Source organism: Amaricoccus macauensis, from assembly GCF_014201905.1.
In the GTDB taxonomy this organism is placed as follows: domain Bacteria; phylum Pseudomonadota; class Alphaproteobacteria; order Rhodobacterales; family Rhodobacteraceae; genus Amaricoccus; species Amaricoccus macauensis.
Map to the genome: position 1 here is coordinate 224,599 of NZ_JACHFM010000001.1, position 899,710 is coordinate 1,124,308.

Consider the following 899,710-nt stretch of genomic DNA (forward strand, 5'->3'; position numbering starts at 1 on the left):
CAGCCGACGAGCACATCGGCCGCAAGCAGGAAGAACAGCATCATCGACTGAAAGACCCCGGTCGCCGCCGAGGGCAGGCCGAGCGAGGACTGCGACGCCTCGCCGCCCACGTAGGTCACGGCGAGGATGATCCCCGCCGCGAGGATCCCGAGCGGATGCAGCCGCCCGAGAAACGCTACGATGATCGCGGTGAAGCCGTAGCCGGTCGGAAACGCCGGCACCATCTGCCCGAACGGCCCCGCCGCCTCGAAGAGCCCGGCGAGCCCCGCCAGACCGCCGCCTGCGAGCAGCGCCAGCCAGATCGTCCGGCGCTGGCTGAACCCGCCATAGCGCGCCGCCATCGGCGCTGCCCCCACCACACGGATCTGGAAGCCGAGCATGGTCCTCGCCATCAGGAACCAGACGACGAGCGAGATCACCAGCGCCAGCGGCACATTCAGATAGCCGATCCCCGAGAGGTACGGCAGCATCTGCGCGTCGGTGAAGATCCGCGTCTGGGGAAAGTTGAACCCGTCGGGATCCTTCCACGGCCCGTTCACCATGTAGTAGAGCAGCTGCACCGCCACATAGGTGAGCATCAGGCTGGACAGGATCTCGTTCACGTTGAAGCGGGTGCGCAGCAGCGCCGGGATCCCCGCCCACGCCATGCCGGCGAGCGCGCCGGCGATGCACATGAGCGGCAGGATCCACCAGCCGGTCATCTCCCATGTGGCGAGCGCGACGCCCGTGCCGGCGAGACCGCCCACCACGTACTGCCCTTCGGCGCCGATGTTCCAGACGTTCGCCCGGAAGCCGATCGCGAGGCCGGTGGCGATCATCACCAGCGGCGCCGCCTTCAGCCCGAGGTCCTGCCACTTGCGCAGGGTGATCAGCGGATCGATGAAGATCGCGCGCACCGCCGCGAAGCCGTCGTAGCCGAGCGCCGAGAAGACCAGCCCTCCCACCACCATCGTCGCCAGCACCGCGAGGACCGGCGCCAGCCAGATCATCGTCCGGCTCGGCACCTTGCGTCGTTCGAGCTCAAGCACGCTCCGCCTCCCGCTCCGCCGCGTTCTCTCCGCCCGCGTGCTCGCCATGCACCCCGCCCATCAGCAGGCCGATCTCGTCGCGGGAAATCTCGCCCACCGACCGCTTCGGCGAAAGGCGCCCTTCGTTGATCACCGCGAGCGAGTCCGAGATCGCCAGCAGTTCGTCCAGATCCTGACTGACCACCACGATCGCCGAGCCGCGCGCCGCGAGGTCGACCAGCGCCTGATGGATCGCCGCCGCGGCGCCCGCATCGACGCCCCAGGTCGGTTGCGACACCACCAGCACCTCCGGCACCTGCAACACCTCGCGCCCCATGATGAACTTCTGGAGATTGCCGCCCGAGAGCGCGCCCGCCATCGCCTGCGGCCCGGTCGCCCGCACCCCGAACCTGGCGATCACCTCTTCCGCATAGCCGCGCGCCACCGCTCCGAGGATCACCCCGTGGCGCACCATGCCCTTGCGATACCGCGCGGTCAGGACGGCATTCTCGGCCAACGTGAAGCCCGGCACCGCCGCATGGCCGTTCCTCTCCTCCGGCACCGCCGCGAGCCCGCGCCGCCGCCGCCGCGCGATCGGCAGCGTGCCGACCGGCGCCCCGTCGAGGCGCACCGCGCCCGCGTTCGCCACCGGCGTCTCGCCGGAGAGCGCCAGCATCAGCTCGTTCTGGCCATTGCCCGCGACTCCGGCGATGCCGAGGATCTCGCCCGCCCGTACCGAGAAGGAGACGTCGCGGAGCGCCACGTCGAAGTCGCCGCCGCCCGCCAGGGTCAGGCGATCGACCACCAGCTTCTCCGGCCCGAAGCCCTTCGCCGCGGCCTTGCGCACGTCCTTGAGGCTGCCGCCGATCATCATCTCCGCCATGGAGCGCGGCGTCTCCTGCGCCGGCACGCAGGTGCCGACGACCTTGCCGCCCCGCATGATCGTCGCCGCGTCGCAGAGCACGCGGATCTCGTGAAGCTTGTGGCTGATGTAGAGAACCGAGCAGCCGCCGGCCGCAAGTGCCCGCAGCGTCTCGAAAAGCTGCGCCACCTCCTGCGGCGTCAGCACGCTCGTCGGCTCGTCCATGATGAGCAGCCGCGGCTCAAGCAACAGCGCCCGGACGATCTCGATGCGCTGCCGCTCGCCCACCGAGAGGGTCGAGACCGTGCGATGCGGATCGAGGCTCAGTCCGTAGCGCGCCAGCACCGCCCGGATCCGCCCCTCGAGCGCCGACGCGCTCAGCCGCTCGTCGAGGCCGAGCGCGATGTTCTCGAGCACGGTCATCGGCTCGAACAGCGAGAAGTGCTGAAACACCATGCCGATGCCCATGGCGCGCGCCGCCCGGGGACTGGCGATCCGGACCGGCGTCCCGTCAACGACGATCTCGCCGTCGTCCGGGTGCTGCACGCCGTAGATCATCTTGACGAGCGTCGACTTGCCCGCGCCGTTCTCCCCGAGCAGCGCGTGCAGTTCGCCCGGCCGCACCCGGAAGCTCACGCGGTCGTTCGCGAGCACCCCGGGAAAGGCCTTGGTCACGTTCCGAAGCTCGAGACGATCGGCGCTGGCGTCTGTCATCGTCGGGCTCCGTCGGTCAGGTTGCAGACTACTCCGGGAAGAACGCGAAGCGGATCAGGAATAGCGCAGCCACGAGCCAGGTTGCCATATGAACTTCACGCGCCCGGCCCGTCGCCGCCTTGATGATGGCGTAGCTGATGAAACCGAACGCAAGCCCGTTGGCGATCGAGTAGGTAAACGGCATCATCAGCGCGGTGAGCGCCGCGGGCGCCGCGTCGGTGATGTCGTCCCAGTTCACGTCCACCAGCTCGCGCATCATGAGACAGGCGACGTAGAGCAGCGCCGGCGCCGTGGCGAAGGCCGGCACCGAGCCCGCGAGGGGCGCGAAGAAGAGCGCGAGCAGGAAGAGCACCGCCACCGTCACCGCCGTCAGGCCGGTCCGGCCGCCCGCGAGCACGCCCGAGGCGCTCTCCACATAGGCGGTGGTCGACGAAGTGCCGAGCATCGAGCCCGCGACGATCGCCGTCGAGTCCGAGAGCAGCGCCTTGCCGAGCTGCGGGTTGGTGTGTCCCGGCCCGTCATTCAGCAGACCCGCGCGCTTGGCGACGCCGATCAGCGTGCCGGTCGCGTCGAACACCTCGACGAGCACGAAGGTCAGGACCACGTGCAGGATGCCCGCGGAGAACGCGCCGACGATGTCGAGTTGCAGGAAGGTCGGGGCGATCGACGGCGGCGGCGACATGATCCCGCCGAACGGGCTGATGCCCGACACCATGGCGACAACGGTGATGACGAGGATGCCGATGAGGATCGCGCCCTTCACCTTCAGCGCGTCGAGCGCCGCGATCAGGAAGAAGCCGATCATCGCGAGCATCGCCGGCGGCGAGCGCATGTCACCGAGCGCGACGAACGTCGCCTCGCTTGCCACGACCACGCCCGCGCTCTTCAGCGCGATGATGCCGAGGAACATGCCGATACCCGCCGCAACGGCGCTCCGCATCGAGTGCGGGATGCCCTCGACCAGCCAGCGCCGCACGCCGGTCACGGTGAGGAGGAGGAAGATGCAGCCCGAGATGAAGACCGCGCCCAGCGCCTGTTGCCAGGTGAAGCCCATGGCTCCGACCACGCCGAAGGCGAAGAAGGCGTTCAGCCCCATGCCCGGCGCCATGGCGATCGGCCAGTTCGCATAGAACCCCATGATCAGCGATCCGAGAGCCGCCGCGAGACAGGTCGCGACAAACACCGCGCTTTGGTCCATGCCGGTCGTCGACAGGATCTGCGGGTTCACGAAGATGATGTAGGCCATCGTCAGGAAGGTGGTGATCCCCGCCACCAGTTCCGTGCGCACGTTCGTGCCGTGCGCCTTCAGTCCGAATAGACTGTCGAGCATGCTGTCCTCACTGTCTGTTACCGCGCTATTCCCTTGCCGGAATGGTCGCGCCCTCACGGAAATCTCTCTCGCGTCTGTCACCGCGCCCACGCCTTCAATCGGAGCGGACGCGCCATCACATCAAATCTTCAACGTCTGTTACCGCGTTCGTTCCGCGAGCCGGAGCGCACGCGCCATCGCTTCAAACCCTCAGCGGCGCCCGCATCACGAGTGCCGCCAGTATTTCTGTCGCGACGAATGCCGCGATCACCTCGGGCCGCTTGTCAGGCCGTCCGGCCGCGCCGATCGGTGAGACCAGTGACTCGGGCGATGGCGGATCCTCGGTGCGGGCGAGCCAGCGCTCGAACGTCACCCGCTTGGTCTTGGAGCCGATCATGCCGACATAGGCCGCGTCCCCCCGCGCCAGCGCCTCGCGCGCGATCAGGAAATCGAGCGCGTGGTCGTGGGTCAGGATGACGAAGGCGCTGCCCGGCGGAGCCGTCGCCACCTCGGCCTCGGGGATCGCGGTCATCACCGCCTCGACCCGTGGCGGCGCAAGCGCGATTTCCTCCGGCCGCTGGTCGATCAGAACCGGCCGCACCGGCAGAAGCGCCAGCGCCGCTGCCAGCGCCCGCCCAACGTGGCCGGCTCCGAAGATCAGCACCGCCGGCAGGGCGCGATACTCCCGCTCGGCCATGGCCGCGAGCGCCTCCCATCCCGCGTCGTCGAGCCGCGTGCAGGTGAGCACCGTCCGGCCGCCGCAGCACTGGCCGATCTCCGGCCCGAGCGGGATGTCGAGAGTTTCGCTGTCGTCCCCGCGCGCCAGCATTGCCCGGGCAGCGTCGATCGCCATGTATTCGAGCTGACCGCCGCCGATCGTCCCGAGGATCGTGCCTTTCGTCACCACCATCCACGCGCCGCTCTCCCGCGGCGTCGAGCCCCGGGCCTCAGCGACCTCGACCAGTGCCGCGACGGTCCGGGCCCGAAGCCCTGCGATCTCGTCGGGGCGGACGGTCATGCCTCCCTCCCTCCGAGCCGGTCGATCGCCTTCAGCACCCGTTCGGGCGTGGCCGGCGCGTCGAGCCGCGGGCACTCGCGATAGTCCGCGACGCTCGCCACCGCCATGGACAGGGCCTCCAGCACCGAAATCGGCAGCATGAACGGTGGCTCGCCCACGGCCTTCGACCGCCGGATCGTCGGCTCCTTGTTCACCGACCACTCGGCGAGCTTCACGTTGAAGATCGCCGGCCGGTCGCCGGCCAGCGGAATCTTGTAGGTGGACGGCGCGTGTGTCCGAAGCCGCCCCTTGTCGTCCCACCAGAGCTCTTCGGTGGTGAGCCAGCCCATGCCCTGCACGAAGGCTCCCTCGACCTGCCCCTTGTCCACCGCCGGGTTCAGCGACCGGCCGACGTCATGCAGCACGTCGGCGCGATCCACCACGTACTCGCCCGTCAGGGTATCGACCGACACCTCCGAGCACGCCGCGCCATAGGCGAAGTAGTAGAACGGCCGCCCCTTGCCCGCCGCGCGGTCCCAGTGGATGTCCGGCGTCTTGTAGAAGCCCGCGGCCGAGAGATGCACCCGCGCGATGTAGGCCTCCTTGATGAAGTCGTCGAAGGAGACCCGCCGGTTGCCGATCAGCACCGCGTTCGGCTGGAACACCACCTGCTCGCGGTCCACGGAATATTTCTCCGCCGCAAAGTCGATCAGCCGGTCCTTGATCTGCTGCGCCGCGTTCTCCGCCGCCATGCCGTTCAGATCCGAGCCCGACGACGCCGCCGTGGCCGAGGTGTTCGGCACCTTTGCCGTTGTGGTCGCGGTGATCTTCACCCGGTCGAGGTCGATCTGGAACACGTCCGCCACCACCTGCGCCACCTTGGTGAAGAGGCCCTGCCCCATCTCCGTGCCGCCGTGGTTCAGGTGTACCGACCCGTCGCTGTAGACGTGCACCAGCGCGCCGGCCTGATTGTACCAGGTGGCGGTGAAGCTGATGCCGAACTTGACCGTGCTGATCGCGATACCCTTGCGGATCACGCCGCCCTTCGCGTTCCAGTCAAGCACCGCCTGGCGCCGCGCCTGGTAGTCGGCGCTTTCGACCAGTTCATCCACCACCCGCTCGATGATGCAGTCAGTGACGGTCTGGTGATAGGGCGTCACGTTCCGCTCGCCGTCGCCGTAGAAGTTCACCCGCCGGACTTCGAGGGGGTCCTTGCCCAGTGCGTAAGCGATCTCCTCCATGATCCGCTCGGCAATGATGAGCCCCTGCGGCCCGCCGAACCCGCGGAATGCCGTATTGGAAACCGTGTTGGTTTTCATCGGCCTGGAGACGAGCCTTACGGCCGGATAGTAGTACGAGTTGTCCGCGTGGAAGAGCGCGCGGTCGGTCACGGCGCCCGAGAGGTCCGCGGAGAAGCCACAGCGCGCCGCGAACACGCCGTCCACCGCGAGGACGCGTCCGTCCTCGTCGAAGCCGACCTCGTACTCGTTCAGGAAATCGTGGCGCTTGCCGGTCGCGACCATGTCGTCGTCCCGGTCGGGCCGGAGCTTCACCGCGCGATGGTATTTCTTCGCCGCCAGTGCGGTGATCGAGGCGAAGATGTTCGGCTGCGTCTCCTTGCCGCCGAAACCGCCGCCCATGCGCCGCACGATGATCGTTACCGCGTTCGACGGCACGCCGAGCACGTGCGCCACCATGTGCTGCACCTCGGACGGGTGCTGGGTCGAGGAATAGACCGTCACCTCATCGTCCTCGCCCGGGAAGGCGAAGGCGATGTGACCTTCCAGATAGAAGTGATCCTGTCCGCCCACGCGCATGGCGCCCTTCAGCCGCCGCGGCGCCGCCGCCATCGCCGGCTCGACCTCGCCACGCTCCAGCTTCAGCGGATCGGTCACGTAAGGGTAGTCCGCGCTCACCGCCTCCGCCACGTCGGTCACGAACGGCAGGTCGCGATACTCGACCTTCGCAAGCTTCGCCGCGCGGCGCGCCTGATCGCGGGTTTCCGCGATCACCGCGAACATCTGCTGGCCGTGGAACTCGACCTTGCCCTCGGCGAACAGCGGATCGTCGTGCTTGCCGACCGGGCTGATGTCGTTCGACCCCGGAACGTCCGCCGCCGTCAGCACCCCGACGACACCGGGCGCCGCGCGCACCGCGTCGAAGTCGATCGAGACGATCTCCGCATGCGCCCGGTCCGACAGCCCGAGATAGGCATGCAGCGTGCCCGCCGGCTCGGGGATGTCGTCGGTATATTCCGCGAGCCCCGTCACATGCTTGTGCGCCGAGTCGTGCCGCTGCGACAGGTGCACGCCGCCCCTGATGCCCGCGTCCGCCGCCACGTTGTCCATCTGCTTGTTCATCATGCCGTCTCCCGCACGAGCCGCACAGTCTCGCCCGCCGTCTCGAGATAGAACCGCCGGAGCAGATTCGCCGCCACGCGGGCGCGATATCCGGCACTCGCCCGCCAGTCGGAAAGCGGCTGGAAGTCCTGCACGATCGCCGCTTCCGCCGCCGCCACCGTGTCGAGCGCCCAGGGCCGTCCGATCAGCGCCGCTTCCGCCGCCGCCGCCCGCTTCGGCGTCGCGGCCATGCCGCCATAGGCGAGCCGCGCCACCTTCACCCGGTTGCCGTCGAGCTCCACATGGAAGCCGCAGGCCACCGCCGAGATGTCCTCCTCGCGCCGCTTCGACACCTTGTAGGCCGCGTCAAGCGACCCCGCCGCCGGCTTCGGCACGTGGAGCGCCTCCACGAACTCACCCGGCTCCCGGTCCTGCTTGCCATAGGCGATGAAGTACGCCTCCAGCGGCAGCGTCCGCCGCTCCGCGCCCTTCCTGAGCGTCACCGTCGCCCCGAGCGCGATGAGCGCGGGCGGTGTGTCGCCGATCGGCGAGCCGTTCGCCACGTTGCCGCCGACCGTGCCCATCGCCCGCACCTGCCAGCCGCCGATCCGGCGCCAGTACTCCGAAAGATGCGGAAACTCTGCGTCGAGCACCGACTGGAACTCGTCATAGCTGACCCCGGCGCCGATCGTGACACCCTCGGGCGTCACCTCGACCCCCTTCAGCCCGCTGAGATGCGCGATGAAGACCGCCGGACTGATGTTGCGCATCAGCTTGGTGATCCAGAGCCCGACGTCCGTCGAGCCTGCGACCACCGTCGCCTTCGGCCGCGAGGCGAGCACCTCGGCCAGATCGTCGACGCTCGCCGGCACGATCACCTCGTCCTCGCCGGTGCGGATCTCGACCCGAGCGCCATCGTCCATCGCCGCGAGCCGCGCCAGAACGTCGGCCCGCTCGGCAGCAAGCTTGTCCTCGGCCGGCGAGCCCTCGATCGAGCGCGCCGCCTCGATGATCGGCTGATATCCCGTGCAGCGGCAGAGGTTGCCCTGCAACGCTTCCTCGATCTCCGCGACGCTCGGCCGCGAATTGCGCATCCAGAGCCCGTAGAGCGACATGACGAAGCCCGGCGTGCAGAAGCCGCACTGGCTGCCATGATGATCGACCAGCGCCTGCTGCACCGGATGCAGCTCACCGTTCGCCCCGGCGAGATGCTCCACCGTCACCACATGGGTGAGGTCGAGCGAGCCCATGAGGCGGATGCAGGCATTGACCGGCTCATAGACCAGCCCCTCGCCCACGCGCCGGCCGACGAGCACGGTGCAGGCACCACAATCGCCCTCGGCACAGCCCTCCTTGGTGCCGCGCAATCGGCGGGAGAGGCGCAGATGATCGAGCAGATTGTCAGATGACCGGATGGCGCTCAGCCGCTCCTCACGGTCGTTGAGCAGAAATCGGATCTCGTTGCGTACCGCAGTCAAGCTAGAGCCTCCTTGCAACCAGCGGGCACCATCCGGCGTGAGCGCGGGAACCGGTGCGAATCAATCAACTGCCGAAATCCGGAGGCCCGCAACACGGAACCCGACGCGACGCTGGAATGAGCGTCACTGTAACGAGCCTGCGCGCACGCCGAACCGGCGCCAAAGGCGCTTTTCCAGATATCTGCCATATGTCCAAAACTCCCCGAGCGATCTTGCCGTCGCCGTCAAACCAAGCAATCTTGGCAGAAGACCGCCGGAACAGAACCCCGCCAATGCGGAGGACTGCTTCAAAGATATTTTGAAAATGGGGCGAGAAAAATGCAACCGCGGCCGCCCTTTCGGGGGGCCGCGGTTTGGTTCTTCGCTCTTCGGTAGCGTCAGTAGCGCCCGACGACCCTTGCGCCGGGCGCGGCCGGTTCAGTGGACGCTGACCGGCGAGAATTCGTTCTGCCGCGCGACCACGAAGGCCTGCGCCCGGTCGGGCACCAGCGCCAGCACCTCGCCGGTCGAGGCGTGGATCGCGTAGAGGTGGTCAACCCCGGCGGTCTGCGCCCGGATCGACTCCGGCAGATCGGCAGTCTTCACTTCGCGGACGTAAACGATGCCCTTGTTCGCGTCGTTCGTATCGTCGGGAAGGCTCGGAAAATCGGTCATGGTAGCCTCCTTCAGGGATTCTTGCCGTTGATCGCAATGGTGCGGACGACCGTCTCGGGCGCGGACCTCGCAAGGTCGATGTGCAGCAGCCCGTTCTCCAGCCGTGCCGCCCCGACCTCGACGCCGTCCGCGAGCACGAAGCTGCGCTGGAACTGGCGCGCGGCGATGCCGCGGTGCAGGAACGTCCGGCCGTCTGCGTCGTCGCGTTGCCGCCCCCGGATCACCAGCTGGTTGTTTTCGAGGGTGATCTGGAGATCCTCCTCGCAAAATCCGGCCAGCGCCAGGGTGATGCGGTAAGACGCATCGCCACGCTGCTCGATGTTGTACGGCGGGTAGCCATCGCTCCCGGACTTCGCCGTCCTTTCCACCAGCCGGTCGAGGTTCTCGAACCCGAGCAGGTAGGGATGCGAAGCGAAGGTCACCTTTGTCATTCTCGATCGAGCCCTTGTTCTCAAGCGACTTGGTCAATGGAGCCCCGGATCGGCGGCTCCGTTGGATGAAACATGGGAAATACCAGCCGGCGAAACAAGAGCCTGCGCGGTTACGTGACGTACTAGCCGCCGCCCCGCGCGGTAGGGTATAAAAGCCATATTCACCGCAGGGATCCCGAGCCGATGAACAGCCCGCAGACCATGCAGCGCGACGAGGTCCTCCGGGTCAAGCTCGAGCTTCTGCAACGGGAACACCGCGACCTCGACGATGCCATCGTGGCGCTGCACACCGAGGGGAAGGCTGATCAGCTGACCCTGCGCCGGCTGAAGAAGCGCAAGCTGATGCTGAAGGACGAGATCCAGCGGCTGAGCGACGAGATCACGCCCGACATCATCGCGTGAAGATCTCCGTATGACATGTTGAATAGTCCGGATACCTACGCGCCGCCGGGATAGAATGCCGGGTGATAGGCGACGGAGCCTGCATCCGCGCCACCGAAACGCAGCGCCTGAAAGTACTCCGCCGGCACGCCGTCGAGAGTGAGAGCGGGGTCAGGGCGAAAACCAAAGCGGGAATAGTATGCCGGATCGCCGAGCACGACGCAGCCGGCTGCGCCATCGCGGGTGAGACGGGCAAGCCCGGCGCGGACCAGAGCCTCGCCCGTGCCGCGCCGCCGACCGGAGACACACACCGCGAGCGGTCCAAGCCCATACCAGTCGCAGCCTGCGCCGGAGAGCGTGACCGGTGAGAAGGCAACATGGCCGAGGACCGCCGTGCCCTCCACCGCCACGAGGCTGATCGTCAGCGCACCCGCCGCCCGCAACCCGTCGACGATTGCAGCCTCCGTGCCATCGGAATGCGGCGCATCGCGGAACGCCCCGGTGACGAGCCGGGAAATTGCCGGCGCGTCCTCGGGGCGTTCGTCGCGGATCTCCACCGGGCGTCAGCGCCCGGCCGCGTCGGCGATCTGCGGCGCGTCACCGACCCCGCGCGCCGGGTCGAGCAGTCGTGGCCAGTCCCGCCCCGGCGCGGCGGCCGCGAGCGCCTCGGCGAGCGTTCCCTCGCGTCCCGCAGCCTTGACCGCTGCGGTCACCAGTGCCTGCGCCTCGGGCCGCGGCATCTCCTCGGCCAGCGCGAAGACCGCGGCTTCCGCCATCATCATGCCGCGATCGCCGGCGAAGGTGCGGGCGATCCGGTCGGGGTGCGCCTTCAGCGTCCCGGCGAGAGCGATCCCGTGGCGGAGCGCCGAGCCTGCCGCGACCGCCATCGACGGCAGGGTGAACCACTCCACCCCGAGCGCCGTGCCATCGCGTTCCTCCGCGTGGATCATCGCCTGCGCCAGCGTCCCGAGATTGCCGGCGGTGACGCGGGAGAGCGCGACCAGCGCCTCGGGCACCACCGGATTGGCCTTGTGCGGCATGGTCGACGAGCCGCCACCCGTGCCAGCCGTCACCTCGCCGATCTCGCTCTGGCCGAGCAGGATCAGATCGGCGCCGATCTTGCCGAGCGAGCCGGTGACGAGCGCGAACCAGCTTCCAAGCTCCAGCATCGTGTCGCGCGCCGCATGCCACGGCACCGGCGTCGCCCCGAGCCCGAGCGCGGCGGCGAGCCCCTCGACCACCTCGCCACCCCGGCCCTGCAGCGCCGCGTTGGTGCCCGATGCCCCGGCGAACGACACCTGCATCAGGCGCCGGCGCAGCTCCGCGAGGCGCGCGCGATGGCGCACCAGCGGCGCGGTCCAGACCGCGATCTTCGCGCCGAGCGTCGTGGGCGTCGCCATCTGGAAGCGGGTGCGCGCGGCGATCACCGTGTCGCGATGCGTCGCCGCCGCCAACCCGAGGGCGGCGATGAGTTCGGCGAGGCGCGCGTCGAGCAGGTCGAGCACCCCGCCCAGCCGCAGGACGAGGCCGGTGTCGACCACGTCCTGGCTCGTCGCGCCCCAGTGCAGCCACTGACCGACGTCCGGTGCGAGCTGGCTGCGAAATTCCTTCACCAACGCCGAAACCGGGACGCCAGCCGAGGCAAATCCCGCGGCGAGGCTCGCCGCGGGGATCGTGACGCTGCCGGCCGCCGCCTTGATGGCGCGGCCGGCAGTCTCTGGTATGATGCCGAGGTCCGCCTCGACGGCAGCAATCGCCCCCTCGACGTGCAGCATCGCGCGGACCTCGGCTTCGCCGGAGAAGAACGCCGCGACCTCGGCGTCGCCGTAGAGGCCAGCGGTGATCTCACCGTCGAACGGGGAAATCATCAGGCGGCTACCTTCGCCTTGAGCCCGAGAATGTCGCGGGCCTGCTGCCAGGTCGCCACCGGGCGCTCGTACTTCTCGCAGAGCTCGACGGTCTTCTTCACCAGCGCGGCGTTCGAGGGCGCAAGCTCGGTCTTGGAGAGACGGAGGTTGTCCTCGAGGCCGGTGCGGCAATGGCCGCCCGCCGCGATGCACCACTCGTTCAGCACGATCTGGCTCGGGCCGATGCCGGCGGCGCACCACTTCGCGTCCGGCGCGATGCGGTTCACCGTCTCGACGTAGAAATCGAACGTCGGCTTGTCGACCGGCATGGCGTTCTTCACGCCCATGACGAACTGCACGTAGAGCGGCCCCTTGATCCGGCCATCCTTCGCCATCGCCGCCGCCTGATGGATATGGCTGAGATCGAACGCCTCGATCTCCGGCTTCACGTCATACTTGAGCATCTCCGACGCCAGCCAGTCCACCAGATCCGGCGAATTATCATAGACCCGCGTCGGGAAGTTGTTCGACCCGACCGCGAGGCTCGCCATGTCCGGGCTGAGCGACAGCATGCCGCCCCGCTCGCGCTCGGCACCCGAGCGGCCGCCGGTCGAGAGCTGGACGATGAGGCCGGGGCAGTGCTTGCGCAGCCCCTCGAGCAGCTGGCCGAACTTCTCCGGCGAGGCGGTCGGCGTCTCGTCGTCGTTGCGCACGTGGCAGTGCGCGATCGAGGCCCCCGCCTCGAACGCTGCCTGGGTGCTCTCGATCTGTTCGGACACGGTGATCGGCACGGCCGGGTTCATCGACTTGCGCGGCAGGCTGCCGGTGATCGCGACACAGATGATGCAGGGATCCGCCATGGGCTTGCCTCCTCAGATATCCAGGAACACGGTTTCGCCTTCACCCTGAAGGCGAATGTCGAAACGGTAGACCGGCTTGCCATCGCGCATCTCGCGCGTGGCGATCAACGTGCCCCGACGGTTCGCCTGCTCGATCAGGTTCAACACCGGATCCTTGGCGTTGGCCTCGGCCTCGTCATCGAAATACATCCGGGTGTTGAGCCCGATGTTGATGCCGCGCGCGACGATCCAGAGGTTCAGGTGCGGCGCCATCCGCCGGGAATTGCGGCCGGCGATGCCGCCGGGCTTCACCGTGTCGAAGCTGAAGAGGCCGGTGTCGAAGTCGGAGATGATCCGACCCCAGCCCCGAAAGCCCTCCTCGACCTGATCCGCGCGCAGGTCGGCCGGGCTCGGATAGATGCCCGCGGCGTTCGCCTGCCAGACCTCGATCAGCACGTCCTTCACCGGCGCGCCGGCCCCGTCAAACACCGTGCCCTCGACACGGATGCGCTCGCCCTCGGCATTCGGCCCGGCGATGTCGGTCCCGAGCTCCTGCTCGAAGATCTTGAAGCCGGCGGCGCCCGGCGCCAGTCCGATGTGGACGTAAGGGCCCGCAGTCTGCGACGCGGTCTCCTTGAGGTAGTTGAGCGGCTGCGGCATGGCTCAGTTCCCTTCCAGGCGGTTCTCGAAGAGCGTCGAGCGACGCCCGCGGAGCACGATGTCGAACTTGTAGGCGAGGCTGTCGAGCGGCACCGCCGCGTTGAGATCGAGCGGCGCGATCAGGCCCTCGAGCGCCTCCGCGTCCGGGATCGAGGCGAGGATCGGGCAGTGCGGGATCAGCGGATCGCCTTCGAAGTACATCTGGGTGATGAGCCGCTGCACGAACCCCGGGCCGAAGACCGAGAAGTGGATGTGCGCGGGGCGCCAGTTGTTGACCCAGTTGCGCCACGGATAGGCGCCGGGCTTGACCGTGCGGAAGTAGTAGTAGCCGTTCTCGTCGGTCAGCGTGCGCCCGCAGCCGCCGAAGTTCGGATCGATCGGCGCGAGGTACATGTCCTTCTTGTGGCGGTACCGGCCGCCGGCGTTGGCCTGCCAGAACTCGACGAGCGTGCCCGGCACGCCGCGCCCCGTCTCGTCGAGCACCCGGCCATGGACGATGATCCGCTCGCCGACCGGCTCGCCATCCTGCGCGTAGTTCAGGATCAGGTCGTTGTCGAGCGGCCCGAGATCGCTGTGACCAAAGGTCGGCCCGGTCACCTCGGAGAGCGAATTCTGCAGCGACAGCAGTGCGTAGCGCGGCGAGCGGCCGACGCTGGTCTTGTAGTTGGGCGTATAGGCCGGCGGATGGATCCGGCGGTCCCGCTGGAAGAACTCACCCGACGCCTCGCGGGCGTTCGGACGGTGAATTTCGCCTTGCTTCATGGTTCCACTCCCATGTCCCGGTACGTTTCCTTGATCAGCTTCAGCGCGTGGTTCGCGGCCGGGACGCCTGCATAGATTGCCACATGCATCATCGCCTCGCGCACCTCGGCCGGCGTGGCGCCGGTGTTCTTCGTGGCGCGAACGTGCATTGCCACCTCGTCCCACTGGCCGAGTGCGGCGAGCAGCGCGAGGGTGATGAGCGAGCGGTCGCGCTTCGAGATGTCCGGGCGCGACCAGACCGACCCCCATGCCGACTCAGTGATGAGGGTCTGGAACGGCTCGTCGAAGGGGGTCTTGGCCTTCTCGGCCCGGTCCACGTGGGCATCCCCGAGAACGCTGCGACGCGTCGTCATGCCGGTCTCGAATCGCTCGGAGCGGGCGGCGGTGTCAGCCAAGGCCGTTCTCCTTCAGGAAGGTGGTGAGAAGCGCCGCGACCGCCTCGGGCCGTTCGACGCATGGGATATGCCCGGCGCCCCGGATCAGCTCGAAGCGCGCGCCCGGAATCGATTCCGCGGTCTCGCGCACCAGATCGGGCGGAGTCGAGCCGTCGGCGTCGCCGCCGATCGCCAGCACCGGCTGGCGGATCGTCCGGGTCGAATCGCGCAGGTCAGTATGGGCGATGGCGGCGCAGCAACCAACGTAGCCCGCGACCGGCGTTCGGGTCAGCATGTGGCGCCAGCCGACCAGCTCGTCCGCACGCTCGTCATGGAAAGCCTTGGAAAACCACAGCTTCATCACGTTGTCGCCGATGGCGTCGATCCCCTGCGCCCGGACCAGCGCGATGCGCTCGCCCCACGTCTGCTCGGTGCCGAGCTTCGCGGCGGTGTTCGACAGGACGACAGCCCGGACCAGATCGGGCCGCTCGACCGCGAGCCCCTGCGCCACGATGCCGCCGATCGAGAGGCCGACGAAGACCGCGTCCCTGAAGCCGAGCGCGTCCATGAGTCCCGCGACGTCGGCAACGAGATCGGCCATCGGATAGTCACCCTCGGGTGCATCCGACAGACCATGACCCCGCATGTCGTAGCGCAGGATCTTGAGGCCCGCAGGAAGTCCCGCGATCACCTTGTCCCAGATACGGAAATCAGTGCCGAGCGAGTTGGCGAAGACGAGCGGCAGCCCATCGGGATCACCGGTTACGACGTGGTGCAGGCGCACCCCGTTGATCTCGCGCATGTGCATTCGTTGATCCTCCCCTACGTGATTGATGGCGCATTGCCGAAGTTATGTAAAATGATATGTCTCGCAAAATGCATAACCCGCAGGATATGGAATGATACCCGTATCGTATCGCCACGTTCGTTGCTTTCTCGAAGTCGCACGCCTCCAGAGCGTTCAACAGGCGGCCAATGAACTGGCCATCTCCCAGCCGGCAGTGTCGAAGACATTGCGCGAGCTGGAGGAGCGTGTCGGCACGGCGCTTTTCGAGCGGGCCGGGCGCCGCCTGCGCCTGACTGCCGCGGGTCGGATCTTCCAGAAGCACGCCGGCCTGTCGCTGACCGAGCTCGACCGCGGCGTCCGGGCGATCCGTGGTCCGGTGGCTGGCGGGATCGTCTCCGCGGGCGTGCTGCCCACCGTCGCGACCCGGGTGCTGCCGCGCGCCGCCATCGCCTTCGCGCAGGCGATGCCCGAGATCTGCCTGCGCGCCTCCACCGGGCCGAACCACTATCTGCTGTCCCAGCTCCGCGAGGGGCGTCTCGATCTCGTGGTGGGCCGTCTCGCTCCGCCGGCGGAAATGGCGGGTCTCGTCTTCGAACAGCTTTACGCCGAAGAGGTGGTGGCCGCCGTCCGCGCCGGCCACCCGGCGCTTGCCTCGCCGGGCGCCGATCCGGCCGACTGGCCGCTGATCCTGCCGCCCCCCCGCGCGATCATCCGGCCGGTGGTGGAGCAGTATTTCCTCGCGCGCGGCCGCGAGTTGCCCCGGCCACAGGTGGAGACCATCTCCCTCGCCGTCGGCCGCGGCCTCATTCTTGCCTCCGACGCGGTGTGGTTCATCTCGCGCGGCGTCCTCGCCGAGGAGATCGCAAGCGGCGCCATCGTCGCTCTCGACCTTGGCGGTCTGCCCCTCGCCGGCCCCGTCGGCCTCACCCTGCGCTCCGGCCAGACAGTGCCCGACGCCCTCGAAGTCCTGATGCAGACGATCCGCGACGCGGCGCAGGTGGAGAGGGGCTGAGCGGGGCGGCTGTGTCGTCGAAGACGCATCGCCACTCCCGCGCGCACCACGGCTTCGCCGACGTCAGCGAAGGGCGGGCTCATCCGGCCCAGTGGCCATATCAACTTTGGGTCGGCTTCTTCGCGCCACTGCGCGAAATCAGCTCCAGGATGCCAACGTACTCCCCACCTCATGTCCGATTGAGACTCCATTCCTCTCCAAAAACTCCTTAAGATCATTGTATTTTTTAAGATATTTTTCGGCCCTTATCACTTGGGGACTGAAGGTGAATCCCAACTTAGGCACCACGCCCTGACCGTCTGGCCGCCAGAAGAGAGGCCCTAACAGTTGGAGGAGCTCTGCGGCCGTCCCGAGGTACTCAGTCTGCCGTCGTGTGTGAGCATTTACGGCAAAACGGAGGGAACCCAACACAACGTCAACAAGGCTGGGGAAATGGGACTGCCCAACGCATGAATAGTGAAAGCCCACAATGTTTGCCAAGCGCATCTCTGACGTATAGGGCATCCCAGTCACGCCAACGGTGAATTTGTCTCTCAAGTGCGCGTCGATCGCATTGCCCGCGTCGTTGAACCGATCTATGAGGACTAGTCCTGACCCGCCGAACCGTTTCAAGATGAAGTCGAAGTTGTAGCACACTGCATTGATACCAAAGCGCCGAGCCTCGTCTGGATCAACCGCTATGTCGTGCAAAGTAAGATACACAATCAGTCGCGCTCCAAATTGATGAGCTATTTGAAATATATCCCGCTTTAGCGCTACAAACTCAAGGTGTGAGAAACCGCTTGGGCCCGGGTTAAATTTTAGCCGATAGTCTCTTGGTACGCGATGGCGTAGACGAAGATTATCAATCTCTACCGAGAAATCCTTCGCGGTCGCGCCCTCAACGACCATCCCTCCATAGATTAGAAAGTCACCCAAGCGCTTATCTAGATTTGTCTCGTCACAATACAGAAGGTGCACAGCATCGCCTCCGCCTGAGCTCATAGAAAGACGAAGGTAGACGATTAGCTGTCGTCAGGCGACAATCCGCTGAGCTGACACTTCGGGAAGGAAGCGCCCACGAGGTCGCATTGCGCTGTCACGGCCCAAGGAACGAACACGCGCGACGAGACCGCGAGAGGTGTCGTCATGGCCCTCCTTCTTGGGACAATCACGAGCCCCAACGCGACGGCGATAGTAAGTACTCCCGCTGGGAGGCGCTGGAGTCCCGTTCCACCGCGTGCCGCCTCTGCTCCGGGCCGGAGACCGGCGCCGGGGGAAGCGGTTGCTACCGCGGCGGCTACCGCAGCATCCGGGTCTCGCGCGCCCCGCGATTGTCGTGCCGCGCGTGTCAACCGAGATCGCCATCCGGTCGACGAAAAGGATCAACCTGCTGATCCGGCAAGGTTTCCCCACCTTGCGCAACTTGCGCGCCCGCCGCCCGTCCGGCTTGCTCCTCGCGGCGGGAGCGCCTACGTCTCGCATTCAGGCCGAAGGAAGGAGCGCAGCGCGTGGATCTGGACCGATGGACCGGCGGCCTCGCCTCACGGCTCGGGGACATGGTCGAGGATGTCACCGGCGTCTTCCGCGAGCCCGTCGTCCGCCTCGGCGTGACCGGCCTCAGCCGCGCGGGCAAGACCGTCTTCATCACCTCGCTGGTCGCGAACCTGCTGGAGCGCGGACGGATGCCCCAGCTCCGCGCCGCCGCCGAGGGCCGCATCCTCGCGGCCTTCCTCCAGCCGCAGCCTGATCCGACGATCCCCCGCTTCGCCTTCGAGGACCACCTCGACTCGCTCTCCGGCCCCAACCCGACCTGGCCCCAGAGCACCCGCTCGATCTCGACCCTGCGCCTCTCGCTTCGGATCGCGCCGAGCGGGCTCTTCTCCGGCCTCGCCGGCACCGGGGCGGTCCACATCGACATCGTCGACTACCCGGGCGAATGGCTGCTCGACCTGCCGCTCATGAGCCAGAGCTTCGCCGAGTGGTCCGCGACCGCGCTCGCCGCCGCCCGCTCGCCCGCCCGCGAGAGCCACGCCGCCGCCTGGCTCGCCGAGGCCGACGCGACCGACTCCGGCCGGGCGCTGACCGAGACCACGGCGCGAAAGCTCGCCGCCACCTTCACCGCCTATCTCTCGACCGCGCGCCTCGCCGGGCTCTCCAGCGTCGCGCCGGGGCGCTTCCTGATGCCGGGCGATCTCGAAGGCTCGCCCGCCCTCACCTTCTCGCCGCTGCTGCCGCCCGACCGCGCCGGCTCGGACTCGCTCTGGCGGGCCTTCGAGGCGCGTTTCGAGGCCTACAAGCGCGTGGTGGTCGAGCCGTTCTTCCGCAACCACTTCGCCCGACTCGACCGGCAGGTGGTGCTCGTCGACGCCCTCGGCGCCATCGCCGACGGTCCGCGCGCGGTTGACGACCTTCGGACCGCCATGGCCGAAATCCTCTCCTGCTACCGCCCCGGCGCCCGCTCGTGGCTCGCGCCGATCCTCGGCCGCAAGATCGACAAGATCCTGTTCTGCGCCACCAAGGCCGACCACCTGCACCACAGCCAGCACCCCCAGCTCGCGGCCTTCACCGAAGCGCTGGTCCGCGAGGCCCGCGACCGGGCGCAGTTCTCCGGCGCCACCACCGGCGCGCTCTCCATCGCCAGCGTCCGGGCGACGGTCGAGCAGACCGTTGAGCGCGACGGCCGGACCTTCGATCTGGTGCGCGGCCGCTCGCTCGACACCGGCGAGGAGATCGCGCTCTTCCCCGGCAAGCTGCCCGCCGATCCCGCCGAGCTTCTCGCCGCCGCCCGGCAGGGCGCGGGGACATGGCTCGATGCCGGCTACGCCAACACCCGCTTCGCCCCGCCGCGCCTCAAGGGTGGCGAGGGGCTGCCCCACATCCGCCTCGACCGCGCGGCCGAGTTCCTGATCGGAGACCGCCTCAGATGAGCCCCCGTCCCCCGTCGGACCGCCCCGACCAGCGCTCCCCGGACAAGCCCTTCGCAGACAAGCCCTTCGTGCTCACCGCCGACGACCTCGCCCCCACCACGATGACCCCGAGCGAGGCGCCGCCCCCGCCCGACGACGACCTGCCGCCGCAGGGCGACGCAATGCTGACCGTCACCCGCCTCGCCGCGCGCAAGCGCCGGGGCGGGCTGCTCTGGACCGTGGCCGCGAGCCTCGTCACCCTCGTGGTCTCGGTCACGGCCTACGACTACCTGATGAACCTCCTCGTCCGCTATCCGACCGTCGGCATGGTGGCGCTGGCACTGACCGGGCTCTTCGCGGTCCTCGTCGTCCTGCAGCTCTTCCGCGAGATCTGGGCGTTCCGGCGGCTGGCGCGGATCGACAGCTTCCGCACCGACGCGGCCGCCGCCCTCGGCGATCAGGACCGCGAGGCCGCGCTCGCGCTCTCGCGGCGGCTCGGAGGGTTCTACGGCGGCCGGACCGAACTGCGCTGGGCCCTCGCCCGGCTCGAGGAAACGCGGGAAGAGGTACTCGACGCGGACGCGATCCTCGATCTCACCGAGCGCATGCTCTTCGCGCCCCTCGACGCCGCCGCCCGGCGCGAGATCGAGGCGGCCGCCCGCACCGTTGCCGCCGCGACCGCGGTGATCCCGCTCGCCCTCGTCGATGTGCTGGCCGCCACCAGCCAGAACCTGCGGATGATCCGCCGGGTGGCCGAGGTCTACGGGGCCCACGCCGGGTTCTTCGGCTCGTGGCGGCTGCTGCGGACGGTGGCGACGCACCTGCTCGCGACCGGCCTCGTCTCGGCGGGCGACGATCTCATCGGCTCCGTCGCCGGTGGCCACGTCCTCGCGCGGCTGTCACGGCGCTTCGGCGAGGGCATGGTGAACGGCGCGCTGACCGCGCGGGTCGGCATCGCGGCCATGGACGTCTGCCGCCCCCTGCCCTTCTCGGCGCTGCCGCGACCGAAGGTCACGAACGTGATCAGTCGGGCGCTGACCGGGCTCTTCGAGCGCAAGTAGCGGACCCGCGCGGCCGGCCGGCGCCTTCGGGTCCGCAGCGATATTCCAGACAGACCGCAACGCTTTGTCGGCGCGCCGCCTGCTGCTAGGGTTCCCGAGTCGGAACTCGGGTACGACGCAGCAATCGGAGGGTCAGCCGGTGTCGGAAGAAAACTTTCCGTCGGATCGCTACGGTCCGGCGGAGCGGCGGATGGCGGAGGCACTGGTCGATCTGGAACGCCGGACCCTCCGGGCCGGCGAGGACGCGGAAGCCTGCGAGTGCAGGGAAGGCATGTTCCCGAGCCTGTCGCGGCGCGGGCTGCTCGCCGGCGGTGTGGCGCTCGGGGCGGCGTTCGCGGGCAACGCGGTCCGGGCCGACGCACCTCCGGGCTCCGTAGACTACCCGGTGCAGCCCGATCCCACGCGGGAACAGGGGCGCATGATCCTCGATGACGGCGGCTATGGCTCGCGCTCGCAGTTCGAGAACGAAGTGCGCTGGCGCTATCCGACGGACTCGCTCGACTCGAGCTGGTCGATGACGCCGCTCGCCTCCGGTCAGGGCATCATCACGCCCTCGGGGCTGCACTTCGAGCGCCACCACGGCGGCATTCCGACCATCGACCCGGAGCGGCACAGCCTGATCGTCCATGGCATGGTGGACCGGCCGTTGTCGCTCACCGTCGCGGACCTGAAGCGGATGCCCTCGGTCAGCCGGCTGCACTTCATCGAGTGCTCGGGGAACGGCCTGACGGAATGGGTGAAGCCCACCCTCAGGACCGTGCAGGGCACCCACGGCCTCACCTCGACGTCCGAGTGGACCGGCGTGGCGCTCTCGACCGTGCTGCGCGAGGCCGGGGTTCAGGACGGCGCGGCCTGGATCCTCGCCGAGGGCTCGGACGCGGCGGTCATGACCCGCTCCTGCCCGATCGACAAGGCGATGGACGACGCGATCCTCGCCTATGCCCAGAACGGCGAGGCGCTGCGGCCGGAACAGGGCTATCCGCTGCGGCTGCTGCTGCCTGGCTTCGAGGGAAACACCCACATCAAGTGGCTGCGCCGCCTCGACGTCAGCGACAAGCCGTTCATGACGCGCGAGGAGACGTCGAAGTACACGGACCTGATGCCCGACGGCAAGGCGCGGATCTTCACCCTCGACATGGATGCGAAGTCGGTCATCACCTTCCCCTCCGGCGCCATGAAGCTGCCGAAGCCCGGGTTCTACGAGGTCAGCGGTCTCGCCTGGTCCGGGCGCGGCAAGGTGGCGAAGGTCGAGGTCTCCGTCGATGGCGGCAAGACCTGGACGGAGGCGCCCCTGCAGGAGCCGGTCATCTCGAAGTGCCACACCCGTTTCCGGCTGCCGTGGGTCTGGGACGGGACGGAGGCGGTGCTGCAGAGCCGCTGCACCGACGAAACCGGCTATCTCCAGCCGGCGCTGAAGGATCTGGTCGCCGTTCGGGGCACGAACTCCGTCTACCATCTGAACGCGATCCAGAGCTGGCACGTGGCTCCGACGGGTGAGGTGACCAATGTCCATGCGTGAGCTTGCGATTGCCGGCGCCATCGCGCTGGCCGGATTGCCGGCGCTGGCCGAGGACACGCCCGCCACGGACGCGCCGCGCGCCTTTGCCGCCGCAGTGGTGCCCCTGCCCGACACCGGCGAGCCGACTCCGCCCTCCCCGGTGATCGCGGGCGGAGGTGAGGTGGGCGCCACGCCGGGGCTTGAGCGCGACTTCGGCATCGGCCGGCCGGCGACCGAGGACGAGATCGCGGCGATCGACATCGACGTGATGCCGGACGGCACCGGCCTCATGGAGGGCAGCGGCACCTATGCCGCCGGAGAGGCGCTCTTCGCCGAGAGGTGCGCCGCCTGCCACGGCGAGGCGCTCGAGGGCGTGAAAGCGACCGGCGGGCCGCGCCTCATCGGCGGGCGCGACACGCTCGCGACCGAGAAGCCGGTCAAGACGGTGGAGAGCTACTGGCCCTATGCGAGCACGCTCATCGACTACGTGCACCGGGCGATGCCGATGGACGCGCCGGGCTCGCTCACTGCCGACGAGGTCTACGCGGTCAGCGCGTTCATCCTCGGGCAGGCCGGCATCCTCGGAAAGGACGTGACCCTCGATGCGGAGTCCTTCGGCAAGATCGTGATGCCGAACGCCGAAGGCTTCGTTTCCGACCCGCGTCCCGGGGCGTACTGAGCCGACGTGCCCGCCGCCGGACGGTCCGGCAGCGGGCACGGGGGAAGGGCTCGGGAAACAAGAAGGCGTTGAAGGCAACGGGCGCGCGGCGTATATGCCCCGCGATGGCACGGGCTCTCGGCATCCACCGAATTACCGTCCCGGCGCTCTGAGGCTCAGGGCCGCCGGGGTTCGCGCGGCCGCGCCCATTTTCCCACGTTGCCCATTGACGGATGTCGAGATGACCACCGAGTCCACGGATACGAGTATCGACTACAAGGACACCCTGTTCCTTCCGAAGACCGACTTTCCCATGCGCGCCGGCCTGCCGCAGCGCGAGCCCGAGTGGCTGAAGCGCTGGGAGGATCTGCGGGTCTACGACCGGCTGCGCGAGACCGCGCACGGCCGGGTGCCGTTCGTGCTGCACGACGGCCCGCCCTACGCCAACGGCCACCTGCACATCGGGCACGCCCTCAACAAGGTGCTGAAGGACTTCATCGTCCGCTCGCAGCAGATGCTGGGCCGGGACTCGCGCTACGTACCCGGCTGGGACTGCCACGGCCTGCCGATCGAGTGGAAGATCGAGGAGCAGTACCGCGCGAAGGGCAAGTCGAAGGACGAGGTGCCGGTGAACGAGCTGCGCGCCGAGTGCCGCCGCTTCGCCGAGCACTGGGTGGGCATCCAGCGCGAGGAGTTCAAGCGGCTCGGCGTCACCGGCGACTGGGACGACCCCTATCTCACCATGGACTTCCACGCCGAGGCGGTGATCGCCGACGAGTTCATGAAGTTCGTGATGAACGGCTCGCTCTATCTCGGCTCGAAGCCCGTCATGTGGTCGCCGGTCGAGAAGACCGCCCTCGCCGAGGCGGAGGTGGAGTATCACGACCACCAGAGTCATACGATCTGGGTGAAGTTCCCGGTGGTCGAGGGACCGGAGGCCCTGAAGGGCGCGAGCGTCGTGATCTGGACGACCACCCCCTGGACGATCCCGTCGAACCGTGGCGTGGCGTTCGCCTCGCGCATCTCCTACGGGCTCTACAAGGTGACGGCCGCTGCGGACGACAACTGGGCGAAGGCCGGTGACGTCCTCCTTCTCGCCGATCCGCTGGCGGCGGACGTGATGGGCGCGGCGCGGGTCGAGAGCTACGAGCGGGTGGGCGATGCCGGACCGCTCGAGGGCATCATGCTGGGCCACCCGCTGGCGGAGCTTGATCCCTTCTGGGCCTACGAGGTGCCGATGCTCGAGGGTGATTTCGTCACCGACGACGCGGGCACCGGATTCGTGCACACCGCGCCCTCGCACGGCCTCGACGACTACGAGCTCTTCGTGAAGAACGGCATGGTCGACCGGATGACCCACAACGTCACCGAGGACTCCTCCTTCGCCGAGCACGTGCCGTTCTTCGCCGGGCTCGCGGTGTTCGATCACAAGGGCAAGGAAGGCAAGGCCAACAAGGCGGTCATCGACAAGCTGGTCGAGGCCGGCGCCCTGCTGGCGCGGGGCCGGATGAAGCACAGCTATCCGCACTCCTGGCGCTCGAAGGCCCCGGTCATCTATCGCAACACTCCGCAGTGGTTCGTGGCGATCGACCGCCCGCTCGACGACGGGATGGGCACCTACGGCGCGACGATCCGCGAGCGGGCGCTCACCTCCATCGACCGGCTGGTGAGCTGGACGCCGCAGACCGGGCGCAACCGGCTCTATTCGATGATCGAGGCCCGACCCGACTGGGTGCTGTCGCGCCAGCGCGCCTGGGGCGTGCCGCTCACCTGCTTCGTGAAGCGCGCGCCGGACGGCACGGTCGAGATCCTGCGCGACCCGGCGGTCAACGCCCGGATCAAGGCGGCGTTCGAGACCGAAGGGGCGGATGCCTGGTTCGAGGCCGGCGCAAAGGAGCGGTTCCTCGGCAACGACCACCCGCACGCCGACTGGGATCGGGTGACCGACATCCTCGACGTCTGGTTCGACTCCGGCTCCACCCACGCCTTCGCGCTCCGCGACCGGCCGGACGGCATCTGGCCGGCGTCGGTCTATCTGGAGGGCACCGACCAGCATCGCGGCTGGTTCCACTCCTCGATGCTGCAGGCCTGCGGCACGCGGGGGCGCGCGCCCTATGACGCGGTGGTGACGCACGGCTTCACCCTCGACGAGAACGGCATGAAGATGTCGAAGTCGCTCGGCAACACCGTCTCGCCCGCCGACGTGGTGAAGCAGTACGGCGCCGACATCCTCCGGCTCTGGGTGGCGCAGACCGACTTCACCGTCGACCAGCGCATCGGCCCGGAGATCCTGAAGGGCACCGCCGACAGCTATCGGCGGCTCCGCAACACGCTGCGCTACATGCTGGGCGCGCTCGAAGGCTTCTCGGACGCCGAGCGGGTGGAGCCGCAGGCGATGCCGGAGCTGGAGCGCTTCGTGCTGCACAGGCTGTCGGAGCTTGACGGGGTGGTGCGCAAGGGCTTCGACGCCTTCGACTTCCAGGGGGTGTTCCAGGCGCTCTTCCAGTTCGCCACCGTCGATCTCTCGGCGTTCTGGTTCGATATCCGCAAGGATGCCCTCTACTGCGACGCGCCGGGCGACCTGCGGCGCCGGGCGGTTCGCACGGTTATGGATGCGGTCTTCGCGCGCCTCGTCACCTGGCTGGCGCCGATTCTGCCGTTCACCATGGAAGAGGTCTGGCTCTCGCGCTTCCCCGGTGCGGAGTCCTCGGTGCATCTCGTCGACATCCCCGAGACCCCGGCCGACTGGCTGAATGCCGGCCTCGCCGCGAAGTGGGAAGCGGTGCGCAAGGCGCGGCGCGTGGTGACGGGCGCGCTCGAGCTCGAGCGGCGCGAGAAGCGCATCGGCGCGAGCCTCGAGGCCGCACCCGTCGTGCACGTCGCCGATCCGGGCCTGCGCGAGACGCTCTCGGGCGTCGAGTTTCAGGACGTCTGCATCACCTCCGCCCTCACCCTTTCGGCCGCGGAGGCACCCTCCGGCGCCTTCACGCTCGACGACATCCCCGGCATCGCGGTGGTGCCCACCCTGGCGGAAGGCGAGAAATGCGCGCGCTGCTGGAAGATCCTGCCCGACGTCGGACGGCATGCCCATCCGGGCGTCTGCGAGCGCTGCAACGCGGCGATCACGGGGTGAAACAAATGTGACCGCGTTGAAAATCGCGGTCTCCGGCCCCTTGATCTCGGGCCTGGGACCGCGTATTCAGCCCGGGCACTGGGGAATAGGTTAACGGTAGACCAGCGGACTCTGACTCCGTTAGTCCTGGTTCGAATCCAGGTTCCCCAGCCAGCCTAACACCCTGAAATCACAAGAGAAGTTGCGGAGGCGCTTCGTTCGCTCCGGCATTTTCTGCCCTTTTTCTGCCCATTTTCTGCCCTCGCGGTTCACGTCCCGTTCTGGTTGAGTTCGTCACGAAGAGTTTGACCCAAGAGTCTCTGTAGCGCGCGATCCGCCGCGACCTCAGCTCGATCATGGCGATCTGGAAGAGCGCCTTCGCCGTTTCGGCGAGCTCATATCATGCGGGAGCCGCGCTGGTATTCCGCCAACGACACCGTTCGAAGGGATGCGACCCCGCGACCCTCTGTACCGAGTCTCGTCGCTTGCGAAGGGATGCCCTGGATTGGGCTGAGAAAGGGGGGCTCGCAACGACGCCGACCCAATGGGAGTCGCGACGACTTCCGTTACAGCCAACCCGTCGGGACCCCGGCCCTCGCCATGTCTCCCATCTTTCCGCGAGCCTCTTGCGCGAATCACTCCTTAAACATATACGACACCGATAGCATGACATCGTTGTCATGGACCGTAGGGGACCGGTGGGATGGCAACGATCTACGACGTTGCAAAGGCCGCGGGGGTCTCGCCGAAGACTGTATCCCGGGTCATGAACGGCGACGCGCCGGTCAATGTCCGCACACGTGAGCTCGTCGAGGCGACAATGGACTCTCTCGGCTATGTCCCCTCGAGCGCCGCGCGCGCGATGCGTTCGCAACGCACCAGACTGGTCGGCCTAGTGACCGGCGCGATCAGCGGGTCGCAGGCGGCCGGGGGCGCGACCGGACTGCCGGACCTGCAGATCGTGCAGGGCATCCAGCGAACGCTGGCCGAAAGTGGCATGACGCTCCTCGTCTCGGACACGAGCGAGCCGGGCGGGGTTCCGCAGCTCGTGCGCACGCTGCGCGAGCATCGTGTCGAGGGGCTGTTTTACGTCGCCAGCCACCACCAGCGGATCGAGCTACCCGACGGGGCGCGGGCCGCCCGAATGGTGCTGGTGAACGGGTTCGATGATGCGGGCACCCCATGCGTGCTGCCCGACGACACGGAGGGCCAGTGGGCGCTGACCGCGGCGTTGATCGCACGGGGGCACCGCCGCATCGGCTTCCTGACGCTCCCGGCTGCGCTTGTGGCGCAGGGGCTGCGGCTCGAGGGCTATGCCCGGGCGCTGGCGGAGGCCGGGATCGCGTACGATCCGGCGCTCGTCGTGGAGACCAGTCACTCCGGCGCGGCACAGGAGCGAGAGGTGCTGCAGGCGGCGATCGAGGGGATGCTGGCGCTCGAGGAGCCGCCGACGGTGCTCTGCTGCGGCAACGACAGGCTGGCGGTGGCGGTCTACGGCATCCTGCGGGCGCGGGAGGTGAAGGTGCCGGAGGGAATGTCGGTCGCCGGGTACGACGACTACCGGGTGATCTCGGAGACGCTCTATCCGCAGCTGACCACGATGGAACTGCCCTATGGCCGCATGGGCGAGGCTGCGGCGCGGCTGATGCTCGGCGAGCTTCGCGGCAAGAAGCCGGCGGCTATCGGCGCGCGAGTCCTCGTCGAGGGCGAGCTGCGCTGGCGAGACTCCGTGACGCCGGGGCCGGCCGCAGTGGCGTAACGAACCGTTCTGCAACGAGAAAGGTGTTGGCGTCGGTATTCGGCATCGCCGAGCTCCAGAGCCAACACCGATAACAGGAGGAAGACCATGCCCATATTGACGCGGATGAGCGCGACCCTACTCGCCTCTGCCTGCCCTTCGAGCGGGACTCGGTAGCTCCCGGCCGGGTCCCGGTTGGGGCCCAGCCTGACGCAACCGCTCCGAGCAGCGAAACGAGCTGACGCCGGCGCGTCATGTCGCAGGCGTCTGGGAGCCGGCATCTCATCGAGATGCCGGAAGGCAAATTATTCTCAGAAAGGAGGGAGGGTAATGGTCGCAAACGTGATGGTTATCGTCGAACGACAGTTCGACTATCCGCGACCCGTGGTATTCCGGGCCTGGACGGTTCCCGAGGAGATGGCCGAATGGCGCGGGAGCCCGGGCTGGCACGTGGAGAAGGAAACGAACAAGGCCGACCTGCGGCTCGGGGGCAGGCACTACCACGTGAAGGTGCGCGACAACGACCCCGACACCCGCGTCGCCGCGGACGGGGTCTTCACCGAGTTCTTCGACCCCGACGTCTTCGTCTCGCGCGAGCGGATCACCGGCGATCCGGGCATCGACCCCGATGTACCGCTCGAGCTCCGGGTCGAGTTCATCAAGATGGGGCGCGACGGCACGCTCGTGCGGATCGTGCAGGGTCCCTACGACTCCGGCGTCGCCGGCTACCACAGCGAGGGTTGGGAGAAGGAGCTCGTGCGCCTTCAGGACTTTCTCGACCGGAAATCAGGAGGTGCACGATGACCACCGCGACCGCAACGGCTGATGGCGACGTCCACACCACCGGCCACGAGCTGACGCACACCACCATCGTTCGGCAGAAGCCGCTGATGGACATGCGGCAGATCCTGCTGATGAACCTCGGGTTCTTCGGCATCCAGTACAGCTTCGGGATGCAGCAGACCGCGATCAACCCGATCTTCCAGTTCATCGGCGCCGACGCCCACAGCCTGCCGATCCTGAACCTCGCCGGCCCGATGACCGGCCTCCTGATCCAGCCGATGATCGGCGCGCTCAGCGACCGCACCTGGAGCCCGCGCTGGGGCCGCAGAAAGCCGTTCTTCCTGATCGGTGCGGTCGGCTGCTCGGTCTGCCTCTTCCTCTTCCCGTTCGTCTCGGCGATCTGGATGGCGGTGCTGCTGCTCTGGCTGCTCGACGCCTCCAACAACACCGCGATGGAGCCATACCGCGCCTTCATCGCCGACAAGCTGCCGCCTTCGCAGCTCGGCAAGGGCTTCCTCGCCCAGAGCTTCTTCACCGGGTTCGGCATCACGCTCGCCAACATCTCGCTCTTCGTCTTCCAGACCATGATCACGGGCGCGACCGAGGCCGGCATCCCCTACTGGGTCGTCGGCTCGTTCATGCTCGGCGCGGTCTGCTCGATCGGCTCGGTGCTGGTTTCGGTGCTGACGACGCCGGAGATTCCGCCGACCGAGGCCGAGCTCAAGGCGCTGCGCGAGCACAAGGGCAGCGCGCTCGGCTTCGTGCGCGAGATCTGGGACGCGATCGTCGAGATGCCGGTCGAACTCCGCAAGCTCGGCCTCGTCTACCTGTTCCAGTGGTACGCGATGATGTGCTACTGGCAGTTCGTGACGCTCTCGATGGCGAAGTCGGTCTGGGGCACCACCGACGCCCATTCCGACGGTTTCCGCGAAGCGGTCGCCTGGACCGGTCTGATCAACGGCTGGTACAACATCGTCACCTTCTCGGTCGCGTTCTCGCTGGTCGCCATCGCGCGGCGCCGGGGGGCGAAGTTCGTGCACATGGCCTGTCTCCTCTGCGCGGCGGCCGGGCTGCTGATCTTCCCGCACCTGACCAACAAGTACGCGCTCTTCGTCCCGATCATCGGCCTCGGCATCGCCTGGGCGTCGATCATGGGCGTGCCCTACATCATGGCGGTGCGGATGATCCCCTCGACCCGTTACGGCGTCTACATGGGCATCATCAACATGATGATCGTGGTCCCGATGCTGATCCACTCGTTCACCTTCGGCTGGGTCTACTCGAACATCCTCGGGGACAACCCGAACAATGCGATCAGCTTCGCCGGCATCGGCCTCGGCGTGGCCGCGCTCGCGATGCTCTGGATCAAGGAGCCGCCGATCGTGCGCGACGTGGACGACGTCGCGGCGATGCCGGTCGGCGGTCACTGAAAGGGACATCTCGATGCCAAGAATGACGGACTACCGCATCATCGTCGTCGGCACCGACGGCTCGGGCCTGGCCGAGCCGACGGTGACCCGGGCGGCCTGGCTCGCCAAACGCGAGGACGCCGACCTGGTGATCGTCTGCGCCTACAGCGGGCTGTCGCGCCGCGACGAGGCAAAGAACGTCGCCACGGCCGGCGGCGACGTGCGGGTCGACGAGGTGCTCGGGCGCGCGGCGGCCAGCGAGGCGATGAACCGCGCCGTGGCGGTCGCGGCGGAGGAGGGCGCCACGGTCGCGGCGGCCCTGCTGCTCGAGGGGGAGCCCGCCGCCGCGCTGATCAAGACCGCGCGGGACCGGAAGGCGGAACTCCTCGTCGTCGGCGCGCGCCACGACCGCTCGCTCACCGAGCGCCTGCTCGGCACCGTCGCCACGGAGGTCACCAAGCGGGCGACGTGCGACGTGCTGATCGTCCGGCCACCCAAGGCGTGAGACTTCCAGCCTGACCGAAGTTCGGGAGCGCGTGCGTTCGAAGGCTCGCGCGCTCCCGAGAAGCCAGCGGGGCCTACCGCCGGGCAACCGAAACCTGCCTCTGAACAGGACGACCCGATGAGCCAGTACATCCATCCGAAAAGTCCGCAGACCTTCACGAACGGCATCCGGCATCCCGATCTCCACTTGTGGGACGCATGGTCCTTCGTCGGCGATGGCGATGTCCTGCACCTCTATTCCCTGGCAGTCCCCAAGGCGAGGCAGGACGGCACGCCGATTACGGGCCCCGAGCGCAACGACACCCCCTTTCACGTGCGCCACTTCTCATCCCATGACCTCGGGGCCTCGTGGACTGACGAAGGCAGCCTCATCGCGCCGCGCATCGGGCAAGGTCTGCCGGACTCGAGGACGATCTGGAGCGGCAGCATCGAGCCGCTGCCGGACGGCAAGAAGCTGCTCGCCTACACCGGACTGTACGCGCTGGATGCCGAGCACTGCTTCGCACAGAACATCATGCTGGCCCTGTCGGACGGATACGAGGTCGAGAGCCGGGAAGACGAGGCTCTGATCTGCCCGATACGGGATTGGAAAGCCATCACCGATGCGGGCTACTACCTGGCTCCACCCGACGACATCGGCCATCGCGGAGGCGAGGGCGGGGGGCCGATATTGGCCTGGCGCGACCCCTTCGTGTTCATCGACGCGGATGACCAGATCCATCTCTTCTGGAGCGCCAAGGCGGGGCCGAGAGTGGGCGCCATGGGGCACGGGCTCGTCCGGCGCGAGGGGCGACGGTTCCGGCTGGAGAAGCTCTACCCGCCGGTGACCATTCCGGACGGCAATGACGTGACGCAGCTCGAGCTTCCCAAGATCTACCACGACGCCAGGCGGGGGACCTACTATCTCATCAGCGCGACCTGCAACCGGATCGACGAGCGGCAGCCGGACGAGGAGCTGAGCAAGACGATCCGACTGCATCTTTCCTCGTCGCTGGACGGACCCTGGCGGCCCTGGAACCCGGAGGGCAGCGCCTTGCCGGGTCTGGAGGGTCTCTTCGGAATGACCGTGCTCGAGGCGGACTTCGACCGAGGGAGCCTGCTCTGCATCGCCCCCTACACCGGTGCCGGGGGGGACGAGCGGGGGCTGACGTTCTCTCCCTGTTACCGCATCGACCTCGATCCGGTGCGGGTCTCGATCCCGTCATACTCGGGAGCCGAATCTGGATAGGCGTTGACGCCAGTGAACGGGGATCGCCGGGATCCCGAGCCAACGACGAACACAGGAGGAAGACCATGACCATGCTGACCCGGGTGAGCGCGATCCTGCTCGCCTCCACCTGCCTCGCTGGCGCAGCCGCGGCGCAGGCCGAGCTCACCTTCTGGCAGCACGGGGCCGGCAACCCGTGGGAGCCGCGGCTCTTCGGCCAGATAGTGGAAGATTTCAACGCCTCCCAGTCGGACTGGAAGGTGACGCTCCAGCAGTTTCCGCAGGCCGCCTACAACGACTCGGTGACTGCGGCGGCGCTCTCGGGAGAACTGCCCGACATTATCGACGTCGACGGGCCGCTGATGCCGAACTGGGCCTGGGCGGGGTACTTGGCGCCGCTCGAGATCACCGAGGAGGAGCTCGAAGGCTTCCTGCCCGGCACGATCGGCCGATGGCAGGATCAGATCTACTCGGTCGGCCTTTGGGACGCGGCCGTGGCGATGATCACCCGCAAGTCGACGCTCGAGAAGTACGGCATCCGCGTCCCGACGCTCGGGGAGCCGTGGACGGGCGAGGAGTTCAACGCGGCGCTCGAGACGATGAAGGAGAGCGGCGACTTCGAGTATCCGCTCGACCTCGGCATGTGGGACAAGGTCGAGTGGTATCCGTACGCCTTCTCGCCCTTCCTGCAGAGCTTCGGCGGCGACATCGTCGACCGCTCGACCTACCAGACCGCCGAGGGCGTGCTGAACGGCGACGCGGCGATCGCGTTCGGCGAGTGGTGGCAGGGCCTCTTCACGGACGGGCTGGTGCCTGGCACCTCGCAGGATCCCGCCGACGGGAACCAGGCGTTCGGATTCCGCGACGGCAAGTACGCGATCGTCTGGTCCGGCAACTGGAACGGGGCCGGCGTGCTGGAGGCCTTCGGGGATGACGCGCTGTTCCTGCCGGCCCCGGACTTCGGGAATGGACCGAAGATCGGCGCGGCTTCTTGGCAGTTCGCCGTTTCGGCCCAGAGCGAGAACCAGCAGGGCGCCAACGCCTTCATCCGCTTCGCGCTCCAGGACAAGTACCAGGCGATGTTCTCGGACGCCTCGGGCCTCGCGCCCGCCACGGCGACCGCAGCGCAGATGACAGAGAATTATAAGGAGGGCGCGCCGATGGCGGTCTTCTACGATCTCAGCGCCGCGCAGGCGTTGGTGCGGCCCGTCACCCCCGGCTACGTGGTGCAGAGCGCCGTGTTCCGGAAGGCAGTCTCCGACATCGCCGACGGAGCCGACGTGGCGACCGCCCTCGACGCGGCGGTCGACGAGATCGACGCCGACATCGAGAACAACCAGGGCTACGGCCACTGAGCCGAGCGTCGCACGCGTGCGACTCCGCCTAAGTTGCTGAAATTACACGAATAGCTTCAGGGCGTTAACCTGGCTTCAACCGATGTTAACGCGCTGATCCGGCCCCCCTTCCTCCCAGGGGGGCCGGACTCGATCCACCCACTCCGGGGAAGAGGCCATGGCCGCAACACCAACCCGACTACTATCTTCGAACCGCGCCGGCTGGGCGATGGCCGCCCCGGCAGTCGGTCTGATCCTGCTCTTCATCATCGTGCCGTTCGCGCTCGCCTTCGGGTTCAGCTTCACCAATCAGCGATTGTTCTCGCCCAATCCGACGCAATGGGTCGGAACCGCGAACTTCCAGCAGCTGCTCGGCGTCAGCACGCTGACCCTCGAGCCCGAGCGCGACGCGAGCGGCGCGGTCGTGCTCGACGACGACGGCCAGCCGAAGTATCCGCGGCTGCGCAGCTACACCCGCAACAACCCGGACTATCCGCACCTGCAGGGCAAGCAGGAGTGGTTCAGCTTCGGCTGGGGCGACAGCCGGGTCTTCGTGCTCGCGAGCGACGTCGTCTTCATGAAGGCGCTCCGGAACACGTTCCTCTTCGTGCTGGTGGTCGCGCCGCTCCAGGGCGGGCTCGCGCTCCTGCTCGCGGTGATGACCAATCAGAAGCTAAAGGGCATCAACTTCTTCCGCACCGTCTACTTCATGCCGGTCGTGGTCTCGATCGTCGTCGTCTCGCTGCTCTGGCGCTTCATCTACGACGGCGACAACGGCCTCCTGAACAACGTGCTCGGCTGGCTGACATTCGGGGCGTTCGAGCCGGTCGACTGGCTCGGCAACCCGTCGACGGCGCTGCCCGCGATCATCGCCATGTCGATCTGGCAGGCGGTGGGCTTCCACATGGTGATCTGGCTCGCCGGCCTCCAGTCGATCTCGCCGACGCTCTACGAGGCCGCGAACATCGAGGGCGCCTCGCGCTGGCAGGCGTTCCGCTACGTGACCTGGCCCGGCCTGCGCAACACCGCCGTGCTGGTCTTGATCGTCATCACCATGCAGGCCTTCGCGCTCTTCGCCCAGATCGACGTGATGACCAAGGGCGGGCCCGTCGACTCGACGCAGACCATGGTGTTCCAGGCCGTCGAGCGCGGCTACCGCAAGCAGGACATCGCCGCCGGCTCGGTGATCTCGGTGGTCCTGTTCCTCATCGTGCTGACGATCTCGCTCGTGCAAGGCTACCTGACCCGGGAGAAGAAGTGATGGCGACGGTCGAAGAAGCGCAAGGGACAGCCACCCTCGAAGCAAGGAGTGTCTCCTGGGACCGGGTCTGGCGCTATGCGCTCCTGATCCTCGGGGCGGTGATCTTCATCTTCCCGCTGCTCTTCATGGTGATGTCCTCGCTCAAGCCGGACGCGCAGCTCCTCGCCGACACCGCGAACCTGCGCGCCTTCCTGCCGGTCGGGGACATCTCGCTCGACAACTACTTCGGAGCGTTCCGCCGGGCGCCGGTCGCGACCTTCATCTTCAACTCGGTGCTCGTCACCGCCGTGACGGTGGTGCTGTCGCTCTTCGTCTGCTCGCTCGCCGCCTTCGCCTTCGTGTTCCTGAAGTGGCGGGGCCGGGACATCGTGCTCGCGGTCATCATCGCGACGCTGATCGTCCCCTTCGAAACGATCGCGATCCCGATGCTGATCGTCGTCAACAACCTGCCGTGGATCTCGAGCGACGGCCTGACCCTCGGATGGCTCAACAGCTACCGCGTGCAGATCGTGCCGTTCATCGCCGACGGCCTGACGATCTTCCTGTTCGCGCAGTTCTTCAAGGACATGCCGCGCGAGCTGATCGAGGCCTGCCGCGTGGAGGGCGCGACCTGGTTCCAGATCTACCGCAAGGTGGTGATGCCGCTCTCGGGACCGGTGCTCGCCACGGGCGCGATCCTGAAGTTCCTGGCCATGTACAACCAGTACCTGTGGCCCCTGATGGTAACGCAGGACGAAGGATACCGCCCGGTGATGGTCGGATTGCAGTACTTCTTCCAGCTCAACCCAGTCTGGGGCGAGATAATGGCGTACCTTTCGGTCATCACCGTGCCGGTGCTCGCCTTCTACCTCTTCCTGCAACGCGCTTTCATCGCCTCGATCGCCTCGACCGGCGTCAAGGGCTAAGGAGACGACTTTGACGATCGCCCTTCCTACCAAGTGGATCTGGGACAGCTGGTACGCGCGCGACGGCGAGCTCTGGCACGCCTTCTTCCTGCAGGCCGACAAGTCGATCGGCGATCCGGAGCTCAGGCACTACAACGTGACGCAGGGCCACGCCACCAGCCGCGACCTGAAGGCCTGGGAGCATCGGGGCGTCACCTTCGCGCCGGCCCCAGGGCCGGCGTGGGACGACTACACCACCTGGACCGGCTCGGTGGTGAAGGGCGACGACCAGCTCTGGCACCTGTTCTACACCGGCGCGAGCCGGGCCGAGGACGGCCTGAAGCAGCGGATCGGGCACGCGACGAGCCCCGACCTGCACGACTGGCAGCGGGTAGGCGACGGGCTCGTGCTCGACATCGACGAGCGTTACGAGGAGCTCGACCCGGGCCACTGGCACGACCGGGCGATGCGCGACCCTTGGGTGATGCGCGACCCGACGGGCGGCTGGATGATGTTCTTCACTGCCCGGGTGCCGGGCGTCGAAGAGCCGAACGCCGGCGGCGCCATCGGCTTCGCCACTTCGCCGGATCTCTACGACTGGACGTTGCAGGCGCCGGTCTATGCCGGCGGGACCTTCGGGCAGATGGAGGTGCCGCAGGTGTTCGAAGCCGGCGGGCGCTGGTACTGCCTGTTCTGCACCGCGGCCAAGCACTACTCGCGCGCCTATGCGGCCGCCTATCCGGGCAGGCCGGTGCAGGGGACCCACTACATGACCGCGCCAGACCCGCGCGGGCCTTGGGAGGTGGCGCCGGGGCCGTTCCTCGACGGCGACCCGGCCGTCGATCGCTACGCGGCGCGGATCGTCGACACCGACGCCGGCCCGGTGCTGCTCGGCTTCCTGCATAACCCCGCCGGCGGGGAGTTCGTCGGCGAGATTGCCGATCCAGTACCTGTGACCATAGACGACGGCCGACTCCGGCTCGGCTGAAGCGCAACGAACACGGAGGAAACGGAAATGGCAGACGTGAAGCTCGTCAACCTGAAGAAGAGCTACGGCAGCGTCGACATCATCAAGGGCGTGAACCTCGACATCAAGCGCGGCGAGTTCGTGGTGTTCGTCGGCCCCTCGGGCTGCGGCAAGTCGACGCTGCTCAGAATGATCTCGGGGCTCGAGGAGATCACCGGGGGCGAGCTCTACATCGACGGCCAGCGCGTCAACGACCAGCAGCCGCGCGAGCGCGGCATCGCGATGGTGTTCCAGAGCTACGCGATCTTCCCGCACATGACGGTGCGCGAGAACATCGGCTTCGGCCTGACCCTCGCCGGCACGCCGAAGGCCGAGAAGGAGAAGGCGGTCGCCGAGGCCGCGCGCATCCTGCAGATGGAGCACCTGCTCGACCGCAAGCCGAGCCAGCTCTCGGGCGGGCAGCGGCAGCGGGTGGCGATCGGGCGGTCGATCGTGCGCAAGCCGAAGGTCTTTCTGTTCGACGAGCCGCTGTCGAACCTCGACGCGGCGCTCAGGGTCGACATGCGCATGGAGATTGGCAAGCTGCACCACGACCTCGACGCCACCATGATCTACGTGACCCACGACCAGGTCGAGGCGATGACGCTCGCCGACAAGATCGTGGTGCTGCGTGCCGGCGAGGTGATGCAGGTCGGCTCGCCGCTTGAGCTCTACCACAACCCGGCCAATCAGTTCGTCGCCGGCTTCCTCGGGTCGCCGAAGATGAACTTCCTCGACGTCGAGGTGAAGGAAGCCGGCAGCGGCCGCGTCACCGTCGCCTCGCCGGCGCTGGAGCCGGTGTCGATCCCGCACGCGGTGGGCCGCTTCGCCACGGGCGGACGGGCGGTGCTCGGGGTGCGCCCACAGTTCCTGCATCCCGGCCAAATCGCCGACGGCGGACACCTGCACGGCAAGGTCGACCTGATCGAGCGGCTCGGCACCGAGACCGTGCTCGCGGTCGACCTCACCGCCGGCGGCAAGATCGTCATCGCCCTCGACGGCGACCGGCCGTTCGATCTCGGCACGGAGGTGCTGCTCGGCTTCGAGCCGGAGCGGGCGCATCTGTTCGAGGCAGCCTGAGCAAACGCGCGGCGCCGCAAGGCAGGTTCACGCGGAGCGACGCTGACGCGCCGCGTCACCCGAAGCGTACTTCGGTTCGCGCGAATGGGCTCAGCGTGCTGTGCTGTCCCGTCTCCCCATCCCGGGCAGCGCCACCACCGATGCCCGCCCCGGGTTCAGCGCGGCGTATACGCCGAGCATCTTCGCGGCGGTCTCGATCTTCCAGCCGATGCGAATGGCAAGATCGGGCACGCTGATTCCCGACCACACCATCTCGGTCACCTTCGTACCGCGCAGGTCGTTGAACCGGAGCTCGGGGCGGATCTCGTACTTGGTCGCGTACTCGCGGACCTCGCGGGAGAGCCGTGCGGGGTCCCATGCGTCCGCGCGCTTCGGCTTCAGGATCAGTCGGCGCGAGATCGGCGCCTTGTCGATGATCGCCTCCGCCGCAGGGGACAGCGGCATGTTGACGATGCGCCGCCGCCGCTTGTTCGGGCGCAGGATGATCGCACGGCTGCCATCCGGCGCTCGCTTGATCTCGCTGCGCTCAAGCTCGACGAGGTCGCCGATGCGCAGGCCTGTCTCCCGCGCCAGCCGCACCGCGTCCGCATGCTGCTCGGGGGCCCGGCTGCAGAACAGGTCGATCTCGGCGTCCTCCCAGATGATCTCTGCCCGATCTGCGCCCTCGTAGAAGCGCGGGATGCCGTGCAGGTAGTTGACCGGCACCCGCTCGGGGTGCCGCCCCGTCGCCCAGCTCAGCGAGAACTTGAACGGGTCGAGCCGCTTGTCGGCGGCCTTGCCCGCCCAGCGCATCTCGATCCAGTCGAGCACGTTGCCCTTGAGGGCGACGCTGTTGATGATCCCGAGCGGCGCGGCGCCGTACCTCGCCCGCACGTCGACCAGCCCTCTCAGGTAATCGCTCCGGGTGCGAGGGGCGAGGCGGCAGAACTCGCGGGAGCGCTCGTAGGCGTCGAGCAGGTCGTTCACCGTGCCCCAGCCGTGGCCCGTCGCCGGCGGATCGATCACGGCCCGGACGCCGATCGCCGCGTCGTAGGCGGCCTGGTAACCCGGCGTCCCGGGCGGGTTCGGCTCGCCGGTACGCCAGATGCTCGGACCCCTACGGCCGACCGTATGGTACTCGACCTCCTCGCCCCTCGCGTTCTTCTTTCGGACGACGATGATGGTGTCGTAGCGTGCCGGCATGAGGTCCTATCCCCCCGTTCCCCAACGGACACGGACGCTCTGTTCTCGCGGACTAGCAAGAGAATAAGTGACGGGATTCATTTGGCTTTCCGTTGCCTGACCTCTTGCGGACCGCCGGCTGCGTTGTCGCGGAACCAGCTTGCGACGGGGTCAGTCTCCGCCGCCGGCTTCTCCGCTGGCCCGTCGTCGCGCGGGCGCGTGAGGACGATCACGTCGCGGCCTCGGACCTCGAAGCCGTAGACCGGCAGTTCGAGCCGCTGCGCCAGCCGCACGAAGCGCTCGACGCGAGCCTCGGTCGTGTTCCAGCGGACCCGCGGCGGTTTCATTGCTTTGATCCTATGGGGAGGATCACTTCGGCCAGACGCTCCTTCGAGCTCATGTGGCGGGGGTGCAGCGGGTTCATCGGCGCACTCCGCCGCGGCCGCCAGCGGCGGCGCCCGCCTCGAAGGCGAGGACATCGGCGATCGGGTAGAGGACGCGGCCACCAAGCCGCAGGTACCGTGGCACCTTGCCGGCCTGCCGCCAGCGCTGCAGCGTCCGCTCCGACATGCGCCAGCGCAGCGCCAGCTCGGATTCCCGGAGGTAGAGGGCCAGCCCGATCGGCAGCTCGGAACCGGCAGGGTCGTCATTCTGCATATTTTCCTTCCGCCCGCACCCCGCGACGCTGGTGGCGCCTCGGGCCTTGGGTCCATCAAAGGGACTGTCCGGTCTCACGACGGTCAGTGCGCTTCTTCGCGGCGTCCGCAGACTCCGCGCCTTACAGTTCCTCCTCCTTTCCTGCTTCGATCAGCCGCCGGTGCGCGGCCTCGTTGCTCTCGCGCCAGCCGGGATCACGCAGCCCGGCCACGACCTGCCCGAGCGGCAGCAACTCGACCGCCGAGATCTCCCGGGTGCTGCGGATGCCACCGCGGTACCTGCGTGACGCCGCGAGATACTGTTCGGTGAGCGCCACGCCCTCCTCGGGATGCTTCGCTTGATTTGCCCGGAGCAGCGCGGAGTGGTGATAGGTGTACGTGGTAGCACCGAAGCAGATTGCGCCCGACATGCTGCTATCGCTGAGCATGGCCAGCATGCCCGGCCAAATGCCCCTCGGACCGACCAGGGCCTCCATCCGCGCCACGAGCCGGTCCTCGCCCCAGACGGCGATCAGGCCGGCAAGCCCCTCCTCGAAGACGTGCTCCGGTGCCACGCCGGCCATCTCGAGGCTGAGGCTACCGTAGACATGCTCCGGCTCGACCGAGCGGCGCGAGAGCTGCAGCTGACCGAAGTCGCGGACCACCGTCGAGGCATCCTTGGACTTGCCGCCGACCATCAGCGCGATGCAGAGCCGCGCCGCATCGAGCGGCGTGGCGTGCGCGGCACCGCGGCCCCTGCCCTTCTGCGACAGCAGCCCATCCTCGCGCAGCCGTCGCGCCACCCCCACGATCGAGGTCTCGGCAAGCCCGCTCATCACGTTCAGCTCGGTGACCAGGTCGGAGATCAGGGCCATCGTCGTTCATTTGCTCCTTTCACAATAGTATAGCTTCCCCGCGCGGATTTTGGAATAATCACAGGCAATAACAGGAATGAACGCAAGCTCTGGTGCTGAATGGGTGGGGCTCGAGCATGCGTCGACGGCGGACTCACCTCGGAGAAACCAGATTGCCTGAAATAGTGTGGAAGGGCGTCGGTATGATGCGGCGCAGGGTCATCGAAATAAACTTCGAGGACGACCCCGAAGCCTTCTTGAGTGCCTTGACGCAGCGACGCCAGACCGCCGATGAGTGGCGCCAGGCGCACGCTGAGGGTGTGCGTAAGCAACTCGACCGAGCGGCCGCCAAGCGGGGGACGCACATCAAGGCGTTCGTGTTTGGTCTCCCCGAAGACGATGGCTTTTCTATCCTCTGGGAGTGGCTCTGTACCTATAAAAGGCTGATGCGGGAGCGTTCGAAAGCCACGCCCGACATTGCCCTCATTGTAGAGCATGCAGAAGAACTCGGGAGAATCGATCAAAAGTTCCAATGGCGAGCGGGCCGCGATCCCGAGACAGGCGAACGTCGCGAGGCGCTTGCCCTTCAAAGCCGCAAGAGCAGACTGGCGCTGGCTGGTGATCGCGACGGCGGTCGGGCAAGCGCCAACAAGCGCCGCCATGACGAGGCCGAGGCATGGCGCACCGTCGCCCGCGAAGTGGCTGCTACGTCCCCGGTCGGCGGCGCCAGACTGGAGAAGCGCATCCTGGAGGAGCTGCGGCGCCGCGGCTTCGGGCCGCGGTCAGGCCCCGCGATCCGCAAGGCCATCAAGGGCGTGCGCGGACGACCAGTGGGGTAATCTCCGAAGAAACATGTTCGGGCACGCTCGGCCCGAACAAAAGCAAGCTGGCATCTTCCTCGTAGGCCCAAGTTGCCACGAGGAGTCCAATGGCACAAAACTCAAACTTCCTTCCCGCCCGCCGCGTCTGGGAGCGCTACGGCGTCACGTCGATGACGTTGTGGCGCTGGCTCCGCGACGAGAGCATCAACTTCCCGCAGCCTGTCTATGTCGGCAGATTCCGCTATTTTCGGATCGCCGAGCTCGAGGCGTGGGAGGCGGACCGCATTGCGGCCCGCAAGGGCGGGGTGCCTGATCCATGCGCCTCGCGCTGAAGCTCGCCGCCGTTCCCTCGGGCACCGCGGCTCGGGATCGCAATCCCTGTGCAGCCCCTGCCCCGCATAGGCGCCGCCAGGACCACGCCTCGAAGCGGAGGGTCGAGCCTTGAGCGACCCCGATCCCTTCACGCCCAGATGGCAGGTGGTCCGGATCTCCACTGGCGGCGTTCACGCGCTGGAAACGGCAGACACCGCCGAGGAAGCGCGAAGGCTCGCGGACACGCATCACGCCGCCGTCGTCGTGTTCCGGTCCACCCGTCCGGTGCCGCGCCCGCCTTGGGAGGTCTAGGCGGTGACGGTACACGATTCCAGCACGCGCGCGGGCCTGCGGACTTTCCCTTCCGGCTACGGTCAGGCCGACACGCGGATCCGGCGGGGCACGCCCTACGAAGCGATCGACACGGCGGCAATCATCGCGATGCTGTCGGACCCGCCCTCCGCTCCGAAGGAGCAGGCGCGTTGGTTCTTGCCGAGCACCTACAACGCGCACGACGCCCGCACGCATGCGGTTCAGCGCGAGCGCGGGTCGTTCTGCTTCCTCGTACTCGACGTGGATGACAACAACCTTGCCTTGGCCGAGGTCAACGAGGCGCTCGAGGCAGTCGTCCCGGGTGCCTCGCGTCTCGTTTACTCGACCCGCTCGGCGACCCCCGTCGACCGGCGCTGGCGCGCCCTTGTGCCGCTCGTGGTGCCGATCCCGGGCGTCGACTACACCGACACGGCCAACGCCTTCTACGACCTTCTGGAGGAATCCACGGGCGGACACCTGATCCCCTGCCGCTGCCACGCCGACGTGGGGCAGCTCGCGTATCTTCCGAACCGCGGCTCACTCTACGAGCATTACGTCCACCATGCCAGGCGCCTGGACCTCAGCGGACATCCGATCATCGCCCGCCGGGACGAATGCCGCCGGCAGAGAGCGGAAGCCGAGGCTGCGGCCAGAGCTAAGCGAGAGCAGCGCGCGCGGGACCGTGCGGCAAAGGGTGAGACCGGCGAAAGCCCGGTGGAGCACTTCAACCGCACCCACTCCATCGCAGAACTCCTGGAGCACTACGGGTATTCGCAAGCCGGGAGCACCGACGATTGGCGCTCCCCCTACCAGTCCAGCGGGTCCTATGCGACGCGGGATTGCGGCGAGCACTGGGTGAGCTTGTCTCAGTCGGACGCTGCCAACGGGATCGGGGCCGAAAGCAAGAGCGGCCGCCGCTTCGGTGACGCCTTCGACCTCTACGTGCACTTCGAGCATCTCGGCGACTTTGCCAAGGCGGTACGCGCGTACGCCAGGGAGGCAGGATTGAACGCCAGACCTTCGGACGACAGCTTCGCCGGGGGCGCAGACTTCGGCTGGGAAGCGAAGCAGAACCGCGGCGATACCCGGGAAGAGAAGGCGTCCCTCTTCCGCTCATGGAGACCGATCGACCCTCTGACGTTCCCGCCGCGATGCTTCCTCTACGGCAAGCACTACATCAGGAAGTTCGCCTCCGTTACGGTGGCACCGCCCGGGATCGGCAAATCCACCCTCGACCTGATCGATGCGCTGGCCATGGCAACGGGCCGCCAGCTCATCGGAGTGCAGCCGGTACAACGGCTGCGCGTCGTCTACTTCAACGCGGAAGACCCGCGCGAGGAGATTGAGCGCCGGGTCCTGGCAGCCTGCCAGCACTTCGACATCGATCAGGCCGAGCTCGAGGGCCGGCTATTCACCGCCTCCGGCCGGGAGGTCGACCTGATCCTCGCCCGGGGCGAAGCAGGCGATATCGTCGAGGATGCCTTCGCGCTGGTCACGGCCTTCTACGCCGAGTTCAAGCCCGATGTCCTCATCTTCGACCCGCTCGCCAACATGACCGAGAGCCCGGAGACGAACGATGTCTTCCGACGATTGGGCAAGCGGCTCTCCCATCTCGCCGATGAGTGCGACTGCGCCATCGAGGTGGTGCATCACACCCGCAAGCTCGGAGGCCGCGAGGCAGACATCGAGGACAGCCGCGGCGGCAGCGCCCTCGTGGGGGCCGTGCGATCCGGGCGGGTGCTCAATCCGATGACCGCCGATGAGGCCGTGAGGGCGGGGCTTTCGACACACATCGATCACTTCCGGATCGACCGCGGCGGCAAGAGCAACGTCGCCCGCCCGTCGGACCGCGCCGTCTGGTTCCGGAAGTTCGGTGTTGAACTGCCCAACGGCGATGATGTCGCCGTCGTCGAGCCCTGGGAATGGCCCGATGCCTTCGAGGGCGTTTCCCTTGAGATGACGCGCAAGGTGCGGACCAGGCTCGCCGAGCAGGACCCGCCTGCGCGCGCGAACTCCCAGGCGAAGGAATGGGCCGGCTACATCATCGCCGAGGTTGTGGGGATCGATGCGTCCGACAAAGCCAGTCGTGCTCGCATCAGCCAGATGATCAGGACCTGGCTCCGCACCGGCGTCCTGCAACAGGAAGAGCGCCGCAGCCCGCGAGATGGCCGGGACATTCCGGTGATCCTCCCAGGGCCGAACGATCCTTCGAACCCGGAGATGCCGTGATCCGCTTCCGCACCTGCCGCACCGGATCCGCACCAGATCCGCACCTGTCAAAACCCCGCTCTCAGCCGCACCGCCGCACCCATCCTTATGGGGTGCGGGGGTGCGGTGCGGAGCGGAATGGCCGCACGGCGGCTGACTTCCGAACCGCACCGCTTACCGCACCGCTGCGAACTCTCGGCTGAACTGCTGGCCGATGGAGAGCGAGGCGGCACCGGCGTGATGCCGGTTCACCGATCCGGGCCGAACCTGTAGGCGGCGCGCGTCTGGCATGCGAGAGTACGGAGCTGGGTACGGGGGAACAACGGATGAGACGGCACCTGTCCGCAGGCGCTCTCGCGCTGGCGATGCTGACGCTTCCGGCTGCCTCCCATGCCGTGCAGACGTCTGAGGATGCCGCTGGCGCCGACATCGGACGCCGGCTGATGGAGATCGCTCAGGGGCACTCGTGCAGCCCGAAGCTCACGTGCGGACGCATTTCTTCGTGCGAGGAGGCTCATTGGCTTCTCGCCAACTGCTCCTGGGGCGGCAAGCTGGACAGGAATGGCGACGGGGTGCCTTGTGAGAGTCTCTGCTAAGTCCGCCTTGGGGCTCCTGATCGCGATCCTTGCCCTCGCCGCGCCGGCCCGCGCCGACGAGGTCCGGATCTCCGGCCGTGCCGACGTCATCGACGGCGACACCATCAGCATCGGTCCGCTGAAGGTCCGGCTCTACGGCATCGACGCGGCGGAGGTCGGCCAGACCTGCAAGCGGGCGGGCGGCGGCACCTGGGACTGCGCGACCTCGGCGGCCAACCGACTGCAGCAGCTGATCGGCGACGAGCCCGTCGATTGCGTCGCGCTCGAGCAGGACGTCTACGGTAGGATCGTCGCGACCTGCCGCGCGACGGGCGCCGACCTCGGCCGGCAGCTCGTTGCCGAGGGACTGGCATGGGCGTTCGTCCGCTACAGCGATGCCTACGCGACAGAGGAAGCAACGGCGCGCACGGCAGCGGCAGGCATCTGGCAGAGCACGTCGGAGCCGCCGTGGGAGTATCGCGAAGCGCGGTGGGATCGGGCCGCCGAACGGTCGCCGCGCCCGGGCTGCCCGATCAAGGGCAACGTCAGCGTCTCCAACGGCGAACGCATTTATCACACGCCGTGGTCCGCCAACTACGAGCGGACGGTGATCGACGAGAGCAAGGGGGAGCGCTGGTTCTGTGACGAGGCGGAGGCCATCGCGGCCGGATGGCGCGCCGCCCGGTCGCGATAGTCCATTGGCGAGGTCGGCCGCATGCCAATCGACGCCGGTGTCGGCGAGCGCGTACGCATACCCTCTCTTCCGGACCGCTAGCCGGCGAACTGCAGCGCGACTGCGAAGACGCGGCGCGGCGGGTCCGAGCAGTCGGCGGGGCTCACAGCCCCGCCTCCGCGTCGAGCCTGTAGACCCGTCCGCGCCCCTCGACCTTCTCCGAGGTGACCTCGAGACCGAGCTTCTTCTTCAACGCCCCGGCAAAGGCGCCACGGACCGTGTGCGGCAGCCAATCGGTGGCGGCGACGATCTCGGCGATGGTGGCGCCCTCGGGCGCGCGCAGCATGGCGATGAGCTGGGCCTGCTTGGTGCCCTCGCGCGGCGTCCGCGCCTTGGGCGCGGCTTTGGTTTCGGTGGGAGCGTCCTCCGGAGCCTCCGCGCTCGGCGCCTCGTCGGCGCCCACAGGCGCGCTGTCGCCCTCCGGCTCGATGCCGATGACGGCGAGGCCCGCGTCGGTGATGCGCAGGAGGATGGCCCGGCCGTCCTCGTCGTTGCGCCAGATCCGGTTCAGCGCGGTGTCGGCCTTCGTCTCGCTGTTGGTCGTCATCTCGGCGATCAGCCCACGGGAGAGCAGCGCCCCCACCACCTTGGCAGCGGCGCCGCCGCGAAGCGAGCCGGGGAGCGGCAGGACGTTGCGGTCCTCACGCTGCGCCGCGGCGCTGAGGATCACGGCTTGAGTGTCGGAAAGCTTGGGCATCTCGGGGTCTCCGGGTGCGGGGTCGCGACCGTCGCGACCCTCCCACGACCCCGAGCCGCGCGAGGCGCGGCAGGAGTTTCCGGCGGCGCCGGAGATCAGCGGGCGTGTTCGCCTTCGCTGAAGGCGCTGTCGGTGATCTCGCGCAGCCTGGCGCGGTAGTGATTCAGGGTGCCGACATCGCCCCAGTTCACCTTGTCGGGGTGGGTACCGAAATGGTCCGCGCTGAGGGCGGCGAGCCGCGCCAGCATCGCGTCGATCTCGACCTTGGCGGCGAGGAAGGCATCGAGGGCCGGGGTGTCGTCGGTCACGCGGCGGGTCATCGTGGCGGCTCCGGATCGAGTTGCATCGCGTCGTCGGACGGAGGTTCGCTCCGGTGCCGAGGCTTATCAACTCGATAAGCGCTTGAACCGGAATGGCTCTCGGAGCCGACGGCTCATCCGGCATGAGGATGCAGCCTCGAGGCCGCAGCATCGTGCCGGAGTTGACCGATCCGTCGAAGACGCGAGTTGTCTCGGTGGGTCGCCCCTGCTTCGAAAGGAGCGGTTCACGAGGCCGCGCGGCACCCGCGATTTCGGCAGCACCCCGAAATTGTCGCCTCCTGCGCAGGAATGTCAGGGAATGTCAGGGTGACAAGCCGCTGGAATCTTTGATATACTTCCTTGTAGCGCCCCTCCTGCGCCAGCGTGCAGGCGGGGGGGGGGCGGGTCAGAACTCGGAGGCTTTCGACCGTGCGGACCGGCCGATCGGTCTTCTTCAACGCCCGCGAAATTGGCAGGGGGGTATCCCCCGGTCTTCACCGCCCGAAGGCAGCAGCTTTGTCAATGAATACCGCCACTTACCTCGACACCACCTGCCGCGCACCCGCCGGAATCACTCGACCAACTGCGGAGTCGCGAGCCCCTGCCCTCCTGAGGTCGCCCGACCATGAACGCCCCCGTCCGATCTGACCTCGACCGCCTCGCCGGCCTGGGGCTGCGCCTCGAGCACCGCCCGGTCGATGCGCTCATCCCATACGCCCGCAACGCCCGCACCCACAGCGAGGCGCAGGTGGCGCTGATCGCCGGCTCGATCCGCGAGTTCGGCTTCACCAACCCGGTGCTGGTCGATGGCGAGAGCGGCATCATCGCCGGCCACGGCCGGCTGCTGGCGGCGCGCCAGCTCGGGCTCCGCCAGGTGCCGGTGATCGAGCTTGCCCATCTCACCCCGGCGCAGAAGCGGGCCCTGGTGCTCGCCGACAACAAGCTCGCCGAACGCGCCGGCTGGGACGAGCAGCTGCTGGCGCTGGAAGCCGGCGAGCTGGCCGAGCTTGGCGTCGATCTCTCCACCCTCGGCTTCGAGGCAGGCGAGATCGACGACCTGCTGCATGGCGATGCCGCCGATCCGCGCGAGGAGGAGACGCCGGAGGTGCCGGCCGACCCAGTATCGCGCCCCGGCGATCTCTGGCTCTGCGGCACGCACCGGGTGCTCTGCGGCGACGCCACAGTCATCACCGATCTCGAGCGGCTCATGGCGGGACGAAAGGCTGACCTCTGCTTCGCCGACAGCCCCTACAACGTCGACTATGCCGGAGGCGTCGGGGCAGAGAAAGCCGGCAAGGGCCGACGCATCCTGAACGACGCGCTGGGCGATGGATTCGAGCGCTTCCTCTACGATGCGTGCGTGTCGATCATCGCACACACGGCCGGCGCAATCTACATGTGCATGTCTTCAAGCGAGCTGCACACCCTGCAGAAGGCGTTCGTCGCCGCAGGTGGGCACTGGTCGACCTTCATCATCTGGGCGAAAGACCGCTTCACGCTCGGGCGATCCGACTACCAGCGGCAGTTCGAGCCGATCCTCTACGGCTGGCCGAAAGGCGGCAAGCACCACTGGTGCGGCGCGCGCGATCAGGGCGACGTCTGGTTCATCGACCGGCCGAGCCGCAATGACCTGCATCCGACCATGAAGCCGGTCGACCTTGTTGAGCGGGCGATCCAGAACTCGAGCCCGCCCGGCGGGGTGGTGCTCGACCCGTTCGGCGGCAGTGGCACGACGCTGATTGCGGCGGAGCGTACCGGGCGCGCTGCCCGGCTGATGGAGCTCGACCCGGCCTACGTCGATGTCATCATCGAGCGCTGGCAGGGGTTCACCGGCAAGGCGGCCACGCTGGAGGGCGACGGGCGCAGCTTCGCCGAGGTGGCCGCCGAGCGGAGGCCATCATGAAGCAGACGCGGCGGCACTCGGCCTTGGAGGCGATCGTCAACACCGTCGTCGGCTACGTCCTAGCCGTGCTGACACAGATGGCGGTGTTCCCGCACTACGGAGTTGCGCTGCCGCTGGAGCAGAACCTCGCGATCGGCGGCATCTTCACCGTCCTGTCGCTGGTCCGCGGCTACGGGCTGCGCCGGGTCTTCGAGGCCTGGCGCATGCGGCAGGGGTAGCTATGCGCGGCCGCAAGCCCACACCCACCTCGCTGAAGCTGCTGCACGGCAACCCCGGGCATCGGCCGATCCGCGGCGACGAGCCGAAGCCGCCGGCCAGCCAGCCGAGCTGCCCGGCGCATCTCTCGCCTACCGCCAAGGCGGAGTGGAAGCGGCTGGCACAGAGCCTGAATGCCATCGGGCTGCTGACCCAGGCCGACCGGGCCGCCTTCGCCGCCTATTGCCAGGCTTACGGCCGCTGGGTGGAAGCCGAGCGCAAGCTCGCCGAGACCCCGGTGATCCTGAAGACCCCTGCAGGTTACGTCCAAGCCTCACCGTGGCTCGCCATCGCCAACAAGCAGCTCGAGCTGATGGCGAAGTTCATGGCGGAGATCGGGCTCACCCCCTCGGCGCGCAGCCGGCTCTCGGTGCAGATGCCGAGGGGGCCGAAGCCATGGGACTACCCCCACGACCCCGAGGGGCTGATCGCCACGCCATGGGAGTTCGACTGAGAGCGCTTAGGGCCGGCCGTCGCCACCCCACGGTGACGCCGACGCCGCGATGGTCGTCGAGGAATCTTAGTGGGCGACGCCACCAGCTTCGGGGCAATTGCGCCGGAGGTTGAACGACCCGGGATGGTGAACCGGCGCGGAGGCCGCTGGTATCTCTCCGCGGTGGAGATCCTACCGGAACGGCAAAGAACCCGCCTGAGCCATTTCCCGTGGACGCAGATCGGCCCGCGCAGACCTTGCTCCCGGTTCGTTGACACATCCGTACCGCAGGTCAGATCAGCCGGGCGCATCAATGCGGGTCGGCTGGGCGCTGCCGACCGCCATCGCGCTTCAGCCCTGACAATGCCTGTTCTCACGACAAGGTCCCAACAAGGTCCCACGGAGTGCTTGACTGCGAATTGGATAGGTAATATCCTGTTCTATCTAGTGATTGCTCCAACAGTCTCTTTGATAGCCTTAGCGGCAATCGAGGTGCGCATGACTTTCCGTGTGCGAGACTTAGTGATCAACATCCTCCCGGCGGGAACCAACGAGCGCGACCGGCTGGTCTGCGGCGGATGCTCCTTTGGCTTCAGTCACTGTGGAGGCAGTTGTGATTTCGCAACGATCTGCACCTATAGTGGCTGCCGCGAGTGCTCTGGAGCGTTTACCTGCCTTGGCGCCTCGGCTTGCGGGGGGTGCACGCTGAACGTGACCTGCTTTCCCAACACGTGCGGGGCGTTGACGTGCGGCTGCACCGAGAGCGCATCGGTGCTCTTCGGCGGCGGGGGCGGTCGCGCTTTCACTCCCGAGGCATTGGCTGCACTCAAGCTTCAGCTCCGCGAGGCTTTGCGCGAGGTGGATCGTGCCGAGCAGGTGGTGGCCGAGCAGATGAAGCCCCATTCGGTCGAGGAAGTCGAGGAGCTCGAGAAGAAGCTCCGGGACGCTCTGGAGGAACTCAGTGCTCGCAAGGAGCAGTTGCGCGGCCGGGAAGGTGGATCAGAGAGCTGACTTCCTGGCGCCGACCGGGACTTGGGCGTCGATTCAGGTCGTCACATGAGAGTTGAAGTCGCCGGGGCCGAGTACCGTGCGGGTTCGGCGTACCGTTTCGTGCCGGTGGACCGTCTCACCGCAGAGGAACGGTCCGCTGTCGGCAATCTCGCGGACGACCCGGAAATTTACGCCTTGCTGATCCCGCTGCGCGACGGTGCCCAGACCGTCAAGGCAATCGATAGCCAGACCGCGCTTGTGTACCTTACGCTTCGGGAGCCAGGTCCTCTGCCTTCGTTGATGCGCGCGGCGTTGAGAGACGACCTCTCCGCCGCAGTCGCGCGGTTAGTGCTCGACGGCGTGCTGGAGATCCGCACTGGTGCCGACTTCGTCTCGGGGGCGGACGCGGTCGCACTCCTGAACCTGGACAGCAATCCAAGCGACCCTCGAGGCCGGCTGGCGCGGTTGTCGATCCAGGCGCTCCGGTACGGACAGCACTTGGACATTCAGAACGTTCAGACGCTCGCGGGCCGTCTCTACGCCTTCAATCGTCTGGTCCTCACCCCCTCGTGGGGCCAACGACTGCCGACACGGGAGTCGACGGCGGTCTATCTTGGTATTGGCGACGACCGCGGCTCGGTGCGACCGCCCAGCCCCGGCTGGGTCGCCCAGGGAGGGGCGATGACATCATCGAGCTGGCTCGCGTGGCACTCGGGCGCGCCGATCAGTCGCGCGGGTCACGGTCCCGTGTACAAGCTGTACGTCAGTCCGCAACCTTCGGCGGTAGCGGAGTGCCTTCGAATATGCGCCGAGATCGTTCGCAAGCGAGGGGCACATGCATTGAAGGTGGGAGCCGACGTCCACGGGCTTCTGCGTCCGGACAAGCTCGTGGCCTATTTCGGCACCTTCGAGTCTCTCGGGGAGGCAGCGGCCTCGCTCGCACCGCGGCTTGCCGGCATGCCTGCGCACGGCGTCCCCTTCACTGCGGAGATCACACCTGACGGCATGCTGTCCTGGGGCGTCGATCCTCCTCGGCAGGAACATGAGTTGGCTTGGACGGGGGAAAGCTGGCGCGTGTGGGTGGCCGGGCGGCTTGCCTCCGCGCTTGTCGCGGCCAGGACGGCCTCGAATTCGGGCGAGCCCTGGCGCTACGCGTTGGAGCGGATCGCGCTTGAAGGCATCGATCCATCCATTTGGGTGCCGAGCCAGGGAGTGTTCGCGGCGGGGACCGGAGCATGAGTGAGGACATCACTACGCGGTTCGTGCTGCAGCCGGACGTCGTGTTCACGCCGGTTCAGGACCTGCCAATGGCCGCGCGCGAACAGCTCGGCGCAGACGAAGGCGACTATGCCTTGAGTCGGACGATGTCACGCGCTCCCGTGCGGGTACTCGATCGGGACTCTGCCGAGCTCCTGCAGCGCTTTCGATCGCCGACCCGTATCGTGGACGCCATCGTGAGCTACAGTCGCGATCACCGCGCCGATGCCGAGGCCACATTGGAGGAGGCGTTCCCGATGCTCCAGCGCCTGATCGACAATCAGGTTCTGGTGGTAGCGACCTCAGATGCGAGCACGTCAGCTCAGTCCGGGCTGAAGGTTGGTGATCTATTCGAGGGCTCCCTGGTGCTGGCGACCGTTCAAGTGCTCGAGGACACCGAGGTGCATCTCGTCCGGACGGAGGACGGTGTTCATGCAGCGCTGAAGCTGTTCAATGCCCCGGAGGGTGCCTGCTCTCTGCAGCAAATGAGAGGAGAGGAGGCTATCCTCCGCCACCTCGACGGCAGTGTCGCACCGCGTGTGCTCGTCGCCGGGGATCGAGCTGGCGTGGCGTACCTCCTTCTCGAGTGGCGTCCCGGAGTCTCTGCAGAGGTCGCGGCAGCGGAGGCACGGCGTGCCGGCCGAGAGTCTCGGCAGGCCCTCTTGAACATCTGCTGTTCGATCGCGAATGCGTACGCTCGCCTGCACGCGGTCGGTGTGGTGCATGGCGACGTCCATCCCCGCAACATCCTCGTCGACGGCGATGGGGCGGTGACTATCATCGATTTCGGTTACGCGGTAATGCCCGCTAGCGTTGAGCCACGGACGGCCAGGGCGTCGCGGGGAGGAATTGCGTTCTTTCTCGAGCCCGAGTACGCGCAGGCGCTGCGGGCCGGCGAACCGAGTCCGCCCGCCACGGCGCTCGGCGAGCAATACGCGGTCGCGGCCCTTCTGTACTTGCTTGTGACGGGCAGCCACTACGTTGATTTCTCGCTCGAGCCGGACCAACTGCTTGGACAGATAGCCGAGGAGCAGCCGCTGCCCTTCGCGAAGCGGAACACGCGGCCGTGGCCGCAGCTCGAGCATCTCCTTCTGAAGTGTCTCTCGAAGCGTCCTGAGGACCGCCTTCCGGATTTGTCCGTGGTGGCCGAGCGGCTCGGAGCTATAAGGGATGCTGTTCCCGTGCCTGCGGTAGGACCGCGCGGCGACATGGCACCGGCCCCGCAACTGCTCGACGGGGTGCTCAGGCGGGTCGGGTTCGAGGGTCCCCTGGTGTCGCAAGGACTTCCACAGCCGCCGACTAGCTCGCTCAACTACGGTGCTGCCGGTATCGCCTATGCGCTGTACCGGCTTGCCGGCGTGCGTGACGATCCTGTTCTCCTCGCCCTGGCGGACGTGTGGGTGAGCCGTGCGCAAGCGCACATGGACGACGACGACGGCTGCTTCAGTGACGAGCTGGACATCACACCCGACACCGTCGGCCGGAGCTCACTTTTTCACTCCGGCGCGGGAGTGGAGGCAGTGTCGGCGGTCGTTGCGCACGCCCGCGGGGACGTTGCGGCGTGCAAGGTCGCCGTCAGCGCCTTTCTCCAACGCTCACACTCGCCGTCTCGGGGACTTGATCTCACCTTGGGCCGCTGCAGTTCACTCCTCGGCTGTTGCATTCTCCTCGAGACGCTCGTGACCGCAGACGCCGCCGAGCACGAGGAGATCCGGCGTTTTGGGATCGCACGGCCCAAGAGATCCGAGCTGAGATAGTTGCTTTCCCCCCAATCGGCGATCCTGGCGAGATCGCATACATGGGCGTCGCTCACGGGTGGGCGGGCATCCTCTACGGTTTGCTCCTGTGGGACGAGGTGACCGGACGCGGCCCTGCCTCCGAATTGGCCGTGCGTCTGGACCAACTCGCCCTCTCAGCCCAGCCATGGGGCCGCGGCGTCCGATGGCCCATTCGCAGCGGGGGGCTCACCAGCTATATGGGGGGATGGTGCAACGGCAGCGCCGGGTTCGTGCATCTCTTCACACTGGCTTGGCGTACGACCAGAGACGACCGGTGGATCCGGCTAGCCGAGCAGGCCGCGTGGACGACTTGGGAAGCGGACGAGCCGGTGAGTTCCCTGTGCTGCGGCCGCAGCGGCCGGGCGTACGCCCTGCTCAACCTCTACCGACACACAGACGAGGCGGCGTGGCACGAACGCGCGTGCGATCTTGCTCTGATCGCTTCCGCCCATGCGGTCGACGGCGTTGAGCAGGGTCGCGTCGATAGCCTTTACAAAGGTCTTCTCGGCGTCTCGCTCCTCGCAGCGGAGATCGAAGTGCCGACCCTAGCGAGGATGCCGTTCTTCGAACCGGAAGGATGGCCGAAGCCCGAGACCCCTGCACCGACAGCGAGTATCCTGAGGTAAGCGTCCGGGGCCCCTGCCCTGCCACGGTCAGGGAGCTTCGGATAGTGTCCGCCTCGGATAGCGTACACTAGGGGCCCGCCAATGGTGCGTCGGACGAAGGGGTGGAGCGCGGAGGAGAAGCGGTCGGTCTGTCGCCAGACGACGGCGCCCGGTGCTTCCCTGGCGCAGGTGGCGGGGCGCTACTCGCTGAACCCCTCGCGCATGCAGGCCCTTCGCGCCGCCATGCAAGACTCGGGCGCGCCGCCAGCCGCCGAAGCTCCGGCCCGTGCGACCCGCCGGCGCAGGCCCGCTCTTCGGGGCAATCCCGGCCGCTTGCCACGACGCTTGCTGGCGTGCAGTCGTCAGCTAAATACCCATGCCATCTCGTCTCCAGCGGCGCGCGCCGAAGGCCGGCATATCGACAAGCAGCTCGAACTCAGGCATCATCGGCCCGGCTCCCATCCTCTCGCGGCGCCCGCGAAGGCTCGGGGGATGAGCAAGCCTATCGCACGGAAATGCTCGCCCTGAGCACGTGCCACACGAACTGCTCCCCGACCGCTCCGCACGGGCACTTCATCTCCCGCGTGATGTCCAGCAATCGCTCATAGGCCGGATAACGGTCGTGCAGCCGGTGCGTCGCAATGCGCCACGTCCGGTCGCAGGCGAGACATCGGGCGAAAACGCAATCCGTCGCGGCCATGTCCTCCAGGCGGACCTGATAGCGCGGGCCGAGGATGACCTTGGTGTACGGCATGGTGGAAAACATTACGCGAACACGGTGAGTCTGGAAGGGAGCGCTAACCGGTATCGACCCGCCGTGCTTGCCCTGTGGCGGCTCCCGTCGATCCTGCTGACGGGGACTTCCAGTTCGGAATTGGGGCATTCATGGAAACCATAGCCACAGCTCTGACCGTCATCATCGGGCTCGTGATACTCACCTTCACGGTCTGTGGCGCGTATGGCCTGGGCGGCTGGCTGGCGGTTGCGGCAATGGGCGGCGTGGGGTCGTTTGCCGGGATGCTGTTCATGTGTGGTGGCGCCCGGCGCGATCGCGAGGAGGAGGGCGGCTTTAGCGGCGGGCGTTTCCACCCGATCTTCACCCGCCAGGAGCGACAGGGGTAATGCCCCTGTCGCTTTCTAGTCTCGTCAACAGTCACAGTGGTTAGTAGCCTCCGGGGTCGCGCCCCAGGAGTTCGAGCCGATGTGCAACCTCTACTCGATGACGCGCTCCCAGGAGGCGATCCGCCGGCTCTTCGCCGGCATCCACGACCGGGTGGGCAACATGCCGCCGCTGCCCGGCGTCTATCCGGACTACCCGGCGCCAATCGTCCGCAACGGGGATGGGGATGATCGCGAGCTCGTCATGGCGCGCTGGGGCATGCCGACGCCGCCGCAGTACCTCGTCGGTAAGAAGGTTGACCGCGGCGTGACCAACATCCGGCAGACGACATCGTCGCACTGGCGGCCGTGGCTCGGGCCCGAGCATCGCTGCCTGGTGCCCTTCACCAGCTTTGCCGAGAACGAGACCCTGCCCGACGGCTCACGCCCCCCGGTCTGGTTCGCCTTCGATGAGAGCCGGCCGCTCGCTTTCTTCGCCGGCCTGTGGGCGCGCTGGACCAGCGTCAGGAAGCTGAAGGAGGGCGAGGTGACTGCCGAGCTCTACGGCTTCCTGACGACCCGACCGAACGCCGAGGTCGGCGCCGTGCACCCGAAGGCGATGCCGGTGATCCTGACGGAGCCAGCCGAATGGGACGCCTGGCTAACGGAGCCGTGGAGCGAGGCAAAGGCACTGCAGCGGCCGCTGCCGGATGGCTCGCTGCGCATTGTGCTCCGCGGCGAGAAGGAGGATTTCGGAGAGAGTTTGTCCGATACGCCGGTGACTGGATGAACGCTTCGACCCCGCTGCCGCTCGATGTCCCGCCGATGGAGGCCGAAGCTGTCGACGAACTCCCAGCCGGACCAGGATGGCAGTACGAGCCGAAGTACGATGGTTTTCGCTGCCTTGCACATCGGCGCGGGGACCGCGTCCACCTGCAGTCGAAGAACCAGAAGCCGCTCGAGCGCTACTTCCCGGAGGTCGCCCACGGCATGGAGGAGATCGCCGAGGACGGCTTTGTGCTCGACGGCGAGCTCGTTATCGCCGCTGGCTCCTTCGAGAGCCTGCAGCTGCGCCTGCACCCCGCCGAGAGCCGCATTCGCAAGCTGGCGAGCGAAACCCCGGCGGAGCTGATCTCCTTTGATCTGCTGGCGCGCTCGGGCATCTCGCTGCTCGAGCGGCCCCTCGCCGAGCGGCGGCGCGAGCTCGAGGACTTCATGGCACGGGCGGCCTCCTCGGTGCTCAGGCTTGGGGAGGCGACGGATCAGGAACTCGTCGCACGGGACTGGCTCGGACGCGAAGGCCTCGACGGCATCGTGGCCAAGCGGCTCGATCTTCCGTATCAGCCCGCCGAACGGGCGATGCGCAAGTTCAAGCTTTGGAAGACCGTCGACTGCGTCGTGGCGGGACTCTACCGGAAGCGCGGCACGCAGGACGTGGAGCATCTGCTGCTTGGCCTCTATGACGAGGAGGGCAAGCTGAACTACGTCGGCCGCGCCCGAATCTACGAGGAAGCAGCCGAGATTGGGCGCCTGCTCGAGCCGCTCGTCGGCGGCCAAGGGTTCACCGGCCGTGCTCCGGGCGGCAAGAGCCGCTGGTCGAGCAAGGAGCGGGTGCCGGTTCCACTCGAGCCGGTGATGGTCGTCGAGGTCAGCGCCGACCACATCACCGGCGAGCACATGCGCCACGGAGCGCGACTCCTGCGCTGGCGGACGGACAAAGCGCCCGAGAGCTGCACCATGGATCAGATCAGGTGAGCCAATTCAGAAAACCCTGATCGGTCGCACTCGGCCACATAGAGCCTAACGAAGCCGCCCTGGATAACCCAGCCGATCATTGCTCCGGCGTGTTGTAGCGAACTCGAGGGCGCCACCAGAAGAACTATGGAGATTCCTCCTGTTCAGTCAGTGGATCCGGTAGTTTGCTCACCTGCGGCATAACCGCCGCCTGGCGTTCAGGACACCCTTTGACGTCCCTCCTCCCAGCGGACGCTGACAGCATCGTCGGTCAGGGTGACGAGCCGGCTGTTGGCGATGGTCACGCGGCGGGTGTAGCGGCCGAGATAGGCGAGCACCTGCTCGGGGTCGCCGAAGGGCGGTTTGGCATAGACCACCCAGTCGATCCGGCGCCGCGACGTGCAGTGGACGGCGAAGGCGCGGGGCTCGGCGAGCGGAGCGAGGTCGCCGAAGAAGCGCAGCCCGCCCTCGGCGAAGGCGGCGGCGAGACGTTCGAGCAAGAGCCGCCGGAATAGCCGCCCGAGCACCTTGACCGACATGAAGAACCCAGGCGGGCAGGCGATCCAGCGCGTGCGGTCGGGCGAGAGGCCGCCGCCCGGCCCGATGCAGTGGACATGCGGATGGTGCTGCATCGCCTGGCCTCAGCTATGCAGCACGGCGACGCCGCCGATCTCGGCACCGAGATGGGGCGGGTCGGCCGCAATCAGGCGCAGCGTCTCGGCGGCGGCGCGGAACAGGATGGCGTAGACCGCCGCTTGTTCTGGAACGCGATCGCCGCGACCGGCGCCGGCACGGTGAAGACCACGTGGAAATAGGGAACAGGCAGCAGTTCTGCCCGCCGTGCGGCGACCCAGGCTTCCCGCGCCCGGCCTGGCCCTTGGGAGAGTGACGGTTGCGGCAGGAATTGTAGGCGATCGCGGTGTTGCCGCAGTCGGGACAGCGGCGGCATGCCCGCTTGTCTTCGCCGTGGTGTCGATCGGGCGGAGCTTCCGTCGGAGGCGTCTGTTCGGGGAGCGTGGCATTCCTGCGAAAGCTCGGCGCTGTTGCAGCGCAATTTCAGACAACATTCTCTCAACCGAACCGATGAAGAACTTGTTTGTCTTTCAGAGGCCCGGCGCGCCATCCTTCCCGACGGGTCGGCCGAGGTCACGCGGGCCAAGGGAGATAAGCTGCGAGATTGAGAGGAAATGCGAGTGGTTGAGCGTCGACGAAAGTTTTATGCGTGGGGCTTCGAGGATCAGGCTGCGACGGCCGAGGAGATGGCTCCGGTCCTCGATACTTGGCACCGGATATTCGGGACCGACCGCTTCGAGGTGATGCCGGCGCCGACGCTCGAGACGATCGACATGCGGCCGCCGCGGATCACCGCGATTCCAGCGGCGTTCCGCGAGATCTGCCGGCAGGACCGCTACGAGCGGGCACTGCACGCCTACGGTCGGTCATTCCTCGACAGCGCAAGGATGTTCCGGGGCGACTTTACCCGGGCGCCGGACGTGGTCGCGTATCCGCGCACCGAGGCGGAGGTGCAGGCGCTCATCGACTGGGCGTCCGACATCGACGCCGCAGTCATTCCCTTCGGCGGCGGATCGAGTGTCGTCGGCGGCGTGAACCCAGAGATCGACGGGAACTACTCCGGCGTCATCACCATCGACATGTGGTACATGAACCGGGTGCTCGAGGTCGACCAGGTGTCGCGCTCGGCGCGGGTGCAGGCCGGCATATATGGACCGGACCTCGAGAAGCAGCTGAAGGAGCACAGCCTCACGCTGCGGCACTTCCCGCAGAGCTTCGAGCTCTCGACACTCGGCGGATGGATCGCCACGCGCGCGGCCGGGCACTTCGCCTCGAACGCGACCTACATCGACGACTACGTCGAAGGCATCCGCATGGTGACGCCGGAAGGCGTGACCGAGAGCCGGCGGCTCCCGGCCTCCGGCGCCGGGCCTTCGCCCGACCGCTACGTGATGGGGACCGAGGGCTCGGCAGGCATCATCACCGAGGCGTGGATCCGGGTCCTGAATCGGCCGCGCCACAAGGTCGGTGCGACCCTCGTCTTCGACGACTACTACCGCGCCGCCGAAGCGGTGCGGGCGATCTCGCAGGCCGGGCTCCAACCCGACAACTGCCGACTGATCGACGCGCTCGAGGCGAGGCTCACCAAATCCTACGACGGTGACAAGCCGATCCTCGTGCTCGGCTATGAGAGTGCTCACTATCCCGTCGACCACCTCCTGAAACTCACGGTCGAGCTCTGCGCCGAGTACGGCGGGGCGCCGGTCGAGAGGAGCGAACGGCCGGAGGAGCGGAGCGCGGTCGCTGGCCAGTGGCGGAACGCCTTCATTCGCGGCCCCTACTACCGCGAGCACATGACGGCACGCGGCATCTGCCGCGAGACCTTCGAGACCGCGGTGCCGTGGAGCGGCTTCGCGGAACTGCACGACTCGGTCATCCGAACCGTGGACGAGGCGATCCGGCGGGTGACCGGGCGCCCCGGCACGGTCACCTGTCGCTTTACCCACATCTATCCGAACGGGCCGGCGCCCTACTTTACCTTCCACTGCCTGCCGGAGCGCGCGCGGATGGACGCGCAGTGCATGGAGATCAAGTCCGCCGCCTACGACGCGGTGATGAAGGCCGGCGGCACGATCACCCACCACCACGCGGTCGGGCGCCTCCACATGCCCTGGTACGTCGAGCAACGGCCGAAGCTGATCGGCAACGCCTTCGCCGCGGCGAAGCGGGCGCTCGATCCGGCCGGCATCATGAACCCGGGCGTCATCGTCACTGAGGAGGCGATCGCGGCCTGGCGCCGTGCGCCGGCGAACCACGAGGCGGTCGCCGCATCATGAGCCTGCCGCTTTCCGGTCTCCGCGTCCTCGACCTGTCACGGATCCTCGCGGGTCCGAGCGCGACGCAGATCCTCGGCGACCTCGGCGCCGACGTCATCAAGGTCGAGCGTCCCGGCGCCGGGGACGACACCCGCGGGTGGGGACCCCCTTTCCTGCCCGCGGGTGCCGACGGCGCCCCGCACGGCGACAGCGCCTACTTCCTGTCAACGAACCGCAACAAGCGCTCGCTGACCGTCGACATCTCCCAGCCCGCGGGGCTCGCGATCGTGCGTGAGCTCGCGAAAGAATCGGACGTCCTCATCGAGAACTTCAAGGTCGGCGACCTCGAGCGGCGCGGGCTCGGCTGGGAAGCCGTGCACGCGTTCGCGCCGCGTCTCGTCTACTGCTCGGTGACGGGCTTTGGCCAGACCGGCCCCTACGCGACCCAGGCAGGATACGACTTCATCATCCAGGGCATGGGCGGGCTGATGAGCCTCACCGGAGAGACCGACGGCGCGCCGATGAAGGTCGGCGTGCCAATCTCCGACATCATGGCGGGCATGTATGCGACGGTCGCGATCCTCGCCGCGCTCCGCGAGCGCGACGCGACGGGGCTCGGGCGGCGGATCGACATCTCGCTTCTCGATTGCCAGGTGGCCTGGCTCTACAATCAGGTGTCGAACTATCTCGTCAGCGGCCGCGTTCCCGCGCGCCACGGCAACGCCCACCCGAACATCGTGCCCTATGAGACGTTCCAGACCGCCGACGGGCACGTCAACCTCGGGGTGGGCAACGACAGCCAGTTCCGCCGCCTCTGCGCGCTCATTGGCATGCCGGAGCTCGGGACCGACGCGCGCTTCGAGCGCAACGCCGGGCGGCTCGAGCATCGCGACGCGCTGCTCGCGCAGATCCGGCCGGCCTTCCTCGCGCGTACGAGCGCAGAATGGATCGCGGGCTGCAACGGGGCCGGACTCCCCTGCGGCCCGATCTACTCGGTGCCGGAGATGCTGGCGGATCCGCACGTGCAGGCCCGCGGCGTGGTACAGGAAACCGCCCACCCGGGCCAGCCTGGGGAGCCGATCCGGCTGATGCGCTCGCCCCTTAGGATCGAGGGGCACGACCTCGGCATCCGCCGGCCGCCGCCGACGCTCGGCGAGCATACCGGCGAGGTGCTCGCCGAGGTCCTCGGCTACGACGCCGCCCGGATCGCCGGGCTCCGCGCGAGCGGGGTCGTGTGATGGGCGAGAGCTCCGTGCGGCTGCCGGCCCGCGACGTCCCCGTTCTCCGCGAGGTCGACGTCCTCGTCGCCGGCGGCGGATCGGCGGGGGTCGCGGCGGCGGTGAGCGCCGCCCGTACTGGCGCTTCCGTCCTCCTCGTCGAGCGGAACGGCTTTCTCGGCGGCACGATGACCGCGACGAGCCTAGGGGGCATCTGCGGGCTCTACAGCCTGGTCGACGGCGCGCCGGTTCAGATGGTTTTCGGATTCGCCGAAGAGGTTCGCGCCCGGCTCGCCGCCGCCGGCGGAACCCGCGGGCCGCTGCCGTGGCTGAACACCGCCTCGTTGCCCTACGACCTCTTCACCCTGAAGTCCGTGCTGGACGACCTCGTGGAGGTTCCTGGCCTCGGTGTGCTCTATCAGGCCCGGCTGACCGACGTGCTGCGGGACGGCGGCAGGGTCACCCATGCGATCGTCCGCGGGCGCGAGGCGCCCTTCGCCGTCGCCGCGCGGGTCTTCGTCGACGCGTCCGGCGATGGCGAGCTCGCGGCACTCGCCGGCGCCGAGGCGGAGATCGAGCGCGGGCACCTGCAGTTCCCCTCGACGATGTTCCGCATGGGGAGCGTCGATACGGCGCGGGCGATGGGCGTCACGCGCGAGGAGATGCACGCGCTGCTCGAGCGGGCGGTCGCGGACGGCCACGACCTGCCGCGGACCGCCGGCGGCATCTACTCGGCGCGGGATGGCATCGTCCATCTCAACATCACCAAGGTGAAGGTCGACGGCCGCTCGCCCGACCCGTTCGACCCCGAGAGCCTCAGCCGGGCCGAGCGCGAGGGGCGCGCCCAGGCGCGCCGCTATCTCGAGGTCTTCCGCCGCTACGTTCCAGGCTATGCGGACGCCTTCATCCTAGACACCGGCACCGAGCTCGGCGTGCGCGAGACGCGGCGGATCGTCGGCGACCGGACAGTGACGGCCGAGGACGTGCTCGGCGAGCGCAAGGTCGAGGACGCCATCGCGGCGAGCTGCTGGCCAATCGAGGAACACGGCGCGGGACGAGCGACCCGCTGGGTATGGATGTCGCCGGGGGGCTACTGCCAGATACCCTACGGCGCGCTGGTGCCGCGCGGCCTCGACAACGTGCTCGTCGCCGGCCGCTGCCTGTCGGCCACGCACGAGGCCCAGGCGGCGCTGCGCGTCACGGCCAACTGCTTCTCGATGGGCCAGGCCGCGGGACTCGCCGCCGTCCTCGCCGGCGGGCGGACGGTTCGGGATGTCTCGATGCCCGCGCTCCAGCAGGCGCTCGCGGCGGCAGGCGCGGTCCTCGCCCCGCGCCCGGAGGCGACGATCGATGCATGACACGCCCCAGCTTCGCAGCAACTTCCGCCCCGGGACCACTGCCTGGGCGGTGCGACGGGCCCAGTGGCGCGCCCTCGGTCTCACCGACGAGGAGATGGCGCGGCCGAAGATCGCGGTGGTGAATACCTCCTCCGAGCTCTCGATCTGCTTCAGCCATCTCGACACCGTTGCGGCGACGGTGAAGGCGGCGGTCCGGGCTGCCGGCGGCCTGCCCTTCGAGGTGCGCACCACGGCGCCGAGCGACTTCATCCACGGCGCCGCCAAAGGCGCGCGCTACATCCTTCCCAGCCGCGACCTGATCGCGAGCGACATCGAAGTCGGCGTCGAGGGGCCGCTGCTCGACGGCATGGTCTGCCTCGCCTCGTGCGACAAGACGACCCCCGGCCAGCTCATGGCGGCGGCGCGGCTGGATCTCCCCACCGTTTTCGTGCTCTGCGGCTACCAGGGACATGGGACGAGCGAGAGCGAGGAAGTTGATATCGAAGAGGTCTTCGAGCGGGTCGGGGCGCTCGTCACCGGCGCGATCACGCTCGACCGACTCCACGATATGACCGAGCACGCGATCAAGGGCCCCGGTGTCTGCGCCGGCATGGGCACGGCGAACTCGATGCACCTCGTCTGCGAGGCGCTGGGCCTCGCGCTTCCCGGTAGCGCGCCCGTCCGGGCGATGACCGCGGCGATGTTCGCCCAAGCCGAGGCGGCCGGACGGCGGATCGTCGGGATGGTCGAGGAAGGCCTGACCGCCCGCCGGATACTGACCGAGGCCGCTTTCCGCAACGCCATCGCGGTCACGCTTGCGGCGAGCGGCTCGGGCAACTGCGTGCGTCATCTGCAGGCCGTAGCGGTGGAGGCGGGGCTCTCGCTCAGCATCTACGATCTCGTCGACGCGCTCGGACCGAAGGTGCCGCTCCTCTGTGCCGTGCGGCCCAATGGGCCTGACCGGATCGAGGACCTCGACCGGGCAGGCGGCGCGCGGGCGATCCTCAAGCGGCTCGGCACCCGCATCGACGGCGACGCCATGACCGCGACCGGCCGGACGTGGGGCGAGGAGCTCGCCGACTACCGGCCGCCAGACGACGCGGCGCTCCGCCATGCGGACGACCCGCACTCGACGACGCCGGCCCTCGTTACGCTTCGAGGCTCGCTCGCGCCCGACGGCGCGCTCCTGAAGCTCGGGCTCGGCGGCGCGGAGAAGATGCACTTCGCCGGGCCGGCGCGGACCTTCGAGGATCAGGACGACGCGATCGCCGGCCTCGCCGACGGCCGCATCGGCGCGGGCGACGTTGTGGTGCTGCGCGGCCTCGGCCCGCGCGGCGGCCCGGGCATCGCCTCGGCCTCGTGGTTCGTCGCGGCCTTGAACGGCGCGGGATTGGCGGGCAAGGTCGCCGTCGTGACCGACGGCCAGCTCTCCGGCCTCAACCACGGGATCACCATCAACCAGGTCGCGCCCGAGGCCTTCGAGGCCGGCCCGATCGCCCTCGTCGAGGACGGAGACGCCATCGTCATCGACGTTGCCAGCCGCTCGCTCGGGCTTGGCGTGCCCGAGGCGGAACTCGCCCGCCGACGGGCCACCCTCGCGGCGGCGCCGCCGACCGCGGAGCGCGGATGGCTCTCAGTCTTCCAGCGGCTCGCGAGCCCAATCCACCGGGGGGCGACCCTGGCACCCGACTGAACCGCAGGATCCCGAGCCGGACGGGACGAACAACAACCCGGTAGGACCGCCGCTCGACGGTAAAAAAACAGGAGGAAAACACGATGTCTCTGCGCTGGAGATTGTTGATGGCGGCTGCTGCCGCCCTGCCGGCGGCGGCGCCGGCGTGGGCGCAAGACACGCCCACCGATGTCGTCATCGTGCTCGAGACCCAGCCCGATCAGCTCGACCCGTGCCAAGCGTCGAAGTCGCAGGTCGGCAAAGTCATCAAGCAGAACGTGATCGAGACCCTCACCGAGATCGACCCGGAGAGCGGGCAGGTGAATCCGCGGCTCGCCACGGAGTGGAGCCAAGTCGACGATCTCACCTGGCGCTTCAAGCTCCGGGACGACGTGACCTTCCACGACGGAACGCCCTTCAACGCCGAGGCCGTCAAGTACTCGATCGAGCGGACGATGGACGAGAGCATCGACTGCGAGATCCGCGTCAAGTACTTCGGCGGCCTGACGCTCGAGGTCACGCCTGCCGGCGAGCACGAGATCGAGGTCAAGACCAGCGAGCCGACCCCGATCCTGCCGACGCTGATGGGCACGGTCGTCGCCATGTCGACCGCCACGCCGATGGGCGAGATCACCCGCGAGCCAATCGGCACCGGTCCCTACCGGCTCGAAGAGTGGACCCCTGGCCAGCAGATCGTGCTGACCCGCGTCGACGACTACTGGGGCGACCAGCCCGAGGTGACCAAGGCCACCTACATCTGGCGCTCGGAGTCGACGGTGCGCGCGGCGATGGTCGCCGCCGGCGAGGCCGACATCGCTCCGAACATCGCCGTCCAGGACGCCACAAATCCGGAGATGGACTTCAGCTTCCTGAACTCGGAGACTTCGCGGCTTCGGATCGACGCCGAGATTCCGCCGCTCGACGACCGCCGGGTGCGGCTTGCGCTCAACTACGCGACCGACCGCGACGGGATGAAGGGCACGATCTTCAGCGACAAGGTCATCCCCTCGACCCAGCACGTCGTTCCGGGGATCAACGGCCACAACCCGGACCTGACCCCCTACGCGTACGATCCCGAGAAGGCGATGGAGCTCCTCGCCGAGGCGAAGGCCGACGGGGTGCCGGTCGACGCGGAGATCATTCTCGTTGGACGCCACAACCTCTATCCGAACTCGCAGGAGTCGCTGCAGGCCCTCGAGGCGATGTACGAGGCCGTCGGCTTCAACATCACCCTCAAGATGACCGAGGCGGCGGAGTGGTACGACCTGCTCTTCAAGCCCTATGCCGAGGATCGTGCCCCGAATCTGTTCCAGGAGCAGCACGACAACAACAACGGCGACGCGGTGTTCACGATCTTCGTGAAGTACCATTCGGAGGGCGGCCAGTCGACCTTCGCGGACGCCGAGGTCGACGACCTCATCGACCGCGGCGGGCAGGCCAGCGGTGAGGAGCGCACGAAGCTCTACCAAGAGGCCTTCAAGCGTATCCACGAGGAGATCGTGCCGGACGTGTCGCTCTTCCACATGGTCGGCTTCACAAGAGTGAATCCGCGTCTGGAGTTCACCCCTTCCATTGCGACGAATAGCGAGCTCCAGCTGTCCGAGATCGGGTTCAACAACAGCTGACTCCCGCGACCGGCGACCATGACAACGCAGCGCGGCCCGGAGAGGGCCGCGCCACGCAAAGGAAGGTCCGACTTGAACCGCTTCGTCCTCAAACACGGCACGCAGTCGCTCTTCGCTCTGCTCTGCCTGCTCGTCCTCGTGTTCTTCCTCGCCCGGCTCACCGGCGACCCGACGGACCTCTACCTGCCGATGGACGCCTCGATCGAGCAGCGCGCCGAGTTCGCCGCGAGCCACGGCTTCGACGATCCCGTCGTGGTGCAGTTCGGCCGCTACCTCGCCGGCGTCATGCGCTTCGACTTCGGCGACTCGCTCTTCCAGGGCCGACCGGCGATCGACGCCGTGCTCGCGGCGTTCCCCGTGACGCTGAAGCTCGCGGGCGTTACCATGGCGCTGTCGCTGGTGCTCGCCATCGTCATCGGCTCGCTCGCCGCCTGGCGCCCGCGCAGCATCTTCGACCGTGTCGCCAGCATGCTGACGATCGCGAGCGCGAGCGCGCCGGACTTTTGGGTCGCCATCGTCGCCATCCTCGTCTTCGCCGTGTCGCTCGGCTGGCTGCCGACCTCCGGCATGGGGTCGCCCGCGCACTGGATCATGCCGGTCGGCGTCCTGATGTTCCGGCCGCTCGGGCTCCTCACCCAGGTGGTGCGTGCCGCGATGATCGGCGCCCTCGCCGCCCCCTACGTCAAGACTGCCCGCGCCAAGGGCGCCGGCAAGAGCCGGATCATCTTCGTCCACGGTCTCCGCAACGCCATGCTGACGGTGATCACCGTCGCCGGCGACCAGGCCGCGACCCTCATCAACGGCGCCGTCGTCGTCGAGACCGTCTTCGGCTGGCCAGGCATCGGCAACCTGATGATCCAGGCGATCCAGCAGCGCGACTTCGCGGTGCTCCAAGCCTGTATCCTCATGACCGCCTTCGCGATCTTCTTCATGAACGTCCTGATCGACATCGCCTACTCGCGGCTCGATCCGCGCGTCCGGACATCGTGAGGAGGGCGACCATGCGCAACTCGAGCCTCCTCGCCCTCCTCCGCAGCGACCGCGTCGCCTTCGTCGCGGCGATCTGGCTGATGCTCGTCGTCGGCATCGCCCTCGTCGGGCCCGAGGTGGTCGGCAAGGCCGCGACCGGCCTCGACCTCCGGGCGCGCAACGCCCCGCCGTTCGACTTCTCGCGCGGCTGGGTCCACTGGCTCGGGTCGGACGCGCTCGGCCGCGGCATCCTTGCGCGCATATTCCTCGCCGCGCGCACGACGCTTGGCATCGCCGTCGCCTCGGTGCTGCTCTCGATGGTCATCGGGGGCACGCTCGGCATCATCGCCGGCCTCAGCCGCGGCAGCCTCGGCAAGGTGATCATGCGCGGCACGGACGTGATCATGAGCTTCCCTTCGCTGCTCATGGCGTTGATCGTGCTCTACGTCCTCGGCGGCGCGCCGGCGAACCTCGTCGTCGTCCTGGCCATCACCCGCCTGCCTGTCTACGTGCGCACCGCGCGCGCCGAGGTGCTCGAGATCCGCGAGCGCGCCTTCATCAACGCTGCGCGGGTGATGGGCGCGGGCCAAGTCCACCTCGCGCTCCGCCACATCGCGCCCCTGGTCCTGCCGACGCTCTTCATCATCGGATCGCTCGACTTCGCCTACGTGATGCTGGCGGAGTCCGCACTGTCCTTCCTCGGCATGGGCGTGCAGCCCCCGTCGATCACCTGGGGGCTGATGGTGGCCGAGGGCCGGAGCTACCTGAACAGCGCGTGGTGGCTTTCGTTCTGGCCAGGCCTCTTCATCATGCTGACCGCGCTCTCGGCCAACCTCCTCGCGAGCTGGTTCCGCATCGCGGGCGATCCGACGCTCCGCGCCGCGCAGGGGAACACCGGCCATGCATGAACCGAAGCCGCTCCTCGAGATCGACCGGCTTTCGGTCGACTTCCCGGCGCCCGACGGCCTTTTCTCCGCCGTGCGCGACGTGAGCATCACCATCGCCCCGAGCGAGGCGCTCGCCATCATCGGCGAGAGCGGGTCGGGCAAGAGCGTTACCGCGAACGCGGTGATGGGCCTGCTCGATGCGCCGCCCGCCCGCGTACACGGCGACGTCCGCTTCGAGGGGCGGAGCCTTTTCTCGATGCCGGATCGGCAGCGGCGCGACCTCTGGGGGCGCCGCATCGCCATGGTGTTCCAGGACCCGCTCACCCACCTCAACCCGGTCTACCCGGTCGGCTGGCAGGTGACCGAGGTCTGCCGCATCCACGGCATGGCGCGGACCGAGGCCGACCGCCGGGCGATGGAGCTCCTCGACCGCGTCGGCATCCCCGACGTGCGGCGGCGCATGGGCGACTTCCCCCACGAGTTCTCCGGCGGCCAGCGGCAGCGGGTCATGATCGCCATGGCAATGGCGCTCTCGCCCGACCTCCTCATCGCCGACGAGCCGACGACCGCGCTCGACGTCACCGTGCAGGCGCAGATCCTCGACCTGCTGCGAGACCTGCGCACCGAGTCGGGCATGGCGCTGATGATGATCACCCACGATCTCGGGGTCGCCGCCGACATCGCCGAGAGGGTGGTCGTCATGCGCCGCGGCGAGATCGTCGAGGAAGGCGCGCTCGACCGGGTCTTCGCCGCGCCGGTGCATCCCTACACTCGCCAACTCCTCACCGACCGGTCGGAGGAGTATCGCTCCGCTCGGCCGGGCGTCGCTCCGGCGGTACTCGAGCTCGACCGCGTCGGCGTCCACTACGGCACCTTCGAGGCGGTGCGTGACGTCACCGTCACGCTCCGCAAGGGAGAGATCCTCGGGATCGTCGGCGAGAGCGGCTCGGGCAAGTCCTCGCTCGCGAGTGCGATCCTGAAGCTTCGCCGGCCGAGCAGCGGCAACATCCGCTTTCACGGCCGGGACATCTACGCGCTGGGCCGCGAAGAGGAGACCGGCTTCCATCGCGGCGTGCAGGCGATCTTCCAGGATCCGTTCAGCTCGCTCAATCCGCGGATGACTGTACTGAAGGTGATCTCCGAGCCTTGGCTGCTCCACCGGGACGTGCTGCCACGGGACCGTTGGCGCGGCCGCGCCGCCGAACTCCTTGACATGGTCGGCCTTACGGAGTCCGACCTCGACAAGTATCCGGCCGAGTTCTCCGGCGGGCAGCGCCAGCGCATTGCCATCGCCCGGGCACTCGCGCTCGAGCCAGAAGTGATCGTGTGCGACGAGGCCGTCTCGGCCTTGGACATGACCGTGCAGGCCCAGGTCATCACGCTGCTCGCCGACCTCCGGACGCGACTCGGCCTCTCCTACGTCTTCATCGCCCACGACCTCACCCTGATCCGCAAGTTCGCAGACCACGTGCTGGTGATGAAAGCAGGCGACGTCGTCGAGCAGGGCGTCGCCGAGGAGGTCTTCTCCCGGCCGTCGGCGCTCTACACCCGCCAGCTCATCGCCTCGAGCCCAGTGCCAGACCCGAGGCGGCAGGCCGAGCGCCGGACCGCCCGCCGGCGCACCCTCGTGCACGCGTCGACGGCTCCCTGAGCTGCCGAGCCGCTGGCCTTGCGCCGGGCTCAGGAGCGGGCAGAGAAGCGCGATATCCGCTCCTGATAGCCGGGGTCGGCGTGGCAGGCGTCGGAGACGAGGCCGTGCAGCGCCGCCGCGCGAGCGTCCCCCGGCATCGCGAGGGCAAGCCGCAGATAGCGCACCGCTTCGCGCGGCAGGCGGGCGAGCGCCTCGGCCCGGGCGAGCGCCTCCTCGACCGCGGCGCCGGGCGCCGTCACCTGCGTGACGAGGCCCGCCCGCCGGGCGGCCTCGGCATTGAGCGGCGTGCCGTCGAGCAGGAGCTCGAGGGCGCGGGCGCGGCCGACGAGCGCCGGCAGCCGCTGCACCGCGCCGAAGGAAGGCACGCTGCCGAGCGCGAGCTCGGGCAGCCCGAGGCGCGCCCCCGGGTCGGCGAAGCGGAGGTCGCAGGCGAGGGCTAGCTCGAGCCCGCCGCCGAGCACATGGCCGTGCAGCGCCGCGACCGAGGGCACCGGCGCTGCCGCCACCCGGTCGAGCGCTCGCCAGGCCCCCTCGATGAAGCGCCGCTTGGCCGCCCCGGCGAGGCCCGACACCGTCGCGAGGTCGGCTCCGGCGCAGAAGCCCCGCGGACCCCGGCCGGCGACGACCATGGCGCCGACCGCCTCGTCGGCTTCCACCGCGTCGATGGCCTCGACAAGACCGCGGCAGAGGCCCGGGTCGAGGGCGTTGATCTTCGCCGGGCGATCGAGCCAGACGAGGGCGACCGTCCCCCGCCGCTCGACCGTCACCCTGCTTGCGCCGTCCTCCGCCATCGCCGCCTCCGCTGTTCCAACGCGCCGAACGTAGTGGCGGACGCCGTGGCGGACGCACAACAAAAACTCAAGCGACGGCACGATTTTGTCGTTTGTGCCCGGCGCACTACCGGACAAGCCTGCGGGAAACCCGGGAGGAGAAGACCATGGCCGAGGCCGCAAAGCCGCTTGCCGGCATCAGAGTGCTCGATCTGACGCGGTTCTTCGCCGGGCCCTTCTGCTCGATGCACCTCGGGGACCACGGCGCCGATGTCCTCAAGGTGGAGGTGCCGGGCGGCGAGCCGACACGGCGGCAGGGGCCGCCGTTCCACGCCGGCAACGGCATGACCTTCATGGCCGCGAACCGCAACAAGCGCTCGATCGAGATCGACGCAAAGACGGAGGCCGGACGCGACCTCCTCTTCCGCCTCGCCTGCGCCGCGGATGTCGTCGTCGAGAACTTCCGCCCGCCGGTCCTGAAGCGCATGGGCATCGACTACGAGCGGGTGGCGGCGGCGAACCCCGGCGTCGTCTACGCCTCGCTCTCCGCCCTCGGCGCCGACGGACCGCAGGCCGAGCGCGGCGGCTTCGACCTCACCGTGCAGGCCGAGTTCGGCTTCATGAGCATCAGCGGCGAAAGGGGCGGCAAGTCGATCAAGCAGGGCACCTCGACCTTCGACCTCGTCTCCGGACTTTACGGCTTCTCCGGCGTCCTCGCGGCGCTCCTACAGCGCGAGCGCACCGGGCGAGGCCAGGTGGTGCAGACGAGCCTGATGGAGGCGGAGGTGACCTTCCTCGTCGATGCGGGCATGGAATATCTGATCGCCGGACAGGTCCGCCAGAAGTGGGGCTCCGAGCACAGCCAGATCGTCCCCTACAAAGCCTTCACTACCGCAGATGGCGAGATGGTGATCGGCGCGGGCTACCAGTCGGTCTACGAGCCGTTCTGCCGGGCGATCGGCCGCGAGGACCTGCTCGCGGACCCGCGCTTTGCGACGCTCGAGGACCGGGTCGTCAACCGCGACGAGATGTACGCGATCCTCGACGCCGAGATGCTCACGCACGGCAACGAGGGACTCGGGACGCTCCTGGCTGCAGCCGGCGTGCCGCACGCGCCGGTCAACGACATGGCCCGCACCTTCGCGCATCCCCAGCTCCTGCACCGGCGCATGAAGCTCGACCTTGACCATCCCGAGTACGGAACGACGCCGACGATTGGGCCGGCGATCAAGTATTCGGGCTTCGAGATCACCGAGGGCTGGCGCGCGCCGCCGCTGCTCGGCGAGGGAGCGGAGGAGGCGCTCGCCGAGTGGCTCGGCGCGCCGGCCGAGGGAAAGACAAAGGAGCGCCTCGCCGATGGAGTTTGAGCTTTCCACCGAAGACCGCATGGCGATCGACAGCCTTCGCCGCCACGTGGAGGCCGAGGTGCTGCCGAAGATCCGCCCGGTCTGGGACAAGGCGTTCCCGCCCGAACTCGCGCACGAGCTCATGGCCGGGCTCGTCGACTACGGCATAGGCGCCGGCTGGCTGCCGGAGGCAGACGGGGGTCTCGGGCTCTCCTATCTGACGAGCGGGCTCCTCTACGGCGAGCTGGCCCGCCTCGCACCGGACGTCGCCGGCCTCGCCTACGTGAGCGAGGGCGCCTCGATGAAGCTCAGCCGCCACGGCACCCCCGAGCAGAAGGCCCGCTATCTCCCCGGCATGTCCGAGGGGCGGGTCATCGGCTGCGGCGCCGTCACCGAGCCCGGCGCCGGCTCGAACGTCCGCCAGCTCCGGACCCGGGCGGTGCGCGACGGCACCGGCTGGCGGCTCTCGGGCGAGAAGACCTTCATCTCGAACGCAACGGTCTTCGACATCGCGACAGTTCTCGCCCGGACCGGCGAGAAGGAGTTCACGATCTTCATCCTCGACCGGGCCGAACACCGCTTCGAGACGCGCGAGATCGCGAAACTCGGGCTGAACGGCTGGTCCTTCGGCTCGATCAGCTTCGACGACCTTGGCATCGATGACGCCTTCCGCCTCGGCGATCCGGGAGACGGGCTCCGCGAGGCGCTGTCGGGCTTCGAGCGCGCCCGCGCCTGGGTGGCAGTGATCGCCTCCGGCATCGCCCGCGCCGCGCTCGACGACGCGGTCGGCTACTCGGTCGAGCGCGACCAGTTCGGCGTTCCGATCGCGAGCCACCAGCTCGTGCAGGGAATTCTCGCCGACATGGCCTGCGAGACCGAGGCCGCAATGCTCCTGACCCTGAAGGCGCTCGCGAGCCTCGACCGCGGCGGTCGTGCCGACCTGCCGACCTCGATGGCCAAGATTTACGCCTCGGAGGCGGCGGTGCGGGTGGCTTCGAAGGCGATCCAGGTCCATGGCGCCTGCGGCGTGACCCGCGAGTTCCCGGTGGAGCGCCACCTGCGCAACGCCAGGATGCTGACGATCCCCGACGGCACCACCCAGATCAACCAGCTCATCGTCGGGCGCGAACTCACCGGCATCGCCGCCTTTCTCGGCGCCAGCCGGCCTGCGGCACCGACACGGACTGCCGCGGAATGAGCGGTCCCCTCGCGGGCCTCAAGGTGGTCGAGATGGCGGGCATCGGGCCGGCGCCGATGTGCGGCATGTTGCTCGCCGACCTTGGCGCCGAAATCGTCCGGATCGACCGCCCCGGCGAATCCGACGTCGGCATCAAGCGGCCGCCGGAGGCGAACTTCCTCCTCCGCGGCCGCCCGACCATCCGCATCGACCTCAAGGGCCCGGTGGGCCGGGACCGGGTGCTGGCGTTGATCGAAAAGACGGACTGTCTGATCGAGGGCTTCCGTCCCGGCGTCATGGAACGGCTCGGCCTCGGCCCCGAGCCTTGTCTCGAACGCAACCCTCGCCTCGTCTACGGCCGCGTCACCGGATGGGGCCAGAGCGGCCCGATGGCGCCGTGGGCCGGGCACGACCTCAACTACATCGGCCTGACCGGCGCGCTCGAGGCGCTCGGCCGTGCCGACGCGCCGCCGCCGGCGCCGCTCAATCTCATCGGCGACTTCGGCGGCGGCGCGCTCTTTCTGGCGCTCGGCCTCCTCGCCGGCGTTCTCGACGCCCGCCGCTCCGGCCGGGGGCAGGTGGTCGACGCCGCGATCGTCGACGGGGTCGCGGCGATGATGACCTCGCTCAATGGCCTCCGCGCCAGCGGCGTCTTCCCAACCGAGCGGCAGGCGAGCATTCTCGACTCGGGCGCCTACTTCTACGACGTCTATGCTTGCGCCGACGGACGTCATCTCGCCGTCGGGGCCATCGAGCCCCGCTTTTTCCGGACCTTCCTCGCCCGCCTCGGCCTTGGCTGGGACGACTTGCCTCCGCAGCAGGACAGGAGCCGCTGGGCGGAAGGACGTGCCCGCCTCCGCGCCATCTTCGCGACCGAGCCGCGCGATCACTGGGTCGCCCTCTTCGAGGGCTCTGACGCCTGCGTGACCCCGGTCCTCTCGCTCGAGGAATCCTTCGAGAACCCGCACATGCGCGGCCGCGGCACCTACGTCGAGGCCGGCGGCTTCCTGCAGGCCGCGCCGGCGCCGCGCTTCAGCCGAACGCTCCCGCCACCCCCGGGCAAGCCCGATGTTAACATGCCTCTGCCCCGCTGGGCCGCGATACCGGCGGACCCTGGCGCCTGAAGGTCATGCCGGTGCCCGCTCCATGCATCCGGAACCCCCGTGTCATTCTGTGCCGACCTCCCTTCGGATCCATTGCCGGAAGGCCGCGAAGTCGGGATGCCCATCGGTGCTCGCCGGCCAGATCATGTAGAACGGGCAGGGCGCCGGCACCATCTCGGGGAAAGGTTCGATCAGACTGCCGGTCGCGAACTCCCGGACTAGGATCTCGCGAATGCCGATGCCGATCCCCATGCCCGCGATCGCCGCTTGGTACAGGAGTGGCGAGCTCTCGAAGCGTCGTCCGCTGAAGGGATCGAAACGCCACTGTCCCCCATTTGCCTGCTGCCATCGGGCCCAGTCGTTCGGGCGGGTCTCGGAGATAAGAAGGCCGTCCGTCCACTCCTCGACGTCAGCCGCCATCGTCCCCGGCGCGAGATAGTTGGAGCTGCATACCGGCACCAGCGAGGCCGTGAACAGCTTCTCGCAGCGGTTGTTGTGGTAGACTTCCCGATCCGTCAGGATAGCAACGTCGATCTCCCCCGAGAAATCCACGTCGTGAGTGTGGGTGGTGACGAAGCGGATGTCGAAGCTGTTCTCGCGGAGCTGCTGGCTCGACCATCGCGGAATCAGCCAGTCGATGATGAAGCTGGGAAAAGCGCAGACTGCCAGCGGCCGTTTCATTCGCCGCGCCGCAAGATTCTGGGTCGCGAGCGCGATCCGCTCGAAGGCGTCGCCGAGCTCACGGAGATAGAACTGGCCATCTTCGGTCAGCTTGATCTGGCGGTGCCCTCGATCGAAGAGCATGCAGCCTAGGTGGTCTTCGAGCGCCCGCACACTGCGGCTCACGGCGGCCGGCGTCACGCAGAGTTCGTCGGCGGCCTTCAGAAAGCTGCCGGCGCGGGCGGCCGTGACGAAGGTTCGAACGCTTGTAAGGGGCGGGAGGCGGGTGACCATGGAACTCTTCCTCACCGCACCATAGAGCCACCCAGAGCGGAGGCAACCAAGCACGTACAAGGACCAGACTACGACGGGCCGGTTCGGCGTCCGGCGGACCAACCGCCACGGCGCCTTGGAAACGATCGCGGCATTGCGGTCCGTTCGGTCAGCAATCCTTCAAGCTTCTTTCGCTTGCCGAAGGACGGATCTTCCGCTGCCGGTTGGTTTCGCTCCACTTCCCGCTGGCCAGAGAGTGTTCGACCCCAGATCCTGTTCCTCCGCCAACCTTCCGACACAACGCGTTCTCCGCTCGTTCGCGGGGCCAAAATTTCCCGTTGTTTTCGAGGGTTGTAGCCGGTGGGCTGTTCACCTCGGGGCCGGTGCCGGACCCGAAATCCACTCTCCGGGGCCCGAATTCTCTGAACCTGTTCTCTTCGGGCTCCAAGGTGAACAGCTTTAAGTTACTGTTGTCACACGGTTTCCCGGAGAGGGCCTCATCCCGACGTTCGCTTGTTACCTTGGGTCTGAGGTCCGGGACAGAACCTGAAATCCAACTACCCGCCGGTGATGCGACCAACCACGGAGCCACGAGGACCTGGGATGGCTGACCTTTCCCCCGGTATCCGGGGGAAAGGTCACGGCGACGGCATGACCCACGAGAGAATGGGGCTGCTGGAGCTCGTGGAGAGTCCGCGGATGCGGACCTCGTGCGCGAGATGCTGCCGTTTGCGGCCGCGCGAAGGACGGCTCGAGGTCGCCAATCGAGCCTGTCGACGGCGTGCGCGCTGCCTGCCAGCTGACGGCGCACGACCTGTTCGCCATGCGCCGCGCCGCCGGCTAACCCAGCCGGAGGGGCGGCAGTGCTTCCACAATCCGGACCGTCTCCACGCTCACGGCGATGACCCGGCGGAGCAGCAGGAGCGGATAAGCGGGGTCGCCCATCGTCTCGATCGCGAAGCGGTTGGCGTCATTGATGATGCCGCTGCCCGACTTCCTGTCGGGGTCGTACTTGTCGACCGACACACCCTGGCGTTCTATGACGTGCTCGATGGCAGACTTGCCGTTGACCACATATCGGTAGGCATCCAGCGGCACCCCAGTCAGGGTGAGGTTGGCGTTGTAGATGATGCGGCTACGGTCCTCTGCCCCTCGCTTGCCGGCGAAGCGCATCTTCTCGACCCGGAAGAACCGCTCCGGATCATCTACGGTGGCGAGCCGAAGGTCGCCCTGCTCATAGGTGACCCCGAATGGGTCCACCTCCTCGAAGCCGACATGGAGGTCTGCGAGTGCCCGGCCAGCCGTCGCAAAGGCCGTGAAGTCCTCGAAGCTCGCGACGGCAGGGATCCGCGGCAGCTCCTTCTTGAGGTTGTCGTCGTAGCTCGAGCGGTAGTCCGGGGAGTGAAGCAGGCCGTAGACGTAGTAGAAGACGTCCTTCTTGGTGATTGCCTGTCCGGGGTAGGCAGCTTGGAAGTGGGCCAGTCCGGCATCGGTAATGCCGTCGTGTTCCTGCCATTCCGGTTCACGATCGGCCTCGATCAGATCACCGTAGTGGTCGTCATCCCCGGCCTCGGTCTTCCCGAAGTAGCGAAGGGGGAAGCACTGCGAGCCGGCCATGTCTCCCGTGTGCAGGCTTGGCACGCGATCGACCATGATCGCAGAGAACTGGCCTTTGTGACCCACAGCGGAAAGACAGATCGTGCGGGTTCGATGCTCGGCAGTCGGGAAGAATGATGGAATGCGGTAGACCCTCTCGTTGAGGCGCCGGTCAAAATACAGCCACTGGGATGTGAAGGGTCGGTAAGTCGACACGATGCACCGAGATTCATCGAAATCCAGGGCCTTCTGACGCTCGGCGTCCTGGCGCAGCGCGCTGGTCCACGCAATCTGTCGGCTGTCGTTGTTCCAGGCGATCTGCGCTCGTCCATCGGCCTCCGTAGCCAGCTTGACCTGCTCGACCACGGCCTCATAGGCACCGACCAGACGCGCCACATTCCGCTCGAGCTCACGTCGGGAGGAGTTCACCACCCACGCGTCGCGCTGGGTCTTCACCCCGTTCGAGTGAGTGGCGAACAGAGCCGGGGCCGTGCCCTTGTCCCCGATCTTGATGAAGGCGTCGAAGCTCAGGTCGCGCTGGTTGATCCAGTCGCCGTGCTCGTCCGGGACAATCTGTGTCCAACCTCCCTCCCGCTCTATTCCATCCGCACTACCGAAAGCCCGGATGGTGGCGAGCTTCTGTTGGCGAGAGAGATAGTCGCCGATATCGTGATAGTGGATCGCACCCGCCGCGGGCTTGGTCGGGTTCTTGGTCAGGATCGAGATAGCGATCGGCGCACGGCTGCCGGCGTCGAAGATCTTGCCACCCTCGCGGCGTGACCGCTCCCCACTGGTACGCTGATTTCCGCGAAGGTCGAAGATGCGAAGGTCGCTGAACTCCTCGACCAGGGACCGCCGCACTCCTGCCGAAGCGTTGCCGTCGAGGAACCCTCCGTTGGTCACGAACGCAACGACACCGCCATCTGCCCCGAGTCGGTCACTGGCCCATCGGATCGCTCGAATGTAGCTGTTGTAGAGGCCGTTCTTATTCTGCGCGCCCGTGCGAGCGGCATAGGTATCGCGAATGCGCCCATCGAGCGACGGATAGGAGACCCTGGCGTCGTCGCTGTTGGCATCGTCCTCCCCCACAACATACGGCGGATTGCCGACGATGACCTTGATGTCGAGCTTCCGCTGCCGCGCACGCCGCTCCGAGTTGTCCGGCATGATCCGGTCGACCAGGTCGCCAGCCTCATACATCTGGAAGGTGTCGGTCAGGCAGATGCCCTCGAAGGGCCGGTAGGCGTCGGCATCCACAAGCCCTTGAAAGGCCGTCTCAATGTTGATTGCGGCGATGTAATAAGCGAGCAGGATGATCTCGTTGGCGTGGATCTCCCGCTGGTACTTCCGCTCGAGCTCCGCCGACGTGATGAAGCCAGACTGGAGGAGGCGCGTGATGAAGGTGCCGGTTCCGGTGAACGGGTCGATTATGTGAACCCCCTCAGAGCCGAGGGTCTGCCCAAACTCTCGCTGTAGCGTCTCGTCCACCGAGCAAAGGATGAAGTCGATGATCTCGACCGGGGTATAGACCACCCCCATGCGTTTCGTCGTGCGGGGGAATGCCCGGTAGAAGAAGCGGTCGTACAGCTGGACGATGAGCTGCTGCTTCGCGGCCGGATCGGTGATGCCCTTCGCGCGTCGGCGAACACTGGCGTAGAATTGCTCGAGCTCGCCCGATTCCTTGTCGATGCGCGCTTCGTCGATCCGGTCGAGGATGGACTGCATGGCGCGGGAGACCGGGTTCTGGGACACGAAGCTGTGCCCCTCGAACAGGGTTTCGAAGACCGGCCGGGTGATCGAGTGCTGAGCGAGCATCTCGATGGCGTCCTCGGCGGTGATGGTGTCGTTGAGGTTGCCGCGGAGGTCCCGCAGAAACTCGTCGAAGGCGGCCCGCATCTCGGCGTCGCCACTCTCGATCATGGCCTTGATGCGGGTGATGTGCTTCTGGGCAATCTCGGCCACGTTGGCAGCCCAGTCCTCCCAGTAGTCGCGGGTGCCGCACTTCTTGACGATGCGCGCCCGCACCGCCGCGGCGAAATCATCGACGAAGAGCTGACCCTGCCCGTCACCGTGACCCGAACTGCTGCTGGTCGATCCCTCATCCTGATCGTCGCCGGCGGCGGAGCCGGACCCGATGCCGATCCCTGGCGTCGCTTTCTCCTCCCGCCCTGGGAGCGAACTGGCGACGGCTACCACCTCGATGCGCGAGCTGACGTCCTGTCCCAGGCTCATCTGGTTGATCGTGCCGTCGAGCCGCTCATCGTGCGCCCGCAGCGCGTTGAGGATCTGCCACACCACCTTGTATCGCTCATTGCTGGCGAGCGCCTGCTCCGGCGTCTGTTCGGCAGGGATACCGATCGGAAGGATGACGTAGCCCATGCGCTTGCCCTCGGCGCGGCGCATCACCCGACCTACCGATTGGACAACGTCGATCTGCGATTTCCGCGGATGGAGGAACAGGATCGCGTCGAGCGCCGGCACATCCACGCCCTCGGACAGACAGCGAGCGTTGGTCAGGATGCGACAGACCCCCTCGGTGCTGCTGTGCTTCAGCCAGTCGAGGCGGCGCGTGCGTGTCTCGGCATTGAAGGTGCCATCCACATGCCGAACCTCGCAGTGGAGCGCGGGGACGTCGTCTTCACCTGGGTCCTGTTCGAGGAAGTTCTCGACCACCCTGACGAACTCCCCCTCGATGAGCTTCGACGAGCGGATGTCCTTGCAGAAGGCGATCGCACGGCGCATCGGCGCGGGATCGTCTCGCAGGTCGAGAGTAAGGCCCGTCTTGCACAGGGCCTTGTAACAGCCGACGATCTTGGTCGCGTCGTCGAGCTTGAGCTCGTTGTCCTCCGAGAGCCGGCGCTGGACGCTGCGGGCCACTTGGTCCTCGTCCATCGCCAGGACGATGACCCTGTAGTCCGTCAGCAGCCCGGCCTCGACCGCCCACGAGAAACCGCGCTCGAACAGGACCTCGCCGTAGATCGCGGGATCGTCCATCGCGCAGAGCGTGATCGACCGCTCTTCAGCCTGCTTCTTGACCGCCTCGCCATAGATGCGCGGGGTGGCGGTCATGTAGAGCCGCTTGAGGCCCTTCACGTTGGCATCGTCGTGGATGCGCACGAAGTTGGAGTCGTCCTCGTCGCCGAGCTTCGCACCGGTGGTGCGGTGAGCTTCATCGCAGAGGATGAGATCGAAGGCACCGACGCCCGCGGCCTGCGCCTCAGTTAGGACGTTGATCGACTGGTAGGTGGCGAAGACGACCGTCACTTCCTCTGCCGACGCGTGCCCGAGCTGCGCCGCCAGCTTCAGCCCGTCGGTCGTGGCCGGATAGGCCAGGTCGTGGATGGTGATGTCGGCCGTGTCCTCGCGGCCCTGCCTTTTGCCGACCTTCACGTCCGAGCAGACAGCGAAGGAGCGCAAGGGCACCGTAGCGTCATTGGTCCAATCACGCACGGCCTGCGACATGAGCGCGAGCGACGGCACCATGAAGAGAACCGTGCCGCCGGCGCCGACCATTTCCTCGGCGATGCGGAGCGCGGTGAAGGTCTTCCCCGTACCGCAGGCCATAATGAGCTTGCCGCGGTCAGCTTCTGCGAGACCTTCCTGGACGGCGCGAAGGGCGTCCTGCTGGTCAGGCCGAAGCACCCGTTTGGCGCTCGTCCGCAGTTCACCCGTCCGAGTGAAGGCAGACCACTCGATGTCACTGGCCGCGAGATCGGAGAGGCCGATGCGCTGGGTCGGAATGCTCTGGTTGGAGAGCGCGTCTTCGGCGTTGGCGCTCCAGTTTCCATCGCTGGTGTCGATGATCAAGCGCCGAACGAACCCTGCCTTGCCCGAGGCCGTGAAGAAGCTGTCGATGTCCTTCTTCTCGACCCGATGGTGCGGAGCGTAGAACTTGCACTGCACCGCGCAGAACCCGCTTCCGTCCGCGAGCGTGGCCACGAGGTCAATCCCGGTGTCGCGCGCATCCCTGCCTTGCGCCCGCGCCCAATCGGAAAAGCCTTGGACCTCGGAGTAGTGCTGCTTCTGGACGGCGTCGTGCTTGAGGTACGCCGCCACGATCTTTTCGAAGTAGTCGCCCTTCTCGCGCTCGCTTCGAGCACTGATGCGGAAGTTCGAAAGGATCGTCAGGAGATCGTCGCTCATGATGCGTGTGCAACCTTGGGGGTAGTCGGAACCTGCCGGCAGAACAGACCCCAGGACGCGGCGCCTCGCAAGCTATTGCGCCACCGCGCTGTGTCTTTCTTTCTGATCAGGAGAACCAGCGGCCGATCCGGCCGCCCCTTCCCTTTAAAACCGCGCTACGTGTCGACGGAAACCTGCGAAAGCTTCAGGATAGTATTGTCCTGTGGCTTCCTCTTGCCAGGCTCCAGATCGAACGTCAGCACGCCACGCCTCTTCATGTCGACAACGATGTCTCTGGCGTCGGTCATGCGGATTGGCACCTCGCTCATGGCGTGGAGAGCAGCCGCCCTGAAGACAGCAGATGGGCGGGATTGGAGAAACTCAGTGACCCGCTCCTCGGCAAGGGTCCTGTACTTGGTGCATCCCACCCCCTTGATGCCTTGAACCATTGCGGCGAGGTCATCGTCCGAAAAGAGACGCACCTGCATTGGGTCGGTGCGTCGAAGCTCATCCCGGAGCTTGATCTCTTCTAGCTCCACGATCCGCTCAACCTCGCGAAAGACCTCAAGGCCCCTTTCGTTCTTCGTGCCGAGTACGAGCCTCATCTTCAGGCGATCCTCGCGCGGTAGCATGATCGAGAAGTCAGGAAGATAGGTCGCAAGGCCCTCTTCACGGATACGCTCCTTCAAAAGATGAAGTATACGGTACTCGTTGCCGATATTGCAGGGCAGCGATGCCCAACGGGCCTTCCACCTCGGATCAGCAAGAAAGCGACCAAACGAGCCCTCGACCGGAGGGTGCTCGCTGTGGCGATTGATGTGATCTGCCATGAAGTTCAGGAGGAACTCGCCCTTTTGCCGGCGCAGAAATTGGAAGATGTCCTCGGTTCGGATGTCCCATCCAGTTGGGTCGATGAAGGTGAACGTGAAGCCGTCAGGGATTTTCGACGCGACAGCGTCCAGGTTGTCCTCGAACCGCCCTTGAAAGACATGGATCTCGTAGTTGCCTTTGCTTTGGGCATATGTGCGCAGCCGATTTGTCGCTTCTGGGTCGAGCTCGCAGAAGCAGAAGCGCAGCTTTAAGCGCCGGCCACCCTTCGCCAGCTCGGCGCGAACCGCCTCAAGGGTGTCGATCGCCTGATCAAAGGAAGCGTCGGAATACTTCGCCTCGTCTCGGACCTTCCAAGGCCCTGCAAACGCATCGACAAAATTGAACGTGGAGTACGCCTGAAGGACCTTGAACGCCGCAGTCTGCAAGTATCGGGTTAGAAACTGGTGCTTGATGTAGCTCTGTTCCCGCCCGGAATACAGTGCGATGTCCGCCGGCATGCGTACCTCGTTAGGTGCGTAGCTCCTGAACGATCGATATTGGCACGATCCGCCAGGGAAAGCCATTCCACTCCTCACCTTCGAGAAGCCTGCCGCCGGACTTCGGGCGAGCTCCGCCCCATTGCTTGAAGAAGAACGCGACATCGAAGTGCTGACACGCCAGCCGGAGCTCGGTCGCCCAGTCGGGGCGCATGGCCCGGGCCCGGGGTCCGCTCTCCCCGCCGACGATTGCCCATGCGATGCCGGTGAGCTCCACATTGCCGATCGGCCCAAGCAGGGGCTCGAACGAGATGAAGCGCGCCTCCGAGTTGATCTGGCGCAGGTGGTCAATCCGGCCCTTGTGCGCCGCGTCCTCAACGGACACGCCGAGCCAGATGTGGGTTGGCACCTTCCCTCCAGCATACCTCGCCCTGACGTAATTTCGCATCAGGGAGCTCCGCTTGGTCAGCACCTGGTAGACGTGCCAGTCAGCTACCTCCATCGTTTCGAACACTCGGTCGATGTGCCTGCGGTCGACGTCCTTATGGAAGAGATCGCTCATGGAGTTCACGAAGATCATGCGCGGCTTCTTCCAGAGCAGCGGTTGCCGGAGGCGAGCGGGCCAGAGGCGGAGGTCAAAGCCCTGCTCATACGGGTGACCGGGGATGCCACGCCACCGCTCGGCAAACCTCTCCGCGTAGCAGTTGTCGCAGCCAGGGCCGACCTTCGTGCACCCCGTCACGGGGTTCCAGGTGGCATCGGTCCATTCGATCTCGGATTTCTGCGCCATGCCTCAACTCACAGTTTTTACCGGCCACTATAGCCGTTTCTTGGAATGAACGGAAAGCATTGAGTGAGGCAGCCGCGGCTCTGTCGGCGGGCGAACTCGGCGATCGACTGTGGGCCACCACGCCCTTTGTGTCTCCGGTCAACGCTCGGGCTTGGAAAGGCTCGGTCCAAAGCGCCGCTGCCCCTCCCACTCAAGCGGAAACCCCGCCAACAGATCGTCCAGTTGGATCTCGGCCAGCTGCCGCCCGTCGAGGATGGCTTCTACGATCTTCGGTGCCAGCAGGGTCAGCCGCAGGATGGAGCTGACGTAGGACTGCGGGAGGCGCTTGGCCGCGGCGAGATCTTCGATCGTCTCGTGTACACCTTCGTCCAGCATCTTCCGCCACCGGAACGCCCGCGCCAGCGCCTTGACCATGGCGTTGTCGCTCTGAGGCCGCGGTGCCCACGGCGCCCCATCCGGCATGACCACCAAGTCTGGTTGAAGCATTGGATAAGCGTGCCGGTGGAGAGCCGGTCTCTAAATAGCTAAGAAAAACGCGCGCCTTCCGCGCGCTGCTGCGGCAGGCGAGGTCGCGGGTGACTGCCGCAGACCGGCGGCGGATTTTCTGCCCTTTTATCCAAGGAAATTAAAGAGTGCTATGGGACTCTGACTCCGTTAGTCCTGGTTCGAATCCAGGTTCCCCAGCCAATCCTCCACAAGTCATTGATCCAACCGCGCTTCACCGGGAAACCGGTGCGATTCCGGGCGCGTGTGCCAGCGCGCTATGCCACGGGCGCTGTGAAGCCCGCGGCGCATGGGCCCGCGTGCCGCGACCGCCCGCTCCTGTCTCAGTCCGCAGGTGGGACGCGTCCGCGGCTCGTGACGAGGCCCGTGGTCGGACGCGCCAGGAGCCGGGCTTCCCAGGTCTCGAGCAGTTCGTCACGGGTCCGGAGCGGGCAGCCGCCGCAGTATCCCTTGTCCGGCACACGGTAGATCAGGCAGCAGGTGCCGCGGCGAAAGATGACCCCCTCGCGCTCGCCGGCCTGCTGGAGCTGCATGTCGCCGGATACGCCCTGACCGGCAATCTCCGCCGTCGTGCGCTCAAGGAACTCCAGCGCGATGCGGCTGACCGTCTGCCATGGCGCAGCACTCTGGGCGTCGATGAAGCTCAGCGCTGCACCGATCTGCGATGCCACCGAGCCCTTCGCCACGGGCAGGCCGAGCTTGCCGAAGGGTCGCAGGCGCGTCATCAGCGGCAAGAGGTGACGGGTGAGGAGCACCTCGATTGCGGCCCCGGCGAGATCCGCGACGGGGACGACCTCGGCGTCAGTCATGCTGTCGCCCGGCAGGGCATAGACCCGGGGCACCCTCATCGTGACGTCCTGCGGACGGCCAATGGCGTTGAAGCGCAAAGACAGATTGGCTGCCGACACGTCCGGGATACGCCCGTGCAGAACCCATGCCGCCAGCATCGGTGCGGCCACGCGATAGGCGTAGCTGTGCAGGTAGAGGACGGTCGCGACCCGGTCCTCGTCAGTTCCGACGTCGCGCCCGCGGTCGGCGATGCCGCGCGACAGGTCGGCGTCGGTCAATCCGTCAGCGGGCAGCCCGTCGGCGGTCAGTCCGTCGGCGGGCAGTCCGTTGGCGGGCATCGAGCCGCGCGCCGCGTCTGCGACGGAGAGGATGAACCGCTCCCCGATCTCAGCCACGACCGCGAGGGTAGCGGCGAGGGTGTCCGGCCGATCCGGCCAGGTGAGCGGCGCGTCGAGCGGCCAGGGGCCGACCGGGATCCGCTCGGCGGGGATCGTGCGGAAGCCGGAGTCAGTCATCGTCATCCGTCATTCCTGCTGACAGCAAGCCGCGGGCTTGCCTGTGGTGGCGTGAAGGGAAAGGGCAGAACGTTCCCGAGGAGCGACCGCGTGACGTCGCTGGTGGAGTGGTCGAGCACGTCGTCCACCGCTCCGGTCTCGACCACCCGTCCCGCGTCGATCACGACGACACGGTGGCAGATGTCGCGGACGACGGCGAAGTCGTGGGTTATGACAAGAAAGCTCAGTCGCCTCTGCCGGTGCAGGTCGTGGAGCATCCTCAGGATGCGCGCCTGTACCGAAACGTCGAGCGCGGACAACGGCTCGTCGAGGACCAGGAGCTTCGGCCCCGGGGCGAGGGCGCGGGCAATGCAGATGCGCTGGCACTGCCCGGTGCTGAGTTCATGCGGGTAGCGCGCGAGCAGGTCGGGCGCGAGCGACACCTGATGCAGGAGGGCCTCGAGCTCTGCCGTCCGCGCCGGCCGACCGGTTCGGCCCGACCAGTTGTCAAGCGGCTCGGACAGGATCGCGCGCACGGTCCAGCGCGGGTTGAGGCTCGACCGGGGGTCCTGGAACACGGTCTGGATCTCGCGCCGTGCGAGCCGGCGGACCGTCCGGTCGGCGAGCGAGCGGCCCTCCCAGCGGATCGTGCCGCTGTCGGGCCGTTCGAGACCGAGGATGCAGCGGGCGATGGTGCTCTTGCCCGATCCCGACTCGCCGACCAGCCCGACGATCTCGGACGCACCCACATCGAAGGACACGTCCGCGACCGCCGGCCGGCCGGCGCCGAAGTTTCTGGTGATACCTTCCAGTGACAGCATGGATCAGGTTCCCGTTGCCTGCATGAGCTCTCGCCGCCGCCCCGGAATCGCGGCCATCAGCTCGCGCGTGTAGGGCTGGCGGGACGTGGTGAAGACCGTTTCGGTCGGCCCCTCCTCTACCACCCGCCCCTCCTTCAGGATCACCACCCGGTCGGCGACCCGCGACACGACGCGCAGGTCGTGCGACACGAAGAGCAGACCGAGGCCATAGCGGCCCTGCAGGTCGCGCAGCAGGTCGAGGATGCGGAGCTGCGTCGAGACGTCGAGCGCCGTGGTCGGCTCGTCGGCGATCAGGAGCGAAGGGCGGTTGACGAGACCCATCGCGATGACGACCCGCTGCCGCATCCCGCCCGACAGTTCATGCGGATAGCGCTCCGTCACGCTCTCCGGCAGGTGGACCTCCCGCACGATCTCGCGAACCCGGGCTTCGATGGCTTCAGGGGAGGCCGCGGAATGCACCGCCATGACCTCGCCGATCTGCTCGCCGATCCGCAGCACCGGGTTCAGGGCGGAAAGCGGGTCCTGACTGACAAGTGAGACCGCCCGGCCGCGAACGTCGCGCCAGTCATCCCATGTCCAGTCGCCGGTCCCCGCGCCGAAGAGCCTGACCGAGCCGGCCGTCAGCGCCAGCGGCCGCCGGGTCAGGCCGAGGGTGAGCGCGGCGAGCGTGCTCTTGCCCGACCCGCTCTCGCCGATCAGGCCGACGCATTCACCCTGCCTCACGCTCACGCTGACGCCGTCGAGGATCCGGCGCCCGAAATAGGGCGAGCGGGGATCAGTGACATCGACGGTGACCCGATCCAGGGCCACCAGCGGTTGCTCCGCCGCGGATGGCTCCCTCACGGAAGTCCTGGGCAGGCGGCGCGCTCCGGGCCTGCCGGGGCGAAGCCAGTCGGACGGGCCGTGGACCGGACGGCCCTCGGCGCTGTCGCGCACGATGTCGCCGAAGTAGTTGGCCGCGAGCACCACGAGAAAGATCGCGCCGCCGGGCGCCAGCACCAGCCAGGGCGCGAGTTCCATCATCGCCCGGCCCTCGTTCAGCATTGCGCCCCATTCGGGCCGTGGCGGCGCCACGCCGAGGCCGAGGAAGGAGAGCGCCGAGATGGCGAGGATCAGGTTGCCGAGATCGAGCATCGCCAGCACGAGGATCGGCCCGAGCAGGTTGAGGCCCACGTGGTGAACCAGCACCTTCCAGGTGGGCGTGCCGATTGTCCGGGCGGCCAGGACGTAGCCCTCCCGCCTGATCTGCAGTGTGAAGGCCCGGATGATCCGCGCGTAGGCAGGCCATGCGACGGCCGAGACGGCGATGATCAGCGGGACCATGCCGCCGCCCATCAGCGCCGCCACCGCGATGGCGAGAACGAGGCGTGGAAAGGCGAGGAGCACGTCGACGATCTTGGTCAGGACGATGTCGACCGCGCCGCCGAAGTAGCCGGCCGCGATCCCGACCGTCACGCCGAGCGCCATCACCACGACAACGGCGACCGCTGCAATCGAGAGCGAGGCCCGGCCGCCATGCAGCAGGCGCGCAAGGACGTCGCGCCCGAAATCGTCGGTGCCGAGCGGATGCGCCAGACCCGGCGGCAGAAGCATGTTGGCGAAGTCCGTGGCGGTGGGGTCGGCGTCGGTGATCCATGGCGCCATGAGGCAGAGGGCGACGAGGATGCCGACCATGGCGAGCAGCACCAGTCCGGGCGGATCGTGCCGCAGCGTGCCGAGGAGGTTGCGAGTCAGGCGCTCAGACACGGGCCGCATCCTCCACACGGACCCGCGGGTCGAGGAAACGGTAGAGGATGTCCACGACGTAGTTCAGCCCGACGAACAGGGCCGCCATGAACAGCGTGAAGCCCTGAATGACCGGATAGTCGCGGCCGCCGATTGCCTCGATCATGTAACGGCCGACACCGGGCCAGGCGAAGACGGTCTCGACCACGACCGCGCCGCCCAGCAGCCCGCCGGCGACCAGCGAGGACGAGGTCAGCACCGGCACCATCGCCGGGCGCAGGGCGTGCCGGAACAGGAGCCGGCCGCGCGGCAGGCCCTTTGCCTCGGCCATCAGTATGTAGGGCTGCGACAGCGTGTCGAGCAGGCTCGCGCGCAGGAGCCGCGACGTGGTGGCGGCAATGCCGGAGCCGAGGGTCAGCGCCGGCAGGAGGATGCTCTCCGGGCCCTGCCGTCCGATCGCGGGCAACCAGTCGAGCCTGATCGCGAACAGGTAGATCAAGAGGACACCAAGGAAGAAGCTGGGCAGCGACTCGCCGAGCAGACTGAGGATGCGTGTGACGTGGTCGGCCGGGCGCCCGGCATGGAGCGCGCCGATGATGCCGCTCGGCAGCGCGATCGCGAACATGACGACGAGCGCGGCGCCCGCCAGCATCAGCGTGCCGGGGATGCGCTGAGCCAGTTCGTCGAGGATCGGCTGGCGGCTGCGGAGCGACGTCCCGAGATTGCCCTGGAGTATCTCCGTGAGCCACGAGACGTACTGCACGTGCAGAGGATCCGACAGGCCGAGCTTGTCCCTCAGTTCCTCGATGTCGGCTGTGGTGATCCCGGCGCTGCTCGCGCCGGGATCGAACATGGTCAAGAGGACGGCGGTCGCCGGATCGCCGGGGATCAGCCTGAGCAGCAGGAATACCACCACCGAGATCCCGAACAGCACCGCGACGGCCGCGACCGCCCGCCAGAGCGCATAGCGCAGCATGTGATGACTACTCAGCCGCGATGTACATGCCCGGCACGATATCGTTGGGGCGCTCCGGATCGACCCCGCGCACGTCGCCGGCATGGGCGATGGAGAGCATCGCCGCGTTGGAGACGTAGAGCAGTGCGGTATCGTTCATGACGATGTCCTGAATCTGCCGGGCAAGGTCGAAGCGTCGCTCCTGCTCCGTCTCGGCGCGGAGTTTCCCGAGCAGGGCGTCAACTTCCGGGCTCGAATAGGACTGCCAGTTCCGGACTGAGTCCGTGTGATACCACTGGTGCAGCGTGCCGTAGAGATCGCCGGTGGCCGTCGGGCAGGAGCAATAGGTCGCGATGTCGAAGGCGCCGTCGAGCATGATCTGGTTCGACGCCGCCGGCTCGACCACCTGCAGGTTCACCCGCACCCCGATCTGGCGCCACTGGGACTCGAGGGCCACGGCCACCGTGTTCCACCACCCGTAGGTCAGCAGCCCGAATTCCAGCGGCTTGCCGTCTTTCACGCGGATCCCGTCGGGACCGGGCGTCCAGCCCATTTCGTCGAGGATGGCATTCGCGCGGCTCGCGTCCGACGCCTGCGGGCGGTCGATGGCATAGGGCAGGCCGGCGGGGAAATGCCCGGTCGGCGACACCGCGAAGGGCGCCATGATGGAGGTCACGATCTCGTCGCGATCGACCCCGAGGCTGAGGGCCTCGCGCATGCGAGGGTCGGCAAGAAGCGGATGATCGTAGTTCATCCAGACGTTCCAGGTGTTGCGCGCCCGTTCGACGATGTTGATCCCGTCGTTGCGCAGATAGAGGCGCAGTTGTTCGAACTGCACGTTGGCGTCCATGTCCGCCTCACCGGAGAGCATGGCGAGATAGCGGGTCTGCGGATCGACGACAAAGCGCGCCTCGATGCGCTCCAGCCGCGGGCGCTCGCCGTGGTATCCGTCGAAGGGCACGCCGGTGATCAGCTCGCCCGAGACGAACTCGACCGGCCGGAAGTAGCCGGACATGTCGCCCGTGGTGGCGTAAGCATCGCCGAGCGTCTCGATGGCCGCCACGTTCTCGATGGGAAGGGTCGTCAGATTGTAGAGGAAGGCCGGATCCTCGCTCGGTGTTCTGATCTCGAGCGTCGTCGGCCCGACCGCCGCGAAGGAAACCCCGCCGAGCACGGACGTTGCCCGCGAGTTGTCGCTCTGGTGACGGCTGAGCGAGGCCGCCACGGCCTCAGCCGTCACCGGAGTTCCGCTCCAGAAAAACCCATCCGGCTGGAGTTCGACACGCCAGAGCGTCGGCTCCACCAATTCCCAGCTCGTGGCGAGGGCCGGAATGAGCTGGGTGCCGTCGGCGGACTGATGGACGAGCGGTTCGGCGAAGCCGTTGTTGATCAGGCGCTGCGCGTCGATATTGGTCGGATCGAGCGACCGGGGCATGTTGGCGGTGACGAGACGCAGCACCTGCTCGTCCGCCGGCGCCATGTCATCCTGAGCGTAGGCAGCGCCGGAAAACCCGAGGACCGCGGCAATCGCAGCGGCCCGGAGGGCGCGCAGGGAAATCCGGCGCTCCATGCCGCCACCGGGCCGGATGGCCGCGAGGCAACCGGAGCGGATCGCCATGAGGTGCACCGGAAGGCCCGTCCCATGCACCGACGGCACGTTCTCGTGAGCGCCGCGTGGCCATGCCGCGGCCGGAACCGCCGGTTCAGGTTGGGTGGGGTCCGCCCCGGTGTGAGGGCGAAGTGAATGCTTGTCCATGCTGCCTCCCGCAGTCGCGCGGGGGCACGGTCAAGGCTGTCGAAATGTCGGCGCAAGCCGTAGACCACATCTCAGCTCCCCTGCCGGGGCACCCCGCCCGGGTTGAGTTTCAGTGAGATGGCAGGTCTCCTGACTCACGGCTTGCCGCGGCGCTGCGCCTTCCCGGATCACGAGGATCCAGTGACATATGCAGGCCACCTGCCGTTCACAGTTGCGGGGGCAGTCACGGGTTCGGCGCCGACCGGCATCCTCACCGTGTTCCCTTTTCATCCCCTTGGCGCGAACCGCAGGGAACCATCGCGCGCAACATCGTTCGACCTCATGGCCGTGTCAACGGGTCGTTTCCATTATTCAGTCCTGAAGAACAACAGAATGGAACGAACGCCCCGGACTCCGCTCGGACGGTGGCAATGCCAGCTCCGCGGGACTGGCACTTTCGGGCAACGATGACAGCGGTGACCATGGACAATAGGGACGTCGCGCTCCGTGACCAGCAACACTGATCACCGCCGGGATGCGCTCCGTGCGGAGAGCATCCCGCAGGAACGGCTCCGCTTGTCGCCGCGCGAGGGACCTTCATTCGCGGCATCGAACATCTTCCGGCGATACCCGAATTCGACACGCGCCCTTGCCCTCGATCGGGCAAACCTCGTCTTTGGGGGCCTGTCATCAAGCTGAGCGACCTCCCCCCGGTCGTGTCGCGTTGCGCGGCCGAAGCTTCGGGACGGACGTCTCAGAATGGCAGGCCGGTGCCCGTGGCCAGGCCGGCCGGGACGTCGTCCGTCCGGCTCCAGGAGTCGATTCGACTGTCAATGGGGCCGAGGCTGCAGGTGATCTCGAAGGCATCGATCAGGGCGGCGGGGCCTTCGAGCAGGACGACCACGGCGTCGTCCTCGTCCCGGATGAAGCCCGTCAGACTGAGGCGAAGTCCGCGAGCGCGCGCGAAGCGGATGAAGGGCGAGCCGAGGCGCCCGGTGAACCGCAGCTCGGCTATCCTGATCTCGTCTCCGCCCGGCTCGCCAATCGGGCCGCTGAAATAGTCCATCCCCACTCCTCCGCCGAGGCGCGCCCGGGGTCGGCCGGGCGGCCCCTCCTTGCTGCTCGTGTCAGTTCGGCAGCGAGCCGCTCAGGCCCTCGACCAGCCAGTTCATCGAGAAGATCTCCGGATCGGGGAGAGCCTCGCCCGCCGCCACCCGCTCCTTGCCCGACTGGTCACGCAGCGGGCCAGTGAAGACATGAGCCGCGCCGCTCTTCAGGTCGGCCTCGACCCTGGCGATCTCGGCGCGCTGCTCCTCGGTGAGATCGCCACCCCAGGCCGTGACCGAGACGGTGCCGTCCGCGAGCCCGCCGCGGAAGTCGGCTCCCTTGAAGGCCCCGTCGAGCGCGGCGCCGACGCTCCGGACGAAGTAGTCCCCCCAGTCGTAGGTCACCGAGGCGAGCACCGCGTCGGGGCCGTGGGAAGACATGTCCGAGGCGGTGTTGACCACTCGCACGCCTTCCGCCTGCGCGACGTTGACCACCGACGGGGTGTCCTGATGCAGCGAGAAGAGCACGTCCGCCCCCTGCGAGATCAGCGCACGCGCCGCATCCTGCTCCTTCGGCGGATCAAACCAGGTGTTGAGCCAGACAATGCGGATATCGACGTCGGGGTTCACCTTGCGGGCGGCAAGGGTGACGGCATTCACCTCGGCAATGACCTCGGGAACCGCAAAGGCTGCAACGATACCAATGCTGTCGCTCTTGGTCACCATGCCCGCGGCAAGGCCGGTCAGGTAGAAACCTTCGTAGCTCCGCGCGGTGAACGTGCCGAAGTTTGCTGCCTGCTTGAAGCCGCTCGCGTGGAGGAACGAGACCTCGGGGTGCTGCCGCGCCAGCCGCAGGCCGTCGTTCATGTAGCCGAAGGATCCGAGCACCACGAGCTTCGCGCCGTCGGTGACGAGCTGGTTCATCACCCGGGCCGCATCCGGGCCCTCGGTGATGTTCTCGACCACCGCCGTGCGGACCTTGTCACCGAAGGCCTCGACGACGGCCTCCCGGCCGAGATCGAGCTGCTTCGCCCACCCGACATCGGACAAGGGCGAGGGATAGATGAAGCCGATCAATGCCGGCTCGGCCGTCGCGGTCCCGCCCACCGCGGTCATCGCGGCCGCGACGGCAAGGACGCCGCTCAGTAGGGTCTTGCGCAAGGGTGTTCCTCCCAATTTCTGGTTATTGCGAGCCGGCATAGACCCGGCCGAGAGAGACCGGCGCGTTCAGCCGGATGCGCCGTCCGTCCATCGACAGGAGCGTGATGGCGATGATCGTGGCGATATAGGGAATGCTGGTCAGGAGCTGCGACGGCGCGGAGATGCCCATGCTCTGCACCAGAAGCTCGGCGATCGCCGCCATGCCGAAGAGACAGGCGCCGAGTACCACGCGCTCCACCCGCCACATGGCGAAGACGACGAGCGCGATGACGATCCAGCCGCGCCCGGCGATCATGCCGTCCGACCACAGGGTCGAGGAGACGACCGAGATGAAGGCGCCGGCAATCCCGGCCATGAAGCCGCCGACGAGCACCGCGAGGAAGCGCACCCGGACCACGTCATAACCGACCGCATGAGCCGATTCCGGCGACTCCCCCACCGCGCGGATCACGAGCCCGAGCTTCGTGCTGCGGAACATCCACCAGAGGAGCGCCGCGGCGAGGGGCGCGAGGTAGATGATGAGCGGATGGTTGAAGAGGCCGGGGCCGATGACCGGAATGTCGGAGAGGAAGGGCAAGGGCGTCCTCGCCATCGGCGCGACGGTCATGCCCTCGTAGGGCGACCCGATGAGCCCGGAGAGCCCGAGCCCGAGGATCCCGACCGCGATGCCCGCCGCGACCTGATTGCCGAGGGCGATCAGCACGACGGTGGCGAAGACCACGGAGAGCAGCATCGCGGCGACAGCGCCGGCGAGCAGCGCCAGCCAGTGATTGCCCGTCAGCGTGACGACGATGAAGCCGGTGGCCGCGGCGAGGGCCATCATTCCCTCGATGCTGAGATTGAGCACGCCCGACTTCTCGACGAGAAGCTCGCCAAGGGCAGCGATCAGGAGCGGCGTCGCCGCGAGGACCGTGCCGGAGAGGAGAAAGGTCAGTGAATCCATTGGTTCCCTGCCAGCATCAACGGGTGGAAAGCTTCGGGGCGGACCGCCACCGAACGCGATAGTCGACGAAGAGACGCGCGGCGATGTAGGAGACGAGCAACACGCCCTGGAGGATCGAGATCACCGCGTAGGGAACTCCGGCGGAGGCCTGAGCGATGTCGCCCCCGACGTAGATCACCGCCATGAACAGCGCGGCGAAAAGGATGCCGACCGGGTTCAGGCCGCCGAGAAAGGCGACGATGATGGCGGCAAAGCCGTAGCCGGGCGAGACCACCCGCTGCAGCTGGCCGAGCGGCCCCGCCACCTCGAAGACACCCGCGAGACCGGCGGCCGCACCGCCGATCAGGAGGCTGAGCCAGACCGCGCGCTTCTCGCTGAAGCCCGCGTAGCGCGCGGCCTCGGGAGCTACCCCGCCGACCTGCAGACGATAGCCGGTCATGCTGCGCTCGACGAAGGCCCAGGCCATGACCGATGCCGCGACGGCCACGAAGAGCCCGATGTTGACCCGGGCGCCGGGGAACAGCGTCGGGAGCAGCGCCACGTCGGGAAAGAGCGCCGACTGCGGGAAGTTGAACCCGAAGGGATCGCGCAGCGGTCCCGCGACCAGATAGTAGAGCAACTGCAGCGCGATGCTGTTCAGCATCAGCGTCACGAGGATCTCGTTGGCGTTGAAGCGGCTGCGCAGCACCGCGGCGATCGCGGCCCAGGCCATGCCGAAGCAGGTGCCCATCACCACCATCGCCGGCAGCAGGAGCGGGCTCGTGCTGTCGTTGAACCAGATCGGCAGCAGGCTGCCGCCGATGGCGCCGAGGATCAGCTGGCCCTCGGCGCCGATGTTCCAGATCTTGGCGCGGAAGCCGATCGCGAGGCCCTGCGCGATGAGAAGCAGGGGCGTCGCCTTCAGCAGCACCTCTCCGGCATTGAACGGCGTCGACAGCGGCGCGATCAGGAGCTGGTAGAAGGCGCTTCCCGCCGGCACCCCGAGAAGGGTGAAGAGGACAAGGCCCGCGAATACCGTGGCCGACACCGCGGCGAGGGGTGCGATGGGGCCGGTGATCGGAGTACGCTCCGTCCGCGGCTCGACGGTCCAGGGCGCGCGCATCAGGCGGCCGTCGCGATGCTGGGCGCGCTCAGGAAGCCGCCGGTCATGTAGTCGCCGATCCGTGCCGTATCGGCCTCGGCGCGGTCGAGCGAGGGGGACAACCGTCCGCGGAACAGCACCTGGAGGCGGTCGGCAACCTCGAAAAGCTCTTCGAGCTCCTCGCTGATGATCAGAATCCCGACGCCTTTGTCACGAAGGGTGATCAGCTCCTGCCGGATGGCCGCCGCAGCGCCGACATCGACGCCCCAGGTCGGTTGCGAGGCGACGAGCACCTTGGGGGCGAGACGGATCTCGCGACCGATGATGAACTTCTGCAGGTTGCCACCCGAGAGGCTGCGCGCCTCGGACTGCGGGCCGGCGCAGCGCACGTTCATCGCGGAGATGCAGCTCTCGGCGAAATGGCGGGCATGGCGCTGCGCCACGAAGCCGCGACGCACCAGCCCTGCGCCGTGGCCGGTCAGGAGAGCGTTCAGGGTCAGGCTCATTTCCGGCACCGCGCCACGGCCGTTGCGCTCCTCGGGCACGAATGCGAACCCCATCCGCCGTCGTTGCCCGGCATCCGCGTCGCCACAGCCGACACCGGCGATGCGGATGCGGTCACGCTCCGCCCGCGGCAGCAGGGCTTCGCCCGAGAGGAGCGCCGCCATTTCCCTCTGGCCGTTCCCCGATACTCCGGCGATGCCGAGGATCTCGCCCGGTCGCACCTCAAGGCCGATCTTCTCCAGCCGGGTGCCAAAGGGATCGTTCGGCGTGTGGTCGAGATCGCGCAACTCCAGAACCGCATCCTTGCCGGGACGCGCCGTCCGCCGTGTCGGGTGCGGGACGTTGCGGCCGATCATCAGGCGCGCGAGCGACTCGCTTGTTTCGGCGGTGGGATCGACCGAGCCGACGATCTTGCCGGCGCGCATGATGGTCGCGCGGTGGCAGAGGCTGCGGATTTCCTCGAGCTTGTGGCTGATGAAGAGCACCGCGCAGCCGCCGGCGGCCAGCTCGCGGATGGTCTCGAAGAGCGGCGCCACGCCGCTGGGCGGCAGGACGGACGTCGGCTCGTCCATGATGATGAGCCGGGGCGCCTGAAGCAGACAGCGGATGATCTCGGCCCGCTGGCGCTGCCCGACCGAGAGCGAATGCACGAGCGCCGCCGGATCGAGCGGCAGGCCGAAGCGTTCGCCGATCGCAGCGATGCGGGGCGCCAGCGTCGCGGGCTTCTCGTCGATGGAAAGCGAGATGTTCTCGGCGACCGTCAGGGTCTCGAAGAGCGAAAAGTGCTGAAAAACCATGCCAATGCCGAGGCGCCGCGCATGAGCGGGATCCCGGATCGTCACATCTTCGCCGTTCCATCGGATGCGGCCGGCGTCCGGCGCGAGAACCCCGTAGATCATCTTCATCAGGGTGCTCTTGCCGGCGCCGTTCTCGCCGAGGATCGCGTGGATCTCGCCCGGCATGATGCTGAGGGCGATGTTGTCGTTCGCCGTCATCGCACCGAAGGTCTTGGTTACACCCACCAGTTCGAGCAGCGGCACCGCCGGTGGCGCGGCTGAAGTGTTCGTGGTGGTCTCGTGCAGTGTCGTCATGGCATCCCCCCGATGCGTCCTCTCCGGGACGGTCATATTCAGATGTCGAGCACCAGCAGCTTCGAGCGCGAGCGGGAAACGCAGAGCGTCATGAGACCAGAGTCACGCTCCTCATCGCTGAGGAACAGGTCGTGGTGCTCCGGCTCCCCTTCGAGGACCGGCGTCACGCAGGTTCCACAGACCCCCTGCTCGCAGCTCGTCTGCACTTCGATCCCGGCCTCGCGCAACACGTCAATGATCGCCTTGTCGGAAGGCACGACGAATTCGACACCCCGCTTGGCAAGGCGAACCACGAATTCGTCCGCGCCCGGAACCAGCTTCGGTGGCGCCGCCGAGAAGTGCTCGGCCACGATCCCTCCCGGCGCCCAGCCAAGGCCTTCGGCACTGCTGCGAACCAGGTCCATGAATGGCCCGGGACCGCACATGTAGATAGCATCGTCGTCGCCGGGTTTCCCGAGGATTTCCTCGATGACCTCGGTGAGGAGCGGCGGCACGAGACCGAAATGATACGACACCCGGTCGGACCATGCACTTTCGTTGATCATCCCGCGAAACGCGAGCTCGCTGTTCGAGCGGGCGAAGTAGTGAAGCTCGAAGTCGGCACCACGCGCCGCGAGCGCCTGGGACATCGAGAGCAGCGGCGTGACACCGATACCACCCGCAAGCAGGAGGTTGCGGCCAGTGTTCGGGCGCAGCGCGAAGTGGTTCTTCGGCCGGCTGATGCGGAGGGTACAGCCCTCCTGAAGCGTCCCGTGCATCGCGCTCGATCCGCCGCGTCCGTTCTGCTCACGCTTGACGCCGAGAACATAGCGGCTGCGGTCGGAAGGATCGTTCAGTAATGAGTACTGTCGGACAATCCCCTGGATCGGAAAGACGTCGATGTGCGCTCCCGCCTCGAAAGGCGGCAGGGTGTCCCCGGACTTTGGCACGAGCACGAAACTGCGGATCTCCGACGTCTCCGGGCGCACGCAGCGCACGATGACCTCGAGATCTCCGTCAGACGACGGCAACTGCATCAGATGAACTCCGGAATGCCGGACATGGCCCGGAACCGCGGCAGGCGACGGAAGTCGCGCATCCAGTTGCGCAGTGCCGGATACTCCTCATGGCCGAGGCCGCCGTCGCCGGCGAGAGCGACGTAAGGGAAGCAGGCGACGTCGGCGATCGTCGGGGTATCGCCAACGATCCAGCGCGCACCCGCGATCTCGCGGGCGGTCAGGTGGTCGTCGAGCACCCGGAAGGCCGCGCGCGCCTTCCGGCGCGCCTCCTCGATGTCGAGCTCGTAGCCGAGCGCATCGTGAAGGCGGGCGGCCGAGGCGGCCATCAGCTCGCCACCGGCGAACATCAGCCACATCATCACCGGTCCGAAGCGCTCGGCGTCGCGAGGCAGCCACTCGCCGGAGGCGTCGTGGCTGTTCGCGAGGTGGCAGAGGATCGCCTGCGCATCGCGCAAGCGAAGCCCGTCTTCCTCCAGCACCGGGATCTGCCCCAGGGGGTTGATCTCCCTGAATTCCGGCGAGCGATGCTGACGCCCGGGGTAGAAATTCATCTGCACGCGCTCGTACTCGAGCCCGAGAAAGCCGAGCATCAGCCGCACCTTGTAGCAGCTGCCCGAGAGCGAATAGTCGTAGAGCCGGATCGCCATCTTCAGGCCGCCTGTTTCTCGAGAATGCCGAACCGGATATCCATCGCCTTCAGCCAGCGCCGATAGGCGATCGAACTCGCATCCGCCCGGGTCGGCAGCTCGGATGTCGGATCAAGCGGCAGGAGCGCCGGGCGCTGGTTCTCGAGGATCACCCGGTCCTGCAGGAAGATCGACTGCTGGAAGTCGATGAGATCGCCAACCGTGCTCACTTCGTCGACGATCGCCATCGGCATGTAGGCGAGACACTCTGTCTCACGCTTCGGCTGGATGAAGACGCAGATCGCGTCGTTGCGCGAGGGATCGGTGACGACGTTCTTGTAGAGCATGACGCTGAAAGGCGACATCACGCGGTAGACATACCTGGTGAGCTGACCGCCGGTCGCGGCCTTCGAGGCCGCCGGCTGGTAAAAGGTGCAGTCGATCGCCCAGATCTCGTCCACTTCCTTGCGGTGCTCGGTGCGGTAGGCCAGCACCTCGGTCTGATCGAGGGCGCCGAGGACATCGGTGTGGATGAAGGCAAAATGCGCCATGTCGAGGAAGTTCTCGACGAGGCGGTACGGGCTGGTGTTGACGCCGACGTTGCCACAGCCAGTGATGCGCCGGTCAGCTTCGTCGAATTCGGCGATCTCGGGCAGCGGCCGCGGCGTGTCGCCAAGCGTCGTGAAGACGCAGGTGTATCGAACCTGTACCGGCAGCTCACGCTCCGTGGTGCCGTCCACCGCCGCCACACGGTAGCTGTCTTCGCCCGTCCGCTGGACGTGGATCGGCTGCCCGAAGATCATCGTATCGAGGCTGCCGCCCACGGGGATCTGCCCGTCCCATGCGCAGGGAACCCACTGGTTCAGGGCAACGGGGTCAGTCGTAACAGTCATCTCGCTCTCCTCATGCCCGCTCGATATCGTCGCGCAACCGCTCCAGCCGTCGCGCCAGTCCCGCCCGCTCGCTGGCGGCGCGCGGGCCTCTGGCGACCGCGTGGAGCGCGGTCCGCTCGTCGTCCATTGCATGAACGGCGACGAGGACGCGAAGCTCTGGCCCGATCTCCACTTCCGCGGCGTTCTCAGCCACCATGTGCACCGGTCCCTGCTGGCCGAGATCACAGTTCAGCAGCGCCTCCAGCACCGGGCTGGCCGCGGCGTGAACGAAGAGGCTGCGCACCGGTTCCCATCCCTCGTCGGGGCCGAGATCGGGCAGCGCTGCGCCGTTGGAACCGCCATCGAGCTTCGTCCAGACGATCCCGTAGCGGGTCTCGGACGGATAGGTGCTGGCGCAAATGGTCTTCGGCGGCGCCAGCGTCGGGTGCGCGGGGATCGCGAGGCACTGACCGTCCGTCGCGTAGGTCCAACCGTGATAGATGCAGCGCAGCGTTTCGCCGCGAACGAAGCCGAAGCTGAGGCGCATGCCGCGATGCGGGCAGCGATCCTCCCAGACCCTGACGGGTCCCTCCTCGCCGCGCCAGACCGCGAGGGCCTGACCGTCGAGGATCACCGGGTTGCTCGAGGCCGCCTGGATCTGGTCGTCCAGTGCCACCCCTGTCCAAAGTTCTCTTGCAACCGACACCTGGCCCTCCTGCTGGATGCGATTCGCACGCTAGCCTTGCTTGTGCCGCACTCACAGACGATTATGTTGAAACAGGTGTTCGAGATTATCGAACGGGAGTGATCAGGGTGCAGCTCGACGACGTCTCGATCTTCCTGCAGATCGCCGCGAGCGGCTCACTCTCCTCGGCGGCGCGCGATCTTGCCCGGCCGAAAGCGACGATCAGCCATCAGCTGCGACGGCTGGAGGAGGAGATCGGCGCCTCGCTCTTCACCCGCTCGGCGAACCGCATGGTTCTGAGCGAGGCCGGGCAGGAGTTCCACGATCACGCCCGCAACATCCGCCGCGCCTGCGAGCGTGGCCTCGACGCGGCACGGCGGCGGCAGGACGTGGCAGCGGGCAAGGTCCGTATCGGCTCAGGCGGCGAGTTCACCTCGAACCTGATCGCGCCGCTGGTCCTGTACTTCGCGCGCCACCATCCGCTGTTGCGCATCGAGGTGATGGTCCTGCGCGGCGAGGCGCTGCTTGGAGCGCGCGACAGCCTCGACTGCATCCTCTATCTCGGTGAGCCGCCCCTGCCCCAGGTCTCCGAACTGACGGCCCGGCTGCTCTCGCGGTTTCCCTTCGGGCTCTACGCAAGCCCGGGCTACCTTGCCACGCACGGCAGGCCGGCTTCGCCGCGCGATCTGCGCGCACACGACCTGATCGGCTTCCACAACGGCGACAGCCTCGCCCTTTGGGAACTCGAGAACGATTCGGAAGAATTCAGCGTTCACCCGAACGCCCGATTTGTGTCCAACGACTACTGGGTCGCCAAGCTCGCGGCGATTCATGATCATGGGATCTGCTTCATCCCGCACTTCTTCGCCGGTCCCGAGGTATCCGTCGGGCTGCTTGAGCCCGTCCTCTCCGAATGGCGCTCTCGCGATGTCCCGATGTACGCGCTGTTTGCAAGCCATCGCCAGAACAACCCGAACACGCGTCGGCTTATAGACGTGCTTTCAAAGAACTTTTCGGACGTGTTCTCGTATCTGTACACAGCGACCCGCAAGGACACCCTGTCCCGCAACCACAGATGAGGATGCGTGCCCCCCGGGCCCCACGACGATCCGCGACGGCCGCAGGCGGGACACGGGAACAGCTCCAGCCGGGGCGACCAGAGAAACCGGGCCTTCAGCCATGGCCTTTGTCATCTCTCCGCAGGTCTTTCTGCCGATGTCGCGGAGCTTGCCAGGGACAATATCCCAGCCTGTCGCTGGTCGCGGGCGTCAAGGGAGGGAGCCGATGAAACGAGGTCTGCATCAACCGGGTCGGCAGCCGCGAACGGCGGGTGCCCGCCCACGACACACAGCCTCGTGGCATCGGGTGAATTTGCCATGAGCGGCGAGCGTCACCGGATCGAGGTTGACGATGCCTACGTCATGGCGATCGGTCGAGCCGTCTTCGTGTTCTCCGTTCTCGAATGGAATGCCGCCTTCTGTTGCGATCGGCTGGAGCCGGGCTACCTCAGGACGGTGGAGCAGAAGAAGCGGACCGCCGGCGGCATCGCCGGTGATCTGCTCGCCCAGATCCAGGGGCTGCCCGCGAAAGACCCGCGTCACGCGTGCCGGGATGCTGCCGTCCGGTTTGACGAACTTGTCGAAGTCAGAAACGCGCTGATGCACGGACGGCCGGGCACCGCGGAAGGCGGCAAGCAGCGCCTCTTCAGGGACGGGGACGACTGGACCATCGCCGAGATCGAAGAAGCGGCCGATCAGTTCGCTGCGTGCAGCATCGAACTCGGCGACCTGCTGCACGGGGTGCTGGCGCCGTGAGCCGGCACCCGGATGCCGATGAGCGCGCTGCCTGAGCGCGGCGCCGTCGTGATCGCGCAGGAAGGGTCGCCCGAGGATCTCTACAGCCGGCCGCGGACGCTCTTTGCTGCCGACTTCATCGGCAACAACGGCCGCCTTGAGGGCAAGGTGATCGAGACGCGCGACGGCTTCACCTCCCTCGACTGCGACGGGCTTCGCGTAGCGGGTCGGATCGGCGTGGCGCAGCGCTCTCCGGGCGACTCCGCGACGGCAGGCGCCCGGCTCGACCGGCTCGGCCTCGGTGCGCCGGGGAGCCTGACTGCGCCGAGATGCGCCGCGTCACCTCGATGTTCCTCGGCGAGCAGTGGGAGAACGTTCACCGTGTCGGCGACCACAGCCTCCCGGTACTGACCGAGGGGCCGGTCGCGACCGAGACGTCGCTGATCCGCATCCCGCGGCAGGGCGTCTGACCCCAAGGGCACCGTCCATGAAGCGGGAAGCGCCGGGACTCCCGCCCCGGCGCTGTATTCGTCCAGACCAGGAGATCGCCCAAGGCCTGCGACGACAGACGACGCATCACGTTCAGGATGCCGCCAGGCGATCATGGAAGAACTGCCGGAAGCTCCACCCGTCGCCCGTGCGGTCGAAGACGTAGACAAGGTCATAGCGGTCTTCAGGCCAGCTTTGCGGCACCGTTGTATCATTGCCGACGATCAGGTTGCCGATCTCGGCGATGTCCTGATGCTGCCAGCAGATCAGGACGGTGCCCGAACGGCCGAGGGCGTCATCGACAAGGGCCTGCTCCTCGCCCTTGGTGTGGGTCGTCACCGGCGCCAGTTTGAGCGCTTCCGCGAGCGGGGTCACTGTCTGGATCGGGCGCCTGCTGTGGCTGCCAACCTCCACGTGCTTGCCGTCGATCCATACCTTTTTCTTGTCTGCGCCAGCGGCGAAGATGACATCGGGACGGGCCACGAACCCCCTGGCCCCGCCCGGGTCGGGTCCGGCGAAGATCGCCGCCAGCGCCCCTGCATGCTGCCAGCCGCGGACCGTCAGGGACTCCGGGTCAGCGGTCCCGTCCTGTCGGATGCCGATCTGTTTTGGCTTGTGCGTCGGCTTTCGGGCGTGACGGATGACAATGATACGATCGGGCGGCATTGCACACCTCTCGGACAGGGCCTTCCCAAGGAAGGCTCCGCGCGGGCGCCTCGCGTGTCAACCTCGGTGCTGCGGTCAGAGGCGCCGTCGTATCCGTACCGGAGATGATGGGCGAACGTCTCCACGTATCCGCATCTGGCGGCCTGGACGGCCGATCGCCGTTCGGCCCTGCCATCTCGGCGCAAGGCATGCGGCATGACTTGCAAGCTTCCTCACGGCAACACCCGGGCAATTTGTCGAAGACCTCGATTTCCCCGGGGCGACAACTTTGCCGCAGTGTGCAACCTTGGATTGCCCGATGACGGGTTGGACAACAGAGTTCTGGCAAGAAGGGGACATTTTTAAGGCTGAAGTGCACCGATCTCACGCAGTCGAGACAACCTCAATACAAGATTCATGAGGCACTCACGGTAAAATAGGGGGTATCCTGCCATGCCAAACAGTAATGACACCGGCACCCAGTGGTGGATCAATGATCAGACGCCAGATAATCTGTACGGAAAGAGCGTAGATTACGAAGCGTTCCTTGACTACCTCGGAGACTTGTACCGGGATCTGACGCCGGAAATCGCCGCCGGCACGCTGAGGATCAACGTTCAGGAACTCAACGACCACCCCGAATACAAGGCCGCCGCGATCGGCGCGCTGGACATGTGGTCGTCTGTCACCGCCCTGCAGTTCGAGATCGTCGACGACGCGCCCTTCGACGCGGAAACCGACTGGATCGAGGTGGTCAGCCCCGAGGTGGGTGAGGAGGACGACGGCAGCGCCTACTCGGCCAATCGCTACGTCAGCATCGGCCAGCGCTTCCACGACACCGAGCCCGACAAGACCTCGCTGGGCGGCTATGTCTTCGACTCGTATGTCCATGAATTCGGCCACGAGTTCGGCCTGAACCATCCGGGCCTCTACAATTACAGCGGCCCCGGCGGTGTGCAGATCAACTACCTGAACAACGCAACCTGGATCTACGATCGCCAGCAGTACAGCGTCATGTCCTATTTCGACGGGATCGACGTGGGCGAGACCACCCGCTGGTCGGCGGTGACGCCCCTCATGGCCGATATCGAGGCGGTGACCCGGCGCTTCTTCTCGACCGTCGATGATGAAGGCAACCGAACCTACCAGCACATCGACCTCAACACGGGCGACAATGTCTACGGCTTCGGCAGCACGCAATATGGCTACAAGCTGACCTCTTCGGGCATGCAGCATGACATCGGCTTCGTGATCCACGACACCGGCGGCAGCGACACGATCGACTTCTCCGGCTCGACGGCTGGCACCATCCTCGACCTGCGCGCCGGACAGTTCTCGAGCGTCAATGGCCACAGCAACAACGTCTCGATCTTTGCCGGGCACAACGCCAACAGGGGCGACTACGTCATAGAGACCGGCATCGGCAGCGAGTTTGCCGACATCCTGATCGGCAACGGCGGCGCCAATATCCTCGACGGCCGCGGCGGTGCCGACAGCATGGCCGGCAACGGCGGCAACGACGTCTACTTCGTCGACTCCATGGACGACGTCGTGAGGGAAACGAGGGGCGGCGGCGAGGACACCGTCATCCTGCTCTCCCCCGACCTCGACATCAGCAAGATCGCCAACGTCGAGCATATCGTCCACGCCGACCCGTCAACGATCCCGCCACGTGGCGGCGATGGACCCTCGCCGGACGTCGGCGCCGTGGCGGCGGCCAGCGTCATTCAGGGGACCGACGCGAACGAGACGCTCGATGGCGGCGCCGGCGGCGACGTGATCCTCGGCAACGGCGGCGACGACCTGATCATCGGCGGCCGTGACTCGCTCGCAAGCCGCGACATCAACAACACGATCGACATCGCCGATCTCGAGGATCAGACCGAGAGCGACGATGGCAACGACACGCTCTTCGGCGGCGCCGGAGACGACGTGATCCTCGGCGGACAGGGCGACGACATCCTGAACGGCGGGACCGGCAACGACACGCTGAGCGGTCAGGCCGGAGTCGACGTCTTCCGGGGTGGTGCGGGCATCGACACGGTCGACTACAGCAAGGAGAGCCCGTTCCAGCTGCTGGTGAACCTCGAAACCAACACCGCCAGCGGCGGCACCGGCTCGGGCGACACGTTCTTCAGCATCGAGAACCTGATCGGATCGGACGATCGCATCGACCGGTTCATCGGCACCTCGGCAGCAAACCACTTCTGGGGCCAGGGCGGCGGTGACTACTTCAACGGCCGCGGCGGCAACGATGTCCTCGACGGCGGTGCCGACGGCGACATCCTCTATGGCGAGGGCGGCAACGACACCATCATCGGCGGCTCCGGGCAGGACTATCTGAACGGCGGGGCCGGCATCGACACCGTCGTCTACGCCGGCAGCTCCGATGGCGTGACCGTCGATCTTGCCGCCGGCGAGGCCAGGGGCGGCGACGCTGACGGGCCGGTCCAGATCGTTGGCCGGGGCGCCGCGATCCGTCACGACATGCTCGCAGGCTTCGAGAACGCCACCGGCTCGTCCTTCGACGACCACCTGATCGGCACCTCTCAGGCGAACGTGCTCCGGGGCGGTGCGGGCGATGATACGCTGACCGGTGGCGGCGGCGCCGACCGGCTGAACGGCGGCGCGGGCAGCGACACGGCCGACTACGCCACGTCGGCCAGGGGCCTCGTGCTCACGCTTCAGGGTGCCGGGTCCGGCGGTGATGCCTATACCTCCATCGAGAACCTCGCAGGTACGGGGCACAACGACCGGCTGACCGGCGATGGCGCAGCCAACGTGCTGACCGGACAGGGCGGCCGCGACGTGCTCGACGGCGGCCGTGGTGACGACAGCCTGTTCGGCGACTACGCCTATCAGGGCGAGGCACCGCCCCGCCCGGGCCTGGGCAGCGGCTACGCCACCCTCGGAGCGGACGCCACCAACAACTCGATCGCCGACGCCTTCGACATCTCTCAGAACTTCTCCCTCGCCAGCGACCCGGACATCTTCGACTCGACCACCATGCTGCACTCGACGGTCAACGCGACGGGGAACGGCAAGGGCGGGTTCTACAAGGTCGATCTCGCCGCCGGCACGGTGCTCACCGTCGACATCGACGGGATCGCCGACCCGGATGTCCATGACAGCTGGCTCCGGCTGCTGGATGCGGACGGCAACATCATCGCGGAGAACGACGACGGCGGCGGCGATCCCGGCTCGGTGACGTCGCGGGACTCGAGCCTCGTGCACGTCGTGCAGGAGACCGGGACCTACTACATCCTGGAGGGGTCCTGGTCGCCGGACGCTCCGGGCGACGGCTGGGCGGAAGCCGTGCCGGAAGGCTCGACCTACAAGGTGAACGTGTCGGTGGAGTTTCCGCCGGAGCCGGTCGAACCCGGTGTCGCCGGGGCGGACGTGCTCACCGGCGGCCGCGGCAGCGATCTCCTCGATGGCGGGCTGGCGGCCGATACGCTGACCGGCGGCGCCGGGGAGGACTCGTTCCGCTTCACGACTGCCCTCGGGAACGGCAACGTCGACCGGATCACCGACTTCAACGTCGCTGATGACATGATCCTGCTCGACAACCTCATCTTCGAGGCGGTCGGCGGCGACGGCGCCCTTGCCCTCCGCGCTTTCCACAGGAGCGCGTCGGGCCTCGCTCATGATGCCAACGACCGGATCATCTACGATACCGACAGCGGCTTCCTGACCTACGATGCCGATGGCACGGGCGATGACGCCGCGATCCGGTTCGCGCGGCTCGATACGAACCTGAACCTCTCGGCCAGTGACTTCGCCGTCATCTGACCCGACGACACCGGAAGGGCGCCACAGGGGCGCCCTTCACACCGGGAGCGAACATGCCCAAGGAACCGACTGACCGCCGCACGGTGCTGAAGACCGCCGGAGCGGCGGCTCTTGCCGCGGCTGCCGGGCCAGCCGCCGCGCAAACGGCCGAGCTTCGCGGCACCGTGACGTTCGAGGGCGGCGCGGCGGTGCCGGAAGGCCATCTCGACGTCTATCTCGAAGACCCCGCCCTTCCCGACGCCGCCGCACGTCGCCTCGCCGGAACACGGCTCGACAGTGACGGCACGGCCAAGGCAATCGCCTTCACCCTGCCCGCCCCGGGCGCGGCCGCGTCGCCGACGCTGCGGATCGTTGCCCGTCTGGAGCGGGCCGACGGCTGGCTGATTGCACGGGGCAGCGCCCCGACGGCAACCGGCGCGCCCGTCGCCGTCAGGCTCAACGTCGTCACGTACTGACGGGCTCCGGGGTCGCGTGACCCGTCGCACGGCGCGCCGCCGCCTTGCGCGCGACACGCTCGCGGATGCTGTCGACGTTGATCCGCGGCGTCGCGGCGAAGAGCGTGCGCGTGTAGGGATGTTCCGGCGCGGCGAAGATCGCGTCGCGGCTGCGGTACTCGACCGCCTCGCCGAAATTCATCACCATCACGTCGTCTGCCACGTGGCGCACGACCGAAAGGTCGTGGGAGATGAAGACGTAGGTAAGCCCGAACTCGTCCTGCAGGTCCTGCAGCAGGTTCAGGATCTGCGCCTGCACCGACAGATCGAGTGCGGAGACCGGCTCGTCGAGGACCAGAAGCGCCGGCTGGACCATGATCGCGCGGGCAATGGCGATGCGCTGGCGCTGGCCACCGGAGAACATGTGCGGATAGCGGTTGAAGTGCTCGCGCTTCAGCCCGACCTTCAGCAGCATCTTCATTGCCCGGTCGCGCCGCTCGCTGTCAGGAAGATTGGTGTTGAGCTTCAGCGGCTCGGCGAGCACGTCGCCGATCTTCTGGCGCGGGTTCAGCGAGCCGTAGGGGTTCTGGAACACGATCTGCACCTTGCGGCGCAGCTCCGGCGAGATGCCGCGCTTCGCGATCTCGACCTTCTGGCCCTCGATCAGCAGCTCGCCCCCGGTCGGCGAGTCGATCATGGCGATGATCCGGGCGAGCGTCGACTTGCCGCAACCGGACTCGCCGACAACCGCGAGGGTCTTGCCGCGCTCGACCTTCAGGTCGATCCCCTTCAGCGCCCGGACGGTGCGCGTGCCGCCGAACATGCCGCCACTCACATAGTCGCGGGTGATGCCACGGGTCTCGAGGACGGGCGTCGTCTGATCGGCGGTCATTTCATCGCCTCGGCAGGGGGCGCGAAGTCGGAAACGGTCGGCAGCCGCCCGCTCCCGGCGTTCTCCGGCAGGGCGGAGAGCAGGGCGCGGGTGTAGGGGCTCTCTGGCGCCGAGAACAGCGAGACGACGTCCGTGTCCTCCATCTTGCGGCCGGCATACTGCACGATCACCCGGTCGGCGGTCTCGGCGACAACGCCCATGTCGTGGGTGATGAGCACGAGCGCCATGCCGTTCTCCGCCTGCAGCCGCAGCAGAAGGTCGAGCACCTGTTTCTGGACCGTCACATCGAGCGCCGTCGTCGGCTCGTCGGCGATCAGGAGCCTGGGCGTGCAGGCGGTGGCGATCGCGATCATCACCCGCTGGCACTGGCCGCCGGACATCTGATGCGGGAAGGAGCCAAGGCGCCGTTCGGGCTCGGGAATGCCCACCGCCTGGAGGAGCTCGATCGCCCTCTGGTGACGTGCCGCCGCGTCGAGATCGGTGTGCTTGCGCAACGTCTCCTCGATCTGGAAGCCGACCGTGAAGCACGGGTTGAGGCTCGCCACCGGCTCCTGAAAGATCATCGCCATCTCGCGGCCCGAAAGATCGCGGCGCTGGCGCGGGCTGAGGGTCAGGAGATCGCGTCCGTCGAAGCGCATCACGTCGGCTTTCACGATCGCCACCGGCGGCAGGAGGCCCATCACCGCAAGCATCGCCACCGACTTGCAGGATCCCGACTCGCCGACGATCGCCAGCACTTCGCCGACGTCGACGGAGATATCGATCCCGCGGACGGCGTAGAACAGATCGCCGGAGGCCGTTTCAAAGGAAACCGACAGGTTGCGGACCTCAAGGAGCGCCATCGCTTCAGCTCCGTCTCAGCTTCGGGTCGAAGGTATCGCGCAACCCGTCGCCGATCAGGTTGACCGCAAGCACCGTGATCAGGATGGCGATGCCCGGCATCGTCACCACCCACCAGGCGCTGGTGATGAACTCGCGCGCCTCCGCGAGCATGGTGCCCCACTCGGGCGTCGGCGGCTGCGCGCCCATCCCGAGGAACCCGAGGGCCGCGGCGTCGAGGATCGCGTTCGAGAACGAGAGCGTCGCCTGAACGATCAGCGGCCCGAGGCAGTTCGGCAGGATCGTCCGCACCATCAGCCGCAGATTGCTCGCGCCCGCCACCCGTGCCGCGGTCACGTACTCCCGGTTCTTTTCGGCGATCACCGCGCCGCGCGTCAGCCGGGCGAAATGTGGCTGCAACACCACCGCGATCGCCAGCATGGCGTTGAAGAGCCCCGGCCCGATGATCGCGACCAGCACGAGGGCAAGCAGCAGCGATGGGAAGGCGAGGATGATGTCCATCACCCGCATGATCGCGGAGTCGATCCAGCCGCCGAAGTAGCCGGCGATGAGCCCGACGAAGATGCCGCTGACAAGCGCAAGCGCCACGACCACGAGACCGATCACCAGCGAGAACCGTGCGCCAAAGATCAGCCGCGAGAGGATGTCGCGCCCGAGGGCGTCGGTCCCGAGCAGGAACTCCGGCCGACCCCTCTCCAGCCACGCGGGCGGCACCAGCAACGCGTCGCGGTACTGCATCGTCGGATCGTGCGGGGCGAGAAGCGGCGCGAAGATCGCCGTCAGGACCAGCAGCGCGAGGACGACGAGCCCGATGACCGCGCCGCGGTTGGCGAGGAAATAGTGCCAGCTCTCGCGCCACGGCGCGATCGGCGGCGGGCCTAGCGGCTCCTGCTCGGCGGTGCCGAGGTGGGGGTCATCTGTAGCGGACACGGGGATTTATCAATCCATAGAGGAGGTCGACGGTCAGGTTGACGAACATCACCACGGCGGCGATCAGAAGCAGCCCGCCCTGCACCACCTGGTAGTCGCGCCGGGAGATGGAATCGATCATCCACTTGCCGATGCCGGGCCAGGAGAAGATCGTCTCGGTCAGGATCGCCCCGCCGATCAGCACGCTGACCTGCAGGCCGATGGTGGTGACAACGGGGATCAGGGCGTTCCGCAGCGCGTGCAGCCAGATCACCCGTCGCGGCGTGAGGCCCTTCGACTTCGCGGTCATGATGTAGACCTCGCCCAGCACCTCGAGCATCGCCGAGCGCGTCTGCCGGGCGATCACCGCGAGCGGGATGGTGGCGAGCACGATCGTCGGCAGGATCAGGTGCTGCACCGCCGACCAGAACGCCGCGGGCTTCCCCGCGAGCAGGCTGTCGATCAGCATGAAGCCCGTGACCGACGGGAAGAACTGGGTGAGTGCGATCCGCCCGGAGACCGGCGTCCAGCCGAGCTTGGTGGAGAAGAGGATGATGAGAAGCAGCGCCCACCAGAAGATCGGCATCGAGTAGCCGACGAGCGCCGTCCCCATGGTCACCTGGTCGATCCAGCTGCCGCGCCGGATCGCCGCGAGGATGCCGGCCGCGATGCCGAGCACGCTCGCGAGCACGATCGCGCAGAGCCCGAGTTCCAGCGTCGCCGGGAAGCGGGCCATGAACTCGCTGAGCACCGGCTTCTTGGTGGAGTAGGAGTAGCCGAAATTGCCGTGCAGCAGGCCGCTCACGTAGTCGACGTACTGCTTCCAGAGCGGCTGGTCGAAACCGAACTGCGCCATCAGCTCGGCGTGACGCTCGGCCGAGACCCCGCGCTCGCCCGCCATCAGGATCACCGGATCGCCGGGCAGCAGGCGGATGAAGATGAACGCGACCAGCGTGATGCCGATGAATGTCGGCACGATCAGCAGAAGTCGGTTCAGGATGAAGCGGACCATTTACTCCCCCCGACAGACGGGCGCCGCCATCTGGCGCCCGCTCGGTTTAGCCGCTGCCGCAAGCAGCGGGCCCGCGTTACTCGGTCTTGCTGACGCCGACGAAGCGGTGAATGCCGACCGGGTCCTGCACGAAGCCGGTAACGTTCGCGCGCATCGGCATGGTCTCGATCGAGTGGGCGATCGTCGCCCAGGGCGCCTGCTCCTTGAAGACTTCCTGCGCCTTGAAGTAGAGCGGCTTGCGCTCTTCCTGGGCGACCGTGAGCTTGGCCTCCTGGATCAGGTCCTCATAGGGCTGGTAGCACCACTGGGCGCGGTTGTTGGCCCCGACCGCGTCGCAGCCGAGCAGGACGCCGAGGAAGTTGTCCGGGTCGGCGTTGTCGCCGGTCCAGCCGAGCAGCACCGCCCCGTCGCGGTCCTTGGCCGAGGACCGCGCCAGATACTCGCCCCACTCCATCGACACGATCTCGGCCTTGACGCCCACCGCGTTGAAGTCGGACTGGATGAGTTCGGCCATGCGACGGGCGTTCGGGTTGTACGGCCGCTGCACCGGCATCGCCCAGAGCTTCATCGAGAGCCCGGTGACGCCCGCCGCCTCGAGCTCGGCCTTCGCCGCCGCGGGATCGTAGACGTCGTCGACAAGGTCCGGGTCGTGTGCCCACGACGTCGGCGGCAGCGGCGACACGGCGGCGGTGCCGGCGCTCTGGAAGACCGCGTCGATGATCGCCTTCTTGTTGATCGCCTTGTTGAGCGCCCTGCGGACCTCGGGCTTGTCGAACGGCGCGACCAGCGTGTTGTAGGCGAGATAGCCGATGTTGAAGCCTTCCTGCTGCATCACCTGCAGATCGGGATTGGCCTTCAGCCCCTCGATGTCGGCGGGGTTGGGATAGGGGATGATGTCGCACTCGCCGGCGACGAGCTTCTGCTGGCGCACGCCCGCATCGACGGTGATCGCGAAGATCAGGTCATCGATCGGCTGCTTGCCGTTCCACCAGTCCGGGTTGGCCTGATAGCGGATCACCGCGTCCTGCTGGTAGTCGACGAAGGTGAACGGCCCCGTCCCGACCGGCTTCACGTTGAACTGCTCCTTGGTGCCCGCCGCCTCGAGCTGGTCGGCGTACTCCTTCGAGACGATCGAGGCGAAGTCCATCGGGAAGGTCGCGAGGATGGTGGCGTCCGGCCGGCTCAGCACGAACTTGACCGTCATGTCGTCGACCTTGACGATCTCCTTCAGCGAGCCCGCCATCGTCGAGCTGAAGTACTCCCAGGCGATGCCCGGCGCGTACTCGTACCACGGGCTCGCCTTGTCGGACTGGCGCATGAAGCTGAAGACCACGTCGTCGGCGTTCATCTCGCGCGTCGGCGTGAAGTAATCGGTGGTCTGGAACTTCACCCCCGGCCGCAGGTGGAAGGTGATCTCGGTGCCGTCTTCCGACACGTCCCAGCTCTCGGCGAGACCCGGCTCGGTCTCGGTCGAGCCCTTCTTGAACTCGATCAGCCGGTCATAGACCGTCCGCGAACTGGCGTCGAAGGTGGTCCCGGCGGTCCAGGGAGCCGGGTCGAAGCCCTCTGGCGAGCCCTCGCTGCAATAGACCAGTGTCGACGCATGGCCGGCGCCTGCCAGGACAAGGCTCGTCGCGGTCGCCGCGAGCAGCATCTGAATCAGTTTCACGCAACCCCCCTCCGAATTGCTGCGACGCTCTCAGGCTCGGGATTCGTGTGCAAATCTGCGCCCTAAAGCGTTCTGTTCCGTTATGTACAGCGCGACGTTAGGTTATAAGCCGGCCCCGGCGCAATAGGAACGAGAGGAGAATGAGAATGGGCGGATCGACTCGTCTGGACCGGTTGCGAACCGCGATGGAAGATCAGGATCTTGACGCCACCGCGATGGTGCCGGGCCCGAACTTCTATTTCCTGACCGGCGCGCACTTCCACCTGATAAAGCGGCCGACCGTCCTCTTCGTACCCCGCGAGGGACCAATCCATGCCGTCATCCCGCTTCTTGAGCAAACGAAGTGGGAGAGCGTCGCGCCCGACGCCGTGACGATCTACTGGCAGGACGCGGACGGCTATGACGACGCCTTCGCCGCGCTCGCCGCGCGCTTCTCGCCCGCCCGCATCGGCCTCGAGGGCCAGCGGATGCGCGTCTTCGAGGCCGATGCGATCCGCCGCGCCTTCCCTGACGCGAACGTCCGCGATGCCCACGCCACGATTGCCCGCATGCGTCTTCACAAGGATGCGGACGAAATCGCGGCGCTGCGGCGCGCGATCGGGATCAGCGAGGCGGCGCTTGCCGCCGCCCTCCCCCATGCGGTCGCCGGCATGACCGAGACGGCGTTCCGCCAGCGTCTGGTGATCGAGATGCTGGAGCGCGGCGCCGACGGGCTCGCGTTCGATCCCATCGTGCTCTCGGGGCCCGCAGCCTCCGACCCGCACGGCACGCCAAGCGCCGGGCGCAAGCTCGAACACGGCCAGCCGCTGCTGCTCGACTTCGGCGCCGCATGGGGCGGCTACAATGCCGACATCACCCGCACGGTCTTCATAGGCTCCGCCACGCCGGAAGCCCGGGACGTCTACGCCGCCGTCCTCGCCGCCAACGAGCTCGGTCGCCGCATCGCCGCGCCGCCAATGACCCTCGACGAGCTCGACCGCCAGGTGACCGCGAGCCTGCGCGACTCAGGGTATGGCGACCTCGTCCTCACCAAGACCGGGCATGGCCTCGGCCTCGACGTCCACGAGGCGCCGCAGGTGATGATCGGCAACATGACGGCGATGGAGCCGGGAATGGTCTTCACGATCGAGCCGAGTCTCATGCACGCCGGCGTCCTCGGCATCCGCATCGAGGACGACGTGCTGGTGACGCCGGACGGGGTCGACTCCCTCACGAGCTTTGACCGGGAGCTCACCATCGTCGGGTAGATGACGGGCAGAGCCGACCGAATGGTCATGTGCCCTCGGGCCACCACCCGAGGGCACGAACAGGCCGGTTTCAGAGAATGAAGTCCCCCGCGCCAAGCCCGTGGCCGTCGGCGATCCCCACGTGGAAGTCAGCGACCTTGTCGCCGTTCCGGTCTCCCGAGACCATGCCGTTCTTGTACCGGAGTTCGCCGGCCGTGCCGCTGAAGCCCTTCTCTCCGATGAATACGAAGGCCTGATTGCCCTTGGCCCTCACGTCGGCGTCGATGCCGCTGAGGTCGATCCGGTCGCCCTGGCCACGCCGGAAGTCGGTGATCACGTCTCCCGCCGCCTCGGCCGCGCTTGCGAACACGAAGCGATCGGCGCCCGGGCCTCCGGTAAGGGTGTCTGATCCCGTGCCGCCGGTGAGGACATCGTTGCCTTCGCCGCCCCCCAGGACATCTGCTCCGGAGCCGCCCCTCAGGACGTCGTTTCCGGCCTCACCCGTCAGCCTGTCGTTGCCGGCCCCGCCGAGGAGCGAGTCATTGCCGGCCCCGCCGGCAAGGGTGTCGTTGCCACCGTTGCCGATCAATGTGTCGTTGCCACCATTGCCGGCAAGACTGTCAGCACCATCGCTGCCCCTCAGGAGATCATGGCCGGGGCCTCCTGCACGCGTGCCCGTTCCGGTGTCAGGATCGGTGGCCTTTCCGCCGATGTCGAATGCTCCGAGATCGACGATGCCAGCCCTGAGCTTGCCAAGGAAGTCACTCGCCGCAGCGGCCTGCCCGGACGCGCCGCCATCGACCGCAGGCGAGTTTCCGAACACCCGGAAGTCGTGCCGGGCGGCGTCGATGAACATCGGATCGATCCCGAGAAGATTGCCATGGCCCGCAGACGCGCCAGCATTGCCTTTCGTGACGAAGACCGATGCCTCGCCGACCTTGCCGTTGAAGGTAAGGTTGTTGAGGTACTCGATGAACTGGTTCGTCATCCCCTTGAAGGAGACGTTGGCAATCGCGGAGGCCCCCTTCACCTTCGGGTCGGCAACCGCGATGTTGTTGGTCCAGGTGGTGTTGTTCGAGTTCATGTTGCTGAGCTCGGCCTTCCACGACCCGTCTGCCGCCGGGCTCTGCGAGTTGTGCCAGGACGTGTTGTTCCGAACCGTGACGTTGTCGCTCCACGCGGCCTGAATGCCGGCGCCGCCGTTGCCGAAGACGACGTTGTTCTCGACGAGGATCGGGTGCCTGTAGGCAGGGTAAGTGCCCTTGGGGCTGGTGGCGCTGTCGATGATGACACCGTTGCCATCGGTCCTGGCACCGGTCTCGGTGACGTTGTCGTAGGAGAGGTTCCCTCGGATGATGATGCGGAAGCCCTGCGTTGTCGTGTCACCCGTCACATCGACGGGATGGAAGACGGAGATCCCCGATCGGGCGTCCTCCTTGGCGTTGTCGTAGGTGGTGTTGCCCTCGACGAGGACGAAGTCGGACCTGTTGATCGAGATGCCGTTGCCGACGCTGTCGTGGATGACGTTTCGGGTGACGGCGATATGGTGGACCGAGGCGGTGGTGATGCCGGCACCGGCGCCGACGATCTCGAAGCCATCCACCTGAACGTAGTTGCCGCCGATGATGAAGCCGGCATCCCTGCCCCCACCCTCGATCCTGACCGTGCCCGGCTCCTCGGCGCGGATGACGATGTACTTGTCGGCCGCCCCGCTCTTGCCGATCCAGACCTGTTCCTTGTAGGTGCCCGACCTGACGACGAGCTCGTCACCGGCCTTCAGCCTCTGGACCGCCTTGTTGATCGACGCAAAAGGCTCGTCCGAGCTGCCGGTTTTCGTTTTGTCGTTGCCAGTGGTCGACACGTAGTAGGTCGTCATCCGCGATGCTCTCCCGTGAGGTCAATCCCAGCCCTCGCTGAGATGCGGCAACGCAACATCGAACCCCTGAGGAATCACCAAATCGATGACGTCATGTGCTTCTATTTTTATTATAAATATATAGAGTATTTATAGTTTATATAAAGTAAATGTATATTCCGATTTTTGGGACATCGGGAGTTATCTTCAGACAGGTACTTGATGAAATCGCGGCAAGTGCCCTCACCTGAACCAGAACCCTGGTCCACGCCTGAAGAAAGCTCATGCGAACCGTGGAACGAACTGGCAGGAATAGGGGCACGGCCCGGACCGGCGGACCCCGGGAGCTCGGCAGACGCGCGTCAGCGAGCGGCGATGGTCCGCCGATCGGCAGGCCCGGGAGAGGTTGCCGCAAGTGCGCGGCTATCGCTGAACCGCGACCTCGACATTGGTGGAGATGATCGCCTTGCCACCGCGGGAAAGCGTGTAGGTCCCGGTGTGTACCCCAGGCACCCACCCGGCCGACGGGCGCCGCACCCCGCCGAAGGCAAACCAGCTCACGTTGTTCGCATCGAGTACGCTCTCGTTCTTCAGCAATACCGATCCGTCCGGGTCGGTAATGCTGAAGGACTGAACATCGCCGGACTCCGCCCCGAACAGGTCCACCCAGAGGACCAGAACATCAGGATCGCGCACCGTTTCACCCAGACGCTCGTCTCCTCGACGGACCGCATCGGCGTCGGGCCGCATTGATGAGAAGCCCGCGATCAGCAACCCCGTCGGCACATAGGCAAGAGCTTGTGCCGCCGCCTCGGTCCACAACGGCGATCGGGGAGAACCGCACGTCCAGCCCCCGGCCGCTCCGGTGTAGGGATCGACCTCCGCCCCGTCCTTGCGCACGGTGAAGTGCAGATGCGGGAACTCGGTCTGCCCGGAGAGTCCGATCAGCCCCAGAGGGCTTCCCGCCTCGACCCGATCGCCCGGCTTTACCAGGACGCTTCCCGAGCGGAGATGCGAATACTGTGTCTGCCATCCTCCGCCGTGATCGATCAGAACACCGTTTCCAGCCTCCCGGCCGGCCACGGCCTCGGGACCGGTATCGCGGATGCTGACATCGGCCATGCCGTCGCGGGTCGCCTTCACGACGCCCTCTGCCGCGGCAACGACCCTGACGCCCGCCCGCATCGCGACAAGATCGCGAACCCGGATGTCCGTGCCGTCGTGCCCGTCGTAGGTGAGCCGCCCGCACCACGGATCGAGACGCCCCGGCCCGGGATCGAGGTCGACGTAGTTCTGCACGTGGCAGAGCGATCCGAAGGCACAATCGACCGGAACCCCGACCCGGAATGCCTCATCTGCCCGCCCCGTACCGGCGGCGCAGAGCATCGCCAACGCAAGCGCAATCCGCTTCATTCAAGATCCTCCTTCCCGACACCCTACCAGAAACGCCCGCGGCCCGCTCACAAGTGCCGACCCGCGAGGATCCCGCAGGCGCGCCGACCGGACGATCGGCGTACTGGTCTCGGCAAGTCGGACCGCCGCAAGGGGGGCACGCTGATTGCGGCGGACCCGGTGGACGTGTGCCGCCGGTCTCGCGGGCACCGCATTGCCGCACGCACCTGCGCCGACCGGATCGCAGCCATTCCGTGCCGTAGTCTCTTGCCTATCTCCCGGCTACCTACCTACCAGAACGGACGCGTGAGGAGCGCGCCGCGGAGGCAGCCCGCTTGTCCCGCAGCAGGGCCGGAAATTCCAGCCCGGTTGCCGCTTCTGCCCTCAGGACCACGATGGCCGCCGCGCGGGCGTCTTCTTCCGCGTGATGGTGCTCGAAATCGATGGAAAGATGGCGCTTGAGGTTGCCGAGGCCATGTCCGCCGTTGCCGGCAAGTTCCGGCCACGCGCGCCGCGCGATCTGCAAACTGTCGTACCATCGCCAGTCTGGCGCCGTGATGCCATGTCTCTCGCACGCGGCATTCACCGAGGACCGATCAAACCCGCTGTGCTGGATGACCGGCTGCCTGGCGATCGAACGCGAAAAGGTCCGAAACACTTCCGGCCAGAGGGGGGCGTCGATGACATCACGAGGCGAGATGCCGTGGATCGACGTATTGGTGAAAACCTGTCGCGGATTGACCAGTGTGGAGGTCGTATCGATTGTTCCGGCTGCTGTTACGAACGCCAGACCCAGCTGACAGATGCTGTCCCGACCACCGCTGGCCGTCTCGACGTCGAGGGCGACGAAGCGGTATTGCGTGGCGGGCCGCGCCGGGACTTTCGGCAGCGGCGCGGTCGCGGGCCTCGGCAGCGGCGGCGATCCCTGCCCGGCGGAAGCGTCGAAGGGGCGCGCCTCCGGGGTCTCCGCCGATGGCCGGGTGACACGATCTTCCCTGGCAATCCGGGCCTCCAGCGCCCGTCGTCGCCGACGCCCTCCAATGTACTTCACGATGAGGAACAGCAGGAGGAACGGGGCCGAAACCAGCGCGAGCCCGACAGCCAATGCAATGTACTGCGCGTTCATCTGCGCCCTCCCGGCCGCCCGCCGTCGGCGGCACGGAGGCGCCGCGACGCATCGGCAACGGATTTCGGCTTCATACCCTCGGTGCCGACCGTCATCGGACGTCCCGGGGAAGCTCGAACGTGCCGGCCCACAACCCGGCCGCGTTTCGTTGAGCCGCCTCCTCTGCCGGAACGTACTCACTCGAGTCTCGTCGGGCGGCAATGGCGAGCCCTTCGCCGACCATCCACCCCCCGATGTCCTTACCGCCAACGGTACAGGTGGCGAAGGTGGGCCCGGATGCACCGAGACCTTTCGGATCGCAAGTCACGGTCTGGTTCCGGATCAGGTCGGCCAGGGCCAGCGCTGCCTTCTGCCCGCAGAAATAGGTTTCTCCCGCGGCAGTCTTGCACTTCTGGCCGCCCTCGGGCGCGTCGATGCCGAAGAGACTGATGCGGGTTCCGCGAATATCGATCGTGTCCCCGTCGATGACCGACGCAATGCCGGCAAGCCCGGGGGCTTTGCCCCCGGTGCCGGCATCTGTCGCGGCCGCGGTCGGCCGGTCGGGGTCGGGCGCCGGAAGCGGCTCCCCCGCCGCCGCTGCCGCGCCGGTCACCACGGGCGCCGCTGGCGCTGCCACCGGGGGCGCGGCTTCTGCCGCCTCGGGCGCTGGCGCCATTGTCTCTGTCGCGGGCGCACCAGGCGCTGGCGGCCGACCGGATGGAGTCGCCGGGCTTTCGGCGGCATCGACGTCGGTCTGGATGTCGCGGAGCACACCCTCCTGACTATAGTCGACCCGGAACACGACGCGGCGCGACTTCTGCTTGTCTTCCTGCCCGCTCACGACGACCGGGTGCGACGAGGAGTAACCCACCGCCGTAGCGACGCTGCGCGCCCACTCCCCCTCCGGGCCGGGCACGAGCTCAAGGCAGGTCGAGAGCACCGCGTGGGCGCGCGCCTGCGAGAGCGCCAGATTGGCGAGGTACGCCTGTTCCGGTGAAAGCCCCGTCCATTCCGTTGAAGCGTGCCCTTCGATCCGAAGATCGGAAATCTCGGCGCCGCTTCGCTCAAGCGTCTGGAACCACGGCAGGCAGATCGACCCGAGGAAGGCGCGGAGCTGCGGCGTGACATCGGATCTTCCCGCGGCGAAGAGCACCGTCTCCGGGAAGACCAGCGCGCCGTCGGCGTAGATCTCGCCGCCCGCCGCGGCCACCGCCGGCCCAAGCTGACGCCGGAGGGCTTCGGTCACACGCTGACGGCTTTCGGCCGCGGCCTGCAATCGACCGGCCACGCGCTCGGCGACGGTCCGGTCCTCGCCACCGTCTCGCCAGGCCTCGCTCCCGATCAGCTCGTTCAGCCTCTCACGCTCCCCGGCGTTCGCCGCGGCGAGCTCGGCCAGTACCTCGTCGGCGCTTTCATCGCGCCACATGTCGCTTCGCACCAGGGCTTCCAGCTTGCGCCGGTCAGTCTCGTTCGCCGCGTTCAGATGCGCGAGCACTTCCCCCGTACTCCCGTGGCGCCACGCATCGCTGCGCACGAGGGCCTCGAGCTTGCGCCGCTCTGCGTCGTCGGCAGCGGCGAGCCGGGACAGGAGTTCATCAGCGCCGCTCTCGCCGATCGCTGCGAGATCTCCGAGTTTCTCCGCCAGTTGCGGGTCCTCGGGGGAGATGCCGGCCTGGCGGAAAACCTCGAGCGCGTTTCGCATGCCCGCCTTCTCCGCCTGCGACATCGCCGTGAACTCCTGCACGGCCTCAAGCCGCCTCGCGTCTTCGTTGCGCCAGAGCATCATCAGCATGAGGAGGACGAAGGCGAGCAGCATGAACGCCTCCGCGACGGTCAGCCCCATCACGGCGCCTCGCCGGTATTGCCGCGTGGACTCGGCGGGATCGGGCATGCGGGTCGACACGCTCTCCCCCTACCGGCGCCGGAAGGGGAACCAGATCGCGCCGCCCCCGTCGCCATGGACCGGCTCGGCCTTCTCCCGGAGGTCACGACCCGGAACCCCGGTTACGGGAGCCGGCGGCACGCCGGTGGCGCCGGCAACCGCAACCCTCTGCGCATCGGCCAGTGCCGAGCCGGCGCGCTCCATCGTCTCCACGGTGCTCTCGAGCCCCGCCCGGATCCCGCCGAGCGCATCGGTTACGCGCGCCGACAACGCTTCGATTTCAACCGTCAGGCCGCGCGTCCGTCTGAGCGCGGCATCCGCGAGGGCTTCGGCGCGCGCATCATCCTCCTCGCGCACCCGGAAAGCCGCGGCGTTGGCGTCGGCGTAAGCCGCAATCGAGCGGCTGAGCGAGGTGAGCGAGGCACGGATCGAGTCTTCCGCCGCGGAACCGGCGCGGGTGACGTGCGTCGAGATCGCGGCGACGGTTCGCGCGGACGTCTGCTCGAGAGTCGTTCGCAGCATCGCCTCATGCGCCTCGGCATCCGCGGTCATCCGCTCCCGGAGCGTATCGACCGTGAGCGCCGTCGCCTCCGAGATCTTCACCCCCTGTTCGGAAGCGAGCTGGATCGCCTCCGTCGAGAATGTCTTCATCGTCGCGATGCTCAGCGCCAGCTCGACCCGGAGCTCGCGGGCGGCCTGCTGCAGTTCGATCCGGGTTTCGCGATCCCGCGCCACGATGTCCGGCCGCAGCTGAATGAAGATGACCCGCAGGAGAATGCCGAGGATCGTCGAGACGAGTGCGATGCCGAAGCCGGCCACGACGGATCGCATGAGCTCGGTCTGCTCCGCGCTCTGCGTGAGCTGGTAGAGCGTTGCCGAGAGCGAGGAGAGCGTGAGCAGGAAACCGAGGTAGTAGCAGTTGTCCCCGATCGCTTCCGGCTCGATCTGCAGCCGGCCGAGCGCCGTCACGGCGGCGACGTAGGCCAGCATCGCACCGACCGCGCAGCCCATGGCCCAGAACGGCCCGAAACCCAGGAACTTCAGCGTCCACGATCCGGCCGATCCAAGGAGGAACGCGAGCACGAGCGCCACCTTGTCCAGGTGATCGCGCGCCGAGAGGTCGCGGTGGAAAGCCGTTCGCAAGGCCATTTCAGAGGTCCCCGAGCGTCTGCGGATCGACCGCGCCCACGCCCTGCGTTTCGAGGTAGCGAACCCAGAAGTCGTCGACGGCGGCCGCGTCTACCTTGCTGTCGGTTCTCGGCACGCGCAGAAGCGTGACGTCGGTCCCGTCGAGGTTGCGGGCGAGGCGGCCGAACGCGGACGATGCGTGGAAACTCTGCCAGTCCTCCCCGCGATAGAAGCTCATCGCGTCGCTGTTCTGCATCAGATCCGACACGATCACGACGCGATGCGGGGCCCCGTCCTGTACGGGAAGGCTCGCCATGCCGGCGAGGAGCGCCTGCAGCCCTTCCATGATGGGCGACTGCTTCGCCTCGCCGGACTCCAGCATCGAGCCGACCTCGGCGCGATACGGCTTCACGAAGCCGTCCTGGAAGCGGGCCTCCACCTGTCTCGAATTCCGGGTAAGATCGCCGCCTTCAGCGCCGGTGAGCGGGCGGCAGAGCGCGAAGGCCGCGCCCGTCTGGCCCGGGTCATCGCTCACCCGGCCCAACGCCACGAGTGTCCCTCGCGGGCTTGCCAGCACCATCTTGTCGAGTGCGGCGCGCAGCGCGAGCGATTGCGTGGCGCTGATCGGATCCGTCATGTCGAGGAGGATCGCAAGCGTGCCGACGGCTCCATCCGTCGGGCAGAGGGTCGCCGCGTCCATCCGGTCCGCCTGAACCTGACGAAAGGCGAACCAGCTCACCCCGCCGACGGCAGCGAGCAAGGCCACGATGCCAAGCGTGACCAGCCAGACGGGGCGACCCTGCCCCGGCCGGCGGCGTGATGAATGGCGGCCTGCGGGCCGCGCGGACCTGCCCCGTGCCATCAGGAATTGCTCCCCGCGAGCCCGGGCGTCCCGCTTTCGGTCCGTTTCGGGGCACGGGAGAAGGGGTCGCCCCCGGCCGCAAGGCTCGCCTCAAGCTCCTGAATCGTCGGATAGACGGCGATCGCCTCGGAATAGGCCCGCTCTATGTCGGCGATCGCCGCCGACACGAGATCGCTCACCCGAGCCTGTTCGGACAGGGCCTGCTCGCGAAGCGCATCCGCGGGACGCGCGAGGTTCATCTCAGGGAAGGCGTAGGGCTGGTCAAAGTGCCGGGGCACGGGCACCCCGGGCCCCCCGGGTCTGGCCGCGCGGTTGGCATCGCGGTAGGTGGCGAGCAGCGCGCTGGCCTTGGTATCACACTGCTCGATGAAGCGATCGAGCTCCGAGCGAAGCGAACTCTGCCCGTAGAGCGCGTCAACCGCTTCCCGAATCCAGGTCTTCATCTGCAGGTTGGCATCACGAAGCTCGTCGATCGCATTGTTGCGGTCGTGCTCGAGGGTCGCGATCGCGTCGTTGAGATCGAAGGCGTATTCGGCGCGAGCCCTCGTCACTTCCCCGTAGACCGCGGGGTAGCCGGGGTACGGGTCGATCGTGTGGTAGGTCTTCAGGCCGACGATGATCGCCGCGGCGATGCCGAGGAGCATCAGGAGCGCGGACAGGAAGCTGTCGAGCGCAAGCGGCGTGGTCCAGAGCGCATGCCAGGAGCGCGAGAGCGCCGGCTCGAGTTCGAGACCAGCCTCGAGGGCGTCGCGGAAGTGCGCGACCCCGAGGTTGAAGCCGATGCAGACAACGGCGCCGACGACGAAGGACACCAGCCCGATCAGCTTCCAGAACGGGCTCCGGTGATTGAGGTTGCGCGCGAAGTACGTCGTCAGGCTGGCAATCATGGCATTCGCCGCGGCGATCATCCCGGCGAGTCCCGCGCCACCCATGAAGCCCTGCGACATCACCTTGGCGAACAGCAGGGAGTTCGCGAGCGCCTCGATGATCGCCACGAAAAGGACGATCAGGAACCAGTTGGGGAAGCTCGCCTGTCGGGCAATGTGGAGGACGCGATGCTTCTCGCGAAAGTGCCGGAGGTCCGCGACCGCATCGCGGATCTTGGACATGGGTGTCGCCATGCGCGCCTTCCACACCGCGACCTGCGATTGAAAGTCGCCGCGAGCCGTCGATGCCGCGATCTCGACTTCATCGCGGGCATCGCCGGCGCGGGCGAGGCGGGAGTCGTAGACCCGGACGTTCTCGAAATAGGTGTCGATGCCCTTCCTGCGAAGGTCGCCGACCCGCGCGATGATCCTTGTTTCGATCGAGTCGAGCCCGGTTTCGTCGGGACCGGGCGCATTGCGCTTTCCGCGGGCCTTGCCCTCCGACGCCAGCGACAGATCAGATTCGAGCCGCGCCGTGTCGATCGCCGGGAACACTGCGCTGGCGGGCGTGAACGCGTCCGACCGAAAGAAATCTCGTAGGCCCGGCATCGAGTCCTCCCCTGCCCCCGTGACGATCCGTCCCCGAAGGACCGAGCAGTCGCAATTGTCTGAAGATTCGCCGGCCAAAATAGCGAGGGAACCGGGACTGTGCGAGAGTGCGCATTAGTAGTTCGTTAACGCATGAGCCGCCGCGACGCTACGTCACACGACCACCGCGCAAGTTCGGAGAGAGGGCCACCTCCCCCGTTGGCGGCGCGCGGCCGGTCGACCTCATTGCCGGTCGATCGGTCCTGACAGCGCGGCAGGGGGAAGGCCCGGGTCGGGACTGCCCGCGCTCGCGCGGCCGTCGGGCGTCAGCCGGCACGTTGCCGGTGCGGATGGCAGCCCGCCGCCAAACGTGTCGTCGGGACCAGTGGGGCCGAGATCACGGCTGTCCTGCGCCAGTCGGGCACGGATCGCGCCAGCCCGGTCATGGCTGCCGGGATCGGTGCCGGTGGCGGCGATCGCAGTCACGAAGGCGGTGGCAATCGAGGTCCCGGAGAGATAGCGCCCGCCGTTGCCGAGCGGGACGTAGACGTCGACCCCCGGCGCGGCGAAGTCGATCCAGCGGCCACGCGGTGCGCCGCGATAGGGCTCAAGATCAGCGTCGATCGCGGTCACGGCGATCGCGTCCGGAAACGCCGCCGGCCAGCGCGGCGGAGCGTCGCTGCCGTCGTTGCCGGCGGCCGCGACGATGGTCATCCCATGCTCGGACGCCGCGGCGAGGCCCCGCTCCAGGATCTTGTTGTAGGGACCCGCGAGGCTGACGTTGACCAGCCCGACGGTCTCGGAGGCCAGCCAGTCGAGGGCGCGAACGAGGTCGTCGACGCCGGCGGCCGCGGCCCGGCCGGGCACGGAGCCGACCACCGCCGCGTGATAGAGCCTGACGCCGGTCAGACGTCCCGGCCCGGCGAGGATCTCGGCGATTGCGGTCCCGTGAGCGTCCGACGGCGCGCCGCCGGTGAAGTCACGGGTGGTCAGGCTCCCCGCCGGGAGCACAATGGCCGCGGGGTCGACGGCAGTGTCGATCATGCCGACAGGAACCGCGGCGGGACAGCCCGCGGCCGGCCAGCCGAGCAGCGCCGCCGCGTAAGCGCGGGGACTGCCGGCAGGCCGCGGCGGCTCCGGCTCGGGACGATAGGCGTGATTGCGCCCCACGACGCTGCCCGGCGCCGCGCGTTCCAGCGCGCGGATCGCGGCGGGAGCATCGGTCCCGGATGGAACCCGCAGGACCAGCAGGTCGCGATCAAGGCCCGCGAGGCTGTCGCGTCGGTCGATCGAATAGCCGCGCTGCTGCGCCTCGGCCACCAGCAGGTCGGCGGTCAGCGGCCCCGGTGCGAGGGCAACCAGTTCGTCCGGGTCGACAACGTTCAGGGACTCCCGGGTCACGGGTCCGGCAGGAGCGGGCTCGGTACAGGCTGCCGGGAGCCCGGCCAGCGCGATGAATGCAAGGAAACCAAATGAACGTCGCAAAATTTCGTCCCTCCCGCGACGGCTCAGGGGCGCAGTGTCACTCTGCCGCAAATTCATGCAAAAATGAACCGCCTCGCTCCGTCGCACGACTAACCGAGGCAGCGGGCACCATATCGAGGTGCAGTGGCGGAGAGCCGGGAGGACGCCCATGGCCGAAGACTCCGATGACCCGACCGATGAAGCGTTGGTGGGCTACGTCCGCGGCCGGCTGCCCGAAGCGGAGGCCGGCCACATATCCGCACTGGCGGCGGAGCGGCCGGAGCTTGCCGCGAGGATAGCGCTGGCGGCGGCAATCGCGGCGGACGTGGATGCGGAGGCGGCGGGGCCGGGTCCGGGTGAGCTCGGGTGGCGACGCATTGCCCGGGCGCTCGACGCGGAGGCCGCCCCGCGGCCGGCCCGAAACCGGCTCTGGGGCTTCGCCGCCGCGGCAGCGGCCGTCGTGCTCCTCTGGCAGGTCTCGGCCCTGATGCAGGGCGGACCGGAACCGGGCTATGCCCCCGTCAGCGACCAGCCCGGCGACCATCCCGGCATCTCGGTCGCCTTCACGCCGGATCTCACCGAGACGGAGATGCGCGACCTGCTCCGCTCTGTCGGCGCCGAGGTGGTGGGCGGTCCGAGCGCGGTCGGCCTGTGGCGCCTTGGCTTCGCTGACGCGGCGGCACGGGACGCGGCGCTCGCGCGCCTGACGCGAGACCCGAGGGTCCAGAGCGCGCAGGCCGACTGACACCACGGCATCAGGCCATGCGAACCGCGGTGAGGCAGTGCATCAGCAGCCGTTTCGCGTGCAGGATCCGGGTCTTGATGGTTCCGACCGGCACGCCCTCGATCGTCGCGATCTCGCCGTAGGGCAGGTCCTCGTAGAACGCGAGGTGGATGGCGGAACGATGGCTGTTGCTGAGCCGCGCGATGCAGTCGCGCAGGCGTGCCGCATCGCTCGCGGCCACGACGATTGCCTCCGGGTCGGGGGCGTCGTCGGCGACCTCGGGGTCGGGGTCGGGCAACGGCACCTCACGGAGGCCCCGGCGCATCCGGTCGACGGCGCGGTTGCGGGCGATGCCGAAGATCCAGGTGCGGACCGAGGAGCGGCCCTCGAACCGGGCGGCGACCCGCCAGACCTCAAGAAAGACATCCTGCATGACGTCCGCCGCCTCGAAGGGATCACCGAGACGATAGCGGAGGAAATTGTAGAGGGGCGTGGAGTGCCGCTCGTAGAGCGCCTTCAGCGCGGTACGCTCACCCCTGCCAATCCGTCTGAGCAGGTCGGTGTCATCCATCGGACACTCCATCCGGCCGGACACAATCGTCCTGCCGTGCATGAAGCCGGGCGGAGGCGCTTCCGTCTGCGCCGCCGCCCGGGTGAAAGTGTAGGGGTTCACCCGACACCGATCAAATCAGAAGGTGAAATCGCTTGCGTCGAAGATACCGGGATTGACGTTCTCGATGGTGAGCTCATGCGTCCCGAGGTCGATCACCACGTCAGCGCCGGTATCGTGGACGCGGCCCACGAGGTCGCCGATGTCGTTCAGCCAGCCGAACCCGGCGAACTGGATCTTGTCCTGGCCGTTCTGGAAGTCGGTGATCGTGTCCTCGCCGCGCCCGAAGACAAAGGTGTCGCTGCCTGACCCGCCCGTCAGGACGTCGTCGCTGTCACCGCCCCGCAGGACGTCCCAGCCGGCGCCGCCGTTCAGCTCGAGCTCGATCTTCCCGTCGAGCCCGTTGCCGCCGACGATCGTGTCGTGGCCCTGGCCACCGTTCACCCGGAGCACCTCGGTCGAGCCGATGTCGAGGCTGAACGGGATGAGGTTCACCCGGTCGAAGTCAACCCGCGCGCCGCTGCCCGCGATGGTGAAGCTGTCGCCGTCGGTGTCCGAGCCATTCACCACGACGGTGTCGTAGCCCTGCCCGCCGTCCATGCGGTCGGACCCGTCGCCGTTGTTCCAGATCATCCGGTCGTTCCCGGACCCGCCGTCCATCGTGTCGCTGCCACGGAAACCGGTCAGCGTGTCGTGCCCCCAGTTGCCGGTGATCTCGTCAGCGCCATCGCCGCCGGTGATCCGGTCGTGGCCGGTGCCGCCGCTCAGCACCATCCTGATGAGCCCGTCGAGCCCGGCCCCGCCGGTCATGGTATCATTGCCGCCGCCACCGTTGACGCGGAGCTCTTCGCTCGAGCCGATGTCGAGGCTGAACGGGATGAGGTTGACCCGGTCGAAGTCGACCCGTGCGCCGTTGGCGGCGATGGTGAAGTCGTCGCCGTCGGTGACCGAGCCGTTCACCGTGACAGTGTCGTAGCCCTGCCCGCCGTCCATGCGGTCGGACCCGTCGCCGTTGTTCCAGATCATCTGGTCGGCGCCGGCGCCGCCGCTCATGGTGTCGCTGCCGCGGAAGCCGACGATCGTGTCCCGCCCCCAGTCGCCGTTCAGCACGTCGGCGCCATCGCCGCCGGTGATCTGGTCGTGGCCGATGCCGCCGCTCAACACCATCCTGATCAGCCCGTCGAGCCCGCCTCCGCCGGTCATGCTGTCATTGCCGCCGCCGCCGTTGACGCGGAGTTCCTCGGTCGAGCCGATGTCGAGGCTGAACGGGATGAGGTTCACCCGGTCGAAGTCGACCCGCGCACCGTTGGCCGCGATGGTGAAGTCGTCCCCGTCCGTGACCGAACCGTTCACGACGACGGTGTCGTGGCCCTGCCCGCCGTCCATGCGGTCGGAGCCGTCACCGTTGTTCCAGACCATCTGATCGGCGCCGGCGCCGCCGCTCACCGTGTCACTGCCGGTGTTGCCGACGAGAACATCATTGCCGTTGCCGCCGAGCAGCGTGTCATCGCCCGCCCCGCCGAAGACCGTGTCATGGCCGCCGAGCGCGTCGATGAAATCGGCGAATGCCGTGCCAGCCAGCGTCTCGCCCCAAGGGTTTCCAATGATTTGTGCCATAGCTTGCTCCTAATGTTCGGCGATTGCCCGTCCAATCCGGGGTCGCAGAAGTTGGTCGCGCCGTGGCGTCGATCGGTTCAATCACCGGCCGGGATCAGCAGAGGGAAGATTGGCGCGACGCACAGGGAGCAACGCCTTGCGTGGCGTTCGGGCGGCCACGCGGCTCAGGGCTTTGCCCGCGCCTCCGCGTCACCCGCCCGGGTGGGGCATGGCGCGGTCCGTGTCGCGCCGGCCGGCGGTACGGGGTCAGGCGAAGCCGAGCGCCGCGGCGGCGCCCGCCAGCGAGGCGAGCACCGGCACATCGGGCGGGAAGGCGGAGCCGCCCTCCTCGTCGCGAATGCCGAGGAAAGGGATGCCGAGGCTGCGGGCCGCGTCGAACTCGGTTGTCGAGTCGCCGACGGCAAGCGCCCTCTCCGGCGCCACTCCCTCCGCCGCGAGGATGCGGGCGAAGGCGTCGCGCTTCAGCGTCGGAGCCCCGACGACGGAATGGAAAAATCGCTCGAGGCCGCGGGCCGCGACGATGTGCCGGAGTTCCTCCTCGGGTGTGCCCGAGATGACGTGCAGGCGGCTCGCGTCGCAGGTCGCCTCGAGGAAGTCCTCGGCCCCGTCCACGAAAGGTGCGGCCAGCACTGCCGAGAGCACGATGTCGGTGAACCGGGCGGACAGCGCGGCGACCCGTGCTTGGTCCGCCGGGCGGTGGAACAACGTCGCCTCGAAGTGGCGGAACTTCTCGTCGCGCGAGACCCCGCCATGGGCGCGGTGGTAGGCGACGATCCCGGCGACGTGCGCGGGGTCCTCGTCACGGTAGATCTCCGCGAAGGCCCGGGTCTTGATCTCGGCCGAGACCAGCACGACCCCATCGAAGTCGAGCAGCATCGCAGCCGGACGCCGTGGCAGGGAGAGGAGCGCGGTGTCGGTCATCGGGGACCGGGCCGTCCCGCCGCGAACCGGGCCGAGCGCGCGGCGATCGCGGCGGCAGGGCGCACATCCTCCGGCGATTTCAATCGTCTGCGCATGTCGCCGGTGACTTCTTCCGCTGCATTTCAGTCGCGCCTGCAAGGATAGCGGCGCCAGCCGCGGCGGCAAGCCGCATTCATCCGTGCTGTGCGAGATCGCCATGAGGCTCGTCAATCCGGAGGCCGGACCCGCTTTGCGAGGGCAGCCCGTCACCGTCGCCATGCGGATCGCCTTGCCGGATCATACGTTATACAGTAACAGTCATTAATGTTATATTATAACGATTCTGCGCCGTGCCTGCGAACCCGGAGCGATCGCTTCGCATGGCCTGCCCGGCATGATCGAGGAGAGACGAACACGATGAGCCTCAGGGCAACCACCGCCGCCGTTCTGGCGGTCACCGCAGGAGCCGCCTTCGCGGGCGAGGTGACGGCCGAGCGGCTCTTTGTCTCGGATCGTGATCAGCCAAAGGTGACGGCGGTCGATCCCGCGAGCGGCCGCATCCTCGACACGTTCGGGATCAGGGGCCCGGCGGCGCTCTACCGCAGCGCCAGCGGGCAGACGGTCTTTGCCGTTCAGGGCGACGCCGGCGCGGTCACCGCGATCTCGACGGGCATCGCCATCGAGGACCATGGCGACCACGGCGACATTCACGTCAAGGCTCCGTCGCTGACCGGAACCGAGATCGCCGGCAAGGCGCCATCGCATCTCGTCGAGCATGACGGGATGTTCGCGGCGTTCTTCGACGGAGAAGGCACGGCGCGCCTCTTCCCGGAAACGGTGGCCCTCGCGGGGGCGCCTGCGACGAGGGAAGTCAGGGCGCCGGCCCCGCACCACGGCGTGGCGGTCCCTTACGGCGCTCATGTGCTGCTGTCGGAGCCGAACGCGGACGACCCCAAGGCGCTGCCGGTCGGCATCCGGATCGTCGATGCCGCGGGCGCCCCGGTGGGGGACATCGCGGCATGTCCCGACCTGCACGGCGAGGCGTCCTCGGGAAGCCTTGTCGCCTTCGCCTGCGCGACCGGGTTGCTGATCGTCACCGGTGGCGGGGACGCGCCCGAGGTGCGGCATGTCGCCTACCCGGCGGACCTGCCGGAGGGCAAGTCCACGACGCTGCTCGGCGGTCGCGGCCTGCAGTATTTCCTCGGCAACTACGGTCCCGACAAGGTCGTCCTGATTGACCCGACCGCCGAGGCCGACGCCTTCCGGCTGGTGGGGCTGCCGACCCGGCGCGTGACCTTCGCCGTCGATCCCGTCCGGGCGCGGTACGCCTACGTGCTCACCGAGGACGGCGTGCTGCATCGCCTCGACGTGCTCGCCGGGAGGATCGACACCACCCTCCGGGTGACCGATCCCTACTCGATGAACGGCCACTGGAACGACCCGCGCCCGCGCATCGCGGTGACGGGCGAGCAGATCGTCATCACCGATCCGCTGCAGGGCAAGCTCCACCTCATCGACGCTGCGAGCTTCACCAGCGCCGGCGAGATCGCCGTCACGGGCAAGCCCTACAACATCGTCGCGGTCGGCGGGTCGGGACAGACCCACGGCGACGGGCACGCCGCCGGCCACGACCACGACCATGCGGACGACCGGATTTACCGGGGCCATTTCGAAGATGCCGAGATCGCGGACCGCACGCTGAGCGACTGGGCCGGGGACTGGCAGTCGGTCTATCCCCTGCTCCAGGCCGGAGCGCTCGACCCGGTCATGGCCCACAAGGCCGAGCATGGCGACATGAGCGCCGAGGAGCAGAAGGCCTACTTCGAAACCGGCTATCGGACCGACGTCGAGCGGATCACGATCGATGGCGATGTGGTGACGTTCTTCCGGGACGGCCAGCCGGTCACGGCGCGCTATGCCGACGACGGCCACGAAATCCTGACCTACGCCAAGGGCAATCGCGGCGTGCGCTACATCTTCAGGAAAGTCGATGGCGACGCCGCAGCTCCGCTGTTCATCCAGTTCAGCGACCACAGGATCGCGCCGGGGGCGGCCGACCACTATCACCTCTACTGGGGCGACGATCGGGCCACCGTGCTCAGGGAACTGACGAACTGGCCGACCTACTATCCCGCCTCGATGGGTACCGATGACGTTGTGCGCGAGATGATGGCGCACTGACCGCGGGCACGCCTCCGCCCTCTCCCCGCCCGGCCACGCCGGGCGCTTCCCTTCGCACGTCAAGCATCAGGGGCTCGCCATGCTCGCGACAGCCAAACCCGCCGACCTTCTGCCCGTCACCGTGCTTTCCGGCTTCCTCGGCGCCGGAAAGACCACGCTGCTGAACCGGATCCTCGCGAACCGCGAGGGCCGGCGCGTGGCGGTGATCGTCAACGACATGTCGGAGGTGAACATCGACGCCGATCTGGTGCGCGCCGGCGGCGCCGATCTCAGCCACTCCGAGGAGAAGCTCGTGGAGATGACGAACGGCTGCATCTGCTGCACGCTGCGCGACGATCTCCTCGTCGAGGTCCGCCGGCTCGCCGCCGAGAACCGCTTCGACCATCTCGTCATCGAGTCGACCGGCATCGCCGAGCCGCTGCCGGTCGCCGCCACCTTCGCCTTCCGCGACGAGAACGGCGACAGCCTGTCCGACGTGGCGCGGCTCGACACGATGGTGACAGTGGTCGATGCGGTGAACCTGCTCGCCCGGTATTCGAGCCAGGACTTCCTGCGCGACACGGCCGAGTCCCTCGGGGAGAATGACGAGCGCACGATCGTCAACCTTCTCGTCGAGCAGATCGAATTTGCCGACGTCATCATCCTCAACAAGGTCTCCGACGCCGGGCCCGTCCTCGTCGAGACCGCGCGCAAGATCATCCGCAGCCTGAACGCCGGCGCGGAGCTGATCGAGGCCGACTTCGCCGGGGTGCCGCTGTCCGACGTGCTCGACACCGGCCGCTTCGACTTCGACCGCGCGCATGAGCATCCGCTCTGGGCCCGCGAGCTCTACGGCTTTGCATCCCACGTTCCCGAGACCGAGGAGTACGGCATCGCCTCCTTCGTCTACCGCGCGCGGCGGCCGTTCCATCCCGAACGCCTGCAGGCCCTGCTGACCGGGCCGCTGCCCGGGGTGATCCGCGCCAAGGGCCACTTCTGGATCGCGACGCGGCCCGACTGGGTGGGCGAGTTCAGCCTCGCCGGCGCCGTCGCCCAGACGTCCGGTCTCGGCCGCTGGTGGAGCACTGTGCCGAAGGACCGCTGGCCGGAGAGCCCCGACTGGCGCGAGATGGTGCAGTCGAAGTGGGACGGAACCTGGGGCGACCGGCGGCAGGAGCTCGTCTTCATCGGCGTGGACCTCGACGAGACGGCGATCACCGCCGCCCTGGACGCCTGCCTTTTGCCCGCGGAAGCCTTCGCCCCGGACGACTGGGCGCACCTGCCCGATCCGTTCCCGCGCTGGGCGGCGGCGGAGATCGCGGCGTGACCGCGCTCCCGCGGCTCGCCACCGCGATGAACAGCAGCGACAATCCGGACGTGCTCCGCACCGTCGGCATGTCCGGTGTGGCGCTCGCGGTCTGGACACCGACCCAGCCCGACGGCTTCCAGGACTGGATCGAGAGCCTGCCGTCGGAACGACTGCCCCGACTGCGGGCGACGTTGCCCGCGCAGCACGCAAGAGACGCCGTCGCCGCGGCTTGCGACAGGGCGGCGACCCCTGCCGGCGCGTACCGGGACCATCTGGTCGATCGCGCGGCGTACATCGCGACCCTCGCATCTGACATCCTGGCCTCTCTGCTCGTCGAGCTGCGCCTCGACGTGACGAGCGGTCAGGCATGCCCGAAGTGGCATCTCGACTCGGTTCACGCACGGCTGCTTTGCACGATGCGCGGCTCGGGAACCGAGTTCGGGCCGGCGCGGTCGGACGGCACACCGTCTGCCGTCCACCGTCTTCCCACTGGCGCCGTGGCCCTCTTCCGCGGCCTGCTCTGGCCCGGCAAGGAGCTTCCGGGCGTCATCCACCGCTCGCCACCGGCGCGCTCTGGCGCGACCCGACTGTTGCTTGTCGTCGACCCCGTCGAGGCCCATCCCTGCTGACGCCCGCGCCGGGATCATCTGATCCGCACGGCGTGCCTGCCCGGGCGGGGTTTTCATGCTGCCGGCGGCGGAGCGGTTGACGGGACACGGGAGACCCCGAAGGCCAGCTCTCGCACGGCGGCGGCGTCGGCGCATTTCAGGGTCTCGCGCGGCTGTCGAACGATCGCCCGAACGATCGCCGAGGGACGGAAACCCGACGTCTTGCCGGACCTCCATTTCTTCCGAAAAAGCCCATTGACTTCGTTTTGCTGCACTGCAATATAAATGGTGCAGCGCAGCAATCAGCGCGTAACCAACGCTACCGAGGAACCGCTCCCATGTTCGACGTCAAGACCTTCGACTTCAAGCCGTTCGATTTCAAGAACTTCGACCCCAAGGCCTTCGGCTTCTCGCCCGAGGCGTACACCGAGGCGCTCAAGGCGTTCAGCCCGGAAGGCATCCGCGCCGCGTTCGCGAAGCTGCCGGGCCTCGACCCCAAGTCCGAGCCGTTCGCGGCAGGCATCGCCGCCCACAACAAGGCCACCGAGACGCTCGTGCGCGACTCCCGCGCTGCCCTCGAAGCCTGGTCGACCCTCGTCGCCAACCAGGTCGCCATCTTCGAGGACACCGTGAAGACCGCGTTCGCCGGTGTCGCCCCGGCGCCGAAGGCTGCTCGCGCCGTCCGCACCGCGAAGGCCCGCGCCTGACCCTTTCGCAGCGCCGCGAGACGGCGCTGCATCCGCATCACGGCACGGCCCGGCCTTCTCCTCCCCGAAGGCCGGGCCGTGCTTGTCATCGGTGGTCACAGCAGACCAGTCAGAGTTCGCTGTAGTCGTGCGCCTCGAGCGTCATCGGGGCGATCTGCGGACGCGTCCCCCAGAAGAACCGCGCGACATAGGCAACGAGCAGCACCGCAAGGCTGACGGCACCGAGGGCGAGCGGGGTGCGCTGGTCCGGGATGAACGCCATCGCCACGACGATCCCGACCATGCCGAAGATCGCCAGGTAGGTGAGGTACGGGTAGGCCCACATCCGCACGATGAGCCGCTCGGGAGCTTCGCGCTCCAGCCTCGCGCGAAGGCGCAGCTGGGAGATCGCGATCAGGACGTAGACGAAAATCGCGACGGTGCCGTAGGAGTTGACGAGGAAGGCGAACACCGTGTCCGGCGAGATGTAGGACATGACGACCGAGGCGTAGCCGAAGAGCGTCCCGAAGAGGATGGCACGCACCGGCACCCCGCTCCGGCTGAGCTTGGCAAGGCTCTTGGGCGCATCGCCCCGCTTCGTCAGAGCGAAGAGCATCCGTGACGAGGCGTAGACCCCCGAGTTCAGGGCGGACAGCACCGCGGTCAGCACGACGGCGTTCATGATCTGCGCCACCGCCGGAACTCCCATCGCTCCGAGCGCGCTGACGTAAGGCGTGGCGATGCCCGTCGAGCTCCACGGCACGATCGCGACGACGAGAAGCACCGAGCCGACGTAGAAGACGAGAACCCGCGTGATGACCGAGTTCGTGGCGCGCGCCACGGCCTTCTTCGGCTCCGCGCATTCGGCCGCCGCGATGGTCACGATCTCCGCCCCGAAATAGAAGCCCGTCGCGGCGACCGCACCGGTCAGGATCGGCGCGATGCCGTTCGGCGCGAAACCGCCATGCGCCCACAGATTGGTGAGGCCCGGGGACTCGGTCGGCCACATTCCGAGCAGGAAGAGCGTGCCGAGGAACAGGAAGACGACGATCGCCGCCACCTTGATCGAGGCGAACCAGAACTCGAACTCACCGAAAGACTTCACCGAGAACAGGTTCGTCGCGGTCAGCACCACGATCAGCACGAGGCTGATGATCCATGCCGGCACGTCGGGCAGCCAGAACTGGATGAGCGTAGCTCCTGCCACCGCTTCGAGCGCGACGACGATCACCCAGAAGTACCAGTACATCCATCCGGTCAGGAACCCGGCCAGATCTCCGACGAAGACGTTCTTCCCCCAGGCGAGCCGCGCGTACTCGTAGAAGGATCCGACCGCCGGCAGGGCGACGGCCATCTCTCCGAGCATCCGCATCACCAGAACCACCAGGACGCCGGTGATCAGGAAGGAGATGACCGCTGCGGGACCGGCGGACTGGATGATCACACCACTGCCCACGAAAAGGCCGGCCCCGATCACCCCGCCAAGGGCGATCATCGTCATGTGTCTCTGCTTCAGGCTGTGTTGCAGACCTCCGGATTCGGTCGGGCCGTCGACCCCGTTCTTGGCTGTTGAAAGTGTTACGGTCATGAGGCGTATTCTCCCATCAATTCCAGTTCATGCTGGCTCCGTCCGGCATGAGGCCGGCGGTCGGGCGAGTGGTGCTGTCGCGCCTCTCTCTCGCGTGTGCAGCCGCCGTCGGTGGCTCCGAATGCCCGTTCAGGCAGCCGGTGCAGCCTGCTGCACGGCAGTGACCGCGATCAGGGCGCGGACATCGTCGGCGGTGCAGCCGCGGGAAAGGTCGTTGGCAGGGTGGGCAAGGCCCTGGAGGACCGGGCCGATGGCGAGCGCGCCGCCGATCCTCTGGGCGATCTTGTAGCCGATGTTGCCGGCTTCGAGATTTGGGAAGATGAGCACGTTCGCTTCGCCACGCGTGGCCGAACCCGGGGCCTTGCTGGCGTTGACGAGCGGCACGAAGGCGGCGTCGAACTGCAGCTCGCCGTCGATGGCGAGCTCCGGGCGCCGGTTGCGGACGATCTCGGTCGCGGTGCGGACCGTATTGACGCGGGCGTGGGTGGCGCTGCCCATGGTGGAGAAGGACAGCATGGCGACGCGGGGTTCGGTGCCGAGCAGCGCCGCGCAGGAGTCCGAGGCCGCGAGGGCGATCTCGGCCAGTTCCTCCGCGTTCGGATCGACGACGAGGCCGCAGTCGGAGAAGACGAAGCCCCCCTTGCGGACCTGATCGGGACTGCAGAGCAGCATCAGGAAGAAGCTCGAAACGAGGCGGGTGCCGGGCGCGGGCCCGATGATGCGGAGCGCGGTGCGCACGGTGTGGGCGGTCGTGGCGACGGCGCCGCCGATCATGCCGTGGGCGCCCCCCTCGCGGACCAGCATGGCGGCGAATGCCAGCGGGTCGAGCAGGATCGCCTCGGCGTCGGCGGCATCGGCGCGGCCGGCGCGCAGGGTCCGGTAGGCCTCGATGAAGGCGGCTCGGCTGGACGCGGTCGCCGGGTCGATGATCTCGAAGCGGGCCGGGTCGCCGCCGGCGGCCGTGAGGCCGGCGGCGACGGTGTCGGTGCGGCCGAGCAGGGTGAGCTCGGCGAGCCCCTCCGCCTCGGCGCGAACCGCCGCCGCCAGGATGCGGGGGTCCTCGCCCTCGGCAAGGACGATGCGGCGGCGGGCAGCCCGGGCGGCAGCGAACAGGCGGTCGAGGGGTTGCATCTCAATTGCCTCCGTGGCCGAGGAGTTCGAGGCCGCCGAGGATGAAGACGGCGAGGAACAGGGTTTCAGCGATGACGAGCGCAATCGCCGTGACGCCGACTTCGCGGATCGAGCGCATCGAGGTCTTCATGCCGACGGCGGCGATGCCGAGGACGAGGGCCCAGCGCGAGGCGTCGATCATGACGGTGGCAGCCGGTGCGGGAACGATGCCGACCGAGTTCGCCACGGCGAGGACGATGAAGCCGATCACGAACCCCGGGAGGAGCGGCGGGCGGGCACCGCCTTCGCCCCCGCTCTCGTTGGGAACGAATCGGCGGATCGACAGCGAATAGACGAGGACGACAGGCGCGAGCAGGGTGACGCGGAAGAGCTTCACCAGCGTCGCGGCCTCGCCGGCGGTATCGGAGACCGAGAAGCCGGCGCCGACGACCTGGGCAACGTCGTGGATGGTGGCGCCGAGGAAGATGCCGGTCGCCTTGTCGTCGAAGCCGAGAACCGAGCAGATGATCGGGTAGGCGACCATGGCCGTCGTCGAGAGCAGCATCACCGAGATCACGGTGAAGATGAGATTGCGCTCGGAGTGCTCGTTGCGCGGCAGGACGGCGGCGATCGCCATGGCGGCGGAAGCGCCGCAGATCGCGACGGCACCACCGGTGAGAAGCGCGATCCGCCAGCCGCGACCAAGGACGCGGGCGGCAAGGAGCGCAAAACCGATCGTCGCCGCGACCGCGAGGACGCAGAGGGCGATGGTGTCGAGGCCGATGCCGAGCAGGAGATCGAAACTCATGCGGGCGCCGAGCAGGGCGACGCCGAGCCGGAGAACCGTCCGGCTGGTAAAGGCGATGCCGGGTGCGGCCGCCCCCTCCTCGGAGAGGAACTGGAAGGCGATGCCGAGCAGGAGCGCCAGCAGCAGCGTCGGCGCGCCGTAGTGGTCGGAGAGGAACTGCGCCGCCAGCGAGATCACCAGGCAGGCGAGGACGCCGGGGGCGAGGCGGCGCACCGGGTCGGCGAGGCGGCGGAGGCGGCTGTCCGGAAGCGGAGTCGTGTGGGTCATCGGGCGCGTCCTCAGGAGTGAAAGGGCGGTCCCACGCGCGGAGCCATGGCCGTGCCATCGGTCTTGCGCGTGAACATTCGGGCACGGCGACCAGCCCTCAACCGAGGTTTCCGGTCGGTCGATACGCGGGGGGCGACAGGCAGGGATGGGGTGGCCGGCTCGGAGGCGCGGGATGGCCGGTCCCCGGGGGCGCTTGGGGACCGGCCTTGGTGGGCGCCAGCTCTGCGCCCACCAAGCTCGCGGCTCAGGCGACCTGCTGGGGCCGCATGTCTTCCTTGCGGATGCCGGCAACGGAGACCGGCTTCTTCATGGCGTCGCGACGGAACGGCTCGCCGAGCTCCTGGTTGAGCACGACCTCGATGAACGTGGTCACGCCGTCGTTCATCTGCTCCTTGACCGCGGTGCGCAGCGCCTCGGTCAGCTCGTCCATCGTCGTTGCCTGGACGCCCTTCAGCCCGCAGCCTTCGGCGACCTTGGCGTAGTTGACGCCGACGTTGAGCTCGGTGCCGACGAAGTTGTCATCGAACCACAGCGTCGTGTTCCGCTTTTCCGCGCCCCACTGGTAGTTGCGGAAGATCACCATGGTGATCGGCGGCCAGTCGTTGCGGCCGCAGGCGGTCATCTCGTTCATCGAGATGCCGAAGGCACCGTCGCCGGCAAAGCCGATCACCGGCATGTCCGGGCAGCCGATCTTCGCCCCGAGGATCGCCGGCAGGCCGTAGCCGCACGGTCCGAAGAGGCCGGGCGAGAGGTACTTGCGGCCCTGCTCGAAGCTCGGATACGCGTTGCCGATGGCGCAGTTGTTGCCGATGTCGGTCGAGATGATCGCCCCTTCCGGCATCGCCGCCATGACCGCGCGCCAGACCTGACGCGGGCTCATGCGCTCGGGATCGCGCTTGCGGGCGCGGGCGTTCCACGTCACGCCCTCGTCGGTGTCCTCCTCGTGGGTGAGCGAGCTCAGTTCCTGCGCCCAGCGCGACTTGGTCTGTGCGACGAGATCGCGGCGGGCACGGCCGGCCTCGCTGCCGCCCTCGGGAAGTGCCGCGAGCAGCTGCTCGGCGACCTTCTTCGCATCACCCTGGATCGCCACGTCGACCTTCTTGGTCAGGCCAATGCGGTCGGGGTTGATCTCGACCTGGATGATCTTCGCACCCTTCGGCCAGTAGTCGATGCCGTAGCCGGGCAGCGTCGAGAACGGGTTCAGCCGGGTGCCGAGCGCGAGCACGACGTCGGCCTGGGCGATCAGCTCCATCGCCGCCTTCGAGCCGTTGTAGCCGAGCGGCCCGACCGCGAGCGGGTGGCTGCCCGGGAAGGCGTCGTTGTGCTGGTAGTTGCAGGCGACCGGAGCATCGAGCGCCTCGGCAAGCCGTGCGCTCGCCTCGATCGCCCCGGACAGCACCACGCCGGCACCGTTCAGGATGACCGGGAACTTCGCCGAGCGCAGCAGCTTCGCCGCCTGGGCGACAGCTTCCTCGCCGCCGGCCGGCCGCTCGAGCCGGATGATCTGCGGCAGCTCGATGTCGATGACCTGGGTCCAGAAGTCGCGGGGGATGTTGATCTGCGCGGGAGCCGAACGGCGCCACGCATTCTCGATCACCCGGTTCAGCACTTCGGCCATGCGCGACGGGTCGCGGACCTCCTCCTGATAGGCGACGCAGTCCTTGAACAGCGCCATCTGCTCCATTTCCTGGAAGCCGCCCTGCCCGATCGACTTGTTGGCGGCCTGCGGCGTCACCAGCAGCATCGGCGTGTGGTTCCAGTAGGCGGTCTTGATCGGCGTGACGAAGTTGGTGATGCCCGGGCCGTTCTGGGCGATCGCCATCGACATCTTGCCGGTCGAGCGGGTGTAGCCGTCAGCGATCATGCCGGCGGTGCACTCGTGCGCGCAGTCCCAGAAGGTGATGCCCGCGGCGGGGAAGAGATCGGAGATCGGCATCATGGCCGAGCCGATGATCCCGAAGGCGTGCTCGATCCCGTGCATCTGCAGGACTTTGATGAAGGCTTCCTCGGTCGTCATTTTCATGGCGGCTTCCTTTCCTTTTAGAAGTCAGAGGGTCTCGTCGCGGAGTTGGTACCAGCGGTACATCGCGCGCTGGCCGAGCCGGCGGAACGGCGTCAGGATCCCGTGGTGGGGCAGTTCACCGGTGAAGATCGGCAAGTCGGGGACCGGCTTGCCGGCGATCAGTTGGGCCATGCGGCGGCCGGCCTGGGCGGAGTACATGACGCCGTTGCCGCCGTAGCCCATGGCGTAGTGGATCGTCTGTCCCCGGACCGGCCGGGAGATCCGCGGCATCATGTCGTGGCTGACATCGACCCAGCCCCACCACGAGTAGTCGAGCGGCACGCCCTTGAGCGCCGGGAACTTGCGGTGCATGCCCGCGAGCAGCAGCTCGAGGTGCTTCGGGTTCTCGGCATCGGCGCCGGTGACCGCGCTGCGGCTGCCGATCTGCAACCGGTTGTCCGGCAGCAGTCGGTAGTAGTGGCGCAGGGTCCGGGTGTCCGTCAGGATCATCCGGGTCCGGAAGCCGCAGGCCTGGCGCTCGGCCTCCGTGAGCGGCCGGGTGGCGACCGAGTTCGACAGGATCGGCATCAGGCGATGGCTCGTGAGCTTCGCCATCCCGGGCGCGGTGTAGCCGGCGGTGGCGATCCCGACCGAACGGGCCCGAACCGTGCCGCCGGGGGTCTTCAGATGGTGCACGCCGTCACGGGTCTCCCAGCCGGAGACCGGGCTTGCGGTGTGCACCTTGGCGCCGAGACTGCGGGCCAGGTCGAGATAGCCGAAGGCGAGCTTGCCGGCGTGGATGCCGATGCCATCGGGCTCGTACATCGCGCCCCCGGCCTCTTCATCCTTCAGGTAGTCGGCGTGCAGTTCGGAGCGGCCGATGATCCGCGTCGGGTAGCCGAAGGCTTCGTTGAGCAGCTGCGACTGCTTCTCGAGCTTCGGCATCATCTTTGCCCGATGCGCGATGTAGAGGTGGCCGTCGGCCTGCGGCTCGCAGTCGATGTCGGCGATCAGCGACCGGAAGAGGTCGAACGCCTCGATCATCTCGCCGTGCATCTTCCGGGCGACGTCGATGCCCCAGCGCTTGATCCACTGGCCGCGCGTCAGGCGACCCGCAGAGATCTGGGCCTGACCGCCGTTGCGGGTCGAGCAGCCCCAGGCGACGCCGTTGGCTTCGAGCACGGTCGCCTTGATGCCGTGGTCGCGGGCGAGGTGGATCGCGGTCGAGAGGCCGGTGTAACCCGAGCCGATGATCGCGACGTCCACGTCCATGTCGGCCGTCACCGGACCATCATCTGCCGGTGGAGTCCCGGCGGTGCCGATCCAGTAGGTCGGGCAGTAGTCGCGCCCTCTGCCCGGGCCGCCGTCCGTAACCGGATCGTAACGCGGGTCGTAGGGGCTCTGGGGGACGAAGGAGTTCTGAGGGACAAGGTGCTTTTGCATGACAGCGGATCCCGGATGGGCGTTGCTCAGGCGAGGGGCGGACGCTGCTTGCGGAGCGCTTGCTTGTGGACGATCTGCCCGTCCTTGAGGCGGAAGAGATCAGCTCCCTGGGCCTCGATGCGGCTGCCGTCGGCCGCGGTGCCGGAGAAGGTCCACTCGGAAACCGCGCGGTCGCCCTGCACGAGGTGGTCGCGGTGGTCCCAGCGGGCATCAGGCATCGCGGTCCAGACACCTTCGAAGGCCTTCGCGATCGCGTCGCTACCCTCGATGCGGGTGCCGTGGACCTCGGGACCGGCCACGGTGTCGAAGACGCAGTTCTCGTCGAAGAAGGCCATGATCGCGGCGACGTCGTGGCGGTTGAAGGCGTCGAAGAGGTCCGCGAGGTCGTTGGGGGTGGTGATACGGGGCATTGGACAAGGTCCTTTCAGGCAAGCCGGCTCCGGTGCCGGACCCTGTGGGGTCCAGCCGGGCAGGCGTGGGGGAAGAAGGTCGGATCAGGCGGTCGGATCAGGCGATGCGATCAGGCGATCACACGCGGCCCTTCCAGGGGATCAGGCGGCGCTCGGCGTAGCGGATGAGCAGATCGAAGGCGAAGGCGAAGGCGCCGATGACCATGATCCCCATGATGACGGTGGCGCTGTCGAGGAACTGGGCGGCGTTCAGCACCATGAAGCCGAGGCCCTTGGTCGCGGCCACCATTTCGGCGGCGACGAGGGTGGTCCAGCCGACGCCGATGCCGATCCGCATTCCGGTGAAGATCTCGGGCAGCGCCGCCTTGGTCACCACGTGGGTGAGGACCTGGGTCCGGGAGGCGCCCATGGCGTAGGCGGCATGCATCTGCTCGGTGGCGACCGAACGGACACCGGCACGGGCGGCGATCGCCATCGGCGCGAAGATCGCGAGGAAGATCAGGAAGACCTTCGAGACTTCACCGATGCCGAGCCAGATGATGACGAGCGGCAGGTAGGCAAGCGGCGGCAGCGGCCGGTAGAACTCGATCACCGGATCGAAGATGCCGCGGGCCCAGCGGCTCATGCCCATCATGATGCCGATGGGGATCGCCGTCACCGTCGCGAGAAAGAAGGCGGAGAGCACGCGGAACAGGCTGGCGCCGGTGTGCTCGGCGAGGGTGGAGCCCGCGACGCCCTTGGTGAGCGCGATGAGGAACTTGTTCCAGACCGCGATCGGCGAGGGCAGGAACAGCGGCTTGACGAGACCGGCCTGGGTCACGAGGAACCAGAGGCCGATCAGCACTGCCCCGGTAACCAGGCTGATGGTGGCGGAGGGGCCGCCGGGGAGGCCGTAGAGCGCACCCGGCTGGGCGGGTTTCTGGGCGAAGAGGCCCGATCGCCGCGGGCGCGCGGGCGGTCGCAGGGCGACAGTCTGGTCAGACATGGACGAATTCCTCCTTCTGGCCGGCGCGCTCGTCGCCGTAGATGATGCCGAGGATCGTCTCGCGCATCTTGATGAAGTCCGGGCTCGACTTGATGGCGCGGGAGTCGCCCGACTCGAGGAAGCGGCGGTTGAAATCGAGGTCGTAGGTGTGGGTGATCCGTCCCGGCCGCGGCGACATGACGATCAGCCGCGAGCCGAGGAACAGCGCCTCCTCCACCGAGTGGGTGATGAAGAAGAACATCTTGTCGGAGACCGACCAGATCTTCAGCAGCAGCTCCTGAATCGTCTCGCGGGTCAGCGCGTCGAGCGCGGCCATCGGCTCGTCCATGAGCAGCATCTCGGGGTCGCAGGTGAGTGCCCGGGCGATGCCGACACGCTGCTGCATGCCGCCGGAAAGCTGGTAGATCATGTGGTTGTGAAAATCCTGCAGCCCGACGAGCGCGAGGTTCTTCGCAGCCTTCTCCCGACGCTCCGACCTGGACACGCCCCGCAGCTTGAGACCGAACTCGGTGTTCTCCATCACCGAGAGCCAGGGCAGCAGCGCGTGCTTCTGGAAGACGACGCCACGATCGGCGCCCGGCCCGTCGATGCGGTGGCCGCCGAGATTGAGCTCGCCCTCGGATGGGGACATGAAGCCCGCCATGAGGCTGAGCAGCGTGGTCTTGCCGCAGCCAGAGGCGCCGAGGGCGACGACGAAGTCGCCCTGCTTGATCGTCAGATTCACCCCCTTCAGTGCCACGACGGGGCCGTGGCTGTTGATCGCGGGGTAGGTCAGGCCAACGTTGCGGACTTCCAGCATTGCCTGGGCCCTCCTCAGTTGCCGAGCTGCGTGACCGGGGCGGCGTTCACCACCGGCGCGTAGTCGTCGAGAAGCGTATCGAGCTGGCCCTGGCCCTCGAGGAAGGCCGCGCTCGTGGCGATCGCCTTCGCCGCGCCGCCGTTCGCACCGCCGCCGAGCCACTTTTCCGACGCCTGCTCCGACGCGACCGGATAGCCGAGGAGCTTCAGCGCACCGAGCGCGTCCTCGGGCGTGCCGCCGATCATCTTCACGATGCCGGTCACCTGCGGGCTCTCCGCGGTCCAGCTCGCGCCGGTGTCTGCATAGTCCTTGTAGGCCTCGGCCAGCACCTTGGTGAAGGCGGCCATGAACGCAGGGTTGTCCTCGGCGAAGCTCTTTTCGACGACGAGACCATCGAAGGTCGGCACGCTGGCCGCGCCGATCTCGGCGGAGTCGGAGATCGCCTTGCCGGACTTCAGGATCTCGGAAAGTGCCGGCGGCCAGACATAGGCCGCGTCGATGTCGCCGCGCTGCCAGGCGGCAACGATCTGCGGCGGCTGCATGTTGAGGATGTTCACCTCGGACGGGTCGATCCCCCAGACCTTTTCGAGGCCGACGAGCAGGTGGAAGTGCGAGGTCGAGACGAACGGCACGCCCACCGTCTTGCCGACGAGGTCGGCCGGCTTCTCGACGCCCGAACCCTCACGGGCGACGAGCTGCTCGGAGTGGCCGATGTCGTCGAGGATCCAGAAGAGCTGGAGGTCGACGCCGCGCGTGGTGGCGGCGGCGATGCCAGTAGAGCCGATCACGCCGACCGGCACGTCACCCGAGGCGAGTGCCGTCGAGATGTCGCCGCCGGAAGTGAACTGGCGCCATTCGAGCTCGTAGCCCGCGTCCTTCAGCGCGGAGTCGAAGCGGCCGTCGGCGATGGCCGACAGGAACGGGCCGACAATCTGCTGGTAACCGACGACAACCTCCTCGGCCTGCGCAACGGCAGGCAGGATGGCGACGGTCGAAAGGGCAAGGGCATAGGCCCCGAGAATACGCTTCACGGTTTCGGTCTCCCATTAAGTTCTCAGAAGCTGTCGCTCCGGCCGGCTGCGTGGCGCCGATCTTGTTGTTGCAGCGGTAGGTCGCTTGCTGGTCGCTTGTCTTGCAGCTTGATACGCGCTTGGAGCGCGCATCATTATATCCAGTTAGAGAATCGTATATGGCCAGAGGCGAGGGGATGCGATGCAGGGGGTATCGGAGGGAATCTTCCACATCGACCGCAGCCGGGACCGCGGGCTCCAGGCACAGGTGCGCGAGTCCGTCGTCGCGGGCGTGCTCGGCGGGCGCATCCTCGCGGGTGCCCGGCTGCCCTCGACCCGCCAGCTCGCGGACTACCTCGGGATATCGCGGCTGACCGTCTCGCTCGCCTATCAGGAGCTGGTGTCGCAGGGCTATCTCGAGGCAACCGAGCGCCGCGGCTACCGGATCTCCGAGAGGGCGCCGGTGGCCCGGCTGCGCGCGGCGGCGCGCGGGGATACGAGCGGCATCGGATGGGAAGGCCGCCTGCGCAGCTTCTCGATCGCCAAGCGCATCCGCAAGCCCCTCGACTGGCGGGGCTACCCCTACCCGTTCCTCTACGGCCAGACCGACACGTCGCTCTTCGATCTCACGGCATGGCGCGACTGCACCCGGCGGGCGCTGTCACGCGCGGACTTCAGCGTCACCGCCGGCGACTACGCGGCCGCGGACGACCCCGAGCTCGTGCAGTACGTCCTCGCGCGGTCGCTCCCCCGGCGCGGCATCGAGGCGCGCTCGGACGAGATCCTCGTCACGCTCGGGGCGCAGAACGCGATCTGGATCGCCGCCCAGCTGCTGCTCGGCCCCGGCCGGCACGCGGTCTGCGAGGAGCCCGGGCATCCTGACATCTATGCGTCCGCCGTGCTCTCCGGCGCCCATGTGACGACGGTCGAGGTCGATGAGGACGGGCTCCCGCCCGAGCGGCTGCCGGAGAACCTCGACGCGGTCTTCGTGACGCCGAGCCATCATTCGCCCACCGCGGTGCGGATGCCGGTGGAACGCCGGCGCCGGTTGCTCGAGCTCGCGGCCGAGCGCGACTTCGTGATTGTCGAGGACGACTACGAGTTCGAGATGAGTTATCTCGAGCCACCGGCGCCGGCGCTGCGCTCGCTCGACGGGTCGGGGCGGGTGCTCTATGTCGGCAGCTTCTCGAAGTCGCTCTTCCCCGGCCTCAGGCTCGGCTATCTCGTGGGGCCGCCCGAGTTCATCCGCGAGGCGCGGGCGCTGAGGGCGCTCCTTCTGCGCCATCCGCCGGGGCAGTTGCAGCGGACGGCGGCGACCTTCCTCGCGCTCGGCCACTACGATGCGCTGATCCGGCGGATGCGGGAGGAGTATGCCGAACGCTATGAGGTGATGGCGTCGGCACTCGCCGCCGGGGGATTCCAGATCGCCGGGCAGGCGAACTTCGGCGGGACCTGCTTCTGGATCGACGGCGGCGAAGGGCTCGACGCCGACCACCTCGCCGACCAGCTGCGTGATGACGGTGTGCTGATCGAGTCAGGCGCACCGTTCTTCGCGGCGAGCGGTGGCCCCTGCCGCTTCTTCCGCATGGCCTTTTCGTCGATCCCGCGCGATCGCATCGCCGACGGCATCTCCCGTGTGGCCGAGCGGCTCACCGCCGGAAGCTGAGACCCGTGCGGGGACGCGGGCCCCCTACCCGATCGTCCGTGCCTCGTGCAAGGCGTCAGCTCGGGCGCCCCGTGTCGCCTTGCCGCTGCAGTCGCTTCCCGAGAAGAAATCCGAGGCAGGACACGCCGCCCATGGCCGGGATCAGCGTTCCCATTGACCAGACGGCATTGCCGAGCCAGGCGCCGAGGAGGCCCACCAGCAGGCCTGAGCCCATCTGCAGGAAGCCGAGCATGGCCGAGGCGGCTCCCGCGCTGGACGGAAACGGTGCCAGCGCCGCCGTGGTCATCGCCGGCAGCACGAAGGAGATACCGACGGCGAAGATCGCGACCGGTATCATCACCCGCAGGAAAGTCGGCTCCCAGACGTGCAGAAGAGCACTGCCAAGACTTCCCAGGGCCACAAGCACGAGGCCCGGCCCCACCGCGGCCTCGGCGCCCCGGCGCCGCATGATCCGCGCCACCATGAGCGACCCGCCGATGAAGGCCCCGGACTGGAACAGCATGCCCGCCCCGAACTCGGCCGGGGTCAGTCCGACCTGACCCATGAGGATGAAGGGCAGGAAAGTCGACTGGGCGTAGATCGCCCCGAGCGCCCCGGCAACGACCGTCGCCGCCGCCCGGAAGCGCGCGTCGCCGAGCACCATGCCGTAGGTTCTCACCAGCGCCCCCGGCTGCAGGCGGCGCATTTCGGGGACCACAGTCTCGCGCATGAAGGCCCCGGCCAGACTGATGACCGCGATCCCGAGCAGCGCCATGGCCACGAAGACCGACCGCCACCCCGCCAGAACCAGCAGCAATCCCCCGATCGTCGGCGCCATAGCCGGCCCGAGCGCGAGGATGATGTTGATGATGTTCATCACCCGCGCCGACTTCTCGCCGGTGAAGAGATCGCGCACCAGCGCCCGGGCGATCGTGATCCCCGCCGCCGCGCCGATCCCCTGCGCGAAGCGGGCGGCCATCAGGATTTCGACGTTCGGGGCGAACAGGGCAACGAGGCTCGCGATGGCGTAGATGCCCATGAAGCCGAACGTCACGGGCCGGCGGCCGATGGCATCCGACAATGGCCCGGCCACCAGCTGCGCGCAGGCGAACCCGCCGAAATAGAGCGCGAGCGTCAGCTTGACCCGCGCTTCGGTGGTGGCGAAGGCCTGCACGATCTCGGTCATTGCCGGTGTGTAGAGCGCCATGGAGACCGGCCCGATGCTGGCGAGAAGCCCGCCGAGCAGCGCCACGCGCCGGTCACTCATCACGGGAAGAACCGCAGAAGCCATTGAACCCTCTCGCTCTCCTCGCAGCATTGCCGCCCTGAGCGTCAGGGCCGTGTACGGTGGCCTTGCGGGAGTGGCAATTGCGCTCGTCGTCCCGCCCGGCCGCCCACCGGGGCCGGACGCATCGGTTGCCTCGATTTGCGGCAGTCTCGCCGGAGCCACCACCGGCGACCGTGTTCCTGCTCGAATCAGCGAGGCTCGCGCGTGGCCCGGCGCGCCAGGGAATGCGGGAGCGTGCTCGTTCTTGCGCGGGCCTGTCGTTCGGCGCGTCGCAGGACTGTCAGATTTATCGCTCTGGTTGAGAAGTCTCCCACACACATTCGCCACCTGAGGAAGAATTTATCGTATGATGGATTCGCCTTCTCGTACGTTTTCCACAATGTTAATCGTAATACGATTACCCTTCGGGAGCGCGAACAGTGGCAAATTATGTTCTCACCACCGGCAACGACAATTTTGCCGGAACGCCGGGCACGGATTCTTTCGATGGCATCTCGAGCGATGGAACGCCCGGCGAGTCCGGCGGGATCGACGTGCTGTCGGGTGGTGCTGGCAATGATGATTTCTTTCTCGCCTCGCGCTATGGCGATGGCGGGACGATCGACGGTGGCGCCGATTTCGACCGCGTGTACCTGAGCGGCGATTCCTTCGGCAACATCGCCTTCTCGAACGTCGAGCAGCTTTTCGTGGAGAGCTCGGAGGTGGCGCTGCAACTTGGCCAGCTCACCGCCTTCTCCTCGCTGACCCTGGTGCCGGGCGGGAACATCTACCTGACCGGTGCGGGTGGCACGATCAATTTCGCGGGCATGGTCACCGGGACGACGGGCATCAGGATCAGCGCCTCGACGCTGACCTCCGGCCATACCGTGACCGGCACGGACCAGGCGGACTCCTTCACCAACACCCGCTACAACGACGTGGTTTATGGCAACGGCGGCGACGACCGCTTCGTCGGGGTCTATCAGGACACGCTGAGCGGTGGCACGGATCAGCTTTACGGCGGCGGCGGCGCGGATACGTTCGAGGTGCGCCGCCAGAACGGCACGATCGACGGCGGCGCCGGCACGGACACCGTCATCGCGCAGGCTTTCCAGCTCTATCCGTGGTCGCCCTATCGCGGCCCCGGCGATCTCGGCGACCTCAGCTTTACCAACGTCGAGAAGCTGGTCATCAACTCCTGGAGCGTGACTTTCGCCACGGTGGGGCAGCTCAACTCCTTCGCGCAGATCACCGGCGGGGACGACACTGGCCAGATCATGTTCCGCCTGCAGGGCTCGGGCGGGACGATCGACTTCTCGAGCAAGCTCGCGCTCGCGAACGAACGGGTCTGGGTCTACGCCGCCAACGCGACATCCGCCGTCAACGTCTCCGGCACCGCCAACGCGGACACGCTGGCCGGATCGGAACACGCCGACACGCTGAAGGGCGGCCTCGGCGACGACGAACTCGGCGGCGGCGACGGCACGAATGACGGCACCGACCTGATGAACGGCGGGGTGGGAAATGACGAGTATACGGCCGACCTGACCGACAAGCTGATCGACAGCGGCGGCATCGATACCATCTTCTCCGCCGGGACTTTCGATCTCAGGCGCTCGGCACGGCTACAGGGCGATTTCGAGAACCTCACCCTATACAACGGCATCGCCGGCGGCTGGGACAGCAATGGTTACGGCAACGCCCTCGCCAATGTCCTGACCGGCACCAACGGCAGCAACGTCCTGGACGGCCGCGGGGGCGCCGATCAGATGATCGGGCGCGAGGGGGACGATACCTACGTCGTCGACACGATCGGCGACAAGGTGGTGGAGCCGGAAACCGGCAATGGCGGTCATGACACCGTGCAGTCCCGCATCAGTTTCGACTTCACGAACCCCGATCAGGCCATCGGCGGGATCGAGGATCTGGTCCTGACCGGCACGGGCGCCATCCGCGGAGCGGGCAACGCCCTCGACAATGCCATCACCGGCAACACGGGCGCGAACCTTCTGGACGGCCGGGGCGGGGCCGACACGATGACAGGCGGCGCGGGCAACGACCGCTACGTCGTCGACAACGTCGGGGATCAGGTGGTGGAAAGCGCCGGGCAGGGCATCGACAGGGTGTCCTCCACCATCACTTTCTCGCTGGAGTCCGCTCAGGTGGAGCATCTGACCCTGCAGGGAAGCGCGGACATCAACGGCACCGGCAATGACTTCGCGAATGCGCTGAACGGCAACTCCGGCGCGAATGTCCTCGTCGGCAATGGCGGCGACGACTCGCTGAGCGGCGGCCTCGGCAACGACACGCTGGACGGCGGCGATGGCGCCGATGTGCTGAACGGCGGCGCCGGCAACGACTTCCTCAACGGCGGCCTCGGGGCGGACATCCTGATCGGTGGCGCCGGTCAGGACATCTTCCGCTTCAATACGGCGCTCGGCACCACCGATACGCTCACCGGCTTCAAGGCGGCCGATGACACGATCGAGATCGACAACGCGATCATGACAGCGCTGACCACGACCGGAGCCCTCGCATCCGGCAACTTCGCCGCCAACGCCTCCGGCACCGCGCAGGACGCCGACGACTTCATCGTCTACAACAAGACCACCGGCGTGGTGTCCTACGATGCGGATGGCAATGGTGCGGGCGGAGCGGTGGCGTTTGCCGCACTGACCGGCGCGCTGACGCTCACCAGCGCGGATTTCCTGGTGATCTGAGAGCGCCCGCCGATGCGTCCGACCCGGACTCCAGATGCCCGGGTCGGACGAAACGATTTGCCCCGAGCCGCGACCCTAGAGGGGCTGAACCCGTTCGCAGCCGGCGGGAAGCTTGTTCGGGGCCTCGGCGTAGAGCACGCGCGGCGCGTAGCCCGGGCAGCCATGCCCCGCGAGCCGGTGGCCCGGCAACCTAGTGGTCTGTGTCGGGAGTGGGGGAAGCGCACCGGCGACGGCGGCCACGTCGGCCGATCCGACCAATGGCGCGGCGGCGGGAATGCTTGCTGCCACCGGAGTCTTGCTCGTCGCACGCGCCTCCGCCCCCGGGACCGGCACCACGAGCTGACATCCGGCCGGGAGCTTTTGCTGCGACTCCGAGTAGAGGGTCTGCGGCGCGAAACCCGGGCAGCCATATCCCGCGACCCGGTGTCCCGGGAGTTGCGACGTCTGGGTCGGCACCGCCTCCGCCGCGACCGGGGCAGCCGGTGGCGCGGCGCTCACGGCTGTGGGAAGCGCGGCAACCGACGTGGCTGCTGCAGGCGCTGCCGCAGCCGGCACGGGCGTCGGAGCAACTGCGGCCGCCGCTAGCTGCGTAGCGCCCTCCCCCTTCCACTCCGGTCTGAGCGTCTGGCCCGACGCCTTCTTGGCGCGCGCATCGGCCACGGCGTACCGCACCGTCGCCACGCGCTCCGGCGACCGGGGATGGGTGGACCAGAGCGACATGGCACCGTTCGCACCGCCGGTATTGCCACCCTCGCGGCGCGCGAAAAGAAGCGACCCCTTCTCGGCATCATATCCGGCGGCCTCGGCGATGTAGGCGCCGAGCATGTCGGCTTCCAGCTCGTAGGTCTGGCTGTATGCCATCCCGCCGAATGCGGCGCCGATGTTCATGGCGTTCTCGATGTTTTGCCGCGCCTGGTACTGGGTCTGGTAAGTGCCTGCACCGGCGTAGGCGGCGGCGGCCCCAAGGATGAGTGCGCCGGCGAGCTGTTGCTGCTCATGTTTCTCAAGGTGTCGCGCGATGTGATGCCCGGCCTCGTGCCCCATGACGAACGCGACCTCGTCGTCATTCTTCGTGCCCTGAAGCAGAGCACCGGTGACGATGATGAGCGGGCCGTCAGAGTTCACTGTCTGGAAAGCATTGGCGGGAGAGCGCGGATCGAGATCAACACGGATCGCCAGATCGCAGTCCCGCTCAGGCGTCTCCCGGCGGCACGCCGCCTCCGCATAGGGCTCGATGCGCTGCGCCACCCGGTCGAAACGATCAACGGCTTCAAAAATCCCGACTGGCTGCACGGGCGCGGCGCTTTCGCGCGCGATGACGCTGTTGGCTCTTACCAGCTCGGCCTCTGCCAAAGCAGGCATCTGGTAGGCGGTGCCACAGGCAGAAAGAAACCCAAGAGCAGAAATCACGACGTACTTAATAGATGTTCGCATCGCCGCACCCCGATTCTTTCAGACGAGCATTACGAGTTCCTTTGATTCCATCAAGAAGTCTGACAACTGCCTTATTCCATGGCGGCGCGCGGCATCCGAAGCCCGCTTCTTGTCGCCCTGCACCGCACGCGGCGTCAGACCGCTGCCAGATGACCGTTGCCAACCTGTCGCAGCGGCAGGGTGAGATCGAGCGGGCCGGCGTCGGGGATCGGCGGCCTTGGCGCGTCCGGGTCCGGCACCGGGGCGGCGGCGAGCAGGCGGCGGGTATAGGGATGGCTCGGGTTGCCGAAGACGTCCCCGCGCATGCCGATCTCGACGATCCGGCCCCCGACCATCACCGCGACGCGGCGGCTGATCTGCTCGACCACCGCGAGGTCGTGCGAGATGAAGAGGTACGCGAGGCCGAGCGTCTCCTGAAGCTCGGCCAGCAAGGCAAGGATATGCGCCTTCACCGAGACATCGAGCGCCGAGACGCTTTCGTCCGCCACGATCAGCCGGGGCTCCAGCGCCAGCGCCCTCGCGATGCAGATCCGCTGCCGCTGCCCGCCGGAGAATTCGTGCGGGTGGCGCCGCATGTGCTCCGGGGCAAGGCCGACCCGGGTGAAGAGCGCGGCAACCCGGTCGTGCCGCTCCGAGCCGTCGGCGATCCGGTGGATCGCCAGCGGCTCGCCGACGAGTTCCCCCACGGTCATGCGCGGATCGAGCGAAGCGTAAGGGTCCTGAAACACCATCTGGACCTCGCGCAGCACCGGACGCATCGCGGCGCCGCTCAGCCCCCGCGTCGGCCGGCCCATCACCCGCACCTCGCCCTCCCACGGCACGAGGTTCAGCAGCGCCCGCCCGGTCGTCGACTTGCCACAGCCGGATTCGCCGACGAGCGCCAGCGTCTCGCCCGCCCCGACGCTGAAGCTGAGGCCGTTGACCGCGCTCACCCGCTCCCGCCGGAAGAGCCCGCCGCGCACGGTGTAGGCGACGGTCAGGTCCTTCACCTCGCAGACGGGATCACCCTGCCCCGGCTGCTGCCCGACCTCATCCCCGGCCGTCCCGAGGCGCGGCACTGCGGCGAGGAGCTCGCGGGTGTAGTCGGCCGCAGGCGCTGCGAAGAGCTGCCGCACCGGGGCCTCCTCGACCTTTCGTCCGTGGCGGAGCACCAGCACCCGCGTCGCCATCTCGGCGACGACACCCATGTCGTGGGTGATGAGGATGATCGCGACGCCGGTCCGCGCCTGCAGGTCGCGCAGCAGCGCAAGGATCTGCGCCTGCACCGTCACGTCGAGCGCCGTGGTCGGCTCGTCGGCGATGAGGAGCTTCGGCCGCCCGGCGAGCGCCATGGCGATCATCACCCGTTGCCGCTGCCCGCCGGAAAGTTCGTGCGGGTACTGCCGGAGGCGTCGCGCGGGCTCGGGGATCCGCACCTCGCCCAGCAGTTCGAGCGCCCGCTGGCCGGGATGGGCGTCGGGGTCGTGGGCGCGGATCGCCTCCTCGAGCTGGCTTCCGATGCGCATCACCGGGTTCAGCGAGGTCATCGGCTCCTGAAAGATCATCGCGATCTCGCCGCCGCGCAGGCGCCGCATCGCGTGCTCGGGCAGCGTCATGAGATCGGTCCCGCGCCAGAGCGCCCGCCCGGCCGCCACCCGCACGTTGGCTCCGGGCAGGAGACCCATGAGCGTCAGCGCGGTCAGCGACTTCCCCGACCCGCTTTCGCCGGCAATCGTCAGCGTCTCGCCCGGCGCGACGCTGAAGGAGAGATCCTCCACCACGCGCCGCACACCCTCCTCGCCGCGGATCTCCACGGCGAGGCCTTCCACCGACAACAGCGCCTCGCTCACGCGAAGATGGCCCGGGGCATGTAGAACGACACCACCCAGTTCGGGACGTCGACGATGCACGAGATGCGCAGGTCGCCCGCCACCGAGCAGAGCATGTAAGCATCGACCGGGCTCATCCCCTCGCGCGCCGACAGCAGGTCGATCATGCCCGACAGCGCATCCCGCGCGCCGGACATGAGATCCGGCCCGATCCCGGTCGTGACGTCGTAACCGGCGGAATCATTGTGGCGCGTCACCGGGCCCGGCGTCTGGAAGCGCGGGAACTTCAGGTTCGCCGCCTTCTCGAGCTCGAAGGTCAGCGTCACCGCCATCGCGCTCTCGATCGCCGTGCCGCAGACCTCTCCGTCGCCTTGCGCCGCGTGGGTGTCGCCGACCGAGAAGAGCCCGCCCGCCACCTCGACCGGCAGCCAGAGGACGCTGCCCTTCGCCAGGTCGCGCACGTCGAGGTTGCCCCCGACGCGGCGAGGCGGCACCACGGAGTGCAGGCCGGGCTCCGCCGGCGCGAGGCCGATCGTGCCGGTAAAGGGCTTCAGCGGCACCCTCGCTCCCGGCCCGTAGAGCGCAGGGGTCGCGGCGTCATAGGTCCACATGTGCAGGGCCGGCTCGCTGAACTGGTCGGCCAGCAGCCCGAAGCCCGGGATGTTCGCGGTCCAGCCCACGCCCGAGGGCTCGAAGTCACCGATGGTGATCTTCAGCGCGTCGCCGGGCTCGGCTCCGTCCACGAAGATCGGGCCGGTGACCGGATTCACCGTACTGAAGTCGAGCGTCGCCACGTCGGCGGCGATGCTTCCCGGAGAGAAGTGGCCGTTCGCCGCGTCGTTGCACTCGAAGCGCAGCGTCGTGCCGGGCGCGATCGTCTCGACCGGCGCAATGGAGTTGTCCCAGCCGTAGTGCTTGTGCCGGGCGTGAATGGTGTGGTGGTTGTTATTGCACATCGGTGGCCCACACATGGTCATAAGCGATGGGAATATGCACCGGATCGACGAAAAGCGCATCCTCGCCGCCGATCCGGGGCGAGTGCATCGTGAACCGCTGCTCGTTGAAGATCGGCGCCCAGGGCGCGTCCTTCATGATGTCGACGAAGATGCTGCTCCACGCCGCCTCGCGCTCCGCCTGCTTCGCGGGATCGACCATCGCGTCGGCCGCGACGGCGCGCTTCTCGATGTCCTCGTTGCAGTACCAGGACCAGTTCCAGCCGCCCGCCACCGCGCCGCCACAGCCGAGGATCGGCCCGTAGAAGTTCGACGGATCGGGGAAGTCCGCGATCCAGCCCATGCCGCCCGACCAGATCATCGGCGCGCCCTGCTTCTCGCCGCCGGCCGCGATCACGTTCGCCTGCGCCAGCGACTGGATGTTCGCCTTGATGCCGATCTCCGAGAGGTCCTGCTGGATCGCCTGCGCAATCCGCGGGTTCGGGTCGGTGTTGTAGACGAAGAGCTCGGTCTCGAAGCCATCGGCGTGACCGGCCTCGGCCAGCAGCTTCTTCGCCCCCTCGGGATCGAAGGGATAGCCCTCGTAGTCCTTCGCATAGCCCGGCATCGACGGCGGCAGCGGCTGGTTCGCCGGCACCGCCCGGCCGTTGATGATCTGGACGATGCGGTCCTTGTTGATCGCCATGTTGACCGCCTGCCGCACGCGGACATCATCGAACGGCGGCATGGTAACGTTCATGGTCACGTAACCGGTCTGGAGTTGGCCACCCTCGACGATCCGCGCGTCACCCGGGTTGGCCTTCACCTGGAGGAACTGCGCCGGCGGGATGCCGTCGCCGAGAACATCGACCTCGCCGCGCTGGAGCCGCAGCAGGGCGACGTTCGGCTCCTGACCGATCTCGAAGCTGATCGTGTCGAGCTTTGGCACGCCCGCCTTCCAGTGGTCGGGGTTGCGCTCGAAGACCACGCGCTGGCCGAGCGTCCATTCGGCGAGCCGGAACGCGCCGGTGCCGACCGGGTGGCGGCCGAAATCGGGGCCGAATTCCTCGACCGCTTCCTTCGGCACCACATGGCTGAAGTTCAGCGCCATCTTGTGCAGGAAGGTGGCGTCGGGCTGCGACAGGGTGAACTCCACGGTGAGCGGGTCGATGACCCGGATCCCGGAGAGCTCCGCCGCCGCGCCGGACTGAAGCTCATCGAAGCCCTTGATCGTCGAGAAGAAGCCCGCCCCCGGCGACTGGGTCTCGGGTCTCACCACCCGCTCGATCGAGTACTTCACATCCTCGGCCACCAGTTCGCGGCCGTTGTGAAACTTCACGCCCGGCCGGAGCTTGAAGGTAAAGACCGTGCCGTCGGGCGAGATCCCGAAGCTCTCGGCGAGGTCGGGCGTGAGCGTGGTCGTGCCGGGCTCATAGTCCATCAGGCCGTCGAACAGGCTCTTGATCATCGACCAGTTCTGCCAGTCGTAGCCGATCGCCGGATCAAGGGTCGAGACGTCGTCCTTGTAGGTGACGATCATCTCGCCGCCTTGCTTCACATCCGTCTGGGCCGCCGCCGCCGAGGCGAGCGCCAGAAGCCCCACACCGGCGGCGAGGGCAGCGAGCGTTTTTCGCATTGTTGTTCTCCCTGTTGTTGTCAGCGCAACTTTATCCGCGGGTCGATGAGCGGCGCCACCAGATCGGCGAGCAGGTTGCCGAGCACGATGAAGCCGGCGGAGACCAGCGTCACGCCCATGATGATCGGGATGTCGACCCGCTGGATCGCCTGCCACGTCAACTGCCCGACCCCGGGCCAGCCGAAGACGCTCTCCACCACGACGATGCCGCTCATGAAGATGCCGATGTCGATGCCGACCATGGCGATGATCGGCAGGATCGCGTTCGGCAGGGCATGGCGAAACAGCACCCGGCTCCGCGCCAGACCCTTGGCGCGCGCCGTGCGCACGAAATCCTGCGCCAGCACGTCGATGAGCGACGACCGCATGATCCGCCCGTACCAGCCCGCGCCGATCAGCCCGAGCGTGAGCGCCGGCAGCACCGCATGCCAGATCGTGCCGTAGCCGCCGATCGGGAACCAGCCGAGCTGGACCGCGAAGACGTAGAGCAGCAGGATCCCGACGACGAACTGCGGCGCCGAGACGAAGACGAACGCGGTCACCATCAGCGCCTGATCGGTCGGCCGCCCGCGCCGGACGGCGGCGGCAATCCCCATGCCGAGCCCGATGACGAGCTCCGCCACGATGCCCGCCGCCATCAGGATGAGGCTTGCGGGCAAGCGCGAGGCGATGAGTTCGGAGACCTCGGCGCGCTGGAGGTACGAGCGCCCGAGATCGCCCCGCAGCAGTCCGGAGGCATAGCGGCCGTACTGGACGAGCAGCGGCTGGTCGAGCCCGAGCTGCGCGCGGATGTTCTCGACCGTCTGCGCCGAGGCGCTGCGCCCGGCGATCTGCCGCGCCGGGTCGGCTGGCAGCAGGTAGAGCAGAAGGAACGTCACGACACTGATGCCGAAGAGGATCAGCACCGCCGCCCCGAGGCGCCGCGCGACGTAGACCATCACCCGCGCCCCTTCTGCATCGGGTCGAGCAGGTCGCGCAGCCCGTCGCCCACCAGATTGAAGGAGAGCGCCAGCAGCACGATGCAGATGCCGGGAAAGAACACGAGCCACGGCGCCGACTGGAAGTAGGTCTGGTTCTCGAAGATGATGTTGCCCCACGAGGCTGTCGGCGGCTGTACCCCGATGCCGAGGAAGGACAGCGTCGCCTCGAGCAGCACCGTTGTCGAGATGCCGAGGGTCGCCCAGACGATGATCGTGGGGACGACATGCGGCAGGATGTGGTGCCAGAGGATGCGCCCGTCCGAGGCGCCAAGCGCACGCACGGAGACGACGAATTCACGCTCCGACAGGGCCGAGGTCTGGGTGTAGAGCACCCGCGCCACCTGCACCCAGTTCACCATCGCGATGACCAGCGCCACGATCCAGAGGCTCGGATGGAATATCGCCGCGAGCACGATCGCCAGCAGCAGCGCGGGGAAGGCCATCATGAGGTCGGTGAAGCCCATGAGCGCGGTTCCGATCCAGCCGCGGAAATAGCCGGCGGTGATCCCGACGACCGCCCCGATCAGGACCGCGATGCCGTTCGCGACGATGCCGATGATGAGCGACGTCCGCGCGCCGTAGAGCAGGCGCGAGAGCAGATCCCTGCCGAGAAGGTCGGTCCCGAGCAGGTAGGCACCGCCCGGCGGCAGCGGCGCGCCCTCAAGGGTCAGCCCGTCGAACATCTGCGCATTGGGATCATACGGCGCGAGCACCGGCGCGAGGACGGCGGCGAGAACCGCCGCGAGGATCACGAGAAGGCCGAGCAGCACGGCGGGGCGGCCCCGCACCATGCGCGCGAGAGAGCTTCGGGAACGAGCACCCGCCAACACCTGTCACCTGCCTCCCCGATGCGTTCACTGGACACTGTGATGGCGCAAGGGGATGAACCCGCCCGCGTCGCCAGCGCGCAGTGTAGACACCGCGGACCCCAAGGCCAGCCCAAGCGCTGCCCGCGACCGAGCCTCGCTCGTAAAATTGGCAGATTTGGCACAATCCCGCCGACCGAGCCGGTGCGATGACCCCGGTCTTGCCTGCCCGGGCGCAAGGCGCTGCCCCCGCTCCCGGAACGCAAACTGCCGCCGGCGCATCGCGCCGGCGGCAGGCTTTCTCTCGACGCCTCGGAGCGCCTCCGAGGTTCAGCTCCGGTGGTGCACTTCCTGCAGCCCGTAGACCGGCGTCGGCAGGCCCTCCATCCGGGCCTTCACCTGCAGCGACAGGTACTGCGAGTAGTGCCGCGACTGGTGCAGGTTGCCGCCATGGAACCACAGCGCCTCGACCTGCGTCGGCTTCCACATGTTGCGCTGCTCGCCTTCCCACGGGCCGGGATCCTTGGGGGTGTCGGAGCCGAGGCCCCAGACCTTGCCAACCCGGTCCGCGACCTCCTGACTGATGAGATCCGCCGCCCAGCCGTTCATCGAGCCGTAGCCCGTGGCATAGACGACCAGATCCGCCGGCAGTTCGGTCCCGTCGTCGAGCACCACGCCGGTCTCGCTCAGCCGCTCGACCCCCTTGCCGGAGACGAGCTTGATCGAGCCGTCGATGACGAGGTCACAGGCGCCCACGTCGATGTAGTAGCCCGAGCCGCGCCGAAGGTACTTCATGAAGAGCCCGGAGCCGTCCGCGCCCCAGTCGAGCATGAAGCCGCGCTCTTCCAGCTTGCGGTAGAACTCCGCGTCACGCTCCTTCATCTGCTCGTAGAGCGGGATCTGGAACTCGTGCATGATGTGGTAGGGCAGCGAGGCGAAGATCAGGTCGGCCTTGCGCGTGGTGACGCCGTTCGCCACCGCCTGCTCGGAGTAGAGCCCGCCAAGGCCGATATCCATAAGCGTGTCGGAGCGGACGATGTGCGTCGAGGAACGCTGCAACATCGTCACGTCCGCGCCCCCCTCCCAGAGCGCCGCGCAGATGTCGTGCGCGGAGTTGTTGGAGCCGATCACGACGACCTTCTTGTCGCGGTAGGCGTCGGGCCCGGGGTGCTGCGAGGAGTGCTGCTGCTCGCCCTTGAAGACGTCCTGACCCGGGAAGACCGGCACGTTCGCCTTGCCGGACATGCCGGTGGCAAGGATGAGCTGCTTCGGGCGCAGCACGACCTCCTCGCCGTCGCGGTCGACCGTGACGACCCACTCCTTCGCCGCCTCGTCCCACTCGGCGGACTTCGCGGTGGTGGAGCTCCAGTAGTTGAGTTCCATCACCTTGGTGTACATCTCCAGCCAGTCGCCGATCTTGTCCTTCGGCGCGAAGACCGGCCAGGTGTCCGGGAACGGCAGGTAGGGCATGTGGTCATACCAGACCGGATCATGCAGGCAGAGCGACTTGTAGCGGTTGCGCCACTGGTCGCCCGGCCGCGGATGCCGGTCGACGATGATCGTCGGCACACCGAGCTGGCGCAGGCGCGCGCCGAGCCCGATGCCGCCCTGCCCGCCGCCGATGATGAGCGCGTAGGGCTGGGTCGTGTAGCCGAGCTCGGCCGCCTCCTGCTCGCGGCCCTCCTTCCACGTCTTGCGGTCGGGATCGTGGCCGTGCTCCGCCCCCATCGGACGGCGCAGGCCCTTCGGCTCCTCGAAGCCCTTCAGTTCGGCAAGAGTGGTGAGAAGCGTCCAGATCCGCCCGTCCTTCAAGCGGATCTGGCCATAGCCGCGACCCGTCGCCGTCTCGAACTCGATCCAGCCCTCCGTCACGTCGCCGTTCGCCGTCACCGTCTCGGCCGGGTCGATACGCAGGCCCGTCGGCTTGACCGAGGCGAGCTGGCTCTCCAGCATCGCCCGGATCGCCTCGGGCCCTTCCATCGTCCGGATGTTCCAGGTGAAGGCAACGAGGTCGCGCCAGTAGCTGTCGGTCTGGAACAGCTCCGCCGCAGCCGCGGCGTCGCCACGTTCCAGCGCATCGCCGAGGCGGTCGAGGACCTCCTCCAGCCTTGCACCAGGGGTTTCATCGAGCATGAGACTTCCTCCGGGTCACTTGTTGAGTATCGGCTAGGGGTGGCGCGATCAGCCGAGGTCGATCAGGATCTTCAGCTGGGTGCCGGCGGGGTCGAGCAACACATCAAAGCCGTCGGACACCGCATTCTCAAGCCTGATCCGCTTGGTCACTACCTTGGCCGCGGGCATCTGGCCCGTCGCGATCATGCGGATGACGCGCGGCCAGTAGTGCGTCGGGTAGGCCCAGGAGCCGCGGATATCGACGTCCTTGAAGGTGACGCTGAACCAGTCCAGCGGATTGTCGTGCGGATGCAGGCCGGTCTGCACCACCACGCCCTGCTTGCGCACCGCGTCGAGGCAGGCCTTGAGCGCGTGCTCGTTGCCGACGCACTCGATCGCCACGTCGCAGCCGACGTTGCCCTCCGTCGCCGCCCGGATCGCCGCGCCGACGTCGTCGCGGGTCGGGTTCAGCGTGACGATGCCGGGCAGCATCTCGCGCATCATGGCGAGCCGGGTGTCATTGATGTCCGACACGAAGAGCTGCGCCGCCCCCGCCGCCCGCGCGGCGAGCAGTGTCAGCGCGCCGATCGGACCGGCACCCGTCACAAGCACGCTCGAACCCGCGCTCACCCCGCCCCGGTCGCAGGCGTAGACCGCGACCGCCGCCGGCTCGACCAGTGCCGCCTCCTCGTCGGAAAGGCCGGCCGGGATCACCGCGACGTTGTAGTCGTTGACGAGCGACCACTCGGCCATGCCGCCGGAGTGCCACGACAGCCCGACGAGGGCGAGTTCCGGCGACAGGTGGAAGAGCCCGCGGTCGGCGAAGTAGTCGCCCGACCGCGGCATCAGCAGCGGCTGGACCGAGACACGGTCGCCCGGCTTCACCCCGGTGACGCCCTCGCCCACCGCCTCGACGACGCCGCCGAACTCGTGGCCGAGCACCTGTGCCCCGTGGGCGCCGGTGAAGGGATGCGGCTCCTTCGGGATGAAGATCGGCCCGTAGGCGTATTCGTGCAGGTCGGTGCCGCAGATCCCGACGAAGCGGTTGCGGATCAGCACCTGCCCCGGCCCGGGCTTGCCCGGCTTCGCGATGTCCTCGACCCGCAGGTCCTTGGCCGCGTGGAAGCGCAGCGCCTTCATCGTTTCGGTCTCCGACGCGTCGCGCGTCATGGTTGCGCTCTCAGTCGACATCTTCCCAGCTCCCTGAAGTCTTCTGACCGGCCCAGAGGTACGGGCGATCAAGGCCAAATCCGAAAAGCAGCGCGATCACGAAGGACCAGTGCGTGCCCATGTAGGCGTAGGTGAGGGCCTCGTTCATGTCGGTGAAGACCGAGCCGACGAGGCTTGCGAGAAAGGCGGTGACGAGCGTTGTCACGGCCGCGCAGAACAGACAGGCGAGAATGCCGCCCCACGGCATGGGGATGCGCGTGAAGGGCCAGTTCCGCAGCTGGATCAGCAGCGCATAGGAGACCGAGCAGGCCACCATGAACCAGAGGAGCCAGCGCGGGTCGGAAAAGTAGCCGAGCGTCCAGAACGTCCCCACCCCCGGCAGTGCGGCATCCCAGAAGCCGAATTGCGAGCTCAGGGTGAGAAAGCCGAGCACGATCAGGAACAGGATGCCGATCTGCGCCAGCGCCTTGCCGGGCTGCGTCATGCGCCGCGTCAGATAGGCAAGCAGTCCTGAAGCCGATCCCATCTCGATAAACGGAAACCACCACGCCGGGATCCATCGGATGGTGGAATGAGTGACCGCGTAGGTGAGAAACGCGATCATCACGAGGAGGATGAAGAACTGCCGCTGCGGCGGCATCCCCGCGACGAGCCAGTTCTCCCCGGCGAAGGAAAAGAAGGCAATGAAGAAGAAGATGCACCCGATGATCGGGAACACCCAGTCCGCGTCCAGCCCGGCCCAGTAGATGCCCTTGGACGACAGCCAGCCCACGACCCATGCGGCCGCCAGCGTGACGAGGCCGCGCGTCGTCGGGTCCTCGATCCGGTGGAACGGAAAGCCGCCGCTCACCACGCTCAGCAGGACCCACCAGAGGGCCATGAGCTGCCACGTGACGTTGTCGAGCCAGTACATTTCGCCAATCGTCTCGCCGGTCCACGGACCGATGGGAGCCGCCCTGACGATCAGGTTCACGAGAAAGCAGGAGGCGATGGCGAGCCCGTAGATCAGGCCGAGCCCGCCGAGCGAGCTTGGCAGCCGTGCAGGCGCCACCTCGACCGCTGTTGATTGCATTTCCTCACCCTGTTGTTGTCTGCCGGTCCGGTGCGGACCGGCGCTTTTTGAAGCGGAAAGGGAGTCAGACGAAGACCATGCCGCCGTCGACCACCAGGCTCTGGCCGGTCATGTAGTCGGAGGCAGGGGACGCGAGGAAAACCGCGACCCCGGCGAGGTCGTCGGCGGCCGAGGGGCGCCCGAGCAGGATGCCGGCGGAGAACGTCTCGAAGGCCTCGCCGTCGCGGCCCGTCAGGCCCTCGTCCTTGAAGCCCTTGTCGATGACCTTCCACATCTCGGTGGCGACGACGCCCGGACAGATGCAGTTGGCGCTGATGCCGTCCTTGCCGAAGGCCCGCGCCGCCGCCTGGGTGAGGGCCACCACGCCGAACTTCGAGGCGCAGTAGTGGGCGAGCGGCTCGTAGCCCTGCTTGCCGGCGATCGAGGCGGTGTTGACGATCCGGCCGCCGAAGCCGGTCGCGTCCTTGCCCTGCGACTGGAACTGCTTCACCGCCTCCTGCATGCCGATGAGCACGCCGAGACCGTTGACGTCCATCACCCGGCGCCAATCCTCCTCGGTGATCGCGAGGAACGGCCGGGTCTGGGCGATCCCGGCATTGTTGAAGATGACGTCGAGACGCCCGTGGGCCGCGACCGCCGCGGCGATCATCGCCTGCACGGCCGCCCGGCTCGTGACGTCGGCCTCCACGGCGATCGCCTTGCCGCCGTCGGCGCGGATTTCCGCCGCGACCGCCTCGGCGGTCGAGCCGTCGATGTCGGCAATGGTGAGCCGGCCTCCGGCCGCGGCCATGGCCTTCGCCATCGCCGCGCCGATGCCGCGCCCGGCACCCGTCACGATCACCGATCGCCCGTTCAACGCTTCCGTCATTGTCTTCCTCCCTGTCGGCGTTGCTTGCCTCTGCCTTCTGCGTTGCAAGCCGCGTGCCATGATATATCATATTGAAAACACGGCCCGCGGCGTGCGACGGCGTGGTGCGTCGCGTGGTGTGGCGCCACAGGTGTGGCGCCACACCACGGGCGCTTTGCCCGCCCTCGGGCCCTCGTGCTAGTGTGGCGGCAAAACACAAAAGATGTCGGGAGGAACGTACAGGATGGCGGCTGCCATGGAGCACATCCGCGAGGTCGAGAACGTCGCCCTCGGGCGGGCCTCGAAGCGCGATCCCTGGGTCGTGCAGTCGTGGCTGCGCTGCATCAACGAGCACCGGCTCGACCCGACACGGGCCTGCGAGGCGTTCATCCTGTCGGAAACCGAACTCCGGTTTCACCGGCAGCAGTCGGAGGAACTGATCTCCATCGCGCGTTCGGGGCTCGAAGGGCTCTACACCCAGATGGCCGGGCAGAACTACGTCCTGCTGCTCGGTGACAGCGCCGGCGTGGCGGTCGAATTCCTCGGCGACCCGAACTTTGACCACCGCCTGCGCAAGGCGGGGCTCTACCTCGGCGCGGAATGGTCGGAGCCAAGGGCGGGCACCTGCGCGATCGGCGCCTGCATCGCCACGGGCGAGGCGCTGACCATCCACCAGACCGACCATTTCGACGTGACCCACACGCCGCTCTCCTGCACCGCGGCGCCGATCTACGACACGCGCGGCGAGTTCGCGGCGGTGCTCGACATCTCGCTGCTCTCCTCGCCGATCGCCAAGGCCAGCCAGAACCTCGCGCTGCACATGGTCGCGGCGACAGTGCGGCGGATCGAGCTCGCGAACCTGATGGCCCAGACCCGGCACGAGTGGGTGCTGCGCTTTTCGCGCTCGCCCGACTTTCTCGACGTGGACCCGGAGGCCGGCGTCTCGCTCGACGGCTCGGGGCGCGTCATCGGCATGACCCACCGCGGCGCGCAGATCCTCGCCCGCGCCGCCGGGGTCAGCTGGCGGCGGCCGGAACTGCTGATCGGCCAGCCGCTCGGCCGGTTCTTCGAGCTTGGCGTCGACGACCTCGGCGAACTGACGCGGCAGCGTCCGACCCATGACCGCACCGTGGTCGCCCGCGACGGGAACCGGCTTTTCGCCCACGCCATCGAGCCGCAGCTTCGCCGGACCCGCCGGGCGCCCGCGCCGGCTCCGGTTGCCAGAGGCGCCCTCGCCCGGCTCGGCGCCGGCGACCGACAGATTGCCGCCCTGCAGGCGAAGGCCGCGAAACTGGCACCCACGGCGCTGCCGATCCTGATCCAGGGCGAGACCGGCACCGGCAAGGAATTTCTCGCCCGCGCGCTGCACGAGGCAAGCGGACGGCGCGGGCCGTTCGTGGCGATCAACTGTGCGGCGATCCCCGAGGCGCTGATCGAGGCCGAACTGTTCGGGCACGCCCCCGGCGCCTTCACCGGTGCCGCCCCCGGCGGGCGCAAGGGTCTGGTGGAGGAAGCTGCCGGCGGCACCCTCTTCCTCGACGAGATCGGTGACATGCCACTCGCCCTTCAGGCGCGGCTGCTGCGGGTGCTGGCCGAGGGCGAGGTAACGCCGATCGGGGCGCTCCGGCCGCGGCGCGTCGATCTGCGCGTGATCTCCGCCACGCACCGCGACCTGCCCGCCCAGGTCCGCGCCGGCACGTTGCGCGAAGATCTCTACTACCGGCTGTCGGCGGCAACCTTCGTCCTGCCGCCGCTTCGCGAACGCGAGGACTTCGACTGGCTGACCCAGCGCCTGCTCGACGGCCGTGCCCGCCTCTCGCCCAGCGCCAGCGCCAGCCTGCGCGCCCGGGACTGGCTCGGAAATCTCCGCGAACTCGGCAATGCCCTCGCGGTGGCGGTGGCGCTCTGCGAAGGCGGCGTCATCGAGCGCGCGGATCTGCCGCCGGAACCCGGCCAGACGCCCGCATTCGACGGCGAGGCCGAGGCTCTCCGCGCGGTTCTCGCCCGCTGCGGCGGCAACGTCTCGGAGGCCGCGCGCCAGATGCATGTGGACCGGACCACCGTCCACCGGCGAATGCGCCGTCTGGGCGTCGCTGCCCACTGAGGCCCGCGCGGAGACCCGCGCGCGCCGCGCCGTGCGGGCGAGTCCAGGCGGGTCTGAGTCGCGCCCGGCTGCTGTCCTGATCACCCGAGCGAGGCCGCATCGCGGAGATCACCATCTTAGATTGTAGTGAGTCCCGAAGAACAATCTAGGATTGTAACTCGATTTTATGTTATAACTACAAGATGTTAGCAGCTCCCCTCCCCGGGAAATGCGCATTCTGCATACATGTATCCTTTCACGGGAGCGCAGGGAGCTCCACGCTCGCTCCACGATTCAAAAGTGACTATTTGTTTATTCAGTTTGCAGTCGTCATGATGGTTCATAACCGGACGAGTCTCGGGAGAGGGCGCGGCCATGATGACGACGGATCACAGTCAGGCAGTGACGAAGGGCGAGGAGGCGCGAGCGTTCTTCCTGCTTGCGGTCGTGCTTTTCCCGGTGCTCAGCGTCGCCGTGGTGGGGGGCTATGGGTTCATCATCTGGATGTCCCAGCTCGTCTTCGGCCCGCCAGCCGGCTGAGGGGGGACGCAAGGTGCAATCCGACATCAGCACTCCCGTCTCGCGCCGCTCGCTCCTCGGACTGCCCGACGAGGCGCCCGGCCACATATCGAGCCTGATCGTGCGCTGCCGCCCCGAGAGCCTCGACACGGTCGCGGCGTGCATCGCGCGCCTCCGCATCGCCGAGGTCGCGATGGCCGCGACCTCAGGAAAGATCATCGTGACGCTCGAGACCCGCGACGAAGACGAGATCGTCGGAGCCATGGGGGCAATGGAACGGATGCGCGGCGTCGTCAGCGTCGCGCTGGTCTTTCACCAGACGGACGCCTGAAGCCTTTGCGAAGGAGCCGAGCCATGAGCGGGATCACGCGACGGGACGTCATCAAGGCACAGGCTGTCGCCGCGGCGGCGGTGGCGGCGGGCCTGCCGGTGCCCGCCCTTGCCCAGAACCTGACCACGGACGCGGCTCTGACCGGCCTGCAATGGGCGAAGGCGCCCTGCCGGTTCTGCGGCACCGGCTGCTCGGTCATGGTCGCGACCAAGAACGGCCGGGTCGTCGCCACCCACGGCGACGCCGAGGCGGAGGTCAATCGCGGCCTGAACTGCGTGAAGGGCTACTTCCTGTCGAAGATCATGTACGGCAGCGACCGCCTGACGCAGCCGCTCCTGAGAAAGCGCGACGGCGTCTTCCACAAGGATGGCGAGTTCACCCCCGTCTCATGGGACGAGGCCTTCGACATCATGGAGGAGAAGTGGAAGGCCACCCTCAAGGCCAAGGGGCCCCAGGCGATCGGCCTCTTCGGCTCCGGCCAGTGGACAATCTGGGAGGGCTACGCCGCGCTCAAGCTGATGAAGGCGGGTTTCCGGTCGAACAACATCGACCCGAACGCCCGGCACTGCATGGCGAGCGCGGTGGCGGGCTTCATGCGGACGTTCGGCATCGACGAGCCCATGGGCTGCTACGATGACATCGAGTACGCCGACGCCTTCGTCCTCTGGGGCTCCAACATGGCGGAGATGCATCCGATCCTCTGGACCCGCATCACCGACCGGCGCTTCAGCTTCCCGCACGTCAAGGTGGCGGTGATGTCGCCCTACCGCACCCGCAGCTTCGATCTCGCCGACATCCCGGTGATCTTCAAGCCGCACAGCGATCTCTACATCCTGAACTACCTCGCCAACGAGATCATCCGCCGCGGCAAGGTGAACGAGGCGTTCGTCACCGATTTCGTGAACTTCAAGCGCGGCAACGCGAACATCGGCTATGGCCTCAGGCCCGAGGACCCGCGCGAGCAGGCCGCCGAGCACGCCCACGACGCCAACGACGCGCACCCGATCACCCTCGAGGAGTACGCCGAGTTCGTCGCGCCCTACACCCTCGAGAAGACGGTGGAGGTGAGCGGGGTGCCGGCGTCGACGCTCGAACAGCTTGTCGAGATCTATGCCGATCCCGACGTGAAGGTCCTGTCGTCCTGGACGATGGGGGTGAACCAGCACACCCGTGGCACCTGGGTGAACAATCTCATCTACAACCTGCATCTGCTGACGGGAAAGATCGCGACGCCCGGCAACTCGCCGTTCTCGCTGACCGGCCAGCCCTCGGCCTGCGGTACCGCTCGCGAGGTCGGGACGTTCTCCCATCGCCTGCCGGCGGACCTCCAGGTCGCGAACCCCGAGCACCGGGCCCACTCCGAAGAACTCTGGAAGATCCCCCCCGGCACCATTCCCGACTGGGTCGGCCGGCACGCGGTCGAGCACAACCGCGACCTGAAGGACGGCAAGATCAACGTCTACTGGACGCAGGTGACGAACAACATTCAGGCGGGGGCGAACCTGCTTGAGGAGGGGCTGCCAGGCTTCCGCAACCCGGAGAACTTCATCGTCGTCTCCGACGTCTACCCGACCGCGACCTGCGAGGCAGCCGATCTGATCCTGCCGACCGCCATGTGGGTCGAGAAGGAAGGTGCCTATGGCAACACCGAGCGCCGGACCCAGTTCTGGCGGCAGATGGTGAGCGCGCCGGGCGAGGCGAAATCGGACCTGTGGCAACTCGTCGAGTTTTCCAAGCGCTTCAAGGTGGAAGAGGTCTGGCCGCCGGAACTCATCACGCCGGAATATGCCGGCAAGACGCTCTTCGACGTGCTCTACGCCAACGGCCAGGTCGATGCCTTCGAGCGCAGCGACGAGGATCTGGTCTACGCCAATCAGGAGTCCGAGGCCTTCGGTTTCTACATCCAGAAGGGTCTCTTCGAGGAGTATGCGGGGTTCGGACGCGGGCACGGCCATGACCTCGCGCCGTTCGACCTCTACCACACGGTTCGCGGCCTGCGCTGGCCGGTGATCGACGGCAAGGAGACGCGATGGCGGTTCAACCGCGACCATGACCGCTATGCCGCAGGCGAGAAGGGCTTCAAGTTCTACGGCCACGCCGACGGCCGGGCGGTGATCTTCGCCCTGCCCTACGAGCCACCCGCGGAATCACCGGACGAGGAATATCCGTTCTGGCTCTCGACCGGCCGGGTGCTCGAGCACTGGCACTCGGGCTCGATGACCCAGCGCGTGCCGGAACTCTTTCGCGCGGTGCCGGACGCGGTCTGCTTCATGCATCCCGACGATGCCGCGGCGCTCAATGTCCGCCGCGGCTCGGCGGTCCGCATCGTCTCTCGACGCGGCACGATGGAGACACGGGTGGAAACCCGCGGGCGCACGACGCCGCCCAAGGGCCTTGTCTACGTGCCATGGTTCGACGCCCGCCAGCTCATCAACAAGGTGACCCTCGACGCCACCTGCCCCATCTCGAAGCAGACGGACTACAAGAAATGCGCCGTCCGCATCGAACCGGTTTGAGGTGAGCCATGTACAGGGCAGCCATCGCCACCCTCGTCCTCCTCACCGCCAGCGCAGCCTTCGCGGACGGCGGGCTCGTCACGCTCAGGGGGGAGACACCCCTCGACGTCTCGACGACTCCGCCGCCGATGCCGTCGGTCGTCAACACCGATATCCGCGAGGTGCGGGGCTGGCCGGAACAGCCGCCGGTCATCCCGCATCATATCGACAACTATCAGATCGACCTCAACGTCAACCGCTGCCTCACCTGTCACGGACGCACGGCGGTCGGGGCGAGTCAGGCGCCGATGATCTCCATCACCCACTTCATGGGCCGCGATGGCCAGGTCCTCGCCGCAGTGACGCCGCGACGCTTCTTCTGCACCCAGTGCCACGTCACCCAATCCGATGTGCGGCCGATCGTCGGCAATGACTTCAAGGACGTGGACGATGTCATCAAGGCGATGGGGAAGCCGTGATGTGGCGGCTGGTGCGACGTACATGGGCAGTCATGCGCCGACCGAGTGTCCATTTCAGCCTCGGGTTCCTGACGCTGGGCGGCTTCCTGATGGGCGTGGTTTTCTGGGGCGGCTTCAACACCGCGCTCGAAGCCACGAACACCGAGGCCTTCTGCATCAGCTGCCACGAGATGCGCGACAACGTCTTTCAGGAGCTGCGGCAGACCATCCACTACACCAACCGCTCGGGCGTCCGGGCGAGTTGCCCGGACTGTCATGTGCCGCACCGCTGGACCAACAAGATCGCCCGCAAGATGCAGGCATCGAAGGAGGTGTGGGGCAAGATCTTCGGGACGATCAGCACGCGCGAGAAGTTCCTCGCCCACCGGCTGACGCTTGCCCGGAACGAATGGGCGCGCCTCGAGGCGAACGACTCCCTCGAGTGCCGCAACTGCCACTCGGCGGAGTCGATGGACATCACCCGGCAAAGCTCGCGCGCTGTGCAGGCCCACGAGCGGTTCCTCTTCTCCGGCGAGCAGACCTGCATCGATTGCCACAAGGGCATCGCCCACCGCCTGCCCGACATGCGGGCGGCGGCGCTGCGCCCTGACCCGGCGGCAATGGGCGACGCCCGGCGCTTCCTCGCGGCCATGGAGGAGTGAGCAGGAGAGAATCCGACACCGTGAATGTGTCGAAAGGAATGGTGCAGGTGGTCTAGGGGTCGATCACCTGCACCGGCGGCCGGCGCGACCCGCCCCCCGGGTCGTGCCGGTCGTTTAGTTTCGGGAGCCATCTTCGCGCGGGATGAGAGCGCGCAGGACATGCCGACGCCGCTCCGTTCGGAATGGAGATGGCCGCGGGCGTGGCGACCTGTGCTCTCGCACTGAGTGGCGAGCTCCTGCAACATGCGCCCGAGCAGCTCAATGGCCTTCTGGCAAGGGAAACCGGGAAGAGCTGCCTCGCACACCTGCAACTCGCCGCCCAGCTTGCCGCCGTCACGGGCAAACCGGGGTGCCGCGCCGCCTCCTGACCGAGAGCGGGAAGTGAAGGCCCACGGCCGGGCCTCCCCTACTCACCCGGCACCGGCCGGACGTCATAGACCTAAAGCTGCACCCCCCGGGTGAGCGCGCCGTCGATCACGAGGTTCGTGCCGGTGGTGAACGACGAGGCGGGGCTCGAGAGGAACACCACGCCGCGGGCGATCTCCTCGGGCTTAGCCATGCGTCCCGTCGGGTTCAGCGCCAGCGACTGGGCGAAGAGCTCGGGGTTGCCGGTCTCGATCTGATGCCAGATGCCACCCTCGAAGTAGGTGTTCCCCGGCGAGACCGCGTTCGCCCGGATCCCCTTGCCGGCGAGGTTCACCGCGAGGGTGTGCATGTAGTGCACGAGAGCGGCCTTGTAGGCGCCGTAGGCGTAGCCGGTGAAATCGCTCTCCCGGCCCGAGACGCTCGATATCGCGAGGATCGACGGCGCCGCCGAGGCTTCGAGGAAGGGCATCGACGCCTCTACGAGCCGGACCGTGTGGATGAGATCGACGTCGAAACCCGCGCGCCATGCGGCCTCGTCAGTGCCGACCGCGAGCGCCGAGACGTTCGCAACCACCATGTCGATGCCGCCGAGCGCCGCCCCCGCGCCCGCGACCCAGCCCTCGAGCGCCGCCTTGTCCGCGACGTCGAGTGCGGTGCCGAAGGCGCGCACCCCCTTTGCCTCGACGGCCGCCACGGTCTCCGCGACCTCGGCGGCGCTGCGGGCGCAGAAGCCGACGTGGGCGCCCTCCTCCGCGAAAATTTCCACCACGCGCCGGCCGATGCCCTTGGTGCCACCGGTCACCAGCGCCACTTTCCCCTTCAGGCCAAGATCCATGTCCGACTCCCTCAGCCGAGGTACTTCTTGGCGATCGAGGCGCCGAGCGTGTACTTCGGGTCCACCATGTTGCCAACACGCACCTTGCCGCACATGGTCAGCAGCAGATAGGCCTCGTCCTCGCCGACCCCGAGTTCCGTTGCCACCCAGCGGACGAGCTCGCGATAGGCGATGCGGGCCGCGTCCTCCATCGGCCGGGCGCTGCCGATCGTCATGACGAAGTCGGCGGTCTCGAGCCGGGGCCAGCCGATCGTGTGGCCCTTGATGAGATCGATCTGGATTTCGACCGTCGCCGGCATCTCGAGGGCGACGCCGCAAAGCTCGCCATCGCCCTGCACCGCATGGCAGTCGCCGAGGTAGAGCAGCGCGCCCCTGGTGTTGACCGGCAGGTAGATGATCGACCCCGGCCCGACGTCGGGAAGGTCCATGTTGCCGCCGTAGTAGTCCGGCTGAAGCGAGCTGATCGCCTCGATCTCGGGGCTCGTGCCGATCGTGCCGATGAAGGGCTCGTAAGGCAGCGTGATCCTGTCGGACCAGTAGACGCCGTTCTCGTCGACTTTCAGCTTCTTCACCTTCTCCGGCAGCGGCGCGTTCAGGAGCGCGGTCTGGCCGGTGCCGACGAGGCCGCCGAACTCGGGCAGCAGGCAGGTGGTGCCGACCGGCTGGGGGCCGCGCGGCTTGATCGAGCGGATGTAGACGGCGAGGCAATCGCCCTTCTCGGCGCCCTCGACGGCGATGGGGCCGGTCTGGGGATTGAGGAAGGGGAAGGTCAGGATCTCCGTCGGCTTGTCGGTCTCCGACGTGATCTTGCCCTCGAAGGCGTCGTGGGTCTCGACGGTGACGACCGCGCCCGGAGCGACGGTGATCACCGGATCGACGTAAGGCCCGTAGACGTAGTGGAACTGTCCCTGATCCTCGATGGTGATGCTGTGCCGGGCGCCCTCCTTGCCCCCGGCAACGCCCTGCCGTGCCATCAGCGATTGCTCGATCCAGCCCATGTCGTTCTCCATTCCTTCAGAGCGCGAGGAAGCGCTTCACCACGTCGCGGGAGCGGATCTCCGATCCGTCGAGGCGTGCGACGACGCGCCCTTCGTTCACCACCACGATCCGCGCGCGAGACGATCCGGGCGAGGTTCTGCGCGACGAGAAGCATCGTCAGCCCGAGATCGGCATCGCGGCGCCGGAGCATCCGAGCCACTCCGCGAGAACAGGAGTCCGACAGGCTCTCGCATGCCCCACACGAACCCGTGCCGGGGCGCCATTGCCAAAGTCGAAGATGATCGTCGGTGCCGCGAACTCTCTCAGCGTCGGGATCGGGCGTTCGTGTGCCCCAAGGTGGGCAATGCGACCGGACCTGTCAAGCGTGGTCATTGTGCAGGATCCGGCTGTTTGCCAGCCGCCTGACGGCGTTGCCGCGAGCCGGTCGGCGCTCAGCCGGACGGGCGCTTCCGTCCCCGGAGCGGCGCGAGGAGCGTCACGGGAAGGATGCCGATCGCGACGATGATAAGCGCGGCGATTGCCGCGTCCTCATAGGTGCCGCGCGCCGCCTCGCCATAGAGGTGCGTCGCCAGCGTCTCGAAGTTCAGCGGCCGGAGCAGCAGCGTCGCGGGCAGTTCCTTGGCGCAGTCGATGAAGACGATGAGGCCGGCGGCGGTGATCGCCGGCCGGGTGATCGGCAGGTGGACATCGCGCAGGGTGCCGGCCTCGCTGCGGCCGAGGGTGCGCGCCGCGTGATCGAGCGACGGCGACACCGGCGCGAGGCCAGCCTCGATGCCGCCGGTGCCGATCGCGAGGAACCGCGCGGCATAGGCGTAGACGAGTGCCGCGCCCGAGCCGAGCATGAGGAGCCCGACGCTGGCACCGAAGAAGGTCTGGGCCGCTGCCGCGATCTGCCTGTCGGCCAGCGTGACGACCGGCAGGATCCCGATCGCCAGCACCGTGCCGGGGATGGCGTATCCGAGCGAGGCGACCCGGCTGGCGGATGCGGTCAGCCGCGACGGCCGGAGCCGCGCGGCGCCGGTGACCGCGACCGCGAGCACCACGACGACAAGTGTCGCCATGCCGGCGAAGAGCGCGGTGTTGATCGCCTCGCCGATCAGCCGCGGCGAAACCCCGGCGAAGCGGATGCGCTCCGCCGCCTCGTAGACGAGGTAGCTCGCGGGCGCGAGAAATCCCAGCGCGACCGGCACGCTGCAGGCGGCGACGGCGCCCGCCGCCGCCCAACCCCGAAGGCGCACCGGCACGAGCGGATGCCGCCGACCGCCCACCGCGAAGCGCTGGCGCCGACGCGCGGTGCGCTCGACGGCGACGAGCGCCACCACGACGGCCAGCATGGCAAGCGCGATCTGTGCGGCGCCGGGCAGGTCGGAGCGGCTGATCCATGTGGTGTAGACCGAGACCGTCAACGTCCGCACGCCGAGGAACTCGGCCGCGCCGATGTCGTTCATCGCCTCCATCAGCGCGAGCGCCGTCCCCGCCGCGATCGCCGGCCGCGCGAGCGGCAACGCCACGGCGACGAACGACGCCAGCGGCCCGCGTCCGAGCGTGCGCGCCGCAGCCAGCGGATCGCCCGACTGCATCAGGAAGACCGCGCGCACCGGCAGGTAGACATAGGGATAGAGCACGAGCCCGAGCAGCAGGATGCATCCGCCCATCGAGCGGATGTCGGGCAGCCGCAGGTCCCGTGGACTGGCGATGCCGAGCCACGCCCTGAGCGTGGTCTGCACCGGCCCGATCGGGTGCAGCAGGTCGAGATAGGCATAGGCGATGATGTAGGTCGGCACCGCGAGCGGCAGGAGCAACGCCCACTCGAAGATGCGCCGCCCGGGAAAGTCGCAGGCCGAGACCAGCCAGGCGGTGGTGACGCCGATGGCCGCGACCATGAGTCCGACGCCGGTCAGCAGGATCGCCGTATCGCGCACCGCCACCGGCAGCACGTTGCGGGCGAGATGCCCCCAGAGACCCTCGCTGCCCTGTGCGGCAACGAGGGCGAGCGACACGACAGGCAGAAGCACCAGACCGGCGATCGCGAGCGCGGCCAGTTCCCAGCGTCCCATGCGCGGGCCCCGACCCCGCGCGGTGGTGCCGGCCGCGTCAGAGCGGCCGGCGATCAGCCCCTGGTCAGTTATCGAACCCGACCTCTTCTGCGAGCTCGCTCGCCGCCTTCCGCTGGCGGGCGATCTCGGTGAGGTTCACTTCATCCGTCGAGAGTGTGCCAAGCTCGGCGATGATCGGATCGACACCGGCCGACGCCCGCACCGGGTACTCGAAGTTCGCCTCTGCGTACTCCTTCTGCGCCGCGTCGGAGACGAGGTATTCGAGAAGCTGCACCGCCTGCTCGCGGTTCGGCGCGTTCTTCGCGACCGCGGCACCGGAGACGTTCACCTGCGTGCCGCCGTCCTCGAAGGTGGGCAGGATGACCTTGATCGCCTTGGCCCACTCCTCCTGCTCCGGCCCGCCGGCACCGCTGCGCATCAGGCCGACGTAGTAGGAGTTGGCGATGCCGATGTCGCAGATGCCGCCCATGATGTCACGCGCCACGTCCCGGTCGCCGCCACCGGCCTTGCGGGCGAGGTTGTCCTTCACGCCGGTCAGCCAGGTCCGCGCGGCGTCTTCGCCGTGGTGGACGATGTAGGCCGCGGTCAGCGCCACGTTGTAGGGATGCTGGCCCGAACGGATGCAGACCTTGCCCTTCCAGGCCGGATCGGCGAGGTCCTCGTAATGGAACTCGGACAGGTCCAGATCCTTCTCGGCGTAGAGCACCCGGGCGCGCTGCGACAGCGCGAACCAGTTGCCGGCCTCGTCCCGCAGGTTCGCCGGGATCGCCTCGCTCAGGACGGCGGACTCGACGGGCTGGGTCAGGCCACGGTCGGTGAGATCGACGAGATTGCCGATGTCGACGGTCATCAGCACGTCGGCGAGCGAAGCCGTACCCTCCTGCTGGACCCGCTCGGCCAGACCTTCCTTGAGGAAGATCGTGTTCACCTTCACGCCGCTCGAGGCGGTGAACGAGTCGAGCAGCGGCTGGATCAGCCCGGGCTCGCGCGTGGTGTAGAGGTTGAGTTCCTGCGCCGCCACAGGCATCACCGCCCCTGCCCCGGCCAGCGTCCCGACGAGAATGGCGAGTTTCGAAGCGTGCATCGTGATTCCTCAGTTTGTTCCGCACCGCACCATCTGATACATGACGAAATAAGTAAACATTCGAATCAGCAGTCGACGACGGTGATCGCAGGGGAACGAGGCAGGCCGGACGGCCCGGTGCTCGAGGCAGAGGGTCTGGTGCGGCGCATTGGTGGCCGGCGCGTTGTCGACGAGGTGAGCCTCGCCGTCAGCCGGAGCGAAGTCCTGTGCCTGCTCGGACCTTCCGGCTGCGGCAAGTCCACGACCCTGCGGATGATCGCCGGTGTCGAGCGACCGGACGGCGGCCGGATCCGCCTCGACGGCGAGGAGGTGAGCGGACCGGACGGGTTCGTGCCGCCGGAGCGGCGCTCGGTCGGACTGATGTTTCAGGACTTCGCGCTGTTTCCCCACCTCGACATCGCCCGGAACGTCGCCTTCGGCCTCCGCGACCTGCCGCGTGCGGACCGGGAGCGCCGGGCGCTCGATCTTCTCGGGCGGGTCGGCCTGGCGGACCATGTCGGTCGCTACCCGCACGAGCTCTCGGGCGGTGAACAGCAGCGGGTGGCCCTCGCCCGCGCGCTGGCGCCGGGGCCGCGACTGATGCTGATGGATGAGCCGTTCTCGGGCCTCGACGACCGGCTGAGAGACGGCGTGCGCGACGCAACGATCAGTCTGCTTGCGGAAAGCGGTACCTCAGCCCTGCTGGTGACCCACGATCCCGGCGAGGCGATGCGCGTGGCGGACCGGATCGCGCTGCTGCGGGCGGGGCGCATCGTGCAGCTCGGCAGCCCGCGCGAACTCTACGAGCGGCCGTCCGATCGTCGGGTCGCCGAATTCTTTTCCGACGTCAACGTGTTCACCGGCACGGTTGCCGGATCGGAAGTCGAGACCGCCCTCGGGCGCTTCACCGCCCCCGGCCTCGCGGACGGCACCGCAGCCGAGGTCGTCGTTCGCCCGCACCACCTGCGCGTCACTGCCGGCGGCGACCCGAACCCTGGGGCCGGGGGCGCGGCGGTTCAGCTCGAGCGTATCCGGTTCATTGGCCGGGAAAGCCTGCTCGACCTCAGAACCGGCGGCGGGCTCCCCGTGCGCGCGGTGCTGCCCGGCGCCCTCTCGTTCGAGCCGGGCGCCCGGCTCTGGATCAGCGTGTCCCGCGACCACGCCTTTGTCTTCGACGCGGTGCCGCGGGACTGAGTGCAGGCAGGGAACAGCTTGCGGCAGACACGCAGCCGCCGATTGCTACAGGACTTTCGCCCATGGACCCAGCCACCGCCCTCTCCGCGCTGCACGCGCTGTCCGATCCGGTGAAAGCCGCCGGGATGGCCGACTATCACAAGGCGCCCCGACGCTACCTCGGGATCGCCCTGTCCGACATGGAGCCACTCGTCGCCGACTGGCGGTCCAGTGCCAGCGTCGCCGAGCGCGTGGCGCTTGCAGCAGGCCTCTGGGACAGCGACATCCACGAGGCCCGCATCGCCGCAGCCAAGCTGCTGACCCAGGCGCGGATCCGCGAGGATGAGGCGATGGTCTGGTCCGAGCTTCAGCGGTGGGTGAGCGAATTCGACGCCTGGGCGATCGCCGATCATACGTGCAAAGCGATCGAGCGTCGGCTTGTCGCCGAGCCTGCCCGGCTTGACGTGGTGGAGACCTGGACCGGTGATCCGGTGATGTGGGTCCGGCGGGCCGCCCTCGTCGCGACGCTGCCCTGGGCGAAGCTCACCCATCCCTCGGCGGAGGATCTTCTGGCCCGCGAGCGTATGCTCGGGTGGGCGGCGTCGATGGTTGCAGATCGGAACTGGTTTATCCAGAAGGCGATCGGCTGGTGGCTCCGCACCCTGTCGGTCCATGATGCCGGGCGGGTCCACGCATTCGTTGACGGTCCGGGTGTCAGCCTGAAGCCCTTCGCCCGACGTGAAGCACTGCGGCGGCTCCGGGACGGAACGCCTACGGTTCAGAGAACCTCATGAAGCGCCAGCCGGTGCAGGTCATCCTCGATCGAGAGGATGAGCCGGTTGCCGGGCGTATCGAAGTCCTCGTCCGCGCCGAGCGACAAGGCCTTCCATATGGCGAACTTGCTGCGCACGGCGCGCAGCGTGTAGGCGCTGGTGCATGTCGCCCGCTCTGCCACGGTCGTCTCGAGGACCTGCAGCGTCTCGATCTCCGCCGCCGCCGCGCAGGCCGCCTCCCAGGTCGGTTCAAGCTCGCTGGCCTTTTCCTCGAGGAGGTGGCCGATCAGCGACATGTAGGTACACAGTCTGTCGAGGTCGTCGGGGAGTGCCTCAGCGCCTTGCCTGAGGGCCAGGATCAGCTGCATATCCAGTTTGGGGTTGATGCACACTTCGCGCTCCCGGACAACGTTTCCGGCGGAATACCGCCGATCCGGGGCCACGGCAATTAACCAATCCCCCGTAACGCGATCGCGTGACACCTACTGGCTCAGTATGTCCGCCGGAATGAGACCGAATCCCAACCCCCGCAGCGCCGCGGACATGCGGTCATAAACCCCCAGTTTCAGGTAGATGCGCCTCAGATGGGCATCAACGGTATGGGCTGAAATCCCGAGGATTTCCGCAATCGTGGCGTTGCTCTTGCCGCGCGCGACCCAGCCGAGAATCTCCGCCTCACGTGATGACAGGCTCGGCATCTTGCCAAGCGCGGGAATCAGCAGCTCGCAATACCGCAGGTGCATGGCCTGACAGACCCAGCGCAGCGCTTCGAGAACCTCCGGACTGAGACGCACTGTCCGCGCGATGTCGATGGCGAGGACGCCGTTGCGTCCGTTCGGTCCGAACACCTGGAGGCCGAGACCGTTCTTGATGCCCTGGATGCGGTACCTTCCCAGATGGAGCGCCTCGCGCGGCGACAGCGCGTCGAGCGACGCCATCTCATCGAGATAGATCGGCCGCACCGTATTCTGCAGCAACGCGGCGAGCGCCGCGATGCCGCGTGCCCGCGCGCTCAGGTACTGCTCCATCAGCGCCTCGCCGAACCCGGCGTTCTCCACCCTCAGGAGACCCGCGTCCGGCGCCCCAGGCGGCGGCAGGTGGTGATAGCCGATACGGAAAATTCCGATCTGCTTCACCGCAGCAACCAACAACCGCCAGACGTCTTCGATCCGGGTAGCGACCTCGATTTTGAGCGCGAACGCGATGGGGTCCATGCAACCGGCCTCTCGCAACCATTAGGCGAGCATTCCCTTTCGCCTACCCCCCGCAGAATGCCGGGTCAAGCCTCAGAACCGAGGTATATCCATTAGAATAGCCCCCACTTGAAACCGGGTGGACGGCCTCCTAAGATCTGGCGCAGGAGAAGACGATTGTCCGCCACGCCAAGACTGATCGATCCGTTTCAGCGAGCCGTCACGTACCTGCGTGTTTCGGTGACGGATCGCTGCGACTTCCGTTGTGTCTACTGCATGTCCGAGCACATGGAATTCCTGCCGAAGGCGGAGTTACTGACGCTTGAGGAACTCGACCGGCTGTGCTCGGCCTTCATCGATCTCGGGGTCGAGAAGCTGCGGGTGACCGGCGGCGAGCCTCTGGTCCGCAAGGGCATCATGACCTTCTTCCGGGCCATGTCACGGCACCTCGGAAGCGGCCGGCTGAAGGAACTGACGCTGACGACAAATGGTAGTCAGCTCAGGCGGTTCGCGACCGAACTTGTCGATTGCGGGGTGCGCCGGGTCAACGTCTCGCTCGACACGCTCGACGCCGACAAGTTCGCCCGGATCACCCGCTGGGGACGCTTCCAGCAGGTGATGGACGGCATTGACGCGGCGGTCGCGGCCGGCCTTTCCGTCAAGATCAACACCGTCGCTCTCAAGGGCGTGAACGACGACGAAGTTCACGACCTTGTCGCCTGGTGCGGCGAGCGGGGGTTCGATCTCACATTCATCGAGGTCATGCCCATGGGTGATCTCGGCAACGAGGATCGTCTTGAGCAGTATTTCTCACTTCGTGATCTCAGGTCGGAACTGGCGACTCGCTGGGTCCTGACCGACACGCAGGAGCGAACCGGCGGCCCGGCGCGCTACGTGCGCGTCACCGAAACGGGTGGTCGGATCGGCTTCATCACTCCACTGTCACACAACTTCTGCGAGAGTTGCAACCGCGTGCGGCTGACCTGCACCGGGCAGCTCTACATGTGTCTTGGCCAGACCGACGATGCCGATCTGCGGGCAGTGCTCCGCAAGCATCCGTCGAACGATGCCCCCCTCGCGGAAGCGATCAATCGGGCGATCGCGCGCAAGCCCAAGGGGCATGATTTCGACTACTCCCGTCAGGCGGTGAGCGGCCAGGTACCCCGCCACATGAGCCACACCGGCGGGTGAGATGGGGAACAACGCCGGTCTCCACCCGTTGACCCGTTCGACAACGGGAACGGAGGCGCGGGAAGCATGATCCATCCAGACAGACTGATCCGGTGGGGGGCCCTTGGCGCTGTGGCGCTCCTCGTCCGGGCGATCACGCGCGAGGCACGGGAGCAGCGGTCCGTGATCCTGCTCCCGCCACCCGGCGCGACGCCACGCCGCAGGGCGCGGCGGCGGCCCATGGTCCACTGGGATCATGCGGAGGAGCCCGCCGGCCCGCCCTCAGCCCGATAGTCTTTGAAACCCGAAGGGGAGAGTGAGCATGAAGAGAACCGGATCCGCCGTCTGGCAGGGCGGACTGAAGGACGGCAAGGGAACCGTCTCGACCGAGAGCGGCGTGCTCGCATCGGTACCCTACAGCTTTTCGAAGCGCTTCGGCGACGAGAAGGGCACGAACCCCGAGGAACTGATCGGCGCGGCCCACGCGAGTTGCTTCTCGATGGCGCTTTCGCTGGTGCTTGGCGAGGCCGGCATGACCGCCGACGAGATCGCGACGTCCGCCGCCGTGACGGTCGAGCCGTCGGACGGTGGCTTCTCGATCACCGCCGTACACCTGACGGTGAAGGCGAAGATCCCCGGCGCGAGCGATGAGGCCTTCCAGAAGGCCGCCGAAGGCGCCAAGGCCGGCTGCCCGGTCTCCAAGGTGCTGAACGCCAACATCACGATGGACGCCACGCTGGAAAGCTGAGCCACGTCGCCAGACGACCAGACTTGTCGTCGGACGACCGGACTTTCTGCCGGACTTTCTGCGAGACACCCCCGCCGACCCACCGGTCGGCGGGCTTTTTTCACGACTCCGCGTCGCCCACGAGCCGATGGTACTGGTGCGTGAAGACCGCGACGCCGAGGATCGGCACCACGAGGTTCAGCACCGGAACGCTGAGCGGGATCGCCATCGCCGTTCCCGTGGCCCAGATGCGCCAGAAATGCCGCCGGCCGAGCTCGGCTGCCGCGGGGCGCCCGATCCGGCGCGCGGCGACGAGCTGAAAGTACTCCCGCCCGAGCAGGAAGCCGTTCACCAGCCAGAAGATCACCGGCGCGAGCGGCGCGACCGTCAGGTAGATGATCAGCCCGACGATGTTCGCCGCGCAGACGATCAGGAAGAAGCGCAGGCCGTCGCTCACCTGCTCGGCCCAGCCCATCCCGCGGGCGGGGGGCAGTTGCGGGTAGTGCTTCGCCTCCACCGCCTCGGCGACGCCCTCGAGAAAGAACCCGACGACACCCGCGGCCACCGGCACCATGAGCACGACCGACAGCACCAGCATGAGGGCGATCGCCGCCCAGTCGACGAGATCGTCGACGAAGGTGACCGTGCCGACCCAGGGCAGCGTCACGGTTTCGGGCAGCACCCAGCCAAGGCCGAGCATCACCGCCCAGAAGACCGCCACGAGCCCGGCGATGGTGACGAGAACCGCCCAGCCCAGCACCCGCAGGAACCGCGGATCGCGAAACTGCCCCAGCGCCCTGCCGAGATCGACGAGAACGCCCATCGCGCTCAGCCGTCGAGCCAGGTGACGAGCGCCGGCACGTCCGGGCGCGGCCGCTCCGGCGGCGTCGCCTCGCAGGTGCCGATGTAGACGAAGCCCGCGAGCCATTCATCGGCCCCGAGGCCGAGTTCCGCCGCGAGGAGGTCGTGGTCGTAGGCCGGCCAGCCGGTCAGCCAGCTCGCGCCCCAGCCGGCGGCGAGCGCCGCGTTGACGAGCGAGAGCGTCGCGGCACCGGCGGAGAGGGTCTGCTCGATCGCCGGCGCCTTCTCGCTCTGCCTCGGCACGCCGATGACGGCGACCGCGAGCGGCGCCTGTTCGAAGGCGAGCGCGCCCTTGTCCGGATCCTGTCCGGTCTCGGCGCCGCGCGCCCGGATCGCCTTCGCGAAGCGCTCGCGGCCCGCCCCCTCGATCACCACGAAGCGCCAGGGTTCGAGCTTGCCGTGGTCAGGCACGCGCGCGGCGGCGGTCAGGAGCTTCAGGAGCTCCTCCCGCCCGGGCGCCGGCGCCTTCAGGAGCTTGGCCGGGCGCGAGCGGCGGGTGAGCAGGAACTCGAGTGCGTCCATGATGATGCGGTCTCCCAGTTGCCGCGCCCGAGATGTGCCGCCGCGGCCCCCGCGTCAACCCCGGCGAACCGGCACCGCCTCACCGAAGCCGATCCGCCGCTCCCACCCGGCAGGCCCGGCACCTGTCGCGACGAGCGCCGCGCGGATCGCGCCGGCATGGGTGACGACGAGGCTTCCCGGCGCCGTGCGGGCGAGCGTGCGGCGGATGCGCGCGAGCAGCATCGCGACGCTCTCGCCGCCATGTGGACGGGCACGCAGCAGATCGGCGGCCCAGGCGTCGAGCTCGTCGCGCGGGACGAGATCCCAGGGCTTGCCCTCCCACGCGCCGAAATCGATCTCCGTCCAGCCGCGATCCACCATCACCGGCACGCGGAACTGCCCGCCGAGCCGCACCGCGAGGCTGCGGCAGCGGCGAAGCGGGCTCGTGACGATGCACGTCGGCCGGGGCAGGCCGGCGGCAAGCCGCGCGGCCCGGGCGCCGAGACCGGCTCCGGGGTCGAGGTCGGTGCGGCCGTAGCAGCGGCCCTCGCCCCCGACCGGCGCAAGATGGCGCAGGAGGATCAGATCCACGCGAGGAGACCGAGGTAGAGCCCGACCTCGCTCAGCTGCTGCGTCGCCCCGAGGCAGTCACCGGTGTAGCCGCCAAGCTGTCGCTCGAAGAGACTCCGCGCCAGCAGGTGGCCTGCCATGAGACCGGCGAGACCCGCCGCCGCCGCCCCTGCCCCGGCAGCGGCGAAGAGGATCAGGAGCGCGGCGAGCCCGACCGCCCCGACGAGAACCACGCCCCGGCGCCCGAGCCCTCGGGCAGTGAACTTGCCGGTGCCGTCATCGCGCACGTAGCCGCTCGTCATGACGACGAGCATTGCCGACGCCCGGCTCGCCCCGTGCCCGGCCACCAGTGTCGCCGCGACGAGGCAGGGCGAGCCGACCGGGCCGAGACCGGCGAGGCTCGATGCCTTGAGCGCCAGCACGAGGCCGAGGCCGACCGCGCCATAGGTGCCGATCCGGCTGTCCTTCATGATCGTGAGCCGCCGGGTGATGTCCGGCCCGCCGCCGACACCGTCGAAGGTGTCCGCCAGCCCGTCCTCGTGGAAGGCCCCGGTGAGGGCAACGGTGGCGGCGATCGAGAGGAGGACCGCCGGCACCGCCGGCAGGACCACCGCCGCCGCCACCAGAACCGCCGCGCCGATCACGCCGATCCCGAGGCCGACCGCCGGTAGCCAGGCCTGCGACGCCGCCATCCGCTCCGGGGTGTACGTCACCGCGACCGGCAGCGGCACCCGGGTCAGAAACTGCCAGGCAAGGGCCAGCGCCGCCGCCTCTTCGCGGAGCCGGCTCATGCGGGACCGCTGACGCCCGCGGTCTCGAAGCTCGACATCTCGCTCAGCATCGCCGCCGACGCCTTGACGATCGGCCAGGCGAGAAGCGCGCCGGTGCCTTCACCGAGCCGGAGGCCGAGGTCGAGAATCGGCTCGGCCGCGAGGCTCGCGAGCACCGCGCCATGGCCACGCTCGGCGGAGCGATGCGCGAAGATCATCGGGCCACGGGCGGCAGGGTCGATCGCCACGGCCGCGAGCGCCGCCACCGCGGCGATGAAGCCATCGACGAGCACCACCCGCCCGGCCGCCGCCCCGCCGAGCATCGCGCCCGCCATCATCGCCACCTCGAAGCCACCGTACTCCGCCAGCGCCGCGCGCGGGTCGAGCACCGGCGCAGTCCGCGCCGCCGCGCCCTCGAGCGTCACGCGCTTGCGCTCCAGCCCCGCGTCGGCGAGGCCGGTGCCCCGGCCGACGAGATCCGCGAGCGGCGTGCCCGTCAGCTTGTGGGCGACGAGCGCGGCGGCGGAGGTGTTGCCGATCCCCATCTCGCCGAACGCGACCGCATCCGCCACGCCGTCCGCGCCGAGCGCCCGGCCGGCATCGAGCGCCGCGTCGAGTTCGGCCACGGTCATCGCCGGACCGTCGAGAAAGCTGCGGGTGCCCGGCCCGATCCGCCGCGAGATCAGCGCGGGATGGTCGATCGGCTCTCCGGCGATGCCCGCGTCCACCACCCGAAACCCGACGCCGAGCGCGCGCGACATCACGTTGGCCGCCGCCCCGCCGGCGAGGAAGTTCAATACCATCTGCCGCGTCACCGCCTGCGGATACGCCGAGACCCCCTCGCGCGCGATGCCGTGATCGGCGGCGAAGATCGTGAGGTCGCAGGCCTCGAGCCGCGGCGTCAGGCTGCGCCGGGTGCGCGCGACCGCCGCCGCGATGGTCTCGACCGCGCCGAGCGAGCCCACGGGCTTCGTCTTGCCGTCGATGCGGCGCAGGAGCTCAGCCTCCATCGCCGCGTCCCATGCCGGCGCCGTGCCGGTGACACTCACGACCATCGCCCTTCCCCCCAAGCCTTCAAAAACCCGGCGGCGAGATGACAGGGCGGCACGGGGGAATGCAAGCCGCGCCGGGCCTTCGCGAAGGCTTGAACCCGCGCCGCCGCTCTCCGAAGCTCGGCCGAGCACGGCCAAGGCGCCGAATCCGGGAGCAGACATGCACGACGACGACCCCCAGCTCTTCCGCCTGCCGGCGGTGTCGCGGCGAGGCTTTCTCGCGCTGGCCGCGACGGCGACCCTGCCGCCCGCTCGGGCTGCGGCAAACGCCGAGCGGATCGCCGATCTGGTGGCGCGCATGACGCCGGAGGAAAAGGCCGGGCAGCTGACGGTGATGGCCGACCCGTTCCGCTGGCGGCCGGGCGGGGTCAACCCCGACGACATGAACGTCGACGAGGCGCGGATCGCGGCGGATATCCGCGCCGGGCGGCTTGGCGCGCTCTTCAACGGCGTGGGCGCGGCGGGCGCGCGCTCGGTGCAGCGACTGGCGGTCGAGGAATCGCGCCTGCGGATCCCGCTTCTTTTCGCCGCCGACATCGTCCACGGGCTGCGCACCGCCTTCCCGGTGCCTCTCGCCGAGGCCGCGAGCTGGGATCCCGACCTCGCCCGGCGCACGGCGCGCGGAGCGGCGATGGAGGGCGGGGCCTCGGGCATCCATCAGACCTACGCGCCCATGGTCGACGTCGCCCGCGACCAGCGCTGGGGGCGTGTCGTCGAGGGCGCGGGCGAGGATGTGTTTCTCGGCGAGGTCTTCGCCCATGCCCGCACCCTCGGCTTTCAGGGCAGCGCCCTCACCGACCCCTTGTCGCTCCTCGCGACGCCGAAACACTTCGCCGCCTACGGCGCGGCGGCGGCCGGGCTCGACTACGCCGGTGCCGATGTCTCCGAGCGGATGCTGCGCGAAGTCTACCTGCCGCCGTTCCGGGCGGCGCTCGACGCTGGTGCCCTCTCGGTCATGTCGGCGTTCAACACCGTGGACGGGGTGCCCGCGACCGGCAACCGGCGGCTCCTGACCGGTATCCTGCGCGAGGAATGGGGCTTCACCGGCTATGTGGTGGCCGACTACACCGCCGACCGCGAGCTTGTGGCGCACGGGATGGCGGCCGACGACCGCGACGCCGCGCGCATCGCCATGCTGGCGGGCATCGACATGGTGATGATGAGCGATTTCTATGTCCGCTACCTGCCGGGCCTCGTTACCTCCGGCGAAGTGCCGATGGCGCGCCTCGACGAAGCGGTCAGCCGCGTCCTTGGCGCGAAGGCCGCCCTCGGGCTCTTCGACGATCCCTATCGCGGCAGTGACCCCGACGTGGAGCGCGCGACGGTGGGCTCTGCCCCCATCCGTGCGCTGGCGCGCGAGGCCGGGCAGCGGTCGGCGGTGCTGCTGAGAAACGAGGGCGACCTGCTGCCGCTCGGGCGGGACACCCGTATCGCGCTGATCGGACCGCTCGCGGAAGAGCCGGTGAACGCGGCCGGCCCGTGGTCGATCTTCACCGACCACAAGGCCGTGGTGACCATCGCCGACGGGCTTCGCGCCGCGATCTCCGATCCCGCCCGCCTGACGGTGGTCAAGGGCTGCGAGGCCGAGGCCGAAATCCCCGGCGGCATCGCGGCGGCGGTGGCAGCGGCGGAAGCGGCGGACGTGGTCGTGCTGGTCGCCGGCGAGCATGCCCTCATGTCTGGCGAGGCGCAATCCCGGACGACGATCGACATCCCCGCGCCGCAGCAGGCGCTGGCGGCGGCGATCGCCTCGACCGGCAAGCCCGTCGTGGTGCTCCTGAAGACCGGCCGCGGCCTCGAACTGCCGGATGTGCTCACGGATTTCCCGGCGCTTCTCGTCGTCTGGTTTCTCGGCTCGGAGGAGGGCAACGCTGTCGCCGACCTGATCTTCGGCGACGCGGCACCGACCGGACGGCTGCCCGTGAGCTTTCCGTTCCGCTCCGGACAGGAGCCCTATCACTACGACCACCTCGCGACCGGCCGGCCCGAGACGCCGGAGTCGCGGTTCTACAAGGCACGTTACCGCGAGACGCCGAACCGGGCACGCTTTCCTTTCGGCCACGGGCTCACCTATGGCGTGGTGGACTACGGCGAGGTCCGGCTCTCGTCGCCAACCCTGCCGTGGGACGGCGAGATCACCGCCTCGGTCCGGCTGCGGAATCCCGGGCCCCGCGCGGTCGAGGAAGTGGTGCAGCTCTACATCCGCGACCGGGCGGCGAGCGTCGCGCAACCGATCCGAAGGCTCCGCGCGTTTCGCCGGATCGAGGTGCCGCCCGGCGGCGAGACCGAGGCGAGCTTTCCACTGCGCCGCGAGGACCTGACATTCGTCGGCAGCGATCTTTTGCCCCGCGCCGAGCCCGGGAGCTTCGAGCTCTGGCTCGCGCCCGACGCTGAGGCGGGGAGCCCGGTGCGCTTCGATCTGCTCGCCTGAGCGGCAGCACCTCGCCAAGCCGGCGCGGCGTGCTATCCTCGGATGTCAGGGACTGGAGAGGACGCGACCATGAAGCACTTCGCCGCCGCTGCGCTCGCCTTGACAATTTTCACGCTGCCTGCCGCCGCCGACACGATCCGCGTCGGCATGTCGGGCGGGTATTTCCCCTTTACCTTCGTCAAGCAGGACGTCCTGCAGGGCTTCGAAGTCGACTTCATGTACGCGATCGGCAAGGAGACCGGCGACACGATCGAGTTCAGCACCATGGGCTTCTCCGGCCTGATCGGCGCCCTCGAGGCCGGCCGCATCGACACGGTGGCGAACCAGATCACCATCACGCCGGAGCGCGAGGCGAAGTTCGCGTTCACCCAGCCTTACGTCTACGACGGCGCGCAGGTGGTGGTGCGCGAGGGCAACGACGCGATCAAGGGCGTCGACGACCTGCGGGGCAAGACCGTGGCGGTGAACCTCGGCTCGAACTTCGAGCATCTCCTGCGTGAGCTGCCGTTCGCGAACGAGATCACCATCAAGACCTACGAGAGCAACATCGAGCAGGACACGGCGCTTGGCCGGGTCGATGCCTTCGTCATGGACCGGGTGTCCTCGGCGCAGGTGATCGCCGAGTCGCCGCTGCCGCTCCAGCTCGCCGGGGCACCGTTCTCCGAGATCCGCAACGCCCTGCCGTTCCGCAAGGACGAGACCGGAGAGGCGATGCGCGACCGGGTGGACGCCGCGATCACCAAACTGAAGGCCGACGGGACGCTGAAGGCGATCTCGGAAAAGTGGCTCGGCGCCGACGTCACCGCGCCCGCCTCCTGAGCAATGGTGGTCGATCTCGAGTACATGGCGAGCCTCGTGCCCGTCATCCTGCGCTACGTGCCGCTGACCCTCGGGATGGCGATCATTTCCATGGCGATCGCCCTCGTGCTCGCCGCGGCGCTTGCCATCGTGCGGGTGCTGCGGGTGCCGGTGGCCGACCGGATCGTCGCGGTCTACATCAGCTTCTTTCGCGGCACGCCGCTCCTCGTGCAGCTCTTCCTCTTCTACTACGGCCTGCCGCAGCTCCTGCCGGCGGCGCGCAGCATCGACGGGGTGACGGCGGCGGTGATCGGGCTGACGCTGCACTTCTCCGCCTACATGGCCGAGAGCATCCGCGGCGCGATCCTCGGCATCGACCGCAGCCAGTGGGAGGCGGGCGCCTCCGTCGGCATGACCGAGCTGCAGCTCATGCGGCGGATCATCCTGCCGCAGGCGGCGCGGGTGGCGGCGCCGACGCTGCTCAACTACTTCATCGACCTGATCAAGAGCACCTCGCTCGCCTTCACCCTCGGCGTGACCGAGATGATGGGCGCGGCACAGAAGGAGGCGGCGGGGAGTTTCCGCTACCTCGAGGCGTTCCTTGTCGTCGCGCTCATCTACTGGGCGATCGTCGAGGCGCTGTCCTTCGTGCAGCGGCGGATGGAGGTGCGTCTCGCCCGGGCGTTCGTGCGATGAGCTGCGACACGGGGATCCGCATCGAGGGGCTCCTGAAGCGGTTCGGCGAGCGCACGATCCTCGACCGCATCAACCTCGATATCGCGCCCGGCGAGCGGATCGTCATCATCGGGCCGTCTGGCACCGGCAAGTCGACGCTGCTGCGCTGCCTCGCCTTTCTCGACCGGCCGGACGCGGGGCTGATCGGCGTCGGCGATCTGGAGGTGGAGGCGTCGAAGGCGTCGCGGCGCGAGATCCTCGCCCTGCGCCGGCGGACGGCGTTCGTGTTCCAGAACTATGCACTCTTCGCCAACAAGACCGCGCGGCAGAACATCACCGAGGCGCTGACGGTGGTGAAGCGGATGTCTCAGGCGGATGCGGATGCGCGGGCCGATGCGATCCTTGCCGAGATCGGCCTTGCCGATCGGGGGGACGCCTATCCCGCGGCGCTTTCCGGCGGCCAGCAGCAGCGGGTGGGGATCGGCCGCGCGATGGCGCTGGAGGCGGAGCTGATGCTGGTTGACGAGCCGACCTCTGCGCTCGATCCCGAGTGGGTGGGCGAGGTTCTCGACCTGCTCCGCCGGGTCGCGGCGCATCAGACGATGCTGATCGTCACCCACGAGATGCAGTTCGCCCGCGAGATCGCCGACCGGATCCTCTTCATGGATGGCGGGCGCATCGTCGAGGAGGGTCCGCCCGCGGCGATTTTCGAGCGGCCGCAGGACGCGCGGTTGCAGACGTTCCTGCGCCGGGTGGGCTGAGCCCGCGCAAGTTGCGCGGTCTGGTTTCCCGGCGACCCAGCGGGACCGCAAAGAGATACGCCGGGTCGGGTACATCTCGAAACGCCGAAGCACTCGACCCAGTTCGTCATCCGGCATGCTCACCCCAGACGGCTCGGCGGGTCCGTCCGCCACTGCGGCATATCGTGCCGGAGGCACGCCGTTGGCATGACGCGTCGAAGGCGCGCGTCCCGCGTGACGGCCGAAACCGGCGGCGCGTTAACCCCGGCGCGACGACGAGGCTTTCCCTCCACCGCCGCCCGAAGCTACTCTTCTCCTCAGGGGCGCTGTCGCGTTAACCACGATTGCCGCGCCCGACCGTTCACCGCGTCCCCTTCATCGCGTCGAGAAGCGCCGCCCCGAAGCTGCCCGTCGTCGCAGCCGGCTCGCTCTTCGGCTCCGGGCCGCGCTTGCCCTGCGCGGGCTTGCCACCACCAGACTTGCCACCCGAAGACTTGCCACCCGCAGACTTCGCAGACGCCGCCTGCTCGCCCCGACCCTGCTGCGGTCGGGCGCCGCCGGAGGCCTCCTTGCGCATGGTGAGGCCGATGCGCTTGCGGGCCGCGTCGACCTCCACCACGCGCACCTTCACCACGTCGCCCGCCTTCACCACCTCATGCGGGTCCTTCACGAAGCGGTCGGCGAGCTGGCTCACGTGGACGAGGCCGTCCTGGTGGACGCCGATGTCCACGAAGGCGCCGAAGGCCGCGACGTTCGTCACGGTGCCCTCCAGCATCATGCCGGGCTTCAGGTCGGAGATCTCCTCGACGCCTTCCTGAAACGTCGCGGTGACGAAGGCCGGGCGCGGGTCACGGCCGGGCTTCGCCAGTTCGGCGAGGATGTCGCGGACCGTCGGCAGGCCGAAGCGGCCGTCAACGAAGTCCTCCGGATCCACCGAGCGCAGCCGGGCCTCGTCGCCCATCAGGCTCCTGAGGTCGCGGCCGCAGGCGGAGACGATGCGGCGCGCCACGTCGTAGGCCTCCGGGTGCACCGACGAGGCGTCGAGCGGCTCCGCCCCGTCGCGGATGCGCAGGAAGCCCGCGCACTGCTCGAAGGCGCGCGGCCCGAGGCGCGACACGGCGAGAAGCTCCTTGCGGCTCACGAACGCGCCCTTCTCGTTGCGGTGCGCGACGATCGCGTCGGCGAGCGACGGCCCGAGGCCCGAGACATGGGCGAGCAGCGGCGCCGAGGCGGTGTTGAGATCGACGCCGACCGCGTTCACCGCGTCCTCGACCACCGCCTCCAGCGAACGGCCGAGGCGGTGCTGGTCCACGTCGTGCTGGTACTGGCCGACGCCGATCGCCTTCGGCTCGATCTTCACCAGTTCCGCCAGCGGATCCTGCAGGCGGCGGGCGATCGAGACCGCGCCGCGCAGCGACACGTCGAGCCCGGGGAACTCCTTCGCCGCCAGCTCGGAGGCGGAATAGACCGAGGCCCCCGCCTCGGAGACGATGACCTTCGTCGGCTTCGTGCCCGGCATCTGCCCGAGGAGATCGGCGACCAGCCGCTCGGTCTCGCGGCTGGCGGTGCCGTTGCCGATGGCGATGAGCTCGACCTTGTGCCGGACGATGAGCGCCGCGAGGGCCGCCTGTGCGCCGCGCACGTCGTTCTTCGGCTGGAAGGGATAGACCGTTTCGGTCGCCAGCACCTTGCCGGTCGCGTCCACCACCGCGACCTTCACGCCGGTCCGGATGCCCGGATCGAGGCCGATCGTTGTCCGTGCGCCGGCGGGTGCGGCCAACAGCAGGTCCTTGAGGTTGCGGGCGAAGACCCGGATCGCCTCTTCCTGCGCCCGCTCGCGCAGGTCGCCCATGAGGTCGAGCATCATCGAGAGGCCGAGCTTCACCCGCCAGGCCCAGCGCGCCACATCCCGGAGCCAGCGGTCGCCCGGGCCGTCGCCGGCGGCGTCGAGCACTGCCGTCACCGCCGCCTCGACCTGCGGCAGCGCCGTCTCGTCCGGGCCGATGTCGAGGGTGAGCACGCCCTCGTTGGCGCCGCGCATCATCGCGAGCGCCCGGTGGCTCGGCACCCCCGCCCACTTCTCGCCGTGCTCGAAGTAGTCGGAGAACTTCGCGCCCTTCTCCTCCTGCCCCTTGACCACCCGCGCGGTCAGCATCGCCTCGCGGTGCAGGAACTCTCGGAGTCGGCCGAGAAGGGCCGCGTCCTCCGAAAGCTGCTCGGTCAGGATGTCGCGGGCACCGGCGAGCGCCTCCTTCACGTCGGGCACCTCGTCCCCGAGGTAGCCGGCGGCGTGCGTCTCGGGCGGCGTGGCGCGATCGGCGAGGATCGCCTCCGCGAGGGGGCCGAGGCCGCGCTCGCGGGCGATCATCGCCTTGGTGCGGCGCTTGGGCTTGTAGGGGAGGTAGAGGTCTTCGAGCGTGGCCTTGGTGTCGGCGGCGGCGATGGCGCTCTCGAGCTCGGGGGTCAGCTTGCCCTGCTCGCCGATCGAGCCGAGGATCGTCGCCCGGCGCGCCTCGAGCTCACGCAGGTAGACGAGCCGGTCGGCGAGCGTGCGAAGCTGGGTGTCATCGAGCCCGCCCGTCGCCTCCTTGCGATAGCGCGCGACGAAGGGGACGGTGGCGCCCTCGTCGAGCAGGCCCGCGGCGGCGGTGACCTGCTCGGGGCGCGCGCCGATCTCGGCGGCGATGGCGCGGGCGATGCGGGCTTCGGTTTGCGGGGCCATGATGACTCGGAGAATGGTGACCGGGGACGCGCACAATACCCGGCCGTCGCCGCTCGGCAAGTCACGGAGGGCGGCGGATACAGCCGTCTCAGGCCAGCATGCCCCGCACCGCCTCGACGACGGCCCCCGAGGTGTAGGGCTTGGCCAAGAACCGGCTGCCCTCGGGCAGCGCCGCCGGATCGGGGACCGCCTTGCCGGAGGTGACGATGATCCGCACCAGCGGCCAGCGGTCGCGCACCATGTGGGCGAGCCCCAGCCCGTCCATGGAGCCCGGCATGTCGATGTCGGTAAAGAGCAATCCCACGGGATCGTCGCTCGCGAGCAGGCGCAGCGCCTCGTCGGCATCCTGCGCTTCATGCACATGGTAGCCGGCATGACGGAGTTCGTCCGATATGGTGAAGAGGATCAGCGCCTCGTCCTCCACGACCAGGACCGTCTCACGCTCTCTCAATCGGTCAGTCCTCCCACTGCGTGGGAGGCCACGGCGCGGTCAATATGCATTCAACTCCGCCCGGGGCGAACGCGATCCTCACCGAACCGCCGAAATCCGCCGCCAGCACCCGTTCCAGCAGGAAACGCCCGAAACCCCGGCGCTCAGGCGCCGAGACCGCGGGGCCGCCGGCCTCCGCCCAGCGCCAGACGAGGCGCGGCCCGTCGGCGGTGTCCTCGCGCCACCACGCGACGCTGACATGGCCGCCGTTGTCGCCGAGGGCACCGTACTTCAGCGCGTTGGTGCCGAGTTCGTTGACGGCGAGGGCGAGTGTCAGCGCCCGGCGCGGACCGATCGCGAGATCCGGTCCGTTGATCGTGATCCGCTCGCCCGGGAACGGGCCGAGCCCGGCCTCGACGACGCCCCCGAGCGAGGCCGTGGTCCAGCGCGACGCGTTCAGGATGTCGTGCCCGCGGGCAAGCGCTTGCAACCGCGTGTCGAAAGCCGCGCGCGCCGTGGCGAGATCGGTGTCGCGCAGGGTCTGCGAGGCGATTGCCGAGACCGTGGCGAGGATGTTCTTTATCCGGTGTGCCAGCTCGTGGGTCAGGGTCTGCTGGCGGATCTCTGACTGCTTCGCGTCGGTCACGTCGCGCATCACGCCGAACATCTTCACCGGCCGGCCCGCGGCGTCGCGCAGGTATTCCACATGCCGGGCGATCCAGCGCTCCTCGCCAGTATCGCCGCGGCGGATGCGGTACTCGACGTTCTTTGCCGCCGTGCCGTCCCGCGGGCCTGTCTCCGACCAAGGCGCAAGCCGGTCCTCGGGCAGGACCAGGCGCTCGAACACCGCGAGCGGCACGCGCGTCGCCTGCGGCAAGCCCCAGAGCGCCCAGAGCCGTTCGGACCCCATGACGTCGCCGGTGGCAACATCCACCTCGAACGAGGCAATGCCTGCGGCCTCCTGCGACAACCGCAGGCGCAGCTCGCTGTCCCGCAAGGCCTGCTCCACCAGCTTCTGGTCGTCGATGTCGGTGCTCGTGCCGATCCAGCAGCGGGGCAGGCCGTCGCAATCGTGGATGAGGACGGCCCGTGAGAGATGCCAGCGCCAGGCGCCGTCGTGGCGGCGCCGGCGATCCTCGCGTTCATAGGGCGCACCCGTCGCCACAGACTCCTTCCAGCGGACGTCGGTCTCGGCCAGATCATCCGGGTGGATGGTCCCGCGCCAGCCGAAGCCGCAGAGCGCCCCGGGCGTCATCCCCGCATAATCGTGCATCCGGTCGTTCACCCAGGTCTGCCCGCCGTCGAGACCCGCCACCCAGACGTGGTTCGGCATGGTCTGGGCAAAGGTGCGGAACTGATGTTCGCTCGCGGCGCGTGCGTGCTCGGCCGCGATCCGATCAGAGATGTCGACCCCCTGGACAAAGATGCCCGTGACCCCGCCGCCGCCGTCCCGGACCGGCTGGTAGACGAAATCGAGCGTCCGCGCCTCGGCCGGGGAGTCCGGCGTGGCCTGCAGCAGCACCTTTACCCCACGGCCGACGTAGGGCTCACCGGACGCATAGACTCGGTCGAGCAACTCGAAGAACCCCTGCCCGGCGAGCTCGGGCAATCCTTCGCGCACACGGAGCCCGAGCACGTCACGGTGTCCGATCAACTGGCGGTACGCCGTGTTCGTCAGCTCGAATACGTGCTCCGGCCCGCTCAGGAGCGCCATGAAGCTCGGCGCCTGCTCGAACATCTGCCGAAGGCGGGCACGATCCTCGACGATCGCGCGCTCGAAGCGCGCCCGCTCGCTGATCTCGGTCACGAGCACCAGGACGCCGACGATCTCGCCCCGGGCGTCGGGAAGCGGCGAATAGTCGAGGTTGAACCAAACCTTCTCTTCGGCGCCATCTCGCATCAGGCCGAGTTCGTGGTTGCGGAAACTGAGCGTGCCGCCGGCGAGCACGACCCGAAGAACCTCGGCGTTGAACGCCGCCACCTCGGGCCACGCGGTCAACACCGACGCGCCGAGGCATGCCGGATGCCTGCCCCTGCCCAAGGCGATCCCGGCGTAGCCGTCGTTGTAGATCATGACGCCGTCCGGCCCGAGCAGCAGCGCGACCGGCACCGGCGCGCGCAGCACCATCGCGATCGCGGTCCGCCGCGCCTCGGGCCAGCTGTCGATCGGGCCGAGGGCGGTCCCGCCCCACTCGTAGGACGCGATCAGCCGGCCGACGTCACCGCCGCCTGCCAGAAAGGAAAGATTGTTGGACATGGCCCCCGCACTCGTCGGTGCGAGGTAAGTCGATCCATTCGCACTGCGCAAGCCCCACTGCGGAGCAGACGCGCCCGGACGATCAGGCGCGCACGCGCGGTCGTTGCCTCCGGGAGGGATATCCGCCTCGGTCGGCGAGCCGCGTGGTCGTGCCGGCATGAAGGTCACCCACCAGTTCGACCGCTCGACTCGGGCCGGTCCGGGTCACCAGCGGCCGGGGACGCGCGATGGAAGGCGCGCCCCCGGTCACCCCGGAGAGCACCTTTCGCATCGAGGAATCCGCGTGAGACGCTGAAGTGGAAGCCCCGAGAATCCGGTCGTTCACCCCGCCCGTGAGGCCGGCTCCTCACTCTGCGAACTGCGAAGCGATGGTTCGAACCGCAACCATCCGACGCGGGCGGCGTTCCCCTCATGCAAGTCACCCGCATCGTTCGTCGGGTGGAAGCGAAAGGATGACCAAATGAGCAACAGCACCGTGGACAAGATCAAGGGCACCGCCAACGAGGTGGCCGGCAAGGCTCGTCAGGCCGTTGGCGACGCCATCGACAGCCCCGAGATGGAAGCGAAGGGCGCTGCCCAGGAGACCAAGGGCAAGCTGCAGAAGGCCGAAGGCGAGGCCAAGGAGGCCGTGAAGCGCGTCATCGACGACGTCTGAGCCTTCGGAGGCCGGAAGCGACCGTGGCCGCCCCGAGAGGGGTGGCCTTCTTCTGTCGATCTACGCTTGCAGCCTACGCTTGCAGCGGAAAGCGCCGCACGAGGTGGAACCGGCCATCCGGCGCCTCGGAAAACCGACAGACCTCGCGCACCGGCATGGGCGCGGCGATGAGCGGCGCCGTCGCGTTCGTGAGCGCCCGCAGCGCCGTCTCCGGGGCATCGAGCGATCCGGTCAGCGTCATGTGGAAGCGGAAGCGGTCGAGGACGTGGGGATAGCCCCATCTCGCCAAATGCGCGCGCGCCCCCGCGTCGAGTTTGTCCGGTCGCCTCCGGGCAATCTCGGCCTCGGTGAGCGGCGCGCGAAACTCGTCGAGCCCGCGCACCAGCGCGGCCTCGAGTGCAATGAGTTCCCCCGGTACCTCGACCGGGACGAGAGCGATGAAGCCACCAAGGGCAGCCGTCCGAAGCCGAAGCTCGCACCCCGCGAGCGCTCGCGCGAGGCGCGCCGTCGCCGCGTCGAGGTCGTCGGTCGTCGCTGACCCGGTGAGGCGGAACGGCGCCTTCAGCGTCGCGTGAAAGCCGTAGCGCGCGGGTTCGGCGACCATCGCATCCGGCAGGAGCGCATTCGGCGAACGCGCAACGACCGCTCCCGCCGCCGGGTCCCAGCCGAGCCACGCCGCTCCGAACCGCGCCAGCTCACTGCCTTGCGGCGGCGCGAAATAGATTGCATGCCGGCGCCAGTCGCCCATCCTGCTGCCCGAGACCCCGGTAAAGTTGAACGAAGCCATGCCATACGACAGCCGCAACGCGCAACCGGGCGAGATCGTGCTCGCCAACGCCCGCCTGATCCTCGCCGGGGAGACGGTGACGGGCAGCGTCGTGGTGCGTGGCGGGCTGATCGCCGGGCTCGACACCGGCGCGGGCGTGCCGCCCGGCGCGCTCGACTGCGAGGGCGACCTGCTCGCACCCGGGCTGATCGAACTGCACACCGACAATCTGGAGCGCCACATCGAGCCGCGCCGCGACGTCGCGTGGCCGCACGCCGCCGCGATCGTCGCCCACGACGCCGAGCTTGCCGGCTGCGGCATCACCACCGTCTTCGACGCGCTCCGCGCCGGCTCGCTCACTGACCCGCAACGCGGGTACCGCCCCTACGCCCGGGCGCTTGCGACCGAGATCGCGGAGCTCCGGCGCGCGGGCGCGCTCCGGATCTCGCACCGGCTGCACCTCCGGGCCGAGACCTGTTCCGAGACGCTGACCGAAGAGCTTGCGGCCTTCGGCCCGGAGGACGAGGTGGGCATCCTCAGCCTGATGGACCACACTCCCGGCCAGCGGCAGTTCCGCGACCTCGCCCTGCTGCGCGCCTACACCATGGGCCGCCGCTCGGTCACTGACGCGGAGTTCGACGCGCTCATCGCCGATCGCCTCGCGCTTTCCGCGCGCTTTCGGGCCGGACACGAAGCGGCCGCGGTCGCCGCCGCCAGGCGGCTCGGCGCGACGCTCGCGAGCCACGACGACACGACGCCGGAACAGGTGGCGATCTCGGCCGCGCACGGCAGCCGCATCGCCGAGTTCCCGACCACACACGAGGCCGCCCGCGCCTGCCGCGAGGCGGGCATCGCCGTGATGATGGGGGCGCCGAACCTCATACGCGGCGCCTCGCACTCGGGCAATGCCGCGGCGATGGCGCTGGCGGAGGCCGGGCTTCTCGACATCCTGTCGTCGGACTACGTGCCGGCGAGCCTGCTTCTCGCCGCTGTCCGGCTCGGAGAGGCGCGGGGCGAGCTTGCGGCCGGCTTTGCCACCGTCACCGCCGCGCCCGCCGCGGCCGCCGGCCTCACTGACCGTGGCCGCCTCGCACCGGGGCTTCGGGCCGATCTGCTGCGGGTGCGCATGGTCGGCGGCTTGCCGCTGCCGCGCGGCGTCTGGGTCGCGGGCAGCCGGGTCGCCTGAGATGCTCTCCTATCAGCACGCCTACCACGCCGGCGGCCCGGCGGACCTTCACAAGCACATCGTCCTCGCCGAGCTCATCGCCCGGCTGACCGTGAAGCCACGGGCGATTTCCTATCTCGAGACCCACGCCGGGCGCGGGCTCTACGACCTCACCGCCGCGGAGACGCTGAAGACCGGTGAGGCGGCGCAGGGGATCGAGCGGCTCGCCCCCTCACCCGCGGCGACGCCCTTCGGTCGGGCGATCGCGGCGGTGCGCGCGGCCGCCGGCCCGACCGCCTATCCGGGCTCGCCCGCCATCGCCCGGGCGCTGCTCCGGCCACAGGACAGCCTCACGCTCATGGAGCTGCACCCGGCCGAACACGCGGCGCTGCGCAAGGCGCTGGCCGGGCCGGGCGTCGCGATCCACCGGCGGGACGGGCTGGAGGGCGGGCTCGCGCTGGCGCCGATGACGCCGCGGCGCGGGCTGGTGCTGGTCGATCCGAGCTATGAGGTGAAGTCCGAGTACACTGAGGTCGCCGGCTTCGTCCGCAGGCTTGTGGCGAAATGGCCGGAGGTCGCGGTCCTCGTCTGGTACCCGCTCCTGCCGGCCGGGCGGCACCGCGAACTGATCACGGGTCTGCACCCGCTCGCGGTGCGCGTCGATGAGGTGCGCTTCGACCCGGAGCCCGTGCGCGGGATGACCGGCTCCGGGCTCGCGCTCCTGAACGCGCCGCACGGGGCGGAGGCCGCGTTCCGCGCGGCCCGGGAGCAGGCCGCGCCCATCCTCGTGCCGGTCTAGCGCGCCGGCAGCATCAGCTTGCTCTGGAACGCCCAGTGATCGGCGCACATGGCGTCGAGATCAAGCGTCGCGCGCCAGCCGAGCAGTGCCTCGGCCCGGCGGGGATCGGCGACGCATTCGGCCACGTCGCCCGGCCGACGGCCGACGATCTCGCACGGGATCTCGCGCCCCGACGCGCGGGCGAACGCCGCCACCGCCTCGAGCACGCTGTACCCCCGGCCGCAGCCGAGGTTGAGGGCGAGGTTCTGCCCCTGCCCCTCGCCCCGCATCAGGAAGTCGAGCGCCGCCAGATGGCCCCGCGCCAGATCGACCACATGGATGTAGTCGCGCACCCCGGTGCCGTCCGGCGTCGGATAGTCGTCGCCGAAAACCCGCAGCCGCGGGCGCACGCCCGCCGCGGTCTGGGCGATGTAGGGGAAGAGATTGTTCGGTGTGCCGCGCGGGTTCTCTCCGATCGCTGCCGAAGCATGCGCCCCGACCGGATTGAAGTAGCGCAGCGACATGGAGGCGAAGGCTGGCCACGCGATCGCGAGATCGTCGAGCAGCGCCTCGGTGAAGAGCTTGGTCCGCCCGTAAGGGCTCGTCGCCCGGAGCGGTGCGGTCTCGTCGATCGGATTGCGTTCGGGCGTGCCGTAGACCGTGGCCGACGAGGAGAAGACCAGCCGCGTCACGTCATGGCGCTGCATCGCCCGCAGGAGCGTCGTCGCGCCGTTGAAATTCACGTCGTAGTAGTCGACCGGCTGCTCGACCGACTCGCCCACCGCCTTCAGCCCCGCGAGATGCACCACCGCGTCCGGCCTGTGGCTCTCGAACAGCTGATCCAGAAGCGCCGGGTCGCGGATGTCGCCCCGGACGAGCTCCGGCGTGCCGAGGCCGAGCGAGGAGATTCGCGACAGGACGCCCGCATCGGCGTTCGAGAAGTCGTCGAGGATGACCACGCGCCAGCCCGCGCCGAGCAGTTCGGTCACCACGTGCGACCCGATGTAGCCGGCGCCGCCGGTAGCAAGAACAGTCGGCATGGTACCTCGTATACTCAAGAAACAATGAAGGGGTGCGCGCTTCTCGCGCGCACCCCATGAGTTAGCCGATCTGCCCGGCGCGGGAAAGCCACGTGCATGGGTGACTTACCGTGTCTCTTGCGGTCGCCCTGGCCCGTCGGGTCAAGGTCAGGGCTTCGGCGCCTCCGGGGTGGCCGGAGCTGCCGGTTCGGGCGTCGCCGGAGCAGGCGCCATGGTGGCCGGCGGGGTCGCCGGAGCCGGCTCGGTCGCGGCGGGCGCAGGAGCAGGAGCAGGAGCAGGCTCAGCCGGCGCAGGAGCCGGAGCAGGCTCGGCCGGGGCCGGAGCAGGCGCCGTTTCGGTCGCTGGCGGTGGGGGCGCTGGTGCCGGTTCCGGCTTCGAGCCCATGAAGAAATAGATCGCCAGGACGACGACGATTATGCCGACGATCCAGTACCATGTTTTCATGCGGTTTCCTCCACCGAGAGTTAAGGGATGACTTATCCCCGTGCACCCGGGCAACGACTGACCCGGATGCCGGGTTGCAGAGTGTGGAGTCATTCCCCGGTGAGCAAGCCGGAAACGACCGGTCGCCCTCCGACTTTGCGGCCATCGGCCCAGGTTGTGGATCTTCACTTGTGCTTCGATGTGCACTATTGTCTCGTTGGAGGACCGGGGTAGCAGCCCCGGTCCCTTTATCCTTTGCAACGATCAGAAGGACGGCAGACCATAGCCCGCAGACCGCACAACGCGCCCCCGACGCGCGACACTGGCCCTCGCGTGAACGAGCGCATCCGCGCGCCGGAAATCCGGCTCATCGGCGCGGAAGGTGAGAACATCGGCGTCATCACTCCCGACCGCGCCATGTCGCTGGCCGTCGAGGCCGGCTTGGATCTCGTGGAGATCTCGCCGAACGCGACCCCCCCGGTTGCCAAGATCATGGATTTCGGAAAGTACAAGTACGAAACCCAGAAGAAGGAATCCGAGGCGCGGAAGAAGCAGAAGATCATCGAGATCAAGGAGATCAAGTTCCGCCCGAACACCGACACGCATGACTACGAGGTCAAGATGCGCTCGGTGATGAAGTTCCTTGAGGGCGGCGACAAGGTCAAGATCACACTGCGTTTCCGAGGCCGCGAGATGGCGCACGCCGAGCTTGGCCGCAAGCTGCTCGAGAAGGTGGCCGAGGACGTGGTCGAGCTCGGCAAGGTCGAGGCGATTCCGCGTCTCGAGGGTCGGCAGATGGTCATGATGATCAACCCGGTGAAGCACTGATCCGGCAGCCACGCGCATAACGGGCCCCACGCCGGGACGGGCGGGGGGCAGAATGCCCGACGCGCGGCTCGGGGGGGACCTGCGGCAGCATGACGATTCTCACGCCCTCTGCCGCGGCCGTCGGCCCCCGACTGCTGCACTTCTGGCTCGCGCTTTTCCGCCTGTCGTGGCCGGTGGTGCTCAATCGCGCCGGCCTCGTGCTCATGGGCGTGGTGAGCATGGTCCTCGTCGGCCGGTACGACACGGCGGCGCTGGCCGGGTTCGCCCTCGGTAACGCCGTGGTGATGCCGGTGCTGGTCGCCGGCATCGGTTGTCTCGTTGGCATCATCGCCGTCACTGCCCGGGAGCATGGCGCGACCGACGGCGGAACTGCGGCGATCGCGCTCCGCGGCCTGCACTGGTCCGTGGCGATCGGCCTCGCCGGCAGCGTGCTGGCGCTGTTCTCCGGCCCGATGCTCGGCCTCATCGGCCAGGAGCCGGCGCTGGTGGCGTCGGGCTCGCGTGTCGCGATCTATCTCGCGCCGGGCGTGCTTCTGCATCTCGTCTTCGTCGCAGCGACCTTCTGGCTGGAAGGCGTCGGACGGACCCGGCCCGGCCTCGTGGCCATGGCCGGCGCGAACGTCGTCAACCTCGGCCTGAGCTGGCTCCTGATCGGCGGCCGGCTCGGCGCGCCGGAGATGGGCGCCGAGGGGGCCGCGCTCGCCACTTCCCTCTCCCGGCTGGTGATGATCGTGGTCTTCATCGGCTGGCTCCTGCGCCTGCCGGAGTTCGCGCCCTTTCGCGGCAAGTTCCGCCTCTGGGGCCCGGGCGGCTGGGCCGCGGGCGCCGAGATGCGCCGCATCGGCCTCGCGGGCGGTGCCGCGTTCTTCCTCGAGACCATGGCCTTCGCCACGATGGCACAGGCCGCGGGCCTTCTCGGCCCGACACCGCTCGCCGCGTATTCGATCCTGCACAACATCGAGACCACGGTCTTCATGGTGGCGCTCGGTCTCTCCGTCGGCACCGCCGTGCACATCGGACAGGCGGCAGGCTCCGGCGACCGGGCACAGGCCGGCTTCGCCGGCTATGCCGGAGCGGCCGCGGCGGTCATCCTCGCGGCCCTCATCGGCCTCGCCCTCCTCGCGGCGGCACCGTCGGTGGTCGGCTTCTACAGCGCCGATCCCGCGCTCATCGCCCGTGCCGCGCCAATCATGGCGCTCCTCGCCCTCTCGATGACCTTCGACGCGGGCCAGGTGGTGTTCGGGCAGGCGACCCGCGCCCTCGGCGACGGCTGGGGCACGACGCTCTGCTACATGGGCGCGTTCTGGGGGGTCATGGTGCCGCTCGGGCTCGTCCTCGCGTTCGCGACCCCGCTGGCCGAGGGAGGTCTCTTCATCGGCACCGCCGCCGGCTGCATCGCCGCGGCGGCCCTTCTCGGCCTCCGCTTTCGCTACCTTCTGAAGCGAGTCTGATCATGGCGACCACACGCCGCCCCGCCGTCGATTTCCTGACGTGGTTTCCACAGGCCGCGGTTCTCGGGATCCTGCGTGCCCTGCCCTACCGCGCCCGCCTCGCCACCGGTTCGGCGCTGCTGCGGACCGCCGTCGCCTGCTCCGCCGGTCTGCGACGGCGCATCGACCGCAACCTCGCGATGATCTTCCCCGAAAAGCCCGAAGCCGAGCGGATCGCGATCCGCCGGCAGACCGCCGATACCTTCGGGCGCACCTTCACCGAGACCTTCACCGCCCGCGCCTTTCAGGCCCGCGCCCCATGGAGCGAGCCCGCCGGCCCCGGCTGGGACGCGCTGCAGGCGACGCTTGCCGAGGGCAGGGGCGCGCTCCTCGTCGGCGGCCACTTCGGCCAGTGGGAAGCGGTGCGCGGCGCGCTCAAGGCACGCGGCATCGAGGTCGGCGCCCTCTACCGCCCGCTCAACAATCCGTGGGCGGAGGAGACATATATCGACAACATGAGCTTCCACGGCTCGCCGATGCTGCCGCGCGGCCGCGAAGGAATGAAGGAACTCATCCGCCACCTGAAGAGCGGCGGCGTCGTGGCGGTCCTGCTCGACCAGTACGTGCTCGACGGCACGCCCATCGACTTCGTCGGCCAGCCCGCCCCCACCGGCACCGCCGTCGCCGCCCTCGCGGCACGCTTCAAGGTGCCGATGATCCCGGCCTATGGCACGCGCCAGCCGGACGGCGAGCACATCGCCATCGACTTCGAGGCTCCGCTCGTCCCCGGCACTCCGGAGGAGATGACGCAGGCCGCCGCTGACAGCCTCTCGGCCCGCATCCGCCAGCACCCCGGCCAGTACTACTGGTTTCACCGGCGCTGGAAGAAGCGGATGTAGGACAGTATACTGGACCTGCAAAAATCGCCACCTCGGAGATCTTGGCAGTCCGCTCTTTCCCTCAGGTTGATCCGGCCCTCGCCGGATCGACTTCCAGTCATACCCGTCTCTCGCCTGCTGCCGTTTTGTGCTTCCTTCATAAGCAGTTCAACCATATTTGATGGCTGCAGATATTGGCCTGACCTCACCAAAAATCCAGAAATTGGCAGCGCATCCGCGCCGGTTGCAGGAGGCTTCCCATGACACGCCTGGCGCTCGCCATCTACGTGCTCGCCGGACTGGTATTCAATACCGCGCTTCTCGCGCTGCTCTGGAGTCTCGTCGGCTGGATAAGCCTGGCGGTCGTCGCCGGGGCCGCAGCGCTGTGCCTCGTTTCACTGCTGTTCCTGACGCGCGCGACGGCCAGCCCGGCGGCGTCTTCAACAGATGCAGTCCACCCTCCCGCGGCAGCATCATCGCAGGCAGGCCAAGAGCCCGCGGACCGGCCGCCGCGCCGTGCCCCCGGCATCGAACCTCCCGGCCGCAGCACCGTCCTGGTCTGCCGGAGTCGGGAGGCGGAGGTCAGCGCCGCCAAGCGACCGTCACCACCGCAAGGATGAGCCCGCACGCCTCGGGCGCCGCGGCCGTGAGGCTCGGGTGACGGTCCGCGAGCCGAAGCTCAAGCCCGCGGGGTCACCGCCCGGTCGCTAGAGCCGCGAGTTCCGCTCGGCGAACGCGGCAAAGCCCGCGACGAAATCGGCCAGCCGGCGGCGGGCCGCCTCGTCGACCATCGCGCCGTCGCTGAACACATCCCCCGCGCGCGAGACGAGGAGCCGGCCACCCGCCCAGGCGTTGGTGCCGAGCGTGCGCAGGATCGGCAGCCAGGCGGCCTGCGACAGGATGGTCCCGAAACCGCCGGGCGACGCGCCGATCACCGCCACCGGCAGCGCCCCGAACACCCGGCCGATGTCGTTCGACGGCCGGCTCAACCAGTCGATCGCGTTCTTGAAGACGCCGGGAATGCCGTTGTTGTACTCCGGCGTGACGAGCAGCAGTCCGTCCGCCGCGACGATCGCCTCCTTGAGGCGGGTGACGGCCGCGGGGAGCCCCTGAGCGCTCTCCTCGTCGGCATTGTAGAGCGGAATCCCGTGCAGCGTCTCCGTCGTCAGCGTCGTACCGGCCGGCGCGACCTCGGCCGCGGCCCTTAGCAGTGCCGTGTTGAAGGAGCCTTGCCGCAGGCTGCCCGAAATCCCGATGATCGTTGCCATTATCCCCCCTCATTGGCCAGTTTCCGGGTTGTCACCCACCCCGGGGCGACCCATCCTGAAGCAGAAATCCCTCTGAGGACAAGAACCCGCACCATGAAGGTCACGATCGACATCGACTGCACACCCGAAGAGGCGCGCACCTTCCTCGGGCTTCCGGACGTCAAGCCGATGCAGGAACACATGATGCAGGAGCTGCAGGACCGGATGTCCGCGAGCGTCCGCGCCATGTCGCCCGAGGAGATGATGAAGACCTGGCTACCCGCCAGCATGGCCGGTCTTGAGCAGATGCAGCAGTTCTTTACCCGGATGGCTTCCGGCAAGGGGTGAAGCGGTTTGCCGGACGATCGCATCGGTCAAGCGCCGCGCGGCGTGGCTTGCCTGCCCCCCTCAAGCAAAAAGCGAGGAAGCGTCGGAACCATCCTCGCTCTCGGGCGTTAATTGGATCTCACTGTCCCTCGTACTTGCGGCCGGCGCCCTTCGCGTCGGCCGCTTTTTCTTGCTCAGGGGAGAGCCAGCTTCCAGGTCGAGACGCCTTCGCTGCCGTCGCGGCTGAGGCTCACGTCCTGTGTCCAGCTCGCGACATAGGTCCAGTACGAGTCCTCGATCCAGTCCAGCGTATCGAAACTCGTGGCCACCTGCCGGATTTGACGCACATAGAGATCGACGCTGTCCTTGATCCACATGTCCTCGCCCTGGATCCGAAGCTCTATCTTCAGATGCGACGGCATTCCCGAGGAGAACTCGATGCCGTACCCCGGGTAGGGCATCGGATCCCGACCGATCCCCGGCGGCAGCGGCGGCGTCCCGTCGTTTCTCCGCTGGAGCTTCGTCGGGCCGGTGTAGTCGTAGTTCCGGCTCGCACCGCGCTCGTGATCGTCCTCCGACGGATAGTCGAGGTTCAGCGCGACGATCTCGCGATCATCCCGCAGGATGACCGCCTGAAGCAGGCCGTCCGTGCCCGCGTCCGGTTGATCCTTCGTGCGAACGTTGAGGCGTATGCCACCAATCCACATGGCTATTTTCCTATGACAATGGCTTTGTTCAATAAAATGCAAGTGCTGGAAATATACGCGAATCAGCCCGTCGCGACAATCGGACTGATCATCGCGACGGGCGTACCGGCGGGCAGGCTACCGGGCAGGCTGGCGCGCCGGCCTGCTCAGGCTGACAGGCGTTCCGCGAGATAGCGCGAGAAGTCGTAGAGCGGCCGCTCCAGATGGCTCATCGGTCCGGCGGCGGCGAGCGGTGAGGAGACGCCGCGGAACACCCGTTCGGTGCAGCCCTTGTCTTCCTCGTTCACCTCGTCGAGCAGCTTCTTCGTCGCGGCCATATGCGCCTCGTGCTCGGGGTCGGCGAGGAAGTCCGGCGAGAGGCCGCCGCCGAACGTGATGTGCACCTTCCCCGGCCCCTTCGGATGCAGCGAGAGATACCAGAAGTAGCCGGGCGTCAGGGTGATCATGAGCGAGGGATAGATCGCGAAGACCGCGGTCTTGAGCCGCCATTCCCCGGTCAGCGTCGTGTTGTTCTTGTGCGCCACCGACAGGGTGAAGGACGGATCCTTGGTGATGAAGTGGATGTTGTAGGCCGGCGCGCCCTCGGGCATGTCCGCGTCGGCGATCGAGGAGACGCCACCGATGGTCGCCGCGTGACACGCCGGCAGGTGGTAGCTCTCCATGAAGTTCTCGGCGAGCACCTTCCAGTTGGTGTCCCAGACGTGTTCCTCGCGGAAAAGCTCGGTGTAGGTCTCCATCTGGAACGGCGCGATCTCGGCCGCGAGCCCGGCGAGCGTGTCGCCGACGGGCGGGGCATCCGGGTTCAGCGTGATGAAGATCCAGCCGAGCCAGACCTCGGAGCGGATCTGCGGCAGGCGCATCCCCTCCGCGTGGAAGCACTCGTTCTTGTCCATGTAGGAGGCGTTCTTCAGCCGCCCGTCGAGATCGTACATCCACGCGTGATAGGGGCAGGTGATGACCTTGCGCCGGCCGGTGCCCTGCAGCAGCGTCGACATCCGATGCAGGCAGACGTTCGACATAGCGCGGATCTCGCCGGAGTTGTCGCGCAGGACGATCACCGGCTGGCCGGCGAGCTCGTAGGTCAGGTAGTCACCGTTCTTCTTCAGCGACTCCGCCCGCCCGACACAGATCCAGTCGCGCGAAAACACCCGGTCGAGCTCGGCCTCGGTGACCGCCTCGGACGTATAGACCGACGGCGGCATTGCCTTTGCCTGGCCGAAAGGCCGCGCGGCCGTCGCCTTCAGCGCGGTGATGGGATCGATCTGGTCCATCCGGGTCATGGTGGCTCTCCGCTGCCTCGACGCCCCGGGGATGGCGGGGCTGGAAAAACGATCGGCCCTTGCAGGACCCGAGTCGAGAGGCTGCACCGGGTCCAGAGCCTTGTGTGGCACCATGACGCTTTGGCGACATCGGACCAAGCACGACTTGGCGAAGGCTTGCTTCGGTTTTTCCGAGGCTGCCCGGGTCGATTGCAAAGCCGTCCCTCTCCCGGCACTTAGGACACATGGACGAGCACCTGCCCTTCTCCGCGCCGAAACGCCTGCGCGCCCTCGTCCGGTCACGGGAGTCGAGCATCATCGTGCTCGCCGCGGTGGTCGGCGCCGCTGGCGGCCTCGTGGTCGCCGGCATGGGGGCGCTCGCCGAGCTGATGCATTCCGTGCTCTTCGGCATCCCGTTCCGCCAGCGTCTGTCGGCCCTGCCGGAAATCCTGCCGTGGCAGGCGCTGATCCCGGCGGTCGGCGGGGTCGTCCTCGGGCTCTCGTTCCTGCTCCTCGCGAAGTGGCGGCCGGAGCCGCCGGTCGATCCGATCGAGGCGAACGCGCTGCGCGGCGGCCGCATGTCGATCCGCGACAGCGCCGTCGTCGCGGCGCAGACCGTCTGGTCGAGCGGCGTCGGCGCCTCCGTCGGGCTCGAAGCCGGCTACACCCAGCTTTCGAGCGGCCTCGCCTCATGGCTCGGCCGGGTCTTTCACGTACGGCGCAACGACCTGCGCCTGCTCGTCGGCTGCGGCACGGCCGGCGCGATCGCCGGCGCCTTCGGCGCCCCCCTCGGCGGCGCGTTCTATGCCTTCGAACTCGTCATTGGCGCTTACGCCCCGATCGGGCTGGCGCCGGTCGGGATCGCCGCCCTGAACGGCTGGTTCGTCGCGCGGGCGCTCGGGCCGCACACGCTCGAGCTTTTCGCCCTCAGCGCCCACACCATCACCGGGCGCGATCTCGTCACCGCCAGCCTGCTCGGGGTGGCGGCGGCATTCTTCGGCATCACTCTCATGCGCGGGGTCGAGCTGTGGGAGCGGCTGATGCGCCGCCTGCACCTGCCGATGCCGGTGCGTCTCGGGATCGGCGGCTCGATCGTCGGTGGCCTCGCGCTGGTGACGCCGCAGGTCCTGGCGTCGGGCCACGGCGCGCTGCACGTGAACTCGGTGCTGACCCTGCCGATCGGCCTCGTGGCGATAATCCTCGTCTGCAAGTCGGTGGCATCGATCGTCTCGCTCGGCTCGGGATTTCGCGGCGGGCTGTTCTTCGCCTCACTGCTGCTCGGGGCGCTGGGGGGGCGGCTTTTCGCGGAAGCCGGCAATGCGCTCTGGCCCGGCGCCGGCCTCGAGTCCGACGTCTATGCCGTGCTCGGCCTCGGCGCGCTCTCTGCCTCGGTGATCGGCGGGCCGCTCACCATGACCTTCATCGTGCTGGAGACCACCGGCGACTTCTGGCTCGCCGCCGCGGTGCTCATCGCGGTCATCGTCGCCACCGTCATCACCCGCGAGCTTTTCGGCTACAGCTTCGCCACCTGGCGCTTCCACCTGCGCGGCGAGACGATCCGCAGCGCGGCCGACGTCGGCTGGATCCGCGATCTCACCGTCGGGCGGATGATGCGCCCCGACCTCAAGACCGTGCCGCGCGACACCAGCCTCGAGCGGTTCCGCGAACTCTACCCGCTCGGTTCGGCGACCCGCGTCGTGGTGCTCGATCGCGACGAGACCTATGCCGGCATGGTGATCGTCACCGACGCGCACGGCGTGACCGACCCCGAGATCCGCGGCATCGGCCCGATCCTGCGGCTCCCCAAGACCGTGCTGAAGCCCAGCATGAACATCCGCGAGGCGGCGCTGCAATTCGACCGGGCCGAGGCCGAGGCGCTCGCCGTCACCGACGCGCAGAACCACCCCGTGGGGCTCCTGACCGAAGCCTACGTGCTCCGGCGCTACGCCGACGAGTCCGAGCGGCGCCGGCGCGAGATGCTGGGCGAGGGGTAGCCGGTCGGGTCGGCGCCCGACAGGGCCACGGCATCAGGCCGCGTCGAGCGGCACCACGCGCACGGTGTTGCCAGCCGCCGCGAGGGCGATCTCGCCCCGCTTCAGCCGGAGCGCGTCGGCGCCGAACACCTCGAGGCGCCAGCCGTGCAGCGCCGGGATCTGCTCCTCCGGCGTGCCGTTCGCCAGCGCGTCGAGATCGGCGCTCGAGGCGATGAGCCGCTGGGCAACGCCGGCCTGCTCGGAGCGCGCCTTCAGGAGCACGCGCAGCAGGTCCGCCAGCGCCTCGGAGCCCGGCTTGCGCGCCAGTGACTCGGGCGGATGCGGCACCTCGTCGGCGGGCAGCGTCTCGGCCGAGGCGATGGCGGCGAGCAGCCCGTCGGCGATCTCGCCCCGCCGCGCCTCCCGCAGCAGCAGCCGCGACTTGCCAAGCTCCTCCGCGCTCTTCGGCCGGTTCGCCGCCAGCTCCAGCAGCGCGTCGTCCTTGAGGATGCGCGCGCGCGGCACGTTCTTCGACTGCGCCATCGTCTCGCGGAAGCGGGCGAGCTCGCGCAGCGCCGCGAGGAAGCGCGGCGCCGTCGAGCGCGTCTTGATCCGCGCCCAGGCCTCGGTCGGGTCGGTGCGGTAGGTCGCGGGATCGGTGAGGACCGCCAGCTCTTCCTCGACCCACGGCCCGCGCCCGGTCTCCTGAAGCTGCTTCGAGAGGACCTCGTAGATCCGCCGCAGATGCGTCACGTCGGCCAGCGCATAGGCCATCTGCGCCTGACTGAGCGGCCGCCGGCTCCAGTCGGTGAAGCGCGACGACTTGTCGATCGTGGCGCGCGCCACCTGGCGCACCAGCGTCTCGTAGCCCACCTGATCGCCGTAGCCGCAGACCATGGCCGCGACCTGCGTGTCAAAGAAAGGCGCAGGCAGCGTGCCGGCCTCGGTCTCGAAGATCTCGAGATCCTGCCGCGCGGCGTGGAAAACCTTTACGACGTTGCGGTTGCGAAACAGCTCGTAAAGCGGCTCGAGCGAGAGGTTCTCGGCCAGCGTATCCACCAGCACGGCCCCTTCGTCGCCCTTGCCCGGACGGGCGAGCTGCACCAGACAAAGCTGGGCGTAGTAGGTGCGCTCCCGCAGGAATTCGGTATCGACGGTAATGTAGGGAAAGCCCGCCGCCTCGGCACAGAACCGCGCAAGCGTGTCGGTGTCGGTGATGGGCGGGGTCACGCGGAGACTCCCGTCAGGCGGTGCCCGAATGCCCACACGGATTCGTATGATGTGAAATCAAGCACTTGCAAAGCAGGCTCCAAAACGGGTGCCGACGGGTTTGTCATACCAGCGTCAGCATGGCAAGCACTGCTCCCCGGCCGCGCCGGCGGCCGTCGGCGGCTTGTCGCGCGGCCCGATCGTCGGCACGGTCCCTCCGGGCCATCGCGCCCGACCGAATCGCCCAGCCGCCCGAAGAGGAATCCCCCCGGTGCCCCGCTTCGCTCTGCTCGCCCTCTGCCTCGCGTTGCCGGCCGTTGCCGGTGCCCCCGCCGCCGGGGCCGCGGCGACGCGCGACCAGGTGCGCGTGGTCGGCTCGTCGACGGCGTTCCCCTACACGCAGGCCGTGGCTGAGGAATTCGCCGACGAGACCGGCCAGCTCTCGCCGGTGGTGGAGGCGACCGGAACCGGCGGCGGGATGCGGCTCTTCTGCTCGGGCGTCGGCCCGCGCACACCGGACGTCATCGCCGCCTCACGCCGGATTCTGCCCTCCGAGCTCGCCGCCTGCCAGCGGAACGGCGTCACCGACCTGATCGGGGCCCGCTTCGCCGACGACGCGGTCATCCTCGCCCAGTCGCGTCAGGCGCCGTGGACCGACTTCACCCGCGCCCAGATCTTTCAGGCGGTCGCGGCCTCGGTGGAGATCGCGGGCGAGATCGTCCCGAACCCCTACCGGAACTGGCACCAGATCGACCCGAACCTGCCGGATGCGGCGATCGAGATCATCGGGCCGCCCCTCACCTCCGGCACCCGCGACGCCTTCGTGAAGCTGGTCCTCAATCAGGGCTGCCTCGCCTTCCCGGCCATCGAGGCGCTGCCGGAGCCGCAGCGCGCCGATGTCTGCAGCCGGATCCGGCGGGACGGCGTCTTCGTCGTGGCGACCGAGAGCGACAACGTCATCGTCCGCCAGCTCGCCGCCGATCCCGGCGCCATCGGCATCTTCGGCTACACCATGCTGCACCAGAACGCAGACTGGTTGCGCGGCGCGGCGCTCGACGGCGTCGCACCGACCCGCGAGGCGATCATGTCGGGCGCCTATGGCGCCGTCCGATCGCTCTACCTCTACGTCAAGAACGCCCACCGCGGGGTGATCCGCGGGCTCGACGGCTTCCTCGCGGAATACACCTCCGAGGCGGCGATCGGCCCCGATGGCTACCTCGTCCAGCTCGGGCTGATCCCGCTTGCCACTGCCGACCGCGAGAGCCTCCGGGCGGCGGTCGTCGGTGGCATGCCGCCCAGGCGCGACTGAGCGCGGCCCGCCATGCCCGGATCGCTCATCCTCTCCACCCTGCTTTTCGCCGCGGCGGCGTTCTTCCTCGGCCGCGCCGCCGCCCGACCGTTCGGCACCGGCGCGCGGTCGCGCCCGGTCTACCACGGCGCGCTCCTCGCGCTCTGGGTGGCGCTGCCCGGGCTCGCCGTCACCGTCGCCTGGGCGCTCGCCCAGCCGGCGCTCCTCGACCGGCTGCTCCTCGCCGGACTGCCGGCGGGCTCCGTCGACGCCATCGGAACCGGCGGCCGCGCCCTCGTCCTCGCGCAGATCCACGCCCTCGCCGAAGGCCGTGCCCTGCCCCATCTCGACGCGGTCATCGTCGAGGCCGGCGCCCGGCTCAGCCGCTGGCGCGAGATCGGCCGGCTCGCCCTCTTCGCCACGGTCGCCGCCACCCTGCTCGTCAGCTTTCTTGTCGCCCGCACCCGGATCACCCCGCGCCTGCACGCCCGCGCCGCGGTGGAGCGCGCGCTGACGGTCGGGCTCGTCGTCTGCGCCTCGGTCGCGCTCCTCACCACCGTCGCGCTGCTGGTCGCCCTGCTGCGCGAGACGGTGGAGTTCTTCCGCCTCGTGCCGCCGGCGGAGTTCCTGTTCGGCACCAACTGGGATCCGCAGGTGGCGTTTCGGTCGGACCAGATCGCCGGGACAGGTGCCTTCGGCGCGGCGTCGGTCTTTGCCGGCACACTCCTCGTCGCGGCCATCGCCATGGCGGTCGCGGTGCCGCTCGGCCTGCTGATCGCGATCCACCTCGTCGAATACGCCCGGCCCGGCACCCGTGCCTGGGCAAAGCCCGCCCTCGAAATCCTCGCGGGCGTGCCGACCGTGGCCTACTTCTTCGCGGCCCTGCTCGCGGTGGCCCCCGCGATCCAGCACGCCGGCCGCGCCCTCGGACTCGTGGTCTCGCCGAATTCGGCTCTCGCGGTCGGCCTCGTCACCGGGATCATGATCCTGCCACTGGTCTCGTCACTGGCGGACGACGCGCTCAGGGCCGTGCCGCAGGACCTGCGCCAGGCCTCGCTCGCGGTCGGCGCCACCCGCGCCGAGACCGTGCTGCACGTGCTCCTGCCCGCGGCCATGCCGGGCATCCTCGGCGGCGTGCTTCTCGCACTGTCGCGGGCGGTCGGTGAGACGATGATCGTGCTGATGGCGGCCGGGCTGGTGGCGACGATCTCCCTCGACCCGCTCGGCACCACCACCACGGTCACGGTGCAGATCGCGACGCTTCTAGCCGTGGATGCCCCGTTCGACGACCCGCGCACCCTCGCCGCCTACGCGCTCGGCCTGACCCTCTTCGTGGTGACCTTCGGCCTCAATCTTCTCGCGCTGAGGCTGGTGCGGCGCGCCAGCCGGACGGACGCGTCATGACGTCCCTGCCGCCCCCCGACGTCCGGCGCGATGCCCGCCGGCGCCGCCGCCGCGCCGTCGATGTCTGGCTGCGCCGACTCGGCGCCGGCGCCGTGGTGTTCGCCCTCGGGCTCGCCGGGCTGATGCTCACGGCAATCATCGTGGCGAGCCTGCCCGCGCTCACCCAGACCACGGTACGCGTCGACTTCGAGATCGACCCGACCCTCGTCTCCGCAACCGACCCCGCCGCCGGCGACTTCCGCGCCATCGTGGCGCGCGGCGCGGCGGCGCTCTTCCCCGATGCCCCGCCGGCCGAGGCATCCGCGGCCCAGCGCATCCTCACGCCCGCCGCGACGCGCATCCTGCGACAGGAGGTGCTCCGGAACCCCGACCTGATCGGCCGGCGACTCGCGCTCGCGGTCCCCGCCGCCGGCCCCTACGACCAGCTCGCCCGGGATCACGTGGACCGGCAGGCACCCGAGACGCGGCGCCAGCTCGACGACGCCGACATCGCGCGCTTCGACCGCCTCACGGCCGACGGCCGCGTGGCGCGGTCGCTGAATTTCGGGCTTCTCTTCAATGGCGACAGCCGCTTTCCCGAAGTGGCCGGACTCGCGGGCGCCATCACCGGCTCGGCGATGGCGCTCGCGATCTGCCTCGCGATATGCCTGCCGATCGGGATCGCGACGGCGATCCTGATGGTGGAGTTCGCGCCGCGAAACCGCCTGACCGTGGTGATCGAGGCGAACGTCAACAACCTCGCCGCCGTGCCGCCGATCCTCTACGGGCTGCTCGGCCTGGCCGTCTTCATCACATGCTTCGGGCTGCCGCGCTCCTCGCCGCTGGTCGCGGGGATGGTGCTGGCGCTCATGACGTTGCCGACCGTCGTCATCGCCACGAGCCTCGCGCTGCGCCGGGTGCCGATGGCGATCCGCGAGGCAGGCTTCGCGGTCGGGGCCTCGCGGTATCAGGTCGTGCTCCACCACGTGCTGCCGCTGGCGCTGCCGGGGATCCTGACCGGAGCCATCGCCGCGATCTCGCAGGCGCTCGGCGAGGCGGCGCCGTTGCTTCTCATCGGCATGAACGCATTCGTGACCAGCGTGCCGCACGGCGTGACCGAGGCCGCCACGACCCTGCCCACCCAGATCCTGCTCTGGTCCGAGAGCCCGCAGCCCGGCTTCGTCGCCCGCGCCGCCGCGGCGATCCTCGTGCTGCTCGCCTCGCTCGTCGCGCTCAACGGCATCGCCGTGTTGCTGCGCCACCGCGCCGAGCGTCGGCGATAACCGCCCCCGGTGGACATCGGCGCCGTCACATTGCACATCATGCCGGATGGCGCGACCAAGCCTCCTTCTCGCCGCTTCCACGGCCGAACCCAGCCCGCCGACCAAGATATCGGCTCAGGGAATTTCTGCATGGTACGGGCCGATCCGGGCCCTTGAGAACGTGTGCCTCGAGATCCCCTCGAACCGGGTGACGGCCCTGATCGGCCCCTCGGGTTGTGGCAAGACCACGTTCCTGCGCTGCCTGAACCGGCTGAACGACACCATCCCCGGCGCCCGCGTCACCGGCACGATCCGCCTCGACGGTGTCGACATCATGGGCCAGTACATCGATGTGGCGGAGCTCAGGACCCGCGTCGGCATGGTCTTCCAGAAGCCGAACCCGTTTCCGAAATCCGTCTTCGAGAACGTCGCCTACGGCCCGCGCATCCACGGCCTCGCCCACAGCCGGGCCGAACTCAGCGTCATCGTCGAGAGCGCGCTGCGCCACGCCGGGCTCTGGGACGAGGTGAAGGACCGCCTCGCCTCGCCGGGCACCGCGCTTTCCGGCGGCCAGCAGCAGCGGCTCTGCATCGCGCGCGCCATCGCCACCCAGCCCGAGGTCCTGCTCATGGACGAGCCGGCGGCGGCTCTCGACCCGATCGCCACCTCGCTCATCGAGGCGCTGATCGACGATCTGCGCGAAAGCTACACCATCGTCGTCGTCACCCACTCCATGCAGCAGGCGGCGCGCATCAGCCAGCACACCGCCTTCCTCGACCATGGTCGTCTGGTCGAAGTGGGCGAGACCACTGAGATCTTCTCGACACCGCGCGAAAAACAGACCGAAGATTACATCACCGGCAAGATCGGCTAGCGAGGACTTACATGCCAGACACCAGCGACCGCGGGCTCGACCATCACACCCTCGCCGCACTGGCCCGTGAGGTGGAAGACGCCGATCCGATCGCCTGGGGCGGGCTCGCGCTGGACCGGGAAACGGTGTACGATCTCATCGCCTCGCAGATCGCCGAGCTCTTCCAGGGCTACGAGCAGAGCGGCGTGCCCCGCGACCGGCAGATGCTGATCGCGCTCTCGACGGTGGTGAAGCTCACGGTCGAGAACTTCGTCCTGCACCAGCGGGTGATGCGCGCGGCCGACGCCGAGAGCCGTGACGAGTAGACCCGCCGCCGGGGCGACGTCTCCGCGGCGCGAGCCTCGGCGTTTGACCCCGGCACCCGCCCCGCGATAGTCGGACCGGGCGCAATCCGCCCCAGTCCGACATCCCTCCCAATGAGAGACCCATGCCCAACCTCGTCTACGTCCTGAACGGCCCGAACCTGAACCTGCTCGGCAAGCGCCAGCCGCACATCTACGGCCACGAGACGCTGGCCGACGTCGAGCGCGACTGCACTGCCCTGGCCACCGAACTCGGCCTCGAGGTGCGCTTCCTGCAATCGAACTGGGAGGGCCAGATCATCGACTGGATCCACGAGGCCCGCGAGACCGCCGTCGGCATCGTGATCAACCCCGGTGCCTTCACCCACACCTCGGTGGCGATCATGGACGCGCTCAACACCTTCGAGGGCACGGTGATCGAGGTGCACATCTCGAACGTCCACAAGCGCGAGAGCTTCCGCCACCACTCCTACATGTCGCTGCGCGCCGACGGGATCATCGTCGGCTGCGGCACGCAGGGCTACCAGCTCGGCCTGCGCCGCATCGGCGCGCTCGTCGCCGCCGCCTGAGCCCGACCCGCGCGCCCCGCCTTCACGGCGCGGGTGCGTAGCGGCTCACCATGGCATAGTCCTTCCGCGGCCCGCTCACCCGCCACTCGGCGAGCCACCGGGGCCAGCCGCGGAAGTCGTAGCGCACGCGGTAGAGATCCGGGTCGCAGGCGTGCACCGCGCCGGGCGTCGGCTCCTCCGCGTCGATGCGGTGAAAGAACCCCCCGTCCTCGAAGAAGACATCGATCGTCCCCGCGCCGCCGTCCTTCCAGAGATAGCGCCGGCTCGCGGCCATCGGCGCCGCGCCTTCGAGCATCAGCGTCCCGGTCTCGACGTAGAGGAGCCCGTCCGCCCCCGCATCAGGCGCCCCCTCGAACACCGCCTCTCCGGTGAAGCGGCCGGCCCGGCCCGCGCGCACGTCCTCGATCTCCCGCTCGATCCGCCAGCGCCCCACGAAGGACCTGAGCTCCATTCCCACCTCGCTTGTGCCGCCCCGCCGCCTTCAGTATCAGACCGCAACCCCCAACCGAAGCCGACCGGAACCCGAAAGGCCACCCCGATGATCCCGCGCTATTCCCGCCCCGAGATGGTCAAGATCTGGGAGCCGGCCACCCGCTTCCGCATCTGGTTCGAGATCGAGGCGCACGCCGCGGACGCCCAGGCCGAGCTCGGCGTCATCCCGAAGGAAGCCGCCGCCGCGATCTGGAAGGCCCGGGACGTGGAATTCGACGTGGCCCGCATCGACGAGATCGAGGCGGTGACGAAGCATGACGTCATCGCGTTCCTCACCCACCTTGCCGAGCACGTGGGCGATGACGCGCGCTTCGTCCACCAGGGCATGACCTCTTCGGACGTGCTCGACACCTGCCTCAACGTCCAGCTCGTCCGCGCCTCGGACATCCTGCTCGCCGACCTCGACGCGCTTCTCGCCGCCCTGAAGCGCCGCGCCTACGAGCACAAGGACAGCGTCACCATCGGGCGCAGCCACGGCATTCACGCCGAGCCCACGACCTTCGGCGTGAAGCTCGCTCAGGCCTACGCCGAGTTCACCCGCGCGAAACACCGCCTCGAAGCCGCCCGCGCCGAAGTCGCGACCTGCGCCATCTCCGGCGCCGTCGGCAGCTTCGCGAACATCGACCCGGCCGTCGAGGAGCACGTGGCGAAGGCCATGGGCCTGACGCCCGAGCCGGTCTCGACGCAGGTGATCCCGCGCGACCGCCACGCGATGTTCTTCGCCACGCTCGGCGTGGTCGCCTCGTCGATCGAGCGCCTCGCCATCGAGATCCGCCACCTGCAGCGCACCGAGGTGCTGGAGGCGGAGGAGTACTTCGCCCCCGGACAGAAGGGCTCGTCGGCGATGCCGCACAAGCGCAACCCGGTCCTGACCGAGAACCTGACGGGCCTCGCCCGCCTCGTGCGCATGGCGGTGGTGCCCGCGATGGAGAACGTCGCCCTCTGGCACGAGCGCGACATCTCGCATTCCTCCGTCGAGCGGATGATCGGCCCGGATGCGACGATCACGCTGGACTTCGCCCTCGCGCGGCTGACCGGCGTCATCGACAAGCTCGTCGTCTACCCGGAGACCATGCTGCGGAACATGAACAAGTTCCGCGGCCTCATCCACTCGCAGCGCGTGCTGCTGGCGCTCACCCAGAAGGGCGTCAGCCGCGAAGACAGCTACCGGCTGGTCCAGCGCAACGCCATGAAGGTCTGGGAAGAGGGCAAGGACTTCCAGGAAGAGCTTCTCGCCGATCAGGACGTGCGCGCCGCGCTCTCGGAGGACGAAATCGGCGCGCTCTTCGATCTCGCCCACCACACGAAGCACGTGGACACGATCTTCGCCCGGGTGTTCGGCGACGCCTGAGCGCGAGGCCGGAAAATGCAGATGCCCGGGCCGTTGCCGGCCCCCGCCATCGAAACCGTCAGGGGACAAGGCAGGCGGCGATGCGCCCGGCCGGGGAGACCCCTACTCCTTGAACTCGCTCACCAGCTGTTCCTTGGCAACGGCGAGAAGCTCGACCATCTTCGAGCGGATCGTCGTCTCATCCGCCTTGTCGCCAAGGTCGCCCGCGACCTTGCGGTAGACGTCGTGGTCGCCGCTCTCCTCGAAGTCCGACTTCACGACTTCGCGCGCATATTCGTCCGCCGCCTCGCCGGTCTTGCCGAGCAGGCCCGCCGCCCAGAGGCCGAGCAGCCGGTTGCGCCGGGCAACGGCCTTGAACTGCATCTCCTCGTCGTAGGCGAACTTGTTCTCGAAGCCCCGTTCCCGGTCGTCGAACGTCGTCATCGCGCGCTCCTCACATAAAAAGCATCTCGGTGACCGCTATCACGGCGGCCGTGCGGCTCGCGAAGGAGATAATCAATCGACCTCGCTCCCACAAGCGGCAGGAGGTCCCCGCCAGCAAGGGAGCTTGCTCCTGCCGGCCCCGAGGTATAGTTACCCTTCTAACCGGGAGGGACGGGCATTCCGCTCAGTCCTCCCTTGCGCGTTTCTGGAGACAGGTATGGCCCGACGCAGGCTGGTTTACGAGGGCAAGGCCAAGATTCTTTACGAAGGTCCAGAGCCGGATACCCTGATCCAGTATTTCAAGGACGAGGCAACCGCCTTCAACGCTCAGAAGAAGGCGACCATCGAAGGCAAGGGCGTCCTCAACAACCGGCTTTCCGAGCATTTCATGACGGGGCTGAACGCGGTCGGCGTGCCGACGCACTTCATCCGCCGTCTCAACATGCGCGAGCAACTGATCCGTCTGGTGGAGATGATCCCGCTCGAGGTCGTGGTTCGCAACTACGCCGCCGGGTCGCTCTCGAAGCGCCTCGGCATTCCCGAGGGTCAGCAGCTGCCGCGCCCGATCATCGAGTTCTACTACAAGGACGACGCGCTCGGCGACCCGCTGGTCTCCGAGGAGCACGTCATCGCCTTCAACTGGGCGAGCCAGCAGGACATCGACGACATGATCGCGCTCGCGCTCCGCGTGAACGACTTCCTGAGCGGCATGTTCCTCGGTGTCGGCATCCGGCTCGTCGACTTCAAGATCGAGATCGGCCGGGTTTATGACGGCGACTTCCAGCGCCTGATCGTCGCCGACGAGATCTCGCCCGACAGCTGCCGCCTCTGGGACGTCGAGACGGGCCGCAAGCTCGACAAGGACGTGTTCCGCCAGGATCTCGGCAATCTTTCGGATGCCTACACCGAGGTCGCGAAGCGCCTCGGCGTCCTGCCCAAGACCAACGGTCGCGCCCACTCGGGCCCGAAGCTCGTCAACTGAAGAAGAAGGCCCCCCGCATGAAGGCGCGCGTCCACGTCACCCTGAAGCCCGGCGTTCTCGACCCCCAGGGCGAGGCGGTCCGGCACGCCCTCGGCTCGCTCGGCTTCGACGGGGTGGGCGAGGTGCGCATCGGCAAGGTGATCGAGGTGGAGCTTGACGGTGCCGATCCGGCCGCCGCCGAGGGCCGCGTCCGCGAGATGTGCGAGAAGCTGCTCGCCAATACCGTGATCGAGAATTACGCGGTGGAGATCTCATGAGCCTCAGGGCCGGCGTCATCGTCTTTCCCGGATCGAATTGCGACCGCGACCTCGCCGTCGCCCTGCGGGGCGCCGGCGCCGACGTGACGATGATCTGGCACAAGGACAGCTCCCTGCCCTCCGGCCTCGATCTCGTGGCGGTGCCCGGCGGCTTTTCCTTTGGCGACTATCTGCGCTGCGGCGCGATCGCCGCGCGCTCGCCCGTCATGCGCGCCGTCAGCGACTTCGCCCACGCCGGGGGCCACGTGCTCGGCGTCTGCAACGGCTTTCAGGTGCTGATCGAGGCGGGCCTGCTGCCCGGCGCGCTCATGCGCAACGCGGGCCTGCGCTTCGTCTGCGCCCCGGCCGCCCTCGAAGTCGCGACCACCGACAGCCCGTTCACCCGCGACTTCCGCAAGGGCGAGACCGTCACCTTCCCGATCGCCCACCATGACGGCAACTACATCGCCGATCCCACGACGCTGGCCCGCCTCGAAGGCGACGACCGCGTCGCCTTCCGCTACGCGGTGAACCCCAACGGCTCGGCCGACTCGATCGCCGGCATCCTCTCCGCGAACCGCCGCGTCCTCGGCCTCATGCCGCACCCCGAACGGGCCGCAGACCCGGCCCACGGGGGCACTGACGGCATTCGGTTCTTCGCCGGCCTCGCGGCTCTGACCGCTCCGGCCGGGGCCTGAGGGCGCCGGCCGTGGCCGCGGATATCATCCCCGCCCGTCACCCGAGCCGCCTCTGGATGCGCCTCGGGCTGCTCGCCTCGGCGATCGTCATGGCGCTCGTCATCTGGGCGAGCCACGCCTACCTCACCCGCGCCTTCAGCGAGGACCAGGACGCCGACGCGACGGTCCGCGCCACGCTCTACGCCGGCTCGATCCAGTCGACCATGCAGCGCCACTCCGTCGTGCCGCTGCTCCTCGCCCGCGACCCGATCCTCATGACGGCGCTGCACACCAACGAGTATCAGGCCGCCGAAGAGCGCCTGAGGCGGTTCAAGGAAGAGATCGGCGCCGGCTCGATCTTCATCCTCGACGCCGACGGCCGCATCGTCGCCGCCTCCGACGCCCGGCCACGCGAACAGTACGACGGCGACAAGGCCTACTTCACCGCCGCCAAGGCCGACACCGGCACCGTCTTCTCTATCATCGAGAACGACGATGGCGCCTACTCCTTCCACTACGCCCGGCGCATCGTCGAGAACGACAGACTGATCGGCGTCGTGGTCGTCACCGTCGATCTCGGCGCCCACGAAGAAGGCTGGCGCCGCGCCGGCGTCAAGGTCGTCGTCACCGACAGCGACGATCAGGTCCTGCTCGCCTCCGAACCGTACTGGAACCAGAAGACCCTCTCGAACCTGCTCGCGCCCGGCCCCGACCCCTCCCGCGTGCTCCGCGCCCTGCAGGAGGCGCGCAAGAGCTTCGGCTCACCCTCCTACGTCTACATCAACGGCACGCCGCATCTCGTCGCCGAGGTGCCCGTGGGCTTTCGCAACTGGCGCCTCACCTACTTCGCGACCCTCGAGGACGTGCGCGCCCGGGTGAACGCGGTCCTGTCGCTCATCATCATGGTGCTGGCGCTGCTCCTCGCGCTCGGCTTCTACCTGCTCTCGCGGCGCACCCGCGCCGAGAGCCGCCGCATCCAGCGCGAGTCCGAGGAGCTGCGCGTCCTGAACCGCCGCCTCTCCGCCGAGATCGGTGCGAGAAAACGCGTGGAAAAAGACCTCAAGGACGCCGAACAGAGCCTCGAACAGGCCTCGAAACTCGCAGCCCTCGGCCAGATGTCCGCCGCCGTCAGCCACGAGCTGAACCAGCCCCTCGCCGCCATGAAGACCTACCTGGCCGGCGCGCGGCTGCTCCTGACCCGCCGCCGCCCCGAGGAGGCGCTCACCAGCTTCCAGCGCATCGACGACCTGATCGACCGCATGGGCAGCATCACCAAGCAACTCAAGTCCTACGCGCGGAAAGGCGACCTCGACGTCGAGGCCGTCGATCTGCGCGACAGCGTGCGCACCGCGCTCGCCATGATGGCACCGCAGCTCGGCAAGATGGCGGTGTCGATCCAGACCACCCTGCCGTCCGAGCCGGCGGTGGTGATGGCCGACCCGCTCCGCATCGAGCAGATCATCGTGAACCTGCTGCGCAACGCCCTCGACGCGGTGCGAAGCCGCGACACGAAGGAAATCAAGATCCTGCTGATCGCGACCGGCGAGACCATCCTGCTCTCGATCGAGGACAACGGGACGGGCCTTCGCGATCCCGGAAAGCTCTTCGAACCCTTCTACACCACAAAGAAACCCGGGGAGGGCCTCGGGCTCGGCCTCGCCATCTCCGCGGGCTTCGCCGCGGAGCTCGGCGGCCGGCTCGTCGCCCGAAACGCACCGGACGCAGGCGCAGTCTTCGAACTGGTCCTGCCCCGCGCCCGCGCCGCCCAGGCTGCCGAGTGATGGAACATGAGTGAAAAATCAAAAGTCGCGATCATCGACGATGAAGCCGACATGCGGGAAAGCGTCTCGCAGTGGCTCGAACTCTCGGGTTTCGAGCCCGTCACCTTCGAGGCGGCCGAGCCCGCGCTGAAGGTGATCGGCCCGGACTTCCCCGGCGTCGTCATCACCGACATCCGCATGCCGGGCATGGACGGCATGGCGCTCCTGCGCCGGCTCCAGTCGGTCGACCCCGGCCTTCCGGTCATCCTGATGACTGGCCACGGCGACGTGCCCATGGCGGTCGAGGCCATGCGGATCGGCGCCTACGACTTCATGGAGAAGCCGTTCGACCCCGACCGGCTGGCCGAGCTCTGCCACAAGGGCGGCGAAGCCCGCGCCCGCACCCTCGAGACCCGGGCGCTGCGCCGCGAGCTCTCCGACGGCAACGTCGTCATGCGCCGGCTCATGGGGTCGAGCCCGCTCATCGAGCGGCTGCGCGAGACAATCCTCGACGTCGCCCAGGCCGACGGCCACGTCCTCGTCCTCGGCGAGACCGGCACCGGCAAGAGCCTCATCGCCAAGGCACTGCACGCCTCCGGGCCGCGCGGTGCGAAGCCCTTCATCACGCTCAACTGCTCCTCGATCGCGCCCGACCTCATCGAGCCAATCCTCTTCGGCGCGCCCGACTGGCCCGAGAAGCCGTTCATCGATCAGGCCGAAGGCGGCACGCTCTGCCTCGAGAACATCGAGGCGCTGCCCATCGCCGCGCAGGCCCGGCTGCTCGATGCGATCAACGCCAACGACACGGTGACCGGCGGCGCCCGCCACAACGTGCGCATCATCGCCGTGTCGAGCCGCCTCGCCAACGGCACGCCGCCGGCCGAGGTGCTGCGCGACGATCTCTACTTCCGCCTCGCCGGCCTCGTGATCGAGGCCCCGCCACTGCGCGCCCGCGGCGAGGACATCCTGATGCTCTTCTCGCACTTCACCGTGCAGTTCGCCGAGGAATACGGCTGCGAGCCGCCGACACTCGGCGCGGGCGACGCCGCCAACCTCGTGCAGGCGCCGTGGCCCGGCAACATCCGCCAGCTCATCAACCTCGCCGAGCGCGCCGTGCTTCAGGCCCGCCGCGGCGAGAGCAATATCTCGGCGCTCTTGATCGACGACGGCTTCCAGGCTCCGGCGATCCCGCTCGACGCGGAAAAGCCGCTGAAGGAGCACGTGGACGCCTTCGAGAAGATGCTCATCGACCACGCGCTGCGCCGCAACCAGGGCAACGTCTCCGCCGTCATGGCCGAACTCGCCCTGCCCCGCCGCACGCTGAACGAGAAGATGGCGAAGTACGGCCTCAGCCGGCAGGACTACCTCTGACCTCGGGAAACGGCGGCGACGTCAGCGCCGCCGGTGAGCCTCGATCATCGCCGCAATGGCGTCAAAGCCATTCGCCCGTGCGTGATCGAGGGCCGTCTGGCCGTTGCCGTCCGGGATATCCGCATCTGCACCGGCATCGAGCAGCGCCCTGACGATTTGCTGTGGCGTCGGACCGCCATCGGTCAGGATCACAGCCTCGAGCAGTGCGGTCCAGCCGAGATCGTTGACGTGGTTCACGTCGACACCCGCCGCGATGAGCAACTGCACTGCCTCCGGGTGCCCCTTCTCGGCCGCCGGAATGAGTGCCGTGCCACCATAGCGATTGGTGCTCGCCAGATCGGCGCCGTGCGCGAGGATCAGCTTCAATATCTCGACCCGGCCATGGGCGCCCGCCACGAGAAACGGGCTGTCCATGATCGCGTCCCTGGCATTTACGTCGGCACCGGCATCGATCAGTTGGCCAGCTGCGTCGGCATTGTCGTTCCACACCGCCACCAGCAGCGCGGTGCGGCCGCGGTCGTCGCGCTCATCGACCGGCTCGCCCGCGGCCAGCGCCCGCTCCAATGCGGCGCTGTCATTCGCGACAACCGCGTCCAGAACCGATGCTGCTGCACTCGCTGCCGTCATGACCAGCGCCCCCAGTACGTTCAGAAGCCGAGTGGACCATCGACGCCCGCGGTTTGCCATCAATACGTCGCCCGGCCCCCGGACAGGTCGAACACCGCGCCCGTGGTGAACGAGTTCTCCTCCGACGCGAGCCAGGCGATCATCGCCGCCGCCTCGTTCACTTCGAGGAAGCGCGCGCGCGGGATCTTCGAGAGCATGTAGTCGATGTGCTCCTGCTTCATCTGGTCGAAGATCGCGGTGCGCGCCGCCGCCGGTGTCACGCAATTGACCGCGATGTTCTTGCCCGCCGTCTCCTTGCCGAGCGACTTCGTCAGCGCGATGACCCCGGCCTTCGACGCGGAATAGGCGGCCGCGTTCGGATTGCCTTCCTTGCCGGCGATCGAGGCGACGTTGACGATACGCCCGTAGCCCGCCGCCAGCATGTGCGGCACCACCGCGCGGCAGCAGTGGAAGACGCCGTTCAGGTTGATGTCGATGACCCGCCGCCACTCGGCGAGGTCGTAGTCCCAGAGCGTCGCATTCGCGCCCGCAATTCCGGCGTTCGCCACCAGCACGTCGATCCGGCCGTCCGCCGCCATCACGTCGGCCGCTGCCGCGACCACCGCCTCCGCATCGGTCTGGTCAACCACCCGCGCCTTCGCGCCGATCTCCGCCGCCGTCGCCTCCACGAGGGCCGCGTCACGGTCCCAAAGCCAGACCGTGGCGCCGCTCACGAGGAAGCGCTCCGCCACCGCCCTGCCGATGCCCTGCGCGCCGCCAGTGACGATCGCCACCCGTCCGTCGAGATCGATCCGGTTCATCTCTTTCTCCTCCCCTGCGGCGATGTGGTCCCCGCCGTCATTCAAAATCGTCAGTCAAAGCCGGCTTTCAAAGCCGGAATGCAAAAAGGTCCGGCCGCGTTTGCACGCCGCCGGACCCTACGTTAACACTCGTTGCGATCTGGTTGACACCCGATAGAAGATCTATCGCCGTCAACCACTTGGCTTACGTGCGCAACTTGCGCAAGCTCAGACCAGCGTCGCCTCGGTCGCCTTCCTGACCTCATCCTCGGTCACGCCGTCGGCGATCTCGACGATCTTCAGGCCACCCTCGACCACGTCGAAGACGCCGAGGTTGGTGATGATCCGGTCAACGACGGCCAGCCCGGTCAGGGGCAGCGTGCATTCCTTCAGGAGCTTCGATTCGCCGTGCTTCGAGGCATGGTCCATCACGACCACGACCCGCTTCACCCCGGCGACGAGATCCATGGCGCCACCCATGCCCTTCACGAGCTTCTTGGGGATCATCCAGTTCGCGAGGTCGCCCTTCTCGGACACCTCCATCGCGCCGAGGATCGCCATGTCGATCTTGCCGCCGCGGATCATCGCGAAGCTGTCGGCCGACGAGAAGTAGGAGGTGCGGTCAAGCTCGGTGATCGTCTGCTTGCCGGCATTGATGAGATCGGCGTCGATCTCGTCCTCGGTCGGGAACGGGCCCATGCCGAGCATGCCGTTCTCCGACTGAAGCGTCACGTCGACGCCATCGGGAATATAGTTGGAGACGAGCGTCGGGATGCCGATCCCGAGGTTCACGTACATCCCGTCCTTGAGTTCACGAGCCGCCAGCGCGGCCATCTGATTACGATCCCACGGCATATTCTCGTTCCCCCTCAGGCCGTACGCACGGTGCGCTGTTCGATCCGCTTCTCGTGCGGACCCTGGATGATCCGGTGCACGAAGATGCCGGGCGTGTGGATGCAATCCGGGTCGAGGCTGCCGACCGGCACGATCTCTTCCACCTCGGCCACGCAGATCCGCCCGCAGGTCGCCGCGTTCGGATTGAAGTTCCGCGCCGTCTTCCGATAGATCAGGTTGCCCTGCGCGTCGCCCTTCCACGCCTTGACGATGGCGAGGTCCGCCACGATCCCACGCTCGAGGATGTAGGTCTGGCCGTCGAAGTCCTTGTGCTCCTTGCCCTCGGCGATCACCGTGCCGACACCGGTCTTGGTGAAGAAGCCCGGGATCCCGGCGCCGCCGGCGCGCATCCGCTCCGCCAGCGTGCCCTGCGGGTTGAACTCGAGCTCCAGCTCGCCCGAAAGGTACTGCCGCATGAACTCGGCATTCTCACCCACATAGGAGGAGATCATCTTCTTCACCTGCCGCGTCTGCAGCAGCACTCCGAGGCCAAAATCGTCGACGCCCGCGTTGTTCGAGGCGACGGTCAGCTCCTTCACCCCCGCATCGCGAATCGCCGCGATGAGCAACTCGGGAATGCCGCAAAGCCCAAACCCGCCGGCAGCGATGGTCATCCCGTCTGTCAACAGCCCGTCAAGCGCCGCAGCCGCCGAGTCGTAGACTTTCGTCTTCATCTAGCGTCCCCCAATTGTGTTTCGTTGGAACTACCTTTCGGAACTACCGAAGGGTGTCAAGGGTATGAAGAAATACCGCCACATTACAAACCCGACCGGTTTGAAACGGGGTTCGGAACAGGAACTCATTCCACTGATCTGCCCGCTCATCCTGCCGAATTCCGGCGGAAGCAAGCGGCCGAGTGGTCGTCCACGATGCCGATTGCCTGCATCCACGCGTAGACGATCGTCGGGCCGACAAAACGAAAGCCGCGCCGCTTCAAGTCCTTCGAGACCGCCTCGGAGAGCGGTGTCGAGGTCGGGAACGTCACCCCGTCGCCGCGCAACGGCACGCCATCCGTGAACGACCAGCAGTAGGCCGAGAAGTCCTCTCCGCGCTCGGCCATCGCGAGATAGATGCGCGCCCCGTCGATCGCCGCGGCAATCTTCGCGCGGGAGCGGATGATTCCCGGATCTGCGAGGAGCCGCGCCACGTCCGCGTCACCGAACGCCGCCACCTTCTCCGGGTCGAAGCCGGCAAACGCCGTCCGCATGGTCTCGCGCTTGCGCAGGATGGTGATCCACGCGAGCCCGGCCTGAAAGCCATCGAGAACGAGCTTCTCCCAGAGCGCCCGGCTGTCCCGTTCCGGGACTCCCCATTCGGTGTCGTGATACGCCTGCATGAGCGGGTCGGTGCCCGCCCAGCGGCAGCGATGCTTCTCGGTCATCGGAAAATCCTCTCCCCGGATGCCGGCTCGGAGGCGCGCGCCGGTAGCGGCACGGGCTACTGCTGCGCGACCACTACGCTCACGTCGAGGGCTTCGCCGCCGCCGCCACGCGAGACGCCGCGGATTGGCGCGGCCTCGCGGGCGTCCCTGCCCGACCCCAGACGGATGTAGCGCTCGTCCGGGCAGCAGCGGTTGGCCGGGTCGAAGCCGATCCAGCCGAGACGGCCCACGTGGATCTCCGCCCAGGCATGAGACGCCTCGGCGGTCTCGCCGCCGCCCTCGGTCCAGAGGTAGCCGGTGACGTAGCGCGCCGGCAGCTCGGCCGCGATCGCGAGCGCGATGAGGGTGTGGGCGTGATCCTGGCAAACGCCCTGCCCGAGTTCGAGCGCCTCGGCCGCGGTGGTCTGCGGCGTGGTCGCCCCGGGCGTGTAGGCGATGGCGTCGGCCACCGCCCCGGCGAGCCGGTGCGCCCGGTCAAGCGGCCCGTCGGCGCCGCCCACCGCGAGATCCCGCAGATCGAGCATCGCGCGATTCGGCTGGGTGGCGTGCGTCGCCTCGAGGTAGACGAGCGGCGAGACGATCTCGCGGTGGCCTCGGAGGATCCCGTCGCCGCTGGAGGTCTCGACCGTACCCTCGACGACGACGGTGATCCGCTCGACCGGGCCTTGAAGCGTCATGGTCGAGATCAGATCTCCGGCGCCATCGACGAAACTGGCGCCAAACTCGGCGCCCTCCGCCGAGACCTGCCAGTCGATGACCTTCTGGCAACCGTTCGATGCCGGCGTCAGGCGGTGGCTCTGGGTGACGAAGCGCATCGGCGCGTCGAACTGGTAGAGCGTGCTGTGGCGAACCGAGAGGCGCATCACTGGACCCCGAAGAGATAGCTGTGCGCCACGTCCTGGCCGAGCGCAGCGTTCTGGTGGATGAAGCGCGACAGGAACTCGTGCAACCCTTCCTCGATCACGTCCTCGACGCGCGCCTCGGAAAGCTCGCCCAGCATCACCTGCATCCGGTCGTGCGCCACGGTGCGGGTGCCATAGGCCGCCGCGAGCCGCCCGAGGTGGGCTGCGATCTGCTGCTGGCAGTGCAGGAGAGATCGCGGGAACGACGCATTCAGGATCAGGAAGTGCGCGACCTTCCGGGGCGTATAGTCGCCGCGATACGACCAGTGGAATGCCCGGTAAGCCGAGAGCGCGCGCAGCAGCGTCGACCACTGGTAGGTATCGACGGCGCCGCCGACCATCGAGGTGGTGGGCAGCAGCACGTAGTACTTCACGTCGAGGAGGCGGGCGGTGTTGTCGCCCCGCTCGAGGTAGTAGCCGAGGTTCAGGAAGTCGAAGCCATCGTTCTGCAGGTGCGTCCCCTCGGTGGTGCCCCGGAGCAGGGACCCCTGACGCTTGGTCCAGTCGCAGAGCTGGGGCAGCAGCGCCTCGGACCGCGGACGCCGCTCGATGTCGCGGAGGTCGAGATAGGCGCCGTTCAGCGCGTCCCACATCTCCGAGGTGAGCGCGGTCCGGACGGCGCGGCCGTTCTGCCGCGCGGTCTCGATGCAGGAGACGACGGACGAGGGATTCTCCCGGTCGAAGAAGAGCCAGGTCTCCACGTCGCGCTGGCGGAAGTCTTCGCCGAACTTCGCCTCGAAGCCGGCCGACGAACCGGCGGCGGCGACGAGCGAGGCCCATTCATTGCGGTAGCCCTCCCCCGCCGAGGGCATGAGCGCCATGCGGTAACCCACCTCGAGCAGGCGGGCCATGGTGTCGGCCCGCTCCATGTAGCGGGTGAGCCAGTAGAGATTTTCTGCGGTACGGCTGAGCATGTCCTGATCCCTCAGTCCGCCAGAACCCAGGTGTCCTTGACCCCGCCGCCCTGGCTGGAATTCACCACGAGCGACCCCTCCTTGAGGGCGACCCGGGTCAATCCGCCTGCGCAGAGGTGCACCTCCTGCCCGACGAGGCAGAAGGGTCTCAGGTCCACGTGTCTCGGCGCGAGGCCCTCGCTGTCCTCGAAGGTCGGGCAGGTCGAGAGCGCGAGCGTCGGCTGCGCGATGAAGTCGCCCGGATCGGCCTTGATGCGCTCGGCATAGGCGTCGATCTGCTCCTTGGTCGACTTGGGGCCGACGAGCATCCCGTAGCCGCCCGAGCCGTGCACCTCCTTCACCACCAGATCCTTCAGGTTCTCCAGCACGTACTTGCGATCGGAGGGATCGCCGCATTTCCAGGTCTGGACGTTCTTCAGGATCGGCGTCTCGCCGAGATAGAAGCGGATCATGTCGGGAACATAGATGTAGATCGCCTTGTCGTCAGCGACGCCCGCACCCGGAGCCGAGCAGATCGTGACGCCGCCGGAGCGGTAGACGTTCATGAGGCCAGGCACGCCGAGCATCGAGTCAGGACGGAAGCACAGCGGATCAAGGAAGCTGTCGTCGATCCGGCGATAGATCACATCGACCCGCCGCGGTCCCTCGGTGGTGCGCATGTAGACGAATTCGCCCTGCACGAAGAGGTCCTGGCCCTCGACGATCTCGATGCCCATCTGGTCGGCGAGGAACGAGTGCTCGTAGTAGGCGCTGTTGAACGAGCCGGGCGAGAGGATGACCGAGACCGGCTCGCCGTCGCATTTCCGCGGCGCTACGCTTGCGAGCGTGCGGCGCAATCGCTGCGGATAGTCGTCCACCGGCAGGATGCGGCTCGACCGGAAGAGTTCCGGGAACATGCGCATCATGATTTCGCGGTTCTCCAGCATGTAGGAGACGCCGGAGGGCGTGCGGCAGTTGTCCTCGAGGACGAAGAAATCTTCCGGCCCGGTGCGGACGATGTCGATGCCGACGATGTGGCTGTAGACCCGGCCGGGAGGCTCGATGCCGACCACCGCAGGCTCGTAGGCCTCGTTGCGAAACACGAGATCGGCGGGCACGACCCCGGCGCGAACGATTTCGGCGCGGTGATAGACGTCATAGAGAAAGGCGTTGAGCGCGCGCGCCCGCTGCTTCACCCCCCGTTCGAGCTTGCGCCACTCGGCCTCGGTGAAAACCCGCGGCATCATGTCGAACGGGATGAGCCGTTCCGTGTCGCCGCCCTCGCCATAGACCGCGAAGGTGATCCCGATCCGGCGAAAAAGCGCCTCGGCCTCCTGCTTCTTCTGCGCGAGGGATTCGGGAGACGTGCTTTCGACCCAATCCACGAGCTGGCGATACGCAGGCCGCACCTGCTTGCCGTCGTACATCTCATTGAAAATGACTATCGCACCCTCCCCCAGCCAAACAGCTGGCACTGACTAGATTCGAGCCCACTCAGAAACGCAAGCCGCCGACGCCACTGTCAAGAATCCCCTGCCAGACACACCGCCAATCGCCAGCCGGCCACGATTTATGCAATCTGGCACAATACGACATCAAATGTCCGTGACGTCGGTTTGCGACTTCGATTCGTCGCAACGGAGGGTAGGATTTGCGTGGGTTCCGACGATATGCTTTGATCCTTGAGCGCGGGGCCGACCACCGCGGGACCAACAGGGGAGTGCGAATGGCGAACGAGCGCGGGGACGCGGCCTTCGTGGCATTCGAGCACGTACAGAAAAGCTACGACGGCGAAACGCTCGTCGTCAAAGACCTCAACCTCAACATCGGCAAGGGCGAGTTCCTCACGATGCTGGGGCCGTCCGGATCGGGCAAGACGACCTGCCTGATGATGCTCGCCGGCTTCGAGACCGCGACGCACGGCGAAATCCGCCTCGCCGGGCGGCCGATCAACTCGGTGCCGCCCCACAAGCGCGGCATCGGCATGGTTTTCCAGAACTATGCGCTCTTTCCGCACATGACGGTCGGCGAGAACCTCGCCTTCCCGCTCGAAGTGCGGAAGATGTCGAAATCCGAGATCGAGTCGAAGGTGAAGCGCGCCCTCGACATGGTCCAGATGGGTGCCTTCGCGGGCCGCCGCCCGGCGCAGATGTCCGGCGGTCAGCAACAGCGCATCGCGCTCGCGCGCGCGCTGGTGTTCGAGCCGGAACTCGTCCTCATGGACGAACCGCTCGGCGCCCTCGACAAGCAGCTCCGCGAGCATATGCAGTTCGAGATCAAGCACCTGCACGAGCGTCTTGGCGTGACGGTCGTCTACGTCACGCACGACCAGTCCGAAGCGCTCACCATGTCGGACCGGGTCGCCGTCTTCAACGACGGCCGGATCCAGCAGCTTGCGCCGCCGGAAGACCTCTACGAGCGGCCGACGAACAGCTTCGTCGCTCAGTTCATCGGTGAAAACAACACGTTGCCAGGCTCGGTCGAGGCGATCTCAGGAGACCGCTGCACCGTGAAGCTCACCGATGGCTCGGTGATCGACGCGCTGCCTGTCAACGTGTCGAAGCCCGGTGACCGGACGCTCGTCTCGATCCGGCCCGAACGGGTCGAGTTCCGAGACGATCGGATGCCGGCGGATACCCACAAGCTCGAGGCCGAAGTTCTTGAGTTCATCTACATGGGGGATTCGTTCCGTACCCGCCTGCGCGTGGCGGGAAACGACAATTTCATCATGAAGTGCCGCAACGCCGTCGACCAGCGCCGGCTCAACGCCGGTGAAAAAGTGGTGATCGGCTGGAACGTGGCAGACTGCCGGGCGCTCGACGCCGCCTGATGGAAACAGGGGCCGGTGGATGCTGCCCGGCGACCGGCCGGACTAGACGAATCGGGCAGATGCTCAGGGAGCGCTTCTATGAGTCTACGCTACATTCTCGGCGCCGCCGTGCTGGTCGGCCTGCCCTTCGGAGCAGCGATGGCCGCCGACGACATTGAGCCGTGTGACGGCTGCGCCAACTCCATGACGGTCGTCTCCTGGGGCGGCGCCTACCAGACGTCACAGCAGAACGCCTATTCCAAACCCTACGCCGAGCTGACCGGCACCACGTTCACATGGGACGAGAGCTCGAACGAGGCCGTAGCGAAGCTCCGCGCCCAGTTCGAAGCCGGCAACGTCACATGGGATCTCGTCGACGTCGAGGGCCCCGACAGCCAGCGGCTCTGCGACGAGGGCCTCGCGATGCCCATCGACTTCGACGCGGTTCTGGCGCCGGGTGACGACGGCTCGACGCCAACCGCGGACTTCGGCGATGGCCTCATCAATGAGTGCTTCATCCCGCAGATCTGGTTCTCCACGACCTTCGGCTATCGCACCGACGTCGCCGAGTGGAACGGCGCCGTGCCGACCTCGTTGTGCGACGTCTTCGACATGGAGAAGTTCCCGGGCAAGCGCGCGCTCGAGAAGCGGCCCAAGAAGAACCTCGAATGGGCCCTCCTCTGCGACGGCGTGACGAAGGAAGAGCTCTATGACGTGCTCTCGACCCCCGAGGGCGTCGACCGGGCGCTGAAGAAGCTCGATACGATCAAGGACCAGACTGTCTGGTGGTCGGCCGGCGCGGAAGCGCCGCAACTCCTCGCCGACAAGGAAGTGGTGTTCGGCTCCACCTACAACGGCCGCCTGTTCGCGGTCATCGAGGAGCAGCACCAGCCGGTCGCCATGCTCTGGGACTACGAGGTCTTCGACTTCGACGGCTGGATCGTCCCGGCCGACCTGCCCGAGGACCGCAAGGCGCGCGTGATGAACTTCCTGCGCTTCGCGACCGACACCCAGCGCCTCGCCGACCAGGCGAAGTGGATCTCCTACGGCCCGGCACGCGCGTCGTCCCAGCCGCTCGTGGGCAAGCACGCCGATCTCGGCATCGAGATGGCGCCGCACATGCCGACGAACCCGGACAACATGAAGAACTACCTCGTCAACAACATCGAATGGTGGGCCGACCATCAGGATGAGGTCGAGGCCAAGTTCCAGGCCTGGCTCACGCAGTAAGCTGCGGGGACGAACCCGGGCGGGGCTCTTTCGGCCCCGCCCACGCCCACAGGCACGAACCGGAGGGGGGGACTGAATGACCGACGCCACCGCAGGCAAGCCACCCAGGGGCGGTCAGATGCTCGCGGCCGACGGGACGCCGCTCAAGGTAAGCCTGCGGCGTGCGATGCGCGCCCAGAAGCTCCGCGCGCTGCTCCTGATCTCGCCGCTGCTTCTCTTCGTACTTCTGACCTTCATCCTGCCGATCGGCGACATGCTGCTCCGCTCGGTGGAAAACGACATCGTTCCAAGCACCTTGCCGAAGACCGTCGTGGCCCTGCAGGACTGGGATCCCAAGACGTCAGAGCTGCCGGGCGAGCCGGTGTTCGCGGGACTGCATGACGACCTGGTGATCGCCGTCGAGAAGAAGGCGAACACCCGCCTCGGACAGCGGCTGAACTATGAATATTCCGGCTTCTCCTCGCTCATGCGCGGCGTGGTCCGCGACCTGAAGTCGATGGACACGAGCCGGCCCTTCATGGAGCAGTTCATCGAAGCCGACAAGAAATGGGGCGATCCGGCAGTCTGGCGGACCCTGAAGACCTTCTCCGGCGAATACACGTCGGGCTACCTGCTGAACGCCCTCGACATGCAGCGCACCGAGAACGGCATCCAGATGAAGCCGGAGCAGGAACGCATCTACCTGAAGCTCTTCCTGCGCACCATGGCGATGAGCCTCGGGATCACCTTCATCTGCCTGCTGCTCGGCTATCCGATCGCCTTCCTGCTGGCGAGCCTGCCGCTGCGCACATCGAACCTCATCCTGATCCTCGTGCTCCTGCCGTTCTGGACATCGCTTCTGGTGCGAACCGCGGCGTGGAAGGTGCTTCTCCAACAGCAGGGCGTCATCAACGATATCCTCGTCTGGCTCGGCCTCGTCGCCGACAACGCCCGGCTCGTGATGATCAACAATGCCACCGGCACGACGATCGCCATGACGCACATCCTGCTGCCGTTCATGATCCTGCCGCTCTTCTCGGTGATGAAGGGCATCCCGCCCTCCTACATGCGCGCGGCGAAGTCGCTCGGAGCGAACGACTGGACGGCGTTCTGGCGGGTCTACTTCCCGCAGTCGATCCCCGGGGTCGGCGCCGGCGCCATTCTCTGCTTCATCCTCGCGATCGGCTACTACATCACGCCCGAACTCGTCGGCGGCACCTCCGGCGTCTTCATCTCGAACCGGATCGCCTACCACATCTCCACCTCGCTCAACTGGGGCCTGGCCGCGGCGCTCGCGACACTGCTCCTCGTGGTGGTGCTGGCGCTCTACTGGACCTACGACCGCATCGTCGGCATCGACAACGTGAAGCTGGGGTAATCGACCATGGCGCTTCCCCCCTATGCCACCACCGGCCAGCGGGTCTGGTTCTGGACCTTCCGGGCCATCTGCGTGGCGATCATCTTCTTCCTGATCATGCCGATCCTCGTGGTGATCCCGCTCAGCTTCAACGCCCAGAACTTCTTCACGTTCACGCCGGAGATGCTGCGCTTCGAGCCCGGGGCGTACTCGCTCCGGCACTACCAGGATTTCTTCACGAATCCTGACTGGCAGGCGGCGCTCTGGAACTCGGTGCGGATCGCGCCGGTGGCCACCCTCGTCGCGGTCGTCCTCGGCACCCTCGCCGCGGTCGGCCTCAGCCAGAGCCACGTGCCGTTCCGCGGCACGATCATGGCGATCCTGATCTCGCCGATGATCGTGCCGCTCATCATCTCGGCGGCGGGCATGTACTTCTTCTATTCCCGCCTCGGGCTTCAGGGCAGCTACTGGGGGGTCGTTCTCGCCCACGCCGTCCTTGGCATCCCGTTCGTCATCATCACCGTGACCGCGACGCTCGTCGGCTTCGACAAGAGCCTCGTGCGGGCGGCTGCGAACATGGGCGCAGGGCCGGTGCGCACCTTCTTCAAGGTGCAGATGCCGCTCATCCTGCCCGGGGTGATCTCCGGGGCGCTCTTTGCGTTCATCACCTCGTTCGACGAAGTGGTGGTCGTGCTCTTCGTCGGCTCCGCCTCGCAGAAGACCCTGCCCTGGCAGATGTTCATCGGCCTGCGCGAGCAGATCTCGCCGACGATCCTCGCGGTCGCGACAATCCTCGTGGCGATCTCCGTGGCGCTGCTGACCACGCTCGAACTCCTGCGGCGGCGGTCCGAAAAGCTCCGCGGCATGAGCCCGGGCTGATCGGGTCCGCCGGACGTGACCTGTCGATGCATCAGGGCCGGAAGGGCCAGTCCCGCGTGCAACGCGACGTGACTGGCCCGATGCCGGGCGAGTCCTATCTCGCCTGCCCGACCTGCGATGTGCTCTACCTCGAAGTCCCGGTGCCGGAGGGTGGTCGCCTGCGCTGCGACCGGTGCCGGACCGTCCTGATGACGAACCGGGCGGGCGCCATGGACCGCACGCTCGCGGCGGCCTTCGCGAGCCTGATCCTGCTCGTCATTGCGTTGTTCTTCCCGTTTCTTGAGCTCTCGATCGCCGGCGTCGTCCGCAAGGCCTCGCTTCTCGATGCGGCACTGGCCTTCGCCGACACGCTGGTCGCGCCGCTCTCGATCGCGACCACGCTGCTCATCATCGTGCTGCCGATGATCCGCGCACTGGCGCTCACCTATACGCTCCTGCCGCTGCGCCTCGGCCATCCGCCCGCCGAGGGCGCCGGCCGTGCTTTCCGCCTTGCGGCGCACCTGCGGCCCTGGGCAATGGCGGAGGTCTTCATCATCGGCGTCATCGTCGCGCTGGTGAAGATTGCGGGGCTTGCGAGCGTCACGCTCGGGCCGGCATTCTGGGCGATGACGGCGCTGGTTCTTCTCGTGGTGATCGAGGCGGTGAGCCTCGACGAATGGTCCATATGGCAGACACTCGACCGCTGGCGCCACCGCTGACCGCCCGCGCCGCCGGCTACGTCGGCTGCCGGACCTGCGGCAAGGCCACGCCCATGCCGGCGGAGATTTGTCCGCGCTGCGGCTCGACGCTGCATTCGCGCTTTCCGCGCAGCCTCCAGCGGGTGATGGCCTGGCTCCTCGTCGGGCTCATGGCCTACATCCCCGCCAATCTGCTGCCGATGCTCGTCACCACCACGCTCGGCCGCGCGACGCCCAACACCATCGTCGGCGGTGTCATCGAGCTCGTGCACTACGGCGAGTGGGAGATCGCGTTGATCGTGTTCGCCGCAAGCGTGCTGATCCCGGTCTCGAAGTTCTGCGTGATCCTCTATCTCGTCTGGTCGATCCACCGCCGTTCACGGCTCGACGTGCATCGGCGGATCGTGCTCTACGAGATCGTGGAGTTCATCGGACGGTGGTCGATGGTCGACGTCTTCGTGGTGGCGATCCTGACCGCGCTTGTACACATCGGCTTCATCGCGGCGATCAATCCCGGCCCCGCCGCGCTGTTCTTCGCGCTGTCCGTTGCGTTTACCATGCTTTCGGCGCAGGCTCTCGATCCCCGGTTGATCTGGGACACCTTCGAGCAAGACCGAGCCCCGAATGGCTGACCAGGATACCAATCGACCGGCAATAGAAGCGCCGATCGCCGAGCCACAGTCGCGCCGCGTCTCCGCGGTGTGGCTGGTGCCGCTCATCGCGCTCATCATCGCGATCGGTCTGGCGTGGCGCACGTGGGACGACCGCGGACCATTGATCGAGATCACCTTCAGGGATGCCTCCGGGCTCGTGGCCGGTCAGACCCCGGTGCGGTTCCGTGACGTGACGGTCGGGGTGGTCGAAAAGATCGAACTCAGCCCCGACCTGACGCAGGTCATCGTCCGCGCCCGGATCGACAAGGGCGTGGCCCACTTCCTCGACGACAAGGCGGAATTCTGGATCGTGCGCGCCTCGATCTCGCCGCAGGGGGTCTCCGGGCTCGATACGGTGGTGTCCGGTGCCTATATCGGCGCCTCGTGGGACAATACCACCGGCGATGCCCAGTACAGTTTCGTGGGCCTCACGCGCCCGCCCCTCACACCCGCCGGGACGCCCGGGCTGCGGGTCCAGCTGCGCGCGCCGGACGGCGGGTCGATGACGATCGGCGCCCCGGTGCTCTTCAAGCGCCTGCAGGTGGGCAAGATCGAGGACATCGAACTCACGAAGGCCGGTGACGTCATGCTCGACATCTTCGTCGACGCGCCGAACGACACCCGGCTGACCGCGGCAACCCGCTTCTGGAACGCCAGCGGCTTCTCGCTGCAGCTTGGCTCCGGCGGGGCGGCGCTGAACGTCGACAGCCTGATTTCGCTGGTACAGGGCGGCGTCGCCTTCGACACCATCGGCAGTGACATGACGCGGGTCACCGAGGATCACGTCTTCCAGCTCTACGCATCGGAAGGCGCGGCGCGGCAGAACCTGATCGAGGATGTGCCGGGCAACAACCTCGTGCTCAACGTCGACTTCGATCAGTCGGTTCGTGGCCTCGCGCCCGGCGCGCAGGTGCAGTTTCAGGGTATCCCGGTCGGCGAGGTCACCGGGGTGCAGGGTGTTTCGGAGGTGAAGAACGACCGCCTGGTCCTGCGGCAGCGCGCGACGATCACCATCGTGCCGGAGCGGTTCGGGCAAGAGCCGGCGCCCGAAGGCAGCGAGGCCCGCACCGCCGCGCTCGACTATATCGAGGCGCGGGTGAAGGATGGACTGCGCGCGCAACTCGCCTCGCAGGGTCTGCTCACCCAGACGCTTTACGTGAACCTCGTGGAGCTGCCGGGGGCGGCGCCCGCCACGTTCGAGCGTGACGCGCAGCCCTATCCGATGCTGCCGAGCGCGCCCTCAAGCACCGGCGCCGTCACGGACTCCGCCGCGGGGTTCATGGACCGCGTCGCGTCCCTGCCGATCGAGGAAGTGGTGCAGAACGTCGTGGCGCTGCTCTCGAACGTCAACGCCATCATCACCGACCCCAAGGTCAAGTCCGCCCCGGAGAACCTCGGCGCGCTCATCGCCGACCTGCGCACGACCCTCGGCGAGAGCGGTATCCAGCAGGCCCCGGCGCAGATCGCCGAGATCCTCGCCGCCGCGAAGGGGCTGATGGATCAGGCAAACCAGGCCCAGCTCGTGCAGAACCTCAGCGACGTGCTCGTCACCACCAAGACGGCCGTCGCGAGTGTCGGCACCGCCGCCGACGGCGTGCCGGAACTCCTGAACCAGGTGGACGCGCTCTCCGCCCGGGTGCAGAGCCTGCCGCTCGACGAGCTTGTTGCCTCCTCCACCCGGCTCGTCGATGGCCTCGACGCCTTCGTGCGCAGCGACGAGATGGCGAGCCTGCCCGCCTCGGTCTCCGCCTCGCTCACCGACCTGCGCGGCGTCGTGGACGATCTCCGCGCCGGCGGCGCGGTGACGAACCTCAACGCCTCGCTCGCCTCGCTGCGTGAGATGAGCGACCAGTTGGCCGCCGCGAAGCTCGCCGAGTCGCTGCAGCGGGTGCTGAGCGAAGCCGACAAGACGGTGAACACGGTCGGCACCGCCGCGAACCGCCTGCCGGAGCTGATCGACTCCCTCGCCGGGCTGAGCGAGAATGCCCGCGCCCTGCCGCTTGACGAACTGGTGTCGCGCGCCGACCAGCTCATGACCACCGCCGATGACCTGCTGAAGGCCGAAGGCGTGCAGAGCCTCCCGGGCGAGCTCGGCGCCTCGCTGGCGGATCTGCGCGGGCTTCTCGAGCAACTGAAGACCGGCGGCGCGGTGGACAACCTGAACGCCACCCTCGCCTCGGCGCGAAAGGTCTCCGACCAGATCGCCGCAGCCCGGATTGCCGAGAGCCTGCAGGCGATCATCGATCAGGCGAAGGCCGCATCGGCGGACGTCTCGGCCGCGACCGTGGGACTGCCGGCGCTCGTCGCCTCGCTGCAGGCCACCGCCGATCAGGCGAAGGCGCTGCCGCTCGAACAGGTGGTAAGCTCCCTCGACAGCACCCTTGCCTCCGCCGATGCCCTGCTGCGCAGCGAAGGCGTCACCAGCCTGCCGCCAAAGCTCGGCGCCGCGGTCGAAGACCTGCGCGCCATCCTCGACGAGGTGCGCACCGGCGACACGGTCGGCAAGGTGAACTCCACGCTCGTCTCCGCCGACCGCGCGGCCGCCGAGCTCGCCGACAGCCTGCCGGCCCTCGTCACGCGCTTTACCGAGGTCGCGGACCGCGCGGATGCGGCGCTCGCCACGGTCACGCCGGGGTCGGAGATCAATCGCCAGACCGTCCAGGTGCTGCAGGAGTTGCGCGACGCCGCCCGCTCGGCCAATCAACTCGCGACGACGCTGCAGCGCCGTCCCAATTCCATCATCTTCGGGAGATGACCATGGCCGCGCGCCCCCGGTTTCCTCGGGTCCGTCCACCGCTGGCGGCCCATTTCGCCGTCGTGGCTCTGCTCGCGCTCGGCGGCTGCGCCAATGAAACCGCATACCTGCTGCCTCCGGCGCCCACCGCCCAGCGGCTGCCATCGCCGGTACGCGGCATTGGTCTCGCGGACGTGAACCTGCCCGCCTACGCGAGCGACGTGGAAATCGCCGCACTCGTCGGCCCGGAGACGGTGAAGCTGCACAAGTCCTCGCTCTGGGCCGATGATCCGACACGGGCGGTGACGCGGCATCTCGCAGCGGCGCTGGAGGCACGGCTTGCGACCCATGTGGTGACCGACCCATGGCCCGGCTACGAGTCGCCCGGCCTCAGGATCGAGGTGGCGGTCGACCGGATGATCGGCGCGCCCTCGGGCGGGGTGGAGTTCGCGGGGCAATACGTGATGATCGATCCCGAGAGCGGACGCATCACGGCATCCGACCGCTTCTCGATCACCATTCCGCCGCAGGGCGACGGCTTCCCGGGGCTGATGGCCGGCGAGGCGCGGGCCATCGAAGCCCTCGCCGACCGGATCGCGGCGCGGATCACCGGCCGGAGTCCCGGCCGGCGTCTGTCCTGAGGGGCTACTCGACCGCCAGTGTTGCGGGCGCCTGATGCGGCGCGGGGCGCGTCAGGCGCCCCTTGAGGTACATCGCCGCGGCGGCAAGGAAGGCCGGGACGGCGGCCGCTGCGAAGACGGTGGCGAGATCCCAGCCGAACGAGAGCAGCACCCCGCCGACCATCGAGCCGAGCACCGACCCGGTGCGTCCGACCGCGTTCGCCCACGAGACCCCGGTGGCGCGGCTGGCGGTCGGGTAGAACCCGGCGGCGAGCGCGTTTATCCCGACCTGCGCGCCCGCGACACCGAAGCCCGCACCGAAGATCGCGAGAACGAGGAGCCACGGCTGCGAGACGGCGTTGCCGAGCAGGATCACGAAGGCGCCGGCAACGAGATAGCCCACGGCGAGCACCCGATGCGGCTCGAAGCGGTCCATCAGCCGGCCGATGATGATCGCACCGACCGTGCCGCCGGTGGCAAGCGTCGCGCCCATCAGCGAAGCGTCCGACATGGAGAAGCCCGCCGTGGTGATGAGCAGCGGCAGCCAGCTCGACAGCAGGTAGAAGACCAAGAGGCTCATGAAGAACGCCGCCCAGATCAGCACCGTGCCAAGGCCGAGCCCGTCCTTGAACAGCAGGCCGACCGGCGAGCCCGGCGCCTTGACCGGGCGGACGAAGGTCGCACCGGCGAAGTCGACCGACGGCGCCATCCGCGACAGGATCGCCGCGATCCGGCCGGGCTCGGCACCTCGGGTCGCGAGGTAGCGCGGCGACTCGGGAAGCCCGAAGAACAGGAAGCCGGCGAGAGCGAGCGGCATCACACCACCGATCACCAGCAATCCGGGCCAGCCGAAGGTCGCGACCACCGTGGACGCGGCGAGCCCGGCGGAGGCCGACCCGATGGTGAAGCCGCAGAACATCAGCGTGACGAGCGATGAGCGGCGCTGTTCGGGGCAGAGCTCGGCGGTCAGCGTGATCGCCGCGGGCATCGCGCCGCCAAGGCCAAGACCGGTGACGAAGCGCAGCGCCGTGAGCGTCGCCATGTCCGGCGCGAAGGCCGAGGCGAGCGTGGCGAGGCCAAAGAAGACTGTCGTCAACGCCAGCACCGGCTTGCGGCCGAAGCGATCGGCCAGCGGGCCGAAGACGAAGGCGCCGGCCATCAGGCCGAAAAGGCCGGCGGCGAAGAGCGGCGCGAGTTCGGACGGTGTCGCCCCCCACTGCGCCTTGAGCGCGGGAGCGATGAAGCCGACCGCGGCGGTGTCGAAGCCGTCGATGGCCACCACGAGGAAGCAGAGCAGGATGACCCGCTTCTGCAGGGCCGACAGCGGATTGGCGTTGATCACTTCCTGGACATCGAGCAGGCGGGGGGGCATCGGTTGTCTCCTCCGGGTGCCGGGCGTGCGAAAACGGTGCGCTGAAAGCGCACGTAGGCATCACGCTGGATTTCTTGCTGGGGAATGCGGACGCGGGTGGGTTTCCGCCATGCGGCGGGAACCCGGGGACGCAGGTCAGGCGTCGACGAGGGCCTTTTCGCGCTTCAGCGCGAAGTCGAACTGGACATGGAGGTCTTCCTCCGCGTCCGGCGTCGGCACGAAGTCCGCGATCAGGTCGTCCTTCACCGCAAAGACCGAGTCATTGTCGAGATAGGTCGACGAGCGGTCGAAGATCTGGCTGACGAGCGTGCGGTAGCCCGGCTTCTGGATCAGGAAGTGCATGTGGCCCGGGCGGTACGGGTGATGGCCCATGAAGCGCAGGAGCTCGCCTGCGGTCTCGTCCTCCGGGATCGGGTACGGCACCGGGCGCAGGGCCCGGAACGAGTAGCGTCCCTCCGCATCGGTCTGAAAGCGCCCGCGAAGGTTGTAGTCGGGCTGGTCGTGGTCGTGGTTCTCGTAGAGCCCGTTCGGCGCATCCTCCCACACGTCCATCAGGACGCCCTCGAGCGGATTGCCCTCGTCGTCAGTGACGACGCCCTCGAAGAGTACGGTTTCCTCGCCATCGAAATGCTTCTGCACGACCGAGGCGCCGGCGGGGAGAACCGGCGGATTGTCGCGATAGAAGGGGCCGAGAACGGTCGATGCGCTCTCTCCACCGCTGACCGGGTTCGTCAGCATGTCGACGAGCACTTCGACACCGACGATGTCGCCGAGCAGGATGAACTCCTGACGCTTGTCATCGGTGATCTGGCCGGCGCGAGCGAGGAAGTCGCACGCCGCAAGGAACTCATGGTGCTGCAGGTTCACGTCCTTGCAGAAGCCGTGGAGGTGGCGAAGCGCCGCCGTCATGATCTCGCGCTGGCGGTCGGTGATCGGGCCGTTCTGGCCAAGCGAGCCGATGACGACATCCGTTATGTTGTCGAGTGTGACGGTGGTTCCCATGGATGTTCTCCCCCTGAAGTTGCTTGCAGTGTCGGAACCCGGGCTGGCCGGGGGGGCGACATGCAAATCCTTCTCAGACCGGCGAACGCAAACCAATGCCCGGGTCGGTATTGCTCGATACCCGCCCCCTCCCCCCGGGGCGCGGACGAAGGGCGCCTGCCGGAGGGTATCGGAGGATACCGTCGGCTGCATTGCCCGGCGGCGCCGGCCCGGCGCAGTCTCCAAGGGAACACGCGATCTGATCCTTGGGGGAAACCATGCTCGAACTCCTGCAGCGCATGCAGGCGCGGCTCGATGCCTCGCCGCACATGCTGCGTCTCGGCCGGCTCATCTCTGAGACCGTGCTGCTGCGCGTGGACGGCGACGAATACTATCTGGTGTTCGACAAGGGGCACCTTGCAGAGGTGGTGCCGGGGCCGAGCCGCAAGACACCGTGGCGCTTCGCGATCACCACCGACTCCGAGGCGTTGCGCGAGTTCTGGAAGGCGCACCCGAAACCGGGCTTTCACGACATCTTCGGGCTCGTGACGATCGGCCGGGCGAAGATCGAGGGCGACATCCTCGCCATGGTGAAGAACCTGAGGTTCTTCAAGGAGTTCCTGGCCCTGCCGCGCGAGGAGGCCCTGGCATGACGTTCGAACCGATCACCGGACGGTACCTGACCGTCGAGGTCGCGGGCGCGCCGCGGCGGATCTACGTCGAGGAAGCCGGACAGGGCCGCCCGGTCCTCTGCCTGCACACCGCCGGCGCGGACACGATGCAGTGGCGGCACCTGATGAACGACGCCGAGGTGACGAAGCATCACCGGCTCATTGCCTTCGATATGCCGTGGCACGGCAAGAGCCTGCCGCCGAAGGGTTTCGAGACCGAGGAATACCGGCTGACGACCGAGCTCTACATCGAGACGGTGCTCGCAGTGGCGGACGGCCTCGGGCTCGAGCGGCCGATCCTCGCAGGCTGCTCGATGGGCGGTCGCATCGCGCTGCAACTCGCGGCGCTGCACGGCGATCGCTTCTCCGGGTTCATCGCCATCGAAGCCTCGGACTTCCAGCAGTCGTGGTACGATATCGACTGGTTCCACCGTCCCGACGCGCATGGCGGCGAGATGGGCGCGGCGCTGGTCTCGGCCAACATCTCGCCCTATGCCCCGGCCGAAGAGCGCTGGAACACTCTCTGGATGTTCATGTCCTCCGGTCCGGGCGTCTTCCGCGGCGATCTGTGGTTCTACACTCGCGACGAGAGTCTGATCGACCGATTGGGCCAGATCGACACCGCGCGCACGCCGGTCCACATCCTCGTCGGCGCCTACGATCTCACCTGCACGCCGGAGGACGCGAAGCGGACGGCCGCGGCAATCCCTGGCGCCACGGTTTCGGTGATGGACGAGCTCGGGCACTTCCCCATGAGCGAACATCCGGCCGGGTTCCGCCCGTTCTTCGTCGATGCTCTCGCGCGGATGCAGGCGCCGGTGGTGGCGGACTGATGCCGCAGCGCACTCTCGCGGACGGCCCCGACGCGGGCTGGCCGACGATCCTCAGCGCCGGCTTTCTGGTGGTGCTCGTCTCCTACGCCGGGCCAATGCTCATCTACCTGCAGGCGGCCCACGCGATGGGAGCCTCGGATGCGGACTTCTCGTCCTGGGTCTTCGCGACTTCGCTGGCGGCCGGCGTGACGAGCATCGTGCTCAGCACCTGGTCGCGCGCGCCCGTGGTCACCGCCTGGTCGGCGCCCGGCTGCGTGCTCCTCATCTCGCTCGGGGCGGGTCTGCCGTTTGCCGAGGTCGTCGGCGCCTACATCGTCGCGGCGCTGGCGATACTCGGTCTCGGCGTCACGGGTCTCTTCGACCGTCTGGTGGCGGCGATCCCGCAGGCGGTCGCCGACGGAATGATGGCGGGCATTCTCTTCGGCTTCACCGTGCACGCATTCGGCGGCATCGGCGAAGCGCCGGGGATCGTCGCGATCCTCGTCGGCGCCTACTTCGCCTTCGGCGCCGTGGTGCCGCGCTACACCATGCTGCTCCTGCTCGTCGTCGGCCTGGGACTGAGCTGGTCGGTCTACGGCGTGAACCCGGACTCGATCGGCATCGCGTTCGCCGAGCCGAGGATCACCTGGCCCGCGTTCAGCCTCTCGGCGACCCTGGGGCTGGCGCTGCCGCTCGTCATCACCACGGTGACCGGGCAGTTCCTGCCCGGCTTCACCATCCTGAAGGCGAACGGCTACGATGTGCCGGCGCGGCCGATCCTTGTCGTCTCGAGCCTCGCCTCGCTCGTCAGCGCGCTCTTCGGCGGGATGACCAACGCGCTCGCCGCAATCACGCTGGCGCTCTGCGCCGGGCCGGACGGCCATCCGGACCCGCGGCGGCGCTGGCTCGCCGGCGTCGCGGCCGGGGTGTTCTTCTGCCTCGGCGGGATCTTCGCCGGCTCGATCGGCCGGCTGATGGCGTTGCTGCCCGCCCAGATCATCGGGCTTCTCGCCGGGCTCGCGCTGCTTGGCGCGATCCTGAAGAGCCTCGGGGACATGCTCGCGGCAAACGAGGGCACGCAGGCGGGGCTCGTCACCTTCGCCATCACCACCACGGGGGTGTCGATCTGGGGGATCGGCTCCGCCTTCTGGGGGGTCGTCGCGGGCGTGGCCGCCGTCGCGATCACCCGCACCGCCGGGCGGCTCCCCGCCGCCCTTGACCAGCAACCGAAAGCGAGGAAGCCAGAATGATAGTCTTTCGCGACCTGTTCCTGCATTTCCTGCAAGACATGTACTACGCCGAGCAGCAAATCCTGAAGACGCTGCCCTCGGTCGTCGAAGCCACCGACAACCCCAAGCTCAAGGCCTCGCTCGAGGACCATATCCCGGAGACCCGCGACCAGATCGCCCGGCTCGAGCGCACGTTCGAGGCGATCGGCGAGCCGGTGAAGGGCGTCACCTGCGAGGCGATCCTCGGGCTTTTGCAGGAGACCGAGGACATCCTCAAGGAGACCGGCGGCAAGGGTCCGGTGCAGGATGCCGGGATCATCTCCTGCGCGCAGGCGATCGAGCACTACGAGATCGCCCGCTTCATGACGCTGACGGCCTGGGCAAACGCCTGGGGAATGGAGGAGGCCGCGGCCAACCTGCAGAAGGCGCTGAACGTCGAGCGGGCGAAGAACGCCAAGCTGAACGAACTCGCCGCCGCCGAGGTCTACGGGCTCGCCGTCGTGGTCTGAGCGGAAAGGGCGGGACGATGCGTCAGCACCTGATCGACCCGGAGATCTGCATCCGGTGCGGTACCTGCGAGAGCCGCTGCCCGACGGGGGCGATCTCGCACGGCGACAACTACGTGGTCGATCCGGCCGTCTGCACCTTCTGCATGCGCTGCGTGAAGCCCTGCCCCACCGGGGCGATCGACAACTGGTTCAACGTCGAACGCCCCTACAGCCTCGCCGAGCAGCATGGCTGGACCTTGCTGCCGGCACGCCCCGCCGAGGTGGCCGGCGCGGTGCCGGACGCCTTCGACGACGAGGCCACGCGCATCCTCGCGATCGCGCACGAGGGTCTGCGCGGGCCGGCAAAGCCGCCGGCCTCCGCCTCGAAGCCCCGGATCAACGCCTTTACCCGCGCGAGCCCGGCCCGGGCGACGGTGGTCGGCAACAGCCGGATCACCACCGAAGGCGCGGAGTCGGACGTTCACCACATCATCCTCGACTTCGGCACCGAGCATTTCCCCTATCTCGAAGGCCAGAGCGTCGGCCTGAGGCCCCCCGGGCTCGACGCCGCCGGCCGGCCGCACGAGATGCGGCTCTACTCGGCCGCCAGCGCGCGCGACGGCGAGCGGCCGAACACCAACAACCTCGCCCTGACGGTAAAGCGGGTGGTGAACGACGGCGTGCCCGGGATCGCCTCCAACTGGCTGTGCGACCGGCCGCTCGGCGAGGAGCTCGACGTGGTGGGGCCGTTCGGCGCGACGTTCCTGATGCCCGACGATCCGCAGGCCGACCTGCTGATGATCTGCACGGGCACCGGGGTCTCACCGTTCCGCGGCTTCACCCACCGCCGGCGGCGCACGGCGCCGCACGGACCCGGCGGGCTCTACCTCTTCTTCGGGGCGCGCCGCCCGGAGGAACTGCCCTACTTCGGCCCGTTGCAGCGCTACGTCCAGAGCGAGCTTCACCGGGAACTCGTCTACAGCCGGGTGGTCCGCGATGAGCACGAGTATGTGCAGGACCGGCTCCTGAAGCGGGCGGACATCATCGCCGATCTGCTGCGCCGCCCGACCACGCACCTCTACGTCTGCGGCCTCAAGGGGCTGGAAGCCGGCGTCGACACCGCACTCGGCTCGGTCTGCGCCGGCGCGGGCCTCGGCTGGGAAACCATCCGGACCGCGCTCCGTGACGAGGGCCGGCTCCACGTGGAGACGTATTGAACTCACCGGCCGAAGGGGATCTTCTCGTCGCGGTACATCCGCTTGATGAGCTTCAGGATCAGCGCGATCTCCGGCGAGGTGTCGTCGTGACGGGTGCTCATGATGATCGGCGAGAGTGCGTCCGGCTCGTCGAGGGGCAGATAGAGCACGTTGTCCCGGCGCAGGCGCGCGACCGATGCAGGGACGACGGCGACGGCGGCGTCAGCGGCGACGAGTCCGAGAGCGGTCTGGAGTTCCTTCACCTCATAGACGAAGGGCGGGCGCAGATCACGGGCGCGGAAGAGCGCCAGCACCTGATCGGCGTAGCTCGGGCGCGGCGCCTTGGGGTAGACGACGAGCGGCCGGTCCGCGAGGTCGCGCAGGACGAGCGGCCCCTGCCGGTCAGCGAGAGGGTCGGACACCGACACCGCGGCGAGAAGTGGCTCCTTGCGCATGAGCACGCGCGTCACCTGCGGGTCGCCGTGCGGAATGCGCCCGAAGCCCACGTCGATACGCCGGTCCTTCAGGGCGATGATCTGCTCCAGCGAGGTCATCTCGTGCAGCGTGACCTCGACCGCCGGGCGGGCCGCCTTGTAGCGACGGATCACCTCCGGCAGATAGCCGTAGAGCGTCGAGGCGACGAAGCCGATGCCGACGCGTGCCCGGCCGGTGGCGGCGAGGCGGCGGGCCATCTCGGACATCTGCTCGATGCGTTCGAGGATCTGCACCGCCTGGTCGTAGAGCAGCCGCCCGGCTTCGGTCAGCCGGAGCGGCCGCGAGCCCGGCTCGATCAGCGGCACGCCGACCTCATGCTCCAGCTGGCGGACCTGACGGCTGAGCGGCGGCTGGGCGATGTTCAGCGTCTCCGCGGCACGCGTGAAGTTGCGCTCGCGGGCGACGGCCACGAAGTAGCGCAGTTGGCGGAGCTCCATGCTTCGATACCTTTAGGGTATGGAGCGCACCCAGTCGGTATTGGGAAGCGCGGGGTTCGAGAGAGTATCCTCCAAGGAAGAACTAAAGAAAGCGTCGGTGGACGCCCCGGAGGAGAATTTAAGCAATGTCGACGTCCCGCGCAGAAATTGCCGGCCAGACTCCGGCGACCGACGACCAGCCCGAAGATGCGCCCCGCCGCGTGGGAGTTCCGATCGTCTCGCCCTGTGGCCGGGACTGCAGCAGTTGTCCGCAAAGACGCGGCTGCCCGGCGCTCGTGCGCGACCTGGGCCTCGCGATTGGTTGAAACCGGCAAGGGGGGGCCAGGCATGACTCAGATGAACCTCAAGCGGCTTTCGTACTTCATCGCCGTGGCGGAGGAGATGCACTTCGGCCGGGCCGCCGAACGGCTCGGAATGGCGCAACCGCCCCTCAGCCGGCAGATCCAGCAGCTCGAGCAGGAGACCGGCGCCGCGCTCTTCAATCGGGGACGCAGCGCGATCACGCTCACGCAGGCCGGGACGCGGCTCTATGAGCGCGGGCGCGACGTGCTGGAGCAGATCGAGGACATCCAGCTCGAGGTGCGCCGCATCGGCCAGGGCGCCGAGGGGCGGCTTCGCATCGGCTTCGTCGGATCGTCGAGCTACGGGATCCTGCCGAACATCATCAAGTCGTTCCGGGCAAACTTCCCGGCGGTGAACCTGAACCTCTCGCCGATGAACAATGCGCAGCTGTTCCGGGCGCTGATCCGGCGCGAGGTGGACGTGGCCTTCGCGCGCCCCGCCCTCGAAGACCCGGAGTTCGTCACCCGGAAGCTGTCGGAGGAATCCCTCGTGGTCGCCATGCCGGACACGATCGACATTCCGGCGCGCAAGACCGTCAATCTCGCGGACTTTCAGGATCACACCTTCGTTCTCTACCCGGAGTTTCCCCGGCCAAGCTATGCCGACTTCATTCTGGAACTGTGCGAAGCGCAGGGGCTCGACATCGAGAGCCGGATCTACGCCATGGATCTCCAGACGGCGCTCAGTCTCGTGGCAATCGGCGAGGGGCTCTGCATCGTGCCCGAGTCCGTCTCGTCGGCACCGCGCAACGGCATCCGCTATCACCGGATCGAGCCGCCCATCGGCGCGACCGCCTTGTCGGTGAACTACCGCATCGACGAGCAGGGCGTGCATGTCCACAAGTTCGTCAAGATGGCGCAGGACGTCGCGCGAAAGCTCGTCTGACCTGATCGCACGGGGTCCCCGTTGTGGTCAAAGGGTCGCCCTCGCGCCCGTCACCCGAGATCTCCGCCGCCGACCGGAATGACCATGCCGGTGATGTAGCTCGCCTCGTCGGAGGCAAGAAAGAGGATCGGGGCGGCCTGCTCGTCCAGCGTGCCGTACCGGTGCATCAGGCTAGACGCGAGGGTCTGGTTGACCACCGTCGAAGTCACGCTGTCATCGGTGCCCGTCGAGGCCTCGCGGGCGATGTTGCGCGGGGCCTTGCGCGCCGGCGCCTCGGTGCCCCCCGGCGCGGTCGCGACCACCCGGATGCCGCGCTCGGCGACCTCCCAGGCGAGCGACGCGGTCAGCGCGTTCACCCCGCCCTTCGCCGCGGCGTATGGAACGCGGTAGAGACTGCGCGTCGCGATCGAGGAGACGTTGACGATGGTCCCCTTGCCCGCCGGCAACATGTAGTCGAGCGCCGCCCGGCAGCAGAAGAGCGTCGGGAAGAGCGATCGTCGGATCTCTGCCTCGATCTGCGCGGGCTCGTAGGTCTCGTAAGGTTTGGCCCAGATCGTCCCGCCGACGTTGTTCACCAGCACGTCGATGCGGCCGTAGAGGTCGACCGCACGCGCCATGGCGGCGGCGCAGCCTTCCCAGGTCTCAAGGTCGGCGTCGAAGGCGTGGGCGGCGCCCCCGGCGGCACCGATCGCCTCGACCACCTCGTCGCGATAGGGCGAGCGATCGACGATCAGCACCTCGGCGCCCTCGGCAGCGGCACGCTCGGCGACGCGCCGGCCGATGCCCTGCGCGGCACCGGTCACGACCATCGCCTTGCCGGCAAAGCGACCGGGTACCGCCACCGCCGGGGCGGCGAGCGGGGCGGTCATGCCGCCACCGCCGGGGTCTCGTTCGGATTGAACTTCTCGAAGTGGAAGCTCGTGGGCGTCACGCCGAGGGCGGCCATGTGGTGGCGAACCGCCTCGACCATCGGCGGCGGACCGCAGAGATAGACGTCCGTCTCACCGCCGTTGAAGTCCTCGAGGCTCAGGTGATCGGTGACGAAGCCCTTGCGCTCATGGTCTTCGTCCTGAGAGGCAAGGATCGTCACCACCTCGACATTGCCGATCTCGGCGCCGAGCGCCCGGACCCGGTCGAGTTCCACCAGATCGACGCCACGGGTGACGGCGTAGTAGAGGCGGATCGGCTGGTCGGTGCCATCGGCCGCGACCTTCTCCAGCATGGCGAGGAACGGCGCGAGGCCGGTGCCGCCGGCGAGCCAGAGCTGGGGCCGCTGGATCGGGCGGAGATAGAAGGCGCCCATCGGACCCGTCAGCTCGACGGTATCGCCCGGCTGCGCCTTTTCGCCGAGCCAGGTGGACATGGTGCCGCCCGGCAGATTGCGGATGAGGAAGCTGCCTTCGGGGCCACCCGGGAGCGACGAGAACGAGTATGACCGCTGCCGGTCGGTGCCGGGAACACCGATGTTGACGTACTGGCCAGGCAGGAACTCGATGGGCTTCGCGAGCTTCACCCGCAGGGTGAAGGAACTGGAGGACAGGGCATCGACGGTGATCACCTCGCCCTTCACCGTCTCGGCGCCGGTCTTGCAGGCGATCGAGGAGGCCGGAACGCTGAGCACGCAATCGGACTTCGGCGTCATCTGGCAGGTGAGCGCGTAGCCATCTTCTGCCTCGTCCTCGGTCATCGCTTCCTCAAGGTAGAAGCCGAGTTCGAACTCGCCCTTCTCGACCTTGCACTTGCAGGTGCCGCAGACGCCGTCGCGGCAATCCATCGGAATGTTGATCTTGGCGCGGAAGGCGGCGTCCATGACGAGCTCGTCCTCGTCGCACTCGACGACGCGCGTCACGCCGTCCTCGAAGTTCAGGGCAATTTTGTGGGCCATGGCATGATCCTTCCAGATCCCGCCCGCGAGAGGTGCGGACGGGGGGCTGGTTGTGAGCTCTGGGGATGCGTCAGATGTGGTACACGTCGATCACATGGTGGATGTGGTCGTTCTTGAGCACGACTTTCTTCGATGCGATGAGCGGGCGCTCGCCGCGGGCGTCGATCGTGTAGTACGACGTGCCCCAGTGCTGGTCGGTGACGTTGTAGCGATAGGACAGCGTCAGCCAGTTGAACCGCACCTTCAGGATGCCGCCTTCCTGGCTCAGCACCTCGATGTTGTTGATGTGATGCTGCGTCCGCGGCTCCGGCAGGCTGGTCGCCGAGGAGCGGTCGGTCTTGATGCGGAAGATGCGGTCGATGATCCCCTGCTTGTCGGGGTAGTAGATCAGCGAGATCTCCGACTGCGGATCCTCCGTGAGACGATCGTAGTCATCCCACGCCGGCATCCAGTAGTCGCAGTCCTCATCGTAGAACGTCAGCCAGTGGTCGAAGTCCCGGTCATCGAGGGCCCGGGCCTCGGCGAAGAGGAACGCCTGGACGTCCTCGAAGGACAGGGTGCGGGCGGGGGTGTCGAGTTCAGCGACGCTCATGAGGCTTACTCCGCGGCTTGGGCAACGGGGGCGGACGCCGCGCGCTCTTCGGCAACCGCCTCGCGCATGCGCTCTCGCCACTGGCTGTGCTGGATGACGAAGAGCCCTTCGTCCTCGGTGCGGGCGCCGGACATGATCGGCTCGATGCCTATCGCCTTCGCGTCATCATCGGCACCGGTGATCCACTGGGTCGCGCCGCGGGTCAGGTCGTTCCACTTGGCGAAGCGCGCGCCGGCATAGCCGCGCTGGGTGGCACGGAATTCCTCGGTGTCGTCCGGCGTCGCCATGCCGGAGGCGTTGAAGAAGTCCTCGTACTGGCGGATGCGCCGGGTGCGTGCCTCGGCACTCTCGCCCTTCGGCGCGATGCAGTAGATCGTCACCTCGGTCTTGTCGACGGCCACCGGACGGAAGACCCGGAGCTGCGACGAGAACTGATCCATCAGGAACAGGTTCGGGTAGAGGCAGAGGTTCCTGAGGTAGCCGATCATCCAGTCCGCCTTGGCCTCGCCGTAGCGCTCCACGAGCGCATCGCGCTCCGGATAGAGCGGGCGGTTCGACGGGTCGGCCCAGACGGTCCAGAGCAGCAGGTGGCCGTTCACGAAGGAATAGAACCCGCCCTTCTGCTTCGCCCATTTCGAGGCGTCGTTCGCCTTGATCTTGTCTTCCTTGCCCTCCTGACCGCGACGGGAGGTGGTGGCGACGTAGTTCCAGTGCACGGCGGAGACGTGATAGCCGTCCGCGCCATTCTCGGCCTGGAGCTTCCAGTTGCCGTCATAGGTGTAGGTCGAGCTGCCACGCAGGACCTCGAGGCCCTCGTCCGACTGGTCCGCGACCATGTCGATCATCTTGCGCGCCTCGCCGAGGTAGTCCTCCAGCGAGGAGACGTCCGGGTTCAGGCTGCCGAAGAGAAAGCCGCGGTAGTTCTCGAAGCGCGCGACCGGGGTGAGGTCATGGCTGCCCTCGGAGTCGAACTGCTCGGGGTAGCCGGCGCCGGCCGGGTCCTTGACCTTGAGCAGCTTGCCGGTGTTCGAGAAGGTCCAGCCGTGGAACGGGCAGGTGAAGGTCGCCTTGTTCGCGCGCTTGAAGCGGCAGATCATGGCGCCACGGTGCGAGCAGGCGTTCACCAGCGCACGCAGTTCGCCCTTCTTGTCGCGGGTGATGACGACCGGAACCCGGCCCATCTGGGTGGTGAAGTAGTCGTTCGGGTTCGGGATCTGGCTCTCGTGGGCAAGGTAGATCCAGTTGCCCTCGAAGATGTGCTTCATCTCGAGTTCAAAGAGGTCCTCGTCAGTGAACATGTCGCGGCGGGCGCGAAAGATGCCGCGCTCCGGATCGTCCTCGACGATGCCGTCGAGCCGGGCGTCGATCTCGTCCAGGGCTTCGGGGGTGAACATCAGGCAAGCCTCCTCCGTGGGTCGCCGGTCGATCGCCGGGACCTTCGTTGCAGTCGGGATGGCGCTGCCGTCTAGGCGACGGTGTGCAGCGTGCGGGCGCGGTCGCGCCGGTAGAAATCCACCTTGGCCTCGTCGAGGGTGACGCCGATGCCGGGGCCCTCGGGCAGGTGGACCGAGAAGTCGTGGTAGTCGATCGGCTCCGCCAGGATCTCGTCCTTGAGCAGCAGCGGGCCGAAGAGTTCGGTCCCCCAGTCGAGGTGATCGACGGTGGAAAAGAGCTGGATGGCCGCCGCGGTCGAGACGCCGGCCTCGAGCATCGTGCCGCCGTAGAGGCCGATCCCGGCGGCCTCGCCGATCGCCACGACCTCGGCGGCACGCTTCAGGCCGCCGGACTGGCCGATCTTCACCGCGAAGACGTCGGCCGCCTGCATCGCCGCGACCGCGAGCGCGTCCTGCGGGCCGTTCAGTTGCTCGTCGGCCATGACGGCGATTTCCGTGCGCTCTGTCAGTGACTTCAGGGCCGCAATGGAGCCGATGCGGATCGGCTGTTCGGCCAGTTCGACGCCGATCGCCTGAAGCCCTGCGAGGCCGCGGCGGGCGTCCGTGAGGCTCCACGCCTGGTTGACGTCGACGCGGATCGACGAGCGGTCGCCGACCGCGCGGGTGATCGCCTCGACGTGGGCGAGATCGTCGCGAACGCTGCGCTTGCCGATCTTCAGCTTGAAGATGTTGTGCCGGCCGCTCGCGATCATCTCCTCGGCCTCGTCGATGTCGGTCTCGGACTTGCCCGAGGCCAGCGTCCACGCCACCGGCATCGCCGTGCGCACCGGCCCGCCGAACAGGCGCGCCACCGAGACGCCGAGACGCCGGGCGAGTCCGTCCCAGAGGGCGATCTCCACGGCGCAGCGGGCGATCGGGTTGCCGCGCACCATCTTCTCCGTCAGCGCGATGGCGCCGTTCACGTCGTCGGCGTCACGGCCTTCGAGGGTCGGCGCAATGTAGGTGTCGATCGCAACCTTGATGCTCTCGGGGCTCTCCGGGCCGTAGCTCATGCCGCCGATCGAGGTCCCTTCGCCGAGGCCGGTCGAGCCGTCCGAGAAGTGGATACGGACGAGAACGATCGACTGCATCATCATCGTCGTCATCGACAGCACGTGGCCGCGGATCGTCGGGATATCGAGAATGGTGGTCTCGATCCGCTCGATCTTGGTCATTCCGGTGGTCCCCAAGCCAATTCCTCGCCCCGGAGAATGGGCGGTGGCGCGCCCTCAAGTCCAATACTGGGATGGTCTCGGGTGATACCCCGCAGCGACGGCTTCGCCCGCTGCTCGCCTGACCGCGATCAGGGCGCGCGCGCGCCCCGGCCCTTCCCTTCCGGCCCCGGCTCGCCTAAGTGGGCCGCCATGACCAAAGCGCATCCTGACCCCATCCACGTCGTCGGCGGCGGCCTCGCCGGCGCCGAGGCCGCGTGGCAGATCGCCGGCATGGGCGTGCCGGTCATCCTGCACGAAATGCGGCCCGAGGTTGCGACCTTCGCGCACAAGACCGAGGCGCTGGCCGAGCTCGTCTGCTCGAACTCGTTCCGCTCGGACGACGACGAACAGAACGCCGTCGGGCTTCTCCACTGGGAGATGCGGGCGGCCGGCGGACTCATCATGTCAACCGCCGACCGGCACAGCCTGCCCGCGGGCAGCGCGCTCGCGATCGACCGCGAGCCGTTCTCGGCAGAGGTCACCGCGACGCTCGCGGCCCATCCGCTGGTGACGATCGAGCGTGGCGAGATCGCCGGGTTGCCGCCGGCCGAGTGGTCGAGCGTGATCATCGCGACCGGGCCGCTCACCTCGCCGGCGCTGGCCGACGCCATCCGCCAGCTCACCGACGAGAGCGCGTTGGCGTTCTTCGACGCCATCGCGCCGATCATTCACTTCGAGTCGATCAACCTGTCGAAAGCATGGTTTCAGTCGCGCTACGACAAGGGCGAGACCGAAGCCGATCGCACCGCCTATCTCAATTGCCCGATGGACCGGGCGGAGTACGAAGCGTTCATCGACGCCCTGCTCGCGGCCGAGACCACCGAGTTCAAGGACTGGGAGCGCGATACGCCGTACTTCGAGGGCTGCCTGCCGATCGAGGTGATGGCGGAACGCGGCCGTGAGACGCTGCGGCACGGGCCGATGAAGCCGGTCGGGCTCACCAACCCGCACGCCCCGGAGCGCAAGCCTTACGCTGTGGTCCAGCTTCGCCGGGACAACGCGCTTGGCACGCTCTACAATATCGTCGGCTTCCAGACGAAGATGAAGTACGGCGCGCAAACCGATGTTTTCAGGCTTATTCCCGGCCTTGAGACAGCGGCCTTTGCCCGGCTCGGCGGCATCCACCGCAACACGTTCCTCAACTCCCCACGGCTTCTCGATGGCCAGATGCGGCTCCGGGCCGACCCGCGGCTGCGCTTCGCCGGTCAGGTGACCGGTGTCGAGGGCTACGTCGAGAGCGCCGCCATGGGGCTTCTCGCCGGCCGGCTGGCTGCGGCGGAACGGCTCGGGCGCGAAGTGGCGCCTCCGCCCGAGACGACGGCGACGGGTGCGTTGCTCCGCCACATCACCGGCGGTGCCGACGCGAAGACCTTCCAGCCGATGAACGTGAACTTCGGACTCTTCCCGCCGCTGGACGACGTGCGAGGCGGGCGCCGTGGCCGGCGCGACCGCTACAAGGGCTACACTGACCGGGCAAAGGCCGATTTCGGCGCCTGGCTCGCGCCCGCGCCGGTGGCGGCGGAGTAATCCCCGCCGCGGCTGGCCTTCCCGCGCAGAACCGATGCGCGGGAAGACCGACCTGAGGTCAGGCAGCCGGCGCTCGGAGCGGCTTCAGCGCCTCGGCCCAGCGGGCAATCTCGTGCAGCATCTGGCCGGCGGCCGTGACATGGGTTTCGTTGGGGGTGAAGACCCCGTCCTTCACGTGGTTCGCCACGAACGGCACCACCACCGCTTCGGTGATCGGGACCACCTTCAGCGGCGTGATCAAGAGCTTCGCGAGCGTCGCCGCCCGCAGGCCGCCCGAAACGCCGCCGTAGCTGACGAAACCCGCCGGCTTGTAGGCCCACTCGTGGAACAGATAGTCGACGGCATTCGCAAGCGATGGCGCGACGCTGTTGTTATACTCTGGCATCACCATCACGAAGGCATCCGCCGAGTCCACGATCGCGCTCCAGGCCTTCGTGTGCTCATGAACATACTTCCTGAGCCGAGGGTGGTGCGGCTCGTCAAGCAGCGGCAGGCCGATCTCCGCGAGATCGACAAGTTCCGCGTCGTAGGCCGGATGCTCATCGGCAACGCCATGGATCCACTGACCGACGGGAAGCCCGACCCGCCCGGGCCGGGTGCTTGCGACGATTACCTTCAGTTTCAGCGTCATGCGAATTGTTCCCCGTTCATGACTTTGGACGCAGCACATAGCCCCAGACTGACCCGCCGCCAATACTGCGGCGGACTACCGCTGGTTGCCTCGCTTGTATTCGCCGGGGAACCGTCCCATCTTCAACCATCATGACCGATACCCCGCACCCCGACGCCACGTCTACCCCGCACCCCGACGCCAGGTTTCTCGATGGCCGGCTGCTCATTGCCATGCCCGGAATGGGGGACATGCGGTTCCAGCGGTCGGTGATCTTTCTCTGCGCACACTCTTCCGAGGGTGCCATGGGCCTCATCGTCAACAAGCCCGCCAATGATCTCAGCTTCACCGACTTGCTGAGCCAGCTCAAGATCGAGCCGCAGGTGGATGTGAAGCGCATCCGGGTGCATTTCGGCGGTCCGGTCGAGCACGGCCGCGGCTTCGTGCTGCATTCCTCCGACTACCAGGTGGAGGACTCGAGCCTCTCGGTCAGTCCGGGATTTGCCATGACGGCGACCGTCGACATCCTTCAGGACATCGCCAGCGGCACCGGCCCCGAGCGGGCGCTGCTCGCGCTCGGCTACGCCGGCTGGGGTCCGGGCCAGCTCGAGTCGGAGATCCAGGCGAACGGCTGGCTGATCGCACCGGCCGACAAGGACCTCGTCTTCGGCCACCCCGACCCGGAGAAATGGAGCGCAGCCCTGCGTTCGATCTCGATCGACCCGCGCCTCCTCTCGCTCGAGGGCGGCAGGGCCTGATCAGGCTCCTCGGGGGGACATTCGTCCCGACCGTCCCACAAGGAGTTGCCTTTGCAGGCATGGAGTTTATCCTGAATCGCGCAGGACGCGCGGGTGCGCGCTCCGACCCATTTGGAGACCGCCAGCTGTGTATCAGACGCTGACCCGCGCCGCCGCGGCGCTGTCGCTCGCACTTCTCGCGTTGCCGGCGTCGGCCGCGCCGTTCCGGCTGATCACCACGGACCTCGAGCCGCAGCTCGTGCCAAACTCGGTCATGGATCTGGCTGAAACGCTTGGTTATTTCGAGCGTGAGGGCGTCGAGGTCGAGCTCGTCCGGGTGCAGCAGACCCCCTCGGCGGTCGCGGCCCTGCAGGCGGGCGAAGGCGAGATGGCGAACATCTCGGTCGACGCCGCCCTTCAGCTCGTCGCCCGCGACCAGATGCAGATCAAGGCCGTGGTCTCGCCGAACCGGTCGCTGCCGTTCCTCATCGCCGGCAAGGAATCCATCGCCAGCGTCACCGACCTCCCCGGCAAGAGCTTCGGGGTCGGCCGCGTGGGGAGCCTCGACCACTCGCTGAGCAGCAAGGTTCTCGCGAGCGCCGGCGTCGACCTCGACAAGCTCGATTTCGTCGCCATCGGCCAGCCGAACGTCCGCGCCCAGGCCCTCGCGGCCGGGCAGATCGATGCCACCACCATGTCGATCGGCGTGTGGCTCGCGCTGCCGAAGAAGGACGGGCTGCATGTTCTCATCGAGCCGGATGCGTATTTCGCCGCGGCGCCGGTCCTGAACAAGGTCAACGTGGTGCCCGACGCCGTGCTGCAGGAGCGGCGCGACGATGTGGTGAAGGTGGTGCGCGCCATCGTGAAGGCATCGCGCGCCTTCGCCCGAGATCCCGGCATCTGGGTCGACGCCATGGCCAAGGCCCGGCCCGACGTCGATCGCGCGACGCTCGAGACATTGGGGAAATCCTTCGTCAACGCCTGGAGCGTCAATGGCGGTCTCAACCGCGCGCAGATCGACGCCACCGTTGACTGGACCTACGCAACGCCGGACTTCGCCGACTTGCGCAAGGTCGGGTTCGACGACTGGGTCGATCTGTCGGCGATCACCGACGTGCTGAAGACCGAGGGCATCGCGCCCGGCGACGATCAGCCCGGCTTCTGACGCCACCGCATGCGCGACACGTCCGCCCCGCCAGCCGCCATCGAGCTTCGGGGTGTATCGAAGACGTTCCGCCGCAAGGGAACGGCATCGCCGGTCGCGGCGCTCTCCGGTGTGGACCTCGACATCGCGCCCGACCAGTTCGTGAGCCTCGTCGGCCCTTCGGGCTGCGGCAAGACGACGCTCCTGCGCCTGATGAACGGCCTCGTGCTTCCCGACGCAGGCACCGTCCGGGTGAACGGCGGGGTGCCGCGCCCCGGCCCGGACACCGGCTTCGTCTTCCAGTCGTTTCGCCTCATCCCGTGGGCGACCGTCGCGGCGAACGTCGCGTTCCCGCTCGATGTCTGCGGCGCTGCACCCGCGCTCCGGGACGAACGGGTCGCGCGCTATCTCGAACTCGTCGGCCTCACGCGCTTCGCCGACGCCTACCCGGCGGAGCTTTCCGGCGGCATGAAGCAGCGGGTTGCCCTCGCCCGGGCGCTGGCGTCCGAGCCGCGCATCCTGCTGATGGACGAGCCCTTCGCCAGCATCGACGCCCAGACCCGTGAGCTGATGCAGGACGAACTGCTGCGGATCTGGGAGCGCCGACGCGGGGTCGTCGTCTTCGTCACCCACAGCGTCGACGAAGCCGTCATGCTCGCCGACCGCGTGGTGCTCATGGGCCCGCGGCCGGGCCGCATCCTCGCCACCTACGATGTTCCGCTGCCGAGGCCGCGGCGCGACTACGACGTCCGCGCCCGGCCGGAGTTCACCGAGCTGCGCACGGAACTCTGGGCACGTATCCGTGAGATGGTGGTCTCGGACCCGGGCTCGGACTTCTTCCGTCGCTCCATGTAAGCCGTCGCTGAATGTGATATTTTTCCTCTTTTAAATCGCCCGCCGACCGGCAAGAACGGTTCGAAATTGCGGGACGATCCACATGACGAAAGCCACCCCGATCAGCGCGGCGCTGCTTCTGGCCGCGGTCTCGCTTTCACCGGCCGTGGCCGGCTCGCCGGCGCCCGAGACCGAGGACAACGCCTTCGTCTTCACCGGGCGGCTGCTCGACGAGGACATGGGCGACAGCCTCAAGATCATTTCCGGCGACTACGAGGACAATTTCATCACCGGGATCGGCGCGCAGGATTTCGCGATCCACACCGGCATCGTCAGCCTCGGCTACGAGCTTGGCGCCGCCGCCCGCTACGGTCAGGATTCGACGTTCGAGGCGTGGGGCGGCCTCGTCGGCCGGATCGATGACATCCGCCTGCTCGACTGGCTCTATGTCTCCCCGGCGCTGGTGTTCGGCCTGAGCTACGTCAGCGACTCGCACGAGGGCCGGGAGAAGCGTCTGGAAGCACAGGCGGAGGGCGACGCGCGCATGCTGTTCTATCTCAGCCCCGAGCTCGATTTCCGCCGCTCGCCCGATGCGCGCTACAGCGTCTTCTACCGGCTGCACCACCGCTCGGGCGCGTGGAACACCCTCGGGATGCACGGCGGCTCGAACGCCAACATCTTCGGCGTTCGCATGCGGTTCTGACCGCCCTCAGCCGAAGAAGTTCGGGCCCGCCCGTCCGCGCAGCACAGCGGCCGCCTCCGCGCCCAGCGCATCGCCGTCGCCCGTCGCGCCCTCGCTGGCATGAGCCAGCCGCTCCGACCCGTCGGGCCGCAGGATCTCGCCGCGCAGCCGCAGCCGCCCGCCCTCGATCTCCGCAAGCCCGGCGATCGGCGTCTGGCAGGACCCGTCGAGCCCGGCGAGGAACGCCCGCTCGGCCGCGAGCCGCAGGCCGGTCTCCGCGTCATGGATCGCCGACAGGAGTTCGGAGACCATGTCGTCGTCCGCCCGGCTCTCGACCCCGATCGCACCCTGTCCGACCGCCGGCAGCATCTCGTCGACCGGGATCGGCACCGCCGGCACGTCGCTGCGCCCGAGGCGGTTCAGCCCAGCCATGGCGAGGAACGTCGCCGCCGCGACCCCGTCCGCCAGCTTGCCGAGACGGGTCTGCACGTTGCCCCGGAACTCGACCACCTGCAGGTCCGGGCGGGCGTTGCGAAGCTGCGCCGCGCGCCGCAGGCTCGATGTGCCGACGATCTCCCCCGCCGGCAGCTCGGCCAGCCCGGCGAAGCGGGGTGAGACGAACGCGTCGCGCACGTCCTCGCGCGGCAGCAGGCAGCCGATGACGAGCCCCGCGGGTTGCAGCGTCGGCATGTCCTTCATGGAATGGACCGCCGCGTCGATCTCGCGCCGTGCCAGCGCCTCCTCGATCTCGCGGGTGAAGAGCCCCTTGCCGCCGAGCGCGGCCAGCGGGCGGTCCTGCACCCGGTCTCCGGTGGTGCGGATCACCACGATCTCGAATGCCGCCTCCGGCAGTCCGTGCGCCGCCATCAGCCGCGCACGCACCTCCTTGGCCTGCGCGAGGGCGAGCGGGCTGCCACGGGTTCCGAGGCGCAGTGGTCGATCGGGCGAGGGCAAATCCGCAGGCATGTCGCTTCCCCTTGTCGCCGCCGATCTGTAAGCAAGGCTCCCGAGGATCACAAGGCGCGGACCCATGGCAGACAACCGACTCCTGATGCGCGCCCTCCGTGGCGAGACAACGCCGGTTCCGCCGGTCTGGCTCATGCGCCAGGCCGGGCGCTACCTGCCCGAGTACCGGGCGACCCGGGCGAAGGCGGGGAGCTTTCTCGATCTCTGCTACAATCCCGAGCTCGCCACCGAAGTGACGCTGCAGCCGATCCGCCGGTTCGGCTTCGACGCGGCGATCCTCTTTGCCGACATCCTGCTGGTGCCACAGGCCCTTGGCCTCGAGCTTCGCTTCGCCGAGGGCGAGGGTCCCCGGCTTTCGACGGTCACGTCCGCGGCCGACTTCGCCCGGCTGAAGCCGGCCTCGGCGATCCACGAGACGCTTGGCCCGGTCTACGAGACGGTGCGGCTTTTGCGCGCAGAGCTGCCGGCAGAGGTGCCGCTCATCGGCTTCGCCGGGGCGCCATGGACGGTCGCGACCTACATGATCGCCGGGCATGGCACGCCGGATCAGGCGCCGGCGCGAACGCTGCTTTACCGCGACCCGGAAACCTTCGACGCGCTCATCGACCGGATCACCGACGCGACGATCGCCTACCTGCTGGCGCAGGTCGCCGCCGGCGCCGAGGTGATCAAGCTCTTCGACTCATGGGCCGGCGCCCTGCCCGGGCCGCATTTCCACCGCTATGCCATCGAGCCCGCCATGCGCATCGCGAGCGCACTCCGGGCCGAGCATCCGGATCTGCCGATCATCGGCTTCCCGCGCGGTGCCGGCGCCGGCTATGCCGCCTTCGCGGCCCACGCCGGTGTGCAGGCCATTGCCATCGACACCAGCGTCGACCCCGCGTGGGCCGCCGCGACGTTGCAGCCACGGCTCTGCGTGCAGGGCAACCTCGACCCGCTGCTCATGGTGCTCGGAGGCTATCCGCTGACCGAGGGCGCGCGGCGGATCGTCGAAGCGTTCGCGGGCGGGCCGCACATCTTCAACCTCGGCCACGGCATCACGCCGGACGCGAGCCCGGCAAACGTCGAGACGCTGCTCCGCGCCATCCGCGGCTGACGAAGGAGCCAGGTTCGGCGCGGCTGATGGCGTCCGCTGAGGGGCGCGCCGCGCCGGAGATCAGTGCCCGGTGACCGAGCCGGAGAACACGTTCACCACCACGACGCCGCCGACGATCATCCCGAGGCCGATCACCGCCGGCGCGTCGAGCCTCTGCCCGAAGACGGTCCAGCCCACCACCGAGATGAGCACGATCCCGAGGCCCGACCAGATGGCATAGGCGATCCCCATGGGGATCACCTTGAAGGTAAACGCGAGCCCGACAATGGCGAGAGTGTAGCATACCGCGACCACGAGGCTCGGGCCGAGCCTTGTGAACTGTGCGCTGGCGTGCAGGGCCGATGTGCCGATGATCTCGCAGATGATGGCGCCAGACAGGATCAGGTAGGCGGTGCTCAACGACATGATGGTTCTCCCGGGGATTGCCCCTGCCATGTCGCGTGATACGTGCGCCGTCAAGCGACCCGTCATCCGCATGGCGAGCAAGCCCCGATGTCGTTGAGTGCTTTCCAGAGAGATGCGGCGCGCCGGTGGCAATGGCGTGACTTCAGATCATCCAGATCCTTCTGGCGGGAGAGGCTCGCCTCCATGAGATCATCCCGAAGATCTTCACGAGCACCGTACTCTGCCAGCCTGGCATGAAGGACCTTCACCGGGTGCTGAGGTGCCGCGCCCAACCGCGTGACCTCCCGCTGGTAAAATCCCTCCAGAGCCTGATCCTCCACATCACTGCCGAGGCTCAGCCGATCGTACTGCATCAGACCTTCGAGCCGACCGATCCTGGCGACATCATCGCTGAGGCCCCAGTATTCGCGCAGGACGAGGAACAGCTTGCGACAATCGACGACCCGCTCGCACGGGGATTGGTGGTTCGGTGAATTCATGGACGTTCTCGCCCCCGTGATGGCCGCCAACAAGCTGGCCTTGCGTGACATCGCGCCGCCGCAATGGTCCGGCGGCAAGCCGTTGCTCAGTGCCGAACGTCGCCGCCCGTCAGCGCGCAGATCCGCGATACCCGGATCGCCACCGCCTCGCGATGTATCCGGTCTGCCTCGGCCAGATCCGGCGCCCGCGCCGCGAGCCACGCGACCGTCTCCGCAAGCACCCCCCGCGATGCGACCATGCGTTCCGCTTCCGATCTGATCTTGCGCCCCGCCGCAATGCGTCGGGCGAGTTCCGCCCCCATGTTGCCCCCACTTCGCCCGCGTCCCCGAGCCGCGTCCCCAAGCCTCCGCAGCCTGCGCCCCGGACGCGGGATTTGCCACGACGGCGCCGCGTCATGGTTAATCGCGGCGCCCCTTGCCAGCTTCCGGGCCGCTCACTAGCGTCACAGCCAAAACAGGGAGCCGGGGGATGTCGGGAATGCTGTCGCTGAAGCAGCTGTCGGACGCCGTCGCGGAGGGCACCATCGATACGGTGGTCGTCGCGCAGGTGGACATGCAGGGCCGCCTGATGGGCAAGCGCTTTCAGGCCGAGTTCTTCCTCGAGAGCGCCCACGAGGAGACCCATTCCTGCAACTACCTCCTCGCCACCGACTTCGAGATGGAGACGGTACCGGGGTTCCGCTCGACGAGCTGGGCGGCGGGCTATGGTGACTACGTCATGAAGCCCGATCTCGCGACGCTGCGCCGCACGCCGTGGCTGCCGGGCACCGCGCTCGTGCTCTGCGACGTCCTCGACCATCATCACCACGAGGAGGTGCCGCACTCGCCCCGCGCCGTCCTGAAGCGCCAGATCGCGCGGCTGCGCGAGATGGGCCTCGTGCCGATGATGGCCTCCGAGCTCGAGTTCTTCCTCTTCGAGCAGACGTATCGCGACCTGCACGCCGCCGGCTATCGCGGTCTCGCCCCGGTCAGCCCCTACAACGAGGACTATCACGTCTTCCAGACCACCAAGGAAGAGGACGTGATGCGGGCGATCCGCACCGGGCTGCAGGGCGCTGGCGTCAAGGTCGAGAACTCCAAGGGCGAGGCGAGCGCCGGGCAGGAGGAGATCAACGTCGCCTATCGCGACGCGCTCGGGGCGGCCGACGACCACGTGATCGTCAAGAACGCGGTGAAGGAAATCGCTTTCCTCAAGGGACGCGCCGCCACCTTCATGGCGAAGTGGTCGAACACCGCCGCCGGTTCCTCGGCCCACATCCACCAGTCGCTCCGCGATGCGGATGGCCGGTCGGTCTTTCTCGACTCCGGCGAGCCGCACGGCATGTCGCGGACCATGCGCTCCTGGGTCGCGGGGCTGCTCACCCATGCGGCAGAGGGCACGGCGTTCCTCGCGCCGAACATCAACAGCTACAAGCGCTTCGTTGCCGGCACCTTCGCCCCCACCAAGGCGGTCTGGTCCCCGGACAACCGCACCGCCGGCTATCGCCTCGTGGGCGAGGGCTCGCGCTCGATCCGCATCGAGTGCCGGGTCGGCGGATCCGATCTCAATCCCTATCTCGCCTTCGCCTCGCAGATCGCAGCCGGGATCGCCGGGATCGAGGCGGGGCTCGAGCTCGAGCCCGAGTATCACGGCGACGCCTATACCGACGCGAGCCTGCGGCAGATCCCGTTGACCCTGCGCGACGCCACGGCGGCCCTCGACGGGTCGGAGATGCTGCGCGCGGCGTTCGGCGACGCGGTCATCGACCACTACGTCCACGCCGCCCGCTGGGAGCAGAGCGAACACGACCGCGTCGTGACCGACTGGGAACTCCGTCGCGGGTTCGAACGATGCTGACGCCGGGCCGCCCGGGGCGGCAATCCAACGACTGCCTTGCCGGATATTTCTCTCAGGAGGTCCGAGCCGCGATGAACCAGATCACCTGCGTCAGCCCGATTGACGGAACCGTCTACGCCACCCGGCCGATGGCGACGCGCGACGAGGTGGCCAACCGCCTCGACGTCGCCCGCACGGCGCAGAAGGACTGGGCGGCCCGGCCGCTCGCCGAGCGCATCGCCCTCGTCGAAGAGGGCGTCGCCCGGCTCGATCAGGTGAACGCCGATCTGGTGCAGGAGCTTGCCTGGCAGATGGGCCGGCCGACCCGCTACGGCGGCGAGATGGGCGGCGTGCGCGAGCGCACCGGCTACATGGCCGCCATCGCCCGCCGCGCCCTCGCCCCGGAGGTGATGGAGGACGACGCGAAGTTTCGCCGACTCATCGCCCGCGAGCCGGTCGGCCTCGTTCTCGTCATCGCCCCCTGGAACTATCCCTTCCTCACCGCGATCAACACCATCGTCCCCGCGCTCATCGCCGGCAACGCCGTGGTGCTGAAGCACGCGAGCCAGACGCCGCTCGCCGGTGAGCGGCTGGCGCAGGCCTTCGCCCACCTGCCGGACGGGGTCTTCACCAACCTCTTCCTTGGCCATGCGCTCACCGCCGAGCTCATCGCCGCGCGCAGCTTCGGCTTCGTCAACTTCACCGGCTCCGTCTCCGGCGGCCAGGCCATCGAGCGTGCCGCCGCCGGCAGCTTCACCGCCCTCGGGCTCGAGCTCGGCGGCAAGGATCCCGGGTACGTCCGCCCCGACGCCAACCTCGACGCCGCTGTCGACACGCTGATGGACGGCGCCTTCTACAACTCCGGCCAGTGCTGCTGCGGGATCGAACGCATCTACGTGGCCGAGCCGCTGTTTGATGCCTTCGTGGAGAAGTCGGTCGAGTGGGTCTCGAAGCTCACGCTCGGCAACCCGCTCGACGCGGCCACGACCCTCGGCCCGATGGCGGCAAGACGGTTCGCCGATACCATTCGCGCCCAGACAGCGGAGGCGATCGCCGCGGGCGCTCGTCCACTCATCGACCCGAAGCTCTTCGCCGCCGACACCGGCGAGACCGCGTACCTCGCCCCGCAGATCCTCGTGGGCGTCGATCACTCCATGCGGGTGATGACCGAGGAAAGCTTCGGCCCGGTCGTCGGCATCATGCCGGTCCGCGACGACGAGGAAGCCATCGCGCTGATGAACGACAGCCGCTATGGCCTCACCGCCAGCATCTGGACCGAGGATCCGGACGTCGGGCAGGAGATCGGCGCCCGGATCGAGACCGGCACGGTCTTCATGAACCGCGCCGACTACCTCGACCCGGCGCTCACCTGGACCGGGGTCAAGGATACCGGGCGGGGTGCCGCGCTCTCGCATCTCGGCTACCTGAGCGTGACCCGGCCCAAATCCTACCATCTGCGTCGGCTGGACTCCGCCTGAGGCGAATAAGCCCACGCTTATCGCCTGCCGGGTAAGCGTGTGACCGATGGCGGCGGCCGGAAAATCCCGGCCACTCCTCGCGTCGTGCCGGCCCGCTGATGCCGGCGACGTTGATGGAGTTGCCCAGATGAAGACGTTCGCACTGACCTTCCTTGCCCTTGGCATGGCCGCTGTCCCCGCCCTCGCCGACCCGAGCTGCAAGGGCGTGGAAGCGACGATGCCGATGTGGCAGGTCGCGAAAGGTTTCGAGGAAGCCGGCGGCAAGATCCGCGAGATGAAGGTCAGCGATGGCTGCTACGAGATCTACGGGACCAACGGCGAGACCAAGCTCGAGATCTACTACAACCCCGCCACGGGTGCGGAGCTTCAGCGCGAGGAAAGCTGATGGTGGCGAAACATCCGGGGGCGGCCGTCGCCCCCACCATCCCGGTGTGGGATCCGCTGGTCCGCGTCCTGCACTGGACGCTGGCCGCGGGCTTTCTCGGGGCGTTCCTGTTCAGCAGCCCGCGCGATCTTCATGAGGCGCTCGGCTGGATCGCGGTCGGCGCCGTGGCCGTCCGCGTGGTCTGGGGCTTCATCGGCACGCGGCACGCGCGCTTCGCGGACTTCGTCACGACGCCGGGAGGCTTTCTCGCCTATGCCCGCGCAACGCTTGGCGGGCGGGAGCCGCGATTCGTCGGACACAATCCGGCCGGCGGGGCGATGGTCGTCGCCCTTCTCACGGTGGTGGCGGCACTCGGGCTGACCGGCTGGATGATGGGGCTCGACGCCTTCTGGGGCGCCGGCTGGCTCGAGTCGCTACACGAGACCGTGGCGAACATCGGCATCGGCCTTGTCCTGTTCCACTGGCTCGGCGTAGCGTGGGAGAGCCTGCGGCACCGAGAGAACCTTGCAAAGGCAATGGTCACCGGACGCAAGCGCCCCTGAGGCGGCTCGCGAGGTTGACGATCGATGCGCAGTTGGTGGACGCGCACGCGCCTGCTCGCGCTGGCCGCCGCTGTGCAGGTCGGCTGCGGGTTCCTCATGATCATCGACCTGATCTCGGAGGCGTCCGATTACCGCGACAACCTCGGTCATGCGGCCCTCGACCTCGCCATCCTCGCGGCGCTGATTCTCGGCTCGGCGCTGATCCTTGGCGAGCTTCGGCGGCTGCGGGCGGCGAATGCGCAGATGGCCGGCCGTCTGCGCGCCGCCAGTGGCGCCTTCGTCGAGCTGCTCGAGGAGACGTTCACCGCCTGGGGTCTGACGCCGGCCGAGCGCGAGGTCGCATATCTCTCGGTCAAGGGCTTCTCGATCGAGGAGATCGCAGCGCTTCGCGACGCGCGGTCCGGCACCGTTCGCGCCCAGTGCGCAGCCGTCTATCGCAAGGCCGGTGTGTCCGGGCGGGCGCAGCTTCTCAGCCACTTCATGGATGATCTGCTCGCCGGCGCGGAGCTCACTCCGCGCCGGGGCTGAACGTTCTGCGCAGCATTGCGCCCGCGTGACGTTTCCCCGACACTGGACGAAGCCCTTTCCCGCGAGAAAAAAATGCTGCCCTCAGCAAACTGGAACTACCCGACCGCGATCCGCTTCGGCACCGGTCGCATCGACGAACTCGGTGACGCCTGCGCCGCCGCCGGAATCCGTCGCCCGCTGTTCGTGACCGACCCCGGGCTCGCCGGACTGCCGATCGCGCGGCACGCCCTCGAGGTGCTGGCCGCCGCCGGGATCGAGGCGGCGGTGTTCTCGCAGGTGAACTCCAACCCGACGGAGGAGAACGTCGAGGCCGGGATTGCCGCGATGCGCGCCGGGGACCACGACGGCGTGGTCGCCTTCGGGGGCGGCTCGGCGCTCGACTGCGGCAAGGTCGTGGCGTTCATGAAGGGCCAGACCCGGCCGATGTGGGACTTCGAGGACATCGGCGACTGGTGGACCCGCGCCGATCCCTCGGGCATCGCCCCGATCATCGCGGTCCCGACCACCGCCGGGACCGGCTCCGAGGTCGGGCGGGCCGGAGTTATCACCAACATCGCGACCCACACGAAGAAGGTGATCTTCCATCCGAAGATGCTGCCGGCGCAGGTGATCCTCGATCCCGCGCTTACCGTCGGCCTGCCGCCGGCCCTGACCGCCGGGACCGGCATGGACGCCTTCGCCCACTGCCTCGAAGCCTACGCCGCGCCCTCCTATCACCCGCTGGCCGAGGGCATCGCCGTCGAGGGGATGCGGCTCGTGCAGGAGAACCTCGTCCGCGCGTACCGCGACGGCTCGGACCTCGAGGCGCGCGGCAACATGCTCGTCGCGGCGTCCGCCGGCGCGACCGCCTTCCAGAAGGGTCTCGGCGCGATCCACGCGCTCTCCCACCCGGTCGGCGCGCTCTACAACACCCACCATGGACTGACGAACGCCGTCTTCATGCCCTACGTGCTCGACTTCAACCGCGAAGCGCTCTGGGACAAGGTCGACAGGTTGTCGGCCTGGCTCGGGCTGGAAGATGGCTTCTCGGGCTTTCTCGACTTCGTGCTGCGGATGCGGCGGGACCTCGGCATTCCGCACACCCTCGACAAGATCGGCGTCGATGACAGCCGCTTCGAGGAGATGGCGCGGATGGCCATTGTCGACCCCACTGCCGGCGGCAACCCCCGGAGCCTGACGGAGGCCGACGCCCTCGATCTCTACCAGCGCGCCATGGACGGCCGACTGGGGTAAGCTCGGCAACAATCCGTTTCGCAATGCCCGGATTTACTCCCCGGCGGGCACGGCTAAAGTGACGCGGAAGAAAGACACACCCCATCCCCAGGACACACGAAGGAAACCGACATGGCGAAGATCCTTGCCCTCTACTACTCCAGCTTTGGCCACATGGAGGCGCTGACCAATGCCGCCGCCGAGGGAGCGCGCGAGGCCGGCGCCGAGGTAACGGTGAAGCGGGTTCCCGAACTCGTCCCGGAAGAGGTCGCGAAGGCTTCCCACTACAAGCTGGACCAGCCGGCGCCGATCGCGCAGCCCGGCGAGCTCGTGGACTATGACGGGTTCATCATCGGGGTGCCGACCCGCTATGGCAACATGGCCTCCCAGATGAAGAACTTCTGGGACCAGACCGGCGGCCTCTGGGCCAAGGGCGCGCTGATCGACAAGGTTGCGACCGTCATGTCGTCGACCGCGACCCAGCACGGCGGCCAGGAGTCGACGATCCTCACCACCCAGGTCGTGCTGCAGCACCATGGCATGCTGATCGTGCCGCTCGGCTACGGCTACGCCGGGCAGATGGGCACCGACAAGTACCGTGGCGGCTCGCCCTACGGCATGACGCTCCTGACCGGCGGCGACGGCTCGCGCTGGCCCGACGAGGACGATCTGGCCGGCGCCCGCTTCCAGGGCAAGCGCGTGGCCGAGATCACCAAGAAGATGCACGGCTGACCGCTCGCCGCGGCCGCTCAGTCCTCGACTTCGGCGTCCGGGCGATCATTGCCTTGCGCCACTTCCGAGTGCCAGCGGCCGCGGTCGTCTTCCCACGAGATGCCTTCGGTGGCGCCGGGCGTCCGCTGCTCGGCCGCTGCCCGCTCCGCCGCCGAATGCGCCTCCTCCTGGGAGGCGAACGGCTCGGAGTAGGTGCCATTCACCCGGTAGGCCCAGCCGCCATCATGCGGCACGATCTCGTATGTCACCTTGGTCATCGGTTGATCCCCCCTTTCGCAAGTCTGGAAGACTGACGCCCGCAAGCCCCGAAGGTCAACGCCCGTGGGGCCGCATTCGCCGTCAGTATACCTTGAAGGATCACCGGGAGCGGGGCATCTACCCTAGCATGGATCGCCCCCTCCTCAATCCGTCCGAGATCGAGCGCGCGCTCGGCACGCCGGCTCTGGCCTCTTCGGACTATGATCTGAACCCCACCGTCCGGCGCCCGGACCGCCCCCTGCGGTCCGCGTCGGTCCTCATTCCGCTGGTCGAGCGGGGACCGGGACTGAACCTGGTGCTCACCCGGCGCGCCGCGCGTCTGACCCATCACCCGGGCCAGATCGCCTTTCCCGGCGGCAAGCAGGACCCGACCGACGCCTCGCCGCTCGCAACCGCATTGCGCGAAGCCAACGAGGAGATCGGTCTCGATCCCTCCGGGGTCGAAGTGCTCGGTGCCCTCGACTTCCACGAGACGGTCACCTTCTTCAACATCTCGCCATTCGTCGGACTGGTGCCGTCGGACTTCCGCCCGGTGAGTGACCCGGGCGAAGTCGCGGAAGTGTTCGAGGTGCCGCTCGAGTTCGTGCTCGACCCGGCGAACCTGCAGATCCACCGCCGGCAATGGCAGGGCCAGTGGCGGGCGTATTACGCCATCCCCTACGGACCTCACTATATCTGGGGAGCCACCGCCCGGATGCTGAAAGCGCTCGCCGACCGGTTGCAGGCCCCCTGATGCGCATCGCCGGGGACTGGCTGGCGGCTCCGGCGACGCAGGCCGTCTGCGCCGCCCTGACCGCACGCGGAAACCGCGCGCTCTTCGTCGGCGGTTGCGTGCGCAACGCCCTGCTCGGGCGCCCGGTCGCCGACATCGACATCGCGACCGACGCGGTGCCCGAGACGACCATTGCCCTCGCCCGCGCGGCCGGCCTGCATCCGGTTCCGACCGGCATCGCGCACGGCACCATCACCATCGTGGCGGGCAGGCGGCCCTATGAGGTCACGACGTTCCGCCGTGACATCGAGACCACGGGCCGCCACGCGACTGTCGCCTTCACCTCCGACGTGGTGGATGACGCGCGTCGCCGTGATTTCACCATGAACGCGCTCTATGCCGACCGGTCGGGCGAAGTTGTGGACCCGCTCGGCGGCCTGCCCGACCTGCTCGCCCGGCGGGTGCGCTTTGTCGGCGACCCGGCCGAGCGGATTGCCGAGGACTACCTCCGCATCCTGCGGTTCTTTCGCATTCACGCCTGGTACGGCGATCCGGCGGGCGGTCTCGACCCGGACGGCCTCGCCGCCTGCGCCGAGCTTCAGGACGGGCTGGAGCGGCTGTCGCGCGAGCGGGTCGGCGCCGAGATCTGCAAGCTGCTCGGCGCCGACGATCCCGCGCCGTCCGTGGCGGCGATGGCCGCCACGGGGATTCTCACGCGCATCCTGCCCGGCGCCGACCCGGCCGGGCTCGCGCCGCTCGTGCATGTGGAGAAGGCCGCAGGGTTCGGCCCGGACTGGCGGCGACGGCTGGCGGTGCTCGGCGGCGATCCGGCGTGGCCCGACGCGCTGCGCCTCTCCCGCGCCGATGCGCGCGCCGTCGCGGCGATCCGGGCGGCGCTTTGCGATGGCCTGCGACCGGCGGCGAGCGCCTGGCGTCATGGGGCAGACGCCGGCCGGGACGCCGCGCTCATCACCGCATCTGCCACCGGGGGAGCCGTGCCCGGCGACCTCGCAACCGAGCTCGCCCGGGGGGCGTCGTCGCGCCTGCCGCTCGCGGCGCGCGACCTCGGGCTCGAGGGTCCGGCCCTCGGGGCAGCGCTGCGCCGGGCTGAAGCGGCATGGATCGCGGCGGACCTGCGGCTCGACGATGCCGCCCTGCGCGCGGCAGCGGCCGGACGAACTCCCGCTTAAGGCGAATAGTGGCGGAAAATCTGCCACAACTGTGCCTGATACGTAACAGTCCTACTCCTTAAGTGCCTATCCGGCGTTGTCACAAGCAACAGGCTGGCTCTATGCTCGGGGCAACAAGAAGAGCAGTCAAAGACGCTGGGGCAGGCATGAAACGCACATGGGCATATCTTGCCGGGGGAGGCGCGTTGCTTCTCGCCGGAATAACCGTAACCCAACTCGCCGACCATCGGGGCACGACCGGCGGACCGACGCTCGCCGCGCCGACCTCGACCCTGCCGGCGAGGGTCGCCGAGGCGCCCGCCACGCAAGTTGCGGCGATCGGCGCCGAGGGCGCTGCGCGCCTCGCGGCCGCGGAAGCCGAGATCGACCGGCTCACGGAAGCCCTCGCCGCCGCCACGGCGGAGAACACGGAACTCCACCGCACCCTCGCGCTGCGCGATACGGTGCTCGATACCCTGAAGGCGAGCGTGGCCGAGCGCGACGCCGCCCTTGCCGACCTGCGGGACCGTCTCGCCTCGAACGAGGCCGAGCTTGCGAGTCTCAACGGCCGGCTCGACGGCCTGAAGGCGCCGGCTGACTTCGATCACGCGCTCGCCTCGCTGAAGCTCGACGCCGGCGGCCCGAGTGTCGCCCGGATCGAGCCGGCGGCCGTCAGCAGTGGGGATGCGGGCTTCGCACCCGGCGCGCCGGTGCGCGAGAGCGGCAGCGCGGTGGTCGAGGTACAGTTCGACTTCGCGTCCTCGGCGCTCACCCCCGGTGGTCAGGAGCGCGCCGCGGTCGCGGCCGCGACGCTCTCGGGCATGGCGCTCGCGGAAGTCCGCGTGGTCGGCCATACCGACCGGGTCGGCCGCCCCGAGGCGAACCGCCGGCTCGCCGCCCGCCGGGCGGACGCAGTCGCGCGCTTCCTCGTCGAGGCAGGTCTGCCGGCCGACATCATCGTCATCGATGGTGCCGGCGAGGCAGGCGCGCCGATCACCACCGACGATGGCGTCGCCGAGCCGCTGAACCGGTCGGTGCTGATCTTCGCGCAGGCAAGGCCCACCAGCTGACGAAACGGGGGGAGCTGTCGCTCCCCCACCCGCTCAGGCGCTCGCCGCCTCCGGCGCGGTCTTCAGGCGGCGAACCAGCAGCTTGTTGATGGCGTTCACGTAAGCCCGCGCCGAAGCGACCACCGTATCGGTGTCCGCCGACTGGCCGGTGACGATCTTGCCCCCCTCCTCGAGCCGGACGCTCACCGTCGCCTGCGCGTCGGTGCCCTCGGTCACCGCATGGACCTGATAGAGGTTGAGCTTCGCGGTGTTCGGCACCAGGCTCTGCACCGCCTTGAAGACCGCGTCCACCGGACCGTCGCCGACCGTCTCGACCTCATGCTCCACGCCGTCGATCACCAGCGTCATCTCGGCGGTCTGCGGCCCGTCGGTGCCGCAGACGACGCGCAGCCGCTTCACCTGGATCCGGTCGTTCGCCGCATGGGTGTCGGTGTCCTGCATCAGCGCGATCAGGTCGTCGTCGTAGACTTCCTTCTTGCGGTCGGCGAGTTCCTTGAACCGCACGAAGACGTCGCGGAGCTGGTTGTCGCCCACCGCATAGCCCAGTTCGGCGAGCTTCGAGCGCAGCGCCGCGCGGCCGGAGTGCTTGCCCATGACGAGGCTGGTGGCGTTGAGGCCCACGTCCTCGGGCCGCATGATCTCGAAGGTCTCGGCGTTCTTCAGCATCCCGTCCTGGTGGATGCCGCTCTCGTGGGCGAAGGCGTTCTTGCCGACGATCGCCTTGTTGAACTGCACCGGGAAGCCCGAGACCGTGGCGACGAGCCGGCTCGCCTGCATGATCTTCGACGTGTCGATGCCGGTCCGGTAGGGCATGATGTCGTTGCGGACCTTCATCGCCATCACGACTTCCTCGAGCGCGGTGTTGCCCGCCCGCTCGCCGAGGCCGTTGATGGTGCATTCGATCTGCCGGGCACCGGCCTCGACGGCGGCGAGCGCGTTCGCCGTCGCCATGCCGAGGTCGTTGTGGCAGTGGGTCGCGAACACCACCTCGTCCGCGCCGGGCACCTTCTCGATCAGCATTCGGATGAGATCGGCGCTTTCGCGCGGCGCGGTGTAGCCGACCGTGTCGGGGATGTTGATCGTCGTGGCACCGGCCTTGATGGCGATCTCGACCACGCGGCAGAGATAATCATGCTCGGTCCGGGTCGCGTCCATCGGCGACCACTGCACGTTGTCGCAGAGATTGCGCGCGTGGCTCACCGTCGCGTGGATGCGCTCGGCCATCTGGTCCATGTCGAGGTTCGGGATCGCCCGGTGCAGGGGCGAGGTGCCGATGAAGGTATGGATGCGCGGCCGCTTCGCGTGTTTCACCGCCTCCCAGCAGCGGTCGATGTCCCGGAAATCGGCACGGGCGAGGCCGCAGATCACCGCTGACTGCGCCATCTGCGCAATGCGGCTCACCGCCTCGAAGTCACCCTCGGAGGCGATCGGGAAACCCGCCTCGATGATATCGACACCCATCTCGTCGAGGAGACCGGCGATCTGGAGCTTCTCCTCCAGCGACATCGTGGCGCCGGGCGACTGCTCGCCGTCGCGCAGCGTGGTATCGAAGATTACAACCCGGTCCTGGGCCTTTGCATCGGTCATGGGGGTTCACCCTTGGTCTGGAGCTTCTTCGGCGCGTCGGGCTCCCTCTGAGCGCGCGCGCCGTGACCGGGCACGCTCAGAGGCGGCTAAGCAGAAGAAGCCCGGCAAGCCGGCCAACGGCCGTCGCCTCAAGTCCCGCGCTGATCCGGTGCATGCTCATGGGGCGGAGTATAGCCGCGACTCGGGGGAGTTAAAGCCGGAATCGCGCGGGCGGACCGGGGGAAATCGTTCGGATCCGCCGTGCCCGACGTGTAGCTTCGGAGAAGGCCCGGCGCCTGCGCGCCGGGCAGGGCAGGCGGCGGAGGCGGTATGCGCGCACGATTCGACTACACCGGGTGCAAGGTTTTCGTCGCGGGCGGCACCAGCGGCATCAACCTCGGGATCGCGAAGGCCTTCGCCGCGGCGGGCGCGCGGCTCGCCGTCGCGAGCCGCAACCCCGGAAAGGTCGAGGCCGCCGCCGCATCGCTCGGAGAGGGCGCGCTCGGCTACGCCGTCGACGTGCGCGACGCCGCGGCCACCGAGGCAGCCTTTGCGGCCTTTGCCAGCGAGGCCGGCCCGATCGACGTCGTCGTCTCGGGTGCGGCCGGCAACTTTCCGAGCCTTGCGAAGGATCTGACCCCCAACGGCTTCAAGGCGGTGATCGACATCGACCTGATCGGCACCTTCCACGTGATGCGCGCGGCCTATCCGCACATGCGCCGCCCCGGCGGCAGCCTCATCAACATCTCCGCGCCGCAAGCGACGATCGCGATGCCGATGCAGCTCCACGTCTGCGCCGCGAAGGCCGGCGTCGACATGGTGACGCGTTGTCTTGCGGTCGAGTGGGGGCCGGAGGGGCTCCGGGTCAACGGCGTCGTCCCCGGGCCGATCGATGGCACCGAGGGCATGGCCCGCCTCGCGCCCACGGAAGGGATGCGCGCGGCGATCGCGGCCTCCGTGCCGCTCGGGCGCCTCGGCACGCCGGAGGACGTGGCGGGGGCCTGCCTCTGGCTCGGGTCGGACGCCGCCTCTTACGTCAACGGCACGATCGTCTTCGCCGACGGCGGCTGGGCCGAGCGCGGCGCGCCGGTCGCCCTGCCCTCCCGCGGATCACCGCGATGACCGGGACGCCGGCCGCAGCGGTGCTCGGGACGCACGAGGTCACGAACCAGCCCCCGCCCTTCGGCCCGCGCAATCTCTATCTGACCGACACCGCACTCCGCGAGGCGGTGCGGCGCGAGGCCGGCGACTGGCTCGATGCGCGCATGATCGCCCTCGGCGCCGAGGTCGGCTCGGAGCGGGTGCTGGGCCTCGGCGACACGGCGAACCGCTATCCGCCGGAGTTCGCGCCCTTCGACCGCTACGGCCAGCGCCTCGACGAGGTACGCTTCCATCCCGCCTATCACGAGCTCATGGGGCTCGCGATGGCGCACGGGATCCATGACCTGCCGTGGCGGGAGACCGGCGCGCGCGGCCGCCACCTCGGCCATCTGGCGATGCTTGCGCTTTTCACCGAGGCCGAGGCGGGGACCATGTGCCCGATCGACATGACCTATGCCTCCGTCGCCGCGCTGCGCCGCCAGCCCGACATCGGGGACCCGTGGATCGGCAAGCTCGTCGGCGGCCGCTACGATCCCGTGCTGGCACCGATCGGCGAGAAGACGGGCATCACCGTCGGGATGGCGATGACCGAGAAGCAGGGCGGCAGCGATGTGCGGGCGAACGCCACGCGGGCGTTTCCGGTGGAGCCCGCGCACCGGCTCCACCGCATCGTCGGCCACAAGTGGTTCTGCTCGGCGCCGATGAGCGACGGCTTCCTGACCCTCGCCCAGACGGCAAAGGGCCTCTCGTGCTTTCTCGTGCCGCGCGTCCTGCCGGACGGGACGCGGAACGGCATCCGGCTGATGCGGCTGAAGGACAAGCTCGGCAACCGCTCGAACGCCTCCGCCGAAATCGAGTACGCCGACGCGCTCGCCTGGCTTCTCGGCGAGGAGGGCCACGGGGTGAGCGTCATCATCGAGATGGTGCATCACACCCGGCTCGGCACCATCGGCTCGACGCTCGGCATCATGCGCCGGGCGCTCGCCGAGGCGGTGAACCACGTGGCGGGCCGCGCCGCGTTCCGGCGCCGGCTGATCGACCAGCCGCTGATGGCCCGGGTGATCGCCGATCTCGCCATCGAGTATGAGGCGGCGGTCGCCCTCGCCGTCCGGGTCGGAGCTGCCTTCGGAAACGAGGACGAGGCGCCGTTCGCACGCCTCGCGGTCGCGCTGGCGAAATACTGGCTGACGAAACGCAACCCCGGCTTTGTCTACGAGTGCATGGAGTGCCACGGCGGCGTCGGTTACTGCGAGGACACGCCCCTGCCCCGGCTGTTCCGCGAGAGCCCGGTCAACGGCATCTGGGAGGGCTCGGGCAACGTGATCGCCCTCGACGTCCTGCGCACGCTCGGCCGCGAGCCACGCGCCGGCGAGGCGCTTCTTGCGGAGATCGCTCCGGCGCGGGGCGCGGACCAGACCTTCGACGCCGCCGCCCGCCGCCTCGAGGGCGAGCTTCGGAGCCCGGAAGAAGCGGACGCGCGGCAGATCGCCGAGCGCATGGCGCTGCTGTTGCAGGGGGCGCTCCTCCTCCGCCACGGGCCGCCGGCGGTCGCGGACGCGTTCTGCGCCACCCGGCTCGGCGACGGCGGCGGCCGGCTGCATGGCGTGCTCCCGAAAGCCACGGACGTCACCGCGATCCTTGCGCGGCAGACCGGCGAGGTTGCCTGACCGCGGGGCGCGTGGCATCAGCCGGAGAGGACAACGAGGAGATGCGGCGTGGCGAAGAAGCCGGCCTGGGCGATCGAGAAGGAACGCGCGCGGCGCGAGGAGTCAGGCACGCTCTGGCTCTTTGGACTGCACGCGGTCAGGGACGCGCTTCTCAACCCGGCGCGGGTCCGTCACCGGCTCGTCGTGACGAAGAACGCCGTCGACCGGCTCGGCGATGCCATCGCCACAGCGGGGATCGAGGCCGAGGTGGTCGAGCCGCGGCAGTTCAACGTGCCGATCGACGCGCAGTCCGTGCATCAGGGGGCCGCGCTCGAGGTCGATCCCCTCGACTGGGGCTCGGTCTCCGAGGTCTGCGCACCACACGGCGTGCCGGAGCTGGTGCTGCTGCTCGACCGGGTGACCGACCCGCACAACGTGGGCGCGATCCTGCGATCGGCCGAGGTCTTCGGCGCCCGCGCTGTGGTGGCGCCCCGCCGCCACGCCGCGCCGGAAACCGGGGCGCTCGCCAAGTCGGCCTCGGGGGCGCTGGAGCGGCAGCCTTATCTGCGGGTGCCGAACCTCGCCACGGCGATGGGAACCCTGCGGGACATGGGCTACGCCCTCGTCGGCCTCGACGGAACGGCCGAGGGAACCGTCGGGGATGCCGCGCGCGCCTACACGGGCCGGCCGCTCGGGCTGGTGCTCGGGGCCGAGGGACCGGGGATGCGCGAGCTGACCGGCAAGCTCTGTGACCGGCTGGCGCGAATCCCCGCCGCTGGTGACTTCGGCTCGCTCAATGTATCGAACGCGGCAGCGGTCGCACTTTATGCAGCGGCAGAGGCAAGACGCAGATGAACGGCATCACTTTTTGTGGACACGCCTTTTCAGACGGCCCCGAAAGTACCATATGTGAAGTGAAGCAGTCAGCGTGGAACCGCCCTGCTTCATCTCACTGTCCCTCGTTCCAACTCGGCGCCCGAACACGGTTCGGGCGTCTTTTTCTTGTTGGGGCCCGGTTATGAGGACCTATCCCGATTCGTTGCTTCGTGACGTTCTGGCGAGGACCAAGGTCATCGCCTGCGTCGGTGTCTCGAAGAACGAGGTTCGGCCATCCTTCTACGTGGCACGCTACCTGAGGCTCAAGGGCTTCCGCGTCATTCCGGTTAATCCGGCCTACGTCGGCGAAAAGCTGCTCGGCGAGACGGTCTGCCCCGACCTTGCCAGCATCCCGGCCGAGGTGGGACCGGTCGACATGGTCGACATCTTCCGCAAGTCGGATGCGGCCGGCGCCGTGGTGGACGAGGCGCTGGAGCACCTGCTTGGCCGGGGCCTCAGCACGATCTGGATGCAGATCGGTGTCGTCGACGAGGCGGCGGCCGCGAGAGCGGAAGCCAGAGGGGTGACGGTCATCATGGACCTCTGCCCGAAGCTCGAATACCAGCGCCTCCACGGCGAGCTTCGCATGGGCGGGTTCAACACCGGGACGATCTCGTCGCGTCTCTGACGGCCCCAGCGCTCGGCGACGGAAGCGCAAGAAACGGATCGCCGCGCCTGATCGCGGCGTGGCACCGTCGCGCGACATGCCCGGACCGGAGGACCAGAGTGTCATGCCGCCCCCCGTAGCCAACCGCCCCATGAGCCCGCTCGAATGGGCCATGCTGCTCGCCCTCGCGCTCGTCTGGGGCGCGTCCTTCTTCTTCAACAGCATCGCCGTGGCGCAGGTGCCGGTCCTGACGGTCGTCCTCGTCCGGGTGGGTCTCGCGGCGATCATCCTGCTGCTGATCCTGCGGATGCTCGGCGAGCGGATGCCGCGCGACCGGCGTGCATGGGCCGCGTTCTTCGCCATGGGGCTCATGAACAACGCGATCCCGTTCTCGCTGATCGTCTGGGGACAGCAGCACATCGCCTCGAGCCTTGCCTCGATCCTGAACGCCTCGACACCGCTCTTCACGGTGCTCCTGGCGCACGTCCTGACCCGCGACGAGCGCATGACGGGTGGCAAGCTCGCCGGCGTGCTGATCGGCTTCGTCGGTGTCGCGGTGCTGATCGGAACCGCCGTGCTGCATGACCTCGGCGTGAACGTCGCGGCGCAGATTGCCTGTCTCGCCGCCGCGCTCCTCTACGCGTTCGCAGGCATCTTCGGGCGGAGGTTCCGCGAGATGGGCATCAGCCCGATGGCGACCGCGACCGGACAGGTCATCGCGTCGAGCCTGATCCTCCTGCCAATGGTGCTGATGATCGACCAGCCGTGGACCCTGCCCTTCCCCGGTCCGGCGGCGATCGTCGCGCTGCTCGCTGCCGCCGCGATCTCGACCGCGCTCGCCTACGTGCTCTACTTCCGCATTCTCGCCACGGCCGGTGCGACGAACCTGCTGCTGGTCACGTTCCTGATCCCGGTCACCGCGATCCTTCTCGGTGCGCTCTTTCTCGGAGAGGTGCTGCTGCCACGTCACTTCGCGGGCATGGCGCTGATCGGCCTCGGGCTGGCGGCGATCGACGGGCGGCCGGTACGGACCGCCCGGGACGTGCTGTTCCGCAACCGGGGCCGGGCGTGACGGGTCCGGCCCTCAGACAGGCACGCCGAGGCTTTCCTCCATCCGGCGCACCACCTCCGCCGGCGCATCATTCTCCGCCATGATGCGGAAGAGCGCGGCGCGCAGGCGCGCCTCCACCCCCTCGTCACGGATCGGCGTCTCCTGACCCGGGTCGGTCAGCAGATCATAGAGCGCCGTCGTCGTGTCCTCCATCGCCTCGGGGAAGTGATAGCTGTGGGTGCGCTGGCCGGACTTGGAGGCGTGCGCGATCCGAAGCAGCGGCACCCCCTTGGTCCAGTCGAACGGCGGCACGAGGCTCGCGGACTGCATCTCCTCGACGGTGAAGAGCTTGGTCATGTGCGAGGGCATGACGGTGTACTGGTAGAGCTCCTGGTTCTTCATGTGGCGCGGGTAGCAGAACCACGTGTAGCGCCCGTCAGTGATGTTGATGCCGCCGCCCCAGTAGCCGAAGATGACCGCATCGTGCTGTTCCTCGTCCTTCGCGAGCAGCGGCAGGATCGAGCGGCCACGCACCTCCGGCGGCACCGTCGCGCCGAAAAGCTCGCAGAGCGTCGGCATCAGGTCGATCGTCTGGGTCAGCGCCTGCCGGCGGGTGCCGGCCTGCGAGACATAGTCCGGATGATGGACGAAGAGCGGGATGTGGCTGATCTCCTCGTAGAGCGGCATTCGGTTCTTGGCCCACCAGTCGTGCTCGCCGAGAAGGAACCCGTGATCCGTGGTCAGGATCAGCGCGGTATCCTTCCAGAGGTCATGCGCGTCGAAGTAGTCGAGCATCTTGCCGAGCAGCTCGTCGCAGTGACTGAGCGACGCAAAGTAGTTCGCCCGCATCTCGTCGATCTCGGCCTGTGGCTCGGTGACGCGCTCGTAGCGCGGCCAGTCGAGGATCGGGCCTTCATAGTCGGTCGGGAACTTCTCGCGCTGTCGCTCGGGCGCGAAGAACGGCTCGTGCGGGTCGAAGGTCTCGACCTGAAGCAGCCAGTTGTCGGCACCCCGGTTCGCATCGAGGAAGCGGAACGCCCGGTCGAAGCACTGGACGGACGGGAAATCCTCCTCCTCGCGGATGAACTCCCGATTGATCATGTAGTGATACGGGTTCTGCTTCGTGTTCGGGTCGTTCTGGCTCGGGTGATACTTTGCCCGAATCTCCTCCAGCGGCGCGTCGAGCAGTACCTGCCACGGGTCGGATTCCTGCCCCCGGATGAACTCGTAGGAGTTGTAACGGGTGTGATAGGTCGCGCCCCCATCCTCCCAGTAGTGATAGTGGTCGGTGATGAGGTGCGAGTAGGCACCGGCGGTCTTCAGAAGCTCGGGGAACGCGTTGTCGAACGGCTCCATCGGCCCCCAGCTGCGATGCAGGAACGACAGATGCCCGGTCTGCATGTCGCGCCGCGCCGGCATGCACGGCATCGAGCCGATGTAGTGGGTGTCGAAGGTGACGGATCGCTGCGCGAGACGGCGGAAGTTCGGCGTGTCGAGAAGGTCGCCGCCATAGGGCTCCAGCATCAGCCGGTTGACGGAATCGAACAGCAGGAAAACGGCTTTCATGGGCGTGACTCCATCTCGGGCCAGTCAAGCCGGCGCCGGGTCTCGGGATCGAAGAGCAGGATGTCGGAGCCGTCGAAGGCGAGCCGGACGGCAGTGCCCTCGGCTATCGGGCTCACATCGGGCAGGCGGAGCTTCACCAGCGTGCCGTCCACGTCGACGTTGAGCAGCATCGCCTCGCCGAGGTTCTCCGAGAGCAGGAGCTTGCCGGGCAGGCCGTCATCGGCGAGGCGGATACGGCCGGGGCGGACGCCCACGACGACGTCGCCCGCCGGCGCACCCGGCAGCGCCAGCCGCCAGCCGGGGAAATGCGCCTCGCCCCCCTCGATGCGTGCCGGAATCAGGTTCATCGGCGGGCTGCCGATGAAGGCCGCCACGTCGAGCGTGTCGGGCCGCCCGAACACCTCCGCCGGCGCGCCGATCTGCATGATCTCGCCGTCGCGGAACACCGCCATGCGATCGGCGATGGTCATCGCCTCTTCCTGGTCGTGGGTGACGTAGATCGTCGTCACGCCGAGGCTCGCGTGGAGGCGCTTCAGCTCGATGCGGGTCTCGAGCCGGAGCTGGGCGTCGAGATTCGAGAGCGGCTCGTCGAGCAGGAAGAGCCGTGGCTCGCGGACGATGGCGCGGGCGAGCGCGGTTCGCTGCTGCTGGCCGCCGGAAAGCTGACCGGGGCGGCGGGCGAGGAGATGGTCGATGCGGACCTTGCGTGCCGCGTCCTGCACACGGGCCGCGATCTCGGCCTTCGGCACCCCGTCCATCTTCAGCGGGAAGCCGATGTTCTGCTCCAGCGTCATGTGCGGGTAAAGCGCGTAGTTCTGGAACACCATGGCGACGTTGCGCTCGCCCGGCGGCGCGAAGGTCATCTCCGTGCCATCGACGAGCATCCGCCCGGCGTCCGGCACCTCAAGGCCGGCGATGACGCGCAGCGTGGTCGACTTGCCCGAGCCCGAGGGACCGAGGAGGGCGAAGAACTCGCCCGGCGCGATGCGCAGATCGATCCCCTTCAGCGCCCGGAAAGTGCCGTAGTTCTTGACGATCCCCTCCAGGATCACTTCGCCCTGGGTGATGGCTCGCGTGGTCATCGCCGCCCTCCCCCCTTCACGGCGCCGACGGTCAGCCCCTTCACGATCTGCCGCTGAGCCAGGATGCCGATGACGATCACCGGCAGCATGGCGACGAGGGCGGCGGCGGCGAGCTTCGCCCAGAGGGTCTGCTCGATAGAGACGAAATTGTGCATGGCGACGGTCACGGGCCTGATGCGGTTGCCGCCGAGCTGAACGGCGAAGAGGAATTCGTTCCAGGCATTGAGGAACACGAAGACGGTGGTGACGCCGATGCCGCCGCGGATCTGCGGCAGGATGACATGCCAGAGCGCCTGCAAGCGGCTCGCCTTGTCGAGATACGCCGCCTCTTCCATCTCGCGGGGGATGTCCTCGAGATAGGAGACCATGAGCCAGATGGCGAAGGGCAGCGAGAAGGTCAGGTAGACGGTGATCATGCCCGTGTAGGTGTCGAGCAGGCCGACCCGGTTCAGGATCAGGTAGTACGGGATCACGAGCCCCACCGGCGGGATCATCTGCGTGACGAGCGTGTAGAAGCCGAGACCCTGCCGCGCCGGCAGGCGCAGCCGGGCGAAGGCATAGGCGGCGGGCACCGCGAGGATGATCGTCAGCACCGTCGTCGCCGTGGCAAGGATGATGCTCGTCATGAGACTGGAGGCGATCGACAGGTTGCCGGTCAGAGCATCGCGGAAGTTGCGCAGTGTCGGCTCGAAGATGACGCTCGGCGGGTAGGCGAGCACCTCGGATTCCGACTTCAGCGAAACGACGACCGCCCAGAGCACCGGAAACGCCCAGATGAAGAGGATGAGAGCGGCAGCCACGGTCAGAATCACCCGGCGCAAGGTGGCCGGGCGACGGCGGGTCGAGCTCATGGGCCGCTCCCGGCAGTGCGGATGCGGAACAGGAAGCCCGAGACCGCAAGGGTGAGCACGAGGAGCGCCACCGCGAGCGCGGAGCCGTAACCGAAATCGAGCTGCGTGAAGGATATGCGGTAGGCGTAGAGGTTCAGGATCTCGGTCGCCGTCCCCGGGCCGCCACCGGTCGCGGCATAGATCGCCGCGAAGGCCGAGAGCGCGGTCATCGCCCGCATGATGATTACGATGACGATGGCCGGGCGCAGCAACGGCAGCGTGATGTGGATGAATCGCCGCCACGCGCTCGCCCGGTCGAGCCTTGCCGCCTCGTAGAGGTCTTCCGGCAGTGAGGCGAGGCTCGCGAGCAGTACGAGAAAGGCGAAGGGCGTCCACTGCCAGGTGTGGATCACGATAACGGAGACGAGCGCGGGCGTGGGCGAGCCGAGCCAGTTCACCGTGCCGAGGCCGAGCGCGCGGGTGGCGAAGTCGATCATCCCGAAGTTCGGCGCGAACATCAGCGTCCGCCAGAAGAGGCCGACGACCACCGGCGCGAGCACGATCGGCAGGATCGCGAAGATACGGAACAGCCACTGTCCGCGCGGGATTTGCAGGACCAGCAGCGCGAGTCCAAGGCCGATCACGAGCTGCATGACGACCGTAGAACCGGTGTAGATGGCCGTGAGTTGCAGCGAGTGCCAGAACGCCGGATCGCCCGACATCTGCCGGTAGTTCGCGAGCCCCGCGAAGCCGTCGAGAAACGGCATCGCGAGGTTGATCGTCTGGAACGAGTTCCAGATCAGGAAGGCGATTGGAACCGTGGTGGTCGCGAGCAATACGAGCAGGGCCGGCGCCACGAGCAGGATCGCAAAGCGCCGCTCGCCGGCGGCGAGGGCGCGCCGGTCCGCGTGTGCACGGCCCGAACTCACTGCTTCATGATCCCGTCGACCTGACCCTGTGCCGCGTCGAGTGCTGCCGCCGGCGTCGCCTGACCGACGAGCGCGGACTGCACCGCGGTCGCCACCACCTCACCGAGGGCCGCCCACTGCGGAACACGGGGGCGCCAGTCGACGTCAGTGTCCTCCTTGATCGAATCCATCGTCGTCTGGGTGAGACCGGCGCCGATGCCGTCGAGCAGTCCCTTGTACTCCGCCGACTCCCAAAGCGACGTGCGGTTGACGCCGAGGCGCTTGTAGCCACCTTCGAAGCCGTAAGAGGTCGCCGCCTGCACCTCCTTGGAGCCCGCCCACTGGATGAAGAGCCAGGCGGCGGCCTTTTCCTTGTCGGAGACCGAGGCGTTGATCGGGAAGCTCCAGTTCCAGATCGACGTGACACGCCGGCCCGCCGGACCCTTTGGCCAGCGTGCGAAGCCGACCTTGCCGACAACCTTGCTCTTGCTCGGATCGGCGAGAAGCGCGGCGGAGTTGTGCGTGTCGATGTAGGAGCCGAGGGTGCCCTGGCTGAAGGCGTCGGCGATATCGGGCCAGTTCCAGTTCTCGACGCCCTCGGGCGACGTGGACTTCAGGAGCGAGACGTACCAGTCGAGGGCGGCCGCGGCCTCGGGGCCGTTCACCACCACCTTGTCGCCATCGAACCACTTGCCGCCGAAGGCGAGAAAGATCGAAGGATAGATATACATGTTCTGCCCGGCGCCCTTGAAGCCGCGCAATGCCGCGCCCCAGAGGCGGTTGGCCGGGTCGTTCACCTTCGCCGCGTTTGCCGCGTAATCGTCGAGTGTCTCGGCCGGCGAGAGGCCGAGCTTCTCGTAGACATCCGAGCGATAGATCTGGATCGTCGCCTCGCCTTCGTACGGGATGCCGTAGGGCACGCCGTCGATCGAGGCCGCGCCGCGCCAGTTCTCCAGCAGGTCGTCGTAGTCGAACCACGCCTTGTCGGTCAGCTCCGGCTTGTCGAGGAAGTCGGTCAGCGGGTCGATCCAGCCGTTCGCCACGTAGAGCGGATAGTACATCGGGTCGGTGGCCGAGGTCGCCCACTTGCCGGTCTTGCTGGAGAGATCGAGGATCGCCTTCTGGCGGATCTGCCCCGGCGGCGTTGCTTCGAGGGTGACATCGACGCCGGAAATCTCGCGGAACTGCGGCAGCACCGCCTCGAGGTTCTGGAAGTACCCGGCCGGGATGACGCCCACGGTGATCCTGGTGCCGGAAGCCTGCTTCCAGTCGATATCACCGCCGATCGTCGCTTCGGCCCGCGCGCGGCGCGTCAGGACCGCCGGCGCCGCGAGAAGTGCGGCCGCCGAGGCCGCGCCCTTCAGCACCGTGCGTCTGCCGATGGGGTTCACGTGGACCTTGCTCATGGTTTCATCCTCCCCTTTTGCGGAGTCCCCGTTCCGGGACGAATGACGACTCGTTTAATCGTGTTTATCCTGAGTCACCAGTCCGATTCCGCTTATCAGTCGAACGTTCTAATGATATGACGAATTTCGCAAGCCTCTCGTAGGAGCCGAATGCTCACCCGCACCCCGATGCCTCGGTACGCGCAGGTCGCCGACACACTGCGGAACCGGATCCGCCGCGGGACGTGGCAGCGCGGCGAAGTCATTCCGACCATCGACCGGCTGATGGACGAATTCGGCGTCGGGCGGGCAACCGTGCGGCAGGCCGTCCACCTCCTCGCGCGCGAGGGATTGCTCTCTCCCGAACAGGGCCGGGGGACATTTGTCACCGGCGATCGCGGCAGCCAGCGGCGCCTCCCCGCACAGACATCGCTCGCGGATCTGGCGGAGATGTACCGGGGGGACGCCCCCGATCTCGAGCATATCATCGAAAGCGACGACGCCCCGCGCCTTCGCGAGTCCGATGGCCAGCCGGCGGCGGCCTATGTGCACATGCGCCGCGTGCATTCACGGCAGGACCGGCGCTACTGCCTCGTCTCGCTCTACATCGCGAGACCGGTCTTCGACATCGCCCCCGACCGCTTCCGCAACGAGCTTGCGATCCCCCTGCTCCTCGACCTGCCGGGCATCTCGATCGAGCGGGCGCACCAGACCCTCGACATCGCGTCCGCGGACGTCGACGTGGCGAGCGCCCTCGATCTCGCGATCGGCGCGCCGATTGCCGAGGTGCGCCGGACCTTCGTCGATCCCGCCGGGACTGTGATCTACGTCGCCGAAGCAAACTACCGTGGCGACTACATCCACCTTGAAATGGACCTCCTGAAGAGCCCGTGATGACGCCACCACCCGAAGCGCCCGTATCCGAAGCCGCGATTTCCGAAGCCCCTGTCACCGTTCACGATGCCGCGCCGCACTGGCCTGCGGCGGCGCGCCCGCGCGAGGGCGCGCCGAATGTGGTCTTCGTGGTCCTTGATGACTGCGGCTTCTCGCAACTCGGCTGCTATGGCGCATCGATCCGCACGCCCGCGATCGACCGTCTGGCGGCGAACGGCCTGCGCTATACCAACTTCCACGTCGCGGCGATGTGTTCGCCGACCCGCAGCTCGCTCCTGACCGGGCGCAATCACCATTCGGTCGGCATGGGCTATCTCGCAGACTTCGACACCGGCTTCGACAACGCCCGTGGCGCGATCAGTCCGAAGGCCGCAACGCTTGCGGAAATGCTGCGTGACGCCGGCTATGGCACCTGTGCGCTCGGCAAGTGGCACCTCGCGCCGCCTGCCGAGTGCAGCCCGGTCGGTCCGTTTCGCAACTGGCCGACCCAGCGCGGCTTCGACCGCTGGTACGGCTTTCTCGGCGGCGAGGATGACCAGTACGCCCCCGAGCTCTGGGAGGACCAGCACTACGCCACCCTGCCAGACCGCGACGACTATCACCTGAGCGAAGATCTGGTGGACCGTGCCGAGGCGTTTCTCGCGGACCATGTGACGACGACGCCGGAGCGGCCGTTCTTTCTCTATCTCGCCTTCGGGGCCTGCCACGCGCCGCATCAGGCGCCTGCCGACTTCATCGAGCCCTATCGAGGCGCCTTCGATGCCGGATGGGACGCGGAGCGCGAACGGGTGCTTGCGCGGCAGAAGGCAATGGGGCTCGTGCCGCGCGAAACCGCCCTGCCCGACCGCAACGCCGACGTGGCGCCGTGGGACGAGGTGCAGGAGGACGCCCGCGCGGTCCTGCGCCGGATGCAGGAGGTGTTCGCCGGGTTCACCACCCACACCGACGCCCAGATCGGCCGCCTCGTCGACTATCTCGACGCGCAGGGACTGAGTGAGAACACCCTTCTCGTCGTCATGTCCGACAACGGCGCCAGCGGCGAGGGCGGCGCGTTCGGCTCCGAGAACGAATACCGCTACTTCCTCGGGCTGCCGGACACGCTGGAGGAGAACAAGGCGGCAATCGACCGGCTCGGCGGCCCATGGACCCACAACCACTATCCCGCTGGCTGGGCGCAGGCCGGCAACACGCCGCTGAAGATGTACAAGAAGTTCACCTTCGGCGGCGGTATCAGGGCACCGCTGGTGCTGCACTGGCCTGCGGGGATCGCCGAGCGCGGCGGGTTCCGGTCGCAATTCCACCATGTGATCGACCTGGTGCCGACGGTGCTGGAACTCGCGGGCGTCGAGGCGCCCGGGATCTATCGCGGCATCGAGCAGCTGCCGGTCCACGGCACATCGCTCGCCTACAGCTTTGCGGATGCCGGGGCGCCCACCCGGCGGGGAACACAGTACTTCGAGATGGGTGGCCAGCGCGGTATCTGGCATGACGGCTGGAAGGCGGTGACCCGCCACACGAGCGGCACAGCCTACGATGATGACGTGTGGGAACTCTACCACATCGCCGCGGACTACTCCGAGACGCGCGACCTCGCCGCGGCCGAGCCCGAGCGCGTGGCGGCGCTCACGACGCTCTGGTGGCAGGAAGCACGGCGCCACGGCGTTCTGCCCCTCGACGACCGGGCACAGGCGCGGGCCTTCGCGCGGGATCCAGCGACCACCAGCCGGAGAGAGTTCGTGATGCTCCCCGGTACCCGGCTTCTGACGCCGGTCTCGGGACCGAACTTCGCGCTGCGGCCGTTCCGCATCGAGGCCGAGGTGGCGCCCCTTGCGGGCGGCGAGGCGGGCGTGCTTTTCGCCTACGGCCGGCGTGCCGCCGGCTTCGCGCTCTACGTGCGCGAGGGGCGCCTCTCCTTCGACTACAACCTCGCCGGACGCCACGTAACGCTACGCGCGCCGGGCACGTTGACGGGGGCGACCCACCTCGGCGGCGAGTTGCTGATCCACGGCGAGCAGCCCCGCTTCGTGCTCTCGGTGGACGGAATGGTGGTTGCGCAGGCCGAGTTGCCCATGGCGTTTCCCGCAGGGTTCGGGCTGCTCTCGTCCCAGTGCGGGATGAACTACCCTTCGCCGGTATCGCCGGACTACGCCGCGCCGTTCCGCTTCACGGGGGGCCTCGCCCGCGTGACGATCACTCTCGGCGAGGCCGATCCCGCCGCCGGTGACGGCCTCTGGCAGGCAGCGCTCCGGCGACAGTAGCTTCACGCGCCACCCCGGGCGGCCTCTCCCAAGATCGGCCGGGCACAGCTCTCCGGGACGCGGACGTGGGCAGGAACGGCCGGGGCGCATATCTGGCCCAAGCCCGGCGGGACCGAAGGCAAGCCTCCGCGTTAACCGAACGGAAAGAACCAGTATCCCGAGTGGCGACGCGCCCCCTACAATCGCAATCAGGGGCGCGTCGTCGTTAACCACGTTTGGTGGCGTCAGACCTCAGGACAGCCGCTCGAAGGCGAGGGCGATGCCCTGGCCGCCGCCGATGCACATGGTGACGAGCGCCCGCTTGCCGTCGATCCGCTCCAGCTCATAGAGCGCCTTCACGGTCAGGATCGCGCCGGTCGCGCCGAGCGGGTGTCCGAGCGCGATGGCGCCGCCGTTCGGGTTCACCTTCGCGGTGTCAAGGCCGAGGCCACGGTTCACCGAGATCGCCTGCGCGGCGAAGGCCTCGTTCGACTCGATGACGTCGAAGTCATCGACCGTCAGCCCGGTCTTCTCGAGCAGCTTGCCCACCGCGGCGATCGGCCCGACGCCCATGATCCGCGCCGGAACGCCGGCAACAGCGTAGCCGAGGATGCGCGCCTTCGGCTTCAGCCCGGCGACGTTCGCCGCGTCGGCCGTCGCGAGCACCACCGCCGCCGCGCCGTCGTTCAGGCCCGAGGCGTTGCCGGCGGTCACCGTGCCGTCCTTCTTGAAGGCGGGCTTCAGCTTGGCGAGCGTCTCGGCGGTCGTGGCCTTCGGGTGCTCGTCGGTGGCGAAGGCCACCACGTCGCGCTTCACCTTCACCTCGACCGGCACGATCTGGCTCGCGAAGCGGCCTTCCTTGATCGCGACGCCGGCCCGGTTCTGGCTCTCGGCGGCGAAGGCGTCCTGGTCCTCGCGGGTGATCTGGGTCTCGTCCGCGACGTTCTCGGCGGTCACGCCCATATGCCCGGTGCCCATCGGGCAGGTGAGCGCGCCGACCATCATGTCGATGGCCTTGGTGTCGCCCATCTTCTGGCCCCAGCGGGCGGTGGTGAGCGCGTAGGGCGAGCGCGACATGCTCTCGGCGCCACCGGCCAGCGCGAAGTCCGTCTCGCCCATCGCCAGCGCCTGCACGCACGAGACGATCGCCTGCGCGCCCGAGCCGCAGAGGCGGTTGACGTTCATTGCCGCTGCCGTGTCGGGGACGCCCGCTTCCAGCGCCGCCGCCCGCGAGAGGTACATGTCACGCGGCTCGGTGTTGATGACGTGGCCGAAGACGACCTGGCCGATCTGGCCGCCGTCCACCTGCGAGCGCGCCAGCGCTTCCTTCGCGGCCGTGGCCGCCAGCGCGATCGGCGGGATCGCCGAGAGGCTGCCGCCAAAGGTGCCTATGGCGGTGCGCGCTCCGTCGAGAATCACGATGTCCTGCATTGGGCCTCCCCCTTCTGGTCTGGCGCCACCGTCGCTCCCTCCGCGTCAAGGTGCAAGTCGCTTCCGGCACATCAAATCAGGCGCCCGGGATCAGGCGGCGGCCCGCGTGCCGCCCCTGCGCGTTTCGGTCCAGTCGATCACCGGGCCGATCGGAATGATCCGGGTCGGATTTATCTCCGGATGACTACGGTAGTAGTGATTGACAATATGTTCGAAGTCGACGGTCTCGGCGATGCCGGGCGTCTGGTAGAGCTCACGCGTGTAGTCCCAGAGTCGCGGATAGTCGATGATCCGCCGGCGGTTGCACTTGAAGTGCGTGTTGTAGACCAGATCGAACCGGAAGAGCGTCGTGGCGGCGCGCCAATCCGCCTCGGTCAGCCGGTCGCCCGCGAGGTAGCGGGAGCGGCCGAGGCGATCCTCCATCCAGTCGAGCGTCTCGAACACCTCCCTGGCGGGGATGTCGTAAGCCGCCTGCGTGCGGGCGAACCCGGCACGGTATACGCCATTGTTCAGACCGGGATAGACCCGCTCGTTCACCCGGTCGATTTCGTCGCGGAGCGCCTCGGGATGGAAGTCGAGGGTGTTGCCGGTGACGCCGTCGAAGGCGGAATTCAGCATCCGGACGATTTCGGAGGACTCGTTCGAGACGATCCGGCTCGTCGCCTTGTCCCAGAGCACCGGCACTGTCACCTTGGTCGTCGCCTCGGGCTCGTCGGCGAGATAGACCTCGCGCAGGAACGCCGTGCCGAGCACGGTGTCGCCCGTCGTTCGGGGAAAATCGGTGGCAAAGGTCCAGCCATCTTCGCCCATCAACGGATCCACGACATCAACGCTGATATGCGGCGTGAGCTCCTTCAGTGCCCGGAAGATCAGCGTTCGGTGAGCCCACGGACAGGCGAGCGAAACATAAAGGTGATAGCGCCCGCTCTCGGCCGCGAAGCCGCCACGCCCCGTGGGGCCGGGCGCGCCATCGGGTGTAATCCAGTTCCGCCAAGCGCTGTCAGCGCGCTGAAAGCTGCCGTCCGTCGACTTTGGCGCCACCGGACCCGTCTCCCAGACCCCATTGACCAGCCGTCCCATCGCAGTCCTCCGCCCGTATTCCTGCGTCCCTCGTCCGCCGGACCATGGAGCGAAAGGGGGAGCACGGGCAACCACGCAGGCTGGAAACGCAACGTTTCCGGGCTTGCCAGCGGCTGACCGGGCCATATCCTCAGCCAGCACCAGCGGAGGCGACGATGATCGAAGGACCCTACCTGCTGTTCCTCGGCGATGCCGCCGACCCCCTTGCCGCAAAGGTGGCGCAGGGCATACGCGACTGGCGCCCGGACGCCGCGCTCGGCCAGTACCGGATGCAGGGCTGCAATGCCGACATGGGCCTGCCGGACATGACGCCGGCCGAGGCGGCGGCGAAGGGCGCGCGGACAATGGTCGTCGGGGTCGCGAACCGCGGCGGGGTGATCTCGCCGGCGTGGGTCGAGGTGCTCTCTCAGGCACTCGAGGCCGGGATGGACCTCGCCTCGGGGCTTCACAACCTGCTCCGGGACGAGCCCGAGCTCGTAGCCGTCGCCATGAAGACCGGGCGCGCGCTGCACGACGTACGGGTACCGCCGCACCGCTATCCGATCGCGACCGGCAGGCGCCGGCCCGGCAAGCGCTGCCTCGCGGTCGGGACGGATTGCTCTGTCGGCAAGATGTACACCGCCCTCGCCATGGAGCGGGAGATGCGGGCGCGCGGCATGAAGGCGACGTTCCGCGCCACCGGGCAGACCGGCATTCTCATCACCGGCGGCGGCGTCCCGCTCGACGCGGTGGTGGCCGACTTCATGGCCGGCTCCATCGAGGCGCTTTCGCCCGCGAACGACGCGGACCACTGGGATCTGATCGAGGGTCAGGGGAGCCTCTTCCATGCGTCCTACTCCGGTGTGACGCTGGCACTCATCCACGGCGGCCAGCCGGACGCGCTCGTGCTCTGTCACGAGCCGACCCGCACGCACATGCGGGGTCTTCCGGAGTACACGCTGCCGTCGCTCGAGGCGCTGCGCGATCTCGCCCTCGACATGGCGCGGATCGTCAACCCCGAGGTGCGGGTGAGCGGCGTGTCGATCAACACCGCCGGGCTCGACGCGGGCGCCGCGGAGCGGCTTCTCCGCGAGACCGAGGCGCGCCTCGGACTGCCGACCACCGATCCGTTCCGGCACGGAGCGGGGCGGCTCGTGGACGCGCTCGCGTGAGCGCCCCCGGCCCCGCGACAGAGGACGTCCGTCAGTGAAGCTCCTGATCGAGACCGAAGTGTTTCCGCTGGCGAAGACCTTCACCATCAGTCGCGGCTCCAAGACCGAAGCCCGGGTTCTGACGGTGACGGTCGAGGCGGATGGCGTGCGCGGGCGGGGCGAATGCGTCCCCTATGCCCGCTATGGCGAGACGATCGAGAGCGTGCGGGCGCAGGTGCGATCCCTGCCCGCCCGCTTCGATCGCGCGGCATTGCAGTCGCTGCTGCCAGCCGGCGCCGCGCGCAATGCCGTCGACTGCGCGCTCTGGGACTGCGAGGCGAAGCGCGCCGGCCGCCGGGTGTGGGACCTCGCGGGACTGCCTGCACCCGGGCCCGAGATCACCGCCTACACGCTGTCGCTCGACACGCCGGACGCCATGCGGGCGGAAGCGGCCCGGCAGGCGTCGCGGCCCCTCCTGAAGATCAAGCTCGGCGGTGACGGCGACATGGCGCGGCTCGAGGCGGTGCGCGACGGCGCGCCCGCGGCGCGGATCATCGTCGACGCAAACGAAGGCTGGACGCCGGAAAGCTACGCGGCCCTCGCCCCCGCGCTCCTGAAGCTCGGGGTCGAGATGGTCGAGCAACCGCTGCCTGCCGGTGACGACGCAGCACTTGCCGGGATGGCGCGCCCGCTGCCGGTCTGCGCGGACGAGAGTTGCCACGACCGGGCAAGCCTCGCGGGCCTTGCGGGCAAGTACGATGTGGTGAACATCAAGCTCGACAAGACCGGCGGTCTGACCGAGGCGCTGGCACTCCGGGCCGAGGCAGAGGCGCTCGGCTTCGGCATCATGGTGGGCTGCATGGTCGGAAGCTCGCTCGCCATGGCGCCGGCCGTGGTGGTGGCGCAGGGCGCGGCCTTCGTCGATCTCGACGGCCCGCTCCTGCTGGCGGCGGACCGGCCGCACGGGCTTCACTACGACGCGGGCGGGGTGTATCCGCCGGAACCGGAACTCTGGGGGTAAGATCGTGAACCGCATTGTCTATGTGAACGGCGACTACCTGCCTGAGGCCGACGCGAAGATCAGCGTCTTCGACCGTGGCTTCCTCTTCGCCGACGCGGTCTACGAGGTGACGAGCGTTCTCGACGGCCGGCTCGTGGATTTCCCCGGGCATCTCGCCCGGCTCCACCGCTCGCTCGGCGCGCTCGAACTCACGACGCCGCTCGACGACGCCGGGCTGGAGGAGATGCACCGCGAGCTCCTGAAGCGGAACCGGCTCACCGAAGGCGCGGTCTACATGCAGGTGACACGCGGCGCGGCCGACCGCGACTTCGCCTATCCTGCATCCTCCGAGCCGGGGCTCGTCGCCTTCACCCAGGCGAAGGCGCTGATCGAATCGCCGACGGCGGCGAAGGGCATCCGGGTTATCTCGGTGCAGGACATCCGCTGGGCGCGCCGCGACATCAAGACGACGCAGCTTCTCGGCCCATCCATGTGCAAGATGATCGCGAAGAAGGCCGGCGCCGATGATGCATGGTTCGTCGAGGAGGGGTTCGTCACCGAGGGCACCTCGAACAACGCCTGGATCATCACCGCCGACGGCGCCATCGTCACCCGCAACCTCTCGGCGGCGATCCTGCACGGCATCACCCGCGCCGCGGTCATGACTTACGCCGAGGCCGCCGGGATGCGCGTCGAGGAACGGCCCTTCACCATCGCCGAGGCTCAGGGCGCGGCGGAAGCGTTCATCACCTCGGCCTCGGCCTTCGTGACGCCGGTGGTGGAAATCGACGGCGTACCACTCGGCGACGGCGCGCCGGGGCCAGTCACGAAACGGCTCCGCGAGCTCTACATCGCCGAGAGCCGGGCACGCGCGAGCTGAGCGCCGATGGCCGCGCCGGACCTCGGGCGGATCGTCGCGGACATCTATGCCGAGCTTGCGCCGCGGATCGGCGAAGGCGAGGTCGCCGACTATATTCCCGAACTCGCCCAGGTGAATCCGCGGCAGTTCGGCATCGCCGTCATCACTCCCGAGGGCGAGGTCGTCACTGCCGGCGACGCCGACCGGCCGTTCTCGATTCAGTCGATCTCCAAGGTCTTCCTGCTCACGCTGGCACTCGGACGGATCGGCGAAAGCCTCTGGACGCGGGTCGGGCGCGAGCCGTCGGGCTCGGCGTTCAACTCCATCGTCCAGCTGGAGCAGGAGGCCGGGCGGCCGCGCAACCCGTTCATCAACGCCGGGGCGATCGTCGTCACCGACGTCGCCATGGCCGGACACTCGCCGCGCGAGGCGATCGGCGAAATCCTGACCTTCATGCGCTATCTGGCCGACGACGAGGACATCCTCATCGATCAAGCCGTTGCGGCGTCGGAACTCGCCACCGGCGCCCGCAATCAGGCGCTCGGCTGGTTCATGCGCTCGTTCGACCGTCTGGACCACGACGTCGACAAGGTGCTTGGCGTCTATTTCCACCACTGCGCCATTGCCATGAGCTGCCGCCAGCTGGCGCGGGCCGGCTTGTTCCTCGCGGCGGGGGGTCGGGATCCCGTGCGGGGTCACGCGGTGGTGCGGCCGGCACGGGCGCGGCGGATCAATGCGCTGATGCTGACCTGCGGGCTCTACGACGCCTCGGGCGACTTCGCCTATCGCGTGGGCTTGCCGGGCAAGAGCGGCGTCGGCGGCGGTATTCTCGCGGTGGCGCCAGGGCGCGCGGCGATCTGCGTCTGGTCACCGGGCCTGGACGGCTTCGGCAACTCGCGGCTCGGCGGGCAGGCACTCGAGGCACTCGCCCGCCGGACCGGATGGTCGGTTTTCGGCTGAAGCCTCAGCTTCGCTTGCGCAGCGCGCCGACGATGACGAGCAACACCACCGACCCGATGATCGCCACGACGATGGCGCCGATCAGGCCAGTCGACGCGAGTCCGAGCAGTCGAAACAGGAAGGCGCCGAGGTAGGCGCCGACGACACCGACGACGAGATTCTCGAGCAGTCCATGCTCACGCTTCATGATCTTTCCGGCGATCCAACCGGCGATCAACCCGACGATGAGGAAACTGATCCAGCCCATGTGCAGTCCCTTCCAGTGCCCATGCCACAGGCGGCAACCTGAGGGCGTTGGCATCGCGAGTAAAGGGGGAAGAAGCGCACTGAGTGCCGCGGAAGATACTGGAGCGGGTAGCGGGAATCGAACCCGCACTATCAGCTTGGGAAGCTGAGGCGCTACCACTACACCATACCCGCACCGCCAGCCTACATAGCGCCCGGCTTCACACCACGCAACCCGCCCGCGCACAAATCGCGTCAAAGCCACAGGCCTCCACCAAAGGATTATTGCACTGCAATACAGACAGCGAATCACCCGCATGCGTCGCAACTTTTGTCTGTTTTGCTGATTTCAACCTTGTAAGAGCGGCGGTTCGCGGCCGAAAGAAGAGCCTTTCTCACCGGTTTCATTCTGCCGGGCCGCCCGGAGCCTTGCGCTGGGGTCGATTCAGCATTGCATTCCATGCATGAAACTGTTTATGTCTTGCTTGGCCGATAAGGGAATGCCCGGGCTACGGAAGAGCCAAAAGGTCTCCGAGTTAAGACCCGACAAGGCGAACACCCAGTGGTGCTGGCCCAAGTCTGGGGAGGAATCAAAAGCGGCCTGCTTCGCAGGCCGCTTTTCTGCTGTCGCAGCTTCTTTTCAGGGCGCCATCAACACTTCGCTGGCGCATCCGAGCCGCGTGGCGAGCGTCTGCAGGCGGCGAACGACTGCCTCGCCAGCGAAGCCGCGGGCCTCGCCGGTGAGGGTCAGGACCAGCCGTGCGTCCTCAAGCGTCAGCGTGGCATTCTCGAGCACCCCGGTCGCCGAGCCCGACAGCATGGCGCCAAGCCGCATTGCCCGGCCGAGCACCGCCGCCTCGGCGACCCGCTCCGGCGGCAACAGCTCGCCGTAGCGCCGCACTTCATCGATCGGCGCCGAGGCCTTGTATCTGTTGAGCAACGCGAGGCCGAGGAACAGCCGGTCAGGATGATCGAGGCCCGCGAAGTTGGCACGGATCACCGCCTCGAAGCAGAGTTCCGCGCGATAATCCGGGTGTGCCCGCCAGTTCGAATCGTGCAGCAGGCAGGCGGCGAGCACCAGCCGCAAGTCAGTCCCCGGGAGCGCCGCGTAAAGCGGTTGCAGCCAGGCGAAGAGCGCATCGCCGAAGCCGGGGCAGCGCGCGGAGACCGATTCCACATGTCGACAGGCCTCGATCAGCGGATCGAGTCCGCGCATCGCCTCCGGCATCTGCCGGAACAGCAGCCCCTCACGCAGGCCGTAGGACGAGACGATCACCCGCTCCGGCTCGATCCGGCGCAGCACCTCGACCAGAACCTCGCTGGCAAGCGGCAGGAGAGGCACGCGCTGCAGCGCTGTCCCCATCATCGCGGCCATGGCCGTCTGGTCACGCGACTGGATCCAGCGGCAGGTCTCGACGAGCTGTCCCACCGGCGGCTCGTATCCGTGCAGCACTTTCAGGGGGTAGTTGACCCGCTCCATGTCGAGACGCGCGAGGGCGCGCCATGAGCCGCCCACGAGAAAGAGATGCGACGCCGCACCATCGACCGATTTCCGCAGCGCCTTCACCCGCCGGCGGATCGTCTTCTCCCGCTTCTCGCGATCCTCGATGTCAGCCAGTTGCAACGGCCCGAGCGCGGCGGTGGCGCAGGCGCCAATCTCTCCGTCGCGGAGCTCCGCCAGTTCCATCGACGCACCGCCCATGTCGCAGGCGAGCCCGTCCGCACCCGGCCAGCCGAGGAGCACCCCGTTCGCCGACAGGCGCGCCTCTTCCGAGCCGGTCGCGACCTGCAACTGCAGCCCGGTCTCGCGCTCCACTTCGTCGCAGAACGCAGGCCCATCCGTCGCATCGCGCACGGCCGCCGTGGCGACCGCGATCATGCCGGAGAGCCGCATCCGGCCGGCGAGTGCCGCGAAGCGCCGGAGCGCCGCCATTGCCCGCTCCCGCCCGTCCGGGTTCAGCCGACCGGTCTCGGCAAGGCCACGGCCGAGCCCGCAGAGCACCTTCTCGTTGTAGAAATACGCCGGGCTCCGCGCCACGCCGTCAAAGACCACGAGGCGAACGGAGTTCGATCCCACATCGACCACGCCGAGACGGCTCAGTCGTGAGGAATGCATTACATCCGGATGGAGGAGGGGAAGACTGGCCTCCCCGCGTCGGGTGACTGACACCAACTCCCGTCCCTGCTGGAGACCCCCTGAGGCGTGGGGGGCTTGTGGCATCGCACCGGTGCCACGTCAATCGCAGCAGCCGGTATTGGCGCCAAAGATGCTGCATCCGGCGCAGGATTCGGCCCGGGTTTCGCGGGGGGCCGGGTCACCGGCCGATGGCCGATCCCCCGGGACCGGCTCGGAAATTTCCCTCCGGCGGGGCAACGGCGGCCGAAGGCGTCACCCGTGCGGGAGCGGTCAGGCCTTCGGGTCGGCCGCTTCCCGCTCGTCGAGAATCTGCACGATCTCGCGACGGATCATCTTGCGCAGGTTGCGACCGATCCGGTCGCCAAGCTCGCCCTGAAGCTCCTCACGCACGATCTGGTTGATGAGACTCCGAAGCGACTCCTCGTCGAGAATCGGAGCGGCCGCCTGCACCGCATCAGTATCGTCATCATCGGAATCGTCGTCCAGACCCTCGGCGAGACCACCCGCGTCTCGCCGCATGTCCTGCGTCAGCATCAGGACCGTCTCACCGTCGCCCGTCACCCGCGCGTCGGTCTCGGCCGAGACGACCGCCCGGATCGAGGCGAGCATGTCGGCGATCGACTCCCCCTCACCCGGGCCCTTGCTCATCGCCATCGCGCTACTGCTGCTGCCAGCGCGCGCGGATCCGGTCGACGGCCGACGTATCGTAGCCACCCGGCTTGCCATCCCGCACGGCGACGAAGTTCGTGTCCGGGTTGTAGGTCTCGATGCCGAGCTTCAGATGCTCGACCGTGAGCAGCCCCATTGCGCGCAGCAGGGCGTAGCCCGCCACGTACTCGTCGCGCACCGCCTGAACGATCTCCGCGTCAGCCTGCAGGCGCTCCTGATCCGCGTCGAGCACGTCGAGCGTCGAGCGCGCGCCGAGCCGGGCTTCCTCGGCCACGCCTTCGGCGGCGATACGGGCGGCTTCCGACTGCTCCCGGCGGGCGCAAATCGTCACCTTCGAGGTCGCGAGGTTCGACCAAGCTTCCGCCACCTGCTGGGCGACGGTGCGCGCGGTGTCCTGAAGCTCGAAACGCCGCTGGTCGAGCAGATCCTGCGCCTGCCGGATCACGCTGTCGTTCTGGCCACCGGTATAGAGCGGCAGATTGCCCTCGATGCCGACCTGTCCGTAACCGACGCCATCCCAGAAGCCATTGGTATTCCCGCGCTCCGCGCCCACAGAGCCGTTGACCGACACCGTCGGCCCCTTCAGCGCCACGGCCCGGTCGAAGTCGTAGACCGCGGCGCGTTCGGTGAACTGCGCCGCCACGATCTGCGGGTGACGCTGGAGCGCGATCCGCTCGGCCTCCGCCTGCGTCTTCGGCACCGCCGGCAGCGGCGGCAACGGGTCGAGCTTGCCCGGCAGCGTCCCCACCGCCTCGCGGTAGGTCTGACGCGCGACCTCGAGCGCGCCCTGCGAGTCGGCGAGCGTCGAGCGCGAGGCGGCGAGCCGCGACTGGCTCTGGCTCACGTCGGTACGCGTCACTTCGCCCACGTCATAGCGATTCTGCGTGGCGTCGAGAGTTTCGGTCAGCCGCTCGACATCGCTCCGGCCGAGGCGAACGAACTCCAGCGACCGGCGCACGTCGACGAACGCGACAACGGCATTGTAGAGCACCTGCTGCTCGACATTGATCAGGTCGGCGCGGCCGGCGGCAATGCGGTTGGTCGCAGCGGCGACCGCCGCGGCGGTCTGGCCGTGGTCATAGACGAGCAGGGACGCCGACAGCGCCGCCTGCGCGTTGCTGAGATGATCGCCATCGACATCCTCGACGCTCGACTGCGTGGTCGCCCCGACGCTGACCCCGACCTGCGGCCGCTTCTTGGAACCCGCCTGCGGCACGCCTTCGTCGAGGCTCTTCAACGCGGCGCGGTTCGCCTCGAGCAACGGGCTGGTCTGGTAGGCCTTCACCAGCGCATCCGCCAGCGACTCCGCCCCTGCCGTCCCGGCGCCCAGCGCCAGCAGGGCTGCAACGGCACATGTTCTCAAGAGCGTACGCATGAACTGCCTGTCCTTCGTGATCCCTGTGCGCCTGCATGCGCCAGCGGCCCGTTGACCGGGCTCCACTTGCAGTTATCGGCTCACGTTCTTCAGAATTCAAATGCTTTCGTCGCAACGAACCCCGGCAGAACTGGAGCCGTTGCATCGAAGATACGCCTCCAGGTGATCTCGTCACCGGTACGAAGCCCGAGTCTGGCCTGCCCGTTGCCGCCGCCGACGAAGATGGCGGCAATCCGCCCCCCCGGCTTCAGCTGCGCTTCGAGCGCCGCAGGCAACACCTCCATGGCCCCCTCGACGAGGATCACGTCGAAGGGTCCATGCTCGGGCGCGCCGGCCGCGAGCGGCCCGGTCTTGACGATCGCCGTATCGACGGAATGCAGCCCGAGGCGGCGCTCTGCCTCCGCCGCAAGCTCGCCCTCCTCGACGGCGACGACCGCCTCGGCCATCTCGGCGAGCACCGCGGTCGAGTACCCGAGCCCGCAGCCCACATCGAGCACCAGGTCCTCCCGGCCGACGTTCAGTGCGTCGAGCAATTTCGCGAAGACGCGCGGGTCCAGCACCACGCGGCCGCCACCGAGCGGCACGTGTTCGCCGAAATAGGCGACCTCGGTCAGCGCGTCGGGCACGTAGTCCTCGCGCGGCACCGCGAGCATGGCGGCGATGATGGGATAGAGCGTGACATCCGCAGTCCGGACCTGACGGTCCACCATGGCTTCGCGGGCGGCGGCGAAATCGGTCATCGGCAGGTTCCAGCAGTTCGGCTCGGCCCGAGGATTGGCACATTTCCCACGCTGCGGCAACGACTGCCGCCCTGCCCCGGCACGCCACCCCGCAGGTCAGGCCAATAGCCCGCGACCACGCGCCGATACTGCTTGACCCCAGAAGCCGGAGAACCTAATCCCCGGGACCGCGAGGCGACGTGGCGGAGTGGTTACGCAGCGGATTGCAAATCCCCGGATTTGTGTTTCGAAATCAACCATATCCCATCGAAATGTTATCAGGACATTCCGGCAACGGAAGGTGAACCTGAGAACCCGCTTCCGGCACCAAAATCTCGGCAAAAGCACTGGCTCGGGCGGGGGTGCCAGCTGTGAGCATCAAGCTCATGACGGCCGTCTGGGAGCGCGAGGATCTCGACCCATACGAGCGCTTGGTGCTCCTCGCTCTGGCCGACCACGCCAATGTTGAGGGCCACTGCTACCCGTCCGTGGCTCGGCTTTGCCAGCGCACCGGCATGAAGGAGCGTGGTGTCCAGAACGTGATCCGCAGGCTCGCCGATCCCGAGCGCGGGTTGATCTCTGTTAAAGAGGGCGGCGGCAGGCGGATCAATAACCGGTACACCATCACCGCAAACCTCTTGGAGCCGGCTAAACCCCGCACGGGAAACCCTGTTTCGGATGCAGAAACCCCGCATCCCACGACAGAAACCCCGCATCTGACGACAGGAAACCCCGCATCAGATGCACCCGAACCTTTAAGAGAACCGTCAAGAAACCGTCAGGAGAAGAGAGAGAGTGCGCGCGCCCAAGCGAGCCCGATCCCTCCAGACTGGACCCCTTCCATCCGCAACTTCGCCGACGCCTCCGAGCTCGGCTTCTCGCCCGAGGAGGCGAATCGTGAAGCACGATCATACCTCGATTACTATCTCGCCCATGGCACTCGCCGAGCAGACTGGGATGCCTCCTGGCGCTCATGGCTTCGCAAGAGCCGACAGTTTGCGGGCAGCGAGATGGCTGGCAGAGCGCCAGCCCCGGGAGGTGGACGCGGCCGCGGCATCGCGGCTGTCCTCGCTGATCAGCGTCGAGGTCAGGCCCCTCTACCATGAAATCTCCTCGGACGGGCAAGCCTACGGTTCGTTTCGCGCTGCCATCCGGGACGTGTGTGATGATGAACGCAAGCGCGCCTTGCGGCAGGTTCAGGCCTTCATGACCTCAGCGCCGGAGGAGGCGCTGGAAGACTGGCTAGCCGAGCTATCCGTGATCGTCGCCAGACGGCCCGAGGAAGACGTCACCGAGGCACTACGTCTGAGGGCCTACGTCACGCGACTGCAGAGCTACCCGGCGGATGTGGCCAAGTACGTGCTGCTCGACAAGGTGTGGCGCTTCTGGCCGACATGGGCCGAGCTGAAGGATGCTTGCGACGAGCTCGTGGCGACCCGCCTCATGTTCGCTCGAGTTCTCGGCGAGCTCGCTCCGCCGTCCCTCCCTCCTGCGCCTCCCCCTCTGACCAACGAGGAACGGGCGGAACAGGCGCGTTTGCGCGCTGAGAACAGAGAGATCATCAAGACTCTGATCCGCCAGTGGGAGAGGGCGGAGTGATGGCGCATGTGCGGGCGACTGGTGTGGAGCCTGAGGAGCAGGCCGAGGCGCTTCTCTCTGCGGCGGGCCTCGCCGTCCGTGACGTGATGTTGAGCATCCTCCGCCAGTCTTGCGAGCAGGGCGTCGAGCTCAACGTCGCCTCGGCCGTGGTGCTGGGCGTGGGGGCGAAGGGCCTGCGGCTGGCGCTCGGGCCAGTCGAGGCGGCGCGGATCGTGCGGCAGATGGCCGACGAGGTCGAGACCGACGTGCAGCCGGCGGGACGGCATTGAAAATGGTCCCAATGCCCGGCCTCGGCGGTAGGGGACCACGCGCGGGTCTTATCTTCCTTTCGCGCTGCGCGGGAGGGGTCCGTGTCTGACGCCTCGAAAGCCCTCCGGTTCCTGCGGTCCCTGAGCATCCCAGAGGGGCCGCTCGCCGGGCAGCCGATGAAGATCGCCCCGTTCCAGCGGAGCTTCGTCAAGGGCGCGCTGGCGCCGGAGACCCAAGTGGCAGTGCTGAGCATCGGGCGCGGCAACGCGAAGTCCGCGCTCTCGGCCGGCATCTCACTCGGCTCGCTCCTGGGCGAGTGGGACAGGCAGCCGCGGCGCGAGATCGTGCTGGCGGCGCGCACCCGCGACCAGGCGCGCATCGCTTGGGACTTCGCGGCAGGCTTCGCGGCGACACTGCCCGAGGAGACGCAGAAGCGGTTGACCTTCCGGCGATCGCCCCGGCTGGAAATCGAGTACGAGGACGAGCGCGGCTCGCACTTCCTTCGGGCGATCGCGGCCGATGGCAAGTCGGCACTCGGCTCGGCTCCGACGCTGGTGCTGATGGATGAGCGCGGGCACTGGCCGGTGGGGCGCGGCGACGACCTCGAGCAGGCGCTCCTTTCCGGCTTGGGCAAGCGCGGCGGACGGGCCTTCATCATCTCGACCTCGGCCGCCGACGACGCGCACCCGTTCTCGCGCTGGATCGACGAGGAGCTTCCCGGCAAGTTCGTGCAGGAGCATCGTCCAGCGCCGGGGCTGCCGGCCGATGACCTCGCCTCGCTCCTCGCGGCGAACCCGGGCGCGAAGCTCGGCATCGGCTCGTCGGTGGAGTGGCTCCTCGCCACGGCGCGGCGGGCGATCGCGCAGGGCGGCACGGCGTTGACGAGCTTCCGGCTTTACAACCGCAACGAGCGTGTCTCGGGCGAGGCGCGCGACCTCCTGCTGACCCTCGACGAGTGGCTGGCATGCGAGGTGGCGGAGCTGCCGGCGCGCTCCGGCCCGGTGGTGATCGGGATCGACCTCGGCGGCTCGTCGTCCATGACGGCGGCGACCTTCTACTGGTACGAGACCGGTCGCCTCGAGGCGCTGGGGTGGTTCCCGACGAAGCCGTCCCTCCTCGACCGCGGGCAGCGCGACGGCGTGTCGGGGCGCTACGGCGAGATGGCCGACCGGGGCGAGCTCCGCACCCTCGGCGCCATGACGGTTCCGGTTGCGTCGTGGCTCCGCGAGGTGCTGCAGCACGTCCAGGGCGAGACGATCGCGGCCGTCACCGCGGACCGCTTCAAGCAGGCCGAGCTCGGTGAAGCGATGGACAAGGCGGGCCTGAAGGCGCCCGTGGTCTGGCGCGGCATGGGCTTCCGCGACGGCTCCGAGGACGTCGACCGCTTCCGGCGCGCGTGCTTCGACGGGCAGGTGAGGGCGCGGCCGTCGCTGCTGCTGCGCTCGGCGTTCTCGGACGCGATCTGCCTCCGCGACCCGGCCGGCAACCTGAAGCTCACCAAGGGCCGCAGCCTCGGGCGGATCGACGCCGCATCGGCGTCCGTCCTGGCCGTCGCCGAGGGCGCCCGGATCGCGGCGCGCGGCGCCCGTGTCGTGAGGCCGCCGCAATGGGCGTGAGACGCTGGCATCGTCCCTCAGAAGTCGTCTGCCGCTCGCCGCGGTGGAAGGCGCTTCGCCTCGAGGCACTCCGCCGCGACGGCTGGCGGTGCTGTCAGTGCGGCGCCCGCGGGCGCCTCGAGGTGCATCACGTGAAGCCGGTGCGGACGCATCCCGAGCTTGGCTTCGACCTCGGCAACCTGCGGAGCCTCTGCGGCTCCTGTCACAACATCGCCACCCGGGCCGAGCTCGGGCAGGCGCCGACCTCACCAGAACGGGCAGCCTGGCGCGCGGCCGTGCGCGAGCTCGCCCGAACCCCCATCACGGCCGAAGAGGAGAGCATCCGTGCTCGATAGCGTGAAGATCCAGCGGCGGCAGTCGGAGATCCGCCAGAACCTCGCCGAGCTCGTCGGCAAGGAGACCCCGACCGAAGACGAGACCCGGAGCATGGAAGGCCTCGACCGGGAGTATCGGAGCAACGAGGTGCGCTTCCGCGCGGCGCTCGTCGCCGAGGACACCGAGCGGCGCGAGGCGAAAGGCGAACTCGAGGAGCGCGGTGGCAAGGCTTGGGCCGAGCTCCTCGCCGGCTTCGAGCTCCGGCAGGTGGCGCTCGCGCTCGACGAGGGCCGCCCACTCGATGGGCGCACGGCCGAGGTGGTGCAGGAGCTGCGCTCGGCCGGGGGCTACCGCGGCATCCCGGTGCCGTGGGCCGCGCTTGAAACCCGCGCCGGCGAGACGGTGGCGGCGGGCACGCCCGACCCGATCCAGACGCGCCCGATCATCGACCGGCTGTTTCCCGACAGCGTGGCGGCGAAGATGGGCGCGCAGATGGTCAACATCGACTCGGGCGAAATCGAATGGCCGGTGGTGACCTCGAACGTCACCGCGGGCTGGGCGGACGGCGAGCTCGCGAACGTCGCGGGGCCGACCACCTTCGTCACGGCCGACCGGGCGCTGGCGCCGAACAACACCCTCGGCGTGCAGATGAAGATCTCGCGCAAGGCGCTGAAGCAGAGCGGCGCGGCGCTCGAGGACGCGGTGCGTCGCGACATGAATGGCGCGATGGCCGTGGCGACCGACAAGGCGGTCTTCCTCGGCACCGGGGCGAACGGGCAGCCGCTCGGCGTCGTCACCGGCGCAGCCACCTACGGCATCACCTCAACCGCGATCGCGGCCTCAGCGACCTGGGCGGCGTTTCGGGCTGGCGTCGTGCGGTTCATGACCGCGAACGCTGCAACCGGCCCGGCGGCGGTGAAGGCGCTGCTGCGGCCCGAGCTCTGGGGCTTCCTCGACGGCGCGCTCGTGTCGGGCACGGCGGTCTCGGAGTGGGACCGGCTTCTCGGCAGCATCCCGGCGGGCAACCTGGTGCTCACCACGAACGCGCTACCGGCGCCGAGTGGCTCGCCTCTGGCTGTGACCGGGCTGCTCACGACCTCGGCCGGTGGCGTCCCGCCGATCTTTGTGGGCACCTGGGGCGCCGTTGACCTGGTCCGCGATCCGTTCTCGGATGCGGCCTCTGGCGGCCTGCGCATCACCGCGCTGGCGACGATCGACGTGACGGTGGCGCGGCCGGCGCAGCTCGAGATCCTGACGGGGCTCCGGCTGGCATGATGGGCGAGGAGCTTCAGCTCGGCGCGGCGCTCGGCGGGCTCGAGCTCCGCGCGGCCGGTGCCGCGGGCGGCCGCCAGATCAGAGGACGCTTTCCGTACGGGAAGCGCGCCGTCCTGAGCGATGGCGGCAGGACCGGCCGGCCCCGCAAGGAAGTGATCGCGCCGAAGGCCTTCGCCTATCGGGTGGAGCGGCGCGAGACGATTCATCTCCTGGTCGGGCATTCCTACGATCGGCCGCTCGCCTCGACGAACAACGGCTCGCTCCTGCTGCGCGACACCCCCGAGGCACTGAGCTTCGAGGCGCGCGTCGCGCCGGAGTTGGAAGCGGCGCCATTCTTCGCAGACTTCTGGGCGGCGTTGCGCGCCGGCCTGATCGGCGGCGTCTCGCCCGGCTTCCGCATTCCGCCCCCGGCCGCGGTCCCGCCTGAGGAGGCGGAGAAGACCGAGGAGGAGGATCCGGCCGAGGGCCGCGCACTGATCCGTACGATCCTGCAGGCGCTCCTCTTCGAGCTCTCTCTCGTCGTCTCGCCGGCTTACCAAGAGACGGAAGTCGAGGCGCGCTCAGGCCTGATCCTGCCGCGCCCGGTGTCGCATCTCCGGAGGTGGCGCCCATGACGACGCTCAGGACCGACGAGGGCCGCCCGACGCTCTGGCCTGTCATTCCCGGGCTCTCTGCCCGGGCCGCGGCGATCGAGCCGGAAGTGATCTGGCGCCGAATCGAATCATGGATCGCCTGGCGCTGGGGCGTGCGCTCCTGCTCCTTTATCATTGAGGGTGGCTGCGGCGCCTGGCGGGCTCCGCTGCACCCCTTCACCGTTTCCACGGTAGAGGCCTGGGGCGGGGAGGCCTGGGGAGCCGCCACGCTCGCAGCCGATCCGCTCGGCGGCCGCTCCCTCGGCGACAGGTCGCACTATCGCATCACCGGCACGCTCGGCTTCACAGAAGACCCGCCCGCGGACGTGCTCCAAGCCTGTCGACGCCTGGCCGAGTACAGCTCCGAGAAGCATGGGATCGACGGCGCGAGTTCGCGCACGGTGGAGCTTGGCGGCCAGCTCCGCGAAAGCTACGAGCGGGCGCCTGTCTGGCTCGCCCGAGCGCTCACCTATTCCGGTGCTGCGGACCTGCTGCGCCCCTATCGGAGGGCACCGTGATGGGCATCCTCAACATCTTCCGCCGCCCGAAGCTGGAACGGCGCTCGGGCATGGCCGCCGGCTACACCGCGGAGATCCTCGCCGCGCGGCAGAGCTACATCGCCGGCCGCTCCGGACTCGGCGAGCTGACGAGCTCGGTGCAAAGCTGCGTCTCGCTCTGGGAGGCTGGTTTTGCCATGGCCAAGGTCGACGGGACCGACCTCCTCGGCCGGCGCACCATGGCGCTCCTAGCGCGCTCACTGGCACTGCGCGGCGAGGCAGTGTTCCTGATCCGGGACGACATGCTCGTGCCGTGCGCCGATTGGGACCTCTCGACCCGCAACGGCCGCCCGAGGGCCTATCGGCTCAGCGTCTCGGAGGCTGGCGGCGGGCGCTCGGAAACTGCTCTTGCGGCCGAGGTGCTGCACCTGCGGATAGGCAGTGACCCGGTGGCGCCGTGGTCGGGCAGCGCGCCGCTGCGGCGGGCAAGCCTCACGGCGGAGCTGCTGCACTCGCTTGAGGCGGCGCTCGGCGAAGTCTACGCGCTGGCGCCCCTTGGCAGCCAAGTGGTTCCCATGCCCGAGAACCCCGAAATGGACAACGAGACGCTCGGCCGAGACTTCCGCGGGCGTCGGGGGCGAGTCCTCCTGCGGGAGAGTGTCACCGTCACCGCAGCCGGCGGGCCGGCTCCTGCGGCCGACTGGCGTCCCGCCGACCTCACGCCCAACCTGCGCGACAGCCTGGCGGTCGAAAGCCTCGAGACGGCGCGGAGCGGGATCATGAGCGCCTTCGGTGTTCTGCCCGGCCTCCTGTCGCCGGCAACGACCGGGCCGCTCGTGCGCGAGGCGCAGCGGCACCTGGCGCAATGGACCTTGCAGCCGATCGCCGAGCTCCTCGCCGAGGAGGCCTCCGGGAAGCTCGGGATGCCGGTGGCAATCGACGTCATGGGACCGACGCAAGCCTTCGATGCTGGCGGCAGCTCAAGAGCGGTGCAGGGCCTCATTGGCGCGCTGGCGGAGGCGAAAGGCGCCGGGCTCTCGCCGGCGGAGATCGCGGCCGCGTTCGGCGCAGTCGACTGGGCCGAGGCGCTGAAGCGGTAGACGAGATGGGCAGGCCGCGCCCGGGACGCGATGGCCCCCGAAGCGGCCCCGTTAGTCGGGTTGTGGGCAAACTCCGACAAGCTTCGGGCGGTTGACCTTAGCCGCCGCGGGAGAGGGCGCAGCGGACTTGCACCGCGTGGCACCGAGGGGCCGGGGGCGATGCTCCCGGCCTTCGCTCTTGAGCAGGAGAAGGTCTGTTCACTCTACTCTTTGTGTCGGATTGTCCTGTGCAGCACGGAACTGCTCCAACTGCCGAAACTGTACGACGACGGCGTCTGCAATCCTATCGATCTGCGCCTTTAGTTCCCGCATGTACAACAATTGTTCGTCAATTGGAATATCTTTAATACTACTTACTCTGTATATTAGATCTTTTGCAAGGCTCTCCGCTATTTCCAAGAGCTCCTGGATTTGATAACCGCGGTCGGCTCTGGCGGCACTGCCATACCGATCAGCATCAATATATGCTTGAACCCATTGCTCCCTAACATTGTAAATATCTATGATAGATCTATCATTAACAATCTTCGCATCCTGAGCAATCTTTTCGATCTCCAATTTAACAGATCTGTCATTCTGCTCCTCGGCTTTTCTCATCGCTTCCCGGCTGACATCAAGCGCCTCGCGGTTTGACAGGTATGACAGCCCGGAGACGGCGAGAGACAGAATGGAAATCAAGATCGGAAGAGATGGCTTCATGAAGCTTTGAGCCTCACCCCCGCTCCACCCCCGTTCTCCGCGATGAACTCGACGCCAGCCGCTTCGAGGGCGGCGCGGATTGCCGCAGCGTTCGCGACCGTGATGCTGACCACACCCGTCTCGGCCTCAGCTCGTCGCACCGTAGCAACACCTACCCGAGCCGCCTCCGCTAGTTGCTGGGCCGTGATCCTAAGCATGGCGCGTGCCGCCCGAATTTGCTCTGCTGTGATCTCATTCATATCACTTGATCGCCGTTCTATCATGATGTATCACTTGATACGCAGAATATCACATGATCGACCGAGCAACCAAGGGAGAAACCCAATGACCACACCCGCCAGAACGGCGGCCGGAGAGGCCGTGCCCGGCGTCGACGTCAGCGCCGCGGAAAGACTGCTCCTGGAGGAAACCCATGGCTAATATCTCGCGCCGCTCCCTACTCAGCAAGGCCCCCGCCGTCGCGATCACCGTAGCGGTGCCGGCATCGGCGCTGGAGGTCGTCGAGACGAACCAAGAGCGCCTTCGGCGCCTCGCACGTGAGCTGATGGAGGGTTTCGACTCGGAATACGATCTTGGCGATGATCACTATCGGCGCATCGGCCGAGCCATGCTCTACTTCAGCCGCCTCGCGGAATTGTGAGAATGATCTGGCGCGTGGGAACTGCCTGTCACACCGAGCCTAGCGTCCCAGCACCGAATCCGCGGCTTGACCGTCGTAAGCTGCGACGGTACAAGCCGTCCCAACTTATCATGGAGGCTCTGGTGTTTGATCCCGAGAAGCACGTTCTCTCGCCGATGGAGGTGTCGCAAATCTCGGACGTTCACGCCGACATGCTTCGAGATTGGCGCTACCGCGGCCTTATCGAGGTCTACGGGCGGGTGCAGCCGAACGGCCGGTGGAGCTACTCGCTCCGGGAGGCCGTGGCCTTCCACTTCGCGTGGCAGCTCATCACCGATGCAAGGGTCGACCGGGCAAGCGCGCTTCGTCTCGGATACAATGTCGCGCCGAACCTCATCACTGCGCTTCGCGGCGACGGCCCGTGGAAGAAGTTCTATGCGATGGTCTACGCCCGAGAGGCGAATGGCCTCCACGGGTGGTCGGTATGGGAGTCCGACGATCTGCGTGAGCTCGAGGGCTATGCGGTCATGGTCGACAACCTCGTGAACGTCGGAGCTTTCGCCGCCGCCGCGCCGCGGGAGTTGCGCGAGGCTGTGGAGGCCTGACTATGGGTGCCCATCCCGCCCCCCTCTTCGCGACCGAGCGCACCGCGGCGCAGCTTCTCGACATGAAGCCCACCGAGTTCGCGGCTCTTGTCGAGGGCGGGCACTTGCCGCGCCCGAAGCTGCTCGGGGGGCTGAAGCGCTGGGACGTGCAGGAGCTTCAGAAGATCATCTCGGGACAGTCCATCGAGGGCGAGATCACATGGTGAAGCGCTTCCTCTGGCGTGATCGTCACGGCCGGACCCGGGTCCGGAAGAACGGCAAGACCTATCCCCTCCGCGACGACAAAGGCGTTTGGCACGAGCCGGACACCACGGAGGGCGATCGGCTCTATTGGGAGATCGTCACCGGCAAGCGCGCCGAAGCGAGCCGCTCCTGGAAGGCCGCTATCGACCTTCTCCGCGCCGATGACCGATGGCACGAGCTTTCCCCCCGGTATCGCGCCGACCTTGAGCCGATCCTGGATTACCTCGTGGAGAAGATCGGCAAGCGCGACGTGGCCCGCCTGACGGCACCCGACATCTACGCTGCGATGGACAAGAACAAGCACCGGGTCCGCTTCGCGAACTACATCCCGGTGGCGATCAGCCTTATCTTCAAGGTGATCGTTCGCAAGCGCTGGCTGACCGAGAACCCCGCCCGGGGGATGGAGCTTCTCAAGGTGCCGAAGGACCGGCGCAAGCCGCACGAACCGTGGACCGATGCGGCAGTGGCGAAGTGGCGCGAGAACGCCTCACCCCTCCCGCGCCTGATCTTCGAGATCGCTGTGGGCAGCGCGCAGCGGCCGGGCGACTGGGTGGATTTCACCTGGGGAGACTATGACGGAGACAGCCTCCGCTTGCGCCAGAACAAGAGCGACAAGCCCTTGCTCCTGCCCTGTACGGTGAGTCTGAAGACCGCCCTCGACACGGCCAAGGCAGCCCTGCCCTACGCGCCCATGCCGAGCCTCTTCATCATCACCGAGGCTGACGGCTTGCCCATGACCTACCGGCGCATGGCGCAGATATTGCTGGCCGAACGCAAGCGCCTCGGCGTCGAGGCGCACGACCAACACGCTCTTCGCTACCGGGCGGTCAAGGAACTCGCCTGGGCTGGCTGCGACGACGACGAGATCATGGCCTACTCGGGCCACTCCACGAAGGCGATGGTCAGGAAGTATGCGGGTGAGGCCCGTCAGGAGATGGCTGCGCTCCGGGCGCGGGAGAAACGCCGGTGAACAGAACAAGCACGGAACAGCAACCTGATAACCGGAGTGATAACCGCTTGACCACCTCCCCGGAAAAACCTAATGCCTCCAACGGCGAGGCGACGTGGCGGAGTGGTTACGCAGCGGATTGCAAATCCGTGCACACCGGTTCGATTCCGGTCGTCGCCTCCAATCTCCCGATCTTCTGCTTCCGCTAGACAAGGTCTGGCAGCGGGCCGGTGTAGTCGGCGAGCGTCACCTGCAGGCGATCGATGTAGTCGTCATCGTATTCCGTGAGAGGCGCCAGTCGCAGGGTGATGATGGTGTCGTTCCCGACGACCTCATAGCCGATTTCGCTGTACTCGAGGATCGTCGTCCGCCCGACAAAGGTCAGCGGCCCGTGCGCGGGATCGACGTCGAGCTCGATCTTCTCCCCGCGCTCGAAATCCATGATCGTGACACTCGGATGCAGATAGGTGAAATCGTAGACGCCGAACACCTGCGTGAAAACGCGGTCGGCAATCACGTAGGTGTCGCTGCCTTCGCCGCCGGAGACGTCGGCCATGCCCCAGCCGGTGTGGATCGTGTCATTCCCCTCGCCCCCACTCAGGGCATCAGTGCTGACCGCCGTATAACCGCCGTAGTCTTCGGGAGCGATGTAGATCGAGCCGTTGCCGTGGATCTCGTCGTCGCCAGCCCCGCCATTCAGCGTTTCCTCGCCCGCCTCGCCCCCGATGATCGTGTCATTGCCAGCCCCGGCAAAGACCACATTGTCGCCATCGTGCACCGAGATCAGGTTGTCGGCGGTGCTGCCGTTCACCGCGTCATCGCCGTCCCCGGTTTCGACATTCTCGATGCTGACGACCCTCTCCCGCTCGGCGTCCGCCACGACGAGCGTGCCGAGCGCCATGTTCAGCTTGACGCCGGGCGTGACCCACACCCGGTTCCAGTGTTCGAGATAAGTCGGAACGGTGACGACGAGCGTGTCGCTGCCCGCCCCACCATCGATGAAGTCGACGCCGTCGGAGATGAGGATGGCGTCATCTCCGTCCACTTCCTCCACCATCACCGTGGAGAAGAAGATGTCATCGTGGAGATCGCCGCGCATCGTGTCGTTGCCGAAGCCGCCCGCCAGGCTGTCCGGGCCGTTGCCACCGTCGAGGCTGTCGTTGCCGGCACCGCCGATCAGCGTGTCGGACCCGTAGTTGCCCGAGAGCGCGTCATTGCCGTTGTTGCCCCGGAATGTGTTCGCGGCACCGTCGCCGATGAACGTGTCGCCAGCGGACCCGCCTTCGATCCCCTCGATACTGACGATCGTTTCCGAGCGCCACCTCTGGCCGGGGAAGCTGACAACTCCGGTCCTCAGGTCCGCGCGGACCGGTGAGGTGTTGCTGGAATAGACTATGAGATCAAGGCCGCCGCCGCCGTCGAGCAGGTCTGTTCCGTCGCCGCCGTCGAGCGTGTCGGCGCCATTGCCGCCGAAAAGCCGGTCATTGCCACCCACGCCGACGAGGCTGTCGTCCCCCCAGAAGCCGTGGATCGCGTCCGAGGTCGCGGTCCCGCGCAGTTCATCAACGCCGTTCGTGCCGAATATCGTGGCCACGCCTCACCCCCCGATGTTCTGGAATTACGCAAGATCGATCGATGGCTGGTGCTGGGTCGGCGGACAATGATTCTGATCAATTCTGATCGGGCCGGCCGGGGGGCCGCGCCCCGGCCGCCTCGCGCCGTCAGGCGCCGCCCTTCACGAATGCCTCGAACGCCGCGGCGTAGTCCGCATCCCAGCGCGAAAGCGCGGGGCGGTTCTCGACGACGTCGCCCGCGGCCCAGAGGATGCGTCGTTCGTCGAGGGCGCGGGACACGTCGTTGTCCGGGCAGAGGATGTAGAAATCGCCCGCCGCGAGCCGCTCCAGCAGGAAGTCCACCGTCTGCTCAGGCGTCCATGCAGCGGTCGGCTTCTCGCTGCGACCGTTCCGGGTCAGCTCGGTGAAGACGAAGCCCGGGATCAGCAGATGCGCGGTCAGCTTCGCGCCGGGGGCATTTCGGAGCTGGTGTGCGAGGGCTTCGGTGAAGACCTTCACGCCCGCCTTCGAGACATTGTAGGCCGGGTTGCCGGGCGGCGTGGTGATGCCCTGCTTCGAGCCCGTGTTGATGACGACGCCGGCCCGGCCCCGCTCCAGCATCGCCGGGACGAACGCCCGCACGCCGTGGATCACCCCCCAGAGGTTCACGCCGAGAAGCTTCGCCCAGGTCTCCGCCGGACCGAAGACGTCGGTATCGGGCTGGATGCCGGCGTTGTTCATCAGGAGATCGACCCCGCCGAACGCGGCCGTCACTGCCGCCGCAAACGCTTCGACCTCGGCCTCGCGGCTGACGTCCGTCGCGACCGCGAGCACGTCCCCTGCCCCGCCCGGTGCGACCTCGGCGAGCCGCGCGGCGGCCTTGGCGAGCCGGTCGCCAGCGAGGTCGGCGATCGCGACCTTCATGCCCGCGGCGGCAAAACGTTCGGCGGCGGCGAGGCCGATGCCGGCGCCCCCGCCGGTGATGACCGCGACGTTGCCGGCTGCGATGGCGGGATGGGACATCTCACTGTCTCCTCGTGAATGGCTGCGTGAATGCCTGTCCGCCGCAGAATGGCGCTCCGCCGCAGATAGTCCACCGCCGCGATGAGAATCCCTAGCGTCGCCGCCACGCGCGCCGGCCCCCCGCCGTCGGCGCGTGAAAGTCCGGCGGTCGCGTTGCCACCCACTCGATGAACCGGGCAAGTCGCGGATGCGCCCGCAGGGCCGCGACATCGGTCCATGCCCGCGCCAGCTCGGCCTCGCTCAGCGCCGCATGGATCGCGTTGTGGCAGATCTGATGCAAGAGCACGGTCTCGCCCCGCGCCCCGCCCTTCAGGCGCGGCACAAGATGGTGCCGGCTCTGGGGAGCCCCGGGCGGGATCGGCCGGCCGCAGAGCGGACAGAGGGGCGGATCGGTCATGGGGCCAGACTGCCGCGACCGGCGCCGCGCGCCAAGGCTTGCGGGCGGACGCGGCTCGGGCGATCACCTTCCCGATGGACGAGACGATCGACGCACTCATCGTGGGCGCCGGGCCCGCGGGCCTGATGGCGGCGGAAACGCTCGCCAGCGCCGGCCTGCGCGTCATCGTCGCCGAGGCGAAGCCCAGCGCGGCCAGGAAGCTCCTGATGGCGGGCAAGTCCGGCCTGAACCTCACCTTCGACGCGGAGCCAGAGGCATTCCTCGGCGCCTATGGCGAGGGGCGCGACCGGCTCGCCCCGATCCTTGCGGGCTTTGGCCCCGCGGAGGTCCGCGCATGGGCGGAAGGGCTCGGCATCCCGCTTTTCACCGGTAGTTCCGGCCGGGTGTTTCCGGTGGCGATGAAGGCCTCGCCGCTCTTGCGCGCGTGGCTCCGGCGGCTCGACGGGCTCGGCGTCCGGCTTCGCACCGGTTGGCGATGGACCGGCTGGGACGGCGCATCGGCGGTCTTCGACACGTCCGCCGGCCAACGTCGGGTTCAGGCGCGGGTGAGCGTGCTGGCACTCGGTGGCGCCTCCTGGAGCCGGCTCGGAGCGGACGGCGCATGGGGCCGGGTCCTCACCGAAGACGGCACGCCGGTCACCGCGTTCCGGCCCTCGAACGTCGGCTTCCGCGTCGACTGGTCCGCCGCCATGGCGCGGCACTTCGGCGCCCCGGTGAAGCCGGTGCGGCTCACCGCGGGGGGGCGCAGCGTAACGGCGGAATTCGTCGTCTCGGCCCGGGGCGTCGAGGGCGGCGGCATCTACGCCCTCGGCCCGGAGCTCAGGGACGGCGCGCCGCTCGTCGTGGACCTCGCCCCCGGGTCGGGCGCGGAAGCCCTTGCCGCGCGTCTGGCACAGGCACGCAAGGGCGACAGCCTCGCGAGCCGCCTGCGCAAGGCCGGGCTTTCGCCGGTCAAGATCGCTCTCCTGCGCGAATTCGCCTCCGACGCGCTGGCCGACCCGGCCGCGACCGCACGCACCACCAAGGGGCTGACGCTGCCGCTTCTCGGTCCGCGCCCGATCGACGAGGCGATCTCGGTGGCGGGGGGCGTCGCCTGGGACGGGCTCGGCGCCGGCCTGATGCTTGCCGCCCGGCCGGGAGTCTTTGCCGCCGGCGAAATGCTCGACTGGGACGCCCCGACCGGCGGTTATCTCCTCACCGCCTGCCTGGCCACCGGCCGGCATGCCGGGCTTGCGGCGGCGAGCTGGATCGGCACGTCCAACGGAATGGCCCCGGCTCCCTAGACCGGCGGCGCGCGGAGGCGAGCACGGCGCCGCGATCCGATCCCAAGACCGCGTGATCGCCGGATGCCAGCACCCCACGCTCGCCCCAGATCATCCGCTACCGGTGAGCACACCGGCCGTCCGGCTCCCGCCGGACAGGGCTTCATGACAAGGATCAGACAGATGCTCATGACCCGCCTCCTGCCCGCCCTCGCCGTGATCGCGGCCGTCGGCGGTGGCTCCGTCCTCGTTGCGAACGCGACGACCGTCACGCCGATGCCGGCGCCGGTTGTCGTTCAGATCGCTCCCGCTCCCACACTGACCAACGCCGAACGTGCCCAGCTGGCACAGGAAGCCGGCATCTCGCCGAAGCACGCCGAGGGACTGACGCTCGGACAGCTCGCCTGGCTGAAGGCGCGGCGCGACAGTGACGACGGCTCCTGGTTCGCCGCACCGACGCACATCAACCCGGCCGAGGTTCACTCGTGACCCGCCCGGGGCTCCGGCGCGACCGGAGCCCCGATGCCATGGTTCACTCCCGGTCGAACCGGACCCGCACGTAGGAGCCCGGCGCGTCCTCAACGACTCCGAGAACCGCGCCCGGCTCCCGTGCCGGGATCCTGCGGCCCGACCGGGCCTTGAGCCAGGCATCCCAGTCCACCCACCAGCTCCCCGGCGTCTCGGTCGCGCCCTTCATCCAGTCTTCGAGCGTGGGGTTCGACATGTCGTCGTTGGTCCAGAACTGATATTTCTGCAGCGCGGGCGGGTTCACCACGCCGGCGATGTGCCCCGAGCCCGAGAGCACGAAGCGGACCTTCGCCTTCTTCATCTCCTTCGCGCCGCGATAGACCGAGGCCGCCGGCGCGATGTGATCCTCGCGCGTCGCCACATGATAGACCGGCCCGCGGATGTCAGCGAGCGTGACCGGCTCGCCGCGTACGGTCAGCTCGCCCTTGGCAAAGGCATTCCGGATGTAGAACTCGTTGAGATAGAAGCGATGCACCCGCGCCGGCATCGCGGTGGAGTCGGCGTTCCAGTACAGCAGATCGAACGGGAACGGATCCTTCCCGAGCATGTAGTTCGAGACCATGTAGCCCCAGATCAGGTCGTTCGCCCGCAGCATGTTGAAGGCATCCGCCATCTTGCCGGCCGGCATGAAGCCCTTCTCCATCTCCTCGCCGACCACTTCGAGGATGTGCTCGTCCACGAAGATCTGCAGCTCGCCCGCGTCCTCGAAATCATGCTGCGCGGTGAAGAAGGTCGAGCTTGCCACCCGCTTGTCGCCGGTCTTGCCCATCCACGCGAGAAGCGTCCCCGCGAGGGTGCCGCCGATGCAGTAGGAGACGAGGTTCAGGCTCTTCTGACCGGTCTCCTCCAGCACCTTGTCGATCGCGGTGCCTGCGCCCTCGAAGATGTAGTCCTCCCACGTCAGCTGGCCGTGGCGCTCGTCGGGGTTCACCCACGACACCATGAAGACGGTGTAGCCCTGTTCGGTCAGCCATTTCACCATGCTCTTCTTCGGATTGAGATCGAGCACGTAGTACTTGTTAATCCACGGCGGCAGGATCAGCAGCGGCTTCGTGTAGACCGTCTCGGTCACCGGCGCGTACTGGATGAGCTGGAAGATGTTGTTCTGCCAGATTACCTTGCCGGGGGAGACCGCCGTGTTGCGGCCAACCTCGAAGGCGTCCATGTCGGTCTGGCGGATCAGGAGCTTGCCCTTGCCGCGATCGAGGTCGGCCAGCATCATCTTGAGGCCGCGCACGAGGTTCTCGCCCTTCTCGTTCGCCGTCGCCTCGAGCACCTCGGGGTTCAGCGCGAAGAAGTTGGCCGGGTTCATCGCCTCGACGAACTGCCGGGTGTAGAACGCCGCCTTGCGCCGCTCCTTCGGGTCCATCTCGCCGACGCTGCCGACCGTGTCCTGAATCCAGCCCGAGGTCAGCAGGTACGACTGCTTCAGGTAGTCGAAGAGGGCGTTCTCGGACCATTCCTTGTGGGCGAAGCGCCGGTCGGGTTTCAGCATGTGCGGCAGGTCGGGGGTGTCGACGGCGTCCTTGGAGCCCATCCACTTCAGCATGGCGTTCTGCCAGAGCGTCTGCTGTGCCGCCCAGTACTCGATCGTCTTGTCGGCGACCTGCTGCGGGTTGTCCCACATGGTGCGGTAGAGCTCGGCGAAGGTCGGCCAGGTGTTGAGCGGATCGGCGCGCTTGGGCGCGCCCTCCTGCATCTGGCCGGCGAGGAAGCGCTGCCAGATCTGGCCCGAGATGTCGAACACCTCGGCCATGTTGTGCGCGATCTCCTTGCCCTGCTCGGAGAGTGTGCCCTGTCCCTTGTCGTCGCTCATGTGGCCTCCCCAGGTCATCAGTGCCGACGCGCGCGGCTTGTCGGGCGGCGGCGCGGCCGATAGTACAGGGTTCTCCGGCCATTTGAACGTTTGCACAGCCATGCGCCTCACCTTTCTTGCTGCCGGTCTGGCCATCCTCGCGCTCGGCGGCTGCGAGGTGCCGCGCGGCGCGGTCTCGCCGATCTCGCAGCGGGCCGCGCAGGCACCGGCGCCGGCGCTGATCGAGACGGCGCGATTCGATGCGGCCCTGGCCAGCGCGGAGCCTGACACCCGGCGCCTTGAGGCGGACCGGGATGCGCTCGCGGCGCGCGCGGCGGCGCTGCAGGCGCGGGCTGCCGAGCTCGCGGTGCCGGTGATGCCGACGGACGAGCGGGCGCGCCTCGAAGCGGGCGTGACGTCGCCACCCGTCGTTTCCGATCCCGATCCCGCGGGCGGGGCGTCCGGGCCGGCGCCCGGCGGGACACCCGCCAGCTCGCCGGGCGGGACGCGGTAACCCGGGAACGGAACCAACTCTCTTCGCGATGCATTTCCCTGTCAGATCGGGCGTCAGGCCACCGAGCTTGCCCCGATACGACAACCATCGTGGAAGGGAGCGCGATCGTGAACGCCATCATCTACCTTGTCGGTCTCATCGTCATCGTCATGGCGGTCCTGTCGCTCATCGGCCTGCGCTGAGGAGCGGATCCATGGCATCTGAAGAGCTTTATCGCGCCTCGGTGACCACGCGGACCGTCGAAGGCGGCGCGGCCGGGGTGAGCTATGTCGACTGGGGGGCGATCCTCGCCGGAACGGTCCTGACGGTGACGTTGTCGCTGGTGCTCATCACCTTCGGGTCGGCGGTGGGTCTGTCGGCGAGTTCGTTCCAGCCGGGAGAGGGTGTGTCGCTCTTCTGGTTCGCGGTCGCGTCGGGGATCTGGTTCGTCTGGGTGGCGGTCACCAGCTTCGGGGCCGGCGGCTATTTGGCCGGGCGGCTGCGGCGGCGGGTTGGCGGGGCCAGCGTGGACGAGATCGAGGTTCGCGACGGCGCGCACGGGCTCATGGTCTGGGCGACCGCGGCGCTGGTTGCGGCGGTTCTGGGCGCGAGCGGCATCACCGGTGTGATCAGCTCGGCCGGGAAGGCCGCGGGCACGGTGGCGCAGACGGCGGCCGACGCGGTGGGCGGTGATGTGAGCTACATCGGCAGCCGGCTGATGCAGGGCGATGGCGATCAGGCGACGGCGGTCCTGAAGCGGACGCTGGCCGACGGGCAACTCGGGCCGGAGGATCGCGAGTACCTGGTGAACATGGTCGCGCAGAAGACCGGCCAGTCGCCCGAGCAGGTGCAAGCGCAGGTCGACCGGGCGGTCGCCGAGGCGCAGGAGCTCTATCAGAAGGCCGTGACGGCCGCGGAGACGGCACGCAAGGCGGCGGCGATCGCGGCGTTCGTGGCGGCGGCGACGCTGATGGTGAGTGCTGCGGCAGCCTATCTCGCGGCGATGGCCGGGGGCGACCACCGTGACCGCAACCTGCCATTCGGCACGTTCAAATAGGAGGGAAGCATCATGCCCGCCCTGATCGCCTGGCTGCTCGGAGCGCCGCTTCTGGTCGTGATCATCATCGCGTTCCTGACCTGACCTGACCTGACTGGCGCGCACGTTGTGCGGACGGATCAAGACGTTGATTGTCAATGACAATCATGATCTCGTCAGGAGGTTGTCAACCTTCGTCAGAACCGCCCGGGGCAATGTCCCCGGGCGGTTCTTCAAGTCTCTGGAGCCGCTCGGGCGGGACGCCCTCGATGGTGCGGACCACCGCCTCGGCCAGCGCGTTGCCGGCGGCGCGGAAGTTCTCGTGGATCACGATCGTCTCGCGCCGGAACTTCTGCATGATCCGAAACGAGTCCTTGACCGCGAGGTCGAAGTCGCGGCCGACTTCGAAACCCTCGGCCTCCGCCGCGCCGATCACCGCAATCGCCGAGTTCGCCGATCCACAGACAAAGCCGTCCGGCCGGCGGCGGGACGACCGCATCATCCTCGCCACCTCGGCCTCGATCGCCTCGTGACTGCTGTCGGTGGTGACGTCTCGCATGGGAATGTCGATGAGATCGAGCCGGTCGATGGCGCGCTCGAAGCCCATGCTCATGTGATGGGCGAAGGTGAGCGCGCCCGGCGGGCGGAGCAGCGCGAGCCGCCGGCGGCCACGGGCAGCGAGACGCTCCACCGCCATCTCGGCATAGCGCTCGTTGTCGAAATCGAAGAAAGGATGCGCGACACCCATGTCGGTGCGTCCGTGCGTGGCGAAGGGAAAGCCGCGCTCGTGCAGGTAGCGCACCCGTGCGTCCTGCGGTTCGGTGCGCGAGAAGATCACCCCGTCGGCCGAGGCGGTCTCGACAATGTAGCGCACCGGGTCGAGCGGATCGTTCTGCAGGCTGTAGGGCGTCACGATCAGGTGGTAGGGCGAGCCCGCCAGATATTCCGAAATGCCGTGGACGAGATGCGAGGTGAGGCCCAGCACCTCGGTCTCGACGGACAGGATCAGGCTGATGACATTGGTCTTGCCGGTCCTGAGCCGGACGCCGGCGCGGTTCGGACGATAGCCGATCTGGTTCGCCACGAGGCGGACCCGCTCCTTGGTGGCCTGGCCGATGTCGGGCGCGTCGTGCAGCGCGCGCGACACCGTCGTCACCCCGAGACCGGTCATGTAGGCGATGGTCTTGAGGGTCGGCCTGCCCGCCGCGTCCCGCGGCGCCCCCGCTCCATCCCTTCCGTCGACAGCGGACATACACCTTCTCCCAGCCCCGAATCGGACGATAGATCGGAACTTCGGCAAGCGCAAATCTGAAACGATGCAGTATGGACGCGCGCCCTCCGGGACCAAGCGAACCGCAAACGCGAACATCATACGGGTCGGCGACCACCTTCGGAAAAAAGCTTCAACTTCTCTGCCTTTATGCGAATCCTTTCCCTGCTGGCCACCTACCCGACAGGTCATCTTGCGGTGATGAACTCGACCATTGCCTAACGCGGATCGGCCCCGTAGGATTGCTACTGCAACGATGCAGAAAACATCATCGGGAGGCTCTTCATGATCAGACGCTCGCTGGCCGCGCTGCTCGCGGCATCGGTGGTGTTGCCCGTCGCGGCGCGCGCGGCCGATCTCGAGGTCACGCACTGGTGGACATCGGGCGGCGAGGCAGCCGCGGTCGCGGAGCTTGCCAAGGCGTTCGACGCGACGGGCAACAAGTGGGTGGACGGCGCGATCGCGGGATCGGGCGACACCGCACGGCCGATCATGGTGAGCCGGATCACCGGCGGCGACCCGATGGCCGCGACCCAGTTCAACCACGGCCGGCAGGCCGAGGAGCTGGTGGCCTCGGGGCTGATGCGCAACCTCGACGAAGTGGCGGCTGCCGAGAACTGGAAGGACGTGATCAACCCGCCGTCGCTGCTCGAGGGCTGCACGCTCGACGGCCACCTCTACTGCGTGCCGGTAAACATCCACTCGTGGGAGTGGCTGTGGCTGTCCAACCAGGCATTCGCCGACGCGGGCGTCGCGGTGCCCACCAACTGGGACGAGTTCGTTGCCGCCGGCCCGGCGCTCGAGAAGGCCGGCAAGGTGCCGCTCGCCCTCGGGCAGCAGGGCTGGCAGATGAGCGGGCTCTTCAAGGACCTGGTCCTCGGCCTCGGCGGCAAGGATCTCTATCTCAAGGTCTACGGGGACAAGGACTCCGATCTGGCCGGCGGCGCCGACATGGCGAAGGTCTTCAAGGCGCTCGGGGACGCGCGAACCCTCGCCAAGGGCTCGAACGTGCAGAACTGGAACGAGGCGACCGCCATGGTGATCTCCGGCAAGGCCGGCGGCCAGGCCATGGGCGACTGGGCGCAGGGCGAGTTTCAGGTGGCGGGTCAGGTCGCGGGCAAGGATTACACCTGCCTCGCGGGGCTCGGCGGCGCGCAGTACATCACCACGGGCGGCGACGCGTTCTACTTCCCCGCCCTCGAGGACGAGGAGAAGTCCAAGGCGCAGGAGGTGCTGGCCGAGGTCATGCTGTCGCCCGAGACGCAGGTCGCGTTCAACCTCAAGAAGGGCTCGCTGCCGGTGCGCGGCGACGTCAATCTCGAGGCGGCAAACGACTGCATGAAGAAGGGGCTCGCCATCCTGAAGGAGGGCAACGTGCTGAAGAGCGCGGATGAACTGCTCAGCCCCGACACGACGACCCAGCTCAACGACCTGATGAGCGAGTTCTTCTCGACCGAATTGACGCCCGAGGACGCCCAGGCGCGCTTCGCGGAGCTGATCGCCAGCGCCGACTGACGCTTGAGCCGCCGGCCCGCGACAAGGGGGCCGGCGCCATCCCGGGACAAACGAGGGGGGCAGTCCCATGGCGTCCGATACCCGGCCGAGGCGGCCTTTCAGGAACCTGAGCGCGAAGATCGCGTCGATTCCGATGATCGTGACCGCGGTCTGCGTGTTTCTCGGCGGCACGCTCTGGACGGTAGTCTATTCCTTCACCAACTCGAAGCTCCTGCCGCGGCTGAACTTCGTCGGGCTCGATCAGTACGACCGGCTGTGGTCGACGCCGCGCTGGCTCGTCTCGATCGAGAATCTGGCGATCTACGGGGTGCTGAGTCTGATCTTCAGCTTCGTGATCGGCTTCCTGCTGGCAGCGCTGCTCGACCAGAAGATCCGCTTCGAGAACACGTTCCGCACGATCTTCCTCTATCCGTTCGCGCTCTCCTTCATCGTCACCGGGCTGGTCTGGCAATGGATCCTGAACCCGGATTTCGGCGTGCAGAACATCGTGCGCTCGCTCGGGTGGGAGAGCTTCACCTTCAACCCGCTCTATGACGCGAACCTCGTGATGTACGGCATCGTCCTCGCCGGGCTCTGGCAGGGCACGGGCCTCATCATGTGCCTGATGCTCGCGGGCCTGCGCGGCATCGACGAAGACATCTGGAAGGCGGCGCGAGTCGACGGGATCCCCACGTGGAAGACCTATCTCTACGTGGTCATCCCGATGCTCAGACCGGTCTTTGTCACCACGCTCGTCATCGTCATGGCCGGCATCGTGAAGCTCTACGACCTCGTCGTCGCCATGACGAGCGGTGGTCCGGGCAACGCCTCGGAGGTGCCGGCGAAATACGTCTACGAGTTCATGTTCCGGGCGCAGAACCTCGGACAGGGGTTCGCGGCATCGACCATGATGCTGTTGACGGTGGCGATCATCATCATTCCGTGGGCATATCTCGAATTCGGAGGCAGGCGCCGTGGCTGATCCTGTGGCGGCCGGCCGCGCCGAGCCGCGGGGCACGCGCCCCCGCCGGGCGCTCTCGCGGCGCAACGTCATGCTCTACGGCGTGCTGATCGTCGTGGCGCTCTACTACCTGCTGCCGCTCTACGTGATGGTGGTGACCTCGCTGAAGGGGATGCCCGAGATCCGGCTCGGCAACATCTTCTCGCCGCCGATGGAAATCACCTTCGAGCCCTGGGTGAAGGCGTGGTCGGAGGCCTGCACCGGGCTCAACTGCGACGGGCTCTCGCGCGGGTTCTGGAATTCGGTCAGGATCACCGTGCCCTCGGTGGTGCTGTCGATCGCGATTGCCTCCGTCAACGGCTATGCGCTGGCGAACTGGCGGTTCAGGGGGTCGGAGGTATTCTTCGCCATCCTGATCTTCGGCGCGTTCATTCCCTATCAGGTGATGCTCTATCCGATCGTGATCATGCTGCGCGAGATCGGGCTCTACGGCACGCTGAGCGGGCTCGTGCTGGTGCACACGATCTTCGGGATGCCGATCCTGACCCTGCTCTTCCGCAATTACTTCGCGTCGGTGCCGGAGGAGCTCTTCAAGGCGGCGCGGGTGGATGGCGCGGGGTTCTGGGGGATCTACTTCAAGATCATGCTGCCCATGAGCCTGCCGATCTTCGTGGTGGCGATCATCCTGCAGGTCACGGGCATCTGGAACGACTTCCTGTTCGGCGTGGTCTACACCAAGCCCGACACGTATCCGATGACGGTTCAGCTCAACAACATCGTCAATTCGGTGCAGGGCGTGAAGGAATACAACGTCAACATGGCGGCTACGATCATCACCGGGCTGGTGCCGCTCGTCATCTACTTCATTTCCGGCAAGCTTTTCGTGCGCGGCATCGCCGCCGGCGCGGTCAAGGGATAGGGCCATGAACCAGATGACGAACCCGGCCGCGACCAGCGTGGCGGTGAAGGATCTGCGGCTCGCCTATGGCAGCCTGACGATCCTCGACGACCTGAGCCTCGACATCGGCGAGGGTGAGTTCATCGTGCTGCTCGGGCCGTCGGGGTGCGGGAAGTCGACGCTCTTGAACTGCATCGCGGGGCTGCTCGACATCACCGACGGGCAGATCTGGATCAAGGGCAGGAACGTCACCTGGGAGGAGCCGAAGGACCGGGGCATCGGCATGGTGTTCCAGTCCTACGCGCTCTATCCGCAGATGACGGTGCGCGGCAACCTTGCCTTCGGGCTGAAGAACGCCGGGCTGCCGCGGGGCGAGATCGACAAGCGCATCGCGCGGGCGGCGGAAATCCTGCAGATCCAGCCGCTGCTCGACCGCAAGCCCGCCGCGCTCTCGGGCGGGCAGCGGCAGCGTGTGGCGATCGGGCGGGCGCTGGTGCGCGACGTGGACGTGTTCCTGTTCGACGAGCCCTTGTCGAACCTCGATGCCAAGCTGCGCTCGGAGCTTCGCGTGGAGATCAAGCGGCTGCACCAGCAGCTTCGGAACACGATGATCTATGTGACCCACGACCAGATCGAGGCGTTGACGCTCGCTGACCGGATCGCGGTGATGCGGGGCGGGATCATCCAGCAGCTCGCGGATCCGAAGACGATCTACAACAAGCCCGCGAACCTGTTCGTGGCGGGCTTCATCGGCTCGCCGGCGATGACGTTCCTGAAGGGGCAGATCGGCGAGCGCGACGGGGTGCGGACGTTCGAGGCGGGCGGCTCCACGATCGCGCTCGACCAGTATCGCGGCGAGGTGCCCGCGCGCGGCACGGCGGTGATCCTCGGCGTGCGGCCGGAGCATGTGGCGGCTGGGCATGTGGCGGCCGGGCATGGAGCGGCTGGGCATGGAGCGGCTGGGCATGGAGCGGCTGGGCATGGAGCGACGGGAGCTGGCGGCGCGGCGGCGAAGGTCGAGATCGACGAGCCCATGGGATCGGACAGCCTGCTCTGGCTGCGCTTCGCCGGACAGGCGCTGTCGGCGCGCGCGCCGGCCGAGCACGGGTTCAAGGCCGGCGACGCGGTCAGCCTCGGCTTCGACATTTCCAAGGCATCGCTCTTCGACACCGAGACCGAACAGCGGCTCTGAGACCGCGAGGGGGACCATGCTCGACCTGAGCGGAGACTGGGCGCTGCAAGACGGCGAGGGGCGCATCCACCTCACGATGCGGCTGCCCGGGGACGTGCATTCGGCGCTGTTTGATGCCGGGCTGATCCCCGACCCCTATGCCGGGCGCAACGAGTATGACGTGCGCTGGGTGGCCGATCGCGACTGGATCCTCAGCCGCAGCTTCGAGCATTCCGGCGAAGGCCCGGCGACCCTCGTCATCGACGAGTTCGACACGGTGGGCGAGATCCGCCTGAACGGCCGCGAGGTCCGTTCGCCATCCTCGGCGTTCCAGCCGGTCTTCGCCGACCTTGGTGAGGCGCTGGTGCCGGGGACGAACCTCATCGAGATCACGCTGCGCTCGCCGACCGCGGCCGCGAACGAGCGGGCGGCCCGACAGCCCTATCCGGTGCCCTATCACGCCGGCAACTGCCCGATCCCGAACGGCAACATGCTGCGCAAGCCGCAATGCGACTTCGGCTGGGACTGGGGCATCGCGCTCTGCCCGATGGGCCTTTACGGCCGGATCGCCATCGCCGGCCCGGAAGGCTGCATCAGGAGCGTCCGGGTGGAGCAGCAACACAAGCCCGGCGAGGTGATGGCGACGATCGCCGTCCATGCATCCGGACTCGGCCCGGCAAGCGAGGTGCCGTGGCGCGCAACCCTTTGTGGCGTCGAGCGAACGGGCGTGGAACGCGTGTCCGGGGGCCTCGTCTGGCTGGGCGACGTCGGGCTCCTGATCCGCGACCCCGATCTCTGGTATCCGGCGGGCTATGGTCCCCAGCCGATCCACGATCTCGTGGTCGAGCTCGGCCAGCTTCGCACCGTCCTGAAGCTCGCGCTCCGCGACATCCGGCTCGTGTCGGAGCCGGACGCGGTCGGGCGGAGCTTCGCGTTCCGTGTGAACGGCCGGCCGGTCTTCTGCCGGGGCGCGAACTGGATCCCGGCAGACGCGCTGCCCGGCCGGATCACCGGGGAGAAGACCACCGCGCTCCTCCGCTCGGCGGCGGCGGCCAACATGAACATGGTCCGGGTCTGGGGTGGCGGCCGCTACGAGCCGCTCTCGTTCTACGAGGCATGCGACGCGCTCGGCCTGCTCGTCTGGCAGGATTTGATGTTCGCCTGCCATCTCTATCCGTCGGACGAGTGCTTTCTCGACGATGTGGAATGTGAGGTCGGGACTCAGGTCGACCGGATCGGGCATCACGTGGCGCTCTGGTGCGGCGACAACGAGCTTCTCGGGGCGCTCAACTGGTTCGAGGAGAGCCGGAGGAACCGCGACCGCTATCTCGTGGCCTACGACCGGCTGAACCGCCGGATCGAAGCGGCGGTGCGCCGTGCGTCGGACACCGCGAACTGGTGGCCGTCGAGCCCCTCCCCCGGGCCGATGAGCTTCGGCGACGCCTGGCACGACGACACGAGCGGCGACATGCACTTCTGGTCGGTCTGGCACGAGGGGCGCGACTTCGAGCACTACCGCGACGTCCGCCCGCGCTTCTGCTCCGAGTTCGGCTTCCAGTCCTTCCCCTCGCTGCCGGTGATCGAGAGCTTCGCCGCCGGGACCGATCTCAACATCTCCTCGCCGGTGATGGAGAGCCACCAGAAGAACGCGGGCGGCAACGCGCGCATCACCGAGACGATGCTGCGCTACTTCCGCTTCCCGAAGGATTTCGCGAACTTCGTCTGGCTGTCACAGGTTCAGCAGGGCGTGGCGATCAGGACCGCCGTCGACTCCTGGCGGAGCCTCAAGCCGCACTGCATGGGCACGCTCTACTGGCAGCTGAACGACACCTGGCCGGTGGCGAGCTGGTCGAGCCTCGACTACGGCGGCGGCTGGAAGATCCTGCACCACATGGCCCGGCGCTTCTTCGCGCCGATCCACGTGGCGGCGATCCCCGAGGGCGAGGCCGTGCGGCTGATGGCGATGAACGACACCGCCGGGCCGGTGGAGATCAGCCTCGAGGTGCTGGCCGCGACGCTCCACGGCGAGACCCGGCCGCTCGCGACGGCGGAGGCGCGTGTCGGGACGGAAGCCGCCGAGTGCCTTGCCGAGGTGCCCACGGGTGCGCTGGGCGAAGGTGAGTTCCTCGCCTTCCGCTGGCGCGCGTCGGACGGCGGTGCCGGCGGCGACGTGCTGCCGCTGGTGCGCTGGAAGTCCCTTGACCTCCCCGACCCGAAGGTCACGTTGAACGTGACGCCGGACGGACGCACGCTGCGCGCCCGGCTCTCGGCGCAGGCGGTGGCGCTCTTCGCCACCGTCGAGGCGTCGAAGCCCGGACGCTTCTCCACCAACGCTGTGACGATCTTTCCCGGGCATGACGCCGAGATCGTCTTTACCCCCGACGACGGTGAGATCGCCGGCGTCACGCTCGCAACCCGCGACCTCTATTCGAGCTTCGCCTGACTGCCACGGAGGCCCCCGATGACCGAATTCTCCTATCAGCTCTATTCGTCGCGGAACTTCCCGCCATTGGCCGACACGCTGAAGATGCTGGCCGAAGTCGGCTATCGCAATGTCGAGGGCTATGGCGCGCTCTATGCCGACGACGCCAAGGTCGCCGAACTCAGCAACCATCTCGGCGACAACAATCTGAGGATGCCCACCGCCCATATCGGCCTCGACATGCTGGAGGGCGAGCCCGGGAAGGTGCTGGCGATCGCGAAGGCCCTCGGGATCGAGACGATATACTGCCCCTATCTCGCGCCCGGCGACCGGCCCACCGACGGCGCCGGCTGGCGGGCGTTCGGCGAGCGGCTGCAGCTTGCCGGGATGCAGTTCCGCGAGGCGGGCCTCGGGTTCGGCTGGCACAACCACGACTTCGAGTTTCAGCGCACCGCCGATGGCGTGCTGCCGATCATGGCGCTCTTCGAGGGCGGGCCGGACCTCGAGTGGGAGGCCGATCTCGCCTGGGTGGTGCGCGGCGGCGCCGATCCGCTGGAGTGGATCCGGAACTACGGCAAGCGCATCACGGCGGTGCACATGAAGGACATCGCGCCCCCGGGCGAGAAGGCCGACGAAGACGGCTGGGCCGACGTCGGCACCGGCACGGTGGACTGGAAGACCATCATGGCGGCGCTTCGGACCACGCGGACGAGGTACATCATCATGGAGCACGACAACCCGAAGGACGACCGGCGTTTCGCCGAGACGTCACTTGCGAATGCGGAGGCGCTCTGAATGTCCGGGAAGCTCGGAATCGGCATTATCGGCTGTGGCAACATCTCCGCGGCGTACTTCCGGCTGGCGCCGCTGTTTCGCGGGCTGGAGGTGCGGGCGTGTGCCGACATCGCCCCCGCAGTCGCCGAGGCGCGGGCGGCGGAGTTCGGGGTCAGGGCCGAGAGCGTCGAGGCGCTGCTCGCCGATCCCGACATCGACGTCGTCATCAACCTCACCATCCCGGCGGCGCATTTCGGGGTGACGAAGGCGGCGCTCGAGGCCGGCAAGCACGTCTACTCCGAGAAGCCGTTCGTGCTCGGCGTCGAGGAGGGGCTGGAGCTGAAGACGCTGGCCGACGCGAAGGGCCTGAGGGTGGGCTCGGCGCCGGACACCTTCCTCGGCGGCGCGCAACAGCTCGCGCGGCGGCTGATCGACGACGGGGCGCTGGGCACGATCACCGCCGGCACCGCCTTCGTGCTCAGCCACGGCATGGAGATGTGGCATCCGAACCCGGGGTTCTTCTTCCTGCCGGGCGGCGGGCCGATGCTCGATCTCGGGCCGTATCAGGTGGCGGCGCTCATCAACCTCATCGGGCCGGTGCGCCGGGTGGCCGCAATGACCGGGGCGGCGACGCCCACCCGGCTGGTGACTGCGGACGGGCCGGTGAAGGATCAGGAGATCCCGGTGGAGACGCCGACCACGGTGCAGGCACTCATGGAGTTCGAGAGCGGCGCGCTCGTGATGATCAACGCGAGCTGGGACGTCTGGGGCCACCGGCACCGGCAGCCGATCGAGCTTTACGGCACCGAGGGCACGCTGTTCGTCCCGGACCCGAACTGGTTCGGTGGCACGGTGGAGGTGGCCGGGCGTGACGGCACGGTGCGCGAGGAAGTGTGGGAGCATCCGCTGGGCGTACCGAACGACACGCGGCCGGGCGGCACGCTCGCCAACTACCGCACCGCCGGGCTCGCCGACATGGCGGCGGCGATCCTCGAGGGCCGCGAGGCGCGTTGCGGACTGGAGCGGGCGCTGCACGGCATCGACGTGATGACCTCGATCCTGCGATCCGGCGAGACCGGGCGGTTCATCGAGCTCCAGACCACCTGTACCCGCCCCGAGGCGCTCGACCCGGACGCCGCGCGCGCGCTGCTCGCCTGAAGGAGATCCCCCCATGCCTTACGTTCCCGCCGAAGACCGCTACAGCCGCATGGTCTATCGCCGCTGCGGCGCAAGCGGCCTCAACCTGCCAGCGATCTCGCTCGGTCTCTGGCACAACTTCGGCGAGGACACGCCGCACGCGACGAAGCGGGCGATCGTGCAGGCCGCGTTTGACAACGGCATCACCCACTTCGATCTGGCGAACAACTACGGACCGCCGCCGGGATCGGCGGAGACGGCGTTCGGGGAGATCCTCGCGACCGACCTGAAGGGGTATCGCGACGAGCTCATCATCTCGTCGAAGGCGGGCTATCTCATGTGGCCCGGGCCCTACGGCGAGTGGGGGAGCCGGAAGTACATCGTGGCCTCCTGCGACCAGAGCCTCAAGCGCATGGGGCTCGACTACGTGGACATCTTCTATTCCCACCGCTTCGACCCGGACACGCCGCTCGAGGAGACCATGGGGGCGCTCGACCATCTGGTACGCTCGGGGCGCGCGCTCTATGCCGGCATCTCGTCCTACAGCGCGGCGAAGACCCGGGAGGCGGCGGCGATCCTGAAGGATCTGGGCACGCCCTGCCTGATCCACCAGCCGAGCTACAACATGATCAACCGCTGGGTGGAGCGGGATGGGCTGAAGGAGACGCTGAAGGAGCTCGGCATCGGCTCGATCGCCTTCACGCCGCTGGCGCAGGGGATGCTGACGGCGAAGTACCTGAACGGCCTGCCGGAGGGCAGTCGCGCGACGCAGGGCAAGTCGCTCCGGCGCGAGTTCCTGAGCGAGAAGGCCATCGAGAACATCCGGGCACTCAACGCCATCGCCGAGCGGCGCGGCCAGACGCTGGCACAGATGGCGATCGCCTGGGTGCTCCGCGACGGCGGCATCACCTCGGCGCTGATCGGCGCGTCCCGCGCCAGTCAGGTGGAGGACTGCGTCGGTGCCGTCGCGAACCTTGAGTTCTCGCCCGAGGAGCTGGCAGAGATCGACACCTACGCCAACGAGGAAGACATCAACCTCTGGGCAAGGTCGTCGGATGCCGGGTGACGGCCCGGAGACGCGCGGCCGACACGGCAGGCGCGGGCGGGGCGCGGCGCGCGAGCCGGTCGGGCGGAGCCCCGGCGTTCGCCGCCCCGGCGGGGATTGCGTGGCATCGCTGCAAGCGATCGTGCGCAGGCCCCCCGGAGTGGGACACGCGGCATGATCGCCTACGTCACCGTCGGCGCCGATGACATCGCGCGCGCGAAACGCTTCTACTCCGCGTTCCTGCCAGCCCTCGGCTACGGCCTGACCGAGGGGCGCGAGGGCCTGAGTTTCGCGCTGCCAGCAAGACCGGGGCAGTCTCCCGCCGCGCCGGAATTCTACGTCAAGCCGACGTTCGACGGGCGTCCGGCCTCGGCCGGGAACGGCGCCATGACCGCATTCGAGGCGCGCGGCCAGAAGCAGGTGCGCGACCTCCACGCCGCCGCGCTTGCGGCGGGCGGCTCCGACGAGGGCCAGCCGGGCTTCCGTGCGGCATACGGGCCTCACTTCTACGTTTGCTACCTACGCGACCCTCAGGGGAACAAGATCGCGCTGTTTTCCAACGATCCGAACGAGCCCGGGCGCGACGGGTAGCCGCGGGTTCACAGTGGGGGAGGGAGATGCTGAGCCATACGCCGCATTTCGGAGGATCGGTCTGCGCTGGCCGGTCCCCGTGCAGCCAGCGCCGACGGCGGCCGCGAGGCATCGGACGGGCGCGGAGCCTCCCCGCATTGACCTCTCGCCCCTGCGGAGAAATCGTGCATACGCTCCGTGAATGGGCCGTGGGCACGGGCCGTGCGTTCCCCGTGCATTGAGGAAATCGTCGTTAACCCTTGAAATCGCAGCCCGACCCGAAGCCATGACCAGACACGGAGCGAGGCGCCCATGATCCGCAATCCGATCTTGAAGGGCTTCAACCCCGACCCCTCCATCGTCCGGGTCGGCAGGGACTACTTCATCGCCACCTCGACGTTCGAGTGGTATCCGGGTGTCCAGATCCATCACAGCCGGGATCTGGCGAACTGGCGGCTCGTCACGCGGCCGCTCGACCGGGCGAGCCAGCTCGATCTCAGGGGTGAGCCCGACAGTTGCGGGGTGTGGGCGCCGTGCCTGTCGTTCGCGGACGGCCTCTTCTGGCTGATCTATACGGACGTGAAGCGCTACGACGGCAACTTCAAGGACGCGCACAACTACCTCGTCACGGCACCGGCGATCACCGGGCCGTGGTCGGATCCGGTCTACCTGAATTCCTCCGGGTTCGATCCGTCGCTGTTTCACGACGATGACGGGCGGAAGTGGTTCCTGAACCAGCAGTGGCGGCATCTGAGCGACAGTGTCGGCGGCAAGCCGAAGCATCCGGCGTTCGATGGCATCCTGTTGCAGGAGTACGACCCCGCCGCCCGCCGGCTCACCGGGCCGATCCGCAACATCTTTCCGGGATCGCCGCACGGGCTGGTGGAGGGGCCACATCTCTGGAAACGCGCGGGCTGGTACTATCTCACCACTGCCGAGGGCGGCACCGGCTATGACCATGCGGTCACCATGGCGCGCTCGCGGAACCTGGGTGGCCCCTACGAGCTGCACCCGGAGACCTTCCTGCTGACCTCGAAGGACGCGCCCGACGCGGCGCTTCAGCGCGCGGGGCATGGCCAGATCGTCGAGACGCCGGAGGGTGAGGTCTACCACACGCATCTCTGCACCCGACCGCTGCCGGGTACCCGGCGGAGCCCGCTCGGCCGCGAGACCGGTTTGCAGAAATGCGTGTGGCGCGACGACGGCTGGCTCTATCTCGCCCACGGCGGTCTGGTGCCGGCGCTCGACGTCGAGGCGCCGCGCGGTGTGGAGGCGTCCGCCCCGGAACCTGACCAGCCGGTGGAGTACCGCTTCGACGGCGCGACGTTGCCGCTCGATTTCCAGTGGCTGCGCACCCCCTGCCCCGAGCGACTTTTTACTTTGACCGGTGAAGTATTGCGCCTTCATGGGCGCGAGTCACTCGGCAGCTGGTACGAGCAGGCGCTGGTGGCGCGGCGACAGGAGCATCACGCCTATCGGGCCGAAACCCGGCTCCGCGCGTTCGCGCCCGACACCTACCAGCAGGCGGCGGGCCTCACGACTTATTACAATCGCTCGAAGCTCCATGCACTCATGGTATCGCATGACGACGCCCTCGGGCGGACGCTGACAATCATGTCCTGCCCCGGGGAATGGCCCGATGCCCGGCTGCGTTTCCCGGTGGCGCCGATGCAGGTACCGGACGGGCCGCTCGAGCTTGCGGTCGAGGTTCGCGGCGCAGTGCAGCAGTTCTTCTGGCTTACTGGGGGCGATTGGCAGGCATTCGGCCCGGAACTCGACGCGAGCGTCATTTCCGACGAGGGCGGGCGGGGCGAACATGGCTCATTCACCGGCGCTTTCGTCGGGCTCGTGGCGTTCGATACCTCGGGCCGCTCCTGTCCGGCGGACTTCGATGTCTTCTCCTACCGGCAGATCTTCACCCCGAACTGATAATCGGAGAGAGACCTCGCCCTCGGACCTTGGTAGAAGTCCCGAAGCGCGCCGTTGGTGTGTTATCGTCGATACGAGACCGGAGACCCCATATGCGTGCAGTAAAGGACCAAGCCCCCCCGCCAGGCGCCTCGGGGATCCGGGTGGCGCTGGTGATTGATGATCACCCGCTGTTCTGCGAGGCGCTCACGCTGACGCTGCGCACGGCACTCAGCGTGCAGGACATCGCCACGGCCGCCTCCCTCGCGGAGGGGATCGAGCGGGCGCAGGCGGCGCCGACGCCCGATATCATCCTGCTCGATCTTCGGCTGCCCGACACTGACGGGCTCGATGGTCTCATCCGCCTGCGCAAGGTGGTGGGCGAGACCCCGATCATCGTCATCTCGTCGCTCTCGGACGACCGGATGATCGCCTCGGTCATCAAGGCCGGCGCCTCGGGCTTCGTCCCGAAGCACAGCCAGCGGGCGGTGTTCGTCGAGGCGATCGACCGCATCCTCGCCGGACACACCTACACCCCCGAGGGCTACGTCGCCCCGGCGGACGACGAGACATTCGACGAAGACGACATCATCGAGCGCCTGCGCTCGCTGACGGCGCAGCAGGCCCGCATCCTCGAGCTGGTCTGCGAGGGCAAGCTCAACAAGCAGATCGCCTATGAGCTCGACATCGCCGAAACGACGGTGAAGGCGCACCTGACCGCCATCCTCCGCAAGCTGCATGTGCAGAGCCGCACGCAGGCCGTCCTCATCGCCCAGAACGCCCGCTTCGCCGCGATCCTGAGCGGTCAGCGCTGATCGCTGGACTCGCACGGCCGATGGGATAAAGTCCGCGCCTGATCTCCACGATGGGAGGATAGCGGGCTGGACGGGGTCAACCCCACACCGGCCGGGGTGGCGAACCTCGGCGGTGGCGCCATGGTGAGCGCCCACGCGCCGGCCCGGCATCCGCGGCAGGCGATCGCCGAGTTGCGCGACCTGTTCGGCGAGGACCCGTGCGCGCTCGTGGTCGTCTTTGCGAGCCCCGACGCCGATCTCGATGCCGTTGCCGCGGCCGGGATCGAACTCTTTCCCGGGACGCCGGTGGTGGGCTGCACCACGGCGGGCGAGATCGCGAGTTCGGGCTATGCCGAGCACGAGATCGTCGTCGTCGGCTTTCGCGCCAGCCATTTCCGCGCCAAGGCGGCGATCATCTCCGATCTTGCGGCACTCGACCCCGAGGTGGCGGCGGCGCAGGCGGTGCGGCTCCGCGCCGAGCTCGGGGCGGAGGAACCAGGCTGGCGCTGGGAGTTCGCCTTCCTGCTGATCGACGGGTTGTCGCGCCGGGAGGATCAGCTCGTCTCCGCGCTCCGACTCGGCCTTGGCACCATCCCGCTCTTCGGCGGCTCGGCGGGCGACGGGCTCGACTTCCGCCAGACCTTCGTGCTGGCGGACGGAGTCTTCCGCAGCGATGCCGCAGTGCTCGTGCTGCTGCGCACCCGCTGCCGGATCGAGGTCTTCAAGTTCGACAATCTCGAGCCCGTGCCGATCAAGATGATCGTCACCGACGCCGAGCCCGAGCGGCGCATCGTGCGCGAGCTGAACGCGGCCCCGGCGGCGCAGGAGTACGCCCGGCTGATCGGCCGCGACCCGGACAATCTCTCGCCCTTCACCTTCGCCTCGCATCCGGTGGTGGTGCGCATCGGCGGCCAGCATCATGTGCGGGCGATCCAGAAGGTGGAGCCGAACGGCGACCTGGTGTTCTTCTCGGCGATCGACGAGGGGCTGGTGCTGACCCTTGCCGAGCCCACGCCGATCGCGCGGCATCTGGAACAGGCGCTGGGCGAGCTCGACCGCCGTGGCCGCCCCGAGGCGATCCTCGCCTGCGACTGCATCCTGCGCCGCCTCGCGGTCGAGCAGGTGCAGGGCATCCGCGAGGTCTCGCGCATCCTCTCCGATCACCACGTCATCGGGTTCTCGACCTATGGCGAGCAGTTCAACTCGGTGCACGTGAACCAGACGATGACCGGCGTCGCGATCTATCCGGCGGAGGAGGACCCGACGTGAACCTTGCCGCCTCGCTGCTCGCACCGGAGGACTCGCTCGAGACGCGCAACTCCAAGCTCCTGAAGATGACGTCGGTCCTCATGGCGCGGGTGGAGCGCTCGACCGACGACAGCGGCGCGGCCTACGCGCACTTCCAGCGGGCGCTGATGCTCGAGGACCAGGTGCGCGATCGCACCCGCGATCTCGAGCACACCCTCGACGAGCTGAACCAGTCGAACGCCCGGCTCTCGCAGGCGATGCGCGAGGCCGAGGGGGCCCGGGCCGACCTCTTCGACGCGCTCGAGGCGGTGCGGGAGGGCTTTGCGCTTTTCGATCAGGACGACCGGCTCGTCATGTCGAACAGCCGGTTCTGCGAGCTGCTGCCTGATCTGCAACCCCGGCTCGAACCGGGGCTGCGCTTCACCGAGTACGTGGCGCTGGCGGCGAGGAGCCCGCATCTCGCGTTGCACAGCGGCCGGTCTCGGCTGGGCTGGCTGAAGGAGCGGCTGCGGCATCACCGGCTGCCGTCGGTGACCTTCAACGTCCAGACCACCAACGACCGCTGGCTTCAGGTGAGCGAGCAGCGCACCCCGGGTCAGGGGACGGCGATCCTGCAGACCGACATTACCGAGCTCATCCAACTGGAGCGACAGGAGCGGGACAAGCTGCTCGACGAGCAGGCGCGGCTGATCCGCGCCACTCTCGACCATGTGGGACAGGGCATCGCCATCTTCGATGCCGGCAACCGCCTCGTCGGGTGGAACGAGCGGTTGCGGCAGCTTTTCCTGCTGCCCATGCGGCTGCTCCGGGTCGGCACCGGCTTCACCGGCCTTGCTGCGCATCTGCGCACGGCGCTTATGCCCGAGGATGCCCCGGCCTTTGCGCGCCTCGCGGCCTGGGTCAACACCCGCGACGGGCGCCCGCCGCTCGACCTGCAGTTCACCACACGCAACGGCATCCGGCTCGACGCCTTCGGGCAGGAGATGCCCGATCGCGGCTTCGTGGTGAGCTTCACCGACGTGACCGCCGAGCGCGAGGCGCGCCTCGCGCTGCTCGCCGCCAACGAGGGGCTGGAACAGCGGGTGCTGGAGCGCACGCTGGCGCTCGAGAACGCCCTTGCGCAGGCCGAGCGGGCCAACGCGTCGAAGTCGCGCTTCGTGGCGGCGGTGAGCCATGATCTCCTGCAACCCCTGAGTGCCGCGAAGCTGTTCCTCGCGGCACTCGACTCGGCGGCCTCGCCCGACGAGGTCACGCTCACCGTCAACCGGGCGCGCAGTGCCTTCGAGAGCGTCGAGAGCATCCTCGGGGCGCTGCTCGACATCTCGCGGCTCGATTCGGGCGCGGCCGGGATCACTCCGGCGACCTTCCCGCTCGACGGGCTCCTGACGCGGCTCGGCGACGAGTTCCGCGAGCTTGCCCGGCAGCAGGGGCTCGACCTGCGGGTCGTGCCGTCGAGCCTCGTGGTGCGCAGCGACGCCTCCTATCTGCGGCGGGTGGTGCAGAACCTGATTGCCAACGCGGTGCGCTACACCCCGTCCGGCAAGGTGCTGGTGGGCGTGCGGCGCGCCGGCGGCGCGGCACGCATCGAGATCTGGGACACCGGCCCCGGCATCCCGGCGGACGACCGCGAGGCGGTGTTCCACGAGTTTCACCGGCTGGCGAACGGGCACAGCGCCGGCGGCATGGGCCTCGGGCTCGCCATCGTCGAGCGGGCCTGCGCGCTGCTCGATCATCCGCTTGAACTCATCTCCGAGGAGGGGCGCGGGACGGGCTTTCGCATCACCGTGCCGCTGGTCGGCGAGCGGCATGCACGGGTCGACCGCTCGGCGCCCGAGACCATGCTGCCGCAGGATGTGGAAGGCGTCGTTGCGCTGGTCGTCGAGAACGACAGCACGGTGCGCACGGCGCTCGTCGGTCTGCTCGAGACCTGGGGGGTGAGCGCGCTCGATGCCGCCGGCCCGGAGGACGCGCTTGGTCTCCTTGCCGATCTTGGCATCGCGCCTGACGTGATCGTCGCGGACTATCACCTCCACGACGATCACGACGGCCTGCAGGTGATCGCCGCGCTTCGGGCGAGGTACGGCGTCATCCCTGCGGTCCTCGTCACCGCGGACCGCAGCCGCCGACTCGCCGACCGCTGCGCCGCCCTCGGGATCCCGCTGCTCAACAAGCCGGTGGAGCCCGCGCGGCTCCGGGCGGTGCTTGCCCACTGCCACCCCTGTCGCGCCGCGAGGTGAGGCGCCCGCGTCCTGATGCCGGCTCTGCCGATCGGTCGACGGGGCGGGTCAAAATTGCCACGCAGGGCTTTCGCCCGCGCACCGCGCCCGCTACCATGGGTTGCAAAAACACCCCCCCGAGCAGGAGATAGCCGTTGTTCCGGATCCCCCTCGCGACGTTGACGCTCGCCTTCGTGGTCGGCGGCTGCGCCGGTGCGAATCCGCCCCAGACCGAAAGCGCGCCGCCATCCCGGTCGATTGCGAGCCCGCAGCCGGAAAGCTTCATCACCTGGCGCGAGAGCTTTCGCCCCAAGGCGATGGCCGCCGGCATCACGCCGGGCGTCTTCAATGCCGCTTTCACCGGAGTCGGGGTCAATGCCGACGTGGTGCGCCTCGACGGCAGGCAGGCCGAGTTCACCAAGCCGATCTGGGAGTATCTCGACAGCGCCGCCTCGCCCACGCGCATCGAGACCGGACAGGCGCAGCGCGCGGCCCTGAAGCCGACGCTCGACGCCATCGAGGCACGTTACGGCGTCGACCAGCAGGTCGTCCTCGCGGTCTGGGGGATGGAGTCGAACTTCGGCAAGAACCGCGGCTCGATCCCGGTCATCGAGAGCCTTGCCACCCTCGCCTACGACGGCCGGCGCCAGAGCTTCGCCGAGGAACAGCTGATCGGCGCGCTGCGCATCCTGCAGTCGGGGGACGTGGATCCGAGGCACATGACCGGCTCCTGGGCGGGCGCCATGGGCCATACGCAGTTCATCCCCACGAGCTACCTGAGCTACGCGCAGGATTTTGGCGGCGACGGCCACCGCGACGTCTGGTCCGACGATCCGACCGACGCCCTCGCCTCGACGGCGAACTATCTCGCACGCGCCGGTTGGGTCCACGGCCAGCCCTGGGGCATGGAGGTGCGCGTGCCGTCAGGCTTCAACTATGGCAGCGCCGATGCCGCGAACATCCACCCGACATCGGACTGGAGCGCGCGCGGCGTCACCCGGCTGAGCGGCGCGCCCTTGCCCGAGTACGGCCCCATGGCGATCATCGCCCCGGCCGGCGCGCGGGGGCCGGCCTTTGCCGTCTACCGCAACTTCGCGGTCATCAAGCGCTACAACAACGCCACCTCCTACGCGATGGGGGTCGGACACCTGGGCGACCGGATCATGGGAGCGGGGCCGTTTCAGGGCACCTGGCCGCGCGGTGACCGGGAGCTGTCGCGCAGCGAGAAGATCGAGTTGCAGAAAGAGCTGATGGCGCGCGGCTATGCCACCGGCGAGGCTGATGGCGTCATCGGCCCCGACACCACGACGGCGATCCGCGCCTACCAGCGCAGCGTCGGCATGGTACCGGACGGCTACGCCAGCGCGGCGCTCCTGCAGAAGCTGCGCTGAGGCGGGGACGGCGGAGGACCGCCAGCATCATGGGCGGCGTGCCGGGCGGCCTTTCCCCCGGCCGCGCCCGGCTCTAGCCTCACATCCCTCTCAGGAGGAGTCGCGACGATGGCCGACCGCCCGCCCCGCCTCGCCGTACTGATCGACGCGGACAACACGTCGCCGAAAGTGGCTGACGCGCTTTTCGAGGAGGTGGCGAAGATCGGCGAGGCGAGCCTGCGCCGGATTTACGGCGACTTCTCGAAGGGTCAGCAGGCGGGCTGGGAACGGGTGCTCGCCCGCCACGCCATCCTGCCCACCCAGCAGTTTGCCTATACGACCGGCAAGAACTCGACCGACATCACCCTCGTCATCGACGCCATGGACCTGCTGCATTCCGGCCGGTTCGAGGGCTTTTGCCTCGTGTCCTCGGACAGCGACTTCACCCGGCTGGCGGCGCGGGTGCGCGAACAGGGAATCGACGTCTTCGGCATCGGCCGGCAGACGACGCCCGAGAGCTTCCGGCAGGCCTGCACCCGGTTCATCTTCACGGAAAACCTCGTGCGCGGCCCCGGCGGCGAGCCCGAGGCCTCCGCGGTGCAGCGGCCCGCCGGGGAGGCGGCCGTCCTCATCGAACGGGCGCTCGAGCAGATGGAGGAGGACGCCGATGGCTGGTATCAGCTCGGCGCCGTCGGTCAGCGCCTGCAGAACCTGTCGCCGGAGTTCGACACCCGCACCTTCGGGCAGGGCAAGCTTTCGGGGCTCGTCGAGGCCACCGGGCGCTTCGAGATCAGCCGAGAGGGCGCGCATGTCCGCCTGCGGCCACGGCAGAGACGCACCGGCAGAAGCTGAAGGCTGAAGGCGGAAGGCAAAAGGCGGAAGGCAGGGCCTTTCAGGGGCTTGCGACGAGCGGTCAAGGTGGTTTTCCTGCCGCGGCCCCGGCGGCAACGGAGTGATGAGTGGAACAACTGGCGGGACGGGTGGCGGGTCGGCTGCGGGCGGCGTTGGGCGATGCGGTGGTGGCGACGCTCGCCTCCGCCGTCGCCTGGGAGCTGTCGAAGATCCTGTTCGGTCATCCGCACCCGGTCTTCGCCGCGGTCACCGCGATCGTCTGCCTTGCCCCCGGCCTGCCGAGCCACGCGCGGCAGGCGGTCGGCGTCTTCACTGGCGTGGTGACCGGCGTCCTCGTCGGCGGGCTGGCGCTCTACCTGCCTGACACCATCCCGACGCTCAGGGTCGCCGCGGCGACCTTTGGAGCGATCATGATCGCCACCGCCTATGGCCAGCCGCCGGTGGTGCCGATCCAGGCCGGTGTTTCCGCGGTCCTCGTGCTCGCGCTGGGGGCGGAGTACGCCGGCACGGTGCGGCTGCTCGATGTGGCCTGCGGCGCCGGCGTCGGACTGCTCTTCAGTCAGGTCCTGTTCACGCCCGATCCGGTCAAGCAGCTTCGGGCCGGCGAGCGGGCCTTGCTCGGTGCCATTGACGCGGCCTTCGGGCAGGCCGCGGCGGCGGTGGCGGCGGACGATCAGGCCAAGGCGCAGGCGGCGCTGCGGCGGTTCTCCGACGCGCACGCCGCCCTCGCCGGCCTCTCCATCAGCATCGACAACGCCCGGGTCGCGGCCACCTGGTCGGTTCGCGGACGCCTGAAACGTCGGGATCTGCGCGTCGTTGCCGGCCGCGTCGCGCGGCGATCGACGCGGGCCTATGCGGCGGCACTGCTCTTCGGCTCGGCCCTCGCCACGGCGATGCAGCGCCGGCCCGGGGCCTGTCCGAAGATGGTCGCGCCGGGGATTGCCGCCGCGATCCGCCTTTGTGATCTGGACGTGCCCATCGGAATCGTTCCGGTCCTGCCGCTCGCGGGGGTGGACGATGACTGGCGCCGCGTCCTCGTGCGGCTCTCGGAGTCGATGGAATCGATCCGCGAATTTCGCAAGGCCACGCTGCCCGATCGCGTTTCGTGATGGCCGACCGCACCGATTGTGCTTTGACGTCAGTCGATGGTGAGCGCAGCATCACCATCCATTTCCGCGTGCGAGTCCTTCGACAATGTCCTTTCCAAAGACCGCTGCCGCGCCCCGCCTCCTGACCCCGCTCCTCGTGGCGAGCTGCATCATTCTGCTCGTCGGGTTCGGCGTCCGGGCGAGCTTCGGGGTGTTCCAGCTGCCGATCCGGGACGCCTTCGGGTGGCCGAGGGCGGATTTCTCGCTGGCGATCGCCATCCAGAACCTCGCCTGGGGCATCGGCCAGCCGATCTTCAGCGCCATCGCCGAACGCTTCGGAGACCGGCGGGCCATCGCGCTCGGCGTGCTGTTCTACGCGGCCGGTCTCGTGCTCTCGGCGAACGCGGTGACGCCGGAGGGCCACCAGCTTCTCAACATCCTGATCGGCTTCGGTGTCGCGGGCACCGGTTTTGGCGTCATTCTCGCGATCGTCGGCCGCGCCGCCACGCCGGAGCGGCGCTCGCTCACCCTCGGCATCGCCACGGCCGCCGGCTCCGCCGGTCAGGTGGTCGGCCCGCCGCTCGCCGAGGCGCTGCTCGGTGTCATGCCGTGGAACCACGTCTTCCTGGTCTTCGCGCTGCTCATCATCGCGGTCCTCGTGCTGCTGCCGTTCATCTCGGGCCCGACCCGCGCGCCGGTGCAGACCAGTGACGAGGGGATGGGTGTGATCGTCGGCCGCGCGATCCGCGATCCGTCGTTCATCCTGCTCTTCCTCGGGTTCTTCTCCTGCGGCTACCAGCTCGGCTTCATCACCGCGCACTTCCCGGCGTTCGTGACCGAGGTCTGCTCGCCGATCCCGGCGAACGGCGTGCTCGCGGCACTCGGCATCACCACCACCTCGGCGCTCGGGGCGGTGGCGATCGCGGTTATCGGCATGGCGAACATCGCGGGCACACTCACCGCCGGTGCGCTGGGCGCGCGCTATCGCAAGAAGTACCTGCTCGCGCAGATTTATCTTGCCCGCACCATCATCGCGTCCGCGTTCATCCTCGCGCCGATGACGCCGGGAAGCGTGCTGCTCTTCTCCGCGCTGATGGGGGCGCTCTGGCTTGCCACGGTGCCGCTGACCTCCGGCATCGTCGCCGAGATCTGGGGCATCCGCTACATGGGCACGCTCTACGGGCTGGTGTTTCTCAGCCACCAGATCGGCGGCTTTCTCGGAGTCTGGCTCGGCGGCAGGCTTTACGACATCTACGGCAGCTACACGCTGGTCTGGTGGATCGGCATCGGTGTCGGCGCGTTCTCGGTGCTCGTGCACCTGCCGATCCGTGAACGACCGGCGGGGCTCCAGCCGGCCTGACGCCTCAGGGCCACACAACGGCGGCGCTCACGGCTTCAGGGGTTGCCGCGTTGGCGCGGGCAGGCGAGGTTCAGGGGGCTCACCTGCCGGAGACCCCAATGGATCTGCTTCCCCACGGCTGGTTGCTCATCGCGCTGCATGTGATGGCACAGCTCGTCTTCATCGCGCGCGCCATCCTCTGGCCGCACCGCGAGCCGGCGGCGCGGATGGCCTGGATCACCGTGATCATGGTGACCTCGGTCGTCGGGATGCTGGCCTACGTGCTGTTCGGCGAGCCGAACATAGGCCGGCGGCGTCTCGCCCGGCTGGAAGAAGCGGATGACAAGCTGCCGCCGCCCGACGAGGTCGGATGCGAAAAGCGCCTCGTGCTGCCCGAGCGGCCGGCGGTGCTGTTCCGGGTCGGCACCTCGATCAGCGGCTTCGAGCCGGTTCCGGGCAACCGGGCGCAGCTCATGGCGAGTTCGGACGCCGGGATAGACCAGATGGTTGCCGACATCGACGCCGCGCGCGAGACCGTGCACCTTCTCTTCTACATCTGGCTGCCCGACAACAACGGCCGGAAGGTTGCCGAGGCCGTGATGCGGGCGGCGGCGCGCGGTGTCACCTGCCGGGCGATGGCCGACGCGCTGGGCTCGCGCCTGCTGATCAACTCCGTGTACTGGGGCGCGATGCGCGACGCGGGCGTCGACGTGGCCCGCGCACTGCCCATCGGCTTCCTGCCGGTGCAGCCGCTGCGTGGCCGGATCGACATGCGCAACCACCGCAAGATCGTGGTGATCGACAATCGCATCACCTACTGCGGCAGCCAGAACTGCGCCGACCCGGAGTTCCGCATCAAGCCGAAGTACGCGCCGTGGGTCGACATCCTCGTCCGCCTCGAAGGCCCGATCGTGCGGCAGCAGCAGCGGCTCTTCGCCGTGGACTGGATGGCGCACCGGCGCGAGGACGACCTGTCGGACCTCGTGCGCGCGCCGCTGCCGCCGGCGGAAGACGGCTTCGTCGCGCAGGCGGTGGCGAGCGGGCCGACGGTGCGCTACTCGGCGATGCCGGAGATGTTCGAGGCGCTGATGTACGCCGCGCGCGACGAACTGGTGGTGACAACGCCCTACTACGTGCCGGACGAACCGATCCAGGCGGCGCTCTGCGCCAGCGCAAGGCGTGGCGTCAGGACGAAGATCATCTTCCCCCAGCGCAACGACAGCTGGATCGTGGCTGCGGCGAGCCGGAGCTACTACGAGGAGCTGCTCGATGCAGGCGTCGAGATCTACGAATACGTGGGCGGCCTGCTGCACGCCAAGACGCTGACGATGGATGGCGAGGTGACGCTGATCGGCTCGGCGAACATCGACCGCCGCAGCTTCGACCTGAACTTCGAGAACAACATCCTGATCGCCGACCGGGAAATGACCGGCACGATCCGCGAGCGGCAGGCGGTCTATCTCGCGTCCTCGCGCCGGGTGAACGCCACCGTGGTGGCCGAATGGGACATTCGCCACCGCCTCTGGAACAACGCGGTGGCGATGTTCGGCCCGGTGCTCTGAGGCGCCGTGCTCTGAGGCCGTGCTCTGAGCTAGTACGGCCCGGTCCGGCGCGGCCCCGGCTCGCAGACCCGCATCAGCGCGTCGAAGGCCCGCGCCGTCAGATCGGAGCGCAGCGCGGCGCTGGCCGGATCGTCCCAGAGGTCGGTGAATTCGGATGGGTCGGCCTCGAGGTCATAGAGTTCGCCGGTTCCGTGGCTGTGGTAGACACTGAGCTTGTGTCGCCCGTCGAAGTACATGCTGGCGCGGGTGTGGCGTGCGTCCGGCATCCCGAGGGCGTCGAAGTACTCGCAGAGCACATAGGGCTTGTGGGCGTCGGCCGGCACGGTGCCGGTCAGGAGCGGCCAGAGCGACTTGCCCTGCATCCCCTCGCCTTCCGGCAGCCCCGCCGCGCCAAGGATCGTCTGGGGGATGTCGACCAGCTCCACCAGTGCGTCGGAGACGACACCCTCGCGCACGTAGCCCGGCCAGGAGAAGATCATCGGCACCCGCACCAGCCCCTCGTAGAACCGGGCGCCCTTGTAGATGAGGCCGTGGTCGCCCAGCATCTCGCCGTGGTCGCTCATGAAGAGGACGAGCGTGTCCCGACGCTGCCCCGTCTCGTCGAGCACGCCCATTAGATCGCCCACCATGTCGTCGATGAGCGCGATCATCGCGTGGTAGCAGGCGCGCACCTGCTTGCCGTCCCAGGTTTCGGGCGGTGTGTCGTGGGTCGCCCCCTCGGGCCGCGGGGCGGGCGGCTCATAGAGATCGGAGTCCGGGTCGCCACGCCGGGGGTCGACCGCCACGCGCGACTGCTGGTCGATCTCAAAGAGGCGCCTCTGGTGGTCGAGATCGGATGGCGCGAAGACCGGCCCGGGCATCGCGGCCCGGTCGAAACGGGCGAGGTAGTCCGCCGGCGGATCGAACGGCGGATGCGGATCGAAGAGGTTGATCGAGAGGAACCACGGCCGATCGGCGTGCGCCCGCATGAAACGCTTCGCCCGGTCGCCCGCCCACGTGGTCTGGTGCACGTCCGCATCGACGCCAGGCCCGATGGTGCGGCCCGGATCGTAGATCGCCGTCGCGTCGACGCCGCGCTCGGCCAGCCAGTCCTGATAGTCGTGCCCCGTCTCCCAGTCCGGGTCCGGGTGGTGGCTCCAGTAGAATTCATCGTAGCCGTCGTCAGCCGGGCGCGTTTCGACCACGCCCTGCGCCCGCGAGAGATGCAGCTTGCCGATGAGGCCCGTCCGGTAGCCGGCGTCACGAAAGATGCGCGGCACCAGCACGATGTCGCCCGGAAAGCCGATGTTGCCGTTCCGCTGGACGCCCGTGGCGATCGGGTACTTGCCGCTCAGGAACGAAGCCCGGCTCGGCGTACAGATCGGGCTCTGGCAGTAGGCGCGGTCGAACGCCGTGCCCTCGGCGGCCAGCCGGTCGATCGCGGGCGTTCGCGCGCCCGGATGGCCGAGGAAGGAGAGGGTGTCCCAGCGTTGCTGGTCGGTACAGATCCAGAGAATGTTCGGCTGTGTCATGAGCTTGCCTGCCAGTCGGGGGGATTGCCCGAGCCTCCCCGACCGGCCGCCCGAACGCAAACGGAAAGCTCAGCCGCGAATGGCGCCGTCGCCCTCGACGAGATACTTGAAGCTCGTGAGCTGCTCGGCACCGACCGGCCCGCGGGCGTGGAGCTTGCCCGTGGCGATGCCAATTTCCGCCCCCATGCCGAACTCGCCGCCGTCGGCGAACTGCGTCGAGGCGTTGCGCATCAGGATCGCGCTGTCGAGCCGCTGGAAGAAGCGTGCCGCCGCCGCGTCGTCCTCGGTCAGGATGCAGTCGGTGTGGTTCGAGCCGTAGCGGCGGATGTGGGCGATCGCGCCGTCAACGCCGTCGACGAGCTTCGCCGCGATGATCATGTCGAGGAACTCGTGGCCCCAGTCCTCCGGCCCCGCCGGCACCACACCGGGCAGAGCGAGCAGCGTGTCGTCGCCCCTCACCTCGACACCGGCGTCCACCAGATCGGTGACGAAGGGCGCGCCCTCGGCCTCGAAGAACGCCCGGTCGATCAGCAGGCACTCGGCGGCGCCGCAGATCCCCGTGCGCCGGGTCTTGGCGTTCAGGATGACCTTGCGCGCCCTGGCGAGATCGGCGGCCTTGTCCACGTAGATGTGGACGATGCCTTCGAGGTGGGCGAAGACCGGTACGCGCGCGTCGGCCTGCACCCGGCCGACGAGGCTCTTGCCGCCCCGGGGCACGATGACGTCGATGTAGCGCGTCATGGTCAGCATCTCGCCCACCGCGGCGCGGTCAGTGGTCGGCACGAGCTGGATCGCCGCTTCGGGCAGGCCTGCGGCGCGGAGCCCGGCGACGAGCCCGGCGTGGATCACCGTCGACGAGCGCAGGCTCTCAGAGCCGCCGCGCAGGATCGCGGCGTTGCCGGCCTTCAGGCAGAGGGCGCCCGCGTCGGCGGTGACATTGGGCCGGCTCTCGAAGATCACGCCGATGACGCCGATGGGCGTGCGCACCCGGCGGATGCGGAGGCCGGTCGGCCGGTCCCACTCGGCGATGACCGCGCCCACGGGATCGGGCTGGCCGGCGATCGAGCGCAGGCCCTCGACCATGCCGCGCACCCGGCCCTCGTCAAGCTTCAGCCGGTCCAGCATCGCGCCGCCGAGGCCCTTCGCCTCAGCCGCCGCCATGTCCTCGGCATTGGCGGCGAGCAGCGTGGCACGGTCCGCCCAGATCGCGTCCGCCGCAGCGCGCAGCGCCGCATCCTTCTGCTCCGACGGGGCGAACGCCAGCTCCGCCGCGGCATCCCGCGCCGCCTCGCCGATCCCCTGCATCAGGGTTGCGATATCGGGCCGTGCGTCCATCTCGTCCGTCCTCCTTCTCAGAGCGCCAGGTCGTCCCGGTGCACGAGCGCCGCGCGCCCGACGTAGCCGAGGATCCCGGCGATCTCATCGCTCCGGTGTCCCATGATCCGGCGCGCATCCGTTGCATCGTAGCCCGCGAGCCCCTTGGCGATCACCGCACCTTCGGGACCAACCACCGAGACCGGGTCACCGCGGGAGAACGTGCCCTCCACCTCGACGACCCCGGCGGGCAGGAGCGACTTGCCGCGGCCGAGCGCCGCCACCGCGCCGGCGTCGACCCGGAGCTTGCCGCGGGGCTTCATGCCGGAGATCCAGCGCTTGCGGGCCGCGTGCGGATCGCCGTCCGGCACGAACCAGGTGCAGGCCGCGCCGTCGCGCAGCGCCTTCAGCGGCCGCGGCACGGCGCCGAAGGTAATCGCCATGGCACAGCCCGCGCGGGTCGCGACGCGGGCGGCGATGAGCTTGGTCTTCATCCCGCCCTTCGACAGCGCCGAGCCGGTGCCGCCCGCCATCGCCTCGATCTCGGGGGTGATCGCCCCGACGACCTCGAGCCGTCGGGCGGTCGCATCCTCGCGCGGGTTCGCGGTGTAGAGGCCATCGACATCGGAGAGCAGCACGAGCACGTCCGCGCCCGCCATGCTCGCCACCTGCGCCCCCAGCCGGTCGTTGTCGCCGTAACGGATCTCGTCGGTGGCGACGGTGTCGTTCTCGTTGACGATCGGCACCACCCCGAGGTCGAGCAGCGTGCCGAGGGTGCGGCGCGAGTTGAGGTAGCGCCGGCGGCTCTCGCTGTCCTCGAGGGTGACGAGCACCTGCGCCGTGGTGATGCCGTGGGGCGCGAGCACCGTCTCATAGGCGCGCGCCAGCCGGATTTGCCCGACGGCGGCGGCGGCCTGACTCTGCTCGAGTGCCAGCTCGCGCGGCGGCAGGCCGAGGACGCGGCGCCCCAGCGCGATCGAGCCCGACGAGACCAGCACCACCTGCTTGCCCTCGGCGCGCAGCGCCGCGACATCGGCGGCGAGTTCCTCGAGCCAGCCGACCCGGAGCAACCCGGTCTCGGCGTTGACGAGCAGCGCCGAGCCGATCTTCACCACGATCCGCTTCGCCGCGGCAAGGCGGGCGGCGGATTCGACCGCCGCGCTCTGGCTGACGGGCCGTTCGCTGACGGGCTCGCTCAGGGGCGCCATGTGCCGACCTCACGGTCTTCCGCGGCGGCCACGACGCGCGCGGCGTCGATCTCGGCCCGGACGGCCCGGAGCATTTCCTGCACCCCGAGGCCTGTGGCGCCGGAGAGGCGGTGGACGGTGAGCCCGCTCACCTCGGCGAGGATCTCGGCCGCCGCTTCCGCGTCCTCGGGGGAGAGCGCGTCGACCTTGTTCAGCCCGAGCAGCCGCGGCTTCTCGGCCAGCCCCTCGCCGTAGGCCTCGAGTTCGCCGAGGATCACCTCATAGTCCTCGGCCAGCGTCTCGGACGTGCCGTCCACGAGATGGATCAGGACGGCGCAGCGCTCCACGTGGCCGAGGAAGGTGTCACCGAGGCCCCGCCCCTCGCTCGCGCCCTCGATCAGGCCGGGGATGTCGGCGAGGACGAATTCCGTCCCGTCGATCCCGACCACGCCGAGCCCGGGGTGCAGCGTGGTGAAGGGATAATCCGCCACCTTCGGCCGCGCGTTGGTGGTCGCCGCGAGGAACGTCGACTTGCCGGCGTTCGGCAACCCGACGAGGCCGGCGTCGGCAATGAGCTTCAGCCGCAGCCAGAGCGTGCGCTCGACCCCCTCCAGCCCGGGATTGGCGTTGCGCGGCGCCTGATTGGTCGACGTCTTGAAATGCAGGTTGCCCCAGCCGCCGTTGCCACCGCGCGCGAGCAGCACACGTTCTCCGACGCGGGTCAGGTCGGCGACCAGCGTCTCGCCGTCGTCGTCGAGGATCTCGGTCCCCACGGGCACCTTCAGCACCACGTCGTCGGCGGACTTGCCGGTGCGCTGCTTGCCCATGCCGGGCTGACCGTTCTTCGCGAAGAAGTGCTGCTGATAGCGGTAGTCGATGAGCGTGTTGAGCCCGTCGACCGCCTCGGCCCAGACGTCACCGCCCTTGCCGCCGTCGCCGCCGTCCGGCCCGCCGAACTCGACGAACTTCTCGCGGCGAAAGCTGACGCAGCCGCGGCCGCCGGCCCCGGAGCGGATCTCCACCCGCGCGTGGTCGAGAAACTTCATTTTCCGTGTCCCAGAAGGTGACGATAGCGGAAGGTCGGGACCATCGCCATTCGCGCCAGCCCGTGCACCTCGCCCTCGCCTGTGTATTCGAACCCCGCCCGGGTCAGCACCCTGACCGAGGCGGTGTTGTCCTGGATCACTTCGGCGTTCAGCGCGTGCCAGCCGGTCGCCCGCGCCCAGTTGACGACGGCCTCGACCGCCTCGCTCGCGAGGCCGGTGCCCCAGAACGCCGGCGCGAGCCAGTAGTTGATCTCCGCCTCGTCGCCGGCGCCACGCGTCAGCCGCACGACCCCGAGCAGCCCGTTCTCGTCATCGGCCCCGGCGTCGATCGCCCAGACGATGTCCTTCGCGCTCGGCAGCATCGCGCGCTCCACGAAGGCGTCGGCCTGCCCGGGCGGATAGGGGTGCGGGATCGTCGCGGTCATCCACGCGACACGGCGGTCGCTGGCGTAGAGCGAGATCAGCGCGGCGTCACGCCGCCGGAGCGGTCTGAGGCGCAGGCGCGGCGTGACAATCTCGGAAGGACCGAGCCCGGCGAGTGAGGTGGTGCGGATGTCGTCCGACATGGGAAGAAGCCTCGGAGGAACGCAAAAAGGCCGGCGCTGCCGCCGGCCTTTTCGACAAGTCGTTGCCGAAGGGCGTGCAGCGTTACTCCGCGGCCTCGGCCCGCGGAAGCACCGAGATGAACGTCCGTCCCTTGAAGCCGGTGACGAAGCTCACGTTGCCGGTCTCGGTGGCGAAGATCGTGTGGTCGCGGCCCATGCCGACACCGTTGCCCGGCCACCACTTGGTGCCGCGCTGCCGCACCAGGATGTTCCCCGGGATGACCGCCTCGCCACCGAACTTCTTCACGCCGAGCCGCCGGCCCTTGCTGTCGCGGCCGTTCCTGGACGAACCGCCTGCCTTTTTATGTGCCATCTCTCGGACCTCCTCAGAGCGCCGGCGCGGCCACGGCGTCGGCCGGAGCCGCTGCCTCAGCCTTCGTTTCGGCCTTCGCCTTGGCAGCCTTCTTGCCGCCGGCGGAAATGTCGGTGATGCGGACGCGCGTCAGGTACTGACGATGGCCGCGCTTGCGCTGGGACGAGTGCTTGCGGCGGCGCTTCTTGAAGGAGATGACCTTCTCGCCGCGGTACTGCTCCAGCACCTCCGCGGTGACGGTGGCGCCGGCCACGAAGGGCGCGCCCACCTGCACCGCGTCACCGCCGAGCATCAGCACTTCGGAAAACTCGACGGTCTCGCCGGCGTCCGCCGCCAGCTTTTCCACCGTGAGGATCTGGTTCGGGGCGACCCGGTACTGCTTGCCGCCCGTCTTGACTACCGCGAACATCCGCGTTCTTCCTTTTCTCGTCCCGCGTCCTGCGGCCCCGGGGATGCCCGGCGTTTCGCGGAGCCTGTCGCTCCGCGCCTCGAACAGCGCGCTCTGGTTCATGAGCATTGCTTCCACACGCGGATTCCCCGCGCGGGAGCAGGGTATATCGCCAAGACGCCGCCGACTGTCAAGCGGACTCGCGCGGACCTCCTGCGTCAGCACGCCTCGGGCGAGTGTCATCCTCGCGCGGGCGTCATCGCCGACCGGGGGCCGACGCATTGTGCCGCGCCGGCCGAGAAGTTAGGGTCCGCGCCGGCGTTCTGGAGCCGCTGGCATTCTCGAAGGAAATCGGACGTGGCGCAGGAGTTGGTGTTCTGGGGGATCGCGGCGGCCGGGCTCGTGCTCGCGCTCGGCCTCGTCCTCGCGCCGCTCTGGCGCGGCGCGGTGCGGGCCGAGCGTCGGGCGAGCTATGATCTGCAGGTTCACCGCGACCAGTTGCGCGAGGTCGACGCCGATCTCGCCCGCGGTGTCCTGACCCCCGCCGAGGCCGAGGCGAGCCGCGTCGAGATCTCGCGCCGCCTGATCGCCGCCGCCGACGCCGAGGCCCGCGAGGCCGATGCCGCAAGCGCCCCGCGCGGACTGACCCGGCGCGCGGTTCCGGTCCTCGCCCTCTGCGTCGCCCTCATCGGACTTGGCCTCTACGGCTGGCTCGGCGCGCCCGGTCTGCCCGACCAGCCGCTCGCCCAGCGCACCGCCGACGCCGCAGCCGCCCGGGCGAACCGCCCGACCCAGGCCGCAGCCGAAGCGATGGTCGCGGAGCGCACGCCCGCGGAGGCACCCCCCGCGCCGGCCCCGGCGGACGCCGAGCTCATCAGCAAGCTCGAGCAGGTGCTGAAGGACCGTCCCGACGATCTGCAGGGCTACCGGCTCCTCGCCCGCAGCCTCGCCTCGCTCGGCCGCTGGCCGGAAGCGCGTGTGGCGCAGGAGCGCGTGGTGGCACTGCTCGGCGACAAGGCGACCGCGGACGATCTCGTCGATCTCGCCGAGGCACAGGTGCTGGCGACGAACGGCTATGTCTCCCCCGAGGCCGAGGCGGTGCTCGGACGGGCGCTTCGCCTCGCGCCGGATCACCCGGTGGCACGCTACTATTCCGCTCTCGCGCTGCTCGGCGCCGGCCGCGCCGATCTCGCGCTCACGATCTGGCAGCGGCTCGCCGAGCAGGGCCCCGAGGACGCCCCCTGGATGGCACCCACCCGCGCCGGGCTCGCTGAGGCCGCGCGGCAGCTTGGAATGGCCCCGCCCATGCCGGCCCTGCCCGGACCGACCGCTGACGACGTGCGTGCGGCGGAGGACCTCTCCACCGAGGCGCGCCAGTCGATGATCGAGACGATGGTGGCGCAGCTCTCCAGCCGGCTGGCGAGCGAGGGCGGGCCGGCGCCCGACTGGGCGCGGCTCATCCGTTCCCTCACCGTCCTCGGCCGGCACGAACAGGCGACGGCGGTTCTCGCCGAGGCGCGCCGGACCTTCGCGGCCGACGCAACCGGCCTCGCGCTCGTCGACGCGGCCGCGCGTGAGTCCGGCCTGCCCGCGACGACGCCGTGAGCGGATCCGTGGCCGGGAGCGGGCCAACGACAGGGGTGGTGTTCGCCGATCCGGCGGAGTTCGCCGTGGCGCTCGCGCCGGGGCGGGCGCTCATGGGGCTCGACCTCGGGACGAAGACGATCGGCGTCGCGGTCTCCGATACCGCCCGGCACGTGGCAAGCCCGCTCCAGACCGTGCGCCGCACGAAATTCAGCACCGATGCCGCCGCCCTCGCGACGCTGGTCGCCGCTCGGCAGATCGGCGGCATCGTCCTCGGCCTGCCGCGCAACATGGACGGAACCGAGGGGCCGCGGGCGCAGTCGACCCGCGCCTTCGCGCGCAACCTGACCGGGGTCATTCCGCTGCCGGTGACCTTCTGGGACGAGCGGCTTTCCACCGTCGCGGCCGAGCGGGCGCTTCTCGAGGCCGACGCCTCGCGGCGGCGCCGGGCCGAGGTGATCGACCACGTGGCGGCGGGCTTCATCCTGCAGGGACTGCTCGACCGGCTCGCGTGGCTCGACCGGGAGCACCGGAGGCCGGGCGATGAGTGACGAGATCTGGCGGCGCGACGAGATCGAAAGCCCCTGCGTCAAGATCTGCGTGATCGAGCCGGAAACGCGCCTCTGCCTCGGCTGCCACCGCTCCATCGACGAGATCGGCGCATGGTCGGCCATGACGCCCGAGGCCCGGCGCGCGGTGATCGCCGAGCTTCCCGCCCGCGCGGCGCGCGCGAAACCGGTCCGCCGCGGCGGCGCCGCCGGCCGGCGCTCGCGCTAGGCATCGCTGATCAGGAAAACGGCCGCCCGAGAGCGGCCGAGGTATCAAGTGGCGGGCCGGTCTGCGCCGGCCCTGCCCTTCCGGGCCTTCAGGCCCGGATCGTCGCATCGCGGGCCCGAAGGCCTGGACGGCGGGAGGGTCACATCTGGATGCAGGTGTCGGCGTTGTCCTTGGTGCACTCGTCGAGGCCGGTGTAGACCGGATCCTCCACGGCCTCGCCCTTGATGAGCTGGATCATCACGCCGGGCGCCTTGTAGCCCATCTCGAACGGCCGCTGGCCGACGAGCGCGGTGACGAGGCCCTCCTTGGCGATCGCCACTTCATCTCCGATGGTGTCGGCGGCGCCGATCACGAACTCGCCCGACGCGATCTTTTCGGCCAGCGGCCGGAAGAGGTCGCGGTACGGCTGCGGTGCGCCGAAGAGCGGCCAGCCGCCCATGATGCCGAAGGCGTCGAGGTCGGGGTTCGCGGCGAGAATGTCGGTCATCGCCTGCACGCCGCGCGCACCGTCGTCGTTGGTGAAGACCGGGCAGCCCGCCACCTCGGTCCAGCCGCCCGCATCGGCACTGCCGTCGAGGGCGGCGATGCCCTCCTTGCCCGAGAGCGCGTCCCGCATTCCCTGGGCGCGGCGCAGGATGTTGTCCGCCGCGGCGTTGCCCTGGATCGAGCAGATCTTGCCGCCGTCCGGCTTCTTCTCCTTGATGTACTCGCCGATGCGGAAGCCCATCTTGTAGTTGTCGGTGCCGAGATAGGTCTTGCGGAGCCCCGCGTCCTCGGCGCTGAGATCGGCATCGAGGGTCATCACCGGGATCGTCGGGTTGGCCGAGCGAATCGTCTGGGCGATGAGCGGCGCGTTCGACGGCGAGATGGCGATGGCGGCAGTGGTCGGCTTCGAGAGCATGTCCTGCACGATCTGCGCCTCGCCGGCCTCATCGGAAGTGGACGCAGGGCCGGTGTAGAAGCACTCGTACTCGGAGTCGGCGTTCTCGGTGTTCCACTTCTCGCAACCCTGATGGATTGCCTCGAAGAACGGGTTGTCGAGACCCTTCACCACAATCACGACTTGCTGCTTGTCGGCCGAGAGCGCCGGACCGGCACAGATGGCCATCGCCGCTCCGGCGGCGAGCAGGAGAGTTTTCCGCACGGCTTGTCCTCCCAGGATCGCGGAGAGTCTCTTCTCGGACCCTCCTGTCCCGCAGGCTAAGCCCCGGCATTCTGTTCCGTCAACGACTGTCGTCGTTAATCATAATAGCCCATGCGATTGACGCAGGCTTCGCCGATGGGCTATCCGGGAGTCTCGGGAGTTTCGGCCGGAAGAAGCCGTGAAAGGCGCCGTCCCAGCGCGGATGGGGCCCTCCCGCAGGGGGAGGATCAGGGTGGCCGTTCTCGAGCTCACCGACATTTCCAAGCACTTCGGAGCGATTCAGGCGGTAAACGGCGTCTCGCTCTCCATCGAACGCGGTGAGGCCGTGGGCCTGATGGGCGACAACGGCGCGGGAAAGTCCACGCTGGTCAAGATGATCGCCGGGAACTTCCTGCCGAGCTCCGGCACGATCCGCATCGACGGCAAGGAGGTCACGCTCCACAAGCCGGTCGAGGCGCGCCGCCACGGCATCGAGATCGTCCATCAGGACCTCGCGCTCTGCGACAATCTGACCGCCGCGGCCAACGTGTTTCTCGGGCGCGAGCGGCGGCGGCGGATCGGGCCGGTCAGCGTGCTCGATCACGCCGGTATGGCGAAACGGGCGGGCGAGCTGTTCCGGGATCTGAAGTCCGAGACCCGGCCGCGCGATCTCATCAGGCAGATGTCGGGCGGCCAGCGCCAGGCGGTGGCGATCGCGCGCACCATGCTCGCGGACGCCAAGCTCGTGCTGATGGACGAGCCGACGGCGGCGATCAGCGTCCGGCAGGTCGCCGAGGTCCTGAACCACATCAACCACCTGAAGGCGCAGGGCATCTCGGTCGTGCTGATCAGCCACCGCATGCCGGATGTCTTCGAGGTGACCGACCGGATCATCGTGCTGCGCCGCGGCCGCAAGGTTGCCGACAAGCGCACCGAGAACAGCTCGCCCGAAGAGATCACCGGTCTCATCACCGGCGCGATCGAGACGGTCTGAGGAGAGAGCCATGACCGTTTCCCTCGACGACGCGATCGCCCACAAGGAACACACCGCGCTCTCCCGGGTGCTGACGAGCCAGACCTTCTGGGTGCTGCTCGCGGTGCTCGCCGCCTGCGTGTTCCTCTCGTTCGCGACCGACAGCTTCGCGACCTCGAAGAACCTCTTCAACATCACCCGCAACGTCACCTTCACCGCGATCATCGCGCTCGGCATGACGCTCGTCATCATCACCGGGGGGATCGATCTCTCGGTGGGCTCGGTGCTCTGTCTCTGCTCCATGGTGGTCGCGGTGACCATGCACGCGGGCTACAACATCTACATCGGCATCGGCGCGTCGCTGCTCGTGGCCGTGATCGTGGGCGCGTTCAACGGCGTGCTGATCGCCTATTTCGGGTTTCCGCCCTTCGTGGTGACGCTCGGGATGCTGTCGATCGCCCGGAGCCTCGCCATGGTGCTGTCGAACAACACCGTGGTGTTCCAGTTCGGCCCGGACCACGACAAGCTGCTGGCGCTCGGCGGCGGGTCGATGTTCGGGATCGCCAATCCGGTGATCTACATGATCGTGCTGGCGCTCCTGACCGGCTTCGTGCTGCGCTGGACCCGGTTCGGACGCTACGTCTATGCGATCGGCGGCAACGAGAAGGCGGCCCGGCTGACCGGCGTGCCGGTCGAGATGATCAAGGTGGCGGTCTACGTCCTCTCGGCGCTGTCCGCCGGGGTCGCCGGCATCATCCAGACCGGATGGCTCGGCGCGGTGACGACGAACCTCGGGACCGGCATGGAGTTGCAGGTGATCGCTGCGGCGGTGATCGGCGGCGCGAACCTCGAGGGCGGCGTCGGCACGGCCCTCGGGGCGCTGGTCGGCGCGGCGCTGATCGAGATCATCCGCAACTCGCTCGGCCTGCTCGGGATCAACGCCTTCTGGCAGGGCACGTTCATCGGCGGTTTCATCATCGTCGCGGTGGCGTTCGACCGTATCCGGCAGCGGCGCTGAGCCCTGCCCCGGCCGCAGCCGGGCCTCAGATCAGGCCGTGGCTGCGAAACGAAAGCTCCTCGCCCTTTCCGACGATGACGTGGTCGTGCAGGACGACGCCGATCGCCTGACAAGCCACCTCGATCTGCCGGGTCATGGCGATGTCGGCCTGGCTCGGCGTCGGATCGCCCGACGGGTGGTTGTGGACGAGGATGATCGCCGACGCATTGAGCTCGAGCGCCCGCTTCGCCACCTCGCGCGGGTAGACCGGCACATGATCCACGGTGCCCTTGGCCTGCGGCTCGTCCGCGACCAGCACGTTTTTCCTGTCGAGGAACAGGATGCGGAACTGCTCGGTATCACGATAGGCCATGACCGTGCGGCAATAGGTCAGGAGATCGTCCCATGAGGCGAGCGCGCAGCGCTGGATCACCTTTGCACGTGCCATGCGATGAGCGATCGCCTCGACGATGCGAAGTTGCAGCCAGACCCGGAGGCTCGTGCCCTCCACCTGCAACAGGCGATGCTCCGAGGCGGCGACGACGCCGTTGAGATCGCCGAAGGTGGCGAGCAGGGTCTTTGCAAGCGGCTTCACGTCGATGCGGTCGATGGCATTGAACAGCACGAGTTCGAGCAGTTCGTATTCCGGCATCGCCGCGTGGCCGCCGGTGAGGAAACGTTGCCGCAGACGCTCGCGATGCCCCCAATAGTGCGGGCGCGGCGCCGGCGCCTGCCCGGCCGGCAGCCGGGCATAGATGTCGGGCGGCGGCAGGCGCAGCTCCATGTCACTGAGCCCCCGCAGTGCCTCCTCGGAAAAGCCGCTGGGCTCGGTCCTGTCGCTCATGATGGCCTCCGGATGCTGGCCGGACGGGAGGCTGGGGGAAAGCGGTTAAATGCGGATTAAGGCAGAGCGCCGCTCAGGGATTGATCGCCAGCGCGCGATGGACGGCGGGGACGGCGGACGCAGTCTACGCCGGCGGGCCGCAGTTCATGCCCTATCTGAACATCTCCGCCAAGAAATCTGTAATCATGGGATAAACCCAAAAGAAAAGCCGCCACGGCCAGAGGCCGTGGCGGAAGTGGCAGTGCGATTTCCGGATCAGGCGGACAGGCAGCATCCGCGCGGTCGCACCGCAGGCAGGCAGTCATTCAGGCGGGTGGTCCTGCCGCTCAGTCCGCCGTCTGGGGGGAGTAGAGCGGGAACCCAATCGTGAACTCAAATACAATTCAGGCGCGTGATGGAACCAATCGACGACTGTGGCAGGCGCGCCGCAGTGTGGCTGATCACATCAGCGCAGGCAGGCAGAAGCCCGCAAGGATCGTCACGCAAAGCGCGGCAAGACCGAGGGAATCGCGCACCAGGATCTCCGGATCGGCACGGAGCATGCGGCGGGCAGCGTCGAGCATCGTTCGTCCTCCTTGTGTTCCCTTATGTTCCGTTAATGTTCTCTGATTCTTCCCCTTGAGTCAAGGAAAGACGCCGTCTTGCGATCGTATGGGGGCGCCTCTATGGTGGCTCACCGCGGCCCGCTGTGGCCGCTCGAACAGGCCCGTGCGCAAGCACCGGCCTGTTCTCTTGCTATCTGGTGGCCGGGAGATCGGCCGCGACGGAGGACGGGATGGAAAAGATTCCCCTGACGGCCCGGGGCTTCGCAAAGCTCGACGCAGAGCTGAAGAAGCTGAAGTCCGTGGAGCGGCCGGCGATCATCGCGGCCATCGCCGAGGCGCGCGAACATGGCGACCTGAGCGAGAATGCCGAGTATCATTCGGCGCGCGAGAAGCAGAGTTTCATCGAGGGCCGGATCAAGGAGCTTGAGAACATCGTCGGCCGGTCCGAGGTGATCGACCCGAGCCGGCTCTCCGGTGCGATCAAGTTCGGCGCCACGGTGGTGCTGGTGGACGAGGACACCGACGAGGAAAAGACCTACCAGATCGTCGGCGAGCAGGAGGCCTCGATCGAGGAGGGCCTGCTCAACCTCAGGTCTCCCCTCGCCCGGGCGTTGATCGGCAAGGAAGAGGGCGAGAGCGTCGAGGTTCGGACGCCGGGCGGTGTCCGGTCCTACGAGATCCGGGCGGTCAACTTCGTCTGAGGCATTGAGCGACATGTGAGGCGGGGCGACATGGCGATCGGGGCAATTTTCAGCCGGCTCACACGGGGGGCACGCCGGTGGGCTGCGGCCGCGAGCCTGGTCTGGGTCGTGGTGGTGCTCGCCTACGGCATCGGCTTCCTGTCGGTGGCATCGGCGACCGAGACACGCGGCACGCTGTTTCTCGACGCGATGTTCTTCCTCATGGCGCTGGTTCTGCCGCTCGGGCTGATCTGGCTAGCCGCCTGGCTCGCGGAGGAGCTGAGGCGGCAGCGGGAGATCGTCACCGCGCTGGCCGAGGTGACGGCGCCGCTCGTCGCCGCGCTCGACGAAACCCGCGCAAGCCTCGCGCACCATGCCTCGCCCGAGGCGATCGCCCGGGCCGTGGGCTCGGCGGTCGGCGAGGCGGTGGCCGGGGCGCGGCCGGCCGATATGTCCCGGCCCCTGGGCGACCTCGTGGCCGGTCAGGCGCGGCTCGAGGCGGTGCTGGCCCGGCTGGCGGCGCCCGCCGGTGCTCCCGAGGCACGGCGAGAGCCCGCAGCCGCTGCCACCCCTGCCCCTGCCACTCCTTCCACCCCCGCTGCGCAGACCGCGCCCGACGGGGCGACGCCGGCCTTCACCTGGGAACAGCTGGTGCGCGCGCTCGACTTCCCCCGCGATGCCGGTGACCGCGAAGGCTTCCGGGCGCTCAAGGCGGCGCAGCAGCAGCCGAAGCTCGGCGAAACGCTGCAGGCGGCGGAGGACGTGCTGAACCTCCTGTCGCAGGAGGGCATCTTCGTCGACGAGCTGACCCTCGACGAAGTGGAGCCGAGTTCCTGGCGGCGGTTCATGGCCGGGGTGCGCGGCGCCAAGGTGGCCTCGATCGGCGGCATCACCGACCCGCAGGCGCTCGAGGTCGCGGGTCGCCTGCTGAAGCAGGACGCGGTGTTCCGCGACACGGCGATGTTCTTCCTGCGCCGGTTCGAGCGGGTGCTGGCGAACTATGCCAAGGACGCGGACGACCACGAACTGGTCGCCCTGGCCGGCACGCGCTCGGGCCGGGCCTTCATGATCCTCTCCCGATCCAGCGGCATCTTCGCCTAGCGGCGGCGCCGCCGGCCTTCGCCGCCCGTGTTGAACGACACCTCCGGCAGCGGCGGGAGGTGGGGGAACGCGGCCGTCGCGTGCGGGATGGCGTTCGCGGCGACGAAGTGCTCCTGAAAGCGCGGCTCGATCGCGGTCTCGACCTTGTGGATCGAGCCGACCAGCGCCTCGACCTCGCGGCGGGCGGCGACGTTCAGCAGCGCGATGCGCGCGCCGGTGCCGGCGGCATTGCCGGCGGAGGTGACGCGGGCAAGGTCGCAGTCGGGGATCATGCCGAGCACCATGGCGTGCCGGGGCGAGATATGCGCCCCGAAGGCTCCGGCGAGAACGACGCGGTCAACGGTGTCGGTGCCGAACTGATCCATGAGGAGCCGCGCCCCGGCGTAGAGTGCCGACTTCGCGAGCTGGATGGCGCGCACGTCGCCCTGGGTCACGAGGATGTCGCCGTGGAGCCGGTAGGCGTGGGTACGACCCTGCGCGACCATGCGGGGCGAGCCCGTCGCCTCGGCGGAGCCGATGAGGCCCGAGGCGTCGACGAGGCCCGCGAGGCGCATCTCGGCGATCACCTCGATGATGCCCGAGCCGCAGATGCCGGTGATCGCGGTGTCGGGCGGGAAGTCCGGGTCGTCGGACCATGCGTCGGTGCCGATGACGCGGAAGCGGGGCTCGCGCGTGACCGGATCGATCTCGACTCGCTCGATGGCGCCGGGGGCGGCGCGCTGGCCGGAGGAGATCTGCGCGCCCTCGAACGCCGGGCCGGTGGGCGAGGAGCACGCGAGGACGCGGGCGCGATTGCCAAGGAAGATCTCGGCGTTGGTGCCCACATCGACGACGAGCATCAGGTCGTCGGAGAGTTGCGGGCTCTCGGAGAGAGCGACGGCGGCCGCATCGGCGCCGACGTGGCCGGCGATGCAGGGCAGGAAGTAGAGCCGGGCGTCCGGGTGGAGCGTGAGGTCTATCTCCTCGGCCCAGAGGTGCAGCGCGTCGGCGGTGGCGAGCGCGAAGGGCGCCTGGCCGAGTTCGACCGGGTCGATGCCGAGGACGAGGTGGTGCATGACCGGGTTGCCGACGATGACCGCCTCGAAGATGAGCGCGCGCTCGATGCCGGCCTCCGCCGCCGCCTGCCCGGCAAGGGTGTTCAGGGCCTCCCGGACGGCCTTCGTCATCTCGGCGGCACCGTTCGGGTTCAGCATGGCGTAGCTGACGCGCGACATCAGGTCTTCGCCGAAGCGGATCTGCGGGTTCATCAGGCCGACGGAGGCCCGGACTTCACCGGTGGCGAGGTCGCAGAGATGGCCCGCGATGGTGGTGGAGCCCACGTCGATGGCGAGGCCGTAGATGCCGCCGTCGTAGTAGCCGGGCCAGACGTGGAGGATGCGGGCCTCGGGGCCGTCGCGGTGGACGGCGACGGTCACCTTCCAGTCGCCCTTGCGCAGGGCGGGTTGCAGCATCTGGAGGGTGCGGAGATCGCCCTTGGCGTCGGGGATGCCCCATTGCTCGGCAAGGGCGCGCTCCAGGCGTTGCAGGTCGCCCGAGGGCTCCTGCATGTCGGGCTCGCGGACCTCGACGTAGTGGAGCCGGGTGGCGGGGTCCATGGTGATGGCGCGGGCCTCGGCGCGCTTGCGGACGACCTGCCGGTGGACCTGGCTCTCCGGGGGGACGTCGATGATCGCGTCGGCGAGGATCTCGGCCTGACAGCCGAGCCGGCGGCCGGGGGCGAGGCCGCGGATGCGGTCGTAACGGTCCTCGACGGCGTTGCGGGGCGAGAGGGCGGCCTCGGTGGTGGTGAGCCCGTGCTTGGGGAAGGCGCCGAAGGCCGGGGCGACCTGGCATCGGGAGCAGATGCCCCGGCCGCCGCAGACCGAGTCGAGATCGACGCCGAGGGCCCGGGCGGCGGCAAGGACGGTGGTGCCGGGTGCGACGCGGCCGCGCTGGCCCGAGGGGGTGAAGATGACGAAGGGATCGGTCATGGGCACCCGCCGCGCGCCTGTTGCGCTATGATATCAAGTGACTGATTGCGCTTGGACTTCACCGCCGCGTCAACCGGCTCTTCATGAAGACGAACGCGCGCTCCCTGCCCCGTCATCCCGCGAGGGCCGCCAGCCGCGCGGCGAGACCGTCGCCCGCCACCCGCAGGCGCTTCACCCGGGCGCGCTCGCCCGCGATGAGCGTCACGGCGGAGCGCGGCACGGCAAGGGACTTCGCGAGGAACGCCACGAGCGCGTCGTTCGCCGCCCCCTCGACCGGCGGCGCCGCGACGCGGACCTTGAGAACCGGGTGGCCGTCCCAGTCGGCGATCCCCTCGACCTTCGCCGCCCCGCCGCGCGGGGTCAGTCGCACGGCAAGCTCGACGCCGTCCGAAGTCTCGCGCCAGGGCAGACCGTCGCTCATCCCCGGCGTCTCCGGCCCTCGCGGCGGCCGCGGGCGCCGGGTTCGGTTTCGCCTTCGGCCAGCGGCGGCTTGTTGGCGGCGATCCACGCGGATCCCCACGGGTCGGCGTTGATGAGCAGGTTCGCGGCGCGGATCGCCTCCATCTCCTGCGGGCGGACCGGGTTCATGATGGCGGAGGTCATGCCCGAGGCGATTGCCATGGGCAGGAAGGCGGCGTTGATGCCATGGCGGTTCGGCAGGCCGAAGGAAATGTTCGAGGCGCCGCAGGTGGTGTTGACGCCAAGCTCCTCGCGCAGGCGCCGCACGAGGGCGAAGACCTGCAACCCGGCGGTCGCCATGGCGCCGACCGGCATCACCAGCGGATCGACGATAATGTCATGCGCCGGAATGCCGAAGTCGGCGGCGCGCTCGACGATCTTCTTCGCCACCGCGAAGCGCACGTCCGGATCCTCGGAGATGCCGGTGTCGTCGTTGGAAATCGCCACCACGGGGACGTTGTATTTCTTCACCAGCGGCAGGACGCGCTCCAGCCGTTCCTCCTCGCCGGTGACGGAGTTGAGGAGCGGCCGACCGTGGGCGGCCTCGAGGCCGGCCTCAAGGGCGCCCGGGACACTCGAGTCGATGGAAAGCGGAACATCGACAAGAGCTTGCACGAGGTCGATCATCTGCCGCATCAGCGGCGGTTCGGTCTCGTTCGGGTTGGGGTTGGAGTTGTAGACCACGCCCGCGTTCACATCGAGCATGGTGGCGCCGCAGGCGACCTGTTCGAGGGCGTCCTTCTCGACGGTGGAGAAGTCGCCGGCCTCGAGCTCGGCGGCGAGCTTCTTGCGGCCGGTGGGGTTGATGCGTTCGCCGATCACGCAGAACGGCTGATCGAAGCCGATGACGACAGTCCGGGTGCGGGATTCGACGACGGTGCGGGTCATGGTGTGAGCGTCTCGAGGTAGGCCCAGAGGGCGGGGGCGGTGAAGTCGGGGATCGCCTCGTGGGCGCCCGCACCGGTCAGCTCGTCACGGGTGAGGCCGGACATGATGCCGAAGACGTGGGCGCCCGAGGCGCGGGCGGCGCGCAGGCCGGAGCGGGAGTCCTCGAAGGCGACCGAGCGCGACGGCGTGACGCCGAGGCGGCGCATCGCCTCCTGGTAGGGGTCGGGGTAGGGTTTTGCCCGGGCGCACTCGTCGCCGAGGATGACGGTCGGCAGGCGGTGCGCGAGGCTGGTCGCCGCGAGCATTGCGGCGGCGTTGTCGCGCGGCGCGTTGGTGACGACCGCGACGCCCGCGTCCTGTGCCTCGGCCCAGTCGAGGAGTTCGTGGATGCCGGGGATCGGGTCGACGCTGTCGGCGAGGCGCTCGCGGAACATCGCTTCCTTGCGGTCGAGGATGCTGATGTCCTCGCCCGGGAACATCCGCTCCAGCAGGTCGGGGTTGTGCAGGCCCATGATCGAGGTGCGGTATTCCTCGATCGTAAGCTCCCGCCCGCGCTCGGCGAGAAGGTCGGCGAAGGCGGCGTGGTGCAGGGGGTCGCTGTCGACGAGGGTGCCGTCGAGGTCGAAGAGCAGGGCGATGCGGGTCAAGCGTGGTCCTCCTGCTTGCCGTGGCGCGCGCGAAGGGCGGCGCCGGGGCTGTCGCGACGATCTAGCCGGAGGTCCGGGGGGCTGGGAAGCCGGATCAGGCCCGGCGGCGGGCGGCGGGGCGGGCGTTCGACACCCAGTCGGTGGTGGCGCCGATGCCGCCGAGCGGGAAGAAGTGCACGCGCTCGACCGGGAAATCCGGGTTCGCCGCCTTGTGGCGGGCGAGGTCCGCGAGGATCTCGGCGGGCTCGAACGGCAGCATCAGCTTCGTGAGGTCGGCGGCGCGGCGCTGGAGCACGCGCAGCGACGGACCGACGCCGCACATCATGGCGTACTTCAGCATGGTCTGGAGCTTCGCCGGGCCGGCGATGCCGATGTGGACGGGGAGCGTCAGGCCCGCGGCCCGCATCCGGTCGGTCCAGTCGATGATCGGCGCGGCCTCGAAGGCGAACTGGGTGACGATCGCCATGCGGGCGTCCGTCTCGCGCTGGAAGGCGTCCTTGCGGGCGAGCGCCGCCATGACGTTCGCCTCGCCGCCGTTGGGGTCGATGTCGCGGTTGCCTTCCGGGTGGCCGGCGACGTGCAGGCGGGTGAAGCCGGCGCGGTCGAAGAGGCCGGTCTCGAGGAGTTGCATCGCCTCGTGGAACGCGCCCGAGGGCCGGTCCATGCCGCCGGCGAGCACGAGCGCCCGGGTGACGCCCACGTCGGCATAGGCGGCGATGCGGCGCGCGAGCTCGGCCCGGTCGGCGATGCCGCGGGCCGGGAAGTGCGGCATGACGGCGAAGCCCTCGTCCGTCAGGCGGCGGGCGGTGGCGAGCATGTCCGCCATCGGCGTGCCGTCGATGTGGGCGAGATAGACGCGGGTCCCGGCGGGCAGGATCGCGCGGAAGTCGGCGATCTGCGACGCGGTGCGCGGCATGACCTCGATGGAGAAGTCCTCGATGAAGCCCGCCACGGCCAGCGGCGCGGCGGGCGCAGGTTTCCGGCGGACGAAATCGAGAATGCTCGCCATCGAGAACTCCGAAGCGGTGTGTCAGGTGCGGGGCGTGGCCCAGCCGTCGTTCTGGATCAGGGCCTTGATCACGTCCTGACTAAACTCTGCTTCGAGCCGGTCCGCTTCGCCGGAAGCGACATCTGCCGCGTCACCTTCGACAAGGTAGGGCTCTCCCTTGCGCCATTCGGCGAGGTAGGCATCCGAGTCGCTGGCGCCCGCGCGCATGGCGCAGCGGTCGATGGCGGTCTCGAAGCGCTCGGTCAGCGGCACCTTCGCGGCGCGCCGGCCAGCGCCGACAATGACTTGCGCGGGTATGTCGCGCCAGTAGACGATGGTTACCTCGGGCATCCCACCCCTCCCCGGTCGGTGTCCCGGCAGGCGCCGGGGCGTCCCGAGTTAGGCGTTGCCGGAGGCGAATTCCAGATGTATTCTTCGAGCCGCAAACTTCATTGTCGGTATGGACCGGTGCACATGGCGAACACGAGCAAGGCTCTTCCGAGCCTGTCTTTCGAATTCTTTCCTCCGCATACTCCCGAGGGCAGCCTGAGGCTGTGGCGATCCGTCGAGCGGCTGGCGCCGCTGGCGCCGCAATATGTGTCGGTGACCTATGGTGCAGGCGGCACCACGCGGGACCGCACCAACGTCGCGATCCAGACGATCATCGAGCGGGCGCGGCTCAATGTCGCGGGGCATCTCACCTGTGTCGGCGCGACGCGGGAGGAGACGCTGGACGTGGCGCGGGGCTACGCGCGGATGGGCGTGCGACGCATCGTGGCGCTTCGGGGCGATCCGCCCAAGGGCGAGACGACGTTCACGCCGCATCCCGATGGCTTCGCGTCCGCGGCGGAGCTCGTCGAGGGACTGAAGACGGTCGGCGACTTCGAGATCGCGGTTGGCGCCTACCCGGAGGCGCATCCCGAGGCGGTGAGCCTGTCGGCGGACATCGACAATCTCAAGCGCAAGATCGACGCCGGCGGGTCGGCGGCGATCACCCAGTTCTTCTTCGACAACGACGTCTTCCTGCGCTTCCGCGACGCCTGCGCGCGGGCGGGGATTTCGGCGCCGATCGTGCCGGGCATCCTGCCGGTGGAGAATTTCGGCAAGATGCTGAACTTCGCCGCGCGCTGTGGCGCTTCGGTGCCGGGCTGGATGCACAAGGCCTTCGGCAACGCCGAGACGCCGGAGGCTGCGTATCTGCTGTCGGTCGCGATCGCGTCGGAGCAGTGCACCGGGCTCGCGGCCGAGGGGGTCGGGCATCTGCATCTCTACACGCTGAACAATCCCGATCTCGCCTATGACGTCTGCCGGGCGATCGGCTATGTCGCGGCACCGCTCGCGGTCGCGGAGAGCGGCGCGGCCTGAGCGCCGCGGGCGCCCGGGGGGCGCTGGCGGGTGGCACCCGGTCGCGGGCTGGCCTAAGGTCGGCGCCGCGAGACGGGGATGCCGATGGACGAAGCGGTTTACGATCATGTGGCCGGTCAGCCGGGGAGCCGGGTGCTGCTCCTCTGCGACCATGCGAGCAACGCGGTGCCCTCGCTCATCGAGGGCGGGCTCGGGTTGTCCGAGGCCGAGATGGGCCGGCACATTGCCTATGACATCGGCGCGCGCGGCCTGACGCTCGGGCTCGCCCGGCGGCTCGGCGCGGAGGCGCTGCTCACCCGGTTCTCGCGGCTGGTGATCGACCCGAACCGGGGCGAGGACGACCCGACGCTGGTGATGCGGCTCTACGACGGCACGGTGGTGCCCGGGAACCGCCATCCCACGGCGGCGGAGGTGGAGCGGCGACTGACGCGGCTGCACCGGCCCTATCATGACGCGGTCGATGCCGCCCTCGACCGGGTGATCGCGGGCGGGCAAACCCCGGCGATCGTCTCGATCCACTCCTTTACCCCGCAGCTCAAGGGCCGGCCGCCGCGGCCCTGGCAGGTCGGCATCCTCTGGCACCGGGACGGGCGGCTGGCGCGGCCGCTGATGGCGAGGCTCAGGGCCGAGGGGCTTTGCGTCGGGGACAATGAGCCCTATTCCGGCGAGCTCGAGGGCGACACGCTGAGCCGGCATGGAACCAAGCGCGAGTTGCCCCATGTGCTGATCGAGGTCCGGCAGGACCTGATCGCGACGCCCGAGGGCGAAGAGGCCTGGGCGGCGCGGCTGGCGCCGGTCATTGGCGAGGTGATTGCGGAGGCGGGACCATGAGCGACAAGACCGAGGCGGAGCTGCGGACCGAGCTGGAGGCGGCGGCGTTCCGGGCGCTGCGCGACCATCTGCGAACGCACCCGGAGGTGCAGAACATCGACCTGATGGAGCTGGCCGGGTTCTGCCGCAACTGCCTGTCGCGCTGGTATCAGGAAGCGGCGGCGGAGCGCGGCGTCGGGATCGACAAGGCCGAGGCGCGCGAGATCGTGTACGGCATGCCCTATGACGAGTGGGTGGCGCGCCATCAGGAGGGGCCGAAGCGGTCGCTGCCGCCGGCGAGCGCTTGAGGCAGACGAGCTTCAGCGTCACCACAGCCGGCGCCGGGCTGGTCGAGATCACCGACGAGGTGGCGGACTGGGTGAGCGAGGGTGGCGAGGACGGGCTGCTGACCCTCTTCGTGCGGCACACGTCGTGCTCGCTCATCATTCAGGAGAACGCCGACCCCTCGGCGCGGCGCGACCTCGAGACCTTCCTCGCGCGGCTGGTGCCGCCTGCGGACGATCCGTCGCAGCGCTGGATGACGCACCGGAGCGAGGGGCCGGACGACATGCCCGCGCACATCAAGGCCGCGCTCCTGCCCGTGGCGCTGACGATACCGGTGGCGGCGGGGCGGATGCTGCTTGGCACCTGGCAGGGGCTCTGGCTCTGGGAGCATCGGAGCCGGCCGCATCGGCGCAGCATTGTGGCGCACCTCGGCTGAGGCGCGCCACGCAGTCTCGAATCTTCAGGGAGAGGCTGGCGCCGGGGCGCCAGCGGCAGGCCGCGCTCAGTTGCGCGGCAGCAGGTTCGGCAGCGGCTTTGCCGGCGCGGCCGGGGCCGAGCGGTCGGCGGGCGCGGCACCTGCCGGCGACGGCGGGGTTTCGAGCGAGTCGAACGCGGCGGTGAAGCCCTTGAGCGACACCGCGAGGCTGACGGGCTCCTCGGGGCGGTTCACGGAAACCAGCGAGAGCGTGACGGAGTTGCCGCGCTTCAGCGAGTCGATCGACTGCTGCGACAGGCCGAAGCGGGAGAAGCAGCCGACCTGGCTGCACCACGCGAACGGATAGGACCGCTTCTCGCCGCCATCGACCTGCAGGACGACGCCGGTGGTGAGCAGCGTGCCGAGCGGGCTCACGACGGTGGCGCCAGCGGCGGCCTCGGCGGAGGCCGGGAGCTTCAGAAGGCTCACCTCGGCGACCGGATTCTTGTCCTGATCGAGCGCGAGCTGGTAGAGGAAGCAGTCGTTGCCCTCCGGCGCGCAGCGCACCTGCCAGTCACCGAACGTCTCCTTGACGATCTCCATCGGCTCCTGCTGCGCGGGGTTGCCCGCGGCGGCATCGGGCGCCGGTGCTCCGGGAGCGGCCGGAGCGGTGGCCTCGGGCGTCTCAGGGGCCGCCGGCGTCGTCGGGGACGCGGGCGTTGCGCCGGGCGCGGGCGTTGCGGGCGCCTCGGCGGCCGGGGCGGGCGCTTCCTGCGCGAAGGCGGGCACCATGACCGTGAGGGCTAGCGCGCTCAGGGCTATTCCGGCCGAAGCGGCAATCAGGTGAGGGCGGAGGATCTGCATCGGCTGCTCGCATCCTTCTCTGTGCGTGGGGGCCGGAGTTGCATTCCCGGCGGCGCGTGTCAACGGCCCGGGGCCGGACTGGTGAGGAAGTGAACTTTGGTCGGTAGTCTTGAGAATGCGTAAAAGGGGCGCCGGGGGGCACCCCTCTTCCCGCTTCTGCGGCTTCCCTGTCGGACTGGCCCGCGAAATGGCCAAACGAACTGGACGGACGCTACGCCCGCGATGCAATCCGCGTCAAGCGGGGCTGCCAAGTGCCGCGCGTAAAATAAGAATGCGGGTGGGAAAAGGCCGCGGAGCCGAGGCTCCGCGGCAAGTCTCACCGAGGAAAGACGCGCCATGCCGACCGCAGGAGAGCAGACACCCGCGACAGGGCGTGTCGTTGCACTCTTGGGGACAATCATTAATATCCCGTCGATTTCGGAGCATGCGGGGACGCGACCAATGGCCGACGACGGCATTCTGGTGGGAGGCGGCGGCAAGGACTATGCCGAGCCGAAAGACCTCCTCCTCCGCTACGGCAACCGGCACGGGCTGGTGACCGGCGCGACGGGCACCGGCAAGACGGTGACCTTGCAGATACTGGCCGAGGGCCTGTCGGCCGCCGGGGTGCCGGTGGTGATCCAGGACGTCAAGGGTGATATCTCCGGGCTCTCCCGGCCCGGCGATCCGAACGGCAAGGCCGACGAGGCGCTGCACAAGCGGGCGGCGCAGATCGGCATGACCGATTTCGCGTACAGGCAGTACCCGGTGGTGTTCTGGGATCTGTTCGGCAAGGACGGCCATCCGGTGCGCGCCACGGTGAGCGAGATGGGGCCGCTGCTTCTCGCCCGGATGATGGAGCTTTCCGAGGCTCAGGAGGGGGTGCTCAACATCGCCTTCCGGGTTGCCGATGACCAGGGCCTGCTGCTGCTCGACCTGAAGGATCTGCAGGCTCTGCTGATCTGGCTGTCGGAGAATGCGGCGACGGTCGGCAAGACCTATGGCAACATCGCCGCCGCCTCGGTCGGGGCGATCCAGCGGGCGCTGCTGGTGCTGGAGAACCAGGGGGCGGCGGCCTTCCTCGGAGAGCCGGCGCTGGAGCTGAAGGACCTGATCGCGACCGACGGCGGCATGGGGCGGATCAACGTCCTGATGTCGGACAAGCTGATGCAGTCGCCCCGGCTCTACGCGATGTTCCTGCTCTGGCTCATGTCGGAGCTGTTCGAGCAGCTGCCGGAGGTGGGCGACCCGGACAAGCCGGTGCTGGTCTTCTTCTTCGACGAGGCGCACCTGCTCTTCAACGATTCGCCCAAGGCGTTGGTGGACAAGGTGGTGCAGGTGGTCCGCCTCATCCGCTCGAAAGGGGTGGGCGTCTATTTCTGCACCCAGAATCCGGACGACGTGCCGGGCGACGTGCTGGCGCAGCTCGGCAACCGGGTGCAGCACGCGCTGCGCGCGTTCACGCCGCGCGACGCGAAGGCGCTGAAGCAGGCGGCAGAGACGTTCCGGCCGAACCCGGAGTTCGACACCGAGACGGCGATCCGCGAGGTCGGCACCGGTGAGGCCGTGGTGTCGCTGCTCGAGGCCAAGGGCGTGCCGGCGATGGTGAGCCGCACGCTGATCCGCCCGCCCGAGTCGCGCATGGGCGCGATCAGCGCGGCGGAGCGGGCCGAGACGGTGGCCGGCTCGCCGGTCGCGGGCAAGTACGACACGGTGGTGGATCGCGAGTCGGCGCAGGAGCTGCTGGCGGCGCGGGCGGAGAAGGCGGCGAAGGAAGCCGCCATGGCCGAGGACATGCTGAAGCAGGCGAGCGCGCGCGATGCCGAGCTGAAGCAGGCGCGCCGCTATGAGCCGGCGCGGCGCACCAGCACGCGCGAGGAGCCGTCGCTGACCTCGGTGATCACCCGGGCGGCGGTGAAGCAGCTCTCGACACGGCAGGGTCAGGCGCTGGTCCGGGGCATCCTCGGGAGCCTCTTCAAGGGGCGCTGAGCGCGCCCCCTGCCCTATTCGTCGCCGGGGCGGGACGCTCGAGCCTCCCGCCCTATTCGTCGCCGGGAACGCCGTAGCTCGGGGCCACGCGCGGATCGAGGGCGCGGGTGACGTAGGCGTCGAGCTGTGGCTCGTAGAGCCGCCAGAGGCTGGCGAGTTCCGCCACCGGATCGCCTTCGGTCCAGTCGATGCGCAGGTCGGCGACGGGCCAGGCGACGTCCCGCACCAGTTTCATGCCGATCGAGTGGATGGGCCCGGCCTCGCCGCCGGCGTCGAGGCCGGCCTGCATCGCGGTGATGAGGCGGTCGCCGAGATGGCCGCTCGAGGCGGTGAAGGCCGCGGCCATGGCGGCGGGGACGCCGCTGTCGGCGAGCAGGTTGCCGCCGCAGGCGACATCGGGGCCGTTCGCCTCGGCAAAGGTGCCAAGCGCGTTCGGGCCGGAGTGGATGGCGCTCATGCCGGTGGCGTCGACCACGAGGATCTGGCGGTAGTCGGCGTGGGGCGCGGTGCGGCGGATGATCGCGACGGCCTCGGCGGCGCTGGCGCCGGACTGCATCAGGTCGAGGGCGCGGGGGCCGAGGGTCGGGTCGGTGATGTTCTGGCTCGCCACGGCACCGACGCCGGCGCGGGCATAGGCGCAGCGCGCGGCGACCGCGGGCGACGAGGACGCGACGGCGACGCCGAACATGCCGGTCTCGCGGCAGCGGGCGACGAGGGAGAAGGTCATCGGGCGGGGCCTCCGGGATGGGATGGTGATTTCAGGGTCGGCCGGGTGGGAGAATGCAGGAACCCGCCGCACCGGGTGGCGCGACGGGTCTCTGCGACCGAAGCGGGCGCAGGCCCGCGAGTCCCGGCCCGGGAAGCCGAAGCACCGCTTCTGCCGGGCCGTGGGCGCGGAGCGCGGGACGCGCGGCGGCCGACAGGGGTGAAGAAGATGTCTGCGGGAGCGTGCCAATCCGGCCGCGGCTGTCCCGGCGGGCGCGCCTGCGCGCCTGCCCCCGGGAGGACCAGTCGCGCACGGATTTGTCCCGGGACAAATCCGTCTTGCGGCACCGTCACGATCAGTGCCGGACCCGGGGATTGCTGCACGGTCGACCGGCCTGCCAGCCTCATGCGTCGGGGATGACCGCCGTTGCATCGATCTCCACCAGCCAATCCGGGCGGGCGAGCGCAGTCACGACCACGCCGGTCGAGACCGGATGCACGCCGCGGATGTACTCGCCCATTGTGCGGTAGACGGCTTCACGGTGGCGCACGTCGGTCAGGTAGACCACGACCTTGCAGAGGTGTTCCATCTGGCCGCCGGACTCCTCGATGAGCTGGCGGATGTTCTGCATGACCTTGTGGGTCTGCTCGACCGGGTCATGGCTCTCGATGTTCTTCGCGGTGTCGAGATCCTGCGGGCACTGGCCGCGCAGGAAGATCGTGGTGCCCCGCGCGACCACCGCCTGGCAGAGGTCGTTGTCGAGGTTCTGCTCGGGGTAGGTCTCGCGGGTGTTGAACTTGCGGATGCGGCTGTGAGCCATCGGGGAGGTTCCTTGATCAGGCGGTTTCGGCGGACGTGCCGCTCGCGTCGGCCTCTGACGGGGCGCGGTAGGCACGATAGCTACGCTGGATGGCGATGTGGTCGGCGACGAAACGCGCGTCGTGCCAGACGCCCCAGATGAAGGACGAGCCACGGCGTGACAGCCACGGCAGGCCGAGGAAATAGACCCCGGGCTCGGACGAGACGCCGCGCTGGTGCTGTGGCTTGCCGGTTTCGTCGAAGGCGTCGACGTTCAGCCAGCCGAAGTCGAGACCGTAGCCTGTCGCCCAGACGATCGAGGTGATGCCTTCCTTCGCGAGGTCGAGCTCGAGGACCGGGTTCGTGACGCACTCGGGGTCGGGCAGGACGATACGGGCCTCGGGCTCCTCGGGCAGGTCGGCGCCGTTGCGCGCCACCCAGGCGTCGGCCTCGTCGAGGACCGAGAGATAGTTCTCGTCACCGCTCGCGAGGTTCTCCGCGAGGCCGGGCTCAATCGCCAGCACGCCGTCCGCGAAGCCCTTCGCCTTGCCGACGAGCGTCGCGCCCTGCGCCGCGAGGCGGCGGAAGTCGACCGTCTGGCCGCCGTGGGCGCCGGAGACCGCGAAGGTCACGTGCTTGTTCGAGGACGGCCCCTCGAGGTCCCATTTGTTGAGCACGCCGAGCCACCAGACGTTGTCACGGCCGCGGTAGCGGCGCGGCGGGCGGTCGTGCGGGCCGATGGCGATGAAGACCCGGCGGCCGGCTTCGAGCAGTTCCTCGGCGATCTGCGCACCCGAGGCCCCTGCCCCGACGACGAGCACCGCGCCCTCGGGAAGCTGGGCGGGGTTGCGGTAGTCGGCGGAATGCATCTGGACGATGCCAGCGCTGTCGGGGACGACCTTCGGAAAGACCGGGCGCTGGAACGGGCCGGTGGCGGCGACGACGCTCTGCGCCTCGATGACGCCCTCCGAGGTCTCGACCCGGAAGCCCGGGCGGCCGTCGAGCCGGCGGACCTCGCGCACCTCGACACCGCAGCGGATCGGCGCGGAGATCTGTTCGGCGTAGGCCTCGAAGTAGTCGGCCACCGCCTCCTTGCCGACGAATTCCTCCTGATCCCCCTCGAAGTCGCGGCCCGGGAAGCGGTCGTGCCACGCCGGGCCATTCGCCACGAGCGAGTCCCAACGGCCGCTGCGCCACTTCTCGGCGATGCGGGCCCGCTCGAGGACGAGGTGCGGGATATCCTGGCGCGAGAGATGCTCGCTCATGGCGATTCCGGCCTGGCCGGCCCCCACCACGAGCACCTCCACCTTTTCAACGGACATATGAATTTCCTCTGCAATCGGAGTCGGCGGAACCGCCGTCAGGAGAGACAATCGCTCGGATCGGGCTTCGGATAAACTATCAAATCTCGTTGGTCTGATTCGGATTATCCGAAGCCTTCGCTCGAATTGATAGACGTAGATCAGAATAAGATTGACGCCTATCATTGGCTGATCCACCCTCTGGCGCAGGGAGGACGGGCGTGACCATACGCAAACCGACGCTGCACGACGTGGCGCGGACAGCGGGGCTCAGCTACGCGACGGTCGATCGCGTCCTGAACGGGCGCGGCGGCGTGGCGCAGAAGTCGGTCCAGCGCGTCCGGCAGGCGGTCGATCTTCTGGGCTATCAGCGCGACGAGCTGGCGGCGATGCTGTCGCGCCGGCGCAGCTATCGCTTCCGCTTTCACCTTCCGGCCGGGGACCATGGCTTTTACCGCGCGCTGCGGGCGGCGGTCGATGCCGAGGCGCTGGCGCGGCGTGGCGAGCGCGTGGAGATCGTGGTCACCGAAAGCCCTGCCCTCGACGCCGACGCGCTCGCGGAGGGGCTGGAGGCGCTGGAGCACGGCGACTGCCACGGGGTCGCCGTGGTGGCGGTGGACACTCCCCGCGTTACCCGGGCGATCGCCCGGCTGACAGAACTCGGCATCCCGGTGGTGACGCTGGTCTCGGACGCGGGCGGTCGAGCGGCGCATGTGGGGATTGACAACCTCGTCGCCGGGCGCACCGCCGGGCGGCTGGTCGAGATCGCCCATCGCGGGCGGGGCGGCCGGGTGCTGCCGGTGATCGGCGCGCTGACCCAGACCGATCACCGCGACCGGCTCAGCGGGGCGACAGAGGTGCTGGCGGGGGGCGGGATCGAGGTCCTGCCCGCACTTACGGTGCAGGATCGCGGCGACCTGATGGCGGCGATGGCGGGCAAGGCGCTCGCCGCCACACCGGGGGTGAGCGGCATCTATTCGATCGGCGCGGGCAACCGCGGTCTCATTCCGGTGCTGGCCGGCCTCGGGGAACGGCGTCCGTTCGTGGTGCTGCACGAGCTGACGCCCTTCACCCGGGCAGCGCTCGGCGAGGGGCTCATTGACGCGGTGATCGACCAGAACCCCCGGCGCGAAGTGGCGCTCGGGCTCGACGCCATGAAGGCGATCGCCGACGGGCGGACGGGCGGCGCGCTCACCGTCACGCCGGCGATCTATCTGAGGGATAACCTGCCGCCCGAGGCGGCCAGCGGAGGAACCACATGAGCGGATACTTCGACGCAATCGCGCCGCTGTCCTACGACCCCGATGCCGATGGCCTGGCCTTCCGCGCCTACGATCCCGACGAGATGGTGATGGGCAAGCGCATGGCCGACCAGCTGCGCTTCGCGGTGGCGTTCTGGCACAGCTTCGGCTGGGAGGGCGGCGATCCGTTCGGCGGGCAGACCTTCGAGCGGCCGTGGTTTCCGGCGAACACCATGGAGCTCGCCGAGATGCGGGCGAACGCGGCGTTCGATTTCTTCAAGGTGCTCCGCGCGCCGTTCTTCTGCTTCCATGACCACGACGTGCGCCCCGAAGGCGCGAGCCTTGGCGAGAGCCGCGACCGGCTGGAGCGGATCGCCGACATCTTCGAGACGCGGATGGCCGAGACCGGCACCGGGCTGCTCTGGGGCACGGCGAACCTCTTCACCAACCGCCGCTTCATGGCGGGCGCGGCGACAAACCCCGACCCGGAGGTTTTCGCCTATTGCGCCGCGACGGTGAAGGCGTGCCTCGACGTGACGCATCGGCTGAACGGCGAGAACTACGTGCTCTGGGGGGGGCGCGAGGGCTACGAGACGCTGCTCAACACCGATCTCGGGGCCGAGCTCGACCACATGGGGCGCTTCCTCTCGCTCGTCGTCGAGTACAAGCACAAGATCGGTTTCAAGGGTGCGATCCTGATCGAACCGAAGCCGCAGGAGCCGACGAAGCACCAGTACGACTATGACGTCGCCACGGTCTTCGGCTTCCTGCAACGCTACGGCCTGGAGAACGAGGTGAAGCTCAACATCGAGCAGGGCCACGCGATCCTCGCGGGCCACAGCTTCGAGCATGAGCTGGCGCTGGCGAACGCGCTCGGGGTCTTCGGCTCGATCGACATGAACCGCAACGACTATCAGTCCGGCTGGGACACCGACCAGTTCCCGAACAACGTGCCCGAGGTGGCGCTCGCCTACTACGAGATTCTGAAGGGCGGCGGCTTCACCACGGGCGGCACGAACTTCGACTCGAAGCTGCGCCGCCAGTCGCTCGACGCGGAGGATCTGGTGGCCGCGCACGCGGGCGCGTTCGACGTCTGCGCGCGGGGACTGAAGGCGGCTGCGAAGATGCTCGAGGACGACCGGCTCGAAGCCGCGCGGCGCGCGCGCTACGCCGGATGGAACGAGCCCTGGGCGAAGGCGATGCTGGAAAAGGGTGCGACGCTCGAGGGGATAGCGGCGGAGGCCGAGGCGAAGGGTCTCGATCCGCAGCCGGTATCGGGCCGGCAGGAGCGGCTGGAAAACCTGGTCAACCGCTACGTCTGACGGGAGGAACTTGCGATGAAGACGATCAAGGGGCCGGGGCTGTTCCTGGCGCAGTTCGCGGGCGACGAGGCGCCGTTCAACTCGTGGGATGCGATCACGACGTGGGCGGCGGATTGCGGCTACGCGGGGGTGCAGATCCCGAGCTGGGACGGACGCCTCTTCGATCTCGCGAAGGCGGCGGAGAGCCGGGACTATTGTGACGAGGTGAAGGGGGTCGCGCAAGCCAACGGCGTCGAGGTGACGGAGCTTTCGACGCACCTGCAGGGGCAGCTCGTCGCGGTGCATCCGGCCTATGACGACGCGTTCGACGGCTTTGCCGCACCGGAGGTGCGCGGCAATCCGAAGGCGCGGCAGGCGTGGGCGGTCGATCAGGTGAAGAAGTGCCTGACCGCATCGCGCAACATGGGCCTGCCGGCGATGGCGACGTTCTCGGGCGCGCTGGCCTGGCCCTTCGTCTATCCGTGGCCGCAGCGGCCGGCGGGGCTGGTCGAGACCGCGTTCAGCGAGCTGGCGGCGCGCTGGAAGCCGATCCTCGACCACGCGGAGGACTGCGGGATCGACGTCGCCTACGAGATCCATCCGGGCGAGGATCTGCACGACGGGGCGAGCTACGAGATGTTTCTCGAGCGCGTCGGCAACCATGCCCGCGCCTGCATGCTTTACGATCCGTCGCACTACGTTTTGCAGTGCCTCGACTATCTGGAGAACATCGACATCTACCGCGACCGGATCCGCATGTTCCACGTCAAGGATGCCGAGTTCAATCCGACCGGGCGGCAGGGTGTCTATGGCGGCTTCCAGTCGTGGGTCGACCGCGCGGGCCGCTTCCGCTCGCTCGGGGACGGGCAGGTCGATTTCGGCGCGGTGTTCTCGAAGATGGCGGCGAACGACTTCGACGGCTGGGCGGTCGTCGAGTGGGAATGCTGCCTGAAGCACCCGGAGGACGGCGCCCGCGAGGGGGCGGAGTTCGTGAAGGCACACATCATCCGCGTCACCGACAAGGCCTTCGACGACTTCGCCGGCGGCGGCTCGGACGAAGCGGCGAACCGCCGCATGCTGGGAATTTGAGGATGGCGAGGATCACGGTCACGACCGCGTCGGGCGACGTATGGCACATCCACAAGTATGCCGGTGGACCCAAGGTAAGGCCGGACAGGGACGGAAGGACCACGGGCTACCGCTGCACGCCGCCCGGATCGAACAGGTCCGAGGACGCGGTATCGTTCGAGACGACTTCGGACGCTGCTGCTTTCCTCCTGGGCAACCGGGGCTGGGGTGCGAGGTTCAGCCCCAATGGGACTGACAGCCCCCAGAGCATCTTCAGTGAAAGCATCCAGATAGATGGGGTCTTGAGGTGAGCAGGATCAGGCTGGGAATGGTCGGGGGCGGCAAGGACGCCTTCATCGGCGCGGTGCATCGGATCGCGTCGCGGATCGACGGCGAGTTCGAGCTGGTGGCGGGCGCGCTTTCCTCGACGCCGGAGCGGGCGCGTGACAGCGGCGTGGCGCTCGGGCTCGACCCGGATCGCTCGTATGGCAGTTTCGAGGAGATGGCCGAGGCCGAGGCGGCCCGTGAGGATGGGGTGGAGGCGGTGGCGATCGTCACGCCGAACCACATGCACGCCGCCCCGGCGATCGCGTTCCTGAAGCGGGGGATCCACGTCATCTGCGACAAGCCGCTGACCGCGACCATGGAGCAGGCGGAGGAGCTTGCGGCGGCGGTGGCGGGCTCGGAGGCGCTCTTCATCCTGACGCACAACTACACCGGCTATCCGATGGTGCGGCAGGCGCGCGAGATGGTGGCGCGGGGCGATCTCGGCACGCTCCGCGTCGTGCAGGTCGAGTACGCGCAGGACTGGCTGACCGAGGCGAGCGAGAGCAAGCAGGCCGAGTGGCGCACCGATCCGGCGCGGACCGGCGCGGGAGGCTCGATCGGCGACATCGGCACCCACGCGCTGAACCTCGCCTGCTTCGTGACCGGGCTGACGCTCGACGCGCTGGCGGCGGACCTGCAGAGCTTCGTTCCCGGGCGGCCGGTCGATGACAACGCGAACATGTTGCTGCGCTTCGGTGGCGGCGCGCGGGGAATGCTCTGGTGCAGTCAGGTGGCGCCCGGCAACGAGAACGCGCTGCGCCTGAGGGTCTACGGCGAGACGGGCGGGCTCGAGTGGGCGCAGGAGGAGCCGAACCACCTCTGGTACACGCCGTTCGGCGAGGCAAAGCGGCTCCTGACCCGTGGCGGGGCCGGTGCATCGGCCGCGGCGGCGGCGGCTAGCCGCACGCCGGGCGGGCACCCGGAAGGCTATCTCGAAGGTTTCGCCAACATCTACCTCGGGGCGGCGCAGGCGATACGCGCGGCGAGGGACGGCAGCCGGGCGGAGGTGCTCGACCTCTTGCCCGGGATCGACGCGGGAATGACGGGGATGCGCTTCATCGCCGCCGCGATCCGGTCGTCGAAAGCGAACGCGGCCTGGGTCGAGCCGTGAGCGAGCCCGTTCTCGCCCTCGACGGCGTGAGCCGCAGCTTCGGGCCGATCGAGGTGCTGCACGGCGTCAGCCTCGCGCTCCGGCCGGGACGGGTGCATGCGCTGATCGGCGAGAACGGCGCGGGGAAATCGACCGCGATGAAGATCCTCGCGGGCTATCAGCCGCCGACCTCCGGCACGGTGCGCCTCGACGGCGCGCCGACAGCCTTCGCCTCGATCGGAGAGGCGGAGGCGCGCGGCATCTCGATGATCCATCAGGAGTTCAACCTCGCCGAACAGCTGACCGTCGAACAGAACATCTTTCTCGGCCGCGAGCTGAAGCGCGGCCTGCTGCTCGACAAGCCGGCGATGCGGGCGCGGACACGCGAGCTTCTCGACCTGCTCGACTGCCATGTGGCGACCGACCGCAAGGTGTCAGGCCTGTCGAACTCCGACAAGCAGATGACCGAGATCGCCAAGGCCTTGCTGCGCGAAACGCGCGTGCTCATCATGGACGAGCCGACGGCGGTGCTGACCTCCGCCGAGACCGCGGTCCTGATGCGGCAGGTGCGGGCGCTGCGCGAACGGGGGGCGGCGATCCTCTTCACCTCGCACAAGCTCGACGAAGTGAAGGGGATCGCCGACGATCTGACCATCATGCGCGACGGCGCGGTGGTCTGGTCGGGCGACGCCTCGGAGAAGGACGAGCACGCCATGGCCTCGGCCATGGTCGGGCGCGAGATGCGCGACCTCTACCCCGCGAAGGGACCGGCCCCCGGCGAGGTGGTGCTGGAGGTCTCGGGCCTGAACGTGCCCGGTCATGCGGAGGACATCTCCTTCACGCTCCGCAGGGGCGAGATCCTCGGGGTCGCGGGCCTGATCGGCTCGGGCCGGACCGAGACCTTCGAGGGGCTTTGCGGCCTGCGCGCGGCGACGGGTGAGGTGCGCGTGAAGGGCCGGCCGGTGACGATCCGCCACCCGTGGGAGGCGCTGGACCTCGGGCTCTGCTACCTGACCGAGGACCGCAAGACCCGCGGGCTCCTGCTCCGGAAGGGGATGCGGGAGAACCTGACGTTGCAGGCCCTCGACCGCTTCACCCACGGCCTGATCGACACGACCGCCGAGGAGGCCGCCCTCGACAAGGCGGTGCGCGAGTTCGACATCCGCGGCAGTCGCGCGGTCCGGGTCGGCAACCTGTCGGGCGGCAACCAGCAGAAGCTGCTCTTCGCCAAGACCATGCTGTCGGAACCCGAGATCGTCGTCATCGACGAGCCGACGCGCGGCGTCGACATCGGCACCAAGCAGCAGATGTACGGCTTCATCCGCGGGCTCGCGACCGAAGGTCGGGCGATCGTGGTGATTTCGTCGGAGATGCAGGAGGTGATCGGCCTCGCCGATCGGGTGCTCGTCATGCGCCGGGGCCGGGTCGCCGGCGAACTGGCCGGCGCAGCGGCGTCGGAGGATGCCATCGTGCGGCTCGCCATGGGCGTCCTGCCGGCTGAGGAGACCGTGGCATGAAAAGCCCGAAGATCCAGATGAGCGTCGTCGGCCCGGTGCTGGCCCTCGTCGTGCTGCTCGTGCTCGGCGCGAGCCTCAATCCGAGCTTTCTCGCCTGGGACAACGTGACGAACGTGCTGGCGCGCTCGGCCTTCATCGGCATCATCGCCGTGGGCATGACCTTCGTCATCACCGCGGGCGGGCTCGACCTCTCGGTGGGGTCGATGGCGGCGTTCATTGCCGGGCTGATGATCCTCGTCATGAACAGCGCGCTGCCGAGCCTCGGGGTCGGCATCCCGATCGTGCTCCTCGGCATGGCGGTCGCGCTCGCCGCCGGACTGGTGGCCGGGTGCCTGAACGGCATCCTGATCTCCCGGCTGGGGATCGAGGCCTTCATCGTGACGCTGGGCTCGATGGGCATCTATCGCAGCCTCGTCACCTGGCTCGCGGACGGGGGCACGCTGTCGCTCGATTTCGGGCTCCGCACCTTCTACCAGCCGGTCTACTACGGCGGGCTCTTCGGGGTGTCGTGGCCGATCATCGTCTTCGCGCTGGTGGTGATCGTCGGCGAGATCGCCATGCGCTCGACCGCCTTCGGGCGGCACTGCGCGGCGATCGGCTCGAACGATCAGGTGGCGAAGTACTCGTCGGTGAAGGTCGCGCGGGTGCGGCTCACCACCTACGTGGTGCTTGGCCTCCTCGTGGGCGTGGCGACGATCCTCTATGTGCCGCGCCTCGGCTCCGCCTCGCCCGCGACCGGACTGCTCTGGGAGCTCGAGGCGATCGCGGCGGTGATCATCGGCGGCACCATGCTCCGGGGCGGCTTCGGCCGGGTCTGGGGCACGGTGATCGGCGTGCTGATCCTGAGTCTGATCGGCAACATCCTCAATCTCACCGATCTCGTCTCGCCCTATCTCAACGGCGCGATTCAGGGCGCAATCATCGTGCTCGCGGTGATCCTGCAGCGCGACACACGGCAGGGGCAGTAGCGCGGCCCGCAACTGGGGCCCCCGACCGGGCGCACCAAGGCAAGAACCGAAACCAAGCAAGGGAGGAAGGAACATGAAGCATTTCGCGGCCGCACTGGCGGTATCGGCGGCGCTCGCCGTACCGGCGTTCGCTCAGGACGGCGAGACCAAGGTGATCGGCGTCTCGATCCCGGCGGCGACCCATGGCTGGGCCGGCGGCATGAACTACTTCGCGCAGGCGACGGTGGAGCGGCTGGAAAAGGTCTATCCGAACCTCGACTTCGTGCTGACGACCGCCTCCGATCCGGCGAAGCAGGTGAACGACATCGAGGACATGGTGGCCGCGCGGCACGTGAACGCGCTGGTGGTGCTGCCCTTCGAGTCCGAGCCGCTGACCGGGCCGGTGCAGAATGCCAAGGCGTCGGGCGCGTGGATCACCGTGGTCGATCGCGGGCTGTCCGTCGAGGGAATCGAGGATCTCTACGTCGCCGGCGACAACCCGGGCTTCGGGCGCGAGTCGGGCGAGTACGTGGCGTCGGCGTTGCCGGAGGGTGGCAAGATCGTGGTGCTGCGCGGCATCCCGACCACCATCGACAACGAGCGGGTCGAGGGCTTCCAGAAGGCGATCGAGGGCAAGAACATCGAGATCCTCGGCATGGAACACGGCAACTGGAACCGTGACGACAGTTTCGCGGTGATGCAGGACTTCCTCTCGAAGTATCCGCAGATCGACGCGGTGTGGGCCTCGGACGACGACATGGCGGTGGGCGTGCTTGCCGCGATCGAGGCGGCGGGGCGCAAGGACATCAGGTTCGTGCTCGGCGGCGCCGGCATGAAGGAGATGGTGAAGCGTGTCATGGACAAGGACACGATGATTCCCGCCGATGTCACTTATCCGCCAGCGATGATCGCCACGGCGATCGAACTGACCGCAGTCGGACTTGTTTCATCGGCGCCGGTTTCGGGCAAGTTCATCATCGGGTCGGTGCTGATAACGCCCGAGAATGCAGAGGGTTATTACTTCCCGGACAGCCCCTTCTGAGGGCTGGAACCTCCGTCCCGGCCCGACCGTTCCTCGGCGGGTGGCCGCGTAGCCGGGGCGAAGGCTGGAATCCCAGGCCGTAAGGCACTAGGTATTTGCGAGTACCGTGCCGCCTCCGGGCGGGCGCGGCGCAGCGCGTGGGGTGCCGCATGGGAGGGGTCATGTCTGATGAAGTGCGCGGAGCGGCCCGCAACCTGCCGGCGGTAGAGCCCGGTTGGGAGGCGTTGCTGGACCCCGCAATGCTCGAAGCACGGCTCGTCGACGCCCGCACCAGACGTGAACAGGCGCTGGCCGCCCGGCGCGCGGCCGCCGATGGAAAGGCCGACGGCAAGCCGGCTGGCGCAACCCGACCCACGGCGCCTTCTTCTGCCGCTTCTTCCTCCCCGGCATCGAGGGCCCGCGCCGAGCGGCTGCGTGCCATCGAGGAAGAGCTGGCCAATGCCCCCGATCCGTTCCTCGCGCGTGCGCCGTCGACCACGCCGTCGACCGCACGGGCCGATTCCACGGGCGACCTGAGCGCCGCGCCGACGGCGCGCACCGCCGAGCCGGGCGCCCGCGTGGAGGCCTCGCCCACAGCCGAGCCGGGCGCCCGCGGGGAGGCCTCGCCGACAGCGGTGCGTCCGCAGACCCCGGACCCGGAGGCAAAGCCGCGGCTCCGCGCCGGCCCGAGGCCGTTGCCCGGGTCGACGACGCGGCGCGTCGAGGCCGCCGAGCCTGCCGAGACCGCCGGCACCATGACGCAGCGTCTGGCGACCGTCATCGTCCGGAAGCAAACCGAAGCCAGCCCGGCAACGGCACGTGCCGGCGAAGGCCATTCCGCCGCAGGCCGCCCGCTTCAGCCGCGCGCGCCCCGGCCCCGTACCATCGAAGAACGGGCCGTCGAAGCCCGTGCCGCCGAGTCGCGACCTGCCGAGTCACGGCCGGTCGAGCCGCGGCCCGTTGAATCACGGCCCGTTGAATCGCGGCCCGTCGAATCACAGCCCGTCGAGTTCCAGCCCACAGAGCTTGGGCCGGCCGTGGGCGGGTCGCGCGCCGCGGCGAGGCCGCGGAGGCAGCGGCCGGTCTGGGCATGGGCCGCACCGGCGCTCGGGCTCGCGGTAGGCGCCGGCGTGGCGCTCGGCATCTACTGGTGGCCCGCTTCCACCCCGACCGCGACGGCGCCAGCGCCGGCGACCGCGACGGCACCGAGCGTGCCCGACACCACCGCCACGGCCAGCCGGACCGGGGTCGGGACGTTGTCGGGCCCGATTGCCGGTCCCGTCAGCCCGGCGATGCCGGGGGAGCTGCCGGGCCTTGCAGCGTTGCCGGGGCCCGCTGCCGGCGCGGTCGAGCCTGATGCACTGGCGACGCCGGTCCTGTCGCGCCTCACTGCGGTGGAGCCGCTCCGGCTGCCCTCGATCGAAGCTGCGACCGCGGCGGTGGCCGGGCTGGTTTCCGGGCCGGGCCGCGTCGGTCCGGGCCTGCGTTTTGGCGCGACCGAACCGGCGCCGGGCCCGTTGGCGCACCCGACGGTATTCTGGGCGGGGGTGTCGGGCACACCGGCCGTCGAATACGCGCTCGCCGGCGGCGACCTGCTGCGGCCGGCTCCGGTGGCGGCGAGGACGCCCGTCGCCCCCATTCCCGTCGCGCCCGCCGCCGCTCCTCCCGAGCCGCAGGTCGCGACCCAGGTACCGACGGCGCCGGTGGAGACCCCGGCCGTGCGGAACCGGCTGGAACGGGCGGTCGAATCAATGCTGCGCGGCCGAATCTTCGGTCAGTAGGCGCAGAGAGGACACGGAATACGGTAGGGACGCACGGCTTCCCTCGCCTGAGTGGTCTGCCTAAAGGTAAGGCAGCGTCGGGTCGCCGCGAGTCGGTGGTCCCGGGCTTTCCACCCCGGACGAGGTCGGCGGCTGCGCAGAAGACGGAAGAACGATGCGACGCAGGATACTTGTTACGGCATCGGCGATGATGCTCGCCACGCAGCTCGGCAGCCCCCTGGCGGCCGCCGAGCCGACGACGGAGCAGCTCGGCACGATTTCGGGGCTGCTTGAATCGAATGACGTGGAAGGCCTGCGCGGCTATCTCGCGCAGCATCCCGACCTGGCGGAGGGCGACACGCCGCTCGCCTCGCTGCTGCGCCGATTCCTGGTTGAATCGGTCGGCGGCAACGACTTTTTTCGCTACCGCAACCGCCCGAACGATGATGGTCCGTCGTCCGCGGCCGACGGACCGGGCTACTGATCCGTGCCGGCCGTGGTCGAGGCGATCAGGGGGCGACCGCAGGTGCCTGCCGCCCTGCCCCCTGCCTCGATCCGATCCCGGCGGCAACGGGTCGCGCTTCTCGTGGAGCCGCGGTTCCCCGGCGGCACCTCCGGTGCGGTCGCCGCGGAAATCCGCGCGCTCGCCCCGCACGTCGACCTTTCGGTGGTGACGCTCACCACCCGGATGTTTCCCGACCGGCCGATCCACCCGGAGATCGCCCGGGCGCTCGAGGACGCGGGCCTCGCGCTCCTGCCGGAGCCGCCCGTCGTCCGGGCGGATGCGATTGTCCTGCACAATCCATCCGCGTTGAGATTGGAGACGGCGCTGGCCCCCCGGCTGAGCGCCGCGCGGACCATTGTGGTCACGCACGAGAATTTTACCCGCCCCGGAGGGCACGAGAGCTTCGATGTCGGGCATTGTCTCGCGCTCGTCGCCCGGCGGATAGCGGGGGGTGAACAGGTGCTCGCGCCGGTCTCTGCCGCGAACCGGCGCACGGTGGCCGACTGGCTCGCGTCCCGGCCGCAAACCGGCTGGAGCCTCGCGGGCGACGACTGGTCGAACATCCTCGAACTGCCGTTCGTCGCGCCGACGACGCGGCCGCGTGACCGTCGCGGCCGGCATTCGCGACCGGGTTTCGAGAAATTCCCCGGACTTGCCGCGCTTCACGCGCAGTTTCCGGCCCACGCCGAGCGGTGCGCGATGCTCGGTGCCGACACGCTGCTCGCCGACCGCGAAGGACAGCCCGAGCACTGGAACCTGCAGCGGTTCGGCGCGATGCCGGTCGAGGAGTTCCTCGCCGGGATCGATTTCCTTGTCTACTTCACCAGTCCCGGGTGGCGCGAGAGCTTCGGACGGGCGATCGCCGAGGCAATCGCCGCGGGCAAGCTCGTGATCACCGACCCCGAAACCGCCGCCACGTTCGGCCCCGGCGTGCTCGCCGCGGCAGACGGCGGGACCGGCGGCGACGTCAATGCGATCGTCGCAGCCCACCTCGCCGATCCCCGCCAGTACGCCGCCGCGGTCGAACGCGCGCAGGCCGACCTCGCCCGCCACCGGTCCGAGGCGGTGGTTCCGCGGCTTCTGGCCTTGCTCGCCCCCCGGACTGCGGCCCATGATAGCGGCCATGCTGCCCCCCATGCTGCTTTGTGAGACTGCCCGCGACGGGCGCACCGACTCCGAACATCTGGCGATTTTCGCGAGCCAGCTCGCCGCGCTCGGCTTGCCGGCGCGGGTCGATGTGGGCGCGGTGCCGGAGCGCGCCGGGCTGCACCTGCAGTTCGACTTCGCGCCACTGCTCTCGGATCGCGCGCTACGGCCCGGTGACACGCTGGCGCTGCTCGCCGCCGACCAGCTCAATGACCGCACGCTGCTGCGTCTGCGCCGCCTCGCGGGTGACACGGGCGTCGCGGTGCGCGCCTTTGGCAGTTTCTCGGCAACCCAGACCGCGCTCGGCGCCCGCGCCCGCCTTGCCTATGTACTCGGCAGCGAGCCCGAACTCTTCGATCTCGGCCCCGGCGCCGGGCGGACCGCGCCGCCATTCGGCGTGCCGCCCCTCGCACCACGGCCTCGGGGAGAGGCGCCCCGCGTCCTGCTCGTCGGGCCGGACCTGAAGGATCCGGCGCAGGTGGCGGCACTCTCGGCACTGGCGCCGCGCCGCGGCCTGCGTTTTGCCGTCCTCACCGACAGCCGGACCAAGCACGACTGGATTGCCACCCACGGCCACGCGCTGCCGGTCTTTGCCTATGGCGAGGCGCTGCCCCTGACGCTCGCGGGGCGCACCGATCTCGCGGTCTGCTTCAGCCGGATCGAGGGCAGTTTCCGGTTGCAGACCCTCGTTGCCAACCTGCTGCTCGCAGGGGTTCCGCTTCTCGACGGCACGGCGGGCCACCTGAACGCCTGCGAGAACGACGCCTTCGTGCCGGCGCCGCCGGGCATCGTCGGGCTCGACGCCTTCCTCGACGCCGAAATCCTGCCGAACCTCCATCACATCGGCGAGAACGTCCTCGCGAGCCGGGCGGCCATCACCGCGCGACCGGGACGGGTGCTCGCGTTCCTCGGTGCGCCGCCGCCCGCGACCGCCCCCGCACGCCCGCTCCGCAAGCCGGGGCCGGCGGCAGGCGGGGTGGTGTTCGTGCCGACGAACGGTGTCGGCCTCGGCCATGCCCGGCGCTGCACCCTCATCGCGCGCGAGATGGCGGCGGACCGGCCCCGCCCGGTCTTTGCAGCCTTCGCGAGCTGCACGCCACTGGTGAAGGCGCAGGGCTTCGATGCGATGCCGCTCATCGGCCGCTCGAAGCTGCACGCCCAGAGCCACGAGCACGACCTCGGCAACTATCTGAGGCTGCGCGCACTCACCGCGGGGGCGCGGACGCTGGTCTTCGACGGCGGCTACATCTTCGACTCGATCTATCGCACCGCGCTCGAACCCGGGATCGCCGGGATCTGGATCCGGCGCGGGCTCTGGCGGTCAGAGCAGGACAACTCGATCGCCCTCGACCGTGAGAAGGCGTTCGACCGGGTCATCGTGCCCGAGGAGGCGTTCCCAGAGCTGAACACCCCCTACTCGCGCGGGCCGCAGGTGGCGAGCGTCGGCCCGATCGTGCAGGCGCTGCATCTCGACGAGACCGCGCGCGCGACGTTCCGGGCGGAGCTTGCGGAGCATTTCGGGCGGCCGTTCGAGCGGCTGGCGGTGTCGCTGCTCGGCTCGGGTGTCGCGGGCGCGCGCGGCAGTCAGGTGCAGGCGCTCTGCGGGCTCTTCGAGCGGCGCTCCGACACGCTGCACCTGGTCGTGGTCTGGCCGAACGCAACGTTGGAGCCGGCGTGGTTCGGCTGGCGCAACTCGAGGATCGTGCGCACGACGCGCGCGGCGGTGCTGACCGCGGCGGCGGACGTGACCGTCACGGCGGCAGGCTACAACTCGTTCCACGAAGTGCTTTACAACCGGGTGCCGGCGATCTTCGTGCCGCAGTCCGCGAATTTCATGGACGACCAGCATGCCCGTGCCCGGGCGGCTGCCGAGCGCGGCCTCGGGGCGCTGGTCGAGGCGCACGAGCTCATGACGCTGGAGCGGCTGGTCGGCCGCTACCTCGACGACGGCGAGGCCGAGGCGATCCGCGCGCGCCTCGCCTTCGCCCAGCTGCCCGAACCCGGAGCCCGCCGCGCCGCGGCCCTGATCGAGGAAACCACCTATGGACCCGACGCTGTGGAACTCGATCCTGTCGCGGATCGGCAGGGATGACGCGGAAGACATCGACGCGATTCTCGCCCCGCATGATCCGTACCGCGCCGAGCCGGGGCGCGACCTCTTTCCGCTGCCCGAAGCGGTGCTGATGCCGGGCAGCGAGATGAAGCGCGCCGACGCCGTGGCGGTTGGCCTGCGCGCGGGCGCCACGGCGTCGGACGCGGTCGATCGTGCCGCGCGGGTCGCGGCCTTTGCCGCGGAGCGCGACGTGGAGATCATCGTGCTGACCGACGCCGACCGCAGCGGCTTCGAGCGCTTCGGCTTCCGGGTCGAGCGCATTGCCGGCGATACCGTGGAGGCACGGGACGCCTGTGAGGACCAGATCCGCCGGTTCTGGAACCTCGATCTTGTACTTTGAGTCTGTGAAAGGACGCCTCGAATGTCAGTGTTTCGCCCGCTTCTTCTCGGCCTCGCAACGCTTGCGGCCGGTTGCGCCGCCATTCCGACCGGGCCGTCAATCTTTTCGCCAGCGGGCGTGACTCATCCCGAAGCGCTGTTCGACGTCACGAGCCGCAGCGCCCAGCTCCGGGCCTTCAGCGCCGGGACCGGCGCGATGAAGGGGACGCGCTACTGTGTGCGCGACCGGGACGTGCCGGAGCTTGCGCCGCTCGTCGGCCCGTCGCTGGCCGCGGTGAAGGCCGGCGGCGACAGCAACAACGCGGCGCGCGACATGGCACGGGCGCTGAACGCCGTGGCGTTCTACGTGCTCCTGCAGAACGACCCCGAGCCCGCGCGGCAGGCGGTGTCGATCCTGCGCCAGCACGCAGACGCCAATGCGTGGATCGTGGAGAAGCCGAACTGGACCAATGCGGCCGGGGTGATCAACGCTTTCCCGGCCCTGCTGCCGGCCTGGCACATCCTGCGCCAGACCCCGGCGGCGACGGCCGAGGACAAGGCGGTGATCGAGGGCTGGTTCCAGCGGCTCGCGGTGCAGGCGGACGAGCATCCGGGCGACAACAACCTCGGCACGGCGCGGGGTGCGGCGGACATGATGCTCGGGCTGATGCTGAATGATCCGGCGCGCTACCAGCGGGGGATCCAGACAGGATACATCGCGCAGCTGCGCGCGATGCGGCCGGACGGCAGCTTCCCCGCCGAGACCGACCGCGGCACCGGCGCGCTGCAGAACCAGAGCCGCAACATCGCCTTCCTGCTCTACGCCGCCGAGGTCGCCCAGTCGCAGGGCCAGAACCTCCATGGCACCGAGGTGGACGGCAAGACCGTCGACGATGCGATCCGCTTCCTGTTCGCGGCAGCGGACGACAACTCGCTGGTGGACGGTTATGCGGCGGCGAACCGCAACCCGCCGAAGACTGACCCGGAGTTCCGCCCCGGCGCGCAGCTTGATCCCTACGATTCGACGGCGCGCGGCTGGGCGGTGCTCTATACCGAGCGCTTCCCGCGCTCGGAACTCAGCGCCGAGATCCGGCAGCGCATCAAGATCGGCACCCGGGTGACCGCGGACGCGGTCGGCGGCAACGTCACCTGCTACGCCAGGCGGCTCTGAGCCGGAGGCGCGCGCGCGCCCCGCGCGGGCGGGGCGCGTTTCGCTCAGCGCAGGTTGAAGCGGATCGGCACGGTGAACGTGCCGGCAGCACCGGGCGGCGGTGCCGGCACCGGCGAGGCGCGCCGCATGAGCGCGACGACCTCGCCGTCGAGATCGGCGAACCCCGAGGATTTCACCAGCTTGGACGCGAGGATATTGCCCGCGTCGTCGATGGTGAAGCGGACGTGGGCGACGCCCTCCTCGCGCCGGCTCTGCGCCGCGCGCGGGTAGCGCTTCTTGCGGTTCAGGTGCGCGCTCAGCTTCGATTGCCACGCGGCCGGTGCGACCTGCCCGGCCGAGCCCGACCCGCTGTCACGCGCCGCGGCCTTCGGTGCAGGTGCCGCGGCATCGGACTTCGCGGCCTGCTGCTGCTTCTTCGGCGCCGGGGGGGTCGGCTTCTCGGCCTTCCTCTCCGCCTCGACGGGTGGCGGCTTTTCCACCTGACGCTCGGGCGGTGGCAGCACCACCTCGGGGACGACCGTGGGCGGCACCGGAGCGGGCGCGAGATCGGGCGGTGGGGTGAGCGGCGTGAGCTCCGTCGGCGGCGTGAGCTGGTCCTCGGCCATGGCGGGCGCGTCGGGCGTGTCGAGCGCCTCGGGAGCCACCACTTCCTGCTGATCGACGAGGTCGGGCGCCATTTCCATCATGTCGGACTGCGGCGCGACCGTCTCGGGCGCGAGTTCGATCATCACCGCGGGCGGCGGCGAGGCGGGAAGCGCCACCGGCGATGGCTGGTGCAGCGCGAGCCACGCGGCGCCACCATGGGCGAGCACGGCGGCGACGGCAGCGCTTCCCCAGAGGAGCGCGGTCCGCCCCACGGGCGGCGGCTCCCAGGATGGGGCCGCCATGGTCACGGGCGGGCTCCCGCCGCCGGTGCCGACGCATCCGGTACCTGTTCGAGGCCGACGAGGGCGACCTTGAGGTATCCGGCTTCACGCAGCAGGTTCATGACCTTCATGAGCTCGCCATACTCGACCTTCTGGTCGGCGCGCAGGAAGATCCGCGCCTCGTGGTCGCCCTTCGCGGCCTTGTCGAGGTCCGCCGCCAGTGCCTCGCGCGCCACGGGAAGCTCGCCGAGCACCAGCCCGAGGTCGCTCCTGACCGTCAGGTAGACCGGTTCGGTCGGGCGGGGCTGCGGCGTTGCGGAGGACCCGGGCAGATCGACCGGCACATCGACCGTCGCGAGCGGGGCCGCGATCATGAAGATGATGAGGAGCACCAGCATGACGTCGATGAACGGCGTCACGTTGATCTCGTGGACTTCCTCGATGTCATCGCTCCCGGCGGAGCGTGGTGAGAGAGAGCCCGCCATGACGCTACTCCGCTGCCCGGGCGAGCGGGATGACCGCGAGGCGCCGGTGGTCGAAATCGCGGCTCACCAGCCGCTCGACGCCCGCCGCCGCGTCGGCGAGCTTCGCACGATAGGCCGCGATCCAGCGGGCGAAGACGTTGTAGATCACCACTGCCGGGATCGCCGCGACGAGACCGATGGCGGTGGCGAGCAGCGCCTCGGCGATGCCGGGGGCGACGACCGCGAGGTTCGTGGTCTTTGACTCCGAGATGCCGATGAAGCTGTTCATGATACCCCAGACCGTGCCGAAGAGCCCGACGAACGGCGCGGTGGAGCCGATCGTCGCGAGGATACCGGTGCCAACCATCAACCGCCGCCCGGCTCCCGCCTCGATGCGCGAGAGATGCGACGAGACCCGCGGCAACAGACCCTGCGGCCCTTCGTCGAGGGTGGCGGCACTCGCCGCGACCTCCGCGGAGGCAGCGCGCACCATCGCCGCCGCCGGCCCGCCGCGCTCGCCAAGCTGGGTGGCGGCGGTGGCAAGCTGCCGCGCCCCGAGGATCGTCGCGAGATCGCGGCGCAGGCGGGCGCCCGCGCCGAGGATTTCGAGGCTCTTGGCGAGCAGCACCGTCCAGGTGACGAGCGACGCGATGGCAAGGCCGACCATCACGCCCTTCACCACGATGTCGGCGTGCATGAACATGTTCCACGGCGACAGATCGACGGGGAGCGTGCCCGCCGCTTCCTCCGCGACAGGGTCCGCGGCCATCGGGCTTTCGGCCGGGACCGCACCGGAGGCTGCCGGCCCTTCGGGTGCTGCACGCGCAGGGGTATCAGCCGTTGTCGCTGCCGGTGCCTGCGGGGCGGCGAGCGGGGGTGTCGCGGGCTCTGACGGTACGGGTGACCCCGGCGGTGCGAGCACCGGCGATGACTGGGGCGCTGGCTGGGGCGCTGGCTGGACCGGACCTGCTTCCGTTGCCGGTGGCAGTGGTGCCTGCGGCGCGGCCTCAGGGCTCTGCGCCAGCCCCTGCCCTGCCGACGCGCCCAGAAGCGCCACGGCGAATGTCAGTGCAATCAGTCGACCACCGCATGCCTCGGTCACCGGCAATCCCCCCTTCAGGTAAATCTCTAACGTGGCTGGCGGGCGCGGGAAAGCGCGTGGCTCACTGGGGCGGCTCCGACAGGGAGTCGCCAATTCCCGGGAGAAATAGTCGGGTTTCCAACGGAAGCCAAGACCCGACGGTCTCGGCACCCTCAACCGTCGCTGAGGCCCGCAAGATGGCGGTCGAGATGCGGCAGGCGATCCTGGCCCCAGAAAAGCTCGTCGCCGACCATGTAGCTCGGCACGCCGAAGACGCCGCGGCGGATCGCCTCTTCGGTGGTGCGCTCCAGTGTCTCGACCGCCGAGAGCATCCCCCGGTCGGCGAGGCCCGGGTCGAAGCCCGCCGCGCCGAGGACATCGCGCACCACCTCGTCGTCGGCGATGTCGCGCCCCTCCGCCCAGACCGCGCCGAGAAAGCCGCGCACCAGCGCGCCCACGTCACCGCCCGCGCCACCGTCTGCGGCCTTCTGCGCCGAGATGATCGCCGCCGACGCCGGCACCGGGTTCGCCGCAAGATATATCGGCTCGGACTTCAGCGGCAGGCCCGCCGCCTCGGCGACCCGGGCGATGTCGCGCAAGCGGTACTGCCGGCGCGACGGGTGGCGATCCTTCAGCGGTGGCGTGCCCACCTCGGCGAAAATCCGCATGAGCTGGACCGGGCGGTAGATCACGCGCGCGCCGTGACGTGCCGCCAGCGTCTCGAGCCCGTCCCCCGCCAGATAGGCGTACGGCGACAGCGGATAGAGGAAGTACTCGATATCGGCCATGGTCCGCTCCCGGTGCACCCTTGACCCGAGCTTCCGCAGAATCCGGGGCTTTGCAAGGCCGTACCCCGGTGCTAGGGGAGCGGTCGTCCCGAGCCGTCCACGTCGCGAGGTCCGATGAACCCCCTGTTCAAACCCAAGTTGATCGCGGGCAATTCGAATCGGCCCCTCGCGAGCGCCATCGCCCGCCGCATCTCCATGCACCGCGGCGAGACGGTCGAACTGGTCAAGACCCGGGTCGAGCGCTTCAACGACGGCGAGATCTTCGTCGAGGTGTTCGAGAACGTCCGCGGCGAGGACATGTTCATCATCCAGTCGACGTCGAACCCGGCGAACGACAACCTCATGGAGCTGATGATCATGTGCGACGCCCTGCGTCGCTCCTCGGCGAACCGCATCACCGCGGTGATGCCGTATTTCGGCTACGCCCGGCAGGATCGCCGCTCCAAGGCCCGCACGCCGATCTCGGCGAAGCTTGTCGCGAACCTGCTCACCACGGCCGGGATCGCCCGCGTCCTGACGCTCGACCTGCACGCGGCGCAGATCCAGGGCTTCTTCGACATGCCCGTCGACAACCTCTATGCCGCTCCGGTCTTTGCCCTCGATATCCGCGCGAACTTCACCGACCTCGAAGCGATCACCGTGGTCTCGCCGGACGTGGGTGGCGTGGCGCGCGCCCGCGAACTCGCCGAGCGGATCGGCGCCGATCTCGCCATCGTCGACAAGCGCCGCGCCGCGCCGGGCGAGATCGCCTCGATGACGGTGATCGGCGACGTGCAGGACCGGGTCTGCGTCATGGTCGACGACATCTGCGACACGGCCGGCACGCTGGTGAAGGCGGCGGAGCTTCTGGTCCAACATGGCGCCCGCGAGGTGCACGCCTATATCACCCACGGCGTCCTCTCCGGCCCGGCCATCGAGCGGATCAAGAACTCCACCATGAAGAGCCTCGTCATCACCGATTCGATCGAGCTCTCCGAGGCGGCACGCGCCACGCCGAACATCCGCGTGGTGACGATGGCGCCGCTCTTCGGCCAGGCGATCCTCAACATTGCCAACGGCACCAGCGTCTCCTCGCTCTTCAGCGCCGATACCCTCGAGCCGATCTACGAGGCATTCTACCCGACGCGGGCGGCCTGAGGGCCGGCGGAGCGAACGAGCGGCGTACCCGGCACGCCGCGAGAGATGCCGCGCGGCAAACCCGGCCCTTGCATTTCCCGGCAGACTCCCTAAAAGACCGCATCCCTCCAGACAGGTTTCTCGCGCAGCCTCTCGTACCGGGCCAGGAGGGGTTCGTCGGCCCGGTTTTGAAGCGCGCCGTAAATGACAGGTGAACGGATGTCGCTCTACGAGCACGTCTTCATCGCGCGTCAGGATCTCTCCAACGCGCAGGCCGAGGGGCTCATCGAGCACTTCGGCCAGGTCCTCAAGGACAACGGCGGCTCGGTCGTCGGCCAGGAATACTGGGGCCTGAAGACCATGGCCTACAAGATCAACAAGAACCGCAAGGGGCACTATGCCTTCCTGCGCTCCGACGCACCCGCCCCGGCGGTGCAGGAGATGGAACGCCTGATGCGGCTCCACGAGGACGTGATGCGCGTCCTGACCGTGAAGGTCGACAAGCACGAGGAAGGTCCCTCGGCGGTCGTCCAGGCCCGCAGCCAGCGCGACGATCGTGATCGTGACCGTGGCCCGCGTCGGCCGCGTCGCGAGGATGAGAACTGAGGGGTAGAGCACCATGGCACAGCGTCCGTTTTTCCGCCGCCGCAAGTCCTGCCCGTTCTCCGGCGCCAACGCGCCCGCGATCGACTACAAGGACGTGAAGCTCCTGCAGCGCTACATCTCCGAGCGGGGCAAGATCGTCCCCTCGCGGATCACCGCCGTCTCGTCGAAGAAGCAGCGCGAGCTCGCGCGCGCGATCAAGCGCGCCCGCTTCGTCGCGCTCCTGCCCTACGCAGTGAAGTAAGGAGGCCACGATGCAAGTCGTTCTGCTCGAACGGGTCGCCAAGCTCGGCCAGATGGGGGAGGTCGTCGCGGTAAAGGACGGCTACGCCCGCAACTTCCTGCTGCCGCAGGGCAAGGCTCTGCGCGCCACCGAGGCGAACCTCAAGCGCTTCGAGAACGAGCGCGCCCAGCTCGAGGCCCGCAACCTCGAGGCCAAGGCCGAGGCCGAGAAGGTCGCCGCCCGCATTGACGGCGAAGCCTTCGTTGTGATCCGCTCCGCCTCCGACGGCGGCGCGCTCTTCGGTTCGGTCACCACCCGTGACATCGCCGACGCGTCCACGGAGGGCGGCTTCTCGCTCGACAAGCGCCAGGTGGTCCTCGATCATCCGATCAAGGAGCTTGGCCTGCACCCGGTGACCATCGTCCTCCACCCGGAAGTGAGCGCGACGATCTCGATCAACGTCGCCCGCAGCCAGGAAGAGGCCGAGATCCAGGCCTCCGGCAAGACCATTCAGGAGCTCCAGGCCGAGGCGGACGCCGCGGCCGAGTTCGACATCCAGGAACTCTTCGACGACATCGGCGGCGCGGCCAACGATGACGACGCGGGCCTGGTGCGGACCCCGGAGAACAACTGAGCCCGCGAGCCATCGCGGCGTGAAACCGAAGCGCTCCGCCGGTCTGCCGGCGGGGCGCTTCGCTTTTCGTCAGGTGGGTTGACGATTCAGGCTCCGGGCCGTCGGCGCACGAACCGCTGCTCCCGGACGTCGGCACCCCACTGCGAGCCGGCGCGCTCCTCGGCGAGGGTGAAGCCGTGTTCGTCATAGAGGTGACGCGCCGCGTCGAGGCCGCCGAACGTCCAGAGATGCGTTTCAACGAAGTCGCATGCATCGACGAAGGCGAGCGCAGCCCCGAGCAACTTCCGGCAGCCGCCGCCTCTGGCGCCGTCGTCGAAAATGAACCACCGCAAATGGGCCACGCCCCCGCCGAGGTCTTCTCCGTCGATGGCGATCGACCCGACGATTTCGCGCCCGCGCATCGCCACCCAGATCGCGTTCGACGGCGCCCCCAGACGGCCGCAGAACTCCGACAGGCCGCCGGCAACCCACGCCTCGAACTGAAGGGCACAGCCCGCCGTCCGTGCGTAGGAGTGCGCGTGCATCTGCGTGACGCGGGCGATCAGGCCGGTCTGATAGCCGGACACGATGTCGATCGCACACACATCCCCGGGAGCGCGCTCCGCGGCCATCAGGGCTGCGGCGTAGAGGTTCAGACCCTCGAGGATCGCGTGGTCCTGACCCGGCCCGAGCTCTGCCAAGGCCTGCGCGACCCGGTTGCGGGCAAAGGCATGAATGGCGGCGGTCCGTTCCCGGCCCGCGTCGGTGAGGGAGAGGAATTTGAAGCGCCCGTCGCTGCCGCCCGTCTCCGCCACGTCGCCGGTCTCCACCAGCTTGCGCAGCATGCGGCTGACGCTGGATTTGTCCAGGCACAGGCGGTCGGTCAGATCGCGCGCCGTGACCTTGCCCGCCTCGATCTCGATCAGCGCGTGGGCGGCCGATAGTGAAAGGTCGGTGCCGGCGAACTTGCCGCCCATGAAGCCAAGCTGCCGGACAAGCTGACGCGAGGCGGCACGGATGGCGTCGATCGTGGCGAGGGGGACGGGATCGGGCATGTTCAGGTCATATCAGTTGCAGCGCACAACGAACGAGGCCCGAAGTACCCGGAATCAATGGGTGGAGTGGCCCCGCGGGACGTGTCTGGTCCCGAGGGGCTTTCAGCATCCCGGATCAGGCCGGCTCGGTCGACCGAGTCGCCGCGGCGAAGTGCATCGGGCCGCCCTTGCGACGGGGGAAGCCGTAGCCGTGGATTTCCACGAGGTCGATGTCCTCCGGGCGCCCGGCGATGCCTTCGGCGAGGATCAACTCGCCCTCGGCGGCCATCTCGCCCACGAGATGCGACGCGATGTCCTTCGGCAGTTCGCCTGTGCTGATCGACGGCGCGAGCAGCGCCGACACAGTCTCGGACGGCTTGGGTGCCCGGTCGCCGGCAGTGTAGTCGTACCAGCCGCCAGAGGTCTTCTGCCCCTTGCGCCCCGCCCGGACCAGCACGTCGCCCAGCGTCTCCGGCACCGTCTCGCCACGGCCTCTCGCGCCCTCACGCTGAAGGAAGGCGATGTCGAGGCCACCCAGATCCTGCGCCTCGAACGGCCCCATGGCGAAGCCAAAGCGGCGCATCGCGAGGTCGATGTCGGCAATCGATGCGCCCCGACGCACCAGATCCTCCGCCGCCGCGCGATACCGCTTCAGGATGCGGTTGCCGATGAAGCCGTCGCAGATCCCGGCCTGCACCGGGATCTTGCCGAGCTTCGCCGCCAGCGCGAAGCCGGTGGCGAGGGTTTCCGGCGATGTCTCGGGGGTCGGCACGATCTCCAGCAGCTTCATGACGTTGGCCGGGCTGAAGAAGTGCAGCCCGATGAAGCGCTCCGGCCCCGGCACGCCCTCTGCGATGTCGCGCGGGTCGAGATAGGAAGTATTCGTCGCCAGGATCGCGTCCGGTCGGCAGGCGGTGCCCAGCGCCTCGAAGACGGCGCGTTTGACCGAAATTTCCTCGAACACCGCCTCGATCACCAGATCGATGTCGGCGAGGGCGGCGTAATCGGTTTCGCCGGTCACGCCGGCGATCCGCGCCGCCGCATCGGCCTCGCTCATCCGCCCGCGCTTCACCGCTCCCTCGAAGATGCCGGTGACATTGGCGAGGCCACGGGCGAGGGCTTCGGCGTCGCGCTCGACGAGGACCACCGGGATCTTCGCGTCACGCAGCGCCGCCACGATCCCCGCGCCCATGGTGCCACCACCGATGACCGCCACGGAGCGGAGCGGCTTTGGCTCGACGCCCTTGAGCGCGGCCGGCCGCGGCGCGGCGCGCTCGGAGAAGAACACCTGACGCAGCGCCGCCGCTTCCGGCGAGGCGCGCAGCTCGAGGAACGTCTCGCGCTCGAACGCCATCGCGGCGTCGAAGTCGGCTTCCGTCGCGTTGCGGATGCTCGCAAGCGCCCGGAGCGGCGCCGCCGCGCCGCGCGCCGCCTTGCGAACCCGCGCCTCGGCCGGCTCCCAGAAGTCCGCGTCCACCGGAGACGGCGAACGCTCGCTGATCGGCGCGGGAAGCGCCCGCGCCTCCGCTGCGAAAGCGACGGCGCCGGCCCGAAGGTCGCCATCGATCACCGCGTCGATCAGCCCGAGTTCCAGCGCCTTCGGCGCCTTCACGGGCTTGCCCGAGGTCACGAGATCGATCGCTGCCGCAACGGGCACCAGTCGCGGCAGGCGGACCGTGCCGCCGGCCCCCGGAACGATCCCGAGCGTGACCTCCGGCAGGCCGACGGAGGCCGAGGCCACCGCCACGCGGAAGCGGCAGCCGAGCGCCACTTCGAAGCCGCCACCGAGCGCCGAGCCGTGGATCGCCGCCGTCCACGGCTTCGCTGCCGCTTCGATCCGCGCCACCACGTCCGGCAGATGCGGCGGCTGCGGCGGCTTGCCGAACTCGGAGACGTCGGCACCGGCGATGAAGGTCCGGCCGGCGCAGATGAGCACCACGGCGTCCACATCCGCGTCGGCGTCGAGTTCCGCCACTGCGTCCCAGAGGGCCTGCCGCAGGGCCTGCGACAGGGCATTTACCGGCGGGTTGTCGACGGTAACGACGGCAATCCGGCCGTCGCGTTCCACGGTGAGCGTCATGGTTCAGATCCCCAGGTAGGCTTCTCGAATGCGCGGATCGGCGATGAGTTCCGCCGCCGAGCCCTGCATGGTGACCCGCCCCGTCTCGAGAACGTAGCCGCGATCCGCGATCTTGAGCGCGCCGTAGGCATTCTGCTCGACGAGGAGCACGGTCACGTCGAGGTCGCGCATGCTCTTCACCACCTCGAAGATCTGCGCGACGATGATCGGCGCGAGACCCATCGAGGGCTCGTCGAGCAGGAGGCACGACGGGCGTCCCATCAGCGCCCGGGTGATGGCGAGCATCTGCTGCTGGCCCCCCGAGAGGCCACCGGCCGCGAGGTTCCGCTTCTCCTTGAGGATCGGGAACATCGCGAACGCGGTCTGCATGTCCTTTTCCACCCGGTCGTCGGCGTAGAGGAACGCACCGAGACGGAGGTTTTCCTCCACCGTCAGATTGGTGAAGATCTGGCGGCCTTCCGGCGACTGGGCGAGACCGTGGCCCACCCGGCGGTAGGCGGGCACCGCGGTGAAGCTCTCGCCGCGGAAGGTGATCGAGCCGCCGGTCACCGGCTGGACACCGGAGAGACAGCGCAGGAGCGTCGTCTTGCCGGCGCCGTTGGCGCCCACCACGGTCACGATCTCGCCGGAGTTCACCGCGAGGTCGATACCGTGCAGCACCTCGATCCGACCATAGCGCGAGCGCAGGCCCTCGACGTTAAGCATTGGCGGCCTCCGTTCCGAGATAGGCCTCGATGACCTTGGGATTGCGGCTGACTTCCTCGGGCCGACCCTCGGCGATCTTCTCGCCGTGATCGAGCACCACGATGTGGTTCGAGATGCGCATGACCATCTTCATGTCGTGCTCCACCAGCAGGATCGCGACGCCGCTTGCCGCAACCTCGGCGATCAGGTGATCGATCTCCTCGGTCTCGACGGCATTGCAGCCCGCGGCCGGCTCGTCGAGGAGCAGGACGCGCGGCTTCAGCGCCAGCGCCCGGGCGATTTCGAGCCGCTTCAGCGCACCGTAGGAGAGCGAGCTTGCCTCCTTCTCGGCCGCGTTGCCGAGCCGCACGCGCTCGAGCAGCGCCCGCGCCTCGGTCTCGGCCTTGCCGGCACGGGACTTCATCGACGGCAGATGGAAGAGGTCGGCGAGAAGCGGTCCCATCTCCTGCAGATGGAAGCCCGAGATCGCGTTCTCGAGCACCGTCATGGTCTGGAAGATCTGCAGGTTCTGGAAGGTGCGCGACAGTCCGCGACGGGCGAGGAGGTAGGGATCCATCGACGTCACGTTCTCGCCGTCGAGCTTCACCGATCCGGTCGAGGGCTTGTAGACCCCCGAGATCATGTTGAAGAGCGTCGTCTTGCCCGCGCCGTTCGGCCCGATCACCGAGACGATCTCGCCGGGATTCACCCGGAAGCCCACGTCCTGAACGGCCTTGAGGCCGCCGAAGGTGATCCCGAGGCCGGAGACTTCTAGAAGCGTCGTCATTTGTCCTTCCCCCGGATCAGGCGCAGGACGCTTGGCAGCAGCCCGTCACGCATGAAGATCATGCAGAGCATCATCACGAGGCCGAGCAGGATCTGCTCGTACTCCTGGAAGACGGTCAGCACCTGCGGCAGCGTCGTCAGGATCGCCGCGCCGAAGAACGCGCCGAGCACCGAGCCCGCACCGCCGAGCACCGCCATGGTCACCCACTCGATCGAGTGCATGAAGCCCGCCACGTCCGGCGTGATGAACTTGTTCTGCAGCGCGAGCAGCGACCCCGCGAGCGAGGCATAGACCGCCGAGATCACGAACGCCTGGAGCTTCAGCCGGGCGACGTCGATGCCGACGGTGCGCGCGGCGATTTCCGAGCCATGGAGAGCGCGAAGCGCGCGGCCCGAGGGGCTGTCGTAGAGGTTGAGCGCGACCCAGGCCCCGATCACGAAGGCAATCCCCGAGAACCAGTACCAGAACTGCGAGTTCGAGAGGTCGAGCCCGACCAGTTCGAGCACGTCCTTCAGGCCGAGATCAGGCACCTCGATGCCGTCGGGTCCCTTGGTGAGCCAGGCCTCGTTGGCGAGAACCATCGAGACGAGGATGCCGAAGCCCAGCGTCGCGATGGCGAGATAGTGCCCCTTCAGCCGCAGGATCGGCCGGCCGACGAGCCAGGCGATCGCGCCCGAGAGGATCGCGCCGACAATGGCGGCGATACCGGGATGCAGGCCGAGGTGTGCCGGCAGGAGCGCGCAGGAATAGCCGCCGATACCGGCGAAACCGGCGTGGCCGAGGCTGATCTGGCCGGCGTAGCCGATCAGGATGACGAGCCCCGTCACGGCGAGGCCGTTGACGAAGATCAGCGAGCCGATGCGATAGTAGAAGCTCGACGGAAAGAAGAACGGAGAGGCGATCACCAGGATCGCCAGAATGAGGAGCGTGACGCGTTTGGTAACCATTGTCACACCCGATCCGTCGAAGATTTGCCGAAGATGCCGCGCGGCATGAAGAAGAGCACGAGCAGGATCACGACGAAGGCGGCGGCATCCTTGTAGACCGACGAGATATAGCCCGCGGTCAGCGCCTCGATGAGGCCGAGCAGCAGCCCGCCGACCAGCGCGCCGATCGGATTGCCCATGCCGCCGAGCATCGCCGCGGCGAAGCCCTTGAGCGCGAGGGCGATGCCCACGTCGTAGCTCGTGTTGGTGATCGGCGTCACGAGGACGCCGGCCAGCGCGCCGATGCCCGCGGACAGCGCGAAGGACATCGTCATCACCCAATTGGTGTTGATGCCGACCAGCTGTGCCGCGAGACGATTGTTCGAGGTGGCGAGCACCGCCTTGCCGGTCAGCGTCCGGGTGAAGAACGCCCAGAGGCCGGCAAAGACCACGAGCGCGCCGAAGAGCACCCAGAGTGCCTGCGGCAGGATCGTCGCCCCCATGATCATGATCGGCGTATCGCCGGTGAACGCCGGAAACCGGTGGAGCTGCTTGTCGAAGACCACCTGCGCGAGGCCGCGCATGAAGATCGAGGCGCCGATCGTGATGATGATGAGCGACACCACCGGGGCGCCGCGGGCGGGCTCGATCGCGAGCTTGTTGAGCGCGACGCCTGCCACGGCGGTCACCACGATGGCGGTGAGCGCGGCGAGCGGGATCGGCAGGCCCGCCATGTTGGCGAATACGGTGATCATCCCGCCGAGCATGACGAACTCGCCCTGAGCGAAGTTCACCACATCGGATGCATTGTAAATGATGGTGAAGCCGAGGGCGACGAGCGCGTAGACCGCGCCGACTGTCAGCCCCGACAATACGAATTGCATGAGTTCAGCCATGGGGCGTTGAGCTCCAAGCGAGAGGACGCAGAAAGGATGATGCGGATCGGCCCGGACCTTGGGGATCCGGGCCGACAGACGTCACTCGACGAGCGTCCAGGTGCCGTCCTTGATCTCGAGCATCCGGAAAGCCGTCAGGTCGAGACCGAGATGGTCCTCGGGGGTCATGTTGACGACGCCGCCAGTGCCCACGTAGCCGGTGGTCTTTTCGATCTCGTCACGGATCGCCGAGGGATCATCCGATCCGGCCCGCTCGATCGCCTGCATCAGGATCTGGAAAGCGTCGTAGGCGTGCCCGCCGAAGGTCGAGACCGCCTCGTTGTACTTGGCGGTGTACTCGGCAGTGTAGGCTTCCACGACCGGCTTCTGCGGATCGTCGGCCGGCAGGAGGTCGGCCACGAGCAGCGCCGCGCCGGGCAGGTGCACGCCCTCGGCAGCCTCCGCGCCGGCAAGGTCGATGAAGCTCTTCGAGGCGACGCCGTGGCTCTGGTAGAGCGGCAGGCCCACGGCGAGCTGCTGGAAGTTGCGGGTGACGATCGACGGACCCTGGCCGAAGCCCGGGTTCAGCACCGCCTGGATCCCGGCCGTGTTCTTGATGTTGGTGAGCTGCGGCGTCATGTCCGCGTCGGTCGGGCCGTAGCTCTCGTCCGCGAGGATCTCGATGCCGTAGTTGCCCACGACGCCGAGGCACTGCTTGCGCATCGAGGCGCCGAAGCCGTCGGTGCCGGAGATCATGCCGATCTTGCTGATCCCGCGGGCCTTCATGTCCTCGAAGATCTTCTCGCAGGCCATCCGGTCGGTGTGCGGCGTCTTGAAGGTCCACTCCTTGACCGGCTCGATGATCTCGACGGCGCCCGCGAGCGAGATGAACGGAACCTCGGAGTCCTCGGCGACCGGAATGATCGACATCGTGGTGCCGGTGGTGGTGCCGCCGATGATCGCCTTCACCTCGTCGTCCTCGACGAGCCGGGTCGCGAAGGTGCGCGCCTTGTTCGGGTCGCCGCCGTCATCGTAGAGCACCAGCTCGATCTGCTCGCCGTTGATGCCGCCAGCGGCGTTCAGCTTCTCGACCAGCATCTTCAGCGTCTTTGCCTCTGGGTCTCCGAGGAAGGCGGCCGGGCCGGTTTCCGACATCGTGGCGCCGATCTTGATGTCCGCCGACGCGGCGGAGGCGAGGCCGAGCGCAGCGAGCGTCGCAAGGGCGGTCAGGGACTTCATGCGAGGTTTCCTCCAGGTGGATTTTGCTTTGTTTATGGTTCAGGCAGCAACCGGACGGCGCCACATGGCGCGGGCGAAGCGTCCGGAAACGAAGGCAGTGTCGGTCAGGCTGGCATTTCCCGCCGGGTTGATTCCGGTCACGTGGAAGTCACTGAAGGCAGCGCTCTGGTTCACGAAGATGTTGCCAGTGAGGTTGACCGAAAGATTCGCCCCCGTTCGTGCGAAGGCATCAGCGGCCCGCAGGATACGCGCCTCGTCGGTATCGTAAAGCGCCGCAGTGATCGCGCCCTTGCGCCGCGCCAGATCGGCGGCAAGTGCGATCCCGTGGTCGGCGTCGTCCACCGCCACGGCGAAGGCGATCGGGCCGAAGCGCTCCTCGCCGTAAGCGCTCTCGTCGGCCGAATCGACCGCCACGATCAGTGGCGACGCGGTCCGGCCCTCACCAACCGGGGCGCTGTCGCGAACGACGCGGCCCAGTCCCCGCGCGGCCTCGATCCGCTCCAGCGTCGCCGGATTGGCGATCGCGCCACAGATGCCCGCGGCACGCGCCGGATCCGCGAGCAGCGAGTCGATGGCGCCGGCAATGCCGTCCACCACCTCGTCGAAGGTCTTTGGTCCCGATTCAGTCCCGATGCCGCCTCGCGGCACGAAGATGTCCTGGGGGGCGGTGCACATCTGCCCGGAATAGAGCGCGAGGGAGAAGGCGACGTTCGCGCACATCCCGTCGAAATCGTCCGTCCCCGCGATGACGATGGAGTTCACCCCCGCTTCCTCGGTGTAGACCTGCGCCGTGCCGGCGTTGTCCCTCACCCAGGAGCCGAATGCGTTCGAGCCGGTGTAGTCAATGAGCGCAACCGAAGGATGACGGACCAGTTCGGCCGTCAACGGCGCCTCGGCGGAGTCGGCCGCGAGCAGCACGACATCACGCGGCAGCCCGGCCTCGGCGAGAAGATCGCGCAGCACCGCGACGGTCAGCGCCAGCGGCAGCGTCGCGCCCGGGTGCGGTTTCACGATCACCGGGTTGCCGGCCGCAAGGCTCGCGAAAAGCCCCGGGTAGGTGTTCCACGTGGGGAATGTCTGGCAGCCGATGACCAGCGCGACGCCGCGCGGCACCACGCGCCAGTGCTTCTCGAGGACGATCGGCGCGGCCTTGCCCTGCGGCTTCTCCCAGATCGCGCGGGCCGGCGCGCGGGTCATCTCGGTCCACGCCACCGCCACCGCTTCGAGACCCCGGTCCTGCGCATGCGGGCCTCCCGCCTGAAACGCCATCGGGAACGCCTGCCCGGTGGTGTGCATCACCGCGTTGCCCATCTCGAAGCTCATGGCATTCAGCCGGGTCAGGGCTTCGATGAGCAGCCCGACCCGCGCCTCCGGGCTCAGGCCCCCCCAGGCCTCCCCTGCCGCCTCTGCGGCGGCAACGAGCGCGTCGGGCGTTGCCGCCGGATAGGTAATTCCGAGCGTCGGCCCAAAAGGCGATACTTCGCCGCCGACCCGGCTTGATTCGGGATGGTCAGTCAGTACGAATGGCTGGCCGATCCGCGCGTCATAGGCCGCGAGTCCATCGGCCCGAGCGGTCTCGCCATAGATCTTGCCGCTTGGAATCTCGGGAAATGGCGTCCAGAAGCCCCGGTCGCGCAAAGCAGCTACGGCACGGTCCAGCAGCTCTTTATGGCGATCGAACAAGTCCTGCATCGCATCATCCCCCTTGGCTTGGTTTTTATCATTGACCGGCCGGTCGGTTTATGCAACATTTTTTTTCATCGCAGGCTGAACGGTACCATACGTGCACCGGCCCCGCGGGAGGAACGCAATGACTGACTCGTCCACTTTGCTCAAGTCCCTGGACTCGGGCGTTCTCACTTTGACTCTCAACCGCCCGGATAAACTCAACTCTCTGAATGAAGAATTGCACTTTGCTCTCCGTGCGGGCTTCCAGCAGGCCGCCGATGATCCGGAGATCCGCGCGATTCTGCTGACCGGTTCGGGCCGCGGTTTCTGCGCCGGTGCCGATCTCGGTGACCGCGATCCGCGCAAGGAGCGCCCCGATCTCGGCGCAATCATCGAACGGCTCTACAACCCGACTCTCCGCCTGATCCGCGCGCTGGAAAAGCCGGTGATCTGCGCGGTCAACGGCGTCGCCGCCGGCGCCGGTGCCAACATCGCCCTCGCCTGTGACATCGTGGTCGCCGCCCGCTCGGCGAAGTTCATCCAGGCGTTTTCGAAGATCGGCCTCATCCCCGACGCGGGCGGCAGCTGGTCGCTCGCCCGCATCCTCGGCGAGCCGCGGGCAAAGGCCCTCGCGCTTCTTGCCGAGCCCCTGCCGGCCGAGAAGGCCGCTGAGTGGGGCATGATCTGGAAGGCCGTCGACGACGAGGCCCTGCTCGACGAGGCCCGCGGCATTGCGCTCCGCCTCGCCGCCGGTCCGACCAAGGGACTGGGGCTCACCAAGCGGGCCATCCAGGCCGCGGCAGACAACAGCCTCGACGCCCAGCTCGATCTCGAGCGCGATCTTCAGGGCGAAGCCGGGCGCAGCGATGACTATGCGGAGGGCGTGCTCGCCTTCCTCGAGAAGCGCAAGCCGGAGTTCCGGGGCCAATGAGTGCATCGACCGGCCTGCGAGCCGCCGATCTCTCGCCGCAGGCACTCGCCGAAGCCTGTGCCGAGACGATGTGGGCGGATGACACGGCGACGCAGCACCTCGGCATGCGCATCGACCGCGTCGCTCCGGGAGAAGCAACTCTCTCGATGGATCTGCAGCCCTTCATGCTGAACGGCCACGGCCTCGCCCACGGCGGCTACATCTTCACGCTCGCCGACAGCGCCTTTGCCTTCGCCTGCAACGGCTACAACCAGCGCACCGTCGGCCATCAGGCATCGATCACCTACATGGCGCCGGGACGCCAGGGCGACCGGCTGACTGCCACGGCGCGGGAACTTCATCGCGGCAAGCGCGATGGCATTTACGATGTCTTCGTGACGAACGACCGTGGGGAGAAGATCGCGGAGTTTCGCGGTCACTCGCGCACCGTGAAGGGAACTCATTTGCCGGAATGATCCGGCACCAGCAACGAATCTGGGAGGAAGCAAGATGAATACTGCCACTACCTCGCGCGAGGGCCTCCACGCCATCGAGAACGCGTCGCGCGACGAGATCGCCAGCCTTCAGCTTGAGCGGATGAAGTGGTCCGTACGCCACGCCTACGAGAATTCCGCCTTCTACCGCAAACGATTCGACGAGCACGGCGTCCACCCCGACGACCTCCGGACGCTCGCGGACCTCGCCAAGTTCCCCTTCACCGTGAAGCAGGACCTGCGCGATACCTACCCCTTCGGCATGTTCGCCGTGCCGCGCGAGAAGCTCAGCCGGATCCACGGCTCGTCGGGCACAACCGGCAAGCCGACCGTGGTCGGCTATACGGCAAACGACATCTCGACCTGGGCAGACCTCATCGCCCGCTCGCTCTATGCCGCCGGCGGCCGCGCCGGTGACATCTGCCACGTGGCCTATGGCTACGGACTCTTCACCGGCGGCCTCGGCGCCCACTACGGTGCGGAGCGCCTCGGCTGCACCGTGGTTCCGATCTCCGGCGGCATGACCGAGCGTCAGGTAACGTTGATCCGTGACTTCCAGCCGCGGATCATCATGGTTACGCCGTCCTACATGCTGTCGATTCAGGATGAGTTCCGGCGCCAGGGCATCGATCCTCGTGAGAGCTCGCTGAAGGTCGGGGTGTTCGGTGCGGAGCCCTGGACCAACGCCATGCGCCAGGAAATCGAGCAGGCGTTCGACATGGATGCGGTCGACATCTATGGCCTCTCCGAGATCATGGGCCCGGGCGTGGCCAACGAGTGCGTCGAGACCAAAGACGGTCTTCACATCTGGGAAGACCACTTCTATCCGGAAGTGATCCATCCCGAGACCGGCGAGGTACTGCCAGACGGCGAACTGGGCGAACTTGTCTTCACGACCCTCACCAAGGAGGGCCTGCCGATGATCCGCTACCGCACGCGCGATCTCACGCGGCTCCTCCCCGGCACGGCGCGGAGCATGCGCCGGATGGAAAAGGTGACGGGCCGTTCCGACGACATGATCATCCTGCGCGGCGTCAACGTCTTCCCGACCCAGATCGAGGAGCAGATCCTGAAGTGCGCCGGCCTCGCCCCGCATTTCCAGATCGAACTCGTCCGCAAGGGACGCATGGACGACATGGTGGTTCACGTCGAGGCGAACCCCAATGATCCCTCCGCCGAGGCGCGTGCCGCGGCAGCGAAGGAACTCGCCCACCACATCAAGAGTGTGGTTGGCGTCTCGACAAAGATTGACGTCGCGGATCCGAACAGCATCCAGCGTTCGGACGGCAAGGCAAAGCGGGTGGTGGACAATCGGCCAAAAGAATGAACTGAGAGAAGAGAGCCGCCAATGATACAAGGGAGGACCCGCCCGGGCCCTCCCTTCGGCGTTGGCGGCGCCAATAATGGAGTGCAGCAAATCCGATGGCACGGACCCGAGCCAGCGACTTTGAGGAGAAACAGAACGGCATCCTGACCAGTGCCGCCGCAGTTTTTGCCGAACAGGGCATGGAGAAGGCGTCGATGGCGCAGATCGCCAGCCATTGCCAGGTGTCAAAGGCGCTTCTCTACCACTACTACCCGAGTAAGGACGAACTGATCTTCGCGATCATCCACACTCACCTTGTCGAGCTGGAGAGCTCGGTCGCCGCGGCGCTCGACGAGTCGCTTTCGCCGGAGGAGCAGCTTCGGCTGCTGGTCGCGACGGTCCTCAAGAAGTATCGCGGCGCGGACAACGCGCACCGCGTCCAGCTGATCGGCAAGACAGCGCTCTCCGAGACGCAGGTCGAGCAGATCCGCGACGTGGAACGCCAGATCACCCACCATTTCGCGCGCGTGCTGCAGCAGATCCATCCGTCGCTGGACCGACCGGAACGGCCGCTGCTCATGCCCATCACGATGACGCTCTTCGGCGTGATGAACTGGGTCTACATGTGGTTTCGCGAGGACGGCGAGATCAGTCGGGACGAGTATGCCCAGGTCGCGACGACGATGATCCTCGAAGGTGTGAAGGCCGTGCGCTAGCCAGATGCGCGCCCTCGACTTCAGTTCCTGGCAAGGGCTGCTTTCGACGGTCCTCGCTCTTGCACTCATTACGCTGATCGGCGTCGGTATCCGTCTCGCGGTCATGCAGACGATCCAGCAGCGCCGCGAGCGGGCGAACAGGCAGATCAACGAGCGGCTGCGGGTGCTGATCGCTGCCTACAAGGCGCTTGGCGGCTCGTTCACCGGCAATCTCGCGGTCAGCCCGACCCACATGCGCGACCTCCGGCAGGCGGCCGAAGCGGCGGGGGCGGAGCCAGCCACGGCTCCGTCCTGGTTCGAGCGCAGCCGTCAGGTGCGCGACGCGGTCGAGGCAGCACTTTCCGATATCATCCTGCTTGGCACCGAGGAGCATGTTCGTCTCGCGGAGGCGGCGGCCCGTGATCTGGTTGCCGGGCGGCCGGTCGAGACCGCGGCTCTCGTCGTGGCGCTCCGCGACTTCATCCGCAAGGCGCTCGATCTCGATCCGATACCGGCCGATCTCCGCATCCCGGCGCAGGGGCCGACGCGGCCGGGCTCGTCCGCTGGCGGCAAGGGCCGTGGCGACGCCGCAGGTGGCGGCAAGGGCGGTGGTGGCGGAGGCGGCGGCGGTGGTGCGGGGCTCGGCGTCGGTCTCTCGGCGCGCGAGCGCGGAGCGGACCAGACGGAGCCTGATCCGCGGGCCTGAGGATCGGGCCACGTGCTCAGTCTCCGAGCTTCAGGCGTTCGGTGACGAGCGGGTCATACTCGGGCGCCTGCACCCGCCGCCGGCCTGGCTCGGGCGCGAGGAGCGGCTCGGCGGGGGCGAGCTTGGTGCGGGCGTCCACCGCGAGGCGCTGATAGACGCCAGTGCCGCGGGTCTTCCAGTCGATTTCCTGATCCGAAAGCTCGCGGACGACCTTGGCCGGCGAGCCGACCGCGAGGCTGCGGGGCGGGATCTTGCGCCCGGCGGGGACGAAGGCCATGGCGCCGACGATGGAGTTCTCGCCGATCTCGGCCTCGTCCATGACGACGGCGTTCATGCCGACCATGGCGTTGCGGCCGATCCGGCAGCCGTGCAGGACGGCGCCGTGGCCGATGTGGCCGGCGGGCTCCACCACCACGCCGAGGTTCGGGAAGGTGTGGACGACGCAGGTTTCCTGCACGTTGGCCCCTGCCCCGATCTCGATCCGGCCGAAGTCGCCGCGGAGCACGCACTGCGGGCCGATGTAGACCCCCGGCCCGATGATGACGTCGCCGATCACCGTGGCGTCGGGGTGGACGAAGGCGGTCGGGTCGACGACGGGGACGACCCCGTCCCAGGACCAGAAGCTCATGCGGCGCCCTCGGCGGCGCGTTCCATCTCCAGCGCCACCTCACGCCGCAGGCGGCGGCGGAGCTCGGCGGCACGGTTGCGGCGGGCGTCGGTCGAGTTTTCGATGTCGAGCGCCGGGACCTCGGCCGAGCGTCCGGCCTCGTCGACGGCGACCATGGTGAAGTAGCAGGAGTTGGTGTGGCGGACCGTGCCGGTGCGGATGTTCTCGGCCTCGACCCGGATGCCGATCTCCATGGAAGTGCGGCCGGCATAGTTCACGCTCGCCCGGAAGGTCACGAGCTCGCCCACGTTGATTGGCTCCTTGAAGGTCACCTGATCGACCGAGAGGGTCACGGCGTAGCGGCCCGAATAGCGGGACGCCAGCGAGAAGGCGACCCGGTCGAGCAGGTTCAGCAGCGCGCCGCCGTGTACCTTGCCGGAGAAGTTGGCGAGATCGGGCGTCATCAGCTCGGTCATCTCAAGGCGCCGTCGGTCCATCGCGTCCCCCAAGGCAGGGGTGCGCAAGTTGCACACCCTGGCTATGTTGTTGATATTACTTTATTTACTTGCCGGCATTCACCGGATGGTAACTCACCCAGCGCTGAGGATGAAGCCCCCCAAGGCGGTCCGCGTCCGCCCGTTCCGGCGCGGGCGCCCCACCAGGACGGGCGTCGACCAAGCCCGGCGCGATCCGTGAATGCGGGTCGCGCCGGGTGGGCAGGCGCGCGCGGAACGCGCGCCCGGGACGTTCACCCCGATCCGGATTACTCGATGGTGAACGTCATCTCCGAGACCGCAGCCTTTTCGACATCCTGCTGGTAGAACGCCTGCGGGCGGCAGCCGAAGTCGGCGTAGAGCTGGAGCTGGTCCTCGTAGTGCGGCGACTTCGTGCCGTCCGGCGCGATGAAGCCGCTCTGGCCCGGCGGGGTGACGGCGCAGAAGCTGACCTTGCCGTCGAGGAAGCGGACCATGTCGTTCTGCGTGCCGCGGTTCATCGACGTGCTGACCGCGAGCGTCTCGTCCGCTCCCGCCTGCGGGATGCCGAGGTAGTTGTCGGTCAGGAAGACGTGCTGGTCGAGCGGCGCGAGCCACGTGGCCACGTCCTCGCTGCCGTATTCCGCGGCGAGGGCCGTGCGCGTCTTGTCGAGGGCGGCGAGCACCACCGTGTCGGGGTCAGCGCCGTTGAAGAAGTCGTAGGTCTGCGGCACGCCGGAGTCCTCGCCGAGGAGCGCGTTGTTCAAGAGCGCCGACGGCAGGGCGATGCGGACCTGCATGACCTTCGCCGGGATGTCCGGCGCGTCGTCGAGGATGACGTCCGCGACCATGGTGTCCATCCAGTGGCGCAGGATCGCCACGGCCGGCGAAGTCGCCTTGCCGTCCGCGTTGCGGATCTGGCGGGTGTCCCAGTCGCGCAGCGCCGCGAGCATCGGCTGGCGCGGATCGTCCGCCGGCAGCGAGGCGGCGGCTTCGAGGATCCGCGGCACGAAATAGCGCGCGTTCACGTCGACGAAGCTCGTCTCGGGCAGGATGTTCCACGTCTCCTCGGGCGAGAAGCGGTCCTTCGCCTCGATGCGCGACATGATCTCCACCACGCGGTCGGCGGAGGACCACGGGCTGCCCTCCACGGTCGAGATCACGCCCTTGCCGGAACGGTTGTTCCAGTTGGCGATCCATCCCTGATCCGGGTTGTAGGTCTTCGGCACCTCGGCAAACGGGCGGGTGCCCTGCCAGTCCATGCTGCCATCGCCAGTCACCGGGATGCGCAGATCCTGCCCTTCCGGCCGCACTGGCAGGTATCCCGGCGAGACGTAGCCGATGTTGCCGTCGCGGTCGGCGTAGTACCAGTTGATCGTCGTCGCCACGTCCTTCGCGGCGCCAAGCCACTCGTCGTAGCTCTGAGCCTGCGTTGAGCGGATCCACGCCATCAGCGTCTGGATCTCGTAGCCCTCCCACGCGCGGTGGAAGGCGAAGGCCCGATCGTGCTCGGCGTCAAAGACGGTGACCACGCCGTACTCGGTTTCCCAGACATCGAGGGCGATGTCCTCGGCACCCTTGACCTTCAGCGTCTCCTTGCGGAGCGCCATGTCGACCCAGCCGCCGTCATGGCGATACTGGTGCTCGTTCTCCGGGTTGAGTTCGAGCTGGACGTAATCGTTGACGTCGAGCGGGCCGGCCGTCGAGCCCCACGCGATGGTGCCGTTGGTGCCGAAGAGTACGTTCGGCACGGCGAAGGGAGTGTTGCCGGTCAGGTCGAAGCCCGCGCCGTGCAGGCCGATGCTGAACACGTAGGACGGGTTGAAGTTGCCGAACTGCGGGCCGTTGACGAGGATCGTGCTGCCGTCGATGGTCTTCTTCGGCCCGAGGATCCAGAGGTTGCTGGCGCGCGGCCGGTCGTCATCGCCGCCGTCGATCCCGAGGTCCGCGAGGCCGGCGAAACGGGTGGCGTCGATCGGAGCGGGCTGCGCCGGGGCCTCGGCCTTCTGCTGGTACTGCCCGCCTTCGGGAACCGTCGTCGGTGCGAGCGGATCCTCGATCCAGAAGATCTGGTTGAAGATCTCGCGGCCCTTTTCCTCGCCGTGCTTTGCCACGAGGCTGTTGAGCACCTTGGCGTTGTTGAGCTCGGTCGAGTTGCCCGAGAACCGGCCGGCCATGGTGCCGGTGTAGATCATCGCCACGTCGAAATCGGTCCACTCGGTCGGCTCGAAACCGAAATCGGTGAACTGCTTCGGCAGCAGGTTGGCCTTGTCCGCCATCACCTCGGCGAGGCGCTTGTTGTAGCCGGCGGCATAGCCACGCAGGATGTCGCGCTGCTCGGGCGGCAGCGCCTCGACCTGCTCGCGGATCTTCGCCTGATCGAAGAAGGCGCGGGTCTTGGTGTCGTAGGCGACGTGATCGGCCCCGAGGATCGAGGAGACCGTGCCGAGGACGGAGTGGCGGGCCATCTCCATCTGGAAGAGCCGGTCCTCAGCGACGGTATAGCCGAAGCCGGCGTAGAGCCCGTAGACGTCATCGGCGTAGACATGGGGAATACCCCAGTCATCACGCAGGATTTTGACGTCAGAGGCGGCATTCGCCGCGATGGGCACGAGTCCGAGGACAAGCGGGATCAGCAGCCTGCGCATGGCGCGAGCGGTGACGGGCATCGATTCCTCCTGGGGAGAGATGGGGTCTTTTCTTGTTGGTGGGGAGCCTCACCGGCTCCCCACGTGTACTACGCCGCCGGCGGCCAGGTCTTGGCGACCATGGTGAGGACGTCGTACTGGGCGACGAGGGCGCCGTCGGCCTTGGTCACCTGGCAATCCCAGCGGACTTCGCCATGCTCGGCGCTGGCGCGGGGATTGATCTCCTTGCAGGTCAGGCGGACGCCGAGGACGTCGCCCGGGTAGACCGGCGTCAGGAACCGCAGGTTGTCGACGCCGTAGTTGGCGAGGACCGGACCCGGCGCCGGATCGACGAAGAGCCCGGCCGCGAAGGAGACGATCAGGTAGCCGTGGGCGACGCGGCCGTCGAAGAACGGGTTCGCCTTGGCAGCTTCCTCGTCCATGTGGGCGTAGAAGGTGTCGCCGGTGAACTCGGCGAAGTGCTCGATGTCGGCGAGCGTCACCTCACGGGTGGCGGTGACGAGCTGGTCACCGATGCGGAGTTCGGCGAGCGACTTGCGGAACGGGTGGGTGCCGTCGGTCTGCGCGTCGGCGCCCTCGATCCAGCGGCCGGTGACAGCCGAAAGGAGCCGCGGCGCGCCCTGCACCGCGGTGCGCTGCATGTAGTGCTTCACGCCGCGGATGCCGCCCATCTCCTCGCCGCCGCCGGCGCGGCCCGGGCCGCCGTGGACGAGCACCGGGAGCGGCGAGCCGTGGCCGGTCGAGGTCTTGGCGCTCTGGCGGTTGCCGATGAGGACGCGGCCGTGGAGCGGCGCAATGCCCAGGACGACTTCCTCGGCGACCTTCTTGTCGTCGGTGAAGACGGAAGCGACGAGCGAGCCCTTGCCACGTTTCGCCAGCGCGATCGCCTCGTCGATGTCGTCGTAGGGCATGACGGTCGAGACCGGGCCGAACGCTTCGACGTCGTGGATGGCGTTCTTGCCGAGCGGGTTGTCGGCGAAGAGGACGACCGGGTTCAGGAAAGCGCCCTTCTCGGCGTCGCCGGAGGCGACGGTGACCTCGTCGGGGTTGCCCGCGACGATCTCGGCCTCGGCCTGAAGCTCGCGGATGCGGTCGCGGACTTCCTGGCGCTGGTCGAGGCTCGCGAGCGCGCCCATGCGGGTCGCCTCGTTCGCCGGATCGCCGAGCACGGTCTTGCCGAGCCGGTCGCCGAGCGCGGCGATCAGCGCCTCGGTGTGGGCGCGCGGCGCGATGACGCGGCGGATGGCGGTGCACTTCTGGCCCGCCTTCACCGTCATCTCGCGGGCGACCTCCTTGACGAAGAGGTCGAATTCCGGCGTGCCGGGGCCGGCGTCGGGCCCGAGGATCGAGGCGTTGAGGCTGTCGGCTTCCATGGTGAAGCGGACGGAGTTCTCGACGATCGCCGGGGTCGTGCGGAGCTTGCGGCCGGTCCATGCGGAGCCGGTGAAGGTCACCACGTCCTGACCATCGACGTGGTTCAGCAGATCGCCGGTCGAGCCGGAGATGAGCTGAATCGAGCCTTCGGGCAGGATGCCGGACTCGACGATGCGGCGCACCACGAGTTCGGTCAGGTAGGCGGTCTGGCTCGCCGGCTTCACGATCGAGGGCAGGCCCGCGATGAAGGTCGGCGCGACCTTTTCGAGCATCCCCCAGACCGGGAAGTTGAAGGCGTTGATGTGGATCGCGACGCCCTGAAGCGGCATCAGGATGTGCTGGGCCGAGAAGGAGTTGTCGCGCGAGAGCCGCTCGACGTCGCCGTCGGTCAGCACGCGGGTGTTCGGCAGCTCGCGCCGGGCCTTGGAGGCGTAGGAGAGCAGTGTCCCTGCCCCGCCCTCGATGTCGATCCAGCTGTCGGTGCGCGTCGCGCCGGTGGCGAAGCTCTCGGCGTAGAACTCGTCCTTCAGCTCCATGAGCTTCTGGCCGAGAGCCTTCAGCATCAGGGCGCGGTCGTGGAAGGTGAGCTTGCGGAGCTTCGGGCCGACCACGTCGCGGCCGTAGTCGAGCGCGCCGGCGAAATCGACGCCGGTGCTGTCGATGTGGGCGACCGGCTCACCGGTCGCCGCGTTGAGCAGCGTCTGGCCCTTGCCGGAGCCCTTGATCCATGCGCCGCCGGCGTAACTTTCGAGGATGCGGGGCCTGGTGGTAACGTCGACAGACATATGGGGTCTCTCTCCTTCAGGCGAGGCCGAGGGGCGCAAGCGTCTCCTGAACCTTTGCGGTCCAGTCGGCGAGCAGCTCTTCGTTCGTGCGGCGACGGAGGCCGAAACGCTTCTGGGTCTCGAAGCGGGCGGAGTTCATGGTGCCGAAGCTGTCGGCAACTCTGGGCTGCCAGTAGTCGATCGACGCCTTCGCGGCGGCGCGCCCCTCGTCGGTGGCGGCGATGTCGGTGAGGCCGGTGATGCCGAGCTCGGTGTGGCGCTTCTCGCGGGGAACGATCGAGCGGAAGACGTCGGCGAGCGGGGCGTAGGAGACGCGGCTCATCTCGTCGAGCGTCACGCCGGCGGCGAGGCCCTGGAGGACGTTCATCACCACCGCGTCCACCCAGCCCTCGATGGGATAGTGGAAGACGGCGAGGCGCATGTCGCTGCCGTGCCGGGCCTGGCCGAGGCTGGCGTCGCGCGGCAGGCGGTCGGCCCACGCGGCCTGCGTGGCGTAACGGCCCTCGTCGGCACCGAAGTCGCCCATGAGGTCGAGCACCCGGCCGGCGTGATCGGCCTTTTCCAGCGTGATCTTGCAGGCAGCGATGCGCGCGGTGATGCCGGGGGCGTTGTTGATCGTGTCGGCGAAACCGGCGGAGGCCGCCAGCTCGCTGTCGACGAAACTTGCCATCAGGCGCAGGAGTTCACCGCGGTAGCGGGCGGGAACGTTGCCGGGAGAGGTGAGCTGGCCGCCCTGGGCCAGGTAGTCCTCGATCGGCATCGCAGTTTCGGTCGCGTCGGACATTTCCCTCTCCCTTACTGGTCGTAGCTGACGACGACCTTGTCGCTCAGCGGGAAGCACTGGCAGGTGAGCACGTAGCCCTGCTTGACTTCGTAGTCCTCGAGCGCGTGGTTGATGGCCATTTCGGTCTCGCCTTCCAGCACCTTGGCGCGGCAGGTCGAGCAGACGCCGGCCTTGCAGGCGTAGGGCGCATCGAGGTTGGCCTCGAGGGCTGCGTCGAGCAGGCTCTGGCCTTCCTTCGGCATGCGGAAGGTGCGGGTGGCACCGTCGAGCGTCACGGTCGCCTCGGTGGTGTTCGAGGTCGAGACCTCGGACGAGACGACGCGCTTCTTCGCGCGGCCCGGCTGGCCGGAGGCGAAGAGCTCGAACTTGATCTGCTCGTCGGCGAGCCCGTGCTCCTTCAACGCACCGGCGATCGCCAGCATCATCGGCTCGGGGCCGCAGATGAACGCGGTCGAGACCGACGGCAGGTCGATCCAGACGTTGAAGAGCTGCGCGCACTTCTCCGCATCGACGCGGCCGGAGAAGAGGTCGATGTCCTGCGCCTCGGATTCGAGGACGTGGATGATCGAGAGCCGGCCGAGGTAGCGGTTCTTCAGGTCCTCGAGCTCCTCGCGGAACATGATCGAGCTGATCTGCCGGTTGGCGTAGACGAGGGTGAAGGTCGAGCTCGGCTCGGACGCGAGCACGGTCTTGATGATCGAGAGCACCGGCGTGATGCCCGAGCCCCCGGCGAAGCCAAGGTAGTTCTTGGCAACCTCCGGCTCGATCGGCGTGAAGAAGCGGCCCATGGGCGGCATCGCTTCAAGGGTGGTGCCGGCCTTCAGCTCTTCGTTGGCCCAGGTCGAGAAGGCGCCGCCGTCGACGCGCTTGATGCCAACCTGAAGGAAGCCGTCGCCCTTGCCGGCGCAGATCGAATAGCTGCGGCGCAGCTCGTCATCGTCGAACTTGCGGCGGAAGGTGAGGTACTGGCCCTGGGTGAAGTCGAAGAGCGCGGCGTCCTCGCCACGGGGCTTCAGGGTGACCACGACGGCGTCGCGCGTTTCCTTGCGGACGTCGACAACATCTAGGGAATGGAAGCGTGCCATTTTTCGTGTCCTTGTCCGCTCAGATGCACTTGAAATAGTCGAAGGGTTCCAGGCAGTCGTCGCAGCGGTAGCTGGCCTTGCAAGGCGTCGAGCCGAACTGGCTCACTCTGGTCGTCTTCGTGGAGCCGCACCGCGGGCAGGCGACGGCGAGGTTGCCGCCAGCCATCCGGTTCGCGCGGGCGACGATGCGACCGTCGGCGGCGGTCCCGTCGATCGGCGGGGCGATGCCGTAAGCGCGCAGCTTCTCGCGTCCTTCGGCGCTGATCCAGTCGGTCGTCCACGGGGGCGAGAGCTGGCGCTTGAGTGTCAGCTTCTCGACGCCCCGCTCACGAAGCGCCGTCTCGATGTCGAGATTGATGATCGTAGTGGCCGGGCACCCGGAATAGGTCGGTGTGACGGTGACGACGAGGGTCTCGTCGTCCCAGGCGACATCGCGGATGATGCCGAGATCGGTGAGCGAGATCACCGGGATCTCCGGATCGGGGACATGGCTCAGCCAGTCCCAGACCTCGGCGGTGCTGGGGTGCGTAGCTGTCATCGATGGAACCCGTCCTTACCAGTTGCAGCCGGGATAGGCGCGCTGGAGGAACTGCATTTCCGCGAGGATGAAGCCGAGATGCTCGGTATGGACTCCGTTCTTGCCGCCCTTGTGGGAGAAGGTCGACTCCGGGATCGTGAGCGTCGCCTCGCCGAGCACGTCGCGGACCGTCGCTTCCCACGCGGCGCGCAGGGATTCGGGGTTGGGCGCGATGCCAGCGGCCGCGACTTCGCGGTCCTTGTCGTCCGCGACAAACATCTCGCCGGTATAGGCCCAGAGCGCGTCGAGCGCATCCTGCATCCTGCGGCGGCTCTCGTCGGTCCCGTCGCCGAGGCGGATCACCAGATCCGACGACCGCTCGAGGTGGTAGGCGACTTCCTTCGAGGCCTTCGCCGCGATCTCGGCGACGCGGGGGTCGCTCGATCCCTGCAGCGCCTTCAGCAACTCGAAGTGGAAGGCATCGAACAGGAACTGCCGCATCAGCGTGTGGCCGAAATCACCGTTCGGGCGCTCGACGATCAGCAGGTTGCGGAAGTCCCAGGCGTCGCGGAGATACGCGAGGTCATCGGCGCTGCGGCCCTTGCCCTCGACTTCACCGGCGAGGCCGAGCCACATCTGCGTCTGACCGATCAGGTCGAGCGACACGTTGGCGAGCGCGATGTCTTCCTCGAGCGCCGGCGAATGGCCGCACCACTCGGAGACGCGGTGGCCGAGGATCAGCGTCGCGTCGCCAAGACGGAGCAGCACCTCGAAGAATGCCTCCTGCCCGGCATCGGGCTTCGGGATCTCGGTGTGATGGGTGTGAGCCGCCGCGCTGCGCGCAAGCTCCGCCACATCGGGGGTGGTCATGTCCGGAAGCGACGGCATCTTACATGTGCCCCACTTCTTCAGGGATGTCGTAGAACGTCGGGTGGCGATAGACCTTGGAGTTCGCGGGCTCGAAGAGCGGCCCCTTATCCGACGGGCTCGACGCGGCGATTTCGCCCGACTTCACGACCCAGATCGACACGCCCTCGTTGCGGCGGGTGTAGACGTCGCGGGCGTTGTTGATCGCCATTTCGGCGTCGGGAGCGTGCAGGCTGCCGACGTGGCGGTGATTAAGCCCGTGCTGGCCCCGGATGAAGACTTCCCAGAGCGGCCATTCCTTGGACATTTGTTCTCTCCCTAACTCGCAGGGGTCGGGCCTTTTGCCGGCCCGGCCTTTTGGCTTGCTTGTCGGCGCGCCGTTATTCCGCGGCGATCGGCGCCCGGCGGGCGGCAGCCTTCTCGGCGTGGGCGACGAGCCCCTCACGGAACCACGCGCCATCGTCCCAGGCCTTCACGCGGGCACCGAGCCGGTCCTTGTTGCAGGGACCGTTGCCGGCGATGACGTCGAAGAACTCGGACCAGTCCGGTTCGGAGAAGTCGTAGCCGCCCTTCTCCTCGTTCCACTTCAGTTCCGGGTCGGGAACCGTCAGGCCGAGGTAGCGCGCCTGCGGCACCGTCTGGTCGACGAACTTCTGGCGAAGCTCGTCGTTGGTGTTCATCTTGATCTTCCACGCCATGGACTGGGCAGAGTGCACCGAGTCCTTGTCGGACGGTCCGAACATCATCAGCGAGGGATACCAGAGGCGGTTCAGCGCATCCTGCGCCATCGCCTTCTGCGCCGGGGTGCCGGCCGCCATCTTCATCATCACGGCGTAGCCCTGCCGCTGATGGAAGCTCTCTTCCTTGCAGATGCGGATCATCGCGCGGGAGTACGGGCCGAACGAGGTCCGCTGCAGCGGCACCTGGTTCATGATCGCCGCACCGTCGACGAGCCAGCCGACCGCGCCCATGTCGGCCCAGGTCAGCGTCGGATAGTTGAAGATCGAGGAGTACTTCATCTTCCCCGAGTGCAGCCGCTCCATCAGCTCGTCGCGCGACACGCCGAGCGTCTCGGCGGCGCAGTAGAGGTAGAGGCCGTGGCCCGCCTCGTCCTGCACCTTGGCGAGCAGGATCGCCTTGCGCTCCAGCGTCGGCGCGCGGGTGATCCAGTTGCCTTCCGGCAGCTGGCCGACGATCTCGGAGTGGGCGTGCTGGCCGATCTGGCGGATCAGCGTCTTGCGATACCCCTCGGGCATCCACTCCTTGGGCTCGATCTTCTCGCCCCGGTCGATGCGCTCCTGAAAGGCGCGCTCCTCGGGCGTCATATCCTCGGGCTTCTTCATACCCTCGGTCGAGACGAGCTGTGCATACATGGCTTTCCCTCCTCAGACGCGCTCAATGATCGCGGCGATCCCCTGGCCGACGCCGATGCACATGGTGCAGAGGGCGTAGCGGCCGCCGCGGCGGTGCAGTTCGTACATGGCGGTCGTCACGAGCCGGGCGCCGGACATCCCGAGCGGGTGGCCGAGCGCGATGGCGCCGCCATTGGGGTTAACATGCGCTGCATCGTCGGGGAGGCCAAGGTCACGCAGCGTGGCAAGGCCCTGGCTCGCAAAGGCCTCGTTCAGTTCGATGACGTCCATCTGGTCGATGGTCAGTCCGGCGCGCTTCAGGACGCGCTTGGCCGCCGGCGCCGGGCCGATGCCCATGATCCGCGGCTCGACGCCCGCCGCCGCCATGGCGATGACGCGCGCCTTCGGGGTGAGGCCGTGCGCCTTCACGCCGGCCTCGGAGGCGAGGATGAGCGCCGCGGCGCCGTCATTCACGCCCGAGGCGTTGCCGGCGGTGACGGTGAGGTCGGGTCCGTTGACGCCCCGGAGCTTCGCCAGCGTCTCGGCGGTGGTGCCGGGGCGCGGATGCTCGTCGGTGTCGAAGATCACCGGATCGCCCTTGCGCTGCGGGATCGTCACCGGGATGATCTCGTCGCGGAACTTGCCGGCCTTCTGCGCCGCTTCCCAGCGGGCCTGCGAGCGCGCGGCGAAGGCGTCCTGGTCGGCGCGGCTGATGTTGAAGTCGGCGGCGACGTTGTCGGCGGTCTGCGGCATCGAGTCGACGCCGAATTCCTTCTTCATCTTCGGGTTGACGAAGCGCCAGCCGATCGTCGTGTCGTAGACGGCGTTCGAGCGGGTGAACGCGCTCTCGGCCTTGGGCATTACGAAGGGCGCGCGGGTCATGCTCTCGACGCCGCCGGCGAGCATCAGGTCGGCGTCGCCGGCCTTGATCGCCCGGGCCGCCTGGCCGACCGCGTCCATGCCGGAGCCGCAGAGCCGGTTTATCGTCGTGCCGGGGATATCGATCGGCATGCCGGCGAGCAGCACCGCCATGCGCCCGACGTTGCGATTGTCCTCACCCGCCTGGTTGGCGCAGCCGAAGATGAGGTCATCAACTTCCGCCCATCGCACGCCCGGGTTCCGCTCCATCAGCGCCCTGAGCGGCACCGCCGCGAGGTCATCGGCACGAACGCTCGCGAGCGCTCCGCCGTAGCGCCCGATCGGCGTCCGTACCGCATCGCAGATGAAGGCATCAGCCATCGTTTCCACCCCTTTTTCGTTCGTTGAGTCGGACATTAGCCGACCGGTCGGTCAATGTATACTGAAAAAGCGTCACTGGAACGACTAAATTTTGCCGTTCGGTGTGATGCTTTCGCAAACGCATTCCGTGCCAGATGGTTACGGGCCGAGAAGTCCAGCCAAGCGGCGCTTTGTCGCGGTGGTCGTGGCCGAAAACCGCCCTCCGAGCCCGGAGAACGAAGCCTCGACGTGCGAATCGGCCGCCCCGGAAAGCCCGGTGTAGAGCCGGGCGAAGAGCGCCCGCGCCGCGGGTTCCGGCCACGCTTCGGGAAGCGCTTCGGGCGGCAGGCGCGGGTCGTCGAGCACGATCGCCCGCCAGGCATGAACGAGAAGGAGCCGCGCCAGCAACGCCGATCCGGGATCGGGCGGCCCGGCGGCGAGCGGCGGCTCCAGCGCGCCGAAGCGCGCGCTGAAGGCCTCGATTTCCGCGGCCCGCTCGGCAAGCCGCCAGTGCGCCGCCGCGAGCGCCCGCAGGCCGTCCGCGTCCTGCTGCCAGTTGGCGCGGAAGGCGATGCCCGGCACCGGACCGCCGTCGTCCGGTCCGAAGAGTACACCGGCGGCCAACGCCACGAACCCGCGGCCGGCCAGGTCGGAGCTCGCGTCCTGACCGAGGACGAAGCGCCATGCCGTGCGTGGCGGCGACGAGGTGAAGATGCGCTCCGCCGCTTCGGCGAACTCGCTGCCGGCGGCTTCGGTCAGGCGGTAGTAGCTGCGCCGGCCCTTGCGCGTTCCCTCCAGCCGCCCGGCGGCGACGAGCCGCGAGACCGCGGTGCGCACCAGCGTCTCGCTGATGCCGACCCGGGCGCATAGCTCGATCAGCGTTCCCATCCAGAGCAGTCCGCCGCGCGGCTCGATCACGTCGCCATAGATCGTCACGATGAAGCTGGCGGCGCCGAGGCGCTGGCTGGCCCGAAGCTGCTCGATCATCGCCGTCCGCAGCGGCTGGGCGGGTATCGTGCCAGTCAGCGCGAGAGTCATCCGAGATGGATCCGCACGACCGGGACGCCGACCTCGGGCGTGGTCAGATCAAACGCGCGCACCCGCCGCCCGGAGACGACGGCGACGGCGGCGAGCAGGCCCTCCACGTCGGTGCCGTCCACCTCGCCGGGATCCCTCGCGTCGGCCGGGGGCCAGATCTCGCGCGGCAGGGCGCCGCGGTATCGGGCGATACGCGCCCGGTCGACCTCGGCCATCGCCGCGAGGTCGGGCGCGGCACGTTCGAGTTCAACCATGTTGCGCCAGTGGAACATCGCCTCCTCCACCGCCGCGCGCACCGCGCCGGCGCGACCCAGCCGGGCGGCCGAGCCCTCGGTGCGCCGGCCGCCGTCGAGGTCGGCCGATGCGGCGACAGCCACCACGTATCCGGGCTTGAAGGCACGGGCGCGGATCTCCAGCCCGCGGAACTGGCCACCAAGCCAGGCCACATGCGGCGCGATCGCCGGCTCGGACATCGGATCGAGCGGCGCAAGCTCTCCGGACCCGGCGCGCAGGCGATCGAGATGCAGATGCTCAAGGGTCTCCAGCGCGGCGCGGCGCACCGCGTCTTCGGGGCTCTTCCCGGCCGCGGCGCCGGCCGAAGTGTTGGTCCGCTTCGGTGCGCCGAGCGTCAGATCGACGGTCGGGACCGGGTCCGCCGCGCCTCCGATCGTCACGAACGGCCGGAGGCGCTTCGGGAGTTCCGAAGAGTACTGAATTGAATAACGTTCTGCGGCCTCCGCAACCGCAAGGCGATCAGCATCGACCTGAGACGCCCCGCGTCCGGAAGCCACTCGCTGCAAAAGTAAATTATCTGGCGGCTCGCCGCCCTTTCTGGTAGTTACGCCACACAGAGAGATATAGAATGGAAAGTTGGGTGGCGTGCTTAGCGCGTGCGGTGTGGTGCAGAACCCTGCACGGTATCGCGGTGCCTTCGGACGCTTGGTCACATCGGTCGCGCCTCCTGACGGAAAGCCTTATTTACACACGCTAGAGACGAGAGGTTATTTCGATGGCACGATTCAAGCTCAAGCGCAATCGGTTGCGGAAGCGGCTGGGAGAACTCATTTTCGAAGCTGCCGAACGCTATCGCGACAATTCTTACCAGAACCCTGATGCCCGGATCGAACAGGAGATCGTTGGCCTGATGCGCGGATCGGACAAGCATTCCTTCCGGTTCCACTACGACCGCCCGCGCCGGAACGGCAAGGGGCGGGTGTTCCACATCGTCATCCCGGATCTCGCCGACAAGATGCGAACCGACGACGAATTCGCAAAGGAAGCGATGTCGCATGCCGTCCTCTATGGCTGCTCGCAGTGATCCATCGGATCGTGCTCGCGTCGACGGCCTCGGCATGTCCGGGGACAAGGTCCTTCTGCGCCTGATCGGCCCGCTCAGTGTGGTGAAGGCCGACGGCACGGACGTGACTCCGAAAGGCAAGCGGGCGAAGGCGCTTCTCGCGCTTCTCGCCCTCTCGCCCGGCGGCGCGCGCAGCCGGCGCTGGGTACAGGACAAGCTCTGGAGCGAACGCTCGCAGGAGCAGGGCGCGGCAAGCCTCCGCACCGAACTCAGCGCGCTGCGCCGCGGCTTCGCGGCGGCCGGCGTCGACATTCTCGACTCCAGCCGCGACAAGCTGCAACTCGACCTTACGCGCGTCTACTTCGACACCTACGACTCGGCGAGCGTCGCGGTCGGCGACGACCTGCTCGAGGGCCTCGACATCGGCGACCCCGAGTTCGAGGAATGGCTCCGCACCGAGCGGATGCGCTATGACGCGCCGGAAGGCCTCGATGCACCGCCGCCGCGCCCGCGGGCGATGCCTGCGGGCATCGCGGCCGGCTTGCCCGCGAACACCAACGCGCCGATGCGCCACCCGCAACCTGCTCCGGTCGAGACGCCCGCCTCCGGCGCGCGCAAGCCCTACCTCATCGTCAAGGGGTTCCATCCCATCGGCACCGGCGACCGCGAGCGCGTGTTCGCCGAGGGCCTGACCGCGGAACTGCAGACGGTGCTCGGCTCGCTCTCCGGCGCCTTCGTGGTGCGCACCCAGGACGGCGAGCGCGATCCCCGGCACAGCTACGAGCTCTCCGGCGAGGTGCGCCATCACGACCGGCTGCGCATCACCGCCCGCCTGACCGCGGTCGACACCGGCCAGTATCTCTGGACCAAGCGCTACGACTACGAGGACGAGCGGATCTTCGACGTGCAGCTCGAGATCTCCAAGAAGGTGATCGAGGCGGCGCAGATCGAACTGGTCGAGGGCGAGTGGGCACGCATCTGGACCGACGCGCCGACCTCCATCGACGCATGGGAAGCCTACCAGCGCGGCCGCGGGCTGGAGAGCGAGGCGCGCAAGGACTCGGTCCGCCGCGCGATCATCTGCTATCGCGATGCGCTGCGCCTCGACCCGGACTATACGCCCGCGATGATCTCGCTCGGCTTCTGCCTCGTGGACCAGCTGCGCCTCGGCTGGGCGCACGACCCCGAGGCCGCGCTGCGCGAGGCGCGCGCGCTCTGCGACAAGGTGATGGTCCTGAAGCCGCGCGACTATTTCGGCCGCGCGCTCATCGCCTTCACCGAGTGCGCGAGCGGCAACCACCAGCTCGCCTGCGACGTCATGGCCGAGGTGGTGCGCGACGCGCCGGAGAGCCCTGAGCTTCTCGCCTATTATGGCGTGCTGCTCGGCTACTGCGGCCACATGCGCGAGGAGATCCGGTATCACAAGCACGCGCTGTCGCTGACCAAGCATCCGCCGAACTGGATCAAGACCAACCTCGCCTTCGCGCATCTGCTGCAGGACGCGCCCGAGGCGCCGGACTATGTCGAGGCGGCCCTCGCCGCCGACCCGCAGAGCGTGCGGGCGCATCTCTGCCGGGTGGTGGTAGCGGTGCGCGGCGGCGACTTCGCCGGCGCCCGCATCTGGGCGAACCGGCTCCTGACACTCGAGCCGGAGTTCCGCGCCGAGCGCTGGAGCGCGGAGGAATGCTTCCGCGACCCGGGCGTCTTCCACCGCATCGCCCGCGATCTCCGGGAGGCCGGGCTCTGAGCGTGCCTGACGCCGGCCCCGTCCCGCTGCACTCTGCCCCGAGCCTTTCGGACACGGAGCCGTTTCCGCCCTGTCCGCGGCCTTTCAACATGGCCGCGCACACCTTTGCCGCCGCGCGGATGCGGCCCGACCACGTGGCGCTCGAGGTGCTCGACGCGCCGGGCGAGGTGGCGCAGCGCTGGACCCATGCCGAGCTCGCTGAAACCGTACGCCGCACCGCCGGCGGACTGCGCGCCATGGGGATCGGCCCGGGCGACCGGATCCTGCTCCGCCTCGGCAACAGCGCGGATTTCCCCATCGTCTTCTTCGCCGCCAATGCGCTTGGTGCCGTGCCGGTGCCGATCTCGGCGATGCTGACGGCGGCGGAACTCGCGCCGCTCATCGCCGATCTCGCGCCCGCGCTCATCGCCCGGGGCTCCGGTCTCGCGCTGCCCGATCCGCCCGGCGCTCCGGTGATCGAGACAGCCGGCATCGCCGCGCTCCGCCGCGCCGATCCGGTCGACTTCGCGCTGACCGGCCCGGATGATCCCGCCTACATGGTCTACACCTCCGGCACCGCCGGCCGGCCGAAGGGCGTCGTCCTCGCCCAGCGCGCCGCCTGGGCGCGACGGATGATGTGGCAGGGCTGGTACAGCCTCACGCCTGACGACCGGGTGCTGCACGCCGGTGCCTTCAACTGGACCTACACGCTTGGCGCCGGCCTCACCGACCCATGGGCGGTGGGCGCGACCGCGCTCATCTATGCCGGGCCGCCCGACCGGCACGTCTGGCCGGCTCTCGCCCGCGCGCATGGCGCGACGATCTTCGCCGGTGCGCCGGGGGTCTATCGCCAGATGCTCGATGCGCCCGGCCTCGACCGCGACTTCGCGGGTCTCCGCCACGGGCTGAGCGCGGGCGAGGCGCTGCCGGGTGCGGTGCGCGCCGCGTGGAGCGGCGCCACCGGCAAGCCGATCCACGAGGCGCTCGGCATGTCGGAGATCTCGACCTACATCTCCTCCTCCCCCGGGCGGCCGGCGCCGGAGGGGTTCACCGGCTACCCGCAGCCCGGGCGCCGGGTGGCGATCCTGCCCGGGGACGGCACCGATCCGGTGCCCCGTGGTACGGAGGGCCTGCTTGCGGTCTCGCGGCACGATCCCGGGCTGATGCTCGGTTACTGGCGCCGCCCGGAGGAGACCGAAGCGGCGTTCCGGGGCGAGTGGTTCCTCACCGGCGACCGGGCGGTCATGGCGGAGGACGGAGCGCTCCGCCATCTCGGCCGGGCCGACGACCTGCTGAACGCCGGCGGCTTCCGCGTCAGTCCGCATGAGGTCGAGGCCGTCCTCGCCGATCATCCCGGCATCGCCGAGGTGGCGGTGGCCGAGCTGCCGGTGCGCGACGGGGTGACGGTGATCGCCGCCTTCTACGTGCCTCTCGGCGAGCCGGTCGCCGATGCCGAGCTCGCCCGCCACTGCGCTGACCGGCTCGCGCGCTACAAGTGCCCGCGAACCTTCCGCCCGGTCGAGGCCCTGCCGCGCAGCGCCAACGGCAAGCTGCTGCGCCGGCGTCTGGCAACGGCCGAGCCGGCGATGGACGGCTGACGAGAGCCCGGCCTCTGGACCGCCTCGCGCCGGATGGCGCATGATCGCCCGAACGAGGGCGCCCGGCGCTCCCAGCATCCGAGGCCGCCATGACCGAGTCCCCCCGCTTCCCGCCCCAACGCGCACCGGGCTTTCTCTGGGCCCTTGCCGCCGGTCCCGACGGCACCGCCGAGCGGATCGACGTCGAGCATCTCTCCGAGGCGCTGGCCGAGCGCACGTGGGTCTGGATCCACGTCGACCTGCTCGACCAGCGCGCCCGCGGCTGGATCCAGGGGATCTGCCGGCTGCCGACCGAGGTGACGACGCTCATCGCCGGTCAGGACACCGGCCTCGCGCTCGAGCCCGAGGGCACGGAGATCCACGGGATCGCCCCGGACTACAACGTCGACTTCCTGCGTGTCTCCGACAGCGTCGGTCAGTTCGGCTTCATGGCGAGCGAGCGGCTGCTGGTGACAGGCTGGCGTCACCCGCTCGCCGGCATCGACGCGGTCAGGAACGCGCTCATTGCCGGGGCGCGCCAGAGCTCAGGCTTCTCGATCCTCGCGGCGATCACCGCTGCCTTTGCCCGGGTGGCAATCGGCCGCCTGCGCGCCGCGGAGACCCGGCTCGACCGCGTGGAGGACCAGATCCTCGCCTCCTCCACCTCCGACGAGCGCACCTCGATCAAGGAAGTCCGGCGCCTCGCGCTGGCACTGCACCGGCCGGTCCTCGCCATGCTGCTCATGCTGCGCGAGGCCGAGGAGGAGGAAGAGGAAGCCGAAGCGGCGCGCCTCTCAGCCCTCCCCCCCGCCGGCATCTCGGCGCTCGAGGAGATGGCGTCCCGCCTCGGCGGCCTCGACCACGCGATCCGCGCCACCTCCGACCGGGCGAAGCTCTTGCAGGAAGAGATCGCCGCCGAACTCGCCGACCAGTCGAACCGCAGCCTCCGCGCCCTGACGGTGATGACCGCGCTCATGCTGCCCGGAACCCTCGTCGTCGGCTTCTTCGGCATGAACACCAGCGGCATGCCGTTTGAGGGTCCGCCGTGGGGCACCCTTGCCGCGCTCGGCGTCGGCATCATCTTGACCGTGGCGTTCTACCGGATCATGGCCCGCGCCGGCGCCACGCTGCGCTTCTGAGGAACCACCCATGCCGCACGACCACGACGCGACACCCGACTGGCACGACACGCCCCCCGACTGGCGCACGCAGGGCGTGCGCATCGTCAGGGCGGGCGAGCTCGACCCGAACACCGCCCAGACGCCCGGCATGACGCGCGCCGCCGCCATCAACGCCGCGAAGGCCGGTGCCGCGAAGCTCTGGGCCGGCACCGTGGCGATCGAGCCGAACGCAAAGACCGGCGCGCACCACCATGGCCACCTCGAAAGCATCATCTATGTGGTGAAGGGCCGCGCACGCATGCGCTGGGGCGAGCGGCTGGAGTTCACCGCCGAGGCCGACCCGGGTGACTTCATCTTCGTCCCGCCGTACGTGCCGCATCAGGAGATCAACGCTCTGCCCGGCGATACGCTGGAGTGCGTGATCGTGCGCAGCGATCAGGAGGCAGTGGTGGTGAACCTCGACATCGAACCGGCCGAAGCCCCGGAAGAGGTGGCATGGATCGACCCGAACCATCCGGCGGCCGACCGATGACCCGGCTCGACATCTTCTCCGACCCGGTCTGCCCCTGGTGCCTGATTGGCGCGACGAACCTCGTGCGCGCCCTCGCCGACGCACCGGACCAGCCCTTCGAGGTCACCTGGCACCCCTACCAGCTCAACCCGGATCTGCCTCCGGAGGGCACCGACCGGGGGCAGTACCTCACGGAGAAATTCGGCGGCCTCGAGAACGTCGACCGCGTCCACGCCCGGGTGGAAGCCGCCGCACGGGAGGCGGGCATTCCCATCGCCTTCGACCGGATCACCCGCATGCCGAACACCCTCGACGCCCATCGCCTGATCCACTGGGCAGCGGCCGAAGGCGCCCAGACCCGCGTCGCCATGGCGCTCTTCGCCCGCTATTTCGGCGCGGGCGAAGACATCTCCGACCCGGTGGTCCTCGCCAACGTTGCCGGAGAGGCCGGCCTCGACCCGGCGGCGATCACCCGCCTTCTCGCCGGCGACGCCGATCGCGAGGCGGTGGCGCGCGAGGCAGACGACGCCCGCCGGGCCGGCATAACCGGGGTCCCGGCCTTCATCGTCGCCGGCCAGTACGCGGTGACCGGCGCCCAGTCGCAGGCGTTCTGGACCGACTTTGCCCGCGAGGTCGCAGCCGCGACCACCCCGCCAACCTGACGGCCTCGTCCCCGCGAGTCGGCACGGGGGGTGAAGGGCGGCGAAGCCCGGGCGCGGCTGGCGGACCTTCATGCCTGACTCCGGTCCGACTCGTATCCCCACGCCGGAAGCGGCGCCTTGATGAAGCGGCCGCTTCATCAGGCGCCTCCCGGGCAGATCCTGTCCCCGGTACCAGCACCCGCCATCCTCGCCCGGGAGGCCCCGGCGAAAGCCGCGACGGCCCATGAGCGCGGCGCGGGCCGGACGGCGCCACACGCGGGCGGCCGACGCGCCGCTTCGCCTGCCACGGGCCACGTGATCCACGGGCCACGCGAACCGCGAACCACGGGCCACGAACTTCGTCCTGTCCTTCGCGGCGCCCGGAGCGTATAACCCCGCTCCCTGCATTCAGCCTCCGAACCCGCGCCATGGCCGACGAAGAATTCTACCGCATCAAGCGCCTTCCCCCGTATGTCTTCGCCGAGGTGAACCGGCTCAAGGCCCGCTATCGCGCCGAGGGGATGGACATCATCGACTTCGGCATGGGCAATCCCGACATGGATACGCCCCGCCACATCGTCGACAAGCTCATCGAGACGGTGCAGAGGCCGCGCACCCACCGCTATTCCGCCTCCAAGGGCATCCCGGGCCTGCGTCGGGCACAGGCCGGATACTATGCCCGCCGCTTCGGGGTCAGCGTCGATCCCGAGACGGAGGTGGTCGCGACGCTCGGCTCCAAGGAGGGCCTCGCGAACCTCGCCATGGCGATCACCGCCCCCGGCGACGTGATGCTGGTGCCGAACCCGTCCTATCCGATCCACCCCTACGGCTTCATGATCGCCGGCGGCACGCTGCGCCACGTGCCGGCACTCCACGATGGCCGCTTCGACCCGGAGGAATACCTCCGCGCGCTCGACCGGGCCGTCCTGCACTCGGTGCCGAAGCCCGTCGCGGTCGTGGTGTCATTCCCGTCGAACCCGACGGCGCAGGTGTGCGATCTCGATTTCTACCGCGATCTCATTGCCTTCGCGAAGAAGCATCACCTCTGGGTGCTCTCCGATCTCGCCTACTCGGAAGTCTACTTCGATGACAATCCGCCGCCGTCGATCCTGCAGGTCGATGGCGCGAAGGACGTGGCGGTCGAGTTCACCTCGCTCTCCAAGACCTATTCGATGCCCGGCTGGCGCATGGGCTTCGCGGTGGGCAACCGCCGGCTCATCGACGCGCTGACCCGCATCAAGTCCTACCTCGACTATGGCGCCTTCACCCCGGTACAGGTCGCCGCCGCCGCCGCGCTCAACGGCCCGCAGGAGTGCGTCGCCGAGATCCGCTCGATCTACAAGCACCGTCGCGACGTGCTGATCGACTCGATGGCGCGCGCCGGCTGGCAGATCCCGTCGCCGCCGGCGACGATGTTCGCCTGGGCGCCGGTGCCGAAGCCGTTCGAGGCGATCGGCTCCATGGGCTTCTCGAAGATCCTGCTGCGCGAGGCCGAGGTCGCGGTCGCGCCGGGCGTCGGTTTCGGCGAGTACGGCGAGGGCTACGTCCGCCTCGGGCTCGTGGAGAACGAGCAGCGCATCCGGCAGGCGGCGCGCGGCGTGAAGAAGGTGCTGGCCAACGCCGACGCCCTCGTCGAGCGCTACCGCGCCGAAGAAGAGGCCGAAGTGGTCAGCTGACAGCGGCGGCCTCGGCCCCCCGGTCCTCTTCATCCGGTCCACGGGCGCCCGCGGCTCACCGCGCGGGCGCCTTCGACGTGGAGGCCGGTTCTCGTCAGCCGGATCGCCAGCGCGCCGTCGCGCCGCAGCCGCTCCTTGCCGACGAAGAGGCAGCGCCCCGTGGGGGCCTCGGCCCAGTTCGGCGCGATGAGCACCGCCGCCGTGTCGCAGAGCCCGGCCTCGGCTTTCGACGCACCGACGTAGAGCACCGTCCCGACCCCGGGCACATCCGCCCGGATACGATGCTTCACCCGCCGGAGGTTGCCGCGGGCGTAGGCTTCTTCCGGCGAGGCGAGATCGCCGTCCTCGCGCAGCCACGCCTCGGCGGCGAAGCCGTTGCCGGTGCCGCTCAGAACCCGGCCGGCGGCGGTGCGGAATCCGAAGAGCCGGCCGTCGTCGGCGATCACCACATCCGGCCGGGCGTGCGCGGCCCAGAACACGAGGCCGACGCCGGCGAGCCCGACCCCGGCCCAGCGGCCGCGGCCGATCCAGAGCACGAAGACGATGCCGCCGAGCACGAGGAGCGCAAGGCTCGCGGGCGGCCCCGCCGGCACGCCCGTCACCGCGCCGCCGAAGCTCGCGACGAGGCGCGCCACCGCGATCACGTAGTCCATGCCCAGTCCCGCGAGCCGGAACGGCAGCCAGTCGAGCCCGAAGGGTGCCGCGATCACGCCGATCACCGCCGCGGGCATGACGACGAGCCCCATGGCCGGCATCGCCAGCAGGTTCGCGATGAGCCCGTACTGCGTCATGGTGTTGAAGTGGAAGGCCGCGATCGGCCCGGTGGCGAGGCCGGCGACCAGCGATGTCATCGCGAGCCCGACCACCGGTTTCGGATAGCGCCAGCCGCGGGCGGTCTGGACCGTCTTCCACCACGCCCGGGAGCGCAGCCCCTCGAAGGTGGCAATGAGCGCGACGGTCGCCGCGAACGACATCTGGAACCCCGGCTGCACCAGACTCTCGGGCGCGAAGAGCAGGACCACGAACCCCGCGAGCGCCACCGCCCGCATGGTGAGCGCCGGCCGGTCGAGCAGGACCGCCACCAGCACGGTCGCGGTCATCACGTAGGAGCGCTGCGCCGGCACGTCGAGGCCCGAGACCACGAGATAGGCGAGCCCCGCAACGAGGGCCACCGCCGCCGCGATCTTCTTCAGCGGCCAGCGCAGCGCCAGCGCCGGCACGAGGGCGAGGCCAGAGCGGATGAGACCGAACACCGCGGCGGCGAGCAGGCTCATGTGGAGGCCGGAGATCGAGACGATGTGGTAGAGGCTCGACACCCGGAGCGCGTCTTCGACCGAGCGGTCGATGCCCGACCGGTCGCCGGTCAGGATCGCCGCGGCGAAGGCGCCGCCCTGGTTCGGCACCTGCTGCTGGATGTGACGCGAGGCGGCCATCCGGGCGCGGAACGCCAGCTGCGAGAAGCTGCCCGCGTCGGAGCCTTCGGTCTCCACCACGGGGCCGCGGGCGTAACCCACCGCGCCGAGCCGCTCGAACCACGCCTGCCGGCGATAGTCGAAGGCGCCCGGCTCGGATGGCGCGGGCGGCGGCGTCAGCCGCGCCTCGGTCATCAGCCGCAGGCCCGGCTGAAGCAGGCTGATCGGCGTCGCGGGATCGACCGACACCCGCACCCGCGCCGGCACCCGGTCCGGGTCCATCCCGGTGATCGCCACGCGGTCGAGCAGCACCCGCGGGCGGTCGGACGCGGAGCGGTCGAGCCCGACCACGCGCCCCGAGACCGTCGCCACCACCGGGTAGGCGAGGACCGGCGCGGCCACCGATCGCGCGCGAAGTGCGACCACTTCGAACCCGATCCCTGGCAGCAGAACCAGAAGCAGCGCGACACGGGCGACCTGCCCCGCCGGCCGGATGGCCGCCGCGAGGAGGACAAGAACGACGCCCAGCGCCGCGAGCATCCAGCCCCCGGGCTCGACAGGCAGCGCGAAGTAGAGCGCGATCCCGAGGCCGAAGAGCACGGGCAGCCAGAGCGCGAAGGCGGGTCGCTGCGCCTCGATCAGCGCGAAGAGCCGCGTCACACCCATCCCTTGCCCTCGCCGCCGCAATTGTCCTAAGCACGACACCTGCTGCCCGCATGGTTGCCAGGAGGTTAAGCCCATGCCTTCCACCCCCATGCCGTCATCCCCGTCAGGGGTCGTCACCCGCTTCGCCCCATCGCCAACCGGCTACCTGCACATCGGCGGCGCCCGCACGGCGCTCTTCAACTGGCTCTATGCCCGGCACACCGGCGGCAAGTTCCTGTTGCGGATCGAGGACACCGACCGCGCCCGCTCCACGCCCGAGGCCACGGAGAAGATCTTCGAGGGGCTGCGCTGGCTCGGTCTCGACTGGGACGGCGACGCCATCAGCCAGTTCGACCGCGCGCCGCGCCACGCCGAGGTCGCCCGCGAGATGATCGCACGCGGCACCGCCTATCCCTGCTGGTCGACCCAGGAGGAGATCGAGGCATTCCGCGAGACGGCGAAGGCCGAAGGCCGGCCGCCGCTTTTCCTCTCACCCTGGCGCGACGCCGATCCCGCCACCGCCCCCGACGCGCCCTTCGTCGTCCGGCTGAAGGCGCCGCGCGACGGCGAGACCACGGTCAGCGACCTCGTGCAGGGCGACGTGACCTGGAAGAACGAGACCCTCGACGACCTGATCCTGCTGCGCTCCGACGGCACGCCGACCTACATGCTGGCAGTGGTGGTGGATGACCACGACATGAACGTCACCCACATCATCCGCGGCGACGACCACCTGACGAACTCGGCGCGCCAGACGCTGATCTATCGCGGCATGGGATGGGACGTGCCGGCGATGGCGCACATCCCGCTGATCCACGGCCCGGACGGCAAGAAGCTCTCGAAGCGCCACGGCGCCCTCGGGGTCGATGCCTATCGCGACATGGGCTATCCGGCCGAGGCGATGCGCAACTACCTCGCCCGGCTCGGCTGGAGCCACGGCAACGACGAGGTCTTCACCACCGAACAGGCGATCGGCTGGTTCGACCTCACCCACATCGGCAAGGCCCCGGCGCGCTTCGACTACGCCAAGCTCGAGAGCCTCTCGGGCCAGCATATCCGGGCGATGGACGACTCGGCTCTTCTCGGCGAACTCGAAGGTTTTCTTGCAGCGCAAAATCGTCCGGCGCTAACGGACACCGAGCGCGCCCAGATGCTCCGCGCCATGACCGGCCTCAAGGAGCGCGCAAAGATACTCCCACAAGTTCTTGACATGGCGAGCTTTATACTTGGAAAGCGACCATTTGCACCGGATGCCGCAGGAGCGAAGGCACTGGCGTCCGCTCCGGCAGGCATGATGGAAAAATTGACTTCGCGCCTGCGAAACGCTAACTGGACACCCAGCGACCTTGAGACGGTCGTCCGTGAGTTTTCCACCGATGAGGGGCTGGGCCTTGGCAAGGTCGCGCAGCCGCTTCGCGTGGCGCTGTCCGGCCGCACCGTGTCCTTGGGCGTATTCGACATGATGGATATCCTGGGCCAGACCGAAAGCCTCGCTCGGCTGGAAGATTGCGTGAATTCGGCAGCGACGGGCGCATGACGCGGTTCCCGTCGCTGGCGCGGAATGAATATGGCGACCGCGCCGTGCGGTCCCTGCGACAGAGGGGATGACTATGACACACCAGGCGCACCAGTCCGCACATCTCTCAATCGGCGACAAGTCGCTGGATCTTCCGATCTATAGTGGCACCATCGGGCCGGACGTCATCGACATCCGCAATCTCTATTCCGAAGGCGGCGTGTTCACCTTCGATCCGGGCTACACCTCGACCGGATCCTGCGAGAGCGCGATCACCTACATCGATGGCGACAAGGGCGAACTGCTCTATCGCGGCTACCCGATCGAGCAGCTGGCCGACAAGTCGAACTTCCTCGAAGTCGCGTACCTGCTGCTCTACGGCGAGCTGCCGACGGCGGCGCAGCTCGAGGATTTCGTCGGCCGCGTGACGAACCACACGATGCTGCACGAGCAGATGTCGTACTTTTTCCGCGGCTTCCGGCGCGACGCTCACCCGATGGCGATCGTCTGCGGCACCATGGGTGCCATGGCCGCGTTCTACCACGACTCGACTGACATCAACGACGCGTGGCAGCGCGAGGTCGCGACGATCCGCATGATCGCGAAGATGCCGACGATCGTGGCGTGGGCCTACAAGTATTCGGTCGGCCAGCCGTTCGTCTATCCGCGCAACTCGCTCGATTACGCCTCGAACTTCCTCAACATGTGCTTCTCGGTTCCGACCGGGGAATACGTGGTGAACCCGATCCTCTCCCGCGCGATGGACCGGATCTTCACGCTGCACGCCGACCACGAGCAGAACGCCTCGACCTCGACTGTCCGTCTCGCGTCGTCGTCGGGCGCGAACCCCTTCGCCTGCATCGCCGCGGGCGTTGCCTGCCTCTGGGGCCCGGCGCATGGCGGCGCGAACGAGGCCTGCCTGCGGATGCTCCGCCAGATCGGCACGCCCGATCGCATCCCGGAGTTCATCGCCAAGGCGAAGGACAAGGACGACCCGTTCCGCCTGATGGGCTTCGGCCACCGGGTCTACAAGAACTTCGACCCGCGCGCGAAGGTGATGAAGCAGTCGGCGGATGAAGTGCTCGGCCTGCTCGGGATCGAGAACAACCCGACGCTGCAGGTCGCCAAGGAACTTGAGCGCATCGCCCTCGAAGACGAGTACTTCGTCGAGAAGAAGCTCTATCCGAACGTCGACTTCTATTCGGGCATCATCCTCGATGCCATGGGCTTCCCCACCTCGATGTTCACGCCGATCTTCGCGCTCGCGCGCACCGTCGGCTGGATTTCGCAGTGGAAGGAGATGCTCGAGGATCCGCACCTGAAGATCGGCCGCCCGCGCCAGCTCTACACCGGCCCGACCCAGCGCGACTATGTCGAAGTCGAGGACCGCTGAAACCGGGACGGAGGCGCCGGAAAGCGCCTCCGTCACCCGCGTCCGCGCTGACGCCGCCCGTCGCGGTCTCGATATCGAGCCACGGCGGCTCGACGACAGCACCCGCACCGCCGAGCAGGCGGCTGCGGCCTGCGGGGTCAGTCTCGATCAGATCGTGAAGTCGATCGTCTTCCGCGAAGCGGGCTCAGAACGGCACGTGCTGTTCCTGACCGCTGGCGGCAACCGCGTCGATCCGGCGCGCGCGGCGGAGCTTGCCGGCGCGCCGCTCGGCAAGGCAGACGCCACCAGCGTGCGCATGGTGACCGGTTTCGCGATCGGCGGCGTCGCCCCCCTCGGACACCTGACGCCGATCGACACGTGGCTCGACCCCCGGCTCCTCGATTTCGAGGTGGTGTGGGCGGCGGCGGGGACGCCGCACCACGTGTTCCCGGTGTCGCCCACCGCGCTCGCCGCAGCGATCGGCGCAACGGTCGCCGCTTTCACCGCCTGAGCGCCACCTGATTCGACGAAATGCGAGGCAGGGCCTTCCCCGGAACCCGGGCCTCGCATTCGTGAGTCCCTTTCTTCCGCCGATCTGGTATCCTTCCCGGACAGAGAGAGGCTACCGCCGTGGCGGGCCGATCCGTCGCGCCGCAAGGCCTCCCGCCAGAAACGAGCCTGTCGGAGGAAGCCATGCCTAAGACCATTGGGAATCCGCTCTCCTGGAGCGTCGATCACGCGAAGGCGGTCGGCCAGCATCTCGGCTCGGTCGCGACCCACGTCGGCCACGAGACCGACGGCCTGACCCTGCCCGAGGTCCGGCGCATCCGGGTCGAGGACCTTCGTGAGGTATTGCGCCGCGGCGTCGATGACTTCATGGCCTGCCGCACGGACGTCGCCTTCCTCTGCCTGCTCTACCCGGCGATCGGCCTGCTCGTCGCGTGGTTCGCTCTCGACCGCAATCTTCTGCCGCTCTTGTTCCCGGCGATCTCGGGCCTCGCCATCGTCGGTCCGGTTGCCGCGGTCGGTCTCTACGAGATGAGCCGGCAGCGCGAGATGGGCCTGGAACCGGGCTGGGCGCACGCCTTCGGGGTGGTGAAGTCGCCGAACTTCGGCGCGATTCTCGCGCTTGGCCTGATGCTCGGCGCGCTCTTTGTCGTCTGGATCCTCACCGCTCACGGCATCTACTCCGCCACCATGGGCTATGAGGCGCCCGCCTCGATCGGCGCCTTCGCGCGCGACGTGATGACGACACCGGCCGGCATCACCATGGCGATCATCGGTATCGTGGTCGGTGCGCTCTTCGCCGCTCTGGCGCTTGCGGTCAGTGTCGTCGCCTTCCCGCTTCTCCTCGACCGTGGCGTTGGTGTTCCAGCGGCGATCATCACCTCGCTCCGCGTCACCGCAGCGAACCCGGTGCCGATCGCGGTGTGGGGCTTCATCGTCGCGGCTGGCCTCGTGCTCGGGTCGATCCCGCTCTTCCTCGGCCTCATCGTGGTGATGCCGATCCTCGGGCACGCCACCTGGCATCTCTATCGCCGCACGGTGGTGTGATCCCTGACAGGGGCCCCCTGGACGTCCCGGCCGATTGAGGCCGGGGCCGAAGCGGGCTAGAGAGCAGGGCATGACCGATGCACCCTCTCTTCCCGGCCACCTGACCCCTGCCCCGGCTGACCATCCGCGGGTTCCACGGGCGAAGGTCGGTGTCATCCTCGCCAACCTCGGCACGCCGGACGCCACCGACTACTGGTCGATGCGCCGCTACCTGAACGAGTTCCTGTCCGACGAGCGGGTGATCGACCTGCCCCGCTGGAAGTGGCAGCCGATCCTTCAGCTGATCATCCTGTCGAAGCGGCCGAAGAGTTCCGGCGCCAACTACGACAAGATCTGGGACCGGGAGCATGACGCAAGCCCGCTGCTCGTCATCACCCGCGAGCAGACCGCCGCCGTCGCCGCCGCCATGGCGGAGCGTCATGGCGAGGGCGTCATGGTCGACTTCGCCATGCGCTACGGCAATCCCTCCACGAAGTCGGTCATCGAGAAGATGGCGCAGGCGGGATGCGAGCGGATCGCGTTCTTCCCGCTCTATCCGCAGTATTCCGCGCCCACCACCGCCACCGCCAACGATCAGGCGTTTCGCGCGCTCATGCAGTTGCGACGGCAGCCGGCGTTTCGCACGGTGCCGAGCTACCACGACCATCCGCTCTATATCGAGGCGTTGGCGCGTTCGGTGGAAGACGCCTATGGCGGCCTCGACCGCCGGCCGGACCTGCTCGTCACCAGCTATCACGGCATGCCGGAGCGCTATCTGCGCGAGGGCGACCCCTACCACTGCCAGTGCCAGAAGACGACGCGCCTGCTGCGCGAGCGCCTCGGCTGGCCGGAGGACGAGGTGGTGATCAGCTTCCAGTCGCGCTTCGGCAGCGAGGAGTGGCTGAAGCCCTATACCGTCGAGGAGGTGGCGCGCCTTGCCAAGGCCGGCAAGCGCCACATCGCGGTGATGGCGCCTGCTTTCTCAGCCGACTGCGTCGAGACGCTGGAGGAAGTGGAAGGCGAGATCCGCGAGGCATTCATGCACGCGGGTGGGGAGGGTTTCGCCTACATTCCGTGCCTGAATGCCGCGCCCACTCACATCGAGATGATGGTCTCGATCCTTGAGCGCGAGCTTTCCGGCTGGCTCTGACCGCTGGTCAGCGCGACGAGGCGGCGACCACCGAGAGCGGCGCAAGCCCAGCCGCAACGAACGGTGCCACCGGCTGGCCACGATAGATGTTCAGCCCGTCACGGACGACGACTTTCCCGTCGGGCAACCGCTCGACGATCTCTCCGTAGACTGAAACCCGACTTGAAACCTGGATGGTCTGGTACATGGTGCGCTTCCTTCCCGACCGTTTGCCTTTGTGGCAAACTTTCTTAGTTCCGTTTCCAAAACGTTAACTGAGTCGGGTTCCAGCGTCACGAAAATTTTGCCCCTGACGGTCACGACCTTCGACCAACGTCTCAGAGCCAGTCGCGAAGCATGGCAAGAAGCGGCTTGTCGGCCGGCGGCATGGGATAGGACGGCAGATCGCGCACGCCGACCCATCTCAGCGCTGCGTGCTCGCGGGCCACGGGGACACCCTGCCACTTGCGGCAGGCATAGAGCGGCATCAGCAGATGGAAGTCATCGTAGGCGTGGCTGGCAAAGGTAAGCGGCGCGAGGCAGCTCGACCACGTGTCGATGCCGAGCTCCTCCTGCAACTCGCGGATCAGGGCCGCCTCCGGCGTCTCGCCGGCCTCGACCTTGCCTCCGGGAAACTCCCAGAGCCCGGCGAGCGACTTGCCCTCCGGGCGCTGGGCAATCAGTATCCGGCCGTCCGGGTCGATGAGCGCGACGGCCGCGACGAGAACGAGCCTTGTGTCGCCCATCCCCGTGCTCAGGACCGGTAGTCGGCGTTGATCTCGATGTAGCGATGGGTGAGATCGCAGGTCCAGACCGTCGCCTCCCCGTCACCGATCCCGAGGTCCACGCCCACGACGAGGTCCGCCTGCTTCATGTAAGCCGCCCCGTCGGCCTCGCGGTAGGACGGCGCGACCCACCCCTTCTCCGCGACGAGGATGTCACCGAAGCGGATCGACAGCCTGTCCCGGTCGGCCTCCGCGCCCGACTTGCCCACCGCCATGACGATGCGGCCCCAGTTCGGATCCTCGCCGGCGAACGCGGTCTTGACGAGCGGCGAATTGGCAATGGCGAAGCCGACCTTGCGGGCCTCGGCATCGCTTACCGCGCCGGTGACCCGGACCTCGACAAACTTCGTCGCGCCCTCGCCGTCCTTCACCACCTGATGCGCCAGATCGAGCATCACGTCACCGAGCGCCACCTCGAACGCCGCGGCGCGCGGATCGTCCGGCGCCTCGATACGAGGCATCGCCGCCTGCCCGGTCGCCGCCATGACGAGCGTGTCCGAAGTCGAGGTATCGCCATCCACGGTGATGGCGTTGAAGCTCCGGTCCGACTGCCGCGACACGATCGCCTGCAGGAGGCCCGGCGCGATCGCGGCATCGCTGAAAAGATAGACCAGCATCGTCGCCATGTCCGGCGCGATCATCCCCGATCCCTTGGCGAAGCCCATGATCGTCACCGGCACGCCGCCGAGATCGACGGTCACGACCGCGCCCTTTGGAAAGGTGTCCGTCGTCATGATCGCGCGCGCCGCCCGCTCGGCCGCATCGACCGACAAGGTATCACGCAGTCCGCCAATGGCCGCGACGATGCGATCCGCCGGCAGTGGCTCACCGATGACACCGGTCGAGGCGGTAAAGACATGGCCCTCGGGCACCCCGAGCGCGCCGGCGACCGCCGCGACGGTCGCATCAACGGCGACGCGCCCGGCGTTGCCGGTAAAGGCATTGGCGTTCCCGGAGTTCACCAGGATCGCGAAGCCGCCGTCGCCCGGCCCGCCCCGATGCAGCGCCGCGAGCTTTTCCTCGCAGGCGAGCACCGGACCCGACCGGGTAGCCGACTTCGTGAACACGCCGGCGATCGACGCACCGGGCGCGATCTCCGCGAGCATCACGTCGAGCCGCCCCTTGTAACGAACGCCCGCCTCGGCGGCGGCGAACCGCACGCCGGCCACGGGCGGCAAGGCCGGAAAGCCGCTCGCGGGTGCGAGCGGCGAAACCGGCGGCGCAGCCTTCGTCCCGGCCATCGCGCGCCTCAGTTCGTCAGAACGTTGGCGTCGCGGATCGCCGAGGCCGGCACCGCATCCTCGTGCACCTCGACCTTGCCTGCCGCGCGGAGCTCGGTGAGCTTCGCTTCGAGTGCTGCCTGGCGGATCTCGGTCTCGAGCTGCGGCCGTGCCTCATCGAGCGTCGGCGCCTTGGTCTCGCGCACGTCGACGAGCTTCACGAGATGCCAGCCGAACTGCGTCTTCACCGGATCGGAAACGCTGCCCTTCTCAAGGGCCTTCACCGCCGTCTCGAACTCCGGCACCATCTGCCCGGTGCCGAACCAGCCGAGATCACCGCCCGACGCGGCCGAGCCGTCGCTGGAATTTGCCTTCGCCACCTCGGCGAAGTCCGCGCCGCCGTCGATTTCGGCCTTCAGCGCCTTCGCCTTGTCCTCGCTGTCGACGAGGATGTGCGCGGCACTCCACTCGGTCTGCGGCTTGAAGTCGGCCACGAGCTTGTCATAGGCGGCCTTCAGCGCGTCCTCGCTCACGACGCTCATCACCGCATCCCGGGCCGCGTGGCTTGCAAGCGCGGTGCGGCGTGTGTTCTCGACCGCGAGCTTCACCTCCAGCGGATCGGTGTCGGGCGACGCCGACTGGGCAGCCGCGAGAAGCTGCTGGTCGACCATCTGGTCGAGCAGGCCCTTCAGCAGGGCGCCGTCGGGCAGGGTCTGGTACTGCTGCGGCAGCGCGCCGACCATGACAATCACGTTTCCGAGTGTGATCGGCGTTCCGTTCACCGTCGCGAGCACGGTGTCGGCGTTGTAGGTCTTCCCGGCAGTCTGTGCATCCGTAGCCGCCGGAGCCGGCGTGGCGGGCTGGTCCTGGGCGAACCCGGGGACGGTGATGAAGGCGGTCGCGATGCCAGCCATCAGGCTGACGGCAAGAGTGCTGCGCATTCCTTGTGATCTCCCGTTCGCGCCTGACTTCCGGCGCGCATTCCCGTGCAATTTTCGCAAGTGGCGCCCGCCTGTGGGGCGCCGTTGACAGGCGCAGTGCAGCCGCTTACATCCCCAGACGGCTGTGGTCGGGCCGCTCGCGCCGTGCGTTGCTTAGACGGTTCGGTCCGCATGAACAAGCGCCCCCGCAATAACAGATCGGTGGGCTGGTGAAGCGGCGGGGACGATCGTTCCGGCGGCCGCGGAATTCGAGGACACGCACTGCATGATGGGCATTGGCACGCTGGCGAAGAAGGTGTTCGGGTCGCCGAACGACCGGAAGGTGAAGGCGACGCGCCCGATCGTGGAGAAGATCAACTCGCTCGAACCTGACTTCCGGGCGCTCGACGACGCGGGGCTGAAGGCCAAGACCACCGAGTTCCGCGAGCGGCTGGCGAAGGGCGAATCCCTCGACAGCCTCCTGCCGGAAGCCTTTGCAAACGCTCGGGAAGCTGCTCGCCGCACCCTTGGCCTGCGCCCCTTCGACGTGCAGCTCATGGGCGGAATTTTCCTGCATCAGGGCAACATCGCGGAGATGAAGACCGGCGAGGGCAAGACCCTGATGGCGACGCTGCCGGTCTATCTGAACGCGCTGACCGGGCGTGGCGTCCACGTGGTCACGGTGAACGATTACCTCGCGAAACGTGACGCCGACTGGATGAGCCTCGTCTACCACGCCCTCGGCCTGACGGTGGGTGTGGTGGTTCCGGGAATGGAGGAGTCTGAGAAGAAAGTCGCATACGACTCCGACATCACCTACGCCACCAACAACGAGCTCGGCTTCGATTACCTGCGCGACAACATGAAGTCCGACCTCGCGCAGGTGCTGCAGCGCGATCACTACTTCGCGATCGTCGACGAGGTCGACTCGATCCTGATCGACGAGGCGCGCACGCCGCTCATCATCTCCGGCCCGAGTCAGGACCGCTCGGAGCTCTACATCGCCATCGACAAGCTCATCCCCGAGCTCACGACCGAACACTACGATCTCGACGAGAAGCAGCGCTCGACGACCCTGACCGAGGCCGGCAACGAATACGTCGAGGTCCGGCTGCGGCAGATGGGCCACCTCGCCCACGACACCACGCTCTACGATCCCGAGAGCACCAACATCGTCCACCACGTGAACCAGGCGCTGCGCGCCCATGTGCTCTTCCACCGCGACAAGGACTATATCGTCAGGAACGGCGAGGTGATGCTCATCGACGAGTTCACCGGCCGGATGATGCAGGGCCGCCGCCTCTCGGACGGTCTGCATCAGGCGATCGAGGCCAAGGAGAACGTCAGCATCCGTCCCGAGAACGTGACGCTCGCGTCGGTGACGTTCCAGAACTACTTCCGCCTCTACGACAAGCTCGGCGGAATGACCGGCACGGCGGCGACCGAGGCGGACGAGTTCTTCGAGATCTACAAGCTCGGCGTCGTCGAGGTTCCGACCAACAAGCCGGTGATCCGCAAGGACAACGACGACCAGGTCTTCCGCACCGCGCGCGAGAAGTACGAGGCCATCGTCGTCGAGATCAAGCGCGCCCACGAGGCCGGACAGCCGATCCTCGTCGGCACCACGTCGATCGAGAAGTCCGAGGCGCTCTCGGAGATGCTGAAGGCGGCGAAAGTGCCGCACAACGTCCTGAACGCGCGCTACCACGAGCAGGAGGCCGGCATCGTCGCCGAGGCAGGCGTGGCCGGGGCGGTGACGATCGCGACCAACATGGCCGGCCGCGGCACCGACATCCAGCTCGGCGGCAATGTCGACATGCGCGTGGTGAGCGAGCTCGAACGCGCCGAGAAGGAAGGCCGTCAGGCCGATCCCGCCGCGGTCCGCGAAAGGATCGAGACCGAGGTCGCCGCCGAAAAGGCCAGGGTGCTCGACGCCGGCGGCCTCTACGTGCTCGCCACCGAGCGCCACGAGAGTCGGCGCATCGACAACCAGCTCCGCGGCCGCTCGGGCCGGCAGGGCGACCCGGGCCGGACCAACTTCTATCTCTCGCTCGAGGACGACCTCATGCGGATCTTCGGATCCGACCGGCTCGACTCCATGCTGAGCAAGCTCGGCATGAAGGAAGGCGAGGCGATCATCCACCCGTGGGTGAACAAGGCGCTGGAGAAGGCCCAGGGCAAGGTCGAGGCCCGCAACTTCGAGATCCGCAAGAACCTGCTGAAATACGACGACGTGATGAACGACCAGCGCAAGGCGATCTTCGCCCAGCGCCGGGAGATCATGGAGTCGCAGGACCTCTCCGAGGTGACAGGCGACATGCGCCGTCAGGTGGTCGACGACCTCGTCGCCGAGCACGTCCCGGCCCGCGCCTACGCCGACCAGTGGGACATCGACGGCCTGACGACGCGGGGCCGCGAGATCTTCGGCCTCGACCTGCCCTTCAGGGAATGGGCTGACGAGGAAGGTGTCGACGATACCGACATCCGCGAGCGGACGAACGAGGCCGTCGACCGCCTGATGGCCGAGAAGGAAGCCCGCTACGGCGAGCCCACCATGCGCGCCGTCGAGAAGCAGGTGTTGCTCCAGACCATCGACCAGAACTGGCGCGAGCACCTCGTCACGCTGGAGCACCTCCGCAGCGTCGTGGGCTTCCGCGGCTACGCCCAGCGCGACCCGCTGAACGAGTACAAGTCCGAGGGCTTCCAGCTCTTCGAGGGCCTCCTGAACCGCCTGCGGTCCGAGGTGACCCGTCTCCTCGCCCACGTGCAGGTGATGACCCAGGACGAGCAGCAGGCGATGATCGCCGAGATGCAGGCGCGCGCCCAGGCGCAGGCCGAGGCACAGGCCACCGTGCAGCAGGGCGCCCTCGCAGCGGCTCAGGCCTCGGTCCAGAACCGTGTGCCGGAAATGGCGGGCGGCGCGGCGGCCCCGACCTATGCCCCGGGCATCGACCCGGCCGATCCGGGCACCTGGGGCGCCAGCGGCCGCAACGATCCCTGCCCCTGCGGCTCGGGCAAGAAGTACAAGCACTGCCACGGCCGGGTCTGACCGCCCGGTCCGAGGCCACTCCCGGGGAGCGAGATGGTCGACACCGACACCGGGCGCTACCTCGCGTTCTTTCGCGCCACTGAAGCCCTGAAGGACACGCTCCGGAGCGGCCACACCCGCGGTGGCCGGCCCGAGAGCACCGCCGAACACAGCTGGCGGCTTTGCCTGATGGCGTTCACCCTCGCGGACGCGCTCCCGGGCATCGACATCGGCCGGCTGATCGAGCGCCTGATCATCCACGATCTCGGGGAAGCGATCTCGGGCGACGTCCCTGCGCCCGCGCAGCAAGACGACAAGACCGCCGACGAGCGCCGTGACCTGCTCGCCCTGATCGCGCCCCTGCCTGAGCCGACCCGCATCCGCCTGCTGGCGCGCTGGGACGAGTACAACGCCGTCGCGACCCCCGAGGCCCGCCTCGCGAAGGGCCTCGACCGGCTGGAGACGGTGCTCCAGCACACGCAGGGTGCCAACCCTCCGGATTTCGACTACGCCTTCAACCTCGCCTACGGCCGCGACCACACCGACGCCCATCCGCTGCTCGCCGCCCTGCGCGCCCCCGTCGACGCCGAAACCGCGCGGCTCGCCAACCCGAAGCGTGACGACCGGCCCTGATCGCGCGCCCGGGCCAGCTTCTCCCCGCGCGCCCCCGGATTTCATACTGGCAGAAACCCTATCGGGCAGTCGCGAGGGGCCCCGCCAACAGGCGGGGAGAAATCCCTTCCCTCACGGGCGCAAGCCCGTTCCGCCGAAGCGAAGCCGCAAAGGCGGCGCAGCGCCAAGCGATGACCGAGTGGGGGCCGGCACGGCCCCCCCGAGGGCGGCGCTCGCTACTCCGCCGCCACGTCGATGAACCCGCCCGACTGGTGCTCCCAGAAGCGGGCATAAAGCCCGCGGCGGGCAAGCAGCGACTGATGCGTGCCTTCCTCGACGATCCGGCCGCCGTCGAGCACGACGATCCGGTCCATGCGGGCGATCGTCGAGAGCCGGTGGGCAATGGCGATCACCGTCTTGCCCTCCATCACCGTCTCGAGCGTCTCCTGAATCGCCGCCTCCACCTCGGAGTCGAGCGCGCTCGTCGCCTCGTCGAGCACGAGGACCGGGGCGTTCTTCAGGATCACCCGGGCGAGTGCCACCCGCTGCCGCTGGCCGCCGGAGAGCTTCACCCCCCGTTCGCCGAGATGCGCCGAGTAGCCCTCCCGACCCTTGAAGTCGCGCAAAGTCAGGATGAACTCGTGCGCCTCGGCCCGCCGGGCGGCGGCAAAGACCTCCTCGTCGCTCGCCTCAGGCCGGCCATAGCGGATGTTCTCCATGGCTGAGCGATTGAACATCGCCGTCTCCTGTCGGACCATGCCGATCTGCGCCCGGAGCAGGTCCTGTCGGATCTCGCGGATATCCACGTCGTCGAGCATGATCCGGCCCGCCTCCACGTCGTAGAGACGGAGAAGCAGGGACACCGCGGTGCTCTTGCCGACACCGGACCGCCCGATCAGCGCCACCCGCTCCCCCGGGCGCACATCGAGTGTGAAGCCGTCGAGCGCCGGCACCGGCCGGCCGTAGCCGAAGGTCACGTTCTCGAAGCTGACCGCGCCACGGATCCGCGCAGGGGTCTGCGGCTGCGTCGCGTCGGTGATGGTATGCGCCGGCGAGAGCGTGCGGATCCCGTCCTCGATCTCGCCGACATTGGCAAACATCCCCATGGCGGCCATGGAGACCCACCCCGACATCTGGGCAAGACGCGTGGCAATGATGCCCGCGGTCGCGATGTCGCCGGCGGTGGCGAGATCGCGCGTCCAGAGCACCAGCGCCCCGCCGATCAGCGCCACCGGCAGGGCCCCGGCCAGCGCCATCAGCCAGAACCGGAAGGCCGAGCTCACCCGGCCAAAGGCGACGGTGGCGCCGCGATAGCCCTCGAGGGCGCGCAGCGCCGCTTCGTCCTCGTGCAACCCGTGGCTGAAGAGCTTGACCGTGGCGATGTTGGTGATCGTGTCGACCACCTGCCCGGTCACCACCGCCCGGGCCGCGGCACGCGCCGTCGAGCGGGCGCGCACCTGCGGCATGTAGTGCCGGATCAGCAGCACGTAGCCCGCGAGCCAGACCAGCATGGCCGCGGCGAGCCAGAGGTTCATGTGGCCGACGATGGCGATCGCCCCGACAATGGCAGTGACCGCCAGGCCGAAGGTGTTCACCGCCTCGCTCACCGCATCGGTGATCGCCCGGGCGGTCTGCTGTTGTTTCTGGGCGATCCGGCCGGCGAAGTCGTCGTCGAAGAAGGACAGCGCCTGCCCGAGCGTGTGCCGGTTCAGCCGGGCAAGGACGAGCGGATAGAGGTTCGGCCCGAGCGACAGGCTGGTCAGCGCCGCGCCGAGCCCGAGCAGCGTCGGGCGCAGCAGCAGAAAGAAGCCAGCCATTGCCAGCAGGATCAGCCAGTTACCGGCGAGAAACCCGGCAGCACCCCGCGCCTGGGCAATATCGATCAGCCAGCCGACGAGCTGCGCCGAGACCACTTCGGTGATGCCGATCGCGATCGAAACGATGAGCGACAGCGAGACCGCCGGCAGCGCCCCGCGCAACACCCAGGCCATGAAGCGCCACAGACGATCCGGCGGCGGCCCCTCGGCCGGGACGAACGGGTCGATGAGATCGGGAAGCCGGCGGCGAATCATTCAGACAAATCCTGAGCGCCGGTCCACGGCAGTATGCGCCGCGGCGGTCACCGACGGGCTTTGCTGGAGGGCGATTTTCATCCCCCTATGGTAGGAGGCGAACAGCCGAAGGCAAACCTCTGCCAACCACGTGGTTCACGGTCGACGCACGCTTGGGTTGTGATACTGTGCAGGATCATACCCTGGAGGACTGATGGACAAGACCGAGCAACTGGCACAGGCCGTCGAAGCTCTTTCCCTGCAGGCCCGTGCCCACGAAGCCGTCCTGACCGCACTGGCGCGTCGGGCCGGGCTGACTGCGGATGACATGATCCTGTCGCTCGGTCAGCGGGACATGCTCGACGCCCCTCAGCACCTCGCCGAAGTGATGGAGCGGATCCGGCGCATCCTCGAACGGGCGGGCGTATCCGAATAGCGCTCGCCCCCCGCCTTCCCGTCGCCGCAACCCGCGGCGGCGAAACCGGCGCACCCGCCGCCAGCGCGGCGCGGGAGGAACGCCGTCACACTCGGGCGGTCGACGCGCCGCCGCCGCCCGGGGGGTCGCGATCAGCTTGCCGGTTCGGGCTCGAGGCCGTCATCGCGCGACGGACGGGCCGACTTGCCGGTCTTCGGGATTGCCGCGATGCCCGACGGCCCCTCGTCCTTGTCGTCGTCATCACCGCCACGGTTCAGCGGCTGGCCGTGGATCACCCGAGTGATCTCCTTGCCGGTCAGCGTCTCGTACTCCAGGAGCCCGTTCGCCAGCCGGTCGAGATCGTCGCGCTTCTCCGTCAGGATCCGCTTGGCCGTCTCGTAGCCCTCGACGACCAGCTTGCGCACTTCCTGGTCGATCATTTCCTGGGTATCGGGTCCGGCGTTCACCGCGGCGCCCTGCGGGCCGAGATAGCTGAACTGCTCGTTGGCGTAGTCGATGTTCCCGAGCGCCGGCGACATGCCGAACTTGGTCACCATGGCGCGCGCGATCCGGCTCACCTGCTGGATGTCCGACGCCGCACCGGAGGTCACGTTCTCCGGTCCGAAGACCAGTTCCTCAGCGACCTTGCCGCCCATGGCCATGGCGATCATCGACTTGTACTTCGTCATCGTCACCGACAGCTGGTCACGCTCCGGCAGGCTCAGCACCAGACCGAGGGCGCGGCCGCGCGGGATGATCGTCGCCTTGTGGATCGGATCGTGCTGCGGGACATTCAGCCCGACGACCGCGTGACCGGCCTCGTGGAACGCCGTGAGCTTGCGCTCGTCATCGGACATGACCATGGACCGCCGCTCGGCGCCCATCATCACCTTGTCCTTGGCATTCTCGAAATCCATCATCGTGACGAACCGCTTGCCGGTCCGCGCCGCCGTCAGGGCCGCCTCGTTCACGAGGTTCGCCAGATCGGCGCCGGAGAACCCCGGCGTGCCACGCGCGATGACCCGCAGATCGACGTCGGCGCTGAGCGGCACGCGCCGCGCATGCACCGCGAGGATCTTTTCCCGCCCCTTGATGTCGGGGTTCGTCACCTGCACCTGCCGGTCGAAGCGGCCGGGGCGCAGAAGCGCAGGATCGAGGACGTCCGGGCGGTTGGTCGCGGCGATGAGGATCACCCCCTCGTTCGCCTCGAAGCCGTCCATCTCCACGAGAAGCTGGTTCAGCGTCTGCTCGCGCTCGTCGTTGCCGCCGCCGTAGCCCGCGCCACGGTGCCGGCCGACCGCGTCGATCTCGTCGATGAAGACGATGCAAGGCGCGTTCTTCTTGGCCTGCTCGAACATGTCGCGCACCCGGCTGGCGCCGACGCCCACGAACATCTCGACGAAGTCCGAACCGGAGATCGTGAAGAACGGCACGCCGGCCTCGCCCGCGATCGCGCGCGCCAGCAGCGTCTTGCCGGTACCCGGAGGTCCGACGAGCAGCGCGCCCTTGGGGATCTTGCCGCCGAGACGCGAGAACTTCTGCGGGTCGCGCAGGAACTCGACGATCTCCTCGAGCTCTTCCTTGGCCTCGTCGATGCCCGCGACGTCGTTGAACGTCACCTTGCCCGACTTCTCGGTCAGGAGCTTGGCCTTCGACTTGCCGAAACCCATGGCGCCGCCACGTCCGCCGCCCTGCATCCGGTTCATGAAGAAGATCCAGACGCCGATGAGCAGCAGGAACGGAAGCCAGAGGCCGAGTGCGGAGACGAAGCCCGACTGCTCCTGCGGCGCGGCCTGGATCTCGACCTTGTGCTCGCGCAGGTCAGGGATCACGTCATTGCCGCGCGGCTGGATCGTCTGGAACTGCGTCCCGTCCGTGCCGGTGATTGCCACCCGTTCGCCGTCGAGGCGCACGGACGCGACCTCGTTCGCCTCCACCCGGTTCAGGAAGTCCGAATAGCTGATCTCCCGCCCCATCGAGGTGCGGCTGCCGTTCGAGAAGACGTTGAAGAGCGCGACCATCAACAGGAACAGGATGATCCAGAATGCGATATTCTTGGTGTTACCCACTTCGGCGTCTCCAGGGATCGACCACACTTGGCGGGCACGCGGGCCCGCGGGTCGTTCTGCCTAACATAAGCTTTCGGGAGGCGGATTCAACGCGCGATCGTTCACGCAAGAGGTGACCCCCCTGCAGATATGCGCCGAAAGCCAAAGTCCGCCACCGGCCGGGCCACCGGAGCCGCGACGAGATCGCCGCCGCGCCAGATCGCGGGCGTGGTGAGAAGTGCCTCGCGGGCGAGCCCCGACGGGGTCTCGCCGAGGCAGGCGAGGCCACCGGAGCCGAGCGCGCCGACCATGAGCCCCTCCCCCGCGGGCGGTCGTCCGACGAACTCCCAGCGCCGGTCCCAGCATCCCGCCCCGAGCGGAACGGCAGGGGCGGCGCGCGCCGGCTCACGCCGGATCGCGATGCGGGCGCGACGCTCGCGCAACACGCAGCCGTGGAGCGTCAGTCCATGCCCGACGCGGCCCGCCTCGAGGGCAGCGAGCGCCGCCTCGAGCCGGGCCAGCCGCGGCCGGTAGGGCTCTCCCGACACCCAGCCCAGCGCCCAGGCGAGGAGCCGCAGACGCAGCTCCTCGGGCTTGCCCGCAAGCATGGCCGGATCGAGGATCAGATCCCCCGCCCCGCCGTCCGCAAGACAGGCTCGCGCCAGCGCGCCCGTGGCGTGCTCCAGCGCTTCGCGGGCGCGTGCCATGCTCCGCGCCGTCGCCGCCAGCCGCTCCGGCCCGAGCCCGAGCGCCGCGAGCGCCGGCATCGCGGCCCGCGCGCGCACGCGGTCGAAGCGCTGGTCGTCGTTCGAGGGATCGTCGATCCAGCCCACGCCTTCTGCCGCGAGCCAGTCGCGCAAGGCCGCTCGCCGGACACCGAGAAGCGGCCGGTGCCAGCGCAGGCTTTCGGCCTCCACCACGGGCGCCATGGCAGCGAGCCCGTCAACCCCGGAGCCGCGCGCCAGCCGCAACACCACGGTCTCCGCCTGATCGTCGAGGGTATGACCGAGGGCAACGTCGCGAATGCCTTTCGCGCGCGCCCATCCGGCGATGAGCCGGCGCCGGGCAAGCCGGGCGCGGGCCTGCAGGTTGCCGGAGCCGCCGGGCTCCTCCCATGCCAGCGTCACATGCGGGATGCCGCGCGCGGCGCAGAGCCCGGCGACCGCCGCCGCCTCGTCCGCGCTCGCCGGGCGCAGGCGGTGATCGACGGTGACCGCCACCGGCGCGCGGCCGATGGCGTGAAGCAGCAGGAGAAGCGCCGTCGAATCACTGCCGCCGGAGACCGCGACCGCCAGCCGGTCGGGGGGCAGGGCCGCGAGGCCCGCCGCGGCGTCGGCCGGGATCACTGGCAGTTGAGGGCCTGCCTCTCGGCGGCGACCTCGGCGGCCGCGCCCGAATCGGGATAGCGGTTGACGACTTCGGCGAGCGTCAGGCAGGCCTCGCTGGTCTGGCCGAGCTTGCCGAGGCTTACCGCGAGCTTCAGGAGCGCCTGCGGGGCGTTCTCGTCCTGCGGCGCACCGGAGAACGCATCGAGATAGCTGCGCGCCGCGCCGCGCCAGTCGCCGGTCGCGGCCAGCGCCTCGCCCCGGCGAAACTGCGCGTCGGTGGTGAGCGGCCCACCGGGATAGGTCTCGAGGAAGCTCGCGAAGAGCGCGGCCGCCTTCGCGTTGTCGCCGCCGTCGGCCGCCGCGACCGCCGCATCAAAGTCGGACTGCTCGGCCACGGCCATGGTGCCGGTGTCGGCCGGAAGCTCCGGCGCGACCGGTCGCGGACGCGGGCCGGTCAGCCCGCCGCCGAGTTGCGGCGTCGGCCCCGGGGGCACCGCCGCCGGATCGCCGCCTTCAAGCTCGGTGAGGCGAAACTCGATGTCCCCGACCCGGTTCGAGGCGTCCGCCACGATCCGCTGTATGTCGTTGGTCAGCACGTCGACACGGTCGGTCAGCTGCTTCAGCTCCGCCTCGAGCTGATCGAGGCGGGTGAGGGCCGTGGCGGGCGTCGATGGCAGGCCCCCGGCGGAGCCGCGCCGCACCAGCTCCTCCCGAAGTTGGCCGATCTGGTCGTTGAGCACGGTGAGTTGCGCCCTGATGTCGGCGACACTCTCCGCCGCGTGCCCGGGCAGCGCCAGCGCGCCCGCGAGCAAGACAGCACCGATGATCCTCGCCAGCCTCACGGCACCGCTCCTTTCGCTCCTCAGGTCTCCCCGAACGACTACGCGCCCGCGCCGCCAGTCACAACCGTGACGGCCCGGCGGTTCTGCGACCAGCAGCTTTCGTCCGGGCAGGTGGCGACCGGCCGTTCGCGGCCGTAGGTGATGATCGACAGGCGGGTGTCCGGGATGCCCTGGCTCACCATGTAGTTGCGCACGGCACTCGCGCGCGCCGAGCCGAGCGCCATGTTGTACTCGGTCGTGCCGCGTTCGTCGGCGTGGCCCTCGATCAGGATCGGTGCCGACGGGTTGGCGCGGAGCCAGCCGATCTGCGCGTTCAGGACCGCGATGGCCTGCGGATTAAGCGTCACCTGATCGACGGTGAAGAACACCCGGTCGGAGATCTGGCTGCCGGGCAAGAAGGAGGCGCTCGCCGGGCCGCCCGCGCCGCCGAAGGCGCCCCCGGCACCGCCGAGCGGGTCGCCACCGAGTGTGCCGGCGGTGCCGCTGAATCCCGGATCGGTCGGCACCGACACCTCGCCCCCGCGCGAACAGGCGGCCGCGCCCAGCGCCAGGGTCAGAAGAATGGCCGCGTTCCGGGCCGCCTTCGCCATCGTCATCTCACTATCCCTTCATTCCGCCCGGATTCCCGGGATTCTTCGCATTCAGCTCAGGAGCCCCGACCACGACGGGTCGGAGGCGAAGCCGTTGGTTGGCACCTTGCGCAGGTTCCGCCCGGTGATGTCCACCGAATAGAGTTGCGGCCCGCCCGTCGCGCCGGGAGTCTCGCGCGAGAACATGATCACCCGGCCGTTCGGCGACCAGCTCGGCCCCTCGTCGAGATAGCTGCCGGTCAGGATCTTCTCGCCCGAGCCGTCGGTGCGCATCACGCCGATGTGGAAGCGCGATCCGTCGATGTTGGTGAAGGCGATCATGTCGCCGCGCGGCGACCAGACCGGCGTCGCGTAGCGCCCCTGCCCGAAACTGATGCGCGTTGCCTCGCCCCCGGACGCCGGCATGATGTAGAGCTGCTGCGATCCGCCGCGGTCGCTCTCAAAGACGATCTGGTTGCCGTCCGGCGAATAGCACGGCGCAGTGTCGATCGACGAGCTTCGGGTGAGCTGGGTTTCCGCGCCGCTCGCGAGGTCGGCGACGAAGAGGTCGGCGCCGGTGCCGACAGTCTTCGAATAGACCGCCTTGCGCATGTCCGGCGAGAAGCGCGGCGCGTAGGTCATGCCGGAGGTGTCCTGCATCACCACCCGCCGCTTGCCGCCGCCGGCCAGCAGCATCACCCGCGGCGGGCCGGCCTCATAGCTCGTGTAGAGCACCTGCCGCGCGTCCGCCGAGAGCCGCGGCGTCAGCACCAGCGACGACCCGTCGGTCAGGGTCGAGGCGTTCGCCCCGTCATAGTCCATGATCGCGAGTTGCTTGCGGCGGTTCTCCTTCGGCCCGCTCGCGGCGATGAACGCGACGCGGCTGTCGAAGTAACCGCCCTCGCCGGTCAGGCGCGAATAGACCGCGTCGGCTACCTTGTGCGCGAGACGGCGCCAGTTCGCCGTGCTGCCGCCGAACTGCAACCCCTCGCCCAGCCCCTGCTCGGCGAAGACGTCCCAGAGCCGGAAGCGCACCTGCGCCTTGTCGCCCGAGACGCCGACCGCGCCGGTGATCAGCGCCTGCGTGTTGATCGCCTTCCAGTCGGAGAACTGCACCGGCGCGTCAAAATTCGAGATCCGCCCGATGTGCGCGTTCGCCGGGATCTCGCGGAAAAGGCCGGTCCCGGTCAGGTCGTCGATCACCACCTGGGTGATCTGCCCGGCAAGGGTCGCCGCCGCGGATCCGTCGGGCACGAACGCCGGAGCCGCAAACGGCATCGGCTCGACCACGCCCTCAGTGATCTCGATCCTGAGGGGCGCGGCCACCGCGGCCCATGGCCGAAGCGCCATGGCTGCCGGGACGCCGATCAGAAGGTTGCGTCGCAGGCGATCTACCATGTCACCATTCCCTCGGGGTTGAAGACGATTTCCACATCGCGCCACTGCGCGTACTTGTCCCGTGGCATCGAGTACGGCGCGCAGCGGATCAGCGCCCGCCGCGCCGCCTCGTAGGCCTGCTGGAAGCGCGCGTCGGGCGCGGGGCTCGGCTCGATCAGATGGATCGAGGCGTTGATGACGCCGCCGTCGGCGGCGAACTCCGCGCCCACCGTCACCTTGAGGCTCTGCGCGTCGCGAAGGCCCGCGGGCACGTTCCAGCACTTCTGGACCGCGAGCTTCAGCCCCTCCTTCTCCGAGCCGGTGAGCGGCGGGCCGACAGGCAGCGAGGTCTCGGCCGGACCGCCCCCGTCAGTCGCGGCAGTCCGGGAGGGCGCCGCCGCCGGGGTCGCCGCCGGCTTCTTCGCCGCCGCCTTCACGGCGGCGAGGACGGCCGCCTGGGTGGCGCCATCGTCCTCTTCCTTCGCAGGCTCGGGCGTCGGCCTTGCCGCGGCCACCGGCTTCGCCTCGGCGACGCGTTCGGGGCGCGACTTCGGGCGCGACGAGGTGGCGATCGCAATGGGTGCGGGTGGCTCGGGAGGCTCCGCGGCCTCCGGCGACGCCTCGGGCAAGGCTTCCGGCGGCTCGGCCTTCGCGGTCGTAACCTCCGGTTCGGGCTTCGTCACCGGCTTCGGCATCTCGGCCGGCCGCGCCTCCTCGGGCGGTGCCGGCGTCGGCTGCGGGGCGATGGTCGGGGCCGGGCGCACCCGCGGCGGCGCGGCGGCGGTCGGCGGCGCCAGCGTCACGACCTTCGGCACGATCCGCTCGGGCGTCGCGGGCGTTTCCAGCGCCGCGGGGGGCGGCGGCGAGGCCGTGGCCACTTCCTCCGGCGCCATGTCGGGCGCCTCCGCGGGCGCGCTCTCCGCCGGTTGCTCCGGCGCGGCCGGTCGCGGCGAGGGAACGACGGGTGGCGCCTCGTCAGTGCGCGGCGCGTCCGCCGGTGCGGACGCCGCCTTCTCGAAAGCCTCCTCAGAGACGAAGCTCACGCTCGTCACGGGAATGGGTTCGCGATCGGCCGGGCCGAACCACGGCAGGCCGAAGATCGCAATGAGGATCAGCGCGCCATGCCCAGCCGCCGAAACCTTGGTGCCAATCGCCATGGCCACAGTCTAGCCGCCCGATACCGAACCGTCGAACTTCGGTCCACCCTGCTCGGTCACAAGCCCTATGTCGTTGAAACCGCTGGCGTTCAACGCGCCCATCACCTGCATGACCCCCTCATAGGGGATGCCTCCGTCCGCGCGCAGGAACACCTTGCCGCTCTTTCGCTCCGCCGCGACGGAGCGCAGCAGCGGGATGAGCTGTGCCGGCTCGACCGGCGAATTCTGCACGAGAATGCCGCCGTCACGGGTGAGCGCGATGGTGAGCGGCTCCTCCTGATCGGAGGGCAGCGCGGTCGCGGCGGTCTTCGGCAGCTCGATCGGCACGCCGACAGTCAGAAGCGGTGCCGCCACCATGAAGATGATGAGCAGCACCAGCATCACGTCGACCATCGGCGTGACGTTGATCTCCGCCATCGGCCGGTTGCGCCGGCGCCGGCCACTCCGCGAGCGGCCGGAGGTCTGCAGACTGGCGCCCACGGCTCAGGCCGCCCGGTCGAGCTGGCGCGACAGGATCATCGAGAACTCGTCGGCAAAGCCCTCGTAGCCGCCGATCACCTGTTCGGTCTCGTGGTTGAACTTGTTGTAAAAGATCACCGCCGGGATCGCCGCAAGCAGCCCGAGGCCGGTCGCGAGCAGCGCCTCGGCGATGCCGGGCGCCACGACCGCGAGATTGGTCGACTGCTGGAGGGCGATCTGCTCGAAGGCGTGCTTGATGCCCCAGACCGTGCCGAAGAGACCGACGAACGGCGCGATCGACCCGACGGTGGCGAGAAACGTCAGCCCCTTTGTCAGGCTGTCTGACTCGCGCCCGATCGCCACGTTCATCGCCCGCTCGATGCGGGCCTGCACGCCGTGGATCAGCCCGCCGTCCTTGCGGTGCGACCGGCGCCACTCGCTCATGCCGGCAGCGAAGATGCGCGCGGAGGAGCCGGCCGGGTCCGGCCCGATCCGGTCATAGACCACATCGAGCGGCTCGCCAGACCAGAATTCCTGATCGAAGTCGCGCACCTCCCCGCGCACGCGGCGCAGGTCAATGAGCTTCTGGACGATGATCGCCCAGGACCAGAACGAAGCGGCAATGAGGACGAGCATCACGATCTGCACCGTGAAGGTCGCCCGGAAAAACAGCGCGAGCAGGGAAAAATCGACCTGCTGGGCCGCGGCCATGGTGTCAGGATTCATGGATGCCTGTCTCGGATACTCACTCGGGTCGCCTCAGTTCGGCCATGTTTCGTCCGGCTCTGAGGCAACGATACCACATTTTGCGATGCTGTAGGCGGAAATAACGCGTTCTGTCCAGCGAGGCGCCGTCAAACTACCGCGAGAGTGGTTAACGCCATCAGCAGGTCCGGCGGTATGCGCGCGGGTCGGCCTTCGCGCCCGAGGCAGGCCAGAACGACCGTCGCATGCACGAGGAGCGTCTCATCGCGCCAGATGTCCTGCGTCATCGCGATGCGCGCGCCGCGCGGTGGCGCGGACACCGTTGTCTTCACGAGAAGTTGATCTTCGAGGCGCGCCGGCGCAAGATAGCTCACCGCCACCTCGCGCACCGCGAAGACCAGCCCCAGCCGGTCCCGGATATCGGTCTGACTGAACCCGAGTTCGAGAAGCGCCTCGGTCCGCGCCCGCTCGATGAACTTCAGATAGTTGGCGTAGTAGACGATCCCCGCGGCGTCGGTGTCCTCGTAGTAGACCCGAAGCCGGAACCTGGCGGGACCGCTCACAGCGAATGCCGGATCGCGTAGACCTGACCCGTGGTGCTCACTTCGCAGAAATGGACCCGCTGCTCGCCGCTCAGGGTGTCACCGACGGTGACAAGGCCACGGTTGTCGGGGGTCGCGCCGCTCCAGACCGGCAGCACCGCCGACTGCGGCGCATGGATGTGCTCGGCCACGGCCGCGCCGCACCTTGCCTCCATGAGCTGCTTTGTGGCCTCGGGAAGCGGTTCCGGTGCCGGCACTGGCCCGGCGGCCTGCTGGTTGACGCATCCCGCCACGAGGATTGGTGCGAGGAGCACGAAAGGAAGGACGGAGCGGAGCATGATTCGCCTTGGGAAGCGCCGGGCGGGCGGCTCGGGAGCCGCCCGCCGAGACAGAGGCGCCTTAGTGGACGACACCCTGGCTGAAGCTGGTGATGGCGCCGCTCGCGTCCACCACGCAGGTGAAGTCGCTGTTGCCGACGCTGGTGGTGTAGATCGACTCGCCGGTCTTGGTGGCGCCGGTCGCGACGATCGAGACGTTACCGGCCGTCGCGCCGGTGCTGGCGATCGTGCGGTCAACGCAAGCCTGTTCGGCGGCGCTGAGCACGGGGGCCGGCGGAGGCGGGGGCTCCTTGTGCCCGCAGGCTGCGATACCGAGGGGAAGCGCGCAAAGCGCGAAAAGCTTCCATGTGGTCATCTTAAGGCCCTCCTTGCACGCCGGCGAAACCTCTTGCGCTGTTGCCGGCAACCACTGGCGTAACAATCGGAACCCTACAGGGCAAGCGCCGAGGGCGGCGCGGTTTTCCGCCCGGCCCCCCTCAGCAACAATCCGCAGGGTGTCAGGTCCGCGCGTCGCCGACCCTCGTGATGCTCTTGACAGTGAGGTCCGCGCCGATTTCGCAGGCGAACGTGCCGTTCGAGGCGAGGACGTTCACGACGGCGGTGCCCATCGGGGTCTCGCGATCATAGACGCTGCGCAAATCGTTGGTGGACATCGCATTCTGCGCGGCCACCTCGTTCTTGCAGGCGGAGATCTGGCTGTCTCTCACGCTCGCCGCTGCCTCGCCGCTCGGCGTGGTTCCACCATGCTGACATGCGGCGAGCAGCAGCGGTGCGGCGATCATGGCCGCAAGCGTTACACCGATCTTCATCTCGTTCTCCCCAGTCCGTTGTGTTCGACTCTCTGAGAACGCTCGGCTGGGCCGAGAGTTCCAGGCGGGTTCCATTTGTGGAACCCGCCTGGAACCTGTCAATCTGCCGGAAAGTCTGCCGGGAAACGACGGCCGCCGCCGCTCCCCGCGGGCCCGTCCTCTACGCCTGTCTTCTACGCCTGCCCGAACTTGGCGAGGCGCGCCGAGCGAAGCCGGGCGAAGTCGGAGCCGGCGTGATAGCTCGACCGGGTGAGCGGCGTCGCCGACACCATCAGGAACCCCTTGCCGAACGCCGCCTTCTCGTAAGCCGCGAACTCGTCAGGCGTCACGAAGCGGTTCACCGCGTGGTGCTTCGGCGTCGGCTGCAGGTACTGGCCGATCGTCAGGAAATCGACGTCCGCCGCGCGCATGTCATCCATGACCTGCGTCACGGCCTGACGGTCCTCGCCCAGCCCGACCATGATGCCGGACTTGGTGAACATCGTCGGGTCAAGTTCCTTCACCCGCTGCAGGAGCCGCAGGCTATGGAAGTAGCGCGCACCCGGACGCACCTCGGGGTAGAGGCCCGGCACCGTCTCGAGGTTGTGGTTGAAGACATCGGGCTTCGCCGCCACCACCACCTCGAGCGCATCCGGCCCGCAGCGCAGGAAGTCGGGCGTCAGCACCTCGATCGTCGTGCCAGGGTTCTTCCGGCGCACGGCGCGGATCGTCTGGGCGATATGCTCCGCCCCGCCGTCGGCCAGATCGTCCCGGTCGACCGAGGTGATCACCACGTGGTTGAGGCCGAGCTTTTCCACCGCCACCGCCACCCGGGCCGGCTCGAACGCGTCGAGGGCGTCCGGACGCCCGGTCGCCACGTTGCAGAAGGTGCAGCCGCGGGTGCAGATCTCGCCCATGATCATCATGGTCGCGTGACCCTGGCTCCAGCACTCGCCGACGTTCGGGCACCCTGCCTCCTCGCAGACGGTGACGAGCCGGTTCTCGCGCATGATCGCGCGGGTCTTCTGGTAGCCCTCCGAGGACGGCGCCTTCACCCGGATCCAGTCCGGCTTCTTCAGAAGCGGCGTATCGGGCCGGTGCGCCTTTTCCGGGTGCCGCTGCGCCCGATCGCTGTTGTCCCGCGAACTGGTGGTCATTCGTCCCCTCGTTTCTCTCCCGCGCCGAAGCATAAAGTCAGCGCGGCCAGATGTCAGCGACTATTGGCGACTGGCAGCCCTGAAGGTGCTTCATGGCTCGGGCCCGTCCAGCCGGCGATTACCTGCCTCCCGGCCTCGCCAAATATGCGCCCAAGCTCGCCAAACCAGCCGTCATCGACGGAAAGGCGGCGCCGGACGAGCCCGATCGTCCGCCGAGGCTCGGGCTCGGCAAAGCGCGTGAGTGCGAGCCCGGGCGCCGCCGCGCTTTCGGCCGAGGCCGCGAGCTCGGGCAGAAGCGTCACGCCGAATCCCTCCGAGACCAGCCTGCAGAGCGTCGAGAGGCTCGCGGCGCGCAGATCCATCGGCGCCCGGCTGCGATCGACCGCGCAGGCGGCGATCGCCTGATCGGCGAGGCAATGGCCGTCGTCCAGCAGCAGCAACTGTCCCGGCTCCATCGCCTCGGGCGCGGGTTCCGCCCCGAGTGCCGCGAGCCGGCTCCCGGTCCCCGCGAGCAGGAAGCGATCCTCGAAGAGCGGCTCAGCCACCAGATCCGCCGCCTCGACCGGCAGTGCCATCACCGCCGCGTCGAGCCCGCCGCTCCGCACCTCGTCAATGAGCCGCTCGGTCTGCGCCTCGCGCACGCCGAGATCGAGGGAGATGTTGCGCGCCCGCAATTCCGGCAGCGCGAGCGGCAGCAGGTAGGGCGCGACCGTCGGGATCACGCCGATGCGGAGGCGCCCGGAGAGGCCACCATGCCAGCGCGCGACCTGCTCGATCTCGCGGACCTCCTCGAAGATCCGCCGCGCCCGCCGCACGATCTCGCGCCCGGTCGGTGTCAGCACCGCCTCGCGCGGCCCGCGCTCCACCAGACGCGCGCCCAGCGTCGCCTCCAGTTCGCGGATCTGCACGGAGAGCGCCGGCTGACTGATGTTCACCGCCGCGGCAGCGCGCCCGAAGTGGCCTTCTTCGGCGAGCGCTGTCAGGGAGCGAAGCTGGCGCAGGGTGAAGCTCATAATGTCAATTTATCGCCCTGCGAAGGAAATGCAATTTCCCCTTATGATTGGAACGGCCTATACCGGGGGCTCAGGCAGCTCAACTCCAGGGGGAAGCGATGACCGAGAGGCCGATGAGCGACGCATCCTTCCGCCCCACCGCGGGCGCTTGCCCGAGGCTCGCCTGACGTTTTTCGCCGGGCCGCCACAGGGGGCCCGCCACACCCAATCCGAATATCAGTGCACGGGATCGGAGCGAAACCATGGACTCGACTGAAGACACCGCAGGCAAGTGCCCCGTCGTTCACGCGACGCTTGCCTCGAGCACGGCCATGCGCGGCAACACCGACTGGTGGCCGAACCAGCTCAACCTCAAGATTCTCCACCAGCATTCCAACCTGTCGAACCCGATGGGCGATGACTTCGACTACGCCGAGGCGTTCAGGAACCTCGACCTCGACGCGGTGAAGGCCGATCTTCGCGCGCTGATGACCGACAGCCAGGAGTGGTGGCCGGCCGACTTCGGCCACTACGGCGGCCTCTTCATCCGCATGGCGTGGCACGCCGCCGGCACCTACCGCGTCTCCGATGGCCGCGGCGGCGCCGGTCAGGCGCAGCAGCGCTTCGCCCCGCTCAACAGCTGGCCCGACAACGTCTCGCTCGACAAGGCGCGCCGGCTGATCTGGCCGGTGAAGCAGAAGTACGGCCGCGCGATCTCGTGGGGCGACCTCATGGTGCTGACGGGCAACGTCGCGCTCGAGTCCATGGGCTTCAAGACCTTCGGCTTCGCCGGCGGCCGCACCGACGTGTGGGAGCCGGACGAGGCGACCTACTGGGGCACCGAAGACACCTGGCTCGGTGACAAGCGCTACACCGGCGATCGCGAGCTCGAGAACCCGCTCGCCGCGGTGCAGATGGGCCTCATCTACGTGAACCCCGAGGGGCCGAACGGCAACCCGGACCCGCTCGCCTCGGCGCGTGACATCCGCGAGACCTTCGCCCGCATGGCGATGGACGACGAGGAGACCGTGGCGCTCATCGCCGGTGGCCACACCTTCGGCAAGACCCACGGTGCCGGCCCGGCCGACCATGTGGGCCGCGAGCCGGAAGCCGCGGGCATGGCGGCGCAGGGTCTCGGCTGGGCGAGCAGCTACCGCAGTGGCATCGGCCCGGACGCGATCACCAGCGGACTCGAAGTGATCTGGACCTCCACCCCGACCCGGTGGTCGAACAACTTCTTCTGGAACCTGTTCGGCTACGACTGGGAACTGACCAAGAGCCCGGCCGGCGCGCACCAGTGGCAGCCGAAGAACGGCGCGGGCGCGAACAGCGTTCCCGACCCGTTCGACAAGTCGAAGCGCCGTGGCCCGACCATGCTGACCTCGGACATCGCGCTCCGCACTGACCCGGACTACGAGAAGATCTCGCGGCGCTTCTACGAGAACCCGGACGAGTTCGCCGACGCCTTCGCCCGCGCGTGGTTCAAGCTCACCCACCGCGACATGGGGCCGCGCTCCCGCTACCTCGGCCCGGAGATCCCGGCCGAAGTGCTGATCTGGCAGGATCCGATCCCCGAGGTCGATCACCCGCTGATCGACGAGGCGGACCAGGCGGCGCTGAAGGCGAAGGTCCTCGCCTCCGGCCTCGGCACCTCCGAGCTCGTCTCCACCGCCTGGGCCTCGGCCGCGACGTTCCGCGGCTCGGACATGCGCGGCGGCGCCAACGGCGCGCGTATCCGTCTCGCACCGCAGAAGGACTGGGAGGTGAACCAGCCCGCCCAGCTCGCCCGCGTGCTCGAGGTGCTGGAAGGCATCCAGCAGGAGTTCAATGCGTCGGCCGCTGGCGGCAAGAAGGTCTCGCTCGCTGACCTGATCGTGCTCGCCGGCAACGCCGCCGTCGAGGACGCCGCGAAGAAGGCCGGCAACGAGGTCAGCGTGCCCTTCGCGCCGGGCCGCATGGACGCCTCGCAGGAAGAGACCGACATCGAGTCGATCGGCTACCTCGAGCCGGTGGCCGACGGCTTCCGCAACTACCTCAAGGCGGAATACTCGGTCCCGGCCGAGCAGCTCCTCGTCGACCGGGCCAATCTCCTGACGCTGACCGCGCCGGAGATGACCGTCCTCGTCGGCGGCCTGCGCGTCCTCGGCGCCAACGCCGGCCAGTCGCCGAACGGCGTCTTCACCGACCGCCCGGGCACGCTCTCGAACGACTTCTTCGTCAACCTGCTCGACATGGCGACCGTCTGGAAGCCGGTATCCGAGGACGAAGTGCTGTTCGAGGGGCGCGACCGCAAGACCGGCGAACCGCGCTGGACCGGCACCCGCGTCGATCTGGTCTTTGGCTCGCACGCGCAGCTCCGCGCCCTCGCCGAGGTCTACGGCTCGGCCGACGCCGGCCAGAAGTTCGCCAACGACTTCGTTGCCGCCTGGACCAAGGTGATGAACGCCGACCGGTTCGACCTCAAGGCCTGAGCCTCCGGGGGAGCGGTTCCGCCGCTCCCCCTGCCCTGCCCCTCCCCGCAATGTCATGAAACGCCGGGCCGGCTCTGTCGTTGGGTTCCCGAGATCCCAAGGACAGGAGACGACCATGCCCGTGCGCTTCGCCGCCACTGCCCTCGCCCTTCTCGCCGCACCCGCATTCGCGGCCGATCCGGTGTCGCAGGGGCCGAAGAACGTCCCCGACTTTACGCCGGCCTTTCCCGAACAGACCCGTGCGCCCGCGATGGAGTCCGCTGTCGGCCTCGACGTGGAGACGATCGCCGATGGCCTCGTCCACCCCTGGGGGGTGGCGCCGATGCCGGGCGGCGGCTTCATCGTCACCGAGCGCCCCGGCCGGATGCGCCTCGTCGCCGCCGACGGCGCGGTCTCCGACCCGCTGACCGGCATCCCCGAGGTTCTCGCCGAGAAGCAGGGCGGCCTGCTCGACGTGGCGCTTTCGCCTGAATTCGCCACCGACCGCATGGTCTATTTCACCTACTCCAAGCCCATGGGCGACGGCCTCTCCGCCACGGCCGCCGCGCGGGGAACGCTCGCCGGGGACGGCAGCGGCCTCGAGGACGTGACCGACATCTTCGTGCAGGAGCCGCCCTCGCCCAGCCCGATGCACTACGGCTCGCGACTGGTGTTCGACGGCGCGGACCACGTCTTCATCACGACCGGCGAGCACTCGGTCCCGGAGGAACGGGTGTTCGCGCAGGACCTCGACAAGACCTATGGCAAGGTGATCCGCGTCTCGCTCGACGGCGAGGCGCCGGAGGACAATCCCTTCGTCGGCACCGACGGCGCCCAGCCCGCCATCTGGTCCCTCGGCCACCGCAACATTCAGGCCGCGGCGCTCGACGCGTCCGGTCAGCTCTGGATCGTCGAGCACGGGCCGAAGGGCGGCGACGAGCTGAATCGGGTCGAGGCGGGGAAGAACTACGGCTGGCCGGTCATCTCCTACGGCGTGAACTACAACGGCTCCGACATCGGCGAGGGCATTGCCGTGGCCGACGGCATGGAGCAGCCGCGGTACTACTGGGATCCGGTGATCGCCCCGAGCGGGCTCGCGTTCTACGACGGCGAGCTCTTTGCCGACTGGCAGGGCGACGCGCTCATCGGCGCCATGAGCCCCGGCGGCCTGATGCGCCTGAAGCTCGACGGCGACAAGGTTATCGGCGAGGAGCGCCTGCTGCCCGACGAGGGCCGGATCCGCGACGTCGCGATCGACGCGGCCGGCGCGATCATCGTCATCACCGATGCGGAGAACGGTGCGATCCTGCGGCTTACGCCGCAGGCGATGGCCGACTGACCGGCGCTTCGCCGCGGGTGGCAACGACCGCAAGGACGCTGCCCGCGGCAAGCAGCGCCGCACCGACGAGCGGCATCGTGGCGATCGACATGCCGCCGCCCAGCAGCGCCGAGCCGAGCCCCGCACCGACCGCGATGCCGACATTGTAGATCGCCGAGATCAGCCCCGACGCCAGCTCCGGCGCAGCGGCGGCGCCGGTGAGGATGCGGTTCTGCAACGCCACCGCCGACAGGCTGGTGGCCGCCAGCACCAGGCCGATCGCCACGGCGCCCACCGGCCAGGCGCTCGCCGTGACCGCCCAGGTGACCGCGAGCGCCAGCGCCGCCACCGGATAGCTGAAGGTGATGCTGCCGATCGGATACCGGTCGGCGTAGCGGCCGCCGGCGATGATGCCGACCGTCCCAAGCAGGCCGAGGCCAAGCAGCACCAGCGGCAGAAGGCCCTCGCCCACGCCCGCGACTTCGCTGAAATAGGGAGCGATGAAAGTGCCGAGCGACCAGAACGCCGCCATGGCGAGGATGATGAGCAGGTAGGACGTGACGACCCGCCAGCTCCCGACCGCGCGCACCTGCTCGGCGAAGGCGCCGCCGCCGCCAGCGCCGCGACCCGGGCGCCGCGGCAGGAAGGCCGCCATGGCGGCCGCGGCGACCGCCGCCATCAGTGCCACCATCCAGAACGCGGCGCGCCAGCCGTAGGCGCCGCCGATCGCGGTGCCCGCCGGCACGCCGATGACGTTCGCGATGTTGATGCCACCGATGACGATGGCGATCGCCATGCCCCGTTTCCCCGGTGGCGCGATCGACGCGGCGACCAGCACCGCGAGGCCGAAGAACGTCCCGTGCGCCGCCGCCGCGACCGTGCGCCCGAGCAGCAGCATGCCAAAGCTCGGCGCCAGCGCGGACAGCGCGTGTCCGGCCACGAAGATCGTCATCACCCCGAGGAGCGCCAGCTTTCGCGGCACCCGGCCCAGCGCCACCACGAGCAGCGGCCCGCCCACCGCGACGCTGAGCGCGTAGCCGGTGATCAGAAACCCCGCGTCCGGGATCGACACGCCAAGATCCCCGGCGATCGCCGGCAGGAGGCCGGCGGCGATGAACTCGGTCGTGCCAATGGCGAAGGCGCCGAGAAAGAGCGAGACAAGGGCGGGGTACAAGATGCGGGATCCGGCGCGGGGCTTATCTCAGTTCCGGCCGGCCATCGCCCGGCGGAACGCCTCGAGCGTCTCGCCGCTCACGTGATGCTCGATCCCCTCGGCATCGATCCGGGCGGTCTCGGCGCTGACCCCGAGCGAGCGCAGGAACGCCTCGACGGTCTGATGCCGCGCGCGCGCCTCGGTTGCGACGCGCCGCCCGGCCTCGGTCAGGAACACGCCGCGATAAGGCTTCCGGGTGACGAGGCCGTCGGCCACCAGCCGGGCGAGCATCTTCGCCACCGTCGGTTGGGCCACGCCAAGGCGGGCGGCAATGTCGACCTGCCGCGCCTCGTTGCCGTCCTCGATCAGGTCGGCGATGAGTTCGAGATAATCCTCGACCAGCGCGCTCCGCAGCGCCTCGCGGGTCTGGCGAAAGCCTTCAGAATGGGCCGAGGCATCCGGGAGCGGCTCGTCCCGGCGAATCGCCCGCTGTCCCTGAACCATTCGCCTTCCCCCGAATTTCCGGCCCCGCACGGGCATCAGCCCGCACGCGGGCTCCCCTCTTAGCATGGCCCCGCGGCGACCACATCCCCTCGCAGACAATTTTAAGCACGCCGCAATCAATATAGCCTATTGCATAATTCAACGCCCAGCGCCAGATTTCGAGCAACGACTCGATTGAAGTTTTCACGCCCGGATTTCCCCGATGACCGACGCCACCGCCCCGCTTTCCCGCATGCGGGAAGAGGCCCACCGCCCAAGCCTTCCCGAAGTCCACGCCACTGTCGCCGTGCCTCAGGGCGGCTCCTGGCTGCGCAAGCTCTTCGCCTTCATGGGGCCGGGATATCTCATCTCGGTCGGCTACATGGACCCCGGCAACTGGGCGACCGACATCGCCGGCGGCGCGCGGTTCGGCTACACGCTGCTCTTCGTCATCATGCTGTCGAACCTGATGGCGATCCTGCTGCAGGCGCTCTCCGCCCGCCTCGGCATCGCCAGCGGCCGCGATCTCGCGCAGGCCTGCCGCGCCTACTACCCGCGTCCCGTCAACTACCTCCTGTGGTTCGCCTGCGAGATCGCGATCATCGCCTGCGACCTCGCGGAGGTGATCGGCACGGCGATCGCGCTCAACCTGCTCTTCGGCATCCCGCTGGTCTGGGGCGCGGTGATCGCCGGGCTCGATGCCATCCTCGTGCTCTACCTGATGAGCCGGGGCTTCCGCTGGCTGGAAGCGTTCATCGTCGCGCTGCTGTCGATCATCTTCATCTGCTTCGGCATTCAGGTCATCGCCGCCGCGCCGCCGGTACAGGCGATCTTCGGGTCGATGTTCATTCCCTCGCGCGAAATCGTCACCAACCCGGCGATGCTCTACATCGCGATCGGCATCATCGGCGCCACCGTCATGCCGCACAATCTCTACCTGCACTCCTCGATCGTGCAGACCCGGGCCTATCCGCGCACCGACGAGGGCAAGCGTGACGCGATCAAATGGGCGACCATCGACTCGACGCTCGCGCTCATGCTCGCGCTCTTCGTCAACGCCGCGATCCTGATCGTCTCGGTCGTCGCCTTCCACGACACCGGCAACTCCCATGTGGCGTCGATCGAGCATGCCCACGAGCTCCTGTCGCCGCTGCTCGGTCTTGGCATCGCCTCGACGCTCTTCGCCGTGGCGCTGCTCGCCTCGGGCCTCAACTCGACGGTGACGGCAACCCTCGCCGGGCAGATCGTGATGGAGGGCTTCCTGAACCTCCGCCTGCCGCACTGGGCGCGGCGGCTGCTCACCCGCGGCCTTGCGATCATCCCCGTCATCGTCGTCACCGCGATCTACGGCCCGTCGGGCACCGGCGAACTGCTGATCCTGAGCCAGGTCGTCCTCTCGATGCAGCTTCCCTTCGCCGTCATCCCGCTGGTGCACTTCGCATCGAGCCGCGGCATCATGGGAAGCTTCGCGGTGCCGCGCGTCGTCTGCGCCCTCGCATGGGCGGTGGCGGTGCTCATCGTCATCCTGAACATCAAGCTTCTCTACGACACCTTCCTCGGGATCTGATCGCTGGCGCGTCACCAGAGGGAACCTGTTGAGTCGACGGCGAAATCCGCGCCGTCGACTCTTGCCGGATGCGGAAGCTCCAGCTACACCTGAGGCAGGGACCCCTCAGGGACGCTCGGCCGATGACCGAACAGCGCTACCTCTCGCTCTCCCTGACGGCCACGCTCCTGCTCAGCGGTTTCGGCGTGACGATGGGCCTCGTCTCCGGCTCGATCGCCATCGCCTTCGACGCGGTCTACGCGCTCATCGACGCCGCCATGACGCTCCTCGCCCTCATCGTCTCCCGGCTCATCCACCAGACGACCCGACCGGGAGCCGCGGGCGAGCGGCTGGTCAAGCGTTTCAACATGGGCCTCTGGCACCTCGAACCGCTGGTCGTCGCGCTGAACGGCTGCCTGCTGATGGCGATCACCCTCTATGGCTTCGTGAACGCGGTGACGAGCGTCGCGGCCGGCGGGACCGATACGGACTTCGGCCCGGCCCTCATCTACACCGGCGGGGCCGTCATGCTCTGTGCCACCGTCCTGTTCGCCGGACGCCACCAGGCGAACCGGCTCGATTCCGATCTCATCCGGCTCGACATCAAGGGCTGGACCATGTCCGGCATCATCACCTCGGCGCTCTTTGTCGCGTTCCTGATCGGCTTCCTCCTCGACGGCACCGCTCACGCGTGGATCCTGCCCTACGTCGATCCGGTGGTGCTCGCGGTCGTCTCGCTCGCTGTCGCGCCGAGGCCGGTCCGCATCGTCTACCAGGCGTTCCGCGAGGTCCTGATGGTCACGCCGCCCGAGCTTCGGCAACTGGTCGACCGGGTCGCCACGGAGACGGTGGCGAAGCAGGGATTCCTCGACTACCGCGCCTACGTCGCGGAAGTCGGCCGGGCCGAGCAGATCGACCTCTACTTCATCGTGCCGCCGGGCCATCCGGCGCAACCGATCGAGGATTGGGACGAGCTTCGCGACGAGATCGGCGAGGCAATCGGCGCCGAGGACCCCAACCGCTGGCTCACCATCACGTTCACCGCCGATCCGGAATGGGCCGAGTAACCCGACGGCTGAGGATGCCAGCTCAGGACGCGGGCGCCTCGAAACAGCCACGCATCACGTCCATGGCGGTGAAATCCGCCGCCCGGGTCCACGCCTCGGCGTTGTCGCCGCGATAGGACAACGAGCGGTTGCAGACCACCTTGTCGGTGTCGATGTCGATCAGGGTAACGTTGATCAGCCCGATCAGCGTGCTGACCTTGCGCAGCCCGCCGATCATCAGCAGTTTCGCGTCGAGCGCCCGGGTCGCTTCGGCCATCGCCTCGAACTGCGTCTCGTCCGGCGAGCAAGGGCCACCGCAGTCCGGCACGACCACATCGAGCCCCCGCGCCGACAGCCCTGCCCGCAACGCGTCGTTGAACAGCGCGAGATTGGCCACATGCTCGGCGCGCTGGTCGCGCACCTCTCCCGAGCCGTCGCTGAACTGGAAGCTCGAAACCGCCACGCGGTCCGCTGCCAGCACCGGCAGCGCAGCCCCGAGCGCGAGGACGAGGCCGAGCGCGACTGTGGCCGCGCCCCTCACGCCCGCCTCCTGCGCCGCTCGCGGCCGGCTGGCGCGCCGCCCGAGCCGTCCGACGCCGAGGAAAACCCGCCGAGCCGCTTCGAGATCGTCTCGAGATCGGGCACCGGCCCCTTCGGCGTCGCCTCAAGCGCCGCGCGCATCGCCACGAGATGCGCCGGCGTCGTCCCACAGCAGCCGCCGATGATCCGCGCGCCGCAATCGCGCGCCAGCACCGCGTAGTCCGCCATCAGCTCCGGCGTGCCGTCGTAGTGGATATGCCCGTCGACGAACTTCGGAATGCCGGCGTTGCCCTTGGCGACGACCGGCAGCGCCGGATGCACCGACTCGAACCCGAGCACCGTGCGCAGGAGATCCGAGGCGCCAACCCCGCAGTTCGCCCCGAACGCCAGCGGCTTGTGCTCGAGCCCGTCGACCAGCGCCACCATGTCCGCCGCGGTCAGGCCCATCATCGTCCGCCCGGCCGTGTCGAAGCTCATCGTCCCGCACCAGGGCGCCCCGGTCCGCGCGATCCCCAGCGCCGCGGCGCGCAGCTCGTCCGGCGCCGACATGGTCTCGACCCAGAGCACGTCGACGCCGCCTGCGAGCAGCCCCCGTGCCTGCTCCTCGAACATGTCCGCCGCCGCCTCGATGGAGAGCGGCCCGAGCGGCGCCATGATCTCGCCCGTCGGCCCGATGGAGCCCGCGACCACCACGGGCCGGCCCCCGGCCGCCTCGGCCGCATCCGCCGCCGCCCGCCCGATCTCGGCGGCCGCCCGGTTCAGCTCGAAGACCCGGCCGTCCGCGTCGTGCAGCTTCAGCCGGCTCGCGTTGCCGCCGAAGCTGTTCGTCAGGAACAGATCGGACCCCGCGCCGATCGCGCCGTCGTAAAGCGCGCGCACCTTTTCCGGCGCGCTCTCGTTCCAGAGCTCCGGCGCCTCGCCGGATTCGAGACCCATGGCGAAGAGCGTGGTTCCCGTCGCCCCGTCCGCAAGCAGCCACTCCCGGTCAGCCAGCAGGGACTCGAGTGAAACCGCCATGGGTCAGACCTCCTCGAGCGCCGACTGCGCGATGCCGCGAAGCCGCGCCACCATGGCCCGAACCCCGTTCGAGCGCTGCGCCGACAGATGCTGGTCGAGGCCGAGCCGCCCGAGTTCCTCCGACGCGTCGACAGCCAGCACCCCGGCCGGGTCGAGCCCGGCATAGAGCGCGTGCAGCACCGCGATCAGGCCGCCCACGATCAGCGCATCCGATTCGCCGTCGAAGTCGAAGCGCGCCGACCGGCCGCTCCCCTCCAGCCGCGGCACCAGCCAGACCTGACTCGCGCAGCCATCGACCTTGGTCGCGGGAACCTTCAGCACCGGATCGAGCGGTGCCATGCCGCGACCCAGCTCGATCACGTACCGATACCGGTCCTCCCACTCGTCGAGGAAGGAAAAGTCGTCGGCGATCTCCTCGAAACGCGGCGTTGCCATGGTCCGGTGGCTTCCCTCACGCACGCGCCCCGGCGTGCTGTTCTGGCGTGTCCGAAGGATCTAGGCGCTCATGCCGCCACGGTCCAGTGTCGATGGACAGGGGACCAGCGTTTTGGCCCTTCCCAAGCCGCGAGCGAGGCACTATCCGGGGAACATGATGGGCTGCAGACGCATGCGAAACGGCATCCTTTTGCTCGCTGGCGCGGCGTTTCTCGCCGGCTGCGGCGGCGGTGGTGGTGGCATGGAAGTGCCCGGCTTCCTCGGCCGCGAGGGCAATGCCCAGGGCTTCTTCAGCACCCGTGGCGAGGAGGTTCCCGACCCCGTGGTGCTGCCGATCCAGCAGGCGACGAGCGAGCGCGCGCTCTATGGCGCCATCGTCCGCGTCTCTGGCCCCGCACCGACGCAAGGCTACTGGGGCGCCGCCCTCCGTCCTCTCTCCGAAGGCCCGGACGCGAATGGCGTGCTCCGCTTCGAGTTCGTGGCGATCCCGCCCGCCGACCCGGCAAACTCGGGCTCGCCGAAAACCCGGACCATGACGGCCGGCGCCTTCATCCCGACCATCACCGCGCGCAAGGTGACGAAGGTCGAGATCCACGGCAGCGGCGGCACGCAGACATTCGCGCTCCCGACAATCCCGAAGGCGTAGCGCCGCGCGGGCGACGGTGCCGCTGATGTCGCAAGGTGCGCGCGCGGACCCCGATCGGATTTCCCCCGCCTCCTTGCCGCATCCCACTGGCCGTGCGTCCACCGGTTCCGTGTGATGCGAGGCGAGCGGCGCACGGAGGCAGGTCACCGCCTCCGGCCGCCTTCATCGAAACCGCACACAGCGCCGCCGGCGGCTGATATCTCCGCCTTCGCTCCGCGCCCGCGCAATCAGAACGCAGCCCCGAGGCCACCCGACACCCCGTTAACCGGTGCGGAAGAGACGGCGTTCCCCATCCGGCGACGGCCGCCTATTCTCAGGATCAGGGGCGCTGCGCCGTTAACCACGTTTCCCGGCGCAGGCGCCCAAAGCCTCAGGTGGCGTCCTTGGGCCCCACCAGCGCAAACCACGCGCCCTGCGGATCCTGACCGACCGCAATGAACACACCGTCTGGAACTTCCATCGGACCATGCGCGATGGTGCCACCTGCCGACTTCACCCGGTCAGTCGCCGCGGCGACGCCATTGATCCCGAAGTATGGCAGCCAGCACGGCGTCGGCGCATCGCCGAGGCCCATCACCGCGCCAATGTCGCCACCACCATGTGAGAAGATCCGATAGGTGCCCACCTCGCCCATATCGACGTCACGCGACTTCTGCCAGCCGAAGAGCTTCGAATAGAACGTCAGCGCCGCCTCCGGGTCCGAGGTCATCAACTCGTTCCAGTTGCCGTGTCCCATCTTGCTCTGGTCGAAGGCCCGGCCTGCGTCGCCATCCGACATCGGCAGCGGCGCGAGGATCCCGAAGGCCGCGCCCTGCGGATCGGCCACCACGGCGAAGCGCCCGGTGTCGGGAATGTCGGCCAGCGCCCTGTGCACGCCGCCGCCGGCTGCCTCGATCTCCGCCGCCGCCTTGTCGGCGTCATCGACCGCGAAATAGATCATCCAGAACGGTGGCATCCCTTCGACGTCCGGGGGCGGTTCCATCATGCCCGCGACCAGGTCGCCGTCCGATCTCGCGAGATGATATGTAAATCCCTCCATGCCGGCGTCCTCGACGCGCCAGCCAAGGATCTCGCCGTAGAACGCTTCCGCCGCGCCGAGACTGCCCCGGCTGGTCATGAGTTCGTACCAGCATGGCCGTCCAATTTGCTCTGACATCGCGCCCCCCTTTCGCCGATTCGGCTTTCTTCGCTCAGTCGGCTTCCCCGAGAAGCGCCGCGACGAGCGGCGATCCCGGCTCGATCAGGGAGTCGAGCACGTCGAAATGGTGCAGTCCGGGTTCGATCGTCAGCCGCGTGTCGACCCCGAGCCCGGTCCAGACGTTCGCCATCAGCATCGACTGGCGAACGAATTCCGGCCGCTCGTCGCCCCCCACCCAGACATGCAACGGCGGCGCGCCCGCGATCGGCTCGCAGAGGCTCGGGCTCTCGGCCCGCGCCTCTGCGAGGTCCAGCGCAAGGACCGCATAAGTGGTGGTCAGCATCAGCGGCCGCAGATCGAAAAGCCCGCTGATCGGCACCACACGGGCAATACGCGCCCGCTCGTAGACCGTCAGCGCGCTGTCGTCGCAGACCATGCGCGCCGCCAGATGTCCGCCGGCCGAGTGTCCCGTGAGCACGATCGGTCCGCCCACCTCCCGTGCCGCCACCGAAACGGCGCGGGCAATCGCCGCGGTGATTTCCGAAATCCGCACCGTCGGCGCCAGCCGGTAGCCGGGAAACGCCATGGCCCAGCCACGCGCGATCGCGCCCGCCGCCAGATGCGACCAGTCCGCCGGCCCGAACTTCAGCCAGAAGCCGCCATGCACGAAGATGACGAGCCCTTTCGGAGGACCCTCGGGCAGGAACAGCTCCACCACGTCCCGCGCATCCGGCCCGTAGGTGAGGGTGCGGAACCTCGCCTCGTCGAAGCCCGCCCGCCATGCGGCCGAATCCCGTGCGAGCCGCGCCGGGAACCCCGCGCCGTCCGGGATATGCACCGCGTTGGCGTAGGCGTCGTCCCAGTCTGTAATCATCCCGCTCCCCGCGCTGCTCGGAGAGGCGAGCCTGCCGACGCGCCACGCGGGATGCAACCCGTGAACCGCGCGCCCCGAGGCCGGAACGCCGAGGCCCGGATGCGCGCTTCAGAACGCGCGGAAGGTCAGGGTCGTCAGGCTGCGGTCGACGTGCGGAATGTCGAGGATACGCTCGTTGATGTAGCGGCCAATATCCTCGTCCTCGGGGATGTAGACCTTCAGCATCAGGTCGTACTCGCCGCTGGTCGAATAGAGCTCCGAGGCAAACTCCCGGTCATAGATCGCATCCGCCACCTCGTAGGTGCGGCCCGGCCGGCAGCGCAGCTGGATGAAGACGCAGTTCATGGACTCTCCCTTCGGACTCCCACGATGCAGGCGGCCACCGGCGGTTGCAATCGGGATCTCGCGGCTCAGGGCAGCACCGCGGCGGCGAGAACCGGCCCCATGCGCACCGTCTGCACGACGATCGCGAGCGGCCCCGCTGGCGCATCGTCCACGGTCACCTCGAAGGCCGCCTCGCCGTCCCAGCGTCCCACGGTGCGCCAGTTCGTGACGATGTTGGCGTAGGTGATTTCCTGCCCTGCATTGTCGCCCGTCTCGATCGCGACCGTCTCCGAAGGAATGTACGAGACCACGTGCACCTCCGCCGGGCCGACCGGGTCCGCGACCGGCTGCATCCGGATTGTCAGCGTCACGTCCTTGCGTTCGGCGCTCACCGTCGCCCTTGCCACCTCGGCCTTGCGCCGGGCGATGTCGGCGAGGATCGCCTGCGCATCGTGCCCTTTCAGCTGCTCCTGGCCCTGCACCACCATCTGCGGCGTGTAGAGCGTCCGGCTGCCCGCGGCACGGGCGTAGGCCTTCTGCCGCGCCGTGTGCTCGGGGCTGCCGAACTTGTCCTTCCAGCCCATGTAGTCCCAGTAGTCGACGTGCAGCGCGAGCGCGATCACCCCGTCGAGCGTGGCGAGTTCGCCGAAAAGCGCATCCGCCGGCGGGCAGGCGATACACCCCTGACTGGTGTAGAGCTCGACCACCACCGGCGTCGGGGTCTCCTGAGCGCGCACCGCCGGTGCCGCCGCGAGGAGAAGAGTGAAGAAAGTCGGTATTGAACGCATTTCAGACCGTCGCGCCTGCCCTGTCGGACTTGGTAGCCCGGGGCGCCCTGACAGCGCCAGTCAAGCCTTCGAGAGGGCGGCGGCGTTCCCGCCGCCGCCCGTCCGTGTCACGAGGCGGCAAGATGCCGCAGCACGTACTGCAGCACGCCGCCGTTCTCGACATATTCGATCTCGACGGCCGTATCGATCCGGCACTTCACCTCGATGGTGCGCTCCTGGCCGTCGGCATAGAGGATGGTGCACGGCACCACGCTCAGCGGCTTCAGATCGCCGGCGAGGCCGGAGATCGAAATCACCTCGTCGCCCTTCAGCCCGAGGGTCTTGCGGTTGTCGCCGTGAGTGAACTCGAACGGGATCACGCCCATGCCGACGAGGTTCGAGCGGTGGATGCGCTCGAAGCTCTCGGCGATCACCGCCTTCACCCCAAGCAGCGCCGTGCCCTTGGCCGCCCAGTCACGCGACGAACCCGCGCCGTACTCGACGCCGCCGATTACCACCAGCGGCACGCCCTCGGCCTGATAGGCCATCGAGGCGTCGAAGATCGAGGTCTCCTTGCCGTCCGGCCCCTTGGTGTAACCGCCCTCGACGCCGTCAAGCATCTCGTTGCGGATGCGGATGTTGGCGAAGGTGCCCCGCATCATCACTTCGTGGTTGCCGCGCCGCGAGCCGTACGAGTTGAAATCGCGCGGCTGGATCTGCCGCTCGATGAGGTACTTGCCGGCCGGCGTCGTCGGCTTGAACGAACCCGCCGGGCTGATGTGGTCGGTCGTCACCATGTCGCCGAGCAGCGCGAGGATCCGCGCCCCGGAGATGTCGGAGATGACGCCCGGCTCCTTGGACATGCCCTGGAAGTACGGCGGGTTCTGGATGTAGGTCGAGGTCGGCGGCCAGTCGTAGGTCTCGCTGTCGGTCGTCTCCACCGCCTGCCAGTTGGCATCGCCCTTGAAGACGTCGGCGTACTTCGTCTGGAACGCCTCGCGGGTCACCGTCTTCTGGACGAGGGTGGCGATCTCTTCGTTGGTCGGCCAGATGTCCTTCAGGAACACCTTGTGGCCATCCTTCGACACCCCGATCGGCTCGTGCGCCAGATCGACGTTCAGGTCGCCCGCGATCGCATAGGCGACGACGAGCGGCGGGGAAGCGAGGTAGTTCGCCCGCACGTCCGGCGAGATGCGGCCCTCGAAGTTGCGGTTGCCCGAGAGCACCGCCGTCGCCACGATGTCATTGTCGGCGATCGCCTTCGAGATCGCCGGATCACCGAGCGGCCCTGAGTTGCCGATGCAGGTGGTGCAGCCGTAGCCCGCGAGGTTGAAGCCGATCGCGTCGAGATCCTCCTGCAGCCCGGCCGCCTCGAGATATTCCGACACCACCTGGCTTCCCGGCGCGAGCGAGGTCTTCACCCACGGCTTGCGCGTCAGGCCGAGCGCCCGCGCCTTGCGGGCCACGAGACCGGCACCGATCATCACGTAAGGGTTCGAGGTGTTGGTACAGGAGGTGATCGCCGCGATCACCACCGAACCATCGCGGATCGTGTAGTCCTCGCCCTCGACCGAAACCGTGCGGCGCGGGTCGAGCGGCGCGGCGATGACGCCGCCGCCCTCGTCCTGCATCTCCTGCGCGCCGTTGCTCTTGTCGACGCCACGGTACTCGGAGACCGTCTGGTAGAACGCCGTCGCCGCGTCGCCGAGCGGCGTGTAGTCCTGCGGCCGCTTCGGCCCGGAGATCGCCGGAACGATCTCGCCCATGTCGAGATGCAGCGTGTCCGTGTAGACCGGCTCGTAGTCCGGACCGCGCCACATGCCGTTTTCCTTGGCATAGGCTTCGACCAGCGCGATGCGCTCCTCGTCGCGGCCGGTCTGCCGCAGGTAGCGCAGCGTCTCGCCGTCCACCGGGAAGAAGCCACAGGTCGCGCCGTACTCGGGCGCCATGTTGCCGATCGTCGCGCGGTCCGCGAGCGGCAGGTGGTCGAGCCCCTCGCCGTAGAACTCGACGAACTTGTTGACGACGCCCTTCTTGCGCAGCATCGCCACGACCTTCAGAACCAGGTCCGTCGCGGTGGTGCCCTCGACCATCTTGCCGGTCAGCTTGAAGCCGACGACTTCGGGGATGAGCATCGACACCGGCTGGCCGAGCATCGCGGCCTCGGCCTCGATGCCGCCCACGCCCCAGCCGAGCACGGCCATGCCGTTCACCATGGTGGTATGGCTGTCAGTGCCGACGAGCGTATCGGGATAGGCGACAACCTCGCCGGCAAGATCCTTGTCGGTCCACACGGTCTGCGCCAAGTATTCGAGATTCACCTGATGGCAGATGCCCGTGCCCGGCGGCACCACGCGGAAGTTGTCGAACGCGTTCTGGCCCCACTTCAGGAACTGGTAGCGCTCGATGTTGCGCTCGTATTCCCGATCGACGTTGAGCTGGAACGCCCGGGGCGTGCCGAACTCGTCGATCATCACCGAATGGTCGATGACGAGATCGACCGGGTTCAGCGGATTGATCTTCTGCGGATCGCCGCCGAGGCCCATGATGCCATCGCGCATCGCCGCGAGGTCCACGACCGCCGGCACGCCGGTGAAGTCCTGCATGAGCACCCGCGCCGGGCGATAGGCGATTTCGCGCGGGTTCTTGCCGCCCTTCGTCGCCCACTCCGCGAAGGCCTTGATGTCATCGACGGAGACCGTGAACCCGCCGTCCTCGAACCGCAGCATGTTCTCGAGCACCACCTTCAGCGAGGCGGGCAGTTTCGAGAAATCGCCTAGTCCTGCGGCTTGCGCGGCCGGGATCGAGTAGTAGGCGTAGGCCTTGTCGCCCACCTGGAGGGTGCGTCGCGTTTTGGCAGTGTCGGTTCCAACAAATACGGTCATCTTGCCTCCGGGCGTAGGGTGGGCTGGACGGGAACTGGCTCTGATATGACGCATCCGCCTGCCTCCCGCAAGTACTGCAGCTGCGAAAAGCATACCATCGCATACAAATTTTCCCGGCCACCCGGTCAGCCGCTGTCGGACCCTGCCCTGACGTTTGGCCCGGGCAGCGGGAAACCGGCTCCACAACCGGGAAAATTCACCCGCGCGATGGCCGCGCCGTCCCGAATCACAAGATCGAGCTCCCATTCGAGCCGATCGACCGTGGTGCGGGCGATACCGAGCCCCAGTCCACTTCCCGTTGACCCGGCCCCCCTCGCGAAGCGCCCCTCGCGAAAGGCCGACCCCGGTGCGACCGGAGTCGCGATCTCGACCGATGGCGCCGGCCCGACAGTCACGCGCACTGGCCCCACCCTATGCTCGCAGGCATTGCGCAGCAGGTTTCCGAGCACCAGCGCCACCGCGTCGGGATCGGCCGCCACCTCGACCACCTCGAGGTCGCCATCATCGAGCAGGACCGGACACCCCGGGAGATCGGCAATCAGCAGGCGAAGCACCTGCAACAGATCGCACCGGTCGCCCTCGCGGCCGATCCCCGCCTCCGCCCGCGCCAGTTCGAGCAGCCGCTCGACCAGCGCCGTCACCTTCGCCACCGCCGCCACCACCGCCCGGGCCGCTTTCGGGCCGCCCCGGCCCTCGGCGATGATCTGGGCCTGCGCCGCGGCGACCGCGAGCGGCGTGCGCAACTCGTGGGCAGCGTTCGCCGAGAAATCCCGCTCCGCCGCGAGAAGCGCCTCGATCCGGACCAGATAGCGATCGAGCGCGCGCGGGATCGGCCGTAACTCGTCCGGCAGTCCCTCCGCCTGGATCGACGACAGATCCGACGCCCGTCGCTGATCCAGCTCGGCCACGAAGGTCGCCACGGGCGCAAGCGCGCCGCTGAGCGTGCGGACCACGACGAGAAGCACACCGCAAGCAGCGGCACCGGCATTGCAAGCCAGACCCGTGCTGCCTCCCGGAACTCCTCGCTGCGCAACGTCAGCGGCCGCCCGATTTCCACCGCAAGACCCGCTGGCGTGGTCGTCCGCGCAACCTCACGAACGCCGTCGGCGGAGAGTGCCGGCCACGGCGCCTCGCCCGGCGGCCAGCACCAGGCACCAGACGATGGTCGTGGCAGCAAGGATGCGCCCGGCGAGCCGCCGCCTGAGCGACCAGGCCCGAGGCTGGCCGGAGCTTTTCACCGCACCAGATACCCAAGGCCGCGGCGGGTCTCGATCACGTCGGCGCCGAGCTTGCCGCGCAGCCGCGAGACGTAGACCTCGACGGCATTGCCGGCGATCTCTTCATCGAAGGAGTAGAGCGCGTCTTCGAGCATGGCCCGCGACTGTACCCGGCCCCGCGCCGCCACCAGCAACGCCAGCACCGCCCACTCGCGCGCCGTCAGCCGGACCTCCCCGCCCGGCCCGTAAACCCGCCGGCCCGCCAGATCGACGCGCAGCGCGCCGAGACCGACCTCGGTCGCCCCCGCCGCGGTCGCCCCGGCGCACATGAGCCCGGAGCCGCGCCTCGATCTCGGCGAGATCGAACGGCTTCCCCACATAGTCATCCGCCCCGGCATCAAGCCCGGCGATCCGATCGGAAATGCGGTCCCGCGCCGTGGCGATCAGGATCGGCGTGCGGTTGCCGCGCGCGCTCGGCCCGCAGCAGATCGAGGCCCGACCCGTCCGGCAGACCGAGATCAAGCACCGCGGCGGCATAGTCGGTGGCCGGAACGCCGCGGCCGCCTCGGCCACGGTCGCCACGTGATCCACCGCGTGCCCCTCGCCACGCAGATGACGCAGCAGGGCGTCCGCCAGATCCTCGGCGTCCTCGACGACGAGCAAGCGCATGCCTCGATGCTTAGGCGACAGCGCGCGACGCCGAAAGCCCCTCCCGGACCACGGCAGGAACCACGGCAAGGATCGCGGGCCGCCGGTCAGGCGGTGGGACGATCGTCACTGGCCCGTCACCGGCCTGTCACGATCCAATCACCGCTGCACCGTAAGCGTGGCGCAAGCTTGGCCGGCGAAAGCGGCGGCGTTGAGCAGGAGAGTCCCATGTTTTGCTTCCGCCCTTCCCGCCCGTGGCGGGTGGTGTTCACGACCCTTGGAGTGGCGCTCGCGGCGCTGATCGCCTGGCCGATCTGGCTGCAACTGTCAGGCAACTTCCACGCCGTGGTCCCCGGCGAGGTCTACCGCGCCGCCCAGCCGGAGCCCGAAGACCTGCGCCGCTGGGCGGAGGATCGGGGGATCCGCAGCGTGCTGAACCTCCGCGGCACCGACGAGAGCAGCGAGTGGTATCGGCAGGAGGCGAGCGTCGCTGACGATCTCGGACTGGAGCTCGCGGACTTCCCCATGTCGGCACGAAGGAACCCCGGGCTGGAGCGCATGGACGAACTCGTGGCCCTGATGCGCAGTCTGCCCAAGCCGCTTCTCATCCACTGCATGAGCGGCGCCGACCGGACCGGGCTCGCCTCCGCGCTCTACCTCGCCGCGATCGCCGACGCCGGCGAGACCGCCGCCGAAGGGCAGCTCTCCTTCGCCTATGGCCACGTGGGCATACCTGTCGTATCGGCGGCGTGGGCAATGGATGAGGCGTGGGAAGAACGAGAGGCGAGCCTCGACCACCCCGAAGGCTGAGCAACAACCGCACGGACCCGCGCCGCGCGCGTCACCGGCTTTCATACTGGCAGAAACCCTATCGGGCAGGGACGAGGGGCCCCGCCAACAGGCGGGGAGAAACTCCCTTCTTCACGGGCGAAGCCCGTTCCGCCGGAGCGGAGCCGCAAAGGCGGCGAAGCGTCAAGCGCCGGCCGAGCGGGAGCCCGGCAGGGCTCCCCGAGGCTGGCGCTCCCCCGGCTGGTCCGGGTCCGGGCGTGCCCGGCTCAGCGGACGATCCGGCTGTACTTCGCGCCCGCAAGGCTCGCGTCGGCGATCAGCCCGCGCTGCCCGAAGACCACCTCGATGATCGGCCGGTTGATCTGCGTCGAGGTGACGCCCGCCGCAGCCCCGTCCTTCTGGAACGCGACCGCCGCGTCCACCCCGAGCTCCCAGCCGTCGGAAACCCGGAAGTCCTGCAACGCCTGCTCGGTCATGAAGAACAGCGCCTGATTGAACGCCGTCGCACCGATGGTCAGCCCGATGCCCGCGGCCGAGATCGAATAGTAGTCGACCTTCGCCGGTCCGATCATCAGCGCACCCTCGCCATAGGCGCCGGAGGCGATGAGCCCGATCTTGCGGATGTTCGGGATGATGAGAATGCCCTTGGCCTGCGCCGCGAGCTCCGTCGCGCCGGGTACCGTGGCGTAGAGCTCGTTCAGCGCGTCATCCACCTCGCGGTCGATGCGTGCGCGGCCGGAGTCACCCGGAACCGGCGGCCGCGATGTACAGGCGGCGAGCGCGCCGGCGCCGGCCAGCGCCAGAATGCTGCGTCGGGTCAGGGACGTCATGGACGGGCTCCTCTCGTGCACACTGCCTCACGGCCGGTCACGGGTGCCGGCTTCGGTTTTCGTCTTACACGCGCCTCGCGGCCCCGCCAAGCCGGGGATACGCTCGCGGAAGACTGATTGCATCCCGACCCTTCCTCCAATTGCGCCGCCGCCGCCGCGCCGGTAGAACCCCGGCCATGTCGCTCTGGAGATACGCCAACCCCGCCGAGTTCATGCGCATCAGCGGTCCGGTCCTGCCGGTCCTCTGGGCGGGGGCGGGAGTGTGCCTGCTCGTCGGCCTCGGATGGGGCCTCTTCCTCACCCCCAACGACTACCAGCAGGGAGCGACGGTGAAGATCCTCTTCATCCACGTCCCCGCCGCGCTCATGGCGATCAACGCCTGGCTGATGATGCTCGTCGCCTCGCTGATCTGGTTCATCCGCCGCCACCACGTCTCGGCGCTCGCCGCCCGCGCCGCGGCGCCCGTCGGCGCCACGATGACGGTGATCGCCCTCGCCACGGGCGCGATCTGGGGTCAGCCCATGTGGGGCACCTGGTGGGCGTGGGATCCGCGCCTCACCTCGTTCTTCATCCTGTTCCTGTTCTACGTCGGCTACATCGCGCTCTGGAGTGCCATCGACGACCCCGACACCGCGGCTGACCTGACGGCCGTCCTCTGCTTCGTCGGCTCGGTCTTCGCGCTGCTCTCGCGCTACGCCGTGCTCTTCTGGAGCCAGGGCCTGCATCAGGGGGCGTCGCTCTCGGTCGATCGGGAGACGCATGTGGACGCGGCCTTCTACTATCCGCTCGTCATCGCGATCGCCGGCTTCGTCCTGCTCTTCTTCGCACTCGTGCTGACCCGCACCCGCACCGAGATCCGCCTGCGCCGGATCCGGGCGCTGCAGGCGATCGAGGCGCGGGCATGATCCTCGATCTCGGCAAGTACGCCGCCACGGTGCTCGGCGCCTACGCGGTCACGCTCGGCCTCATCGCGCTCCTCGTCGTGGCGAGCGTGCGCCGGGCGAGGCGGGCGCGGGCCGAGCTCGAGCGCCTCGAATCCGCACGGAGGACCCCGAATGGCTAACGGCCGGCGCAACGCCCTCCTCGCAATTCCGCCGCTGCTCTTCCTCGTCTTCGCGACAGTGGCCTTCATCGGCCTGCGCCGGGAAAACCCCGAGGAACTGCCGAGCGCTCTCGTCGGGCGCGAGGCCCCGAGCCTTGAGCGACTGACCGCGCTCCGCGACGATCCCGCGCCGACCAACGCCGACCTCACGGCGCCGGGCGTCAAGCTCGTCAACTTCTGGGCGAGCTGGTGCGCCCCCTGCCGCGTCGAGCATCCGCTCATCACCGCGCTCAGCGAGAGCGGCATCGAGGTGATCGGCATCAACTACAAGGACGACCCGAAGGCGGCGCTCGGCTTCCTGAAGGAATTGGGCGACCCCTATGCCCGCATCGGTGCCGACGCATCCGGGCGCACCGCGCTCGACTGGGGGATCTACGGCGTGCCGGAAACCTTCGTGATCGGCCCGAACGGCGAGGTCGTGCTGCGCTTCCCCGGCCCTCTCGATCCGAACACCATCGAGGACCGCATCAAGCCGGCGATCGCCGCCGCCCTCGGCCAGGGTTAGGCGAGGGCCGGCTCAGGCGCGCGCGAAGCGCTCGCGCGACTTCGCCCGCGCCTTCTCCGCCTCGGTCTCGCGGTCGCGTGGCGCCGCGTTGGTGACGAGCGCGGCGAGGAGCCGGCGCGACGCCGACGCGACCTCATCCACCGCGCGCTCGAACGCCGCCTCGTTGGCCTGCGACGGACGGTTGTACCCGCTCACCTTGCGCACGAACTGCAACGACGCTGCCCGGATCTCGTCGTCAGTCGCCGGCGGCTCGAAGTTGTAGAGAACCCGGATGTTGCGGCACATGGGTTGCCTCCCCTGATCTTGCCTGAGCCTGAACATGTCCCCCGACCCCGCCGCCGGCAACCCCCGGCCCCGAAGCCGCGCCGCCGGGGTCCGCGTTCGACCGCTACCCGCGCTGATACCCGCCCGAAACCACCCGGAAGACGAGCTAAGCCAATCAAGGATCTCCCCAAGGTAGATCTCGTTACATCAATCGACCGGCCGGTTGACGAATTGTGGTCTTGTGCCGCCGCGCCGCCCTCGGCTATGCGGACCCCAGTGCAGCAGAGCCGGGGGACGCCATGCCGCAGGACGCCCATCCCTTCCGATCGGTGCTTTACATGCCGGGGTCGCGACCCCGCGCGCTTGAGAAAGCCCGGACGCTTGCGGCCGACGCGTTGATTCTCGACCTTGAGGATGCCGTCGCTCCCGCCGAGAAACCGAACGCCCGCGAGCTTGTCGCCGAAGCCGTCGAAGCCGGCGGCTATGGTAAGCGCAAGCTGCTCGTCCGGGTGAACGGCTTCGATACCGAATGGGGCGAAGCCGACATCGCCCGGGCCAGCGCGGCACAGCCCGACGCGATCCTTCTGCCCAAGGTCGAGTCGGCCGCCGACATCGCCCGCGCGGCGCTCCTGATGGCCGATGCCGGTGCCGGGGAGCACGTGCGGATCTGGGCGATGATGGAGACGCCGCGCGGCGCGCTCAACGCCCTTGCCATCGCCGAATCGCACCCGCGCCTCGAGGGCTTCGTCCTCGGCACGAACGATCTCGTGAAGGATCTCGGCGCCGCGCACACGCCGGACCGCTTGCCCCTCGTCACCAGCCTCGGGCTCTGCCTGCTCGGGGCACGCGCCGCCGGTCTCGTCTGCGTCGATGGTGTCTACAACGCCTTCCAGGACGCCGAGGGCCTGCGCGCCGCCTGCGTTCAGGGCCGTGACATGGGCTTCGACGGCAAGACGCTGATCCACCCGGACCAGATCGCCATCGCCAACGAGGTCTTCGCGCCATCGACGGATGCGGTGGCGCTCGCCCGCCGTCAGGTCGAGGCGTTCGAGCAAGCCACTGCCCGCGGCGAGGGTGTCGCGGTGGTGGACGGGCGCATCGTCGAAAACCTGCACGTCGTCACGGCCAAGCGCCTGATCGAACGCGCCGAAACGATCGCCGCGCTGGAATCCGCGGCATGACCCTCCTCGTCCTCGGGCTGGTGATCTGGACGGCCGCCCACCTCTTCAAGCCACTGATGCCCGAGGCGCGCGGCGCCCTCGCGGGGCAGCTGGGCGAAGGGCCGTCCAAGGGAGTGATGGCGTTCGTCATCGCCATTGCGCTCATCCTCATGATCATCGGCTTCCGTCAGGCTCCGGTCGAAAACGTCTGGTTTCCGCCCGCATGGACGAAGCACCTCAACAACCTCCTCATGCTGATCGCCGTGGCTCTCTTCGGCCTCCGCCACGCGAAGAGCCGCGCCCGTGGCTGGGTGCGTGACCCGATGCTGACCGGCGTCGTCGTCTGGGCCGTGGCGCACCTGCTGGTGAACGGCGATGTCGCCTCGATCGTGCTCTTTGGCTGGCTCGGCATCTGGGCGCTCGTCGAGATGGTGTTCGCCCGCAGCAAGCCGGCCGCGCCGCTCCCCGCCCCCAGCACCGCGGGCGAGATCCGGTTCGTTCTCATCACGCTCGTGGTCTATGGGGTGATCGCCGCGATCCACACGTGGCTCGGCTACCCGCCATTCCCTCAGGGATGACAGACATGCTCGCCTACCGTTTCCTGACCGAAGAGGACACCTCGGCGTTCTGCCACAAGGTGACGGCCGCGCTCGCCAAAGGCTGGTCGCTGCATGGCGCCCCCACCTACGCGTTCGACGGGAAGGCCGGGGTCATGCGCTGTGGCCAGGCCGTCGTGAAGGAAGTCGACGCCGACTACGCCCCCTCGATGAAGCTCGGCGAACTCTGAACCAACGACCCGGCGCGACCATCGCGGCGGGAGAACGGCCTCATGGGGCCCGGGGGTACTCGCCTCCGCAGGGGAGAACTGATGGCGGAAAAGACCCACGCCGGACGCTTTTTCGAGGACTACAGCGTCGGCGACGAAATCGTCCACGCGGTGCCCCGCACCGTCACCGAGGGTGACCGCGCGGTCTACACCGCACTCTATCCCACGCGCTTTGCGCTCTACTCGTCCGACGCCTTCGCGCGGAAATCAGGACTGCTCCGCAGCCCGATCGAGGACGTCGCCGCGTTCCATGTGGTCTTCGGCAAGACGGTGCCGGACATCAGCCTCAACGCCGTGGCGAACCTCGGATACGCCGAAGGCCGCTTCCTGCTGCCGGTCTACCCCGGCGACACCCTGACGGCGACGAGCGAGGTGATCGGCCTGCGCGAGACCTCGAACGGCAAGTCCGGCGTCGTCTGGGTCCGCTCCACCGGCCTGAACCAGCGCGGCGAGACCGTGCTCAGCTACTGCCGCTGGGTGATGGTGCGCAAGCGCGACGAAGGTGCCCCGGCCCCCGCGGTGGTGGTGCCCGACCTGGCCGCGTCGGTCGCCGCCACGGATCTCGTGGTGCCCGCCGGCCTCGACTTCGCGGACTACGACTTCGCGCTCGCCGGCGAGCGCTGGCGCTGGGGCGACTACGAGATCGGCGAGCAGATCGACCACGTCGACCGCGTGACGATCGAGGAGGCCGAGCACATGCTCGCCACCCGCCTGTGGCAGAACACCGCCAAAGTGCACTTCGACAAGACCGCGCGCGACGGCGGCCAGCGGCTGATCTACGGCGGCCACATCATCAGCCTCGCCCGGGCGCTGTCGTTCAACGGCCTCGCCAATGCCCAGATGATCGCGGCGATCAACGCCGGCGCCCACGCGAATCCCTGCTTTGCCGGCGACACCGTCGGTGCCTGGTCGGAGATCCTCGACAAGGCGGACACCACAAACCCCGGCATCGGCGCCCTGCGGGTTCGACTCGTCGCGACCAGGAGCGGCGCCGCGCCGTTCGAGCTCCGCGGCGACGACGGCAAGTACCGGCCGGAGGTTCTTCTCGATCTTGATCTATGGGTGCTGATTCCAAAATGAAATCAAAGCTTAATTACCTGATGTGTTTTTCGGAATTGACCGCGGCGATGCCAGCAACACAACCGGTGTACACTTGCATCCCGTCGCTGAAGAGTGGCATGAACAAAATACGCGGGAGCGGAGGGAAACATGGCTGACGTGAACCGGGGCAACCGCCCTCTTTCGCCTTTCATGATCGGATCGGTCTACCGACCGCAGATCACTTCGGTCATGTCGATCCTGCACCGGCTGACAGGCATCGGCATCGGACTCACCGGCGTCCTCGTCGTCTGGTGGTTCCTCGCCGCCTCGACGAGCCCGTACTACTTCGACTTCGCCGACGGGCTCCTGACGTCGTGGATCGGCAACCTGATCCTGTTCCTCGCGCTCGTCTCGCTCTGGTACCACTTCTTCAACGGCATCCGGCACCTCTTCTGGGACGCCGGCAAGGGCTTCGAGCTCGGCCAGGTGCGCACGACCGGGATCGCGACCGCGGTCGCCGCGGGCGTCATGTCGATCGTCACCATCACCATTGCGCTCTGGGGGTAAACATGGGCTTTCGTACTGACCGGCAGAGGGTCCACGGGCTCGGCACCTCGCACACCGGCGCGCATCACTGGTGGTCGCAGCGGCTGACGGCGGTGGGGATGCTCATCCTCGTTCCGTTCTTCCTGTTCCCGTTCGTCCGCGCGCTGGGAACCGATTTCGAGACCGTCCGCGAGATCTACGGCCATCCGTTCAATGCCGTCGTCGCAATGCTCACGCTTGCCGTCGGCTTCCTCCACCTGCAGCAGGGGCTCCAGGTGGTGATCGAGGACTACGTCCACGACAAGCCGGTGCTCGTCGCGATGCTGGTGGCCAACGTGGTGCTCTGCGCCGCCTTCGCCATGACCGGCATCTTCGCCGTCGCCAAGATCGCCTTCGCCTGAGGACGCAGACATCATGGCCGCTTACACGTTCACAGATCACACCTTCGACGTCATCGTCGTCGGCGCCGGCGGCGCGGGCCTCCGCGCCACGCTCGGCATGGCGGAGCAGGGCCTGAAGACCGGGTGCATCACCAAGGTCTTCCCCACCCGCTCGCACACCGTCGCAGCCCAGGGTGGCATTGCCGCCAGCCTCGGCAACATGGGCCCCGACAACTGGCAGTGGCACCTCTACGACACCGTGAAGGGCTCCGACTGGCTCGGCGACACCGACGCCATGGAGTACCTCGTCCGCGAGGCGCCAAAGGCGGTCTACGAGCTCGAGCACTACGGTGTGCCGTTCTCGCGCACCGAGCTCGGCAAGATCTACCAGCGCCCGTTCGGTGGCCACACCACCGAGTTCGGCGAAGGCCCGCCCGTCCAGCGCACCTGCGCCGCGGCCGACCGCACGGGCCACGCCATCCTGCACACGCTCTACGGCCAGTCGCTGAAGAACAACGCCCAGTTCTTCATCGAGTACTTCGCCATCGACCTCATCATGACCGACGACGGCGAGGTTCAGGGCGTCCTTGCGTGGAAGCTCGACGACGGCACGCTGCACCGCTTCAACGCCAAGATGACCGTGCTCGCCACCGGCGGCTACGGCCGGACCTACTTCTCCGCCACCTCGGCGCACACCTGCACCGGTGACGGCGGCGGCATGGTGGCGCGCCAGGGCCTGCCACTGCAGGACATGGAGTTCGTGCAGTTCCACCCGACCGGCATCTACGGCTCGGGCTGCCTCATCACCGAGGGCGCGCGCGGCGAGGGTGGCTACCTGACCAACTCCGAGGGCGAGCGCTTCATGGAACGCTACGCGCCCAGCTACAAGGATCTCGCCTCGCGTGACGTGGTCTCGCGCTGCATGACGATCGAGATCCGCGAGGGCCGGGGCGTCGGGCCGCAGAAGGACCACATCTACCTCAACCTCAACCACCTGCCGCCCGAGGCGCTGTCCGAACGGCTGCCCGGCATCTCGGAGAGCGCGAAGATCTTCGCCGGCGTCGATGTGACCAAGGCGCCGATCCCGGTGCTCCCGACCGTGCACTACAACATGGGCGGCATTCCCACGAGCTACTGGGGCGAGGCGCTCCAGCCGACCCACGACAACCCCGACCGCATCCTGCCCGGCCTGATGGCCGTGGGTGAGGCCGGCTGCGCCTCCGTGCACGGTGCGAACCGGCTCGGCTCGAACAGCCTCATCGACCTCGTGGTGTTCGGCCGCGCCGCCGCGATCCGCGCCGGCAAGATCGTCGAGCGGGACACGCCGAACCGGCCGCTGAACCAGTCCTCGGTCGATGCCGCGGTCGAGCGTTTCGACCGTCTGCGCCACGCCGACGGCAACATTCCGACCGCCGACCTGCGGCTCGAGCTGCAGCGCACGATGCAGGCGGATGCGGCGGTCTTCCGCACCGACAAGACCCTTGCCGAGGGCGTCGAGAAGGTGACTGCCGTCGCCGACAAGATGGCCGACGTCAAGGTCACCGACCGCTCGATGATCTGGAACTCCGACCTCATGGAGACCCTTGAGCTCACCAACCTCATGCCGAACGCGCTCGCGACCATCGTCAGCGCCGAGGCCCGGAAGGAGAGCCGCGGCGCCCATGCCCAGGAGGACTGGCCGAACCGGGACGACGTGGAGTGGCGCAAGCACACCCTCGCCGTCGTCCACCCGGACAACACCGTGACGCTGAGCTACCGTCCGGTGCATCTCGATCCGCTGACGCCCTTCGAGAAGGGTGGCATCGACCTGAAGAAAATCGCGCCCAAGGCGCGGGTGTACTGAGGAGCAGGGCCCATGGTCGAATTCGCGCTTCCGAAGAACAGCCGCGTCGTCACCGGCAAAACCTGGCCGCGCCCCGAGGGCGCGACCAACGTCCGGGCGTTCCGGATCTATCGCTGGGATCCCGACACCGGCGAGAATCCGAGGATCGACACCTACTTCGTCGACCTCGACACCTGCGGTCCGATGATGCTCGACGCGCTCATCAAGATCAAAAACGAGATCGATCCGACGCTCACCTTCCGCCGCTCCTGCCGTGAAGGCATCTGCGGCTCGTGCGCGATGAACATTGACGGCATCAACACGCTGGCCTGCATCTGGGGCATCGACGAGGTGAAGGGCGACGTGCGGATCTATCCGCTGCCGCACATGCCGGTCATCAAGGACCTCGTGCCGGATCTGACGCACTTCTATGCCCAGCATGCGTCGATCAAGCCGTGGCTCGAAACCTCCACGGTGACGCCCGAGCACGAGTGGCGCCAGTCGCCCGAGGATCGCAAGAAGCTCGACGGCCTCTACGAGTGCGTGATGTGCGCCTGCTGCTCGACGTCCTGCCCGAGCTACTGGTGGAACGGCGACCGCTACCTCGGCCCGGCGGCGCTGCTGCACGCCTATCGCTGGATCATCGACTCCCGCGACGAGGCGACCGGCGAACGGCTCGACAACCTCGACGATCCGTTCAAGCTCTACCGCTGCCACACCATCATGAACTGTGCGCAGACCTGCCCGAAGCACCTGAACCCGGCGAAGGCCATCGCCGAGATCAAGATGCTGATGGTCGAACGCCAGATGTAAGGCATCCGGGCGCGCGCCACCGCGCGCGCCCATGGAGGCACCCATGACCGACTTCGAGCGCACCCGCGCGATGTTCGATCTGCCGAAGGGGATCGTCTACCTCGACGGCAACTCTCTCGGCCCCCTGCCCCGCGCTGCCACCGATGCGGTCGCCCGGGTGATGCGCGACGAATGGGGGCACGAACTCATCCGGGCGTGGAATACCTGCGGCTGGATGGCGCAGCCCCTCGCGCTCGGCGATCGCATCGGGCGGCTGATCGGCGCGCCGCCCGGCACCGTCGCGGTCGGCGACACGCTTTCGATCAAGGTCTATCAGGCGCTCGCCTCCGCCCTCCGGCTTCGGCCCGGGCGCCGGGTCATCCTGTCGGACTCCGGCAACTTCCCCTCCGATCTCTACATGGCTCAGGGTCTCATCGGGCTTCTCGGCGACCGTGAACTCCGCACGCCCGCGCCCGAGGACGTGGCGGCGGCGATCAATGAGGATGTCGCCGTCGTGATGCTGACCGAAGTCGACTACCGCACCGGCCGGCGCCACGACATGCCGGCACTCACCGCCCGTGCCCATGCGGCCGGCGCCCTCATCATCTGGGATCTGGCGCATTCCGCCGGCGCGGTCCCGGTCGACGTGGCCGGTGGCAACGCCGACTTCGCCGTCGGCTGCACCTACAAGTATCTCAACGGCGGACCCGGATCGCCGGCCTTCATCTACCTCGGCCCGTCCGTCGCAGATCAGGCCCGCCCGGCGCTCGCCGGCTGGCTCGGGCATGACGCGCCCTTCGCCTTCGACCCCGACTATCGCCCGGCCGGCGGCGTGGCCCGGATGCGCGTCGGCACGCCGCCGATCCTCGCCTATGCCGCGCTCTCCGCCGCCCTCGACGTCTGGGACGAGGTCGACATGGCCGATCTGCGCGCCCGCTCCATCGAGCTCTCGGAGCGCTTCATCGCCGAGGTCGAGGCCCGCTGCCCGGACCTCGAACTCGCGAGCCCGCGCGATCCGCACGCCCGCGGCAGCCAGGTCTCCTTCCGCTTCGCCGACGGCTATGCCGCCATGCAGGCGCTGATCGCCCGCGGCGTCATCGGCGACTTCCGCGCGCCCGACATCATGCGCTTCGGTTTCACCCCGCTCTATCTCACCGAGGCCGAGGTGGTCCGCGGCGCCGAGGTGCTCGAGGAAGTGATCCGGGACCGCCTCTACGATCGCCCCGAGCATCGCCGGGTCGAGGCGGTGACCTGACCGGCGCGAGACGCGCTCCAGCCAATCACACGTCCAGACCCTCACTCCGGACGCCGCGCGACGCGCGACCGCATCGCGGTCGCCTGTCGCGCAGGCACTCGCGCGCTTCAATCGTCTCGCATCCCGCGCAATCGCATTGGATGCACACGTTGTGCTTGCGAAACGTTCCAATTGAGGCAAGCTTCCCGCACAACAACAAAGCCGATCGGGAGGGACCAAACCAATGAAGTCGATACTGACGAGCTGCGCCGTGCTGGCGCTCTGGACGGGCATGGCCGCTGCGCAGGGGGCGGGCGACAATCTCGACAAGCTCAGCAACTTCAAGACGACCGGCACCAAGGACTTCACCGTCGTCGAGCAGGGCGGCGAGTTCGCCGACGGCGTCGCGAAGAACCTCGAGAAGATCAAGCTGCCCGAGGGCTTCCACATCGGCCTCTATGCGATCGTGCCCGACGCGCGCCACATGGCGGTCGGGCCGCAGGGCATCGTCACCTTCGTCGGCACGCGCAAGACCGAAGTCTGGGCGATGACCGACCGCAACAAGGACGGCAAGGCCGACGAGGTGAAGAACTTCGCGCCCTCGCTCGCCAAGGCGATCCCCAACGGCCCGTGCTTCTCCCCCGACGGCATGCTCTACATCGCCGAGCAGAACCGCGTGCTGCAGTACCCGGCGGCGGAATTCTTCTACGAGAGCCCCGACGTGGTGGCGGTCAACGTCATCCCGCAGGGCGAGCTGATCCCGGTCGAGTACGAGAGCTTCAACCACACCGCGCGGGTGTGCCGCGTCGGGCCGGACGGCAAGCTCTACGTCGCGCTCGGCCAGCCCTACAACGTCACCCCGGCCGAGCTCGTCGACACCTTCAAGGAGAAGGGCATCGGCGGCATCATCCGCCTCGGCCAGGATGGCAAGGACCGTGAGGTCTACGTCACCGGTATCCGCAACTCCGTCGGCATGGACTTCGACCCGGCGACCAAGGAGCTCTGGTTCACCGACAACCAGGTGGACGGCATGGGCGACGACATCCCGCCCGGTGAGATCAACCACATCACCGCCCAGGGCCAGGCCTTCGGCCATCCGTGGTATGGCGGCGGCGACGTGCGCACCAACGAGTTCAAGGACCAGACCCCGCCGGAGGGCCTCGTGTTCCCGGTGGTCGAGATGGACGCCCACGCGGCGGATCTCGGCATGATGTTCTACACCGGCGCGCAGTTCCCGGCCGAGTACAAGGGCGCGATCTTCTCGGCGCAGCACGGCTCGTGGAACCGCACCGTGCCGATCGGCGCGCGGGTGATGGTGACGACCTTCGCCGAGGACGGCACCCCCACCTCGAAGCCCTTCGCCGAAGGCTGGCTGAACGACGAGACCGGCGAATACTCCGGCCGCCCGGTCGACGTGGCACAGCTCCGCGACGGCTCGCTCCTCGTCTCCGACGACCTCGCCGGCGCGGTCTATCGCATCTGGTACGAGGCCCCCGGCGGCTGATGCGCACCCGGATCGGCATAGCCCTCTGCCTCGGCGCGCAGTTGCTCGCCGGGGCCGCCATGGCCCAGGACGCGGGCGCGGGCCGCAAGATCGCCAACATGTGCCGGACCTGCCACGGGCTCGACGGCATCGCCGCGATCCCCGTCGCGCCCAACATCGGCGGCGAGCCGGCCAGCTACCTCGCCGCCCAGCTCCGGGCGTTCCGCAGCGGCGAGCGGCAGCAGGAGATGATGAGCGTCGTCGCCGCCAGCCTCAGCGACCAGCAGATCGCCGACGTCACCGCCTGGTACGCCAGCCAGAAAGTCGTCGCGGTGCCCCCTGCCGGCTTCGACCCCGCCGGCGCGCCCGAAGCCTGCGCCGCCTGCCACGGCGCCGACGGCATCGCCGTCATCCCGGAGGCGCCAAACCTCGCGGGTGAGAACACCATCTACATCGACACCCAGCTCAAGGCGTTCCGGACGGAAAAGCGCAGGAGCGACGTCATGGGCCCCATAGCCGCCCCGCTCGACGACGCAGCGATCCGCGCCGCCGCCGAATGGTACGCCAGCATCGGCCTGCGCCCGGCATCGCCCTGACCCGCGCCACAGGTCGCGGTTGACCTCGGCGATCCGGCGCGGCACGAAGGCCACCGCGCCGGTGATTGCACGGGCGGATTTCGCGCCGGGACGACGTTGCCACGCGACGTTTCGGCCCCCGCCCGGCACCCCCGCATTGCCGGTTGCACCCGGACACCTTTGCGCCTATACGGCCCGTTCACCATGGACTCCGCCAGAATCAGGGTGACCCAATACTGGGGGCCCTCTGGCGATGTTGTGAAGGACGGCTCATGAAAGCCCAGGACCTCCGGGACAAGACCCCGGACCAGCTGCGCGACCAGCTCGCCAGCCTCAAGAAGGAGGCCTTCAACCTCCGCTTCCAGAAGGCCACCGGCCAGCTGGAGAATACCTCGCGCATGCAGATCGTCCGCCGGGACGCCGCGCGCGTGAAGACCATCCTGAATCAGAAGGCCGCGGCTGCGGCGGGGGAAGCCTGACATGCCCAAGCGTATCCTCCAGGGCACCGTGACCAGCGACAAGAACGACCAGACGATCACCGTCCTCGTCGAGCGTCGCTTCACCCACCCGGTGATGAAGAAGACCGTGCGTAAGACCAAGAAGTATCGGGCTCACGACGCGGAGAACCAGTTCAAGGTCGGCGACAGCGTTCGCATCGTCGAATGCGCGCCGATCTCGAAGACCAAGCGCTGGACGGTCCTGACGGCGGAAGCCGCCGCCGAGGCCTGACAGTCTTAACGAAACCGCGGGACTCGTGCCCGCAGGTCGGGAGTAACCAAGCATGATCCAGATGCAGACCAATCTGGATGTCGCTGACAACTCCGGCGCTCGCCGGGTTCAGTGCATCAAGGTCCTGGGCGGCTCGCACCGGCGCTACGCTTCCGTAGGCGACATCATCGTCGTCTCCGTGAAGGAAGCGATCCCGCGCGGCCGCGTGAAGAAGGGTGACGTCCGCAAGGCCGTCGTCGTTCGGACCGCCAAGGAAGTTCGCCGCGATGATGGCACGTCGATCCGCTTCGACCGGAACGCCGCCGTCATCCTCAACAACCAGAACGAGCCGCTCGGCACCCGTATCTTCGGGCCGGTCGTGCGCGAGCTGCGGGCGAAGAACTTCATGAAGATCATCTCCCTCGCTCCGGAGGTGCTGTGATGGCTGCCAAGCTCAAGAAGGGCGACAAGGTCGTCGTCATCGCCGGCAAGGACAAGGGCCGCAACGGCGAGATCACCCGCGTCCTGCCCGCTGATGGCAAGGCCGTGGTCTCGGGCGTGAACGTCGCGATCCGCCACACCAAGCAGTCGGCGCAGGGCCAGGGCGGACGTATCGCCAAGGAACTGCCGATCCAGCTCTCGAACCTCCAGCTGCTCGACGGCAACGGCAAGGCGACCCGCGTCGGCTTCCGCATGGAGAACGGCGAGAAGATCCGCTTCGCCAAGACCACCGGGGAGGCGATCTGATGCTCGACGCAACCGACTACACCCCGCGCCTTCAGACGCAGTACCGGGACACCATCCGGGCGGCGATGAAGGAAGAGTTCTCCTACAAGAACGACATGCAGATCCCGCGTCTGGACAAGATCGTCCTGAACATGGGCGTCGGCGAAGCCACCTCCGACACCAAGAAGGTGCGGTCAGCCGCCGAGGATCTGGCGCAGATCGCCGGCCAGAAGGTCGTCGTCACCAAGGCGAAGAACTCGATTGCCGGTTTCAAGCTGCGCGAACTGATGCCGATCGGCGTCAAGGTCACGCTGCGCCGTGACCGGATGTACGAGTTCCTCGACCGTCTCGTGACCGTGGCCCTGCCGCGCGTCCGCGACTTCCGTGGCGTCAATCCGAAGAGCTTCGACGGCCGTGGCAACTACGCCATGGGCCTGAAGGAGCACATTGTGTTCCCCGAGATCAACTTCGACAAGATCGAACAGGTCTGGGGCATGGACATCGTGATCTGCACCACCGCACAGACCGACGCCGAGGCGAAGGCGCTCCTGAAGCACTTCAACCTGCCGTTCACGGCCTGAGCGCGGGGGAGAAAGACATATGGCAAAGATTAGCATGGTCGAGCGCCAGAAGAAGCGGGTCGCGATGGTGGACAAGTTCGCCGCCAAGCGTGCCGAGCTGAAGGCGATCGCCCGCGACGAGAGCCGCCCGATGGAAGAGCGCTTCAAGGCGCAGCTGAAGCTTGCGAAGCTGCCGCGCAACTCCTCGGCGACGCGCCTGCACAACCGCTGCGAAGTGACGGGCCGTCCCCGCGCTTACTACCGCAAGCTGAAGATGTCCCGTATCGCGCTGCGTGACCTGGCCTCGAAGGGCCAGATCCCGGGCATGGTCAAGTCGTCCTGGTAAGGGGAGGTCACAAATGTCGATGAACGATCCCCTGGGCGATATGCTCACCCGTATCCGCAACGCCTCGATGCGCGGCAAGTCCACGGTCCGTACGCCCGCCTCGAAGATCCGCGCATGGGTCCTCGATGTGCTGAAGTCCGAGGGCTACATCCGCGGCTACGCGGAGGCCACCTCCGCGCGCGGCCTGCCCGAGCTCGAGATCGAGCTGAAGTACTTCGACGGCGCCCCCGTCATCCGCGAGCTGAAGCGCGTGTCCACTCCGGGCCGTCGCGTCTACTCCGGCGTGAGGGGCATTCCGCAGGTCCGTCAGGGCCTCGGTGTCGCCATCGTTTCGACTCCGAAAGGCGTCATGTCCGACGCGCAGGCCCGCTCCGCCAACGTTGGCGGTGAGGTCCTCTGCACCGTGTTCTGAGGAGGGTCCAATGTCTCGTATCGGCAAGAGGCCCATCACGGTTCCGGGCGATGTGACCGCCACGGTGTCGGGCCAGAAGGTTTCGGTGAAGGGTCCGAAGGGTACCCGCGAATTCACCGCGACCGACGATGTCACGATTGCGCTCGAGGATGGCGCCATCACCGTGAAGCCGCGGGGGCTCTCCAAGCGCGCCCGTCAGCAGTGGGGCATGTCCCGGACCCAGGTCGAGAACCTGGTGACGGGCGTCACCACCGGCTTCAAGAAGGAGATGGAAATCAACGGCGTCGGCTACCGCGCGTCGGTTCAGGGCAAGGTCCTGAAGCTCCAGCTCGGCTACAGCCACGACGTCGACTTCGCGATCCCCGAGGGCGTTACCGTCACCACGCCGAAGCCCACGGAAATCATCGTCGAGGGCATCGACCAGCAGATCGTCGGCCAGGTTGCGGCCAACATCCGCGAGTGGCGGAAGCCGGAGCCCTACAAGGGCAAGGGAATCAAGTACAAGAGCGAATTCATCTTCCGCAAGGAAGGGAAGAAGAAGTAGGGGGCGCACATCATGGCGAACAGCAAGCGTGACCTGTTCCAGAAGCGCCGCCAGCGCGTCCGGAACCACTTGCGGAAGGTGTCGGGCGATCGCCCGCGCCTCTCCGTTCATCGGTCCTCGAAGAACATTTCCGTCCAGCTGATCGACGACGCTCAGGGCCGTACCCTGGCCGCCGCCTCGACGCTGGAGAAGGATCTGGGCCTCAAGGGCAAGAACAACAAGGAAGCCGCGGCCCGGGTCGGTGCCGAGATTGCAGCGCGTGCCAAGGCCGCGGGCATCGAGGAGGTCGTGTTCGACCGCGGCGGGTTCCTGTTTCACGGCAAGGTCAAGGCTCTCGCCGACGCCGCCCGTGAAGCCGGCCTGAAGTTCTGAGGAGACGGGAATGGCAAGGGAAGACAACCGCGGCGGTCGCCGCGACCGGGACGAGAACCCGGAATTCGCCGACCGTCTCGTCGCGATCAACCGCGTGTCCAAGACGGTGAAGGGCGGCAAGCGCTTCGGTTTCGCGGCGCTCGTCGTCGTCGGTGACCAGAAGGGCCGCGTCGGCTACGGCAAGGGCAAGGCCCGCGAAGTACCCGAGGCGATCCGCAAGGCCACCGAACAGGCCAAGCGGCAGATGATCCGCGTGCCGCTCCGCGAGGGCCGGACCCTGCACCACGACATGAACGGCCGCCACGGCGCCGGCAAGGTTGTGATGCGGTCGGCGCCCGCGGGTACCGGCATCATCGCCGGCGGCCCGATGCGTGCCGTCTTCGAGATGCTCGGCGTGCACGACGTGGTGGCGAAGTCGCTGGGGTCGCAGAACCCTTACAACATGATCCGCGCCACGATCGACGGCCTTCAGCACGAGCAGAGCCCCCGCATGGTGGCTCAGCGCCGTGGCAAGAAGGTTGCCGACATCCTGCCCAAGACCGCCGAGACCGCGCCCGTCGAGGCGCCGGCCGAAGCGCCTGCCGCGGAGGCCTGAGCATGGCAACCATCGTCGTCAAGCAGATCGGCTCGCCGATCCGCCGCCCGGCCGTTCAGCGCCAGACGCTGATCGGCCTCGGCCTCAACAAGATGCACAAGACCCGGGAACTCCCCGACACGCCGTCGATCCGCGGCATGGTCGCGGCGATCCCGCATCTCGTGGAGATCATCGAGGAGCGCGCCTGAGGCGCCGCACTCGCAAGGAAGTCAGAGGAGCCCCGGACCAACAGGTCCGGGGCTCCTTCTTTTTTGCGGACTCAAGGCCCCCGAACTCCCGCTGTCGCGGCCGGGGCGCTCCGCCGTCACTCCTGCAGTCGGTTGTACTTGCGCAGCGCTTCCTGAAGCCGGTCGTGGGGAATCGCGAAGGAGACGTTGTCGTCGCGGCCCTTCATCGTCTCGGCGGCGACCATGGCATTGATGATCGCCTCCTCCGTCGCGTCGACAGTGGCGTGGAAGATCGGACCCATGTTGTCGTTCGACACCATCTCCATCGTCGTGCTTTTCTCGCGGCTGAAGGCCTCGGGGTTGCCGGTCGAGAACGCGATGAAGATGTCGCCGCTGCCATTGCCGCCGTAGCCGCCCGTTTTCGCGATGCCGAGTGGCACGCGCCGCGCCAGTCGCTTCAGCTGATGCGGCAGGAGCGGCGCGTCGGTTGCCACGACCACGATGATCGAGCCGGCCTCGTCGCGCTTCCAGGAAACGTCTGGCATGAGGTCGGTGATCTCGCGACCGACCGGCACACCGGCGACGATCAGGTCCGCGCGGGTGCCGAAGTTGCCCTGCACCAGGACTCCGACCGTGTAGCCGCCGTCCTCCGCGCTCAGCTTTCGCGAGGCGGTGCCGGTGCCGCCCTTGAAGTTGAAGAGGTTCATGCCGGTGCCACCGCCGACGTTGCCCTCGGCGATCGGACCGGAAGCCGCAGTGTCGAGCGCCTGATAGGTGTGCTCCTTCGTCACGTGCATGCCGTTGATGTCGTTCAGGATGCCGTCCCAGGTCTCGGCGACGACCGGCAGCCGCCAGTAGAGGTCGCGGAAGAACGGCCCCATCATGTTGTTGTCGGCCTCCCACGACACCACGGAGTCGCGGACGACGCCGACACTGTGGGTGTTCGTGATCATGACCGGCCCCTCGAGAAAGCCGCTTTCCTCGACCCAGGTCGTTCCGGTCATCTCGCCGTTGCCGTTCAGCGAGTACCAGCCGGCAAACACCGGGTTGAAGGTCCGGCCGCGCGGCAGGATCGCCGTCACCCCGGTGCGGATCGGGCCCTTGCCAACCTCGATCGGCCCCTCACCCTCGATGATCGTCGAATAGCCGACGGTGAGGCCCGCGACGTCGGTGATCGCGTTGTTTGGGCCGGGTTCGCCGGTGAAGGGGATCCCGAGATCGCGCGCCCGTGGCTTCTCCTCGCCCGAGGCTGCCCCCGCCGCCCCCACCAGAAGTGCGGCGGCACCCGCCGCCCCGATCAGCGATCTCAGTACGGACATAAACGTTTTTCCTCCCTGGCCGAGTTCGGGTTTCCCCGGGTACGGGATCACTCTACACAGACGAATTCCGCGCTGGCCAGAGACAATTGCGACGCTGTGTCGCAGGCATGCCGAGCCGAACCGGCGCATGCCCGTCAGCTCCCAGCTACATCTGCGCGCGATATAATCCGGCGTGATTTCATACGGTTGTGACCCGACCGATATGGTCGATCCGGCGGCGCAACGCTGCGCCGCTGCGCCTTCCCAAGACTCTGCAACAGCGATCAGTTTTCGCTGATATTTTCCGACGCCAGTTCGTCGCCGAACTCGCCCGCGATCGCCGCCACAACCGCGTCGGTCACCGCATGGAGGTCGGCTCCCCGCGCCTCGGGCACGCGGAGTATGGCATGACCGGCACGCCGCCAGAGCGCTTCTCAGTCCCGTCCCACCCTCACAACCCCGCCGCCACGGTTCGCAGCGGCCCCTTCTGGATCTTGCCCGTGGAGGTTTTCGGAACCTCGCCGAAGACCACATGACGCGGCGCCTTGAAGTGCGCCATGCGCTCGCGGCAGAACGCGATCAACTCCGCCTCCGTCGCCTCGGCCCCGGGCTTCAGCTCGATGAAGGCGCAGGGCGTCTCGCCCCACTTCTCGTCCGGCCGCGCCACCACCGCGGCGATCGCCACCGCCGGATGGGCGTGCAGCACGTCCTCCACCTCGATCGACGAGATGTTCTCGCCGCCCGAGATGATGATGTCCTTGGACCGGTCCTTGAGCTGGAGATAGCCATCGGGATGGATCACCCCGAGGTCGCCCGAATGGAACCAGCCGCCCGCGAACGCCTTCTCCGTCGCCGCCTTGTCCTTCAGGTAGCCCTTCATGACGATGTTGCCGCGGAACATCACCTCGCCAAGCGTCTGGCCGTCAGCGGGCACCGGCTGCATGGTCTCGGGATCGGCCGCCATGATCGCGTCCTCGAGCAGGTACGCGACCCCCTGCCGCGACTTCAGCGCCGCCTGCTCGGTGATCGGCAGATCATTCCACTCCACGTGCCAGGCACAGGCGGTCGCTGGCCCGTAGACCTCCGTCAGGCCGTAGACGTGCGTCACGTCGAACCCCCTCTCCTGCATCGACTGCAGCACGGCCGCGGGCGGCGGCGCGGCGGCGGTCATCACCCGGCAGGTGTGGGAGAACGCGCGCGCGTCGGCGCCCGCATGAATCATGAAGCCGAGCACGATCGGCGCGCCGCAGAGATGATCGACCCCGTCGTCAGCGATCGCGTCATAGATCGCCTTCGGCGTGACCTTGCGCAGACAGACGTTGGTGCCGGCCTTCGCGGCGATCGTCCAGGGGAAGCACCAGCCGTTGCAGTGGAACATCGGCAGCGTCCAGAGATAGGTCGGATGCTGCCCCATGTTCCATTCGATGGTGTTGCCCACCGCGTTCAGGAACGCGCCCCGGTGATGATAGACCACGCCCTTGGGATCGCCCGTCGTGCCGGAAGTGTAGTTGATGGCGATCGCGTCCCACTCGTCCGCCGGTCCGCTGCCCGCAAAATCCGGATCGCCGGTGCCGAGGAACGCCTCGTAGTCCATGCCCCCGAGCAACTCGCCCCCCGTCGCGGCCGGGTCGTCGATGTCGATCACCAGCGGCTGGCGGCTCGCCTGCGCCAGCGCCGCCTTCACCACATCGGAAAACTCCCGGTCGGTGATCAGGATGCGCGCCTCCGCATGGTCGAGGATGTAGCCGATCGTCCGGGCGTCGAGCCGGCAGTTGATGGCATTGAGCACGCCCCCCGCCAGCGGCACGCCGAAATGCGCCTCGTAGAGCTCCGGCGTGTTGGTGGCGATGACGGCCACGGTCTCGCCGGGTTCGAGCCCCGCGCCGATCAGCGCCGACGCCAGCCGGCGGCACCGCGCGTCGGTCTCGGCCCACGTGCGGCGCACGTCGCCATAGACGATCGCCGGCCGCTCGGGATAGACCGCCGCCGCCTTGGCCAGAAAGCCCACCGGCGAGAGCGGCACGTGGTTGGCGGGCGTCTTCGGCAGATCGGCATGAGCGTGCATCGTCAGGTCCTCCCCCGGGAACGTAACGAAGCTAGCCCCGCACGCCATGTTTGAGCAACGGCCTGCTGCCGTGCCGCGGGCGCATTCCGCACGCACCGCGACCAGAGCCGCGCCGTTCCGGGCTTGACGCGGATGGCAGGCGCAGGGAATGGCGGGCGCGGAACAGCGGGCAGGACGGGAGAACGGCGGTTGCAGCGACGGATCGGACTGGCTGTTGCCATCGCACTCGTGCCCGGCATGGCGCTGGCGCACGCCACGGAACGCGCGGTCATCCTCACCCTGCCCACCGGCTGGTCGATCGCCGGCGCGGCCGCGGCCGTGGCGCTGACCGGCCTCGTCGCCGCCATCGCCCCGCGGCGCGCGCCGCCGGCACCACGGCTCCTCGCCTCCCGCCGCCACCTGCTGCCGGCCGGCTCCGGCAGCTGGCTCGCCGCCCTCGCCTTTCTCGGTCTCCTCGTCACCGGCATCTTCGGGTCGCGCGACCCGCTCGCCAACCCGCTGGTCCTCGGCTTCTGGATCGCGCTGCGGGTGGCGCTGGTGCTCGCCTGCCTCGGCTTCGGCGACCTGTGGAAGCCGATCAACCCATGGACCGCGCCCGTCGCGTGGACGCGGGCCCGCCTCGGGCGCACCGGCGGCATCGGCCTCGCGCGCCTCGGCTACTGGCCGGCGGTGGCGGGCGCCTTTGCGCTGGCGTGGTTCGAGATCGTGGCCCTCGCCCCCACCGACCCCGCCGGACTCGCCCGGACCCTCGGCCTCTACTGGCTGCTGATCTTCGGCCTTGCGGTGCTCGAAGGCGAGAGCTGGCTCGACCGGGGTGAAGTCCTCTCGGTGCACTTCTCGTTCCTCGGCCGCATCGCCCCGCTCTGGCGCGAGAGCGACGCCACGGCCGTGCGCTGGAAGATCGGCCTGCCCGGCGCGCAGATCCTCGCCATGCCGCCTCTGCCACCCTCGGGCGCGGCCTTCGTCGTCGTCGCCCTCGCGGCGGTGAGCTTCGACGGGCTCTCGGAGACCTTCCGCTGGCTCGCGCTGATCGGGGTGAACCCGCTCGAATTTCCCGGCCGCTCGGCGGTCACCGGCGTCAACACGCTCGGCCTCCTCGCCGCCTGTGCGATCACCGGCGCCCTCGTTCTCGGCGCGGCCGCCCTCGGGAGGCACCTCGCGGGGCGAGGCGGCGGCTTCTGGCGCGACACCGGCTTCTGGGTGCTGAGCTTCCTGCCGATCGCCGCGGGCTATCACGCGGCGCACTACCTCGTGGCGCTGCTCACCGATGGCCAGTACATCCTCGCCGCACTCGCCGGCACGCCGGGCCACGGCGCCCACTTCGGCTTCCTGCAGGATCGCACCGCCGTCACCCTCATCTGGAGCACACAGGTCGCGCTGATCCTCGGCGCGCATGTCCTCGCGGTCCTGCTCGGAATGCGCCTCGTCGCGCCGGAGTCGCCACGGGCGCACCTGCCGATGACGCTTCTCATGGTCGGCCTGACCGCATTCGGCCTCTGGCTGCTGGCGGCACCGGCGGGCGCGTGACCGACGGGGCGTGCCGCATTCATCCGCGCCGCCCCCGGCTTCCGGAGCAACTTCGCCTGCCATCCCCATGTTTCCGGTTCACATTCATGGCACACAGGAACCCCTTGGCAAATGTCGGCGTTTTGGACATTCGATGCGGATTTTCGTGGACTCTTTCCACGCCTGCTCACATTGTCCCATCCGCCCGCGGAGCGGCGGGCACGGAACATTCGAGGGCTGCATGACGAAGGAACGCGACAGCGCGCTGCCGCGCCGCACGGTGCTTAAGGGGCTCGGCGCAGGGAGCGCGCTCGCGCTCGCGGGGGGGATGCCCCGCTACGTGCAGGCCCAGACGTCCGAGCCGATCCGGCTCGGCTTCCAGCTGCACCGCACCGGCATCGGCGCGGTCTATGGCCGGTGGTACCAGCGCACCACCGAGGCCGCGCTCAAGGTCCTGAACGAGGCCGGCGGCATCAACGGACGCCCCGTCGAGATCATCTTCGAGGACGACGGCACCGACCCGAAGCGCGGCTCGGAGGTCTTCGAGAAGCTCGCCGTCCAGCGCAAGTGCGACCTCGTCTTCGGTGCGCTCTTCAGCCACGTGGTCGTCGGCACCGCGCCGCGCGCGGCGGAGTTGCGCGTCCCCTATCTCGTCTGCTCGGAGGGCCACCACGTCGCGGCCGGCCTCAACCGCTGGACGCTGCAACCCGGCATCACCGACGTGCGGAGCCAGGTCATTTCCATGGCGCCGTGGGTCTCGTCGAACCTCGGCAAGAAGGTCACGATGATCTACCCGGACTACGCGTTCGGCTTCGATCACCGGGACTTCTTCCAGGAGGCGATGAAGGCGCAGGGCGGCGAGGTGATCGAGCTCATCCCCGTCCCGCCGACCGAGACCTCGTTCACCCGCTACCTGCCGCGGATCCCGTCGGAGACCGAGGTGCTTTACCACGTCATGGTCGGCCCCGCGGTCCTCACCTTCGTGAAGGAGCTCGGCGAGTTCTACGGCACCGGCGCGCACCCGGAGATCTTCGGCTTCATCGACTCGCTCGAAGGCATCTCCACCGAAAGCCCGGGCCTCGAATTCCTCGAAGGCAGCCACTTCTGGGAAGGCATGCCGCGCTATCGCCAGCCGGATTCGACCGAGTTCGACGCCTTCTACCGAAAGGCCGTCGGCGTCGACGACAGCGGCGCCGCGGTCGGCGATCCCAAGGACGTCTCGACCTACGCCCACATGTTCTCCTGCTGGGAAACGCTCTTCGTCATCAAGAAGGCGATGGAAGCGGCCAGCTACAAGGGGCCGGACGACCGCCAGGCGATCGTCGAGGCGATGGAGGCGATGACCACCTTCGCCGACTCCCGGGAACATCCGCAGGGCGACAAGGTCTTCAATGGCCGGACCCATCAGGTCTTCGGCCATCAGTTCATCTCCAAGGTGGTCGGCGGCAAGCTCGAGGTGGTGCAGCGCACCGCGATCGAGGACGGCTTCTACCCCGACGCGGTGGACTACACCACGATGCCGTTCTGACCCTTGGATCTCGGCCCGTTCCTTTTCCTCGCCACGCTTGAGGGCCTCGTCAGCGCGGCCGTGCTCGCGCTGACCGCGGTCGGACTCGGGCTGGTCTTCGGCGTCATGCGGGTGGTGAACGTCGCCCACGGCGAGTTCTTCATGCTCGGCGCGGTCGTGGCGTGGGCCGTGACCAACCTCATGCCCGGCGCCCCGGCGCTCGGCTTCGTCGCGGCCCTCGCGCTCAGCCCGCTCGCCGCGGCGCTGGTGGCGATCGCGGCTGACCGGGCGATCCTGCGCCGGCTCGACTACGCGCCCGAGGCGGTCATCGTCGCGACGATCGGCCTCGGCTACATCCTCCAGCAAGGCGCCCTCAGCCTCTACGGCCCCGAGGCCCGCGCCGTCGCCGCCCCCTTCTCGTTCCGCATCCAGTTCCCGTGGTTCGGCTACTCCGGCTACAAGCTCGCGGTCATCGTCTTCGCGGCGCTCGTGCTCACCGGCGTCTGGGCGCTGCTCACCCGCACGAAGATCGGCCTCGTCATGCGCGCGACCCAGTGGGACCGCGAGACCGCCACCGCCTTCGGCATCGACACCGACCGGGTCTATGCGCTCGTCTTCGGCCTCGGCGCCGGCCTCGCCGCGACCGCCGCCGTCCTCGTCGCCCCGATCAGCCAGGCGCACTACCTCATGGGCGGCGACCCGCTGCTTCTCTCCTTCGCCGTCGTCATCATCGGCGGCCTCGGCTCGCTCCGCGGCACGGTGATCGCCGCGCTGCTGATCGGCCTGACCGACGGCATCGTCGGCGTGTTCTTCGCCCCGACGCTCGGCAAGATTCTCGCCACGCTCCTCGTCGCCCTCGTCCTCGTCTTCCGCCCCCAGGGCCTCTTCGGGCGGAAGACCGCATGACCGGCGGCGTACGGGTCTGGGCGCTCCACCTCGCCGTCCTCGTGGCGCTGGCTCTCGCGCCCCTCGTCGTGCCGCCCTACCACGCGACGAACCTCGCGCGCATCATGGTGCTCGCGGTCTTCGCCATGGGCTACAACATCGCCTTCGGCTACACCGGCCTGCTCTCGCTCGGCCACGCGCTGCTGCTGGCCGCCGGCATGTACGCCACCGGCCTTCTCGTCGCCCACGGCGGCTGGACGGCGGGCCCCGCGCTGCTCGCCGGCGCCCTCGCCGGGGCCGGCGTGGCCTTCGTCGTCGGCCTCCTCGCGCTCCGCACCACCGGCGCGGCCTTCATGATCGTAACGCTGATGTTCGCGCAGGCGGGCTACCTCACCATCCTCTACTTCGGCGACCTCACGCGGGGCGACGAAGGCTTCACCCTCGCGCGCGAGGCCCGCACGCTCTTCGGCCTCGACCTCGTCACCGACGCCACGCGCTACAGTGCGGCCCTCGCCCTCTTCGCCGCGGGACTGATCGGCTGCCTCCTGCTCGTGCGCTCGCGCACCGGCCGGGTGCTGGTCGCCGTGCGCGAGAACTCCGAACGAACCCGGATGCTCGGCTACGACCCGTTCCGCGCCCGCCTCCTCGCCCTCACGCTCTCCGGCCTCTACGCCGGCACGGCGGGCGCGGCCTACGCGCTGCTCTTCGGCTACGTCGGCGCCAGCTTCGCCACGGTGCAGTACTCCGTCCTCGCGCTCCTCTGGGTGCTGCTCGGCGGCGCCGGCACCGTCCTCGGGCCGCTCGTCGGCACCCTCGTCATGTTCTACCTCGTGGATTTTGCCGGCAACCTCACCGATGCGACGCTCTTCGTCGTCGGCGCCGCGCTCATCCTGCTCATCCTCTTCGCGCGCACCGGCCTTCTCGGCACCCTGCGCGCCCGGGCGCTCGCATGGCTGCCCTGACACCGCTCCTGAAGGCGCGCGGCCTCAAGCGCCACTTCGGCGGCGTCAAGGCGGTGGACGGCGTCGGCCTCGACCTCGGGCCGACCGGCGTCCACGCGCTGATCGGCCCGAATGGTGCCGGCAAGTCGACGCTCGTGGGCCTCCTCTCCGGCCGCATCACCGCCGACGCAGGCATCATCGAATTCGCCGGCCGCGACATCACCCGCCTGCCCGCCCACGCCCGGGTGCGCCTCGGCATCGCCTACACTTTTCAGGTCACCTCGATCTATCCGCGCCTCAGCGTCGAGGACAACGTCACCCTCGCCGTCCGGCACCCGAGCGGCGACGTGACCACCGCGGCCCGCGCCGCCCTCGCCCGCGTCGGCCTCGACATCCACGCCCGCCAGATCGCCGGTGATCTCTCCTACGGCCACCAGCGGCTTCTCGAACTCGCCATGGGCCTCGCGCTCACACCGCGCCTCCTCATCCTCGACGAGCCGACACAAGGACTCGCCGCCGGCGAGATCGCCGGCTTCTCCGCCCTCGTCCGCGACGTGGCAAGGGACGCGTCGGTCCTTCTCATCGAACACAACATGGACGTCGTGATGGACCTCGCCGACCGGATCACCGTACTCGACTTCGGCCGCGTGCTTGCGAGCGGCACCCCCGACGCCATCCGCAAGGACAGGGCGGTCCAGGCCGCCTACCTCGGCGCATGAGCCTCACCGTCACCAACCTGCACGGCGGCTACGGCGCGGTGGCCGTCCTGCACGGGATCGGCTTCACCGTGGCCCCAGGAGAAGTCCTCTGCCTGATGGGCCGGAACGGCGCCGGCAAGTCGACGACGCTGAAGGCGATCATGGGGCTCGTGCGCGCCACCTCGGGCGAGATCCGCCTCGACGCCACCCGCCTCGACACCCTCCCCGCCCACGACGTCCCCCGCGCCGGCGTCGCATGGGTGCCGCAAGGGCGCCGGCTCTTTGCCGAGCTCACCGTCGCGGAAAACCTCGAAATCGGCCTCCTGACCCGGCAGAGCCCGCCCGAGGTGCGCGAACGTGCCCTCGAACTCTTCCCGCGGCTGCGCGAGCGCCTGACTCAGGCCTCAGGCACCCTTTCCGGCGGCGAGCAACAGATGCTGGCCATCGCCCGTGCCCTCTGCACCGAGCCGCGCGTCCTGCTCCTCGACGAGCCGACCGAGGGCCTGCAACCCTCGATGATCGCTCTCATCCACGACACGGTGGTCCGCCTGAAGGCAACCGGGGTCGCCACGGTCCTCGTGGAGCAGCGCGTCGACGCCGCCCTCACCGTCGCCGACCGCATCGCCTTCGTCGACCGCGGCCGCATCGCCGCGACCCTGCCGGCCGCCGGCCTCGACCGATCCGCAGCGGAATTCCGGGAGTGGGTTGGGGTCTGAGCGCTCGTGCCGGGGGCGCGCGGCCCTGACGGACTTACCCGTCCGCACCGCCTCGATCACGCCGGGCGCATCCCAGCCATTCGGGAGCCACCTTCCGCTCGCACTGGCTCAGACCGCCCCAAGCATCCAGCGTCGGGTGATCCGGCTCGGGCACCCGGGTTCGGGCACCCGGGCTCAGAACGGGATCTCTCAGAACGGGATCTCGTCGTCGATGTTCGACGTTCCGCCGCCGCGGTTCTCGCCGCCGCCACGGCCCTCACCGCCGCCGCCGCCGTAGCCGCCGCGGTCGTCATAGTCCGACCCGCCGCCACCGCCGCCATAGCCGCCGCCACCGCCCTGCCCGCCGTCGCGGCCATCGAGCATGGTAAGCTCGCTCCGGAACGGCCGCAGCACCACCTCGGTGGAATAGCGGTCCTGTCCCGACTGGTCCTGCCACTTCCGGGTCTCGAGCTGGCCCTCGATGTAGACCTTGGAGCCCTTGCGCAGATACTGCTCCGCGACGCGCGCCAGCGGCTCGCTGAAGATCGCCACCGAGTGCCACTCGGTGCGCTCCTTGTTCTCGCCGGTGTTGCGGTCGCGCCAGCGCTCCGAGGTGGCGATGCGCAGGTTCACCACCTTGCCGCCGTTCGGAAAGCTCCTGACCTCGGGATCGCGGCCGAGATTGCCGATCAGGATCACCTTGTTGACGCTGCCAGCCATCCCGTCCTCCGTCCGCCGGTTCACACCCGTTCCCACTAGCCGGTCAGGCCCGGGAAGTGAAGGCGTGGCACAAGGATCGCGGAGCAAATCCTAACGCATGCTTAACGCCAGTTCACGGCTGACAGACCAACGCTTTTCGGCCATAGTCCCGCGCAATCCCGGGAAAAAGCCCGGGCGGCGGGGAGCAGCCCGTCGGGACCGGTTAACGCGAGGGACCATGCAGCGGATCACGATCGCGCTCGTCGCCTTGGTGGCGATGGGCGGCGCGGCTGAGGCAGACACAAAGCTCAGCGCGCTTCTTCGGGGCCAGTCGAGCCTCTCGGGCGACTACCGCGAACTCATCCGGCCGCCGGTGCCCGGCTCGCTCGCCGGCCAGCCACGGCGCGTGTCGCGACTCGAAGCGGACGACGATTCGGCCTTCGGCCTTCCGGCCTACAGCGGATCGCCGGGGGTCTACCAGGACATGGCGCGCGTCGCGGCCCGCCGCCACAACGTGCCGGAAGACCTCTTCCTCCGCCTCGTGCGCACCGAATCAAACTTCCGCCCCGGCGCGAAGTCCCACAAGGGCGCGATCGGCCTCGCCCAGCTCATGCCCTTCACCGCGAACCACCTCGGGGTCAATCCGCACGATCCGAAACAGAACCTCGAGGGCGGCGCGCGCTACCTGCGCCAGCAATACCAGCGCTTTGGCGACTGGCGCCTCGCGCTGGCGGCCTACAACGCCGGCCCCGAGGCGGTCGCCCGCTACGGCGGCGTCCCTCCCTATGACGAGACCAGGCGCTATGTGAAGGCGATCCTCGGCCGCTGACCGGCGGCCCGACGCCTCGCCGCCCGGTTTTCATACTGGCGGAAACCCTATCGGGCAGGAACGCGGGGCCCCGCCAACAGGCGGGGAGAAACCCTCTGACTCACGGGCGAAGCCCGTTCCGCCGGAGCGGAGCCGCAACGGCGGCGTAGCGCCAAGCGCCGGCCGAGTGGGGGCCGGTTGCGGCCCCCCGAGGTTGGCGCTCCCCCTCAACCAGGGTTGATCTCCAGTTGATTATCTTCTGATATCAATAGCTTGCCCCGCCGCGCAACCTGCGCGGCAGGGCCGGACGTCCCTTGCCTCAGATATGGCCCTCCGCCTTCGCCCAGTCGAGCGTCGCATCCAGCGCCGGCCCGACCGCGCCGAAAACCTCGTCGAGCTCCGCCTCGGTGATGGTCATCGCCGGGCAGAACACGATCGAGTCGACCACGGCGCGCGCGATGATGCCGCGATCCTTCAGCTCGCCCACCATCTTCGCGCCGACCTTGCCCGGCTTCGCAAAGCCCTCCCGCCGGCCGTTCGGCCCGAGCTCGAGCGCCCCCATCAGCCCGAGCGAACGCCCCTCACCCACCAGCGGATGGCCCTCGAAGCTCTTCAGATGCGCGGCAAAACGCGGGCTCATCGCCTGCACCACCCGGGGCATGTCCATCCGCTCGTAGATCTCGAGCGCCTTCAACGCCACGGCGCAACCGACCGGATGGCCACCATAGGTGAACCCGTGGCCAAAGGTGCCGATCTTGCCGGAGTTCGCCTCCAGCGCCTCGGCCATCTCGCCGTTGATCGCCACCGCCGACAGCGGCACGAAACCCGCGGTCAACTGCTTCGCCATCGACATGGACGTGGGCTCGAACCCGACCGTCTCGGCGCCGAACCACTCGCCGGTGCGGCCGAATCCGCAGATCACCTCGTCGGTGATCGTCAGGATGTCATGCTTCCGCGCGATCGCCGACATCGCCGGGAAATAGCCCATCGGCGGCACGATGGCGCCGCCCGCCCCCATCACCGGCTCGGCGATGAAGGCCGCGATCGTCTCGGCCCCCTCCGCCTCGATCAGCGCCTCGAACTCCGCCGCGAGCCGCGCCACGAACGCCTCCTCGCTCTCGCCCTCCTGCGCTTCCTTCCAGAAGTGCGGCGTCGAGAGATGCCGGATCCCCGGCATCGGCAGGTCGAAGTCCGTGTGGTTACCCGGCAGGCCGGTCAGCGACGCCGTGGCAAGCGTCGTGCCGTGATACGCCTTCTTGCGGCTGACGATCGTCTTCTTCTGCGGCCGCCCGAGGGCGTTGTTCATGTACCACGCCATCTTGATCTGCGTGTCGTTCGCCTCGGAGCCGCTCGACTGGAAGAACACCCGCGCCATCTGCCCGGGCGTCATCGCCTTCAGCTTCTCCGCAAGCTCGATCGCGGTGTCGTGGCTCTTCCCGGAGAACAGGTGATAGTACGGCAGCCGCTCCATCTGGACCCGCGCCGCCTCGACCAGCTCGGCGTTGCCGAACCCGAGACCCGCGCACCAGAGCCCGGACATCGCCTCGATATAGCTGCGGCCGGACTGATCCCACACCCGCACGCCCTCGCCACGATCGACGATCTGCGCGCCGGTCGTCCGCAGAGCCACCGCATCGGTATAGGGATGCAGCAGCGCCTCGGCGTCGCGCATCTGGAAATTGCTGAGCGGCTGGTTCATCTCGTTTCCCTCCCGGAATCCGCCTGGGGGCAAGCTCGTTCGGCGGATCATGGGCTTGTCGCCTCCTGGTCCGGGTCCCGTACCGAGCTTGCGCATGCCGGGAGCCTACAGGGAGCCCGAGACCGGCGTCCACTGGTTACGCCGAGGCAAAAGGTCCTGCCCGATCGCGGCCACCGCAACGGGCGCGGCAACCTCAGGCGAACGGGTCATAGCTCCCGAACGACCAGACGTTGCCTTCGGGATCACGCGCACTGTAGCCGCGGCCGCCGTAGGACTGGTCCTCCGGTCCGGCGAAGATGTCGGCACCGGCCGCCCGTGCCGCCGCCGCGTGTGCGTCCACGTCATCGAGAACCACGTAAATCGTCTGCGTCACGCCGCCCGCCTCCGCCGGGGTCCTGAGCCGCGCCCGCCCGGCGAAATCAGACGCCTCCGCCGACGCGAGCATGACCATCTGCCCCTCCCGCGTCAGCTGGGCATGAAAGACCCGCGAGGCGTCGTCCGGGTCGGCGTAGACCGCATGCCGCTCGAACCCGAAGGCCTTGCACAGAAAGTCGATCGCCGCGGGCGCATCGGCATAGCGAAGGACAGGAATGGTCGCTGGACGGACCGGCATATCAGGTCTCCCCCTGGTGTTGACCGGAAGGATGATACGCCGCGTCCGTGGCGTGTCTTGAAGCTTTGCGCCGGGCGGCCCCGGTCACTCGCAGACGCCGCCACCATCCGGCAGCACCAGACGGCGCAGTTCGCCCGGTGTCATCCCGGAATAGCGTGACACTTCGCGGGTCAGATGCGCCTGATCGGCATACCCCGCCTCAACGGCGACATCGGCCAGCGAAAGCGTCGGGACGGCCTGAAGCCGATCGGTGAACCGCTCGAACCGTGCGAGCCCGGCGAAGGCGCGGGGCTCGACGCCCATCGCCTGAGCGAACGTCCGCGCGAGCCGCTTGCGGCTCCACCCGAGCTCGGTCGCGAGCGCCTCGACGCGCCGGCCGGCGCGCAGCCCCGCCGCCACGCGGGCTATGGTCGGGCATGGGGTGGCGCCTTCTGCCAAACGCTGCCGGATGCTCCGGTCAAGCAGCAGCCAGCGCGCTTCGAGGTCTCTCTCCTCAAGCAACTGCTCGCCCAGATGCCAGCCACCCCGAACCGACAGGTCCGCGATCGGCACCACCCGGTCGGTGAGATCGGCCATGCTCGTGCCGACGATGCGCGCCAGCGTCGCGAGCGGCGCCCGAAGGTGAATGCCCTCCATCGCCCCGGTCGAACGCGAGAACGAGGTCGCCTGCGACAGGCCCGCGACGAAGCCCTCGCCCGCCCGCAGCCGCACCCGCGCGCCCGTTGCATCGACCAGCTCCAGGTCGCTCGCGAGGTTGATGATCAGCGTGCCTTCCGTCGCCGCCAGTTCCCGCCGCGTGTGGAAGGAGGTCGTCGCCTCCGACCACCAGCCGTAGGCGCGGATATAGGGGGCGAGAGGGGCGGCGGGACTGACATCGACCATCCGCCATCGGTCCGAACCGTCGTCAAAGCATCGCACGCGGGTCAGCCTGTGCATGTTCCGAAGCATGGACGCGTCTCCCGCCATCCGTCCAGCCCCTGCCCGGCGGTCGGTTCAGGCTCCCGCATGTCTGCGGACGGCTCGCGGCTTATCCGATGAAACTCGGGAGACACTCACGTTTCGTCCGGTCGGGCAGGCGCCGGAAGGCGCGGTTGTACAGTCCTTCCCGCACTCGTGGCCCGCGCGAAACAAACTGACTTCCGGGAGGGAGGATGTCTGTTAAGCTGACGAACATTGAACCTGGGGGAGGCAACCGATGCAGAGAACCCGATCGCTGGCGGCGATCTTCGCAGGAGCATCGCTCGCCGCACTGTCGGCGACAGCTGCCGGCGCGGTGAACGTGAACCTCGTCTCGGGCGCCGTTGGTGCCGACATCGCGGTCTATCAGGAGCTGGTCAAGCCCTGGGAGGAGAAGACCGGCAACAAGGTGACCTTCGTCCCGATGCCGGCGTCCACCACCGACCAGTTCGCACAGTACAAGCTTTGGCTGGCGGCCGGCAACGCCGACATCGACGTCTATCTCGTGGACGTGATCTGGGCGCCGCAGCTTTCCGAACAGTTCCTCGATCTCACCGCGGCCTTTGCCCCGGTGACGAACGACCACTTCCCCTCGATCGTGGCCTCGCAGACGGTGAACGGCAAGCTCGTGGCCGCGCCATTCTTCACTGACGCGCCGGCGCTCTACTACCGCAAGGACCTTCTGGAGAAACACGGCGAGAAGGTGCCGGAGACCTGGGAGGAGCTGAGCGCCACCGCAAAGAAAATCCAGGACGCCGAGCGCGAGGCCGGCTCGAAGGATCTCTGGGGCTATGTCTGGCAGGGCGCCGCCTATGAGGGGCTGACCTGCAACGCCCTCGAATGGCTCGCCTCGAACGGCGGCGGCGACATCGTCGAGGCAGATGGCACGATATCCGTGAACAACGAGAACGCCGCCAAGGCCCTCGAGACGGCGGCAGGATGGGTCAACACCATCTCTCCCGGCGGCGTCCTCTCCTATACCGAGGAGGAAAGCCGCGGCGTCTGGCAGACCGGCAACGCTGTCTTCATGCGGAACTGGCCCTACGCCTACGCCCTCGGCAACGGCGCCGACAGCCCGATCAAGGGCAAGTTCGACGTGGCGCCCCTGCCCTCGGGTGGCGGTGACAACACGTCGGCCGCGACGCTCGGCGGCTGGAACCTCGCGGTGTCGAAGTACTCGCCGAACGCCGAGGTGGCGACGGATCTCGTGCTCTACATGACCGGCGCCGAGTTCCAGAAGGGCAACGCCATCAAGGCCAGCCACCTGCCGACCATCCAGTCACTCTACGACGACAAGGATATCGCCGAGGCGCAGCCACTGATCCCGCACTGGAAGGAGATCTTCCTCAACGCCGTGCCACGACCCTCAGCGGCGGCCAAGGTCAAGTACAACGAGGTCTCGAACAAGTTCTGGACCGCGGCCCACGAGGTTCTTTCCGGCAGCAGCACGCCGCAGGACAGCCTCGAACTCCTTGAGGTTGACCTCGACGACCTGAAGGGCAGCGGCTGGTAGCCGTCCCTCCCGGGAGGCTTTCAGCGCCACCCGGGAGCCCGATCGCCTGAGCCTGCGGCCGTCACCCGGCCGCAGGCCATCGAGCAGCGCGGGGGGAGACACGTTCATGGCAAGTATAACGGCCGGACAACCGGAGCCGCAGGCAACGAGACCTGCCCGACGATCCGAGTTGCAGGCGGAGCGGGTGCGCGCGGCGCGGCTCTTCCTTCTGCCGATGCTGGTGGCACTGACGCTGGTGGCGGCATGGCCACTGTTCCGCACCATCTACTTCAGCTTCACCGACACATCGCTCTCCAATATCGGCGCCGGCAAGTGGGTGGGCTTCGACAACTACCTGTCAGTCCGCACGCTCAGCTCCGGCAAGGTGATCACCCGCGGGGTGCTGGTCGATCCGGCCTGGTGGAACGCCGTCTGGAACACCTTCCGCTTCGCGATCATCTCGGTTTCGATCGAGACTGTGCTCGGCCTTCTCGTCGCACTGGTGCTGAATGCCGAGTTCAAGGGCCGCGGGCTCGTCCGCGCCGCCATCCTGATCCCGTGGGCGATCCCGACCATCGTGTCGGCGAAGCTCTGGGCGTGGCTCTTCAATGACCAGTTCGGCATGGTGAACGACATGCTGATGAGTCTCGGGCTGATCGACCACAAGATCGCCTGGACCGCCGATGTCTCGACGGCGATGTACGCGGTGCTGATCGTCGATATCTGGAAGACGACGCCGTTCATGGCGCTGCTCTGCCTCGCCGGCCTGCAGATGATCCCCCGCGACATGTACGAGGCGGCGAAGATCGACGGGGTCCATCCGATCAAGGTGTTCTTCCGGGTGACGCTGCCGCTGGTGAAGCCCGCGCTCATGGTCGCGGTGATCTTCCGGCTGCTCGACGCGCTCCGCATCTTCGATCTGATCTACGTGCTGACGCCCAACTCCTCGGCGACCAAGACCATGTCGGTCATCAGCCGGGAGAACCTCATAGATTTCGACAAGTTCGCCTATGGCTCGGCACAATCGACACTGCTGTTCCTGATCATCGCGCTGGCCGTCATCCTCTACATCTGGCTCGGTCGCGTGGACCTCGGAGGGCAGAAGCAATGAATGTCCTCAAGACGATCCTGTTCTATCTCGCAGTCGTCCTGATCGTCGTGGTCGCGGTGTTTCCGTTCTATTATGCGATCGTTACCAGCTTCAAGACTGGCACGGCGCTCTTTGAAGTGGATTACTGGCCGCGCGAGTTCAACTTCCAGAACTACATCAGCGTGATGCAGCAGGGCGAGTTCCCGCGCAACATCCTGAACTCGATCGTTGTCGCCACTCTCACGGTCGGCTTCGCGCTGTTTCTCGGGGTGACCGCCTCCTACGCGCTCGCCCGCGTGCGGTTTCGCGGCCGCACGCTGCTGCTCCTGACGATCCTCGGCGTCTCGATGTTCCCGCAGATCGCGGTGCTGGCCGGCCTCTTCGAGCTCATCCGCTTTCTCGGCCTCTTCAACACGCCGTGGGGGCTCGTCCTCAGCTACACGATCTTCACCCTGCCCTTCACCGTCTGGGTGCTGACGACCTTCATGCGCGACCTGCCGGTGGAGATCGAGGAGGCGGCGATCGTCGACGGGGCGACGCCGTGGCAGATCATCACCAAGGTGTTCCTGCCGCTCATGTGGCCGGCGCTGGTGACGACCGGTCTGCTTGCCTTCATCGGCGCCTGGAACGAGTTCCTGTTCGCCCTGACCTTCACCTCGTCCAACAGCACCCGGACCGTGCCGGTGGCGATCGCCCTGCTCTCGGGCGCCTCCCAGTTCGAGACGCCGTGGGGCCTCATCATGGCGGCATCGGTCATCGTGACCGTGCCGCTGATCATCCTGGTGCTGATCTTCCAGCGCAAGATCGTCGCGGGCCTGACGGCCGGCGGTGTCAAAGGCTAACCCGGGGGAGCGCGACACATGGCGGAAATTCAGCTCAAGGACGTCCGCAAGTCCTACGGGTCGGTCGATGTCATCAAGGGCGTCGATCTCGAGATCCGGGATGGCGAGTTCATGGTCTTCGTCGGACCCTCGGGGTGCGGCAAGTCGACGCTGCTCCGGCTCATCGCCGGGCTCGAGGACATCACCTCGGGCGATCTGCTGTTCGACGGAAAGCGGGTGAACGATCTCGCCCCGTCGAAACGCGGCATCGCCATGGTGTTCCAGAGCTATGCGCTCTACCCGCACATGAAGGTCTACGACAACATGGCCTTCGGCATGAAACTCGCGAAGGCCGGGCCGGACGAGATCCGCCGGCGGGTGGAGAAGGCGGCGAAGATGCTGCACATCGACCATCTGCTCGATCGCCTGCCGAAGCAGCTTTCCGGCGGCCAGCGGCAGCGCGTGGCGATCGGCCGCGCCATCGTGCGTGACCCGAAGGTGTTCCTGTTCGACGAGCCGCTCTCCAACCTCGACGCCGCACTCCGCGTGGCGACCCGGCTCGAGATCGCAAAGCTTCACCACGAGATGAAGAACGTGACGATGATCTACGTGACGCACGATCAGGTGGAGGCGATGACCCTCGCCGACCGGATCTGCGTGCTGCGCGACGGGCTCGTCATGCAGGTTGGCACGCCGAGCGAGCTCTACGAGCGGCCGAACTCGCTCTTCGTCGCGGGCTTCATCGGCAGCCCGAAGATGAACTTCGTGAACGGCCAGATCGCGCAGGGGTTCAACGCCCACACCATCGGCATCCGTTCGGAGCACATGGTGGTGGACAACGCCGATCCGGTGTGGCGTGGCAAGGTGGTGCACGCCGAAAATCTCGGATCGGACAATTTTCTCTTCGTCGACATCGGCTCGGAAGAGCCGGTTCTGGTGCGGCAGGAGGGCAAGACGGCGATCCCATGGGGCGCGGAAATCGGTGTGCGGCCGCTCATCGAGAACCTGCACCGCTTCGACGAGACGGGCAACCCGATCCGCTGAGCGGCTCCGGCCCGGGGTGGAGGCCTGCAAGGCTTTCGGCGGATCGCGTGAGGCGCTAGACCCGGGAGCATGGCAGGACGCATCATCGAGACCCCCGACGACGTGGCGGAGGGCGCGGCGTATCTCGCCGCCCTCGACCCGCGCTTTTCCCACGCGCTGGAGCTGACCGGCCCGCTGCCGCTCCGCCGGCGCGAGGATGGCTTCGCCACGCTCTTCTCCGCCATCGTCAGCCAGCAGGTTTCGACCGCCTCGGCGGCGGCGATCTGGGACCGGCTGGTCGCCATCGAGGCACACACCCCGGAGGGGGTGGAGGCCGCCACCGACGAGGCGCTCCGCGCTGCGGGCCTCTCGCGCCAGAAGATCGCCTACGGCCGGGCAATCGCCGCCGCCGGGCTCGACTTCGCCGCGCTCCGGGCGATGCCGGACGCGGACGTCGTGGCGGAACTGGTGCGGATCAAGGGCATCGGCCTCTGGACCGCGGAGATCTACGCGATGTTCTCGCTCGGTCGGGCGGACGTTTTCGCCCCCGGCGATCTCGCCCTGCAGGAGGCGGCCGCGCGGCTCTTCGAGCTGCCGGCCCGGCCGAAGGAGAAAGAGCTGCGCGCCTTGGCCGAGGGATGGTCGCCCTGGCGCTCGGTCGCGGCGCGGTTGCTCTGGGCCTACTACCGGGTCAGCGTCGGGCGCGAAGGCGTCCGCTGAACCACAGCGCCGCGAGCACGAGGAGCAGCACCGGCACGACGATCGCCGCGACGAGCCCGAGATGATGCCAGATCCACGGCACGAAGCTGTGGGCATCATGCCCGAGCCGATAGGCGAGCGTGCTCCAGAACCCGACCCAAAGCGCGGCGCCGAGGGCGTTGGCCAGCAGGAAACGCGGCCACGCCATGCCGGTGGTGCCGGCGACGATGCCGTTCAGCTGCCTCAGCAGCACGACGAAGCGGGCAACGACGACCACGAGCGGCCCCCAGCGGGCCGTGACCGCCTCGACCCGGTCGAGGGCGGCATCGGTCACACCGAAGCGGCTGCCATAGCGCACGACCGTGCGGCGGCCGAGCTTCCTGCCGATCAGGTAGCCGATGTTGTCACCGATGACCGCGCCGGCAAAGGCCGCCACCGCCACGGCGCGGATGTCGAGAGCGCCCTGACCAGCCGCCGCCGCCGCGGCGATGACGGCGCTCTCGCCCGGCACCGGGGCGCCGAGGCTCTCGAGGGTGATGATGCCGAAGACCGCAGGAGCGCCCAGCTGGGAAATGAGGTGGTCGACGGTTGCGGCGATGGGCAATGGCGGCTCCGGTCTCGGGGGCGTCCTGGCAGGATAGCCTCACGCGCGGCGGCCGGGGAGCCCGGTTGCAGGCCCGGCGGTTTCCGCCTACCACGATGCCCGAAAAACAACGCGGGAGCCTCCCCATGACCACCCTGACCGGGCCGGAGCGCCCCGCCCTCTCCGGCACTGCCGACAGCATCGTCGTGTTCCTGCACGGCTACGGCGCGGACGGCGCCGATCTGATCGGTCTTGCCGACCCGCTGGCCGAACATCTGCCGTCAACGCGCTTCTTCGCGCCGAACGCCCCGGACCCGTCGGCGGCAAATCCCATGGGCTATCAGTGGTTCCCGATCCCGTGGCTTGACGGCACGCCCGAGGACGCGGCGCGCGCCGCCGCCAAGCGGTCCTACCGACTGCTCGAGGACTGGCTCGACGCCCTGCCCGCTGCAACGGGGATCGGCCCGGAGCGCACCGTGCTCGTCGGCTTCAGCCAGGGGACGATGATGGCGCTCCACGTCGGGTTGCGGCGCGGTGCCGAGCTTGCCGGCATCGTCGGCTTCTCGGGTCGGCTGCTCGACCCGGAGGCGCTCGCGGACGAGATCGTCTCGCGGCCGCCGGTGCTGCTCATCCACGGCGACGCGGACCCGGTGGTGCCATTCGAGAGCCTCGGCCTCGCCGAGGCGGCGCTGACGGCGGCGGGGGTCGAGACCCTCACCCACGTCTCGCGCGGCGTCGGGCACGGCATCGCGCCGGACGGGCTGACGCTGGCGCTTCGCTTCATCCGCGCCCGCTTCGGGCTCGACTGACCGGAGCCCGACTTGGGCGAGCTCGACTGACAGGACCTGAGTGGCGGCGTCAGGGCGCCGCCACGTAGGTGCCGGGCGCATCGCAGAGCACCGGCAGGTGGTGCTCCGGGGCACCCATCGGCGGCAGGGGCCCAAGCGGCCCCGACTGCTGGGCCAGCCATTTGATCCACTCCGGCCACCACGATCCCTGGTGAAGCGGCGCCTCGGCCACCCACGCCTCCGGGTCGCGGTAGGGATCGTGCGCACCCGTCGCGAGCAGGCGATAGTGGCGGCGCGGGCGCCCCGGTTCGGAGACGATACCGGCGTTGTGCCCACCGCTCGTCAGCACGAAGGTGATCGGCCCGTCGAAGCTCAGGTGGATCTTGTAGGCCGAGCGCCAGGGCGCCACGTGATCGGTCTCGGTCCCGACCGCGAAGGTCGGTACCCGGATGTCCGTCAGCGCCACCGGCGAGCCGCTCACCTCATATCGCCCCTCGGCGAGCTGGTTCTCAAGGAAAAGGTGGCGCAGGTAGTCCGAGTGCATCCGGTACGGCAGTCTCGTTGCATCGGCGTTCCACGCCATGAGGTCATTCGGCGCCGGGCGGTCACCGATCAGGTACTCCCGGGTGAGCCGCGACCAGATGAGATCATTCGAGCGCAGGAGCTGGAATGCGCCGGCCATCTGCCATTTGTCGAGATAGCCCTGCCGCCACATCATGTCCTCGAGGAACGCGACCTGACTCTCGTCGATGAAGAGCATCAGCTCGCCCGCCTCGGTGAAGTCGGACTGCGCGGCAAGCAGCGTCACGCTCGCCAGCCGGTCATCGCCATCGCGGGCCATCGCCGCGGCGGCGATGGTGAGGATCGTCCCGCCGAGGCAGTAGCCGCAGGCGTGCACCCGCGATGCCCCGGTGATGGTCTGCGCCACCTGGATCGCCGTCATCTGGCCGTCCCAGAGGTAGTCGTCCAGCCCGAGGCCGCGGTCGCCTTCGCCGGGGTTCTTCCAGGAGATGACGAAGACGGTGAACCCCTGCGCGACGAGGTAGCGCACGAGGCTGTTCGCCGGGCTCAGATCGAGGATGTAGTACTTCATGATCCACGCCGGGGTGATGATGACCGGCTCGGGGTGGACGGCGCCGGTCGTCGGCTCGTACTGGATGAGCTCCATGATGCGGTTGCGAAACACCACCTTGCCGGGCGTCACCGCCACGTCGGTGCCGACGGTGAAGCCCTCCGGCCGTCCCGCACCCTCACCGGCGAAGAGCCGCGCGGCATCCTCGATCCAGTTCTGCGCCCCACGGATGAAGTTGGCACCGCCGCTCCGGTGCGCCGCCTCCAGCACATCGGGGTTGGTGAAGACGAAGTTCGCCGGCGAGAAGATGTCGAGAAGCTGCCGGGCGGCGAAGGAAATCTGCGCCTCGTGCTCCTTCGAGACCCCGCGTACGCCGGTCGTGGCGTTCCACCACCATTGCTGGTTCAGGAGGAACGCCTGATAGAAGAAGTCGAACGGCGGCTGCTGCCAGCCCTCGGTGCGGAAGCGCCGGTCCTGTGGCAGCGGCTCGATGCAGGGGCTGTCGCGGCTCCCGAGCGCCCAGGCCTGCAGGCGCAGGGCCTTGCGGAACGCCTTCTCCATCAGGTCGAGACGCTTGCCGGGCGAGGCCGCAAGATGCACCGCCCAGTCGCCCCACGCGTTCAGCATCGCCGCGGGCGAGAGCCCGAGGGTCATCCGCGCGACGGTGGCATGGAGCGCCCGGTCGAGGGCGGCGCCCCGCTCGGGGTCGGCCGACGCAGCCTGCGCGGGCGGCAGCGCCCGGGCTTTCGGCACCCGGCGCTCTGACACTGGCTCCGTCCCGGCCGGGGACTGGGGCGGCGAGGCGGCGGCAGCGGAGGCGGAGGCCGCCTTCGGCTCTGCCGGCCGGCGCCGGCGCCGGCGCGGGCCGGCGTGCTCCTCGCCCCGATCAGGCATCAGGACCGCTCAGCCTCAGCGCCAGCAGGAACCGACTCGGGCACCGGCGCCGCCTTGGGAGCGGCAGCGTCCGACGTCGCAACCTCGGGCTTCGCGGCCTCGACCTTCGCGGCTTCCGGCTTCGTGGCCTCGACCTTCGCGGTTTCCGGCTTCGTGGCCTCGACCTTCGCGGCTTCCGGCTTCGCGGCCTCGACCTTCGCGGCTTCCGGCTTCGCGGCCGCGACCTTCGCGGCTTCCGGCTTCGTGGCCTCGACCTTCGCGGTTTCCGGCTTCGCGGCCTCGACCTTCGCGGCCTCAGATACTGCGGCCACCGGCGCGGCAGACTTCGGGGCGGCAGCCTTCGGCGATGCCGTCTTCCGCACCGCACTCCTCCGCGCGGTCTTCCGCACTACCGGTTCGGGGGCGACCAACTCGGCCTCGACACCCGGCATCGGCGGGGTCAAATCGGCCATCGGGCTCGGGGTCACCTCGGCAACCGCCGAAGCCGCCGCCTGCGCGACCTCGGCGCCGTCCTGAACGGATTCCCGCACGTGCTGGCCGTAGATCCCGGCGAAGGAACCGAGGTTGTCGGTGTATTGCTTGACCGTGCGTTCGAGATAGCGGCTCCAGACCGCCATCTGCTCCTGCAGGGTCGACGCCTGAGAAAGCGCCCGCAGGGTGTCGCGGTTGTCCTCGAGGCGGGCGCTGGCAAAGCGGAACCCCTCGCCATACAGCCGCTCGATACGCTCAAGCGCCAGCCGATGCGCAGCAACCGCGACCCCGAGCCCGTCCCGGGTTTCGGCGGCATCAACGACGGCAGCGGCGGCACTCTGCGACTTGGAGGCGGGAGGCGTAGGCCGGGAGACCTGTGCGTTCATTTCACTCTCCTTCAAAGGTGGACCGGGACGCCTGTGGCGCCGCCGGCCATCTCATGGAAATCAGCGGAATCGGCGGCCCGAGACATGACGGGCAAGCCTTGCTAAGGCAAGAGGACCAGGCGCTGCAAGACACAACTTCTGGTAGAAACATTCCATTCAGCCCGCCGGACCGGCCGCGGCATAGATCATGTCGATCAACCGCTGATTGCCTCGCGACATTTCCAGCGTGCAGGGATAGGGCGCGCCGTCGAGCAGGCTGGCGTTGAAGGCGTCGATCTGCGCCCGGTACTGGTCCGAGCGCGGGAAACGCTCGAAGACGGTGCGCGCGTCACTGTTGCGAAGCTCGATCACCGGGTCACCATACGCCCCGGCGTTGAACGGCGCGTGCACCGAGAGCCAACCCTTGTCGCCGTGGAACGTCATGATCTGCCGCGGCGCGAGCCGCATGGAGACGTAGAAGTCGAGGGTGAAGTCGGGGAAGTCGACGACTGCCCGGGCCGCGGCATCGATGCCGCCGTCCCAGTCGATGCTGGCATAGGGCACCGCCGTCGGCTCGGCGCCGGTGACGAAGCGCGTCGAGATCGCCGGATAGACGCCGATGTCGCGCAGCGCGCCGCCGCCGAGCTCGGGCATGTTGCGGATGTTCGCCGGATCGGGGTTGTAGAAGCTGAAGGCGCCCTGCACCGCACTCACCCGGCCGATGGCGCCCTCAGCCACCAGCTCCTTCGCGCGGATCCACTGCGGGTGATGCGTCACCATGAAGGCTTCGACCGCGAGCAGACCGGTGCGGTCGCGAAGCTCGATCAGGCCGTCGATCTCCTCGGCTCGAAGCGCGATCGGCTTCTCGCAGAGCACGGGCTTGCCAGCCTCGAGGCATTTGCGCGTCCAGGGGACGTGCGCGTCGTTCGGCAGGGGAATGTAGATCGCATCCACGTCCGGATCGGCGAGAAGCGCATCGTAGTCGTCATGAAGGCGGACGCCCGGTCCGTAGGGTGCGGCGAGGGCAGCGGCCTTTCCGGGAGTGCGACTCGCGACCGCGGCGAGCTCGCCCCGGTCGCTCAGATGGATGCCGGGCACCACCCACTCGCGGGCGATCTTGCCTGCGCCGAGGATCCCCCAGCGCACGCGATCCTTCGTCATGTCGACCTCCCCTCGTGTTCTTATGACTGCTACCTAGGCATTGCTCCGGGACGAAGCAACGGGAGGAACCTCTGGTGCCCGAAATGGATACGCTGAGACTGCCTGCGGAGGGCGGATGCCGCTGTGGCAAGGGTGCGATTTCGCATAACGGCGCCGCCGCTCTTCACGTCCGCCTGCCACTGTCGCGGCTGCCAGAAGATGACCGGAGGGCCGTATTCGCTGAGCGTCGCCATCCCCTCGGAGGGCTTCGAGGTCACCGAGGGCGAACCGGTGATCGGCGGGATGCACGCCGAGCCGCAGCACTTCTTCTGCGGCTGGTGCATGAGCTGGCTCTTCACCCGGATCCCGGGCGTCGACTTCTTCGTGAATGTGCGCGCCCCGATGCTCGACCATGCGGATTGGGCCGTACCGTTCATCGAAACCTGCACCTCGGAGGCCCTGCCCTGGGCGCTGACCGGAGCGCGCCACGCCTATCCCGGTTTCCCGCCGATGGAAGATCTCGGGGCGATCCTCGCGGCCTACCGCTCTGCGACCGACGGCTAGCGCGTTATCCGGTGCCATCGCGACACCCCTAGGACATCCCCCGATCGCCGGCGGCCGGTGCGGCGTAGGCCTCGACGCCGGTAAAGATCACATCGGCGACCATCGGGCCGTGTCGGGCCGCGAGGCTTGCGATGATCGCGCCGCGCCGCCGGTCGGCTTCGGCGAGGTCGAGACTGGCGCCCTCCGGCAGCACCGCGTGAACGACGATGTAGGCGGTGCGCCCCGGACGGGTCGCACGCACGAAGAGGCGACCGATTGGCAGCCCGGCGAGGGCGGCTTTCACACGCGCCTCCATGTCGGCGACGATGGCCGCGTCCGGCGCCCGGTTCAGCAGCGCGAAAAGACCGCCAAGCGCCATGCGCACCGGAATCGCGATGGAGAGCAGCACGACGAGGGCGACCATGGCCGGATCGACGAGCGCGGCGGCGCCCGCGTGGCCGCCGCGCTCGAGCAGCGTGGCGAGCACGAAGCCGGAGAGCACGCCGCCCGAGACGATGGCGTTCACCGTCCAGTTCTCGACGTCAGCGGCGACGAGCGGGCTCGGGCGGGCGCGGTTCTCCCGGCGCAAGATGAGCGCGACCACGGTGCAGGCGACCGTGGCCGCGACGGCGTAGAGGATCGCCGGCCCGAACGCGACGGCGCGCCCGCCGGCGGCGACCGCGGCCACCGCATCGACGAGGGCAAAGAGCGAGACCCCGAGGATCAGCAGCCCCTTGCCGGTGTTGATCAGCGGCTCGAAGAACATGTAGCCGAACGGATAACGCGCATCGTCCGGCCGGGCGACGAGCGTCGAGACCCGCAGCGCCAGCAGCGCCGTCGCGAAGAAGCAGAGGTTGAAAAGACCGTCGAGCAGGATCGCGCCCGATCCGGTCAGGAGCGCCGCCGTCGTGCCGACGAAGCCGAGTGCGAGCGCGGCGCCCGCCGAGAGGCCGAGGGCGCCGCGCTCGGTCATGCTTCAGCCCGCGATCATTTCGGCCTGCCTCACGATCACCTGCGCCTGCCGAACCGAGGCGAGGTCAATGAGGCGGCCCTTGTAGACCGCGGCCCCCTGCCCCTTTTCATCGGCCTCCTTCATGGCGGCGAGGATGGCGCGGGCCTCGGAGACCTGTTCCTCCGAGGGCGTGAAGACGGAGTTCGCGAGCGCGATCTGCTTGGGATGGATCGCCCACTTGCCGACCATGCCCAGGGTGGCGGAGCGCCGCGCCTGAGCGAGGAAGCCGTCGTCGTCGGAGAAGTCGCCGTAGGGCCCGTCCACCGGCAGGATGCCCGCCGAGCGGCACGCGGCGACGATGGCTGCGGTGACACCGTGCCACGGGTCGCCGTAGACCCGGTCACGCGGCCCCTCCAGCTCCTTCGGCGGCAGCATGTAGTAGTTTTCCTGAGTGCCACCGATGCCGGTGGTCTGCATCCCCATCGATGCGGCGAAATCCGCGGCGCCGAGGCTCATCGCCTGCATGCGCGGGCTCGACGAGGCGATCTCGGCGACGTTGCGGAAGCCGAGCGCGGTCTCGATGATGACCTCGAAGCCCACCTTCTTCTTCCGGCCCTTCGCCATCTCGATCGCCGAGGCGAGCGCGTCGACAGTGTAGATGTCCTTCGCGTTGCCGGCCTTCGGGATCATGAAGAGGTCGATGCGCTCACCGGCCTGCTCGAGGACGTCGACGACGTCGCGATACCAGAACTCGGTGTCGAGGCCGTTGATCCGCACCGAGAGGGTCTTCTTGCCCCAGTCGATGTCGTTGATCGCCTTGATGATGTTCGCCCGCGCCGCCGCCTTGTCGGCCGGCGCGACCGAATCCTCCAGGTCGAGGTTGATCACGTCCGCCTCGGACGATGCCATCTTTGCGAAAAGCTCAGGCCGGGAGCCCGGGCCGAAAAGCTGGCAACGGTTCGGGCGGGCGGGCGCGGTCGGCGGGACGGTGAAGCTCATCGGCACTCCGGGGTGCTAAGGACAGGTCCGGAGCTTGATAGTTGCCCCCAGATGGAGCGTCAACGCAAGAATATTGCGCCGCAACAAGGGGCCGGTAAGCCCGAGGCGCGCGGGATCAGAGGTCCAGCGTCTCGATCATGCGGGCGGCCTCGACCGAGCAGGGCGGCAGGGTCGAGTTGTCCTCGCCCGGAAAGAAGCGGCCCCGAAGGGCGGTCGGCATCGGGTTCGGGTGGAAAAGCTCGACCTTCGGCCCGAGCTGCACCGTCTCCGCCGCCCAGGAGCGCACCAGCGCCTCGGCGGCCGCCTTGGTCGCACCATAGGCGCTGTAATAGGGCTGACCTGCGCGCGTGTCGGCGGCATAGACGAAGCGCCCGCCCGGCCGGGCCAGAAGGAGCGGCGCCATCATCACGATGAGCCGCTCGGTACCCTTGAAGTTCACCTCGACGCTGGTGTCGAAGTCCTTGTCCGAGAGGTGCGGGACCGGCGTCAGCGGCGCGGCGTGAGCGGCGCAGTGCACCACGAGCGCGAGGTGGCCCCAGCGCTCGTGCAGCGCCAGCCCGAGCCGCTGCAGGCCGGCGGTATCCGTGAGCGAAACCGGCACGAGCGTCGGAGACGGCCCGCCATCGGCCTCGATGGCATCGGCAAGCGCTTCGAGCCCGCCCACGGTCCGGGCGAGGGCGATCACATGATCGCCGCGCGCGCCAAGCGCCCGGGCGACGGCATAGCCGAGGCCACGGCTGGCCCCGGTCACGAGCACGAGCCGCGGCTCGGCAGCGGGCGTGGAAGCGTCGGTCAAGCCGGAACCTTGAGTTTGAAGCCGCGTTGGATCCCATCCGACGGGCGGACCGGATAGTCGCCCGAGAAGCAGGCGTCGCAGAACTGTGGCTGGGCCGGATTGCGGCCCCCCTCCTGCTCGCAGGCGCGATAGAGGCCGTCGAGCGAGACGAATTTCAGGCTGTCGACGCCGACATAGTCGCGCATCTCTTCATCGCTCATGTTGGCGGCGAGGAGCTTCGAGCGGTCGGGCGTGTCGACGCCGTAGAAGCACGGCCACATGGTGGGCGGCGAGGCGATGCGGAAGTGTACCTCCGCCGCGCCCGCGTCCTCCAGCATCTCGCGGATCTTGCGGCTGGTGGTGCCGCGGACGACCGAGTCGTCGACAAGGATCACCCGCTTGCCGGCGATCAGCGCGCGGTTGACGTTGAGCTTCAGCCGCACGCCCATGTTGCGGATCTGCTCGCTGGGCTCGATGAAGGTGCGGCCGACGTACTGATTGCGAATGATCCCCATGGCATAGGGGATGCCGCTTTCCTGGCTGTAGCCGATGGCCGCCGGCGTTCCGGAATCGGGCACCGGACAGACCAGATCGGCCTCGACCGGCGCCTCGCGCGCGAGCTCGACGCCGATCCGCCGCCGGGTCTCGTAGACCGACTGGCCGCCGATCACGCTGTCGGGCCGCGAGAAGTAGATCTTTTCAAAGACGCAGAAGCGCGGCTGGCGGCGCGGGAACGGGAAGGCGCTCTCGACGCCCTGCGGCGTGCAGATCACCATCTCGCCCGGCTCGATCTCGCGGACGAACTCGGCGCCGATGATGTCGAGGGCGCAGGTCTCGGACGCCAGCACCCAGCCGTCGCTCAGCCGGCCCAGCATCAGCGGCCGCACGCCGAGCGGATCGCGCACGCCGATGAGTTTCGAACGCGTCATGGCGACGATCGAGAACGCGCCCTCGACGAGACGCAGGGCATCCTTCATCCGCTCGGGGATCGACCGTTGCATCGAGCGGGCCATCAGGTGGATGATGCACTCGGTATCCGAACTTGACTGGAAGATCGAACCGCGGCCGATCAGCTCCTCGCGAAGCGCATTGGCGTTCGTCAGGTTGCCGTTGTGGGCGATCGCCGCGCCGCCCATGGCGAACTCGGCGAAGAGCGGCTGGACGTCGCGAATCTGCGTCCCGCCCTTGGAACCGGCGGTGGAGTAGCGCACGTGGCCGATGGCAAGCTCGCCCGGCAACGTCTCCATCAGCGAGGCGGAGGTGAAATTGTCGCGGACATAGCCGAAGCGGCGTTCGGACGCGAAGCCTTGCTTCGGATCATAGGCGACGATGCCCGCCGCCTCCTGACCGCGATGCTGGAGGGCGTGCAGGCCGAGCGCGACGAAGTTCGCCGCCTCCTGGACGCCGATGATGCCGAAAACGCCGCACTCCTCGCGCAGCTTGTCGTCGTCGGACTGATGGACAGGCAGGGACATGGCGCAGCGGTTCCGGGGAGAACGGGTTCGGCCGCTATATAGGACGCACTCGCAGCATTGTCACGAGGCCGTCACCGTCACGCGATGTCTCAGCGGCAACTGGACATGAGCGACGCATACCGGCTGGCAATCCACTGCGGCGCGTCGGCCGGCAGCATGGCGGCGATGCGCGCCTCAAGGCCGGCAAACACCGAAATCGAGTGGCTGTTGTCGATCTGCGGCACGCCGGAAGCGCCAAAAACCCGATTGTAGACCACGAGCGCGATCACCACGAGCAGCACACCGCGCACGACCCCGAAGAGAAAGCCAAGGCCCTGATCGACGGGGCCGAGCGCGGATCCCTGCACCGCGCCGGCGATGAACGGGGTGATCAGCGAGATGATGACAAGCGCGATCACGAAGACCACGGCGAATCCCGCGAGGATGCCAAGCTCGCAGCTGGTGCCGAGCACGTCGCGCAGGAACGGGATCTCGCGGATGAGCGGCTCGACGGCCGGCGCGAAGGCGAAACCGGCGAAGGCCGCGACGATCCAGCCGATGATCGACAACGATTCGCGTACCAGCCCGCGCGCATAGGCGAGGATGGCGGAAATGACGATCACGGCGAGGACGATGCCGTCGACAAGGGTGAAGCTCTGCATGGATCCTCAAGCTCAGCTATCGGTCGATTGGGCCGAAGCACTTGTCCATGAAAGCATTAAGATCTGCAACCGGGTCGATGTCGATGCCCGGAGCCGTCGGCAAAGCGGTGCGCTCGGGCACCAGCGCCGAGGCGAATCCGAGCTTCGCCGCCTCGCGCAGCCGCGCTTCCGCCTGCGCCGCCGGCCGGAGCGCGCCCGAGAGGCTGACTTCGCCGAAGATGACCGCGTCGCGAGGCAGCGCGATGTCCTGCCGGGCCGAGACGAGGGCCGCGGCAACCGCGAGATCCGCCGCGGGCTCGGAGATGCGCAGACCGCCTGCGACGTTCAGGTAGACATCCGAGGGGCCGAAGCCGATGCCGCAGCGTGATTCGAGGACGGCGAGAACCATGGAGAGGCGGCCCGAATCCCACCCCACCACCGCACGACGGGCGGTTCCGAGGGGTGACGGGGCGACGAGCGCCTGAATCTCGACGAGAACCGGACGGGTCCCTTCGATCCCGGCGAAGACCGCCGACCCGGGCGCCGCCGCCTCGCGCTCCGACAGGAAGAGCGCGGACGGATTTGCGACCTCGGCGAGCCCGGCCCCGGTCATCTCGAAGACGCCGATCTCGTCCGCCGGCCCGAAGCGATTCTTCACCGCGCGGAGGATGCGGAAATGGTGCCCGCGCTCGCCCTCGAAGTAGAGCACGGTGTCGACCATGTGCTCGACGACGCGCGGGCCGGCGATCTGGCCTTCCTTGGTGACGTGGCCGACGAGGACGACGGCGATGCCGCGGCGCTTGGCGAAGGTGACGAGCTCGTGAACGACGGCGCGCACCTGCGCCACGGAGCCAGGCGCGCTGTCCACATGATCGGACCACATCGTCTGGATCGAATCGATCACCGCGAGCCCCGGACGCTCGGCTTCGAGCGTCGTCAGGATGTCGCGAAGGTTGGTCTCGGCGGCGACCCTGACAGGCGCATCGGTGAGCCCGAGGCGCGCGGCGCGCATGCGGATCTGACCGGTCGCCTCCTCACCCGAGACGTAGATCGCCGGTGCGTCGCGGCCGAAGGCAGCCGCGGCCTGCAGGAGCAGGGTCGACTTGCCGATGCCCGGATCACCGCCGACGAGGGTGGCGGACGCGGGCACCAGCCCACCGCCAAGCACCCGGTCGAGTTCACCGATCCCCGAGAACGCGCGCGGCAGCGGCGGCTCCGACGCCGCGAGGTCGCCGAGGGTGATGCGCCGGCCGCGCGCCGGCCCGAGCGACTTCGCGCCCGGCCCCTCGGCCAGCCCGGCTTCCTCGGAAATGGTATTCCACGCGCCGCAGGCATCGCAGCGGCCGGACCACTTGGCGTGCGCCGCCCCGCAGGCGGCGCAGACGAAGGTGGGGCGTCGGCTCATCGGTCGGCTGGTCTCCGGGCTCGGCAGGGCGGCGGGATGATCACCGCGAAGCGTCGCCGGTTCAAGCGCGGTCGCCGCGACGATTCGGGATGACGCTCCCGGCGGCGGGGCAGAATTGCGCCGCCACCGGGGATTGCTGCGTCAGACCACGCCGAACGCGCGCATCGGCTCGGCGACGCGGATGAAACCCGCGATGTTCGCGCCGAGCACATAGTCACCTGGCGCGCCGTACTCGTCGGCCACCGTGTAGCAGGCGTCATGGATCTCGCGCATGATGGTGGCGAGCCGCGCCTCGGTCTGCTGGAAGGTCCAGCGGTCGCGCGAGGCATTCTGCTGCATCTCCAGCGCCGAGGTGGCGACGCCGCCGGCGTTCGCCGCCTTGCCCGGCCCAAAGCGGACTCCGGCCTCCCGGAACACCCGGGTCGCCTCGGGGGTGCATGGCATGTTGGCGCCCTCGCTGACGGCCATCACGCCATTGCGGACGAGCGTCGTCGCGTGCTCTTCCATGAGTTCGTTCTGGGTCGCCGACGGCATGGCGACGTCGCACGGGACATCCCAGATCGAGCCCTTTTCGGACGACACGAAATGAACCCCGGAGCCCCGGAGCTCGGCGTACTCGGAGATCCGGCCGCGCCGCGTCTCCTTGATCTCCTGCAGAAGCTCGAGGTCGATGCCGGCCTCATCCACGACATAGCCGCTGCTGTCGGAGCAGGCGACGATCTTGCCGCCACAGGCGCGCACCTTCTCGATCGTGTAGATCGCCACGTTCCCCGAGCCCGAGACCACGACGCGCTTGCCGTCGAAGCTCGTCTTGGCGGTCTCGAGCATTGCCTGGGTGAAGTAGGTGTTGCCGTAGCCGGTCGCTTCCTTGCGGGCGAGCGAGCCGCCGTAGAACAGGCCCTTGCCGGTCAGCACGCCCGCCTCGAAGCGGTTGGTGAGCCGCTTGTACTGGCCGAACATGTAACCGATCTCGCGGGCGCCGACACCGATGTCGCCTGCCGGAACGTCGGTGTACTCGCCGAGATGGCGGTGAAGCTCGGTCATGAAGCTCTGGCAGAAGCGCATGACCTCGCCGTCCGACCGCCCCTTGGGGTCGAAGTCGGAGCCGCCCTTGCCGCCACCGATCGGCAGGCCGGTCAGCGCGTTCTTGAAGGTCTGCTCGAAGCCGAGGAACTTGATGATCCCGACGTTGACCGAAGGGTGAAACCTGAGGCCGCCCTTGTACGGCCCCATCGCCGAGGAGAACTGCACGCGGAAGCCGCGATTGATCTGAACGCGCCCCTGATCGTCCGTCCACGGGACGCGGAAGATGATCTGCCGCTCCGGCTCGCAAATCCGCTCGATCAGAGCGTCCTCGAGGTAGTCGGGCCGCTTCGCGACGACGCGCCCGAGGCTGTCGAAGACCTCACGGACGGCCTGGTGGAATTCGGGTTCGCCGGCATTCCGGCGAACGACCTCGTCGAAGATGGATTCGAGCTTTTCGTCGGTATTCGTCATTTTGCCCCCGCGGCGCATCAAATTCTGTGCGCTTCTTGTGCAGATTTTGCGCTGATAGCGGGTGCGGCCGGTTGTGGAAAGGCTAATCCCGCACGAATCCCGGCCTGACGGTACCGACCTTCAGCGAATTGCGGCGATCGGCCCGGTCGCCCGTCCGTGGATGAACTGGTCGAGGTAGGGGTCTGTGGCGCTGTCCATATCCTCGATCCGACCGAACCATTGCACCTTGCCGTCATGGAGCATGGCCACGTGATCGGCGACGGTGCGCACCGTCGTCATGTCGTGGGTGATCGTCACCGCGGTGGCGCCCATTTCGGTCACGAGCTCACGGATCAGATCGTTGATAACGCCTGCCATGATTGGGTCGAGGCCCGCTGTCGGCTCGTCGAAGAAGATGATCCGCGGGTCGGTGGCGATGGCACGGGCGAGGCCCACGCGCTTCTGCATGCCGCCCGAGAGCTCCGCCGGGTAGAGGTCCGCCGTCTCCGGCCCGAGGCCGACACGGCGGAGCTTTTCGATCGCGCGCTCGCGTGCCTCCTTGCGCGGCATCGGCCGGCGGGCATGGCGCAGGCGAAAAGCGACATTTTGCCACACCGAGAGACTGTCGAAGAGCGCACCACCCTGGAACAGCATTCCGAACTGCTTGAGGAACGTCCGCCGGTCGCTTGAGTCGTCCGGCTGGCCGTCGAGCAGGATCTGGCCCGAATCACACCGGATGATGCCGAGGATGCACTTCAGCGTCACAGACTTGCCGGTGCCCGAGCCACCGATGATGACGAGGCTCTCACCCGGCATCACCTTGAAGCTGACGCCATTCAGCACGCGCTTGTGGCCGAAGCGCTTCTTCACGTCGCGCAGCTCGATCCTCGGCACCCCGGGCGTGGAGGTGTCCGGGAGGGCGATGTCTCCGGAATCCGCCATCAGAAGAATGCCTCGGTCAGGACGTAGTTCGCCGCGAGGATCAGGATCGACGCGGAAACGACGGCATTGGTGGTCGCGGCACCCACGCCCTGCGCACCGCGGCCAGAGTGATACCCGTGATAGCAGCCCATCAGCGTCAGGATGAAGCCGAAGGCGCAGGCCTTCACGAGGCTCGACGCGATGTCGGTGGCGGTCAGGAAATCGAGGGTGTTCTTGATGTAGGCGCCCGAATTGAACCCGAGCCGGGTGGTGCCGATGAGATAGCCGCCGAAGATCCCGATCACGTCGCCGATCGCGACGAGCACCGGCACCGCGAGAATGCCGGCGAGAACCCGGGGCAGCACCAGATACTTCATCGGATCGGTCGAGAGCGTGGTCAGCGCGTCGATCTGCTCCGTCACCCGCATGGTGCCGATCTCGGCGGCGATCGACGACGAGACCCGTCCCGCCACCATGAGCCCGCCCAGCACCGGGCCGAGTTCACGGACGATGCCGATGGCAACGATCGAGGGCACCACGGTGCCGGCATTGAACCGGGCGCCGCCTGCCCAGATCTGCAGCGCGAGCGCGGCACCGGTGAAGAGCGCCGTCATGCCGACGACCGGCAGCGAGAAATATCCGACCGACAGCAGTTGCCGGCCGAGCTCAACGGGGTAGTACGGTGGGCGCGCGATCTGGGAGAGCGCGTTCCCGGCGAAGATGGCGAGGCGCCCCGTCGCCATCAGAAGCCCCAGCGTCGAGCGTCCGATCGAGGCGAGGAAGGCCACAACGAGCCTGAGAAGGATCATGCGGAATCCGGTTGTTACGAGCCGCCCTTGTAGACTCGTTCGTACCGGGGGCCAAGACTGGTCAGGATCTCATAGCCGATGGTACCAGCCGAGCGGGCCAGATCGTCGACACCCTGCTGCGGACCGAGCAGGTCGAGCATCGCCGGGACCGACCCGAGGCCCGTCACGTCCACGGTGATGAGATCCATCGACACCCGCCCGATCACCGGGCAGCGCACGTCGCCGGCAAGGAGGTCGAAACCGCCGTTGCCAAGGGCACGAAGCAGACCGTCGGCGTAGCCGGCGGAGACCGTGGCGATGCGCGCGGGCCCCGCGGCAGTCCAGGTGGCGCTGTAGCCGACAGCCTCGCCGGGCGCCACGTCGCGCACCTGCACGACCGGCAGGGACAGGCTGACGACCGGCGAGGCGGCCGCGAACGGCATTCCGCCGTAGAGCCCGACGCCCGGACGCACCAGCCCGAAGTGGAAGGGCGCGCCGAGCAGGGTCCCGCCGGTGGCCGCGAGACTGAGGCGCACACCGGGCAGCCGGGCGGCGAAGTCGGTCATCGCCGCCGCCTGACTGGCGTTCATCGGGTGGTCCGGCTCGTCGGAGCAGGCAAGGTGGCTGATGGCGAGAACCGGCGCGAGACGGGCGAGATCACCGGCGATGGCGTCGAACTCGGCCGGCTCGAGACCGAGGCGGTTCATACCGGTATCGACCTGCAACGCGCAGGGGCGGCCCGGCAACTCGCGCAGGAAATCCGCCGCCTGTCCGGGGCTGTTGAGGCAGGGAATGAGATCGGCCGCCTCGAAGAGTGGCGCGTCGCCCGGCATGAGGCCGGCGAAGACGTAGATCGCGGGAACGGGGCCGACCGCCTCGCGGAGCGCCACTCCCTCCTCGGCGAGCGCAACGAAGAAGCTGCGCACCCCGGCCGCGGCAAGCGCGGGACCGACCGCGCCAGCGCCGAGCCCATAGGCATCGGCTTTCAGGACCGCGGCGGTCTCCACCTCCGGCGCCGAGAGCGCGTCGAGGGCGCGCCAGTTGCGGGTGATGGCATCAAGATCGATGGTCAGACGGGCGCGGGCGATGGCGAGACTCCCCGGACAGAAAGAACTCCACGGGGCCGCATCACGGGCGCGCGGTCAAGCCCCCTCCGCGGGTTTCCACCACAGGCTCCGCGGCATATGGTGCAGCGCAATCAAACGCCCGGGGGGCAGCCATGAGCGAGACAGTCGAAGAGACCGCCGGCGCCACGGTCGCCCGTGACGCAGGCAGCCACGACGATGGTCTCAATCGCGAGACCGTGGAGCGCGTGCTGGCCGCGGTGGAGGCCGACGACCACGACGCGCTGGTCGAAATCCTCGACGAGCTGCACCCGGCCGACATCGCCGACCTGCTGGAGCAGGTGAGCCGCTCCGAGCGGAAGGCGCTCATCACCCTCTGGGGCGTGCAACTCGACGGCGCGGTGCTCTCCGAGCTGGAAGAGAGGGTCCGCGACGAGATCGTCGCCGAACTCCCCGACCACGTGCTCATCCAGGCCTTGCAGGAACTCGAGACCGACGACGTCGTCTATCTCGCCGAAGACATGGACGAGCCGCAGCAGGAACGCATCCTGCGCGCCCTCGACGACGTGGACCGGGCGGCGGTCGAGCGGTCGCTCAAATACGAGGACTACTCCGCCGGCCGGCTCATGCAGACCGAGGTGGTGGTGGCGCCGGAACACTGGACCGTCGGCAACGCGATCGACTTTCTCCGCAACGAGGAGTGGCTGCCGGAAAGCTTCTACGACCTCATCATCGTGTCACCGCAGATGCATCCGATCGGCACCGTGTCGCTCGGGCGGCTCATGGGCTCGGCCCGCAAGACCCGGCTTCGCGAGCTGATGAACGAGGACTTCCGCACCTTCCGGGTCGACCAGAGCCAGGAGGACGTGGCCTACGCCTTCAACAAGTACCACCTGATCTCCGCGCCGGTGGTGGATGCCGACGGCCGGCTCGCCGGGGTCATCACCATCGACGATGCCATGGAGGCGCTGGAGGAGGAGACCGAGGAGGATCTGCGGCTTCTCGCGGGCGTCGGCGACGAGGAACTCTCGGACGGCGTCTTCACCATCGCGCGCGCCCGCTTTGTCTGGCTCGTCGTCAACCTGATGACGGCGATCGTCGCGGCCTCGGTGATCGGCTTCTTCAGCGAGACGATCCAGATGCATGTGGCCCTCGCCTCGCTGATGCCGATCGTCGCATCCATGGGCGGCAACGCCGGGACACAGACGCTGACGGTCGCGGCGCGCGCCCTCGCGACGCGCAAGCTCACCGCCTCCAACATGACGCGCGTCATCGGCCGCGAGGGAATTGTCGGGCTCCTGAACGGTATTGGCTTCGCGGTGGTAATGGGGACGCTCAGCGCGCTCTATTTCTCCGACCACGTGATCGGCCTCGTGATCGGCCTCGCGATCATCGGCAACATGGTGGTGGCGGGCTTCGCCGGGGTGCTGGTGCCGATCGGCCTCGAAAAGCTCGGCGTCGATCCGGCGCTGGCCTCCGGCACCTTCGTCACGACAATGACCGACGTCTTCGGCTTCTTCGCGTTCCTCGGCCTCGCCACGCTCGTCCTCATGTGAGGGCGCGGCCCGGCCGGGACGGCACCGCTCACCCGGTGCGGAAGTGCTTCGAGAGCTTCAGGCCCTGGCCCTGATAGTTCGAGCCGAGCGCGCCGCCGTAGAGGATTTCCGGCCGCTCGGCCATGCGCTCGTAGACGAGGCGTCCGACCACCTGACCGTGGTCGAGGGCGAAGGGTGCCTCGTGGCAGCGGACTTCCAGCACGCCGCGCGAACCCGCGCCCCCTGCCCCGGCATGGCCGAAGCCCGGATCGAAGAACCCGGCGTAGTGGACGCGGAACTCGCCCACCATCGCCACATAGGGTGCCATCTCGGCGGCATAGTCGGGCGGGACGTGGACCGCCTCGCGGCTGACGAGGATGTAGAACGCACCCGGGTCGAGGATGATCCGGCGATCGGTGGTGATGACCGGCTCCCAGAAATCCGCGGCCGCATAGTGATTGATGCGGTCGAGGTCGATCAGCCCGGTGTGGGGTTTCGCCCGCCAGCCGACCCGGCCGTCCGGCAGGTCGAGATCCACCGAGAACGCGAGGCCGTCGGAGATATGCGCCTCGCCCCCCACCAGCCGCTCGCGGGCGTGCAGCGCGCGCAGCGCCGTGTCATCGAGCGCTGCCACTCCCCGCCGGAAGCGGATCTGGTTGAGCCGCATGCCCGGACGGACCAGCACCGAGAACGAGCGGGGCGAAATCTCGGCATAGAGCGGCCCGGCGTAGCCCTGTGCGACCCGGTCGAACTCGGCCGCCCGGTCGGTGATCAGCCGGGTGAAAAGATCGAGCCGTCCGGTCGAGCTCTTGGCGTTGGCGACGGCCGAGACGTCGTCGGCGAGCGCCAGCGCCTCCATGAGCGGCACGAGATAGACGCAGCCCTTCTCCAGCACCGCGCCGTCGCCAAGATCGAAGCTGTGCATCTCGAAGTCGGCAAGCCGCTCGGCGACCGTGGCCGGGCCCGGCAGGAACGAGGCGCGGACGCGATAGGCACGGCGACCAAGGCGGAGATCGAGGCTTGCGGGCTGGACCTGGCCGGCGACCGGCGGCGCTGCGCACGCGATTTCGCCGGCGTCCAGCATCCGCTGGATGCCCTGCGCCGGAACGACTCCAACCCCCGAGACGGGGGCATGCTGGGGGATAGTGGTCGGGCTAGCGAGATTCGAACTCACGACCTTTCGACCCCCAGTCGAACGCGCTACCAGACTGCGCTATAGCCCGACGGCGCCCCTTTAGCTGCGGCCGAACGCGAGGGCAAGCGGAAAGCTGTGCGCCTCACCGGCCGTCGCGGTGTTACCGGCCGGTCTCGGTCATCACCGCCCGAAGGGCTTCAAGCCGGCCGATCAATTCGCGCAGCGCCGTCCTGTCGTCGGCCGGGCTCGCAGCACCCGCGTCGGAAGGCGCCGCAGCGTCCTGCGCGGGGAAGAGGTCGGCCTGTGGTTTCGCCCCCGGTTTCGCGGCCGGGACAGTATCGACGACGCCAGAGTCGCGAAGCGGCTCCCCTGCCCTGGCCGTCGACGCCTCGTGCCCGGCTTCGGAGGGCGAGCCACCCCGAACGCCGGTTTCGAACTCTTCCACCTCGAACTCCTCCACCTCGGCGACCACGTGCCTCTCTACAGGCCTATCGGCGCGGACGGGCGCGACATCCTCGATGTCGCCGACCGTTCCGAGACCGATCACATGGCGGACGCCGCGCTCGCGCAGGATCTTCTGCACGCCCTTGATCGTCATGCCGTCGTCGTAGAGCAGGCCACGGATGCCGCGCAACAGCCGCACGTCTTCCGGGCGGTAATAGCGACGGCCGCCGCCGCGCTTCACCGGCTTCACCTGAGCAAAACGGGTTTCCCAGAACCGCAGGACGTGCGGGGGCACGTCGAGAGTCTCGGCGACCTCGCTGATGGTGCGGAAAGCTTCCGGCGACTTGAGCATGTGCGGCGGCGTCTCCCGGGGCTAGTGCTTGTTCCCCATATCGACCCGCTCCTTCATGATGTGGGACGGCCGAAATGTCAGCACCCGACGTGGCTCGATCGGCACTTCCTCGCCGGTCTTGGGATTCCGGCCGACGCGCGCGGACTTCGAACGCACGCTGAATGTGCCGAACGAGGATATCTTTACCATCTCGCCGCGGGCGAGGGCGTCAGACATCTGGTTCAGAACCATCTCGACGAGTTCAGCGGACTCGTTCCGAGACAGACCGACGGCGCGGAACACCGCCTCACTCAACTCCATCCGCGTCAGAGTCTTCTCGCTCATTCGCCCCCTCCAGATGTCGCGATTTCCGCAACCCTAGGGTTTATTTGGCAACGGAGTCAATGTGAACGGGCAGAGAGGAGGTATGGTGGATCCACTTACCAGCGGACAACCGCGGCACCCCACGAAAGGCCACCCCCGATCGCTTCCATCAGCAGCACGTCGCCGGGCAGGATCCGGCCCGCGGCGTGAGCCACGGAAAGCGCGAGCGGAATCGAGGCCGCCGACGTGTTGCCATGATCCCGGACGGTCACCACCACGCGGTCGAGCGGCACGCCGAGCTTGTTCGCGGTCATCGTCATGATCCGCAGGTTCGCCTGATGCGGCACCAGCCAGTTCACGTCAGTCTTGGACAGGCCGGCGGCGGCGAGGGCGGCGGAGCCGGTCTCGGCCAGCTTGACGACGGCGTGCTTGAAGATTTCCTGTCCCGCCATGCGGACCACACCGGCGCTCCCGGTGGTCGATGGCCCGCCATCGACATAGAGCAGTTCGTTGTAGCGGCCGTCCGAATGCAGGTCAGTGGCGAGGATTCCGCGGTCCTCGGGACCGCCGGTGCCTTCCGCCGCCTCAAGGATCAGCGCGCCCGCGCCGTCGCCGAAGAGCACGCAGGTCGAGCGGTCGGTGAAGTCGAGGATGCGCGAGAAGGTCTCGGCGCCGATCACCATCACCCGCCGGGCGGAGCCGGCAAGGATCAGGGCGTTTGCCTGCGCCAGCGCGAAGACGAAGCCGGCGCAGACGGCCTGAATGTCGAAGGCGAAGCCGCCCCGCATGCCGATCGACGCCTGTACCCTGGCGGCGGTCGCCGGGAAGGTCTGGTCCGGCGTGGCAGTGGCAACGATGAGCGCATCGAGATCGGCGCCGGTCAGGCCCGCATCGGCGAGTGCCACGCGGGCGGCCGCGGTTGCGAGATCCGAGGTCGCCTCGCCCTCGGCGGCGAAATGGCGGCGCTCGATGCCGGTTCTGGTGCGGATCCACTCGTCCGTGGTGTCGAGCGTCGCGGCGAACTCCTCGTTCTCGACAACGCGGGCTGGCAGGTAGTGGCCGCACCCGACGGGCACGGCACGGACGAGAGTCATGTGGTGACGCCTCCGGTGGCGACTTCGCGGGAACGGCTCGCCGGATCCGCGGCCACGCGGGCTGCGAGCCTCTCGGTGAATCCGTGCTCGGCGAGGGTGAACGCGAGCTTGATGGCCGCCGAAACGCCGGTTGCGTCGGCTGAGCCGTGGGACTTGACGACCGTGCCGTTCAGCCCGAGGAAGACCCCCCCGTTGGCCCGGCGCGGGTCGATGCGCTTCTGCAGACGCTTCAGCGAGGTGAGCGCGAAAAGCGCGCCGATGCGCGACAGCGAGGAATAGGAAAAGGCCTCCTTCAGGAGGCCCTGGATCATCTTCGCCGTGCCTTCGCCGGTCTTCAGCGCGACATTGCCGGTGAAGCCGTCGGTGACGATCACGTCGACCCGCTCGGACGGCATGTCGCTGCCCTCGACGTAGCCGATATAGTCGAAGTCGCTGGTCGGCGCCGCGGCGGCAAGGCGCTCGGCCGCCTCGTGGAGCTCGGAGCGGCCCTTGTGCTCCTCGGTGCCGACGTTGAGAAGCCCGACGCGCGGCCGCTTCAGCGACAGCGAGTTGCGGGCGTAGGATGCGCCCATGATCGCGTAGGTCACGAGATCGTCGGCATCCGCGCGAATGTCCGCGCCGCCGTCAAGCAATACGTTGTAGCCCTGCGGGTTCAGCGACGGCCAGTTCACCGCGATGGCCGGACGATCGACGCCCGGCACCTTGCGAAGCGCAAGCATCGACAGCGCCATGAGCGCCCCGGTGTTGCCGCAGGAGATGACCGCGGGCGATTCGCCGTCCTTCACCGCCTGGATCGCGCTCCACATGCTGGTGCCGGCGGCGTTGCGAAGCACGCGCGAGGGCTTGTCGTCCATGGCAACGACGGCCGGCGCATGCCGAACCTCCGTGCGGGCCTCGAGTTGGCTTGCGGGTCGAATCGTCTGGCGCAGCTCGGATTCGTCGCCGTGGACGATGTAGCGCAGGCGCGGGTTCTTCTTCAGCGACATGGCCATGCCGCGGACCACGCACTCTACCCCGCGGTCGCCGCCCATGGCATCAATCGACAGAACGATGTCACCGCTCACTGCCGGACTGGTCCTGGCTGCCTCGGTGCTCATTCCCCCGCAACCTCACGCGGTGCCGGGTCAGGCCGCTTCGTCGTCGACCTCTTCGACGCGCGCAACGACCTCGCGGCCGTCATAGTGCCCGCAAGCGCCGCACACGTGGTGCGGGCGGCGCAGCTCGCCGCAGTTCGGGCACTCATTGGGGTTCGCCGCGACCAGATGGTCGTGCGAGCGACGCATGCCGCGCTTCGCGCGCGTGACCTTGCTCTTCGGGACAGCCATTTCTCGACCTCGATCTCTGTCGGGGCCGCGCCCCGAAAACCCGTTTCGTCGGCCCGCGGGGTAGCAGATCGGGCGTGGTATGTCACGCCCCGGGCCGCACGGCCGGACGGGAAAACGAGCCGCGGAACATACTCATCGCGCAGGTTTCCGCAAGAGGCTCCGTTCAGAAATTCGTCACGCATGTGGGCAGGCTTGCTCAAGTGTCCCCCGGGTCGAGCTTCTCGCGCAACGCGGCGAGGGCAGCGAACGGCCGTGGCCGGTCCGCGTCATCATCGTCCCCTGCCTCGAGCGTCGCTCCGGCCTTGCGCGGATAGGCCGGCAAGGCAAGGGCGAGCGCCTCGATCGCGATGCGGCCAAGGTCGATCCGGTCGCCCAGCGGCTCGACCTCGTCGTCCTCGTCGGGCGAGACCACGATCTCGGCAGACGACGCCGTTTCGGGAAGGAAGGCGCGATGCACCCTCTCATCGACGCGGGTCGTGACCGGCTCGAGACTGACGACGCAGGTCTGCACCACGGTGGCGCCGAGTTCAGCGTCGAGGTCCCAGCCCCCCTTTCCCACCGGGGTGAGCCGCCCGGAGAAGCGCAGCTTTCGCACCGCCCGGGCGCCGAGCAGCTCTGCGAGCGCCACGGCCTCCGCCGGCTGGGGCGAGATGTCGAAGGCGAATTGCGACAGATCCCGAATCTGACGCAACTCGACCACTCGGGCGAATTCGGGATTGTCTGCGGCGTGGGAAATAAGCTCGGGCATCGTCGGTCCTGGCGGTCGAGCGCGAAGGCCTCGGCTCCGGCCCAACATTCCTTGAACTTAGACCATGCCCGGAGTAGGGGAGCAAGGGGAAACCTGGGCACCGCCAAGGAGAAGGCATGAGCCGCTATTCGCCGCGCTCGATCGGGCTCGCGCTGCTCCTCGCGGGGGCACTCGCCGCCTGTTCGCCGACGATCCAAGTCCACGGCTACGTGCCGCCGGACGCTGATGTCGCTCGCATCCGGCCGGGCTTCGACGACACCGGCAGCGTCGAGAAGCTGCTCGGGCGGCCGTCGTCCGCCGGCGTGCTGGCGGACAGCGCCTGGTACTACGTGCAGAGCACGGTGGAGAACTACACCTACCACGCGCCGCAGGTGATCGACCGCAAGGTGCTCGCGGTGAACTTCGACCAGCGCGGCGTGGTGAAGGAAGTGCGCCGCTATGGCCTCGCCGATGGCCAGATCATCGCCCTCGACCCGGAGACGACCGCCACCGGCGGCCGGCAGATGGGCATCCTTGAGCAACTCTTCGGCAACGTCCTGAACCTCGATGCCGAGTCGCTCAATTCCGCTTCCGGCAACTGAGGCAGAAGGCGCGAGGCCGGCCCGATGATCGAACGGGACCGGCCGAGCGCGCTGCGCCTGTTCTTCGTCTGGCGCGGCTCGGTCGTCGCGCACATCCTGCCGCAGATCGTCGGCTTCGCGATCTATGCCGCGGCGATCGTCGCGCTGGCGCGGGTGCTCGGGCTCGACCTGAGCGCGGTCGGCGTGGCGCCCTTCGCGCTCATCGGCATCACGCTCTCGATCTACCTGAGCTTTCGCAACGGCGCCGCCTATGACCGCTGGTGGGAGGCGCGCAAGCTCTGGGGGCTGCTCGTGGCGGAATCGCGCAGCCTGCCGCGGGCAACCGAGGCGGTGCTCGCCGACCCCGAGGTGCGGCGGCGCTTCCTCTTCGACTTCCTCAGCTTCTGCCACCTGCTCCGGGGCCGGCTTCGCGACGTCGACGTTCAGGCAGACGTCGCGCCCTTTGGCCCGCCGGCGGGCTCCTCGCGCGAGGCAATCCGGCGGATGGGCCACGAGATCGCCGCGGCCCGGCGGTCCGGCGCCCTCGACCCGATGGGCCATCGCATCCTTGAGGAGCGCCTCGCCGCGCTGACAGCGATCGAGGCGGGCTGCGAGCGGATTGCGGGGACTCCGCTGCCCTTCGCCTACACGCTGCTGCTGCACCGCACGACGTATCTCGTCTGCCTGCTGCTGCCGCTCGGGCTGGTGGGCACCGCCGGCTGGGCCACGCCGCTCTTTACCGCGCTCATCGCGTATGCGTTCTTCGGCCTCGACCGGCTCTCGGAGGAACTCGCAGGGCCCTTCGGCACCGAGGCGAACGACCTCGCCCTCGACAGCCTGTGCCGGACCTGCGAAATCTCCGTCCTCGAAGCTCTTGGCGATCCGGTGCCCCCTCCGCTCGCCCCGCGAGGCTACTACCTCTCCTGACTGACGCAGGCGCGGCTGCGGCTCAGGTCTTCTCCACCGGCTTCGAGCGCATCCGCGCCACGGTCTCGCGCTCGGCCCGCTTCAGGCGGACCGGCGGCAGCTCGCGATCCATCAGCGCCATGTCGTCGAGCACCATGTCGCCCATGCGCGTCAGCGCCGAGGTGAGCGCGCCCGCCCGGTGAGCCGAGCGCAGGAAGCCCGGCAGCGTGCGGACCGGGTGATCGAGCGGCAGCGGCTCTTGCGGGTAGACGTCGCTCGCCGCGACGATGTGGCCCGAGGCGACGGCCGCCATCAGCGCGTCGAAGTCGACGACCCCGGCCCGGCTCAGCAGGATGAAGGCCGCACCGGGCCGCATCCGCGCGAAGGCATCAGCGCCGAGGAAGCCCTCGTTCTCTGACGTGACCGAGGCGACGACAAAGACGAAATCGCTCTCCGTGAGGACGCTGTCGAGCGACGCGGGCTCGGCACCGGCCTCGGCGATCACCGCATCGGGCAGCCACGGGTCAAACACCCGGAGGCGCGGCAGGAACGGCGCCAGCAGGCGATGCAACGCCCGGCCGAGATCACCGTAGCCGACGAGGCCGATGTCCGCCCCGAGCAGCAGGCGCGACGAGCGCGCGCCGTCGAGCCCCCATTCCTCGCGCCCCTCGCGGAAGGCCAGATCGGCGTCGACGATCTGGCGCGCGAGCGCGAGGGCGAAGCCGAGGCCGATCTCGGCCACCGGCTGGGCGAAGACCTGCCCGGTGGTCAGCACGTGAATGCCGCGCTCGAAGAGCGGCGCGTAAGGCATGTTCTGGAAGAGGTTGCTCTCGACGTTGAGGATCGCGCGGAGGTTTGTCATCGCCGCGATGGCCGCGTCGTCGAGCGGCGGCTGGCCGAGGATGTAACGCGCCTCCGCCAGCGTCTCGCGTGGCAGCGAGGCGACCGAGGCTGCGTCGGTCTCGTGGAGCCGGTAACGCTCGCGCAGCGTCGCGAGAGCCTCAGGCGTGAAGATCTGCCCGAGCTCACGCGGCTCGGGGGCGGTGAGAACGAGCGGCTTCGTCATGGGGGCGTCCTTCACGCGACGGGGCGTCCGTCGGCGGTCATGCCGGTGATGATCTCTTCCACGGCTTCCACGGTGGTCTCCTTTGGGTCGATGTCGTCGGCGACCTTCCGGCCCCGGCGCATGACGACGATTCGGTCGACCACCTGAAACACGTGGTGGATGTTGTGCGCAATGAAGATGCAGGAGTGCCCCGACGCCCGCGCGCTCCGCACGAAGTTCAGCACCCCTTGCGTCTCGGCGACGCCGAGGTTGTTCGTCGGCTCGTCGAGGATGATGAGATCGTTCGCGAAGTGCATGGCCCGCGCGATGGCGACTGCCTGGCGCTCGCCGCCCGACAGCGAGCTGATCGGCGTGTCGGGGGGAATGTCCTTCTCGATGCCGACCCGGCGCAGCAGGCCGTTCGCCGCCGCGTGCATCGCCTCGAAGTCGAGGCTGCCGAACGGGCCTTTCGTCGGCTCGCGGCCGAGGAAGAGGTTGCGGGCGATCGAAAGCTGCGGGACCAGCGAGGAGTCCTGATAGATCGTCTCGATGCCGCAGGCGATGGCGTCCGTGGTCGAGCGGATCTCCACCGGCTTGCCCCGGAGACGGATCGTCCCGCTGGTGATCGGCACGGCACCGGAAAGCACCTTGATGAGCGTGGATTTCCCCGCGCCGTTGTCGCCGAGCAGCCCGACGATCTCGCGCTCGCCCACGCGAAAATCCACGCCGTCGAGCGCCACGACGTTGCCGTACTGCTTGCGGATCGCCTCCATGCGGATGAGGTCGGTCATCTCACACCCCCGCGTTGTGACGGCGTTCGAGCCACGAATGCAGCGCCATCATGCCGAGGATGATCGCGCCCACGAAGATGTTGTAGGCAAGCCCCGGCACGCCGATGAGCACGATGCCGTTGCGCATGACCCGCAGGATCAGCGTGCCGATGACGGTACCGAGGATCGTGCCGCGCCCCCCTGTCAGCACGGTGCCGCCGATCACCACCATGGCGATGACCTCGAGCTCGTAGCCGGTGCCGCTGTTCGGGTTCGCCGCTGAGGTGCGGATCGAGGAGATCATGCCGGCGAACGCGGCGCAGGAGGCAGTCAGCATGAAGAGCGCGACCTTTACCCGCCCGACCTTCACGCCACGGGCGCGCGCGGCGAGGGGATTGCCGCCCGCCGCCTGAATCCAGTTCCCGGCCTTGGTGCGGTTCAGGACGTAGCCGAGGATCGCGGCGAGGCCGATGAACCAGAAGAGCGAGGCATAGATGCGGAACGGCCCGACGTAGAAGTCGCCGACGAGGATCGTCGCGAGCCAGGTGCCCTCGGCGCTCCACGTCCGTTGCGGGAAGCCATCGGTGATGTAGAGCGAGGTGCCGCGCACCACGAGCAGCATGCCGAGCGTCACGAGGAACGACGGGATCTTCAGCCGCGTGACGAAAAGGCCGCTGAAGAGCCCGATGGCGGCCGCGACCAGCATCGCCACGAGAAACGCCGCGCCGAACGGCAGGATATTGGCGTTGAACAGGGTCCACATCAGGACCGGCGCGAAGCCGAACATCGAGCCGACCGACAGGTCGAACTCGCCCGAGGTCATGAGCAGCGTCATGGCGAGCGCGATGATGCCGAGCTCCACCGTGAAGGTGAGGGTGTTCGAGATGTTGAGCGGCGAGAGAAACGTCGGGTTGATCGCGGTAAAGAGCGCGATCTCGACGAGGAGCAGCGCCAGCGGACCGAACTCCGGCATGGCGATGAGACGTTCGAGGGGGGTCCGGGTGGTCATGCTGCTCCCTGGCCGAGAGTGAGGCCGTGGCGGGTCCGCCAGTCCTCGAGGTTTGCGACGCTGGCGTCAGGCTCGGCCACGGCGACGTAGGTGTCGGGCCGGATCAGGTAGGCAGCATCCCGGGCGAGACCGGCCTCTGCCTCCGCCGCGCCGAAGTCGAAGCGATGGAGCGCGATGCCCTGCGTGCGGCACCACGCTTCGAGGTCCGGGCGGGGCGCGCCGTAGACGTGCACCTGCCAGACCATGGCGGAAAGCGGGGCGTGGTTGTCCACGGTCGCGACAAAGGGCAGCCGGTCGCCGCCCCGGACGTCGCCGGCGCGGCCCTGGCTCATCGGCCCCTCGGAGTAGCTGACGAGCGTCTGCGACAGGACGCGGAACATGAACTGCCGCGCCGCCTCGAGGCGGTAGACGACCGGCGCGAAGAGCGGCGCGATGCGGAGCCGCACGAAGTCGGCGAACCCGCCCTCGGCGGTGGCGAGGGTGAAGACCCGGTCGGTGGTCGCGACCAGCCGCTCGGCGAAGGGCCGCCGCTCCGCCTGATAGCTGTCGAGCAGCGCGTCGGGCGCGCGCCCCGCCTGCACCGCCGCGAGCTTCCAGGCGAGGTTGATGGCGTCGCCGATGCCGGTGTTCATCCCCTGCCCGCCCGCCGGGCTGTGGATGTGCGCGGCGTCCCCGAGCAGGAACGCCCGGCCCCTCCGGTAGCGATCGGTGACGCGGTGATGCACCCGGTAGGTCGAGAACCAGTTCACCCGCTCCACCTCGAGCCCGATGTCGGTCATCGCCCGGTGGCTGACGTCCTCGAAGCGGCAGGCCTTTCCGGCCTCGTCGACGTCATCGGCTTCCTCGACGGCCCCGATGAGCCGGCCGCGCCCGTCCTTGTCGTAGCCGATCCATGCGACGAAGTCGGCACGGTCGAGCGCGACGCTGACCTCGCCGGTCGCCGCAGCGCCCCGCGCCTGGACGTCGGCGACATAGAAGACCTTGGAGTAGGTCCCGCCGGGAAAGCCCGCGGCGATCTGGTGGCGCACCACCGATCGCGCGCCGTCGCAGCCGGCGATCCACGCGGCTTCCGCGCGGATTTCCTCGCCCTGCGGACCACGCAGCCGGGCGGCCACATGGTCGTCGCGCTCCTCGAAGTCCAGAAGCTCCGTCCGCCGCTCGACCTCGACACCGAGCCCGGCCAGCCGTTCGATCAGAAACCGCTCGTGGCGGTCCTGCGGGTACACGAGGAGAAACGGATAGGGGGTGATGCCGGCCCCCGCCTCGCCGAACGCGATTCGCGCCCGACGGCGGCCACCGACCCAAAGGTTGAAAGCGGGATTCGGAAACCCTGCCGCGACGACCGCGTCTGCGAGATCAAGCTGGCGGTAGAGTTCGAGGGTCCGCGCCTGTACGGCCATCGCCCGCGATTCGGTGCCGGGACCGGCCGCGGCATCGACGATCCGCACCGCCATACCCTGCCGGGTCAGCCAGAGCGCCAGGACCAGTCCTGTCGGGCCGGCACCCACGATCAACACGTCGGGTCGTATGGCGCACCTGCTTCAGTTGACGGGGCCGGGGCCGCGAAAGCGCGAACCCGGCCCGATTGCTATTTCCCCGAGAGGATGTCGTCGTAGATCTGCGCGGCCTGCTTGTCGTAGAGCGCGCCGGTGATGACATTGAAGCCGGCCGGAACCCCGCCCGCCTCCATCGCGGCGAGCGACAGCGCCACGTAGGAGGTCGCCTGCGGGTCCTGCCACTGGGCGGCGTTCACGTAGCCCTCCAGCACCTCCTGGGTGGTGTCGAGCGAGTTGCCCCAGCCCACCACCGGAATGTCGCCCGGCTTCACGCCCACCTGGTCGAACACCCGCTTGATCGAGCCGGTGACGAGATCGCCAAGGCCGATGATCGCCTTCACCTTCTCACGATTCGCCGTCAGGTAGTCCGACATCCGGGTGATGATTTCGGCCTGATCAAGGGTCGCGTCGGTCACTTCCCAGGTGATCCCGAGCGGCTCGAACACCGACCTGATCCCCTCTTCCTCCTGCACGCCGTAGGTGGCGCCGGGGACCTCGACGGGCATCCAGACGAAATCACCCTGCTTCACGAGGCCGTTGTCGACGAGATACTGCGCCCAGGACGCGCCGAAGACCACGTTGTCGCCGCCAACGTAGGCGTCGAAGCTCGCCGTCGGGTCGGGGGTGTTGAAGTTGATGATCGGGATCTCGGCCGCGTTCGCTTCCTTCGCCACCTCGACGAGGCTGCCCGGATCGGGGCTCGTGGTGACGATCCCGTCGGCCTTGGCTGCGATCGCGGCGCGCAGGGCCTCCTGATGGGAGGCGACGTCGCCGTTGTGGAACGAGGTGTTCACCGTATTGCCGGTGTCCTGCGCCCACTGCTCGGCGCCCTGCAGGAAGTAGGTCCAGACCGGATCAGCCGGCGAGCCGTGCGAAATCCAGTAGTAGGTCTTGGCTTGCACCGCGGTGGCCGCGAGGCCAAGCACCATGGCGCCGGCAAGGAGCGCCCGCGTGATCCGTCTCATCCTGTCCTCCCTGGAATGCGGACGGCACGCGGCACCGGCCGTTCCTCGCACGACAGCGCGATGCAGCGGCACGAAGGCTCGCGATGGTCCATTGGTTCGTCCTCCCTGCGCCGGACATTGCCGGCGCGCCCCCACGTCCCGCGGGTGGCGCTGACAGGCAGGATTGAAGGACCTGGCCGCGGTAACTGTCAAGACGGACGGCGCGCGTCCGCCTCAGCCAGCCGACTCAGCTGGGCAGTGGCATGCGACAGAAGTCGAGGATCCGATGGGAGAGGGCGCGGGTATCCCCGCGAAGAATCCACTCGGACGATATCCCGAGCTCCTCATCGAGCGTCGAAAGGTCCTCGGCGCTGAGGTTACCGTCCCTTGCCCGTTTGCGCATGACGTGGAGCGAGAGATCAAACACACGCTCGACAAGACGCAATCGGTCCCGGATCCCAGTTCTGCCTTCCTGAGTCAGAAGCAAAGCTTCGGCAAACAGACAGACAAGCTGCCGTTGGTTCGCCCCAAGCCCCGCCATTAGCTCTCCAAGCTCGGCAATACTCACAACGGATCACCAATGAAAGTCGGAATAGCCCCCTGCCGTGACAGTCTTTCAACTACCGTAGACAAGTGCAGGCCAGACGATATCAGACCGCTCCGTTGTTTCAGCCCCCAAAGACGCTATAATTCCTATTTGCCGACTTAGGCAGATCTGGCCGACTAAACCGATTCCGCCGAGAGGCCGGTAAGGGCACGGGCGAACTCATCCGGATCGAATGGCTGCAGGTCATCGATGCTTTCGCCCACACCGATCGCATGGATCGGGAGACCAAAACGGTCGGCGAGCGCGACGAGCACGCCGCCCTTGGCAGTGCCGTCGAGCTTGGTCATGACCAGCCCCGTCACGTCAGCAATGCGTCGGAAAATATCCACTTGTGACAACGCGTTCTGACCCGTTGTTGCGTCAAGGACCAGCAGGGTGTTGTGCGGTGCTTCGGGATCGCGCTTGCGGATCACCCGGACGATCTTGGCAAGTTCCTGCATCAGATCGTCGCGATTCTGTAGCCGTCCGGCCGTATCGATAAGGAGGAGATCGGCTCCTTTCGCCTCGGCGTGAGCGAGGGCATCGAACGCGAGACTCGCCGGGTCCGAGCCCTGTGCGGCGGTCATCACCGGCACCCCGGCACGCTGTCCCCAGACCTGAAGCTGCTCGACAGCCGCCGCGCGAAACGTATCACCGGCGGCAATCACCACTGACTTTCCCGCCGCTCTGAACTGACTCGCGAGCTTGCCGATCGTCGTCGTCTTGCCCGACCCGTTCACGCCGACGACGAGCACAACCTGCGGCCGCTTCGGATAGATCGGCATCGGCCGGGCGACCGGCTCGAGGATGCGGGCGATCTCGCCGGCAAGGAGTTCGCGGACCTCCGTCGCGCCGACGCGGCGGCCAAACCTGCCCTCGGCCATGCGCGCGGCGACCTTGAGCGAGGTGTCGACGCCCATGTCGGCCTGGATCAGCAGTTCCTCGAGGCTTTCGAGCATCTCGTCGTCGAGCACGCGCCCCCGCTCCTGTCCAAGCAGGCGCCCGACGAGGCCGCCGCGCGCAGGCGCCGGAACGGACGCCCCGGAGGGCGCGCGGTCCGGGGCTGGCGGAGAGGCTGGCGGAGAGGCTGGCGCAGGGGCCCGCACGGGGGCTGGCACAGAGGACGGGTCAGGTGTTGGCGCCGAAGTCGGGGCCGGGTCGGCGGTCGGCGACTCCTCGGGAGCCGGCGCCTCGTCGATGATCGCGTCGATGCCGTCCCCAAGCTTCGAGGAAGACTTGAACAGCCGATCCTTGAGCTTCTGGAAGAATGCCATCTCGATCTCCGTGCCAGGGCGCCCTTCCCCTAGCCGGCGGAAGGCGCGGATGCAAACCTCGAGCGGACGATCCGGGCAGAGCCGGATCGTCCGCTCGAGGCCATCGAATTTTCACAATAGCTTAAGCTTAGCCATCTCGCGCTAGCGCGGTCGGACCTTCGGGCGCGCGGCCTCGGACTCCCGCGCGGCGGCCGGCTTCTCGTCACGGAAGATGGCCCACGCGGCCATGAAGAGCGCCGCGATCAGCGGGCCGATGACGAAGCCGTTGATCCCGAAGATCGAGATGCCGCCAAGCGTCGAGACCAGAATCACGTAGTCCGGCATCTTGGTGTCGGCACCGACCAGCTTCGGCCGGAGCAGGTTGTCCACGAGCCCGATGACGCCGACGCCGATCACGACGAGGATCACACCCTTGCCGACTTCACCAGTGGCAAAGAGGTAGATCGCCGCCGGCAGCCAGACCAGCGCCGATCCCACGGCGGGCAGCAGCGACAGGAAGATCATCATTGCCCCCCAGAGGAGCGCGCCCTCGATCCCGAGCAACCAGAAGGCGATACCGCCGATCGTGCCCTGGATGACGGCGATCGCGATGTTGCCCTTGACGGTGGCACGGACCACGGCGGCGAACTTCTGGATGAGCGCGCGGTTCTTCGCGTCGCTCATCGGCATGCAGGCGAGGATGGCCCGCCCGATGGCCCGCCCATCCCGGAACAGGAAGAAGAGCACGTAGAGCATGACGCCGATGCTTGCGATGAAACGCAGCGTGTTCGAGCCGAATGTGACGGCGCGGGTGGCGATGAACTGGCTGACCTGCTTCGCCGCTTCAACGAGCCGGTCGCGCAGGGCATCGAAGTTGTTCAGGTTGAACCGGTCGAGAATGCGCTCGAGCCACGCCGGCATGGCGGCGTGGAGGTCCTGGAGCACCTGCCCCGGATCGTACTGATTCTGCTGGATGCGCGCGACCATCGCGGCGCCTTCGCTGACCAGAGCGCCGAGGATGAGGCTCATGGGGATGATCGCGATGACGATGCAGACGAGGATACTGAGGAGCGCCGCACTGTTGCTGCGCGCACCAAAGCGGCGCTCGAACCGGCGCTGGAGCGGATTGAAGACGATCGCGAGGATCACCGCCCAGAAGACCGCGCCGTAGAACGGCACGAGCAGCCAGAAGAATGCGACGGAGACAAGCGCCAGAAGGAGCAGGAACGCCTTGTGCTGCAGCTCTGTCTCCACGTGCCCCCCCGGCCTGTGCGATATGCACTGGTCGCAAGGGTACCCGGGCGGCGCGGGCAGTGGCAAGACGTGGCCGACCGCGTCACGCAAGCTTCGTCAGGCCGGACCCGGATCCTTGTCGAGCAGGCGGACGGCCCCCGCCTTGACCTGCGCCTGGATCGCCTTGGTGATCTCTATCTGCGCCAGCTCGCCCTCCTTGCGGGGGACATCGCGGAGCGCGCCGAGGTCCTCGACGTAGCGCTCGGAGAGCCGGCGCGGCAGGTTGTCGAGGATGAAGCCAACGGCGGGGCTGCCAAGGGACAGACCATGCTTCATCGCCTTCAGCAGCGTTTCCTCGGGGATGTCGCGTATCACGCCGGCGACGTCGCGGCTCGCGATGCGCAGCGCAATGTCGTCGAAGGTGAACATGATCCGCTGCACATCCTGGGCGAGGAAGGCGTCCTGCGCCTCGAGGAAGTTCAGGAAGCCCTCGCGGACCTCGGTCGAGATGTTGTTCATCAGGCTCGCGATCATGTCGGCCGGGCGGCGCTTCGAGAGGTTGCGCTGCAGGACCGAGAGGAAGTCGCCGTCGATCGCGCCCTTTATCGCGGCGGCGACCGGGGCGTCGAGGGTCGGCACGCGCGAGAGGCGCAGCACGACCGCCTGGGCGAAGCCGCGGTCGAGGCGTTCGAGAACGCCCGCCGCCACCTCCGGGCGCAATTCGGAGAGGACGACCGCGGCGGTCTGCGGATGCTCCGCCTGAAGGAAGGTGGCGATCGGCGGCGCGGGGGTCTGGTTCATCTGCTCCCAGACCGAGCGGCCGTCGGCCTTGCGGCGACCGTCGAGCAGGCGCTGCACCTCGTCTTCGTCATCGACGACGGCGGAGAGGAGGCGTCGGGCGGCCTGCGCGCCGCCGGAAAGCTCGGGGCCGGTGGTGAGCAGGTCGAGGAACTCCATGATGACCGCGTCGAGCACGTCCTGCGGCACGCGGCCGAGGCCGCCGATCGCCCTGGCGAAGCGGACCATCTCTGGCTCGGAGAGCGAGCGGAGGATGCCGCTGGCGAGTTCGGGGCCGATGGCGGTCAGGATCACCGCCGCCTTCTCGATCGGCGAGGGCATCGCCTCCGGGCGAATCGTCGGGGCGGGCGGCAGTCTGGTCAGATCGGCCGGGCGGGGGCGGGCGGGGACGAGGGAGGACTCGCTCATGGGGTGTAGCTCCGAACCAGTGCCCCGGCGAGCAGGCTCCAGCCGTCGGCGATCACGAAGAAGGCGAGCTTGAAGGGCAGCGACACGAGGGAGGGGGGCACCATCATCATGCCCATGGACATGAGGACGGCGGCGATGACGAGGTCGATGACGAGGAACGGCAGGAAGATCAGGAAACCGACCTCGAAGCCGCGGCGGATCTCGGAGAGAAGGAATGCGGGCACGAGGACGGAGAGAGGGGCGCCGTCGGCGGTTGCGGCCGGGCGGGCGGGGGCGGCGTCTTCGAGAAGTCGGACGGTCTCGGGATCGACACGGGCAGCCATGAAATCGCGGAACGGCGCCATGATGGGGATGAACGCCTCTTCGGGCGTGATCTCGCCGGCCGCCATGGGGGCGATGCCATCGTCCCACGCCTGATCGAAGACCGGCTCCATGACGAACCACGTGAGGAAGAGGGCGAGGCTCACGATCATCATGTTCGGGGGCGCCTGCTGGACGCCGATCGCCTGACGAAGGATCGAGAGCACCGTCACCATGAAGGGGAAGCAGGTGACCATGATCGCGAGGCCGGGCGCGAGGGAGAGCAGGGTGAGGAGGAGGAAAAGCTGGACGGTGCGCAGGCTGAATGACTGGCCGTTGCCCATGTCGATCTGGATTTGCTGGGCTGCGGCGGGCAAGGCCGTCAGGAGAAGCACCGCGGCAAGGCTGACGAGAAGGCCGGCGGACAGGCGCCGCGGAAGCTGCGCGTACCACTTAACATGCTGACATGAATTGATATTATTCCCGGCGCTAACCGGATCGCAACCTCGGTTGACTGCGCCGGTGAGCAAGGACGGGCCGCAGGACAGGCCGTCCGCCCGCCCCGGGTGCGTCTCAGATGTCATTCGAGAAGTCGGCGACCTCGGTCAGCCGCACGCCGAGGCGGCCTGAGTCGTCGCCGAGTTCCTGAAGCTCGCCGCGCGCGATCAGGCGGTCGCCGATGTAGAGCTCGACCGGATCGTCGATGCTCGAATCAAGGGTGAGGACCGAGTCGCGGCGAAGTTCCACCAGTTCGCTTACGAGGGGGCGGGCCTTGCCGACGGAGATCGTCACCTCGATCGGCACGCCGAGAAAGGCGCCGGTTCGCGCCTTCGGGCCGGCGCGTTCCGGGCTCGGGCCAACGGTCGGGTCGGTGTCGGGCATCTCACTGCCTCGCGCCTCATGGGCTGGCGCCGCGGTACCCTGCCCGGTGTCATCCATGCGATCGTTCATCGGTTTCCCCGTAGGTTGTGTTGGCGCGAAGGTGGTCGAGGACGCAGGCGCAAACCTGTTCGGCGCAGGCGTCGAGATCGAGGTAGTCGAAGCCATGTTCCCAGAAGACCTGCGCCTCGCGCGGCAGGAGTTCGGGCGCCGCCTCGATCACCGCGGCGATGCCGCGCGCCTCAAGCCGGTCCCCGAGCGGGTCGACCATCTCCGGCGCACAACGGATGCGCGGGCGGGCCTGCGGTGCGGCGGCGATGGCGCGCTCCACCGCGCGGGCTACCTCTGCCCCGAGACCAGCCTCGGCGAGCGCCGGCGTCACTGCCCGGACCATCGCCTCCAGCACCGGCGCGAGGCTCGCCGCCGCGTGCCAGCGCGCCGCCTCGTTGGAGAGACGGGCATCCTGCAACGCCTCGACGAGTTCGCTGGTCAGGCGGTCATCCTCGGCGAGCATCGCCTCGGTGGCCGCCGCCTGTCCGGCCATGTAGCCCTCGGCGTAGCCGGCCTCGCGCGCCGCCGCGAGCCGCCGTTCGAGGACGTCGGTGCGTGGCGGCGGCAGCGTGGCGACGCCGGGCGCGAAGGTCTCGAGACGATAGGCGCTCATGACCGGGCGGGCTCGCGGCGCAGGTCGGCACGGGTGTCGGGCGCCTCGATCCAGGCACGGATCACCGCGGCGCTGTCCTCGGAGCGGCTGGCGATCACCTCGCGCAGGCGGTCGATCCGGGTGACCGAATGGGCGGCGAGGTCGATGATGTCATCCTGCGGCCGCGGCAACTCGGGTATCGCATCCCGGCCGCCGAGCTGGGCCATCTCCAGAACCGGCTGGCGGCTCAGCATCGGACGGAACACGAAGAAGACAAGCGCGAGGACGATGGCCGCGAGAACCGCGAGCTGCGCGAGGCGCCCGCCCCAGATGTCGAGGAAGCCCGCCCGCTCGGCGAGCGCCCCCTGCTCCGGTGTCGCCATGAACTGAAGCGAGGAGATCGTGACCGTGTCACCGCGCGCCGCGTCGAAGCCGATGGCGGACTGCACGAGCTGCTTCAGGGTGTCGAGTTCGTCCTGCGGCCGGGGCGTCCAGCTTTCGGTGCCGTCGGCGCCGGGCGTGGTCAGCCCGTCGACCATCACCGCGACGGAGAGGCGCTTGACCGCGCCGGGGTGGATCACCCGCTCGCGTTTCGTCTCGGACACGTCGAAGTTCTGGCGCTCGCGGTTGGTGGAGGCATTGCGGTTGTTCTCGCCCGTGCTGCCCCTGACGTCGCCATCGGGCAGGTTGCTCGCGACGGTGACGCTCGGCGTGTTGCCGGTCGCGTTGTCCGTCGAGGATTCGGTTTCCGAGCTGATCGGCACGCGGCTGTCCGGGTCGATCAGGCGTTCGCTGATGGTCTGCGCCTCGGTGTCGGCATCGACGTTCACCTCGACGATGGCGCGGCCGTGGCCCACGCGCGCCTCGAGCAGGCGCTCGACGTTGGCCCGGAGCTTCTCCGCCCGGTCGAGCGGCCCGCCGGGGCCGCTGCCGAGGGGGTCGTCCTTGCCGGCGAGCACGACGCCTTTCGCCGCGTCGATGACGGCGACCGACTCGGGCGAAATCCCGGCGACGGCGGAGGAGACAAGGTAGCGGATCGCCTCGGCCTGGCCGCGATCGAGCTCGCCGCGCGCCATGGTGACGGTGACGGAGGCCGAGCCCGCCGGCGTGCGGGAGAACGGCTGCGACACGGGATTTGCGAGATGGACGCGGGCCGCGCGGACGTTCGGCGAGCCGGTGATCGTGCGGGCGAGCTCGCCTTCACGCGCACGCCAGTAGGCGGCGTCGAACATCTGGCTGGTGGTGGCGAATCCCGAGAGGGTGTCGAGTATCTCGTAGCCGGCCGGGCCGCCCGCCGGCAGGCCCCGGGCGGCCAGCGCCATGCGGATCCGGTCGCGCGCGGCGCTCTCCACCAGAATCGACGTGCCGTCGACCTGATATCCGACGCCCTGCGCCTCGAGCTCGGCCACGACCTCGCCCGCCGCGGCGGCGTCGAGGCCGGAATAGAGCATGGCAAAGCTCGGCTCGGTGGCGATGCGGGTGACGCCGAAGATCGCCGCGACCACGGCGAGGGCGGCGAGGCCCGCAATGAGACGCCGGCGGGTGTCGAGCCCGTCCCAGAACGCCCGGATCTGATTCAAGGCCGTCGACCTCCTCGCCCGGCCCCGTCCTGGAGCCGGCTTCAATTCGCAGGGAGTGTCGGTTCACGAGGTTTAAGATTCGGTTTCCCCGACCGGCGCCGGGTGAGAAAGCCGCGCGCGCCGCCGGTCGGGACCACTGCCTCGCTTAATGATTGATTAGGTGAACGCGGTTTAACTCTGCCCGGAATTTACCGTTTTAACAGTTGGGGTTGTCTCATGTCCGAGACCGTTGTCAGCGACGCTGAGCCGTCCGTGCCGCCGAAGCGCCGGCTCGGCCTCATCCTCGGGGTCGTGGGAGCGGTCGTGCTCGGCGGCGGCGGCTTTTATGGCGCGCGGTCGGGGATGATCGACCCCGGCGCGCTTTTCGGCGGCGGCGAGCCGGGGCGCCCGGAGGCATCGGCGCGGCTCGCCGCGGATTTCGTGCCGATCGGGCCGATTCTCGTCTCGCTCGGACCGGGCGGGCGGGCCAAGCATCTGCGCTTCAGCGGCCAGCTCGACGTGGCGCGCGAGCACGCGGCCGAGGTGCAGGCGCAGGTGCCGCGCGTCACCGATGCGCTCAACACCTACCTGCGCGCCGTCGAGGTGCGCGATCTGGAGGATCCGGCCGCGCTCACCCGTCTCCGAGCGCAGATGCTGCGGCGGGCGCAGACAGTGACCGGCGGCGGGCAGGTACGTGATCTGCTCGTGACCGAATTCGTCCTGAACTGAGGGGCCGACCGATGGACTTCCTGATGAACGGGCTGCTCCTTGCGGCCACCTGCTTTGCGGGCACCTATTGCTGGGTACTCGCCCGACGCGTGCGCGCCCTGAAGTCGCTGGAGGGCGGCCTCGGCGGCGCGATCGTGACGCTGACCCGTCAGGTGGAGCTGGCGCGCACCACGCTCGAAGAGGCGCGAAGCTCGTCGGGCGACACCAAGGCCGAGCTTGGGAAGATGGTCGAGCGGGCCGACATGGCGGCGAACCAGCTGCGTCTGCTGATCTCGGCGGCGCCGCACGCCGCCCCTGCGCCGGCGCGCGTGTCCGACACGGCACCGCCGCCCGAGGCGAAGGCTGCCGGGTCGCGCGGCGTTCGGAGCGAGCCGACGATCACCGCCCGTGGACCGGCGGCGGCGCAGGTGCGCCGCGCGCCGCGACCGCGAGCGGTGGTCCCGACGATGGGCGTGGTGGCGGATCATGTGCCCCGACCCGAAGCCGAAGCCGCGGCCGGGCCGCAGGCGGTGTCGATGGCGATTCCGGCGCTCGACCGGCTGGTGGCGGGGCCACTCGTCCGGTCGCAGGAACCCGTGGACTCCGGTCACGCGGCCGCGCGGCCTCTCGCCGAGGTGCCAAAGCCACGCGCGCTCGCGCCGGTTGAAAACCCGCTCCGCCGCACTCGCGCTGTCGCGGCAAAGCCTGCGCCGGCCGCGGCGGAGGGCGAGGACGCCCTGCTTCAGGCGCTGAGCGTGCTTGCGGGGGGCCGCTGACGCCATGATGGCCAGACCTTCCGGACCGGCGCTGGGCGGCATCGGGCTCATCGTGCTCTGCTTCGCCGCGTCAGCGGTGCTGCGCGCCGGTGATGCCGGCTGGGCCTGGGCCGAGGAAGCGGCGCACACGGTCGGCGCGCCCGCCGCGCCGCCCCCCGACAAGGACGCGCTCCTCGCGACGATCCGCGACCGCGAGGCGCAGCTCGACGCCGAGGAGAAGCGCCTCGCCGATCGCCGGCAGACGCTCGGCGTCGCCGAAGCGAAGCTCGCGGAGCAGCTCGCGGCCTTCGGGAAGGCGCAGGCGAATCTCGAGAAGACCCTCGCGCTGGCAGACGGGGCGGCGGAGAAGGACCTGTCGCGGATGACCACGGTCTACGAGAACATGAAGCCGGCGGACGCCGCGAAGATCTTCGAGAAGATGGACGTGAAGTTCGCGGCCGGCCTGCTGGCACGGATGCGGCCGGACACCGCCGCGCAGGTCCTGACCGGCATGAGCCCGGAAGCGGCCTACGCGGTCACCGTGACGATCGCGAGCCGCAACGCCCGGGTGCCGACGCAGTAGCCGCGCGCCGGCACCGACCGAAGCCATTTCTTAAACCTCTCCCCGCTAAGACCGCTCGCAGAGACTGGCTTCGCGGCAACGCTTTTCCCCGAGACGCAGGTAGCAAGCATGTTCGGTATCGTCGGCATCGTCGTGGTCTTTGCCATGGTCTTCGGCGGCTACATGCTGGCCGGCGGCAATCTCGAGATCATCCTGCACTCCGCGCCGCACGAGCTCCTCATCATCTTCGGCGCGGCGGTCGGCGCCTTTCTCATCGGCAACAGCAAGCACGGCATCGTCAGCACGCTGCGTGACATCGCCAAGGTGTTCCGGGGGCCGCACTGGAAGCCAGGCGACTTCCAGGACCTGCTCTGCCTCATGTACCAGCTGATCCGCGTCGCCCGTGCCAACCCGGTCGAGCTCGACCAGCACATCGAGAACCCCTCCGCGTCGGCTATCTTCACCGCCTACCCGAGGATCCTCGCCGACCGGGAGGCCGTGGCGCTGATCTGCGACACGCTGCGCTCGGCGTCGATGAACTACGACGACCCGCATCAGGTCGAGGAAGTGCTCTCGAAGCGCATCGAGAAGCATTACGCCGAGGCGCAGCACTCGTCGCACGCGCTGCAGATCATGGCCGACGGGCTGCCCGCACTCGGGATCGTCGCGGCGGTGCTCGGCGTCATCAAGACGATGGCCTCCATCGACCAGCCGCCGGAAATCCTCGGCAAGATGATCGGCGGCGCGCTGGTCGGCACCTTCATGGGGGTGTTTCTCGCCTATGGCCTCGTCGCGCCGTTCGGGACGCGGGTGCGCGCCGTGGTGGACGAGGACGAGAATTTCTACCGGCTGATCCAGGAGGTCATGGTCGCGGCGCTCCACAAGCACCCGCCGAAGGTCTGCGTGGAAGTCGGGCGGCAGAACACCCCGGCGAATCTGCGGCCGACCTACAATGACCTCGAGGACGCCCTGAAGGCCTCGACGCCCGGTCTCGCCGCCTGATGCGCGCCCCGTTCCTGAGCATCGTGGCGCTGACCGCGGCCCTGCCGGCACTGGCCGCGGAGGGCGGGCCGATCCGTGGCGGCGAGCATGACGGCTTCACCCGGATCGTGCTCGAGGTCGAGCCCGCGACCGAATGGTCGCTCGAAAGCCGCGACGGCCGCGCCGTCGTGACGTTTCCCGGGCGCAGCATCGGCTTCACCACCGACGGCGCCTTCGACCGGATTCCCCGGAGCCGCGTCACCGCGATCGACGTCGGGACCGCGCGCGGCGGCGGCATGGTCGCGTTGACGCTCGGCTGCGACTGCCGGGTCTCGACCTCGTTCGTCGGCGCCCGCTTCCTCGCGATCGACATCACCGACCGGGTCGAACCGACGCCAACCGGGAAAGCCGCACCGGACGAAGCTCTCCCCATCGGCGAGGCGAAGACGCTCGCCGATGTCGAGCACGCGCTGGTGCGCCAGATCACCCGCGCCGCCAATCAGGGGATCGTCCGCTACTCGGACGACGCGCGCCCCAAGGCTCCCGAGCGCCCGGAGAGCAGCGCCAATCCCGGCCGGCCGCTGGCCCGGCCCGGACCGACGCGCGGCACGGACGATCGGCTCTCCCGCACGTCCCTGCCGCCCTCGGGCGAGGCACAACTCACGATTGCCGATCTGTTGCGGCACGAGCAGGTCTCGGCCAGCACCGTCTTCGACCGCGACAGCCGGCAGGCGCGCCAGCGCCCCCCCGTGAAGCCGGTGCCCGGCGTCTGCCTCGCCGACCGCGCGCTCGATGTTACCCGCTGGTCTGACGGCACGCCGTTCGCCGAGCAGCTCATCCGGTTTCGCACCCGTCTGCTCGGCGAGTTCGACCAGCCCGACACGGGTGCCGTCGACGGCGCCGCGCGGCTCTATGTCCGGTTCGGTCTCGGCGCCGAGGCCGTGGCCTTGCTTGCGGCCTTCCCCGACGCGCCGATCGCCGACCGGGCAATCCTCGTCGATCTCGCCCGCGCGGTTGACGATGAGCCGGTGGCACCCGCCGGGCCACTCGCTGTCGATGCGGAATGCCCGGGGCTGCACGGGGTCTGGCTCGCCGCCGGCGGCGCGGTGCCGGTCTGGCGGACCGCCGGGGGCTTTGACGCGATGCAGGCAGCGTTCGCCGAGATGCCGACCGAGCTCAGGGGGCTGCTCGCGCCGCGCCTCGTGCGCCGGCTGATCGACGCCGGCCGGATCGACGAGGCACGGTTGATCTATCTGATCGCCACCCGCTCCGGCGAGGCGCCGGGGCCGGGGCTCCAGCTCGCCGAGGCGCGGCTGGCGGCGGCCGAGGGCCGCTCGGCCGAGGCGGTCCGCACCATGGCAAACCTCGCGCGGAGCAACGAGGCCGCGATCTCGGTCGATGCGCTGGCGGACCTCGTGCGGGTGGCGCTCGATGCGCATCTGGCGATCCCGGAGCTGGTCGCAACCGACCTCGCCACGGCGACGCTGGAGTCGCGGGGCTCGGAGCGGGATGCGCGGCTGCGCGGGCTGCTCGCCGAGACGCTGGCGCAGCGCGGCGACCTGACCGGCGCACTCACCGAACTGCGCCGGGCGCGCACGGACCTGCCGTCGCAGGCGGCGGGCTTCGGCTCGCTCGCGGTCCAACTCATCGGTGATGCCGATCCGGCAACCATCGGAGACGCGGTCTATGCCGAGGCCGCGCTCGGGGCCGAGGACCTGATCGCCGCTGCACCTGCCACCGACCCGGCGCGCGCGGCGATTGCCGGCCGGCTCGTGGACCTCGGACTGCCGGACCCGGCGCTTCGCATCATCGCGCCGGGACTCGACGCCGGCCACGAGGCGGCGCGCATCGTCGCGGCCCGGGCCGAGATCGCGCGGGGCGACGGCGCAGCGGCCCGCGCCGCCCTCGGGCCACTCGCGAGCACCGCCGCGATCGAGCTGCGCGCCGAGGCCTATGCCCGATCCGGCGACTACGGCGAGGCGCTCGCGACACTCGATGCAGCCGGGATCGACGCCACGGCGGCGGGCTATGCCTGGGCGTCGGGCGACTGGGCGAAGGCCGAGGGCGCGGCGGACGCCGATCGCGCGGCCATGGCGCGCTACATGGCGGCGCGCGCCGGCGACGCGCCCGCACCGGCGGCGGTGGACGACCCCACCGGGCGCGATCCCGCCGGGCTTGATGCGGGCGCGGCCTTCGCCGCTCCCCTGCCCCCGCTCGAGCGCCCGAGCCTCGGCGCGGCAAGAAGCCTGCTCGCGACCGGCGGGAAGATCGGCGGTTTCGTCGAAAGCGCGATCGCGGAGCCCTGAGCGAGCCTTGCCCTCGGCGGGGGAGTTGCGGCAGGCTCGGCTGCGCGCTTCCGCCGAGTTTTCGAGGACACCGCCCCCCGTGCCCAATCCCACACCCCGCTTCTCGCCCGACGAATACGCCGCCCGCCTTGCCCGGACCCGGGAGGCCATGGCGGCGAAGGGCATCGACTGCCTGATCGTCTCCGATCCGTCCAACATGCACTGGCTGACCGGCTATGACGGCTGGTCCTTCTACGTGCATCAGGCGGTGGTGGTGCCGCCGACCGGCAACCCGGTCTGGTTCGGCCGGGGCATGGATGCGGCCGGCGCGGTGCGCACCGCCTGGCTGCCCGACGCCGACATCATCGGCTACCCGGACGAGTACGTGCAGTCGACCGAGCGCCATCCGATGGACGTGCTCGCCGGGCTCCTGCGGGATCGCGGGCTCGGGCGGCTGCGGATCGGCGTCGAGATGGACAACTACTGGTTCTCGGCCGCGGCCTACGCGGCGCTGGCGCGCGGCTTGCCGGACGCGCGGATGTCGGACGCGACCGGCCTCGTCAACTGGCAGCGCGCGATCAAGAGTCCGGCGGAGATCGACTGCATGCGAAAGGCGGCGCGGATCGTCGAGGCGATGCACGCGCGGATCGCCGAAGTGGCGCGGCCGGGAGTGCGCAAGTGCGACCTCGTGGCCGAGATCCTCGCGACCGGCACGCGCGGCACGGCGGAGTTCGGCGGCGACTATCCTGCGATCGTGCCGATGCTGCCCTCGGGCGCCGACGCGGCCGCGCCGCATCTCACCTGGGACGACAAGCCGATGCGGGCGGGCGAAGGCACGTTCTTCGAGATCTCCGGCTGCTACCAGCGCTACCACTGCCCGCTGTCGCGCACGGTCTTCCTCGGGCGGCCGACGCAGGCGTTCCGCGACGCCGAGGCCGCGACCCTCGAGGGGATGGAGGCGGGTCTCGCCGCCGCGAAGCCCGGCAACGCCTGCGAGGACATCGCCATCACGTTCTTCGCCGTGCTGGCGAAGCACGGCATCGAGAAGGACAGCCGTACGGGCTATTCCATCGGCCTCAGCTACCCGCCGGACTGGGGCGAGCGCACCATGAGCCTGCGCCGCGGCGACCGGACCGAGCTGCGGCCCGGCATGACCTTCCACTTCATGACCGGCCTCTGGCTCGAGACGATGGGACTCGAGATCACCGAGTCGATCCTGATCACCGAGACCGGGGTGGAGTGTCTTTCCTCGGTACCGCGCGCGCTGACGGTGATCGACTGACGCGATCGGCATCGCCCCGCGGGCCGCGCGCGCGCCGGCGCCCCTCGAAGCCGCTTCGCGACGCGCGCCGTTAACTCTCCCGGGAATCGTGGCGTTCCCGGGAAGCTCCCGGCCGGTTACCCTCACGATCAGGGGCGCTCCGGCATTAACCATGATTGCGCCGCGGCGCCTTCGGAGTCCGATCGAGATGATGCTCCCGCCCTCCCCGGTCACGCCGACGATCGATCTCGACACCCGCGGCGACGCACCCGGCGCGCGCCACGGCTTCCTGCGCCTGCCGTGGAGCCGCGACGACAGTGCCTGGGGGTCGGTGATGATCCCGATCGCGGTGCTGAGCGGTGGCGACGGGCCGACGGCACTGCTGACCGGGGCGAACCACGGCGACGAGTACGAGGGGCCGATCGCGCTTTTCGACCTGGCGCGGAGCCTCGACCCGGCGACACTCGCCGGCCGGGTGATCATCGTGCCGACGCTGAACGCGCCGGCGTTCCGGGCGGGCACCCGCACCAGTCCGATCGACCGGGGCAACCTCAACCGGAGCTTCCCCGGGTCACCGACCGGCAGCGTCACCGAGAAGATCGCCGACTACGTCACGCGCGAGCTGCTGCCGCGCGCAGACATCGTGCTCGACTTCCATTCCGGCGGCCGGACGCTCGACTTCATACCGTTCGCCGCCGCACACGTCCTGCCGGACAAGGCGCAGGAGGCGCGGGCGAAGGCGGCAGTGGCGGCGTTCGCGGCGCCCTATTCGGTGCAGATGCTCGAGATCGACAATGTGGGCATGTACGACACCACCGCCGAGGCGGCCGGCAAGACGTTCGTCACCACCGAGCTTGGCGGCGGTGGCACCGCGCGGGCCGAGACCGTGGCGATCGCCCGGCGCGGGGTGAGGAACCTGCTCGCGCACGCGGGTGTGCTGCGCGGCGCGCCGGAGCCGGGCGAGACGCGGTGGCTCGACATGCCGTCGGGCGAGTGCTTCACCTTCGCCGAGGACGACGGGCTGATGGAGCCGGTGGTCGATCTCGGGACGGTGGTCGCCGCGGGGGACGTTGTGGCGCGGATCCATCCGGTGACGCGCACCGGGCTGGCGCCGGTCGAGCTTCGCGCCGGGCTGAGCGGACTGCTCGCGGCCCGGCACTTCCCCGGCCTCGTCAAGGCGGGCGACTGTGCCGCGGTGGTGGCGGTTCCGATCTGAGGCGGCCGATCTGAGACCGGCTTCAGCGCGGGATGATCGCGCCGGGGTGGCCCACGACTTCCGATGCCATCGCGTGGCCGGCGGCGAGGCAGGCGGCTTCATCTTCGCCGTGGATGTAGGCCGCGAGATAACCGCCGTTGAAGCTGTCGCCGGCCGCGGTGGTGTCGACGACCCGGGCAGCGCGGGCGAAGGGCGGCAGCGTGCCGGCGGGGCCGATCGGGATCGGGCCGGCGTCGCCGCGCTTCAGGGCGCCGCGACGGACGCCGCCGCTGACGAGACGCGAGCGGACCTCGGCCTCGCAAGCTTCACCGTAGAGCGCGAGTTCGTCATCGAGCGAGGGCAGGCCCACGTCGGCGAGGTTCCAGAACGCGGTGATCTCGGCGCGAGCGGTCGCCTGATCCGGCCAGAGGCGCGGTCGGTAGTTCGAATCGAACGCCACCGAGCCGCCGTTCACGCGCACCCGGTGCAGCGCATCCTTGAGGGCGGCGCGGGCGTCGGCCGCGAGGATCGCCACGGTGATGCCGGAGAGATAGACGAGATCGAAGTCGCGGAGCGCGGCGGGCGTCACCTCGGCGGGGGCATGGAACAGGGTGCGCGCCGCCGACTGGTCGCGCCAGTAGGTGAAGCTGCGCTCGCCGCTTGCATCGAGGCTGATGGCGTAGAGGCCGGGAGCGCGCCCCTCGCGGCGCTCGATGAGGTCGGTGCCGAGCCCCTCGGCGGCAAAGGTCGCGGCCATCTGGTCGCTGACCGGATCGGTGCCGAGGGCGGTGACGTAGGCGACTTCGGCCGACGGCGCGAGGCGCTTCAGGTAGACCGCGGTGTTGAAGGTGTCACCGGCGAAGTCCACCCGTCCGCGCTCCGCGCCCGGGCGGGGCATCGCCACTTCGACCATGCACTCCCCGATGCAGGCGACCTTGGTCATGCGGCTTTCCCCCCAAACCGTTTCCCGAGTCCTACCGGCGTCCGCCGCCAACCGCCAGCCCGAGACCGCTCCCGGCGGGCACCCGGCTCAGGCCGCGTCCCGCTCCTGCCGCTCGTCCGTGAGGGAAGCATTGCGTATCCGGCGCGCCGTGACCTGTTCCCGGTGCAGCGTGAACAGACCGGTTGCCACCACGATCGCGGTTCCAAGCAGCATGATCCAGTCCGGCCGCTCGCCGAACACCACGACACCGAGGAAGAGCGACCAGAGCAGCAGAGTATAGCGGAACGGCTGCACGAAGCCGATCTCGCCGGTGCGCATGGCATCGACGCTGAACACGTAGCCGATGAGCAGCGCGCTCCCGGCGCAGACCAGCACCCCGAGATCGGAAAGGACCAGCGGCCGCCACCCGGTGACGAGCACCAGACCCCCGGCGGAGAGCGTGACCGCCAGCGAGGTCGCGAACACCACCGTCATGGCCGAGGTGCCCGACGAGATGCGGCGGGTGCTGAGGTCGCGCAGCACGATGAAGGCGATGGACGCGATCGCCCAGAGTGCCGGAGTATCGAACCCGTCCGGTCCGGGCCGCAGGATCAGCATGACGCCGAAGAAGCCGATGCCGATCGCAATGTAGCGCCGCCAGCCCACGGGCTCGCGAAAGAACAGCGCCGCGGCAAGCGTGACGGCGAGCGGAAGGCTTTGCAGGATGGCGCTGGCGTTGGCCATCGGCATGTGGAAGAGCGCCGTCAGATAGCAGATCGCACTGCCGATCTCGCCGAAGACCCGCAGGCCGACGCGGGTCCGGTCGACGGCCGCAATCCCGAGGCCGAGGCCGAGATCGCCCCGGCGCCAGCCGATGAGCCCGACAGCGATCGTCGCGAAGATGCCGCGCACGAAGATCGCCTGATAGATCGTCATGTCGTCGGCCAGCGACTTCATGAAGGCGTCGCCCGTCGCGAAGGCGACGCTGGCGATCACCATGAAGGCCGCGCCACGGGCGTTGTCAGAGCGCATTGCCGCGCCGCAGGTCGAGGGTTGCGATGACCGAGAGCACCGCGCTCGCCAGCATGAGCCAGGCGAGCCCCAGCGCCCCGGCGCTGGAGCCGACGAGAGCACCCGCCGCCACCGAGAGCACCGCGCCGCCACCGATCATCAGGCAGCCGGCGAGACCGGAGGCCGAACCCGCGAGGTCGGGCTTCACCGAGACGACACCGGCGTTGGCCGAGGGCAGCACGAGGCCGTTGCCGACGCCGGTGAGCGCCATCGCCGAGAAGAACCCGAGCGGCCCGGCGATGCCGGCGAGAAACAGGCCCGCGACGATCGCCACGGCCAGCGCCGTGATGATGCCGCCCACCAGCATCATGCCCGTGAGGCCGACGCGGCTGGCATAGCGCCCGGAGAGGAAGTTGCCGACGAGATAGCCGACCGCGGGCATGCCGAAGTAGAACCCGAGCTCGGACGGCGACATCCCGAGGATTTCGCTGGCAACCCATGGCGCGCCGCCGAGGAACGCATAGAACACCCCCGACCCGAAGGACGCGGTCAGCGCGTAGCCCCAGAACGGCCGCGAGCCGAGCAGCGTCGGGTACTGTCGGAACTGGTCCACGAGGCTCTCGCTCGGGCGGGCGTTGGTCTCGCCGAGATCGGCCCAGACCAGCGCAAGCACCGCCGCGCCGGAGACCAGACTGAAGAGAAAGACCGAGCGCCAGCCGAAGGTCTCGTCAAGGATACCGCCCACCATCGGCCCGATCATCGGCACGATCGACATGCCCATGGTGACATAGCCGAGCAGGCTTGCCGCCTCGCGTGGCGGCACCATGTCGCGCACGATCGCCCGGCTGAGAACGAGGCCGGAGGCGACGGCGGACTGGGCCATGCGGCAGGCGAGAAAGATGGCGATGTTCGGCGCGAACAGGCACCCCGCGGTCGCCACGAGAAAGATCGCGCCGGTGATGAGCAGCACCGGGCGGCGGCCATATCGGTCGGAGAGCGGCCCGAGCACAAGCTGCAGGATCCCCGTCAGCGCGAGATAGCCCGACACCGCCGTGGCAACCACAGCGTAGTCGGCATCAAAATCCTCGGCGATGCTCGGCAACGACGGCAGGATGACGTTGAGGCTGAGGGCCGCAATGCCCGTAATCAAGACCACCGTCACAATATTCGGTGGTGTCCGCCGGTCCAGCCAGACCCCGCGAGCGCGATCCCTCGCCTGCATTCGACTTCGCCTTCATCCGGAAACAGAAAGCCCGGCGCGCTCCGATCGGAGCCGCCGGGCGCGCATGCCGGGCGCCTCAGGCGCCCTGCACGTTCACCGAACCAGCGTGATCGACCCCGCCGAGCTGCGGCCGTCGCGGCCGGTCTCAAGCTCGTAGTTGATCTTCTGGCCGTCGGCGATCGAGCTGAGGCCCGCGCGCTCCAGAGCGGACACGTGCAGGAATATGTCCTTGCCGCCCGCATCGGGCTGGACAAAGCCATAGCCCTTGGTCGCGTTGAACCACTTCACCGTTCCGGTCGCCATTCAAGACTCCTTGGCAACGCCCGCCCGCGAGAGTGCGGCGGCTCGGGTAGGGTCGTACCAGGATCGAGAGGCCGACCCGTCGTCAGACGTGGAGCAGATCGAAGGGGCAACACTACCGCGGTCGCGCATACGTCAACTCGGCTCAGAGAACAAGCCGAGTCGTGGGACTTCGCCCGTCAGTCCTGTTCGCGCTGTCGGCGATCGGCCGCGAGGCGCCGGCGCCGGCGGATGCGCTCGCGCCAGAAGACGCTGAGCCGGCGCCGGCTGCGAATCGAGTTGTTGGCGACGGTCGGCCGGATGAGCGGCACGTCGACGGCGAGCAGCATGACGCCGAGGGGAAGCATCCAGATGCCGAGCACCGGAAGGAACGAGAAGCAGCCACCGAGGATAAGCAAGAACGCGGCCGGCAGCCGGATGATCCGCATGCCGTCCTTGAGAAGGCGTTCAGTCACCGGCCTGGTGACGGGCATCGCCCGCGCCAGAGCCTCGAACTGACGGTGCAACCGTCGCTTGTCCTTTACCACGCCTCTAAGCTTCGCCCCCTTTGGGTCCGAAGGTGATACGATCGACGTTCATCATCAAGCTCTCTCACGGACCGACGACCAAATCGTGAAGTGTGCGTGACCCTTCCGCCGCGCCGGCATTGCTCCGGCCGATGGGTCGCACCCCACGTCAACGCCCCTCGCTCCTTGCTGTGCTCCGTGCTGCGGCAAGCGGGCTTGTTGTGGTCTGAAGGCGCTGCCGTCAACAACAAAGGCCCCGCCGGGGGCGGGGCCTTGCAGGTCTGCCGGGCGGTGAGGATCACTCGGCCGCGGCGTTCTCCTCGGTCTTCTCCTTGCCGGTCTCCTGATCGACGACCTTCATGGAGAGGCGGACCTTGCCGCGCTCGTCGAAGCCCATGAGCTTCACCTTCACGGTCTGGCCCTCCTGGACCACTTCCTTCGGGTGGCTCACGCGGTCGCTCGACAGCTGGCTGACGTGCACGAGGCCGTCACGCTTGCCGAAGAAGTTCACGAACGCGCCGAAGTCCATGATCTTCACCACCTTGCCGGTGTAGATCTTGCCGACCTCGGGCTCGTCGACGATGGCGCCGATGAGCTCGCGGGCCTTCTCGATCGCCGCGGCGTTGGCCGAGGCGATCTTGATGGTGCCGTCGTCGTTGATGTCGACCTTGGCGCCGGACTCCTCGACGATCGAGCGGATCACCTTGCCGCCCGAGCCGATGACTTCGCGGATCTTGTCGACGGCGATCTGCATGGTCTCGATGCGGGGCGCGTGGGCGGAGAACTCGGTCCGGCCGGCGGTGAGGGCGTTGGCCATCTCGCCGAGGATGTGCATCCGGCCGTCCTTCGCCTGGGCGAGGGCCTGCTCCATGATCGCGGGCGTGATGCCGGCAACCTTGATGTCCATCTGCAGCGAGGTGATGCCGTTCGCCGTGCCGGCGACCTTGAAGTCCATGTCGCCGAGGTGATCCTCGTCGCCGAGGATGTCGGTCAGCACCGCGAAGCGCTCACCCTCGAGGATGAGGCCCATGGCGACGCCGGCGACCGGTGCCTTCAGCGGCACGCCACCGTCCATCATCGAGAGCGACGAGCCGCAGACCGTCGCCATCGACGACGAGCCGTTCGACTCGGTGATCTCGGAGACGACGCGGATCGTGTAGGGGAAGTCGGTCGCCGCCGGCAGCACCGCCTGCAGCGCGCGCCATGCGAGCTTGCCGTGGCCGATCTCGCGGCGGCCCGGGGAGCCCATCCGGCCGGTCTCGCCCACCGAGTACGGCGGGAAGTTGTAGTGCAGCAGGAAGTTGGAGCGGTACGTGCCGTGCAGCGCGTCGATCATCTGCTCGTCGTCACCGGTGCCGAGCGTGGTCACCACCAGCGCCTGGGTCTCGCCGCGGGTGAAGAGCGAGGAGCCGTGGGTGCGGGGCAGGACGCCGACCTCGGAGACGATCGGGCGCACGGTCACGAGATCGCGGCCGTCGATGCGGCGGCCGTGGTCGAGCACGTCGCCGCGGACCACGTCGGACTCGAGCTTCTTGATGACGCCGTCGAGTGCCGGATCCGCCTGCTCCTCCTCGGAGAGGCCGGCCTTGATCGTCGCCTTCGCGGCCGAGACCGCGGCCTGGCGCTCGAGCTTGTCGCGGATGCCGAAGGCCGCGCGCATCGCGTCGCCGCCGACGGCCTTGGCCTTCTCGTAGAGCGCGGTGGTGTCGGCCGGCTGGAAGGCGAAGGGCTCCTTGGCCGCGACTTCGGCAAGCTCGATGATGAGGTCGATCACCGGCTGCATCTGCTCGTGGCCGAACTTCACCGCGCCGAGCATCTCGGCCTCGGACAGCTCATAGGCCTCGGACTCGACCATCATGACCGCGTCCTTGGTGCCCGCGACCACGAGATCAAGGCGCTGCTCCGGGTTGTCGCGGAGCTTCTCCATGTCGTCGACGGCCGGGTTCAGCACGTAGGAGCCATCGACGAAGCCGACGCGGGCCGCGCCGATCGGGCCCATGAACGGCGCGCCGGACAGCGTGAGCGCGGCGGAGGCCGCGATCAGCGCCACGATGTCGGGGTCATTCTCCATGTCGTAGGAGAGGACGGTGGCGATGACCTGGACTTCGTTCTTGAAGCCCTCGACGAACAGCGGGCGGATCGGGCGGTCGATCAGCCGCGAGGTCAGGGTCTCCTTCTCGGAGGGACGGGCCTCGCGCTTGAAGAAGCCGCCGGGGATCTTGCCCGCGGAGTAGGTCTTTTCCTGGTAGTGTACGGTCAGCGGGAAGAAGTCCTGGCCGGGCTTGGCCTTCTTCTCGTAGACAACGGTGGCGAGAACGCTGGTCTCGCCATAGGTGGCGAGCACGGAGGCATCAGCCTGGCGCGCAAACTTCCCCGTTTCGAGCGTGAGCGTGTCATGCCCCCACTCGATCGACTTCCTGGTTTCGTTGAACATATCGCTTCCTTACGTCTCGGCCGGCGGACCCCCTGGCCCGGGCCGTGCAACGCGGGGGAGATTCCCGCGGACCCCGTTGCTTCTCGGATAGGGGCGTTCCCTCGGGGTCGGAGGGGCCCTGCGGACATTGGCGGCTTCGGGTCGTCGGCGCGCCAGCCATGCGCCGGATGCAAAAAGGCGCGCCCGAAAAGGGGCGCGCCGTCTCAGGTCAGCGGCGGATACCGAGGCGGGCGATCAGCGACTGATAGCGCGCTTCGTCCTTCTTCTTGACGTAGTCGAGCAGCTTGCGGCGCTGCGACACCATCTTCAGGAGACCACGACGGGAGTGGTTGTCCTTCTTGTGGGCCTTGAAATGCTCGGTCAGCGTGGTGATGCGGCTCGTCAGGATCGCGACCTGCACCTCGGGCGACCCGGTGTCGCCGGCCTTGGTGGCGTAGTCCTTGATGAGCTGCTCTTTCACGTCGGGCGTGATCGACATCGGATGTTCCTTTTCTAGCGAACATGGGAAAACCGTCCGATCGGTGGCACCAGCCGGGATGTCGTCCAGCAGGGTCATGAAAAGACGGACCGGCCGGGACAAAGCCCAGCCGGCGCGTGGCATATAGACGTTTTGCGTGTCTTTGGGAAGAGCGCCCCGTCTCGTCCGCCGAGAAACTCCCGGACCGCCGGAAGCGCCTCAGTCCGCGAGGATCAGGTCGGACGCCTTCTCCGCGAGGCAGTAGGTGGCGGCGACGGTGTTGCCCGAGACGATCGCCGGCATGATCGAGGCGTCGACGACGCGAAGGCCGGTGGCGCCGTGGACGCGCAGGCTGGCGGGATCGGTGACGGCGGTCTCGCCGGTACCCATGGCGCAGGTTCCCACCGGATGGAAGAGCGTGCCCACCTTCTCGCGGATGAAGGCGTCGAGCGCGCCATCGGTCTCGGCCTCCGGCCCGGGATCGATCTCGGCGTCGAGATGACGGGCGAAGGGCGCCTGCGCGGCGATCTGGCGCGCGAGCCGGATGCCGGCGCGCAGCGTCGCCATGTCACTGGCGCCGCGAAAGAAGTTGTAGAGGATCGAGGGCTTCACGTCCGGGTCGGGGCTTTTCAGCGCCACGCGGCCGATGCTGCCGGGCCGAAGCTCGCAGACGTGAAGCAGGAAGCCATGGCCGGTGAAACCCGACGCCTCCTGAGTGTTGGCCCGACCGGAGCAGAAGAAGAGCTGGATGTCCGGGCGCGGGCTCGCGGGATCGGTGGAGACGAAGCCGCCGGTCTCGGCGGTGGTCGAGGCGAAAAGGCCGCGGCGGCGCAGGAGCCAGTCGCCCACATGGAGCGCGTTTCGCGGCAGCGCCCGCCACGAGACGCCGTAGGGAACGGCGGTCTTCGCCCGGTACTCGAGGGTCACGTCCAGGTGATCCTGCAGGTTCCCGCCGACCCCGGGCAGGTCGAGCCGGGGCGCGATGCCGAGGCGGGAGAGATCGCGCGCCGGGCCGATCCCGGCGAGGAGCAGGAGCTGTGGCGAGGCGAAGGCGCCGGCGGCGAGGATCACCTCGCGCGCGGCGAGAGTTCCCGTGTCGCCGCCGCGCCGCCAAGTGACGCCGGTGGCGCGGCGTTCGTCCATGACGAGGCCGGTCACCTGCGTCTCGGGGATCACCGTCAGGTTCGGGCGGCTGCGCACCGGATCGAGGTAGGCGCCTTCGGCGGTCACCCGCTCGCCGCCGGCCTGCGTGAAGCTGTAGTAGCCGACGCCCGCCTGTTCGGCCCCGTTGAAGTCCGGGTTGAACGGCAGGCCAGCGCGGCGCGCGGCGTCGAGGAAGACGCCCGCCATCGGGTTGACGCTGCGCGGTGGCGCGAGGTTCAGCGGCCCGTCGATGCCGTGGAATGCCGGATCGAACGGCCCGAGGCCACGGATGCGCCGGGCCGAGGCCGGATCAGCCAGCGGCTCGAAGCGTTCGAGCTTGCGGAAGTACGGCAGCAGGTCGTCGTAGCCCCAGCCCGGGTTGCCGAGGTCGCGCCAGCCGTCGAAGTCCTCTCGCTGGCCGCGCACGAAGATCTGGCCGTTGACGTTGGTGGAACCGCCCGTCCCCTGCCCGCGCGGCAGCGCGATCGAGCGGCCCTGAAGGCCCGGCTCCGGCTCGGTCCCGAACCACGACATGAAGCGCGGGCCGCCGAGGAACGCGAGCGAGGGCGCCATGAAGCTCACCATGGCAAGCGGCATCCGCACGATGGCACGCCGGGCGTTGCGGTCCGGTCCAGCCTCGACCAGGGCAACCCGGGTCGCGGGATCGGCGGAAAGGCGGTTCGCCAGCACGCAACCGGCAGCGCCGGCGCCGACGATGAGGAAGTCGTAGGGATCGGCGGGTGGCTGGGAGGGGGTCATGGGCGGTTCATCCCCTTCTCCGCGACGGCCGAAAGCCCCGGCCGGGCGCCGGTCGAGACGCCGGTCGAGACGGTGACATCAGCCGGATTTGGCAGGGTGCCAATCCGGCCGCAGAAATCCTTGCGCCTGCGGGCCTCCGCGCGTCCGCTCCGGCCCGCGGCCCGGCCGAGGCAGTGCCGCGGCTTGTCGGGCCGGAACTCGCGAGGGCTGTCGCCCTCGCTTCGGTCGTCGGCAAGGCCACCTCCGGCGTCCTCAGATGTCCTGGTTCGACGGCAGGATCACCAGATCACGGATCGTCACGTTCGCCGGGCGCGTCAGCATGAAGAGCACCGCGTCGGCGATATCCTCCGAGCGCAGTCCCTCGCGACTCGCGACCTTCGCGTCGACGGTCGCCGGGTCCGAGTAGCCCCAGAGCTCGTTCAGCACCACGCCGGGCGCCACCGCGCCGACCCGGACGTTCGCCGGGCCGACCTGCCGGCGCAGGCCGTGGACGAACGACTGGATGGCGTGCTTCGAAGCGGAATAGATCGGTTCCCACTGGATCGCCTGATGACCGGAGACCGAGGACGTGACGATGATGTCGCCGTCCTCTCTCTCGACCATCTCCGGCAACACGGCGCGCACCATGCGGAAGACCGCGTTCACGTTCACCGTCAGCAGCTCGTCCCACTTGTCCGGGTCGCCATCCACCACGTCACCGGGAATGTAGAGCCCGGCGTTGGCGAAGAGGATGTCGATCTGCCCGAGTGCCGCCCGCGCCTTCTCGACGGCGGCCTCGGCCTCGCCCTTCTGTGTCAGGTCGGCAGGCACCACGACCGCGCCGCCGCCGGCCTTCATCGCGACGGACTCGAGCCGGTCGCGCGAGCGGGCGACCAGCGCCACGCGCACGCCCGCCGCCGCGAGGGCGAGGGCGGTGGCGCGACCGATGCCCGAGCTTGCCCCGGTGACGAGCGCGGTTTTCCCCTTGAGGGGCTTGTCCGGCATTTCAGCCTCCGATCATCAGCTTCACCACCTCGTCGTGGGTGGTCTCGGATATGGCGCGCTCGCCGGCCTTGATGCCCCGGCGCATGACGATGATGCGGTCGGAGACCGCGAAGATGTCCTGAAGGTTGTGCGAGATGAAGATGATCCCCCGCCCCTGCGCCTTGAGCTGGCGGATGAGCGAGAGCACCTTGCGCTGCTCGGGCACGCCCAGCGCCGCGGTCGGCTCGTCCATGATGAGGATTTGCGCGTTCCAGTGCACCGCCCGCCCGATCGCCACCGCCTGGCGCTGGCCGCCGGAGAAGTTCGAGACCGGCGCGTCGAGCCGCGAGACGTGGAAGTCGAGCAGCGCCATGGTCTCGCGCGCCGCCTCGCGCATCGTCTTGCGGTCGAGCACCGGCAGGAAGCCCCACTTCTTCGTCATCGGCTCGCGCCCGAGGAAGATGTTGGCGCCGATCGACAGGTTGTCGGCCAGCGCGAGGTCCTGATAAATCGTCTCGATCCCCTTGTCGCGCGCCTCCTGCGGCGTCGAGAAGCTGACCGGCTCGCCCCGCAGGATCACCTCGCCCGAGGTCGGCCTGAAGACGCCGGAGATCGTCTTGATCATCGTCGTCTTGCCGGCGCCGTTGTCACCGGCGAGCGCCACCACCTCGCCGCGGTGGATCGTCATGTCGAAGTTGTCGAGCGCGCGGATGGCGCCGAAGTGCTTCGAGAGGTTGCGGACCTCGAGAAGGGTCTCACTCATCGACCCGGCCTCCCGCGAAGCGGCGCTGCGCCTGATCGATCAGCACCGAGATGATGATGACGACACCGACCGAGATGAACTGCCAGAACGGTTCGACGTTCACGAAGACCAGCCCGTACTGGATGACGGCGATCACGAGGGCACCGGCGATCGTGCCGAGGATGGTGCCCGACCCGCCGAAGAGGCTCGCGCCGCCGATGACGACCGCGGCGACGCAGTCGAGCAGCAGGGGCTCGCCCGCCTGCGCGGCTCCGGCGTTGAAGCGGGCGGAGTAGAGCACGCCCGCGAGACCGGCGCAGGCCGCGGACAGCACGTAGAGCCGGAAGAGGTGGCCCTTCACGTCGATGCCCGCGCGCCGTGCCGCCTGGACGTTGGCGCCGATCGCATAGTTGTGCTGGCCGAACTTCGTCTGGCTGAGCACGTAGTGCATCACCAGCATGAAGACGGCGGTGATGATCACGATGTAGGGGATGCCCCAGATCCGGCCGTTGCCGATCATCGCGAAGAGGTTGTTCGACACCGGCACCGTGGTGCCGCCGGCCAGCAGGAACGCGGTGCCGCGCGCGACGCCGAACATGCCGAGCGTCCCGATGAACGGCGGCACCTTCAGCCGCGAGACCAGCAGCCCGTTGATCATGCCCGGAATGCAGGCGATCGCGACGCCCGCGAGAAATCCCGCGAGCACCCCGACGAGAAGCCCGGCCCCCGGTGTCACCGCGTTGATCGTGTGCGCCGCGACCACCGCGGCGAGTCCCATGATGAACCCGAGCGACAGGTCAATGCCGCCCGAGATGATGACGAAGGTCTGGCCGGTCGCGAGCAGGAGCGGCGCCACCGCGAAGATGGCGATCGACTGGAGGTTGAAGGTGTTGAGGATGAACGTGCCCCCGAAGGACACGCGCGCCCAGAACTCGAAGCCGACGACGAGCGCGGCAAGGAACAGCCACGCCCGCAGATCGGCGACGTGCTGGACGAGGGTGCGCGCCTGATCGGCGTGGTCAGCCTGGGGTTTGCCATGACCGGAGTCGGGGCTGGCTTCGGTGGGCGTTGACATGCGGCAGGTTCCCTGGGGAGCGCCGACCGCCCGCGAGGCGGCCGCGCGGAAAGCGGCGGCGGGCGATCCGGCGCCCGAGGGGGCAGACGCCGGACACGTCGGTTAGCGCACTCAGTCGGAGTAGATGTACTTCGCGACTTCCGGGTCGGCGACGTTCGCCTTGTCGATGACGGTGAAGCCGGTGCCGATCGCCGTCGGGATCGAATGCCCGGTCAGGTGCGCGAAGGCCGAGACGACGCCGTAGTAGCCGATTTCCGCTGGATGCTGGGCAATCGCCACGTCGACGAGGCCAGTGTTGATGTTATCGACGATCGAGGTCGGCGCGTCGAACGCGACGACGCGGACCTTGCCGGTCTGGCCCGCCTGCTGCACGCCGTTGCCGGCGCCGAGCGCGGAGAACAGGTTCGCGCCGAACACGCCCTTCAGGTCGGGATTGCGGGCGAAGACCGCCTGAAGCTGGCTCGCCGCCTTGTTGGCGTCGTCGTCGTTGAACTGGGTCTCGAGCACCTGCACGTTCGGGTAGTGCTCGGCCATCTCTTCCTTGAAGCCTTCCTCGCGCTGGTCGGTGGTCGAAACACCCGGCTTCACGTTCGAGACGTAGACCTTGCCCTCGCCGCCGATCGCCTGCGCGAGCGCGTGCGCCGCCATCCGGCCGCCGAGCACGTTGTCGGACGCGATGTAGGCGAGCGGGAAGTCCGCGTCGCCGGAGCCGGTCTGGTACTTGCCGTCACCAATGAAGGTATCGACGGTGATGACCGGGATCCCGGCATCGGCCGCCTTCTTCAGCGGCTGGATCAGCTGGGTCTTGTCGGTGGGCGCGATCAGGATCGCGTCGGGCTTGCGCGCGATGACCGCGTCGAGCACCGGCACCTGAAGCACCGCGTTGAACTCCGGCGCGCCCTGGAACACGAGCTCGGCGCCGAGCGCCTCGGCCGCAGCCTCCGCGCCCTTGCGCATCGTGATGTAGAACGCGTCAGTGGTGAGGCCCGGGATTAGGGCAATCGTGAACTTCTTGTCCTGCGCCTGCGCGGGTGACGCGACGAGGGTGCCGAGGCCGATCGCGAGCGCAAGGCCCGACGCGGCGACGGTCTTGAGAATGGAACGGCGGTGCATGTTTCCTCCCCTGGGGAGCGCCTTGGCTTGGTGCCGACGCTTGGCCGTGATCAAACGCACCCGGCGATCCGCCGTCAAGGGAAACTCGTTCCTGAAATTTGTTTCTCAGGCCCGGGCAAGGACCTCCTCGGCGGTGCGCACGTCTGTCACGAGTGCCGAGACGGATCCGGCGCGGGCCGCGCCGAGGATCGCGTCAGCCTTTTCCGGCCCGGCGGCGATGCCGATGGTCAGGCGCGCCCGCTGAAGCTGCGCCGGCGAGACGGCGATCATCCGACCCTCGCCATCCCAGTCGATGAGCGTGCCGGTCGCGTCGAAGTAGTGGCGGATCACGTCGCCCGCCGCATCGACGAGGGCCTGTTCGTCCGGGGTCGCGGCGCTTGCCTCCGGTGAATTCTGCGCATGCGGCAGGCCGATTCCGACCAGTGCCACGTCGATGCGGTCCCAGAGGGCCACGCTTTTTGCGATCGCCGGATCGGCGAGGAACGCCTCGCGCGTCGCCGCCGACGGAAGATATGGCGCGTGAATGAAGTGCGGCGTGCCGCCCATCTGCTCGGCGGCGTGTCGCACGAACTCGTTCACCTGGAAATGCGGCAGGTGTTGCTGCATCCCGCCGGTCGCCGAGACGGTGAGCACCCCGGGCAGCGCCGGGAGGCCGGCGTCGAGGACGGCGCGGATCGCCCGCCCCCAGCCGATGGCGACCACCGATCCCGGCCCCAGTCCCGCCGAGAGCAGAAGCTCGCCCACCGGTGCGGCGAGTGCCGGGAGCGGCGTCGTCGCCGGCGCCTCGATCACCCGCGCCTCCCGAAGACCGAGGCGCTGGCGCAGGGCCGCCGCCAGATCATCGGCGGCGACGAGGTCTGCCACCTCGATTCGCACGATCCCCTCGGCGCGGGCACGTTGCAGGAGGCGCGAGACCGTCGCCGTCGACACCCTGATCCGCTTGGCGATATCGACCTGGCTCATGCCGGATTCGTAGTGCATCCGCGCCACGCTGTGCAGCAGCGCGCGGGTTCCGGCAGAATCGGAGGCAGGCGGAAGCACCATCTTGAAATTCCTTTCAGCAACATGATACGCCATCCTGCGACAAGAACGCTAGCACGCGTCGCTGCCTCAGGCATCCCGCGTGTGGCGGGACTTAGGTATCGCGTGTCGCACGGAGAGGATCCGCCATGACGGCCATGACCACCGCGGAGCGCCGCGGCTACCAGCAGATCTGCGGAGCCGATGGCGCGATGATGGTGATCGCCGCGGACCAGCGCGGCGGCATGCGCCAGGCGCTCACGGCCGACCCGGAAGCGCGGGCAGCGATCAGCAACGCCGCGCTCGGCGAGACCAAGGCCGACATCACGCGCTGGCTGGCGAGCGCCGCCGGCTGCATCCTCGTCGATCCGATCTGCGCCGTGCCCGCCCTCGTCGACGACGGCGTGCTCGATCGGCAGACCGCGCTCCTGATCGGCCTCGACGCCTCTGGCTGGGACACCTCGCCCGAGGGTTATCGCATCTCGCGCATGGTCGAGGGCATCACCGCCCGCCGGGTTCGCGAGCTCGGCGGCACCGGCGGCAAGATCATGATCTACCTCCGCTCCGACACGCCGGCCGCGAACACCGAGAACCTCGCCACCCTTGATGCGGTGGTGGCCGACTTCGCAGCAGAGGACCTGCTGCTCGTCGTCGAGTTCCTGACCTACCGGCTCGAGGGAGAGAGCCCGGAGGACTACGCCGCGCGCGCAGCCGACCTCATCGAGGGCGGCTCGCGGCTCTGCCTCGGACACGGCGCGAAGCTTCTGAAGATCCCCTACCCCGGATCGGCCGCCGCCTGCGCCGCGATTACCCGGCTCGCGGGTGACGTGCCGTGGGCCGTGCTCTCGGCCGGGGTCGATCATGCGACCTTCCTCGCTCAGGTGGAGACCGCCATGGCGAACGGCGCCTCGGGCGTCATCGCCGGCCGCTCGCTCTGGAAAGACTGCATCTCGCTCGACCGCGCGGTGACGAAGGAACGCCTGACGACCATCGCCGTGCCGCGCCTGCGCGAGCTTCAGGCGGTGATCGCCCGGCACCGGACCGCGGCCTGAGGCCCATGTCCCCCGCATCTGACGTCTCCGCGATCGGTATCGACATCGGCGGCACCCACCTGCGTGCGGCGCGCATCGCCCGCGATGGCACGATCCTCGCCCGGGCCCGCGCCGCGAGCGATCCCGACCCCGAGGTGGTGCTCGCCCGGCTGATCGGCCTCGTCGTCGAACTCGATGATCCGGGCGTCGTCGCCATCGGCGTCGGCGTGCCCGGTCGCGTGGACTTCACTCACGGCGTGGTGCTGTCGGGAGGCTACGTGGACCTTTCGGGGATCGACGTCGCCGACCGGCTGAAGCGGCGGTTCTGCCGGTCGGTGATCCTCGACAACGACGCCAGCATGGCGCTGGTCGCGGAAGCCCGCCTCGGCGCCGGCAGGGGCGCGCAACACCTCGCGCTGCTCACGATCGGCACGGGGATCGGCGGCGGCATCATGGAAGCCGGCCGCATCGTGCGGGGCCGCGCCACCGCGGGGCAGCTTGGCCACATCCTGGTGGACCCGGCCGGGCCGCCCTGTCTCTGCGGGCGCGCCGGCTGTGTCGAGGCGATGAGCTCGGGCACTGCCCTCGCCAGGCTGATGCGCGCGGCGGACCTGCCCGCCGGCACCACCGCCGCCGAGCTTCTGTCCGGCGGGATCGAGGGCGGCGAGGCGGTGCTCGCCGCCTGGGCCGGCCCGCTCCGCCGGGCCATCGACACGCTCTCCGCCAGCCTCGACTGCGAGCTGGTGATCCTCGGCGGCGGCCTCGGGCAGGAGGCGGCCGAGGCGCTCGCGCGGCTGCCTGACGCGGCTGGCTGGTACGAGACCGAAGTCGTGGCCGCCGCCCTCGGCGATGACGCGGGCGTCATCGGCGCGGGGCTCGCGGCACTCGATGCCCGGCCCCGGGGTTGTCGGGTGGTGCTGGTGAACGGCGTCCCGGCGAGCGGCAAGAGCCGCGTGGCAGGGGCGCTCTCACAGGCCACCGGCTGGCCGGTCTACGGGCTCGATACGGTGAAGGAGCCGTTCCTCAACGAGATCGCCGCCGCCGGGCGCCCGGTCGAGCGGCCGTTCAACCGGGTGCTCGGGCGCGCGAGCTACCGGGCGATCTTCGCGCTTCTCGCCGCGGCGCCGGAGGGGACGACGGCGATCGTCGATGCCTGGTTCGGCTTCCAGCCGCGGGAGATGCTCGAGGAAATGCTGGCCGCCGCCGGCATCGAGGACGTGGTGGAAATCTGGTGCACGGCGCCGCCGGAGACCGTGGCCGCGCGCTACCGCGCCCGTGCCGAGCGGCGCACCGCGGGCCACCCGGGGCCTGAGTATGCCGACGAATTGCGCGACCTTGCGGCGCGCGCGGCGCCCTTCGGTTTCGGCCTGGTGCTCGTGGTGGACACGACGGCGCCCTTCGACGCCGGGACCACCGCCCGGTTCATTGCCGGCAGCTGGCACTGAACCGGCGGCCGCGTCAGCCCTTGGCGGACGCGAGCCGGCCGAAGTCCGGCGCCGCGGTGTCCTGACCGGCGTCGATGATCCCGCGCCGGATTGCCCGCGTGCGGGTGAAGTAGGCATGCAGGTGCTCGCCGTCGCCGAGCCGGATCGCCCGTTGCAGCGCAAAAAGCTCCTCGGTGAACCGCCCGAGCACATCGAGCGTCGCCTCGCGGTTGTTCAGGAACACGTCGCGCCACATGGTCGGGTCCGACGCCGCGATGCGGGTGAAGTCGCGAAAACCGGCGGCGGAGTAGTTGATCACCTCCTGCTCGGTCACCCGGCGCAGGTGATCGGCGACACCGACCATCGTGTAGGCGATGAGGTGCGGAACGTGGCTCGTCACCGCGAGCACGAGGTCGTGGTGGTCGGGCTCCATGCGGTCGACCCGCGCGCCCAGCGCCTGCCAGAACCCGGTCAGCGCCTCGACAGCGGCGGGCGCGGACTCCGGCAGCGGTGTCAGCAGGCACCAGCGGTTGTCAAAGAGCGTCGCAAAGCCCGAGCCCGGGCCGGAATGCTCGGTGCCGGCCAGCGGATGGCCGGGGATGAACTCCACCCCCTCGGGCAGGTGGGGTTGCACCGCGTCGATCACCGCGCGCTTCACCGAACCCACGTCCGAGACCGTGGCGCCGGGGGCGAGGTGCGGCGCGATCTCCTGCGCCACGCCGCCCATGGCACCGACCGGCACGCAGAGGATCACGAGATCGGCGCCCTCGACCGCCTCGCCTGCGGTCTCGAAGATCGTCGCGAGCCCGAGCCGCGCCGCCTCGGTGCGGGTCGCCTCGCTCCGGGCGTAGCCATGGATCTCCACCGGCAAGCCGGTGCGCCGGATGGCGTGCGAGATCGACGAGGCGATGAGGCCAAGCCCGATCAGGGCGACACGCTTGTAGCGGATCATGCCTTCACCCGCATGAACTCGCGGACCACCGTCGCGACCCGGGCGCAGGCGGCCGCGTCACCGACGGTGATCCTCAGGCCCTCGGGAAAGCCGTAGCCCGTCACCCGGCGCACGATGATCCCGGCGTCGCGGAGCGCCCGGTCGCAGCCCTCGGCGTCGGCAAGGCTCGCGAAGCGCGCGAGGATGAAATTCGCCTCGCTGTCGTCGCAGGCGACGCCCGCCGCGCGCAGGTCGGCGGTGAGGCTCGCCCGGTTGGCGGTGTTCTCGGCGAGGCAGCGCGCGGTGAAGTCCGCGTCACGGATCGCGGCTTCCGCGGCCGCGAGTGCCGGGCCGGAGACGTTGAACGGCCCGCGCACGCGGCCAAGCACCTCGATCACGTGGGCGGGCGCGTAGCCCCAGCCGACGCGGAGGCCGCCGAGCCCGTGGATCTTCGAGAAGGTGCGCGTCATCACCACATTGTCGCGCGCGTCGACGAGGTCCGCGTGGCCGTCGAAGCCGGCGACGAACTCCGCATAGGCGCCGTCGAGCACGAGCAGCGCCTGCGGCGGCAGGCCGTCCGCCAGCCGGGCGACCTCGCCCGCGCTGATCATCGTGCCGGTCGGGTTGTTCGGGTTGGCGATGAAGACGAGTGCCGTCCGCTCGGAGCAGGCGCCAAGGATTGCGTCAACGTCGGTCCGCCGCGCGCGCTCGGCCACCTCGACCGGCACGGCACCGGCGGCGAGCGCCGAGATGCGGTACATGGCGAAACCATGCTCGGTGTGCACGACCTCGCGCCCCGGCCCGGCGTAGGCCTGCGTCAGGAACGAGATGATCTCGTCCGAGCCGTTGCCGCAGATGATGCGGCCGGCGTCGAGGCCGTGGACCTCGGCGATCGCGGCCCGAAGTGCGGCGTGATCGGAGCTCGGATAGCGGTGCAGGCTGTCGCCCGCGGCGCGATAGGCCCCGATCGCCCGGGGCGAAGCACCGGCGGGGTTTTCGTTCGAGCTGAGCTTCAGCACCTCCGCGTGGCCCGCGAGCTTCGACTCGCCGCCCACATAGAGCGCGATATCGAGGATGCCGGGTTGCGGACGGATCGTCGGGTGCTCGGACATTGGAATGGCTTTCGGTGGCGGTCGCGGGCGTTCCTAGCCCGCGCCGGATACGAACGCCAGACGCTTCCACGAACACCCCCTCGCGGGGTCGGAGGAAGCTGGTTTCAGCCATCGCGGGAATGTGTCGTTGCCCGAGTGGGTTCCCACGGGATAAGAAACGCGCGCGAGCCCCGGAGCGGGCCGCCTGAAACATGAGGAAGAGACAATGCGGATGGCAACCCTGAAGGGCGTGACGCTCGCGGTGCTCGGCGCGGCGGCGCTCGCTGCCTGCACGCAGCCGAGCGGCAACGTCGTCGCCGCGAACCAGGCTCAGACCGCGCAGTCTGTGCAGTTCGGCACCATCATCAGCAGCCGCAACGTGACGGTGCAGGGCAACCAGGGCGCGCAGGCGGCCGGCGCGGTCATCGGCGGCATCGCGGGCGCCGCGCTCGGCCAGAACATCGGCGGCGGCACCGGCCGGGTGCTCGCCACGGGCGCGGGCGCCACGGCGGGCGCAGCGGCGGGCCTCGCGGCCGGCAAGTCGGGCACCGGCCACCAGTCGATCGAATGGACGGTCCGCCTCGAGAGCGGCCAGACCATTTCGGTCATCCAGGCTTCGCCGACCTTCGCCACCGGCCAGCGCGTGCAGGTGATCGGCGGCGGCAGCAACACCCGCCTCGCCGCGGCCTGATGCGGTTCTTCCGGCGCTCGCCCCCGACGGGCTGGCGCCGGAATGCGGCCAGCTTCAGAAGAAGCTCTGCGGGTCCACGTCCACCGTGACCCGCACCGATCCCGGCACATCGACGGCGGCGACCCACGCCCGCAGCAGCGGCTGGAGCGTGACGCCCTTTGCCGCGCGGACCAGAAGCCGCACACGGTGCCTGCCGCGAACCCGCGCGATCGGGGCCGGTGCCGGGCCCCAGACATCCGCGCCGACGCTGCGCAGCGCCCCCGCCTCGCGGGCGAGCGCGCGCGCCACGTCCCATGTCCGCGCCTCGTCAACGCCCGTCACGATCACCCCGACCAGCCGCCCGTAGGGGGGCATCCCGGCGCGGCGGCGCGCATCAGCCTCGGCCTTCCAGAAGCCTTCGTCGTCGCCCGAGAGGATCGCGCGGAGCGCCGGATGTTCCGGCTGGTGGGTCTGGATCAGCGCGAGACCCGGCCGCTCGGCACGCCCGGCACGGCCCGCGACCTGTCGCATGAGCTGAAAGGTCTTCTCCGCCGCGCGCAGGTCACCGCCCTGCAGCCCGAGGTCGGCGTCGATCACGCCCACCAGCGTCAGCAGCGGAAAGTTGTGGCCCTTCGAGACGATCTGCGTGCCGATGACGATATCGGCGCCGCCGGCGGCGATCTCCTCGATCCGGGCCTTCAGCGCGCTGGCGCTCTCGGAGAGATCCGACGAGAGGATCGCCACCCGCGCCTCGGGCCAGAGCTCCGTTGCCTCTTCCGCCAGCCGCTCGACGCCGGGGCCGAGCGCGGTCATCTTGCCCTCGACGCCGCAGGACGGGCAGGCGAGCGGGATCGGCTTCGTCGCCCCGCACTGGTGGCAGACGAGGCGCCGGCGAAAGCGGTGCTCCACCATGCGCGCGTCACAGTCGTCACAGCCCACCTGATGCCCGCAGGCGCGACAGATGGTGAGTGGCGCATAGCCCCGGCGGTTCAGGAAGAGGAGTGACTGCTCGCCGGCCGCGAGGCGCTCGGAGACCGCGCCCGCGAGGGGCGGCGAGATCCAGCGCCCCTGCTCGGGCGTCTCGACGCGCAGGTCGACGGACCGCATCTCCGGCAACTCGGCAATGCCGAAGCGCTCGGGCAGATCGAGGCGGCGATACTTGCCGGCATCGGCGTTCGCCCAGCTTTCGAGCGACGGCGTCGCGGTGGCGAGCACCACGGCCGCCCCCTCGATCGAAGCGCGCAACACCGCCATGTCGCGGGCGTGATAGCAGGCGCCGTCCTCCTGCTTGTAGGAACCATCGTGTTCCTCGTCGACGACGGTGAGGCCGAGGTCGGTGAATGGCAGGAAGAGCGCCGAGCGGGCGCCGACGACGAGCCGCGCGTCGCCGCTCGCAACCGCCATCCACGCCCGGCGGCGGGCGGCCTGGGTAACGCCCGAATGCCACTCGGCGGGACGCGCGCCAAAGCGGGCCTCGACCCGGTCGAGAAAGGCGCCGGAAAGCGCGATCTCGGGCAGAAGCACCAGCGCCTGCCGCCCGGCGGCCAGCGCCTCGGCCACCGCCTCGAGATAGACCTCGGTCTTGCCCGAGCCGGTCACGCCCTTCAGGAGCGTCGTGGAATAGCTGCCGGCCCGCACCGCAGCGCGCAGCGCGTCCGCCGTCTCCGCCTGCGCCGGCGAGAGCGGGCGGGGGGCGCGCGCCGGATCGAGAGCGGGATAGGGCGCGTCGCGCGGCGCGGCCTCGCGCACGAGCACGCCCAGCCCTTCGAGCCCGGTGATGACGCCCGGAGAGACGCCAGAGAGGGCCGCCAGTTCGCCCGGCCCGAAGCCGAGGTTGCCGTATTCCGCGATCGCGGCCAGCACCCGCGCCCGGGCGTCGGTCATCCGGTCGGGCTCGCGCCCGGTGGCGCGCAGGACCGGACGGGCAGACGGCGGCTCGCCGAGGCCCGGTGCCCGGGTCGCGAGCCGCAGCATCGCCGTCAGGGGCGTCAGCGTGTAGTCCGCGGCGCGGGTCAGGAACTCGCGCATGCCGGCCGCCAGCGGCGGCGCGTCGAGCACGCGCACGACATTGCGCAGCCGGTTCGCGTCGCAGCCCTCGCCCGGCCCCCAGACCGCGCCGATCACCCGTCGCGGCCCGAGCGGCACCTCGACGAGATCGCCCGCCCGCGCGCCGCCCGCCGGGGCGCGGTAGTCGAGCCGCCGGTCGAGGCCCTCGGCGGTCAGCACCGACACCGGCTCGCCGGCCGCGAAGACGCGCTCGGAATCGGGTGGGGAGAGAAGGTCCATCACCCCCACACATTGGGCCAGCAGCCCCGACGCCCACAAGGGCTGACACGCGCATTGCCTGGCGTCGGCAATCGGCCACACCTCGGGCCGGGCGCGCCGGCGTCGGCCGCAATTCTCTGGAACGGCGCGGGGAGCGCCCATAAGATCGACGCGGACCCCGCTCCCGCGCCGAGGACACCATGACCGAGAGCCCCGTATGACCGACACCACCGACGCCCCCGACATCCGGGCGCTGATCCTCCGCGACCCGGACCTGATCCTCGAGGATCAGGCGCTCATGCAGGCGCTGCTCGCGGCCGACCGCAAGGCCTATGGCCGCAAGGTCGTCGACCTGCGCGGCGTTCTGGTGGAGCGGCTGGAGGAACGCCTCGACCGGCTGCAGGACACCCACCGCGAGGTGCTGGCCGCGGCCTATGACAATGTCGCGGGGATGAACCAGATCCATCGCGCCAGCCTCGCGCTGCTCGAACCCGCCGACTTCGAGGGCTTCCTCACCGTCCTGACCCGCGACGTCGCGCCGATGCTCGGCGTCGAGGTGATCCGACTCGCCCTCGAGGTGCCCGGTGCCGAGGCCGGCTCCAGCATCGGGCCCGGCGCGCTGCGCGAGGCGGTGATCGGGCTGCCGGAGGGTGGCGTCGACGCCTATCTGACGCTCGGGCGCAACGTGGCACCGCGCGCGGTGACCCTGCGCCGCGCCGATCCGCCGCTCGATGACGTCTATGGCGAGCATGCGGGCCGGGTGCACTCCGAGGCACTGCTGCGGCTCGATCTCGGCCCGAACGGCCCGATCGGGGTGCTTGCGCTTGGCGCGGCCGACGCGCGGCGGTTCAATGCCGAGCAGGGGACCGACCTCATCACCTTCTTCGCCGCGGTTCTCGAGCGCACGCTCCGTCGCTTCGTGGCATGACCGCGCCCACGTCCTCAGGCACCGCGACCGCGCCCTCGGGTGGCGCGCTCGCCCTGCTCGAGGAGTGGCTTGCCCAGCTCGGCGCCGTGCGCGGCGCCAGCCAGAAGACACTCATCGCCTATCGCCGGGACGTGGCGACCTACCTCCGCTTTCTCGCGGACCATTGGGGCGGCCCGGCCGGTTCGGCGGCGCTCGCCCGGGTCTCGACCTCGGACATCCGCGCGTGGATGGCGCACGAGCGCAGCCGCGGCCTCTCCGCCCGGTCAGTGGCGCGCGCCCTCTCGGCGGTGCGCTCGTTCCACGCCTGGCTCGCCGAGGCCCGTGGCCTCATCGCCCCCGCCGTCACCGCCACGCGCGGACCACGGGTGAAGCCGCGCCTGCCCCGGCCGGTGGCACCCGACGCTGCGAAGGCGCTGATCGCGACCGTCGGCGCTCAGAGCCTCGAGCCATGGGTCGCGGCGCGGGACATCGCGGTGGTGACGCTGCTTTACGGCTGCGGCCTGCGCATCTCCGAGGCGCTGTCGCTGCGGCAGGGCGTCGCGCCGCTCGGCGACATGCTGAAGGTGCGTGGCAAGGGCGGACGCGAGCGCCTCGTTCCGGTGCTGCCGGTGGCGGCGGCGGCGGTCGAGAGCTATCGCCGGCTGATGCCGTTCCCGCCCGATCCGTCGGCGCCGCTCTTCCGCGGCGTGCGGGGTGGCGAGCTCAACCAGCGCCACGTGCAGCAGATGATGGCGAACGCGCGGATGCAGCTCGGCCTGCCGCCCACCGCGACGCCGCATGCCCTGCGGCACTCCTTCGCCACCCACCTGCTGGAGGCGGGCGGCGATCTTCGCACGATCCAGGAGCTTCTCGGCCACGCCACCCTCGCCACGACGCAGGTCTATACCGGGGTCGATCAGGCGCGGCTGATGGAAGTCTACGCGGCGGCGCACCCGAAGGCGCACTGACCCTTCAACGGCCGCGCGCGGGCAGCATCCGCTCCATGACGCCGCTCTTCAGGATCAGCCGGTGATAGAGCGCGCCGGCCACGTGCAGGCCGATCACCACGAGCAACAGCGTCTTCAGGATCTCGTGCGCTCCACCCGCCGCACCGACGCCGCCGAACCACGCGACGAAGCCGGTGAGCGGCAGGAGCAGGAGCAGGAGATAGAGCGTGCCATGCGTCGCAGCGGCAGCGATCTGCAACGCGCGCGGCTCCTCCGCCGGGGGCGGCGGGGCGCCACGGGAGAGCCGCAGCACGACGCGCCAGACGGTGAATACCAGAATGGCGATGCCGGCAAACACATGGACCGGGACGAGCCAGCTCGTGGGGATCTCCGCCGCGCCGCGCATGGTGGCGCGGAACGCCCGGCTGATGGCGCCGTCGTTCAGGAACTGGGCGAGAATGAGCAGCGCCGTCAGCCAGTGCAGCGCGATCTGCGTCGAGGTGAAACGGGCCGGCATCGTGCAATCCTTCTCTGTATGCTACCTTGGCATGAACGTTAGAGCAGACGCTCTCCGTCGTCGTTCTCACGGGTGCGTGATCCGACCGGCGCCCTTGCATTCGGAACCGATCGGGCCAATTGCCGGGCGAACGCCTGGCCGCACCCTCACGCGGCCTCGCCGGGCTACAACGGAGATCGCCGATGACTGCCAAGCTCTTCACACCGCTCGAAGCCGGTGCGCTCAGGCTCCGGAACCGGGTGGTGATGGCGCCGCTCACCCGCAACCGCGCGCTGCCGGACGGCGACGTGCCGGGTCCGCTCGCCGCCGAATACTATGGTCAGCGCGCAGGCTTCGGGCTCATCATCTCCGAGGGCACGCAGGTCAGCCAGCAGGGGCAGGGCTACATCTGGACGCCCGGCATCTACAGCGCCGCGCAGATCGACGGCTGGAGCGGGGTGACCGAGGCGGTCCACGCGAAGGGCGGCACGATCGTCGCGCAGATCTGGCATGTGGGCCGCGTGTCGCACTCCTCGCTGCAGCCGGGGGGCTCCGCGCCGGTCGGGCCGTCGCCCCTGACGGCGGCGACGAAGACCTATGACGGCACCGGCTTCGTCCCGACCTCGGCGCCGCGCGCGCTCGGGATCGACGAGATCCCCGGGATCGTCGCCGACTTCGCCACGGCGGCGCGCAACGCCCGGGAAGCGGGGTTCGACGGCGTCGAGATCCACGGGGCGAACGGCTACCTCATCGACCAGTTCATGCGGCCGAGCGCCAACGAGCGCAGCGATGCCTACGGCGGATCGGTGGAGAACCGCACGCGCTTCCTCGAGGAGGTGGTCGAGGCGGCGGCAGGCGCCATCGGCCCCGACCGCGTCGGCCTCCGGCTCAGCCCGTTCGCGCCGGCCAACGGCGTCGTGGTGGACGAGACGGCCCCGGAGATCTTCGCCCGCGGCATCGAGCGGATCGCGCCCTACGGCCTTGCCTACCTGCACATGGTCGAGGGCACGACCGGCGGCCCGCGCGACCTGCCGGCGGGTGCCTCGATCGACGCGCTGAGGCGTCTCTTCCCCGGGGTCTACATCGCCAACAACGGTTATGACCGGGAGATGGCGATCGAGGCGGTCGAGACCGGGCGGGTGGATGCGGTGGCCTTCGGCAAGCTCGCGATCGCCAACCCGGACCTCGTGGAGCGCCTGCGCCAGGACGCGGCGCTGAACGAAGCGGACCGCAAGAGCTTCTACGGCGGCGGCGCCGAGGGCTACACCGACTATCCGGCACTCGAGGCCGCGTCCGCCTGATGTCGCAGATGACTGCCGGGGCGGCGGAAATCCTCGCCCCGGCACCGCCCGGAAGGGTAATGCTCGAAGGAGGCGCGTCCCTTCGGGAGGAACAGGCATGAGCGACACGGCACAGGCGACCGGAGCGGACCCGACCGGAGCGGAGTCGACCGGAGCGGAGGCCACGGCGGGCACACGGCGCGGGCGCGGCAGCGGTGGCGGCGCGGCCCGGCGGGCGGAGCGCACGGCCGTGCGGATCGAGACCGCCCCGTTCATCCGGCGGCGCATCCCGAATTACGAGATCCTCGACGAGGAAGGGCTCGCGCTCATCGAGGCGAATGCCGAGCGGGTGCTCGAGGAGATCGGCGTGCGCTTCGCCGAGAACCCCGACGCGCTGAAACTCTGGAAGGACGCGGGCGCCGATGTGCGCGGCGAGCGGGTGCACCTGCCGAAGGGGCTCGCCAGCAAGCTCTGCGCCACCGCGCCGCGCGAGTATGTCCAGCGCGCGCGCAACCCGGAGCGCGACGTGACCGTCGGAGGCAAGTCGCTGGTGCTGGCGCCGGTCTACGGGCCGCCGTTCGTGCGCGACATCGAAGGCGGCCGCCGCTACGCGACGATCGAGGATTTCCGGAACTTCGTGAAGCTCGGCTACATGTCGAAGTGGGTGCACCACTCCGGCGGCACGCTCTGCGAGCCGACCGACGTGGCGGTGAACAAGCGTCACCTCGACATGCTGCTCGCCCACATGACGCTCACCGACAAGCCGTTCATGGGCAGCGTCACCGCGCCCGAACGGGCCGCGGACTCCGTCGAGATGTGCCGGATCCTCTTCGGCGCCGACCGGGTCGGGCCGGAGTGCTTCATGACGAGCCTCATCAACATCAACTCGCCGCTCGTCTTCGACGCGACGATGATGGGCGCGCTCGAAGTCTATGCCCGCGCCGGGCAGGCGACGATCATCTCGCCGTTCATCGTCGGCGGCGCCATGGCGCCGGTCTCGGTGGCGGGCACGCTGACGCAGGTGCTGGCCGAGGCGATGGCCGGCATCGCGTATTCCCAGCTGATCAATCCCGGCAGCCCGGTGATCTTCGGCGCGTTCGTCACCTCGATCGACATGAACTCCGGCGCGCCGACCTTCGGCACGCCCGAGGCCTCGAAGATCCTCTGGGGCGCGGGCCAGCTCGCCCGGCGGCTGAACCTGCCGTTCCGCTCGGGCGGCGCGCTCTGCGGCTCGAAGCTGCCGGACGCCCAGGCGGCCTACGAGAGCGCGAACACGTTGCAGGCGGCACTGCTCGGCGGCGTCAACTTCATGCTGCACGCCTGTGGCTGGCTCGAAGGCGGGCTCGTCTCGGGCTACGAGAAGTTCGTGCTCGACGCCGACCAGCTCGGCATCCTGCACTCGCTCGCCGAGGGGATCGACCTCAGCGACAACGGCCAGGCGATGGACGCGATCCGCGAGGTCGGCCCGGGCGGGCACTATCTCGGCTGCGCCCACACGCAGGCGAACTTCAAGGACGCGTTCTGGCGCACGCAGGTCCTCGACTACCGCCCCTATGAGACCTGGGCCGAAGCCGGGTCACCCGACTCGATGACCCTTGCCAACGCCCGGGTGAAGAAGCTGCTCGGCGACTACCAGCCGCCCGCCCTCGACCCGGGCGTTGCCGAGGCGCTGCAAGCCTACGTCGACCAGCGCAAGGCCTCGGAGCCAGACGCCTTCGGGTGAGGCACGGGCGGTTGCCGCCACCTCCGATGCCGGCAAGGAAGGCACGGGACCGGCTGGTTGCTGTGTTGGCCGGCCGTCGGCGCCACAGCCAGCGATGCGGCAGTCCGCATCAATGGCGGGTTCACGCAGGCGCCTCCATGGCGCCGCTCACGCGCTCCTCTGCCGCGGCGATCTCCTCGCGTCTGCTCCAGCCCGGCATGGTGCGACTCCGCGAGCGCCTTCCCGGTACCATGGGAGCGCCGGGCCGAGAGACGGCCGCTCGTCGTCGAAATTAGCCTACTGCACCACGAACTCCGCGTGGAGGGCGCCCGCGGCCTTGATCGACTTCAGGATGTCGATCATGTCGCGGGCCGAGACGCCGAGGGCGTTGAGGCCCGCGACCACTTCCGGCAGCGCCACCGAGTTGTCGACGATGGCAAGGCCGTTGCCGGGCTCCTCGGTGATCTCTGCGTCGGTGCGCGGGATCACCACGGTCTGGCCGTCGGCGAAGGGATTCGGCTGCACCACCAGTGGCCGCTCCTCCACCCGGAGGGTGAGGTTGCCCTGCGTCACCGCCACGCGGCTGATCCGCACGTCCGAGCCGAGGATGATCGTGCCCGAGCGCTGGTCGACCACCACGCGCGCCTTGGTCGAGGTCATGACTTCGAGGTTCTCGATCTGCGCCATCAGCCGCGCCGGCTGGTCGACGCCCACCCGGTTGAGATTGAGCTCCACCGTGCCGGAATCGAGCATCCGCGCGATCCTCGTCCCCACGTCGCGGTTGATCACCGCCTCGATGCGGGCGGCGGTGGTGAAGTCGGGGTTCCGAAGCGCGAGCCGGATGTCGCGGACCTGCGTGAAGTCGAAGGCGACCTCACGCTCCACCCGCGCGCCCGACGGGATCAGGCCGGCGGTCGGCACGCCTTGCGTCACCGTCTCGGCCTGACCCTGCGCGAGGATGCCGCCGGCGATGATCGAGCCCTGCGCGACGGCGTAGATCTGGCCGTCGGCGGCGTTGAGCGGTGTCATGACGAGCGTGCCGCCCAGCAGGCTCTTCGCGTCACCGATCGCCGAGACGGTCACGTCGACCTGGCTGCCCGCCCGGGAGAATGGCGGCAACGCGGCGGTCACGAGCACCGCCGCGACGTTTCTCGCCCGGATCTGCTCGCCGCTGACGTTGACGCCCAGCCGCTCCAGCAGATTGACGATGGCGTCCTCGGTGAAGGGCGAGTTGCGCAAGGAGTCGCCCGTGTTGTTGAGCCCGACGACGAGCCCGTAGCCGAGGAGGTCGTTGCCGCGCACCCCGTCCACTTCCACCAGATCCTTGATCCGCGCGGGCGACGCCTCGCCCGGAACCGGGACGCCGGCGACGAGAAACCCGAGGAGCGGCAGGAACAGGAGCGCGCGAAGGATCATCGCATGTAGTTCGTGAAGCGCAGGTTGGAGAGGCGCGCGGTGACTGTGAGGATGGAGTCGAGCTGAATCTCGAGCGCCTGATAGGTGGTCGCGGCCGTCTCGATGTCGGCGCCGATCATGTGGGCCCGCGCGTGCGAGAGGGTGTTTGACTCCGCGGTGCGCGCGGCCTTCGCGGTCTCGAGCCTCTGCTGGTCGAAGCCGATGGCGAAGCTCAGGTCCTGCGCGCCGTCCTTCGCCGCGAGAAGGTCGCGCCCCGCCGCGGCAAGCAGCGCGAGGCGATCCTCGTTGCTGGTGGCGAAGGCGGGTCCGCCTGCGACGGCGGCCTTGGCCTGCGCCTTCAGGACCGCCACGATGCGGTCGTCGGTGGCGCTCACGCCATAGTCGAGGCGCTCACCCTCGCCGATGTCGGCGCCAGCGAGCCCGTCCGTCGACCCGAGGTAGCCGGCGCTGTGGAACGCACCCGCCGGACTCGCGAAATAGGCGTCGATTGCCGCGATGGCGTCGGCGGCGGTGACGGAGCCAGCGGCAAGTGCGTCGAGATCGGCGAGAATGCCGTCGGCCGGACCGATCGCGGGCCGGTCGGTGGCGGTGCCGGCGAAGAGCGACTGGCCCGCGACCTGCACGTTGAGGCGCGCCAGCGTGTCGGTGAGATCGCCGCGCGCCTGTTTCGCAAGGCGGAGCGCGCTTGCGACGTCGCCCTTCGGCACCGTCTCGTTGAGTGAGACGGCGAGCGCGTTCGCCGCCCCCGCAATCCCGGTGATCGTCGACTGCATGGTGTCGAGGCGCAGCCCGGTCAGCGAGATCGTCGAGGCGAAGGTGGCGTTTCGCGCCAGCGCCCGGTCGAGCGAGATCAGGCGGCTGAGATTGCCGCCGGTCGCCGCATGGCGGTCGGCGGTCTCGCCGGTGGACATCTCCTGCGTGGCCACGTCCATCCGTTCGCGCGCCTCGCTCGCCTGCCGCTGCAGCCGCTGCAGGCGGGCGAGATCGGATCCTCCGGAAACATACATCAGATCAGGCCTTCAGCAGGAGCTGCATCAGCTCGTCGATGACCGAGAGCACCTTGGCGTTGGCGGCATAAGCCTGCTCCACCAGGGTGAGTGACTGGAGTTCGGAGTCGGTGTCGACGCCGGTCGCATTCGATTCCTGCTCGGCGAGCGTCGCCTGCCGGGCACTGAGAAACGCCCGGTCCTCGTCGCTCCGGGCACCGCGGGAGGCGAAGAACGAGGTGATCTCCGAGGCGAGCGCCGCCGCGCCGCCGCTGGCCGAGGTCGAGGCGAATCCGGTCGGCGCGCGCAGGGCCGTGAAGGCATCGGAGAGCGCCTGGAGCGTGGCACCGTTGCCGACACTGCCCTGCGCAGTCGCGGAAAGCCCGTCACGGAGCCGCCAGACCGCGCCGTCGAGCGCCGGGTCGACCGCCGCGGTGACTGCGAGCCGGCCGGCCAGCCCCGTCTGGTTGCCGGCGCCCGCATCGACGAAAAGCCCGTTGCCCGCCGGATCGAGCGCGCTCGCCGGCATCAGCGTCTGGAAGCGGTGGATGACGTCGGCGGCGTAGGCGTCCATCTCGCGCTGCACCTGCGGCAGGGCGGTGTCACGCAGCTCGAAGAGCGCGCCGAGGCTGCCGCCGTCGAAGAGCCCTGCCCCGCTGCCAGCCGTGACCGCGACCGGTCCGGTGATGGCGCCCACGTCCTGCGCGAGACCGGAGAGCCCTGCGCCGGGCGTCATGCCGGCGGTGACGACCCCTGCCGCCGGGGTGAAGGCGAGCGGGTAGACCCGACCATCGAGAAGCGCACCGCCGTTCCGGGTAAAGAGCGCTACCGCGCCACCGTCGCGCTTCGCCACCTTGACCGGGACGACCGAGGAGATCCCGTCGATCAGTTGGGCGCGCTGGTCCTCGAGGCTCGTGGTATCGCGTCCGGTGGCCGCGAACGTCACGATCTTGTCGTTGAGCGTGTCGATCTGGCCGAGCGCCGTGTTGAGCCGGCCGACCTGCCGGCCGATCTCGGCGTCGGCCTCGGTGCGGAGCTGGCCGGTCTCGTCGGAGACCCGGTTGACCGCCGAGGCGAAGTCCTTCGCCGCCGACACCGCGCTGCCGAGCGCGGTGGTGGATTGCGGCGAGGACGCGGCCGCCATCAGCGCCGTCTCCAAGCCCGTGGCGAGCGCGGCGATGGAGGTGGCGTTCGACGTGTCGCCGATCGCCGTCAGGATGCGGTCGTAGGCGTCTGACCGGATGGCACTTGCGCCGAGTGCCGCGTCCATGGCGCGGCGCTCGGCGGTCAGGGTGGCGTTCTCCGCCCGCGTGGTGCCGGCGACCGCGACGCCCTGGCCATGGCCGCCGAGCCAGACGGACGAAAGCTCCGTGGCGCGCCGCGCGTAACCCGGGGTCAGCGCGTTCGCCACGTTGTTCGAGATGGTCTCGGCGAGCCGCGACTGGGCCGAAAGGCCCGAGGCCGCGTTGCTGAGTGCGCTCGAGATGCTCATGGGCGGTCCTCGTGCAGGCGGTGGCCGAAAGGCTCAGCGCTTGAGGTTGGTGGTTTCCTGCAGCATCTCGTCCACCGTCTGGATGATCTTGGCGTTCGAGGAATAGGCGCGCTGCGTCTGGATCAGGTGGGTGAGTTCGTCGGCGATGTCGGTGGTCGACTGTTCGAGCGAATAGCCCCGCATCTCGCCGGTCGGGCCCTGCCCCGCGTTCCAGAGGTAGAGCGAGCCCGACGCCCGGGAGATGCTGAAGGTCTGGTTGTCGAGCACCGTGAGCCCGTCCGGGTTCGGCACGTCGGCGACCGGGATCTGGTAGAGCGCCTTGGTGAAGCCGGTCGAGTAGCTGGCATGAAGAATGCCGTTCTCGTCGACCGACAGGCCGGAGAAGGTGCCCGCGCCCGATCCGTCCTTGGTGAGGCCGGTCTGCAGGAAGTTCGACCCGAGCTGGGTCATGTGGCTCGCCCCGCCCGAGTCCGAGCCGAGGCCCACGGCGATCGTCTGGTTGCCGAAGTCGAGCGTGAGATCGCCCGTGCCCGCGTCGTAGGCAGAGGTGACCGGGGCGGTGCCGCCGGAAAGCTGCGTGACCGAGAGGACGTTGCCGGCGTTGGTCGAGGAGTCGTCGAAGACGATCCCGTAGCTGCCGCCGGACGCGCCGGTCGCCTGATCGACGATGTCGAGCGTCCAGGTGTTGGTCCCGGCCGAGCCGGACGCGGCGACCGTCGGCGTGAAGCCGAAGCTCAGCGTCTTCGACGCGCCGAGGTTGTCGAAGTACTCCGTCGTGACGGTCTGCACTGTACCGCTGCCGGTGCCGGTCAGCTGGGTCGCGGTGGCGGGCAGGGTGACGTTGAGATCAATGCTCGTGGTCGGCTCGGCCGCGGCGCCGGAGAGATTCACCTGCACCGGCCGCAGGCCCTGCGAGCTGTCACGCGGATAGGCCGGGATCGTGCCGTCCGGATTTGCCGCCCAGCCGAGCAGCACGAGACCCGAAGAGGTCCGGAGGTAGCCGTCCGCGTCGGTATCGAACGAGCCGGTGCTCGTCAGCATGAACGGCAGGCCCTGGCCGGTCTCGTCCACCGAGGCGATGGAGGTGACGGGCAGCATCCCGCGCCCGGCGATGGCGATGTCGGTCGAGTTCGAGGTGGTGGCAAGCGCGCCCTTCTGCTCGATGTCCCAGATCGCGCCGGTGCGCACGCCGCCCGCGGTGAACCAGCGGCCGCCGCCAATGGTGTTCGGCGCCGAGTTGTCCGAGACCGCGAGCGACGAGAAATCGACGTCGGCCCGCTTGTAGCCGTTGGTCTGCGAGTTCGCGATGTTGTCGGAGATGGTCGCGAGCTTGTTCGCATTCGCGTTGAGGCCGGAGACGCCGGCGTTCAGCGACGAGGAAATGCCCATGCTCTGTCCTTTTCCCTTGGGGTCGCGCGAGCCGGGAAGAAGCGGGTCGCGGGGTCGGGTCTGGCGCATCCATGGCCCGGCGGGATTTAAGATGAGCCTAACGGCGACCGGCCCGCGCCCCGCCTCCCGCGCCGGCGCGGGCAACGGTCGGCCGAGCCGGTCATGCCCGGGACTTTCGCCCGTCGCTCAATCGGGGAAGTGGCGAAGCAGCGTGATCTCGATGCGGCGGTTGCGCGAATCACGCGGGTTGTCGGTCACGGGGCTGCGGTCGGCCTTGCCGGTGACGCGGGCAAGGCGATCATCGCTGACCCCGGCCTCGACGAGGCGCCCCCGGGCGAGCTGCGCGCGATCCGCCGACAGGTGCCACGGGTCCGGTCCACCGCGCCCGGTATCGCCCAGCGCGAGGTTGCCGGTAATCGCCACCGGGTTCGCGGTGTGGGCCAGCACCCGGCCGATCATCGCCACGAGTTCGCCAAAGATCGGGGTCGGCTTCACCGTGTCGTCGTCGAAGAGCGGCGAGCCTGCGGTGTCGAAGACCTCGATGATCAGGCCTTCATCCGTGACCCGCGTGCGGATGTGTTCGAGCATCGGGTCGGCTTTCATCGCGTCGCCGCTGCCGCCGAGGAGTGCCTTCTCCACGTCGAAGAGGCTCACGTCGCTGCCGTCCGCCTCGGCCCCGGCGCGCGTCGCCTTCGAGGGGTCGCTCTTCTGCCCGGTCTCGTCGCGCGCCAGCACGTCCTGGCTCAGCATGCTGTCGCCCTGAAACGGCCCGTCGCCGCCGCTCCGGCTCTGGCTGATCGGGATCGTCGGGCTGAAGTAGTCGGCGAGGCCGAGGCGTGTCTTCTCGTCGGTGGTCGAGAGCAGCCACATGAGCAGGAAGAACGCCATCATCGCCGTCACGAAGTCGGCGTAGGCAACCTTCCACGCGCCGCCGTGATGCCTCCCGGCAATCACGCTCCTGCGCTTGACGATGACGACGTTGCCGCCCTTTTCCATGGCCCCCGATCCCCCGATCTGCCCCGCGAGTAGAGGTAGTCCGGGAAGCCTGAAGCCGGCGTTACCGCGGCGCAGCAAATGGCGAAGCTTTGCGGCAAATGCCGTCAGAGCTCGCACCAGCACGGCAGCGGATTGCCGGGCTGCGGTCGCGCGGCATGGACGCCGCGGGCGATGGCACGGGCGAGGCAGATCGCCGCCGCCTGTCCGAGCTGCAGCTCGTCGAGCGGCGAGGCGACGGGCCGCGCGCCGGTCGAGACGGCGAAGATCAGGTCGCCGTCGAAGGGCGTGTGCGAGGGGTGGATCGCCCGGGCGAAGCCGCCGTGCGCCACCTCCGCGAGCCGCCGCGCGCCCGCCTTGTCGAGGGCGGCGTCGGTCGCGACGATGGCGATCGTGGTGTTGACGCGCGGGTCCGCCGGTCCGGGCTTGCCGAAGGCGAAGGGTTCGAGCGGCGTGCGCTCGGCCGTCGGCCCGAGGCCGCCGAACTCGTCGCCGATCTCGAAGGGACCGGCGAGGAAGTGGCGGCTGCCGGGAGCGAGCGTCGTGCCGACGGCGTTGACCGCGACCAGCGCGCCGACGGTGGTGCCGTCCGGCAGCACGAACGACGCGGAACCGAGCCCGCCCATGACCGTCCGGGTCATCGCGCCGGTGCCGGCACCTTCCGAGCCGAGCGCGAAGTCTTCCGATGCCGCGTCGAAAGCAGCGGCGCCGAGGGCACGGTAAGGGTTCTCGCCCCAGTCCTTCGCCCCGCCGTTCGCGAGGTCGAAAAGGATCGCCGCCGGGACGATCGGCACGCGCGGCACGCCTTCGGCGACGAAGAAGCCGCGCCCGGTCGCGCGCAGGCGGTCCATCGCACCGGACGCAGCATCGAGTCCGAAGGCCGAGCCGCCCGAGAGGACAAGGGCGTCGATCTCGGCAACCAGCCGGCCCGGGGCGAGAAGGTCGGTCTCGCGCGTGCCGGGCGCACCGCCGCGCACATCGACCGCGGCGACGAACGGCCGCTCGGCCGTGAGGACTGTCGCACCGGACTTCAGCCGGTCGTCGCGGGCATTGCCGACCCGGAGACCCGGGACATCGGTGATGGCGTTGCGGCGGCCGGTCGGGATCATGGGGTGCTCTCCGGCTCGGCCGCCTCGAGAACCGGGGCGGCAGCGATCAGCGCGCGGGTGTAGGGGTGGCGCGGCGTGGTGAAGACCGCCTCGGTCGGCCCCTGCTCCACGATCTCGCCCGCCTGCATCACCATCACCCGGTCGGTGATCGAGCGCACCACGGTCAGGTCGTGGGTGACAAAGAGATAGGCGAGCCCGTGCCGGTGCCTGAGGTCGGCGAGAAGGTCGAGGATGCGGGCGCGGACCTGCACATCGAGCGCCGAGACCGCCTCGTCGAGGACGATGAGCCTCGGGCGCAGGATCAGGGCCCGGGCGATGGCGAGGCGCTGGCGCTGGCCGCCGGAGAACTCGTGCGGGAACTTGTCCGCGTCGGCAGGGTCGAGCCCCACTTCGGTCAGCGCCCGCGCCACCGCCTCCGCGCGGGCCGCGCCGGTGGGCGCCGCATCGAGCAGGTGGAACGGCTCGGTGATGAGCCGCGCGACCCGGTGGCGCGGGTTGAAGCTGCCGAAAGGGTCCTGAAACACCGCCTGAAGCGTGGCGCGGAGCGCCCGCGGCATCTGCTCGCCGGCATGGACGGGGTGGCCCTCGATGCTGATCGTGCCCGCGTCCGGCCGGTCGAGGCCGAGGATCGCGCGGGCGAGCGTCGACTTCCCCGAGCCGCTCTCGCCCACGAGCCCGACGCTCTCGCCCGCGGCGATGGTGAAGCTCACGTCGCGCACGGCCCGGGTCGGCGCGCCGGGGCGGAAGAGGCCGGGCGCGGCATAGCTGCGGTTGAGGCCCCTGACCTCAAGGAGCGGCGCGTCCGCCGGCGCCGGCCCGAGCGCCGGACGGTGCCCGGAGGCAAGAAACAGCGCCCGGGTGTAGGGATGCCTGAGCTCGCGCAGCAGCCGCGTCGTCGGCCCCTCGTCCACCACCTCGCCGGCCCGCATCACCGCGAGGCGGTCGGCGAGGCCCGAGACCACGGCAAGGTCGTGGGTGATGAAGAGAAGCGCCATGCCGTCCTCGTCCACCAGCCGGCGCAGAAGCTCGAGGATCTGCGCCTGCGTCGTCACGTCGAGCGCGGTCGTCGGCTCGTCGGCGATGAGCAGCTTCGGCCGGAGCGCGATCGCCATGGCGATCCCCACGCGCTGCCGCTGGCCGCCGGACAGCTCGTGCGGATAGCGCGACGGCGGCACGCGCCCGGGGTCGAGACCGACACGGGCGAGCATCCGCCGCGCCAGCGCCGCCGCCTCGCGCCGGCTTGCCTGCCCGTGGACCCGCACGGTCTCGGCCACCTGCGCGCCGATGGTCTGCAGCGGGTTCAGCGCCGTCATCGGCTCCTGAAACACCATCGACACCTCGGCACCGCGGATGCGGCACATCTCGCGCTCCGGCAGGCCGAGGATCTCGGAGCCGTCGAGCCGGATGCTGCCCGTGGTCCTCGCCCCGTTCGGCAGCAGCCCGAGGATCGAGAGCGCGGTCATCGACTTGCCCGATCCGCTCTCGCCGATCACTCCGAGGATCTCGCCGCGATCGGCGTGCATCGACACCTCGCGCAGGATCGGAGCCCCGTGGATCGCGAGGCTCATGCGGTCGATGGCGATGAGGCTCACGGCTCGCGCGCCCAGAGAAAGAGCCCGTGGGCGTCGGCCGCCGCGACCGTCGCGGCATGGTCGAGGATCATCACCCCGCCCGCCTCGACGACGACACCCGCCAGACCCGCCTTCGCGGCGTTCTCGAACGTGCCGGGGCCGATGGCGGGAAAGTCCATCCGCCGGTCCTGCGATGGTTTCGGACCCTTGAAGAGCACGCCCTTCGCCTTCGGCCGCACCGCCCGGTCGGTGGCGGCGACAAAGGCCAGCATGGCGTCGGTGCCCTGAATCGACTCGAGCCCTATGCAGATGCCGCCAGCGACCACCGCCCCCTGCCCGACATCGACCTGGCCCATGGCGGCGACGATCGCCGCCGCCCGCCCTGCATCGGCACGGTCGGCCTCCGAAGGCATCGCCCGGGAGTGGACGCCCGGCGTGGCGGGAAGCTCCGGCAGGATCTCCTGCGCCGCCTCGATGCGAAATCCTTCGGCCTCAAAGATCGCCGCGACGAGCCGCAGCGTGGCGTCGTCCCCCGACCGGATGCCGCGCAGGAGCCGCGGCGCGAGACAGAGCATCTTCAGATCGAAGCGGAGCGGCCGGATCGACGGGCGCACGAGCCCGCCGGCAAAGGTGACAGCAGCGAGACCCGCGGCGTGGAGCGCAGCGAAGAGCCGGCCCGGCTTCTCGAAACTGGCGGCGATCGAGGGATGCCCCGTGAGCCACGGCAACTCGACACCCTCGAAGACCACGACCCGGTACGCTCGGCCGCGCCTGACGCATTCCTCGGCCAGCAGGCGGGGCAGCTCGCCTCGGCCGGCAACGATTGCCAGCCCGTCGCGTCCCGCGACGCTCGCAAGCCCGTCCCGTTTCGCGACCGGTGCGTCCTCGCCCATCGCCGTCAGGCGGGGACGGTGAAGCTGCGCGAGCTTTGCGACGTGACGAACTCCACGACCTCCGCGACCAGCGGATTGTCCGGGAACTTCTCCGCCACCCGACGGACCCGCTCCTGCAGGTTGCCCTCGCCTTCGAACATCTCGGTGAATGCGTTGCGAAGCCCATGGATCGCCTCGCGCCCGGCGCCGCGCCGCTTCAGGCCGACGAGGTTCAGCCCGGCCAGATGCGCCCGCTCACCCATGACCGAGCCATAGGGAATGACGTCGGCAACGACGCCGGCAAGGCCGCCGATCATCGCGCCCCGGCCGATGCGCACGAACTGATGCACCGCGGCGAGCCCGCCGAGGATCACGTTGTCCTCGATCACCACGTGACCGCCCAGCGTGGCGTTGTTCGCCATGATGACGTTGTTGCCGATGATGCAGTCATGAGCGACGTGCGTCGACATCATGAAGAGGTTCCCGTCGCCCACGCGGGTGATGCCGCCGCCCGCGCCGGTGCCGGGGTTCATCGTGGTGTGCTCGCGGATCGAGTTGCGCGCGCCGATGACGAGCTCCACGTCCTCGCCGTGAAACTTCAGATCCTGCGGAATGTGGCCGATCGACGCGAAGGGAAAGATGTGCGTCGCCTCGCCGATCGTGGTCCTGCCCGCGACGGCCACATGGCTCTCGAGCACGACATTCGGGCCAAGGGAAACCTGTGGCCCGATGACGCAATAGGGTCCGATACGGGCGCCCGCGCCAATCTCGGCACCGCCCTCGACGATGGCGGTGGGATGGATCAGCGCGGTGGAGTCGATCGCCATGGTCAACCTTTTGCTTTTGCTTCTTCCTGGGTCAGGATCATGGCTGCGAACTCTGCTTCGGCGCAGATCGCGTCGCCCACCCGCGCCTCACCGGTAAACTTCCAGATCTTGCCCCGTCCGCGCGCGACGGTCACGTGCAGTTCGAGCTGGTCGCCCGGGACGACCGCCTTGCGGAACTTCGCGCTGTCGATCGACATGAAGTAGACCAGAAGGTCCTGATCCACCAGATCGAGCGTCTCCACCACGAGCACGGCCGACGTCTGGGCCATGGCCTCGATGATCATCACCCCGGGCATCACCGGCAGTACCGGGAAGTGACCTTCGAAGTGCGGCTCGTTGATCGTCACGTTCTTGAGGCCCAGCGCGAACCGATTGACCTCGATGTTCACCACACGGTCGATCATCAGGAACGGATAGCGATGCGGGATCATCCGCCGGATCCGCGTCACGTCCGCCTGGGGAAGGCTCGGGTCAATGACGAGCGCCATGGTTCAGTTTCCTCCTTGTTCCCCCGCGGGCGGCACCGCCGGAGCCGCCGGGGCGGGCTCCTCGTGTGCCGGCGCCACGGGCGCGCGGGCGTCGATCTCGGCGATGACCGCCTGGGTGATGTTGAGCGACTGGTCCGCGAGCAACACGCTCCCTTCGTCAAAGACCGCTCTCGCCCCGTAGCGGTCCATCAGCTGCACGAGGACCGGCGCAACCTGAGCGTAGAACTGGCGGCGTCGCTGGTCAAACTCCTGCGCCAGTTGCGCGGCGCGGCTGTCCTGATCCCGCCGCGCCTGCACGACGCGCGCGTCGAAGGCGTCGGAAAGGTCGCGAAACTCCTCCGGCGGCAGGGTCAGCCGCCGCTCGGTCAGGCTGCGTTCCTCTTCCTCGAAGGACCGGTCGAGCGAGCGCGCCTCGGAGCGGAGCGCATCCCGCTGACGGTCCTCCTCCGCGAGGATCGCCTGTCCGGCCTTGGAGTCGGTGAGCAGCCGCTCCTGATTGATGAACAGGAACGGAAGCTGCGTGCCGGGCGCCGGGGGCGGCGCATCGGGCAACCGGGTGGCGAAGGTCGGCCGGCTCGTCGGAGCAGGAACCGCGGCCGGCGGAACCATCGGCGCCGGCCGCGCCAGCGGGCCGTCGTACTCATCCTGTGCCGCCGCCGTCCCGGCGATCAGCGTTCCCATGAGGACCAGCGCCAGCGGCCCCGGCCGAAACCTCGGCCGCGGCACGTCAGAACCGGGTCTGCAGCGTGAAGCGGAACCGCTCGGTTTCGTCGTAGTCTTCCTTCTGGATCGGGAAGGCGTAGTTGAAGCGCAGCGGTGCGAACGCGGTGTCGATGAACAGGCTGAGCCCGACCGCCGAGCGCATGTGGAAACCGTCGTCGACCTCGCCCATGCTGCCGTCCTTGTTGTCGAGCATCCAGAGCGAGCCGGCGTCGGCGAAGACGCCGCCGTAGATGCCGTACTGCTCCGGCAGGCCGAGCGGGAAGCTCGCGTCGAGGCGGAGCACGCTGTAGGCGTTGCCGCCGAGACCTTCGTCCACGTCCTGCGTGTCCGGTCCGCGGACACAGTCGCCTGCGGTACAGAAGTCGCGCGGGCCGAGGCCGTTGCGGGCGAAACCACGGAAGCTGTCGCCACCGGTGGTGAAGCGGTCGGTGATGCGGGTGCCGTCGGTCGCGTAGATGTAGCCGCCTTCAAGCTCGGCGGAGACCACCACGGCCTCCTCGAAAAGGCTCTTGTAGAGCTTGGCGTTGCCTTGGGTCTTGGTATAGCGCGTGTCGCCGCCGAGGCCGGCGAACTCCTGCGTGAGCGTCAGGATGAAGCCCGCCGTCGGATCGACCGCCGAGTTGCGCCGGTCATAGGCATAGGTGAAGCCAATCGCGGAGGTGACCATTGCCCCCTGCTCGTCCCGGATGATCTCCGACGAGCTGTCGAGGACGTTGTAAATCTCGTCGTTGGAGATCTGGTAGGTGAGCGTCAGCCGGCCGTTCTCGCTCAGCGGGAAACCGATCTTCGGCTCGAAGCCAAGGCTCTTGGTCTGGAACGACTGCTCGCTGAAGTCGCGCTGGCGGTAGTAGATGTTGAAGCCGCCCAGCAGATCGCGATCGAAGAGCGCCGGCTCGAAGAAGCCGAACTCGATGTTGCCGAACTGGCTGGAACCGGAGAACGAGGCGGTGACGGTCTGGCCCCGGCCGAGGAAGTTGCGCTCGGCCACGCTGATCTGCGCCGCGAGGCCCTCGCCCGAGGAATACGCGCCGCCGAGCGTGAGGCTGCCGGTCGGCTGCTCCTCGACCTCGACGTCGATCAGCGCCTTGCCGGGCTCCGAGCCCTGACGCACGTCGATCTTCGTCGTCTTGAAGAACTGCAGACCCTCGATGCGGCGCTGAGCCTCGCGGACCTCGCGGGCGTTGAAGGCGTCGCCCTCGACCACGTGGAACTGCCGGCGGACCACGCGGTCAAGCGTGCGGTCGTTGCCGTGAATGTCGATGCGCTCGATGAAGACCCGATCGCCCTCGACCACCTGGAAGTTGATGTCGACGGTATGGTTCGCCGGGTTGCGCGTCACCTGCGGCCGAATCTCGACGAAGGCATAGCCCTGCTGCCCGGCGGCGTAGCTCATGCGCTGGACGACGCGGTCCACCTGCTTGACGTTGTAGACGCCGCCGCCGAGCACTTCGGAGAGCAGCGGCTGGAAGACGGTGGCGGGAAGGCCGGGGATCGCCGAGCTGACCGACATCTTGCCGAAATTGAAGCGCTCACCCTCGGACACGGTGAAGGACAGGAAGAACCCGTTCCGCTCGCGCACGATGTCCGCCGTCGACGACAGGACCTGAAAATCGATGTAGCCGCGTTCCAGATAGAACTGGCGCAGCATCTGCTTGTCGACCTCCATGCGGTCGGCGTCATAGGTGACGTTGCCGAACAACCAGGAGAGCCAGTTGGTCTGGCCGCTCTGGATCGCCCGGCGAAGCTGCCGGTCCGAGAAGGCCTCGTTGCCGATGAAGTTGATGCGCTGGACGTTGGTCGGGCGCCCCTCCTCGATCTCGTAGACGAGATCGACGCGGTTCTCCGACTGGCGGATGATGACGGGGCGCACCGTGGCGCCGTAGCGGCCCGACTGCTGGTAGGCTTGGACGATGCGCTGGGCGTCAGCTTCGGCGGCGACCACCGAGTAGGCGAGCCGCGGCCGGAGCTGGACGACAGCGTTCAGCTTGTCGTCGTCGAGGCTGTCGTTGCCTTCGAAGGCGATCTGGTTGATCGTCGGGTTTTCCTTGACGGTGATGACGAGGCGCCCGGCCTCCGGCATCACGTCGACGCTCTCGAAGAGGCCGGTGTCGTAGAGCTTGCGCACCGCAAGGTTGATCTGCTCCGGCGTCACCGGCGCGCCGGGCTCGATCCCGGCGAACACCCGCACGGTGTCGGCCTCGATGCGCTGATTGCCCGCCACATCGACCCGGCTGAACACCGCGGTCCCCTGTGCGAGAACTCCACCCGGCTGGACGCTGGTCAGCAGGACCGCTGCCAGCACCGCAATGATTCGGATCCCTCGGGAAAAACCCCGAATCCGCTGATGCTGCTCCATCGGCGCCTTGCCCCTCTGCCCGCGAGGCGGTTCGCCGCCCCTTATGTCAACTCACCATACGCATGATGTCGTTGTAGGTAGCGAATACCATCAGCAACAGGATCAAGCCAAGACCAATCGACATAGCGACCTGCATGACGGCCGGACTTGGTGGCCTGCCGCGCACAGCTTCAATGCAGAACGCGACGAAATGGCCACCATCGAGCACCGGGATCGGGAAGAGGTTCAGCAGCCCGATCGCCGTCGAGATGATCGCGATGAGGCCGATGAAGTCGGTCAGCCCCTGCGACGCGGTCTCGCCGGAAATCTGGGCGATGCCGAGCGGCCCCTGCAGGTTTTCCGCGCTGATCGCGCCGGTCAGGATGCTTTTCAGCCCGAGGATCGACTGGCTGATGACCATCACCATACGCTCGGCGCCGAAGCCGAGCGCGGTCCAGGGCGCCGGTGTCTCGGTCGCGGGCATGTAGAGCGAGGCACCGGCAACACCGATCATCACCCGCCGCTCGAACCCGCCCTCCGCGGTGCCGGCGTCCCGTTCGACCGGGGTGATCGGCAGGATCACCCGCACGCCGCCGCGCCAGACCTCGAGGGGAATGCTGTGACCGCCGGAGGCGAGGACGATCTGCCGGAGCTCCTCGAACGAGGCGAGCGGCTTGCCGTCAGCCTGCAGGATCACGTCCCCGGCCTTCAGCCCCGCCTCGCTGGCGGGCGACAGCGGCTCGACGCCCTGCACCAGCGGCGGCAGGGGCCAGGGCGCGGTCACATCGACCTCGCCGCCGTCCCGCTCCACACGCACGCGGATCGGGCCGGGTTCGGGCATCTTCATGGCGATCGCCAGCATGTCGCCGAAAGCAGTGACCGGCTCGCCGTTGACCGTGAGCAGCACGTCGCCAGGATGCAGCGTCTGCTCGGTATCCGGCAACTCGGCGATCGTGCCGATCGTCGGTCGCTCGGTCGGCACACCCTGCCAGGTCACGAGGCCGGCGAAGATGACGATGGTGAGGAGAAAATTGAAGACCGGCCCGGCCAGCACGGTGAGCATCCGCCGCCAGACTGCCGCGCCGTGGAAGCTCGCGGCGCGCTCCGCCGGTGTCATCGCGTCGAGCGCCTTCGGATCCGTCCGCGACCCCGCATCTGCGTCGCCCACGAACTTCACGTAGCCGCCGAGCGGCAGCGCCGCGAGCTGCCACAGCGTGCCGCGCTTGTCGCGCCGCGACCAGATCACCGGCCCGAAGCCGATCGAGAACACGTCCGAGCGGATGCCGCACCAGCGCGCAACGATGTAGTGGCCGTACTCGTGCACGAAGACGACGATGCCGAGCACCACCACGAAGGGGATGACCGTCGAGAGAAAGCCGCCGAAGACGGGAAGGCCCGCAAGCATGTCCATGGTCAGTTTCCGCTGAAGGCCGCGACCCAGAGACCGGCGAGGCGTCGCGCCTCGGCATCGGCCTCCGTCACGGCATCAAGATCGTAGCCCGGTCCCTCGGCCGCAACCGCAGGGCCCGCAGTTTCAAGCACATGTTCCACGAGCACTGCCATATCAAGGAATCCGATCGCCCGCATCAGAAAGGCGTCAAGCGCCGCCTCCTTCGCCGCGTTGAAGACGGCCCCCGAAAGGCCGCCCATGTCGAGCACCTGGCGCGCCAGACGCAGCGCCGGAAAGCGCTCCGGGTCCGAGGGCAGGAAGTCGAGCCGCCCGAGCGCCGCAAAGTCGAGCCGGTCGAGCGGCAGGGTCCTGCGCTCCGGCCAGTTGAGCGCGAAACCGATCGGCCCGCGCATGTCGGACGGCCCGAGATGCGCCATGATCGAGCCGTCGCGAAAGCCCACCATGGAATGCACGATCGACTGGGGGTGGACGACGACCTCGATCACCTCCGGCGCCACGTCAAAAAGCGCCCGTGCCTCGATCACCTCGAGCGCCTTGTTGAACATGGTGGCGCTGTCGATCGAGATGCGGACGCCCATGTCCCAGTTCGGATGCGCCTTGGCCTGTTCCGGCGTCGCAAAGGCCATCTTCTCGGTCGGCCAGTCGCGGAACGGCCCGCCCGACGCGGTCAGGATGATCCGCTCCACGTCCTCGGCCGTCTCGCCGCGCAGCGCCTGAAAGATCGCGCTGTGCTCGCTGTCCACCGGCAGAAGCCGTGTGCCGCACGCCCCGCAGGTCCGGCGCAGCAGGTCGCTGGCGCAGACGAGGCTCTCCTTGTTGGCAAGGGCCAGGATTCCGCCGTGCTCGGCGAGCCGCAGGCCGGGCGCCAGCCCCGCGACACCGACGATCGCCGACATGCCCCAGTCGACCGGCTCGGAGGCGGCATCGACCAGCGCGGCCTGTCCCGCCGCCGCTTCGACACCCGACCCCGCGAGCGCGTCACGGAGCGCGTCGAGCCGGGTCTCGTCCGCGGTGACCGCGATCCGGGCACCGAGGCGCCGGGCCTGTTCCGCCAGCAGCGCGACGTTCCCCGCACCGGAGACCGCGACCACCTCGAAGGCCTCGGGGCCGCCCGCCTCCTCGATCAGCGAGACCGTGTTCTGGCCGACCGATCCGGTCGATCCGAAGATGCTGACCCGCCGCCGCATCACTGGCCGAGCGCATTCACGCCGAGGCTGTGGCAGATCGCGAAGAACCAGATACCGCCCATGATGCCGTCGAGCCGGTCCATCACCCCTCCGTGGCCGGGAATGAGCCGGCTCGAATCCTTGACGTTGAACCGGCGCTTCACAGCGGACTCGAGCAGGTCGCCCATCTGCGAGCAGACCGCGATCCCGAGGCTGAGCAGCCCGATCCTGAGCGGCGGCCAGCCGGCCAGGAGCCCGAAGATGAGCCCGGTCGCACCGGCAAAGACGAGGCCGCCGATTGCGCCCGACCAGGTCTTGCCGGGACTGACCGCCGGCCAGAGCTTCCGGCCGCCCATCCTGCGCCCGACGAAATAGGCTCCCACGTCGGCCGCCACCACCACGAGGACCAGCCAGAGAATGAGCCACACCCCCTCGGGCTCACGGTTGCGGAAGGCGATGAGCGCCCCCATGCCGAGCGCCATGTAGAGAAAACCCGCCGTCAACCAGTCGCGCCGCGCGCCGCCGACGAGCGCGACCAGCACGGTCCCGATCGCGAGCACGCCGAGCCCGGTAGGCGTTCCCCAGCAGGCCGTCGCGAGGAGCGCCAGCACGCCGGCGACGCATGGTACCACCAGCGAGGGAGCCGTCAGGGCCTGCGACCCCGTCGCCATGCGGTGGAGTTCCCAGAACATCAGCACGAACGCGAGCGAGATGAACGCCGCCGCCCAGCCGCCACCAGCCCAGAGGTTCAGGAATGCGAGCACCGCGAGAACGAGTCCCGACGCAACCCTCAACCCGAGGTCCGCGAACCGGACGGGCCGCGACGGGGCGTCGCTCATTGAGCAACAGCGCCGAACCGTCGCTCGCGCTTGCCGAAGCCCCGCACCTGCGCCGCGAACATCTCCGCGGTGAAGTCGGGCCAGCGGGTGTCCACGAACGAGAATTCGGAATAGGCCGCCTGCCAGGGCAGGAAACCCGAGACCCGGAACTCTCCCGACGTGCGCAGCACCAGGTCGGGATCGGGAAGGCCGGCGGTGTCGAGGTGGTCCTCGATCGTCTCCGGCGTGATGTCCTCGGCGCGCAGCGCCCCGGCGCGCACCGCCTCGGCGACGCGGCGGGTGGCGCGCAGGAGTTCGTCCCGGCCGCCATAGTTGATGGCCACCGTCAGATGCAGACGGTCGTTCGGCCTGGTCTGCGCCTCGAGACCGGTCATCAGCGCCCTGAGGTCGTTGTCGAGCCGATCGCGCCCGCCGATGAAGCGCACCCGCACTCCCTCGGCCACCAGCCGCGCCCCCTCCTTCTTGATGTAGCGCCGGAAGAGCCGCATCAGCCCGATGACCTCGAGCTCCGGCCGCTTCCAGTTCTCGGTGGAGAAGGCGAAGAGCGTCAGGTGCGTGATCGCGAGGTCCGGACAGCTCTCGACGATCTCACGCACCCGTTCGGCACCGCGCTTGTGTCCGGCAAGACGCGGCAACCCACGGCTCGCCGCCCAGCGACCGTTGCCGTCCATGATGATGGCAACGTGGCTCGGACCAGAGGCGGTCGTCGGAGCTTCCTTCGTGTACATCGCGTAATCTACCACCTCAAACCCCGGCCAATCAGGCGCGGCGAACGCATCAAACCTGCATGATCTCGTCTTGCTTGGAATTCAGCGCGGCGTCGATCTTCTTGATCACCGCATCGGTCAACTCCTGCACCTCTTCGTGCCAGAGCTTTTCGTCGTCTTCTCCCATGCCGGCGGCCTTGGCCTTCTTCAGCTGGTCCATGCCATCGCGACGGACATTCCTGACCGCCACGCGTGCATGTTCGGCATACTGGCCCGCCACCTTGGCGAGATCCCGGCGACGCTCCTCATTGAGCTCGGGGATCGGCAGCCGGAGGATGGTGCCATCCATCTGCGGGTTGATGCCGAGACCGGAGTTGCGGATCGCCTTGTCGACGGCATTGACCATCGACTTGTCCCACACGTTGACGAGCACCATGCGCGGCTCGGGCACCGTGATGGTGCCGAGCTGATTGATCGGCATGCTCGAGCCATAGGCGTCGACCGTGACCGGATCGAGCATCGAGGCGGAGGCGCGGCCGGTCCGCAGCGACGCGAATTCGTTCCGCAGGGAATTGAGCGCCCCGTCCATGCGCTTTTCCAGCGCGTCCATGTCGATCTCGAATTCAGACATCTCGGTCTCCTTCGCCGTCCCCGCCATCGTCAGGCGGGCTCGACCGTGGTGAAGCGGCCCTTGCCCTGCACGATCCCGGCAAGCCCGTTGGGCTCGTCCAGCGAGAAGACGACGATAGGCAGCGAGTTGTCGCGAGCAAGCGCGATTGCTGCGGCATCCATCACCTTCAGGTTCTTCGTGAGAACCTGATCGTAGCTGATGCGGTCGTACCGGCGGGCCGCCGGGTTCTTCTTGGGGTCGCTGTCGTAGACCCCGTCAACCTGCGTGCCCTTGAAGAGCGCCTCGCAGGACATTTCCGACGCGCGCAGCGTCGCCGCGGTGTCAGTGGTGAAGTAGGGGTTGCCCGTTCCGGCGGCGAAGATCACCACACGGCCCTTCTCGAGGTGCCGCACGGCGCGGCGCCGGATATAGGGCTCGCAGACCTGGTCCATCGGAATCGCCGAGACCACACGGGTGTGAATGCCGAGGTTCTCGATCGCCGACTGCATTGCCAGCGCGTTCATCACCGTCGCGAGCATCCCCATGTAGTCGGCGGTCGTGCGTTCCATCCCCTGCGCGCTGCCCTGTAACCCGCGGAAGATGTTGCCGCCGCCGATCACCATGGCGATCTCGACGCCGAGGCCATAGAGCGCCTCGACCTCACGGGCGATGCGCTCGACCGTAGGAGGATGCAGTCCGAACTGCCCCGGCCCCATCAAGGCTTCCCCCGAGATCTTCAGGAGAATGCGCTTGTATGCGGGGCGGGCGACGGGTGCTGCCATGGTTGCGACGCCGTCGGTCATGCCCTCGTCCCTGCTGTCTGGATCGCGCGCCAAAATGGCGGAATTCGGATAAGCACGCAACGGCTATTCCCGCAGCGCACCGCGACCGGCCCCGCATGGGCCGGCCGGCACGTCACGTCTCAGCGGCCGGCGGTCTTCGCCACCTCGGCGGCGAAGTCCTCGGCCTCCTTCTCGATGCCCTCGCCGACGGCGAGACGGGCGAATCCGATCACCTCGACGCCCGCGTCCTTGGCCGCCTGGCCGACGCTGATGTCAGGGTTGATGACGAACTTCTGATTGAGGAGCGTCACCTCCTCGAAGAACTTGTTCATCCGGCCGACGATCATCTTCTCGATGACCGAGTCGGGCTTGCCGCTCTCGCGGGCCTGCTCCGTCAGGATGTTCTTCTCGCGATCGACCAGCGCCGGATCGAGATCCGCCTCGGAGAGCGAGGCGGGCGCGGTCGCGGCGATGTGCATGGCGATCTGCTTGCCGATGCCGTTGTCGGAACCCTTCAGCGCCACCAGCACGCCGATCTTGCCGAGGTTGTCGGCAACGGCGTTATGCACGTAGGATGCCACGCTGTCGCCCTCGACCGCGACCATCCGCCGCAGGTGCAGGTTCTCGCCGATCGTCGAGATCTTCTCGGTGATCGTCTCCTCGACGGTGCTCTCGCCAAGCTTCGCGCCACGCAGCGCCTCGACGTCGGACACCTCGGTCGCCACTTCGGCGATCGCGCGGACGACCGCCTGGAAGTCCGAGTTGCGCGCCACGAAGTCGGTCTCGGAGTTCACCTCGACGGCAACGCCGACCCCGTCCTTCACGGCAACGCCGATCAGGCCCTCGGCCGCGGTGCGGCCAGACTTCTTCGCAGCCTTGGCGAGGCCCTTGGTGCGCAGCCAGTCGATGGCCGCTTCCATGTCGCCGTTGGTCTCGGTCAGCGCCTTCTTGGCGTCCATCATGCCGGCGCCGGAAGCGTCGCGCAGCTCCTTCACCATCGCGGCAGTGATCGACATGGGAATCTCCTCAGGGCTCGGAAAACGGAAAAGCGCGGCCCCCTTTTCCGCGGGGGCCGCGACAAGAAGATGACGGCCGGATCAGGCCTCGGCTTCGTCGGCCGCCAGATCCTCGACCGGGCCTTCCTCAAGGCCGCCGATGTCGACGCCGGCGGCACCCATCTGGGCCGCCATGCCGTCGAGCGCCGCGCGCGCGATCAGGTCGCAGTAGAGGGTGATGGCACGCGCCGCGTCGTCGTTGCCCGGGATCGGGTAGTCGATGCCGTCCGGCGACGAGTTGGTGTCGAGCACCGCGATGACCGGAATACCAAGCTTGCGCGCCTCGGCGATCGCAAGGTCTTCCTTGTTCGTGTCGATGACGAAGATCAGGTCCGGCGTGCCACCCATCTCGCGGATGCCGCCGAGCGACTGCTGGAGCTTCGCCTGCTCGCGCTCGAGCCCGAGGCGCTCCTTCTTCGTCAGACCACCGGCGCCCGACGCAAGCTTCTCGTCGATCGCCTTCAGGCGGCTGATCGACTGGGAGACGGTCTTCCAGTTGGTCAGCGTGCCACCGAGCCAGCGGTGGTTCATGTAGTACTGCGCCGACCGCTCGGCGGCGTCGGCGACGGCCTTCTGCGCCTGGCGCTTGGTGCCGACGAAGAGGATGCGGCCGCCCCGCGACACGGTCTGCTGCACGGCGTGCAGCGCCTGGTCGAGCAGCGGCACGGTCTGGGTCAGGTCGACGATGTGGATGCCGTTGCGGTCGCCGTAGATGTACGGCGCCATGCGCGGGTTCCAGCGGTGGGTCTGGTGGCCGAAGTGGACACCGGCCTCGAGGAGCTGGCGCAGATTGAATTCGGGCAGAGCCATGGCCTGCGGTTTCCTTTCCGGTTTCGCCTCGGCGGGGAGAAGAGCCGTTCCGGCCCAACCGGTGGACTCTCGGGGATGTCTCCCCCGGGAGCCGCGACCCCGCCTGTGGATTTTGAGTGGCGCGCATCTAGTCGCTTTCGGGTCTCATTGCAACCCGTGAGTGCCCTGCCGGCGAGTTGACCTTGCGGAAAGCGAGGATCGCTTGCCGCCGGTGCATCTGATGGTAGATCCTCCCGGGCGAGTGGCGCTCGGAACAGCGCTCAGGGGCGAAGCGGAGAGGGACCCATGACCGTCGAGACGAAACAGACCGCGCGGCCGAGCTTCGATGCGGCGAGCCTCCGGGGCGATCTCTGGATCGGGGGCGCCTGGCGCCCGGGCCGGGGCGGCGATCCGATCGACGTGGTCGATCCCTCGACCGGCGAGGCCTTCGCCGCGGTCGCCGACGCGTCCGAGGCGGACGCGCTCGATGCGGTCACCGCGGCCCATGACGCGCTGCCGGCATGGTCGGCCACCGCGCCGCGCAAGCGCTCGGAGATCCTGCGCCGCGCCTTCGAACTGATGATCGAGCGCCGCGACCACCTGGCCGAGCTGATCTCGTTCGAGAACGGCAAGGCGCTGCCCGACGCGATCGGCGAGGTCACCTATGCGGCGGAGTTCTTCCGCTGGTTCTCCGAAGAGGCGGTGCGGCTCAACGGCGAGCTCGGCGTGGCGCCGGGCGGAGCGAACCGCATCCTCGTCCAGCACCAGCCGATTGGTGTCTCGGTGCTGGTGACGCCGTGGAACTTCCCCGCCGCGATGGCGACGCGCAAGATCGGCCCCGCGCTCGCTGCCGGCTGTACCTGCGTGCTGAAGCCCGCGACCGAGACACCGTTCACCGCCTACGCGCTCGCCGAGATCCTCGCCGAGGCCGGGGCGCCGGCCGGGACTGTCAACGTCATCACCACGTCGAAGGCCGGCCCGACGGTCAGCGCGATGCTGCATGATCCGCGCGTGCGCAAGCTCTCGTTCACCGGCTCGACCGAAGTCGGGCGGCGCCTGCTCAAGGAAGCTGCCGATCAGGTGCTGAGCTGCTCCATGGAGCTCGGCGGCAACGCGCCCTTCCTGGTCTTCGACGATGCCGACATCGACGCGGCGCTCGATGGCGCGATGATCGCCAAGATGCGCAACGGCGGCGAGGCCTGCACCGCGGCCAACCGCTTCCTCATCCAGTCCGGCATCGCCGAGGACTTCGCCCGCAGGCTCGCCGAGCGCATGGGCGCGCTCACCGTCGGGCCGGGCTACGACCCGGAGACGAAGTGCGGCCCGATGGTGAATGCCGCGGCGATCGAGAAGATCGACAGCCTCGTCGAGGATGCCGTGCGCCGCGGCGCGCGCGTCCGGCTCGGCGGCAAGCCGCTCGACCGGCCGGGCTACTACTTCCCGCCCACGGTGATCGAGGGCGTGCCGGGGGACGCCGAGATCCGGCGCGAGGAGATCTTCGGGCCGGTCGCGGCCATCGCCACCTTCGAGAGCGAGGACGAAGCCATCGCGCTCGCCAACGACACCGAGTTCGGTCTCATCGCCTACGTCTACACCGGCGACCTCTCCCGTGGCCTTCGGGTCTCGGAGCGGCTCGAGGCCGGCATGGTCGGGCTGAACCGCGGCCTTGTCTCCGATCCGGCCGCGCCGTTCGGCGGCGTCAAGCAGAGCGGCCTCGGCCGCGAGGGAGCCCATCACGGCATCCTGGAGTTCTGTGAGACGAAGTACATCGCCGCGAGTTGGTAATCCGCCACCCGCGCCCACATGGCCGGCCCTCTCCCGGGGGCCGGTTGACGCTGCAACCCGGCACGCCCAGAAAGCGCCGCGGATCCGATTGGGGTGAACCACATGAGCCAGACTGACGAAATCGACGAGCTCCTGAACACCCCGCCCGCGCCACCACGGGCCGCGGTCGCGCGACGGCGGAGCCTCTGGGAACGCGAGTTTCCCTACCTGCTCATCCTCGTCCTCGCCGCCGCCGGCGCCGGCTGGGTCAGCCTGACCCGCGAGCCGATCGTGCGGTATTGGGACGTGGTGGCGGTGGTGGTCGCAGCGGTCGCGATCGTCGAGGGCTGGCACGACGCGGAGGAGCGCGGTGGCCGCTGGCGCCTCGTCTGGACCCAGCTCGCCCACTGGGCGGCGTTCCTCATCGCCATGAACCTCGTCTTCCTGCCGAGCATGCAGTCCGTGCTCACGAGCGACGCCCTGAGCCTCACCGTGCTCCTGCTGCTCGCACTCGGCACGTTCGCGTCCGGCATCCACACCGCGTCACCGCTCATGGCGGCGAACGGCGTCTTCATGGGGCTTTGCGTCCCGGCGATCGCCTGGCTCGACCAGACGGCCATGATCGTTGTCCTCGTCATCGTCGTGCTCGCCTCGGCGGTGGCGCTCTTCTTCTGGCTCCGCCGACGCTACCGGGGCTGAGGCGCGCACCAGCTTCGCGCGCACCGTCTCACGGGCGGCCTCACGGGCGGCGGTCGGATCTCGCCCGCCTGCGGCGCCGCCGCTCGGCGTCCGCAGGCTGGTCGGCCGCCTCGTTCCATGCCGGGTCGTTGGCCTTGATCCGTCGGGTGATGACAATGGCCGCCGGCCAGGCGAGCACGAAGCCGACGACGATCGCGCCGAACACCGGAACCCAGCCGACCCAGCCGAGGCTGAGCACGAGGATGATGAGCGAGCCCACGATCACCGCATTGGTCATGAGCACGATCACATAGCGCAAGCGAAACATGTTCTCCTCCTTGGTGGAGAGAGAACGCCACGCCGTTGCCCGCTGTTCCCGCCAACCCTGTGTTCCCGCCAACCCTGTCCCGGCCGGCGCCGACCGGCGGCTCAGGGAGCCTGCCACCACACCTCGGGCAGCCAGCCGATCCAGTCGCCATAGACCGGAATGTGCTCCGGGTGGTGCAGGTCGGCCTTGTGCGCCACGAACGCCCGGTCGGCGTACCAGACCGGGATCACATAGCGCCCGGTGGTCAGCACCCGGTCGAGCGCCCGCACAGCGGCGCTGAACTCACCCGGGTCGCGCGTCGCCAGCATGTCGCCGATCAGCGCCTCCACCGCCGGGCTGTCGATGCCCGCGTAGTTGCGTGACCCCGGCGCAGTCACCCCGTCGCGTCCCCAGTAGAGCACCTGCTCGTTGCCGGGGGACAGTGACTGGTTCCAGGCGTTGACGATCATGTCGAAGTCGTAGTCATTCTTGCGCAGATTGTACTGGGCGGCATCCACGGTCTGCACCCGCATCTCGATGCCGAGCGGCCGGAGCGCGGCGGCGAACATGTTCGCCACCGCCTCGCTCTGCCCGGCCGAGAGCATGCCCGCCTGCGCGGTCGAGAGCATGACCGTGAAGACGAAGGGCTCGCCGGCCGCGTCCTTCAGCACGCCGTCCTGCACCGTCCATCCGGCTGCCTCGAGCTGCGCCCTCGCGAGCCTCAGGTTCGCCCGGTTGCGCGCCCCGTCCGACACCGGCAGCCCATAGGCGTCGAGCGCGTCCGGCGGCAGGTCGGCCCGGAACGGCTCGAGCAGCTCGCGCACCCGGCCCTCCGCCGGACCGCTCCCCATCGCCAGCGCCGAGTTGCCGAAGTAGCTCGGCCGCCGCGGCAGGGCGCCGCCGGTCTGGGTCTGGTTGATGAACTCGAAGTCGAAGGCATGGAGCAGCGCGTCGCGCACCCGCCAGTCCGCGAAGATCGGCCGGCGGGTGTTGAACACGAACCCCTCCATCCCCGAGGGTCGCTCGTTTCCGATCTCCTCCTTCACCACTTCGCCCTCGCGGGCGGCGGGGAAGCCGTAGTCCGTCCGCCACTTCGCGGCGCTCGTCTCGCGGTAGACCGAAAGCTGCCCGGCGGTGAACGCCTGAAACATCACGCTGCTGTCGAGATAGAACTCGTAGCGGATGGTGTCGAAGTTGTTGACGCCCCGGTTGACCGGCAGATCGCGCCCCCAGTAGTCCGGGTTCCGCCGGAAGGTGACGGAGCGCCCGGGCTCGAACGGCCCGACCGTGTAGGCGCCCGACCCGACCGGAACCCGAAGGCTCGACGCCGCGAAATCGACCCCGTCCCAGTCCGCTTTCTTCAGGATCGGCCGAAGACCGATGACCAGCGGCATCTCTGCGTCCGGCGCGTCAAAGGTAAAACGCACCCCGCGCTCCCCCACCCGCTCGACCTTCGCCACCTTTTTCCATGCGTTGGAGTACTTTGGCAGACCCTTCTCCGCCAGCGTCTCCATCGACCAGATCACGTCGTCCACCGTGACCGGGCTGCCGTCAGAGAACTTCGCCTCAGGTCTCAGGACGAATTCCACCCAAGCGCGATCCTCAGGCGTCTCGATCGACTCGGCCAGCAGGCCATAGAGACCAAAGGGCTCATCCCAGTTCCGCGCCATCAGCGTCTCGAAGACGTGGCCCTGCATCCCTGAGGGAGCATGCCCCTTCAGGATGTAGGGGTTCAGGGAGTCGAAGCTCCCGGGCTCGCCGAAGACGATCGTGCCGCCCTTCGGCGCCATGGGGTCGGCATAGGGCAGCGAGGCGAAGTCAGAGGGCAATGCAGGAGCGCCGTACATGGCTATGCCGTGCGCGGGTTCTGCCATCACCCAGCCGGCCTGTGCGGCCCCTGCAGCGAGCGCCAGGGCGGCCACCCGCATCCAACCTATCATCTCCGTCACAAACCTCGCATGCGTTAACCGTGGCTACCCTAAACCACGGGCCTCCGAGGTTTCACACAGATTTTTAGCTTGGCGATAGGCCTTTGATTTTGTATAAGGGTTCCACTGCTCGATAGGTTTCTTGCCTGTATGAAACCTGCCTCAACGACTTGACGCCCTCCTCGCGAGGGCGTCTTTTTTTTGTGCTCCCCGGTGCCGACTTACTGCACCCCTTGAGCGGGAACCGGCAAGCTCTTCATGACCCGACGATATTTGCGGTCCCGATGACGAAGGCCCGTCAACCCCCTCCGGAACACCGGCCGAAACCAATCCGACGGGGGTTACATTAAACCCCGTCAAGGCGTTGCCGTATCTTCCTCAACCTGCGTGCTCAGAAATCCACGGCTTCACGACCGCCTGATCCCGCTACGGCTCCCATGTTCGGCGCCGGGCCGAATCTCCGACTCGCCACCGGGTCCCCGCGGGCGATTTCCGTCATCGCACCGTCACCGATCGCGGATCGTTGATTGCGCCAGTACACCCGGAACGGCCGGGCCGGCGCCTCGGCCCCGTCTCCCGGCACCATTGGCCAGTTGCGTTGACAGCCGTCTTGCGCCCGGTATCGTCGAGGCGAAACCGGAGGACGCCGCGCCGTGGCGGACAAGAAAGACAGCTTCGCAGTGATCGGCCTCGGCGGCTTCGGCAGCACGGTGGCGGTCGATCTCGCCCGGATGGGCGCCTATGTCCTCGGGGTCGATCTTGACGAGCGCCGGGTCGCGCGCATCGCCGACGACATCTCCGAAGCGAAGATCCTCGACGCCACTGACGAGACCGCCCTGCGCGAGGCCGGCTTCAACCGCTACGGCGCAGTGCTGGTGGCGATCGGCGAGAGCCTGGAGGCCTCGATCCTCGCCACGCTCAACGCCCGCCTCGTCGGCTGCCGCACCGTCTGGGTGAAGGCCCGTGACAAGACGCACCACCGCATCCTGAGCCGCATCGGTGCCGACCGGGTCATCCTGCCCGAGATCGAGATGGGCCAGCACGTGGCGCAGATGCTGCACAACCCGCTGGTGCGCGACTATGCGAGCCTCGGCAACGGCTACTACGCCATGAGCCTCGACGCGCCGGCGCCGCTCAACGGCCGCCGTGTCAGCACGCTCGAACTCTCCCGTCACGGCCTGCGCGCGCTGGCGCTCATGCGCGGCACGAAGGATCTCGACCTCGCGAGCGACCCGGAGATCGAGGAGGAAGACCACCTCGTCATACTCGGCCGGCAGGACGAGCTCAGGAGATTCGGCGACGCGCTCTGAGCGCGTCGCCGCGCGGCCATGGCGGGAGAGTTCCGACAGAGCCTCAGCCGGCTGGTCCTGAGGCTCCCGCCGCCCCTCGTTCTCGCCGCCTTCAACGCTATCCTGATCCTCGCGGCCACGCCGGTCCTCATGCTACCCGCATCGCAGATTACCCCTTTCTCATGGGGGGATGCGCTGTTTACTTCAGTCTCTGCCGTAACCGTGACCGGCCTCGGCGTCATCGCGCTCTCGGACCACCTCTCGACCTTCGGGCATGTGGTGATCCTCGTCCTGATCCAGCTCGGCGGCCTCGGGCTGATGACCTTCGCGGTGCTCGTGCTCTCCGCCCTCGGCCTGCCCATCGGCCTCACGCATTCGGCCTATCTGAAGGAGGACCTGAACCAGACCTCCGTGCGCCGGGTGATCGCGCTCGTCGCGGTGATCCTGCGCGTGGTGGTCGGCTGCGAACTCGTCGGCACCGTGCTGCTCGCCTTCGTGTTCGTGCCGGAGTTCGGCTTCGGCCCGGGGCTCTGGCACGCGGGCTTCCACGCGGTCTCGGCCTTCATGAACGCGGGCTACTCCTCGCTCCCGACCGGGCTCGTCCCGTACATGACCAGTCCGGTCATCAACCTCGTGGTGCCACTGCTCATCATCATCGGCGGCCTCGGCTACGGCGTGCTGAGCGAGATCGTCACCGTGCGGAGCTGGCAGCGGCTGTCGCTCCACGCCAAGCTCATGCTGGTCGGAACGCTGGTCCTCCTCGTGCTCGGCGTGACGCTCTTCGCGGCGCTCGAATGGTCGAACCCGCGCACCCTCGGCCAGTTCGACAGCGTCGTCGATAAGCTCGAAGTCAGCTGGTTCCAGGGCGTGAACCCGCGCACGTCCGGCTTCACCACCCTCGACACCGCCGCCATGGAGGACAGCACCACCATGCTCTTCATGGGCATGATGGTCGTCGGTGCCGGCCCCACCTCGACGGGCGGCGGCATCAAGGTGACGACGCTCATGGTGATGCTGCTCGCGACCGTCGCCTTCTTCCGCCGGCAGACCGAGCTGCACGCGTTCGGCCGCTCGATCGGGCTCGAGGAGGTGCTGAAGGTCATGGCGCTCACCTCGATCAGCCTCGCGGTCATCTTCGTCGCGATCTTCCTGCTCAGTCTCACGCATCAGGGCGTGCTTCTCGATGTCGCCTTCGAGGTGGCGAGCGCCTTCGGCACCACCGGCCTGTCGCGCGGCGTGACGCCGCACCTCGACGGCTTCGGCCGCGCGGTCATCATGGCAGTGATGTTCCTCGGCCGCGTCGGGCCGCTTACTCTCGGCTTCTTCCTCGCAACACAGGCACAACCGCGCGTGCGCTATCCCGGAGCACAGGTCTTCCTCGGATAGGGGCCACGGGAGCTTGCCTTGACAGAACAGGGGGGCAGGCGCGACAAGGCCGCTTCGGTGCCGCCCCCGGCGGGCCTCTCCATATCACTGTAACGGACGGATCGGATGGCAACGAAGACCAAGGCGAAGGGCGGCGTTCTCGAGTTCGCGAAGACGATCGTCTATGCGCTGCTCCTCGCCGGCGTGATCCGCACCCTGTTCTTCCAGCCATTCTGGATCCCGTCGGGCTCGATGAAGCCGACGCTGCTGATCGGTGACTTCCTCTTCGTCAACAAGATGGCCTACGGCTATTCGCGCTACTCCTGCCCGTTCTCCATGTGCCCGATCGACGGGCGCATCCTCGGCCGCGAACCGACGCGCGGCGATGTGGTGGTGTTCCGCCATCCGACCAACGGCACCGACTACATCAAGCGGCTGATCGGCCTGCCGGGCGACACCGTTCAGGTGCAGAACGGCGTGCTCTTCCTCAATGGCCAGGAGGTGCCCCAGACCCCGGACGGCGTCTTCACCGAGGTGAACGAACCGCAGGGTCCGATGGCGAGCCCGCCGCGCTGTATGAACCGGCCGGCCCCGGGCGGCGACTGCGACGCCGACCAGTTCGTCGAGGCGCTGCCGGGCGGGACCGACCACCTGATCCTGAACCTCGAGAACGGCTTCGGCGACAATACCCCGGCCTTCACCGTGCCGGAGGGCGAGTTCTTCTTCATGGGGGACAACCGCGACAACTCCATGGACTCGCGCTTCCCCCGGTCCGCCGGCGGCGTCGGCTTCGTGCCGTTCGCAAACCTGATCGGCCGTGCCGACCGGATCATCTTTTCCTCGGGCGGCTCCTCCATGCTCGCATTCTGGACCTGGCGGCCGGACCGCTTCCTGAAGGGGATCAATTGAAACCCGGCCGTGCGGTCGAGGCGGTCGCGGCCCGCCTCGGCCACCGCTTCGCCCGGCCGGAACTTCTGATCGAGGCGCTGACCCACCCCTCGCTCGCCACCAGCGCCCACAACCAGCGCCTCGAATTTCTCGGCGACCGCGTGCTCGGCCTCGTCATCGCCGAGGCGCTGCTCGCCGCCGACCCCACCGCACAGGAAGGTGCCCTCGCCACCCGGCTGAACGCCCTCGTGCGCAAGGAAACCTGCGCCGAAGTGGCGGCCGAGCTTGGCATCGGCACCGGGCTGCGCATGGGCCGCTCCGAGATGCTGACCGGCGGGCGGCGCAAGACCGCCCTGCTCGGCGACGCCATGGAAGCGGTGATTGCCGCGGTCTACCTTGACGGCGGCTACGACGCCGCCCGGCGGCTCATCCTCGATGTCTGGGGCGAGCGCATCACCGGGGCGAACGTCGTCACCCACGATGCCAAGACCGCGCTGCAGGAATGGGCACAGGCCCGCGGCCTGCCGCCACCGGAATACGTCGATGTCTCGCGCGATGGCCCGGACCACGCCCCGGTCTTCCGCGTCGCCGCCCGCCTTGCCGACGGCCGCGCCGCCGAGGGCGAAGCCTCGTCCAAGCGCGCCGCCCAACAGGCCGCCGCCGAGACGCTCCTCGCGTCGCTGGAGGTGAAGCCGTGACCGGTTTCCCTGCCCCGGCGGGCACGAACCCGCGCCTGCCATCACGCCGGCGGCCTGCCGGCGGCACGACAGCGGCAGTCGCGGACGGATCTGTCACCCGCCGGATCCGACGGTCCTCACCGCCGCACGCCACACTCTGCCGGATCGCGTTCGCTCCCGGCCCGCAATCCATGCCCCTCCCCCCGACCACACCTCTGGAGCCTGCCCCGTGAGCGCCCCTGAAACCCGCTGCGGCATCATCGCGCTGATCGGCGAACCGAACGCCGGCAAATCCACCCTGCTGAACCGCATGGTCGGCGCGAAGGTCTCGATCGTCACCCACAAGGTCCAGACGACCCGCACCCGCATCCGCGGCATCGCCCTTCAGGGCAACGCGCAGCTGGTCTTCGTCGACACCCCCGGCCTCTTCCGCCCGCGCCGCCGCCTCGACCGCGCCATGGTCAAGGCCGCGTGGGGCGGCGCCGCCGACGCTGACGTGGTCGTCCTCCTCGTCGAGGCGCACCGCGGCATCACCGAGGGCGTCCGCTCGATCCTCGACTCCCTCGCCGAGCAGATGCCGCAGGGGCGCACCGTCGCGCTTGCCATCAACAAGATCGACCGGGTGCAGGCCGAGGCCCTGCTCAGCCTTTCGGCGGAACTGAACAGCCTGCGCGATTTCGCCGCCACCTTCATGATCTCCGCCGAGCGCGGCCACGGGGTCGAGCACCTGAAGGAATGGCTCGCGGAGCAGGTGCCGCCCGGGCCCTGGCTCTACCCCGAGGACCAGCTCGCCGACCTGCCGCTGCGCCTCCTCGCCGCCGAGACGACGCGCGAGAAGCTCACGCTGCGCCTGCATCAGGAACTGCCCTACGAGCTCACCGTCGAGACCGAGAAGTGGGAAGAGCGCGACGACGGGTCGGTGCGCATCGACCAGATCGTCTACGTCGCCCGCGACGGCCACAAGGGCATCACCCTCGGGCCGAAGGGCGCGACGATCAAGGCGGTCGGTCAGGCTGCCCGGATCGAGATCGCCGAATTCCTCGGCCGCCCGGTCCACCTCTTCCTCACCGTGAAGGTCCGCCCGGGCTGGCTCGAGGAACGGGAGCGCTACGGCGAGATCGGCCTCGACTTCTCCGACGGCGAACCGTGACACGCCTCACCGCCGAGTTCTGGGTGACGGCCTACCTCGCACGCCTGCGCCTCGCCGACATCCCCGCCTTCATCGTCGCGCGCGGCGACGCCACCGCAGGCGCGGTGGCGGTGAAGCTCAACCGCCTCGACGGAACGGCGGCGGCCTTCGCCCGGAGCTGGGACGCGAGCGGCGCCCGGGTCTGGACCACGATCGCCGACGGCCCGGACCCCGACGTCGAGCAGGCGATCAGCCGCCAGCGCCGCTTCGATCCCGACCTCTGGGTCGTCGAGGTCGAGGACCGGCTGGGGCGCACGCTCCTCGACGAACCCGGCCTCTCGGAGTAGGCGCGCGGTGGACTGGCGCGACGAGGGCATCCTGATCGCCGCCCGCCGCCACGGCGAGAGCGCCGCCATCGTCGAAATCCTGACCCGTGCCCACGGCCGGCACGCCGGCGTGGTGCGCGGCGGCGCCAGCCGGCGCATGGCGCCGATCCTCCAGCCCGGCGCCCGGCTGGCAGTGGAATGGAGCGCGCGCCTCGAGGAGCAGATCGGCACCTTTCGCGTCGAGCCGGTGGCCCCGGTCCCGGCGGCGCTCCTCGCCGACGGCGCGGCCCTCGCGGCCCTCGCCTCGCTCGCGGCACTGGTCGGCGCCACCCTGCCCGAGCGCGACGCCCACCCGGACCTCTACACCCGGACCGGCGATCTGGTGCAGGCCCTCGGCCGCACGCCCGACTGGCCGGCCCGCTATGCCCTCTGGGAACTGGCACTTCTCGCCGAACTCGGCTTCGGCCTCGACCTCGCCCGCTGCGCCCTGACCGGCGCGACGGAGGATCTGGCCTGGGTCTCCCCCCAGACCGGCCGCGCCGCGAGCCGCGCCGCGGGCGCGCCATGGGCCAGCCGGCTCCTCGCGCTGCCGGGCTTCCTGCGCGACGGCTGGGACACCCCGCCGCCGTCCGCGGACGTGGCGGCCGCGCTCCACCTCACCGGCTACTTCCTCGAAGCCCGCGTGGCGCCCGGCCTGCCACGCGAGACACTGCCCACCGCACGCGCCCGCGCGGTCGAGGCGATCCGGCGGGCGCTCGCTCTCAGCTCCTGATCCGCCAGCCGGTGCGGAAGATCCACCAGATCGCCAGCAGACAGGCCCCGGTGAAGACCCCGATTGCCGCGAGGCTCAGCCCCACGCCCACGTCCGCCGTACCGAAGAACGACCAGCGGAACCCCGAGATCAGGTAGACGACCGGGTTGAAGAGGGTGATCGTCTGCCAGACCGGCGGCAGCATCGAGATCGAGTAGAACGCGCCGCCGAGGAAGACGAGCGGGTTGATGACGAGGAGCGGCACCAGCTGGAGCTGCTCGAAGTTCTTCGCCCAGATGCCGATGATGAAGCCGAAGAGCGCGAAGCTCACGCAGGTGAGCACGAGAAACCCGAGCGCCGCGAACGGGTGCTTCACCGGCAGCGTCACGAAGAGGTTCGCGGTGACGTAGATCACGAGCCCGATCATCAGCGACTTCGTTGCGGCTGCGCCCACATAGCCGATGACCACCTCGAGGAACGACACCGGGGCCGAGAGCACCTCGTAGATCGTGCCGATGAACTTCGGGAAATAGATGCCGAACGAGGCGTTCGAGATCGACTGCATGAGCACGGTCAGCATGATGAGCCCCGGCACGATGAAGGCGCCGTAGTCGATCCCCTCCACCGTCTCGATGCGCGAGCCGATCGCCGTGCCGAACACCACGAAATAGAGCGAGGTCGAGATGATCGGCGCCACGAGGCTCTGCACCAGCGTGCGGAACGTGCGCGCCATCTCGGAGCGGTAGATCGTCCAGATCGCACGCCAGTTCATGCTTCTTCCCTCACCAGCCCGACGAAGATGTCCTCGAGCGAATTCTGCCGGGTCTGCAGGTCGCGCAGCACCAGACCGGCCTCCGACAGCGCGCTCAGGAGCGTGACGATGCCGGTGCGCTCGGCCGCGCGGTCATAGGAATAGGTGAGCGTCTGCCCGTCCTCGCCCCGCACCAGTTCAAAGGCCGCGAGCGTCTCCGGGATCGCGTCGATCGGGCATTGCAGCTCGATCGTCAGCTCCTTGCGCCCCATGCGCCGCATCAGGCGGTCCTTCTCCTCGACCAGCAGGATGCGCCCGCCGTTGATCACGGCGATCCGGTCGGCGATCGCCTCGGCTTCCTCGATGTAGTGCGTGGTCAGGATGATCGTCACGCCATCGGCGCGCAGCGCCTCCACCACTTCCCACATGGACTTGCGCAGGTCGACGTCGACCCCAGCCGTCGGCTCGTCGAGGAACAGGATGCGCGGCTGGTGCGCCAGCGCCTTCGCGATCAGCACCCGGCGCTTCATGCCGCCCGAGAGCTCCTTGGTCATGGCCTCGCGCTTGTCCCAGAGCGAGAGCTGGCGCAGCAGCCGCTCGATGTAGGCGTCATCCGGCGCCTTGCCGAAGAGGCCGCGGGTGAAGCGCGCGGCCACCATCACCTTGGTGAACGGCTCCAGCGTGATCTCCTGCGGCACCAGCCCGATCAGCCGCCGGCTCGCCCGATAGTCGGTGACGACGTCATGCCCGGCCACGGTCACCCGGCCCGAGGTCGGGCGGGTGATGCCGCAGATCGTCGAGATCAGCGTCGTCTTGCCCGCGCCGTTCGGCCCTAGCAGCGCAAGGATCTCGCCCTCCCGGATCTCCAGGTCGACGCCCTTCAGCGCCTCGAAGCCGCTGTCATAGACCTTGCGCAGGTTCTCGACCGAAACGATGGCCGCCATGCTGTGTCTCCCCATCCCGGGCCCTCATCTAGCAGCGACAGGCGGCTTGGCAAATCCCGCCGCTCGACATTTCCGCCCGGCTCGGGCAGGGAAGACCCCCATGACCGATACCCCCGAGCTCCCCGATCCCGATACCGCCCCGGCTTCCGACCGCCGCGCCGTGGTGCGCCTGCGCCCCGAGCGCCGTCGCCGCGGCTTCGGCCCGTGGGCCTATTCCGACGAGGTGGTGCTCGACCGGCGGACCCGCGCGCTCGCGCCCGGCTCGATCGTGACGGTCGAGGACTCCGAGCGGCGGCCGCTTGCCACCGCGGCTTTCAACTCCGCCTCGAAAATCGCTCTCCGCCGGCTTGACGCCGACCCCGCGGCCGAGATCGACGGCGGCTGGTTCGCCGACCGCCTCGCCCGCGCGCTCGCCTTGCGCGAAACGCTGTTCGACGCACCGTTCTACCGTCTCATCCACGCCGAGGCCGACGGCCTGCCCGGTGTCGTCATCGACCGCTTCGGCGACGCCGCCGTCATCCAGCCGAACGCCGCATGGGCCGACACGCGCCTCGACGCGCTGGTCGCGGCGCTCTGCGACGTCACCGGCGTCACCGCCGTCCTGAAGAACGCCGCCGGCCGTGCCCGCAGCCTCGAAGGCCTCGACGACGCCTCAGGCATGGTACGCGGCACGCTCGACGGCCCGGTCGCGGTACCGATGAACGGCGCCATTTACCTCGCCGACCTCGCCGGTGGCCAGAAGACCGGCATCTTCTACGACCAGCGGCCGAACCACGCCTTCGCCGCCCGCCTCGGCCGCGGCCGGAGCGTGCTCGACGTCTTCGCCCACGTGGGCGGCTTCGGCCTCGCGGCCCTCGCGGCGGGTGCCACCTCCGCGCTCGCTGTCGACGGCTCGGTCCCGGCCCTCGCGCTCGCCGCACAGGGCGCCGAGGCGAGCGGGGTCACGGACCGCTTTACCACGATGAAGGCCGACGCCTTCGACGCCATGACCGCGCTCGCAGGCGAAGGCCGCCGCTTCGGCCTCGTCGTCTGCGACCCGCCGGCCTTCGCGCCGGCCAAGGCCGCGCTCGACGCCGGCCTGCGCGCCTACGAGCGTGTCGCCCGCCTCGGCGCCAGCCTGACGGAGGCCAACGGCTTTCTCGTCCTCTGCTCGTGCAGCCACGCCGCCGATCTCACGAAGTTCCGCGAGGCGAGCCTGCGCGGCGTGGCAAAGGCCGGCCGGCAGGCCCAGATCCTCCACGTCGGCGGCGCCGGCCCCGATCACCCGGTCCACGCCGACCTCGCCGAGACCAGTTACCTCAAGGCGCTGTTCCTGCGGCTCGACTGATGCGCGCGCTGCTCGACGCCTGCGTGCTCTTTCCGACGGTGATGCGCGAAATGCTGCTCGGTGCCGCCGCCGCCGGTGGCTTCGCGCCGGTCTGGTCCGAGCGCCTGCTCGAGGAATGGGCCCGCGCCACCCGCCGCCTGCCCGAGGGCGCCGAGGCCATCGCCCGCGCCGAAATCGCCCACATGCGCGACCGCTGGCCCGAAGCCACGGCACCCGCGCCGGAAGAGCTTGTCGCCGGCCTGTCGCTGCCGGACCCGGACGACCGCCACGTCCTCGCCGCTGCAATCACCGGCGGCGCCGACGTGCTCATCACCCTGAACCGCGCCGACTTCCCGACCCGCACCCTCGCCCGCCACGGCATCCTCCTGCGCGAGCCCGACGGCTTCCTCACGGAACTCGCCGCCGAAGGCATCGACCTCGCCCGGGTCGCCGAGGAGGTCCGCAGCCGCGCCGAAGCCGCCTCCGGCCGGCCGCAGGCCCTGCGCCCGCTCCTCAAGCGCGCCGGCCTGCCCCGGCTCGGCAAGGCGCTGGCGGCGGACGGCTGAGCCTCGCGGCGATCGCCGGGCGCCGGATGACGGCCCCGCGCATTGCCGGCATCTCCCGGCCGGCCACGCGCAATCCCAGGCGCGCCCGAGGCTTAACCCTGTCGGGGAAATCCGGCTTCCCGGCGCGCCCGCCCCTGCCCTAATCTCGCAATCAGGGGCGCTGCGCCGTTAACCATAACGGCCGAGCTCACCCGCCGAGCAGCCGCGCGACCCGTGGCGCGAAGTACGTCAGGATCCCGTCACATCCCGCCCGCTTGAAGGCGAGCAGCGTCTCGAGCATCGCCTTCTCGCCGTCGAGCCAGCCGTTCGCCGCCGCCGCCTCGATCATCGCGTACTCGCCGGAAATCTGATAGGCATAGGTCGGCACGCCGAACTCCGCCTTCACCCGGGCACAGACGTCGAGATAGGGCAGCCCGGGCTTCACCATCACCATGTCCGCGCCCTCCGCGAGATCGGCCGCGACCTCACGCAGCGCCTCGTCGGTGTTGGCCGGATCCATCTGGTAGCTCTTCTTGTCGCCCTTCAGCGCCCCGGTCGCGCCCACCGCGTCGCGGAACGGCCCGTAGAAGCACGAGGCGTACTTGGCCGCGTAGCTCATGATCGCCGTGTCCTGAAAGCCATCGCGCTCCAGCGCCGCGCGGATGACGCCGATCCGTCCGTCCATCATGTCCGACGGCCCGAGGATGTCGCAGCCGGCCGCGGCCTGCACCAAGGCCATCCGCTCCAGCGCCACCAGCGTCTCGTCGTTCAGGATCACCCCGTCGCGCACCAGCCCGTCATGGCCATCGGCGTTGTAGGGATCGAGCGCCACGTCGAGCAGGACGCCGATCTCCGGCACCGCTGCCTTGATCGCCCGCGTCGCCCGGCAGACGAGGTTCTCCGGGTTCCAGGCCTCGGTCGCCTCGCGGTTCTTGTCCTTCGCCTCGGTGTAGGGAAAGAGCGCGAGGCAGGGAATGCCGAGCCCCGCCGCCTCCTCGGCTGCCCGCACCGCCCGGTCGACCGAAAGCCGGTCGACCCCCGGCAGCGACGCCACCGGCTCGGCCACGTCGGTCCCCTCGCGCACGAAGATCGGCCAGATCAGGTCGGAGGCGGTCAGGCGATGCTCCGCCACGAGGTCGCGGATCCACGGCGTCCGGCGCAGACGGCGCGGTCGGGCGTGCGGGAACGGGGCGATCGGATGCATGGGCCGGACTCCGGGATAGACCTTTGACCTCGCGGTCTGGCATGCACCCGCCGCCGCCTCAAGCCCGCGGTTAAGCCTTCACCACCCTTTCGGTTGACGGGCGCGGGCCGAGCCGCCACTGAATGGGCGCCGGCAGCGCGCGCCCGCACCCGCCGGACCCCGAGCCCCCGACAACAGACTCGATCGCCCGCCTTGACCCGTCTCCTCGCCACCGCCCAATTCGACAGCCTCTGGTACTGGGTGCTCCAGGTGGTCATCTGGACGATCATCTGCGGCCGGACGCTCGGGGTGCCCTACGACATGCTGCTCCGGGCCCGCCATGACCCGGACGTGGCCGCGCGCGTCGATCTTCTCGCCAGCGTCGCGGCGGAGCGTGTCGCGGGCCTCGCCGACCGGGCCGGGACGGCAATCGCGGCGGGAACCGGCTTCGTGCTCGCGGGCCTCGCCGGTCTCGGCTTCTGGAGCGGGATCGAGGTGGCACAGGCGGTGTTCATGCTCGCAGCACCGCTCGCGGCGGTCGGCTTTTCGGTGGTGCGCCTCGCGCTCTGGATCCGCCGGAGCCGCCTTGTCGGCCCGCATCTCGTGCTGGCGCTCGGCTGGCGGCGCATCTGCCACCAGACAATCGCCATCCTCGCCATCCTCGCCGCCGTGACCGTGGCAACGCTGCTGCACGGCCGGGCGATCTGACGCGCCTGCACGCTCCCGTCCGAGCCGCCCGGGCCGAGCGGCTTGTCAGCTCTCCGGCCTTGCGCTAGGTCGCGGGCCATGACCGAACTCCGGCCGCTTCGCCCCGGACGCCTGCTCGTCGGCGGCTGTCCCGAGGGATTCGACGCCCGCTATCTGGCGGAGGTGGTCGCGCGCGCCGATGGCCCGGTGATCCACGTCGCCCGCGACGACACGCGCCTCGCGAGTCTGCGCGCCGCGCTGCGCTTCTTCGCCCCGGAGCTGCCCGTCCTCGCCTTCCCGGCATGGGACTGCCTGCCCTACGACCGCATCTCGCCCAACCCCGAGATCGCAGCCCGCCGGATGGCGACGCTCGCGGCGCTCGCCCGCGGCTTCTCGCGTCCGTCCGCGATCCTCACCACCGTCAACGCCGCCACCCAGCGGGTGCCGGCCCGCGACGTGCTCGCGACCTCGAGCTTCGTCGCCGAGGTGGGCGGTCGCGTCGACGAGGCAGGCCTGCGCGCCTACCTCGTGCGCATGGGCTACAGCCAGACGCCCACGGTCTCCGAGCCGGGCGAATTCGCGGTGCGCGGCGGCCTCATCGACATCTTCCCGCCCGGCGCCCGCCAGCCGGTGCGCCTCGATCTCTTCGGCGATGTTCTCGAGAGCGCCCGCCGCTTCGATCCCGAGACCCAGCGCACCAGCGAGACGGTCCGCCGGGTGGAGCTCGCGCCGGTCTCCGAGGTCATCCTCGACGAGGACGGCATCCAGCGTTTCCGCACCCGCTACCGCACGATGTTCGGCGCCGCCGGCAACGACGATCCGCTCTACGAGGCGGTGAGTGCCGGCCGCAAGCATCAGGGCATGGAGCACTGGCTGCCGTTCTTCCACGAGCGGCTCGAAACGATCTTCGACTACCTCCCCGGCGCGCCGGTGCTGCTCGACGACCAGACCGCCGCCGCCCGCGCCGCCCGATGGGCCGCGCTCGGCGAGCAGTATCAGGCCCGCGCCGCGGCGCTTTCGGCGAAGTCCCGGCTCGGAACGGTCTACAAGCCCGTGCCTCCGGGTGAACTCTATCTCGACGAGGCGGCGTTCGAGGCGGCGGTGGCGAAACGCCCGCTGCACCAGATCGCCGCCCTGCCGCAACCGCTCGGGCCGGGCGTGATCGACGCCGGCGGCCGGATCGGGCGCGACTTCGCGCCGGAGCGACAGCAGGAACGGGTGAGCCTCTTCGGCGCCCTCGCCGACCACGTGAAGACGCGCCGCAGGTCCGGCGACGTGGTGATCGCAAGCTACTCCAGGGGCGCGCGCGAGCGCCTGATGGGGCTCTTGCGCGACAACGGCGTCACCGACGCCCGCGAGATCACCCGCGCCAGCGATCTCAAGGCCGACAACGGCCTCGCCCTCGCCGTCTGGCCGCTCGAACACGGCTTCGAGGCGCCGGGCCTCACCGTCATCGCCGAACAGGACGTGCTCGGCGACCGGCTGATCCGCGCCCCGCGCCGCCGGCGCAAGGCGGAGAACTTCCTCACCGAGGCGGCGGGGCTGACCACCGGCGATCTCGTGGTCCACGTCGAGCACGGCATCGGCCGCTACAAGGGGCTCGAGACCGTCACCGCCCTCGGCGCGCCGCACGAGTGCCTGCTTCTCGAATACGTCGGCGGCGACAAGCTCTATCTTCCGGTCGAGAACATCGAACTGCTGTCGCGCTACGGCCACGAGGAGGGCCTGCTCGACAAGCTCGGCGGCGGCGCGTGGCAGGCCAAGAAGGCGAAGCTGAAGCAGCGCATCCGCGACATGGCGGACCGGCTGATCCGCATCGCGGCGGAGCGGGCGATCCGCAAGGGCATGGTCATGGAGCCCTCCGACCATCAGGACTGGGAGAGCTTCTGCGCCCGCTTCCCCTACGCCGAGACCGACGACCAGCTCTCGGCGATCGAGGACGTGCTCGGCGATCTCGCCTCGGGCCGGCCCATGGACCGGCTGGTCTGCGGCGACGTCGGCTTCGGCAAGACCGAGGTGGCGCTCCGCGCCGCCTACGTCGCCGCCATGTCCGGCGGTCAGGTGGCGGTGATCGCGCCGACGACGCTGCTCGCGCGCCAGCACTACAAGAACTTCGCCGAGCGCTTCCGCGGCCTGCCGATCCGCGTGCGCCAGCTCTCGCGCTTCGTCTCGGCCAAGGACGCGGCCGAGACCCGCGCCGGCCTCGCCGACGGCACCGTCGAGATCGTCGTCGGCACCCACGCGGTGCTCGCGAAGGCGGTGAAGTTCAAGGAACTCGGGCTCCTCATCATCGACGAGGAACAGCACTTCGGCGTCAGCCACAAGGAGCGGCTGAAGGCGCTCCGCTCCGACGTCCATGTCCTGACACTGACCGCGACGCCGATTCCGCGCACGCTGCAACTGGCACTCTCCGGCGTCCGCGAGCTCTCGCTCATCGCCACGCCCCCGGTCGACCGCCTCGCGATCCGCACCTACGTCTCGGAGTTCGACCCGCTCACCGTGCGCGAGGCCCTCTTGCGCGAGCACTACCGCGGCGGACAGTCGTTCTACGTGGTACCACGCATCGCCGACCTCGACGCCGTCGCCGAGTTCCTGCGCGAGCAGGTGCCGGAGGTGAAGTTCCAGATCGCCCACGGCCAGATGGCGGCGACCGAACTCGACGAACGGATGAACGCCTTCTACGACGGCGCCTTCGACGTGCTGCTCTCCACCACCATCGTCGAGTCCGGCCTCGACATCCCGGCGGCGAACACGCTCATCGTCGAGCGCGCCGACATGTTCGGCCTCGCCCAGCTCTACCAGATCCGCGGCCGCGTCGGGCGCTCGAAGCTCCGCGCCTATGCCTTCTTCATGACCGAGCCGAGGAAGAAGCTGACGCCGCAGGCCGAGAAGCGCCTGCGCGTCCTCGGCTCGCTCGACTCCCTCGGCGCGGGCTTCACGCTGGCGAGCCAGGACCTCGACATCCGCGGCGCCGGCAACCTCCTCGGCGAGGAACAGTCGGGGCAGGTGCGCGAAGTCGGCTTCGAGCTTTACCAGGAGATGCTCGAGGAGGCGATTTCCAGGCTGAAATCCGGCGACATCGAGCTCAGCGACGAGGGCGAGTGGTCGCCGCAGATCAACCTCGGCGTGCCCGTCCTCATCCCCGAGCCGTATGTCCCCGACCTCGACGTCCGCCTCGGCCTCTACCGCCGGCTCTCGTCGCTGCAACGGAAGGTTGAGCTCGAAGGCTTCGCGGCCGAGCTCATCGACCGCTTCGGCCCGATCCCGTCCGAGGTCGAGACCCTCATGCTCATCGTGCGCATCAAGGCGCTCTGCAAGCGCGCCGGCATCGCGAAGCTCGACGGCGGGCCGAAGGGCGCCACGGTCGTCTTCCACAACGACAAGTACGCAAGCCCCGCCGGCCTCGTGCAGTTCCTGAACGATCAGCGCGGCGCGGCACGGATCAAGGACAACCGGATCGTCATCCGCAAGGACTGGCCCGACGACAAGGCCCGCCTCGTCGGCGCCTTCGGCATCGCCCGCGACCTCGCGGCACTGGCGGAGAAGAAGACGGCCGCCTGATCGCAACGCCTGCGCCCTCTTGAAGAGCGCACCATTCTTCCCACCCTGCCACGACCCCGCCTGCGGCAAGCGCTCCCCCGTCGGCGTCGGCAGCGGGCCACGGCCGACTCACGGCGGCAAGGCAGACGTGGACCAGCCAATCCAACCGAGAGAAAAGCCGCCGCTCAAGCCGCGACGACCCACCGTGACGCGCGTCCGCACTCTCGACCGAGCCACTCCGGTAAGCGCTTGGTTAGCGAAGGGTTAGAGAATTCGAAGAAATCGCGCCCTGGCCGGCTCACTGCTTCCCATGCGCTCCCGAACAGCCCTAATGCCTCTGCAGCGGCAAACGATGCCGCCCAGATAGAAAAGGAGACTGAACATGCGCGATCTTCGTGAAGACGAGCTGTCCTTCGTCTACGGCGCTGCTGGCGCCGGCAAGAAGCGTCGTAAGAAGAAGAAGGCGAAGCGCGGCTCGAACAGCAACAGCCGCAGCGCTGCGAGCCGTAGCGGCGCCAGCCGGAGCTGAACCGGATGCGCTTCCCGGCCATGTGCCGGGGAGCGCGGAAGATGACCGACGATGCGCCCCGGGGGAGTTCTCCCGGGGCGCGAAATCCATGCCGGGGACAGAGCATTGCCATTCGAAAACGTGGAAGGACCCGCGACGCAGGCGCGCGAACGGGAGGAGCTGTGGCTGCTCGGCCAACCCGCGCTTACGGATTACCTCGACTACGTGCGCCGCGCGGTGATCGGCGGTGAGGACATCGACCGCCGCTCGCTGATCGACGCGTGGCGGGCGGCCAACGACGCCTACTTCGAGCTTGAGTCCGAGGAAGACGGGCTCGCCGACACCGTCGAGCGCCGGCCGCTTCCGAAGGCGATGGCGCCGCTCGCGGCCGAGCTGAAGTCCAGCCCGCATTTCGCCGCGACCTTCGACCGGATGCCGACGACAATCGAAATGGTCGAGCTCGACAAGATCGTCGTCTCCCAGCGACGGGTGACCAAGACCTTTGTCGATCGTCTCGCCGCGAAGCTCGCGCCCCACCCCGATCCTGCCGGCCTCTTCCGCTTCTGCCAGCCGCTCGAGCGACGCGACCCGCCGGTGACGATCCGCCGCCTGTCGGCTGACCGCTATCTCTTCGCCTCCGAATCGAACGACCTGCGGGTTCTCAACACCACGCTGCTCCGACCCGAGCAGCTTCTCCTGCAGCAAAGCTCCGGCCCGGTCGCGGCAGCGGTGGGCGTCTCCGTGGGGTACGGCTCGAACTTCCTGTCGCTCATCCGCTGCGAGGACCGGGTCGTGCTGCACAACGGGTATCACCGCGCGGTGGCGATGCGGGCGGCCGGGATCACCCATGCGCCCTGCATCGTGCAGACGGTGACGCGCAAGGACGAGCTCGAGGTCTCGGCAGGCGACGCGGTGGCCGAGGATCCAGCCTTCTACTTCCGCGCCCGCCGGCCGCCGCTGCTGCGAGACTTCTTCGATCCGCGCATCGTGACGGTCCTGAAGGCCCGCCCGTTCCTGAAGCTGATCGAAGTCAGCTTCGAGGTGCGCGAGCACAACGCGACCGAGATCTGAACTTGAGCCGACCCGAAGATTCCGACGATCCGCTCTTCCGCCCGGAGGCAGTTGCCGAGCAGCAGGACCGCTGGCTCGGCAACGTCCTCGTCACCCCTCGACCGGCGTGGACGTTGGTGACGGGGGTGATTGCGGTGTTGGTGGCCGGGGTCCTCGGCCTGCTCGTCTTTGGCGAATACACCCGGAAGGCACGTCTCACCGGAACCCTCGCACCCGAAGGCGGCCTGATCCAGGTGGTCGCGCCGCTCTCGGGCGTGCTGACGCAAGTGATCGCGCAGGAGGGTCTCGAGGTCGCGGCCGGGGCGCCACTCGCCGTGCTGTCCGCCGAGCGGCGCTCCGAAGCGGTCGGCGCCACGCAGGGCGAGATTCTGCGCGCGCTCAAGTCGCGGCGCGACAGCCTTGCCGCAGAGGGCTCGCGACATGGCGCGCTCTTCGCGGCGCAGTCGACCGCACAGTCGGCGCGGCTCGCCGTCATCGAGACCGAACTCGCCGAGATGGAGGAAGAGCTCGCGCTCCAGCACGAGCGGGTGGCTCTTGCGGATTCCACGCTCGTGCGCCAGCGCGAGCTCCGGGAGCGCAACATCGTGGTCGAGGAAGACCTTCGCCGCGCCGAGGAAGAGGTGCTCGACCAGCGGCTGGCCCTGCACGCGTTGGAGCGACAGCGCACGACCCTCGAGCGGGAGGGGTTGACGCTCGCCGCCGAGCGCGACGAGGCGCCGTTCCGCGAGGCGCTGCAACACGCCGAGACCGAGCGGCAGATGGCGGAGATCGAGCAGGCCCTCGCCGAGGCCGAGGCCGCGCGCGAGGTGGTGATCTCGGCGCCACAGGCCGGTACGTTGACAGCGTTGCGGGCGTCTTCCGGCGGCGGCGTCTCGGCGGCGGAGCCACTGATGACGCTGGTGCCGGCCGGCGCACGGCTCGAGGCGCGGCTCTACGGGCCGAGCCGGGCGATCGGGTTCGTGCGGCCGGGGCAGCGGGTGCTCCTGCGCTACGACGCCTACCCTCACCAGAAGTTCGGGCACTACTCCGGTACCGTGACCACCGTCTCGCGCGCGACGGTCGGAGCGGGCGAGCTTGCCGGCCTGCGAACCGCCGAGGAGGCCATGACCGCCGACGCCGCCGAGCCGGTCTATCGCGTGACGGTCGCGCTCGATGCCCAGACCGCGCGGGCCTACGGCGCGCCGATGCCGCTGCAGCCCGGGATGACGCTGCAGGCCGACGTGCTGATCGAGACCCGGCGTGTCTGGGAATGGGTCGCCGATCCCCTCCACGCCCTGACGGGAAGATCGACATGAGCCTCGCGAACCTTCAGTTCGGTTGGTCGCGCCGGCTGCCGGTGCTGCTCCAGTCCGAGGCGGCGGAGTGCAGTCTCGTCAGCCTCGCGATGATCGCCACCTACCACGGGCGCCACACCGACCCGGCGGCGCTGCGACGGATGCACGGCTTTTCGCTGAAGGGCGCAACGCTACGCGACGTGATCGGCGTCGCTGACCGGATCGGCCTCGCGGCCCGTCCGATCCGGCTGGAGCTCGAAGAGCTCGGCATGCTCCGGACGCCCTGCATCCTGCACTGGGACCTGAACCACTTCGTCGTGCTGAAGTCGGTTGGCCGCGGCACGGTCACGATTCACGATCCGGCCGAGGGACTGCGCCGGCTCTCCCTCGCCGATGTCTCGCGGCACTTCACCGGAGTAGCGCTCGAGCTCACGCCGACCGGCGGCTTCGAGCCCGAGGCCGCCCCGCCCCGCGTGAGGATCCGTGCCCTCCTCGGTCATGTCACCGGCATGCGGCGGGCGCTCGGGCATCTGCTTCTTCTCGCATTCGGCATCGAGGTGTTCGCCCTCCTTGCGCCGCTCTTTCTCGGCCTGACCGTCGATCACGCCATCGTCTCGGCGGACCGCGGGCTCCTCGCGACGCTCGCCATCGCCTTCGGGCTCCTGCTGCTGCTCCAGGTCGGCACCACGACGCTGCGCGGCTGGCTCCTGATGACGCTCGGGGCGTCGCTCAAGGTCCAGTCGCGCACCAATCTCTTCTCACACCTGCTGGCGCTGCCCGCGGGATACTTCGAGACCCGGCACACCGGCGACGTGATGTCGCGCTTCGACAGCCAGGAAACGATCCTGAAGGCGCTGACAACCGACCTCGTCGTCGCGATCCTCGACGGCGTGATGTGCCTTGTCACACTCGCAGTCATGCTCTGGTTGGCGCCGATGCTCACCGCGGTCGCCCTCGTCGGGGCGGCGTTCTACGGGCTGCTGCGCTGGGCCTTCTATATGCCACTGCGTCAGGCCTCGTCCGAGCACATCATCTGGGCCGCCCGGCGCGACAGCCACTTTCTCGAGACGATGCGCGGCGTCAGGACGATCAAGCTCTTCAACGGCCAGCGCGACAGGCGGGCACACTGGCTCGGGCTCCTCGTCGAGACGACCAACCGCCATCTCGCAACCCAGCGGCTGAACCTGCTCTTCAAGACCGTGAACGCCCTCCTTCTCGGTGTGCTCGGCATCGCGATCATCTACCTCGGCGCCCGGGCCATTCTCGCAGGCACGTTCTCGATCGGCCTGCTCATCGCCTTCATCGCCTACAAGGAGATGTTCCTTCGACGTGTGAGCACGCTCATCGACACGGTGGTCGACCTGCGGATGCTCGGCCTGCACGCCGAGCGGCTGGCCGACATCGCCCTCACCGCGCCCGAACCACAGTCGCCCCCGCGCGCCGTGCGCATGCGCGAAGGCGTGGCGATCGAGGCACGTGACCTCTCCTTCCGGTACGGCCCGGGCGAGCGGCTGGTGCTCGACGGTCTGAGCTTTCGAATCGGGTCAGGCGAGTCGGTCGCGATCGCCGGGCCCTCCGGGTGCGGCAAGACCACGCTCCTGAAGCTCCTCGCCGGTCTGCTGGAGCCGAGCGCGGGGATGATCCTCGTCAACGGCGAGCCCCTTGCCCGCCTCGGGCCCGAGGCGTGGCGCACGATGATCGGCGTCGTCCTGCAGGACGACAGCCTGTTCGCGGGCTCGATCGCCGACAACATCGCGTTCTTCGCCCCCGACGCCGACCTCGAGCGGATCGAAGCCTGCGCTCGCGCGGCGGCGGTGCACGACGACATCGCCACGATGCCCATGGGCTATGGCACGCTGATCGGCGACATGGGCACGGCGCTTTCGGGCGGCCAGAAGCAACGGGTGCTGCTCGCCCGCGCCCTCTATCGCCGGCCCGGGGCGCTGCTCCTCGACGAAGCAACGAGCCACCTCGACGTCGCGCGCGAGAACGCGGTGAACCAGAGCTTGAAGTCGATGCGCCTGACCCGGATCGTGGTGGCGCACCGACCACAGACGATCCTTGCCGCCGAGCGCGTCATCACGCTCGAAGGCGGCAGGATCACGTCGGACGAACGGCGGGGGAACGACGGAGACGATGAGCATCCGGATCAAGATCATCGCCTATCAGGCGATCGTGGCGCTGATGCTGATCGGTACGGCAGTGGCGACATGGATCTCAATCGAACGCATCGACTACTACTTCGATCGGAGCCGGCTGGCCCGCGAGCAGATGGACACCGTGATCCGTCTCAGCGCGCACATGAACCGGTACTCGGAGAACATCGCCGAGATGCTGCTCCTCGACCGAACCGAGCTCGATGACTTCTACGCCGCGCGCACCAGCCTCGACGCGAGCCTCGACCGCCTGACCAACCTGATCGCCCAGGAGGTCCTCTTCGTCAGTGGCCATACCGAGCTCAACAACGACAACAAGGAGTACGACCGCGCCCGTGAGATGCGGGAGCTCTTCGAGTCGATCGATCTCACGGTGCAACGGCTCATGTTCCTGCGCGATCAGGGACGGGTCGAGGAAGCAGTCACCCTGTTCCGCGAGGACATCGAGGACCGGATGGATGAGGATCTCGAAAAGCTCATTTCCGCCGCCATCGACGATGAGGAGCAGGAGCTCGCGCTCATCGAGACCCGGACGGACCAGCTCGAGCGACAGCTGATCTGGCTGGTGCTCGGCGTCTGCCTCGCCGCGCTTGCTGCCTCGATCCTCGCCGGCTTCCTTCTCTCCCGCGCCCTCACGCGGCCCATCGCGGCGCTGATCTCGGGGGCGCGGGCGATCGGCGAGGGGGACCTCGGCCACCGCATTTCCTACGACCGCCGCGACGAGTTCGCCGACCTCGCCGCGCAGTTCAACGTGACCGCTGCCCGGCTGGAGAGCCAGCGCGAGCAGCTCCTCGGGATCCAGTCCGGTCTGGAGGATGAGGTCCAGCGTCGTACCCATCAGCTCGAGGACGCGAACGGGCGGCTGAAGCGGCTCGACGAGATGCGCATGCTGTTTCTTGCCGACATCGGCCACGAGCTGCGCACCCCGCTTACAGTACTGCGCGGCGAAGCCGAGGTGTCGCTGCGCGGCGCCAAGACGGTCGCCGAGCATCGCGAGACGCTCGAGCATATCGTACGGCTGACCGGCCAGATGGCGCGGCTGATCGAGGACCTGCTGTTTCTCTCCCGCGCCGAGGTGGGCGCCGTCCGCTTCGAGATGCAGCCGGTGGCGCTACAGGACGTGCTCGACATCGCCATCGCCGAAGGCCGTGTCCTCGCCAGCGCGAACGACCTGCTGCTGCACGCCGTCCTGCCGCCCGAGCCCTGCACGGTGCAGGCGGACCCCGAGCGTCTGGTTCAGGCGCTCCTCATCGGCATCGACAACGCGGTCAAGTACTCCGACGCCGGCGGCACGATAGAAGTGGCCCTCGTCTGCGGCGCCCCGAATGCGACAATCACGATGAGAAACCCCGGCCCGGATATTCCGGCGGCGGACCTTCCCTTCGTCTTCAACCGCTTCTACCGTGGCGCGAGGCAGGCAGCTGATCGGGTGACGAGTGGCAGCGGCCTTGGTCTGCCGATCGCGAAGTGGGTCGTCGATACCCACGGCGGCGACGTCACGATCGACAGCCGCGACCACGAGACGGTCCTGACAATCACCCTCCCGACCGCCGCCTGACCCGAGGATCCTCCCATGGCAAAGCTCCTTCTCGTCGAGGACGACCCCCGGATCGCCAGCTTCGTCCAGAAAGGTCTCGTCGCCGAGGGCCACGTCGTCGACATCGCGTCGAACGGCCTGACCGCGATGGCGATGGCGCGCGAGACCGACTACCCGCTTGTCATCCTCGACCGCATGCTGCCCGATCTCGACGGCCTCGAGGTCTGCCGCCAACTCCGCAGCGAGGCGCATCCGGCGCGCGTACTGATGCTGACCGCGCGCGACGCGGTCTCTGACAAGGTTGGGGGCCTGAACGCCGGCGCTGACGACTACGTGACCAAGCCCTTTTCGTTCGAGGAATTCGTCGCAAGGGTGGAGGCGCTCCTGCGGCGCGGCGAGCTCCAGCGCAACGACCCCGTACTGCGCGTCGCCGACCTCACGCTCGACCCGATGACCCGGCAGGTGCGGCGCGGCGGCCGCGCGATCGAGCTGACCCGCAAGGAATACGGCCTCCTGCGCTACCTGATGGAGAATGCCGGCATCGTCCTCAGCCGCTCGCAGCTTCTCAACGCCAACTGGGGGTACAACTTCGATCCCGGGACCAAGGTGCTCGACGTCTACATCCGCTACCTGCGCAGGAAGGTCGATGAAGGCGAGGAGGTCTCGTTGATCCAGACAGTGCGCGGCGCCGGCTACTGCGTCGGACCCCGGGAATAGGTCCGGGGCGCTCGGCCCTGCCTCATCCCACCGGCCCGTCGTCTCCGGCGTTGTCGACCGCCCCGTCAGCTACCCCGTCCGGCGCCGACGGCCGATCCGGTGCCCCCTGCCCCTCCAGCGACAGGAAACGCTGGTGCAGCATGCAGGCGGCCCCGAAGGCCGAGGCCCATTCGCTCTGGTGCGTGACGATCGCCGGGATCGGAAACGTCGCCTCCTGGATCGCCCGGACATGCGCAATCACCCGCGCCGAGACCAGCGGATAGAGTGCTGCGAGCGAGCCGCCGAGCACCACGTGATCCGGGTCGATCAGCCGGGCCGCCTGTACCAGCGCGAACGCAAGCGTGCGTGACCAGCTCTCTGCGATCATCACCGCCGCCGGCTCCCGGTCACGCACCCGCGCGAGGAACTCCGCCAGCGTCGAGCGTTCCACCCCACGCCCGGCGGCATAGGCAGCAAGCACCGCCTCCAGCCCGATCACCGTCTCAAGCGGCCGCATCCGCCCGGCCTCGGCCCAGTCGGGCACCAGCATGTGGCCGATCTCGCCGGCCAGCCCGTGGCCGCCGCGCACCAGCGCGCCGTCGATGGCGATCCCCGCGCCGACGCCGGTCTCCAGCACCAGGAACAGCGTCACCCCCACCGGCGGCGCGGAATGGCCGTAGATCGCCCCGATCGCGAAGGCGTTGCCATCGTTCTCGACCATGACCGGCAGCGCCTCCGGCACCACCTGCCGCAGCAACGCCGGCAGATCCACCGCCCGCCAGCCGAGGATCGGCGCGACCCGGACCAGCCCGTCGTGGTCCATCTGCGCCGGCGCCGTGACCCCGACCCCCTCGCACCGCCCGAGCCGCTCCGGCGCGATCGTGTCGAGCGCAAGAGCCACGGCCACCTCGGTCGCCCGGGCGGGCGGGGTGGCGATGCCGTCGAACGGCTCCGCCCGATGCGCGACGATCCGGCCTTCGAGGTCGATCACCACCGCGCGAATGTGCTCGACGCCGATTTCGATGCCCAGAAAGAACACCGCATCCGGCACCAGCTCGAAGAGGATGCCGGGCCGCCCGACCCGGGCGGGCTCGGCCTGCGCCGTCGCGACCGCGGTCTCGCGCACCAGCCCGAGCCCGAGCAACGACGCGACGATGTGCCCCGACGACGACCGGTTGAGCCGCAGGGTGCGCGCCAGGTCGGCGCGGCTGAGCGGCCCGATGCGATGCAGCGCCCGCAGCACGGCAATCTCGTTTGATTGCCGGATCCGGCGCGACGAGACGGACGTGAGCCCCGGGTCGAGCATGGTCGCCTCCCCTTGCCCGAAAAGCCCCCTGACGCGGTGGGGGGTGTTCAGGGCCGCGCGTTGGTGGCGCGGCGCCGTTCGGCCTCGCCAAGCTTCAGGTCGATGAACGCCTTCGCGTGCTGCGCCAGCGGCATGCTGTCCGTCCACGTGTCCCGCCAGATGCCGCAGGCGAGACACAGCGCCTCGTCCACGACCGCCCCGGAGAACGACTCGAATGTGACATCATTGGCATAGCCGATGTCGAGCAGCGCGTCGAAGATCGGGTCGAACGCGACGACGCCGTCGCCGAGATACCCCCGATTGCTCTCGCCGATATGGAAATAGCCGATCTTCGGACCGGCGAGCCGGATGGCCGCCGCGGGATTGGCCTCCTCGATGTTCATGTGGAACGTGTCGAGGTGCAGGGTCACGTCCTCGCTGCCGGTGTCCTTCAGGAACGCGAGCCCCTGCGCCGTGGTGTTGAGCAGGTTCGTCTCGAAGCGGTTCACCACCTCCAGCACCAGCGCCACCCCGGCGTCCTTCGCCACCCCTGCCGTGCGGCCGATCGCGGCGGCGCTGTTGTTCCAGCCGCGTTCCGTCGGCTTCGCGTCATACTTGCGATGCGCGGAATAGAGGATGCCGCCGAGCCGCGTGCCGCCGACGTCGCGCACCGCCGCGACCGCATTCGCGAGCAGCGCCTCGCCCGCCTTCACCACCGCCGCGTCCTCGCTCGACACGTCCGCCGCCGCCGGCAGCCCCATGGTCACGGTGATCTCCAGATCCAGCGCCTGCGCCCGCTTCGCCAGCGCATCGAGGTCGAACAGCTCCGGCCGGAGATAGGCGAATTCGATGAGCTGGAAGCCCGCCGCCGCCGACTGCTCGAGCGCTTGCTCGAGCCCGCCTTGCGTCTTGCCGTCCGTCCAGACGAACGAGTGTACGCCCAACCGCCGCATGGCATCCCCCCTACCGACCGGACTTTTCCGGTATGATTGTTGCCCTATGCAACAAATCGAGCGAATCGACGGCGGCTGTCAAGCTTCGCATACGGCCCGGTGGCCTGCGATGGCCTGACGCACCCTCCCCCACACCACCAGCCCGCGCCGGATGGGCGCAGAAGGCCGCGCGTTTGCAAGGCAAATTTTTGTTGCAATGCATCATGGTCTTAACTCATGACTGCCCGGCAATGTTTTCGCTTTCTCCCGTCAATTCCCACCCCTCCGAGAGCAGCCGCAACACGATTGCGGCAACGCTGGAGGCGGCCGCTGGCATTTCCGCTGGCTGCGCAACAAATTGTTGTCGAGATCGGAGAAACGGACTAGCGTTCCGGTCGGAAGGGCCGAGCCGATGCGCGTGACAAGCATCGGAGGCATTGCCCGACCGGCCGCCCCGTCGCGGGCGGATCAGGGAGACGCAGCCGGCGCCGCCACGGCCCGGACCAACTTGGAGGAAGCGTATGCGACAGGGGCTGAAGGCGGGCGCGTCTGCGCTCATCCTGGCGATGCTGGCCGGCGCGATGCCGGCATGGGCGGACTTCTGGTCCGACGCCGGGGCGAAATTCAAGGGCGTGACGCTGCACGGTGTGACCGAGAGCACGCCGCCGTCGAACTACATCAAGGACGTGCTGGCGCCGCAGTTCGAGGAAAAGACCGGCATCAACGTCGAGATCGAGACCACCTCCTGGGATCAGATGTACGACAAGGCCATCAAGGACATGGAAGCCGGAACCGGCATCTATGACATGGTCTACATCGAGCAGGACATCATCTACGCCTACCTGGCGCGCAATTTCCTCGTCGATATCACCAAGACGCTGAAGGACGATCCGTCCCTGAAGGCGCCGACCTTCGACGAGGCCAAGTTCACGACCTTCGCCGACTACTTCAAGAACGCTGACGGGGATCTTTTCGGCGTTCCGATGGAAGCTTTCATCAAGGTCTACCTCTACCGGACCGACCTCTTCAACGATCCCGAGATCCAGGCGGCGTTCAAGGCGAAGACCGGCAAGGATCTGAAGCCCGCGACGACCCACGAGGACTATACCCAGATCGCCGAGTTCTTCACGGAATACGGCAAGGAAAAGGGCCTCGATCTCTGGGGCACCACCTCGCAGGCTCACACCGGCCACCCGGCTTCGTGGTACGAGTTCTTCGAGTCGGTCGCCCCGACCTTCGGTGTCTACAACTGGGGCATCAACGCGGCGGACAACTACGGCGCGTCGGTCGAGCACGGCGGCACGATGAACAGCCCCGAGGCGAAGACCGCGCTGAAGTACCTTCTCCACCTGCGTGACATCGCGCCGCCGGAGTCCGCTGCCTCGACCTGGACGGAAGTCGCGACGACGTTCGCCGCCGGTCGCGCCGCGCAGGGCCTCGTCTACGGCGAGAACGCCGCATGGATCGCCTCCGACCCGGATCAGTCCAAAGTCGTCGGCAACGTCGGCGTGGCACTGCCGCCGCTCGAGCCCGGCGTCCTCGAGGCAGCCGAGGCCGGCAAGGGCTACATCGGCTACTATGACGGCGGCGCGTTCGGCCTGCCCGTCACCTCGAAGAACAAGGAAGCCGCGCTGCTCTTCATGCAGTACATCGGTCAGGACGAAGTTCAGGGTCCGTGGGCGGTCGCGGGATCGCGCATCACCAACACCGCCACCTACGATGATCCCGCGGTGCAGGAACTCGACAAGAAGCTCGGCGGCTACTTCACCATGCTGCGCGACCAGGGCAAGCTCTTCGCCGGCGCCCCGCCCTACCCGTTCCACGCGCAGGTGCGCGAGGCGACGGCCCCGATCTTCTACGAGATCCTGACCGGCGCGATCGAACCCGATGCCGGGCTCGACCAGATGGCCGCCAAGGCCGAAGAAGAACTCACGAACCTCGGTTACCGCAAGTAACCACCCGCCATTCCCGCCGGCCGGGACCGTGAGGCCCCGGCCGGACGCAGCCACAACCTCTTGGGGGGGAGGGATCCGATGCGGTCGAACAAGGTCGGGTGGTGGCTTCTGGCCCCCACTCTCGCGATCCTCGGCATCTTCGGCATCTTGCCGTTCATCTACGTTCTCTACCTGGCCTTCCACCAGTGGAACCCGTTCGGCGCCAATCCCGAGCAGGTGTTCAACGGCGCGAACAACTTCCGCCGGCTGGTGTTCGACAAGGAATTCCTGCTCGCGATCTGGGTCACGCTGAAGTTCGGCGTCTTCGCCGTCGCCTCCGAGATCGTCATCGGCTACTTCCTCGCCCAGCTCTTCATGCGCGAGTTTCCCGGCAAGGGCTTCTTCCGCACCATCCACACCCTGCCGCTCATCGTCGCGCCGATCGTCGTCGGCTCCATCTGGCGCCTGATGACCACGCCCTCCGTCGGCATCATCCCGTTCTACGCCAACGAGCTCTTCGGGATCGACATCAACATCGGCCGCGACGCCGGCACCGCCTTCCTTTTCACCGTCATCATGGACATCTGGCACTGGACGCCCCTCGTCACCCTGACGCTGCTGGCCGCGCTGCTGTCATTGCCGAAGGACCCCTTCGAGCAGGCCCAGATCGACGGCGCGAGCCGCAGCCAGATCTTCTGGCACATCACCCTGCCGATGATCCGCCCCGCGATCCTCGCCACCGTCTTCATCCGCCTGATGGACGCGCTCCGCACCGTTGACGAGGTCTGGATGCTGACCGGCGGCGGCCCGGGCGCCGCGACCCGCTATCTCGGCCTCCACATCTGGAAGGTCGTGTTCCCGAAGACTGACTACGGCTACGGCGCCGCGATCTCGGTCATCGTGCTCTATCTCACCCTCGTCATGTGCTGGATGCTCTACGTCGGCCTCGTGGCGCCGCGGAACAAGGGGAACTGATATGCGCCCGTCAAACCCCTGGCTCAACGTCCTGCTCTGGATCATCCTGAGCTTCGCGACGCTCTTCCCGATCTACTGGTTGTTCGTCATCTCGGTGAAGCCCGCCGTCGATCTCTTCACCACGCCGGACGTGATCCTGCGGAGCTTCTACTGGAAGAACTACATCGACGTGCTGCACGACGAGACGCTGCGGCGCTACATGATGAACTCGCTCATCATCTCCACCGGCAACGCCGTGCTCTGCACCGTGCTGGCGTTCATGGCCTGCTACGCGCTGTCGCGCTTCGATCTGGCCGGCAAGGAGAACATCTTCTTCTGGACGATCACCAACCGCATGGCGCCGGCGGCGGTGTTCCTGCTGCCGTTCTTCCTGCTCTACACCAAGGTCTTCGTGATCGGCGACTTCAAGCTCTACGACACGCGGATCGGCCTGATCCTGCTCTACTGCACCTTCAACCTGCCGTTCGCGATCTGGACGCTCCGGCCGACGATCGACGGCATCCCGAAGGAGCTCGACGAGGCCGCGACGGTCGATGGCTGCTCCACCTGGCAGACGATCCGCGAAGTTGTCTGGCCCCTCGCCCGCCCCGGTGTCGCCGTGACCTTCATCCTGATCTGGGTCTTCGCCTGGAACGAGTTCCTGCTCGCCGCGACGCTCACGAGCTTCAACGCCCGCACCCTCACCACCGGCCTCTCCGAGTACGTGACGACCACCGGCACCCAGTGGGGCAAGATGGCGGCCATCTCGATCTTCACGCTCATCCCCGCGCTCATCATCTTCTCGATGGTCCAGCGCAGCATCGTCGCAGGTCTCACCTTCGGCGCGGTCAAGGAGTAAGCGCCATGGCCAACCCCGCCCACACGCCCGCGCGCGCACCCACCGTCGATCTCGACGCCGCTGACGAGGAAGCGCAGGCCGCCGCGCGGCGCAAGCGCACCGGCTTCCTGCCGATCCAGACCAACTGGTTCGACCGGCTCTTCATCTCGATCTACATCGCGGTGGCGCTCGAACTCTTCTGGATGCGCTTTCTCGAGCCGAACGGCATCCCGCTCTGGATCTGCCATATCGTCGTCATCGCGCTCGGCGTCATCATCGTGCGCCGCGGCTGACGGCCCGAAGGAGGTTTCCCCATGAAAGCCCTGGTCCTCGAAGAGAAGCACAAGCTCTCGCTTCGTGACTTCCCGATCGAGACGGCCGAGACGCTCGGAGCCCGCGACGTGCGCATCAGGATGCACACCGTCGGCATCTGCGGCTCGGACGTCCACTACTACACCCACGGTGCCATCGGCCCCTTCGTCGTCCGCGAGCCGATGATCCTCGGCCACGAGGCGTCGGGCACCGTCATCGAGGTTGGCCCCGACGTCCGCACGCTCAAGGTCGGCGACCGGGTCTGCATGGAGCCCGGCATCCCCGACCCGGACAGCCGCGCCACCCGCCTCGGCATCTACAACGTTGATCCGGCGGTGCGCTTCTGGGCGACACCGCCGGTCCACGGCATCCTGCGCCCGACCGTGGTCCACCCCGAGCTCTTCACCTTCAAGCTGCCCGACAAAGTGAGCTTCGCCGAAGCCGCCATGGTCGAGCCGCTCGCCGTCGGCGTCCACGGCGCCACCAAGGCCGCGATCCGCCCGGGCGACGTGGGCGTCGTCATCGGCGCCGGCCCCATCGGCCTCGTCACCGCGCTGTCGCTGCTGGCCGCCGGCTGCTCGCGCCTCTACATCTCCGACGTCGACGAGGCCAAGCTCGCGCTTGCCGCCTCGCTCGGGCCGATCACGCCCGTCAACGTCCGCTCGCAGGACCTCGCGGAAACGGTCCGGAAGGGCACCGACGGCTGGGGCGCCGACGTGGTCATCGAATGCTCCGGCAACCCGCGCGGCGCGTCGGGCATCTTCGAGCCGCTCTGCCCCGGCGGGCGCGTCGTCTTCATCGGCGGCCAGTCCGAACCCATCCCCTACGATGTGGGCGCGGCCATGGTGCGCGAGGCCCGCGTCGAGCACGTATTCCGCTATGCCCACGTCTTCCCGCGCTGCATCGAGATGCTCTCGTCCGGCGCCATCGACGTGAAACCGCTCATCACCCGCACCTTCGGTTTCGACGAGAGTGTCGAGGCGTTCGAACTCGCTGCATCCGCGCCTGCGGGCGAAGTGAAGATGCAGATCGAGATGCCGGCTTAAGGGGGGCTCATGGCCGAAGTCACCGTCAGGAACGTCAAGAAGCGCTACGGCAACGTGCAGGTCATGCACGGCGTCAGCGTCGATATCGAGGACGGTCAGTTCGTCGTCCTCGTCGGCCCGTCCGGTTGCGGCAAGTCGACGCTGCTCCGGATGATCGCCGGTCTGGAGCCGATCTCGGACGGCGAAATCTCGATCGGCGGCCGCGTGGTCAACAACGTCATGCCCAAGGACCGCGACATCGCCATGGTGTTCCAGTCCTACGCGCTCTACCCGCACAAGACCGTGGGCGAGAACATGGGCTTCGCGCTGAAGATCAAGGGCACTCCGAGGGCCGAAATCGACGCGAAGGTCGCCAAGGCCGCCGCGATCCTCGACCTCGGGCACCTGCTCGACCGCTACCCCAAGCAGCTCTCAGGCGGCCAGCGCCAGCGCGTCGCCATGGGCCGCGCCATCGTCCGTGATCCGGCGGTGTTCCTGTTCGACGAGCCGTTGTCGAACCTCGACGCCAAGCTCCGCGTCGCCATGCGCGTCGAGATCAAGGAGCTGCACCAGCGGCTGAAGACCACCATCGTCTACGTCACCCACGACCAGATCGAGGCGATGACCATGGCCGACAAGATCGTCGTCATGCGTGATGGCCGCGTCGAGCAGATCGGCGCGCCGCTCGATCTCTACGACAATCCGTCCAACACCTTCGTCGCCGGCTTCATCGGCTCGCCCTCCATGAACTTCATCAAGGGCAAGCTCTCGACCATCGACGGCCGCACCGTGGTCCGTGCCGACGGCGGCGCGCTCCTGCCGATCGAGGGGGTGCAGGCCGAGGAGGGCCGGCCGGTGGTCTACGGCATCCGTCCCGAGCACATCGACATCGGCCCCGGCGGCCTGGCCGCCCGCGTCTCGGTGCTGGAGCCCACAGGCTCGGAGACCCAGATCTTCGCCCGCCTCGGCGACGATCCGATCGACGCCGTGGTGAAGGACCGCTTCGACGCCCGCCCCGGCGACGAGATCTCGCTGTTGATCCCGCCCCGCCGGGCTCACCTCTTCGACGGCGCCAGCGGCGCCCGCATCTGAGGAGCCGACCATGGATTTCACCGGAAAGCACGTTGTCGTCACCGGTGCCGGAAAGGGCATCGGTCGCGCCACGGCCGTCATGCTCGCCCGGCGCGGCGCGACCGTCACCGCGCTCTCGCGCTCGGAGGCGGACCTCGCGAACCTCGCGGAGGAGATCGGCTGCCGCACCTTCGCGGTCGATCTCGCCGACCCCGAGGCAACCCGCGCGGCGATCAGGGCAGCACTTCCGGCTGATCTTCTGGTCAACAACGCCGGCACGACGGAGCTTGATTCCTTCCTCGACCTGCCGGTCGAGAACATGGACCTGCTCTACGCCGTCAACACCCGCTCGCCGATGATCGTGGCGCAGGAATACGCCCGCTCCATCGTCGAGCGCGGCGTGAAGGGCGCGCTCGTCAACGTCTCGTCGGTCTCCGCCTTCGTGGGCTTTCGCGATCACGCCGCCTATTGCGCGTCGAAGGCCGGCCTCGACGGGCTCATGCGCGTCATGGCGGTGGAGCTCGGGCCGATGGGCATCCGGGTGAACGCGGTCAATCCGACCGTCACCCTCACGCCCATGGCGATCAAGGCGTGGAGCGACGAGAAAAAGGCCGCCTCGATGCTCTCCCGCATCCCGGTCGGCCGCTTTGCCGAGCCCGACGACATCGCCGAGGTGATCCTCTTCCTGCTCTCCGATGCCGCCGCCATGGTGCACGGCGTCTCGCTGCCGGTGGACGGCGGCTACATGATCGCGCCGTGAGCGGACCATGGGGCGAGACGGCGGAGCAAAGCGGATTGGCAGGTGACAAATCCATCCGCGACTGCCCCGGCAGGCGCGCTTGCGCAGACATCTCCACCTGCCGGCCTCTGCGCGTCCCGCGTTCCAGCCAGCGGCCCAGCAGTGCTTTGGTTTGTCGGGCCGGGACTCGCGGAGCCAGAGCCCCGCATCGGTCGCCTTGCCCCTCATCCATCACCTTGCGGTCAGGTTAACGTATCGCGAAATACCACGCTAGATCAATAATATGACCCCCATGCGCAACTTGCGCAGCCAAGGCTCTCCAAGGGAGGACACCATGGACCAGACCCTGACCGGCAAGGTCGCCGCGATCACCGGAGCCGCCTCGGGCATCGGTCTCGCCTGCGCCCGCCGCCTGCTCGACGCCGGCGCCACCGTCGGCCTCGTCGACCGCGACAGGGCCGCTCTCGACTCCCTCGTCGCCGAACTCGGCGACAGGGCCTTCGCCGTCGAGGTCGACCTCCTCTCGCCCGAAAGCGTCGATACCATGCTCCCGGCGATCCTCGACCACGCCGGCCAGCTCGACATCTTCCACGCCAACGCCGGCACCTACATCGGCGGCAACCTGCTCGACAGCACCCCGGCCGAGTGGGACCGGATGCTGAACCTCAACGTCAACGCCGTCTTCCGCACCGCCGGCGCCGTCATGCCCCACATGATCGAGCGCAAGACCGGCGACATCGTGGTGACGAGCTCCGTCGCCGGCCACGTCGCCGTGCCGTGGGAACCGATCTACACCGCCTCGAAGCACGCGGTTCAGGCCTTCGTCCACGCCATGCGCCGCCAGCTCGCCAAGGACGGCGTCCGCGTCATGGAAATCGCCCCCGGCCCGGTCGTGACCGCGCTCCTCAAGGACTGGCCCAAGGAGAACCTCGACCGCGCCATCGCCAACGGCGCCCTCATCGACCCCGCCGAGGTCGCCGACGCCGTCCACTACATGCTGACCCGGCCGCGTAACGTGAACATCCGCGACCTCGTCATCCTGCCCCACAGCTTCGACATCTGAGATCCGCCCAATGCCCCAGGAACGCTTCCGCCTCGACAATCAGCTCGCCGTCATCACTGGCGGCGGCCGCGGCATCGGCCTCGCCTGCGCCGAGGCGCTGGGCGACGCCGGCGCCCGGCTCGTCCTCATCGAACGCGACCCCGCCGTCGGCGCCGAGGGCCTCGCCGTCCTCACCGCCAAAGGCTACGCCACCGAGCTCCACGAGGGCGACGTCACCGACTCCGCCCGGATGAACGCGATCGCCGACGCCCTCGCCGACGCCGGCACCCCCGCGAGCATCCTCGTCAACAACGCCGGCATCGGCGAGACCGGCACGCCCTCCCTCGACGTCGACGACGCCAGCTGGCAGCGCACCATGGACGTGAACGTCAACGGCGTCTTCTTCTGCTCCCGCGCCTTCGGCCGCCACATGCTCGCCGCCGGCCGCGGCTCGATCGTCAACGTCGGCTCGATGTCCGGCACCATCGTCAACCGCCCGCAGCCGCAGGCGGCCTACAACGTCTCGAAGGCCGCGGTGCACCACCTGACCCGCTGCCTCGCCGTCGAATGGGCGACCGAGGGCGTGCGCGTCAACGCCGTCGCCCCGACCTACATCGAGACGCCGATGGTGACGACAAACCCCAAGGTCCAGGCGCTGCTCCCCGGCTGGCTCGCCGACACGCCCATGCGCCGCATGGGCCAGGTCGGCGAGGTGGCGACCGCCGTCGCCTTCCTCGCTTCCGACGCCGCCAGCCTTATAACCGGAGCGATCCTGCCGACCGACGGCGGCTATATCTGCTGGTAAGGAGCACCTCATGACCGAGCGCGTGGTACTGGCCTACGGCGACTCGAACACCCACGGCACCGTGCCCATGGCGACCCTCGAGGATCAGGGGCGCTTCTCGCCCGCCGAGCGCTGGCCCGGGGTCTGCGCCGCGGCGCTCGGCTCCGGCTGGCGGATGATCGAGGAGGGCCTGCCCGGCCGGACCACGGTTCACCCCGACCCGATCGAGGGCGCCCACAAGAACGGCCTCGCCATCCTGCCCGCGATCCTCGAGACGCACCGGCCGATCGACCTCGTGGTGCTGATGCTCGGCACCAACGACCTGAAGCAGCGCTTCAGCGTCACCCCGCTCGACATCGGCGTGTCGGTCTCCAAACTCCTCGATGCTCTCGGCCAGAGCCGCAGCGGCCCGAAGTCGAACCGGCCCCGCCTGCTCGTCGTGGCACCGATGCCGATCGAGGAAGTGGGCTGCCTCGCCGGGATGTTCGAAGGTGGTGCCGCGAAGTCCCGCCGTATCGCCGCCGAAGTCGCGCGCGTCGCTGCCCTCTACGGCGCCGACTTCCTCGACGCGGGCGAGGTGATCACGGTGAGCGAAATCGACGGCATCCACTTCGATGCCGCCGCCCATGCAGCCCTCGGCCGGGCGATCGCGGCGAAGATCGGCGAGATGTCCGTCTGAGTCGGCGACAGCCCGCGGCTCAGGGCCGCGGGTCCCGCTCCGATCTCTGCCGATGCATCTCGCCGATCCATTCACGTTCGATCCGGTTTTCCAGCCACAGTCCGATCAGGACGCCGGCAACGAAGCCGCCAAGGTGCGCCTGCCACGCAAGCATCCCGCCGAGCCCGTAGTAGAGCGCCACATTGAGGCCCGCGAGCACCAGCACCCGTCGCAGCACCGGCGAGGTCGAGCGTTGCGCCCGCTGATGCCGCCGCCAGTCCCAGACGATCCAGACCCCGAGGAAGCCGAAGACAGCGCCCGAGGCACCGACCATCGGATAGGCCGGGCTCGCCAGCAGTTTGAACGCCGCGCCACCAGCAATCGCGCAGAGCAGGAACACCGGGAGCACCGTCCCTGCCCCGTAGCGGTCGCCGACGAACCGGCCGATCGCGAGCAGGATCGTCATGTTCATGATCATGTGAAGCATCGAGCCGTGCAGGAAGGCGTGGCTGATGTACATGGTCAGCGGCTGCAGCCCGAAGATCTGTCCGGCGGGCGCGCCGCAGAGCCGGGCGAACGGCGTATCCGGCCCGAGCTGCGACCAGAACGCACCAGCGCACATGGCCCGACTCCGCAGCGTCGGATCCGATATCCAGCCTGCGTCAGACAGGCTCAGCACGATCTCGATCACCGCGATGACCGCGACGAGCACGAGAAGCGACCGCGGCAGCGGCCCGCGCGGATCCGGTACGGGCTTCACGACGGGCCGAGGAATGGAGAGCAGGTGCGCATGGTCGTCGTTATGCCTGTCCGGGACGCGCACCGCCAGCCCCTCGCGGGCTGGACAGCGGCGACCGGCGCGCGCAAGCTTGAGAAGTGACCTCGGGGGAGATCTGATCATGCGCGCCGAGATCGACGACAGCGTCAACGTCCTGGGCGGTCCGCTCAAGGCTTGCTCCTACGACCCGCGGACCGGCTTCTTCCGGGACGGCTGCTGCAACACCGGGCCGGAAGACCGCGGGCGCCACACGGTATGCGTGCGGGTGACCGAGGACTTTCTGGCCTTCTCGCGCGCCCACGGCAACGATCTGTCGACACCGAGACCGGAGTACGGCTTTTCCGGCCTGCGCCCCGGAGATCGCTGGTGCCTCTGCGCGGCCCGCTGGCTACAGGCGCTCGAAGCCGGCGCGGCGCCGAAGGTCATCCTCGCGAGCACCCACCGCGCCACGCTCGAAATCGTGCCGCTCGAAGTTCTCAGCGCCTACGCCATGCCTGCCCGAGGCGCGGCCCGGCAGTAATGATGCCGGCAGTCGTGATGCCGGCAGCCGTGATGATTGTCTGAAAAGTCAGGGGCGGCGTAATGGCCGGCCCGGCGACCGGTCAGGACGCCTGTTGCTCCACATAGCGGCTCAGCACGGCGCGCACACGCGGGTCGCCCGCGAGGCGGTCGGGATCCCACAGGCGCAGCGCGTCCTTCGACGTCAGGCGTTCGCCGATAGCCTCATGCAGCACATCCGCCAGGCAGGGACCGCGCATCGGGTCCATTCCGCGAGCGATCAACCTTTCGTTGATCCGTGCGTCAGTCGCGAGAACGACGATCTTCCGGTCCTGCGTGTGCATGTGCGTCCTCCCAAGGCGTCTTTTGCTTGTGAGACAACCATAGCTCAACTTTCACCTTCATCACAGTGCGACGTTTCCTCGCGGCATTCCTGCCCCGGTGCTGCGCGCGAGAGTGTTCGCAATTCATTCCGAAAAGCATGACTTTTTTCCGGATTCAACGGTTCATCGACGACATTTAGTTGCGGTTTGGTCCCCTGAAATGTTCGTTATCGTCTCCGATTTCACCGCGCCGCCTGCCCATCTCTGGCCGGTGCCAGGGCGGGTCTGATGTCGGCGGAGCGAATCACCCGCCCTCGCACCTGCAGCATCAGCGCGAGGTATCGGCGGTTTTGCGACGTTTCATGCCGGGAATCCGACGATTCCTTCGACCTTGGTCGCATGGACTCGCCTCGTCCCCGGGGAGGCGCCTGACCATCCAGCAGCGTCCGTGCCGCCACCCCGCGGAGCGCGAGCAGCAAGGGTACCCCGCGGAGTCCAAAGGCCGGGTCCGGCTCCGCCGACGGGTGAGGCGCACTTCACCGCAGGCCCGTTGGCCGTGGGATGGTCAAGTATTCGCGCAGAATTCTGGTCTTTCTGCGACTATGCAGGACCGTGTTGCGTCGATGACAATGATCCGTATCGACTAGTTCTCCAGAATAAACCACTCGTGCGAGCTTTTGACTTCCGCACCGACTTACGGATGCAACTCCCGGGAACACAACTCCCACGTGCAGTCGCGAGCCCGGACAGCAGATGCCGGGCCGTGCCTTCCTACACGTCGAGTTCGTCGTCCGCGACGAACCGGGCGTTTTCCTGAATGTACTGGAAGCGCAGTTCCGGCCGCTTGCCCATCAGCCGCTCCACCAGATCGCCGGTTTCGCCCTCGTCCTCGGCGATCGTGACCTTGATGAGCGTCCGGGTCGCCGGGCTCATCGTCGTCTCGCGGAGCTGCGCGGGCATCATCTCGCCGAGACCCTTGAAGCGGGAGACGTCGATCTTGCCACGCCCGCCGATCCCCCGTGCCATCAGAGCCGCCTTCTCCGCGTCGTCGCGCGCGTAGACCGAGCGCGCGCCCTGGGTGAGGCGGTAGAGCGGCGGTGCGGCGAGGTAGAGGTGGCCGCGGTCGATCAGCGGCCGCATCTGGGTGAAGAAGAACGTCATCAGCAGCGAGGCGATGTGCGCCCCGTCCACGTCGGCGTCCGTCATGATGACGATCTTCTCGTAGCGCAGATCCTCGACCGAGAATCGCGACCCGGCCTGGACGCCCATGGCGAGTGCGAGATCGGAGAGTTCTTGATTCTGCATGAGTTTCGAGGACGCCGCCCCGAGCACGTTCAGGATCTTGCCCCGGAGCGGCAGCACGGCCTGGGTCTTGCGGTCCCGTGCCTGCTTTGCCGAGCCGCCCGCCGAATCGCCCTCGACGAGGAAGAGCTCCGACCCTTCCCGGCTCGCACCGGAGCAGTCCGCGAGCTTGCCCGGCAGACGGAGCTTCTTCACCGCGGTCTTGCGCTGGGTCTCCTTCTCGGCCCTGCGCCGCGCCCGCTCCTCGGCCTTCAGCACCAGATAGTCGAGGATCGCCCCGGCGGTCTTCGTGTCTGTCGCCAGCCAGTGATCGAACCGGTCACGGACGGCGTTTTCCACCAGCCGCGCGGCTTCCTGTGTCGCGAGGCGGTCCTTGGTCTGCCCGACGAACTCGGGCTCGCGGATGAAGACCGAGATCATCGCCGAGCCGCCCGCCATGACGTCGTCGCGCTGGATCTGGCTGGCCTTGCGGTTGCCGGCCAGCTCGCCGTAGGCGCGGACGCCCTTGAGGATCGCCGCCCAGAAACCGGCCTCGTGCGTGCCGCCCTCGGGGGTGGGGATGGTGTTGCAGTAGGACGATACGAACGGCTCGCGCTGCGGTGTCCAGTTGATCGCCCATTCGACCGAGCCGACGGTATCCGCGCCGAAGCGCTCCGCGAACTCCACCTTTCCCGCGAATGCCTTCTCCGCATAGCAGTCCGCGCCGTCCAGCCGCTCGGCAAGATAGTCGGCGAGGCCGCCGGGGAAGTGGAAGACCGCCGTCTCGGGCGTGTCGTCGCCCGAGGGGATGCATTCCGGCGCGCACTTCCACCGGATCTCGACGCCGGAGAACAGGTAGGCCTTCGAGCGGACCATCTTCAGCATCCGCGCCGGCTTGAAGTGCGCCGCGGCGCCGAAGATCTCCGCGTCGGGGTGGAAGATCACCGTGGTGCCGCGACGGTTCGGCACCGCGCCGAGGCTTTCGAGGCCGCCCTGCGGGAGCCCGCGGCTGAAACTCTGCCGCCAGAGCTGGCGACTCCGCGCCACCTCGACGGTCAACCGGTCCGAGAGCGCGTTCACCACCGACACGCCGACGCCGTGCAGGCCGCCGGACGTCTGGTATGCCTTGCCGGAGAACTTGCCGCCGGCGTGCAGCGTGCAGAGGATCACCTCCAGCGCCGACTTGCCGGGGTACTTCGGGTGCGGGTCGACCGGGATGCCCCGGCCGTTGTCGCGGATCGTCACCGAAAAGTCCGCGTTCAGTTCCACCTCGATGCGGTTCGCGTGGCCGGCGACCGCCTCGTCCATGGAATTGTCGAGGACTTCCGCGACAAGGTGATGCAACGCCCGCTCGTCGGTGCCGCCGATGTACATGCCCGGGCGCTTGCGCACCGGCTCGAGTCCTTCGAGGACCTCGATCGAGCTTGCATCGTAACCGCCCGAGGCGGGGTCTTCACCGAAGAGATCGGGCGCGTGGACCATGGGGGCCTCTTGTTGGTCGCCCGCCAAGGATAGCGCGGGCCTGCTCCAGATCATCAATATCTGGAAACAGGCCCGCTGGCAAAGAGGCTCCGCGCGCTGCCTCCCGACTCAGGCAGCCCCGGCCATGACTGGCCGGCCGAGCCGCGCCTCAAGGTGTGCCGCGAGCCGGAGCGCCAGTGTCGCGACCGTGAAGGTGGGCGGCACCCCGCCCCCGGTCGCGAAGACCGAGCTGCCGGCCACGTAGAGGTTCGAGGTGCCGAAGACCCGGCAATCGGCGTCCACCACACCTTCCGACGGCGATGTCGCCATCCGGGTCGTGCCCATGTGGTGCCAGGTGGTGATGACGGACGAGTCCCAGCGCTCCGGCTCCCAGACGCCCGGATCGACGGTGGTGCGGCCATAGCCGCGGGCTTCGACCGCACGGCGGACCAGATCGAGCGCATGGCGATGCGTCTCGCGCTCCCGGTCGTGCCGTCGCCACGTCAGGTGGATTTTCGGCACCCCGTGACGGTCCGTGGCACCGATGAGCGCCACCCGATTCTCCCGATCCGGCATCGGCTCGATCACCGTCTCGATCTCGTAGCGCATGTGGGCGCCGCGCAGGTCGAGCTTGCGACCGAGGACATAGGCCGCCGTCGCCGGCGCGGCGGCGACCACGCGGGCGAGGCGGGTCGCGTCGATCTTCTCGTGCAACTCCCCCTTCAGCGCCTTCCAGACCTGCCGGGCATCCTCGAGCGTCAAGTCGCTCTGGCGGAAATAGGTGGCGACGAGCCCGGTGTAGCTCTGCAGCACCCCGGCCCGCGCCTGTTCGGGAAGCGTCGGCGAAAACGCCGCGCCGTGCCGGCCGCGCCGCGTCACCATCGAGCCTCCGCCATAGTGCCGCGCATCATAGAGCCGGGCAAACCCCGGGTCCTCATCGAGCAGCAGGTGGCGCATCCGCAGGCGCGGGTGGTCCATGAAGTAGCGCCCGACGAGGTCGCGGCCGTTGCCGATGCCGCCCGACGCGAGCATCAGGCGCGGGTTCTCGATGCCGCCGGCCGCGAGCACCACCATCTCGGCGCGCACGCGGAACGGGCCGGCCGGGCTCGTGCCCTCCACCGCTTCGATGGCATCGCTCGCCGGACAGCTGACGAGGCGCGTCACTGTTGCCTCGAGGATCACCTCGAGCCCCGGCGCCTGCGCGAGCTTCTCGCGGTGCACCCGGCCGACCGCCGTGGGCGGGCTCATGCCGAAGAAGATCGTGCGGAACGCCTCGCCACCGATCTCCGCCAGCCCGCGCAGGTCCACCGGAAGCTCGTCGAGCAGGTCGGCATCGGTTCGCGGCCCGACCACTTCGAGCAATTCCGCCGCCCGGTCGTAATGCGGCGCCAGATCCCGCTCGCCGATCGGCCAGCCCGCCATCCCGAGCCATGGCCGCGGGTCGAAATCATTCGCCGTCGCCGGCCGCGTCCAGCCGCCCCAGCAGTTCGAACTGCCGCCGAGCATCCGCGTGCGGGTGCCGGTCAGGCTGTAGCGCGGATCCCAGACTTCGCCGTCGTAAAGCTCCTGCGAGCGCCACGAGAACGTCTCGCGGCCACCCTCGAGCAGACAGACCCGCCGGCCGGCGGTCGCGAGCGACAGCGCGATCGCAATTCCTGCGACCCCACCGCCAACCACGCAGACGTCGGCCCATATCTCTCCGGCGCGGGCAAGCGCCCCAGCGTCCCCAATCATCTCACTCGCGCCTCTCTCTTGTGGTCGCGCTTACAACAGCACAAGATGTGCTTGTCGGGATGCGGCCAAATCGCTCAGGCCGATACTCCGTTGGGTCTAGGTCGTTTTACGCTGAATCAGCCGGAAGTGCGCTTGTCCGTGCCCGGGTGGGTGAGAGCGGCGCCAGTCAATTGTGGAAAGCAGTGTATGCCCTCGCGCTTTTCCAACGTCCTGCATGACCATCTTCCCATCGCCCCGTGGATGGCGGATCATACCTTGCGATTGCCGGGCACCGTGCCGGTCTCACTCGCCGACTGGCTGCAACGCGACGAGGCATTCGGCGGCCAGATGGCCCTGCGCGACTGGCTGATCGCTGAACGCCCGGCCGAGGTTCATGCGCTCGCGCCCGGCGCGCGTCGGGCGGCCGAGGAGCTTCTCGGCTTCGTCCTCTCACATCTCGCCGATGTCCCGGGCTACACCCGCGAGGGCGAGGTCGTGCGGCGGCCCGACGGCGTGCTCGTGCCGCTTGCCGGTCCGCCGATGCTCGTGGCCGGCCGGCTGGTGCAGGAAGACCTGCTGATCCTCGAAAGGCCCGAGGGCGGGCCTGAGCACCTGCTGACCGGTGCCGTGCTCTGCTTCCCCTCGAACTGGACGCTGTCGCAGAAGTTCGGGATGCCGCTCAGCCGCATCCACCTGCCGGTCGACGCCTACGACGAGGCGCTGGGGCGCCGGGTGCAGCGCATGTGCGACGCCATCCGCCCCGACGCGCCGGTCATGCGGGCGAACCTCAGCCCGTCTGCCCACGCGAACCTGCACAGCCCGCGCCCGGAATATTCCGACTACCGCCCCGGCCCGGGCGAGATGCGCTTCGTGCGGGTGGAGCGCCAGACCCTGCTGCGCCTGCCCGAGAGCCGCGCCATCGTCTTCTCGATCCACATCTATCAGCTCCCCCTCGACCGCCTGCCCGAGGCCGAGGCCGCGCGCCTGCGTGAGGTGCGCCCGGCGTGGTTCGCATGAAGGTCTTCGTTCTCACCGGTGCCGGCGTCTCGGCGGAAAGCGGGCTGGGCACCTTCCGCGACAAGGGCGGTCTCTGGGACGAGTTCGACCCGATGGAACTCGCGACGCCCGAGGCGTTCGAGCGCGACCCGGCGCGGGTCCACGCCTTCTACAACATGCGCCGCAGCGCCATGGTCGATGCCCTTCCCAACGCCGCCCACGCCGCGCTCGTGCGGCTGGAGGCGGGGCTCGAGGCGAAGGGTGGTGAGATTTTCCTCTGCACCCAGAACATCGACAACCTGCACGAGAAGGCCGGGAGCCGGCATGTCCACCACATGCACGGCGAGCTTCTCGTCGCCCGCTGCGGCTGGTGCCGCCGGCGCGAGGTCTGCACGGTCGGCCTCTCCGAGGAGACAATCTGCGAAGGGTGCTTGCGGACGGGCGGCATGCGCCCGGACGTGGTCTGGTTCGGCGAGATGCCGATTGGCCTCGACACGATCGCGGACGCGCTCCGCGACGCCGACCTCTTCGTCGCCATCGGCACGTCAGGCGCGGTCTACCCCGCCGCCGGCTACGTCGCCGAGGCCCGCGCCCTCGGGATCCCGACGGTCGAGCTGAACCTCGAGCCCTCCGACGTGGCGCGGGTCTTCGACAGCGGCCGCTACGGCCCGGCCACGGAAGTGATCCCGGCCTTCGTCGAGGAGCTGCTGGCGCGGGCGTAAGCCTCCCGCCTCAGTTCCCGAGAATTCCCGGCAGACGAAGCCCGTGCTCCCGCGCGCAGTCGAGCGCGATGTCGTAGCCTGCGTCCGCATGGCGCATGACGCCCGTGGCGGGGTCGTTCCAGAGCACCCGCTCGATGCGCTTCGCCGCCGCGTCGGTGCCGTCGCAGACGATCACCATGCCCGAATGCTGCGAGAAGCCCATCCCGACGCCGCCGCCGTGGTGCAGCGACACCCAGGTCGCCCCGCTGGCGCAGTTCAGGAGCGCGTTCAGGAGCGGCCAGTCGGAGACCGCGTCCGAGCCGTCCTGCATCGCCTCGGTCTCGCGGTTCGGGCTCGCCACCGAGCCCGAGTCGAGATGGTCGCGCCCGATCACCACCGGCGCCTTCAGCTCGCCGCTGCGCACCATCTCGTTGAACGCGAGCCCGAGCCGGTGCCGCTCGCCGAGGCCGACCCAGCAGATCCGCGCCGGCAGTCCCTGAAACGCGATGCGCTCCCGCGCCATGTCGAGCCACTGATGCAGGTGCGCGTCGTCGGGGATGAGCTCCTTCACCTTGGCGTCGGTCCGGTAGATGTCTTCCGGGTCGCCGGAGAGCGCGCACCAGCGGAACGGCCCGACGCCACGGCAGAACAGCGGCCGGATGTAGGCCGGAACGAAGCCCGGGAACGAGAAGGCATCCGCCAGCCCTTCCTCCAGCGCCATCTGGCGGATGTTGTTGCCATAGTCGACGGTCGGCACGCCGGCCTTCCAGAAGTCGACCATGGCGGCCACGTGCTCCTTCATCGACGCGCGTGCCGCCGCCTCCACGGCCTTCGGGTCGCTCTCGCGCCGGGTCCGCCATTCGGCCATCGTCCAGCCCTTCGGCAGATAGCCGTTGATCGGATCATGGGCGCTGGTCTGGTCGGTGACGATGTCCGGCCGGACGCCGCGCCGCACCAGTTCGGGGAAGATGTCCGCCGCGTTGCCGAGCAGGCCCACGGACTTCGCCTCGCCGGCGGCGGTCCAGCGCTCGATCATCGCGAGCGCCTCGTCGAGCGTCTCGGCCTTCTCGTCGAGATAGCGGGTACGCAGGCGGAAATCGATCGACTCCGGGTTGCACTCGACCGCGAGGCAGGATGCGCCGGCAAAGACGGCGGCCAGCGGCTGCGCGCCGCCCATGCCGCCGAGCCCGGCGGTCAGGATCCAGCGGCCCTTGAGATCACCGCCGTAGTGCCGCCGCCCGGCCTCGGCGAAGGTCTCGAAGGTGCCCTGAACGATGCCCTGCGAGCCGATGTAGATCCACGATCCGGCCGTCATCTGGCCGTACATCATCAGCCCCTTGCGATCGAGCTCGTGGAAGTGATCCCAGGTCGCCCAGTGCGGCACGAGGTTCGAGTTGGCGATGAGCACCCGCGGCGCGTCGGCGTGGGTGCGGAAGACGCCCACCGGCTTGCCCGACTGCACCAGCAGCGTCTCGTCATCGCCGAGTGTCTTCAGGGTCGCCACGATCCGGTCGAAATCCTCCCAGGTCCGCGCGGCGCGGCCAATGCCGCCGTAGACCACCAGCTCGTGCGGGTTCTCCGCCACATCCGGGTGCAGGTTGTTCATCAGCATCCGCATCGGGGCTTCAGTCAGCCAGCTCCGCGCGGTGATCTCCGGCCCGGTGGGCGGAAAGACGTCGCGGGTGTTCTTGCGTGGGTCAGACATTGCGGCCTCCGATATCGGCGGTCATCCCAGCCAGCGTTTCGAGAATACCCTTCAGGTGCGGCCGGAGCCGATCCGCTTTCGCGGGATCGAGAGTCCATGGCGCCGCCTCGGCCGCGAGGTGCGTCGCCTGCGCCAGCTCCATCTGCACCGCATGGACGCCGTTCTCCGGACGTCCGTAGTGCCGCGTCGTCCAGCCGCCCTTGAAACGGCCGTTCGCGACGTAAGTGAACCCTGAATCGCGGCACTGCGCCAGCACCGCCGCTTCCACCTCCGGCGCGCAGGAGGCGCCCTCCGCCGTGCCGATGTTGAGATCGGGCAGCACACCCTCGAAGAGGTAGGGGATGACGCTGCGGATCGAGTGGCAATCGTAGAGAATCGCCACGCCGTGCGCTGCCCTCACCCGCTCGATCTCGGCCGCGAGCGCCCGGTGATAGGGCGCATGAAACGCCTCCGTGCGCTCCGCCACCTCGATCGCGTCCGGCTCCGCGCCGTCGCGCCAGATCGGCCAGCCGTCAAAATCCGTGCGCGGCACCAGCCCGGTGGTGTTCTGGCCCGGATAGAGGCTCGCGTCGTCCGGGCCGCGGTTGGCGTCGATGAGATAGCGGTGGAAGACCGCGCGCACCGTGGTCGCGCCCGGCAGGAGCCCGGCATAGAGGTCGTGAATGTGCCAGTCGGTGTCCGCCAGCGCCTGTCCGAGCGGGTTCAGCCGCGCGAACACGTCATCGGGGAGCCACGTCCCGGTGTGCGGCAGTCCGAGGATCACCGGCCCGTCGCCACGGACGATCTCCACCAGCATCACGCGAGCTCCGGGAAGGCGGCGCCCGACGCCGCGAGGAGCGCCCCGTCGCGCACCAGCGTTGCCGCCGCTTCCAGATCGGGCGCGAGGTAGCGGTCTTCCCCGAGCGGCGGCACGTCTTCGCGCAGCCGCGCCAGCGCCGCCGCGAGCGGTGCGCTGGTCGCGAGCGGCGCGCGGAACTCCACGCCCTTCGCCGCGCAAAGCGTCTCGATCCCGAGGATCCGGTCGAGGTTCGCGACCATCGGCGTCAGCCGCCGGGCACCGTGCGCCGCCATGGACACATGATCTTCCTGATTGGCGCTCGTCGGCGTCGAGTCCGTCGAGCAGGGCGTCGCCAGATGCTTGTTCTCGCTCATGAGCGCGGCACTCGTGACCTCGGCGATCATGAAGCCGGAATTGAGCCCCGGGTTGGTGGCGAGAAACGGCGGCAGGTCGTGAGAGAGCGTCGGGTCGACCATCAGCGCCACGCGCCGCTGGGCGATCGCGCCGATCTCGGCCACCGCGAGCGCGATCACGTCCGCCGCGAAGGCCACCGGTTCCGCGTGGAAGTTGCCGCCCGAAACGATGGCGTCCTCGAGCACCAGCGGGTTGTCGGTGGCGGCGTTCGCCTCCACGACGAGCGTCGCCGCCGCCGAGCGCAGGAGGTCCATTGCCGCGCCCGTGACCTGGGGCTGGCAGCGGATGCAGTACGGATCCTGCACCCGGGTATCGCCCTCGCGGTGGCTCTCGCGGATTTCCGAGCCCGCCATGATCGCCCGCATCGCCGCCGCCGCCTCGATCTGCCCGCGATGCCCGCGCAGCGCGTGGATCTCGGGGCGAAGCGGCGCCGTCGATCCCATGATCGCGTCGGTCGAGAGGCAGGAGATGAGGAGCGCGTTCTGCGCCGCGCGCCACGCCCCGAAGAGGCCGGCGAGCGCCCAGGCGGTGGAAAACTGCGTGCCGTTGATGAGCGCGAGCCCTTCCTTCGCCGCCAGTTCCATCGGCGCGAGCCCGGCGGCGGCCAGCGCCTCGGCGCCGGGCAACCGCTGGCCCGCGACCTCTGCCTCGCCGGCGCCGAGCATCACCGCCGCCATGTGCGCGAGCGGCGCGAGATCGCCCGAGGCGCCGACCGAGCCCTGAATCGGCACGACCGGCACGACGCCACGCGCCAGCATCGCCTGAAGCTGCTCGACCAGCGCCCAGCGCACGCCCGAGGCGCCCCGACCGAGCGACACGAGCTTCAGCGCCATCATGAGGCGCACCACCGGCGCGGGCGTCGGCTCGCCGACACCCGAGCAGTGCGACAGGATCAGGTTGCGTTGCAGCCGCGCGGTGTCCGTGGCCTCGATGCGCACGCTCGCGAGTTTGCCGAAGCCGGTGTTGATGCCGTAGACCGGCGCCCCGGCCGCGACCACGTCCTCGACCCGCTTCGCCGCCGCCTCGATCGCCGGGCGCGCGTCGGGATCGAGCACCGCCTCGCCACCGCGCCAGACCGCTTCCAGTTCGGCAAGCGTCACGGCCCCGGGTACGAGAATCATTGCCCATCGCTCCCGATGATCCGCTCGGCGAGCGGGTTGAACCCCATGCGATACGCAAGCTCCGCCGGATGCGCGACGTCCCAGACCGCGAGATCCGCCCGGAGCCCCGGTGCGATCCTTCCCGCGTCGGTGAGCCCGAGCGCCCGCGCCGCCTCGCGCGTCGTTCCGGCCAGCACCTCCTCCGGCGTCATGCGGAAGCAGGTGCAGGCCATGTTCATCGCGAGAAGCAGCGACGTCAGGGGCGATGTGCCCGGATTGCAGTCGGTCGCCACCGCCATCGGCACACCCGCCGCACGCAGCGCCGCGACCGGGGGCGCCTGGGTTTCACGCAAGGCATAGTAGGCGCCGGGCAGCATCACCGCGACCGTCCCCGCCGCCGCCATCGCCGCGACCCCGTCGTCATCGAGGTATTCGAGGTGATCCGCCGAGAGTGCCGCGAAGTCCCGCGCCGCCATCGCCGTGCCGCCGAGATTCGAGAGCTGCTCCGAGTGGATTTTCACCGGAAGCCCCAGTTCGCGCGCAGCCGCGAACACCCGCGCCACTTGCGCCACGGAGAAGGCGATCCCCTCGCAGAACGCGTCGACCGCATCGACCAGCCCCTCCGCCGCCGCCGCGCGCAGCGTCGGGATGCAGACCTCGTCGATGTAGGCGTCGGGGTCGAGCCCATCCGGCGTGGCGTGGGCGCCGAGAAACGTCGTCTTCACCCGGACCGCCCGCTCGCGCCCCACGGCGCGGGCCACCCTTAGGACGCGCAGCTCGGTCTCGCGGTCGAGCCCGTAGCCCGACTTGATCTCGAGCGTCGCGACACCTTCGGCAATCAGCGCATCCGCCCGGCGTAGCGCCGTGGCGAGGAGTTCGGCCTCCGAGGCCCCCCGCGTCGCGCGCACCGTCGAGACGATGCCGCCGCCGGCGCGCGCCACCTCCTCGTAGCTCGCGCCCTCGAGGCGCATCTCGAATTCGCGCGCCCGATCGCCGCCAAAGACCAGATGGGTGTGGCAGTCGATGAGCGCCGGGGTGATCAGCCGCCCGCCCATGTCGCGCTCCGGCAAGCCGCCGCCCACCGCGCCGCGCTCGCCCACCGCCTCGACGCGGCCGCCACGGATCGCGACCGCGCCATCTCCGAGCAGCCCGTAGGCAGGGCCGCCGGGCTCCATCGTCGCCACCGTCGCGTTCACGAGGATTGCGTCCAAACGTTCGCCTCCCTTTGCGTTGCCCGGCATATTCGACTTAACTCGGGGCAGCCCGCAAGCAGGATACCGGAAATGACCGCGCTTCTCGCCCCTCTCGCCCTGCTGCCGGATGGCTGGGCGCGCGATGTCCGCGTCACGTTCGACGATGGCCGCATCACCGGAATCGAGCCCGGGACCGAGGTCCGCGCCGGCGACCGCATCCTGGAGCGCCGCGCGCTCCTGCCCGCGCCATCGAACCTCCACAGCCACGCCTTCCAGCGCGCCATGGCCGGGATGACCGAGCGCCGTGGCCCGACAGCGGACAGTTTCTGGACCTGGCGGCGGCTGATGTACCGATTCCTCGACGTGCTCGACCCGGACGAGATCGAGGCCATTGCCGCGCTCGTCTACGTGGAAATGCTGGAAGCGGGTTACGCCGCGGTCGCGGAATTCCACTACCTACACCATGCCCCCGGCGGCACGCCTTACGCCGATCCGGCCGAGCTCTCCCACCGCATCGTCGCCGCGGCGCAGGCCGCCGGAATTGGTCTCACGCTCCTGCCGGTGCTCTACACCTGGGGCGGGGCGGATCGGACGCCGCTCGCCGGCGGCCAGCTCCGGTTCGGCAATGATCTCGGCGGCTTCCTGCGCCTGCACGAAGGTGCGGGCGCCGGGCTTGCCGCCGATGGCCGTCTCGGCGCGGCACCCCATTCGCTGCGGGCCTCGACGCCTGACGACATTCGGGCCCTCGCCGGGCAGATGCCCGAGGGGCCGATGCACATCCACGCCGCCGAGCAGGTGAAGGAAGTGGAAGAAGTCACCGCATGGCTCCGCGCGCGGCCCGTGGACTTCCTCCTCGACGACATCGGCCTCGGGCCGCGCTGGTGCCTGATCCACGCCACCCAGATGACCGGTGCCGAGACCGCGCGGCTCGCCGCGTCCGGCGCGACGGCCGGCCTCTGCCCGATCACCGAGTCGAACCTCGGTGACGGCATATTCGATGGCGCCGACTATCTCGCGGCGGGCGGCAGCTTCGGCATCGGCTCTGATTCGAACGTGCGCATCACCCTTGGCGAGGAGCTCCGCACCCTCGAGTACAGCCAGCGCCTGCGCGACCGCGCCCGGAACGTGCTGGCGCCACCCGAGACATCGGTCGGCCGCACGCTCTACGAGTCGGTCCTGGCGGGCGGCGCCCGCGCGCTCGGCCGCGACAGCGGCGCCCTGCGCGCCGGCGCCCTCGCGGACATGGTGGCGATCGATCTTGATCACCCCGTGCTGATGGCGCTGTCAGATGACTCGCTGCTGGACGGCTGGATCTTCGCCGCCGACGACCGCGTTGTCCGGGAGGTCTGGTCAGCCGGGCGGCATGTGGTGCATGATGGTCGCCACGTGGCCCGTGAGTCGGTGGAAGCGCGCTATCGGACCGTCATGCTGACCGTCCTGCCCCGCCTCTGACGCCCAATCTTTCAGCAGAAAGGCCCTTTGCTCTGCGACCAAACGGGTAAACCGGTCGTGAAGGGCTAGACAGTCACGTTTTGCACATATAGGCGATAATACCGGTCGTGATCATCCTCGATCTGCGCCGGGACATGGCCGCTCCGCTCCCCCCCGGGCGGGGCGGCCGACAACCAGCCAAACAGTACATCCTGATTGGACGGACGCGCCGGCAGCGGCCGCCTTATCTTCCAAGCGTTGTCTTCCAAAAGAGTGCGCCGCCGGCGGGGCATTTCCCGGCCGGCGGCGCAATCGGAAGTCAGGCGGACGCGCCGCCCGGTCCGGCCAATCAGAAGCCGAGACCCTCGTACTTCTTCTTGAACTTCGACACGCGGCCGCCGGTGTCCATGAGCTTCGCCGAGCCACCAGTCCACGCGGGGTGCGCCGACGGATCGATGTCGAGCGTCAGCGTGTCGCCCTCCTTGCCGTAGGTCGAGCGCGTCCGGTACGTGGTGCCGTCGGTGAGCTTCACCTCGATGAAATGATAGTCGGGATGGATGTCCTGCTTCATGATCCTGGCCCTCAGCTCTCGGACTTTTCGCGGTAGTTGGTCTTCTCGCTGATGCGGGCGGACTTGCCGCGACGCTCGCGCAGGTAATAGAGCTTCGCCCGGCGGACCTTGCCGCGACGGACGACGGTGATCGAATCGATGTTCGGCGAGTGGAGCGGGAAAACGCGCTCGACGCCTTCGCCGAAGCTGATCTTGCGAACCGTGAAGCTCGCGCCGATGCCCTGGCCGCCGCTGCGGCCGATCACGACGCCTTCATAGGCCTGAACACGCGACCGGGTGCCCTCGGTCACCTTGTAGCCGACGCGAACCGTATCGCCCGGTCCGAAGTCGGGGATGTCCTTGCCGAGCGCCTTGATCTGCTCGGCTTCGAGCTGCGCGATGATGTTCATCGGCAATCGTCCTTCTCTGGCCCGCCGTGTGCGGCGGAGGTGTGCGCGTCCGAGAGCTCTGCCTCTCCTGCCGGGTCCGCTCTCGTGGCGCCGGGGTCTTCCCCCGCCACGAAGGCCCGCCAGAGGTCGGGACGACGTTCCTTGGTCAGCCGTTCCGCTTCCGAGCGTCGCCATGCGGCGATCCGTCCGTGATGCCCCGAGAGGAGAACCTCGGGGATCCTGAGACCTTCCCACTCGGGCGGGCGGGTGTATTGTGGGTGCTCCAGCAAACCGGTGGCGAAGCTTTCCTCCACCGTCGACTCGAGATTTCCCAGGACGCGCGGTATAAGCCGAACCGTGGCGTCTATCAAGGCCATCGCCGCGATCTCGCCACCGGTCATCACGAAATCCCCGAGGCTGACCTCCTCGACGTCCCGCCCCTCGAGCAACCGCTCATCGAGGCCCTCGAAGCGCCCGCAGAGGATCGTCACGCCCCTGCCCGCCGCCAGCCGCCGCACCCGCGCCTGATCAAGACGCGGCCCACGCGGCGAGGGATAGAGGACGGGCCAGTCGGCCGCGGGCCAGCCGCTCGCCACGCCGTCGAGCGCCGCTGCCGCCACGTCCGCCCGCAGCACCATCCCTGCCCCGCCGCCAGCGGGTGTATCGTCAACCGTGCGATGCCGGTCGGTCGCCCAATCCCGCAGGTTGCGCACATCGAGCCGCCAGAGTCCGCGTTCCTCCGCCCGGCCGATCAGCGAGTGGCCAAGCGGCCCCGGGAACATTTCCGGGAGCAAAGTCAGCACCCTGGCGGTCCATGTGGTGTCGGTCGGGCGGGTCATCGCGAGCTTCCGTTTCGATCGGCCGGTCCTAGCCGCCGTGCCCGCGGCAGTAAAGCCCGGGTCTGTAAGTTCTGGACTCTCGAGACCCAACGTGAAAGCGAAGGCCGAAGCAATAGACCGGCGGGGGAACTGGCCGGCGGCTCTAGTGGATGTTGGAGGAGTGAGTAATGCCCGCAAAGAACGTGGTGATGTTCACCATCGACGATATGCGGTCGGTCGAGGACTGGGGCAATTTCGCCTCGATGGTCCGTACACCGAACATCGACCAGCTGATGAACGACGGCACCACGTTCGATCGTGCCATCGCTCAGGTTCCGCTCTGCAACCCGTCCCGTTCCAGCGTCTTTACCGGTGTACAGCCGACCTCGACCGGCATTCTCGACAATGACACTCACTGGTACGAGCGCGCTTCCGCGGCCGACACGCTGCCCGCTGTACTGCGCGAGGCCGGCGCATACGTTGCGATGTACGGCAAGAACTTCCACGACGACCCGATTTCGCCCGCAAACCAGAAGATCCTTTTCGACGACTTCTTCTATCCGGCGGTCCCGCAGAACAACAACCAGATCATCCGCGATGACGTCTACCACGCGGGGCCGTTCCTCAGCGGGCGCTATGGCGGCCCGGACAACCTGCGCGATGCCCAGACCGCCAACAAGGCGGTGGACTTCCTGACGAACAAGGCGGGCGGTCTCGACCAGCCGTTCTACCTCGGGGTGGGCATCAGCCGCCCGCACCTCGACTGGGTGGTCCCGGGCGAGTTCTGGGACATGTATGATCAGGGCGCGATCCGCGCGGCACTGGAGAAGAGCCTGTCGGATGGCACCATCCTGCCGGCGATCGACGAGTACTTCGACGTCCCGCCGATGACCCGCCCGGCCACCGTCGCGAACACCATCGCGCAGAACATGGACCTCTGGACCGACTATATCCACGGCTATCTCGCATCGGTGAGCTATGCCGACTCGAAGATCGGGCAGGTGCTGGATGCGCTCGAAGCCGACCCCGCGCTCGCTGCGGACACCTCGATCGTTCTCTGGAGCGACAACGGCTTCCACCTCGGCGACCAGAGCCGCTGGCAGAAGACCACGCCCTGGCGGACCGCGACCGAGGTTCCCATGGTCATCGTCGAGCCCGACGGAGTCGGGGGCCGGCATGCGGGCTCCGTCGTCAACCTCGTCGACCTCTATCCGACGGTCCTCGACCTCATGGGCATCGACAAGCCCGACGGCCTGCGCCTCGACGGCACCAGCCTCGTGCCCCTCGCCCGGCACCCGAATCAGGAGTGGTTCGACGCCACGGCCGGCAAGGGCATGGGCCTGACCTTCATCGGCGGCTCTGTCTCGCTCCGCGCGACCGTCCCGGGCTACGGCGACGTCCGTTACACCGTGTACCCCGACGGCCGGAAAGAACTCTACGACATCAGCCGCGACCCCTACGAGCACACCAACCGGCTCGACATGAACACCGGAGAGGGCGAGACCGTCCGCGACAACCGGATGCACCGGAAGATGGTGTCGCTCCTCGAGGATCGCATGGAGGCCGTCGGTCTCCACCTGAGCGAGCACGGCGAGCGCATCAACGGCAATGCCCGCGACGAGATGTTCATCTCCTCCACCCGCGCCGAGGGCGACGTCTTCGCCGGACGCAACGGCGACGACACCTACATCCTCTATGCGGATGCGCAGGTGATCGAGAGGGCCGGCGGCGGTAACGACATTCTCTACATCATGGACCGCCAGCTCGAGCGGACCTACGACCTTCCCGCCAACATCGAGATGGTGAAGGTCATCAGCAACTTCACCGGCAACGCGCGCGCCAACTGGATCAGCGGCAGCGATCCTTCCGGGACACTGCGCGGCCTCGGCGGGGACGATACGCTGCGCGCCGGCACCGGAAACGGCGGCTACACCCTCGACGGCGGCCGAGGCAACGACAAGCTCGATGGCGCCAACGGCCCGGACATCATGCGCGGCGGCGTCGGCAACGACGTCATGGGCGGCAGCGGTGGCAACGACACCCTGTCGGGCGGCGCCGGCAACGACATCCTGCGCGCGGGCGAAGGCAGGGACGTGCTCTGGGGCGGGCGTGGCGCCGATCTGCTTGTCGGCAACGAGGGTCGCGACACCTTCGTGTTCCGCAGCGAGGCCGAATCGCCCGCCAGCGGCTCCGACACCATTCAGGGCTTCGACGCTCCCGGCGCCAGCAACGGCGACCTGATCGACGTCTCGGCGATTGACGCCGACAGCACCACGCCCGGAAACCAGAGCTTCAACTTCGGGGGGACCGGCGTCGGCGACCTGCGGGTGGTGGATCAGGGCCGCTTCTCGATCGTCCTCGCCAACACCGACAATGACCCCGCGCCCGACCTGCGCATCGTCATCCAGGACCACGGAATCAGAGCGGGCGACTATACCGCCGAAGACTTCATCCTCTGAAACGGACGAGGCCGGGGATCGTGATCCCCGGCCTCATCGACAACGTCCCGATAGGGGCCTCCGCGCCTCGACGCGGCGCCAGCCCGGCCGGGGCTTCAGATCCCCGGCGCCAGCGGCAGGCAGTCAGCCTCCATTCGGGCGAGCGAGGCGCAGGCCGCGAGCGCCGACTTCTGATCGAGCCCCACGAACTGCGCACGATAGACCGTGACGCCCTGCACGCGGGCCGCTTCGACCCGGCGAAGCCCACCGGAGAGCTCCGCCACGTCCATGAGCGCCGTGGTGAGAAGCTGCCGCTCGGCATCGCCCTTGGCGCGATAGGAGCCGAGCTGCACGCCCCACTCATGCCCGCCGGTGGTCCCCGCCGAAGTGGTGGGCAGCGATGCATCGGCGTCAGTCATGGAGACCCGGCGCTGGGGCAGCTCGGCGCTCGCCACCGCGAAGGTCGAGGCACGCCCGGCGATGGTTGCAACGGTTGTCTCATCGACTCCGGCCGACACGCCCGGACGCGGCAACGGCCGGGCTTCGGCCGCCATGGCCGGAGAGCGGGTGGCCTGGCTCGCGAGCGCGGAATTCACCTCGGCGATCGCTGCGGCGATGCTGGCGCTGTTGCGGCTGATCTCGACGCTGTCGAGCGCGCGCGGCAGCGGCCGGCCCGTCAGGGTGAGCGTGCCGCTCGCGTCGGCGATGACCGGCGTCGCCTCCGAGACCGTCGGCTGAACACGGGTCTTCGCAACCGGCGCGGTGGAGGCGACCAGGGTGCGGAGGGGGGACGGCGGCACCACCGCCACCATCGACGGCATCGACGAGAAGCCGAAATCCATCAGCCGTGAAGCGTCGGCGTTGCGCTGGGCGGTCGAGCGCTCACCGAGGACCGCCACGATCACCCGGCGGTTGCCGCGCTGTGCCGAGGAGACGACATTGAACCCGGCGGCCTTGGTATAGCCGGTCTTGATCCCGTCGGCGCCCGGGTAGGCGTCGAGAAGCCGCTGGTTGGTGTTCTTCACCGTCGAGAGGCCCGCGGAGGTCGAGGTGCGGCCGAAGATGTTATAGTACTGCGGGAAGTCGTAGACGATCCGCCGGCCGAGCGTCGCCATGTCGCGCGCGGTCGACAGGTGCCCGTCGCGGGTCAGGCCGTTGGCATTCTTGAACGTGGTCTTCGTCATGCCCATGGCACGGGCGTAAGCGTTCATTCGCGTCGCGAACGCCGCCTCGGACCCCGCGACCGCTTCGCCGAGCGCGGTCGCCGCGTCATTCGCCGATTTGATGGCGGCGGCTCGAATCAGATAGCGCAGCTCGATCTTCTGTCCCGCCCTGAGGCCGAGGCGCGACGGCGGCTCGCTGGCCGCATGACTCGAGATCGTCACCTTCTGGTCGAGCGACATGCGGCCCGCCCGAAGCTCGTCGAAGACGATATAGAGTGTCATCATCTTGGTAAGCGACGCCGGGTGGACGCGGGTGTCCGCGTTCACCGCTTTCAGCACCGAGCCCGTGCGCGCGTCCATGACGACACTTGCGAGCTGCTGGGCCTGCGCGACGGTACCGAGCAATAGCATAACAACGGCGAGAATCACCCCGCGCGACACGGTCTGGAACATCACTGCCTCCGGCGTGCTTTGACGCCTTGCCTCGGATTTATCGCAAACGCTACGCGGCGATTGCTTGATTTTGAATTAAGCTAGCATGGGCCTTCCGACTCGAAAACACTTTTGTCTCAAGGGCTGGCGCAGTGTGGCTCGCGTGCCCGGTCAAAGAATCTTCGATGCTTTATACCGCAGTGCAGCAAACATCTTGACGCGGTGCAGCATAACCCCTATATCACACTCATCGGAGGAACGATAAACCGGAGTTTGAGACTATGACCACCCGCGCCACGACCGCCAAGACCGCCGCCGAGAAGTCCCTCGACGTGACCCAGAATGCCGTGCAGGAAGCGACCGCCAAGGTTGAGACCTTCGTCGCCGACGCGCAGAAGAGCGCCACCGAGCAGTTCGAGAAGTTCTCGAAGGGCCTTGAGGGCTTCACCACCTTCTCGCAGGACAACGTCGACGCTTTCGTGAAGTCGTCCGAGATCGCCGCCAAGGCCGCCGAAGGCATCGGCACCGAGATCTCCGCCTTCTCGAAGAAGTCGTTTGAAGACGGCGTCGCTGCTGCCCAGGATTTCGCGTCGGCCAAGACCCTGACCGAGCTCTTCGAGAAGCAGACCTCCTACGCCCAGTCGACGTTCGAGGGCTTCGTGAGCCAGGCCACGAAGATGAACGAAATCTACGTTGCCGCTGCCAAGGACATCACCGCCCCGATCGGCGCGCGCGTTACCGCCGCCACCGACGCGATGAAGTCGTTCAGCCTCTGAGCACAGACTCTTAAACGGTACGCTTTCCGCGGGCGCTCGTCCTCCCTGGCGGCCCGTCCTTAGCGAGATTAATGAGCACCTCCCCCGGTGGCCCTGCCACCGGGGTTTTTGCTGTCTGCGGCTCTCCGCGGGTGTAACACGCGACCGCCCGCCTCTTCCCAATTCCCGCCGATCACCTATAGTAAGGCTAACCCGTGACATTTCGGCTCGTGGCCTTGGAACCCAGGATGACAGCGTCGGATCAGAGGACCCCGGGTGGCAGCGCCGGCCTTCTCACGAAGACGCGCACCCGGACGCAGCGACCGCCCCTCTACAAGGTGTTGCTGCTGAACGACGACTACACGCCCATGGATTTCGTCGTTCATGTCCTCGAGCGATTCTTCGGCATCGACCGCCATCAGGCGGTGGAGATCATGATGACCGTGCACCGCAAGGGGCTGGCGGTCGTGGGCGTGTTCTCGTTCGAAATCGCCGAAACCAAGGTGACGCAGGTGATGGATTACGCCCGGCGCAACCAGCACCCCCTGCAATGCACCATGGAAAAGGAGTAGGACGTCCGTCCTCCCGCATGACCAACCGTGATCGCCTCGCCCTCGCCGTGGAGAGCGGCTCGCTTGTGTTGCCGGACGGCGACCTCGTCGTGCTGCGCGCCGAACCCGGCCTCTTCCTTGATCTTGTACCGGACGCCATCTGCGAGCAGGCGTTCCGGCCGACCTTCGACACGCTCGCCCGGGCGAATCGCCGGGTGGAAGCGCGACTTCCTGACGGCACCCGGGCGGCCGCGGTCGTCGTGAACCTCAGCCGCAGCCGGGCCGAGAACCTCGGCGCCATCGCACGCGGGCTCGGAATGCTTGCCGACGGCGGCCGTCTGGTGATCGCCGGCTCGAAGGCCGACGGCGTCGATTCGCTCACCCGCCAGGTCGGGAACGCGCTCCCCGCCGATGGCAGCTTCGTGAAGTCGCATGGCCGCGTGGTCTGGCTCGACCGTCCGGCGCTCCTGCCGGACGCGGTCGCCGAGTGGTCAGCAGCCGCGCAGCCCCGACCAAACGACGATGGCTTTCTCACCGCGCCCGGCATGTTCTCGCCCGAGCACGCCGACCCGGGCAGCCGCCGGCTCGCGGCCGAGCTGCCGGGCCGCCTCTCGGGCCGGGTCGCCGACCTCGGAGCCGGCTGGGGCTGGCTCGCGGCGCAGGCCCTGAGCTCGAACCCGGGCGTCACCGAGCTCGACCTCTACGAGGCCGACGCGCTGGCGCTCGACGCGGCGCGCGCCAACGTCCGCGATCCGCGCGCGCGCTTCCACTGGAGCGACGCCACCTCGCTGGCCGCCGGCACCACGCGCTATGACGCGGTGATCGCCAACCCGCCGTTCCACCATGGCCGCGCCGCCGAGCCCGACATCGGCGCGGCCTTCATCGCCGCCGCCGCCCGCATCCTGAAACCCTCTGGCACGCTGCATCTGGTGGCGAACCGGCAGCTTCCTTACGAAGCCCCGCTCGCCGCGGCTTTCCGCCAGGTGGAGAAGATCGGCGAGAGCGGGATCTACAAGGTCATCCGGGCCGACCGTCCGGCCTCGCCCCGTTCCGCATCGGGACGTTCCGCACGGCCCTAGGCTCAGAGGCGGAGGTCCGGTCACACCGCGATCTCGCCGCCCTGCCACCGCCGTCCGAGCGCCACACAGAGTCCGAGCCCGATCGCCGAAAACGCAAGGCCGATGCCATAGGTGTGCCCGCCGAGGCTCGGATAGAGCCAGGCGCCGATCACCATGCCAAGCGCCATCACCGCGCCCGCCGCCATGGTGGCCGACGCCCCCTGCGCCGCGGCGGCATATCGATCAGGCACCGCCATGCTGATGAAGGCCATGGCACCGAGATGCCCCGCTCCGAAGCTGAGGCAATGCAGCGCCTGAATTGGCCAGAGCCAGAAGCCGACCGGATCGAGCATCATCACCCCCCAGCGCACCACTCCGGCGAGGCTTGCGAGCGCCATGGTCATGACCGCGCCGAAGCGTTCGATCACCACGGTACCGAGCAGCACCATGAACAGGATCTCCGCCGCCACCGACACCGCCCAGAGCAGGCCGATATCGCCGTCGCTGATCCCGAGATCGCGCCAGTGGACCGTCGCGAGGGAGTAGAGCACCGCATGGCTTCCCTGCAGGAAGGCCACCGCCCCGATGAAGAGCACGAAGGTGCCGTTCACCATCAGTCGACCCATCTCGCTCATCCGCGGCGGCAGCGCCGTGGAGCGCACCTGCCCGCCGCCCGGGTGCCCGACCGCCAGCACCGCCGTCGCGAGCAGACAGACGACAATCCACCAGAGCGCCACCCAGGTTCCGGTCCAGCCGATCAGCACCCCGGCCGCGACGTTTGCCGCAAGATACCCCGACGATCCGATCCCGCGTGACTGGGCATAGGGAAAATTCCACGCCCGCGCGGCCGCGAGGCCCAGCGCCTCCGAGATCGGTGTGATGCCGGCGAAGGCCACCCCGGTCCCGATGGTGGCGGCCAGAAGCATTGGCCGCGTGCTGATCCCGAGATGCCCGAGAAAGAGCGCGGCCCCTCCGGCGGCACAGGCCGCCAGCACCCAGCGCCGCGCGTCGAGGCGATCGGCAATCGCCGGGATCACGACCCCCGCGACCACCCGCACCGCAATCCCGATCGCGGTGTAGACCCCGATCTCCGACGGAGAGAGCCCCCAGTCGGACAGCCACAACGGCCAGAACGGCAGATGCACCCCGGTCGCCAGGAACAGCGCCACATAAAAGCCGGTCGTGTGAAGCCCCGGTCGGGAGAGAATGCGCGGTCGCAACGGCAAGGAACTCATGCAGGGGGCGGTGAAATCCGCCGTCTCCTCCCTCCCGGAAAACGCAAGCCCCGGCAAGGCTCCTCAGTCGAGACGCACGGCGATTGCCTCCGCCGCCGCCAGATCCGCCGCCGCGTTCACGTTAAAGAACCCGGCCTCGTCGTCGAAACGCACCACGACAGCCCCCGCTTCGGCCATCCACTTTCCGATCCGCCGCGCGCCACCGGCAACCGCCTCGCGCAGCGCCGTCCGCCGATCGACAGGCCAGAGCCCGAACGTCGGATGCAGCCGCCCATCACCGCCCTCGACCACCGCGAAGCGCCCGGCCGCCTCCAGCCGCTGCCCGAGATCGAGCGGCAGGAACGGCGCGTCGCACGGCACGGTGAGGACCGCATCCGCTCCGAGCGCCGCCGCCCGCTCCAGCCCCGCCAGCACGCCCGCGAGCGGCCCCGGCAGGTCGGGCACGCTGTCCGGCACCACCTCAAGCCCGAGCATCGCGAATCTCTCCGGGTCCCCGTTCGCGTTCAGCAGCACCCCTTCGACCTGTGGCGTGAGCCGCTCGACGATCCGCGCGAGGATCGGCCGGCCGCCGATCGACCGAAGCCCCTTGTCGCCGCCGCCGAGCCGGCTCGACCGGCCGCCCGCGAGGATCACGCCCACGATCACCATCTGCCACCATCTGCCTCCCGGTTGTCATTCCGCACGGCCGGAGGATAGAAGGACCGCAGCCGGTGGCCCAGCCCCGCCGGCCGGAGATGAGCTTTTGGACCGCACCTCCCCTGACCTCGCCCGGGCGTTTCGGCTCGGTATCCGCGACGGCCTGCCATTTCTGATCGTCATCGTGCCGTTCGGCATGCTCTTCGGTGTGCTCGCCAGCGAAGCCGGCTGGAGCATGGCCGAGATGATGGCGATGACCATCCTCGTCATCGCCGGCGCCTCGCAGTTCACCGCGCTGCAACTTCTTTCCGAGCACGCGCCGCTCTTCATCGCCATCGCAACGGCGCTCGCGGTCAACCTGCGGCTCGCGATGTATTCCGCTTCGCTCGCCCAGGAGATCGGCTCGACACCGCTGCTCGGGCGCCTGCTCGCCGCGTATTGCCTGACGGACCAGACTTACGGCATCTCGATGAACCGTCTTGCCCTCGGCCCGGCGATGACCCAGCGCGAGCGGCTGGCGCATTTCCTCGGCGGCGCCGTGCCGGTCTGCATCCCGTGGTACTTCGCGACCTGGCTCGGCGCGGTGCTCGGCAATGCCATCCCGCCGGCCTTCGCCCTCGACTTCGCCGTGCCGATCACCTTCATCGCCATCGTCGGTCCGGGACTGCGCACCCTGCCGCAGGCGGCGGCGGCCCTCGTCTCGGTCGTCGTCGCGCTGGCGCTCGCATCGCTTCCCTATAACCTCTGGCTGCTCGCGGCGGCGGTCGCCGGCATGATGACCGGCGCCATGACCGAGATCTGGCTGGAGCGCCGGAAAGCCGGAAACGAGTCCCCGAAATGAGTGACAGCGCCCGCATCTGGATCCTGATCGCCGTCGTGTCGATCGGCACCTACCTCATCCGCTATTCCTTCATCGGCCTCGTGGGCGACCGCGCCCTTCCGCCATGGGCTGCGCGAATGCTGCGCTACGTGCCGGTCGCGGTGATGCCCGGGCTCGTCGCTCCGCTGATCGCCTGGCCGCAGGCGACCGGCGGTGTGACCGACCCCGCCCGCCTTGCGGCGGCGGTCGCCGCGCTCATCATCGGCATCACCACCCGCAATGTCCTGGCGTCGATCTTCGGCGGCATGGCCGTCCTCTACCTCGCGCTCTGGCTGATCGGCTAGGCCACCGACAGCATCCGCCCCTCGGCATCCGACACGAAGGCAAGGTCGAGGAGACGCTGCACCCCTGCCGCGTGCCGGAAGCTCGGCTCGCCGTTCTCGCCCGACAGCAGCGCGATCAGGAAGCGCGTCTCGTTGCGCGGCGTCGGCGGGCACTCGAGGGGTTTCCAGGTCTGGGTCTCGATGTCCGGCCCGAGGCAGACGTCGAGGCGCGAGTCGAGTTCGTTGGCCCAGACCTTCAGCGCGCCCTTCTCGCCGTGGATCAAGAGGTCGAGATCGTTCGCCTTGCCGGTGGCGTAGCGGCTCATGTGGATGACCCCGAGGGCGCCGTTCGAGAACTCGGCCGTCATCGCCACGCTGTCGTTCACGTCGAGCCTGTAGACGTCGATCACTCCGCCCTCGGCCTTGTCGAAGGTCCGCATCTTCGCCGAGAGCGCCACTATGTCGAGGCCGGTGCCGTAGGTCACGAAGTCGAGGATGTGGACGCCCACATCGCCGAGCACGCCCTTCGAGCCGTGGGCGGAGGAGAGCCGCCAGAGCCAGCGCTCTTCCGTCCGCCAGTCGCCCCAGTGCCGCCCGGTGAGCCAGCTTTGCAGGTAGCTCGCCTGCACGTGGCGGACCTCGCCGATCTGGCCGTCCATGATCATCTGCCGGGCCATCTGCACCGCGCTGGCGTTGCGGTAGGTGAAGTTCACCATGTTGACGACACCCGCCGCCTCGGCGGCCTCGGTCATCTCGAGCGCGTCGGGATAGTTCACCGCGAGGGGCTTTTCGCAGAAGACCGGCTTGCCGGCGGCGAGGAGCTGGAGGGTCGTCGCCTTGTGAACCCCGTCGGGCGTCGAGTTCACCGCCGCGTCGAATTCGCCCCAGACGATGGCGTCGGCAAGCGAGCCGAAAGCGACCGGGATCTGGAAGGCGGCGGCGAAATCGCGGGCCCGCTCATCGGTGACGTCGACGGCGGCGACGATGCGGCAGCCCGGCAGTCCGCCGAAGCGCTGGGCGTGGGCGCGCGCCATGGCGCCGGTGCCGACCATGAGGAGCCGCTGCTCGCCCGCGCTCACCGGTAACCCTCCTCGCCGGGCCGGTGGAGCGAGCCGCCCTTCACCTCGATCTTCTCCGGCGCCTGCTCCACCGGCACGTTCGGCGCGTCGGAAATGTCGCTCCACGCAGGCGCGGGGTTCTTCGCCCAGTGGACGGCGTTCCTGAGGATCTGCTGGACGGTGCCGTCGTGGTAGGTCGGGTAGGTCTCGTGGCCCGGGCGGAAGTAGAAGATCCGCCCCGCCCCGCGCTGCCACGTCAGGCCGGAGCGGAAGACCTCGCCGCCCTCGAACCAGCTGATGAGCACGGTCTCCATTGGCTCGGGCACGAGGAAGGGCTCGCCGTACATCTCTTCGTTCGGCAGCTCGATCCGGCCGGGGAGCCCCGCGAGGATCGGGTGGGAGCGGTTGATCGCCCACATCCGCTCCCGCTCGCCCGCCTCGCGCCAGCGCAAGCTGCAGGGGGTGCCCATGAGCCGCTTGAAGGGCTTCGAGAAGTGGCCCGAGTGGAGCACGATGAGGCCCATCCCCTCCCAGACCCGCTGGACCACCCGCTCGACCACCGCATCATCGACCCGGCCGTGCGCCTTGTGGCCCCACCAGATCAGCACGTCGGTCTCCGCCAGCCGCTCCGCTGTCAGCCCGTGCTCCTCCTCCGGCATGACCGCAGTCGAGGCGACGATCCCGCGGTCCTTCGCCAGCGCCTCGGCAATCGTCGCATGGATCCCCTCGGGGTAGATCGACCGCACGAGGTCGTTCTCCTGCTCGTGCACGAACTCGTTCCAGACGATGGTACGGATCATGAGGCCCGGTCCTTCTCGCTGTGGCCGGGGGAGAGTGGCCGGTGGGGAGGGGGAGGGCAAGGGGGTGGGGAGGGCGAGGGGGCGGAGTGGGATTGGCGGTTAACTAGTTGATTTAACGTGTTATTATGACCATTCTTGACTGTATTTTGGCCTTGGTCAATGCGTGTCTCACACTATGGCTGATTCCGACCATGCTGTACGCAGGCGCGTTCGCAGCCGAGCGTTGGCGAACTACCCGCATTCAGGAGCTTGCCGGAGAGGCACCATTCAGAAGAGCCGGGCCGGCGTTAGCGGACAGGATCGGGGACAGATCGGGCATTGCTCCAGTCTCAGGCACTGCAGCACGGTCGATCAAGACCCGATCAAGAGCGAAAGCACCGTGGGAATCACCTAACCTACTGAATGATATTGATATCTATCTTGAGCGGTGACCAACTCACCCTCGTGGATCAAAACCCGATCAAGACTTTCTCCCAGTTCACGGTCGTGATCCGGCCCAGAACGGAACGTAGCCTGCCCGTGGATGTTCAGGGTCAGCGGGCAGAATGAGTCTCCCATCCAATGCCTGACGGATGATGATTGACGCCTGCGAGGCATTCTGGCTCTCGATTCCAAGGCGCTCGCGCAGGGTAGAGTTGTTCATCTTTTGCCCGCTGACATAGCGTAGCGCCGCATGCTGGTAGCAGGCGCGAACCCGCTCTTCAGGCGACATCTCGGCAAAGCGGCGGGGGCCGAACAGAACCACGCGCACTGCATTCCCTTCCGTGCGGAAGTCCGGGGCCGGAAGCTGGTGCATCTCGACCGAGGCAATCACCTTGTCAATGCCAGTCCCCTGCTCCTCGCACAGCCGCATACGTCGCATGAGTGCCGCCAGCGCCTCATTTCGCGAACGCGGGGGACTGTCAAGGAACCGCTCGGGGCTGACCAGCGGCTGGCCGGGATTGGTAATCTCCATCCTGTCGGCGAACAGCTCCACCAACGGACCGGTGCCTGTCACCGTCATATCCTGATGGATCAGTGCATTGGCGATCAGCTCGCGAATCGCGATCGAGGGGTAGAGTGGTCGGTCCTCACGGAAAGCCTTGCCGATGAACTCATTGCGCGGGAGCAGGCCATCGATGTAGTCGATAAGCCCCTGGAAACCCGCTGCATAGCCGCGCTGCTCGTCTTGGCGATGGATCACAGTATCGGCGCGACTGGCACCATCATAGGCGACGAAACGCACCGCTTTCCGGGCGATCGAGGGAGAGAAATCGGCCAATGCCTTCGCGAATAGGACGGCTCCGAGGTTGGTTATATTCCAGTGCCCCCCTACATCACGCTGCACGATACGATCGGTCGAAAGTCGTTCGAAGATACCCGCGCGGTTATCGGGCAATGGCTGGCCGGTAAGGTCGAAATAGGCGGCGTAGTTCAACCGCGCCAAGACTTCGTCCCCGCTCAAGAACTGCGCCGCCAGTCCGCTTTCCCAGACGTACGGCTGCAATTTGGCCCAGAGCGCGCGCAATCGTTCGGGATAGTCCGAAAGCCGCGGGGTAGCGCTTCCGATTCGGATGAAGGCGGTTCGGTCGAACTCGACGGGACTGGAGGGGGCAGCGGGGATCTTGAGCAAAACCAGCCGAACGCCATGATAGTCAATCGGCTCGAAGGTGAAATTGATACTAGGCTGCACGCGCTGCGCCAGCCACAACTCCAGTGGCTGGTTGTTCTGCATTTCGACTGAGGGCTGAAAGGTAGTTCCGACCGCGGCATGGTCGCCGTCGCGCACCCCCCAGACCAAATAGGCAAACGACTGGTCGGCGAGGCGCGCGGCATTGGACAGCGCCGAAATCAGCTTGCCGATCAACTGCGGATCCTTGTTGTTCTCCTTGAACTCCACCCAAGAGACTTCGGCAGGGTACGCGCGCAAATCGGAGACCAGTGCGATCGTGCGGGCGACCAACCGAGCTTCGGAGGTGATACCAGCGCTCACCGGGAGGCCTTGGCGAAGGTGGCGGCTTCGATCTCATGAGCCTGCGCGCCGACGCCGGCCGGTTCATCGTCCATTTGTCTTTCCATCCAAACCGAACACGTTGTCCGGACGCAGCACCATTCCGCGCCAGACACGGAGCAACCACTCTGCAAGTTGCTCTGCGTCTGGCAATAACATTAGCGCCTTGGCGCGTTTAGTGACAGACAGGCCGTTGGGTCAGGCGTTGTTCGCGGACGGCCGGATGGGGCAACCACCTTTCTTGCTCTGGCGATAGTCAAGCATCAATTGCGCTTCTGCGCAGTGGCCGGGTCGTTGCTGCGTACTAAGGTGCCACCCACCGAGAGGTGCCGCACTCCCCTTTCGCCAGCCGTCTCCCCTCTCACCCCAGACGCCCCCCCCCGATGTGGTCGAGCACCGTGTCGATGAACACGCCCTTCACCTCGCGGCCGGTGAAGTCGAGGCACCGTTCGCGGCGGACGGCGACGGATGGTTTGCGGCTGGTGAGGATGCGTCGCGGGCGGCTGTTGCGGGATCGCAACTCGGGGGCGGGAGACCGGGCGCCCCCCTCACCCGTCCGCGAGGATCCAGCGGGCGGCTTTTTCGGCGATCATCAGGACGGGAGCGTTGGTGTTGCCGCTCGGGATGACCGGCATGGCGCCGGCGTCGACGACGCGGAGGCCGGCGATGCGGCCGCCCCTGCCATCGCGCATCCTGAGGTGCGGGTCGAGGACCGCGTCGGGGTCGGTGTCCTTGCCCATCGCGGTGGTGCCGACCGGGTGGAAGATCGTGGTGGCGATGTCGCCGGCGTGGCGGATCAGGTCGTCGTCGGTCTGGATTTCGACGCCGGGCTTCCATTCCTGCGGGGCGTAGCGGGCCAGCGCCGGCTGGGAGCAGACGGTGCGGGTGAGGCGCAGGCTCTGGGCGGCGACGCGGCGGTCCTCGTCGGTCGAGAGGTAGTTCGGGCGGATGAGCGGCGCGTCCTCGGGGCGGGAGCTGCCGATGTCGATGCGGCCGCGGCTGGTGGGGTTGAGGTTGCAGACGCTGGCGGTGATCGCCGGGAAGGCGTGCAGCGGCTCGCCGAAGGCGTCGAGGCTGAGCGGCTGGACGTGGAACTCGACGTTGGCGTGGTTGCGGCCGGGGTCGGAGCGGGTGAAGGCGCCGAGCTGGCTCGGCGCCATGCTCATGGGGCCAGTGCGCTTCAGCGCGTACTCGATGGCGATCCGCGCCTTGCCGATGCCGCGCGAGAGCTCGTTGAGGGTGCCGGCGTCGCGGACCTTCCAGACGCTCCGGATCTGGAGGTGGTCCTGGAGGTTGCCCCCGACCGCGGGCAGGTCGGCGATGACGTCGATGCCGTGCTCGGCGAGCAGTTCCGCCGGACCGAGGCCGGAGAGTTGCAGGAGCTTCGGGCTGTTGACCGCTCCGGCGGAGAGGATGACGGCGCGCCGGGCGGTGAGGTGCTCGTCGCCGCGCAAGAGCACGCCGGTGCAGGCGAGGCCGTCCGCGCGGCGCTCGATCAGCAGGCGGTCGACTTCGGCGCCGGTCCTGACGGTGAGGTTCGTGCGGTTGCGGATCGGGCGCAGGAAGGCGCTCGCGGCGTTCCAGCGCCAGCCGCGGCGCTGGGTCACCTCGAAGAAGCCGACGCCCTCGTTGTCGCCGTCGTTGAAGTCGGCGCGCGGCGGGATGCCAGCCTCGGTGCAGGCGGCGGCGAAGGCTTCGAGCACCGGAAACTTCAGGCGCTGACGCTCGACGCGAAGCTCGCCGTCACGGCCGTGGAATTCCGCCGCGGCCGCATCGTCCACGCCGGCGTCGCGGCGCCAGTTGCTTTCATGGGCGCGGAAGTCGGGGAGCGCGTTCTCCCAGGACCATGCATCGTCGCCGGTGAGTTCGGCCCATGCGTCGAAGTCGCGTGCCTGACCCCGGACGTAGAGCATGCCGTTGATCGACGAGCAGCCGCCGAGCACCCGGCCGCGGGGATAGCGCAGTTGCCGGCCGTTGAGGCCCGGGTCGGGCTCGGTCCTGTACATCCAGTCGGTGCGCGGGTTGCCGATGCAGTAGAGGTAGCCGACGGGGATGCGGATCCAGTGGTAGTTGTCCGAGCCGCCCGCCTCGAGGAGCAGCACCCGGTTGGCCGGATCGGCGCTCAGGCGGTTCGCCAGCAGGCACCCGGCCGTGCCGGCGCCCACAACGATGTAATCGAAGTCGCGCTCCATGATGGATCTATGGGGGGCGGACGCGGCGATCTCAAGGGGCCTCGCGCCGGGGCGTCGGCTCGGCTAGGGTCGGCGGCTGGGCAGAGGGGGAGATTTCACATGGCTCGCATGGCCGGCAGGTCGGTGATCGTGACCGGTGCGGCGCGGGGGATCGGCCTTGCGATCGCCCGGCGTTTCGTGCGGGCTGGGGCCAATGTGACGCTCTCCGACATCGACGAGACCCGGCTCGCGCGCGAGGTGGCGGCACTCGAGGCCGAAGGCTGGGACGGCAAGACGCAGGCGTTTCCCGCTGACCTGCGCGAGAGGCTTTCCATGTCGAACCTGATCGCCACGACCATTGACGCCTATGACGGGCTCGACGTGCTGGTGAACGCGAGCCGGCTGCTTGTCGCCTCGAAGCCGCTCGATCCCGAAGGGGACGCGCTTGACGCGACGTTGCAGGAGAATGTGATGGCGACGCTGCGGCTGAGCCAGCTCGCGGCGCGGCGGATGACTGCCCTGGCGGAAGAGGAAAGCCGGCCGGCGGACCGGGCGATCGTCAACATCTCGTCGGTGCTTGGCCGGCGGGCGGCTCCGGAGCTTCTCGCGTTCTCGGTCGCCTGCGCGGCGCTGGAGCAGCTGACCCGCGTTCTGGCGCTGGCGCTGGCGCCGACGGGGATCCGGGTGAATGCGCTGGCGATCGGCGGGATACCGGGCACGGCACTCGCTGCCGCGTTGCCGGATATCGACCTGACGGAGACGCTGGCGCGTCTGACCCCGCTCGGGCGCATCAGTGATCCGCAGGAGTGCGCCGAGGCGGCGCTGTTTCTCGCGTCGCCGGCCGCGAGCTTCGTGACTGGCCAGATTCTGACGGTGGATGGTGGTCGCACCCTCGTCGACCCGATCGCGGCCCCGGACTGAGGGGGCACAGGACGGCAGGGTGCGGCGGGCTTCAGGCGTGCGCCGACTCTTCAGTCGACCACTCGGCGGCGAGGATCAGCAGGCTCGCGGCAAAGAGGCTGGTCGAGCCGCCCGCGCCGTACATGAGGATGCCGGCGATCAGGCCCCAACCGGCGGCGATCGAGAGGCTCACACCACCAGCGGCACCGAGAGCGGCAGAGATCAACAGGATGGCAAGCTTGGCGTTCACGGGATCCCTCCGATTTGCACCCAAAGGTGAACGACGGTTCCTAACGACTCATTAACGGCTGCCTGCGACCCGCCTCTTGGTGAGCGGTTCTTCGGATATGGTGAATGGAAGCTTGGAGGTCAATCAGCGGCCCGCTCAACAGACCGTTAAGATCCTTGATTTCAATGGAAGTTCCATCGCGGCGGCGTGATCGCCGTCAGAGACGGGGCAGCAGCCGCGCCAGCAGCACCGCGAGCACCTTGCCGCCCGTCTCCGCGTGCGCGAGCACCGTCTCGATGGTGTCCTCGACCTGGTCCGGGCCGCCGGTCGCCTCGTTGGTGATCGCCGAGAATGCCAGCACCCGGAAGCCACAGTGCACCGCGGCAATCACCTCGATCACCGTCGACATGCCGACCGCCTGCGCGCCCGACGCCTGCAGGAAGCGCCGCTCGGCCGGAGTCTCGAACGACGGGCCGGTCAGGCCGGCATAGATCCCGGTGCGAAGCGCGATGCCGGCCTCGACGGCCTCCGCCCGTGCCAGCTCGCGGAGCACCGGATCGTAGGCACGCGACATGTCCGGAAAGCGGAGGCCGATCGCCGGATCGTTCGGGCCGACGAGCGGGTTTGCCCCGGTCAGGTTCAGGTGGTCCTCGATCAGCATGATCTCGCCCGCCACCATCTCAGGGTCGAGCGCGCCAGCGGCGTTCGTCACGACGAGGGTCCGCGCGCCGAGCCCGTGGAGAATGCGCACGGCCAGCGCGATATCGGACGGTGCAAGGCCCTCGTAGAGGTGCAGGCGGCCCTGCATCAGCGCCACCCGCCGCCCGGCCAGCCGGCCGATCACCAGCTGGCCGGCGTGGCCCGGTGCGGTGGCGACCGGCAGGCCGTCGATCTCGCCATAGGGGATGACGGTCTCGACCTCGACCGCGTCGGCGAGGCCGCCGAGGCCGGAGCCGAGGATGAGCGCCACATCCACCGGCGCGCCCGTCCTGCCGGCAAGCGACGCCATCGCCGAGCTGAGGCGGGCGTCGGTCATGGCTGCACGCTCGCGGCGATCCGCGGGGTCAGCGCCGCCACCTGGTCGAGGGTTACCGCGAGATCATGCAGCACCAGAGCGCCGTCGCGCACCACTTGCCGTCCGCCGACGAAGACATGCCGCACGTCGGACTTCGCCGTGGAGAAGACGATATGCGTCGCGGGATCGAAGAGCGGCACCGCGTGGGGCCGGCGCAGGTCGACGAGGATCATGTCGGCGAGCTTTCCGGGCGCGAGCGAGCCCAGCCGATCGGCCGCGCCGAGCGCCGCGGCGGCGTTGCTGGTCACCATTGCGAGCGCCTGTCCGGTCGTGACCGCCCGTGCGTCGAGGGTCGCGGCGCGGTGCAGGGTCGCGGCGAGGCGGAGCGCCATCCAGAGGTCGAGGTCGTTGCCCGAGATCGCCCCGTCGGTGCCGAGCGTCACCCGGACACCGGCGGCGAGCATGTCGGGCACGCGGGCAAAGCCGCTCGCGAGCTTCAGGTTCGACATCGGATTGTGCACCACCGTGGCGCCTGTCCGCGCGAGGATCGCGATTTCCTCGTCGTCGAGCCAGATGCAATGAGCGAGCACAGTCCGCGCGTCGAGGAGGCCAAGCGCGTCGAGGTGGCGGATGACCGGGCGGCCGTAACGCTCCTCGATCTCGAGGCGCTCGGCCCGGGTCTCGGCCGCGTGGGTGGAGAAGAAGCCGCCGTTCGCGTCCGCCGCCGCCTTCGCCGCGACGAGGGTTTCCGGCCCGACGGTGTAGGCGCCATGGGGAAGGCAGCCGGCGAAGACATCGTCGGCCGCGCCGAACGCCTCGAAGAACGCCGCCGCCTCGGCGAGGCGGGCGGAGCCATCGACCCGGTCCATGCCGCGGCCGTCGAAGAAGATGCCGCCCGTCGCCACGCGCATGCCCACGTCACGCGCCGCCGCCACGGTCTGGTCGGGATACCAGAACATGTCCATTGTGGTGGTGACGCCGCCGAGCAGCAGCTCTGCGAAGCCGAGCGTCGCTCCGAGCCGCATCGTCTCCCGGTCGAGGACCGCGCCCTCGGCCTTCCAGACGGTGCGCAGCCATGGCTCGAGCGGCAGATCCTCGACGAGGCCGCGGAACAGGCTGTCGCCGGCGTGGCAGTGCATGTTGATGAGGCCCGGCATCAGCATCATGCCGCGGGCGTCGATCACCTCGCGCGCGTCGAGGCCGATCTGCGCCGCCGGGCCGATCCGCTCAATCCGGCCGCCCGAGACGGCGACCGCGCCGTCAGGAAAGACAGTGCCGGCGTCATCGGCGGTGACCACGAGGGCATTGGTGATGATGAGATCGCTCAATCCGGCTCCAGCGTCGGTGGCAGAGCGAGGCGTGGCACGCCGGGTTCGGCCCTGTCAACGCTGCCGGGCGTCAACGGTCCTGGGCGGCGGCACAGCTCTCCGGGCCGAGGAGCCGGCCGAGGAGGGCTGCGAGCCCCTCCGACTCCTCGGACGTGAGGCGCCGTCCGATCGCCTCGTGCAGGGCGGGGGCGTAAACCGACCACATCTTGCGGCGCATCTCGCGTCCGGCGTCGGTGATGGCGACGATCTGGCCGCGTCCGTCCTGCGGGCAGCTTCGCCGCGCGACGAGACCGGTTTCCTCAAGCCGCGCCAGCAGCCGCGACAGCGCGTACTGCGGCATGGCGAGTTCGCGCTCGAGCGCCACCGGCCGCATCCCGCACTCGCCCGCCTGCTCCAGTTCGAGCAGCACGTCGTAGCTGCCGAGGGACGGCAGGTTCGCGGCCTTCATCGCGCCTTCCACGTGTGTCACCGCCGCCTGGTGCGCCCGGATGAGCTGCGACCATGCCCGAACTGCGGACTCACAGGGTTCGTGGTGTGTCATGCCGGAAAGATATGCATGGGCCGCCCGCGCAACAAGCCGGCCCGGCCATGGGATGGCGGATCCGGAAACGCACTGTCGCCGGGATCGGAGATAAATGCAACTGCATTGACCTTGCCATGTCCATGCAGACGCATATATCTCCATGCATCGGCATCGACCACTCAGGATCGATCGAAACAGGAGATACCGTGATGAAGTCCTACCTTGCCCCCCTCGCCGCTGCTGTCGCAATCGCCCTCGCGGGCCCGGCGCTCGCCGGTGGCCAGCTCGCCAGCAACGCCGGCCTCAGCCAGTCGGAAGCCGCGGGCCTCAGCCTGACCGAAATCGCGCAGGCGAAGTTCAACCGTGACGCCGGCTTCTCGCAGCACGCGCAGCCCGTCTCCGAGGCCAGCACCGACGCCCGTGGCAACCTCGCCCGCGCCGCCGGCCTGTCCGCAGACGCCGCCGAGGGCCTTTCGCTCGGCCAGATCGCCGCGGTGAAGTTCAGCCGTGGTTCGAGCGACAACGACCAGATCCGCCCGGCCGACCTCGGCGCGACGGTCGCGACCCGCTCGCTCGACAACAGCGCCCGGGCGCAGCTCATCTCGAATGCCGGCCTCACCGCCGACGATGCCACCGGCCTCTCGCTGACCGAAATCGCCGCCGCCAAGTTCGACCGCGACAACCAGTGACCGGCCCGACCCCGGCATCGCCCGGGATCCTCACCGCCGTCCGGACCCCGTCCGGGCGGCGCAAGTGCGTTGCATCCCCGCCCGCCGCGCCGCGATAGTGCCGCAGCATCCTGGCCGCGCGAGAGGAAACGCCCATGCCTGCCTGGCTCGTCCCCGGCCCGTTCCCGGCAGAGTTCATGACCGACGAGCGCTGCTCGATCACCGAACTTCTCAACATCGACGAAAGCCCCGACGCCTCGCTGGCGCTCGCCCGGGTCGCGCCGGGCGTCACCACCCGGCTGCACGCGGTCACCGGCACGACGGAGTGCTACGTGATCCTCGCGGGCCACGGCGTCGTCGAAGTGGACGGCACACCTGAGGCGGTCAGCCCCGGTGACCGGATCGTCATTCCCGCCGGCGTGGCGCAGCGGATCACCGCGACCGGTGCGGCGCCGCTCGAATTCCACTGCGTCTGCACCCCGCGCTTCCGGCCGGCGAACTACGTGGATCTTGGCGACCCGCCGCCGGCTACAGCGCCCGCCCGCCGATCGCCTCGGTGATCCGGTCGGCTGCCTCGCGGACCCGTTCCCCGAAACCGCGGCCGGTTTCGCGGTCCATCCGCACCACGGGGCCGGAGATCGACACGCCGGCGACCGCCTCGCGGAACTCGTTGAAGATCGGCGCGGCGATGCAGCGCATCCCCTCGGTGCGCTCCTCGTCATCGACCGCCCAGCCGCGCGCGCGGATGTCGGCCATCTCGGCCAGCAGCAAGTCCTGATCAATGATGGTGCGCGGCGTGAACGACGCGAGCCCCTGCTCGCGGACGATCCGCTCGACCGCCGGGGTCGGCAGGTAGGCAAGCAGCGCCTTGCCGATGCCGCTCGCATGGATCGGGCCCCGGGTGCCGGGCCGGAAGAACGCCCGGATCGGCTCGTGCGTCTCGACCTGCGAGAGGAACACCACCTCGCCGCCGTCGGCGATGGCGAGGTTCGCGGTCTCGCCGGTGTCCGACATCAGTTCCCGCATGACGACTCGCGCCTGCTCGACCAGATTCGTCCTGCCGAGGAACGCGCTGCCGATTCGGAACGCCGCCTGGCCGATGAACCAGAGTTGCGTCGCCGGCTGGACCTCCACCATGCCGTGCGCCTCGTAGGTCGAGAGCACGCGGTAGACAGTCGCCGGCGCCTGCCCCGAAGCCTCGGAGAGCTCTGTCAGGCTCATTCCCTCGCCTTCTGCCAGTACTTTCAGGATGTGAACCGCCCTGTCGAGCGCCTGTACCGTCGTCTGCTCGGGCTTCGGATTGAAGGCCTTTGGCCGCCCGCGACCGCGCTTCGGCGTATTTTCCATTGCGTCTTTCACCTCAACCACTACGTGTTCATTACCCCAGGAGAACGAGCCCATGGCCTACAAACCCGAAGGCTATACCAGCGTCGCACCGTACCTCATCGTGCCGGACGCGACCCTGCTTCTCGATTTCGTCGCCCGCGTCTTCAGCTCCGAGCCGGTCCTTGTCGTCCGCTCCGAGCACGGCGGCATCCGCCACGCCGAGTTCCGCATCGACGATACCATCGTCATGTGCGGCGAGGCGAGCGGCGCCCCGGCCTCGAACGTCCACGTCTATGTGGACGACGTGGATGCGGCCTTCGCCCGCGCCCTCGAAGCCGGCGGCACCGAAGTCGAGCCGCTGCGCGAGAAAGGCGACGGCGACCGCCGTGGCGGCATCGCGGACCCGAGCGGCACCGTCTGGTGGCTCTCGACCCAGATCACCCCCCGTCAGTGACCACGTTAACTCGCTGTTAGCCCGCCGACCGAGCCGACCCGATGGCGAAAAACTTGAAGCTTTTTGGAATCAAGGAGATACGTGTTTTTCGACATTTTGAAAAATTATTTCAAAAAAATTGCTGATTCGCCAGCCCGCTGGTAGATCCTATCTCGACACAAACGGAGGAAGCGCCAATGTCCACCCAGAACCCGGTTTTCATCCCCGGCCCGACCAACATCCCCGAGCGGCTGCGCGCGGCGGTCAATGTGCCGACGATCGACCACCGCTCCGCCAGCTTCACCAAGCTCTTCAAGCCGCTGTTCCAGGGCGTGAAGGACGTGCTCAAGATGCAGGACGGCGAAGTCGCTTTCTTCCCCGCCACCGGCACCGCCGGCTGGGAAGCCGCCGTCACCAACGTCCTGTCGCCCGGTGACCGCGTTCTCGCCGCCCGCCATGGCATGTTCTCGCATCGCTGGATCGACCTCTGCACCCGTCACGGGCTCGACATGCAGGTGATCGAGGCGCCGTGGGGTTCGGGTGCGCCGGCCGACAAGTTCGAGGAAGCCCTGAAGGCCGACACGGACCACAAGATCAAGGCCGTCCTCGTCACCCACAACGAGACCGCGACCGGCGTCCGTTCCGACATCGCCGCCGTCCGCCGTGCCCTCGACGCCGCCAACCACCCGGCGATGCTCTTCGTCGACGGCGTCTCGTCGATCGCCTCGATGGACTTCCGCTTCTCCGAGTGGGGCGTCGACGCCGCCGTCACCGGCAGTCAGAAGGGCTTCATGCTCCCGGCCGGCCTCGCCATCATCGGCTTCTCGCCGAAGGCGATGAAGGCGATGGAGACCGCGAAGGGCCACCGCGCGTTCCTCGACGTCCGCGACATGCTCGGCGCGAACGCCAAGGGCGGCTACCCCTACACGCCCCCGGTGCAGCTGCTCTTCGGTCTCTCGACCTCGCTCGATATGCTGAAGGAAGAGGGCCTCGAAAACGTCTTCGCCCGTCACCACCGCATCGCCGAAGGCATCCGCCGCGCCGTCGCCGCCTGGGGCATGAAGCTCTGCGCCCAGTCGCCCGACCTCTACTCCGACACGGTTTCCGCGATCGTCGTCCCCGAGGGCTTCGACGGCACCAAGGTCGTCACCCATGCGGCGGACAAGTATGGCGTCGCCTTCGGCGTCGGCCTCGGTGAGGTCGCCGGCAAGGTGTTCCGCATCGGCCACCTCGGCTCGCTGACCGACGTCATGGCGCTCTCGGGCCTCGCGGCGGCCGAGATGACCATGGCCGACCTCGGCTTCCCGATCACCCTTGGCAGCGGCGTCGCGGCAGCGCAGGACTACTATCGCGACACCGCCGCCGCGATGCAGAAGGCAGCGTGATCCATGACCGTCGACACCGCCGAGAATCTCTACATTCCGACGTATGACGACGTGCTCGCGGCGCACGAGCGGGTGAAACCCTACATCCACCGCACGCCGATCCTGACCTCGCGCCTGCTGAACGAGCTTTCCGGTGCGGAGCTCTTCTTCAAGTGCGAGAACCTCCAGAAGGCCGGCGCCTTCAAGGTTCGGGGTGCCTCCAACGCGGTCTTCGGGCTGTCGGAGGAGAAGGCGAAGAAGGGCGTGGCCACCCACTCGTCGGGCAACCACGCGCTGTCGCTCTCCTACGCGGCCGGCCGTCGCGGCATCCCCTGCCATGTGGTGATGCCGCGGACCGCGCCGCAGGTGAAGAAGGATGCCGTCCGTGGTTACGGCGGCATCATCACCGAGTGCGAGCCCTCCACCAGCTCGCGCGAGGAGACCTTCGCCCGCATTCAGGCTGAGACGGGGGCGGACTTCGTCCACCCCTACAACGACGAGCGCGTCATCGCTGGCCAGGGCACCTGCGCCAAGGAGATCATCGAGGACCTCGGACCCCTCGACGCCATCGTCGCCCCGATCGGCGGCGGCGGCATGATCTCCGGCACCTGCCTCACGCTGTCGAACATCTCGCCGGAGACGAAGATCTACGCTGCCGAGCCGGAGCAGGCTGACGACGCCTACCAGTCGTTCAAGCAGGGCAAGATCATCGCCTACGACGCGCCCAAGACGATCGCCGACGGCCTGCTCGTGCCGCTGAAGGAGCGGACCTGGCACTTCGTCTCGCGCTACGTGACGGACGTGCTCACCGCCTCCGACGAAGAGATCATCGAGGCGATGAAGCTCATCTGGAAGCGCATGAAGATCGTGATGGAGCCGAGCTCGGCCGTGCCGCTCGCCACCATCCTGAAGAACCGCGACGTATTCGCCGGCAAGCGTGTCGGCGTCGTCATCACCGGCGGCAATGTCGACCTCGACAAGCTGCCCTGGAACAAGTGAGGGGAGACACCATGACCAAACAGGAATCCATCGACGGCCTGGAAGTCGGCTTCGACATCCCCGCCTCGATCGGCATGGCCTACGAGGACATCCAGACGCCCTGCCTCATCCTCGATCTCGACGCGCTCGAGCGCAACGTGAAGAAGATGGGGGACTACGCCAAGGCCCACGGCATGCGGCACCGCGCCCACGGCAAGATGCACAAGTCCGTCGACGTGCTGAAGCTCCAGATGGAGCTCGGCGGGGCGATCGGCGTGTGCTGCCAGAAGGTCAGCGAGGCCGAGGTCTTCGCCCGCGCCGGCATTCAGGACATCCTCGTGTCGAACCAGGTGCGTGAGCCGGCGAAGATCGACCGCCTCGCCCGCCTGCCGAAGATCTCCGGCGGCAAGATCATCGTCTGCGTCGACGATGTGGCGAACGTCGCCGATCTCTCGGCCGCCGCGCAGAAGCACGGCACGACCATCGAATGCTTCGTCGAGATCGACTGCGGCGCCGGGCGCTGCGGCGTCACGACGACCGAGGCGGTGGTCGAGATCGCCAAGGCGATCGATGCCGCGCCGGGCCTGAAGTACACCGGCATCCAGGCCTACCAGGGCGCCATGCAGCACATGGACGACTACGAGGCGCGCAAGGCGAAGCTCGACGCGGCCATCGCCCAGGTGAAGGACGCGGTCGACGCGCTGGAGAAGGAAGGCCTGAAGACCGAGCTCGTCTCGGGCGGCGGCACCGGCAGCTACTACTTCGAGTCGAACTCGGGCGTCTACAACGAGCTCCAGTGCGGCAGCTACGCCTTCATGGACGCGGACTACGGCCGCATTCATGACAAGGACGGCAAGCGCATCGACGCCGGCGAGTGGGAGAACGCGCTCTTCCTGCTCACGAGCGTCATGAGCCACGCCAAGCCGCAGCTCGCGGTGGTCGATGCCGGCCTCAAGGCGCAGTCGGTCGACTCCGGCCTGCCCTTCATCTTCGGCCGCGACGACGTGAAGTACATCAAGTGCTCCGACGAGCACGGCGTCGTCGAGGACAAGGGCGGCGTCCTGAAGGTGAACGAGAAGCTGAAGCTGGTCCCGGGCCACTGCGACCCGACCTGCAACGTCCATGACTGGTACGTGGGCGTGCGCGACGGCAAGGTCGAGACCCTCTGGCCGGTCTCGGCCCGCGGCAAGGCCTACTGATCTCCTGATCTCCATCGGGGCGCGTGCGCGCGAACACGCGCGCCCCGGCACGGGAAGGGCTCTCCACGTCGGGGCCCTTTCCCGCCCGGGGTCTTCATACGGCCTTGAAACCTGGAGAGCAGTCGTTTTCCGGCAACAGCCGGAAAACCCGCAATAGAACGATGCGCGCATTCTGCGCGCTCCTGATCGCGGCAACGGCCGCGTCCCGCATTCTCGATTCTCGGCCCTCCCGCCAGCGGGAGCGGCACACCGACCGGCGGAGCGGGGGCTCGATGTCCCCCGAGACCGGTACCCTTCAGGAAGGAACGCCCACTTGATCATCGTCCCCGAAGCCGCTTGCCCCGCGCTCCTCTCGCTCGAGGATGCCTTCGAGCCGGTGGAGCAGGTCTTTGCCGCCATGGCGCGCGGCGATGCCGAGAACTTTCCCGTGGTCCGCGAGGCTCTCGGCGGCGCCGAAGAGGCGCTTTACGGCTTCAAGGGCGGCTACGACCGCGCCGGCGAGACCCTCGGGCTCAAGGCCGGCGGCTACTGGCCGCATAACCTCGAGCGCCGCAACATCACCAACCACCAGTCGACGGTCTACCTCTTCGACCCGGCGACCGGGCGCCCGACCGCGATGATCGGCGGCAACTACCTGACCGCCGCGCGCACCGCCGCCTCGTCCGCGGTCTCGATCAAGCACCTTGCCCGGGCCGACTCGAAGGTCCTCGGCATGATCGGTGCCGGCCACCAGGCCGCGTTCCAGCTCCGCGCCGCGCTGCGCCAGCGCGCGTTCGAGCGTGTGATCGGCTGGAACCTGCACCCGGAGATGCTGGCGCGCCTCGCCGACGTGGCGAAAGAGGCCGGCCTGCCGTTCGAGGAGGTCGATCTCGACCGGCTCGGACAGGAAGCCGACGTGATCGTGTCGATCACCTCGTCCTTTGCCCCGATCCTGAAGGCCGCGCAGGTGAAGCCAGGCACGCACATCGCCTGCATGGGCACCGACACCAAGGGCAAGCAGGAGGTCGAGGCGGCCCTTCTCGCGCGGGCCACGGTCTTTACCGACGAAGTCGCCCAGTCCGTCACCATCGGTGAGGCGCAGCACGCCATCGCCGAGGGGCTGATCACCGAAGCCGCGATCAACCCGATCGGCGCCGTGATCAACGGCACGCACCCGGGCCGCTCGTCGGCGGAAGAGATCACCCTCTTCGACGGCACCGGCGTCGGCCTGCAGGATCTCGCGGTCGCGGCGAAGGTCGTCGAGCTCGCCAAGACCGCCGGCAAGGCGATCGAAGTCGAGGTCTGAGCGGCAGTATCCTGAATCTCCATCCCGAAGCGTCGAGGTCCGCCGACCTCGGCGCCCGGGCTTCCGGGCCGGTCGGTAACGGCCGGCCCGGATTCGTTCCCCGCGTCCCGCTCAGTCCACGACCCGGAGGGTGAGGTTCACCCGCCCGCCGTCCGGCCACACCCGGCTGCCACCGGCGCGGATCCGGTCGATGCCGTGATAGGCGAGGCGCGCCGGCCCGCCAAACGTCACCACGTCGCCGCTTTCGAGCACGATCGTCCGACTCGGATCCGATCGCGCCAGCCCGCCCACGCGAAACACCGCCGGGTCGCCGAGGCTGATCGAGAGCACCGGCCAGCCGAAATCGGTCTCGTCCGCGTCCCGGTGCATTCCCATCCGCGCCGTCCCGCCGTACCAGTTGACGAGGCAGCAGTCGGGCAGCCGTTCGGTCGAGACCAGCGCCCGCCAGACGTCGAGCACGCTCGCCGGGATTGGCGGCCACGGGCTCCCGGAGGGATGCCGCTCCACGTAGCGATAGCCCCTGCGGTCGGTGAACCAGCCGTATTTCCCTGCCGAGGTCATGCGCACGCTCATCGGCTTGCCCCACGGCGTCATCGGCGCGAAGAACGGCGCTGCCGCCACCACGGCTGCCACATCGGACGCCATCACTGCCTGCGCCGATGGCGAAAGCCAGCCCTTGCGGACATCGAATCCGCCGACATCGAGCACCGTCTGCACAATTTTCCCCCACTTGACGCCCGGGCGCGAGCTTGCAGGCCTTCGTCTGCAAACCTATATAGCCTGCCAGCCCCGGACCGGCAGTCTCCGCCGTCCGGACAGGGATCCACGGCGGGGGCCTCTCTTCGGGACCTGCCAGTCAAATCGCCGCTCGAAAGGACCAATGCATGTCTAAAGTCATCGGCATCGACCTCGGCACCACCAACTCCTGCGTCGCCATCATGGACGGGTCGCAGGCCCGCGTGATCGAGAACTCCGAGGGTGCCCGCACGACGCCGTCCGTCGTCGCGTTTACCGACGATGAGCGTCTCGTCGGCCAGGCCGCCAAGCGTCAGGCCGTGACCAACTCCGAAAATACCCTCTTTGCCGTGAAGCGTCTCATCGGCCGTCGTTACGACGACCCGACCGTCGCCAAGGACAAGGAGATGGTGCCCTACAAGATCGTCCCCGGGCCGAATGGCGATGCCTGGGTCGAGGTCAAGGGCGAGAAGTATTCTCCGAGCCAGATTTCCGCCTTCATCCTGCAGAAGATGAAGGAAACCGCCGAGGGTTATCTCGGCGAGAAGGTGACGCAGGCCGTCATCACGGTCCCCGCGTACTTCAACGACGCCCAGCGCCAGGCAACCAAGGACGCCGGCAAGATCGCCGGTCTCGAGGTGCTGCGCATCATCAACGAGCCGACCGCGGCGGCGCTCGCCTACGGCCTCGAGAAGACCGGCACCAAGACCATCGCGGTCTATGACCTCGGCGGCGGCACGTTCGACATCTCGATCCTCGAGATCGACGACGGCCTCTTCGAGGTGAAGTCCACCAACGGCGACACCTTCCTCGGTGGTGAGGACTTCGACATCCGGATCGTCCAGTACCTCGCGGACGAGTTCAAGAAAGAGCACGGCGTCGATCTCACCAAGGACAAGATGGCGCTGCAGCGGCTGAAGGAAGCCGCCGAGAAGGCCAAGATCGAGCTTTCGTCGTCGACCCAGACCGAGATCAACCAGCCGTTCATCTCGATGGATCCGAAGACCCATCAGCCGCTGCACCTCGTGCTGAAGCTGACCCGGGCGAAGCTCGAGAGCCTCGTCTCCGACCTGATCGCGCGCACCCTGAAGCCCTGCCAGCAGGCGCTGAAGGATGCCGGCGTCTCCAAGACCGAGATCGACGAGGTCGTCCTCGTCGGCGGCCAGACCCGTATGCCGAAGGTCATGGAAGAGGTTCAGAAGTTCTTCGGCAAGGAGCCGCACAAGGGCGTGAACCCCGATGAGGTCGTGGCGCTCGGCGCGGCGATCCAGGCCGGTGTGCTTCAGGGCGACGTGAAGGACGTGGTCCTGCTCGACGTGACCCCGCTCTCGCTCGGCATCGAGACGCTTGGCGGTGTGTTCACCCGGCTGATCGACCGCAACACCACGATCCCGACCAAGAAGAGTCAGATCTTCTCCACCGCCGAGGACAACCAGAACGCGGTGACGATCCGGGTCTTCCAGGGCGAGCGCGAGATGGCGGCCGACAACAAGATGCTCGGCCAGTTCAACCTCGAGCAGATCCCGCCGGCACCGCGTGGCGTGCCGCAGATCGAGGTGACCTTCGACATCGACGCGAACGGCATCGTCTCGGTCAGCGCCAAGGACAAGGGCACCAACCGCGAGCAGAAGATCACCATTCAGGCCTCGGGCGGCCTTTCGGACGCCGACATCGAGAAGATGGTGAAGGAAGCCGAGGAGAACGCCGACGCCGACAAGTCGCGCCGCGAGCTGGTCGAGGCGAAGAACCAGGCCGAGAGCCTGATCCACGGTACCGAGAAGTCGGTGGCCGAGCACGGCAAGCTGGTCGATCCGACCACGGTCGAGGCGATCGAGCTGTCGATCAAGGTGCTGAAGGAGGCCATGGAGGGCGAGGATGCGGAGAAGATCCGCGCCCGCAGCCAGGACCTGACCGAGGCCGCGATGAAGCTCGGCGAGGCGATCTACAAGGCGCAGGCTGCCGAGCAGTCGGGCGAGGCCGAGGGCGGCCCCTCCGGTCCCGCGTCGGACGATGATGTGGTTGACGCCGACTTCGAGGATCTCGGCGACAACAACAGCAACAAGAAGTCCTGATCGAGTAATGTGACGGACGACGGATGGCCCTCCTGGAGACCGGGGGGGCCATTTGTCCGTTTCAAGGGAACCGCTTTCATATGGCGAAACGCGACTACTATGATGTGCTCGGCGTCGAAAAGGGCGCCTCGTCCGATGCCATCCGCAAGGCCTTCAAGAAGCAGGCGATGGAGCACCATCCCGATCGCAATCGCCACGACCCCAAGAGCGAGGCCCGCTTCAAGGAAGTGAACGAGGCCTACGACGTCCTGAAGGACGATCAGAAGAAGGCCGCTTACGACCGCTTCGGCCACGCCGCCTTCGAGAACGGCCACGGCGCGAGCGCGGGGGCCGGCGGCTTCCGCCCCGGCGGGGCGGATTTCTCCTCGGCCTTCAGCGACATCTTCGAAGATCTCTTCGGCATGGGCGCCGCCGCCCAGCGCACCCGTTCGCGCAGCCAGCGCGGGTCTGATCTGCGCTACAATCTCTCGATGACGCTTGAAGAAGCGTTTCATGGCAAGCAGGCGACGATCTCCGTCCCCTCTTCCGCGGTCTGCGACGTGTGCGACGGCACCGGTGCGGAGGGCGGTGCGGTGCCCGCCACCTGCCCGACCTGCTCGGGCATGGGCAAGGTGCGCGCCCAGCAGGGCTTCTTCACGGTCGAGCGCACCTGCCCGACCTGCGCCGGACGCGGCCAGATCATCAAGAACCCCTGTGCGTCGTGCAACGGTGCCGGCCGGGTGGCGCGCGAGCGCACGCTCAACGTCAACATCCCCGCGGGCGTCGAGACCGGCACGCGCATTCGCCTTGCGAGCGAGGGCGAGGCCGGCCTGCGCGGTGGTCCGGCGGGCGATCTCTACATCTTCGTCGAGGTGGAGCGGCACCCGATCTTCGAGCGCGAGAATCAGGATCTCTACTGCCGCATCCCGCTCGCCATGACGACGGCGACACTCGGCGGCGAGATCGACGCGCCGACCCTCGACGGCGGCAAGACCCGGGTGAAGGTGCCCTCCGGCGTGCAGTCCGGCAAGCAGCTGCGCCTGCGCGGCAAGGGCATGCCGCCGCTGCGCGGCACCGGGGCGGGCGATCTCTACATCGAGCTTGCCGTCGAGACGCCGGTGAACCTCACGGCGCGCCAGAAGGAGCTCCTGCGCGAGTTCGAGCAGGAGAGCCGCGAGAACAGCCCGGAGGCGCAGGATTTCTTCAGCCGCGTGAAGGGTTTCTGGGACGGCATGAAGGGCTGAGGCCCGACGCGCTGGTGGCGACGGCAGCGGCCCTTCCAGTGTTGTTTCCGACCCGCGGCAGCGGCTCCCGGCCCGACAAGCCGAGGCACTGCCTCGGCCGGGCCGCGGGCTGGAGCGCGGGACGCGCGGAGGCCCGGCAAGCGCGCAGATTTCTCCGGCAGCGAGCCATCCGTCCGCGCGCGGCCCGGGTGGGCGCGGAAACGCGCCCGCCCCCCGCAGGGGCGTGCGCGGACGGATTTGTCACCTGCCAAATCCGTCGCTCTCCACCGGCTCGGCCTGCACTCCAGCCGAAGCTTTCCTTCCCCCCGCGACCTGCTCCGCGCCTACCGGTCCGTCTCCCGCCAGCGCGGATTGATCCACGGCTCGAGGCTGGACGGTGGCAGCCGCGTGCCGAGGATGTGGTCGGCGGCCTTTTCGCCCACCATGATCGACGGCGCGTTGAGGTTGCCGTTGGTGATGCGCGGGAAGATCGAGCTGTCGGCGACGCGGAGCCCTTCGACGCCGATCACCCGGCACTCGGGGTCGACCACCGCCATGGGATCGTCCCGTCGGCCGAGCCGCGCCGTGCCGCAGGGGTGGTAGGCGCTTTCCACGTGCTCACGCAGGAAGCCGTCGAGTTCGTCGTCGGTCTGGAGCGCGGCTCCGGGCTGGATCTCGTCACCGGCGTAGGGCGCGAATGCGGATTGTGCGAAGATCTGCCGGGTGAGGCGGATGCAATGGCGGAAGTCGATCCAGTCCTGTTCGCTCTCCATGTAGTTGAAGCGGATCGCCGGTGCCTCGGCCGGGTTGGCGCTCTTCAGCCGCACCGTGCCGCGCGAGGGCGAGCGCATCGGGCCGACGTGGGCCTGGAAGCCATGGCCCTTCACCGCCGATTTGCCGTCATAGCTGACCGCGAGCGGCAGGAAGTGATACTGGATATCGGGATACTCGACCCCCGGACGCGAGCGGACGAAGGCCGCCGACTCGAACTGGTTGGAGGTGCCAAGTCCCATCTTCGCCAGCAGCCATTGCGCACCGATTCGCGCCATGCCGGGGTAGTTGTAGACGCTGTAGAGCGTCACCGGCTTCAGGCTCCGAAGCTGGAAGTACATCTCCAGATGGTCCTGCAGGTTGGCGCCAACGCCCGGGCGGTCGGCGATGACCTCGATCCCGTGCTCGGCGAGATGCGCGGCCGGGCCGATGCCGGACAGCATGAGAAGCTTCGGCGAGTTGATCGAGGACGCCGAGACGATCACCTCGCGCCGGGCAGCGATCACTCGGGTGTTCTCGCCCTGGCGGACCTCGACGCCGCGGGCGCGGCCCGCCTCGATCACCACCCGGGTCGCAAGGCCGCTGATCACCCGCACGTTGCCGCGGCGGAGCGCGGGCCGCAGGTAGGCGTTCGCGACCGACCAGCGCCGGCCGCGCCAGACGGTCTGCTCCATCGGGCCAAAGCCTTCCTGCTTCTGGCCGTTGTAGTCGAAGGTGAGTTCGAACCCCGCCTGGGCGCCGGCCTCGACGAAGCTGTGGTAGAGCGGATTGCGCCGTGGCCCGCGGGTGACGTGGAGCGGCCCCGAATCGCCACGCCAGACCGAGTGGCCGCCGTGCCAGTTTTCCTGCCGGATGAAGTAGGGCAGCACGTCGGCGAAGGACCAGCCCTCGGCGCCCATCTCGGCCCAGGTGTCGAAGTCGCGGGGATGGCCGCGCACGTAGACCATGCCGTTGATCGAGGATGAGCCGCCAAGCACCTTGCCGCGCGGCGTGACCAGCGTCCGCCCGCCGAGATGCGGCTCGGGCTCGGAGTGAAAGCCCCAGTCGTAGCGCGCCATGTTCATCGGGTAGGAGAGTGCCGCCGGCATCTGGATGAACGGCCCCCAGTCGGTGCCGCCATACTCGATGACGAGCACCGAATGCCCCGCCTCGCCCAGCCGATAGGCGATCGCCGCGCCGGCAGAGCCGGAGCCGATGATGACGTAGTCCGCTTCCATTACCGCCCCATCGCGCGGAGGGCGCTGTAGTCGATCATGACGTGCCCGGCATAGGCCGGGCGGGCGGTGAGCCGGTCGTAGTAGGCGGCAAGGGTCGGGCGCTCCCGCCGTTCGATGTCGAGCGTGTAGTAGCGGTAGAGCGAAAGGCCCGCCTCGATGTCGGCAAAGGTGAAGTCCGCGCCGAGCACCCACGGCCCCGCGCCAAGCTTCGCCTCGAGGATGTCGAGGTGCGTCTCGAAGAGCGCTCCGCCCTTCTCGTCGATCGGCAGGCCGCGCAGCGCCGGATGGAAGATCGCCGCAAGGAAGTTCGCCTGAAGCGTGGTCTTGCCCCACTCGGCCCAGGTGTCGACCGGGGCGCGGGCGATCGGATCCTCGGGCCAGAACGGCGCGTGCCCGTAACGCGCCGCGAGGTAGCGCAGGATCGCCGCGCTCTCGAACATCGTCACGTGCTCGTCGCGGAAAGCCGGCACCAGTCCGTTCGGGTTCATCGCCCGGTAGTCCGGCGTGTCGGTGCCGCCGAAGCCGAAGCCCGCGTCCACCCGGTCGACCGCGATCCCGAGCTCGGCGGCGCCCCACATGACGGCCTGCACGTTCATCGAGCTGGCCCGGCCGTAAACGGTGATCATGTCTTCGCCTCCTTCAGAACGGCGCCTCGACGGGGCCGGTCGCCACGTAGACCGACTTCACCCGGCTCCAGTGATCGAGCGCGGCGCGGCCGTTCTCCCGGCCGATGCCGCTCGCCTTCACCCCGCCGAACGGCGCCTCGACCGGCGTGAGGTTGTAGGCGTTGATCCACGTGGTCCCGGCTTCGAGCGCCCCCACCACCCGGTGCCCGCGTGCGAGGTCACGGGTAAAGACGCCCGCCGCGAGGCCGTAGGGCGTCGCGTTGGCGCGGGCGACCGCCTCGGCCTCGTCGTCGAAGGCGAGGACGCTCATCACCGGCCCGAAGATTTCCTCGCGGGCGATCGTCATGCTGTCGGTCACGTCGGCGAAGACCGTGGGCTGGACGAAGAAGCCGCCCTCGAAGCCCTGCACCCGCGCCTGCTCGCCGCCGGTGACAAGGCGCGCGCCCTCGGCGCGGCCGGTGGCGATGAAGCCCATGACCTTCTCGCCCTGCCGTGGGGAGATGAGCGGACCCATGGTCACGCCCTCGTCGAACGGATCGCCAAGCACGATGCGTTCGGCCCGCTCGGCGACCCGCGTGAGGAAGGCGTCATAGACGCCGCGCTGGACGAAGACGCGCGTGGCGTTCGAGCAGACCTGACCGGCGGAATAGAAGTTGCCGAGCATCGCCCCGCCCACGGCGCTGTCGAGGTCGGCGTCATCGAAGACGAGCAGCGGCGACTTGCCGCCAAGCTCGAGCGTCACCGGCTTCAACCCGGCGGCGGCGCTCTCGTAGACCCGGCGCCCGGTGGGCACCGAGCCGGTGAGCGAAATCTTGGCGACGTCGGGATGGCGGGCGAACGCCGCGCCGACGCTGCCCCGGCCCTGCACCACGTTGAAGACCCCGTCTGGCAACCCCGCCTCGGCGAAGATCTCCCCGAGCTTCAGGGCGCCGAGCGGAGTCATCTCCGACGGCTTGAAGATCAGCGCGTTGCCGCAGGCGAGCGCCGGGGCAGCCTTCCAGCAGGCGATCTGGCTCGGATAGTTCCACGCGCCGATGCCGAAGCAGACGCCCAGCGGCTCGCGCCGGGTGTAGACGAAATCCCCGCCGAAATCGGCGGTTTCGCCGCCGATGCCCGCCGCCAGCCCGGCGAACCATTCGAGCGCATCGGCACCCGACGCCCAGTCCGCGACCAGCGTCTCGGAGAGCGGCTTGCCGGTGTCGAGGGTTTCGAGCTCGGAGAGCGCGCGATTGCGCTCGCGGATGAGATCGGCCGCCCGGCGCATCACCCGAGCGCGCGCGGCCGGCGGCGTCGTGCGCCAGCGGGCGAAGCCCTCGCCCGCCGCCGCGATCGCCGCGTCAACCACTGCCGGGGTCGCCTCATGCACGGCGGCGATCGGCTCGCCGGTGGCCGGATAGATGACCTCGATCGCCTCGCCGGCCGTATCCTCGAACGGCTGCCCGCCGATCCAGTGCGAAGCTTTTGGCTGCGCCCGCATCACTTTCTCCCTGCAAGCTCGAGGTCGAGGTAGTCCTCGACGGCGGAAATCGCGGTCCGCGAGACGACCTGTCCCCGCAGCGCGCCGCGCAGATAGACCCCGTCGATGAAGGCCCCGAGGTTCTCGGCGATCCGCTCGGCATCGGCCGCCGGCACCAGCTGGCGCAGCGCCTGGACAAGGTTCGAATGCAGGCGCCGGTGATAGATCCGGAGGAGCCGCGCCGCTGGCTGCGAACTCTGGGCGAGGGCGTAGAAGGTGAGCCAGGCGCTCACCGTCGCCCGATGGAACTGCTCCGGCCCGAAACTGCCGCGCAGCACCGCGTCGATCCGCTCGCGCGGCGTCGCGGCCCGGCGCAGGCCGTCGGCCACCACCTCGCGGAACTCCACGAGCAGGTGGCGCATCGTCGCGTGGATCAGCCCGTCCTTGCCACCGAAGTAGTGATGCGCCAGCGCCGCCGACACGCCTGCGCGCTCTGCGATCTGCGCCACCGTCACGTCGAGAGAGCCCCGATCGGATATCTCGCGCAGCGCCGCGCCGATCAGGGCCTTTCGCCGCATCTCCGCCGTTCCGCTCGCCATTTCTGCACGCCCGCCAAAATTGATTGACTGATCAATCAATATGAGTTTTGCTTGCATGCGTCAACGCATTCGAGTGTCGTCAACAAGACGCCGGAGACCACTGCAGTCTCCGATAGAACAACACGGGAGGCCTGGATGAAACGCCTGCTCACTGCGGCCCTGCTCACGGCCGCTCTTGCGGCGCCTGCGATGGCCGCAGAACCGGAATCCTGCAAGGACGTGCATTTCGCCGATGTCGGCTGGACCGACATCACCGCGACGACGGCGACGGCATCGGTCGTCCTGAAGGCGCTCGGCTACGCGCCGCATACCAGCCTGCTCTCGGTTCCCGTCACCTACACCGGCCTCGGCAAGGGCGACATCGACGTCTTCCTCGGCAACTGGATGCCGACGATGGACGGCGACCTCGCGCCGCACCGCGACAACGGCACGGTGATCGTGCTCCGGCCGAACCTCGAGGGCGCGAAGTATACGCTCGCGGTCAACCGGAGCCTCGCCGACGAGGGCCTCAAGGATTTCTCCGACATCGCGAAGTTCGCCGACCAGCTCGATTCGAAGATCTACGGCATCGAGGCCGGCAATGACGGCAACCGCCAGATCCTCGACATGATCTCGAAGGACGCCTTCGGCCTCGGCAAGTTCGAGCTCGTGGAGTCCTCCGAGCAGGCGATGCTCGCCGAGGCGAAGCGCGCTCAGAAATCCGGCAAGGGCATCGTGTTCCTCGGCTGGGAACCGCACCCGATGAACAAGAACATCGACATGGTGTACCTGACCGGCGGCGACGATTTCTTCGGTCCGAACTTCGGCGGCGCCACCGTCTACACCAATGTGCGCAAGGGTCTCGTCGAGGAGTGCCCGAATCTCGGCCAGTTCCTGAACAACCTCGGCTTCACCCTCGAGATGGAGAATGCCATCATGGGCGCGATCCTCGACGATGGCGAGGATCCCGAGGCTGCCGCAACGGCATGGCTGAAGGCCAATCCTGACGCGCTCGGCCCGTGGCTCCAGAACGTGACGACGTTCGACGGACAGGATGGCCTCGCCGCGGTGAAAGCAGCGCTGGGCGACTGAAACAATTGACGGGGGGCAGCCATGGACTGGATCGAAGCGGCGAAAATTCCGGTCGGCAAGTGGGCCGGTCTGGCGGTCAACTGGCTGACTGACCACGGGTCCTGGTTCTTCGACGGGCTCGCGAACATCGTCAACGCGCTGATCGACGCGATACTCTGGGCCCTGCAGACGCCACCCGCCTGGGTCATCATCCTGCTCTTCGCCGCGCTGGCGTGGTTCCTGCAGCGCAGCTGGACCGTGGTGGTCTTCGTCCTGCTCGGCTTTCTCTACATCCTGAACCAGGGCTACTGGGAGGAGACGACCGAGACGCTGACGCTGGTGCTCTCCGCGGTGATCGTCTGCATGGGCATCGGCGTGCCGGTTGGCATCGCCGCCGCCCACCGGCCGCGGCTCTATTCGGCGATGCGGCCGGTGCTAGACCTGATGCAGACGCTGCCCACCTTCGTCTATCTGATCCCGGCCATCGTCTTCTTCGGCATCGGCATGGTGCCCGGCCTCATCGCCACGGCGATCTTCGTCATCCCCGCACCGATCCGGCTCACCCATCTCGGCATCACCACGACGCCGAAGGAGCTGAAGGAGGCGGGCCTCGCCTTCGGCGCGACGCCGGGGCAGTTGCTGCGCAAGGTCGAACTGCCCTGGGCCATGCCGCAGATCATGGCCGGCCTCACCCAGACCATCATGCTGTCGCTCTCGATGGTGGTGATCGCGGCCCTCGTCGGCGCCGATGGCCTCGGCGTGCCGGTGGTGCGCGCGCTCAACACCGTCAACACCGCCCTCGGGTTCGAGGCGGGTCTCGTCATCGTCGTGGTTGCGATCATCCTCGACCGCGTGTTCCGCAGGGAGGGCTGAAAGATGGCCGTTACCGACGCCATGATCGAGTTCGACAGGGTCTCCATCGTCTTCGGGTCGAACCCCAAGATCGCCCTGCCGATGATGGATCGCGGCCAGAGCCGCGGCGACGTGCAGAAGGAGACCGGTCAGGTCCTCGGTGTGCACAACTGTTCGCTCACCGTGCACAAGGGCGAGATCTCGGTCCTGATGGGCCTCTCGGGCTCGGGCAAGTCGACGCTGCTGCGGGCGGTCAATGGCCTGAACCCGGTGATCCGCGGCAACGTGCGGGTGCGCGGCAAGGGCGGCAGCATGGTGGATGTGGCCAATTGCCCGCCGGGCGAGCTGCGCGACCTTCGCCGTGGCGGCGTCGCCATGGTGTTCCAGCAGTTCGGCCTCCTGCCCTGGCGCACAGTCGTCGAGAACGTGGCGCTTGGCCTCGAACTCGCGGGCGTGTCGAAGGAAACCCGCCTCGCCAAGGCGCGCGACGTGCTCGCCACGGTGAACCTGCAGGACTGGGCCGAGAAGCGCGTCTCGGAGCTTTCCGGCGGCATGCAGCAGCGGGTGGGCCTCGCACGGGCCTTTGCCACCGACGCCGAGATCCTGCTGATGGACGAGCCTTTCTCCGCGCTCGATCCGCTGATCCGCAACCGGTTGCAGGACGAGCTTCTCCAGCTTCAGGAGAAGATGCACTGCACCATCGTCTTTGTCTCGCATGACCTCGAGGAGGCGGTGAAGCTCGGCGACACCATCACCATCATGGAAGGCGGGCGGATCGTGCAGAGCGGGCGCCCCGACGATATCGTGCTGAAGCCCGCGAACGGCTACGTCGCCGACTTCGTGGCACACCTGAACCCGCTCAGCGTGCTGACCGCGACCGACGCCATGATGCCCGACGCAGGCCCCGGCGATCCTGCCCGGACCATCGCGCCCGATGCCTCGCTGCGCGATGCCCTGCCGCTCTTCGCCACGTCGGACGATCCGGTCTGGGTCGGACGGGACGGAGTCGTCACCGGCCGGATCACCCCACGGGCGGTTTGTGCCCTGCTCGCTCCCGGCGCGGCCACGGCCGCGTGACGGGCTGCCCGGGCACGCATCGGGTGAGAGCGGCCCGAGGGCAACGGCTGGCGCAATAGTCCCGCACGGTTGCGCAGACGCTTGACGCGGGCCGACCGCGTCATGCACGCCGCCATTGAAGGCAACCCACCGAAGCACAGGGGCAGGCAGCCACAGCTTCGGGGATCCTTCATGTACCGATTTCTCTTCACCGCGACATTGCCCGCGGTCCTTGCCTTCGGAACCGGCGCCACCGCTCAGGACGCGCCGGAGGCCGGGGGCACGCTGCTTCCCACCCTCAACATCGACGCCGCCGCCGATGACGGCATGGTGCCGTTCTCCTCGGCGATCGCCAGCAAGACCGACACGCCGATCGAACGCATTCCGCAGGCGGTGTCGATCATCACGCAGGAATCACTGGTTCAGCGCCGGCCGCAGAACCTCGAAAGCGTCGTGGCCTATGCACCCGGCGTGGTGCCTGCGCCCTGGGGCCGGGACAACCGCTTCGCCCAGTTCCTGATCCGCGGCTTCGATATCGGCCCCTATGGCGTCTATCGCGATGGCCTGCCGCAGAAGGTCATCGGCTTCGCCGGCTTCGCGATGGACCCGTACAGCCTCGAAGGCCTCGACGTGCTGAAAGGCCCGAACGCGGTGCTCTACGGCGAAACCGACCCGGGCGGCATCGTCAACGCCACCACCAAGCGGCCGACCTTCGAGCCGCTCCGAAGCGGCTTCGTGACCCACGGCCCGTTCGGAACCTGGCAGGGCGGCGCCGATGTCGGCGGCCCGGTCGGCGAGGACGGCGCGCTGGCGTGGCGCCTGACCGGGCTCTACCGCGACGGCGAGACCGGGCTCGCGAACTCCACCAACGACCGGCAATTCGTGGCTCCGGCCCTGACATGGCGTCCCGACGCAGAGACCGAGCTGACCGTGCTCACCAACTGGCAGAAGGACAAGACAACGCCTGCACTCACCCTGCCGGTGGCGGGCGAGGACTTTCCCGCCGACGTCGGGGCGCTGCCCGGCTGGATGTGGGAGACGAACCCCGCCGACAGCTACTACAAGGCCGACATCGCCTCGGCGGGATACCTCTTCAGCCACGAGTTCTCGCCCGGTCTCACCGTTCGCCAGCAGGCGCGCGTGGCGCGGCAGGAGACCGATTACCGCGAGTTCTATTTCAACGGCATGATCTCCGAAACGGAGATGAACTACGCCGACTTCACGGTGAACGAGACCGCGACCACCGGCGCGGTGGACACTCAGGCACAGATCGACTTCGACGTTGCCGGGCGCGCGAACACGCTGCTGCTCGGCATCGACTACAGCCGGATGAAGGCCGACTCGTCCTACGGCTACGATGACAGCTACACGATTTCGATCATCGACCCGGACGTCTCGGTCACCCGGCCGCAACCGGGCGCCTACTACGACGGCGTGCAGACGATCGAGCAGTACGGCCTCTATGCCCACAACCAGATCTCGCTGACCGACCGGTTGTTCGCGAGCTTCGGCCTGCGCCAGACGTGGGTGAAGAACCGCTTCGACGACCACCTCGGGGGTGATGACGTCAGCCAGGATGACAGCAAGCTCGTGTGGGACGTGGGCGCCACCTACGATCTCGACCATGGCGTGACACCCTATGCGAGCTACGCCACCGGCTTCGTGGTGAACACCGGCTCGAACTTCGAGGGCGAGCTTCACAAACCCACCGAGGCCGAGCAGGTGGAAGTCGGTGTCCGCTGGCGCCCCGCCGACACCAACGCGCTTTTCTCGGCCGCGCTCTATCAGATCGACAAGACCAACGTGCTGACCACCGATCCGGCCCACAACGGCTTCTGGGTGCAGAGCGGCGAGGTGCGCCACCGCGGGCTCGAACTCGAAGCCAACGTTGATCTCACCGGCGGCTTCTCGGCCGTCGCGGGCTACAGCTACATCGACGCTGAAATCACTTCGAGCAATGACGGCGACGAGGGCAACCGGCCGGCGCTGGTGCCTGAGCACGAGGCCTCGCTCTGGGCGAACTACGCCTTCCGGAGCGGCCGTCTCGACGGGCTGAGCATGGGTGCGGGCGTGCGCTACGTCGGGTCGAGCTACGGCGACTCCACCAACGCCCGCGAGACGCCGGCGCACACGCTGGTTGATGCCGCCCTCCGCTACCGCCGTGGCGCGGTCGAAGGCGCGCTGAACGTCACAAACCTGTTCGACAAGGAATACTATGCGATCTGCCGTGCCGGAGGCGGGTGCGGCATCGGCGACGAGCGCGAGATCCAGCTCACCGTCAGTTTCGATTTCTGACCGGCTGGTGTCCGGCTGACTCCGATTTCCGACCCCGGAAATGACTGAGGCGGGACCTCGCCCCCCCGAGGTCCCGCTGAACGCGCCCACACCCGACAGGGGCAGGCGCGTTTCGGGTTTGCCGATCTTCAGCGCGGGCTCAGCGCCCGAACGGCCGAAGGTTGGCGTGACGGTTGACGTCCTTGTAGAGCAGGTAGCGGAAGCGACCCGGGCCGCCGGCGTAGCAGGCCTGCGGGCAGTAGGCGCGAAGCCACATGAAATCGCCGGCCTCGACCTCGACCCAATCGCGGTTCAGCTTGTAGACCGCCTTGCCCTCGAGCACGTAAAGACCGTGCTCCATGACGTGGGTTTCCTCGAACGGGATGACCCCGCCCGGCTGGAAGGTCACGACCGTGACGTGCATGTCATGGCGCAGGTCGTTGGGATCCACGAAGCGGGTGGTCGCCCATGCACCGTTGGTATCGGGCATCACCGACGGCTCGATCAGCTGCTCGTTGGTGACGATCGGCTCCGGCTTGTCGAGACCCTCGACCGCCTCATAGGCCTTGCGGACCCAGTGGAAGTGCGCCAGCTCGCTGCCATTGTTCCTGAGGCTCCACGCGGTACCGGCCGGGATGTAGGCATAGCCGCCCGGGGTCATCCGGTGGGTCTCGCCCGCGATCGTCAGGTCGAACTCCCCCTCGGTCACGAAGATGACGCCCTGCGCACCCGCGTCGGGCTCCGGCCGGTCACTGCCGCCGCCCGGCGCCACTTCCATGACGTACTGCGAGAAGGTCTCGGCAAAGCCCGAGAGCGGACGCGCGATCAGCCATGCCCGGGTCTTGTCCCAGAACGGCAGGAAGCTCGTGACGATGTCCGAAAAGACCCCCTTCGGGATCACGGCATAGGCCTCGGTGAACACCGCCCGGCCGGTGTGAAGGTCGGTCTGCGCGGGCAGACCGCCTTTCGGGGCAAAATACTGGGCCGCGCCGGGAGCGAGGTCCTTCATGGCAGCATCTCCTTCAGTCGCAGGGTGGCGATCCGCTCCACCTGCGCACAGGCTGTGGCAAATTCGGTGGCGCGGTCGTTTTCAATGCGGGTTTCGAATGCTTCGAGAATGCGGGTCTTGTCGAGGCCGCGCACGGCAATGATGAACGGGAAACCAAACTTCGAGGTATAGGCGTCGTTCAACTCGGTGAACCGGGCCTTTTCGGCGTCGGTCAGCGCGTCGAGTCCGGCGCCGGCCTGTTCGGCGGTCGATTCCGCCGTGAGACGCTTTGCCGCCGCAAGCTTGCCCGCGAGATCGGGGTGCGCGGTCAGCACGCCGAGCCGCTCTTCCTCGGACGCCGAGCGGAAGGCGCGGGCCAGCGCGTTCGCAAGTCCGACGGCGGAGTCATGCGCCAGCCCGAGCTCGAAGTCATACGCCCGTTCGGCGATCCACGGCGAATGCTCGTAGATGCTGCCAAAGCGGCTGACGAACTCCTCGCGCTCCATGGTGGTCGGCCGGGTGGTGATCCCGGGCGCCGGGAAGGTGTTCGCCCAGTGGCTGGCGATATCCCCGCGCTTGGCGATCCACACACCCTCGCGGGCGGTGATGTAGTCGAGGAAGTCAGCGAGCCCCTTGACGCGCCCCGGGCGGCCGATGAGCCGGCAGTGGAGGCCGACCGACATCATCTTCGGGCTGCCCGCCTCGCCCTCGGCGTAGAGCACGTCGAAGGTGTCGCGGAGGTAGGTGAAGAAGTCTTCCGACGTGGTGAGCGTGCCCGCCGAGAACCGCATGTCGTTGGTCTCGAGGGTATAGGGGATGATGAGCTGCTCGCGGCCCTCGCACTCCAGCCAGTACGGCAGGTCGTCGTCGTAGGTGTCGGCCACCCAGTCGAAGATCCCGGCCTCGCAGGCGAGGGGCACGGTGTGGATCGAGGTGCGCCCGGTGTACCAGCCCTTGGGCGGCTCGCCGACCACCTCTGTGTGCAGGCGGATCGCCTCGACCATGTCGGCCTTCTCGGCCTCGCGGGTGTGATTGCGGTAGTCGATCCAGCGCAGCCCGTGCGAGGCGATCTCCCAGCCGGCATCCTTCATCGCCGCGACCTGCGCCGGTGAGCGGGCGAGCGCCGAGGCGACGCCGTAGACCGTGATCGGAACGTTCTTCTGTACGAAGAGATCCCGCAGCCGCCAGAAGCCGGCGCGCGATCCGTACTCGTACATCGACTCCATGTTCCAGTGGCGCATTCCCGGCCAGGGCTGGGCATTGGGCACCTCCGAGAGGAAGGCCTCCGATGCCGCATCGCCATGCAGGATGCAGTTCTCGCCACCTTCTTCGTAGTTCAGGACAAGGCTGACGGCGACCTTGGCCCCGCCCGGCCAGTCCGCGGCCGGCGGCTGACCTCCATAGCCCTGCATGTTCCTCGGATAGCGCATCCAGTCCCCTCCTGGCGTCGTGATTACTTGGGTCCGGATATACGGCAGCCGGGCGCACCGGGCTTTCAAATTCGCAAGGAAGGTGCTTTCGGACCAGCGGACTGGATCCGGATGGCCGCTCCGGGGATAGTCGGCGGCGTGATATTTGAGCAGGACGCCGGAGGACAGAATGGCTGATGGATACGTGACGACGCACGTGCTCGATGCGGGGCGCGGGTGCCCGGCGGAGGGGATGCAGATCGACCTCTTCCGCCTTGAGGGCGAGACGTGGTCTCTCGTGCGCTCGGTGACGACGAACTCCGACGGCCGCACCGACGGCCCCGTGATCCCGAAGGGCGAACTCGAGGTCGGGGTCTACGAGCTCCTGTTCCACGCCGGCAGCTATCTCGACGACGCCGGTGCCCCGGGCGAGAGCCCGCGCTTCCTCGATCTCATCCCGATCCGCTTCGGCATCGCCGACGTGGCCGAGCACTACCACGTGCCGCTGCTGCTTGCGGGCTACAGCTACTCGACCTATCGGGGCAGCTGACCGGCCGGCGCACCCGCCGCCTCCCGACGGGAGGTGGCGTGACACGGTGCGCGGTTTCGTCGCGTGCGGATCACTCCGATGTGATGCAGAACCGGGCCCGCCCGACCCCGCGGGGTGCGGGCCAAGCAAGGCCTGAAACTGGCGGCTCCCCCTACCGGCGCCCCGCTCGCATTCTTCCAGGCAATTGACGCCATTAAACTCGAAGCATGTCTCCCGATCACTCCACACACATGCGAGAGTCATATTTGGACGTTCATTTATATATGACTTCTAACTTATCATATACCTGTTAGCCTGAACAGTTAATTACTTCAGTATATCCCAAGAAGTGGAGCGGTCAGGCTTCAAGATAGCCTGAGCCGCGAGTTTAGCTGCGCACGCCCAGCCGATTACTCTTGAACCCGGCATCGGCATCCGCGACAAGTCGCGCCATGACTGACGCCGTTGCGCCCGGCTGGCGCCATCTTCCTGCCGTCGCTTCGGCACTGGCCTTCGCCGGGTTCGTGAGCCTCGTGCCCGCGGTCGTCGCCGGTGGCGCTCCGACCCTTGCATTGCCCTGGGTGCCCGCGCTCGGCGTCGAGGCGGCCTTTCGCCTCGACGGGCTCGGGCTTGCCTTCGCGCTTCTCGTCACCGGCATCGGCGCGCTGATCCTGCTCTATGCCGCCAGCTACTTTCGCACCGACCGGCGGCTCGGCTCGCTGCTCCTGACGCTCTCCGCCTTCGAGATCGCCATGCTTGGCGTCGTCACCGCCGACGATCTGGTCACGCTCTTCGTGTTCTGGGAGGCGACGACGATCACCTCCTGGCTGCTCGTCGGCTTCGATCACGAGCGCGGCGCGGCGCGCGCGGCGGCGCTTCAGGCGCTCGTCATCACCGCCGCGGGCGGGCTCGCGCTGCTCGCGGGGCTCCTGCTCATGGGGATGACGGCGGGAAGCTGGCGGCTCTCCGGCCTCGGGGCGCTCCAGACGAGCACAGCCTATCCGCTGATCCTCGGCCTTGTGGTCGTCGCGGCCTTCGCCAAGTCGGCGCAGTGGCCGTTCCATTTCTGGCTGCCGAACGCCATGGCCGCGCCGACGCCGGTCTCGGCCTACCTGCACTCGGCGACCATGGTGAAGGCCGGCGTCTACCTTCTGGCGCGCCTCGCCCCGAACCTCGGCGATACCGCGCTCTGGCATGGGCTCCTGATCCCGGCGGGTGCCATCACCATGCTGATCGGCGCGGTCTGGGCGCTGCGTCAGACCGACCTGAAGCTGATGCTCGCGTGGACGACGCTGATGGGCCTTGGCCTCATGACGCTGCTTCTGGGCGTCGGCACGCCAGCGGCGATCACCGCGGCGGTCGGCTTCCTGCTGGTCCACGCGCTCTACAAGGCCGGGCTCTTCCTCGCGGTCGGCATGATCGAGAAGGGCGCGGGCTCGCGCAACTACACCGACCTCGGAGCGCTCGCGCGCGCCATGCCGGTCACGACCGTCGTCGTGACGCTTGCCGCGGCGGCCATGGCCGGACTGCCGCCGTTCCTCGGGTTCGTCGCGAAGGAACTGATCTACGCGGCGACCCTCGGCAACCTGCTCCTCACCCTCGCGGTGGTCGTCGCGAACGCCCTTATGGTCGCCTGCGCCGGCATGATCGCGCTCCGCCCGTTCGCCGGGCCGCCGCGCAGCCCGAACCCCACGCCCGGCGATCCGGTGTGGGGCCTGCGCCTCGGGCCGGTGGTGCTCGCGGTGCTCGGGCTCGGCTTCGGGCTCCTGCCGATGCTCGCCGAAAACTGGCTCATCGGCCCGATGCATCACTCCGTCGCCGCCGCGCCGCTGGAAGGACATCTCGGGCTCTGGCATGGCCTCGGCCTGCCGCTCGGGCTCAGCGTCGCCACATGGGCACTGGGGCTCGGGATCTATCTCAACCTCAACCGCCTTCGCGACGGCCTCGCTGCCGCCGAACCGCGGCTGCCGCGCACCGAGGCGTGGTATGACGCCCTCATGGCGGGCCTCTTCGGCGTTGCCCGCGCCATCACGGCGGCGACCCAGACCGGCCGGGCGACCAGCTATCTCCGCGTCACCTTCGCGGTGCTCGCGGTCATGGTCTGGGGCGCGCTTCTCACCGGCCCGATCGCCTGGCCCTCGCTGGCACAACTCCGCGCCGCGACGTTCATCGACTGGGCAATCACCGCGATCGTCCTCGCCTCGATCGCCATCGTCCTGCGCTCCCGCTCGCGGCTCACCGCAATCGCCGCACTCGGCGGGGTCGGCTCCGGCATCGCCTTCATCTTCATCCTCTACGGCGCGACCGACGTCGCGATGACCCAGCTCTTTGTCGAGATCCTCGTCGTGGTCTTCCTCGGCCTCGCCATGGTCCGCCTGCCCACCGCCGGCGATCTGCCGTTCCGGCGGCTCAATGCCCTCGTCGCGGCGGCCCTCGGCATCGGCGCCACGGTCGCGGTGCTCGCGGTCCTCGGCACTCCGCTCGACCCGGTGCTCTCGACCTTCTTCGAGGCGAACAGCTACCCGGAGGCGCACGGGCGCAACATCGTCAACGTCATCCTCGTCGACTTCCGCGGCTTCGACACACTCGGCGAGATCTCCGTCGTCGTGATCGCCGCCGTCGCCGCGATCGCCGTCCTGAAGCGGAGGGTGCGATGAATTCGCTCATCCTCACCGCCGCCACCCGCGTGCTGGTGCCGGTCATCGTCGCCTTCTCGTTCGTCGTCTTCATGCGCGGCCACAACGCGCCGGGCGGCGGCTTCGTCGGCGGCCTGCTCGCGGCCACCGCCTTCGCGCTCATCGCCAAGGCCCGCGGCACCGACGCCGCGCGCCGGGCGCTGCACTTCCGGCCGCTCTCGATCGCCGCCATCGGGCTCGCCTGCGCCCTCGCCTCGGGTTTCTGGGGCGGCATCGCGCGCGGGCAGTTCCTGCGCGGCATGTGGCCGCTGCTCGAAGCCACCGGCTCGCACCTGCCGCTCGGCTCGATCCCGCTCTTCGACCTCGGGGTCTATCTCGTCGTGCTCGGCGCCGTCACCGGGATCCTCTTCGCCCTCGACGACGCCATCGAGGAGGACGACTGATGGAACTGCTTCTCGCCGTCCTCGTGGGCGCGCTTGTCGCCGCCGGCGCCTACCTGATGATGAGCGGCCGCACCCTGCCCTATCTCTTTGGCCTGACGATGATCTCGAACGCGGCCAATCTCGCGATCTTTGCCACGGGGCGGCTCACCTTCGGCAAGCCGCCGCTCGTGCCGGGCGACGCCGAGACGCTGGCGGGTGCGGCGAACCCGCTGCCCCAGGCGCTGATCCTGACCGCGATCGTCATCGGCTTCGGTCTCCTTGTCTTCGCGCTCGCCCTCGCGCTCAAGAGCTATCGCGGCCTCGGGACCGACGACATCGACGCCGCCGCCGCCGAGGAACGCACCTGATGCTGCTCTTCCTGCCGCTCGCGCTGCCGTTCACCACCGCGGTCCTGACGCTGCTCGCCTGGCGGACGCCGGGCCTCAGACGCACGATCTCGCTTGCCGGCGCGCTGGCGCTGCTCGTCTCGGGCGGCGCCATCCTTGCCCGGGTGCTGGAGACCGGCCCGTTCGCAGAGCAGGCCGGCGGCTGGCCGGCGCCCTTCGGCATCACGCTGGTCGCCGACGGCCTTGCCGCCGCGTTCGTCGCGCTCACCGGCCTGACGGCGGTGCTCGCGCTCATCTTCGCCCGCGCCGACGTCACCGCGGCCGAGGAGCACGCGGGCTTTCACCCGCTGGTCCACGCCATGCTCGCCGGCATCTCGGGGGCGTTCCTGACCGGCGATCTCTTCAACATGTACGTCTGGTTCGAGGTGATGCTGATCTCGACCTTCGGGCTGCTGGTGATCGGTTCCGGCACCCTCGACGGCGCCATGAAGTACGTCGGGCTGAACCTCATCGGCACGGTCGCGTTCATCACTGGGGTCGGGCTGCTCTACGGCACCACCGGCGCGCTCAACATGGCCGATCTCCATGCGCGCCTCATGGACCGCGCCGACGCGCCGGTGCTCGTCGCCGCGGCGCTCCTCGTCTTTGCCTTCGCCGCCAAGGCCGCGCTCGCGCCGCTGCACTTCTGGTTGCCCGCGAGCTACCACACCCCCGCCTTCACCACGTCGGCGCTCTTCGCGGCGCTGCTGACCAAGGTCGGGGTCTACGCGCTGCTCCGGGTATTCTCGCTGGTCTTCGACACGCCCGGGACGCCGATCGCGAGCCTGCTCCTCGGTCTCGCGCTCGTCTCGATGCTGATCGGCTGCCTCGGCGCGCTTGTCATGCCGTCGGTGCGCCGGGTGCTCGGCTTCTCGATCACCGCGTCGATCGGCGCCATGGTGCTGGGGCTCGCGGTCGGCACGCCGCTCGCGCTCGCCGCGGCGGTGCTCTATGCCGGTCAGGACGTACTGGTGAAGGCCGGGCTCTTCCTCGGCGCGGGCGCCATCCACCGCACGACCGGCTCGGAAGACCTCGCCCGTTCCGGCGGCCTCTGGCGCGGCCAGCCGTTCGTGGCGCTGCTCATTCTCGTGCCCGCCCTGGCGCTCGCCGGGATGCCGCCGTTCTCCGGCTTCTGGCCGAAGCTCATGCTGGTGCGCGCGACGCTGGAGGCGGGCGAGGGCTGGCTCGCGGCCGCCGTCCTCGTCATGGGCCTCCTGACGCTCATCGCCATGGCGCGGGTCTGGGCGGATGCCGTCTGGGCGGCCGGCCCCGCCGAGGCGACGCCTGCCCGGCTGCCCGCCGCGATGCTCGTGCCGCTCGCCGTGCTCGCCGTGCTCGTCGTCGCCGCCGGCATCTGGGCCGGCCCGCTCGTCGCCTTCGCCGAGACTGTCGCGGGCCAGATCCTCGACCCCACCGCCTACATCGCCGCCGTCATGGGCCAGCCGGTTGCGGGAGGCACACCATGAGCCCGCTCCGCACGGTTTTCCTCGGCGTGGCTTTCCTGCGTGACCTTACGCTGTCGAGCGTCGCCGTCGCGCGGGCGGTCGTCGATCCGCGCCGCGCCGCGCCGGGCTTCGTCACGGTGCCGCTGACCCTTGCGCGGACCGATGTCGAGATCACGCTGGTCGCGAACTACATCACGCTCACCCCCGGCACCCTCACCGTCGATGTCAGCGCCGATCGCCGCACGCTGCTCGTCCATGCGCTCGAGGCAGACGAGGCGGGCATCCGCGCCGACATCGCGGCCATCGAGGTCCGCGTGACGGGAGCCACCCGATGATCGACCTCATTCCCACCGGCCCGCTCGGCCTCGCGGCGATCTTCGCCGCGGTCTGCCTCATCGCGGCGCTGCTCTGCGCCGCCTTCCGGCTCCTGACCGGCCCGACGCTCGCCGACCGGGTCGTCGCCCTTGATCTCATGTCCGGGCTTCTGGTCGTCTTCCTGCTGGTGTTTCGCACCCTCACCGGTCAGGACGCTTATGCCTTCGTGGCGCTCGGCCTCGCGCTCATCGCCTTCCTCGCCACCGTCGCCTTCGCCGGCCTGATCGAGCGCACCCATGACCGCGATGACTGACTGGCTCGCCGCACTGCTGCTCGTTGCCGGCGGCACGTTCTGCCTGATCGCCGGCGTCGGCGTCGTGCGCTTCCGCGACGTCTATACCCGGATGCACGCCTCGACGAAGGCCGGCACCTTCGGCCTGGCGCTCATCGCCGCAGGCACGGCGATTGCCGCGACCGACTGGGGCGAGGCGGTGGAGGCCATGGCGGTCTTCCTGTTCCTGATCGCGACGGCGCCGGTCGGCTCGCACCTCGTCGGCCGGGCGGCCTTCCGGTCCGATGCTCCCGAGGTGCCAGGCACCAGCCGGAGCGCCGATACCGACGACTTCCGGGCTACTCCGACCCGTGTCCGAGCTTCTGACGAATCCGGCGAACCATGAACCAGACAAGCGCCACCACCGGCAGCGTCAGGATCGCGAAGAGCAGCGGCTCGGAGACGTGCAGCGCCTCGGCAACGGGCGCGAAGAGGTGCCCCGCGAGGCTGAGCGCGTAGTAGCTGATCGCGACGACCGACAGCCCCTCCACCGTCTCCTGCAGGCGCAACTGCATCGCCGCGCGCTTGTTCATCGCGTTCAGCACCTCGACGTTCTGCGCCTGGTTCGCCACGTCGACCCGGGTGCGCAGCAGGTTCGCCGCCCGCTCCGCCCGGCCGGAGAGATCGCCGAGCCGCTCCTCGGCTGACCGGCAGGTGCGCATCGCCGGATCGAAGCGCCGCATCATGAATTCGGAGAAAAGCTGCCGCCCGCTGACCCGCTCCTCGCGCAGCACCCGGATCCGCTGGTTGACGAGCGCGTCATAGGCACCGGCCGCGCCGAAACGGAACGCGCTCGTCGCCACCAGATGCTCGACCTCGGCCGAGAGCTGAAGCAGGCGCTGCAAGGTCTGGGCCTCGTGCCCGGTCGCGGCCGCCATGCTGGCGACGATCTCGGCCAACTCCCGGTCGAGACGCCCGACGGTCATCGCCACATGCCGCGCCACCGGCAGGGTGAGCAGCGACATCGCCTTGTAGGTCTCGATCTCCAGCACCCGCTGAACGATCCGGCCGAGCCGCCGCCGGCCCACATGCGGCGAGGCGAGCACCGCGAACCGCTCGTGGCCGTGTTTGTCGATGCGGAAATCCCCGGCGATCACCGCCTCGGCGTCGACCACCCGTGCCACGGCAGCGCTCTCGAGCACGAACCACTGGGGGAAATCCTCAGCGATCAGCCGCTCCACCTCTTCCTCGTCGGCGGTCACCACCCGCACCAGCGCCGAGGTCACGACCTTGCCCGGCATGGCGGCAAGCCAGTCCTCCGGGAAGACCGTCGACATCTCGCCGGAGAACGGCACGCGCGAGACGCCGTCGAGAAACAGCGTGTAGGTGACGAATTCGGCGTGCATCTCCCACTTCAGGGTGCCGCGGCCGAGCGGCCCGGAGTAGTGGTTCGCCCCCGGCGGCAGATGCGGCGCGCCGTAGCGGTCGAGCAATTCCGCGAGGTGCGCCCGGTCCTTCTCCCGGTCGCGCCCCGCAGCGTCACCCTCGGGCTTGATCGCGAGGTGCAGTGCCCGGCAGGGCGCGCTCAACTCCGGGAACGGCCGCGCGTGCAGCTCGTTCGTCAGCGCATATCGGCCGGGGTAGTCCTTGAGGGCGAGGTGCGCCATGGCTCTGGGATCTCGGGAAAGGGACAAGGGATTTTGGCGAAAGCTACACGCGGCACCCGCACCCGTCACCATCGGCCCCATGCTTTCGGGCCCATGGTGACGGGTGCCGCAGGCAAGGCCACCGACTGGCCGAGGCACTGCCTCGGCCATGGGCGCGAGCTGGTCGCGGCTGGCGCCGCGTCAGGCGGTCGCCGCTTCCGGCTCGTCCACCAGCGGGTGGGCGAGACGGCTCAGCATCTCCTTCGGCACGATCTGGCGGAAGTTCGGCAGGGCCTCGTTCCAGTGCCGCAGGATCTCGGTGCCGATCGGGCTGGCGGTCTCCCTGACGTGCCGCTCGATCAGGCCGCGCAGCTCGCTCGCCCAGGCGGAGGAGCGCACCGGGACGGCGATCACCGTCTCTGGGTTGAGGCGCAGCTCCAGCTCGGCCTCGGGGTCGTAGAGGAAGGCCATGCCGCCGGTCATGCCGGCCCCGAAGTTGTCGCCGAAGCGCCCGAGGATCACCGCCGTGCCACCGGTCATGTACTCGCAGCCGTTCGAGCCGCAGCCCTCGACCACCACCGTCGCACCGGAGTTGCGCACGCAGAACCGCTCGCCCGCCCGTCCGCTCGCAAAGAGCGCACCCGCCGTCGCGCCGTAGAGCACGGTGTTGCCGATGATCGCGTTCTCGTGCGGCACCAGCGGTGAGCCGAGCGGCGGTCGCACGACGATCGTGGCGCCCGAGAGGCCCTTGCCCACGTAGTCGTTCGCCTCGCCCATCACCTCGATCTTGAGGCCGGGTGCCGCGAACGCCCCGAGCGACTGCCCGGCGGAGCCCGCGAGCTTGATCGTCAGGTGGTCGGACTGAAGACTGTTGTTCATCCCGAAGCGCTGGACGATGTGGCTCGACACCCGCGTGCCGATCGAGCGCAGGGTGTTCTGCACCGCGTAGGAGAGCTGCATCTTCTCGCCGTCCTTGAAGAACGGCTCGGCGTCGGTCACGACCTGCGCATCGAGCGTATCCGGCACCGGGTTGCGCGGTTTCTTGCGGTCGTAGTTGACCGCATCGCCCTGATCGACGTTGATGAGCAGCGGGTTGAGGTCGAGATCGTCCAGATGCTCGGCGCCGCGGCTCACCTGCGTCAGCAGGTCCGCCCGCCCGATCACCTCGTCAATCGACCGCGCGCCCACCGACGCCAGCACCTCGCGCACCTCCTGCGCGTAGAAGCTGATCAGGTTCACCACCTTGTCCGCCGTGCCGGTGAACTTCTCCCGGAGCTTCGGGTCCTGGGTGCAGACGCCGACGGGGCAGGTGTTCGACTGACACTGCCGCACCATGATGCAGCCCATGGCGATCAGCGCCGCCGTGCCGATGCCGAACTCCTGCGCGCCGAGCATCGCCGCGATGACGATGTCGCGGCCGGTGCGGAGCCCGCCGTCGGTGCGCAGGATCACCCGGTCGCGGAGGTTGTTCACCGTCAGCACCTGATGCGCTTCGGAAAGCCCCATCTCCCACGGGAGACCCGCGAACTTGATCGACGTCACCGGGCTGGCACCCGTGCCGCCGTTGTGCCCGGAGATCAGGATCACGTCCGCCTTCGCCTTGGCGACACCGGCGGCGATCGTCCCGACGCCGGACTGGCTGACGAGCTTCACGCAGACCTTGGCCCGCGGGTTGATCTGCTTCAGGTCGTAGATGAGCTGCGCCAGATCCTCGATCGAGTAGATGTCGTGGTGCGGCGGCGGCGAGATCAGGGTCACGCCCTGCGTCGAGTGGCGAAGCCGCGCGATGAGTTCCGTGACCTTGATCCCGGGCAGCTGGCCACCCTCGCCGGGCTTCGCACCCTGCGCGATCTTGATCTCGAGCTCCTCGCAGTGGTTGAGGTAGTCGGCGGTCACGCCGAACCGCCCGGACGCCACCTGCTTGATCTTGGCGCTCGGGTTGTCGCCGTTCGGCTCCGGCGTGTAGTGCGCCGGATCCTCGCCGCCCTCGCCGGAGTCGCTCTTGGCGCCGATCCGGTTCATCGCGATGTTCAGCGTCTTGTGCGCCTCCGGGCCGAGCGCGCCGAGGCTCATGCCCGGCGTCACGAACCGCTTGCGGATCGACGTGATCGACTCGACCTGATCGAGCGGCACCGGCTGGCTCTTCGGCTGGAAGTCCAGCAGGTCGCGCAGGTGGATCGGCGGCCGCGCCTGCATCGCCTTGGAATACTGCTTCCAGACGTCATAGGAGCCCCGGTCGCAGGCCGATTGCAGGATGTGCATGGTGCGGGCTTCCCAGGCGTGGCTCTCGCCCGAGCGCCGCGACTTGTAGAAGCCGCCGATCGGCAGCACCGCGTCGCCGCCGCGCCAGGCCTGCGCGTGGATCGCCTCGATCTGCCGCTGCACGCCGATGATGCCGATGCCCGAGATCCGGCTCAGCATGCCGGGGAAGTACTCCGCCACCATCGCACGCGAGAGCCCCACCGCCTCGAAGTTCAGGCCGCCGCGATAGGACGAGATGACCGAGATCCCCATCTTCGACATGATCTTGAGAAGACCCGCGTCGATCGCCTCGCGATAGCGCCCCACCGCCTCGGTGAGGGTCCCCGGGATCAGCCCGCGCTCGATGCGGTCGCCGATCGAGTCCTCGGCGAGGTAGGCGTTGACCGTCGTCGCGCCGCAGCCGATCAGCACCGCGAAATAGTGCGGGTCGATGCATTCTGCCGAGCGCACGTTGATCGACGTGAAGGTCCGCAGACCCTTGGCCGTCAGCCACGAATGCACCGCGCTCGTCGCGAGGATCATCGGCATCCCAGCCCGCTCGGCGTTCTGGCCACGGTCGCTGAGCACGAGGTGGCTGACGCCGGCGCGGATTGCCTCCTCCGCCTCGGTGCGGATGCGCCCGAGTTCGGTCTGGAGCGTGTTCGGCCCCGCGCCCACCGGGAACGTGCAGTCGATCTCCAGCGCCTGATCGCCGGCACGCCGGGCGATCTCGGCGAACCGCAGATCCGAGACGAACGGGCTTTCGAGCGTCAGGATCTCGGTCTGGCTGTTGTTTTCGTCGAGAACGTTCTTGAGGTTGCCGAACCGGGTCTTGAGCGACATCACCCGATGCTCGCGCAGCGAGTCGATCGGCGGGTTCGTCACCTGGCTGAAGTTCTGCCGGAAGTAGTGGCTGAGCGAGCGGTATTGGTTCGACAGCACCGCGGGCGGCGTGTCGTCGCCCATGGAGCCTATGGCTTCCTTGCCGTCCTCGGCCATCGGATGCAGGATCTGCTCCAGCTCCTCGATGGAGTAGCCGGCGGCGATCTGCCGGCGCCGGAGTTCGCTGCCGGTGAAGATCGGGGTTTCCTCGACGCTCCGGGTCTCGTCCTCGAGGTCGACGATCGAGCCGATCCACTCGCCGAAGGGCTGGCTGGTGGCCATCAGGTCCTTGATCTCGGCGTCGTGGTAGAGCTTGCCCTCGCCCATGTCGACGGCGAGGAGCTGCCCCGGTCCGAGCGCACCCTTCTCGACGCAGGTCAGCGGATCGGTCGGCACCATGCCGGCCTCGGACCCGGCGATGACGAGGCCGTCGCCGGTGACCACATAGCGCATCGGCCGGAGCCCGTTGCGGTCGAGCCCGGCGCAGACCCAGCGCCCGTCAGTCATGGCGAGCGCGGCCGGGCCGTCCCAGGGCTCCATCACGGCGTTGGAATAGGCGTACATGTCCTGCCACGCCTGCGGCATCTTGGTGGCGAGCTTCGACCAGGCCTCGGGCACCAGCATCGACTTCGCCATCGGCGCGATGCGCCCGGCGCGCACCAGCACCTCGAAGACGTTGTCGAGCGCCGCCGAATCCGAACTCCCCGGCAGGACGATCGGCTTGATGTCCTCCGCGAGGTCGCCGAAGTAGTCCGACGACATGCGGATCTCGTGGCTCTTCAGCCAGTTGAGGTTGCCCTTCAGCGTGTTGATCTCGCCGTTGTGGGCGAGCATGCGGAACGGCTGCGCCAGCCACCAGCGCGGGAAGGTGTTGGTGGAATAGCGCTGGTGATAGATCGCGAAGGCCGAGACGAAGCGCGGATCCTGCAGGTCGGGGTAGAACACCGACACATGCTCCGCGAGCATCATGCCCTTGTAGATCACCGACCGGCAGCTCATCGAACAGATGTAGAAGTCGCGGATCCCCGCGCCCGCCTTCTCGATGCGGCGCCGGATCACGTAAAGCTCGCGCTCGAAGGTCTCCTCGTCGACGCCCTTGGCGTTGGAGATCAGGATCTGCTCGATCTCCGGCCGCGTGGCGTTGGCCTTGGCGCCGAGGCAGGAGATATCGACCGGCACATGCCGCCAGCCGTAGATGTAGTAGCCCATGCGGAGAACTTCGGTCTCGACGATGGTCCGCGCCGTCTCCTGCGCGCCGAAGTCCGAGCGCGGCAGGAAGATCTGCCCGACCGCCAGCCGCTCGCCCCGGGGGGAGTGCCCGGTGCGGCGGACCTGATCCTCGAAGAACGACGTCGGGATCTGCACGTGGATGCCGGCGCCGTCGCCGGTCTTGCCGTCGGCGTCGACCGCGCCGCGGTGCCAGATCGCGCTCAGCGCCTTGATGGCGCTCTCCACCACCTGCCGCCGCGGCTTGCCGTCGGTCGCGACCACCAGCCCGACGCCGCAGGCGTCGCGCTCCTGCTCGGGATGGTAGAGGCCTTCGTCGGCGAGGCGCTTCAGCTCGGCTTCCGTGCGGGCGACCCAGGCCTCATCGTACGTCGTCATGGTGGTCACTCCTGGCAGAGGCGGCGGCGCCGCGAGCTCGAAGGATGCGGAATATGGTTCAGGAACTGATCGGCACGGGCACGGGGGCGATTCATGTGCCCTCCCCGGCGCTGGCGAAGGCCGCTTCGGTCTCGGCCTTGGTCCAGCGCGGGTGATCACCGGCGAATGCATAGCCGTCCGGCTTGCGGTCGATGAAGATCTCGAGGGTCATCGGCACGCCGTTCGGCGCGTCGAAGGTCCCGAGTGCCACCTCGTAGTTTTGTGGCCCGACCAGCAGGTGATAGTAGAGCGTCGTGCCGCAGCGATCGCACCATGCGCGCTCCGCCCACTCGGACGAGCGATAGCTGCGGATGTTCTCCGCGCCCTCGAAGCGGATGTCGTCCGGCGGCACCGTCACGCAGACCAGCGCCGAGCCGACCCACCGGCGGCAGATCTCGCAATGGCAGGCGTGGGATTCCGTCGCGGTGAGCGTCGTCTCGAAGCGCACCGCGCCGCAAAGGCAGCCGCCGCGCATTGCCTCATGCCTGATCTCGTCCATCACCGAGCCCCCCGGCTGGCCGCGCCGGGGCGCGGCAGTTCGGTCAGCGATACTGACCTCTTCGCCCGCCGACCCGTGTTCAGCAGGCATATGCCCCATGCATGGTCCGTGCGTCGGCCGCGCATGACACGACTACTCTGCCGCCACCGCTTCGACCGCGCGCGTGTCGAGCCACGCGAGGATGCTGTCGGCCGCCTCACGCCCGTCGCGGATCGCCCAGACCACGAGACTCGCGCCCCGCACGATGTCACCGGCCGCATAGACGCCTTCGAGGCTGGTCTGCTTGGTCAGGAAGTCCGCCTTGATGGTGCCCCAGCGGGTGACTTCCAGCCCGTCGACGTTCCAGAGCTTCGGCAGTTCCTCCGGCTCGAAGCCCAGCGCCTTGATGACGAGTTCCGCCGGCTCGGTGTAGTCGGCGTCCGGGATCACTTCCGGCGTCTGGCGCCCCGAGACGTCCGGCGCGCCGAGCCGCATCCGGCTCACCCGCACGCCCGTCACCGCCGCATCGCCGGTGAAGCCCTTGGGCGCGGTCAGCCATCCGAACTCGACGCCCTCCTCCTCGGCGTTCGCCACCTCGCGCTGCGAGCCCGGCATGTTCGCCCGGTCGCGGCGGTAGAGGCACGTCACCTTGGCAGCGCCCTGACGGATCGCCGTGCGCACGCAGTCCATCGCCGTGTCGCCGCCGCCGATGACCACGACGCGCTTGCCCTCGGCATTGAGTTCGCCCGACTCGAAGGCCGGCACCGGGTCGCCGAAGCTCAGGTGGTTCGAGGTGGTCAGGTAGTCGATCGCCTTGACGATCCCCGGCAGCCCCGCGCCCGGCCCGCCGAGATCGCGCGACTTGTAGACGCCCGTGGCGATCAGGATCGCGTCGTGGCGCGACCGCAGCTCGTCGAACGAGAGCGTCTCGCCAATGTTGCAGTCGAGCTCGAACGTGACGCCGCTCTGGACGAGCTGGTCGTTGCGGCGGACCACCACGTCCTTCTCGAGCTTGAAGCCCGGGATGCCGTAGGTGAGCAGGCCGCCGGCGCGATCATGGCGGTCGTAGACCGTCACCTGAATGCCGACCCGGCGCAGCTTGTCGGCCGCCGCGAGCCCACCCGGCCCGGCACCGATGATGCCGACGCTTTCCGGCCGCTCCGCCGCCGGTTTCACCGGGATCACCCAGCCCTCGTCCCAGGCGGTATCGGTGATGTACTTCTCCACCGCGCCGATGGTGACCGTGCCGTGGCCCGACTGCTCGATGACGCAATTGCCCTCGCAGAGGCGGTCCTGCGGGCAGATCCGCCCGCAGATCTCGGGGAAGGTGTTGGTGCTCTGGCTGAGCTCGTAGGCTTCGCGCAGCCGCCCCTCGGCGGTCAGCTTCAGCCAGTCGGGAATGTTGTTGTGCAGCGGGCAATGGGTCTGGCAGTACGGCACCCCGCACTGCGAGCAGCGGCTCGCCTGCTCCGCCGCCTTGGCAGCCGCGAACTCGCGATAGATCTCGTCGAAGTCCTCGCGCCGCTCCGCCGCATCGCGCTTGACCGGCATATCCCGGGAAACGCTGACGAACTTGAGCATCTTCTGTTCGGCCATAAGCTTCCCCCCACGTCGTTCAGGCAGGCACACGCCCACCGCCCCCGAGGCCAAAGCTTCTAGATCATCGCCCGAAAAATGAAAAGTCAGATGTACTGACCTAAAACAACCTAATTTCCGATGCGGCCCGGCTCAGGCGCACATTTCTTCCGGAAATTAGGTCGCATTTGCGACCTAAGCCCCGCCTGACTGAAGCAGGAGCCCGATCAGGGCCACGACCCCGACAATGATTCGCCACCACCCGAAGAGGCCGTAGCCACGCCGGGACACGAAATCGAGCAGCCGGCTGACCACCAGCACGGCGGCAATGAAGGCGCAGACGAAGCCGACGGCGATCACCGCGAAATCGCTGGAACTCAGCGCCGCATGGTTCTTGTAGAGGTCGTAGGCGAAGGCGCCGGCCATGGTCGGCATGGAGAGAAAGAACGAGAACTCCGCCGCCGAGCGCTTGCTCGCCCCGAGAAGCAGCGCGCCGACGATGGTGGAGCCGGAGCGGGACACCCCGGGGATCATCGCGAGGCACTGGATGAAGCCGATCTTCAGCGCCATGGGCAGCGGGAAATCCACCGCATCTTCGTAGATCGGCTGATCCTCCCGCCGATCGACCCAGAGCAGGATGACGCCGCCGACGATCAGCATGATCGCGATCAGCATTGGCGTCTCGAACAGCACCGTCTTGATGAAGCCGTGCGCGAGAGCGCCGATCACCGCGGCGGGCAGGAACGCGAGAAGGATCGCGAAGATGAACCGCCGCGCCTTCGGATCAGTCGGCGCCGCGACGGCCAGCGCGACCAGCCGCCGGGAGTAGACCGTCAGGATCGCCAGGATCGCGCCGAGCTGAATCAGCACCTCGAAGGCCTTGCCCGTCGAGTGGAAGCCGAGGAAGTGGCCCGCCAGCAGGATGTGGCCGGTGGAGGAAACGGGAATGAACTCGGTCAGCCCCTCGAGAACACCGAGGATGGCTGCTACCAGCAACGCGTTTTCGTGCAAACGTCAGGTCCTTGGACGGAGATTTCTCGCGGAATCGGTGATCGCATCGAACTGGCCGTGCGGCCGGTAGACGTAGAGATAGTCCTCGAGCACCGCTTCCATTGCTGTGGGGACGATACCGACCTCGATAAGGCCCGGCAACTTGCCGGAGATCACGTTGTCATGTTCGAGCAGCGTGATCTGGTCGTTGGTGACGACAGTGTTCGCAACAAGCCCGCCGGTGATCCGCTGCACGAAATCGAGGATTCCCGCCGGGATCCGCGCAAGGCCGGGAGGGATGGCGAACGCGAGGCGCCGACGATCGGTGATCTTGAGGATCCGCGCCATGATGTCGCGGAAGCTCACCACCTCGGGGCCGCCGAGTTCGTAGATGCCGGCCGGAAGCGTGCCGGCCGCGCCGCGCGCCGCGGTCTCGGCCACGTCGCCCACATAGACCGGCTGGAACCGCGTCTCCGGTGCCACCACCGGCACGATCGGGAGCAGCCGCGCCATGGCGGCGAACTTGTTGAAGAAGCTGTCGCCGTCCCCGAAGACCACCGAGGGCCGCAGGATCACTGCGTTCGGGAAGGCGGCGAGCACCGCCGCTTCCCCCCGTCCCTTGCCGGCGGCATAGGCGCTGGCGCTGTCGGGGTTGGCGCCGATCGCCGAGAGGTGCACGAGGCTCGTCACCCCGGCCTCGGCGGCGAGACGGGCGATGCGCGCCGGCCCCTCGTCGAGGATAGCCTCGAAGGTCTGCTTGCCGGACGGCGACAGGATCCCGGTGCAGTTCACCACCGCTGTCGCCCCGACGATCGCTGCCCGGGTCGATGCTTCGTCGCGGATGTTGGCCTGGATCGGCTCCACCTGCCCGACAAACCCGTAGGGCCGCACGAACCCCGCCTCGTCGGGACGACGGACGGCAACGCGCACCCGCCAGCCGGCGCGGGCCATGCGCTGCGCGACCTGACGGCCGATGAACCCGGAACCGCCGAAAATCGTGACGATGGGGACGGACATGGGTGGGGCCTCCGCGGAGCTTTTCGCTTCTGCAATACGGTGAACTGACGCGGGCGACAAGCGCCCGCGTGGGCTTCGGGTCACTCGCGCCAGGCCTCGGCGACCCAGGACGAGGGCCGCAGATAGTGGCGGAGGTAGCGCAGTGGCGGGTCCGGGCGGTCGCCGAATACGCCACGCAGATGCTCGCCGGGCGACGCGGGGCGGTAGTTCGGCCCCCAGTGCCCGGCAATCGCGTGCGGCGGCAGGAGACCACCCGGAAAGATCACCACCCGGGCGCCGTCGGGCACCCTGGGCGGCAGGAAGAAGTTCAGCGGAAACGTCCGCGCGCAATGATAGCGGAAATGCCGGACCCAGGGCGCCGGCCAGAAGCGGATGCCGCCCGGTGCCTCGCGCGTCACGTACCGCTGCTCGAACTTGTAGGTGTCGGCCACGCCCTGCGGATCGGCCCTGAAGCGGTCCTGCAGCGGCAGGAGCTTGCCGACCGGAAAGCGGAAGAGCGAGGTCTGCCCGAGGCGCTCCATCGGCGTGTTCGGGTTCCGCGCGAGGATCACCTCGTCAGGCTCGCCGTAGCTGAAGAAGTCGTCGAGCGATCCCACGACCACCAGGTCGAGGTCCATGAAGAGCACCGGGCCGGTGAGACTGCCGAGCGTCGGGCTCCAGAGCCGCGCCTTCGGCCAGATCCCCTTGGTTCCGGTCGGCATCGGCACGTCGAGCGGCGGCAGCGGCTCGGCGCTGATCTCCGGCCGAAAGCCGGTGGGATCGTCGGTGAAGCAGGTGAAGGTGAACGGAGGCGTGATGTTGCGCGCCACCATGCCATAGAGCCGGTTGACGTAAGGCGGCCCGTACTTCGGGCCCCAGCTGATGCAGATGACCTGCTTGACCGCTGGCGAGGCGACGGCCGGATTGACGGGCGGGTTCATGACGGCCCCCGGTCAGAAGTCGACCGCGAGGCCCTTTTTCTCCCAGTCGCCATAGCGCACCGGCTCGGGTCCGTCACGGCCGCCGATCTCGGGCGGCAGGTCCTGCTTCGGCTGCGCGGCGCGGCGCGCCTCGGCCTCCGCGAGCGCCCGCGCCGCCGCCGCGGCCTGCCGCGCCTCTTTTTCCGTCGGCTGCCCGGACATATATCTTCTCCCGTGAGGTTCCGTTGCCGATAATATAATCCCCGCGCCGCGTCGCAAGACGTCGCGGGCGCGGCGGAGAGGAAGGGTGATGAACTACGTCCGGACGATGATGCTGCTCGCAGCGATGACCGCGCTCTTCATGGGGGTCGGTTACCTGCTTGGCGGCACTGGCGGCATGATGATCGCGTTCGCCGTCGCGATCGGCACCAACGCGTTCGCCTACTGGAACTCGGACAAGATGGTGCTTCGGATGCACAACGCCGAGCCGGTGACACGGGCGAGCGCGCCGGAGCTCTACGAGATGGTCGGCCGCCTCGCGGGGCGCGCCGGCTTGCCGATGCCGAAGGTCTACATCATCCGTGAGGAGCAGCCGAACGCATTTGCGACCGGCCGCAACCCGGAAAACGCCGCCGTTGCCGCGACCACCGGCATCCTGAAGCTTCTCGATCGGGAGGAACTCGAAGGCGTCATCGCCCACGAACTCGCCCATGTGAAGAATCGCGACATCCTGACGATGACCGTCGCCGCGACCGTCGCGGGCGCGATCTCGATGCTGGCGCAGTTCGGGTTTCTCTTCGGGGGCAACCGGGATCGCGACAACCCGCTCGGGCCGATCGGCGTGCTTCTCGCCGTGCTCTTCGCGCCGCTCGCCGCCATGCTGATCCAGATGACGATCAGCCGCACGCGGGAATATTCCGCCGACAAGCTCGGCGCGCAGATCAGCGGCAACCCCCTCGGCCTTGCCACGGCGCTTCGCAAGATCTCGACCTTTGCCGGGCGTATCCCCATGCCAACGGCCGAGCGTAACCCGACCTCGGCGCCGCTCTTCATCATCAACCCGCTTTCCGGGCAGCGCATGGACAACCTCTTCTCGACCCACCCGAACGTGGAGAACCGCATCAAGGCGCTCGAGGCGCAGGCCCGCGACATGCCGGCGGCATCGAACGTCCGGCAGAGCACGATCCCCCCTGTCCGGCGGACCCGGTCCTGACCCGGCCCCCTACCCGATCGGCCGGCCGCCCGTCCACACGACCGGCGTCCCGCAGACCCGGTCCGACCTCGGCGCCCGGTCTCCCCGCACGGGAGGCCGCCGCGCGGCTTCTCGCCGGCGTGCTGCGCGACCACCGCGCGCTCGGCGACCAGATCGGATCGCTTGACAGGCTCGCGCCGCCAGATCGCGCGCGGGCGCAGGCGCTCGCCACGGCGACGCTGCGCCATCTCGGGCGGATCGATGCCTTCCTCGACCACTTTCTGACCCGCCGCCCGCCCGCGCCGGCGCTCGACGCGCTGCGCCTCGCCACCACGGAACTTCGCGTCCATGGGATCCCGCCGCACGCCGCGGTGGATGCGGCCGTGCGACTCGTCTCCGCCGGAAAGAACCGGACCCTTGCCGGCCTCGTCAATGCCGTCGCCCGCCGGGTCGCCGATGCCGCGGAACTCTGGGAGGCGACCCCGGAGGCGCCGCTCGCGGACTGGCTCGCCCGCCCGATCGCCGCTGCCTGGGGCAAGGCCGCCGCCGAGCGGATCGCGCTCGTCAGCCGGCAGCCGTCGCCGGTCGACCTCACGCTCCGCGATCCGTCGACGGCCAGCGCCCTCGCCGCCGAGCTTGGCGCCACGCTGCTGCCGACCGGAAGCCTGCGCCTTGCGACGCCGGGACAGGTCTCGGCGCTGCCGGGCTTCGACGCCGGTGCCTGGTGGGTGCAGGACGCCGCCGCCGCGCTGCCGATGCGGCTCCTGCCCGACGTCGCCGGGCGCCGCGTTCTCGATCTCTGCGCGGCACCGGGGGGCAAGTCCCTGCAACTTGCCGCTGCCGGTGCCGAAGTGACATCGCTCGACATCTCCGAGGCGCGGCTCGGCCGCCTGCGGGACAATCTCGCGCGCACGCAGCTGGCCGCCGAACTGGTTGCCGCCGACGCGCTCGCGTGGACGCCCGACGCGCCCTATGACGCGATCCTCCTCGACGCACCCTGCAGCGCCAGCGGCACGCTGCGGCGGCACCCGGATCTTGCGTATCTTCCCCGCGACCTCGCGCCGCTCATCACGCTGCAAGACGCGCTTCTCGACCGGGCGTGGGGCTGGCTCGCGCCGGGCGGCCATCTGGTCTTCTGCACCTGCTCGCTTTTCCCGGCCGAAGGCGAGGAGCGCATCGCCCGCTTCCTCGCCGGCCACCCGGAGGCCACGGTTCTGCCCGCCGATCCGGCGCGCCTCGGTGTGGAGCCCGCATGGATCGACGCTTCCGGCGCGCTCCGCACGCGCCCGGACTTCTGGCCTGGGGAGGGCGGCGTTGACGGCTTCTACGCCGCCTGCATCACGGCACCGTCCTGAACCGCATCGTCCAGGTGCCAGTAGGCCACGTAGCTCTTTGCGAGCAGCGCGACACGCTCGGTGTGGATGGTGCAGTTGGGAAACAGATGCGCGACTTCCGACCGGCTCAGGAGGTTCACCGCCTCGACCACCCGGCGCCGCCGCGCCAGCGGCATGCGGCGGAAGCGCTTCGCCGCCGAAAGCGACAGCATCCGCGCCCGCATGGGCGCTCCGAACCAGTGCATGAACGCCACATGAAAATGCGGCTCGATCGGAAAGCTCCAGGCCGGGGTCTGCATCCACCCCGCCCGCCCGACGCGGCGCAGCTCGGTCGCCATTGCCCCGATGTCATCCCACCCGCCCACGTGCTCGATGACCGAATTCGAGTGGACGAAATCGATCGATTTGCTCTCGTGCCCCGCAAGGTTTCGCGCATCGCCAACACTGCGGGTGAACAGATCCTTCGGAGCGCCGTCCGGCAGAGGACGATCGAGTTCGCTCTCCTCGAAATTCATCAGGTCTATTCTGGAAATTCCATCCATACTGGGAAGATTGAGCCAGTAGTCGGGCCGGCCGCCAACATCCATGATTACCAGATCCCGTCCGAGCCGGCGAACCGCATCGTCGATCTGTTGCCTCAGCAACAGTGCCCGCCTGCGCCGAAACCTGTTGACGGTTCCATGATTGGCATAGTTCAACGACAACATGATCATCCCTTACAACAAACCACAGGAATCTTGAGTCGCGGGGCGCAGTATACCACGAATTGCGAAAATTGGTGCGGCGATGAGTGATTGTAGTGTGACAGCGTTGAGCGAGAGGCTCTCCGAAAGCGGAATGGCATACGGACGCGTGACATGCCGAGCTGCGAATGGCTAAGTGCGTTACACATTCCCACCTTCTCCCGGTCCCCTCGACATGCCGTCTGCCTCTTTGACCCTGAAGGCCCTGGGAGGCAGGCTCGGCCGCGCCCCGCGTGCCTGGCAGAACCGGCTCTGGGCGCGGCAGGCATGGTCGCGCCATCGGCCGGACGTTGCCGCAAACCTGCCCGAGCCGATGTTGCTCGGCGATGCCGGGCGGGGGCAGCAACTGCTCGCCGGCACCTGGGAGCCGCTTGGCACGGCACTGCCGCTCGATGGGGCGGCGATCTGGCTGGCTCCCGCCGACGACCCGCGGATCGAGCCGCTGAGGCAGACGTTTCGCTGGCTCGACGATCTCGCCGCCCTCGGAAACCGCGCGGCTCGCGCCGAGGCTCAGGGCTGGCTCCTCGACTGGATCAGGCGCTGCGGACGCGGGATCGGCCCGGGCTGGGAGCCGGCGATCGCCGGCGAGCGTGCCATGCGCTGGACGGGGCATTCGCGTCTTCTCACCCAGGGCCTCGACGAGGCGGACGCCGCCGGCTTCTGGCGCGCACTCGCGGCGCACCAGCGCTACCTCGCGCGTGCCTGGCCGCACGCAGGCCCGGGTGTTCCGCAGCTTCAGGCCCTCGGCGGGCTGGTCTGGAGCGGGCTCGTCCTGCCCCATCCCGGCCACGCCGGCGCGGTGGCAGAGCTCGCCGCCCTCGCCGAGACGCTGGTCGGGCAGGACGGCGGCACCGCCTCCCGCGCGCCGGAAGAGCTCTCCGAGGTGCTGATCCTCCTGATCTGGACCGCGCGCCTGCTCGAGAACGCGGGCCAGCGCACCATGGCGCCGCACCTGCAGGCGATCCTCCGGGCGGTTCCGGTGATCCGGCCGCTTCGCATGGGCGACGGCGCCATGGCGCGCTTCCACGGCGGCGGCAGCGGCGAGCCCGAACGGCTCGATCAGGCGCTGGCCGAGCTGAAGCTCTCCGCCCAGCAGAAGCCGCAGCTTCCCATGGGGTTTGCGCGACTGGCCGGCGGGCGTCTCGTCCTCCTGATGGACGCCGCGCCGCCGCCCGAGACCGGGGCCGCGGGCACCCTCGCCTTCGAGCTCAGTGCGGCGCGCCAGCCCCTCGTGGTGAACGCCGGCCCCGGCGGCGCGTTCGGACCGGTAGAGGCCCTGCGCGCGCGCAGCACCGCGGCACAGTCCACCGTCGAGGTCGCGGGCTTCTCCTCCGCGCTCATCGCCACCGACGATCTCGCCGCCCGCACCTTCGGGCCGCGCCTCGAGGCCGGCCCGGCGCTCGTGGCGGTGCGCCAGGCGCAGGACCCCTCGGGCCAGTGGCTCGTGGCGACACACGACGGATATGCGAACCGCCTCGGGCTGCTGCACGAGCGGCGGATCTTCGTCGAGGCGAAGGGCACCGAGGTCCGGGGCGAGGATATCCTGAGCGTGCCCGACGCGGGCGCGCGCGACCGCTACGAGCGGGCCTTCCCGGGCGGTCGCACCGATTTCGCCGCGCGCTTTCATCTGCATCCGGCGGTCGGGGTCGAGCACGACGACATCCGCCAGATCGTGCTCCTCACCCTGCCCGCGGGCGAGGTCTGGATGTTCCGCGCCGCCGGTGGCGCAATCTCGATCGAGCCGTCGATCTACTACGACACGGGCGCACCCGCACCGCAAAGCGCGTCGCAGGTGGTTGTCCGTGCCGAGGTGGTCGGCTATCTCGGCCAGGTCACCTGGTCTTTCAGCCGTCTCCCCGAGCCCGCCGCGCATTGACGCGGGCCGATCGGGACGGACTTTCCGGAACGGAGCCTCGTTTAAGCCATGTCCACTGACCTCGTCCCCGTCCGGCGCGCTCTGCTGTCGGTGTCCGACAAGACCGGCCTCGTCGATCTCGCCCGTGTCCTCGCCGACCGCGGCGTCGAACTGCTCTCGACCGGCGGCACCGCGCAGGCGCTACGCGACGCCGGCCTGCCGGTGCGCGACGTGGCCGAGGTGACGGCGTTCCCGGAGATGCTCGACGGCCGGGTGAAGACGCTGCATCCGGTGGTCCACGGCGGCCTGCTGGCGCGCCGCGACCTCGACGAGCACCGCGCCGCGCTCGACACGCACGGCATCGGCACGATCGACCTGCTCGTGGTGAACCTCTACCCCTTCGAGGCGACGGTGGCGAAGGGCGCGGACTATGCGACCTGCATCGAGAACATCGACATCGGCGGGCCGGCGATGCTGCGCTCGGCGGCGAAGAACCACGCCTTTGTCACCGTCCTGACCGACGTCGCCGACTATGCGCCGCTCCTCGCCGAGCTCGAAGCGAACGACGGGGCGACCTCGCCCGGTTTCCGCAAGGCGGCCGCGCTCACCGCCTTCAGCCGCACCGCCGCCTACGACGCCGCCGTCTCGGCATGGATGGCCGGCGCGCTGGCCGAGGCGACGCCGCGCCGCCGCGCCTTCGCCGGCGAGCTCGCCCAGCCGCTCCGCTACGGCGAGAACCCGCATCAGGCGGCGGCCTTCTACCGCGACGGCTCGTCCCGCCCGGGCGTTGCCACCGCCCGCCAGCTGCAGGGCAAGGAACTTTCCTACAACAACATCAACGACACTGACGCCGCGTTCGAGCTGGTGGCCGAGTTCGCGCCCGACGCCGGCCCGGCCTGCGCGATCATCAAGCACGCCAATCCCTGCGGCGTCGCGCACGGTGCGAGCCTCGCGGAGGCCTACCGCGCCGCCTATGACTGCGACCGCACCTCGGCCTTCGGCGGCATCGTCGCGCTGAACCAGACCCTCGACGCCGAGACCGCGGCCGCCATCGCCGAGATCTTCACCGAGGTCGTCATCGCCCCCGACGTGACCGACGAGGCGGCAGCCATCTTTGCCGGCAAGAAGAACCTGCGCCTGCTCGTCACCGGCGGCCTGCCGGATCCGGCGGTGTCCGCTCTCGCCTGGCGGCAGGTGGCGGGCGGCTTTCTCGTCCAGTCCCGCGACAACGGCCGCCTCGACCCGGGCGCGCTCAAGGTCGTGACCAAACGCGCCCCGACCGACGTGGAACTCGCCGATCTCGCCTTCGCCTGGACCGTGGCGAAGCACGTCAAGTCGAACGCCATCGTCTACGCCCGGGCCGGCGCGACCGTCGGCATCGGCGCCGGCCAGATGAGCCGGGTCGATTCGACCCGCATCGCCGCCCGCAAGGCCGAGGACATGGCGACGGCCCTCGGTCTCGCCACCGTGCCCACCATCGGCTCCTGCGTCGCGTCCGACGCCTTCTTCCCGTTCCCCGACGGCCTGCTCGCCGCCGCGGCGGCCGGGGCGACCGCGGTGATTCAGCCCGGCGGCTCGATGCGCGACGCTGAGGTGATCGCCGCCGCCGACGAGGCCGGTCTCGCGATGGTCTTCACCGGCATGCGCCACTTCCGCCACTGATGCCGAATCTCGCGCGCACGCTTCTCGTCGCGGCGGTGATCTTCCTGATCGACCGCGCGACGAAAATCTGGGTGGTGGTTCACCTCGACCTGGCGAACCGGCTGCATATCCCGGTGTTCGACCCGTGGGTGAACTTCGCCATGGCCTGGAACCAGGGGATCAATTTCGGCCTCTTCGACTTCGGCACGGCGGGACGCTGGATTCTCATCGGCCTCGCCGTGGCGATCTGCATCGGCGTTCTCAACTGGGCCCGTCGTGGTGCCTGGATGCAGGCGATCGGCGCTGGCCTGATCGTCGGCGGCGCGCTCGGCAACGTCTGGGACCGCTTTCGCTGGGGCGCGGTCGCGGACTTCATCAACATGAGCTGTTGCGGCATCGCGAACCCGTTCGCGTTCAACGTCGCCGACGCGGCGATCTTCGCCGGAGCGGCCGTGCTGTTGCTCTGGAGCAGGCCTTCGGGCGGCGACGACGCGACGACGCGCAAGGGGTGGTGACGCCGCGCCCCGAGTAGGCTAGAGGTGCGCGAGGCGGCTTCGAGGAGGATCATGCGCTCACGGCGGACACTGGCGGCAGCGACGCTCTTCGTGGCGGCGATTGCGCTGGCCGGCTGCCAGGGCCGCGGCGCGGCGGGCGCGTTGCGTTCGGCGGGCGTCGGTGGCACGCCGGACGAATTCATGATTTTGCCGACGAAACCTCTCGAGATGCCCGAGAACCTCGTCGCCCTGCCGCCGCCCACGCCGGGCGCGGTGAACCGGGTCGACTACCAGCCGCATCAGCAGGCCGTCGCGGGGCTCACCGGCCGCCCGGCGCTCTCCGCCGCAAACGGCACCGCGCTTGTGGCGCGCGCCGGCCCGGTCGATCCGAACGTCCGGAGCCAGCTGGCCGTTGACGACGCCGAATGGCGTGCCACCCATCACGGCCTGTTCTTCGAGCGGCTGTTCACCCGGGACAGGGCAACCGTCGTCTACAAGCCCATGGTCCTCGATGCACCCGCCGAACTCGAGCGGCTGCGGCGCATGGGTGTCGAGGTGCCGCCGCCGCCGCCCGCGGTGATGGAACAGAACTGAGCCGGCGTTAACCACTATCCGGTAGCCCGAGCGCGGACCTCATGCTACCAATAGGGGTATGAACGCCCCGACCCCCAACATAAGCCGTCGCCCTATCCGGCAGCTCGATGCTGCGGCAGCGAACCGCATCGCCGCCGGCGAGGTGGTGGAGCGCCCTGCCTCGGCGGTCAAGGAACTGGTCGAGAACGCCATCGACGCCGGCGCGCGCCGGGTCGACGTCGCCTATGCCGATGGCGGCAAGCGGCTGATCCGCGTCGAGGACGACGGCCACGGCATTCCGGCGGACGAACTGCCGCTCGCGCTCCAGCGCCACGCCACATCGAAGATCGACGGCAGCGATCTCGTCAACATCCTGACCTTCGGCTTTCGCGGCGAGGCCCTGCCGTCGCTCGGCGCCGTCGGCCGGCTCACCGTCACCTCCCGCGCCAGGGGTGCATCGGAGGCCGTGTGCCTCGGCGTCCGTGGTGGCAACGCGGAGCCGCCACGCCCCGCCGCGCTGGCGCGCGGCACCGTCGTCGAGCTCGAAGGGCTCTTCACCGCCACCCCGGCGCGGCTGAAGTTCCTGCGCTCCGACCGTGCGGAGGCGCAGGCGATCGGCGAGACCCTGCGCCGCCTCGCCATGGCCGCGCCGGGCGTCGCCTTCACCCTCACCGACCGCTCCGACCCCGACTCACCCCGCGAGATCCTGCGTCTCGACGCCGAGTCCGGCGATCTCTTCGACGCGCTCGGCAACCGGCTCCGCGCGCTTCTCGGGCCGGATTTCCTCGCGAATGCGCTCAGGATCGACGCCGAGCGCGAAGGCGTCGCCCTGACCGGCTATGCCGCGCTCCCCACCTACTCACGCGGCTCGGCGGTCACCCAGCATCTCTTCGTCAACGGCCGGCCGGTGCGCGACAAGCTGCTCCTCGGCGCGCTGCGCGCCGCCTACGCCGATCTGCTGTCCCGCGACCGCCATCCGGCGGCGGCGCTCTTTGTCGATCTCGACCCGGAGCAGGTGGACGTGAACGTCCATCCCGCCAAGGCCGAGGTCCGCTTCCGCGATCCCGGCCTCGTGCGTGGCCTCGTGGTCGGTGGTCTGCGGCAGGCGCTTGCCGGCGCCGGCCACCGGGCGAGCAGCACCGTCGGCGGCGCCATGCTCGGCACCTTCCGCCCCGAAACCTTCCGCCCCGACACCGCGCCGGACGCTCGGCCCGCGCCCTTCCCGGCCCCGCGCGGCGTCTGGCCCACCCGGCCGGTCACCGGCTTCGCCGAGCCGCTCGGCACCGACGGCTGGTCGGCAAGGGTCGAGCCGGCCTCCCCGGAGCCCGACCCCGAGGCGGAGGAACTGCCGCTCGGCGTGGCCCGCGCCCATGTCCACGAGACCTACATCGTGGCGCAGACCCGCGACGGCATGGTGATCGTCGACGCGCACGCCGCCCACGAACGGCTGACCTACGAGAAGCTGAAGGCCGCCCGCGCCGCGAACGGGGTCGCGGGCCAGATGCTGCTGATCCCCGAGATCGTCGAACTCGACGCCGGCTCGCGGGCACGCCTCATCGAGGCGCAGGCGGAACTCGACCGCCTCGGCCTCGCTTTCGAGCCGTTCGGCGGCAGCGCGCTCTGCGTCCGCGAGACCCCGGCGATTCTCGGAGAGGTGGATTGCCGCCGGCTGCTGCCCGACCTCGCCGACGCGCTCGATGCCGACGAGGGGCGGGGGCTCGAGGCGCGCATCGACGCGGTGCTCTCGCGCATGGCCTGCCACGGCTCGGTCCGCTCCGGACGGGCGCTGCGCGCGGAGGAAATGAACGCTCTGCTGCGCGCCATGGAAGCGACGCCGCTCTCCGGCCAGTGCAACCACGGCCGCCCGACCTATGTGGAGCTGAAGCTCCACGACATCGAGCGGCTGTTCGGTCGGCGATGACTGGGCGATGACGGGGACGATGATCGAGATCGGTGGCACCAGCCTCGACCCTGGCGATCCGCGCCTCTGGGCCGGCGCGGTGGCGTTGCTGTTGCTGTTCCTGCTCTGGCGCTCGGTGGCGCGCTCTTCCCGGGCGGTCGAGCCGCTGGCGCGCCACATCGCCGCCCTCGACGGCGCCGTGCGGGCGCTGAACGACGGCCAGCAGCAGCTTCACGGCGGCATCACCCACGTCTCCGAGGCGCAGGCGGCGGCGCAGGCACGCCTCGCCCAGTCGCTCGAGGCGCGGCTTGCCGACGTGACCCGCGCCATGGGGGACAGCCTCAATTCCAGCGCGATCCGCACCGCGCGCTCCCTCGGCGAGTTGCAGCAGCGGCTCGAGACGATCGACAGGGCCCAGACCAAGATCGAAAAGCTCTCGGGCGACGTACTCGGCTTGCAGGACATCCTCTCGAACAAGCAGACGCGCGGCGCGTTCGGCGAGATCCAGCTCCGCGAGATCGTGACGCGCGCGCTGCCGCCCGACGTCGTCACCTTCCAGGCGACGCTCTCGAACGGCACCCGGGCCGACTGCCTGATCCAGCTGCCGAACCCGCCCGGGCCGATCGTCATCGACGCGAAGTTTCCGCTCGAGCCTTACGAGGCGCTGCGCGCCGCCCGGGCGCCGGCGGAAGTCGTGACCGCCCAACGCCAGATGCGCGCGGCGGTCAGGGCGCACATGAAGGCGATCGCCGAGAAATACGTGATCGAAGGCGAGACCGCCGAGGGCGCGCTGATGTTCCTGCCCTCCGAAGCGGTCTACGCCGAGCTGCACGCCAGCTTTGGCGATCTGGTCCGCGAGGGCTTCGGCATGCGGGTCTGGATCGTCTCGCCGACCACCTGCATGGCAACGCTCCACACGCTGCGGGCCGTCCTGAAGGACGCCCGGCTTCGCGCCGAGGCCAACACCATCCGCCGGGAACTCGGGCTGCTCCACAAGGACGCCGAGCGCCTCGCGGCCCGTGTCGCGAACCTCGACCGCCACTTTGGTCAGGCCCAGAAGGACATCGAGGAAATCAAGATCTCCGCCGAGCGCACTCAGGTCCGCGCCCGTCGACTCGAAGCCATCGACTTCGCCGAGACGCCGCCCGAGCGCGCCGCCATCGTGGAGCTGCCGAGGAGCCGCGAGGGCTAGGATCCGGCCGCCGGGGGCCTCACACCGCCGGCGTCAGCTTCGGCCGCCGGCCGAAGACCGGCGCGGTCAGCACCGTCTGGGGTTTCTGCCCGCCCAACTCCAGCGTCCGGGCGCGCAGCACGTCCGTCGCCTCGGACGAACTCGCCGGCAGCGAATCGGGCTCGATCAGCTGCCCGATGTTGATCCGGTAGGGCTGCCGCGGCTTGTTCAGCACCTCGTGGAACAACGTGATGTCGCGCAGGGTCGGATGGATGCGGTCAAAGAGGTAGAACAGCGCCGAATTGCGCGCGGTGATGTGCAGCGGCACGACGGGCAGGTTGAACTTCCGCACCATCATCGCCCCCGACGCCATCCACGGCCGCTCGTGCAGCGACAGCCACCGCCGCTTGGCGAGCCGCCCGGACGGAAAGAGCACGGCGAGCCGCCCGTCGTCGAACGCTCGACGGGTGTAGTCCATCGTCTCGCGATTCTGCTTGTGCGTCCGCTTCTCCGGCCGCCACTCCACCGGGGCGATGACCTCGCCGAGCGATGGCAGCACCCGCACCGCATCTGCGTTGGCAAAGATGAAGAGATCCGGCCGCACCTTTGAAAGCACGCCATAGAGCACGATTCCGTCGGCGATCCCGGTCGGATGGTTGCAGACGATCATGGCCGGCCCGCTGCGCGGCACGTTCTCAAGGCCGCTGACCTCCACGTGATGCGCGATCATCTCATAGAGTGATTGCAGCGCCACATCACCGGGGAAGGATTCCAGCGCTTCGCCAATCTGGACGGTCCGATCGTACTGCAACAGACGATGAAGCACCCGCCGGGCCAACGCAACGCCGTGCCCTTCGCGCCGCAACCAGGGCGCCCGTTCCTCGATCAGCTGGTCGACGACCTCGCGCATAGCGCTTGATTTTTACTCCCGCGCGCGAGCGGTGACAAGACGACGGGATCACTTCTCTGCTGCACCGCGCAATAACCTGCCGACGATCTCGCCGGTGTCGCGCGACAGATCAGGCCGCGCCGCCAGCCGTTCGAGCTCGGCTTTCATCAGCGCCTGCCGCCCCGGATCGAACATCCGCCACGTCCCGAGCAGGCTTGCGAGGCGGGCCGTGGTCTGAGGGTTCAGCGAGTCGAGCCGGATCAGCCAGTCCACGACCAGCCGATATCCGCTCCCGTCGGCCCGGTGGAACCCGGCCGGGTTGCCCGAGGCGAACGCACCGATCAGCGAACGGAAGCGGTTGGGGTTCCTCCAGTCGAAATCCTCGCGCCGGCTCAGGGCTTCCACGGTCTCGACCGCCGTCTCGGGAGGCGTCAACGCCGCCTGAACGGTGAACCACTTGTCAATGACAAGGCGATCGTGCCGCCACTCGCTGTGGAACGCGGCCAGCTCCTTCTTGCCGAGGCCGCGGCTCACGAGAAGCGACAGCGCGGTCATCCGCTCGGTCATGTTGTCGGCGCTCGCGTATTGCGCCCGTGCCACCGATCCGGCCGGATCAAGAGCCGTCAGCGCCGCAAGGGCACGCCCCCGCAGCGCCCGCCGGCCGGCTGCGTCCGCGTCGGGTGTGTAGGGCCCCGGCACGACGTTTGAGTCGTAAAGCGCCCGCGCCCGGTCTCCAAGCGCGCGGGCCACCGCCGTCTCCAGCGCGCGCCGCCGGCGCCAGACCTCGAGCGGATCAGGCGCCCTGCCCACGGCAGCGATCTGCGCCATCACCTCGTCCTCGGAAGGCAGCGACAGCAGGAGCGCCCGGTACGCGGGATCGAGCGCGGGGTCGTCCGCCACGGCGACGAGCGCCGCGAGGTACGCCGGATCGGGTTCACCCTCGGGTCCCGTCAGCTCGGCGAGCGCAAAGCTCCGCCCGGCCTCCCAGCGGGTGAAGGAGTCGCTGTCATGCGCGAGCAGGAAGGCCCGATCGGCGGGCGTGATCTCGTGCTCGACGATCACCGGCGCCGAGAAACCGCGCAGCAGCGACAGGACCGGCCGCTCCGGCAGCTCCCAGCCAAAGGCGCGCTCGGCCTCGGAGAATTCGAGAAGCCCCGCTTCGAGCGTGCTGCCATCAGAGCCGAGCAGGCCGAAGGCGACAGGCAGGACCAGCGGCGCCTTCTCCGGCTGCCCCGGTGTCGGCGGTGTCGTCTGCGAGAGCCGGAGGGTGAACTTCCCGTCCGCCCAGTCGGTTTCCGCCTTCAGCCGTGGCGTGCCGGCCTGTGAATACCAGCGCGCGAACTGCGAGAGATCGCGGCCCGAGACGTTCTCGAACACCCGGAGCCAGTCCTCGATGGTGCAGGCCTGCCCGTCGTGGCGCTCGAAATAAAGGTCGAGCGCCTTGCGATAGACCTCCGGCCCCACCAGCCGGCGCAGCATTCCGATGACCTCGGCGCCCTTCTCGTAGACGGTCGCCGTATAGAAGTTGTTGATCTCGATATATTCCGTCGGCCGGACCGGATGCGCGAGCGGACCTGCGTCCTCGCGGAACTGCGTCGCGCGCAGGCGCAGCACGTCCTCGATCCGCTTCACCCCGGCGCTGCGCTCGTCCGCGGAAAACTGCTGGTCGCGAAAGACCGTCAGGCCCTCCTTCAGGCAGAGCTGGAACCAGTCGCGGCAGGTGATCCGGTTGCCCGTCCAGTTGTGGAAATACTCATGGGCAATGATCGTCTCGATGGACTTGTAGTCGGCATCCGTCGCCGTCTCCGGGCTCGCCAGAACGAAGCGCGAGTTGAAGATGTTGAGCCCCTTGTTCTCCATCGCCCCCATGTTGAAGTCGTCGACGGCGACGATCATGAAGCGGTCGAGATCGTACTCGCGCCCGTAGGTCTCTTCGTCCCAGCGCATGGAGCGCTTGAGCGCGTCCATGGCGTAGGCGCAGCGCGGCTCGTCGCCCGGACGCACCCAGATCTGCAACAGGACGTCGCGGCCCGAGGCGGTGGTGAAGTGATCCTCGACAGCGCGGAGATCGCCCGCGACCAGCGCGAAGAGGTATGACGGCTTGGCCCAGGGGTCCTGCCACTCGGCCCAGCCCTCGCCCGAGCCGACGAGATTGCCGTTCGAGAGCAGGACCGGCGCGCTGCCGTCGGCGGGGCCTTCGATGCGCACCCTGAAGGTCGTCATCACGTCGGGCCGGTCGGGCCAGAAGGTGATCTTGCGGAAGCCCTGCGCCTCGCACTGGGTGCAGTACATGCCCCGCGACATGTAGAGGCCTTCGAGCGCGGTGTTCGTCTCGGGCGAGATCTCGGTCTCGGCCTCCCAGACGAACGCCGACGGCACGTGCGCAGCGGCCACGGTCAGTCCCTCGCTGTCCTCCGTGAGGGCGTTCTGCGGCACCGGCACGCCGTCGATCGTCGCCGAGACGAGCGTCAGCCCGCGACCGTCCAGGCGCAGATCGGCGGCGCCCTCGTCGGCACGCGCCGGGTTGCGATAGAACCTGACGCGGGCATTGACCCGGGTCGCCGTCGGATGGAGCCGCAGGGTAAGCTCCACGGACTCCACGAGATAGTCCGGCAGGCGATAGTCTGCGAGGCGGATGGTGGGGGCGTGGGCGTCGGTGCGCATGGGATGGACTCCTGTGCGGGTTCTGCCGCGGCCGGACCATGCTACCAGCGCCGGGGAGTCGCAAGCCCGGCCGCGCGACACGCGGAGGCGTGGCCGACCAATGCCGCGGAATTGACTCGCCGACGCCCCTTTGCCACAAGGACGTTTTCCGCAGCGGGCGACCGCGTGGACCTCTCTTAGGCCTCTTCAGGAGAACCCTGCCGGTGATCCCTCCCGTTCTTCCGACCTACGCCCGTGCGCCGCTCGCCTTCGTATCCGGCGAAGGCCCTTGGCTCATCGAGGAGAGCGGTGAGCGATATCTCGACCTCGGCGCCGGCATCGCGGTCACGGCGCTCGGCCATGCCCATCCGGTGCTGGTGCAGGCGCTGAGCGAGCAGGCCTCGAAGCTCTGGCACACCTCGAACCTCTACCGCATCCCGAACCAGGAGGCGCTGGCGGAGAAGCTGGTGGCCGCGACCTTCGCGGATACGGTGTTCGTCACCAACTCGGGCACCGAGGCGATCGAGTGCGCGATCAAGATGGCGCGCAAGCATTTCGACTTCAACGGCCAGCCCGAGCGCAACCGGATCATCGCCTTCGAGGGCTCGTTCCATGGCCGGAGCTATGGGGCGATCTCGGCGGCGGGGTCGGACAAGATGGTGAAGGGCTTCGGCCCCGTGGTACCGGGCTTCGATCACCTGCCCTTCGGTGATCTCGACGCCGTGCGCGCCACGATCGGGCCGGAGACGGCGGCGGTGCTCGTCGAGCCGATCCAGGGCGAGGGCGGCATCCGGCCGCTGTCGGTCGAGGCGCTGCGCGAGCTGCGGGCGATCTGTGACGAGGCGGGGATCCTGCTCATCCTCGACGAGGTGCAGTGCGGCATGGGCCGGACCGGCAAGCTCTTCCACCACGAGTGGGCCGGGATCACGCCCGACATCATGACCGTGGCGAAGGGGATCGGCGGGGGCTTCCCGCTCGGTGCCTGCCTCGCCACGGCGCAGGCGGCGGACGGGATGGGCCTCGGGACGCATGGCTCGACCTATGGCGGCAACCCGCTCGCCTGTGCTGTCGGCTGCGCGGTCATGGACGTGGTGACGGCGCCGGGCTTTCTCGACCAGGTGAGCCGCGTCTCGGGCCGCTTCCGGCAGGGGCTCGAGGGGCTCGTGGCGGCGCACCCGGAGGTCTTCGAGGCGGTGCGCGGCGAGGGGCTGATGCTCGGGCTGAAGTGCCGCAAGCCAAACACCGACGTGGTGGCGGCGGGCTACAAGGCGAAGGTTCTGCTGGTGGGCGCGGCTGACAACGTGGTTCGGCTGCTGCCGCCCCTGAACCTCACCGATGCGGAGGTGGACGAGGGGCTGCGCCGGATCGACGCGGCGGCGACGGCAATCGAGGTGGCAGCAGCGTGAGGCACTTTCTCGATCTGCACACCACCGACGTCGCGGAGCTTCGCGGCATTCTCGATCAGGCCGTCGCCATGAAGACGGCCCGCGCCGGCTGGCCGAAGGGCCGGCGCGATGCGGAGCTGCCGCTCGACGGCCATGTGGTGGCGCTCGTCTTCGAGAAGCCCTCGACGCGGACGCGCGTGAGCTTCGACGTGGGCGCCCGGCAGCTCGGGGGCAGCACGCTGGTGCTCTCGGGAGGCGAGATGCAGCTCGGGCATGGCGAGACGATCGCCGACACCGCCCGGGTGCTGTCGCGGTTCGTCGATCTCATCATGATCCGCACGTTCGAGGAGGCGACCCTCACCGAGCTGGCCGAGAACGCGAGCGTTCCGGTGATCAACGGGCTGACCGACGCGAGCCATCCCTGCCAGATCATGGCCGACGTGATGACCTTCGAGGAGCATCGCGGACCGATCCGGGGCGCGAAGGTGGTCTGGTCGGGCGACGGCAACAACGTCTGCTCGTCGTTCCTGCACGCGGCCGGCCAGTTCGGCTTCGACTTCACCTTCACCGGGCCGGCATCGCTCGACCCCGCGCCGGGGCCGGTGGCGTTCGCGCGCTCGAAGGGGGTGAAGGTCGAGATCGAACGCGATCCCATGAAGGCCGTGGACGGCGCCGATCTCATCGTCACCGACACCTGGCTCTCGATGCACGACCCGCAGAGCGCCCGCGAGCGGCGTCACACCCTGCTCCGGCCGTATCAGGTGACGGCGAAGCTCATGGGGGCAGCGAAGCCCGACGTGCTCTTCATGCACTGCCTGCCGGCACACCGCTCCGAGGAGGTGACGAGCAGGGTGATGGACGGGCCGCATTCGGTGATCTTCGACGAGGCGGAGAACCGGCTGCACGTCCAGAAGGCGATCATGCGCTGGTGCCTCGAGGTGTGAGCGGAGCCGCTGCGCAAGGTGCGCGGGCGGGCTATGTTGTTGAACATCATTCGGTAGGTGATTGCGCGTCAAGCGACGCGCAATTCTGATTGCCAACGGGGAAGCAACCCGGGCGCCCAAATCCCCAGACCGTGACGTGAGACGGGTTTGGCGCGGACAAATCCGTCCGCGACTGCCCCTGTCGTGCCTGAGGCGCGCCCTCGACTCGTGCCTGAGGCATGCCCTCGACTTGTGCCTGAGGCACGCCCTCGACGTGACCGGCAGGCGCGATTCCGCACCCGCCGGGGCAGCCACGGCCGGATGGCGCCCTGCCGCAGAAACCTGCGCCCTTCCCGGGCCGAGGCAGTGCCTCGGCTCGTCGGCTCGCGCGAGCCTTTGGCCCGCGCTTCGGTCGGTGGCGAACGGGCCGGACAACACCCGTCGGCCGCGTGCAGGTCCGCGTTACTCCGCCGCTTCCACCCGGGAGGCGGGGACGTAGTTCAGGATCGGCGCCAGCCAGCGTTCGACGAGGCCGATGTCCATGCCCTTGCGGCGGGCGTAGTCCTCGACCTGATCGCGCTCCACCTGAGCGACGCCGAAGTAATAGCTCTCCGGGTGCGAGAGGTAGAGGCCCGAGACCGATGACGCCGGCCACATGGCGAAGCTCTCGGTCAGCTCGACCCCCGTCGCGGCGGTGGCGTCGAGCAGGCGGAAGAGCGTCGCCTTTTCGGTGTGGTCGGGCTGCGCCGGGTAGCCGGCGGCGGGACGGATGCCGTGATAGGGCTCGCTCACCAGCTCTTCCGCGGTGAAGTGCTCGTCCGGCGCATAGCCCCACAGTTCGCGGCGCACATGCTCGTGCATCCGCTCGGCGAAGGCCTCGGCGAAGCGGTCGGCGAGCGCCTTGACGAGGATCGCCGAATAGTCGTCGTTCGCCCGCTCGAACCGCTCGGCGATCGTCGCGTCCGCCATCCCGGCGGTGACGACGAAGGCGCCGAGGTAGTCCGGCGTCTCCGGGGCCACGAAGTCGGAAAGGGCGACGTTGGGATGGCCCACGCGCTTGGCGCGTTGCTGGCGCAGGGTGAAGAAGGTCGCGAGCTCCTCCGACCGATCCTCGCCGGTGAACAGGCGAATGTCGTCGCCCACCGCGTTCGCCGGCCAGAAGCCCACGACCGCGCGCGGCCGGAACCACTTCTCGGCGATGATCTTGCCAAGCATGTCCTGCGCGTCGGCCCAGAGCTGGCGCGCGGCGGCACCCTGCGCGGGATCATCGAGGATCGCCGGGTAGCGGCCCTTCATCTCCCATGTCTGGAAGAACGGCGTCCAGTCGATGTAGCCGCTCAGCTCCTCCAGGCTCCAGTTGTCGAACACCCGGGTGCCGAGGAACGACGGCTTCGGCGGCACGTAGCCCGCCCAGTCGATCGGGAACGGATTGGCGCGCACGGTCGCCAGCGGCACGCGCTTCTTCTCGCGCTCGGCGCGCTCGTGCGCCTCGGCGAGCTTGGCGTATTCCGCCTGCACGCCCGCGACGTAGGGCGCCTTCGCCTCCGGCGACAGAAGCTGGCCGACGACGCCGACGGCGCGGCTCGCGTCGTTCACATGCACCGCCTGCCCACGGGCGTAGCGCGGGTGGATCTTCACCGCGGTGTGCACCCGGCTGGTGGTGGCACCACCGATCAGCAACGGCACGGAGAAGCCCTCGCGCTCCATCTCGGCGGCGACGTGGCTCATCTCTTCGAGCGAGGGCGTGATGAGACCGGAGAGGCCGATGATGTCGACGCCCTCGGCCTTCGCCGTCTCGAGGATCTTCGTCGCCGGCACCATGACGCCGAGGTCGATGATCTCGTAGTTGTTGCAGGCGAGCACGACGCCGACGATGTTCTTGCCGATGTCGTGGACGTCGCCCTTCACCGTCGCCATCAGGATCTTGCCGGCGCTCCGGAATCCGCCGCCACCCGAAGCGGCCTTCTCCTCTTCCATGAAGGGCAGGAGGTGCGCCACGGCCTGCTTCATGACGCGGGCGGACTTCACCACCTGCGGCAGGAACATCTTGCCGGATCCGAAGAGGTCGCCGACCACGTTCATGCCGGCCATCAGCGGGCCTTCGATGACGTGGAGCGGCCGCTCGGCGGCGAGGCGCGCGGCCTCGGTGTCCTCGTCGATGAACTCGGTGATGCCGTTCACCAGCGCGTGCTCGAGCCGCTTCTCGACCGGCCACTCGCGCCACGCCAGATCACGCTCCTTCGCCTCGCGGCCCGCGCCGCGATAGCGCTCGGCCAGCGCGAGCAGCCGCTCGGTCGAGTCCGGGCGGCGATTGAGCACCACGTCCTCGCAGGCCTCGCGCAGCTCTGGCTCGATCGAGTCGTAGACCGCGAGCTGCCCGGCGTTGACGATGCCCATGTCCATGCCGGCGGCGATGGCGTGGTAGAGGAAGACCGCGTGCATCGCCTCGCGCACCGGCTCGTTGCCGCGGAACGAGAACGACAGGTTCGAGACGCCGCCGGAGATGTGGACGTGCGGCAGCGTGGCGCGGATCTCGTGCGTCGCCTCGATGAAGTCGACGCCGTAGTTGTCGTGCTCCTCGATGCCGGTGGCGACCGCGAAGATGTTCGGGTCGAAGACGATGTCCTCGGGCGGGAAGCCCACCTCCTCGGTCAGGATGCGGTAGGCGCGGGTGCAGATTTCGACCTTGCGCTGCTTCGTGTCGGCCTGACCCTGCTCGTCGAAGGCCATGACGACGACCGCGGCGCCATAGGCGCGGCAGAGCCGGGCCTGGTGCAGGAACTGCTCCTCGCCCTCTTTCAGCGAGATCGAGTTGACGATCGGCTTGCCCTGCACGCACTTCAGGCCCGCCTCGATCACCTCCCACTTGGAGGAGTCGATCATCAGCGGCACCTTGGCGATGTCGGGCTCGGAGGCGACGAGGTTCAGGAACGAGGTCATGGCGGCGACGGAGTCGATCAGCCCCTCGTCCATGTTGACGTCGATGATCTGCGCGCCGTTCTCCACCTGATCGCGGGCGACGACGAGCGCGGCGGCGAAGTCGCCGGCAGTGATAAGCTTGCGGAACTTCGCGGAGCCGGTGACGTTCGTCCGCTCGCCGACGTTGACGAAGGGGATCTCCGGCGTGAGCGTGAAGGGCTCGAGGCCCGAGAGGCGCATCCGCGGCTCGATCTCCGGGATCGGCCGGGGCTTGTGCTTCGCGACGGCGGCGGCGATGGCGCGGATGTGCTCGGGCGTCGAGCCGCAGCAGCCGCCGACCACGTTGACGAGCCCCTCGCGGGCGAATTCCTCGACCTGCGCCGCCATGTACTCCGGGCTCTCGTCGTAGAGGCCGAAGGCGTTCGGCAGGCCGGCGTTCGGATAGGCGCAGATCAGCGTGTCGGAGACCTCGGAGAGCTCGGCGAGGTGCGGGCGCATGGCTTCCGCCCCGAGCGCGCAGTTGAGTCCGACGGTGATCGGCCGGGCATGTCGGACGGAGTACCAGAACGCCGTCGGGGTCTGGCCCGAGAGCGTGCGGCCCGAGAGGTCGGTGATGGTGCCGGAGATCATCACCGGCAGGCGCACGCCCTTCTCGGCGAACACCTCCTCGCAGGCGAAGATCGCCGACTTGGCGTTCAGCGTGTCGAAGATCGTCTCGATCAGGATGAGGTCGGCGCCGCCGTCGACGAGGCCGCGGATCTGCTCGGCGTAGGCAATGCGCAGGTCGTCAAAGCTGACTGCCCGGAACCCCGGGTCGTTCACGTCCGGCGAGATCGAGGCGGTGCGGTTCGTCGGCCCGAGGGCGCCGGCGACGAAGCGCGGCCTGCCGTCCTCGGCCGTCGCCCGGTCGAGCGCCTTGCGGACGAGGCGGGCACCGTGGAAGTTGAGGTCGTAGACCTTGTCCTCCATGCCGTAGTCGGCCTGGGCGATCGAGGTCGAGGAGAAGGTGTTCGTCTCGACGATGTCGGCGCCGGCCATGGCGTAGCGGTAGTGGATTTCCTCGATGGCCTCTGGCTGAGTCAGGATCAGGAGGTCGTTGTTGCCCTTCTGCGCATGACCGTGGCAGGCACAGGAGCCGTGCGCGGTGAAGTCGTCTTCCTCGAGCCCGAGCCCCTGGATCTGGGTACCCATGGCGCCGTCGAGGACAAGGATCCGCTCCCGCGCCGCCGCCCGCAGCGCCTCGCCTGCGTCGATCCTCGTCAGTTCAGACATACCCGTACCCTCGCGCCGTACCTGCGTTCCGCAGAGGGCCGTCATATAGCCCCTTCCCCGCCCGTGGGAAAGGCGGCCCGATTTCCGCGATTGCGAACCCTCTGCCCCTGCCCTATAGAGGCCAGACGACGGCCCTCGGGCACCCGTAGCTCAGCTGGATAGAGCGCTGCCCTCCGAAGGCAAAGCTAAGTCAAGCGGCTTTGTTGCGGGTGTTAAGAAAGTCGTGGAAAGCCAAGTAGTTGGCTGAAATCGACGGAAGCATGGAAACCGCTCTCTGGGTCGCGGAAGCACCACGGAAGCAAACTAAGGGAGGTTCTAGAGTACGAACGACGACAATCGGCACGGCCCTTGGTCGGAACGTTTGACGAAGTTCGATTGGTGGATTCGCGATTGACCCTGCTCGGTCTCGACCGCTACTTGAATATAGATGCACCCGTAGCTCAGCTGGATAGAGTGACGGCCTCCGAAGCCGTAGGTCACAGGTTCGAATCCTGTCGGGTGCGCCATTCCTTGTTAAGGGTTGGCTTCATGGGTTGAGCCTAGCTCCCCGGACAAAAGACAATCAGCTTCAGAACGTCCTTGCCGCAATTATCCGTAAGGCACAGGCGCTCCGGCTCGCTCAATGACGAGCGAGTCCATTTTTTGCGTCACAGCATAAATCATGCCGTTTGCACGGCTCCGACTGCCGTGCTGAGGCCTTCTTCGTTCAACGAGTACCGAGACAGGAGGTCAGCGTCGACCGACCTGGTGTGCGCTGCCGCCAACCCATTCACGGTTGCGTTTGGAAGCACTGCCGTTTCGGAAACAAGCAGGTAAGACCAAGGCTTTTCGACAACGCTTTCGCCGTGCGCGCGATTCGCAATGTGGCACCAGAGCGCGGCGGCATCAGCTTTCCTGACAACCAGCGGGTTCGTCATTTCCGATGCACGCTTCGTTTCGATGATCAGCTTGTCGGTGGCGGTCTCCACGACGAAGTCTGGCTGATATGGTGCATTATCTTCATCATAGATTTTGAACTGGTTCGGCCCCGGCTTCATCCAAAGCAGCACGGAAGGGTCCTGCTCCAGGATGGTCGCCATCCGCCGCTCCGGGTCGGAATCGAACTTGGCCATATTGTAGCACGACTTCTCGAAGCCCACGAAAATGAAGCGCTTCATGTCGCTGAGGCGTTCGGGCGGGTTGCGATAGTCGCGCATCGCATCCTTTCCGCTACCATCGAACGTCTGTGGCTTGAGTTGATCGAAGGCTGACACCCGCGTGACGCGGTAGTTGGTCTGCTCGCGCCACATGTGGTGCTTCATCTGGACGACGAGAGCCTCCGCGATCTGCCGCGCATGGCCCTGAAGAATTGAGCGGACCTGCTCGTCGTCCGTATGCTTCGCGCGGAAATGCGCGACCACCTGGCCCGCCAAGTCGTAGAGAATATCGGCATGGGCGTCGTAATCGATCTCTGGCACATCGATCAGCTTGGCGACGATGTAATCCTCAAGCCGCGATGGCGTTTCGCCCCCGGCATCGCCGGAAATGACGGTACGCTCCTCCGTTCGGAGAATCTGGATCAATAGCTCGCGGGAGAGAGGCTGATAGTTCCACGACTTCAGATCGACGTCGAAGCGTCGGAAGCCGAAGGAAACATGCTGCTCGGGCGTGATTGTCAGCATGGGTATTGCGATTGTTCGCTGCACGAACTGCTTGCAGACTTCCGCCGCAACCGCGTTTGCCTGTTCTGCCGTCACCGTCGACAGCAGCCCATCTTCGAACTTCTGCGCAGCCATCGCCGCCTCGGCGATCCGCCGGACGACTTTCGGGTCTTCCAGGTCCTTGATTGAAGCAACCTGCTTGCTGATCTGCGGTAGAACGACATTCAGGACCGTCCTGGCGATGCCGATCTCCTCAGGCTTGGAATATTTGAATGGTGGCGCCGTGGGCGTTTGAAGTTTCGGCTGGATAGCCGCCACTCCGTCCGTGACGGCGGACACAGCAGGCGCGGACGTTGCAGCCAGCGCGCCTGCCTCCGCCTGCAAGACCATTTGTTCGACTAGGGATGGAGCAGTGACCATCACAGGCTTCGACGCAGGAACATCGCCGCCTTCGCCAATGGTCACCGTCTTCAGCTTGCGCGTGACGCCGTTCTCTTCTTTCGCCTTCTCGATCAGTTCGTTGAACCGCTCATGGGCAATGACGGTGAGGGTATCGACAACCTCGACACCTGTGCGTTTGCCATAGGGCAACCGCAGGCCGCGCCCGAGAGTCTGCTCCGTCAGGATTTCGGAGGCCGAGGCCCGCAGCGGCACGATGGTGAAGAGGTTGGTGACGTCCCACCCCTCTTTCAGCTTGTTGACGTGGATGACGATGTCCGTGTCGCCGCTCTTCTCGATGTTTAGAAGGCGTTGCGCGTTCTCGTCGCTTTCCTCGCCGGTCAGCTTGGAGTGGATCTCGATCACGCGCCCTTTGTAGCGCCCGTCGAAGAACTGGTCGGACTGGACGAACTCGTTGACCTGCCGTGCATGGGTCGTGTCCTGGGTGACGACCAGCATAAACGGCCGCACCACAGGGGCCTGATGCTGCAAGGCATAGGTCTCCAGCGCGACCCGAACGTGCTCGTGGTAGTTTACGCCGTCTTCGAGTTTGATCCGCTCCAGCGTCGGCTCATCGACCGATTTCGGATTGAAGTTGGCGCGGGTGCCGACGGCCGGCTCCTTGACGTAGCCGTCCTCCATCGCGTCCGGCAGATCATAACGATACACAACATTCTTGAACTCGGCGGACTTTGCCCCGACGCTTTTCGGGGTGGCCGTCACCTCCAGGCCAAGGATCGGCTTCAGTTCGGCGATGGCCTTGGCGCCAGCAGACGCGCGGTAGCGGTGCGCCTCGTCCATCAGCAACACAAGGTCATCAAGCCCGGACAGATAGGCAAAATAACTGTCCCCGATATATTCCTGAAGGCGTTTGATGCGTGGCGATTTTCCGCCGCGCACCTCGGAGTTGATCTTCGAGATGTTGAAGATGTTGATGATCACGCCCTCGCGGCCGAACAGGTCGGTGCCGCGAACGCCGCGCCCTTCCTCGTAGTTTTCGGCGTTGACGATCAGCGGCGCCTGATGCGCAAAGGCCTCGATCCCCCGGAACACGTATTTTGGGCTGGTTGGTTGAAAATCGGCCAGCAGTTTCTCGTAGATCGTCAGGTTCGGGGCCAGAACGAAGAAGTTCCGGCTTTTCCCGATCATGTAGAGGTAGCTGATGAACGCCCCCATCAGCCGCGTCTTCCCGACACCCGTGGCAAGCGCGAAGCAGATCGAGGGAAAATCGCGCTCGAATTCCTCGAACCGCGCATCAGGCATCGGGCCATAGACCGCGCGCACGGCATCGCGCGCCGCCTCGACATCGGTGTCCTTTGACGGGGCGATCAGATCGACGATATCGTCAAGCCGCCGTAAGGCTTCGGCCTGCGGCTTGCGAAGTGACAGGCGTTGGGTGATCTGAACAACGGCGCGCTTGGGGTCGACGGTCTGCATCCTCAACCCTCCGTCTTATCGGCGAATAAGTCGCCGGTGGCCGTATCCGCCTTGCCGCCCCGCTTCGGGGCAAGGGCCACATCTTCCTCATCCTCCTCCTGCATCATCGGCAGGGACTCGATCTTCAGCGAGTAATCGTCCTTGCCCCATTCGCAGCGGTCCAGAACGGCACCGGGGATCTTCCGGATCGTGAGGTTAGTGAAGGCGCGCGCGCCTTGCTCCTCGAAGGCCTTGCAGCAGATCAGCAGGCTGCGGTGTTCGCCCACCTCGTCGGAGAGGGCGCGCAACTGCTCGCCGGTCAGGCTGTTGGTGGTGACATAGATGTAGGACGTCTCGGAACTGTGGCCGTGCATCCAGAAATGCTCGGTCGAGGGCGCGTAGGTATAGTTGAAATGCTTGCACATCGCCTCGGCCAGCATGGCCGGATTATATTCTGTGCGGATGACCCAGTTGCCCCAGGCGTCTTTTTCCATAAGGGACGGGGCGAGGCGCGCGAAGCGGTAGCCGCCGCCGCCTTTCCAACTCATTGCGTCGGTCACGCCGCCTCTGTCGGTTCCATCAATGACGCTACGCAATCGTGGCACGATGTGGGTCTTCGCATGGTCACCAAGTTCTACCATGATCCATCGGCGTCCCATTTTATGTGCCACTGCTCCAGTGGTGCCCGACCCACCAAATGAATCGAGAACTAAGTCACCGATATTTGATGACAGCTCGATGCACCGCTTAATGAGCGCTTCTGGTTTCTTACCTTTCGGAAACTCAACGCCACCTTCGTTGTGCAAATTATTAGATAGAATATCGTCCCATATTGAAGTGAGCGGCTCGCCGGACACCCATTCCCCATCAACCAATTTCAACTTGTCTCGATAGAACAACAGGCGTTGACCACCAAGAAAATACATGTCTGACAGACCTTCGCCTCTCTCAAGCTTATAGACTGTAGAAGGATCCGCACGTGACACATCGATCATTTCTCGCGCTGCAGAACTCACGGAGTTGTAGTCAGGACGGGCAGGCTGAATGACAGCATCTGCATGCTGATGAACGAAATCAGTAATTTTCTGCTCAAACTCGTCCCCAAGCTCCTTTTTGAGGCCGCGCTCAGGGAGGCCAAGCCATTCAGAGAACGCCTTCATCAATGTCGTGAAGCGCCAAGTCATGTGACCTGCATTGCGATTTACAATAAATTTGCTGTACCTAGCATCACGACCGCCTGATCTTTCTACGAATATTCTATTAGGCTTCCATGCCGACTTGTTCTTTGCATAGATCAATACGAAATTAGAAGTGCTCACAACGCCTGGGTTGATCGACTTATGGCCGGTGGCCGAGCCCTGCTTGAAGGTAACGATCGAGATCCTATTTACTCTCCCGAAAATCTGATCCGCCATCACTGTTAAATAGGCAAGCTCATTGTCGTCTATGTGTATGTAGATTGATCCATCGTCGCTCAGGAGATTACTTAGGATTTCCAAGCGCTCTCTCATCAAGGAAAGCCAAAGGGAGTGCTCAAGGCCATCGTCGTAATTCGGCAATGCCTGTTGAGTGTTGAATGGCGGATCAATATAAACGCACTTCACCTTCCCACGCACCGTCGGGTCTGTCTCCAACGCCTTCAACGCCAGCAGGTTGTCACCATGGATCAGCAGATTGTCGAAGATGTCGCCTTCGCGGCGCGCCTTGGCGTGATAGGATAGTTCGGGCTCTTCGATCAGGATGCGCGGTTCAAGCCGGGGCCGGATGTCCTTGCCAATCCAGGTGAGTTCGAGCTTGGTTTTGGCGGCCATCAGACAAGGCTCCATCTTATTGTAAACAATGTGGTCAGCGTCGGAGTCAGGTTCAACTGATCGGCGATCGCATCAAGCATACGTTCCCGCTCATCGTCGATTTCGCGCAGGCGGGCGTAAAGCTGGTGTTGCAGGTCATCCACCTGCCGCTGAAGCTGCTTTGCGTCGCGCTGAAGCTCCAGCTTGGCCTCCAGGTTCGGGGTTGCCCGTGCCAGCTTCTTCTTTTCATTCGCTTCCTTGCCTAGCGCCTTGATCTGCTGATCGAACAAGACTTTGGCATCATCGCGCCAGGCATCGAGCCGCTCTTCCTCTTCGTTCAGAAACTCGCCCAGCCGCTCCTGAGCGCGCCCGACCACTGAGGTCTGCCGGGCCTCCATGACGCCTGATAGGTGATTGTCAGGCATTGTTCCCGTGGCCGCGCCGGTCTCGTGCCCGGGGACCTGCAAAAGGCGCTCAACCGTTTCCGAGTGAACCTCCCGGCCGTCATCGGTGAAGGCGGCACAGACGACCTCATCATAGGTTTTCGCTGGCGTATGCAGCGTCAGGCGCGAGACCCGCATCCAGCCCGACTGTCCTCGCAGTTCCGCTACGTCGGACAGATTTCCCGGGTAGGCCGCATAATCGAATTCCAGCGACGCAGGGTCGAGGGGGCGATCCTTGGCCTGCGCGATCAGCCGGTCGGCAAGACCGCCGTCAGCTAGCCGGAAAAACCGCCAGCCGCGTTCGTCGGCCTCGGGCCACTCGGTGGACCAGGTCTCGCCCCCATAATCAAAGCGCTGCGCGTGATCGTCGTGGAAGCGAGCGTCGGGCAATTCGGCCCTCGCAAGCCCGAGAAGCGCCCGTTTGAAATCACCAATGGCGGACACGACGGCCTCGCGCCGCCCAAGCAAGCGCTCGATCACCCGGTCATCCATCTCGGCCAGCAGCTTGTTGCGAGCGTCCTTCTTGGCTTCGTCGATCTCGACGCTGAACTCGGACTGTAGGCGGTCGAAAGCGGCGTTAATCTCATCATTGGTCCGGCAAGACTGCACGATATCCAGAATCCGCCGCTCAATGTCGACGCCGGACTCGATGGCGCCAAGGACTTCGTCAGAGGATCCGAAGACCCCGTCGAACAGTTTGAACTTCTGTTCCAGGAGTTGGTGGATACGGGCCTCGGCGTGGTTCTTGCGGTTGAGGAAGTTGATGACGGTGACGTCGATCTTCTGCCCGTAGCGATGGCAGCGGCCGATGCGTTGCTCCACCCGCTGGGGGTTCCAGGGCAGGTCATAGTTGATCAGCAGAGAGCAGAATTGAAGGTTGATGCCCTCGGCGCCGGACTCGGTGGCGATCAGGATGGTCCGGTCGTTCCGGAAGGCATCGACGATGGCGGCCTTCATGTCGGCGGTCTTGGAGCCGGATACGGCTTCGGTGCCGCGGTGCTTGTTTATCCACGCCTTGTAGATCGCGTTGCTGTCTTTGTCGGAATTGGAGCCGTTCAAGACGACCGTCTGGCCCGGGAAGCCGTTGGTTTCGAGCAAGTCGCGTAGATAGGACTGTGTGCGAACGGATTCGGTGAAGATCACCGCCTTACGTTGCCCGCCCTTGCCAACGATTTCAGTAAGGACGTGCGGCAGGCACTCAAGCAACGCGCGGCCCTTCGCATTGTCTGCGATGGAGATGGCCAGGTCGCGATAGCGGGTGAGTTCGTCGATTTCCGCCTGAAGCTGCTTCGGGTCTATGCGCTCAATGGCATCGTCCTCATGGTCTTCAACCGCGTCCGCTTCGGCGCCGCCTCCGGCGTCTCGCCAGTCTTCAGCTTCCTCGGCAAAGCCATCAATATCCTCGAGGGTTTCGTCGTCGACGATGAGCTTCCCTTGAAGCCGCTTCACCATCTTGTCGAGAGTCTGAGCCACGGCGAAAGACGACGATCCAAGGATCTTCCGCAGCATCAGCGTGACGAGGTGGCGCCCGTTCTGACCAAGGGCAATCGTGTCGGTCCTTTGCAGGTAGGCCGACATGAGGTCATACAGGTCCGTCTCGAGCTGGGCTGGTGTGAAGTCGAAGGTTTTGGCCAGGCGGTTCGTGTAGTTGATCAGTCCGGCCTTCTGGACCTGTCGGCGCAGCGTTCGCTTGCAAATCGGTTCAAGACGCCGCGCCAGCAGCGCCTGCGATGCCACTTCCTCCCGCCCACCGAACTCGGCGCGGAACGCTTGCTCAGACCCGAAATAGGAGTCGTCGATCACGCTGATCAGCCCGAACAGCTCCATCAAGTTGTTCTGGAGGGGCGTAGCGGTGAGCAGAAGTTTCTGACGACCATGCAATGCATCGCGCAGCACAGCGGCGCGAGACGTGTCGGCGGCCCGGTAGACGTTCCTGAGTTTGTGAGCTTCGTCGAAAACGACCAGATGCCAAGGCACCATTCGGATGGCGTCTGCCATCCGTGCGGCAAATTCGTACGAAACGATCACGATTCCTTCGGCTCGCCCGATTGGGCTAGGGCGTCCGCTGGACGTGATCTCCTTCAGGCGCTTGGCATCCAGTATCTCTGACGGCAGAGAGAACTTCTCTAGGAGCTCGGTCGCCCACTGCTTACGCAAGGATGCGGGGACGACGAGCAGCAGGTTTCGCTGCCGGCTCCACCAGTACTGGCTGAGCACAAGCGCCGCCTCGATTGTCTTTCCAAGCCCGACCTCATCCGCCAGTAGCACCCCCTTCGACAGCGGCGACCGTAGCGCGAACATAGCCGCATCGACCTGATGGGGGTTGAGATCAACGCGGGCCGACGACAGAGACTGCGTAAGCGCATCACCGTCTTCGAAGCCTTCCCTGGTCAGGAAGTTAGCGAAATATTTCGCCTGATGTTGACTGAAGCCCCGTCTCACTGCCCCTAGTTCTCCTGCTTCTCGCTCTTTGTATTTTCTAAATCTTTTCCAGACCGAAGAGCATGTTCGGTGAGGCGCTCATATTCTTCAATCGCAACGACCACGACCACCCCCCTGCCATGCTTCTCGATCACGACCGGCTCGGCGCGGGCAGTGTCAATCAGCAGGCCAAAGGCATTTTTGGCCGCCCTAGCGGACATAGTTCGCATGGTAGCATCCCTTTGTGGGCATTAGAGCCACTATAGGCGATTGTGAGATTGAAGTGAACGCCGAAGTGTGGTGGGAGAGGTGATCTCTGCGTAACTGCCAAACAGACCATCAATCTTCGGCAGGGCAGCACCTATGACTTGCTCATCGACCGAGCCAAGCTCAACAGTCGGCGACACGCCGGATTATCGTTCTGGGCGGACCAGACCATGCTGAACGGCAAAACCTCATCCGCAAGTTCCCGATAGGTGATCCCCGGAAACCTCGCGACAGTCGTCGCTTCGCTCGTCAGAGTGAGGCCGCGCCCGAGAGCGACAAGCGATAGAATATTGTCGCGACCGACCTGCTGAGAGCGAATATCGAGGTGGCGACCGAGTCCGGCAAGGTGGGCCACCAGATAATCATGAATCTCCTGCCCCGGCGCAACATCGCTTACGATGAACCGCTCGGATGCCAGATCGGCCCAGTCAAGTTCTGGCTTGTCCGCCAAGGGGTGATTATCCGGCAGTACCACGAAAACCTTTTCGCACCACATATGCTCCGCCTCACAGCCATCCCAGGCCCCCGTTCCGGTTATGAACGCAACATCCAGACAAAGTTTACGGACCGCAGCGACGTGCTCAGGGGGATTGCCGTCAAGGATGTCGACCTGCACCTTCGGGTGACGCTCCCCGAAATTACGCAGCAGATCGAACAAAAATCCTGAAGCGAGGGACGAGAATATCCCGACTGTTATATGGCCTTGCTCCGCCCGTCCGACCGTTGCAACCTTGGCCACCCCGATGTCGATCTGGCGAAGAGCATGGCGGGCGTTGCGCAGGAATTCCCGCCCGGCGACGGTCAATCGCACACCGCCGGCATGGCGTATGAAAAGCGACGCCCCCAGCTCATCTTCGAGATCACGGACCCTCCGGCTGATCGAAGACTCCTGGATGGCAAGCGCCGCAGCGGCCTTGCGGAAGCTCCCATAGTCGACAGCCGCAACAAAATATCGCAACTGGTGCAGCCGGACTGCGGACTTGCTGCCATTCCCCGCAACAATGTTCGTGAGGGCATCATCAGGTGATGGCCGATTGTTCCGGGTCGCAGGCATGGTGCATCACCCTGACCCGTGTTCGGTTTCTGACGAACACCCCGCCATCATCGGCACAAAAAGCGGCCTGCGCGCTTCACCCTCGATGCACGCGCCACGATGCTTGAATCTGCGCGCGCTCATCGCCACTCCGCAAAATATCAAACTTAACGACGTTCAGTTACCGGGATGCTGCTTCTTGACATCCGCCCCGTCAACGAAAAAAGTAAATGACGTTTAGTTTTCACGACCAATTGAAACAGGATGCCCATGCCCCGCCCTCGGAAGGAGCAAGAACTTGATATTGCTCGTCGCGCGGTCGACGAAACCATCGGGCTGCTCGCTGAGCGCGGCGACCTCGACGTACCGCTGACCGCGGTAGCGCATGCCATAGGCTGCACAGCGCCAGCGCTTTATGGCTATTTTCGCAATAAGAGCGCCTTGCTGCGCGCCGTTCGGGATGAGGGCTTCAACCGGCTCTACAGAGAAAAGCTGGCCGTCTTCGAGCAGATGCGCGGTGACCCGTTCGGCTATTTGCGGGATGGCAGCTATGCCTATGTCCGCTTTGCCCTAGAAAACCCCACTCTATACCGGCTGATGTTTACGCCGCCGCCGAGGCTCGGGGTTAGTGACGACCCATGGTCGAGCGAAGCCGGAAGTCAGCTATTGAATCTGTTGCTGACGGGACTTCGTTGTTCTCAGGGCAAAGGTTTTTTGCCGGGCATCGACCTTAACCGCTACAGCTTCATGTTCTGGTCAACGGTACACGGCGCGGTGAGCCTCACCCTTCAGAACCGGGGAATGGATCCGTCTGCCAAATGGGACACGGCGCGAGAGGCCGTCGACACGCTCATGGAGATTATCGCGGCGACTTGTCCTGATAGGCCCTCCGCATCATGAGCGGGCTCTTCTGGCACTGGCAAAGCCGCGATCCGAGGCGATGAACCGCTCCAGCATCGGCACGATCAGCCTGACGGGATCGGTGGCGGGCTGCCCAGATTCTCGGGCCAGCACCTCGGCATAGGTAACAAGATCACGGTGCAACGGACCCGGCAGTTCCAGCGAGACTTTCACGGGCTTGTCCTCAATGATGGGTCCAAGTTTCAGCTTTGCCATGGTCAGTTCCTGTAGGGTTCGAGCACAAGATCGCGGGTGACGATGACCCTGACCGGGAAGCCCGGCCGGATGGTCAGTGTCGGGGCAACCTGCAACTGACGCTGGACGATCTGCTGCCCGGCCTGGTTGATCGTGTCTTGCGCCCCGTCGCGGATGGCGCGGATCAGCCGGTCGTCGTCATCGGCCGCCAGCTCCGTGCCAATGCCGAGCAGCGTGGACAGCCCAGCCGCCTTCATCAAATCCCACCAGTGATAATCGACGCCATCCTCAAGCCCGGCATAGCCGGAAGCGTCTGCGCCCGGTTGACGCTCCAGCACGATGGAGCGGCCATTAGGCAGGATCAGACGATTCCAGACGAGGAGTACACGGTGCTGGCCGAAGGTCACGCGGGCATCGTACTGGCCGATGATCCGCGTTCCCTGCGGGATCAAGAGCAGCGCGCCGGTCGGGCTGTCATAGACGTTTTCCGTTACCTGCGCGGTGATCTGGCCGGGCAGATCGGAGCGGATGCCGGTAATCATCGCCGCCGGGATCACAGCTCCGGCCTGAAGAATGTAGGGCGATGCGGGTGCCGTGATGCGATCCATGGCAACGGTCTGGCGGTCCACCGGACCATTGAGGAAAGCCGTATGCCGGTCCTGTGCCGCAGGCTGACCGCCAAGATCAAGGCCTGCGAGGCCAGGCATTGCGGAACTGGGTGCCCCTGCCGTTCTCTGCCCTGACTGGAAGAAGACCGTGCTCAGCCGCGCGGCTTCCTCTTCAGCGAGACGCCGTTCTTCAGCAGGGTCGCGCGCGGGCGTTGCCATAGCCGGCGGTGCGACGGGCTGCCCCCTGTTCTGGGCATCGAGGATCGGGCCGCCAAGATCACCGGGCAATGCCGGCCCCAGGACCGGGCCAGTGTAATCGCGCGGCAGGCCGGACAGGCCATCGGCCGTGGGGCGGTTCTCGGTCGAATAGAGTTCTTCGCCACCACCGCTCAGATCACGGGTCTGGAGTGCATAGATCAGCGCCCCACCGATCCCTAGCAACGCGACGGCTGCGACACCGGCGAGCATCTTGCGCGACAGGCGGGTGACACGCGGTGTCTCGGCGCGCAGGCGCATCGGCGCGGCATTCGTGGTGGTCTCCTCGCTCATGACGGCGACTCCCCGGTGTTCGCGGGCTGGGCCGCCTGTCTTTGTTCGATACGAACGATCCTGACGGTCTGCTGGCGATTGCCGCTGCCTAGGCGCAGCTCGGCGGCACCGAACAGGCGATCGACGATCAGGATATTCTGGTGAATGCGCGAATTGACGATCTGCGGCTCGCCATCGGATCCCAGAACAAAGATCGGCGGCATCTCCCCCTGCACGATGCCGCGCGGGAAGACGACATAGACCCGGCGGCCATCGTCGAAGACGGAGATCGGCCGCCACGGCGGGCTGTCGCCGGTGAGGCCGTAGCGGTAGTTGCGCGCGGCTTCGGCCGGGATAATCGGTGCTGCCGGAACGGTTTGACGCTGGCCGGCGGGCTGCGCCGGATAGGCCCAGGCAACGGACGGCATATAGAGCGCTTCGCGGGCGCGCAGTTCGATCATGTACGTGCGCCGGTCGGTGGTGACGACGAGATTGGTCGAGATGTCCGGTCGCGATGGTTTGACGAGGATGTGGATGCGACGGGTCGCCCCGGACCCGCTTTCGGTATCGCCAATGATCCAGCGAGCGGTGTCACCTGCCGCGATCGGTCCCGCGCCAGTCAGGCTCTCGCCTGGCTCCAGCGCGATATTGGTGACCTGTCCCGGCGCGGCATAGACCTGATAAAGTGCGCCTTCCGACCAGGGGTAGATCTGGATGGCGTTGTAGTAGCCTTCGCGACGCGGCTCGACGCGAGCGGCGGCATTCGCGTTTTCGACGCGGCCTGCCGGCGTACCTGCTGCGGTCCCGCCTCGGGCGACAGTCCAGGCCGGCGGCGTGTGCAATGGCAGGGGCCGGTCATCGGTGGCGGCAGTCTGCACCACGGGCAAGGCTGGCACATCGGCATCATAGCTGAATTGCGGCGTCCGGTTGGTGGCGCAGCCCGCAAGCATGGTGGCCGAGAGCAGCAAAGCCGCGAAAGCGGGTTGACGGAAAACCGGGAAACCGGAATTGCAGGAATGTGCAATGGTCATTGGCTCATCTCCCGCGACCATGAGATTGCATTGACGTAGATACCGAGCGGATTGACGCGCAGACGCGCAGCATCGCGCGGGGGCTGGATCACGATGGTCAGGATCGCGGTCCAGCGCTCGGTCGTGGAAAGCTGCCCGTTCTCGTAGTGGCGCTCGGTCCAGGCAACGCGGAAACTGTCGTTCGAGGCGCGGATGACGCTGGAGACTTCGACCGCTACAGCCACGCGGCCGACTTTTGTGAACGGGTCGTTGGCGCGGGCATAGTCGTTGAGCGCGGCGGCGCCCCGGTCCGTGGTGAACTCATAAGCGCGCAGCCAGTTCTGACGCACGATGATCGCGTCGGCCGGGATCGAGCGCGTCTGCTCGATGAAGCGGCCCAGATGGAAAGCGACCTGCGGATCGGTCGGGCGATAATCGGCTGTCGCGGCAGCAACGGTCTGCGCCTGGCCAAGATTGTCCACCTGCACCACCCAGGGCACAACCGTCCCGCGTGCCGATTGCAGGACAAGCGCGGAGGCAAAGCCTGCAGAGAGGATCAACGAGCCGAAGGCCATAAGTCGCCAGTTTTTCGCCTGTACGCGCGCCGAGCCGATGCGATCGTCCCAGACCTGCGCGGCCTTCTGGTAAGGCGTCTCGGGTTCGGGCGATTTGCCGTAGTGGGTCGATGGGCGTCTGAAGATGTTCATGAGCGGTCGCTTTCGGACATGTTGACGGAAGAGCCGCCGCCGTGGCTGTCGCCGGAGCGGACAGCATGGGCGGCCATGGTGGTGCCGTGATTGAGGGCCTGACGGCGGTGCATCTGCTGCGCCCATGCAGGCGGACCGCCTGCCGGAGCGGCAGGCGCAGCGGAAGCGGCGGCACTTGCGCCGCCAATACTTCCCTGCGTGGACGACCCTCCGGTGACGCCGAGCCCGGCGCGCGCGCCATCGGAGAAGCTGGTTTTGACGCTTCCCACTGCTTTCGAGGCGGCCCGCTTCAGCGGCGACACGGCAGCGGACCCTGCGGCACGAGCGACACCGCCCAGACCCGAAGCGACACCGGCCGCGCCGGACTGGCCAAGGGAACCGACACTATAGGCAGCGCTCGCAGCACCTGCAGCCGCAGCACCGCCACGGACGGCAGCAGCTCCACCCGAGAGCGCCGCAACTCCCCCCTTCGCGGCCATGCCTGCGGCAGCGCCGCCGGCGAGCACCATGCCGCCAGCGGCAAGGCCGGTTCCAACGGCAGCACCTGCACCAAGCTGTGGGCCGCCGGATACGAGACCTGACGCGATGCCGGGACCGAAGATACCGAGGCCGAGAAGGGAAAGTGCGGCCAACACGATCGCCATTGCGTCGTCGATGGTCGGCGTCGCGCCGCCAAAACCTGCCGTAAACTGCGAAAACAGCGTCGAGCCGATGCCGATGATGACAGCGAGTACCAGAACCTTGATGCCGGAGGAGACGACGTTGCCCAGCACGCGCTCGGCCATGAAGGCAGTCTTGCCGAAGAGGCCGAAGGGGATGAGGACGAAGCCCGCAAGCGTAGTCAGCTTGAACTCGATCAGGGTGACGAAGAGCTGCACGGCAAGGATGAAGAAGGCGAGCAGCACGAGCACCCAGGCGAACATCAGACAGGCGATCTGGATGAAGTTCTCGAAGAAGGACCAGTAGCCCATCATGTCCGAGATGGATTCGAGCAGCGGACGACCGGCATCGAGACCGGTCTGCGCCACCTTGCCGGGCCGCAGGAGATCGGCGGCGGAAAAGCTGGTCCCCGACCCCTTCAGGCCGAGACCGGCGAAGCTGTCGAAGATGATCTGCGCGAGATTGTTCCAGTTGCCGATCAGATAGGCGAAGACGCCGACGAACAGCGTCTTCTTGACCAGCCGGGCGATAATGTCGTCATCGCCGCCCCAGGACCAGAAGAGAGCGGCCAGCGTCACGTCGATAACGATCAGGGTGGTGGCGATGAACGCGACCTCGCCGCCAAGCAGGCCGAAACCGCTGTCGATATAGCTGGTGAATACGCCCAGGAAATTGTCGATGACGCCGGTGCCGCCCATGGTTCATTGTCCCCCGTTCTGATGCGGGGCGGCGGGCGCCGGCGTCCGGCCGAGGAACCGATCGCGGTTCTCGGCCCAGATGGCGAGGCAAGCGGGATCGTTCACGGCAGCCTCACCAAGCTGCTGGCAGCGGCGCAGGCTCTGGCGCAGCGGATCAACAGAAGGTTGAAGCGCGGGAGCTGGACGGGTTTGCGCCGGTTCGTCCTCGCGGGTCATCTCGATCACCGTGGCGGTAATCGCAATGGCGACGAATATGATTGCCCCGATCCGGGCCAGCAGCTTGCCATCCATGGCGCGCCCTCCTGTCCGGTCAGTTGTTGCCGTTGCCGAACATCCGGGCATTGCCGGGCTGGTAGCCCGATCCCGGTGTCAGAAAGCGTTCGCGCTGGATGCGGCCCTGTTCAGCGGCGGTCGCACGTTCAGCCTCGATCAGAGCTTCGGAGCGGCCATTGGCCGACATCAGCGCGATCAGGTCGGAAAGCTGCTGTGATTGCAGGGCCAGAAGCTGATTACCCGCTTGCGTGGCCTGCAAGGCGCCGGTGGCATTCTGGCTCTGGCCAACCAGAGCGGACATCTCCGTGCGGTTGGTGTCGATATTGTCGACAACACCGGCTTGCACGCGCATGGCGTCCTGCAAGCCACCGACCGTGTTCTGCCAGCGAGACCGCGCATCGGCGACGAGCTGGGCATCGGTCGCAGACAGGGAGATACTGCCGTATTTCTGCTGGAACGCCTGGTCGATGTTCTGGACATCGAAGGCGATGTTCTGCGCCTGACTCAGAAGCTGCTGCGTGCGCTGCACATTCTGCTGCAAGGTTTGGAGCGAGCTATACGGCAGGCTCGCCAGATTGCGGGCCTGATTGATGAGCATAGTCGCCTCATTTTGGAGACTCTGAATCTGGTTGTTGATCTGCTCCAACGTGCGCGCGGCCGTGAGGACGTTTTCGGCGTAATTAGAGGGATCGAAGACGATACGGCCAAAGCCGAATTGCGCATGGGCCGGACTCGCCAGCATCGGCGAAAGTGCGACGGGCACGGCGAGCGCGATAGCCAGTGCGGACGTACCGGCGAGACGGCGAACGGGAATACGGATCATGATTGGGTCTCCTCTTCATGGGGGTGGTCTGGTTGGGAATAAACTGGCGCGACCGAAACAGCGGGTTCGGTCGGCTCCGTGAGATTGGTGAGGTTCGGGATCAGCTCTGCGGCCCAATCGGCGCCGCGATGGCGCAGCCAGGCGGCAAGGAAGCCGTCACGCCCATGCTCAGCCATGAGGTTTGCAATCAGGGTCTGATCTGATTTGGCGGAAGCGGCGCAGAGCGCGAGGCCGACCTCGCTGAGACCCAGTTCGAACAGCCGATTGCCGCGCCGTGATTGGCAATAATAGTCCCGCTTGGGCGTCGCCCGCGCGAGGATTTCGATTTGCCGGTCGTTGAGACCGAAGCGGCGATAGATGGCGGTGATCTGGGGCTCGATTGCACGCTCGTTCGGGAGAAGCAGCCGCGTCGGGCAGCTTTCGATGATGGCGGGCGCGATGTTGCTGCCGTCGATGTCGCTGAGCGATTGCGTGGCGAAGATGACGGAAGCGTTCTTCTTCCTCAGCGTCTTCAGCCATTCGCGGAGCTGATTGGCGAAGCCTTCATCATCCAGCGCCAGCCAGCCTTCATCGATGATGAGCAGCGTCGGTCGGCCGTCGAGCCGGTCGCCGATGCGGTGAAACAGATAGGCCAGCACCGCAGGCGCAGCCCCCGTGCCGACCAGTCCCTCGATCTCGAAGGCCTGCACGTCGGCATGACCGAGGTGTTCGGCTTCAGCGTCGAGCAGCCGTCCATACGGACCGCCAACGCAATATGGCCGCAGCGCCTGCTTGAGATCATTGGATTGCAGCAGGACTGCGAGGCCGGTGATGGTGCGCTCCCCGATCGGGGCAGAGGCCAGGGAGTTCAGTGCCGTCCAGATATGTTCCTTGACGTCGGGCGTGAGTGTAATGCCTTCACGCATGAGGATTGCGCCGATCCAGTCGGCGGCCCAGGCACGTTCATAGCTGTCGTCAATGCGCGCCAGCGGTTGCAGGGAGACGGACGCCTCGTCTCCTTCGGTCAATCCGCCGCCCAGATCGTGCCAGTCACCGCCCATAGCGAGCGATGCTGCCCGGATGCTGCCACCGAAATCGAAGGCGAATATCTGGGAGCGTTCGTAGCGGCGGAATTGCAGCGCCATCAGCGCCAGCAGCACGGATTTGCCCGCGCCGGTCGGACCGACGACGAGGGTATGGCCGACATCACCGATATGAAGGGAAAGCCGGAACGGCGTCGAACCCTCGGTCTTGCCGTAAAGCAAGGGGGGCGCTCCGAGATGTTCGTTCCGTTCCGGCCCTGCCCACACGGCCGATAGCGGGATCATGTGAGCAAGATTGAGCGTCGAGACCGGCGGCTGCCGGACGTTCGCATAGGCGTGTCCAGGCAAGGAACCGAGCCAGGCATCAACAGCATTGACGGTTTCCGGCATGGCCGTGAAGTCGCGACCCTGGATGATCTTCTCAACCAGCCGCAGCTTCTCGTCGGCGATGCGCGGATCGGCATCCCAGACGGTGACGGTGGCCGTGACATAGGCCATGCCGGCCATGTCAGCACCAAGTTCCTGCAGGGCCATGTCAGCGTCGAGCGCCTTGTTCGACGCATCCGTGTCCACCAACGCAGATTGCTCGTTGGTCATCACTTCTTTCAGGATCGCAGCGATGGATTTGCGCTTGGCGAACCATTGGCGCCGGATCTTGGTCAGCAGCTTCGTGGCGTCCGTCTTGTCCATCAGGATCGCGCGGGTGGACCAGCGGTAGGGAAAGGCCAGCCGGTTCATCTCGTCGAGCAGGCCGGGCGTCGTCGCGGTCGGAAAGCCGGTGATGGTAAGAATCCGCAGATGCGACGAACCCAGGCGCGGTTCCAGCCCGCCGGTCAGCGGCTGATCGGCCAGCAGCGCGTCGAGGTGCATCGGCACCTCCGGTACGCGCACGCGGTGGCGGTTGGTAGAAATGGTCGAGTGGAGATAGGTCAGCGTCGCTGCGTCATCGATCCAGTGGCATTCGGGCATGAAGCCGTCGAGCAGCGCCAGCACGCGATCGGTGCGGTCGATGAAGCCGCGCATCACCTCCCATGGATTGACGCCGGATTGCTCGCGGCCCTCATAGAGCCAGGTCTCAGCGCGGGCAGCATCCTCGGCAGGCGGCAGCCAGAGGAAGGTCAGGAAATAGCCGGACACGAAATGCGTACCGGCTTCCTCAAAGGCGGCCTTGCGTTCGGCATCGACCAGCGCGGATGCCGCATCGGGAAACCTGCTGTCAGGATAGGTCGCGGCCTCGGAGCGCTGCGCCTCAACGAAGATCGACCAGCCGGAGCCAAGGCGGCGCACGGCATTGTTGATCCGGCCAGCGACCGCGACCAGTTCAGCTGCGACGGCGGAATCGAGGTCCGGCCCCCGAAATTTGGCGGTGCGCTGAAAACTGCCGTCCTTGTTCAGTACAACACCGGAACCAACCAGAGCGGCCCAGGGCAGGAAATCCGCGAGACGGGTGGCGGTGCGGCGATATTCGGTGAGGTTCATCATCGCTGCGACCTCACACCGTCAGATGACCGGGGATGCGCAGATGCCTGCGCCCGACCTCGACGAAGAGCGGATCGCGTTTGGCCGCCCAGACTGCGAGGAAATGCCCGACCGCCCAGATAGCGAGGCCGACCAGCCAGAGACGCAGGCCAAGGCCCACAGCCCCCGCCAGCGTACCGTTCAGGATCGCGATGGAGCGCGGAGCGCCGCCGAGAAGAATATGCTCGGTCAACGCCCGGTGGACCGGGACGGAAAAGCCCGGCACCGCGTCGAGTTGCTCAAAGCCGCCCGCCATCAGATGAGCGCCCCGCCGCCGAACGAGAAAAACGACAGGAAGAAGCTCGACGCTGCGAAGGCGATGCTGAGACCGAATACGATCTGGATCAGCTTGCGGAAGCCGCCGCCTGTATCGCCGAAGGCCAGTGCAAGGCCGGTGGAGATAATGACAATGACGGCGATGATCTTGGCAACCGGCCCTTCGATCGACTGAAGGATGCTCTGGAGCGGCGCTTCCCACGGCATGGACGAACCTGAAGCGTGCGCGGCCGGGGCGAGCATCAGGCTGATGGTAACGGCGGCAACGGCTGTTGCCATGGCGCGGTAGCCGCGCGAAATCGTGCGGATCATGAAGGATCTCCTTTCGGGGTGGTTGCCAAAGTGACGGGATGCGTGATGGCGTAGTCGCCGTCGGGGCCGAGCCCATCGACGCGGGCGAGTTCAACGAGACGGCGGGCAGATCCGCGTCCGGCGAGGACGGCCACAAGGCCGATCGTCTCGGCGATCAGGGCGCGCGGCACCGTGATAACGGCTTCCTGGATGAGCTGTTCGAGGCGGCGCAGCGCACCGATACCGGAACCGGCATGGATGGTGCCGATCCCGCCGGGATGCCCAGTGCCCCAGGCTTTGAGCAGGTCGAGGGCTTCGGGACCGCGAACTTCGCCGATGGGGATGCGGTCGGGGCGCAAGCGCAGTGAGGAGCGAACCAGATCAGAAAGCGTCGCCACGCCATCTTTCGTCCGCATGGCGACAAGGTTCGGCGCGGCGCATTGTAGTTCGCGTGTGTCCTCGATGATGACGACGCGATCCGTGGTCTTCGCGACCTCGGCCAGCAGCGCATTGGTCAGCGTGGTCTTGCCGGTCGAGGTGCCGCCCGCGACAAGAATATTGGCCCGGGTGGCGACGTTCAGGCGCAGAACCTCCGCCTGAAGGCTGGTCATGATTCCGGCGGTCACATAGTCATCGAGCGTGAAGATAGCGACAGCAGGTTTGCGGATGGCAAAGGTTGGAGCAGCGACCACCGGCGGCAACAGTCCTTCGAACCGTTCGCCGGTCTCTGGCAGTTCGGCCGAGACACGCGGGCTACGGGCATGAACCTCGACCCCCACATGATGGGCGACCAGCCGGACGATCCGCTCGCCATCAGCGGCGGACAATCTCTCCCCCGTATCGGCCAGACCTTCGGAGAGCCGGTCCATCCAAATGCGGCCATCCGGGTTCAGCATTACCTCGACCACGCCGGGATCTTCCAAAAACCGGGCAATGGACACGCCGAGCGCGGTGCGCAGCATCCGCGCGCCACGGGCAAGCGTCTCGGGTTTCTGATGTGATGCGGTCATGGCGGCCCCGTGCATGACGGGGTGCGCAAAAGACGGACCCCGGATCGGGGTCGATTAAAAGAACCTGATTTAGGGCTGTTTCAACAGGCGTTTACGACCGTGCGGGCATCGGCGGCGGACGGCGGCAAATCGGAGGGGCAGCACACAGAAGGACAAAGCCGGCCTCACGCAGAGCAAGCGGTCATCCAAGGCCAGCCTCCGTGATAAACGGGGTCGGCGTGTTCTTCCAGTGAGACTGATCGGACGCGACGACGAGGATGCGTCTGGCGCGGGTCAGGCCTACATAAAATAGGCGCCGCGCCTCATCATAAGCCTCCTGCGTTGATGTCGAGAAATGCGGGATACTACCATTGTTCATACAGATCAGGGCGACGCCATCGAATTCGCGGCCCTTGGAATTGTGCAGCGTGATCAGCTTGAGCGCATGCTCGGGATTGGCGAACAGGCCCATATCGGAGATCAGCAGATTTGCGAGATCGACTTTACTGGCCTGCATGTCGGACAGCATTTCCTCGGCGGAATCGATCAGCGGCTGTTTGGCGCTGCCCAGCAACCATTCCTCGCATTCGAGATAGTCACCAGCCTCGCGGGCGATGGCGCGCAGCCAAGCGACGCCGCCGGTATGCTGGTCAGCAAGTTCGCGAGCGAGATAGATCAGGCCGAGCGCCACGCGGCGCCCCTGATAGCTGAACATGTCGTAGCGCGAGTTCCCGGTGAGATCACCGATGAGCCGAAACAGTGCCCGCTCGACACCCGGGAGTCCGAGGTAATTGCCGGCTTCGGCGCACGCTCCGAGCTGCTCGGCAAGTCCGGCAATCAGACGTCGACGCTTATAGGGGCGCGCACCCGGACCGAAGACCGGCACGTCGAATTCGCGGAGGGCGCGTGCAACGGGGATGAGATGCGTCCACCATGGCGCAAGAATCGCTGCCTTTCCGAGCGGGATACCGGCATCCTGCAGAGCGGGCAGGAAATGGTCGGTGATGGCCTCGATCGGTCGGCCGACATGGACGTAGTTCACTTGCGCCGCGAGTTGGGCTGCATCGCCCGCCGACTGCATCTCCGGCATCGTCGGGATGAGTGTTGATGCAGTGCTGACTATCGCCGGCCCGCATCGGAAGTTTCCGGTCAGAGCCGTGTCGCGATGCGCATCGATCTGATCGCCGAACTGCTCGGCAAGTTCGGGGCGAGCACCGGCAAAGCGCATGATTGATTGGTTCTGGTCACCGACGAGAAAGAAGCGGGTGTGAAGGAAATGCCGGAGCGCACCGAAGATAGCGATTTGGATGTCTGTAGTGTCCTGAAACTCGTCGATCAGTAGCCAGGCAAAGCGGCTCGCGATGCCGCGCCCGACGAACGGGTGCTGTTCGAGAATTTTCCACGAATAATAGAGAATCATCGCGAAGTCGAGGCATCCATGGGCGCGGACCCACTCCCAATAGAGCGCGGCGGATTCGCCGGTGACGATGCCAGTCTCGATACCCTGGCCGCAGGGTTCGCCGTTCACGTCGATGCGAAGCGATTCGTAGTCCTCGAAGACCTGCCCGGCCGGCATACGACCGAAAGCGTCCTCGACCGCCGTCACGATCTGCTCGAACAGGCTGTTTTCGCGGGAGAGCACCTGAAACGACGCCGGCACCTCGGGAATCAGCCAGCTATAGGGACGTAGGATGAATTGCAGGCAGAAAGCATGAATCGTGGAGATTTCACAGCGGTCCGCGATCGCGTTGCTGCCATAGGTACGCAGCCTTGCCTCGATCTCGTCGACTGCGGCATTGGTATAGGTGATGCAGCCGATGAATTGGGGCGTCCCGACAACCTGATCGGCCAGCGTCAACAGCTTAGCGAGAATGACCCGCGTCTTTCCGCTGCCTGGGCAAGCCGTCAGCAGAAGATTGCCGTCATGTTCGACCGCCTCGCGCTGTTCAGGAGTCAACCGGATCATTCGGTGAGCCATTCATAGGCCTGCTCGATATAGGGGGGCAGATCGGTCGCGAGATTAGCGTAGCGCGCTGCAATTTGTGCGAAACGCGCTTTGCCAAAGCGCTTGGCGGTATTGAGCGTGATACGGCCGAGCTCGACACGCAGCGCCGTCTCTTCGGCAAGGCCCAGTCCCCCGAGTGCGAGCGTTTCGAGCCCATTCTCCATCTGCGCAAGGATCTGCGGCGCGCCGAGAGCACGAACGGTCTCGATCAGCATCGGCAGGCGCCCGACCGATACCAGTTCGCGTTCAAAAGTAGTGGCGCCAGCGAATGTGGACACAAAGTCGCTTTCCAGAGCCGCCAGATCGGGGGCATCGGTTTCCGGGTCAAAGTCTTCGGCGTCGGACGGCTTCATGTCAGCATCGGCCACGATGGCGCATTTCTTCTCGAGTGAGCCGGCGCGGAACAGCTTGGCATAGACGTCGAAATGAACGCCATGAATCGCGATAACCGAGATGCCGAGCCGCTCGAGCTTCACGCCGTACACCTGCTCGATCAGCGCCGGGATCAGGAACATCTCGGCTGGTCCCTCGACCAGCATGACCTTGCGGGCGTAGAGCAATGCGCTCTTGGTTGCGTCGAGATAGCGTTCGAGATCGGCAATCTCTGGCACGGTCAGCGCCGCATTGAGCGCGAGATTGCCCGCAGCAATGGTCGCGTCCTCGCGCTTGGTGAGCGATACAACGCTGCTCAGCGGAACCTGTGAGGTCACCTGGGTGCTGTGACTGGTCAGGATGGTCTGCACGCCGATTGCGCGCAGTGCCGCGATCAGCGAGAATTGCAACTGGGGATGGAGATGTGCTTCGGGCTCCTCGATCAGGATCAACTGGCCGGCCGACCGGTTGAGCGCGATCCGTCGCTGTAGATATTCCATTAGAATCGCGATGTAGAGGATGTTGTTCATGCCAAGCCCGTTGCGGCCGGGTTCGAACGAGGCGAGCGATAGGTCCGACAGAATGATTTTCAGGTTGCGGATGATCGCACGGAAGGTCGCGGCGGACAGGCCGAGCGTGGCGTCCATTTCGAACGCAGGGCCAGAGACATCCTTGAACCGCGCGTCGATTGCCCCTGCTATCTCGGCGATAGTCGCCGAGTTCGCGATTGCCTGATTGGCCTGGTCGAGGATCGCAATCAGAGCATCCTGCTCGGCCGCATCGATCTCGAACGCCTCGATCAGGCGGATGAGCGGTGACTGGCGGGGATTACGCAGGTCGTTCTCGACATCGCGGAGCGCGGGCAGGTGAACAAGAAGATAGGACTGCAGGTCGGCGAAGCGCACAGACTCGCCGATCCCCTCATCATCCCAGGCAATGTCGGTGAGGTCGATCGCGGGATCACCGCCACCGCGGATTTCCCACTGATAGTCCTCAAGGGTCAGCGTCCCGGGTGCGATGTTGCCACTCACAAGCTGCTCTCGGATAGCCGGGCGCGGGCGAAAACGGTAGAATATCCGCGCTCGATCCGCTGCGGTCTTCCAGGTGCTGACCAGCGCCTCTTCGTTCACCTTGCCCTCGAACCCGGTTAGCTCAATGCCGATCAGAACCTGGCTTGGTTCAGTAATATCGATCGCGGAGTGGACGTCCTCTCGCAGCAGTGACCGGAAATTCGACGGCAACATATTGTCGAGACATATCTGGATCGCGCGCAGGATCGCTGTCTTGCCGGTATTGTTCTCGCCGATGATGCAGCACAGGTCATCAGCGACATTCACGTCCAGCGACGCAAAGGTACGAAAATTCTGAATTACAATCCGCGCTACCCGCATCATCCCCACCCAACTGTTCGGCGACGAAGTGACGCCCTGATGCTATCCGATTGAATTAGCAGCAAGGCAAATACAAGCACGTTCGCCAAGGTCGCACCGACTTTGATTATGGGGCGCATAGCAGTCATTAGATTCTGTTTTCACTGATCCTGCGGCGGCGATGCTGTTTCGCTGGCCAGCTGCTCCCCTGATATATCCCGCGAAAGCTCCTTCAAAAATCTGTCGCCTGTTGCCAGTTTGCGTCCAAGGGTCAGAAGGAAGCCTTCGAACCTTTCGTTCCCCTTCGCACGAGCTGATTCCTTCGCAGAATCCGGTAATGGCGGCGTTAGCGTAAGCCAGAAGTGGATAAAGAGCGAAAGCGTCTCTCCCAACACGGCAAAATCCTCATCCAGACCGTCGAACTGGCGCCCAAGCTTATCGAGTCGGCGCGACATGGCGGCTTCCAGCCGTTCGGTCGTGTCACCAGACAGGAAGGAGGCGACCGCGGCCTCGATCACTGCCGATTTGGAAACATTGCGGCGTAGTGCCAGGGCCTCGACCTGCTTCAGTAGATCGGGAGAGAAGTAGACATTCATGCGGGTGCGGGTGGTCATGGCTGTATCCCCTCTTAAAGCTCGATGCCGTCGCCGGGATCGAGTGACGCTTGCCGCGCCACCATGCGCATCCGCTGACGCATGGCTCGGGCCTTGCCGGCATCGACATCTGGTTCATCATTGAGGATGTCGAACTCCTGCGATGGGGATGGCGGTGGCGGGATGATTTCCTCATGTTCGGGCAGTTCCGGCTCACGGCGGATACCTGCATTGGCGGGATCACCATCGACCTCGTTCGCGCGAGGCCCACTGGTGGCGGTCGCTGGCACGATAAGGCTCGTCCAGTCGTCTGACGGCGACGTGGCAATCTTCGTCGGCTGTTTGCGCAGATCTGGCGGCGGCAACACCCGTTCCTGAAACCGCGCATCGGCATAGTAGCGTGCCTTGGCCGCCCGGATTGGCGGGACGCCCGCGACCATGACGATTTCATCGGTAGGCGGAAGCTGCATGATTTCGCCGGGCGTCAGTAGCGGCCGTGCTGTTTCCTGTCGTGAGACCATGAGGTGCCCGAGCCAGGGCGCGAGGCGATGACCGGCATAGTTGGTGGAATCGCGCATTTCGGTCGCCGTGCCGAGCGCATCGCTGATCCGTTTGGCGGTGCGTTCATCGTTTGCGGCAAAGGCAACGCGCACATGGCAGTTGTCGAGGATGGCGTTGTTCTGACCATAGGCGCGCTCTATCTGGTTGAGCGATTGCGCGATCAGGAACGCTTTCAGCCCATAGCCGGCCATGAAAGCCAGTGCGGATTCGAAGAAATCCAGTCGTCCGAGCGCCGGAAACTCGTCCAGCATCAACAGGAGGCGATGCCGTTTTCCGGACGTTTCCAGTTCTTCGGTCAGCCGCCGCCCGACCTGGTTGAGGATCAGGCGGATCAGCGGCTTGGTGCGGTTGATGTCGGATGGCGGTACGACGAGATAGAGGCTGACAGGGTCTTTCGCCCCGACCAGATCGGCGATGCGCCAGTCGCAGCGTTCTGTCACGCGGGCCACGACCGGATCTCGGTATAGGCCGAGAAAGGACATGGCGGTCGACAGCACGCCGGATCGTTCGTTCTCGCTCTTGTTGAGCAGTTCACGTGCCGACGAGGCGATAACCGGATGCACCCCGGCTTCGCCCAGGTGCGGCGTATCCATCATCGCGCGCAAGGTCGCCTCGACCGGACGGCGCGGATCGGACAGGAAGCTTGCAACACCTGCCAGCGTCTTGTCCTTCTCGGCATAAAGAACATGCAGGATCGCGCCGACCAGCAGCGAATGGCTGGTCTTTTCCCAGTGGTTGCGCTTATCGAGACTGCCTTCGGGATCGACGAGGATATCCGCGATGTTCTGCACATCACGGACTTCCCATTCGCCCTGCCGGACTTCCAGTAGCGGGTTGTAAGCTGCGGAAAGGACGTTGGTCGGATCGAAGATCAGTACCCGGCCGTGACGGGAGCGAAAACCCGCCGTCAGGTTCCAGTTCTCGCCCTTGATATCATGAACGATGCAACTCCCCGGCCAGGTCAGCAGCGTCGGCACGACGAGACCGACCCCCTTACCCGATCGGGTGGGAGCGAAGCAAAGCACGTGTTCTGGCCCGTCATGGCGCAGATAGTCTTTGCTGTGCCGGCCCAGCACAACGCCATCGGGGCCGAGCAGACCTGCGGCATGGATTTCCTTATCCTCGGCCCACCGGGCGGAACCATAGGTCGCGACGTTGCGCGCTTCCCGCGCCCGGATGATCGACATGAGGAAGGCGGCAGCGATGGCCATGACCGCGCCGGATGTCGCGATGATCGCGCCCTCGGTGAAAATCCCAGGGGCATAGGCATCAAAGGAAAACCACCACCAGAAGAAGGCTGGAGGATAGTAGACAGGCCACCCCATGACATCGAACCAGGGATTGCCGAGCTGAGGTTGGAACCCGAGCCGGAACGCCACCCATTCGGTTGCGGCCCAGACCGCCACCAGGACGATGGTGAACACGACAATGATCTGGCCCCAGAGGATCCGGCCTCCACGCATAAAAACTCCGATCGGCAAGAGAGACGGAGCCGATCAGAGGATAGGCAATTCGCGGGAAGCAACAGGAAAGGCCCGACGGGGGAACTACCGGATATCAGCGGCGGCAAATAGGACAGATCAGATTCCCAGGCCACGCGACCGGCCGAGTTGCCACGACACGGATCCGCCCTGCACGACACCAGCCACCTCGCGGCCAAGCTGGCGGTCTATGACAGGCCGCCATGGCACAAGCGTGAACTCACGACTCTTCTCGACCACGGCGAACTTGCCGCTGGATAGCTGCGCGGTCCCCGTGAACTTGCCGCTGATATTCTCGCCATCGGCAGCCGCCCGGAACGGTAGCCCCTTGCTCTCGGCCAGCTCCGCTCCGACGCGGGCCACTTCCCTTTCGCGCAGTGTGGCAAGCAAATTGCGACGATAGAAAACACGCCCTCCTTGCTGACGGTTTGCATCGCCTTGTTCGATGTGATGTTCACGGCGCTGATCCATTGCCTCGCGCACCTGCTGCCCGAATCCCGCCGGGGCAAGATCCGAGGCATCCTGCGTCATCAGCCGCCGATCAAGCCAGGTCGCGCCATCGGCACCAATCTGCTTTTCTACATCAACGGTCGAGACGACACGGATGCTGGCCTGCCGATTGCGACCGGCATCATAGGTCGCGGCACGGCTCGCAAAGTCCTCGGGGATGCGCCATTGGTCGGCGTCGATGCGCTCGACGATCCCGGCGCGGCGCAGCGCCTCAAGTCGTCGGACATGGGAATCCACATAGCCCTCATAATCCCCGCCCGGCACCCGCCCCTCGAACCTGGCCTGTTCAAGATGACGGCTCGGCCGATAGAGGCCGTCTTCGGCGATGGTCGCTATGGTTCGATCTGATGGGCGCGCTGCCGTATCGGCGGGACCGACCTCAATGATGCTGCCGATCCGGGCGTCCTCGACGCGGGCCGGGTCTATGCCGGGAACATGATGCGTGCGTCCGTCGATACCGTCCACCACCAGAGTCAGCTTCTCGCCCATCTCGTCGGTGAGATATTTGTCCACGACGCGGCCTGTGATCGGGACCGTTGGGGCTGCATCGTGAAGCTGAAATGTCATCGGGTCACGCTCCAGCCCATCCGCCTTCAGCGCCTTGTGCATGTTGCGGATGATGTCGCCGCGCTCGCCCAGTTCGCGCAGCGCCGGTTCCATCTTTGCACCGAGTTCCCAGACGCCGGGCGCGTGTTCGGTGGCAAGCCCCATTTTCTCCAGTCTCGCGAGACGGCGCAGGCGCAGGGTCCGGTTGAACTGACGGCGGGGATCGTCGGGTTCGTGGCGCAGATCGAGCAAGCGGTCGTCCGCCTCCGCCGTCATCGCCCGGTCGATGCGGGTGAAACGGTCCTGGTCTATCTCTGTCGACAGCTTACGGCTCTGCTCGATCTCGGTGACAGGGCCAAGCTCCAGCGTGGCCAACTCGCTCGCCCGCTCGCGGATGCCGTTGGCGAGATAGTCGCCATTGATGACGAGGTCGGCCCCCTTGTCGTCACGGCCATTGACGATGACATGCACATGGGGCTGGCCGGTATTGTAGTGATTGACCGCCACCCAATCGAGCCGGGTGCCAAGGTCGGCCTCGATGCTGCTCATCAGATCGCGGGTGTGTTCGGTCAGATCGGCAAGATCCACGCCATCCTCGGGCGAGACGATGAAGCGGAACTGGTGACGATCATCCCTGCCGCGATCAAGGAAGGCTTGCGGCTCGGCGCGGTCATCATTCGCGGAATAGAGCTGGCCGCGCTCGCCATCACGCGATGTCCCATCCCGCTGGATATAGCGCAGATGGGCGGCGGCCTTGCCGTTCTTCCCGGCCTGCTGGACATAGCGGGTTTTGACGACGACGCGGCGCACACCCGCCGTACTATGGCGCCACCCACCCGACAAGCTGCGAGCACGAACAAAGGATGCGCCGCGCCCCCGCTTGATGCCCGGTCCACCGGCACCGGGTGACGCCTTCCCACTCTTACCGGCCTTGCCGGAGCCAGAGCGGGGCGAATATCGGGAATGGGCATTGCCCTGCTGGCGGGCGAGCTTCTTCGCCTGCGTCAGAAAACTCTTCGCCTTGCCCGCCTTGGGCGTGTCGGATCGAATGCGGCCGGGCTTCGGACGAAAGCGGTTCTCGTCGTCGTCGCTCATCGGCAGCGCATCGGCAAGAATAGCCGGAAACCGGTCATTTCACCGCCGTAGTGCCGGTAAAAACCTAGTAAAACCAAGGGATTGCGAACAATCGCGGCACGCGATGCCCAAAACCGTGGTGCCGCCTGCGGCCCCGCTAACCAGTGTGCAGACAACAAGAATTTCCGGAACTGGCGCGGTGAAGTGCCATGTTCTTTTATCTTGCCCTCCGCCCTTCCTTCCCTTTTTGCCATTCCTGCCGGGAATACTGCCAGGCGTAAACCTGCCTGACTGCACACCGGAACCGGACCAAAAGAGCGCAGTAGCGCCATGCTCATGGCGCATCTCCATCGCTCGCTCGGGCCACGAATATGCTGCCGCCTTGCTTATCCGCATCGACAGGATCACGCACCGGAACGGATGCGCGAGCGTCACGCGACGGCATATTGGCCGCAGCCCCATAGTCACCGGATCGCGCGACGAACAGCGGAGCTTCGCGCCAGTCTGGTGGTAGGGGGGGCGCGCTTGTCGGCGCATCTGGCGCCGCTGCGCCGCCGAGAAGTGGTGCGAGCGTGGCGATATAGGTCCGCGTCTCGGCGGGCAGAACGCGGCCTGTCGCGAGATGCTCGTCATAGCGGCCGGGACCAGCATTGTAGGCGGCGAGCATCGCCGCCACATTACCGTAGCGGTCCCACATCTCACGCAGATAAGCTGTCCCCGCAAGGATGTTGTCGCGTGGATCATAAGGATCGCGGCCGAGACCATGGCGGATGCGCAAGCCCGCCCATGTGCCGGGCATCACCTGCATCAATCCCATGGCGCCCGCCGACGACACGGCGCGCACATCGCCCGCACTTTCTATGCGCAGAACAGCGCCAATCCAGTGCTCTGGAATGCCGAAGCGCTGCGACGCCTCGGCAATGAACCCAGCATGCGGATGCGCGGAAACAGGCGCAAGTTGCGGCGTCAGCGGCGTCACCTGAGCAGTGGCGTGCGGCACGCCGCTGCCAAGCGACAGCAAGGCCGTGAAGAGAAGAAAGGAATGGGATCGCATGACCTCAATCCCGATCTTCACGCGCGCGCGGACGATTCCAGTGCAATGACCAGGACGTACCCGCATCGTCGTCACAAAACAGGTTGGCGCGGATCGGCTGCGGCAAGGCGGGATCGTCGAGCAGCACCGAAAGATATTCGCCGGCCTTTTCTCCGGTACGTGTCCATGCCGCCCCAACCTCCGGGCCATCGGCATCACCGTCATGAACCCGATAGGCTGGCGCGTTTTCGGCATTCGAATGTTCCGCAGGAACAAGGGTAAGTTCGCGGGAGAGCGTGAGGGTGTAAACGCGCCCGGTAAAGCCGGCTTCATCGCGCGTGAACTGTCCGATCTGTGGCATGAGAAGTCTCCTGTGGTTGATGGTTGGGGGTGGGTTCAGTGCATAGCCGCGCGCCATTGGAAGCGGCCGTCGTCTTCCTCATCGGTCCAGAGCGGCAGCGCCCGGCCAATGATGGAACTGGTGGGAACGGGGCCGAAGTAACGGCCGTCCAGACTGTCGCGAGTCTCCCAATTCATGAGGAAGAGTTCGCCGTCGCGGATGACGCGGCAACCCTGCCAGACCGGCAGATCGCGGCCCATCCGGTCACGCTCAAGCGCGTCGCCCATTTCCACGTTATCGACGGTGATGGTCGCGCCGCTGCGGCAAACACGCTGCCCCGGCAGGCCAAGAACGCGCTTCAGAAGCGGCACGCCGCGACCGATATAGCCGCGCTCGACCATGAACTGCTCCAGCGGTTCGGGCGGCATGAGAGCGACCAGTTCGGGCACGTCGAGCGCGTCGGCGGTCTCGATGGTGTAGAAACCGATGGGTGCGCTGGCTGTGGCGTTCCAGATCAACCTGATTGGCAGATCGGCGACCACCGTGGCGATAAGACTGGCGGCGGCCAGCGACGCCACAGCAAGGACATGGCGGCGCCTCATGGCGCGATTCTCCGGCGGCCGATCCACGCGGCATGGCGCTGCGGGGTATAGGGGTTTGGCTCCTGACCCGCGCTCAGGCGGTTGTGGACATGCCGCCAGTAATCCGGGGCTACGTCAGCGGGATCGACGCTGAGCGCCTCCACGGCGTCGATCCCGTCCAGCGCCCGCTGCACCTTTGGCCAGCCATCGATCCGCAACAGGATCTCGCCGCCGGGGCGAACGAATGGAACCGTCTGGAATGGTTCGCCGCGTCCGATGGCGCGCAGGATGTCGAGACGCGAGACGATGGTGCCGTAATCATTGGAGGCCCAACGGACAAAGGCGAAGACGCTGTCGGGCGCAAAGCCGACGATGCTACGGCGGCGGTCGATGATCTGCTCAAAGCTCTTGCGGCCGAAGCGTATCCAGTGCTCGACCTTCTGCTTCTGAAAGGTCAGCTCGACCAATGTGGTGAACGGCGCCGGCCCGTCCGGGAGCGGACGGTCATGCGCATGGCATGCCATCTTTCCGGTCATGATTGATCTCCTGCGGTCGGTGGAAACTCGCGATCGAGCAGCGCGCGGAGCATGACGGCGACGGTGATGCCGCGCCGGAAGGCGGCGACCTTGATGCGCCCGCGCAGATCGGGGGTGATGTCGATGGTCAGGCGGGCGGTGAACGCCGCGTCGGCGCCTTTGGCGGTTGGCGGTGCATCCGCTGCCCTGACCCAGCTATCGGGATCGCCCGGACGCGATACGAAGCGGGCCTTGGGGGGAGGACGTGTCATGCCCGTGCCCTCCCGATCCCGAGGCCGTCGATCTCAGCCGCAAGCGCCGCCATCTCGCGCATGGCGCGCACCCCGCTGTCAGTCTCGGAAACGAGACGTCCGGTTTGGGCGCTCTCAGCGAAAGCAACGCGCTGACCGATGGTGGTAGTAAGCAAGGGCGGATCGTGATCGGCCAGCGTTTCGGCTGTCAGCCTGGCGATGACAGTGCGCGCGCCGCAGCGGTTGAGGACGAAGCGTGCGGCGAGTTCGGGCCGATAGATCCGCGCCTCATTCACCAGCGCCAGCATCTCTGCCGACGCCCAGCCGTCGAAAGGCGATGGTTGGACCGGGATCAGCGCCAGGTCGGCGGCGAGCAAGGCAGAGCGCATGAGACCGGCGACACGCGGTGGCCCGTCGATTACAACGACATCAGCGTCACGTACCAGCTCCGGCGCTTCCCGGTGCAACGTGTCGCGGGCCAGGCCGATAACGCTGAACAGCCTTGGCAGCCCTTCATGGCTGCGCCGCTGCGACCAGTCGAGCGCGGAGCCTTGCGGATCGGCGTCGATCAGAATGACGCGCTGCCCCTTCGCAGCCCAAGCTCCTGCGAGATGCAGCGCCAGCGTGGTCTTGCCCACGCCGCCCTTCTGATTGAGGAGAGCGGCGATCATCTGCGCCCTCCCGGCTTGCCAGGAGGACGTTTGGGGGTGTTCGTTAGCCTGAATGACCCTTGGTTTGCAGGGCTCAGCTTGCCATTGCGCGCGCCCGATCTGAGGGCGGCTCCGGCCCTCGCGATGAGCTTTTCCACATCGCGTCGCCGCTCTTCAAAGTTAGATTCTGTGTTAGATTCTAAGTTAAGGGCGCGATTTCCGCTTTTATTACCGTTGGATAGGGGCTGTTTGGGTTCCCGATAGCACGAGCCATGGGTTCCTGATGGCACGATAGTGCGGGTTCCTGATAGCACGAGGCCATCCACAGGTTTTCCACAGGCAGGAACAGGCTCAAAAGCGAGCAGCATCCGGCCTCCGGTTTCGACCTCGGCGAACAGAGTATAGCCGGGCAGCGGCTGCCGGCGGATAATGTCGCGCAGCTCGAACGCGAAACGCTTGAACGGCGACAGACTTCCCGATTTCTGGTGCAGGTGGCGGAAGTCGAACCGCCAGCCATTTTTCTGGCGTCCGCCATGCTTGCGCACGAGACGATAGAGCCAGCGGTCGAGCCCGCCGGTCAGATCGAAATAGGCCCGGTCGATGGTGAGGATCAGCGCATCGTCCAGGACAGCACTGTAGAACCAGTCAGGAACAATCATCTCAATGCCGTCCGAGCGACCATTGGCATCGGTTCGTTCATGCCATTCGTTGATCCACGAAAAACGATGGCGCCGTCCGTTGGCGGGCTGGCGGATCGAGGTTGCGACCGTGGTCGATTGCAGCCGGTCGAGCGCGGCTTTCAGCCGCTGATAGTCCCGCTGCGAGGTTCCGCGCCCTGTAAAGGTGAGGATTTCATAGGGCGTTGCTGCCATCAGGCGCGATGTGCGCAGGCCTGCGTCTCGCGCCTCGACAATCTGGCTGGCGGCCCAGATCAGAATATCGGCGTCCCAGATCGTCGCCATGCCGTGGTCGGGAACAGCTTCGACGCGGATCGAGACATTGCCCGCGGTAAAATCAATCGGGCGAATGCGGTGTGATTTAGAAAGGGAGAAGAAGGGATAAGCCATGAGATCCTGTGCGTCTCGTGGTGCAAATTCACCGGGAAGCGCCCGAAACAGATCGAGTTGGCCGCGTTCCGAGCCGGATCGGTGCTGGGGTGCCATGAGGAAACTGCAGCCGCGTTCAGCGCGTAAGGCGTTTGGGCGCGGTGAACGGTGCCTCCGGCAGAGGTTTCGCCGGGAGGACCTGTCCACGCGGATCGGACGTGGAAGTAACCGCTCCCCGCGCAACCCAGGCCGCCAGATCCTCGACCGAATAGACGACGCGGCCGCCGAGCTTGTGATAGGCAGGCCCGGTTCCGTAGGTCCTGTGCTTTTCCAGCGTGCGGGCCGACAGGCTGAGGAAGTCGGCGGCCTCCTTGGTGCGCAGGTAGCGTGGCGGCAAGGCGGCGAGATAGGGTCGCATGGGGCGGGCCTCCGTGGTTGTGCAGGATGCCGCTGACGATCAGCGGCGTGTCATGCGCACGGTGGCGAAGGAGCCTCGGCATGGGGGATGAGGAAGATCGAGGGGGTGAAATCCTCACCCCCAACCTGACGACTGGCGTCAGGGCTTGCGGCGATGGCGCAAGAGGTCGTGATAGCCGCCATCGATGAGCGCGGCGGCGGACCGGACAAGGGCGATGACAGATGCGCGCAAGGCCGATGTCTTCCACGGCTCGGCCCGAACGCGGTCCTCTCCGTAGATCGCGACGGCAATCTCGCGATAGGTGGCCTGATTGGCGTTGCCGTCTGCGGCTTGCATCATCAGGCGGAAGCGCCGGCGCTGATACGGCGTCATTCTGGGGTCTCGGCGTGCCGGTTTCGCGGCGAGCATGTGCCAGAGCCTGAGAATGGCTTCGAGTCGGTCCGGCAGATCGCCGTCCAGCGGCAGGATGATCGCGGGCCGAGCATCAGGGCTGGTATCAGCCAGGATCAGATATTGGCTGTCCCCGTCGCGGCATACGCTATATGACCCCTCGGGCCCGCTGATGACCTCAACAATATCGACGGATAGCGCGGCCGGCGAAGGGGAAAGAAAATCTGGGGTGGTCCCGAGCATCAGCACGGCCGGATTGGCAAAGACCGACCAGATGACCGGTTGCTCGAGCGCGGAATGTTGGGGGTCGGCCGGGAAATCGCAGACCCCAGCGACGCTGGGTATCATCCGAAAGGGGAAGATGACCAGCGTCTTGTGATACAAGGTCATCGAAGCTGGCTTGATAGGCCGCGTTACGGCGTAAGCATTCCCACGCGGCCCCCTCGACGGGCAGCGCATCGTAGAATTCATATTGGTTCTGGTCTCGCCAGCGGGAAGTATCCGGCTTCATGACTCCGCTCCTGGTTGAAATTGCACAGGTGGAGCGTGAAAGGATTGCGGCGTTCCTATACGGAGGGAAGCCAGATAGGCGGCATGGAGCGATGCCCTCAGGGCATCACTCTGGCGTCAGCGCCGAGGTCAATCGCGATCCGTCGGACGGCGGAGCAGTTGGCGATAGCCGCTCTGCGTCATCCAGCGCGCCCGTGCCAGATGGCTGTCATGGACTTGCCTTGCCCGCTTGGGTTCCTGAGCAGGGTCGATACCGAACAGCACATCGACGGCTTCGGTCCATTCCGCGCCATCGTCGGCGGCATCGAGTAGCCGCATATAAAGCTTGATATGCGCGCGATCATAGTCGGTGAGCTCGTTGCTGACGGGCGCAATGTCGTCGAAGGCGGGGGCCACGGATGTCATGTCGAGGATCGCCGCAAGACACAGGCCGCCGGTGCAGATCGATGATGGCGTCTGCGCCAATCAGCCGTCGTAGCTCTGTCGGTGCTTCTTCTCGTCTTCGCCATGAACCAACAACACTCCTTGCCCGCGATCCGTGGACAAGAGAACGATCCCTGCTGCTTCAAGCGCCCGGCGCACCTGATCCCGCGTTGTCTCATACACCTCGAGCCCGCTCTCGGACTCAAGGCGCTTCAGGGCAGTCAGTGATGTTCGGGCCTTGTCAGCGAGCGTCTCCTGCGTCCAACCCAGTAACGCGCGTGCGGCCCGCGACTGTCGAGCGGTGATCATGCATGATCACCTCCCATCGCGACCGGCGCGCATTCCAGAACTACGGCTATTTTAGTCGCTCTTGCTCAATCCGCCACATAAATTCGACGAATCTGGCCAGAAGCTTATTTGCGCAGGGCAAAAGGCAGCCAGCCTGATTCGTTTGCATGCCGGGGCGCACGGCACGTTCCTGGTGTCGGCGCTGATCAGACGCCAAATGATCCCTAAACGATACACGGATTATGACAATGATATGTTTAGGCATCACGTCCTTGGCGTTCCCCATAGAATATGATATGCATTCAGATCAATGTCGCAGAAATGATCCGCAAAGGCATCACATGAACATGGAAGCAGAAGCTTTGGGGGCGATCGGCGACCATTTTCGCCGCGCCCGACTGGCCGCCAGACTGACCCAGGAGCAGGTAGCCGATCTGGCCGGCATATCGCGCCCACGCTACCGCGATGTTGAAACCGGGGCGGCGGCGGCGCGCACCACGACCCTGATCAATATTGCCCGCGCGCTCGGCCTGGAAATGATGCTGGTCCCCCAAACGATGGTGCCCGCCATCGAAGCGCTCTTGCACCCGGAGACCGAGGATGATCGCCCAGCCTTCAGCCCGCAACCGGAGAGCGACGATGACAGCCATCCGCACCGCTGAGACCATCCCGTCACTGGACGTGTTCCTGAACGATGTGCGGGTTGGCACGATCGTCAGAACGCCGGGTGACTTCAACGCCTTCAGCCTTGACCCGGCGTACCGCGCCACAGGGGGCAACCCGGTTCTGAGCTTGTCGTTGCGGGCCGCTGCGGGGGGCCTGCGCAAAGACCCGCGCCCGGTCGCAGGCGCGTTGCCGCCGTTCTTCGCCAATCTCCTGCCCGAAGACCGGCTGCGCGAGGCGATGGAAAAGCACCACGCCGCCCATGTTCGACCGGGCAATGATTTCGATCTCCTCGCGGCTCTAGGCGAGGACCTTCCAGGCGCAGTCCGGGTTCTGCCCAGTGACGGCCAACCGGGTGCCGCGAAGGTGGCGTCCCCGGACAAGCCGAAGGCGCGCTTTTCGCTGGCGGGCGTGCAGATGAAGCTTTCGGTGATGAAGAATACCGGCAAGGGCGGCGGCCTGACCTTGCCGCTCGGGGATGGCGAAGGGCAGTATATCGCCAAGTTCCCGTCCACGGCCTTTCCAGGCGTGTCGGAGAATGAGTTCGCAAACCTTGCGCTTGCCGAAGCCATCGGCATGGACGTGCCCGAGCGCGAGCTGGTCGGTCGCGACCAGTTCGAGGGTATTCCTGAAGAGTTCGAGACACTTGCCGAAGGGTTGGTCCTGCTGGTGCGGCGCTTTGATCGTGGAGCCGATGGGCAGCGCATCCATATCGAAGATTTCGCGCAGGTCTTCGGCCTGTATCCGGCGCGCAAGTATGACGGAGCGGCCTCTCACGACATCGCATCCGTGCTGAACGTGGCGATCTCGCCCTTTGCCGCCCTGGAGTTCGTCCGGCGGCTGACCTTCTCGGTGGTCATGGGTAATGGCGACATGCACCTCAAGAACTGGTCGCTGATCTATCCGGGCGATGGCAGCGCGCCCGCGCTTGCGCCGATCTACGACATGCTTTCGACCGTTCCCTATATTCCGGCCGACGGGTTGGCGCTGTCGCTCGGCGGTGAGCGGGTATTCAAGGCTCTGACACCGGCACGCTGGAAGGCCTTTGCCAACCGGGCACGGCTTCCCGAGCCGGCCGTCCTCAAAGCTGTCGCCGAAACGGTGAAACGCATCGATGCGCGGTGGTGGACCCTGCCAGAACGCGAGGCTGTTCCCCCGGCCGTGTTGGAGCGGATCGACGCCCATGTGAAAGCCATGCTTCCGATCCTGACCGACTGAGCCGATTTTGCTCGGGCAAATGCCCGTGGGCGAACTGGTCTTTCCGCCAGACATGGGAAGGCCCCGGCCTTGCGACCGGGGCCTTGTGCCCGCGTCAGTCGCCGCGGCGACCGTTGGGGCGGGACCAGATGAGCGAGAAGGTCTCGCCGTCTTCCTCGTCGAAGAGGTTGGCGTAGATCGGGGCGTTGAAGCTCGGATCGTCCAGCTTGAGGCCCAGATAGTCGCGGCCCTCGCTGGAGCGCTTGGACCAGGCGGCGCCGATCTCGGCGCGGCCGACCAGGACCCGGTGGCTGGGGGCGTTGTCACCGGTGGCGCGCAGGTCGGGGATGATGCGCACGCCTTTGGCCTGAACGCTGAGGGTGACGATTTCGCCGGTGAATTCGTTCGAGCCGGTCTTCTTGAAGGTGCCGATGGTTGCCATTGTAAGTCTCCGTTTTCCGTTTCCGAGCCCGCACCATTGCGGCCTCGATGGCGATCGACCGGCCGGAGACGAACGCTGGCGCACCCCCGTTTGCGGGGGCTGGACAGCACAGGAAAAACTTTCTTGTTCCGCGAGGAATGGCGGCAAACCCGGGGTCCCCATGCGGCTTGCCGCATGGGGTGGGGCCGTCAGGGGAAGAAAGTTGTGACGACGCTGTTGCGCTAAAGCGATCGAAGCGCCCCGCGCTGCTCTTCGGCCAGATCAGGCCATTGAAGAGGCCGTTTGGAGCGGTCGAGACACGGGGGTTGAACGGAGACATGCCGACCTTGGAGGCTCCATCAGGATAACCAGACCGACCGTACCGGCCCTTTTTTGTCACCCTGCGTCTCAGGCCATACGCATCTCTCTTTCCGGCCTGTTCCACCGGCATTGCCCCAACCGGGTTCTGGTCATGCCACGAACGCTGGCGCTGACCGTTCTGCGCTCCTATGGGTCGCGTCTGTGCCTCACGCTGCTCCGATGCTTGCCCACTATTTACCGCCATATTCGTGACGAAGATGGAAGATGATCCGTATCGCTTCTGGTCGTCATCAACGGATCACTGCGGTTCAGATGCGCGCAAGGTTCCCGTCCGCAGGGTAGGTTGCCGTAAGACGCAGAGAACCTGTCACGCCTAAGGCAGGGCAGCTATGCGGGCCGCTTGCTGCGGCGTCGCACAATATCTACTTTTGGCGGGATGGGAACTGGCGGGTTTAGGTTATGATCTAACAAGATCGGACTATGCTTGTTCGACCAGTTTGTTCATAAAATTGCAGGTTGGCGCAATTAGGGGGATGCCGCGGTGATTAATAACAAGCTGCTTAAGCGGTTCGACGAATTATTATGTCAGGCTGTGGACCTGGAAGCGACAAAACAGCATCGGCAGGGTGCCATGTCCGATGGCGATTATGTCGACAACGACCTCTATCTAGCGTGGAAAGCCAAGGCGAAGAATCTACTGGTTCTCGCATGTGGAGAACAGTCTGAACATTACAAAGCTTTCACCTCGAATGAGAAGGGCAATTACGGCACAAATGCTCAGATATTGATCAACCTCAAATCACTGATAGCTGGTGCGAAGGAAGACTATGCCGGAGGATATTGTAGTTCGGCACGGTCACTGATCCAAGCAGAGGTGTTCGATAGTGAGCTGGATCAAGCTACGGAGTTGCTGAACAACGGCTATCATCCTGCCGCTGCTGTGATCGCTGGGGTGGTTCTTGAAACTACGATCCGTCAGATGTGCGACGAGGAAGGTATTGTCCATGGGAAGCTGGACAAGATGAACAGCGATCTTACGAAGGCAGGCCGATACAATGTTCTCGTGCAAAAACAGGTGACTGCGCTCGCAGACCTGCGGAACAAGGCCGCCCACGGTCAGAACGATCAATTCAGCAAGGATGATGTGAACAATATGATCGCTGAGATCAGCCGCTTCGTGGCGGAACGAGTCTAGTCCCGCAAATCGGGTATACCTGTGCAAGTTCTTCGTTCGTGATGCCGCCACCAGCGATAACGTCTTGAAGGGCAATTATTTGAAATGCACAAAACTCGGTTGCTGAGGCGATGACGCCGCGAATGCACCAGAAGGTTAAGGTCGCTATCGAGCGGACGCTATGGCCTGCGAACGGCAAAGAAGCGGTCGCGCAGACATGCGGCGGGAATTAACCAATTGGGGCTGCTATGTATTCCTCGCAACTAAGCTCGGCATTTCATGTGCCAGTGAGACTACAATCCGCTGGCCCGGTTACCGCCATACCCGCGACGCGCAGAAAGGCCGTCATGCCAACCGCTATCGCGCCGACCACCGCGAACATGAGCTGCCAGGTCTCGGACGGCATCATGTGTTTGACGATACCGAGCGTCGCATGAAACCCGGCAACACCAGCCGGTGCGACAAAAGCCAGCGCGATTAACAGCCGCGCCCAGATCGGGCGGATCAGCATGAGCAGACACTGACCGACGGCCAGTGTCAGACCGGCGGCGACGAGGCCAACGAAAATCGCACCAAGCCAGCCAGCCCCCGTGCCATAGGCCCAGGTGCCTGCGTTGAGGCCGATGAAGAACGGCAGGGCAAAGACGGCGAGGTTGAACAGCAACCAGCACATGGTGCCGATGGCCGCGATGGACACAAGGATTCCGAGAACGATCATGGTGGTGTCTCCGTGCAGGGGATTGAACGGTTGCGCCTTCCACCACCACCATGGCGCAAAGCGGAATATAGCATGAACATGCCCGCCTGCGCGAGCCGGAATGATCGGTGGTTTCGACTATCCGGCTCGTGGGACGTGGAAAGGCAGCGCTCACGCGCTGCCCGTTCCTAAGCGATAGACCGGGATGCCCATCTTGCGGGCCTTGTCGGCGAGGTTTTCCTGAATGCCGGTGCCGGGAAAGATGATGACCCCGATCGGCAGGGTGCCAAGCATCTGATCATTGCGCTTGAAGGGTGCTGCCTTGGCGTGCTTTGTCCAGTCGGGCTTGAAGGCGACCTGCGCGACCTTGCGATTATTGGCCCAGGTGGCCGCGATGCGCTCGGAACCTTTTGGCGATCCGCCATGCATGAGCACCATGTCCGGGTGCTTGGCATGGATCTGATCGAGCTTGGCCCAGATCGTCTTGTGATCGGTGGTGTCGCCGCCCGAAAAGGCGATCTTCGGTCCGGCGGGCAACAACACCTCGTTGTCGGCCCGGCGTTTGGCGGCGATGAAGTCGCGGCTGTCGATCATGGCCGAGGTCATCTGGCGGTGGTTGACCCGTGATCCCGAACGCTGTGACCAGGGCGTGCCGGTGGTGCGCAGATAAATGTCGGCGGCGGTGTCGCGGAAGGTCTCCATGCTGTCGCGGCGCTCGATCAGGCTTTGCCCCGCGCCGATCAGGGTCTCCAACTGGACGGATTTGACCTCGCTGCCGTCCTGTTCGCGCTGAAGGCGCTTCTGTGCCTGCTCGTTATCGTCGAGCTTGCGTTCGATACGCTCGACGCCGCGGTGGAAAGTGTTGACGGTGGACCAGAGGATTTCGTCGAGGTCGAAATCGAGGCTGGTGTCAGCCATGGTGGAAATCAGGGCGTCGAAGATGTCAGAGACTGCGCCCTGGATGACATTGTCTTCGGGCGTGATCCGGGGATCGGCCTCGTCCTCGGTGGGGCGGTAGCCATAGAGTTCGAGGTCTTCGATGACATGGCCGGTCGGGGATGTGCTGTGATCGGGTTCAAATTCGTCATGTGTGCCCATGGGATGCGTCCTTCGGTTGGACCGCGACCGTCGCGGCCTTCATGGCGACGACAAGCCCACGGGCGCTCCGGTCTGGCAGCCCGAGCCCTTTGCGAGGGCCTTGATGGCAAAGCCCGGCTGATTTGTTTCGCGCTGTAAAGGCGGGGGAGACGGGGTCCCCACGCGACTTGTCGCGTGGGGTGGCGGGCCGCCGACGGAAATCAGTCGGGCGCCGCCATTGCCGGACCGGAGCGTTTGTGGGCCGATCGCCCTCTCAGAAGGCCAAGGCGCGGTCCTCTGCCGATGGTGGTGCAGCCCCGCGCATATGACAGGATTGATCCTGCCCGATCACGGCCCCGGTGCCGGCTGTGACGTCAGAGCCATGAAGCGGCTGACATCTTCGGGGACGATCTGCACCCGGATCTGGGCCACAAGCGCGTCCAGCCCGCGGGCGGTAAGATCGTCGTTGAAGTCCCCCAGCATGGGCGAGAGCGTGATCGCCTCGATTCCGGCCTCGATCGCCCGGTCCACCAGGCAATCGCGCGCGCCGTCACCTGCCGGATCATTGTCGCGGACGATATAGAGCCTGCGCAGATGTGGCGGGAACAGGGTGGCTGCGAGATGTCCGGCCGAGAGCGCGGAGACCATCGGCATCATTGGCATGGCCTGTCGCAGCGACAGGATGGTTTCGATGCCTTCCCCCGCTGCCATGACATCCTGCGTATCGCCAAACCGGACGGCATGCCCGAGCAGGTCGCCCATTGCCTTCCTCGGCGGATCGACAGGTGCCTTGCCAGAGCCGTCGCGGGTCAGCCAGGTGCGGTGTGCGCCGGTGATCTTGCCCTTGAGGTCGGTGACGGCGGCGATCATGGCGGGCCAGGTTTGCGTCAGACCATCGCCCTCGGGCCGCCAGTAGCAGTTCGGATGAAAGCGCAGATTTGCGGTTCCGCGTAAATCCGTAATGCCGCGTCGGCGTAAATACGTCTCCGCGACGGAGCCGATCAGCGGCTGTGTCATGCGCCAGAGCCTGCGTGCGGCCTCGGATGATCCCGATGGTACGGGCGGTGTTCGGGACTGATGCACCTGCGGCACCGGTTCGGGATGCGGCAGACTGAGGAACCGGCGGGCTTCTTCGGCAATATCAGCAAAGTCGGTCAGGCCGAGGCTTTCACTGATAACATCGAGCAGATCGCCATATTCACCGCTTTGCGCATCGGTCCATTTACCGGCCGCCCCCTTGCCGGATTCCGGCCCGGTAAGGCGAACAAACATCGACCGGCCCGGATTGTTCTGCACATCGCCAACCTGCCAGTAATTGCCCTGCTTGCGACCGTTCGACAGATAATGACGGCACACCGCCTCGGCCTGTTGGCCGAGACGCTGCGCCAGTTTGGTGGCGTTGAGACGCGCCATTATGCTGCCTCCCGCTCACCGATGCGCTCGACCGGGAAACGGCCGAAGAGCTTGCCGGTGATTTCCGGCCCGGATATCCCCACCGGTACGAAGAAGCGCAGTTTCCACGAGATGATCTCGCTGAAGAGACCATAAGCCCGCAGCCGATCCCGCATCGCATCGGTGAATCCGGTCAGCTCGATACGGTTCGCGCCCATGACGCGGACACGGCGCAGTTGCAGTCCCTCGGCCAGATCGAGGATGGTTCTTCCTTCGATCAGCGCAGCATAGGCGGCGTCCGGTGTCAGGGTGCTGCTAACACCGCTGGTGGAGGCATTGGCAGCCCATGCAGGCGAAACACGGCGACCAATGATGCGCTCGCCTTCATCGCTCTGGAGGCGATAGACACGGGAGGAATCCTGCGGAAGACGTTTCCAGATCGGCAGCAAGAGCCCCGTCACCATGTGCAGGATGCTGTCGGTGAACTCAGGAACTTCGGCCAGTTCCGCCTTCCAGGCTACTGTGAAAGCAGCAAGGTCAGCCTCGACCCAATGGGTTTCACCCATCATGCGCACCGGAATATTCATCGCATCCATGGGCCGGATCAGCCGGAAGCGGCGCTCGATCTCGCCATCATCCAGCATGACGCTGGTGGTCGGGATCTGTACGGCAGCACGGCCAGAGCGCTCGTTGACGAGCAGCTTTGCGCGCGGATCATCGCGTTCGGCCAAAGCCGCATCCAGCGTCACCGGCCGGTTGCGCTTACGCTCGGTGATGGTCAGGAGCCGGGTTTCCGCTCCAGTGCCCGGATGGGTGTGGATGACCTGTCGGCCGGTGACGTTGAAGCTTTCGGCTCGGAGCGTTTCCAGCCCCATATCATAGGTGCCCGAAGCAATCGCTCCGTCGATCCGGGCCTGGAGCAGCTGCTCGAAGGCCGAGAACAGGATGCCCTGCAACTCGATGGTCAGCGCCAGCAGCCGGTTGAGGAAGGTAGTGATCGGCGGCAAATCGTCCTTCGCACCATTGCTGTCCATCAGCTTCAGCCCGGTGGCGGACTCAAACCGCTCAAGCGAGCAGCCTTCGACCTTACCGCGCACGATCAGCAGATAGAGCTGGCGCAGCGCATCGCGGGCATAGGCGGATTCCAGATTGTCCTCGGGACGAAACAGGCCCTGACCTCCGGTCTGGCGCTGACCGCGCGTGATTGCGCCGAGCGTATCAAGACGGCGGGCAATCGTGCTGAGGAACCGTTTCTCGGCTTTAACGTCCGTGGCGATAGGCCGGAACAAGGGCGGCTGCGCCTGATTGGTGCGGTTGGTGCGGCCCAGCCCCTGAATGGCTGCATCCGCCTTCCAGCCCGGCTCCAGCAGGTAATGGACCCGCAGCCGCTGGTTCCGCGCCGAGAGTTCGGCGTGATAGCTGCGCCCAGTGCCGCCAGCATCGCTGAACACGAGGATGCGCTTCTGGTCATCCATGAAGGCCGACGTTTCGGCAAGGTTTGCGGAAGGCGCGCGGTTCTCGACCGCAAGACGTGCAGAGACACCATCACCGCGGCGAACAATCCGCCGCGAACGCCCCGTGACCTCGGCCACGATGTCGGTGCCGAAGCGCTGGACGATCTGATCAAGCGCCCCCGGCACGGGAGGCAGTGAGCCCAGTTGCTCAAGCATTTCATTTCGCCGGGCGACGGCTTCGCGGCATTCCACCGGTTGACCGTCGCGGAACACCGGCTGTGACGAGAGGTTTCCCTCACCGTCAGTAAACGGCTCGAAGAGCTGCACCGGAAAGGAATGCTGCAAATACGAGCCTACATATTCCCTCGGCGTGACATCCACGGAAATGTCATTCCATTCAGCGGTCGGGATCTCGGCCAGCCGCCGCTCCATCAGCGCCTCGCCGGTCGAGACGATCTGGATCACAGCGGCATGGCCCGCCTCCAGATCGGCCTCGATGGACCGGGTCAGGGTCGGCGTCTTCATGGACGTGAGCAGATGGCCAAAGAAGCGCTGCTTCGTGCTCTCGAAAGCCGACCGAGCCCCAGATTTGGCCTGCCGGTTCAGTGTCCCCTCACTGCCGGTGATGTTGGCGGCCTCCATCGCCGCGTCGAGATTGTTGTGAATGACGGCGAAGGCCCCGGCATAGGCATCATAGATCCGGCGCTGTTCGTCAGTGAGCTGGTGCTCGACCAGTTCATATTCGACGCCATCATAGGAGAGTGAGCGGGAGGTATAGAGGCCGAGGGATCGCAGATCGCGGGCCAGAACCTCCATCGCCGCCACGCCGCCGGCCTCAATGGCTTCGACGAACTCAGCCCTGGTCGCGAAGGGGAAATCCTCGCCGCCCCAGAGACCGAGCCGCTGCGCATAGGCGAGATTGTGGACGGTGGTGGCACCGGTTGCCGAGACATAGACCACGCGGGCATCGGGCAAGGCATGCTGAAGGCGCAGACCCGCGCGTCCCTGCTGCGAGGCGGCGACATCGCCGCGTTCTCCCTTGCCGCCGCCGGCATTCTGCATGGCATGGCTCTCGTCGAAGATGATGACCCCATCGAAATCGGAGCCCAACCATTCGACGATCTGACGCACGCGGGAAACCTTCTCGCCCCGGTCATCGGAGCGCAGCGTGGCATAGGTGGTGAACAGGATGCCTTCCGACAGCGTGATCGTCTTGCCCTGCGGAAAGCGCGAGAGCGGCGTGACCAGCAGGCGTTCCATGCCGAGCGCCGACCAGTCGCGTTGCGCATCCTCGATCAGCTTGTCGGATTTGGAGATCCAGATCGCTTTGCGGCGTCCGCGCAGCCAGTTGTCGAGGATGATGGCTGCCGACTGGCGGCCTTTGCCCGCCCCGGTTCCATCACCGAGCATGAAGCCCCGGCGGAAGCGGATCGATCCAGCAGCATCTTCTGGTGCGGCACTCAGATTGTCGAAATGCTCGTCTACGGTCCAGGCGCCGTCGAGATGATCGGCATGGGCTTCGCCAGCATAGATCACGGTCTCAAGCTGGGCGTCGGACAAGCGCGCACAGATATCGGCGGGCAACGTCGGCCGGTAAGAGGGCTTGGGCGGTGCGACCGAGGCCATGGCGGCGGATTGCACCAGCTTGGTCGGGTGCGGCTGCGCGCCGGGGATGCGCAAGGATTGCAGCGCATATTCCTCGTAGATCGCATCGGACAGACGCGCGCCTTCGGGCGGCGCCCAGTCCACGGTCTCATAGGCAAGTTCCACGCCCTCCGGATCATTAGCCGGCGCAGCGACAGGCCGGGAGGCTGCCGAGCGCGCAAGATACCCCCGCACGGTCTTCGCCGCAGCGGCCGGGGCCGATACGGCAAGTTTCGGCAACGCGACCAGCAGGCGCGGTGGAACTTGTCCTTCGATCCAGCCGATGAGCGTCGCAACATCGGGTGCAATGCCTGGCGAGTCCGGAAATTTCGCCGGATCGTCGGCGGGCAGTTTGTCGATCACGGTCAACCGGGTGTCGATCGTGGTGCCGTGCTTTGCATAGACCGCACCATCGACGGCGGTGGTGAACACCACGCGGCCGCGTTCCTGGAGGCGGATGAACGCATCCCGCCAGGCCGGGGCTTCGGGGCTGAAGCCTGCGCCGGTGATCGTGACCAACCGTCCACCGGGGGCAAGACGGGCCAGTGCCGAGACGACATGGCGGTATGCCGCATCGGCGACACGCCCGCTCACATTGGCCATGACCGAAAATGGCGGGTTCATCAGCACCACGGACGGGACGGTATTCGGGGCCAGATGATCGTCGATCTGGGCGGCATCGAAGCGGGAGACGGGAAAGGCCGGAAAGAGCGAAGACAGCAGATCAGCGCGGGTCTCGGCCAGTTCGTTGAGGATCAGCGAACCGCCTGCGGTCTGCGCGAGGATCGCCATGAGGCCAGTGCCAGCCGAAGGTTCCAGCACCACGTCATCGGGGGTGATCGCGGCTGCCGACAATGCGGCCAGGCCGAGCGGCAGAGGCGTCGAGAATTGCTGGAAGTTCTGGCTTTCCTCAGAGCGGCGGGTCTGCGTGGGAAGCAGCCCCGCGATCTTTGCCAGTACGCAAGCCCGTGCGGCCTGCGATGCGGCTTTACGGAAAAGTGCTTTTCCGTATTTGCGCAGGAACAGCACCGTGGCGACCTCGCACGCCTCATAGGCCAGTTTCCAATCCCAGACGCCGGTGGTGTCGGATGCACCGAAGGCCGTTTCCATCGCCGCGCGCAGCGTTGCGGCATCGACACGCTGGCCGCGCTCAAGATGGGGAAGCAGAAGATTGGCGGCAGTCAGAACTGCGGGCGCAATCGCCAGCGGCGTGACCGGGTCGGTCACGGGGAATAGCATGTTCATGTCGGGAAACCTCGGGAGAGCGGGAAGGACAAGCCCGGACAGCGCTCTCTCTCAACTGCCCGGACTTAACCCCTTCCGGCCCCCCTCTGGCTCTCGAACGGCAGCATGAGAAAAGCGCCCCAACCGAATGGTGGGGCGCTTGTCAGTGTCATCTCAGGATCACCCGAAGCGGCGACCGGCTTCGGTGAAGGTGTATTCATTGGCAGCGATGGTCTCATCAACCATCTCGTCCGAAGACAGATGATCATATTCACGTTCAAGCTGGCGATAGAGCCAGCGCGCCAGATCGCGCAGCGCCTCAATCACGGCTTCTTCGGCATCGGCGGTCATGTCCTGATATGTCGGACTGTCGCGCTCGACCGAGATCGCCATGCAATATTCGTGATAATAGTGACCGTGATGGCTGGCCTCGGCGCGAAGCTGGTAGAAATTGCGCCGCTGGACCGCCTGCAAGGCATCGGCGATCCGATGCAGCTCGGTGTCCTGCGGCGCATAGTCCCTGATCCGATGCGGGGCGCCTTTCCGGTGAGTATACAGCGTTTCGAAGCAGGCACCGTCCCCCTGGCTCCAGAAGCCCCGGAACCAGATGCAGGGTTCTTGCCGGGTGCCGCCGTCCATGAGCCGGACGGATCGGGTCTTGAGGTCGAGCCCGAGGATTTCCGCAATGCGCTGGAAATCCTCATAGACGGCGTCGTACCAGTCATAGTCGAAGCCGCCTTCGCGATACCAGGCGCGCGCCCTATCCTTCGCCGCATCGGAAAGTTCGTCTAGGCGATAGACGGTGGTTTCGATGATCTCAGGCATGGGGATCACCTCCCGCCAGCACAGTGGAAAGCCAGCCATCGGTATAGATCCAGTCCACCGTTTCGCCGGTGGCGAGGTCGAGGACATGTGCGCCGCCACCGAACCCGTCGATACGAGGCTTCGAGCAGCTATTGGCGTATTGCATCCCCCATAAGCCGGTCAGACCGAACTCTTTTGAACAGCGTTTGACGAACTGGATGACATGCTCGGGATCGCCGGTGACATCATCGCGCATCCAGAGCTGCGTGCCGCCATGTTCGGGCTGAATCGACAGCAGGAATCCGTCCGATGGCGGGTCCTCAGTGGCATTTTCATCCGCCAGCGCATTGTAGAGATCGAGCGCGCGAGTGGCGTTTTCGGGCGTGCCTACGTCGAGCAGGCAGGAGAAATGGGTGTAATAATCGGCCATGACGGTCTCCGGGCATGACAAGGCCCGGTGCGCGACCGGGCCGGATGAATGGGTGGGACGGGATGAAGCTCAGGCGGCCTGCGGCATGCGGAGCAGGTCAGCCGCGGTGTCGCGCCAGAAAGGATCAACCAACCGGGTTTCCAGCGCTGCGGCGCGGTAGCGAAGCGCACGCGCTTCGGCAGGCGCGGACGTCCTGAAGGCAAGCCCGCGTAACCTGCTGGCCTCGGTAACAATCCGGCGGGCCTCGGCGTCCGAGGCGACAGGCTGTTGCCAGAGAATGACGCGGGCGCGGATTTCGCCGGCGAGGACTAGGCCGTGATCGCTGTCCTGAATGAGCATGATGCGCGGGCGAAAATGCGGGAAGCTGTCCGGCCCGGTGCAAACGTCACCCCGCGACAGGCGCAGAGCCGCGAAACGCATGGCTTCTTCCGGTGAGGGGCATTCCCCAAGCGGGATCATGCGGTCGAAACTGTCGGCATCATCGCCGGGGCCGGAACTGGCGCCGGAGCCGGCCACGCCGAGGCAGGAGATACGCAGCGGCAGCTTTTGCGCCCGGTAGAGCGCGGGCAACACTTCACTCGCCAGTATCTGGCCAATCGGGCGGAAACTATCATGGCGGGACAAGATCATCGGAATCACTCCATGACGGGCGCCGGAAAGCCTCTCTCTCCAGCCCTCAACCCGTCACGGCCGAACGGCCCGCACTCTTCCTCTCTGACCGGGGCGTCCCCGGTTCCGCTGCCGGCGATGGGTGACCGTCGTGAGGCGCTGAAGGCCCGGTCGCGGGTTCACCGCGCACCGGGCCGTCGGGCATGAGGCGCTTTCGCGCCTTATGCCCACGGGTCCAGCTCCAGCTTCACCATGTCGTCGTCGCCGTCGAATTCGGCGGCGGGGCAAGCGGCGTGGGTGCCGTCTCCGGCCTGGAACACGACGATCGAGACCAACAGCGTGGCGGCGAGGCTGGCGGCGAAGGCGGTGGCATCTGCATAGGACATGGGTTCCGGCTCCTGTCTTTGGGAGGCGGGGGACCATCCCCCGCGCGACAGGCGCCCGAAGTGTCTGACCGGATCTGCAATCACCCTCGGGCGTTCGGCCTTTTGCCGAATCCCCGAGGGCGGCACGTGAAGCGTCAAGCCGACCCTTTACGGGTTGATTGATGAAGAGACGGATCGGACCAAGGTTTGCGAATGGAAGCGGGGGTGGTTCATCGCATCTGACAGGTGCCGGATACCCATCGCAGATGCTCTGCCGCGCCAGCCTTGCCGCCATGCTGGCAACAGAATCGTGTTCCCTTCAGGCCAAGATCGGCAGCTGCTTGCCCGGGTATGAAGACGACACACTTCATGGTGAAGCTGGAGCTGGAACCGTTCGGGCAATGCCATCCCATGCTATGGTCCGGGACCAGAACGACCGGACCTTCAGCCCCAAAGCCCATCGGCGATTTCGCGGGCGATCATCGCGCGCGCCTGCATCATCAGATCATCGCCTGACGTGTCGATATGGCCGTAGAACCGGGCACGGCCGCCATGGGCTGTCCATTCGGCGTAGCGGCAATATTCGCGGGCATCGAGCCGGAACACCCGCATGTCTTCGGCCCAATGGGGTTTTGGTTCCACGACGACAGCGATGCCGCCCCGGGTTTCTTCCCAGGGCAGCGTGCGCTCGGATGGGGGATTGTCGTGATCCTCGCGGAAGATCTGATCGATGTCGATCATGGCGGACATGAGGGCCTCCAAACGAAAAGCCCGGTCGCAAGGACCGAGCAGATTGCAGATACGAAACGGAGGTGACGGGGCGACCGAAGCCGCCCCGTTTGAGAGTTATTCAGCAGCAACCATGTGCTGATCTTCCTCGTCGTCGGTCGGATCGTCCTCACCGTCACCCGAGAGGAAATCGGGCAGATCGTCGACTTCAGCGTCGGGGGTCTGCGCCACGTCCACCTCAATATCCGCCTCCACCATGCGCAGCGGCTCGGGCAACCAGCCAGTATCAGCCAGCAGGCGCTCGGCCTCTTTCGCCATGTCGCCCTTCTTCAGATGCCCGATCAGTTCGGCGGCACGATCACCGGCACCTTCGCGGACGGCCTCAAGGATACGCGGCTTGGTCACGCGGCCGAGATAGTTGCCGACTGTCGGCTGCCAGCCCACCGCAACCATGTCGAGGCCGGTGGAACGGGCGAGCCGGTCGGCCTGCGACAGGCGGATGTCCAGCCCATGCTGGCTGACACCCATGCCGCTATAGGGGTTCGGCTTCTCATGGAGCGCATTGACGCCGAAGCTCACGCAATGGGCGAGCAGGTCCATGCGGGATCCATCGTCCAGATCGACCAGCCAATCCCAGAGCGCCGCATCATCGGCCGGGATATGATCGCCCCAGCGTTCATGTCGGTCCTGAATGGCCTTGGCCGAGGCGCTGTCGCGCAGATCCTCGGCCTGCGCCGGGAAATGCACCTCGCGGACCTGCGCCTCCAGGCAGCCCTTGGTGGAATGCGGCAGGAAGCAATCCGTCACCAGCCGGTGCAACAGCGCCGTCATGGCGACATGCGGGCTCGATGCCACGGCATCGCGCAGCGCCAGCGTGCGATGCGCCGTCAGCTCGCTGATCAGCCGGTCGGGCAGCGGCTTGATGGCATCGGTCTCGTCTTCCTCTTCTGGCTCGGGGGATTGGCCGCCGAGCGTGATGACCGCGCGCTGGTGGCTGATATCCGGTGCGGCCCGCTGGAGGACTTCCCCGGTCTCGGGATCGATGATCTCCGCCTCCGGTTCCACCGGCGCTTCATTCTCGGGGCGGACATAGCCACGTTCGACCAGCACGGTGCCATCGGCGTCAATGCTGACGAAAACGCCCGCCTTACCGATCTGATCCGGGTCGAAGGTCATCGGACGGCGCTCGAAAGCCTCCAGCGCCTGCTCGATCTCACCCAGACGGGCGTCGATCTCGTCAGGCAGCTCGTCAGCCTCGCCATATTCTGCTTCAAGCCGGTCATATTCGTCGCGCAGCGCCTCGCGGATGGCGCGTTCTTCCTCGGTCAGATCGACCGTGGTGCCGACAAGCTGCCGAAGGCCGTGATCGTGACCATAGGGGAAGGTCATGGCGATCTCGATCCACTTCCACCCCTCGGCGGCGATGGTTTCCGCTTCCGCCTTCAGCTTTTCGCCCACCAGCCGGTCGAGCAGCACCGGGTCCTGAAGCCAACCGCCATCGTCCTGTTGGAAGAGATCGCGCAGGACACAGCCACCGGCTTCCTCATAGGCGTCGATACCGACAAACACTGCCCGCTTGTCCGACGCCCGCACCGTGGTCTCGGTCAGCAAGCGGCGGATGGTATAGGGCTCTTTCTGCCAGCCGTCCTTGATCGCCTCCCAGACCTGTTCCTGGCGGGCATGGTCAGAGCTGACGGTAAAGGCCATGAGCTGTTCGAGCGTCATGCCATCCTCGGCGTAAGTTTCGAGCAGCGTGGGCGAAACAGATGCGAGGCGCAGGCGCTGTTTCACCACCTTGGCATCAACGAAGAAGGCGGCAGCGATGGCTTCTTCGGTCATGCCTTTCTCGCGCATGGTCTGGAAGGCGCGGAACTGGTCGAGCGGATGCAACGGGGCACGCTCGATGTTTTCGGCCAGCGACACCTCGTCGATCAGTACATCGCCGGTTGCCTCCGACACCACGCAGGGCACCGGGGCGACCTTGGCGAGGCGCTTTTGCTTCACCAGCAGTTCCAGCGCCCGGAAACGGCGACCGCCGGCGGGCACCTCGAACATACCGGTCTCCACGCCATCGTCATTCAGCACCGGGCGGACATGCAGCGACTGGATCAGGCCGCGGCGAGCAATGGACTCGGCCAGCTCATCGACCGAGACACCGGCTTTGACGCGCCGGACGTTGGACTGGCTCAGCACCAGCTTGTTGAACGGAATGTCGCGCGAGGACGACAGGGTGATCTTCTGAACGGCAGTGGCCATGTCAGTTGCTCCATGACGGACGCCGGGGAGCCTCTCTCTCCGGCTATCAGCCCGTCACGAAAACCCCATCCCTCCTTTTCCTCTCCTGGCCGCCGCCCGGCCCATCCCCGTCCATCAAAAATCGCCGCGGGCGCGCAGGCTGACCTCCCGACCGGCGCCGGTGATGATGTGGTCATGCAGCGTCACCCCCAAAGCCGCGCCGACCTTCTGGATCTCCTTTGTCATCGCAAGGTCGGCGGCCGAAGGCTCGGGATCACCAGAAGGATGGTTGTGGACGATGATCAACGCGGAGGCGTTGAGGGCCAGACCCCGCCGCAGCACTTCCCGGGGATAGACCGGGGCATGATCAACCGTACCTATGGCGAGACATTCGTCCGAGATGAGCCGGTTCTTGCCGTCGAGATAGAGGACATGGAAGCGCTCGACATCACCGCGAATGGTCAGCGCGCAATAGTCCAGAACCGCCTGCCATGTGGACAGGACCGGGTTCTGGTTGAGATGGCGCAGCAGGATCTGGCGCGCCTCGTAGACAACGGCCTGCTCCTGCGCTGAAAACTGGTACGGCTGCGGATTGATGGCGAGTTTCCTCATGTGTCGCGTCATGGTCGTGGCTCCCGACGGGCAGCCGGCCCGGTGCCGGACTTTCACCACGTCACGACAAGAAGCGCCGCCCTCTACCTCCGAGAGAGCGGCGCAAAAACGTAAAGCCAGACAACCGGATTTCAGGCTTTCCGGTTTTCTGTATCGGCAGGATACAATGGCCATACCGCACCACTGCGGAATCGGGCGGACAGGATTTGCTCGGCTGCGCGAATACTACCAGCCATGCGCGCCGTTTCAGCCCAGACCGAGATCGGGAACAGGCCGGTAAAAAGCACGTCCCGCTCGATCCCCATGCCGAAGGGGAGCCGGATTGCCTCCAGTTCACTAAAGCACCAGCTGCCGAGTTCGGGATAGCCGATGTCGGCGAGACCAAACATGATGTCGCCGTCCTCATCCAGCTCGGTCGCGAGCCAGACGCCCGCGCCAAGGGGATTGTAGAATTTGACGACGGGGAGGTGATCGACGTCGCTCTGCCGGCTATTGGCGAGGAGCTGCGTGCGCTGTGTGCGGGTCAGGAGGATCATGCCGCAGCCCTCCGCTCGATGAGAGTATCGTGCGGTTCAGCGCGCCCCTCTTCGGGCAGATGGGCGAGCAACCAGTCGGCCGCCTTGCTGGCCTGTGACGCGGCGCGGACGATGGCGCGATTGTCCTCGCGCAGCACTTCGAGCCAGGAACCGATATAATCGGCATGGCGCACTGTCGGCACGATCCCGAGCGAGGCGCAGCAGAAGGCCGCGTTCATCTCGGCCACCAGTTCTTCGAAGGCATATTTCTTCGTGCCGAAGCTGCCCGAGAAATCCCGCCCCAGCCGCGAAGCATGACCTGTGGCGTGACCCATCTCGTGCAGGGCCGTCCTATGCCAATTGATCGGCTCGAAATAGGCAGCCGGCGGCGGCACCTGCACATAGTCCAATGACGGCATATAGAAGGCACGATCGCCGCCGATGCGGACGTCGATGCCAGTTGCGCGGATCAATGCCTCGACCTGCGGCTCGATCGTGCCGGGCGGCGGTGGCGGCGCATCGACGGCAATGTCCTCGGGCAAGCCCTCGCATTGCGCCGCGTTGAACACGGTAAAGCGCTTCAGGAACGGAATGCTGCCTGCTTCTTCACCTGTTTCCCGAGCGCGGCGTTTTTCGTCCTCGGGAGTGAACCGGTCAGCGTAGACCACGGTCGTGCCACGCTCGCCCTTGCGGACATTGCCGCCGAGCGACAAGGCTTGGCGAAAGGTGAGCCAATGCTGGGTCGGATAGCCGTATTGGACCACGGCGCCCCAGAGGATCAGGACGTTGATCCCGGAATACTGCCGCGAGGTTGCCGCGTTTCTTGGCATGGCGAGCGGCGCTTTCGCCGCCGCCGACCCCCAGGGCTGGACCCAGGGCAGCCGCCCGTCCTCCAGCTCGCCGATGATCTTGTTGGTGATGTCGTCGTAGAGATTGCTGCGGGCGCCGTCTGCGCCGGCGCGGTCCTGTCTGGCCATCGGAATGTCTCCGCGACGGGCGCCGGAAGCCTCTCTCCCGGTCCTCAACCCGTCACGGAAATCCCGTCCGCACTCTCACTCTTGGGGCGTTGCGGGGTGCCCCCGCAGAAGGGGTCGGCCGAGACTATGGCTCGTCCGCAGGGGAAGGCTTTCCCCTCAAGTCTTTGCCAGTCTCGGAGCGCTCATGCGCGGATGCTTTATGCCCCTCTGGTTCAAGCCAGGCGCGAAGATGACTGATCGATCTCGTGCTGCGCTGGAGGTGCCCCTCTCTGCGTGCTGTGTCAGTTTGGCCTAAGCGATATCTGAAGCTGCGATAGTTCTTGGATAAAGTCGTCGTCCATACCCGAGAAGAGGCTAATCAATTCATCTTGGCGCGGTTGGCCAAAGGCCAGCCGGTAAGTGGCCAGAGATGTGATGAGATCCTTGTAGCGTTCCTTCTCGCGGCTGAAGGGCGGAATGAGGACGACCCGCTCAATCTTGTGATTACCTGGGTAGACCCAGAACGGAATGATGTCTCCCGAGCGGCCCTTTGAAACCTCATCAGCTTGCGCTGCCTCAAACATGGAGACCCATGGTGATTGCCTGCTCTGGGCAGCGAGAGAAGTGGCCGAAAAAGCAGCGACGACATTGCGCCGAACAGCATGGTTTTTGTAACGATGGACCCGTCCTTCACGCTGCTCGATATCAACAGGGTTCCGCGGGAGGTTCCAATGCACAATCCGAGAGCAGTAGGGATGAAAATCCAATCCTTCCTGTCCAATCGACGTGGAAGCGAGAACAAATGGCCGAAACGGCGACTTGAAAGCTGCCTGGACCACGGATGTTCGGCGTACACCCTTTTCTTCCTCGGCTTTTGTTGCAAAACGCATGGCGAAACGGGCGCGCACTTCGAATGTCTGATCATACAGACGACCCGCTTTTGTCGACCAGTGGTCCAACGTGATCTGGGCAGGGCGCAAGGCGACCACAGCAATCACGTTTGATGCAATGATCTTCGCGCGATCCTGCGGGGCTAGTTTTTCGGCGCGCTCGCTTTCCAGGACGAGCTGAAGGTATTCGTCCAAAACCGCCGGAAGGTCGTTTCGCGCGGCGTGCTCGATGATATCGCGCCAATAATTGAGAGGCGAGGTTTCAGCGAGCAATGCGCGGGTTTCGGGTTGATTGTATAGGCTGCGAAAACCGAGCGCGATCCCGATTGATGCACTGATCAATACGGGGTCGTCTGTGGCGATCTCCGGGCAAAGTCGCGAAAGTGCACGCAGCGCACATACCGCAGGCGAGCCAAGCGCAAGGCTGGCGAGCTTTTCGATCACTCTGTCAGGGTCGACATCGCCCTGATGCTCGTCAGTTTGGAGTGCATCGCGAAGTGTGGCGATGGTCCGAGACATCGCTCCGTGTTCGTCGTGCCCCTCATGGTCAACGACGCCGACATTCGACCATTCCACTTCGCGTTCGAGCGTCCTGTCCAGGGCAAGTGCGAGGAGCCGATCACTTGTTTGAGCGAATTCTGCGATGGCGTCCACCGCAAGCTGTTCACGCAGAACCATACAGGCTTGAGCGTGCAAATTATCGTAGCTTTCAGCGCGGCCGAACCGCCGCTCCAAAGCGAGAGGATCAACAAGCTCTGCCAACGACGGCGACGGGTAGAGCATCGGCATAAGTTCATCGACGCCAATCGGCCTGCTGGTCCGGCTGACAAGGTCCGGCGACATACCCATTCGGCGGCTTGCCTCGTGCGAAAGCAAAGCCGCGATCGCATCCGGCACCATCGACCAATCTGAGAAGACCAATGCCTTTGTGGCCGACCTTGGCGCGCCGAATGAGGGACGCGATGGCGGGATCCAGAGCGATCGATCAAGGGCGTCATTGAACGCCAGATCCGCAAGGGCACGCATCCTCCCGTTGCGAAATGGAATCGCCGCGTATCCCTCGACCTGTTTTTTGCTGATGAAGTGCGTTGAGGCATCTCGAATGGCCTTGCGCAGCTCTGCGGCCGGCTTGGGTTTCAATGCCTGAAGCCGGTCGCGCAGCTTGTACCCCCTCATGAAGTTCAGCAGGTAAGGAGCCGATTTCCAGTACTCGACGATGCTGGGAGCACCTACGAGTTCTGCAACTTTCGCTACTGCCTTCGCCTCTCGCAGATCATCGGTGGCGATCGCTACCTCGGGCATGACTTCTTGGACGAGCGAATTGCGATCTTCAGTAGAATCAACGCGTTCCGTGCGGGCAATGACCCCGCTTAGGATATCATGTAATCTGTCTCGTTGCGCTATTGCTGCCGCTCGGGCATCTGGCATCGACTGGAGCGATCGCCTGAACTTGATGAGCTCGCTCTTCAATTCCTCTACGCGGGCCGGGCCTTCAGTATCGCCGAACAGAAAGCGCATTGTCCGTAAAAAGTCGTCGTAATGCTCGCCCTCTTCCGGCGCATCGCTGCTCAGCGTTAGCATGCGATAAGGCGTGGCAGACAGAAGCAGGAGCCTCGCCTTCGATCCATCTTCCCCATTGTATGAGAACAAGGCCCGCGCCAATTCTGCGGCAGCTGCCTTTTCAGGCGCTACCTCGACATCATGATCATGCAGGAGTTCAGCGAAGCGCTGGAACTCGTCGAGAATGATCAGATCCGGTGTCAATGCGTCAACACAGATCTTCGCAAGCATTCGGCGCAGCTCACCGATCATCGCTGCGGGGCGCTGGTCGTCGGGGTAGTTGGGATGCTTGTGCCTTCGGGCGAGATCCGCCGCCTCACGAATCCTTTCGATAAATGTATCATCGACCACCCGGTTAAACTTATCAGCAATATCTCGCGAAATCCGTTCGCTTCGAATCCATGCCGTCCAGCCCGGCCAGTTCTCATCGGAAACGCCGCCACGGAACACTCGTTGGATGCCGCGATGGCGCAGACCGATACGCTCACGGAGCATTTCAAAGATCAGCGCCCGTTCCGGTGCAGTCCCAAGGGACGACTTAAGATCTAGCGCCGTTCCAGGGGTGAGGCTGATCAGATTGATGGGTCGCGAAGCAATCCCGCCTTCCTTCTCGATCTCAAGCGGCAACAGCGTAAGGCGGGTATTGAGCGGCTTGGTTGCAGAACCCACCACATTGAGCGACTTGATGTTCTGTTCAGCAATCGCCTGATTAGAGCAGATGTAAACGATGTCGATACGCTCGACTTTGCCCAGCAGATGTTCGATGGTCTTCGCAATCACGCCGCGGGCAACCATGGTTTTCCCGAGCCCGACCTCGTCAGCGACAAGGAATTGATCCGTCGGTGATTGATCCGTGAATAGCCTTCGAAAGACGTAGTCGACAGTCGCTTGCTGAAACGGCTTCAGCAACGCAAGGTGCTCGACAGCGCTGTAAGTCACCGGCGCCTCCTCTTGCTCGTTACAAGCGGCTCGAAGCTCTGCCACAGCGCTAGAAACTCCTTGGGAACAATGGTTTCGCCACTATCCGGGTCTTCAAGCCGTTCGATTAGCCGGCCGATCTCTTCTAGCTCGCCGCTTTCTAGACTGAGCGCCCGCACCATCGGCTCGAGAAGCGAGGTGTTTCCCTCGCCCAAGCGGCGAAGCCACTGACCTTCGCCGCCGGTGTCGCTTTCCAGAAAGCTTCCTTCACCAAGCGTGCCGAGCAGCAGGCTGAGATAACGGAAGAAGTTGCCGACGTTCGCGATGTGGGCACGCAGAACAGCTGCGTCACGGCCTTCTGGAACGCCGACCAAGCGCGCACCAAGGGTGAACGTCAGTTCCACCTTCGTCGCTTCATCGAGCAGTCGAATTCCGAGCCAGCGTGTAACGTCGCCAAGAGGAACAGCGCCCAATGCAAGCTCTGTATCGGAGCCACACAGCAACCTGCCTACATCATATCCGCGTTCATTAGGGACTGTGATCGCCCGCACGAAGCACCTGACGCCATCCGGCAGCAGAACCTGCTTTTCTTTGGTGGCAATCTGCAGTTCAAGATGGATTAGGTCGTCCTCTTCGGAACAGTGGAGATCAAGTGGCAGCGCCGAGATGTCTGACCGCATCTTCTCCAGCGCCTTTTCCGCCGCCATGGCCGCGTCCTGCGTCGGTGGTTCGCTCGGCGTGTAGATGGCGAGCAGCCGCTGGAACGCCTCGGAGAACAGGACGTCGTCGATCGTACCCATGCGCGTCTTCGGACCGTCCAATGTTGCCATCACCTCGACATTTTGCGTTTTCCCGCCCTTGGTCGGAATCGTCGCAGCCGTGGTAGCATTTGCCGAACCGAGGTGGATCTGGATGCGCGATCCTCGCTCGACGAGGTAGGCTTTCGCATGAAGTCCCTCGAGATCGGTCGAACTTGGCCCATCCACTCCTTCAGCCTCATACTCGGTCGCACGCTCATCGAGAGTCGAGATCGTGAAAAGCTCGCGTGTCTCGGGATCTATGCAGTCGAGTTCCTCTGCTCGCGAGATGAGCCGGAGGTTATCTCGCGAGCCGTATCCGTCGGACAGCCTTTTCAGCGCGGGAGCAGAGACAAAAGGTGAAAGAACTGCAAGCTTCTCGCCTCGGGGGAGCGCCCAGCCGTCACCATCAAGACCATTGACGGCGAAGCTGACCTTTGTTGCGCCAGCAGGCAGACCCTCCCACCAGGTTCGTTCCAAATTCGAGATCAGCAAAGGCAGGAACTTGGGCGGCGCAGGCCGGGTGGCTGGATTGGCTAGCCTGGGCAGGGCACGCAGCAACTTCGTCAGTGCGCGGTTATTCGCATTCTTCTCATCGTGTACAGCACCATCGAGAGCCAAAGCGAGGTCCCAGCAACGATCATTTGTGAGGTTCCTTGACAGGATTGCCACTCTCATTCGAACGGGATCGGTTTTCTTTTCGGGCTCGAAACGAATACACCACAGCTTCGGATGGAAGGCACCTCCACCCGGCGCCGCCACTTCTACAATTGTCTTCTCGTAAAGTGCCATCAGCCTCGCAGCATTCGGGTGAGCCTCCTTGATGCGGCCCCGATCGCAATAGACGGCGATGCGGTCGGCCATCCGCTCGACACTCTGCAGTAGCGCGAGAGGGCTTCGCAGCATTTCGTCTCTGTTCTCAGCATCGCGGAACACGATGCTGATCGGAATGGCAAGCGCCGTCTCAAAATCGAGTGAGTACGTCGTAGCGACGGCATGCCCGAACCTGTACCCATCCGGGGCACGAACAAGTGCAGTATAAAGCTCGCGGTTTTCAGGGTCGAAAGGCGAATCAGCCGACATCGACAAGCTCCCCGAGATAACGCCGCGCAATTCCCCAGCGGAAATCCAGCCGTGCGAGACCTGAAGCGCCTGACCAGCGTTCGAGGGGTGCGTCGTGGAGCAGCCGGGCCTTCATCCGCTTCAGCGACTGTTCGCGCTTCCTGAGCAGATCGATGGCTTCGTGGTCTGTCTCCAACGACTTAGAGCTTTGCAGCGCAATGACGAGCCAGCCTCTAACGAACTCCCGAGAGGACTGGGTAAGGTTGTGGCTGGTCGATCCAACGATCTGGAAAAGGTCGTCCAAGTCCCAGCTTTGCAGCGCGAGGTGCTGAAGATCTCCGCGCCAATCCTCAAGCAATTGGCGGTAATCTTCGATCAATGCGGATGCTTCGCCATGGGTTTTGGCGTTCGGGCGCTCCGCCGCTCGTAATGCAAGCAGCAGATTGTAGAGGAGGCTTGCACCGTGCATCACGCCGGAGAAGCGTTCCGCATGGCGGAGGATGGATCGATTGCGGTCGGACACCGTGTCCTCGCGGACCTGCCATGCCCAATCCTCGCTGAAGTTCTTTTGTTTAGCGGCAAGTTCGTTCAGCAGACTTGCCTTGGCACTGCCAGCAATACGATCGCGCAGGAAATCAACTTCTTCAGGCAACAGTCTAAAGTTCGTTTGCTCGAACAGATTCTCGGGCGCATTGGGAAGGCCCGTGCTCCATAATCTGAGGTCATGATCCTTCAAACTCTCCGGCCCATAGGACAAGAATGTTGCCTGATTGCCCGCTAGCGTGCGGATGCCAAGCGTATGCATGCCGGCCCAATAAACGCTCGATGCAAGTCTCTTCAGGCTCTCTCCGGCACGGCGGCCAATCACATGCTCGCTCTCTTTGCCATTCAAAAGCGCTGCACTTAGCTTGACCTCAAGATCTCGGGCGATAATCGTTCGCTCTGCTTGACTGGCCTTGCGCTGCTGTGCTTCTCGATAGATCCAGGGAATGAATAGCATGTAGCGTAGCCGTGTCTGAATAGTGCTTGTCCCCGGGAAGAGGAGATCGGCCAGCCCGTCCCGGATCGTACTCAGACCAAGCTCGTCACGTGCCTCTGGCGGCTTGAACAGATCGATGAGGGTCTGAGCTCTCCGCCGTTCTTCAGGGTCAAAATCAATCCAGGCAAGGTAGGACATCGGGCTACTCATTGGGTGAAAGTGGTTCGGCGGCGTCCGGCGATCCGCTGCCGGACTGTGGCTCGGCCAGCTCTAGCCGCCCGTGGTCGACCCAGAACACCGCCACCCCTTTCAGCGGGTGGTGCGGAAACAGCTTGGCCACCAGCGCCACATAGCTTGACAGCTGTGGCCAGTAGGAACCGAAACCTTCACCCCCGCCGCCAGATTTATGGTCGATAAGTATGCATCCCCCTGATCCAACGGCCAGAAGATCGATGGTGCCGGGGATTTCGGCCCCCTCCGGCGAGAACCCAAGGACCGGGATTTCGGCGCGCAGGTCGGTATAGCCCTCGGCCGCCAGCCAGTTTCTCAACGTCTCGGCGCGCTCGGAAACCAGCGTGATCGTGGTTTCCTCGAGCCCGGTGGCAGCGGCCAGCGCCGGGATGAGTTCAGGCCGGGTCAGGCAGGTACGCAAGGCCAGATGGAGTGCTGTGCCGCGTGTGGCGTCGTTAAGCGTCTTGGGCCATGGCGCACCAATGTCTATCCTGCGGGTTTCCGGCGCAGCACCCGCACTGCGGGTTTGTGATGGTTGCAGTCGCCAGGGCGTCAGGGGCGCTGCAGGCAAAGCCGTCGCCGGACCAAAGCGGAAAGCCACAGTGGTGGCCCCATTCGCATATTCGGAAAAGCCCGCCTGGTCGGGCAGTTGCGTGATGACCGCAGGGCAGTCCACGCCACCGATCCGCAGGCAATCGGCCGCGATCTGCGGGGCGCAGCTGTCCTCAAGTATGTGGAACAGGTTTTTTGCCTCGGGCGCGTCTTCATCGCGATCCTTGAGAAAACCCGGCCATTCAAGCACCAGTCGGTCACGGGCACGGGTCAGCGCGACATAAAGGAGATTTTTCGCATTGGCCTCAAAATCCGGGCGGCGGTCTTCGGTGAAGCGCCGCGCGGCCTCGGGGGCCGCAAAGCCGGGCGTGTGGATCAACGCGGCAGAGCCAAGCACAAGGGCCATATCGTCGATCCGGTCGAGCGCATCGAAACGCGTCGCAGTAGAGCCGGGCCATTCCTCGATGCCATTGTCGAACTCGGCCACTACGGTGATCGGCCATTCGCGCCCCTTTGAGGCATGCCAGGTCACGATCTCGACCGCCTCGGCATTGTTGGCTGACGGATCAGGACGGCGGTCGAAGTCGCGCTCGTCCGCGCGGGCATCGAGCCAACCGAGGAACACTTTCGCTGTCTCGCCATGGAAACCCGAGGCAGCCTTGAGGTCGCGATGCGCCGCCTCGAATTCACTGGCCTCGGCCTCGAGCCGCAAAAGATCAGCGCGGGACTGGGCCGCATCGGCCTGGCTATCGGCCCAAAGCCGCAGGCCGGCGGCATCAAGCACCAGATCGAGGCCCGCAGCAACCGGCAGACTTGCCAGCCGGGCCGACATGCCCACAAGCCGCATCAGCACAGGATCATCCGCCAACCGCCCGTCGATCTGTGAAGAAAGCGCCGCTTGCAGGGGCAGCGGATCGGGGCCAAGCGTGCGCAACAAGAGCCCCGAATGAATGTCGGCGGGGTTCGCGGCAAAGGCCAGCGCGGCGCGGGCTGCGGTAACGACGGGGCTTTGTGCCCAGCCATCTTCACTGATGCGCACGGGAACGCCGCGAGCGCGCAGCTCCTCGGCATAGCGGGCGGCGGTAGTGTGGCGGCATACGAGGAGCGCGATATCCGAAGGCCGTACCGGGCGCGTCGCCTGCGTGTAACGATCAGTGATGGTGTCGCCATCGGTCAGGATGCGGGCGATACGCTCGGCGATATGCTCCTGCGGCTTCGACGCTGTGCGCACGCCGCGCGATTTGACTGCATTCAGCACTTCAATGGCTGGACCAGCGACCGGATCGCGGGTTGGCACCAGGGGATTGTAGCCCGCACCGAAGAGGCTGGCGCCCATAGCATTGACGAAGTCCATCACCGCAGGCGTCGATCGCCAGTTGCGGTCCAACGGCTGCGTTGCATCGGGGTTCGCCGCCGCCAAGGCCTGCGAAAGCCGCGCATCGGCACCCTGAAAGCCCATGATTGACTGTTTCACATCGCCCACCAGCAGCGTGCGAGGCGCATGCGCCCCGAGTTGCCACAAAAGCGCGAATTGCACGGGGTTGGTGTCCTGGAATTCATCGATGATGACACAATCGATCTCATCCAGCACGGCCTGCCGCACCGCAGGATCTGTTCGTAAGAGCCGCTCGGCCCCAACGATCATGTCGGCAAAATCGATCAGGCCAAGGGCCTTCTTGCGGGTCTCATAGGCCTCCATCACCTCTTGCGCACAGGCGATCAGACACGACAGGTGCAGCTTCGCATCCGCAAGCGGGCCGGGATGGGCGGGCAGGACATCAGCTGCCTCGATGATGGCGGTCGCCAGATCGTCATAGCCCTCGGGTGTTTTCGTGCGGCTGTTCGAGGTGAACAATCCGCGCAGGCCTTGCCAAAGGCCCCAGTCCCGGCCGAGCAGTCCTGGATCACGCGACACGCGGCGGAACAGGACAAGGTTCTTCTCAAGCGTCTCACGCGGGCCTTTGGCGGTGACGGTGGCCATCCCGCCTTCGGGGAAGGCTGCGACCATCGCCAGAACTGCGGCAGTCAGCGCAGCACCGGCGGAAGCAGGATCAGCCAGAACTTCGCCGTAAACCTCGTCAAGCCGCGAGAGCGCTGGCGCGATCAGACCGGGATCTTGCCCCTTGTCGCCAAGGCCGCGCAGAAGGTCGATCATCGACAGAACCCGACCGCGCAAATTGTCCTCGACCGTCGCGCCTTTTTGCCAGTTCGCCTCGTAGCCGAAGCGCTCGGGCTCGGCTTTGATCGGGTCGAGCGATTTGGCATGCGCCAAGGCTTGACGGATCAAAAGGTCACGCTCGGCATCGCCCAGATGGCGCGGCTGCGGTGAAGCACCCGCCGCCAGCGCGTGCTCAGTCAGCAGCCTGAGACCAAGACCGTGGATGGTAGAGACGTAGGCGCGCTCGACCGCCATGGCCTCGGAGACCAGTCCATCAGCCAAAAGCCCGGCGCGGATCCGTTCGCGCAACTCGCCCGCTGCCGCCTCGGTGAAGGTGACGGCGAGGATGCGTTCAGGCCGCACCACGCCACGTTTCACCCAGTCGGAAAGCTGGGTCTTGATGCGGTGGGTTTTACCCGCGCCGGCACCGGCGGGGACGATGACCAGTCCCTGATCCATGGTCATTTCTCCTCGATCTGACGGATGAAGGCGGTGACGAAGGCCGAGCCGTCAGTCAGCGCATAGGGGGTGAAGCCGGCCTCTTTCTTGAAGAAGGCTTCATCCTCGGATGTGTTCAGCACCACCCGGCCTGCGCCGAGTTCCGCCAACCGCTCGGCCAGTTTTTCCACAGCGCCTTCATTCACTGCATCGCCCATGTCGCGGGCAGGCGAGCCATCCGTCAGAGGCAGGCCGGATGTCAAAAGACCGCCGTCATTCATCAGATGATAGGCAACGGCGACCTTGCGGCCGATCAAGGGGTCCATCCCGTCGCCCTCGCGCCGATGCGGTCGCGCGATCATGTCCCGATAAAGGCCTGCCTGCAGATCCCAGCCTGCCTCCATCCGTTTGCGTCGCCCCGAAGTGCTGCTTTTCTTGTGGTCAACGATCAGCAGTGCGCCATCCGGCAGTTCGAGGATCGCATCCGCCTTCCCGTGCAGGTTGATGCCATGCGCCTCACCGGCCAGCCAGATCTCGTTACCGATAATCTTTGCTTTCAGCGCCAGCAGATGGTCGCGCCAGCGAAGGGCGGCGGCCATGATCTCGCGCTCAAGCCCCTTGCGCTCCATCTCCCATGACGGGCTGCGCAGGTAGCCGGCATGGCGGACCAGGGCGCGTTCATAGGCTTCGGGCACCGCGGCGGCCAATGTATCGGGGTCCGGGACGGACTGATCCTTCAGGAAAATATGTTCGAAAACGTCATGCGCGATATTGCCCTTGGCTATGACGTCCAGTTCCTCGGCCGACCAGGACATGTCCTCGGCTCCGACCTCGCCCAGAAGCCAGGCGAGTGGGCTGACGAGCAACGTTTCCAGTCGTGAGGGTGATTGCGGTTTCGCCGTGCCATCATCCTTGCGCCGCAAGGAGAGTAGGTCGTGGCCCAGAAAATCCAGCGTCTCAGGTAGTTCGAGAGCCTCAGCCAAAGGCGGCAGATGATGATGCGCCACCGGCCAGTCGCCGGGTGAAAGGCGCGACAGATCGGTGATCAGATCGTTGGCATCCTCGACGCCGGTGATGGCCCTCGCCACCAGCGAAAGCCCCGCCGAGGGTTGCAAGCGCCCGCCCGACAGATCGCGCCACGGAACGAGGAAGGTGATGCTGTCCGTCACCGCCTGCATCTGCTGGTCAAAGAGCGAAAGTCCCTGTGCCAGTCCCTCGGCCCGGCCACGCAATGCCAAGCCGGTGGCTTCGCGGAGCGCAGCAATCTCGCTGTCCAGAAACAGCGGGTTGGCGCGCGGCCTGGTAGGGTAAAATCCGTCGGTGAAATCGGTTACGATCAGGTGTCGACAGGGCCGCCAGGGGCTTTCATGTGCGGACCACAGGCTGACGCCTTCCAGATTGCGGTCCGGCTCGGCGCTGGTGGGCGGCATGACCAGAATACCGCGCAAGATCGCCTCCCAGTCGGGGGTACCTTCGCCCGGCGGGACCGGCAGACGCGCCCGGACCTGATCGCCCTGCGCAAGCTGATCGCAAATGCGATCGAGCAGAAAACGCAACTGCGCCAAGCTGCTCGCCGAGGCGCGAATGTCGTCCCAAAGTTCCTTGTGCGCCGGAGTAGCGGTCAAGATTGCGCCGCGGAAGTCACCGCCCATCAGACTTTCGGACAGATCACGCCCGGTCTGAGCGGACCACGGCATCAACGGCGAAAGCGCGAGGCTCGCCAGCACCATCGCTGGGGTCGGCGGGCGTTTGGCCAGCGCCAGATGCAGCGCGGTCTCACCGATGATGTCGCGTTGGGGCAGAGCTGCGGGCAGACCCGAGAGTGGCACGCCTTGGGCGGCAAAAGCGCGGGCGATCTGGCGCGGATCACCTGCGGTAAGCACGGAAATCTCGCGCGCTGGAATGCCGTCATCGATCAGCGCACGAGCGCGGGCGGCAGTAAAATCGGCCGCAGCCGCCGGATCGCGCAGGCCGAAGAAAGCGAGGCTGTCATCGAGAGGCGCGACTTCGAGCTGCTGTGCGGTTACCCCACCCTGTAGGGCGTGGAGTCGGCTGCCGACTGCCGCTGTTCGGAGTCGAGGGGCAGCCGGAACCGAACCGAACTCCTCCTTCAACCGGGCATAAAGTGTCTGCATCGCGGCAGGCGCCAGCGGATCGAGCGAGCCTTCGACCACCGGAACCGGATCGAGAAAGCGCCCATTGGAGAGGTTCAGCACATGGCGCAGCGGTGCAAGACCTTCGGGCAGACCGTCCCCCAATGTCCGCCACAGACCGATCAGTGCCGAGAGATGCCGCTTTGCCCGGCTGTCAGACAGGTGATCCACTACAGGCACCCGCAAATCAGGCGTGGCCAGCACCAGATCTTCCAGCGCTCTCGTCACCGCCGAAATCGTCTCGACCGGTGCATTGGCGAGGCTATCCGCCCAGACGGGATCAGGCACCTCGGATATGGCGCGCCCCGGCGACCACTCCGGCGGGATCGGAGCCAGAGATAGCTCGGCCAAGCCGGTATCTGTCAGCCGATACTGCAAACCGGAACGTGGATCGATGACGAGGAACGGGTAATGCATGCTTGTTTCGGTCCGAATGTGTGGGAGGGAGGGAGCGCGCCGGCGCTACCCTCCTGGATAGAATTCGAATAGCGCATCGGCTGCGTCCGGGTGGCGCAACAGGCGAGCATGGTCGCGCGCGAGGCGGCCGATGATATCGGCACCCTGAATGACGGTCGCCCATGGATGCGACAACACAGCGTCGGGGGTCATCACACCCAGCATATTGCCCGCAATCGCGCCGGTGGAATCGCTGTCGCCGCCATGGGTCACCGCGATGCGCAGGCACTCGTCCAGGCCGTTCCCCCGGAGGCAGGCGTAAAGCGCGATGGCCAGCGCCTCTTCGGCCGTCCAGCCGCCACCTAGGCTTTCGACGGTTTCAGGCCTCCCGTCTTGCCGCGCCGCAAGAGCTGCGTGAATGGCGTGGGCGGTCTCATCGCCACCGTCCAGCCGGGCATAGTCCGTGGCGATCCGCTTGGCGGCCAGCTCCAGCGGCTCGCCCGCCGCGACATCGGCGAGCATCTCCGCCCAAGCGGCGGCTGCGAGTTGGCCCGTGACATGGCCATGGGTCAGGGCCGAAGTCTCGATCGCCCATGATCTCACCTGATCGCGCGGCGCGATCAGCGCAACTGGGGCGACCCGCATGATCGTGCCGCAGCCCTTGCTGTCATTGCGGGCCGGGTCGCCAAAACGGCCGCTGGCACCCAGGGCCGACATGCAAGTCATGCCCGGGGCGCATTCTGACCAAAGCCTGCGGTCCTCGATCAAACCGATATCATCTGTTTCTGCTTGCGGGTGGCCTTCCTGCGTCCGGTACCATCGCATCAAAGCATGATGGACGATGGATGGCGGGTGACAAATGCCGCGCAACTGACCCCGGATCCGTGCGCGGATCAGGCCCTCGGCAGTGAAGAACGTCATCTGCGTGTCATCGGTGATCGCGCCTCGCTGTCCGCCATAGGGCGGCAAATCGGCGAACCCTGCCGGAAAGCGTGCTTGAATGGCCTCCAAAGAGTGGAATTCGATGCCAGCACCGAGACTGTCCCCCATGGCGCCGCCCAGCAAGCAAGCCTGCAAGGTCTTGGCGCTGTCGCTCGACCCACCCGCCTGATCCCGCAACCATTCCTCTTGTGCGCGGGTTTCAACAGTACCGGGCCGGACAGAACGTACTTCGGCAATAGCCCGCGCCGCGCTCTCTCCCCGCTCGATCATCAGCAGAGCCGCGATCGTCCCGGCACGGCCCAGACCGCCCCTACAATGGATTAGAACGTTGCCGCCACGTTCGACTCTGTCATGGATCCGGCGCGATAGCCCGCGCCAGAGCCCTGCACTGTCGGCGACAGGCACATCGACATCACGAATCGGGAAGTGGAGCCATTCCACGCCGCGTGCTTTCAACGCCTCGCCCAGCCCGCGAACGGACAGCATGTCGAACTCGTGGTCCTCGAGCAGCGTGAGCACCATATCTGCGCCCCAGGACGCGACCGCATCAAGGTCAAGAGCCAGATCACGGGCCCAAGTTGCGCCGAACACGCTGTCCCCCTGCTTGCCGGGACAAAGCGTCAGGCCGATCTGGCCGTTTGCAAGCGGCAGGCTGTCAATGCGAAGGGGGTGGGTGGTGCTCGTGCGGGACAAATGTATCTCCTTGAACCGTATCTCTGCTTAATAAAACAGAGATGCGTCAAATCCGGTCGTATGAATCTTTGCCACGGTATTGATGCGAGCACAATCGCAGGGCCTTCTCAGGGCTACATGGTTCGCTGAAGACTTATCTCCGGCTATCCTGGCGATAGGACCTCCACCCGATCCCCCCATCTAGCCAGATACCACTCCATTTCCTGCCGTCCACCAGCCCTGAACCGCACGACCAGCGATCGATCCTCCAGCCGTTCCATTGTTTGCTTCGGGTGGAACATATATCCTGCCGCCTCGTCCGCCACGTCTGGCAGGAAACGCCATTCGACATCCTGTGGATCATTATCGCGCCAGATGCCGAAGCTTTCGGACAGCCATTCCTGCAAATCAAACCCTTCGGGCCGGGTATAGACGTCAGGCTCCAGCGAAACGCGCTCAAACCCGGCCAGAGCGAACAGGCGCAGATCATCCTGGTACTCACTCCAGGCCAGCAGGTATTGGCGACCTTGTCCGAAGAGCATGGCAACAGGACCAAGGCGGGCGTTGCGTGACAGTTTGCCCGTGCTGCGAGCGCGGTGGTCGGTCGAAACCATGACGCCTGCAAGAATTGCCTCGCGCAGGGCCGAGAGTATCTCGGGTGCGATTTTCTCGCGTGGACCCGGGCGGAAGGCGACCCCATCGGCCATAAGCTGAGCCTCCAGATCGGCCGCAACCGTCCGGCGTCGATCTGCACGAAACATTGCCTGCACCTTCGCAAGCAGACGCTCCAGCGTTTCGGCGGTCAGATCATCGCCTTCACGCCGAGCGATGGCGGCTGCTCTGTGTCCGGCGGTCAGCTCGTCCAGTGTCGGCTCAACCATTCTTCCCAAAGAGCCCGGCGGAAATCGCCAGTATTTCCGGCCGCTGTCGCCGAGGATTTCCTCGATCTGCGGATAGGCATTGCGCACAGCATCGCGCATGCGTTCTGCCGTCCGGCGCGACACGCCAAATTCGCGCTCGATATCGACAAGGCAAATCCCTTCGGCTGAGCCCTGCATCGTCAGGGCCAGTTTCTGTAGATCCTCCTGACGGGCGTAACGCATGGAGCCTCCGGGCAAAATACCGCGCCAGCTTCGCGGCGCGGCATAAGGGTGTCAACGGCCAAAGCCGATCGGGCGCGCTGCCCCTTCTTTGGCTTCTGCTTCGCGGGCCAGTTCCTGCAGGATTTCCTGCGGGCGGGTCTCGCCCAATGCGTGCATCCTGCGGGCCACATTCGCGAAATCACCCGGCGTAAGCCGGTCGAGGCGTAACAGTCCATCGGGAATTGGCAGAGGGAAATGGGTGCGCCATGCCAGATCGAGCTGATTGCCCGAGAGATGGTCGAACCGGATGCGAAAGGTGAAACGACGCTGCGTTGCGGCGTCCAGTTTTTCGACTAGGTTGGTGGTGCAGACGAATGGCAGGGGGTGGCTTTCCATCCAGGTCAGCATCTCGTTGACCTGGCTGACCTCCCAGCTGCGTTCAGCGTTACGTCGATCCGCGAGCAGGCTGTCCGCCTCGTCGAAGATCAGCATTGCACCATCTGCACGGGCATCGGCAAAGGCGCGGGCGATATTCTGCTCGCTCTCACCCAGCCATTTCGAGATCAGATTTGATGCGCGCTTTTCGATCACCGGCATGCCGATAGTGCGGGCCAGATGCCGCGCCCAAGCACTTTTGCCGGTGCCGGCTGGACCGTCGAGACAGAAGCTGACCCGCCGTGGTGCGTCGGGTGCCGCCAGCCGCGTCTCGATCAAGCACAGGTCGAGATCGGCATTGGCGAGTTCGGGGCTCCACGGGGCCTCGGAATGGTGGCGCGGTGCCGGGTCGACACCGCCCCTTGCCAGCCGTGTCGCCGCATCGAGCACCCGTGTGATCATCTGATCGCCGCCGTCGCAAAGTCGGGCGACGCGCATCGCATCCGAGACCAGCGCAGGTGCCTGATCATGTCGCTCGGCGAGGTCCGGCAGGCTGGCCATGGGGATACCGACTGCGTGGCGGGTTTCCAGTCGCTGCCAGATCCGCGCCCGCACTCGTCCGGAAGGTGGACGCATCAGCGCGGAATAGCTCATCCTGCGCAGGAAGGCTGGATCGCAGGCTTCCACCGAGTTCGTGGTCCAGATCACAGGGATCGGGTTGGTCTCCAGCATCCGGTTGGCATGGACTTTGGATGGGCGGTCATTGCCGTAGAAGGGGTCGGCACCCCCGAACAGATCCTCCATCTCGTCGAAAAGCAGGATTGTGTCAGACCGCTCGCTCAGCATCCGGCAGGCCACGCCCATCTCGGCCAAACGTTCTCGGCGGGAGGGCTCACCGCCTTCATCATCGGCTTCCCCCACGGCACGAAGCTCGGCACCGATCTCGCTGGCCAGCACCTTGGCGAATTCGGTCTTGCCTGTGCCGGGCGGACCATAGAGCAGGATGTTCACACCCCGAGCCCGGCTGGCCAGAGCCCGGACGGTCAGGTCGCGCATGATTTCGGCTTGATGCCCCAGCCCCTCGAAATCCTGCCATTCTGCTTGCGGAGGTTGCGCAGTCGGGAACATGATGCCGATCAGGTCGCCAACACCGCTCACATCCGCCATGAGCGCCGTCAGAAGCCTTTCCGACAGATCGAATGGCATGCGATTGTAGCGCCCACCACGATTGCGCTGCACCAGCCCCGACACGACGAGTCTCCCCGATGGCCGCAGTGCCGCCCGGATTTCGGGTTCCACCGCCCCGCAAAACCAAGACAGCAGAAGCGGGAGGGTAACCTCCTTCGTGTCCAGCGCGCCATCGACGACATGCTCAAATCCGTCGAACACTTTGTAGTGCGCAGCGAAGGTCAGAATTCCAACATCAACCTGCGACAAGCCGAAATGGGCGCCCAGTGCGGCGCAGTTTCGGTTCAGGATTTCTCCATCACCGCCACCGGCCTTCGGCACCAGATTGCGGCTGATCTGGCGGATCTTCGTCCACCAGATCGCACTGGGCCGTGAGCGGGGGCGTTCAGGGCAGTCGACCTCGGTCAGATATTCGAGCCAACCGGGCAGTTCCTTGGCCACGCGGCTTGTTGGGCCGAAGCGCCCCGCCAGGCGGGCGATCAGGTCGAGGGTCAAATATTGTTCGTGGCTCATGCGGCTCTCCATCGGTGCAGACTGAGATGGACGAGTGATGCGACAGATATGGACGTATCAGTCAGCGCGGCGGCACACCGAGGCAGGCACGGTGCCAGTGACGGTCATGTTGGGCTGCGACGAAGCCGAAACGCTGCACAAGCCCCACGAATGGAATCAATCAATCCATCGGGTGCGTAGCCGGGTCGAAAAGCTCTTCGGACCATGGAAGCGTTCTTACGGCCTGCGCTGAGTACCATGGCGAAGTCTCGCCAAAGCCGCCTGTCCGCCGTCAGCAGGCTATGCGGCAAGCCGCTCATCTCCGACTTCCGGCACATCTTCCCCACTGGCATTGCGGAGGAAAAGCGCGAGCGCGGCCTTCCGAGAATCACGATCAAGCGCATAAGCAGTCTGCCTGAACTTGACCCCATCGAGCAGCCCTTGGATATAACCTGAGATCGTGTCGGCAGCCATGATCAGGGCTGTGTCGAGCGTGTGAATGTACTTGCTAGTGACCGTGCCCTTGGAGTGGCCGACCAGTGCGGCGATCGTAACTTCGGTGAAGCCAAGATCATTGGCGATGCTCGCGAAGCTATGGCGCAGGACGTGCGGTGTCACATCAGACAGGGGGGAGTCTCTGAAAATTTGCCTCCAGTGGTTGGGGAAGCCGCCGAAGGCATTGTCCTCACCCTGGCCGGGAAAGACATACGTACCCGTCGCGGTCTTGCGGCGTTCTTCCAGATACTCGACCACAGCAAGCCCGATGGGACGAACCGAGGCACCTTCCTTGCTATCCACGAGACGCATGCAACTCGCATCGGTGTCTGCTTCGGTCCACATGAGACCGATTATCTCGCTGCGGCGGCAGCCGGTAAGCGCGATCTTGCGAATGATTTCGACCGTCATTTCAAATTTCGGGGTTGCAGCCGCTTCGCGAAGAATCTCGCCCAGCATTCGGTACTCGGCTTCGGTGAGACGACGATCGCGCACATTGTCCTTGGGCTTGCGGATGCCGTGTGCCGGATTAGTGGTAATGATCCCGGCTTCCATTGCATAGGTGAAGATGCCGCCAAGAAGTCCAATCGTTCGTGTGGCTGTGCCGGCGCCGCCTGTTACAACGGCCTTGCCGCGTAGCTTCTTTGTCTTCACCGACACCGCCGTCTTGCCGGCCATGATGTCCTTCAAAACCTTGGCGATGTCGGCTTTCGCCAGGTCCTTAACCCGACGGCTGCCAATGAGCGGGATGATGTGTCGATGAATCCGACCGATGTCGGAGATAATAGTGGTAGCCTTCTTCGGTCGACCACCTTTCCCGAGGATGAGGCCGGCTTCGAGATCCTTGAGATACATCGCACACAGCTCTTTGACAGTGACTGCTTGATGATCGAGCAGGCGTTCCTCCGAGGGGTTGTCACCCTGCGCAACGCGGCCGAGCTGCACCTTCGCCTCTTGCCGCGCTGTCTCTGCCGTCCAGATGCCATGGAGACCGATCGTGTAGCGACGGGTTCGACCTGCGGCTCGATATTGGATAAGGTAGCTGCGTTTTCCGGACGCGAAAACGCGAAGGCCGAAGCCTGGCAGTTCGTCGTCCCAGATGAAGTAGTCCTTCTCACGGACCACGGCTGCGTCCACGACGCGCTTCGTCAGCTTGGCCATTACGCGTTTTCCCCTTGGAGAGCCGGTTGCCTCCACGGAAGCACCACGGAAGCAGGTGGATGAAAGTCGGAGCGAAGTTTCGGATACAGATTTCGGCGGGAGAAGCCGAATTGTCCATGCATTTCAAGGCAGTGTAGTATCATAGCGTGTCCTAGCGTGCATTTCGGATAGCCAGGACAAATTGCTCCGAAGGCAGAGGTCACAGGTTCGAATCCTGTCGGGTGCGCCACAACTTAGCAGATTTCCGGGCCATTTTTCACAACGATTTCTGCAACGAAACGGTCATCGGTTCCTCTTGTCCATGATGGCGGCTGCTTCTGCCTGGAAGTCGGGATGGTGCTGCCGGTAGACGCGATCGAGCGTCGCCTCGGTGGTCGAGAAGAACGACGTCGCGTCGCTCATCGCCCCTCCCCGCTGGAAGAACCACGTCACGGCCGTGCTCTTGACCACGTGCGGCGTCCGACGCGGAAGCCCGGCGCGGGCCTCGGCTTGGCGAAGCGCACGGATGCGCTGCCGCTCGTACGGCCGGAACGCAACGCGGCGATGGCGAGGGCCCGGAGCCGGCCCGGCGTCACTTCACCCACCTGCGTCCCGAAGCGGCGCAGAAGGAACGCCTTCACCCGGCCGAGGATGTTGTCGACCAGCTCGCGAATCCCGGCCGGCGCAGTCTCGCGATTCTCGATGGCATAGGCCGCGAGTTCCTCGGCGATTCTCTCTTCGGGGGTGCTTTCGGGGACGCGCCGCAGCGCCGCCGCCCACCACTCTCCGACCTTTCCGGCGCGGGCGCGCTCGTGGATGCGCTTCATGCGCGCCATGAGCCCGGCCCATGCCTTGTCGCCGACGAGTGACTGCCCGCCTGCATGGAACATCTCGTGCAGGAGCACGGCCTGCACGGTCTGGCGGTTCAGATTCGAGGCGACGAGGTGGATCGTACCATCCGCGTCGGTGAGTCCCTGAAGCGAACGTTTGCCTCGGACGGTCAGAAACTGTATATTCAGTTCGCCGGGAGTGTAATCCAAACTGGTGTGAGGGGCTTCGGCTCGATCCCCATCGGTCCTTGACCGGCTCTCGGCGACTTCCCTTCTCCCATTGTCCCACGCCAACTCATAATGGAAGAGCGCGTTGGGGTCCTCGCGGATTCCGACCACGACGTTCTTAGTCACACCGTCCACTTCGACGGGGGCAGCAATGAAGTGGACGGCCACAATGCCCTGCCTGTCCCCAGGGCGGCTTTCGACGAGCTCTCCCTGCTCTATGATCTCCTTCAGGGCAGGGATGACGCGGATCAGACCCTCCCCCTTGCTCGTGGCCTTCGACATGCCCGACCGGTTGAAGCGGACCTTCCATCCCAAGCGTGTTGTGACCGTGGTATTGCGAAGGTTGTTCTTGAACCATTCCTGAGCGGCCTGCCGAAGCTCCCCAAACGGAACCCCGCTACCGACAATTTCATGGCCCGTCAGACGCTTCACGGGGGTTTGAGACGATTCGCTTCCACCCGGCAACGTGCTCTCATCCTCATGGAGCACGATCTTCCCGGCGTCGATGAGGCGCTGGACCGGCTTACTGAACGGGCCGGTGGTGAGGTGGCGCCCGAGTTCCTGCGACGAACGAAAGGCGGCGCCATTCCCGTCGCTGGCAGCATCGGGGCGGGCCTTGGCGTACTTCCGCGTGACGGTGACGAGGCTGTCGTCGAAGACGACGTAGTTGCTCGTGCCATCGCCGGACGCGCGGGAGCCCTGGTCGAGGTAGCGAATGCCCTTGATGCCGGCATCGCGAAGCGCCTCGGCCGTCGCGGAATGGGCTCCGTCCAGACCTTCCGCCGCAGCCGTATGGATATCCCCACCCGTCGGGTCAGGAACATCCCGCTCCATTTCCGTGATCTCGTTGGAGAGCCTCCTGCCGGCGGCCGGCAGCGAGCTTGTCCTCAGCGAAGCGTAAGCCACCCGCACCTTCTCGCTCTGTTCCGAGAGCGGCTTGTCCCAATCGAGGAAGTCGTTCGCGTCCGCGTCGATGCGGACCTCGTACATGTGGCCGGGCTTGGTGAGGCGCGCATCAACCTTCCGCCGAGCCGAATCCTCGACGCTGAAAATGCTCATCCGGTGTGCATTGAACGCGCCGGCCATCTCTTCTCGGCTGAACAGCGCCCGGTCTCGGCCGAAAGGCACCTTCCCGTCGACCATGCTATCCTCGGCGAGCACATCGGACAGCGTCTCGCCAACGAGCCGCCGGTCGCTGTAGTCCGGTTCCGCCAGCATGTCCCGATACGACCGAGCCACCCCCTCGTTCTCCGCGAAGTAGAGCCCGTGCCCGAACCTGCGCACCCTCGCCGCTCCCGATCTTCGAGATGTCGAAGCGGTCGAAGTCGTGCGGCGAGCCGTGATAGGCGAGGATACCGTCACGCCCCTTGGCTTCGCCCACCACTGCCACCCCGGAGCCGTTGCCGATCGGCTTGCCGACCTTGTAGCGCCGCCCGACGTCGCCGCGCTCGACGCTGCGGAACACGCTCTCCCATGTGTGGAAGCCCTGCCCCCGAAGCGCGCGACCGAGGGCCTCGATGAACGCGCGAAGCCGCTCGTAGGCGGTCCGCAGGAAGCCCTTCGGCACGGGGCTGCGACCGGCCCACCACTCGCCGAGCATGTCGGCGATGACTTCCTCGATCTGCTCGGCCTCGGACAACTCCTTGTATTCCAGCCGGGCACGATCCATCCGGTCAGTGTCGGCGCGGGCGGCTTTCACGAGCGCGGCCCACTCGGCATCGCGGAATAGCCCCAACCCCTTCAGGACGTGCAGCGCCTCGTGGCCGAGGGTAATGTCTGTCCCGCGAGTGGCCGCAAGCGCGACGGCGACAAGGCCGCGCTGGGGATCGGCGTACCCATCCAACTCGATGACATTGCCGTCCTCGTCCCGAACGAACAGCCGTTGCGCGATCCCGACCTTGAGACCGGAGAGCTTGAGGCTGTCCAGACGCCGCTGAAGCGCGGCGACAATGACTTTCGCCTTCGCGTCGAACTCGGACGTGGGCTCGTATGCGACCCGGCCGCCCAGGGTAGTGCGGCGCTCTTTGATTTCGCCGTCGGGATCGGCTACTTTTCCCGACGAGCGTGGGCTACCAGCGCGGCTTTGGTCGTGCCGGGACCGGGCAGAAGAGCCTCCAGTTTCGTTCGAGGGTTGGCCCCGCTTGAAAACCGACCGTGGCGTGCGTATACTGCTGGCAACGCGAAGGCGCTTGATGGTGTCGCTCAGCGAGGCGTTAAGGGAATCAGCCCCGATATGCCTATATCCATTGCCTTCGCGTTCTGCCCATACGAATAGAATGTCATTGTAGCGCGCAGCGCGATCGATGGTGCCAGCAATATCCTGCTTGTCGTACACCGTGACGAGGACCGTTGATGCCGTGCCGACGTCGTCCTTCCCGCTCCGTTTGATGATGGCGACTATCACATCCCCATCTTCGGTTTCTGCACGAGTGACGAGCATGAGGTCCCCGGACCGTTCGTCGCCCCGGTTGCGGAGAATATAGACCGGCCGCGCAAGTAATTCCGGCAGGCTCAAGAACGTCTCTGGCCGGACGTCGCGATGGTCCTTCAGGACTTTCCGAAGCTTCCCGATCGCGACCACCAGCGACTTCCCTCGACCGCCGAACGCACGTAGGATTTCTGGGACGTCGCCAATGGTCAGGGTGTTTGCGTCCTCCCCAGAGCGAAGAGCGGTAAGCAGGCGTTGCCCCCACGCGGAAAGCGGTCGGCCTTTCGCAAACGGCGTGTCGAACATGTCGCCCCGGCCGTCAGGATCGCCGAACAGCCCGTCGTCCTGCATCGGCTTGTCGCCGCCACGCTTCGGTGCGGCTTGGGCGCGCTCAGCCCGCTCCCGGTCGGAGATTTTCTCCGCGCCCGGAACTACGGTCTGTTCCCCCTCGGGGGTGACGTCGATGCTGCCGCCTTCGCGGGTGCCGGTGCGCGGGGGGCCTTCGCGTCCCGCTCTAGCGGACGGGCCTCATCCCGAGCGCTGCCCGGATGTTGTGCGCCGCTCTCCGGGCGAGCTGCTTCTGCGTCGGCGTTGCCTTCGGATCGTCCGGCACCGCGCCCATCCGCTTCAGCAGCGCCATGTACCGATTCGCCCGGTCCGGGCTCGCCGTCCCATCCGGGGATGCTGCCGCATCCTCCGGCGACATGAGGCGAGCGCCCGGCATATCCAGATCGACTAGGAGATCACCCTCAGGCACTTCTGCCTCGATGACATGCTCACCATATCCCTCAGCCAGATCTCGGCGGGGGGTAAAGAAGGCTGGCGCGGAGATTTCCCCGGCGTCCCTGATCCCGTCCGTGCCTCCTCCCTCGCCGGAAGCGCGGGAGCCCTCGTCGAGGTAGCGAAGGCCCTTGATGCCGGCACCGCGGAGCGCCTCTGCCAACGCGGAATTGGCACCGTCCAGACCTTCCGCCCCCGCCGGCAGCGAGCTTTCCCTCAGCGCAGCGTAGACCGAGCGCACCAACTCGCTCTGCTCGCTCAGCGGCTCGTCCCAATCGAGGAACTCGTCGGGGTCCGCGTCGATGCGGACCTCGTACATGTGGCCGGGCTTGATGAGCCTCGCGAGCTTTATCGGCCTTGACCGCCACGTCACATGGTTGGGGAGGCTGCGATGATCGACCCCCGCGCCATCGCTCTCATCGAGACCTTCGAGGGCTTCGAGCCTGAGGCGAAGCCTCGGTGAGTGCGATCACTGCGGCACTGGTCCGCAGGGGCGCCGTTTGACCATAAGGACGCAGCGGCGCATCGACTGATCGTCGAACGCTTTGAGCAGTCGGAACGCGAGCTTTTCGACCACGTCCTGAGGGCGGTTGTCCTTGCCTACTACGAGCACCCGTTCGTGATCGACGCCATCCGGGCGTCCGGGCGGCCGTATCATCTCTTCCCGCATTTCGAGGGCTATGCGGGCGACCCGTTCGAACCGGCGCGAGACATGCCCGGTCATCGCCGTGGTCACTACATCTCCACCAGTGAGGTGAAACGGCTCGACCTGACAGAGCTTGATCTCGACCGCTCTCGCACCATCGAACGGGGCCTCGACCGATGACCGGCAACGCTGAATGTGACGTCCTGATCATCGGTGCGGGAGCGACCGGATCGCTGGCTGCATTGGTCCTTGGCCGGGCTGGGCTCGATGTCGTCCGCCTTGAGCAGGGGCCCTGGTTTGACGCGGACGAATACCCCCACAGCCACGCCGACTGGACCTGGCGCCGCCGGACCAGCTGCAACCCGGACGTCTCGAAGGGACGCCAGTCGGGCGACTACGACGTCCGGTCTGACAGCTCGCAGATATTGATGTGGAACGGCGTCGGCGGCTCCACCAATGTCTATGGCGCGGTGTGGCCGCGCTATCGTCCATCGGACTTTCGCAAGGGGACCGAACACCGACTTCAGCCGGACTGGCCGATTGCATACGAGGACATCGCGCCGTTCTACGAACAGGCTGACCGCCTTCTCGGCGTCGCCGGACGGCATGGCGATCTGGCGATGCCGCCACGTGATCCCTGCCCGACCGGACCCATGCCGCCGTCGCCGTGTCGCGCCGGCTCGCGGTGGCATTCGATCAGCTGGACTGGCACTGGTGGCCGGTCGAGGCGGGCACGATTTCGCGCCGTATGACGGCCGACCCGCATGCAACGGCTGCGGGGTGTGCAACGGCTGCCCGCGCGGGTCCATGAGCAACTACGCGCTGTCCGTCTGGCCCCGGGGCGATCGAGGCCGGAGTGAAGTTGCGGGTGAAGGCGCGTGTCCTGCGGGTTGAAAAGGGGCGCTGATGGCCGGGTGACGGGCGCGCTCTACGTTGATCGCGACACCAACCGGCTCCACTTCCAGAAAGCCCGCGTCGTGATCCTTGCTGCCAACGGCATCGGCACGCCGCGCCTGCTGTTGGCGTCGGACAATCTCGCCAACGCATCCGATCAGGTTGGACGAAACCTGATGCACCACACGCTGGTTGCCGGGGAAATCTTCGTTGATGAGCCGGTGGAAGGCCACACAGGTTATACCGCGTCTTCGCTCGTCAACAAATGGCATCAGGGGTGGGACGTGGAGAATCTCCTCATCATTGACGGCAGCGTTCTCGCGACGGGCGGCGTCGTCAATCCGACCCCGACGATCTCGGCGTTGGCGCTCCGCGCCGCAGGCCATGTCCGGGACCATTTCGCGGACCTCTCCAAAGCTTCCAAGTCGCGAGTTTCGGCCTGGAGCAAGGTCGGATTCAGGGCCTGCGGCGGAGAAGTCGTTGCGGGAGTCGTCTGGCTGAGAGCCTCGAGCCCGCGCCAGGGTGAATTCTCCGCGACCGGCGGCACATGAGATTGCGGCGCCGCCCTGGTTCTTGCCCATGGGCCCAAGCTCACACGTCCCAAACGACGGGCGGCAGTCCGATCATGGCACGCCGTGAGTGGCTGCCAACTGCGGCGCGGCGTGGCGAGCCTCCGCCGCAGCCGATCGAGCTGCGGCTGGCCCGGCTGTTGCTCAGCCTGCGAGGCAGCGCGCCGGGGGGCAGTCGTGACCGGATCGACGTGACCCAGGAGGTGCTGGCGAAGATCCTCGGCTGCACGCGGCCGACGGTGAACAAGAAGCTGTGGGACCTCGAGCAGGAAGGGATCCTGCACGTCTTCTACGGCAGCGTCGAGATCAGCGACCCCGGCCGGATGACGGCGCTCTCCGGCCAGAGCGACTATTTCTACTTCTGACGACCACTCCGGCTTGTGCGGGACCGGATTGCAAAGGCTCGGGACGGTCGGGCTCTGCGGTTTCGGCGACGCCTGTCCCCTGCTGCTCTCCGCTCGACGCGGCCGCTCAGGCCGACATCGCGGCCCTCGCGATCAGCGCGTTGGCATAGATCGCCGCCACCGCGCAGGAGGCGAGCCGCGTGCTCACCGTGTCCGCGCGCGAGGTGAGCACGATCGGCACGCGCGCGCCCACCACGACGCCGGCGGCGTCAGCGTGGGACAGGAAGATCAGGTTCTTCGCCAGCATGTTGCCCGACTCGAGATCGGGCACCACGAGGATCTGGGCGTGGCCCGCGACCGGGCCGCCGATGCCCTTGATCGTGGCGGCTTCGGGATTGATCGCGTTGTCGAAGGCGAGCGGGCCGTCGATCAGGCCGCCGGTGATCTGGCCGCGGTCGGCCATCTTGCAGAGGGCGGCGGCGTCGATCGTCGAGGGGAGCTTGGTGGTCACCGTCTCGACGGCCGAGAGAATCGCCACCTTCGGGATGCCGAGACCGATCCCGGTCCAGAGGTCGATGGCGTTCTGGACGATGTCCCGCTTGGTCTCGAGGTCGGGCTGGATGTTGATCGCGGCGTCGGTGATGAACAGGGTCTCCGGGTGGCCGGGAACGTCCATGATGAAGACGTGGCTGATGCGGCGCTCGGTGCGCAGGCCGGTGGTCGAGGATGTCACCTCCTTCATCAGCTCGTCAGTGTGCAGGCTGCCCTTCATCAGCAGCTCGCCCTTGCCCGCGCGCACCAGCGCCACCGCCTGCGCCGCGGCGGCGTGGCTGTGGGGGGCATCGATGATCTCGCGGCCGGCGATGTCGATGCCGTGCTCGTTGGCAATTGCGGTGATCTTCGCCACCGGACCGACGAGCACCGGCTCGATGATCCTCTCAGCCGCGGCGAGCATCGCCCCGCGCAGGGAGGACTCGTCGCAGGGGTGGGCCACGATCGTCACCGCTGGCGTGCCGTCGCGGGCGGCGGCGATCAGACGGTCGTACTTGTCGCTCTTCTCGGCCATGCGCCGCTCCATTTCAGATTGCGTCCGTCTCCCCTCGCCCGAGGTCGGCCCCGGGGCGCCGACGTCGGCGAGGGCGCCCTACTCCCAACCCTTCTCACGGTAGATCGCCGCCGCCGCGGGATGGAGCGGCGCGGCGAACCCGGCCGACACCTGCTCGCGCGGATCGAGCCCGGAGAGAACCGGCTCCAGCCCGCGCAGGGTGTCGATCTCGTCCACCACCGCGTGCACGAGAATCCGCACGGTCGCGTCTGGAACCGACGCCTCGGTCACCAGCGTCGCGGTCACGCCGAACGTCGCGACCGGGCCTGCGTTGCCACGGTAGAGCCCGCCTGGGATCGTCGCTGCGACATAGGTCGGGTTCGAGGCGACCAGCGCATTGACCGCGGCGCCGTCGATCGGAACGAGCCGGGCATCGCAGCTCGTGGTGGCTTCCTGGATCACCCGCGCGGGGTGGCCGACCGCATAGAAGAACCCGTCGATCTGGTTGTCGCAGAGTGCCTGGCCGAGGCGTTCCGGGGCGATGTCCGGCGTGGCGCCAAAACTCGCGGCGGTCCAGCCGAGCGCGCCGATCAGCCCGTCGGCGAGCGAGCGGGTGCCCGCCCCTTCCGCGCCGATGACGATCCGCTTGCCGGCGAGATCCTCGACCCGGGCGACTCCGGCGTCCGAGCGCACCACCAGCGCCAGCGCCTCGGGGTAGAGGCCCATCACCGCGCGGATGCCGGTATCCGGCCCGGCGGTTGCGAAGGCGCCCGTGCCGGCAACAGCCTCGGCGAGCGCGTCCGACTGGACGATGGCGAAGCCGAGGCTGCCGTCGCGGAGCCCGGCGACGTTCGCCACCGACCCGGCGGTCTGCGTCGCGGCGCAGCGCAGGCCGGTCTCGGCCCGGTGCTGGTTCGCGAGGCGGCAGATCGCCACGCCGACCGGGAAATAGACCCCCGCCACACTGCCGGTGCCCATGCGCACCACTTCGGTCGGAGCCGGCGCGTCGCCCGTGACCGGATCCGGAGCGGGGTCGGGAGAGGCGGCAGCGGGCGCGCCGGGCGCCCCGTCGGGCGCTGGTGCTGGCGACTGCTGCGCCCATGCCCCCGGCGCGAACGCCGCAAGCAGGGCGAGCGCCCGAAGTCCCATCTGCCATGCTGCCATGTTCCAGCCTCCTTCGGGCACCCCGCGGGCCGAGGCTAGTGCCCCCGGCCGGCAGAGGCAAACCCGGGCTCGTGCATTCTGAAACCAGTGCGGCCCTCTTGCCGCGACCACGCCCGAGGCGCTACCAACAATGCATTGATGCACACTACCCTTCATCGCCGGGACACCATGGACAGGACGTACCAGGAGCGTGCGCCGTTCCTGCCAAAGCTCGTCACCACCCTCGCGGAGGGCTACGGCAGGCCACAGCTGAAGGCTGACCTGCTGGCCGGCCTGACCGTCGCCATCGTCGCGCTGCCGCTCTCCATGGCGATCGCCATCGCCTCGGGCGTGGCGCCGGAGCGCGGGCTCTACACCGCGATCATCGGCGGCTTTCTCGTCTCCGCCCTTGGGGGCAGCCGCTTCCAGATCGGCGGCCCCGCCGGCGCCTTCATCGTCCTCGTCGCCGCCACGGTGACGGCGCACGGCCTTGAGGGGATGCTGCTCGCCACGCTGCTCTCGGGGGTGATGCTGGCGGCCGCCGGGCTCCTGAGGCTTGGGACATTCGTGAAGTTCATCCCCTATCCGGTGACGGTCGGCTTCACCGCCGGGATCGCGGCGCTGATCTTTGCGAGCCAGATCGTGCCGCTTCTCGGCCTGCACCTCGCGGGTGCCGAGCCCGGGCCGCTCGTCGAGAAGCTGCCGGCGCTCTGGGCGGCGCTGCCGAGCGTGAACCTCGCGACCGTCGCGCTCTCGCTCGCCTGCATCGTGGCGCTGGTGGCGCTGAAGCTCGCCCGCCCGCAATGGCCGCGGATGCTCGTCGTCGTCGCGGTCGCCGCGGTCGCCGTCTGGGCCACGGGGCTCGATGTCGCGACGATCGGCAGCGCCTTCGGCGGCATCCCGGACGGTCTTCCCGTCCCGTCGCTGCCGCCGGTCAGCATCACGAAGGTGATCGACGTCCTGCCGGCCGCCTTCGCCTTCGCGCTGCTCGGCTCGATCGAGTCGCTGCTCTCCGCGGTTGTCGCCGACGGGATGACCGGGCGGCGCCACCGCTCGAACACCGAGCTGGTGGCGCAGGGCATCGCCAACGTGGCGTCGGCGCTTTGCGGCGGCATCTGCGTCACCGGCACCATCGCCCGCACCGCAACCAATGTCCGCGCCGGCGCCTACAGCCCGATCGCGGGCATGTCGCATTCGGTGTTCCTGCTGATCTTCATTCTCGTCGCGGCACCGCTCGCCGCCTATGTGCCGCTCGCGGCCCTCGCCGCCGTCCTCGCCCTCGTCTGCTATGACATGGTGGAGAAGCCGGCCTTCGCGGCGCTGCTGCGCTCGTCCTGGGGGGACGCGACGGTGCTTCTCGTGACGCTCGGGCTCACGCTCTTCCGCGATCTCTCCGAGGCGATCGTCGTCGGCTTCTCGCTCGGCGCCGTGCTCTTCATTCACCGCATGTCGAAATCGGTCGAGGTCGAGAAGGGACCGCACGACCCGTATCGGCTGGAGGACGGGGCGGATCCGGAGGCGGTGATCTTCCGCGTCACCGGCGCGATGTTCTTCGGCGCGGTCTCGGCGGTCGGGGCCGCGCTTGACCGGATCGACGACCACCACCGCATCCTGATCGTCGATCTCGCCGGCGTGACACTGGTCGATTCGTCCGCCGCGAACATGCTGGAGGGACTCGCCCACAAGGCGAAACGCCGGGGCGTTTCGGTCTACCTGACCGGAGCACGGCAGGATCTTCGCCGCGAGCTTCTCACCCACGGATTGCGCCGGCCGCTGGTGCGATACGCTGAAAGCATCGAGGCCGGGCTCGCCACCGCCCGGAGGCGGGGTGAACTCGGCCCCGGGAAGTTCACGGGTGCAGTGGCTGGCTGAAGGGCTGGCTGCTGCACCGGGGGGCCGGTGGCAGTGGCTGGCTGAGGACTGGCGCCTGCACCCGGAACGGCGGCACCCGGGTCAGAAGGCCCGGATGCCCGTCGTCCCTCACTCCACCTCGTCGGTGGACTTGGAATTGAGCTGGTTCCAGTTCTGCTCGCCGATCCGGTCGACCAGATCGATCTGGGTTTCGAGGAAGTCGATGTGGCCTTCCTCGTCGCCCATCAGCTCCTCGAAGAGATTCTTCGACACGTAGTCGCCAACCTTTTCGCAGTAGTCGCGGGCCTCCTTGTAGAGGTTGCGCGCGTCATATTCGGCGGCGAGATCACACTTCATCGCCTCGACGGGGCTCTCGCCAATGCGGAGCGGATCGAGGGTCTGAAGGTTCGGATGCCCTTCGAGAAAGATGATACGGTCCATGAGCTTGTCCGCATGGTGCATCTCCTCGATGCTCTCCTTGCGCGACTTGTCGGCCAGCTTGCCGACACCCCAGTCGTCCTGAAGACGGTAGTGCAGCCAGTACTGGCTGATCGCCGTCAGCTCGCTCCTGAGGGCCTTGTTGAGATATTCGATTACGCCAGAGTCGCCCTTCATTGCGCCACCTTTCCTTCGTGTCATGCGGGCTTGCCCGCTCGCACACGTAAGCTAGGCGGTCCCGGCCCGGGCCGCAATATGGAATCGTTCTAAAAAGTGCGGCAGCTCAGACTTCTTCGAGCCGCGCCCGTTTTTCCCTCCGCCGAAGCCCGCGCAGCTCCACCGGAACCGCGAGATTGTCGTCCGCCCGCATCTTCTCCACGAACAGCTTGATGCACCCGCCACAGTCGGCGGACTTGCCGAGAGCGCGGTAGATCTTGCCGGGGGTGATGAGTGTGTAGGGGTCGGACGCCCGCATCCACGCGATCGCATCGCGAATGTCCGTATCAGTGACTCGGCAGCAGGAGCAGACGATCATCGCGGTACGCCGGACTGGTGATTCAGGCTGGGAGTAACCTGACAGCATCACTCGGGAAATGCAACGACTAATCCAGTCAACAATTGGGGACACGGGCTCTACCGCCCCCCACTCTCAGTGGCGGGAGTCGAAGCTTGTCAGGTCGAGCTCGCCCGCGAGCGCGAAAGCGCCCTCGGAATTTGCCCCGGATACACGTCGTAAGCCGATTGCGCAGCAGATGGGAGTGAAGCGGCCCAGGGGGAAAGGCCGCTTCCGTGCATGATGCGCCGGGATCGGGCGCGCATCCGGCTAGAGCAGGAAGTCTCCCGCCACCAGATGCGCGTTGTTGGCGATATCGATCTGGAAGTCGGCGATCCTGTCGCCGTTCACATCCCCGGCGAGGGTGCCGTTGTGGTATCTGAGTTCGCCCGGTGTCTTCGAGAACGGCGTGTCGCCGATGAAGTGGAACGCCTGATCGGCATAGGCACGGCTGTTCGCGTCCATGCCGCGCAGATCGATCCGGTCGCCGGCCCCATGCGAGAAGTCTCGGATCACGTCGGCCTGCGCCCCCTTTCCGGTGTCGGACACCGCGTGGAACAGGAAGCGGTCGCCGCCGGTGCCGCCGATCAGCACGTCGCGGCCGGCGCCCCCGTCGATGATATCCCTGCCGCTGCCACCGTCGAGGGAATCGTTGCCGCCGCCACCCGCCACCGAGTCGTTGCCCGTGCCGCCGCGCAGCGTATCGTTCCCGCCGAGGCCCATCAGGGTGTCGTCGCCCGCGCCGCCGCCGAGAGCGTTCGCGCCGTTGCCACCGATGATGTAGTTGTGGTCCGACAGGTCGCTCCGCCCGGTTTCGAGCGCGCCGATGTCGATGTCGCCGACCCTGAGCTTGCCGTTGAGATCGCGCGCGACGTTGCCGTGGTCGCGCGTGCCGCTGTCGACCGCGGGCGAATCCGCCTGCAGCCGGAAGTTCTGCTTCGGGTTGACCAGCATCGGATCGACGCCGAGCAGGTTGCCGTCCTTCACCTTCAGCGTGGTGTTGCCGCCGGTGTTGCGGATCGAGGCATGACCGTCGGTGCCGTTGAACGTGAGGTTACCCTTCCAGACGTTGTCGGAGTTCCGGTAGCCGGTGAAGGATGTGTTGTCGATCGCGCGGTTGTTGGGATTGATCCCCGGATTGGTCACCGCGATGTTGTTGACCCAGACGTTGTGGCTCGAGTTCATGTTGCTGAGTTCGCCGTGCCAGTTGCCGGTACTCTTCGGATCGACGTTGTTGTGATAGGCCGTGTTGTTACGAATGGTCGCGTAGTCCGTCCAGTCGACCTGAATCCCCTTTCCTCCGTTGCCGAAGACGAGATTGTTCTCGACCAGTGAGCGGAACAGGTACGCCGGGCGGTTCGGATCCTGCGTGTTCCTGAAGTCGTCCATGATGATGCCGTTGCCGTCGCTGTGCGGCCCGGTCTTCGTGACGTTGTTGTAGGAGATATTGTCCCGGACGATGATCCGGAAGCCGACCTTCGAGGGATTGCCTGTCAGGTTCTCAGGGTGAAAGACCGAGATCCCGGAGAACGGGCCTGCGGCCGCATTCTTGAAGGTGGTGTTGCCGCTGATCGTCACGAAATCGGAACGCGACGCCGACACCCCATGGCCGCCGTTGTCGTGTGAGATGTTGTTGCTGATGACCACGTGGTGCGTGAGGTTCGCGGTGATGCCCGCCCGGTTCGCTCCGGAGACGTTGAAGCCATCAAGCTTCACGTAGTCGCCCTGAACATGCACGGCGTGGTCTGCATTGTCCGGCGCCACGATCTTCGCGGCCCCCTCCTTTGCCGATCGGACGGTGACGTAGGCGCCGGGCTTTCCGCTGGCCGAGATTCGGACGGATTCGTGATAGGTGCCCGCCCCCACCTCGACCGAGTCACCCGCTTCGAGCTTCCACATTGCCTTGGAGATCGTGCGGTAGGGCGCAGCCTTGCTGCCGTTGCCGGACTGGTTATTTCCGGAAACCGAAACGTAATACGTCGTCATAGCTCAAGACCTTGAACATTCGGGCGAACAGTATCGCATCACTGCGAACGCGATACAGTCGGACGCAAGTATGCGACCAACACCCGAAACAGACGAGCATCGCTATAGTGTCCGCCCCACCGCGGATAACCGGTTAATCCGGCACATTCGTCATGTTGGAGTTTCAGAAACTCGCGGGAAAGTTATGACAGTATGAGCGATTCGCTCAACATGGCACCCTTCCGCTGAGCGGATACCCGCCAAAGTAGCACGCGGGCCGGCGAACGCACGCGCCCGCCGGCATCGAATTCGGCCCCGCACCCAGCCTCAGGCGCTCAGAGAATGAAATCCGCCGCGCTGTACGCGGAGGCCGTGATCGCGCCGTCGAAAATGTCGACCTGGAACTCCGCCGCCGCGTCACCGTCGATGTTGGCGTAGACTCTCGTGGTCCAGCCGCTGTCGACGCACCAGACACGCCCAATGCCGGTTCCGCCGAAGACGAAAGCCTGGTTCCCGACCGCGTTGAGATTGGAGTCGATGTTCGAAAGGTCGATCCGGTCGCCCTGGGCAGCGCCGGGCCCGTCGAAGGCGAATGCCGTGCCGCCGCCGGGCCGAAGCTCGTCGCGGCCCGATCCGGCAGGGCTTTCCGCGACCGTATTGAAGTCGAAGATATCGCGCCCCGCGCCGCCGACGATGAGATCCTGTCCGCGCCCACCCTGGATGAAGTCGTCGCCGGTCTCGCCGGTGATCGAATCCGATCCGTCGCCGCCGAGCACGCGGTCGTTGTTCGCCCCGCCCGAAAGCGCGTCGTTGCCGCCATTGCCGCGCAGCACGTCCGCTCCCGCGTAGCCGATGAGCATGTTGGCGTAGGAATTGCCGATCATGACGTTGTTCTGGTCGTTGCCCTGCACCCTGTAGATGTCGTCGAAGCCCTCGGCGACGATGACGGTCTCCACATTGGCAGCGAGCCGCGAGTACTCGCCCTGGTCGGGAATCTCGGTCTGCAGGATCTGGGTGTCGTTGCCGCCCGAGGCGGTTTCGGTGACCGAGTCAAACAAGGTATTGATGATGTAAGTGTCGTTACCGGTTCCGCCGACCAGCCAGCATCCGGCGCCGCCACCCACGAGCGTGTCGTTGCCCGACCCACCTTCGAGACTGTCGTATTCGTACTCGTCGGACACCTGCCCGCTCAGGAAATCGTTGCCGGCGCCCCCCATGAGGGCATCATATCCCAAACCGCCGTAGATGATGTCGTTTCCGTCACCTCCATTGAGGAAATCATTGTCGGCGCCACCATTCAGGAGGTCGGCCCCGGCCAGACCGTTCAAGGTGTCTTCGCCGCCGTAGCCATACATGGTATCGGCGCCGTTTGATCCAGTAATTCTGTTGTTGCCATTGTTGCCATTGTAGACAGGCATGCACTTCTCTCCAATATCAATATTAACTACTTACAAGCAATACACTCCGTAATCCGGAATTCCGGTCGAAAGCTGGACAATCAGATCTTGGGGTTCCCGAAATTCGGGACGTAGGAGCGCATCAATTAGTCATGCGACCGTAGCACTCGCCCGGCGATTCGTCACGGACGAATGCCGTCATGCGATTGGCCGCTGGCGCCACATCGTCATGCGGCACCAGCGGCTCTGTTCAGCAACCGGAGGGGTGGAGGTCGCTCAGGCGACCGCGCGCGACAGGGCGCAGTGGCTCCAGAGGTCGGAGAGCGCCCGGGTCAGGTGGTCGAGATCGCCGTCGGTGTGCATCGGCGACGGCGTGAAGCGCAGCCGCTCGGTCCCCTTCGGCACGGTGGGATAGTTGATCGGCTGGACGTAGATCCCGTAGTCGTCGAGCAGGATGTCGGAGATCATCTTGCACTTCACCGGGTCCTTCACCATCACCGGGACGATGTGGCTCGGGTTCGGCAGGTGCGGGATTCCCATGGCATCGAGGCGCGAGCGGAGCTTGCGCACCATTTCCCGCTGCTTCTGGCGCTCGATCTGGCTGACCTTCAGATGCGCGATGCTCGCGCGCGCGCCGGCAGCGATCGCCGGCGGCAGCGAGGTGGTGAAGATGAAGCCCGAGGCGAAGCTGCGGATGAAATCCACGAGCGCCGCCGAGCCGGTGATGTAGCCGCCGACCACGCCGAAGGCCTTGCCGAGGGTGCCCTCGATCAGCGTCACCCGGTCCGCGAGCCCACGCTCTTCCGCGACGCCGCCGCCGCGCGGGCCGTAGAGCCCGACCGCGTGCACCTCGTCGAGGTAGGTCATGGCGCCGTACTTCTCCGCCACGTCGAGGATTTCCTCGATCGGCGAGATGTCACCGTCCATGGAATAGACGCTTTCGAAGGCGACGATCTTCGGCCGGCCCGGCGCGATGTCGCGAAGCTGGCGCTCCAGATCCTTCGGATCATTGTGCTTCCAGAGCCGCTTCTCGCAGCGGGCGTGCCGGATGCCCTCGATCATCGAGGCGTGGTTCAGCGCGTCGGACAGGATCACCGCGTCGGGCAGGCGCGCGCCGAGCGTGGCGAGCGACGCCCAGTTCGAGACATAGCCCGAGGTGAAGAGCAGCGCCGACTCCTTGCCATGCAGGTCGGCGAGCTCCCGTTCCAGCAGGACATGGTCGTGGGTGTTGCCCGAGATGTTGCGCGTGCCGCCGGCACCCGCGCCTGTGCGGTCGATCGCCTCGTGCATTGCCGCGAGAACCTTCGGGTTCTGCCCCATGCCGAGATAGTCGTTCGAGCACCAGACCGTGACGTCGCTCGCCTTGCCGTCGCGATACCGACGCGCCCGTGGAAACGCCCCGGTCGTGCGTTCGAGTTCTGCAAAGACCCGGTAGTTTCCATCATTGCGCAGCGTATCGAGCTGGCTGCGGAACAGGGCGTCGTAGTCCATTCGCAATTCCCTCACGTCCACCGGCCGCCGCCGCTGGCGCCCCTTCCCGGTACTCTCTGGTTCCTTCACGTTGACACAAAAGTCAACCGCAGTAGTCCCCAGCAGCGTCAATCTACCACAGGACCTTCTCTCGGTCGATCCGGGCCCCGGGCGACTTTCGTCTTGAACTGTTTCTGCCAGATCGCGAAAGACCGGCGTATGTCGCGAATCTCCGACGATCTCATTCCCGCCTGGACGCCTGCTGGCCTCGAACCGATGCCGAAGCTCGAGGTCCATCGCAGGGGCCTGCTGCATCCGGCCGTTTCGGTCTTCGTCATCGCCGGCACGGGCGGAGACCTGCGCACGCTGCTGCAGCGGCGGGCGGCGGGCAAGTACCACTCGGGGTTGCTCTGGGCCAATGCCTGCTGCACCCATCCGCGCTGGGACGAGCCGCCCCTCGACTGCGCCCACCGGCGCCTGTCGGAGGAACTCGGCATCACCGGCCTCGATCTCGTCTGGCGCGAGCGGCTCACCTACCGTGCCGAGGTGGGGGGCGGGCTCATCGAGCATGAGGAGGTCGACGTCTTCGTCGCCCGGTGCGAGGCGGAGCCGACCCTCGACCCGGATCCGGCCGAGGTGTCGGACCTGCGCTGGGTCAGCCTCGACGCGCTCGGCGCCGAGATCGCCGCCAACCCCGCCGCCTTCGCCCCGTGGCTGCGCATCTACCTGGAGCGCTCCGCCGGCCGGATTTTCGGAGAACTCACCCCGGATCAGCATCCCTGAGGAGCGCGAGCGTCCGCGGGTCCGGCTCAGCCCCGGCGAACGCCCGAAGCGCCTCGGCAAAGAGCGGCTCGCCGGGGGCGGACGCCTGAAAAAGCGTCATCGACGAGCGGAACTTGAGGGCGTCCACCGGACCGAGGATCTGGCTCGCGTCCCGGCCGGCGTGCCGGAGCATGAGCCCGGTGACCTCGCGAAGCCGCGGCCCGAGGATCGGATGCGCGAGATAGTCCCGTGCCTCGGCGGCAGAACCGAGAGCATAGCGCACCGCCATCTCGCTTCCCCCGAGCCCGGCGATCTGCGGGAAGACGAACCACATCCAGTGGCTCCGCTTCGCCCCGGCGGCAAGTTCTGCCAGAACGGCGGGCCAGACCCGGTCCTGCGCCGCGATGAAGCTGTCAAACCGGGTCATGGTTCTTTCCCCGTGAGAGGGCAAAACTCGTGCGTTCGGCCGCCGGTTCCCCGGAGCGGCGCGTCAACCGGCCGCGGAGGCGGCCGGTGCGGTGGGCGCGACCACGATGAGCCGCACGCCCGCGGCTTCGAGCATCGCCGCCGAACGGTCGTCCACGCGATCGTCGGTGATGATCGTGGCGATCCGCTCCAGCCCGCAGAGAATGAGGCTCGAGCGGCGTGAGAACTTGCTCGAATCAACCAGCACCACCAGTTCATCGGCCTGATTGATCAGCTTCTGCTCCGCCTGGATCAGCAGCGGGTCAGCCTCCATCAGCCCGAGCGACCCCATGCCCTGCGCGCCCATGAACATGTGCCGGGCGTAGAAGTTGCGGGTGACGTCGTTCTCGAATGGCGAAAGCACGATCATCTGCTCGCGATAGATCGTGCCGCCCGGGATGAGGACGGCGTTGCGCGACTGCCGGAGCAGATGCTCAGCGATCGGGAAGGAGTTCGTCATCACCTGCATCCGCCGACTGGCGAGCGGGTAGACCATCTGGAAGGTGGTGGTCCCGCCGTTGATGATGATCGACTCACCGTCGGCACAAAGCTCGACCGCCGCCCGGGCGATGGCGCGTTTCTCCGCCACGTGCGAGGTTTCGTTGAGGCTCCACGGCCGGCCGGCGAGGCCGGTGAACGCCGGTGGCGTGATCGCCTCGGCACCGCCCCGGACGCGCCGGAGCTTCTTCTGCATGTGCAGTGCTGCGATGTCGCGCCGGACCGTCGCCTCGGACGACTCGGTCAGCTCGACCATCTCCTGCACCGTCACCAGCGGCTTGCCCTGGACAGCTGCGAGGATCACGCGATGCCGCTCCCGCTCGTGCATGGCGATCCTCCTCTTCTCCAGGAGGCAAGGCTGGCACCGGCTGGCGGCGACGTCAATCAGGTTCGATCAAGTTCGGCCATCAAGGATCACGGGGCCGAAACCGCGCCGCATTGCCGACCTCTCCCGGGGAGCCTAGCGTCTCGCTGCCAATCGGAAAGCCCGTCAACCCGAAAGGATCTGGCCCTTGCTCCGCAGCCTGCATCTCCACGCCGGGGTTCTCCTCAGCCGGATCACCGAGCTTTTCCGCCCGCGGCTGAGCCTCGGGGTGCGGCTGCTCGCGCTCGATGACGCGGGCGGGGTGTTTCTGGTGCGCCACTCCTACCTGCCGGGCCTGCACCTGCCGGGCGGCGCCGTCGATGCGGACGAGACCTGTCGCGCGGCGGCGGTGCGCGAGGCGGCGGAAGAGGGCGGCCTCGTGCTGCCGGAGCCCCCAGAGCTCTTCGGCGTCTACCGGAGCGGCTTCGGCGGCCGGCGTGATCACACGGTGCTCTATGTCAGCCGCGGCGCCCGTCAGCCGCAGCAGAAGCGCCTCTCGCTCGAGATCGTCTCGGCGCGCTTCTACCCGCTCGCGGCATTGCCGGGCGATCTGAACCGCCCGACCCGCGAGCGGATCGCCGAAGTGCTCGACGGCCACCCGGTCAAGGAGACCTGGTGAGGCTCAGGCGACTTCCAGGATGATCTTGCCGGCGACCTGACCCGATTCGAGCCGCGCATGCGCCTCCGCCGCCTGTTCGAGCGGATAGCTCTCGGCAATGACCGGCGCGATCCGGCCGGTATCGAGCAGCGGCCAGACCTCGCGGAACAGGCCCTCGGCAATGCGCGCCTTCGCCTCCACCGACTGCGGCCGGAGCGTCGAGCCGGTGATCGTCAGGCGCTTCACCATGACGAGGGAGAAGTTCATCGAAACCTCTGCCCCCTTCTGATGCGCGATCATCACCAGCCGGCCGTCCGGCGCGAGCGCCCGCACGTCGCGGGGGAGATAGTCGCCGCCGACCATGTCGAGGATGACATCGACGCCGCGTCCGCCGGTGGCGTCCTTCACTGCCGCGACGAAATCCGCCTCGCGGTGATTGATCGCCATCTCGGCGCCGAGTTCGAGGCAGGCGTGACACTTGGCCTCGGTCCCCGCCGTCACGAAGACCCGCACTCCGCGCGCCCGGGCGATCTGGATCGCCGTGGTCCCGATGCCCGACGATCCGCCGTGGATGAGCAGGCTCTCGCCCGCCGTCAGGCGTCCGCGCTCGAAGACGTTGCTCCAGACGGTGAAGAAGGTCTCACAGAGCCCCGCCGCCTCGATCATCCCGAGCGGCTCGGGCACCGGCAGCGCGTGGTCGGCGGGCGTCACCACGTATTCCGCATAGCCGCCCCCGGGCAGCAGGGCGCAGACCTCGTCACCGACCTTCCAGCGTGAGACCCCGGCACCAACCGCGGCCACCTCGCCGGCGGCTTCGAGCCCCGGCAGGTCGGACGCGCCCGGCGGCGGCGCGTAGGATCCCGCCCGCTGGAGCAGATCGGGCCGGTTCACCCCGGCCGCGCGCACCCGGATCAGGATCTCGCCGGCCGCGGGCTGCGGCACCTTGCGGACCGCGGGAACCAGCACTTCCGGGCCGCCCGGCCCGCTGATCTCGACGACGCGCATCTCTCCCGGCAGTCCCATGGAACTCTCCCCCTGACCCTTGTACCCCTCTAGTCCCCCGCGCCGGGCGGCCGGGTCAAGGGCGTGTCGCGGCGGGAGGCTCGGTCGTGGAAAGCGAGCCCGGCAGGTCGGCCGGCGCGTGACGCGGCGCCCTGACCCGCTCGAGGATCGCCGTCGGGGCCTTCATGAGAGCGGCGGCGAGCGGGTTCGCCCGCACCTTCGCCTTGACGCTCTCGATGCGCATCACGTCATCGATGCGGCGGCCAACGAATTCGCGCGTCGCCGAAAAACCGGGGGTGTCGTCGCCAAGCCAGTAGAGCAGCGCCGAGGAGTAGACCGCCGACAGGGTCGCGCGCTTGGAATACCATGAGAAGTCCCGCGCCGTGTCGCCGAGCGCGGTCCAGATCGTGTCCGATGTGTGCCAGATCGCCCGCGCCCCATCGGCCGCATGGGTCGGCAGGGCAAAGAGCGTGGCGCCGCGCCGCACCGCCTCGCGGTCGTCCGCGACGAGTTCGAGCCGGCGCATGACCGCCCAGGCAATCCTGTCGCGAAAGCGAAGCCCGAGGAGATCGGCGGTCCGGAGTTCTTCGGCGAGCTCTGCATCCTTGGCATTGTGGAACGCGAGGGCGAGATCCACGCCGCCCCGCGGAAAGGCGAGCCGCGCGAGGCCGGGCTCGACGCCTGAATCCTCGATCGCCGCCGAGAGCGTGCGCTCGGTCCAGCCGTCGAAGGCGACATGCGGCAACGCCGCAGCGATCACTGCGGTTCGGGTCGCGGCCAGATGGTCTTCCTCGGTCACGTGGTCGTCCGGGCGGTCGTCGGTCATCACATCCCCCAATTCGCGGGTGCCAACTGTGGACAGTCGGCGCATCCACAGTTATATAACGCCCCTCGGCCGGTTTTCGAACCGGCCTTCGTCATTCACTCATGCACGACATCGGGAAGGTGGTGAAAGCACAGTGCAGGTAATGGTTCGTGACAACAACGTCGATCAGGCGTTGCGCGCGCTCAAGAAGAAGCTGCAGCGCGAGGGCGTATTCCGCGAAATGAAGCTCCGGCAGCATTTCGAGAAACCGTCCGTCAAGAAGGCCCGTGAGCGGGCCGAGGCCATCCGTCGCGCGCGCAAACTCGCGCGCAAGAAGATGCAGCGCGAAGGCCTCCTCTGACCCCCTGACCGACAGGTCACGACGCTTTATGCACCAGGCCGCGCCTCCCGGGCGCGGCCTCTCGCATTTCCGGGAGGCATTTCCGGCCGCGTTTGCGCTCATTCCGGCGCACAGGTTCCGGCGCACAGGGGCCCGCCGCCGGGCGGCGCTAGAGCCCCAGCCCCTGTTGGGCGAGAAGGATGCCCGCCTCGGTCATGCCCCAGAGGAAGCCCGAAGCGACGACAACCCCTGCCGCCGCCACGCCGCCGCCTGCCACCACCATCAGGCCGTCGCGCGCCAGCAGCCCGAGCGCCATCAGCACCAGCGCGAAGCCCGGCAGCGAGTTGCCGAACGGAATCGGCAGGAAGATGATCGTGGAGAGCAGCAGGCCGATCGCGCCCACGACCCGCCGTCCGATCCGGCCGGTCAGCGCGTCATGGCGCGGCCGCATTCGCGCCTCGAGCTTCCGGAGCCTCGGCACGATGCGATCGACCAGCCGCGCGAGATCGCTCCGCCGCATGGACCGCCGCCGGATGAACCCCGGCAGCCACGGCGTCCGTCGCCCGAGCATCATCTGTCCGGTGACGAGGATGAGGGGGGCGCCGAGGATCGCCGACACGCCGGGCAGCGCCACCGGCAGCATGTTCGGCGCGGCGAAGAGCACGATCAGCGGGCCGTAGGCCCCGATCTCGAACGATTCGACCAGATCGCCGAATGACACGCGTTCGCCGGTGCCGCTGCGGGTCAACCGGACGAGGACCGACGATATCCCGATCCCGCCCGCGTCAGGCGGGGTGGCGGGAAGCTCCGGCTCGGGCCGCTCCGGCTCGGGCCGCTCTGGCTCGGGTGGTGCGCCGGGCCGGAGCTGGCAGGCCGCTCCGGTCACGACCGCGGCTGGTCGCTGCGCTCCCAGACCTTGTTCTGTCCGACGTCGTTCTCGCGGACGTAGGTGGTGGTGACGCCGGGCATCTGCTCGAAATCACGGCGGAGCCCCTCGGGGAAGATGCTCTTCGTCACGCCGTCGAACTGCGGAACCGTGCGCAGCACGTCCGCCGCGGCGAGCGAGCACATCATCTTCATCTGCTGCCCCTCGGCCTGGGCATTGGCGATGAGCTGGTCGGCCACCGCGCGGCTGACCGGCACCTTGTCGATCTCGACGAAATAGCCGAAGCGCGCGTGATAGCGCTCATAGTAGTCCACGTAGCGCGGCGTCATCCCGTAGTGAACGTCCCCAGCGCGCGGCAGATCCGGGTGGGTGAAGGTGCCCGCCGGATCATAGAGCACCTGTTGCGAGCCGCTGATGAGCAGGCCCGCGTGCTCCGAGCGCCCGGAGGACTCGTTCACCATGGACATGAGCGTCACCGACGGCGCGTCGGGGCTCTCATAGCGCGCAGCGATGATCGCCTCGGGACTCGCGGGCGTGTACATTTCGCAGCCGGCAAGCGCGGACGCCGCCAGCAGCGCGGGGAGGGCGCGGCGAATCAACGTATCCTGCGGTCTGCGGCGATCAGGAGTTGAAGATCGCGAGGAAGATCAGGACGAGCGCGGCGGCGCCGAAGACGTAGACCCAGAAGTGGACAAACGACACGAACGTCCGCTCGTGTTCCGCCTCGACATTGATCGCGGTGGAATGCGCCTGCCCGCCATGTCCGTGATTTTCGCTCGCCACTGCCCGTCTCCTTCAACCCACGCTCCGGGCACCCGCCTCGGTCCGGTTCGGCGGAAGTTTTACCGCGAAGCGTCGGGCATGTCAGTGGCTAATTCGTCGCGCCTCGCGGCCCCGGCGACGGCCTGCCAACGCCATGCGCCATCGGGCGCGGACTCGCGAACCGCCCGCCCCGCCCGGGTGAGCCGGTTCAGGTGTCCGAGCGCTTCGTTCAGAGCGAGGAGATACTCGCCCGACCCGATCGTCCGGCCATAGAGCACCGCGAAGCAGTCCGCCGCACGCCGTGGCTCGCTCAGGAAGGCTTCGAGCCGGTCGAGACCGATCTCGCCATGTTCGAGAAGCTCCGCGAGACGCGCGCGCAGTCCGAGAAACGGCCTGCGGTGGCCGGGCAGCCCGAGCTGGTCGGTCCCGGCCAGTGCGCCCAGCCGGCGGCAGGAGGCGAGCCAGTCGCCGACCGGATCCGCCTCGGGCTCGGAGACCTGCACGCCGAGGTTCGGGGTGATGCCGGGCAGCACCTGATCGCCGGTGACGACGATCTCGTGGCCGATGCCCCAGAGCGTCGCGTGCTCGCGGGCGTGGCCATTGCCGATCTCCACCCGCCAGCGCCGACCGCCCGCCACGATCTCCTGCCCCTGTCCGATGGCGCGGAAGCCGAGGGCGAGACGCGAGACACAGTCGGCGAAGTTGAACGGCCGCTTCGCCGCCCGCTCGGCGATGATCTCGCCGGGCACCCCGAGCCGGCGCCAGTGGGCAAGCGTTTCGGGCGGCGGCCGGTCCTGCTCGTCGAGCGTCAGCATCCGCGCCGTCACCCAGGCGGTGCGCGTGGTCCAGACCTCGGCGCCCTTTGCCTGCAACCAGCCCGCGAGGCCCACGTGGTCGGGGTGATGATGCGTCACCAGCACCCGGCGCACCGGCTTGCCGCGCAACGGCCCGGACAGGAACATCTCCCAGACCTCGCGCGTCCGCGGCGAGTCGAGCCCGGTGTCGATGACGGTCCAGCCATCGCCGTCATCGAGGGCGTAGACGTTCACGTGATCGGGACGGAAGTTCTGCAGCGGAACGCGCAGCCAGAGCACGCCTTCGGCGAGTTCCACCGCCTCGCCGGGAGCCGGCGGGGTGAAGGGAAAGGTGACTTCGGGAACGTCCTTCACGCGCCGCAGCCCTCGAGCGCGCCGGCGCCCTCGCAGGCGGCCTCGCAAAGGGCGGCCACCTCGGGCAGGAGCTGGCGGATCTGGAAGCGGGCGAGGGGCATGCGCGCCTCGTCGGCAAGCCCGGCGCGCAGCAGATAGTGCCCGCCGAGGACCAGTGCGAACGCCCGCAGATAGCGCGTGGCACCCGCGAAGCGATCGTTCGGCTCGGACGCGAGCATCCACTCGGTCGCGGACTTCACCTGCAGCGCCGCGTCGGCCAGCCGCTCGCCGAGATCGCCGCCCGCCGCCTGCGCCGTCGCCGCCACCTCCGCGAGCAGTTCCCGCGCCGCCGCGCCGCCGTCCATGAGCTTGCGGCCGACGAGATCCATTGCCTGCACGCCGTTCGTGCCCTCGTAGATCGCGGTCACCCGCACGTCGCGGTAGTACTGCGCGACGCCGGTCTCCTCGATGTAGCCCATGCCGCCGAAGACCTGCATTGCCAGATCGCTGACCGAACAGCCGGCGTCGGTGCCGAAGGCCTTGGCGATCGGCGTGAGGAACGCGGCGCGCGCTGCCCATGCGGGCTCGCCGGTCGCGGTTGCCATGTCGATCGAGAGCGCGCAGTCGAGGCAGATCCCGCGTGCCGTCGCCACGGTCGCGGCCATGGTCGCGAGCATTCGCCGCACGTCAGGGAAGCCCGAGATCGTCTCGACGCCCGCCACCGGTGTCTTGCCCTGCTTGCGCTCCTCGGCGAAGGCGCGCGCCATCTGGTACGCCGCATCCGCCTGTGACAGGCCCTGCACGCCGACGCCGAGCCGGGCGTTGTTCATCATGGTGAACATCGCCGCCATCCCGCGATGCGCGCCGCCGATGAGCCAGCCGGTCGCGCCATCGAACTCCATGACGCAGGTCGGGCTGCCGTGCAGGCCGAGCTTGTGCTCGAGCGAGATCGGCTTGAGGCTGTTCGCGACGCCCGGATTGCCATCGGCGTCGGGCAGGAACTTCGGCACGAGGAAGAGCGACAGCCCTCTGGTGCCCGGGGCGCCATCGGGAAGCCGCGCGAGGACGAGGTGGCTGACGTTCTCGGCGACGTCGTGATCGCCCCACGAGATGAAGATCTTCTGCCCGGTGATCCGATAGGTTCCGTCATCCGCCGCTTCGGCACGGGTGCGCACCGCGCCCACGTCGGTGCCGGCCTGCGGCTCGGTCAGGTTCATCGTGCCGGTCCACGTCCCGTCGATCAGCTTCGGCAGGTAGAGCGCCTTCAGCTCGTCGCTGGCGTGATGCTCCAGCGCCTCGATCTGCCCCTGCGAGAGCAGCGGGCAGAGCGACAGCGCCATGTTCGCCGCCGAGCACATCTCGTTCAGGCATTCGAGCAGCGTCACCGGCAGGCCCATGCCGCCGAACTCCGGATCCGCCGCGAGCCCGACCCAGCCACCGTCGGCGAGCGCCCGGTACGCCTCGCCGAAACCGGGGCTCGCACGGACGACGCCGTTTTCCAGCCGCGCGGGGTGGAGGTCGCCGGCCCGGCGCAGGGGGGCGAGCACATCCTCGGCGAGCCGCGCCGCCTGATCGAGAATCGCCTCCACCGTCTCGGGCGTCGCCTCGGCGAAGCGTTCCGTTGCCGCGACCCTGTCGAACCCCAGCACCCGATCGAGCAGGAAGCGCATTTCGGCGACAGGAGCGCGATAGGTCATGGGGAAATCCTTTGGACGAGTGGACGTCTGCCCGCCGCTCGGGCTAATGCTTGTGCGGGCTCTGAAGGATAGGCCCCACCCCTGCTCCTGCCAAGCCGAACCCGCCCACATGCCCCTACTCAATACCGTCGTCCTCTCGCCCACGCCGCGCGGCCTGCGGGCCGCCGCCGGCCTGCTGCGGGCCGGCGAGCTGGTGGCGTTCCCGACGGAAACCGTCTACGGCCTCGGCGCCGACGCGCGTTCCGACCGCGCCGTCGCGGGCATCTACGAGGCCAAGGGCCGCCCGAGCTTCAATCCGCTCATCGTCCACGTGGCCGATGCCGCCGCGGCCGCCGCTGTGGCGGAGCTTGACGGCCCGGCCGCGCGCCTCGCCGAAGCGTTCTGGCCCGGACCGCTGACGCTCGTCCTGCCGCGCCGCACGGCGAGCGGGCTTGCCGAGCGGGTGACAGCGGGACTTTCCACCGTCGCGGTGCGCGTGCCGGCGCACCCGCTGGCGCGCGATCTTCTCGCGGCCTTCGGCGGCCCGCTCGCCGGGCCCTCGGCCAATCCCTCGGGGCGGGTCAGCCCCACCACCGCCGCGCATGTCCTCGACGGCCTCCGTGGCCGGGTGAGCGCGGTGATCGACGCCGGACCCTGCCCGGTCGGGGTCGAGTCGACCATCGTCGGGTTCGAGGACGGCGCGCCGGTCCTGTTGCGCCCCGGCGGGCTCCCCGCAGAGGCCATCGCGGCGCTGCTCGGCCAGCCACTCAGGGCGCGCGCGGGCAGCGCAGTCACCGCACCGGGCCAACTCGCCTCGCACTACGCCCCCGCCGTCGCAGTCCGCCTCGATGCAACCGCCCCGCGCCCGGGCGAGCTCTGGCTCGGCTTCGGCCCCGGGCCGGACGCGCCCGGCCTCAACCTCTCGCCCACCGGCGACCTCGCCGAGGCGGCGACAGTGCTCTTTGCCCATCTGCGCGCGCTCGACGAGCGGGCCTCCGCCGAGGGCGCGCAGGGCATTGCCGTCGCGCCGATCCCGCGCGAGGGTCTCGGCGCCGCGCTCAACGACCGCCTGAGCCGCGCCGCCGCACCCCGCGACTGAGGAGCCCGTCCATGCGCTTCACCGCAAGCCTCGAGACCTTCGACGACGGAAGCTGTCTCGGCTGGATCCACGAACTGCCGGGCTGCGCCGTGGGCGCGCGGCATCGCACCGAGATCGAACGCGCGCTTGCCGCCGGGATCCGCCGCTTCATGGCCGAGACCGGCGAGCCGTCACCGGAGCGTATCGAGCTCGCCATCGCCGCCGAGACCGAGGTTGCGGGCAGCAGCCCGGAGGCGACGGCCGCGCTGATCGAGCCGGATCGCGCGCCGCTCGACCCGATCGCCTGGGCGCGCATGGCCCACCGTCTCGCCCTCTCTCGCGCCCGCTTGCTGAAGCAGCTCGCGAACGCAGACGCGGCGGACGCCCCCGCGTTCCGCGATGTGGCCCGGCATGTGGGCATGATCGAACTGCTGCTGGCCGCGCAGACCTTTGACACCGGCACGACCGAGGGGCTGCGCCACTACCTCTCCTGGACCCGCAGCGTGGCGATGGCCCGCCTCACCGAAGCGGCCGCCACCGACTGCGGGGCTGCCACCGGGGCGGGCCAGCCGGCCCCGGCCGAGTCGTGGACCGTGGGAAAGGTCGCCCGCCGGCTCGTCTGGCACGAGCGCCTGCACCTGCCGCCCGCCTGACGACATCATGCGCGTGTGGGCGGTCGGGGGCGCGGGCTGGGGCGCGGGCGGTCAGGGGCGCGGGCTGGCCTCGGCAAGCTCGGCCTCGAGCCGCTCGGTCTCGGCCGCCCGGGGTTTCGAGAGGCCGGCGAGAACCAGATAGACCACCGGCGTCAGGAAGAGCGTCAGGACCATCGCGAGGCCGAGCCCGCCCACCATCACCCAGCCGAGCGCGTGCCGCGCCTCGGCCCCCGCGCCGCCGGAGAAGATCAGCGGCACCGCGCCGAGGATCGTCGCCGCCATGGTCATCATCACCGGCCGCAGACGGATGCGGCAGGACTCCTCGATCGCCTCGCGCACGCTCGCCCCGTGGTCGCGCAACTGGTCGGCGAACTCGACAACCAGAATACCGTTCTTCGCGATGATCCCCACCAGCAGCACCAGCCCGATCTGGCTGTAGACATTGAGGCTGACCCCCGTCAGCACCATGGCGACGATGGCGCAGCCGAGGCCGAGCGGCACCGTCGCCATGACGATCACCGCCGAGACGAAGCTCTCGAACTGTGCCGCGAGCACCAGAAACACGATGAGGATCGCGAAGCCGAAGGTGACCAGAAGCCCGTGCGTCGTGTCGCCGAGCGTCGCCGTGTCGGCGAGCGGGATCAGCCGCGCCCCGGGCGGCAGCAACGGCTCGGCAAGCTCCTGCGCCAGCACCCAGGCCTCGCCGAGCGGCAAGGTGTCGCCGAGCGACGCGGTGACCGCGACCGCGCGCATCTGGCGCTCGCGATCGAGCTCCGGCGCGATGGCGCGCTCGTCGAGCGTCACCACGGTCGACATCGGCACCATGTCGCCCGACCGGGTCTTGAGGAACAGGTTCTCCAGGTCGGACGGATCGCGCACCGGATTGGTGGTGGAGGTGAGCTTGATGTCATAGCTGCGGTCGCCGACGAAGACCGAGCCGACCGGATCGCCGTCGAGCACTGACTGCATGGTCGATCCGAGCCCCGCGATGTCGATCCCGAGATCGGACGCCCGCTCGCGGTCGATGTTGATGTAGAGCTGCGGCTGGGTCGACTCGTAGGACGAGCGCACCTGTCCGAAGCGCGGATCACGCTCCAGCGCCGTGACGATCCCATCGGCGGCGGTGCTCAGGCGTGTGAAGTCGCCGCCCACCACGGCGAACTGCAAGCCCTGTCCGGCGCCGCGAATGCCAAGCGAGTTCGGCTGCAACGCGAAGGCGCGCAGGCCGATCACCTCCCGCGCCGCCTTGCCGATGTCGGCGACGATCTCCGACTGGCTGCGCGCCCGCTCGTCCCACGGCGCGAGGGTGAAGATCATGAAGCCGGTGTTGTCGTTTCCCCCCTGCCCGGCGATCGAGAAGAGACCGATCACCTCGCCCGACGCCCGGAGCGGCGCCGTGCGCTCCTCGATCTCGCGCATTTTCGCCGCGGTGTAGTCGAGGCTCACGCCCTGCGGCGCGGTGACACGCAGCATCGCCTGTGCCCGATCCTCGACCGGCGTCAGCTCCTGAGTGACGCTTTCGAACATCAGGAACGAGGTGACGCCGAAGACCCCGGCGATCGCGAGGACGATGACGGGTGCGGCGAGGGCGGCGTGAAGGATCCGGCGATAGACCTCCGCGAGGAACCCGCCGATCCGGCCGAGCAGGCCCGGCGAGCCGGTCTCGTGCAGCGCGTGCTCGGTCAGCATCCGCGAGGCCAGCATCGGGCAGAGCGAAAGCGCCACGAACGCCGAGATGGTAATGGCGAGCGCCAGCGCGATGCCGAATTCGAGAAAGAGCGCCCCCGTCTGCCCCGGCAGGAAGGAGAGCGGCACGAAGACCGCCGCGAGAGTGGCGGTGGTGGCGATCACCGCGAAGAACACCTGCTCGGTGCCGAGCACCGCCGCCGCCCGTGGCCCGAGCCCCTGCCCCCGTCGGCGGACGATGTTCTCCAGCACGACGATGGCATCATCGACCACTAGCCCGGTGGCGAGCACGAGCGCGAGCAGCGTCAGGATGTTGATCGAGAACCCGGCGATCCAGAGCGCCGCAAGCGTGCCTATCAGCGCCACCGGGATCGACACCGCCGGAATGAGCGTCGCCCGCCAGTCGCGCAGGAAGAGATAGATGATGCCGATGACGATCGCGACCGCCAGTCCGAGTGTCAGCATCACCTCGTGGATCGAGCCGTTGATGAAGAGCGCATCGTCGCCGGTGATGAAGATTTTCACGCCGGCCGGCAGCGAGGTCTGCATGTCGGCGACGGCGGCGCGGATGCCCTGCGATATGGCGAGGGTGTTGCTCTGCGCCTGCTTGATGATGCCGAGCCCGAGGCCGCTCTGGCCGTTCGAGCGCAGGATCGAGTTGCCGATGTCCGGCCCGAGGGTGACGGTCGCCACGTCGCCGAGCCGGGTCAGGGGATCGAGCATCAACGCCTCGAATCCGGCCGGCGTTTCGACCGTGGCGGTGGTGCGCACCACGAGGCTCTGGTTCGAGGCGGTGAGCGAGCCCGCCGGCTGGTCGAACGCGACGGTCGCGAGGGTATCACGCACGTCGGCCAGCGTCAGGCCACGGCTCGAGAGCGCGAGCTGGTCCACGTCCACCCGGAAGATCCGGTCGCGCCCGCCATAGATGGCGACGTCGGCGACGCCTTCGACCGAAATCAGCCGGTCGGTGATCTCGTTGTCGACGAGGTCGGTCAGGTCCTCGACCGGCATGGAAGACGAGGTGACGCCGATGCGGATGACCGGATCGGCGTTGGCGTCGGCCTTCACCACCCGCGGCTCGTCCACGTCGTCGGGCAGCTGGTTGCGCACCCGGTTCACCGCGTCGCGCGCGTCGGAGGCGGCGGAGTCGAGGTTCACGTTGTCGTTGAACTCGACGATCACCCGGCTGCGGCCGAAGCTGGACGTGGACGAGATGTCGGCGACGCCGGCGATGCGGCCCATCGCCCCCTCGACGATGCTCGTGACCTCGCGGTCCATCGTCTCGGGTGCCGCGCCGGAATAGGTCGTGGTGACGGTGATGACCGGCCGGTCGATGTCGGGCAGCTCGCGGACCTCGATCGCGAGCCCCGCGGCGAGCCCGGCGATGACGATCAGGCTGTTCAGCACGATCGCGAGAATCGGCCGGCGCACGAAGAGCGCGGTCAGCCCCTTGCCCGAGCCCGAGACATCCGCCCGGGAGCGCTCGCCCTGCCCGGCCATCAGCCGCGCGACCGGGCGGGTGTGGAGGCGTCGGCCGTTGGTGCGTCGTCCTCGAAGCGGAACGGCGCGCCCTCGCGCAGAAGCTGCATGCCTTCGGTCACGACCCGTGTGCCGGCGGGCAGCTCGGCGTCGACGAGCACCGCGTCGTCCTCGCGCTGGACGATGCGAACCGGCACCTGCGCCGCCTTGCCATCCTCCGCCACCCAGACGTACGGACCCTCGGCGCTCCACTGCACCGCCAGCGGATCGACCGCCGCATAGGACTCGCCCGGGAAGCGCAGGCTGATCGAGAACGCCATTCCGCCGCGCAGCTCGTCCTCGGCGTTTTCGAGGCTCGCGCGCAGCCGAAGCGTGCGGGTTGCGGGATCGACGCGGGTGTCGAGCGTCACGATCTCGCCGTCGAGCGAGAGCGCGCCTCGGGCGAGCGGCCGGGCGCTGACCGGCATTCCGGCCGCCACCTGACCGACGAAGCGCTCCGGGATGCGGAAATCCACCAGGATGTGCGAGCGGTCATCGAGCGTGACCAGCGCGGTCGAGGACTCCACGTGGTCGCCCACATCGACCGAAATGATCCCGATCCAGCCGTCGAACGGCGCCCGGATCACCCGGTGGTCGAGTGAAACCCCGGCGTCGCGGACCGCGAGTTCACCCTCGGCGACGGCGAGCTCCGACTGGCGAAGCTGTGCCTCGGTCACGCCGCGCGAGCCGACGAGCTGGTTGCGCTTCAGGGTCGCGCGGGCGTCCTCGACGGCGAGGCGCGCCCGGTCGAGTTCGATCTCCTGCACCTCCTGATCGAGCCGGACGATGGGAGTGCCGGCGGTCACGAAGGCGCCGGAGGCCACGTCGACCGCCGCAACGCGGCCGGGATCATAGGGCGTGACAGTCACGGAGCGGATCGACCGGCCGTCGCCGATCGCGGAAACCCGGTCGTTGATCGTCGCCTCGCGGACCGGCTGGCCGATCACCACGGGCGGGCCGCTGCGACCCGGGCCGGTCTCCGGGGCCGTTGCCTCGACAGACACGGCCGCCACCGAAATGCCCATGCGCTCGAGCAGCCCCGCGGCCTGAGGGAAGTGGCGCGCCCAGAGGACAACCGCCACGGCAAGCACCGCAACCGACAGCAGCGCCTGCTTCCACCATTTCATCGCAAGAATATCCCGTCAGGCTTTCATCAGGGATACACTATAATAGAGTGATACGGTGCGGCAGTCCCCTCGGCGGCCGTTCACCAAGTTGTCGGTTTGCTCGGCCGCGGTCAGAGGCCTGTCCGCGCCGCGACGTCGTCGAGCCCCGGCAGGTCCGGTCCGACCGGGACGATCCCCGTGGGGTTCAGGGCCTTGATTGAGTAGTACCCCTGCTTGATGTGGTCGATGTTCACCGTCGAGCGCACGCCCGGCAGGTCCAGAACCCGCGTGGTGTAGGTCGAGAGCTCGGGATAGTCGGCGATCCGCCGCAGGTTGCACTTGAAGAGGCCGTGATAGGCGGCGTCGAAGCGCACCAGTGTCACGAAGAGCCGGATATCGGCTTCGGTGAACCGCTTGCCGAAGAGATACGGGCCATCGGCGCCGAGCCGCGCCTCAAGCTCGTCGAGCGTCGTGAATACGTCGCTGAACGCCTCGTCGTAGGCGATCTGCGTCGTGGCGAAACCCGCCCGGTAGACGCCGTTGTTGAGCCGGGGATAGATGCTCGCGTTCAGCGCGTCGATCTCGGGCAGCAGATCGGCCGGGCAGAGGTCGACGTCGCCTCGCGCCAGATCGCCGAAGCCCGAGTTCAGCATGCGCACGATATCGGCCGACTCGTTGTTGACGATGGTGCGCCGCTGCTTGTCCCAGAGCACCGGCACCGTGGCGCGACCGGTGTAGCTGGGATCGGTCGCGGTGTAGATCTCGTGGATGTAGGTGGCGCCGTTCAGCGCGTCCCGGTCGGATCCGGGATAGTCGCCGAAGCGCCAGCCCTGCGGCGAGAGCGCGGGCTCGACCACCGAGACGGTGATGGCATCCTCCAGCCCCTTCAGCTGCCGGGCGATCAGCGTGCGCGACGCCCAGGGGCAGATCAGTGCGACATAGAGGTGGTAGCGCCCGGCCTCGGCGGGAAAGCCACCCTCCCCGGTCGGCCCGGCACTGCCGTCCGGCGTCACCCAGTTGCGAAAGCCCGAGACCTGCCGCACGAACCCGCCCTTGGCGTCGGTCGCCTGGACCGGCTGCCAATCCTCGGTCCACTTGCCATCGACCAACATCTTCCGTCCCCCTTCCTGTTGCCAACGGTAGACATAGTCCGCATCGGCAACGGGATTAGCCCTCATGAGGGCACAGGACTGGCCACGGATCGGCGCCAATCCAGGCGGCGCGGCGTCAGGCGGCGACGACCTCGTACCCGGCGGCGTCCATGACCCGCAGCAGCTCCCTGTGGCCGATCTTCGCCATTTCGAGCGGCGGCGAGACCTTCGGGTCCTGCTCGGCCTCGACCACGAACCAGCCCTCGTATCCGTGGGCGGCAAGGCGCTTCACGATCGCCTCGAAGTCGAGATCGCCGTCGCCCGGCACGGTGAAGGCGCCCTTCACCACCGCGTCCAGGAAGCTCTCGCGGCTCCGGTCGAGCCCGTCGATCACCCCGCGCCGCACGTCCTTGGTGTGGACGTGGCTGATCCGCGCGTGGTGATTGTCGATGACGCGCAGCACGTCGCCGCCGGCGAACGCCATGTGGCCGGCGTCGTAGAGCAGGGGGATGCCCTCGCCCGAATGCTTCATGAAGAGATCGAGCTCCGGCTCGGTCTCGATCACCGCGGCCATGTGGTGATGGTAGGAAAGCGGCATCCCCTCTTCGGCGCACCATTCGCCGAAGGCGGTCATCTTGCGGGCGTAGACCCTGATCTCGTCCTCGGAGAGCCTCGGCTTGGTCGAAAGCGCCTGCGAGCGGTCGCCCTGGATCGAGCGGGCGGTCTCGCCGTAGACGATGCAGGGCGCGCCCATCGCCTTGAAGAGCGCCATCTGCCCGGCGATCCGGTCCTTCTCCGCCTCGATCTCGCCGTCGAGCAGCAGGCCCGAGAACCAGCCGCCGCAGACCGAGATGCCGTACTTGCCGAGGATCGGGCCAAGCTCGGCCGGGTCGAGCGGGAAGCGCCGCCCGGTCTCCATGCCGGTGAAGCCCGCGACGCTGGCCTGCCGCAGGCATTCCTCCAGGCTCACGTCGTCGGAGAGTTCCGCGAGATCGTCGTTCCACCATGCGATCGGCGCAATCCCGAGCTTCGCCTTCATCACTCACCCCTCCCGGTCCACGGTCGATTCCGCCGGCTTCCGGCTGTTTAGGCAATCCGCGTTGACAGCACAACTGTTCCGAATGATACCAATTGTGGAATTTTTGTTCCCTTGGGGCGGATGTGATGACGAAGCCGGCGCTGAACGTAGGACTGATCGGAACCGGGTTCATGGGCAAGACCCATACCTTCGGCTTCGCGGCGGCGGCGCGGGTCTTCGACCTGCCGTTCGACGTCGTGCTCCACACCGTCGCCGATCGCACCGAGGAGCTTGGTCAGGCGGCGGCGCAGAGCCTCGGCTTTCGCCATGGCACCGGCGACTGGCAAAGCGTCGTCGCAAATCCCGAGATCGACCTCATCGACGTGACGACGCCGAACGCCTTCCACAAGGAGATGGCGCTGGCCGGGCTCGCCGCCGGCAAGCACGTCTACTGCGAGAAGCCGCTGGCTCCGCTCGCCTCGGAGGCGCGCGAGATGGCGGACGCCGCCGATCGCGCCGGCACACGGACGCAGGTCGGCTTCAACTATCTCTGCAACCCGATGATCGGCCTCGCGCGCGAGATGATCGAGGCGGGCGAGCTCGGCGAAATCCGCACGTTCCGCGGCATCCACGCCGAGGACTACATGACCGACGCCACCCATCCCTACAGCTTCCGCAACGACCCCGTGGGCGGCGGCGTGGCGGCCGATCTCGGCAGCCACATCCTCGCCACCGCCGAGCACCTGATGGGCCCGATCGCCGAGCTGATGGGCGACGCGGTGACCGCGATCCCTCACCGCCCAGACGGCAAGGGGGGCACCCGTTCGGTCATGACGGACGACGTGACCCGCGCCTTCCTTCGCTTCGAAAGCGGCGCAACCGGGTCGATCGAAGCGAGCTGGATCGCGACGGGGCGCAAGATGCAGCACGACTTCGAGGTATACGGCTCGAAGGGCGCGCTGATCTTCAGTCAGGAGCACTTCAACGAGCTGCATTTCTACAGCAGTGACGATCCGGCCGGGCGCCAGGGCTTCCGGCGGATCGAGGCTGGTCCGGCGCATCCCCCCTACGGGCTGTTTTGCGTGGCGCCGGGGCATCAGCTCGGCTTCAACGACCTGAAGGCGATCGAGGTGGCGCGCTACCTCGATGCCATCGCCGGAAAGGCGCCCGAACCCTTCAACTTCCGCAAGGGACTCCGGATCCAGGAGCTGGTGGAGACGATTCTTCGCTCAAGCCACGCGGCACGCTGGCTGAAACCATCGATCTGACCCCCCGCACAACCCGCACGCCGCGGCGCGGACAGAAAAAGGGCGCGGGGCCTGCACGCCCCACGCCCTCAATACCGATCACAACTCACCCTCGCCTATACTCGATTGCGACCGCAACAGCAGTCGCCCGGCGCTCGTCCCGACGCGCCGGCCACGAAGGCTGGCCCGCGCGGGAAGCACCGCCATACTCCTCGGCAGGCCTACATCGCCTTGCCGAATGGTTCCCGCCACTCCCGAAACTGACCACATGCGCGGTCACCGAATCGGCCGGCATCGACCGCGGGGCTCTGGAAGCTCCCGACGCCGCATCCTTTCGCAACCGCACACAGATTTCAAGTGCGATTTTGTTGGATTAGGACTGAAGCGAAAAAAGACGAATATGTGACGAACAATCCGGGCCGCCCTTTGCGACTTGCGCGAACTATCCCGCAATCGCCGGCTGGCCACCTCGCGATCACATGCCGAGTGCCTGCTTGTAGAGTTCGAGGATTGCTTCCTCCTCGCTCACCTCGGAGCTGTCCCTCTTCCGCAATGCGATCAGCTTCTTCAGCACCTTCACATCGTAGCCACGGGCTCGCGCCTCGGCCATCACCTCTTTCATCTGCTCGGCGATGTCCTTCCGCTCGGATTCGAGCCGCTCGTAGCGTTCGACGAATTGCCGCAATTCCCCTGCGGTCACCCGATAGCGATCGCTCGCCTCATCTCCGACGATCTCGTCCATCTTCTACTCTCGATCCAGCCTTGCGCGAGGGGCGGACCCTATCGCCGGCCCCCGGCGGCTTCAAGGCGGCGGCTTCTGGGGCGGCCGGCTTGCGCCCCGATCCCGCGACGCGCTAGAGGGTCACGGCCTTGTCATGGTCGGCCTCCAATGCAACTCCTCGCTCCCATCGGACTTCTCCTGACGCTCGCCGGCCTCTTCGGTCTCGGCTGGTGCATCTGGCGCGGCTTCCAGATCCGCCGCTCGGCGCTGCCGCCGCAGGAGATCCATGCCGCGCTCCATCGTCTCATCGCACTCAATCTCGGATCGGTTGCCGCCGCCGCCCTCGGTCTCGGCCTCCTCGTCGTCGGCCTTATGCTCTGAGGCGCGAAACTCCTTCGCGGTCCCCCAAGCTTGCGGTTGCGGCACGGATCGGCAAAAACGCTCGCACGGCCCGGAGCTGCCCGATTTCATGACCGAAAGGACCAGAATTCATGTTCAAGAACATCCTTCTTCCGACGGACGGCTCTGAAGTCGCAAACCGGGCCGTCGACGCGGGTATCGCGCTGGCGAAGCAACTCGGCGCCAAGGTCACTCTCGTCACCGTGCGCCGGCCCGAGTGGCCCGACCATGGCGAGGAAGGCGTCCTCAACACCGCGGCGGCCAAGGCAGATGCCGCGGGCGTGCCGGTGGCGAAGATCCTGCGGAGCGGCAACGACACGGCCGCCGAGATCCTCGCCGCGGGGACCGACGCAGGCGCCGATCTGATCGCCATGGCGTCGCACGGCCGTCAGGGCCTCTCCGCCGTTCTCCTCGGAAGCCAGACCGACCAGGTTACCAAGCACTCGACGATCCCCGTGCTGATCTATCGCTTCTGACCGGAGGGCGAGCCCCGGCGGTTCGGGGGAACGCCGTTACGGACGCCGCCCCCTTGAACGATGCCCGGGGGTCTGACACACCCCCCGGGCCCGTCCCGCGGAAATCCGGCCTCCGCCTCGTCACGTAGTGATCCATGTCCGATCGCATCCCGAACACGCCACCGCTGCCCACCGAAGTCGCCCGACGCCGGACGTTCGCGATCATCTCGCACCCTGACGCCGGCAAGACGACGCTGACGGAAAAGTTCCTGCTCTACGGCGGTGCCATCCAGATGGCAGGTCAGGTGCGCGCCAAGGGCGAGGCGCGGCGCACCCGCTCCGACTTCATGAAGCTCGAGCAGGAGCGCGGCATCTCGGTGTCCGCGTCGGCCATGTCGTTCCCGTTCCGCGACTGGTGGTTCAACCTCGTCGACACGCCCGGCCACTCGGACTTCTCCGAAGACACCTACCGCACGCTGACCGCGGTCGACGCCGCCGTGATGGTGATCGACGGCGCCAAGGGCGTCGAGAGCCAGACCCGCAAGCTCTTCGAGGTCTGCCGGATGCGGGATCTGCCGATCCTGACCTTCTGCAACAAGATGGACCGCGAGGCGCGGGACACCTTCGAGATCATCGACGAGATCCAGCAGGAACTGCAGCTCGACGTCTGCCCGGCGTCGTGGCCAATCGGCCAGGGCCGCGAATTCCTCGGCTGCTACGACATGCTGAACGACCGGCTCGAGCTCATGGACCGCGCCGACCGCAACAAGCGGGCCGAGTCTGTGAAGATGCAGGGCCTCGACGATCCCCGCATGGCCGAGCACATCCCCGCCGACCAGCTCGAAAAGCTGCGGGAAGAGGTCGCAATGGCCCGCGAGCTTCTGCCGACGTTCGATGCCCGGGCGCTGCTCGACGGCAACCTGTCGCTGATCTGGTTCGGCTCCGCGATCAACTCTTTCGGCGTCCAGGAGCTGATGGCCGGCATCGGCGCCTTCGGCCCGCCGCCGGAGGTCGCCCCGGCCGAGCCGCGCGCCGTCGGCGCATGGGAGAAGCCGGTGACCGGCTTCGTCTTCAAGGTCCAGGCCAACATGGACCCGAAGCACCGCGACCGCGTCGCCTTCCTCCGGCTCTGCTCCGGCCACTTCGAGCGCGGCATGAAGCTCCAGCACGTGCGCACCGGCAAGCCCATGGCGGTGGCGAACCCCATGCTCTTCCTCGCCCAGGACCGCGAGATCGCCGAAGACGCGTGGGCCGGCGACATCATCGGCATCCCGAACCACGGCCAGCTCCGCATCGGCGACGCGCTGACCGAGGGCGAGACCCTGCGCTTCACCGGCATTCCGTCGTTCGCGCCCGAACTGCTGCAAGCCGTGCGCGCCGGCGATCCCATGAAGGCCAAGCACCTCGAGAAGGCGCTCACCCAGTTCGCCGAGGAGGGCGCCTCGAAGCTCTTCAAGCCGGCGGTCGGCTCCGGCTGGATCGTCGGCGTCGTCGGGCCGCTGCAGTTCGACGTGCTCGCCTCCCGCATCGAGCAGGAATACAGCCTCCCCGTGCGCTTCGAGCCGACGCAGTTCACCTCCGCCCGATGGGTTTCGGGCCCCCGCGACAAGGTCGAGGAGTTCGCCCGGGCGAACCGCGGCCACATGGCCGAGGATCACGACGGCGACCCTGTCTTCATGACGCGCCTGCAATGGGACATCGACCGGGTGGGCCGCGACTGGCCCGACCTGCGGCTGACCGCCACCAAGGAGACCATGGCCTGATCGCGCTGCCGGGACGGCATCGAACCGCCGGGCAGCGGCCATGCCGATGCTGACCCCAATCGGCGCTTGCGGGCCAGACGACGCGCGCCCATTCTGCTGCGGGTGTTCGAGGAACGACCCCATGGACGACGGAACTCCTGCTGATCCCGACACCGCGGCGCCCGCTCCCGGAGCGTCATGCACGACATGGCCTGCGCTTTTCACGGCGCCGGGCCTGCCGGCCACGCCCGCTGAAGACCGCTGACCCGTTGCGCGCTCCCGACGCCCTGACCACCTACGTGCGCGAGGCGCTGACGAGCGGCGGCGAGCGTGCGGCAATCGCCGCCGCCGCCCGTGCGGCCGGCTGGAGCGCGACCGAGACCGAGGCCGCGCTCGCGTCCTGGGTCGATGCCCCCGGTCTGCCGCCGGTGCCTCGGCCACGCGGCGTGGTGTCGGCGCGCGACGCCTTTCGCCATGGCCTCATGTTCTTTGCGCTGCTCCTCGTCGCGAGCCATCTTGGCTTGATCACCTTCGCGCTGATCGACCATTTCGTGCCCGACCCCCTCGACACTCTCTCGGGGGGCGAGGGCCGGATCCGCTGGTCGATTGCGGTGCTCCTCGTGGCATGGCCGGTCTGGGCCGTGACGAGCCTCCGCCTCGCCCGCGACGCCGAGCGCGATCCCGGACAGCGCCGCTCCGCCGTCGGCCGATGGCTGACCTGGGGAGCGCTGTTCCTCGCCGCCGCCACGCTGGTGGGCGATGCCATTGCCATCGTCGGGGGCTTTCTCAGCGGTGACTTCACCCTGCGGTTCCTGCTGAAGGCCCTCGCCGTCGCGGTGATCGCCGGAGCGATCTTTCTCGCCTACGGCCACGGCCGCGACAGGGACGACACCGCGTGACCCTCGCCCGCACCCGCCTTGTCGTCATCCTCTTCGGCCTCGCGGTGCTCCTTGCGGTCGCGGCCGGCCTCGCCGTGGTCGGCGGCCCGGACACCGGCCGACGCGACCGGCGCGATGACGCAAGGCTCGACGCGCTGCGCCAGATCGCCGACGCGCTCGCCTGCCATGCCGATGCGAAGTCCGACCCTCCCAATCCCGCGATTCTGGGCGATATTTCGCCGGCCTGCCTCTCCGGTGACATCAGCGTCCGGCTCTCCGACCCGCAGACCGGGGCACCCTATCGCATCGAATATCCGACCTCCGACGAGGCGAGGGTCTGCGCCGACTTCGAGGCGCCGCTGTCCGCGCCGCGAAGCGCCGGCTGGCCGCCGTTCGACGCCGCGACCGGCTGCGTCAGCGTCACCTTGAGCCGCGCGGACGAAAAGTAGTCCGCGACCTCCTGAGCTTCCCCGCATATCCGACCGGTCGACGCCGGGCGCCGGGGCCGCTAGAGTCCCGCGCGAAACAGGGGAGGGCGGATGAAGTCGATCCTGATCGCGAATCGCAAGGGCGGCTGCGGCAAGACGATGGTGGCGATCACGCTGGCGGCGGCCCTTGCCGGTCGCGGCGGCACGGTCGGGCTGGCCGACGCCGATCCGCAGAAGTCCGCCCTGCGCTGGCTGAAGCACCGTCCCGACGGCGTGGCCCCGATCCGCGCGGTCGACTGGACAAACCCGTCGGACTTCGGCGAGGCCCCGAAGAAGCTCGACTGGCTGGTCATCGACGCGCCGGGCGCGCTGACCGGCGACAGGGCCGAGGCACTCATCGCCGAGGCCGAGGCGGTCATTACCCCGGTCCTGCCCTCGATCTTCGATGTCGATTCCACGCGGAGGTTCCTCAAGGAGATCGAGCACGTGAAGCGCGTGCGCAAGGGCAAGGTCGGCGTCAGCCTCATCGCCAACCGCACCCGCGCCGGCCGCGGCGCCGACCGGCTCGGCGCATTCTTCGAGAAGCTCGGCCAGGAGCCGCTCGCCTGGATCACCGAGCGCACCGCCTATCCCGAACTCGCGGCGCAGGGGCTCGCGCTGTTCGACAAGCCGCAAAAGGCCTATGCGCCGCTCAAGGAACAATGGGCGCCGGTGCTCGCCGCCCTCGACTGAAGGAGACCACCCATGGACCTCGGGATCCGCGGCAAGCGCGCCATCGTCTGCGCCGCATCGAAGGGCCTCGGCCGGGGCTGCGCGGAGGCACTGGCGGCTGAAGGCGTCGATCTCGTGATCAATGCCCGCGGCGCCGAGGCGCTCGACGCGACGGCGGAGGCGATCCGCGCCGCCCATGGGGTCTCGGTCACCGCCGTCGCCGGCGACATCGCCACCGAGGCAGGCCGCGCGGCCGTGCTCGAGGCAGCGGGCGACGTCGACATCCTCGTCACCAACGCCGGCGGTCCGCCCCCGGGGATCTGGTCGGACTGGAGCCGCGACGACTTCATCCGCGCCCTCGACGCCAACATGCTGACGCCGATCGCGCTCATGCAGGCGGTGCTCCCGGGCATGATCGACCGACACTGGGGCCGGGTCGTCAACATCACCTCCGGCGCCGTGCGCTCGCCGATCCCGGCGCTCGGCCTTTCGAACACCGCGCGCACCGGGCTGACCGGCTTCGTCGCGGGGACAAGCCGCCAGGTGGCGCCGGATGGCGTCGTCATCAACAACCTGTTGCCGGGGATCCACGACACCGACCGGGCGACCGCCCTCGACACCGGCGTCTCGAAGGCTGAGGGCATCGACATCGATGCCGCCCGCCGCAAGCGCCAGGCGACGATCCCGGCCCGCCGCTACGGAACGCCGGAGGAATTCGGCGCCGCCTGCGCGTTCCTCTGCTCACAATACGCGGGCTTCATCGTCGGCCAGAACCTGCTTCTCGACGGTGGCGCGTTCAACTCGACGATCTGAGCATGCTCTACGTCGATGCCGACGCCTGCCCGGTCCGCGACGAGGCGCTGAAGGTCGCCGAGCGCTACGGCGTGGAAGTCGTCTACGTGACGAACGGCGGGCTCCGGCCCGCCCGCCACCCGCTCGCCCGCATCCAGATGGTGCCCGAGGGCGCGGACGCGGCTGACATGTGGATCGCCGAGCGCGTCGGCCCGGGGGACGTCTGCGTCACGGCCGACGTGCCGCTTGCCGCCCGGGTGGTCGAGGCGGGTGCCACCGCCCTCGCCCCCGACGGCCAGCCCTTCACCGCGGCGAACGTCGGCGCGCGTCTCGCGCTTCGCGACCTGATGGCCGACCTGCGCGCCGCCGACCCCTTCCGACAGGGCAGCGGCAAGTCTTTCCGCCCGGCCGATCGCTCGCGCTTCCTCGATGCCCTCGACCGCCTGCTGCGCCCGCGGAAACCCTGACAGCCCTCACCACTCCGGGCGCCACCCCCGGATTTCATATGGGCAGAAACTCTATCGGGCAGGAACGAGGGGCCCCGCCAACAGGCGGGGAGAAACCTCGACTCACGGGCGCAAGCCCGTTCCGCCGGAGCGAAGCCGCAAAGGCGGCGGAGCGCCAAGCGCCGGTCGAGCGGGGGCCGGAACGGCCCCCCGAGGCCGGCGCTCGCCCACGCCGGCCGGCAGCGATCACAGGCGGTCGAGCAGCGCCATCGCCGCCGCCGGATTGCGTACCTTCGCCCCGGAAATCACGTAGAGGAAAACGTCGCGCTGCTCGCCGTCGGCCGGCGCAAGCAGCGGCAGGCCATCCGGCTCGCGGCCCTCGGAGAGCGCCTTCGCCCGCGCCGTCCAGCCGTCGAGCGCGGCGGGAGCGTAGCCCTCCGCCTCGCCCTCGTCGGTCCCCATGATCCGCGCGTAGACGAACGGCGCCGTCGCGTCCCAGAGCCCCGGATACTCGCTGTCGCCGGACGCGACGATCGCGACCCCGTGCTCCTTCGCGAGCGCCACGAACTCCGGCACCGCGAAGCTTGGATGCCGGACTTCGACAGCGTGCCGGATCGCCCGTCCCTCCACCTCGCGCGGCAGGAGCGCGAGAAAGGCCGCGAAATCCTCCGGGTCGAACTTCTTCGTGGCGGCGAACTGCCAGTTGATCGGTCCGAGCTTGTCCCTGAGCTCGAGAACGCCCGTCCCGAAGAACCGCTCGACGGACTCCCCCGCTTCGGCGAGCACCCGGCGATTGGTGGCGAAACGCGGACCCTTCAGCGCGAAGACGAAGTCCTCCGGCGTCTCGTCATGCCACTTGCGGAAGCTCGCCGGCTTCTGCGAGCCGTAGAACGTGCCGTTGATCTCGATCGAGGTCAGCTTGCGGCTGGCGTATTCGAGTTCGCGCTTCTGCGTCAGCCCGTCCGGGTAGAACGTGCCACGCCAGGGCTCGAAGACCCAGCCGCCGATCCCGACCCGGACGCGCCCGCTCACGCGAGGAGCCCCCGTTTCACGAGGTTGCGCATCAGCGCCGCGGCACCAAAGGTCCACTCCGGCGCCTCGGTCGAGAGCGCGACGGTGTTGACGAGCGCCCCGAGGCCGGGTGCGGAGATCGTCACCACGTCGCCGATATGGTGGGTGAACCCCTGCCCCGGCGCGTCGCGATCCTCGATCGGCGCGAACATCGTGCCGAGAAACAGCACCAGCCCGTCCGGGTACTGGTGATGCCGCCCGATGGTCTGGGCCACCAGATCCGCCGGATCCCGGCTGATCTCGCGCATGGACGAGCGGCCGCCAAGCGTGAAGCCGTCCCGCCCCTCCACCTTCAGCGTGAGCTCGGCCTTGCGCACGTCGTCGAGCGAGAAGGTCTCGTCGAACAGCCGGATGAACGGCCCGATCGCACAGGCGGCGTTGTTGTCCTTGGCCTTGCCGAGAAGCAGTGCGGAGCGGCCCTCCACGTCGCGCAAGTTCACGTCGTTGCCGAGGGTCGCGCCGAGGATGCGGCCCCGGCTCGACACCGCGAGCACCACCTCGGGCTCGGGGTTGTTCCAGCTCGAGACCGGGTGCAGGCCGACCGCCGCCCCATAGCCCACCGCAGACAGCGGCTGTCCCTTGGTGAAGACCTCGGCGTCCGGTCCGATGCCGACCTCGAGATACTGGCTCCAGAGCCCTTCGCCGATCAGCGCGGCCTTCGCGGCAGCAGCTTCCTCGCTGCCCGGCCGGATGTCGCGAAGCGACGCGCCGATCAGGGTGGCAAGACGGCCGCGCATTTCCTCGGCCCGGGCGGGATCACCGGCGGCGCGCTCTTCGATCACCCGCTCCAGCATCGAGCGCGCGAAGGTGACGCCGCAGGCCTTCAGCGCCTGCAGGTCGCAAGGCGCGAGAAGCCGTCCCGCCGCGGCAACCTCTTCGACCGAGCCGACCGGCCGGCCGGGAGCGGCGCGGAGCCATGCCCCGGGATCGTCGAGTTCCAGCAGATCGCGGACCGTCGGCACCTCGGAGCTGGTCACGTCGACGAGAATGCCATCGCGCAGCGTCACCACCGACGGACCGCCCGCCGCCTCGTCCCATACCCGTCCGACCCACAGGCCCGAGGAGCCTTCTCCATGTGGCAATGGCTCGATCATCTTCCCTCGTCTCCTCTTTTTTCCACCTGATCCGAAGGCGGCTTGGGCGCCACGATACCCGCGTGCCGCGCCGCTTCAACCGGCAATCAGCCTTTCGTGAAACCTTTGATGGACCGCCTGACTGGCTGCCGGCACCGATATCGGCCGACCCGCTGGCCTCCGGTCGCAACCCTGCTCCCGGAAGATCGGGAACCGCCGCCGCTGGCGCTTGGCGCGTGGCCGTGCAAGACTCAGTCGGGGCAGACCGCGGGGTCGGTCGGATGGGGGAAAGGCACACGATGAGCGAGACCGGAAAGACGCGGATCCTTGTGCTCGGAGGCGGGTTCGCGGGCATGTTCGCCGCGCGGGAGCTTCGGCGCGAAGTTGGCGAGCGGGCTGCGATCGAACTCATAAACGACGTAAATTATTTCGTTTTCCAGCCCCTGTTGCCCGAAGTCGCTGCCGGCAGCATCTCGATCCGCGACGCGGTCTCGCCCCTCCGGCGGCTGCTGCCCGGCGTGCGGGTGCGGCAGGCGATGATCTACGATATCGATCTCGCCCGTAAGGTCGTGGTGATCTTTCAGGGCGTGCAGCGGCGCTATGTCGAGGTGGGGTACGACCATCTGGTGCTGGCGCTCGGCCAGCAGATCGACCTCAGCCGCTTCCCCGGTCTCTCGGCGCACGCGCTGACGATGAAGACGCTGAGCGACGCCATGGCGCTGCGCAACCACGTCATCGACAAGCTCGAACACGCCGACATCACCACCCTGCCGGAGGTGAAGCGGGAATGCCTGACCTTCACGGTCATCGGCGGCGGCTTTTCCGGCGTCGAGACCGTGGGCGAGATGCGCGACCTGATCTTCGGCTCGCTGCACTTCTACCCGAACATCAGGAAGGACGAGATCCGCATCCTGCTGATCGAGTTCGCCGACCGGCTGCTCGGAGAGTTGCCCGCCTCGCTCGGCGCCTATGCCCAGAGCTTCTTCGCGAAGCAGGGCATCGAGGTCATGCTGAAGACCGGCGTGTCGGAGGCGACCGGCACCGCCATCGTGACCACCGGCGGCGAGGTGATCGGCACCCGGACCGTGGTGGCGACGATCGGCAACGCGCCCTCGAAGATGGCGGAGAAGCTCGGCCTGCCGAACGACCGCGGCCGCATCCGCACCGACCGGACCCTGCGGGTCGAAGGCTATTCCGACATCTGGTCGCTCGGCGACGCGGCGCTCATCCCGTTGGTCGATGCGCCGTCGGCCCGCCACGACTACGCGCCGCCCACCGCCCAGTTCGCCGTGCGCGAGGCCCGCCATCTCGCGAAGAACCTGCGCGCCACCCTCGACGCCCGGGCGCCGGACCCGTTCCAGTACAAGTCGAAGGGCGCGCTCGCCTCGCTCGGCGCCGGGCGCGGTGTGGCAGAGGTCTACGGGATTCGCCTGACGGGCTTTCCCGCGTGGCTGCTCTGGCGCACCTACTACCTGAGCTTCGTGCCCGGTTTCGCCACCAAGATGCGCATCGGCTCGCAGTGGCTGCTCGACATGCTGCTCGGCCGGAGCACGGTCCAGACGGGGACCAAGCCGTCCGAAGGCACCAGGTACGTCCGCTACCGCGCCGGCGACCGGGTCTTCGAGGAGGGAAACCGCTCCGACGGCTTCTACGTTGTGACGAAGGGGCTCTTCGAGTTCACCTGGCGTGACGCGGAGGGCAAGGTGAATCGCCGGGAGATCGGACCCGACGGGCACTTCGGTGAGCGCGCCCTCCTGATCGAGGGGCTGCGCACCGGCACCGTTCGGGCGATCGAGGATTCCGAAGTGCTCTTCGTCATGGCAAAGGACTTCCAGCGGCTGGCCCGAACCCTGCCGCCCCTGCGCGACTATTTCGGCAATTACCTCGAGCATTCGCTCAACATGCAGCCCAATGGCAGTCCGAAACCCACCGGGCCGGATGCCGGCTGAGGGAATCCGGTGGCACGCCTCCCGGCGAGAGGGATCACCGGCTCTCGGCCAGGGAGAAGGAAGTGGTGCCGGTTGAGGGGATTGAACCCACGACCTTCGGTTTACAAAACCGCTGCTCTACCGCTGAGCTAAACCGGCCCTTCGGCCCCGGGATTCGGCGCCTGCTCGACCCGGCATCTCTAGACGGATGGGGTCCGGCGATCAACGCTCGTTCGCGGCCAAAGGCACGCTTGCGGAGCTACGGCGGGCGCGCGTATGTTCCGCGCCGCGCGGGTGTGGCGAAATGGTAGACGCGAGGGTCTCAAACACCCTTTCCGAAAGGAGTGTCGGTTCGAGTCCGACCACCCGCACCACTCCGAATCCCCCTCCCCGGATTTGAGGCGCCACATGACCAGACCCGCCATCGCCGAGATGACCGCCGGCCGGGCAACCTGCGGACGGGCAGATGGCCGCAGCCGGGGGGCGCGGACGTGAGCGTCACCGACATCCTCGCCGAACTCGTCGCCGTTCCGTCACTCCCCGGGCGTCCGAATGACGTCATCACCGGGCTGATCCGGGAGCGGCTGGCGCGGGACGGCGTCACCGCCATCGAGTTGCCGGGGCCGGAAGGCGACCGGAGCAACCTGTTTGCGACCATCGGGCCGGCTGACCGGCCGGGCATCGTGCTCTCGGCCCATACCGACGTGGTGCCGACCGAGGGGCAGACCTGGACCAGCGACCCGTTCCGCCTGACCACCGACGGCGACCGGCTGACCGGGCGCGGCACCAGCGACATGAAGGGCTTCGTCGCCTGCGTCCTCGCGCTCGTCCCGGAGTTCGCCGCACTCCCCCTCACGCGTCCCATCCACATCGCCCTCTCTTACGACGAGGAGATCGGCTGCCGCGGCGTGCCGCATCTGCTCGCCCGTCTGCCGGGGCTCTGCGCGCCCCCCGACGCCGCGATCATCGGTGAGCCGACCGACATGCGCCCGGTGCTGTCGCACAAGGGCAAGCGCGCGGTCGTGGCGGTGATCGAGGGCGAGGCGGGGCACTCGTCGAACCCGTCCGCCGGCGCCAACGCGCTCTATCCCGCGGGCGAGCTTCTGCTGCGGCTCCGCGACCGGGCGGCGGCACTTGCGGCGAGCGGACCCTTCGACCAGCGCTTCGACCCGCCGCATTCCACGCTGCAGGCCGGTGTGATCCGTGGCGGCAGCGCGCTCAACATCATTCCCGACCGGGCGGAGATCGAGATCGAGGCGCGCACCGTGCCTGCGCAGAGCCCGGACGAGATCATCGACGGTGTCCTTGCCGATCTGACGCGCCTCGGCGGCGGCGATGGCGGCCGGATTCGCGTGTCGCACCGCGAGCTATCGGCCTATCCGGCGCTGCCGCCGCCCGACGACCCGGCGCTGGGGGAGCTTCTCACCCGGCTGACCGGCCACGCGCCGATCGCCTCGGTGAGCTTCGGCACCGAGGCCGGGCTCTATCGCGCCGCCGGGATCCCCTCGATCATCTGCGGGCCGGGGTCGATCACCCGGGCGCACCGCGCCGATGAGTACGTCCTCGGCTCCGAACTCGCGGCGTGCTGCGACATGCTGCGCCAGCTCGGCCGCCAGCTGACCGCCGCCTGAGCGTCACACGAGGCCGTTGCCGCGGAGCGAGGACTGCAGCGTCTGCTTCGAGCTTGCGAGATGGCGGAGTGCTGCCGCCTCGGCCGTGGGCAGGTCGCGGGCGAGAAGCGCGTCGATGATCGCGAGGTGTTCGCCGATCGCCACACCATTTCGCTGCCGCTCTTCGGTCTTGTCCCACATGTAGTGGTAGTGGAAGATCAGCGCGACGGTGTTCTGGAATTCGGTGACAAAGCGGTTGCGCACCACGCTGTTGATCGTGCTGTGAAACCGCTCGTCGAGCCGCGAGAAGTCGTGGAAGTCGGTGTCGAGCCGCGCCAGCAGATCGTGATGATCGCGGCGCAGCCCTTCCAGCCGCGGCCAGATCGGGTGGCCATCGGGCAGGGCCACCAGATGGCGGATGGCGTTGAGTTCGAGCACCGAGCGAAACTCCGACAGCTCGAACGCATATTCCGCGGTGAAGCCAAGCAGGCGCCAGCCGCCGCGCGGACGCCGCTCGACGAGCCCGGAGCGGCTGAGGCCCGCGAGAAACTCCTGGAGCGTGTGCGGCGGCACGGCGAACTGGCGCGAAAGTTGCGCCACGTTGAGCGGCGTGCCCGCCGGAACGTCGAAACGGAGGATCCACTCAAGGAACTGCGATTCGAGTTCGGCGGCGTCCGGCGCCTGCGGCTGCACCGGCAGGCGATCGCTGGCATCCGGGCGTCGAAGCAGCGTCTTCTCCCGGCCGCGCCACCGGATGATGTCGGCATCACTCAGACGCTGAAGCGCGCCGCGCACGACCGTCCGGCTCACGCCTGCGCGCTCGGCAAGGGCGCTCTCGGCCGGCAGCGCCTCTCCCGGCCCCAACTCCTCACAGAGGTCGAGCAGAGCGTTGTAGGTTTCACGAAAGCGCCCGTCGGTGCGCGCCATGCCTCATCCTTCCTGCCGGCTTCCTGCCGGATGCCGCCCGGGGCTCCCAGGTTGCCCATCCTCGGCTATCCGACGTGTGGAGTCCTAAATCGAGAAAATCAATCGCTCCGCAACGCCGCTGACATTTCTCCGCTCGGACCGCGCGAGTGAGAAGCCCTGCACTATCGCATCTTGACCCCATGGCGCAGCCGGCCGATCGTCCGCCAGCGCCGGGGGGGAGGCGCGGTCGGGGGAGGTTACGATGGGCCAACAGCTCCTTGGCGGGCTCCGGGTGCTCGAGCTGGCGCGGGTTCTCGCCGGCCCGTGGATCGGTCAGACACTGGCCGATCTCGGCGCGGATGTCGTGAAGGTCGAAAGCCCGTCCGGTGACGAGACACGCGGCTGGGGGCCGCCCTTCGCCGACGACGGCGCTGCCGCCTATTTCCACGCCTGCAACCGTGGCAAGCGCAGTCTGACGCTCGACTTCGCCGATCCCGACGACCGGGCATTGGCACGGCAGCTCGCGTCACAGGCCGACGTCGTGGTCGAGAACTTCAAGCTGGGCGGGCTGGTGAAACACGGGCTCGACTACGCCAGCGTCGCCGCCACCAATCCCGGCGTGGTCTATGCGTCGATCACCGGCTTCGGGCAGGACGGCCCGCTTGCGCCTCGGGCCGGCTACGACTTCATCATTCAGGCGATGGGCGGGATCATGGACCTGACCGGCGAGCCGGACGGGGAGCCACAGAAGCCGGGCGTGGCGCATGCCGATCTCTTCACCGGGCTCTACGGCACGATTGGCGTTCTCGCCGCTTTGCAGGCGCGAGCGCAGACCGGCAAGGGCCAGTGGATTGACCTCGCCCTCTTCGACACGCAGCTCGCGGCGCTGGCGAACCAGGCGACCAACCACCTGATCGGCGGCGTCGTGCCGCGCCGGATGGGCAACGCTCACCCGAACATCGTGCCCTATCAGGTGTTCGAGGCGTCCGACGGGCCGCTGGTCATCGCCTGCGGCAATGACGGACAGTTTGCACGGCTCTGCGAAGAGCTCGGCCTCACGCTGCACCGCGACCCGCGCCTCATGCGCAACCGCGACCGGCTGCAGCACCGCGACGAGGTCGCAGGCGCGATCTCGGCGCGGACCGCCGGCATGACGCGCGCCGCGGTGCTTGTGGCCATGGAACGCGCCGGCGTGCCTGCCGGGCCGATCAACACCGTCGCCGAAGCCTTTGCCGAGCCGCAGGCCGTGGCCCGCGGCATGGTGGAGACCGCGGGCGCCTCGCGCAGCCCGCGCCTGCCGCTGCGCTTCTCGGATGCCAATACCCTCCCCTCCGGACCTCCGCCCCGCCTCGGTGAGCACGACGCCGCTATCCGCGCCGCGCTCGCCAGCGGGGACGGCTGGCCCGAACGCCACTGAACCGATCGAGACTTCTGGAGGAAACCAATGCTGCACATCGACCTGCCGACCCACGCCGACATCGACGCTCTGGTGGCGCATCGCGCCGCCCCTGCCGTCTCGATCTACGTCAGCACGACGCCGCTGACGCAGGACGCCGCGCACGACCGCATCGAGCTGAAGAACCTGCTGAAGGCCGCCGTCGCCGAGATGGAAGCCGGCGACACGCCGAAGCGGTCGATCTGGCCGATCGAGCAGGCGGTCGAGGCGATCCTCGAGGACGACGACTTCTGGATGCATCAGGCGAACAGCCTCGCGATCTTCGCGACGCCAGAGCGGATCCGCACGTTCCGCCTGCCGAACAAGCTCACCAGCATGGTCGAGGTCTCGGACCGCTTCCACCTGAAGCCGCTGATCCGTTCGGTGACCTTCCCGCACAACGCCTATGTGCTGGCGATCGGCATGGGCTCCGTGCGGCTGGTCGAAGTCGATGCCGACCTGCCGCCGCAGGTGGTGAAGGTCCCCGACCTGCCGAAGGACATGGCGAGCGCGCTCGGCCGCCGCAGCCACGCCGCCTCGACCGCCGAGGGCCGGAGCGGCGAGATCACGAGCGATCACGCGCTGGCGAGCCGCTACGCGCGGATCGTCGATCAGGCGCTGCGCCCCGTCATCGGGGGCGACCGCCGTCCGCTCATCATCGCCGCGACCGAGCCGATGGCGTCGGTCTACCGCTCGGTCTCGAGCCACCCCAACACCGCCGATCACGTGATCGCCGGCGCCGCCGATCAGGTTTCGGAGCATGACCTCGCCGTGGCCGCGCGCGGCATCCTCGACCGGATCTACGCTGACGACATCGCCGCGATCGCCGGGCTTTATGCCACCCGCGAAGGGCAGGGGCGGGCGACGACCGACGTGGCGAACGCGGCGCGCGCGGCGACGTTCGGTGCCGTGGACACGCTCATCGTCGACATGGACGCGGTCGTCACGGGCACGGTGGACGACGACGGCAACGTGACCTTCACCGAAGGCGCCGACGCCGCGACCTACGGGGTCGTCGACGAGATCGCGCAGCGGACCCTTCTGGCCGGCGGCCGGGTGGTCTCGGCCCGTCGCGCCGACGTGCCGGGCGGCGGCGACCTGGCGGCAATCCTGCGCTATCCGGCGTAAGGCGCGGCCTCAGGCCGGGCGCAGGCTGCGGGAGAGACCGATGAGCAGGTCTCCGAGGTCCATCAGGCGGGCGACGTAGAGGTCATAGGCCACGAAGCCCGTCGGATCATCGGCGCGGAAACTCGACTCGAGGCTGCCGACGAGAGTGAGCAGGCGCCGGCGGTGCAGGCCGGTCGCCCGCTGCACCGGATCCGAGATCATGCCCGCGAAGGCGGTGGCGAGCGCGGCGACCCCCATCACTCCGGCGGTCGCCGCGGCGACGAGCCCGGCCGAGGCCTGCGCCGGGAAGACGCCGTACCAGAGGCCCCCGGCGGCAGTTCCGAGGGGAAAGCTCGCGATCGCCGAAGACTGCGCCAGCGTGCCAGCGAGGACCGGCCCGAGGGCAAGCGCGCCGGGCGTCGCCTTCTGGAAGGCGACGGCGCCGGTGCCGAGCGCGATGAGCCCGGTGGTGATCTCCGCCGCCGCGGCCCGGGTGCCGGTGTAGCCGGCGAGCGACGCTTCGAGCCGCGCCCGGAACGCCGGATCATCGGCGCGCGCCGCCGCGGTCCGTCCGGCGTCCACAAGCAGCGTCTGCACCTCCGGCTGCGCGAGGATCGCCTCGGCGAGGCCGTCGTTGGTCGAGACCCGGTCGCCGTCCACATAGGGCAGGCGCAGCAGATCGGTCATCAGCCGCCAGCGCAGTTCGCGCGCCACCGCCGTCTCGAGGAAGATATCGCGGTCGAGCGCCTGCGCCGCACGCTTGCTGCCGAGCCGCCGGGCAGCACCCGAGCCGAGGCGGAGCAGGATCTGCGGCACCGAGAGCGCGACATTCGCCGGGGCCTTCAGCAGGTCCCAGCCGAGCGCGCGGCGGTGCAGCCGCGCGGAGCCCGCGACCGAGAAGTTCTCGTTGACGAAGGGCGCGATCCGGTCACGGCAGCCGTCGAAATACGCCTGCGCCGCCCGTGCGACGATGGCGTCGGCCTCGGCGCGGTCGAAGGCATGGCCCATATCGCGATCGGGCACCGGATCGGGCTCACTCTGGCTGGGGTCGGTCACGCGGCCTCCTTTTGTCTCAACGAGATGGGAGCGAAGGGCGCCGGTGCAAGAGGGAACCGCCCCTCGACACGCCACCGGAGATCCGTCAGGAACCGTGCGGAAGGAATCAGCATGTCCGAGAAGACCCCGATCCTGTTCCTGCATGGCGCGTTCTCCGGCCCGGAGGTCTGGACCCGGTTCGTTGCACCGTGGTTCGCCGCACGCGGCCATCCTGTTGCCGCGCCACGACTTGCGGATCCTTACGTGACTCGCCCCGAGCGGCTGCGCGACTATGTTCGCAAGGCGGTTGACGCGGTCGACGCCATGGGTGCGCCGCCGGTGGTGATCGGCTATTCGCTCGGCGGCCTCGTGGCGCAGCATCTCGCCGTCCGCCGCCGGGTCGCGGGGCTTGCACTCGTCGCCTCACCCGGCCCCGGCGGGCTCGGGCCGTCCTTCTGGCAGCTTTCCGCAGGCGCCCCGGACGTCATCGGGGCACTCCTCTTCGCGCAGGCGGGCGGTGGTGCCTCCCTTGGCGTCGAGGCGGCGCGGCGGGCGCTTTTCACCGAAGCGACCCCGGCCGAGTGGATCCGGGATATCATGCAGCCGGTGACCCGGGAGAGCCCGCTCGCGCTGCTCGACGGTCTCACCTGGGATCTGCCGCCCTGGTATCTGATGCGGCGGGTGCCGGTCCTCGGCCTCCTCGGCGACTCGGACGCTTTCGTTCCGGTCAGCGATCTCTGGGCCACCACGCTCGCGTATGGCGCCGAGACCGAGGTGATGCGGGGCTTCGGACATGGCCTGCCGATCGACCCGAGATGGAAGGCGCTGGCCTGGCGGCTGAACGCCTGGATGGACGAGCGCCGGATCGACGCATCCAACCGGCAACACTCCGCCGCCAGTTGATGAATACTCTCGCCTTTGCCGTTGATATCGGCTAAGGAACCCCTGTTACCAGTGCAAACCCAGCGGGCTGCGATTTCACCTAGATGACCGGGTACCATCCCGTCCTGAGCGTGTCGGCTCTGATGACCCCCGCGGCGGTCGCAGCGGGGCTGTCACTGGCGTTTTGCCTGATCCTCGTCTGGACCCGCGGCTGGCACGGTCATTTCACCAACGATGGCACCGGCGGCGTGCAGAAGTTCCATCTGGTTCCGACGCCGCGCATCGGCGGACTGGCGATGGCGCTGGGCTATTGGCTCGTGATCCCGGCACTCCCGCACAGCCTGCGCGGGTTGTGGATTTTGATCGGCGTGGCCGGCCTTCCGGCGCTCGCGGCGGGCCTTGGAGAGGATCTGACCCGCAAGGTGGGGGTGAAGGCCCGGCTGCTCGCAACCATGGGCGCGGGCGTGCTCTTCGCGCTGCTGACCGGCTATGCCATGCACCAGGTCGACGTGCCCGGGGTGGACTGGGTGCTGTCGTTCTCGCTGGCCGCGGTGCTCTTCACCGGATTCGCCGTCGGCGGCGTCGCGAACGCGGTCAACATCATCGACGGCTTCAACGGGCTCGCATCGGGCTCGCTCATGATCATGTTCGGCACCTTCGCCTACGTGGCGCACCGGGTCGGCGATGATCTCGTGTTCTCCCTGGCGCTGCTCTGGGGCGCGCTGGTGCTCGGGTTCTTCCTGGTGAACTTCCCGTTCGGAAAGATCTTCCTCGGCGATGGCGGAGCCTATTTCGCGGGCTTCCTGCTGGCCGCACTCGGCGTGCTGCTGCCGATGCGCAACCCCGAGGTCTCGTCCTGGAACGCGATCCTGATCTGTGCCTATCCGGTGATCGAGACGCTTGCCTCGATGCGGCGGAAGTCGCGGCGGGTCGGGCACAGCGTCGGCCAGCCGGACCGGGTGCACTTCCACATGCTGGCCCATCGCCGCTATGCCCGGCGGCTGGTGCGGGCGCAGAAGGCCGCGCACCTGCGCAACCCCGCGACCAGCGTCGTCACCTGGCTTCTGCCGATCCTGACCGCGCTTTTCGCCATGTTTTCATGGGATAGCGCCATCGGCAGCGCGTTCCTGTTCTTTGTGACGCTGTTCATCTACGGCCAGCTCTACCGGGTCATGTCGCTGAACGCGCCGAACCTGCCGCTCGGTCTCGCGCGGCTGCTCTGACCCGCCGAAGGCCGGTCTTCCTGCCCTCCGATACTTGAAACACCCGTGAGACGCGGGCGCAACCGCGCCCCGAAATGTCTCGTGCAGCATGGCCCGGCACTCCGCTCCATTCGGAACCGTTGCGATGCGGCAAGCGTTTCGGAGCAAGCCGGGGGCGTCTGCACCGCGTCCGGCCACAAACGGGGGAGTGAGTAATTTGGCAAATTACGAAGGCAGCGACGCCGCGGAGCGTGTCCGCGGCACATACGTCGAAGACGACATCTACCTTTATGGCGGCAACGATGTCGCCGACGGCAGTTTCGGAACGGACTGGATTTACGGCGGCACCGGCAACGACCGGCTTTTCGGCGGCTATCAGGACGACTTCCTCTATGGCGAGGAGGGCAACGACCGGCTGCGGGGCGACAGCGGCGGTGACGTCCTGAACGGCGGCGCCGGGCGCGACACCATCGACGGCGGCTCGGGTGATGACCGTATCTCCGTCTACGGGCCGATCGAGTTGCGCGGCGACCGGGTCTACGGCGGCACCGGCATTGACACGCTGGTCCTCGACCTGAGCGACGCCGCCCGCTTCCGCTTCAGCGCGCGCGATTCGATCGAGGTGAGTTCGTTCGGCGGCATGACGTTCCGCGACATCGAGCGCTACGAGATTTCCGGCGGCATCCGCGCCGACGCCATGACCGGCTGGCTGCACGACGACAGCCTCTCGGGCAACGGCGGCAATGACCGGCTGGTCGGCTACTTCGGCGACGACTCGCTCGACGGCGGCGAGGGCAACGACGTCCTGCTCGGCGGTGGTGGCCACGACTTCGTCTGGGCCAGCGACGGCAATGACGTTGCCCGTGGCGGTTTCGGCGATGACGGGCTCAACGGCAACGCCGGCAATGACCGGCTCTACGGCGAGAATGGCCACGACAACATCGACGGCGGCACCGGCCGCGACCTGCTCGTCGGCGGCGCTGGCAACGACACACTCGAATCCGACGACTATCTCGATGCGGGGACCGAGCGCGACTCGCTGAACGGCGGCTCCGGTGCCGACCTCGTTCGCATCGGCGTGCGCGACGTGGCGAATGGTCAGGCGGGCCTTGACAGGCTCGACGCCTATTTTGCCGAGAGCACCTCGAACGAAAGCTTCGTCCTGCGACAGGCATCGCAGTCCTTCGCCAACGGCGCCCGGGTCAGCGGCTTCGAGGCGCTGAACTACGAGGGCGGCAGCGGCCGGGATGCGATCACCAGCGGCCGGTTCGCCGACTACCTGAATGGCGGCGGCGGCAATGACCGGCTGAATGGCGGCGCCGGCAACGACAACATCGACGGCGACACGGGCAACGACGTGCTGATCGGCGGGCTGGGGAGCGACGTGCTCTCCCACGAGTCGGGCAACGACCGGCTGCTTGGCCAAGCCGGCAACGACACGTTCGAAATCGACTGGGACGAAAGCAGCGAACTGCCCTATCGCGTGGTGGTGAACGGCGGCGTGGGGCGTGACACGGTCAACTTCATCAGCGTCACGCTCGGCGCGGTCGTTGATCTGACGCAGCAGTCGCGAAACGACGGTCTCGCCTATGGCAAGACGCTCGCCGGGATCGAGGTGCTACAGGGCACGAGCCTCGACGACAACTTCGCCGGCACCGCCCGTGCGGACGCTTTCTTCGGCAATTCCGGCGACGACCTGTTGACCGGCCGGCTGGGCAACGACCGGCTGATGGGTGGCGCGGGCTCGGACATCCTGACCGGCGGCGGCGGCAGGGATTCCTTTGACTTCACCGACTACGACAGCGGCTGGATGGCCGACACGATCACGGACTTCACCCGGGGGCAGGACCGCCTCGCGTTCGAGCTCTCCGACCTCGGCTGGCGGTCGCAGGCGGGCGTGCGGCTCCAGAGCGGCATCGACCCCGATCCGGTCGGCGGGGCCGCGAACCTGCTCTTCGACCGCTCGACCGGCCGGCTGTGGCTCGATGCCGACGGCGTGAACGACACCTACGGGCCTGAGCTTCTCATCACCCTGCACGGGGTGCGGGCGCTGGCGGAGTCGGACTTCCTGTTCGTCTGATCACTACGTCCGATCCCCTGCGGGAGGCGGTTTCGGCGCGCCTCCCTCACCCTGCCGCCGCGGCGCGGGCACCGATGGGCTGAACGAAAAGCTCGACGCCGGGGTCCGGGCGCACCGTCATGTGCATGATCGGGCGCGGCGCCGCACCTGCCGGGGCAAAGCTGAAGCGGGCGAGGAGCGTCGCGAGGATGATACCCGCCTGCATCATCGCGAAGTTCGCGCCGACACAAACCCGCGGACCAGCCCCAAACGGCAGGTAGAGGTAGCGGTCCCGGCCGGTGACCGCGGCGGCGGCGAAGTGCTCCGGGTCGAAGGCATCCGGCTCCTGCCAGTAAAGCTTGTGCCGGTGCAGCGCGTGGATGTTGAGAAACACCGTCTCGCCCGGCCGGATGTCGCGATCGTAGAGGCGATCGGCGGCGAGGACGTTGCGCGCAAGGAAGGCGACCGGGGGATAGAGGCGCATCGCCTCGTCGATCACCTGCGTCACGTAGGGCATCCGCTCGAGATCGGCCGCCCCCGCCGCGCGGCCGGCCAGCACACCCTCCGCCTCCGCCTGCGCGCGCGCCTGTGCCTCGGGGTCGTTTGCCAGCAGGAACAGCGACCAGGACAGCGCCAGCGCCGTGGTCTCGTGGCCAGCGACGATGAAGAACTGCATGTTGTGCAGCAGATCCTCGTCGCTCATCTGCCGGCCGGTCTCAGGATCCTCGGCGCGGATCATGTAGTCGAGCAGGTCGTCAGGCACATGCGGCCCCTCCCGGCGGCGCGCCTCGATCGCCCGGGCGACCATCCCGTGCATGGTGCGCACCGAGCCCATCGCCAGGATGTTCCCCGGACGCGGGATCCACTGCGGCACCTCGAGGAAGTCGAGGAGCGAGGCGCGGCCCGCCGTCAGGAAATAGCGGGTGATCGCCGCGGCATAGGCCTCCGGGTCGATATGCTCGCGGCCCGAGAGCGCCACCTCGCAGATGACGTCGAAGGTCGCGGAGAGCATCTCGCGCACCATCTCGACCGGCCCGGAGCCGGCACTGGCGACGCGCTCGGCGGCGCGCTCGGCGGTGCGCGTCATCATCGGTGCGAGCGACGCGACGTTGCGGGCGGCAAAGACCGGGGCGATCGCCCGGCGCTGCCAGCGCCAGCGGGCGCCATCGGCGGTGAAGAGGCTCGCGCCCACCGCCGGGCGAAGCATGCGGATCATCACCTCCGACTTCGGATAGTTCTCGACGTTGTCGAGAAAGATCCGCCGCAACCCTTCGGGCCCCTGCACCATGTGCCAGCGGGCCGGGCCGGTGGTGCCGGTGACGATCGGCTGGGTGTAGGAGATCGCCGGGATGATGTTGAGGACGTTCTTTCGGACCGCCTTGACGCTTGCGAGCACACCGAGCGGGCGGCCGGGCGGGGTAACGGTCGGCGGGATGAAAAGCGGGCGCTGGGACATGGGATGACCCTAGCTTCTCCCCCCGGCGGCGTCACCCTCGCGTAACGTTTTCGACGGGCGCAAGGCCCACGGCAACGGAGGAGCCGGACCCCCTCGGCCACCCGTCTTGACAGCCCGAGCACGCGTCGCCAAGCCTGCCCGGGAACGCGGGAGGGGCGGCGGTTGACGATCGACATCCGGCCAGTCGGCTACATCATCGGCTGGCTCGTGGCGGCGCTCGGACTGGCAATGGCCGTGCCGATGCTGATGGACGCCTGGGACGGGCACCGGAACGCCATGGCGTTTGCGGTGTCGGCCCTCCTCGCGCTCGTCGCCGGCGCCGGGCTCGCGGTCACCTGCGCCGAGCACCGGCCTCGGGCGCTCAGCCTCCGGCAGGGCTTTCTGCTCACAACGGGCTCATGGGCAGTCTTTCCGGCGGTCGCCGGCCTGCCGCTCATGCTGGGGTTCCCGCACCTCTCGTTCACTGACGCCTATTTCGAGTTCACCTCGGCGCTGACCGCCTCCGGCGGCACGATCATCGTCGGCCTCGACGACCTGCCGCGCAGCGTGCTGCTCTGGCGCGGCATGGTGACCTGGGTCGGCGGGATCGGGGTGATCCTGCTCGCGATGATCCTGCTTCCGATTCTGAACGTCGGCGGCATGCAGGTCCTTCGCAACGCCGACTTCAACACGCTTGGCAAGATCATGCCCCGAGCCAAGGCGATCGCCGCCTCAATCGGCTCGGTCTATGCCGTTCTGACCCTCTCCTGCTGCCTCGCCTACGTCTGGGCGGGGATGGACGGGTTCGACGCCATCGTCCATGCGCTCTCCACGGTGGCAACCGGTGGCATGGCGAACCACGACAACTCCTTTGCCGACTTCTCCCCGGCGGCGCAGTGGATCGCCACCTTCTTCATGCTGACCTGCTCGCTCTCCTTCGTGCGCTACGTGCAGCTCGCCCGAGGCGAGCCGCGCCCGCTTTTCGTGGACAGCCAGATCCGCACCTTCCTCGGGATCTACTTCGGCCTCTGCGCCGCCCTCGTGCTCGCGCGTTCGCTGCAGGGCACGGTGATCGACGCCACGAGCCTGCGCGAGATCGCGTTCAGCCTCGCCTCGGTGATCACGACCACCGGCTTCGCCGCGACCGACTACTCCCAGTGGGGGCCGATGGCCGAAGTGGTGTTCTTCTGCGCCATGATGATCTGTGGCTGTTCGGGCTCGACCTCGGGTGGCCCGAAGGTCTTTCGCTACCAACTCCTGTTCTCGGCGATCTCCACCGAAGTCGCCCGGCTGCACAGCCCGAACCTCGTGCACACGCCGCGCTATCAGGGCGTGCCGATCTCCAACGAGCTGCTCGACTCGGTGATCGCCTACTTCATGATGTTCCTGCTGAGCTTCGGCGTGGGGGCGGTGCTGCTTTCGTTCATGGGGCTCGACCCGGTGACGGCGATCTCCGGCGCTCTCGCCTGCCTCTCGAACATCGGCCCGGGCCTCGGGCCGGTGATCGGGCCGGCCGGGACATTCGCGCCGCTGCCCGATGCGGCGAAGTGGGTCTGCTCGTTCCTGATGCTCGTCGGCCGGCTGGAGCTGCTCACGGCCTACGTGATCTTCACCGCGGCGTTCTGGCGCGGGTGAGCCTCCCGTCAACCGGGCCCGTCAGCGTGGCCGATCACCGCATCCCGAGCGGCGCGGATTGACCCGCTCGGGAGCCATGCGCTAAAGCCGCGACCGACCCTGCCCAAGGATCCTTCCCATGGCCGCCGATACCCCGAAGAGCTTCCAGGAGATCATCCTGCGCCTGCAGGCCTACTGGGCGGCCACCGGCTGCGCCATCCTGCAGCCCTACGACATGGAGGTCGGGGCGGGCACCTTCCACCCGGCAACGACCTTGCGCTCGCTCGGACCGAAGCCCTGGGCCGCGGCCTACGTCCAGCCGTCGCGCCGGCCGACCGATGGCCGCTACGGCGACAGCCCGAACCGCTGGCAGCACTACTACCAGTATCAGGTGATCATCAAACCATCGCCGCCCGACCTGCAGGAGCTCTACCTCGGCAGCCTGAAGGCAATCGACATCGACACGGACCTCCACGACATCCGTTTCGTGGAAGACGACTGGGAGAGCCCGACGCTGGGCGCGTGGGGTCTCGGCTGGGAGGTCTGGTGCGACGGGATGGAAGTGTCGCAGTACACCTACTTCCAGCAGGTCGGCGGCCACGACTGCCGGCCGGTCTCGGGCGAACTCACCTACGGGCTCGAACGGCTGGCGATGTACGTGCTGGGCTACGACGACGGCAACCTGATGCCGTTCAACGACCCCTCGGCCCCGATCCCGCTCACCTACGGCGACGTCTTCCGCGAAGCGGAGGCCGAGTATGCCCGCTGGAACTTCGACGTGGCCGACACCGACATGCTGCTGCGCCACTTCGAGGACGCCGAGAAGGAATGCGCCCGCATTCTCGCCGAGCCGGACGTGGATCCGAAGACCGGCCGGCGCATCGTCATGGCGCTGCCGGCCTATGACCAGTGCATCAAGGCGAGCCATCTCTTCAACCTGCTCGACGCCCGCGGCGTCATCTCGGTGACCGAGCGACAGGCCTACATCGGCCGGGTGCGGGCTCTGGCCAAGGCATGTGCCGACGCCTTCGTCAAATCCGGCGAGGCGGCGGCTTGAGCGGCCGCCGGCTGATCCTCGGCTTCGTCGGGTTCCTCGTCCTCTTCGCCGCCGCCCTCGTCTGGTTCCAGTTCTATGCGTTCTACGAGCGTCAGTCCGGCGTCGGCGCGCTCACGATCGACGGAGAGGTGGTGCCGGTCGCCGACTATCAGGGCATCGACGCGACGTCGTCACCCCTGAAGCTGCGGGCCTGCTTCCGCATCGATCCCGCCGCGGTCGCGACCCTTGCGCCGGCGACGGACGCAACGCCGCTGGTCGGCCCGTTCTGGTTCCACTGCTTCGACGCCGGCCGGCTGACCGACGATCTCGCGGCAGGTCGCCTGACGGCCTACCGCATCGCCCATGACGATCCGGCCGGCTTCGATACCCTGATCGCCGTCGCTCCTGACGGTGAGGGCTATCTCTGGCGCCAGCTCAACGGCGAAATCGAGTAGTTCGCGGACTGTCCCGTCAGGGATGGCGCGACGCTCGCGGGTTTGCAGGTGTCGGACCGATACGGACCGGTACGGCCGTCATCCCGATCCATCACCGTCCGGGTCAGCCGGTTGAACTGCCGGTCGCAGGCCGGGCCCCATCGGCCGGCTGCGCCTCCTCGACCGGCGCCGCTTCCTCACCGAGGCGGGCACGATAGACCTCGAAGCCTTCCAGCACGCGCATCACGTAGTTCCGTGTCTCGGTGTAGGGGATCGACTCGATCCATTGCACCGGATCGGCACCCGGCGCGCGCGGGTCGCCGAGGTCCTTCAGCCACTGATCGACGCGCCCCGGCCCGGCGTTGTAGGCGGCCGTTGCCAGCAGATAGGACCCGTCGTAGCGCTTGAGGAGGCCGGCGAGATAGGCCGTGCCAAGGCGGGCGTTGTAGACCGGATCACCGGTCAGCTTCGCGGAGTCGTAGGGCAGGCCAGCCACCTCGGCCGTCTGCTTCGCCGTCGCCGGCATCAGCTGCATGAGGCCACGCGCTCCGGCCGAGCTGGCGGCAGCGGTGTAGAACTCCGACTCCTGCCGAGCGATGGCGAGCGCATAGGCCGCCGCCACCGAGAGCGGCTCGCCGGCGATCCGGTGCAGCGGATAGTACTGGTCGGGCAGGACGACCCCCTCGTTCGCCGCATCCTTGGCGATGCGGATGCCGATCTCCGGGTAGCCGAGATCGATCACCATCTGGGCGAGCGCCGCCCGGGTCTCCGCCGGCCGATCGTCCGCCGCCGCGCGCAGGAACGTCGAGCCGCGCCGCTCGTCGCCGGCGCGGAGCAGCAAGAGACCCGCCTGCACCACCGGACTTGCGTTCAGCCCGGCCCCGCGCCAGTCCGGCACGTCGAGCGGCGCCTCAGGTGGCAGCGGCGTGGAGAGCTCGCGCGCCGCGAGCTGGCCGTAGAAGCTCGTCCGCCAGAGCGCCGCGGACCGGAAGGCGTGCTCCGCCGCGACCGGATCTCCGAGGCGGCGATAGGCGAGCCCGAGCCAGTAACCGGCGCGCCCGAGGCTGATCGGCGTCGCCACTGCCGACTCGAAGCGGGTGAAGTGCCCGACGGCCCGTTTGGCGTCATCGAGCCGCGTGAGAGCGATGAAGCCCGCGACCCATTCGGCGTCGGCAAACTCCGATCCCTCGCTGCCAAAACTCTGCGACGCGATCCGGTAGGCGCCGCCCACGTCGCCGTCCTCGAGCGCCTGACGTGCGAGGTTTGCCCGGCGGTCCATCCAGAATTCCGGCCGTCCCAGCGCGGTCTTCGAGGTGGAGCGGGCGAGGAGATAGTCCTCCGCCTCCTGCCAGCGCCCCTTGGTCACGCGGTAGAGGTAGCGCTCAAAGGCGAGGCCCGGGTCGCTCTTCAGCGCGTCCGGCACCGTATTGATGGCGTATTGCAGCCCCTCTGCGTCGTTGCGGGTGGCGATCCGCGCCTGCGCGAGCTTCTGCCAGTCCTCCGGCACCAGCGGAAACATCGTCTGCGCCTCGGCGGCGAGCCCGCGCCAGAGCAGCATGTCGAGCCGCGCCACATGCCCGGACGCAAGCACCGGCTTCCAGCGGGCGAGCGCGGCGGCGCGCTCAGGCCCGGTCAGCGAGAACGTGGTCCAGGCGCGGGTGATCTCTGCCTCGGCCTCCGCCTCGCGACCGGTGGCGGCGAGCGCGTCTGCAAGCCGGAGTGAGCCGGTCCCGGTCAGGGGGGGCTGGTCGGCGAAGAAGTCGGTCACCGTCGAGGCCGGCAGGCCCTCGGGCATCGCCCGCTCCGCACCACGGCGGAGCGCCGCCATGGCCGGCCAGTCTGAATTGCGCGACATGAACCGGCGATACTCGTCGAAATCGCCCGCCCCGCTCGCCAGCCGCAGCCAGAGCACGATGTCGAGCGCGATCGGCGCACCAGTTGACCCGGCGATGACCGTCGCCTGCGTCCAGTCGCCCTGCCGCGCGGCATCGAGCGCCCGGGCGACCACCGGCCCCGGTGGCAGGGGATCGGCCGGCACCGCGGCGCTGCCCGCGAGCCAGAGCGCGAGCGTGATGGCGAAAGGCGTGGCGGCACGCATTTGGTTGGGATGACCCTCCGGAGATTTCTTGCCCAGGCGGCACTATGCCACAGGTCGCGACCTTTCGTCTGCTACCGGGAGGTTAACACTTCCGTAACGTCCCGATCCCGGCCGACCCGCCTTGCGGCGAGCGCTTTTCCCGAATACTTTCGCGCCCGGCCTTTCCCGGCCCGTTTCCCGTCAAGGACTACAGTCATGTTCAGAGGCTCCATCCCCGCGCTCATCACACCCTTCCAGAACGGCAAGGTGGATGAGAAAGCGCTGGTAGACCTCGTGAACTGGCACGTGGAGGAAGGCAGCCACGGGCTCGTCGCGGTCGGCACCACCGGCGAGACGCCGACCCTCTCCCACGACGAGCACGAGCGGGTCGTCGAAGTGGTGGTCAAGACCGCCGCGGGCCGGATCCCGATCATTGCCGGCGCCGGATCGAACAACACCGAGGAATCGGTGCGGCTCATGCGTTTCGCGAAGTCCGTGGGCGCCGATGCCGCACTCGTGGTCACGCCCTACTACAACAAGCCGAGCCAGCGCGGCCTCTACCACCACTACAAGGCCCTGCATGATGCGGTGGACCTGCCGATCATTATCTACAACATCCCCGGCCGCTCGATCGTCGACATGACGCCCGCGACCATGGGAGAGCTTGCGAAGCTGCCGCGGATCATCGGCGTGAAGGACGCGACCGGCGATGTCAGCCGCGTCTCTGACCAGCGCATCACCTGCGGCACCGACTTCCTTCAGCTGTCCGGCAACGACGACAGCGCGCTCGGCTTCAACGCGCACGGCGGTGATGGCTGCATCAGCGTGGTGGCGAACGTCGCGCCGCGGCTCTCGTCGGAGTTCCAGCAGGCGATGCTCGCGGGCGACTACGCGAAGGCCCTGACCTACCAGGACCGGCTCATGCCGCTGCACCGCGCCTGCTTCGCCGAGCCGAACCCGTCGCCGACGAAGTACGCGCTTTCCCTCCTCGGGAAGTGCTCCGAGGAGGTGCGCTCGCCCATGGTGACGCTCGAGGATTCGACCCGGGAGCGGGTGCGTGCCGCCATGCGGCACGCGGGTTTGCTGAACTGAGCTACCAGGGGTAGTTTCCGCCCTTCCAGTTCAGGAAGCTGCCCGCCTCGGCGGGGGTGAGCGCGTCGATCACGCGGCGCATCCCCGTCACGCTTTCCTCCACGGTCGTGGGCGCCTTGGCGCCGCCCATGTCGGTCTGCACCCAGCCGGGATTGATCACCGCCACGATGATGCCGCGCGGTGTCATCTCCAGTGCCCGCACCCGCATCGCCATGTTCACCGCCGCCTTCGACGTGCGGTACATCATCGCGCGCGGCGAGCCCACGTCACCGATCGAGCCCATGCCGCTGGTGATGGTGATCGCCTTCGCGTCCTTCGCCGCCGCCAGACGGTCGGCGAAGGCATCGAGCACGCGGACCGGACCCATCAGGTTGATGTCGAGCAGGTGCTGCCACTCGAGGTAGTTCACGTGGTCCACGCCGTCGTCCGTGTGCCCCATGATCCCGGCGCTGTTCACCAGAAGATCGACGGGTTCGTCGTCCTCCGCGGCGACCGCCTCGACGGACGCGAGATCGGTCACATCCATTGCGATCGGGCGCACGCCATCGCCGAGCGCGTGCAACTCGTCGGCCACGGTTTCCGGTTGCCGGCAGGCTGCGATCACGCGCCACCCCTCGGCGGCGAACTGCCGGACGAATTCCCGACCGATACCACGGCTCGAGCTGGTCACAACGACTGTCGGCATATCACTTCCCCGTCGGCTATACTCACGGGAGAGTGTAGTCCGCGAGACGCGCGCGGCCAGACAGTAGCGACCAAAGAACCGCACCTCTCCCGTGGCCGGGAGAGGTGCTCACAACCAGCGCGTGGCGGTCAGACCACGTCCAGAATGAAGTCCGCTGCCGTGTAGGCGCTCGCGCGGACGTTGCCGTCGTGGATGATCAGCTGGAACTCGAAGGCCGCATCATTGTCCATGTTGGCCCGGACGATGGTGTCCATCCCTGAATCGACGAGCGAGATGTGGCCCTTGCCGGTGCCACCGAAGACGAAGCCCTGCTGGCCTGCAGCGGTGGTGTTCGCGTCGATATGCGACATGTCGAACCTGTCACCCGCGGCCCCGCCGGCCCCCTCGAATGCCGGGACACCCCCCTCTCCGAAGATCTCGTCCATCGCCCCCGGAACGGAGCCGATCAGCTTGCCGAAGCTGAAGACGTCACTCCCCGCACCGCCGACGAGCGTGTCACCGCCGGGTCCGCCGAGCAGCGTGTCATTGCCGGCCCCGCCCTGCACGACGTCGGCCCCGGGCTGACCGTCGAGAGAGTCGTTGCCCGAACCGCCGACCAGCGTGTCATTCCCGCCACCCCCGAGCACGGTGTCGTTTCCGGCCATGCCCTGGAGCAGGTTGGCGGCGCCGTTGCCGGTCAGGACATTGCGCACGGAAGTGCCGGTGGCGTTCAGAGCTTTCGTTCCGAGCAGCATGGCGTTCTCGAGCCCGAAGCCGTTCTCGTAGTGGTTGAGATCGACATCGATCGTCGCCGACTGCACGCGGTCGATGCCCCCGGCGGTGCCGCCGACCACCTCGTAGGCCTGGTCGCCGAGGTTATCGACGATATAGACATCGTTGCCCTTCCCTCCATAGAGCGCGTCGGCACCTGTCCCGCCGTCGAGCGTGTCGTTGCCCAGCTCGCTCCTGAGGTCGTCTCCGAAGATGGAATCGTCGCCGCCTCCGGCCCGGAGGAAATCGTGGCCCCCGTGGCCGTGAAGCTCGTCCTGCCCGTCACTCGGGAACGGGCTCGGGGTCCCCACAACTCCCTTGCTTACAAACTCGGGCGTGATCCGGTCATTGCCGGCAGTGCCGTCGATGAGTGACATGAACCTGTTTCCTGATGAAAATGCAGCTTTCGGAAGTGCCCGAACGTGTACTGCCGACATGTAACAGTCCTGTCGCACCCTCTGCGGCGGGTTGCCGCAGGATCCATGCGCCGCGCACTGGACAGGGGTGCGCGCGTCGGCTACCCCGCCCGGATCATGGCCAGCAAGGATCAGACACCCCACAAGCTCGTCGCGGAGAACCGCAGGGCGCGGCACGACTACTTCATCGAGGATGACCTCGAGGCGGGGATCGTGCTGGAGGGCTCCGAGGTGAAAAGCCTCAGGACCGGCAAGGCGAACATTGCCGAGAGCTATGCCGCCGTCGAAGGCGGCGAGCTCTGGCTCATCAACGGCTACATCCCGGCCTATGCGCAGGCAAAGTCGTTCGGCCACGACGAGCGCCGGCGGCGCAAGCTGCTCGTGTCGCGCCGCGAGCTCGCGAAGCTCTGGCAGGGGACGGCGCGCGAGGGCATGACGCTCGTGCCCTTGAGGCTCTATTTCAACGAGAAGGGCCGCGCGAAAATCCAGATCGGCGTCGCCAAGGGCAAGAAGCTCACCGACAAGCGCGCGACCGAAGCGAAGCGCGACTGGCAGCGGCAGAAGGCCCGGCTACTGCGCGATCGGGGTTAAGCCTCACATCACCGGCGGATCGGTGGTGATCCAGGCTTTCGCCGTTTCGAGTTCCTTGTCCGTGAAGACGTGGATTTCCGCCGGGATGAGCGGGGCGAAGGCGCGCACCGCGTGGCGGATCCAGCCGATGTCCGAGACGATGGCCACGCGGGTGAAATCGGTCATGTGGTTCAGCCCGACCAGCGCGTCGTTCCACACGGCGCCTGCGGTGAAACGCTCGAACTCGGGGCCGATCCGGTAGAGAAGTTTCGCCCGTCCGTGCCGGCGAAGCGTCGCCTCGATCCGCGGCACGATCGTGCGGGCATAGTCTTCCGCCGAGATGACGCCCGCGACCGAAATTCCCACGACATCGTCGGGCAGGCCCTCGATCACCGTCACATGCGACGTCCCCGCATCCTCGGCCACCCAGTCGAGCGCGGCATCAAGGCCGGAATCTGGCCCGGAGTTGGCCCCGGACTCGGGAAAATGCCGCAACTCCGCAGAGATCAGCCGCCGCGCCAGCGCCGGGGCGACGTCGAACGCCCGGGCGTTCGACACGAAGGCAACCCGGGAGACCATGCGGTGATGCTGGCGGATGAAGCGCAGATGCCGCGCCAGCGCGCCGAGATCCGACCAGCTCGGAAACCCGGCTGCGTGGATCACAAGGTTCGGCGCCCGGTCGGTCGCGGCAACCACCGCGTCGAAACGCTCGCTCAACCGGTCGAGATCACCACGGCTGAGCGAACCGGTCGGCTCAAGGATCAGGCAGCGATGGGCGCGGTCATCGGTGATCCTGAGCACGGAGGGTCAGCCCTTGCGGCGCAGAAACAGCAGAGCGGCCCCGAGTGCGACCAGCCCGACGCCCACCACCGGCCGCGACGGCGCCTTGTCGGGGATGAGCGAGAGCGCGGCCGCCCGGTAGAGCTGGGAGTCGAGCGCCGCGCGCCGTGCCGCAAGCCGGCGGTGCCGACGTGCCTCCAGCGAGAGCGCGAGCAGGAAGCAGAGCATGACGACGAAGGCGACCCCGCCGACGATGCCAAGCGCCTCAAGCGTGCCGTAGCGCCGTGCCAGCGCCACAGTCACGGCGATGAGCGCATAGACCAACGCGATCATCCCGAAGACCACGACTCCGGCGATCAGTTCGCCGCGCACCTGGGCGCGGCGAGAGATCTGGTGCAGCCGCGTCTGCGCGACGCGCGAGACAGTGGAGAGCAGGCGCGGCACGATCGTCAGCGCCGGAACATGACGCCGAGGATGAAGCCGAACAGCGTCGCAAGCCCAAGCGACGCGAACGGCCGGCGCCGGGCGGCGCTCGCCACTTCGTTCTCCAGCGACTGCAATTCGCCAAGCAGCACGTCGATCGCCGCCTCACCCTTGGCATAGCCCTCGCTTGCGGTGTGCTCGGCGGCGGACTTCAGGCCCCGGGCACGGTCCTTGCCGATCCTGGCCACACGGCCGCCGAGGTCGGCGAGGTCGGCGCGCAGCGATTCGATCTGCGCCGCAATCGGATCGGCGATGCTGGCAGCCGCGTCTTCGAGGTCCTTGCGCGTGTTCATGTCGGAAAACCTTTCTCTGGTATCGTCACGATTCGGCCCGCCCGTGGCGCGCCGGCCCCCCGACCAACGTCTCGCTCCATAGCCGGTTCCCATGCCCGCGACGAGGGGGCAGTTCCAACGCGCCTGACCTCACTCACCACGCGGCCCCTCAGGCTTCGGCCCCGACCGCTTTCAGGGCCGGATAGATCGCGCGATAGCGTGCATAGCCCTCTCGGTAGAGCGGCACGAGAGCCTTGTCAGGCTCCACCACACGCAGGACTTCCGGCGCCGCGCAGACCTCTGCCGGCTTCGCCCCCTCCGCCGCACAGATCGCGAGCCGCGCCGCGCCGAGGGCGGCACCCACATCGCTGTCCGCGGCGATCTGGAGCGGCCGGTCGAGAACGCTCGCAATGATGCGAAGCCAGGTCTCCGACCGCGCCCCACCGCCAACCGCCAGCGCGGTCTCGAAGTCGGTCCCTGCGTCGGCAAGCACGCGCTGGCAGTCGGCGAAGGCGTAGGCAACGCCCTCCATCACCGCCTGCGTCAGCTCGCGCGGCCCGTCGGTCTGCGCCATCCCGACGAAGGCCCCGCGCGCGCCCGCGTCGTTCAGCGGTGTCCGCTCACCGGAGAGGTACGGCAGGAACGTCACCTCCGAGGGAGCCGTCACCGGACCTACCGCGTTCGCCAGCTCCGCCGGCGACTTGCCGGCGATCCGCGCCAACCACTCGAGACTGTCCGACGCCGAGAGGATCACCCCCATCTGGTGCCAGGTCTCCGGGATCGCGTGGCAGAAGGCGTGAACCGCGCCTGCGGTGTTCGGCGAGAAGCGCGCGTTCGAGACGAAGAGCACGCCGGACGTGCCGATCGAGACGAATGCGCTGCCCGGCACCACCACGCCCATGCCACAGGCCGCCGCCGCGTTGTCGCCGGCGCCGCCCGCGACCACGACCTTGCCCTCGACGCCCCAGCGGCGGGCAAGCTCAGGCAGGAGCTCGCCCGACGGCTCGCTCCCCTCCACGAGACGCGGCATGTGCGCGCGCGTCAGCCCCGTCGCTTCGAGCAGGTCGTCCGACCAGTCCCGCGCCGCCACGTCGAGCCAGTAGGTGCCGGCAGCGTCCGACATCTCCGAGACGTGATGGCCCGTCAGGCGCAGGCGCACGTAGTCCTTGGGCAGGAGCACCGCGTCGATGCGGCCATAGATCTCGGGCTCATGCTTGCGGAGCCAGGCGATCTTCGGTGCGGTAAAGCCCGGCATCGCGATGTTGCCGGCAACCTCGCGCGCCCGCGGGAAAGCCGCCTCGATCTCGGCACATTCCGCCTGCGCCCGCCCATCGTTCCAGAGGATCGCCGGCCGCAGCACCCGGTCGTCGCGATCAAGGCAGACCGCCCCATGCATCTGGCCCGACAGCCCGATGCCGCGCAGCCCGGCGAGGCCGTGCTCACGCGCGAGCGTGTCGATCGTGCCCTCGACGGCCTTCCACCAGGCCTCCGGGTCCTGCTCTGACCAGCCGGGATGCGGCCGCGACACCGCAAGCGACTGGCTCGCCTGCCCGATCAGCCGCTGCTCCCGATCGAAGAGCACCGTCTTGACCGACGACGTGCCGATGTCGATCCCGAGATAGCTCATGCACCCAGCCCTCCCACATTCTGGTGCGGACGGTGGGAATCGAACCCACACTCCCGAAAGACGCGGATTTTAAGTCCGCTGCGTCTACCGTTCCGCCACGTCCGCCTTGGTTCCCTGCGTAGGGCGGCCCGGGGTCGCCTTCAAGCCTCAGGTCTGAAGTCGGCGGCGAACCGAGCGCGCCCAGCTGCGCAGGCCGCGCAATTCGTCGGCTTCCTCCTCGAGGCGCGCCAGCAACCGCTCGTCGGGCTCGACCTGCAGGAGCTGGTCGAGCTGGAGGCCGAGGTTCGCGATCCGGCCGCTTTCGAGCCGTCGAACCACGATCTTGCCTCCGGGAATTGCCAGTGTCGCGTCGAGCACGGGCTTCTCGCCGAGTCGCTGCGTCGCCCACTCGGCGAGCGTCATCTCCGGCGGATGACCCTCGAAGCTCAGGTCGTAGAACTGCTCCAGCTCGGAGAGCCTCGTCTCGCCACGGATCGCCAGCTCACCGAAGATGACCCCGAGCCGCCGCGCGACCTCCGGGCTCTCGCGGAACAGCGTGTCGAACCGGTTCAGCCGCTCGCGCGGGACGAGGAAGTAGCCGTAGTCCCCCGGCCGCAGCCCGCCGGCCTCGGCCTGATCGAGGATCTGCCCCTTGCGCACCACCATCAGGAGCCGCGCCCACGCCGGGATGCGGCTGAGCCCGAGGATCACGCTCTCGCCGGTCACCGGATAGCCGACGATCTCGAGTTCGTTCTGGCCGGGGATGTCGATCTCGATCCGGCTCACCCCCCGCGTCGTGGCCTTCAGCGCCACGCCGAGCCAGCGGCCGGCGCTGGTGAGCGTGGCGCCCTGCACCAGCATGGAGAAGAGCACGACGAAAAAGGCGATGTTGAAGAACGCCTGGGACTCCGGCACGCCCGCGAGCATCGGGATCGCCGCGAGGAAGATCGAGACGGCGCCGCGCAGGCCCACCCACGAGATGAAAAGCTTCTCCCGCGTCGCGAACCCGGCGCCCCACAGGCAGACCCAGACCGCGACGGGACGGGCGATGAGCGTCAGCACCACCGCGACGAACATCCCCTGCGGCGCGTAATCCATCACCCGGGAGGGCGTCACCAGCAGGCCGAGCACGAGGAACATCACGATCTGGCAGAGCCAGGTCATCGCGTCGTGGAAGCCGACGATCGAGGGATAGGCGCGCGTCGGCCGGTTCGCCATCACGAGCCCGGCGATGTAGACCGCGAGAAGCCCGCTGCCCCCGACGAGGGTGGTGAAGCCCGAGATCATGATCGCGCCCGCCACCACGAAGAGCGGATGCAGGCCTCCCGGCATCGCCACCCGGTTCAGGATCGACACCGCGCCCCAGCCGCCGACGAAGCCGAGCGCCCCGCCAAGGACAGCCTCGGCCGCAAACTCCTCGACGAGCTCCCAGCCGGGCATCCCGCCGGAAACGATGACCTTCACCAGCAGGATGACGAAGAAGACCGAAATCGGGTCATTGGTGCCCGACTCGATCTCGAGGATGCCGTTCACCCGCCCGGGCAACCGCATGCCGCCGGTGCGAATCAGGAAGAAGACCGCCGCCGCGTCGGTGGACGCGACGATCGCCCCCAGAAGCAGCGCGAGGGACAGCGAGAGCCCGAGCACCTGCCAGACCGCGAGGCCCACCACGCCTGCGGTGATGAGCACCCCCACTGTCGCGAGCAGGAGCGACGGGCGGAGCACGCCGCGGAACACCGAAAGTCGGGTTCGGAGCCCGCCGTCGAAGAGGATGACCGACAGCGCGATCATCCCCACCATGTACGTGGTCGAATAGTCACCGAACTCGATGCCGCCCGGTCCGTCCTCGCCGGCGAGCATCCCGACCACGAGGAAGACGAGCAGAAGAGGTGCCCCGAACCGCGTCGCCACGAGGCTCGAAAAGATGCCGATCAGGATCAGTGCCGAGCCGACGAAGATCGCCGTGTTGACGAGATCAAGACCATGCATGACGAATCGGCGGGCTCCGGCAAGGAAACGCGATCGAGCGGAAATGGATTGACTTCCTTTCCACTATGACGGCGCGTCCCTGCCCTGCGCAAGGCTCGCCCGTCAGTCGAGTCGCATTTCGGGAATGTCACCCTCCACGACCAGCCGCGCGGTGGTCGCCGCCCGGATATCCTCGACGCTGACGCCCGGCGCACGCTCGCGGAGCACGAGCCCCGCCTCGGTTGGCTCGATCACCGCCATCTCGGTCACGACGAGGCTGACCCGACGTGTCGCCGTCAGCGGCAGCGTGCATTCCGGCACGATCTTCGCGTCGCCCTTCGCCGCATGGACCATGGCGACGATCACCCGCCGGGCGCCCGCCACGAGATCCATGGCACCACCCATTCCGGGCACCATCTTCCCGGGCACCATCCAGTTCGCGAGGAACCCGCGCTCGTCCACCTGCAGGCCCCCGAGAACCGTCATGTCGAGGTGACCGCCGCGAATGATGCCGAAGCTCATGGCGCTGTCGATCGAGGCGGCACCCGGAACCGCGGTGACGAAGCCGCCGCCCGCGTCGGTGAGGCTCGCGTCCTCCATGCCCTCCGGCGGCCGGGCACCCAGGCCGATCACACCGTTCTCCGCCTGAAAGAACACGCCGGAGTCGCGCGGCAGGTAGTGCGCCACCATGCTCGGCAGACCGATGCCGAGGTTCACCAGCATCCCGGGGTGGATCTCCTGCGCCACGCGGCGCGCGATCACTTCCTTCGCATCAACAACGCTCATGCCGCGCGCTCCAGCAGGTGATCGACAAGAACCCCGGGTGTCCTGACCGCATCCGGCGGGATCACCCCGACCGGCACGATGAGATCCGGCTCGGCAATAACCGTCTCGGCAGAGAGCGCCATGATCGGATTGAAGTTATGCGCGGTCAGCGAATACTGAAGGTTGCCAAGGTAGTCCGCCTGCCGCGCCGCGATGAGTGCGAAGTCGGCGCGGATCGGCTTTTCGAGCAGGAAGCGTTGGCCATCGACCTCGACGACGGTCTTGCCCTCCTCGACCGGCGTGCCGAGACCGGTGGCTGTCAGCACACCGCCAAGCCCGACCCCGCCGGCGCGAATGCGCTCCACGAGTGTCCCTTGCGGCACCAGTTCCACGTCGATCTCGCCGGCGATCATCTTCGCCTGCGTCTCGGGGTTCAGCCCGATGTGCGAGACGATGGCCCGACTGACCGCGCCCGCGGAGATGAGCTTGCCGATGCCTTTGCCCGGCATGGCCGTGTCATTGGCGATCAGCGTCAGGTTACGCGCACCACGGCGCACCAGCGCTTCAATCAACCGATGCGGAGTACCGACGGCCATGAAGCCGCCTATGAGCACTGTTGCACCGTCTGGGATCATCGCTGCCGCCGCATCGGCCCGGATCGCGGTCTTCATTCATCACCTCGTCCGCCTGGGGTGAGAACAGATTATGCTGCAGCGCGGAGACGTCACTCACTTTTTCTGAGGTTCTGGCAGATCAGCGAGCGATAAACTTCCGCTGGTCAGCCGCGACTCAGACTTTCGCGCCCTTGGCGAGGGCCACGAGGTCGAACCCTGCCGCCTCGATCTCGCCCGCCGTGAGCGCGCGGTCCTGCGCGAGCAGTCGCCGCGCGGCCATGTGGGGGGCCGGCGCGTTCACGGTCTCGACCGCCTTCAGCACGTCGCCGTCAAGGCTCAGGACCACCAGCCGGTCGCCCGGCACCACGACCGTCCGATGCCCCGGATGCCGGAGCCCGGCTATCTGCAGCTTGCGATCGCCCTGATCGCTCCAGAACCAGGGCACCGCGGCATAGTCGGCCATGTCGCCGGTCGCGATCCGCCGGGCGATGTGGCGCGCGTGATCGACCGCCGCCTGCACCGATTCGAGCCGCACCGGCGCGCCGTCCGGGCCGGGATAGGACGCGACGTCACCGAGGGCCGAGATCGCCGGATCGCTCGTCACCAGCCGACCATCCACCACGACGCCGTTCGCGACCCCGAGCCCGGCCTCGGCCGCCAGCTCGGCATTCGGCCGCACCCCGACCGCAAGCAGGATCAGATCGCCCGCCACCCGGTCGCCGTCAGCGAGCGTCACCGCACCGGGCTCAACGGCCGTCGCCGCCACCCCGGGTCGCACGTCCACACCGAGGCTCCGATGCAGGTCGAGGAAATGGCCCGAGATCTCCGGAGAGACCACGCGCGCCATCAGACGGTCGGCCGCTTCGACGACCGTCACGTCGAGCCCGGCCGCGCGCGCCACCGCGGCGAATTCGAGCCCGATGAAGCCGCCGCCGATCACCACCGCGCGGCCACCAGCCGCGATCCGCTCGCGCAACAACCCGGCATCGCCGAGCGTGCGAAGCCCCACGACCGCCCGCGAGGCCACCGCGTCGGCAAGGCCCGCGATCGGCGGCACCACATTCCGCGCCCCTGTCGCCAGAATCAGCTGGTCGTAGGCGAGCGTCCGGCCATCGGCGAGCCCGACCCGGGCCGCAGCCCGGTCGATCGCCACCGCCCGACCCTCGACCCGTTCGATTGCCGCCTCTGCGAAGAAGGCCTCGGCGCGAAGCGCCAGCCGCTTCGGATCACCGTCCTTCATGTAGGCCTTGGAGAGTGGCGGCCGCTGATAGGGCAGCCCCGGCTCGTCGCCGAGAAGCGTCACGCGACCGGCAAACCCGTCCTGGCGGAGGCTTGCGGCCGCCTGAAAGCCGCCCTGGCCGGCACCGACGATGACGACACGATCGGCGGCCACGTCAGTCCGCCGCCTGCGCCTCGGCCCGGCTCTTGCCCGTCACCTGCAGGGCGAGCGACGCCGCCATGAACGCATCGAGATCGCCGTCGAGCACCCCTTGCGTGTCCGAGGTCTCCACGTTCGTGCGCAGGTCCTTCACCATCTGGTAGGGTTGCAGCACGTAGCTGCGGATCTGGTTGCCCCAGCCGGCGTCACCCTTGGCCTCGTGCTGCGCGGTGATCGCCTCGTTGCGGCGGCGAAGCTCCATCTCGTAGAGACGCGACTTCAGCGCGGCCATGGCGTTCGCGCGGTTCTGGTGCTGCGATTTCTCCGAGCTCGTCACGACGATGCCGGTGGGAATGTGGGTGATGCGGACAGCCGAGTCGGTGGTGTTCACGTGCTGACCGCCAGCGCCCGACGAGCGGTAGGTGTCGATGCGGATGTCGTTCGAGGCGACCTCGATGTCGATGTTGTCGTCGACGACCGGATAAACCCAGACGGACGCGAACGAAGTCTGCCGCCGCGCCGCCGAGTCGAAGGGAGAGATCCGCACCAGCCGGTGGACGCCCGATTCGGTCTTCAGCCAGCCATAGGCGTTGTGCCCGCTCACCCGGTAGGAGGCAGAGCGGATGCCCGCCTCTTCGCCGGCGCTTTCCGACATGAGCTCGACCTTCATGCCGTGCTGTTCGGCCCAGCGCACATACATGCGCGCGAGCATCGACGCCCAGTCGCAGCTTTCGGTGCCGCCGGCGCCGGCATTGATTTCGAGGAATGTGTCGTTGCCGTCCGCCTCGCCGTCGAGAAGCGCCTCGGTCTCCCGCGCCGCCGCGGTCTCGCGCAGGCCGCGGATCGCGGCTTCCGCGTCGGCGATCACGTCGTCGTCACCCTCGGCCTCGCCGAGCTCGATCAGTTCCTTCTGATCCGCGAGGTCCTGCGCGAGGCTGTTGTAGCCGTCGAGCGCGTCCGACAGCGTCTGCCGGTCGCGCATGAGCTTCTGCGCCCGGGCCGGATCATTCCAGAGCTCGGGATCCTCGGTCATCGCGTTGAGCTCTTCGAGGCGGTGCTCCGCCGTCTCCCAGCCGAGCCGCTGGCGCAGGAGGCCGAGCGATTTCTCGATGTCCTCGACGACGCGTTCGGTCTCGGCGCGCATTTTCACTCCCTGGATCGGAGTGCGCGTTCTAGCTCCGACATGGCAGGCGGTAAAGATGCCCCGCCTGCCATGTCGTGAGACGTCACTTCTTGCGAAGCTGCACCAGCGGTTCGCCCGCGAGATCGGTGAGCACGAGATCGCCCGACTCGAGCCGCGCGGCCTTCACCGCCCCGAGCGCCGCGAAGAACCGCTGCTCCTGGGACATCTGCGTCTCCGGGCAGGCCCGCCGGGTGGAGGCAAGCGGCCCGAAGGTGAGCGTGCCGTTCTCGAGCTTGTAGGTGCCGGTGAAGCTGTTGCAGCCGCCCTGCCCCTGGGCACGACCCGCGTCGCTGAGTTTCAGCCACGAGACGACCTTTTCGTCAGTCGCCGCGCCATTGATCTCCGAGGCGATCCACGTCCCGGCGACCGCGGCCATGTCCGCCGGGACTTCTGCCGCCGCGGCCGCTGCTTCCCCGCCCTCGGCGGGCTTCGCCGCGGCGTCGTCCGGCTCTGTCGCAGGCTCGGCCTCCGGCGCCGGCTCCTCGCTCTGCACCAGCAGGATCTCCGGAGCGGCACCGGCTTCCGCCCCATGGGTCAGGACGGGCGTGATCGCGGTCGAGCGGAAGAGCACTCCGCCCGCGTGCATGAGCTTCGCCGTCAGGGCGTAGCGGTTCTTCTCGTCGATCAGCGCGGGATCGTAGGCGAGCGCGAAGGCGATCGGCACCTGCCGAAGCACCGGGATCGAGTCGCTCGCGATCAGCACGGACGGCGCGTCGGCCTTCGACACGTCGAGAAGTTCCACCTCCAGCGTGGTGCCCGGTGGCAGGGCGATCCGCTCGCGATAGGTGGCGCTGCCACGGATCACGTCCGTCGCCGCCATCGACACTCCCCCCGCCACGAGCGCGCCCACGAGCGCAAGACAGGCTGCAAGCATCCGCATCGGTATTCCTTCCTCTTCCACTCCATGCCGCCTTCTTTCGCAGGCGGCCGGCGGCGTTACAGGCTGAAGCTTGGCCGGGCGCGACACGCTCGGCAAGCCCCGCGTCGTCAGAGCCGGCGCCCGGCCTCGTAGAAGCCTTCCGCCGGCCGGATCGCGCCGATCGTGGCCCCGCGCCGGCTGAGGCTCGGCGCTCCGAGGCGCCGCAGGGCCGCCGGATGGTCCGCATCGAGCGCACCGAGCCGCACCAGAAGGGCGGCGATCGCGCATTCCGAGCCCCGGGTACTGCCGTCCTCGACCTTCACCGCCACGCCGAGGCCCCGCCCGGGCAGGATCGCGGCGAAAACCGCCTCCGCGCCGGTCTTGACCGCAACCCCGCCAGGCATCGCCGCCATGAGTTCGGAGCACGCGCGCCCCTCGCCCGCGACGAGAAGCGGATGCTCGGCCATCGCCGCCACCAGCCGCTGCGCCGCATCCTGCCGCGCCGGCCCGAGGCCACACGGGTCGGCCATCCGCGCCATGGCGGTGCCGAATCCGCGCAGCGTCGTCACGAACGCCGGGGCGGAACAGCCGTCGACGCCCCAGCCGAGGATCGGCGCGCCGCACATTTCCTCGAAGGCACCGCGCGCCGCCACCTGCACGGGATGGTCGATCTCCACGTATTCGGGTCCGCCCTTCAGGTGGCGGTTCAGCGTCAGGAAGCCCGCGTGCTTGCCCGAGCAGTTGTTGTGAAGCTGGCACGGGCTCTCGCCGGTATCGCGCAGCCGGTGCCGCTCGGCGGCATCGTCGGGCACCTGCGACCCGCAGCGCAGATCGCGCTCCGCCAGTCCGAGCGCATCGAGCCAGCCGGCAACCCGGGTCACGTGCATCCCCGCGCCGGAATGCGAGGCGCAGGCGAGCGCCAGTTGCTCGGTGGACAAACCCGCCCCGGCGCCGCTCTCCAGAAGGGGCAGCGCCTGAAGCATCTTGCACGACGAGCGGGGGAAGATCCGCGCATCCGGGTCGCCCCAGACGGCAACGATGTCGCCCCGGGCATCGCAGACGATGGCGTGGCCGCGATGACGCGATTCGACACAATCGCCTCGCAACACCTCGGCGAGAAGCGCGGGTTCAGCTCCAGCGGGTTCAGGCCCAGCGGGTTCAGTCATCGTGTAGTCCCTCCGCGAGATCCTCTCCAAGTAACGCATGCAGATGGCGGAACGCGAGGCGGATCCGCGACTTCACCGTGCCGAGCGGCAGGGCCTCCTCCGCGGCGATCTGGCCGTGGCTGAGGCCGCGCCAGAACGACGCGACGAGCACCCGCCGCTGCTCCACCGGCAGCGAGTCGAGCGCCTGCTGCAACCTCGTCTCCCGCTCGGCGGCAGTCATCACCGCAAGACCATCGGGCTCGGTATCAGGCTGAAACAGCGGATCCTCCGGGTCCGGGGCGGGCCGCGCGCCGCGCCGGTGATGGTCGATGCGCCGGTTGCGCGCGATCGCGAAGATCCAGGTCGAGACCGCGGCCTTCCCGGGATCGAAGTCCGCGGCGTGCCGCCAGACGGAGACCATCACGTCCTGCGCGATCTCGTCGGCGTCCGCCGGCCCCACGCCTGCGCGGATGGCATAGGCCTTCACCCGGCCGGCGAACCGCTCGAACAACGCCACGAACGCCGCCCGGTCCCGCGCGGCGACCGCCCGGATCAGGTCTGCATCGTTCAGGCTTGTCGGCGGCGGCGAGGCCGGCTCCTGCCCGGCATCGAGGGGGGCGCGCGTCACGAGGGGTCACATCGATGAAAGACATGGGCAAGGGTCTGGAACATCCCTTGCTTCTCGCGCTACACTAAAAGTGGCATCGCGACAAAGACAAGCTCGACGCGTCCCGACGACGGAAGCTGGCCCGGGGCGGCGTCAAAGAGCAAAGGACGAGCAGGAGACAGTGTCCGCATGACCCTCAAAGCCTGGAAGCTGCTTTCGGTCGCAGCCGCCCTCATGGCGGCTTCGCCGGCGCTGGCGCAATCCGCGGATCGCGTGGCGACGCACGGCAACTGGAGCGTTTTCGTCGCCGCCAATCCGAAGGAATGCTACATCGTTTCGGCCCCGACCTCCTCGTCGGCGCGGCGCGATGGCAAGCCGGCCGAGGTCACCCGCGGCGACATCCGGCTGTTCGTGTCCTTCCGCCCCGGCGACAAGGTCTCGAACGAGGTGAGCTTCACCGGCGGCTATCCGTTCAGTTCGAGCGGCAGCGTCAGGCTCGCCGTCGGCTCGGAGGCCTTCCAGATGGCTCCGGGCAAGGGTGACGGCGGGGAATGGGCCTGGACGGATCCCTCCGACGACAGCAAGGCCGTCGCGGCAATGAAGCGTGGCGCGGAGGCGAAGCTCAGCGGAACCTCCTCGCGCGGCACCAGCACCGAGGACCGTTTCTCGCTCACGGGCTTCACCGCAGCAGTCGAGGACGCGGCCACCCGCTGCCGCTGATCCCCTTCTGGTCCCCTCCCGCTGACGCCCTGTCGGCGGACATCGCCGGCACGGGCTGGCATTTCCGCGGCAGTGACGCTATATCGGCGCATTGCGTGCCGCTTCGGCGCGCCAAGAGCCATGCGCCATCAGATGAACCTTTCGCCGCCGATCACGCCCGAGTTCCTGACCCTGCCCCGCAAGGCGGCGGCTGACTCCGCGCACATGAACCTCGTCGGCCTCTCCCGGGAGGCGATGAAGGCGGCGCTGATCGCCGCCGGCACCCCGGAGGCACAGGCCGGGATGCGTGTGGGCCAGCTCTGGCAGTGGATCTACCACCGCGGCGCCCGCGACTTCACCGGCATGACCAACCTCGCCCGGGCCTACCGCGAGCTTCTCGCCGAGCATTTCGCCATCGAGCGCCCGGAGATCGTCACCCGGCAGGTCTCGGCCGACGGCACGCGGAAGTACCTGCTGCGCATCGCCGGCGGCCACGAGATCGAAACGGTCTACATCCCCGAAACCGACCGCGGCACGCTCTGCGTCTCGTCTCAGGTCGGCTGCACGCTCACCTGTTCGTTCTGCCACACCGGCACCCAGCGGCTGGTCAGGAACCTGACGGCCGACGAGATCGTCGGCCAGATCCTCGTGGCCCGTGACGACCTTGCCGACTGGGGCCGCAAGCCCGACGAGAAGCGGCTCGTCTCGAACCTCGTGCTCATGGGCATGGGCGAACCGCTCTACAATTTCGATTCGGTGCGCGACGCGATGAAGATCGCCATGGACAGCGAGGGGATCGCCCTGTCGCGCCGCCGCATCACGCTTTCGACCTCCGGCGTCGTGCCCGAAATCGCCCGTGTCGGCGACGAGATCGGCTGCCTGCTCGCGATCTCGTTCCATGCCACCACCGACCCGGTGCGTGATCAATTGGTGCCGATCAATCGCAAGTGGAACATTGGCGAGCTTCTTGACGCCTGCCGCGCCTATCCGCGCCTGTCGAACGCCGAGCGGATCACCTTCGAGTACGTGATGCTCAAGGGGGTGAACGATTCCGACGCCGACGCCCGGCGGCTGGTGAAGCTGATTTCCGGCATCCCCGCGAAGATCAACCTCATTCCGTTCAATCCATGGCCCGGCTCGCCATACGAGCGGTCCGATCCCGAGCGGATCGAGGCGTTCGGCAATATCGTCAACCGCGCGGGCTATGCCTCGCCGGTCCGGACGCCGCGCGGCGAGGACATCATGGCCGCCTGTGGCCAGCTGAAGAGCGCGACGGAGCGTGTCCGCCGCGCACGGGCGTCCTGAGGATCGACGGACGCCCGTCCGGACTCTCTTCCCGAATCTGCCGAATTAGCGTTATCTCAACCTTATCAGGCAGAAATCGCGACGCCCTCAAGGGCGCGCAAATAACAAGACGGGCAGGCAGAGACATGGACGAGCGCACATTGCTCACGGACAGTGACGAACTCCTTTCGGGCAACAGGCAGCAGCAGGACGAGACACGACTCTGGACCCGGCGCAATGCGCTGGCGCTGACCGCCGGCTTTCTCGCCGCCGGTGCCGTGCCGGCACGGGCGGCCTACGCGCGGGTCGCGGCGCCGCGCGCGAACGTCGTCGTCGTCTCCAAACGCAACCGGGTGATGGAACTGCGCTCCGGCGAGCAACTGCTGAAGCGCTACCGCGTCCACCTCGGCTTCCAGCCCACCGGCCAGAAGGTGATGTCAGGCGACGGCCGCACCCCCGAGGGCCAGTACTTCATCGATCGCCGCAACGCGCGCAGCGACTTCTATCTGAGCCTCGGGATCAGCTATCCCAATGCCGTCGACACGGCACGTGCCCGTTCCCTCGGCGTGCAGCCGGGTGGCGACATCATGATCCACGGCGGCCCGCGCCGCGCCGCCGACAAGAGCAAGGATGACTGGACCGCGGGCTGCATCGCAGTCACCGATCAGGAAATCGAAGAGATCTGGTCGATGGTCCCGACGGGCACTCCGGTGGTGATCTTCGCCTGACGAACCGGCGGCGCCGTCAGTGGCGCCGCCCTTCGGGTGTTATTGCCCGATGACCTGCACCCACCAGGTCTTGTTGCTGCTCGGCTCCTGATACCAGCCGAGGCCAAGACCCCGCGCCGAGGGATCCATGATCACCGCGCGGGTATCGGGGAACTTCAGCCAGCTTTCCAGCACCGACATGTCGGAATCCGTCCCCTCGGACAGGTTCTCGCCAACGATCTCGCCATGATAGCCGGCGCGGAACGCCCGCTCGCGCGGGCTCGTCAGATCCGATCCGAAATGCCAGGCGCGCTGCTGGACGTACATGTCGCGGGCTTGAGTCTCGGCCGCAGCGTTGAGCTCGCCGGAAAGCTGCACTGGCACAAGGCCGTCGCCGGCGCGCACCGCGTTGACGGCGTCGACGTGTCGCAGACGGATCTCGTCCGGGTTGCCGAGGCGGGTCACACCCGCCGAGTCCGCGCAGGCCGCGAGCAGGAGAAGGGCAAGAACAGCACTGAGCGGGCGAAGCATCGCGGGATCCGTCGGTTAGGGTGTCTGCCAGACGTGATAGAGGCTTTCAGTCTACCCTTCAAATCCTGCCGGGCGCTGCAAGACACTCCCAAGTGTGAGTTGCAGAAACGCGGACGACTGCGTCATAATCGCAACCAGAGTTGCAGTTGTGGAGACTCCTCCGATGAACCGAGATGAGGGCGACAAAGCGGCTCGCCTCGACCGGCGCGCGTTCGCGCGCCTCGCGGGCGGCAGCCTGATCGCCGCCGCGGGCCTTGCGCTCGGAGGCGCGGGCCTCGCCGCCGAGTCCGACGAGCCGCTGCACGACTTCGTGCCCGACAGCCAGGACCGGCAGACCATCATGCGCCGGATATCGGGCCTGCACACCGCGCGGTGGCAAGACCATTTCGACTCGATCGAGAACGACGCCATCCTCGTCAGCATCGACGACCGGGTGCTCCATTACTGGGGCGCTGACGGCTTCTACCGGATTTATCCGACGTCCGTGCCGCTCACCGATGAGATGACGCGGCGTGGCCGGACCTCGATCACCCTGAAGCGGCCCGACCCGGACTGGCGCCCCACGGAGGCAATGTTGCGGCGCCGGCCGGATCTGCCGACCTACGTGGCGCCCGGCCCCGACAACCCGCTCGGCATCCGGGCACTCAACCTGAGCTGGCCGGCGTACCGCATCCACGGCACGAACGACATCCGCAAGATCGGCCGTCAGTCTTCCTCCGGTTGTGTCGGCCTCTTCAACGAACACATCCTTGAGGTGTACGACCGGGCCAAGATCGGCACTCCAGTGCTGCTCGTTTGACCCGGTGCCGACCTCCTGTGGCGAGATCGATTCCCCGCATCTTGCCACGGGGCTAACTCTACCTATGCATGAATCACCCTTGCCGGATTCCCGCGCCTCGGCAGCGATCCTCGCGGATCCCCACCTGAAGGTGACCAACCGCGTCATCTTGCGTCTGCGAAGCTGCACCGCACAAGGACTGGTCCGGCAGCCGTCCCCGGTGCGCGCCGTTCCCGGGGACCGGAGCCGGAAATCCCCCCGCCATCCGCGTAGCTTGCAAGCCGGTGTTGCCAGAATGACAACACCTGTGCTTAACTCCGGAGGCCCGCTTTCACCGATTGAAAACGCGCCGGAAAGTTGGCTAGTGTTCAGGCATTAGCTTGTCCGCTCGCAGGTCCGGACGAGTTAGCAGTATCGCAGACCCGCACTCTGAGGAGGACAACAATGAAACTTATCGTTAGCACTGCGGTAGCTCTCCTGCTTGCCGGTCAGGCATTCGCCGGCAACCTCGTGTTCGAGGCGCCCGAGGAGCCGGTCGTGGTTGCTGAGCCGGCCCCGATGGGTGGTTCGAACGCCGCCTGGATCATCCCGGTCATCGGTCTTGCCGCGATTGCCTACGCGATCGCCAATGACGACGACGACGACGACACCACCGACTGATTCCTGCCTCCCGGAGCCGCGGGTGACCTGCGGCGCGTGACTCCAGGGCATCGCCGACCGGCGGTGCCCTTTCATTTTCGCGGCCTAGGCGAGTACCTCCGCGGCCCTTGCCCGACCAGGTCCAGCCGCCGCCCGCGAAGTCCCCGCAAGCGCCCGGACACCGGAGTGCCGCCGCGCCGCGGCGGCGACGCAGGGCTTCCCGATCAATAAGGACCGAAGTCAGAGCACGCCGCGCCGGAGCGTCAGGGCGTGTAGGGTTCGAGCACCTGCATGTCGATATGGCCCATCTTCGGCCCGATCCACTGCAGCGAGCGCCGCACCGCGCCGCTTGCCGGATCGACGAAGTGCAGGTTCTCGAAGCGTCCGTCCGGCCCGGCGCATGTCTCGGTGATTTCGAGACCGCTATAGCGGACCTGCAGGATCACCATCTCGCTTGCCGCACCGCGCTCGAAGGTGCAGCTGTACCGCTCGACGCGCCCCTGCGGCCCCGCCCCGGGCAGCTCGAACGTCCGATCCACCCGCGCCGGCCAGGCGCCCGGCGGCGTCGGCCGGACCAGCGGGTCGTTGCTGCTGCTCCAGCTGGACAGGAGATCGGTGCCAAGTCCGCGGGTGCCGGTCACCTCCGCCCCCTTGAGCGTCACCTGCTGCATGAGCGGCGACACGTAGGTCACAAACCCACGATTGTCAGCTGTCGCGTAGAGCACCGTGCCGCGCGGATCGCTCTCGAGCCGCGCAAGGATCGCCGCGACGTTCGCCCGCTCGATGTCACTGCGCGTGACCTGCCGCTGCGGCTTTGGCGCAGGTTCCGTGCGCCACATGCCGGCCAGCGCCCCCATGGCCTCGGAAAGGACCGGATCACGCTGGCTGCCGCAACCCGCAAGCAGACCAAGGAGAACGAGGGCGAACGAGCGACGCATCATTGCCAGAACGAGCCCCAGTTCTGTTTCAGGTGATCCTGATCCATGTCCCGTACGATCGGATAGAGCCGGTTCTCGACATCGAGCGTTGCGCCGCCGTTGCTTGCCAGCGACCGCAGCTCGCCCTCGATCGTCTGACGCGTCTCGAATGGAGTCGACCAGCGCAGCGGGATCGAGATGGTGAGCCCCTTGTCGAAGCTGCCCTCTCCGAACTCGTCCTCGGTCACATCGGTCTTCGTAACAAAAGCGCCAACCGACCAGCCGTTGGCAAAGCGCCGCGCCACCGACAGCGTCGCGCCCCAGTCGCCCGCGAGATAGCGCCCCGCGAAGAGCTGCGTCTCGATCCCCTGCCAGCCGGTATTCCAGTAGAACGACGCCCCGCCGGTCACCACGTCGTAGTCGTAGTGACCGAAGCCGAACGGGTTGTCGAAATCGCGCTGCTTCACCCAGTTGAGTTCAGCGCCGAGGCCCCAGTTCTGATCCACCGGCTTCCACAGCAACTCACCCGAGACGCCACCAAACTGCCGCTCGAGGAGACCCGCGGAAACGCGGCCATAGGTCTCGGGGTTCAGCTTGAAGAGATAGTCGCCGGTCAGCCGGACAAGCTTTGGCGACCATCCGGCATAATACCGCTGCGAGTCGCTCTGGACCGGCGACAGGTTCCCTGACGAGTCGCTGCCGGGATCGTCGAACACGCCGAGCAGCGGCTGGCGGATCAGCGAGGAGAACGAAAGCCCCGGGCTCACCCGCACCGAGCCGCGAAGCTGTGCGGTCAGCTGCGGCTTGAAGCCGTCGTTGCCGCCGAAGAGCTGGATCGTCGGGACCGGAAAGATCGCCCAGTCGTAGATCGGATAGACGTCGCGCTGCCACACCTGCCCGGTCAGCGCCGGCACGGCGCCGTCCATCTGAACCGTGTTCCAGCTGAGCGCACCAGCGTTGGGCTGCGCAGCAAGGCCCTCGAGATCGCTGCGCCGCACCGTCACCGTGGTGGTCGGCACGCCATTCTCCACGGGCGTGATGCGGAAGGTCTCGACCGAATACGGCAAGCCCACCGCCAGCACCCGCGCCGTGCGCCCGATGGCCTTCGGCGTGCGGTTCATGCGGCGGTTGATGATGAAGACATCGACGGCGTCGTCTTCAAACTTCATCGCGTCGAGCGTGATCCCGTCGGTCCTCAGGGCGTCGCCGAGCGCCTCGGTGAGCTTCGCGCGCGCCGCCGGATCGTTCACCCAGGCCGTGCTCATGTTGGCACCGGCCGGCCGCGGATTGACCGGCATCGGCCCCGAGCCCAGGTCCTGCGGCGTGATCGGCTTGTAGGGATTGCCCGTGACCACGACATTGAAGCCGACCGCGTCGCCGTACATCCAGTAGCCGCCAAGCGTGATCCCGCCCGTCAGCCGGTACTCGGCACCGAGGTTGAACGGCGTCTTGCGATCAAAACTCGCCGCCGGGCTTACCTGCTCGCGGCTGTAGGCATCCGACGACACCTCGGCCTTCAGCGTCAGCTTGTCGACCGGCGTGCGCCACTCGACACCACCAAAGAAGCCCATGTCCTCGCCATGGAACATCGCCTTGAACGTCGGCTTGCCGCCCCTGCCGTAGTTGTTTTCCCGGGTGCAGAAGCTGTCGGAAAGGGCGCAAAACGGGTTCTCGACGCCACCAGCGCTGCCGAGACGACCCCAGCCGACACCGGCGGTCACCTTGAGGTCGTCGTCGAGGAAGTTCTTCGTCGCCGCCAGATACTCCGACGAGTACACCCCGGTTCCGAGCAGATCGCGGAAGCCAAGGGTGAGCGACGGCAGATAATCGCCCTCGCGCATCAGCTGCAGCCGCAGGTCGAGACTTCGGTCAAAGAGATCGTAGGTGGGATCCTTCGGTCGGTCCCAGTTGTGGATCGTCGAATAGCGCAGCGACATCTCGACCCGGGGAAGGGCCTGAAAGCTGAAGTTGCGCCGTACGAAACCGCCAAACTGGCTGTAGCTCGCCGTCACCTGACCGTCGGGCTGCATCTCACCGCTCGGCATGTCGATGATGCCCGTCGAGCCGTAGAGGTTCATCGACGGGCGCGGCAGCGCCACTTCCCGGCCATCGGCATCGCGACCGACGGCATCCTGCGCCGGCGCCGACGATCCCGGCACCACCACCGCGGCCGCGGCCAAAGCCAGCACGGCCGCTCCCGCACGCAGGCGTCTCTCACTCATCCCACCAAACCTCAACGGCTCCCGCTAACGGGGGGAGCGCCTTATGGCGACTTTGCGGCAGTCTTGTCCGATGCTTGCGCGGAACGCCAGCCGGAAAGATTCGCTGGAAGCGATTTGGCGTTCGCTGTTGCCGCGAAGTCCCGCTCCGCCCTCAGCCACCCGCGGCAAGCACGGCGCGCAGCCCGGCGCGATAGTCAGGACAGGCGAGCGTCACCCCGAGCTCCTCACGGATCCGCCGGTTCGACACCCGCTTCGACTCGGCCCAGAAGCTCGCGGCCATGGGCGAGAGCCCGGCCGACTCGAACGGCACCTCCGGCGGGACCGGCAGTCCGAGGAGCCCGGCGCCGAACGCCACCACGTCGCCCGGCGGCGCCGGCTCATCGTCTGCCACGTTATAGGCCCGCCCGGGCGCTGGCCGCGCCAGCGAGGCCGCCAGCGTCGCGGCCAGGTCGCCCACGTGGATCCGGCTGAAGACCTGCCCCTCGCGCACCACCCGCTGCGCCGTCCCGGCCCGGAGCTTGTCGAGCACGCTCCGCCCGGGACCATAGATCCCCGCAAGGCGGAAGTGATGCACCGGCAGCCCCGTCGCCGCCCAGCCCGCTTCGGCCGCCACGCGCCGGCGGCCGCGCTCGCCCGCCGGGGCAAGCGCACCCGTCTCGTCAACCCAACCGCCGGCACGATCGCCATAGACCCCGGTCGTCGAAAGATACCCGACCCAGTCCGGGCGCGCCGCCAGCAGCGCCTCTCCGTGCCGCCGCAACACCGGATCGCCCTCGGCGTCCGGCGGCAGCGAGACAAGGAGCGCGCGGGCCGCCCCGATCGCCCGATCGACGGCGGCCGCATCAGCCCAGTCGACCGGCTCGACACCGGCTGCCCGCATGTCCTCCGCGCGCGCCTCGGACCGCGTGGTGCCGAGGACGTGCCAGTCCGCGAGCCTTGCGGCGAGCGCCGCCGCCGAGTAGCCATGGCCGAGCATCAGGATGAGGGGTCGGGTCATGCCCTCCTGCCTAACCGAACGCGCCGCCATATGCGACGCCTGATCGCCGCGGCGCTCTTCGCGACGACGCTGCCATGGCCGGCGGCGGCGGCGGTCACCAACACGGACGAATGCAAGGCAGCCCTCGCCGGCGACCCGGCGACGGCCCGTGAGGACGCCGCGGTCTGGGAGCGAAACGGCGGCGGCGTCCCAGCCCGGCTCTGTTCCGCGGCGGCGCTCGCGGCACTCGGCGCCCATGCCACCGCGGCGCAGATGCTGACCGGAATCGCCGAGAGCCCGAACCGCGCCATGTCGACCAGCCTGCGCGTGCGGGTGCTGGTGGATGCCGCCGACCAGTGGCTCGCCGCCGGCAAGCCAGGCATCGCGCGCGAGGCACTGGGACGCGCCGACAAGCTGACCCGGCCCGACGCCCGGCGCCTCGTTCTCACCGCCCGCGTCGCCGCCGCCGAGGCCGATTGGCCCGCCGCCGAGACCGCGCTGCGCGCAGCTCTCACAACTGCGCCGGACGACGCCGCCACCCACGCCCTCCTCGCGGCGGCACTGCGCAATCAGGGCGACGCGACCGCGGCCCTGCCGGAGGCGGATCGTGCGGCAGCCCTCGCCCCGGACCTCCCCGAAGCGCTGTTCGAGCAGGGCGCCGCCCGCGCCGAGACCGGAGACTCAAGGGGCGCGGCCAATGCGTGGCTCACGCTCATCGAAAAGCACCCGGACTCGAGCCTCGCCGGTCACGCCCGCCTCAACCTTCAGCGCCTGCCCTGAGCCGCGCCACGGCCCAGGCGCCGGCATCGGCGACAGTGGCATCCGCATCCGCCGCCAGCCGCTCGGCCACGGACAAATGGCCCATGTCGCCGGAATTGCCGATGGCATAGGCGACATTGCGCACGAAGCGGTTCCGCCCGATCCGCTTCACCGCCGACCCGGAGAAGAACGTCCGGAAGCCCGCATCATCGAGCCCGGCCAGCTCCGCCAGCCGCGGTGCATCGAGTTCCGGCCGCGCGGCAAGCTTCACCTCGCGCGCGGTGACGGCGAACTTGTTCCACGGACAGACCGCGAGACAATCGTCGCAGCCATAGATCCGGTTGCCGAGCTTGCCACGCAATGCCTCGTCCACCGGCCCGTCATGCTCGATCGTCAGGTAGCTGATGCAGCGCCGGGCATCGAGCTCATAGGGCGCCGGAAAGGCATCCGTGGGACAGGCATCGAGACACGCCCGGCAACTGCCGCACCGGCTCTCCCCCGGCGCATCGCGCGGCAGATCGAGCGTGGTGAAGACCGCGCCGAGAAAGAACCAGTTGCCAAGCTCCCGCCCGAGCAGGTTCGTGTGCTTGCCTTGCCAGCCGAGCCCGGCCGCCTCGGCCAGCGGCTTCTCCATGACCGGCGCTGTGTCGACGAAAACCTTGATCTCCGCGCCGGTCCCGGCCACCAGCCAGCGCCCGAGCCGCTTCAGCCGCGCCTTCACCACGTCGTGGTAGTCCCGCCCCCGGGCATAGACGCTGATCGCCCCGCGATCGGGCTGCCGCGTCACCGCGAGCGGATCGACCTCCGGCGTATAGGCCTCCGCCAGCATCACCACCGATCGCGCCGCGGGCCAGAGCGCCGCCGCCGACCCGCGCCACGCGGTGCGCTCGGCCATCCACGCCATCTGTCCGTGGCGCCCGGCCTCGAGAAACGCCGCAAGCCGCCCGGCCGTCTCGGGCACCGCGTCCGGCGCGCAGATCCCGCAGGCGGAGAACCCCTCCTCCAGCGCCCGCGCCTTCAGCGCTGCCGCCACGTCGGAGGGCCTAGCATCTGCCAATGTCCCCGAGGTCTTCATACGGCCTTGAAACCTGGAGAGCAGTCGTTTTCCGGCAACCGCCGGAAAACCAGTAAAGAAAACCCTGCGCGCACCTGCGCGCACCCTGTCGCGGCCAAGGCCGCGTCCCGCAGCCCCAGCCCGCGGAAGGGCTCAGAAATCGAGGTCCGCATAGTGCTGCGGCGGCGTGAAGCCCGGCACGAGGTCTGCGAGGATCGAGCGGAACGCCGGCCGCGACTTGATCTTGGCGTACCACTCATGCAGCCCGGAGTTGCGGCTCCAGTCCACGTCGCCAATGTAGTCCAGGCACGAGAGCTGCGCCGCGGCGGCAAAGTCCGCGATCGTCATCGTGTCCCCGGCCAGCCAGCGGCGATGATCCATCAGCCAGCCGATATAGTCGAGATGGTACTTGATGTTGCGAAGCCCGGCCTTGATCTTGCCGCTTTCGGGATACCCCGACTTCGAGAGCTTCTTGTTCACCCGCTCATAGAGCAGGTTCGCCGTCACCTCGTTGTGGAACTTGTCATCGAACCACGCGGTCAGCCGGCGCGCCTCGGCCCGGAGCGCGGGGTTGCGGGGCAGAAGCGGCGGCTCCGGTGTCGTCTCCTCGATGTACTCGAAGATCGCCTGGCTGTCGGCGAACACCAGACTGTCGATCTTCAGCACCGGCACCTGCCCGGCCGGGTTCATCCGCAGGAAGTCCATGCGTCGTTCCCACGGCTTCTCCTCGACCAGCTCCACCTCGATCTTCTTCTCGGCCAGCGCCAGGCGGACTTTGCGACAGAACGGCGACAATGGCTGGTGGTAGAGACGGCGCATGTTTCTCCGGCCTCACTTCTGGCTCGACAATTTCCTTCTTCGGACTTTCGCGGCGGCTTTTCAACCGCTGACGCCCGTAGGCGCCGGGTTGCCGCCGGGTTGCCATCGTCTCCTGTCCGCTTCGCAGCGTCTTGCCCACAGAGCGGGGAGCCCCTAGATGGGTTGCTGCATCTGCGAAATGGAGGACCGATGAGCAGCAAGCCGGCAATCGAAACCCGGTTCGAACGAGGGCTGTTCGCCGCCCGCTGGCTGATGGCGCCCATGTACCTCGGGCTCGTCGTCTCGCTCGGCATGCTGGCCGTCGTCTTCGTGCGCGAGCTCGCCTACTACGCGTCCCAGATCATGACGCTCACCAGCGAGGACACGATTCTCGTCGTCCTCACGCTCATCGACCTCACGCTCGCGGGCAACCTGCTGCTCATCGTCCTGTTCTCGGGCTACGAGAATTTCGTCTCGAAGCTCGACATCGACGACACGGCCGACCGGCCGTCGTGGATGGGCACCGTCGACTTCTCCGGCCTGAAGATGAAGCTCATCGCCTCGATCGTGGCGATCTCGGGTATTCACCTGCTGAAGCGCTTCATGGAGATCGGCGAGATCCACTCCGAAACGCCGTTCGATCCGAACCAGCTCTTCTGGCTCGTGGTCATCCACCTGACCTTCGTCATCTCCGGCGTACTGCTCGCGGTGATGGACTGGGTAACGAGCCGCACCGGCAAGCACTGACCGTCTCAGGATTGCGCCGCCTTCAGGAAGCAGGCGGCGCGGCCATCCGCGCGGATCGTCGCCGCGCCCCTCTCGATCTGGGCGCCACGCCGCGTGACGAACCGCGTGCCCGCGACCGGCGACCACTCGCGCGGGTTCGGCAGCACCGCCATCAGCCGGCTTGAGCGCTGCGGCCCGAGCTTTGCCGCGTCCATCTTCCAGTAGTGCCGTGCCGCCGCCTCGACGCCGAAGACGCCCTCGCCCATCTCGGCGACGTTCAGATAGACCTCCATGATCCGCCGCTTCGGCCAGAACACTTCAATGAGCACGGTGAACCCGGCCTCGAGCCCCTTTCTGAGCCAGGTGCGCCCCTGCCAGAGGAAGACGTTCTTCGCCACCTGCTGGCTGATCGTCGAGCCGCCTCTCAGGCGCTCGCCATCCTCGAAGGCCGAACGGATCCCGGCGAAATCGAGACCCCAGTGCTGGCAGAAGTTCGCGTCCTCCGCCGCCGCCGCCGCCAGCGGCAGATAGTCCGCCATCTCGTCGATCGACACCCACTCGCGCTCGATCCCGCCGAGCCGCAACCACTCGGCGGTCATGTGGATCCCCGGCGGCGGATTGACGAAGCGGAAGAGGATGACCAGCGCCACCGCGAGCCCGAGGGCGATCGCCAGCGCCTTCAGCACCGCCCGTCGAGCCCTTCGCCACCGCCTCTGCACACCCGCCACCGGCTCAGAGATCATGCAGGTCCGAGTACTTCGCTTCGAGATAGTCGAGCAACGCGCGTTCGTCCGGCGCGCGCCCCACCGCCTCGGCGATCAGCCGCGTCGGAGGCACCATCCGCCCGCGCCGATGGATCCGCTCGCCGAGCCAGGCGACCACCTCTCCGAGTTCACCCGCCGCGAGCCGGGCGTCGAGATCGGGAATATCGCGCTGGAGTGCCGCATGGATCTCGCCGGCATAGACATTGCCCAGCGTGTAGGTCGGGAAATAGCCGAAGAGGCCGGCCGACCAGTGCACGTCCTGCAGGACGCCGCGCCGCGCGTCCGGCACCGCCTGCCCGAAGTCCGCGAGGAAGCGCGCATTCCATGCCGCCTCGAGTTCGCGCACCGGGAGCGACCCGGCAATGAGCGCCCGCTCGAGATCGAAACGCATCAGGATGTGCAGGTTGTAATGCACCTCGTCCGCCTCGGTGCGGATGAATCCGGGCTGCACCGCGTTCACCAGCCGCCAGAGCGCGTCCGGGTCCGCCACCCCGGCACTGCCGAGGCCCGTCTGCATCTCGCGGAACAGGAAGTCGCAGAACGCCCGGCTGCGCCCGAGCTGGTTCTCGAAGAGCCGCGACTGGCTCTCGTGAACCGCCATCGAGGCGTGCATACCCGCGGGCAACATGGCCTGCGCCGGATTGAGCCCCTGCTCGTAGACCGCGTGACCCACCTCGTGGAGCGTGGAATAGAGGCAATCCTGCGGGTCCGACGGGTCGATGCGCGTGGTGATCCGCACGTCCCCGGCCGAGCCCGAGCACGACGGATGCACCGCGAGATCAAGCCGCCCCGCCTGCCAGTCGTAGCCGAACACACCGCCGAGCCGGCGCGCCAGCGCGAGCTGCGCCTCGGCCGGAAACTGCCCGGCAATCGCCGGGGCGGACGGCCGCTTCGCCGCGATCCGGCCCGCGAGATCGACGAGGCCGGGCCGGAGCCGCGCAAAGATCGCGTCGAGCTCCGCGGCGGTCGTCCCGGGCTCGAAACCGTCGAGAAGCGCGTCATAGCCGCTGATGCCGTCCTCAGCGAGGCATTCCGCCTCGGCACGCTTCAGCGCCACGATCCGCTCGAGGGTCGGCGCGAACGCCGCGAAGTCGCTCGCAGTCCGGGCCTTGACCCACACCTCCTGCCCGAGCGCCGACGCGCGGGCGAGATCGGCCGCGAGTGCCGGCGGCACCCTGACCGCGCGACGGTGGATGCGCCCCGCCTCCGCGACGTTGACGGCATCGGCCCCCTGCGCGGTCGCGGCGAAGGCCACGAGCTCGCCGAGCCGCGGGTCGCTGGCGAGGTCGTGGATCGCGGAGGCGACGGCGGCCGCGTGCTCGGCGCGCTGCGCCCCGCCCTTGGGCGGCATCTGGGTTTCCTGATCCCAGTTCAGCAGCCCCGCCACCTCCTCCAGCGCGCCTATCCGGCGCAGGCGCGCCGCGAGTTCTTCGTACGCGGCAATCGTATCCATCTTGCACAATACTCCCACGATCATCGACCTTCACTCTATCCCTGAAGCAGTTTCCGGCAATGCCCGGCTTGACCGAAGGCTCTGCAAAATGGACGAAGGAAAAAAAGCAGAGGAGCCCCGATGTCTGATCTTGCCGCCACCGACCGCACCATTGTTGCAGAGCCACTTGACGCTGCCGCGTTCGCCCCGTGGGGCGACGTGATTGATGCAACGGGGGACAGTTTCCCGATCAACGGCGGCATGTGCGACCGCTTCCACAACCAGGCCCGCATGGAGTTCACCGAAGGTGGCACGGCCGGCATCAGCGTCGGCTACGGCCGCCCGTA

At 68.0% G+C, this 899,710-nt stretch carries 846 protein-coding genes, 8 tRNA genes, 4 pseudogenes and 1 riboswitch (2 of these 859 running past the window's edge); of the genes and pseudogenes, 398 read left to right on the forward strand and 460 right to left on the reverse strand.

Going from position 1 to position 899,710, the window contains the following annotated elements:
• From HNP73_RS01105 to HNP73_RS01140, 8 genes are all read right to left on the reverse strand, one after another.
• A protein-coding gene (locus tag HNP73_RS01105) for an ABC transporter permease (RefSeq protein WP_343063171.1) crosses the window boundary here: on the reverse strand, positions 1-1,028 show its 5' portion. 34 nt of this gene lie to the left of the window's left edge; the window shows 1,028 of its 1,062 coding nt (coding positions 1-1,028); it begins with the start codon at positions 1,026-1,028; its stop codon lies beyond the left edge, outside the window.
• Positions 1,021-2,583 (reverse strand): ABC transporter ATP-binding protein, encoded by a 1,563-nt coding sequence (locus tag HNP73_RS01110; protein ID WP_184146286.1) that lies wholly within the window; start codon positions 2,581-2,583, stop codon positions 1,021-1,023. The genes HNP73_RS01105 and HNP73_RS01110 overlap by 8 nt, the downstream gene beginning before the upstream one ends.
• Before the next feature lie 28 nt (positions 2,584-2,611).
• Entirely contained in the window at positions 2,612-3,913 is a 1,302-nt protein-coding gene (locus HNP73_RS01115; RefSeq protein ID WP_184146287.1) for an NCS2 family permease, read from the reverse strand.
• Positions 3,914-4,094: 181 nt separating this feature from the next.
• On the reverse strand, positions 4,095-4,910 hold the full coding sequence (gene xdhC, locus HNP73_RS01120; protein ID WP_184146289.1) for a xanthine dehydrogenase accessory protein XdhC: 816 nt from the start codon (positions 4,908-4,910) through the stop codon (positions 4,095-4,097).
• Positions 4,907-7,237 (reverse strand): xanthine dehydrogenase molybdopterin binding subunit, encoded by a 2,331-nt coding sequence (gene xdhB, locus HNP73_RS01125; RefSeq protein WP_184147978.1) that lies wholly within the window; start codon positions 7,235-7,237, stop codon positions 4,907-4,909. Before xdhB ends, xdhC begins: the two co-directional genes overlap by 4 nt.
• Positions 7,238-7,248: 11 nt before the next feature.
• Positions 7,249-8,706, reverse strand: a complete 1,458-nt coding sequence (gene xdhA / locus HNP73_RS01130) for a xanthine dehydrogenase small subunit (protein WP_184146291.1) — start codon at positions 8,704-8,706, stop codon at positions 7,249-7,251.
• A 417-nt stretch (positions 8,707-9,123) separates the two neighbouring features.
• Positions 9,124-9,360 (reverse strand): DUF1150 family protein, encoded by a 237-nt coding sequence (locus HNP73_RS01135; RefSeq protein WP_184146293.1) that lies wholly within the window; start codon positions 9,358-9,360, stop codon positions 9,124-9,126.
• 11 nt (positions 9,361-9,371) lie between these two features.
• Positions 9,372-9,791: an Hsp20 family protein gene (locus tag HNP73_RS01140; protein ID WP_184146295.1), complete on the reverse strand. Its 420-nt coding sequence runs from the start codon at positions 9,789-9,791 to the stop codon at positions 9,372-9,374.
• Positions 9,792-9,974: 183 nt separating this feature from the next.
• Here HNP73_RS01140 and HNP73_RS01145 point away from each other — a divergent pair, with 183 nt between their 5' ends.
• Positions 9,975-10,193, forward strand: a complete 219-nt coding sequence (locus HNP73_RS01145) for a YdcH family protein (protein ID WP_184146297.1) — start codon at positions 9,975-9,977, stop codon at positions 10,191-10,193.
• 35 nt (positions 10,194-10,228) lie between these two features.
• Here the strand turns inward: HNP73_RS01145 and HNP73_RS01150 are convergent, their stop codons facing one another.
• From HNP73_RS01150 to pcaD, 7 genes are read right to left on the reverse strand one after another with little or no spacing between them, the layout of a single operon-like run.
• Positions 10,229-10,729 carry a GNAT family N-acetyltransferase gene (locus HNP73_RS01150; RefSeq protein ID WP_184146299.1) on the reverse strand — a complete coding sequence of 167 codons (501 nt, stop codon included), beginning with the start codon at positions 10,727-10,729 and terminating at the stop codon, positions 10,229-10,231.
• 6 nt (positions 10,730-10,735) lie between these two features.
• The gene (locus HNP73_RS01155; protein WP_184146301.1) at positions 10,736-12,040 is read right to left on the reverse strand and encodes a lyase family protein; all 1,305 of its coding nucleotides are present in this window, start codon (positions 12,038-12,040) and stop codon (positions 10,736-10,738) included.
• Positions 12,040-12,879: a 3-oxoadipate:acetyl-CoA acetyltransferase gene (locus HNP73_RS01160; protein ID WP_184146304.1), complete on the reverse strand. Its 840-nt coding sequence runs from the start codon at positions 12,877-12,879 to the stop codon at positions 12,040-12,042. Before HNP73_RS01160 ends, HNP73_RS01155 begins: the two co-directional genes overlap by 1 nt.
• A 12-nt stretch (positions 12,880-12,891) precedes the next feature.
• Positions 12,892-13,518: a protocatechuate 3,4-dioxygenase subunit alpha gene (gene pcaG, locus HNP73_RS01165; protein ID WP_184146306.1), complete on the reverse strand. Its 627-nt coding sequence runs from the start codon at positions 13,516-13,518 to the stop codon at positions 12,892-12,894.
• Positions 13,519-13,521: 3 nt separating this feature from the next.
• Positions 13,522-14,280 carry a protocatechuate 3,4-dioxygenase subunit beta gene (pcaH, locus tag HNP73_RS01170; RefSeq protein WP_184146308.1) on the reverse strand — a complete coding sequence of 253 codons (759 nt, stop codon included), beginning with the start codon at positions 14,278-14,280 and terminating at the stop codon, positions 13,522-13,524.
• On the reverse strand, positions 14,277-14,633 hold the full coding sequence (gene pcaC / locus HNP73_RS01175; protein ID WP_246399600.1) for a 4-carboxymuconolactone decarboxylase: 357 nt from the start codon (positions 14,631-14,633) through the stop codon (positions 14,277-14,279). The genes pcaH and pcaC overlap by 4 nt, the downstream gene beginning before the upstream one ends.
• A 34-nt stretch (positions 14,634-14,667) precedes the next feature.
• Positions 14,668-15,462 (reverse strand): 3-oxoadipate enol-lactonase, encoded by a 795-nt coding sequence (gene pcaD / locus HNP73_RS01180; RefSeq protein ID WP_184146312.1) that lies wholly within the window; start codon positions 15,460-15,462, stop codon positions 14,668-14,670.
• A gap of 91 nt (positions 15,463-15,553) precedes the next feature.
• Here pcaD and pcaQ point away from each other — a divergent pair, with 91 nt between their 5' ends.
• From pcaQ to HNP73_RS01265, 17 genes are all read left to right on the forward strand, one after another.
• The gene (gene pcaQ, locus HNP73_RS01185) at positions 15,554-16,453 is read left to right on the forward strand and encodes a pca operon transcription factor PcaQ (protein ID WP_184146314.1); all 900 of its coding nucleotides are present in this window, start codon (positions 15,554-15,556) and stop codon (positions 16,451-16,453) included.
• 1,490 nt (positions 16,454-17,943) lie between these two features.
• Positions 17,944-19,362, forward strand: coding sequence for a YcjX family GTP-binding protein (locus HNP73_RS01190; RefSeq protein ID WP_425486611.1), 1,419 nt, complete (start codon positions 17,944-17,946; stop codon positions 19,360-19,362).
• Positions 19,359-20,402, forward strand: coding sequence for a YcjF family protein (locus tag HNP73_RS01195; protein ID WP_246399451.1), 1,044 nt, complete (start codon positions 19,359-19,361; stop codon positions 20,400-20,402). The genes HNP73_RS01190 and HNP73_RS01195 overlap by 4 nt, the downstream gene beginning before the upstream one ends.
• A 139-nt stretch (positions 20,403-20,541) precedes the next feature.
• Entirely contained in the window at positions 20,542-21,921 is a 1,380-nt protein-coding gene (soxC, locus tag HNP73_RS01200; RefSeq protein ID WP_343063172.1) for a sulfite dehydrogenase, read from the forward strand.
• Positions 21,908-22,579, forward strand: coding sequence for a c-type cytochrome (locus HNP73_RS01205; RefSeq protein ID WP_221288111.1), 672 nt, complete (start codon positions 21,908-21,910; stop codon positions 22,577-22,579). Before soxC ends, HNP73_RS01205 begins: the two co-directional genes overlap by 14 nt.
• 220 nt (positions 22,580-22,799) lie before the next feature.
• Positions 22,800-25,691, forward strand: coding sequence for an isoleucine--tRNA ligase (gene ileS / locus HNP73_RS01210; RefSeq protein WP_184146316.1), 2,892 nt, complete (start codon positions 22,800-22,802; stop codon positions 25,689-25,691).
• Between the two features lie 79 nt (positions 25,692-25,770).
• Positions 25,771-25,844 (forward strand) — tRNA-Gln (locus tag HNP73_RS01215).
• A 529-nt stretch (positions 25,845-26,373) separates the two neighbouring features.
• Entirely contained in the window at positions 26,374-27,429 is a 1,056-nt protein-coding gene (locus tag HNP73_RS01220; RefSeq protein WP_184146318.1) for a LacI family DNA-binding transcriptional regulator, read from the forward strand.
• Positions 27,430-27,738: 309 nt separating this feature from the next.
• Positions 27,739-28,212, forward strand: a complete 474-nt coding sequence (locus tag HNP73_RS01225; RefSeq protein ID WP_184146320.1) for an SRPBCC family protein — start codon at positions 27,739-27,741, stop codon at positions 28,210-28,212.
• Complete coding sequence (locus HNP73_RS01230) at positions 28,209-29,621, forward strand: MFS transporter (protein WP_184146322.1); 1,413 nt, start codon at positions 28,209-28,211, stop codon at positions 29,619-29,621. The genes HNP73_RS01225 and HNP73_RS01230 overlap by 4 nt, the downstream gene beginning before the upstream one ends.
• Before the next feature lie 13 nt (positions 29,622-29,634).
• A complete protein-coding gene (locus tag HNP73_RS01235; protein ID WP_221288113.1) occupies positions 29,635-30,105 on the forward strand; it encodes a universal stress protein in 471 nt (156 codons plus the stop codon).
• Between the two features lie 117 nt (positions 30,106-30,222).
• Positions 30,223-31,332, forward strand: a complete 1,110-nt coding sequence (locus HNP73_RS01240) for a glycoside hydrolase family protein (protein WP_184146324.1) — start codon at positions 30,223-30,225, stop codon at positions 31,330-31,332.
• Between the two features lie 65 nt (positions 31,333-31,397).
• Complete coding sequence (locus HNP73_RS01245; protein ID WP_184146326.1) at positions 31,398-32,666, forward strand: sugar ABC transporter substrate-binding protein; 1,269 nt, start codon at positions 31,398-31,400, stop codon at positions 32,664-32,666.
• A gap of 157 nt (positions 32,667-32,823) precedes the next feature.
• Positions 32,824-33,906, forward strand: a complete 1,083-nt coding sequence (locus HNP73_RS01250) for a carbohydrate ABC transporter permease (RefSeq protein ID WP_221288115.1) — start codon at positions 32,824-32,826, stop codon at positions 33,904-33,906.
• Positions 33,906-34,811, forward strand: a complete 906-nt coding sequence (locus HNP73_RS01255; RefSeq protein ID WP_184146328.1) for a carbohydrate ABC transporter permease — start codon at positions 33,906-33,908, stop codon at positions 34,809-34,811. The genes HNP73_RS01250 and HNP73_RS01255 overlap by 1 nt, the downstream gene beginning before the upstream one ends.
• A gap of 10 nt (positions 34,812-34,821) precedes the next feature.
• On the forward strand, positions 34,822-35,778 hold the full coding sequence (locus HNP73_RS01260; RefSeq protein ID WP_184146330.1) for a glycoside hydrolase family protein: 957 nt from the start codon (positions 34,822-34,824) through the stop codon (positions 35,776-35,778).
• A 27-nt stretch (positions 35,779-35,805) separates the two neighbouring features.
• On the forward strand, positions 35,806-36,876 hold the full coding sequence (locus HNP73_RS01265) for an ABC transporter ATP-binding protein (RefSeq protein ID WP_184146332.1): 1,071 nt from the start codon (positions 35,806-35,808) through the stop codon (positions 36,874-36,876).
• A 90-nt stretch (positions 36,877-36,966) separates the two neighbouring features.
• Here HNP73_RS01265 and HNP73_RS01270 read toward each other — a convergent pair whose 3' ends face one another.
• The 4 genes from HNP73_RS01270 to HNP73_RS01285 form a co-directional block, all read right to left on the reverse strand.
• Entirely contained in the window at positions 36,967-38,058 is a 1,092-nt protein-coding gene (locus HNP73_RS01270; RefSeq protein ID WP_184146334.1) for a tyrosine-type recombinase/integrase, read from the reverse strand.
• 77 nt (positions 38,059-38,135) lie between these two features.
• The gene (locus HNP73_RS01275) at positions 38,136-38,384 is read right to left on the reverse strand and encodes a hypothetical protein (RefSeq protein ID WP_184146337.1); all 249 of its coding nucleotides are present in this window, start codon (positions 38,382-38,384) and stop codon (positions 38,136-38,138) included.
• A gap of 73 nt (positions 38,385-38,457) precedes the next feature.
• The gene (locus HNP73_RS01280; protein WP_184146339.1) at positions 38,458-38,694 is read right to left on the reverse strand and encodes a helix-turn-helix transcriptional regulator; all 237 of its coding nucleotides are present in this window, start codon (positions 38,692-38,694) and stop codon (positions 38,458-38,460) included.
• A 121-nt stretch (positions 38,695-38,815) separates the two neighbouring features.
• A complete protein-coding gene (locus tag HNP73_RS01285; RefSeq protein WP_184146341.1) occupies positions 38,816-39,547 on the reverse strand; it encodes a hypothetical protein in 732 nt (243 codons plus the stop codon).
• Between the two features lie 152 nt (positions 39,548-39,699).
• On the opposite strand from HNP73_RS01285, the gene HNP73_RS01290 reads away from it, so the two are divergent.
• The 5 genes from HNP73_RS01290 (at position 39,700) to HNP73_RS01315 (ending at position 44,448) form a co-directional block, all read left to right on the forward strand.
• Entirely contained in the window at positions 39,700-40,365 is a 666-nt protein-coding gene (locus HNP73_RS01290; protein WP_184146343.1) for a hypothetical protein, read from the forward strand.
• Between the two features lie 89 nt (positions 40,366-40,454).
• Positions 40,455-40,679 (forward strand): helix-turn-helix transcriptional regulator, encoded by a 225-nt coding sequence (locus tag HNP73_RS01295; protein WP_184146345.1) that lies wholly within the window; start codon positions 40,455-40,457, stop codon positions 40,677-40,679.
• Positions 40,680-40,788: 109 nt separating this feature from the next.
• On the forward strand, positions 40,789-40,971 hold the full coding sequence (locus tag HNP73_RS01300; RefSeq protein ID WP_184146347.1) for a hypothetical protein: 183 nt from the start codon (positions 40,789-40,791) through the stop codon (positions 40,969-40,971).
• A 3-nt stretch (positions 40,972-40,974) separates the two neighbouring features.
• Positions 40,975-43,200, forward strand: a complete 2,226-nt coding sequence (locus HNP73_RS01305; protein WP_184146348.1) for an AAA family ATPase — start codon at positions 40,975-40,977, stop codon at positions 43,198-43,200.
• A 582-nt stretch (positions 43,201-43,782) separates the two neighbouring features.
• On the forward strand, positions 43,783-44,448 hold the full coding sequence (locus HNP73_RS01315) for a thermonuclease family protein (RefSeq protein ID WP_246399453.1): 666 nt from the start codon (positions 43,783-43,785) through the stop codon (positions 44,446-44,448).
• A gap of 142 nt (positions 44,449-44,590) precedes the next feature.
• Here the strand turns inward: HNP73_RS01315 and HNP73_RS01320 are convergent, their stop codons facing one another.
• Both HNP73_RS01320 and HNP73_RS01325 read right to left on the reverse strand, forming a co-directional pair.
• Complete coding sequence (locus HNP73_RS01320) at positions 44,591-45,184, reverse strand: DUF3489 domain-containing protein (protein WP_184146354.1); 594 nt, start codon at positions 45,182-45,184, stop codon at positions 44,591-44,593.
• 95 nt (positions 45,185-45,279) lie between these two features.
• Positions 45,280-45,504, reverse strand: coding sequence for a hypothetical protein (locus HNP73_RS01325; RefSeq protein WP_184146356.1), 225 nt, complete (start codon positions 45,502-45,504; stop codon positions 45,280-45,282).
• A 604-nt stretch (positions 45,505-46,108) separates the two neighbouring features.
• Here HNP73_RS01325 and HNP73_RS01330 point away from each other — a divergent pair.
• The 7 genes from HNP73_RS01330 (at position 46,109) to HNP73_RS24045 (ending at position 52,725) form a co-directional block, all read left to right on the forward strand.
• On the forward strand, positions 46,109-47,386 hold the full coding sequence (locus HNP73_RS01330) for a site-specific DNA-methyltransferase (RefSeq protein ID WP_184146359.1): 1,278 nt from the start codon (positions 46,109-46,111) through the stop codon (positions 47,384-47,386).
• The gene (locus HNP73_RS01335; RefSeq protein WP_184146361.1) at positions 47,383-47,604 is read left to right on the forward strand and encodes a DUF7220 family protein; all 222 of its coding nucleotides are present in this window, start codon (positions 47,383-47,385) and stop codon (positions 47,602-47,604) included. The genes HNP73_RS01330 and HNP73_RS01335 overlap by 4 nt, the downstream gene beginning before the upstream one ends.
• Positions 47,605-47,606: 2 nt before the next feature.
• The gene (locus HNP73_RS01340; protein WP_184146363.1) at positions 47,607-48,095 is read left to right on the forward strand and encodes a phage terminase small subunit P27 family; all 489 of its coding nucleotides are present in this window, start codon (positions 47,607-47,609) and stop codon (positions 48,093-48,095) included.
• A 501-nt stretch (positions 48,096-48,596) separates the two neighbouring features.
• Complete coding sequence (locus tag HNP73_RS01345; protein ID WP_184146365.1) at positions 48,597-49,085, forward strand: hypothetical protein; 489 nt, start codon at positions 48,597-48,599, stop codon at positions 49,083-49,085.
• A gap of 45 nt (positions 49,086-49,130) precedes the next feature.
• The gene (locus HNP73_RS01350; RefSeq protein ID WP_184146367.1) at positions 49,131-50,303 is read left to right on the forward strand and encodes a hypothetical protein; all 1,173 of its coding nucleotides are present in this window, start codon (positions 49,131-49,133) and stop codon (positions 50,301-50,303) included.
• Positions 50,300-52,078 carry a serine/threonine protein kinase gene (locus HNP73_RS01355; RefSeq protein ID WP_184146369.1) on the forward strand — a complete coding sequence of 593 codons (1,779 nt, stop codon included), beginning with the start codon at positions 50,300-50,302 and terminating at the stop codon, positions 52,076-52,078. The genes HNP73_RS01350 and HNP73_RS01355 overlap by 4 nt, the downstream gene beginning before the upstream one ends.
• A 41-nt stretch (positions 52,079-52,119) precedes the next feature.
• Positions 52,120-52,725 carry a lanthionine synthetase LanC family protein gene (locus HNP73_RS24045; protein WP_184146371.1) on the forward strand — a complete coding sequence of 202 codons (606 nt, stop codon included), beginning with the start codon at positions 52,120-52,122 and terminating at the stop codon, positions 52,723-52,725.
• Positions 52,726-53,206: 481 nt separating this feature from the next.
• Here HNP73_RS24045 and HNP73_RS01370 read toward each other — a convergent pair whose 3' ends face one another.
• Positions 53,207-53,458, reverse strand: coding sequence for a hypothetical protein (locus HNP73_RS01370; RefSeq protein WP_184146375.1), 252 nt, complete (start codon positions 53,456-53,458; stop codon positions 53,207-53,209).
• Between the two features lie 131 nt (positions 53,459-53,589).
• On the opposite strand from HNP73_RS01370, the gene HNP73_RS01375 reads away from it, so the two are divergent.
• From HNP73_RS01375 to HNP73_RS01385, 3 genes are all read left to right on the forward strand, one after another.
• The gene (locus tag HNP73_RS01375) at positions 53,590-53,826 is read left to right on the forward strand and encodes a hypothetical protein (RefSeq protein WP_184146377.1); all 237 of its coding nucleotides are present in this window, start codon (positions 53,590-53,592) and stop codon (positions 53,824-53,826) included.
• Between the two features lie 79 nt (positions 53,827-53,905).
• Positions 53,906-54,592, forward strand: coding sequence for an SOS response-associated peptidase (locus HNP73_RS01380; RefSeq protein WP_184146379.1), 687 nt, complete (start codon positions 53,906-53,908; stop codon positions 54,590-54,592).
• Positions 54,589-55,557 (forward strand): ATP-dependent DNA ligase, encoded by a 969-nt coding sequence (locus HNP73_RS01385; RefSeq protein WP_184146381.1) that lies wholly within the window; start codon positions 54,589-54,591, stop codon positions 55,555-55,557. The genes HNP73_RS01380 and HNP73_RS01385 overlap by 4 nt, the downstream gene beginning before the upstream one ends.
• A gap of 209 nt (positions 55,558-55,766) precedes the next feature.
• On the opposite strand, the pseudogene HNP73_RS23025 reads toward HNP73_RS01385, so the two are convergent.
• Positions 55,767-56,478 (reverse strand): annotated as a pseudogene (locus tag HNP73_RS23025) (IS91 family transposase); the annotation flags it as partial.
• 251 nt (positions 56,479-56,729) lie between these two features.
• Between HNP73_RS23025 and HNP73_RS01395 the strand changes: the two are divergent.
• From HNP73_RS01395 to HNP73_RS01430, 8 genes are all read left to right on the forward strand, one after another.
• Complete coding sequence (locus tag HNP73_RS01395; protein ID WP_184146383.1) at positions 56,730-58,385, forward strand: FAD-linked oxidase C-terminal domain-containing protein; 1,656 nt, start codon at positions 56,730-56,732, stop codon at positions 58,383-58,385.
• On the forward strand, positions 58,382-59,602 hold the full coding sequence (locus HNP73_RS01400; protein ID WP_184146385.1) for a CaiB/BaiF CoA transferase family protein: 1,221 nt from the start codon (positions 58,382-58,384) through the stop codon (positions 59,600-59,602). The genes HNP73_RS01395 and HNP73_RS01400 overlap by 4 nt, the downstream gene beginning before the upstream one ends.
• Positions 59,602-60,939 carry an FAD-dependent oxidoreductase gene (locus tag HNP73_RS01405; protein WP_184146387.1) on the forward strand — a complete coding sequence of 446 codons (1,338 nt, stop codon included), beginning with the start codon at positions 59,602-59,604 and terminating at the stop codon, positions 60,937-60,939. Before HNP73_RS01400 ends, HNP73_RS01405 begins: the two co-directional genes overlap by 1 nt.
• Complete coding sequence (locus HNP73_RS01410; RefSeq protein WP_184146389.1) at positions 60,932-62,611, forward strand: dihydroxy-acid dehydratase; 1,680 nt, start codon at positions 60,932-60,934, stop codon at positions 62,609-62,611. The genes HNP73_RS01405 and HNP73_RS01410 overlap by 8 nt, the downstream gene beginning before the upstream one ends.
• Before the next feature lie 107 nt (positions 62,612-62,718).
• Complete coding sequence (locus HNP73_RS01415; RefSeq protein ID WP_221288121.1) at positions 62,719-64,215, forward strand: ABC transporter substrate-binding protein; 1,497 nt, start codon at positions 62,719-62,721, stop codon at positions 64,213-64,215.
• A gap of 72 nt (positions 64,216-64,287) precedes the next feature.
• Positions 64,288-65,205, forward strand: a complete 918-nt coding sequence (locus tag HNP73_RS01420) for an ABC transporter permease (protein ID WP_184146394.1) — start codon at positions 64,288-64,290, stop codon at positions 65,203-65,205.
• 11 nt (positions 65,206-65,216) lie between these two features.
• Positions 65,217-66,092 carry an ABC transporter permease gene (locus tag HNP73_RS01425; protein ID WP_184146396.1) on the forward strand — a complete coding sequence of 292 codons (876 nt, stop codon included), beginning with the start codon at positions 65,217-65,219 and terminating at the stop codon, positions 66,090-66,092.
• Complete coding sequence (locus HNP73_RS01430; protein ID WP_184146398.1) at positions 66,085-67,722, forward strand: ABC transporter ATP-binding protein; 1,638 nt, start codon at positions 66,085-66,087, stop codon at positions 67,720-67,722. The genes HNP73_RS01425 and HNP73_RS01430 overlap by 8 nt, the downstream gene beginning before the upstream one ends.
• A 29-nt stretch (positions 67,723-67,751) precedes the next feature.
• Here the strand turns inward: HNP73_RS01430 and HNP73_RS01435 are convergent, their stop codons facing one another.
• Positions 67,752-68,513 carry an enoyl-CoA hydratase/isomerase family protein gene (locus HNP73_RS01435; RefSeq protein ID WP_184146400.1) on the reverse strand — a complete coding sequence of 254 codons (762 nt, stop codon included), beginning with the start codon at positions 68,511-68,513 and terminating at the stop codon, positions 67,752-67,754.
• Between the two features lie 146 nt (positions 68,514-68,659).
• On the opposite strand from HNP73_RS01435, the gene HNP73_RS01440 reads away from it, so the two are divergent.
• From HNP73_RS01440 to HNP73_RS01450, 3 genes are read left to right on the forward strand one after another with little or no spacing between them, the layout of a single operon-like run.
• The gene (locus HNP73_RS01440; RefSeq protein ID WP_184146402.1) at positions 68,660-69,859 is read left to right on the forward strand and encodes a CaiB/BaiF CoA transferase family protein; all 1,200 of its coding nucleotides are present in this window, start codon (positions 68,660-68,662) and stop codon (positions 69,857-69,859) included.
• Positions 69,849-71,036, forward strand: coding sequence for an acyl-CoA dehydrogenase family protein (locus HNP73_RS01445; RefSeq protein ID WP_184146404.1), 1,188 nt, complete (start codon positions 69,849-69,851; stop codon positions 71,034-71,036). The genes HNP73_RS01440 and HNP73_RS01445 overlap by 11 nt, the downstream gene beginning before the upstream one ends.
• Complete coding sequence (locus HNP73_RS01450) at positions 71,033-72,139, forward strand: CaiB/BaiF CoA transferase family protein (RefSeq protein ID WP_184146406.1); 1,107 nt, start codon at positions 71,033-71,035, stop codon at positions 72,137-72,139. Before HNP73_RS01445 ends, HNP73_RS01450 begins: the two co-directional genes overlap by 4 nt.
• Before the next feature lie 42 nt (positions 72,140-72,181).
• Here HNP73_RS01450 and HNP73_RS01455 read toward each other — a convergent pair whose 3' ends face one another.
• The 19 genes from HNP73_RS01455 to HNP73_RS01545 all read right to left on the reverse strand — a co-directional run bounded on the left by HNP73_RS01455 (position 72,182) and on the right by HNP73_RS01545 (position 96,917).
• A complete protein-coding gene (locus HNP73_RS01455; RefSeq protein ID WP_184146408.1) occupies positions 72,182-73,072 on the reverse strand; it encodes a LysR substrate-binding domain-containing protein in 891 nt (296 codons plus the stop codon).
• A gap of 819 nt (positions 73,073-73,891) precedes the next feature.
• Complete coding sequence (locus tag HNP73_RS01460) at positions 73,892-78,790, reverse strand: DEAD/DEAH box helicase (RefSeq protein ID WP_184146410.1); 4,899 nt, start codon at positions 78,788-78,790, stop codon at positions 73,892-73,894.
• A 155-nt stretch (positions 78,791-78,945) separates the two neighbouring features.
• The gene (gene tcmP / locus HNP73_RS01465; protein WP_184146412.1) at positions 78,946-80,097 is read right to left on the reverse strand and encodes a three-Cys-motif partner protein TcmP; all 1,152 of its coding nucleotides are present in this window, start codon (positions 80,095-80,097) and stop codon (positions 78,946-78,948) included.
• 10 nt (positions 80,098-80,107) lie between these two features.
• Positions 80,108-80,866, reverse strand: a complete 759-nt coding sequence (locus HNP73_RS01470; RefSeq protein ID WP_184146414.1) for a DUF5131 family protein — start codon at positions 80,864-80,866, stop codon at positions 80,108-80,110.
• A gap of 138 nt (positions 80,867-81,004) precedes the next feature.
• A complete protein-coding gene (locus HNP73_RS01475; protein WP_184146417.1) occupies positions 81,005-81,280 on the reverse strand; it encodes a hypothetical protein in 276 nt (91 codons plus the stop codon).
• A gap of 413 nt (positions 81,281-81,693) precedes the next feature.
• The gene (locus HNP73_RS01480) at positions 81,694-82,680 is read right to left on the reverse strand and encodes a (2Fe-2S)-binding protein (protein ID WP_184146418.1); all 987 of its coding nucleotides are present in this window, start codon (positions 82,678-82,680) and stop codon (positions 81,694-81,696) included.
• Positions 82,677-83,474 carry an ABC transporter ATP-binding protein gene (locus HNP73_RS01485; RefSeq protein WP_184146420.1) on the reverse strand — a complete coding sequence of 266 codons (798 nt, stop codon included), beginning with the start codon at positions 83,472-83,474 and terminating at the stop codon, positions 82,677-82,679. The genes HNP73_RS01480 and HNP73_RS01485 overlap by 4 nt, the downstream gene beginning before the upstream one ends.
• Positions 83,475-83,477: 3 nt before the next feature.
• Positions 83,478-85,220, reverse strand: coding sequence for an ATP-binding cassette domain-containing protein (locus HNP73_RS01490; protein ID WP_184146422.1), 1,743 nt, complete (start codon positions 85,218-85,220; stop codon positions 83,478-83,480).
• Positions 85,213-86,175 (reverse strand): nickel ABC transporter permease, encoded by a 963-nt coding sequence (nikB, locus tag HNP73_RS01495; protein WP_184146424.1) that lies wholly within the window; start codon positions 86,173-86,175, stop codon positions 85,213-85,215. The genes HNP73_RS01490 and nikB overlap by 8 nt, the downstream gene beginning before the upstream one ends.
• A 7-nt stretch (positions 86,176-86,182) precedes the next feature.
• Positions 86,183-87,772, reverse strand: a complete 1,590-nt coding sequence (locus tag HNP73_RS01500) for an ABC transporter substrate-binding protein (protein WP_184146426.1) — start codon at positions 87,770-87,772, stop codon at positions 86,183-86,185.
• A gap of 240 nt (positions 87,773-88,012) precedes the next feature.
• Positions 88,013-88,224: riboswitch (cobalamin riboswitch) on the reverse strand.
• Between the two features lie 419 nt (positions 88,225-88,643).
• The gene (locus tag HNP73_RS01505) at positions 88,644-88,955 is read right to left on the reverse strand and encodes an acylphosphatase (RefSeq protein WP_184146428.1); all 312 of its coding nucleotides are present in this window, start codon (positions 88,953-88,955) and stop codon (positions 88,644-88,646) included.
• A gap of 61 nt (positions 88,956-89,016) precedes the next feature.
• On the reverse strand, positions 89,017-90,096 hold the full coding sequence (locus tag HNP73_RS01510; RefSeq protein WP_184146430.1) for a BMP family ABC transporter substrate-binding protein: 1,080 nt from the start codon (positions 90,094-90,096) through the stop codon (positions 89,017-89,019).
• A gap of 22 nt (positions 90,097-90,118) precedes the next feature.
• A complete protein-coding gene (locus HNP73_RS01515) occupies positions 90,119-91,039 on the reverse strand; it encodes an ABC transporter permease (RefSeq protein ID WP_184146432.1) in 921 nt (306 codons plus the stop codon).
• 16 nt (positions 91,040-91,055) lie between these two features.
• Positions 91,056-92,141 carry an ABC transporter permease gene (locus tag HNP73_RS01520; protein ID WP_184146434.1) on the reverse strand — a complete coding sequence of 362 codons (1,086 nt, stop codon included), beginning with the start codon at positions 92,139-92,141 and terminating at the stop codon, positions 91,056-91,058.
• Positions 92,141-93,715, reverse strand: a complete 1,575-nt coding sequence (locus HNP73_RS01525; protein ID WP_184146436.1) for an ABC transporter ATP-binding protein — start codon at positions 93,713-93,715, stop codon at positions 92,141-92,143. Before HNP73_RS01525 ends, HNP73_RS01520 begins: the two co-directional genes overlap by 1 nt.
• A gap of 38 nt (positions 93,716-93,753) precedes the next feature.
• The gene (locus HNP73_RS01530) at positions 93,754-94,731 is read right to left on the reverse strand and encodes a PDR/VanB family oxidoreductase (RefSeq protein ID WP_184146438.1); all 978 of its coding nucleotides are present in this window, start codon (positions 94,729-94,731) and stop codon (positions 93,754-93,756) included.
• Complete coding sequence (locus HNP73_RS01535) at positions 94,731-95,360, reverse strand: glutathione S-transferase family protein (RefSeq protein WP_184146440.1); 630 nt, start codon at positions 95,358-95,360, stop codon at positions 94,731-94,733. The genes HNP73_RS01530 and HNP73_RS01535 overlap by 1 nt, the downstream gene beginning before the upstream one ends.
• Positions 95,361-95,362: 2 nt before the next feature.
• Entirely contained in the window at positions 95,363-96,232 is an 870-nt protein-coding gene (locus HNP73_RS01540; protein WP_184146442.1) for an aromatic ring-hydroxylating dioxygenase subunit alpha, read from the reverse strand.
• 10 nt (positions 96,233-96,242) lie between these two features.
• Positions 96,243-96,917, reverse strand: coding sequence for a Rieske 2Fe-2S domain-containing protein (locus HNP73_RS01545; RefSeq protein WP_184146444.1), 675 nt, complete (start codon positions 96,915-96,917; stop codon positions 96,243-96,245).
• Between the two features lie 107 nt (positions 96,918-97,024).
• Here HNP73_RS01545 and HNP73_RS01550 point away from each other — a divergent pair, with 107 nt between their 5' ends.
• The 3 genes from HNP73_RS01550 (at position 97,025) to HNP73_RS01560 (ending at position 99,100) form a co-directional block, all read left to right on the forward strand.
• A complete protein-coding gene (locus tag HNP73_RS01550; RefSeq protein WP_184146446.1) occupies positions 97,025-97,975 on the forward strand; it encodes a LysR substrate-binding domain-containing protein in 951 nt (316 codons plus the stop codon).
• Positions 97,976-98,272: 297 nt separating this feature from the next.
• Positions 98,273-98,710, forward strand: coding sequence for a hypothetical protein (locus HNP73_RS01555; protein WP_184146448.1), 438 nt, complete (start codon positions 98,273-98,275; stop codon positions 98,708-98,710).
• 18 nt (positions 98,711-98,728) lie between these two features.
• Complete coding sequence (locus HNP73_RS01560; protein WP_184146450.1) at positions 98,729-99,100, forward strand: hypothetical protein; 372 nt, start codon at positions 98,729-98,731, stop codon at positions 99,098-99,100.
• A gap of 171 nt (positions 99,101-99,271) precedes the next feature.
• On the opposite strand, the gene HNP73_RS01565 is transcribed toward HNP73_RS01560, so the two are convergent.
• A complete protein-coding gene (locus HNP73_RS01565) occupies positions 99,272-99,844 on the reverse strand; it encodes a phosphoglycerate mutase family protein (RefSeq protein ID WP_184146452.1) in 573 nt (190 codons plus the stop codon).
• Between the two features lie 543 nt (positions 99,845-100,387).
• Here HNP73_RS01565 and HNP73_RS23575 point away from each other — a divergent pair.
• Together HNP73_RS23575 and HNP73_RS01575 are read left to right on the forward strand one after the other, a co-directional pair.
• Complete coding sequence (locus HNP73_RS23575; RefSeq protein ID WP_281379154.1) at positions 100,388-103,615, forward strand: M10 family metallopeptidase C-terminal domain-containing protein; 3,228 nt, start codon at positions 100,388-100,390, stop codon at positions 103,613-103,615.
• A gap of 53 nt (positions 103,616-103,668) precedes the next feature.
• Positions 103,669-104,070 (forward strand): twin-arginine translocation signal domain-containing protein, encoded by a 402-nt coding sequence (locus HNP73_RS01575; protein WP_184146456.1) that lies wholly within the window; start codon positions 103,669-103,671, stop codon positions 104,068-104,070.
• On the opposite strand, the gene HNP73_RS01580 is transcribed toward HNP73_RS01575, so the two are convergent.
• From HNP73_RS01580 to HNP73_RS01600, 5 genes are all read right to left on the reverse strand, one after another.
• The gene (locus tag HNP73_RS01580; protein ID WP_184146458.1) at positions 104,060-104,941 is read right to left on the reverse strand and encodes a dipeptide ABC transporter ATP-binding protein; all 882 of its coding nucleotides are present in this window, start codon (positions 104,939-104,941) and stop codon (positions 104,060-104,062) included. The two genes, HNP73_RS01575 and HNP73_RS01580, sit on opposite strands and share 11 nt — an antisense overlap.
• The gene (locus HNP73_RS01585) at positions 104,938-105,783 is read right to left on the reverse strand and encodes an ABC transporter ATP-binding protein (protein WP_184146460.1); all 846 of its coding nucleotides are present in this window, start codon (positions 105,781-105,783) and stop codon (positions 104,938-104,940) included. Before HNP73_RS01585 ends, HNP73_RS01580 begins: the two co-directional genes overlap by 4 nt.
• Positions 105,784-105,787: 4 nt before the next feature.
• Complete coding sequence (locus HNP73_RS01590; RefSeq protein ID WP_184147985.1) at positions 105,788-106,648, reverse strand: ABC transporter permease subunit; 861 nt, start codon at positions 106,646-106,648, stop codon at positions 105,788-105,790.
• 46 nt (positions 106,649-106,694) lie between these two features.
• On the reverse strand, positions 106,695-107,702 hold the full coding sequence (locus HNP73_RS01595; RefSeq protein WP_184146462.1) for an ABC transporter permease subunit: 1,008 nt from the start codon (positions 107,700-107,702) through the stop codon (positions 106,695-106,697).
• Between the two features lie 76 nt (positions 107,703-107,778).
• Positions 107,779-109,356, reverse strand: a complete 1,578-nt coding sequence (locus HNP73_RS01600; protein WP_184147986.1) for an ABC transporter substrate-binding protein — start codon at positions 109,354-109,356, stop codon at positions 107,779-107,781.
• A gap of 161 nt (positions 109,357-109,517) precedes the next feature.
• Between HNP73_RS01600 and HNP73_RS01605 the strand changes: the two genes are divergently transcribed.
• The gene (locus HNP73_RS01605) at positions 109,518-110,618 is read left to right on the forward strand and encodes a M24 family metallopeptidase (RefSeq protein ID WP_246399457.1); all 1,101 of its coding nucleotides are present in this window, start codon (positions 109,518-109,520) and stop codon (positions 110,616-110,618) included.
• Positions 110,619-110,688: 70 nt separating this feature from the next.
• Here HNP73_RS01605 and HNP73_RS23580 read toward each other — a convergent pair whose 3' ends face one another.
• The 8 genes from HNP73_RS23580 to HNP73_RS01645 all read right to left on the reverse strand — a co-directional run bounded on the left by HNP73_RS23580 (position 110,689) and on the right by HNP73_RS01645 (position 121,676).
• A complete protein-coding gene (locus tag HNP73_RS23580; RefSeq protein WP_184146466.1) occupies positions 110,689-112,473 on the reverse strand; it encodes a calcium-binding protein in 1,785 nt (594 codons plus the stop codon).
• 402 nt (positions 112,474-112,875) lie between these two features.
• Positions 112,876-113,751, reverse strand: coding sequence for a peptidoglycan DD-metalloendopeptidase family protein (locus HNP73_RS01615; protein ID WP_184146468.1), 876 nt, complete (start codon positions 113,749-113,751; stop codon positions 112,876-112,878).
• Positions 113,752-114,130: 379 nt separating this feature from the next.
• On the reverse strand, positions 114,131-114,970 hold the full coding sequence (locus HNP73_RS01620) for an exonuclease domain-containing protein (protein WP_184146470.1): 840 nt from the start codon (positions 114,968-114,970) through the stop codon (positions 114,131-114,133).
• A gap of 91 nt (positions 114,971-115,061) precedes the next feature.
• Positions 115,062-116,792, reverse strand: a complete 1,731-nt coding sequence (locus HNP73_RS01625) for a thermonuclease family protein (protein WP_184146472.1) — start codon at positions 116,790-116,792, stop codon at positions 115,062-115,064.
• Positions 116,793-116,861: 69 nt separating this feature from the next.
• Positions 116,862-117,980, reverse strand: coding sequence for a hypothetical protein (locus tag HNP73_RS01630; RefSeq protein WP_184146474.1), 1,119 nt, complete (start codon positions 117,978-117,980; stop codon positions 116,862-116,864).
• A 1-nt stretch (position 117,981) separates the two neighbouring features.
• A complete protein-coding gene (locus tag HNP73_RS01635) occupies positions 117,982-118,821 on the reverse strand; it encodes a hypothetical protein (protein WP_184146476.1) in 840 nt (279 codons plus the stop codon).
• A complete protein-coding gene (locus tag HNP73_RS01640) occupies positions 118,821-120,296 on the reverse strand; it encodes a hypothetical protein (protein ID WP_184146478.1) in 1,476 nt (491 codons plus the stop codon). The genes HNP73_RS01635 and HNP73_RS01640 overlap by 1 nt, the downstream gene beginning before the upstream one ends.
• A 222-nt stretch (positions 120,297-120,518) precedes the next feature.
• Positions 120,519-121,676, reverse strand: coding sequence for a S8 family serine peptidase (locus tag HNP73_RS01645; RefSeq protein WP_184146480.1), 1,158 nt, complete (start codon positions 121,674-121,676; stop codon positions 120,519-120,521).
• Between the two features lie 232 nt (positions 121,677-121,908).
• Between HNP73_RS01645 and HNP73_RS01650 the strand changes: the two genes are divergently transcribed.
• Positions 121,909-122,484 (forward strand): hypothetical protein, encoded by a 576-nt coding sequence (locus tag HNP73_RS01650; RefSeq protein ID WP_184146482.1) that lies wholly within the window; start codon positions 121,909-121,911, stop codon positions 122,482-122,484.
• Positions 122,485-122,494: 10 nt separating this feature from the next.
• On the opposite strand, the gene HNP73_RS01655 is transcribed toward HNP73_RS01650, so the two are convergent.
• The 3 genes from HNP73_RS01655 to HNP73_RS01665 form a co-directional block, all read right to left on the reverse strand.
• Positions 122,495-123,034, reverse strand: a complete 540-nt coding sequence (locus HNP73_RS01655; protein WP_184146484.1) for an RNA polymerase sigma factor — start codon at positions 123,032-123,034, stop codon at positions 122,495-122,497.
• A gap of 117 nt (positions 123,035-123,151) precedes the next feature.
• Complete coding sequence (locus HNP73_RS01660; RefSeq protein ID WP_184146486.1) at positions 123,152-124,690, reverse strand: calcium-binding protein; 1,539 nt, start codon at positions 124,688-124,690, stop codon at positions 123,152-123,154.
• Between the two features lie 246 nt (positions 124,691-124,936).
• Positions 124,937-125,611 (reverse strand): HAD family hydrolase, encoded by a 675-nt coding sequence (locus tag HNP73_RS01665; RefSeq protein ID WP_184146488.1) that lies wholly within the window; start codon positions 125,609-125,611, stop codon positions 124,937-124,939.
• A gap of 396 nt (positions 125,612-126,007) precedes the next feature.
• On the opposite strand from HNP73_RS01665, the gene aztD reads away from it, so the two are divergent.
• From aztD to HNP73_RS01685, 4 genes are all read left to right on the forward strand, one after another.
• A complete protein-coding gene (aztD, locus tag HNP73_RS23065) occupies positions 126,008-127,771 on the forward strand; it encodes a zinc metallochaperone AztD (RefSeq protein WP_184146490.1) in 1,764 nt (587 codons plus the stop codon).
• Positions 127,772-127,850: 79 nt separating this feature from the next.
• The gene (zigA, locus tag HNP73_RS01675) at positions 127,851-129,077 is read left to right on the forward strand and encodes a zinc metallochaperone GTPase ZigA (RefSeq protein ID WP_184146492.1); all 1,227 of its coding nucleotides are present in this window, start codon (positions 127,851-127,853) and stop codon (positions 129,075-129,077) included.
• Positions 129,074-129,688: a DUF1826 domain-containing protein gene (locus HNP73_RS01680; RefSeq protein ID WP_184146494.1), complete on the forward strand. Its 615-nt coding sequence runs from the start codon at positions 129,074-129,076 to the stop codon at positions 129,686-129,688. Before zigA ends, HNP73_RS01680 begins: the two co-directional genes overlap by 4 nt.
• Positions 129,689-130,005: 317 nt before the next feature.
• Entirely contained in the window at positions 130,006-130,374 is a 369-nt protein-coding gene (locus HNP73_RS01685) for a hypothetical protein (protein ID WP_184146496.1), read from the forward strand.
• A 109-nt stretch (positions 130,375-130,483) separates the two neighbouring features.
• Here the strand turns inward: HNP73_RS01685 and HNP73_RS01690 are convergent, their stop codons facing one another.
• The 9 genes from HNP73_RS01690 to tauA form a co-directional block, all read right to left on the reverse strand.
• Positions 130,484-131,854 (reverse strand): amino acid permease, encoded by a 1,371-nt coding sequence (locus tag HNP73_RS01690; RefSeq protein WP_184146498.1) that lies wholly within the window; start codon positions 131,852-131,854, stop codon positions 130,484-130,486.
• A 216-nt stretch (positions 131,855-132,070) separates the two neighbouring features.
• Complete coding sequence (gene pta, locus HNP73_RS01695) at positions 132,071-133,072, reverse strand: phosphate acetyltransferase (protein WP_184146500.1); 1,002 nt, start codon at positions 133,070-133,072, stop codon at positions 132,071-132,073.
• Position 133,073: 1 nt separating this feature from the next.
• Positions 133,074-134,126 carry a YeiH family protein gene (locus HNP73_RS01700; RefSeq protein ID WP_184146502.1) on the reverse strand — a complete coding sequence of 351 codons (1,053 nt, stop codon included), beginning with the start codon at positions 134,124-134,126 and terminating at the stop codon, positions 133,074-133,076.
• A 244-nt stretch (positions 134,127-134,370) separates the two neighbouring features.
• Entirely contained in the window at positions 134,371-136,149 is a 1,779-nt protein-coding gene (gene xsc, locus HNP73_RS01705; protein ID WP_184146504.1) for a sulfoacetaldehyde acetyltransferase, read from the reverse strand.
• A gap of 24 nt (positions 136,150-136,173) precedes the next feature.
• Positions 136,174-137,571, reverse strand: a complete 1,398-nt coding sequence (locus HNP73_RS01710; RefSeq protein ID WP_184146506.1) for an NAD(P)/FAD-dependent oxidoreductase — start codon at positions 137,569-137,571, stop codon at positions 136,174-136,176.
• Between the two features lie 26 nt (positions 137,572-137,597).
• Positions 137,598-137,981: a nuclear transport factor 2 family protein gene (locus tag HNP73_RS01715; RefSeq protein WP_184146508.1), complete on the reverse strand. Its 384-nt coding sequence runs from the start codon at positions 137,979-137,981 to the stop codon at positions 137,598-137,600.
• A 118-nt stretch (positions 137,982-138,099) separates the two neighbouring features.
• Entirely contained in the window at positions 138,100-138,966 is an 867-nt protein-coding gene (locus HNP73_RS01720; protein ID WP_184146510.1) for an ABC transporter permease subunit, read from the reverse strand.
• Entirely contained in the window at positions 138,959-139,765 is an 807-nt protein-coding gene (locus tag HNP73_RS01725; protein WP_184146512.1) for a taurine ABC transporter ATP-binding protein, read from the reverse strand. Before HNP73_RS01725 ends, HNP73_RS01720 begins: the two co-directional genes overlap by 8 nt.
• 14 nt (positions 139,766-139,779) lie before the next feature.
• Positions 139,780-140,796 (reverse strand): taurine ABC transporter substrate-binding protein, encoded by a 1,017-nt coding sequence (gene tauA, locus HNP73_RS01730; RefSeq protein ID WP_184146514.1) that lies wholly within the window; start codon positions 140,794-140,796, stop codon positions 139,780-139,782.
• A 181-nt stretch (positions 140,797-140,977) separates the two neighbouring features.
• On the opposite strand from tauA, the gene pdxR reads away from it, so the two are divergent.
• Positions 140,978-142,441: a MocR-like pyridoxine biosynthesis transcription factor PdxR gene (gene pdxR, locus HNP73_RS01735; protein ID WP_184146516.1), complete on the forward strand. Its 1,464-nt coding sequence runs from the start codon at positions 140,978-140,980 to the stop codon at positions 142,439-142,441.
• A 55-nt stretch (positions 142,442-142,496) separates the two neighbouring features.
• On the opposite strand, the gene HNP73_RS01740 is transcribed toward pdxR, so the two are convergent.
• Positions 142,497-143,711 (reverse strand): multidrug effflux MFS transporter, encoded by a 1,215-nt coding sequence (locus HNP73_RS01740; RefSeq protein ID WP_246399459.1) that lies wholly within the window; start codon positions 143,709-143,711, stop codon positions 142,497-142,499.
• Positions 143,712-144,127: 416 nt separating this feature from the next.
• Between HNP73_RS01740 and HNP73_RS23865 the strand changes: the two genes are divergently transcribed.
• A complete protein-coding gene (locus HNP73_RS23865; RefSeq protein WP_184146518.1) occupies positions 144,128-146,407 on the forward strand; it encodes a calcium-binding protein in 2,280 nt (759 codons plus the stop codon).
• Between the two features lie 75 nt (positions 146,408-146,482).
• Here HNP73_RS23865 and HNP73_RS01750 read toward each other — a convergent pair whose 3' ends face one another.
• The 10 genes from HNP73_RS01750 to HNP73_RS01795 form a co-directional block, all read right to left on the reverse strand.
• Positions 146,483-147,841, reverse strand: coding sequence for a M48 family metallopeptidase (locus HNP73_RS01750; RefSeq protein ID WP_184146520.1), 1,359 nt, complete (start codon positions 147,839-147,841; stop codon positions 146,483-146,485).
• Positions 147,842-147,975: 134 nt separating this feature from the next.
• Entirely contained in the window at positions 147,976-149,670 is a 1,695-nt protein-coding gene (locus HNP73_RS01755; RefSeq protein WP_184146522.1) for a dipeptide ABC transporter ATP-binding protein, read from the reverse strand.
• Positions 149,667-150,605 (reverse strand): acetamidase/formamidase family protein, encoded by a 939-nt coding sequence (locus HNP73_RS01760; RefSeq protein WP_184146524.1) that lies wholly within the window; start codon positions 150,603-150,605, stop codon positions 149,667-149,669. Before HNP73_RS01760 ends, HNP73_RS01755 begins: the two co-directional genes overlap by 4 nt.
• A complete protein-coding gene (locus tag HNP73_RS01765; protein ID WP_184146526.1) occupies positions 150,595-152,217 on the reverse strand; it encodes an ABC transporter substrate-binding protein in 1,623 nt (540 codons plus the stop codon). The genes HNP73_RS01760 and HNP73_RS01765 overlap by 11 nt, the downstream gene beginning before the upstream one ends.
• A 20-nt stretch (positions 152,218-152,237) precedes the next feature.
• On the reverse strand, positions 152,238-153,155 hold the full coding sequence (locus HNP73_RS01770; RefSeq protein ID WP_221288299.1) for an ABC transporter permease: 918 nt from the start codon (positions 153,153-153,155) through the stop codon (positions 152,238-152,240).
• Positions 153,155-153,988 (reverse strand): ABC transporter permease, encoded by an 834-nt coding sequence (locus tag HNP73_RS01775; RefSeq protein ID WP_184146530.1) that lies wholly within the window; start codon positions 153,986-153,988, stop codon positions 153,155-153,157. The genes HNP73_RS01770 and HNP73_RS01775 overlap by 1 nt, the downstream gene beginning before the upstream one ends.
• A 345-nt stretch (positions 153,989-154,333) precedes the next feature.
• A complete protein-coding gene (locus tag HNP73_RS01780; RefSeq protein ID WP_184146532.1) occupies positions 154,334-156,136 on the reverse strand; it encodes an NAD(P)/FAD-dependent oxidoreductase in 1,803 nt (600 codons plus the stop codon).
• A gap of 48 nt (positions 156,137-156,184) precedes the next feature.
• Positions 156,185-157,306 carry a 2,3-butanediol dehydrogenase gene (locus tag HNP73_RS01785; RefSeq protein WP_246399461.1) on the reverse strand — a complete coding sequence of 374 codons (1,122 nt, stop codon included), beginning with the start codon at positions 157,304-157,306 and terminating at the stop codon, positions 156,185-156,187.
• On the reverse strand, positions 157,296-158,357 hold the full coding sequence (locus HNP73_RS01790; RefSeq protein WP_184146534.1) for a hypothetical protein: 1,062 nt from the start codon (positions 158,355-158,357) through the stop codon (positions 157,296-157,298). The genes HNP73_RS01785 and HNP73_RS01790 overlap by 11 nt, the downstream gene beginning before the upstream one ends.
• A gap of 64 nt (positions 158,358-158,421) precedes the next feature.
• A complete protein-coding gene (locus tag HNP73_RS01795; protein WP_184146536.1) occupies positions 158,422-159,225 on the reverse strand; it encodes a glucose 1-dehydrogenase in 804 nt (267 codons plus the stop codon).
• Positions 159,226-159,448: 223 nt separating this feature from the next.
• Between HNP73_RS01795 and HNP73_RS01800 the strand changes: the two genes are divergently transcribed.
• The 7 genes from HNP73_RS01800 to HNP73_RS01830 all read left to right on the forward strand — a co-directional run bounded on the left by HNP73_RS01800 (position 159,449) and on the right by HNP73_RS01830 (position 166,120).
• Complete coding sequence (locus HNP73_RS01800; protein ID WP_184146538.1) at positions 159,449-161,308, forward strand: sigma-54-dependent Fis family transcriptional regulator; 1,860 nt, start codon at positions 159,449-159,451, stop codon at positions 161,306-161,308.
• Positions 161,309-161,662: 354 nt separating this feature from the next.
• Positions 161,663-161,827, forward strand: a complete 165-nt coding sequence (gene napE / locus HNP73_RS01805; protein WP_184146540.1) for a periplasmic nitrate reductase, NapE protein — start codon at positions 161,663-161,665, stop codon at positions 161,825-161,827.
• Positions 161,828-161,840: 13 nt separating this feature from the next.
• Positions 161,841-162,137: a chaperone NapD gene (locus HNP73_RS01810; protein ID WP_184146542.1), complete on the forward strand. Its 297-nt coding sequence runs from the start codon at positions 161,841-161,843 to the stop codon at positions 162,135-162,137.
• Positions 162,138-162,160: 23 nt separating this feature from the next.
• Entirely contained in the window at positions 162,161-164,653 is a 2,493-nt protein-coding gene (gene napA, locus HNP73_RS01815; protein ID WP_184146544.1) for a nitrate reductase catalytic subunit NapA, read from the forward strand.
• 8 nt (positions 164,654-164,661) lie between these two features.
• The gene (locus HNP73_RS01820) at positions 164,662-165,111 is read left to right on the forward strand and encodes a nitrate reductase cytochrome c-type subunit (protein WP_184146546.1); all 450 of its coding nucleotides are present in this window, start codon (positions 164,662-164,664) and stop codon (positions 165,109-165,111) included.
• 32 nt (positions 165,112-165,143) lie between these two features.
• Complete coding sequence (locus HNP73_RS01825; protein WP_425486612.1) at positions 165,144-165,752, forward strand: NapC/NirT family cytochrome c; 609 nt, start codon at positions 165,144-165,146, stop codon at positions 165,750-165,752.
• 188 nt (positions 165,753-165,940) lie between these two features.
• Positions 165,941-166,120: a hypothetical protein gene (locus HNP73_RS01830; protein ID WP_221288125.1), complete on the forward strand. Its 180-nt coding sequence runs from the start codon at positions 165,941-165,943 to the stop codon at positions 166,118-166,120.
• Between the two features lie 71 nt (positions 166,121-166,191).
• Here the strand turns inward: HNP73_RS01830 and HNP73_RS01835 are convergent, their stop codons facing one another.
• The 4 genes from HNP73_RS01835 to HNP73_RS01850 all read right to left on the reverse strand — a co-directional run bounded on the left by HNP73_RS01835 (position 166,192) and on the right by HNP73_RS01850 (position 171,093).
• Positions 166,192-166,953, reverse strand: a complete 762-nt coding sequence (locus HNP73_RS01835; RefSeq protein WP_184146552.1) for an SDR family NAD(P)-dependent oxidoreductase — start codon at positions 166,951-166,953, stop codon at positions 166,192-166,194.
• A gap of 11 nt (positions 166,954-166,964) precedes the next feature.
• Entirely contained in the window at positions 166,965-167,951 is a 987-nt protein-coding gene (locus HNP73_RS01840; RefSeq protein ID WP_184146554.1) for an acetamidase/formamidase family protein, read from the reverse strand.
• A 432-nt stretch (positions 167,952-168,383) separates the two neighbouring features.
• On the reverse strand, positions 168,384-170,009 hold the full coding sequence (locus HNP73_RS01845; RefSeq protein ID WP_184146556.1) for an ABC transporter permease: 1,626 nt from the start codon (positions 170,007-170,009) through the stop codon (positions 168,384-168,386).
• A 64-nt stretch (positions 170,010-170,073) separates the two neighbouring features.
• Complete coding sequence (locus tag HNP73_RS01850; protein WP_184146558.1) at positions 170,074-171,093, reverse strand: extracellular solute-binding protein; 1,020 nt, start codon at positions 171,091-171,093, stop codon at positions 170,074-170,076.
• Positions 171,094-171,210: 117 nt separating this feature from the next.
• Between HNP73_RS01850 and HNP73_RS01855 the strand changes: the two genes are divergently transcribed.
• Together HNP73_RS01855 and HNP73_RS01860 are read left to right on the forward strand one after the other, a co-directional pair.
• Positions 171,211-172,266 carry an ABC transporter ATP-binding protein gene (locus HNP73_RS01855; RefSeq protein ID WP_343063177.1) on the forward strand — a complete coding sequence of 352 codons (1,056 nt, stop codon included), beginning with the start codon at positions 171,211-171,213 and terminating at the stop codon, positions 172,264-172,266.
• A gap of 62 nt (positions 172,267-172,328) precedes the next feature.
• Positions 172,329-173,039, forward strand: coding sequence for a DNA alkylation repair protein (locus HNP73_RS01860; RefSeq protein ID WP_184146560.1), 711 nt, complete (start codon positions 172,329-172,331; stop codon positions 173,037-173,039).
• Here the strand turns inward: HNP73_RS01860 and HNP73_RS01865 are convergent.
• Together HNP73_RS01865 and HNP73_RS01870 are read right to left on the reverse strand one after the other, a co-directional pair.
• Entirely contained in the window at positions 173,024-173,386 is a 363-nt protein-coding gene (locus tag HNP73_RS01865; protein WP_184146562.1) for a hypothetical protein, read from the reverse strand. The two genes, HNP73_RS01860 and HNP73_RS01865, sit on opposite strands and share 16 nt — an antisense overlap.
• A gap of 114 nt (positions 173,387-173,500) precedes the next feature.
• Complete coding sequence (locus HNP73_RS01870; protein WP_184146564.1) at positions 173,501-174,232, reverse strand: helix-turn-helix transcriptional regulator; 732 nt, start codon at positions 174,230-174,232, stop codon at positions 173,501-173,503.
• A 156-nt stretch (positions 174,233-174,388) separates the two neighbouring features.
• Here HNP73_RS01870 and moaA point away from each other — a divergent pair, with 156 nt between their 5' ends.
• Positions 174,389-175,402 (forward strand): GTP 3',8-cyclase MoaA, encoded by a 1,014-nt coding sequence (gene moaA / locus HNP73_RS01875; protein WP_184146566.1) that lies wholly within the window; start codon positions 174,389-174,391, stop codon positions 175,400-175,402.
• A 301-nt stretch (positions 175,403-175,703) separates the two neighbouring features.
• Entirely contained in the window at positions 175,704-176,129 is a 426-nt protein-coding gene (locus tag HNP73_RS01880; protein ID WP_221288127.1) for an OsmC family protein, read from the forward strand.
• A gap of 100 nt (positions 176,130-176,229) precedes the next feature.
• On the opposite strand, the gene HNP73_RS01885 is transcribed toward HNP73_RS01880, so the two are convergent.
• The 5 genes from HNP73_RS01885 to cobT are packed head-to-tail and all read right to left on the reverse strand — an operon-like array spanning position 176,230 to position 179,865.
• Positions 176,230-176,931, reverse strand: coding sequence for an EI24 domain-containing protein (locus HNP73_RS01885; RefSeq protein ID WP_184146570.1), 702 nt, complete (start codon positions 176,929-176,931; stop codon positions 176,230-176,232).
• A 5-nt stretch (positions 176,932-176,936) separates the two neighbouring features.
• Entirely contained in the window at positions 176,937-177,491 is a 555-nt protein-coding gene (locus tag HNP73_RS01890; protein ID WP_184146572.1) for a nitroreductase family protein, read from the reverse strand.
• Between the two features lie 54 nt (positions 177,492-177,545).
• Entirely contained in the window at positions 177,546-178,061 is a 516-nt protein-coding gene (locus tag HNP73_RS01895; RefSeq protein ID WP_184146574.1) for a histidine phosphatase family protein, read from the reverse strand.
• Positions 178,052-178,831: an adenosylcobinamide-GDP ribazoletransferase gene (gene cobS, locus HNP73_RS01900; RefSeq protein ID WP_184146576.1), complete on the reverse strand. Its 780-nt coding sequence runs from the start codon at positions 178,829-178,831 to the stop codon at positions 178,052-178,054. Before cobS ends, HNP73_RS01895 begins: the two co-directional genes overlap by 10 nt.
• A complete protein-coding gene (gene cobT, locus HNP73_RS01905; RefSeq protein WP_184146578.1) occupies positions 178,828-179,865 on the reverse strand; it encodes a nicotinate-nucleotide--dimethylbenzimidazole phosphoribosyltransferase in 1,038 nt (345 codons plus the stop codon). Before cobT ends, cobS begins: the two co-directional genes overlap by 4 nt.
• 157 nt (positions 179,866-180,022) lie before the next feature.
• Between cobT and HNP73_RS01910 the strand changes: the two genes are divergently transcribed.
• From HNP73_RS01910 to HNP73_RS01925, 4 genes are all read left to right on the forward strand, one after another.
• A complete protein-coding gene (locus tag HNP73_RS01910; RefSeq protein WP_184146580.1) occupies positions 180,023-182,293 on the forward strand; it encodes a glycoside hydrolase family 3 N-terminal domain-containing protein in 2,271 nt (756 codons plus the stop codon).
• A 69-nt stretch (positions 182,294-182,362) separates the two neighbouring features.
• Positions 182,363-183,112 (forward strand): amino acid ABC transporter substrate-binding protein, encoded by a 750-nt coding sequence (locus tag HNP73_RS01915; RefSeq protein WP_184146582.1) that lies wholly within the window; start codon positions 182,363-182,365, stop codon positions 183,110-183,112.
• A gap of 24 nt (positions 183,113-183,136) precedes the next feature.
• Complete coding sequence (locus HNP73_RS01920; protein ID WP_221288302.1) at positions 183,137-183,787, forward strand: amino acid ABC transporter permease; 651 nt, start codon at positions 183,137-183,139, stop codon at positions 183,785-183,787.
• Positions 183,784-184,527 (forward strand): amino acid ABC transporter ATP-binding protein, encoded by a 744-nt coding sequence (locus tag HNP73_RS01925; RefSeq protein WP_184146586.1) that lies wholly within the window; start codon positions 183,784-183,786, stop codon positions 184,525-184,527. Before HNP73_RS01920 ends, HNP73_RS01925 begins: the two co-directional genes overlap by 4 nt.
• 340 nt (positions 184,528-184,867) lie before the next feature.
• Here the strand turns inward: HNP73_RS01925 and HNP73_RS01930 are convergent, their stop codons facing one another.
• From HNP73_RS01930 to HNP73_RS01940, 3 genes are all read right to left on the reverse strand, one after another.
• Positions 184,868-187,228, reverse strand: coding sequence for a Tex family protein (locus HNP73_RS01930; RefSeq protein ID WP_184146588.1), 2,361 nt, complete (start codon positions 187,226-187,228; stop codon positions 184,868-184,870).
• An 88-nt stretch (positions 187,229-187,316) separates the two neighbouring features.
• Complete coding sequence (locus tag HNP73_RS01935; RefSeq protein ID WP_184146590.1) at positions 187,317-187,679, reverse strand: response regulator; 363 nt, start codon at positions 187,677-187,679, stop codon at positions 187,317-187,319.
• A 4-nt stretch (positions 187,680-187,683) separates the two neighbouring features.
• Complete coding sequence (locus HNP73_RS01940) at positions 187,684-189,915, reverse strand: PAS domain-containing sensor histidine kinase (RefSeq protein ID WP_184146592.1); 2,232 nt, start codon at positions 189,913-189,915, stop codon at positions 187,684-187,686.
• A 460-nt stretch (positions 189,916-190,375) separates the two neighbouring features.
• Between HNP73_RS01940 and HNP73_RS01945 the strand changes: the two genes are divergently transcribed.
• Complete coding sequence (locus HNP73_RS01945) at positions 190,376-190,570, forward strand: CsbD family protein (RefSeq protein ID WP_184146594.1); 195 nt, start codon at positions 190,376-190,378, stop codon at positions 190,568-190,570.
• A 73-nt stretch (positions 190,571-190,643) separates the two neighbouring features.
• On the opposite strand, the gene HNP73_RS01950 is transcribed toward HNP73_RS01945, so the two are convergent.
• The gene (locus HNP73_RS01950) at positions 190,644-191,357 is read right to left on the reverse strand and encodes a DUF1045 domain-containing protein (RefSeq protein WP_246399467.1); all 714 of its coding nucleotides are present in this window, start codon (positions 191,355-191,357) and stop codon (positions 190,644-190,646) included.
• Between HNP73_RS01950 and HNP73_RS01955 the strand changes: the two genes are divergently transcribed.
• Together HNP73_RS01955 and rlmJ are read left to right on the forward strand one after the other, a co-directional pair.
• A complete protein-coding gene (locus tag HNP73_RS01955) occupies positions 191,356-192,522 on the forward strand; it encodes an alpha-D-ribose 1-methylphosphonate 5-triphosphate diphosphatase (RefSeq protein ID WP_184146596.1) in 1,167 nt (388 codons plus the stop codon). The two genes, HNP73_RS01950 and HNP73_RS01955, sit on opposite strands and share 2 nt — an antisense overlap.
• 1 nt (position 192,523) lies before the next feature.
• Positions 192,524-193,300 carry a 23S rRNA (adenine(2030)-N(6))-methyltransferase RlmJ gene (rlmJ, locus tag HNP73_RS01960; RefSeq protein WP_184146598.1) on the forward strand — a complete coding sequence of 259 codons (777 nt, stop codon included), beginning with the start codon at positions 192,524-192,526 and terminating at the stop codon, positions 193,298-193,300.
• Here the strand turns inward: rlmJ and galE are convergent.
• A complete protein-coding gene (galE, locus tag HNP73_RS01965; protein WP_184146600.1) occupies positions 193,297-194,319 on the reverse strand; it encodes a UDP-glucose 4-epimerase GalE in 1,023 nt (340 codons plus the stop codon). The genes rlmJ and galE overlap by 4 nt on opposite strands.
• A 756-nt stretch (positions 194,320-195,075) precedes the next feature.
• Here galE and infC point away from each other — a divergent pair.
• From infC to HNP73_RS01985, 4 genes are all read left to right on the forward strand, one after another.
• A complete protein-coding gene (infC, locus tag HNP73_RS01970) occupies positions 195,076-195,570 on the forward strand; it encodes a translation initiation factor IF-3 (protein ID WP_425486613.1) in 495 nt (164 codons plus the stop codon).
• 89 nt (positions 195,571-195,659) lie between these two features.
• Positions 195,660-197,021 carry an MATE family efflux transporter gene (locus tag HNP73_RS01975; RefSeq protein ID WP_184146602.1) on the forward strand — a complete coding sequence of 454 codons (1,362 nt, stop codon included), beginning with the start codon at positions 195,660-195,662 and terminating at the stop codon, positions 197,019-197,021.
• Between the two features lie 2 nt (positions 197,022-197,023).
• Positions 197,024-197,899, forward strand: coding sequence for a lysophospholipid acyltransferase family protein (locus tag HNP73_RS01980; RefSeq protein WP_184146604.1), 876 nt, complete (start codon positions 197,024-197,026; stop codon positions 197,897-197,899).
• A 239-nt stretch (positions 197,900-198,138) separates the two neighbouring features.
• Positions 198,139-198,498, forward strand: a complete 360-nt coding sequence (locus HNP73_RS01985; protein WP_184146606.1) for a hypothetical protein — start codon at positions 198,139-198,141, stop codon at positions 198,496-198,498.
• A gap of 87 nt (positions 198,499-198,585) precedes the next feature.
• On the opposite strand, the gene HNP73_RS01990 is transcribed toward HNP73_RS01985, so the two are convergent.
• Entirely contained in the window at positions 198,586-199,146 is a 561-nt protein-coding gene (locus HNP73_RS01990; RefSeq protein ID WP_184146608.1) for an NADPH-dependent FMN reductase, read from the reverse strand.
• A 93-nt stretch (positions 199,147-199,239) separates the two neighbouring features.
• Here HNP73_RS01990 and HNP73_RS01995 point away from each other — a divergent pair, with 93 nt between their 5' ends.
• Positions 199,240-199,473, forward strand: a complete 234-nt coding sequence (locus HNP73_RS01995; RefSeq protein ID WP_184146610.1) for a DUF6489 family protein — start codon at positions 199,240-199,242, stop codon at positions 199,471-199,473.
• A 173-nt stretch (positions 199,474-199,646) separates the two neighbouring features.
• On the opposite strand, the gene HNP73_RS02000 is transcribed toward HNP73_RS01995, so the two are convergent.
• On the reverse strand, positions 199,647-200,159 hold the full coding sequence (locus HNP73_RS02000) for a hypothetical protein (RefSeq protein ID WP_184146612.1): 513 nt from the start codon (positions 200,157-200,159) through the stop codon (positions 199,647-199,649).
• 146 nt (positions 200,160-200,305) lie between these two features.
• Positions 200,306-201,439 (reverse strand): SRPBCC family protein, encoded by a 1,134-nt coding sequence (locus HNP73_RS02005; protein ID WP_184146614.1) that lies wholly within the window; start codon positions 201,437-201,439, stop codon positions 200,306-200,308.
• Between the two features lie 224 nt (positions 201,440-201,663).
• Here HNP73_RS02005 and HNP73_RS02010 point away from each other — a divergent pair, with 224 nt between their 5' ends.
• A complete protein-coding gene (locus HNP73_RS02010) occupies positions 201,664-203,412 on the forward strand; it encodes a chloride channel protein (RefSeq protein ID WP_184146616.1) in 1,749 nt (582 codons plus the stop codon).
• A 33-nt stretch (positions 203,413-203,445) separates the two neighbouring features.
• On the opposite strand, the gene rnd is transcribed toward HNP73_RS02010, so the two are convergent.
• On the reverse strand, positions 203,446-204,621 hold the full coding sequence (gene rnd / locus HNP73_RS02015) for a ribonuclease D (protein WP_343063178.1): 1,176 nt from the start codon (positions 204,619-204,621) through the stop codon (positions 203,446-203,448).
• Positions 204,622-204,871: 250 nt separating this feature from the next.
• On the opposite strand from rnd, the gene HNP73_RS02020 reads away from it, so the two are divergent.
• From HNP73_RS02020 to aroQ, 6 genes are all read left to right on the forward strand, one after another.
• Complete coding sequence (locus HNP73_RS02020; RefSeq protein ID WP_221288131.1) at positions 204,872-205,909, forward strand: substrate-binding domain-containing protein; 1,038 nt, start codon at positions 204,872-204,874, stop codon at positions 205,907-205,909.
• A gap of 12 nt (positions 205,910-205,921) precedes the next feature.
• Positions 205,922-207,292, forward strand: a complete 1,371-nt coding sequence (gene pstC / locus HNP73_RS02025) for a phosphate ABC transporter permease subunit PstC (protein ID WP_184146618.1) — start codon at positions 205,922-205,924, stop codon at positions 207,290-207,292.
• Complete coding sequence (locus tag HNP73_RS02030) at positions 207,289-208,554, forward strand: PstA family ABC transporter permease (RefSeq protein ID WP_184146620.1); 1,266 nt, start codon at positions 207,289-207,291, stop codon at positions 208,552-208,554. Before pstC ends, HNP73_RS02030 begins: the two co-directional genes overlap by 4 nt.
• 46 nt (positions 208,555-208,600) lie before the next feature.
• Positions 208,601-209,407, forward strand: a complete 807-nt coding sequence (pstB, locus tag HNP73_RS02035) for a phosphate ABC transporter ATP-binding protein PstB (protein WP_184146623.1) — start codon at positions 208,601-208,603, stop codon at positions 209,405-209,407.
• A gap of 11 nt (positions 209,408-209,418) precedes the next feature.
• Positions 209,419-209,712, forward strand: a complete 294-nt coding sequence (locus tag HNP73_RS02040; protein ID WP_184146625.1) for a hypothetical protein — start codon at positions 209,419-209,421, stop codon at positions 209,710-209,712.
• 122 nt (positions 209,713-209,834) lie between these two features.
• Entirely contained in the window at positions 209,835-210,278 is a 444-nt protein-coding gene (gene aroQ, locus HNP73_RS02045) for a type II 3-dehydroquinate dehydratase (protein WP_184146627.1), read from the forward strand.
• Positions 210,279-210,300: 22 nt separating this feature from the next.
• On the opposite strand, the gene HNP73_RS02050 is transcribed toward aroQ, so the two are convergent.
• On the reverse strand, positions 210,301-210,729 hold the full coding sequence (locus HNP73_RS02050) for a DUF6314 family protein (RefSeq protein WP_184146629.1): 429 nt from the start codon (positions 210,727-210,729) through the stop codon (positions 210,301-210,303).
• An 87-nt stretch (positions 210,730-210,816) separates the two neighbouring features.
• On the opposite strand from HNP73_RS02050, the gene purB reads away from it, so the two are divergent.
• Positions 210,817-212,121, forward strand: coding sequence for an adenylosuccinate lyase (gene purB, locus HNP73_RS02055; RefSeq protein ID WP_184146631.1), 1,305 nt, complete (start codon positions 210,817-210,819; stop codon positions 212,119-212,121).
• 102 nt (positions 212,122-212,223) lie between these two features.
• Here the strand turns inward: purB and HNP73_RS02060 are convergent, their stop codons facing one another.
• On the reverse strand, positions 212,224-212,544 hold the full coding sequence (locus HNP73_RS02060) for a DUF1476 domain-containing protein (RefSeq protein ID WP_184146633.1): 321 nt from the start codon (positions 212,542-212,544) through the stop codon (positions 212,224-212,226).
• Between the two features lie 217 nt (positions 212,545-212,761).
• On the opposite strand from HNP73_RS02060, the gene purC reads away from it, so the two are divergent.
• From purC to HNP73_RS02085, 5 genes are read left to right on the forward strand one after another with little or no spacing between them, the layout of a single operon-like run.
• Positions 212,762-213,526, forward strand: a complete 765-nt coding sequence (gene purC / locus HNP73_RS02065) for a phosphoribosylaminoimidazolesuccinocarboxamide synthase (RefSeq protein ID WP_184146634.1) — start codon at positions 212,762-212,764, stop codon at positions 213,524-213,526.
• 17 nt (positions 213,527-213,543) lie between these two features.
• The gene (gene purS, locus HNP73_RS02070; RefSeq protein ID WP_184146636.1) at positions 213,544-213,783 is read left to right on the forward strand and encodes a phosphoribosylformylglycinamidine synthase subunit PurS; all 240 of its coding nucleotides are present in this window, start codon (positions 213,544-213,546) and stop codon (positions 213,781-213,783) included.
• On the forward strand, positions 213,780-214,460 hold the full coding sequence (gene purQ / locus HNP73_RS02075) for a phosphoribosylformylglycinamidine synthase subunit PurQ (RefSeq protein ID WP_184146638.1): 681 nt from the start codon (positions 213,780-213,782) through the stop codon (positions 214,458-214,460). The genes purS and purQ overlap by 4 nt, the downstream gene beginning before the upstream one ends.
• 11 nt (positions 214,461-214,471) lie before the next feature.
• Positions 214,472-216,220, forward strand: coding sequence for an ATP-binding protein (locus HNP73_RS02080; RefSeq protein WP_343063179.1), 1,749 nt, complete (start codon positions 214,472-214,474; stop codon positions 216,218-216,220).
• Positions 216,221-216,226: 6 nt separating this feature from the next.
• The gene (locus HNP73_RS02085) at positions 216,227-217,570 is read left to right on the forward strand and encodes a sigma-54-dependent transcriptional regulator (protein ID WP_184146640.1); all 1,344 of its coding nucleotides are present in this window, start codon (positions 216,227-216,229) and stop codon (positions 217,568-217,570) included.
• A gap of 21 nt (positions 217,571-217,591) precedes the next feature.
• Here HNP73_RS02085 and HNP73_RS02090 read toward each other — a convergent pair whose 3' ends face one another.
• From HNP73_RS02090 to HNP73_RS02125, 8 genes are all read right to left on the reverse strand, one after another.
• Positions 217,592-218,197 (reverse strand): ankyrin repeat domain-containing protein, encoded by a 606-nt coding sequence (locus HNP73_RS02090; RefSeq protein WP_246399468.1) that lies wholly within the window; start codon positions 218,195-218,197, stop codon positions 217,592-217,594.
• Between the two features lie 59 nt (positions 218,198-218,256).
• Positions 218,257-218,997, reverse strand: coding sequence for an SDR family oxidoreductase (locus HNP73_RS02095; protein WP_184146644.1), 741 nt, complete (start codon positions 218,995-218,997; stop codon positions 218,257-218,259).
• Between the two features lie 207 nt (positions 218,998-219,204).
• On the reverse strand, positions 219,205-219,831 hold the full coding sequence (locus HNP73_RS02100; RefSeq protein ID WP_184146646.1) for a 3-oxoacid CoA-transferase subunit B: 627 nt from the start codon (positions 219,829-219,831) through the stop codon (positions 219,205-219,207).
• Between the two features lie 14 nt (positions 219,832-219,845).
• Complete coding sequence (locus HNP73_RS02105; protein WP_184146648.1) at positions 219,846-220,544, reverse strand: CoA transferase subunit A; 699 nt, start codon at positions 220,542-220,544, stop codon at positions 219,846-219,848.
• 146 nt (positions 220,545-220,690) lie between these two features.
• Entirely contained in the window at positions 220,691-221,251 is a 561-nt protein-coding gene (locus HNP73_RS02110) for a DNA-3-methyladenine glycosylase I (RefSeq protein ID WP_184146650.1), read from the reverse strand.
• A gap of 56 nt (positions 221,252-221,307) precedes the next feature.
• A complete protein-coding gene (locus HNP73_RS02115) occupies positions 221,308-222,114 on the reverse strand; it encodes a transglutaminase family protein (RefSeq protein ID WP_184146652.1) in 807 nt (268 codons plus the stop codon).
• Complete coding sequence (locus tag HNP73_RS02120; protein WP_184146654.1) at positions 222,114-223,067, reverse strand: alpha-E domain-containing protein; 954 nt, start codon at positions 223,065-223,067, stop codon at positions 222,114-222,116. The genes HNP73_RS02115 and HNP73_RS02120 overlap by 1 nt, the downstream gene beginning before the upstream one ends.
• An 11-nt stretch (positions 223,068-223,078) precedes the next feature.
• Positions 223,079-224,473 carry a circularly permuted type 2 ATP-grasp protein gene (locus HNP73_RS02125; protein ID WP_184146656.1) on the reverse strand — a complete coding sequence of 465 codons (1,395 nt, stop codon included), beginning with the start codon at positions 224,471-224,473 and terminating at the stop codon, positions 223,079-223,081.
• A gap of 299 nt (positions 224,474-224,772) precedes the next feature.
• Between HNP73_RS02125 and HNP73_RS02130 the strand changes: the two genes are divergently transcribed.
• From HNP73_RS02130 to HNP73_RS02165, 8 genes are all read left to right on the forward strand, one after another.
• Positions 224,773-225,876: an ABC transporter ATP-binding protein gene (locus HNP73_RS02130; RefSeq protein WP_184146658.1), complete on the forward strand. Its 1,104-nt coding sequence runs from the start codon at positions 224,773-224,775 to the stop codon at positions 225,874-225,876.
• A 78-nt stretch (positions 225,877-225,954) separates the two neighbouring features.
• On the forward strand, positions 225,955-227,085 hold the full coding sequence (locus HNP73_RS02135; RefSeq protein WP_221288133.1) for an extracellular solute-binding protein: 1,131 nt from the start codon (positions 225,955-225,957) through the stop codon (positions 227,083-227,085).
• A 76-nt stretch (positions 227,086-227,161) separates the two neighbouring features.
• Positions 227,162-228,442, forward strand: a complete 1,281-nt coding sequence (locus tag HNP73_RS02140; RefSeq protein ID WP_184146660.1) for an ABC transporter permease — start codon at positions 227,162-227,164, stop codon at positions 228,440-228,442.
• Positions 228,443-228,448: 6 nt separating this feature from the next.
• Complete coding sequence (locus HNP73_RS02145; protein ID WP_184146662.1) at positions 228,449-229,300, forward strand: ABC transporter permease; 852 nt, start codon at positions 228,449-228,451, stop codon at positions 229,298-229,300.
• Between the two features lie 26 nt (positions 229,301-229,326).
• Positions 229,327-229,998 (forward strand): paraquat-inducible protein A, encoded by a 672-nt coding sequence (locus HNP73_RS02150; protein ID WP_246399471.1) that lies wholly within the window; start codon positions 229,327-229,329, stop codon positions 229,996-229,998.
• Positions 229,965-230,609 (forward strand): paraquat-inducible protein A, encoded by a 645-nt coding sequence (locus HNP73_RS02155; protein ID WP_184146664.1) that lies wholly within the window; start codon positions 229,965-229,967, stop codon positions 230,607-230,609. The genes HNP73_RS02150 and HNP73_RS02155 overlap by 34 nt, the downstream gene beginning before the upstream one ends.
• Positions 230,602-233,385: a PqiB family protein gene (locus HNP73_RS02160; RefSeq protein ID WP_184146666.1), complete on the forward strand. Its 2,784-nt coding sequence runs from the start codon at positions 230,602-230,604 to the stop codon at positions 233,383-233,385. Before HNP73_RS02155 ends, HNP73_RS02160 begins: the two co-directional genes overlap by 8 nt.
• Positions 233,386-233,387: 2 nt before the next feature.
• Positions 233,388-234,005 carry a PqiC family protein gene (locus HNP73_RS02165; RefSeq protein ID WP_184146668.1) on the forward strand — a complete coding sequence of 206 codons (618 nt, stop codon included), beginning with the start codon at positions 233,388-233,390 and terminating at the stop codon, positions 234,003-234,005.
• A gap of 4 nt (positions 234,006-234,009) precedes the next feature.
• On the opposite strand, the gene HNP73_RS02170 is transcribed toward HNP73_RS02165, so the two are convergent.
• Together HNP73_RS02170 and HNP73_RS02175 are read right to left on the reverse strand one after the other, a co-directional pair.
• A complete protein-coding gene (locus HNP73_RS02170) occupies positions 234,010-235,356 on the reverse strand; it encodes an MFS transporter (protein ID WP_184146670.1) in 1,347 nt (448 codons plus the stop codon).
• A gap of 135 nt (positions 235,357-235,491) precedes the next feature.
• Positions 235,492-236,358 (reverse strand): dioxygenase family protein, encoded by an 867-nt coding sequence (locus HNP73_RS02175; RefSeq protein ID WP_184146672.1) that lies wholly within the window; start codon positions 236,356-236,358, stop codon positions 235,492-235,494.
• A gap of 257 nt (positions 236,359-236,615) precedes the next feature.
• Between HNP73_RS02175 and HNP73_RS02180 the strand changes: the two genes are divergently transcribed.
• Genes HNP73_RS02180 through boxA form a run of 5 tightly spaced genes read left to right on the forward strand, consistent with a single transcriptional unit; the run spans position 236,616 to position 240,754 of the window.
• Positions 236,616-236,990, forward strand: coding sequence for a hypothetical protein (locus HNP73_RS02180; protein WP_184146674.1), 375 nt, complete (start codon positions 236,616-236,618; stop codon positions 236,988-236,990).
• A complete protein-coding gene (locus HNP73_RS02185; RefSeq protein WP_184146676.1) occupies positions 236,987-237,841 on the forward strand; it encodes an alpha/beta fold hydrolase in 855 nt (284 codons plus the stop codon). Before HNP73_RS02180 ends, HNP73_RS02185 begins: the two co-directional genes overlap by 4 nt.
• On the forward strand, positions 237,841-239,070 hold the full coding sequence (locus HNP73_RS02190; protein ID WP_184146678.1) for a benzoate/H(+) symporter BenE family transporter: 1,230 nt from the start codon (positions 237,841-237,843) through the stop codon (positions 239,068-239,070). Before HNP73_RS02185 ends, HNP73_RS02190 begins: the two co-directional genes overlap by 1 nt.
• The gene (locus HNP73_RS02195; protein WP_184146680.1) at positions 239,067-239,558 is read left to right on the forward strand and encodes a YciE/YciF ferroxidase family protein; all 492 of its coding nucleotides are present in this window, start codon (positions 239,067-239,069) and stop codon (positions 239,556-239,558) included. The genes HNP73_RS02190 and HNP73_RS02195 overlap by 4 nt, the downstream gene beginning before the upstream one ends.
• Before the next feature lie 17 nt (positions 239,559-239,575).
• On the forward strand, positions 239,576-240,754 hold the full coding sequence (boxA, locus tag HNP73_RS02200; protein ID WP_184146682.1) for a benzoyl-CoA 2,3-epoxidase subunit BoxA: 1,179 nt from the start codon (positions 239,576-239,578) through the stop codon (positions 240,752-240,754).
• A 2-nt stretch (positions 240,755-240,756) separates the two neighbouring features.
• Here boxA and HNP73_RS02205 read toward each other — a convergent pair whose 3' ends face one another.
• A complete protein-coding gene (locus HNP73_RS02205; RefSeq protein WP_184146684.1) occupies positions 240,757-241,665 on the reverse strand; it encodes a LysR substrate-binding domain-containing protein in 909 nt (302 codons plus the stop codon).
• Positions 241,666-241,992: 327 nt separating this feature from the next.
• On the opposite strand from HNP73_RS02205, the gene HNP73_RS02210 reads away from it, so the two are divergent.
• Complete coding sequence (locus HNP73_RS02210; protein WP_246399473.1) at positions 241,993-242,892, forward strand: LysR substrate-binding domain-containing protein; 900 nt, start codon at positions 241,993-241,995, stop codon at positions 242,890-242,892.
• Positions 242,893-242,942: 50 nt separating this feature from the next.
• Here the strand turns inward: HNP73_RS02210 and benD are convergent, their stop codons facing one another.
• The 5 genes from benD to HNP73_RS02235 form a co-directional block, all read right to left on the reverse strand.
• Positions 242,943-243,761: a benzoate diol dehydrogenase BenD gene (gene benD, locus HNP73_RS02215; RefSeq protein WP_184146686.1), complete on the reverse strand. Its 819-nt coding sequence runs from the start codon at positions 243,759-243,761 to the stop codon at positions 242,943-242,945.
• A complete protein-coding gene (benC, locus tag HNP73_RS02220) occupies positions 243,758-244,777 on the reverse strand; it encodes a benzoate 1,2-dioxygenase electron transfer component BenC (protein WP_184146688.1) in 1,020 nt (339 codons plus the stop codon). Before benC ends, benD begins: the two co-directional genes overlap by 4 nt.
• Before the next feature lie 70 nt (positions 244,778-244,847).
• On the reverse strand, positions 244,848-245,369 hold the full coding sequence (gene benB / locus HNP73_RS02225) for a benzoate 1,2-dioxygenase small subunit (protein WP_184146690.1): 522 nt from the start codon (positions 245,367-245,369) through the stop codon (positions 244,848-244,850).
• A gap of 5 nt (positions 245,370-245,374) precedes the next feature.
• Positions 245,375-246,763, reverse strand: coding sequence for a benzoate 1,2-dioxygenase large subunit (gene benA, locus HNP73_RS02230; RefSeq protein WP_184146692.1), 1,389 nt, complete (start codon positions 246,761-246,763; stop codon positions 245,375-245,377).
• A gap of 71 nt (positions 246,764-246,834) precedes the next feature.
• Entirely contained in the window at positions 246,835-247,977 is a 1,143-nt protein-coding gene (locus HNP73_RS02235) for a muconate/chloromuconate family cycloisomerase (protein ID WP_184146694.1), read from the reverse strand.
• Positions 247,978-248,166: 189 nt separating this feature from the next.
• Here HNP73_RS02235 and trmFO point away from each other — a divergent pair, with 189 nt between their 5' ends.
• Entirely contained in the window at positions 248,167-249,543 is a 1,377-nt protein-coding gene (trmFO, locus tag HNP73_RS02240) for a methylenetetrahydrofolate--tRNA-(uracil(54)-C(5))-methyltransferase (FADH(2)-oxidizing) TrmFO (RefSeq protein ID WP_184146696.1), read from the forward strand.
• 58 nt (positions 249,544-249,601) lie between these two features.
• Here trmFO and HNP73_RS02245 read toward each other — a convergent pair whose 3' ends face one another.
• Entirely contained in the window at positions 249,602-250,174 is a 573-nt protein-coding gene (locus HNP73_RS02245) for an NADPH-dependent FMN reductase (protein WP_184146698.1), read from the reverse strand.
• A gap of 131 nt (positions 250,175-250,305) precedes the next feature.
• Between HNP73_RS02245 and HNP73_RS02250 the strand changes: the two genes are divergently transcribed.
• The 4 genes from HNP73_RS02250 (at position 250,306) to HNP73_RS02265 (ending at position 253,571) form a co-directional block, all read left to right on the forward strand.
• Positions 250,306-250,911 carry a YqgE/AlgH family protein gene (locus HNP73_RS02250; RefSeq protein ID WP_184146700.1) on the forward strand — a complete coding sequence of 202 codons (606 nt, stop codon included), beginning with the start codon at positions 250,306-250,308 and terminating at the stop codon, positions 250,909-250,911.
• 127 nt (positions 250,912-251,038) lie between these two features.
• Positions 251,039-252,055, forward strand: a complete 1,017-nt coding sequence (locus HNP73_RS02255) for an ABC transporter substrate-binding protein (RefSeq protein WP_184146702.1) — start codon at positions 251,039-251,041, stop codon at positions 252,053-252,055.
• Positions 252,056-252,064: 9 nt separating this feature from the next.
• A complete protein-coding gene (locus tag HNP73_RS02260) occupies positions 252,065-252,889 on the forward strand; it encodes an ABC transporter ATP-binding protein (RefSeq protein ID WP_184146704.1) in 825 nt (274 codons plus the stop codon).
• Between the two features lie 82 nt (positions 252,890-252,971).
• Entirely contained in the window at positions 252,972-253,571 is a 600-nt protein-coding gene (locus HNP73_RS02265) for a hypothetical protein (protein WP_184146706.1), read from the forward strand.
• Positions 253,572-253,577: 6 nt separating this feature from the next.
• Here the strand turns inward: HNP73_RS02265 and hemC are convergent, their stop codons facing one another.
• A complete protein-coding gene (gene hemC / locus HNP73_RS02270) occupies positions 253,578-254,516 on the reverse strand; it encodes a hydroxymethylbilane synthase (RefSeq protein WP_184146708.1) in 939 nt (312 codons plus the stop codon).
• A 64-nt stretch (positions 254,517-254,580) separates the two neighbouring features.
• On the opposite strand from hemC, the gene hemE reads away from it, so the two are divergent.
• The gene (hemE, locus tag HNP73_RS02275; protein ID WP_184146710.1) at positions 254,581-255,612 is read left to right on the forward strand and encodes a uroporphyrinogen decarboxylase; all 1,032 of its coding nucleotides are present in this window, start codon (positions 254,581-254,583) and stop codon (positions 255,610-255,612) included.
• A 60-nt stretch (positions 255,613-255,672) separates the two neighbouring features.
• On the opposite strand, the gene HNP73_RS02280 is transcribed toward hemE, so the two are convergent.
• The 3 genes from HNP73_RS02280 to HNP73_RS02290 form a co-directional block, all read right to left on the reverse strand.
• The gene (locus HNP73_RS02280; protein WP_184146712.1) at positions 255,673-256,017 is read right to left on the reverse strand and encodes a DMT family transporter; all 345 of its coding nucleotides are present in this window, start codon (positions 256,015-256,017) and stop codon (positions 255,673-255,675) included.
• A 62-nt stretch (positions 256,018-256,079) separates the two neighbouring features.
• Positions 256,080-256,496 (reverse strand): hypothetical protein, encoded by a 417-nt coding sequence (locus HNP73_RS02285; protein WP_184146714.1) that lies wholly within the window; start codon positions 256,494-256,496, stop codon positions 256,080-256,082.
• 86 nt (positions 256,497-256,582) lie between these two features.
• Positions 256,583-256,735, reverse strand: coding sequence for a hypothetical protein (locus HNP73_RS02290; RefSeq protein WP_184146716.1), 153 nt, complete (start codon positions 256,733-256,735; stop codon positions 256,583-256,585).
• Positions 256,736-256,965: 230 nt separating this feature from the next.
• Here HNP73_RS02290 and HNP73_RS02295 point away from each other — a divergent pair, with 230 nt between their 5' ends.
• From HNP73_RS02295 to wrbA, 7 genes are all read left to right on the forward strand, one after another.
• Positions 256,966-258,333, forward strand: coding sequence for a glutamine synthetase family protein (locus HNP73_RS02295; protein ID WP_184146718.1), 1,368 nt, complete (start codon positions 256,966-256,968; stop codon positions 258,331-258,333).
• A 71-nt stretch (positions 258,334-258,404) separates the two neighbouring features.
• Positions 258,405-259,790: an aldehyde dehydrogenase family protein gene (locus HNP73_RS02300; RefSeq protein WP_184146720.1), complete on the forward strand. Its 1,386-nt coding sequence runs from the start codon at positions 258,405-258,407 to the stop codon at positions 259,788-259,790.
• Between the two features lie 127 nt (positions 259,791-259,917).
• On the forward strand, positions 259,918-260,175 hold the full coding sequence (locus HNP73_RS02305) for a PepSY domain-containing protein (protein ID WP_184146722.1): 258 nt from the start codon (positions 259,918-259,920) through the stop codon (positions 260,173-260,175).
• On the forward strand, positions 260,175-260,717 hold the full coding sequence (locus HNP73_RS02310) for a cytochrome b/b6 domain-containing protein (RefSeq protein ID WP_184146724.1): 543 nt from the start codon (positions 260,175-260,177) through the stop codon (positions 260,715-260,717). The genes HNP73_RS02305 and HNP73_RS02310 overlap by 1 nt, the downstream gene beginning before the upstream one ends.
• 24 nt (positions 260,718-260,741) lie before the next feature.
• Complete coding sequence (locus HNP73_RS02315; RefSeq protein ID WP_221288135.1) at positions 260,742-261,245, forward strand: helix-turn-helix transcriptional regulator; 504 nt, start codon at positions 260,742-260,744, stop codon at positions 261,243-261,245.
• Between the two features lie 72 nt (positions 261,246-261,317).
• Entirely contained in the window at positions 261,318-262,478 is a 1,161-nt protein-coding gene (locus tag HNP73_RS02320) for an iron-containing alcohol dehydrogenase (RefSeq protein ID WP_184146726.1), read from the forward strand.
• Positions 262,479-262,589: 111 nt separating this feature from the next.
• Complete coding sequence (gene wrbA / locus HNP73_RS02325; RefSeq protein WP_184146728.1) at positions 262,590-263,189, forward strand: NAD(P)H:quinone oxidoreductase; 600 nt, start codon at positions 262,590-262,592, stop codon at positions 263,187-263,189.
• 17 nt (positions 263,190-263,206) lie between these two features.
• Here wrbA and HNP73_RS02330 read toward each other — a convergent pair whose 3' ends face one another.
• Positions 263,207-263,446 carry a DUF2188 domain-containing protein gene (locus tag HNP73_RS02330; protein WP_184146730.1) on the reverse strand — a complete coding sequence of 80 codons (240 nt, stop codon included), beginning with the start codon at positions 263,444-263,446 and terminating at the stop codon, positions 263,207-263,209.
• Between the two features lie 128 nt (positions 263,447-263,574).
• On the opposite strand from HNP73_RS02330, the gene HNP73_RS02335 reads away from it, so the two are divergent.
• The 3 genes from HNP73_RS02335 to HNP73_RS02345 all read left to right on the forward strand — a co-directional run bounded on the left by HNP73_RS02335 (position 263,575) and on the right by HNP73_RS02345 (position 266,398).
• Positions 263,575-264,180: a CoA pyrophosphatase gene (locus HNP73_RS02335; protein WP_184146732.1), complete on the forward strand. Its 606-nt coding sequence runs from the start codon at positions 263,575-263,577 to the stop codon at positions 264,178-264,180.
• On the forward strand, positions 264,180-265,349 hold the full coding sequence (locus HNP73_RS02340; RefSeq protein WP_184146734.1) for a CCA tRNA nucleotidyltransferase: 1,170 nt from the start codon (positions 264,180-264,182) through the stop codon (positions 265,347-265,349). The genes HNP73_RS02335 and HNP73_RS02340 overlap by 1 nt, the downstream gene beginning before the upstream one ends.
• Positions 265,350-265,495: 146 nt before the next feature.
• The gene (locus HNP73_RS02345; protein ID WP_184146736.1) at positions 265,496-266,398 is read left to right on the forward strand and encodes an OmpA family protein; all 903 of its coding nucleotides are present in this window, start codon (positions 265,496-265,498) and stop codon (positions 266,396-266,398) included.
• 33 nt (positions 266,399-266,431) lie between these two features.
• Here HNP73_RS02345 and HNP73_RS02350 read toward each other — a convergent pair whose 3' ends face one another.
• Positions 266,432-267,985 (reverse strand): 2-isopropylmalate synthase, encoded by a 1,554-nt coding sequence (locus HNP73_RS02350; RefSeq protein WP_184146738.1) that lies wholly within the window; start codon positions 267,983-267,985, stop codon positions 266,432-266,434.
• 309 nt (positions 267,986-268,294) lie between these two features.
• Between HNP73_RS02350 and HNP73_RS02355 the strand changes: the two genes are divergently transcribed.
• The 5 genes from HNP73_RS02355 to HNP73_RS02375 all read left to right on the forward strand — a co-directional run bounded on the left by HNP73_RS02355 (position 268,295) and on the right by HNP73_RS02375 (position 273,266).
• Positions 268,295-269,086 (forward strand): SDR family oxidoreductase, encoded by a 792-nt coding sequence (locus HNP73_RS02355; protein ID WP_184146740.1) that lies wholly within the window; start codon positions 268,295-268,297, stop codon positions 269,084-269,086.
• Positions 269,083-270,732: an isovaleryl-CoA dehydrogenase gene (locus HNP73_RS02360; RefSeq protein WP_184146742.1), complete on the forward strand. Its 1,650-nt coding sequence runs from the start codon at positions 269,083-269,085 to the stop codon at positions 270,730-270,732. Before HNP73_RS02355 ends, HNP73_RS02360 begins: the two co-directional genes overlap by 4 nt.
• 48 nt (positions 270,733-270,780) lie before the next feature.
• A complete protein-coding gene (gene rlmB / locus HNP73_RS02365) occupies positions 270,781-271,566 on the forward strand; it encodes a 23S rRNA (guanosine(2251)-2'-O)-methyltransferase RlmB (RefSeq protein ID WP_184146744.1) in 786 nt (261 codons plus the stop codon).
• Positions 271,567-271,729: 163 nt separating this feature from the next.
• The gene (locus HNP73_RS02370; protein ID WP_184146746.1) at positions 271,730-272,215 is read left to right on the forward strand and encodes a CoA-binding protein; all 486 of its coding nucleotides are present in this window, start codon (positions 271,730-271,732) and stop codon (positions 272,213-272,215) included.
• A gap of 103 nt (positions 272,216-272,318) precedes the next feature.
• Complete coding sequence (locus HNP73_RS02375; protein ID WP_184146748.1) at positions 272,319-273,266, forward strand: DMT family transporter; 948 nt, start codon at positions 272,319-272,321, stop codon at positions 273,264-273,266.
• Positions 273,267-273,278: 12 nt separating this feature from the next.
• Here the strand turns inward: HNP73_RS02375 and HNP73_RS02380 are convergent, their stop codons facing one another.
• From HNP73_RS02380 to HNP73_RS02400, 5 genes are read right to left on the reverse strand one after another with little or no spacing between them, the layout of a single operon-like run.
• A complete protein-coding gene (locus HNP73_RS02380) occupies positions 273,279-274,811 on the reverse strand; it encodes a sulfatase (protein ID WP_184146750.1) in 1,533 nt (510 codons plus the stop codon).
• Positions 274,808-275,893, reverse strand: coding sequence for an ABC transporter ATP-binding protein (locus HNP73_RS02385; protein ID WP_184146752.1), 1,086 nt, complete (start codon positions 275,891-275,893; stop codon positions 274,808-274,810). The genes HNP73_RS02380 and HNP73_RS02385 overlap by 4 nt, the downstream gene beginning before the upstream one ends.
• Positions 275,890-276,744, reverse strand: coding sequence for a carbohydrate ABC transporter permease (locus tag HNP73_RS02390; protein ID WP_184146754.1), 855 nt, complete (start codon positions 276,742-276,744; stop codon positions 275,890-275,892). The genes HNP73_RS02385 and HNP73_RS02390 overlap by 4 nt, the downstream gene beginning before the upstream one ends.
• Positions 276,741-277,652: an ABC transporter permease subunit gene (locus HNP73_RS02395; RefSeq protein ID WP_184146756.1), complete on the reverse strand. Its 912-nt coding sequence runs from the start codon at positions 277,650-277,652 to the stop codon at positions 276,741-276,743. Before HNP73_RS02395 ends, HNP73_RS02390 begins: the two co-directional genes overlap by 4 nt.
• Positions 277,649-279,037, reverse strand: coding sequence for an ABC transporter substrate-binding protein (locus HNP73_RS02400; protein WP_184146758.1), 1,389 nt, complete (start codon positions 279,035-279,037; stop codon positions 277,649-277,651). Before HNP73_RS02400 ends, HNP73_RS02395 begins: the two co-directional genes overlap by 4 nt.
• Before the next feature lie 150 nt (positions 279,038-279,187).
• On the opposite strand from HNP73_RS02400, the gene HNP73_RS02405 reads away from it, so the two are divergent.
• Together HNP73_RS02405 and HNP73_RS02410 are read left to right on the forward strand one after the other, a co-directional pair.
• Positions 279,188-279,910 carry a GntR family transcriptional regulator gene (locus HNP73_RS02405; protein ID WP_184146760.1) on the forward strand — a complete coding sequence of 241 codons (723 nt, stop codon included), beginning with the start codon at positions 279,188-279,190 and terminating at the stop codon, positions 279,908-279,910.
• Complete coding sequence (locus tag HNP73_RS02410) at positions 279,910-282,168, forward strand: arylsulfatase (RefSeq protein ID WP_184146762.1); 2,259 nt, start codon at positions 279,910-279,912, stop codon at positions 282,166-282,168. The genes HNP73_RS02405 and HNP73_RS02410 overlap by 1 nt, the downstream gene beginning before the upstream one ends.
• A 231-nt stretch (positions 282,169-282,399) precedes the next feature.
• Here the strand turns inward: HNP73_RS02410 and bktB are convergent, their stop codons facing one another.
• Complete coding sequence (gene bktB / locus HNP73_RS02415) at positions 282,400-283,578, reverse strand: beta-ketothiolase BktB (protein ID WP_184146764.1); 1,179 nt, start codon at positions 283,576-283,578, stop codon at positions 282,400-282,402.
• Between the two features lie 90 nt (positions 283,579-283,668).
• Positions 283,669-284,658, reverse strand: a complete 990-nt coding sequence (locus HNP73_RS02420; protein WP_184146766.1) for a glutathione S-transferase family protein — start codon at positions 284,656-284,658, stop codon at positions 283,669-283,671.
• Between the two features lie 155 nt (positions 284,659-284,813).
• Here HNP73_RS02420 and dgcN point away from each other — a divergent pair, with 155 nt between their 5' ends.
• The 4 genes from dgcN to HNP73_RS02440 are packed head-to-tail and all read left to right on the forward strand — an operon-like array spanning position 284,814 to position 288,607.
• Positions 284,814-285,809 (forward strand): N-acetyltransferase DgcN, encoded by a 996-nt coding sequence (gene dgcN / locus HNP73_RS02425; RefSeq protein ID WP_184146768.1) that lies wholly within the window; start codon positions 284,814-284,816, stop codon positions 285,807-285,809.
• Positions 285,810-285,843: 34 nt separating this feature from the next.
• Positions 285,844-286,809, forward strand: a complete 966-nt coding sequence (dgcA, locus tag HNP73_RS02430; protein ID WP_184146770.1) for an N-acetyl-D-Glu racemase DgcA — start codon at positions 285,844-285,846, stop codon at positions 286,807-286,809.
• Positions 286,810-286,813: 4 nt separating this feature from the next.
• On the forward strand, positions 286,814-287,668 hold the full coding sequence (locus HNP73_RS02435; RefSeq protein WP_184146772.1) for a D-amino-acid transaminase: 855 nt from the start codon (positions 286,814-286,816) through the stop codon (positions 287,666-287,668).
• A gap of 6 nt (positions 287,669-287,674) precedes the next feature.
• Positions 287,675-288,607 (forward strand): glutaminase, encoded by a 933-nt coding sequence (locus HNP73_RS02440; RefSeq protein WP_184146774.1) that lies wholly within the window; start codon positions 287,675-287,677, stop codon positions 288,605-288,607.
• Positions 288,608-288,611: 4 nt separating this feature from the next.
• On the opposite strand, the gene HNP73_RS02445 is transcribed toward HNP73_RS02440, so the two are convergent.
• The 6 genes from HNP73_RS02445 to HNP73_RS02470 form a co-directional block, all read right to left on the reverse strand.
• Positions 288,612-288,854: a GlsB/YeaQ/YmgE family stress response membrane protein gene (locus tag HNP73_RS02445; protein ID WP_184146776.1), complete on the reverse strand. Its 243-nt coding sequence runs from the start codon at positions 288,852-288,854 to the stop codon at positions 288,612-288,614.
• 99 nt (positions 288,855-288,953) lie between these two features.
• Positions 288,954-289,027, reverse strand: a tRNA-Gly gene (locus HNP73_RS02450).
• A gap of 445 nt (positions 289,028-289,472) precedes the next feature.
• Positions 289,473-290,948: a Ppx/GppA family phosphatase gene (locus HNP73_RS02455; RefSeq protein WP_184146778.1), complete on the reverse strand. Its 1,476-nt coding sequence runs from the start codon at positions 290,946-290,948 to the stop codon at positions 289,473-289,475.
• A 291-nt stretch (positions 290,949-291,239) separates the two neighbouring features.
• Positions 291,240-291,623 carry a hypothetical protein gene (locus HNP73_RS02460; RefSeq protein ID WP_184146780.1) on the reverse strand — a complete coding sequence of 128 codons (384 nt, stop codon included), beginning with the start codon at positions 291,621-291,623 and terminating at the stop codon, positions 291,240-291,242.
• A gap of 4 nt (positions 291,624-291,627) precedes the next feature.
• A complete protein-coding gene (locus HNP73_RS02465; RefSeq protein WP_184146782.1) occupies positions 291,628-293,013 on the reverse strand; it encodes a TolC family outer membrane protein in 1,386 nt (461 codons plus the stop codon).
• 89 nt (positions 293,014-293,102) lie between these two features.
• Positions 293,103-293,753: a protein-L-isoaspartate O-methyltransferase family protein gene (locus HNP73_RS02470; protein ID WP_184146784.1), complete on the reverse strand. Its 651-nt coding sequence runs from the start codon at positions 293,751-293,753 to the stop codon at positions 293,103-293,105.
• 365 nt (positions 293,754-294,118) lie between these two features.
• Between HNP73_RS02470 and HNP73_RS24050 the strand changes: the two are divergent.
• The 9 genes and pseudogenes from HNP73_RS24050 to HNP73_RS02515 form a co-directional block, all read left to right on the forward strand.
• Positions 294,119-294,277, forward strand: a pseudogene (locus HNP73_RS24050) (helix-turn-helix domain-containing protein); the annotation flags it as partial.
• A 352-nt stretch (positions 294,278-294,629) separates the two neighbouring features.
• The gene (locus HNP73_RS02480; protein WP_246399475.1) at positions 294,630-295,331 is read left to right on the forward strand and encodes a hypothetical protein; all 702 of its coding nucleotides are present in this window, start codon (positions 294,630-294,632) and stop codon (positions 295,329-295,331) included.
• Positions 295,331-295,600: a hypothetical protein gene (locus HNP73_RS02485; protein WP_184146791.1), complete on the forward strand. Its 270-nt coding sequence runs from the start codon at positions 295,331-295,333 to the stop codon at positions 295,598-295,600. The genes HNP73_RS02480 and HNP73_RS02485 overlap by 1 nt, the downstream gene beginning before the upstream one ends.
• Positions 295,601-295,681: 81 nt before the next feature.
• Complete coding sequence (locus HNP73_RS02490; protein WP_343063182.1) at positions 295,682-297,196, forward strand: terminase large subunit domain-containing protein; 1,515 nt, start codon at positions 295,682-295,684, stop codon at positions 297,194-297,196.
• Complete coding sequence (locus tag HNP73_RS02495; RefSeq protein WP_184146792.1) at positions 297,187-297,531, forward strand: HNH endonuclease; 345 nt, start codon at positions 297,187-297,189, stop codon at positions 297,529-297,531. The genes HNP73_RS02490 and HNP73_RS02495 overlap by 10 nt, the downstream gene beginning before the upstream one ends.
• Entirely contained in the window at positions 297,521-298,786 is a 1,266-nt protein-coding gene (locus HNP73_RS02500; protein ID WP_184146794.1) for a phage major capsid protein, read from the forward strand. Before HNP73_RS02495 ends, HNP73_RS02500 begins: the two co-directional genes overlap by 11 nt.
• A complete protein-coding gene (locus tag HNP73_RS02505; protein WP_246399476.1) occupies positions 298,783-299,400 on the forward strand; it encodes an HK97 family phage prohead protease in 618 nt (205 codons plus the stop codon). The genes HNP73_RS02500 and HNP73_RS02505 overlap by 4 nt, the downstream gene beginning before the upstream one ends.
• Positions 299,397-299,936 carry a hypothetical protein gene (locus HNP73_RS02510; protein WP_184146796.1) on the forward strand — a complete coding sequence of 180 codons (540 nt, stop codon included), beginning with the start codon at positions 299,397-299,399 and terminating at the stop codon, positions 299,934-299,936. Before HNP73_RS02505 ends, HNP73_RS02510 begins: the two co-directional genes overlap by 4 nt.
• On the forward strand, positions 299,936-301,015 hold the full coding sequence (locus HNP73_RS02515) for a phage portal protein (RefSeq protein ID WP_184146798.1): 1,080 nt from the start codon (positions 299,936-299,938) through the stop codon (positions 301,013-301,015). Before HNP73_RS02510 ends, HNP73_RS02515 begins: the two co-directional genes overlap by 1 nt.
• A gap of 198 nt (positions 301,016-301,213) precedes the next feature.
• On the opposite strand, the gene HNP73_RS02520 is transcribed toward HNP73_RS02515, so the two are convergent.
• Positions 301,214-301,714 (reverse strand): hypothetical protein, encoded by a 501-nt coding sequence (locus HNP73_RS02520; protein WP_184146800.1) that lies wholly within the window; start codon positions 301,712-301,714, stop codon positions 301,214-301,216.
• Positions 301,715-302,126: 412 nt separating this feature from the next.
• Here HNP73_RS02520 and HNP73_RS02525 point away from each other — a divergent pair, with 412 nt between their 5' ends.
• From HNP73_RS02525 to HNP73_RS02545, 5 genes are all read left to right on the forward strand, one after another.
• Positions 302,127-302,354, forward strand: coding sequence for a hypothetical protein (locus tag HNP73_RS02525; protein WP_184146802.1), 228 nt, complete (start codon positions 302,127-302,129; stop codon positions 302,352-302,354).
• A 122-nt stretch (positions 302,355-302,476) separates the two neighbouring features.
• A complete protein-coding gene (locus HNP73_RS02530; protein ID WP_184146804.1) occupies positions 302,477-302,938 on the forward strand; it encodes a hypothetical protein in 462 nt (153 codons plus the stop codon).
• Between the two features lie 2 nt (positions 302,939-302,940).
• Complete coding sequence (locus tag HNP73_RS02535; protein WP_184146805.1) at positions 302,941-303,144, forward strand: hypothetical protein; 204 nt, start codon at positions 302,941-302,943, stop codon at positions 303,142-303,144.
• The gene (locus HNP73_RS02540; RefSeq protein WP_184146807.1) at positions 303,138-304,151 is read left to right on the forward strand and encodes a tyrosine-type recombinase/integrase; all 1,014 of its coding nucleotides are present in this window, start codon (positions 303,138-303,140) and stop codon (positions 304,149-304,151) included. Before HNP73_RS02535 ends, HNP73_RS02540 begins: the two co-directional genes overlap by 7 nt.
• A gap of 88 nt (positions 304,152-304,239) precedes the next feature.
• Positions 304,240-304,313, forward strand: a tRNA-Cys gene (locus HNP73_RS02545).
• 22 nt (positions 304,314-304,335) lie between these two features.
• Here the strand turns inward: HNP73_RS02545 and HNP73_RS23870 are convergent.
• The 3 genes from HNP73_RS23870 to HNP73_RS02560 all read right to left on the reverse strand — a co-directional run bounded on the left by HNP73_RS23870 (position 304,336) and on the right by HNP73_RS02560 (position 307,103).
• Complete coding sequence (locus HNP73_RS23870; RefSeq protein WP_184146809.1) at positions 304,336-305,724, reverse strand: calcium-binding protein; 1,389 nt, start codon at positions 305,722-305,724, stop codon at positions 304,336-304,338.
• Between the two features lie 127 nt (positions 305,725-305,851).
• Positions 305,852-306,706, reverse strand: a complete 855-nt coding sequence (locus tag HNP73_RS02555) for an SDR family NAD(P)-dependent oxidoreductase (RefSeq protein ID WP_184146811.1) — start codon at positions 306,704-306,706, stop codon at positions 305,852-305,854.
• 91 nt (positions 306,707-306,797) lie between these two features.
• Positions 306,798-307,103, reverse strand: a complete 306-nt coding sequence (locus HNP73_RS02560) for an HNH endonuclease (protein ID WP_184146813.1) — start codon at positions 307,101-307,103, stop codon at positions 306,798-306,800.
• 74 nt (positions 307,104-307,177) lie between these two features.
• Here HNP73_RS02560 and HNP73_RS02565 point away from each other — a divergent pair, with 74 nt between their 5' ends.
• Together HNP73_RS02565 and HNP73_RS02570 are read left to right on the forward strand one after the other, a co-directional pair.
• Positions 307,178-308,386, forward strand: coding sequence for a TIGR03862 family flavoprotein (locus tag HNP73_RS02565; protein WP_221288137.1), 1,209 nt, complete (start codon positions 307,178-307,180; stop codon positions 308,384-308,386).
• Between the two features lie 144 nt (positions 308,387-308,530).
• Positions 308,531-308,854 (forward strand): hypothetical protein, encoded by a 324-nt coding sequence (locus HNP73_RS02570; protein ID WP_184146815.1) that lies wholly within the window; start codon positions 308,531-308,533, stop codon positions 308,852-308,854.
• Positions 308,855-308,897: 43 nt separating this feature from the next.
• Here the strand turns inward: HNP73_RS02570 and HNP73_RS02575 are convergent, their stop codons facing one another.
• Positions 308,898-310,709: a PHA/PHB synthase family protein gene (locus tag HNP73_RS02575; protein ID WP_184146817.1), complete on the reverse strand. Its 1,812-nt coding sequence runs from the start codon at positions 310,707-310,709 to the stop codon at positions 308,898-308,900.
• Here HNP73_RS02575 and HNP73_RS02580 point away from each other — a divergent pair.
• Entirely contained in the window at positions 310,696-311,202 is a 507-nt protein-coding gene (locus HNP73_RS02580) for a hypothetical protein (RefSeq protein WP_184146819.1), read from the forward strand. The two genes, HNP73_RS02575 and HNP73_RS02580, sit on opposite strands and share 14 nt — an antisense overlap.
• Before the next feature lie 193 nt (positions 311,203-311,395).
• A complete protein-coding gene (locus tag HNP73_RS02585; RefSeq protein ID WP_184146821.1) occupies positions 311,396-312,238 on the forward strand; it encodes a hypothetical protein in 843 nt (280 codons plus the stop codon).
• 166 nt (positions 312,239-312,404) lie between these two features.
• On the opposite strand, the gene HNP73_RS02590 is transcribed toward HNP73_RS02585, so the two are convergent.
• Positions 312,405-313,469, reverse strand: a complete 1,065-nt coding sequence (locus HNP73_RS02590; protein ID WP_184146823.1) for a LacI family transcriptional regulator — start codon at positions 313,467-313,469, stop codon at positions 312,405-312,407.
• A gap of 303 nt (positions 313,470-313,772) precedes the next feature.
• Between HNP73_RS02590 and HNP73_RS02595 the strand changes: the two genes are divergently transcribed.
• The 18 genes from HNP73_RS02595 (at position 313,773) to cls (ending at position 336,336) form a co-directional block, all read left to right on the forward strand.
• Positions 313,773-315,002 carry an ABC transporter substrate-binding protein gene (locus tag HNP73_RS02595; protein WP_184146825.1) on the forward strand — a complete coding sequence of 410 codons (1,230 nt, stop codon included), beginning with the start codon at positions 313,773-313,775 and terminating at the stop codon, positions 315,000-315,002.
• 67 nt (positions 315,003-315,069) lie between these two features.
• Positions 315,070-315,963 (forward strand): carbohydrate ABC transporter permease, encoded by an 894-nt coding sequence (locus HNP73_RS02600; protein ID WP_184146827.1) that lies wholly within the window; start codon positions 315,070-315,072, stop codon positions 315,961-315,963.
• Positions 315,956-316,861 (forward strand): carbohydrate ABC transporter permease, encoded by a 906-nt coding sequence (locus HNP73_RS02605; RefSeq protein ID WP_343063183.1) that lies wholly within the window; start codon positions 315,956-315,958, stop codon positions 316,859-316,861. Before HNP73_RS02600 ends, HNP73_RS02605 begins: the two co-directional genes overlap by 8 nt.
• Positions 316,862-316,865: 4 nt before the next feature.
• Positions 316,866-318,032: an ABC transporter ATP-binding protein gene (locus tag HNP73_RS02610; RefSeq protein WP_221288146.1), complete on the forward strand. Its 1,167-nt coding sequence runs from the start codon at positions 316,866-316,868 to the stop codon at positions 318,030-318,032.
• Positions 318,033-318,048: 16 nt separating this feature from the next.
• Positions 318,049-320,454 carry a glycoside hydrolase family 2 protein gene (locus HNP73_RS02615; protein WP_184146829.1) on the forward strand — a complete coding sequence of 802 codons (2,406 nt, stop codon included), beginning with the start codon at positions 318,049-318,051 and terminating at the stop codon, positions 320,452-320,454.
• Positions 320,455-320,472: 18 nt separating this feature from the next.
• Positions 320,473-321,228 (forward strand): sugar phosphate isomerase/epimerase family protein, encoded by a 756-nt coding sequence (locus HNP73_RS02620; RefSeq protein ID WP_184146831.1) that lies wholly within the window; start codon positions 320,473-320,475, stop codon positions 321,226-321,228.
• The gene (locus HNP73_RS02625) at positions 321,229-322,365 is read left to right on the forward strand and encodes a Gfo/Idh/MocA family protein (RefSeq protein WP_184146833.1); all 1,137 of its coding nucleotides are present in this window, start codon (positions 321,229-321,231) and stop codon (positions 322,363-322,365) included.
• A 13-nt stretch (positions 322,366-322,378) separates the two neighbouring features.
• Positions 322,379-323,410, forward strand: coding sequence for an L-glyceraldehyde 3-phosphate reductase (mgrA, locus tag HNP73_RS02630; protein WP_184146835.1), 1,032 nt, complete (start codon positions 322,379-322,381; stop codon positions 323,408-323,410).
• A 153-nt stretch (positions 323,411-323,563) separates the two neighbouring features.
• The gene (locus HNP73_RS02635; protein ID WP_184146837.1) at positions 323,564-323,980 is read left to right on the forward strand and encodes a VOC family protein; all 417 of its coding nucleotides are present in this window, start codon (positions 323,564-323,566) and stop codon (positions 323,978-323,980) included.
• A 291-nt stretch (positions 323,981-324,271) separates the two neighbouring features.
• Positions 324,272-325,888 (forward strand): glycoside hydrolase family 43 protein, encoded by a 1,617-nt coding sequence (locus tag HNP73_RS02640; protein ID WP_184146839.1) that lies wholly within the window; start codon positions 324,272-324,274, stop codon positions 325,886-325,888.
• A 92-nt stretch (positions 325,889-325,980) separates the two neighbouring features.
• On the forward strand, positions 325,981-326,682 hold the full coding sequence (locus HNP73_RS02645; protein WP_184146841.1) for a response regulator: 702 nt from the start codon (positions 325,981-325,983) through the stop codon (positions 326,680-326,682).
• A gap of 120 nt (positions 326,683-326,802) precedes the next feature.
• Positions 326,803-327,930: an FIST N-terminal domain-containing protein gene (locus HNP73_RS02650; RefSeq protein WP_246399479.1), complete on the forward strand. Its 1,128-nt coding sequence runs from the start codon at positions 326,803-326,805 to the stop codon at positions 327,928-327,930.
• Positions 327,927-330,146 carry a hybrid sensor histidine kinase/response regulator gene (locus HNP73_RS02655; RefSeq protein WP_343063184.1) on the forward strand — a complete coding sequence of 740 codons (2,220 nt, stop codon included), beginning with the start codon at positions 327,927-327,929 and terminating at the stop codon, positions 330,144-330,146. Before HNP73_RS02650 ends, HNP73_RS02655 begins: the two co-directional genes overlap by 4 nt.
• A 134-nt stretch (positions 330,147-330,280) precedes the next feature.
• On the forward strand, positions 330,281-331,516 hold the full coding sequence (locus HNP73_RS02660) for a lytic murein transglycosylase (protein ID WP_184146843.1): 1,236 nt from the start codon (positions 330,281-330,283) through the stop codon (positions 331,514-331,516).
• Positions 331,517-331,624: 108 nt separating this feature from the next.
• Entirely contained in the window at positions 331,625-332,347 is a 723-nt protein-coding gene (locus HNP73_RS02665; RefSeq protein ID WP_184146845.1) for an NYN domain-containing protein, read from the forward strand.
• Between the two features lie 107 nt (positions 332,348-332,454).
• Positions 332,455-333,456: an FUSC family protein gene (locus HNP73_RS02670; protein ID WP_184146847.1), complete on the forward strand. Its 1,002-nt coding sequence runs from the start codon at positions 332,455-332,457 to the stop codon at positions 333,454-333,456.
• 85 nt (positions 333,457-333,541) lie between these two features.
• The gene (locus tag HNP73_RS02675) at positions 333,542-334,795 is read left to right on the forward strand and encodes an MFS transporter (protein WP_184146849.1); all 1,254 of its coding nucleotides are present in this window, start codon (positions 333,542-333,544) and stop codon (positions 334,793-334,795) included.
• A gap of 98 nt (positions 334,796-334,893) precedes the next feature.
• Positions 334,894-336,336 (forward strand): cardiolipin synthase, encoded by a 1,443-nt coding sequence (gene cls, locus HNP73_RS02680; protein ID WP_184146851.1) that lies wholly within the window; start codon positions 334,894-334,896, stop codon positions 336,334-336,336.
• A gap of 29 nt (positions 336,337-336,365) precedes the next feature.
• Here cls and HNP73_RS02685 read toward each other — a convergent pair whose 3' ends face one another.
• The 7 genes and pseudogenes from HNP73_RS02685 to rplU form a co-directional block, all read right to left on the reverse strand.
• Positions 336,366-337,847, reverse strand: coding sequence for a sulfatase family protein (locus tag HNP73_RS02685; protein ID WP_184146853.1), 1,482 nt, complete (start codon positions 337,845-337,847; stop codon positions 336,366-336,368).
• A gap of 69 nt (positions 337,848-337,916) precedes the next feature.
• Positions 337,917-339,182, reverse strand: a complete 1,266-nt coding sequence (locus tag HNP73_RS02690; protein ID WP_184146855.1) for a glutamate-5-semialdehyde dehydrogenase — start codon at positions 339,180-339,182, stop codon at positions 337,917-337,919.
• 17 nt (positions 339,183-339,199) lie between these two features.
• Entirely contained in the window at positions 339,200-340,369 is a 1,170-nt protein-coding gene (proB, locus tag HNP73_RS02695) for a glutamate 5-kinase (protein ID WP_184146857.1), read from the reverse strand.
• On the reverse strand, positions 340,357-341,394 hold the full coding sequence (gene obgE / locus HNP73_RS02700) for a GTPase ObgE (protein ID WP_184146859.1): 1,038 nt from the start codon (positions 341,392-341,394) through the stop codon (positions 340,357-340,359). The genes proB and obgE overlap by 13 nt, the downstream gene beginning before the upstream one ends.
• On the reverse strand, positions 341,391-341,960 hold the full coding sequence (locus HNP73_RS02705; protein WP_184146861.1) for a GNAT family N-acetyltransferase: 570 nt from the start codon (positions 341,958-341,960) through the stop codon (positions 341,391-341,393). Before HNP73_RS02705 ends, obgE begins: the two co-directional genes overlap by 4 nt.
• Before the next feature lie 82 nt (positions 341,961-342,042).
• Positions 342,043-342,312: a 50S ribosomal protein L27 gene (gene rpmA, locus HNP73_RS02710; RefSeq protein WP_184146863.1), complete on the reverse strand. Its 270-nt coding sequence runs from the start codon at positions 342,310-342,312 to the stop codon at positions 342,043-342,045.
• A gap of 22 nt (positions 342,313-342,334) precedes the next feature.
• Positions 342,335-342,721: pseudogene (gene rplU / locus HNP73_RS02715) on the reverse strand (50S ribosomal protein L21); the annotation flags it as partial.
• Between the two features lie 336 nt (positions 342,722-343,057).
• Here rplU and ccmI point away from each other — a divergent pair.
• The 3 genes from ccmI to HNP73_RS02730 all read left to right on the forward strand — a co-directional run bounded on the left by ccmI (position 343,058) and on the right by HNP73_RS02730 (position 345,061).
• Positions 343,058-344,305: a c-type cytochrome biogenesis protein CcmI gene (gene ccmI / locus HNP73_RS02720; RefSeq protein WP_184146867.1), complete on the forward strand. Its 1,248-nt coding sequence runs from the start codon at positions 343,058-343,060 to the stop codon at positions 344,303-344,305.
• A 92-nt stretch (positions 344,306-344,397) separates the two neighbouring features.
• The gene (gene ruvX, locus HNP73_RS02725; RefSeq protein WP_221288325.1) at positions 344,398-344,835 is read left to right on the forward strand and encodes a Holliday junction resolvase RuvX; all 438 of its coding nucleotides are present in this window, start codon (positions 344,398-344,400) and stop codon (positions 344,833-344,835) included.
• The gene (locus HNP73_RS02730; protein ID WP_184146869.1) at positions 344,828-345,061 is read left to right on the forward strand and encodes a DUF1289 domain-containing protein; all 234 of its coding nucleotides are present in this window, start codon (positions 344,828-344,830) and stop codon (positions 345,059-345,061) included. Before ruvX ends, HNP73_RS02730 begins: the two co-directional genes overlap by 8 nt.
• Positions 345,062-345,200: 139 nt before the next feature.
• Here the strand turns inward: HNP73_RS02730 and HNP73_RS02735 are convergent, their stop codons facing one another.
• Entirely contained in the window at positions 345,201-346,205 is a 1,005-nt protein-coding gene (locus HNP73_RS02735; protein WP_184146871.1) for a substrate-binding domain-containing protein, read from the reverse strand.
• Between the two features lie 232 nt (positions 346,206-346,437).
• Here HNP73_RS02735 and HNP73_RS02740 point away from each other — a divergent pair, with 232 nt between their 5' ends.
• Positions 346,438-347,178 carry an ATP-binding cassette domain-containing protein gene (locus HNP73_RS02740; RefSeq protein ID WP_184146873.1) on the forward strand — a complete coding sequence of 247 codons (741 nt, stop codon included), beginning with the start codon at positions 346,438-346,440 and terminating at the stop codon, positions 347,176-347,178.
• Positions 347,179-347,188: 10 nt separating this feature from the next.
• Positions 347,189-348,175: an ABC transporter permease gene (locus HNP73_RS02745; protein WP_184146875.1), complete on the forward strand. Its 987-nt coding sequence runs from the start codon at positions 347,189-347,191 to the stop codon at positions 348,173-348,175.
• A 25-nt stretch (positions 348,176-348,200) separates the two neighbouring features.
• Here the strand turns inward: HNP73_RS02745 and radC (HNP73_RS02750) are convergent, their stop codons facing one another.
• On the reverse strand, positions 348,201-348,998 hold the full coding sequence (gene radC, locus HNP73_RS02750; protein ID WP_184146877.1) for a RadC family protein: 798 nt from the start codon (positions 348,996-348,998) through the stop codon (positions 348,201-348,203).
• Positions 348,999-349,438: 440 nt separating this feature from the next.
• Positions 349,439-349,561, reverse strand: a complete 123-nt coding sequence (locus tag HNP73_RS23595) for a hypothetical protein (RefSeq protein WP_281379157.1) — start codon at positions 349,559-349,561, stop codon at positions 349,439-349,441.
• Positions 349,562-349,773: 212 nt separating this feature from the next.
• On the opposite strand from HNP73_RS23595, the gene greA reads away from it, so the two are divergent.
• Together greA and HNP73_RS02760 are read left to right on the forward strand one after the other, a co-directional pair.
• Positions 349,774-350,244, forward strand: coding sequence for a transcription elongation factor GreA (greA, locus tag HNP73_RS02755; protein WP_184146879.1), 471 nt, complete (start codon positions 349,774-349,776; stop codon positions 350,242-350,244).
• 30 nt (positions 350,245-350,274) lie between these two features.
• On the forward strand, positions 350,275-351,324 hold the full coding sequence (locus tag HNP73_RS02760; protein ID WP_184146881.1) for a hypothetical protein: 1,050 nt from the start codon (positions 350,275-350,277) through the stop codon (positions 351,322-351,324).
• Here the strand turns inward: HNP73_RS02760 and HNP73_RS02765 are convergent.
• The 6 genes from HNP73_RS02765 to HNP73_RS02790 all read right to left on the reverse strand — a co-directional run bounded on the left by HNP73_RS02765 (position 351,321) and on the right by HNP73_RS02790 (position 356,627).
• Positions 351,321-353,294, reverse strand: coding sequence for an ASKHA domain-containing protein (locus HNP73_RS02765; protein ID WP_184146883.1), 1,974 nt, complete (start codon positions 353,292-353,294; stop codon positions 351,321-351,323). The genes HNP73_RS02760 and HNP73_RS02765 overlap by 4 nt on opposite strands.
• Positions 353,295-353,406: 112 nt before the next feature.
• On the reverse strand, positions 353,407-353,715 hold the full coding sequence (locus HNP73_RS02770) for a DUF167 domain-containing protein (protein ID WP_184146885.1): 309 nt from the start codon (positions 353,713-353,715) through the stop codon (positions 353,407-353,409).
• Positions 353,712-354,641, reverse strand: coding sequence for a methyltetrahydrofolate cobalamin methyltransferase (locus tag HNP73_RS02775; RefSeq protein ID WP_184146887.1), 930 nt, complete (start codon positions 354,639-354,641; stop codon positions 353,712-353,714). Before HNP73_RS02775 ends, HNP73_RS02770 begins: the two co-directional genes overlap by 4 nt.
• Positions 354,638-355,288 carry an HAD family hydrolase gene (locus HNP73_RS02780; protein ID WP_184146889.1) on the reverse strand — a complete coding sequence of 217 codons (651 nt, stop codon included), beginning with the start codon at positions 355,286-355,288 and terminating at the stop codon, positions 354,638-354,640. The genes HNP73_RS02775 and HNP73_RS02780 overlap by 4 nt, the downstream gene beginning before the upstream one ends.
• Positions 355,289-355,382: 94 nt before the next feature.
• Positions 355,383-356,297: a methylenetetrahydrofolate reductase gene (locus HNP73_RS02785; RefSeq protein ID WP_184146891.1), complete on the reverse strand. Its 915-nt coding sequence runs from the start codon at positions 356,295-356,297 to the stop codon at positions 355,383-355,385.
• Between the two features lie 21 nt (positions 356,298-356,318).
• Entirely contained in the window at positions 356,319-356,627 is a 309-nt protein-coding gene (locus HNP73_RS02790; protein WP_184146893.1) for a virulence factor, read from the reverse strand.
• Between the two features lie 123 nt (positions 356,628-356,750).
• Between HNP73_RS02790 and metF the strand changes: the two genes are divergently transcribed.
• The 4 genes from metF (at position 356,751) to HNP73_RS02810 (ending at position 359,172) form a co-directional block, all read left to right on the forward strand.
• A complete protein-coding gene (gene metF, locus HNP73_RS02795; protein ID WP_184146895.1) occupies positions 356,751-357,641 on the forward strand; it encodes a methylenetetrahydrofolate reductase [NAD(P)H] in 891 nt (296 codons plus the stop codon).
• An 84-nt stretch (positions 357,642-357,725) separates the two neighbouring features.
• The gene (locus HNP73_RS02800) at positions 357,726-358,472 is read left to right on the forward strand and encodes an N-formylglutamate amidohydrolase (RefSeq protein WP_184146897.1); all 747 of its coding nucleotides are present in this window, start codon (positions 357,726-357,728) and stop codon (positions 358,470-358,472) included.
• The gene (locus HNP73_RS02805) at positions 358,469-358,759 is read left to right on the forward strand and encodes a DUF1244 domain-containing protein (RefSeq protein WP_184146898.1); all 291 of its coding nucleotides are present in this window, start codon (positions 358,469-358,471) and stop codon (positions 358,757-358,759) included. The genes HNP73_RS02800 and HNP73_RS02805 overlap by 4 nt, the downstream gene beginning before the upstream one ends.
• Positions 358,756-359,172, forward strand: coding sequence for a secondary thiamine-phosphate synthase enzyme YjbQ (locus HNP73_RS02810; protein WP_184146900.1), 417 nt, complete (start codon positions 358,756-358,758; stop codon positions 359,170-359,172). The genes HNP73_RS02805 and HNP73_RS02810 overlap by 4 nt, the downstream gene beginning before the upstream one ends.
• Positions 359,173-359,238: 66 nt before the next feature.
• Here the strand turns inward: HNP73_RS02810 and HNP73_RS02815 are convergent, their stop codons facing one another.
• Entirely contained in the window at positions 359,239-360,015 is a 777-nt protein-coding gene (locus tag HNP73_RS02815) for an invasion associated locus B family protein (RefSeq protein WP_184146902.1), read from the reverse strand.
• A gap of 441 nt (positions 360,016-360,456) precedes the next feature.
• Here HNP73_RS02815 and HNP73_RS02820 point away from each other — a divergent pair, with 441 nt between their 5' ends.
• The gene (locus HNP73_RS02820; RefSeq protein WP_184146904.1) at positions 360,457-361,983 is read left to right on the forward strand and encodes a helicase HerA-like domain-containing protein; all 1,527 of its coding nucleotides are present in this window, start codon (positions 360,457-360,459) and stop codon (positions 361,981-361,983) included.
• A gap of 52 nt (positions 361,984-362,035) precedes the next feature.
• On the opposite strand, the gene HNP73_RS02825 is transcribed toward HNP73_RS02820, so the two are convergent.
• The 3 genes from HNP73_RS02825 to HNP73_RS02835 all read right to left on the reverse strand — a co-directional run bounded on the left by HNP73_RS02825 (position 362,036) and on the right by HNP73_RS02835 (position 364,809).
• A complete protein-coding gene (locus HNP73_RS02825) occupies positions 362,036-362,710 on the reverse strand; it encodes a DUF1028 domain-containing protein (RefSeq protein ID WP_184146906.1) in 675 nt (224 codons plus the stop codon).
• Between the two features lie 382 nt (positions 362,711-363,092).
• Positions 363,093-363,509 carry a RidA family protein gene (locus HNP73_RS02830; RefSeq protein ID WP_184146908.1) on the reverse strand — a complete coding sequence of 139 codons (417 nt, stop codon included), beginning with the start codon at positions 363,507-363,509 and terminating at the stop codon, positions 363,093-363,095.
• Positions 363,510-363,525: 16 nt separating this feature from the next.
• A complete protein-coding gene (locus tag HNP73_RS02835) occupies positions 363,526-364,809 on the reverse strand; it encodes a flavin-containing monooxygenase (RefSeq protein ID WP_184146910.1) in 1,284 nt (427 codons plus the stop codon).
• 200 nt (positions 364,810-365,009) lie between these two features.
• Here HNP73_RS02835 and HNP73_RS02840 point away from each other — a divergent pair, with 200 nt between their 5' ends.
• The 13 genes from HNP73_RS02840 (at position 365,010) to HNP73_RS02900 (ending at position 380,313) form a co-directional block, all read left to right on the forward strand.
• Positions 365,010-366,050 carry a LacI family DNA-binding transcriptional regulator gene (locus HNP73_RS02840; RefSeq protein WP_343063185.1) on the forward strand — a complete coding sequence of 347 codons (1,041 nt, stop codon included), beginning with the start codon at positions 365,010-365,012 and terminating at the stop codon, positions 366,048-366,050.
• Positions 366,047-367,351 (forward strand): xylose isomerase, encoded by a 1,305-nt coding sequence (xylA, locus tag HNP73_RS02845; protein ID WP_184146912.1) that lies wholly within the window; start codon positions 366,047-366,049, stop codon positions 367,349-367,351. Before HNP73_RS02840 ends, xylA begins: the two co-directional genes overlap by 4 nt.
• A gap of 15 nt (positions 367,352-367,366) precedes the next feature.
• The gene (locus tag HNP73_RS02850; protein ID WP_184146914.1) at positions 367,367-368,419 is read left to right on the forward strand and encodes a sugar phosphate isomerase/epimerase family protein; all 1,053 of its coding nucleotides are present in this window, start codon (positions 367,367-367,369) and stop codon (positions 368,417-368,419) included.
• A 307-nt stretch (positions 368,420-368,726) separates the two neighbouring features.
• Entirely contained in the window at positions 368,727-369,836 is a 1,110-nt protein-coding gene (locus HNP73_RS02855) for a Gfo/Idh/MocA family protein (protein WP_184148008.1), read from the forward strand.
• On the forward strand, positions 369,833-371,332 hold the full coding sequence (locus HNP73_RS02860) for an ATP-binding cassette domain-containing protein (protein WP_184146916.1): 1,500 nt from the start codon (positions 369,833-369,835) through the stop codon (positions 371,330-371,332). Before HNP73_RS02855 ends, HNP73_RS02860 begins: the two co-directional genes overlap by 4 nt.
• Complete coding sequence (locus tag HNP73_RS02865) at positions 371,329-372,300, forward strand: ABC transporter permease (RefSeq protein WP_184146918.1); 972 nt, start codon at positions 371,329-371,331, stop codon at positions 372,298-372,300. Before HNP73_RS02860 ends, HNP73_RS02865 begins: the two co-directional genes overlap by 4 nt.
• Before the next feature lie 73 nt (positions 372,301-372,373).
• The gene (locus HNP73_RS02870) at positions 372,374-373,321 is read left to right on the forward strand and encodes an ABC transporter substrate-binding protein (protein ID WP_184146921.1); all 948 of its coding nucleotides are present in this window, start codon (positions 372,374-372,376) and stop codon (positions 373,319-373,321) included.
• Between the two features lie 161 nt (positions 373,322-373,482).
• Complete coding sequence (locus HNP73_RS02875) at positions 373,483-375,081, forward strand: hypothetical protein (RefSeq protein ID WP_184146923.1); 1,599 nt, start codon at positions 373,483-373,485, stop codon at positions 375,079-375,081.
• 154 nt (positions 375,082-375,235) lie between these two features.
• Positions 375,236-375,544, forward strand: coding sequence for a hypothetical protein (locus HNP73_RS02880; protein WP_184146925.1), 309 nt, complete (start codon positions 375,236-375,238; stop codon positions 375,542-375,544).
• A 42-nt stretch (positions 375,545-375,586) separates the two neighbouring features.
• Entirely contained in the window at positions 375,587-376,714 is a 1,128-nt protein-coding gene (locus HNP73_RS02885; protein WP_184146927.1) for a glycosyltransferase family protein, read from the forward strand.
• Positions 376,689-378,803 (forward strand): glycosyltransferase, encoded by a 2,115-nt coding sequence (locus HNP73_RS02890; protein WP_221288151.1) that lies wholly within the window; start codon positions 376,689-376,691, stop codon positions 378,801-378,803. Before HNP73_RS02885 ends, HNP73_RS02890 begins: the two co-directional genes overlap by 26 nt.
• A complete protein-coding gene (locus HNP73_RS02895) occupies positions 378,754-379,164 on the forward strand; it encodes a hypothetical protein (RefSeq protein ID WP_184146931.1) in 411 nt (136 codons plus the stop codon). The genes HNP73_RS02890 and HNP73_RS02895 overlap by 50 nt, the downstream gene beginning before the upstream one ends.
• Positions 379,165-379,185: 21 nt before the next feature.
• Complete coding sequence (locus HNP73_RS02900) at positions 379,186-380,313, forward strand: alginate lyase family protein (RefSeq protein WP_184146933.1); 1,128 nt, start codon at positions 379,186-379,188, stop codon at positions 380,311-380,313.
• A gap of 44 nt (positions 380,314-380,357) precedes the next feature.
• Here the strand turns inward: HNP73_RS02900 and HNP73_RS02905 are convergent, their stop codons facing one another.
• The 4 genes from HNP73_RS02905 to HNP73_RS02920 all read right to left on the reverse strand — a co-directional run bounded on the left by HNP73_RS02905 (position 380,358) and on the right by HNP73_RS02920 (position 383,512).
• Positions 380,358-381,200, reverse strand: a complete 843-nt coding sequence (locus HNP73_RS02905; protein ID WP_246399623.1) for an energy transducer TonB family protein — start codon at positions 381,198-381,200, stop codon at positions 380,358-380,360.
• Positions 381,201-381,202: 2 nt separating this feature from the next.
• Positions 381,203-381,664, reverse strand: coding sequence for a TonB system transport protein ExbD (gene exbD, locus HNP73_RS02910; protein WP_184146937.1), 462 nt, complete (start codon positions 381,662-381,664; stop codon positions 381,203-381,205).
• Between the two features lie 4 nt (positions 381,665-381,668).
• The gene (gene exbB / locus HNP73_RS23090; protein WP_246399482.1) at positions 381,669-382,412 is read right to left on the reverse strand and encodes a tonB-system energizer ExbB; all 744 of its coding nucleotides are present in this window, start codon (positions 382,410-382,412) and stop codon (positions 381,669-381,671) included.
• Between the two features lie 485 nt (positions 382,413-382,897).
• Complete coding sequence (locus HNP73_RS02920) at positions 382,898-383,512, reverse strand: 2-hydroxychromene-2-carboxylate isomerase (RefSeq protein WP_184146939.1); 615 nt, start codon at positions 383,510-383,512, stop codon at positions 382,898-382,900.
• Between the two features lie 114 nt (positions 383,513-383,626).
• Between HNP73_RS02920 and HNP73_RS02925 the strand changes: the two genes are divergently transcribed.
• The 4 genes from HNP73_RS02925 to rplI all read left to right on the forward strand — a co-directional run bounded on the left by HNP73_RS02925 (position 383,627) and on the right by rplI (position 386,088).
• Complete coding sequence (locus HNP73_RS02925) at positions 383,627-384,649, forward strand: ribose-phosphate pyrophosphokinase (protein WP_184146941.1); 1,023 nt, start codon at positions 383,627-383,629, stop codon at positions 384,647-384,649.
• A gap of 198 nt (positions 384,650-384,847) precedes the next feature.
• Positions 384,848-385,234: a 30S ribosomal protein S6 gene (gene rpsF / locus HNP73_RS02930; RefSeq protein ID WP_184148010.1), complete on the forward strand. Its 387-nt coding sequence runs from the start codon at positions 384,848-384,850 to the stop codon at positions 385,232-385,234.
• 13 nt (positions 385,235-385,247) lie between these two features.
• Positions 385,248-385,475 (forward strand): 30S ribosomal protein S18, encoded by a 228-nt coding sequence (rpsR, locus tag HNP73_RS02935; RefSeq protein ID WP_184146943.1) that lies wholly within the window; start codon positions 385,248-385,250, stop codon positions 385,473-385,475.
• Between the two features lie 10 nt (positions 385,476-385,485).
• The gene (rplI, locus tag HNP73_RS02940) at positions 385,486-386,088 is read left to right on the forward strand and encodes a 50S ribosomal protein L9 (protein WP_184146945.1); all 603 of its coding nucleotides are present in this window, start codon (positions 385,486-385,488) and stop codon (positions 386,086-386,088) included.
• Between the two features lie 86 nt (positions 386,089-386,174).
• Here rplI and HNP73_RS02945 read toward each other — a convergent pair whose 3' ends face one another.
• The 8 genes from HNP73_RS02945 to paaN all read right to left on the reverse strand — a co-directional run bounded on the left by HNP73_RS02945 (position 386,175) and on the right by paaN (position 395,384).
• Positions 386,175-387,044, reverse strand: a complete 870-nt coding sequence (locus HNP73_RS02945; protein ID WP_246399484.1) for a bifunctional helix-turn-helix transcriptional regulator/GNAT family N-acetyltransferase — start codon at positions 387,042-387,044, stop codon at positions 386,175-386,177.
• A 193-nt stretch (positions 387,045-387,237) separates the two neighbouring features.
• Positions 387,238-389,181 carry a 3-hydroxyacyl-CoA dehydrogenase NAD-binding domain-containing protein gene (locus HNP73_RS02950; protein WP_184146949.1) on the reverse strand — a complete coding sequence of 648 codons (1,944 nt, stop codon included), beginning with the start codon at positions 389,179-389,181 and terminating at the stop codon, positions 387,238-387,240.
• A 3-nt stretch (positions 389,182-389,184) separates the two neighbouring features.
• Positions 389,185-389,886: an ABC transporter ATP-binding protein gene (locus tag HNP73_RS02955; protein ID WP_184146951.1), complete on the reverse strand. Its 702-nt coding sequence runs from the start codon at positions 389,884-389,886 to the stop codon at positions 389,185-389,187.
• Positions 389,879-390,652 carry an ABC transporter ATP-binding protein gene (locus tag HNP73_RS02960; RefSeq protein ID WP_184146952.1) on the reverse strand — a complete coding sequence of 258 codons (774 nt, stop codon included), beginning with the start codon at positions 390,650-390,652 and terminating at the stop codon, positions 389,879-389,881. Before HNP73_RS02960 ends, HNP73_RS02955 begins: the two co-directional genes overlap by 8 nt.
• Positions 390,649-391,599, reverse strand: coding sequence for a branched-chain amino acid ABC transporter permease (locus HNP73_RS02965; RefSeq protein ID WP_184146955.1), 951 nt, complete (start codon positions 391,597-391,599; stop codon positions 390,649-390,651). Before HNP73_RS02965 ends, HNP73_RS02960 begins: the two co-directional genes overlap by 4 nt.
• Before the next feature lie 2 nt (positions 391,600-391,601).
• Positions 391,602-392,474, reverse strand: a complete 873-nt coding sequence (locus HNP73_RS02970) for a branched-chain amino acid ABC transporter permease (protein ID WP_184146957.1) — start codon at positions 392,472-392,474, stop codon at positions 391,602-391,604.
• Positions 392,475-392,555: 81 nt separating this feature from the next.
• Positions 392,556-393,692: an ABC transporter substrate-binding protein gene (locus HNP73_RS02975; protein ID WP_184146958.1), complete on the reverse strand. Its 1,137-nt coding sequence runs from the start codon at positions 393,690-393,692 to the stop codon at positions 392,556-392,558.
• A gap of 39 nt (positions 393,693-393,731) precedes the next feature.
• A complete protein-coding gene (gene paaN, locus HNP73_RS02980; protein WP_184146960.1) occupies positions 393,732-395,384 on the reverse strand; it encodes a phenylacetic acid degradation protein PaaN in 1,653 nt (550 codons plus the stop codon).
• 118 nt (positions 395,385-395,502) lie between these two features.
• Here paaN and paaG point away from each other — a divergent pair, with 118 nt between their 5' ends.
• The 5 genes from paaG (at position 395,503) to HNP73_RS03005 (ending at position 399,471) form a co-directional block, all read left to right on the forward strand.
• Entirely contained in the window at positions 395,503-396,291 is a 789-nt protein-coding gene (paaG, locus tag HNP73_RS02985; protein WP_184148011.1) for a 2-(1,2-epoxy-1,2-dihydrophenyl)acetyl-CoA isomerase PaaG, read from the forward strand.
• Complete coding sequence (gene paaI, locus HNP73_RS02990) at positions 396,288-396,746, forward strand: hydroxyphenylacetyl-CoA thioesterase PaaI (protein WP_184146962.1); 459 nt, start codon at positions 396,288-396,290, stop codon at positions 396,744-396,746. The genes paaG and paaI overlap by 4 nt, the downstream gene beginning before the upstream one ends.
• Positions 396,747-396,780: 34 nt before the next feature.
• Positions 396,781-398,091, forward strand: a complete 1,311-nt coding sequence (paaK, locus tag HNP73_RS02995; protein ID WP_184146964.1) for a phenylacetate--CoA ligase PaaK — start codon at positions 396,781-396,783, stop codon at positions 398,089-398,091.
• 95 nt (positions 398,092-398,186) lie between these two features.
• The gene (locus HNP73_RS03000) at positions 398,187-398,786 is read left to right on the forward strand and encodes a TetR/AcrR family transcriptional regulator (RefSeq protein ID WP_184146966.1); all 600 of its coding nucleotides are present in this window, start codon (positions 398,187-398,189) and stop codon (positions 398,784-398,786) included.
• A 4-nt stretch (positions 398,787-398,790) separates the two neighbouring features.
• Positions 398,791-399,471, forward strand: coding sequence for a hypothetical protein (locus HNP73_RS03005; protein WP_184146968.1), 681 nt, complete (start codon positions 398,791-398,793; stop codon positions 399,469-399,471).
• Between the two features lie 16 nt (positions 399,472-399,487).
• Here the strand turns inward: HNP73_RS03005 and HNP73_RS03010 are convergent, their stop codons facing one another.
• The 13 genes from HNP73_RS03010 to HNP73_RS03070 all read right to left on the reverse strand — a co-directional run bounded on the left by HNP73_RS03010 (position 399,488) and on the right by HNP73_RS03070 (position 412,893).
• The gene (locus HNP73_RS03010; protein WP_184146970.1) at positions 399,488-400,099 is read right to left on the reverse strand and encodes an acyltransferase; all 612 of its coding nucleotides are present in this window, start codon (positions 400,097-400,099) and stop codon (positions 399,488-399,490) included.
• Positions 400,096-400,575, reverse strand: a complete 480-nt coding sequence (locus tag HNP73_RS03015) for an acyl-CoA thioesterase (RefSeq protein ID WP_184146972.1) — start codon at positions 400,573-400,575, stop codon at positions 400,096-400,098. Before HNP73_RS03015 ends, HNP73_RS03010 begins: the two co-directional genes overlap by 4 nt.
• Positions 400,576-400,841: 266 nt before the next feature.
• The gene (locus HNP73_RS03020) at positions 400,842-403,220 is read right to left on the reverse strand and encodes a penicillin acylase family protein (RefSeq protein WP_246399485.1); all 2,379 of its coding nucleotides are present in this window, start codon (positions 403,218-403,220) and stop codon (positions 400,842-400,844) included.
• A gap of 68 nt (positions 403,221-403,288) precedes the next feature.
• Complete coding sequence (paaZ, locus tag HNP73_RS03025; protein ID WP_184146974.1) at positions 403,289-405,358, reverse strand: phenylacetic acid degradation bifunctional protein PaaZ; 2,070 nt, start codon at positions 405,356-405,358, stop codon at positions 403,289-403,291.
• Between the two features lie 16 nt (positions 405,359-405,374).
• On the reverse strand, positions 405,375-406,142 hold the full coding sequence (locus HNP73_RS03030; RefSeq protein ID WP_184146976.1) for a Phenylacetic acid catabolic protein: 768 nt from the start codon (positions 406,140-406,142) through the stop codon (positions 405,375-405,377).
• A gap of 11 nt (positions 406,143-406,153) precedes the next feature.
• The gene (gene paaE, locus HNP73_RS03035; RefSeq protein WP_184146979.1) at positions 406,154-407,227 is read right to left on the reverse strand and encodes a 1,2-phenylacetyl-CoA epoxidase subunit PaaE; all 1,074 of its coding nucleotides are present in this window, start codon (positions 407,225-407,227) and stop codon (positions 406,154-406,156) included.
• A gap of 19 nt (positions 407,228-407,246) precedes the next feature.
• Positions 407,247-407,765, reverse strand: coding sequence for a 1,2-phenylacetyl-CoA epoxidase subunit PaaD (paaD, locus tag HNP73_RS03040; RefSeq protein WP_184146981.1), 519 nt, complete (start codon positions 407,763-407,765; stop codon positions 407,247-407,249).
• A 15-nt stretch (positions 407,766-407,780) separates the two neighbouring features.
• Positions 407,781-408,632, reverse strand: a complete 852-nt coding sequence (gene paaC / locus HNP73_RS03045) for a 1,2-phenylacetyl-CoA epoxidase subunit PaaC (protein ID WP_184146983.1) — start codon at positions 408,630-408,632, stop codon at positions 407,781-407,783.
• A 1-nt stretch (position 408,633) separates the two neighbouring features.
• On the reverse strand, positions 408,634-408,918 hold the full coding sequence (gene paaB / locus HNP73_RS03050; protein WP_184146985.1) for a 1,2-phenylacetyl-CoA epoxidase subunit PaaB: 285 nt from the start codon (positions 408,916-408,918) through the stop codon (positions 408,634-408,636).
• A 73-nt stretch (positions 408,919-408,991) separates the two neighbouring features.
• A complete protein-coding gene (paaA, locus tag HNP73_RS03055) occupies positions 408,992-409,984 on the reverse strand; it encodes a 1,2-phenylacetyl-CoA epoxidase subunit PaaA (RefSeq protein ID WP_184146987.1) in 993 nt (330 codons plus the stop codon).
• Positions 409,985-409,996: 12 nt separating this feature from the next.
• The gene (pcaF, locus tag HNP73_RS03060; RefSeq protein WP_184146989.1) at positions 409,997-411,202 is read right to left on the reverse strand and encodes a 3-oxoadipyl-CoA thiolase; all 1,206 of its coding nucleotides are present in this window, start codon (positions 411,200-411,202) and stop codon (positions 409,997-409,999) included.
• Positions 411,203-411,340: 138 nt separating this feature from the next.
• Positions 411,341-412,219 (reverse strand): PaaX family transcriptional regulator C-terminal domain-containing protein, encoded by an 879-nt coding sequence (locus HNP73_RS03065; RefSeq protein WP_246399488.1) that lies wholly within the window; start codon positions 412,217-412,219, stop codon positions 411,341-411,343.
• Positions 412,216-412,893 (reverse strand): YcaO-like family protein, encoded by a 678-nt coding sequence (locus tag HNP73_RS03070; RefSeq protein WP_184146990.1) that lies wholly within the window; start codon positions 412,891-412,893, stop codon positions 412,216-412,218. The genes HNP73_RS03065 and HNP73_RS03070 overlap by 4 nt, the downstream gene beginning before the upstream one ends.
• 335 nt (positions 412,894-413,228) lie before the next feature.
• On the opposite strand from HNP73_RS03070, the gene HNP73_RS03075 reads away from it, so the two are divergent.
• The 7 genes from HNP73_RS03075 (at position 413,229) to HNP73_RS03105 (ending at position 420,768) form a co-directional block, all read left to right on the forward strand.
• The gene (locus HNP73_RS03075; RefSeq protein ID WP_184146992.1) at positions 413,229-413,537 is read left to right on the forward strand and encodes a hypothetical protein; all 309 of its coding nucleotides are present in this window, start codon (positions 413,229-413,231) and stop codon (positions 413,535-413,537) included.
• A 34-nt stretch (positions 413,538-413,571) separates the two neighbouring features.
• The gene (locus HNP73_RS03080) at positions 413,572-415,263 is read left to right on the forward strand and encodes a hypothetical protein (protein WP_184146994.1); all 1,692 of its coding nucleotides are present in this window, start codon (positions 413,572-413,574) and stop codon (positions 415,261-415,263) included.
• A gap of 89 nt (positions 415,264-415,352) precedes the next feature.
• Positions 415,353-416,840, forward strand: coding sequence for a class I adenylate-forming enzyme family protein (locus HNP73_RS03085; protein ID WP_184146996.1), 1,488 nt, complete (start codon positions 415,353-415,355; stop codon positions 416,838-416,840).
• An 89-nt stretch (positions 416,841-416,929) separates the two neighbouring features.
• A complete protein-coding gene (locus HNP73_RS03090) occupies positions 416,930-417,958 on the forward strand; it encodes a CorA family divalent cation transporter (RefSeq protein ID WP_184146998.1) in 1,029 nt (342 codons plus the stop codon).
• Between the two features lie 10 nt (positions 417,959-417,968).
• On the forward strand, positions 417,969-418,472 hold the full coding sequence (locus tag HNP73_RS03095; protein ID WP_184147000.1) for a cupin domain-containing protein: 504 nt from the start codon (positions 417,969-417,971) through the stop codon (positions 418,470-418,472).
• Positions 418,469-419,113 (forward strand): DsbA family oxidoreductase, encoded by a 645-nt coding sequence (locus HNP73_RS03100; RefSeq protein WP_184148014.1) that lies wholly within the window; start codon positions 418,469-418,471, stop codon positions 419,111-419,113. Before HNP73_RS03095 ends, HNP73_RS03100 begins: the two co-directional genes overlap by 4 nt.
• Before the next feature lie 407 nt (positions 419,114-419,520).
• Complete coding sequence (locus HNP73_RS03105; protein ID WP_184147002.1) at positions 419,521-420,768, forward strand: LL-diaminopimelate aminotransferase; 1,248 nt, start codon at positions 419,521-419,523, stop codon at positions 420,766-420,768.
• A gap of 29 nt (positions 420,769-420,797) precedes the next feature.
• Here the strand turns inward: HNP73_RS03105 and HNP73_RS03110 are convergent, their stop codons facing one another.
• Positions 420,798-422,846: a ComEC/Rec2 family competence protein gene (locus tag HNP73_RS03110; protein ID WP_184147004.1), complete on the reverse strand. Its 2,049-nt coding sequence runs from the start codon at positions 422,844-422,846 to the stop codon at positions 420,798-420,800.
• Between the two features lie 73 nt (positions 422,847-422,919).
• Here HNP73_RS03110 and gltX point away from each other — a divergent pair, with 73 nt between their 5' ends.
• The 5 genes from gltX to hemH all read left to right on the forward strand — a co-directional run bounded on the left by gltX (position 422,920) and on the right by hemH (position 428,396).
• Positions 422,920-424,362: a glutamate--tRNA ligase gene (gltX, locus tag HNP73_RS03115; RefSeq protein WP_425486614.1), complete on the forward strand. Its 1,443-nt coding sequence runs from the start codon at positions 422,920-422,922 to the stop codon at positions 424,360-424,362.
• A gap of 73 nt (positions 424,363-424,435) precedes the next feature.
• Positions 424,436-425,734 (forward strand): citrate synthase, encoded by a 1,299-nt coding sequence (gltA, locus tag HNP73_RS03120; protein ID WP_184147006.1) that lies wholly within the window; start codon positions 424,436-424,438, stop codon positions 425,732-425,734.
• Entirely contained in the window at positions 425,712-426,224 is a 513-nt protein-coding gene (locus HNP73_RS03125) for a YbaK/EbsC family protein (RefSeq protein ID WP_184147008.1), read from the forward strand. The genes gltA and HNP73_RS03125 overlap by 23 nt, the downstream gene beginning before the upstream one ends.
• Before the next feature lie 182 nt (positions 426,225-426,406).
• The gene (locus HNP73_RS03130) at positions 426,407-427,267 is read left to right on the forward strand and encodes a DUF2189 domain-containing protein (RefSeq protein WP_184147010.1); all 861 of its coding nucleotides are present in this window, start codon (positions 426,407-426,409) and stop codon (positions 427,265-427,267) included.
• A gap of 70 nt (positions 427,268-427,337) precedes the next feature.
• The gene (hemH, locus tag HNP73_RS03135; RefSeq protein ID WP_184147012.1) at positions 427,338-428,396 is read left to right on the forward strand and encodes a ferrochelatase; all 1,059 of its coding nucleotides are present in this window, start codon (positions 427,338-427,340) and stop codon (positions 428,394-428,396) included.
• Between the two features lie 7 nt (positions 428,397-428,403).
• On the opposite strand, the gene HNP73_RS03140 is transcribed toward hemH, so the two are convergent.
• From HNP73_RS03140 to HNP73_RS03155, 4 genes are all read right to left on the reverse strand, one after another.
• A complete protein-coding gene (locus HNP73_RS03140; protein ID WP_184147014.1) occupies positions 428,404-428,583 on the reverse strand; it encodes a hypothetical protein in 180 nt (59 codons plus the stop codon).
• A 130-nt stretch (positions 428,584-428,713) separates the two neighbouring features.
• Entirely contained in the window at positions 428,714-429,121 is a 408-nt protein-coding gene (locus HNP73_RS03145) for a (deoxy)nucleoside triphosphate pyrophosphohydrolase (RefSeq protein ID WP_184147016.1), read from the reverse strand.
• A gap of 8 nt (positions 429,122-429,129) precedes the next feature.
• The gene (gene argJ, locus HNP73_RS03150) at positions 429,130-430,401 is read right to left on the reverse strand and encodes a bifunctional glutamate N-acetyltransferase/amino-acid acetyltransferase ArgJ (RefSeq protein WP_184147019.1); all 1,272 of its coding nucleotides are present in this window, start codon (positions 430,399-430,401) and stop codon (positions 429,130-429,132) included.
• Between the two features lie 8 nt (positions 430,402-430,409).
• Entirely contained in the window at positions 430,410-431,321 is a 912-nt protein-coding gene (locus HNP73_RS03155; RefSeq protein WP_184147021.1) for a peptidylprolyl isomerase, read from the reverse strand.
• A 265-nt stretch (positions 431,322-431,586) separates the two neighbouring features.
• Between HNP73_RS03155 and secA the strand changes: the two genes are divergently transcribed.
• Both secA and HNP73_RS03165 read left to right on the forward strand, forming a co-directional pair.
• Positions 431,587-434,349 carry a preprotein translocase subunit SecA gene (gene secA / locus HNP73_RS03160; protein ID WP_184147023.1) on the forward strand — a complete coding sequence of 921 codons (2,763 nt, stop codon included), beginning with the start codon at positions 431,587-431,589 and terminating at the stop codon, positions 434,347-434,349.
• Positions 434,350-434,382: 33 nt separating this feature from the next.
• Positions 434,383-434,961, forward strand: a complete 579-nt coding sequence (locus HNP73_RS03165) for an HD domain-containing protein (RefSeq protein WP_184147025.1) — start codon at positions 434,383-434,385, stop codon at positions 434,959-434,961.
• Between the two features lie 215 nt (positions 434,962-435,176).
• On the opposite strand, the gene HNP73_RS03170 is transcribed toward HNP73_RS03165, so the two are convergent.
• Positions 435,177-437,012 (reverse strand): ABC transporter ATP-binding protein, encoded by a 1,836-nt coding sequence (locus HNP73_RS03170; RefSeq protein WP_184147027.1) that lies wholly within the window; start codon positions 437,010-437,012, stop codon positions 435,177-435,179.
• A gap of 193 nt (positions 437,013-437,205) precedes the next feature.
• Between HNP73_RS03170 and HNP73_RS03175 the strand changes: the two genes are divergently transcribed.
• On the forward strand, positions 437,206-437,427 hold the full coding sequence (locus HNP73_RS03175) for a hypothetical protein (protein ID WP_184147029.1): 222 nt from the start codon (positions 437,206-437,208) through the stop codon (positions 437,425-437,427).
• 131 nt (positions 437,428-437,558) lie between these two features.
• On the opposite strand, the gene ftsH is transcribed toward HNP73_RS03175, so the two are convergent.
• The 14 genes from ftsH to HNP73_RS03245 all read right to left on the reverse strand — a co-directional run bounded on the left by ftsH (position 437,559) and on the right by HNP73_RS03245 (position 449,729).
• Positions 437,559-439,475 (reverse strand): ATP-dependent zinc metalloprotease FtsH, encoded by a 1,917-nt coding sequence (gene ftsH, locus HNP73_RS03180; RefSeq protein ID WP_184147031.1) that lies wholly within the window; start codon positions 439,473-439,475, stop codon positions 437,559-437,561.
• Positions 439,476-439,576: 101 nt separating this feature from the next.
• Positions 439,577-440,800: a tRNA lysidine(34) synthetase TilS gene (gene tilS / locus HNP73_RS03185; RefSeq protein WP_184147033.1), complete on the reverse strand. Its 1,224-nt coding sequence runs from the start codon at positions 440,798-440,800 to the stop codon at positions 439,577-439,579.
• Positions 440,797-441,624, reverse strand: a complete 828-nt coding sequence (ybgF, locus tag HNP73_RS03190; protein WP_343063188.1) for a tol-pal system protein YbgF — start codon at positions 441,622-441,624, stop codon at positions 440,797-440,799. Before ybgF ends, tilS begins: the two co-directional genes overlap by 4 nt.
• Before the next feature lie 38 nt (positions 441,625-441,662).
• On the reverse strand, positions 441,663-442,220 hold the full coding sequence (gene pal / locus HNP73_RS03195; protein WP_184147035.1) for a peptidoglycan-associated lipoprotein Pal: 558 nt from the start codon (positions 442,218-442,220) through the stop codon (positions 441,663-441,665).
• A gap of 45 nt (positions 442,221-442,265) precedes the next feature.
• Positions 442,266-443,591: a Tol-Pal system beta propeller repeat protein TolB gene (tolB, locus tag HNP73_RS03200; protein WP_184147037.1), complete on the reverse strand. Its 1,326-nt coding sequence runs from the start codon at positions 443,589-443,591 to the stop codon at positions 442,266-442,268.
• Entirely contained in the window at positions 443,585-444,733 is a 1,149-nt protein-coding gene (locus HNP73_RS03205; RefSeq protein ID WP_184147039.1) for a hypothetical protein, read from the reverse strand. Before HNP73_RS03205 ends, tolB begins: the two co-directional genes overlap by 7 nt.
• 3 nt (positions 444,734-444,736) lie before the next feature.
• Positions 444,737-445,207: a protein TolR gene (gene tolR / locus HNP73_RS03210; protein WP_184147041.1), complete on the reverse strand. Its 471-nt coding sequence runs from the start codon at positions 445,205-445,207 to the stop codon at positions 444,737-444,739.
• A 3-nt stretch (positions 445,208-445,210) separates the two neighbouring features.
• Complete coding sequence (gene tolQ / locus HNP73_RS03215; protein ID WP_184147044.1) at positions 445,211-445,912, reverse strand: protein TolQ; 702 nt, start codon at positions 445,910-445,912, stop codon at positions 445,211-445,213.
• A gap of 128 nt (positions 445,913-446,040) precedes the next feature.
• On the reverse strand, positions 446,041-446,454 hold the full coding sequence (gene ybgC, locus HNP73_RS03220; RefSeq protein ID WP_184147046.1) for a tol-pal system-associated acyl-CoA thioesterase: 414 nt from the start codon (positions 446,452-446,454) through the stop codon (positions 446,041-446,043).
• Entirely contained in the window at positions 446,451-446,771 is a 321-nt protein-coding gene (locus HNP73_RS03225; protein WP_184147048.1) for a hypothetical protein, read from the reverse strand. Before HNP73_RS03225 ends, ybgC begins: the two co-directional genes overlap by 4 nt.
• A gap of 61 nt (positions 446,772-446,832) precedes the next feature.
• On the reverse strand, positions 446,833-447,126 hold the full coding sequence (locus HNP73_RS03230; protein ID WP_184147050.1) for a hypothetical protein: 294 nt from the start codon (positions 447,124-447,126) through the stop codon (positions 446,833-446,835).
• A gap of 142 nt (positions 447,127-447,268) precedes the next feature.
• The gene (locus HNP73_RS03235) at positions 447,269-447,580 is read right to left on the reverse strand and encodes a hypothetical protein (protein WP_184147052.1); all 312 of its coding nucleotides are present in this window, start codon (positions 447,578-447,580) and stop codon (positions 447,269-447,271) included.
• Positions 447,581-447,753: 173 nt separating this feature from the next.
• A complete protein-coding gene (gene lipA, locus HNP73_RS03240; RefSeq protein ID WP_184147054.1) occupies positions 447,754-448,716 on the reverse strand; it encodes a lipoyl synthase in 963 nt (320 codons plus the stop codon).
• Positions 448,717-448,769: 53 nt separating this feature from the next.
• Positions 448,770-449,729 (reverse strand): hydrogen peroxide-inducible genes activator, encoded by a 960-nt coding sequence (locus HNP73_RS03245; RefSeq protein WP_184147056.1) that lies wholly within the window; start codon positions 449,727-449,729, stop codon positions 448,770-448,772.
• 242 nt (positions 449,730-449,971) lie between these two features.
• Between HNP73_RS03245 and katG the strand changes: the two genes are divergently transcribed.
• Both katG and HNP73_RS03255 read left to right on the forward strand, forming a co-directional pair.
• The gene (katG, locus tag HNP73_RS03250; RefSeq protein ID WP_184147058.1) at positions 449,972-452,179 is read left to right on the forward strand and encodes a catalase/peroxidase HPI; all 2,208 of its coding nucleotides are present in this window, start codon (positions 449,972-449,974) and stop codon (positions 452,177-452,179) included.
• Positions 452,180-452,294: 115 nt separating this feature from the next.
• On the forward strand, positions 452,295-453,497 hold the full coding sequence (locus tag HNP73_RS03255) for a PQQ-dependent sugar dehydrogenase (RefSeq protein WP_184147060.1): 1,203 nt from the start codon (positions 452,295-452,297) through the stop codon (positions 453,495-453,497).
• Here the strand turns inward: HNP73_RS03255 and HNP73_RS03260 are convergent.
• Both HNP73_RS03260 and mntR read right to left on the reverse strand, forming a co-directional pair.
• The gene (locus HNP73_RS03260; protein WP_184147062.1) at positions 453,472-454,650 is read right to left on the reverse strand and encodes an MFS transporter; all 1,179 of its coding nucleotides are present in this window, start codon (positions 454,648-454,650) and stop codon (positions 453,472-453,474) included. The two genes, HNP73_RS03255 and HNP73_RS03260, sit on opposite strands and share 26 nt — an antisense overlap.
• A gap of 27 nt (positions 454,651-454,677) precedes the next feature.
• Positions 454,678-455,133, reverse strand: a complete 456-nt coding sequence (mntR, locus tag HNP73_RS03265; protein ID WP_184147064.1) for a manganese-binding transcriptional regulator MntR — start codon at positions 455,131-455,133, stop codon at positions 454,678-454,680.
• Positions 455,134-455,335: 202 nt separating this feature from the next.
• On the opposite strand from mntR, the gene HNP73_RS03270 reads away from it, so the two are divergent.
• Positions 455,336-456,679 carry an Nramp family divalent metal transporter gene (locus tag HNP73_RS03270; RefSeq protein ID WP_184147066.1) on the forward strand — a complete coding sequence of 448 codons (1,344 nt, stop codon included), beginning with the start codon at positions 455,336-455,338 and terminating at the stop codon, positions 456,677-456,679.
• Positions 456,680-456,801: 122 nt separating this feature from the next.
• On the forward strand, positions 456,802-457,725 hold the full coding sequence (locus HNP73_RS03275) for a cation diffusion facilitator family transporter (protein WP_184147068.1): 924 nt from the start codon (positions 456,802-456,804) through the stop codon (positions 457,723-457,725).
• Between the two features lie 22 nt (positions 457,726-457,747).
• Here HNP73_RS03275 and HNP73_RS03280 read toward each other — a convergent pair whose 3' ends face one another.
• Genes HNP73_RS03280 through HNP73_RS03290 form a run of 3 tightly spaced genes read right to left on the reverse strand, consistent with a single transcriptional unit; the run spans position 457,748 to position 459,696 of the window.
• Positions 457,748-458,245, reverse strand: coding sequence for a DUF2380 domain-containing protein (locus HNP73_RS03280; protein WP_184147070.1), 498 nt, complete (start codon positions 458,243-458,245; stop codon positions 457,748-457,750).
• The gene (gene bmt, locus HNP73_RS03285; protein ID WP_184147072.1) at positions 458,242-459,261 is read right to left on the reverse strand and encodes a betaine--homocysteine S-methyltransferase; all 1,020 of its coding nucleotides are present in this window, start codon (positions 459,259-459,261) and stop codon (positions 458,242-458,244) included. Before bmt ends, HNP73_RS03280 begins: the two co-directional genes overlap by 4 nt.
• A gap of 3 nt (positions 459,262-459,264) precedes the next feature.
• Positions 459,265-459,696, reverse strand: a complete 432-nt coding sequence (locus HNP73_RS03290; protein WP_184147074.1) for a SufE family protein — start codon at positions 459,694-459,696, stop codon at positions 459,265-459,267.
• 172 nt (positions 459,697-459,868) lie between these two features.
• On the opposite strand from HNP73_RS03290, the gene HNP73_RS03295 reads away from it, so the two are divergent.
• A complete protein-coding gene (locus HNP73_RS03295) occupies positions 459,869-460,342 on the forward strand; it encodes a hypothetical protein (protein ID WP_184147076.1) in 474 nt (157 codons plus the stop codon).
• A gap of 370 nt (positions 460,343-460,712) precedes the next feature.
• Here the strand turns inward: HNP73_RS03295 and HNP73_RS03300 are convergent, their stop codons facing one another.
• The 7 genes from HNP73_RS03300 to HNP73_RS23095 all read right to left on the reverse strand — a co-directional run bounded on the left by HNP73_RS03300 (position 460,713) and on the right by HNP73_RS23095 (position 467,927).
• Positions 460,713-461,498: a VOC family protein gene (locus HNP73_RS03300; RefSeq protein WP_184147078.1), complete on the reverse strand. Its 786-nt coding sequence runs from the start codon at positions 461,496-461,498 to the stop codon at positions 460,713-460,715.
• A gap of 34 nt (positions 461,499-461,532) precedes the next feature.
• Positions 461,533-462,354: an alpha/beta hydrolase gene (locus HNP73_RS03305; RefSeq protein ID WP_221288156.1), complete on the reverse strand. Its 822-nt coding sequence runs from the start codon at positions 462,352-462,354 to the stop codon at positions 461,533-461,535.
• A gap of 108 nt (positions 462,355-462,462) precedes the next feature.
• Positions 462,463-462,699 (reverse strand): Lrp/AsnC ligand binding domain-containing protein, encoded by a 237-nt coding sequence (locus HNP73_RS03310; RefSeq protein WP_184147081.1) that lies wholly within the window; start codon positions 462,697-462,699, stop codon positions 462,463-462,465.
• A gap of 65 nt (positions 462,700-462,764) precedes the next feature.
• A complete protein-coding gene (locus HNP73_RS03315; RefSeq protein WP_184147083.1) occupies positions 462,765-463,466 on the reverse strand; it encodes a DUF1223 domain-containing protein in 702 nt (233 codons plus the stop codon).
• 107 nt (positions 463,467-463,573) lie between these two features.
• Positions 463,574-466,330 (reverse strand): aconitate hydratase AcnA, encoded by a 2,757-nt coding sequence (gene acnA, locus HNP73_RS03320; RefSeq protein ID WP_184147085.1) that lies wholly within the window; start codon positions 466,328-466,330, stop codon positions 463,574-463,576.
• A 125-nt stretch (positions 466,331-466,455) separates the two neighbouring features.
• Positions 466,456-467,283: a histidine kinase dimerization/phospho-acceptor domain-containing protein gene (locus HNP73_RS03325; RefSeq protein ID WP_184147087.1), complete on the reverse strand. Its 828-nt coding sequence runs from the start codon at positions 467,281-467,283 to the stop codon at positions 466,456-466,458.
• A gap of 281 nt (positions 467,284-467,564) precedes the next feature.
• Positions 467,565-467,927: a winged helix-turn-helix domain-containing protein gene (locus tag HNP73_RS23095; RefSeq protein WP_246399491.1), complete on the reverse strand. Its 363-nt coding sequence runs from the start codon at positions 467,925-467,927 to the stop codon at positions 467,565-467,567.
• A 41-nt stretch (positions 467,928-467,968) separates the two neighbouring features.
• On the opposite strand from HNP73_RS23095, the gene HNP73_RS23100 reads away from it, so the two are divergent.
• Together HNP73_RS23100 and HNP73_RS03335 are read left to right on the forward strand one after the other, a co-directional pair.
• Positions 467,969-468,133: a hypothetical protein gene (locus tag HNP73_RS23100; protein ID WP_246399493.1), complete on the forward strand. Its 165-nt coding sequence runs from the start codon at positions 467,969-467,971 to the stop codon at positions 468,131-468,133.
• Between the two features lie 290 nt (positions 468,134-468,423).
• A complete protein-coding gene (locus HNP73_RS03335) occupies positions 468,424-469,005 on the forward strand; it encodes a dual specificity protein phosphatase family protein (protein ID WP_184147089.1) in 582 nt (193 codons plus the stop codon).
• A 245-nt stretch (positions 469,006-469,250) separates the two neighbouring features.
• Here the strand turns inward: HNP73_RS03335 and HNP73_RS03340 are convergent, their stop codons facing one another.
• Entirely contained in the window at positions 469,251-469,814 is a 564-nt protein-coding gene (locus HNP73_RS03340) for a lipid-binding SYLF domain-containing protein (RefSeq protein WP_184147091.1), read from the reverse strand.
• A 176-nt stretch (positions 469,815-469,990) separates the two neighbouring features.
• On the opposite strand from HNP73_RS03340, the gene HNP73_RS03345 reads away from it, so the two are divergent.
• Genes HNP73_RS03345 through HNP73_RS03355 form a run of 3 tightly spaced genes read left to right on the forward strand, consistent with a single transcriptional unit; the run spans position 469,991 to position 471,421 of the window.
• Positions 469,991-470,719, forward strand: a complete 729-nt coding sequence (locus HNP73_RS03345; RefSeq protein ID WP_184147093.1) for a heme ABC transporter permease — start codon at positions 469,991-469,993, stop codon at positions 470,717-470,719.
• Positions 470,716-470,877 carry a heme exporter protein CcmD gene (gene ccmD, locus HNP73_RS03350; protein ID WP_184147095.1) on the forward strand — a complete coding sequence of 54 codons (162 nt, stop codon included), beginning with the start codon at positions 470,716-470,718 and terminating at the stop codon, positions 470,875-470,877. The genes HNP73_RS03345 and ccmD overlap by 4 nt, the downstream gene beginning before the upstream one ends.
• Complete coding sequence (locus tag HNP73_RS03355) at positions 470,870-471,421, forward strand: DsbE family thiol:disulfide interchange protein (RefSeq protein ID WP_184147097.1); 552 nt, start codon at positions 470,870-470,872, stop codon at positions 471,419-471,421. The genes ccmD and HNP73_RS03355 overlap by 8 nt, the downstream gene beginning before the upstream one ends.
• 12 nt (positions 471,422-471,433) lie before the next feature.
• Here the strand turns inward: HNP73_RS03355 and HNP73_RS03360 are convergent, their stop codons facing one another.
• Positions 471,434-471,706, reverse strand: a complete 273-nt coding sequence (locus HNP73_RS03360; RefSeq protein WP_184147099.1) for a DUF2277 domain-containing protein — start codon at positions 471,704-471,706, stop codon at positions 471,434-471,436.
• 278 nt (positions 471,707-471,984) lie between these two features.
• On the opposite strand from HNP73_RS03360, the gene HNP73_RS03365 reads away from it, so the two are divergent.
• From HNP73_RS03365 to rpmD, 22 genes are all read left to right on the forward strand, one after another.
• Positions 471,985-472,866 carry an HpcH/HpaI aldolase/citrate lyase family protein gene (locus tag HNP73_RS03365; RefSeq protein ID WP_184147101.1) on the forward strand — a complete coding sequence of 294 codons (882 nt, stop codon included), beginning with the start codon at positions 471,985-471,987 and terminating at the stop codon, positions 472,864-472,866.
• Positions 472,863-473,423, forward strand: coding sequence for an NnrU family protein (locus HNP73_RS03370; RefSeq protein ID WP_184147103.1), 561 nt, complete (start codon positions 472,863-472,865; stop codon positions 473,421-473,423). The genes HNP73_RS03365 and HNP73_RS03370 overlap by 4 nt, the downstream gene beginning before the upstream one ends.
• 5 nt (positions 473,424-473,428) lie before the next feature.
• Positions 473,429-473,632, forward strand: a complete 204-nt coding sequence (locus HNP73_RS03375; RefSeq protein WP_184147105.1) for a DUF1737 domain-containing protein — start codon at positions 473,429-473,431, stop codon at positions 473,630-473,632.
• An 81-nt stretch (positions 473,633-473,713) separates the two neighbouring features.
• Positions 473,714-474,751, forward strand: coding sequence for a MaoC family dehydratase (locus HNP73_RS03380; RefSeq protein WP_184147107.1), 1,038 nt, complete (start codon positions 473,714-473,716; stop codon positions 474,749-474,751).
• A gap of 129 nt (positions 474,752-474,880) precedes the next feature.
• Positions 474,881-475,279 carry a succinate dehydrogenase, cytochrome b556 subunit gene (gene sdhC, locus HNP73_RS03385; RefSeq protein WP_184147109.1) on the forward strand — a complete coding sequence of 133 codons (399 nt, stop codon included), beginning with the start codon at positions 474,881-474,883 and terminating at the stop codon, positions 475,277-475,279.
• Between the two features lie 2 nt (positions 475,280-475,281).
• A complete protein-coding gene (gene sdhD / locus HNP73_RS03390; RefSeq protein WP_184147112.1) occupies positions 475,282-475,659 on the forward strand; it encodes a succinate dehydrogenase, hydrophobic membrane anchor protein in 378 nt (125 codons plus the stop codon).
• Between the two features lie 13 nt (positions 475,660-475,672).
• Entirely contained in the window at positions 475,673-477,481 is a 1,809-nt protein-coding gene (gene sdhA, locus HNP73_RS03395; protein WP_184147113.1) for a succinate dehydrogenase flavoprotein subunit, read from the forward strand.
• 12 nt (positions 477,482-477,493) lie between these two features.
• The gene (locus HNP73_RS03400; protein WP_184147115.1) at positions 477,494-478,273 is read left to right on the forward strand and encodes a succinate dehydrogenase iron-sulfur subunit; all 780 of its coding nucleotides are present in this window, start codon (positions 477,494-477,496) and stop codon (positions 478,271-478,273) included.
• Between the two features lie 43 nt (positions 478,274-478,316).
• The gene (kynU, locus tag HNP73_RS03405; protein ID WP_184147117.1) at positions 478,317-479,507 is read left to right on the forward strand and encodes a kynureninase; all 1,191 of its coding nucleotides are present in this window, start codon (positions 478,317-478,319) and stop codon (positions 479,505-479,507) included.
• Between the two features lie 223 nt (positions 479,508-479,730).
• Positions 479,731-480,990 (forward strand): PQQ-dependent sugar dehydrogenase, encoded by a 1,260-nt coding sequence (locus HNP73_RS03410; RefSeq protein WP_184147119.1) that lies wholly within the window; start codon positions 479,731-479,733, stop codon positions 480,988-480,990.
• The gene (locus HNP73_RS03415; protein WP_184147121.1) at positions 480,990-481,565 is read left to right on the forward strand and encodes a c-type cytochrome; all 576 of its coding nucleotides are present in this window, start codon (positions 480,990-480,992) and stop codon (positions 481,563-481,565) included. The genes HNP73_RS03410 and HNP73_RS03415 overlap by 1 nt, the downstream gene beginning before the upstream one ends.
• A 251-nt stretch (positions 481,566-481,816) precedes the next feature.
• Positions 481,817-482,023 (forward strand): 50S ribosomal protein L29, encoded by a 207-nt coding sequence (rpmC, locus tag HNP73_RS03420; RefSeq protein ID WP_184147123.1) that lies wholly within the window; start codon positions 481,817-481,819, stop codon positions 482,021-482,023.
• Position 482,024: 1 nt separating this feature from the next.
• Positions 482,025-482,273: a 30S ribosomal protein S17 gene (rpsQ, locus tag HNP73_RS03425; RefSeq protein ID WP_184147125.1), complete on the forward strand. Its 249-nt coding sequence runs from the start codon at positions 482,025-482,027 to the stop codon at positions 482,271-482,273.
• Positions 482,274-482,325: 52 nt separating this feature from the next.
• A complete protein-coding gene (gene rplN, locus HNP73_RS03430) occupies positions 482,326-482,694 on the forward strand; it encodes a 50S ribosomal protein L14 (protein WP_184147127.1) in 369 nt (122 codons plus the stop codon).
• Positions 482,694-482,999: a 50S ribosomal protein L24 gene (gene rplX, locus HNP73_RS03435; RefSeq protein ID WP_184147129.1), complete on the forward strand. Its 306-nt coding sequence runs from the start codon at positions 482,694-482,696 to the stop codon at positions 482,997-482,999. Before rplN ends, rplX begins: the two co-directional genes overlap by 1 nt.
• A complete protein-coding gene (gene rplE / locus HNP73_RS03440) occupies positions 482,999-483,559 on the forward strand; it encodes a 50S ribosomal protein L5 (protein ID WP_184147131.1) in 561 nt (186 codons plus the stop codon). Before rplX ends, rplE begins: the two co-directional genes overlap by 1 nt.
• Before the next feature lie 19 nt (positions 483,560-483,578).
• Complete coding sequence (gene rpsN / locus HNP73_RS03445) at positions 483,579-483,884, forward strand: 30S ribosomal protein S14 (RefSeq protein ID WP_184147133.1); 306 nt, start codon at positions 483,579-483,581, stop codon at positions 483,882-483,884.
• Between the two features lie 13 nt (positions 483,885-483,897).
• Positions 483,898-484,296: a 30S ribosomal protein S8 gene (rpsH, locus tag HNP73_RS03450; RefSeq protein WP_184147135.1), complete on the forward strand. Its 399-nt coding sequence runs from the start codon at positions 483,898-483,900 to the stop codon at positions 484,294-484,296.
• A 10-nt stretch (positions 484,297-484,306) separates the two neighbouring features.
• Positions 484,307-484,840 carry a 50S ribosomal protein L6 gene (rplF, locus tag HNP73_RS03455; RefSeq protein WP_184147137.1) on the forward strand — a complete coding sequence of 178 codons (534 nt, stop codon included), beginning with the start codon at positions 484,307-484,309 and terminating at the stop codon, positions 484,838-484,840.
• Positions 484,841-484,852: 12 nt separating this feature from the next.
• Positions 484,853-485,212 carry a 50S ribosomal protein L18 gene (gene rplR, locus HNP73_RS03460; protein ID WP_184147139.1) on the forward strand — a complete coding sequence of 120 codons (360 nt, stop codon included), beginning with the start codon at positions 484,853-484,855 and terminating at the stop codon, positions 485,210-485,212.
• A 10-nt stretch (positions 485,213-485,222) separates the two neighbouring features.
• On the forward strand, positions 485,223-485,807 hold the full coding sequence (rpsE, locus tag HNP73_RS03465; protein WP_184147141.1) for a 30S ribosomal protein S5: 585 nt from the start codon (positions 485,223-485,225) through the stop codon (positions 485,805-485,807).
• Positions 485,808-485,809: 2 nt separating this feature from the next.
• The gene (rpmD, locus tag HNP73_RS03470; protein WP_184147143.1) at positions 485,810-485,995 is read left to right on the forward strand and encodes a 50S ribosomal protein L30; all 186 of its coding nucleotides are present in this window, start codon (positions 485,810-485,812) and stop codon (positions 485,993-485,995) included.
• Positions 485,996-486,111: 116 nt separating this feature from the next.
• Here the strand turns inward: rpmD and HNP73_RS03475 are convergent, their stop codons facing one another.
• Both HNP73_RS03475 and HNP73_RS03480 read right to left on the reverse strand, forming a co-directional pair.
• A complete protein-coding gene (locus HNP73_RS03475; RefSeq protein WP_184147145.1) occupies positions 486,112-487,293 on the reverse strand; it encodes a DmpA family aminopeptidase in 1,182 nt (393 codons plus the stop codon).
• A 430-nt stretch (positions 487,294-487,723) separates the two neighbouring features.
• A complete protein-coding gene (locus HNP73_RS03480) occupies positions 487,724-489,337 on the reverse strand; it encodes an acyl-CoA synthetase (protein WP_184147147.1) in 1,614 nt (537 codons plus the stop codon).
• 189 nt (positions 489,338-489,526) lie between these two features.
• Here HNP73_RS03480 and HNP73_RS03485 point away from each other — a divergent pair, with 189 nt between their 5' ends.
• The 6 genes from HNP73_RS03485 (at position 489,527) to HNP73_RS03510 (ending at position 495,590) form a co-directional block, all read left to right on the forward strand.
• A complete protein-coding gene (locus HNP73_RS03485) occupies positions 489,527-490,864 on the forward strand; it encodes a hypothetical protein (protein ID WP_184147149.1) in 1,338 nt (445 codons plus the stop codon).
• A 220-nt stretch (positions 490,865-491,084) separates the two neighbouring features.
• The gene (locus tag HNP73_RS03490; protein ID WP_184147151.1) at positions 491,085-492,371 is read left to right on the forward strand and encodes an ABC transporter substrate-binding protein; all 1,287 of its coding nucleotides are present in this window, start codon (positions 491,085-491,087) and stop codon (positions 492,369-492,371) included.
• 3 nt (positions 492,372-492,374) lie between these two features.
• The gene (locus HNP73_RS03495) at positions 492,375-493,256 is read left to right on the forward strand and encodes a branched-chain amino acid ABC transporter permease (protein WP_184147153.1); all 882 of its coding nucleotides are present in this window, start codon (positions 492,375-492,377) and stop codon (positions 493,254-493,256) included.
• Positions 493,253-494,197, forward strand: coding sequence for a branched-chain amino acid ABC transporter permease (locus HNP73_RS03500; protein WP_184147155.1), 945 nt, complete (start codon positions 493,253-493,255; stop codon positions 494,195-494,197). Before HNP73_RS03495 ends, HNP73_RS03500 begins: the two co-directional genes overlap by 4 nt.
• Positions 494,185-494,895 carry an ABC transporter ATP-binding protein gene (locus HNP73_RS03505; protein WP_184147157.1) on the forward strand — a complete coding sequence of 237 codons (711 nt, stop codon included), beginning with the start codon at positions 494,185-494,187 and terminating at the stop codon, positions 494,893-494,895. Before HNP73_RS03500 ends, HNP73_RS03505 begins: the two co-directional genes overlap by 13 nt.
• Positions 494,892-495,590, forward strand: coding sequence for an ABC transporter ATP-binding protein (locus HNP73_RS03510; protein ID WP_184147159.1), 699 nt, complete (start codon positions 494,892-494,894; stop codon positions 495,588-495,590). The genes HNP73_RS03505 and HNP73_RS03510 overlap by 4 nt, the downstream gene beginning before the upstream one ends.
• Positions 495,591-495,779: 189 nt before the next feature.
• Here the strand turns inward: HNP73_RS03510 and ssb are convergent, their stop codons facing one another.
• On the reverse strand, positions 495,780-496,289 hold the full coding sequence (ssb, locus tag HNP73_RS03515) for a single-stranded DNA-binding protein (RefSeq protein WP_184147161.1): 510 nt from the start codon (positions 496,287-496,289) through the stop codon (positions 495,780-495,782).
• Positions 496,290-496,506: 217 nt separating this feature from the next.
• Between ssb and HNP73_RS03520 the strand changes: the two genes are divergently transcribed.
• Positions 496,507-497,097 (forward strand): lytic transglycosylase domain-containing protein, encoded by a 591-nt coding sequence (locus tag HNP73_RS03520; RefSeq protein ID WP_184147163.1) that lies wholly within the window; start codon positions 496,507-496,509, stop codon positions 497,095-497,097.
• 298 nt (positions 497,098-497,395) lie between these two features.
• Here HNP73_RS03520 and HNP73_RS03525 read toward each other — a convergent pair whose 3' ends face one another.
• The 3 genes from HNP73_RS03525 to HNP73_RS03535 form a co-directional block, all read right to left on the reverse strand.
• On the reverse strand, positions 497,396-498,775 hold the full coding sequence (locus HNP73_RS03525) for an aminotransferase (RefSeq protein WP_184147165.1): 1,380 nt from the start codon (positions 498,773-498,775) through the stop codon (positions 497,396-497,398).
• A 193-nt stretch (positions 498,776-498,968) separates the two neighbouring features.
• Positions 498,969-499,388: a VOC family protein gene (locus tag HNP73_RS03530; protein ID WP_184147168.1), complete on the reverse strand. Its 420-nt coding sequence runs from the start codon at positions 499,386-499,388 to the stop codon at positions 498,969-498,971.
• An 84-nt stretch (positions 499,389-499,472) separates the two neighbouring features.
• Positions 499,473-500,336 carry an AraC family transcriptional regulator gene (locus HNP73_RS03535; RefSeq protein WP_184147170.1) on the reverse strand — a complete coding sequence of 288 codons (864 nt, stop codon included), beginning with the start codon at positions 500,334-500,336 and terminating at the stop codon, positions 499,473-499,475.
• A gap of 247 nt (positions 500,337-500,583) precedes the next feature.
• Here HNP73_RS03535 and HNP73_RS03540 point away from each other — a divergent pair, with 247 nt between their 5' ends.
• From HNP73_RS03540 to HNP73_RS03560, 5 genes are all read left to right on the forward strand, one after another.
• Positions 500,584-501,858 carry an ABC transporter substrate-binding protein gene (locus HNP73_RS03540; RefSeq protein ID WP_184147172.1) on the forward strand — a complete coding sequence of 425 codons (1,275 nt, stop codon included), beginning with the start codon at positions 500,584-500,586 and terminating at the stop codon, positions 501,856-501,858.
• 106 nt (positions 501,859-501,964) lie between these two features.
• Entirely contained in the window at positions 501,965-502,948 is a 984-nt protein-coding gene (locus tag HNP73_RS03545) for a carbohydrate ABC transporter permease (protein WP_184147174.1), read from the forward strand.
• Positions 502,945-503,769 (forward strand): carbohydrate ABC transporter permease, encoded by an 825-nt coding sequence (locus tag HNP73_RS03550; RefSeq protein ID WP_184147176.1) that lies wholly within the window; start codon positions 502,945-502,947, stop codon positions 503,767-503,769. Before HNP73_RS03545 ends, HNP73_RS03550 begins: the two co-directional genes overlap by 4 nt.
• An 18-nt stretch (positions 503,770-503,787) precedes the next feature.
• Positions 503,788-504,792 carry an ABC transporter ATP-binding protein gene (locus HNP73_RS03555; protein WP_184147178.1) on the forward strand — a complete coding sequence of 335 codons (1,005 nt, stop codon included), beginning with the start codon at positions 503,788-503,790 and terminating at the stop codon, positions 504,790-504,792.
• Between the two features lie 69 nt (positions 504,793-504,861).
• Positions 504,862-505,491, forward strand: a complete 630-nt coding sequence (locus HNP73_RS03560) for a DNA-3-methyladenine glycosylase family protein (RefSeq protein WP_184147180.1) — start codon at positions 504,862-504,864, stop codon at positions 505,489-505,491.
• On the opposite strand, the gene HNP73_RS03565 is transcribed toward HNP73_RS03560, so the two are convergent.
• Positions 505,463-506,074, reverse strand: a complete 612-nt coding sequence (locus HNP73_RS03565; protein ID WP_221288158.1) for a DedA family protein — start codon at positions 506,072-506,074, stop codon at positions 505,463-505,465. The genes HNP73_RS03560 and HNP73_RS03565 overlap by 29 nt on opposite strands.
• A gap of 125 nt (positions 506,075-506,199) precedes the next feature.
• On the opposite strand from HNP73_RS03565, the gene HNP73_RS03570 reads away from it, so the two are divergent.
• Positions 506,200-506,862: an alpha/beta hydrolase gene (locus tag HNP73_RS03570; protein WP_184147182.1), complete on the forward strand. Its 663-nt coding sequence runs from the start codon at positions 506,200-506,202 to the stop codon at positions 506,860-506,862.
• A gap of 49 nt (positions 506,863-506,911) precedes the next feature.
• On the opposite strand, the gene HNP73_RS03575 is transcribed toward HNP73_RS03570, so the two are convergent.
• The 3 genes from HNP73_RS03575 to HNP73_RS03585 all read right to left on the reverse strand — a co-directional run bounded on the left by HNP73_RS03575 (position 506,912) and on the right by HNP73_RS03585 (position 510,804).
• Positions 506,912-508,681, reverse strand: a complete 1,770-nt coding sequence (locus HNP73_RS03575) for a PHA/PHB synthase family protein (protein WP_343063191.1) — start codon at positions 508,679-508,681, stop codon at positions 506,912-506,914.
• A 125-nt stretch (positions 508,682-508,806) separates the two neighbouring features.
• Entirely contained in the window at positions 508,807-509,664 is an 858-nt protein-coding gene (locus HNP73_RS23600; protein ID WP_184147186.1) for a phasin family protein, read from the reverse strand.
• A gap of 156 nt (positions 509,665-509,820) precedes the next feature.
• Positions 509,821-510,804: a Gfo/Idh/MocA family protein gene (locus HNP73_RS03585; RefSeq protein ID WP_184147188.1), complete on the reverse strand. Its 984-nt coding sequence runs from the start codon at positions 510,802-510,804 to the stop codon at positions 509,821-509,823.
• Between the two features lie 132 nt (positions 510,805-510,936).
• On the opposite strand from HNP73_RS03585, the gene HNP73_RS03590 reads away from it, so the two are divergent.
• The gene (locus HNP73_RS03590; protein WP_484477027.1) at positions 510,937-511,347 is read left to right on the forward strand and encodes a GFA family protein; all 411 of its coding nucleotides are present in this window, start codon (positions 510,937-510,939) and stop codon (positions 511,345-511,347) included.
• 28 nt (positions 511,348-511,375) lie between these two features.
• Here the strand turns inward: HNP73_RS03590 and HNP73_RS03595 are convergent, their stop codons facing one another.
• From HNP73_RS03595 to alr, 10 genes are all read right to left on the reverse strand, one after another.
• Positions 511,376-512,299, reverse strand: coding sequence for a cation efflux transmembrane domain-containing protein (locus HNP73_RS03595; protein ID WP_184147190.1), 924 nt, complete (start codon positions 512,297-512,299; stop codon positions 511,376-511,378).
• 3 nt (positions 512,300-512,302) lie between these two features.
• Complete coding sequence (locus tag HNP73_RS03600) at positions 512,303-513,277, reverse strand: HpcH/HpaI aldolase/citrate lyase family protein (RefSeq protein WP_184147192.1); 975 nt, start codon at positions 513,275-513,277, stop codon at positions 512,303-512,305.
• A 115-nt stretch (positions 513,278-513,392) separates the two neighbouring features.
• A complete protein-coding gene (locus HNP73_RS03605) occupies positions 513,393-514,073 on the reverse strand; it encodes an SDR family NAD(P)-dependent oxidoreductase (RefSeq protein WP_184147193.1) in 681 nt (226 codons plus the stop codon).
• Positions 514,070-515,527 carry an amidophosphoribosyltransferase gene (gene purF / locus HNP73_RS03610; protein WP_184147195.1) on the reverse strand — a complete coding sequence of 486 codons (1,458 nt, stop codon included), beginning with the start codon at positions 515,525-515,527 and terminating at the stop codon, positions 514,070-514,072. The genes HNP73_RS03605 and purF overlap by 4 nt, the downstream gene beginning before the upstream one ends.
• Positions 515,528-515,616: 89 nt before the next feature.
• Positions 515,617-516,168, reverse strand: a complete 552-nt coding sequence (locus tag HNP73_RS03615) for a CvpA family protein (protein ID WP_184147197.1) — start codon at positions 516,166-516,168, stop codon at positions 515,617-515,619.
• Positions 516,169-516,184: 16 nt separating this feature from the next.
• Positions 516,185-517,552 (reverse strand): DNA repair protein RadA, encoded by a 1,368-nt coding sequence (radA, locus tag HNP73_RS03620; RefSeq protein WP_184147199.1) that lies wholly within the window; start codon positions 517,550-517,552, stop codon positions 516,185-516,187.
• Between the two features lie 141 nt (positions 517,553-517,693).
• Positions 517,694-519,049, reverse strand: coding sequence for an NADP-specific glutamate dehydrogenase (gene gdhA / locus HNP73_RS03625; protein ID WP_184147201.1), 1,356 nt, complete (start codon positions 519,047-519,049; stop codon positions 517,694-517,696).
• 120 nt (positions 519,050-519,169) lie between these two features.
• Positions 519,170-519,970, reverse strand: a complete 801-nt coding sequence (locus tag HNP73_RS03630) for an ABC transporter ATP-binding protein (protein WP_184147203.1) — start codon at positions 519,968-519,970, stop codon at positions 519,170-519,172.
• The gene (locus tag HNP73_RS03635) at positions 519,970-520,758 is read right to left on the reverse strand and encodes an MlaE family ABC transporter permease (RefSeq protein WP_184147205.1); all 789 of its coding nucleotides are present in this window, start codon (positions 520,756-520,758) and stop codon (positions 519,970-519,972) included. Before HNP73_RS03635 ends, HNP73_RS03630 begins: the two co-directional genes overlap by 1 nt.
• A gap of 14 nt (positions 520,759-520,772) precedes the next feature.
• Complete coding sequence (alr, locus tag HNP73_RS03640; RefSeq protein WP_184148019.1) at positions 520,773-521,825, reverse strand: alanine racemase; 1,053 nt, start codon at positions 521,823-521,825, stop codon at positions 520,773-520,775.
• Between the two features lie 131 nt (positions 521,826-521,956).
• On the opposite strand from alr, the gene mgtE reads away from it, so the two are divergent.
• Positions 521,957-523,357 carry a magnesium transporter gene (gene mgtE / locus HNP73_RS03645; protein WP_184147207.1) on the forward strand — a complete coding sequence of 467 codons (1,401 nt, stop codon included), beginning with the start codon at positions 521,957-521,959 and terminating at the stop codon, positions 523,355-523,357.
• Positions 523,358-523,385: 28 nt separating this feature from the next.
• Here mgtE and HNP73_RS03650 read toward each other — a convergent pair whose 3' ends face one another.
• From HNP73_RS03650 to HNP73_RS03685, 8 genes are all read right to left on the reverse strand, one after another.
• Complete coding sequence (locus HNP73_RS03650; protein WP_343063219.1) at positions 523,386-524,480, reverse strand: 2'-deoxycytidine 5'-triphosphate deaminase; 1,095 nt, start codon at positions 524,478-524,480, stop codon at positions 523,386-523,388.
• Positions 524,481-524,482: 2 nt separating this feature from the next.
• Positions 524,483-524,559: transfer RNA gene (locus tag HNP73_RS03655), tRNA-Pro, on the reverse strand.
• Positions 524,560-524,631: 72 nt separating this feature from the next.
• On the reverse strand, positions 524,632-525,267 hold the full coding sequence (locus HNP73_RS03660) for a MerR family transcriptional regulator (RefSeq protein WP_184147211.1): 636 nt from the start codon (positions 525,265-525,267) through the stop codon (positions 524,632-524,634).
• A 21-nt stretch (positions 525,268-525,288) separates the two neighbouring features.
• Positions 525,289-525,591: an integration host factor subunit alpha gene (gene ihfA / locus HNP73_RS03665; RefSeq protein ID WP_184147213.1), complete on the reverse strand. Its 303-nt coding sequence runs from the start codon at positions 525,589-525,591 to the stop codon at positions 525,289-525,291.
• A 95-nt stretch (positions 525,592-525,686) separates the two neighbouring features.
• Positions 525,687-526,664, reverse strand: coding sequence for a beta-ketoacyl-ACP synthase III (locus HNP73_RS03670; RefSeq protein ID WP_184147215.1), 978 nt, complete (start codon positions 526,662-526,664; stop codon positions 525,687-525,689).
• Positions 526,661-527,761: a phosphate acyltransferase PlsX gene (gene plsX, locus HNP73_RS03675; protein WP_184147217.1), complete on the reverse strand. Its 1,101-nt coding sequence runs from the start codon at positions 527,759-527,761 to the stop codon at positions 526,661-526,663. The genes HNP73_RS03670 and plsX overlap by 4 nt, the downstream gene beginning before the upstream one ends.
• A 27-nt stretch (positions 527,762-527,788) precedes the next feature.
• Entirely contained in the window at positions 527,789-527,989 is a 201-nt protein-coding gene (rpmF, locus tag HNP73_RS03680) for a 50S ribosomal protein L32 (RefSeq protein ID WP_184147219.1), read from the reverse strand.
• Positions 527,990-528,185: 196 nt separating this feature from the next.
• Positions 528,186-528,737, reverse strand: a complete 552-nt coding sequence (locus HNP73_RS03685; RefSeq protein ID WP_184147221.1) for a YceD family protein — start codon at positions 528,735-528,737, stop codon at positions 528,186-528,188.
• Positions 528,738-528,853: 116 nt separating this feature from the next.
• On the opposite strand from HNP73_RS03685, the gene HNP73_RS03690 reads away from it, so the two are divergent.
• Together HNP73_RS03690 and HNP73_RS03695 are read left to right on the forward strand one after the other, a co-directional pair.
• Positions 528,854-529,318 carry an outer membrane protein assembly factor BamE gene (locus tag HNP73_RS03690; RefSeq protein ID WP_184147223.1) on the forward strand — a complete coding sequence of 155 codons (465 nt, stop codon included), beginning with the start codon at positions 528,854-528,856 and terminating at the stop codon, positions 529,316-529,318.
• A 24-nt stretch (positions 529,319-529,342) separates the two neighbouring features.
• A complete protein-coding gene (locus tag HNP73_RS03695) occupies positions 529,343-530,224 on the forward strand; it encodes a bestrophin family protein (RefSeq protein ID WP_184147226.1) in 882 nt (293 codons plus the stop codon).
• A 22-nt stretch (positions 530,225-530,246) separates the two neighbouring features.
• On the opposite strand, the gene HNP73_RS03700 is transcribed toward HNP73_RS03695, so the two are convergent.
• The 12 genes from HNP73_RS03700 to fliF all read right to left on the reverse strand — a co-directional run bounded on the left by HNP73_RS03700 (position 530,247) and on the right by fliF (position 543,207).
• Positions 530,247-531,269, reverse strand: coding sequence for a hydroxyacid dehydrogenase (locus HNP73_RS03700; protein ID WP_184147228.1), 1,023 nt, complete (start codon positions 531,267-531,269; stop codon positions 530,247-530,249).
• A gap of 11 nt (positions 531,270-531,280) precedes the next feature.
• Positions 531,281-532,039, reverse strand: coding sequence for an ATP-binding cassette domain-containing protein (locus tag HNP73_RS03705; protein WP_184147230.1), 759 nt, complete (start codon positions 532,037-532,039; stop codon positions 531,281-531,283).
• A 1-nt stretch (position 532,040) separates the two neighbouring features.
• Complete coding sequence (locus HNP73_RS03710; protein ID WP_184147232.1) at positions 532,041-533,027, reverse strand: ABC transporter permease; 987 nt, start codon at positions 533,025-533,027, stop codon at positions 532,041-532,043.
• Positions 533,024-534,535 (reverse strand): FAD-dependent monooxygenase, encoded by a 1,512-nt coding sequence (locus tag HNP73_RS03715; RefSeq protein ID WP_343063220.1) that lies wholly within the window; start codon positions 534,533-534,535, stop codon positions 533,024-533,026. Before HNP73_RS03715 ends, HNP73_RS03710 begins: the two co-directional genes overlap by 4 nt.
• Before the next feature lie 80 nt (positions 534,536-534,615).
• Positions 534,616-535,548 (reverse strand): substrate-binding domain-containing protein, encoded by a 933-nt coding sequence (locus tag HNP73_RS03720; RefSeq protein WP_184147234.1) that lies wholly within the window; start codon positions 535,546-535,548, stop codon positions 534,616-534,618.
• A 702-nt stretch (positions 535,549-536,250) separates the two neighbouring features.
• Entirely contained in the window at positions 536,251-537,387 is a 1,137-nt protein-coding gene (ftsY, locus tag HNP73_RS03725) for a signal recognition particle-docking protein FtsY (RefSeq protein ID WP_184147236.1), read from the reverse strand.
• Between the two features lie 141 nt (positions 537,388-537,528).
• Complete coding sequence (locus HNP73_RS03730) at positions 537,529-538,620, reverse strand: AI-2E family transporter (protein WP_184147238.1); 1,092 nt, start codon at positions 538,618-538,620, stop codon at positions 537,529-537,531.
• Positions 538,621-538,716: 96 nt separating this feature from the next.
• Positions 538,717-539,805 carry a FliG C-terminal domain-containing protein gene (locus HNP73_RS03735; protein WP_184147240.1) on the reverse strand — a complete coding sequence of 363 codons (1,089 nt, stop codon included), beginning with the start codon at positions 539,803-539,805 and terminating at the stop codon, positions 538,717-538,719.
• Positions 539,802-540,500: a flagellar type III secretion system pore protein FliP gene (gene fliP / locus HNP73_RS03740; protein ID WP_343063192.1), complete on the reverse strand. Its 699-nt coding sequence runs from the start codon at positions 540,498-540,500 to the stop codon at positions 539,802-539,804. Before fliP ends, HNP73_RS03735 begins: the two co-directional genes overlap by 4 nt.
• A gap of 178 nt (positions 540,501-540,678) precedes the next feature.
• Positions 540,679-540,987 carry a FliM/FliN family flagellar motor switch protein gene (locus tag HNP73_RS03745; RefSeq protein WP_184148022.1) on the reverse strand — a complete coding sequence of 103 codons (309 nt, stop codon included), beginning with the start codon at positions 540,985-540,987 and terminating at the stop codon, positions 540,679-540,681.
• Positions 540,988-541,036: 49 nt separating this feature from the next.
• The gene (locus HNP73_RS03750) at positions 541,037-541,648 is read right to left on the reverse strand and encodes a FliH/SctL family protein (RefSeq protein WP_184147242.1); all 612 of its coding nucleotides are present in this window, start codon (positions 541,646-541,648) and stop codon (positions 541,037-541,039) included.
• Positions 541,645-543,207: a flagellar basal-body MS-ring/collar protein FliF gene (fliF, locus tag HNP73_RS03755; protein ID WP_184147244.1), complete on the reverse strand. Its 1,563-nt coding sequence runs from the start codon at positions 543,205-543,207 to the stop codon at positions 541,645-541,647. The genes HNP73_RS03750 and fliF overlap by 4 nt, the downstream gene beginning before the upstream one ends.
• A 216-nt stretch (positions 543,208-543,423) precedes the next feature.
• On the opposite strand from fliF, the gene HNP73_RS03760 reads away from it, so the two are divergent.
• The 7 genes from HNP73_RS03760 (at position 543,424) to doeB (ending at position 550,954) form a co-directional block, all read left to right on the forward strand.
• Positions 543,424-543,915, forward strand: coding sequence for a flagellar basal body-associated FliL family protein (locus tag HNP73_RS03760; RefSeq protein ID WP_184147246.1), 492 nt, complete (start codon positions 543,424-543,426; stop codon positions 543,913-543,915).
• 11 nt (positions 543,916-543,926) lie between these two features.
• Positions 543,927-544,670, forward strand: a complete 744-nt coding sequence (locus HNP73_RS03765) for a DUF6468 domain-containing protein (RefSeq protein WP_184147248.1) — start codon at positions 543,927-543,929, stop codon at positions 544,668-544,670.
• 7 nt (positions 544,671-544,677) lie between these two features.
• The gene (locus HNP73_RS03770) at positions 544,678-545,232 is read left to right on the forward strand and encodes a MotE family protein (protein ID WP_221288163.1); all 555 of its coding nucleotides are present in this window, start codon (positions 544,678-544,680) and stop codon (positions 545,230-545,232) included.
• A gap of 108 nt (positions 545,233-545,340) precedes the next feature.
• Positions 545,341-546,213, forward strand: coding sequence for a flagellar motor stator protein MotA (gene motA, locus HNP73_RS03775; RefSeq protein ID WP_184147251.1), 873 nt, complete (start codon positions 545,341-545,343; stop codon positions 546,211-546,213).
• Positions 546,213-548,498: a hypothetical protein gene (locus HNP73_RS23115; RefSeq protein ID WP_246399498.1), complete on the forward strand. Its 2,286-nt coding sequence runs from the start codon at positions 546,213-546,215 to the stop codon at positions 548,496-548,498. The genes motA and HNP73_RS23115 overlap by 1 nt, the downstream gene beginning before the upstream one ends.
• A 79-nt stretch (positions 548,499-548,577) precedes the next feature.
• Entirely contained in the window at positions 548,578-549,759 is a 1,182-nt protein-coding gene (gene doeA, locus HNP73_RS03780) for an ectoine hydrolase DoeA (RefSeq protein ID WP_343063193.1), read from the forward strand.
• 187 nt (positions 549,760-549,946) lie between these two features.
• Positions 549,947-550,954, forward strand: coding sequence for a N(2)-acetyl-L-2,4-diaminobutanoate deacetylase DoeB (gene doeB, locus HNP73_RS03785; RefSeq protein ID WP_184147255.1), 1,008 nt, complete (start codon positions 549,947-549,949; stop codon positions 550,952-550,954).
• A 22-nt stretch (positions 550,955-550,976) separates the two neighbouring features.
• Here the strand turns inward: doeB and HNP73_RS03790 are convergent, their stop codons facing one another.
• The 13 genes from HNP73_RS03790 to HNP73_RS03850 form a co-directional block, all read right to left on the reverse strand.
• Entirely contained in the window at positions 550,977-551,876 is a 900-nt protein-coding gene (locus tag HNP73_RS03790) for a sugar kinase (protein WP_184147257.1), read from the reverse strand.
• 87 nt (positions 551,877-551,963) lie between these two features.
• Positions 551,964-552,887, reverse strand: a complete 924-nt coding sequence (locus HNP73_RS03795) for a DMT family transporter (protein ID WP_184147259.1) — start codon at positions 552,885-552,887, stop codon at positions 551,964-551,966.
• Positions 552,877-554,022: a multidrug effflux MFS transporter gene (locus tag HNP73_RS03800; RefSeq protein ID WP_343063195.1), complete on the reverse strand. Its 1,146-nt coding sequence runs from the start codon at positions 554,020-554,022 to the stop codon at positions 552,877-552,879. The genes HNP73_RS03795 and HNP73_RS03800 overlap by 11 nt, the downstream gene beginning before the upstream one ends.
• 159 nt (positions 554,023-554,181) lie before the next feature.
• The gene (locus tag HNP73_RS03805) at positions 554,182-554,391 is read right to left on the reverse strand and encodes a cold-shock protein (RefSeq protein ID WP_184147263.1); all 210 of its coding nucleotides are present in this window, start codon (positions 554,389-554,391) and stop codon (positions 554,182-554,184) included.
• Positions 554,392-554,567: 176 nt separating this feature from the next.
• Positions 554,568-554,894 (reverse strand): tryptophan synthase subunit beta, encoded by a 327-nt coding sequence (locus HNP73_RS03810; protein ID WP_184147265.1) that lies wholly within the window; start codon positions 554,892-554,894, stop codon positions 554,568-554,570.
• A 298-nt stretch (positions 554,895-555,192) separates the two neighbouring features.
• Positions 555,193-557,328, reverse strand: coding sequence for a polyribonucleotide nucleotidyltransferase (pnp, locus tag HNP73_RS03815; RefSeq protein ID WP_184147267.1), 2,136 nt, complete (start codon positions 557,326-557,328; stop codon positions 555,193-555,195).
• A 208-nt stretch (positions 557,329-557,536) separates the two neighbouring features.
• Entirely contained in the window at positions 557,537-557,806 is a 270-nt protein-coding gene (gene rpsO / locus HNP73_RS03820) for a 30S ribosomal protein S15 (RefSeq protein ID WP_184147269.1), read from the reverse strand.
• Between the two features lie 198 nt (positions 557,807-558,004).
• Entirely contained in the window at positions 558,005-559,687 is a 1,683-nt protein-coding gene (locus HNP73_RS03825) for a GMC family oxidoreductase (RefSeq protein WP_184147271.1), read from the reverse strand.
• 252 nt (positions 559,688-559,939) lie between these two features.
• Entirely contained in the window at positions 559,940-560,671 is a 732-nt protein-coding gene (locus HNP73_RS03830; RefSeq protein ID WP_184147273.1) for an SDR family oxidoreductase, read from the reverse strand.
• A 1-nt stretch (position 560,672) separates the two neighbouring features.
• Positions 560,673-561,413 carry an ATP-binding cassette domain-containing protein gene (locus HNP73_RS03835; RefSeq protein ID WP_184147275.1) on the reverse strand — a complete coding sequence of 247 codons (741 nt, stop codon included), beginning with the start codon at positions 561,411-561,413 and terminating at the stop codon, positions 560,673-560,675.
• Positions 561,406-562,467, reverse strand: a complete 1,062-nt coding sequence (locus tag HNP73_RS03840; RefSeq protein ID WP_184147277.1) for an ABC transporter permease subunit — start codon at positions 562,465-562,467, stop codon at positions 561,406-561,408. The genes HNP73_RS03835 and HNP73_RS03840 overlap by 8 nt, the downstream gene beginning before the upstream one ends.
• A 111-nt stretch (positions 562,468-562,578) precedes the next feature.
• Positions 562,579-563,580: an ABC transporter substrate-binding protein gene (locus HNP73_RS03845; RefSeq protein ID WP_184147279.1), complete on the reverse strand. Its 1,002-nt coding sequence runs from the start codon at positions 563,578-563,580 to the stop codon at positions 562,579-562,581.
• Between the two features lie 105 nt (positions 563,581-563,685).
• The gene (locus HNP73_RS03850) at positions 563,686-564,624 is read right to left on the reverse strand and encodes a sugar-binding transcriptional regulator (protein WP_221288165.1); all 939 of its coding nucleotides are present in this window, start codon (positions 564,622-564,624) and stop codon (positions 563,686-563,688) included.
• Positions 564,625-564,749: 125 nt separating this feature from the next.
• Between HNP73_RS03850 and HNP73_RS03855 the strand changes: the two genes are divergently transcribed.
• On the forward strand, positions 564,750-565,652 hold the full coding sequence (locus tag HNP73_RS03855; RefSeq protein WP_184147281.1) for a tagatose-bisphosphate aldolase: 903 nt from the start codon (positions 564,750-564,752) through the stop codon (positions 565,650-565,652).
• Between the two features lie 5 nt (positions 565,653-565,657).
• Complete coding sequence (locus tag HNP73_RS03860; RefSeq protein ID WP_184147283.1) at positions 565,658-567,076, forward strand: ROK family protein; 1,419 nt, start codon at positions 565,658-565,660, stop codon at positions 567,074-567,076.
• Between the two features lie 13 nt (positions 567,077-567,089).
• Here HNP73_RS03860 and HNP73_RS03865 read toward each other — a convergent pair whose 3' ends face one another.
• Both HNP73_RS03865 and hisC read right to left on the reverse strand, forming a co-directional pair.
• Positions 567,090-568,007: a prephenate/arogenate dehydrogenase family protein gene (locus HNP73_RS03865; RefSeq protein WP_184147285.1), complete on the reverse strand. Its 918-nt coding sequence runs from the start codon at positions 568,005-568,007 to the stop codon at positions 567,090-567,092.
• Positions 568,004-569,098, reverse strand: a complete 1,095-nt coding sequence (hisC, locus tag HNP73_RS03870) for a histidinol-phosphate transaminase (RefSeq protein WP_184147287.1) — start codon at positions 569,096-569,098, stop codon at positions 568,004-568,006. The genes HNP73_RS03865 and hisC overlap by 4 nt, the downstream gene beginning before the upstream one ends.
• 205 nt (positions 569,099-569,303) lie before the next feature.
• Here hisC and HNP73_RS03875 point away from each other — a divergent pair, with 205 nt between their 5' ends.
• The gene (locus HNP73_RS03875) at positions 569,304-569,768 is read left to right on the forward strand and encodes an outer membrane lipoprotein (protein ID WP_184147290.1); all 465 of its coding nucleotides are present in this window, start codon (positions 569,304-569,306) and stop codon (positions 569,766-569,768) included.
• Between the two features lie 54 nt (positions 569,769-569,822).
• On the opposite strand, the gene HNP73_RS03880 is transcribed toward HNP73_RS03875, so the two are convergent.
• Positions 569,823-572,033: a primosomal protein N' gene (locus HNP73_RS03880; protein WP_184147292.1), complete on the reverse strand. Its 2,211-nt coding sequence runs from the start codon at positions 572,031-572,033 to the stop codon at positions 569,823-569,825.
• Positions 572,034-572,229: 196 nt separating this feature from the next.
• On the opposite strand from HNP73_RS03880, the gene HNP73_RS03885 reads away from it, so the two are divergent.
• Together HNP73_RS03885 and HNP73_RS03890 are read left to right on the forward strand one after the other, a co-directional pair.
• On the forward strand, positions 572,230-572,940 hold the full coding sequence (locus HNP73_RS03885) for a DUF484 family protein (RefSeq protein WP_184147294.1): 711 nt from the start codon (positions 572,230-572,232) through the stop codon (positions 572,938-572,940).
• Positions 572,937-573,887 carry a tyrosine recombinase XerC gene (locus tag HNP73_RS03890; protein ID WP_184147295.1) on the forward strand — a complete coding sequence of 317 codons (951 nt, stop codon included), beginning with the start codon at positions 572,937-572,939 and terminating at the stop codon, positions 573,885-573,887. Before HNP73_RS03885 ends, HNP73_RS03890 begins: the two co-directional genes overlap by 4 nt.
• A gap of 4 nt (positions 573,888-573,891) precedes the next feature.
• Here HNP73_RS03890 and HNP73_RS03895 read toward each other — a convergent pair whose 3' ends face one another.
• Positions 573,892-574,383 carry a cytochrome b gene (locus HNP73_RS03895; protein WP_184147296.1) on the reverse strand — a complete coding sequence of 164 codons (492 nt, stop codon included), beginning with the start codon at positions 574,381-574,383 and terminating at the stop codon, positions 573,892-573,894.
• Positions 574,384-574,565: 182 nt separating this feature from the next.
• Here HNP73_RS03895 and HNP73_RS03900 point away from each other — a divergent pair, with 182 nt between their 5' ends.
• Both HNP73_RS03900 and HNP73_RS03905 read left to right on the forward strand, forming a co-directional pair.
• Positions 574,566-575,663, forward strand: coding sequence for an alkene reductase (locus HNP73_RS03900; protein WP_184147297.1), 1,098 nt, complete (start codon positions 574,566-574,568; stop codon positions 575,661-575,663).
• Between the two features lie 97 nt (positions 575,664-575,760).
• Positions 575,761-577,365 (forward strand): trimethylamine methyltransferase family protein, encoded by a 1,605-nt coding sequence (locus HNP73_RS03905; protein ID WP_184147298.1) that lies wholly within the window; start codon positions 575,761-575,763, stop codon positions 577,363-577,365.
• 276 nt (positions 577,366-577,641) lie between these two features.
• Here HNP73_RS03905 and HNP73_RS03910 read toward each other — a convergent pair whose 3' ends face one another.
• From HNP73_RS03910 to rpsB, 20 genes are all read right to left on the reverse strand, one after another.
• A complete protein-coding gene (locus HNP73_RS03910; protein WP_184147299.1) occupies positions 577,642-578,760 on the reverse strand; it encodes a flagellar basal body P-ring protein FlgI in 1,119 nt (372 codons plus the stop codon).
• The gene (locus HNP73_RS03915) at positions 578,757-579,767 is read right to left on the reverse strand and encodes a hypothetical protein (protein WP_184147300.1); all 1,011 of its coding nucleotides are present in this window, start codon (positions 579,765-579,767) and stop codon (positions 578,757-578,759) included. Before HNP73_RS03915 ends, HNP73_RS03910 begins: the two co-directional genes overlap by 4 nt.
• Positions 579,768-579,771: 4 nt before the next feature.
• A complete protein-coding gene (gene flgK, locus HNP73_RS03920; RefSeq protein ID WP_184147301.1) occupies positions 579,772-581,238 on the reverse strand; it encodes a flagellar hook-associated protein FlgK in 1,467 nt (488 codons plus the stop codon).
• Positions 581,239-581,271: 33 nt separating this feature from the next.
• Complete coding sequence (locus tag HNP73_RS03925) at positions 581,272-582,627, reverse strand: flagellar hook protein FlgE (protein WP_184147302.1); 1,356 nt, start codon at positions 582,625-582,627, stop codon at positions 581,272-581,274.
• A 186-nt stretch (positions 582,628-582,813) separates the two neighbouring features.
• Complete coding sequence (locus HNP73_RS03930; RefSeq protein ID WP_184147303.1) at positions 582,814-583,623, reverse strand: flagellar motor protein MotB; 810 nt, start codon at positions 583,621-583,623, stop codon at positions 582,814-582,816.
• A gap of 104 nt (positions 583,624-583,727) precedes the next feature.
• On the reverse strand, positions 583,728-584,729 hold the full coding sequence (locus tag HNP73_RS03935) for a P1 family peptidase (RefSeq protein WP_184147304.1): 1,002 nt from the start codon (positions 584,727-584,729) through the stop codon (positions 583,728-583,730).
• Positions 584,726-586,321 (reverse strand): dipeptide ABC transporter ATP-binding protein, encoded by a 1,596-nt coding sequence (locus HNP73_RS03940; RefSeq protein ID WP_184147305.1) that lies wholly within the window; start codon positions 586,319-586,321, stop codon positions 584,726-584,728. Before HNP73_RS03940 ends, HNP73_RS03935 begins: the two co-directional genes overlap by 4 nt.
• Positions 586,318-587,193, reverse strand: a complete 876-nt coding sequence (locus HNP73_RS03945; RefSeq protein ID WP_184147306.1) for an LpxI family protein — start codon at positions 587,191-587,193, stop codon at positions 586,318-586,320. The genes HNP73_RS03940 and HNP73_RS03945 overlap by 4 nt, the downstream gene beginning before the upstream one ends.
• Before the next feature lie 5 nt (positions 587,194-587,198).
• On the reverse strand, positions 587,199-587,999 hold the full coding sequence (lpxA, locus tag HNP73_RS03950; protein WP_184147307.1) for an acyl-ACP--UDP-N-acetylglucosamine O-acyltransferase: 801 nt from the start codon (positions 587,997-587,999) through the stop codon (positions 587,199-587,201).
• A gap of 2 nt (positions 588,000-588,001) precedes the next feature.
• The gene (gene fabZ / locus HNP73_RS03955) at positions 588,002-588,487 is read right to left on the reverse strand and encodes a 3-hydroxyacyl-ACP dehydratase FabZ (protein WP_184147308.1); all 486 of its coding nucleotides are present in this window, start codon (positions 588,485-588,487) and stop codon (positions 588,002-588,004) included.
• A gap of 3 nt (positions 588,488-588,490) precedes the next feature.
• Positions 588,491-589,168, reverse strand: coding sequence for an OmpH/Skp family outer membrane protein (locus HNP73_RS03960; protein ID WP_184147309.1), 678 nt, complete (start codon positions 589,166-589,168; stop codon positions 588,491-588,493).
• Between the two features lie 46 nt (positions 589,169-589,214).
• Positions 589,215-591,512, reverse strand: coding sequence for an outer membrane protein assembly factor BamA (bamA, locus tag HNP73_RS03965; RefSeq protein WP_184147310.1), 2,298 nt, complete (start codon positions 591,510-591,512; stop codon positions 589,215-589,217).
• Positions 591,513-591,612: 100 nt separating this feature from the next.
• Entirely contained in the window at positions 591,613-592,956 is a 1,344-nt protein-coding gene (gene rseP / locus HNP73_RS03970; RefSeq protein ID WP_184147311.1) for an RIP metalloprotease RseP, read from the reverse strand.
• 2 nt (positions 592,957-592,958) lie between these two features.
• On the reverse strand, positions 592,959-594,143 hold the full coding sequence (gene dxr, locus HNP73_RS03975) for a 1-deoxy-D-xylulose-5-phosphate reductoisomerase (RefSeq protein WP_184147312.1): 1,185 nt from the start codon (positions 594,141-594,143) through the stop codon (positions 592,959-592,961).
• Entirely contained in the window at positions 594,143-594,961 is an 819-nt protein-coding gene (locus HNP73_RS03980; RefSeq protein WP_184147313.1) for a phosphatidate cytidylyltransferase, read from the reverse strand. Before HNP73_RS03980 ends, dxr begins: the two co-directional genes overlap by 1 nt.
• Positions 594,958-595,689: a polyprenyl diphosphate synthase gene (gene uppS / locus HNP73_RS03985; protein ID WP_184148024.1), complete on the reverse strand. Its 732-nt coding sequence runs from the start codon at positions 595,687-595,689 to the stop codon at positions 594,958-594,960. Before uppS ends, HNP73_RS03980 begins: the two co-directional genes overlap by 4 nt.
• A 49-nt stretch (positions 595,690-595,738) precedes the next feature.
• The gene (gene frr / locus HNP73_RS03990) at positions 595,739-596,299 is read right to left on the reverse strand and encodes a ribosome recycling factor (protein ID WP_184147314.1); all 561 of its coding nucleotides are present in this window, start codon (positions 596,297-596,299) and stop codon (positions 595,739-595,741) included.
• A 29-nt stretch (positions 596,300-596,328) separates the two neighbouring features.
• Positions 596,329-597,081: a UMP kinase gene (gene pyrH, locus HNP73_RS03995; protein ID WP_246399500.1), complete on the reverse strand. Its 753-nt coding sequence runs from the start codon at positions 597,079-597,081 to the stop codon at positions 596,329-596,331.
• Between the two features lie 119 nt (positions 597,082-597,200).
• Positions 597,201-598,076 (reverse strand): translation elongation factor Ts, encoded by an 876-nt coding sequence (tsf, locus tag HNP73_RS04000; protein WP_184147315.1) that lies wholly within the window; start codon positions 598,074-598,076, stop codon positions 597,201-597,203.
• 81 nt (positions 598,077-598,157) lie between these two features.
• Complete coding sequence (gene rpsB / locus HNP73_RS04005; protein WP_184147316.1) at positions 598,158-598,925, reverse strand: 30S ribosomal protein S2; 768 nt, start codon at positions 598,923-598,925, stop codon at positions 598,158-598,160.
• 285 nt (positions 598,926-599,210) lie between these two features.
• On the opposite strand from rpsB, the gene HNP73_RS04010 reads away from it, so the two are divergent.
• On the forward strand, positions 599,211-600,689 hold the full coding sequence (locus HNP73_RS04010) for an NAD-dependent succinate-semialdehyde dehydrogenase (protein WP_184147317.1): 1,479 nt from the start codon (positions 599,211-599,213) through the stop codon (positions 600,687-600,689).
• Between the two features lie 102 nt (positions 600,690-600,791).
• Positions 600,792-601,367: a hypothetical protein gene (locus HNP73_RS04015; RefSeq protein ID WP_221288167.1), complete on the forward strand. Its 576-nt coding sequence runs from the start codon at positions 600,792-600,794 to the stop codon at positions 601,365-601,367.
• Positions 601,368-601,407: 40 nt separating this feature from the next.
• On the opposite strand, the gene HNP73_RS04020 is transcribed toward HNP73_RS04015, so the two are convergent.
• On the reverse strand, positions 601,408-601,674 hold the full coding sequence (locus tag HNP73_RS04020) for a hypothetical protein (protein ID WP_246399501.1): 267 nt from the start codon (positions 601,672-601,674) through the stop codon (positions 601,408-601,410).
• Positions 601,675-601,775: 101 nt separating this feature from the next.
• Complete coding sequence (locus HNP73_RS04025; RefSeq protein WP_246399503.1) at positions 601,776-603,581, reverse strand: extracellular solute-binding protein; 1,806 nt, start codon at positions 603,579-603,581, stop codon at positions 601,776-601,778.
• A 653-nt stretch (positions 603,582-604,234) separates the two neighbouring features.
• On the opposite strand from HNP73_RS04025, the gene HNP73_RS04030 reads away from it, so the two are divergent.
• The 7 genes from HNP73_RS04030 to recO all read left to right on the forward strand — a co-directional run bounded on the left by HNP73_RS04030 (position 604,235) and on the right by recO (position 610,027).
• Complete coding sequence (locus tag HNP73_RS04030) at positions 604,235-604,891, forward strand: NAD-binding protein (protein WP_184147319.1); 657 nt, start codon at positions 604,235-604,237, stop codon at positions 604,889-604,891.
• A gap of 18 nt (positions 604,892-604,909) precedes the next feature.
• On the forward strand, positions 604,910-606,256 hold the full coding sequence (locus tag HNP73_RS04035; RefSeq protein ID WP_184147320.1) for a TrkH family potassium uptake protein: 1,347 nt from the start codon (positions 604,910-604,912) through the stop codon (positions 606,254-606,256).
• A 105-nt stretch (positions 606,257-606,361) separates the two neighbouring features.
• Positions 606,362-607,144 carry a signal peptidase I gene (gene lepB / locus HNP73_RS04040; RefSeq protein ID WP_184147321.1) on the forward strand — a complete coding sequence of 261 codons (783 nt, stop codon included), beginning with the start codon at positions 606,362-606,364 and terminating at the stop codon, positions 607,142-607,144.
• Entirely contained in the window at positions 607,141-607,821 is a 681-nt protein-coding gene (gene rnc / locus HNP73_RS04045; protein ID WP_184147322.1) for a ribonuclease III, read from the forward strand. Before lepB ends, rnc begins: the two co-directional genes overlap by 4 nt.
• Positions 607,822-608,029: 208 nt before the next feature.
• Complete coding sequence (era, locus tag HNP73_RS04050) at positions 608,030-608,950, forward strand: GTPase Era (RefSeq protein ID WP_184147323.1); 921 nt, start codon at positions 608,030-608,032, stop codon at positions 608,948-608,950.
• Positions 608,947-609,276 carry a DUF1491 family protein gene (locus HNP73_RS04055; protein ID WP_184147324.1) on the forward strand — a complete coding sequence of 110 codons (330 nt, stop codon included), beginning with the start codon at positions 608,947-608,949 and terminating at the stop codon, positions 609,274-609,276. The genes era and HNP73_RS04055 overlap by 4 nt, the downstream gene beginning before the upstream one ends.
• Before the next feature lie 7 nt (positions 609,277-609,283).
• Positions 609,284-610,027, forward strand: a complete 744-nt coding sequence (gene recO / locus HNP73_RS04060; protein WP_184147325.1) for a DNA repair protein RecO — start codon at positions 609,284-609,286, stop codon at positions 610,025-610,027.
• Here the strand turns inward: recO and HNP73_RS04065 are convergent.
• Together HNP73_RS04065 and HNP73_RS04070 are read right to left on the reverse strand one after the other, a co-directional pair.
• A complete protein-coding gene (locus tag HNP73_RS04065; RefSeq protein WP_184147326.1) occupies positions 610,017-610,778 on the reverse strand; it encodes an ABC transporter permease in 762 nt (253 codons plus the stop codon). The genes recO and HNP73_RS04065 overlap by 11 nt on opposite strands.
• On the reverse strand, positions 610,775-611,701 hold the full coding sequence (locus HNP73_RS04070) for an ABC transporter ATP-binding protein (RefSeq protein ID WP_184147327.1): 927 nt from the start codon (positions 611,699-611,701) through the stop codon (positions 610,775-610,777). The genes HNP73_RS04065 and HNP73_RS04070 overlap by 4 nt, the downstream gene beginning before the upstream one ends.
• Positions 611,702-611,801: 100 nt before the next feature.
• Between HNP73_RS04070 and HNP73_RS04075 the strand changes: the two genes are divergently transcribed.
• The gene (locus HNP73_RS04075; RefSeq protein ID WP_184147328.1) at positions 611,802-613,028 is read left to right on the forward strand and encodes an RSP_2647 family RNA methyltransferase; all 1,227 of its coding nucleotides are present in this window, start codon (positions 611,802-611,804) and stop codon (positions 613,026-613,028) included.
• Positions 613,028-613,573, forward strand: a complete 546-nt coding sequence (locus tag HNP73_RS04080) for an RSP_2648 family PIN domain-containing protein (RefSeq protein ID WP_184147329.1) — start codon at positions 613,028-613,030, stop codon at positions 613,571-613,573. Before HNP73_RS04075 ends, HNP73_RS04080 begins: the two co-directional genes overlap by 1 nt.
• A gap of 187 nt (positions 613,574-613,760) precedes the next feature.
• On the opposite strand, the gene hemB is transcribed toward HNP73_RS04080, so the two are convergent.
• The gene (hemB, locus tag HNP73_RS04085) at positions 613,761-614,756 is read right to left on the reverse strand and encodes a porphobilinogen synthase (protein WP_184147330.1); all 996 of its coding nucleotides are present in this window, start codon (positions 614,754-614,756) and stop codon (positions 613,761-613,763) included.
• Between the two features lie 192 nt (positions 614,757-614,948).
• On the opposite strand from hemB, the gene HNP73_RS04090 reads away from it, so the two are divergent.
• The 8 genes from HNP73_RS04090 (at position 614,949) to HNP73_RS04120 (ending at position 626,225) form a co-directional block, all read left to right on the forward strand.
• Complete coding sequence (locus tag HNP73_RS04090) at positions 614,949-615,443, forward strand: hypothetical protein (protein ID WP_184147331.1); 495 nt, start codon at positions 614,949-614,951, stop codon at positions 615,441-615,443.
• 78 nt (positions 615,444-615,521) lie between these two features.
• Positions 615,522-618,983: a transcription-repair coupling factor gene (mfd, locus tag HNP73_RS04095; protein WP_184147332.1), complete on the forward strand. Its 3,462-nt coding sequence runs from the start codon at positions 615,522-615,524 to the stop codon at positions 618,981-618,983.
• Between the two features lie 361 nt (positions 618,984-619,344).
• On the forward strand, positions 619,345-619,491 hold the full coding sequence (locus HNP73_RS04100; RefSeq protein WP_184147333.1) for a hypothetical protein: 147 nt from the start codon (positions 619,345-619,347) through the stop codon (positions 619,489-619,491).
• Between the two features lie 105 nt (positions 619,492-619,596).
• On the forward strand, positions 619,597-620,541 hold the full coding sequence (locus HNP73_RS04105; protein ID WP_184147334.1) for a hypothetical protein: 945 nt from the start codon (positions 619,597-619,599) through the stop codon (positions 620,539-620,541).
• A gap of 2 nt (positions 620,542-620,543) precedes the next feature.
• Positions 620,544-621,836 carry an HlyD family secretion protein gene (locus tag HNP73_RS04110; protein ID WP_184147335.1) on the forward strand — a complete coding sequence of 431 codons (1,293 nt, stop codon included), beginning with the start codon at positions 620,544-620,546 and terminating at the stop codon, positions 621,834-621,836.
• Positions 621,833-624,178 (forward strand): peptidase domain-containing ABC transporter, encoded by a 2,346-nt coding sequence (locus HNP73_RS23120; RefSeq protein ID WP_246399506.1) that lies wholly within the window; start codon positions 621,833-621,835, stop codon positions 624,176-624,178. Before HNP73_RS04110 ends, HNP73_RS23120 begins: the two co-directional genes overlap by 4 nt.
• Positions 624,179-624,425: 247 nt before the next feature.
• Positions 624,426-625,529, forward strand: coding sequence for a sensor histidine kinase (locus HNP73_RS04115; RefSeq protein WP_246399636.1), 1,104 nt, complete (start codon positions 624,426-624,428; stop codon positions 625,527-625,529).
• 15 nt (positions 625,530-625,544) lie between these two features.
• Positions 625,545-626,225 (forward strand): response regulator transcription factor, encoded by a 681-nt coding sequence (locus HNP73_RS04120; RefSeq protein ID WP_184147337.1) that lies wholly within the window; start codon positions 625,545-625,547, stop codon positions 626,223-626,225.
• A gap of 22 nt (positions 626,226-626,247) precedes the next feature.
• Here the strand turns inward: HNP73_RS04120 and HNP73_RS04125 are convergent, their stop codons facing one another.
• Positions 626,248-627,510, reverse strand: a complete 1,263-nt coding sequence (locus tag HNP73_RS04125; RefSeq protein WP_184147338.1) for an ROK family transcriptional regulator — start codon at positions 627,508-627,510, stop codon at positions 626,248-626,250.
• 47 nt (positions 627,511-627,557) lie between these two features.
• Positions 627,558-628,442: a sugar phosphate isomerase/epimerase family protein gene (locus HNP73_RS04130; RefSeq protein WP_184147339.1), complete on the reverse strand. Its 885-nt coding sequence runs from the start codon at positions 628,440-628,442 to the stop codon at positions 627,558-627,560.
• Between the two features lie 500 nt (positions 628,443-628,942).
• Here HNP73_RS04130 and HNP73_RS04135 point away from each other — a divergent pair, with 500 nt between their 5' ends.
• From HNP73_RS04135 to HNP73_RS04180, 10 genes are all read left to right on the forward strand, one after another.
• On the forward strand, positions 628,943-630,376 hold the full coding sequence (locus HNP73_RS04135) for an extracellular solute-binding protein (protein WP_184147340.1): 1,434 nt from the start codon (positions 628,943-628,945) through the stop codon (positions 630,374-630,376).
• 78 nt (positions 630,377-630,454) lie between these two features.
• Positions 630,455-631,330, forward strand: coding sequence for a carbohydrate ABC transporter permease (locus tag HNP73_RS04140; RefSeq protein WP_184147341.1), 876 nt, complete (start codon positions 630,455-630,457; stop codon positions 631,328-631,330).
• A gap of 1 nt (position 631,331) precedes the next feature.
• Entirely contained in the window at positions 631,332-632,168 is an 837-nt protein-coding gene (locus HNP73_RS04145) for a carbohydrate ABC transporter permease (protein WP_184147342.1), read from the forward strand.
• A gap of 5 nt (positions 632,169-632,173) precedes the next feature.
• The gene (locus HNP73_RS04150) at positions 632,174-632,440 is read left to right on the forward strand and encodes a DUF2160 family membrane protein (RefSeq protein WP_184147343.1); all 267 of its coding nucleotides are present in this window, start codon (positions 632,174-632,176) and stop codon (positions 632,438-632,440) included.
• 21 nt (positions 632,441-632,461) lie between these two features.
• Entirely contained in the window at positions 632,462-633,505 is a 1,044-nt protein-coding gene (locus HNP73_RS04155) for an NAD(P)-dependent alcohol dehydrogenase (protein WP_184147344.1), read from the forward strand.
• 9 nt (positions 633,506-633,514) lie between these two features.
• Entirely contained in the window at positions 633,515-634,576 is a 1,062-nt protein-coding gene (locus tag HNP73_RS04160; RefSeq protein WP_184147345.1) for an ABC transporter ATP-binding protein, read from the forward strand.
• A 10-nt stretch (positions 634,577-634,586) separates the two neighbouring features.
• Positions 634,587-635,315, forward strand: a complete 729-nt coding sequence (locus HNP73_RS04165; RefSeq protein WP_184147346.1) for an SDR family oxidoreductase — start codon at positions 634,587-634,589, stop codon at positions 635,313-635,315.
• A gap of 313 nt (positions 635,316-635,628) precedes the next feature.
• Positions 635,629-636,357 carry an SDR family oxidoreductase gene (locus HNP73_RS04170; protein ID WP_184147347.1) on the forward strand — a complete coding sequence of 243 codons (729 nt, stop codon included), beginning with the start codon at positions 635,629-635,631 and terminating at the stop codon, positions 636,355-636,357.
• Between the two features lie 10 nt (positions 636,358-636,367).
• On the forward strand, positions 636,368-637,141 hold the full coding sequence (locus HNP73_RS04175; protein ID WP_184147348.1) for an SDR family NAD(P)-dependent oxidoreductase: 774 nt from the start codon (positions 636,368-636,370) through the stop codon (positions 637,139-637,141).
• A 10-nt stretch (positions 637,142-637,151) separates the two neighbouring features.
• Positions 637,152-637,799: an SGNH/GDSL hydrolase family protein gene (locus HNP73_RS04180; RefSeq protein WP_184147349.1), complete on the forward strand. Its 648-nt coding sequence runs from the start codon at positions 637,152-637,154 to the stop codon at positions 637,797-637,799.
• Between the two features lie 19 nt (positions 637,800-637,818).
• On the opposite strand, the gene HNP73_RS23875 is transcribed toward HNP73_RS04180, so the two are convergent.
• Positions 637,819-638,601: a rhomboid family intramembrane serine protease gene (locus tag HNP73_RS23875; RefSeq protein ID WP_184147350.1), complete on the reverse strand. Its 783-nt coding sequence runs from the start codon at positions 638,599-638,601 to the stop codon at positions 637,819-637,821.
• A 76-nt stretch (positions 638,602-638,677) separates the two neighbouring features.
• Here HNP73_RS23875 and HNP73_RS04190 point away from each other — a divergent pair, with 76 nt between their 5' ends.
• Positions 638,678-639,076, forward strand: a complete 399-nt coding sequence (locus tag HNP73_RS04190; protein ID WP_184147351.1) for a DUF2237 family protein — start codon at positions 638,678-638,680, stop codon at positions 639,074-639,076.
• Positions 639,077-639,158: 82 nt separating this feature from the next.
• Here HNP73_RS04190 and HNP73_RS04195 read toward each other — a convergent pair whose 3' ends face one another.
• The 3 genes from HNP73_RS04195 to HNP73_RS04205 form a co-directional block, all read right to left on the reverse strand.
• A complete protein-coding gene (locus tag HNP73_RS04195) occupies positions 639,159-639,398 on the reverse strand; it encodes a hypothetical protein (RefSeq protein ID WP_184147352.1) in 240 nt (79 codons plus the stop codon).
• Between the two features lie 750 nt (positions 639,399-640,148).
• Positions 640,149-642,140, reverse strand: coding sequence for a DNA topoisomerase IV subunit B (gene parE / locus HNP73_RS04200; RefSeq protein ID WP_184147353.1), 1,992 nt, complete (start codon positions 642,138-642,140; stop codon positions 640,149-640,151).
• Between the two features lie 108 nt (positions 642,141-642,248).
• Entirely contained in the window at positions 642,249-643,853 is a 1,605-nt protein-coding gene (locus HNP73_RS04205) for an FAD-dependent oxidoreductase (protein ID WP_184147354.1), read from the reverse strand.
• A gap of 186 nt (positions 643,854-644,039) precedes the next feature.
• On the opposite strand from HNP73_RS04205, the gene HNP73_RS04210 reads away from it, so the two are divergent.
• Both HNP73_RS04210 and HNP73_RS04215 read left to right on the forward strand, forming a co-directional pair.
• Positions 644,040-644,849: a heme-dependent oxidative N-demethylase family protein gene (locus HNP73_RS04210; RefSeq protein ID WP_246399509.1), complete on the forward strand. Its 810-nt coding sequence runs from the start codon at positions 644,040-644,042 to the stop codon at positions 644,847-644,849.
• Positions 644,846-645,550: an NAD-dependent deacylase gene (locus HNP73_RS04215; protein ID WP_184147355.1), complete on the forward strand. Its 705-nt coding sequence runs from the start codon at positions 644,846-644,848 to the stop codon at positions 645,548-645,550. The genes HNP73_RS04210 and HNP73_RS04215 overlap by 4 nt, the downstream gene beginning before the upstream one ends.
• 10 nt (positions 645,551-645,560) lie before the next feature.
• Here the strand turns inward: HNP73_RS04215 and hutU are convergent, their stop codons facing one another.
• Genes hutU through hutI form a run of 4 tightly spaced genes read right to left on the reverse strand, consistent with a single transcriptional unit; the run spans position 645,561 to position 650,701 of the window.
• Positions 645,561-647,234 carry a urocanate hydratase gene (hutU, locus tag HNP73_RS04220; protein WP_184147356.1) on the reverse strand — a complete coding sequence of 558 codons (1,674 nt, stop codon included), beginning with the start codon at positions 647,232-647,234 and terminating at the stop codon, positions 645,561-645,563.
• On the reverse strand, positions 647,227-648,030 hold the full coding sequence (gene hutG, locus HNP73_RS04225) for an N-formylglutamate deformylase (protein WP_221288169.1): 804 nt from the start codon (positions 648,028-648,030) through the stop codon (positions 647,227-647,229). Before hutG ends, hutU begins: the two co-directional genes overlap by 8 nt.
• Positions 648,030-649,547 carry a histidine ammonia-lyase gene (gene hutH / locus HNP73_RS04230; protein ID WP_184147358.1) on the reverse strand — a complete coding sequence of 506 codons (1,518 nt, stop codon included), beginning with the start codon at positions 649,545-649,547 and terminating at the stop codon, positions 648,030-648,032. The genes hutG and hutH overlap by 1 nt, the downstream gene beginning before the upstream one ends.
• A complete protein-coding gene (gene hutI, locus HNP73_RS04235) occupies positions 649,544-650,701 on the reverse strand; it encodes an imidazolonepropionase (RefSeq protein ID WP_246399639.1) in 1,158 nt (385 codons plus the stop codon). Before hutI ends, hutH begins: the two co-directional genes overlap by 4 nt.
• 108 nt (positions 650,702-650,809) lie before the next feature.
• Here hutI and HNP73_RS04240 point away from each other — a divergent pair, with 108 nt between their 5' ends.
• Entirely contained in the window at positions 650,810-652,171 is a 1,362-nt protein-coding gene (locus HNP73_RS04240) for a formimidoylglutamate deiminase (protein WP_184147360.1), read from the forward strand.
• Positions 652,172-652,499: 328 nt separating this feature from the next.
• Here HNP73_RS04240 and rpmE read toward each other — a convergent pair whose 3' ends face one another.
• Genes rpmE through trmD form a run of 3 tightly spaced genes read right to left on the reverse strand, consistent with a single transcriptional unit; the run spans position 652,500 to position 653,928 of the window.
• Positions 652,500-652,721: a 50S ribosomal protein L31 gene (gene rpmE / locus HNP73_RS04245; RefSeq protein WP_184147361.1), complete on the reverse strand. Its 222-nt coding sequence runs from the start codon at positions 652,719-652,721 to the stop codon at positions 652,500-652,502.
• An 11-nt stretch (positions 652,722-652,732) separates the two neighbouring features.
• Positions 652,733-653,110 (reverse strand): 50S ribosomal protein L19, encoded by a 378-nt coding sequence (rplS, locus tag HNP73_RS04250; RefSeq protein WP_184147362.1) that lies wholly within the window; start codon positions 653,108-653,110, stop codon positions 652,733-652,735.
• On the reverse strand, positions 653,107-653,928 hold the full coding sequence (gene trmD, locus HNP73_RS04255; protein ID WP_184147363.1) for a tRNA (guanosine(37)-N1)-methyltransferase TrmD: 822 nt from the start codon (positions 653,926-653,928) through the stop codon (positions 653,107-653,109). Before trmD ends, rplS begins: the two co-directional genes overlap by 4 nt.
• Positions 653,929-654,095: 167 nt before the next feature.
• Between trmD and HNP73_RS04260 the strand changes: the two genes are divergently transcribed.
• The gene (locus tag HNP73_RS04260; protein ID WP_184147364.1) at positions 654,096-656,366 is read left to right on the forward strand and encodes a sulfatase-like hydrolase/transferase; all 2,271 of its coding nucleotides are present in this window, start codon (positions 654,096-654,098) and stop codon (positions 656,364-656,366) included.
• 95 nt (positions 656,367-656,461) lie between these two features.
• On the opposite strand, the gene HNP73_RS04265 is transcribed toward HNP73_RS04260, so the two are convergent.
• Positions 656,462-657,961 carry a D-alanyl-D-alanine carboxypeptidase family protein gene (locus tag HNP73_RS04265; RefSeq protein ID WP_184147365.1) on the reverse strand — a complete coding sequence of 500 codons (1,500 nt, stop codon included), beginning with the start codon at positions 657,959-657,961 and terminating at the stop codon, positions 656,462-656,464.
• A 260-nt stretch (positions 657,962-658,221) separates the two neighbouring features.
• Here HNP73_RS04265 and HNP73_RS04270 point away from each other — a divergent pair, with 260 nt between their 5' ends.
• The 3 genes from HNP73_RS04270 to HNP73_RS04280 all read left to right on the forward strand — a co-directional run bounded on the left by HNP73_RS04270 (position 658,222) and on the right by HNP73_RS04280 (position 660,325).
• Positions 658,222-658,716 carry a phasin family protein gene (locus tag HNP73_RS04270; protein ID WP_184147366.1) on the forward strand — a complete coding sequence of 165 codons (495 nt, stop codon included), beginning with the start codon at positions 658,222-658,224 and terminating at the stop codon, positions 658,714-658,716.
• A 227-nt stretch (positions 658,717-658,943) separates the two neighbouring features.
• Positions 658,944-659,267, forward strand: coding sequence for an ATP-dependent Clp protease adapter ClpS (gene clpS / locus HNP73_RS04275; protein ID WP_184147367.1), 324 nt, complete (start codon positions 658,944-658,946; stop codon positions 659,265-659,267).
• A 17-nt stretch (positions 659,268-659,284) separates the two neighbouring features.
• Positions 659,285-660,325 carry a class I SAM-dependent methyltransferase gene (locus HNP73_RS04280; RefSeq protein WP_184147368.1) on the forward strand — a complete coding sequence of 347 codons (1,041 nt, stop codon included), beginning with the start codon at positions 659,285-659,287 and terminating at the stop codon, positions 660,323-660,325.
• Between the two features lie 20 nt (positions 660,326-660,345).
• On the opposite strand, the gene HNP73_RS04285 is transcribed toward HNP73_RS04280, so the two are convergent.
• Entirely contained in the window at positions 660,346-661,524 is a 1,179-nt protein-coding gene (locus HNP73_RS04285) for an MFS transporter (RefSeq protein ID WP_184147369.1), read from the reverse strand.
• A 78-nt stretch (positions 661,525-661,602) separates the two neighbouring features.
• A complete protein-coding gene (gene mobA / locus HNP73_RS04290; RefSeq protein ID WP_184147370.1) occupies positions 661,603-662,187 on the reverse strand; it encodes a molybdenum cofactor guanylyltransferase MobA in 585 nt (194 codons plus the stop codon).
• A 94-nt stretch (positions 662,188-662,281) separates the two neighbouring features.
• On the opposite strand from mobA, the gene HNP73_RS04295 reads away from it, so the two are divergent.
• Both HNP73_RS04295 and HNP73_RS04300 read left to right on the forward strand, forming a co-directional pair.
• Complete coding sequence (locus HNP73_RS04295) at positions 662,282-663,016, forward strand: AzlC family ABC transporter permease (protein ID WP_184147371.1); 735 nt, start codon at positions 662,282-662,284, stop codon at positions 663,014-663,016.
• A complete protein-coding gene (locus HNP73_RS04300; RefSeq protein ID WP_184147372.1) occupies positions 663,013-663,339 on the forward strand; it encodes an AzlD domain-containing protein in 327 nt (108 codons plus the stop codon). Before HNP73_RS04295 ends, HNP73_RS04300 begins: the two co-directional genes overlap by 4 nt.
• Here HNP73_RS04300 and HNP73_RS04305 read toward each other — a convergent pair.
• From HNP73_RS04305 to HNP73_RS04320, 4 genes are all read right to left on the reverse strand, one after another.
• Positions 663,336-664,397, reverse strand: coding sequence for a Gfo/Idh/MocA family protein (locus HNP73_RS04305; protein WP_343063196.1), 1,062 nt, complete (start codon positions 664,395-664,397; stop codon positions 663,336-663,338). The two genes, HNP73_RS04300 and HNP73_RS04305, sit on opposite strands and share 4 nt — an antisense overlap.
• Positions 664,394-665,176, reverse strand: a complete 783-nt coding sequence (locus HNP73_RS04310) for a ThuA domain-containing protein (protein WP_184147373.1) — start codon at positions 665,174-665,176, stop codon at positions 664,394-664,396. The genes HNP73_RS04305 and HNP73_RS04310 overlap by 4 nt, the downstream gene beginning before the upstream one ends.
• Before the next feature lie 478 nt (positions 665,177-665,654).
• Positions 665,655-667,148: an ATP-binding protein gene (locus HNP73_RS04315; protein ID WP_343063197.1), complete on the reverse strand. Its 1,494-nt coding sequence runs from the start codon at positions 667,146-667,148 to the stop codon at positions 665,655-665,657.
• Between the two features lie 566 nt (positions 667,149-667,714).
• Positions 667,715-669,358 carry a GMC family oxidoreductase gene (locus HNP73_RS04320; RefSeq protein WP_184147374.1) on the reverse strand — a complete coding sequence of 548 codons (1,644 nt, stop codon included), beginning with the start codon at positions 669,356-669,358 and terminating at the stop codon, positions 667,715-667,717.
• A 99-nt stretch (positions 669,359-669,457) separates the two neighbouring features.
• Here HNP73_RS04320 and HNP73_RS04325 point away from each other — a divergent pair, with 99 nt between their 5' ends.
• The gene (locus tag HNP73_RS04325; protein WP_184147375.1) at positions 669,458-670,258 is read left to right on the forward strand and encodes an SDR family NAD(P)-dependent oxidoreductase; all 801 of its coding nucleotides are present in this window, start codon (positions 669,458-669,460) and stop codon (positions 670,256-670,258) included.
• A 31-nt stretch (positions 670,259-670,289) separates the two neighbouring features.
• Here HNP73_RS04325 and HNP73_RS04330 read toward each other — a convergent pair whose 3' ends face one another.
• The 4 genes from HNP73_RS04330 to HNP73_RS04345 form a co-directional block, all read right to left on the reverse strand.
• Positions 670,290-670,487 (reverse strand): hypothetical protein, encoded by a 198-nt coding sequence (locus tag HNP73_RS04330; protein ID WP_184147376.1) that lies wholly within the window; start codon positions 670,485-670,487, stop codon positions 670,290-670,292.
• 196 nt (positions 670,488-670,683) lie between these two features.
• Entirely contained in the window at positions 670,684-671,502 is an 819-nt protein-coding gene (locus HNP73_RS04335) for a purine-nucleoside phosphorylase (protein WP_184147377.1), read from the reverse strand.
• A complete protein-coding gene (locus HNP73_RS04340) occupies positions 671,499-672,809 on the reverse strand; it encodes an amidohydrolase family protein (protein WP_184147378.1) in 1,311 nt (436 codons plus the stop codon). Before HNP73_RS04340 ends, HNP73_RS04335 begins: the two co-directional genes overlap by 4 nt.
• Before the next feature lie 70 nt (positions 672,810-672,879).
• Positions 672,880-673,257, reverse strand: coding sequence for a MarR family winged helix-turn-helix transcriptional regulator (locus tag HNP73_RS04345; RefSeq protein WP_221288171.1), 378 nt, complete (start codon positions 673,255-673,257; stop codon positions 672,880-672,882).
• 284 nt (positions 673,258-673,541) lie between these two features.
• On the opposite strand from HNP73_RS04345, the gene HNP73_RS04350 reads away from it, so the two are divergent.
• Positions 673,542-674,021: a hypothetical protein gene (locus tag HNP73_RS04350; RefSeq protein ID WP_184147380.1), complete on the forward strand. Its 480-nt coding sequence runs from the start codon at positions 673,542-673,544 to the stop codon at positions 674,019-674,021.
• Between the two features lie 134 nt (positions 674,022-674,155).
• A complete protein-coding gene (locus HNP73_RS04355; protein ID WP_184147381.1) occupies positions 674,156-674,560 on the forward strand; it encodes a cupin domain-containing protein in 405 nt (134 codons plus the stop codon).
• Here the strand turns inward: HNP73_RS04355 and bhcR are convergent.
• Positions 674,529-675,347, reverse strand: a complete 819-nt coding sequence (bhcR, locus tag HNP73_RS04360) for an HTH-type transcriptional regulator BhcR (protein WP_184147382.1) — start codon at positions 675,345-675,347, stop codon at positions 674,529-674,531. The genes HNP73_RS04355 and bhcR overlap by 32 nt on opposite strands.
• A 52-nt stretch (positions 675,348-675,399) precedes the next feature.
• Between bhcR and HNP73_RS04365 the strand changes: the two genes are divergently transcribed.
• The 5 genes from HNP73_RS04365 (at position 675,400) to bhcD (ending at position 680,585) form a co-directional block, all read left to right on the forward strand.
• On the forward strand, positions 675,400-675,780 hold the full coding sequence (locus HNP73_RS04365) for a VOC family protein (RefSeq protein ID WP_184147383.1): 381 nt from the start codon (positions 675,400-675,402) through the stop codon (positions 675,778-675,780).
• 176 nt (positions 675,781-675,956) lie between these two features.
• A complete protein-coding gene (bhcA, locus tag HNP73_RS04370; protein WP_184147384.1) occupies positions 675,957-677,144 on the forward strand; it encodes an L-aspartate--glyoxylate aminotransferase BhcA in 1,188 nt (395 codons plus the stop codon).
• Between the two features lie 3 nt (positions 677,145-677,147).
• The gene (gene bhcB / locus HNP73_RS04375; RefSeq protein WP_184147385.1) at positions 677,148-678,122 is read left to right on the forward strand and encodes a beta-hydroxyaspartate dehydratase BhcB; all 975 of its coding nucleotides are present in this window, start codon (positions 677,148-677,150) and stop codon (positions 678,120-678,122) included.
• A gap of 11 nt (positions 678,123-678,133) precedes the next feature.
• The gene (gene bhcC / locus HNP73_RS04380) at positions 678,134-679,300 is read left to right on the forward strand and encodes a 3-hydroxy-D-aspartate aldolase BhcC (protein ID WP_184147386.1); all 1,167 of its coding nucleotides are present in this window, start codon (positions 678,134-678,136) and stop codon (positions 679,298-679,300) included.
• A gap of 313 nt (positions 679,301-679,613) precedes the next feature.
• Positions 679,614-680,585 carry an iminosuccinate reductase BhcD gene (gene bhcD, locus HNP73_RS04385; protein ID WP_184147387.1) on the forward strand — a complete coding sequence of 324 codons (972 nt, stop codon included), beginning with the start codon at positions 679,614-679,616 and terminating at the stop codon, positions 680,583-680,585.
• A 111-nt stretch (positions 680,586-680,696) separates the two neighbouring features.
• Here the strand turns inward: bhcD and HNP73_RS04390 are convergent, their stop codons facing one another.
• Entirely contained in the window at positions 680,697-681,305 is a 609-nt protein-coding gene (locus HNP73_RS04390; RefSeq protein ID WP_425486622.1) for an alpha-ketoglutarate-dependent dioxygenase AlkB family protein, read from the reverse strand.
• 164 nt (positions 681,306-681,469) lie between these two features.
• Here HNP73_RS04390 and dnaK point away from each other — a divergent pair, with 164 nt between their 5' ends.
• Together dnaK and dnaJ are read left to right on the forward strand one after the other, a co-directional pair.
• Complete coding sequence (gene dnaK, locus HNP73_RS04395) at positions 681,470-683,392, forward strand: molecular chaperone DnaK (protein ID WP_184147388.1); 1,923 nt, start codon at positions 681,470-681,472, stop codon at positions 683,390-683,392.
• An 80-nt stretch (positions 683,393-683,472) separates the two neighbouring features.
• Complete coding sequence (gene dnaJ, locus HNP73_RS04400) at positions 683,473-684,615, forward strand: molecular chaperone DnaJ (protein ID WP_184147389.1); 1,143 nt, start codon at positions 683,473-683,475, stop codon at positions 684,613-684,615.
• Positions 684,616-684,938: 323 nt separating this feature from the next.
• Here dnaJ and betA read toward each other — a convergent pair whose 3' ends face one another.
• Genes betA through betI form a run of 4 tightly spaced genes read right to left on the reverse strand, consistent with a single transcriptional unit; the run spans position 684,939 to position 689,242 of the window.
• Entirely contained in the window at positions 684,939-686,582 is a 1,644-nt protein-coding gene (betA, locus tag HNP73_RS04405) for a choline dehydrogenase (protein ID WP_221288173.1), read from the reverse strand.
• Positions 686,582-687,208 (reverse strand): glutathione S-transferase family protein, encoded by a 627-nt coding sequence (locus HNP73_RS04410; protein WP_184147390.1) that lies wholly within the window; start codon positions 687,206-687,208, stop codon positions 686,582-686,584. Before HNP73_RS04410 ends, betA begins: the two co-directional genes overlap by 1 nt.
• Positions 687,209-687,221: 13 nt before the next feature.
• Positions 687,222-688,685 carry a betaine-aldehyde dehydrogenase gene (gene betB / locus HNP73_RS04415; RefSeq protein ID WP_184147391.1) on the reverse strand — a complete coding sequence of 488 codons (1,464 nt, stop codon included), beginning with the start codon at positions 688,683-688,685 and terminating at the stop codon, positions 687,222-687,224.
• Entirely contained in the window at positions 688,685-689,242 is a 558-nt protein-coding gene (gene betI, locus HNP73_RS04420; protein WP_246399511.1) for a choline-binding transcriptional repressor BetI, read from the reverse strand. Before betI ends, betB begins: the two co-directional genes overlap by 1 nt.
• A 156-nt stretch (positions 689,243-689,398) precedes the next feature.
• Here betI and HNP73_RS04425 point away from each other — a divergent pair, with 156 nt between their 5' ends.
• The 4 genes from HNP73_RS04425 to HNP73_RS04440 all read left to right on the forward strand — a co-directional run bounded on the left by HNP73_RS04425 (position 689,399) and on the right by HNP73_RS04440 (position 694,516).
• Positions 689,399-690,334, forward strand: a complete 936-nt coding sequence (locus tag HNP73_RS04425) for a choline ABC transporter substrate-binding protein (protein ID WP_184147393.1) — start codon at positions 689,399-689,401, stop codon at positions 690,332-690,334.
• 21 nt (positions 690,335-690,355) lie between these two features.
• The gene (gene choW / locus HNP73_RS04430; protein ID WP_184147394.1) at positions 690,356-691,186 is read left to right on the forward strand and encodes a choline ABC transporter permease subunit; all 831 of its coding nucleotides are present in this window, start codon (positions 690,356-690,358) and stop codon (positions 691,184-691,186) included.
• 3 nt (positions 691,187-691,189) lie between these two features.
• A complete protein-coding gene (gene choV, locus HNP73_RS04435; protein ID WP_184147395.1) occupies positions 691,190-692,242 on the forward strand; it encodes a choline ABC transporter ATP-binding protein in 1,053 nt (350 codons plus the stop codon).
• 171 nt (positions 692,243-692,413) lie between these two features.
• Complete coding sequence (locus HNP73_RS04440; RefSeq protein ID WP_184147396.1) at positions 692,414-694,516, forward strand: TonB-dependent siderophore receptor; 2,103 nt, start codon at positions 692,414-692,416, stop codon at positions 694,514-694,516.
• 139 nt (positions 694,517-694,655) lie between these two features.
• Here HNP73_RS04440 and HNP73_RS04445 read toward each other — a convergent pair whose 3' ends face one another.
• Together HNP73_RS04445 and puuE are read right to left on the reverse strand one after the other, a co-directional pair.
• The gene (locus HNP73_RS04445) at positions 694,656-695,504 is read right to left on the reverse strand and encodes a bifunctional allantoicase/(S)-ureidoglycine aminohydrolase (RefSeq protein ID WP_184147397.1); all 849 of its coding nucleotides are present in this window, start codon (positions 695,502-695,504) and stop codon (positions 694,656-694,658) included.
• A complete protein-coding gene (gene puuE, locus HNP73_RS04450; protein ID WP_184147398.1) occupies positions 695,501-696,913 on the reverse strand; it encodes an allantoinase PuuE in 1,413 nt (470 codons plus the stop codon). The genes HNP73_RS04445 and puuE overlap by 4 nt, the downstream gene beginning before the upstream one ends.
• Positions 696,914-697,082: 169 nt before the next feature.
• Between puuE and uraH the strand changes: the two genes are divergently transcribed.
• From uraH to mnhG, 8 genes are all read left to right on the forward strand, one after another.
• On the forward strand, positions 697,083-697,442 hold the full coding sequence (gene uraH / locus HNP73_RS04455) for a hydroxyisourate hydrolase (RefSeq protein ID WP_184147399.1): 360 nt from the start codon (positions 697,083-697,085) through the stop codon (positions 697,440-697,442).
• A gap of 431 nt (positions 697,443-697,873) precedes the next feature.
• Positions 697,874-700,078: a hydrogen gas-evolving membrane-bound hydrogenase subunit E gene (mbhE, locus tag HNP73_RS04460; RefSeq protein WP_184147400.1), complete on the forward strand. Its 2,205-nt coding sequence runs from the start codon at positions 697,874-697,876 to the stop codon at positions 700,076-700,078.
• The gene (locus HNP73_RS04465; RefSeq protein ID WP_184147401.1) at positions 700,075-700,500 is read left to right on the forward strand and encodes an MnhB domain-containing protein; all 426 of its coding nucleotides are present in this window, start codon (positions 700,075-700,077) and stop codon (positions 700,498-700,500) included. The genes mbhE and HNP73_RS04465 overlap by 4 nt, the downstream gene beginning before the upstream one ends.
• On the forward strand, positions 700,500-700,847 hold the full coding sequence (locus HNP73_RS04470) for a Na+/H+ antiporter subunit C (RefSeq protein WP_184147402.1): 348 nt from the start codon (positions 700,500-700,502) through the stop codon (positions 700,845-700,847). The genes HNP73_RS04465 and HNP73_RS04470 overlap by 1 nt, the downstream gene beginning before the upstream one ends.
• Positions 700,847-702,331 carry a proton-conducting transporter transmembrane domain-containing protein gene (locus tag HNP73_RS04475; RefSeq protein ID WP_184147403.1) on the forward strand — a complete coding sequence of 495 codons (1,485 nt, stop codon included), beginning with the start codon at positions 700,847-700,849 and terminating at the stop codon, positions 702,329-702,331. Before HNP73_RS04470 ends, HNP73_RS04475 begins: the two co-directional genes overlap by 1 nt.
• On the forward strand, positions 702,328-702,645 hold the full coding sequence (locus HNP73_RS04480; protein ID WP_184147404.1) for a Na+/H+ antiporter subunit E: 318 nt from the start codon (positions 702,328-702,330) through the stop codon (positions 702,643-702,645). Before HNP73_RS04475 ends, HNP73_RS04480 begins: the two co-directional genes overlap by 4 nt.
• The gene (locus HNP73_RS04485) at positions 702,642-702,938 is read left to right on the forward strand and encodes an MrpF/PhaF family protein (RefSeq protein ID WP_184147405.1); all 297 of its coding nucleotides are present in this window, start codon (positions 702,642-702,644) and stop codon (positions 702,936-702,938) included. Before HNP73_RS04480 ends, HNP73_RS04485 begins: the two co-directional genes overlap by 4 nt.
• Positions 702,922-703,302, forward strand: a complete 381-nt coding sequence (mnhG, locus tag HNP73_RS04490; protein WP_184147406.1) for a monovalent cation/H(+) antiporter subunit G — start codon at positions 702,922-702,924, stop codon at positions 703,300-703,302. Before HNP73_RS04485 ends, mnhG begins: the two co-directional genes overlap by 17 nt.
• Here mnhG and HNP73_RS04495 read toward each other — a convergent pair.
• From HNP73_RS04495 to HNP73_RS04530, 8 genes are all read right to left on the reverse strand, one after another.
• A complete protein-coding gene (locus HNP73_RS04495; RefSeq protein WP_184147407.1) occupies positions 703,256-704,563 on the reverse strand; it encodes a DUF3422 family protein in 1,308 nt (435 codons plus the stop codon). The two genes, mnhG and HNP73_RS04495, sit on opposite strands and share 47 nt — an antisense overlap.
• 180 nt (positions 704,564-704,743) lie before the next feature.
• Complete coding sequence (gene gltB / locus HNP73_RS04500; RefSeq protein WP_184147408.1) at positions 704,744-709,270, reverse strand: glutamate synthase large subunit; 4,527 nt, start codon at positions 709,268-709,270, stop codon at positions 704,744-704,746.
• Between the two features lie 91 nt (positions 709,271-709,361).
• A complete protein-coding gene (locus HNP73_RS04505) occupies positions 709,362-709,808 on the reverse strand; it encodes a GFA family protein (RefSeq protein ID WP_246399513.1) in 447 nt (148 codons plus the stop codon).
• A 132-nt stretch (positions 709,809-709,940) separates the two neighbouring features.
• Positions 709,941-711,383, reverse strand: coding sequence for an NAD(P)-dependent oxidoreductase (locus HNP73_RS04510; RefSeq protein WP_184147409.1), 1,443 nt, complete (start codon positions 711,381-711,383; stop codon positions 709,941-709,943).
• Positions 711,384-711,557: 174 nt separating this feature from the next.
• Positions 711,558-712,373, reverse strand: coding sequence for an undecaprenyl-diphosphate phosphatase (locus HNP73_RS04515; protein ID WP_184147410.1), 816 nt, complete (start codon positions 712,371-712,373; stop codon positions 711,558-711,560).
• Positions 712,374-712,376: 3 nt separating this feature from the next.
• Complete coding sequence (locus tag HNP73_RS04520; protein WP_184147411.1) at positions 712,377-713,369, reverse strand: complex I NDUFA9 subunit family protein; 993 nt, start codon at positions 713,367-713,369, stop codon at positions 712,377-712,379.
• Positions 713,370-713,449: 80 nt separating this feature from the next.
• Entirely contained in the window at positions 713,450-714,289 is an 840-nt protein-coding gene (locus HNP73_RS04525; RefSeq protein WP_184147412.1) for a glycosyl transferase, read from the reverse strand.
• 12 nt (positions 714,290-714,301) lie between these two features.
• Positions 714,302-714,490, reverse strand: coding sequence for a DUF1674 domain-containing protein (locus HNP73_RS04530; RefSeq protein WP_184147413.1), 189 nt, complete (start codon positions 714,488-714,490; stop codon positions 714,302-714,304).
• A gap of 88 nt (positions 714,491-714,578) precedes the next feature.
• On the opposite strand from HNP73_RS04530, the gene htpX reads away from it, so the two are divergent.
• Entirely contained in the window at positions 714,579-715,481 is a 903-nt protein-coding gene (gene htpX / locus HNP73_RS04535; protein ID WP_184147414.1) for a zinc metalloprotease HtpX, read from the forward strand.
• Positions 715,478-716,815, forward strand: coding sequence for a transcription antitermination factor NusB (locus tag HNP73_RS04540; protein WP_184148032.1), 1,338 nt, complete (start codon positions 715,478-715,480; stop codon positions 716,813-716,815). The genes htpX and HNP73_RS04540 overlap by 4 nt, the downstream gene beginning before the upstream one ends.
• Here HNP73_RS04540 and HNP73_RS04545 read toward each other — a convergent pair.
• The gene (locus HNP73_RS04545; RefSeq protein WP_184147415.1) at positions 716,785-717,507 is read right to left on the reverse strand and encodes a class I SAM-dependent methyltransferase; all 723 of its coding nucleotides are present in this window, start codon (positions 717,505-717,507) and stop codon (positions 716,785-716,787) included. The genes HNP73_RS04540 and HNP73_RS04545 overlap by 31 nt on opposite strands.
• Positions 717,508-717,712: 205 nt before the next feature.
• Here HNP73_RS04545 and HNP73_RS04550 point away from each other — a divergent pair, with 205 nt between their 5' ends.
• The 6 genes from HNP73_RS04550 to HNP73_RS04575 are packed head-to-tail and all read left to right on the forward strand — an operon-like array spanning position 717,713 to position 725,192.
• Positions 717,713-719,413: a heparinase II/III family protein gene (locus HNP73_RS04550; RefSeq protein WP_184147416.1), complete on the forward strand. Its 1,701-nt coding sequence runs from the start codon at positions 717,713-717,715 to the stop codon at positions 719,411-719,413.
• A 48-nt stretch (positions 719,414-719,461) separates the two neighbouring features.
• The gene (gene purH, locus HNP73_RS04555; RefSeq protein ID WP_184147417.1) at positions 719,462-721,054 is read left to right on the forward strand and encodes a bifunctional phosphoribosylaminoimidazolecarboxamide formyltransferase/IMP cyclohydrolase; all 1,593 of its coding nucleotides are present in this window, start codon (positions 719,462-719,464) and stop codon (positions 721,052-721,054) included.
• On the forward strand, positions 721,054-721,548 hold the full coding sequence (gene lspA, locus HNP73_RS04560) for a signal peptidase II (RefSeq protein WP_184147418.1): 495 nt from the start codon (positions 721,054-721,056) through the stop codon (positions 721,546-721,548). Before purH ends, lspA begins: the two co-directional genes overlap by 1 nt.
• Before the next feature lie 51 nt (positions 721,549-721,599).
• The gene (locus HNP73_RS04565) at positions 721,600-722,121 is read left to right on the forward strand and encodes a DUF3035 domain-containing protein (protein ID WP_184147419.1); all 522 of its coding nucleotides are present in this window, start codon (positions 721,600-721,602) and stop codon (positions 722,119-722,121) included.
• A 58-nt stretch (positions 722,122-722,179) separates the two neighbouring features.
• On the forward strand, positions 722,180-724,021 hold the full coding sequence (gene mutL / locus HNP73_RS04570; protein ID WP_184147420.1) for a DNA mismatch repair endonuclease MutL: 1,842 nt from the start codon (positions 722,180-722,182) through the stop codon (positions 724,019-724,021).
• A gap of 19 nt (positions 724,022-724,040) precedes the next feature.
• Positions 724,041-725,192 (forward strand): DNA recombination protein RmuC, encoded by a 1,152-nt coding sequence (locus HNP73_RS04575; protein WP_184148033.1) that lies wholly within the window; start codon positions 724,041-724,043, stop codon positions 725,190-725,192.
• Positions 725,193-725,211: 19 nt separating this feature from the next.
• Here HNP73_RS04575 and HNP73_RS04580 read toward each other — a convergent pair whose 3' ends face one another.
• A complete protein-coding gene (locus tag HNP73_RS04580) occupies positions 725,212-726,081 on the reverse strand; it encodes a 1-acyl-sn-glycerol-3-phosphate acyltransferase (RefSeq protein ID WP_184147421.1) in 870 nt (289 codons plus the stop codon).
• A gap of 48 nt (positions 726,082-726,129) precedes the next feature.
• Positions 726,130-728,724, reverse strand: a complete 2,595-nt coding sequence (gene pepN / locus HNP73_RS04585) for an aminopeptidase N (protein WP_184147422.1) — start codon at positions 728,722-728,724, stop codon at positions 726,130-726,132.
• A 203-nt stretch (positions 728,725-728,927) separates the two neighbouring features.
• Between pepN and HNP73_RS04590 the strand changes: the two genes are divergently transcribed.
• Both HNP73_RS04590 and argF read left to right on the forward strand, forming a co-directional pair.
• A complete protein-coding gene (locus HNP73_RS04590; protein ID WP_184147423.1) occupies positions 728,928-730,109 on the forward strand; it encodes an acetylornithine transaminase in 1,182 nt (393 codons plus the stop codon).
• Positions 730,106-731,032 (forward strand): ornithine carbamoyltransferase, encoded by a 927-nt coding sequence (argF, locus tag HNP73_RS04595; RefSeq protein WP_184147424.1) that lies wholly within the window; start codon positions 730,106-730,108, stop codon positions 731,030-731,032. Before HNP73_RS04590 ends, argF begins: the two co-directional genes overlap by 4 nt.
• A 441-nt stretch (positions 731,033-731,473) precedes the next feature.
• Here the strand turns inward: argF and metH are convergent, their stop codons facing one another.
• Positions 731,474-735,202 carry a methionine synthase gene (gene metH / locus HNP73_RS04600; RefSeq protein ID WP_184147425.1) on the reverse strand — a complete coding sequence of 1,243 codons (3,729 nt, stop codon included), beginning with the start codon at positions 735,200-735,202 and terminating at the stop codon, positions 731,474-731,476.
• Positions 735,203-735,631: 429 nt separating this feature from the next.
• Between metH and HNP73_RS04605 the strand changes: the two genes are divergently transcribed.
• Positions 735,632-735,708, forward strand: a tRNA-Arg gene (locus tag HNP73_RS04605).
• 153 nt (positions 735,709-735,861) lie between these two features.
• On the opposite strand, the gene HNP73_RS04610 is transcribed toward HNP73_RS04605, so the two are convergent.
• From HNP73_RS04610 to HNP73_RS04630, 5 genes are all read right to left on the reverse strand, one after another.
• Positions 735,862-738,717, reverse strand: coding sequence for a DEAD/DEAH box helicase family protein (locus HNP73_RS04610; protein WP_184147426.1), 2,856 nt, complete (start codon positions 738,715-738,717; stop codon positions 735,862-735,864).
• Between the two features lie 2 nt (positions 738,718-738,719).
• Positions 738,720-740,507, reverse strand: a complete 1,788-nt coding sequence (locus tag HNP73_RS04615) for a site-specific DNA-methyltransferase (protein ID WP_184147427.1) — start codon at positions 740,505-740,507, stop codon at positions 738,720-738,722.
• Entirely contained in the window at positions 740,507-743,371 is a 2,865-nt protein-coding gene (locus HNP73_RS04620; RefSeq protein WP_184147428.1) for an SNF2-related protein, read from the reverse strand. Before HNP73_RS04620 ends, HNP73_RS04615 begins: the two co-directional genes overlap by 1 nt.
• 5 nt (positions 743,372-743,376) lie before the next feature.
• Entirely contained in the window at positions 743,377-743,580 is a 204-nt protein-coding gene (locus HNP73_RS04625; protein ID WP_184147429.1) for a type II toxin-antitoxin system Phd/YefM family antitoxin, read from the reverse strand.
• Between the two features lie 131 nt (positions 743,581-743,711).
• On the reverse strand, positions 743,712-744,671 hold the full coding sequence (locus HNP73_RS04630; protein ID WP_184147430.1) for a LysR family transcriptional regulator: 960 nt from the start codon (positions 744,669-744,671) through the stop codon (positions 743,712-743,714).
• A 243-nt stretch (positions 744,672-744,914) separates the two neighbouring features.
• Here HNP73_RS04630 and HNP73_RS04635 point away from each other — a divergent pair, with 243 nt between their 5' ends.
• Positions 744,915-745,550 (forward strand): TetR/AcrR family transcriptional regulator, encoded by a 636-nt coding sequence (locus HNP73_RS04635; protein WP_246399516.1) that lies wholly within the window; start codon positions 744,915-744,917, stop codon positions 745,548-745,550.
• Here HNP73_RS04635 and HNP73_RS04640 read toward each other — a convergent pair.
• From HNP73_RS04640 to HNP73_RS04775, 29 genes are all read right to left on the reverse strand, one after another.
• Positions 745,545-745,766 (reverse strand): DUF2274 domain-containing protein, encoded by a 222-nt coding sequence (locus tag HNP73_RS04640; RefSeq protein ID WP_184147431.1) that lies wholly within the window; start codon positions 745,764-745,766, stop codon positions 745,545-745,547. The two genes, HNP73_RS04635 and HNP73_RS04640, sit on opposite strands and share 6 nt — an antisense overlap.
• 2 nt (positions 745,767-745,768) lie before the next feature.
• Positions 745,769-746,902, reverse strand: coding sequence for a TraB/TrbI/VirB10 family type IV secretion system protein (locus HNP73_RS04645; protein WP_184147432.1), 1,134 nt, complete (start codon positions 746,900-746,902; stop codon positions 745,769-745,771).
• Positions 746,899-747,912, reverse strand: a complete 1,014-nt coding sequence (trbG, locus tag HNP73_RS04650; RefSeq protein WP_184147433.1) for a P-type conjugative transfer protein TrbG — start codon at positions 747,910-747,912, stop codon at positions 746,899-746,901. Before trbG ends, HNP73_RS04645 begins: the two co-directional genes overlap by 4 nt.
• Positions 747,909-748,598: a conjugal transfer protein TrbF gene (gene trbF / locus HNP73_RS04655; RefSeq protein WP_184147434.1), complete on the reverse strand. Its 690-nt coding sequence runs from the start codon at positions 748,596-748,598 to the stop codon at positions 747,909-747,911. Before trbF ends, trbG begins: the two co-directional genes overlap by 4 nt.
• Positions 748,595-749,956, reverse strand: a complete 1,362-nt coding sequence (gene trbL, locus HNP73_RS04660; RefSeq protein WP_184147435.1) for a P-type conjugative transfer protein TrbL — start codon at positions 749,954-749,956, stop codon at positions 748,595-748,597. Before trbL ends, trbF begins: the two co-directional genes overlap by 4 nt.
• A 3-nt stretch (positions 749,957-749,959) precedes the next feature.
• Positions 749,960-750,247: a putative entry exclusion protein TrbK-alt gene (gene trbK-alt / locus HNP73_RS04665; protein WP_184147436.1), complete on the reverse strand. Its 288-nt coding sequence runs from the start codon at positions 750,245-750,247 to the stop codon at positions 749,960-749,962.
• Positions 750,248-750,266: 19 nt separating this feature from the next.
• The gene (gene trbJ / locus HNP73_RS04670) at positions 750,267-751,052 is read right to left on the reverse strand and encodes a P-type conjugative transfer protein TrbJ (RefSeq protein WP_184147437.1); all 786 of its coding nucleotides are present in this window, start codon (positions 751,050-751,052) and stop codon (positions 750,267-750,269) included.
• Positions 751,049-753,556: a conjugal transfer protein TrbE gene (gene trbE, locus HNP73_RS04675; RefSeq protein ID WP_184147438.1), complete on the reverse strand. Its 2,508-nt coding sequence runs from the start codon at positions 753,554-753,556 to the stop codon at positions 751,049-751,051. The genes trbJ and trbE overlap by 4 nt, the downstream gene beginning before the upstream one ends.
• A gap of 10 nt (positions 753,557-753,566) precedes the next feature.
• The gene (locus HNP73_RS04680) at positions 753,567-753,848 is read right to left on the reverse strand and encodes a VirB3 family type IV secretion system protein (protein WP_184147439.1); all 282 of its coding nucleotides are present in this window, start codon (positions 753,846-753,848) and stop codon (positions 753,567-753,569) included.
• On the reverse strand, positions 753,848-754,180 hold the full coding sequence (locus HNP73_RS04685; RefSeq protein ID WP_184147440.1) for a TrbC/VirB2 family protein: 333 nt from the start codon (positions 754,178-754,180) through the stop codon (positions 753,848-753,850). The genes HNP73_RS04680 and HNP73_RS04685 overlap by 1 nt, the downstream gene beginning before the upstream one ends.
• Positions 754,177-755,121, reverse strand: a complete 945-nt coding sequence (trbB, locus tag HNP73_RS04690) for a P-type conjugative transfer ATPase TrbB (RefSeq protein WP_425486623.1) — start codon at positions 755,119-755,121, stop codon at positions 754,177-754,179. The genes HNP73_RS04685 and trbB overlap by 4 nt, the downstream gene beginning before the upstream one ends.
• Before the next feature lie 229 nt (positions 755,122-755,350).
• On the reverse strand, positions 755,351-757,114 hold the full coding sequence (locus tag HNP73_RS04695) for a UvrD-helicase domain-containing protein (RefSeq protein ID WP_184147442.1): 1,764 nt from the start codon (positions 757,112-757,114) through the stop codon (positions 755,351-755,353).
• Positions 757,111-758,919 carry an ATP-dependent nuclease gene (locus HNP73_RS04700; RefSeq protein WP_221288177.1) on the reverse strand — a complete coding sequence of 603 codons (1,809 nt, stop codon included), beginning with the start codon at positions 758,917-758,919 and terminating at the stop codon, positions 757,111-757,113. Before HNP73_RS04700 ends, HNP73_RS04695 begins: the two co-directional genes overlap by 4 nt.
• A 137-nt stretch (positions 758,920-759,056) precedes the next feature.
• The gene (locus tag HNP73_RS04705; protein ID WP_184147443.1) at positions 759,057-759,509 is read right to left on the reverse strand and encodes a ribbon-helix-helix domain-containing protein; all 453 of its coding nucleotides are present in this window, start codon (positions 759,507-759,509) and stop codon (positions 759,057-759,059) included.
• 14 nt (positions 759,510-759,523) lie between these two features.
• The gene (locus HNP73_RS04710) at positions 759,524-761,512 is read right to left on the reverse strand and encodes a conjugal transfer protein TraG (RefSeq protein ID WP_184147444.1); all 1,989 of its coding nucleotides are present in this window, start codon (positions 761,510-761,512) and stop codon (positions 759,524-759,526) included.
• A gap of 117 nt (positions 761,513-761,629) precedes the next feature.
• Positions 761,630-763,681: a relaxase/mobilization nuclease domain-containing protein gene (locus HNP73_RS23880; protein ID WP_343063201.1), complete on the reverse strand. Its 2,052-nt coding sequence runs from the start codon at positions 763,679-763,681 to the stop codon at positions 761,630-761,632.
• Complete coding sequence (locus HNP73_RS04720) at positions 763,678-763,998, reverse strand: hypothetical protein (protein ID WP_184147445.1); 321 nt, start codon at positions 763,996-763,998, stop codon at positions 763,678-763,680. The genes HNP73_RS23880 and HNP73_RS04720 overlap by 4 nt, the downstream gene beginning before the upstream one ends.
• Positions 763,995-764,714 (reverse strand): lytic transglycosylase domain-containing protein, encoded by a 720-nt coding sequence (locus HNP73_RS04725; RefSeq protein WP_184148037.1) that lies wholly within the window; start codon positions 764,712-764,714, stop codon positions 763,995-763,997. Before HNP73_RS04725 ends, HNP73_RS04720 begins: the two co-directional genes overlap by 4 nt.
• A 4-nt stretch (positions 764,715-764,718) precedes the next feature.
• Entirely contained in the window at positions 764,719-765,054 is a 336-nt protein-coding gene (locus HNP73_RS04730; RefSeq protein ID WP_184147446.1) for a DUF736 domain-containing protein, read from the reverse strand.
• 35 nt (positions 765,055-765,089) lie between these two features.
• Entirely contained in the window at positions 765,090-765,635 is a 546-nt protein-coding gene (locus HNP73_RS04735; protein WP_184147447.1) for a S26 family signal peptidase, read from the reverse strand.
• A complete protein-coding gene (locus tag HNP73_RS04740; RefSeq protein WP_184147448.1) occupies positions 765,632-766,150 on the reverse strand; it encodes a DUF2840 domain-containing protein in 519 nt (172 codons plus the stop codon). Before HNP73_RS04740 ends, HNP73_RS04735 begins: the two co-directional genes overlap by 4 nt.
• Positions 766,147-766,401, reverse strand: coding sequence for a ribbon-helix-helix protein (locus HNP73_RS04745; protein WP_184147449.1), 255 nt, complete (start codon positions 766,399-766,401; stop codon positions 766,147-766,149). The genes HNP73_RS04740 and HNP73_RS04745 overlap by 4 nt, the downstream gene beginning before the upstream one ends.
• Positions 766,398-767,051, reverse strand: coding sequence for a ParA family partition ATPase (gene parA / locus HNP73_RS04750; protein WP_184147450.1), 654 nt, complete (start codon positions 767,049-767,051; stop codon positions 766,398-766,400). The genes HNP73_RS04745 and parA overlap by 4 nt, the downstream gene beginning before the upstream one ends.
• Entirely contained in the window at positions 767,048-768,097 is a 1,050-nt protein-coding gene (locus HNP73_RS04755; RefSeq protein WP_246399518.1) for a replication initiator protein A, read from the reverse strand. The genes parA and HNP73_RS04755 overlap by 4 nt, the downstream gene beginning before the upstream one ends.
• A gap of 115 nt (positions 768,098-768,212) precedes the next feature.
• Positions 768,213-768,494, reverse strand: coding sequence for a helix-turn-helix transcriptional regulator (locus tag HNP73_RS04760; RefSeq protein WP_184147452.1), 282 nt, complete (start codon positions 768,492-768,494; stop codon positions 768,213-768,215).
• 138 nt (positions 768,495-768,632) lie between these two features.
• On the reverse strand, positions 768,633-769,127 hold the full coding sequence (locus HNP73_RS04765; RefSeq protein ID WP_221288179.1) for a DUF2285 domain-containing protein: 495 nt from the start codon (positions 769,125-769,127) through the stop codon (positions 768,633-768,635).
• A complete protein-coding gene (locus HNP73_RS24055) occupies positions 769,063-769,395 on the reverse strand; it encodes a transcriptional regulator domain-containing protein (protein ID WP_221288181.1) in 333 nt (110 codons plus the stop codon). Before HNP73_RS24055 ends, HNP73_RS04765 begins: the two co-directional genes overlap by 65 nt.
• 128 nt (positions 769,396-769,523) lie before the next feature.
• Positions 769,524-769,859 carry a DNA -binding domain-containing protein gene (locus HNP73_RS04770; protein WP_425486615.1) on the reverse strand — a complete coding sequence of 112 codons (336 nt, stop codon included), beginning with the start codon at positions 769,857-769,859 and terminating at the stop codon, positions 769,524-769,526.
• The gene (locus tag HNP73_RS04775) at positions 769,860-770,126 is read right to left on the reverse strand and encodes a helix-turn-helix domain-containing protein (protein ID WP_184147453.1); all 267 of its coding nucleotides are present in this window, start codon (positions 770,124-770,126) and stop codon (positions 769,860-769,862) included. It lies immediately after the preceding gene.
• A 320-nt stretch (positions 770,127-770,446) separates the two neighbouring features.
• Here HNP73_RS04775 and HNP73_RS04780 point away from each other — a divergent pair, with 320 nt between their 5' ends.
• Both HNP73_RS04780 and HNP73_RS04785 read left to right on the forward strand, forming a co-directional pair.
• Complete coding sequence (locus tag HNP73_RS04780; RefSeq protein WP_184147454.1) at positions 770,447-770,767, forward strand: helix-turn-helix domain-containing protein; 321 nt, start codon at positions 770,447-770,449, stop codon at positions 770,765-770,767.
• Entirely contained in the window at positions 770,745-771,986 is a 1,242-nt protein-coding gene (locus tag HNP73_RS04785; RefSeq protein ID WP_184147455.1) for a type II toxin-antitoxin system HipA family toxin, read from the forward strand. Before HNP73_RS04780 ends, HNP73_RS04785 begins: the two co-directional genes overlap by 23 nt.
• 94 nt (positions 771,987-772,080) lie before the next feature.
• On the opposite strand, the gene HNP73_RS04790 is transcribed toward HNP73_RS04785, so the two are convergent.
• Positions 772,081-772,407: a DUF736 domain-containing protein gene (locus HNP73_RS04790; protein ID WP_184147456.1), complete on the reverse strand. Its 327-nt coding sequence runs from the start codon at positions 772,405-772,407 to the stop codon at positions 772,081-772,083.
• Between the two features lie 841 nt (positions 772,408-773,248).
• On the opposite strand from HNP73_RS04790, the gene HNP73_RS04795 reads away from it, so the two are divergent.
• The gene (locus HNP73_RS04795; RefSeq protein WP_221288184.1) at positions 773,249-773,902 is read left to right on the forward strand and encodes a hypothetical protein; all 654 of its coding nucleotides are present in this window, start codon (positions 773,249-773,251) and stop codon (positions 773,900-773,902) included.
• A 256-nt stretch (positions 773,903-774,158) separates the two neighbouring features.
• On the opposite strand, the gene HNP73_RS04800 is transcribed toward HNP73_RS04795, so the two are convergent.
• The 25 genes from HNP73_RS04800 to HNP73_RS04920 all read right to left on the reverse strand — a co-directional run bounded on the left by HNP73_RS04800 (position 774,159) and on the right by HNP73_RS04920 (position 811,729).
• Positions 774,159-774,599 carry a hypothetical protein gene (locus HNP73_RS04800; RefSeq protein ID WP_184147457.1) on the reverse strand — a complete coding sequence of 147 codons (441 nt, stop codon included), beginning with the start codon at positions 774,597-774,599 and terminating at the stop codon, positions 774,159-774,161.
• A 150-nt stretch (positions 774,600-774,749) separates the two neighbouring features.
• Positions 774,750-775,676 (reverse strand): DUF2493 domain-containing protein, encoded by a 927-nt coding sequence (locus HNP73_RS04805; RefSeq protein ID WP_184147458.1) that lies wholly within the window; start codon positions 775,674-775,676, stop codon positions 774,750-774,752.
• A 327-nt stretch (positions 775,677-776,003) separates the two neighbouring features.
• Positions 776,004-777,068 carry a DUF7146 domain-containing protein gene (locus HNP73_RS04810; RefSeq protein WP_184147459.1) on the reverse strand — a complete coding sequence of 355 codons (1,065 nt, stop codon included), beginning with the start codon at positions 777,066-777,068 and terminating at the stop codon, positions 776,004-776,006.
• Positions 777,068-781,390, reverse strand: a complete 4,323-nt coding sequence (locus HNP73_RS04815) for a strawberry notch family protein (protein WP_184147460.1) — start codon at positions 781,388-781,390, stop codon at positions 777,068-777,070. Before HNP73_RS04815 ends, HNP73_RS04810 begins: the two co-directional genes overlap by 1 nt.
• Before the next feature lie 159 nt (positions 781,391-781,549).
• Entirely contained in the window at positions 781,550-782,194 is a 645-nt protein-coding gene (locus tag HNP73_RS04820; protein WP_184147461.1) for an antitoxin of toxin-antitoxin stability system, read from the reverse strand.
• Entirely contained in the window at positions 782,187-782,603 is a 417-nt protein-coding gene (locus HNP73_RS04825) for a hypothetical protein (protein ID WP_184147462.1), read from the reverse strand. The genes HNP73_RS04820 and HNP73_RS04825 overlap by 8 nt, the downstream gene beginning before the upstream one ends.
• A gap of 69 nt (positions 782,604-782,672) precedes the next feature.
• The gene (locus HNP73_RS04830) at positions 782,673-783,233 is read right to left on the reverse strand and encodes a hypothetical protein (protein ID WP_184147463.1); all 561 of its coding nucleotides are present in this window, start codon (positions 783,231-783,233) and stop codon (positions 782,673-782,675) included.
• 200 nt (positions 783,234-783,433) lie between these two features.
• Positions 783,434-783,598: a hypothetical protein gene (locus HNP73_RS04835; protein WP_184147464.1), complete on the reverse strand. Its 165-nt coding sequence runs from the start codon at positions 783,596-783,598 to the stop codon at positions 783,434-783,436.
• 423 nt (positions 783,599-784,021) lie between these two features.
• Entirely contained in the window at positions 784,022-784,327 is a 306-nt protein-coding gene (locus tag HNP73_RS04840; protein WP_184147465.1) for a hypothetical protein, read from the reverse strand.
• Between the two features lie 96 nt (positions 784,328-784,423).
• A complete protein-coding gene (locus tag HNP73_RS04845) occupies positions 784,424-786,562 on the reverse strand; it encodes a ParB/RepB/Spo0J family partition protein (RefSeq protein WP_184147466.1) in 2,139 nt (712 codons plus the stop codon).
• Between the two features lie 114 nt (positions 786,563-786,676).
• Entirely contained in the window at positions 786,677-787,153 is a 477-nt protein-coding gene (gene radC / locus HNP73_RS04850) for a RadC family protein (RefSeq protein WP_246399523.1), read from the reverse strand.
• Positions 787,154-787,284: 131 nt separating this feature from the next.
• Positions 787,285-787,689, reverse strand: coding sequence for a DUF2958 domain-containing protein (locus HNP73_RS04855; protein WP_184147468.1), 405 nt, complete (start codon positions 787,687-787,689; stop codon positions 787,285-787,287).
• A complete protein-coding gene (locus HNP73_RS04860) occupies positions 787,686-788,645 on the reverse strand; it encodes an ArdC family protein (protein ID WP_184147469.1) in 960 nt (319 codons plus the stop codon). Before HNP73_RS04860 ends, HNP73_RS04855 begins: the two co-directional genes overlap by 4 nt.
• A gap of 281 nt (positions 788,646-788,926) precedes the next feature.
• A complete protein-coding gene (locus tag HNP73_RS23885; RefSeq protein WP_184147470.1) occupies positions 788,927-792,013 on the reverse strand; it encodes a helicase-related protein in 3,087 nt (1,028 codons plus the stop codon).
• Positions 792,010-793,872 carry a phospholipase D family protein gene (locus HNP73_RS04870; protein ID WP_184147471.1) on the reverse strand — a complete coding sequence of 621 codons (1,863 nt, stop codon included), beginning with the start codon at positions 793,870-793,872 and terminating at the stop codon, positions 792,010-792,012. The genes HNP73_RS23885 and HNP73_RS04870 overlap by 4 nt, the downstream gene beginning before the upstream one ends.
• Positions 793,862-795,028, reverse strand: coding sequence for a DUF6361 family protein (locus HNP73_RS04875; RefSeq protein WP_184147472.1), 1,167 nt, complete (start codon positions 795,026-795,028; stop codon positions 793,862-793,864). Before HNP73_RS04875 ends, HNP73_RS04870 begins: the two co-directional genes overlap by 11 nt.
• Before the next feature lie 4 nt (positions 795,029-795,032).
• The gene (locus HNP73_RS04880; protein WP_246399526.1) at positions 795,033-798,230 is read right to left on the reverse strand and encodes a UvrD-helicase domain-containing protein; all 3,198 of its coding nucleotides are present in this window, start codon (positions 798,228-798,230) and stop codon (positions 795,033-795,035) included.
• A gap of 2 nt (positions 798,231-798,232) precedes the next feature.
• Complete coding sequence (locus HNP73_RS04885) at positions 798,233-800,779, reverse strand: PD-(D/E)XK nuclease family protein (protein ID WP_184147474.1); 2,547 nt, start codon at positions 800,777-800,779, stop codon at positions 798,233-798,235.
• A 45-nt stretch (positions 800,780-800,824) separates the two neighbouring features.
• The gene (locus tag HNP73_RS04890) at positions 800,825-802,393 is read right to left on the reverse strand and encodes an ADP-ribosylglycohydrolase family protein (RefSeq protein WP_184147475.1); all 1,569 of its coding nucleotides are present in this window, start codon (positions 802,391-802,393) and stop codon (positions 800,825-800,827) included.
• Positions 802,394-802,536: 143 nt separating this feature from the next.
• Positions 802,537-803,475: a helix-turn-helix transcriptional regulator gene (locus tag HNP73_RS04895; protein WP_184147476.1), complete on the reverse strand. Its 939-nt coding sequence runs from the start codon at positions 803,473-803,475 to the stop codon at positions 802,537-802,539.
• 51 nt (positions 803,476-803,526) lie between these two features.
• Complete coding sequence (locus HNP73_RS04900; protein WP_184147477.1) at positions 803,527-805,530, reverse strand: AAA family ATPase; 2,004 nt, start codon at positions 805,528-805,530, stop codon at positions 803,527-803,529.
• Positions 805,531-805,809: 279 nt separating this feature from the next.
• Entirely contained in the window at positions 805,810-807,165 is a 1,356-nt protein-coding gene (locus HNP73_RS04905) for a tyrosine-type recombinase/integrase (protein WP_184147478.1), read from the reverse strand.
• A gap of 428 nt (positions 807,166-807,593) precedes the next feature.
• Positions 807,594-809,420 (reverse strand): LPD3 domain-containing protein, encoded by a 1,827-nt coding sequence (locus tag HNP73_RS04910; protein WP_184147479.1) that lies wholly within the window; start codon positions 809,418-809,420, stop codon positions 807,594-807,596.
• Positions 809,347-810,981 carry a MuF-C-terminal domain-containing protein gene (locus HNP73_RS04915; RefSeq protein WP_184147480.1) on the reverse strand — a complete coding sequence of 545 codons (1,635 nt, stop codon included), beginning with the start codon at positions 810,979-810,981 and terminating at the stop codon, positions 809,347-809,349. Before HNP73_RS04915 ends, HNP73_RS04910 begins: the two co-directional genes overlap by 74 nt.
• Positions 810,982-811,144: 163 nt before the next feature.
• A complete protein-coding gene (locus HNP73_RS04920; protein ID WP_184147481.1) occupies positions 811,145-811,729 on the reverse strand; it encodes a hypothetical protein in 585 nt (194 codons plus the stop codon).
• 144 nt (positions 811,730-811,873) lie between these two features.
• On the opposite strand from HNP73_RS04920, the gene HNP73_RS04925 reads away from it, so the two are divergent.
• The 4 genes from HNP73_RS04925 to HNP73_RS04935 all read left to right on the forward strand — a co-directional run bounded on the left by HNP73_RS04925 (position 811,874) and on the right by HNP73_RS04935 (position 813,884).
• On the forward strand, positions 811,874-812,236 hold the full coding sequence (locus HNP73_RS04925; RefSeq protein WP_184147482.1) for a hypothetical protein: 363 nt from the start codon (positions 811,874-811,876) through the stop codon (positions 812,234-812,236).
• Entirely contained in the window at positions 812,233-812,808 is a 576-nt protein-coding gene (locus tag HNP73_RS22855; RefSeq protein WP_221288186.1) for an FAD-dependent monooxygenase, read from the forward strand. Before HNP73_RS04925 ends, HNP73_RS22855 begins: the two co-directional genes overlap by 4 nt.
• A 126-nt stretch (positions 812,809-812,934) precedes the next feature.
• Entirely contained in the window at positions 812,935-813,501 is a 567-nt protein-coding gene (locus HNP73_RS22860) for a GMC oxidoreductase (RefSeq protein WP_425486616.1), read from the forward strand.
• A gap of 74 nt (positions 813,502-813,575) precedes the next feature.
• A complete protein-coding gene (locus tag HNP73_RS04935) occupies positions 813,576-813,884 on the forward strand; it encodes a helix-turn-helix domain-containing protein (protein WP_184147483.1) in 309 nt (102 codons plus the stop codon).
• 106 nt (positions 813,885-813,990) lie between these two features.
• Here HNP73_RS04935 and HNP73_RS04940 read toward each other — a convergent pair.
• Together HNP73_RS04940 and HNP73_RS04945 are read right to left on the reverse strand one after the other, a co-directional pair.
• Positions 813,991-814,947, reverse strand: a pseudogene (locus HNP73_RS04940) (phosphate acetyltransferase); the annotation flags it as partial.
• A gap of 60 nt (positions 814,948-815,007) precedes the next feature.
• Positions 815,008-816,072, reverse strand: coding sequence for a TAXI family TRAP transporter solute-binding subunit (locus tag HNP73_RS04945; RefSeq protein WP_184147485.1), 1,065 nt, complete (start codon positions 816,070-816,072; stop codon positions 815,008-815,010).
• Positions 816,073-816,240: 168 nt separating this feature from the next.
• On the opposite strand from HNP73_RS04945, the gene HNP73_RS04950 reads away from it, so the two are divergent.
• Positions 816,241-817,923: a SulP family inorganic anion transporter gene (locus HNP73_RS04950; RefSeq protein WP_184147486.1), complete on the forward strand. Its 1,683-nt coding sequence runs from the start codon at positions 816,241-816,243 to the stop codon at positions 817,921-817,923.
• A 108-nt stretch (positions 817,924-818,031) separates the two neighbouring features.
• Here the strand turns inward: HNP73_RS04950 and bfr are convergent, their stop codons facing one another.
• The 5 genes from bfr to hemA all read right to left on the reverse strand — a co-directional run bounded on the left by bfr (position 818,032) and on the right by hemA (position 823,746).
• Entirely contained in the window at positions 818,032-818,517 is a 486-nt protein-coding gene (gene bfr / locus HNP73_RS04955; RefSeq protein ID WP_184147487.1) for a bacterioferritin, read from the reverse strand.
• A 106-nt stretch (positions 818,518-818,623) separates the two neighbouring features.
• On the reverse strand, positions 818,624-818,875 hold the full coding sequence (locus tag HNP73_RS04960; protein ID WP_184147488.1) for a (2Fe-2S)-binding protein: 252 nt from the start codon (positions 818,873-818,875) through the stop codon (positions 818,624-818,626).
• A gap of 288 nt (positions 818,876-819,163) precedes the next feature.
• Entirely contained in the window at positions 819,164-820,879 is a 1,716-nt protein-coding gene (locus HNP73_RS04965; RefSeq protein ID WP_184147489.1) for a calcium-binding protein, read from the reverse strand.
• Between the two features lie 314 nt (positions 820,880-821,193).
• Positions 821,194-822,276 (reverse strand): calcium-binding protein, encoded by a 1,083-nt coding sequence (locus HNP73_RS23605; protein ID WP_184147490.1) that lies wholly within the window; start codon positions 822,274-822,276, stop codon positions 821,194-821,196.
• Between the two features lie 255 nt (positions 822,277-822,531).
• Entirely contained in the window at positions 822,532-823,746 is a 1,215-nt protein-coding gene (hemA, locus tag HNP73_RS04975; RefSeq protein WP_184147491.1) for a 5-aminolevulinate synthase, read from the reverse strand.
• Between the two features lie 198 nt (positions 823,747-823,944).
• Between hemA and HNP73_RS04980 the strand changes: the two genes are divergently transcribed.
• On the forward strand, positions 823,945-824,508 hold the full coding sequence (locus tag HNP73_RS04980) for an isopentenyl-diphosphate Delta-isomerase (RefSeq protein WP_184147492.1): 564 nt from the start codon (positions 823,945-823,947) through the stop codon (positions 824,506-824,508).
• On the opposite strand, the gene HNP73_RS04985 is transcribed toward HNP73_RS04980, so the two are convergent.
• Positions 824,486-824,914 (reverse strand): DUF1810 domain-containing protein, encoded by a 429-nt coding sequence (locus HNP73_RS04985; protein WP_184147493.1) that lies wholly within the window; start codon positions 824,912-824,914, stop codon positions 824,486-824,488. The two genes, HNP73_RS04980 and HNP73_RS04985, sit on opposite strands and share 23 nt — an antisense overlap.
• 63 nt (positions 824,915-824,977) lie before the next feature.
• Entirely contained in the window at positions 824,978-825,778 is an 801-nt protein-coding gene (locus tag HNP73_RS04990) for a DeoR/GlpR family DNA-binding transcription regulator (RefSeq protein ID WP_184147494.1), read from the reverse strand.
• 184 nt (positions 825,779-825,962) lie between these two features.
• Between HNP73_RS04990 and HNP73_RS04995 the strand changes: the two genes are divergently transcribed.
• Positions 825,963-826,433: an NUDIX domain-containing protein gene (locus HNP73_RS04995; RefSeq protein WP_184147495.1), complete on the forward strand. Its 471-nt coding sequence runs from the start codon at positions 825,963-825,965 to the stop codon at positions 826,431-826,433.
• A gap of 3 nt (positions 826,434-826,436) precedes the next feature.
• Here the strand turns inward: HNP73_RS04995 and HNP73_RS05000 are convergent, their stop codons facing one another.
• Entirely contained in the window at positions 826,437-827,435 is a 999-nt protein-coding gene (locus HNP73_RS05000; protein WP_184147496.1) for an NAD(P)H-quinone oxidoreductase, read from the reverse strand.
• Positions 827,436-827,490: 55 nt separating this feature from the next.
• Positions 827,491-828,240, reverse strand: coding sequence for a COQ9 family protein (locus HNP73_RS05005; RefSeq protein WP_184147497.1), 750 nt, complete (start codon positions 828,238-828,240; stop codon positions 827,491-827,493).
• A gap of 133 nt (positions 828,241-828,373) precedes the next feature.
• Here HNP73_RS05005 and rpsU point away from each other — a divergent pair, with 133 nt between their 5' ends.
• On the forward strand, positions 828,374-828,580 hold the full coding sequence (rpsU, locus tag HNP73_RS05010; protein WP_184148041.1) for a 30S ribosomal protein S21: 207 nt from the start codon (positions 828,374-828,376) through the stop codon (positions 828,578-828,580).
• A gap of 148 nt (positions 828,581-828,728) precedes the next feature.
• Here the strand turns inward: rpsU and HNP73_RS05015 are convergent, their stop codons facing one another.
• The 5 genes from HNP73_RS05015 to HNP73_RS05035 are packed head-to-tail and all read right to left on the reverse strand — an operon-like array spanning position 828,729 to position 833,052.
• Positions 828,729-829,445, reverse strand: coding sequence for an exopolysaccharide biosynthesis protein (locus tag HNP73_RS05015; RefSeq protein ID WP_184147498.1), 717 nt, complete (start codon positions 829,443-829,445; stop codon positions 828,729-828,731).
• Positions 829,442-830,044 carry a hypothetical protein gene (locus tag HNP73_RS05020; protein ID WP_184147499.1) on the reverse strand — a complete coding sequence of 201 codons (603 nt, stop codon included), beginning with the start codon at positions 830,042-830,044 and terminating at the stop codon, positions 829,442-829,444. Before HNP73_RS05020 ends, HNP73_RS05015 begins: the two co-directional genes overlap by 4 nt.
• A gap of 22 nt (positions 830,045-830,066) precedes the next feature.
• Positions 830,067-830,228, reverse strand: coding sequence for an aa3-type cytochrome c oxidase subunit IV (locus HNP73_RS23890; RefSeq protein ID WP_184147500.1), 162 nt, complete (start codon positions 830,226-830,228; stop codon positions 830,067-830,069).
• A gap of 59 nt (positions 830,229-830,287) precedes the next feature.
• Positions 830,288-831,376, reverse strand: a complete 1,089-nt coding sequence (locus HNP73_RS05030) for an MBL fold metallo-hydrolase (RefSeq protein WP_184147501.1) — start codon at positions 831,374-831,376, stop codon at positions 830,288-830,290.
• A complete protein-coding gene (locus tag HNP73_RS05035) occupies positions 831,373-833,052 on the reverse strand; it encodes an acyl-CoA dehydrogenase (protein ID WP_184147502.1) in 1,680 nt (559 codons plus the stop codon). The genes HNP73_RS05030 and HNP73_RS05035 overlap by 4 nt, the downstream gene beginning before the upstream one ends.
• Before the next feature lie 109 nt (positions 833,053-833,161).
• Between HNP73_RS05035 and HNP73_RS05040 the strand changes: the two genes are divergently transcribed.
• Positions 833,162-834,130 carry an L-threonylcarbamoyladenylate synthase gene (locus HNP73_RS05040; protein WP_184147503.1) on the forward strand — a complete coding sequence of 323 codons (969 nt, stop codon included), beginning with the start codon at positions 833,162-833,164 and terminating at the stop codon, positions 834,128-834,130.
• 11 nt (positions 834,131-834,141) lie between these two features.
• On the forward strand, positions 834,142-834,762 hold the full coding sequence (locus HNP73_RS05045; RefSeq protein WP_184147504.1) for a hypothetical protein: 621 nt from the start codon (positions 834,142-834,144) through the stop codon (positions 834,760-834,762).
• A 51-nt stretch (positions 834,763-834,813) separates the two neighbouring features.
• Here HNP73_RS05045 and HNP73_RS05050 read toward each other — a convergent pair whose 3' ends face one another.
• The 4 genes from HNP73_RS05050 to iolE all read right to left on the reverse strand — a co-directional run bounded on the left by HNP73_RS05050 (position 834,814) and on the right by iolE (position 841,202).
• The gene (locus HNP73_RS05050; protein WP_184147505.1) at positions 834,814-837,948 is read right to left on the reverse strand and encodes an efflux RND transporter permease subunit; all 3,135 of its coding nucleotides are present in this window, start codon (positions 837,946-837,948) and stop codon (positions 834,814-834,816) included.
• Positions 837,948-839,093, reverse strand: a complete 1,146-nt coding sequence (locus HNP73_RS05055; RefSeq protein WP_184147506.1) for an efflux RND transporter periplasmic adaptor subunit — start codon at positions 839,091-839,093, stop codon at positions 837,948-837,950. Before HNP73_RS05055 ends, HNP73_RS05050 begins: the two co-directional genes overlap by 1 nt.
• A gap of 110 nt (positions 839,094-839,203) precedes the next feature.
• Positions 839,204-840,184, reverse strand: a complete 981-nt coding sequence (locus tag HNP73_RS05060) for a glutathione S-transferase family protein (protein WP_184147507.1) — start codon at positions 840,182-840,184, stop codon at positions 839,204-839,206.
• A 115-nt stretch (positions 840,185-840,299) separates the two neighbouring features.
• Positions 840,300-841,202 carry a myo-inosose-2 dehydratase gene (gene iolE, locus HNP73_RS05065; protein WP_184147508.1) on the reverse strand — a complete coding sequence of 301 codons (903 nt, stop codon included), beginning with the start codon at positions 841,200-841,202 and terminating at the stop codon, positions 840,300-840,302.
• Between the two features lie 125 nt (positions 841,203-841,327).
• On the opposite strand from iolE, the gene HNP73_RS05070 reads away from it, so the two are divergent.
• On the forward strand, positions 841,328-842,449 hold the full coding sequence (locus tag HNP73_RS05070) for a Gfo/Idh/MocA family protein (RefSeq protein WP_184147509.1): 1,122 nt from the start codon (positions 841,328-841,330) through the stop codon (positions 842,447-842,449).
• 454 nt (positions 842,450-842,903) lie between these two features.
• Here the strand turns inward: HNP73_RS05070 and HNP73_RS05075 are convergent, their stop codons facing one another.
• Positions 842,904-843,170, reverse strand: a complete 267-nt coding sequence (locus HNP73_RS05075) for a DUF2312 domain-containing protein (protein WP_184147510.1) — start codon at positions 843,168-843,170, stop codon at positions 842,904-842,906.
• 147 nt (positions 843,171-843,317) lie between these two features.
• Between HNP73_RS05075 and HNP73_RS05080 the strand changes: the two genes are divergently transcribed.
• From HNP73_RS05080 to HNP73_RS05115, 8 genes are all read left to right on the forward strand, one after another.
• Positions 843,318-843,530 carry a hypothetical protein gene (locus HNP73_RS05080; protein ID WP_184147511.1) on the forward strand — a complete coding sequence of 71 codons (213 nt, stop codon included), beginning with the start codon at positions 843,318-843,320 and terminating at the stop codon, positions 843,528-843,530.
• Between the two features lie 110 nt (positions 843,531-843,640).
• Positions 843,641-844,024 carry a universal stress protein gene (locus tag HNP73_RS05085; protein WP_184147512.1) on the forward strand — a complete coding sequence of 128 codons (384 nt, stop codon included), beginning with the start codon at positions 843,641-843,643 and terminating at the stop codon, positions 844,022-844,024.
• 134 nt (positions 844,025-844,158) lie between these two features.
• Positions 844,159-845,766, forward strand: coding sequence for a peptide chain release factor 3 (locus tag HNP73_RS05090; RefSeq protein WP_184147513.1), 1,608 nt, complete (start codon positions 844,159-844,161; stop codon positions 845,764-845,766).
• A gap of 248 nt (positions 845,767-846,014) precedes the next feature.
• Positions 846,015-846,644 carry a DUF5671 domain-containing protein gene (locus HNP73_RS05095; RefSeq protein WP_184147514.1) on the forward strand — a complete coding sequence of 210 codons (630 nt, stop codon included), beginning with the start codon at positions 846,015-846,017 and terminating at the stop codon, positions 846,642-846,644.
• A complete protein-coding gene (locus HNP73_RS05100; RefSeq protein WP_184147515.1) occupies positions 846,641-847,072 on the forward strand; it encodes a hypothetical protein in 432 nt (143 codons plus the stop codon). The genes HNP73_RS05095 and HNP73_RS05100 overlap by 4 nt, the downstream gene beginning before the upstream one ends.
• Before the next feature lie 90 nt (positions 847,073-847,162).
• The gene (locus HNP73_RS05105; RefSeq protein ID WP_184147516.1) at positions 847,163-847,783 is read left to right on the forward strand and encodes a ParA family protein; all 621 of its coding nucleotides are present in this window, start codon (positions 847,163-847,165) and stop codon (positions 847,781-847,783) included.
• A 12-nt stretch (positions 847,784-847,795) separates the two neighbouring features.
• Entirely contained in the window at positions 847,796-848,575 is a 780-nt protein-coding gene (locus tag HNP73_RS05110) for an SDR family oxidoreductase (protein ID WP_184147517.1), read from the forward strand.
• A 2-nt stretch (positions 848,576-848,577) separates the two neighbouring features.
• The gene (locus tag HNP73_RS05115) at positions 848,578-849,021 is read left to right on the forward strand and encodes a YaiI/YqxD family protein (protein WP_184147518.1); all 444 of its coding nucleotides are present in this window, start codon (positions 848,578-848,580) and stop codon (positions 849,019-849,021) included.
• Between the two features lie 225 nt (positions 849,022-849,246).
• Here HNP73_RS05115 and HNP73_RS05120 read toward each other — a convergent pair whose 3' ends face one another.
• Both HNP73_RS05120 and HNP73_RS05125 read right to left on the reverse strand, forming a co-directional pair.
• Positions 849,247-850,032 (reverse strand): DUF72 domain-containing protein, encoded by a 786-nt coding sequence (locus HNP73_RS05120; RefSeq protein ID WP_184147519.1) that lies wholly within the window; start codon positions 850,030-850,032, stop codon positions 849,247-849,249.
• The gene (locus tag HNP73_RS05125) at positions 850,029-851,165 is read right to left on the reverse strand and encodes a fumarylacetoacetate hydrolase family protein (protein WP_184147520.1); all 1,137 of its coding nucleotides are present in this window, start codon (positions 851,163-851,165) and stop codon (positions 850,029-850,031) included. The genes HNP73_RS05120 and HNP73_RS05125 overlap by 4 nt, the downstream gene beginning before the upstream one ends.
• 278 nt (positions 851,166-851,443) lie before the next feature.
• Here HNP73_RS05125 and HNP73_RS05130 point away from each other — a divergent pair, with 278 nt between their 5' ends.
• The gene (locus tag HNP73_RS05130; protein ID WP_184147521.1) at positions 851,444-853,093 is read left to right on the forward strand and encodes an FAD-dependent oxidoreductase; all 1,650 of its coding nucleotides are present in this window, start codon (positions 851,444-851,446) and stop codon (positions 853,091-853,093) included.
• Positions 853,094-853,156: 63 nt separating this feature from the next.
• Here HNP73_RS05130 and HNP73_RS05135 read toward each other — a convergent pair.
• Positions 853,157-853,231 (reverse strand) — tRNA-Thr (locus HNP73_RS05135).
• 131 nt (positions 853,232-853,362) lie between these two features.
• On the opposite strand from HNP73_RS05135, the gene HNP73_RS05140 reads away from it, so the two are divergent.
• Positions 853,363-853,446 (forward strand) — tRNA-Leu (locus tag HNP73_RS05140).
• 117 nt (positions 853,447-853,563) lie between these two features.
• Positions 853,564-854,703: an acetylornithine deacetylase gene (gene argE / locus HNP73_RS05145; RefSeq protein ID WP_184147522.1), complete on the forward strand. Its 1,140-nt coding sequence runs from the start codon at positions 853,564-853,566 to the stop codon at positions 854,701-854,703.
• Between the two features lie 3 nt (positions 854,704-854,706).
• Here argE and HNP73_RS05150 read toward each other — a convergent pair whose 3' ends face one another.
• Positions 854,707-855,609, reverse strand: a complete 903-nt coding sequence (locus tag HNP73_RS05150) for a GntR family transcriptional regulator (RefSeq protein WP_184147523.1) — start codon at positions 855,607-855,609, stop codon at positions 854,707-854,709.
• Positions 855,610-855,850: 241 nt separating this feature from the next.
• Here HNP73_RS05150 and HNP73_RS05155 point away from each other — a divergent pair, with 241 nt between their 5' ends.
• The gene (locus HNP73_RS05155) at positions 855,851-857,005 is read left to right on the forward strand and encodes a CaiB/BaiF CoA transferase family protein (RefSeq protein WP_184147524.1); all 1,155 of its coding nucleotides are present in this window, start codon (positions 855,851-855,853) and stop codon (positions 857,003-857,005) included.
• Positions 857,006-857,032: 27 nt separating this feature from the next.
• Entirely contained in the window at positions 857,033-858,151 is a 1,119-nt protein-coding gene (locus HNP73_RS05160) for a baeRF11 domain-containing protein (RefSeq protein ID WP_184147525.1), read from the forward strand.
• Between the two features lie 9 nt (positions 858,152-858,160).
• On the opposite strand, the gene HNP73_RS05165 is transcribed toward HNP73_RS05160, so the two are convergent.
• Positions 858,161-859,186 carry a DUF6635 family protein gene (locus tag HNP73_RS05165; RefSeq protein WP_184147526.1) on the reverse strand — a complete coding sequence of 342 codons (1,026 nt, stop codon included), beginning with the start codon at positions 859,184-859,186 and terminating at the stop codon, positions 858,161-858,163.
• A 111-nt stretch (positions 859,187-859,297) separates the two neighbouring features.
• On the opposite strand from HNP73_RS05165, the gene HNP73_RS05170 reads away from it, so the two are divergent.
• The 3 genes from HNP73_RS05170 to HNP73_RS05180 all read left to right on the forward strand — a co-directional run bounded on the left by HNP73_RS05170 (position 859,298) and on the right by HNP73_RS05180 (position 863,329).
• A complete protein-coding gene (locus tag HNP73_RS05170; protein WP_184147527.1) occupies positions 859,298-860,068 on the forward strand; it encodes an alpha/beta fold hydrolase in 771 nt (256 codons plus the stop codon).
• 83 nt (positions 860,069-860,151) lie between these two features.
• Positions 860,152-861,270, forward strand: a complete 1,119-nt coding sequence (locus HNP73_RS05175; RefSeq protein WP_184147528.1) for an MraY family glycosyltransferase — start codon at positions 860,152-860,154, stop codon at positions 861,268-861,270.
• 196 nt (positions 861,271-861,466) lie between these two features.
• On the forward strand, positions 861,467-863,329 hold the full coding sequence (locus HNP73_RS05180; RefSeq protein WP_184147529.1) for a calcium-binding protein: 1,863 nt from the start codon (positions 861,467-861,469) through the stop codon (positions 863,327-863,329).
• 46 nt (positions 863,330-863,375) lie between these two features.
• Here the strand turns inward: HNP73_RS05180 and HNP73_RS05185 are convergent, their stop codons facing one another.
• Complete coding sequence (locus HNP73_RS05185; protein WP_184147530.1) at positions 863,376-864,764, reverse strand: cytochrome P450; 1,389 nt, start codon at positions 864,762-864,764, stop codon at positions 863,376-863,378.
• A gap of 162 nt (positions 864,765-864,926) precedes the next feature.
• Here HNP73_RS05185 and HNP73_RS05190 point away from each other — a divergent pair, with 162 nt between their 5' ends.
• From HNP73_RS05190 to HNP73_RS05200, 3 genes are all read left to right on the forward strand, one after another.
• On the forward strand, positions 864,927-866,378 hold the full coding sequence (locus HNP73_RS05190) for a TrkH family potassium uptake protein (RefSeq protein WP_246399530.1): 1,452 nt from the start codon (positions 864,927-864,929) through the stop codon (positions 866,376-866,378).
• A 118-nt stretch (positions 866,379-866,496) separates the two neighbouring features.
• A complete protein-coding gene (locus HNP73_RS05195; protein ID WP_184147531.1) occupies positions 866,497-867,414 on the forward strand; it encodes a glycine--tRNA ligase subunit alpha in 918 nt (305 codons plus the stop codon).
• Positions 867,411-867,848: a DUF6446 family protein gene (locus tag HNP73_RS05200; RefSeq protein WP_184147532.1), complete on the forward strand. Its 438-nt coding sequence runs from the start codon at positions 867,411-867,413 to the stop codon at positions 867,846-867,848. The genes HNP73_RS05195 and HNP73_RS05200 overlap by 4 nt, the downstream gene beginning before the upstream one ends.
• A 103-nt stretch (positions 867,849-867,951) precedes the next feature.
• Here the strand turns inward: HNP73_RS05200 and HNP73_RS05205 are convergent, their stop codons facing one another.
• Positions 867,952-869,925 (reverse strand): lytic transglycosylase domain-containing protein, encoded by a 1,974-nt coding sequence (locus HNP73_RS05205; RefSeq protein WP_184147533.1) that lies wholly within the window; start codon positions 869,923-869,925, stop codon positions 867,952-867,954.
• Between the two features lie 195 nt (positions 869,926-870,120).
• Here HNP73_RS05205 and dapA point away from each other — a divergent pair, with 195 nt between their 5' ends.
• Positions 870,121-870,996 (forward strand): 4-hydroxy-tetrahydrodipicolinate synthase, encoded by an 876-nt coding sequence (gene dapA / locus HNP73_RS05210; RefSeq protein WP_184147534.1) that lies wholly within the window; start codon positions 870,121-870,123, stop codon positions 870,994-870,996.
• A 1-nt stretch (position 870,997) separates the two neighbouring features.
• Here dapA and HNP73_RS05215 read toward each other — a convergent pair whose 3' ends face one another.
• The gene (locus tag HNP73_RS05215; protein ID WP_184147535.1) at positions 870,998-871,681 is read right to left on the reverse strand and encodes an SDR family oxidoreductase; all 684 of its coding nucleotides are present in this window, start codon (positions 871,679-871,681) and stop codon (positions 870,998-871,000) included.
• A 128-nt stretch (positions 871,682-871,809) separates the two neighbouring features.
• Positions 871,810-872,808, reverse strand: coding sequence for a calcium-binding protein (locus HNP73_RS05220; RefSeq protein WP_184147536.1), 999 nt, complete (start codon positions 872,806-872,808; stop codon positions 871,810-871,812).
• Positions 872,809-872,964: 156 nt separating this feature from the next.
• Here HNP73_RS05220 and smpB point away from each other — a divergent pair, with 156 nt between their 5' ends.
• Entirely contained in the window at positions 872,965-873,438 is a 474-nt protein-coding gene (gene smpB / locus HNP73_RS05225; RefSeq protein ID WP_184148043.1) for an SsrA-binding protein SmpB, read from the forward strand.
• Positions 873,439-873,441: 3 nt separating this feature from the next.
• On the opposite strand, the gene HNP73_RS05230 is transcribed toward smpB, so the two are convergent.
• The 13 genes from HNP73_RS05230 to HNP73_RS05290 form a co-directional block, all read right to left on the reverse strand.
• The gene (locus HNP73_RS05230; protein ID WP_184147537.1) at positions 873,442-874,218 is read right to left on the reverse strand and encodes an STAS/SEC14 domain-containing protein; all 777 of its coding nucleotides are present in this window, start codon (positions 874,216-874,218) and stop codon (positions 873,442-873,444) included.
• 6 nt (positions 874,219-874,224) lie between these two features.
• Complete coding sequence (locus HNP73_RS05235; protein ID WP_184147538.1) at positions 874,225-874,641, reverse strand: hypothetical protein; 417 nt, start codon at positions 874,639-874,641, stop codon at positions 874,225-874,227.
• 5 nt (positions 874,642-874,646) lie between these two features.
• Positions 874,647-874,973: a hypothetical protein gene (locus HNP73_RS05240; RefSeq protein WP_184147539.1), complete on the reverse strand. Its 327-nt coding sequence runs from the start codon at positions 874,971-874,973 to the stop codon at positions 874,647-874,649.
• A gap of 148 nt (positions 874,974-875,121) precedes the next feature.
• Positions 875,122-876,579 (reverse strand): xylulokinase, encoded by a 1,458-nt coding sequence (gene xylB, locus HNP73_RS05245; RefSeq protein ID WP_184147540.1) that lies wholly within the window; start codon positions 876,577-876,579, stop codon positions 875,122-875,124.
• Between the two features lie 21 nt (positions 876,580-876,600).
• Positions 876,601-876,684 (reverse strand) — tRNA-Leu (locus HNP73_RS05250).
• Between the two features lie 42 nt (positions 876,685-876,726).
• Positions 876,727-878,547, reverse strand: coding sequence for a potassium/proton antiporter (locus HNP73_RS05255; RefSeq protein WP_184147541.1), 1,821 nt, complete (start codon positions 878,545-878,547; stop codon positions 876,727-876,729).
• Positions 878,548-878,649: 102 nt separating this feature from the next.
• Positions 878,650-879,312, reverse strand: coding sequence for a 3-oxoacid CoA-transferase subunit B (locus HNP73_RS05260; protein ID WP_184147542.1), 663 nt, complete (start codon positions 879,310-879,312; stop codon positions 878,650-878,652).
• Positions 879,309-879,962: a CoA transferase subunit A gene (locus HNP73_RS05265; RefSeq protein WP_184147543.1), complete on the reverse strand. Its 654-nt coding sequence runs from the start codon at positions 879,960-879,962 to the stop codon at positions 879,309-879,311. The genes HNP73_RS05260 and HNP73_RS05265 overlap by 4 nt, the downstream gene beginning before the upstream one ends.
• A gap of 118 nt (positions 879,963-880,080) precedes the next feature.
• Complete coding sequence (locus tag HNP73_RS23160) at positions 880,081-881,298, reverse strand: FAD-dependent oxidoreductase (protein ID WP_184147544.1); 1,218 nt, start codon at positions 881,296-881,298, stop codon at positions 880,081-880,083.
• Between the two features lies 1 nt (position 881,299).
• Entirely contained in the window at positions 881,300-882,427 is a 1,128-nt protein-coding gene (gene prfB, locus HNP73_RS05275; protein ID WP_184147545.1) for a peptide chain release factor 2, read from the reverse strand.
• An 82-nt stretch (positions 882,428-882,509) separates the two neighbouring features.
• Entirely contained in the window at positions 882,510-883,346 is an 837-nt protein-coding gene (locus HNP73_RS05280; protein WP_184147546.1) for an META domain-containing protein, read from the reverse strand.
• Positions 883,347-883,453: 107 nt separating this feature from the next.
• Positions 883,454-884,491: an asparaginase gene (locus HNP73_RS05285; protein WP_184147547.1), complete on the reverse strand. Its 1,038-nt coding sequence runs from the start codon at positions 884,489-884,491 to the stop codon at positions 883,454-883,456.
• Complete coding sequence (locus tag HNP73_RS05290) at positions 884,484-885,098, reverse strand: sigma-70 family RNA polymerase sigma factor (RefSeq protein WP_343063202.1); 615 nt, start codon at positions 885,096-885,098, stop codon at positions 884,484-884,486. The genes HNP73_RS05285 and HNP73_RS05290 overlap by 8 nt, the downstream gene beginning before the upstream one ends.
• 168 nt (positions 885,099-885,266) lie before the next feature.
• Between HNP73_RS05290 and HNP73_RS05295 the strand changes: the two genes are divergently transcribed.
• The 3 genes from HNP73_RS05295 (at position 885,267) to HNP73_RS05305 (ending at position 887,788) form a co-directional block, all read left to right on the forward strand.
• Entirely contained in the window at positions 885,267-885,797 is a 531-nt protein-coding gene (locus HNP73_RS05295; protein ID WP_184147548.1) for an invasion associated locus B family protein, read from the forward strand.
• 132 nt (positions 885,798-885,929) lie between these two features.
• Positions 885,930-887,081 (forward strand): dual-specificity RNA methyltransferase RlmN, encoded by a 1,152-nt coding sequence (gene rlmN / locus HNP73_RS05300; protein ID WP_184147549.1) that lies wholly within the window; start codon positions 885,930-885,932, stop codon positions 887,079-887,081.
• Positions 887,082-887,206: 125 nt separating this feature from the next.
• Positions 887,207-887,788 (forward strand): L,D-transpeptidase family protein, encoded by a 582-nt coding sequence (locus HNP73_RS05305; protein WP_184147550.1) that lies wholly within the window; start codon positions 887,207-887,209, stop codon positions 887,786-887,788.
• A gap of 39 nt (positions 887,789-887,827) precedes the next feature.
• On the opposite strand, the gene HNP73_RS05310 is transcribed toward HNP73_RS05305, so the two are convergent.
• Positions 887,828-888,298: a CAP domain-containing protein gene (locus tag HNP73_RS05310; RefSeq protein WP_184147551.1), complete on the reverse strand. Its 471-nt coding sequence runs from the start codon at positions 888,296-888,298 to the stop codon at positions 887,828-887,830.
• A gap of 163 nt (positions 888,299-888,461) precedes the next feature.
• Here HNP73_RS05310 and HNP73_RS05315 point away from each other — a divergent pair, with 163 nt between their 5' ends.
• Together HNP73_RS05315 and HNP73_RS05320 are read left to right on the forward strand one after the other, a co-directional pair.
• Positions 888,462-889,097, forward strand: a complete 636-nt coding sequence (locus HNP73_RS05315) for a L,D-transpeptidase (RefSeq protein ID WP_184147552.1) — start codon at positions 888,462-888,464, stop codon at positions 889,095-889,097.
• 423 nt (positions 889,098-889,520) lie between these two features.
• Positions 889,521-889,736 carry a hypothetical protein gene (locus HNP73_RS05320; RefSeq protein WP_184147553.1) on the forward strand — a complete coding sequence of 72 codons (216 nt, stop codon included), beginning with the start codon at positions 889,521-889,523 and terminating at the stop codon, positions 889,734-889,736.
• A 242-nt stretch (positions 889,737-889,978) separates the two neighbouring features.
• On the opposite strand, the gene HNP73_RS05325 is transcribed toward HNP73_RS05320, so the two are convergent.
• The 3 genes from HNP73_RS05325 to HNP73_RS05335 all read right to left on the reverse strand — a co-directional run bounded on the left by HNP73_RS05325 (position 889,979) and on the right by HNP73_RS05335 (position 893,851).
• Positions 889,979-890,656 carry a YjbF family lipoprotein gene (locus HNP73_RS05325; protein WP_184147554.1) on the reverse strand — a complete coding sequence of 226 codons (678 nt, stop codon included), beginning with the start codon at positions 890,654-890,656 and terminating at the stop codon, positions 889,979-889,981.
• Entirely contained in the window at positions 890,653-892,854 is a 2,202-nt protein-coding gene (locus tag HNP73_RS05330) for a YjbH domain-containing protein (RefSeq protein WP_184147555.1), read from the reverse strand. The genes HNP73_RS05325 and HNP73_RS05330 overlap by 4 nt, the downstream gene beginning before the upstream one ends.
• A gap of 151 nt (positions 892,855-893,005) precedes the next feature.
• Positions 893,006-893,851: a Rossmann-fold NAD(P)-binding domain-containing protein gene (locus HNP73_RS05335; RefSeq protein WP_184147556.1), complete on the reverse strand. Its 846-nt coding sequence runs from the start codon at positions 893,849-893,851 to the stop codon at positions 893,006-893,008.
• A gap of 30 nt (positions 893,852-893,881) precedes the next feature.
• On the opposite strand from HNP73_RS05335, the gene HNP73_RS05340 reads away from it, so the two are divergent.
• On the forward strand, positions 893,882-894,610 hold the full coding sequence (locus tag HNP73_RS05340; RefSeq protein WP_184147557.1) for a tetratricopeptide repeat protein: 729 nt from the start codon (positions 893,882-893,884) through the stop codon (positions 894,608-894,610).
• On the opposite strand, the gene queG is transcribed toward HNP73_RS05340, so the two are convergent.
• Together queG and fzlA are read right to left on the reverse strand one after the other, a co-directional pair.
• A complete protein-coding gene (gene queG / locus HNP73_RS05345; protein ID WP_246399531.1) occupies positions 894,588-895,646 on the reverse strand; it encodes a tRNA epoxyqueuosine(34) reductase QueG in 1,059 nt (352 codons plus the stop codon). The genes HNP73_RS05340 and queG overlap by 23 nt on opposite strands.
• A 150-nt stretch (positions 895,647-895,796) precedes the next feature.
• Entirely contained in the window at positions 895,797-896,462 is a 666-nt protein-coding gene (fzlA, locus tag HNP73_RS05350) for an FtsZ-binding protein FzlA (protein WP_184147559.1), read from the reverse strand.
• A gap of 189 nt (positions 896,463-896,651) precedes the next feature.
• Between fzlA and HNP73_RS05355 the strand changes: the two genes are divergently transcribed.
• Positions 896,652-897,188, forward strand: a complete 537-nt coding sequence (locus tag HNP73_RS05355) for a TIGR00645 family protein (protein WP_184147560.1) — start codon at positions 896,652-896,654, stop codon at positions 897,186-897,188.
• Positions 897,189-897,193: 5 nt separating this feature from the next.
• Here HNP73_RS05355 and mtgA read toward each other — a convergent pair whose 3' ends face one another.
• Complete coding sequence (mtgA, locus tag HNP73_RS05360) at positions 897,194-897,853, reverse strand: monofunctional biosynthetic peptidoglycan transglycosylase (RefSeq protein WP_343063203.1); 660 nt, start codon at positions 897,851-897,853, stop codon at positions 897,194-897,196.
• A gap of 46 nt (positions 897,854-897,899) precedes the next feature.
• Positions 897,900-899,384 (reverse strand): carboxypeptidase M32, encoded by a 1,485-nt coding sequence (locus HNP73_RS05365; protein WP_221288192.1) that lies wholly within the window; start codon positions 899,382-899,384, stop codon positions 897,900-897,902.
• A gap of 120 nt (positions 899,385-899,504) precedes the next feature.
• On the opposite strand from HNP73_RS05365, the gene HNP73_RS05370 reads away from it, so the two are divergent.
• Positions 899,505-899,710 carry the 5' end (the start) of an ureidoglycolate lyase gene (locus HNP73_RS05370; protein ID WP_184147562.1) on the forward strand. It continues 307 nt past the right edge of the window, so only the first 206 of its 513 coding nucleotides appear in the window; its start codon is at positions 899,505-899,507; its stop codon lies off the right edge, out of view.

Excerpts from the sequence above, each read along its gene's own strand:
- HNP73_RS01110 (WP_184146286.1), bottom strand. The coding sequence starts at position 2,583 with ATGACAGACGCCAGCGCCGATCGTCTCGAGCTTCGGAACGTGACCAAG.
- HNP73_RS01115 (WP_184146287.1), bottom strand. The coding sequence starts at position 3,913 with ATGCTCGACAGTCTATTCGGACTGAAGGCGCACGGCACGAACGTGCGC.
- xdhC (WP_184146289.1), bottom strand. The coding sequence starts at position 4,910 with ATGACCGTCCGCCCCGACGAGATCGCAGGGCTTCGGGCCCGGACCGTC.
- xdhB (WP_184147978.1), bottom strand. The coding sequence starts at position 7,237 with ATGGACAACGTGGCGGCGGACGCGGGCATCAGGGGCGGCGTGCACCTG.
- HNP73_RS01135 (WP_184146293.1), bottom strand. The coding sequence starts at position 9,360 with ATGACCGATTTTCCGAGCCTTCCCGACGATACGAACGACGCGAACAAG.
- HNP73_RS01140 (WP_184146295.1), bottom strand. The coding sequence starts at position 9,791 with ATGACAAAGGTGACCTTCGCTTCGCATCCCTACCTGCTCGGGTTCGAG.
- HNP73_RS01145 (WP_184146297.1), top strand. The coding sequence starts at position 9,975 with ATGAACAGCCCGCAGACCATGCAGCGCGACGAGGTCCTCCGGGTCAAG.
- HNP73_RS01155 (WP_184146301.1), bottom strand. The coding sequence starts at position 12,040 with ATGATTTCCCCGTTCGACGGTGAGATCACCGCTGGCCTCTACGGCGAC.
- HNP73_RS01160 (WP_184146304.1), bottom strand. The coding sequence starts at position 12,879 with ATGGCGGATCCCTGCATCATCTGTGTCGCGATCACCGGCAGCCTGCCG.
- pcaG (WP_184146306.1), bottom strand. The coding sequence starts at position 13,518 with ATGCCGCAGCCGCTCAACTACCTCAAGGAGACCGCGTCGCAGACTGCG.
- pcaH (WP_184146308.1), bottom strand. The coding sequence starts at position 14,280 with ATGAAGCAAGGCGAAATTCACCGTCCGAACGCCCGCGAGGCGTCGGGT.
- pcaC (WP_246399600.1), bottom strand. The coding sequence starts at position 14,633 with ATGACGACGCGTCGCAGCGTTCTCGGGGATGCCCACGTGGACCGGGCC.
- pcaD (WP_184146312.1), bottom strand. The coding sequence starts at position 15,462 with ATGCACATGCGCGAGATCAACGGGGTGCGCCTGCACCACGTCGTAACC.
- pcaQ (WP_184146314.1), top strand. The coding sequence starts at position 15,554 with ATGATACCCGTATCGTATCGCCACGTTCGTTGCTTTCTCGAAGTCGCA.
- HNP73_RS01195 (WP_246399451.1), top strand. The coding sequence starts at position 19,359 with ATGAGCCCCCGTCCCCCGTCGGACCGCCCCGACCAGCGCTCCCCGGAC.
- HNP73_RS01205 (WP_221288111.1), top strand. The coding sequence starts at position 21,908 with ATGTCCATGCGTGAGCTTGCGATTGCCGGCGCCATCGCGCTGGCCGGA.
- ileS (WP_184146316.1), top strand. The coding sequence starts at position 22,800 with ATGACCACCGAGTCCACGGATACGAGTATCGACTACAAGGACACCCTG.
- HNP73_RS01220 (WP_184146318.1), top strand. The coding sequence starts at position 26,374 with ATGGCAACGATCTACGACGTTGCAAAGGCCGCGGGGGTCTCGCCGAAG.
- HNP73_RS01225 (WP_184146320.1), top strand. The coding sequence starts at position 27,739 with ATGGTCGCAAACGTGATGGTTATCGTCGAACGACAGTTCGACTATCCG.
- HNP73_RS01230 (WP_184146322.1), top strand. The coding sequence starts at position 28,209 with ATGACCACCGCGACCGCAACGGCTGATGGCGACGTCCACACCACCGGC.
- HNP73_RS01235 (WP_221288113.1), top strand. The coding sequence starts at position 29,635 with ATGCCAAGAATGACGGACTACCGCATCATCGTCGTCGGCACCGACGGC.
- HNP73_RS01240 (WP_184146324.1), top strand. The coding sequence starts at position 30,223 with ATGAGCCAGTACATCCATCCGAAAAGTCCGCAGACCTTCACGAACGGC.
- HNP73_RS01245 (WP_184146326.1), top strand. The coding sequence starts at position 31,398 with ATGACCATGCTGACCCGGGTGAGCGCGATCCTGCTCGCCTCCACCTGC.
- HNP73_RS01250 (WP_221288115.1), top strand. The coding sequence starts at position 32,824 with ATGGCCGCAACACCAACCCGACTACTATCTTCGAACCGCGCCGGCTGG.
- HNP73_RS01255 (WP_184146328.1), top strand. The coding sequence starts at position 33,906 with ATGGCGACGGTCGAAGAAGCGCAAGGGACAGCCACCCTCGAAGCAAGG.
- HNP73_RS01265 (WP_184146332.1), top strand. The coding sequence starts at position 35,806 with ATGGCAGACGTGAAGCTCGTCAACCTGAAGAAGAGCTACGGCAGCGTC.
- HNP73_RS01270 (WP_184146334.1), bottom strand. The coding sequence starts at position 38,058 with ATGCCGGCACGCTACGACACCATCATCGTCGTCCGAAAGAAGAACGCG.
- HNP73_RS01275 (WP_184146337.1), bottom strand. The coding sequence starts at position 38,384 with ATGAAACCGCCGCGGGTCCGCTGGAACACGACCGAGGCTCGCGTCGAG.
- HNP73_RS01280 (WP_184146339.1), bottom strand. The coding sequence starts at position 38,694 with ATGCAGAATGACGACCCTGCCGGTTCCGAGCTGCCGATCGGGCTGGCC.
- HNP73_RS01285 (WP_184146341.1), bottom strand. The coding sequence starts at position 39,547 with ATGGCCCTGATCTCCGACCTGGTCACCGAGCTGAACGTGATGAGCGGG.
- HNP73_RS01295 (WP_184146345.1), top strand. The coding sequence starts at position 40,455 with ATGGCACAAAACTCAAACTTCCTTCCCGCCCGCCGCGTCTGGGAGCGC.
- HNP73_RS01320 (WP_184146354.1), bottom strand. The coding sequence starts at position 45,184 with ATGCCCAAGCTTTCCGACACTCAAGCCGTGATCCTCAGCGCCGCGGCG.
- HNP73_RS01325 (WP_184146356.1), bottom strand. The coding sequence starts at position 45,504 with ATGACCCGCCGCGTGACCGACGACACCCCGGCCCTCGATGCCTTCCTC.
- HNP73_RS01330 (WP_184146359.1), top strand. The coding sequence starts at position 46,109 with ATGAACGCCCCCGTCCGATCTGACCTCGACCGCCTCGCCGGCCTGGGG.
- HNP73_RS01335 (WP_184146361.1), top strand. The coding sequence starts at position 47,383 with ATGAAGCAGACGCGGCGGCACTCGGCCTTGGAGGCGATCGTCAACACC.
- HNP73_RS01340 (WP_184146363.1), top strand. The coding sequence starts at position 47,607 with ATGCGCGGCCGCAAGCCCACACCCACCTCGCTGAAGCTGCTGCACGGC.
- HNP73_RS01350 (WP_184146367.1), top strand. The coding sequence starts at position 49,131 with ATGAGAGTTGAAGTCGCCGGGGCCGAGTACCGTGCGGGTTCGGCGTAC.
- HNP73_RS01355 (WP_184146369.1), top strand. The coding sequence starts at position 50,300 with ATGAGTGAGGACATCACTACGCGGTTCGTGCTGCAGCCGGACGTCGTG.
- HNP73_RS24045 (WP_184146371.1), top strand. The coding sequence starts at position 52,120 with ATGGGCGTCGCTCACGGGTGGGCGGGCATCCTCTACGGTTTGCTCCTG.
- HNP73_RS01370 (WP_184146375.1), bottom strand. The coding sequence starts at position 53,458 with ATGCCGTACACCAAGGTCATCCTCGGCCCGCGCTATCAGGTCCGCCTG.
- HNP73_RS01375 (WP_184146377.1), top strand. The coding sequence starts at position 53,590 with ATGGAAACCATAGCCACAGCTCTGACCGTCATCATCGGGCTCGTGATA.
- HNP73_RS01380 (WP_184146379.1), top strand. The coding sequence starts at position 53,906 with ATGTGCAACCTCTACTCGATGACGCGCTCCCAGGAGGCGATCCGCCGG.
- HNP73_RS01385 (WP_184146381.1), top strand. The coding sequence starts at position 54,589 with ATGAACGCTTCGACCCCGCTGCCGCTCGATGTCCCGCCGATGGAGGCC.
- HNP73_RS01400 (WP_184146385.1), top strand. The coding sequence starts at position 58,382 with ATGAGCCTGCCGCTTTCCGGTCTCCGCGTCCTCGACCTGTCACGGATC.
- HNP73_RS01405 (WP_184146387.1), top strand. The coding sequence starts at position 59,602 with ATGGGCGAGAGCTCCGTGCGGCTGCCGGCCCGCGACGTCCCCGTTCTC.
- HNP73_RS01410 (WP_184146389.1), top strand. The coding sequence starts at position 60,932 with ATGCATGACACGCCCCAGCTTCGCAGCAACTTCCGCCCCGGGACCACT.
- HNP73_RS01415 (WP_221288121.1), top strand. The coding sequence starts at position 62,719 with ATGGCGGCTGCTGCCGCCCTGCCGGCGGCGGCGCCGGCGTGGGCGCAA.
- HNP73_RS01425 (WP_184146396.1), top strand. The coding sequence starts at position 65,217 with ATGCGCAACTCGAGCCTCCTCGCCCTCCTCCGCAGCGACCGCGTCGCC.
- HNP73_RS01430 (WP_184146398.1), top strand. The coding sequence starts at position 66,085 with ATGCATGAACCGAAGCCGCTCCTCGAGATCGACCGGCTTTCGGTCGAC.
- HNP73_RS01435 (WP_184146400.1), bottom strand. The coding sequence starts at position 68,513 with ATGGCGGAGGACGGCGCAAGCAGGGTGACGGTCGAGCGGCGGGGGACG.
- HNP73_RS01440 (WP_184146402.1), top strand. The coding sequence starts at position 68,660 with ATGGCCGAGGCCGCAAAGCCGCTTGCCGGCATCAGAGTGCTCGATCTG.
- HNP73_RS01445 (WP_184146404.1), top strand. The coding sequence starts at position 69,849 with ATGGAGTTTGAGCTTTCCACCGAAGACCGCATGGCGATCGACAGCCTT.
- HNP73_RS01450 (WP_184146406.1), top strand. The coding sequence starts at position 71,033 with ATGAGCGGTCCCCTCGCGGGCCTCAAGGTGGTCGAGATGGCGGGCATC.
- HNP73_RS01455 (WP_184146408.1), bottom strand. The coding sequence starts at position 73,072 with ATGGTCACCCGCCTCCCGCCCCTTACAAGCGTTCGAACCTTCGTCACG.
- HNP73_RS01460 (WP_184146410.1), bottom strand. The coding sequence starts at position 78,790 with ATGAGCGACGATCTCCTGACGATCCTTTCGAACTTCCGCATCAGTGCT.
- tcmP (WP_184146412.1), bottom strand. The coding sequence starts at position 80,097 with ATGCCGGCGGACATCGCACTGTATTCCGGGCGGGAACAGAGCTACATC.
- HNP73_RS01470 (WP_184146414.1), bottom strand. The coding sequence starts at position 80,866 with ATGGCGCAGAAATCCGAGATCGAATGGACCGATGCCACCTGGAACCCC.
- HNP73_RS01475 (WP_184146417.1), bottom strand. The coding sequence starts at position 81,280 with ATGGTCAAGGCGCTGGCGCGGGCGTTCCGGTGGCGGAAGATGCTGGAC.
- HNP73_RS01480 (WP_184146418.1), bottom strand. The coding sequence starts at position 82,680 with ATGACGATGACTGACTCCGGCTTCCGCACGATCCCCGCCGAGCGGATC.
- HNP73_RS01485 (WP_184146420.1), bottom strand. The coding sequence starts at position 83,474 with ATGCTGTCACTGGAAGGTATCACCAGAAACTTCGGCGCCGGCCGGCCG.
- nikB (WP_184146424.1), bottom strand. The coding sequence starts at position 86,175 with ATGCTGCGCTATGCGCTCTGGCGGGCGGTCGCGGCCGTCGCGGTGCTG.
- HNP73_RS01500 (WP_184146426.1), bottom strand. The coding sequence starts at position 87,772 with ATGGCGATCCGCTCCGGTTGCCTCGCGGCCATCCGGCCCGGTGGCGGC.
- HNP73_RS01505 (WP_184146428.1), bottom strand. The coding sequence starts at position 88,955 with ATGGACTATTTCAGCGGCCCGATTGGCGAGCCGGGCGGAGACGAGATC.
- HNP73_RS01515 (WP_184146432.1), bottom strand. The coding sequence starts at position 91,039 with ATGGATTCACTGACCTTTCTCCTCTCCGGCACGGTCCTCGCGGCGACG.
- HNP73_RS01520 (WP_184146434.1), bottom strand. The coding sequence starts at position 92,141 with ATGCGCGCGCCCTGGACCGTCGAGCCGCGGACGGAGCGTACTCCGATC.
- HNP73_RS01525 (WP_184146436.1), bottom strand. The coding sequence starts at position 93,715 with ATGACGACACTGCACGAGACCACCACGAACACTTCAGCCGCGCCACCG.
- HNP73_RS01530 (WP_184146438.1), bottom strand. The coding sequence starts at position 94,731 with ATGCAGTTGCCGTCGTCTGACGGAGATCTCGAGGTCATCGTGCGCTGC.
- HNP73_RS01535 (WP_184146440.1), bottom strand. The coding sequence starts at position 95,360 with ATGGCGATCCGGCTCTACGACTATTCGCTCTCGGGCAGCTGCTACAAG.
- HNP73_RS01540 (WP_184146442.1), bottom strand. The coding sequence starts at position 96,232 with ATGACTGTTACGACTGACCCCGTTGCCCTGAACCAGTGGGTTCCCTGC.
- HNP73_RS01555 (WP_184146448.1), top strand. The coding sequence starts at position 98,273 with ATGAGCGGCGAGCGTCACCGGATCGAGGTTGACGATGCCTACGTCATG.
- HNP73_RS01560 (WP_184146450.1), top strand. The coding sequence starts at position 98,729 with ATGAGCGCGCTGCCTGAGCGCGGCGCCGTCGTGATCGCGCAGGAAGGG.
- HNP73_RS01565 (WP_184146452.1), bottom strand. The coding sequence starts at position 99,844 with ATGCCGCCCGATCGTATCATTGTCATCCGTCACGCCCGAAAGCCGACG.
- HNP73_RS01575 (WP_184146456.1), top strand. The coding sequence starts at position 103,669 with ATGCCCAAGGAACCGACTGACCGCCGCACGGTGCTGAAGACCGCCGGA.
- HNP73_RS01580 (WP_184146458.1), bottom strand. The coding sequence starts at position 104,941 with ATGACCGCCGATCAGACGACGCCCGTCCTCGAGACCCGTGGCATCACC.
- HNP73_RS01585 (WP_184146460.1), bottom strand. The coding sequence starts at position 105,783 with ATGGCGCTCCTTGAGGTCCGCAACCTGTCGGTTTCCTTTGAAACGGCC.
- HNP73_RS01595 (WP_184146462.1), bottom strand. The coding sequence starts at position 107,702 with ATGGTCCGCTTCATCCTGAACCGACTTCTGCTGATCGTGCCGACATTC.
- HNP73_RS01600 (WP_184147986.1), bottom strand. The coding sequence starts at position 109,356 with ATGCTGCTCGCGGCGACCGCGACGAGCCTTGTCCTGGCAGGCGCCGGC.
- HNP73_RS01605 (WP_246399457.1), top strand. The coding sequence starts at position 109,518 with ATGGGCGGATCGACTCGTCTGGACCGGTTGCGAACCGCGATGGAAGAT.
- HNP73_RS23580 (WP_184146466.1), bottom strand. The coding sequence starts at position 112,473 with ATGACGACCTACTACGTGTCGACCACTGGCAACGACAAAACGAAAACC.
- HNP73_RS01620 (WP_184146470.1), bottom strand. The coding sequence starts at position 114,970 with ATGAACGCGCAGTACATTGCATTGGCTGTCGGGCTCGCGCTGGTTTCG.
- HNP73_RS01625 (WP_184146472.1), bottom strand. The coding sequence starts at position 116,792 with ATGGGGCTGACCGTCGCGGAGGCGTTCATGCTGCTCGCCTTCGTCCTC.
- HNP73_RS01630 (WP_184146474.1), bottom strand. The coding sequence starts at position 117,980 with ATGGCCTTGCGAACGGCTTTCCACCGCGACCTCTCGGCGCGCGATCAC.
- HNP73_RS01635 (WP_184146476.1), bottom strand. The coding sequence starts at position 118,821 with ATGGCACGGGGCAGGTCCGCGCGGCCCGCAGGCCGCCATTCATCACGC.
- HNP73_RS01640 (WP_184146478.1), bottom strand. The coding sequence starts at position 120,296 with ATGCCGGGCCTACGAGATTTCTTTCGGTCGGACGCGTTCACGCCCGCC.
- HNP73_RS01650 (WP_184146482.1), top strand. The coding sequence starts at position 121,909 with ATGGCCGAAGACTCCGATGACCCGACCGATGAAGCGTTGGTGGGCTAC.
- HNP73_RS01655 (WP_184146484.1), bottom strand. The coding sequence starts at position 123,034 with ATGGATGACACCGACCTGCTCAGACGGATTGGCAGGGGTGAGCGTACC.
- HNP73_RS01660 (WP_184146486.1), bottom strand. The coding sequence starts at position 124,690 with ATGGCACAAATCATTGGAAACCCTTGGGGCGAGACGCTGGCTGGCACG.
- HNP73_RS01665 (WP_184146488.1), bottom strand. The coding sequence starts at position 125,611 with ATGACCGACACCGCGCTCCTCTCCCTGCCACGGCGTCCGGCTGCGATG.
- aztD (WP_184146490.1), top strand. The coding sequence starts at position 126,008 with ATGAGCCTCAGGGCAACCACCGCCGCCGTTCTGGCGGTCACCGCAGGA.
- zigA (WP_184146492.1), top strand. The coding sequence starts at position 127,851 with ATGCTCGCGACAGCCAAACCCGCCGACCTTCTGCCCGTCACCGTGCTT.
- HNP73_RS01685 (WP_184146496.1), top strand. The coding sequence starts at position 130,006 with ATGTTCGACGTCAAGACCTTCGACTTCAAGCCGTTCGATTTCAAGAAC.
- HNP73_RS01690 (WP_184146498.1), bottom strand. The coding sequence starts at position 131,854 with ATGACGATGATCGCCCTTGGCGGGGTGATCGGGGCCGGCCTTTTCGTG.
- pta (WP_184146500.1), bottom strand. The coding sequence starts at position 133,072 with ATGCAACCCCTCGACCGCCTGTTCGCTGCCGCCCGGGCTGCCCGCCGC.
- HNP73_RS01700 (WP_184146502.1), bottom strand. The coding sequence starts at position 134,126 with ATGACCCACACGACTCCGCTTCCGGACAGCCGCCTCCGCCGCCTCGCC.
- xsc (WP_184146504.1), bottom strand. The coding sequence starts at position 136,149 with ATGAAAATGACGACCGAGGAAGCCTTCATCAAAGTCCTGCAGATGCAC.
- HNP73_RS01710 (WP_184146506.1), bottom strand. The coding sequence starts at position 137,571 with ATGCAAAAGCACCTTGTCCCTCAGAACTCCTTCGTCCCCCAGAGCCCC.
- HNP73_RS01715 (WP_184146508.1), bottom strand. The coding sequence starts at position 137,981 with ATGCCCCGTATCACCACCCCCAACGACCTCGCGGACCTCTTCGACGCC.
- HNP73_RS01720 (WP_184146510.1), bottom strand. The coding sequence starts at position 138,966 with ATGTCTGACCAGACTGTCGCCCTGCGACCGCCCGCGCGCCCGCGGCGA.
- HNP73_RS01725 (WP_184146512.1), bottom strand. The coding sequence starts at position 139,765 with ATGCTGGAAGTCCGCAACGTTGGCCTGACCTACCCCGCGATCAACAGC.
- pdxR (WP_184146516.1), top strand. The coding sequence starts at position 140,978 with ATGCAGGGGGTATCGGAGGGAATCTTCCACATCGACCGCAGCCGGGAC.
- HNP73_RS01740 (WP_246399459.1), bottom strand. The coding sequence starts at position 143,711 with ATGGCTTCTGCGGTTCTTCCCGTGATGAGTGACCGGCGCGTGGCGCTG.
- HNP73_RS01750 (WP_184146520.1), bottom strand. The coding sequence starts at position 147,841 with ATGCGAACATCTATTAAGTACGTCGTGATTTCTGCTCTTGGGTTTCTT.
- HNP73_RS01760 (WP_184146524.1), bottom strand. The coding sequence starts at position 150,605 with ATGTGCAATAACAACCACCACACCATTCACGCCCGGCACAAGCACTAC.
- HNP73_RS01765 (WP_184146526.1), bottom strand. The coding sequence starts at position 152,217 with ATGCGAAAAACGCTCGCTGCCCTCGCCGCCGGTGTGGGGCTTCTGGCG.
- HNP73_RS01770 (WP_221288299.1), bottom strand. The coding sequence starts at position 153,155 with ATGGTCTACGTCGCGCGGCGCCTCGGGGCGGCGGTGCTGATCCTCTTC.
- HNP73_RS01775 (WP_184146530.1), bottom strand. The coding sequence starts at position 153,988 with ATGGTGCGGGGCCGCCCCGCCGTGCTGCTCGGCCTTCTCGTGATCCTC.
- HNP73_RS01780 (WP_184146532.1), bottom strand. The coding sequence starts at position 156,136 with ATGCTCGATGAAACCCCTGGTGCAAGGCTGGAGGAGGTCCTCGACCGC.
- HNP73_RS01785 (WP_246399461.1), bottom strand. The coding sequence starts at position 157,306 with ATGTCGACTGAGAGCGCAACCATGACGCGCGACGCGTCGGAGACCGAA.
- HNP73_RS01790 (WP_184146534.1), bottom strand. The coding sequence starts at position 158,357 with ATGCAATCAACAGCGGTCGAGGTGGCGCCTGCACGGCTGCCAAGCTCG.
- HNP73_RS01795 (WP_184146536.1), bottom strand. The coding sequence starts at position 159,225 with ATGACGGAAGCGTTGAACGGGCGATCGGTGATCGTGACGGGTGCCGGG.
- HNP73_RS01800 (WP_184146538.1), top strand. The coding sequence starts at position 159,449 with ATGGCGGCTGCCATGGAGCACATCCGCGAGGTCGAGAACGTCGCCCTC.
- napE (WP_184146540.1), top strand. The coding sequence starts at position 161,663 with ATGATGACGACGGATCACAGTCAGGCAGTGACGAAGGGCGAGGAGGCG.
- napA (WP_184146544.1), top strand. The coding sequence starts at position 162,161 with ATGAGCGGGATCACGCGACGGGACGTCATCAAGGCACAGGCTGTCGCC.
- HNP73_RS01820 (WP_184146546.1), top strand. The coding sequence starts at position 164,662 with ATGTACAGGGCAGCCATCGCCACCCTCGTCCTCCTCACCGCCAGCGCA.
- HNP73_RS01825 (WP_425486612.1), top strand. The coding sequence starts at position 165,144 with ATGCGCCGACCGAGTGTCCATTTCAGCCTCGGGTTCCTGACGCTGGGC.
- HNP73_RS01830 (WP_221288125.1), top strand. The coding sequence starts at position 165,941 with ATGGCCGCGGGCGTGGCGACCTGTGCTCTCGCACTGAGTGGCGAGCTC.
- HNP73_RS01835 (WP_184146552.1), bottom strand. The coding sequence starts at position 166,953 with ATGGATCTTGGCCTGAAGGGGAAAGTGGCGCTGGTGACCGGTGGCACC.
- HNP73_RS01840 (WP_184146554.1), bottom strand. The coding sequence starts at position 167,951 with ATGGGCTGGATCGAGCAATCGCTGATGGCACGGCAGGGCGTTGCCGGG.
- HNP73_RS01845 (WP_184146556.1), bottom strand. The coding sequence starts at position 170,009 with ATGGGACGCTGGGAACTGGCCGCGCTCGCGATCGCCGGTCTGGTGCTT.
- HNP73_RS01850 (WP_184146558.1), bottom strand. The coding sequence starts at position 171,093 with ATGCACGCTTCGAAACTCGCCATTCTCGTCGGGACGCTGGCCGGGGCA.
- HNP73_RS01860 (WP_184146560.1), top strand. The coding sequence starts at position 172,329 with ATGGACCCAGCCACCGCCCTCTCCGCGCTGCACGCGCTGTCCGATCCG.
- HNP73_RS01865 (WP_184146562.1), bottom strand. The coding sequence starts at position 173,386 with ATGCAGCTGATCCTGGCCCTCAGGCAAGGCGCTGAGGCACTCCCCGAC.
- HNP73_RS01870 (WP_184146564.1), bottom strand. The coding sequence starts at position 174,232 with ATGGACCCCATCGCGTTCGCGCTCAAAATCGAGGTCGCTACCCGGATC.
- HNP73_RS01880 (WP_221288127.1), top strand. The coding sequence starts at position 175,704 with ATGAAGAGAACCGGATCCGCCGTCTGGCAGGGCGGACTGAAGGACGGC.
- HNP73_RS01885 (WP_184146570.1), bottom strand. The coding sequence starts at position 176,931 with ATGGGCGTTCTCGTCGATCTCGGCAGGGCGCTGGGGCAGTTTCGCGAT.
- HNP73_RS01890 (WP_184146572.1), bottom strand. The coding sequence starts at position 177,491 with ATGGACGCACTCGAGTTCCTGCTCACCCGCCGCTCGCGCCCGGCCAAG.
- cobS (WP_184146576.1), bottom strand. The coding sequence starts at position 178,831 with ATGAGCCGGCTCCGCGAAGAGGCGGCGGCGCTGGCCCTTGCCTGGCAG.
- cobT (WP_184146578.1), bottom strand. The coding sequence starts at position 179,865 with ATGGTCGTGAGTGTCACCGGCACGGCGCCGGCATGGGACGCGGCGATG.
- HNP73_RS01910 (WP_184146580.1), top strand. The coding sequence starts at position 180,023 with ATGCACGACGACGACCCCCAGCTCTTCCGCCTGCCGGCGGTGTCGCGG.
- HNP73_RS01915 (WP_184146582.1), top strand. The coding sequence starts at position 182,363 with ATGAAGCACTTCGCCGCCGCTGCGCTCGCCTTGACAATTTTCACGCTG.
- HNP73_RS01920 (WP_221288302.1), top strand. The coding sequence starts at position 183,137 with ATGGCGAGCCTCGTGCCCGTCATCCTGCGCTACGTGCCGCTGACCCTC.
- HNP73_RS01925 (WP_184146586.1), top strand. The coding sequence starts at position 183,784 with ATGAGCTGCGACACGGGGATCCGCATCGAGGGGCTCCTGAAGCGGTTC.
- HNP73_RS01930 (WP_184146588.1), bottom strand. The coding sequence starts at position 187,228 with ATGGCCCCGCAAACCGAAGCCCGCATCGCCCGCGCCATCGCCGCCGAG.
- HNP73_RS01940 (WP_184146592.1), bottom strand. The coding sequence starts at position 189,915 with ATGTCCAACAATCTTTCCTTTCTGGCAGGCGGCGGTGACGTCGGCCGG.
- HNP73_RS01945 (WP_184146594.1), top strand. The coding sequence starts at position 190,376 with ATGAGCAACAGCACCGTGGACAAGATCAAGGGCACCGCCAACGAGGTG.
- HNP73_RS01955 (WP_184146596.1), top strand. The coding sequence starts at position 191,356 with ATGCCATACGACAGCCGCAACGCGCAACCGGGCGAGATCGTGCTCGCC.
- HNP73_RS01950 (WP_246399467.1), bottom strand. The coding sequence starts at position 191,357 with ATGGCTTCGTTCAACTTTACCGGGGTCTCGGGCAGCAGGATGGGCGAC.
- rlmJ (WP_184146598.1), top strand. The coding sequence starts at position 192,524 with ATGCTCTCCTATCAGCACGCCTACCACGCCGGCGGCCCGGCGGACCTT.
- galE (WP_184146600.1), bottom strand. The coding sequence starts at position 194,319 with ATGCCGACTGTTCTTGCTACCGGCGGCGCCGGCTACATCGGGTCGCAC.
- HNP73_RS01975 (WP_184146602.1), top strand. The coding sequence starts at position 195,660 with ATGACGATTCTCACGCCCTCTGCCGCGGCCGTCGGCCCCCGACTGCTG.
- HNP73_RS01980 (WP_184146604.1), top strand. The coding sequence starts at position 197,024 with ATGGCGACCACACGCCGCCCCGCCGTCGATTTCCTGACGTGGTTTCCA.
- HNP73_RS01985 (WP_184146606.1), top strand. The coding sequence starts at position 198,139 with ATGACACGCCTGGCGCTCGCCATCTACGTGCTCGCCGGACTGGTATTC.
- HNP73_RS01990 (WP_184146608.1), bottom strand. The coding sequence starts at position 199,146 with ATGGCAACGATCATCGGGATTTCGGGCAGCCTGCGGCAAGGCTCCTTC.
- HNP73_RS01995 (WP_184146610.1), top strand. The coding sequence starts at position 199,240 with ATGAAGGTCACGATCGACATCGACTGCACACCCGAAGAGGCGCGCACC.
- HNP73_RS02000 (WP_184146612.1), bottom strand. The coding sequence starts at position 200,159 with ATGTGGATTGGTGGCATACGCCTCAACGTTCGCACGAAGGATCAACCG.
- HNP73_RS02005 (WP_184146614.1), bottom strand. The coding sequence starts at position 201,439 with ATGACCCGGATGGACCAGATCGATCCCATCACCGCGCTGAAGGCGACG.
- HNP73_RS02010 (WP_184146616.1), top strand. The coding sequence starts at position 201,664 with ATGGACGAGCACCTGCCCTTCTCCGCGCCGAAACGCCTGCGCGCCCTC.
- pstC (WP_184146618.1), top strand. The coding sequence starts at position 205,922 with ATGCCCGGATCGCTCATCCTCTCCACCCTGCTTTTCGCCGCGGCGGCG.
- HNP73_RS02030 (WP_184146620.1), top strand. The coding sequence starts at position 207,289 with ATGACGTCCCTGCCGCCCCCCGACGTCCGGCGCGATGCCCGCCGGCGC.
- pstB (WP_184146623.1), top strand. The coding sequence starts at position 208,601 with ATGGCGCGACCAAGCCTCCTTCTCGCCGCTTCCACGGCCGAACCCAGC.
- HNP73_RS02040 (WP_184146625.1), top strand. The coding sequence starts at position 209,419 with ATGCCAGACACCAGCGACCGCGGGCTCGACCATCACACCCTCGCCGCA.
- aroQ (WP_184146627.1), top strand. The coding sequence starts at position 209,835 with ATGCCCAACCTCGTCTACGTCCTGAACGGCCCGAACCTGAACCTGCTC.
- HNP73_RS02050 (WP_184146629.1), bottom strand. The coding sequence starts at position 210,729 with ATGGAGCTCAGGTCCTTCGTGGGGCGCTGGCGGATCGAGCGGGAGATC.
- purB (WP_184146631.1), top strand. The coding sequence starts at position 210,817 with ATGATCCCGCGCTATTCCCGCCCCGAGATGGTCAAGATCTGGGAGCCG.
- HNP73_RS02060 (WP_184146633.1), bottom strand. The coding sequence starts at position 212,544 with ATGACGACGTTCGACGACCGGGAACGGGGCTTCGAGAACAAGTTCGCC.
- purC (WP_184146634.1), top strand. The coding sequence starts at position 212,762 with ATGGCCCGACGCAGGCTGGTTTACGAGGGCAAGGCCAAGATTCTTTAC.
- purS (WP_184146636.1), top strand. The coding sequence starts at position 213,544 with ATGAAGGCGCGCGTCCACGTCACCCTGAAGCCCGGCGTTCTCGACCCC.
- purQ (WP_184146638.1), top strand. The coding sequence starts at position 213,780 with ATGAGCCTCAGGGCCGGCGTCATCGTCTTTCCCGGATCGAATTGCGAC.
- HNP73_RS02085 (WP_184146640.1), top strand. The coding sequence starts at position 216,227 with ATGAGTGAAAAATCAAAAGTCGCGATCATCGACGATGAAGCCGACATG.
- HNP73_RS02090 (WP_246399468.1), bottom strand. The coding sequence starts at position 218,197 with ATGACGGCAGCGAGTGCAGCAGCATCGGTTCTGGACGCGGTTGTCGCG.
- HNP73_RS02095 (WP_184146644.1), bottom strand. The coding sequence starts at position 218,997 with ATGAACCGGATCGATCTCGACGGACGGGTGGCGATCGTCACTGGCGGC.
- HNP73_RS02100 (WP_184146646.1), bottom strand. The coding sequence starts at position 219,831 with ATGCCGTGGGATCGTAATCAGATGGCCGCGCTGGCGGCTCGTGAACTC.
- HNP73_RS02105 (WP_184146648.1), bottom strand. The coding sequence starts at position 220,544 with ATGAAGACGAAAGTCTACGACTCGGCGGCTGCGGCGCTTGACGGGCTG.
- HNP73_RS02110 (WP_184146650.1), bottom strand. The coding sequence starts at position 221,251 with ATGACCGAGAAGCATCGCTGCCGCTGGGCGGGCACCGACCCGCTCATG.
- HNP73_RS02115 (WP_184146652.1), bottom strand. The coding sequence starts at position 222,114 with ATGCGCCTCTCGGTTCGCCACAGCACGCTCTACCAGTTCGACGCGCCG.
- HNP73_RS02120 (WP_184146654.1), bottom strand. The coding sequence starts at position 223,067 with ATGCTCAGCCGTACCGCAGAAAATCTCTACTGGCTCACCCGCTACATG.
- HNP73_RS02125 (WP_184146656.1), bottom strand. The coding sequence starts at position 224,473 with ATGTACGACGGCAAGCAGGTGCGGCCTGCGTATCGCCAGCTCGTGGAT.
- HNP73_RS02130 (WP_184146658.1), top strand. The coding sequence starts at position 224,773 with ATGGCGAACGAGCGCGGGGACGCGGCCTTCGTGGCATTCGAGCACGTA.
- HNP73_RS02135 (WP_221288133.1), top strand. The coding sequence starts at position 225,955 with ATGAGTCTACGCTACATTCTCGGCGCCGCCGTGCTGGTCGGCCTGCCC.
- HNP73_RS02140 (WP_184146660.1), top strand. The coding sequence starts at position 227,162 with ATGACCGACGCCACCGCAGGCAAGCCACCCAGGGGCGGTCAGATGCTC.
- HNP73_RS02145 (WP_184146662.1), top strand. The coding sequence starts at position 228,449 with ATGGCGCTTCCCCCCTATGCCACCACCGGCCAGCGGGTCTGGTTCTGG.
- HNP73_RS02150 (WP_246399471.1), top strand. The coding sequence starts at position 229,327 with ATGCATCAGGGCCGGAAGGGCCAGTCCCGCGTGCAACGCGACGTGACT.
- HNP73_RS02155 (WP_184146664.1), top strand. The coding sequence starts at position 229,965 with ATGGCAGACACTCGACCGCTGGCGCCACCGCTGACCGCCCGCGCCGCC.
- HNP73_RS02160 (WP_184146666.1), top strand. The coding sequence starts at position 230,602 with ATGGCTGACCAGGATACCAATCGACCGGCAATAGAAGCGCCGATCGCC.
- HNP73_RS02165 (WP_184146668.1), top strand. The coding sequence starts at position 233,388 with ATGGCCGCGCGCCCCCGGTTTCCTCGGGTCCGTCCACCGCTGGCGGCC.
- HNP73_RS02170 (WP_184146670.1), bottom strand. The coding sequence starts at position 235,356 with ATGCCCCCCCGCCTGCTCGATGTCCAGGAAGTGATCAACGCCAATCCG.
- HNP73_RS02175 (WP_184146672.1), bottom strand. The coding sequence starts at position 236,358 with ATGGGAACCACCGTCACACTCGACAACATAACGGATGTCGTCATCGGC.
- HNP73_RS02180 (WP_184146674.1), top strand. The coding sequence starts at position 236,616 with ATGCTCGAACTCCTGCAGCGCATGCAGGCGCGGCTCGATGCCTCGCCG.
- HNP73_RS02185 (WP_184146676.1), top strand. The coding sequence starts at position 236,987 with ATGACGTTCGAACCGATCACCGGACGGTACCTGACCGTCGAGGTCGCG.
- HNP73_RS02190 (WP_184146678.1), top strand. The coding sequence starts at position 237,841 with ATGCCGCAGCGCACTCTCGCGGACGGCCCCGACGCGGGCTGGCCGACG.
- HNP73_RS02195 (WP_184146680.1), top strand. The coding sequence starts at position 239,067 with ATGATAGTCTTTCGCGACCTGTTCCTGCATTTCCTGCAAGACATGTAC.
- boxA (WP_184146682.1), top strand. The coding sequence starts at position 239,576 with ATGCGTCAGCACCTGATCGACCCGGAGATCTGCATCCGGTGCGGTACC.
- HNP73_RS02205 (WP_184146684.1), bottom strand. The coding sequence starts at position 241,665 with ATGGAGCTCCGCCAACTGCGCTACTTCGTGGCCGTCGCCCGCGAGCGC.
- HNP73_RS02210 (WP_246399473.1), top strand. The coding sequence starts at position 241,993 with ATGACTCAGATGAACCTCAAGCGGCTTTCGTACTTCATCGCCGTGGCG.
- benD (WP_184146686.1), bottom strand. The coding sequence starts at position 243,761 with ATGACCGCCCCGCTCGCCGCCCCGGCGGTGGCGGTACCCGGTCGCTTT.
- benC (WP_184146688.1), bottom strand. The coding sequence starts at position 244,777 with ATGGCCCACAAAATTGCCCTGAACTTCGAGGACGGCGTGACGCGCGTC.
- benB (WP_184146690.1), bottom strand. The coding sequence starts at position 245,369 with ATGAGCGTCGCTGAACTCGACACCCCCGCCCGCACCCTGTCCTTCGAG.
- benA (WP_184146692.1), bottom strand. The coding sequence starts at position 246,763 with ATGTTCACCCCCGAAGCCCTGGACGAGATCGACGCCCGGCTCGACGGC.
- HNP73_RS02235 (WP_184146694.1), bottom strand. The coding sequence starts at position 247,977 with ATGACCAAGATCGAGCGGATCGAGACCACCATTCTCGATATCCCGACG.
- trmFO (WP_184146696.1), top strand. The coding sequence starts at position 248,167 with ATGACCAAAGCGCATCCTGACCCCATCCACGTCGTCGGCGGCGGCCTC.
- HNP73_RS02245 (WP_184146698.1), bottom strand. The coding sequence starts at position 250,174 with ATGACGCTGAAACTGAAGGTAATCGTCGCAAGCACCCGGCCCGGGCGG.
- HNP73_RS02250 (WP_184146700.1), top strand. The coding sequence starts at position 250,306 with ATGACCGATACCCCGCACCCCGACGCCACGTCTACCCCGCACCCCGAC.
- HNP73_RS02260 (WP_184146704.1), top strand. The coding sequence starts at position 252,065 with ATGCGCGACACGTCCGCCCCGCCAGCCGCCATCGAGCTTCGGGGTGTA.
- HNP73_RS02265 (WP_184146706.1), top strand. The coding sequence starts at position 252,972 with ATGACGAAAGCCACCCCGATCAGCGCGGCGCTGCTTCTGGCCGCGGTC.
- hemC (WP_184146708.1), bottom strand. The coding sequence starts at position 254,516 with ATGCCTGCGGATTTGCCCTCGCCCGATCGACCACTGCGCCTCGGAACC.
- hemE (WP_184146710.1), top strand. The coding sequence starts at position 254,581 with ATGGCAGACAACCGACTCCTGATGCGCGCCCTCCGTGGCGAGACAACG.
- HNP73_RS02280 (WP_184146712.1), bottom strand. The coding sequence starts at position 256,017 with ATGTCGTTGAGCACCGCCTACCTGATCCTGTCTGGCGCCATCATCTGC.
- HNP73_RS02285 (WP_184146714.1), bottom strand. The coding sequence starts at position 256,496 with ATGAATTCACCGAACCACCAATCCCCGTGCGAGCGGGTCGTCGATTGT.
- HNP73_RS02290 (WP_184146716.1), bottom strand. The coding sequence starts at position 256,735 with ATGGTCGCATCGCGGGGGGTGCTTGCGGAGACGGTCGCGTGGCTCGCG.
- HNP73_RS02295 (WP_184146718.1), top strand. The coding sequence starts at position 256,966 with ATGTCGGGAATGCTGTCGCTGAAGCAGCTGTCGGACGCCGTCGCGGAG.
- HNP73_RS02300 (WP_184146720.1), top strand. The coding sequence starts at position 258,405 with ATGAACCAGATCACCTGCGTCAGCCCGATTGACGGAACCGTCTACGCC.
- HNP73_RS02305 (WP_184146722.1), top strand. The coding sequence starts at position 259,918 with ATGAAGACGTTCGCACTGACCTTCCTTGCCCTTGGCATGGCCGCTGTC.
- HNP73_RS02310 (WP_184146724.1), top strand. The coding sequence starts at position 260,175 with ATGGTGGCGAAACATCCGGGGGCGGCCGTCGCCCCCACCATCCCGGTG.
- HNP73_RS02315 (WP_221288135.1), top strand. The coding sequence starts at position 260,742 with ATGCGCAGTTGGTGGACGCGCACGCGCCTGCTCGCGCTGGCCGCCGCT.
- HNP73_RS02320 (WP_184146726.1), top strand. The coding sequence starts at position 261,318 with ATGCTGCCCTCAGCAAACTGGAACTACCCGACCGCGATCCGCTTCGGC.
- wrbA (WP_184146728.1), top strand. The coding sequence starts at position 262,590 with ATGGCGAAGATCCTTGCCCTCTACTACTCCAGCTTTGGCCACATGGAG.
- HNP73_RS02330 (WP_184146730.1), bottom strand. The coding sequence starts at position 263,446 with ATGACCAAGGTGACATACGAGATCGTGCCGCATGATGGCGGCTGGGCC.
- HNP73_RS02335 (WP_184146732.1), top strand. The coding sequence starts at position 263,575 with ATGGATCGCCCCCTCCTCAATCCGTCCGAGATCGAGCGCGCGCTCGGC.
- HNP73_RS02340 (WP_184146734.1), top strand. The coding sequence starts at position 264,180 with ATGCGCATCGCCGGGGACTGGCTGGCGGCTCCGGCGACGCAGGCCGTC.
- HNP73_RS02345 (WP_184146736.1), top strand. The coding sequence starts at position 265,496 with ATGAAACGCACATGGGCATATCTTGCCGGGGGAGGCGCGTTGCTTCTC.
- HNP73_RS02350 (WP_184146738.1), bottom strand. The coding sequence starts at position 267,985 with ATGACCGATGCAAAGGCCCAGGACCGGGTTGTAATCTTCGATACCACG.
- HNP73_RS02355 (WP_184146740.1), top strand. The coding sequence starts at position 268,295 with ATGCGCGCACGATTCGACTACACCGGGTGCAAGGTTTTCGTCGCGGGC.
- HNP73_RS02360 (WP_184146742.1), top strand. The coding sequence starts at position 269,083 with ATGACCGGGACGCCGGCCGCAGCGGTGCTCGGGACGCACGAGGTCACG.
- HNP73_RS02370 (WP_184146746.1), top strand. The coding sequence starts at position 271,730 with ATGAGGACCTATCCCGATTCGTTGCTTCGTGACGTTCTGGCGAGGACC.
- HNP73_RS02375 (WP_184146748.1), top strand. The coding sequence starts at position 272,319 with ATGCCGCCCCCCGTAGCCAACCGCCCCATGAGCCCGCTCGAATGGGCC.
- HNP73_RS02380 (WP_184146750.1), bottom strand. The coding sequence starts at position 274,811 with ATGAAAGCCGTTTTCCTGCTGTTCGATTCCGTCAACCGGCTGATGCTG.
- HNP73_RS02385 (WP_184146752.1), bottom strand. The coding sequence starts at position 275,893 with ATGACCACGCGAGCCATCACCCAGGGCGAAGTGATCCTGGAGGGGATC.
- HNP73_RS02390 (WP_184146754.1), bottom strand. The coding sequence starts at position 276,744 with ATGAGCTCGACCCGCCGTCGCCCGGCCACCTTGCGCCGGGTGATTCTG.
- HNP73_RS02400 (WP_184146758.1), bottom strand. The coding sequence starts at position 279,037 with ATGAGCAAGGTCCACGTGAACCCCATCGGCAGACGCACGGTGCTGAAG.
- HNP73_RS02405 (WP_184146760.1), top strand. The coding sequence starts at position 279,188 with ATGCTCACCCGCACCCCGATGCCTCGGTACGCGCAGGTCGCCGACACA.
- HNP73_RS02410 (WP_184146762.1), top strand. The coding sequence starts at position 279,910 with ATGACGCCACCACCCGAAGCGCCCGTATCCGAAGCCGCGATTTCCGAA.
- bktB (WP_184146764.1), bottom strand. The coding sequence starts at position 283,578 with ATGCAGGACATCGTGATTCTCGACGGAGCGCGCACCGCCATAGGCACC.
- HNP73_RS02420 (WP_184146766.1), bottom strand. The coding sequence starts at position 284,658 with ATGGGACGGCTGGTCAATGGGGTCTGGGAGACGGGTCCGGTGGCGCCA.
- dgcN (WP_184146768.1), top strand. The coding sequence starts at position 284,814 with ATGATCGAAGGACCCTACCTGCTGTTCCTCGGCGATGCCGCCGACCCC.
- HNP73_RS02440 (WP_184146774.1), top strand. The coding sequence starts at position 287,675 with ATGGCCGCGCCGGACCTCGGGCGGATCGTCGCGGACATCTATGCCGAG.
- HNP73_RS02445 (WP_184146776.1), bottom strand. The coding sequence starts at position 288,854 with ATGGGCTGGATCAGTTTCCTCATCGTCGGGTTGATCGCCGGTTGGATC.
- HNP73_RS02455 (WP_184146778.1), bottom strand. The coding sequence starts at position 290,948 with ATGCATTCCTCACGACTGAGCCGTCTCGGCGTGGTCGATGTGGGATCG.
- HNP73_RS02460 (WP_184146780.1), bottom strand. The coding sequence starts at position 291,623 with ATGGCGATGAGCAAGGGCCCGGGTGAGGGGGAGTCGATCGCCGACATG.
- HNP73_RS02465 (WP_184146782.1), bottom strand. The coding sequence starts at position 293,013 with ATGCGTACGCTCTTGAGAACATGTGCCGTTGCAGCCCTGCTGGCGCTG.
- HNP73_RS02470 (WP_184146784.1), bottom strand. The coding sequence starts at position 293,753 with ATGACCGATTTCGCCGCCGCCCGCGAAGCCATGGTGGACCGTCAGGTC.
- HNP73_RS02485 (WP_184146791.1), top strand. The coding sequence starts at position 295,331 with ATGGCGCATGTGCGGGCGACTGGTGTGGAGCCTGAGGAGCAGGCCGAG.
- HNP73_RS02495 (WP_184146792.1), top strand. The coding sequence starts at position 297,187 with ATGGGCGTGAGACGCTGGCATCGTCCCTCAGAAGTCGTCTGCCGCTCG.
- HNP73_RS02505 (WP_246399476.1), top strand. The coding sequence starts at position 298,783 with ATGATGGGCGAGGAGCTTCAGCTCGGCGCGGCGCTCGGCGGGCTCGAG.
- HNP73_RS02510 (WP_184146796.1), top strand. The coding sequence starts at position 299,397 with ATGACGACGCTCAGGACCGACGAGGGCCGCCCGACGCTCTGGCCTGTC.
- HNP73_RS02515 (WP_184146798.1), top strand. The coding sequence starts at position 299,936 with ATGGGCATCCTCAACATCTTCCGCCGCCCGAAGCTGGAACGGCGCTCG.
- HNP73_RS02520 (WP_184146800.1), bottom strand. The coding sequence starts at position 301,714 with ATGAAGCCATCTCTTCCGATCTTGATTTCCATTCTGTCTCTCGCCGTC.
- HNP73_RS02525 (WP_184146802.1), top strand. The coding sequence starts at position 302,127 with ATGGCTAATATCTCGCGCCGCTCCCTACTCAGCAAGGCCCCCGCCGTC.
- HNP73_RS02535 (WP_184146805.1), top strand. The coding sequence starts at position 302,941 with ATGGGTGCCCATCCCGCCCCCCTCTTCGCGACCGAGCGCACCGCGGCG.
- HNP73_RS02540 (WP_184146807.1), top strand. The coding sequence starts at position 303,138 with ATGGTGAAGCGCTTCCTCTGGCGTGATCGTCACGGCCGGACCCGGGTC.
- HNP73_RS02555 (WP_184146811.1), bottom strand. The coding sequence starts at position 306,706 with ATGTCCCATCCCGCCATCGCAGCCGGCAACGTCGCGGTCATCACCGGC.
- HNP73_RS02560 (WP_184146813.1), bottom strand. The coding sequence starts at position 307,103 with ATGACCGATCCGCCCCTCTGTCCGCTCTGCGGCCGGCCGATCCCGCCC.
- HNP73_RS02565 (WP_221288137.1), top strand. The coding sequence starts at position 307,178 with ATGGACGAGACGATCGACGCACTCATCGTGGGCGCCGGGCCCGCGGGC.
- HNP73_RS02570 (WP_184146815.1), top strand. The coding sequence starts at position 308,531 with ATGACAAGGATCAGACAGATGCTCATGACCCGCCTCCTGCCCGCCCTC.
- HNP73_RS02575 (WP_184146817.1), bottom strand. The coding sequence starts at position 310,709 with ATGAGCGACGACAAGGGACAGGGCACACTCTCCGAGCAGGGCAAGGAG.
- HNP73_RS02585 (WP_184146821.1), top strand. The coding sequence starts at position 311,396 with ATGGCATCTGAAGAGCTTTATCGCGCCTCGGTGACCACGCGGACCGTC.
- HNP73_RS02590 (WP_184146823.1), bottom strand. The coding sequence starts at position 313,469 with ATGTCCGCTGTCGACGGAAGGGATGGAGCGGGGGCGCCGCGGGACGCG.
- HNP73_RS02595 (WP_184146825.1), top strand. The coding sequence starts at position 313,773 with ATGATCAGACGCTCGCTGGCCGCGCTGCTCGCGGCATCGGTGGTGTTG.
- HNP73_RS02600 (WP_184146827.1), top strand. The coding sequence starts at position 315,070 with ATGGCGTCCGATACCCGGCCGAGGCGGCCTTTCAGGAACCTGAGCGCG.
- HNP73_RS02610 (WP_221288146.1), top strand. The coding sequence starts at position 316,866 with ATGAACCAGATGACGAACCCGGCCGCGACCAGCGTGGCGGTGAAGGAT.
- HNP73_RS02615 (WP_184146829.1), top strand. The coding sequence starts at position 318,049 with ATGCTCGACCTGAGCGGAGACTGGGCGCTGCAAGACGGCGAGGGGCGC.
- HNP73_RS02620 (WP_184146831.1), top strand. The coding sequence starts at position 320,473 with ATGACCGAATTCTCCTATCAGCTCTATTCGTCGCGGAACTTCCCGCCA.
- HNP73_RS02625 (WP_184146833.1), top strand. The coding sequence starts at position 321,229 with ATGTCCGGGAAGCTCGGAATCGGCATTATCGGCTGTGGCAACATCTCC.
- mgrA (WP_184146835.1), top strand. The coding sequence starts at position 322,379 with ATGCCTTACGTTCCCGCCGAAGACCGCTACAGCCGCATGGTCTATCGC.
- HNP73_RS02635 (WP_184146837.1), top strand. The coding sequence starts at position 323,564 with ATGATCGCCTACGTCACCGTCGGCGCCGATGACATCGCGCGCGCGAAA.
- HNP73_RS02640 (WP_184146839.1), top strand. The coding sequence starts at position 324,272 with ATGATCCGCAATCCGATCTTGAAGGGCTTCAACCCCGACCCCTCCATC.
- HNP73_RS02645 (WP_184146841.1), top strand. The coding sequence starts at position 325,981 with ATGCGTGCAGTAAAGGACCAAGCCCCCCCGCCAGGCGCCTCGGGGATC.
- HNP73_RS02650 (WP_246399479.1), top strand. The coding sequence starts at position 326,803 with ATGGTGAGCGCCCACGCGCCGGCCCGGCATCCGCGGCAGGCGATCGCC.
- HNP73_RS02665 (WP_184146845.1), top strand. The coding sequence starts at position 331,625 with ATGGCCGACCGCCCGCCCCGCCTCGCCGTACTGATCGACGCGGACAAC.
- HNP73_RS02675 (WP_184146849.1), top strand. The coding sequence starts at position 333,542 with ATGTCCTTTCCAAAGACCGCTGCCGCGCCCCGCCTCCTGACCCCGCTC.
- cls (WP_184146851.1), top strand. The coding sequence starts at position 334,894 with ATGGATCTGCTTCCCCACGGCTGGTTGCTCATCGCGCTGCATGTGATG.
- HNP73_RS02685 (WP_184146853.1), bottom strand. The coding sequence starts at position 337,847 with ATGACACAGCCGAACATTCTCTGGATCTGTACCGACCAGCAACGCTGG.
- HNP73_RS02690 (WP_184146855.1), bottom strand. The coding sequence starts at position 339,182 with ATGGACGCACGGCCCGATATCGCAACCCTGATGCAGGGGATCGGCGAG.
- proB (WP_184146857.1), bottom strand. The coding sequence starts at position 340,369 with ATGGCGCCCCTGAGCGAGCCCGTCAGCGAACGGCCCGTCAGCCAGAGC.
- obgE (WP_184146859.1), bottom strand. The coding sequence starts at position 341,394 with ATGAAGTTTCTCGACCACGCGCGGGTGGAGATCCGCTCCGGGGCCGGC.
- HNP73_RS02705 (WP_184146861.1), bottom strand. The coding sequence starts at position 341,960 with ATGTCGGACGACATCCGCACCACCTCACTCGCCGGGCTCGGTCCTTCC.
- rpmA (WP_184146863.1), bottom strand. The coding sequence starts at position 342,312 with ATGGCACATAAAAAGGCAGGCGGTTCGTCCAGGAACGGCCGCGACAGC.
- ruvX (WP_221288325.1), top strand. The coding sequence starts at position 344,398 with ATGGGGCTCGACCTCGGGACGAAGACGATCGGCGTCGCGGTCTCCGAT.
- HNP73_RS02730 (WP_184146869.1), top strand. The coding sequence starts at position 344,828 with ATGAGTGACGAGATCTGGCGGCGCGACGAGATCGAAAGCCCCTGCGTC.
- HNP73_RS02745 (WP_184146875.1), top strand. The coding sequence starts at position 347,189 with ATGACCGTTTCCCTCGACGACGCGATCGCCCACAAGGAACACACCGCG.
- radC (WP_184146877.1), bottom strand. The coding sequence starts at position 348,998 with ATGAGCGACAGGACCGAGCCCAGCGGCTTTTCCGAGGAGGCACTGCGG.
- HNP73_RS23595 (WP_281379157.1), bottom strand. The coding sequence starts at position 349,561 with ATGCTCGACGCTGCCCGCCGCATGCTCCGTGCCGATCCGGAGATCCTG.
- greA (WP_184146879.1), top strand. The coding sequence starts at position 349,774 with ATGGAAAAGATTCCCCTGACGGCCCGGGGCTTCGCAAAGCTCGACGCA.
- HNP73_RS02760 (WP_184146881.1), top strand. The coding sequence starts at position 350,275 with ATGGCGATCGGGGCAATTTTCAGCCGGCTCACACGGGGGGCACGCCGG.
- HNP73_RS02765 (WP_184146883.1), bottom strand. The coding sequence starts at position 353,294 with ATGACCGATCCCTTCGTCATCTTCACCCCCTCGGGCCAGCGCGGCCGC.
- HNP73_RS02770 (WP_184146885.1), bottom strand. The coding sequence starts at position 353,715 with ATGAGCGACGGTCTGCCCTGGCGCGAGACTTCGGACGGCGTCGAGCTT.
- HNP73_RS02775 (WP_184146887.1), bottom strand. The coding sequence starts at position 354,641 with ATGACCCGCACCGTCGTCGAATCCCGCACCCGGACTGTCGTCATCGGC.
- HNP73_RS02785 (WP_184146891.1), bottom strand. The coding sequence starts at position 356,297 with ATGGCGAGCATTCTCGATTTCGTCCGCCGGAAACCTGCGCCCGCCGCG.
- HNP73_RS02790 (WP_184146893.1), bottom strand. The coding sequence starts at position 356,627 with ATGCCCGAGGTAACCATCGTCTACTGGCGCGACATACCCGCGCAAGTC.
- metF (WP_184146895.1), top strand. The coding sequence starts at position 356,751 with ATGGCGAACACGAGCAAGGCTCTTCCGAGCCTGTCTTTCGAATTCTTT.
- HNP73_RS02800 (WP_184146897.1), top strand. The coding sequence starts at position 357,726 with ATGGACGAAGCGGTTTACGATCATGTGGCCGGTCAGCCGGGGAGCCGG.
- HNP73_RS02805 (WP_184146898.1), top strand. The coding sequence starts at position 358,469 with ATGAGCGACAAGACCGAGGCGGAGCTGCGGACCGAGCTGGAGGCGGCG.
- HNP73_RS02815 (WP_184146902.1), bottom strand. The coding sequence starts at position 360,015 with ATGCAGATCCTCCGCCCTCACCTGATTGCCGCTTCGGCCGGAATAGCC.
- HNP73_RS02820 (WP_184146904.1), top strand. The coding sequence starts at position 360,457 with ATGGCCGACGACGGCATTCTGGTGGGAGGCGGCGGCAAGGACTATGCC.
- HNP73_RS02825 (WP_184146906.1), bottom strand. The coding sequence starts at position 362,710 with ATGACCTTCTCCCTCGTCGCCCGCTGCCGCGAGACCGGCATGTTCGGC.
- HNP73_RS02830 (WP_184146908.1), bottom strand. The coding sequence starts at position 363,509 with ATGGCTCACAGCCGCATCCGCAAGTTCAACACCCGCGAGACCTACCCC.
- HNP73_RS02835 (WP_184146910.1), bottom strand. The coding sequence starts at position 364,809 with ATGTCCGTTGAAAAGGTGGAGGTGCTCGTGGTGGGGGCCGGCCAGGCC.
- xylA (WP_184146912.1), top strand. The coding sequence starts at position 366,047 with ATGAGCGGATACTTCGACGCAATCGCGCCGCTGTCCTACGACCCCGAT.
- HNP73_RS02850 (WP_184146914.1), top strand. The coding sequence starts at position 367,367 with ATGAAGACGATCAAGGGGCCGGGGCTGTTCCTGGCGCAGTTCGCGGGC.
- HNP73_RS02855 (WP_184148008.1), top strand. The coding sequence starts at position 368,727 with ATGGTCGGGGGCGGCAAGGACGCCTTCATCGGCGCGGTGCATCGGATC.
- HNP73_RS02865 (WP_184146918.1), top strand. The coding sequence starts at position 371,329 with ATGAAAAGCCCGAAGATCCAGATGAGCGTCGTCGGCCCGGTGCTGGCC.
- HNP73_RS02870 (WP_184146921.1), top strand. The coding sequence starts at position 372,374 with ATGAAGCATTTCGCGGCCGCACTGGCGGTATCGGCGGCGCTCGCCGTA.
- HNP73_RS02875 (WP_184146923.1), top strand. The coding sequence starts at position 373,483 with ATGTCTGATGAAGTGCGCGGAGCGGCCCGCAACCTGCCGGCGGTAGAG.
- HNP73_RS02880 (WP_184146925.1), top strand. The coding sequence starts at position 375,236 with ATGCGACGCAGGATACTTGTTACGGCATCGGCGATGATGCTCGCCACG.
- HNP73_RS02890 (WP_221288151.1), top strand. The coding sequence starts at position 376,689 with ATGCTGCCCCCCATGCTGCTTTGTGAGACTGCCCGCGACGGGCGCACC.
- HNP73_RS02895 (WP_184146931.1), top strand. The coding sequence starts at position 378,754 with ATGGACCCGACGCTGTGGAACTCGATCCTGTCGCGGATCGGCAGGGAT.
- HNP73_RS02900 (WP_184146933.1), top strand. The coding sequence starts at position 379,186 with ATGTCAGTGTTTCGCCCGCTTCTTCTCGGCCTCGCAACGCTTGCGGCC.
- HNP73_RS02905 (WP_246399623.1), bottom strand. The coding sequence starts at position 381,200 with ATGGCGGCCCCATCCTGGGAGCCGCCGCCCGTGGGGCGGACCGCGCTC.
- exbD (WP_184146937.1), bottom strand. The coding sequence starts at position 381,664 with ATGGCGGGCTCTCTCTCACCACGCTCCGCCGGGAGCGATGACATCGAG.
- exbB (WP_246399482.1), bottom strand. The coding sequence starts at position 382,412 with ATGGCCGCGGACCCTGTCGCGGAGGAAGCGGCGGGCACGCTCCCCGTC.
- HNP73_RS02920 (WP_184146939.1), bottom strand. The coding sequence starts at position 383,512 with ATGGCCGATATCGAGTACTTCCTCTATCCGCTGTCGCCGTACGCCTAT.
- HNP73_RS02925 (WP_184146941.1), top strand. The coding sequence starts at position 383,627 with ATGAACCCCCTGTTCAAACCCAAGTTGATCGCGGGCAATTCGAATCGG.
- rpsF (WP_184148010.1), top strand. The coding sequence starts at position 384,848 with ATGTCGCTCTACGAGCACGTCTTCATCGCGCGTCAGGATCTCTCCAAC.
- rpsR (WP_184146943.1), top strand. The coding sequence starts at position 385,248 with ATGGCACAGCGTCCGTTTTTCCGCCGCCGCAAGTCCTGCCCGTTCTCC.
- rplI (WP_184146945.1), top strand. The coding sequence starts at position 385,486 with ATGCAAGTCGTTCTGCTCGAACGGGTCGCCAAGCTCGGCCAGATGGGG.
- HNP73_RS02945 (WP_246399484.1), bottom strand. The coding sequence starts at position 387,044 with ATGGGCGGCAAGTTCGCCGGCACCGACCTTTCACTATCGGCCGCCCAC.
- HNP73_RS02950 (WP_184146949.1), bottom strand. The coding sequence starts at position 389,181 with ATGACGCTCACCGTGGAACGCGACGGCCGGATTGCCGTCGTTACCGTC.
- HNP73_RS02955 (WP_184146951.1), bottom strand. The coding sequence starts at position 389,886 with ATGCTTAACGTCGAGGGCCTGCGCTCGCGCTATGGTCGGATCGAGGTG.
- HNP73_RS02960 (WP_184146952.1), bottom strand. The coding sequence starts at position 390,652 with ATGACGACGCTTCTAGAAGTCTCCGGCCTCGGGATCACCTTCGGCGGC.
- HNP73_RS02965 (WP_184146955.1), bottom strand. The coding sequence starts at position 391,599 with ATGGTTACCAAACGCGTCACGCTCCTCATTCTGGCGATCCTGGTGATC.
- HNP73_RS02970 (WP_184146957.1), bottom strand. The coding sequence starts at position 392,474 with ATGGCTGAACTCATGCAATTCGTATTGTCGGGGCTGACAGTCGGCGCG.
- HNP73_RS02975 (WP_184146958.1), bottom strand. The coding sequence starts at position 393,692 with ATGAAGTCCCTGACCGCCCTTGCGACGCTCGCTGCGCTCGGCCTCGCC.
- paaN (WP_184146960.1), bottom strand. The coding sequence starts at position 395,384 with ATGCAGGACTTGTTCGATCGCCATAAAGAGCTGCTGGACCGTGCCGTA.
- paaG (WP_184148011.1), top strand. The coding sequence starts at position 395,503 with ATGACTGACTCGTCCACTTTGCTCAAGTCCCTGGACTCGGGCGTTCTC.
- paaI (WP_184146962.1), top strand. The coding sequence starts at position 396,288 with ATGAGTGCATCGACCGGCCTGCGAGCCGCCGATCTCTCGCCGCAGGCA.
- paaK (WP_184146964.1), top strand. The coding sequence starts at position 396,781 with ATGAATACTGCCACTACCTCGCGCGAGGGCCTCCACGCCATCGAGAAC.
- HNP73_RS03000 (WP_184146966.1), top strand. The coding sequence starts at position 398,187 with ATGGCACGGACCCGAGCCAGCGACTTTGAGGAGAAACAGAACGGCATC.
- HNP73_RS03005 (WP_184146968.1), top strand. The coding sequence starts at position 398,791 with ATGCGCGCCCTCGACTTCAGTTCCTGGCAAGGGCTGCTTTCGACGGTC.
- HNP73_RS03010 (WP_184146970.1), bottom strand. The coding sequence starts at position 400,099 with ATGAGCTTCTGGTCCTGGGACGGGGTCGTCCCCGTCGTCGACCCGACC.
- HNP73_RS03015 (WP_184146972.1), bottom strand. The coding sequence starts at position 400,575 with ATGGACCGACGGCGCCTTGAGATGACCGAGCTGATGACGCCCGATCTC.
- HNP73_RS03020 (WP_246399485.1), bottom strand. The coding sequence starts at position 403,220 with ATGCCCGTCACCGCTCGCGCCATGCGCAGGCTGCTGATCCCGCTTGTC.
- paaZ (WP_184146974.1), bottom strand. The coding sequence starts at position 405,358 with ATGTCTGTCGACGTTACCACCAGGCCCCGCATCCTCGAAAGTTACGCC.
- HNP73_RS03030 (WP_184146976.1), bottom strand. The coding sequence starts at position 406,142 with ATGTCCGACGCGACCGAAACTGCGATGCCGATCGAGGACTACCTGGCC.
- paaE (WP_184146979.1), bottom strand. The coding sequence starts at position 407,227 with ATGGCACGCTTCCATTCCCTAGATGTTGTCGACGTCCGCAAGGAAACG.
- paaD (WP_184146981.1), bottom strand. The coding sequence starts at position 407,765 with ATGACAGCTACGCACCCCAGCACCGCCGAGGTCTGGGACTGGCTGAGC.
- paaC (WP_184146983.1), bottom strand. The coding sequence starts at position 408,632 with ATGCCGTCGCTTCCGGACATGACCACCCCCGATGTGGCGGAGCTTGCG.
- paaB (WP_184146985.1), bottom strand. The coding sequence starts at position 408,918 with ATGTCCAAGGAATGGCCGCTCTGGGAAGTCTTCATCCGGGGCCAGCAC.
- paaA (WP_184146987.1), bottom strand. The coding sequence starts at position 409,984 with ATGTATGCACAGCTCGTCTCGACCGAGGGTATGAAGAAGCCCGAGGAT.
- pcaF (WP_184146989.1), bottom strand. The coding sequence starts at position 411,202 with ATGGCTGATGCCTTCATCTGCGATGCGGTACGGACGCCGATCGGGCGC.
- HNP73_RS03065 (WP_246399488.1), bottom strand. The coding sequence starts at position 412,219 with ATGACTCTCGCGCTGACTGGCACGATACCCGCCCAGCCGCTGCGGACG.
- HNP73_RS03075 (WP_184146992.1), top strand. The coding sequence starts at position 413,229 with ATGGCACGATTCAAGCTCAAGCGCAATCGGTTGCGGAAGCGGCTGGGA.
- HNP73_RS03080 (WP_184146994.1), top strand. The coding sequence starts at position 413,572 with ATGTCCGGGGACAAGGTCCTTCTGCGCCTGATCGGCCCGCTCAGTGTG.
- HNP73_RS03085 (WP_184146996.1), top strand. The coding sequence starts at position 415,353 with ATGGCCGCGCACACCTTTGCCGCCGCGCGGATGCGGCCCGACCACGTG.
- HNP73_RS03090 (WP_184146998.1), top strand. The coding sequence starts at position 416,930 with ATGACCGAGTCCCCCCGCTTCCCGCCCCAACGCGCACCGGGCTTTCTC.
- HNP73_RS03095 (WP_184147000.1), top strand. The coding sequence starts at position 417,969 with ATGCCGCACGACCACGACGCGACACCCGACTGGCACGACACGCCCCCC.
- HNP73_RS03100 (WP_184148014.1), top strand. The coding sequence starts at position 418,469 with ATGACCCGGCTCGACATCTTCTCCGACCCGGTCTGCCCCTGGTGCCTG.
- HNP73_RS03105 (WP_184147002.1), top strand. The coding sequence starts at position 419,521 with ATGGCCGACGAAGAATTCTACCGCATCAAGCGCCTTCCCCCGTATGTC.
- HNP73_RS03110 (WP_184147004.1), bottom strand. The coding sequence starts at position 422,846 with ATGGGTGTGACGCGGCTCTTCGCGCTGATCGAGGCGCAGCGACCCGCC.
- gltX (WP_425486614.1), top strand. The coding sequence starts at position 422,920 with ATGCCTTCCACCCCCATGCCGTCATCCCCGTCAGGGGTCGTCACCCGC.
- gltA (WP_184147006.1), top strand. The coding sequence starts at position 424,436 with ATGACACACCAGGCGCACCAGTCCGCACATCTCTCAATCGGCGACAAG.
- HNP73_RS03125 (WP_184147008.1), top strand. The coding sequence starts at position 425,712 with ATGTCGAAGTCGAGGACCGCTGAAACCGGGACGGAGGCGCCGGAAAGC.
- HNP73_RS03130 (WP_184147010.1), top strand. The coding sequence starts at position 426,407 with ATGCCTAAGACCATTGGGAATCCGCTCTCCTGGAGCGTCGATCACGCG.
- hemH (WP_184147012.1), top strand. The coding sequence starts at position 427,338 with ATGACCGATGCACCCTCTCTTCCCGGCCACCTGACCCCTGCCCCGGCT.
- HNP73_RS03140 (WP_184147014.1), bottom strand. The coding sequence starts at position 428,583 with ATGTACCAGACCATCCAGGTTTCAAGTCGGGTTTCAGTCTACGGAGAG.
- HNP73_RS03145 (WP_184147016.1), bottom strand. The coding sequence starts at position 429,121 with ATGGGCGACACAAGGCTCGTTCTCGTCGCGGCCGTCGCGCTCATCGAC.
- argJ (WP_184147019.1), bottom strand. The coding sequence starts at position 430,401 with ATGGCCGGGACGAAGGCTGCGCCGCCGGTTTCGCCGCTCGCACCCGCG.
- HNP73_RS03155 (WP_184147021.1), bottom strand. The coding sequence starts at position 431,321 with ATGCGCAGCACTCTTGCCGTCAGCCTGATGGCTGGCATCGCGACCGCC.
- secA (WP_184147023.1), top strand. The coding sequence starts at position 431,587 with ATGATGGGCATTGGCACGCTGGCGAAGAAGGTGTTCGGGTCGCCGAAC.
- HNP73_RS03165 (WP_184147025.1), top strand. The coding sequence starts at position 434,383 with ATGGTCGACACCGACACCGGGCGCTACCTCGCGTTCTTTCGCGCCACT.
- HNP73_RS03170 (WP_184147027.1), bottom strand. The coding sequence starts at position 437,012 with ATGATTCGCCGCCGGCTTCCCGATCTCATCGACCCGTTCGTCCCGGCC.
- HNP73_RS03175 (WP_184147029.1), top strand. The coding sequence starts at position 437,206 with ATGGACAAGACCGAGCAACTGGCACAGGCCGTCGAAGCTCTTTCCCTG.
- pal (WP_184147035.1), bottom strand. The coding sequence starts at position 442,220 with ATGACGATGGCGAAGGCGGCCCGGAACGCGGCCATTCTTCTGACCCTG.
- tolB (WP_184147037.1), bottom strand. The coding sequence starts at position 443,591 with ATGGTAGATCGCCTGCGACGCAACCTTCTGATCGGCGTCCCGGCAGCC.
- tolQ (WP_184147044.1), bottom strand. The coding sequence starts at position 445,912 with ATGAATCCTGACACCATGGCCGCGGCCCAGCAGGTCGATTTTTCCCTG.
- HNP73_RS03225 (WP_184147048.1), bottom strand. The coding sequence starts at position 446,771 with ATGCTCCGCTCCGTCCTTCCTTTCGTGCTCCTCGCACCAATCCTCGTG.
- HNP73_RS03230 (WP_184147050.1), bottom strand. The coding sequence starts at position 447,126 with ATGACCACATGGAAGCTTTTCGCGCTTTGCGCGCTTCCCCTCGGTATC.
- HNP73_RS03235 (WP_184147052.1), bottom strand. The coding sequence starts at position 447,580 with ATGAAGATCGGTGTAACGCTTGCGGCCATGATCGCCGCACCGCTGCTG.
- lipA (WP_184147054.1), bottom strand. The coding sequence starts at position 448,716 with ATGACCACCAGTTCGCGGGACAACAGCGATCGGGCGCAGCGGCACCCG.
- HNP73_RS03245 (WP_184147056.1), bottom strand. The coding sequence starts at position 449,729 with ATGAGCTTCACCCTGCGCCAGCTTCGCTCCCTGACAGCGCTCGCCGAA.
- katG (WP_184147058.1), top strand. The coding sequence starts at position 449,972 with ATGGACTCGACTGAAGACACCGCAGGCAAGTGCCCCGTCGTTCACGCG.
- HNP73_RS03255 (WP_184147060.1), top strand. The coding sequence starts at position 452,295 with ATGCCCGTGCGCTTCGCCGCCACTGCCCTCGCCCTTCTCGCCGCACCC.
- mntR (WP_184147064.1), bottom strand. The coding sequence starts at position 455,133 with ATGGTTCAGGGACAGCGGGCGATTCGCCGGGACGAGCCGCTCCCGGAT.
- HNP73_RS03270 (WP_184147066.1), top strand. The coding sequence starts at position 455,336 with ATGACCGACGCCACCGCCCCGCTTTCCCGCATGCGGGAAGAGGCCCAC.
- HNP73_RS03275 (WP_184147068.1), top strand. The coding sequence starts at position 456,802 with ATGACCGAACAGCGCTACCTCTCGCTCTCCCTGACGGCCACGCTCCTG.
- bmt (WP_184147072.1), bottom strand. The coding sequence starts at position 459,261 with ATGGCGGTTTCACTCGAGTCCCTGCTGGCTGACCGGGAGTGGCTGCTT.
- HNP73_RS03290 (WP_184147074.1), bottom strand. The coding sequence starts at position 459,696 with ATGGCAACGCCGCGTTTCGAGGAGATCGCCGACGACTTTTCCTTCCTC.
- HNP73_RS03295 (WP_184147076.1), top strand. The coding sequence starts at position 459,869 with ATGCGAAACGGCATCCTTTTGCTCGCTGGCGCGGCGTTTCTCGCCGGC.
- HNP73_RS03300 (WP_184147078.1), bottom strand. The coding sequence starts at position 461,498 with ATGTCAGAGCAAATTGGACGGCCATGCTGGTACGAACTCATGACCAGC.
- HNP73_RS03305 (WP_221288156.1), bottom strand. The coding sequence starts at position 462,354 with ATGATTACAGACTGGGACGACGCCTACGCCAACGCGGTGCATATCCCG.
- HNP73_RS03310 (WP_184147081.1), bottom strand. The coding sequence starts at position 462,699 with ATGAACTGCGTCTTCATCCAGCTGCGCTGCCGGCCGGGCCGCACCTAC.
- HNP73_RS03315 (WP_184147083.1), bottom strand. The coding sequence starts at position 463,466 with ATGCGTTCAATACCGACTTTCTTCACTCTTCTCCTCGCGGCGGCACCG.
- acnA (WP_184147085.1), bottom strand. The coding sequence starts at position 466,330 with ATGACCGTATTTGTTGGAACCGACACTGCCAAAACGCGACGCACCCTC.
- HNP73_RS23095 (WP_246399491.1), bottom strand. The coding sequence starts at position 467,927 with ATGTGGGGAAGCCGTTCGATCTCGCCGAGATCGAGGCGCGGCTCCGGG.
- HNP73_RS23100 (WP_246399493.1), top strand. The coding sequence starts at position 467,969 with ATGCGGTCCCGCGCCGTGGCGATCAGGATCGGCGTGCGGTTGCCGCGC.
- HNP73_RS03335 (WP_184147089.1), top strand. The coding sequence starts at position 468,424 with ATGTTTTGCTTCCGCCCTTCCCGCCCGTGGCGGGTGGTGTTCACGACC.
- HNP73_RS03340 (WP_184147091.1), bottom strand. The coding sequence starts at position 469,814 with ATGACGTCCCTGACCCGACGCAGCATTCTGGCGCTGGCCGGCGCCGGC.
- HNP73_RS03345 (WP_184147093.1), top strand. The coding sequence starts at position 469,991 with ATGTCGCTCTGGAGATACGCCAACCCCGCCGAGTTCATGCGCATCAGC.
- ccmD (WP_184147095.1), top strand. The coding sequence starts at position 470,716 with ATGATCCTCGATCTCGGCAAGTACGCCGCCACGGTGCTCGGCGCCTAC.
- HNP73_RS03355 (WP_184147097.1), top strand. The coding sequence starts at position 470,870 with ATGGCTAACGGCCGGCGCAACGCCCTCCTCGCAATTCCGCCGCTGCTC.
- HNP73_RS03360 (WP_184147099.1), bottom strand. The coding sequence starts at position 471,706 with ATGTGCCGCAACATCCGGGTTCTCTACAACTTCGAGCCGCCGGCGACT.
- HNP73_RS03365 (WP_184147101.1), top strand. The coding sequence starts at position 471,985 with ATGCCGCAGGACGCCCATCCCTTCCGATCGGTGCTTTACATGCCGGGG.
- HNP73_RS03370 (WP_184147103.1), top strand. The coding sequence starts at position 472,863 with ATGACCCTCCTCGTCCTCGGGCTGGTGATCTGGACGGCCGCCCACCTC.
- HNP73_RS03375 (WP_184147105.1), top strand. The coding sequence starts at position 473,429 with ATGCTCGCCTACCGTTTCCTGACCGAAGAGGACACCTCGGCGTTCTGC.
- HNP73_RS03380 (WP_184147107.1), top strand. The coding sequence starts at position 473,714 with ATGGCGGAAAAGACCCACGCCGGACGCTTTTTCGAGGACTACAGCGTC.
- sdhC (WP_184147109.1), top strand. The coding sequence starts at position 474,881 with ATGGCTGACGTGAACCGGGGCAACCGCCCTCTTTCGCCTTTCATGATC.
- sdhD (WP_184147112.1), top strand. The coding sequence starts at position 475,282 with ATGGGCTTTCGTACTGACCGGCAGAGGGTCCACGGGCTCGGCACCTCG.
- sdhA (WP_184147113.1), top strand. The coding sequence starts at position 475,673 with ATGGCCGCTTACACGTTCACAGATCACACCTTCGACGTCATCGTCGTC.
- HNP73_RS03400 (WP_184147115.1), top strand. The coding sequence starts at position 477,494 with ATGGTCGAATTCGCGCTTCCGAAGAACAGCCGCGTCGTCACCGGCAAA.
- kynU (WP_184147117.1), top strand. The coding sequence starts at position 478,317 with ATGACCGACTTCGAGCGCACCCGCGCGATGTTCGATCTGCCGAAGGGG.
- HNP73_RS03410 (WP_184147119.1), top strand. The coding sequence starts at position 479,731 with ATGAAGTCGATACTGACGAGCTGCGCCGTGCTGGCGCTCTGGACGGGC.
- HNP73_RS03415 (WP_184147121.1), top strand. The coding sequence starts at position 480,990 with ATGCGCACCCGGATCGGCATAGCCCTCTGCCTCGGCGCGCAGTTGCTC.
- rpmC (WP_184147123.1), top strand. The coding sequence starts at position 481,817 with ATGAAAGCCCAGGACCTCCGGGACAAGACCCCGGACCAGCTGCGCGAC.
- rpsQ (WP_184147125.1), top strand. The coding sequence starts at position 482,025 with ATGCCCAAGCGTATCCTCCAGGGCACCGTGACCAGCGACAAGAACGAC.
- rplN (WP_184147127.1), top strand. The coding sequence starts at position 482,326 with ATGATCCAGATGCAGACCAATCTGGATGTCGCTGACAACTCCGGCGCT.
- rplX (WP_184147129.1), top strand. The coding sequence starts at position 482,694 with ATGGCTGCCAAGCTCAAGAAGGGCGACAAGGTCGTCGTCATCGCCGGC.
- rplE (WP_184147131.1), top strand. The coding sequence starts at position 482,999 with ATGCTCGACGCAACCGACTACACCCCGCGCCTTCAGACGCAGTACCGG.
- rpsN (WP_184147133.1), top strand. The coding sequence starts at position 483,579 with ATGGCAAAGATTAGCATGGTCGAGCGCCAGAAGAAGCGGGTCGCGATG.
- rpsH (WP_184147135.1), top strand. The coding sequence starts at position 483,898 with ATGTCGATGAACGATCCCCTGGGCGATATGCTCACCCGTATCCGCAAC.
- rplF (WP_184147137.1), top strand. The coding sequence starts at position 484,307 with ATGTCTCGTATCGGCAAGAGGCCCATCACGGTTCCGGGCGATGTGACC.
- rplR (WP_184147139.1), top strand. The coding sequence starts at position 484,853 with ATGGCGAACAGCAAGCGTGACCTGTTCCAGAAGCGCCGCCAGCGCGTC.
- rpsE (WP_184147141.1), top strand. The coding sequence starts at position 485,223 with ATGGCAAGGGAAGACAACCGCGGCGGTCGCCGCGACCGGGACGAGAAC.
- rpmD (WP_184147143.1), top strand. The coding sequence starts at position 485,810 with ATGGCAACCATCGTCGTCAAGCAGATCGGCTCGCCGATCCGCCGCCCG.
- HNP73_RS03475 (WP_184147145.1), bottom strand. The coding sequence starts at position 487,293 with ATGTCCGTACTGAGATCGCTGATCGGGGCGGCGGGTGCCGCCGCACTT.
- HNP73_RS03480 (WP_184147147.1), bottom strand. The coding sequence starts at position 489,337 with ATGCACGCTCATGCCGATCTGCCGAAGACGCCCGCCAACCACGTGCCG.
- HNP73_RS03490 (WP_184147151.1), top strand. The coding sequence starts at position 491,085 with ATGACGAAGGAACGCGACAGCGCGCTGCCGCGCCGCACGGTGCTTAAG.
- HNP73_RS03500 (WP_184147155.1), top strand. The coding sequence starts at position 493,253 with ATGACCGGCGGCGTACGGGTCTGGGCGCTCCACCTCGCCGTCCTCGTG.
- HNP73_RS03505 (WP_184147157.1), top strand. The coding sequence starts at position 494,185 with ATGGCTGCCCTGACACCGCTCCTGAAGGCGCGCGGCCTCAAGCGCCAC.
- HNP73_RS03510 (WP_184147159.1), top strand. The coding sequence starts at position 494,892 with ATGAGCCTCACCGTCACCAACCTGCACGGCGGCTACGGCGCGGTGGCC.
- ssb (WP_184147161.1), bottom strand. The coding sequence starts at position 496,289 with ATGGCTGGCAGCGTCAACAAGGTGATCCTGATCGGCAATCTCGGCCGC.
- HNP73_RS03520 (WP_184147163.1), top strand. The coding sequence starts at position 496,507 with ATGCAGCGGATCACGATCGCGCTCGTCGCCTTGGTGGCGATGGGCGGC.
- HNP73_RS03525 (WP_184147165.1), bottom strand. The coding sequence starts at position 498,775 with ATGAACCAGCCGCTCAGCAATTTCCAGATGCGCGACGCCGAGGCGCTG.
- HNP73_RS03530 (WP_184147168.1), bottom strand. The coding sequence starts at position 499,388 with ATGCCGGTCCGTCCAGCGACCATTCCTGTCCTTCGCTATGCCGATGCG.
- HNP73_RS03535 (WP_184147170.1), bottom strand. The coding sequence starts at position 500,336 with ATGCTTCGGAACATGCACAGGCTGACCCGCGTGCGATGCTTTGACGAC.
- HNP73_RS03540 (WP_184147172.1), top strand. The coding sequence starts at position 500,584 with ATGCAGAGAACCCGATCGCTGGCGGCGATCTTCGCAGGAGCATCGCTC.
- HNP73_RS03545 (WP_184147174.1), top strand. The coding sequence starts at position 501,965 with ATGGCAAGTATAACGGCCGGACAACCGGAGCCGCAGGCAACGAGACCT.
- HNP73_RS03550 (WP_184147176.1), top strand. The coding sequence starts at position 502,945 with ATGAATGTCCTCAAGACGATCCTGTTCTATCTCGCAGTCGTCCTGATC.
- HNP73_RS03555 (WP_184147178.1), top strand. The coding sequence starts at position 503,788 with ATGGCGGAAATTCAGCTCAAGGACGTCCGCAAGTCCTACGGGTCGGTC.
- HNP73_RS03560 (WP_184147180.1), top strand. The coding sequence starts at position 504,862 with ATGGCAGGACGCATCATCGAGACCCCCGACGACGTGGCGGAGGGCGCG.
- HNP73_RS03570 (WP_184147182.1), top strand. The coding sequence starts at position 506,200 with ATGACCACCCTGACCGGGCCGGAGCGCCCCGCCCTCTCCGGCACTGCC.
- HNP73_RS23600 (WP_184147186.1), bottom strand. The coding sequence starts at position 509,664 with ATGAACGCACAGGTCTCCCGGCCTACGCCTCCCGCCTCCAAGTCGCAG.
- HNP73_RS03585 (WP_184147188.1), bottom strand. The coding sequence starts at position 510,804 with ATGACGAAGGATCGCGTGCGCTGGGGGATCCTCGGCGCAGGCAAGATC.
- HNP73_RS03595 (WP_184147190.1), bottom strand. The coding sequence starts at position 512,299 with ATGACCGAGCGCGGCGCCCTCGGCCTCTCGGCGGGCGCCGCGCTCGCA.
- HNP73_RS03600 (WP_184147192.1), bottom strand. The coding sequence starts at position 513,277 with ATGAGCTTCACCGTCCCGCCGACCGCGCCCGCCCGCCCGAACCGTTGC.
- purF (WP_184147195.1), bottom strand. The coding sequence starts at position 515,527 with ATGTCCCTGCCTGTCCATCAGTCCGACGACGACAAGCTGCGCGAGGAG.
- HNP73_RS03615 (WP_184147197.1), bottom strand. The coding sequence starts at position 516,168 with ATGCAGAGCTTCACCCTTGTCGACGGCATCGTCCTCGCCGTGATCGTC.
- radA (WP_184147199.1), bottom strand. The coding sequence starts at position 517,552 with ATGAGCCGACGCCCCACCTTCGTCTGCGCCGCCTGCGGGGCGGCGCAC.
- gdhA (WP_184147201.1), bottom strand. The coding sequence starts at position 519,049 with ATGACGAATACCGACGAAAAGCTCGAATCCATCTTCGACGAGGTCGTT.
- HNP73_RS03630 (WP_184147203.1), bottom strand. The coding sequence starts at position 519,970 with ATGGCGGATTCCGGAGACATCGCCCTCCCGGACACCTCCACGCCCGGG.
- HNP73_RS03635 (WP_184147205.1), bottom strand. The coding sequence starts at position 520,758 with ATGATCCTTCTCAGGCTCGTTGTGGCCTTCCTCGCCTCGATCGGACGC.
- mgtE (WP_184147207.1), top strand. The coding sequence starts at position 521,957 with ATGAGCGAGACAGTCGAAGAGACCGCCGGCGCCACGGTCGCCCGTGAC.
- HNP73_RS03660 (WP_184147211.1), bottom strand. The coding sequence starts at position 525,267 with ATGCTCAAGTCGCCGGAAGCTTTCCGCACCATCAGCGAGGTCGCCGAG.
- ihfA (WP_184147213.1), bottom strand. The coding sequence starts at position 525,591 with ATGAGCGAGAAGACTCTGACGCGGATGGAGTTGAGTGAGGCGGTGTTC.
- HNP73_RS03670 (WP_184147215.1), bottom strand. The coding sequence starts at position 526,664 with ATGACTCTCGTCCGTGCCGTGCCCGTCGGGTGCGGCCACTACCTGCCA.
- plsX (WP_184147217.1), bottom strand. The coding sequence starts at position 527,761 with ATGAGCACCGAGGCAGCCAGGACCAGTCCGGCAGTGAGCGGTGACATC.
- rpmF (WP_184147219.1), bottom strand. The coding sequence starts at position 527,989 with ATGGCTGTCCCGAAGAGCAAGGTCACGCGCGCGAAGCGCGGCATGCGT.
- HNP73_RS03685 (WP_184147221.1), bottom strand. The coding sequence starts at position 528,737 with ATGCCCGAGCTTATTTCCCACGCCGCAGACAATCCCGAATTCGCCCGA.
- HNP73_RS03690 (WP_184147223.1), top strand. The coding sequence starts at position 528,854 with ATGAGCCGCTATTCGCCGCGCTCGATCGGGCTCGCGCTGCTCCTCGCG.
- HNP73_RS03695 (WP_184147226.1), top strand. The coding sequence starts at position 529,343 with ATGATCGAACGGGACCGGCCGAGCGCGCTGCGCCTGTTCTTCGTCTGG.
- HNP73_RS03700 (WP_184147228.1), bottom strand. The coding sequence starts at position 531,269 with ATGACGAAGCCGCTCGTTCTCACCGCCCCCGAGCCGCGTGAGCTCGGG.
- HNP73_RS03705 (WP_184147230.1), bottom strand. The coding sequence starts at position 532,039 with ATGACCGACCTCATCCGCATGGAGGCGATCCGCAAGCAGTACGGCAAC.
- HNP73_RS03710 (WP_184147232.1), bottom strand. The coding sequence starts at position 533,027 with ATGACCACCCGGACCCCCCTCGAACGTCTCATCGCCATGCCGGAGTTC.
- HNP73_RS03720 (WP_184147234.1), bottom strand. The coding sequence starts at position 535,548 with ATGAGACGGATCACGCGGGCGCTCCTTGCCGGCGCCATGGTGCTTGGC.
- ftsY (WP_184147236.1), bottom strand. The coding sequence starts at position 537,387 with ATGGCATTCTTCCAGAAGCTCAAGGATCGGCTGTTCAAGTCTTCCTCG.
- HNP73_RS03735 (WP_184147240.1), bottom strand. The coding sequence starts at position 539,805 with ATGAGCGAGTCCTCCCTCGTCCCCGCCCGCCCCCGCCCGGCCGATCTG.
- HNP73_RS03745 (WP_184148022.1), bottom strand. The coding sequence starts at position 540,987 with ATGCCCGACACCGACCCGACCGTTGGCCCGAGCCCGGAACGCGCCGGC.
- HNP73_RS03750 (WP_184147242.1), bottom strand. The coding sequence starts at position 541,648 with ATGAGCGCCTATCGTCTCGAGACCTTCGCGCCCGGCGTCGCCACGCTG.
- HNP73_RS03760 (WP_184147246.1), top strand. The coding sequence starts at position 543,424 with ATGTCCGAGACCGTTGTCAGCGACGCTGAGCCGTCCGTGCCGCCGAAG.
- HNP73_RS03765 (WP_184147248.1), top strand. The coding sequence starts at position 543,927 with ATGGACTTCCTGATGAACGGGCTGCTCCTTGCGGCCACCTGCTTTGCG.
- HNP73_RS03770 (WP_221288163.1), top strand. The coding sequence starts at position 544,678 with ATGGCCAGACCTTCCGGACCGGCGCTGGGCGGCATCGGGCTCATCGTG.
- motA (WP_184147251.1), top strand. The coding sequence starts at position 545,341 with ATGTTCGGTATCGTCGGCATCGTCGTGGTCTTTGCCATGGTCTTCGGC.
- HNP73_RS23115 (WP_246399498.1), top strand. The coding sequence starts at position 546,213 with ATGCGCGCCCCGTTCCTGAGCATCGTGGCGCTGACCGCGGCCCTGCCG.
- doeB (WP_184147255.1), top strand. The coding sequence starts at position 549,947 with ATGATGCTCCCGCCCTCCCCGGTCACGCCGACGATCGATCTCGACACC.
- HNP73_RS03790 (WP_184147257.1), bottom strand. The coding sequence starts at position 551,876 with ATGACCAAGGTCGCCTGCATCGGGGAGTGCATGGTCGAAGTGGCGATG.
- HNP73_RS03795 (WP_184147259.1), bottom strand. The coding sequence starts at position 552,887 with ATGCGCTCTGACAACGCCCGTGGCGCGGCCTTCATGGTGATCGCCAGC.
- HNP73_RS03805 (WP_184147263.1), bottom strand. The coding sequence starts at position 554,391 with ATGGCGACCGGAACGGTGAAGTGGTTCAACGCGACCAAGGGCTATGGC.
- pnp (WP_184147267.1), bottom strand. The coding sequence starts at position 557,328 with ATGTTCAACGAAACCAGGAAGTCGATCGAGTGGGGGCATGACACGCTC.
- rpsO (WP_184147269.1), bottom strand. The coding sequence starts at position 557,806 with ATGTCGATCACGCCCGACGTGAAAGAGCAGCTCATCAAGGACTACGCC.
- HNP73_RS03825 (WP_184147271.1), bottom strand. The coding sequence starts at position 559,687 with ATGACCCCCTCCCAGCCACCCGCCGATCCCTACGACTTCCTCATCGTC.
- HNP73_RS03830 (WP_184147273.1), bottom strand. The coding sequence starts at position 560,671 with ATGCCGGACAAGCCCCTCAAGGGGAAAACCGCGCTCGTCACCGGGGCA.
- HNP73_RS03835 (WP_184147275.1), bottom strand. The coding sequence starts at position 561,413 with ATGAGTGAGACCCTTCTCGAGGTCCGCAACCTCTCGAAGCACTTCGGC.
- HNP73_RS03840 (WP_184147277.1), bottom strand. The coding sequence starts at position 562,467 with ATGTCAACGCCCACCGAAGCCAGCCCCGACTCCGGTCATGGCAAACCC.
- HNP73_RS03845 (WP_184147279.1), bottom strand. The coding sequence starts at position 563,580 with ATGCACCGCCGTTCCATTCTCAAGACCGTCGCCGCGTCGGGCCTTGCG.
- HNP73_RS03850 (WP_221288165.1), bottom strand. The coding sequence starts at position 564,624 with ATGGTGCTTCCGCCTGCCTCCGATTCTGCCGGAACCCGCGCGCTGCTG.
- HNP73_RS03855 (WP_184147281.1), top strand. The coding sequence starts at position 564,750 with ATGACGGCCATGACCACCGCGGAGCGCCGCGGCTACCAGCAGATCTGC.
- HNP73_RS03860 (WP_184147283.1), top strand. The coding sequence starts at position 565,658 with ATGTCCCCCGCATCTGACGTCTCCGCGATCGGTATCGACATCGGCGGC.
- HNP73_RS03865 (WP_184147285.1), bottom strand. The coding sequence starts at position 568,007 with ATGATCCGCTACAAGCGTGTCGCCCTGATCGGGCTTGGCCTCATCGCC.
- hisC (WP_184147287.1), bottom strand. The coding sequence starts at position 569,098 with ATGTCCGAGCACCCGACGATCCGTCCGCAACCCGGCATCCTCGATATC.
- HNP73_RS03875 (WP_184147290.1), top strand. The coding sequence starts at position 569,304 with ATGCGGATGGCAACCCTGAAGGGCGTGACGCTCGCGGTGCTCGGCGCG.
- HNP73_RS03880 (WP_184147292.1), bottom strand. The coding sequence starts at position 572,033 with ATGGACCTTCTCTCCCCACCCGATTCCGAGCGCGTCTTCGCGGCCGGC.
- HNP73_RS03885 (WP_184147294.1), top strand. The coding sequence starts at position 572,230 with ATGACCGACACCACCGACGCCCCCGACATCCGGGCGCTGATCCTCCGC.
- HNP73_RS03890 (WP_184147295.1), top strand. The coding sequence starts at position 572,937 with ATGACCGCGCCCACGTCCTCAGGCACCGCGACCGCGCCCTCGGGTGGC.
- HNP73_RS03895 (WP_184147296.1), bottom strand. The coding sequence starts at position 574,383 with ATGCCGGCCCGTTTCACCTCGACGCAGATCGCGCTGCACTGGCTGACG.
- HNP73_RS03900 (WP_184147297.1), top strand. The coding sequence starts at position 574,566 with ATGACTGCCAAGCTCTTCACACCGCTCGAAGCCGGTGCGCTCAGGCTC.
- HNP73_RS03905 (WP_184147298.1), top strand. The coding sequence starts at position 575,761 with ATGAGCGACACGGCACAGGCGACCGGAGCGGACCCGACCGGAGCGGAG.
- HNP73_RS03910 (WP_184147299.1), bottom strand. The coding sequence starts at position 578,760 with ATGATCCTTCGCGCGCTCCTGTTCCTGCCGCTCCTCGGGTTTCTCGTC.
- HNP73_RS03915 (WP_184147300.1), bottom strand. The coding sequence starts at position 579,767 with ATGTATGTTTCCGGAGGATCCGATCTCGCCCGCCTGCAGCGGCTGCAG.
- flgK (WP_184147301.1), bottom strand. The coding sequence starts at position 581,238 with ATGAGCATCTCGAGCGCACTCAGCAACGCGGCCTCGGGCCTTTCGGCC.
- HNP73_RS03925 (WP_184147302.1), bottom strand. The coding sequence starts at position 582,627 with ATGGGCATTTCCTCGTCGCTGAACGCCGGCGTCTCCGGCCTCAACGCG.
- HNP73_RS03930 (WP_184147303.1), bottom strand. The coding sequence starts at position 583,623 with ATGGAAAAGGGCGGCAACGTCGTCATCGTCAAGCGCAGGAGCGTGATT.
- HNP73_RS03935 (WP_184147304.1), bottom strand. The coding sequence starts at position 584,729 with ATGATCCCGACCGGCCGCCGCAACGCCATCACCGATGTCCCGGGTCTC.
- HNP73_RS03945 (WP_184147306.1), bottom strand. The coding sequence starts at position 587,193 with ATGGGCGAGGACGCACCGGTCGCGAAACGGGACGGGCTTGCGAGCGTC.
- lpxA (WP_184147307.1), bottom strand. The coding sequence starts at position 587,999 with ATGGCGATCGACTCCACCGCGCTGATCCATCCCACCGCCATCGTCGAG.
- fabZ (WP_184147308.1), bottom strand. The coding sequence starts at position 588,487 with ATGGCGCTCGTCATTGACCCGAGCCTTCCCCAGGCGGACGTGACGCGG.
- HNP73_RS03960 (WP_184147309.1), bottom strand. The coding sequence starts at position 589,168 with ATGGGAACGCTGATCGCCGGGACGGCGGCGGCACAGGATGAGTACGAC.
- rseP (WP_184147311.1), bottom strand. The coding sequence starts at position 592,956 with ATGGACATGCTTGCGGGCCTTCCCGTCTTCGGCGGCTTTCTCTCGACG.
- dxr (WP_184147312.1), bottom strand. The coding sequence starts at position 594,143 with ATGCGGCGGCGGGTCAGCATCTTCGGATCGACCGGATCGGTCGGCCAG.
- HNP73_RS03980 (WP_184147313.1), bottom strand. The coding sequence starts at position 594,961 with ATGAGCGACGCCCCGTCGCGGCCCGTCCGGTTCGCGGACCTCGGGTTG.
- uppS (WP_184148024.1), bottom strand. The coding sequence starts at position 595,689 with ATGTACACGAAGGAAGCTCCGACGACCGCCTCTGGTCCGAGCCACGTT.
- frr (WP_184147314.1), bottom strand. The coding sequence starts at position 596,299 with ATGTCTGAATTCGAGATCGACATGGACGCGCTGGAAAAGCGCATGGAC.
- pyrH (WP_246399500.1), bottom strand. The coding sequence starts at position 597,081 with ATGACCGACGGCGTCGCAACCATGGCAGCACCCGTCGCCCGCCCCGCA.
- tsf (WP_184147315.1), bottom strand. The coding sequence starts at position 598,076 with ATGTCGATCACTGCCGCGATGGTGAAGGAGCTGCGCGACGCTTCCGGC.
- rpsB (WP_184147316.1), bottom strand. The coding sequence starts at position 598,925 with ATGGCTCTGCCCGAATTCAATCTGCGCCAGCTCCTCGAGGCCGGTGTC.
- HNP73_RS04010 (WP_184147317.1), top strand. The coding sequence starts at position 599,211 with ATGACCGTCGAGACGAAACAGACCGCGCGGCCGAGCTTCGATGCGGCG.
- HNP73_RS04015 (WP_221288167.1), top strand. The coding sequence starts at position 600,792 with ATGAGCCAGACTGACGAAATCGACGAGCTCCTGAACACCCCGCCCGCG.
- HNP73_RS04020 (WP_246399501.1), bottom strand. The coding sequence starts at position 601,674 with ATGTTTCGCTTGCGCTATGTGATCGTGCTCATGACCAATGCGGTGATC.
- HNP73_RS04025 (WP_246399503.1), bottom strand. The coding sequence starts at position 603,581 with ATGCGGGTGGCCGCCCTGGCGCTCGCTGCAGGGGCCGCACAGGCCGGC.
- HNP73_RS04035 (WP_184147320.1), top strand. The coding sequence starts at position 604,910 with ATGGCGGGAGAGTTCCGACAGAGCCTCAGCCGGCTGGTCCTGAGGCTC.
- lepB (WP_184147321.1), top strand. The coding sequence starts at position 606,362 with ATGGCAACGAAGACCAAGGCGAAGGGCGGCGTTCTCGAGTTCGCGAAG.
- HNP73_RS04065 (WP_184147326.1), bottom strand. The coding sequence starts at position 610,778 with ATGAACTGGCGTGCGATCTGGACGATCTACCGCTCCGAGATGGCGCGC.
- HNP73_RS04070 (WP_184147327.1), bottom strand. The coding sequence starts at position 611,701 with ATGGCGGCCATCGTTTCGGTCGAGAACCTGCGCAAGGTCTATGACAGC.
- HNP73_RS04075 (WP_184147328.1), top strand. The coding sequence starts at position 611,802 with ATGACCGATACCCCCGAGCTCCCCGATCCCGATACCGCCCCGGCTTCC.
- HNP73_RS04080 (WP_184147329.1), top strand. The coding sequence starts at position 613,028 with ATGCGCGCGCTGCTCGACGCCTGCGTGCTCTTTCCGACGGTGATGCGC.
- hemB (WP_184147330.1), bottom strand. The coding sequence starts at position 614,756 with ATGCATCCGATCGCCCCGTTCCCGCACGCCCGACCGCGCCGTCTGCGC.
- mfd (WP_184147332.1), top strand. The coding sequence starts at position 615,522 with ATGACCGAACTCCGGCCGCTTCGCCCCGGACGCCTGCTCGTCGGCGGC.
- HNP73_RS04100 (WP_184147333.1), top strand. The coding sequence starts at position 619,345 with ATGCGCGATCTTCGTGAAGACGAGCTGTCCTTCGTCTACGGCGCTGCT.
- HNP73_RS23120 (WP_246399506.1), top strand. The coding sequence starts at position 621,833 with ATGAGCCTCGCGAACCTTCAGTTCGGTTGGTCGCGCCGGCTGCCGGTG.
- HNP73_RS04115 (WP_246399636.1), top strand. The coding sequence starts at position 624,426 with ATGGATGAGGATCTCGAAAAGCTCATTTCCGCCGCCATCGACGATGAG.
- HNP73_RS04120 (WP_184147337.1), top strand. The coding sequence starts at position 625,545 with ATGGCAAAGCTCCTTCTCGTCGAGGACGACCCCCGGATCGCCAGCTTC.
- HNP73_RS04125 (WP_184147338.1), bottom strand. The coding sequence starts at position 627,510 with ATGCTCGACCCGGGGCTCACGTCCGTCTCGTCGCGCCGGATCCGGCAA.
- HNP73_RS04130 (WP_184147339.1), bottom strand. The coding sequence starts at position 628,442 with ATGCGGCGGTTGGGCGTACACTCGTTCGTCTGGACGGACGGCAAGACG.
- HNP73_RS04135 (WP_184147340.1), top strand. The coding sequence starts at position 628,943 with ATGCGACAGGGGCTGAAGGCGGGCGCGTCTGCGCTCATCCTGGCGATG.
- HNP73_RS04140 (WP_184147341.1), top strand. The coding sequence starts at position 630,455 with ATGCGGTCGAACAAGGTCGGGTGGTGGCTTCTGGCCCCCACTCTCGCG.
- HNP73_RS04145 (WP_184147342.1), top strand. The coding sequence starts at position 631,332 with ATGCGCCCGTCAAACCCCTGGCTCAACGTCCTGCTCTGGATCATCCTG.
- HNP73_RS04150 (WP_184147343.1), top strand. The coding sequence starts at position 632,174 with ATGGCCAACCCCGCCCACACGCCCGCGCGCGCACCCACCGTCGATCTC.
- HNP73_RS04155 (WP_184147344.1), top strand. The coding sequence starts at position 632,462 with ATGAAAGCCCTGGTCCTCGAAGAGAAGCACAAGCTCTCGCTTCGTGAC.
- HNP73_RS04160 (WP_184147345.1), top strand. The coding sequence starts at position 633,515 with ATGGCCGAAGTCACCGTCAGGAACGTCAAGAAGCGCTACGGCAACGTG.
- HNP73_RS04165 (WP_184147346.1), top strand. The coding sequence starts at position 634,587 with ATGGATTTCACCGGAAAGCACGTTGTCGTCACCGGTGCCGGAAAGGGC.
- HNP73_RS04170 (WP_184147347.1), top strand. The coding sequence starts at position 635,629 with ATGGACCAGACCCTGACCGGCAAGGTCGCCGCGATCACCGGAGCCGCC.
- HNP73_RS04175 (WP_184147348.1), top strand. The coding sequence starts at position 636,368 with ATGCCCCAGGAACGCTTCCGCCTCGACAATCAGCTCGCCGTCATCACT.
- HNP73_RS04180 (WP_184147349.1), top strand. The coding sequence starts at position 637,152 with ATGACCGAGCGCGTGGTACTGGCCTACGGCGACTCGAACACCCACGGC.
- HNP73_RS04190 (WP_184147351.1), top strand. The coding sequence starts at position 638,678 with ATGCGCGCCGAGATCGACGACAGCGTCAACGTCCTGGGCGGTCCGCTC.
- HNP73_RS04195 (WP_184147352.1), bottom strand. The coding sequence starts at position 639,398 with ATGCACACGCAGGACCGGAAGATCGTCGTTCTCGCGACTGACGCACGG.
- parE (WP_184147353.1), bottom strand. The coding sequence starts at position 642,140 with ATGGTCCACGCGCCCGATCTCTTCGGTGAAGACCCCGCCTCGGGCGGT.
- HNP73_RS04205 (WP_184147354.1), bottom strand. The coding sequence starts at position 643,853 with ATGATTGGGGACGCTGGGGCGCTTGCCCGCGCCGGAGAGATATGGGCC.
- HNP73_RS04210 (WP_246399509.1), top strand. The coding sequence starts at position 644,040 with ATGCCCTCGCGCTTTTCCAACGTCCTGCATGACCATCTTCCCATCGCC.
- HNP73_RS04215 (WP_184147355.1), top strand. The coding sequence starts at position 644,846 with ATGAAGGTCTTCGTTCTCACCGGTGCCGGCGTCTCGGCGGAAAGCGGG.
- hutU (WP_184147356.1), bottom strand. The coding sequence starts at position 647,234 with ATGTCTGACCCACGCAAGAACACCCGCGACGTCTTTCCGCCCACCGGG.
- hutG (WP_221288169.1), bottom strand. The coding sequence starts at position 648,030 with ATGCTGGTGGAGATCGTCCGTGGCGACGGGCCGGTGATCCTCGGACTG.
- hutH (WP_184147358.1), bottom strand. The coding sequence starts at position 649,547 with ATGATTCTCGTACCCGGGGCCGTGACGCTTGCCGAACTGGAAGCGGTC.
- hutI (WP_246399639.1), bottom strand. The coding sequence starts at position 650,701 with ATGGAGCCCGGCGGCCCTGCCTACGGGCTGCTCGGAGATGGCGCGGTC.
- HNP73_RS04240 (WP_184147360.1), top strand. The coding sequence starts at position 650,810 with ATGACCGCGCTTCTCGCCCCTCTCGCCCTGCTGCCGGATGGCTGGGCG.
- rpmE (WP_184147361.1), bottom strand. The coding sequence starts at position 652,721 with ATGAAGCAGGACATCCATCCCGACTATCATTTCATCGAGGTGAAGCTC.
- rplS (WP_184147362.1), bottom strand. The coding sequence starts at position 653,110 with ATGAACATCATCGCGCAGCTCGAAGCCGAGCAGATCAAGGCGCTCGGC.
- trmD (WP_184147363.1), bottom strand. The coding sequence starts at position 653,928 with ATGACCCGCCCGACCGACACCACATGGACCGCCAGGGTGCTGACTTTG.
- HNP73_RS04260 (WP_184147364.1), top strand. The coding sequence starts at position 654,096 with ATGCCCGCAAAGAACGTGGTGATGTTCACCATCGACGATATGCGGTCG.
- HNP73_RS04265 (WP_184147365.1), bottom strand. The coding sequence starts at position 657,961 with ATGTTCCAGACCGTGTCGCGCGGGGTGATTCTCGCCGTTGTTATGCTA.
- HNP73_RS04270 (WP_184147366.1), top strand. The coding sequence starts at position 658,222 with ATGACCACCCGCGCCACGACCGCCAAGACCGCCGCCGAGAAGTCCCTC.
- clpS (WP_184147367.1), top strand. The coding sequence starts at position 658,944 with ATGACAGCGTCGGATCAGAGGACCCCGGGTGGCAGCGCCGGCCTTCTC.
- HNP73_RS04280 (WP_184147368.1), top strand. The coding sequence starts at position 659,285 with ATGACCAACCGTGATCGCCTCGCCCTCGCCGTGGAGAGCGGCTCGCTT.
- mobA (WP_184147370.1), bottom strand. The coding sequence starts at position 662,187 with ATGGTGATCGTGGGCGTGATCCTCGCGGGCGGCCGGTCGAGCCGGCTC.
- HNP73_RS04300 (WP_184147372.1), top strand. The coding sequence starts at position 663,013 with ATGAGTGACAGCGCCCGCATCTGGATCCTGATCGCCGTCGTGTCGATC.
- HNP73_RS04310 (WP_184147373.1), bottom strand. The coding sequence starts at position 665,176 with ATGATCCGTACCATCGTCTGGAACGAGTTCGTGCACGAGCAGGAGAAC.
- HNP73_RS04320 (WP_184147374.1), bottom strand. The coding sequence starts at position 669,358 with ATGGAGCGCGACTTCGATTACATCGTTGTGGGCGCCGGCACGGCCGGG.
- HNP73_RS04325 (WP_184147375.1), top strand. The coding sequence starts at position 669,458 with ATGGCTCGCATGGCCGGCAGGTCGGTGATCGTGACCGGTGCGGCGCGG.
- HNP73_RS04335 (WP_184147377.1), bottom strand. The coding sequence starts at position 671,502 with ATGACCGACGCCCGCCTCAGCTCGGCGATGGCGTCGCTTGCCGGCAGG.
- HNP73_RS04345 (WP_221288171.1), bottom strand. The coding sequence starts at position 673,257 with ATGAAGGCCGCGAACCTGCCGTCCCTCGGCAGCTACGACGTGCTGCTC.
- HNP73_RS04350 (WP_184147380.1), top strand. The coding sequence starts at position 673,542 with ATGAAGTCCTACCTTGCCCCCCTCGCCGCTGCTGTCGCAATCGCCCTC.
- HNP73_RS04355 (WP_184147381.1), top strand. The coding sequence starts at position 674,156 with ATGCCTGCCTGGCTCGTCCCCGGCCCGTTCCCGGCAGAGTTCATGACC.
- bhcR (WP_184147382.1), bottom strand. The coding sequence starts at position 675,347 with ATGGAAAATACGCCGAAGCGCGGTCGCGGGCGGCCAAAGGCCTTCAAT.
- HNP73_RS04365 (WP_184147383.1), top strand. The coding sequence starts at position 675,400 with ATGGCCTACAAACCCGAAGGCTATACCAGCGTCGCACCGTACCTCATC.
- bhcA (WP_184147384.1), top strand. The coding sequence starts at position 675,957 with ATGTCCACCCAGAACCCGGTTTTCATCCCCGGCCCGACCAACATCCCC.
- bhcB (WP_184147385.1), top strand. The coding sequence starts at position 677,148 with ATGACCGTCGACACCGCCGAGAATCTCTACATTCCGACGTATGACGAC.
- bhcC (WP_184147386.1), top strand. The coding sequence starts at position 678,134 with ATGACCAAACAGGAATCCATCGACGGCCTGGAAGTCGGCTTCGACATC.
- dnaK (WP_184147388.1), top strand. The coding sequence starts at position 681,470 with ATGTCTAAAGTCATCGGCATCGACCTCGGCACCACCAACTCCTGCGTC.
- dnaJ (WP_184147389.1), top strand. The coding sequence starts at position 683,473 with ATGGCGAAACGCGACTACTATGATGTGCTCGGCGTCGAAAAGGGCGCC.
- betA (WP_221288173.1), bottom strand. The coding sequence starts at position 686,582 with ATGGAAGCGGACTACGTCATCATCGGCTCCGGCTCTGCCGGCGCGGCG.
- HNP73_RS04410 (WP_184147390.1), bottom strand. The coding sequence starts at position 687,208 with ATGATCACCGTTTACGGCCGGGCCAGCTCGATGAACGTGCAGGCCGTC.
- betB (WP_184147391.1), bottom strand. The coding sequence starts at position 688,685 with ATGCGGGCGCAGCCAAAAGCTTCGCACTGGATCGGCGGGCAGCCGTTC.
- betI (WP_246399511.1), bottom strand. The coding sequence starts at position 689,242 with ATGCGGCGAAAGGCCCTGATCGGCGCGGCGCTGCGCGAGATATCCGAT.
- HNP73_RS04425 (WP_184147393.1), top strand. The coding sequence starts at position 689,399 with ATGAAACGCCTGCTCACTGCGGCCCTGCTCACGGCCGCTCTTGCGGCG.
- choW (WP_184147394.1), top strand. The coding sequence starts at position 690,356 with ATGGACTGGATCGAAGCGGCGAAAATTCCGGTCGGCAAGTGGGCCGGT.
- choV (WP_184147395.1), top strand. The coding sequence starts at position 691,190 with ATGGCCGTTACCGACGCCATGATCGAGTTCGACAGGGTCTCCATCGTC.
- HNP73_RS04440 (WP_184147396.1), top strand. The coding sequence starts at position 692,414 with ATGTACCGATTTCTCTTCACCGCGACATTGCCCGCGGTCCTTGCCTTC.
- HNP73_RS04445 (WP_184147397.1), bottom strand. The coding sequence starts at position 695,504 with ATGAAGGACCTCGCTCCCGGCGCGGCCCAGTATTTTGCCCCGAAAGGC.
- puuE (WP_184147398.1), bottom strand. The coding sequence starts at position 696,913 with ATGCGCTATCCGAGGAACATGCAGGGCTATGGAGGTCAGCCGCCGGCC.
- uraH (WP_184147399.1), top strand. The coding sequence starts at position 697,083 with ATGGCTGATGGATACGTGACGACGCACGTGCTCGATGCGGGGCGCGGG.
- mbhE (WP_184147400.1), top strand. The coding sequence starts at position 697,874 with ATGACTGACGCCGTTGCGCCCGGCTGGCGCCATCTTCCTGCCGTCGCT.
- HNP73_RS04465 (WP_184147401.1), top strand. The coding sequence starts at position 700,075 with ATGAATTCGCTCATCCTCACCGCCGCCACCCGCGTGCTGGTGCCGGTC.
- HNP73_RS04470 (WP_184147402.1), top strand. The coding sequence starts at position 700,500 with ATGGAACTGCTTCTCGCCGTCCTCGTGGGCGCGCTTGTCGCCGCCGGC.
- HNP73_RS04475 (WP_184147403.1), top strand. The coding sequence starts at position 700,847 with ATGCTGCTCTTCCTGCCGCTCGCGCTGCCGTTCACCACCGCGGTCCTG.
- HNP73_RS04480 (WP_184147404.1), top strand. The coding sequence starts at position 702,328 with ATGAGCCCGCTCCGCACGGTTTTCCTCGGCGTGGCTTTCCTGCGTGAC.
- HNP73_RS04485 (WP_184147405.1), top strand. The coding sequence starts at position 702,642 with ATGATCGACCTCATTCCCACCGGCCCGCTCGGCCTCGCGGCGATCTTC.
- mnhG (WP_184147406.1), top strand. The coding sequence starts at position 702,922 with ATGACCGCGATGACTGACTGGCTCGCCGCACTGCTGCTCGTTGCCGGC.
- HNP73_RS04495 (WP_184147407.1), bottom strand. The coding sequence starts at position 704,563 with ATGGCGCACCTCGCCCTCAAGGACTACCCCGGCCGATATGCGCTGACG.
- gltB (WP_184147408.1), bottom strand. The coding sequence starts at position 709,270 with ATGACGACGTACGATGAGGCCTGGGTCGCCCGCACGGAAGCCGAGCTG.
- HNP73_RS04505 (WP_246399513.1), bottom strand. The coding sequence starts at position 709,808 with ATGGACGAGATCAGGCATGAGGCAATGCGCGGCGGCTGCCTTTGCGGC.
- HNP73_RS04510 (WP_184147409.1), bottom strand. The coding sequence starts at position 711,383 with ATGGCCGAACAGAAGATGCTCAAGTTCGTCAGCGTTTCCCGGGATATG.
- HNP73_RS04520 (WP_184147411.1), bottom strand. The coding sequence starts at position 713,369 with ATGTCCGTCCCCATCGTCACGATTTTCGGCGGTTCCGGGTTCATCGGC.
- HNP73_RS04525 (WP_184147412.1), bottom strand. The coding sequence starts at position 714,289 with ATGAACCCGCCCGTCAATCCGGCCGTCGCCTCGCCAGCGGTCAAGCAG.
- HNP73_RS04530 (WP_184147413.1), bottom strand. The coding sequence starts at position 714,490 with ATGTCCGGGCAGCCGACGGAAAAAGAGGCGCGGCAGGCCGCGGCGGCG.
- htpX (WP_184147414.1), top strand. The coding sequence starts at position 714,579 with ATGAACTACGTCCGGACGATGATGCTGCTCGCAGCGATGACCGCGCTC.
- HNP73_RS04545 (WP_184147415.1), bottom strand. The coding sequence starts at position 717,507 with ATGATCATGTTGTCGTTGAACTATGCCAATCATGGAACCGTCAACAGG.
- HNP73_RS04550 (WP_184147416.1), top strand. The coding sequence starts at position 717,713 with ATGCCGTCTGCCTCTTTGACCCTGAAGGCCCTGGGAGGCAGGCTCGGC.
- purH (WP_184147417.1), top strand. The coding sequence starts at position 719,462 with ATGTCCACTGACCTCGTCCCCGTCCGGCGCGCTCTGCTGTCGGTGTCC.
- lspA (WP_184147418.1), top strand. The coding sequence starts at position 721,054 with ATGCCGAATCTCGCGCGCACGCTTCTCGTCGCGGCGGTGATCTTCCTG.
- HNP73_RS04565 (WP_184147419.1), top strand. The coding sequence starts at position 721,600 with ATGCGCTCACGGCGGACACTGGCGGCAGCGACGCTCTTCGTGGCGGCG.
- mutL (WP_184147420.1), top strand. The coding sequence starts at position 722,180 with ATGAACGCCCCGACCCCCAACATAAGCCGTCGCCCTATCCGGCAGCTC.
- HNP73_RS04575 (WP_184148033.1), top strand. The coding sequence starts at position 724,041 with ATGATCGAGATCGGTGGCACCAGCCTCGACCCTGGCGATCCGCGCCTC.
- HNP73_RS04580 (WP_184147421.1), bottom strand. The coding sequence starts at position 726,081 with ATGCGCGAGGTCGTCGACCAGCTGATCGAGGAACGGGCGCCCTGGTTG.
- pepN (WP_184147422.1), bottom strand. The coding sequence starts at position 728,724 with ATGCGCACCGACGCCCACGCCCCCACCATCCGCCTCGCAGACTATCGC.
- metH (WP_184147425.1), bottom strand. The coding sequence starts at position 735,202 with ATGTCTGAACTGACGAGGATCGACGCAGGCGAGGCGCTGCGGGCGGCG.
- HNP73_RS04610 (WP_184147426.1), bottom strand. The coding sequence starts at position 738,717 with ATGCAGACCGTCGACCCCAAGCGCGCCGTTGTTCAGATCACCCAACGC.
- HNP73_RS04615 (WP_184147427.1), bottom strand. The coding sequence starts at position 740,507 with ATGGCCGCCAAAACCAAGCTCGAACTCACCTGGATTGGCAAGGACATC.
- HNP73_RS04625 (WP_184147429.1), bottom strand. The coding sequence starts at position 743,580 with ATGCGAACTATGTCCGCTAGGGCGGCCAAAAATGCCTTTGGCCTGCTG.
- HNP73_RS04630 (WP_184147430.1), bottom strand. The coding sequence starts at position 744,671 with ATGCCTGCGACCCGGAACAATCGGCCATCACCTGATGATGCCCTCACG.
- HNP73_RS04635 (WP_246399516.1), top strand. The coding sequence starts at position 744,915 with ATGCCCATGCCCCGCCCTCGGAAGGAGCAAGAACTTGATATTGCTCGT.
- HNP73_RS04640 (WP_184147431.1), bottom strand. The coding sequence starts at position 745,766 with ATGGCAAAGCTGAAACTTGGACCCATCATTGAGGACAAGCCCGTGAAA.
- HNP73_RS04645 (WP_184147432.1), bottom strand. The coding sequence starts at position 746,902 with ATGAGCGAGGAGACCACCACGAATGCCGCGCCGATGCGCCTGCGCGCC.
- trbG (WP_184147433.1), bottom strand. The coding sequence starts at position 747,912 with ATGACCATTGCACATTCCTGCAATTCCGGTTTCCCGGTTTTCCGTCAA.
- trbF (WP_184147434.1), bottom strand. The coding sequence starts at position 748,598 with ATGAACATCTTCAGACGCCCATCGACCCACTACGGCAAATCGCCCGAA.
- trbL (WP_184147435.1), bottom strand. The coding sequence starts at position 749,956 with ATGGGCGGCACCGGCGTCATCGACAATTTCCTGGGCGTATTCACCAGC.
- trbK-alt (WP_184147436.1), bottom strand. The coding sequence starts at position 750,247 with ATGGATGGCAAGCTGCTGGCCCGGATCGGGGCAATCATATTCGTCGCC.
- trbJ (WP_184147437.1), bottom strand. The coding sequence starts at position 751,052 with ATGATCCGTATTCCCGTTCGCCGTCTCGCCGGTACGTCCGCACTGGCT.
- trbE (WP_184147438.1), bottom strand. The coding sequence starts at position 753,556 with ATGATGAACCTCACCGAATATCGCCGCACCGCCACCCGTCTCGCGGAT.
- HNP73_RS04680 (WP_184147439.1), bottom strand. The coding sequence starts at position 753,848 with ATGGCGGGCGGCTTTGAGCAACTCGACGCGGTGCCGGGCTTTTCCGTC.
- HNP73_RS04685 (WP_184147440.1), bottom strand. The coding sequence starts at position 754,180 with ATGATCCGCACGATTTCGCGCGGCTACCGCGCCATGGCAACAGCCGTT.
- trbB (WP_425486623.1), bottom strand. The coding sequence starts at position 755,121 with ATGCTGCGCACCGCGCTCGGCGTGTCCATTGCCCGGTTTTTGGAAGAT.
- HNP73_RS04695 (WP_184147442.1), bottom strand. The coding sequence starts at position 757,114 with ATGATCCGGTTGACTCCTGAACAGCGCGAGGCGGTCGAACATGACGGC.
- HNP73_RS04700 (WP_221288177.1), bottom strand. The coding sequence starts at position 758,919 with ATGATGCGGGTAGCGCGGATTGTAATTCAGAATTTTCGTACCTTTGCG.
- HNP73_RS04705 (WP_184147443.1), bottom strand. The coding sequence starts at position 759,509 with ATGACCACCCGCACCCGCATGAATGTCTACTTCTCTCCCGATCTACTG.
- HNP73_RS04710 (WP_184147444.1), bottom strand. The coding sequence starts at position 761,512 with ATGCGTGGAGGCCGGATCCTCTGGGGCCAGATCATTGTCGTGTTCACC.
- HNP73_RS23880 (WP_343063201.1), bottom strand. The coding sequence starts at position 763,681 with ATGAGCGACGACGACGAGAACCGCTTTCGTCCGAAGCCCGGCCGCATT.
- HNP73_RS04720 (WP_184147445.1), bottom strand. The coding sequence starts at position 763,998 with ATGAGCATGGCGCTACTGCGCTCTTTTGGTCCGGTTCCGGTGTGCAGT.
- HNP73_RS04725 (WP_184148037.1), bottom strand. The coding sequence starts at position 764,714 with ATGCGATCCCATTCCTTTCTTCTCTTCACGGCCTTGCTGTCGCTTGGC.
- HNP73_RS04730 (WP_184147446.1), bottom strand. The coding sequence starts at position 765,054 with ATGCCACAGATCGGACAGTTCACGCGCGATGAAGCCGGCTTTACCGGG.
- HNP73_RS04735 (WP_184147447.1), bottom strand. The coding sequence starts at position 765,635 with ATGAGGCGCCGCCATGTCCTTGCTGTGGCGTCGCTGGCCGCCGCCAGT.
- HNP73_RS04740 (WP_184147448.1), bottom strand. The coding sequence starts at position 766,150 with ATGACCGGAAAGATGGCATGCCATGCGCATGACCGTCCGCTCCCGGAC.
- HNP73_RS04745 (WP_184147449.1), bottom strand. The coding sequence starts at position 766,401 with ATGACACGTCCTCCCCCCAAGGCCCGCTTCGTATCGCGTCCGGGCGAT.
- parA (WP_184147450.1), bottom strand. The coding sequence starts at position 767,051 with ATGATCGCCGCTCTCCTCAATCAGAAGGGCGGCGTGGGCAAGACCACG.
- HNP73_RS04755 (WP_246399518.1), bottom strand. The coding sequence starts at position 768,097 with ATGGCTTATCCCTTCTTCTCCCTTTCTAAATCACACCGCATTCGCCCG.
- HNP73_RS04760 (WP_184147452.1), bottom strand. The coding sequence starts at position 768,494 with ATGCGACCCTATCTCGCCGCCTTGCCGCCACGCTACCTGCGCACCAAG.
- HNP73_RS04765 (WP_221288179.1), bottom strand. The coding sequence starts at position 769,127 with ATGCTCGGGACCACCCCAGATTTTCTTTCCCCTTCGCCGGCCGCGCTA.
- HNP73_RS24055 (WP_221288181.1), bottom strand. The coding sequence starts at position 769,395 with ATGAAGCCGGATACTTCCCGCTGGCGAGACCAGAACCAATATGAATTC.
- HNP73_RS04775 (WP_184147453.1), bottom strand. The coding sequence starts at position 770,126 with ATGATCACCGCTCGACAGTCGCGGGCCGCACGCGCGTTACTGGGTTGG.
- HNP73_RS04780 (WP_184147454.1), top strand. The coding sequence starts at position 770,447 with ATGAACATGGAAGCAGAAGCTTTGGGGGCGATCGGCGACCATTTTCGC.
- HNP73_RS04785 (WP_184147455.1), top strand. The coding sequence starts at position 770,745 with ATGACAGCCATCCGCACCGCTGAGACCATCCCGTCACTGGACGTGTTC.
- HNP73_RS04790 (WP_184147456.1), bottom strand. The coding sequence starts at position 772,407 with ATGGCAACCATCGGCACCTTCAAGAAGACCGGCTCGAACGAATTCACC.
- HNP73_RS04800 (WP_184147457.1), bottom strand. The coding sequence starts at position 774,599 with ATGATCGTTCTCGGAATCCTTGTGTCCATCGCGGCCATCGGCACCATG.
- HNP73_RS04805 (WP_184147458.1), bottom strand. The coding sequence starts at position 775,676 with ATGGGCACACATGACGAATTTGAACCCGATCACAGCACATCCCCGACC.
- HNP73_RS04810 (WP_184147459.1), bottom strand. The coding sequence starts at position 777,068 with ATGGCGCGTCTCAACGCCACCAAACTGGCGCAGCGTCTCGGCCAACAG.
- HNP73_RS04815 (WP_184147460.1), bottom strand. The coding sequence starts at position 781,390 with ATGAACATGCTATTCCCCGTGACCGACCCGGTCACGCCGCTGGCGATT.
- HNP73_RS04820 (WP_184147461.1), bottom strand. The coding sequence starts at position 782,194 with ATGCCTGAGATCATCGAAACCACCGTCTATCGCCTAGACGAACTTTCC.
- HNP73_RS04825 (WP_184147462.1), bottom strand. The coding sequence starts at position 782,603 with ATGGCCGATTATTACACCCATTTCTCCTGCCTGCTCGACGTAGGCACG.
- HNP73_RS04830 (WP_184147463.1), bottom strand. The coding sequence starts at position 783,233 with ATGATCTTGTCCCGCCATGATAGTTTCCGCCCGATTGGCCAGATACTG.
- HNP73_RS04835 (WP_184147464.1), bottom strand. The coding sequence starts at position 783,598 with ATGTCCTATGCAGATGCCACCGCCTTCGCCGCCAGCCTCGCCGCCACG.
- HNP73_RS04840 (WP_184147465.1), bottom strand. The coding sequence starts at position 784,327 with ATGTCCGCCATGATCGACATCGATCAGATCTTCCGCGAGGATCACGAC.
- HNP73_RS04845 (WP_184147466.1), bottom strand. The coding sequence starts at position 786,562 with ATGGCCACTGCCGTTCAGAAGATCACCCTGTCGTCCTCGCGCGACATT.
- radC (WP_246399523.1), bottom strand. The coding sequence starts at position 787,153 with ATGAGGAAACTCGCCATCAATCCGCAGCCGTACCAGTTTTCAGCGCAG.
- HNP73_RS04855 (WP_184147468.1), bottom strand. The coding sequence starts at position 787,689 with ATGATCCTCCTGACCCGCACACAGCGCACGCAGCTCCTCGCCAATAGC.
- HNP73_RS04860 (WP_184147469.1), bottom strand. The coding sequence starts at position 788,645 with ATGGCCAGACAGGACCGCGCCGGCGCAGACGGCGCCCGCAGCAATCTC.
- HNP73_RS04870 (WP_184147471.1), bottom strand. The coding sequence starts at position 793,872 with ATGTCGGCTGATTCGCCTTTCGACCCTGAAAACCGCGAGCTTTATACT.
- HNP73_RS04875 (WP_184147472.1), bottom strand. The coding sequence starts at position 795,028 with ATGTCCTACCTTGCCTGGATTGATTTTGACCCTGAAGAACGGCGGAGA.
- HNP73_RS04880 (WP_246399526.1), bottom strand. The coding sequence starts at position 798,230 with ATGGATCAGGGACTGGTCATCGTCCCCGCCGGTGCCGGCGCGGGTAAA.
- HNP73_RS04885 (WP_184147474.1), bottom strand. The coding sequence starts at position 800,779 with ATGCATTACCCGTTCCTCGTCATCGATCCACGTTCCGGTTTGCAGTAT.
- HNP73_RS04895 (WP_184147476.1), bottom strand. The coding sequence starts at position 803,475 with ATGCGTTACGCCCGTCAGGAGGATCTACAGAAACTGGCCCTGACGATG.
- HNP73_RS04900 (WP_184147477.1), bottom strand. The coding sequence starts at position 805,530 with ATGAGCCACGAACAATATTTGACCCTCGACCTGATCGCCCGCCTGGCG.
- HNP73_RS04905 (WP_184147478.1), bottom strand. The coding sequence starts at position 807,165 with ATGGCCAAGCTGACGAAGCGCGTCGTGGACGCAGCCGTGGTCCGTGAG.
- HNP73_RS04910 (WP_184147479.1), bottom strand. The coding sequence starts at position 809,420 with ATGCTGGCGGAACCGGACTACAGCGACCGGCGGCTCGTTGGCGAGACG.
- HNP73_RS04915 (WP_184147480.1), bottom strand. The coding sequence starts at position 810,981 with ATGCAGGACGACGGGCTGTTCGGCGATCCTGACGGCCGGGGCGACATG.
- HNP73_RS04920 (WP_184147481.1), bottom strand. The coding sequence starts at position 811,729 with ATGTACGAGGTCCGCATCGACGCGGACCCCGACGAGTTCCTCGATTGG.
- HNP73_RS22855 (WP_221288186.1), top strand. The coding sequence starts at position 812,233 with ATGACCGGCAACGCTGAATGTGACGTCCTGATCATCGGTGCGGGAGCG.
- HNP73_RS04935 (WP_184147483.1), top strand. The coding sequence starts at position 813,576 with ATGGCACGCCGTGAGTGGCTGCCAACTGCGGCGCGGCGTGGCGAGCCT.
- HNP73_RS04945 (WP_184147485.1), bottom strand. The coding sequence starts at position 816,072 with ATGGCAGCATGGCAGATGGGACTTCGGGCGCTCGCCCTGCTTGCGGCG.
- HNP73_RS04950 (WP_184147486.1), top strand. The coding sequence starts at position 816,241 with ATGGACAGGACGTACCAGGAGCGTGCGCCGTTCCTGCCAAAGCTCGTC.
- bfr (WP_184147487.1), bottom strand. The coding sequence starts at position 818,517 with ATGAAGGGCGACTCTGGCGTAATCGAATATCTCAACAAGGCCCTCAGG.
- HNP73_RS04960 (WP_184147488.1), bottom strand. The coding sequence starts at position 818,875 with ATGATCGTCTGCTCCTGCTGCCGAGTCACTGATACGGACATTCGCGAT.
- HNP73_RS04965 (WP_184147489.1), bottom strand. The coding sequence starts at position 820,879 with ATGACGACGTATTACGTTTCGGTTTCCGGAAATAACCAGTCCGGCAAC.
- HNP73_RS23605 (WP_184147490.1), bottom strand. The coding sequence starts at position 822,276 with ATGCCTGTCTACAATGGCAACAATGGCAACAACAGAATTACTGGATCA.
- hemA (WP_184147491.1), bottom strand. The coding sequence starts at position 823,746 with ATGGACTACGACGCCCTGTTCCGCAGCCAGCTCGATACGCTGCGCAAT.
- HNP73_RS04980 (WP_184147492.1), top strand. The coding sequence starts at position 823,945 with ATGTCGCGAATCTCCGACGATCTCATTCCCGCCTGGACGCCTGCTGGC.
- HNP73_RS04985 (WP_184147493.1), bottom strand. The coding sequence starts at position 824,914 with ATGACCCGGTTTGACAGCTTCATCGCGGCGCAGGACCGGGTCTGGCCC.
- HNP73_RS04990 (WP_184147494.1), bottom strand. The coding sequence starts at position 825,778 with ATGCACGAGCGGGAGCGGCATCGCGTGATCCTCGCAGCTGTCCAGGGC.
- HNP73_RS05000 (WP_184147496.1), bottom strand. The coding sequence starts at position 827,435 with ATGGGACTGCCGGGAGAGATGCGCGTCGTCGAGATCAGCGGGCCGGGC.
- HNP73_RS05005 (WP_184147497.1), bottom strand. The coding sequence starts at position 828,240 with ATGACCGACGACCGCCCGGACGACCACGTGACCGAGGAAGACCATCTG.
- HNP73_RS05035 (WP_184147502.1), bottom strand. The coding sequence starts at position 833,052 with ATGACCTATCGCGCTCCTGTCGCCGAAATGCGCTTCCTGCTCGATCGG.
- HNP73_RS05040 (WP_184147503.1), top strand. The coding sequence starts at position 833,162 with ATGCCCCTACTCAATACCGTCGTCCTCTCGCCCACGCCGCGCGGCCTG.
- HNP73_RS05045 (WP_184147504.1), top strand. The coding sequence starts at position 834,142 with ATGCGCTTCACCGCAAGCCTCGAGACCTTCGACGACGGAAGCTGTCTC.
- HNP73_RS05050 (WP_184147505.1), bottom strand. The coding sequence starts at position 837,948 with ATGGCCGGGCAGGGCGAGCGCTCCCGGGCGGATGTCTCGGGCTCGGGC.
- HNP73_RS05055 (WP_184147506.1), bottom strand. The coding sequence starts at position 839,093 with ATGAAATGGTGGAAGCAGGCGCTGCTGTCGGTTGCGGTGCTTGCCGTG.
- HNP73_RS05060 (WP_184147507.1), bottom strand. The coding sequence starts at position 840,184 with ATGTTGGTCGATGGCAAGTGGACCGAGGATTGGCAGCCGGTCCAGGCG.
- iolE (WP_184147508.1), bottom strand. The coding sequence starts at position 841,202 with ATGAAGGCGAAGCTCGGGATTGCGCCGATCGCATGGTGGAACGACGAT.
- HNP73_RS05070 (WP_184147509.1), top strand. The coding sequence starts at position 841,328 with ATGACGAAGCCGGCGCTGAACGTAGGACTGATCGGAACCGGGTTCATG.
- HNP73_RS05075 (WP_184147510.1), bottom strand. The coding sequence starts at position 843,170 with ATGGACGAGATCGTCGGAGATGAGGCGAGCGATCGCTATCGGGTGACC.
- HNP73_RS05080 (WP_184147511.1), top strand. The coding sequence starts at position 843,318 with ATGCAACTCCTCGCTCCCATCGGACTTCTCCTGACGCTCGCCGGCCTC.
- HNP73_RS05085 (WP_184147512.1), top strand. The coding sequence starts at position 843,641 with ATGTTCAAGAACATCCTTCTTCCGACGGACGGCTCTGAAGTCGCAAAC.
- HNP73_RS05090 (WP_184147513.1), top strand. The coding sequence starts at position 844,159 with ATGTCCGATCGCATCCCGAACACGCCACCGCTGCCCACCGAAGTCGCC.
- HNP73_RS05105 (WP_184147516.1), top strand. The coding sequence starts at position 847,163 with ATGAAGTCGATCCTGATCGCGAATCGCAAGGGCGGCTGCGGCAAGACG.
- HNP73_RS05110 (WP_184147517.1), top strand. The coding sequence starts at position 847,796 with ATGGACCTCGGGATCCGCGGCAAGCGCGCCATCGTCTGCGCCGCATCG.
- HNP73_RS05115 (WP_184147518.1), top strand. The coding sequence starts at position 848,578 with ATGCTCTACGTCGATGCCGACGCCTGCCCGGTCCGCGACGAGGCGCTG.
- HNP73_RS05125 (WP_184147520.1), bottom strand. The coding sequence starts at position 851,165 with ATGATCGAGCCATTGCCACATGGAGAAGGCTCCTCGGGCCTGTGGGTC.
- HNP73_RS05130 (WP_184147521.1), top strand. The coding sequence starts at position 851,444 with ATGAGCGAGACCGGAAAGACGCGGATCCTTGTGCTCGGAGGCGGGTTC.
- HNP73_RS05150 (WP_184147523.1), bottom strand. The coding sequence starts at position 855,609 with ATGGCGCGCACCGACGGGCGCTTTCGTGAAACCTACAACGCTCTGCTC.
- HNP73_RS05155 (WP_184147524.1), top strand. The coding sequence starts at position 855,851 with ATGGGCCAACAGCTCCTTGGCGGGCTCCGGGTGCTCGAGCTGGCGCGG.
- HNP73_RS05160 (WP_184147525.1), top strand. The coding sequence starts at position 857,033 with ATGCTGCACATCGACCTGCCGACCCACGCCGACATCGACGCTCTGGTG.
- HNP73_RS05170 (WP_184147527.1), top strand. The coding sequence starts at position 859,298 with ATGTCCGAGAAGACCCCGATCCTGTTCCTGCATGGCGCGTTCTCCGGC.
- HNP73_RS05175 (WP_184147528.1), top strand. The coding sequence starts at position 860,152 with ATGACCGGGTACCATCCCGTCCTGAGCGTGTCGGCTCTGATGACCCCC.
- HNP73_RS05185 (WP_184147530.1), bottom strand. The coding sequence starts at position 864,764 with ATGTCCCAGCGCCCGCTTTTCATCCCGCCGACCGTTACCCCGCCCGGC.
- HNP73_RS05195 (WP_184147531.1), top strand. The coding sequence starts at position 866,497 with ATGGCCGCCGATACCCCGAAGAGCTTCCAGGAGATCATCCTGCGCCTG.
- HNP73_RS05205 (WP_184147533.1), bottom strand. The coding sequence starts at position 869,925 with ATGCGTGCCGCCACGCCTTTCGCCATCACGCTCGCGCTCTGGCTCGCG.
- dapA (WP_184147534.1), top strand. The coding sequence starts at position 870,121 with ATGTTCAGAGGCTCCATCCCCGCGCTCATCACACCCTTCCAGAACGGC.
- HNP73_RS05215 (WP_184147535.1), bottom strand. The coding sequence starts at position 871,681 with ATGCCGACAGTCGTTGTGACCAGCTCGAGCCGTGGTATCGGTCGGGAA.
- HNP73_RS05220 (WP_184147536.1), bottom strand. The coding sequence starts at position 872,808 with ATGTCACTCATCGACGGCACTGCCGGCAATGACCGGATCACGCCCGAG.
- smpB (WP_184148043.1), top strand. The coding sequence starts at position 872,965 with ATGGCCAGCAAGGATCAGACACCCCACAAGCTCGTCGCGGAGAACCGC.
- HNP73_RS05240 (WP_184147539.1), bottom strand. The coding sequence starts at position 874,973 with ATGAACACGCGCAAGGACCTCGAAGACGCGGCTGCCAGCATCGCCGAT.
- xylB (WP_184147540.1), bottom strand. The coding sequence starts at position 876,579 with ATGAGCTATCTCGGGATCGACATCGGCACGTCGTCGGTCAAGACGGTG.
- HNP73_RS05255 (WP_184147541.1), bottom strand. The coding sequence starts at position 878,547 with ATGCATGGTCTTGATCTCGTCAACACGGCGATCTTCGTCGGCTCGGCA.
- HNP73_RS05260 (WP_184147542.1), bottom strand. The coding sequence starts at position 879,312 with ATGAGCGTTGTTGATGCGAAGGAAGTGATCGCGCGCCGCGTGGCGCAG.
- HNP73_RS05265 (WP_184147543.1), bottom strand. The coding sequence starts at position 879,962 with ATGAAGACCGCGATCCGGGCCGATGCGGCGGCAGCGATGATCCCAGAC.
- prfB (WP_184147545.1), bottom strand. The coding sequence starts at position 882,427 with ATGCGCGCCGAGACCGAACGCGTCGTCGAGGACATCGAGAAATCGCTC.
- HNP73_RS05280 (WP_184147546.1), bottom strand. The coding sequence starts at position 883,346 with ATGCGGATGCTTGCAGCCTGTCTTGCGCTCGTGGGCGCGCTCGTGGCG.
- HNP73_RS05285 (WP_184147547.1), bottom strand. The coding sequence starts at position 884,491 with ATGACTGAACCCGCTGGGCCTGAACCCGCTGGAGCTGAACCCGCGCTT.
- HNP73_RS05295 (WP_184147548.1), top strand. The coding sequence starts at position 885,267 with ATGACCCTCAAAGCCTGGAAGCTGCTTTCGGTCGCAGCCGCCCTCATG.
- rlmN (WP_184147549.1), top strand. The coding sequence starts at position 885,930 with ATGAACCTTTCGCCGCCGATCACGCCCGAGTTCCTGACCCTGCCCCGC.
- HNP73_RS05305 (WP_184147550.1), top strand. The coding sequence starts at position 887,207 with ATGGACGAGCGCACATTGCTCACGGACAGTGACGAACTCCTTTCGGGC.
- HNP73_RS05310 (WP_184147551.1), bottom strand. The coding sequence starts at position 888,298 with ATGCTTCGCCCGCTCAGTGCTGTTCTTGCCCTTCTCCTGCTCGCGGCC.
- HNP73_RS05315 (WP_184147552.1), top strand. The coding sequence starts at position 888,462 with ATGAACCGAGATGAGGGCGACAAAGCGGCTCGCCTCGACCGGCGCGCG.
- HNP73_RS05320 (WP_184147553.1), top strand. The coding sequence starts at position 889,521 with ATGAAACTTATCGTTAGCACTGCGGTAGCTCTCCTGCTTGCCGGTCAG.
- HNP73_RS05325 (WP_184147554.1), bottom strand. The coding sequence starts at position 890,656 with ATGATGCGTCGCTCGTTCGCCCTCGTTCTCCTTGGTCTGCTTGCGGGT.
- HNP73_RS05330 (WP_184147555.1), bottom strand. The coding sequence starts at position 892,854 with ATGAGTGAGAGACGCCTGCGTGCGGGAGCGGCCGTGCTGGCTTTGGCC.
- HNP73_RS05335 (WP_184147556.1), bottom strand. The coding sequence starts at position 893,851 with ATGACCCGACCCCTCATCCTGATGCTCGGCCATGGCTACTCGGCGGCG.
- HNP73_RS05340 (WP_184147557.1), top strand. The coding sequence starts at position 893,882 with ATGCGACGCCTGATCGCCGCGGCGCTCTTCGCGACGACGCTGCCATGG.
- fzlA (WP_184147559.1), bottom strand. The coding sequence starts at position 896,462 with ATGCGCCGTCTCTACCACCAGCCATTGTCGCCGTTCTGTCGCAAAGTC.
- HNP73_RS05355 (WP_184147560.1), top strand. The coding sequence starts at position 896,652 with ATGAGCAGCAAGCCGGCAATCGAAACCCGGTTCGAACGAGGGCTGTTC.
- HNP73_RS05365 (WP_221288192.1), bottom strand. The coding sequence starts at position 899,384 with ATGGATACGATTGCCGCGTACGAAGAACTCGCGGCGCGCCTGCGCCGG.